General features: G+C 40.9%; 889 protein-coding genes, 10 tRNA genes, 9 rRNA genes, 2 other RNA genes, 7 pseudogenes, 6 riboswitches and 6 other annotated features (2 of these 929 running past the window's edge). Of the genes and pseudogenes, 675 read left to right on the top strand and 242 right to left on the bottom strand.

Annotated features, from left to right (window positions below; genetic code table 11):
* Positions 1 to 60 carry the 3' end of a hypothetical protein gene (locus tag IGI54_RS01850; RefSeq protein ID WP_430621005.1) on the top strand. The gene continues 1053 nt to the left of window position 1, outside the view, so only the last 60 of its 1113 coding nucleotides appear in the window; its start codon lies off the left edge, out of view; it ends in the stop codon at positions 58 to 60.
* A gap of 69 nt (positions 61 to 129) precedes the next feature.
* On the opposite strand, the gene IGI54_RS01855 is transcribed toward IGI54_RS01850, so the two are convergent.
* The 3 genes from IGI54_RS01855 to IGI54_RS01865 all read right to left on the bottom strand — a co-directional run bounded on the left by IGI54_RS01855 (position 130) and on the right by IGI54_RS01865 (position 2496).
* Positions 130 to 780, bottom strand: coding sequence for a CPBP family intramembrane glutamic endopeptidase (locus IGI54_RS01855; RefSeq protein ID WP_430621006.1), 651 nt, complete (start codon positions 778 to 780; stop codon positions 130 to 132).
* A gap of 24 nt (positions 781 to 804) precedes the next feature.
* On the bottom strand, positions 805 to 1458 hold the full coding sequence (locus IGI54_RS01860) for an LPXTG cell wall anchor domain-containing protein (protein ID WP_430621007.1): 654 nt from the start codon (positions 1456 to 1458) through the stop codon (positions 805 to 807).
* Between the two features lie 189 nt (positions 1459 to 1647).
* Positions 1648 to 2496, bottom strand: a complete 849-nt coding sequence (locus IGI54_RS01865; RefSeq protein ID WP_430621008.1) for a helix-turn-helix domain-containing protein — start codon at positions 2494 to 2496, stop codon at positions 1648 to 1650.
* Positions 2497 to 2620: 124 nt separating this feature from the next.
* Between IGI54_RS01865 and IGI54_RS01870 the strand changes: the two genes are divergently transcribed.
* The 3 genes from IGI54_RS01870 (at position 2621) to IGI54_RS01880 (ending at position 5067) form a co-directional block, all read left to right on the top strand.
* Positions 2621 to 3313, top strand: coding sequence for an aspartate/glutamate racemase family protein (locus IGI54_RS01870; RefSeq protein WP_430621009.1), 693 nt, complete (start codon positions 2621 to 2623; stop codon positions 3311 to 3313).
* Positions 3314 to 3403: 90 nt separating this feature from the next.
* Positions 3404 to 4198, top strand: coding sequence for a MerR family transcriptional regulator (locus IGI54_RS01875; RefSeq protein ID WP_430621010.1), 795 nt, complete (start codon positions 3404 to 3406; stop codon positions 4196 to 4198).
* Between the two features lie 8 nt (positions 4199 to 4206).
* Positions 4207 to 5067 carry a hypothetical protein gene (locus IGI54_RS01880; RefSeq protein WP_430621011.1) on the top strand — a complete coding sequence of 287 codons (861 nt, stop codon included), beginning with the start codon at positions 4207 to 4209 and terminating at the stop codon, positions 5065 to 5067.
* 83 nt (positions 5068 to 5150) lie between these two features.
* Here IGI54_RS01880 and IGI54_RS01885 read toward each other — a convergent pair whose 3' ends face one another.
* Positions 5151 to 5846: an SDR family NAD(P)-dependent oxidoreductase gene (locus tag IGI54_RS01885; protein ID WP_430621012.1), complete on the bottom strand. Its 696-nt coding sequence runs from the start codon at positions 5844 to 5846 to the stop codon at positions 5151 to 5153.
* Positions 5847 to 5947: 101 nt separating this feature from the next.
* Here IGI54_RS01885 and IGI54_RS01890 point away from each other — a divergent pair, with 101 nt between their 5' ends.
* On the top strand, positions 5948 to 6388 hold the full coding sequence (locus IGI54_RS01890; RefSeq protein ID WP_430621013.1) for a MerR family transcriptional regulator: 441 nt from the start codon (positions 5948 to 5950) through the stop codon (positions 6386 to 6388).
* Positions 6389 to 6437: 49 nt separating this feature from the next.
* Here IGI54_RS01890 and IGI54_RS01895 read toward each other — a convergent pair whose 3' ends face one another.
* Positions 6438 to 7769 (bottom strand): PTS sugar transporter subunit IIC, encoded by a 1332-nt coding sequence (locus IGI54_RS01895; RefSeq protein WP_430621014.1) that lies wholly within the window; start codon positions 7767 to 7769, stop codon positions 6438 to 6440.
* Positions 7770 to 7913: 144 nt separating this feature from the next.
* Positions 7914 to 8627 carry a GntR family transcriptional regulator gene (locus IGI54_RS01900; protein ID WP_430621015.1) on the bottom strand — a complete coding sequence of 238 codons (714 nt, stop codon included), beginning with the start codon at positions 8625 to 8627 and terminating at the stop codon, positions 7914 to 7916.
* Between the two features lie 197 nt (positions 8628 to 8824).
* On the opposite strand from IGI54_RS01900, the gene IGI54_RS01905 reads away from it, so the two are divergent.
* The gene (locus tag IGI54_RS01905) at positions 8825 to 10243 is read left to right on the top strand and encodes a glycoside hydrolase family 1 protein (protein WP_430621016.1); all 1419 of its coding nucleotides are present in this window, start codon (positions 8825 to 8827) and stop codon (positions 10241 to 10243) included.
* Between the two features lie 41 nt (positions 10244 to 10284).
* Here IGI54_RS01905 and IGI54_RS01910 read toward each other — a convergent pair whose 3' ends face one another.
* Positions 10285 to 11001, bottom strand: a complete 717-nt coding sequence (locus IGI54_RS01910; RefSeq protein WP_071861542.1) for a GntR family transcriptional regulator — start codon at positions 10999 to 11001, stop codon at positions 10285 to 10287.
* Positions 11002 to 11157: 156 nt separating this feature from the next.
* Between IGI54_RS01910 and IGI54_RS01915 the strand changes: the two genes are divergently transcribed.
* From IGI54_RS01915 to IGI54_RS01935, 5 genes are all read left to right on the top strand, one after another.
* Positions 11158 to 12537 (top strand): PTS sugar transporter subunit IIC, encoded by a 1380-nt coding sequence (locus tag IGI54_RS01915; RefSeq protein ID WP_430621017.1) that lies wholly within the window; start codon positions 11158 to 11160, stop codon positions 12535 to 12537.
* Positions 12538 to 12572: 35 nt separating this feature from the next.
* Positions 12573 to 15218 (top strand): glycoside hydrolase family 38 C-terminal domain-containing protein, encoded by a 2646-nt coding sequence (locus IGI54_RS01920; protein WP_430621018.1) that lies wholly within the window; start codon positions 12573 to 12575, stop codon positions 15216 to 15218.
* The gene (locus IGI54_RS01925; protein ID WP_430621019.1) at positions 15215 to 16501 is read left to right on the top strand and encodes a glycoside hydrolase family 125 protein; all 1287 of its coding nucleotides are present in this window, start codon (positions 15215 to 15217) and stop codon (positions 16499 to 16501) included. The genes IGI54_RS01920 and IGI54_RS01925 overlap by 4 nt, the downstream gene beginning before the upstream one ends.
* 148 nt (positions 16502 to 16649) lie before the next feature.
* A complete protein-coding gene (locus IGI54_RS01930; RefSeq protein ID WP_430621020.1) occupies positions 16650 to 17525 on the top strand; it encodes an ROK family protein in 876 nt (291 codons plus the stop codon).
* Between the two features lie 106 nt (positions 17526 to 17631).
* On the top strand, positions 17632 to 18198 hold the full coding sequence (locus IGI54_RS01935; protein WP_430621021.1) for an isochorismatase family protein: 567 nt from the start codon (positions 17632 to 17634) through the stop codon (positions 18196 to 18198).
* A gap of 47 nt (positions 18199 to 18245) precedes the next feature.
* Here the strand turns inward: IGI54_RS01935 and IGI54_RS01940 are convergent, their stop codons facing one another.
* Entirely contained in the window at positions 18246 to 20180 is a 1935-nt protein-coding gene (locus IGI54_RS01940; protein ID WP_430621022.1) for a BglG family transcription antiterminator, read from the bottom strand.
* Positions 20181 to 20471: 291 nt separating this feature from the next.
* Between IGI54_RS01940 and IGI54_RS01945 the strand changes: the two genes are divergently transcribed.
* The 6 genes from IGI54_RS01945 to IGI54_RS01970 all read left to right on the top strand — a co-directional run bounded on the left by IGI54_RS01945 (position 20472) and on the right by IGI54_RS01970 (position 26691).
* Positions 20472 to 20933: a PTS sugar transporter subunit IIA gene (locus tag IGI54_RS01945; protein ID WP_430621023.1), complete on the top strand. Its 462-nt coding sequence runs from the start codon at positions 20472 to 20474 to the stop codon at positions 20931 to 20933.
* Positions 20930 to 21253 carry a PTS fructose transporter subunit IIB gene (locus IGI54_RS01950; RefSeq protein WP_430621024.1) on the top strand — a complete coding sequence of 108 codons (324 nt, stop codon included), beginning with the start codon at positions 20930 to 20932 and terminating at the stop codon, positions 21251 to 21253. Before IGI54_RS01945 ends, IGI54_RS01950 begins: the two co-directional genes overlap by 4 nt.
* A gap of 18 nt (positions 21254 to 21271) precedes the next feature.
* Complete coding sequence (locus IGI54_RS01955) at positions 21272 to 22372, top strand: PTS fructose transporter subunit IIC (protein WP_430621025.1); 1101 nt, start codon at positions 21272 to 21274, stop codon at positions 22370 to 22372.
* Between the two features lie 151 nt (positions 22373 to 22523).
* Positions 22524 to 25199: a mannosylglycerate hydrolase gene (mngB, locus tag IGI54_RS01960; protein WP_430621026.1), complete on the top strand. Its 2676-nt coding sequence runs from the start codon at positions 22524 to 22526 to the stop codon at positions 25197 to 25199.
* Between the two features lie 26 nt (positions 25200 to 25225).
* Positions 25226 to 26104 (top strand): fructokinase ScrK, encoded by an 879-nt coding sequence (scrK, locus tag IGI54_RS01965; RefSeq protein WP_430621027.1) that lies wholly within the window; start codon positions 25226 to 25228, stop codon positions 26102 to 26104.
* A 176-nt stretch (positions 26105 to 26280) separates the two neighbouring features.
* Complete coding sequence (locus IGI54_RS01970; RefSeq protein WP_071861534.1) at positions 26281 to 26691, top strand: phosphate-starvation-inducible PsiE family protein; 411 nt, start codon at positions 26281 to 26283, stop codon at positions 26689 to 26691.
* Positions 26692 to 26738: 47 nt separating this feature from the next.
* On the opposite strand, the gene IGI54_RS01975 is transcribed toward IGI54_RS01970, so the two are convergent.
* Both IGI54_RS01975 and IGI54_RS01980 read right to left on the bottom strand, forming a co-directional pair.
* Positions 26739 to 27614: a TSUP family transporter gene (locus IGI54_RS01975; RefSeq protein WP_071861533.1), complete on the bottom strand. Its 876-nt coding sequence runs from the start codon at positions 27612 to 27614 to the stop codon at positions 26739 to 26741.
* Between the two features lie 104 nt (positions 27615 to 27718).
* Complete coding sequence (locus IGI54_RS01980) at positions 27719 to 28573, bottom strand: LysR family transcriptional regulator (RefSeq protein ID WP_430621028.1); 855 nt, start codon at positions 28571 to 28573, stop codon at positions 27719 to 27721.
* 121 nt (positions 28574 to 28694) lie between these two features.
* On the opposite strand from IGI54_RS01980, the gene IGI54_RS01985 reads away from it, so the two are divergent.
* The gene (locus IGI54_RS01985; RefSeq protein WP_430621029.1) at positions 28695 to 29234 is read left to right on the top strand and encodes a prolyl-tRNA synthetase associated domain-containing protein; all 540 of its coding nucleotides are present in this window, start codon (positions 28695 to 28697) and stop codon (positions 29232 to 29234) included.
* Positions 29235 to 29403: 169 nt separating this feature from the next.
* Here IGI54_RS01985 and IGI54_RS01990 read toward each other — a convergent pair whose 3' ends face one another.
* Positions 29404 to 29616 carry a tautomerase family protein gene (locus tag IGI54_RS01990; RefSeq protein ID WP_071861530.1) on the bottom strand — a complete coding sequence of 71 codons (213 nt, stop codon included), beginning with the start codon at positions 29614 to 29616 and terminating at the stop codon, positions 29404 to 29406.
* 25 nt (positions 29617 to 29641) lie between these two features.
* Complete coding sequence (locus IGI54_RS01995) at positions 29642 to 30628, bottom strand: ornithine cyclodeaminase family protein (RefSeq protein WP_430621030.1); 987 nt, start codon at positions 30626 to 30628, stop codon at positions 29642 to 29644.
* Between the two features lie 490 nt (positions 30629 to 31118).
* On the opposite strand from IGI54_RS01995, the gene IGI54_RS02000 reads away from it, so the two are divergent.
* The 11 genes from IGI54_RS02000 to IGI54_RS02050 all read left to right on the top strand — a co-directional run bounded on the left by IGI54_RS02000 (position 31119) and on the right by IGI54_RS02050 (position 42161).
* A complete protein-coding gene (locus tag IGI54_RS02000) occupies positions 31119 to 31598 on the top strand; it encodes a rhodanese-like domain-containing protein (RefSeq protein WP_430621031.1) in 480 nt (159 codons plus the stop codon).
* Positions 31599 to 31737: 139 nt separating this feature from the next.
* A complete protein-coding gene (locus IGI54_RS02005; RefSeq protein ID WP_430621032.1) occupies positions 31738 to 32943 on the top strand; it encodes an MFS transporter in 1206 nt (401 codons plus the stop codon).
* 78 nt (positions 32944 to 33021) lie between these two features.
* Positions 33022 to 34671, top strand: a complete 1650-nt coding sequence (locus tag IGI54_RS02010; protein WP_430621033.1) for a hypothetical protein — start codon at positions 33022 to 33024, stop codon at positions 34669 to 34671.
* 12 nt (positions 34672 to 34683) lie between these two features.
* On the top strand, positions 34684 to 35832 hold the full coding sequence (locus IGI54_RS02015) for a cation:proton antiporter (RefSeq protein ID WP_430621034.1): 1149 nt from the start codon (positions 34684 to 34686) through the stop codon (positions 35830 to 35832).
* A 101-nt stretch (positions 35833 to 35933) separates the two neighbouring features.
* Positions 35934 to 36200, top strand: a complete 267-nt coding sequence (locus IGI54_RS02020) for an rRNA processing protein (RefSeq protein ID WP_071861524.1) — start codon at positions 35934 to 35936, stop codon at positions 36198 to 36200.
* A gap of 20 nt (positions 36201 to 36220) precedes the next feature.
* The gene (locus IGI54_RS02025; protein WP_430621035.1) at positions 36221 to 37342 is read left to right on the top strand and encodes a hypothetical protein; all 1122 of its coding nucleotides are present in this window, start codon (positions 36221 to 36223) and stop codon (positions 37340 to 37342) included.
* Positions 37343 to 37733: 391 nt separating this feature from the next.
* Positions 37734 to 38495 carry a MurR/RpiR family transcriptional regulator gene (locus tag IGI54_RS02030; RefSeq protein WP_071861522.1) on the top strand — a complete coding sequence of 254 codons (762 nt, stop codon included), beginning with the start codon at positions 37734 to 37736 and terminating at the stop codon, positions 38493 to 38495.
* A gap of 192 nt (positions 38496 to 38687) precedes the next feature.
* Positions 38688 to 40043, top strand: coding sequence for a PTS sugar transporter subunit IIC (locus IGI54_RS02035; protein WP_071861521.1), 1356 nt, complete (start codon positions 38688 to 38690; stop codon positions 40041 to 40043).
* Positions 40044 to 40064: 21 nt separating this feature from the next.
* Entirely contained in the window at positions 40065 to 41522 is a 1458-nt protein-coding gene (locus tag IGI54_RS02040) for a 6-phospho-beta-glucosidase (protein WP_430621036.1), read from the top strand.
* Entirely contained in the window at positions 41515 to 41835 is a 321-nt protein-coding gene (locus IGI54_RS02045; RefSeq protein WP_430621037.1) for a PTS sugar transporter subunit IIB, read from the top strand. The genes IGI54_RS02040 and IGI54_RS02045 overlap by 8 nt, the downstream gene beginning before the upstream one ends.
* Positions 41836 to 41846: 11 nt before the next feature.
* Positions 41847 to 42161 carry a PTS lactose/cellobiose transporter subunit IIA gene (locus IGI54_RS02050; RefSeq protein WP_430621038.1) on the top strand — a complete coding sequence of 105 codons (315 nt, stop codon included), beginning with the start codon at positions 41847 to 41849 and terminating at the stop codon, positions 42159 to 42161.
* 46 nt (positions 42162 to 42207) lie between these two features.
* Here IGI54_RS02050 and IGI54_RS02055 read toward each other — a convergent pair whose 3' ends face one another.
* The 3 genes from IGI54_RS02055 to IGI54_RS02065 all read right to left on the bottom strand — a co-directional run bounded on the left by IGI54_RS02055 (position 42208) and on the right by IGI54_RS02065 (position 43281).
* Positions 42208 to 42546 carry a hypothetical protein gene (locus tag IGI54_RS02055; protein ID WP_430621039.1) on the bottom strand — a complete coding sequence of 113 codons (339 nt, stop codon included), beginning with the start codon at positions 42544 to 42546 and terminating at the stop codon, positions 42208 to 42210.
* Between the two features lie 150 nt (positions 42547 to 42696).
* A complete protein-coding gene (locus IGI54_RS02060; RefSeq protein WP_216430870.1) occupies positions 42697 to 43011 on the bottom strand; it encodes a DsrE family protein in 315 nt (104 codons plus the stop codon).
* 9 nt (positions 43012 to 43020) lie between these two features.
* Entirely contained in the window at positions 43021 to 43281 is a 261-nt protein-coding gene (locus tag IGI54_RS02065) for a metal-sensitive transcriptional regulator (RefSeq protein ID WP_071861515.1), read from the bottom strand.
* Positions 43282 to 43450: 169 nt separating this feature from the next.
* On the opposite strand from IGI54_RS02065, the gene IGI54_RS02070 reads away from it, so the two are divergent.
* The 4 genes from IGI54_RS02070 to deoC all read left to right on the top strand — a co-directional run bounded on the left by IGI54_RS02070 (position 43451) and on the right by deoC (position 46483).
* Complete coding sequence (locus IGI54_RS02070) at positions 43451 to 43762, top strand: rhodanese-like domain-containing protein (RefSeq protein WP_071861514.1); 312 nt, start codon at positions 43451 to 43453, stop codon at positions 43760 to 43762.
* 1 nt (position 43763) lies between these two features.
* Complete coding sequence (locus tag IGI54_RS02075; RefSeq protein ID WP_430621040.1) at positions 43764 to 45413, top strand: FAD-dependent oxidoreductase; 1650 nt, start codon at positions 43764 to 43766, stop codon at positions 45411 to 45413.
* A complete protein-coding gene (locus IGI54_RS02080; RefSeq protein ID WP_071861512.1) occupies positions 45406 to 45702 on the top strand; it encodes a rhodanese-like domain-containing protein in 297 nt (98 codons plus the stop codon). The genes IGI54_RS02075 and IGI54_RS02080 overlap by 8 nt, the downstream gene beginning before the upstream one ends.
* A gap of 103 nt (positions 45703 to 45805) precedes the next feature.
* Positions 45806 to 46483, top strand: coding sequence for a deoxyribose-phosphate aldolase (gene deoC / locus IGI54_RS02085; protein WP_430621041.1), 678 nt, complete (start codon positions 45806 to 45808; stop codon positions 46481 to 46483).
* A 39-nt stretch (positions 46484 to 46522) separates the two neighbouring features.
* Here the strand turns inward: deoC and IGI54_RS02090 are convergent, their stop codons facing one another.
* On the bottom strand, positions 46523 to 47434 hold the full coding sequence (locus IGI54_RS02090) for a UbiA family prenyltransferase (RefSeq protein WP_430621042.1): 912 nt from the start codon (positions 47432 to 47434) through the stop codon (positions 46523 to 46525).
* Between the two features lie 308 nt (positions 47435 to 47742).
* On the opposite strand from IGI54_RS02090, the gene IGI54_RS02095 reads away from it, so the two are divergent.
* The 6 genes from IGI54_RS02095 to IGI54_RS02120 all read left to right on the top strand — a co-directional run bounded on the left by IGI54_RS02095 (position 47743) and on the right by IGI54_RS02120 (position 55980).
* On the top strand, positions 47743 to 49056 hold the full coding sequence (locus tag IGI54_RS02095; protein ID WP_379946408.1) for an NCS2 family permease: 1314 nt from the start codon (positions 47743 to 47745) through the stop codon (positions 49054 to 49056).
* Between the two features lie 319 nt (positions 49057 to 49375).
* Positions 49376 to 50074: a helix-turn-helix domain-containing protein gene (locus IGI54_RS02100; protein ID WP_430621043.1), complete on the top strand. Its 699-nt coding sequence runs from the start codon at positions 49376 to 49378 to the stop codon at positions 50072 to 50074.
* 1294 nt (positions 50075 to 51368) lie between these two features.
* Positions 51369 to 51998 carry a hypothetical protein gene (locus tag IGI54_RS02105; RefSeq protein ID WP_430621044.1) on the top strand — a complete coding sequence of 210 codons (630 nt, stop codon included), beginning with the start codon at positions 51369 to 51371 and terminating at the stop codon, positions 51996 to 51998.
* Positions 51999 to 52057: 59 nt separating this feature from the next.
* On the top strand, positions 52058 to 52756 hold the full coding sequence (locus IGI54_RS02110; protein WP_071861506.1) for a helix-turn-helix domain-containing protein: 699 nt from the start codon (positions 52058 to 52060) through the stop codon (positions 52754 to 52756).
* A 278-nt stretch (positions 52757 to 53034) separates the two neighbouring features.
* Entirely contained in the window at positions 53035 to 54546 is a 1512-nt protein-coding gene (gene gadC / locus IGI54_RS02115) for a glutamate:gamma-aminobutyrate antiporter (RefSeq protein WP_071861505.1), read from the top strand.
* Positions 54547 to 54579: 33 nt separating this feature from the next.
* Complete coding sequence (locus IGI54_RS02120) at positions 54580 to 55980, top strand: glutamate decarboxylase (protein WP_216430876.1); 1401 nt, start codon at positions 54580 to 54582, stop codon at positions 55978 to 55980.
* 90 nt (positions 55981 to 56070) lie between these two features.
* On the opposite strand, the gene IGI54_RS02125 is transcribed toward IGI54_RS02120, so the two are convergent.
* Positions 56071 to 57558 carry a helix-turn-helix domain-containing protein gene (locus IGI54_RS02125; protein WP_430621045.1) on the bottom strand — a complete coding sequence of 496 codons (1488 nt, stop codon included), beginning with the start codon at positions 57556 to 57558 and terminating at the stop codon, positions 56071 to 56073.
* A gap of 644 nt (positions 57559 to 58202) precedes the next feature.
* On the opposite strand from IGI54_RS02125, the gene pflB (IGI54_RS02130) reads away from it, so the two are divergent.
* Together pflB (IGI54_RS02130) and IGI54_RS02135 are read left to right on the top strand one after the other, a co-directional pair.
* Positions 58203 to 60500, top strand: a complete 2298-nt coding sequence (pflB, locus tag IGI54_RS02130) for a formate C-acetyltransferase (RefSeq protein WP_246570150.1) — start codon at positions 58203 to 58205, stop codon at positions 60498 to 60500.
* A gap of 174 nt (positions 60501 to 60674) precedes the next feature.
* The gene (locus IGI54_RS02135; protein WP_430621046.1) at positions 60675 to 62084 is read left to right on the top strand and encodes a L,D-transpeptidase; all 1410 of its coding nucleotides are present in this window, start codon (positions 60675 to 60677) and stop codon (positions 62082 to 62084) included.
* Positions 62085 to 62166: 82 nt separating this feature from the next.
* On the opposite strand, the gene IGI54_RS02140 is transcribed toward IGI54_RS02135, so the two are convergent.
* Positions 62167 to 62862, bottom strand: coding sequence for a Crp/Fnr family transcriptional regulator (locus tag IGI54_RS02140; RefSeq protein WP_430621047.1), 696 nt, complete (start codon positions 62860 to 62862; stop codon positions 62167 to 62169).
* Between the two features lie 212 nt (positions 62863 to 63074).
* Here IGI54_RS02140 and IGI54_RS02145 point away from each other — a divergent pair, with 212 nt between their 5' ends.
* Together IGI54_RS02145 and IGI54_RS02150 are read left to right on the top strand one after the other, a co-directional pair.
* Positions 63075 to 63365 (top strand): hypothetical protein, encoded by a 291-nt coding sequence (locus tag IGI54_RS02145; protein ID WP_071861500.1) that lies wholly within the window; start codon positions 63075 to 63077, stop codon positions 63363 to 63365.
* A 13-nt stretch (positions 63366 to 63378) separates the two neighbouring features.
* Positions 63379 to 64611: an MFS transporter gene (locus IGI54_RS02150; RefSeq protein ID WP_430621048.1), complete on the top strand. Its 1233-nt coding sequence runs from the start codon at positions 63379 to 63381 to the stop codon at positions 64609 to 64611.
* A gap of 59 nt (positions 64612 to 64670) precedes the next feature.
* Here the strand turns inward: IGI54_RS02150 and IGI54_RS02155 are convergent, their stop codons facing one another.
* On the bottom strand, positions 64671 to 65489 hold the full coding sequence (locus IGI54_RS02155; protein ID WP_430621049.1) for a tetratricopeptide repeat protein: 819 nt from the start codon (positions 65487 to 65489) through the stop codon (positions 64671 to 64673).
* A gap of 306 nt (positions 65490 to 65795) precedes the next feature.
* Here IGI54_RS02155 and IGI54_RS02160 point away from each other — a divergent pair, with 306 nt between their 5' ends.
* From IGI54_RS02160 to IGI54_RS02235, 16 genes are all read left to right on the top strand, one after another.
* Positions 65796 to 66842, top strand: a complete 1047-nt coding sequence (locus IGI54_RS02160) for an aspartate-semialdehyde dehydrogenase (protein ID WP_430621050.1) — start codon at positions 65796 to 65798, stop codon at positions 66840 to 66842.
* A gap of 442 nt (positions 66843 to 67284) precedes the next feature.
* On the top strand, positions 67285 to 68964 hold the full coding sequence (locus IGI54_RS02165) for a ribonuclease J (protein ID WP_216430880.1): 1680 nt from the start codon (positions 67285 to 67287) through the stop codon (positions 68962 to 68964).
* A gap of 124 nt (positions 68965 to 69088) precedes the next feature.
* Positions 69089 to 69295, top strand: a complete 207-nt coding sequence (locus tag IGI54_RS02170; RefSeq protein ID WP_430621051.1) for an MJ0042-type zinc finger domain-containing protein — start codon at positions 69089 to 69091, stop codon at positions 69293 to 69295.
* Positions 69296 to 69446: 151 nt separating this feature from the next.
* Positions 69447 to 70874 carry an MFS transporter gene (locus tag IGI54_RS02175; RefSeq protein WP_313631412.1) on the top strand — a complete coding sequence of 476 codons (1428 nt, stop codon included), beginning with the start codon at positions 69447 to 69449 and terminating at the stop codon, positions 70872 to 70874.
* 136 nt (positions 70875 to 71010) lie between these two features.
* Positions 71011 to 72342 (top strand): DRTGG domain-containing protein, encoded by a 1332-nt coding sequence (locus tag IGI54_RS02180; RefSeq protein ID WP_071861494.1) that lies wholly within the window; start codon positions 71011 to 71013, stop codon positions 72340 to 72342.
* Between the two features lie 14 nt (positions 72343 to 72356).
* Entirely contained in the window at positions 72357 to 73307 is a 951-nt protein-coding gene (locus IGI54_RS02185; RefSeq protein ID WP_430621052.1) for a DHH family phosphoesterase, read from the top strand.
* Between the two features lie 140 nt (positions 73308 to 73447).
* On the top strand, positions 73448 to 73771 hold the full coding sequence (locus IGI54_RS02190) for a zinc ribbon domain-containing protein YjdM (RefSeq protein WP_071861492.1): 324 nt from the start codon (positions 73448 to 73450) through the stop codon (positions 73769 to 73771).
* A 117-nt stretch (positions 73772 to 73888) separates the two neighbouring features.
* Positions 73889 to 74602 carry a zinc metallopeptidase gene (locus tag IGI54_RS02195; RefSeq protein WP_313631410.1) on the top strand — a complete coding sequence of 238 codons (714 nt, stop codon included), beginning with the start codon at positions 73889 to 73891 and terminating at the stop codon, positions 74600 to 74602.
* A gap of 180 nt (positions 74603 to 74782) precedes the next feature.
* Entirely contained in the window at positions 74783 to 75118 is a 336-nt protein-coding gene (locus tag IGI54_RS02200; RefSeq protein ID WP_071861490.1) for a hypothetical protein, read from the top strand.
* A 147-nt stretch (positions 75119 to 75265) separates the two neighbouring features.
* The gene (gene tadA / locus IGI54_RS02205; RefSeq protein WP_430621053.1) at positions 75266 to 75769 is read left to right on the top strand and encodes a tRNA adenosine(34) deaminase TadA; all 504 of its coding nucleotides are present in this window, start codon (positions 75266 to 75268) and stop codon (positions 75767 to 75769) included.
* A 26-nt stretch (positions 75770 to 75795) separates the two neighbouring features.
* Positions 75796 to 75879, top strand: an RNA gene (gene ffs, locus IGI54_RS02210) — signal recognition particle sRNA small type.
* A gap of 301 nt (positions 75880 to 76180) precedes the next feature.
* Positions 76181 to 77029, top strand: coding sequence for a BglG family transcription antiterminator LicT (gene licT, locus IGI54_RS02215; protein WP_430621054.1), 849 nt, complete (start codon positions 76181 to 76183; stop codon positions 77027 to 77029).
* 118 nt (positions 77030 to 77147) lie between these two features.
* A complete protein-coding gene (locus IGI54_RS02220) occupies positions 77148 to 78971 on the top strand; it encodes a beta-glucoside-specific PTS transporter subunit IIABC (RefSeq protein WP_430621055.1) in 1824 nt (607 codons plus the stop codon).
* Between the two features lie 28 nt (positions 78972 to 78999).
* On the top strand, positions 79000 to 80445 hold the full coding sequence (locus IGI54_RS02225; RefSeq protein ID WP_430621056.1) for a glycoside hydrolase family 1 protein: 1446 nt from the start codon (positions 79000 to 79002) through the stop codon (positions 80443 to 80445).
* A 126-nt stretch (positions 80446 to 80571) separates the two neighbouring features.
* Positions 80572 to 81441 (top strand): SPFH domain-containing protein, encoded by an 870-nt coding sequence (locus tag IGI54_RS02230; protein WP_071863410.1) that lies wholly within the window; start codon positions 80572 to 80574, stop codon positions 81439 to 81441.
* 11 nt (positions 81442 to 81452) lie between these two features.
* Entirely contained in the window at positions 81453 to 81947 is a 495-nt protein-coding gene (locus IGI54_RS02235) for an LURP-one-related/scramblase family protein (RefSeq protein WP_071863409.1), read from the top strand.
* Between the two features lie 100 nt (positions 81948 to 82047).
* Here the strand turns inward: IGI54_RS02235 and IGI54_RS02240 are convergent, their stop codons facing one another.
* Entirely contained in the window at positions 82048 to 82527 is a 480-nt protein-coding gene (locus tag IGI54_RS02240) for a methylated-DNA--[protein]-cysteine S-methyltransferase (RefSeq protein ID WP_430621057.1), read from the bottom strand.
* 143 nt (positions 82528 to 82670) lie between these two features.
* Here IGI54_RS02240 and IGI54_RS02245 point away from each other — a divergent pair, with 143 nt between their 5' ends.
* From IGI54_RS02245 to IGI54_RS02260, 4 genes are read left to right on the top strand one after another with little or no spacing between them, the layout of a single operon-like run.
* Complete coding sequence (locus IGI54_RS02245; protein ID WP_430621058.1) at positions 82671 to 84050, top strand: bifunctional metallophosphatase/5'-nucleotidase; 1380 nt, start codon at positions 82671 to 82673, stop codon at positions 84048 to 84050.
* Between the two features lie 34 nt (positions 84051 to 84084).
* Positions 84085 to 84705 (top strand): YutD family protein, encoded by a 621-nt coding sequence (locus IGI54_RS02250; protein WP_071863406.1) that lies wholly within the window; start codon positions 84085 to 84087, stop codon positions 84703 to 84705.
* A gap of 4 nt (positions 84706 to 84709) precedes the next feature.
* On the top strand, positions 84710 to 85477 hold the full coding sequence (locus tag IGI54_RS02255; protein WP_430621059.1) for a TIGR01457 family HAD-type hydrolase: 768 nt from the start codon (positions 84710 to 84712) through the stop codon (positions 85475 to 85477).
* Positions 85470 to 86105 carry a TIGR01906 family membrane protein gene (locus tag IGI54_RS02260; RefSeq protein ID WP_430621060.1) on the top strand — a complete coding sequence of 212 codons (636 nt, stop codon included), beginning with the start codon at positions 85470 to 85472 and terminating at the stop codon, positions 86103 to 86105. The genes IGI54_RS02255 and IGI54_RS02260 overlap by 8 nt, the downstream gene beginning before the upstream one ends.
* A gap of 19 nt (positions 86106 to 86124) precedes the next feature.
* Here the strand turns inward: IGI54_RS02260 and IGI54_RS02265 are convergent, their stop codons facing one another.
* Positions 86125 to 86634 (bottom strand): phosphatidylglycerophosphatase A family protein, encoded by a 510-nt coding sequence (locus IGI54_RS02265; RefSeq protein ID WP_071863403.1) that lies wholly within the window; start codon positions 86632 to 86634, stop codon positions 86125 to 86127.
* Positions 86635 to 86746: 112 nt separating this feature from the next.
* Positions 86747 to 87736 carry an NAD(P)/FAD-dependent oxidoreductase gene (locus IGI54_RS02270; protein ID WP_430621061.1) on the bottom strand — a complete coding sequence of 330 codons (990 nt, stop codon included), beginning with the start codon at positions 87734 to 87736 and terminating at the stop codon, positions 86747 to 86749.
* Positions 87737 to 87830: 94 nt separating this feature from the next.
* On the opposite strand from IGI54_RS02270, the gene IGI54_RS02275 reads away from it, so the two are divergent.
* A complete protein-coding gene (locus IGI54_RS02275; protein ID WP_430621062.1) occupies positions 87831 to 88454 on the top strand; it encodes a peptidylprolyl isomerase in 624 nt (207 codons plus the stop codon).
* A 27-nt stretch (positions 88455 to 88481) separates the two neighbouring features.
* Here IGI54_RS02275 and IGI54_RS02280 read toward each other — a convergent pair whose 3' ends face one another.
* Positions 88482 to 89648 (bottom strand): MalY/PatB family protein, encoded by a 1167-nt coding sequence (locus IGI54_RS02280; protein ID WP_430621063.1) that lies wholly within the window; start codon positions 89646 to 89648, stop codon positions 88482 to 88484.
* A gap of 78 nt (positions 89649 to 89726) precedes the next feature.
* Between IGI54_RS02280 and IGI54_RS02285 the strand changes: the two genes are divergently transcribed.
* From IGI54_RS02285 to IGI54_RS02330, 10 genes are all read left to right on the top strand, one after another.
* A complete protein-coding gene (locus IGI54_RS02285; RefSeq protein WP_071863399.1) occupies positions 89727 to 90107 on the top strand; it encodes a CvfD/Ygs/GSP13 family RNA-binding post-transcriptional regulator in 381 nt (126 codons plus the stop codon).
* An 86-nt stretch (positions 90108 to 90193) separates the two neighbouring features.
* Complete coding sequence (locus IGI54_RS02290) at positions 90194 to 90556, top strand: hypothetical protein (RefSeq protein ID WP_430621467.1); 363 nt, start codon at positions 90194 to 90196, stop codon at positions 90554 to 90556.
* Between the two features lie 356 nt (positions 90557 to 90912).
* Positions 90913 to 92471 (top strand): 16S ribosomal RNA (locus IGI54_RS02295).
* A 246-nt stretch (positions 92472 to 92717) separates the two neighbouring features.
* Positions 92718 to 95630: ribosomal RNA gene (locus IGI54_RS02300) — 23S ribosomal RNA — on the top strand.
* A 72-nt stretch (positions 95631 to 95702) separates the two neighbouring features.
* Positions 95703 to 95818, top strand: a 5S ribosomal RNA gene (gene rrf / locus IGI54_RS02305).
* Positions 95819 to 96283: 465 nt separating this feature from the next.
* A 16S ribosomal RNA gene (locus tag IGI54_RS02310) occupies positions 96284 to 97842 on the top strand.
* Positions 97843 to 98088: 246 nt separating this feature from the next.
* Positions 98089 to 101001: ribosomal RNA gene (locus IGI54_RS02315) — 23S ribosomal RNA — on the top strand.
* 72 nt (positions 101002 to 101073) lie between these two features.
* A 5S ribosomal RNA gene (gene rrf / locus IGI54_RS02320) occupies positions 101074 to 101189 on the top strand.
* Together the 16S, 23S and 5S rRNA genes with 1 tRNA gene alongside form the textbook arrangement of a ribosomal RNA operon.
* Before the next feature lie 8 nt (positions 101190 to 101197).
* A tRNA-Asn gene (locus IGI54_RS02325) sits at positions 101198 to 101271 on the top strand.
* Between the two features lie 119 nt (positions 101272 to 101390).
* Entirely contained in the window at positions 101391 to 101738 is a 348-nt protein-coding gene (locus IGI54_RS02330) for an iron-sulfur cluster biosynthesis family protein (RefSeq protein WP_071862372.1), read from the top strand.
* Between the two features lie 52 nt (positions 101739 to 101790).
* Here IGI54_RS02330 and IGI54_RS02335 read toward each other — a convergent pair whose 3' ends face one another.
* The 4 genes from IGI54_RS02335 to IGI54_RS02350 form a co-directional block, all read right to left on the bottom strand.
* Entirely contained in the window at positions 101791 to 102123 is a 333-nt protein-coding gene (locus tag IGI54_RS02335) for a hypothetical protein (RefSeq protein ID WP_430621064.1), read from the bottom strand.
* Positions 102124 to 102163: 40 nt separating this feature from the next.
* Positions 102164 to 103012 (bottom strand): hypothetical protein, encoded by an 849-nt coding sequence (locus IGI54_RS02340; protein ID WP_430621065.1) that lies wholly within the window; start codon positions 103010 to 103012, stop codon positions 102164 to 102166.
* Positions 103013 to 103124: 112 nt separating this feature from the next.
* The gene (locus tag IGI54_RS02345; RefSeq protein ID WP_430621066.1) at positions 103125 to 103745 is read right to left on the bottom strand and encodes a flavin reductase family protein; all 621 of its coding nucleotides are present in this window, start codon (positions 103743 to 103745) and stop codon (positions 103125 to 103127) included.
* Between the two features lie 10 nt (positions 103746 to 103755).
* Complete coding sequence (locus IGI54_RS02350) at positions 103756 to 104730, bottom strand: ring-cleaving dioxygenase (protein WP_379946490.1); 975 nt, start codon at positions 104728 to 104730, stop codon at positions 103756 to 103758.
* Between the two features lie 122 nt (positions 104731 to 104852).
* Between IGI54_RS02350 and IGI54_RS02355 the strand changes: the two genes are divergently transcribed.
* Positions 104853 to 105494, top strand: coding sequence for an HAD hydrolase-like protein (locus tag IGI54_RS02355; protein ID WP_430621067.1), 642 nt, complete (start codon positions 104853 to 104855; stop codon positions 105492 to 105494).
* A gap of 135 nt (positions 105495 to 105629) precedes the next feature.
* Here the strand turns inward: IGI54_RS02355 and IGI54_RS02360 are convergent, their stop codons facing one another.
* The gene (locus IGI54_RS02360; protein WP_216429449.1) at positions 105630 to 106247 is read right to left on the bottom strand and encodes a LysM peptidoglycan-binding domain-containing protein; all 618 of its coding nucleotides are present in this window, start codon (positions 106245 to 106247) and stop codon (positions 105630 to 105632) included.
* 738 nt (positions 106248 to 106985) lie between these two features.
* Here IGI54_RS02360 and IGI54_RS02365 point away from each other — a divergent pair.
* From IGI54_RS02365 to IGI54_RS02380, 4 genes are read left to right on the top strand one after another with little or no spacing between them, the layout of a single operon-like run.
* Complete coding sequence (locus IGI54_RS02365) at positions 106986 to 107717, top strand: GntR family transcriptional regulator (protein WP_071862363.1); 732 nt, start codon at positions 106986 to 106988, stop codon at positions 107715 to 107717.
* A gap of 12 nt (positions 107718 to 107729) precedes the next feature.
* Complete coding sequence (gene agaS / locus IGI54_RS02370) at positions 107730 to 108902, top strand: SIS domain-containing protein (protein ID WP_430621068.1); 1173 nt, start codon at positions 107730 to 107732, stop codon at positions 108900 to 108902.
* A 19-nt stretch (positions 108903 to 108921) separates the two neighbouring features.
* A complete protein-coding gene (lacD, locus tag IGI54_RS02375; RefSeq protein ID WP_216429455.1) occupies positions 108922 to 109929 on the top strand; it encodes a tagatose-bisphosphate aldolase in 1008 nt (335 codons plus the stop codon).
* Between the two features lie 10 nt (positions 109930 to 109939).
* Positions 109940 to 110878: a hexose kinase gene (locus IGI54_RS02380; protein WP_430621069.1), complete on the top strand. Its 939-nt coding sequence runs from the start codon at positions 109940 to 109942 to the stop codon at positions 110876 to 110878.
* 19 nt (positions 110879 to 110897) lie between these two features.
* On the opposite strand, the gene IGI54_RS02385 is transcribed toward IGI54_RS02380, so the two are convergent.
* Positions 110898 to 111608 (bottom strand): GntR family transcriptional regulator, encoded by a 711-nt coding sequence (locus IGI54_RS02385; protein ID WP_071862359.1) that lies wholly within the window; start codon positions 111606 to 111608, stop codon positions 110898 to 110900.
* Between the two features lie 171 nt (positions 111609 to 111779).
* Between IGI54_RS02385 and IGI54_RS02390 the strand changes: the two genes are divergently transcribed.
* Genes IGI54_RS02390 through IGI54_RS02410 form a run of 5 tightly spaced genes read left to right on the top strand, consistent with a single transcriptional unit; the run spans position 111780 to position 116166 of the window.
* Entirely contained in the window at positions 111780 to 113558 is a 1779-nt protein-coding gene (locus IGI54_RS02390) for a glycoside hydrolase family 35 protein (protein WP_430621070.1), read from the top strand.
* A 2-nt stretch (positions 113559 to 113560) separates the two neighbouring features.
* A complete protein-coding gene (locus IGI54_RS02395) occupies positions 113561 to 114040 on the top strand; it encodes a PTS system mannose/fructose/N-acetylgalactosamine-transporter subunit IIB (RefSeq protein ID WP_071862357.1) in 480 nt (159 codons plus the stop codon).
* Between the two features lie 12 nt (positions 114041 to 114052).
* The gene (locus tag IGI54_RS02400) at positions 114053 to 114949 is read left to right on the top strand and encodes a PTS mannose/fructose/sorbose/N-acetylgalactosamine transporter subunit IIC (protein WP_216429460.1); all 897 of its coding nucleotides are present in this window, start codon (positions 114053 to 114055) and stop codon (positions 114947 to 114949) included.
* Positions 114936 to 115745, top strand: coding sequence for a PTS system mannose/fructose/sorbose family transporter subunit IID (locus tag IGI54_RS02405; RefSeq protein ID WP_071862355.1), 810 nt, complete (start codon positions 114936 to 114938; stop codon positions 115743 to 115745). Before IGI54_RS02400 ends, IGI54_RS02405 begins: the two co-directional genes overlap by 14 nt.
* 19 nt (positions 115746 to 115764) lie before the next feature.
* Positions 115765 to 116166, top strand: a complete 402-nt coding sequence (locus IGI54_RS02410; RefSeq protein WP_379946501.1) for a PTS sugar transporter subunit IIA — start codon at positions 115765 to 115767, stop codon at positions 116164 to 116166.
* Between the two features lie 84 nt (positions 116167 to 116250).
* On the opposite strand, the gene IGI54_RS02415 is transcribed toward IGI54_RS02410, so the two are convergent.
* Positions 116251 to 116916 (bottom strand): GntR family transcriptional regulator, encoded by a 666-nt coding sequence (locus IGI54_RS02415; RefSeq protein WP_216429684.1) that lies wholly within the window; start codon positions 116914 to 116916, stop codon positions 116251 to 116253.
* A gap of 193 nt (positions 116917 to 117109) precedes the next feature.
* Between IGI54_RS02415 and IGI54_RS02420 the strand changes: the two genes are divergently transcribed.
* The 6 genes from IGI54_RS02420 (at position 117110) to IGI54_RS02445 (ending at position 124639) form a co-directional block, all read left to right on the top strand.
* Positions 117110 to 118744, top strand: coding sequence for a mannitol dehydrogenase family protein (locus IGI54_RS02420; RefSeq protein ID WP_430621071.1), 1635 nt, complete (start codon positions 117110 to 117112; stop codon positions 118742 to 118744).
* Between the two features lie 3 nt (positions 118745 to 118747).
* Positions 118748 to 119815, top strand: coding sequence for a mannonate dehydratase (gene uxuA, locus IGI54_RS02425; RefSeq protein ID WP_071862352.1), 1068 nt, complete (start codon positions 118748 to 118750; stop codon positions 119813 to 119815).
* 62 nt (positions 119816 to 119877) lie between these two features.
* Positions 119878 to 121293, top strand: a complete 1416-nt coding sequence (gene uxaC, locus IGI54_RS02430; RefSeq protein ID WP_430621072.1) for a glucuronate isomerase — start codon at positions 119878 to 119880, stop codon at positions 121291 to 121293.
* Positions 121294 to 121313: 20 nt separating this feature from the next.
* Entirely contained in the window at positions 121314 to 122834 is a 1521-nt protein-coding gene (locus IGI54_RS02435) for an MFS transporter (protein WP_071862350.1), read from the top strand.
* Positions 122835 to 122989: 155 nt separating this feature from the next.
* Positions 122990 to 123634, top strand: coding sequence for a bifunctional 4-hydroxy-2-oxoglutarate aldolase/2-dehydro-3-deoxy-phosphogluconate aldolase (locus tag IGI54_RS02440; protein WP_430621073.1), 645 nt, complete (start codon positions 122990 to 122992; stop codon positions 123632 to 123634).
* 6 nt (positions 123635 to 123640) lie between these two features.
* Positions 123641 to 124639, top strand: coding sequence for a sugar kinase (locus IGI54_RS02445; protein WP_430621074.1), 999 nt, complete (start codon positions 123641 to 123643; stop codon positions 124637 to 124639).
* A gap of 81 nt (positions 124640 to 124720) precedes the next feature.
* On the opposite strand, the gene IGI54_RS02450 is transcribed toward IGI54_RS02445, so the two are convergent.
* Positions 124721 to 124793 (bottom strand) — tRNA-Thr (locus IGI54_RS02450).
* Between the two features lie 99 nt (positions 124794 to 124892).
* On the bottom strand, positions 124893 to 126038 hold the full coding sequence (locus IGI54_RS02455; RefSeq protein WP_430621075.1) for a serine hydrolase domain-containing protein: 1146 nt from the start codon (positions 126036 to 126038) through the stop codon (positions 124893 to 124895).
* Positions 126039 to 126112: 74 nt separating this feature from the next.
* Here IGI54_RS02455 and IGI54_RS02460 point away from each other — a divergent pair.
* The 6 genes and pseudogenes from IGI54_RS02460 to IGI54_RS02485 all read left to right on the top strand — a co-directional run bounded on the left by IGI54_RS02460 (position 126113) and on the right by IGI54_RS02485 (position 131288).
* Positions 126113 to 126186 (top strand) — tRNA-Asn (locus IGI54_RS02460).
* A gap of 181 nt (positions 126187 to 126367) precedes the next feature.
* Positions 126368 to 127339 carry an acyltransferase family protein gene (locus tag IGI54_RS02465; protein ID WP_430621076.1) on the top strand — a complete coding sequence of 324 codons (972 nt, stop codon included), beginning with the start codon at positions 126368 to 126370 and terminating at the stop codon, positions 127337 to 127339.
* A 56-nt stretch (positions 127340 to 127395) separates the two neighbouring features.
* A complete protein-coding gene (locus tag IGI54_RS02470; protein ID WP_430621077.1) occupies positions 127396 to 128724 on the top strand; it encodes an aminopeptidase C in 1329 nt (442 codons plus the stop codon).
* Positions 128725 to 128841: 117 nt separating this feature from the next.
* A pseudogene (locus IGI54_RS02475) lies at positions 128842 to 129627 on the top strand (tyrosine-protein phosphatase).
* Between the two features lie 12 nt (positions 129628 to 129639).
* Positions 129640 to 130473 carry a fructosamine kinase family protein gene (locus tag IGI54_RS02480; protein WP_216429476.1) on the top strand — a complete coding sequence of 278 codons (834 nt, stop codon included), beginning with the start codon at positions 129640 to 129642 and terminating at the stop codon, positions 130471 to 130473.
* Between the two features lie 80 nt (positions 130474 to 130553).
* A complete protein-coding gene (locus IGI54_RS02485) occupies positions 130554 to 131288 on the top strand; it encodes an acyl-[acyl-carrier-protein] thioesterase (RefSeq protein WP_430621078.1) in 735 nt (244 codons plus the stop codon).
* A gap of 157 nt (positions 131289 to 131445) precedes the next feature.
* Here the strand turns inward: IGI54_RS02485 and IGI54_RS02490 are convergent, their stop codons facing one another.
* Complete coding sequence (locus tag IGI54_RS02490; protein WP_430621079.1) at positions 131446 to 132420, bottom strand: asparaginase; 975 nt, start codon at positions 132418 to 132420, stop codon at positions 131446 to 131448.
* Between the two features lie 89 nt (positions 132421 to 132509).
* Between IGI54_RS02490 and IGI54_RS02495 the strand changes: the two genes are divergently transcribed.
* The 3 genes from IGI54_RS02495 to IGI54_RS02505 are packed head-to-tail and all read left to right on the top strand — an operon-like array spanning position 132510 to position 134718.
* A complete protein-coding gene (locus tag IGI54_RS02495) occupies positions 132510 to 133340 on the top strand; it encodes a DUF72 domain-containing protein (RefSeq protein WP_430621080.1) in 831 nt (276 codons plus the stop codon).
* 13 nt (positions 133341 to 133353) lie between these two features.
* Positions 133354 to 134190 carry a Cof-type HAD-IIB family hydrolase gene (locus IGI54_RS02500; protein ID WP_430621081.1) on the top strand — a complete coding sequence of 279 codons (837 nt, stop codon included), beginning with the start codon at positions 133354 to 133356 and terminating at the stop codon, positions 134188 to 134190.
* Between the two features lie 15 nt (positions 134191 to 134205).
* Positions 134206 to 134718 (top strand): HAD family hydrolase, encoded by a 513-nt coding sequence (locus IGI54_RS02505; RefSeq protein ID WP_379946518.1) that lies wholly within the window; start codon positions 134206 to 134208, stop codon positions 134716 to 134718.
* Between the two features lie 153 nt (positions 134719 to 134871).
* Here IGI54_RS02505 and IGI54_RS02510 read toward each other — a convergent pair whose 3' ends face one another.
* Positions 134872 to 136224: an aspartate kinase gene (locus IGI54_RS02510; RefSeq protein WP_430621082.1), complete on the bottom strand. Its 1353-nt coding sequence runs from the start codon at positions 136222 to 136224 to the stop codon at positions 134872 to 134874.
* 311 nt (positions 136225 to 136535) lie between these two features.
* On the opposite strand from IGI54_RS02510, the gene IGI54_RS02515 reads away from it, so the two are divergent.
* The 9 genes from IGI54_RS02515 (at position 136536) to IGI54_RS02555 (ending at position 148333) form a co-directional block, all read left to right on the top strand.
* Positions 136536 to 138257: a septation ring formation regulator EzrA gene (locus tag IGI54_RS02515; protein WP_071862336.1), complete on the top strand. Its 1722-nt coding sequence runs from the start codon at positions 136536 to 136538 to the stop codon at positions 138255 to 138257.
* A gap of 321 nt (positions 138258 to 138578) precedes the next feature.
* A complete protein-coding gene (locus IGI54_RS02520; protein WP_430621083.1) occupies positions 138579 to 139721 on the top strand; it encodes a cysteine desulfurase family protein in 1143 nt (380 codons plus the stop codon).
* Between the two features lie 242 nt (positions 139722 to 139963).
* A complete protein-coding gene (gene thiI, locus IGI54_RS02525) occupies positions 139964 to 141172 on the top strand; it encodes a tRNA uracil 4-sulfurtransferase ThiI (protein WP_430621084.1) in 1209 nt (402 codons plus the stop codon).
* Between the two features lie 139 nt (positions 141173 to 141311).
* On the top strand, positions 141312 to 141947 hold the full coding sequence (locus IGI54_RS02530; RefSeq protein WP_071862332.1) for a redox-sensing transcriptional repressor Rex: 636 nt from the start codon (positions 141312 to 141314) through the stop codon (positions 141945 to 141947).
* Positions 141948 to 141989: 42 nt separating this feature from the next.
* Positions 141990 to 142202, top strand: a binding site (T-box leader).
* Between the two features lie 221 nt (positions 142203 to 142423).
* A complete protein-coding gene (locus tag IGI54_RS02535; protein WP_430621085.1) occupies positions 142424 to 145063 on the top strand; it encodes a valine--tRNA ligase in 2640 nt (879 codons plus the stop codon).
* Between the two features lie 201 nt (positions 145064 to 145264).
* Positions 145265 to 146596, top strand: coding sequence for a bifunctional folylpolyglutamate synthase/dihydrofolate synthase (locus IGI54_RS02540; RefSeq protein ID WP_430621086.1), 1332 nt, complete (start codon positions 145265 to 145267; stop codon positions 146594 to 146596).
* A complete protein-coding gene (locus tag IGI54_RS02545) occupies positions 146583 to 147242 on the top strand; it encodes an HAD family hydrolase (protein WP_216429497.1) in 660 nt (219 codons plus the stop codon). The genes IGI54_RS02540 and IGI54_RS02545 overlap by 14 nt, the downstream gene beginning before the upstream one ends.
* Positions 147243 to 147291: 49 nt before the next feature.
* Positions 147292 to 147981: a RadC family protein gene (radC, locus tag IGI54_RS02550; protein WP_430621087.1), complete on the top strand. Its 690-nt coding sequence runs from the start codon at positions 147292 to 147294 to the stop codon at positions 147979 to 147981.
* A 151-nt stretch (positions 147982 to 148132) separates the two neighbouring features.
* Positions 148133 to 148333: a cold-shock protein gene (locus tag IGI54_RS02555; protein WP_137613371.1), complete on the top strand. Its 201-nt coding sequence runs from the start codon at positions 148133 to 148135 to the stop codon at positions 148331 to 148333.
* Between the two features lie 60 nt (positions 148334 to 148393).
* Here the strand turns inward: IGI54_RS02555 and IGI54_RS02560 are convergent, their stop codons facing one another.
* From IGI54_RS02560 to IGI54_RS02570, 3 genes are all read right to left on the bottom strand, one after another.
* Complete coding sequence (locus IGI54_RS02560; protein ID WP_216429502.1) at positions 148394 to 148894, bottom strand: TetR/AcrR family transcriptional regulator; 501 nt, start codon at positions 148892 to 148894, stop codon at positions 148394 to 148396.
* Positions 148895 to 149139: 245 nt separating this feature from the next.
* Complete coding sequence (gene rnjA, locus IGI54_RS02565) at positions 149140 to 150816, bottom strand: ribonuclease J1 (RefSeq protein WP_216429504.1); 1677 nt, start codon at positions 150814 to 150816, stop codon at positions 149140 to 149142.
* A 1-nt stretch (position 150817) separates the two neighbouring features.
* Positions 150818 to 151030: a DNA-dependent RNA polymerase subunit epsilon gene (locus IGI54_RS02570; RefSeq protein WP_071862324.1), complete on the bottom strand. Its 213-nt coding sequence runs from the start codon at positions 151028 to 151030 to the stop codon at positions 150818 to 150820.
* A 496-nt stretch (positions 151031 to 151526) separates the two neighbouring features.
* Between IGI54_RS02570 and IGI54_RS02575 the strand changes: the two genes are divergently transcribed.
* From IGI54_RS02575 to IGI54_RS02740, 34 genes are all read left to right on the top strand, one after another.
* Complete coding sequence (locus IGI54_RS02575; protein WP_430621088.1) at positions 151527 to 153257, top strand: ABC transporter ATP-binding protein; 1731 nt, start codon at positions 151527 to 151529, stop codon at positions 153255 to 153257.
* Positions 153254 to 155014 (top strand): ABC transporter ATP-binding protein, encoded by a 1761-nt coding sequence (locus IGI54_RS02580; RefSeq protein WP_071862322.1) that lies wholly within the window; start codon positions 153254 to 153256, stop codon positions 155012 to 155014. The genes IGI54_RS02575 and IGI54_RS02580 overlap by 4 nt, the downstream gene beginning before the upstream one ends.
* A gap of 472 nt (positions 155015 to 155486) precedes the next feature.
* Complete coding sequence (gene yjeM / locus IGI54_RS02585) at positions 155487 to 156995, top strand: glutamate/gamma-aminobutyrate family transporter YjeM (protein WP_216429507.1); 1509 nt, start codon at positions 155487 to 155489, stop codon at positions 156993 to 156995.
* Between the two features lie 10 nt (positions 156996 to 157005).
* Positions 157006 to 158235 (top strand): aminopeptidase, encoded by a 1230-nt coding sequence (locus tag IGI54_RS02590; protein WP_430621089.1) that lies wholly within the window; start codon positions 157006 to 157008, stop codon positions 158233 to 158235.
* Between the two features lie 109 nt (positions 158236 to 158344).
* On the top strand, positions 158345 to 158857 hold the full coding sequence (locus tag IGI54_RS02595; protein WP_430621090.1) for a gamma carbonic anhydrase family protein: 513 nt from the start codon (positions 158345 to 158347) through the stop codon (positions 158855 to 158857).
* Complete coding sequence (locus tag IGI54_RS02600) at positions 158844 to 159179, top strand: hypothetical protein (protein ID WP_071862318.1); 336 nt, start codon at positions 158844 to 158846, stop codon at positions 159177 to 159179. The genes IGI54_RS02595 and IGI54_RS02600 overlap by 14 nt, the downstream gene beginning before the upstream one ends.
* Before the next feature lie 65 nt (positions 159180 to 159244).
* Positions 159245 to 159517 (top strand): (4Fe-4S)-binding protein, encoded by a 273-nt coding sequence (locus IGI54_RS02605; protein WP_071862317.1) that lies wholly within the window; start codon positions 159245 to 159247, stop codon positions 159515 to 159517.
* 52 nt (positions 159518 to 159569) lie between these two features.
* Positions 159570 to 159863, top strand: coding sequence for a GNAT family N-acetyltransferase (locus IGI54_RS02610; protein WP_276327099.1), 294 nt, complete (start codon positions 159570 to 159572; stop codon positions 159861 to 159863).
* A gap of 80 nt (positions 159864 to 159943) precedes the next feature.
* Positions 159944 to 160180 carry a preprotein translocase subunit SecG gene (gene secG / locus IGI54_RS02615; RefSeq protein WP_071857487.1) on the top strand — a complete coding sequence of 79 codons (237 nt, stop codon included), beginning with the start codon at positions 159944 to 159946 and terminating at the stop codon, positions 160178 to 160180.
* A 132-nt stretch (positions 160181 to 160312) separates the two neighbouring features.
* On the top strand, positions 160313 to 161059 hold the full coding sequence (locus IGI54_RS02620; RefSeq protein ID WP_216429513.1) for an alpha/beta hydrolase: 747 nt from the start codon (positions 160313 to 160315) through the stop codon (positions 161057 to 161059).
* Entirely contained in the window at positions 161059 to 163437 is a 2379-nt protein-coding gene (gene rnr, locus IGI54_RS02625) for a ribonuclease R (protein ID WP_216429515.1), read from the top strand. The genes IGI54_RS02620 and rnr overlap by 1 nt, the downstream gene beginning before the upstream one ends.
* Before the next feature lie 3 nt (positions 163438 to 163440).
* Positions 163441 to 163905, top strand: a complete 465-nt coding sequence (smpB, locus tag IGI54_RS02630; RefSeq protein WP_071862313.1) for an SsrA-binding protein SmpB — start codon at positions 163441 to 163443, stop codon at positions 163903 to 163905.
* A 289-nt stretch (positions 163906 to 164194) separates the two neighbouring features.
* Positions 164195 to 164908, top strand: a complete 714-nt coding sequence (gene atpB / locus IGI54_RS02635; RefSeq protein ID WP_071862312.1) for a F0F1 ATP synthase subunit A — start codon at positions 164195 to 164197, stop codon at positions 164906 to 164908.
* 33 nt (positions 164909 to 164941) lie between these two features.
* Positions 164942 to 165157, top strand: coding sequence for an ATP synthase F0 subunit C (gene atpE / locus IGI54_RS02640; RefSeq protein WP_010746753.1), 216 nt, complete (start codon positions 164942 to 164944; stop codon positions 165155 to 165157).
* Positions 165158 to 165250: 93 nt separating this feature from the next.
* Positions 165251 to 165772, top strand: a complete 522-nt coding sequence (gene atpF / locus IGI54_RS02645) for a F0F1 ATP synthase subunit B (RefSeq protein ID WP_430621091.1) — start codon at positions 165251 to 165253, stop codon at positions 165770 to 165772.
* Positions 165762 to 166307: an ATP synthase F1 subunit delta gene (atpH, locus tag IGI54_RS02650; protein ID WP_071862310.1), complete on the top strand. Its 546-nt coding sequence runs from the start codon at positions 165762 to 165764 to the stop codon at positions 166305 to 166307. The genes atpF and atpH overlap by 11 nt, the downstream gene beginning before the upstream one ends.
* Positions 166308 to 166326: 19 nt before the next feature.
* The gene (gene atpA, locus IGI54_RS02655; protein ID WP_071862309.1) at positions 166327 to 167853 is read left to right on the top strand and encodes a F0F1 ATP synthase subunit alpha; all 1527 of its coding nucleotides are present in this window, start codon (positions 166327 to 166329) and stop codon (positions 167851 to 167853) included.
* Positions 167854 to 167868: 15 nt separating this feature from the next.
* Positions 167869 to 168774 carry a F0F1 ATP synthase subunit gamma gene (locus IGI54_RS02660; RefSeq protein ID WP_071862308.1) on the top strand — a complete coding sequence of 302 codons (906 nt, stop codon included), beginning with the start codon at positions 167869 to 167871 and terminating at the stop codon, positions 168772 to 168774.
* Between the two features lie 22 nt (positions 168775 to 168796).
* The gene (atpD, locus tag IGI54_RS02665; RefSeq protein WP_071862307.1) at positions 168797 to 170197 is read left to right on the top strand and encodes a F0F1 ATP synthase subunit beta; all 1401 of its coding nucleotides are present in this window, start codon (positions 168797 to 168799) and stop codon (positions 170195 to 170197) included.
* 13 nt (positions 170198 to 170210) lie between these two features.
* Positions 170211 to 170645, top strand: a complete 435-nt coding sequence (locus IGI54_RS02670; protein ID WP_010746747.1) for a F0F1 ATP synthase subunit epsilon — start codon at positions 170211 to 170213, stop codon at positions 170643 to 170645.
* Positions 170646 to 171000: 355 nt separating this feature from the next.
* Positions 171001 to 171234 carry a DUF1146 family protein gene (locus IGI54_RS02675; RefSeq protein WP_071862306.1) on the top strand — a complete coding sequence of 78 codons (234 nt, stop codon included), beginning with the start codon at positions 171001 to 171003 and terminating at the stop codon, positions 171232 to 171234.
* A gap of 47 nt (positions 171235 to 171281) precedes the next feature.
* Positions 171282 to 172583 carry a UDP-N-acetylglucosamine 1-carboxyvinyltransferase gene (gene murA / locus IGI54_RS02680; protein WP_313630364.1) on the top strand — a complete coding sequence of 434 codons (1302 nt, stop codon included), beginning with the start codon at positions 171282 to 171284 and terminating at the stop codon, positions 172581 to 172583.
* A 12-nt stretch (positions 172584 to 172595) separates the two neighbouring features.
* On the top strand, positions 172596 to 172772 hold the full coding sequence (locus IGI54_RS02685; protein WP_071862304.1) for a DNA-directed RNA polymerase subunit beta: 177 nt from the start codon (positions 172596 to 172598) through the stop codon (positions 172770 to 172772).
* Positions 172773 to 172917: 145 nt separating this feature from the next.
* A complete protein-coding gene (yidD, locus tag IGI54_RS02690; protein WP_216429519.1) occupies positions 172918 to 173202 on the top strand; it encodes a membrane protein insertion efficiency factor YidD in 285 nt (94 codons plus the stop codon).
* A gap of 474 nt (positions 173203 to 173676) precedes the next feature.
* Positions 173677 to 174840 carry an ABC transporter substrate-binding protein gene (locus IGI54_RS02695; RefSeq protein ID WP_071862303.1) on the top strand — a complete coding sequence of 388 codons (1164 nt, stop codon included), beginning with the start codon at positions 173677 to 173679 and terminating at the stop codon, positions 174838 to 174840.
* 114 nt (positions 174841 to 174954) lie between these two features.
* Positions 174955 to 175833 carry a branched-chain amino acid ABC transporter permease gene (locus IGI54_RS02700; protein ID WP_071862302.1) on the top strand — a complete coding sequence of 293 codons (879 nt, stop codon included), beginning with the start codon at positions 174955 to 174957 and terminating at the stop codon, positions 175831 to 175833.
* 9 nt (positions 175834 to 175842) lie between these two features.
* Positions 175843 to 176817 carry a branched-chain amino acid ABC transporter permease gene (locus IGI54_RS02705; protein ID WP_216429522.1) on the top strand — a complete coding sequence of 325 codons (975 nt, stop codon included), beginning with the start codon at positions 175843 to 175845 and terminating at the stop codon, positions 176815 to 176817.
* Positions 176798 to 177574 (top strand): ABC transporter ATP-binding protein, encoded by a 777-nt coding sequence (locus IGI54_RS02710; RefSeq protein WP_071862301.1) that lies wholly within the window; start codon positions 176798 to 176800, stop codon positions 177572 to 177574. The genes IGI54_RS02705 and IGI54_RS02710 overlap by 20 nt, the downstream gene beginning before the upstream one ends.
* Positions 177574 to 178275 (top strand): ABC transporter ATP-binding protein, encoded by a 702-nt coding sequence (locus IGI54_RS02715; protein WP_071862300.1) that lies wholly within the window; start codon positions 177574 to 177576, stop codon positions 178273 to 178275. The genes IGI54_RS02710 and IGI54_RS02715 overlap by 1 nt, the downstream gene beginning before the upstream one ends.
* 5 nt (positions 178276 to 178280) lie before the next feature.
* Complete coding sequence (locus IGI54_RS02720; RefSeq protein ID WP_071862299.1) at positions 178281 to 178925, top strand: CBS and ACT domain-containing protein; 645 nt, start codon at positions 178281 to 178283, stop codon at positions 178923 to 178925.
* Positions 178926 to 179007: 82 nt separating this feature from the next.
* Positions 179008 to 179238 carry a DUF2969 domain-containing protein gene (locus tag IGI54_RS02725; protein WP_216429524.1) on the top strand — a complete coding sequence of 77 codons (231 nt, stop codon included), beginning with the start codon at positions 179008 to 179010 and terminating at the stop codon, positions 179236 to 179238.
* A gap of 81 nt (positions 179239 to 179319) precedes the next feature.
* Positions 179320 to 179403: transfer RNA gene (locus IGI54_RS02730), tRNA-Tyr, on the top strand.
* Between the two features lies 1 nt (position 179404).
* A tRNA-Gln gene (locus tag IGI54_RS02735) sits at positions 179405 to 179476 on the top strand.
* 231 nt (positions 179477 to 179707) lie between these two features.
* Positions 179708 to 179878, top strand: coding sequence for a hypothetical protein (locus IGI54_RS02740; protein ID WP_169818940.1), 171 nt, complete (start codon positions 179708 to 179710; stop codon positions 179876 to 179878).
* Between the two features lie 272 nt (positions 179879 to 180150).
* Here the strand turns inward: IGI54_RS02740 and IGI54_RS02745 are convergent, their stop codons facing one another.
* On the bottom strand, positions 180151 to 180759 hold the full coding sequence (locus tag IGI54_RS02745; protein WP_430621092.1) for a TetR/AcrR family transcriptional regulator: 609 nt from the start codon (positions 180757 to 180759) through the stop codon (positions 180151 to 180153).
* Between the two features lie 178 nt (positions 180760 to 180937).
* Here IGI54_RS02745 and IGI54_RS02750 point away from each other — a divergent pair, with 178 nt between their 5' ends.
* Both IGI54_RS02750 and IGI54_RS02755 read left to right on the top strand, forming a co-directional pair.
* On the top strand, positions 180938 to 185179 hold the full coding sequence (locus tag IGI54_RS02750) for an acyl-CoA dehydratase activase-related protein (RefSeq protein ID WP_430621093.1): 4242 nt from the start codon (positions 180938 to 180940) through the stop codon (positions 185177 to 185179).
* 164 nt (positions 185180 to 185343) lie between these two features.
* Positions 185344 to 186048 carry a GntR family transcriptional regulator gene (locus IGI54_RS02755; RefSeq protein ID WP_071862295.1) on the top strand — a complete coding sequence of 235 codons (705 nt, stop codon included), beginning with the start codon at positions 185344 to 185346 and terminating at the stop codon, positions 186046 to 186048.
* Between the two features lie 9 nt (positions 186049 to 186057).
* On the opposite strand, the gene IGI54_RS02760 is transcribed toward IGI54_RS02755, so the two are convergent.
* Positions 186058 to 186699, bottom strand: a complete 642-nt coding sequence (locus tag IGI54_RS02760; RefSeq protein WP_430621094.1) for a YigZ family protein — start codon at positions 186697 to 186699, stop codon at positions 186058 to 186060.
* 109 nt (positions 186700 to 186808) lie between these two features.
* Between IGI54_RS02760 and IGI54_RS02765 the strand changes: the two genes are divergently transcribed.
* The 33 genes from IGI54_RS02765 to IGI54_RS02925 all read left to right on the top strand — a co-directional run bounded on the left by IGI54_RS02765 (position 186809) and on the right by IGI54_RS02925 (position 216791).
* Positions 186809 to 187096, top strand: a complete 288-nt coding sequence (locus IGI54_RS02765; RefSeq protein ID WP_143141781.1) for a DUF7662 domain-containing protein — start codon at positions 186809 to 186811, stop codon at positions 187094 to 187096.
* A 145-nt stretch (positions 187097 to 187241) separates the two neighbouring features.
* A complete protein-coding gene (locus IGI54_RS02770) occupies positions 187242 to 188546 on the top strand; it encodes a DEAD/DEAH box helicase (RefSeq protein ID WP_430621095.1) in 1305 nt (434 codons plus the stop codon).
* A complete protein-coding gene (locus IGI54_RS02775; protein WP_430621096.1) occupies positions 188536 to 189201 on the top strand; it encodes a ComF family protein in 666 nt (221 codons plus the stop codon). Before IGI54_RS02770 ends, IGI54_RS02775 begins: the two co-directional genes overlap by 11 nt.
* Positions 189202 to 189338: 137 nt before the next feature.
* Positions 189339 to 189884, top strand: a complete 546-nt coding sequence (gene hpf, locus IGI54_RS02780) for a ribosome hibernation-promoting factor, HPF/YfiA family (protein WP_071862291.1) — start codon at positions 189339 to 189341, stop codon at positions 189882 to 189884.
* Between the two features lie 264 nt (positions 189885 to 190148).
* Positions 190149 to 192680, top strand: a complete 2532-nt coding sequence (secA, locus tag IGI54_RS02785) for a preprotein translocase subunit SecA (RefSeq protein WP_430621097.1) — start codon at positions 190149 to 190151, stop codon at positions 192678 to 192680.
* A 154-nt stretch (positions 192681 to 192834) separates the two neighbouring features.
* Positions 192835 to 193945, top strand: a protein-coding gene (gene prfB, locus IGI54_RS02790; RefSeq protein ID WP_143141780.1) for a peptide chain release factor 2 whose coding sequence is annotated in 2 segments (ribosomal slippage) — positions 192835 to 192906 and positions 192908 to 193945 — 1110 coding nt in all. Because the reading frame shifts where the segments join, the coding sequence is not laid out codon by codon here.
* 95 nt (positions 193946 to 194040) lie between these two features.
* A complete protein-coding gene (gene ftsE, locus IGI54_RS02795; protein ID WP_071862288.1) occupies positions 194041 to 194730 on the top strand; it encodes a cell division ATP-binding protein FtsE in 690 nt (229 codons plus the stop codon).
* Positions 194723 to 195607, top strand: a complete 885-nt coding sequence (gene ftsX / locus IGI54_RS02800) for a permease-like cell division protein FtsX (RefSeq protein ID WP_430621468.1) — start codon at positions 194723 to 194725, stop codon at positions 195605 to 195607. The genes ftsE and ftsX overlap by 8 nt, the downstream gene beginning before the upstream one ends.
* Before the next feature lie 265 nt (positions 195608 to 195872).
* Positions 195873 to 196193 (top strand): DMT family transporter, encoded by a 321-nt coding sequence (locus IGI54_RS02805; protein WP_071862286.1) that lies wholly within the window; start codon positions 195873 to 195875, stop codon positions 196191 to 196193.
* Positions 196194 to 196242: 49 nt separating this feature from the next.
* Complete coding sequence (locus IGI54_RS02810; RefSeq protein ID WP_430621098.1) at positions 196243 to 196680, top strand: GNAT family N-acetyltransferase; 438 nt, start codon at positions 196243 to 196245, stop codon at positions 196678 to 196680.
* 59 nt (positions 196681 to 196739) lie between these two features.
* Positions 196740 to 198188: a cardiolipin synthase gene (gene cls, locus IGI54_RS02815; protein ID WP_216429539.1), complete on the top strand. Its 1449-nt coding sequence runs from the start codon at positions 196740 to 196742 to the stop codon at positions 198186 to 198188.
* 93 nt (positions 198189 to 198281) lie between these two features.
* The gene (locus IGI54_RS02820) at positions 198282 to 199133 is read left to right on the top strand and encodes a phosphate ABC transporter substrate-binding protein PstS (RefSeq protein WP_313630369.1); all 852 of its coding nucleotides are present in this window, start codon (positions 198282 to 198284) and stop codon (positions 199131 to 199133) included.
* A 53-nt stretch (positions 199134 to 199186) separates the two neighbouring features.
* On the top strand, positions 199187 to 199963 hold the full coding sequence (locus tag IGI54_RS02825) for a helix-turn-helix domain-containing protein (RefSeq protein ID WP_430621099.1): 777 nt from the start codon (positions 199187 to 199189) through the stop codon (positions 199961 to 199963).
* 67 nt (positions 199964 to 200030) lie between these two features.
* Positions 200031 to 200423, top strand: a complete 393-nt coding sequence (locus IGI54_RS02830) for a VOC family protein (protein WP_430621100.1) — start codon at positions 200031 to 200033, stop codon at positions 200421 to 200423.
* Between the two features lie 6 nt (positions 200424 to 200429).
* Entirely contained in the window at positions 200430 to 200681 is a 252-nt protein-coding gene (locus IGI54_RS02835) for a helix-hairpin-helix domain-containing protein (RefSeq protein WP_216429544.1), read from the top strand.
* Between the two features lie 359 nt (positions 200682 to 201040).
* A complete protein-coding gene (locus IGI54_RS02840) occupies positions 201041 to 202027 on the top strand; it encodes a helix-turn-helix domain-containing protein (RefSeq protein WP_430621101.1) in 987 nt (328 codons plus the stop codon).
* A 285-nt stretch (positions 202028 to 202312) separates the two neighbouring features.
* Positions 202313 to 203245: a phosphate ABC transporter permease subunit PstC gene (pstC, locus tag IGI54_RS02845; RefSeq protein WP_071862277.1), complete on the top strand. Its 933-nt coding sequence runs from the start codon at positions 202313 to 202315 to the stop codon at positions 203243 to 203245.
* Positions 203238 to 204125: a phosphate ABC transporter permease PstA gene (pstA, locus tag IGI54_RS02850; RefSeq protein ID WP_071862276.1), complete on the top strand. Its 888-nt coding sequence runs from the start codon at positions 203238 to 203240 to the stop codon at positions 204123 to 204125. Before pstC ends, pstA begins: the two co-directional genes overlap by 8 nt.
* A 64-nt stretch (positions 204126 to 204189) precedes the next feature.
* Positions 204190 to 204990, top strand: a complete 801-nt coding sequence (gene pstB / locus IGI54_RS02855) for a phosphate ABC transporter ATP-binding protein PstB (protein WP_071862275.1) — start codon at positions 204190 to 204192, stop codon at positions 204988 to 204990.
* 357 nt (positions 204991 to 205347) lie between these two features.
* A complete protein-coding gene (gene pstB / locus IGI54_RS02860; RefSeq protein ID WP_216429548.1) occupies positions 205348 to 206103 on the top strand; it encodes a phosphate ABC transporter ATP-binding protein PstB in 756 nt (251 codons plus the stop codon).
* A gap of 61 nt (positions 206104 to 206164) precedes the next feature.
* On the top strand, positions 206165 to 206842 hold the full coding sequence (gene phoU / locus IGI54_RS02865) for a phosphate signaling complex protein PhoU (RefSeq protein ID WP_071862273.1): 678 nt from the start codon (positions 206165 to 206167) through the stop codon (positions 206840 to 206842).
* Positions 206843 to 206965: 123 nt separating this feature from the next.
* Positions 206966 to 207379: a MarR family winged helix-turn-helix transcriptional regulator gene (locus IGI54_RS02870; RefSeq protein WP_430621102.1), complete on the top strand. Its 414-nt coding sequence runs from the start codon at positions 206966 to 206968 to the stop codon at positions 207377 to 207379.
* 5 nt (positions 207380 to 207384) lie between these two features.
* Entirely contained in the window at positions 207385 to 208248 is an 864-nt protein-coding gene (locus IGI54_RS02875; protein WP_430621103.1) for an SDR family oxidoreductase, read from the top strand.
* Positions 208249 to 208402: 154 nt separating this feature from the next.
* Positions 208403 to 209944: a daptomycin-sensing surface protein LiaX gene (gene liaX / locus IGI54_RS02880; RefSeq protein ID WP_430621104.1), complete on the top strand. Its 1542-nt coding sequence runs from the start codon at positions 208403 to 208405 to the stop codon at positions 209942 to 209944.
* Positions 209945 to 209969: 25 nt separating this feature from the next.
* On the top strand, positions 209970 to 210287 hold the full coding sequence (locus IGI54_RS02885; RefSeq protein WP_071862269.1) for a PspC domain-containing protein: 318 nt from the start codon (positions 209970 to 209972) through the stop codon (positions 210285 to 210287).
* Positions 210287 to 210652, top strand: coding sequence for a phage holin family protein (locus IGI54_RS02890; RefSeq protein ID WP_216429552.1), 366 nt, complete (start codon positions 210287 to 210289; stop codon positions 210650 to 210652). Before IGI54_RS02885 ends, IGI54_RS02890 begins: the two co-directional genes overlap by 1 nt.
* A 482-nt stretch (positions 210653 to 211134) precedes the next feature.
* Positions 211135 to 212070, top strand: a complete 936-nt coding sequence (hprK, locus tag IGI54_RS02895; protein ID WP_071862267.1) for an HPr(Ser) kinase/phosphatase — start codon at positions 211135 to 211137, stop codon at positions 212068 to 212070.
* 1 nt (position 212071) lies between these two features.
* Positions 212072 to 212902: a prolipoprotein diacylglyceryl transferase gene (gene lgt, locus IGI54_RS02900; RefSeq protein ID WP_430621105.1), complete on the top strand. Its 831-nt coding sequence runs from the start codon at positions 212072 to 212074 to the stop codon at positions 212900 to 212902.
* A 111-nt stretch (positions 212903 to 213013) separates the two neighbouring features.
* Positions 213014 to 214030, top strand: coding sequence for an NAD(P)H-dependent glycerol-3-phosphate dehydrogenase (locus tag IGI54_RS02905; RefSeq protein ID WP_071862265.1), 1017 nt, complete (start codon positions 213014 to 213016; stop codon positions 214028 to 214030).
* Positions 214031 to 214052: 22 nt separating this feature from the next.
* The gene (galU, locus tag IGI54_RS02910) at positions 214053 to 214946 is read left to right on the top strand and encodes a UTP--glucose-1-phosphate uridylyltransferase GalU (RefSeq protein WP_071862379.1); all 894 of its coding nucleotides are present in this window, start codon (positions 214053 to 214055) and stop codon (positions 214944 to 214946) included.
* A 163-nt stretch (positions 214947 to 215109) separates the two neighbouring features.
* Positions 215110 to 215676, top strand: a complete 567-nt coding sequence (locus IGI54_RS02915) for a TetR/AcrR family transcriptional regulator (RefSeq protein WP_430621106.1) — start codon at positions 215110 to 215112, stop codon at positions 215674 to 215676.
* Between the two features lie 114 nt (positions 215677 to 215790).
* Positions 215791 to 216228 (top strand): DUF948 domain-containing protein, encoded by a 438-nt coding sequence (locus tag IGI54_RS02920; protein WP_430621107.1) that lies wholly within the window; start codon positions 215791 to 215793, stop codon positions 216226 to 216228.
* Positions 216229 to 216230: 2 nt separating this feature from the next.
* A complete protein-coding gene (locus IGI54_RS02925; RefSeq protein ID WP_137613318.1) occupies positions 216231 to 216791 on the top strand; it encodes a YtxH domain-containing protein in 561 nt (186 codons plus the stop codon).
* A gap of 33 nt (positions 216792 to 216824) precedes the next feature.
* On the opposite strand, the gene IGI54_RS02930 is transcribed toward IGI54_RS02925, so the two are convergent.
* Positions 216825 to 217925 carry a M24 family metallopeptidase gene (locus IGI54_RS02930; RefSeq protein ID WP_216429556.1) on the bottom strand — a complete coding sequence of 367 codons (1101 nt, stop codon included), beginning with the start codon at positions 217923 to 217925 and terminating at the stop codon, positions 216825 to 216827.
* 194 nt (positions 217926 to 218119) lie between these two features.
* On the opposite strand from IGI54_RS02930, the gene ccpA reads away from it, so the two are divergent.
* Positions 218120 to 219121 (top strand): catabolite control protein A, encoded by a 1002-nt coding sequence (gene ccpA / locus IGI54_RS02935; protein WP_071862260.1) that lies wholly within the window; start codon positions 218120 to 218122, stop codon positions 219119 to 219121.
* Between the two features lie 111 nt (positions 219122 to 219232).
* Here ccpA and treR read toward each other — a convergent pair whose 3' ends face one another.
* Positions 219233 to 219955, bottom strand: coding sequence for a trehalose operon repressor (gene treR / locus IGI54_RS02940; protein WP_071862259.1), 723 nt, complete (start codon positions 219953 to 219955; stop codon positions 219233 to 219235).
* A gap of 365 nt (positions 219956 to 220320) precedes the next feature.
* Here treR and treP point away from each other — a divergent pair, with 365 nt between their 5' ends.
* The gene (gene treP / locus IGI54_RS02945) at positions 220321 to 222267 is read left to right on the top strand and encodes a PTS system trehalose-specific EIIBC component (RefSeq protein ID WP_430621108.1); all 1947 of its coding nucleotides are present in this window, start codon (positions 220321 to 220323) and stop codon (positions 222265 to 222267) included.
* Between the two features lie 16 nt (positions 222268 to 222283).
* Positions 222284 to 223909, top strand: a complete 1626-nt coding sequence (gene treC, locus IGI54_RS02950; protein ID WP_430621109.1) for an alpha,alpha-phosphotrehalase — start codon at positions 222284 to 222286, stop codon at positions 223907 to 223909.
* Positions 223910 to 223957: 48 nt separating this feature from the next.
* Here the strand turns inward: treC and IGI54_RS02955 are convergent, their stop codons facing one another.
* The 4 genes from IGI54_RS02955 to IGI54_RS02970 form a co-directional block, all read right to left on the bottom strand.
* A complete protein-coding gene (locus tag IGI54_RS02955) occupies positions 223958 to 224464 on the bottom strand; it encodes a QueT transporter family protein (RefSeq protein ID WP_430621110.1) in 507 nt (168 codons plus the stop codon).
* 118 nt (positions 224465 to 224582) lie between these two features.
* The gene (locus IGI54_RS02960) at positions 224583 to 225335 is read right to left on the bottom strand and encodes a 3-oxoacyl-ACP reductase (RefSeq protein ID WP_430621111.1); all 753 of its coding nucleotides are present in this window, start codon (positions 225333 to 225335) and stop codon (positions 224583 to 224585) included.
* Entirely contained in the window at positions 225332 to 225553 is a 222-nt protein-coding gene (locus IGI54_RS02965) for a DUF2829 domain-containing protein (RefSeq protein WP_430621112.1), read from the bottom strand. Before IGI54_RS02965 ends, IGI54_RS02960 begins: the two co-directional genes overlap by 4 nt.
* Positions 225554 to 225661: 108 nt before the next feature.
* Positions 225662 to 228031: a transglycosylase domain-containing protein gene (locus IGI54_RS02970; protein ID WP_430621113.1), complete on the bottom strand. Its 2370-nt coding sequence runs from the start codon at positions 228029 to 228031 to the stop codon at positions 225662 to 225664.
* A gap of 323 nt (positions 228032 to 228354) precedes the next feature.
* Here IGI54_RS02970 and tyrS point away from each other — a divergent pair, with 323 nt between their 5' ends.
* The 3 genes from tyrS to IGI54_RS02985 all read left to right on the top strand — a co-directional run bounded on the left by tyrS (position 228355) and on the right by IGI54_RS02985 (position 231526).
* Positions 228355 to 229617 (top strand): tyrosine--tRNA ligase, encoded by a 1263-nt coding sequence (gene tyrS, locus IGI54_RS02975; RefSeq protein ID WP_430621114.1) that lies wholly within the window; start codon positions 228355 to 228357, stop codon positions 229615 to 229617.
* A gap of 96 nt (positions 229618 to 229713) precedes the next feature.
* Positions 229714 to 230619, top strand: coding sequence for an AEC family transporter (locus tag IGI54_RS02980; protein ID WP_430621115.1), 906 nt, complete (start codon positions 229714 to 229716; stop codon positions 230617 to 230619).
* 16 nt (positions 230620 to 230635) lie between these two features.
* The gene (locus IGI54_RS02985) at positions 230636 to 231526 is read left to right on the top strand and encodes a deoxyribonuclease IV (protein WP_430621116.1); all 891 of its coding nucleotides are present in this window, start codon (positions 230636 to 230638) and stop codon (positions 231524 to 231526) included.
* Positions 231527 to 231592: 66 nt separating this feature from the next.
* On the opposite strand, the gene IGI54_RS02990 is transcribed toward IGI54_RS02985, so the two are convergent.
* Both IGI54_RS02990 and proB read right to left on the bottom strand, forming a co-directional pair.
* Positions 231593 to 232843 (bottom strand): glutamate-5-semialdehyde dehydrogenase, encoded by a 1251-nt coding sequence (locus tag IGI54_RS02990; RefSeq protein ID WP_430621117.1) that lies wholly within the window; start codon positions 232841 to 232843, stop codon positions 231593 to 231595.
* Complete coding sequence (proB, locus tag IGI54_RS02995) at positions 232836 to 233645, bottom strand: glutamate 5-kinase (RefSeq protein ID WP_071862249.1); 810 nt, start codon at positions 233643 to 233645, stop codon at positions 232836 to 232838. The genes IGI54_RS02990 and proB overlap by 8 nt, the downstream gene beginning before the upstream one ends.
* A gap of 278 nt (positions 233646 to 233923) precedes the next feature.
* Between proB and IGI54_RS03000 the strand changes: the two genes are divergently transcribed.
* From IGI54_RS03000 to IGI54_RS03040, 9 genes are all read left to right on the top strand, one after another.
* Positions 233924 to 234142 (top strand): YneF family protein, encoded by a 219-nt coding sequence (locus IGI54_RS03000; RefSeq protein WP_010740033.1) that lies wholly within the window; start codon positions 233924 to 233926, stop codon positions 234140 to 234142.
* 202 nt (positions 234143 to 234344) lie between these two features.
* Positions 234345 to 235259, top strand: a complete 915-nt coding sequence (gene trxB / locus IGI54_RS03005; RefSeq protein ID WP_071862248.1) for a thioredoxin-disulfide reductase — start codon at positions 234345 to 234347, stop codon at positions 235257 to 235259.
* 150 nt (positions 235260 to 235409) lie between these two features.
* Complete coding sequence (locus IGI54_RS03010) at positions 235410 to 237134, top strand: phospho-sugar mutase (RefSeq protein WP_430621118.1); 1725 nt, start codon at positions 235410 to 235412, stop codon at positions 237132 to 237134.
* A gap of 13 nt (positions 237135 to 237147) precedes the next feature.
* Entirely contained in the window at positions 237148 to 237435 is a 288-nt protein-coding gene (locus IGI54_RS03015) for an ArsR/SmtB family transcription factor (protein WP_216429567.1), read from the top strand.
* Positions 237436 to 237562: 127 nt separating this feature from the next.
* Positions 237563 to 238852 (top strand): homoserine dehydrogenase, encoded by a 1290-nt coding sequence (locus IGI54_RS03020; protein WP_216429568.1) that lies wholly within the window; start codon positions 237563 to 237565, stop codon positions 238850 to 238852.
* A 3-nt stretch (positions 238853 to 238855) separates the two neighbouring features.
* Complete coding sequence (gene thrC, locus IGI54_RS03025) at positions 238856 to 239914, top strand: threonine synthase (protein WP_430621119.1); 1059 nt, start codon at positions 238856 to 238858, stop codon at positions 239912 to 239914.
* Entirely contained in the window at positions 239911 to 240774 is an 864-nt protein-coding gene (gene thrB, locus IGI54_RS03030) for a homoserine kinase (RefSeq protein ID WP_430621120.1), read from the top strand. The genes thrC and thrB overlap by 4 nt, the downstream gene beginning before the upstream one ends.
* 518 nt (positions 240775 to 241292) lie before the next feature.
* Entirely contained in the window at positions 241293 to 242564 is a 1272-nt protein-coding gene (locus tag IGI54_RS03035; protein WP_430621121.1) for an O-acetylhomoserine aminocarboxypropyltransferase/cysteine synthase family protein, read from the top strand.
* Positions 242565 to 242567: 3 nt separating this feature from the next.
* The gene (locus IGI54_RS03040; protein ID WP_430621122.1) at positions 242568 to 243497 is read left to right on the top strand and encodes a homoserine O-succinyltransferase; all 930 of its coding nucleotides are present in this window, start codon (positions 242568 to 242570) and stop codon (positions 243495 to 243497) included.
* A gap of 5 nt (positions 243498 to 243502) precedes the next feature.
* Here IGI54_RS03040 and IGI54_RS03045 read toward each other — a convergent pair whose 3' ends face one another.
* Positions 243503 to 244357 (bottom strand): pyruvate, water dikinase regulatory protein, encoded by an 855-nt coding sequence (locus IGI54_RS03045; RefSeq protein WP_313630395.1) that lies wholly within the window; start codon positions 244355 to 244357, stop codon positions 243503 to 243505.
* Positions 244358 to 244443: 86 nt separating this feature from the next.
* On the opposite strand from IGI54_RS03045, the gene IGI54_RS03050 reads away from it, so the two are divergent.
* The 9 genes from IGI54_RS03050 to recO all read left to right on the top strand — a co-directional run bounded on the left by IGI54_RS03050 (position 244444) and on the right by recO (position 251917).
* On the top strand, positions 244444 to 244881 hold the full coding sequence (locus tag IGI54_RS03050) for a Fur family transcriptional regulator (protein ID WP_071862239.1): 438 nt from the start codon (positions 244444 to 244446) through the stop codon (positions 244879 to 244881).
* A 138-nt stretch (positions 244882 to 245019) separates the two neighbouring features.
* A complete protein-coding gene (gene rpsU, locus IGI54_RS03055; RefSeq protein ID WP_002356740.1) occupies positions 245020 to 245196 on the top strand; it encodes a 30S ribosomal protein S21 in 177 nt (58 codons plus the stop codon).
* Positions 245197 to 245217: 21 nt separating this feature from the next.
* On the top strand, positions 245218 to 245664 hold the full coding sequence (locus IGI54_RS03060) for a GatB/YqeY domain-containing protein (RefSeq protein ID WP_430621123.1): 447 nt from the start codon (positions 245218 to 245220) through the stop codon (positions 245662 to 245664).
* 369 nt (positions 245665 to 246033) lie between these two features.
* Entirely contained in the window at positions 246034 to 246945 is a 912-nt protein-coding gene (locus IGI54_RS03065) for a PhoH family protein (RefSeq protein WP_430621469.1), read from the top strand.
* Positions 246946 to 247055: 110 nt separating this feature from the next.
* A complete protein-coding gene (locus IGI54_RS03070) occupies positions 247056 to 249260 on the top strand; it encodes an HD family phosphohydrolase (protein WP_430621124.1) in 2205 nt (734 codons plus the stop codon).
* A complete protein-coding gene (ybeY, locus tag IGI54_RS03075; RefSeq protein WP_071862236.1) occupies positions 249260 to 249742 on the top strand; it encodes an rRNA maturation RNase YbeY in 483 nt (160 codons plus the stop codon). The genes IGI54_RS03070 and ybeY overlap by 1 nt, the downstream gene beginning before the upstream one ends.
* A complete protein-coding gene (locus IGI54_RS03080) occupies positions 249720 to 250118 on the top strand; it encodes a diacylglycerol kinase family protein (protein WP_071862235.1) in 399 nt (132 codons plus the stop codon). Before ybeY ends, IGI54_RS03080 begins: the two co-directional genes overlap by 23 nt.
* Positions 250119 to 250161: 43 nt before the next feature.
* On the top strand, positions 250162 to 251061 hold the full coding sequence (gene era, locus IGI54_RS03085; protein ID WP_084133273.1) for a GTPase Era: 900 nt from the start codon (positions 250162 to 250164) through the stop codon (positions 251059 to 251061).
* Positions 251062 to 251137: 76 nt separating this feature from the next.
* Positions 251138 to 251917 carry a DNA repair protein RecO gene (gene recO / locus IGI54_RS03090; RefSeq protein WP_430621125.1) on the top strand — a complete coding sequence of 260 codons (780 nt, stop codon included), beginning with the start codon at positions 251138 to 251140 and terminating at the stop codon, positions 251915 to 251917.
* A gap of 35 nt (positions 251918 to 251952) precedes the next feature.
* Here the strand turns inward: recO and IGI54_RS03095 are convergent, their stop codons facing one another.
* A complete protein-coding gene (locus IGI54_RS03095; protein WP_430621126.1) occupies positions 251953 to 252315 on the bottom strand; it encodes a hypothetical protein in 363 nt (120 codons plus the stop codon).
* Between the two features lie 246 nt (positions 252316 to 252561).
* On the opposite strand from IGI54_RS03095, the gene hisG reads away from it, so the two are divergent.
* The 11 genes from hisG (at position 252562) to glyS (ending at position 264326) form a co-directional block, all read left to right on the top strand.
* A complete protein-coding gene (gene hisG, locus IGI54_RS03100) occupies positions 252562 to 254121 on the top strand; it encodes an ATP phosphoribosyltransferase (protein WP_430621127.1) in 1560 nt (519 codons plus the stop codon).
* Positions 254118 to 255404: a histidinol dehydrogenase gene (gene hisD, locus IGI54_RS03105; RefSeq protein ID WP_430621128.1), complete on the top strand. Its 1287-nt coding sequence runs from the start codon at positions 254118 to 254120 to the stop codon at positions 255402 to 255404. The genes hisG and hisD overlap by 4 nt, the downstream gene beginning before the upstream one ends.
* Before the next feature lie 16 nt (positions 255405 to 255420).
* The gene (gene hisC / locus IGI54_RS03110; RefSeq protein WP_430621129.1) at positions 255421 to 256479 is read left to right on the top strand and encodes a histidinol-phosphate transaminase; all 1059 of its coding nucleotides are present in this window, start codon (positions 255421 to 255423) and stop codon (positions 256477 to 256479) included.
* Positions 256476 to 257069 (top strand): imidazoleglycerol-phosphate dehydratase HisB, encoded by a 594-nt coding sequence (gene hisB, locus IGI54_RS03115; RefSeq protein WP_379946571.1) that lies wholly within the window; start codon positions 256476 to 256478, stop codon positions 257067 to 257069. The genes hisC and hisB overlap by 4 nt, the downstream gene beginning before the upstream one ends.
* Positions 257070 to 257126: 57 nt before the next feature.
* Entirely contained in the window at positions 257127 to 257753 is a 627-nt protein-coding gene (hisH, locus tag IGI54_RS03120) for an imidazole glycerol phosphate synthase subunit HisH (RefSeq protein WP_216429580.1), read from the top strand.
* Entirely contained in the window at positions 257750 to 258469 is a 720-nt protein-coding gene (gene hisA, locus IGI54_RS03125; RefSeq protein WP_430621130.1) for a 1-(5-phosphoribosyl)-5-[(5-phosphoribosylamino)methylideneamino]imidazole-4-carboxamide isomerase, read from the top strand. The genes hisH and hisA overlap by 4 nt, the downstream gene beginning before the upstream one ends.
* Positions 258466 to 259224 (top strand): imidazole glycerol phosphate synthase subunit HisF, encoded by a 759-nt coding sequence (gene hisF, locus IGI54_RS03130; RefSeq protein ID WP_430621131.1) that lies wholly within the window; start codon positions 258466 to 258468, stop codon positions 259222 to 259224. The genes hisA and hisF overlap by 4 nt, the downstream gene beginning before the upstream one ends.
* A gap of 17 nt (positions 259225 to 259241) precedes the next feature.
* Complete coding sequence (gene hisIE / locus IGI54_RS03135; RefSeq protein WP_430621132.1) at positions 259242 to 259874, top strand: bifunctional phosphoribosyl-AMP cyclohydrolase/phosphoribosyl-ATP diphosphatase HisIE; 633 nt, start codon at positions 259242 to 259244, stop codon at positions 259872 to 259874.
* A gap of 12 nt (positions 259875 to 259886) precedes the next feature.
* Entirely contained in the window at positions 259887 to 260714 is an 828-nt protein-coding gene (locus IGI54_RS03140) for a histidinol-phosphatase HisJ family protein (RefSeq protein WP_430621133.1), read from the top strand.
* 644 nt (positions 260715 to 261358) lie between these two features.
* Positions 261359 to 262246 (top strand): glycine--tRNA ligase subunit alpha, encoded by an 888-nt coding sequence (glyQ, locus tag IGI54_RS03145; protein WP_071862222.1) that lies wholly within the window; start codon positions 261359 to 261361, stop codon positions 262244 to 262246.
* 1 nt (position 262247) lies between these two features.
* Positions 262248 to 264326 (top strand): glycine--tRNA ligase subunit beta, encoded by a 2079-nt coding sequence (glyS, locus tag IGI54_RS03150; RefSeq protein WP_430621134.1) that lies wholly within the window; start codon positions 262248 to 262250, stop codon positions 264324 to 264326.
* A gap of 42 nt (positions 264327 to 264368) precedes the next feature.
* Here the strand turns inward: glyS and IGI54_RS03155 are convergent, their stop codons facing one another.
* Genes IGI54_RS03155 through IGI54_RS03170 form a run of 4 tightly spaced genes read right to left on the bottom strand, consistent with a single transcriptional unit; the run spans position 264369 to position 268771 of the window.
* On the bottom strand, positions 264369 to 265310 hold the full coding sequence (locus IGI54_RS03155; protein WP_379946581.1) for an AEC family transporter: 942 nt from the start codon (positions 265308 to 265310) through the stop codon (positions 264369 to 264371).
* 42 nt (positions 265311 to 265352) lie between these two features.
* Positions 265353 to 267302 carry a fructose-1,6-bisphosphatase gene (locus tag IGI54_RS03160; protein ID WP_430621135.1) on the bottom strand — a complete coding sequence of 650 codons (1950 nt, stop codon included), beginning with the start codon at positions 267300 to 267302 and terminating at the stop codon, positions 265353 to 265355.
* Positions 267303 to 267317: 15 nt separating this feature from the next.
* Complete coding sequence (locus tag IGI54_RS03165; RefSeq protein WP_216429588.1) at positions 267318 to 268130, bottom strand: pyruvate, water dikinase regulatory protein; 813 nt, start codon at positions 268128 to 268130, stop codon at positions 267318 to 267320.
* An 11-nt stretch (positions 268131 to 268141) separates the two neighbouring features.
* Positions 268142 to 268771: a CBS domain-containing protein gene (locus tag IGI54_RS03170; protein WP_137613284.1), complete on the bottom strand. Its 630-nt coding sequence runs from the start codon at positions 268769 to 268771 to the stop codon at positions 268142 to 268144.
* A gap of 197 nt (positions 268772 to 268968) precedes the next feature.
* On the opposite strand from IGI54_RS03170, the gene IGI54_RS03175 reads away from it, so the two are divergent.
* The 5 genes from IGI54_RS03175 to IGI54_RS03195 all read left to right on the top strand — a co-directional run bounded on the left by IGI54_RS03175 (position 268969) and on the right by IGI54_RS03195 (position 272968).
* Positions 268969 to 269040, top strand: a tRNA-Glu gene (locus IGI54_RS03175).
* A 350-nt stretch (positions 269041 to 269390) separates the two neighbouring features.
* On the top strand, positions 269391 to 269864 hold the full coding sequence (locus tag IGI54_RS03180) for a hypothetical protein (protein ID WP_430621136.1): 474 nt from the start codon (positions 269391 to 269393) through the stop codon (positions 269862 to 269864).
* Between the two features lie 3 nt (positions 269865 to 269867).
* Positions 269868 to 271085: an efflux RND transporter periplasmic adaptor subunit gene (locus IGI54_RS03185; RefSeq protein WP_430621137.1), complete on the top strand. Its 1218-nt coding sequence runs from the start codon at positions 269868 to 269870 to the stop codon at positions 271083 to 271085.
* Complete coding sequence (locus IGI54_RS03190) at positions 271086 to 271772, top strand: ABC transporter ATP-binding protein (RefSeq protein WP_430621138.1); 687 nt, start codon at positions 271086 to 271088, stop codon at positions 271770 to 271772.
* Complete coding sequence (locus IGI54_RS03195) at positions 271769 to 272968, top strand: ABC transporter permease (protein WP_430621139.1); 1200 nt, start codon at positions 271769 to 271771, stop codon at positions 272966 to 272968. Before IGI54_RS03190 ends, IGI54_RS03195 begins: the two co-directional genes overlap by 4 nt.
* A gap of 50 nt (positions 272969 to 273018) precedes the next feature.
* On the opposite strand, the gene yidC is transcribed toward IGI54_RS03195, so the two are convergent.
* On the bottom strand, positions 273019 to 273960 hold the full coding sequence (gene yidC, locus IGI54_RS03200) for a membrane protein insertase YidC (protein WP_430621140.1): 942 nt from the start codon (positions 273958 to 273960) through the stop codon (positions 273019 to 273021).
* 104 nt (positions 273961 to 274064) lie between these two features.
* Complete coding sequence (locus tag IGI54_RS03205) at positions 274065 to 274337, bottom strand: acylphosphatase (RefSeq protein WP_430621141.1); 273 nt, start codon at positions 274335 to 274337, stop codon at positions 274065 to 274067.
* 129 nt (positions 274338 to 274466) lie between these two features.
* Between IGI54_RS03205 and IGI54_RS03210 the strand changes: the two genes are divergently transcribed.
* The 4 genes from IGI54_RS03210 to efp all read left to right on the top strand — a co-directional run bounded on the left by IGI54_RS03210 (position 274467) and on the right by efp (position 277325).
* Positions 274467 to 275228 carry a TrmH family RNA methyltransferase gene (locus IGI54_RS03210; RefSeq protein WP_430621142.1) on the top strand — a complete coding sequence of 254 codons (762 nt, stop codon included), beginning with the start codon at positions 274467 to 274469 and terminating at the stop codon, positions 275226 to 275228.
* A 129-nt stretch (positions 275229 to 275357) separates the two neighbouring features.
* Entirely contained in the window at positions 275358 to 275855 is a 498-nt protein-coding gene (locus IGI54_RS03215; protein WP_071862209.1) for an HD domain-containing protein, read from the top strand.
* Between the two features lie 55 nt (positions 275856 to 275910).
* Positions 275911 to 276576 (top strand): YczE/YyaS/YitT family protein, encoded by a 666-nt coding sequence (locus IGI54_RS03220; RefSeq protein WP_430621143.1) that lies wholly within the window; start codon positions 275911 to 275913, stop codon positions 276574 to 276576.
* Between the two features lie 185 nt (positions 276577 to 276761).
* Positions 276762 to 277325 (top strand): elongation factor P, encoded by a 564-nt coding sequence (gene efp / locus IGI54_RS03225; protein ID WP_071862208.1) that lies wholly within the window; start codon positions 276762 to 276764, stop codon positions 277323 to 277325.
* A 57-nt stretch (positions 277326 to 277382) separates the two neighbouring features.
* Here the strand turns inward: efp and IGI54_RS03230 are convergent, their stop codons facing one another.
* Positions 277383 to 278282, bottom strand: coding sequence for an oligosaccharide biosynthesis protein Alg14 (locus IGI54_RS03230; protein WP_430621144.1), 900 nt, complete (start codon positions 278280 to 278282; stop codon positions 277383 to 277385).
* Positions 278283 to 278466: 184 nt separating this feature from the next.
* Positions 278467 to 278997, bottom strand: coding sequence for a folate family ECF transporter S component (locus IGI54_RS03235; RefSeq protein WP_216429597.1), 531 nt, complete (start codon positions 278995 to 278997; stop codon positions 278467 to 278469).
* 35 nt (positions 278998 to 279032) lie between these two features.
* Positions 279033 to 279129, bottom strand: a riboswitch (THF riboswitch).
* A 181-nt stretch (positions 279130 to 279310) separates the two neighbouring features.
* Between IGI54_RS03235 and IGI54_RS03240 the strand changes: the two genes are divergently transcribed.
* Complete coding sequence (locus IGI54_RS03240) at positions 279311 to 280075, top strand: formate/nitrite transporter family protein (protein WP_430621470.1); 765 nt, start codon at positions 279311 to 279313, stop codon at positions 280073 to 280075.
* Between the two features lie 62 nt (positions 280076 to 280137).
* Here IGI54_RS03240 and IGI54_RS03245 read toward each other — a convergent pair whose 3' ends face one another.
* Positions 280138 to 282036 (bottom strand): M13 family metallopeptidase, encoded by a 1899-nt coding sequence (locus tag IGI54_RS03245; RefSeq protein ID WP_430621145.1) that lies wholly within the window; start codon positions 282034 to 282036, stop codon positions 280138 to 280140.
* A gap of 157 nt (positions 282037 to 282193) precedes the next feature.
* Between IGI54_RS03245 and IGI54_RS03250 the strand changes: the two genes are divergently transcribed.
* The 6 genes from IGI54_RS03250 (at position 282194) to IGI54_RS03275 (ending at position 287081) form a co-directional block, all read left to right on the top strand.
* On the top strand, positions 282194 to 282772 hold the full coding sequence (locus tag IGI54_RS03250) for a hypothetical protein (RefSeq protein ID WP_430621146.1): 579 nt from the start codon (positions 282194 to 282196) through the stop codon (positions 282770 to 282772).
* 82 nt (positions 282773 to 282854) lie between these two features.
* Positions 282855 to 283826, top strand: a complete 972-nt coding sequence (locus IGI54_RS03255; protein WP_071862202.1) for a ribose-phosphate diphosphokinase — start codon at positions 282855 to 282857, stop codon at positions 283824 to 283826.
* Between the two features lie 84 nt (positions 283827 to 283910).
* Positions 283911 to 285056, top strand: a complete 1146-nt coding sequence (locus IGI54_RS03260; protein ID WP_430621147.1) for a cysteine desulfurase family protein — start codon at positions 283911 to 283913, stop codon at positions 285054 to 285056.
* A 107-nt stretch (positions 285057 to 285163) separates the two neighbouring features.
* Complete coding sequence (locus IGI54_RS03265; RefSeq protein ID WP_071862200.1) at positions 285164 to 285511, top strand: DUF1831 domain-containing protein; 348 nt, start codon at positions 285164 to 285166, stop codon at positions 285509 to 285511.
* A 224-nt stretch (positions 285512 to 285735) separates the two neighbouring features.
* Positions 285736 to 286380, top strand: a complete 645-nt coding sequence (locus tag IGI54_RS03270) for a hypothetical protein (RefSeq protein ID WP_216429601.1) — start codon at positions 285736 to 285738, stop codon at positions 286378 to 286380.
* Between the two features lie 95 nt (positions 286381 to 286475).
* A complete protein-coding gene (locus IGI54_RS03275; protein ID WP_071862198.1) occupies positions 286476 to 287081 on the top strand; it encodes a metallophosphoesterase in 606 nt (201 codons plus the stop codon).
* Between the two features lie 85 nt (positions 287082 to 287166).
* Here IGI54_RS03275 and IGI54_RS03280 read toward each other — a convergent pair whose 3' ends face one another.
* Positions 287167 to 288543 carry a PH domain-containing protein gene (locus IGI54_RS03280; RefSeq protein ID WP_430621148.1) on the bottom strand — a complete coding sequence of 459 codons (1377 nt, stop codon included), beginning with the start codon at positions 288541 to 288543 and terminating at the stop codon, positions 287167 to 287169.
* Entirely contained in the window at positions 288540 to 288917 is a 378-nt protein-coding gene (locus IGI54_RS03285; protein ID WP_216429603.1) for a GntR family transcriptional regulator, read from the bottom strand. Before IGI54_RS03285 ends, IGI54_RS03280 begins: the two co-directional genes overlap by 4 nt.
* A gap of 183 nt (positions 288918 to 289100) precedes the next feature.
* On the opposite strand from IGI54_RS03285, the gene mnmA reads away from it, so the two are divergent.
* Positions 289101 to 290219 (top strand): tRNA 2-thiouridine(34) synthase MnmA, encoded by a 1119-nt coding sequence (gene mnmA, locus IGI54_RS03290; RefSeq protein ID WP_430621149.1) that lies wholly within the window; start codon positions 289101 to 289103, stop codon positions 290217 to 290219.
* A gap of 44 nt (positions 290220 to 290263) precedes the next feature.
* On the opposite strand, the gene IGI54_RS03295 is transcribed toward mnmA, so the two are convergent.
* The gene (locus tag IGI54_RS03295; RefSeq protein WP_379971619.1) at positions 290264 to 290527 is read right to left on the bottom strand and encodes a hypothetical protein; all 264 of its coding nucleotides are present in this window, start codon (positions 290525 to 290527) and stop codon (positions 290264 to 290266) included.
* Positions 290528 to 290577: 50 nt separating this feature from the next.
* Positions 290578 to 291825 (bottom strand): multidrug efflux MFS transporter, encoded by a 1248-nt coding sequence (locus IGI54_RS03300; protein WP_430621150.1) that lies wholly within the window; start codon positions 291823 to 291825, stop codon positions 290578 to 290580.
* 236 nt (positions 291826 to 292061) lie between these two features.
* Here IGI54_RS03300 and IGI54_RS03305 point away from each other — a divergent pair, with 236 nt between their 5' ends.
* The 15 genes from IGI54_RS03305 to IGI54_RS03375 all read left to right on the top strand — a co-directional run bounded on the left by IGI54_RS03305 (position 292062) and on the right by IGI54_RS03375 (position 310688).
* Positions 292062 to 292433, top strand: coding sequence for a DUF1033 family protein (locus IGI54_RS03305; protein WP_430621151.1), 372 nt, complete (start codon positions 292062 to 292064; stop codon positions 292431 to 292433).
* A complete protein-coding gene (locus IGI54_RS03310) occupies positions 292372 to 294447 on the top strand; it encodes a DNA topoisomerase III (RefSeq protein WP_430621152.1) in 2076 nt (691 codons plus the stop codon). Before IGI54_RS03305 ends, IGI54_RS03310 begins: the two co-directional genes overlap by 62 nt.
* A gap of 230 nt (positions 294448 to 294677) precedes the next feature.
* Entirely contained in the window at positions 294678 to 297356 is a 2679-nt protein-coding gene (locus IGI54_RS03315) for a sigma 54-interacting transcriptional regulator (protein WP_379946597.1), read from the top strand.
* A 121-nt stretch (positions 297357 to 297477) separates the two neighbouring features.
* Positions 297478 to 297795, top strand: a complete 318-nt coding sequence (locus IGI54_RS03320) for a PTS sugar transporter subunit IIB (RefSeq protein WP_071862190.1) — start codon at positions 297478 to 297480, stop codon at positions 297793 to 297795.
* 13 nt (positions 297796 to 297808) lie between these two features.
* Positions 297809 to 298138 carry a PTS lactose/cellobiose transporter subunit IIA gene (locus IGI54_RS03325; RefSeq protein ID WP_211272383.1) on the top strand — a complete coding sequence of 110 codons (330 nt, stop codon included), beginning with the start codon at positions 297809 to 297811 and terminating at the stop codon, positions 298136 to 298138.
* A gap of 27 nt (positions 298139 to 298165) precedes the next feature.
* Positions 298166 to 299308, top strand: a complete 1143-nt coding sequence (locus tag IGI54_RS03330) for a GNAT family N-acetyltransferase (RefSeq protein WP_430621153.1) — start codon at positions 298166 to 298168, stop codon at positions 299306 to 299308.
* A gap of 15 nt (positions 299309 to 299323) precedes the next feature.
* The gene (locus tag IGI54_RS03335; RefSeq protein ID WP_430621154.1) at positions 299324 to 300577 is read left to right on the top strand and encodes a PTS sugar transporter subunit IIC; all 1254 of its coding nucleotides are present in this window, start codon (positions 299324 to 299326) and stop codon (positions 300575 to 300577) included.
* 133 nt (positions 300578 to 300710) lie between these two features.
* The gene (locus tag IGI54_RS03340; RefSeq protein WP_430621155.1) at positions 300711 to 302099 is read left to right on the top strand and encodes a glycoside hydrolase family 1 protein; all 1389 of its coding nucleotides are present in this window, start codon (positions 300711 to 300713) and stop codon (positions 302097 to 302099) included.
* An 18-nt stretch (positions 302100 to 302117) separates the two neighbouring features.
* Entirely contained in the window at positions 302118 to 303209 is a 1092-nt protein-coding gene (locus IGI54_RS03345; protein WP_430621156.1) for a DUF871 domain-containing protein, read from the top strand.
* A gap of 80 nt (positions 303210 to 303289) precedes the next feature.
* Positions 303290 to 303515 (top strand) — a binding site (T-box leader).
* 352 nt (positions 303516 to 303867) lie between these two features.
* Entirely contained in the window at positions 303868 to 304509 is a 642-nt protein-coding gene (locus IGI54_RS03350) for an amino acid ABC transporter permease (protein ID WP_430621471.1), read from the top strand.
* Between the two features lie 13 nt (positions 304510 to 304522).
* On the top strand, positions 304523 to 305158 hold the full coding sequence (locus IGI54_RS03355; RefSeq protein WP_313630432.1) for an amino acid ABC transporter ATP-binding protein: 636 nt from the start codon (positions 304523 to 304525) through the stop codon (positions 305156 to 305158).
* Between the two features lie 27 nt (positions 305159 to 305185).
* Positions 305186 to 306016, top strand: a complete 831-nt coding sequence (locus IGI54_RS03360; RefSeq protein ID WP_430621157.1) for an amino acid ABC transporter substrate-binding protein — start codon at positions 305186 to 305188, stop codon at positions 306014 to 306016.
* 75 nt (positions 306017 to 306091) lie between these two features.
* Positions 306092 to 308491, top strand: coding sequence for a DNA translocase FtsK (locus tag IGI54_RS03365; RefSeq protein WP_430621158.1), 2400 nt, complete (start codon positions 306092 to 306094; stop codon positions 308489 to 308491).
* A 150-nt stretch (positions 308492 to 308641) separates the two neighbouring features.
* On the top strand, positions 308642 to 309709 hold the full coding sequence (gene rlmN / locus IGI54_RS03370; protein ID WP_216429614.1) for a 23S rRNA (adenine(2503)-C(2))-methyltransferase RlmN: 1068 nt from the start codon (positions 308642 to 308644) through the stop codon (positions 309707 to 309709).
* A gap of 163 nt (positions 309710 to 309872) precedes the next feature.
* A complete protein-coding gene (locus IGI54_RS03375; RefSeq protein WP_430621159.1) occupies positions 309873 to 310688 on the top strand; it encodes a prenyltransferase in 816 nt (271 codons plus the stop codon).
* Between the two features lie 67 nt (positions 310689 to 310755).
* Here IGI54_RS03375 and IGI54_RS03380 read toward each other — a convergent pair whose 3' ends face one another.
* The 5 genes and pseudogenes from IGI54_RS03380 to IGI54_RS03400 all read right to left on the bottom strand — a co-directional run.
* Entirely contained in the window at positions 310756 to 311235 is a 480-nt protein-coding gene (locus IGI54_RS03380) for a DUF2798 domain-containing protein (protein WP_430621160.1), read from the bottom strand.
* A 213-nt stretch (positions 311236 to 311448) separates the two neighbouring features.
* The gene (locus IGI54_RS03385; RefSeq protein WP_071862178.1) at positions 311449 to 312276 is read right to left on the bottom strand and encodes an NUDIX domain-containing protein; all 828 of its coding nucleotides are present in this window, start codon (positions 312274 to 312276) and stop codon (positions 311449 to 311451) included.
* A 98-nt stretch (positions 312277 to 312374) separates the two neighbouring features.
* Complete coding sequence (locus tag IGI54_RS03390) at positions 312375 to 313307, bottom strand: peptidylprolyl isomerase (RefSeq protein WP_071862177.1); 933 nt, start codon at positions 313305 to 313307, stop codon at positions 312375 to 312377.
* A 148-nt stretch (positions 313308 to 313455) separates the two neighbouring features.
* A complete protein-coding gene (locus IGI54_RS03395; protein ID WP_430621161.1) occupies positions 313456 to 313854 on the bottom strand; it encodes a YtxH domain-containing protein in 399 nt (132 codons plus the stop codon).
* A gap of 1 nt (position 313855) precedes the next feature.
* Positions 313856 to 314296, bottom strand: a pseudogene (locus IGI54_RS03400) (HIT family protein); the annotation flags it as partial.
* A 179-nt stretch (positions 314297 to 314475) separates the two neighbouring features.
* Here IGI54_RS03400 and IGI54_RS03405 point away from each other — a divergent pair.
* The 14 genes from IGI54_RS03405 (at position 314476) to IGI54_RS03470 (ending at position 325196) form a co-directional block, all read left to right on the top strand.
* Positions 314476 to 315213 (top strand): ABC transporter ATP-binding protein, encoded by a 738-nt coding sequence (locus tag IGI54_RS03405; RefSeq protein ID WP_216429620.1) that lies wholly within the window; start codon positions 314476 to 314478, stop codon positions 315211 to 315213.
* Positions 315206 to 316414 carry an ABC transporter permease gene (locus tag IGI54_RS03410; RefSeq protein ID WP_430621162.1) on the top strand — a complete coding sequence of 403 codons (1209 nt, stop codon included), beginning with the start codon at positions 315206 to 315208 and terminating at the stop codon, positions 316412 to 316414. The genes IGI54_RS03405 and IGI54_RS03410 overlap by 8 nt, the downstream gene beginning before the upstream one ends.
* 4 nt (positions 316415 to 316418) lie before the next feature.
* Entirely contained in the window at positions 316419 to 317288 is an 870-nt protein-coding gene (gene dat, locus IGI54_RS03415; protein WP_430621163.1) for a D-amino-acid transaminase, read from the top strand.
* 89 nt (positions 317289 to 317377) lie between these two features.
* Positions 317378 to 318160 (top strand): phosphotransferase family protein, encoded by a 783-nt coding sequence (locus IGI54_RS03420; RefSeq protein WP_071862171.1) that lies wholly within the window; start codon positions 317378 to 317380, stop codon positions 318158 to 318160.
* 90 nt (positions 318161 to 318250) lie between these two features.
* Entirely contained in the window at positions 318251 to 318901 is a 651-nt protein-coding gene (trmB, locus tag IGI54_RS03425; protein ID WP_430621164.1) for a tRNA (guanosine(46)-N7)-methyltransferase TrmB, read from the top strand.
* Between the two features lie 239 nt (positions 318902 to 319140).
* A complete protein-coding gene (comGA, locus tag IGI54_RS03430) occupies positions 319141 to 320097 on the top strand; it encodes a competence type IV pilus ATPase ComGA (protein WP_430621165.1) in 957 nt (318 codons plus the stop codon).
* Positions 320057 to 321070 (top strand): competence type IV pilus assembly protein ComGB, encoded by a 1014-nt coding sequence (comGB, locus tag IGI54_RS03435; RefSeq protein WP_430621166.1) that lies wholly within the window; start codon positions 320057 to 320059, stop codon positions 321068 to 321070. The genes comGA and comGB overlap by 41 nt, the downstream gene beginning before the upstream one ends.
* Positions 321067 to 321351, top strand: a complete 285-nt coding sequence (gene comGC, locus IGI54_RS03440; RefSeq protein ID WP_313630442.1) for a competence type IV pilus major pilin ComGC — start codon at positions 321067 to 321069, stop codon at positions 321349 to 321351. The genes comGB and comGC overlap by 4 nt, the downstream gene beginning before the upstream one ends.
* Complete coding sequence (gene comGD, locus IGI54_RS03445) at positions 321329 to 321796, top strand: competence type IV pilus minor pilin ComGD (RefSeq protein WP_246569676.1); 468 nt, start codon at positions 321329 to 321331, stop codon at positions 321794 to 321796. The genes comGC and comGD overlap by 23 nt, the downstream gene beginning before the upstream one ends.
* Positions 321774 to 322055, top strand: a complete 282-nt coding sequence (comGE, locus tag IGI54_RS03450; RefSeq protein WP_311900492.1) for a competence type IV pilus minor pilin ComGE — start codon at positions 321774 to 321776, stop codon at positions 322053 to 322055. The genes comGD and comGE overlap by 23 nt, the downstream gene beginning before the upstream one ends.
* Positions 322042 to 322464, top strand: a complete 423-nt coding sequence (gene comGF, locus IGI54_RS03455) for a competence type IV pilus minor pilin ComGF (protein WP_313630444.1) — start codon at positions 322042 to 322044, stop codon at positions 322462 to 322464. The genes comGE and comGF overlap by 14 nt, the downstream gene beginning before the upstream one ends.
* The gene (gene comGG / locus IGI54_RS03460; RefSeq protein WP_071862164.1) at positions 322427 to 322777 is read left to right on the top strand and encodes a competence type IV pilus minor pilin ComGG; all 351 of its coding nucleotides are present in this window, start codon (positions 322427 to 322429) and stop codon (positions 322775 to 322777) included. The genes comGF and comGG overlap by 38 nt, the downstream gene beginning before the upstream one ends.
* A 165-nt stretch (positions 322778 to 322942) precedes the next feature.
* The gene (locus tag IGI54_RS03465) at positions 322943 to 323950 is read left to right on the top strand and encodes a class I SAM-dependent methyltransferase (protein WP_430621167.1); all 1008 of its coding nucleotides are present in this window, start codon (positions 322943 to 322945) and stop codon (positions 323948 to 323950) included.
* A 49-nt stretch (positions 323951 to 323999) separates the two neighbouring features.
* Positions 324000 to 325196 (top strand): acetate kinase, encoded by a 1197-nt coding sequence (locus IGI54_RS03470; RefSeq protein ID WP_430621168.1) that lies wholly within the window; start codon positions 324000 to 324002, stop codon positions 325194 to 325196.
* A gap of 178 nt (positions 325197 to 325374) precedes the next feature.
* Here IGI54_RS03470 and IGI54_RS03475 read toward each other — a convergent pair whose 3' ends face one another.
* Both IGI54_RS03475 and IGI54_RS03480 read right to left on the bottom strand, forming a co-directional pair.
* On the bottom strand, positions 325375 to 325851 hold the full coding sequence (locus IGI54_RS03475) for an MGMT family protein (RefSeq protein WP_071863167.1): 477 nt from the start codon (positions 325849 to 325851) through the stop codon (positions 325375 to 325377).
* Positions 325852 to 325908: 57 nt separating this feature from the next.
* The gene (locus IGI54_RS03480; protein WP_430621169.1) at positions 325909 to 326457 is read right to left on the bottom strand and encodes a CDP-alcohol phosphatidyltransferase family protein; all 549 of its coding nucleotides are present in this window, start codon (positions 326455 to 326457) and stop codon (positions 325909 to 325911) included.
* Positions 326458 to 326560: 103 nt separating this feature from the next.
* On the opposite strand from IGI54_RS03480, the gene IGI54_RS03485 reads away from it, so the two are divergent.
* Positions 326561 to 327127 (top strand): NAD(P)H-dependent oxidoreductase, encoded by a 567-nt coding sequence (locus IGI54_RS03485; protein WP_071863168.1) that lies wholly within the window; start codon positions 326561 to 326563, stop codon positions 327125 to 327127.
* Positions 327128 to 327172: 45 nt separating this feature from the next.
* Here the strand turns inward: IGI54_RS03485 and IGI54_RS03490 are convergent, their stop codons facing one another.
* Complete coding sequence (locus tag IGI54_RS03490) at positions 327173 to 328750, bottom strand: bifunctional aspartate transaminase/aspartate 4-decarboxylase (RefSeq protein ID WP_430621170.1); 1578 nt, start codon at positions 328748 to 328750, stop codon at positions 327173 to 327175.
* 319 nt (positions 328751 to 329069) lie between these two features.
* On the opposite strand from IGI54_RS03490, the gene IGI54_RS03495 reads away from it, so the two are divergent.
* From IGI54_RS03495 to IGI54_RS03505, 3 genes are all read left to right on the top strand, one after another.
* A complete protein-coding gene (locus IGI54_RS03495; RefSeq protein WP_430621171.1) occupies positions 329070 to 329921 on the top strand; it encodes a DUF368 domain-containing protein in 852 nt (283 codons plus the stop codon).
* Between the two features lie 322 nt (positions 329922 to 330243).
* Positions 330244 to 331683: a proline--tRNA ligase gene (proS, locus tag IGI54_RS03500; protein WP_216429640.1), complete on the top strand. Its 1440-nt coding sequence runs from the start codon at positions 330244 to 330246 to the stop codon at positions 331681 to 331683.
* Positions 331684 to 331945: 262 nt separating this feature from the next.
* Positions 331946 to 332914: a D-2-hydroxyacid dehydrogenase gene (locus tag IGI54_RS03505; RefSeq protein WP_430621172.1), complete on the top strand. Its 969-nt coding sequence runs from the start codon at positions 331946 to 331948 to the stop codon at positions 332912 to 332914.
* Between the two features lie 178 nt (positions 332915 to 333092).
* Here IGI54_RS03505 and IGI54_RS03510 read toward each other — a convergent pair whose 3' ends face one another.
* The gene (locus tag IGI54_RS03510) at positions 333093 to 334028 is read right to left on the bottom strand and encodes an aldo/keto reductase (protein ID WP_430621173.1); all 936 of its coding nucleotides are present in this window, start codon (positions 334026 to 334028) and stop codon (positions 333093 to 333095) included.
* 555 nt (positions 334029 to 334583) lie between these two features.
* Here IGI54_RS03510 and hisS point away from each other — a divergent pair.
* The 4 genes from hisS to IGI54_RS03530 all read left to right on the top strand — a co-directional run bounded on the left by hisS (position 334584) and on the right by IGI54_RS03530 (position 340679).
* Positions 334584 to 335882, top strand: a complete 1299-nt coding sequence (gene hisS, locus IGI54_RS03515; RefSeq protein ID WP_430621174.1) for a histidine--tRNA ligase — start codon at positions 334584 to 334586, stop codon at positions 335880 to 335882.
* A gap of 24 nt (positions 335883 to 335906) precedes the next feature.
* The gene (gene aspS / locus IGI54_RS03520) at positions 335907 to 337679 is read left to right on the top strand and encodes an aspartate--tRNA ligase (RefSeq protein ID WP_430621175.1); all 1773 of its coding nucleotides are present in this window, start codon (positions 335907 to 335909) and stop codon (positions 337677 to 337679) included.
* 103 nt (positions 337680 to 337782) lie between these two features.
* Entirely contained in the window at positions 337783 to 338661 is an 879-nt protein-coding gene (locus tag IGI54_RS03525) for a YitT family protein (RefSeq protein WP_071863234.1), read from the top strand.
* A 146-nt stretch (positions 338662 to 338807) separates the two neighbouring features.
* The gene (locus tag IGI54_RS03530) at positions 338808 to 340679 is read left to right on the top strand and encodes an acyltransferase family protein (protein WP_430621176.1); all 1872 of its coding nucleotides are present in this window, start codon (positions 338808 to 338810) and stop codon (positions 340677 to 340679) included.
* Positions 340680 to 340701: 22 nt separating this feature from the next.
* Here the strand turns inward: IGI54_RS03530 and IGI54_RS03535 are convergent, their stop codons facing one another.
* Positions 340702 to 340977: a GIY-YIG nuclease family protein gene (locus tag IGI54_RS03535; protein WP_430621177.1), complete on the bottom strand. Its 276-nt coding sequence runs from the start codon at positions 340975 to 340977 to the stop codon at positions 340702 to 340704.
* Positions 340967 to 341701 carry a tRNA1(Val) (adenine(37)-N6)-methyltransferase gene (locus tag IGI54_RS03540; RefSeq protein WP_430621178.1) on the bottom strand — a complete coding sequence of 245 codons (735 nt, stop codon included), beginning with the start codon at positions 341699 to 341701 and terminating at the stop codon, positions 340967 to 340969. Before IGI54_RS03540 ends, IGI54_RS03535 begins: the two co-directional genes overlap by 11 nt.
* A gap of 75 nt (positions 341702 to 341776) precedes the next feature.
* Between IGI54_RS03540 and IGI54_RS03545 the strand changes: the two genes are divergently transcribed.
* From IGI54_RS03545 to IGI54_RS03560, 4 genes are all read left to right on the top strand, one after another.
* Complete coding sequence (locus IGI54_RS03545; protein WP_071863179.1) at positions 341777 to 342406, top strand: lysophospholipid acyltransferase family protein; 630 nt, start codon at positions 341777 to 341779, stop codon at positions 342404 to 342406.
* A 125-nt stretch (positions 342407 to 342531) separates the two neighbouring features.
* Positions 342532 to 343662 (top strand): exonuclease SbcCD subunit D, encoded by a 1131-nt coding sequence (locus IGI54_RS03550; protein ID WP_430621179.1) that lies wholly within the window; start codon positions 342532 to 342534, stop codon positions 343660 to 343662.
* A complete protein-coding gene (locus tag IGI54_RS03555; protein WP_430621180.1) occupies positions 343662 to 346784 on the top strand; it encodes an AAA family ATPase in 3123 nt (1040 codons plus the stop codon). The genes IGI54_RS03550 and IGI54_RS03555 overlap by 1 nt, the downstream gene beginning before the upstream one ends.
* Positions 346784 to 349963 (top strand): SNF2 helicase associated domain-containing protein, encoded by a 3180-nt coding sequence (locus IGI54_RS03560; protein WP_430621181.1) that lies wholly within the window; start codon positions 346784 to 346786, stop codon positions 349961 to 349963. The genes IGI54_RS03555 and IGI54_RS03560 overlap by 1 nt, the downstream gene beginning before the upstream one ends.
* Positions 349964 to 349977: 14 nt before the next feature.
* Here the strand turns inward: IGI54_RS03560 and IGI54_RS03565 are convergent, their stop codons facing one another.
* Positions 349978 to 350697, bottom strand: a complete 720-nt coding sequence (locus tag IGI54_RS03565; RefSeq protein ID WP_430621182.1) for an HAD family hydrolase — start codon at positions 350695 to 350697, stop codon at positions 349978 to 349980.
* An 852-nt stretch (positions 350698 to 351549) separates the two neighbouring features.
* Here IGI54_RS03565 and spxA point away from each other — a divergent pair.
* Positions 351550 to 351948, top strand: coding sequence for a transcriptional regulator SpxA (spxA, locus tag IGI54_RS03570; protein WP_071863184.1), 399 nt, complete (start codon positions 351550 to 351552; stop codon positions 351946 to 351948).
* A gap of 88 nt (positions 351949 to 352036) precedes the next feature.
* On the opposite strand, the gene IGI54_RS03575 is transcribed toward spxA, so the two are convergent.
* Positions 352037 to 352642 (bottom strand): HAD family hydrolase, encoded by a 606-nt coding sequence (locus IGI54_RS03575; protein ID WP_430621183.1) that lies wholly within the window; start codon positions 352640 to 352642, stop codon positions 352037 to 352039.
* Between the two features lie 216 nt (positions 352643 to 352858).
* Between IGI54_RS03575 and IGI54_RS03580 the strand changes: the two genes are divergently transcribed.
* The 5 genes from IGI54_RS03580 (at position 352859) to IGI54_RS03600 (ending at position 359281) form a co-directional block, all read left to right on the top strand.
* Positions 352859 to 353503 (top strand): adaptor protein MecA, encoded by a 645-nt coding sequence (locus tag IGI54_RS03580; RefSeq protein WP_430621184.1) that lies wholly within the window; start codon positions 352859 to 352861, stop codon positions 353501 to 353503.
* Between the two features lie 100 nt (positions 353504 to 353603).
* Positions 353604 to 354587 carry a competence protein CoiA gene (locus IGI54_RS03585; RefSeq protein WP_430621472.1) on the top strand — a complete coding sequence of 328 codons (984 nt, stop codon included), beginning with the start codon at positions 353604 to 353606 and terminating at the stop codon, positions 354585 to 354587.
* A gap of 181 nt (positions 354588 to 354768) precedes the next feature.
* Positions 354769 to 356586, top strand: a complete 1818-nt coding sequence (gene pepF / locus IGI54_RS03590; protein ID WP_430621185.1) for an oligoendopeptidase F — start codon at positions 354769 to 354771, stop codon at positions 356584 to 356586.
* Between the two features lie 339 nt (positions 356587 to 356925).
* Positions 356926 to 358104, top strand: a complete 1179-nt coding sequence (locus tag IGI54_RS03595; protein WP_430621186.1) for a class C sortase — start codon at positions 356926 to 356928, stop codon at positions 358102 to 358104.
* Between the two features lies 1 nt (position 358105).
* Positions 358106 to 359281: a class C sortase gene (locus tag IGI54_RS03600; protein WP_430621187.1), complete on the top strand. Its 1176-nt coding sequence runs from the start codon at positions 358106 to 358108 to the stop codon at positions 359279 to 359281.
* A 41-nt stretch (positions 359282 to 359322) separates the two neighbouring features.
* Here IGI54_RS03600 and IGI54_RS03605 read toward each other — a convergent pair whose 3' ends face one another.
* Both IGI54_RS03605 and IGI54_RS03610 read right to left on the bottom strand, forming a co-directional pair.
* The gene (locus tag IGI54_RS03605) at positions 359323 to 359970 is read right to left on the bottom strand and encodes a DsbA family protein (RefSeq protein WP_071863190.1); all 648 of its coding nucleotides are present in this window, start codon (positions 359968 to 359970) and stop codon (positions 359323 to 359325) included.
* A complete protein-coding gene (locus tag IGI54_RS03610) occupies positions 359967 to 360575 on the bottom strand; it encodes a CYTH domain-containing protein (RefSeq protein WP_430621188.1) in 609 nt (202 codons plus the stop codon). The genes IGI54_RS03605 and IGI54_RS03610 overlap by 4 nt, the downstream gene beginning before the upstream one ends.
* A gap of 201 nt (positions 360576 to 360776) precedes the next feature.
* Between IGI54_RS03610 and IGI54_RS03615 the strand changes: the two genes are divergently transcribed.
* The 5 genes from IGI54_RS03615 (at position 360777) to IGI54_RS03635 (ending at position 365160) form a co-directional block, all read left to right on the top strand.
* Positions 360777 to 361442 (top strand): GTP pyrophosphokinase, encoded by a 666-nt coding sequence (locus IGI54_RS03615; RefSeq protein ID WP_216429660.1) that lies wholly within the window; start codon positions 360777 to 360779, stop codon positions 361440 to 361442.
* The gene (locus IGI54_RS03620; protein ID WP_071863193.1) at positions 361414 to 362217 is read left to right on the top strand and encodes an NAD kinase; all 804 of its coding nucleotides are present in this window, start codon (positions 361414 to 361416) and stop codon (positions 362215 to 362217) included. Before IGI54_RS03615 ends, IGI54_RS03620 begins: the two co-directional genes overlap by 29 nt.
* A gap of 1 nt (position 362218) precedes the next feature.
* Complete coding sequence (locus tag IGI54_RS03625) at positions 362219 to 363112, top strand: RluA family pseudouridine synthase (RefSeq protein WP_430621189.1); 894 nt, start codon at positions 362219 to 362221, stop codon at positions 363110 to 363112.
* A 196-nt stretch (positions 363113 to 363308) separates the two neighbouring features.
* Complete coding sequence (gene mgtE / locus IGI54_RS03630; RefSeq protein WP_071863195.1) at positions 363309 to 364679, top strand: magnesium transporter; 1371 nt, start codon at positions 363309 to 363311, stop codon at positions 364677 to 364679.
* A gap of 40 nt (positions 364680 to 364719) precedes the next feature.
* Positions 364720 to 365160, top strand: a complete 441-nt coding sequence (locus tag IGI54_RS03635) for an NUDIX hydrolase (protein ID WP_071863196.1) — start codon at positions 364720 to 364722, stop codon at positions 365158 to 365160.
* Between the two features lie 19 nt (positions 365161 to 365179).
* Here the strand turns inward: IGI54_RS03635 and IGI54_RS03640 are convergent, their stop codons facing one another.
* Positions 365180 to 365980: a MurR/RpiR family transcriptional regulator gene (locus IGI54_RS03640; RefSeq protein ID WP_430621190.1), complete on the bottom strand. Its 801-nt coding sequence runs from the start codon at positions 365978 to 365980 to the stop codon at positions 365180 to 365182.
* 157 nt (positions 365981 to 366137) lie between these two features.
* On the opposite strand from IGI54_RS03640, the gene IGI54_RS03645 reads away from it, so the two are divergent.
* Positions 366138 to 367586 carry a glycoside hydrolase family 1 protein gene (locus tag IGI54_RS03645; RefSeq protein ID WP_430621191.1) on the top strand — a complete coding sequence of 483 codons (1449 nt, stop codon included), beginning with the start codon at positions 366138 to 366140 and terminating at the stop codon, positions 367584 to 367586.
* A 62-nt stretch (positions 367587 to 367648) separates the two neighbouring features.
* Here the strand turns inward: IGI54_RS03645 and IGI54_RS03650 are convergent, their stop codons facing one another.
* Complete coding sequence (locus IGI54_RS03650) at positions 367649 to 368284, bottom strand: copper homeostasis protein CutC (protein ID WP_430621192.1); 636 nt, start codon at positions 368282 to 368284, stop codon at positions 367649 to 367651.
* A gap of 134 nt (positions 368285 to 368418) precedes the next feature.
* Here IGI54_RS03650 and IGI54_RS03655 point away from each other — a divergent pair, with 134 nt between their 5' ends.
* The 4 genes from IGI54_RS03655 to recD2 all read left to right on the top strand — a co-directional run bounded on the left by IGI54_RS03655 (position 368419) and on the right by recD2 (position 373422).
* Entirely contained in the window at positions 368419 to 369246 is an 828-nt protein-coding gene (locus tag IGI54_RS03655; protein WP_430621193.1) for a methyltransferase domain-containing protein, read from the top strand.
* A gap of 541 nt (positions 369247 to 369787) precedes the next feature.
* Positions 369788 to 370294 (top strand): tRNA (uridine(34)/cytosine(34)/5-carboxymethylaminomethyluridine(34)-2'-O)-methyltransferase TrmL, encoded by a 507-nt coding sequence (gene trmL / locus IGI54_RS03660; RefSeq protein WP_216429664.1) that lies wholly within the window; start codon positions 369788 to 369790, stop codon positions 370292 to 370294.
* Positions 370295 to 370351: 57 nt separating this feature from the next.
* Positions 370352 to 371008, top strand: a complete 657-nt coding sequence (locus IGI54_RS03665; protein ID WP_071863200.1) for a histidine phosphatase family protein — start codon at positions 370352 to 370354, stop codon at positions 371006 to 371008.
* A 14-nt stretch (positions 371009 to 371022) separates the two neighbouring features.
* The gene (recD2, locus tag IGI54_RS03670; protein ID WP_430621194.1) at positions 371023 to 373422 is read left to right on the top strand and encodes an SF1B family DNA helicase RecD2; all 2400 of its coding nucleotides are present in this window, start codon (positions 371023 to 371025) and stop codon (positions 373420 to 373422) included.
* A gap of 27 nt (positions 373423 to 373449) precedes the next feature.
* On the opposite strand, the gene IGI54_RS03675 is transcribed toward recD2, so the two are convergent.
* Together IGI54_RS03675 and IGI54_RS03680 are read right to left on the bottom strand one after the other, a co-directional pair.
* The gene (locus tag IGI54_RS03675) at positions 373450 to 374439 is read right to left on the bottom strand and encodes a diacylglycerol/lipid kinase family protein (RefSeq protein ID WP_313630475.1); all 990 of its coding nucleotides are present in this window, start codon (positions 374437 to 374439) and stop codon (positions 373450 to 373452) included.
* A 164-nt stretch (positions 374440 to 374603) separates the two neighbouring features.
* On the bottom strand, positions 374604 to 374903 hold the full coding sequence (locus IGI54_RS03680) for a hypothetical protein (RefSeq protein WP_430621195.1): 300 nt from the start codon (positions 374901 to 374903) through the stop codon (positions 374604 to 374606).
* A gap of 197 nt (positions 374904 to 375100) precedes the next feature.
* Between IGI54_RS03680 and IGI54_RS03685 the strand changes: the two genes are divergently transcribed.
* The gene (locus tag IGI54_RS03685; RefSeq protein WP_071863204.1) at positions 375101 to 375601 is read left to right on the top strand and encodes a QueT transporter family protein; all 501 of its coding nucleotides are present in this window, start codon (positions 375101 to 375103) and stop codon (positions 375599 to 375601) included.
* A gap of 39 nt (positions 375602 to 375640) precedes the next feature.
* Here the strand turns inward: IGI54_RS03685 and cbpA are convergent, their stop codons facing one another.
* Positions 375641 to 376282 (bottom strand): cyclic di-AMP binding protein CbpA, encoded by a 642-nt coding sequence (gene cbpA, locus IGI54_RS03690; protein WP_071863205.1) that lies wholly within the window; start codon positions 376280 to 376282, stop codon positions 375641 to 375643.
* A 243-nt stretch (positions 376283 to 376525) separates the two neighbouring features.
* Between cbpA and rpmG the strand changes: the two genes are divergently transcribed.
* From rpmG to IGI54_RS03730, 8 genes are all read left to right on the top strand, one after another.
* Positions 376526 to 376678: a 50S ribosomal protein L33 gene (rpmG, locus tag IGI54_RS03695; protein ID WP_071863206.1), complete on the top strand. Its 153-nt coding sequence runs from the start codon at positions 376526 to 376528 to the stop codon at positions 376676 to 376678.
* Positions 376679 to 376690: 12 nt separating this feature from the next.
* Positions 376691 to 376861, top strand: a complete 171-nt coding sequence (gene secE, locus IGI54_RS03700; RefSeq protein WP_071863207.1) for a preprotein translocase subunit SecE — start codon at positions 376691 to 376693, stop codon at positions 376859 to 376861.
* A gap of 96 nt (positions 376862 to 376957) precedes the next feature.
* Entirely contained in the window at positions 376958 to 377500 is a 543-nt protein-coding gene (gene nusG / locus IGI54_RS03705; protein WP_071863235.1) for a transcription termination/antitermination protein NusG, read from the top strand.
* 147 nt (positions 377501 to 377647) lie between these two features.
* On the top strand, positions 377648 to 378505 hold the full coding sequence (locus IGI54_RS03710) for an alpha/beta fold hydrolase (protein WP_430621196.1): 858 nt from the start codon (positions 377648 to 377650) through the stop codon (positions 378503 to 378505).
* A 75-nt stretch (positions 378506 to 378580) separates the two neighbouring features.
* A complete protein-coding gene (locus tag IGI54_RS03715) occupies positions 378581 to 379687 on the top strand; it encodes a lactate oxidase (RefSeq protein ID WP_216429670.1) in 1107 nt (368 codons plus the stop codon).
* A 141-nt stretch (positions 379688 to 379828) separates the two neighbouring features.
* Positions 379829 to 380578: a metal ABC transporter ATP-binding protein gene (locus IGI54_RS03720; RefSeq protein ID WP_071863210.1), complete on the top strand. Its 750-nt coding sequence runs from the start codon at positions 379829 to 379831 to the stop codon at positions 380576 to 380578.
* The gene (locus IGI54_RS03725) at positions 380568 to 381422 is read left to right on the top strand and encodes a metal ABC transporter permease (protein WP_071863211.1); all 855 of its coding nucleotides are present in this window, start codon (positions 380568 to 380570) and stop codon (positions 381420 to 381422) included. The genes IGI54_RS03720 and IGI54_RS03725 overlap by 11 nt, the downstream gene beginning before the upstream one ends.
* Entirely contained in the window at positions 381412 to 382341 is a 930-nt protein-coding gene (locus tag IGI54_RS03730; RefSeq protein ID WP_430621197.1) for a metal ABC transporter solute-binding protein, Zn/Mn family, read from the top strand. Before IGI54_RS03725 ends, IGI54_RS03730 begins: the two co-directional genes overlap by 11 nt.
* 99 nt (positions 382342 to 382440) lie before the next feature.
* On the opposite strand, the gene sdaAA is transcribed toward IGI54_RS03730, so the two are convergent.
* Entirely contained in the window at positions 382441 to 383325 is an 885-nt protein-coding gene (gene sdaAA, locus IGI54_RS03735; protein ID WP_071863213.1) for an L-serine ammonia-lyase, iron-sulfur-dependent, subunit alpha, read from the bottom strand.
* Positions 383326 to 383370: 45 nt separating this feature from the next.
* Positions 383371 to 384045 carry an L-serine ammonia-lyase, iron-sulfur-dependent subunit beta gene (sdaAB, locus tag IGI54_RS03740; protein ID WP_071863214.1) on the bottom strand — a complete coding sequence of 225 codons (675 nt, stop codon included), beginning with the start codon at positions 384043 to 384045 and terminating at the stop codon, positions 383371 to 383373.
* A 297-nt stretch (positions 384046 to 384342) separates the two neighbouring features.
* Here sdaAB and rplK point away from each other — a divergent pair, with 297 nt between their 5' ends.
* The 4 genes from rplK (at position 384343) to rplL (ending at position 386710) form a co-directional block, all read left to right on the top strand.
* Entirely contained in the window at positions 384343 to 384765 is a 423-nt protein-coding gene (gene rplK, locus IGI54_RS03745) for a 50S ribosomal protein L11 (protein ID WP_010781347.1), read from the top strand.
* Between the two features lie 103 nt (positions 384766 to 384868).
* Positions 384869 to 385558 (top strand): 50S ribosomal protein L1, encoded by a 690-nt coding sequence (gene rplA, locus IGI54_RS03750; RefSeq protein ID WP_071863215.1) that lies wholly within the window; start codon positions 384869 to 384871, stop codon positions 385556 to 385558.
* Between the two features lie 57 nt (positions 385559 to 385615).
* Positions 385616 to 385742: a sequence feature (ribosomal protein L10 leader region), on the top strand.
* A gap of 44 nt (positions 385743 to 385786) precedes the next feature.
* Positions 385787 to 386287: a 50S ribosomal protein L10 gene (gene rplJ / locus IGI54_RS03755; RefSeq protein ID WP_071863216.1), complete on the top strand. Its 501-nt coding sequence runs from the start codon at positions 385787 to 385789 to the stop codon at positions 386285 to 386287.
* A 54-nt stretch (positions 386288 to 386341) separates the two neighbouring features.
* Entirely contained in the window at positions 386342 to 386710 is a 369-nt protein-coding gene (gene rplL, locus IGI54_RS03760) for a 50S ribosomal protein L7/L12 (RefSeq protein WP_071863217.1), read from the top strand.
* A 113-nt stretch (positions 386711 to 386823) separates the two neighbouring features.
* Here rplL and IGI54_RS03765 read toward each other — a convergent pair whose 3' ends face one another.
* Positions 386824 to 387462: a hypothetical protein gene (locus IGI54_RS03765; RefSeq protein WP_430621198.1), complete on the bottom strand. Its 639-nt coding sequence runs from the start codon at positions 387460 to 387462 to the stop codon at positions 386824 to 386826.
* Positions 387463 to 387644: 182 nt separating this feature from the next.
* Between IGI54_RS03765 and IGI54_RS03770 the strand changes: the two genes are divergently transcribed.
* Positions 387645 to 388046 (top strand): organic hydroperoxide resistance protein, encoded by a 402-nt coding sequence (locus IGI54_RS03770; protein WP_071863219.1) that lies wholly within the window; start codon positions 387645 to 387647, stop codon positions 388044 to 388046.
* A 234-nt stretch (positions 388047 to 388280) separates the two neighbouring features.
* Positions 388281 to 388934 carry an MIP/aquaporin family protein gene (locus IGI54_RS03775; protein WP_376783277.1) on the top strand — a complete coding sequence of 218 codons (654 nt, stop codon included), beginning with the start codon at positions 388281 to 388283 and terminating at the stop codon, positions 388932 to 388934.
* 94 nt (positions 388935 to 389028) lie between these two features.
* Here the strand turns inward: IGI54_RS03775 and IGI54_RS03780 are convergent, their stop codons facing one another.
* Positions 389029 to 390363 carry an amino acid permease gene (locus tag IGI54_RS03780; protein WP_430621199.1) on the bottom strand — a complete coding sequence of 445 codons (1335 nt, stop codon included), beginning with the start codon at positions 390361 to 390363 and terminating at the stop codon, positions 389029 to 389031.
* Between the two features lie 456 nt (positions 390364 to 390819).
* On the opposite strand from IGI54_RS03780, the gene IGI54_RS03785 reads away from it, so the two are divergent.
* On the top strand, positions 390820 to 391062 hold the full coding sequence (locus IGI54_RS03785) for a GlsB/YeaQ/YmgE family stress response membrane protein (protein WP_071863221.1): 243 nt from the start codon (positions 390820 to 390822) through the stop codon (positions 391060 to 391062).
* Between the two features lie 38 nt (positions 391063 to 391100).
* Here IGI54_RS03785 and IGI54_RS03790 read toward each other — a convergent pair whose 3' ends face one another.
* Complete coding sequence (locus IGI54_RS03790; RefSeq protein ID WP_430621200.1) at positions 391101 to 392042, bottom strand: 2-dehydropantoate 2-reductase; 942 nt, start codon at positions 392040 to 392042, stop codon at positions 391101 to 391103.
* A 192-nt stretch (positions 392043 to 392234) separates the two neighbouring features.
* Between IGI54_RS03790 and IGI54_RS03795 the strand changes: the two genes are divergently transcribed.
* The 3 genes from IGI54_RS03795 (at position 392235) to IGI54_RS03805 (ending at position 396226) form a co-directional block, all read left to right on the top strand.
* Positions 392235 to 393293: a DUF871 domain-containing protein gene (locus IGI54_RS03795; protein WP_430621201.1), complete on the top strand. Its 1059-nt coding sequence runs from the start codon at positions 392235 to 392237 to the stop codon at positions 393291 to 393293.
* Positions 393286 to 394176 (top strand): N-acetylmuramic acid 6-phosphate etherase, encoded by an 891-nt coding sequence (murQ, locus tag IGI54_RS03800; protein ID WP_430621202.1) that lies wholly within the window; start codon positions 393286 to 393288, stop codon positions 394174 to 394176. Before IGI54_RS03795 ends, murQ begins: the two co-directional genes overlap by 8 nt.
* A 94-nt stretch (positions 394177 to 394270) precedes the next feature.
* The gene (locus IGI54_RS03805) at positions 394271 to 396226 is read left to right on the top strand and encodes a glucose PTS transporter subunit IIA (RefSeq protein ID WP_430621203.1); all 1956 of its coding nucleotides are present in this window, start codon (positions 394271 to 394273) and stop codon (positions 396224 to 396226) included.
* A gap of 91 nt (positions 396227 to 396317) precedes the next feature.
* Here the strand turns inward: IGI54_RS03805 and IGI54_RS03810 are convergent, their stop codons facing one another.
* A complete protein-coding gene (locus tag IGI54_RS03810; RefSeq protein WP_216429679.1) occupies positions 396318 to 397169 on the bottom strand; it encodes a MurR/RpiR family transcriptional regulator in 852 nt (283 codons plus the stop codon).
* A 196-nt stretch (positions 397170 to 397365) separates the two neighbouring features.
* Here IGI54_RS03810 and IGI54_RS03815 point away from each other — a divergent pair, with 196 nt between their 5' ends.
* A complete protein-coding gene (locus IGI54_RS03815; RefSeq protein ID WP_216429680.1) occupies positions 397366 to 398001 on the top strand; it encodes a VTT domain-containing protein in 636 nt (211 codons plus the stop codon).
* Positions 398002 to 398048: 47 nt separating this feature from the next.
* Here IGI54_RS03815 and IGI54_RS03820 read toward each other — a convergent pair whose 3' ends face one another.
* From IGI54_RS03820 to IGI54_RS03835, 4 genes are all read right to left on the bottom strand, one after another.
* Entirely contained in the window at positions 398049 to 398840 is a 792-nt protein-coding gene (locus IGI54_RS03820; protein ID WP_430621204.1) for a metallophosphoesterase, read from the bottom strand.
* A gap of 84 nt (positions 398841 to 398924) precedes the next feature.
* Positions 398925 to 399932, bottom strand: a complete 1008-nt coding sequence (locus tag IGI54_RS03825) for a LacI family DNA-binding transcriptional regulator (RefSeq protein WP_430621205.1) — start codon at positions 399930 to 399932, stop codon at positions 398925 to 398927.
* 22 nt (positions 399933 to 399954) lie between these two features.
* Positions 399955 to 400614: a beta-phosphoglucomutase gene (gene pgmB, locus IGI54_RS03830; protein ID WP_430621206.1), complete on the bottom strand. Its 660-nt coding sequence runs from the start codon at positions 400612 to 400614 to the stop codon at positions 399955 to 399957.
* Positions 400607 to 402892: a glycoside hydrolase family 65 protein gene (locus IGI54_RS03835; protein ID WP_430621207.1), complete on the bottom strand. Its 2286-nt coding sequence runs from the start codon at positions 402890 to 402892 to the stop codon at positions 400607 to 400609. The genes pgmB and IGI54_RS03835 overlap by 8 nt, the downstream gene beginning before the upstream one ends.
* Before the next feature lie 233 nt (positions 402893 to 403125).
* Here IGI54_RS03835 and IGI54_RS03840 point away from each other — a divergent pair, with 233 nt between their 5' ends.
* From IGI54_RS03840 to IGI54_RS03875, 8 genes are all read left to right on the top strand, one after another.
* Complete coding sequence (locus IGI54_RS03840) at positions 403126 to 405300, top strand: PTS transporter subunit IIBC (RefSeq protein ID WP_430621473.1); 2175 nt, start codon at positions 403126 to 403128, stop codon at positions 405298 to 405300.
* A gap of 48 nt (positions 405301 to 405348) precedes the next feature.
* Positions 405349 to 406140, top strand: a complete 792-nt coding sequence (locus IGI54_RS03845; RefSeq protein WP_430621208.1) for an endonuclease/exonuclease/phosphatase family protein — start codon at positions 405349 to 405351, stop codon at positions 406138 to 406140.
* 423 nt (positions 406141 to 406563) lie between these two features.
* Positions 406564 to 408122: ribosomal RNA gene (locus IGI54_RS03850) — 16S ribosomal RNA — on the top strand.
* Between the two features lie 246 nt (positions 408123 to 408368).
* Positions 408369 to 411281, top strand: a 23S ribosomal RNA gene (locus tag IGI54_RS03855).
* Between the two features lie 72 nt (positions 411282 to 411353).
* Positions 411354 to 411469: ribosomal RNA gene (rrf, locus tag IGI54_RS03860) — 5S ribosomal RNA — on the top strand.
* Between the two features lie 243 nt (positions 411470 to 411712).
* Positions 411713 to 413029 carry an electron transport complex subunit RsxC gene (gene rsxC / locus IGI54_RS03865; protein ID WP_430621209.1) on the top strand — a complete coding sequence of 439 codons (1317 nt, stop codon included), beginning with the start codon at positions 411713 to 411715 and terminating at the stop codon, positions 413027 to 413029.
* Complete coding sequence (locus IGI54_RS03870) at positions 413029 to 414018, top strand: RnfABCDGE type electron transport complex subunit D (protein WP_430621210.1); 990 nt, start codon at positions 413029 to 413031, stop codon at positions 414016 to 414018. Before rsxC ends, IGI54_RS03870 begins: the two co-directional genes overlap by 1 nt.
* A 156-nt stretch (positions 414019 to 414174) precedes the next feature.
* Entirely contained in the window at positions 414175 to 414735 is a 561-nt protein-coding gene (locus tag IGI54_RS03875) for a histidine phosphatase family protein (protein WP_071863289.1), read from the top strand.
* A gap of 31 nt (positions 414736 to 414766) precedes the next feature.
* On the opposite strand, the gene IGI54_RS03880 is transcribed toward IGI54_RS03875, so the two are convergent.
* From IGI54_RS03880 to IGI54_RS03890, 3 genes are all read right to left on the bottom strand, one after another.
* Positions 414767 to 415672, bottom strand: a complete 906-nt coding sequence (locus tag IGI54_RS03880; RefSeq protein ID WP_430621211.1) for an L-lactate dehydrogenase — start codon at positions 415670 to 415672, stop codon at positions 414767 to 414769.
* A 68-nt stretch (positions 415673 to 415740) separates the two neighbouring features.
* Positions 415741 to 416190, bottom strand: a complete 450-nt coding sequence (gene nrdI / locus IGI54_RS03885) for a class Ib ribonucleoside-diphosphate reductase assembly flavoprotein NrdI (RefSeq protein WP_216428925.1) — start codon at positions 416188 to 416190, stop codon at positions 415741 to 415743.
* 514 nt (positions 416191 to 416704) lie between these two features.
* Positions 416705 to 417856 carry a hydroxymethylglutaryl-CoA synthase gene (locus tag IGI54_RS03890; RefSeq protein WP_430621212.1) on the bottom strand — a complete coding sequence of 384 codons (1152 nt, stop codon included), beginning with the start codon at positions 417854 to 417856 and terminating at the stop codon, positions 416705 to 416707.
* 233 nt (positions 417857 to 418089) lie between these two features.
* Here IGI54_RS03890 and IGI54_RS03895 point away from each other — a divergent pair, with 233 nt between their 5' ends.
* A complete protein-coding gene (locus IGI54_RS03895) occupies positions 418090 to 420507 on the top strand; it encodes a hydroxymethylglutaryl-CoA reductase, degradative (protein ID WP_430621213.1) in 2418 nt (805 codons plus the stop codon).
* 100 nt (positions 420508 to 420607) lie between these two features.
* Here the strand turns inward: IGI54_RS03895 and IGI54_RS03900 are convergent, their stop codons facing one another.
* Entirely contained in the window at positions 420608 to 421675 is a 1068-nt protein-coding gene (locus tag IGI54_RS03900) for an endonuclease/exonuclease/phosphatase family protein (RefSeq protein WP_071863294.1), read from the bottom strand.
* A 128-nt stretch (positions 421676 to 421803) separates the two neighbouring features.
* Here IGI54_RS03900 and IGI54_RS03905 point away from each other — a divergent pair, with 128 nt between their 5' ends.
* Entirely contained in the window at positions 421804 to 422385 is a 582-nt protein-coding gene (locus tag IGI54_RS03905) for a GNAT family N-acetyltransferase (RefSeq protein WP_216428534.1), read from the top strand.
* Positions 422386 to 422439: 54 nt separating this feature from the next.
* Here IGI54_RS03905 and IGI54_RS03910 read toward each other — a convergent pair whose 3' ends face one another.
* Both IGI54_RS03910 and IGI54_RS03915 read right to left on the bottom strand, forming a co-directional pair.
* Entirely contained in the window at positions 422440 to 422961 is a 522-nt protein-coding gene (locus IGI54_RS03910; RefSeq protein ID WP_313630319.1) for an LURP-one-related/scramblase family protein, read from the bottom strand.
* Positions 422962 to 422984: 23 nt separating this feature from the next.
* Positions 422985 to 423848, bottom strand: coding sequence for a Cof-type HAD-IIB family hydrolase (locus IGI54_RS03915; RefSeq protein WP_071863297.1), 864 nt, complete (start codon positions 423846 to 423848; stop codon positions 422985 to 422987).
* Between the two features lie 149 nt (positions 423849 to 423997).
* Here IGI54_RS03915 and IGI54_RS03920 point away from each other — a divergent pair, with 149 nt between their 5' ends.
* The 9 genes from IGI54_RS03920 to IGI54_RS03960 all read left to right on the top strand — a co-directional run bounded on the left by IGI54_RS03920 (position 423998) and on the right by IGI54_RS03960 (position 432078).
* Positions 423998 to 424678, top strand: a complete 681-nt coding sequence (locus tag IGI54_RS03920; protein ID WP_216428536.1) for a uracil-DNA glycosylase — start codon at positions 423998 to 424000, stop codon at positions 424676 to 424678.
* 158 nt (positions 424679 to 424836) lie between these two features.
* Positions 424837 to 425817: a phosphate acetyltransferase gene (gene pta, locus IGI54_RS03925; RefSeq protein ID WP_216428537.1), complete on the top strand. Its 981-nt coding sequence runs from the start codon at positions 424837 to 424839 to the stop codon at positions 425815 to 425817.
* Positions 425818 to 426033: 216 nt separating this feature from the next.
* A complete protein-coding gene (locus IGI54_RS03930; RefSeq protein ID WP_216428539.1) occupies positions 426034 to 427623 on the top strand; it encodes an alpha-glucoside-specific PTS transporter subunit IIBC in 1590 nt (529 codons plus the stop codon).
* 22 nt (positions 427624 to 427645) lie between these two features.
* Entirely contained in the window at positions 427646 to 428977 is a 1332-nt protein-coding gene (locus IGI54_RS03935) for a 6-phospho-alpha-glucosidase (RefSeq protein WP_430621214.1), read from the top strand.
* Positions 428978 to 429040: 63 nt separating this feature from the next.
* Positions 429041 to 429805, top strand: a complete 765-nt coding sequence (locus IGI54_RS03940) for a MurR/RpiR family transcriptional regulator (RefSeq protein WP_430621215.1) — start codon at positions 429041 to 429043, stop codon at positions 429803 to 429805.
* Between the two features lie 219 nt (positions 429806 to 430024).
* The gene (locus IGI54_RS03945) at positions 430025 to 430474 is read left to right on the top strand and encodes a hypothetical protein (protein ID WP_430621216.1); all 450 of its coding nucleotides are present in this window, start codon (positions 430025 to 430027) and stop codon (positions 430472 to 430474) included.
* A 2-nt stretch (positions 430475 to 430476) separates the two neighbouring features.
* Positions 430477 to 430941, top strand: coding sequence for a PTS sugar transporter subunit IIA (locus tag IGI54_RS03950; RefSeq protein ID WP_430621217.1), 465 nt, complete (start codon positions 430477 to 430479; stop codon positions 430939 to 430941).
* A gap of 151 nt (positions 430942 to 431092) precedes the next feature.
* Complete coding sequence (gene tsaE / locus IGI54_RS03955) at positions 431093 to 431560, top strand: tRNA (adenosine(37)-N6)-threonylcarbamoyltransferase complex ATPase subunit type 1 TsaE (RefSeq protein WP_430621218.1); 468 nt, start codon at positions 431093 to 431095, stop codon at positions 431558 to 431560.
* Positions 431557 to 432078, top strand: coding sequence for an N-acetyltransferase family protein (locus IGI54_RS03960; RefSeq protein WP_430621219.1), 522 nt, complete (start codon positions 431557 to 431559; stop codon positions 432076 to 432078). The genes tsaE and IGI54_RS03960 overlap by 4 nt, the downstream gene beginning before the upstream one ends.
* Before the next feature lie 35 nt (positions 432079 to 432113).
* On the opposite strand, the gene IGI54_RS03965 is transcribed toward IGI54_RS03960, so the two are convergent.
* Positions 432114 to 432647 (bottom strand): 3'-5' exonuclease, encoded by a 534-nt coding sequence (locus IGI54_RS03965; RefSeq protein WP_430621220.1) that lies wholly within the window; start codon positions 432645 to 432647, stop codon positions 432114 to 432116.
* Positions 432648 to 432722: 75 nt separating this feature from the next.
* Positions 432723 to 433478, bottom strand: a complete 756-nt coding sequence (locus IGI54_RS03970; RefSeq protein ID WP_430621221.1) for an exodeoxyribonuclease III — start codon at positions 433476 to 433478, stop codon at positions 432723 to 432725.
* A gap of 114 nt (positions 433479 to 433592) precedes the next feature.
* On the opposite strand from IGI54_RS03970, the gene IGI54_RS03975 reads away from it, so the two are divergent.
* Both IGI54_RS03975 and murB read left to right on the top strand, forming a co-directional pair.
* Positions 433593 to 434504 (top strand): Gfo/Idh/MocA family protein, encoded by a 912-nt coding sequence (locus IGI54_RS03975; RefSeq protein ID WP_430621222.1) that lies wholly within the window; start codon positions 433593 to 433595, stop codon positions 434502 to 434504.
* 94 nt (positions 434505 to 434598) lie between these two features.
* Positions 434599 to 435495, top strand: a complete 897-nt coding sequence (murB, locus tag IGI54_RS03980; protein ID WP_430621474.1) for a UDP-N-acetylmuramate dehydrogenase — start codon at positions 434599 to 434601, stop codon at positions 435493 to 435495.
* Between the two features lie 44 nt (positions 435496 to 435539).
* On the opposite strand, the gene IGI54_RS03985 is transcribed toward murB, so the two are convergent.
* The 4 genes from IGI54_RS03985 to IGI54_RS04000 all read right to left on the bottom strand — a co-directional run bounded on the left by IGI54_RS03985 (position 435540) and on the right by IGI54_RS04000 (position 438507).
* Positions 435540 to 436163 (bottom strand): ECF transporter S component, encoded by a 624-nt coding sequence (locus IGI54_RS03985; RefSeq protein WP_084133313.1) that lies wholly within the window; start codon positions 436161 to 436163, stop codon positions 435540 to 435542.
* A 3-nt stretch (positions 436164 to 436166) separates the two neighbouring features.
* Positions 436167 to 436709, bottom strand: coding sequence for a phosphopantothenoylcysteine decarboxylase (gene coaC, locus IGI54_RS03990; RefSeq protein ID WP_430621223.1), 543 nt, complete (start codon positions 436707 to 436709; stop codon positions 436167 to 436169).
* A complete protein-coding gene (locus tag IGI54_RS03995; protein WP_071863305.1) occupies positions 436706 to 437431 on the bottom strand; it encodes a phosphopantothenate--cysteine ligase in 726 nt (241 codons plus the stop codon). Before IGI54_RS03995 ends, coaC begins: the two co-directional genes overlap by 4 nt.
* A gap of 89 nt (positions 437432 to 437520) precedes the next feature.
* A complete protein-coding gene (locus tag IGI54_RS04000) occupies positions 437521 to 438507 on the bottom strand; it encodes a YhdH/YhfP family quinone oxidoreductase (RefSeq protein ID WP_430621224.1) in 987 nt (328 codons plus the stop codon).
* Between the two features lie 343 nt (positions 438508 to 438850).
* Between IGI54_RS04000 and IGI54_RS04005 the strand changes: the two genes are divergently transcribed.
* From IGI54_RS04005 to IGI54_RS04040, 8 genes are all read left to right on the top strand, one after another.
* The gene (locus IGI54_RS04005; RefSeq protein ID WP_071863307.1) at positions 438851 to 439393 is read left to right on the top strand and encodes a helix-turn-helix domain-containing protein; all 543 of its coding nucleotides are present in this window, start codon (positions 438851 to 438853) and stop codon (positions 439391 to 439393) included.
* Between the two features lie 17 nt (positions 439394 to 439410).
* Entirely contained in the window at positions 439411 to 440499 is a 1089-nt protein-coding gene (locus IGI54_RS04010; RefSeq protein WP_313630308.1) for an ABC transporter ATP-binding protein, read from the top strand.
* A 15-nt stretch (positions 440500 to 440514) separates the two neighbouring features.
* Entirely contained in the window at positions 440515 to 441324 is an 810-nt protein-coding gene (locus IGI54_RS04015) for an ABC transporter permease (RefSeq protein WP_311901308.1), read from the top strand.
* Positions 441321 to 442166: an ABC transporter permease gene (locus IGI54_RS04020; RefSeq protein WP_430621225.1), complete on the top strand. Its 846-nt coding sequence runs from the start codon at positions 441321 to 441323 to the stop codon at positions 442164 to 442166. Before IGI54_RS04015 ends, IGI54_RS04020 begins: the two co-directional genes overlap by 4 nt.
* Positions 442163 to 443233 (top strand): ABC transporter substrate-binding protein, encoded by a 1071-nt coding sequence (locus tag IGI54_RS04025; protein ID WP_430621226.1) that lies wholly within the window; start codon positions 442163 to 442165, stop codon positions 443231 to 443233. Before IGI54_RS04020 ends, IGI54_RS04025 begins: the two co-directional genes overlap by 4 nt.
* Before the next feature lie 373 nt (positions 443234 to 443606).
* A complete protein-coding gene (locus tag IGI54_RS04030; protein WP_430621227.1) occupies positions 443607 to 446267 on the top strand; it encodes an HAD-IC family P-type ATPase in 2661 nt (886 codons plus the stop codon).
* 223 nt (positions 446268 to 446490) lie between these two features.
* A complete protein-coding gene (locus tag IGI54_RS04035) occupies positions 446491 to 447252 on the top strand; it encodes a DeoR/GlpR family DNA-binding transcription regulator (protein WP_430621228.1) in 762 nt (253 codons plus the stop codon).
* Between the two features lie 211 nt (positions 447253 to 447463).
* A complete protein-coding gene (locus IGI54_RS04040) occupies positions 447464 to 448846 on the top strand; it encodes a M24 family metallopeptidase (protein ID WP_430621229.1) in 1383 nt (460 codons plus the stop codon).
* 257 nt (positions 448847 to 449103) lie between these two features.
* Here IGI54_RS04040 and IGI54_RS04045 read toward each other — a convergent pair whose 3' ends face one another.
* Entirely contained in the window at positions 449104 to 449955 is an 852-nt protein-coding gene (locus tag IGI54_RS04045) for a MurR/RpiR family transcriptional regulator (protein WP_430621230.1), read from the bottom strand.
* A 287-nt stretch (positions 449956 to 450242) separates the two neighbouring features.
* On the opposite strand from IGI54_RS04045, the gene IGI54_RS04050 reads away from it, so the two are divergent.
* The 9 genes from IGI54_RS04050 to IGI54_RS04090 are packed head-to-tail and all read left to right on the top strand — an operon-like array spanning position 450243 to position 457801.
* Entirely contained in the window at positions 450243 to 451241 is a 999-nt protein-coding gene (locus IGI54_RS04050; protein ID WP_430621231.1) for a D-isomer specific 2-hydroxyacid dehydrogenase family protein, read from the top strand.
* A gap of 39 nt (positions 451242 to 451280) precedes the next feature.
* Entirely contained in the window at positions 451281 to 452384 is a 1104-nt protein-coding gene (locus IGI54_RS04055; RefSeq protein ID WP_430621232.1) for an iron-containing alcohol dehydrogenase family protein, read from the top strand.
* 12 nt (positions 452385 to 452396) lie between these two features.
* Entirely contained in the window at positions 452397 to 453245 is an 849-nt protein-coding gene (locus IGI54_RS04060; RefSeq protein WP_071863318.1) for a PTS mannose/fructose/sorbose/N-acetylgalactosamine transporter subunit IIC, read from the top strand.
* A 30-nt stretch (positions 453246 to 453275) separates the two neighbouring features.
* Positions 453276 to 454148 (top strand): PTS system mannose/fructose/sorbose family transporter subunit IID, encoded by an 873-nt coding sequence (locus IGI54_RS04065; RefSeq protein ID WP_430621233.1) that lies wholly within the window; start codon positions 453276 to 453278, stop codon positions 454146 to 454148.
* Positions 454149 to 454170: 22 nt separating this feature from the next.
* Positions 454171 to 454677 (top strand): PTS system mannose/fructose/N-acetylgalactosamine-transporter subunit IIB, encoded by a 507-nt coding sequence (locus IGI54_RS04070; protein ID WP_071863320.1) that lies wholly within the window; start codon positions 454171 to 454173, stop codon positions 454675 to 454677.
* Positions 454678 to 454718: 41 nt separating this feature from the next.
* Positions 454719 to 455591 (top strand): hypothetical protein, encoded by an 873-nt coding sequence (locus IGI54_RS04075; protein WP_430621234.1) that lies wholly within the window; start codon positions 454719 to 454721, stop codon positions 455589 to 455591.
* A gap of 27 nt (positions 455592 to 455618) precedes the next feature.
* Positions 455619 to 456065, top strand: a complete 447-nt coding sequence (locus IGI54_RS04080) for a PTS sugar transporter subunit IIA (protein WP_313630297.1) — start codon at positions 455619 to 455621, stop codon at positions 456063 to 456065.
* Positions 456066 to 456085: 20 nt separating this feature from the next.
* Positions 456086 to 457159, top strand: a complete 1074-nt coding sequence (gene uxuA, locus IGI54_RS04085) for a mannonate dehydratase (RefSeq protein WP_071863323.1) — start codon at positions 456086 to 456088, stop codon at positions 457157 to 457159.
* A 9-nt stretch (positions 457160 to 457168) separates the two neighbouring features.
* Positions 457169 to 457801 carry a bifunctional 4-hydroxy-2-oxoglutarate aldolase/2-dehydro-3-deoxy-phosphogluconate aldolase gene (locus IGI54_RS04090; RefSeq protein WP_071863324.1) on the top strand — a complete coding sequence of 211 codons (633 nt, stop codon included), beginning with the start codon at positions 457169 to 457171 and terminating at the stop codon, positions 457799 to 457801.
* Positions 457802 to 457855: 54 nt separating this feature from the next.
* Here IGI54_RS04090 and IGI54_RS04095 read toward each other — a convergent pair whose 3' ends face one another.
* The 3 genes from IGI54_RS04095 to IGI54_RS04105 form a co-directional block, all read right to left on the bottom strand.
* A complete protein-coding gene (locus IGI54_RS04095; protein WP_430621235.1) occupies positions 457856 to 460222 on the bottom strand; it encodes a phosphoketolase family protein in 2367 nt (788 codons plus the stop codon).
* Positions 460223 to 460642: 420 nt separating this feature from the next.
* The gene (locus tag IGI54_RS04100; RefSeq protein WP_430621236.1) at positions 460643 to 461305 is read right to left on the bottom strand and encodes a C39 family peptidase; all 663 of its coding nucleotides are present in this window, start codon (positions 461303 to 461305) and stop codon (positions 460643 to 460645) included.
* 68 nt (positions 461306 to 461373) lie between these two features.
* The gene (locus IGI54_RS04105) at positions 461374 to 463293 is read right to left on the bottom strand and encodes an ABC-F family ATP-binding cassette domain-containing protein (protein WP_430621237.1); all 1920 of its coding nucleotides are present in this window, start codon (positions 463291 to 463293) and stop codon (positions 461374 to 461376) included.
* A 202-nt stretch (positions 463294 to 463495) separates the two neighbouring features.
* Between IGI54_RS04105 and IGI54_RS04110 the strand changes: the two genes are divergently transcribed.
* The gene (locus IGI54_RS04110) at positions 463496 to 464134 is read left to right on the top strand and encodes a redox-sensing transcriptional repressor Rex (protein WP_071863328.1); all 639 of its coding nucleotides are present in this window, start codon (positions 463496 to 463498) and stop codon (positions 464132 to 464134) included.
* A 223-nt stretch (positions 464135 to 464357) separates the two neighbouring features.
* On the opposite strand, the gene IGI54_RS04115 is transcribed toward IGI54_RS04110, so the two are convergent.
* Positions 464358 to 464696, bottom strand: a complete 339-nt coding sequence (locus IGI54_RS04115) for a thioredoxin family protein (RefSeq protein ID WP_216428581.1) — start codon at positions 464694 to 464696, stop codon at positions 464358 to 464360.
* Positions 464697 to 464840: 144 nt separating this feature from the next.
* On the opposite strand from IGI54_RS04115, the gene IGI54_RS04120 reads away from it, so the two are divergent.
* Together IGI54_RS04120 and IGI54_RS04125 are read left to right on the top strand one after the other, a co-directional pair.
* Positions 464841 to 464911: transfer RNA gene (locus IGI54_RS04120), tRNA-Gly, on the top strand.
* A gap of 233 nt (positions 464912 to 465144) precedes the next feature.
* Complete coding sequence (locus IGI54_RS04125; protein WP_216428668.1) at positions 465145 to 465489, top strand: DUF1648 domain-containing protein; 345 nt, start codon at positions 465145 to 465147, stop codon at positions 465487 to 465489.
* 21 nt (positions 465490 to 465510) lie between these two features.
* Here the strand turns inward: IGI54_RS04125 and IGI54_RS04130 are convergent, their stop codons facing one another.
* A complete protein-coding gene (locus IGI54_RS04130) occupies positions 465511 to 466203 on the bottom strand; it encodes a CPBP family intramembrane glutamic endopeptidase (protein WP_071861047.1) in 693 nt (230 codons plus the stop codon).
* 182 nt (positions 466204 to 466385) lie between these two features.
* Here IGI54_RS04130 and IGI54_RS04135 point away from each other — a divergent pair, with 182 nt between their 5' ends.
* The 4 genes from IGI54_RS04135 (at position 466386) to IGI54_RS04150 (ending at position 468892) form a co-directional block, all read left to right on the top strand.
* Positions 466386 to 466589 (top strand): hypothetical protein, encoded by a 204-nt coding sequence (locus IGI54_RS04135; RefSeq protein WP_430621238.1) that lies wholly within the window; start codon positions 466386 to 466388, stop codon positions 466587 to 466589.
* Positions 466576 to 467520 carry an SPFH domain-containing protein gene (locus IGI54_RS04140; RefSeq protein ID WP_071861439.1) on the top strand — a complete coding sequence of 315 codons (945 nt, stop codon included), beginning with the start codon at positions 466576 to 466578 and terminating at the stop codon, positions 467518 to 467520. Before IGI54_RS04135 ends, IGI54_RS04140 begins: the two co-directional genes overlap by 14 nt.
* 134 nt (positions 467521 to 467654) lie before the next feature.
* Positions 467655 to 468311 (top strand): DNA/RNA non-specific endonuclease, encoded by a 657-nt coding sequence (locus IGI54_RS04145; protein ID WP_430621239.1) that lies wholly within the window; start codon positions 467655 to 467657, stop codon positions 468309 to 468311.
* A 20-nt stretch (positions 468312 to 468331) separates the two neighbouring features.
* Positions 468332 to 468892, top strand: coding sequence for a DUF3788 domain-containing protein (locus IGI54_RS04150; protein WP_430621240.1), 561 nt, complete (start codon positions 468332 to 468334; stop codon positions 468890 to 468892).
* Positions 468893 to 468948: 56 nt separating this feature from the next.
* On the opposite strand, the gene clpP is transcribed toward IGI54_RS04150, so the two are convergent.
* Positions 468949 to 469542 (bottom strand): ATP-dependent Clp endopeptidase proteolytic subunit ClpP, encoded by a 594-nt coding sequence (clpP, locus tag IGI54_RS04155; RefSeq protein ID WP_071861049.1) that lies wholly within the window; start codon positions 469540 to 469542, stop codon positions 468949 to 468951.
* 307 nt (positions 469543 to 469849) lie between these two features.
* Here clpP and IGI54_RS04160 point away from each other — a divergent pair, with 307 nt between their 5' ends.
* From IGI54_RS04160 to IGI54_RS04180, 5 genes are all read left to right on the top strand, one after another.
* Positions 469850 to 470365, top strand: coding sequence for a hypothetical protein (locus IGI54_RS04160; RefSeq protein WP_071861050.1), 516 nt, complete (start codon positions 469850 to 469852; stop codon positions 470363 to 470365).
* A gap of 71 nt (positions 470366 to 470436) precedes the next feature.
* Entirely contained in the window at positions 470437 to 471171 is a 735-nt protein-coding gene (locus tag IGI54_RS04165) for a glycerophosphodiester phosphodiesterase (protein WP_216428670.1), read from the top strand.
* Positions 471168 to 472091 (top strand): tRNA (adenosine(37)-N6)-dimethylallyltransferase MiaA, encoded by a 924-nt coding sequence (miaA, locus tag IGI54_RS04170; RefSeq protein WP_430621241.1) that lies wholly within the window; start codon positions 471168 to 471170, stop codon positions 472089 to 472091. The genes IGI54_RS04165 and miaA overlap by 4 nt, the downstream gene beginning before the upstream one ends.
* On the top strand, positions 472088 to 473344 hold the full coding sequence (gene hflX, locus IGI54_RS04175; RefSeq protein ID WP_084133212.1) for a GTPase HflX: 1257 nt from the start codon (positions 472088 to 472090) through the stop codon (positions 473342 to 473344). The genes miaA and hflX overlap by 4 nt, the downstream gene beginning before the upstream one ends.
* Positions 473316 to 474569 carry an aminotransferase class I/II-fold pyridoxal phosphate-dependent enzyme gene (locus IGI54_RS04180; RefSeq protein ID WP_430621242.1) on the top strand — a complete coding sequence of 418 codons (1254 nt, stop codon included), beginning with the start codon at positions 473316 to 473318 and terminating at the stop codon, positions 474567 to 474569. The genes hflX and IGI54_RS04180 overlap by 29 nt, the downstream gene beginning before the upstream one ends.
* A gap of 122 nt (positions 474570 to 474691) precedes the next feature.
* Here the strand turns inward: IGI54_RS04180 and IGI54_RS04185 are convergent, their stop codons facing one another.
* Entirely contained in the window at positions 474692 to 474865 is a 174-nt protein-coding gene (locus IGI54_RS04185) for a hypothetical protein (protein WP_430621243.1), read from the bottom strand.
* A gap of 192 nt (positions 474866 to 475057) precedes the next feature.
* On the opposite strand from IGI54_RS04185, the gene IGI54_RS04190 reads away from it, so the two are divergent.
* Together IGI54_RS04190 and glnA are read left to right on the top strand one after the other, a co-directional pair.
* Complete coding sequence (locus IGI54_RS04190; RefSeq protein WP_137614620.1) at positions 475058 to 475438, top strand: MerR family transcriptional regulator; 381 nt, start codon at positions 475058 to 475060, stop codon at positions 475436 to 475438.
* A 47-nt stretch (positions 475439 to 475485) separates the two neighbouring features.
* Positions 475486 to 476826 (top strand): type I glutamate--ammonia ligase, encoded by a 1341-nt coding sequence (gene glnA / locus IGI54_RS04195; protein WP_071861056.1) that lies wholly within the window; start codon positions 475486 to 475488, stop codon positions 476824 to 476826.
* Between the two features lie 52 nt (positions 476827 to 476878).
* Here glnA and IGI54_RS04200 read toward each other — a convergent pair whose 3' ends face one another.
* Positions 476879 to 477346: a TspO/MBR family protein gene (locus IGI54_RS04200; protein ID WP_071861057.1), complete on the bottom strand. Its 468-nt coding sequence runs from the start codon at positions 477344 to 477346 to the stop codon at positions 476879 to 476881.
* Positions 477347 to 477559: 213 nt separating this feature from the next.
* Between IGI54_RS04200 and IGI54_RS04205 the strand changes: the two genes are divergently transcribed.
* From IGI54_RS04205 to IGI54_RS04230, 6 genes are all read left to right on the top strand, one after another.
* Positions 477560 to 477829, top strand: coding sequence for an IreB family regulatory phosphoprotein (locus IGI54_RS04205; protein ID WP_010739601.1), 270 nt, complete (start codon positions 477560 to 477562; stop codon positions 477827 to 477829).
* On the top strand, positions 477826 to 478254 hold the full coding sequence (ruvX, locus tag IGI54_RS04210) for a Holliday junction resolvase RuvX (protein ID WP_071861058.1): 429 nt from the start codon (positions 477826 to 477828) through the stop codon (positions 478252 to 478254). The genes IGI54_RS04205 and ruvX overlap by 4 nt, the downstream gene beginning before the upstream one ends.
* Before the next feature lie 15 nt (positions 478255 to 478269).
* Positions 478270 to 478590 carry a DUF1292 domain-containing protein gene (locus IGI54_RS04215; protein ID WP_137614617.1) on the top strand — a complete coding sequence of 107 codons (321 nt, stop codon included), beginning with the start codon at positions 478270 to 478272 and terminating at the stop codon, positions 478588 to 478590.
* Positions 478591 to 478755: 165 nt separating this feature from the next.
* Positions 478756 to 479859, top strand: a complete 1104-nt coding sequence (locus IGI54_RS04220) for a lactate oxidase (RefSeq protein WP_430621244.1) — start codon at positions 478756 to 478758, stop codon at positions 479857 to 479859.
* Between the two features lie 215 nt (positions 479860 to 480074).
* Positions 480075 to 480911 (top strand): transporter substrate-binding domain-containing protein, encoded by an 837-nt coding sequence (locus IGI54_RS04225; RefSeq protein WP_430621245.1) that lies wholly within the window; start codon positions 480075 to 480077, stop codon positions 480909 to 480911.
* Positions 480911 to 481570: an amino acid ABC transporter permease gene (locus IGI54_RS04230; RefSeq protein WP_071861062.1), complete on the top strand. Its 660-nt coding sequence runs from the start codon at positions 480911 to 480913 to the stop codon at positions 481568 to 481570. Before IGI54_RS04225 ends, IGI54_RS04230 begins: the two co-directional genes overlap by 1 nt.
* A 14-nt stretch (positions 481571 to 481584) precedes the next feature.
* Here IGI54_RS04230 and IGI54_RS04235 read toward each other — a convergent pair whose 3' ends face one another.
* Entirely contained in the window at positions 481585 to 482163 is a 579-nt protein-coding gene (locus tag IGI54_RS04235) for a TetR/AcrR family transcriptional regulator (RefSeq protein ID WP_430621246.1), read from the bottom strand.
* 116 nt (positions 482164 to 482279) lie between these two features.
* On the opposite strand from IGI54_RS04235, the gene IGI54_RS04240 reads away from it, so the two are divergent.
* The 3 genes from IGI54_RS04240 (at position 482280) to IGI54_RS04250 (ending at position 486392) form a co-directional block, all read left to right on the top strand.
* A complete protein-coding gene (locus IGI54_RS04240; protein WP_430621247.1) occupies positions 482280 to 483200 on the top strand; it encodes an SDR family oxidoreductase in 921 nt (306 codons plus the stop codon).
* Between the two features lie 434 nt (positions 483201 to 483634).
* Positions 483635 to 485098, top strand: a complete 1464-nt coding sequence (locus IGI54_RS04245; protein ID WP_071861066.1) for an amidase — start codon at positions 483635 to 483637, stop codon at positions 485096 to 485098.
* A 151-nt stretch (positions 485099 to 485249) separates the two neighbouring features.
* Positions 485250 to 486392: a metal-dependent hydrolase family protein gene (locus IGI54_RS04250; protein WP_071861442.1), complete on the top strand. Its 1143-nt coding sequence runs from the start codon at positions 485250 to 485252 to the stop codon at positions 486390 to 486392.
* Positions 486393 to 486433: 41 nt separating this feature from the next.
* Here IGI54_RS04250 and rnhC read toward each other — a convergent pair whose 3' ends face one another.
* The gene (gene rnhC / locus IGI54_RS04255) at positions 486434 to 487336 is read right to left on the bottom strand and encodes a ribonuclease HIII (protein WP_430621248.1); all 903 of its coding nucleotides are present in this window, start codon (positions 487334 to 487336) and stop codon (positions 486434 to 486436) included.
* Positions 487337 to 487474: 138 nt separating this feature from the next.
* On the opposite strand from rnhC, the gene zapA reads away from it, so the two are divergent.
* From zapA to IGI54_RS04310, 11 genes are all read left to right on the top strand, one after another.
* On the top strand, positions 487475 to 487909 hold the full coding sequence (zapA, locus tag IGI54_RS04260) for a cell division protein ZapA (RefSeq protein WP_071861068.1): 435 nt from the start codon (positions 487475 to 487477) through the stop codon (positions 487907 to 487909).
* Between the two features lie 12 nt (positions 487910 to 487921).
* Complete coding sequence (locus IGI54_RS04265) at positions 487922 to 488470, top strand: CvpA family protein (protein ID WP_071861069.1); 549 nt, start codon at positions 487922 to 487924, stop codon at positions 488468 to 488470.
* Between the two features lie 169 nt (positions 488471 to 488639).
* Positions 488640 to 491000, top strand: a complete 2361-nt coding sequence (locus IGI54_RS04270) for an endonuclease MutS2 (protein ID WP_430621249.1) — start codon at positions 488640 to 488642, stop codon at positions 490998 to 491000.
* A 111-nt stretch (positions 491001 to 491111) separates the two neighbouring features.
* A complete protein-coding gene (trxA, locus tag IGI54_RS04275) occupies positions 491112 to 491426 on the top strand; it encodes a thioredoxin (protein ID WP_071861071.1) in 315 nt (104 codons plus the stop codon).
* Between the two features lie 206 nt (positions 491427 to 491632).
* Complete coding sequence (gene uvrC, locus IGI54_RS04280; protein WP_216428696.1) at positions 491633 to 493408, top strand: excinuclease ABC subunit UvrC; 1776 nt, start codon at positions 491633 to 491635, stop codon at positions 493406 to 493408.
* Positions 493409 to 493494: 86 nt separating this feature from the next.
* Positions 493495 to 493701, top strand: a complete 207-nt coding sequence (locus IGI54_RS04285; protein WP_071861073.1) for a helix-turn-helix transcriptional regulator — start codon at positions 493495 to 493497, stop codon at positions 493699 to 493701.
* Positions 493698 to 494165, top strand: a complete 468-nt coding sequence (locus IGI54_RS04290) for a hypothetical protein (protein ID WP_430621250.1) — start codon at positions 493698 to 493700, stop codon at positions 494163 to 494165. The genes IGI54_RS04285 and IGI54_RS04290 overlap by 4 nt, the downstream gene beginning before the upstream one ends.
* A gap of 11 nt (positions 494166 to 494176) precedes the next feature.
* Positions 494177 to 495076, top strand: a complete 900-nt coding sequence (locus IGI54_RS04295; RefSeq protein ID WP_311901317.1) for an ABC transporter ATP-binding protein — start codon at positions 494177 to 494179, stop codon at positions 495074 to 495076.
* Positions 495069 to 496328: an ABC transporter permease gene (locus tag IGI54_RS04300; protein ID WP_071861075.1), complete on the top strand. Its 1260-nt coding sequence runs from the start codon at positions 495069 to 495071 to the stop codon at positions 496326 to 496328. Before IGI54_RS04295 ends, IGI54_RS04300 begins: the two co-directional genes overlap by 8 nt.
* A gap of 83 nt (positions 496329 to 496411) precedes the next feature.
* Positions 496412 to 497227 carry an aldo/keto reductase gene (locus IGI54_RS04305; protein ID WP_430621251.1) on the top strand — a complete coding sequence of 272 codons (816 nt, stop codon included), beginning with the start codon at positions 496412 to 496414 and terminating at the stop codon, positions 497225 to 497227.
* A gap of 219 nt (positions 497228 to 497446) precedes the next feature.
* Positions 497447 to 498895, top strand: coding sequence for an alanine/glycine:cation symporter family protein (locus IGI54_RS04310; RefSeq protein ID WP_430621252.1), 1449 nt, complete (start codon positions 497447 to 497449; stop codon positions 498893 to 498895).
* 143 nt (positions 498896 to 499038) lie between these two features.
* On the opposite strand, the gene IGI54_RS04315 is transcribed toward IGI54_RS04310, so the two are convergent.
* Positions 499039 to 499764 carry a gamma-glutamyl-gamma-aminobutyrate hydrolase family protein gene (locus IGI54_RS04315; RefSeq protein WP_430621253.1) on the bottom strand — a complete coding sequence of 242 codons (726 nt, stop codon included), beginning with the start codon at positions 499762 to 499764 and terminating at the stop codon, positions 499039 to 499041.
* Between the two features lie 353 nt (positions 499765 to 500117).
* Positions 500118 to 500165 (top strand) — a sequence feature (sodium ion sensor (DUF1646 type); this cis-regulatory element may regulate processes involved in with the transportation of sodium ions).
* Positions 500166 to 500212: 47 nt separating this feature from the next.
* Here IGI54_RS04315 and IGI54_RS04320 point away from each other — a divergent pair.
* The 10 genes from IGI54_RS04320 to IGI54_RS04365 all read left to right on the top strand — a co-directional run bounded on the left by IGI54_RS04320 (position 500213) and on the right by IGI54_RS04365 (position 510785).
* Positions 500213 to 500536, top strand: a complete 324-nt coding sequence (locus IGI54_RS04320; RefSeq protein ID WP_430621254.1) for a hypothetical protein — start codon at positions 500213 to 500215, stop codon at positions 500534 to 500536.
* Positions 500523 to 502484 carry a V-type ATP synthase subunit I gene (locus IGI54_RS04325; protein WP_430621255.1) on the top strand — a complete coding sequence of 654 codons (1962 nt, stop codon included), beginning with the start codon at positions 500523 to 500525 and terminating at the stop codon, positions 502482 to 502484. Before IGI54_RS04320 ends, IGI54_RS04325 begins: the two co-directional genes overlap by 14 nt.
* 18 nt (positions 502485 to 502502) lie before the next feature.
* A complete protein-coding gene (locus IGI54_RS04330) occupies positions 502503 to 502973 on the top strand; it encodes a V-type ATP synthase subunit K (RefSeq protein WP_071861081.1) in 471 nt (156 codons plus the stop codon).
* Positions 502974 to 503293: 320 nt separating this feature from the next.
* A complete protein-coding gene (locus tag IGI54_RS04335) occupies positions 503294 to 503878 on the top strand; it encodes a hypothetical protein (RefSeq protein WP_071861082.1) in 585 nt (194 codons plus the stop codon).
* A 265-nt stretch (positions 503879 to 504143) separates the two neighbouring features.
* Positions 504144 to 505139, top strand: coding sequence for a V-type ATPase subunit (locus tag IGI54_RS04340; protein WP_430621256.1), 996 nt, complete (start codon positions 504144 to 504146; stop codon positions 505137 to 505139).
* On the top strand, positions 505129 to 505440 hold the full coding sequence (locus IGI54_RS04345) for a V-type ATP synthase subunit F (RefSeq protein ID WP_071861084.1): 312 nt from the start codon (positions 505129 to 505131) through the stop codon (positions 505438 to 505440). The genes IGI54_RS04340 and IGI54_RS04345 overlap by 11 nt, the downstream gene beginning before the upstream one ends.
* Positions 505441 to 505606: 166 nt before the next feature.
* On the top strand, positions 505607 to 507388 hold the full coding sequence (locus IGI54_RS04350; protein WP_071861085.1) for a V-type ATP synthase subunit A: 1782 nt from the start codon (positions 505607 to 505609) through the stop codon (positions 507386 to 507388).
* The gene (locus tag IGI54_RS04355; protein ID WP_071861086.1) at positions 507381 to 508757 is read left to right on the top strand and encodes a V-type ATP synthase subunit B; all 1377 of its coding nucleotides are present in this window, start codon (positions 507381 to 507383) and stop codon (positions 508755 to 508757) included. The genes IGI54_RS04350 and IGI54_RS04355 overlap by 8 nt, the downstream gene beginning before the upstream one ends.
* A gap of 4 nt (positions 508758 to 508761) precedes the next feature.
* Positions 508762 to 509394 carry a V-type ATP synthase subunit D gene (locus IGI54_RS04360; protein ID WP_071861087.1) on the top strand — a complete coding sequence of 211 codons (633 nt, stop codon included), beginning with the start codon at positions 508762 to 508764 and terminating at the stop codon, positions 509392 to 509394.
* Positions 509395 to 509426: 32 nt separating this feature from the next.
* On the top strand, positions 509427 to 510785 hold the full coding sequence (locus IGI54_RS04365; RefSeq protein ID WP_071861088.1) for a TrkH family potassium uptake protein: 1359 nt from the start codon (positions 509427 to 509429) through the stop codon (positions 510783 to 510785).
* Between the two features lie 107 nt (positions 510786 to 510892).
* On the opposite strand, the gene gloA is transcribed toward IGI54_RS04365, so the two are convergent.
* Entirely contained in the window at positions 510893 to 511261 is a 369-nt protein-coding gene (gene gloA, locus IGI54_RS04370) for a lactoylglutathione lyase (protein ID WP_071861089.1), read from the bottom strand.
* Between the two features lie 136 nt (positions 511262 to 511397).
* Between gloA and IGI54_RS04375 the strand changes: the two genes are divergently transcribed.
* Positions 511398 to 511841, top strand: coding sequence for an NUDIX hydrolase (locus tag IGI54_RS04375; protein WP_430621257.1), 444 nt, complete (start codon positions 511398 to 511400; stop codon positions 511839 to 511841).
* Between the two features lie 33 nt (positions 511842 to 511874).
* Here IGI54_RS04375 and IGI54_RS04380 read toward each other — a convergent pair whose 3' ends face one another.
* Positions 511875 to 513224: an HD domain-containing protein gene (locus tag IGI54_RS04380; protein ID WP_430621258.1), complete on the bottom strand. Its 1350-nt coding sequence runs from the start codon at positions 513222 to 513224 to the stop codon at positions 511875 to 511877.
* A complete protein-coding gene (locus IGI54_RS04385) occupies positions 513214 to 514020 on the bottom strand; it encodes a lipoate--protein ligase family protein (RefSeq protein ID WP_430621475.1) in 807 nt (268 codons plus the stop codon). The genes IGI54_RS04380 and IGI54_RS04385 overlap by 11 nt, the downstream gene beginning before the upstream one ends.
* 229 nt (positions 514021 to 514249) lie before the next feature.
* On the opposite strand from IGI54_RS04385, the gene IGI54_RS04390 reads away from it, so the two are divergent.
* The 3 genes from IGI54_RS04390 to IGI54_RS04400 all read left to right on the top strand — a co-directional run bounded on the left by IGI54_RS04390 (position 514250) and on the right by IGI54_RS04400 (position 516888).
* On the top strand, positions 514250 to 514684 hold the full coding sequence (locus IGI54_RS04390) for a DUF1934 domain-containing protein (RefSeq protein WP_071861092.1): 435 nt from the start codon (positions 514250 to 514252) through the stop codon (positions 514682 to 514684).
* A gap of 73 nt (positions 514685 to 514757) precedes the next feature.
* A complete protein-coding gene (rpoE, locus tag IGI54_RS04395) occupies positions 514758 to 515366 on the top strand; it encodes a DNA-directed RNA polymerase subunit delta (RefSeq protein ID WP_071861093.1) in 609 nt (202 codons plus the stop codon).
* Between the two features lie 262 nt (positions 515367 to 515628).
* Positions 515629 to 516888 (top strand): cytochrome P450, encoded by a 1260-nt coding sequence (locus IGI54_RS04400; protein WP_216428713.1) that lies wholly within the window; start codon positions 515629 to 515631, stop codon positions 516886 to 516888.
* Positions 516889 to 517097: 209 nt separating this feature from the next.
* Here the strand turns inward: IGI54_RS04400 and IGI54_RS04405 are convergent.
* Positions 517098 to 517169, bottom strand: a tRNA-Arg gene (locus IGI54_RS04405).
* A 51-nt stretch (positions 517170 to 517220) separates the two neighbouring features.
* Between IGI54_RS04405 and rpoN the strand changes: the two genes are divergently transcribed.
* The 7 genes from rpoN to IGI54_RS04440 all read left to right on the top strand — a co-directional run bounded on the left by rpoN (position 517221) and on the right by IGI54_RS04440 (position 525455).
* The gene (gene rpoN, locus IGI54_RS04410) at positions 517221 to 518522 is read left to right on the top strand and encodes an RNA polymerase factor sigma-54 (protein ID WP_430621259.1); all 1302 of its coding nucleotides are present in this window, start codon (positions 517221 to 517223) and stop codon (positions 518520 to 518522) included.
* Between the two features lie 172 nt (positions 518523 to 518694).
* Positions 518695 to 519738 carry a sugar-binding transcriptional regulator gene (locus IGI54_RS04415; protein ID WP_071861106.1) on the top strand — a complete coding sequence of 348 codons (1044 nt, stop codon included), beginning with the start codon at positions 518695 to 518697 and terminating at the stop codon, positions 519736 to 519738.
* A gap of 35 nt (positions 519739 to 519773) precedes the next feature.
* Complete coding sequence (gene gap, locus IGI54_RS04420) at positions 519774 to 520775, top strand: type I glyceraldehyde-3-phosphate dehydrogenase (protein WP_071861107.1); 1002 nt, start codon at positions 519774 to 519776, stop codon at positions 520773 to 520775.
* Positions 520776 to 521007: 232 nt separating this feature from the next.
* Positions 521008 to 522198 (top strand): phosphoglycerate kinase, encoded by a 1191-nt coding sequence (locus IGI54_RS04425; RefSeq protein WP_216428718.1) that lies wholly within the window; start codon positions 521008 to 521010, stop codon positions 522196 to 522198.
* A 238-nt stretch (positions 522199 to 522436) separates the two neighbouring features.
* Positions 522437 to 523192, top strand: a complete 756-nt coding sequence (tpiA, locus tag IGI54_RS04430) for a triose-phosphate isomerase (RefSeq protein ID WP_071861109.1) — start codon at positions 522437 to 522439, stop codon at positions 523190 to 523192.
* Between the two features lie 109 nt (positions 523193 to 523301).
* On the top strand, positions 523302 to 524615 hold the full coding sequence (gene eno, locus IGI54_RS04435) for a phosphopyruvate hydratase (RefSeq protein WP_071861110.1): 1314 nt from the start codon (positions 523302 to 523304) through the stop codon (positions 524613 to 524615).
* A 171-nt stretch (positions 524616 to 524786) separates the two neighbouring features.
* A complete protein-coding gene (locus IGI54_RS04440; protein ID WP_430621260.1) occupies positions 524787 to 525455 on the top strand; it encodes a DUF998 domain-containing protein in 669 nt (222 codons plus the stop codon).
* Between the two features lie 93 nt (positions 525456 to 525548).
* Here IGI54_RS04440 and IGI54_RS04445 read toward each other — a convergent pair whose 3' ends face one another.
* On the bottom strand, positions 525549 to 527168 hold the full coding sequence (locus IGI54_RS04445) for a SulP family inorganic anion transporter (RefSeq protein ID WP_430621261.1): 1620 nt from the start codon (positions 527166 to 527168) through the stop codon (positions 525549 to 525551).
* A gap of 256 nt (positions 527169 to 527424) precedes the next feature.
* Here IGI54_RS04445 and IGI54_RS04450 point away from each other — a divergent pair, with 256 nt between their 5' ends.
* The 6 genes from IGI54_RS04450 to IGI54_RS04475 all read left to right on the top strand — a co-directional run bounded on the left by IGI54_RS04450 (position 527425) and on the right by IGI54_RS04475 (position 534066).
* Complete coding sequence (locus IGI54_RS04450; RefSeq protein ID WP_071861113.1) at positions 527425 to 527874, top strand: YueI family protein; 450 nt, start codon at positions 527425 to 527427, stop codon at positions 527872 to 527874.
* A gap of 246 nt (positions 527875 to 528120) precedes the next feature.
* Positions 528121 to 529731 (top strand): CTP synthase, encoded by a 1611-nt coding sequence (locus tag IGI54_RS04455; protein WP_430621262.1) that lies wholly within the window; start codon positions 528121 to 528123, stop codon positions 529729 to 529731.
* A 262-nt stretch (positions 529732 to 529993) separates the two neighbouring features.
* On the top strand, positions 529994 to 530863 hold the full coding sequence (locus IGI54_RS04460) for a class II fructose-bisphosphate aldolase (protein ID WP_071861115.1): 870 nt from the start codon (positions 529994 to 529996) through the stop codon (positions 530861 to 530863).
* A gap of 270 nt (positions 530864 to 531133) precedes the next feature.
* Complete coding sequence (locus tag IGI54_RS04465) at positions 531134 to 532405, top strand: UDP-N-acetylglucosamine 1-carboxyvinyltransferase (RefSeq protein ID WP_430621263.1); 1272 nt, start codon at positions 531134 to 531136, stop codon at positions 532403 to 532405.
* Positions 532405 to 533700 carry a transcription termination factor Rho gene (gene rho / locus IGI54_RS04470; protein WP_071861117.1) on the top strand — a complete coding sequence of 432 codons (1296 nt, stop codon included), beginning with the start codon at positions 532405 to 532407 and terminating at the stop codon, positions 533698 to 533700. The genes IGI54_RS04465 and rho overlap by 1 nt, the downstream gene beginning before the upstream one ends.
* A 99-nt stretch (positions 533701 to 533799) precedes the next feature.
* Positions 533800 to 534066: a type B 50S ribosomal protein L31 gene (locus IGI54_RS04475; protein ID WP_071861118.1), complete on the top strand. Its 267-nt coding sequence runs from the start codon at positions 533800 to 533802 to the stop codon at positions 534064 to 534066.
* A gap of 347 nt (positions 534067 to 534413) precedes the next feature.
* Here the strand turns inward: IGI54_RS04475 and IGI54_RS04480 are convergent, their stop codons facing one another.
* The gene (locus tag IGI54_RS04480) at positions 534414 to 534983 is read right to left on the bottom strand and encodes a PTS sugar transporter subunit IIA (protein WP_430621264.1); all 570 of its coding nucleotides are present in this window, start codon (positions 534981 to 534983) and stop codon (positions 534414 to 534416) included.
* 24 nt (positions 534984 to 535007) lie between these two features.
* Positions 535008 to 536048, bottom strand: coding sequence for an alpha/beta hydrolase (locus tag IGI54_RS04485; protein WP_430621265.1), 1041 nt, complete (start codon positions 536046 to 536048; stop codon positions 535008 to 535010).
* 330 nt (positions 536049 to 536378) lie between these two features.
* Between IGI54_RS04485 and IGI54_RS04490 the strand changes: the two genes are divergently transcribed.
* From IGI54_RS04490 to IGI54_RS04565, 16 genes are all read left to right on the top strand, one after another.
* Positions 536379 to 537833 carry a PTS transporter subunit EIIC gene (locus IGI54_RS04490; protein ID WP_071861122.1) on the top strand — a complete coding sequence of 485 codons (1455 nt, stop codon included), beginning with the start codon at positions 536379 to 536381 and terminating at the stop codon, positions 537831 to 537833.
* 73 nt (positions 537834 to 537906) lie between these two features.
* Complete coding sequence (locus IGI54_RS04495) at positions 537907 to 539022, top strand: SGNH/GDSL hydrolase family protein (protein ID WP_430621266.1); 1116 nt, start codon at positions 537907 to 537909, stop codon at positions 539020 to 539022.
* A gap of 99 nt (positions 539023 to 539121) precedes the next feature.
* A complete protein-coding gene (locus tag IGI54_RS04500) occupies positions 539122 to 539811 on the top strand; it encodes a GntR family transcriptional regulator (protein ID WP_379971617.1) in 690 nt (229 codons plus the stop codon).
* A gap of 665 nt (positions 539812 to 540476) precedes the next feature.
* The gene (locus tag IGI54_RS04505; protein ID WP_430621267.1) at positions 540477 to 541571 is read left to right on the top strand and encodes a YncE family protein; all 1095 of its coding nucleotides are present in this window, start codon (positions 540477 to 540479) and stop codon (positions 541569 to 541571) included.
* A gap of 92 nt (positions 541572 to 541663) precedes the next feature.
* Positions 541664 to 542647: a LacI family DNA-binding transcriptional regulator gene (locus IGI54_RS04510; RefSeq protein ID WP_430621268.1), complete on the top strand. Its 984-nt coding sequence runs from the start codon at positions 541664 to 541666 to the stop codon at positions 542645 to 542647.
* A gap of 183 nt (positions 542648 to 542830) precedes the next feature.
* Complete coding sequence (locus tag IGI54_RS04515; protein WP_430621269.1) at positions 542831 to 543571, top strand: sugar phosphate isomerase/epimerase family protein; 741 nt, start codon at positions 542831 to 542833, stop codon at positions 543569 to 543571.
* A gap of 33 nt (positions 543572 to 543604) precedes the next feature.
* Positions 543605 to 543850, top strand: coding sequence for a hypothetical protein (locus IGI54_RS04520; protein WP_430621270.1), 246 nt, complete (start codon positions 543605 to 543607; stop codon positions 543848 to 543850).
* A gap of 12 nt (positions 543851 to 543862) precedes the next feature.
* A complete protein-coding gene (locus IGI54_RS04525; RefSeq protein WP_430621271.1) occupies positions 543863 to 545134 on the top strand; it encodes a gluconate:proton symporter in 1272 nt (423 codons plus the stop codon).
* A gap of 19 nt (positions 545135 to 545153) precedes the next feature.
* The gene (locus IGI54_RS04530; RefSeq protein WP_430621272.1) at positions 545154 to 546113 is read left to right on the top strand and encodes a sugar kinase; all 960 of its coding nucleotides are present in this window, start codon (positions 545154 to 545156) and stop codon (positions 546111 to 546113) included.
* Positions 546113 to 546748, top strand: a complete 636-nt coding sequence (locus IGI54_RS04535) for an orotidine 5'-phosphate decarboxylase / HUMPS family protein (protein WP_216428744.1) — start codon at positions 546113 to 546115, stop codon at positions 546746 to 546748. Before IGI54_RS04530 ends, IGI54_RS04535 begins: the two co-directional genes overlap by 1 nt.
* On the top strand, positions 546735 to 547277 hold the full coding sequence (gene hxlB, locus IGI54_RS04540; protein WP_071861131.1) for a 6-phospho-3-hexuloisomerase: 543 nt from the start codon (positions 546735 to 546737) through the stop codon (positions 547275 to 547277). Before IGI54_RS04535 ends, hxlB begins: the two co-directional genes overlap by 14 nt.
* Before the next feature lie 9 nt (positions 547278 to 547286).
* A complete protein-coding gene (locus IGI54_RS04545; RefSeq protein ID WP_430621273.1) occupies positions 547287 to 547925 on the top strand; it encodes a bifunctional 2-keto-4-hydroxyglutarate aldolase/2-keto-3-deoxy-6-phosphogluconate aldolase in 639 nt (212 codons plus the stop codon).
* Between the two features lie 214 nt (positions 547926 to 548139).
* Positions 548140 to 549753: a PTS transporter subunit EIIC gene (locus IGI54_RS04550; protein ID WP_216428756.1), complete on the top strand. Its 1614-nt coding sequence runs from the start codon at positions 548140 to 548142 to the stop codon at positions 549751 to 549753.
* Positions 549754 to 549755: 2 nt separating this feature from the next.
* Positions 549756 to 551087: a 6-phospho-alpha-glucosidase gene (locus tag IGI54_RS04555; protein WP_430621274.1), complete on the top strand. Its 1332-nt coding sequence runs from the start codon at positions 549756 to 549758 to the stop codon at positions 551085 to 551087.
* Positions 551088 to 551164: 77 nt separating this feature from the next.
* A complete protein-coding gene (gene gnd, locus IGI54_RS04560) occupies positions 551165 to 552064 on the top strand; it encodes a phosphogluconate dehydrogenase (NAD(+)-dependent, decarboxylating) (RefSeq protein ID WP_430621275.1) in 900 nt (299 codons plus the stop codon).
* Positions 552061 to 553443: a gluconokinase gene (locus IGI54_RS04565; RefSeq protein ID WP_430621276.1), complete on the top strand. Its 1383-nt coding sequence runs from the start codon at positions 552061 to 552063 to the stop codon at positions 553441 to 553443. Before gnd ends, IGI54_RS04565 begins: the two co-directional genes overlap by 4 nt.
* Here IGI54_RS04565 and IGI54_RS04570 read toward each other — a convergent pair.
* A complete protein-coding gene (locus IGI54_RS04570) occupies positions 553431 to 554165 on the bottom strand; it encodes a MurR/RpiR family transcriptional regulator (RefSeq protein ID WP_311899314.1) in 735 nt (244 codons plus the stop codon). The two genes, IGI54_RS04565 and IGI54_RS04570, sit on opposite strands and share 13 nt — an antisense overlap.
* A 130-nt stretch (positions 554166 to 554295) precedes the next feature.
* Here IGI54_RS04570 and IGI54_RS04575 point away from each other — a divergent pair, with 130 nt between their 5' ends.
* From IGI54_RS04575 to IGI54_RS04585, 3 genes are all read left to right on the top strand, one after another.
* Positions 554296 to 554760: a PTS sugar transporter subunit IIA gene (locus IGI54_RS04575; RefSeq protein ID WP_216428765.1), complete on the top strand. Its 465-nt coding sequence runs from the start codon at positions 554296 to 554298 to the stop codon at positions 554758 to 554760.
* A 196-nt stretch (positions 554761 to 554956) separates the two neighbouring features.
* Positions 554957 to 555796, top strand: a complete 840-nt coding sequence (locus tag IGI54_RS04580; protein WP_430621277.1) for a sialate O-acetylesterase — start codon at positions 554957 to 554959, stop codon at positions 555794 to 555796.
* The gene (locus IGI54_RS04585) at positions 555793 to 556314 is read left to right on the top strand and encodes a PadR family transcriptional regulator (RefSeq protein WP_430621278.1); all 522 of its coding nucleotides are present in this window, start codon (positions 555793 to 555795) and stop codon (positions 556312 to 556314) included. The genes IGI54_RS04580 and IGI54_RS04585 overlap by 4 nt, the downstream gene beginning before the upstream one ends.
* A gap of 59 nt (positions 556315 to 556373) precedes the next feature.
* On the opposite strand, the gene IGI54_RS04590 is transcribed toward IGI54_RS04585, so the two are convergent.
* Positions 556374 to 557051 carry a DUF1003 domain-containing protein gene (locus tag IGI54_RS04590; protein WP_430621279.1) on the bottom strand — a complete coding sequence of 226 codons (678 nt, stop codon included), beginning with the start codon at positions 557049 to 557051 and terminating at the stop codon, positions 556374 to 556376.
* Between the two features lie 127 nt (positions 557052 to 557178).
* Positions 557179 to 557880, bottom strand: coding sequence for an SDR family NAD(P)-dependent oxidoreductase (locus tag IGI54_RS04595; protein WP_430621280.1), 702 nt, complete (start codon positions 557878 to 557880; stop codon positions 557179 to 557181).
* A 153-nt stretch (positions 557881 to 558033) separates the two neighbouring features.
* Here IGI54_RS04595 and IGI54_RS04600 point away from each other — a divergent pair, with 153 nt between their 5' ends.
* From IGI54_RS04600 to IGI54_RS04690, 19 genes are all read left to right on the top strand, one after another.
* Positions 558034 to 558444: a MarR family winged helix-turn-helix transcriptional regulator gene (locus tag IGI54_RS04600; protein ID WP_071861143.1), complete on the top strand. Its 411-nt coding sequence runs from the start codon at positions 558034 to 558036 to the stop codon at positions 558442 to 558444.
* 210 nt (positions 558445 to 558654) lie between these two features.
* Entirely contained in the window at positions 558655 to 559038 is a 384-nt protein-coding gene (locus IGI54_RS04605; RefSeq protein ID WP_430621281.1) for a hypothetical protein, read from the top strand.
* A gap of 258 nt (positions 559039 to 559296) precedes the next feature.
* Positions 559297 to 559398, top strand: a riboswitch (glycine riboswitch).
* Positions 559399 to 559401: 3 nt separating this feature from the next.
* A riboswitch (glycine riboswitch) is annotated at positions 559402 to 559471 on the top strand.
* 113 nt (positions 559472 to 559584) lie between these two features.
* The gene (locus tag IGI54_RS04610; protein WP_430621282.1) at positions 559585 to 559989 is read left to right on the top strand and encodes a GrdX family protein; all 405 of its coding nucleotides are present in this window, start codon (positions 559585 to 559587) and stop codon (positions 559987 to 559989) included.
* Between the two features lie 19 nt (positions 559990 to 560008).
* Positions 560009 to 561295 carry a glycine/sarcosine/betaine reductase component B subunit gene (locus IGI54_RS04615; protein WP_071861146.1) on the top strand — a complete coding sequence of 429 codons (1287 nt, stop codon included), beginning with the start codon at positions 560009 to 560011 and terminating at the stop codon, positions 561293 to 561295.
* Positions 561296 to 561320: 25 nt separating this feature from the next.
* The gene (gene grdA / locus IGI54_RS04620) at positions 561321 to 561794 is read left to right on the top strand and encodes a glycine/sarcosine/betaine reductase complex selenoprotein A (RefSeq protein WP_084133219.1); all 474 of its coding nucleotides are present in this window, start codon (positions 561321 to 561323) and stop codon (positions 561792 to 561794) included.
* A 93-nt stretch (positions 561795 to 561887) separates the two neighbouring features.
* Entirely contained in the window at positions 561888 to 563189 is a 1302-nt protein-coding gene (gene grdB, locus IGI54_RS04625; RefSeq protein WP_430621283.1) for a glycine reductase complex selenoprotein B, read from the top strand.
* A gap of 57 nt (positions 563190 to 563246) precedes the next feature.
* A complete protein-coding gene (locus IGI54_RS04630) occupies positions 563247 to 564215 on the top strand; it encodes an NAD(P)/FAD-dependent oxidoreductase (RefSeq protein WP_430621284.1) in 969 nt (322 codons plus the stop codon).
* A complete protein-coding gene (trxA, locus tag IGI54_RS04635; RefSeq protein ID WP_379946733.1) occupies positions 564212 to 564535 on the top strand; it encodes a thioredoxin TrxA in 324 nt (107 codons plus the stop codon). The genes IGI54_RS04630 and trxA (IGI54_RS04635) overlap by 4 nt, the downstream gene beginning before the upstream one ends.
* A 12-nt stretch (positions 564536 to 564547) precedes the next feature.
* On the top strand, positions 564548 to 566083 hold the full coding sequence (grdC, locus tag IGI54_RS04640) for a glycine/sarcosine/betaine reductase complex component C subunit beta (RefSeq protein ID WP_430621285.1): 1536 nt from the start codon (positions 564548 to 564550) through the stop codon (positions 566081 to 566083).
* An 11-nt stretch (positions 566084 to 566094) separates the two neighbouring features.
* Positions 566095 to 567252: a glycine/sarcosine/betaine reductase complex component C subunit alpha gene (grdD, locus tag IGI54_RS04645; RefSeq protein WP_430621286.1), complete on the top strand. Its 1158-nt coding sequence runs from the start codon at positions 566095 to 566097 to the stop codon at positions 567250 to 567252.
* Between the two features lie 247 nt (positions 567253 to 567499).
* A complete protein-coding gene (locus IGI54_RS04650) occupies positions 567500 to 567739 on the top strand; it encodes a hypothetical protein (RefSeq protein WP_430621287.1) in 240 nt (79 codons plus the stop codon).
* 430 nt (positions 567740 to 568169) lie between these two features.
* Positions 568170 to 568262: riboswitch (TPP riboswitch) on the top strand.
* Between the two features lie 130 nt (positions 568263 to 568392).
* Positions 568393 to 569043 carry a thiaminase II gene (gene tenA / locus IGI54_RS04655; protein WP_430621288.1) on the top strand — a complete coding sequence of 217 codons (651 nt, stop codon included), beginning with the start codon at positions 568393 to 568395 and terminating at the stop codon, positions 569041 to 569043.
* Between the two features lie 95 nt (positions 569044 to 569138).
* Positions 569139 to 570023, top strand: coding sequence for an LPXTG cell wall anchor domain-containing protein (locus tag IGI54_RS04660; protein WP_430621289.1), 885 nt, complete (start codon positions 569139 to 569141; stop codon positions 570021 to 570023).
* Positions 570024 to 570205: 182 nt separating this feature from the next.
* Positions 570206 to 571354 (top strand): radical SAM family heme chaperone HemW, encoded by a 1149-nt coding sequence (gene hemW, locus IGI54_RS04665; RefSeq protein ID WP_430621290.1) that lies wholly within the window; start codon positions 570206 to 570208, stop codon positions 571352 to 571354.
* A 121-nt stretch (positions 571355 to 571475) separates the two neighbouring features.
* Entirely contained in the window at positions 571476 to 572516 is a 1041-nt protein-coding gene (gene hrcA / locus IGI54_RS04670) for a heat-inducible transcriptional repressor HrcA (RefSeq protein WP_071861158.1), read from the top strand.
* Positions 572517 to 572548: 32 nt separating this feature from the next.
* Positions 572549 to 573100, top strand: a complete 552-nt coding sequence (gene grpE, locus IGI54_RS04675; protein WP_430621291.1) for a nucleotide exchange factor GrpE — start codon at positions 572549 to 572551, stop codon at positions 573098 to 573100.
* A 44-nt stretch (positions 573101 to 573144) separates the two neighbouring features.
* Positions 573145 to 574974 (top strand): molecular chaperone DnaK, encoded by a 1830-nt coding sequence (dnaK, locus tag IGI54_RS04680; protein WP_071861160.1) that lies wholly within the window; start codon positions 573145 to 573147, stop codon positions 574972 to 574974.
* A gap of 425 nt (positions 574975 to 575399) precedes the next feature.
* On the top strand, positions 575400 to 576560 hold the full coding sequence (gene dnaJ / locus IGI54_RS04685) for a molecular chaperone DnaJ (RefSeq protein ID WP_137613704.1): 1161 nt from the start codon (positions 575400 to 575402) through the stop codon (positions 576558 to 576560).
* 90 nt (positions 576561 to 576650) lie between these two features.
* Positions 576651 to 577631: a plasmid pRiA4b ORF-3 family protein gene (locus tag IGI54_RS04690; RefSeq protein WP_430621292.1), complete on the top strand. Its 981-nt coding sequence runs from the start codon at positions 576651 to 576653 to the stop codon at positions 577629 to 577631.
* A 126-nt stretch (positions 577632 to 577757) separates the two neighbouring features.
* Here the strand turns inward: IGI54_RS04690 and mprF are convergent, their stop codons facing one another.
* Both mprF and IGI54_RS04700 read right to left on the bottom strand, forming a co-directional pair.
* A complete protein-coding gene (mprF, locus tag IGI54_RS04695; RefSeq protein WP_313630215.1) occupies positions 577758 to 580337 on the bottom strand; it encodes a bifunctional lysylphosphatidylglycerol flippase/synthetase MprF in 2580 nt (859 codons plus the stop codon).
* Positions 580337 to 581068: an alpha/beta fold hydrolase gene (locus tag IGI54_RS04700; protein WP_430621293.1), complete on the bottom strand. Its 732-nt coding sequence runs from the start codon at positions 581066 to 581068 to the stop codon at positions 580337 to 580339. The genes mprF and IGI54_RS04700 overlap by 1 nt, the downstream gene beginning before the upstream one ends.
* A gap of 184 nt (positions 581069 to 581252) precedes the next feature.
* Between IGI54_RS04700 and IGI54_RS04705 the strand changes: the two genes are divergently transcribed.
* The 12 genes from IGI54_RS04705 (at position 581253) to IGI54_RS04760 (ending at position 593112) form a co-directional block, all read left to right on the top strand.
* Positions 581253 to 581888 carry a lysozyme family protein gene (locus tag IGI54_RS04705; protein WP_430621294.1) on the top strand — a complete coding sequence of 212 codons (636 nt, stop codon included), beginning with the start codon at positions 581253 to 581255 and terminating at the stop codon, positions 581886 to 581888.
* A gap of 148 nt (positions 581889 to 582036) precedes the next feature.
* A complete protein-coding gene (gene dnaG, locus IGI54_RS04710; RefSeq protein WP_430621295.1) occupies positions 582037 to 583857 on the top strand; it encodes a DNA primase in 1821 nt (606 codons plus the stop codon).
* 22 nt (positions 583858 to 583879) lie between these two features.
* Positions 583880 to 584989 carry an RNA polymerase sigma factor RpoD gene (gene rpoD, locus IGI54_RS04715; protein ID WP_071861166.1) on the top strand — a complete coding sequence of 370 codons (1110 nt, stop codon included), beginning with the start codon at positions 583880 to 583882 and terminating at the stop codon, positions 584987 to 584989.
* A 261-nt stretch (positions 584990 to 585250) separates the two neighbouring features.
* Positions 585251 to 587113 (top strand): cell division site-positioning protein MapZ family protein, encoded by a 1863-nt coding sequence (locus IGI54_RS04720; protein WP_430621296.1) that lies wholly within the window; start codon positions 585251 to 585253, stop codon positions 587111 to 587113.
* 203 nt (positions 587114 to 587316) lie between these two features.
* A complete protein-coding gene (locus tag IGI54_RS04725; RefSeq protein WP_430621297.1) occupies positions 587317 to 588174 on the top strand; it encodes a CvfB family protein in 858 nt (285 codons plus the stop codon).
* Positions 588175 to 588286: 112 nt separating this feature from the next.
* Positions 588287 to 588742, top strand: coding sequence for a Fur family transcriptional regulator (locus IGI54_RS04730; protein ID WP_216428804.1), 456 nt, complete (start codon positions 588287 to 588289; stop codon positions 588740 to 588742).
* Positions 588743 to 588856: 114 nt separating this feature from the next.
* Entirely contained in the window at positions 588857 to 589747 is an 891-nt protein-coding gene (gene xerD, locus IGI54_RS04735) for a site-specific tyrosine recombinase XerD (protein ID WP_071861170.1), read from the top strand.
* Positions 589748 to 589806: 59 nt separating this feature from the next.
* Positions 589807 to 590187, top strand: a complete 381-nt coding sequence (locus tag IGI54_RS04740) for a GNAT family N-acetyltransferase (protein ID WP_071861171.1) — start codon at positions 589807 to 589809, stop codon at positions 590185 to 590187.
* Positions 590174 to 590920 carry a segregation/condensation protein A gene (locus IGI54_RS04745; RefSeq protein WP_430621298.1) on the top strand — a complete coding sequence of 249 codons (747 nt, stop codon included), beginning with the start codon at positions 590174 to 590176 and terminating at the stop codon, positions 590918 to 590920. Before IGI54_RS04740 ends, IGI54_RS04745 begins: the two co-directional genes overlap by 14 nt.
* Positions 590917 to 591498: an SMC-Scp complex subunit ScpB gene (gene scpB, locus IGI54_RS04750; RefSeq protein ID WP_430621299.1), complete on the top strand. Its 582-nt coding sequence runs from the start codon at positions 590917 to 590919 to the stop codon at positions 591496 to 591498. Before IGI54_RS04745 ends, scpB begins: the two co-directional genes overlap by 4 nt.
* Positions 591498 to 592217 carry a pseudouridine synthase gene (locus IGI54_RS04755; protein WP_430621300.1) on the top strand — a complete coding sequence of 240 codons (720 nt, stop codon included), beginning with the start codon at positions 591498 to 591500 and terminating at the stop codon, positions 592215 to 592217. Before scpB ends, IGI54_RS04755 begins: the two co-directional genes overlap by 1 nt.
* A 64-nt stretch (positions 592218 to 592281) precedes the next feature.
* A riboswitch (FMN riboswitch) is annotated at positions 592282 to 592400 on the top strand.
* A 118-nt stretch (positions 592401 to 592518) separates the two neighbouring features.
* On the top strand, positions 592519 to 593112 hold the full coding sequence (locus IGI54_RS04760) for an ECF transporter S component (RefSeq protein ID WP_071861175.1): 594 nt from the start codon (positions 592519 to 592521) through the stop codon (positions 593110 to 593112).
* 108 nt (positions 593113 to 593220) lie between these two features.
* Here the strand turns inward: IGI54_RS04760 and IGI54_RS04765 are convergent, their stop codons facing one another.
* Positions 593221 to 593433: a ferredoxin gene (locus IGI54_RS04765; protein WP_216428810.1), complete on the bottom strand. Its 213-nt coding sequence runs from the start codon at positions 593431 to 593433 to the stop codon at positions 593221 to 593223.
* 30 nt (positions 593434 to 593463) lie between these two features.
* Between IGI54_RS04765 and IGI54_RS04770 the strand changes: the two genes are divergently transcribed.
* From IGI54_RS04770 to IGI54_RS04825, 12 genes are all read left to right on the top strand, one after another.
* Positions 593464 to 594447 (top strand): helix-turn-helix domain-containing protein, encoded by a 984-nt coding sequence (locus IGI54_RS04770; protein ID WP_430621301.1) that lies wholly within the window; start codon positions 593464 to 593466, stop codon positions 594445 to 594447.
* Positions 594434 to 595828 (top strand): RecQ family ATP-dependent DNA helicase, encoded by a 1395-nt coding sequence (locus tag IGI54_RS04775; protein ID WP_430621302.1) that lies wholly within the window; start codon positions 594434 to 594436, stop codon positions 595826 to 595828. Before IGI54_RS04770 ends, IGI54_RS04775 begins: the two co-directional genes overlap by 14 nt.
* A 68-nt stretch (positions 595829 to 595896) precedes the next feature.
* Positions 595897 to 596568 (top strand): LysM peptidoglycan-binding domain-containing protein, encoded by a 672-nt coding sequence (locus tag IGI54_RS04780; RefSeq protein ID WP_430621303.1) that lies wholly within the window; start codon positions 595897 to 595899, stop codon positions 596566 to 596568.
* 82 nt (positions 596569 to 596650) lie between these two features.
* Positions 596651 to 597322: a (d)CMP kinase gene (gene cmk, locus IGI54_RS04785; protein ID WP_216428817.1), complete on the top strand. Its 672-nt coding sequence runs from the start codon at positions 596651 to 596653 to the stop codon at positions 597320 to 597322.
* 146 nt (positions 597323 to 597468) lie between these two features.
* Positions 597469 to 598692, top strand: coding sequence for a 30S ribosomal protein S1 (rpsA, locus tag IGI54_RS04790; protein ID WP_071861181.1), 1224 nt, complete (start codon positions 597469 to 597471; stop codon positions 598690 to 598692).
* A gap of 387 nt (positions 598693 to 599079) precedes the next feature.
* A complete protein-coding gene (gene der, locus IGI54_RS04795) occupies positions 599080 to 600390 on the top strand; it encodes a ribosome biogenesis GTPase Der (RefSeq protein WP_071861182.1) in 1311 nt (436 codons plus the stop codon).
* A 229-nt stretch (positions 600391 to 600619) separates the two neighbouring features.
* Positions 600620 to 600895, top strand: a complete 276-nt coding sequence (locus tag IGI54_RS04800; protein ID WP_010739427.1) for an HU family DNA-binding protein — start codon at positions 600620 to 600622, stop codon at positions 600893 to 600895.
* Between the two features lie 288 nt (positions 600896 to 601183).
* A complete protein-coding gene (locus IGI54_RS04805) occupies positions 601184 to 601909 on the top strand; it encodes a hypothetical protein (RefSeq protein WP_430621304.1) in 726 nt (241 codons plus the stop codon).
* A 126-nt stretch (positions 601910 to 602035) separates the two neighbouring features.
* Positions 602036 to 603088 carry a hypothetical protein gene (locus IGI54_RS04810; protein ID WP_216428821.1) on the top strand — a complete coding sequence of 351 codons (1053 nt, stop codon included), beginning with the start codon at positions 602036 to 602038 and terminating at the stop codon, positions 603086 to 603088.
* Positions 603089 to 604336: a tetratricopeptide repeat protein gene (locus tag IGI54_RS04815; RefSeq protein ID WP_430621305.1), complete on the top strand. Its 1248-nt coding sequence runs from the start codon at positions 603089 to 603091 to the stop codon at positions 604334 to 604336.
* Positions 604337 to 604348: 12 nt separating this feature from the next.
* Positions 604349 to 604894 carry a YpiB family protein gene (locus tag IGI54_RS04820; protein WP_313630189.1) on the top strand — a complete coding sequence of 182 codons (546 nt, stop codon included), beginning with the start codon at positions 604349 to 604351 and terminating at the stop codon, positions 604892 to 604894.
* A 201-nt stretch (positions 604895 to 605095) separates the two neighbouring features.
* Positions 605096 to 605719, top strand: a complete 624-nt coding sequence (locus IGI54_RS04825) for a DUF3862 domain-containing protein (protein WP_430621306.1) — start codon at positions 605096 to 605098, stop codon at positions 605717 to 605719.
* A 46-nt stretch (positions 605720 to 605765) separates the two neighbouring features.
* Here the strand turns inward: IGI54_RS04825 and IGI54_RS04830 are convergent, their stop codons facing one another.
* A complete protein-coding gene (locus IGI54_RS04830) occupies positions 605766 to 606656 on the bottom strand; it encodes a YitT family protein (RefSeq protein WP_084133222.1) in 891 nt (296 codons plus the stop codon).
* Positions 606657 to 606769: 113 nt separating this feature from the next.
* Here IGI54_RS04830 and IGI54_RS04835 point away from each other — a divergent pair, with 113 nt between their 5' ends.
* The 13 genes from IGI54_RS04835 (at position 606770) to lepB (IGI54_RS04895) (ending at position 617395) form a co-directional block, all read left to right on the top strand.
* A complete protein-coding gene (locus tag IGI54_RS04835; RefSeq protein ID WP_216428825.1) occupies positions 606770 to 607120 on the top strand; it encodes a nucleotide pyrophosphohydrolase in 351 nt (116 codons plus the stop codon).
* Positions 607117 to 608334, top strand: a complete 1218-nt coding sequence (locus tag IGI54_RS04840) for a CCA tRNA nucleotidyltransferase (RefSeq protein WP_430621307.1) — start codon at positions 607117 to 607119, stop codon at positions 608332 to 608334. The genes IGI54_RS04835 and IGI54_RS04840 overlap by 4 nt, the downstream gene beginning before the upstream one ends.
* Positions 608331 to 608693 (top strand): thioesterase family protein, encoded by a 363-nt coding sequence (locus tag IGI54_RS04845; RefSeq protein ID WP_430621308.1) that lies wholly within the window; start codon positions 608331 to 608333, stop codon positions 608691 to 608693. The genes IGI54_RS04840 and IGI54_RS04845 overlap by 4 nt, the downstream gene beginning before the upstream one ends.
* 71 nt (positions 608694 to 608764) lie before the next feature.
* Positions 608765 to 609217, top strand: coding sequence for a hypothetical protein (locus IGI54_RS04850; protein WP_430621309.1), 453 nt, complete (start codon positions 608765 to 608767; stop codon positions 609215 to 609217).
* A gap of 195 nt (positions 609218 to 609412) precedes the next feature.
* Entirely contained in the window at positions 609413 to 609994 is a 582-nt protein-coding gene (locus IGI54_RS04855) for a MarR family winged helix-turn-helix transcriptional regulator (protein ID WP_430621310.1), read from the top strand.
* 114 nt (positions 609995 to 610108) lie between these two features.
* The gene (locus IGI54_RS04860; protein ID WP_430621311.1) at positions 610109 to 611989 is read left to right on the top strand and encodes an ABC-F family ATP-binding cassette domain-containing protein; all 1881 of its coding nucleotides are present in this window, start codon (positions 610109 to 610111) and stop codon (positions 611987 to 611989) included.
* A 37-nt stretch (positions 611990 to 612026) separates the two neighbouring features.
* Positions 612027 to 612521, top strand: a complete 495-nt coding sequence (locus tag IGI54_RS04865; RefSeq protein ID WP_430621312.1) for a dihydrofolate reductase — start codon at positions 612027 to 612029, stop codon at positions 612519 to 612521.
* Between the two features lie 111 nt (positions 612522 to 612632).
* Entirely contained in the window at positions 612633 to 613472 is an 840-nt protein-coding gene (locus tag IGI54_RS04870) for a DegV family protein (protein ID WP_071861194.1), read from the top strand.
* Between the two features lie 50 nt (positions 613473 to 613522).
* Entirely contained in the window at positions 613523 to 614383 is an 861-nt protein-coding gene (locus IGI54_RS04875) for an SGNH/GDSL hydrolase family protein (RefSeq protein ID WP_216428833.1), read from the top strand.
* Positions 614383 to 615033 carry a YpmS family protein gene (locus IGI54_RS04880; RefSeq protein WP_211272366.1) on the top strand — a complete coding sequence of 217 codons (651 nt, stop codon included), beginning with the start codon at positions 614383 to 614385 and terminating at the stop codon, positions 615031 to 615033. The genes IGI54_RS04875 and IGI54_RS04880 overlap by 1 nt, the downstream gene beginning before the upstream one ends.
* Positions 615034 to 615076: 43 nt before the next feature.
* Positions 615077 to 615298 (top strand): YozE family protein, encoded by a 222-nt coding sequence (locus IGI54_RS04885; RefSeq protein WP_071861197.1) that lies wholly within the window; start codon positions 615077 to 615079, stop codon positions 615296 to 615298.
* A gap of 52 nt (positions 615299 to 615350) precedes the next feature.
* A complete protein-coding gene (locus IGI54_RS04890) occupies positions 615351 to 616799 on the top strand; it encodes a S41 family peptidase (protein WP_430621313.1) in 1449 nt (482 codons plus the stop codon).
* A gap of 47 nt (positions 616800 to 616846) precedes the next feature.
* A complete protein-coding gene (gene lepB, locus IGI54_RS04895; RefSeq protein WP_216428838.1) occupies positions 616847 to 617395 on the top strand; it encodes a signal peptidase I in 549 nt (182 codons plus the stop codon).
* 133 nt (positions 617396 to 617528) lie between these two features.
* Here the strand turns inward: lepB (IGI54_RS04895) and IGI54_RS04900 are convergent, their stop codons facing one another.
* A complete protein-coding gene (locus IGI54_RS04900) occupies positions 617529 to 617819 on the bottom strand; it encodes a DUF1905 domain-containing protein (protein ID WP_430621314.1) in 291 nt (96 codons plus the stop codon).
* 162 nt (positions 617820 to 617981) lie between these two features.
* On the opposite strand from IGI54_RS04900, the gene ylqF reads away from it, so the two are divergent.
* From ylqF to IGI54_RS04950, 10 genes are all read left to right on the top strand, one after another.
* Positions 617982 to 618830: a ribosome biogenesis GTPase YlqF gene (ylqF, locus tag IGI54_RS04905; RefSeq protein ID WP_430621315.1), complete on the top strand. Its 849-nt coding sequence runs from the start codon at positions 617982 to 617984 to the stop codon at positions 618828 to 618830.
* Complete coding sequence (locus IGI54_RS04910; protein ID WP_430621316.1) at positions 618830 to 619594, top strand: ribonuclease HII; 765 nt, start codon at positions 618830 to 618832, stop codon at positions 619592 to 619594. The genes ylqF and IGI54_RS04910 overlap by 1 nt, the downstream gene beginning before the upstream one ends.
* Before the next feature lie 60 nt (positions 619595 to 619654).
* Positions 619655 to 620509: a DNA-processing protein DprA gene (gene dprA, locus IGI54_RS04915; protein WP_430621317.1), complete on the top strand. Its 855-nt coding sequence runs from the start codon at positions 619655 to 619657 to the stop codon at positions 620507 to 620509.
* A 100-nt stretch (positions 620510 to 620609) separates the two neighbouring features.
* Entirely contained in the window at positions 620610 to 622688 is a 2079-nt protein-coding gene (gene topA / locus IGI54_RS04920; RefSeq protein WP_430621318.1) for a type I DNA topoisomerase, read from the top strand.
* Between the two features lie 21 nt (positions 622689 to 622709).
* Entirely contained in the window at positions 622710 to 624008 is a 1299-nt protein-coding gene (trmFO, locus tag IGI54_RS04925) for an FADH(2)-oxidizing methylenetetrahydrofolate--tRNA-(uracil(54)-C(5))-methyltransferase TrmFO (protein WP_071861204.1), read from the top strand.
* A 203-nt stretch (positions 624009 to 624211) separates the two neighbouring features.
* Positions 624212 to 625111, top strand: coding sequence for a tyrosine recombinase XerC (gene xerC, locus IGI54_RS04930; protein WP_430621319.1), 900 nt, complete (start codon positions 624212 to 624214; stop codon positions 625109 to 625111).
* A 274-nt stretch (positions 625112 to 625385) separates the two neighbouring features.
* The gene (hslV, locus tag IGI54_RS04935) at positions 625386 to 625931 is read left to right on the top strand and encodes an ATP-dependent protease subunit HslV (protein WP_071861206.1); all 546 of its coding nucleotides are present in this window, start codon (positions 625386 to 625388) and stop codon (positions 625929 to 625931) included.
* Positions 625932 to 626083: 152 nt separating this feature from the next.
* Positions 626084 to 627475 (top strand): ATP-dependent protease ATPase subunit HslU, encoded by a 1392-nt coding sequence (hslU, locus tag IGI54_RS04940; RefSeq protein WP_311899384.1) that lies wholly within the window; start codon positions 626084 to 626086, stop codon positions 627473 to 627475.
* Between the two features lie 16 nt (positions 627476 to 627491).
* On the top strand, positions 627492 to 628280 hold the full coding sequence (gene codY / locus IGI54_RS04945; protein WP_071861208.1) for a GTP-sensing pleiotropic transcriptional regulator CodY: 789 nt from the start codon (positions 627492 to 627494) through the stop codon (positions 628278 to 628280).
* A gap of 14 nt (positions 628281 to 628294) precedes the next feature.
* Entirely contained in the window at positions 628295 to 629164 is an 870-nt protein-coding gene (locus IGI54_RS04950; protein WP_430621320.1) for an aldose 1-epimerase family protein, read from the top strand.
* A 163-nt stretch (positions 629165 to 629327) separates the two neighbouring features.
* On the opposite strand, the gene IGI54_RS04955 is transcribed toward IGI54_RS04950, so the two are convergent.
* A complete protein-coding gene (locus IGI54_RS04955) occupies positions 629328 to 629942 on the bottom strand; it encodes an NUDIX hydrolase N-terminal domain-containing protein (RefSeq protein WP_430621321.1) in 615 nt (204 codons plus the stop codon).
* On the bottom strand, positions 629943 to 630572 hold the full coding sequence (gene plsY / locus IGI54_RS04960; RefSeq protein ID WP_216428859.1) for a glycerol-3-phosphate 1-O-acyltransferase PlsY: 630 nt from the start codon (positions 630570 to 630572) through the stop codon (positions 629943 to 629945). It lies immediately after the preceding gene.
* A 122-nt stretch (positions 630573 to 630694) separates the two neighbouring features.
* On the opposite strand from plsY, the gene IGI54_RS04965 reads away from it, so the two are divergent.
* From IGI54_RS04965 to IGI54_RS05000, 8 genes are all read left to right on the top strand, one after another.
* Positions 630695 to 631117 (top strand): CoA-binding protein, encoded by a 423-nt coding sequence (locus IGI54_RS04965; RefSeq protein ID WP_379946762.1) that lies wholly within the window; start codon positions 630695 to 630697, stop codon positions 631115 to 631117.
* Positions 631118 to 631248: 131 nt separating this feature from the next.
* Entirely contained in the window at positions 631249 to 633279 is a 2031-nt protein-coding gene (parE, locus tag IGI54_RS04970; RefSeq protein ID WP_216428942.1) for a DNA topoisomerase IV subunit B, read from the top strand.
* 14 nt (positions 633280 to 633293) lie between these two features.
* On the top strand, positions 633294 to 635744 hold the full coding sequence (gene parC / locus IGI54_RS04975) for a DNA topoisomerase IV subunit A (RefSeq protein ID WP_430621322.1): 2451 nt from the start codon (positions 633294 to 633296) through the stop codon (positions 635742 to 635744).
* A 282-nt stretch (positions 635745 to 636026) separates the two neighbouring features.
* On the top strand, positions 636027 to 638318 hold the full coding sequence (pflB, locus tag IGI54_RS04980; protein ID WP_071861214.1) for a formate C-acetyltransferase: 2292 nt from the start codon (positions 636027 to 636029) through the stop codon (positions 638316 to 638318).
* Between the two features lie 193 nt (positions 638319 to 638511).
* Positions 638512 to 639291, top strand: coding sequence for a pyruvate formate-lyase-activating protein (pflA, locus tag IGI54_RS04985; RefSeq protein WP_313630159.1), 780 nt, complete (start codon positions 638512 to 638514; stop codon positions 639289 to 639291).
* An 88-nt stretch (positions 639292 to 639379) separates the two neighbouring features.
* The gene (locus IGI54_RS04990) at positions 639380 to 640309 is read left to right on the top strand and encodes a manganese-dependent inorganic pyrophosphatase (protein ID WP_430621323.1); all 930 of its coding nucleotides are present in this window, start codon (positions 639380 to 639382) and stop codon (positions 640307 to 640309) included.
* 89 nt (positions 640310 to 640398) lie between these two features.
* Positions 640399 to 641202 (top strand): DUF1803 domain-containing protein, encoded by an 804-nt coding sequence (locus tag IGI54_RS04995; protein ID WP_430621324.1) that lies wholly within the window; start codon positions 640399 to 640401, stop codon positions 641200 to 641202.
* A gap of 4 nt (positions 641203 to 641206) precedes the next feature.
* Positions 641207 to 642070: an alpha/beta hydrolase gene (locus tag IGI54_RS05000; protein ID WP_430621325.1), complete on the top strand. Its 864-nt coding sequence runs from the start codon at positions 641207 to 641209 to the stop codon at positions 642068 to 642070.
* Between the two features lie 2 nt (positions 642071 to 642072).
* Here the strand turns inward: IGI54_RS05000 and IGI54_RS05005 are convergent, their stop codons facing one another.
* Positions 642073 to 642627, bottom strand: coding sequence for a DUF2179 domain-containing protein (locus IGI54_RS05005; RefSeq protein ID WP_071861219.1), 555 nt, complete (start codon positions 642625 to 642627; stop codon positions 642073 to 642075).
* Between the two features lie 476 nt (positions 642628 to 643103).
* On the opposite strand from IGI54_RS05005, the gene glgB reads away from it, so the two are divergent.
* The 12 genes from glgB (at position 643104) to IGI54_RS05065 (ending at position 657747) form a co-directional block, all read left to right on the top strand.
* Positions 643104 to 645005, top strand: a complete 1902-nt coding sequence (gene glgB, locus IGI54_RS05010) for a 1,4-alpha-glucan branching protein GlgB (protein ID WP_430621326.1) — start codon at positions 643104 to 643106, stop codon at positions 645003 to 645005.
* A 38-nt stretch (positions 645006 to 645043) separates the two neighbouring features.
* On the top strand, positions 645044 to 646189 hold the full coding sequence (locus IGI54_RS05015; protein WP_430621327.1) for a glucose-1-phosphate adenylyltransferase: 1146 nt from the start codon (positions 645044 to 645046) through the stop codon (positions 646187 to 646189).
* Positions 646176 to 647324, top strand: coding sequence for a glucose-1-phosphate adenylyltransferase subunit GlgD (gene glgD, locus IGI54_RS05020; protein WP_311899393.1), 1149 nt, complete (start codon positions 646176 to 646178; stop codon positions 647322 to 647324). Before IGI54_RS05015 ends, glgD begins: the two co-directional genes overlap by 14 nt.
* Positions 647325 to 647326: 2 nt before the next feature.
* Complete coding sequence (glgA, locus tag IGI54_RS05025; protein WP_430621328.1) at positions 647327 to 648754, top strand: glycogen synthase GlgA; 1428 nt, start codon at positions 647327 to 647329, stop codon at positions 648752 to 648754.
* 119 nt (positions 648755 to 648873) lie between these two features.
* Positions 648874 to 651312, top strand: a complete 2439-nt coding sequence (locus tag IGI54_RS05030; RefSeq protein ID WP_430621329.1) for a glycogen/starch/alpha-glucan phosphorylase — start codon at positions 648874 to 648876, stop codon at positions 651310 to 651312.
* Positions 651293 to 653125 carry a glycoside hydrolase family 13 protein gene (locus IGI54_RS05035; RefSeq protein ID WP_430621330.1) on the top strand — a complete coding sequence of 611 codons (1833 nt, stop codon included), beginning with the start codon at positions 651293 to 651295 and terminating at the stop codon, positions 653123 to 653125. The genes IGI54_RS05030 and IGI54_RS05035 overlap by 20 nt, the downstream gene beginning before the upstream one ends.
* A gap of 98 nt (positions 653126 to 653223) precedes the next feature.
* Entirely contained in the window at positions 653224 to 653838 is a 615-nt protein-coding gene (locus IGI54_RS05040) for a hypothetical protein (protein WP_071861226.1), read from the top strand.
* Between the two features lie 167 nt (positions 653839 to 654005).
* Positions 654006 to 654191, top strand: coding sequence for a hypothetical protein (locus tag IGI54_RS05045; RefSeq protein ID WP_071861227.1), 186 nt, complete (start codon positions 654006 to 654008; stop codon positions 654189 to 654191).
* Between the two features lie 46 nt (positions 654192 to 654237).
* Positions 654238 to 654321, top strand: a tRNA-Leu gene (locus IGI54_RS05050).
* 228 nt (positions 654322 to 654549) lie between these two features.
* Positions 654550 to 655374 carry a helix-turn-helix domain-containing protein gene (locus tag IGI54_RS05055; protein WP_071861228.1) on the top strand — a complete coding sequence of 275 codons (825 nt, stop codon included), beginning with the start codon at positions 654550 to 654552 and terminating at the stop codon, positions 655372 to 655374.
* Between the two features lie 77 nt (positions 655375 to 655451).
* Entirely contained in the window at positions 655452 to 656597 is a 1146-nt protein-coding gene (gene nagA / locus IGI54_RS05060) for an N-acetylglucosamine-6-phosphate deacetylase (protein WP_430621331.1), read from the top strand.
* Positions 656598 to 657045: 448 nt separating this feature from the next.
* The gene (locus IGI54_RS05065; RefSeq protein ID WP_430621332.1) at positions 657046 to 657747 is read left to right on the top strand and encodes an ABC transporter ATP-binding protein; all 702 of its coding nucleotides are present in this window, start codon (positions 657046 to 657048) and stop codon (positions 657745 to 657747) included.
* 37 nt (positions 657748 to 657784) lie between these two features.
* Here IGI54_RS05065 and IGI54_RS05070 read toward each other — a convergent pair whose 3' ends face one another.
* On the bottom strand, positions 657785 to 658378 hold the full coding sequence (locus tag IGI54_RS05070; protein ID WP_071861231.1) for an FUSC family protein: 594 nt from the start codon (positions 658376 to 658378) through the stop codon (positions 657785 to 657787).
* A 100-nt stretch (positions 658379 to 658478) separates the two neighbouring features.
* Positions 658479 to 659432, bottom strand: a complete 954-nt coding sequence (locus IGI54_RS05075) for a Gfo/Idh/MocA family protein (RefSeq protein ID WP_430621333.1) — start codon at positions 659430 to 659432, stop codon at positions 658479 to 658481.
* A 202-nt stretch (positions 659433 to 659634) separates the two neighbouring features.
* On the opposite strand from IGI54_RS05075, the gene IGI54_RS05080 reads away from it, so the two are divergent.
* From IGI54_RS05080 to IGI54_RS05100, 5 genes are all read left to right on the top strand, one after another.
* Positions 659635 to 660168, top strand: a complete 534-nt coding sequence (locus IGI54_RS05080) for a hypothetical protein (protein WP_216428886.1) — start codon at positions 659635 to 659637, stop codon at positions 660166 to 660168.
* 17 nt (positions 660169 to 660185) lie between these two features.
* Positions 660186 to 660965: a M15 family metallopeptidase gene (locus tag IGI54_RS05085; protein ID WP_216428888.1), complete on the top strand. Its 780-nt coding sequence runs from the start codon at positions 660186 to 660188 to the stop codon at positions 660963 to 660965.
* Between the two features lie 9 nt (positions 660966 to 660974).
* Positions 660975 to 661592, top strand: coding sequence for a glycoside hydrolase family 73 protein (locus IGI54_RS05090; RefSeq protein ID WP_071861235.1), 618 nt, complete (start codon positions 660975 to 660977; stop codon positions 661590 to 661592).
* Between the two features lie 84 nt (positions 661593 to 661676).
* Complete coding sequence (locus IGI54_RS05095; RefSeq protein ID WP_071861236.1) at positions 661677 to 662366, top strand: hydrolase; 690 nt, start codon at positions 661677 to 661679, stop codon at positions 662364 to 662366.
* Positions 662367 to 662451: 85 nt separating this feature from the next.
* Entirely contained in the window at positions 662452 to 663219 is a 768-nt protein-coding gene (locus IGI54_RS05100) for a C39 family peptidase (RefSeq protein ID WP_430621334.1), read from the top strand.
* Positions 663220 to 663281: 62 nt separating this feature from the next.
* Here IGI54_RS05100 and IGI54_RS05105 read toward each other — a convergent pair whose 3' ends face one another.
* A complete protein-coding gene (locus tag IGI54_RS05105; RefSeq protein WP_084133224.1) occupies positions 663282 to 664013 on the bottom strand; it encodes an HAD family hydrolase in 732 nt (243 codons plus the stop codon).
* Between the two features lie 206 nt (positions 664014 to 664219).
* Between IGI54_RS05105 and IGI54_RS05110 the strand changes: the two genes are divergently transcribed.
* Positions 664220 to 664711, top strand: a complete 492-nt coding sequence (locus tag IGI54_RS05110) for a pyridoxamine 5'-phosphate oxidase family protein (RefSeq protein WP_071861237.1) — start codon at positions 664220 to 664222, stop codon at positions 664709 to 664711.
* 33 nt (positions 664712 to 664744) lie between these two features.
* Here the strand turns inward: IGI54_RS05110 and IGI54_RS05115 are convergent, their stop codons facing one another.
* Genes IGI54_RS05115 through IGI54_RS05125 form a run of 3 tightly spaced genes read right to left on the bottom strand, consistent with a single transcriptional unit; the run spans position 664745 to position 667110 of the window.
* Positions 664745 to 665413 carry a hypothetical protein gene (locus IGI54_RS05115; protein WP_430621335.1) on the bottom strand — a complete coding sequence of 223 codons (669 nt, stop codon included), beginning with the start codon at positions 665411 to 665413 and terminating at the stop codon, positions 664745 to 664747.
* Positions 665397 to 665906 carry a nucleoside 2-deoxyribosyltransferase gene (locus tag IGI54_RS05120; RefSeq protein ID WP_313630118.1) on the bottom strand — a complete coding sequence of 170 codons (510 nt, stop codon included), beginning with the start codon at positions 665904 to 665906 and terminating at the stop codon, positions 665397 to 665399. The genes IGI54_RS05115 and IGI54_RS05120 overlap by 17 nt, the downstream gene beginning before the upstream one ends.
* The gene (locus IGI54_RS05125; protein WP_430621336.1) at positions 665893 to 667110 is read right to left on the bottom strand and encodes a GNAT family N-acetyltransferase; all 1218 of its coding nucleotides are present in this window, start codon (positions 667108 to 667110) and stop codon (positions 665893 to 665895) included. The genes IGI54_RS05120 and IGI54_RS05125 overlap by 14 nt, the downstream gene beginning before the upstream one ends.
* A gap of 211 nt (positions 667111 to 667321) precedes the next feature.
* Between IGI54_RS05125 and lepA the strand changes: the two genes are divergently transcribed.
* Positions 667322 to 669160, top strand: coding sequence for a translation elongation factor 4 (gene lepA / locus IGI54_RS05130; protein WP_315305810.1), 1839 nt, complete (start codon positions 667322 to 667324; stop codon positions 669158 to 669160).
* Between the two features lie 106 nt (positions 669161 to 669266).
* Here lepA and IGI54_RS05135 read toward each other — a convergent pair whose 3' ends face one another.
* The 7 genes from IGI54_RS05135 to IGI54_RS05165 form a co-directional block, all read right to left on the bottom strand.
* Positions 669267 to 670427: a tyrosine-type recombinase/integrase gene (locus IGI54_RS05135; protein ID WP_430621337.1), complete on the bottom strand. Its 1161-nt coding sequence runs from the start codon at positions 670425 to 670427 to the stop codon at positions 669267 to 669269.
* A 172-nt stretch (positions 670428 to 670599) separates the two neighbouring features.
* The gene (locus tag IGI54_RS05140) at positions 670600 to 672243 is read right to left on the bottom strand and encodes an SIR2 family protein (protein ID WP_430621338.1); all 1644 of its coding nucleotides are present in this window, start codon (positions 672241 to 672243) and stop codon (positions 670600 to 670602) included.
* Between the two features lie 72 nt (positions 672244 to 672315).
* Complete coding sequence (locus IGI54_RS05145; protein WP_430621339.1) at positions 672316 to 672684, bottom strand: hypothetical protein; 369 nt, start codon at positions 672682 to 672684, stop codon at positions 672316 to 672318.
* A 20-nt stretch (positions 672685 to 672704) separates the two neighbouring features.
* On the bottom strand, positions 672705 to 673442 hold the full coding sequence (locus IGI54_RS05150; protein ID WP_430621340.1) for a hypothetical protein: 738 nt from the start codon (positions 673440 to 673442) through the stop codon (positions 672705 to 672707).
* Between the two features lie 105 nt (positions 673443 to 673547).
* The gene (locus IGI54_RS05155) at positions 673548 to 674003 is read right to left on the bottom strand and encodes a hypothetical protein (protein ID WP_430621341.1); all 456 of its coding nucleotides are present in this window, start codon (positions 674001 to 674003) and stop codon (positions 673548 to 673550) included.
* 21 nt (positions 674004 to 674024) lie between these two features.
* Positions 674025 to 674789 carry a restriction endonuclease gene (locus IGI54_RS05160; RefSeq protein ID WP_430621342.1) on the bottom strand — a complete coding sequence of 255 codons (765 nt, stop codon included), beginning with the start codon at positions 674787 to 674789 and terminating at the stop codon, positions 674025 to 674027.
* 14 nt (positions 674790 to 674803) lie between these two features.
* Positions 674804 to 675463, bottom strand: coding sequence for a LexA family protein (locus IGI54_RS05165; protein WP_430621343.1), 660 nt, complete (start codon positions 675461 to 675463; stop codon positions 674804 to 674806).
* A 152-nt stretch (positions 675464 to 675615) separates the two neighbouring features.
* On the opposite strand from IGI54_RS05165, the gene IGI54_RS05170 reads away from it, so the two are divergent.
* The 13 genes from IGI54_RS05170 to IGI54_RS05230 all read left to right on the top strand — a co-directional run bounded on the left by IGI54_RS05170 (position 675616) and on the right by IGI54_RS05230 (position 681071).
* A complete protein-coding gene (locus IGI54_RS05170; protein WP_430621344.1) occupies positions 675616 to 675858 on the top strand; it encodes a helix-turn-helix transcriptional regulator in 243 nt (80 codons plus the stop codon).
* Positions 675858 to 676019, top strand: coding sequence for a hypothetical protein (locus IGI54_RS05175; protein WP_430621345.1), 162 nt, complete (start codon positions 675858 to 675860; stop codon positions 676017 to 676019). Before IGI54_RS05170 ends, IGI54_RS05175 begins: the two co-directional genes overlap by 1 nt.
* A gap of 63 nt (positions 676020 to 676082) precedes the next feature.
* The gene (locus IGI54_RS05180; protein WP_430621346.1) at positions 676083 to 676610 is read left to right on the top strand and encodes a helix-turn-helix domain-containing protein; all 528 of its coding nucleotides are present in this window, start codon (positions 676083 to 676085) and stop codon (positions 676608 to 676610) included.
* On the top strand, positions 676611 to 676889 hold the full coding sequence (locus IGI54_RS05185; RefSeq protein ID WP_430621347.1) for a hypothetical protein: 279 nt from the start codon (positions 676611 to 676613) through the stop codon (positions 676887 to 676889).
* Positions 676886 to 677086 (top strand): hypothetical protein, encoded by a 201-nt coding sequence (locus IGI54_RS05190; protein WP_430621348.1) that lies wholly within the window; start codon positions 676886 to 676888, stop codon positions 677084 to 677086. Before IGI54_RS05185 ends, IGI54_RS05190 begins: the two co-directional genes overlap by 4 nt.
* 76 nt (positions 677087 to 677162) lie before the next feature.
* Complete coding sequence (locus IGI54_RS05195) at positions 677163 to 677393, top strand: hypothetical protein (RefSeq protein WP_430621349.1); 231 nt, start codon at positions 677163 to 677165, stop codon at positions 677391 to 677393.
* 2 nt (positions 677394 to 677395) lie between these two features.
* Positions 677396 to 677737 carry a hypothetical protein gene (locus IGI54_RS05200; RefSeq protein WP_430621350.1) on the top strand — a complete coding sequence of 114 codons (342 nt, stop codon included), beginning with the start codon at positions 677396 to 677398 and terminating at the stop codon, positions 677735 to 677737.
* Positions 677730 to 678668, top strand: a complete 939-nt coding sequence (locus tag IGI54_RS05205; protein WP_430621351.1) for a hypothetical protein — start codon at positions 677730 to 677732, stop codon at positions 678666 to 678668. Before IGI54_RS05200 ends, IGI54_RS05205 begins: the two co-directional genes overlap by 8 nt.
* Before the next feature lie 22 nt (positions 678669 to 678690).
* Positions 678691 to 679434, top strand: a complete 744-nt coding sequence (locus tag IGI54_RS05210) for a PD-(D/E)XK nuclease-like domain-containing protein (protein WP_430621352.1) — start codon at positions 678691 to 678693, stop codon at positions 679432 to 679434.
* 15 nt (positions 679435 to 679449) lie between these two features.
* The gene (locus IGI54_RS05215) at positions 679450 to 680343 is read left to right on the top strand and encodes a DnaD domain-containing protein (protein WP_430621353.1); all 894 of its coding nucleotides are present in this window, start codon (positions 679450 to 679452) and stop codon (positions 680341 to 680343) included.
* Positions 680330 to 680593, top strand: a complete 264-nt coding sequence (locus tag IGI54_RS05220; RefSeq protein WP_430621354.1) for a hypothetical protein — start codon at positions 680330 to 680332, stop codon at positions 680591 to 680593. Before IGI54_RS05215 ends, IGI54_RS05220 begins: the two co-directional genes overlap by 14 nt.
* Positions 680590 to 680886, top strand: coding sequence for a DUF1064 domain-containing protein (locus tag IGI54_RS05225; RefSeq protein ID WP_430621355.1), 297 nt, complete (start codon positions 680590 to 680592; stop codon positions 680884 to 680886). Before IGI54_RS05220 ends, IGI54_RS05225 begins: the two co-directional genes overlap by 4 nt.
* Positions 680886 to 681071 (top strand): hypothetical protein, encoded by a 186-nt coding sequence (locus tag IGI54_RS05230; RefSeq protein WP_430621356.1) that lies wholly within the window; start codon positions 680886 to 680888, stop codon positions 681069 to 681071. Before IGI54_RS05225 ends, IGI54_RS05230 begins: the two co-directional genes overlap by 1 nt.
* Positions 681072 to 681233: 162 nt before the next feature.
* Here the strand turns inward: IGI54_RS05230 and IGI54_RS05235 are convergent, their stop codons facing one another.
* Positions 681234 to 681704, bottom strand: coding sequence for a hypothetical protein (locus IGI54_RS05235; protein ID WP_430621357.1), 471 nt, complete (start codon positions 681702 to 681704; stop codon positions 681234 to 681236).
* 386 nt (positions 681705 to 682090) lie between these two features.
* Positions 682091 to 682597, bottom strand: a complete 507-nt coding sequence (locus tag IGI54_RS05240) for a hypothetical protein (protein ID WP_430621358.1) — start codon at positions 682595 to 682597, stop codon at positions 682091 to 682093.
* A 125-nt stretch (positions 682598 to 682722) separates the two neighbouring features.
* Here IGI54_RS05240 and IGI54_RS05245 point away from each other — a divergent pair, with 125 nt between their 5' ends.
* Positions 682723 to 682851 carry a hypothetical protein gene (locus IGI54_RS05245; protein ID WP_430621359.1) on the top strand — a complete coding sequence of 43 codons (129 nt, stop codon included), beginning with the start codon at positions 682723 to 682725 and terminating at the stop codon, positions 682849 to 682851.
* A gap of 5 nt (positions 682852 to 682856) precedes the next feature.
* On the opposite strand, the gene IGI54_RS05250 is transcribed toward IGI54_RS05245, so the two are convergent.
* Complete coding sequence (locus tag IGI54_RS05250; protein WP_430621360.1) at positions 682857 to 683369, bottom strand: DUF4145 domain-containing protein; 513 nt, start codon at positions 683367 to 683369, stop codon at positions 682857 to 682859.
* 694 nt (positions 683370 to 684063) lie between these two features.
* Here IGI54_RS05250 and IGI54_RS05255 point away from each other — a divergent pair.
* The 17 genes and pseudogenes from IGI54_RS05255 to IGI54_RS05335 all read left to right on the top strand — a co-directional run bounded on the left by IGI54_RS05255 (position 684064) and on the right by IGI54_RS05335 (position 693912).
* On the top strand, positions 684064 to 684621 hold the full coding sequence (locus IGI54_RS05255; RefSeq protein WP_430621361.1) for a DUF1642 domain-containing protein: 558 nt from the start codon (positions 684064 to 684066) through the stop codon (positions 684619 to 684621).
* A gap of 9 nt (positions 684622 to 684630) precedes the next feature.
* The gene (locus tag IGI54_RS05260) at positions 684631 to 685053 is read left to right on the top strand and encodes a hypothetical protein (RefSeq protein WP_430621362.1); all 423 of its coding nucleotides are present in this window, start codon (positions 684631 to 684633) and stop codon (positions 685051 to 685053) included.
* A 243-nt stretch (positions 685054 to 685296) separates the two neighbouring features.
* Positions 685297 to 685713: an ArpU family phage packaging/lysis transcriptional regulator gene (locus IGI54_RS05265; protein WP_430621363.1), complete on the top strand. Its 417-nt coding sequence runs from the start codon at positions 685297 to 685299 to the stop codon at positions 685711 to 685713.
* Positions 685714 to 686090: 377 nt separating this feature from the next.
* Positions 686091 to 686789, top strand: a complete 699-nt coding sequence (locus IGI54_RS05270; protein WP_430621364.1) for a M23 family metallopeptidase — start codon at positions 686091 to 686093, stop codon at positions 686787 to 686789.
* 126 nt (positions 686790 to 686915) lie between these two features.
* A pseudogene (gene terS / locus IGI54_RS05275) lies at positions 686916 to 687623 on the top strand (phage terminase small subunit).
* A pseudogene (locus IGI54_RS05280) lies at positions 687589 to 688131 on the top strand (phage terminase large subunit); the annotation flags it as partial. The pseudogenes terS and IGI54_RS05280, both read left to right, overlap by 35 nt.
* A gap of 6 nt (positions 688132 to 688137) precedes the next feature.
* Positions 688138 to 688718, top strand: a pseudogene (locus tag IGI54_RS05285) (terminase large subunit); the annotation flags it as partial.
* Positions 688712 to 689005: pseudogene (locus IGI54_RS05290) on the top strand (phage portal protein); the annotation flags it as partial. The pseudogenes IGI54_RS05285 and IGI54_RS05290, both read left to right, overlap by 7 nt.
* Positions 688981 to 689652 carry a hypothetical protein gene (locus tag IGI54_RS05295; protein WP_430621365.1) on the top strand — a complete coding sequence of 224 codons (672 nt, stop codon included), beginning with the start codon at positions 688981 to 688983 and terminating at the stop codon, positions 689650 to 689652. The pseudogene IGI54_RS05290 and the gene IGI54_RS05295, both read left to right, overlap by 25 nt.
* Before the next feature lie 83 nt (positions 689653 to 689735).
* Positions 689736 to 690206: a hypothetical protein gene (locus tag IGI54_RS05300; RefSeq protein ID WP_430621366.1), complete on the top strand. Its 471-nt coding sequence runs from the start codon at positions 689736 to 689738 to the stop codon at positions 690204 to 690206.
* Positions 690207 to 690215: 9 nt separating this feature from the next.
* Positions 690216 to 690407 carry a hypothetical protein gene (locus tag IGI54_RS05305; protein WP_430621367.1) on the top strand — a complete coding sequence of 64 codons (192 nt, stop codon included), beginning with the start codon at positions 690216 to 690218 and terminating at the stop codon, positions 690405 to 690407.
* A gap of 100 nt (positions 690408 to 690507) precedes the next feature.
* Positions 690508 to 690645 carry a CD1375 family protein gene (locus tag IGI54_RS05310; RefSeq protein ID WP_430621368.1) on the top strand — a complete coding sequence of 46 codons (138 nt, stop codon included), beginning with the start codon at positions 690508 to 690510 and terminating at the stop codon, positions 690643 to 690645.
* 65 nt (positions 690646 to 690710) lie between these two features.
* Complete coding sequence (locus tag IGI54_RS05315; protein WP_430621369.1) at positions 690711 to 690953, top strand: hemolysin XhlA family protein; 243 nt, start codon at positions 690711 to 690713, stop codon at positions 690951 to 690953.
* 20 nt (positions 690954 to 690973) lie between these two features.
* Positions 690974 to 691246, top strand: a complete 273-nt coding sequence (locus IGI54_RS05320) for a phage holin (protein ID WP_430621370.1) — start codon at positions 690974 to 690976, stop codon at positions 691244 to 691246.
* Positions 691247 to 691249: 3 nt separating this feature from the next.
* Positions 691250 to 692104: a GH25 family lysozyme gene (locus IGI54_RS05325; RefSeq protein ID WP_430621371.1), complete on the top strand. Its 855-nt coding sequence runs from the start codon at positions 691250 to 691252 to the stop codon at positions 692102 to 692104.
* Between the two features lie 78 nt (positions 692105 to 692182).
* Positions 692183 to 692560 (top strand): transcriptional regulator, encoded by a 378-nt coding sequence (locus tag IGI54_RS05330; protein WP_430621372.1) that lies wholly within the window; start codon positions 692183 to 692185, stop codon positions 692558 to 692560.
* Positions 692561 to 692667: 107 nt separating this feature from the next.
* Positions 692668 to 693912 (top strand): glucosaminidase domain-containing protein, encoded by a 1245-nt coding sequence (locus IGI54_RS05335; protein WP_430621373.1) that lies wholly within the window; start codon positions 692668 to 692670, stop codon positions 693910 to 693912.
* A gap of 85 nt (positions 693913 to 693997) precedes the next feature.
* Here IGI54_RS05335 and IGI54_RS05340 read toward each other — a convergent pair whose 3' ends face one another.
* Positions 693998 to 694249 carry a hypothetical protein gene (locus tag IGI54_RS05340; RefSeq protein WP_430621374.1) on the bottom strand — a complete coding sequence of 84 codons (252 nt, stop codon included), beginning with the start codon at positions 694247 to 694249 and terminating at the stop codon, positions 693998 to 694000.
* Positions 694250 to 694502: 253 nt separating this feature from the next.
* Here IGI54_RS05340 and IGI54_RS05345 point away from each other — a divergent pair, with 253 nt between their 5' ends.
* From IGI54_RS05345 to recQ, 5 genes are all read left to right on the top strand, one after another.
* Positions 694503 to 694673 (top strand): hypothetical protein, encoded by a 171-nt coding sequence (locus IGI54_RS05345; protein ID WP_430621375.1) that lies wholly within the window; start codon positions 694503 to 694505, stop codon positions 694671 to 694673.
* A 24-nt stretch (positions 694674 to 694697) separates the two neighbouring features.
* Positions 694698 to 695411 (top strand): ATP-binding protein, encoded by a 714-nt coding sequence (locus IGI54_RS05350; protein ID WP_430621376.1) that lies wholly within the window; start codon positions 694698 to 694700, stop codon positions 695409 to 695411.
* Complete coding sequence (locus IGI54_RS05355) at positions 695405 to 695698, top strand: STAS-like domain-containing protein (RefSeq protein ID WP_430621377.1); 294 nt, start codon at positions 695405 to 695407, stop codon at positions 695696 to 695698. The genes IGI54_RS05350 and IGI54_RS05355 overlap by 7 nt, the downstream gene beginning before the upstream one ends.
* 855 nt (positions 695699 to 696553) lie before the next feature.
* Positions 696554 to 697642 carry a PQQ-dependent sugar dehydrogenase gene (locus IGI54_RS05360; protein ID WP_430621378.1) on the top strand — a complete coding sequence of 363 codons (1089 nt, stop codon included), beginning with the start codon at positions 696554 to 696556 and terminating at the stop codon, positions 697640 to 697642.
* 529 nt (positions 697643 to 698171) lie between these two features.
* The gene (gene recQ / locus IGI54_RS05365) at positions 698172 to 699923 is read left to right on the top strand and encodes a DNA helicase RecQ (RefSeq protein WP_430621379.1); all 1752 of its coding nucleotides are present in this window, start codon (positions 698172 to 698174) and stop codon (positions 699921 to 699923) included.
* A gap of 58 nt (positions 699924 to 699981) precedes the next feature.
* Here recQ and IGI54_RS05370 read toward each other — a convergent pair whose 3' ends face one another.
* The gene (locus IGI54_RS05370; protein WP_430621380.1) at positions 699982 to 701322 is read right to left on the bottom strand and encodes a DUF1576 domain-containing protein; all 1341 of its coding nucleotides are present in this window, start codon (positions 701320 to 701322) and stop codon (positions 699982 to 699984) included.
* Between the two features lie 321 nt (positions 701323 to 701643).
* Positions 701644 to 701875, top strand: a binding site (T-box leader).
* Between the two features lie 75 nt (positions 701876 to 701950).
* On the opposite strand from IGI54_RS05370, the gene IGI54_RS05375 reads away from it, so the two are divergent.
* The 7 genes from IGI54_RS05375 to IGI54_RS05405 all read left to right on the top strand — a co-directional run bounded on the left by IGI54_RS05375 (position 701951) and on the right by IGI54_RS05405 (position 708649).
* Positions 701951 to 702763 carry a MetQ/NlpA family ABC transporter substrate-binding protein gene (locus IGI54_RS05375; RefSeq protein WP_430621381.1) on the top strand — a complete coding sequence of 271 codons (813 nt, stop codon included), beginning with the start codon at positions 701951 to 701953 and terminating at the stop codon, positions 702761 to 702763.
* Between the two features lie 20 nt (positions 702764 to 702783).
* The gene (gene msrA, locus IGI54_RS05380) at positions 702784 to 703290 is read left to right on the top strand and encodes a peptide-methionine (S)-S-oxide reductase MsrA (RefSeq protein ID WP_430621382.1); all 507 of its coding nucleotides are present in this window, start codon (positions 702784 to 702786) and stop codon (positions 703288 to 703290) included.
* Between the two features lie 243 nt (positions 703291 to 703533).
* Positions 703534 to 704367 (top strand): PRD domain-containing protein, encoded by an 834-nt coding sequence (locus IGI54_RS05385; protein WP_313630091.1) that lies wholly within the window; start codon positions 703534 to 703536, stop codon positions 704365 to 704367.
* Between the two features lie 23 nt (positions 704368 to 704390).
* Positions 704391 to 705791 (top strand): 6-phospho-beta-galactosidase, encoded by a 1401-nt coding sequence (gene lacG, locus IGI54_RS05390; protein WP_430621476.1) that lies wholly within the window; start codon positions 704391 to 704393, stop codon positions 705789 to 705791.
* 16 nt (positions 705792 to 705807) lie between these two features.
* Positions 705808 to 706125 carry a PTS lactose/cellobiose transporter subunit IIA gene (locus IGI54_RS05395; protein WP_430621383.1) on the top strand — a complete coding sequence of 106 codons (318 nt, stop codon included), beginning with the start codon at positions 705808 to 705810 and terminating at the stop codon, positions 706123 to 706125.
* A gap of 12 nt (positions 706126 to 706137) precedes the next feature.
* Complete coding sequence (locus tag IGI54_RS05400; protein ID WP_071861252.1) at positions 706138 to 707853, top strand: PTS lactose transporter subunit IIBC; 1716 nt, start codon at positions 706138 to 706140, stop codon at positions 707851 to 707853.
* A gap of 250 nt (positions 707854 to 708103) precedes the next feature.
* Positions 708104 to 708649, top strand: coding sequence for an ECF transporter S component (locus tag IGI54_RS05405; RefSeq protein WP_430621384.1), 546 nt, complete (start codon positions 708104 to 708106; stop codon positions 708647 to 708649).
* A 63-nt stretch (positions 708650 to 708712) separates the two neighbouring features.
* Here IGI54_RS05405 and IGI54_RS05410 read toward each other — a convergent pair whose 3' ends face one another.
* The 3 genes from IGI54_RS05410 to IGI54_RS05420 form a co-directional block, all read right to left on the bottom strand.
* Complete coding sequence (locus IGI54_RS05410) at positions 708713 to 710464, bottom strand: NADH-dependent [FeFe] hydrogenase, group A6 (RefSeq protein WP_430621385.1); 1752 nt, start codon at positions 710462 to 710464, stop codon at positions 708713 to 708715.
* A gap of 12 nt (positions 710465 to 710476) precedes the next feature.
* Positions 710477 to 712354 (bottom strand): NADH-ubiquinone oxidoreductase-F iron-sulfur binding region domain-containing protein, encoded by a 1878-nt coding sequence (locus tag IGI54_RS05415; RefSeq protein ID WP_430621386.1) that lies wholly within the window; start codon positions 712352 to 712354, stop codon positions 710477 to 710479.
* Positions 712355 to 712458: 104 nt separating this feature from the next.
* Positions 712459 to 712959, bottom strand: a complete 501-nt coding sequence (locus IGI54_RS05420; protein WP_430621387.1) for an NAD(P)H-dependent oxidoreductase subunit E — start codon at positions 712957 to 712959, stop codon at positions 712459 to 712461.
* A gap of 288 nt (positions 712960 to 713247) precedes the next feature.
* On the opposite strand from IGI54_RS05420, the gene IGI54_RS05425 reads away from it, so the two are divergent.
* Positions 713248 to 713427: a hypothetical protein gene (locus IGI54_RS05425; RefSeq protein ID WP_430621388.1), complete on the top strand. Its 180-nt coding sequence runs from the start codon at positions 713248 to 713250 to the stop codon at positions 713425 to 713427.
* A gap of 21 nt (positions 713428 to 713448) precedes the next feature.
* Here the strand turns inward: IGI54_RS05425 and IGI54_RS05430 are convergent, their stop codons facing one another.
* Complete coding sequence (locus IGI54_RS05430; RefSeq protein ID WP_313630082.1) at positions 713449 to 714108, bottom strand: Crp/Fnr family transcriptional regulator; 660 nt, start codon at positions 714106 to 714108, stop codon at positions 713449 to 713451.
* A gap of 318 nt (positions 714109 to 714426) precedes the next feature.
* On the opposite strand from IGI54_RS05430, the pseudogene nox reads away from it, so the two are divergent.
* Positions 714427 to 715757: pseudogene (nox, locus tag IGI54_RS05435) on the top strand (H2O-forming NADH oxidase).
* A gap of 91 nt (positions 715758 to 715848) precedes the next feature.
* Here nox and IGI54_RS05440 read toward each other — a convergent pair.
* Positions 715849 to 716391, bottom strand: coding sequence for a GNAT family N-acetyltransferase (locus IGI54_RS05440; RefSeq protein WP_430621389.1), 543 nt, complete (start codon positions 716389 to 716391; stop codon positions 715849 to 715851).
* A gap of 495 nt (positions 716392 to 716886) precedes the next feature.
* Between IGI54_RS05440 and IGI54_RS05445 the strand changes: the two genes are divergently transcribed.
* Positions 716887 to 717381, top strand: coding sequence for a TIR domain-containing protein (locus IGI54_RS05445; RefSeq protein ID WP_430621390.1), 495 nt, complete (start codon positions 716887 to 716889; stop codon positions 717379 to 717381).
* A gap of 163 nt (positions 717382 to 717544) precedes the next feature.
* On the opposite strand, the gene IGI54_RS05450 is transcribed toward IGI54_RS05445, so the two are convergent.
* Positions 717545 to 717925, bottom strand: a complete 381-nt coding sequence (locus tag IGI54_RS05450) for a PH domain-containing protein (RefSeq protein WP_430621391.1) — start codon at positions 717923 to 717925, stop codon at positions 717545 to 717547.
* A 469-nt stretch (positions 717926 to 718394) separates the two neighbouring features.
* Between IGI54_RS05450 and IGI54_RS05455 the strand changes: the two genes are divergently transcribed.
* The 17 genes from IGI54_RS05455 to IGI54_RS05535 all read left to right on the top strand — a co-directional run bounded on the left by IGI54_RS05455 (position 718395) and on the right by IGI54_RS05535 (position 732025).
* Positions 718395 to 719426 (top strand): sulfurtransferase, encoded by a 1032-nt coding sequence (locus tag IGI54_RS05455; protein WP_430621392.1) that lies wholly within the window; start codon positions 718395 to 718397, stop codon positions 719424 to 719426.
* Positions 719426 to 719827, top strand: coding sequence for a hypothetical protein (locus tag IGI54_RS05460; RefSeq protein WP_430621393.1), 402 nt, complete (start codon positions 719426 to 719428; stop codon positions 719825 to 719827). Before IGI54_RS05455 ends, IGI54_RS05460 begins: the two co-directional genes overlap by 1 nt.
* Positions 719802 to 720161 carry a 4Fe-4S dicluster domain-containing protein gene (locus IGI54_RS05465; protein WP_311899441.1) on the top strand — a complete coding sequence of 120 codons (360 nt, stop codon included), beginning with the start codon at positions 719802 to 719804 and terminating at the stop codon, positions 720159 to 720161. The genes IGI54_RS05460 and IGI54_RS05465 overlap by 26 nt, the downstream gene beginning before the upstream one ends.
* A complete protein-coding gene (locus IGI54_RS05470; RefSeq protein WP_430621394.1) occupies positions 720158 to 720913 on the top strand; it encodes a heterodisulfide reductase-related iron-sulfur binding cluster in 756 nt (251 codons plus the stop codon). Before IGI54_RS05465 ends, IGI54_RS05470 begins: the two co-directional genes overlap by 4 nt.
* A gap of 216 nt (positions 720914 to 721129) precedes the next feature.
* A complete protein-coding gene (locus IGI54_RS05475; RefSeq protein ID WP_430621395.1) occupies positions 721130 to 722368 on the top strand; it encodes an ABC transporter substrate-binding protein in 1239 nt (412 codons plus the stop codon).
* Positions 722361 to 723215 carry an ABC transporter permease gene (locus tag IGI54_RS05480; RefSeq protein WP_216429365.1) on the top strand — a complete coding sequence of 285 codons (855 nt, stop codon included), beginning with the start codon at positions 722361 to 722363 and terminating at the stop codon, positions 723213 to 723215. Before IGI54_RS05475 ends, IGI54_RS05480 begins: the two co-directional genes overlap by 8 nt.
* Positions 723212 to 724006 (top strand): ABC transporter permease, encoded by a 795-nt coding sequence (locus tag IGI54_RS05485; RefSeq protein WP_430621396.1) that lies wholly within the window; start codon positions 723212 to 723214, stop codon positions 724004 to 724006. The genes IGI54_RS05480 and IGI54_RS05485 overlap by 4 nt, the downstream gene beginning before the upstream one ends.
* Entirely contained in the window at positions 723990 to 724985 is a 996-nt protein-coding gene (locus tag IGI54_RS05490; RefSeq protein ID WP_430621397.1) for an ABC transporter ATP-binding protein, read from the top strand. Before IGI54_RS05485 ends, IGI54_RS05490 begins: the two co-directional genes overlap by 17 nt.
* The gene (locus tag IGI54_RS05495) at positions 724982 to 725662 is read left to right on the top strand and encodes a TIGR04283 family arsenosugar biosynthesis glycosyltransferase (protein WP_430621398.1); all 681 of its coding nucleotides are present in this window, start codon (positions 724982 to 724984) and stop codon (positions 725660 to 725662) included. Before IGI54_RS05490 ends, IGI54_RS05495 begins: the two co-directional genes overlap by 4 nt.
* 11 nt (positions 725663 to 725673) lie before the next feature.
* Positions 725674 to 726669, top strand: a complete 996-nt coding sequence (locus IGI54_RS05500; protein WP_430621399.1) for a phosphotransferase family protein — start codon at positions 725674 to 725676, stop codon at positions 726667 to 726669.
* On the top strand, positions 726662 to 727327 hold the full coding sequence (locus IGI54_RS05505) for a TIGR04282 family arsenosugar biosynthesis glycosyltransferase (RefSeq protein ID WP_430621400.1): 666 nt from the start codon (positions 726662 to 726664) through the stop codon (positions 727325 to 727327). The genes IGI54_RS05500 and IGI54_RS05505 overlap by 8 nt, the downstream gene beginning before the upstream one ends.
* Positions 727324 to 728190 carry a nucleoside hydrolase gene (locus IGI54_RS05510; protein WP_430621401.1) on the top strand — a complete coding sequence of 289 codons (867 nt, stop codon included), beginning with the start codon at positions 727324 to 727326 and terminating at the stop codon, positions 728188 to 728190. Before IGI54_RS05505 ends, IGI54_RS05510 begins: the two co-directional genes overlap by 4 nt.
* A 10-nt stretch (positions 728191 to 728200) precedes the next feature.
* Entirely contained in the window at positions 728201 to 728875 is a 675-nt protein-coding gene (locus tag IGI54_RS05515; protein WP_430621402.1) for a TVP38/TMEM64 family protein, read from the top strand.
* 127 nt (positions 728876 to 729002) lie between these two features.
* Positions 729003 to 730124: a helix-turn-helix domain-containing protein gene (locus tag IGI54_RS05520; protein ID WP_430621477.1), complete on the top strand. Its 1122-nt coding sequence runs from the start codon at positions 729003 to 729005 to the stop codon at positions 730122 to 730124.
* Positions 730117 to 730326 (top strand): PLDc N-terminal domain-containing protein, encoded by a 210-nt coding sequence (locus IGI54_RS05525; RefSeq protein ID WP_071861275.1) that lies wholly within the window; start codon positions 730117 to 730119, stop codon positions 730324 to 730326. Before IGI54_RS05520 ends, IGI54_RS05525 begins: the two co-directional genes overlap by 8 nt.
* Positions 730326 to 731264: an ATP-binding cassette domain-containing protein gene (locus IGI54_RS05530; RefSeq protein WP_430621403.1), complete on the top strand. Its 939-nt coding sequence runs from the start codon at positions 730326 to 730328 to the stop codon at positions 731262 to 731264. Before IGI54_RS05525 ends, IGI54_RS05530 begins: the two co-directional genes overlap by 1 nt.
* Positions 731261 to 732025, top strand: a complete 765-nt coding sequence (locus IGI54_RS05535) for an ABC transporter permease (RefSeq protein WP_430621404.1) — start codon at positions 731261 to 731263, stop codon at positions 732023 to 732025. Before IGI54_RS05530 ends, IGI54_RS05535 begins: the two co-directional genes overlap by 4 nt.
* Before the next feature lie 82 nt (positions 732026 to 732107).
* On the opposite strand, the gene IGI54_RS05540 is transcribed toward IGI54_RS05535, so the two are convergent.
* The 5 genes from IGI54_RS05540 to IGI54_RS05560 form a co-directional block, all read right to left on the bottom strand.
* Positions 732108 to 732389: a hypothetical protein gene (locus tag IGI54_RS05540; protein ID WP_430621405.1), complete on the bottom strand. Its 282-nt coding sequence runs from the start codon at positions 732387 to 732389 to the stop codon at positions 732108 to 732110.
* Between the two features lie 136 nt (positions 732390 to 732525).
* Positions 732526 to 732792 carry a hypothetical protein gene (locus tag IGI54_RS05545; protein WP_430621406.1) on the bottom strand — a complete coding sequence of 89 codons (267 nt, stop codon included), beginning with the start codon at positions 732790 to 732792 and terminating at the stop codon, positions 732526 to 732528.
* Between the two features lie 172 nt (positions 732793 to 732964).
* Entirely contained in the window at positions 732965 to 733183 is a 219-nt protein-coding gene (locus IGI54_RS05550; RefSeq protein WP_313630059.1) for a hypothetical protein, read from the bottom strand.
* Between the two features lie 85 nt (positions 733184 to 733268).
* Complete coding sequence (locus IGI54_RS05555) at positions 733269 to 733589, bottom strand: AzlD domain-containing protein (RefSeq protein ID WP_430621407.1); 321 nt, start codon at positions 733587 to 733589, stop codon at positions 733269 to 733271.
* Entirely contained in the window at positions 733582 to 734292 is a 711-nt protein-coding gene (locus tag IGI54_RS05560) for an AzlC family ABC transporter permease (RefSeq protein ID WP_430621408.1), read from the bottom strand. The genes IGI54_RS05555 and IGI54_RS05560 overlap by 8 nt, the downstream gene beginning before the upstream one ends.
* A 278-nt stretch (positions 734293 to 734570) precedes the next feature.
* On the opposite strand from IGI54_RS05560, the gene IGI54_RS05565 reads away from it, so the two are divergent.
* Entirely contained in the window at positions 734571 to 735002 is a 432-nt protein-coding gene (locus IGI54_RS05565; protein ID WP_216429332.1) for a universal stress protein, read from the top strand.
* Positions 735003 to 735054: 52 nt separating this feature from the next.
* Here the strand turns inward: IGI54_RS05565 and IGI54_RS05570 are convergent.
* The 3 genes from IGI54_RS05570 to IGI54_RS05580 form a co-directional block, all read right to left on the bottom strand.
* Positions 735055 to 735127, bottom strand: a tRNA-Gln gene (locus IGI54_RS05570).
* A gap of 54 nt (positions 735128 to 735181) precedes the next feature.
* Positions 735182 to 735577: a hypothetical protein gene (locus tag IGI54_RS05575; RefSeq protein WP_430621409.1), complete on the bottom strand. Its 396-nt coding sequence runs from the start codon at positions 735575 to 735577 to the stop codon at positions 735182 to 735184.
* Positions 735578 to 735637: 60 nt separating this feature from the next.
* Positions 735638 to 736165 (bottom strand): HdeD family acid-resistance protein, encoded by a 528-nt coding sequence (locus tag IGI54_RS05580; RefSeq protein ID WP_311899469.1) that lies wholly within the window; start codon positions 736163 to 736165, stop codon positions 735638 to 735640.
* Positions 736166 to 736324: 159 nt separating this feature from the next.
* On the opposite strand from IGI54_RS05580, the gene IGI54_RS05585 reads away from it, so the two are divergent.
* Together IGI54_RS05585 and IGI54_RS05590 are read left to right on the top strand one after the other, a co-directional pair.
* Positions 736325 to 736528, top strand: a complete 204-nt coding sequence (locus IGI54_RS05585; RefSeq protein ID WP_071861287.1) for a hypothetical protein — start codon at positions 736325 to 736327, stop codon at positions 736526 to 736528.
* 12 nt (positions 736529 to 736540) lie between these two features.
* Positions 736541 to 737035: a hypothetical protein gene (locus IGI54_RS05590; RefSeq protein WP_430621410.1), complete on the top strand. Its 495-nt coding sequence runs from the start codon at positions 736541 to 736543 to the stop codon at positions 737033 to 737035.
* 70 nt (positions 737036 to 737105) lie between these two features.
* On the opposite strand, the gene IGI54_RS05595 is transcribed toward IGI54_RS05590, so the two are convergent.
* Positions 737106 to 737702, bottom strand: coding sequence for a nitroreductase family protein (locus tag IGI54_RS05595; RefSeq protein ID WP_071861289.1), 597 nt, complete (start codon positions 737700 to 737702; stop codon positions 737106 to 737108).
* A gap of 184 nt (positions 737703 to 737886) precedes the next feature.
* On the opposite strand from IGI54_RS05595, the gene lepB (IGI54_RS05600) reads away from it, so the two are divergent.
* The 6 genes from lepB (IGI54_RS05600) to pheT all read left to right on the top strand — a co-directional run bounded on the left by lepB (IGI54_RS05600) (position 737887) and on the right by pheT (position 750382).
* Entirely contained in the window at positions 737887 to 738429 is a 543-nt protein-coding gene (lepB, locus tag IGI54_RS05600) for a signal peptidase I (RefSeq protein ID WP_216429325.1), read from the top strand.
* 438 nt (positions 738430 to 738867) lie between these two features.
* On the top strand, positions 738868 to 742350 hold the full coding sequence (locus tag IGI54_RS05605; protein ID WP_430621411.1) for a PD-(D/E)XK nuclease family protein: 3483 nt from the start codon (positions 738868 to 738870) through the stop codon (positions 742348 to 742350).
* The gene (addA, locus tag IGI54_RS05610; RefSeq protein ID WP_430621412.1) at positions 742340 to 746023 is read left to right on the top strand and encodes a helicase-exonuclease AddAB subunit AddA; all 3684 of its coding nucleotides are present in this window, start codon (positions 742340 to 742342) and stop codon (positions 746021 to 746023) included. Before IGI54_RS05605 ends, addA begins: the two co-directional genes overlap by 11 nt.
* A gap of 60 nt (positions 746024 to 746083) precedes the next feature.
* Positions 746084 to 746428 carry a winged helix-turn-helix transcriptional regulator gene (locus tag IGI54_RS05615; RefSeq protein ID WP_071861293.1) on the top strand — a complete coding sequence of 115 codons (345 nt, stop codon included), beginning with the start codon at positions 746084 to 746086 and terminating at the stop codon, positions 746426 to 746428.
* A 47-nt stretch (positions 746429 to 746475) separates the two neighbouring features.
* Positions 746476 to 746674 (top strand) — a binding site (T-box leader).
* Between the two features lie 240 nt (positions 746675 to 746914).
* Positions 746915 to 747958 (top strand): phenylalanine--tRNA ligase subunit alpha, encoded by a 1044-nt coding sequence (gene pheS, locus IGI54_RS05620; RefSeq protein ID WP_430621413.1) that lies wholly within the window; start codon positions 746915 to 746917, stop codon positions 747956 to 747958.
* A gap of 6 nt (positions 747959 to 747964) precedes the next feature.
* Positions 747965 to 750382 carry a phenylalanine--tRNA ligase subunit beta gene (gene pheT / locus IGI54_RS05625; RefSeq protein ID WP_430621414.1) on the top strand — a complete coding sequence of 806 codons (2418 nt, stop codon included), beginning with the start codon at positions 747965 to 747967 and terminating at the stop codon, positions 750380 to 750382.
* Between the two features lie 75 nt (positions 750383 to 750457).
* Here the strand turns inward: pheT and IGI54_RS05630 are convergent, their stop codons facing one another.
* A complete protein-coding gene (locus IGI54_RS05630; RefSeq protein ID WP_430621415.1) occupies positions 750458 to 751432 on the bottom strand; it encodes a polyprenyl synthetase family protein in 975 nt (324 codons plus the stop codon).
* Between the two features lie 181 nt (positions 751433 to 751613).
* Here IGI54_RS05630 and IGI54_RS05635 point away from each other — a divergent pair, with 181 nt between their 5' ends.
* From IGI54_RS05635 to hemH, 3 genes are all read left to right on the top strand, one after another.
* Complete coding sequence (locus IGI54_RS05635) at positions 751614 to 752516, top strand: prenyltransferase (RefSeq protein ID WP_430621416.1); 903 nt, start codon at positions 751614 to 751616, stop codon at positions 752514 to 752516.
* A 41-nt stretch (positions 752517 to 752557) separates the two neighbouring features.
* Positions 752558 to 753766 carry an NAD(P)/FAD-dependent oxidoreductase gene (locus IGI54_RS05640; protein WP_430621417.1) on the top strand — a complete coding sequence of 403 codons (1209 nt, stop codon included), beginning with the start codon at positions 752558 to 752560 and terminating at the stop codon, positions 753764 to 753766.
* A gap of 101 nt (positions 753767 to 753867) precedes the next feature.
* A complete protein-coding gene (hemH, locus tag IGI54_RS05645; protein WP_430621418.1) occupies positions 753868 to 754809 on the top strand; it encodes a ferrochelatase in 942 nt (313 codons plus the stop codon).
* A 50-nt stretch (positions 754810 to 754859) separates the two neighbouring features.
* Here hemH and trpS read toward each other — a convergent pair whose 3' ends face one another.
* The gene (trpS, locus tag IGI54_RS05650; protein ID WP_071861457.1) at positions 754860 to 755870 is read right to left on the bottom strand and encodes a tryptophan--tRNA ligase; all 1011 of its coding nucleotides are present in this window, start codon (positions 755868 to 755870) and stop codon (positions 754860 to 754862) included.
* A 262-nt stretch (positions 755871 to 756132) separates the two neighbouring features.
* On the opposite strand from trpS, the gene IGI54_RS05655 reads away from it, so the two are divergent.
* From IGI54_RS05655 to IGI54_RS05670, 4 genes are read left to right on the top strand one after another with little or no spacing between them, the layout of a single operon-like run.
* Positions 756133 to 756870 (top strand): amino acid ABC transporter ATP-binding protein, encoded by a 738-nt coding sequence (locus IGI54_RS05655; protein WP_071861299.1) that lies wholly within the window; start codon positions 756133 to 756135, stop codon positions 756868 to 756870.
* Positions 756871 to 756881: 11 nt separating this feature from the next.
* The gene (locus IGI54_RS05660; RefSeq protein WP_071861300.1) at positions 756882 to 757715 is read left to right on the top strand and encodes a transporter substrate-binding domain-containing protein; all 834 of its coding nucleotides are present in this window, start codon (positions 756882 to 756884) and stop codon (positions 757713 to 757715) included.
* A complete protein-coding gene (locus IGI54_RS05665; RefSeq protein WP_071861301.1) occupies positions 757715 to 758359 on the top strand; it encodes an amino acid ABC transporter permease in 645 nt (214 codons plus the stop codon). Before IGI54_RS05660 ends, IGI54_RS05665 begins: the two co-directional genes overlap by 1 nt.
* Before the next feature lie 15 nt (positions 758360 to 758374).
* Positions 758375 to 759031, top strand: a complete 657-nt coding sequence (locus tag IGI54_RS05670) for an amino acid ABC transporter permease (RefSeq protein WP_071861302.1) — start codon at positions 758375 to 758377, stop codon at positions 759029 to 759031.
* Between the two features lie 40 nt (positions 759032 to 759071).
* Here the strand turns inward: IGI54_RS05670 and IGI54_RS05675 are convergent, their stop codons facing one another.
* Complete coding sequence (locus IGI54_RS05675; protein WP_430621419.1) at positions 759072 to 759314, bottom strand: hypothetical protein; 243 nt, start codon at positions 759312 to 759314, stop codon at positions 759072 to 759074.
* A 139-nt stretch (positions 759315 to 759453) separates the two neighbouring features.
* Here IGI54_RS05675 and racE point away from each other — a divergent pair, with 139 nt between their 5' ends.
* The 5 genes from racE (at position 759454) to rpsN (ending at position 763187) form a co-directional block, all read left to right on the top strand.
* Positions 759454 to 760272, top strand: a complete 819-nt coding sequence (racE, locus tag IGI54_RS05680) for a glutamate racemase (protein WP_430621420.1) — start codon at positions 759454 to 759456, stop codon at positions 760270 to 760272.
* A gap of 43 nt (positions 760273 to 760315) precedes the next feature.
* Positions 760316 to 761656: a ribonuclease PH gene (gene rph, locus IGI54_RS05685; RefSeq protein WP_430621421.1), complete on the top strand. Its 1341-nt coding sequence runs from the start codon at positions 760316 to 760318 to the stop codon at positions 761654 to 761656.
* The gene (locus tag IGI54_RS05690) at positions 761653 to 762165 is read left to right on the top strand and encodes a metallophosphoesterase (RefSeq protein WP_216429306.1); all 513 of its coding nucleotides are present in this window, start codon (positions 761653 to 761655) and stop codon (positions 762163 to 762165) included. Before rph ends, IGI54_RS05690 begins: the two co-directional genes overlap by 4 nt.
* A gap of 92 nt (positions 762166 to 762257) precedes the next feature.
* Positions 762258 to 762749: a cyclic-di-AMP-binding protein CbpB gene (gene cbpB / locus IGI54_RS05695; protein ID WP_430621422.1), complete on the top strand. Its 492-nt coding sequence runs from the start codon at positions 762258 to 762260 to the stop codon at positions 762747 to 762749.
* Positions 762750 to 762917: 168 nt separating this feature from the next.
* A complete protein-coding gene (gene rpsN, locus IGI54_RS05700) occupies positions 762918 to 763187 on the top strand; it encodes a 30S ribosomal protein S14 (protein WP_071861308.1) in 270 nt (89 codons plus the stop codon).
* Positions 763188 to 763242: 55 nt separating this feature from the next.
* Here the strand turns inward: rpsN and IGI54_RS05705 are convergent, their stop codons facing one another.
* Positions 763243 to 764157 (bottom strand): mechanosensitive ion channel family protein, encoded by a 915-nt coding sequence (locus tag IGI54_RS05705; RefSeq protein WP_216429301.1) that lies wholly within the window; start codon positions 764155 to 764157, stop codon positions 763243 to 763245.
* A gap of 148 nt (positions 764158 to 764305) precedes the next feature.
* Between IGI54_RS05705 and IGI54_RS05710 the strand changes: the two genes are divergently transcribed.
* A complete protein-coding gene (locus tag IGI54_RS05710) occupies positions 764306 to 765319 on the top strand; it encodes a branched-chain amino acid aminotransferase (RefSeq protein ID WP_430621423.1) in 1014 nt (337 codons plus the stop codon).
* 213 nt (positions 765320 to 765532) lie between these two features.
* On the opposite strand, the gene IGI54_RS05715 is transcribed toward IGI54_RS05710, so the two are convergent.
* Positions 765533 to 765916: a VOC family protein gene (locus IGI54_RS05715; RefSeq protein ID WP_430621424.1), complete on the bottom strand. Its 384-nt coding sequence runs from the start codon at positions 765914 to 765916 to the stop codon at positions 765533 to 765535.
* A 284-nt stretch (positions 765917 to 766200) separates the two neighbouring features.
* Positions 766201 to 766956, bottom strand: a complete 756-nt coding sequence (fabI, locus tag IGI54_RS05720; RefSeq protein WP_430621425.1) for an enoyl-ACP reductase FabI — start codon at positions 766954 to 766956, stop codon at positions 766201 to 766203.
* A gap of 162 nt (positions 766957 to 767118) precedes the next feature.
* On the opposite strand from fabI, the gene fabZ reads away from it, so the two are divergent.
* Positions 767119 to 767565 carry a 3-hydroxyacyl-ACP dehydratase FabZ gene (fabZ, locus tag IGI54_RS05725; protein ID WP_071861313.1) on the top strand — a complete coding sequence of 149 codons (447 nt, stop codon included), beginning with the start codon at positions 767119 to 767121 and terminating at the stop codon, positions 767563 to 767565.
* Positions 767566 to 767607: 42 nt separating this feature from the next.
* Here fabZ and IGI54_RS05730 read toward each other — a convergent pair whose 3' ends face one another.
* Positions 767608 to 768354, bottom strand: coding sequence for a peptidylprolyl isomerase (locus IGI54_RS05730; protein ID WP_313631317.1), 747 nt, complete (start codon positions 768352 to 768354; stop codon positions 767608 to 767610).
* Positions 768355 to 768798: 444 nt separating this feature from the next.
* Positions 768799 to 769809, bottom strand: a complete 1011-nt coding sequence (gene gap, locus IGI54_RS05735; RefSeq protein WP_071861315.1) for a type I glyceraldehyde-3-phosphate dehydrogenase — start codon at positions 769807 to 769809, stop codon at positions 768799 to 768801.
* A gap of 247 nt (positions 769810 to 770056) precedes the next feature.
* Here gap (IGI54_RS05735) and obgE point away from each other — a divergent pair, with 247 nt between their 5' ends.
* From obgE to IGI54_RS05775, 8 genes are all read left to right on the top strand, one after another.
* Complete coding sequence (obgE, locus tag IGI54_RS05740; RefSeq protein ID WP_071861316.1) at positions 770057 to 771370, top strand: GTPase ObgE; 1314 nt, start codon at positions 770057 to 770059, stop codon at positions 771368 to 771370.
* Between the two features lie 705 nt (positions 771371 to 772075).
* Positions 772076 to 772810 (top strand): winged helix-turn-helix domain-containing protein, encoded by a 735-nt coding sequence (locus IGI54_RS05745; protein WP_071861317.1) that lies wholly within the window; start codon positions 772076 to 772078, stop codon positions 772808 to 772810.
* A gap of 122 nt (positions 772811 to 772932) precedes the next feature.
* Positions 772933 to 773490, top strand: coding sequence for a DUF1269 domain-containing protein (locus IGI54_RS05750; RefSeq protein WP_430621426.1), 558 nt, complete (start codon positions 772933 to 772935; stop codon positions 773488 to 773490).
* A gap of 76 nt (positions 773491 to 773566) precedes the next feature.
* Complete coding sequence (gene rnz / locus IGI54_RS05755; RefSeq protein WP_216429293.1) at positions 773567 to 774490, top strand: ribonuclease Z; 924 nt, start codon at positions 773567 to 773569, stop codon at positions 774488 to 774490.
* A 13-nt stretch (positions 774491 to 774503) separates the two neighbouring features.
* Positions 774504 to 775292 (top strand): SDR family NAD(P)-dependent oxidoreductase, encoded by a 789-nt coding sequence (locus IGI54_RS05760; protein WP_071861320.1) that lies wholly within the window; start codon positions 774504 to 774506, stop codon positions 775290 to 775292.
* A gap of 9 nt (positions 775293 to 775301) precedes the next feature.
* On the top strand, positions 775302 to 775730 hold the full coding sequence (locus tag IGI54_RS05765; protein ID WP_216429291.1) for a LapA family protein: 429 nt from the start codon (positions 775302 to 775304) through the stop codon (positions 775728 to 775730).
* Between the two features lie 90 nt (positions 775731 to 775820).
* A complete protein-coding gene (gene recJ, locus IGI54_RS05770; protein ID WP_430621427.1) occupies positions 775821 to 778100 on the top strand; it encodes a single-stranded-DNA-specific exonuclease RecJ in 2280 nt (759 codons plus the stop codon).
* 14 nt (positions 778101 to 778114) lie between these two features.
* Positions 778115 to 778627: an adenine phosphoribosyltransferase gene (locus IGI54_RS05775; protein ID WP_071861323.1), complete on the top strand. Its 513-nt coding sequence runs from the start codon at positions 778115 to 778117 to the stop codon at positions 778625 to 778627.
* Positions 778628 to 778724: 97 nt separating this feature from the next.
* Here the strand turns inward: IGI54_RS05775 and IGI54_RS05780 are convergent, their stop codons facing one another.
* Together IGI54_RS05780 and lexA are read right to left on the bottom strand one after the other, a co-directional pair.
* Positions 778725 to 778988, bottom strand: coding sequence for a hypothetical protein (locus tag IGI54_RS05780; protein ID WP_216429285.1), 264 nt, complete (start codon positions 778986 to 778988; stop codon positions 778725 to 778727).
* A 202-nt stretch (positions 778989 to 779190) separates the two neighbouring features.
* Positions 779191 to 779814 carry a transcriptional repressor LexA gene (lexA, locus tag IGI54_RS05785; RefSeq protein WP_216429283.1) on the bottom strand — a complete coding sequence of 208 codons (624 nt, stop codon included), beginning with the start codon at positions 779812 to 779814 and terminating at the stop codon, positions 779191 to 779193.
* Positions 779815 to 779946: 132 nt separating this feature from the next.
* On the opposite strand from lexA, the gene IGI54_RS05790 reads away from it, so the two are divergent.
* The 5 genes from IGI54_RS05790 to nth all read left to right on the top strand — a co-directional run bounded on the left by IGI54_RS05790 (position 779947) and on the right by nth (position 785347).
* Positions 779947 to 780189, top strand: coding sequence for a DUF896 family protein (locus tag IGI54_RS05790; RefSeq protein WP_010744792.1), 243 nt, complete (start codon positions 779947 to 779949; stop codon positions 780187 to 780189).
* 93 nt (positions 780190 to 780282) lie between these two features.
* Positions 780283 to 782277, top strand: coding sequence for a transketolase (gene tkt, locus IGI54_RS05795; RefSeq protein ID WP_430621428.1), 1995 nt, complete (start codon positions 780283 to 780285; stop codon positions 782275 to 782277).
* 247 nt (positions 782278 to 782524) lie between these two features.
* Positions 782525 to 783868 (top strand): FAD-dependent oxidoreductase, encoded by a 1344-nt coding sequence (locus tag IGI54_RS05800; protein WP_430621429.1) that lies wholly within the window; start codon positions 782525 to 782527, stop codon positions 783866 to 783868.
* A gap of 122 nt (positions 783869 to 783990) precedes the next feature.
* The gene (locus IGI54_RS05805) at positions 783991 to 784704 is read left to right on the top strand and encodes a DnaD domain protein (RefSeq protein WP_430621430.1); all 714 of its coding nucleotides are present in this window, start codon (positions 783991 to 783993) and stop codon (positions 784702 to 784704) included.
* On the top strand, positions 784694 to 785347 hold the full coding sequence (nth, locus tag IGI54_RS05810) for an endonuclease III (protein ID WP_071861329.1): 654 nt from the start codon (positions 784694 to 784696) through the stop codon (positions 785345 to 785347). Before IGI54_RS05805 ends, nth begins: the two co-directional genes overlap by 11 nt.
* A 43-nt stretch (positions 785348 to 785390) precedes the next feature.
* Here the strand turns inward: nth and IGI54_RS05815 are convergent, their stop codons facing one another.
* Together IGI54_RS05815 and recU are read right to left on the bottom strand one after the other, a co-directional pair.
* A complete protein-coding gene (locus IGI54_RS05815) occupies positions 785391 to 787691 on the bottom strand; it encodes a PBP1A family penicillin-binding protein (RefSeq protein ID WP_430621431.1) in 2301 nt (766 codons plus the stop codon).
* Positions 787692 to 787695: 4 nt separating this feature from the next.
* Positions 787696 to 788301, bottom strand: coding sequence for a Holliday junction resolvase RecU (gene recU, locus IGI54_RS05820; protein ID WP_216429272.1), 606 nt, complete (start codon positions 788299 to 788301; stop codon positions 787696 to 787698).
* A 79-nt stretch (positions 788302 to 788380) separates the two neighbouring features.
* On the opposite strand from recU, the gene IGI54_RS05825 reads away from it, so the two are divergent.
* From IGI54_RS05825 to IGI54_RS05850, 6 genes are all read left to right on the top strand, one after another.
* Complete coding sequence (locus IGI54_RS05825; RefSeq protein ID WP_430621432.1) at positions 788381 to 788938, top strand: DUF1273 domain-containing protein; 558 nt, start codon at positions 788381 to 788383, stop codon at positions 788936 to 788938.
* A 68-nt stretch (positions 788939 to 789006) separates the two neighbouring features.
* Complete coding sequence (gene gpsB, locus IGI54_RS05830) at positions 789007 to 789411, top strand: cell division regulator GpsB (RefSeq protein ID WP_071861333.1); 405 nt, start codon at positions 789007 to 789009, stop codon at positions 789409 to 789411.
* 12 nt (positions 789412 to 789423) lie between these two features.
* Positions 789424 to 789796: RNase P RNA component class B (gene rnpB / locus IGI54_RS05835), an RNA gene on the top strand.
* A gap of 678 nt (positions 789797 to 790474) precedes the next feature.
* Positions 790475 to 791638, top strand: coding sequence for a THUMP domain-containing class I SAM-dependent RNA methyltransferase (locus tag IGI54_RS05840; RefSeq protein WP_430621433.1), 1164 nt, complete (start codon positions 790475 to 790477; stop codon positions 791636 to 791638).
* Positions 791628 to 792269, top strand: a complete 642-nt coding sequence (locus IGI54_RS05845; RefSeq protein WP_430621478.1) for an HD domain-containing protein — start codon at positions 791628 to 791630, stop codon at positions 792267 to 792269. Before IGI54_RS05840 ends, IGI54_RS05845 begins: the two co-directional genes overlap by 11 nt.
* 116 nt (positions 792270 to 792385) lie before the next feature.
* The gene (locus IGI54_RS05850) at positions 792386 to 792733 is read left to right on the top strand and encodes a hypothetical protein (protein ID WP_071861335.1); all 348 of its coding nucleotides are present in this window, start codon (positions 792386 to 792388) and stop codon (positions 792731 to 792733) included.
* Between the two features lie 11 nt (positions 792734 to 792744).
* Here IGI54_RS05850 and IGI54_RS05855 read toward each other — a convergent pair whose 3' ends face one another.
* The gene (locus IGI54_RS05855; RefSeq protein WP_071861336.1) at positions 792745 to 793059 is read right to left on the bottom strand and encodes a hypothetical protein; all 315 of its coding nucleotides are present in this window, start codon (positions 793057 to 793059) and stop codon (positions 792745 to 792747) included.
* Between the two features lie 131 nt (positions 793060 to 793190).
* On the opposite strand from IGI54_RS05855, the gene IGI54_RS05860 reads away from it, so the two are divergent.
* Both IGI54_RS05860 and IGI54_RS05865 read left to right on the top strand, forming a co-directional pair.
* The gene (locus IGI54_RS05860; RefSeq protein ID WP_430621434.1) at positions 793191 to 794339 is read left to right on the top strand and encodes a VanZ family protein; all 1149 of its coding nucleotides are present in this window, start codon (positions 793191 to 793193) and stop codon (positions 794337 to 794339) included.
* A gap of 1 nt (position 794340) precedes the next feature.
* The gene (locus IGI54_RS05865) at positions 794341 to 795690 is read left to right on the top strand and encodes a DEAD/DEAH box helicase (RefSeq protein WP_216429262.1); all 1350 of its coding nucleotides are present in this window, start codon (positions 794341 to 794343) and stop codon (positions 795688 to 795690) included.
* Between the two features lie 20 nt (positions 795691 to 795710).
* Here IGI54_RS05865 and IGI54_RS05870 read toward each other — a convergent pair whose 3' ends face one another.
* Positions 795711 to 796151, bottom strand: coding sequence for a GNAT family N-acetyltransferase (locus tag IGI54_RS05870; protein WP_430621435.1), 441 nt, complete (start codon positions 796149 to 796151; stop codon positions 795711 to 795713).
* Positions 796152 to 796221: 70 nt separating this feature from the next.
* Here IGI54_RS05870 and IGI54_RS05875 point away from each other — a divergent pair, with 70 nt between their 5' ends.
* From IGI54_RS05875 to cls (IGI54_RS05885), 3 genes are all read left to right on the top strand, one after another.
* Complete coding sequence (locus tag IGI54_RS05875; RefSeq protein WP_216429259.1) at positions 796222 to 797274, top strand: DUF7278 family profilin-like fold-containing protein; 1053 nt, start codon at positions 796222 to 796224, stop codon at positions 797272 to 797274.
* A 268-nt stretch (positions 797275 to 797542) separates the two neighbouring features.
* Positions 797543 to 800176 carry an alanine--tRNA ligase gene (gene alaS, locus IGI54_RS05880; RefSeq protein WP_430621436.1) on the top strand — a complete coding sequence of 878 codons (2634 nt, stop codon included), beginning with the start codon at positions 797543 to 797545 and terminating at the stop codon, positions 800174 to 800176.
* 179 nt (positions 800177 to 800355) lie between these two features.
* Positions 800356 to 801819 (top strand): cardiolipin synthase, encoded by a 1464-nt coding sequence (gene cls, locus IGI54_RS05885; RefSeq protein WP_430621437.1) that lies wholly within the window; start codon positions 800356 to 800358, stop codon positions 801817 to 801819.
* Here cls (IGI54_RS05885) and IGI54_RS05890 read toward each other — a convergent pair.
* Positions 801814 to 802200 carry a ribonuclease HI family protein gene (locus IGI54_RS05890; protein WP_071861343.1) on the bottom strand — a complete coding sequence of 129 codons (387 nt, stop codon included), beginning with the start codon at positions 802198 to 802200 and terminating at the stop codon, positions 801814 to 801816. The genes cls (IGI54_RS05885) and IGI54_RS05890 overlap by 6 nt on opposite strands.
* Before the next feature lie 156 nt (positions 802201 to 802356).
* Here IGI54_RS05890 and IGI54_RS05895 point away from each other — a divergent pair, with 156 nt between their 5' ends.
* On the top strand, positions 802357 to 802794 hold the full coding sequence (locus IGI54_RS05895) for an EbsA family protein (RefSeq protein WP_430621438.1): 438 nt from the start codon (positions 802357 to 802359) through the stop codon (positions 802792 to 802794).
* Between the two features lie 9 nt (positions 802795 to 802803).
* Here the strand turns inward: IGI54_RS05895 and IGI54_RS05900 are convergent, their stop codons facing one another.
* Entirely contained in the window at positions 802804 to 803004 is a 201-nt protein-coding gene (locus IGI54_RS05900; protein WP_071861345.1) for a cold-shock protein, read from the bottom strand.
* 174 nt (positions 803005 to 803178) lie between these two features.
* Here IGI54_RS05900 and IGI54_RS05905 point away from each other — a divergent pair, with 174 nt between their 5' ends.
* The 18 genes from IGI54_RS05905 (at position 803179) to pyrE (ending at position 823115) form a co-directional block, all read left to right on the top strand.
* Positions 803179 to 804852 (top strand): formate--tetrahydrofolate ligase, encoded by a 1674-nt coding sequence (locus IGI54_RS05905; RefSeq protein ID WP_430621439.1) that lies wholly within the window; start codon positions 803179 to 803181, stop codon positions 804850 to 804852.
* A gap of 203 nt (positions 804853 to 805055) precedes the next feature.
* Positions 805056 to 806087 carry an N-acetyl-gamma-glutamyl-phosphate reductase gene (argC, locus tag IGI54_RS05910; RefSeq protein ID WP_430621440.1) on the top strand — a complete coding sequence of 344 codons (1032 nt, stop codon included), beginning with the start codon at positions 805056 to 805058 and terminating at the stop codon, positions 806085 to 806087.
* Positions 806088 to 806108: 21 nt separating this feature from the next.
* Positions 806109 to 807302 carry a bifunctional glutamate N-acetyltransferase/amino-acid acetyltransferase ArgJ gene (gene argJ, locus IGI54_RS05915; RefSeq protein WP_430621441.1) on the top strand — a complete coding sequence of 398 codons (1194 nt, stop codon included), beginning with the start codon at positions 806109 to 806111 and terminating at the stop codon, positions 807300 to 807302.
* 27 nt (positions 807303 to 807329) lie between these two features.
* Positions 807330 to 808079, top strand: coding sequence for an acetylglutamate kinase (gene argB, locus IGI54_RS05920; RefSeq protein ID WP_430621442.1), 750 nt, complete (start codon positions 807330 to 807332; stop codon positions 808077 to 808079).
* Positions 808076 to 809218, top strand: coding sequence for an acetylornithine transaminase (locus IGI54_RS05925; protein WP_430621443.1), 1143 nt, complete (start codon positions 808076 to 808078; stop codon positions 809216 to 809218). The genes argB and IGI54_RS05925 overlap by 4 nt, the downstream gene beginning before the upstream one ends.
* Before the next feature lie 133 nt (positions 809219 to 809351).
* Positions 809352 to 810053 carry a CBS domain-containing protein gene (locus tag IGI54_RS05930; RefSeq protein ID WP_216429241.1) on the top strand — a complete coding sequence of 234 codons (702 nt, stop codon included), beginning with the start codon at positions 809352 to 809354 and terminating at the stop codon, positions 810051 to 810053.
* A 2-nt stretch (positions 810054 to 810055) separates the two neighbouring features.
* Positions 810056 to 810517, top strand: coding sequence for a signal peptidase II (lspA, locus tag IGI54_RS05935; protein ID WP_430621444.1), 462 nt, complete (start codon positions 810056 to 810058; stop codon positions 810515 to 810517).
* Complete coding sequence (locus tag IGI54_RS05940) at positions 810510 to 811418, top strand: RluA family pseudouridine synthase (RefSeq protein ID WP_430621445.1); 909 nt, start codon at positions 810510 to 810512, stop codon at positions 811416 to 811418. Before lspA ends, IGI54_RS05940 begins: the two co-directional genes overlap by 8 nt.
* 216 nt (positions 811419 to 811634) lie before the next feature.
* On the top strand, positions 811635 to 812174 hold the full coding sequence (gene pyrR, locus IGI54_RS05945) for a bifunctional pyr operon transcriptional regulator/uracil phosphoribosyltransferase PyrR (RefSeq protein ID WP_071861354.1): 540 nt from the start codon (positions 811635 to 811637) through the stop codon (positions 812172 to 812174).
* A 34-nt stretch (positions 812175 to 812208) separates the two neighbouring features.
* Positions 812209 to 813480 carry a solute carrier family 23 protein gene (locus tag IGI54_RS05950; protein ID WP_216429236.1) on the top strand — a complete coding sequence of 424 codons (1272 nt, stop codon included), beginning with the start codon at positions 812209 to 812211 and terminating at the stop codon, positions 813478 to 813480.
* Positions 813481 to 813515: 35 nt separating this feature from the next.
* Positions 813516 to 814442 (top strand): aspartate carbamoyltransferase catalytic subunit, encoded by a 927-nt coding sequence (locus IGI54_RS05955; protein ID WP_430621446.1) that lies wholly within the window; start codon positions 813516 to 813518, stop codon positions 814440 to 814442.
* 13 nt (positions 814443 to 814455) lie between these two features.
* Entirely contained in the window at positions 814456 to 815736 is a 1281-nt protein-coding gene (locus IGI54_RS05960) for a dihydroorotase (protein WP_430621447.1), read from the top strand.
* Between the two features lie 4 nt (positions 815737 to 815740).
* Entirely contained in the window at positions 815741 to 816820 is a 1080-nt protein-coding gene (locus IGI54_RS05965; RefSeq protein ID WP_313631294.1) for a carbamoyl phosphate synthase small subunit, read from the top strand.
* Complete coding sequence (gene carB / locus IGI54_RS05970) at positions 816821 to 820003, top strand: carbamoyl-phosphate synthase large subunit (protein ID WP_430621448.1); 3183 nt, start codon at positions 816821 to 816823, stop codon at positions 820001 to 820003.
* Positions 820004 to 820036: 33 nt separating this feature from the next.
* A complete protein-coding gene (locus IGI54_RS05975) occupies positions 820037 to 820825 on the top strand; it encodes a dihydroorotate dehydrogenase electron transfer subunit (protein WP_430621479.1) in 789 nt (262 codons plus the stop codon).
* Entirely contained in the window at positions 820825 to 821757 is a 933-nt protein-coding gene (locus IGI54_RS05980; protein WP_430621449.1) for a dihydroorotate dehydrogenase, read from the top strand. Before IGI54_RS05975 ends, IGI54_RS05980 begins: the two co-directional genes overlap by 1 nt.
* Positions 821758 to 821771: 14 nt before the next feature.
* The gene (gene pyrF, locus IGI54_RS05985) at positions 821772 to 822488 is read left to right on the top strand and encodes an orotidine-5'-phosphate decarboxylase (RefSeq protein ID WP_430621450.1); all 717 of its coding nucleotides are present in this window, start codon (positions 821772 to 821774) and stop codon (positions 822486 to 822488) included.
* Positions 822489 to 823115 (top strand): orotate phosphoribosyltransferase, encoded by a 627-nt coding sequence (gene pyrE / locus IGI54_RS05990; protein ID WP_430621451.1) that lies wholly within the window; start codon positions 822489 to 822491, stop codon positions 823113 to 823115.
* 149 nt (positions 823116 to 823264) lie between these two features.
* On the opposite strand, the gene tnpA is transcribed toward pyrE, so the two are convergent.
* Positions 823265 to 823738 carry an IS200/IS605 family transposase gene (gene tnpA / locus IGI54_RS05995; protein WP_430621452.1) on the bottom strand — a complete coding sequence of 158 codons (474 nt, stop codon included), beginning with the start codon at positions 823736 to 823738 and terminating at the stop codon, positions 823265 to 823267.
* Between the two features lie 267 nt (positions 823739 to 824005).
* Between tnpA and IGI54_RS06000 the strand changes: the two genes are divergently transcribed.
* Entirely contained in the window at positions 824006 to 825028 is a 1023-nt protein-coding gene (locus tag IGI54_RS06000; protein WP_071861364.1) for an AI-2E family transporter, read from the top strand.
* Here the strand turns inward: IGI54_RS06000 and efbA are convergent.
* Both efbA and IGI54_RS06010 read right to left on the bottom strand, forming a co-directional pair.
* Positions 825025 to 826728, bottom strand: coding sequence for a fibronectin-binding protein EfbA (gene efbA, locus IGI54_RS06005; RefSeq protein WP_430621453.1), 1704 nt, complete (start codon positions 826726 to 826728; stop codon positions 825025 to 825027). The genes IGI54_RS06000 and efbA overlap by 4 nt on opposite strands.
* Positions 826729 to 826809: 81 nt before the next feature.
* Positions 826810 to 828477: a phosphoenolpyruvate carboxykinase (ATP) gene (locus IGI54_RS06010; protein ID WP_379946880.1), complete on the bottom strand. Its 1668-nt coding sequence runs from the start codon at positions 828475 to 828477 to the stop codon at positions 826810 to 826812.
* 174 nt (positions 828478 to 828651) lie between these two features.
* On the opposite strand from IGI54_RS06010, the gene IGI54_RS06015 reads away from it, so the two are divergent.
* From IGI54_RS06015 to IGI54_RS06090, 16 genes are all read left to right on the top strand, one after another.
* Positions 828652 to 829212 (top strand): hypothetical protein, encoded by a 561-nt coding sequence (locus IGI54_RS06015; protein WP_430621454.1) that lies wholly within the window; start codon positions 828652 to 828654, stop codon positions 829210 to 829212.
* 446 nt (positions 829213 to 829658) lie between these two features.
* Positions 829659 to 830669 carry a tryptophan ABC transporter substrate-binding protein gene (gene trpX / locus IGI54_RS06020; RefSeq protein WP_430621455.1) on the top strand — a complete coding sequence of 337 codons (1011 nt, stop codon included), beginning with the start codon at positions 829659 to 829661 and terminating at the stop codon, positions 830667 to 830669.
* A gap of 4 nt (positions 830670 to 830673) precedes the next feature.
* Positions 830674 to 831555 (top strand): ABC transporter permease, encoded by an 882-nt coding sequence (locus tag IGI54_RS06025; RefSeq protein WP_071861369.1) that lies wholly within the window; start codon positions 830674 to 830676, stop codon positions 831553 to 831555.
* 4 nt (positions 831556 to 831559) lie between these two features.
* Complete coding sequence (locus IGI54_RS06030) at positions 831560 to 832342, top strand: ABC transporter ATP-binding protein (protein WP_313631284.1); 783 nt, start codon at positions 831560 to 831562, stop codon at positions 832340 to 832342.
* Between the two features lie 499 nt (positions 832343 to 832841).
* Positions 832842 to 833720, top strand: a complete 879-nt coding sequence (aroE, locus tag IGI54_RS06035) for a shikimate dehydrogenase (RefSeq protein ID WP_313631283.1) — start codon at positions 832842 to 832844, stop codon at positions 833718 to 833720.
* A gap of 21 nt (positions 833721 to 833741) precedes the next feature.
* On the top strand, positions 833742 to 834782 hold the full coding sequence (gene aroF / locus IGI54_RS06040) for a 3-deoxy-7-phosphoheptulonate synthase (protein WP_430621456.1): 1041 nt from the start codon (positions 833742 to 833744) through the stop codon (positions 834780 to 834782).
* A gap of 16 nt (positions 834783 to 834798) precedes the next feature.
* On the top strand, positions 834799 to 835857 hold the full coding sequence (gene aroB, locus IGI54_RS06045; protein ID WP_430621457.1) for a 3-dehydroquinate synthase: 1059 nt from the start codon (positions 834799 to 834801) through the stop codon (positions 835855 to 835857).
* 3 nt (positions 835858 to 835860) lie between these two features.
* On the top strand, positions 835861 to 837021 hold the full coding sequence (gene aroC / locus IGI54_RS06050) for a chorismate synthase (RefSeq protein WP_313631280.1): 1161 nt from the start codon (positions 835861 to 835863) through the stop codon (positions 837019 to 837021).
* Positions 837022 to 837037: 16 nt separating this feature from the next.
* Positions 837038 to 838111 carry a prephenate dehydrogenase gene (locus tag IGI54_RS06055; RefSeq protein ID WP_430621458.1) on the top strand — a complete coding sequence of 358 codons (1074 nt, stop codon included), beginning with the start codon at positions 837038 to 837040 and terminating at the stop codon, positions 838109 to 838111.
* A gap of 4 nt (positions 838112 to 838115) precedes the next feature.
* On the top strand, positions 838116 to 839393 hold the full coding sequence (gene aroA / locus IGI54_RS06060) for a 3-phosphoshikimate 1-carboxyvinyltransferase (RefSeq protein WP_430621459.1): 1278 nt from the start codon (positions 838116 to 838118) through the stop codon (positions 839391 to 839393).
* Between the two features lie 182 nt (positions 839394 to 839575).
* On the top strand, positions 839576 to 840079 hold the full coding sequence (locus IGI54_RS06065) for a shikimate kinase (protein WP_071861377.1): 504 nt from the start codon (positions 839576 to 839578) through the stop codon (positions 840077 to 840079).
* Positions 840079 to 840927: a prephenate dehydratase gene (gene pheA, locus IGI54_RS06070; protein WP_430621460.1), complete on the top strand. Its 849-nt coding sequence runs from the start codon at positions 840079 to 840081 to the stop codon at positions 840925 to 840927. The genes IGI54_RS06065 and pheA overlap by 1 nt, the downstream gene beginning before the upstream one ends.
* Before the next feature lie 96 nt (positions 840928 to 841023).
* Positions 841024 to 842193 (top strand): LCP family protein, encoded by a 1170-nt coding sequence (locus tag IGI54_RS06075; RefSeq protein ID WP_430620174.1) that lies wholly within the window; start codon positions 841024 to 841026, stop codon positions 842191 to 842193.
* Between the two features lie 79 nt (positions 842194 to 842272).
* Positions 842273 to 843118, top strand: a complete 846-nt coding sequence (locus IGI54_RS06080; RefSeq protein WP_430620175.1) for a DegV family protein — start codon at positions 842273 to 842275, stop codon at positions 843116 to 843118.
* A 157-nt stretch (positions 843119 to 843275) separates the two neighbouring features.
* Entirely contained in the window at positions 843276 to 843755 is a 480-nt protein-coding gene (locus IGI54_RS06085; RefSeq protein ID WP_071861381.1) for a DUF6530 family protein, read from the top strand.
* A gap of 27 nt (positions 843756 to 843782) precedes the next feature.
* Positions 843783 to 846023: an AAA family ATPase gene (locus tag IGI54_RS06090; RefSeq protein WP_430620176.1), complete on the top strand. Its 2241-nt coding sequence runs from the start codon at positions 843783 to 843785 to the stop codon at positions 846021 to 846023.
* A 45-nt stretch (positions 846024 to 846068) separates the two neighbouring features.
* On the opposite strand, the gene IGI54_RS06095 is transcribed toward IGI54_RS06090, so the two are convergent.
* Genes IGI54_RS06095 through IGI54_RS06105 form a run of 3 tightly spaced genes read right to left on the bottom strand, consistent with a single transcriptional unit; the run spans position 846069 to position 847912 of the window.
* Positions 846069 to 846608: a TIGR01440 family protein gene (locus IGI54_RS06095; protein ID WP_071861383.1), complete on the bottom strand. Its 540-nt coding sequence runs from the start codon at positions 846606 to 846608 to the stop codon at positions 846069 to 846071.
* Between the two features lie 15 nt (positions 846609 to 846623).
* Positions 846624 to 847118, bottom strand: a complete 495-nt coding sequence (locus IGI54_RS06100) for an ECF transporter S component (RefSeq protein ID WP_216429194.1) — start codon at positions 847116 to 847118, stop codon at positions 846624 to 846626.
* Positions 847115 to 847912, bottom strand: coding sequence for a bifunctional hydroxymethylpyrimidine kinase/phosphomethylpyrimidine kinase (locus IGI54_RS06105; protein WP_430620177.1), 798 nt, complete (start codon positions 847910 to 847912; stop codon positions 847115 to 847117). Before IGI54_RS06105 ends, IGI54_RS06100 begins: the two co-directional genes overlap by 4 nt.
* A gap of 153 nt (positions 847913 to 848065) precedes the next feature.
* On the opposite strand from IGI54_RS06105, the gene IGI54_RS06110 reads away from it, so the two are divergent.
* From IGI54_RS06110 to IGI54_RS06120, 3 genes are all read left to right on the top strand, one after another.
* Positions 848066 to 848689, top strand: coding sequence for an SDR family oxidoreductase (locus IGI54_RS06110; RefSeq protein WP_430620178.1), 624 nt, complete (start codon positions 848066 to 848068; stop codon positions 848687 to 848689).
* 159 nt (positions 848690 to 848848) lie between these two features.
* Complete coding sequence (locus IGI54_RS06115) at positions 848849 to 849466, top strand: hypothetical protein (protein WP_311899530.1); 618 nt, start codon at positions 848849 to 848851, stop codon at positions 849464 to 849466.
* A 70-nt stretch (positions 849467 to 849536) separates the two neighbouring features.
* Positions 849537 to 850046, top strand: a complete 510-nt coding sequence (locus IGI54_RS06120) for a GNAT family N-acetyltransferase (protein WP_430620179.1) — start codon at positions 849537 to 849539, stop codon at positions 850044 to 850046.
* On the opposite strand, the gene IGI54_RS06125 is transcribed toward IGI54_RS06120, so the two are convergent.
* Together IGI54_RS06125 and IGI54_RS06130 are read right to left on the bottom strand one after the other, a co-directional pair.
* Complete coding sequence (locus IGI54_RS06125) at positions 850041 to 850367, bottom strand: restriction endonuclease (RefSeq protein WP_430620180.1); 327 nt, start codon at positions 850365 to 850367, stop codon at positions 850041 to 850043. The genes IGI54_RS06120 and IGI54_RS06125 overlap by 6 nt on opposite strands.
* A 780-nt stretch (positions 850368 to 851147) precedes the next feature.
* Positions 851148 to 851795 carry a FusB/FusC family EF-G-binding protein gene (locus tag IGI54_RS06130; protein ID WP_430620181.1) on the bottom strand — a complete coding sequence of 216 codons (648 nt, stop codon included), beginning with the start codon at positions 851793 to 851795 and terminating at the stop codon, positions 851148 to 851150.
* A 370-nt stretch (positions 851796 to 852165) separates the two neighbouring features.
* Between IGI54_RS06130 and IGI54_RS06135 the strand changes: the two genes are divergently transcribed.
* A complete protein-coding gene (locus IGI54_RS06135) occupies positions 852166 to 854265 on the top strand; it encodes an LTA synthase family protein (RefSeq protein ID WP_430620182.1) in 2100 nt (699 codons plus the stop codon).
* Positions 854266 to 854317: 52 nt separating this feature from the next.
* On the opposite strand, the gene IGI54_RS06140 is transcribed toward IGI54_RS06135, so the two are convergent.
* From IGI54_RS06140 to IGI54_RS06170, 7 genes are all read right to left on the bottom strand, one after another.
* On the bottom strand, positions 854318 to 856210 hold the full coding sequence (locus tag IGI54_RS06140) for an endonuclease MutS2 (protein WP_430620183.1): 1893 nt from the start codon (positions 856208 to 856210) through the stop codon (positions 854318 to 854320).
* Positions 856211 to 856581: 371 nt separating this feature from the next.
* Positions 856582 to 858462, bottom strand: coding sequence for an asparagine synthase (glutamine-hydrolyzing) (gene asnB, locus IGI54_RS06145; protein WP_216429178.1), 1881 nt, complete (start codon positions 858460 to 858462; stop codon positions 856582 to 856584).
* A 187-nt stretch (positions 858463 to 858649) separates the two neighbouring features.
* Positions 858650 to 859681 carry a hypothetical protein gene (locus IGI54_RS06150; protein ID WP_071861393.1) on the bottom strand — a complete coding sequence of 344 codons (1032 nt, stop codon included), beginning with the start codon at positions 859679 to 859681 and terminating at the stop codon, positions 858650 to 858652.
* A complete protein-coding gene (locus tag IGI54_RS06155) occupies positions 859682 to 860530 on the bottom strand; it encodes a hypothetical protein (protein WP_071861394.1) in 849 nt (282 codons plus the stop codon).
* 455 nt (positions 860531 to 860985) lie between these two features.
* Positions 860986 to 862032 (bottom strand): DUF1002 domain-containing protein, encoded by a 1047-nt coding sequence (locus IGI54_RS06160; protein WP_430620184.1) that lies wholly within the window; start codon positions 862030 to 862032, stop codon positions 860986 to 860988.
* 332 nt (positions 862033 to 862364) lie between these two features.
* A complete protein-coding gene (locus IGI54_RS06165; protein ID WP_071861396.1) occupies positions 862365 to 862547 on the bottom strand; it encodes a hypothetical protein in 183 nt (60 codons plus the stop codon).
* Positions 862548 to 862602: 55 nt separating this feature from the next.
* Complete coding sequence (locus IGI54_RS06170; RefSeq protein ID WP_430620185.1) at positions 862603 to 864627, bottom strand: penicillin-binding transpeptidase domain-containing protein; 2025 nt, start codon at positions 864625 to 864627, stop codon at positions 862603 to 862605.
* Between the two features lie 67 nt (positions 864628 to 864694).
* Between IGI54_RS06170 and IGI54_RS06175 the strand changes: the two genes are divergently transcribed.
* The gene (locus IGI54_RS06175) at positions 864695 to 865237 is read left to right on the top strand and encodes a guanylate kinase (RefSeq protein WP_071861398.1); all 543 of its coding nucleotides are present in this window, start codon (positions 864695 to 864697) and stop codon (positions 865235 to 865237) included.
* On the opposite strand, the gene IGI54_RS06180 is transcribed toward IGI54_RS06175, so the two are convergent.
* The 6 genes from IGI54_RS06180 to IGI54_RS06205 form a co-directional block, all read right to left on the bottom strand.
* Positions 865217 to 865876 (bottom strand): GNAT family N-acetyltransferase, encoded by a 660-nt coding sequence (locus tag IGI54_RS06180; RefSeq protein ID WP_430620186.1) that lies wholly within the window; start codon positions 865874 to 865876, stop codon positions 865217 to 865219. The two genes, IGI54_RS06175 and IGI54_RS06180, sit on opposite strands and share 21 nt — an antisense overlap.
* Before the next feature lies 1 nt (position 865877).
* Positions 865878 to 866783, bottom strand: a complete 906-nt coding sequence (locus IGI54_RS06185; RefSeq protein ID WP_430620187.1) for a sce7725 family protein — start codon at positions 866781 to 866783, stop codon at positions 865878 to 865880.
* A gap of 6 nt (positions 866784 to 866789) precedes the next feature.
* Positions 866790 to 867488 carry a hypothetical protein gene (locus tag IGI54_RS06190; protein ID WP_430621480.1) on the bottom strand — a complete coding sequence of 233 codons (699 nt, stop codon included), beginning with the start codon at positions 867486 to 867488 and terminating at the stop codon, positions 866790 to 866792.
* Between the two features lie 74 nt (positions 867489 to 867562).
* Positions 867563 to 868894, bottom strand: a complete 1332-nt coding sequence (locus IGI54_RS06195; RefSeq protein ID WP_430620188.1) for a dihydrolipoyl dehydrogenase family protein — start codon at positions 868892 to 868894, stop codon at positions 867563 to 867565.
* A 2-nt stretch (positions 868895 to 868896) separates the two neighbouring features.
* Complete coding sequence (locus tag IGI54_RS06200) at positions 868897 to 869850, bottom strand: ABC transporter ATP-binding protein (protein ID WP_430620189.1); 954 nt, start codon at positions 869848 to 869850, stop codon at positions 868897 to 868899.
* Positions 869851 to 871386, bottom strand: a complete 1536-nt coding sequence (locus tag IGI54_RS06205) for an ABC transporter permease/substrate-binding protein (protein WP_071861403.1) — start codon at positions 871384 to 871386, stop codon at positions 869851 to 869853.
* A 114-nt stretch (positions 871387 to 871500) separates the two neighbouring features.
* On the opposite strand from IGI54_RS06205, the gene IGI54_RS06210 reads away from it, so the two are divergent.
* Positions 871501 to 872067: a hypothetical protein gene (locus IGI54_RS06210; protein ID WP_430620190.1), complete on the top strand. Its 567-nt coding sequence runs from the start codon at positions 871501 to 871503 to the stop codon at positions 872065 to 872067.
* A gap of 182 nt (positions 872068 to 872249) precedes the next feature.
* On the opposite strand, the gene IGI54_RS06215 is transcribed toward IGI54_RS06210, so the two are convergent.
* The 3 genes from IGI54_RS06215 to IGI54_RS06225 all read right to left on the bottom strand — a co-directional run bounded on the left by IGI54_RS06215 (position 872250) and on the right by IGI54_RS06225 (position 874398).
* The gene (locus IGI54_RS06215) at positions 872250 to 872459 is read right to left on the bottom strand and encodes a hypothetical protein (RefSeq protein WP_430620191.1); all 210 of its coding nucleotides are present in this window, start codon (positions 872457 to 872459) and stop codon (positions 872250 to 872252) included.
* A 602-nt stretch (positions 872460 to 873061) separates the two neighbouring features.
* Positions 873062 to 873403, bottom strand: a complete 342-nt coding sequence (locus IGI54_RS06220; RefSeq protein ID WP_071861407.1) for a metal-sulfur cluster assembly factor — start codon at positions 873401 to 873403, stop codon at positions 873062 to 873064.
* 95 nt (positions 873404 to 873498) lie between these two features.
* On the bottom strand, positions 873499 to 874398 hold the full coding sequence (locus IGI54_RS06225) for a YitT family protein (protein ID WP_071861408.1): 900 nt from the start codon (positions 874396 to 874398) through the stop codon (positions 873499 to 873501).
* Between the two features lie 155 nt (positions 874399 to 874553).
* Here IGI54_RS06225 and IGI54_RS06230 point away from each other — a divergent pair, with 155 nt between their 5' ends.
* On the top strand, positions 874554 to 875045 hold the full coding sequence (locus IGI54_RS06230) for a YajQ family cyclic di-GMP-binding protein (protein WP_216429147.1): 492 nt from the start codon (positions 874554 to 874556) through the stop codon (positions 875043 to 875045).
* A gap of 48 nt (positions 875046 to 875093) precedes the next feature.
* Here IGI54_RS06230 and IGI54_RS06235 read toward each other — a convergent pair whose 3' ends face one another.
* The gene (locus tag IGI54_RS06235; RefSeq protein WP_430620192.1) at positions 875094 to 877436 is read right to left on the bottom strand and encodes an ATP-dependent DNA helicase; all 2343 of its coding nucleotides are present in this window, start codon (positions 877434 to 877436) and stop codon (positions 875094 to 875096) included.
* Positions 877437 to 877527: 91 nt separating this feature from the next.
* Positions 877528 to 877899 (bottom strand): phage holin family protein, encoded by a 372-nt coding sequence (locus tag IGI54_RS06240; RefSeq protein ID WP_430620193.1) that lies wholly within the window; start codon positions 877897 to 877899, stop codon positions 877528 to 877530.
* A 202-nt stretch (positions 877900 to 878101) separates the two neighbouring features.
* On the opposite strand from IGI54_RS06240, the gene IGI54_RS06245 reads away from it, so the two are divergent.
* From IGI54_RS06245 to rpsT, 5 genes are all read left to right on the top strand, one after another.
* Positions 878102 to 878728, top strand: coding sequence for an MBL fold metallo-hydrolase (locus IGI54_RS06245; RefSeq protein ID WP_430620194.1), 627 nt, complete (start codon positions 878102 to 878104; stop codon positions 878726 to 878728).
* A 23-nt stretch (positions 878729 to 878751) separates the two neighbouring features.
* A complete protein-coding gene (locus IGI54_RS06250) occupies positions 878752 to 879456 on the top strand; it encodes a histidine phosphatase family protein (RefSeq protein WP_071861413.1) in 705 nt (234 codons plus the stop codon).
* 319 nt (positions 879457 to 879775) lie between these two features.
* Positions 879776 to 880609: an undecaprenyl-diphosphate phosphatase gene (locus tag IGI54_RS06255; protein ID WP_430620195.1), complete on the top strand. Its 834-nt coding sequence runs from the start codon at positions 879776 to 879778 to the stop codon at positions 880607 to 880609.
* 242 nt (positions 880610 to 880851) lie between these two features.
* Positions 880852 to 882738, top strand: coding sequence for a heavy metal translocating P-type ATPase (locus IGI54_RS06260; protein ID WP_430620196.1), 1887 nt, complete (start codon positions 880852 to 880854; stop codon positions 882736 to 882738).
* A gap of 156 nt (positions 882739 to 882894) precedes the next feature.
* A complete protein-coding gene (rpsT, locus tag IGI54_RS06265) occupies positions 882895 to 883149 on the top strand; it encodes a 30S ribosomal protein S20 (protein WP_010744899.1) in 255 nt (84 codons plus the stop codon).
* Positions 883150 to 883418: 269 nt separating this feature from the next.
* Here the strand turns inward: rpsT and nifJ are convergent, their stop codons facing one another.
* The 33 genes from nifJ to purH form a co-directional block, all read right to left on the bottom strand.
* Complete coding sequence (gene nifJ, locus IGI54_RS06270; RefSeq protein WP_430620197.1) at positions 883419 to 886949, bottom strand: pyruvate:ferredoxin (flavodoxin) oxidoreductase; 3531 nt, start codon at positions 886947 to 886949, stop codon at positions 883419 to 883421.
* An 11-nt stretch (positions 886950 to 886960) separates the two neighbouring features.
* Positions 886961 to 888370: an NADPH-dependent glutamate synthase gene (gltA, locus tag IGI54_RS06275; protein ID WP_430620198.1), complete on the bottom strand. Its 1410-nt coding sequence runs from the start codon at positions 888368 to 888370 to the stop codon at positions 886961 to 886963.
* Complete coding sequence (locus IGI54_RS06280) at positions 888363 to 889199, bottom strand: sulfide/dihydroorotate dehydrogenase-like FAD/NAD-binding protein (protein WP_430620199.1); 837 nt, start codon at positions 889197 to 889199, stop codon at positions 888363 to 888365. Before IGI54_RS06280 ends, gltA begins: the two co-directional genes overlap by 8 nt.
* Positions 889200 to 889226: 27 nt before the next feature.
* A complete protein-coding gene (locus IGI54_RS06285; protein ID WP_430620200.1) occupies positions 889227 to 889676 on the bottom strand; it encodes a flavodoxin in 450 nt (149 codons plus the stop codon).
* A 320-nt stretch (positions 889677 to 889996) separates the two neighbouring features.
* Positions 889997 to 891025 (bottom strand): DNA polymerase III subunit delta, encoded by a 1029-nt coding sequence (gene holA, locus IGI54_RS06290; protein WP_216429121.1) that lies wholly within the window; start codon positions 891023 to 891025, stop codon positions 889997 to 889999.
* Between the two features lie 138 nt (positions 891026 to 891163).
* On the bottom strand, positions 891164 to 893371 hold the full coding sequence (locus IGI54_RS06295) for a DNA internalization-related competence protein ComEC/Rec2 (RefSeq protein WP_430620201.1): 2208 nt from the start codon (positions 893369 to 893371) through the stop codon (positions 891164 to 891166).
* 17 nt (positions 893372 to 893388) lie between these two features.
* The gene (locus IGI54_RS06300; protein WP_071861422.1) at positions 893389 to 893880 is read right to left on the bottom strand and encodes a ComE operon protein 2; all 492 of its coding nucleotides are present in this window, start codon (positions 893878 to 893880) and stop codon (positions 893389 to 893391) included.
* 28 nt (positions 893881 to 893908) lie between these two features.
* Positions 893909 to 894523, bottom strand: coding sequence for a helix-hairpin-helix domain-containing protein (locus IGI54_RS06305; RefSeq protein ID WP_430620202.1), 615 nt, complete (start codon positions 894521 to 894523; stop codon positions 893909 to 893911).
* A 76-nt stretch (positions 894524 to 894599) separates the two neighbouring features.
* Positions 894600 to 895643 carry a SepM family pheromone-processing serine protease gene (locus IGI54_RS06310; protein ID WP_430620203.1) on the bottom strand — a complete coding sequence of 348 codons (1044 nt, stop codon included), beginning with the start codon at positions 895641 to 895643 and terminating at the stop codon, positions 894600 to 894602.
* Positions 895643 to 896134, bottom strand: coding sequence for a pantetheine-phosphate adenylyltransferase (gene coaD, locus IGI54_RS06315; protein ID WP_216429117.1), 492 nt, complete (start codon positions 896132 to 896134; stop codon positions 895643 to 895645). Before coaD ends, IGI54_RS06310 begins: the two co-directional genes overlap by 1 nt.
* The gene (rsmD, locus tag IGI54_RS06320; RefSeq protein WP_071861426.1) at positions 896134 to 896691 is read right to left on the bottom strand and encodes a 16S rRNA (guanine(966)-N(2))-methyltransferase RsmD; all 558 of its coding nucleotides are present in this window, start codon (positions 896689 to 896691) and stop codon (positions 896134 to 896136) included. Before rsmD ends, coaD begins: the two co-directional genes overlap by 1 nt.
* A gap of 97 nt (positions 896692 to 896788) precedes the next feature.
* Positions 896789 to 897136: a YlbG family protein gene (locus tag IGI54_RS06325; RefSeq protein WP_174784454.1), complete on the bottom strand. Its 348-nt coding sequence runs from the start codon at positions 897134 to 897136 to the stop codon at positions 896789 to 896791.
* The gene (locus tag IGI54_RS06330) at positions 897123 to 897548 is read right to left on the bottom strand and encodes a YlbF family regulator (protein WP_430620204.1); all 426 of its coding nucleotides are present in this window, start codon (positions 897546 to 897548) and stop codon (positions 897123 to 897125) included. Before IGI54_RS06330 ends, IGI54_RS06325 begins: the two co-directional genes overlap by 14 nt.
* Before the next feature lies 1 nt (position 897549).
* On the bottom strand, positions 897550 to 898659 hold the full coding sequence (locus IGI54_RS06335; RefSeq protein ID WP_430620205.1) for a CAP-associated domain-containing protein: 1110 nt from the start codon (positions 898657 to 898659) through the stop codon (positions 897550 to 897552).
* Between the two features lie 12 nt (positions 898660 to 898671).
* On the bottom strand, positions 898672 to 902094 hold the full coding sequence (locus IGI54_RS06340; protein ID WP_430620206.1) for a pyruvate carboxylase: 3423 nt from the start codon (positions 902092 to 902094) through the stop codon (positions 898672 to 898674).
* Between the two features lie 5 nt (positions 902095 to 902099).
* The gene (locus IGI54_RS06345) at positions 902100 to 903290 is read right to left on the bottom strand and encodes an FtsW/RodA/SpoVE family cell cycle protein (RefSeq protein ID WP_216429100.1); all 1191 of its coding nucleotides are present in this window, start codon (positions 903288 to 903290) and stop codon (positions 902100 to 902102) included.
* A 3-nt stretch (positions 903291 to 903293) separates the two neighbouring features.
* Positions 903294 to 903596 carry a DUF1507 family protein gene (locus tag IGI54_RS06350; RefSeq protein WP_071861432.1) on the bottom strand — a complete coding sequence of 101 codons (303 nt, stop codon included), beginning with the start codon at positions 903594 to 903596 and terminating at the stop codon, positions 903294 to 903296.
* Between the two features lie 580 nt (positions 903597 to 904176).
* Entirely contained in the window at positions 904177 to 906018 is a 1842-nt protein-coding gene (typA, locus tag IGI54_RS06355) for a translational GTPase TypA (protein WP_071861433.1), read from the bottom strand.
* Between the two features lie 110 nt (positions 906019 to 906128).
* The gene (locus tag IGI54_RS06360) at positions 906129 to 906893 is read right to left on the bottom strand and encodes an inositol monophosphatase family protein (RefSeq protein ID WP_430620207.1); all 765 of its coding nucleotides are present in this window, start codon (positions 906891 to 906893) and stop codon (positions 906129 to 906131) included.
* Between the two features lie 43 nt (positions 906894 to 906936).
* On the bottom strand, positions 906937 to 907206 hold the full coding sequence (locus IGI54_RS06365; protein ID WP_430620208.1) for a UPF0223 family protein: 270 nt from the start codon (positions 907204 to 907206) through the stop codon (positions 906937 to 906939).
* A gap of 72 nt (positions 907207 to 907278) precedes the next feature.
* Entirely contained in the window at positions 907279 to 907878 is a 600-nt protein-coding gene (locus tag IGI54_RS06370; protein ID WP_430620209.1) for a sugar O-acetyltransferase, read from the bottom strand.
* A 109-nt stretch (positions 907879 to 907987) separates the two neighbouring features.
* Entirely contained in the window at positions 907988 to 909394 is a 1407-nt protein-coding gene (lpdA, locus tag IGI54_RS06375) for a dihydrolipoyl dehydrogenase (protein WP_430620210.1), read from the bottom strand.
* 7 nt (positions 909395 to 909401) lie between these two features.
* Positions 909402 to 911054: a dihydrolipoyllysine-residue acetyltransferase gene (locus IGI54_RS06380; protein WP_430620211.1), complete on the bottom strand. Its 1653-nt coding sequence runs from the start codon at positions 911052 to 911054 to the stop codon at positions 909402 to 909404.
* Between the two features lie 203 nt (positions 911055 to 911257).
* Entirely contained in the window at positions 911258 to 912241 is a 984-nt protein-coding gene (locus tag IGI54_RS06385) for an alpha-ketoacid dehydrogenase subunit beta (protein ID WP_430620212.1), read from the bottom strand.
* Between the two features lie 2 nt (positions 912242 to 912243).
* Positions 912244 to 913353, bottom strand: a complete 1110-nt coding sequence (pdhA, locus tag IGI54_RS06390; RefSeq protein ID WP_430620213.1) for a pyruvate dehydrogenase (acetyl-transferring) E1 component subunit alpha — start codon at positions 913351 to 913353, stop codon at positions 912244 to 912246.
* A gap of 73 nt (positions 913354 to 913426) precedes the next feature.
* Positions 913427 to 913594 carry a hypothetical protein gene (locus IGI54_RS06395; RefSeq protein WP_430620214.1) on the bottom strand — a complete coding sequence of 56 codons (168 nt, stop codon included), beginning with the start codon at positions 913592 to 913594 and terminating at the stop codon, positions 913427 to 913429.
* Positions 913595 to 913743: 149 nt separating this feature from the next.
* Complete coding sequence (gene mgtA / locus IGI54_RS06400) at positions 913744 to 916350, bottom strand: magnesium-translocating P-type ATPase (protein WP_430621481.1); 2607 nt, start codon at positions 916348 to 916350, stop codon at positions 913744 to 913746.
* Between the two features lie 250 nt (positions 916351 to 916600).
* A riboswitch (M-box (ykoK) riboswitch) is annotated at positions 916601 to 916765 on the bottom strand.
* 42 nt (positions 916766 to 916807) lie between these two features.
* Positions 916808 to 917533, bottom strand: coding sequence for a nitroreductase family protein (locus tag IGI54_RS06405; protein WP_430620215.1), 726 nt, complete (start codon positions 917531 to 917533; stop codon positions 916808 to 916810).
* Positions 917534 to 918955 (bottom strand): PLP-dependent aminotransferase family protein, encoded by a 1422-nt coding sequence (locus IGI54_RS06410; protein WP_430620216.1) that lies wholly within the window; start codon positions 918953 to 918955, stop codon positions 917534 to 917536.
* A 149-nt stretch (positions 918956 to 919104) separates the two neighbouring features.
* Positions 919105 to 920082 carry a GMP reductase gene (gene guaC, locus IGI54_RS06415; protein ID WP_216429085.1) on the bottom strand — a complete coding sequence of 326 codons (978 nt, stop codon included), beginning with the start codon at positions 920080 to 920082 and terminating at the stop codon, positions 919105 to 919107.
* A 123-nt stretch (positions 920083 to 920205) separates the two neighbouring features.
* Positions 920206 to 920634: a DUF3788 family protein gene (locus IGI54_RS06420; protein ID WP_430620217.1), complete on the bottom strand. Its 429-nt coding sequence runs from the start codon at positions 920632 to 920634 to the stop codon at positions 920206 to 920208.
* A gap of 262 nt (positions 920635 to 920896) precedes the next feature.
* Positions 920897 to 922147 (bottom strand): phosphoribosylamine--glycine ligase, encoded by a 1251-nt coding sequence (gene purD, locus IGI54_RS06425; RefSeq protein ID WP_430620218.1) that lies wholly within the window; start codon positions 922145 to 922147, stop codon positions 920897 to 920899.
* Between the two features lie 9 nt (positions 922148 to 922156).
* On the bottom strand, positions 922157 to 922746 hold the end of the coding sequence (gene purH / locus IGI54_RS06430) for a bifunctional phosphoribosylaminoimidazolecarboxamide formyltransferase/IMP cyclohydrolase (RefSeq protein WP_430620219.1). The gene runs 943 nt beyond the window's last position; 590 of the gene's 1533 nt are visible here — the last part of the coding sequence; the start codon falls outside the window, past its right edge; the stop codon is at positions 922157 to 922159.

The following is a 922746-nucleotide window of genomic DNA, read 5'->3' on the forward strand; positions in this document are numbered from 1 at the left end:
GAGGAACAATACCAGCAGTTGGAAGAAGCATTGAATTCAAAGACCACTATGGCAACTTAATAAAATGGAGAGAGGACAAATTTTTGTCTTCTCTCCATTTTTGATTGGATTATTAGTTACTGGAGAAATTCATCGATGGATGAAGAAAACCAGCATGAAACCAATAAAATCATAAACATAATGAATCGCAAAGCTGGTCAGCAGTGAGCCGGATTTTTCATAGCTTTGGTTGAACCAAAAACGTGCAGAACCTTGGACGGCAATGACTTGAATGATCGTTAGGATCACGGAGCCGTTGAAATACGTCCAATAGTGAATCAAGCCAAATAAGATACAGACGAATAAATTTGCCACAAGGGGAGAAAGCTTTAGTTTAAATAGATTATAGAAATAAATACTGAATATCTCTTCTCCAATCAAGGCGAAAGGCATGATCAAAAAGAAGAACCAGAGCGGATTATCGTCCGCCGGATTGGCTTTATGAAGATGAGTTAGATAGGTAATCAAGCCGCCCAAAAAAAATGCGAAGAGATTGGCTAATAAAAAATATTTAAAAAAGTTTTTCCAAAAATGAATGGGTCGTTGAAAAAGCTTTTGATAGCCCATGGAACCAAAAACGAGCCAGTAGGCGATACTTCCGAAGAGTACTAAGGAAAAATAACCTAGATTGGAAACCGGGATGAGGCTTTCAGCATGACTGACTAAGTAGAAACCAAGCAACATGATGAAAGTGGTAAATAAAATCATCCTATAAGATGTATCAGATTGTTTATGGGTCAAATTATTTCCTCCTAAATGAGTGGATTAAATTTTTTGTTTTTTTGATACGAACCATAACCAGCTGAAGAGGCTTATTAACAGTCCGAAGCCAGCGAAGGTAAAATAATTTCCGGATCGTTGATCGCTGCCTGTTTTCGGAAGACTATGGTTCTCAGGATGAAAGACGTGGCTGACGGGAACAACTGAAGCAACTGTAGAAATATCCTCAGTGGAAGGAACCGTTGTTTCTGAGCTGACTGGTGTTGTGTTTATGTTACCTGTATCGGATACGCTGGTAGTCGCCTCACTAGAAATAACTGTTTCCTCAGGTTGAGGAGCTTTTTCTATTGTGACTTGCGGAACCAAAAGTGTAGCAGAAATTTCTGGCGTGCTTTGCTTTTCCACACTTGAAGAAGTAGTAGGATCAATTGTCGTTTCTATTTGATTGGAAACCGTAGTTGATTCACTATTTTCTGTCGAAGATGATTCAGCTTCCACTTTTTCCACGGTAGTTTCAGGAATATAAGGCACCAGCTGGACTTTACCCGTATCTGTGTACCAATCAGAGCCGTCGCGATGGAGGACGAAGCTTTCTCCTTGATCGCCATGCAAGGTTAATAAATTCTCAGTACTGGTTTGGTCAGCACGATAAGCTACGCCATCAATCAAATATTCTTGTGTTGCTCCATTTACTGTCAATGGCTGGACAGTAAAAAGCAAAGTGATAAGGGCTACTGAGTAGAGCCTTTTTTTAAGTGCTGTTCCATAAAAATTCCTTTCCATTCGTGATTACTTTGTCGATAGGAATAGTTTTATCATAATTGAAATTAAATATTTGCTTTGGTCTTGAATACAGGACCAAAAAAGCCGTTTCAATTAAGAAACGGTTTAAAGTAGCGATTCTAATTCTTTGGCTAAAGTTAGATGGTCCAATTCGTAAAGGATAGACAGAACGCGTTGAGTTTCTTTCCAACCAGCAGGATCACCGTGTTTCATTTTTAAGATTCCTTTGAAAAATTTAGCGCAGAGTCGTTGGAAAAGTTCTTTGTAGTCTGTTGTAAGTAAAAATAATTGTTCGATTAAGACGTCAGCATAGTCCAGCAGATTCTCATCTAGTGTCTCGCGAATCAAATTAACCAGCAGACTACAAAAAATTTCCCGGCCCCGATCATACTCCAGATAAAGCTCTAAGGATTTTGATAACTGCTTGAAGAAAATCAGTTGTTTTTCAGCATCAATAAATTCTAAGGTATTGGCGAACAATTGAATCTCCTGCAGCGTCCACGTTTGCAGATTGGTCAAATAGTGAATGATTGTCACTTTATCTTCCTCTAGCACGACAGCGGGAGTGTATTTCCCTGTTTTTTGCACGGCTTCAATGATTCGAATCCGTGAGCGAACTTCAGCGATTCGGACTTCAGCAATTTTTCCGTGATAAGATTGAAGCTCGACCAGTAATTGTTTCAATGCTAGTAAGTCATGATCGTTGCTATATTTTGAGTAGCGAAAAATATAGTCCGCCTGTTCCGGCAAATGATAGCCTTGACTAATATAAAGAAATTCATCCATATCAATTGAGACTCGCTCCAGAATATCGAGAAGCAAGGTAGCCGAAATACTGTGATTGCCTTTTTCAAATTCAATCGCATACGACTTCGAGACAATCCCTGAATAGACCTCTTTTTGTGTGAGTCCTTTATTGATTCGGATTTTCCGAACGACTTCTCCATGATACATCCTATCACCTGCCTTTTTTAGTAGCATAGCATATTTGAATAAGGCTGAGCCAACATAAGAACTGTCGAGTTATCCCAGCTTTCTTGCTATAATTAACGTGACTAAAAATAGAGGAGGCGCATCCATGAAAACGATTGGATTGCTTGGCGGCATGAGTTGGGAAAGTACGGTGACTTATTACACCCGCATCAATCAGCTGGTGAATCAGCAGTTAGGCGGACTGCATTCGGCAAAAATCAAGCTCGCCAGTGTCGATTTTGAGGTGATTGAAAAACAGCAGCTTAATGATCAGTGGGAAAAAAGCGGCGAACTTTTAGGCCAGGAAGCGCAGCGTTTGGAACAAGCGGGAGCTGATTTCTTAGTGATTTGCACCAACACGATGCATAAGGTCGCCCCGCAAATCGCTGAACACTTGACCATTCCCATTTTACATATCGCCGAGGCGACGATCGAGGTGTTGAAAGAACAAAAGCTCACGAAGGTCGCGCTGTTAGGAACAAAATACACGATGACCCAGACGTTTTATAAACAAAAAATCATCGATAGCGGGATCAACGTCTGGATTCCAAGTGAATCGGATATTGAGCTCGTCAATCAAATTATTTTTGCTGAATTGTGTCAGGGGAAAATTTTGACGAAATCAAAGGAAGCCTTTCTGAATGTGATCGCTAAGGCTATTGAAGCTGGGGCAGAAGGGGTAATTTTAGGTTGTACGGAGATTGGCTTATTGATCCAACAAAGGGACGTAGCGATTCCAGTCTTCGACACGACCGAGATTCATTCGCATAAAGCCGTCCAACGTGCGTTGGCTGAGTAAAGGCTACAGGACTACAAAAGTTAACACTTGACCTTCCATTAACCGGAAGCTGTAAACTACCAAAGAGAGAACAGAAATGGAGGGCTGCCGATGTTAAGCATTAGTCAATTTTCACGAGTCAGTCATATTTCTCCCAAGACGCTGCGCTATTATGATGAGATCGATCTCTTAAAGCCCCAAGAAGTCAACCAGGAAAACGGCTATCGTTATTATTCCAGCGAGCAGTTAATTACCGCGCTAAAAATTCAAAAATTAAAACAGTACGAGTTTCGGCTGGCGGAAATTCGTTTAGCATTGACCGATGAGCTGTATCTCCATGATCGTTTACTTGAAAAAGCAGGAGAGATCCAGCAGAAAATCGTAGACTATCATGATCTCCAAGCCGCGCTTGAAGGAGACCTCGCCACTTTGGCAGCCGGAGGGAATTTTCTTTTTAATCAAGAGACGGAGAAGATTACTTATCATGAGTCTGTTTCATGGCAGATTATTTCTATTAGAAAGATCATTAACGTTAAAGACTTTAGTCAATTATTGCAGGAAGTGGTGGCTTTAGTGGAGCTCAAGCAGGCAACGACGGTTTATGCGCCAATCACGATTTATCATAGTATGGAGTACACCCCTGATCATTACGACGTGGAAGTCTCAATCCCGATTTTAGAGAAAAACTTGGCTACGCGTCAATTGATCGCCCAAGGCTGCGTAAGCTATCATTTCAAAGGAAATTATCAGAAACTGCCGGCCGCTTATGCCCAGCTAGGAAAATGGGCAGATGAGCATCAGTATGAAGTAGTTGATCCCTTTTTCGAAGTCTATCTCACTGACCCCAGTGTCACGCCAGCGGATGAAAACGAAGTAGTGATCTATTTACCAGTCAAAGAAAGATGAGGGAAGCGATGGATTCAGCCTTACGTTTGAGAATCAAATACGACAATAATGAGAAGATCGAACAGCCAATAGAATGGCTCAAAGAATCAGAGATCGTCGCGAAATATACGCAGCTAACCGACTTAACGACATTGGGAAAAATTTTTGCGTTGATCGGATTGGCTGAGATTCCCAATGCCGAGCAGCTACCGCAAACCCAAGCGCTAGTCACTTTTGTGAATCAACACGTTGCTACGTCAGAGGGGTTTTCTTATACCGGCAAGTTGGAAGAAATCGTTCCTTGCTACAATGCGTTGTTATTGGAAGCCTACTGTCGTTTAGGACTAGGCAATACCCCAGAGGCTCAAAACGCGCTGCAATGGATCAAACAGTATCAAGTCTTCGAGCGTGAGCAAACAACGAGCTGGGCTCATAAAGGCATCTGTAAATATGGCGGCTGTATGAAAGCGACGCCTTGTTATATCGGTATCGGAAAAACGGTTCGAGCATTATTGACCTATCAAGAAATTGTCACTGCGGATGACCAGCAGGTGAAGCATTTGATTCAAGTAGGTCTGGATTATATGTTGCGGCATCAATTATTTCGTCGGCTCTCCAATCAAAAACCAATCAGTGCTCATATCACGGAAAGTATGTTTCCGCAAAGCTATACTCTTTCCTTCACCGATCTTGTTTACATCGCGGAAAAAGGTCAACTAAGAGAACATAAGCAGACACAAGCACTGACAGCCTTACTGTTGGAAAAACGCAGGAAAAGCGGCGGCTGGAAAAACGAATACATTTACAAATACAAAGGCTATCTAGCTTTTGACAATCGCCGCAACGATTCTGACTGGCTGACCTATTTGTATACACGTTATCTCAAATAAAACGGAGCTGGGACAATAATAATCCTAGCTCCGTTTTACGGATAAACGGTGGTGCAGAAGTAGCTTCTGCACCATCCTCGCTTTTATTTTAATTCGCTATAGATTTCAAGGAATTCTCCTTGATGAGAAGTACCATCTAGGAGAAGCTCCGTAATTTTCCCCGCAACATCATCTGCAGTGTGAAAGCCTTCAGCGGTCATATTGCCATTTAAATCGGTAGTCGTTGGACCTGGGTGAACGCTGAAGATCTCCAAGTCCTTCTTTTCCTTATCAAAGTCGATGGCAAGCGCCTGCATCATAACATTTTGCGCGGCCTTCGTCGCTTTGTAGGCAAAAGGATTCCAAAAAGGATTTGGACCAGTTGGGATCGTGATGTTTACGATCCGGCCATGATTCTTTTCTAATACCGGCAGTAGACCTTGTGTTAACTGAAAGGTACCGAAGAAATTGACTTGCATCGTCGCTTGCAAATCGTCTAAATTTTCCTCTAAGCTTGATCCGTGTCCGCTAGGAATTCCAGCGTTGTTGATTAGTAAATCAAGTTTTGCAAAATTTGATTTGACTGTGTTGATTGCTTGAGTGATCGTCGCGGACTCGCTAAGGTCGATTAAAATAGAATCGACTTGTTGGATTCCCTCAGATTGAAGTTTTTCAACAGCGGCTTTTGCCCGTTCTTCATTTCGAGCACCGATGACGATGTGCCATTCTTTTTTGCCTAAGGCTTTCGCAAGGGCAAAGCCGATGCCTTTATTTGCACCAGTAATTAATGCTGTTTTCATAGTAAATCCTCCGTTTTGACTAACTATTCTTTTTGAACTATGGTTAGCATAAAGCCTAAACCATGGTTTAGGGCAAGAAGAATGTTTCAGGAGGAAAAAAGATGACGACTTATTCAATCAAAGAAGTAGCGGATAAATTTGATTTAACCATCTCCACCCTGCGTTATTACGATAAAAAAGGCCTGCTGCCTTTCGTCGCTAAAAATAAATCAGGCTATCGCGAGTTCACTGAATCTGACCTGAATTTGATACACACGATTTGCTGCTTAAAAAATACTGGAATGCCGATCCATGACATCAAAGAATACATCGAATGTTGTATGGAAGGCTCAAAGACGATCGAACAGCGAAAACAATTATTACAGGATCATAAGGAAGCGGTGTTGCAACAACAAGTTCAATTAATGGAGAACTTGAAGGAGCTTGATTGGAAGATTGAGCGCTACGAATCATCCGATGCGAAAGAAAAAATAGATGCCCAAGTAGCTTATGTAATTAAAGAAAAGCAGGAGCAGCAATTAACTCACGGCTTTCGTTTGTAAAAAAAGGCGACGCTCAAATTGAGCATCGCCTTTAAACAGGGGCATAATCTTATTCGCCTTTGGCAGCCATGTTGGCCGTCACTTTTTCATCGATCCGCAAGAAAGGAAGATAGATAAAGACGCTGACAGCGATGATGAAGATTTGTAAAACTGCGGCGCGCCAATCACCACCGGTTGCTAGAAACCCAGAGATAACAGGAGGCGTTGTCCACGGTATTTGGACAACTACGTGATTGATCAAGCCAGCCGCTGTTGCGAAATACGCAATAACTAAGGAAAAGATCGGAGCCAAAACGAAAGGAATAATCAAACTAAGATTAAACACGATCGGCAGTCCAAAGATAATCGGCTCACTGATATTAAACAAAGCAGGCGAGACCGATAATTTAGCAAAGTCTTTGTAGTCTTTACGACGACTGAAAATAAAGATGGCGATCAATAATGCGATCGTATTTCCCGAACCGCCCATGACAGCGAAGGTATCTTTAAAGGCCATATTGATAATGTGAGGAATTTGTTCATGATTGGCATAAGCCGCCATGTTTTCCTGCATATTTTGCAATAAGAACGGATCAAGTAAAGACCCAGAAATTACGGCTTGATGAATCCCAAAACCAAAGAACAAGTTAGCGATAGAAGTAATCAAGAGAAAGCCAGGCAACCCAGTCGTTACTTTACTCAAAGGACCAGTGATTGCTTTAGTGATCATTGTATTGACATCCATATGAAGTAATTGATTGACAGCAAATGATACTAAGGCAAAACAAGTAACTGTAATAATTATCGGAATCAATACGTTGAAGGATTTCAACACAGCTGGCGGGATATTCCCAGAAATTTTGATTTGAAGCTTTTCATTGTTTGAGAGCTTAATGAACAGTTCAGTTGCTAAAAGACCAACGAAGATTCCGACGAACATACCTGATGCACCTGTATGCGATCCTGGGATCACGCCTGTGACCTCAATTGCTTTTTTTGCATTTTCTGGTGTAAACATGGTTGTCATCGGAGTTAACACCATGAAAGTTGAGATAGATACTAAAACAGCAGCGATATGATTGGAATAATTTCTGCTAATACACATATGATAAGAGACTGCCGCAACAATTAAAATGGTGGTGATACCTAACGTTCCATTCGTAACAGACATACCAATCTCTTGGATTGTCATTAGGGTTTTGGGATTGACAATTTTTCCCATAAACCCGGTTGGTTCTAAAATTACATAATTAATTAAAGTTACAAAACCAGCTAACATCATGAAGGGCATGAAGGTAGCGAAGGCATCACGCAAAGTTCGTAGGTGTATTTGATTGCCTAGTTTAGTTGCGATAATCCCAAATCGTTCAAATATTTGTTCCTTTTTATTCGGTTTATCCACTTGAAATCCTCCTCAGATTTTTTGTAAGCACTTACTACGGACTTATCATAAACCGAATGCTAATAAAAGTAAATAACTTTTTTTAAAAATATATATCTTTTTTCGGAATGCAGAAAAAAGAGCTGTATGATTCAGCTCACAGCTTTAATTCTCGACGAATACCGCTTCAAAAATAAAGTCTTGGTATAAATGTCTGGTGATGGAGTATTCAAAAGGGATCCCACTAGCTAAGGAAACACTTTTTTCAATTTCAATCATGAAATCTCCTTGCTCAATCCCTAATATCTTGGCGTCAAATTCACTGGCTAGAACACCTTTCATCCAAATATGAGAAGCATTGATCTCTAAATGCAGTTCATCTCGAATATACGCATAAACGGATTTTTTTAAATGCTTTGGCTGTAGACCAGGAATAATCGATAAAGGCATAAAGGTCTGTTCCAAAGAGTAAGGTTGTTGATCGACGAAACGACTACGGATAATATTGTAGACATATTCCTTTGGATCGATCGTCAACTTTTCGGCAACTTTTTTAGAAGGCAATTCGATAGAAAATGTGTGAATCTCAGATTCAACATGCTCCTCACCAACGACGCTCATTAAGCCTTCGTTAGGACCAAAAACTTTGGAATTATCGATCGGTTTACGTAAAACCTCTGTACCGAAACCACTTCGGCTGCGTAACACTCCTTCGGATACTAATAAATCTAAGCCCTTTTTGACCGTTAATTTACTGGCATCATAATAGCCCGCGAGTTCAGTGCCTGAGGGTAGTTTTTCACCAATGGCATACGTACCGTCCTCAACTTTTTTCTTCACGTCCAAATAAATTTCCATATACTTTGAATTCTTTTTCATGCGGACCTCCTTTTAAAGTAATGTAAAGTTATAAATCATTATATACTTTTACACGAATTTAGCAATAAAATCTCCAACAAAAATATAGCGTTAAATAAAAAGTATATATTTTTGAATTAAAAACTATTTCATTTTTTTTGGTGGGATGTTATGATGGGACAGAATTCAATATAGAGCATACGTCTGAGGAGGATACTATGAGTAAACAACAACTAACATTTCCGGAAGGTTTTTGGTGGGGGTCCGCTTGGTCAGCAGAACAAGCCGAGGGTCGTGGTGAAACTGGCAAAGCAGAAACCGTTTGGGAACGCTGGTACAAAGAACAACCTTACCGCTTTTATCAAGGAATCAGTTCAGAAGTAACGACGGATCATATCCATCGCTACAAAGAAGATGTGCAGCTAATGAAGCAAACTGGTCATAATTCTTTCCGAGTATCAATTTCATGGGCAAGAATGTTTTCAAATGATGGAATTGGTGCAGTCAATCCCAAAGCCATCGCTTTTTATCGCGATTTATTTAACGAGATGAATCAAAATGGCGTCAAAGTATTCGCCAATCTTTATCATTTTGATATGCCGGCTGTGCTACAAGACAAAGGTGGCTGGGAGTCACGAGAAGTCGTGGATGCGTATGTTCATTTTGCGGATACTTGCTTTAAGGAATTCGGTGATTTGGTTTATCACTGGTTCACCTTCAATGAACCGTTAGGCCCAATTTTAGGCTCTTATTTAGAAGACTTCCATTATCCCAATATCATTGACTTTAAACGAGGAGCACAAGCAGCTTTCTTCACTGTCTTAGCCCATGCTAAAGCGATCGCTGCTCATAAAAAATATCAACTACCAAGTAAAATCGGCGTTATCTTGAACCTAAGCCCAACGTTTCCACGGAGCCAGAATCATGCGGACGTAAAAGCAGCGGAGATCGCAGATTTATTTTATGTACGGAGTTTCTTAGATCCGATGGTGAAGGGTGAGTTTCCAGAAAAATTAGTTGAACTATTACGTGAGTATGATCAACTGCCAGCCGATTATACTGAGAACGATTTAGCTGAGATTAAAGAAAATACGGCTCAAATCTTAGGCTTGAATTATTATGAACCCCGTCGCGTGAAGGCTCGGTTGACTGCAATCAACCCTGAAGGACCGTTTTTACCGGATTGGTTCTTCGAAAATCATGTGATGCCAGGACGTCGCATGAATGAGTATCGTGGCTGGGAAATTTATGAAAAAGGAATCCACGATCTATGTATGGATATCAAAGAAAATTATGGTAACATCGAAGCCTTTATCTCGGAAAATGGAATGGGCGTTGCGGATGAAGCCCGCTTCATGAATGAAACGGGGCAAGTGGTTGATGATTATCGAATCGAATACATCCAAGATCATCTAGCCTATTTATGGAAAGCAATCGAGGATGGCTGTAATATCAAAGGTTATCATCTATGGACCTTTATTGACTGCTGGTCGTGGATCAATGCGTATAAAAATCGTTATGGGCTAGTTTCGTTAGACTTAGCCACACAAAAACGAACGATTAAGAAAAGCGGCGAGTTCTATAAACAATTAAGCGATAATAATGGATTTGTGTATGATGTTGATCGGTTAGTATAAACAAAGAAGGAGTGAGTCGAAATTTGCGACTCACTCCTTCTTTATTTGCGATTTAAATGGATGTCTAGAGAAAATTTACTTTTATTGCTAATAAAATAAGATTTTGAAAATTCGAAAGCAGTTCCTTTTTGGTCGTAAGCAATTTGTTCAATGACTAAAATTGGAAAACCTTCATCAATCTTAAGAGCGGCACTAATTTCAGCATTTGCTTGATCCGCATAAATAATTCGACGTGCATCGGTCAGCTGTAATTTTGCTACATGCCCCAAATAATCATATACAGATCCTTGTAAAATCTCTTCGTTTAATGGTGCCACTTGAGTAGGCATAATAACATGTTCCAAACTGTAGATTTGGTCATTGATTGAACGAACTCTTTTGAATTCGTAAACAGGATCACTAGCAGTGATATTTAAATTCTGTTGCTCATCTGCTAGAGGAAGTCGCGCATCGAAAGATAGTGTTTGACTAGAAATTTTTTGATCACGATGAGAGTAAGTTACACCAACGGGTAAATCTAATGGCAGCAGTTCGCTGTCGCTATTGTCTATTTGAGGTCGAATATAGGTACCAGATCCTTGTTTACTAAATACTAATCCATCATTTTCTAATAAATTTAATGCTTTTTTTAACGTAATTCGCGAAACGTCGTATTTTTCAGCAAAATATTCTTGAGTAGGTAACAAAGTCCCAGCACGATAGTGATTTGTTAAAATATCTCGCTTGATATCTGAGTAGATCTCTCGATATTTGTACAAATTGTATACCTCCTTTTCTTTTGTTTGTATATACAATTTAACATCATTTTTGAAATTTGTAAATGTTTTTAAAAAATATTGTGTTTACAAATTTATATATTTGTATATAATTAAATCTAGAAAACGTTTTCCAATAAATTTTAAGGAGTATCGATAATGAAATTTGATATGCAAAAAGTCCAAGAGCCTTTACTGAAAGCTTCGGCTTGGGTAGAAGGCAACACTATCTTACAGGCGATTAAGAATGCTTTTGTACGAACTATTCCATTTACAGTAGTGGGATCATTTTCCAATTTAATTAAAATGCAGCTAGATGCACTTATTAAGAACCAACATATCGATAATGTCATTTTAACAAATATTAGTGAATTATTCGGTTACTTAGGAAACGCAACATTAGGAATAGTGGCATTAATTGTCGTCTTTTCTTCTGCCTATTCATATGCAGTTGAGTTGAAACGTAAAGAGAATAATGAACGATTAAATCCTATTATCGCAACTTTATTAGCTTTCGCGGCGTATTTTGTAATGGTTCCCAAAAATGTAAATTTTATAGATCCGAAAGCAAAAATAATTGAAGGATTTTCAACCTCCTTCTTCAGTTATGAAGGAATGTTTACAGGGTTAATCGTAGGAATGATCTCAGTAGCGTTGTTTGCTAAATTTACGAGAAGTAAATTTACGATAAAAATGCCTGGAAATGTTCCGCAAAATGTTTTCGATTCATTCTTCTCACTGATTCCAATCAGTGAAGTACTATTAATTTTCGGTGTTGTCCGAATCATAATTGAATCGCTTGGCTATGTTTCATTATTACAAATGATTTCGGATGTTTTAATTAAGCCTTTATTATCTGTTGGAACTGGCTTACCGGCGATTTTAGTAGTCATTTTGTTACAACAAATTTTATGGTTTCTTGGCTTACATGGGTTCAACATCGTTTGGGGTGTTGTTTCGGCTTTCTGGTTGCCATTGTTCTTAGAAAATGTAGCGAAATTCGCAGAAACACAAAGCTTTGCTGGGATTACGATTTCACCTAATACAATGACGAATGTTTACGCCATGATTGGTGGTTCAGGAGCCACTTTTGGTTTGATTATCGCCATGCTGATCTTCACTAAAAAAGGTGAGAAAGAGCGAGAAGTAGCAAAATTAGCTCTTATCCCAGGCTGTTTTGGGATTAATGAGCCGGTTATCTTTGGTCTGCCGATTGTTTTAAATCCGTTAATGTTTATCCCATGGATTTTAGTACCGATTATTAACGCGATTATTGCCTATATCGTAACTTCATTAGGTTGGGTCGTACCCTTGGTTGTTTTGAACTCAGGAAATGAACCAATTTTTATAAGTACTTGGGTCTTGGGAGCATTCCATCTTAGTCCAGTTATTTTGACGGCGGTATTAGTTGTCTTGGATGTTGTATTATATGCGCCATTTGTTGTGCTAAACCAACGCAATGAACGTGCAGAACAACGGATTGTTAAAGAAAAAAAAGAAAAACAAGCTGCGCAATTAATGGCAGAAAATATTGGATAGAAAACTGATCTATAAGAATTGAGGAATTTTTTGTTATGAAGGATGTTTATACGGTAGCACACACTCATTGGGATTTTGAATGGTATTTCACTCGTCAGGAAGCACGGGTTCAATTTATATTTCATATGGATGAAGTTCTTACAGCGTTAGAAAGTAATCAATTAGACTATTATGCATTAGATGGTCAAATGTCGATCATTGAGGATTATTTAGCCATTTTCCCGGAAAAGGCGGAACAGCTAAAAAGATTTGTAACCGCAGGGCGCCTATTTGTTGGTCCGTGGTTTACCCAGATTGATGAGATGACGACTTCTGGGGAATCGACTGTTCGGAATCTACGAATCGGAATTCAAGAAGCAGAAAATCTAGGTAATTGTATGCGGATTGGCTATTTGCCTGATTCCTTCGGTCAAAGCCAAGACATGCCCAAAATTTTTAATGGCTTCGGGATTGAACAAGCCTTATTTTGGCGAGGAATGCCCAAGGACGCAAAGACACGCTATTTTTATTGGACAAGTAATGATGGGTCGAAAGTATTAACAGCTAATATCAAAAATGGCTACTATGCAGGTGTTGACTTAATTGAACAAGATAATTTCACTGAATTAGTTGATAGAATCTCGACCGAGACGAAAAGCAGTGTGCATTTATTACCGGTAGGCGGAGATCAACGGGCTGTCGATTTCAACTTAAAAGAACGTATCGCTAAAGCCAATCATGATGTTGAAAAAGAAGTACGCTTTGTTGAAAGTAGTTACCCTGATTTCTTTAAAGCTTTAGAACGGGAAACTTCTTCCTTTAAGGAAATTTCTGGAGAATTTATTGATCCATCCGACTCGAAAATTCATCGAGGAATCTATTCTTCACGTTACGATTTGAAACAAATCTATGATCAATTAGAGCGAGTATTGACCTATCAGTTAGAGCCGATGTCCGCTTTGGCGAATACACATGGTATTGAAACAAAACAAGGGTTGCTTAATAGCCTTTGGAAAACAGTTGCTCGTGGGCAAGCTCATGATAGCGCTGGTGGGTGTAACAGTGATAAGACCAACCAAGATATCTTAATGCGCGGTGTCAATGCCTTGCAAGAAGCTCAATCTTGTATGGATTATTTGTTACGAAAGCTTAGTATCTCGTTAAATAGTAATCAAGAGAATGATTTATTTATTTGGAATCCGCTGCCGTTTGCAATGACTCGTTCACGGAAAATGCTTGTTTCTACGAAGAGTGCGTCTTTTGCGCTAGTCGATCAAAACGGGAATAAGATTGATTTTGAAATTGTGGAGCAGCAAAAGGAAAATGCTGGCTGTTTACGCCGTGATCGGTCAACGATGATTAATGAGTATTATTATGAAACGACGATTATTGTGGCTTGCGAAGTGCCAGCGATGGGCTGGGTACAGTTACAGATTGTGGAGACTGAGACTCCAGCTAAGCGAATCCAAACAGCTGAGCAACTTGAGAATGATCAGTTCTTAATCCAATTTCAAAATGGAAAATTCGATTTATTTTCAAAGATCAATCAAAAATGGTATGTGGACTTCTTGAAGGTTGAAGATGGTGGAGATGAGGGGGACACCTATGATTTTTCTCCAGCATTTGATGATTGGCTACTGAATCTTGATTTCAGTGAGGCCGGTGATGTGAACATCCAACAAGGAAGTTTAATCAGTAGAATGACTGTTAGCGGTCAATGGAAGCTTCCATATGATTTAGCTGCTCGTAAGGCACAAAAACTAAATGGGGTCGTTCATTATGCATTGGAATTGGAATTAGCAAAAGATAGTTCAGCCATTGACCTGAAAATGACTATTGATAATCAAGTCTTGGATCATCGCTTACGTTTATTAATTCAGACGGATGTTGAAGCGACCCATTCATATGCCGATACACAATTTGGTGTTATCAAACGACCTGTGGAAGATATCCATTTACATGACTGGCAGGCGATTGGCTATAAAGAAGAACCGACAAGCATGCGACCAATGCTTCACTTTTGCAACATTCATGCTGAAGATTCCAGTTGGAGCTTTTTAACAAAGGGAACGAAAGATTTCCAAATTGTCGGCGAAAAGTATCAAAAGTTAGCAGTCACTTTATTCAGAGGTGTAGGATTCTTAGGACGTCCAGATACCTTGAGAAGACCGGGAGATGCTTCTGGATTACAAACTAAAGTGGTTCCAACGCCGCAAAGCCAATTGTTAGGAAAGTTGGTGTTTGAAGGAAGTATTGTGATCAATTCTCATTTTGATCCGCAGGAATTGCAAATGACCTATCTGGCAGCGACCCAGGAAGATTTGTATTACCAAACGCAGACGATCAATCGGTTTACAACACCAATCCAATATTTCCCTGTGAATCCTTTGCAGAAAGAAATAGCCGGACAGTCCCTCATTTCCATTGAAGATTTATCAGTCGTGTTTAGTAGCTTCTTGCCAACAATTGATAATACTGGATTTGAACTACGTCTTTATAACGCGGCAGATACGGTGAAAATACAATCTGGTAAGCTATTGTTTAAACAATTAGCAAATATTGTAATACTGGATTTAGAAGGGAAATTCATCCGGACAGTTGCAGCAAATGTCACGGAATATGAATTGGCGGATTTCAACAGTGGTGAAATCCGGACCTATGGTATTTACTTTGATCAATGCAAAAGTGAGGAAATACAATGATCAACCAAGCAAAGTTAATTGATGAACTAAACGCATATGCTGAGACAGTGGCATTACCCACGGCTAAACAAACTCAATTATTTCGGCAGGCCTTCATTGATACGATCACAAATACTGTTTCGCTTCGTGAAAATGGCGAGATTTTTGTGGCAACAGGAGATATCCCAGCAATGTGGTTGCGGGATTCGACATTCCAAGTATTGCCTTATTTGCAGATTGCAGAGAAGGTGCCTGATGTAAAAAAATTAATTCACGGGGTATTGGAACAACAATTGACTTATTTGATGCATGATCCATACTCGAATGCCTTTAATAAAGAGGCTGATGGCGGGCACTATAGTAACGATACATCGAATGTACCTATTTCTCCGTTAGTCTGGGAACGAAAATTTGAGATTGATTCTTTATGCGCGCCTTTTTTCTTAGGCTATCATTTGTATCAAACAGGCTATGACGAACATTTGACACCAAAATTCTGGGAGGCTGTCTCAGTGGCTGTGGATACATTTATCTGCGAACAGCATCATGAAGTTTCGCCGTATACGTTTGTTCGGACAGATTGTCCTCCTTCAGACACAATTCCCTGTGACGGCAAAGGACGTCCTATTGCGTATACCGGAATGGTGTGGAGTGGCTTTAGACCAAGTGACGATGCGTGCTACTATGGCTATTTTATTCCAGGAAATCAATTTATTACTGTTGTTTTGAAACAGTTGTTAGCTATGATAGCGGAAAATAAACAGCCGAAGCTTACTCAAAAAATGGTTCGATTGCTAGACGAGGTTACAGCCGGGATTAAAAAATACGGTCGTTTAGTAAATGAGCATGGTGAACATTATTATGCTTATGAAGTGGATGGTTTAGGTAATTCCTTGTTTATGGACGATGCCAATGTGCCAAGCCTACTTTCATTACCATTTTTAAGCTATTGTGAGAAAAATGATCCCGTTTATCTAGCTACGCGAAACAAAATTTTAAGTGATGCTAATCCTTATTATTATGAAGGAAAATGTTTGCGAGGAATTGGTAGTCCACACACGCCACCAAACTATGTTTGGCCGATCTCCTTGGCGATGGAAGGCTTAACTTCTGATGATCTAGCAGAAATCGAAAGAAAACTTCAAATAATTGCGACGACGGACGCAGGTACGATTCAATGTCATGAGGGAATTGATGTAAATGATCCTCAGCAGTATACTCGGGAATGGTTTTCTTGGGCCAATATGACCTATTGTCAATTGGCAATGCATTATTTAGCTTTGAAAGAGCAGGATTCAAACTGATTTTTTCTCTGGAATTTGTTTTTTTCGGTAAAGAAGATATTGCGATGATGCAGTATCTTCTTTACAATTTTGGGGAGGAAGCTAAGGACGAAGAGTTTTCCTTTGTCCTTTTTACTAAATAAACTGGATGAACTGGGAGGAGCAAGAAATGGCTCAAAAAATTTTAGCAATCGATATCGGCGGATCAGCGATAAAAAGCGGTTTATGGGAGAAGGATAGCTTAACTGAGCTGCCGAGTTTTATTACACCTAAAACGTGGGACGAAATGAAAGCGTATTTAAAATCGTTGGTAGAGGAGCACCAGATTACAGATGGGGTCGCGATCAGCGCACCGGGGGCAGTCAATGCAGAGGAAGGCGTCATTTATGGAGTGAGCGCCGTACCGTATTTGCACCGCTTTCCGATCAAGCAAGAGTTGACGGATTTCTTGGGAGTACCGGTAACGTTTCAAAATGATGCGAATTGCGCGACCTTGGCCGAGGTTTGGCAAGGAAATGCGCAAGGAATTGAAGCGGTGGCTTTTATGATCATCGGAACTGGGATTGGCGGTGGCATCGCAATTGACGGCAAGCTACGTACCGGAGCGAATTTATTTGGTGGGGAGTTTGGCTACCAAATCATCAATCCAACAACCTTGGAAACCTTGAGTGATCTTGGCAGCCCGGTTGGTATGGCGAAGCGATTTTCGAAGCTTAAAGCAGAAGACCGCGAGTATACAAGTAAAGAGGTTTTTGACTTGGCAGCGACTGGTGATGAGTTGGCGCAAGAACAGATCGATCAATTTTATGATGCGTTAAGTATTGGGATTTATAATATTTTAGTATCGCTAGACCCCGATCGTGTATTGATCGGCGGCGGAATTTCAACTAGAGCGGACTTATTGGAAAATCTTGAAGTCCGTGTCAAACGACTGCTGCAAAAGAATGGTGCGAAGGAATTGAAGGCGTCGATTATGCCGTGTAAGTTTTTGAATCAAGCGAATTTGATCGGGGCGGTCTATCAGTTTTTAACGGAACAGGCGTAAACTTACGATTGTTTTCTGAGGTTAAGAAAATTTTAACTGGATTTACGTTAGAAAAAGGCGTAAATTACGGAAGGAACTTTTTTAAGTTAGAAAGCGAGTGTTTTATTTGAAAAAAATTGATTTAGCTAGAACAGCTTTGGTCGTGATTGATTTACAAAAGGGAATTATGGGAACGGGAGAGTTGCAGCCTTATAGTGCTTCAGCCGTGCTTGAAAAAAATAATCAATTAGCAGCAGCGCTAAAAAATACTGCTGGCCTAGTTACGCTAGTTAACGTTGATCCGACAACGATGCAATTTTTGAATTCAGAACGTAGCGGCGGGTACGTAAATTTACCTGCAGCATTTTCAGAATTTGTGATGCCGATTGCGACGGATTCCAACGCAAAAAATGTTATTAAAGTGACAAAGCATAATCCAGGAGCCTTCTTTGGAACTGATTTGGATTTGCAGTTACGACGCCGAGATATTGATACAATCATTCTGACCGGTGTCGCTACAGCTAACGGAGTTTACGCGACAGCTTTGGACGCCTATCAACATGGTTATAAAGTTATCGTGGTTGAAGACGCCTGCGCCGATCGTGATATTGAATTGCATCAGATCTTTTTTGAAAAGTTGTTTACTAAGCTAGGTCAGGTGGCAACGACGAAGGAAGTTTTAGAAATGATTTAAAAAGAGTAAATTATAAAAGGAGCTGGGGAATTTTTTTCCAGCTCCTTTTATAATTTTTTGATTTCTTTTAAGAAATTTTGGAAATTATTTTGCTGCAGAACTGCTTGCTGAACATCCTCTCGTTCCATCAATTCTAAAAGCAAGCTGTAAATTTCTTCGGTGTCTTCATAATCTTCTTTACTGATAGCAAATAGAAAAACGATTTTAACGAGATTGCCATTGCCCCAATCGACTCCCTCAGGCAAAACGGCGACGGATACTGCGGAACGTTTCGCCAGTAGCGACATCGGATGAGGAATCGCCAGCCATTCATTAATATTAGTTTGATTGATTGCCTCCCGCGCCATAATACTTTCGTGGAATTCTTCAGGGACGACATTCTTTTGGACCAGCTGTTGGGTCATCTTTGTCAGCAGCTGTCTTTTATTAGCTACCTTGCCATGAAAATAGAAGGACTCATCAAACAGAGAATAAATCTCTGTTTTTGATCCTTTAAAATTCCCTATAAAGTCTTCGATTTTAACGATTTCTTTATCTAATTTTGCCATATTAAGATAGATGTGAGGCACGCTTAATTTTTCTAGGGGAACCGTGGTGATTACAAAATCAATTTTTGTCAGATCACATTGCTGCAACTCTACATAGGAGAGACGATCGACCACTTCGATGGTTTCTTGATAATATTTATTAATTTTCGCTTCTATGATCCGGCTCATGGCGCGGCCGGTTCCACAAACAAGGATCACGCGGTATTTTCGATGGCTGCTGATAGAATTTCGCTCCATCGCACCAGCGATATGTAAGGCGATATACCCGACTTCATCCTGTGAAAAATACAACCCGTGCTTTCTGCCTAGTGTCTCTAAATGAGTCAGACATAAATCGTAAGCTAAGGGAAAAGATTTTTTGATTGTTTGCAGCAAAGGATTGCTGCGGCGAGCTTCCATTAAGTTCATATTGATGAAACCGGCAATGTGTGAAGTCAAATCCTCATTCAACATATTGTCGTGTATCCAGTCAAAATTTGAGGTACGTTTGATCGCTTGTAATAGTTCTTCAACAATGACCTTTGCGGTCTCAGTCGAAGAGATATTAGCCGCTTCCGTTTCAACAAGCCGTGGGGCGTTTAATGCTAAATAATAAGTCAAGTATTCCTTCTCACCAGCTGTCAGCTTTACGTCAAAGGCTTGATCAAGCTCTGTTAAAAAGCGGGTCAATGATTTTTTTGCCTCTGACTGTAAGATCGGTACACGCATTGGAAAGTTGCTGATCCTATGGCCAGCTAAAAAGCGGCTAAGGGCTAAAGCAAAATGAGAAAGAATATTTTTGTGGTAATAATCAGAATCTAAAAGTTCCAATGGTGCTAAATAATATAGTTCCAATTTTTGCAAAAGCTCCAAATCGATGTTGTCAAATAGTGCTAGCTCCATTTCAGTGAAGCCAACCAAATATTCTTGTAAATCTTTTTCAATCAAGAGGTCACTGATTGCTTGGCGCTTCGCAAATTCATTGCCAATCAGCTCAAAACCGATATTAGGGCGATTGACGATTTTTAATTGATAGATCATTAAGTTGTCACGTGCCGTCTTTAAATAAGAGTAAAAGGTATTTTTACTAATAAATAGCTGGTCTAAGAAATTGTCTAGTGATAAAGGGCTTTCATTTTTGAATAGTAGAAAGAGTAAAAAATTTTGTCGCTCTTCACTGGTTGTCAAAAAGGAATCCGTGGTAGTCATGCTTTCTTTCCACCAATCATTGAACTGGTCAGTGGAAAGAATCGACAATAAATAGCCTTGTCCTCGAACCAGTTTGATCGTGGCACCGACATTGTCTAGCAGGTCGTTCAAATTCGCGATGTCTGTTCGTACGGTTCGCTCGGAAATAGAAAAAGTATGAGCTAATTCCTTCATTGCAAGAGGTGCAGTTTGTTGGGCTAATAATTCCAATAAATCATCTAATCGTTGATAAGCGAGCTTTGACACCTGTTCCACCTCCGGTCCTTCATTTAATCATACATGATAGAAGAAAAGATTGGAATCCTTTGGTAGTACCGGCGTTTTCCAAAAAGGTTGGCAATCTATTTGGAAATCGCTTTACTAATGATTGCCAAATTTGTTGGAAATTGAAAGCGTTTACAGAAGACGTTAAACCTCGTAAATTAAACGTGTAAAGCAAAGCCGATTACGATCACCGCTTAGTAATTTTACAGTTATGGAATCGTAGGGCTCGTAAGGAAAAGCAATTTCCTAAACTATCAGAAAGGAGTTTCCGCTATGGATTTTGAAGAACAGAATATTCTTTTAGATGTGGTAGCTGCTTCGAAGGAAGAACTATTTGAAGTGATTGCTCAGTACGCCTATGAAGCTGGGTATGTTGCAAATGTTGCTGAAGCCTGCCAAGCCTTTAATGAACGGGAAGCAGAGTATTCGACGGGTCTGCAGGATGGTTTTGCGATTCCGCATGCGAAGACGGATACGGTATTGGCACCAACTGTTTTGTTCATTCGTTTAAAGAAGGCAATCGAATGGGAAACCTTTGATGACTCGGCCGTGAAAAACATCTTTGCATTATTCGTTCCGAAAAAAGATGAAGGAACAGTTCATTTAGAAATGCTCAGCCGTTTAGCGACCGCTTTGCTAGAAGCCGATTTTATTCAGCAAATTCAACAATCTGAAGACAAGGAGCAATTAGTAGACAGAATCAAACAAGAAATGATTGGAGAGAAGATCAAATGAAAATTGTAGGAATTTCCGCGTGTCCGGCAGGCTTGGCACACACACCGATGGCAGCAAAGGCTTTAGAAAAGGCTGGGGTAAAATTGGGGTATGATGTCAAGATCGAACAACAAGGCTCACTAGGACAAGTCAATCAGATCACACTCGCAGAAGCACAAGCGGCGGACTTTTTGTTGCTGGCAACGGATCAAAAAGTCGTAGGCTTAGAACGTTTTGATGGAAAACCTCAGCTTCGTGTAAATATCAACACTTGTATCAAAGCACCGGAAGCTGTTTTGAAGAAATGTATTGCTGCTGTCCAACAGAGACAAACCAAGTAAAGAAAAGGGGCAAGAATGATGAAGAGAGTTCTAGCAGATGTAAAAGGCCACTTAATGAGTGGAATCAGTTTTGTACTGCCGTTGATTATTGGTGCTTCGCTAGTCGTTGCGATTCCGAAAATGATCGCTTTGGGGATGGGACTAACGAGCTTAGACCCATACGCAGAAACAGAAGGCTTCAAACATGCTCTTTATTTAATCGAACAAGTTGGTTGGACGGGGATCGGTTTAATCAATACGGTGTTAGCAGGTTTTGTGGCTTATTCGATTGGTGACAAAGCGGCTTTAGGTGCCGGTTTTATCGGTGGCGCGGTGGCAACCAGCACCAATGCAGGCTTTCTTGGCGCTGTGATCGCCGGATTCTTAGCAGGTTACTTAGCGAAATGGTCAAAAGAAAAAATCAAATTACCAGAATCATTCTCTGGTGTGATGCCGTTGGTTATTTTGCCGCTGATCGCGACATTATCGGTGGCGCTCATAATGGGAGCACTATTATCGGAACCACTCGCCTTGATCAATACGAGTCTCGTTGATTGGATTCGTAACATGATCGCAAATGATGTAAATAAAATCTTGCTTGCGATGATCATGGGAGCCATGATCGGCTCTGACTTAGGCGGACCGGTAAATAAGGCCGCTTGGATGGCTGGCAATGTTTTATTAGCAGAAGGCGTTTATTTACCAGCAATTATTGTGAATGTAGCGATTTGTGCCGTACCGCTTGGCTATGCTTTGGCAACTTTATTCCATAAGAAACGTTTCAATCAAGAATTATTAGACGCTGGCCGCAACAATTTTATCATGGGCTTCATTGGAATCACGGAAGGAGCGATTCCTTTTACCTTAGTCAGCCCGCTAAAATTAGTGCCGATCAATATGATTGGTGGCGCGATCGCCTCTGGTTTAGGAATTGCTTTTGGGATGTATGACAAGATGCCTCCAGTCGGTGGGATCTACGGGTTCTTTACAGTCGGCAATGGCTGGGCCTACTTATTAGGACTTTTCTTAGGTGCTGCCTTCATCGGTTTTGTGGCACCACTATTTGTGAACTTCAATAAACAGGAAGAACAAGCAGAAGAAATCGAATTAGACGATATTGATATCAGCTTTGAAAATTAGCAAGAAAAGTTTTGCAAACTCGCTCAGACTTAACAAAATTTTCGCTTATTGCCGAAAAATCTAGTTTGCTAAACTAGACAATAAAAATTAATAGGCACTGACGATGAAAATCGTTAAGTGCCTATTTTAATCAAACGAGAGGAACTTTTGCATGAAAAAAACAGTACACGTCGTACCACATAGCCATTGGGATCGCGAATGGTATTTTACTACCAGTCGTTCAAAAATTTATTTGATGCATGATTTGAAAAAAGTGTTGGAGCAGTTAGAAAAGGATGATCCTTACGATAGTTTTATTTTAGATGGTCAAGCTTCGTTGTTAGACGATTACCTAAATTGGCGCCCGCAGGATAAAGAGCGGATCAAGGAATTAGTGAAGCAAGGCAAACTGATTATTGGTCCTTGGTATACTCAAACGGATCAGCTGGTGATCTCAGGAGAAAGCATTGTACGAAATATGTTGTACGGGATGAAAATTTGTGAAGACTTTGGCGATTACATGAATGTCGGTTATGTGCCGGACTCCTTTGGACAAGCTGCCAGTATGCCGCAGATTTATCGCGAATTTGGGATTAGCGACACGATGTTTTGGCGTGGGGTGAGTGACGATGAGGTGGCTCATACAGAGTATCAATGGCGTGGCGAAGACGGCTCGGTCGTAAATGTCTATCAAATTCCGAGCGGTTATTACATTGGTGGGGCGATTCCTGAACGATCAGCTGATTTGGCGGAGTTTCTACATCAAGAGCCGTTTGAAACAACTTGGGGACGCAGCTCGACGGATCAGGTTTATTTTCCAAATGGTTTTGATCAAGCGCCTGTACGAGAAAATTTACCGGAGCTGGTCGATCAAATGAATGCACTATACAAGGATGAATACGAGCTGCAATTCTCAACGATTGAAAAATATATCGCCGCGGTCAAAGAACGTCAACCAGAATTAGAAGAGATCGCCGGAGAATTGATCAATGGAAAATTAATGCGCATCCATAAAACGATCTTCTCGTCACGACCAGACTTGAAGGCCTTGAATACTCAAATCCAACATTATTTAGTGAATGTGATGGAACCGATCTTGACGATGGCAATGCAATTAGGCTTCGAATATCCGGTGGAAACGATCAAAGAAATTTGGAAATTGATGTTTGAGAATGCCGCTCATGATTCCATTGGTTCGTGTGTTTCGGATACGACGAATGAAGATGTCTATATGCGATACAAACAGGCGCGGGATATTTCTCTGAACTTAGTTGAATTGACCTTGCGTCAAATCTCCACAGCCATCAATAATCCGCAAGCGCAAGAGATCACCTTCACGCTCTTCAATACCTATGACACTATCCGTGAAGGAGTGATCGAGGCAGAGGTGTATTTGCCGCAAAAGGAATTTGCGATTTTAGATCAAGCGGGGAATACCTTTCCTTACACTATCTTAGAGCTGGTAGATCAAACAGAATATGTTTTGAATCAAGGGAATGTACTGAATTCAGTCAAAGAAATCTATCTGCCTGAGAAAGTTTACAAAGCCAAAATAGCGATCGAAGCAACAAAAGTTCCTAGTATCGGCTATACCCAATTAACGATTGATCTAAAAGGTGATAGCAGTACAGCCTTGCAAACATCGAAAACACCGACGCTTGAAAATGAACATTATCAAATCACCGTCAATCCGAACGGCAGCTTGGATATTTTAGACAAAGCCAATGAAGTTCTGTACAAAAATCAAGGGATTATTGAAGAAAACGGCGATGATGGGGATTCCTTCAATTACTCGCCGCCAGTCAAAGATTTCATAGTTTCATCGATGGATACTGAGCCAAAGATCACGATTCAACAATCAGATATCTATCAATCTATCCGTTTAGAATTCCTGTTGAAAGTCCCGAAAAATTTAGCTGAACGTGCTAAAAAGCAGGTATCTGAAGAGCTGCCGATCATCCTCGAAGTGGCTTTGAAGAAACAATCTCCATTACTAGATTTCAAATTGACTGTGGACAATCAACGAGTAGACAGCCATCGTGTTTGTGTGCTGTTTGATACAGGGATCGCTGCGAAGTTTTCAATCGCTGATCAACAATTTGGAACACTGCAACGTCCCGTTGTTTTCGAAAAGGAAATGGCTCTGTGGAATGCTCACAAAGACCAATGGAATGAACAACCGATCGCGATTGAAACATGTCAGTCATTTGTTGGTTTATTTGACGAAGATCACGGGGTTGCCGTCATGCCAAAAGGAGTGCGGGAGTTTGAAATTATCGGCGAGCGATTCGAGACGATTTGTTTAACGATTTTTCGGACATACGGTTTCATGGGAAAAGAAAATTTGATGTATCGTCCTGGTCGCGCATCCGGTGAGTCAGTGATCGAGACACCCGATGCTCAATGTCATAAAACTATGAGTTTTGAATTTTCACTTGCTTATTTCGCGCAAAGCTTTGATCAAGCGAATGTTGCGCAATTGGCGAAGCAGGCGGTCACTCCAATCGAAGTCTATCAATACGCGGAGTTTTTAAACTCTCGTTTGATCTTCACGCTAGGTGAGGTGGCAAAAACATTGCCGGCAAGCTTTAGTCTATTTGAGATTAATGGTAATTTAACGTTGAGTGTGTTGAAAAAAGCAGAAGATCGCCCAGGCTATATTTTACGGCTATACAATGGTTTGCTAAATGAAGATGGGCAAGCGGCTATCAAATTCAGCCACGCGCTTCTTTCAGCAGAAAAAGTTGACTTGAAAGAAAAAACAAAGGAACCGCTGCCAATAAATAATGATACAATAGAGCTTGAAAACATCGGACACGCGAAATTCGTAACTCTGTATGTGGAATAAAACTAAATGATTGTGAGTGAAGCTTAGTGGAAAAATTATTTGGCGGGATCGAAGCCGGCGGTACAAAATTTGTTTGCTCTGTAGGAAATAATGACTTAGAAATCATCGAACGGGCCAGCTATCCGACAACTACACCGGAAGAAACGATGGCGTTAGTGATCGGCTTCTTTAAGAAATACGAGGAGCAGCTAGTCAGCATCGGTATTGGTTCATTTGGTCCAATCGATATTCATCGGGATTCGAAAACCTATGGCTACATTACATCAACACCGAAGTTAGCGTGGCAAAATTATGATTTTGTCGGCGCAATGAAGCAGCATTTCGATTTGCCGATGGCATGGACGACCGATGTGAACGCAGCTTGTTATGGCGAATACGTGAAAGGTCGCGGCGATGGAGTCAACAGTGTGGTTTATTACACAATCGGTACCGGTATAGGTGGTGGCGCGTTACAAAAAGGCAACTTTGTCGAAGGCTTTAGTCATCCAGAGATGGGGCACGTACTGGTTAGTCGCCATCCAGAAGATGATTTTGAAGGTGTTTGCCCTTTTCATGGCCATTGCTTAGAGGGGATGGCTGCTGGTCCGGCAATTGAAAAACGCTTAGGCCGCAAAGGGCAAGACTTGAGTGAAGATGATCCATTTTGGGAGATCGAAGCGGATTACATTGCTCAATGTGCGTATAATACTACGTTGATGTTTTCTCCTGATGTAATTATTTTTGGCGGCGGTGTGATGCAACAAGAGCATTTAGTCAAAAAAGTTCGCACGCGCTTCAAAGAATTGGTCAATGACTACGTGAAAACACCAGCTTTAGAGGAATATATCGTCACGCCAGCATTAGGCAATAATGCCGGAACGATTGGCTGTTTGGCTTTAGCACGTGAAGCAAAGTTACATTCATAAAAAAGGCCTTCAATTTTGTGGTGCCCCCAGAGGTTAGATTCTTGGTCTAACTTTTGAGGGGAGTACATTTTTAAGGCTTTTTTCGTTTCTTCAAGAGTTAAGTGAAAGCAATCAGATAATTTTGTTTTCAATCGAAAGCTTCGCTATAATTAATTTATTAGAGTGGGAGGTTGTTTATGAAAGGGACCTTTAAGCAATTTGAAAAACTGATTAGCACGATTGTTGATATTATGTTGGCGTTATTAGTGATCGTCGTGGTGATTGTCATGGCGGAGGGAATTATTAATATTGTGTCACACGTGATTCCGCTTAGTTCGATGGAGGATTTATCTTTATTGATTGAAGAGATCGCCACGCTGTTTATTTTACTTGAGGTCATCTTGATGCTGATGCGTTACATCAAAGAAGGCCACCACATTCCGGTCCGTTACTTGATTTTGATCAGTATCACGGCCATTTTACGGGAGTTGTTATTAGCTCAAGGAGATGGTCTACATTCGCTATTGCTTTCCAGTTCGATCTTAGTTTTAGTATTGGTGCTGCTGATTTTAGAAAAAGTGAAGGCTTTTCATAAGGCCGATCATTAAAAAGTGAGACAAAAAATTCCTCATCCATACGGGTGAGGAATTTTTGCTTAGGCGGTAACCGTTTTGCGTGATTTTAAAATATATTGGATACCGGTATAGAAAATAATAACAATCACTAAATAAGTAATGATCGTAATATCAAGTCCCATCAAGAATTGCGAAGCGATGATGACCCCGGGAATTCCTCCAATCGTGATGGCTAAGGCGATTTTTCTTGAATACGCTTTTTCACGAATGAAGTTGATACTTGCGACTGGCTGTAGCCCAGCACATGAGCACATCATAATCGGAAAGGCAGCCAGGGGTGTCATACCTAGCATGTAGACCATCGCCATGCAAGGAGCGTATAAGCCGACACCGACAGTCATTAACGCGCCGAAAAAGAAGTTCCCCACAATTCCGATCACTAATTTTGCTCCGGTCAGACCCATCGCAGTATTGCCTTTTCCTAGTAACGCAATCACTTCTGTTTGTCTTAACAGCATTAAAATAGCTGTGATCAGCAAGGCCCAGCCAATCCATTTTTGAATCGCTGTTTCGGAAAGTTTTGTCACAAACTTCGATCCGAACCAAGAGCCGACGATCGCTGCTAAAATCAACGTGACTAAGGTCACTGGGTCAACTTCGATGACCGTGACGAAAATCACTGCCTCGGTCAACACAGGAATCGCGTGGCCGACATTTAAAATCCCCGGCAGCTTGCGGTCATCCTTGTTTTGCTTCGTAACATTCAGCATCATGGTCGTCAGCGCGAAGCTTCCGATTCCAATCGTGTCAGCGAAGTCAGCGATAAAACCGATGATTCCATTGATGATCCAATTTCCCGGGCCGAGGTCGTCACGATGCATCAACACGTCACGTACTAGCATAATTGCTTGAAAAATAATTAACCCAATCAAAATATAAAAAATAATCTGTGCCATAACTCACGCTACTTTCTCTGTTTTTTAATAATTATAACAATAAATGAAATAGAAAAACCACAATAACCAAAATTTTTGTGATTGATTGAACGAATAGGTGGAAATTAATGGTTGAAATCGGTAAGAAATGCACGGCTGGCGACAGAAAGTAATTGTTGGTCGCGATAAAGAAGCCCGATTTGGCGAGATATAGGAACATCGAGTGGGCGCAAAGCCACATTGTAAGCTAAACGCTGCAAAATTAATTTTGGTAAAATACTAATACCTAATCCTTGTTCAACCATAGACAAGATAGAATAATCATCCCATGTCCGATATTTAATATCTGGCTGGATTTGATAGTTTTCTAATAGCTCCGTAATGTCGAAAGTACCTTGACGCTCTAAAAGGATAAACGGTTGATCAATCAAATCTTGAGGCGAAATTGATTTCTTTGCTAACAAAAGATGGTCGGCAGGTAAAACAACCAGCTGTTCATCACTTGCTAGAAACACTTCGATTAAGTCAGTCTGAGCCGGCAAACGTGAAAAGCCAAAATCGACCCGACCTTCAAAGATCCATTGCTCGATTTCTTCATAGTCTCCTAGCAGTAATTCGAATTCGATTTTAGGGTATTTGATTTGAAATTTTTTGATTGCTGCCGGCAGCCAATGGGTCGCGACACTGGAAAATGTACCGATCCGAATTAGGCCTGTATCTAAATGTCCCAGCTCGGCCAATTGGTTTTGCAATGCTTGATATTTTTCCGCCAGCTCTTTGGCAAAGGGCAGGACATTCAACCCATCAGAGGTTAATCGCAATCCCGCTCTCCAACAACGGAAGCCCCATTCTTGTTCTAAGTCATTAATCATTCGGCTGATACCAGATTGGGAATAATTTAAAACCTTCGCCGCTTTAGTAAAGCTGCCTAATTCAACCGTTTTGACGAAAGCGATATATTTTTGAATATTCATATCCATAATAGGCTTCTCCCTTCTATCTGTTTTTCTCATGCTAAGTATGTTAAAAATTCGTTTTTGTAATTGATATACCTATGATAAATTACAGCTAGCAACTATTCAATGTAAAGGAATGAGAGTAATGGTTTTGGTAAGTGAGATTTTTACAGATGGTCCCAAGAATTATAGCACGGCGTTGCAAAAAGAGGTCTACCACGCATTAGCAAAGTTGAAGCTTGATTTTCAACGTGTCGCTACGGATGAGGTGATCACGATGGAGGACTGTCAGCAAATCAATGAGCGGTTGTCGATGGATATGGTGAAGACTTTATTTCTCTGTAATCGACAAAAAACAGCTTTTTATTTATTCGTAACGAGTGGAACAAAGCAATTTAAAGCGAAGGATTTTAGCCAGGCCTTACAAGTCGCTCGGGTTTCTTTTGCTTCAGCGGATCAAATGGAAAGGATGCTGGAAACTCAGATCGGAGCTGCGACGATCTTTAGCACGTTAATAGCAGAATCAAAAGAAGTGCAATTAGTGCTAGATCAAGAGGTTGTCGAAAATGAATGGTACGGTTGCAGCGACGGAACGACGACCGGCTATTTAAAATTACGCACCACAGACGTGTTGGAAAAATTTTTACCTTTTGTTCAGCGTCAGCCGAAGATTATAACTATCTAAAAAGAAAAAGCCGCTAAAAAATCAGAAGGATAAACTGATTTTTTAGTGGCTTTTAGAATGTCTATTTGGAAATCTTTTTCAATTCAAAGCAGGTTTTCTTCTTATTCTAGAGAACTTACTAATGAAGAGAGCTCTTGATTTTTACAGCAATGAATGACGCTCGACTCTTTTAAAAATCAGCCTCGATGTAAATATCTTCGCCGGCGATTTCATCATCGATCACGTCGTTCCATTTGTCAGCGGGAATCTCTTTAAAGGAGACTGAAACGACGTTAGGTTCACAACCTAATTCATTTACGACAAGGTTCTGCAACTTGTTAGCGAAGTCTTGCTTTACTTCCTTCGAACGACCTGGATATAATCTTACGGATAAATGGGGCATATTTTTTTCCTCCTTTTTTTTATGATTAAGACCATTCAGTCCCAATTTTCGCTTCGCGAGCACGCTCATAAATTTTTTGTGCCGTGACTAAATCTTGTGCGCCAATGCCAACGGTTTTAAATACGATGATTTCATCAGCTTGCTCACGACCAACAATGTTTCCGGCTAGCACGTCACCAATATCACCAGTGAAATCTTTTTTGGTGATCCGTCCTTCTTCCAGTGGAATCAAAATATCACCGGCTTCAGAGAGCACGGCTTCTTGGGAATCAAAATAAATTTTCGCCGACCGCTCTAAAATCACCGGGTCCATCTCCTGCATGTGGGGTTGATAAGAGCCCACACAGCTAACAGTTGCGCCTGCTTTGACCTTGCTGCCATCAAAAACCGGGGAAGTAGCAGGGGTGACAGTAATGATCAAGTCTGCTTCACTAATGGCTTCATCAGAAGTTTCCACTGGTAAAATTTTGGTCCCATACCGCTTCAGCTCTTGGTCCATTTTTTCGGCGAAGGCTCTAGTGCGTTCGGAATTTTTGTCATAGACGAAGACCGTTTCTAACTCTCGAACGCAAAGCATAGCTTCTAATTGGGCAGCGGCTTGTCCGCCGGTGCCGATCAATGCACCTCTTTTCGCGTCTTTCCGGCCTAAAATGTCCAGGGCGACACCGGAAGCTGCGCCCGTTCGTAATTGGGTGACTGTGGCACCGTCTAACAAAGCGTTGACGTAGCCGGTTTTTCCATCCACTAGTAACACTTGCGCTGGTGCGGAGGACAAGCCCTTGTCGATATTGTTGGGAAAAATATTGATGATCTTCAAAGCGGCAGCATCCAAATCAGGGGCATAAGCCGGCATGAATAAAAATGTCCCATTTTGTTTTTCTGAAACAATCTGTGTTCTTAGCGGGACATCGGTCTTACCGTCACTAAATAATCGAAAGGCCAGCTTATCCGCTTCAATCGCATCTTTCATAGAAAAAACGTGGCGGATGTCTGTAGGGGATAAAAGTAGCATTAAAAAACCTCCTTTTCGTCTTGTGAAACCGTCTTCTTACTATTAAGATTATAAGCGATTCCCTTCGATGCTTCAAAGTTATTTTGATTTTTTTAATTATTATAATGATTGTTATAAAAAATAGATCTTACCACATTTGAAATCTTGTCTGAGTGTTTAATTAACGCTATTTATTATTATTTCCATTTTTTATTTTACCAATTAAATAGTTATTGAAAAGCCTTTCTCTTTTCTATATACTTTATTTGGAGATAGCCCTTACATACAAGCGGGTGGAGGTGAAAGAATTGTCAGCGTATCGTTTATGATCATGAAAAAAAGGATACTTAGAGTCTCTAAGAACGGGCAGGAATTCTTTCATCAACACTAGCGTGACGACATTATTTGTGACTAGCTGCACGATCTGTTGTAACTAGTCAAAACAGCGGGAATTTTCGGCTTGATGAAAGTTTTCCATGCAAAAAAATTTGATATGGAAGAAGGATTTAAAGTGAAAAAAAGAGTAAACGGAATGGTAATGATTTTATTGGCAGTCTTTGCTGTCGTAGTAACTGGTTGTGCAAAAGGGGATGCGAAGGAAGATCGTGCTGAAGCTGATATCGATTGGCAGATGATTACACCTAAGGATATGAAAAAAGTGATTGAGAGTGAGTCGAAGGACAGCTATCAAATTATTGATATCCAACCAGAATCAGACTTCAAAAAAGGCCATTTACCGAATTCAATCAGTGTCCCAGCCTATCCAGTGGATACAGAGAAGCTTGAAAAAGTGGTTGTAGATCATGCGGATCAATTTAAAGAAGGGGATAACCCAATCTATGTTGTCTGTCCTGGCGGCGGCAGCGGCGCGAAACGTACAGTTTCTATTTTAAGTGACGAAGGGGTCGATGCTTCACGCATGCATATCATTGAAAACGGCGCGAAAAAATGGCCGTATAAAGATGACAAAAAACTTTGGGTAACGGAATAAACGACTAGGCTTAGAGGGGAAAACTTTCTAAGCCTATTTTTTTCCGTCTGTTCCAAGCATAATTTATTTTTTTGAATTCTTCTGTTTTCCCATTTTTTATCAAGTATAATGAATTGAAAATGGAGTGTTTGGAGGAAATATGGAAAATTCAAAGCAGCTGAAATTAAATTTACAATATATCGGGATGCAGGTTCCTTATTGGATGGGCTACTCGGTTTTAGGAACTTTCACTTCTGTGTTTTTGTTATCACGGGATTTTACGAATGGGCAGATTGGAATGGTACTGGCATTGGCAAATTTATTAGCGGCGATCGTTCAGCCGTTTTTGGCTTCGTTTGCTGATCGGATGACACGTATTCGGCTGTCGCAATTAGCCGCAGGGATGGCGGCTCTGTTAGTTTTATTTTCTGGCGTCTTAGTCCTTTTGCCGAAAGAATTCTTGATTGTCGCGGTGGTGTATGTGCTGCTGTATGCTTGTTTAGTTTTGCTGCAGCCATTGACGATTGCAATTGGAACTTTTTTTATTAGTCGCGGCTACGGATTGAACTTTGGTTTGGCTCGTGGGTTAGGCTCATTGGCTTTTGCCGGGGCAGCGGCGGTAACGGGGGTTTTGATTGAAGCTTTTTCGGCGAATATAATTTTATTTTTATTGATTGGCATTTTTCTTTTCTTTATGGTGATTACCTTGTTTTTAGATACACGAAAACACGGGGGCAATTATTCAGACTCTTTGTTAGTGGTAGAGACGGCTGAAGATCAGCTTGAAGAACCGATTGATCTTTTTTCTTTTATGAAGAAGTACAAACGTTTTATGGGCTTATTGGCAGGCGCCTCTTTATTATTTGTTTTTCATACGATCGTCAATAGTTATATGTTCCAGATCATGCAGCCTTTAGGCGGCAGTGAAGCAAATGTTGGTACGTCGTTGTCTATCGCCGCATTGAGTGAATTGCCGACGATGTTTTTCTTTTCTTGGTTGCTGAAACGTTTTAAGATTCATTCCTTGATGCGTGGTGCGGCCCTTTTCTTTTCAATCAAAGCGCTGATTATTTTATTTGCAGGAAATCTTTTTATGATTAATTTGGCTCAAGGGTTACAAATGATCGGTTTTGCGATGCATACGATGGCATCGGTCTATTATACCAATCAAATCATTCCCCAAAAGGATTTAGTCAAAGGCCAGACACTAATGGCAATGGCCAATACAGTTGGCGGTATTATTGGTTCACTAGTAGGGGGTCAAATGCTGAACTTTCTGTCCGTTCAAGCCATGTTGTTGATTGGAACCGTGATCTCGATTATAGGGACTGTAATCGTATGGGGGACAGTTCAGCGGACTAGCTGATTGTGTTAGGCGTTTTAGTTTCACTTCTTTTTAAAATAGGCTAGAGTAAGAATAAAGTCTATTTAGAGGAGGTCCTTTATGAAACGTTGGCATTATTATTTAGTTTTAACGTTGATTGCGGGGCTTTTTGTGATGCCTCAACTCTTTACTCATAAGCTGATTTTAGGCGCGGACTCGTTGTTTCATTACAATCGTTTTTATGAAACGGCGGAACAAATCAGAACTGGAACTTTCAGTTACTTTATTTCAATATTTGGCTTTCAACAATCTGGTCGCATCGTGAACGCGATTTATGGACCGATTTTTTCTTACTTGCAAGGTGTGCTAGTCTTGCTTGCTGGTAGCTGGTTCAAGTATCAAGTCCTATCGAATTTCTTAGTCTATTTGATTGCCGGCTGCTCGCTGTTTAAACTGTTGAGCTATGCAAAGGTCCGTGAATCAACAGCTCTTTTGAGCTCCATTATATTCATGACGACTTATTCGATTAATTATTGGGTCTTGAACCAAGGGTTTACTAGTTGGGGAACCAGTTTGCTGCCACTGTGTCTGTTGCCAATCATCGATATGAAGAATCAGCGCTTTCCAATCTTGAAGGTTGCGGTGAGTATCGCTGTCATGACTCAGATCCATATGTTAACGGCGGTGATGGTGAGCTTGATTTATCTGCCTTTTTTCATTGATTATGGTATTAGGCAAGCAAGCTGGTCTAATACGGTGAAAGATTTTTTGAAGTCGTTAGTTCTATATGCCAGCTTATCCAGTAATGTTTGGCTTAGTTTTTTTCTGATTAACTCCGGCGACCAGTTAAAAATGCCTTTTACCAATCAGCAGATGAGTGAAAAGGCGATCGATCTTGGCGGTTCTTATTGGCTGCAGTATCCTAAATTTTTATGGCTGCTGCTGGTTGCCAGTCTTTTGCTGTGTATTTTTTATTGGCGCAGACTGGAACGTTTTACGAAACAATTAGTTATCATTGGCGGATTGTTTTTCTTTCTTTCTACCGGTATCGTTCCGTGGGATTGGTTAATCGCTCATCAGGTTCCGTTTGTTTCACTCGTTCAATTTCCTTTTCGTTTTTTCGCCCCCTTTACTGTATTGTTCTTCTTATTTACTGCGTTGATGTTTGAACAATTGCCAAGGAAAAAAAGCGCACTGGTCCTTTTGGCAATTGTTAGTTTGATCAGTGTCGGTCAAAATCTTCAGGTTCTTATACAAGAGTTACAACGCTGGGACAATCAGAGCTTGGCTGCCAAGCATACCTTTGTCCAGGTGCCGGAAGCGCAAGCACGAGCCAGTTTTTTTGCGGCGGATCTGGATTTGGCATTGCGGTCGGTTGAAAAATCCAGCCCGGATTATTTGCCGATCTATCACGAGAACAATGAAAATAAATACGTAAGTTATGAGAAGCAGATTTTAGCAGAGGGAAAAGACTTTTCTAAAACGATCAAGCATGGGCAGCTGCAAGTGAGTTGGACCGCCAAAAAAGCGGGAACGACTCAAGTACCTGTGATCGTTTATCAAAATACGCGACTGTATTCGGGCAATCAAGAAATCCAGCCGCTGGCTTTATCAGATATCGGTACACCGACTATCAACCAAGTAGCGGGCAAAAATACGATTCAGCTGCGTTACATGCCGCCTGTTTATGTGACCTGGCTCTTGTTTGGCTGCGGAATCGGTTGGCTGCTGTTGCTTTTTTGGATCGGGTATCAATTTTTCAAAAAATGAAAGGGGATTGTCATGGAATTTATTGGCATTTTAACGTTGATTTTATTTACAACAACGATCGCTGGACATTTTTCAAGGCGGATGGGCATTCCATCCGTGATTGGACAGCTGTTAGTCGGGATTCTGTTAGGGAATGCGGGGCTGAGGTTTGTGCATCCGGATATTTTAGTTTCGGATTTTTCGGAGATCGGCGTGATTATTTTGATGTTCTTAGCCGGCATCGAAAGTAATTTGAAGCTGTTAAGAAAATACCTTCGTCCGAGTCTCTATGTGGCCGTCTTAGGAATTATTTTTCCAGTGGCACTAGGTACAATAAGCGGCTATGGCTTTGGGGTCGCGCTGGATGAATCTTTTTTCTTAGGGCTAATCTTAGCGGCGACGTCGGTGAGTATCTCGGTGGAAGTATTGAAGGAGTTGCGAGCGATCAATACGAAAGAAGGCTCGACGATTCTAGGGGCTTCAGTAGCGGATGATCTATTAGTTATTTTGATCGTCAGCTTGAGTATGTCAATGCTGACAGGTGAACCGACGGCTTCTGCTAAATTACCGTTGATTCTAGTGGAACAAGTCTTATACTTCTGTGTCATTTTCTTTTTGGTTCGCTGGGGTGCGCCGTATTTGATGCAATTAAGCAATAAATTATTGGCGGAGTCTTCGGTGATCATTGTTTCGCTGATTATTTGTTTAGGAATGTCTTATCTCGCTGATTTGGTTAGCTTGAGCTCGGTCGTCGGTGCTTTTTTTGCAGGGGTTGCCATCGGTCAAACGAAAGTCCGACAAGAAGTTCAGTTGAATGTCGAGGCGATTGGTTATGCGGTCTTCATTCCCGTCTTTTTTGTGAATATCGGGTTGGAAGTCTCCTTCACACGGTTGGTTCCACAAGGATTTTTCATTTTAGCTTTGACTATTTTGGCGATCGCTTCTAAGCTGTTAGGTGGGTTTATCGGCAGTCGGTTTTCTGGATTTTCAAAAAGTAGCAGCTTGATGGTGGGTTCTGGTATGGTTTCTCGCGGTGAAATGGCGCTGATTATTTTACAGCTAGGTTATCAGGCGGAGCTAGTCCGTCAAGATTATTATTCCGCTTTTATTTTGATTATTCTATTCACGACTTTAGCTTCGCCATTTTTATTAAAATATTTTACGCAGCGGGTTCATGGATGATTCAAGGAAATTTTTAAGAGAAAGCTTCGACAAATGGCTAACTTTGGCTTTCTTTCGAGGGATCAGGTAAACTATTTTTAAAGGACAAGGAGTGAAGTAAGATGACGAATTATGATAATGAAAAAAAACGCCGATTAAGAGGCTCAATGGCACCAAAAACAGATGACGATGTAGCGTTGGCGGGGACTAATTCTAACGAAACAGAACATAAATCAGAAGCAATGGCCGGCAGTAATTCCAGTGAACCAAAGGAAGTTGCTCGCTCTGGCTCAAATGCCGTAGATGAAGAGCTTCCCCATAAATCATTGAAAGAAGAAGTAAAAGAACTGATCGAAGACGTCGAAGAAAAATTTGACTCTAAGAAATAATCTTTGAAAATAGACAAGCAATGGATAATTATTTAGAAGTCTACACTCAGTGGTATCCAAACAATTATGGGTTAAGTGATTACCCATTGGAATGCCATGTGACCTATGACAACAATGAAAGAAAAAGCTTATTTCAGCAATTAACGAAACCACAGCAAGAACTGGTTAATCAACAAAAAAAATATCAGGTGCGTTCGTTGTTTTTGCAAAATCAATATTTATTTACCTCTGACTGGGAGTTTGTTCGCCTGAACATTGACGATGACTATGAACGAGGCAAACGTAGTCAGCTAAAATGTGATTGTGGCCGGCCTCTGAAGTATCAATTTGTGATCGAGTCGAAGCAAACCGGTCAAGAGGTTCATTTAGGGATTCAGCACTTTAAAGATCATCTAGGAATTCCCCAGAGCATCGCGGAGGATATCAAAAAAGGCGTGGCTCATGTTGATCTAGCCTTAGATGAACTTTTATGGCTGACCGCAAAACCGATCGCCTTTCCAGAAGATCTATGGCAACGCTATGTCTTTGCTTATTATCGCAACAACACACTCCGGCGACCAATTGCTTTGAATCAAAAGCTGGCGGATCGTGTCTTAGCCTTTCGTCAAGTAGAGATGCCTCTATTTATTGCGGATTATTTGGCAGTCTTAGGCGAGATCAATCAAGTCGATCGAGAATTCTTCGATAAAAAGGAGTCGTCATTCTTAGCGGATAAGCAGGCCTTTGAAAAATATTTAACTGATTTTGATCAAGATATCGTGACGCCGCTATATCAAACGCGGATCTTTTTTGCACGCAGATTAACAGACTTTATTAAATTGGATCAATTCGTGAATGAAAATTATGAAGCAGCAAAGAACCGCTATTTTGATGAGATCCTGTCATTTTGCTTATCGCTAAAAGGAAAAGCAGGTATTGCCCGGGAGAAAGCTATCCGTAATTTCATTACCTATCATGTAAAAAAATATGAGGGACAAACAATCATCCCATTTATTATTAATAAATATGAAACGTATCAATTCACTAAAAATTTCTTTTTTGCTATTCCAAAGGTTTATCGTGTCGGGATTCGCCAAGCCATTAAACGCAAACAAGAAAGACGTCATCTAAAAAATAGAAAAGCAGCAGAGCTGGGTCAATGATTGACCGCAGCTCTTTTTTTAACTATAAAGGAAGTATAAATTTTTCACATGAATAAATCGCTTGACAGCAGGTCTAGCCATGTCCGGCTTCACGAACTAGCTTTATCGGCAATAAGCCAAACGATTTCGACATCGTTAGGTCTTATTACTCAGCTGACTCCTAATTAGGAAATCATTTTTCCAAAAATACGAAAAATGATTCTGATTGTTATTACGCATACCATTTTTCTAATCTCAATCAAGCGAGCAGAAAAACTGGCAAAAAGCTGAACGAGTTCGCGAAAGCCTTTCTCAAGTAAGGCTAATTGAGGCTTGAATACGCTGTGTAATTTTTTATTTTTATGAGATAATAACAAGAATAAAGAGGATCATTTTTAGGAGTTGAAAACGAATGTTTGATTCGCAAAAGGTCAAAGAATTAAATGAATTGGAGCTGATGGTTTACCGCTATATTTTGGAGCATATGGAAGAAGTCTACAGCATGACGATTCGCGAGCTCTCCGATAATTGTCACGTGTCCACTTCGACGATTTTACGAGGCTTGAATAAGCTGGGCTACTCAGGCTACTCCGAATTTAAATACGCGTTAAAGGAGGAGCTTTCGCAAAAGCGCCAATCATTTGAAGCGTTTTATGATGCGAATGTCCATGTCGATGCCTTTCTAAAAAAAGTCAATAACGAAAGCTATCATGCGGTCCTTGATCCAGCGGTGGATTTAATTTTAACCAGTAAGCATTTGGTTTTTACCGGGATTGGAACAAGCGGAACGCTAGGAACCTACGGCAGCCGCTACTTTTCTAATTTGAAATTTAACGCCTACGCAATCACGGATCCGTTTATCCCGGTTCCAACGAGAGGGTTAGATACAACTTTGGTGATCACCTTGTCTGTTTCCGGTGAAACAACGGAAATCATTAAACAAATCGAGGACTTTAAGCGTTATGGGGCAAAAATATTGAGTATCACCAATGATCAGCACTCTACGATCGCGCAAATGGCGGATTTCAATATCTCCTATTATATGCCAGAAGTTTCTGGTCCCGATCCCACCGATGCGGCAATTAATTTAACGACTCAAGTTCCGGTGATCGCGCTGTTAGAGATTCTTGCTCATCAAGCCTATCAACAAGAAAACAATGCTAAGACTGAATAAACGGTCTTGGTATTGCTTTTTTTATGGCTTTTTATACTAAGAAATAAAAAATTGTTTTTTTGTTTGGAACATGTTTCTCACTGTTCCAAAAGTATTTCAATGAGCGCGGCTATCCCTTATGATGAACTTGTAAACGGATACAATGTGGAATGGCCATCGCAGCAAAATAATTTTTTTAAAGGAGAATCTTTTATGAATCAGTGGATTAACGAGAAATTATTACCCCCTATTTTAAAATTTGTAAATACCAAAGCAATTACGGCGTTACGTAATGGGATGCTATACACGATGCCCTTTACGATCGTTGGTTCAGTTTTCTTATTGTTAGCGAATTTTCCGGTTCCAGCCGTGTCAGAATGGGTAGCCAACAGTGGTTTAGATGTTTATTTTAACGAAGCGTACGGCGCATCATTTGCTATTATGTCAATTTTTGCTGTTATGGGTATCGCAAATTCATATGTTAAAGAAGAAGGCTTTGAAGGCTTGCCAGCAGGGATGATTTCTTTAGTTGTCTTCCTTTTGACACAACATTCAACTGCCACCAACGCAGAAACGAAAGCGATGGTTTCTAACGTTATCGATAAAACCTGGACAGGCGGTCAAGGAATGATCAGCGCGATCTTAGTTGGTTTGTTCGTTGGTTGGGCTTACTCTTGGTTCTTGAAACGCGACATCCGCATTAAATTGCCAGAACAAGTTCCGGCAAACGTAGCCAATTCATTTACTGCTTTGATTCCAGCGGCAGTGATCACCACTTTCTCATTAGTGGTTTATATCATCTTTGATAAAGTATTTAACACGACAGTGGTCGAAGCTATCTATAAAGTGATCCAAACACCAATGCAAGGGGTAACTGATACCTTTGGTGGTGCCATGATGTTAGGCTTCTTGGTTCCATTCTTGTGGTTCTTCGGAGTACACGGTTCAACCCTAGTCGGCGGGATCATGGGTCCGATTCTACAAGCCAACTCTTTACAAAATACAACGATTTTAAATTCAGGCAAAGAATTAACGGTTGCTAACGGCGGACACATCGTAACACAACAATTTTTAGATCAATTTATGACAGTGACTGGTGCAGGGATGACGATTGGGATCGTGATGTTCATGGTTATGTTCGCGAAATCTGCTCAGTTCAAACAATTAGGACGTTTGGCTTTACTACCAGCCTTCTTCAATATCAATGAACCAATTTTATTTGCTACACCGGTTGTGATGAATCCAATCATGGCAGTACCATTTATTTTGACTCCAATGGTTTCTGGTGTAGTAACGTACTTCTCACTATACACCGGCTTAGTACCATTATTTACAGCGGTTCAAGTTCCGTGGACCACACCACCAATTATTTCAGGATTCTTAGTTGGCGGCTGGAGAACAGCTGTATTACAAGCATTTGTTCTAACACTAGGATTCTTCATCTATCTACCATTTGTTCGTAAAGTAGATTCATTGAACTACTTGCAAGAACAAGGAGAAAGTGTAGAACAAATCGAAAAAGATTTAGCAAACGAAAATAAAACAGCCGAAGGTAATGCAACGGTTTAATCAAAGATAAGAGGTAGGAGCATGAGTATTTTTAAAGAAAACTTTTTATGGGGCGGCGCGGTTGCCGCCCACCAATTAGAAGGCGGCTGGCAAGACGGCGGCAAAGGGATCAGTGTGGCAGATGTGATGACAGTAGGAGCCAATGGTGTTCCTCGTCGCATCACAGAAGGTGTCTTAGCGGGAGAAAACTATCCCAACCATGAAGCGATTGACTTTTACGGACGTTATAAAGAAGACGTGAAGCTTTTTGCAGAATTAGGATTGAAATGTTTTCGGACTTCGATCGCTTGGACAAGAATTTTTCCTAAAGGGGATGAGCCGGAGCCTAATGAATCCGGCTTACAATTTTACGATGATTTATTTGATGAATGTCTAAAATATGGCATTGAACCGGTGATTACGTTATCTCATTTCGAGATGCCTTATCATTTAGTGACAGAATACGGCGGTTGGCGCAATCGCAAAATGATCGATTTCTTCGCTCGTTTTGCAGAAGTTTGTTTTAACCGCTACAAGGACAAAGTCAAATATTGGATGACCTTCAATGAAATCAACAATCAAGCAAATTTCCAAGAAGACTTCGCTCCTTTTACGAATTCTGGTTTGAAGTTTGAAGCAGGAGAAGATCGGGAAAAGATTATGTATCAAGCCGCTCACTATGAATTGGTGGCAAGTGCCAAAGCAATTGAGCTTGGTCACAAAATCAACCCTGATTTTGAGATCGGCTGTATGATCGCGATGGTTCCAATCTATCCTTACTCTTGCAGTCCGTCTGATATGATGGCGGCAACAGTGGCAATGCAGCGCCGTTATTGGTTCACCGATGTTCATTGTAAAGGCCGCTACCCAAGCTACATGAAACGTTATTTTGAACGGAAAGAATTTGAGTTAGATATTACGGCTGAAGATGAAAGCCAATTAACCAAAGGTACCGTCGATTATATCGGCTTTAGTTATTACATGTCCTTTGCCATTAAAGATCATGATAAAGGTCCCGCTTATGATTATGATGAAGCTCACGACTTAGTGAAAAACCCATATGTCAAAGCGTCTGAATGGGGCTGGCAAATTGATCCTACCGGTTTACGCTATGCGATGAATTGGTTCAACGATCGCTATGAATTACCCTTGTTTATCGTAGAAAATGGTTTTGGCGCAGTGGATGAAATCACCGAAGATGGGGGCATCCATGATGAGTATCGAATCGAGTATTTACGTGAACACATCGAAGCGATGCAAGAAGCGGTAATCTATGACGGAATCGACTTAATGGGCTATACACCTTGGGGCTTTATCGATCTAGTTTCTGCCGGCACCGGTGAAATGAAAAAACGTTATGGCTTTATCTATGTGGACAAAGACAATGATGGCAGCGGAACCTTGAATCGCAGCAAAAAAGATTCCTTCTATTGGTTCCAAAATGTGATCGACACCAATGGCGAAGTATTGGAAGAACAAGGAGTGGCAAAAAATGAGTAAAAAAACGATTATGTTGGTTTGTAACGCGGGAATGAGTACCAGTATGCTCGTTACTAAGATGCAAAAAGCAGCGTTGGCTAAAGGGCTAGATGTGGATATTTTTGCCACAGCGGCGGCTGACGCAACAAATAAGATCCAAGAAAAAGAAATTCATACTGTTTTGTTAGGACCACAAGTTCGGTTCATGCAAAAACAATTCGAAGAAAAATTAGCGCCGCTAGACATTCCTGTTGATGTGATCAATATGACCGACTACGGTATGATGAACGGTGAGAAGGTACTTGATCAAGCCGTCAGTATGATCAAAGGATAGGAAGTGAACGGATGCAAGAAGAAAACTTGGAAGCTGTGATGGGTCTGATCATTCATGGCGGTAATGCCAAAAGTAACGCGATGGAAGCAATCCAAGAAGCCAAAAATGGTGAATTTACTTTGGCCGATGAAAAAATCAAGTTGGCGGAAGAATCATTAGTTGAAGCGCACCATTCACAAACAGGACTGCTGACTAAAGAAGCGCAGGGCGAACACATAAGCTTAAACTTGTTGACGGTACACAGTCAAGATCATTTAATGACGTCCATCGCCTTTACCGATTTAGCCAAAGAAATCATCGATGTTTACAAAAAAATCAGTGCATAAGAAATCCCGTTCCATGAATCTCGTTAATTCATGGAGCGGGATTTTTTTATATTTGTTTTTGACTGATTGCGACAAATATTTTTTTGACGATATCTACTTGTACGTCAACGGCAAAAATATTTGAAGGAACGTTGATTTTTCTTGGAAGATCAATCTCAAGAGCGGCTAACGCGGCAAGACCATTTTCGGGGACGAGATAAAGCCCCTCTGGATTAACGTTGTCGATAAGCCCTCGTAATGAAATCAGCTTGATTGAAAAACTACTACCGAGTTTACGTTCTAGCTGTAGTAATGGCTGTCGATAGGGCTTTTGAACAAATGGAGAACTGGAGAGGACCATAGCTGGAATAACAAAATAAATAGTTTGCGTGACCAAAGGATTCATCTTCCTTCAACGTTTTATAAAACGAATTGTTCTATCGATTTGAAGATAATAGTATACCGTTGCTAGGTAAAAAGCAAAGGATTTTTTTAGCAGGCTTTCCTTTTTTTGGGGAGTCTTCTTTCAGCCCTTCGGCATTTCTGATGCTTTAATTTACGGTTTGATATACGCGTATCCTTTAGCTTGAAGCTCAATCAAATCCAGCACACCAGCGGGGACGACTTCAACGTTTTGTGGCAGTTGCGCAGCCTCGATTTTATTTGCTCGCATGGCGTTGTTGCAGGCGTGGAATGTAATTCCAGCAGTTGAAATAAATGATTGATTTTCTGGCGCCAAGTAGCCTTTAATTGCACCACCGTTAACTAAGACAACAATTTTGACCTCTACGGGTTCCTTTAATAAATTTTTGACATTGCTGGCGGTCTCTGACCATTTTGCTAATTCGTCGATATGGAAGACGACATTCATATTCTCACCTTATTTCTTAATAATCATATTGATAGCTTGTTCCAATTTTTCCGCTTGTTCAGTGGGATCGTTCTCTGGATGTTCAAAACAGTTTTTTAAATTTTCAGCGACGATCATCCCCATCACCCGATCAATGCTGGAACGTACGGCACTTAATTGAGTAATTACATCGATACATTCCTGTTCTTCATCAATCATTTTTTGTACACCACGAATCTGGCCTTCGGTTCGTTTTAAGCGATTAAGCATTTTATTTTTTTCTAATTTCATTGGCAGACGCTCCTTTATTTCTATAAGAATATACCTACTTAGGGTATCCCTCGTCAAATTTTATGATTTGAGGGAAAGTGGACTAAACAGAATCGTTGACACAATTAATTTTTTTATGATAAAAATACCCTTGTAGGTATATTAAAAAGAATGTGAGGAAAAAGCAAGTATGTTTCATTTATTTCAAAAGATCCCGACTATTTCAACACAGAAACTAGCTGAAAGACTGAACCAATCAATTGTTTTGCTAGATGTTCGTACCCCTAGTGAATACCGGGGTGGGCATATTACCCAAGCAATCAATCATCCATTAAATAAAATTGATAGCTATCAAGGAAAGAAAAAGGAAGTTTATGTGATCTGTCAATCGGGGATGCGTAGCAAACAAGCAGCCAAGCGTTTAAAACAAATGGGCTACGAAGCAATCAATATTCAAGGTGGAATGAATCGTTGGCAAGGTTCGACAAGAGGAGGTAAATAGAATGAAAATTATCATTGTAGGTGGAGTCGCAGGCGGGATGTCGGCAGCGACACGATTGCGGCGGTTAATGGAGGACGCAGAGATTATTGTGTTGGAGAAAGGCCCGTTCGTTTCCTTTGCTAATTGCGGCTTACCTTATTATGTTTCTGGTGAAATACCCCAGCGGGATGCGTTGCTTGTTCAAACACCGGCCTCGCTGCAAGCTCGTTTTAATTTAGATGTCCGCCCGATTCATGAGGTTACAAAAATTTCCCCAGCGACTAAATCAGTTACGATCAAAAATCAGCAAGGGACTGTTGAAGAAAGCTACGATAAATTGATCTTGTCACCGGGTGCCAAGCCTTTGATTCCTGAAATGGCAGGTTTACTAGCAGCTGACAACGTTTATAGCTTAAGAAATGTTCCTGATTTGGACAAAATCATGGAGGCATTGGAGAAGGAGCCTAAACAAGCGACAGTCATTGGTGCTGGTTTCATTGGGCTTGAAATGGCAGAAAATTTGAAAACTCGCGGGTTAGACGTCACGATCATTGAAAAAGCCCCTCAAGTGTTACCACCACTAGATGAAGAGATGGCGGCCTTTGTGGAAAATGAATTGAAGGCGAAAGGCATCCGAGTAATCACCGGAGAGTCTGCTCAGGAATTGATCGAAGCGGTTAAAAAAATTATTTTAACCAATGGGGAAGAAATTTCTTCTGACCTAACGATTCTTTCTGTCGGTGTTCGGCCAGAAAATACTCTGGCTGTTGAAGCGGGGATCGAGGTTGGCTTAGGCGGGGGAATTTTAGTCGATGAAAACTATCAGACGAGTGTTTCCGATATTTTTGCCGTGGGAGACGCAATCGTCGTCAAACAGCAAATTACTTGTAAAGATGCATTGATCTCGCTAGCTTCCCCCGCCAATCGACAAGGTCGTCAAGTAGCAGATGTGATTGCAGGATTAAAACGGAAAAATCGTGGCAGCATCGGTACCGCGATTGTCCGAGTATTTGATTTGGCTGCTGCTTCAACTGGACTCAATGAACGAGTGGCCAAACAAGCGGGACTGGATGTCCAAGTCATTCATGTCTTAGGCAAAGACCATGCCGGCTATTATCCCGGGGCCAGTGAAGTTACCTTAAAATTAGTTTTCGACCCTACAACAGGAACCATTTACGGCGCGCAAGGTGTCGGTGCCAATGGGATCGACAAACGAATCGATATTTTAGCTACAGCAATCAAAGGTGGCTTGACGATCTTTGATCTGCCAGAATTAGAATTTACTTATGCCCCACCTTTTGGATCCGCTAAAGACCCGGTTAATTTGTTAGGCTACGGGGCAATCAATCTAGCAGAAGGTATCAGCGAATCGATTCAATGGTACCAACTAAAAGCAGAACAGGAAAAAGGGCGACAATTAATTGATGTCCGGAACCCTGATGAGTTAGCGAAGGGACGCTTTCCTAATGCCATCAATCTTCCTTTGAATCAACTTCGGGAACGGATGAATGAATTGGATCCAGCAAAGGAATATATTGTGAGCTGTCACAGCGGCCTTCGTAGCTATGTCGCCGAACGTATGCTGAAACAAAACGGATTCAACGTAAAAAATTTAGACGGTGCCTTTGCTTTATATAAAACCGTTCGACCAGAGGAGCTAATTTATGACTAAGACAATTGCAATGTCCGCTTTTTATCCATTAAGTCAAAAAGAACAACTAAGGATTCTCGATGTTCGAGAGCCGGAAGAATTTTCCTCCGGTCATGTCCCGACAGCGGAAAATTTCCCGTTAAGTCAGTTAGGTGAACACAGCCAGCGGCTTGATCAGACAAAAGAATACTATGTTATTTGCCAATCAGGGGCTCGTTCAGCTAGGGCTTGTGCTTTTCTAGCTGCCCAAGGCTACGATGTAACCAATGTCGAAGGTGGAACTTCTGCTTGGCCAGGTGAATTAGATTAATTTTTAAAGGTACTCGCATAGCTCGAGTACCTTTTTTTAGTAAAAAAGGTAGGAGTCCATGGTACTATAGGAGTATCAGTAAATCCTGAAGGGAGTAGTCAGAATGATTGAATTAAAAGCGTTAGCGAATCAAATCGATCATACATTATTACGAGCAGATGCGACTGAAAATGAATTTCGCCAGTTGTGCCAAGAGGCGGATGACTATGGCTTTAAAATGGTAGCGATCAATTCGTTTCCCGTAAAGCAGTGCCGAGAATTTTTACAAGACAGCCCAGTTCATGTAGGAGCGGCGATTGGATTTCCACTAGGACAAACAACGATTGCAACGAAAGTTTTTGAGGTCCAAGACGCAATTAAAAATGGTGCGGATGAAATTGACTACGTGATTAATATTGGCAAATTAAAAGCCGGCGATAGTGAGTATATAAAAGAAGAAATGTCCGCGATTGTCAAAGCTTCGCGCGAAGGCGGCATCCTCAGTAAGGTGATTTTAGAAAATTGCTATTTAACGGATGAAGAAAAAGTCACTGTTTGCGAGATTGCTCGAGCAGTCAAACCAGATTTTGTCAAAACCTCGACCGGCTTTGGAACTGGTGGGGCGACACTAGCAGATGTGGCACTAATGAAAAAAGTTGTCGGTGAAGAAGTGAAAGTCAAAGCGGCCGGAGGCATTCGTGATCTGACGACGGCACTAGCAATGATCGAAGCCGGAGCCCAGCGTCTTGGCACCAGCTCGGGGATCAAGATTATTGAAGAGTACAAAGAACGTTTCGTCTAGTAAAAAAACGTCTGCTTGAACCTTCAAGCAGGCGTTTGATTAATAAAAAAGTGTTCCAACAAAATAAAGCAGCGGATAAAGCACCATGATCGCTGACATGGCCTTCAACACAATGGGGAAGGTTGTTTTTTTGTCTTGCAAGGCTCGATATTTTTTAAGGCTTTGCCAATTTTTTGGAAAAAGCAACAGTAAAAACAGAATAGTCCACGGAGCGAGGCCAGCGAATACTAAAACAGCTAACCAAATGAAGCTGAAGACATAAACACCCAATAAGACCTTGACGGCTAAGGGTTTCCCTAAGTAGTAAACGAGCGTTTTCCGATGATTTTCAATGTCTTCTTCCAAGTCACAAGTGTTATTTGCCAATAAATTATTGAACATCATCAAGACGAGCGGCAGGCTGATCAGAAAGACTTTGCCGACCATCGCAGCTGTCACGACCTGATGTTGATAAACGGCAAGATAGTAACTGACAACGGTAATAAAAAAGCCGCTGGCGGTCCCGGTTAAAGCTTCAGCGATGGGCAAACTATTCAGCGGTCGTCGTCCATAGGAATAGAACAATCCGATATAAAATCCAATCACCCCTAGAATGCCAATCACCCAATTCGTCCGCCAAACTAAAAGCAATCCCAATAAAAAGGAAACAACTAAATTAGCTAAATAAAAATTACGGACAAAACGTAGGTCCAAATGATCTCGTCCAATGATGTTTGTCTGTTGTTTGTAGTTATCATCCGAAGCATTTTGATAATCCATGTAGTGATTGAAGACATTCACGGTAATATGAAACATCACGATAATCAAAATAAATAGAAAAAATTCCGGGCTGGGGCGGCTGTTAAATTGAAATTTCGCGATCCCATAGCCTAGTAAAATAATAAAAAGATTCAAGGGAGCGGTATAAATTTCAGACAGTTCCCAAAATTGCTTGAAGGTTAATTGCTTCACAGTGATTCTCCTTTAATTTCCTGATAATTTTCAAAAACTTTTTAACGCTCTGCTGACACTAGCAACAAAAATTTGTTCTAATGATTCGATTTGATCCTTAATCAAGTTATCGAGGATTGCATCATTTGTCCACTAATATGTTCATCAGAAAAATAGAAACGGAGAATCACCGTAGCGAATGTTCGCGTTTTGACGATTTCCAACATTATTGTTTACTTATTATCATGTTTATTATATGATTATCCTCGTTGTTTGAAAAAACATGCAATTATTTTACGAACATTATTTCGATTGTAGGGGGATCATTCATGAAACGGAAATTAAATTCCTATTTTGAACTTGAAAAATTAAATACAACAGTAAAAAGAGAAATATTGGCGGGCTTTACAACCTTTATTTCGATGGCTTATATTCTATTCGTCAATCCTAGCGTACTTGGCGCCTCAGGAATGAATGAAGGTGCAGTCTTTACCGCGACGGCTTTAGCCAGTGCCTTAGGCTGCATTTTGATGGGTGTCTTGGCTCGCTATCCCATCGCAACCGCACCTGCTTTAGGGATTAACGCCTTCTTCGCATACTCAGTCTGTATCGGAATGGGGATTCGTTGGGAAACGGCATTAGCTGGAGTCTTTGTTGCTTCACTAATCTTTATCCTGATCACGATTTTTAAACTTAGGGAAATGATCATTGATGCGATTCCTTCTGATTTAAAATATGCGATTTCTGGTGGGATTGGTTTATTTATTGCTTTCTTAGGTTTAAGTGAAGGTGGCATCATTGTTGCCAATAAATCGACGCTAGTTGGCTTGGGATCTATGAGCGTGGGAACGACATGGCTGACTGTTTTTGGTTTGATCGTGACCGCGATCTTGATGGTACGTCGTGTACCTGGTGGAATCTTTATTGGCATGGTGGCTACGACCTTATTAGGATTAGCAACTGGTTTGATTCATGCGCCGACTCAAATCGTTTCAGCGGCACCAAGCTTAAAACCGACTTTTTTAGTGGCCTTGAAGCATGTAAAAGATATTAATACATTGCAACTTTGGGTTGTTGTCTTGACATTCTTGCTGGTTACTTTTTTTGATACAGCAGGGACTTTAGTAGGATTAGCCAATCAAGCTGGATTTATGAAGGATAATAAAATGCCGCGGGTCGGAAAAGCGTTAGCATCTGACTCTACCGCGATGTTAGCGGGCTCATTATTAGGAACTTCACCTGTTGGAGCCTATGTTGAATCCTCAGCAGGAATTGCTGTCGGTGGTCGTTCTGGCTTAACGGCAATTACCACCGGTATTTTCTTTATCTTTGGATTGTTCTTTTCTCCGCTATTATCCGTCGTAACTTCACAGGTTACCGCACCAGCATTGATCGTCGTGGGTGTGTTAATGGCACAATCATTGCGTCAAATCAAGTGGGATCAGTTAGAGATCGCGATCCCATCCTTCTTGATTTTAATCGGTATGCCATTGACCTATAGTATTTCTGATGGAATCGCATTAGGCTTCATTTTCTATCCAATTACCATGATCGCGGCCAAACGTGGAAAGGAAGTTTCACCGATCATGTATGCACTATTTTTCGTCTTTATTGGTTTTATGTGGATCTTGAATGTAAAATAGAAGAAACTGCTTCGCTCTGTCTGGTTCAGAACGAGGCAGTTTTTTTGTATTAAAAAAGTTTCGGTAAATATTGATGAGCGGTTATTATATTTGTAGCTATAAAGTAATTTTTAAGCAAAATAAAAAATATAAAAAGCAATTTAGGATAAAGTTTGACCTGCAAATAACATTATAATATAATTATTTTAATTAAAAAAATAATTATATTTCGGACGTATTCTATAAAAATGACTGTCTTAGTGTTAAGGCTGCATAATTTTAGTTACTGTTCTGAAAAAGAGACCAAATAGAAATTTGAAGCTATCGAAAGGAGCATATCATGCAATTATTACTTTTGACCAAAGTCCCTTTATATGAAGAAAACTTCGAACGTCAACTGAAGCAGTTAGGACATGAAGTGTATTGTTCCAGTAGTATGATTACTTTGATTCGGAATAAATCATACAGTGAGGATTTTCTTTATCAATTTGAAGCGATTATTTTTAGTGAGACACTTTACGATAAGGAAACAGAGGAGCTGATCACGCTGTTGCCTCAGGGAAATTTTAAGATTTTTCGTCGCTCAAGTGAGATTAGTTGTCAAGATTCTGAGACTATTTTTGATGGCTGGATTCCTGTCGAAGGGAACTTGGAGCGAATGCGTGAAGTCTTATTAGCAGCAGAGCTTTCTCGTATTGTGTTGAAGGACGTAGAACGCGTTCACCAAATTACGGTAAAACAAAAGTTATCCGAGTTGAATTTGAAATTGAAGCAAAAAGAAATTGTCTACTATTTGATCAAGTCTGGTGATCGAACAGTTTCAAGAGAGGAAATTAGCCGCCAAATTTGGGAGAAAGATCCAACGAAATCCGTTTTAGCGAGCTTGTCTAAAGTAGTTTCAAAAGTAAATGAGAAGCTAAAACCTGTATTAGGCGATGAAGCCATCCAAACTGTTTGGGGACAAGGTTATCGTTTGAATAAAAGAATTTTCGATTATTTAGAGGAAGATATTGTCGAAACGGAAGTTTCTTTGTATTAGAGTCAAGAAAGCTTTTTAAAAAAGTAAATCATTCTTAGAGAGAACCACTTCATTAAACTTAAGTTTAATGAAGTGGTTCTTTTAAATCTAACGAGCGAACATAGATTAGATTTGGTGGAGAGAAGAATTTCATATTAATACAGCATTATTAAGTCATTGCTTCGGCTGATCCATTCATAAGAATCATTGTAGAGCTTTCTATAGATTAGCGGTCCGGCAGAAATGCCAAAGAATCTATGAGGATTTTAGAAAAAGAGAATGATTCTTATTAAAGATTAAAAGAATGGGAAAAGTATCATATCAAGGGTTTTGGCATTTTATTTCATTCCTAGTTTATAATCCTTACCACGATTATAAATAAGCATGGGTTAATTGGAATTGCTTTAAATAGCAACAAAAAAATTGTAGGTAGAAAAATAACCAGATTTTCAAAAAATGGAAAAATCAAACAATTAATAAAGATTAGAAAAAATGAATAAATATTCTTTTTCTGAACTTGATACATAATATCTTTATAATTATTATTTTTTAAGTAAAAATATATTAACATTTCTTTACTCAAGGAATTTTTTAACATAGAAATGATCCTTAATTTAAGGTAAAAACTCTATTTACCTTTATGGACAGAAGAAAATACTCAACAATTATTTAAAGATAATTATTATTATGTGGGGTTTTTTCACGATTACTTCTCCAAAAATGCAAGAAAGAATGCTCGATATTTCTTAAACTGAATTTTATGTATTTTTAATGGTAAAAAGATTAGAAATTTCGTAGAGCAAAAAACATTTTAAAAAAAAGGTTTCTTTAAAAATTAATATGCTGTTGATTTATTATAAAAAATATTTTATAATTTTTTTAAAATAGATGTATAATAAAACATAAATATCATTTATTTGAAATAAAAATAATTATTATGCTTTTTGGGTTAAAGTGCAACCGTATTTTTTTTAACCGATTAGATAACCGTGGTTATTGAAATGGGTTTCTATACGCTGATCGAATATTCTCAATAACCTCTCGATCCAAATATCGAAAAAAATTTCTAATTTTTGATTATATAGAAGCTTTTAAGATGGAGATCTATTTTTATAGTGAGACTGATTCTGTTCTATAAACAAGAAGGGCTAGCAAAGATAGTCTGAAAATTGGTCGATAATAAGTGAGAAGATAAGTTTTCCTACTATAGAATATCTCAGAGCAGTTCCTATTATTTTACTGATAGATAGCTAAAAAATATACATAATAACAGAGAAATTGTAATGGGAAATTAGGATGAAATGAGGAAGAAGAATTGAAGGATTTGAACATCTCTAAATTAAAAGAACAGTCAATCCAACAATTAAATGGAAAAGTTGAGTCATTAGAAATAGAGAATGAACAACTAACTGATGAAGTAGAGCGATTGGTCGGAATTAGAGGCGCGTTAGAAGAGCTAGTTTCTGCTTATCGTAATCATTGTAAAACGCTGACAAGGCAGTTAGAAGCAATGAATGAACGAGTTTTAATGGATAAAGTCGTTTATCACAACAAGGATAGTTTGGAAAGGCGCAGCTTTATTCTGAAGCAGCCAAAAACATTTATATGTAATACTGAACAGGATAGCTTACAAGAAAAGTACGATCAGCTTTTAGAACAATATATGTACTTACAGGAGAGAAACGAGGAATTGTTCAATTACGTATTTTTAAAAGAAGAGCGGGCTGCACTAGAGTTATTTATTTGCGAGGATGCCGCTGATACGCTATTGGAAGCGACGACTTTGAGTCGCAGGATTATCCAAAGTGTGGAAGAAAAAGCTCAAACAATTGGATTGAATTTGAAAAATCAATTGATGGAAGCCGTTGAGGTAAAGAAGGATTTGCCTCAGGAAGTCGTAAACGAGATAAAGAACGGTATTCGTTCTTTAGAGATAGATCAATGATAGGGGTACCATTGATGGTTGAAAAAGTGAGTGAAAAGGGAAGATGGGAGTGATGAAAGATGAAAAAAGTGATTATTCTGACCAGAAATATTATTATCGAGCAAGATTTTCAGAATGAATTGCAACGACTGGATTACGAAGTTTTTGTCTTAAAAGAATTTTTTGATGTTGATAAGCCGCAGTATTTTGAGGATATCTTATCTCTTTTTGATATTGTCATTTTTAGTGAAACGTTGACGAATCAGGAATTTACTGATATTTTACCGATCGTACTTGAAAAGGATTTACACTATTTGAGAAGGACGGATGAACCAGTACCGAATATTGATGACAATCATTGTTTGTCGATTGATTGTACCTTGACTGAGTTGCGCGAGTTTTTATTGTTAAGTGATAAACGCGAAGGGCAGGCAGAAACGATTTCCAAAGGATTGGTTCGTCAATCGGAACAGAAGAAACAAGACTTGGTACTTTTTTACAGTTCGTTAAATAATATCGAGAAGAAAATTATCTCGGCGCTTGCTGAAGGCAGCGGTAAAATTATTTCCAGAGACGAGCTATGTAACAAGGTGTGGAATAATGAAGTGAGTAAGTCCCGCCTCGTACAGATGTCAACGGCTGTAGGGAATATTCGTAAGAAAATCGCTCATGCTCATATTGATAATGTGCGAATCATTACGTACTGGGGAAATGGGTATCGGCTGCACGATGTTCCCAATGGCTTAATGAATGATCATATTCAGGAATATAGTGTATAAAATAAAAAGGCTTTGGTCTTCTCCAAAATTGGAGAGAACCAAAGCCTTTTTGTTTTAGCGAACATAACTCATTCGATGAGTGCCAATAATAATTCTTTATTTTTTTAAAGTCGCATCCTTCAATTTAAAAAAGTAAGGAAAAAAACTTTCTACCTGCTGGCTATACTAATTCGTGTAAGAAAGAAGGTGCTAAGAAATGTTTAGTCAGTGTGTATCAATGTCTTTTCCCTGAAGCTAGTCAACGATAATCAGGTAAAAAAAGGGAAAGAAGCGGTTCTATGAATCAAAAAAAATTAACTTTATTTGGCTTTTTTGCATTGACGGCCTCGATGGTTTTAACCGTTTATGAATATCCAACGTTTGCAACTTCAAAGCTGCACCTAGTGTTCTTTTTATTACTAGGCGGAATCTTATGGTTTTTACCTGTAGCTTTATGTGCGGCTGAGATGTCTACGGTAGAAGGCTGGCAGAATGGCGGTATCTTTAGCTGGGTCAGTCAAACATTAGGCGAACGTTTTGGATTTGCGGCCATCTTTTTTCAATGGTTTCAAATTACGGTAGGTTTCGTTACGATGATCTATTTCATTCTAGGGGCATTATCGTATGTATTGAATCTTCAAGCGTTAAATACTGATCCTTTAATGAAATATATCGGTCTCTTAATCATTTTTTGGGGACTGACCTTTTCACAATTAGGCGGAACACAGCGGACAGCAAAAATTGCAAAAGCTGGATTTGTGATTGGGATTCTTATTCCATCTGTAATTTTATTTGGATTAGCGGCAGCGTATTTCATCGGCGGCAATCCAATAGAGATCGCTATTAGTAAAAAAGCATTTATTCCAGATTTTTCACAAGTATCGACACTCGTAGTTTTTGTGTCATTTATCTTGGCTTACATGGGAGTTGAAGCATCAGCTTCTCATATTAATGAACTGGAAAATCCAAAGAAAAACTATCCGTTAGCAATGATTCTATTGGTTATTTTAGCGATTGCCTTAGATGCGATTGGTGGTTTTTCAGTTGCAGCAGTGATTCCCCAAAATGAATTATCTTTAAGCGCTGGAGTGATCCAAACGTTCCAATTATTGATTTTACATTTTAACAGTCATTTAGGTTGGCTGGTGAAAGTTATCGCGTTGATGATTGCTTTTGGCGTAATGGGGGAAGTAAGTTCTTGGGTAGTTGGCCCTTCTCGCGGAATGTTTGCGGCAGCGCAACGGGGGCTATTGCCTAACTTCTTACGTAAAACCAATACGCATGGTGTGCCAGTACCGTTAATTATGATTCAAGGAGTGATCGTAACGATTTGGGGTGCAGTACTGACCTTCGGTGGTGGCGGAAATAATTTATCCTTTTTAGTCGCTATCTCATTGACTGTAGTTATCTATTTAGTTGGGTACTTATTATTCTTTATCGGGTATTTCGTACTATTGTATAAAAAGAAAAACTTGGAACGTTCTTATAACGTGCCGGGAAAAACAATCGGAAAGACAATCATTGCTGGTGTCGGACTACTATTATCAGTTTTTGCTTTGTTGATTTCTTTTGTTCCCCCAGCATCGATTGCAAAGAGTGAGGACCGTACCTACCAAATCATACTATTGATCAGTTTTGTAATCACAGTGATTTTACCGTTTATTATTTATGAGCTGCATGACAAGCAAGGTCATAAAAAGTTGGAAGAGCCCGTTCATATGAAAGCAGGAGATATGAATCCAGCGGTTTATCCGGCAGCTCGTGGTGAACATGAAATCGTCCAAAAAGAAGAACATACATTGAAACATTAATTAAGACAAAAGGATTTTTAGGAGGATATAGATATGTTATATGGAAAAGAAAATCGTGATGAAGCAGAATATTTAGAACCAATTTTTGGATCAGAAAGTGAACGAGTCGATTTACCTAAATATAAATTGAACCAAGAATCTATTGAGCCGCGTGTAGCCTATCAATTGGTACAAGACGAAATGTTAGATGAAGGGAATGCCCGTTTAAACTTAGCCACTTTCTGCCAAACGTATATGGAACCAGAAGCGGTTAAGTTGATGAGTCAGACACTAGAAAAAAATGCTATTGATAAATCAGAATATCCTCGTACGACAGAGATAGAAAATCGTTGTGTGAACATGATTGCTGATCTATGGCATGCTAGTGAGCATGAAAAATTTATGGGAACATCAACCATTGGTTCCTCCGAAGCCTGTATGTTAGGCGGGATGGCGATGAAATTTGCGTGGCGAAAACGGGCAGAAAAGTTAGGGTTGGATCTTAATGCGAAAAAACCAAATTTGGTGATCTCATCTGGCTATCAAGTCTGCTGGGAAAAATTCTGTGTTTATTGGGATGTTGAAATGCGCGAAGTACCGTTAGATCAAGAACATATGTCGATCAATTTGGACAAGGTAATGGATTATGTTGATGAATATACGATCGGAATCGTTGGGATCATGGGTATCACTTATACAGGTCGCTATGATGATATTAAAGGATTAGATAATCTAGTTGAAGAATATAACAAGCAGACGGATTATAAGGTTTATATCCATGTTGATGCGGCATCAGGTGGTTTCTATGCTCCTTTCACTGAACCTGATCTAGTTTGGGATTTCCGCTTGAAAAATGTTATTTCAATTAATTCTTCTGGTCATAAATATGGATTGGTTTATCCTGGTGTGGGTTGGGTACTATGGCGTGATCAACAATATTTACCTAAAGAATTAATCTTCAAAGTCAGCTATCTAGGCGGTGAACTACCAACAATGGCGATTAATTTTTCTCATAGTGCAGCCCAATTAATCGGCCAATATTATAATTTTGTACGTTATGGATTTGATGGCTATAAAGCCATTCATGAACGTACACATAACGTAGCGCTATATTTGGCAAAGGCGATCGAAGAAACAGGTTTATTTGAAATCGTGAATGACGGGTCTCAATTACCGATTGTCTGCTACAAATTGAAAGAAGATGCAACTCGTGAATGGAACCTGTATGATTTGGCAGATCGTCTCTTAATGAAGGGATGGCAAGTTCCTGCTTACCCACTTCCTAAGAACTTGGATCAAGAAATCATTCAACGGCTGGTCATTCGAGCTGATTTTGGTATGAACATGGCGTGTGATTACGTTCAAGATATGCAAGAAGCAATTGAAGCATTAAATAAAGCGCATGTTGTCTACCATGAAAAAACTGAAATCAAGACATATGGATTTACTCATTAATAAAGTAAGAGAGCTGGGATATTAACATAATCCCAGCTCTTATTTATGGATAAACGGTCGTCTAGAAGTGGTTTCTTCGGAGATTCCGTCTTACTTTTCGGAACTGAACACTTCTGTCCCAACCTCGTTTTCAGTCGGATGCATAAGCTGATTGATCTTAAGACACGTTTCGTCGATTGTTTGGAGCGAAACAGGGAAAATCAATGTATTTTCACTACCTAAATTTTGTTGGTAAAGGGCGGTATCACAAACAATAATACGTCTTGAACAAAAGAATACATCGTCGACTACGTCATTTAAGGTGTGATAAATCATATTGCTAATGACAAAATGCCGTTCGTCTAGCAAATCACTTAGATGCTTCTGATAATATAAAAAATTGAAGTCAGATGGCGTGACGATATATAATTCGATTTTTTGGTTGAAGCTGTTTTTCCGTAATAGATCAAGGATCAGTGTCATTTTACAAACGAGGTTTTCGTTCCATTGAATGCTAGTGCAACAAGTGTCTGACCACTGATTCAAGACATGTTTAATTTCTTGATAGGTTTGTAGTTGATGCCTATCTTTCAGATAGATTAAATCTGGTTGGAATAATTGCAAATTAGCCCAAGTGGAGCGAATAAAGGGCAAAAAAGCCTTTTTTAGTAGCAGCTCATTTTCTGCTGGGATTTCTAAGGAGGAACGGAGCTGTTGAAGCAACCGCTCGATTTCAGGATAGCGCTTGATATGATTTTGGTACACAACTTCAAAATCCTTCTGAAGCAACTCGTAATTATTGCAGGTATAATTTCGTGCATTGAAGAGTGAATAGATAAAATACAGTTCCTCTTCGTTTGTAAAAATAGACGAAGTTAACTTTTTCACGCCGGTTTGCAATAGCGCAAATAGCGGTGTTTGCTGAGCCATCTGCTTTTCTTCTTCAGAAAAGTGAATGGCAAAGCACCGTGCGCGCTGGCTACTTAGTAAGATGCCGGAAATGATAATCTCTCGCTCATTTTCAGGATATGCTCGAGCAAAAAAATGTTCTTCTACGTAAGTAATCAATTCCTCTGCGGCGGTCGCAATCATTTTGTTAAAGGGAATCGCTGAAGCATCGCCGGTGTATCGTGAAATCGCTAATAGCAAGTAGCGAATGTCTTTTTCAGGAAAATCAATGGCGTGAGAAGAGTAAGGATACCCCAGCTCCTTTGCGAAAGTAAAAATATCTTTCCGAATTTGATAAATTTTACTAGTAGAAAGAAATTCTTTTTCTGCAATTTCCGCCCAATGTGTATTCCCCTTCAAGTATTCGTTTAATACCCGTAAAAAATCTGAGCGCCGATAAATTCGCTGGGATAGTTCTAACAAGGAATAGGTGGAGTCAAAAGCGATAAAACAGGTGTCTCTTGTTCGCTCAAACGTAGCGATTTCCTGTCCGAAAGTTTCCTTTAGTAGGTCTAGGTCATTGTTGATAGTAACGGTACAAGCGTTTAATCGTTCGGCCATTAATTGGATCGAGATTCTTTTTTTCTGATACAACTGTTGGCAGAGATAGACTTGGCGAAAAATATTTTTTTCAATATACCTTTTTAACATAAAGAGCCTCCCGAGTGGACAAATACATATGATTGATATTGTATACCAATTTAATCCATTTAGATATTTTTATTGTTAATATCTCGTCATTTTTTTAGAGATAGAAATAAAATAATTAAGATTAGTCGATCCCATTGACTGAATCGATATATATTCAATAATTTAAATTATTTTTAGGTAATAATCATTATTGAGAATAAAGCTCTTTATATCAAAGTGTTTTACTAGCAACGCTTTTTTAACCGTCTATTGAATAACAATATATTTGCATTCTTAGTGAATTAGAAGGAAGCACTAGAATAATGAGATTAAATTTTCTTAAATCTTTTTTTCTTTTTATGAGAGTTTATGGCTTAGAGGATTCACAAACCATTCTGTATCAGTCATCTGTTTTTCAGTTTTACTTTCGTTAAGAAAATGTATTTTAATGAGCAAAAGGAACTCTCAAAGATCACCTGTCTTTCTCAATTACATATTCTGTTATAGTGAAGAATATAACAGAATAGAGCTAAAATTAGAATAACCGTCATTATTTTAAAAGGTTTTTCAGCATATAGAGGGTAAAAAAGCCCTTTCTTAAAACTGTTTCCTTTGTTATAATCATTTTAAATTAGCTTGAAACTATTTAACAAAGGAGCGCTCTTATGGAAACTACTACAATCGATAAAACTGTTAAACAAACAAATTCACCTTGGGAAGGCTTTAACGAAGGACGTTGGCAGCATGAGGTTAATACGTTAGATTTTATCAAACGAAACTATACAGAATACAAAGGTGATGACAGCTTTTTAGAAGCCGCTGCGCCAAGCACGGAAAAATTATGGGAAAAACTACAAGAACTATTTGAAGTACAACATAAAAAAAATGGCGTGTACGATATGGATAGTGATGTTCCTGCAACGATTACTTCTCATGCACCAGGCTACTTGATTAAAGAAGAAGAAAAAATTGTTGGTTTACAAACAGATGTACCATTGAAACAAGCATTCATGCCTTTTGGCGGTATCAATATGGCCAACAAAGCATTAGAATCAAATGGCTATGACGTGGACGACGAAATGTCATTCATTTTCAATAAATGGCGCAAAACACACAACCAAGGAGTGTTTGATGCCTATACAGATGAAATGCGTTTAGCGCGTAAAAACAAAATCATTACTGGTTTGCCAGATGCTTACGGCCGCGGTCGGATCATTGGTGACTACCGTCGTGTTGCATTATACGGAATTGATTTCTTAATGAAAGAAAAGAAAAAAGATTGGAAAAATGTCGGTAGTAAAGTTATGACAAACGACGTGATCCAATTACGTGAAGAAGTTTCTGAACAATATCGCGCATTGTTAGACATGAAAGAAATGGCTGCCAGCTACGGTTATGATATTTCAAAACCAGCAGCTAACGCGCAAGAAGCGATTCAATGGTTATACTTTGGTTACCTTGCAGCGATCAAATCGCAAAATGGCGCGGCAATGTCAATCGGCCGGATCTCTGCTTTCTTAGATATTTATATCCAACGGGATTTAAACAATGGTGTAATCACCGAATTTGAAGCACAAGAAATGATCGACCATTTGATCATGAAATTACGGATGGTGAAATTTGCTCGGACACCTGAGTACAACCAATTATTCTCTGGCTACCCAATTTGGGCGACATTGTCATTAGCAGGGATGAATATGGACGGGTCTTCATTAGTAACGAAGAATGATTTCCGAATCTTACACACTTTGACAAACATGGGACCTTCACCAGAACCAAACTTGACGGTTTTATATTCGTCTCATTTACCAGAAGGGTTCCGTACTTATGCGGCTAAAGTTGCAAAGGAAAGCTCTTCGATCCAATTAGAAAATGATGATTTATTACGTCAACACTGGGGCTCAGATGATGCAGCAATCGCTTGCTGTGTGTCTGCAACAGTGATTGGGAAAGACATGCAATTCTTCGGCGCTCGTGCCAACTTAGCTAAAGCGGTGCTCTATGCGATCAATGGTGGCGTTGATGAAATGACTAAGATGCAAGTAGGTCCGCGTTTCCGTCCGTTAGAAGGCGACAGCATTGACTTCAATCAATTTATGGACAGCTACAAGGATGTTTTGGATTGGTTAGCTGAATTATACGTGAATACCTTAAATGTGATTCATTACATGCATGACAAATACGCTTATGAAGCACCACAATTAGCTTTAATGGATACAGACTTGAAACGGACTTTCGCAACTGGGATCGCTGGAATCTCTCACGCGACGGATTCATTGATGGCAATCAAACACGGCAATGTAAAAGTAATCCGTGATGAAAATGGCCTAGCGATTGACTATGTGCCGCAAAATGAATTTCCAACTTACGGAAATGACAACGACGAAGCGGATGAAATGGCGAACTGGATTCTTGAGTACTTCATGACGCAAATCAAACGTCAACATACTTACCGTGAATCAACACCAACCTTGTCATTGTTGACCATTACTTCAAACGTGGTTTATGGTAAAAATACTGGGAATACTCCAGATGGACGTCGTGCTGGGAAGCCGTTGGCACCAGGTGCGAACCCAAGTTATCAAGACGGCAAATTCTTAGGCGAGAAAAATGGCTTGTTGGCTTCATTGAACTCAACAGCGAAATTAAATTATTCTTGTGCACAAGATGGTATCTCTGATACTCAAACCATCAATCCTGGTGCTCTAGGTCGGACAGATGATGAAGCGATGCAAGTGGATAATTTACGTCAAGTTTTAGATGGCTATTTTGACAGAGGTGGTTACCACTTAAACGTCAATGTCTTTGGTCGTGAATTGTTAGAGGAAATGGATAAGGATATCGATAATCCAAAATATGCTAACTTCACAATCCGAGTATCCGGTTATGCGGTGAAATTCCGTGACTTAACAGCGGAGCAACGTCGTGATGTGATTTCACGGACGGACCACACAAAGATGTAATAATCCTTTTAGGATGAAGCAATTTTTAAAAAGCGATTTTGAATCTCATAGCAGATTCAAAATCGCTTTTTTTCACCAAAAATGTTAAATATTATTAATTATTGAGATTTTTAAATAAATGCTTGTTCGTTTTATAATATGAATAATTAATGTTGATAAAGCGGGTGAAAATGGTTGAAGGAGTATGAAAATAAAAGGGTGTTGGTGATTGTTGGAATCGTTGCGGGGGCAATGATGTTTTTTTTATCGATCTATCTGTATTTTGGCTCGCATTTCTTCTTTGGTTCAACCGTGGCAAATGTTGAAGTAGGCGGACTTTCAGTTAGTAAGGCGGCAGCAAAAGTAAAAGCAGAAACTAAACAAGTAGAAATAAAAATGGTTGAGAAAAAACAAAGGAGAAGCATTCAGATCACTGAACCTTATGCAATAACTAATGACTATCTAAAAAAGAATATTCGTAAAGGTCAGCTTAGTCTGCCGATAAAAAAAGACGCGCACGAACGAGTGATTGACGCCGTCAATCAGACAACTTTCCCGGTCGGAAAAATGCCGGGAAACGCGAAAGTCATTTATCAAAATAAACAGTTTGCGATTCAGTCGGAAAAAGAGGGGACCGCCATCGATTCGTCACACATCAAAAAGAAATTATGGAAAGATCTGAAGAACGGTGAATTACAGCCAGAATATAATTTGAGTGACTTTTATCGCAAAGCAGAAGTAACGACCAAAGATTTAAAAAAAGAGAAAGTCCTTCAGAAACTTCAAGCGTTGACTGATCGAAAAATTAACGTAACAGTGAATAAAAAAAAGATTCCTGTGACGGCACCGATATTAGTGGGGCTGACTGATGATCAAGGAAATTTTGATGACGCGCAGATCACTCAATGGGTGGCGAATTTGGAAAAAGAGTATTCAACAATTTATAAAAAGGTAACCTTTACGAATGTTCATGGGCAAACGCTGCGTTATAAAAATGTTGGCAACTACGGTTGGTTTATTGACATCAAGCAATCAGCGAAAAAAATGCGGAAAGAATTGAAACAACCAAAGACTAGTGAGATTTCGCTGGTCATTCAAGGGGAAACGAAAAAGCAGCCTTTACACGTCACTCAGAATTATGTAGAAGTGGACTTAGATAATCAAAAAATGTATTGCTTTAACAAAGGCGAGATGGTGGTTGAGACGGACGTAATTACCGGGCGTTATGCAAAAGGTACCGCTACGGTCCCAGGGTTTCATACGATCATGGACAAACGGCGGAATGTCGATTTAAGCGGCGTTTTAACGACTGGCGATGGGACATACAATGTGCCGGTTGATTATTGGATGCCGCTACTAAGCCATGGTCAGACCATTACGGAAATTGGTCTCCACGACACAGACCACAAGCTGCAATATTTTGGGCAGCCGGGTGCGTTTAAAACGGATTTAGGTAGTTATGGCTGCGTCAACACACCTAAGGTAGAAGTGGCGAAAATCTATAAATATAGTTTTATTGGGATGCCGGTTTTTATTTATGGACATATTTATGATGAAGCACCGGGAGAATTTGATAAGCCGGTGGAATACGGAACGGAGATTTAAAAAAGTTCAACCAGAAAAACGCTCCTAAAACTAGAGAACAGTGGGGGGTTTCTTTGGTTGAACTTTTTTGGCAGAAGTATCTTTAAAATATAATATTATCTTTAATCAGTTCGATATTTTTAACTAATATTTTTCGGTTGTGCATCTTGATCGCACCACAACTTTTTAACTGATTCATGATACGGCTGACACTACTCGCCGCATTGATCCCGCAAAAATGGGCGATATCTTCGTTGGTCACAACAAAATCAATCAAAACACCTTCATGTACTTCAATTCCAAATTTGTCATATAGATCATAGATTTGGGTACAAACGGCTCCAAATTTCCCATTCATCAGCATTTGCTGAGTACGCTTCATGGATTTCATCAACCGTTCACGATAATAGTTTTTAACATAAATTTGCAGATCAAAATTCTGATTGATGTCTTTCCAAAATTCGATACGGTCAATTTGATAAAGCTCTGCTTTGGCTGATTCTACGCGAATATTGAAGGGAGCATCGATAAATTGAGAATATTCGTCCTTTAGTAATGAGACTACTTCGAGATCGTTGATGTACTCTAAATTGAATTCTCTGCCGTCTTTTGAGATGACGCTGGTTTTGATGACACCACTTTTCAAAATGTAGACGTGGTGATCTTGGATTCCTTCATAGAGTAAATATTTTTTGTATTCTTTCGTGACGATAGGGAAATTTTTTTGTGCTAAGTAGTCTGTTAAGGCTAGATTATTCAATTTGTCTGTAGTCCTTCCGTTGTTTGCTGAGAATATCATATCATATGCACCGATTAGTTTTATAAAAAAATATGCATAGAAAAGATATTAACAAATGTTAATGTCTTTTTTTGCTAGGATTTTGCAAAGACTTTTCCTAACATGAAATCTGATTTTTTCTTTTCTTTTTATCCGTATAATCGGTCAGGTAAGTCAAACAAACCAAATAGTCTAGTCGCTAGAACGTTTGGAAATATGAGGAGTGGTTATCTATGAACAAATGGACATACGCAATGATCGAACGGTTGGAATCAGCATATAAGGTTCGGTTTGATAAAGAAGCAGTTTTGATTTTTTTAAATGACGCGTATCAAAATGCCTTGATGTTAAGAAGTGAGGAACTACGAGATCAAAATGATCGATATGACAGTTTTTTGGAAGAGTTTGATCATACCCGGGATTTGTTTGTCAGCCAAGCAGTTGATCGGTATCCGTCGAATTACAATAAAGTCGCAGAAAAAATTTCCGAGCTTAAAAAATTAAGTGAAAGCTTCGCGTATTAGATGAAAGTAGGTAATGAAAATTAAAGGAAAAGAAAAGTTATTCAATCAAGGATTTATTACGATTACATTGATCAATTTTGTTGTTTTTTTAGTTTACTATTGTTTTGTTGTGATTACGGCAAAATATGCAACGCAAAGCTTAGGCGCATCAACGGCTCAAGCTGGTTTTGCAGTCGGGATTTATATCATTGGTACATTGTTGGCACGTCTATACATTGGAAAGAAATTGGAATTATTCGGGCGTCGAGCAGTCTTACGCTATGGCGCGCTGTTTTACCTGATTACAACAGCAGCTTATTTAATCAGCAGTAATATTTTGATTTTAGACGGTGTTCGTTTCTTGAATGGGTTTGGCTACGGGGCGGTTTCTACAGCGGCCAATGCGATTGTTACTGCTTATATTCCTGAAGCTAAGTACGGGGAAGGGATCAATTACTACGGATTAAGTACCAGTTTGGCCGCCGCTATCGGTCCTTTTATCGGGTTGCTGCTGTTGCCATTAGTCGGATTCAAAGCCATCATTATCCTTGCAGTGGTACTTGCCTTTATTACTATGCTGGCCTGTTTTAAATTTGATGTCAGCAACATTGTTTTATCAGAAGAACATCGAGCAAAAGTTAATACCTTTAGTTTAGAAAGTTTTATTGAGTTAAAGGTAGTATTCATTGCTGGGATTGCATTTCTGATTGGGATCGCTTATTCAAGTGTATTGGGCTTTTTGTCGATTTACGCCGATCAATTACACTTAGTGACTACAGGGGCTTTCTTCTTTGTGGTCTATGCGTTGGTAGTAACCTTGACAAGACCGATGTCGGGGAAAATCTTTGATAAACATGGAGAAAATGCGGTCATGTATCCAAGTTTTATCTGTTTAACGATTGGTCTGATTCTTTTGGCTATCGCGACGAATGCGCCGATCCTGCTGGTGGCAGGTGCGTTTATCGGTCTAGGCTATGGAACATTCATGGCTAATGGACAAGCGGTCACTTTAAAACTAGTCGAGAAGGCGCGAATCGGAGTTGCTTTATCCACGTACTTTATCGGTTTGGATCTGGGACTTGGGGTAGGTCCGTATTTCTTAGGTGCCATAAAAGGAATGCTTGGTTCATATCAGCATTTGTATATCTTTTGTGCAGTCATCCCGATAATCGTAGCGGTACTGTACATGATTTTTTATCATCCAGATAAACCGGCAAAAATCCGCGGGGTTAAGAATACTGAAAAGAGTACAAGTGTCGTTGAATAACGATTAGTAATTAAAAACACTGAGACAGGTAGTGAAATTGGACCTGTCTCAGTGTTTTTTTAAATTCTATTCAATTTTTCGTTGATCATTTGTTTCAAACTAAGATTTTCATTTAGCTTCGCGTAATAATCGGCTTGCTTCAACAATTCGATTTGTTCTCTTTGGTCGTCTTGAATGATCGCTTTTTCAAAGTAAAGCTCTTCTAAGCCATCAGTCATGTTGACTTCCAATAACGTTTCAATGCCTTCGTCACAAATAGCACGGGCTTTCTCTTGATTGCCTCGATCAGCGAAAAAGCAAGCGGCTTGATAATAAGATGGGCCTAACTGTTTTTGAGTTTTCATTTCATCCTCCATTTGTTTGGCGCGCTCAAAAAAGATCCGCGCGCGCTTATTTTCTTCATTTGCTTGATAACAAGTGGCTAAGCCTTTCAAAACCATTAGCTCATAGCGTCGTTCATCACGAAAAAGGGTATAGGCTCGTTGGAAATAATGGATGGCTTTTTGTGGGTCTTGGTTGCCAAATAAATTTGCGTAGGCACGGAAATACATTAGATGCCCCACGATACGAGCATTCTGATAGTTTATTTTTTTACCAAAGGTGTCTAATAAATCTAAGACAGCTGAGTATTGCTGGCGTAAATGCAGACCGCGAATAATATCTAATAAAGAATCTTCTACTAAAAGAATGCTTTCTGGGAAAGCTTGTTGATAAGGAATCTCTATTGTTGTGCAAAGATCTAAAATAACCTCCAAAATACCTTCGTTGGTCTCTTCGATCACTTCCAAATCAGTTGGGGAGCAAATCGTTCCAAAGGCGTCTTTATTCAATTTTTCTTTCTCGCGCTTTTGTCTAATAATATACCCGTTAACATCCATAGTGGCCTCCCGTGAATAACGCTTACATATTAATTCTAAATCTTTTATTAGAAAATCACAATAAAAATATTCAAAAAAACGTGTTTTTTTAATTTATTTTACAATATTTCGGGTAATAAAGTAGTTTAATGTTTATTAAATAGGTCTAATTATTTTAAAAAGAAAGTTAAAAATGATTACATTGGAAGATATTTAAAGGATTTTTTCTAATTATAAAGATTCAAACAGGTTATAATAAAAGCTTCTTGCGTTTCGGAGGGATTATGGTAGAATATTAAAAAAATGTGAAGCGAAAGAGTGATTACGATGAGAAAAATGAATGTTGCGATTGTCGGCGCTACCGGTGCTGTAGGAACACAAATGATTAAAATGCTAGAAGACAGTTCATTGCCATTGGGAGTAGTAAAATTCTTAGCTTCCAAGCGTTCAGCAGGGAAGCAACTTTCATTTAAGGGAGAGCCTCAAACGATTGAAGAATTAGTAGCGGATTCTTTTGAAGGAATCGATTTAGCATTGTTTTCAGCCGGCGGCGGGATTTCGGCGAAGTTTGCTCCAGAGGCCGTGGAACGAGGAGCAGTCGTGGTAGACAACACGAGTCATTTTCGGATGGACCCGGAAGTGCCATTGGTAGTCCCTGAGGTCAATCCTGAGGCTTTAAGAGAGCACCACGGAATTATCGCGAATCCGAATTGTTCAACGATTCAAATGATGGTGGCCTTAGAACCGATCCGCCAAGTCTTTGGTTTAAAACGAGTCATTGTTTCCACCTATCAAGCGGTGTCGGGAGCGGGTAATCAAGCGGTAGAAGAATTGAAACAACAGACTCGGGATTATTTAGCAGAGAAACCAGTAAGTGAATGGACAGCAGATATTTTACCGAGCGGTGGAGACAAGAAACATTACCCACTTGCTTTTAACGCGCTGCCACAGATTGATGTCTTTACTGACGCGGGCTACACTAACGAAGAGTGGAAGATGATCAATGAAACGAAGAAAATCATGGCGGATGACGGCATTAAAGTCTCGGCGACTTGCGTTCGGATTCCTGTAATTACGGGACACTCAGAGTCGGTTTACATTAAAACGGAAAAAGCAGCAACGGTAGAAGAAATCAAAGCACTGATCGCTAAGGCACCTGGTGCAGTTCTGGAAGACGATCCGAGTCAGCAAATTTACCCGCAGGCTTTAAATAGTGTCGGAAAAAAAGAAACCTTCGTGGGACGCATTCGCAAAGATCCAGATGAAGAAAAGGGTGTTCATTTGTGGGTGGTCTCTGATAATTTATTAAAAGGCGCTGCTTGGAATTCCTTGCAGATTGCTGAGACGATGCATGCGATGGGTCTATTTGAATAATAAAGTCTGAAAAAGCTTATGACTGGTTCCAGTCATAGGCTTTTTCTTTTGCTTGATTACGGCAGTATACGGTTTTAACTGGGAAAAATAAATTTGATTTTCGTAGCGCATACCATTCCATTAGTTGCAATAAAAACGCGAAGTGGAACGGACAAAAGCTGGATGAGTCCACTATACGTTTCTAGCTGTCTGGTTCCGTGGACTAGCTTTTTCGACAACAAGCAAAACTTTTGTTAAATCTGAGGAACGATTTATCGAAAGTTCCGTCTTGTTGCTCGGAAGCTGAACAAGTCCACTGCACCTTTCTCTTAATCAATGGTTTTTCAGAAAAAATCATGTATAATAGCTTATGAGTATTGGCACAGACCGTACTGATTTCGGGGTCTGAGCACGCTGAGACGAAAGATAAAATAAATAAAAGAGAACTAGAGAGGTGGATATTTTGAGTACAATCAAAATAATTCCTTTCAGCGGTGTACGTGAAAATGGTAAAAACATGTACGCAGTTGAAGTGGATAATGATATTTTTGTCCTCGATTGCGGACTGAAGTATCCAGAAAATGAATTGTTAGGGATCGATGTTGTGATTCCTGATTTTACCTATTTAATTGAAAATGCGGACCGAGTTGCGGGAGTCTTTTTAACTCATGGACATGCAGACGCGATCGGAGCCTTGCCCTATTTGGTATCAGAAGTGGCTGTACCGGTTTTTGGTACGGAGTTAACGATCGAATTGGCGAAATTAAATGTGGATCAAAACGATGAAAGTAAAGGGTTTAAGGACTTCCACGTGATTGATGAGCACACGGAAATTGATTTTGGCACGGCGGTAATCAGCTTCTTCCGGACGACTCACACGATTCCAGATTCAGTGGGGATCAGCTTGAAGACGAATGAAGGAAGTATTGTTTATACGGGTGATTTCAAATTCGATCCAACGGCAATTCCGATGTATGCGACGAACTATCGTCGTTTAGCCGAGATTGGTTCAGAAGGTGTACTAGCCTTACTAAGTTCATCATCAAATGCAGAGAATGCGATTCAAGTTGCTTCTGAGCGGGAAATCGCTGGCGAAGTCTATGACACCATCAATGAATGGAATGGTCGGATCGTCGTCGCTTCTGTCGCCAGTAATTTACAACGGATTCAACAAATCTTGAATGCCGCTGAAAAAGCAGGTCGTAAAGTTGTCTTGACCGGGCAAGACTTGGATCGGATCATCAAAACAGCGATGCGCTTGAATAAATTAGAAGTACCAGAAGATATTTTAGTGACCATCAAGGAAATGAAGAAATATCAGCCAGAAGAATTGATTATATTAGAAACTGGTCGGATGGGTGAACCGATTAAGTCCTTACAAAAAATGGCAAATGGTTCTCATCGCAATGTGAAGATCGAAGATGGGGATTTAGTTTACATCACTACTACTCCAACAATCGCCATGGAAACAACGGTAGCGAAAACGGAAGACATGATCTATCGAGCAGGGGGAATCGTCAAGAGCATCTCTGAAAACTTGCGGGTTTCCGGTCATGCCAATCCGAGAGATTTACAGTTAATGATGAGCTTTATGGCACCGAAATATTTTATTCCGGTCCAAGGAGAATATCGTCAATTAGCGGCTCACGCAAGCTTGGCCAATGAGTTGGGCATACCGTTCAAAGATATTTTTATTACTGGTCGCGGCGATGTGTTGGAATATAAGAATAAGCACATGAGCACCGCTGGCAGTGTTCCAGCTGACAATATCATGATTGATGGGATCGGTGTCGGAGATATTGGTAATATTGTCTTGCGGGATCGCAAGGTCTTATCCGATGACGGGATTTTTGTCATCGTGGTGACAATCGATCGTAGACTGAAAAAAATCGTCTCAGCTCCGCAAATTACTTCACGTGGTTTTGTTTATATCAAGGCTAGCCGTGATTTGATCAAGGAGAGTGCAGAAGCGACAAGTGAGATTGTTGAAAAGCATTTGCATTCCGATGATTTTGAATGGAGCAAATTGAAACAAGATATTCGCGATCATTTGAGTCGTTACTTGTTTGAACAAACGAAACGTCGTCCGGTGATCTTACCGGTGATCATGGAAGCAAATCAGCGCCGTGGTCGTCGTAAATAGACAAAAAGCTCAAACTTCTCAAGTCCACGATGACTTGAGAAGTTTTTTTAATACTTTCCACTCAATTTTTTTGGCAAAAAGGAGTATGATAAAAGGAGAAGAATTGTTAGAGAGGGCTGGTCAAATGTTAGAAAAACCATTAAAGTGTCCAAACTGTGGCACCCATTTTTTTGTTGATGAAGTATTGAACGTTCAAGAGCATCCAAAAGAAGCGATGCCGGTTGAATGTCCTAATTGCCATCACGTTTATGAAACAAGAATTACGAATGGCTATTTCGTGACTTTCGAAGATCGTGAAGATGGAAAATATACAAGAAAAGCGGGAGAGTAATCTCTCGTTTTTTTTTTTTTTGATTTGCTTTTTTTCGAAGGTATCCAGTAAACTAGCTATGGTTCATTTTTTTACGTTCCCTTTTTGTGGGGGTCAGTGAAAAAGAGTATTCAAACGAGCAATCGTTTTTTAGTGGAGGGGAAATGCATTAATGAAAACATATCAAGAAGATCCGGTGGTCCAAAAAAATCGCTGGTGGATTTTAGTCTCAGTGGCGATGTTTACCTTCATGTCTACCTTAGATTCTAGTATTGTAAATATTGCTTTACCGACGATTTCCAAAGATTTGGCGGTACCGATGAACAAAGCGGAATGGGTCGTCTCGATTTATTTGATGGTTGTCTGTGCCTGCTTACTGCTTTTTGGAAAAGTTGGTGACAGCTTCGGCAAAATCAAGGTTTATCGAATCGGGACCGTGATTTTCACTGTTGGTTCACTTTTGTGCGGCTTCAATCATTCCTTAACGATGTTGCTCTTTGGACGGGTGATTCAAGGGATCGGTGCCAGCATGACGATGGCGACGAATACCGGTATCACCACCGAAGTATTCCCGATGAATGAACGGGGACGAGCATTAGGTGCGATTGGCGCATTTGTTTCATTAGGCTCGATTGCCGGACCTGGTATCGGCGGCTTAATCTTAGCCCACTTTTCTTGGTCTTATATATTTTGGATTAATGTTCCTGTCGGCATTCTGACGATTTTGATCGGTGAAAAATTTTTACCAAAAGACATTACGATGTCGAAGAAGAAGATCGATTGGCTCGGCTTTGTAACATTTGCAATAACGATCATGAGCTTCTTTGGAGCCGTCTTTATTGGTCAAGAGGTGGGTTACATTCATCAATTGCCACTGCTGTTATTCGTAGTTGCGGTGATCTTTTTTGTCTTATTTATACAAGTGGAAAAGCGCAAGGAAAACCCTCTTTTGGTCTTCAGTATTTTGCGAAATAAGTTGTTTACTATGAGTTTGATTACCGCACTATTGATTTTTTCGGCCAATTTTTTCGTGAATGTCGTCATGCCGTTCTATTTGCAAGATGCGCGAGGTTTAACGGCTAGTTATGCTGGATTATTAATGATGGTCTTTCCTTTTTTGATGGTCATTGGTTCTCCGCTTAGCGGCTATCTGACGGATAAAATCGGACCGCAAAAATTGGTTTTACTAGGATTGCTGCTGCTGTCCATCACTCAATTAATGTATGTTTTTATGAATCAAACAAGCCCAATCTGGTACTATGTTTTAGCAACAGCGATTATGGGAATGGGCAATGCATTGTTCCAATCGCCTAACAACACGATCGTTATGAGCAGCGTCGAAAAAGAAAATCTAGGGGTCGCCGGCAGTTTGAATTCCTTTGCTCGTAATTTAGGGATGGTTATCGGGATTGCTTTATCAACGACGATTCTATATAGCGGGATGAGTGCTTCTTACGGTCAGCGGGTAACGACCTATATCATGAATCGACCAGATATTTTTATCTTCGGTATGCGGGTCACCTTTATAGCCTCTTTAGCGATCTGTGTCATCGCTTTACTGATCTCGCTGTTCCGGTTTAGAAAAAGGGCAATTAATTAAACAGTTGAATAGTACAAAAGAAGTTGATTGTTACGTGAATGGTAACGGTTGACTTCTTTTTTTTAAAGGACTCTGTTATACTAGTTTTGCTTAGCTGTACTATTATAATAGATAAATTTTAAATCGGGAGGTAACTATGGCGACAAAACACGATCTGATTTTAGAGCATATTGAAAATTTGCCTGTGGGCGAGCGCATCTCTGTCCGCAGTATCGCAAAAAATTTAGGTGTGAGTGAAGGAACGGCTTATCGGGCGATTAAGGACGCTGAGAATATCGGTTTGGTTTCAACGATTCAACGAGTAGGAACGATACGAATCGAACGGAAGCTGAAGAAAAACATCGAGCGGTTGACTTTTGGGGAAGTTGTCCGGATTATCGAAGGCGATGTTTTAGGCGGATCTAACGGACTAGATAAGGATTTGAATAAATTTGTTATCGGTGCCATGACTGAGGATGCCATGCGACGCTATATTACGCCCGGCTCTTTATTGATTATCGGGAATCGGGAAGGGGCACAAAAATTAGCGCTGCAAGATGGTGCTGCGGTGCTGATTACTGGGGGATTTGATACAACGCCTGAGATTGCGCAACTTGCCGATGACTTAGAATTACCGGTTTTAAGTACGACCTATGATTCTTTCACTGTAGCGACCATGATCAATCGGGCCTTAAGCGATCAATTGATCAAAAAAGATATTATGCAAGTCAGTGATATTTATATGCCGTTGGAGAAAACCGTTTATTTACAGGCGGGCGACACAATCTCCAACTACCATCGCCTATCAGAAAAAACGGGTCATTCCCGTTTTCCTGTGGTGAATAAAAGTATGCGACTCTTAGGAGTGGTGACGGCGAAGGATGTTTTAGGAAAAGCGGATAGTCAAATGATTGATCGGGTGATGACACGGGACCCGAATGTTGTGAAGCCTAGTATGAGTGTGGCATCAGTCAGTCACCAAATGATCTGGGATGGACTTGAAATGATGCCGGTAGTCAAGGATGATCTTTCACTAGTGGGGATGGTCAGCCGTCAAGATGTGATGAAGGCAATGCAATTAGTTCAACGCCAGCCGCAAATGTCAAATACGATCTCGGATCAAGTTGTTGGTGACATTGTGACGGTTGATACGGATCGCGAGGATAATCCGCTGGAAAAACCGTACTTCAAATTCGAGGTTACTCCTCAGATGGTCAACAGTGTTGGCACGATTTCTTTTGGGGTCCTTAGTGAGTTGGTGGCGAATGTTGCGCAGCGGAGTATTCTAATGGATCAACGGCGAAATACTTTAATTGAACAAATGAATCTACATTATTTACGCTTAATCCAATTAGAAAGCGAAATTGAGATTCATTCAAGAACATTAGAATTAGGACGGCGCTCTGCCAAAGTTGACTTGGAAGTCTACATTGATAATGTGATCGTGGCTAAAGCGATTGTGGTATGCCAAGTGATGGAGCGTTCTTAGAAAGAGGAAATGGTATGACAATTACAGCAGAAATAGTAGCAATGATTAAACAATATAATCGAATCATGATCCACCGGCACATGCGTCCCGATCCAGATGCGCTTGGTTCGCAGTGTGGCTTAGCGGAAATCTTACGAGCGACCTTCCCAGAAAAAGAAATTTACCAAGTCGGCGGACCGGTCGAAGGGTTAGCCTTTTTGGCGGAAATGGATCAGGTTGCAGATGAACTTTATGAAGGCTCGTTAGTGATTGTCACAGATACCGCTAACGCACCTAGAATCAGCGATGAACGCTATAAGCTGGGGGATAAATTGATTAAGATTGACCATCATCCAAATGACGATCCTTATGGCGATCTTTTGTGGGTCAATACCGAGGCTAGCAGTTGTAGCGAAATTATTGCAGATTTGGCATTTACGGAAGGGTTGGTCGTAACCAAAAACGCCGCTCGTTTATTATATGGTGGGATTATCGGGGATACAGGCCGTTTCTTATATCCAGCGACGACCTCACATACCTTACAAGTCGCAGCCCAACTACTAGATTATCAGTTTGATGCAGCCAAATTGAATCGTGAAATCGATCAGATTTCATTGGAAGTCGCAAAGCTTTCCGGCTATCTGTATCAAAATTTGCAGATTGATGAAAATGGTGCTGGTTATGTGATCTTAGATCAAGCCATTTTGAATAAATATGGCATCAAGGATTCAGATACGGCAGCCCTTGTGCCGCTGCCTGGAACGATCGATGTGGTACTCGCTTGGGCGGTCTTTGTTGAACAGCCGGAAGGGTACTACCGAGTTCGCTTACGCTCAAAAGGCCCTGTCATTAATGAGCTGGCAAAGCAATATCATGGCGGTGGACATCCGTTAGCCAGTGGGGCCAATGCGAAAGATCAGGCGATGTGCCAAGAGATCTACCGTAAAATCCAAACTTTATGTGAAAACTATCGCGGAAACGAGTAATTGTAAATAGAAGGGGCCGATCATTTTGGCGCCTTCTATTTTTTTGTTAAGTTCCGTCGTTAAAATAGTTTGAGAAAAGCTTTTCAAGCCGCGTTTTTTTCGATACACTAAGGATTCAGAAAAAATATTGGAGGAAGAATATGCCAAATTGTCCTATGTGTCAGTCAGAATATACGTATGAGGATCGCGGTTTATTTGTTTGTCCCGAATGTGGACACGAATGGTCGGAAAATGAGGTCGTTGAAGCAGGTCTTGTTGTGAAAGACAGCAACGGCAACCAATTGCAAGACGGAGATAGTGTCAGTGTGATTAAGGATTTGAAAGTCAAAGGTGCTTCAGGCGCAATCAAGCAAGGAACTAAAGTAAAAAATATTCGTTTAGTCGAAGGTGATCATAATATTGATTGTAAAGTCGATGGCTTCGGTCCGATGAAATTAAAATCGGAATTCGTTAAGAAACTGTAATTTTACTAGAGATTCTTAGAGTTGTATTCATAAAAAATTCACGGCTTTCATGGTAAACTATAATCAGGAAACTATTCATTAGAATAGTCAATTATCTTTGATTTGAGGAGAATGTTTATGTATGGGAATGGAATGTTTTATAATTTTTTCGATCCCACGTTTTTATTAGTCATTGCAGGCTTAGTGATCTCAGGTCTAGCGTCTGCTTATGTGAATTCGACGTTTCGGAAATATGATGATTTCCGCAGCCGTAAAGGAGTAACCGGAACAGCGGCGGCAGAATACATCTTACACAGCCAAGGGATCAATGATGTGGGTGTACAGCAAATTGCTGGAGATTTGACGGATAATTACAATAGCGGAAATAAAATGCTAAGCCTTTCAGAAGCGACCGCCCAATCAACCTCGGTGGCAGCGATCGGTGTAGCAGCCCATGAATGTGGTCATGCAGTTCAGGACGCGAAAAATTATTTTCCGTTGCGTTTGCGAGCAGCGATTGTACCAATTGCCAATATCGGCTCGACAGTTTCATTTCCGTTAATTATTTTAGGTGTTATCATGAGTTGGAACGCGACCTTGATCAATATTGGGATTTTGGCTTTTTCATTAGCGTTAGTATTCCAATTAGTGACCTTACCGGTGGAATTTGACGCTTCACGCCGGGCCTTAGGTATTTTACGTGAAGGCGCGCTGTTAGATGAAGAAGAATTAGCAGCGGCCCGCAAAGTTTTAGTTGCCGCGGCTTTGACGTATGTTGCCGCCGCCTTAGCAACATTTTTACAATTACTGCGTTTGATTCTACTATTTGGTGGTAATCGCAGTCGTGATTAGAAATTAAGCCACGTTTAAACTTCTTAGGGAGTTTAGACGTGCTTTTTTTTACAACCATCCTCTGGTGGACGAGCCAAATCAATTCATTTTCTGTTTTTTCGTTTACGCTTTCATTTCCTGGTAGCTCTTATTATTGTTAATTTTAAGAGTATGGTATCATGGGAGAAAGGAGCTGATACCATGAAAAGATCGACTAAAGTCAAAATCGGAGTGGGCGTTGTTGTAGCTGCTAGTACAGCGACAGCCGTGATTGCTTCGGGAAAATTAATTGAAAAAGCTCGTCATGTTTCGAATCGGTATAAAGTGAAACGTTTTGTTAATGATAAGTTTGATGGCAATGAGCCGTTGCTTTCAATCGTTGATAAACTTTCAGATGAAGATTTAGATAACATTATGAGTATTTTAGACAAGATCAAAAGCGGAAAAAAGCGTGTGTCTGTCTACGGTGAGTCCATCAAAGATACGACCGAAGACTTGAAGGGCAAATTGATGGATTTTGTAGATAAAATGATGTAAAAGTCATACTGATCATCAAGTAGCAGCTATTAAGTTATGACTTGATGATCGTTTTTTTTATGGCGTAACTTGCATAAATTTGTTACTGCTTATTTTTTTCGGATATGCTAAAGTAGGTTAATCAATTAGCGGTAGGCGAGGAAAAAAATGGAACGAGAAAGTCGATTGACGGAAGAAGAAAAAATCATTTTTATGCAGGCGGCAATCAATGAGGCGAAGCAGGCGGAAGCGATTGCTGAAGTGCCCATCGGGGCGGTGGTCGTCCATCAAGGCAAAATTATCGGACGCGGTCATAATTTGCGGGAGCATAGTCAAGATGCCACGAGTCACGCGGAAATGTTCGCGATTCGTGAAGCCTGTAAAGCATTAGAAAATTGGCGCCTAGAAGACTGCCAGCTGTTTGTTACTTTAGAACCTTGTCCAATGTGCAGCGGCGGCATGATTTTGTCACGGATTGAAGAGGTTTATTTTGGAGCCTATGATCCGAAAGGCGGGACTGCGGGTACTTTAATGAATCTGTTGACCGATGAACGCTTCAATCATCGCGCCTATGTAGAAGGCGGGATTTTAGAAGAAGAATGTGGTCAGCTTTTGACCAACTTTTTCCGTCAGTTACGAGCACGAAAAAAAAAGACTAGCCAAACGGACTAGAGTTTGTTATACTATTTTTTGCCGAAAGGCAGGACAATGCCGGGCCTGTGAATTGTGTCAGGTCTGGAAGGAAGCAGCACTAAGTAGGATCCGGCATGTGTCTGATTTAAACAGCATGGACCAACAGGCGAGGGCCTGTTTTTTTGTGTCTGCAGTATCAAAAAAAAATTCATTAAAATCTGGCTATGAAGCAAGGGTGGGTCTAACATCATTGCTTCAATTTTTTTTAATAAAAATTTGGTTAATGTTAATAAAAGGGTTTACATTATTTTTGTTATTAGTTATATTATATATATATACAAGTGATTTATCAGGATGGTAATTGCTTTTAGCAAGCTAAACCTGTTTATAAGTGGAGCATATTTTTGTTATGCTTTATTTGTAAACAGGTTTTTTTAATGGAGGGGAAACATGGTCATTGAAAAAGTACTGAACAATAATGCAGTCTTGGCGCTAGATGAGTCCGGTGAACAGATCATTGTTTGCGGTCGGGGCATTGCTTATAAGAAACGCCCTGGCGAAAGTGTCCTTCAGAGCGCAGAAAATCAAGTTTATACGTTGAAAAATGGGAAGCTCGACGTTCGGCTACAGCAACTCCTGTCAGAAATTCCTTTAGAAGTTTTGCAGCTGGCTGAGGAAATCGTCACGTATGGGAATGAATTGTTGGGAAAACGATTAAGCGGAAGTATGGCGATCTCGTTGGCGGATCATCTTCATACCACTCTGCAGCGCCATGGTGAGGGAATCCATTTAACGAATGTCATGTTGTGGGACATTCGCCGTTTTTATCCGCAGGAATTTTCTGTGGGCTTAAAAGCGTTAGCGCTGATCAAGCGAACTTTCGGGGTGGAACTGCCTGAAGATGAAGCCGGCTTTATCGCGATTCATTTTGTGAATGCCCGAATGGGAAATAATTTAAAGGAAACGATTGAAGTAACCAAATTGATGCAAGACCTCACGAATATCGTGAAATACCATTTTAATTTGGAATTTGATAAAGAGGATGTCTATTATAATCGGTTCATTACCCATCTGAAATTTTTCTCGCAGCGGGTCTTACAAGGAGAGCTGTATCATGAGGAAGATGACGGCTTGAGTCAGTTGATTCAGCACAAGTATCCGGGAGCCGCCGGTTGTATTAAGCGAATCGAAGGGCTGATTGAAAGTAAGTATGCCTATCCCTTAAGCGAACAGGAAAAATCGTATTTGATCGTTCATGTTCAGCGGTTAGTTTATAAAACCAAAACAGCAGTCAGGTAATTAAGTACAGGCCTTCAAGAAGGAGGACAGTAAAAATAGCGGCTTGTGTGAATAAATGGATGGTAACATTAAGTTGGCCAAACCTTCTTATATTATGAAATGGAAGGTGAAAAATAAAATGGGAAAATATGAAGCTTTAGCAAAAAAAATTGTTGAAAATGTCGGAGGAAAAGAAAATGTCGGGGACTTAACCCACTGTGTCACCCGGTTGCGTTTTAAGCTCCACGATGAAAGTAAAGCCAATGACGAAGCCATCAAACTAATGGATGATGTCGTGACGTTAATGAAAAGTGGCGGACAATATCAAGTCGTGATCGGTAATCATGTGCCGGAAGTCTATGAAGATGTCTGCGCCTTGATCGGCACGCTTAATCCAGCAGATGCGCCGAAGCAGAAACAGAGCTTTGGCAATATGGTCGTCGATTTTATCTCAGCGATGATGGGTCCGGTATTGGCGGTCTTGATCGGTAACGGAATGATCAAGGGAATCTTAGCCTTGTGTGCCTTCACTGGAATCATTAGCATGGAAAGTGGCTTGTACACATTATTGAACGCAACTGGGGACGCGATGTTTTATTTCTTCCCAGTCTTCCTAGGCTATACATCGGCGAAAAAATTAAAGATTGATCCTTTTGTCGGTGCGGTAATCGGAGCGCTCTTGATGTATCCCTCATTACAAGGGACCGATTTGGATATTTTAGGCCACACGATCAATGTCAGCTATTCCAGCACGGTGATGCCGGTGGTGTTCACGACGATTTTTGCGTCATTGATCTATAAACCGTTAATGAAGATCATTCCAGATGTCGTTAAAACCTTTATGGTACCGATGCTTACGATTGTTATTGCGGCACCGTTGGGCTTTGTCTTGATTGGCCCAGCAATGAATACGCTCTCTAATTTGTTAGTTGGCGGCGTAATGGCGGTTTATTCTTTCAGCCCAATCTTAGCCGGTTTCTTAATGGGCAGTTTGTGGCAAGTGATCGTGGTCTTTGGCTTACACATGGGCTTTGTCGCGGTTGGAATCGTTCAGCTAGCTTCTGGTCAGGCGACACCGATTTTTGCATTGGCAACAGGAGCAGGCTATGCCCAAACCGCAGTGGTTATGGCGATCTGGATGAAGACGAAAAATAAAAAATTAAAAGACTTGGCGTTACCTGCTTGGATCTCAGGCTGGTTTGGTGTGACGGAGCCGGCGATTTACGGGGTGACGCTACCGAGAATCAAATATTTTGTAGCCGCGTGTATTTTCGCCGGTTTTGCTGGCTCCTTCATGGGAATGCAGGGCATGTTGGTGCATCAAATGGCAGGGCTAGGTATCTTTGGAATTCCTGGCTACTTCAACGAAGCGATGCCGGTTTCTACCACGCTGATTAATTTTGCCATCGCTTTAGCGATCTCAATGATTCCAACGTTCTTATTTACTTACTTTACCTATCAAGATGAAGCCGAAATCGTTGAAAATACCGAAGCTGCGCACACGTCATTGACGGATACGGTGGTGGCACCGATCAAAGGAAAAGTAATGCCTTTATCATCAATCAAAGACGAAGCCTTTTCTTTAGGAATGTTAGGCAAAGGGATCGTGATCTTGCCAGAAGAAGGCAAAATGTATTCGCCAGTCGACGGTGTTGTAACAATGGTCTTTCCTTCTCTCCATGCGGTCGGGATTACTGCCGACAATGGCTTACAAATTTTGATCCATGTAGGCATGGATACCGTTCAACTAGATGGTGAAGGTTTTACAGCCCATGTTGTCAAAGATCAAAAGGTAACGAAGGGTCAATTATTATTAGATTTTGATATTGATTTAATTACTAGCCGTGGATACTCTGTGGAAACATCTGTGGTAATCACCAACAGTCACGATATTTTAGACGTGATCGAAACAAACAATCAACAAGTTGCAGTGGCAGACGATCTGCTGACCGCGGTATTCTAATTCGGTTTATTGAGAGAGGACGAAAAATATGACATTTCCAACTAATTTTTTATGGGGCGGCGCGACGGCGGCCAATCAATGTGAAGGAGCCTGGGACCTTGACGGTAAGGGAGCTAGTATCCCCGATCATATGATGGGAGGCAGCTTGCACAAACAAAGAGAATTTACTAAAGAAATCGATCTTGATAAATATTATCCAAGTCATAGCGGCATCGACTTCTATCATCATTACAAAGAAGATATCGCGCTGTTCGCGGAAATGGGCTTCAAAGTCTTCCGTTTAAGTATTGCTTGGTCACGGATTTTTCCAAATGGTGATGACGCGGAGCCGAATGAAGCGGGCTTGGCTTTTTACGATCGTGTTTTTGATGAGTGTGCCAAACACGGCATCGAGCCATTAGTGACCATTAGCCATTTTGAATTGCCGTATCATCTCGGTGAAAAGTACAATGGCTTTGCGGATCGTCGCACGATTGATTTTTATGTGAATTTTGCGGAGACGATTTTCAACCGTTACAAAAACAAAGTCAAATATTGGCTGACCTTCAATGAGATCAACTTTGGGACGTTACCATTTGGCGGCCGGTCGCTTTTAGGGATTATTGATGGCAAAGATGACGAGCACCGCCGTTATCAAGCATTGCATAATATGTTTGTAGCCAGCGCTCGGACGGTGAAATTGGGGCATCAGGTCAATCCGGACTTTCAGATTGGCTGTATGCTGGCGTATATCACGATGTATCCATTGACTTGTGCTCCGGCAGATGTCTTAGCTTGTCAGCAAATGAATCAAAAATTGAATTGGTTCTGCGGCGATATTCACGTGAAGGGCGAATACCCGTTTTACATGGAAAACTATTTTAACCAGCACGGCATTACGTTAGAACGCTCGCCAGAAGATCTAAAAGAAATCAAAGAGGGCACGGTTGATTTTTATACCTTCTCGTATTACATGACGACGTGTATCGCCGTGGAAGCAGAAAATGGCGACCGCACCGGCGGAAATCTATTTGGTGGTATGAAAAATCCTTATTTAGCAACTAGCGAATGGGGCTGGCAGATCGATCCAGTAGGATTGCGTTATACCTTGAATCAATTATACGATCGCTATCAGATTCCATTGATGGTGGTGGAAAATGGCTTAGGCGCGGTTGATGAAGTGGAAGCAGACGGGGCGATCCATGACGAGTATCGGATTGACTACTTGCGTCAACACGTTCAGGAAATGGATAAGGCGCTGGAGGACGGTGTTGATTTAATCGGCTACACGTCATGGGGCTGTATCGATTTAGTTTCCGGCGGAACAGGGGAAATGGCGAAACGCTACGGCTTCATCTATGTCGATAAAGATGATGTAGGTGCCGGCAGCTTGAAGCGTAGTAAAAAGGATAGCTTTGATTGGTACAAACAAGTCATTGCCACCAATGGTGAGAACTTAGCTAGTCGTAAAGAAGTTCTTCAATCGGTAGAGTAAGCAAAACGAAACAAAGAAAGAGCAGGGCGTTCCTGTCTTTCTTTGTTTTTTTCAATTTATATCAATCGATTGAAGCCGCTTGCGATTAGGAGTAAACTGAATGTATTCTATTTCGGAGGTGGCAGGATGAAGGAAAAACAAGCATTTCATATAAACGGCTATATCGGTTTGGTGGGGCTGCTCGCACTTCTTTTAGCAGGGACGGGGCTGATTTTAAGCGGGAGTCACACATGGAACACCGCGTTTTTTGTTCTAGGGATTGTTTTATGGGTGATTGCGCTGTTGTTTTTAAGCTCATTGACGATCGTAGCACCAAATAAAGCGATGGCAGTGCTGTTTTTTGGAAAGTATTTAGGAACCATCAAATCAAACGGCTTATTTATCACGACACCGCTGACACGAAAAATTCCGATTTCATTGAAGGTTCGCAATTTCAACAGCTCTTTGTTGAAGGTCAACGATTCGGATGGAAATCCGATTGAAATCTCCGCCGTCATCGTTTATCGAGTGGTGGATACGGCGAAGGCGATGTTCGATGTGGATTATTATTTGGATTTTGTCGAGATCCAAAGTGAGACGGCGATTCGGCACATCGCAACACAATATCCTTATGATACTTTTAACGACGATGATTTGACCTTGCGGGGGAATACCACCGAGGTTTCGGAAGAGTTAGCCAAAGAACTGCAAGAACGCTTGGCAATGGCAGGTGTGGAAGTGATTGAGACACGGCTGAATCATTTGGCCTATGCGACAGAGATTGCAAACGCGATGTTGCAACGGCAACAGGCGAAGGCGATCTTATCTGCGCGGCAGACCATTGTTGAAGGGGCAGTTACCATGACGCAAATGGCCTTGGAACAAATCGAAAATGGGCAAGAAATTCATTTTACCGATGATCGCAAAGTCCAACTGATCAATAATTTATTGGTTTCTATCATTACCGACAAAGGAACCCAACCAGTTATCAATACTGGCGATCTGTCAGATAAGTAGGAGGAAGCCTGATGAAAAAATTATATATCAAGCAAAAAGTCTTTAGTATCGGTGAAAAATATACGGTGATGGATGAGAATCAGGAGCCCCGTTATTACGTGAAGGGAAGTTTTTTAAAGATTCCTAAGACCTTCACAATTGAGGATGAACAAGGTCGTGAGATCAGTAAGATTACGAAGAAAGTCATCAGTCTACTACCGAAATTCTTTGTTGAGATGAACGGGAAAGAAGCCATTGAGATCAGTAAGCATCTGTCTTTCTTAAAGGCTAAATACTCAATTTCGGCTGAAGGATTAACCGTTGACGGCAACTGGTGGGACATGGATTTTGAAGTTTCGCAGCATGGGCAGAAAGTAGCGGAAATCAATAAACGCTGGATCTCTTGGGGGGATACTTATGAGATCTCGATTTTTAACGAAGCGCTGGAAGAGCTGATTATTTCATTAGTGATCGCGATTGATTGTGTCAAAGCCGATGAAGCAGCGTCATCTTCCTCTTCAAGTTAAAACAAGACCGCAGTTGCGCAAGCAGCCGCGGTCTTGTTGTTTTATACAAGCCTTTAGTGGTATGTAAAAAACGAGTGTTTTGATTAAGGAAGCGATCCGATTAAAAAAGCGTCATCTCTTTCATCGTGGGTTTTTCAATTGTGAGTAATTGTTCTTTGATCTGTAGTCCGGCTTTGCTAGAGCCAGAATACCCTACTAGCTTACCGCTTTTTCCAATGACCCGATGGCAAGGAACAAGGATCGGCAACGGGTTGTTGCGGTTGGCTTGTCCAATGGCACGGACGGCTTTCGGTCGTTGGATTTTTTCGGCGACCGCTTGATAACTGCAAGTCTCGCCGTACGGAATCTCGGTTAGGGCCTGCCAAACTTCTTGTTGGAAGGGAGTGCCGGATTCAAACTGATAGGGAAGATCAAAGGTTGTACGCTTACCAGCAAAATATTCTTCTAACTGACTTTGGGCTAGTTCTAGGATTGTTTGGTTCGCCAAAGGATTCTCAATGAGTGGCGTATAAGAAACGCGAGTTAGAGCCTCCGAATTGGCGTCTAGCCAAATCGTTCCAAGAATAGATTCAAATTGCATTGTTTCACCTGCTTTCTTTCAAAATAAAAATGGATGTATTAAGTTTAGTTTTTTCAGCATTGCTGGCGAAGGTGTTCCTTCAGCCTTTTTTCAGCTATATGTTACTATAGATGCAACTAGAAGAGTTGAAAAGAGGTAGAATAATGGAAAAAATTATTCTTTTACATACCAACGATCTCCATTCCCATTTGGAAAATTGGCCGAAGATTCGGCGTTTTCTTTTGAACCGTAAACAAGAGGAAGCAGCTGAGAAAAAAATCATTACCGTGGATTTGGGGGATTTTGTGGATCGTTGGCATCCATTGACCGAAGCAACCAATGGGCAAGCCAATGTAGAACTAATGAATCAAATCAATTATGATGCGGCGACGATCGGCAACAATGAAGGTGTCGGCAATTCTAAAGCGGAGTTGAATCAGTTGTATGATCAAGCGAACTTTGATGTTTTGTTAGACAATTTATTCGATAAAAAAACGCTTCAGCCTCCCGCTTGGTCGCAACCATGCAAGGTCATTACGACTGAGCAAGGAACGAAGGTCGGATTACTAGCGTTTACTGCGCCATTTCCATTGACGTATAGTCCTAACGGCTGGGATATCCGTCAAGTAATGGACATTTTACCGGACTTGGTGGCGGACATTCGGCCCAAAGTCGATGTGCTCGTTCTAATGAGTCATTTAGGGATCAGTGCCGATCGCCGGATCGCTCGCGAACTTCCCGCCATCGATGTGATTCTGGGTTCCCATACCCATCATTTATTTGAGCATGGGGAAATGGTCAATGGCGTTCAATTGGCGGCGGCTGGGAAATATGGCTATTATGTTGGTGAAGTTCACGTGACTGTTGATGACGAGCATCGCATCCAAAAAACGTCGGCCCGTACCTTTGCCACCGAAAAAATGTTGGAATTACCGGAGGATCAAGAGGAGATCACAGGCTATCTGGCAACTGGACACAAGTTGCTGGCGGCTAAGACAGTCTCAGAGGTTCCTTTTTCGATGTCAACTGATATTCACGACGAGCACCCGATGATTGACTACGCATTGGCAGCGGTGAAGGAAGCGGCGGAGACGGATGTTGCGATTTTGAATTCAGGCTTGTTTTTAACCGATATTCCAGCGGGGATTGTTAATCAAGATCAGTTGCACACCGCTTTGCCACACCCTATGCATTTGATCAAAGTCACGCTAGATGGGAATAATTTGATTCGTTTGATTTTAGAAATGGAAAAAAATCGTCATTTTTTGATTAATTTTCCTGTGATGGGGATGGGCTTTCGCGGTAAAGTCTTTGGTCATTTGGTTTATGATGGAATCGAATACGACGCGATCAATCATCAAGTTCGCTGGCTGGGAGAATTGGTAGATCCTGAGTCGGAATATACGTTGGCAACGGTGGATCATTATATGTTTGTGCCGTTTTTCCCGACGATCGAGATCGCTGGGCGCTATGAGTTTTTGTTCCCGGCATTTATCCGCAGTGTTTTGGGAGACTATCTCCACACTCACTACCCAACCAAATAAAAACAAGGTATAATAACAATCAGGTGGTGAAACGATGACAAAAGAAAAACGCGACAAAAAAGAAAATACGAAAACGGCTGAAAAATCAGTTACACAAGAACTGACAGAAGTCTTAGATGAAATCGTTGAGACGCCCGCTGAAGAAAAGAAAAAAGGCGAGTCCGTCGTTTTTGTAGATGAGAGCAACCTTTTAATTGGCGAACGCCAATATCGCTTAGTTAGAAATTATCGTGAAGGCTTTGATGCCGATCGTTTAGGTGAACGCTTTAGTGAGGTCTTAACGCGTTATGATTATATTGTTGGTGATTGGGGCTATGACCAATTACGGTTGAAGGGTTTTTTTAACGAGGACAATCGTAAAAGTCTGCCAGAACAACGCATCGACACGTTAGAAGATTATCTCTATGAGTATTGCAATTTCGGCTGTGCTTATTTTGTGTTGGAACGAACTGGCGGAAAACGCCAGCAACCCCGCAAAAAACGCAAGCGCAAACGGAAAGACAAGCCGCAAGCATTTGTAGAGGAAAAGAAGGCGCCGGTAGCTGAGAAGCAGCGAAAGAAACCTGTGATCAAAAACCGTCAGCCGAAAAAAGAAACACCAACCAAGACAAAAGAAAAAGACGAACGCTTCGTGATTCGTCAAAGAGAAGAGTAGTGGGATGTACAAAGGATATTTGATCGATTTAGATGGAACGATTTATCGTGGCAGCGAACCGATTCCTGCGGGGCGTCGCTTTGTTGAACAATTACAGGCGCGTCAGATTCCATTTTTATTTTTAACCAACAATACAACGAAGACGCCGGCGACTGTGGCGGCTCGCTTAGAAAATGAATTTTCGATCCATGTCAGTCCAGAAACCGTTTATACGGCGACGTTGGCGACAACGGATTACATGGATGCGCTGGCTAAAGGCAAAAAAGTATTCGTAATTGGTGAGCCAGGACTGATTGATCCGATCTTAGCTGCGGGTTACGTTTGGGAAGAAGAGAATCCTGATTATGTGGTAGTCGGCTTGGATACGCAAGTGACCTACGAGAAATTTGTAACGGCAACCTTGGCGATTCAAAAAGGCGCGACTTTCATCGGCACGAATCCCGACAAAAATATTCCAACCGAACGGGGGCTGCTACCAGGAGCTGGTTCGGTGATTGCTTTGGTTGAAGCGGCAACGCAGCAAAAGGCGATCTATATTGGTAAGCCAGAAGCGATCATTATGGATAAAGCCGTGGAAATTCTAGGTCTGGAAAAATCAGAGGTGATTATGGTAGGGGACAATTACACGACCGATATTATGGCAGGAATCAATAATCAAATCGATTCGCTGCTGGTCTTGTCGGGCTTTACTCAAAAAGCAGAAGTTCCAACGCTACCTGTTGCGCCAACCTACGTAGTGGATTCATTAGATGAATGGAGCTTCGATGAATAAGAAGTGGTTGGAAGTTCTCGGACTGATTTGTTTATTCGTGACCTTGCTGACATTAGCCATCACCCTGACGATCAATGCTCGTTGGCTTTATCAATGGGACATTGGTCATTTGAATTTATTGGATATGACGATTCTATCAGAAAAGGAATTGCTGCATAATTTCGATCAGCTGATGCGTTATTTGAACACACCTTGGGTCACGGAATTAAAAATGGCGGATTTTCCGGTGTCAGCGAGTGGGGCCTTGCATTTTTATGAAGTGAAGAAGCTCTTTTTACTGAATTATGGCTTGTTGATCGTGACCGTGGGCCCCAGCATTTGGTATCTGCGTCGGTTGGTGAAGCAGCACCGCTTATGGGAGTTGATCCAGCCGTTTCGGATCGCGGTAGTTGTTCCGGTCGTGGTGGCCTTTTTGATGGCAGTAAACTTTGATCGCTTTTTTATTATGTTTCATGGGGTCTTTTTCAACAATGACGCATGGATCTTTAATCCAGTGACTGACCCGATCATCAATGTCTTACCGGAGACTTTTTTTCTCCATTGCTTTATTCTGTTTTTTATTTTATTAGAAATATTTTTGCTTTTACCAATTATCATTGGCAAAAGAGCATTAAAAAAAGAGCGTTAAGCTCTTTTTTTAATGCTCTTTAATGTACGATCGAATCTAATTTCCGTGGATGTTCATGAGCCAAACGACTAGCGGCAGACGCTGCAATCGCACCTACAAGATCATCTAAAAAAGTATGGACATGAACACCGTCGTGAGCGTTTAATTTTTCTAAGATCCCGGGCTTAACCTTGTCAATATAGCCATAATTGGTAAAGCCGATAGAGCCGTAGACATTTACGATTGAAAGGGCCATGATCTCGTCGATCCCATACAGACCTTCATCCTCTTCCAAAATATCTTGTAAAGGCGAGTCCAGTTTTTTTTCTTCCGCTAATTTATCCAGTTGGATACCGGTAATGATCGCGTTGTGGACTTCTCTTTTAGTCAATACACGATTGACACTGTGAATACATAATTCGATATCCAATTTATCAATATAATCCTTTTGTAAAAAGTATACCAAATCAGCGATGTCGCGAATCGTCACGCCACGCTCTTCCAATAGTTCCCGCGCCTTTTGCTCCAGCGCTGTCGTTTCAAAAACCATAAGCTGCCTCCTTTTTCGTATTAAAGTATCTATTTTTCCGAGTTCAGGAAAAATAAGTTTGATTCTCAAGCCGTATAGTTTCTTGTATCAGTACCCTCTAAAAATGATTGGATCAGCCTTGATTTTGTGGAAAGAGACTTGAACTATGCCCCGGCTGTGTCCGGTTTTTAGGGTCGATATAATGCAAGGCATTATTAACAGCCGTAGGAGCTTCACCCATACCAGTCGCAATCAATTTTACTTTTCCATCATAAGTAGTGATGTCCCCGCAAGCGTAAACGCCGGGAATCGAGGTCCGCATATCTGACTCAACTAAGATTGCTTGCCGGGTACTTTCTAAGCCCCAAGATTTTAAATGATCCAAAGAGGAAGAGAAACCATAATTGACGATCAAGTAATCGATGTTTAAGTTAATTGTCTCATCACTTTTCGCCTTTTGTAAAGTCAGATCCTCCAAATTTTGTTTCCCATGTAGTTCTTTTAAAATATATGGTGTGTAAATATTCACCGAGGATTCTTTTAATTGCTGGACGCTGTGTTCGTGACCACGGAAATTATCCCGCCGATGAATGATGGAGACCTCCGCTGCAATCGGTTCTAGCATCAATGCCCAGTCAATCGCTGAATCGCCACCGCCGGCAATCGCGACTTTTTTTCCGGCATATTTCATTAAGTCGGTAATGTAGTAGTCGATGCCGTGATCTTCGTAAGCTTCAGCGCCGTCGATCATTAATTTTCGCGGTTGGAAAGAACCATTACCAATCGCTAATACTACAGCTTTCGTGTAGTGGCTATCTTTTGTGGTAACCAATTCTAAATAGTCCTCGTGTTGTTTTAATTCCAAGACTTCCTCGTCTAAACAATAAGTGTGAGCAAAAGTCCGTAGTTGTTTTTCTAAGTTGCCAACTAAATCCGCGGCTTTGACTAATGGAAAGCCGGGGATGTCGTAGATATTTTTTTCAGGATAAAGGGTCGTCAATTGGCCGCCGAGTTGCGGCAAACTATCGATTAATTTAGTTTTTGCTTGACGAATCCCAGCATAAAAAGCAGCAAACATTCCGATTGGCCCTGCGCCAACGATTGTAATATCATAAATTTCCATGTCAACACCCTTTCTTTCCGATCAATTGTAACAAATAAATCAAAGAGAAAGAACCGCTTAGTTTCAAGAGGTGGCAAATCAAGAAAAGTTTGTTATGATAGATACAGCAAAAATAAAGGAGGGCATTGAAGTGACTCAATTTCCACAATTAAACTTAGCAGAAGAAAAAGGTCCGAAAGCGACGATTAAAACAAATATGGGGGATATCAAAGTTCAATTATTCCCAGAAGAAGCACCAAAAACGGTGAAAAACTTCGTTGAGTTAGCCAAAAAAGGCTATTATGACGGCGTGATTTTCCACCGCGTAATTCCTGATTTCATGATTCAAGGCGGCGACCCAACCGGTACAGGTATGGGAGGGGAAAGTATTTACGGTGAAAAATTCGAAGATGAATTCTCGCGCAACTTATTTAACTTACGCGGTGCCTTATCAATGGCCAATGCTGGTCCAAATACAAACGGCAGCCAATTCTTTATTGTAAACAATCAAAATGTGCCAGCCAACATGATGACTCAATTAGAAGAAGCGGGCTTCCCTGGTGAAATCGTTGAAACATACAAACAAGGTGGGACACCTTGGTTAGATTTCCGCCATACAGTCTTCGGACACGTAGTAGAAGGTATGGATGTAGTCGATAATATTGGTGCTGCTAAACGTGGGCCACAAGACAAACCAGTCAATGATATCGTGATTGAATCAATCGAAGTTACTGAATAAAAAATACGGCCAGTTGGCCGTATTTTTTTAATTTAAGGCGGTAACGATGCGTTGCAGTCCTTCTTCAAGCGTTTTTCGCGGACAAGCGACATTCAAACGCATATGCTGTTTGCCACTAGGACCGTAGCTTACTCCCGTGTTTAGCACGACTTTACCTTTATGAACCAATAAATTCTCCAATTCCTCATCAGAAAAACCGTAGTCAGAAAAATCCACCCACAATAGATAGGTTCCTTCTGGTTTCATGATTGCTGCTTTGGGCAAATGCTTTTGGAAAAAGTCCAGCGTATAAGCAACATTGCCTTGAAGATAGTCTAATAGTTCTTTCAACCAAGTATCTCCTGTTCGATAAGCGGCTTCCATTCCCGCTAAACCAAAGGTATTGATTTCTTGTTGGAAGTTTTCTTCTTGCTTGCGAGTCAATTGTTTTTTCAACCGCTCGTTTTTTACGAAGACGATGGAATTTTTGATTCCAGCCAAATTGAACGTCTTAGTCATGGAAGTAAATTGAACACTAAAGTCGCTGAAAGAATCCCCCGCAGCAAAAAAAGAAGTCATCTCATGAGGCGCAAACACCAAATCTTGATGAATCTCATCGCTCAAGACGAGGACACCGTATTTTTTACAAAGCTCGCCTAGTTGGTTTAACTCATTTTTAGTCCAAACGCGTCCGCCAGGATTGTGAGGATTGCATAAAATCATCAGCTTGATCTTTTCATGTTTAAATTTTTCCTCGATGTCAGCCAGGTCCATTATGAAATGGCCGTCTTCTTCAATTAAACGACTACGAATCAATTTGCGTCGGTTCGTTGTGATGATATTGGCAAATGGCGGATAAACGGGATCATGGATCAAGATGGCATCGTTTGGTTCTGTCAACGCTTGAAGCGCGGTCGTGATCCCAGCTAACACACCAGAGAAAAACAGTATCTCACTTTTTTCAACAGTAAGTTGATGATGTCGCTGTTCCCAATCAATAATACTTTCGTACAAACTCTCCGGAGTATCTGCATAGCCGATCACTCCATGGTTTATGACGTCTTGATAGGCTTTTAAAACACCGTGTGGCGCTTTGAAATCCATATCGGCGATCCACAGAGGTAGGAGTTCCTTTTCATTGTACGTTTTTAAAATCGTGTCCCACTTTACACTGTTGGTTCCAATCCGATTAATCGGTTCATTAAAATCAGTCAATTTCCTTCCCCCTTGTTGATTAACTTCTATTTATTCCCTAAATACAGTATAATGATTCTTGCGAAAAGAGGGAAATGAATGGGATATAAAATTGGAAATATTATTGAAGGTCGCGTGACTGGAATTCAACCTTATGGAGCGTTTATTTCATTGGACGATCAAACGCAAGGGTTGATTCACGTATCAGAAGTACAATCAGGTTATACGAAAAACATTCACAATTTTTTAGAAGTTGGGCAGAAGGTTAAGGTTCAGATTATCGATATCGATGAATATACCAAAAAAATTAGTCTGTCCTTACGGACCTTAACGGAGCATCCCGTGGAAACAGCCTATCATCGGAAACGTTACTTTACGAATCGAAATAAAAATATTGGTTTTCGTTCACTTGAAAAAAATATGCCTATTTGGATTAGCGAAGCAATTGATTATTTGCTGAAAGAAAGCAATGAAAAATAATAAATGATTTTATGCAAAGAATTTCTTTTTTTCTGAAAGCGTGGTACAATGAGGTCGATTTATGAGTAGCTAATGTAGAGGTGAAAATTGTGACGAAACAAGTATCAGGAACAATCATGTTGCATTTAGAAGATGGATCGAAACGTTTTTTAGTTCACGAAACCGAAAGTAGTAAAGAGTTTGCTCGCACTGATACCCAAACGGAAACAACTGTATTAGCCAGTTTTTTGAATTTTTTGAAAAGTAATTTATATATTGATGTCAATCGCATCCGCTTAGTAGAATTGACGAACACGCAATCAAACGGCGCCAACATGCCTCTATATGTTTTTGAAATGACGAGCGAAGAAGCTACCGAATTGCCTAAAGATTTTGCTTGGGAGACACCGGATAGTGTCAGAGAAATCCTCGGAACAATAGAAATAGAAGGCGTACCATTATTTGAATAATGATCAGCTAAAAAGAACTTATAAAATAAGTTCTTTTTTTTTTTGAAAAAAATAGTTGACCTATATTAAATTAAGTGGTAAATTAAGTAACGTTGTCGAGGCAGTAAAGCCGAACAATGACTTTTGAAATTTAAATTAATTAAAAAAAGTTGTTGACATTCACTCAGTAACCTGTTAAGATATAAAAGTTGCTGAAACAAAGCGACGAACAACGTAGACCTTTGAAAACTGAACGAATAAAACAAACCAAATGTGTAGGGCGCTTCTTTTATAGAAGCAAACAACATAGCAAGCAATATGCTAGCAAGTCAATTATTACAATTGAGCTTAACAATCGTAAGATTGTTTCAAACACTTTTTATGAGAGTTTGATCCTGGCTCAGGACGAACGCTGGCGGCGTGCCTAATACATGCAAGTCGAACGCTTTTTCTTTCACCGGAGCTTGCTCCACCGAAAGAAGAAGAGTGGCGAACGGGTGAGTAACACGTGGGTAACCTGCCCATCAGAAGGGGATAACACTTGGAAACAGGTGCTAATACCGTATAATAAGTAAAACCGCATGGTTTTACTTTGAAAGGCGCTTTTGCGTCACTGATGGATGGACCCGCGGTGCATTAGCTAGTTGGTGAGGTAACGGCTCACCAAGGCAACGATGCATAGCCGACCTGAGAGGGTGATCGGCCACATTGGGACTGAGACACGGCCCAAACTCCTACGGGAGGCAGCAGTAGGGAATCTTCGGCAATGGACGAAAGTCTGACCGAGCAACGCCGCGTGAGTGAAGAAGGTTTTCGGATCGTAAAACTCTGTTGTTAGAGAAGAACAAGGATGAGAGTAAAAAGTTCATCCCTTGACGGTATCTAACCAGAAAGCCACGGCTAACTACGTGCCAGCAGCCGCGGTAATACGTAGGTGGCAAGCGTTGTCCGGATTTATTGGGCGTAAAGCGAGCGCAGGCGGTTTCTTAAGTCTGATGTGAAAGCCCCCGGCTCAACCGGGGAGGGTCATTGGAAACTGGGAAACTTGAGTGCAGAAGAGGAGAGTGGAATTCCATGTGTAGCGGTGAAATGCGTAGATATATGGAGGAACACCAGTGGCGAAGGCGGCTCTCTGGTCTGTAACTGACGCTGAGGCTCGAAAGCGTGGGGAGCAAACAGGATTAGATACCCTGGTAGTCCACGCCGTAAACGATGAGTGCTAAGTGTTGGAGGGTTTCCGCCCTTCAGTGCTGCAGCTAACGCATTAAGCACTCCGCCTGGGGAGTACGACCGCAAGGTTGAAACTCAAAGGAATTGACGGGGGCCCGCACAAGCGGTGGAGCATGTGGTTTAATTCGAAGCAACGCGAAGAACCTTACCAGGTCTTGACATCCTTTGACCACTCTAGAGATAGAGCTTCCCCTTCGGGGGCAAAGTGACAGGTGGTGCATGGTTGTCGTCAGCTCGTGTCGTGAGATGTTGGGTTAAGTCCCGCAACGAGCGCAACCCTTATTGTTAGTTGCCATCATTTAGTTGGGCACTCTAGCGAGACTGCCGGTGACAAACCGGAGGAAGGTGGGGATGACGTCAAATCATCATGCCCCTTATGACCTGGGCTACACACGTGCTACAATGGGAAGTACAACGAGTCGCGAAGTCGCGAGGCTAAGCTAATCTCTTAAAGCTTCTCTCAGTTCGGATTGTAGGCTGCAACTCGCCTACATGAAGCCGGAATCGCTAGTAATCGCGGATCAGCACGCCGCGGTGAATACGTTCCCGGGCCTTGTACACACCGCCCGTCACACCACGAGAGTTTGTAACACCCGAAGTCGGTGAGGTAACCTTTTGGAGCCAGCCGCCTAAGGTGGGATAGATGATTGGGGTGAAGTCGTAACAAGGTAGCCGTATCGGAAGGTGCGGCTGGATCACCTCCTTTCTAAGGAAATAGTTCATCTAAGATGAACGTTACGGAAACTACACAGGATTGCTTTTATTCGTTCAGTTTTGAGAGGTTTACTCTCAAAAATCGTTCATTGAAAACTGGATACAGAAACACATTTTTTTAAACAAACCGAGAACACCGCGTTGAATGAGTTTTTTAATAAGTTCAATTGCTTATTTATTACTAAGGAACATGATCGCTCATGGGAATTAGTAAGACCCTTGACGAAAGTCAAGATAAGGTTAAGTGAATAAGGGCGCACGGTGGATGCCTTGGCACTAGGAGCCGATGAAGGACGGGACTAACACCGATATGCTTCGGGGAGCTGTAAGTAAGCTTTGATCCGGAGATTTCCGAATGGGGGAACCCAGCATCTTTTATAGGATGTTACTTTTCAGTGAATACATAGCTGATTAGAGGTAGACGCAGAGAACTGAAACATCTAAGTACCTGCAGGAAGAGAAAGAAAATTCGATTCCCTGAGTAGCGGCGAGCGAAACGGGAAAAGCCCAAACCAAGAGGCTTGCCTCTTGGGGTTGTAGGACTCCGATATGGTAGTCCAGTGAAATAGTCGAAGGACCTGGAAAGGTCTGCTAGAAAGGGTAAAAGCCCCGTAGACAAAATTTGACTGGCACCTAGGAGGATCCTGAGTACGGCGGAACACGAGGAATTCCGTCGGAATCCGGGAGGACCATCTCCCAAGGCTAAATACTCCCTAGTGACCGATAGTGAACCAGTACCGTGAGGGAAAGGTGAAAAGCACCCCGGAAGGGGAGTGAAATAGATCCTGAAACCGTGTGTCTACAACAAGTTAGAGCCCGTTAATGGGTGATAGCGTGCCTTTTGTAGAATGAACCGGCGAGTTACGATTACTTGCGAGGTTAAGTTGAAAAGACGGAGCCGTAGCGAAAGCGAGTCTGAATAGGGCGAATGAGTAAGTGGTCGTAGACCCGAAACCATGTGATCTACCCATGTCCAGGTTGAAGGTGCGGTAAAACGCACTGGAGGACCGAACCCACGTACGTTGAAAAGTGCGGGGATGAGGTGTGGGTAGCGGAGAAATTCCAAACGAACTTGGAGATAGCTGGTTCTCTCCGAAATAGCTTTAGGGCTAGCCTCAGAGTAAGAATGATGGAGGTAGAGCACTGTTTGGACTAGGGGCCCATCTCGGGTTACCGAATTCAGATAAACTCCGAATGCCATCCATTCATCTCTGGGAGTCAGACTGTGAGTGATAAGATCCATAGTCGAAAGGGAAACAGCCCAGACCACCAGCTAAGGTCCCAAAATAACTATTAAGTGGAAAAGGATGTGGGGTTGCACAGACAACTAGGATGTTGGCTCAGAAGCAGCCACCATTTAAAGAGTGCGTAATAGCTCACTAGTCGAGTGACCCTGCGCCGAAAATGTACCGGGGCTAAATAGTTTACCGAAGCTGTGGAACATACCAATAGGTATGTTGGTAGGAGAGCGTTCTAAGGGCGTTGAAGGTAGATCGTGAGGACTGCTGGAGCGCTTAGAAGTGAGAATGCCGGTATGAGTAGCGAAAGACAGGTGAGAATCCTGTCCACCGAATGACTAAGGTTTCCTGGGGAAGGCTCGTCCGCCCAGGGTTAGTCGGGACCTAAGCCGAGGCCGAAAGGCGTAGGCGATGGATAACAGGTTGATATTCCTGTACCCGTTGTTTTTGTTTGAGCAATGGAGGGACGCAGGAGGCTAAGGAATCAGACGATTGGAAATGTCTGTCCAAGCAATGAGTCTTGAGGCGAGTCAAATGCTTGCTTCTCTAAGGACAAGTTGTGATGGGGAGGGAAATAATAGTACCGAAGTTCCTGATGTCACACTGCCGAGAAAAGCTTCTAGTGAGAAAACAATGGCCCGTACCGCAAACCGACACAGGTAGTCGAGGAGAGAATCCTAAGGTGAGCGAGAGAACTCTCGTTAAGGAACTCGGCAAAATGACCCCGTAACTTCGGGAGAAGGGGTGCTGATCTAACGATCAGCCGCAGTGAATAGGCCCAAGCGACTGTTTATCAAAAACACAGGTCTCTGCAAAATCGAAAGATGACGTATAGGGGCTGACGCCTGCCCGGTGCTGGAAGGTTAAGAGGAGTGCTTAGCGTAAGCGAAGGTACGAATTGAAGCCCCAGTAAACGGCGGCCGTAACTATAACGGTCCTAAGGTAGCGAAATTCCTTGTCGGGTAAGTTCCGACCCGCACGAAAGGCGTAACGATTTGGGCACTGTCTCAACGAGAGACTCGGTGAAATTTTAGTACCTGTGAAGATGCAGGTTACCCGCGACAGGACGGAAAGACCCCATGGAGCTTTACTGCAGTTTGATATTGAGTGTTTGTACCACATGTACAGGATAGGTAGGAGCCGTAGAAGTCGGGACGCTAGTTTCGACAGAGGCGCTGGTGGGATACTACCCCTGTGTTATGACCACTCTAACCCGCACCACTAATCGTGGTGGGAGACAGTGTCAGATGGGCAGTTTGACTGGGGCGGTCGCCTCCTAAAGAGTAACGGAGGCGCCCAAAGGTTCCCTCAGAATGGTTGGAAATCATTCGCAGAGTGTAAAGGCACAAGGGAGCTTGACTGCGAGACCTACAAGTCGAGCAGGGACGAAAGTCGGGCTTAGTGATCCGGTGGTTCCGCATGGAAGGGCCATCGCTCAACGGATAAAAGCTACCCTGGGGATAACAGGCTTATCTCCCCCAAGAGTCCACATCGACGGGGAGGTTTGGCACCTCGATGTCGGCTCGTCGCATCCTGGGGCTGTAGTCGGTCCCAAGGGTTGGGCTGTTCGCCCATTAAAGCGGCACGCGAGCTGGGTTCAGAACGTCGTGAGACAGTTCGGTCCCTATCCGTCGCGGGCGTTGGAAATTTGAGAGGATCTGTCCTTAGTACGAGAGGACCGGGATGGACTTACCGCTGGTGTACCAGTTGTCTCGCCAGAGGCATCGCTGGGTAGCTATGTAGGGAAGGGATAAACGCTGAAAGCATCTAAGTGTGAAGCCCACCTCAAGATGAGATTTCCCATTTCTTTAAGAAAGTAAGATCCCTGAGAGATGATCAGGTAGATAGGTCAGGAGTGGAAGTGCAGTGATGTACGGAGCGGACTGATACTAATCGATCGAGGACTTAACCAAAAATTGATTCAAGGTTGTTTAAAAACGTTTCTGATCCAGTTTTGAGTGAACGAAGTTTACTCAAACAAATAGTGTGGTGGCGATAGCGGGAAGGATACACCTGTTCCCATGTCGAACACAGAAGTTAAGCTTCTTAGCGCCGATTGTAGTGAGGGGTTGCCCCTTGTGAGATTAGGACGTCGCCACGCGAATTCCATCCTTAATTGGATGGAATTTTTATTTCGATAAAATAATATTGTTCATATTTCTATGCTGTTCTTTTACTTGAAATTTTGAATTAGTATTATTTAGTTGTAAAAAACTAACGTTGATTTAAAGCTGTTTTAGTCGATATAAAATATTTATTTTTTAAAATAAAAGTATTGACACTTTAGATTCGTTAAGTTATTATAACTAAGTCGCATAAAGTGATGACGACAACTTCTTAAAAAATTAATTAAAAAAAGTTGTTGACATTCACTCAGTAACCTGTTAAGATATAAAAGTTGCTGAAACAAAGCGACGAACAACGTAGACCTTTGAAAACTGAACGAATAAAACAAACCAAATGTGTAGGGCGCTTCTTTTATAGAAGCAAACAACATAGCAAGCAATATGCTAGCAAGTCAATTATTACAATTGAGCTTAACAATCGCAAGATTGTTTCAAACACTTTTTATGAGAGTTTGATCCTGGCTCAGGACGAACGCTGGCGGCGTGCCTAATACATGCAAGTCGAACGCTTTTTCTTTCACCGGAGCTTGCTCCACCGAAAGAAAAAGAGTGGCGAACGGGTGAGTAACACGTGGGTAACCTGCCCATCAGAAGGGGATAACACTTGGAAACAGGTGCTAATACCGTATAACAAGTAAAACCGCATGGTTTTACTTTGAAAGGCGCTTTTGCGTCACTGATGGATGGACCCGCGGTGCATTAGCTAGTTGGTGAGGTAACGGCTCACCAAGGCAACGATGCATAGCCGACCTGAGAGGGTGATCGGCCACATTGGGACTGAGACACGGCCCAAACTCCTACGGGAGGCAGCAGTAGGGAATCTTCGGCAATGGACGAAAGTCTGACCGAGCAACGCCGCGTGAGTGAAGAAGGTTTTCGGATCGTAAAACTCTGTTGTTAGAGAAGAACAAGGATGAGAGTAAAAAGTTCATCCCTTGACGGTATCTAACCAGAAAGCCACGGCTAACTACGTGCCAGCAGCCGCGGTAATACGTAGGTGGCAAGCGTTGTCCGGATTTATTGGGCGTAAAGCGAGCGCAGGCGGTTTCTTAAGTCTGATGTGAAAGCCCCCGGCTCAACCGGGGAGGGTCATTGGAAACTGGGAAACTTGAGTGCAGAAGAGGAGAGTGGAATTCCATGTGTAGCGGTGAAATGCGTAGATATATGGAGGAACACCAGTGGCGAAGGCGGCTCTCTGGTCTGTAACTGACGCTGAGGCTCGAAAGCGTGGGGAGCAAACAGGATTAGATACCCTGGTAGTCCACGCCGTAAACGATGAGTGCTAAGTGTTGGAGGGTTTCCGCCCTTCAGTGCTGCAGCTAACGCATTAAGCACTCCGCCTGGGGAGTACGACCGCAAGGTTGAAACTCAAAGGAATTGACGGGGGCCCGCACAAGCGGTGGAGCATGTGGTTTAATTCGAAGCAACGCGAAGAACCTTACCAGGTCTTGACATCCTTTGACCACTCTAGAGATAGAGCTTCCCCTTCGGGGGCAAAGTGACAGGTGGTGCATGGTTGTCGTCAGCTCGTGTCGTGAGATGTTGGGTTAAGTCCCGCAACGAGCGCAACCCTTATTGTTAGTTGCCATCATTTAGTTGGGCACTCTAGCGAGACTGCCGGTGACAAACCGGAGGAAGGTGGGGATGACGTCAAATCATCATGCCCCTTATGACCTGGGCTACACACGTGCTACAATGGGAAGTACAACGAGTCGCGAAGTCGCGAGGCTAAGCTAATCTCTTAAAGCTTCTCTCAGTTCGGATTGTAGGCTGCAACTCGCCTACATGAAGCCGGAATCGCTAGTAATCGCGGATCAGCACGCCGCGGTGAATACGTTCCCGGGCCTTGTACACACCGCCCGTCACACCACGAGAGTTTGTAACACCCGAAGTCGGTGAGGTAACCTTTTGGAGCCAGCCGCCTAAGGTGGGATAGATGATTGGGGTGAAGTCGTAACAAGGTAGCCGTATCGGAAGGTGCGGCTGGATCACCTCCTTTCTAAGGAAATAGTTCATCTAAGATGAACGTTACGGAAACTACACAGGATTGCTTTTATTCGTTCAGTTTTGAGAGGTTTACTCTCAAAAATCGTTCATTGAAAACTGGATACAGAAACACATTTTTTTAAACAAACCGAGAACACCGCGTTGAATGAGTTTTTTAATAAGTTCAATTGCTTATTTATTACTAAGGAACATGATCGCTCATGGGAATTAGTAAGACCCTTGACGAAAGTCAAGATAAGGTTAAGTGAATAAGGGCGCACGGTGGATGCCTTGGCACTAGGAGCCGATGAAGGACGGGACTAACACCGATATGCTTCGGGGAGCTGTAAGTAAGCTTTGATCCGGAGATTTCCGAATGGGGGAACCCAGCATCTTTTATAGGATGTTACTTTTCAGTGAATACATAGCTGATTAGAGGTAGACGCAGAGAACTGAAACATCTAAGTACCTGCAGGAAGAGAAAGAAAATTCGATTCCCTGAGTAGCGGCGAGCGAAACGGGAAAAGCCCAAACCAAGAGGCTTGCCTCTTGGGGTTGTAGGACTCCGATATGGTAGTCCAGTGAAATAGTCGAAGGACCTGGAAAGGTCTGCTAGAAAGGGTAAAAGCCCCGTAGACAAAATTTGACTGGCACCTAGGAGGATCCTGAGTACGGCGGAACACGAGGAATTCCGTCGGAATCCGGGAGGACCATCTCCCAAGGCTAAATACTCCCTAGTGACCGATAGTGAACCAGTACCGTGAGGGAAAGGTGAAAAGCACCCCGGAAGGGGAGTGAAATAGATCCTGAAACCGTGTGTCTACAACAAGTTAGAGCCCGTTAATGGGTGATAGCGTGCCTTTTGTAGAATGAACCGGCGAGTTACGATTACTTGCGAGGTTAAGTTGAAAAGACGGAGCCGTAGCGAAAGCGAGTCTGAATAGGGCGAATGAGTAAGTGGTCGTAGACCCGAAACCATGTGATCTACCCATGTCCAGGTTGAAGGTGCGGTAAAACGCACTGGAGGACCGAACCCACGTACGTTGAAAAGTGCGGGGATGAGGTGTGGGTAGCGGAGAAATTCCAAACGAACTTGGAGATAGCTGGTTCTCTCCGAAATAGCTTTAGGGCTAGCCTCAGAGTAAGAATGATGGAGGTAGAGCACTGTTTGGACTAGGGGCCCATCTCGGGTTACCGAATTCAGATAAACTCCGAATGCCATCCATTCATCTCTGGGAGTCAGACTGTGAGTGATAAGATCCATAGTCGAAAGGGAAACAGCCCAGACCACCAGCTAAGGTCCCAAAATAACTATTAAGTGGAAAAGGATGTGGGGTTGCACAGACAACTAGGATGTTGGCTCAGAAGCAGCCACCATTTAAAGAGTGCGTAATAGCTCACTAGTCGAGTGACCCTGCGCCGAAAATGTACCGGGGCTAAATAGTTTACCGAAGCTGTGGAACATACCAATAGGTATGTTGGTAGGAGAGCGTTCTAAGGGCGTTGAAGGTAGATCGTGAGGACTGCTGGAGCGCTTAGAAGTGAGAATGCCGGTATGAGTAGCGAAAGACAGGTGAGAATCCTGTCCACCGAATGACTAAGGTTTCCTGGGGAAGGCTCGTCCGCCCAGGGTTAGTCGGGACCTAAGCCGAGGCCGAAAGGCGTAGGCGATGGATAACAGGTTGATATTCCTGTACCCGTTGTTTTTGTTTGAGCAATGGAGGGACGCAGGAGGCTAAGGAATCAGACGATTGGAAATGTCTGTCCAAGCAATGAGTCTTGAGGCGAGTCAAATGCTTGCTTCTCTAAGGACAAGTTGTGATGGGGAGGGAAATAATAGTACCGAAGTTCCTGATGTCACACTGCCGAGAAAAGCTTCTAGTGAGAAAACAATGGCCCGTACCGCAAACCGACACAGGTAGTCGAGGAGAGAATCCTAAGGTGAGCGAGAGAACTCTCGTTAAGGAACTCGGCAAAATGACCCCGTAACTTCGGGAGAAGGGGTGCTGATCTAACGATCAGCCGCAGTGAATAGGCCCAAGCGACTGTTTATCAAAAACACAGGTCTCTGCAAAATCGAAAGATGACGTATAGGGGCTGACGCCTGCCCGGTGCTGGAAGGTTAAGAGGAGTGCTTAGCGTAAGCGAAGGTACGAATTGAAGCCCCAGTAAACGGCGGCCGTAACTATAACGGTCCTAAGGTAGCGAAATTCCTTGTCGGGTAAGTTCCGACCCGCACGAAAGGCGTAACGATTTGGGCACTGTCTCAACGAGAGACTCGGTGAAATTTTAGTACCTGTGAAGATGCAGGTTACCCGCGACAGGACGGAAAGACCCCATGGAGCTTTACTGCAGTTTGATATTGAGTGTTTGTACCACATGTACAGGATAGGTAGGAGCCGTAGAAGTCGGGACGCTAGTTTCGACAGAGGCGCTGGTGGGATACTACCCCTGTGTTATGACCACTCTAACCCGCACCACTAATCGTGGTGGGAGACAGTGTCAGATGGGCAGTTTGACTGGGGCGGTCGCCTCCTAAAGAGTAACGGAGGCGCCCAAAGGTTCCCTCAGAATGGTTGGAAATCATTCGCAGAGTGTAAAGGCACAAGGGAGCTTGACTGCGAGACCTACAAGTCGAGCAGGGACGAAAGTCGGGCTTAGTGATCCGGTGGTTCCGCATGGAAGGGCCATCGCTCAACGGATAAAAGCTACCCTGGGGATAACAGGCTTATCTCCCCCAAGAGTCCACATCGACGGGGAGGTTTGGCACCTCGATGTCGGCTCGTCGCATCCTGGGGCTGTAGTCGGTCCCAAGGGTTGGGCTGTTCGCCCATTAAAGCGGCACGCGAGCTGGGTTCAGAACGTCGTGAGACAGTTCGGTCCCTATCCGTCGCGGGCGTTGGAAATTTGAGAGGATCTGTCCTTAGTACGAGAGGACCGGGATGGACTTACCGCTGGTGTACCAGTTGTCTCGCCAGAGGCATCGCTGGGTAGCTATGTAGGGAAGGGATAAACGCTGAAAGCATCTAAGTGTGAAGCCCACCTCAAGATGAGATTTCCCATTTCTTTAAGAAAGTAAGATCCCTGAGAGATGATCAGGTAGATAGGTCAGGAGTGGAAGTGCAGTGATGTACGGAGCGGACTGATACTAATCGATCGAGGACTTAACCAAAAATTGATTCAAGGTTGTTTAAAAACGTTTCTGATCCAGTTTTGAGTGAACGAAGTTTACTCAAACAAATAGTGTGGTGGCGATAGCGGGAAGGATACACCTGTTCCCATGTCGAACACAGAAGTTAAGCTTCTTAGCGCCGATTGTAGTGAGGGGTTGCCCCTTGTGAGATTAGGACGTCGCCACACGGTATTATTCCGGCATAGCTCAGTTGGTAGTAGCGCATGACTGTTAATCATGATGTCGTAGGTTCGAGTCCTACTGCCGGAGTTTTTAAGACAATCAATTGATTGTCTTTTTTTTGAATAAATTTGTGAAATTACATTTGAGCAAATGGTTATCCTTAATACATGAAAAAATGCTATGCTTGTTTTGAGGAGATGATAGAAATGTATTTAAAAGTAGCGGATGAATTAAAAGATCGTCTTTCAAGTTTCAAAAAAGAAGGTATAGTGGTTCTGGATTTAGATGATGGTGCGGGAAAGTATTCGAAAATGGGCGTTTGTTCTTTAGATACAAGTTTTCGTTTGCTAGTTTTGTCGCAGGATCAAGATCGTTCAGATTATACTTTAGACATCGATAGTGATGTGGGAGAAATTCCTATTAAAGAATATTCTAAAATTTATTTAGATGATCAAATGAGTTTGGAGTATGATGATCGTTTAGCTTTGATTAAACTGAAAAGTCCGAGCGGTGTGATTGACGGTAATGTGCCGATCGTTGACTTACGTAAATAAAAAAATGAAAAGCTTTAGCTTCCTGTTATTCTGGAAGCTAAAGCTTTTTTTTCTAATATAGAATACCGTATGCAAGGTTGAAGATGTTTTCTGGTCCATTGCCTTTTGGATTAATGTTGTCTGTTTGCTTGAGCCATTCTTTGTATTTCTTTTCAGAAGGAATCACTTTTGCCTCAGGCAGCGGAGTATTTTCAAATTTTTGTTCTAGTAGGGTTAAGGGTGTGGTCTCGCCATTTTCTTCGATTGTTTTTTTCCAGCTATTTGGATCTTGATTCTGTTCTTTTGCCAGTAGATCTAGAAGAATCGCGGAATAACCGCCGATAGCATAGCCTTCAATCGTTGCGCCTGAATCACGGTAAGCAGGATTGTCATCTTTAAGGATCACACTAAGGGCGCGATAGACATCGTCGTCTGTCTTTATCGTATCAGGCAGGGTAGCCGGCGTAGAGACTAGCTTTTAATTCATAGTAATAAGCGGTTCCTTCCAAGCGATCACTAAGGATAGTGGCTTGATAATCTTTTTGATCATTCTTTTGATAGGCTTTGTACGTTGCTAGAGCATCTTTAATGTGAGCCTCACGATTGGGTGGATCGCTGATAGCAAGGGTCAATTGTTGTTGTAATAGCATTCGGGTTCTACGTGCGGCGCTATCATCTAGGCGCTCGTCACGCTCGGTATTGTCGTAAGTGGTCTTTTTCCAAGTCTCTTGTGGGATGGCATGGAAAAGTTCGTGAGCATAGGTAATGAAGGGATCATAGGTACCTAAATGTTCGTAACGTTGGAATGTATAATAGTTGGTCAATGCTGCGGGATCGACGGCTACGACCGCACCAGAGGCACCATCTTTTTTGAGTTGGGCCCAGTCCCCATTGAGTTTCATTTGCCGGCCGCCTAATTTATCTAGTTCATCAGAAGTGATGGTTTTATAACGGCCATCAGGTTCAATCCGATAGATCTTCTTTGTTTTGATATCTTGAGCGATTAATAGTTGATTTGTTTCAGTATTGTTTAGCCACAAGGTTGAAGTCTTTTCATTGTAGGATTTTACTTGCTGAGCTAAGACTTTGATATACTCTTCAGTCGTTTTTGGCTGCTGACGACTGGCAGCACCAAAAGCAAAATCCCCTTCTCCCAACACTGGAATCGTTGCTTCAGCTGTATGTGGCATTTGGAAAAAGACTCGATGGCCAAGAAATACGGCTCCGTATAGAATACCAATCAGCACGATCAATCCAATTATCAGCCGTAGTAAAATCTTTCCTATTTTTTTCAAGTTGGTTCACTCCTTATCTGTTCTGGCTTACTATATCAAAAAATAATTGTTGAAGGTACTTAATTAACTTATAAAAAAAGAAGCGGCGGACCTTCAATAAGTCCGCTGCTTCTTAATTTGGACGCTTGATGTCAACTAAATCAGAAAGATGACTATAAGTATTGCCTGCTAAGCGTGCCAAGGGATTTAATTTTAACGCGTCAATGTATTCTTTTTCCTGATCAAAGAGGCTCTCTGAAAAATGATAATTCAAGACTTCTAAGATAAAAAGATCACTGATAATTTTCGCATCGGTTCCAGTAATAGGAACGTATTGATGCAACCGGACTTCGAAATAAAGCGGCGCTGCTTTAATCGCAGGAACAGAGACGGCTTGGCTATCTATTAATGCCAAGTTTGTTCCAGTTAATTCACTTTCAGTCGATGGCAGTGAAGCGGCAGATTGATTCATCTCATGTAGCAGCTCATCATTGACGATGTGAATGACGCCTTCTTTTTGCTGGAGCAGGTTGGCTGCCGTATCTTTCATTTCAGCACTTTTACGATTGATCGAAAGACTAACTAGCGGCAGATCCTTAGCTACGACATTGAAGTAGCTAAACGGGGCGGCATTGACTATGCCTGTTTCCTCGTTGCGAGTAGTAATCCAAGCAATCGGTCTGGGAATGATGCTGCCGGTTAAAAATTTATAATTTTGTTTCGTCGTCAATTCATTTGCGGGAAAGAAAAGCATAGTTTCCTCCTTATTGACGTTTATGGTTCGCGTCTGAAGTATCAAAAGGTCGTACATATTCTTCGATTTCTTCACGTTTTGATTGTAGATGTGGCGGTAAGGATAAGATTTCACCTGCATGTTCATAGGTTTCATCTTGCAAGAAACCAGGGCCATCTGTTGCTAGCTCGAATAACACATTTGGTGCTGCTAAGAAATATTCGGATTGGAAATAGAACCGATCAACAAAGCCTGAACTTGGGAATTCCAAGGCATTGATTTTTTCGATCCAATCACGTAATGCTTCATCATCAGCCACTCGTAAGGCTAAATGGTGAACGTTGCCGTAGCCTTCTTGGGCAGGAATCATATCTGGTTGGTCGTCTACGAGAATCGTTGCGCCATTGCCGCCTTCGCCAACTTCAAATTGATGGAGGCTGCCTTCTTCAGCGGTCTCTTCAAAGCCTAATAGATTTTCTAAAACTAATTTTAGGTGTTCAAATTTTGCGACCGTCACGATGGTTGGCCCTAAGCCGATAATTGCGTGTTCAGCCGGAACATTTGAATTCTTCCAAGGTGTTCCGCCAGCGACACCATGATTTTTTTCATCTGAGACTAATTGGAATAATTGGTCGTCATAATCATGAAATTCTAAGTATTTTTTACCGAAGCGTTCTTTGATCTCGCCATGTTCGACATTCAGGTCAGAGAAGCGTTTGGTCCAATAGTTTAAGGAAGCGTCCGTTGGAACCCGGAAGCCCGTTCGAGAGATGCTGTTGGTTCCTTTAGTCCCTTTAGGAATGTTTGGAAAATCAAAGAACGTCATGTCAGTGCCTGGTGCGCCAGCATCATCGGTAAAGTATAAATGATAAGTCTCGATATCGTCTTGGTTGACGGTTTTTTTAATCATACGTAAGCCTAAAATATCAGTAAAGAAGCGATAATTTTTTTCGGCGCTTGAAGTCATAGCTGTCACGTGGTGTAATCCGCGAATTTGTGTGTCCATAATAATTCCTCCTAAGTTCTTACTAAAAGTAAGTTTATCTGATAGTTCGCTTTTCAGCAAGAATTTTGCTTCTGCCACTATTTATAGGTAGAATCAGTAAGAGAATAAATAGGAGGGAAAACATGAAAAAAGTAGTATTGTTTGATCTTGATGGTACATTGACTGATTCTAGTGAAGGAATTTTGAAGAGTATTCGTTATATGCTGACGAAGATGATTCTGCCGATTCCTGATGAGGAGACGCTCCACAGTTTTATTGGGCCGCCGTTACGGGAGACGTTGCACCATTTATATGAATTGACGGATCAGGAAGCCCGCCAAGCAGAAGGCTTCTATCGTGAATACTTTGCAGAGCATGGAATTCAGCAGTTATCTGTTTATGATGGGGTAGCAGAGATGCTGGGTGACCTGTCAAAAGAATATACGTTAGCGGTGGCGACTTCGAAGCCGGAAGTATTTGCTCGTCAGATTATTGAAGGTATTGGCTTAACGAAATATTTTGCGGGTGTTTTTGGGGCTGATTTAATTGGTGAGCGTTCTAAGAAAGTTGACGTGATCGCTTATGCTTTGGCTCAGTTGAAGGATTCTGCCGCTGTCATGATTGGGGATCGGAAATTTGATATTCTCGGAGCAAAGGCTAACCAGCTGAGAAGTATTGGCGTATTATATGGTTTTGGCCATTATGAAGAATTAGCTGAAGCTCAGCCAGAAAAAATAGTTAAAACAGTAGAGGAGCTGCCAGCAGCGGTGAGGGAAGTATTGTGAATGTAACCGATGCTTTATAAAAAAAAGACAGACCTATCATAACGCAAAAGTTTAAACATTGAATATTCTTGCGCCCTAAAAATGAGTAAATAAAAAAAGCTCTCAATTTGAGAGCTTTTTTTTATTGGCTTCGACTTAGTACCAGCCGTTTGCTTGCCAGAATGCTTGAGCGCCTTCCCATGAACCATAACGAGAAGAAACATATTGATCAGCTACACGTTCTTGGTTAGCAGCTGAGTAATCACCATTTAAGTATGAAGAAGATAATTGGTAACGTCCGATGTATTGACCGTTTGTTGCTGTGTAAGAACCGCTAGATTCGCGTTGTGCGATCCATTCTTTTGCAGAGTTCGTGCTTGCTGGAGTTGAAGCTTCAGCGGCAGGAGCAGCGGCTTGTTGTGTTTGTTGTACTGGAGCTGTTTCTTGAACAGGTGCTGCTTCTTGGACAGGAGCTTGAGCTGCTGCAGGAGCTGCTTGTTCTTGAACAGGAGCAACTGTAGTGTTGCCTTTTGCATCTGTATCAATCGTTAAGTTTTGACCTTCAAAGATCATGTCAACGTTTGAAATGTTGTTTTCTTTCGCAATTGAATTAACTAAGCTGTTGTCGCCAGCAAATTTCATTGAGATTTTTGATAACGTATCACCTGATTGAACAGTGTAGTTTTCTGCGGCGTGTGCATCGTTCGTTCCTAGTGCGAATACTGCACCGGCTGTAAGTAAAGTCGTAAGTACAAGAGTTTTTCCAAATTTCATTATGTAAATTCCTCCAAAAAAGTTTTTGATGTAAATCAGTCATTTCGACTACGAGACATACTTTACCATCGTTTTTCCTTGCGTAGGTTATAAACCAGTAACAATACGTTACAGTGTAATGTATGAATGTAACAAAACTTAGTTAAAACCGTGCTTTTGAAATACTTAATCTCTTTTAAGAAGGAATTAAAAGAGTGGATTGATAGGGATTAGAGCCACTTTTTGCGCCCACTTTTTTTGAAAGCGGTTCGCAAAACTGCAATCTTGCAATGGTGTTGTAAAGATTCAGAAAATTGGATCGAAGAAAAACCGCAAAAAACGGCTGTAATTGATTAAGAAAAAGTAAACAGGCCGCGGTTGATCGTTCTTTTTTAAAGAAAAAATTGCTCTGTATAAGGAAGGAAAAATTTGGACTGCCTTAAAACAGGTAAGATTTTAGTTAATTGGAGGCGTTGGACTGGTTTGGCTATCTAGTGGCAGCAGCCAAAATATGGAAAGGATTCGATAAAGGTAAAAAAGATCAGAACTGGTATTAGATTTTTGTTAGTGAAAACTGATTTTTTTGCTATGTAGGATTGAATCGTGACATCGCATAGTTAACTCGCTTCAATTAAACGTTGATATAGCAAGGTTTGCTATCAATTCATGATTTTAATTTTTATTCTTGTTGACAAATTAGAAAAGACCACCTTAGTATTGGTCTATGGTTATAACCAGTTGCGAAAGTAGGAGAATCCCATGGAAAATTCTTTTAAAAGCAAAGCTTTGTATTATCAGTTGGTTGATTTGTTGCAGGAACGGATCGAAAAGCAAATGATTCCACACGACAAGCTGCCCTCTGAACGTGAGCTGACTGCCCAATATGGAGTGAGTCGGACGACGGTCCGCTTGGCTCTGCAGGAATTAGAAAGCGGCGGCTACATTTATCGGCGGCATGGTAAAGGAACCTTTGTCTCTGATATCCAGAAAAAAGCGGCGGATATTGCGGGTGCTTATAGTTTCACCGAACAGATGAAAAGTTTGGGAAGACATCCTGATACACGTATTTTATCCTTTGAACAAATCGAGGCCGATAAGTTTATCGCAAAACATTTGAACCTTTCATTAGGCGAAGCTATTTATAAGTTAAGTCGGTTGCGTTCAGCGGATCGTGAACCGTTGATGATCGAAGATACCTATTTACCGGTCAAGCTTTTTATGACTTTAGATGACAAATTATTGCGGAGTAAACCATTGTATGATCTTTTTTCTGAGGATTTCAATCAAACCGTACGTTTAGCTGATGAAGAATTATACGCAAGTATCGCCTCAAAGGAAGATGCTAAACAGCTGATGATCAATGAAGGGGCACCCGTTCTGCACCTTGCACGGCAAACTTACAATATGAAAAATGAAATTATTGAATTTACATTAAGCGTTGCTCGAGCGGATCAGTTTCATTACCAGATTCGCCATATTCGAAATAGTTAGGAGAGTTGTCACATGTTTACCCTTGAAAAAGAAACACTAGAACAAATGGGTGCTGAAATTACGACCCGTGAGATTCGTCAACAACCTGAGCTTTGGGAAGAAACGATTACGCTCTTTCAAAATGCTTCAAAAGAACTGCAAGCTTTCTTAGCGGAAGTCAAAAAACAAGCAAATGGTCAACGAACTCGTGTGGTCTTTACTGGTGCAGGCACCTCGCAATATGTTGGGGACACGGTCGTTCCATATTTACGCAAGCATGGAGCACTGAAAGATTTTAGTTTTGAAAGTATTGGTACGACGGATATCGTGGCTGCACCAGAAGAATATCTGATTAAAGAGGAACCAACCTTGCTAGTTTCCTTTGCCCGCAGCGGAAATAGTCCGGAAAGCTTAGCAGCAGTTGCGATTGCTGATCAAGTTGTGGACACGATTCACCACTTGGCAATCACCTGCGCGGAAGAAGGAAAATTGGCGCAAATCACTCAAAAAGCAGAAAATGGCTTCCTATTATTAATGCCGAAACGTTCTAATGATGATGGCTTTGCTATGACCGGCAGTTTTTCTTGCATGACCTTAGGAACATTATTAACTTTTGACCAAGCGGCGATCGAAGAAAAACAAGACTATGTACAGGCTTTAAGCAGCTTAGGTCAAGAAGTGATTGCTAGAGAAACGGAGCTTCAAAAAATCGTAGAACTTGATTTTGAACGAATTGTTTATGTTGGATCAGGTAGTTTAGCCGGATTAACCAGAGAAGCACAGTTGAAAATCTTAGAGCTGACCGCTGGAAAGATTGCGACGGTGTTTGATTCATCAATGGGCTTCCGACATGGGCCAAAATCATTTATTAATGAAAAAACAGTGATGTTCGGTTTTGTGAACAATGCTGTCTATACCCGTGATTATGATTTGGATGTCTTAGAGGAAGTTCGCGGAGATGAAATCGCTTCCGGTGTGTTTGCGATTACTCAACCTGGAGAAAGAAACTTTTCTGGCGACAAATTCGAGTTTGAAACTGAAACCACTTTATTACCGGATGGTTATTTAGCGCTAGCGTATATCATGGTGGCACAAACGGTCGCATTGTTAACTTCAGTCAAAGTCGCAAATAAACCAGATACACCGTCACCAACAGGAACAGTCAATCGCGTCGTAAAAGGCGTAATCATTCATGAATATAAGTAGTCAATTGGGAGGAAGAACCATGCATACAATTACACCAGGTAAAAAGGCAGCGATGGACCGCCTATCTACTAAGGACGGGGTTATCAGTGCGTTAGCCATTGATCAACGAGGGGCTTTGAAAAAAATGATTCATGCGCTGGGAACAGAACCAACGACTGAACACATCGAAGGCTTCAAAAAATTAGTTTCTAGCGAATTAACGCCTTATGCCTCATCTATTTTATTAGATCCTGAATATGGATTGCCAGCCGCAAAATCACGCCATGAAGATGCGGGCTTACTTTTAGCCTATGAAAAAACGGGTTACGATGCGACAACGCCGGGACGTTTGCCAGATTTGTTGGCGGATTGGTCTGTTCTACGTTTGAAGGAACAAGGCGCGGATGCGATTAAATTCCTGCTTTACTACGATGTAGATGAAGATCCAGAAATCAATCATCAAAAACATGTTTTCACTGAACGGTTAGGTAGCGAATGTGCAGAGGAAGATTTGCCGTTTTATTTAGAACTAGTTTCTTATGATGCTCAAATCGCGGATGCTAACTCCTTGGAATATGCCAAAGTCAAACCGCATAAAGTCAATGAAATGATGAAGGAATTTTCAAAACCACAATACAAAGTGGACGTTTTGAAAGTGGAAGTTCCGGTTAATATGAATTTTGTCGAAGGCTTTGGGACAGCAGAAGTTGCCTACACGAAAGAGGAAGCTGCGAAGTATTTCTTAGAACAAAGTCAAGCCACTGATTTGCCTTTCATCTTCTTGAGTGCAGGCGTCTCTACCCAGCTATTCCAAGAAACATTAGTGTTTGCCAATGAAGCCGGTTCAACTTTTAACGGTGTCTTATGCGGACGCGCAACGTGGAAAAATGGCGTGAAACCTTTCGTAGAAGCTGGGGAAACAGCAGCAAGAGAATGGCTGAAAACTGAAGGACGCGAAAATATCGAAAGCTTAAATAAAGTAGTCAACCAAACCGCCAGCTCTTGGTATAAGAAGGTTCAAGTGGCAGAAACAGAAATGACCAAGTAGGAGTGAGGGCATGATAGTAACAGTGACGATGAATCCGTCGATTGATATCTCTTATCCTTTGGATACATTAAGGCTGGACACCGTTAATCGAACGGATCAAGTGACGAAAACCGCTGGCGGAAAAGGCTTGAATGTGACCCGAGTGATCCATGATCTTGGTGGCGATGTATTAGCTACCGGCGTGCTTGGCGGCTTTCATGGTGCCTTTATCGCGGATCAATTAAGACAGGCAGGTATCAAACAAGAATTTACAGCGATCAAAGAAGAGACCAGGGATTCAATCGCGATTTTACATGAAGGGAATCAGACGGAGATTCTAGAAGCGGGTCCGACGGTTTCAGAAGAAGAGACAGCGCTCTTTTTGAAAAAATTCCAAGAGTTAGTTCAAAGAGCTACGGTCGTGACTCTTTCAGGTAGTCTTGCTAAGGGCTTTCCAAGTAATTTTTATCAACAGCTGATCGAGATAGCAAAAACGCAAAACGCCAAAGTGCTCCTTGACACTTCCGGGGAAAGTTTGAAGCAAGTCTTAAAAGGAAAAGCTAAACCCTATTTGATCAAGCCTAATTTGGAAGAATTGGAAGGGTTATTAGGGAAGGAATTTTCTTTAAAAGACCTCTCAGCTATTAAGGGGGCACTCCTTGCGCCGATCTTCTCAGGAATCGAATGGATTGTGGTGTCGTTAGGAAAAGCAGGTGCGTTAGCGAAGCATCGAGAGAATTTTTATCGAATCGAGATTCCTACAATCGAGGTAGTTAATCCTGTCGGTTCCGGTGATTCGACGATTGCCGGCTTTGCATACGCCTTAGCTGAAGGTCTGGAAACAGAAGAACAATTGAAGCTGTGTATGGCAACAGGAATGGCAAATGCACAAGAACGTAGAACTGGACATGTGGATCCAGCAAATGTACAGACACATTTCAAAAAAATTGCCGTAAAAAAGATCGAGTAAACACTCGATCTTCACCTAGTTAAGTATTTTTTGAAACTAATTCGATTTTATAAAAATTCCATTTTTTGTAGGTCTCAACGTATTCCAACACTTGCTGTGTATCTTTTCGTTTAGTCACACGAATTTGAAAAACCGTTGGTTCAGCGGTAGAAATTTGTAATTTTTCCGCCTCGACTGCTGGCGTAGGAAACTTGATTTCATTTGTTTCTGTGAAGTCTTCTTCATTCATATGGATATTATAATCCTGTTTGAAGCGTTGATAGATGGAATTATAATAGCTCAAGTCAGGATAATTTGAATTTACGTATTGTTCAGGCAAATAGGTTCGATGGTAAATGTATGGAATCTTTTCCGTTGTTCGTAGTCGTTCGATGCAGTAATAAAAGGCGGTATCTGAAAGCTCTAGTTTGCTTAAAATAGTTGGGTCATTGCCTCTTATAATCGATAAGACTTCCACTTGATCATGGCTGATGGGAAATAATTCGATATCCGAAAATTCAACGAGTTTTCCTTTGCGTGCCCGCGAGACAAAAGAACCACGGCCTTGATGGCGCACTAAAAAACCAGCTTTGACTAAATCGTTTAACGCGCGGATAACTGTGATCGAACTGACGTTAAACATCTCGGTCAATTCTGCTTCGGTATAAAATTTATCGCCATTTTCAAATTTACCAGAAATGATTTGCTGTTTTAATTCGTCCTTAATGATTTGATATTTTGGGATTGCCATAGTATTCCTCCAATTAATGGATAGGGACTAAAATTTTCATTAGAATCTTTTGAGTACCCGCTACTCCTTGATTTTAACACATTGTGTGGGAATAGAAACAGTTGACATTCGATTCAAGTTAATTTAATATATTAATATATTAAAAACGCTTTCAATGAAAGGGGCGAGCTTTTGAATACATTTGAAATAAAAGAGGATTTTCTATTGAATGGAGAGCCCTTTAAGATTATGTCAGGCGCGATTCACTATTTTCGAGTGGATCCAAACGATTGGTACCATTCACTTTATAATTTAAAGGCTTTGGGTTTTAACACTGTTGAAACCTATGTGCCGTGGAATTTACACGAGCCGCAAAAAAATGAGTTTCATTTTGAAGGAATATTAGATTTAGAACGATTTCTGTCGATCGCTCAAGAGCTAGGATTATATGCAATCGTTCGACCTTCTCCTTATATTTGTGCCGAATGGGAATTTGGCGGGTTTCCAGCTTGGTTGTTAACTGAGTCCTACCGTCTTCGTTCGAATGAAACCGCTTATTTGAACCATGTGGCAGATTACTATGATGTGTTGATGAAGAAAATCGTTCCACACCAGCTGTCTAATGGCGGAAATATTTTAATGATTCAAATTGAAAATGAGTATGGCTCTTATGGGGAAGACAAGGATTATCTACGTTCGATCCGGGATCTGATGCTAGAAAGAGGGATCACTACTCCGTTCTTTACCTCAGATGGTCCATGGCGGGCGACTTTGAGAGCCGGCAGTATGATCGACGAAGATATTTTAGTGACTGGTAATTTTGGTTCTAAGGCGAAGGAAAACTTTGAATCTATGCAAAATTTCTTTGATGAACATGACAAAAAGTGGCCCTTGATGTGTATGGAATTTTGGGACGGCTGGTTCAATCGTTGGAAAGAACCCATCATTCAGCGGGATCCACAAGAATTAGCTGAAGCAGTGAGTGAAGTTTTAACTCGTGGCAGTATTAATTTATATATGTTTCATGGGGGAACCAATTTTGGTTTCATGAATGGCAGCTCGGCTCGTGGTGTGATTGATTTACCACAGATTACGTCTTATGACTACGGAGCGCCACTAAATGAGCAGGGAAATCCGACTGAGAAATATTTTGCGATTCAAAAGATGATCCACGTAAAATTTCCTGAGATTCAACAAATGAAACCGTTAATCAAGCAAAATATCGAAAAGAAAAATATTCCATTAAGCAACCAAGTCAGTTTATTTGCGACATTGGAAACGATTAGTCAGCCGATTCGATCAAAAAATACGCAGTCGATGGAAGCATTAGGCCAAAATACAGGTTATCTGCTTTATCGCACGACGATCAAAAGGGATGCAGAAGAAGAACGTTTGCGGGTGATTGACGGGCGAGATCGCAGTCAACTATTTGTCAATCAGGAATTAAAAGCGACGCAATATCAAACCGAAATTGGCGAAGATATTAAGGTTCCAATGCCTCAAGCTGAAAATCAAATAGACATCTTGATTGAAAACATGGGTCGAGTAAATTACGGTCATAAATTATTCGCAGATACCCAAAGAAAAGGTATTCGGACTGGCGTCATGGCAGACTTACATTTTATTAACAATTGGGAGCAGTATTGCTTGCCTCTCGATACAGTTGAGGATGTTGACTTCTCAAAAGAATGGCAAGCAAATCAACCAAGCTTTTATCATTATGAAGTTACGCTGGATGAGCTGGGGGATTGTTTTATTGATTTATCAAAATTTGGCAAGGGTGTCGTTTTTGTCAACCAGACCAATATTGGCCGTTTTTGGGAAGTCGGTCCAACGCTGTCACTTTATATACCAAAAGGCTTATTGACTGTTGGCGTAAATGAGATTGTGATCTTCGAGACGGAAGGAACGTACCAGCCTGAAATTAGTTTATTAAAAGAACCACTATATAAAGAAATGAAAGAGGGATAAATATGAGCATTATCGGAGTAAGAATTGACGGACGTTTGATCCATGGACAAGTAGCCAATCTGTGGACGACAAAACTAAATATTTCTCGCATCATGGTTGTTGATGACGAGGTGGCTCAAAGCGATATCGAAAAAAGCGGCTTAAAGTTAGCTACACCAGCTGGCGTAAAGCTAAGCGTTTTGCCAATTGAAAAAGCAGCGAATAATATTTTGGCTGGAAAATACGATTCACAACGGTTATTGATCGTCGTTCGCAGACCAGATCGTTTATTAAAGTTAGTAGAATTAGGAGTACCAATCGAAGAAATCAACGTTGGGAATATGTCTCAGACAGACGAAACACGATCAATTACAAAATCAATCAATGTCGTTGATCAAGACGTCGAAGTCTTCAAGGAGTTGAATAATAAAGGGGTACATCTAATTGCACAAATGGTTCCAAGTGATAAAGCGGAAGACTTCATGAGTCTTTTAGCAAAATAGGGGGATAAACAAATGGATATCTTATGGTGGCAGATCTTATTATTAACATTATATGCAGGGTATCAAATTTTAGATGAGTTACAGATTTATTCTTCATTAAGTGCACCCGTTTTTGCCGGATTATTTGCCGGAATCGTCATGGGTGACTTGAAAGCCGGACTTATTATTGGTGGTAGTATGCAATTAACCGTCTTAGGTGTTGGGACATTTGGTGGTGCGTCGAAAATTGACGCTAACTCAGGGACAATTTTAGCGACAGCCTTTTCCGTTGCGCTAGGGATGAACCCTGAACAAGCAATCGCAGCGATCGCGGTGCCAGTTGCCAGCTTGATGATTCAATTAGATATATTAGCTCGTTTTGCTAATACGTATTTCGCACATCGAATCGATAAATTAGTCGAAGATATGAATTACAAAGGGATTGAACGTAATTTCTTGATGGGTGCTCTTCCTTGGTCGTTATCTCGGATGACACCAGTCTTTCTAGCATTAGCCTTTGGTGGCGGCTTAGTTGAAAAAGTCGTAGCTGTCCTGAATGGGGATCTAAAATGGTTAGGTGATGGATTATCTGTCGCAGGTGCTGTTTTACCAGCAGTCGGGTTTGCAATTTTATTACGTTACTTGCCAGTCAAAAAACATTTCCCATATTTGATTTTAGGATTCACACTAACCGCCTTATTAGGAACAGTCTTTACGAATATGCAAGTATTAGGTACAGGAGTAGCTGGAGTCGTGAAACATTTTGACGGGGTCTTCAATTCATTGCCAATGTTGGCAGTTGCCTTGATTGGATTTGCTTTAGCAGCAATCAGTTATAAGAATGGTCAAATGATTCCAAATGCGCCAGCACCAAAACAGGCGGATGATTCCAATGATTCAGAAGGAGAGATCGAAGATGACGAAATCTAATTATAAGTTGACGAAAGAAGACTTTAAACAAATTAATCGTAGAAGCTTGTTTACTTTCCAATTAGGCTGGAACTATGAACGGATGCAAGGTTCTGGTTATCTGTATACTATTTTGCCGCAATTAAGAAAAATTTATGGTGATGATACACCTGAATTAAAAGAAGTAATGAAAACCCATACACAATTCTTCAATACCTCAAACTTTTTCAATACAATCATTACCGGGATTGATTTGGCTATTGAAGAAAAAGAGGGAATCGGCGGAAAACAAACGGTTTCTGGGTTGAAAGCCGGTTTGATGGGGCCTTTCGCAGCGATTGGTGATTCAATTTTTGCGGCATTGATTCCAACGATTTTTGGAGCTTTAGCTGCCAATATGGCGATCAACGGAAATCCAACCGGTATCTTTATTTGGATCATTGCTCAAATCGCTGTCATGATTTTCCGTTGGAAACAGTTGGAATTTGCTTATCGCGAAGGAATTTCTTTAGTAACGACGATGCAGCACCGTTTAACTGCTTTGACTGACGCCGCTACTTTACTTGGGGTCTTCATGGTGGGTGCCTTAGTCGCAACGATGATCAATGTAAAATTCTCATGGGCACCAAGTATTGGGGACGTTACCTTAAATATGCAAAACAACTTAGATATGATCTTGCCGCGCTTATTACCAGCTGGTATTGTTGGGGCAGTTTATTGGATGTTAGGTAAAAAGAACATGACATCAACAAAAGCGATCTTTATCGTATTGGTTGTCTGTGTCGCCTTATCTGCACTAGGCGTAATCTCTAAATAATTCAGATGGAGGAAGATAGATGAGTAAGGCATTAGTTTTAGTTAGTCATGGACTCTTTTGTGAAGAATTAAAAAAGAGTACCGAAATGATCATGGGACCGCAGGAAAATATCCATACGGTTGGGTTACTTCCATCTGAATCAGCTGAGGATTTTCGGGCAAAATTTGAAGCAACAATTGAACAGCTAGAAGATTTTGTGGTACTGGCAGACTTAATGGGAGGGACTCCTTGTAATGTCGTTTCTCGACTGATTTTAGAAGGACGAGAGATTGAACTTTACGCAGGGATGAATATGCCAATGGTGATTGATTTTATTAATAGTCAATTGATCGGTACGGAATTAGCCTTAGTAGAATCCGCTCAAAGTAATATTTGTCACGTCAATGAACGAATCAATAATGTAGACGATGAAGATGAATAACGAATAATCAAAAAAAGGGGCCAGAAATTTTTCTGGCTCCTTTTTCATGCTTGTAGTAAGATTTTTTGGATAATTATCAAAAAATCAACGTTTTCTAAAATAATCAGGATAATGGCTTACAACAGCCTCTTGTTCATTTAGCATCATATGTAAGTGAAGTGAGGTTAAGAAACTAGCTTCTTCAGTATTTTTTGAAATTAAGGCTTCAAATAACTGATAATGTTGTTCCATAATGGTTTCCCATTTTAGCCCTTTAATGGTAACTCGTAACCAGCGGAAACGTTCTAAATGAGTATTATTATGATCTAGCCAATCCCAAATTTCTTTACGGTCAGCAATCTCAAAGCATGCTTCGTGAAATAAATTATCCACATGGAAAAATGTCCGTTCATCCTTTTGGTGAACGGCTTTTTCTTGTTCCTCCAAAATAGTTTGAAGTATTTTTTTAGTTTGATCAGTCATTTTGGCACAACACTCAACCATGATTTGGCGTTCAAGTTGTTCTCTCACAAAACGAGCATTTTGGGCAGAAGTTAAGTCTATTTGAGAAACATAGGTCCCACTTTGGGGGATCGTATAGACTAATTCTTGCTGTCTTAATTGGATAAGGGATTCGCGGATCGGCGTTCGGCCAATATTGAACATCCCTTCAAGACCCTTTTCAGATATCTTTTTTCCAGGTTCTAAATCAGAATAGATGATTTTTTTCCGAATCGATTGATAGGCCTGAGATTGTAAACTGTTCTCAATCATAGTTGTCTCCTTCATGAGTTGTTGAAGCAAGTATAACAAAAAAAAGCGTCTTAATCTAATATATTAGTATCGAGCTGTTTTTTTCTATTTATTCGTGAAAACGGATTAAATTTTACTTGACAACAGGTGATAAGGGATATAGAATGCAATTGTCAAGAAAAACTAATATATTAGTTTAGGAGGATTTCTAATGATCAGTATTAAAAACTGGCAAGCTTCAATAGAAGAGCTAAAGGAAAAAAAGGTTGAAATACCACGCTTCAACGTTGAAGAATTAAAAGATCAAGGCAAAAAAGCCCCAGTTTGGATTCATTTTGGTGGTGGGAACTTATATCGCGGGTTTCACGCGGAACTTGCACAACGCTTGGCGAATCAAAATGAGCTGGCTTCTGGCGTGATCGTTTGTGAAACATTCGACAATCAAGTGGTGGAAAAAGCTTACCACGAGTTCAATAATAATATTTTAGAGGTTGTAATGTCTGAAGATGGAACATTGGATCAACGTATTTTGGCGGCAACTGCGGATAGTTTTTATTGCAATCCAAGTGATGCCCAAAGTTATGAACAAGTGATTCGTTATTTTGAAAATCCTACATTACAATTCACAACCTTTACGATTACAGAAAAAGGATATGGCTTAACGGATACAACTGGCGGCTTCACAGGAATTATTCAATCGGACATCAACAATGGTCCAGAAAAACCAGCCCATACAATGAGTATTGTAGCTGCACTTTTATATAAGCGTTATCTTGCAGGTAAACTGCCAATCGCAATGGTATCAACAGATAATTTTTCGCAAAATGGTCAACGTTTCCAAGATAGTATTTTGACGATTGCCAATGCTTGGTTGGAAAAAGGCCATGTAGAAAGCGGGTTTATTGATTATCTGAGTGATTCAAAAAAGGTTTCTTTTCCTTGGAGTATGATTGATCGGATTACTCCTAACCCTTCGGAACGAGTAAAAGAAACTTTAGAGAAACTTGGATTTTCAGATATGGAAATTATTCATACGGATAAAGGAACCAATATCGCGCCTTTTGCCAATACCGAGGTTGTTCACTATTTAGTAGTGGAAGACCAATTTCCAAATGGACGGCCGGCACTGGAAAAAGCCGGTGTCATTTTGACGGACCGAGAAACAGTCGATAAAGCAGATGTGATGAAAGTAACGACCTGCCTAAATCCATTGCATACAGCATTGGCAGTTACAGGCTGCTTGTTAGGCTATACATCGATCGCTGCTGAAATGCAAGATGAAGATTTGGTTGGCTTAATTAAACAGATTGGTTATGTTGAAGGATTACCGGTAGTAGAAAATCCGGGAATTATCGATCCAAAACAATTTATCGATGAAGTTATCAACAAACGATTACCGAATCCTAATATACCAGATGCGCCGCAACGGATTGCCAGTGATACCTCTCAAAAGGTAGCGATCCGCTTTGGAGAAACGATCAAGAAATATGTCTCAGCTAACGATAGAGATGTGGCAGAATTAACTTTTATTCCATTAGCAATTGCGGCTTGGTTACGGTATTTAATGGCGATTGATGATGAAGGAAATGAATTTAATCCTAGTCCCGATCCATTGTTAGAAGAGCTCCAAGCACAGCTCGCTGGCTTACACTTAGGTGAACAAAATGAGGCTGTGATTCATCAAGCGGTGGAAGCTATTTTAAAAAATCAGCTAATCTTTGGTTCAGATCTTTATCAAGTTGGACTTGGTGAGAAAATTGAAAAATTAATGAAAGAAATGCTAGTAGGGACTGGAGCAGTTCGTGATACGCTCCACAGCTACGTTAGTAAAGTTGGAGGAAAATAGAAAATGGAAATGACCTTTAGATGGTATGGTGCAAACGAGGAAAAAATCAAATTAGAAGAAATTCGTCAAATTCCTGCAATGAAGGGAATCGTCGGTACGCTGATGGATATTCCAGTTGGTGAAGTTTGGCCGAAAGAACGTATCAAAGCTTTGAAAGAAGAAATCGAAGCGGCGGGCTTAACTCTTAAAGTAATTGAGAGTGTGAATGTCCATGACGATATTAAAATTGGTCTGCCAAGTCGCGATCAATATATTGAAAACTACAAGCAAACGATTCGTAATTTAGCGGAATTTGGAATTGAAGTAATTTGTTACAACTTTATGCCGGTCTTTGATTGGGTAAAATCTGATTTAGACTATCGCTTAGAAGACGGGTCATCTACTTTGGCCTATGTAGCTGCTGATATTCCTGAAGATCCAGAAGAAATTATCAAAAAAGTAGAAAATTCTAGTAATGAGTTTGAGCTACCTGGTTGGGAACCAGAGCGTTTGTCACAGGTAAAGGCATTATTCGAAGCTTATAAAGATGTTGATGAAGCGAAATTGCGAGAAAACTTTGCTTACTTCTTAAAAGCGATCATTCCAACTTGTGAAGAAGTCGGTGTAAAAATGGCTGTCCATCCGGATGATCCGCCATACTCAATCTTCGGATTACCAAGAATTGTAAAAAATCGTGAAGACTTAGATTGGTTATGTAACGTCGTAGACAGCCCATACAATGGAATTACTTTATGTACTGGAAGTATTGCTGAAGATCCAGCGAATGATGTTTATGCGATCATGGCGGAATTTTGTAAAAGAGATCGTATTCCATTTGCGCATGTTCGAAATATCAAGTTTATCCAAGATAAAGATTTTTATGAAGCACCACATAAATCAGAATATGGTTCATTGGACATGTTCAAAATTTTAAAGGCGATGCATGACAATGGTTTTGATGGCTATATCCGTCCCGATCATGGCCGCATGATCTGGGGAGAAACAGGAAGACCAGGCTATGGCTTATATGATCGCGCACTAGGTGCTGTTTATTTAAATGGAATTTGGGAAGCTTTAGAAAAAGCTAACTAGTCATTCTTCTCAAGGCAGTTCAACTGCCTTGAGAAAATATAAAGAAAAGGAAGCGCTTTGACATGTTTTTAGATAATAATTTTCTATTAGAAAATGAATGGGGACAAAAACTGTTTAACGATTATGCAAAAGATCAACCAATTATTGACTACCATTGTCATTTAGAACCACAGGCGATTTTAGAAAATCAACAATACAGTAATCTGACTCAGCTTTGGTTAAATGATAAAGGTGCAGGCGATCATTATAAATGGCGTTTGATGCGGGCAAATGGAGTTGAGGAGTCTTTAATTAGTGGGAACGGCGATGACTACGAAAAATTCTTAGCCTTTGTAAAAACAATCGAAAAGGCACCGGGCAATCCTATTTATGAATGGTCACATTTAGAGTTGCGTCGGTACTTCGGTATTGAACTGACTATTACAGAAAAGAACGCACCTGAAATTTGGAGTTTAGCCAATCAGAAAATTCAAACGGATGCCTATCGGCCAAAACAATTACTAGAAATGATGAAGGTTAAAGCTGTTTGTACGACGGACGATCCAGCGGATTCATTGAAATACCATGAAGCCTTAGCGAAAGAGAATAATTCGTTTAAAGTATTGCCAACGTTCAGACCTGATAATACTTGGACCATCACAGATAAGAACTACAAAGATTATATTGAAAAACTAGCCGCAGCCGCTGATCAAACAATTAAGACTTTTACTGATTTGAAGGCAGCTTTATCTGCCAGAGTTGCTTATTTCCATGAAAAGGGTGGGCGGTTAGCTGACCAAGGCTTAAATACTTATTTTTATCATGGCGCTTCAAAAGAAGAATTGGATCACATTTTGGCAAGAGCTTTACAAGGAGAAACGGCATTTACTTCAACCGAAATAGCTGCGTTCACGACGGCCATCCAATTACATTTGATGGAGGAATACACCAAGCATAACTGGACTATGCAAATGCATATGAATGCGTTGAGAAATGATTCGTCTAAAATGAAACGTGAAATTGGTATCAATGTCGGTGGGGACTCGATGGGTGATCAAATATCATTAACGTCTAGCCTGGTTTTGCTGTTCAGTGAAGCAGAAGAACAAAGTGTATTGCCAAAGACAATCCTATATTCTTTAAACCCTAATGATTGGTTACCATTAGCAACAGCTATGCAAAGTTTCCAAGGCGGCATGGTTCAAAAACTTCAATTGGGATGTGCTTGGTGGTTTAACGATACATGTGAGGGAATGCGCAATCAAATCACTACGATGGCTCAACAAAGTCTACTTGCGAACTTTACTGGTATGCTAACAGATTCTCGCAGCTTTTTAAGCTATCCTCGACACGAATATTTCCGTCGCGTCCTTTGTCAATTACTTGGCGAGTGGGTAGACCAAGGAAGAATTCCAGCAGATGAAGAATATCTAGGAAATATTGTTAAAGCGATTTGTTACGACAATGCGCGCCAATATTTTGGCTTTTTCGAAAGTTAGAAAGACAGGGGAGAACGTAGATGAGTAAAAAAAGCAATTGGGTCTATCAACCAAAAAAAATCACTGTTGGTCGAGGAATTGGCTACGGTTTGACAGATTTAATGGGAGGCGGCTGGAACAATATCGTTTCAGGAGTAATATTCGCTTTTGTCTTGAGTCAGGGGATTAATCCAGCATTTGCTGGAGCAATCACTGGGATTGGTCGAATCGTGGATGCGCTATTTTCATTATTCTTTGGGGCGATCACAGATGGTTTCTATAAAACAAAGCTAGGTCAGCGATTTGGTCGTAGACACTTCTTCATTTTATTAGGCGGCATTTTCTTTACCATTTTATTCCCGCTGTTTTGGGTAAGAGCAGATAATTGGGTCTATTACTTAGTTATTTACGTGGCGATTGAATTAGCAATCGCGATGATCCTAATTCCTTGGGAAACATTGCCAACAGAAATGACTGATGATTATAAGTTACGAACGATCCTATCTGGTTCACGGATGTTTATCTCTGCGAGTGGAACAGCGATTGTATTTCTTGTTTTAGCCGCATTGCAACATATGCAAAATCCAAATGCTTATTTGATCACAGGGATTATTTGGACGATTATTTTCGTGGTTGCCATTTTCATTTCTTACCGTACTACTTGGGAACGTCCATTGACACCAGAATTTATTGCTGAATTAGAAAGCCGCCCTAGATTAACTTTGGGCCAATTTGTTAAAAAAACAGTTGAAGACTATTTTTCAACGTTCAAAAACAAAGCATTTCGTAAGCATTTAGCGATTTATCTGCTTTCGTTTACTGGGAAAGATTTTTATTCAACCATGTTACCAACATTTATTATTTGTTGTATTCATGGTGTGAAGGCCGATACACCGTGGACACTTCAAGCATTATCAATTTTTGGAATTGTTTCAACGCTAGTAGCAGCAAAACTGATGCTTACTCATGGACCGAAGTTCTTGTTTACAATTAGTTATACTACGATTATTATAACGATGGTCGGCTACTTCTTGACTTGGGCTTTGCATGTTCAGAATGCTTTCTGGGTCTTGATTATCATTTCCATTTTTTACCAATGTGCACGGGCTATTTTGGAATTTACTCCTTGGAATGTATTCCCATTTATTCCAGACGTAGATCGGGTAATGACACGTGGAGACAGAGCAGGGATCTACGCTGCAGTAATGACTTTCTTTAGAAAATCAACAGGTGCTTTTGCTTCATGGATTGCTGGGATTTTGTTAGCAGAGATTGGGTTTAATTCAAAAACAATGACGAGTCTTGTTAACACCCCGCAACATATCCAAACAGGAATCGCTTTGATTTTCTTTGTTGCTCCAGTGGTTCTAATCTTGTTAGCTTTATTGATGTCCTTTACCTTCAAATTGAATCGTCAAACACATGAAGTTTTGAAACATGAGATTGACCGTTTAGAAGCGGGGGGTTCAAAGGCAGATGTTACACCACAAGCGAAAGAAGTGGTGGAAGAATTAACTGGTCATCCGTATGAACAAGCATGGCCGGACGAACCTATGATTTAAAAAAGTGTTTACTGGAGGTGTGACCGAGTTTGGGTACATCTCCTTATTCACGAATAAACGAGGTATCTAAAGCGGCTTTGCCAGAATAAATCTAAAATGAGTGAAGCCAGCTGTTTTTGCTATAAACATGTTTTTATAGAAAGAGAGATAATAAAATGAAAAAAATGATGAATTTAGCTAAATTAGAAAAAACTGGAGTAATCGCGGTTGTTCGCGGTGCGACAAAAGAAGAAGCAATCAAAGCCAGTGAGGCCTTAATCGCTGGTGGCGTAACAGGGATTGAGTTAACTTTCACGGTTCCACAAGCAGATGAAACCATCAAGGAGTTAGTTGAAAGTTATCAAGATCAACCCGATGTAATTATTGGTGCAGGAACTGTCTTGGATGCTACTACGGCTCGCTTGGCGATCATGGCCGGGGCCGAATTTGTAGTTAGCCCATATTTCGATGTGGAAACGGCAAAAATTTGTAATTTGTATCAAATCCCATACTTACCTGGTTGTATGACGATCACAGAAATGAAAGAGGCACTGAAATATGGTGCTGATATTATTAAACTTTTCCCTGGCAGCGCCTTTGGTCCAAGTATTGTCAAAGCTTTCAAAGCCCCACTACCACAATTAAATATTATGCCAACTGGCGGGGTGAGTCTAGCTAATATGGAAGAATGGTTTGAAGCTGGCGTAGTCGCAGTTGGAGTGGGCGGGAATTTATTAGCTCCAGCCGCAACGGGTGATTTTGCAGGAGTCACTGAAATGGCAAAGCAATATATGGATAAATTCCATTCAATTAAGGGGTAATTTTGTATGGCAAAAGTGGTAACACTAGGTGAAATCATGCTTCGCCTTTCAACAAGAGCGGGGACCAGGTTGCAACGTTCAGAAAGTTTATTTGCTCATTATGGAGGCGGCGAAGCGAATGTTGCCGTTTCCTTAGCAAATTATGGTCACGAAGTTTATTTTGCAAGTAAGATCCCAGACAATTCTCTAGGAAGTGGGGTAGTCGAACATCTTCGTCGTTCAAATGTTTCTACCAAATTTTTACTAAAAGGCGGGGAACGCTTGGGCACTTATTACGTGGAAAGTGGTATTGGGGAACGCTCATCAAAAGTTTTATATGATCGTGCTTATTCAAGTTTTGCTCAAATTACTGAAAATGAGTGGGCTGAGTTAGACCTTTTTGAAGGAGTTGATATTTTCCACGTTTCGGGAATTACTCCTGCTTTATCAAGTAGTTGGCGAGCATTAACTTTAGAATTAATTACCACTGCTAAAAAGGCTGGCTGTAAGATAAGCTTTGATATCAATTTTCGTAGCAAGCTTTGGACGCAGAAAGAAGCCGCTGAAACTTTGCAGGTAATCTTACCAAAGGTTGATTATTGTTCTGCTGGGAAATTAGACGCGCTCTATTTGATGGGGATCGAGGAAAAAGAACAAGCGGATCTTACGTATTATTATGAGAAAATCCAAGCATTGTATCCTAATTTGACAGCAATCTATTCAACAAAACGGGTAGTTCATTCGTCAGACGTAAATGATTTAACCGGAACTTTATGGTTGGATAAACAATACTTCGAATCAAAGATGCATGAATTAGATTTTATTATTGATCGTGTGGGTGGCGGAGACGCCTTTGCTGGAGGAATCTTACATGCTTTATTGACAATGAGCAATGGTCAGGACATGGTTGATTTTGCAACGGCTGCGGCCGCCTTGAAGCACACTGTTTACGGAGATGATAATCAATTTAGCGCTATAGAAGTTGAGGAATTTCTGAATTCTAATTCCAGTAAAATTATTCGTTGATTAAAACGGTTTCCTTTAAAGGTATAAAAAAGAACAATCGGTAACACTGCTTCTACAGCGTTACCGATTGTTCTTTTTTTAAGCCACCTGTCGGGCTTGAACCGACGACCTCTTCCTTACCATGGAAACGCTCTACCAGCTGAGCTAAGGCGGCATAGTTATTTAATACAAGATATAGAATAACGAAGTAACGGCTATTTGTCAACTATTGAGAAGGAAAAAATCCGAATGGATAAGGATTAAACCAAGTCGCTTATGAAGCAGCCGCGACTTGGTAATAAAGTTGCTGTGCGAACTCATCGAAACCGTTCTTTTGAGTCCAAACATTGGATAATAAGATGATTCCGGTTTGTCCATCCTTGGAAAAATCAGCGACGGTTTCAAACCGTGCTTTGACACCACGACTATGCATATTATCTTTCATCGTGTAAATCCCACCAGCATATTTTTCGCCAGGATAAGTTCTCCAAAGTTCTGCTCGGTCTTGGGTAGTTAAAAAACGATCATTGTAAAATGCTTGATAGTAGTGATACAAATCCTCAGCAGACATAAAAACATTTCCGGTTCCTAATTCATCAGCGTAAGAGCTGGCAGTCGTATTACTGTAAAGAGGTCCTAAAGGCGAGACTGAATAGGAAAGAGCTTGTTTTTTATTTTTTGTGGAGTAAAAGCTGGTTTCTGTCAGCTTCATTGGCTTGATGATCTCTTTTTCAAAGAGTGCTTGATAATTGGTTTGGTAAACTTGCTCTAAGATACCAGCTAACAAGACGTAGTTAACAGGTTGATAGGAGTAACTGGCGTTTTTAGCGACCGTTGTCTGTTTGACTGTCTCGGCTAAAATTTCTTTTGGATCTAAGGTGTTTAATGCCGCGATTTTCTTTTCATCGATTCGTAAACCGGAACTCATATTTAGCATATCCTTAATCGAGATTATTTCGCTATTGGGAATTTGTGGATAGAAATCACTGAGCTTCTCGTCTAAAAATAATTTGCCAGATTTGACTGCTTGCATGATTAAGTAGGCAGTTTGACCTTTTTGGACGGAACCGATGCAAAATTGTGTCGAGATGGTATTGTAGATTTTTTTAGTTTGATCTTGCCAACCGTAGGCTTTATTTAGAATAATTTTGCCATGCCGGAAAACTAGAACCGTTCCGCTAAAATTTTTCTTCAATAGCTTTTGTTCAATCGAAGCCGAGATTGCGTTTTTTGGTTCAATTGTCTGCTTGTCCGTAGTTTCTGCCACTTTTGGTTGAAAAAAGATCGTTGTTTCAACTGCTTTTTGTTGGTTGTATTTCAGGTAAATTCCGCCGATACCTATTAATAAAAGCAGTAAGCAAAACAGCAGTGGAAGTTTCCGGCTTGCTTCCGTTTTTTTTCGATGCAGTCCTTTTGGCATAAAAATTCTCCTGACAAATTGCTAGATTATGATTGCGCGTTTAATTAAAAATTGCTATTATTATTAAGTATTCTTCCGGCATAGCTCAGTTGGTAGTAGCGCATGACTGTTAATCATGATGTCGTAGGTTCGAGTCCTACTGCCGGAGTAACTAGAGGTGATCATTCGATCATCTCTCTTTTTTTACACCTAATTCATGAAGAAATTGTGAAAAAAAGAGTGAGATACGAAGGAAAGATTGAGGAAAGCATGACCTTTTTTTTAAACTTGGGCAATCCCTTTGAAGTATGAAAAAATCCTCGATATACTAGTTGATGAGGAGGGATACGATGGAAAAACGCGATGCCTATTTTGACAACGCCAAACTTTTCTTGATGATCTTAGTAGTTTTTGGTCATTTCTTACAACCCTTTATCAATGACCATGCTTTTTATAATGATCTTTACTACTTTATTTTTACTTTTCATATGCCAGCCTTCATTTTGATTTCTGGCTATTTTGCTAAGAGTGGGCCAAAGCCAGTCAGTAAATTGGTGAAGAAATTACTGCTGCCGTATATTTTTTTCCAACTCGTTTATTCAGGCTATTATACGTTGATTGGTCTGCAGGATTCCTTCAGTATGGAACTGGGAACACCGCAATGGTCCTTATGGTTTTTACTGAGTCTCTTTTGCTGGAATCTGTTTCTGCATCTGACTCGCCGTTTTTCGGTCAAGCAAGTAGTAATCGGCAGTGTGATCGTCGCGGTCTTGGTAGGCTACTTTCCGATTTTTGATCGCTTTTTAGCGATGCAACGGACGCTGACCTTTTTCCCATACTTTATGGTTGGTTATTGGTTGCCGAAAACTTCTATCGAGAAGGTGAAGCAGTATCCGAAAAAATGGCTGGCACCCATTTTATTTGGCGGTTTGTTTCTGTTTATTCAAGGCAACGATCTGATCAATAAATATTGGGTCTTTGGGTCGAAACCCTATCAAGATTATTTGAATCAGCCGTTATTGGGCGGCCCCCAACGTTTGATTTTTTTCGCGGCAGGACTGATTGGAATTACCGCCTTCTTACTTTTAGTACCAAAACGCCGGTATTTCTTTTCTCACTGGGGGAAAAATACGCTGACGGTTTATCTGCTCCACGGCTTTTTAGTCAAAGGTCTGCGAGCCTTAGATTTCGACATTGAAATTAATACGTTGGAAGTAGTGCTTTTATTTGCTGCCAGCACCTTACTGACGGTTCTGCTTTCAAGCAAACGCTTCGGTAGCTGGATCGCTAAAGGCAAACAAGCCTTACAGCCGAGTTTGTAAACTAATTGTCTCTTTGCCTCATTAAGCGTAAAATGGGTGCAAGGAGGCGTTTTTTTATGTCAAAAATTGAAAATGAACGTACACAAGCTTTTCGAGAAGCTTTTGCAAAAAATTCTAAACAAGTTGCCTTGCAACGAGGAGTCGTTAAAAACGGTATCCGGGCCTCTGCTGAAAATGTGCAGACCCATGTAGAAAATACGCCGGTCTTTTCCATTGATCTTGCTACCGGAAAAGTTGCCAATCAAAAACAATCAGGTCGCTGCTGGATGTTCGCGGCGTTGAATACTTTCCGTCATAAACTATTGACTACCTTCCAGTTGAAGGACTTTGAGCTTTCGCAAAATTACACCTTCTTTTGGGATAAGTATGAAAAAGCGAATTATTTCTACGAAAATATTCTTGCAACGGCGGAACAACCTACGGCAAGCCGTGAGGTAGCCTTCTTAATGCAAACACCGCAACAAGATGGCGGACAATGGGATATGATCGTGTCATTGTTTCAAAAATATGGTGTCGTGCCAAAAGCGGTAATGCCAGAAAGCAGCAGCAGCTCAAATTCTCGCGATCTAAACAATTACTTGAATAAATTATTACGCAAGCATGCGGTCCTGCTACGCCAAATGGTGGCTGAAGAAGCGACGGCTGAAGAAATTCAAGCCAATCGTGAAGCGATGCTGCAAGAGGTTTACAATCTGTTAGCAATCTCGTTAGGCACTCCGCCGGAAGTCTTTGATTTTGAATACCGTGATGAAGAAAAAAATTATCACTTGGACCAAGCTTTAACACCGCAAAACTTTTACGAAAAATATGTTGGGGTGAACTTAGAGGATTACGTCAGTATTATCAATGCACCAACCGCGGACAAACCCTTTATGCGCTCCTACACTGTCGATATGCTAGGCAATGTAGTGGCTGGCAAGCAAGTGAAGTATTTGAACCTTGAAATGGAAGACTTCAAGGCCTTGGCTGTCAAACAGTTAGAACAAGGCGAATCGGTTTGGTTTGGTTGTGATGTTGGTCAATCATCCACAAGAGACAGCGGGATCATGGCGTTAGACGCTTATGATGTGGAAGATTTGTTTGATGTGGACCTGACCATGACTAAGGCGGAACGTTTGGATTACGGTGAAAGTATGATGACTCACGCGATGGTCTTGACGGGTGTTGATATCATCAACGAACAATCTAAGAAATGGAAAGTTGAAAATAGCTGGGGCGAAAAAGTCGGTGACAAAGGCTTCTTCGTTATGAGCGACGAATGGATGGATGAATACACCTATCAAATCGTTGTTCGTAAGGAATTTTTAACGCCGGAGCAGTTGTCGGCTTTTGAAGCAGAGCCAACTGTTTTAGCACCGTGGGACCCAATGGGGGCATTAGCTTAAGCAGGAAGGGTCTGAAGCACTTGTGCTTCAGATCCTTTTTAAATTCGTGCTTTCGGAACCGAAAAAGCGTTTTCTTTGAGGTTGTGCTATACTTTTAGCAAAAAGGAGGTTGGTATGATGACAAAACATTTAGCTGTCCAACACGCGGAGAATATGCGAGAGCTTGGCGGATATGAGACAAAGGACGGACGCAAAATTGCACCAAAAAAATTAATCCGTTCAGCCAACATCAATCATTTAGACGAAGAGGATAAAACCTATTTAAGCAATTATGGAATCAAAAAGGTGGTTGATTTTCGTTCGTTGGAAGAACGGACGTCACAGCCAGATCAAGATATTCCAGAGGCGGAGAATATCTTCTTACCTATTTTTCCGATTGAAGAAACAGAGACAGCCTCTGCTTCTCCGAAAAAAATGTTGTCGCGCATGTAGGATGGCGAAGCTGCCTTCCAGCAAATGATTGATGTCTATACCCATTTTGTCACTGACGCGCATGTGCGGAAACAATACCGGAAGTTTTTTGACTTAGTGCTGGGAAATACTGGCGAAGCCGAAAGTCTACTATTCCATTGTACTGCTGGCAAAGATCGGACTGGCTTTGGAGCGATGCTATTATTGGAAGGTTTAGGAGTAGATACCGATACCGTGATGAAGGATTATCTGGCAACTAACCGCTATTTGAAGAAGGTTGTTCAAGAAATGTACAAAAAAGCGGAGCACGCGGGCGTTCCAGCCAATGCGTTGCATGGCATCGAAGATATGATGACAGCCAAAGAAGCGTATTTGCAAACGAGCTTTGATCAAATCAAAGAACACTATGGAAGCATCTCAGAATTTATTCAAAAAGGCATCGGTGTGACTCAAGGAGAAATGAACGATTTACAAAAAATATACTTGTTGTAAGGAGTTGACGAGATGGAAACGTTGCTGAAGTATTTGAAGTTGCAGGACAAAGCCTTGCCAATTGCTGGCGGAGATATTAACCAAGCATTTCGTGTTACCGATGGACAGCAAGACTATTTTTTGAAATATCATCCTCAAATGACGGCCGATTTCTTTCAAGCTGAAGTAGACGGATTGGCTGAGTTAGCTAAAGTCGTTCGAGTGCCGCAAGTACATGAAAATGGTTCCTTTGAAGACGCTGCTTATCTTTTGATGGAGTGGATCGAACCTGGAGAAGGGGACCAAAAGGACTTGGCGAAAGATTTAGGCCGTATCCATCACGTAAAGGCTGATCAATTTGGCTATGCAGCCGATAATTTTATGGGCTTATTGCCGCAGCGCAACACCTTGTTAGATAATTGGTGGGATTTTTATTTTACCAATCGTTTGGAGGTGCAGATTCAATTAGCCAATGATCGAAATCGTTGGACGAAGCGTCGCGAAGAAAATTATCAGCGTTTCAAAAAGTGGGTCTATCAGCAGTGGGGCGATATGACCGTTGAGCCAACGCTGCTCCACGGTGATTTTTGGAGTGGCAATACGTTTTTTGATACGAAAGGACAGCCGATATTTGTTGATCCAGCCGTCTCGTATGGTCATCGAGAAATGGATATCGCTATGTCACAGCTTTTTGGCGGGTTCCGACAAGAGTTTATCGATGCCTATCAGGAGACATTTCCGATGCGAGCAGGTTGGCAAGATCGGATTTTGATTTATCAGTTATACTATTTATTGGTTCATTTAAATATTTTTGGTGAGAGCTATGGCGATGCGGTGGATCGTGTCTTAGCTTTAGGCCAAGTCTAATTGTTGTGCTATTATTTAAAAGCAGCAAATAAGTTTCGTACAAATGAATGTATAGGTACGAAATAGCAGGAGGAAAGGTATTGGGAAAGAGATATACCATTGAACACGAAGTTGCCTATTATGAATGTGACATCAATCAAAATATCACATTTCCGGCATTACTAAGTATTGCCATTAAAGCATCCTCGGATCAAAGCGATGAATTAAATCGAGGAACGGACTTCATTAATACACTAGGAATTACTTGGGTGATCACCCAGACAGAAGTAACGATTCAACGTCTGCCGCAAGTGGGAGAACAGATTCGGATCGTGACTGAACCGACTGAATTTAATCGATTCTTTTGTTATCGTAGCTATTGGGTTTATGATGCCAACGATGAAGAGTTAGTGAAGATAGACATGTCCTTTGTCTTAATGGATATTGAAAATCGGAAGATGAGTAGCGTGGATGCAGACCTAATGGCGCCTTATGAATCGCCTCAGGTGAAAAAAATTCGCCGCTGGCCGAAGATCGAAAAGGTCGGAGGGGAACAAAAACAACTGTATCATGTGCGCTATTATGATCTCGACAGTAATCATCACGTAAACAATGCGATGTATTTCAACTGGCTGATCGATGTTTTAGGCTATGATTTCATGACGAAGCACCAGCCGACCTATGTCAATGTGAAATTTGATAAAGAAGTGCTGTATGGCAACGACATCGAAAGTTTTTATGAAATTATTGAAGCAGAGGAAGTAAAGACGCGGCATGAGATTCGTTTAGGTGAACAGCTTGCTTGCGAAGCGAATATTTTATGGAAAAAAAGTTGAATCGAGGGCCAGAACGCCTCTTCTAAAAGCTAGGCTTTTAGAAGAGCAGAGCTGCTCGATTCAACTTTTTTTTATTTTTAAAGGAGTATGCCTGTTCTATAATTAAGAATATTGAAATGGCAGTTTTAGTGATGGCCAGCTTATTTGTTAAGCCTTTCTACTCTTCCATAAATTGTTTTAGTTCGGCTTGATTCAAATGGGCATTCAAAGCGATCAATAATTTTATCCGGGCCTTTTGGCTATTGATTCCGTTACAGAAAATCACACCGTGCTGAGCTAACTCGACACCGCCGCCATGATAATCATAGACCGGTTCGGCGATTCCATTGAAGCAGCGAGAAACCAAGACAATCGGCAGCCCTTTTTCTAATAAATGATAAAAAGGCGGCAAGGTTTGAGGAGGTAAATTACCAGCGCCTAAGGCTTCTACAACCAGCCCATCGACTTTGATTCCTTGATCTAGTAATTCAAAGAAATCTCCTTGCATTCCGGCAAAGACTTTTACGATAGGGATCAGGGCGTCAAAGCTTTCGATGTCATAATGAGTGGCTTTTGGTAATTCTTGTTTGAACAAAATTTTTGATTTTGTTACCAAGCCGATTGGTCCTAATGTTGGTGTTCTAAAGGTAGCGACATTTGTCGTATGGGTTTTAGTCACGTAGCGGGCACTGTGGACTTCATCATTCATCACGACTAAGACCCCTTTGTCACGAGCACTATCTGAAGCGGCAACCCGAATCGCACATTCAAAATTGTATAAACCGTCACTGCCCAGTTCATTGATGGAGCGCATTGCCCCAGTCAAGATAATGGGTAATAGATCGCCAATGGTGACTTCCAAAAAATAGGCAGTCTCTTCCAAGGTGTCAGTCCCATGAGTAATCACGACACTGTCGATATCGGCTGCTTTGGCGGTCTTAATCCGTTCTTTTAACTTGAACATGGTTTCAACGGTAATATGAGGGGAAGGCAGATTTGAAAAATCTTCGACGATCAATTCAATCTCTGCTGGTAATCGCAATTCTTGGCCAGCAGCTAGTAAAGGATTTTTTTTATCTGGACGTACTGCACCGTCAGCATCCTGACTCATTGAGATCGTCCCACCGGTGTGTAAAATCAAAATCCGTTTCATTTTCATTACTCCATTCGTTAGTTGCGCATTCTCACAACTTTTTTGCTATGCTTATTGTATACTAAGGAGCAAAGAGAGGCTAGGATACTATGATTCGAATTGGATTAACTTCTTTTAATGAACACAGCAGCTTGACCGGCAAGAAAAGCTCTTCGTTATATGAATATGCCGGCTACTTGCCTTTAGTGGAATTAGATACGAATTATTACGGGATTACCCGAAAAAGTACCGTCGAAAATTGGCTGACGCAAGTTCCGGCAGATTTTCGCTTTGTGGTGAAGCTCTATTCAGGATTTACCGGACAAAGCAAATGGCAAGACAGCTATGGTTCACTGACTGAGTTGCAGACGCATTTTTTAGAGACGATGGCGCCGATGATTGAAAGCAATAAATTATTTTGTTTCTTAGCGCAGTTTCCTGCTCAATTTAAATGTACAAAAGAAAATGTCGCCTACTTAGAAACGTTGCGAAATTTATTTCCAGACTTACCGGTGGCGGTGGAATTAAGAGATTACAGCTGGTATAGCGAAGAATTCGTTACTAAGACCCATAAACTGATGGAAAAATTGGCTTTCAGCTTAGTGATGGTGGATGAGCCGCAACTACCAGATACCGTTCCTCTGGATACGACCGTCACTAATTCAGACTTCAGCTTGTTTCGTTTTCACGGCAGAAACCAAGCCTACTGGAACGACCGGACAGGCGATTGGCGAAAGAAACGGACACTTTATCGTTACACTGCCGCTGAGTTGGAAACATTGGCGGAAAAAATTAAAAGGGTGGATCAGGCTTCTAATCAAGTAGGTATCATCTTTAACAATAATTCTGGTGGCGATGCCGCGGATAATGCTTTACAATTAAAAAAAATCTTGGATTTAAACTATGAAGGATTGAATCCAAGTCAAATGGACTTATTTTAAATGAGGGGACACTATGATAAAAGCTATTTTTTTTGATATTGACGGGACATTGATCACCAGTGATTCAAAGGTTCTTACTAGCACGAGAGAAGCGATTCAAGCGGCGCAAGAGCGTGGTATTCTCTGCGGTATCGCTACAGGGAGAGGTCCAGTCAAAATTGAAGAGCGGATCGATCAGCTGCCGTTGGACATGTTCGTGACGTATAATGGCCAATTGGTGTATACAAGAGACCAAACGATTTATCAACGTCCGTTTTCTAAAGAGATATTGCAAAAAATCGTTGATTTCGCCGATGACGAACATCGTCAGATTATTTTTGGTGCTCTCGACCGGATGGATGGCAGCCACTTAATGAAGTGGTCGCAAAATAAATTATTAAAAAAAATCGCTGCTTGGATGCCAACTTGGTTCCCCGTTAAAACAACGCGTAAATTATTGCAGTCCTTCAGTCCCAATCGGAAAAAGGGCCGTTACAAAGAATTATCGATCTTACAAGAACCGATTTATCAATGTGTGCTCTTCAGCGCCGAGACCGAAGCAGCAAAATTGCGGCGGCTATTACCTGAGTGTTCTTTTCAACGCTCCAATCCTTACGCCGTTGATATTGTGCCTAAAAATGGTTCGAAGTATCAAGGAATTTTAAAATATACTGAGGCGTTTGGGATTAAACTTGAAGAAGTAATCGTTTTTGGCGATCATTACAATGATATGGAAATGATCCAAAAAGCCGGGATTGGTGTTGCGATGGGTAATGGTCTGGCTGAAGTCAAACAAGCGGCCGATTATGTCACTGCGACGAATGAGCATGATGGTATTTATCAAGCGCTAAAGCATTTTGAAATAATTTAGAAATGAGCAAAGAAAATGACAAAAGAACCGTATCAAATGGCCCGTGAATTTCATCAAACCTTTGAACCACAGCCGCCAGCAACACCCCAAGCTTTTTCAACCGAACGCGGAAGCTTTCGCGCGGGCTTCAAAGTAGAAGAAATCGTTGAATTTTTATATGGTACAGCAGAAGGCGACACTGTCAAATTTGAAGAGCTGGTAACCGAGCTGCATAAAAGTGTTGACCAGGCCAAAGCAAAGGTTTTGGAAAAAGCTGAACCGGTAGAAGATCCGTTGGTGGCGCAAGTCGATGCCTTAACCGATTTATTATACTTTACCTATGGCTCCTTCGCCTTGATCGGTGTCGATCCTAAACCAATCTTCGAAATCGTGCATCAAGCGAACATGGGTAAAGTTTTCCCTGATGGCAAGCCCCGCTATCATCCCGTGACGAACAAGGTAATGAAGCCTGATAATTGGCAGGCTGACTTTGCACCAGAACCCTTAATCAAAAAAGAATTAGACAAACAAAAAGGAAAAGCTCAATGACAATGAGCTTTTCCTTTTTGCTAGTTTTTCTTTACGCTTTAGCGTATTAGAAAAATGGTATGCGCAGAGAAGATGAGAATTCATTTTCCGATTTTGGAAAATGGAACTTCTATTAAAGAGCTAGCTGGCAGCTTTTTTACCTGCCTACATCTATTAGTCAAAGAAGGTATAGTAAAGCGAGCGTACTGCTAAGCGTTCTTGTTCACTGCGGATTGTAAAGATAATGCTGCGTTCATCGGCCCCTTGGGAAATCATCCGCAAATTGACATTCTTGCGGGCTAAGGCAGCGGTACTATCTGAGGTGGTACCGGGGCGTTCCCGCATTCCTTCACCAACTAAAGCTACGACAGATAAGCCGTGTTCAATGGATAAATGGTCGGGCTGGATTTCTTCTTCGATCCGTTTCATTAACGCTGCTTCAGTATCACGAGTTAACTGGCGCTCACGTAAAATGATGGAGATGTCATCAATCCCCGAAGGCATATGTTCAAAACCGATATGCAGATCCTCTAAAATTTGGAGAATGCGGCGCACGATTCCCACTTCCCGGTTTAATAAATATTTTCCGACAGTGATCCCGCAGAAACCACCGTCACTGGCAACACCAACGACCTCGTTCCGGTTTTTATTTTCAAAGGATTTTTGGATCAAGGTTCCCTGGCATTCCGGATTATTGGTATTTTTAATGATCACCGGAATTTTTGCTTTGTAAGAAGGCATCAATGCTTCATCATGAAAGACAGTGAAGCCGGCATAGGTCAGTTCGCGGATTTCACGATAGGTCGCGTACTCGATCAGTTCTGGTTCGTGAATGTATTTTGGACTGGCAGCATAAATACCGTCCACATCGGTAAAGTTTTCATAGAGATCAACTTGCATCCCAGCAGCCACGATGGAGCCGGTGATGTCTGATCCGCCGCGTGAAAATGTGCAGACGTGCCCATCTTCGGTATAGCCAAAAAAGCCAGGAATGATCAAAATTTCTTCAGAATCCCGCCATTGATACATTTTTTCGTAGGATTTTTCAAGAATGCGGGCATTTTGAGGTTCGTTGGAAACTAGGATGCCTAATTCTTTTGGATTAATATAGCGGGCATTTACGCCACTTTTTTGAAAACAGGCCGCAATTAGCTGAGCATTTAAATTCTCACCGCTGGCTAAGAAACTATCTAAAGCGTAAGGGTCCGTTTCATCAAAATTTTCTTGCAGAGCTTTTAGTTCTGCGTAAAAAGGTTTTTTTATGCTTTCTTCTACCTGAAACTCTGTGGCTATTTCGGTGTAACGTGAGACGATCTCACGAATGACTTCTTCAGCAGGCTGTTTGTACAAGACAGCATTGTAAAATTGAATTAATAAGTCGGTGACTTTTTTGTCTTTATTGTTTCGCTTTCCCGGAGCAGAAACAACCACGAAGCGGCGACTGTTGTCGGCAGTAACGATGGCTAAGACCTTTTTTAGTTGTTCAGCTGAAGCAACAGAGCTTCCGCCAAATTTAATTACTTTCACGTTAATCACCTCTCGTTTTAATGTTTTTCTAATATTAGCGGAAAACCCGTACAATTTCAAGAGGCTTTCTGTCATCGTTTGGTAGAAAAAAAGATAAAATTACACTTTTCTTAATTTTATTACATTGAAGCGATTTTTAAAAAATGCTAATATGAGGAGTGGTTGTGCAAAAAAATCGTCGTATTTAAAAGTACATAGTGAAGAGAAAAGTCTTTTGTGTTATAATCTACGTTAGATGTTTTTGCCAAAAAACTGAAAATAAATGCACCATTAAATAAAATTAATCTTGATCGCTGAAAGGAAAATCATACATGGGAAGTAATGTAATCATAGGGATTGTTATCGGTTTGGTCGTGTTGGCCGCCGTTTTATACTTGATTGGTTATCTGATGAAGAAAAAAAATCAAGATCGCTTAAAAGAACTTGATAAAAGGAAAGAAGCGTTATTCGATCTTCCTGTCGTGGAAGAAGTCGACGAAGTGAAAAAAATGCATCTCGTCGGTCAAAGTCAAAATACTTTCCGTGAATGGAATCAGAAATGGACCGATGTTTCGACGAAATCTTTTGCTGAATTGGAAAGCCAAATTTTTGAAGTTGAAAGTCAAAATGAGACCTTCCGTTTCATGAAAGGCAAATCAGCCATCGAAAGTGCTGAACGCACGATGACGGAGATGGAAGAAGAAGTCGAAGGCATTCGGACTGGCTTAAAAGAGTTACGTGAAACAGAAGAACGTAATTCATTAGCAGTTCAACAAGCGTTAGATGTGTTTGAAGAATTAAAAACAGACTTAAAAGAAAAGAAAGACAATTTTGGTCCAGCCTTACCAGAGATTCAAAAGCAGGTCAAAAATGTTGAAATCGAATTTACTCAATTCGTAACCTTGAACACTTCAGGTGATCCCATCGAAGCACGAGAAGTGTTAGATGACGCTGAAAAGCATACCTATGAAGTGCAAGCAATGATGCAAAAAGTTCCAGCTCTTTATGAAGACTTGGACAAAACATTCCCTAGCCAAATTGATGAACTTGAAAAGACCCACAAAAAAATGATGGCTGATGACTTTGTCTTGCCAGAAGATAATTTCGAAGAACGTTTAGGACAAGTCAAAAAACATGTCGAACGCTCATTGGAAGATCTAGAAAAAATCGAGCTAGGTACAGTGGAAACTGCCAACAAAGAAACAGCTGAGCTAATCGATGATTTATATACAACATTAGAAAAAGAATTTGAAGCGAAAAAATATGTCTTAACAAATCGCAAAACGATCGGTGAATACATTTCGCACGCATCTCGCAACAATCATCAGCTGATGGTAGAGTTAGATCATACATCACAAAGCTATGCCCTAAACAATAACGAATTAGGTCGCGCTCGCGGGTTCCAAACCGAGATCGAAGAGTTAGAACGCCGTAACCGCAACATGGAACCACAAATCGATAAACATGAATTGCCTTACTCAGAAGTTCAAGTCTTTTATAAAGATGCCTTCAAAGTCTTAGACGATATCGAAACTAAACAAGTTGAGATCGATGAAGATTTACACGAGTTACGCAAAGGGGAGAAAGAAGCCTCTGAAAAAATCGAGAAATACGAATTCCGTTTACGTAATCTAAAACGTTACGTGGAACAACAACGTTTACCAGGCTTACCAGGGGATTACTTAGAATTCTTCTTCGTGGCAACAGATCGTGTAGAAGAATTAAGCAAGTCATTAAACAAAATTCGTATCAATATGCAGGACATCAACAAATTGGTCAGCCTTTGTGACGAAGATATAGAATTATTAGATCAAAAGACTTATGACTTAGTTGATGCCGCAGCGTTGACTGAACAAATGATGCAATATGCGAACCGTTACCGTCATACTCACCCTGATATCAAGGTGGCGATCGATAACAGCTTGGAATTATTCAACAAAGAATACCGTTACCAAGATGCCTTAGATGAGATCGGCACGGCTTTGGAACGAGTAGAGCCAGGCGCCTTCAAACGCATTGAAGATTTCTATTTTAATAACCGAGATTTAGTCTAAGCTGAGCAAAATGCTCAGCTTTTTTTTGCGAGTTCCACTTCACGCTTCAGCGTGATTAGTGGAATCGTATGCGAAACGACAATTAACCCATTTTTCATGCTTTTGAAAAATGGGTTCTTTACTGCGGAGTTAGCTGTCAGTCCATCTTCATTCTTTAGCGTGATTAGTGAAATTGTATGTTCTGAGAAAATAAAAAATTTTTCCAGCAATCACCGCAATCGCCATTTGGTATTTAAGAAAACTATCTATTTGTAAGGAATACTTGAAGACTTCCAATATACCCGCTATAATAGGAAAGAATTTTTGAAGGAAGGTCAGAGAATGATTTATTTTGATAATAGTGCAACAACTGCGATTTATCCGTTAGCACTTGATACATATGTTAAAACTAGCCAACGTATTATCGGCAACCCCTCTAGTCTTCATGATTTAGGGACACAAGCGAATCGTTTGCTGCAACAAGCTCGCAAGCAAATCGCCGAGCTTTTAGAGGTACAAGCCAATGAGATTTTCTTTACCAGTGGTGGTACGGAAGGCGATAATTGGGTCTTGAAAGGCACTGCTATCACAAAACGTGAATATGGCAATCATATTATTATTTCTAGCGTTGAACATCCAGCGGTCAGCCGCACGGCCAATCAATTGAAAGAACTGGGATTTGAAGTAAGTATTGCTCCAGTTGATAAGAGAGGCTTTGTAAAAATCGAGGAACTAGCTGCGTTGATTCGTCCAGAAACGATTCTTGTTTCCGTGATGGGTGTCAACAATGAAATGGGAGCAATCCAGCCGATTGAAGCAATTAGTGAGGTTTTAGCGGACTATCCGACGATTCATTTTCATGTGGATGCGGTCCAAGCAATCGGAAAAGTTGATCAAGCGCAATGGTTAACTCCACGGGTGGACTTCGCAACTTTCTCAGCCCATAAATTTCATGGCCCTCGAGGAGTCGGGTTTATTTATTGGAAAGCTGGAAAAAAATTAGCACCACTTTTAAATGGTGGTGGACAAGAAAGCGGTCAACGAGCTACGACCGAAAATGTGCCGGGAATCGTTGCCATGAGCCGCGCTTTACGGATGCATTTAGAAAAACAAGCCGAACGTCCAAATCATACAAAGATTATCCGTCAGTATTTGAAAGAAGCTTTAGCTGGTTATGATAAGGTGACGATTTTTTCAGGTGACGAGAACTTTGCGCCGCATATTTTGACTTTCGGAATCAAAGCTATTCGCGGTGAGGTTTTAGTCCATGCCTTGGAAGAAAAACAAATTTTTGTTTCGACAACCAGTGCCTGCTCGAGCCGTAAAAAAGTTGATAGTTCGACTTTGCATGCGATGAATGTGCCTCATGATGTAGCGACAACGGCCGTTCGTGTCAGCTTAGACGAAGCCAATACGATGGCGGAGGCCGAACAATTCATGGTCGTCTTCAACCATCTGTATGATAAATTTTCAAAAATTAATTAGGGAATGCCATACGGCTTGAAAATCGAACTTATTTTTCCGAACTTGGAAAAATAAATACAATAATACGAAAAAGGATTTCAGTTCAGCTTTTCGCAGAATCAATTTTAAGTAGCTCCCAACAAGGGCTCTAAGAGCGATAATCGAAGAGAGCAGTATAGCTGAATGATATACGGCTTGAGAATAAAACTTATTTTTCCAAACTTGGAAAAATAAATACAATAATACGAAAAAGGAGAATCATCTTGCAATATACTGAAATTATGGTGCGTTATGGCGAATTGTCGACGAAGGGCAAAAATCGTCGCAGCTTCATTATGCAGCTGGCGCAAAATGTTCGCGGAGCACTAATGGAATTTCCTAGCTTGAAAATTCACGCAGATCGCGATCGGATGCATATCTTATTAAATGGTGAAGACAGCAGTTTGGTGCTGCCAAAATTAAAAAAAGTTTTTGGTATTCAAACTTTTTCACCCAGCATTCAAGTAGAAAAAAATCTTGAAGCATTAAAACAAATGACTCAACAAATTATGGAAGAAATCTACACAGGTAAAGAAACCTTCAAGATTACCGCCAAACGCAGCGACCATGATTTTGAATTAGATAGCCATGGCTTGCAACAATATTTAGGCGATGCAGTAATGGATGTTTGTCCAGAAATCAAGGCTCAAATGAAACGGCCAGATATCAATTTACGGGTTGAGGTTCGCCGCGACAGTGCTTATCTATCTTATGAGACGCTCAAAGGGGCTGGCGGGTTGCCTGTAGGTACGAGTGGTAAAGGAATGCTGATGCTTTCTGGTGGGATCGATTCACCGGTAGCAGGTTATTTAGCGATGAAACGAGGCGTTGAGATTGAAGCCGTTCATTTTGCTAGTCCACCTTACACAAGTGAGCAAGCCTTGCAAAAAGCCAAAGATTTAACTGAAAAGTTAACACCATACGTTGGGGGCATCCAATTTATCGAAGTACCATTTACTGAGATTCAAGAAGAAATCAAGAAACGCAGTCCTCAAGGCTATTGGATGACGCTGACTCGTCGGATGATGCTGCGTTTGACAGATGCGATTCGGGAAAGGCGTCACGGGTTGGTGATCATCAACGGTGAATCACTTGGGCAAGTGGCGTCTCAAACGCTTCATAGCATGGTAGCGATCAATGAAGTGACTACGACGCCGATTATTCGACCAGTCGTAACGATGGATAAGACGGAGATCATCGAGCTGGCTGAAAAGATTGACACATTTGAATTAGCGATTCAGCCCTTTGAAGATTGTTGTACGATTTTTGCACCGCCGCAACCAAAGACGCGTCCTAATTTGGAAAAAGTTCTAGAGTTGGAAGAACGGTTTGATATTGAAGGCATGATGGCTCGTTGCTTAGCGGGGCTGAAAATTGAAGAAATTACACCGCAGCAAAGCGAAAAAACGGAAGAGTTTGCTGACTTATTATAATTAAAAAAGAGCAAGAAATCGAAATTGATTTCTTGCTCTTTTGCAACATTTGGCGCTTTTTTTTTTGACAAAGGATTGTTAAACAAAAACATTCATGCTAAAATTATTTATGTGAAACTTTTAACAAAGGAGCGTCATTATGGACCGCATAATTGAAAAACCCGTTCTCTCAAAAGCAACGACGAAACGTCTTTCATTGTATTTGCGCTGCTTAAAAAATTTAGAAAAAAATGGTGTCAATCGCGTGAAGTCTTCTGAGCTTAGCAAAATGACCCAAGTTGGTTCGGCGACGATTCGCCGTGATTTCTCACATTTTGGCGAGCTAGGACGCAGTGGGTATGGCTATGATGTCAATGACTTAATCAAAGTTTTTAGCGACATGTTGGAGACGAAAGAAGAAAAACGAATTGCCTTAATCGGCTGTGGAAATTTGGGCCAAGCCTTGCTGAATAATAATTTTAGACGGAATGAGAATTTAAATATTGTCTGCGCTTTTGATAATGATCCGGAGAAAGTCGGCACAGAGATTTGCGGCTATCCAATTTATTCTATTGAAGAGTTAAGCGAGGTCTTAGAAGAAAAGCAAATTACGGTGGCGATCTCGACGGTTCCTAGCCAGTTTGCTCAAGGTGCCATCGATCAAGTGGTGGCGAGTGGTATTACGGCTATTTTAAACTTTGCCCCTGATCCCTTGAAGGTCCCAGAAAATGTGCATGTTCACTATATCGATTTAACTTCGGAATTGCAGACCTTGATTTATTTTGATGGTCAATAAGCTCGCTAAGGCTTTACAAGTTTTCAAGTTCATTGTAGAATGATTCATACGATGATCAAGAAGAGTATGTAAGCTCAAATGTTTTAGAGAGAAAATGATCTGCTGCAACATTTTCACTTTGACTTACAGAAGGTAGCTTGGGAGTTTGCGTTTTGAAATCAGTAGGAACGCACGGCACATGACCGTTAACACATGCTTGAGCGGCAGAAAATTTTTCTGCAATTTAGGTGGTACCGCGTAATTTACGTCCTAAAACACATTTGTGTTTTAGGACTTTTTTTTGCGAGTGAGGCTTTTTGCAGTTCATCTAGCTTAAAATCGACATCCATGTTTGATTCAATACGGCGTGTCTGCAGTCTAGCCTCATCGTATGCGTTCGAAGATAAAGAATTTTTTTTGAGATAGCTGTCAGCCCAACTTTATCCGCAAACGAACCGAGCCAAAACTTTTATCAATCAATTTTAGGAGGAACAGTTATGACTGAAAATTTACCAACAAAATTCAATCCGCAAGAAGTTGAAGCGGGTCGTTACCAAAAATGGTTAGATCAAGATTTATTCAAGCCGTCAGAAGATAAACAGGCGAAACCTTACTCGATCGTGATTCCGCCGCCAAATGTAACGGGAAAATTGCATTTAGGCCATGCATGGGATACGACTTTACAAGATATGATCATTCGCCAAAAACGGATGCAAGGCTTTGACACGTTATGGTTGCCGGGAATGGACCATGCCGGTATCGCAACTCAAGCAAAGGTAGAAGAAAAATTGCGGGAACAAGGGATTTCCCGTTATGATCTTGGTCGTGAAAAATTTGTCGATCAAGTTTGGGAATGGAAAGAAGAATATGCTGGACACATTCGTGAACAATGGGCGAAGCTAGGCTTATCACTGGATTATAGCCGTGAACGTTTTACTCTGGATGATGGGTTATCAGATGCGGTTCGTAAGGTTTTCGTTTCTTTATATGAAAAGGACTTAATTTACCGCGGCGAATATATTATTAACTGGGACCCGCAAGCAAAAACAGCCTTATCAGATATTGAAGTAATTCATAAAGACGTGGAAGGCGCCTTCTACCATGTTTCTTATCTATTAGCTGACGGCAGTGGTGTGCTAGAAATCGCAACGACGCGTCCGGAAACAATGCTAGGCGATACAGCAATCGCGGTTCATCCAGAAGATGATCGCTATAAAGATTTGATTGGTAAAAAAGCGATTTTGCCATTGTTGGACAAAGAAATCCCAATCATCGCTGATAGTTACGTGGATCGTGAATTTGGGACGGGTGCCGTGAAAATTACACCGGCTCATGACCCTAATGACTTTGAGGTGGGTAATCGTCATGACTTACCGCGAGTAAATGTAATGAATCCAGATGGCACCATGAATGAACTGGCTGGCAAATATGCTGGGATGGATCGTTTCGCAGCTCGTAAGGCGATCGTCGCTGATTTGAAAGAGATCGGTCGTTTGATTAAAGTCGAAAAAATGGTTCACAGTGTCGGACATTCAGAGCGAACAGGTGTCGTTGTGGAACCGCGCTTATCAACCCAATGGTTTGTTAAGATGGCACCTCTTGCTGATCAAGCGGTGAAAAATCAAGCAACAGACAATGCGGTAGAATTTTTCCCACCACGCTTCAACAGTACCTTTATGACTTGGATGGAAAACGTTCATGATTGGGTAATCTCTCGTCAATTATGGTGGGGTCATCGGATCCCTGCTTGGTATCACAAAGAAACCGGTGAAATGTATGTAGGTATGGATGCTCCTGCCGACAGCGAAAATTGGGAACAAGATCCAGATGTTTTGGATACGTGGTTTAGCTCTGCTTTATGGCCTTTCTCTACGATGGGGTGGCCAGATGAAGACAGTGAAGATTATAAGCGCTACTTCCCAACTAGCACGTTAGTCACTGGCTACGATATTATTTTCTTCTGGGTCAGCCGCATGATCTTCCAAAGTTTGGAGTTCACGGACGAACGACCATTTAAAAATGTGCTGATCCACGGGTTGATTCGTGATGAACAAGGCCGTAAAATGAGTAAATCTTTGGGCAACGGAATTGATCCAATGGATGTCATCGAAAAATATGGTGCAGATGCCTTACGCTGGTTCTTATCCACTGGTTCTGCACCAGGTCAAGATGTGCGCTTCAGTTATGAAAAAATGGACGCTGCCTGGAACTTTATCAATAAAATCTGGAACGCCTCTCGTTTCGTGATTATGAACGTGGAGGATTTCACGTCAGAAGACATTGATTTCTCTGGTGAGAAGACGGTTGCCGATCGTTGGATTCTGACTCGCTTGAATGAAACGATTGAAAAAGTGACGAGTCTTTTTGACCAATTTGAATTTGGCGAAGCCGGACGTCAATTGTATAACTTCATGTGGGATGATTTCTGTGACTGGTATATCGAGATGAGTAAAGAAATTCTTTACGGTGAAGACGAAGCGGCTAAGAAAACCAACAAGAGTATCTTAGTCCATGTCTTGGATCAAACATTACGCCTATTGCATCCAATCATGCCATTTGTGACGGAAGAAATTTGGGCGAAACTACCACATACCGGCGAATCATTAGTCGTCGCTGATTATCCGGTGGTTCAACCGGAGAACAACGATGAGACCGCCGCGAAGGGCATGGAAGTCTTGAAGGAATTAATCCGCTCGGTTCGGAATATTCGGGCTGAAGTGAATACACCGCTTTCAAAACCAATCACTTTGTTGATCAAAACTAGTGACCCTAAGGTTGAAGCGTTCTTAATCGAAAATACAAGCTATATCGAGCGTTTCTGTAATCCAGAAGAGTTGACTATTGCTAGCGATATTACTGCGCCTGATTTAGCGATGTCAGCCGTTTTAACCGGAGCTGAAATTTATCTGCCACTGGCTGGCTTGATCAATATCGAAGAAGAAATCAAACGTCTGGAAAAAGAATTAGCTAAATGGACTGGCGAAGTCAAACGAGTTCAAGGAAAATTAGCCAATGAACGATTTGTTGCCAACGCGCCTGAAGCGGTCGTTGATGAAGAACGGGCGAAAGAAAAAGATTATTTAGAAAAACAAGCGGCCGTACAAGATCGGATCGAAAGCTTGCGTACGATTTCATAATATTTTCTTGAGGCCGTGATAGAAGTGGTTAGCTTCAAGCAAGAAACTATTACTGGAACGCCGTTTACTCGTAAACAGAGCCTGTGACAAGATTTTTGTCACAGGCTCTGCTTTTTTGCGCGAGACAATCTTTCTCAGATAAATTTTGCTATACTAGAGAGGCAAGAGAACGAATAGAAATATAAAAAAGTTGAAGAATAAATGAGGCGAGAAATCTTGACGATAAAAGAAGCGATTGCTTGGATTCACAGCCGCCAAAAATTTGGCTCAAGACCAGGGCTGGAACGTGTGCAAGCATTATTAAACAAAGTAGACAATCCTGAAAAAAAGGTTCCCGTGATCCATATTGCCGGAACCAACGGTAAAGGTTCTACCGTGGCCTATTTACGCAGTTTGTTAATTGAAGCAGGAGTGACGGTAGGGAGCTTTACTTCCCCCTATATCGAAGAGTTTAACGAACGAATCGCGATCGACGCGAAGCCAATCAGTGATCAGGATTTGATTCAGTTGGTGGAAAAATTCCAACCTTTAGTGGAAGAATTGGATCAGCAGCCAGAAATCAATGGCATCACTGAATTTGAAATTTTAACGGCTATGATGTTGGATTATTTTTTGACTAAAGAAGTAGACGTAGCGGTGGTGGAAGTCGGCTTAGGCGGCTTATTAGATTCAACCAACATTGTGGAGCCAATGTTGACGGCAATCACGACGATCGGCTATGATCATATGGACATTTTAGGGGATACGTTAAATGAGATCGCCTTTCAAAAAGCGGGCATTATCAAAAAGAATATTCCTGTTGTGACTGGTAAAATTAATAAAGGACCACTAATTGAGATTACTGAAAAAGCCGCAGCGGAAACAGCTCGGATGTATCGCTATGGCAAAGAATATACCGTCAACTATTTACACCCTGATCCAACGTGGGGAGAACTATTTACCTTTAACGACCAAGCGGGTAAGCTTTCTTCGTTGAAAGTCCCACTTTTAGGACGTCATCAAGTAGAAAATGCGGGAGTCGCTATCGAGCTGTTCCGCTTGTATTGTGAACAACAGCGGCTACCTTTTGACGAGAAAACGGTTCAAAAAGGCTTAGCCAATGCTCAATGGCCGGCTCGGATGGAGAAGGTCAGCGATGAGCCATTGATCGTAATGGATGGTGCTCACAACAGCCACGCTATGAAGCGTTTAGTAGAAAATGTTAAAAAAGAATTTCGTAATTACAATGTCAAAGTGCTGTTTTCAGCCTTAGAGACAAAAGATATTGATCAAATGCTGGCGTTGTTACAAGAAATTCCCAATGTACGGATTTATTTAACCACCTTTGAATATCCTAAGGCAATGGATCTCGCCCGCTATGATGATCGGGAAAACAATCAGTTTAGCGTCGTTTCACTATGGCAATTTGGGTTGGGGGAATTGTTGGAGGATATGGCAGAGGATGATTTACTTTTAATTACAGGATCGTTGTACTTCGTCTCTGAAGTACGTCAATTATTATTAAATATAGGAGGAAGCGATGAAAAAAACTAAGGGAATTATTTTTGACATGGATGGGTTGTTGTTTGATACAGAGTCGATTTATCAGGACGCGAATTTAATAGTAGCTGAAAAATATGACATCCCCTTCACTAAAGAGACCTACAAGCGTTTCATTGGGATCTCGGACGAAGAAGTCTGGGCAGCGCTCCATGAAATGTATGCGGACCACGGTGAAGCGACGGTTCAAAAATTCATCGATGAAAGCTGGGGGCTGGCTCATGACCGCTTCGAAACAGGCGAGGTTGATTTGAAGCCAGGCGTTCACGAGTTATTAACCTATTTGGAAGAAAAGAATATCCCGCGTGTGTTGGCCTCTAGCAATGTGCGACCAGTCATTGAAATATTATTGGAGCATGCTGGCATTCGCGACAAATTTTCTGATATCGTCTCAGCCGAAGATGTAAAGTTTGCGAAACCTGATCCAGAAATTTTTGTGATCGCTGCAGATCGCTTGGGGATTAATCCGGCAGACGGCCTAGTCTTAGAGGACTCTAAAAATGGGATTCTAGCAGCAGAAGGTGCGGGGGTACCAGTGGTGATGGTTCCGGATATTGTTGCGCCAACTAGCGAATTAGAAGCAAAGACAGTAGCGGTACTACCCACCTTACACCAGGTGATTGACTTTTTAGAAGCATAACGTTGACTCCTTTGCGTACTTTAAAGAAAAGTAGGTAAAGGAGTTTTTTATGGAAAAAAGTTTATTGTTGCAAGAGCTACCGGAAAGTTCCTGGCCGCGGGAACGTCTGTTGCGAACTGGTGAAAAACATTTATCGGACCAAGAATTATTGGCGATTATTTTACGGAACGGCTCGCGTCAGCAAAATGTTATGGAATTAGCCGGAACAATCTTACGAACCTTTCCAAGCTTATATGAATTAAAACAAGCGACCGTGCAAGAGTTACAGCAATTCAAGGGAATTGGCGAGACACGAGCGATCGAATTAAAAGCGATGATGGAATTTGGCTACCGAATCAATTGTGCACTGCAGCCAAAAATGGGAAGGGTTCAGTCGAGTCTTTCATTAGGGCAGCAGTTGATTAGTGAGTTGAAGGATTATCAGCAAGAGCATCTGGTCGCTTTTTTTCTCAATACCAAAAATGAGATCATTTCGCAAAAAACACTTTTTATCGGTTCGCTAAATCAAAGTATCGCTCATCCACGAGAAATTTTTCGTGAAGCAGTGCGAATCAGCGCGGCTCGAGTAGTTTTAGGTCATAATCATCCTTCAGGAAATCCAGTCCCTTCGCAAAATGATTTAGAGTTTACAGAACGGATGAGGGAGTGTGGTGAGATGATGGGAATCGAATTATTGGACCATATTATCACCGGAGAAACCAAATATTTCAGTTTGCGTGAAGAAAAGTACTTAAAGTAGAGATTGAAAACCCTTGCGCAGAGAATAACACCAATGTTAAAATATTAGTGTAATTTTGTTTTAGATACGAGTTGGTATATAGACGATGCCCTTTTCGTAGGCTGGCAATGTTACAATCAATAAGTGCTAAAGCACGAGGAGGATTTTATTCATGGAAAACGGAACAGTAAAATGGTTTAACGCAGAAAAAGGTTTTGGCTTCATCACTCGCGAAGATGGCAGCGATGTATTCGTACATTTCTCAGCAATCCAAGGCGACGGCTTCAAAACATTAGAAGAAGGACAAGCAGTAACTTTCGATGTTGAAGAAAGCGATCGCGGACCTCAAGCAACTAACGTTAATAAGCAATAATATGACAAAGCCTTAGAGAAAATTCTCTAAGGCTTTTTTTGTTTATTTTATTTTTGAGTTTTAGCTAAGGAAGCTTTGAAAAAATAAATCTTCCTCCAACGTTTCCGTGTGATTGGCATTGTTTACCGCCAAAGCAGCTTTTCCGATACAATACTGCCAAAAGAAATCAAAAGCATGAGGATGCTCTTTTTCTGCGCAGATGGTTGTAAAGAAAGTATAGGTTACTTCTTTAACGGCTTGGATCGTTTCAGAATCCTGTAAGAAAAAGCGGTAAAACTCTTCGGGGTAGTCCGTCGCGTAATTCACGATGGTGGCGGACAATGCTCGTAGATTTTTAGGGTCTTGATCGTCTAAAAAATCCGTGTACTTCACTAAGATACGATTTTTTAGTACCGCCTTCAATTCAGCCAAATTCTCAAACTCACGATAGATTGGCTGTGTCGAGCAGGAGATGTGCTGAGCGATATTACGAGCGTGAAATTTCTTAAAGCCCTCATTGAGAATCAGCTGATAGGCGCCGTCAATGATGTGGCTCCGATGAACGCGTTGTGTTCTTACCATTGTTAATCTTCCTTTATCTTGATTTGAATTGTTTTTAAAATAACTAGTGATAGTTAATGCGCCTTTTTATCTAACTTTCATTGTGCAAATAAAAAATCAATTTGTCAATCAAATTTAACGTGTTTATAAGAAAAAAATAATTGATTTTGCGTAAAAAGGACGGTTAGATAAGAATTAAAAGAGAAACCTTATCAGTCAATCAAAATAAAAAAACACCTATCTGTAAAACAGATAAGTGCTTTCGATTAATTATCTGGAGTCATGATCATTGGCAGAATCATCGGATGGCGTTCTGTTTGATCAAATAAGAACGGTTGTAAGGCACCGACCATTGCATTTTTAAGCTTCGCTTCGTTGCAATTGCCTTCATTCAGCGCTTCTCGTAACGCATGGAATAAAATCCGTTGGCCTTCGTTGATCATTTCACCTGATTCACGCATATAAACGAATCCGCGGGATAAGATGTCTGGACCAGCTAAAATTTCTTTTTTCTCAATATCAACAGTCGCTACTGCCAAAACCAATCCTTCTTCCGAAAGAATTCGACGATCACGGAGAACGACATTGCCGATATCACCGATCCCGCTGCCGTCAACATAAACATCGGTCGCAGTGAAGTGACCGGCGCGGCGAGCGCTATCAGCTGTTAGGGCCAACATATCACCGTTTTCCATCAAGAAACAATTTTCTTCTGGGACACCGGTGTCTTGGGCCAAGCCAGTATGGATCTTCAGCATCCGGAATTCACCATGGATGGGAACAAAATATTTTGGTTTCATTAAGCGCAACATCAATTTTTGTTCTTGCTGACTACCGTGTCCGGAAGTATGGATATTGTTGACTTTTCCATGAATTACTTCGGCGCCGGCTTCGGACAGCAGATTGATCAAATGGTTGACGCTGGTCGTATTCCCAGGGATTGGTGAGCTTGAAAAGATCACCGTATCATCTGGTTGGATTTGAATCTGACGATGGGTCCCGTTAGCGATCCGGGAAAGAGCCGCCATAGGTTCACCTTGCGAGCCGGTACATAAAATCATAACTTCATTGGCTGGCAATTGATTCATTTCATGAGCATCGATAAAGGTCCCATCAGGTACAGTAATGTAGCCTAATTTTTGACCGTTGACGATGGCATTTTCCATGCTGCGACCAAAGACCGCGATTTTTCGACCGGTCGCAACGGCGGCAGATGCAGCTTGTTGCAAACGAGAAATGTTAGAAGCGAAGGTGGCAAAAATAATCCGACCATCGACTTTTTCTACGATTCGTAAGATTGATTGACCAATCGTCTGCTCTGATTTGGTAAAGGTTGGAACCTCTGCATTGGTACTATCAGAAAGTAGACATAAGACGCCTTCTTCACCAAGTTTAGCCATGCGATGAAGATTAGCAGGTTCTCCGACTGGTGTGAAATCGAACTTGAAGTCGCCCGTTTCTACGATGTTTCCAGAAGGTGTCTTCACAACTACACCTAATGGATCAGGGATACTGTGGGTTGTCCGGAAAAAGCTGACGGATGTTTTGCGGAAACGAATTACGGAATCTTCATTGATCTCGTGTAGTTCGGCATCCCGCAGTAAACCATGCTCGTCTAATTTATTTTTGATTAAAGCTAAAGCTAAAGCTCCTGCATAAATCGGAATATTGGCCTGCTTTAATAAGTAGGGCACTCCACCGATATGGTCTTCATGACCGTGAGTAATAACGAGTGCTTTGACCTTGTTGATGTTTTGGGTAACGTAACTGAAATCAGGAATGACATAATCAATCCCTAATAAATCATCTTCTGGAAATTTTATCCCGGCATCAATAATGATGATTTCATCTTGGAATTGAACCCCATACATATTTTTTCCGATTTCGCCCAATCCACCAATGGCAAAGACACCAGTTTCATTGTTTTTTAGCGAAAGTTTCATATTAGAACTCCGCTAACTTGAAGTCGGCATTTTCTTTTTCGTATTCTAAATGGTTGCCTTCTAAAAGTTGGATATATTCCACGTTATATGGGGTGTTATCACGTAATAAGTTGTGAACCATTTCTTCGTTGTCAGCTTCGACATAAATTGATTGAGTTTGTTCACGTTTTGGATTGCGCTCTTTGGTTTCTTGATAATAAACTTTGTAAATCATGAATCTATCTCCTTTATTTGCTTAATAGCAATTTTTTCCACGACAAAATGAGGGGCGGGTGCCACCTGTTTTTTTACGTCTAGCTTTATGAACAAGCTTTTTTCACAATAAGCGAAAATTTTGGTAAGTCTTTTGGTAAGTCTAAGTTACGACTGAACAAAATTTTGATCGGATTGTTTAAAAGCGGATGGAGTTCAGAAAGCCTTTCCTAATGCTCAACGTCTTAGCTTGTGCGAAAGCGCTGAGAAGAAGCCTCGTCTTTGCTTCTTGCTTGAAAAAACAATTTCACCGTACTTTGGGTTGTTCTTACAACAATTACTTATAGTTTATCACAGAATAAATCAGAAGTATAGAAACTAGGAAGTGAAATGAGGTTTCCTAAGAAAATTTCAGAAAGTAAAAAAAGTTGAGTATAAAAAAACAATTTCCTCTTAGGCGAAAGTTTTTTATTTATGCTATATTGGAGACATTACGGTATAGAAAGAGGCGAGAAGAAATGAAGTTGATGTTGCGGTATACTTGGCGCTACAAAAAGTTATTATTTTTTGATTTCATCAGTGTATTTGGATTTATTTTAATCGAATTGGGGCTGCCAACAATTTTGGCCATGATGATCGATAAGGGGATTGGGAATAACGATTTCAGCTATGTTCAGAGGATGGGAATGGTAATGATTGCAATTACAGTCGTTGGAATCATTATGAGTATTTCTTTGCGTTATTTCAGCTCTCAGATCACCTCTCGCATGGTAGCGGCGATTCGAGATGATTTGTTTGAGAAAGTCCAGACTTTTTCTCATTCAGAATATGAACAAATCGGGGTACCTTCCTTGATTACACGAGCGACAAACGATGCCTATCAAATCATGTTGTTTATGCAAAATATTTTAACGACCGGGTTCATGACGCCGATGATGTTTGGGATGAGTTTGTATTTGATTATGCGAACCAGCCCCGGCTTAGGAATTTATGTGCTGTTGGCTTTGCCGATCTTATTATTAGCCGTTTTGTTGATTGCGAAATATTCAGAGCCATTATCAACCAAGCAACAGAATAATTTGGATAATATCAACGGTATTTTGCGTGAAAATCTTTCAGGCTTGCGAGTGATTCGAGCCTTTGTGAATGAAAAATTTGAGGAAATGCGTTTCCGTTTAGTCAATGATGCATACACCAATAGTTCGAAAAGCCTGTTTCACTTAATGGCGGTCGCACAGCCGGGCTTTTTCTTTCTATTTAATATTGTGATGGTATTGATTATTTGGAATGGGACAATTCAGATCGATCAAGGAAGTTTAGAAGTTGGTACGTTGATCGCCTTCATCGAATATATTTTCCATGCGTTGTTCTCCTTTATGCTTTTCGCAACGGTCTTTATGATGTATCCACGGGCTAATGTGTCTGCGCAACGAATCCAAGAAATTTTTGATATGGACCCGCTGATTAAAGACAATCCAGCAGCAATTGTGGAACCAAAAGAGAAAAGTACATTGGAATTCAGAGATGTAACTTTTGCTTATCCTGGGCATGCGGAAAGTCCGGTAATTCGTAATGTCAGTTTTACCGCCAATCCGGGAGAAACAGTCGCCTTTATCGGTAGTACCGGTTCAGGTAAATCAACATTGATCCAGTTGATCCCACGGTTTTACGATGTAACGGAAGGACAGGTCTTAGTCGACGGTCAAGATGTGCGGGCCTATCGGCTAAAAGATTTACGTGAAAAAATCGGCTATATTCCGCAAAAGGCCCAATTATTCACCGGAACGATCGAAGAAAATCTTCGTTATGGGAAAAAAGATGCCACCCAAGCGGAAATGGAAGAAGCGGCGGAGATTGCGCAAGCGGCCGAATTTATTTCACAAAAACCGAATGGCTATCAAGAAGAGTTGGCAGAAGGCGGCGGAAATTTTTCCGGTGGTCAGAAGCAGCGTCTGGCGATTGCTCGCGCAGTGATTCGCCGACCAGAGATTTATATTTTTGATGACAGTTTCTCTGCATTAGATTATCAAACAGATGCTAGATTACGAGCACGCTTGAAAAAAGAAACGACGCAAGCGGCGGTTCTGATTGTCGCTCAGCGGGTGGGTACGATTATGCACGCTGACAAAATCGTAGTTTTGAACGAAGGAGACGTCGTTGGTATTGGGACCCATCGTCAGCTACTTGAAAACTGTCCGATTTATTATGACATTGCCGCATCACAATTATCGAAGGAGGAATTAGCATGAAAAAATACACTTCTTCTTTAAAACGATTGATGCGCTATATCAATCCTTATAAAAAAACATTTATCCTCGTTCTTGTATTAGCGGTGGCGACCTTGGTATTAGGCACATGGATGCCTTATCTGACTGGCTTGCCGACAACTGAGGTCAGCAAAAATATTACTCAAGGCGAAGCAGTCAATTTTGATTATGTATTTAAATGGTTAGCCGTGATTGTGATTGTCGGGATCGCTTATTGTGGCACCCAGTTAGCGACGGGCTGGCTAATGGCCAATGTTGTCCAATCCGCAATGCGAGATTTGCGTGAGGATATCGAGGCCAAGATCAATCGTTTACCGGTCTCGTATTTTGATCGCAATCAACAAGGAAATATTTTGTCACGGGTAACCAATGACGTAGATGCGGTCAGCAATGCGATGCAACAAGCGATCATTAAATCTATCAATGCGGTTTTAGGGATCTTGCTGGCAGTTGCCATGATGTTTTACATCAATCCGATGATGGCTCTGCTATCAATGATCATGATTCCTTTGTCAATCGTGATTTCTAGAAAGATCGTCCAAGTCTCTCAAAAAGATTTCCAAGGAATGCAGAATTCTTTAGGAGAGTTAAATGGTTACGTACAAGAAAACATGACTGGTTTCAGTGTCTTGAAGCTGTATGGGCGTGAGCAAGAAACTTTAGCTGGTTTTAGTAAGGTCAATCATCAATTACGACATTTCGGCTTTCGAGCGGCTTTTGTCTCAAGTTTGATGCAGCCACTCGTTCAATTAACAGCTTATGGAACGTACATTGCAATGGCGATCTTAGGTAGCTGGAATGTCATTCACGGTGTGATCTTAGTCGGTCAGTTGCAAGCCTTCATTCAATATATTTGGCAAGTCAGTCAACCAATGGGAGAAATTACCCAGCTGTCATCCATGATTCAAAGTGCTTCGGCCTCAGCAAAACGAGTCTTTGAAATCTTAGATGAACCGGAAGAAACGTTGAACGAGACCGATTTAGCGTTACCAGAACCACTCCAAGGAAACGTCGTCTTTGACCATGTGCAGTTCAGCTATGATCCTAAGAAGCCATTGATCGAGGATTTGAGTTTTGAAGTTAAGGCGGGAGAAACGGTCGCAATCGTTGGACCGACAGGGGCCGGGAAAACCACCTTGATTAATTTATTGATGCGTTTTTACGACATCGACAGTGGTAAAATTTTAATTGATGGTGTGAATACGCAAGAAATGAACCGGTCCGATGTCCGTTCGTTGTTTGGTATGGTGTTGCAAGATGCGTGGCTGTATGAAGGTTCGATCGGTGATAACATTCGCTTTGGCCGATTGGAAGCCACGGATTATGAAGTCGTAGATGCCGCTAAGACTGCTAACGTCGATCACTTTATCCGGACGATGCCCGGTGGTTATGAGATGGAGATCAATTCAGAAGGTAACAATGTTTCGTTAGGACAAAAACAATTATTGACGATTGCTCGTGCGATCATTTCGGATCCGAAAATTTTGATTTTAGATGAAGCCACTAGTTCCGTCGATACACGATTGGAAGGATTGATCCAAAAAGCAATGGATCGAGTGATGGAAGGACGAACGAGTTTCGTGATTGCGCATCGCTTATCAACGATTCGCGATGCGGACCATATTCTAGTCATGAAAGATGGAAATATCATTGAACATGGAACGCATCATGAACTGTTGGAACAAGGCGGATTCTACGAACAACTTTATAATAGTCAGTTTATGGAAGAAGCTGAGTAAGGCTAAGCAAGAACGTTAGAGACATGGATGAAAAATCCATGTCTCTTTTTATTTTAATTTGAGTAGTTCTTCACATGAAATGATTTATTCATGAGAAGGGGTATTTTTTTTCTAATTTTGGATCGCAAGACAAGTGAAAATAAAAAAACTTGCGTCATGATATAAAAGCTTATAAATAAATGAATTTTATCAAGTTAAAAATAAAAAGGAATGACCTGATGAGAAAACGGAGGTTATTTATTATAAAAAAGAAAGCGTTTTCTTTGTTAGGTTATGCTTTACTAAGTTATTCGGGAATCCTGTTGTTTTAGCGGTAGCGAATACTTACAATTTTAGTAATAAAGCGATTTTTTTTCGAAAGAACAAATCATTTCTTTAAATACGTGTAACTTAATTTGAAGAGAAGAGTTCTTTAAATCTTAAGAAAGGATATGCTTGGCTCGCTGAAAAATAAAAATTGGAGGAAACATTCATGTCGAAACCGAAAAAACAGAAATTAACGTTAATCTCACTGATTCTTATGATCTTCACATCGGTATTTGGTTTCACCAACATCACTCGCGCATTTTATTTGATGGGTTACGCTTCGATCTTGTGGTACGTTTTAGCAGCAGTTACGTTCTTTTTACCTTTTGCTTTTATGTTGTCCGAATATGGAGCAGCCTTTAAAGATCGAAAAGGCGGCATTTATTCTTGGATGGCGGAATCCTTTAATCCTAAATTTGCTTTTATTGGTACTTTCATGTGGTATGCATCATATATTATTTGGATGGTTAACGTAGGCTCGGGGATCTGGATTCCATTGTCGAATGCGATTTTTGGCGTAGACAAAACACAACAGTGGACACCGTTTGGATTATCCGGCGTACAAACATTAGGAGTCTTAGCTATTTTCTGGATTATTTTGATTACTTTTGTTTCTTCAAGAGGATTAGACAGCATTAAAAAAGTGACGTCAATCGGTGGAACGGCCGTTGCATTGATTAATGTTGTATTATTTATCGGTGGTCTGGCGATTCTTTTACTGAATGGACATATGGCACAGCCACTGAGTCCAGGGGCATTTTTCCAGTCACCGAATGCAGACTATTCGACGATGATTCAAGTCTTTGGGTTCCTAGTTTTTGCGATCTTCGCCTATGGCGGTTTGGAAGTTGTTGGCGGCTTAGTGGATGAAACAGAGAATGCCGAAAAGACTTTCCCTCGAGGAGTGGCGATCTCGGCAATCGTTATCGCGGTGGGATATGCAGTGGGCATTTTTATGATGGGAGCCTTCACGAATTGGACCTTTGCCTTTACACAGTTTTCTGATGCAGAAGTAACTTTAGGAAATGTTGCTTATATCGCCATGAATAATATGGGTTATCAACTAGGCCATGCGCTGCATTTAACAGAAGCGGCCTCTGTCACGATGGGTGTTTGGGTGTCGCGCTACATGGGTTTGTCGATGTTCTTAGCGTTGACAGGAGCATTTTTCACCTTGATCTTCTCGCCTTTGAAGCAGTTGATCGAAGGGACACCGAAAGAAGTTTGGCCGGAATATTTAACTAAAACTAAAAATGGTTTGCCTGTCAACGCAATGAAAGTCCAAGCGGCGATCGTGATTGCGATTGTGGCTCTAGTTTCTTTTGGCGGCAGCGGTGCGAAATATTTCTTCCAAGTCCTAGTTTCGATGACGAATGTTTCGATGACGATTCCTTATATGTTCTTGGCGATCGCTTTTGTTGGATTTAAAAAGAAAAAGGAAATCGAAAAACCGTTTGAGATATATAAGACTCAGACAATGGCCAATATTGCAGTAACTGTTGTAACCTTTGTGGTTGGTTTTGCCAATGTCTTTACGATCGTTCAACCAGCAATGCAAGGCGACCTTGCGGGAACCATTTATTCGATTTTAGGTCCAGTCGTCTTTGGAGTGGTCGCGGTGGTTATGTATAGCCGGTACGAGAAAAAATATATTTTATCTTCAGGAACACTATAGAGGTGGAAAAATGAAAGATCTAATGGAACATTTAGACGCATATGCGAATTTGATTGTGAAGACAGGAGTCAACGTTCAGGCGAAAGAGTTAGTTCAGTTAGACATTTCCGTCAATCAGGCACCGTTGGCTCGTTTAATAGTAAAAAAAGCCTATGAAGCCGGAGCGAGTCAAGTCATTTTGCGGTGGACAGATGACACAATTTTACGAGAACAGGTACTGAATATGGAACTTGACGAATTGCGGGAAGTTCCAGCGTACAAGCAGGCGGAGATGGAGGATTTAGTTGCTCGGCGGATCAGCCGAATCAGTGTCGTTTCACAAGATCCCAGCTTGTTCGCTGGCGTGGATACGAAACGAATTGATGCTTATCAACAATATGATCGCAAATTATTATTTGGTCTGCGACAAGTTGCAGCGGCGAATAAAATCAGTTGGACGGTAGTAGCTGCGGCGGAAGCACCGTGGGCGGCTAAAGTTTTCCCGGAACTGCCTGAGTCAGAACAAGTAACAGCTTTGTGGGACGCGATCTTTAAGGCAACTAAAGTTTATGAAACTGATCCGATTCAAGCGTGGTCAGCACATGAAAAAAGACTGCAGGAAAAAGCAGCCATGATGAACCGTGAACAATTTAAAGCATTGCATTATCAAGCGCCTGGAACTGATTTAACGATTGGCCTGCCCGTAAATCATGTGTGGGACAGTGCTCGCAGTATTAATGAAAAAGGCTTTGAATTTATGGCCAATATGCCGACAGAAGAAATTTTTACCGCACCTGATTGCCGGGTCGCAGACGGAGTCGTATCTTCAACGAAGCCCTTAGCTTACGGTGGACAAGTGATCACCGGCATTAAATTGACTTTCAAAGACGGTGCGATTGTCGATGTCCAGGCGGAGCAAGGTGAGGCAGTCTTGAAAGCATTAGTCGAAATGGATGAAGGTTCCAAGCATTTAGGCGAGGTGGCGTTAGTGCCGGACCCTTCACCAATCTCTCAATCAGGAATTACCTTCTTCAGTACACTATACGATGAAAATGCCTCGAATCATTTAGCTATCGGCAATGCCTATGCCTTTAACTTAGCAGGCGGAGTCGATATGAATGAAGAAGAACTGATCGAACATGGCTTGAATCGGAGCAAAAATCATGTGGATTTCATGATTGGTTCTGATCAAATGAACATTGACGGGATTCGTCAAGACGGCAGTCGCACCGCAATTTTTAGAAATGGTGATTGGGCTTAGCGTCTTTTATGAATAAACAGGAAGCAAGAGTCTTAAAATTATTTTTAAGGCTCTTTGTTTTACAAAAGAAAGGATAGCCTCATGCTATACTGAAATTGAGGTGAGGACGATGACAGAATTTATTGCAAATAGCGCAGATGTATTTGGAGACGTAACCATTGAGGCTGGCTCGACGATTTGGTTTCAAAGTGTTTTAAGAGGAGACAGCACCAAAATTTCAATCGGTAAAAAAAGTAATATCCAAGATGGGTCGATCGTGCATGTGGATCATGACGCGCCAACTCAGATCGGTGACTATGTGACGGTCGGGCATGGCTGTATCATTCACGGTTGTAAGATTCATTCAGGGGCTTTGATAGGAATGGGCTCAACCATTTTAAATCACGCGGAGATCGGAGAAAACAGTTTGATTGGAGCGGGCTCATTAGTAACCGAAGGAACCGTTATTCCAGCCAACTCGCTGGCTTTTGGCTCGCCTGCTCGGGTGATTCGCCAATTGACATCCGCGGAGATCGAAAAAAATCGTGAGAACGCGGAGCATTATTATGAATTAGGGCAAGCTTATTTGAATAAGGTATTTCCCGCGTTTTCTTCACAAGGAGCTTCCCATGAAGGAGACTAGCTTTTTATTATTGCAAGCACAACTGCGGGCGCTTTTTCCCGAAGAAGGTCTGAATCAGTTAGCGATTTACGAAGATCAAACCGAAAAATTATTGATTTTCTCTAACCGCGGGTTGCACGTTTTAGAAGAAGATGATCTGACCAAGGAACCACGAAACGTTTATTTTACGGCAGAAAGTTTGAAACCCTTTTCCTTGCGGCAACAATCAGGTGTCTTTGAATTGTTAATCGAGACCTTAGGCGGACGAACATTTACTTTGGCGTTTCCGGATCAGGGTGATGCGCATCAGGCGATGCAGACTCTAATCGAACTCTTAGCTTAAAAGACGATTTAGTGTAAATTTTTTTTGATTTTCTTTATAATCTTACTTAAAGGAAGTGATAAAAAATGGACGGAAGTAAATTTGATCAAGAGCCTGTAAATGAAGAAGAATTATTGGCTCAAGGTTATCGCAAATATCATGGTGAGGGCATTGATATTTATTACAATAAAGATATTTGCGCGCATATCGGAAATTGTGTCCGAGGCAATCCAGAAATTTTTGAGGTGGGACGCAGACCGTGGATCATCCCGGATAATGGCAGTGTGAAAAATGCCAGCTATGTCGTGGATACGTGTCCGAGCGGCGCCTTGAAATACATTGTAAAAGCAGAAGTATAACGGGATTTTCCTAAGCTAATTAAGGGTATCCCATAGTTCATCAAAAACTTTTATTCAGAGGAGCGTTATTATGGAAATCAAAGAAGAAAAAGAACGTTTTGTCTTACTAAACGACGAAGGAAACGAAGCGGGCGAAATGACTTGGTCAAATGCAGGTCCTGAAATCATGATCATCGATCATACCTTTGTTGACCCAACTTACCGTGGCCAACAATTAGCACAAAAATTAGTTGCGGCTGGCGTTGAAAAAGCACGTAAAGATGGTAAAAAAATCATCCCTCTTTGCCCATTTGCTAAAAAAGAGTTTGAAGAAAAACCAGAATATGCAGACGTTTTAAGAAAATAAGTTCGTTTTCCTCTCTAGTCAAACAGCTTCGATTATGCTAAAGTAAAAAATGAGGTAGTTTGGAATAAGGAGGTCATCTTTTGTATAATTTTATTTTGGGCGTTATCTTAGTGTTGTCAGTGATCATCGTCATTACGATTATGATGCAGCCTAGCAAACAAAATAGTGCTGCGAGTGCATTTACTGGCGGTGCGGATCAATTGTTCGGAAAACAAAAGGCGCGCGGCTTTGAAGCTGTGATGCAACGATCGACTGCAGTTTTAGGTGCGGTTTGGATGATTTTGCTCTTCGTCTTAATGTTTCTATCAAGCAAATAAAACGGCCTCTCGCTTGAGAGGTCTTTTTTTTGTGGCTCAGTTTCACGAACAAACTTTTGAACGAAGCCTTTCTAATTTTGTATTTAATGTAAATCAAGTACACTTTAAGATAGAAGAAAAGGAGTGGAAAGAATGGTTCAATTACCTGAGTCGTTGTTCTTGCCCCACGGAAAGCGGGCGGTGTTACTTTTGCACGCTTATTCTGGCAGTCCGAATGATGTACGGATGCTGGCACGTTCGTTAGAAAAATTAGATTATACAGTTTACGCCCCGCTATTTAAGGGACATGGCACGCTAGACCCTTTGGATATTTTGCATGAAAGCTCAGAGCATTGGTGGCAAGATAGTCAACAGGCAGTAGAATTTTTACAAGCAAAAGGCTATCGAGATATTGCCGTTTTAGGATTATCAATGGGGGGTATTTTTTCAACCCGTTTATTAACGGAAGCTTCAAAGGACTTTGTTGGAGGCGGCTTTTTTTGCTCACCAATCGCGCCAGTGAAAACGCAAGTAGCTGAAAACTTCCTATTATATGCCAAGCAAGTAATCGAACGAGCTGGAGAAGTCCTAACGGATGAAAAGCTGACGACGTATCATCCATTAGTCGAAAAACAACTTGCTACAATCGAGGCGCAAGCGAGACGAGCTTATGGAAAATTAACTGCGATCCAAGCGCCCTTTTTTATGGCACAGGCAGGTCAAGATGAGATGATTGAAGCGGAAGGGGTTTTTCAAACGGCGGAACAGTTGCAGCAGGCAGCCTTTACGTTAAAATGGTATCCTAAAAGCGGACATGTTATTACGGTAGGACCTGAACGAAGACAATTTGAACAAGACGTTGCTGATTTTTTAGCGGGTCTTGGCTGGAGAGAGAAATAATGGAGAAAAAAACAATTAAAGCAGAAATACTGGCTGGATTGAAAGCGGCCACTAAAAAAAGTCTTTCAATGGAAGAATTGGCAGAAGCATTAGACATGCGTAAAAGTGAGGACTACAAGCTGTTGGTTCAAACGGTTGCGCAAATGGAACGGGAAAAGACCTTAGAGTTTAATAAAAAGGGTCGCATCAAGCTGCCTTTCCAACCAATCGAAGTTGAAGGAATCTTTCGTCGTAACGAACGAGGCTTCGGTTTTGTAACGATCGATCCGGAAGAACCAGATGTGTTCATTCCGAAGGATGCGACGAATTTTGCAATGGATGGCGATATCGTTATGATCGATATTCAAAAAACAGCGGATCTGTTTGCTGATCGTGGGGCAGAAGGCCAAGTCGTTTCCATCAAAGAACGGAAAGTCCAACAATTGGTTGGTGAGTTCACTGCCTTTGATGTGGATGAGATCGCAGAATCGGATTTGTTTGGCTACGTAACACCAAAGGATAAAAAAAGTGCGCAGTTTAAAGTATTTATCACAGCTGAAGGGATTCAACCGGTGGACGGCAGTGTCGTTATCGTTGAGATCACCCATTATCCGGAAAAAGGCTATGCAACCAGTCTTGAGGGAATGGTGACAAAAGTCATCGGTCATAAAAATGATCCAGGGATGGATATTTTATCGATCGTGATTGCCCAAGGGATTCCGACACAATTTCCTGAAGAAGTCCAGACCGCATCAGAGCAAGTGCCGGATCAAATTTCAGAGTCGGATCTAGTTGGTCGCAGAGATCTGCGGGAGCAACAGATCGTGACAATCGATGGTGCTGATGCGAAAGACTTAGATGATGCGGTGACTGTTCGTAAACTAGACAATGGTAATTATTTTTTAGGTGTTCATATCGCCGACGTTTCCTACTATGTGACAGAAGACAGCATCTTAAATAAAGAAGCCTTTGAACGAGGAACCAGCGTTTATTTAACCGATCGGGTAATTCCAATGATTCCTCAGCGTTTATCAAATGGGATCTGTTCATTGAACCCGCAGGTGCCACGTTTAACGATGAGTTGTGAGATGGAGATCGATCCAAGTGGAACGATTGTTCAGCATGAAATCTTCCAGAGTGTCATTCAAACGACTGAGCGAATGACGTATTCGGCAGTCAATGAGATTTTGGAAGAGGAAAAGCCAGAAACGTTAGAACGTTATCAACAGCTAGTGCCGATGTTTCAACTAATGAAAGAACTGCATCAGATCCTTGAAGCCCGTCGTATCCAACGTGGAGCAATCAATTTTGAGGATCGTGAAGCGAAAATTTTAGTTGATCCAGAGGGCCGTCCAATGGATATTGAGTTGAGGGAACGAGGAGTCGGTGAACGATTGATCGAATCCTTTATGCTAGCCGCCAACGAAACGGTTGCAGAGCATTTTAATCGCTTGAAGTTGCCTTTTATCTATCGAATCCACGAACAGCCGAAGGAAGAAAAGATGCAGCGTTTCTTTGATTTTGCATCTGCCTTGGGTATTTTAGTTAAAGGGACAAAAAATACCATTACGCCGAAAGATTTACAAAAAGTTATTGACGAGGTAGAAGACAAACCGGAAGCACCAGTCATCAATACGATGCTCTTACGAAGCATGCAACAGGCACGCTATTCTGAAGACAACTATGGTCATTATGGCTTAGCTGCTGAATATTATACGCACTTTACGTCGCCGATTCGTCGTTACCCTGATTTGATTGTTCATCGTCTGATTCGGACCTATAGTCAGGATCAAGGGGAAGCGACAAAAGCCAAGTGGGCAGAGGCACTGCCTGAAATCGCTGATCATAGTTCGAAGATGGAGCGTCGGGCAGTGGATGCTGAACGTGAAGTGGACAGCATGAAAAAAGCGGAGTATATGGCGGATAAAGTCGGTGAAGAATTTGATGGGATAATCAGCTCTGTTACAAAGTTCGGGATCTTTATCGAACTGCCGAATACGGTTGAAGGTATGATCCATCTCAATGAATTAAAACAAGATTATTTCCACTTTATTGAAAATCAATTAGCTTTAGTCGGTGAACGGACACGCCAAACCTTTAAAATAGGGCAAAAGGTGCGAGTAAAGGTCACGAAATCTGATCCTGAAACACGGGAAATTGATTTTGAGCTGCTTGAAGCCGAAGAAATTCCCGCACTGGAGGTTCCAGGAAACAATCGTCGCAACAATCAGCGCCGCAAGCCAACCGGTGGACGCAAGAATAATCAAAATACCAATAAAAATCATCCGAAAAATTCAGATCGTCCCGCTGCGGGAAAAGAGAAGAAAAAGAAAAAAGGCAAGAAGCCTTTTTACAAATCGGTGGCCAAAAAGAAAAAACCAGGTAGAAAGAAGGGATAGCAGATGCCAAAAGGGGAAGGAAAACTCGTTGCACAAAATAAAAAGGCCCGTCATGATTATACGATCATCGACACGATGGAGGCGGGGATTGTTTTGCAAGGAACGGAAATCAAATCGATTCGCAATAGCCGGATCAATTTGAAGGACGGCTTTGCTCGTGTTCGAAACGGCGAAGCTTTTTTATACAATGTCCATATTAGTCCGTATGAGCAAGGAAATATTTTCAATCATGATCCTTTGCGAACACGGAAATTATTGCTTCATAAAAAACAAATCGCACGTTTGGCCGGAGAATTAAAAAATGCCGGAATCACGATCGTGCCTTTGAAAGTCTATTTGAAGGATGGCTACGCCAAAGTTTTGATCGGTATCGGCAAAGGGAAACGACAATATGATAAACGTGAAACGTTGAAGCGAAAAGATGTCGATCGACAGATTAGTCGGACGTTGAAAAATTATTCTCGTTAACAAAATATTCTTTTTCGCATATTTAATGATAATTTCTTTACTTCACTATGGATTTTGATACGATTAGTTACAATCTATACTAGCTGTTTTGCGGGCTAAATTAGTAACCAGAGCGGATTTTAGCAAGAATAAAATAACACACTTAAAATTTTCTTTGACTTATTCGAAAATTTTTAGGAAAATTCTTTGAAATTTTCTTTCTCTGGTGGTAACATACGATAGTATTTTGACGAGCAGCGCTAAGCAAGCATGAGCTGACGCGAATCGCTGAGAAGAGAGGTGAACTGGATTGAATGAAAAATCTTGGGTTTTCCATATAGGTCCCGTATGGTTTGACGGTACGGTAACGTCAATGATTGTTTTGACATGTATCATCGTCTTTCTCATTGTTTTTGCGTTTACACGCAACCTATCATTGAAACCCAAAGGCAAACAAAACGCAATTGAGTGGGTCATTGATTTTACGACGAACATTGTTGGTGACAACATGCCGCGTAAAGAAGTCAGAAATTTTAGTTTGTTCTCATTTACGTTGTTCTTATTTATCTTTGTGGCAAACCAAATCGGGCTTATCACTAAAATCGTTTCAGGAAACGATGTCACGTATTGGAAGAGTCCAACAGCAAACCCATTTGTAACAATGGGGTTGGCGTTACTAGTATTGACCTTGGCGAATTACCTTGGGTCAGAAAAATTTGGCTTAGGTGGTTACATTAAAAATTCTTTCTTTACACCTGCGGGCTTGTTCCCGATCAAGTTGATGGAAGAATTCACCAATGTTATTACGTTAGGTCTGCGTCTTTACGGCAATATCTTTGCCGGTGAAGTACTGCTTTCATTGATTGCAAGTGTTGTAACTAGTACTGGCTGGATCACCTTGCCACTAGTTGTTCCGCTTGAAATGATTTGGATCGCATTCTCATTATTTATTGGTAGTATCCAAGCTTTCGTTTTCACAACTCTATCGATGGTTTATATCAGTCATAAAATCGAGGTAGAATAAAAAATTTAACACACTTTTAGGAGGAAATTTATTATGAACTTTATCGGTGCAGGAATCGCAATCATGGGGGCCGCAATTGGGGCTGGTTATGGTAACGGACAAGTAATCTCAAAAGCAATTGAATCTATGGCACGTCAACCAGAAATGTCAGGACAAATTCGTTCAACAATGTTTATCGGTGTTGGTTTGATCGAAGCTGTGCCAATTCTAGGTGTAGTATTAGGTATGTTGATGGTTTTCCAAGGTTAATAAATGACGCTTTTTTATTAAGGCTTATAGCTAAGCCTAAGGAGCGAATGACGATCCTTAAATGAGGAAGACGAACAGAAAGGAAGACCGAGTATGCCGAATCTAGTTATTGCTGAGACTGTCAATACAACGCTCGGTAATTTAATCGCTGTTACATTATCATTCGTGATATTAATGGCGCTATTGAAAAAATTCGCGTGGGGTGCCGTCCAAGACATCTTACAAAAACGTGAAGATAAGATCGCCAATGATCTAGATTCTGCCGAACAATCACGAAACAAAGCAGCTGAGTTGGAAAAAGAACGTGAAACTCAGTTAGCCAGCTCTCGTAGTGACGCGGCAGACATCATCAAAAATGCGAAGGAAAGCGGCGAATTAAGTCGCCAAAACATCATCAAAGACACCAAAGAAGAAGTTTCTCGTCTGAAAGATCGGGCGCAAGCCGAAATCAAAGACGAACGAGACAATGCTTTGACCTCTGTTAAAGATGACGTGGCTGCTCTTTCCCTACAAATCGCAGAAAAAATCTTGAGCAAAGAGCTTTCACAAGATGCGCATCAAGATTTGATCAACGACTATATGGATAAGCTAGGTAATACGAAACATGAAGCTTGATAAATACACTGTTGGTAAACGTTATGGAAAAGCTTTGTTTGAATTGGCGATCGAAAATAAAGCCGCCGATGCCGTTTATCAAGAGTTGTTGACCGTTCGAGAAATTTGTAAAGAAATTCCCGATCTAGGAAATATTTTAACGGATGTTCGTTTAACAGGTGCCGAAAAGAAAGCGATTATGGATGCTTTTACCGGCAACTTTGAAGGGATCATTAAAAATTTTCTACTAGTTGTTTTTGAGTACAATCGCAGTGATGATCTTCCGTTCATGATTGATGAATACGAGCATCGCTATGATGAATTAAATAAAATTGCACACGGTACAGTCACTACGGCTGTTCCGCTCTCTGAAGAAAAGAAACACGAACTTGAAGCAAAAGTCGCTGATGTTTTTGGCTACCAGAAGGCCACGTTAACCCCGTTAGTTGATGAATCAATTCTCGGCGGTGTCATTGTTGAAGCCGATCATCAAGTGATCGACGGCAGCCTCGCCAGCCAATTAAATGGTCTACGAGCAGCACTTAGTAAAAAGTAGAGAAGAAGAGGTGAAATGAATGGCCATCAAAGCAGAAGAAATCAGTGCTTTAATTAAAGAACAGATTCAAAATTATGACAACAAACTGTCGGTTGAAGAAATCGGAACAGTTACTTACGTTGGGGACGGAATCGCCCGTGCCCACGGCTTAGAAAATGCAATGAGTGGAGAACTGTTAGAGTTTTCTAACGGCTCTTACGGAATGGCACAAAACTTAGAAAGCAATGATGTAGGTATCATCGTTCTAGGTGAATTTGAGTCCATTCGTGAAGGAGATAAAGTAAAACGGACCGGTAAAATCATGGAAGTGCCTGTTGGCGATAACATGATTGGTCGGGTCGTGAATCCACTAGGTCAACCAATCGACGGCATGGGCCCAATCGAAACGAGCAAAACGCGTCCAGTGGAAGCTATGGCTCCCGGCGTTATGCAACGTAAATCCGTTTCAGAACCTATGCAAACAGGTTTAAAAGCTATCGATGCCTTAGTTCCAATCGGCCGTGGCCAACGTGAATTAGTTATCGGTGACCGTAAAACTGGGAAAACTTCGATTGCGATTGATACGATCATCAACCAAAAAGGTCAAGATATGATTTGTATCTACGTCGCTATTGGACAAAAAGAATCCACCGTTCGTTCACAAGTGGAAACACTTCGTAAATTTGGTGCGATGGATTACACCATCGTCGTAACAGCTGGTGCTTCTCAACCTGCACCGCTATTATTTATTGCGCCTTACGCTGGAACAGCAATGGGTGAAGAATTTATGTACAACGGCAAACACGTCTTGGTCGTCTTCGATGATTTATCAAAACAAGCCGTTGCTTATCGTGAACTCTCATTACTATTACGTCGTCCGCCAGGTCGTGAAGCTTACCCAGGGGATGTTTTCTACTTGCATTCACGTTTATTAGAACGTGCAGCAAAACTTTCTGACGAATTAGGCGGTGGTTCATTAACAGCCTTGCCATTCGTTGAAACACAAGCCGGAGATATCTCCGCTTATATCCCTACTAACGTGATCTCAATCACTGATGGACAAATTTTCTTAGAAAACGATTTGTTCTACGCTGGTATTCGTCCAGCCGTTGATGCTGGTTTATCCGTGTCACGGGTTGGTGGTTCAGCACAAATCAAAGCGATGAAAAAAGTAGCCGGGACCCTTCGTTTGGACCTTGCCAGCTATCGTGAATTAGAAGCCTTTACCCAATTCGGTTCAGATTTAGATGCAGCAACACAAGCAAAATTAAATCGTGGTCGTCGGACGGTTGAAGTTCTAAAACAAAAATTACATGATCCACTTCCTGTTGAAAAACAAGTCGTGATTCTTTATGCCTTGACGCATGGCGTACTTGATAGTATTCCAGTCAATAGTATTTTAGATTTTGAAGCGCAATTATTTGAATACTTAGAAACGAACCATTCTGATTTATTCGCGACAATTCGTGAGACGAAAGAATTGCCGGAAGCTGAAAAATTAGATAGCGCGATCCAAGAATTCAAAGACATTTTTGACGCATCAACTGCTAACAAAGAAAAAGCATAATCGAGGTGAGAAAAAATCATGGCATCCTTAAATGAAATCAAAACACGGATTGCATCGACGAAAAAGACAAGCCAAATCACCAAAGCTATGCAAATGGTTTCTGCTTCAAAGTTAACGAAATCTGAACTGTATTCGTCAAAATTCCAATTGTATGCTTCAAAGGTACGGGAAGTCTTAACTCACTTAACAGCCAGTGAATTAACCGAATTGGCTAATTCTGGTCGTCAATTAGGCGGCATCAACTATCACAGTATGTTGTTAAATCGGCCAGTCAAAAAAACGGGCTATATTGTGATTACTTCTGATGGCGGTTTGGTGGGCGGATACAATAGCTCGATTTTAAAACAAACGATGACAATGCTTGAAGATGATCATGATTCTGCCGATGAATATGTGTTATTAGCCATTGGTGGAACCGGAGCGGACTTTTTCAAAGCTCGCGGCGTTAAATTAGCTTATGAATTGCGCAATTTATCGGATCAACCAAGCTTTGATGAAGTACGAAAAATCGTTTCAATGACAACTAGTATGTATGAAAATCAAGTCTTTGATGAACTGTACGTATGTTACAACCATCACGTCAATTCATTGTCTAGTCAGTTCCGAGTAGAAAAAATGCTGCCGATCTCTGACTTAGATCCAAATGAAGCACAAACGTATCGTGAGGAATATCTTTTCGAGCCATCAAAAGAAGCGATCCTTGATCAATTGCTGCCGCAATATGCGGAAAGCTTGATTTACGGTGCGATCGTTGATGCCAAAACGGCGGAACACGCAGCTGGGATGACAGCGATGAAGACCGCCACAGATAACGCTGGTTCAATTATTGATGATTTGACCATTTCATACAACCGTGCACGTCAAGCGGCGATCACCCAAGAGATTACAGAAATTGTCGGCGGGGCTTCCGCGTTAGAATAATTTCAAGATTGGAGGAAAAAACATGAGTTCAGGCAAGATTGTTCAAGTTATTGGTCCCGTTGTCGACGTGGAATTTTCTTTAGATCAATCCTTACCAGACATCAACAATGCGTTGATTGTTTATAAAAATGATAAAACAAAAGTCGTTCTTGAAGCAGCTTTAGAACTTGGTGATGGTGTTATTCGCACGATCGCCATGGAATCTACGGATGGTTTGCAACGTGGGATGGAAGTTGTCGATACCGGCAAACCAATCTCAGTACCAGTAGGGAAAGAAACATTGGGTCGTGTGTTTAACGTTTTAGGTGAAACTATCGACAAAGAAGCGCCTTTTCCTGAAGATGCAGAAAAAAGCGGGATTCATAAAAAAGCGCCAAGCTTTGAAGAGCTTAGCACAAGTAACGAAATTTTAGAAACAGGGATCAAAGTTATCGACTTATTAGCCCCATACTTAAAAGGTGGTAAGGTCGGACTATTCGGTGGTGCCGGTGTTGGTAAAACTGTATTGATCCAAGAATTGATTCATAATATCGCCCAAGAACACGGTGGGATTTCCGTCTTTACCGGTGTTGGGGAACGGACTCGTGAAGGGAACGACCTTTATTATGAAATGAAAGATTCAGGCGTAATTGAAAAAACGGCCATGGTGTTTGGACAAATGAACGAGCCGCCAGGTGCCCGGATGCGAGTTGCCTTAACTGGTTTAACTTTAGCTGAATATTTCCGTGATGAAGAAGGACAAGATGTGTTGCTATTTATCGACAACATTTTCCGTTTCACTCAAGCAGGTTCAGAAGTATCTGCCTTACTTGGTCGGATGCCATCAGCCGTTGGGTATCAACCAACCTTGGCAACTGAAATGGGTCAATTACAAGAACGGATTACTTCTACTAAAAAAGGTTCGATTACTTCGATCCAAGCCATCTATGTGCCAGCCGATGACTATACTGACCCTGCGCCAGCGACAGCCTTCGCCCATTTAGATGCAACAACCAACTTGGAACGTAAGTTAACAGAGCAAGGGATCTATCCAGCCGTTGACCCATTGGCTTCATCTTCAAGTGCCTTAGCACCTGAAATCGTTGGTGAAGAACATTATCGTGTAGCGACAGAAGTTCAACGTGTCTTACAACGTTACCGCGAGTTACAAGATATTATCGCAATCTTAGGGATGGACGAATTGTCTGATCAAGAAAAAGTGATTGTGTCACGTGCACGTCGGATTCAATTCTTCTTGTCACAAAACTTCAACGTGGCGGAACAATTTACTGGTCTTCCAGGCTCATATGTTCCAGTTGAAAAAACTGTTGAAGGCTTCAAAGAAATCCTTGAAGGAAAATACGATGACCTTCCCGAAGAAGCATTTCGTAGTGTAGGTACTATCGAAGACGTAGTAGAAAAAGCAAAAACTTTAGGCTACTAGAAAGAGGTGCCCGATGGAACAAGAAAAAAACAAAGTTCTGCAAGTGAACGTTGTTACTCCAGATGGTAACGTCTATGATCACAATGCAACTATCGTAGTTGCAAAAACAGTTGCGGGTGAGATCGGGATCTTGCCGAACCACGCACCGATCATTGCGCCTCTTGCGATCGACGAGGTTCGAGTTCGTCGTACGGACTCTGATACACACGTTGACTGGATCGCAGTCAACGGGGGAATTATGGAAGTTCGGGACAATGTCTTAACGATCATCGCCGACACGGCTGAACGTGAACGCGATATCGACGTGTCACGTGCTGAAAGAGCAAAACAACGGGCGGAAGCGCGGATTCAAGAAGCGCGGGAAAAACAAGACACCGACCAATTGAGTCGGGCCGAAGTTGCGTTGCACCGTGCTATGAATCGAATCAAAGTTTCAAAACATCGTTAAATAAAAAGAAGATCAATCTCAAGTTGATCTTCTTTTTTTATAAAAGAAAGAAGAGTTGCCTAGTCCAATATTTTTATTGTTCCTCAAATAAAAGAGGACAGGGGGAATTGGGAGTCAGCCTTAAAAACTAAAATAAACAATTATTATTAGCTATTATGACAAATAAGGCACAATAGAATTTTTAAGAAAACTTTTTTCAAGTCTAAGTGAAATATAACAGTTACTAAATGAAAAATTATAAAAGCTTAAGTTTTTTAAAAGGTTTTTTATAGGCTTTTGAGTAAGCAAACTATTCTTCTTTACATGAAACTGTGATATAATCCAACTGTTGATTTTTTTTGAAAGGAAATTGATTATGCAGGTATTTGGAATCGACGCACTAGTCAGAATCGTGTCGCATTTTGCTTTTATTTATTTAGCTTTTTGGGCGTTACGATCGTTACGGATTGAGAATCTCTTTAAATCATTTAAGGAAACGCAAGTCCGACTGACATTGATGATGCTGGCGATTGCTTTAGGTTATACTTGTAGCAACTTCTTTTTAGAGATTATCCTTTTGTGTAAAAATATTTTTTTGACATTTAGTTAGGTACATATAAGATAAGAGAATTCGATTAGCTTTTTGGAGGGAATACAATGGAAGAGATCATCGTTCGTGGTGGCAAACAATTAAATGGAACTGTACAGATTGAAGGAGCAAAAAATGCTGTACTTCCGATTTTAGCTGCGACTCTATTAGCTGAAGAAGGAACGACAACATTAAGCAATGTTCCGATTCTTTCTGATGTCTTTACCATGAATCAAGTGATCCGTTTTTTGAACACGGATGTTGAGTTTAATGAAGAAACAAAAGAAATCACAGTGGATGCAACGCGTCAATTAAACGTGGAAGCTCCCTATGAATATGTGAGTAAAATGCGGGCGTCAATCGTCGTAATGGGTCCTTTGTTGGCTCGTAATGGACATGCTAAGGTAGCTATGCCAGGCGGCTGTGCCATTGGTAAACGTCCAATCGATTTGCATTTAAAAGGATTCCAAGCGTTAGGCGCAAAAATTATCCAAAAAAATGGCTATATCGAAGCAATTGCTGACGAATTAGTCGGCGATACGATTTACTTAGATTTTCCAAGTGTCGGTGCGACGCAAAACATCATGATGGCTGCTGTTAAAGCTAAAGGAACAACCATTATTGAAAACGTCGCTCGTGAACCAGAAATCGTTGATTTAGCGAACTTCTTAAACAAAATGGGCGCAAACATTCATGGAGCTGGTACAGAGATCATGCGTATTGAAGGTGTAGAACATCTTCATGCGGTTTCTCATCCGATTGTTCAAGACCGGATCGAAGCTGGAACATTCATGGTGGCAGCAGCAATGACTGAAGGCAATGTGCTGATTGAAGGCGCAATTTCAGAACACAATCGTCCGTTGATCTCTAAATTAACAGAGATGGGTGTTTCAATTTCTGAAGAAAATGATGGTTTAAGAGTCATTGGTCCTAAGACATTGAAAGCAACAGATATTAAAACAATGCCTCATCCTGGGTTCCCAACGGACATGCAAGCGCAAATGACAGCTATTCAATTGGTAGCTGAAGGTATCAGCACAACCACAGAAACGGTCTTTGAGAATCGTTTCCAACATTTAGAAGAAATGCGTAGAATGAATGCACAAGTGAAAATTGACAACAATGTTGCGTTGATCAAAGGTGCAACTGAACTTCAAGGTGCAGAAGTCTATGCTACGGATTTACGTGCGGCAGCAGCTTTAGTATTAGCTGGCTTACGGGCGAAGGGAATTACCCGTGTACGCAATCTAAAATACTTAGATCGTGGATACTATGAATTCCATACGAAGTTGCAACAATTAGGTGCCGATGTAGAACGTGTGAATTCTGAAGATAAGAAGGCGGCGAACACAGCAACAGTATTGGCTTAAGGGAGTGGATATATGAGTTCGAGTGAACATATCTTACGTAGCTTAATCCGAATCGTAGCGATTTTGCTGGCAGGTATTCTATTATTTATTGTTGGTAGTATGATCGGCTATGGCGCTATGGGCGGAGGTAATCCGTTTAAGGTTTTATTACCTGGCGTGTGGCGGCATATTTTGGAATTTGTACATTAATAAAGCTGTTTATAACAGAATGTCTAGTATGAGGGGTTGCACCAAATTTTTGGGGCAATCTCTTTTTGCTAGTAGGAAAAGTGTTTTGATGTCTGATTTCGCGACCTGGTGTGTTCGCGAAACCAGCCAAATTTGAGGTGATGAAATGAGTTTTATTGGCAAAGGACTAATTATGATCGTACGAGGCTATCAACGGTTTATCTCGCCTTTGTTCCAGCCTTCGTGTCGATATTATCCGACGTGTTCCAGTTATATGATCAAGGCGATTCAAGTACATGGGGCGATAAAAGGCAGCACAATGGGGATTTTTCGGATCTTGCGCTGTAATCCTTTTGCTCGAGGCGGCATTGATTATGTACCTGTCCATTTTTCGTTGAAAAAGAATTTGGTAGATGAAGAGGAGCCGGATTATTTAGCGAAGAACAGTTGACTTAAGGCAATGTCAAAAAGGCGACTTCAGTACCACTTTTTAGAGGGGAATTTTGATGAAAATTAAATTAAAAATATCTTCAAGATTACGTTTTCATTAATAAAGAAATCCATAGGTTATTGTATTGTCTTCTGCTTTTTTGAAAACAAGTAGATGTTGTATGGAAAATAATTTAAGATTTTGACTGAATTGTTCCGAAAACTTTATTTAAGGGACTTAAAAAGAAGCCCATTATTGATGCGGTATGAATAAAAAAATGAGTTATTTAAAAAAGAGCTTTTCGACTATTTACAAGTCGGAAGCTTTTTTTTTAGTTATTTGATAGCTACTCATTAGGAATGGAAGCGCTATAAATTGTTTGAGTATTGTTGAATTATTAAAATATTCAGAAAATTTAATTGACAGTGAGAGTTTTTTCCTATATATTCTTTATTATCTTAACCAATTATCATTATTTTATTAGGGGGAAACAGGATGAAGAAAAGAACAGTAGTTGCATTGGCAGCAGGGTTGTTTTTATTTGGCGCATGTGGATCGCCTAAAGCAAGCGATAATACTAGCGGAGAAGATGCGAAGACGATTAAAATCGGTGGGAATTTCGAATTATCCGGCGCGGTAGCAGCTTATGGTGAAGCGGAAAACGAAGGCGTCAAATTAGCTGTTGAAGAAATCAACAAAGACGGCGGGATTGACGGCAAAAAAATTGAATACATCGCAAAAGACAATAAATCTGATAATAACGAGGCAGCTTCGGTTGCAGCGAATTTGACAACTAAAGACGGAGTTGTAGCAGTCATTGGGCCGGCGACATCGGGCGCGGCCAAAGCGACATTACCGAATTTAACTAAGGCGAAGGTTCCAGCGGTTACTCCTTCTGGAACAGACGATGCGATTACGGTTCAAAAAGACAAGGTCCAAGACTATATCTATCGTGCGTGTTTCCAAGATAGCTTTCAAGGGATCGTTTTAGCGAAATACGCAGATGACAATCTAAAAGCCGATAAAGCAGTAATCTTAGGGGACAACTCAAGTGATTATGCGAACGGTCTGAAAAAGGCCTTCAAAGATACGTATAAAGGTGAGATCGTCGCTGAAGAAAACTTTACCGCTGGCGATAAAGATTTCCAAGCAATGCTGACTAAAATCAAAGATAAAGACTTCAATGTTATCTATATTCCTGGTTATTATACGGAAGCAGGCTTAATCATCAAGCAAGCGCGTGAAATGGGAATCGAACAGCCAATCATCGGTGCTGATGGTTTTGGGGATGAAAAATTGATTGAAACTGCAGGCGCAAGCAATGTGAAAAATGTTTATTATACTGGTCACTTCTCAACTAAAGCTCCAGCAACCGACAAAGTAGAACCGTTTGTGAAGGCATTTGAGGACAAATATGGCAAGCAGCCATCTTCATTCAATGCATTGGCTTATGATTCTGTTTACATGATCAAACAAGCGATTGAAGACGAAGGCAAAGCGACACCAGAAGCGATTGATAAAGGCTTAGCTGGCTTGAAAGACTTCGTTGGTGTTACTGGTAAGATTACGATGGACAAAGACCACAACCCTGTGAAATCAGCGGTCGTTCTTGGTCTAACAGATGGAAAAGAATCTTCTGCTGAAACGGTAAATCCTTAACATTTCGGAGCAGACCGGGGTCTGTGACAATCATCTGTCACAGACCCTTATTTTCGAATAAAGGCTGCAAAGAATTGCTTAACCTTAATTTTTTAGAAAAGTGATGTGATATGCATGGAAATATTTATCCAACAAATTGTAAATGGTCTTTTTCTAGGGAGTGTCTATGCTCTGATGGCACTAGGCTATACAATGGTTTACGGTATTATTAAACTGATCAACTTCGCTCATGGTGAGATTTATATGATTGGTTCTTTTATTGGCTATTTTTTAATTAATCAGTTTAATATGGGCTTTTTCCCTGCACTGATCTTATCGATGGCAGGTAGTGCGGTTCTAGGCGTAGTAATCGAATTTTTAGCCTATCGGCCACTGCGAAACTCTACTCGGATCGCGGCCTTGATTACGGCAATCGGAGTTTCGTATTTATTGCAAAACACGATGATTTATTTCTTTAGTTCAACGACGCGGCCTTTTCCGCAGGTGATTAAGTTGCAAGTATTTAACATCGGCTTTTTAAGTGTTTCTAATATTCAATTATTGATCTTAGGTCTTTCATTATTCTTGATGATCACCTTAAATATAATTGTCCAAAAGACCAAGATGGGAAAAGCGATGCGAGCCGTTAGTGTCGACACGGACGCGGCTCAATTGATGGGAATCGATGTTAATCGGACGATTTCTTTTACCTTTGCATTAGGCTCTGCGTTGGCTGCTGCTGGCGGGATGATGATTGGTCTTTATTACAATTCGATTGATCCAATGATGGGTTATATTCCAGGCTTGAAATCATTTATCGCGGCTGTTTTAGGCGGTATCGGGATTATTCCTGGTGCGGCGATTGGTGGTTTCGTGATTGGTTTAATCGAAACAATCACGACGGCGTTAGGCTTCTCGGACTTTAAAGATGCGGTCGTGTATGCGGTCTTGATTTTGATTTTGTTAGTTCGTCCGGCCGGAATATTAGGCAAACATGTGAAAGAGAAAGTGTAGGTGGATCAAATGAAAAAGAATTTAAAATACAATTTGATTTGGCTGGCTCTGATCGTGCTTGGTTACGCAGCTTTGTATATTGCTTATTCGGCGGGCATGGTCAACCTATTTTTAGATAATATCATGGTCCAAATCGGAATCAATGTCATCTTAGCGGTCGGATTAAATTTAATTATTGGTTTCTCTGGTCAGTTTTCATTAGGTCACGCCGGTTTTATGGCGATTGGTGCCTATGGGGCGGCGTTAGTCTCGATGAGTATGCCAACTTATGCCGGTTTCTTTTTAGGCATGGCTGTCGGTGTCATTTTAGCTGGAATCATCGCAGTTGCGGTAGGAATTCCCACGCTACGTTTAAGTGGCGATTATTTAGCCATAGCAACTTTAGGGGTAGCGGAGATCATCCGTATCTTATTGATTAACTTTAAAGACATTACTAATGGTCCTTCCGGTTTGTTTGGGATCGAGCCTTTTGTTGATTGGCAGATGGTCTATGGCTTTATGGCGATCACCACCTTATTTATCGTCAACTATATTCGCTCGGGTGCAGGACGTGCTACGATGGCGATTCGTGAGGATGAGATTGCTGCAGAAGCAATGGGTGTAAATACGACGAAATATAAAGTCATGGCTTTTGCCTTTGGCGCGATGACTGCCAGTATCGCTGGTTCGCTTTATGCCGGTTATTTGCAATCGATCGCACCGAAGGACTTCGCGTTTACCAAATCGGTAGATATTTTGATTCTGGTCGTCTTAGGCGGAATCGGAAGTATCACAGGAACCTTTATCGCTGCCATTTTGTTAGGGATCATCAATATGTATCTCCAAGATTTCGGTGCTTTACGGATGATTATTTATGCGTTGGCGTTGATTATTTTAATGATCTTTAAGCCAGGTGGCTTACTAGGGACAAAAGAATTGTCCGTGAAGAAGCTGTTGAATAAATTCAAAAAAGGAGATGACCAAAATGCCTCTGTTGGAAATTAAAGAGTTAACGAAAAACTTTGGCGGTTTGGCGGCGGTCTCCAATGTCAATATCGCATTAGAAGAAAATCAATTAGTCGGTTTGATTGGTCCCAATGGTGCTGGAAAAACTACTTTATTTAATCTGATCACCGGTGTATATGAACCTAGTGAAGGGGACGTTCTCTTAGAAGTTGATGGTCAAAGTCAGCGTTTGAACGGTAAAAAGCCCTATGCGATCGCAGACTTAGGTTTGAGTCGAACGTTTCAAAATATTCGCTTGTTTAAAGATTTGACGGTGTTGGACAATGTACTGATCGCGATGAATAGTAAAAATAAGGAAGGCTTTTTCTCGAGCGTCTTGCGTTTACCAACTTTTTATAATAAAGAAGAGGCCTTGCGAGAAGAAGCACTGCAATTATTAACGATTTTTGATTTACAAAACAAAGCGGAAAATCTAGCTCGCAATTTGCCGTATGGAGAGCAGCGCCGCTTAGAAATCGTGAGAGCATTAGCGACAAAACCTAAAATTTTATTTTTAGATGAACCAGCGGCAGGGATGAATCCGCAGGAAACGGCAGCTTTAACAGGGTTGATCCGTAAAATCCAACAAGAATTTCAAATCACGATCCTCTTGATCGAACATGATATGAGTCTAGTTATGGATGTTTGTGAACGCATCTATGTACTGGAATATGGTCGGGTCTTGGCAGAAGGCGATCCAGATGAGATCAAAAACAATCCCGAAGTCATCAAAGCTTACTTGGGAGGTGACCTATAATGTTAAAAATCGAAAACCTTTCAGTACATTACGGAATGATTCAAGCAGTGCGGGATGTCAGCTTTGAGGTCAATCAAGGAGAAATCGTTTCACTGATTGGTGCTAATGGAGCGGGAAAAACAACGATCCTTCGCACCATTTCAGGTTTGATCCAGCCATCAAAAGGAACGATTCAATTTGAAGGTAAACCGATTCAAAAAAGAGCCCCACGAAAGATTGTCGCTCAAGGAATTTCTCAAGTACCTGAAGGTCGCCATGTTTTTTCTGGCTTGACCGTTTTGGAAAATTTAGAAATGGGTGCTTATCTACGGAAAGATGGGTCGTTAAAAGAAGATTACGAGCATGTCTATGAAAAATTTCCGATTTTAAAGGAACGATTGACACAGGATGCTTCCACCTTATCTGGTGGCGAACAGCAAATGCTAGCGATGGGGAGAGCCTTAATGTCAAAGCCTCGCTTGTTGTTACTAGATGAGCCTTCAATGGGGTTGGCTCCGATTTTCATTAAAGAAATTTTCAATATTATCCAGGAAATCAAAGAACAAGGTACAACGGTGCTGTTGATCGAGCAAAATGCCAAAATGGCGTTATCGATTGCAGACCGTGGCTATGTTTTGGAGACTGGGAAGGTCGTTTTGTCAGGCACCGGCCAAGAATTATTAGACAGCGACGAAGTGAAGAAAGCCTATCTAGGAGGGTAATAAAAATGAGTGTAAGAGATTTTATGACGAGTGAATTAGTGACCGTCTCGCCAAAGACAAAAATTTTTGATGCGGTCGATTTAATGAAAAAATATGATATCCACCGCTTGCCTGTTCTTGAAAATGAACAACTAGTCGGTTTGATCACTGAAGGAACGATTCAAGAAGCGCTGCCCTCTAAAGCGACTAGCCTAAGTGTCCATGAAGTTAATTATTTGTTGAATAAGACGGTAGTAGCGGACGTTATGATCACAGAGGTTAAAACGATCTCGCCAGATGCGCAATTAGAAGATGGCATTTTCTTGATGCGGCAAAACAAAATCAATGTATTGCCGGTATTAGAAGGGGAAAAGTTAGTTGGCATTATTACCAATAATGATATCTTCGACGCCTTTTTGAAACTGACCGGCTATCATGAAGGCGGCACCCGCGTTCAATTAAAGATCATTGAAGATAAAAAAGGCGTGTTGGCACGAGTGACGAAGCTGTTAGCCGATAATGAGTTGAGTATTTTGACAATCATTGCCAATCACAAAAATAATGGAACAATTGTTGAGATTCAATTAAGCAGTAAAGAAACGGACCGAATCAAAGAAATCCTAACCAACGCTGGCTATGAAGTCATTCGAGCAGTAACAACGAATCCATAATTGCAACTGGCTACTCAGAATTAGAGTAGCCAGTTGTTGTTTTCTTTTGGAGTATGATAAAATGACAGTCGGAGGGAATGCTATGTCTAAAAAAAATAAAGATATCGAAGTTCAGATCAAAGAAGAAGAACGCTCGATCAATGGTCAAACGGTGACTGTTACGCAGCTAGTGATCGGTAAGAAAATGATTGGTGAAGTAATCCCAGAAAACAAAGTGTTTCAGGCTTATAGCGACGATCGTTTACTAGGAAGTTTTCGTACATTAGATGACGGAATCGAGAATGTGATCCGCAGTTGGAATTTACATGAATAAAATTGAAAAATAATACTTGCATTTTTTTTTGAGATTAGGTATTATAACTGAGTCGGGTTTTTAAATAATAAAAACCTAGATGGAGGAGTAGCGAAGTGGCTAAACGCGACGGACTGTAAATCCGTTCCTTAGGGTTCAGTGGTTCGAATCCACTCTCCTCCACCATTGGGGTATAGCCAAGCGGTAAGGCAAGGGACTTTGACTCCCTCATGCGTTGGTTCGAATCCAGCTACCCCAGTAACGTAAAACGTGAGTTGCAGATGCAGCTCACGTTTTTTTATATATTTTCCAGTAAACGCTGTTAAAAAACTAACTAGCTTCTTCGACTTTTGAAAAAATGCTCCATTTCTGTAAAATTTTTTGTCAGTTACGCTTTCCCCGCTAATCGCAATTTGACCAGCTGAATTGCTTGAAGCCTTTTCAAATTTAGGCTACATTAAAGAAGAGAGAAAGAATGGAGCTGATGGCAATGAATAAAGTGCAAGAAGTAAAAGAACTACTGACAGACACGGTAACAAAAATTTATAGCACAGTGAAGGATCATTCATTAGAAGTAACCAAAGAAAAGGGGCAAGCTCCCCGTGTTCGTACTCTACGCCCTACGCGTCATACGATTAAATGGAAATCTAGAAATCATTAAAAAAGTGCGCTCAGATATTCTGAGCGCACTTTTTTTTTGACTATAAAGGAAGTATAAATTTTTAGATGAATAGATCGCTTTACAGCAGGTCTAGCCATGTCCGGCTTCACAAACTAGCTTTATCGGCAATAAGCAAAACAATTTCGAAATTTGAGAAACACCAAGTAGGAACTGTTCAACATCAAAGTTAAAACTTTGTGTTTCTCAGTCATTTATCAATAGTTTGGTCTTATTGCTCAAAAGCTGAGCGAGTTCGCGAAAGCTTTTCTCATTTAACGATCAATCTCTATTCCCAGAATCGTCAAATGGCCATTGCCTACTAGTTTGATAACGAGCTTCGCTAGACTACCGGCATCCATCATTGTATCGCTGGTGATCCACCAATGGAGGGTACCAACAAAGATCGACGTCATGTATTCAATGATAAAGTCTAGGGGCACTTCGATATCATTCTCGGTAATCTTTAAACGATTGAAGACGTGGGCATATTTAATATCTAAAATTTCCGCGATCTTTTTCCGCAGCATTTCATTTCCAGAGGCATCCATGACCGTCAAAAAGAATTTTCGATTGGCTTGGATCTGCTGATAAATATTGGTTAAGACAAATTCGATTTGTTTGACTTTCAGACGATTGCCTTGGACGATCTGATCGGGATCGAGGACTTCAGTGAAGGCATCGATGGCTTGTTTGAAAATATGGTCGTATAAATCTTGCTTGTCTTTAAAATGGGCGTAGAAGGTTGCTCGATTGATCATAGCTTCATCAGCGATCTCTTGTATAGTGATATTATCAAAGCCTTTTGCTTCTACTAAATGGATAAAAGCTTCCATGATCATTTTTTTCGTTCGTTTCACTCTTAAGTCGATTTTTTTGGGCATGGGAAATTCCTTTCATTTTTTACAACAGAACGGGTTGGAACGTTGCTTATCACACGAATGAAATGATTTTGATAGTTGCATAACGTGCAAAATCTTTTTAGAATATACGTGAGTAGTATAACAAACACTTTGTAAGTTAATCAACACGTGTTGTTAAAAATGGAAGGTAGGAATATTTATGACATTACGAGCGGGGATCGATGTAGGCTCTACAACCGTCAAGTTGGTCATTTTAAATGAACAAAATGAAAGTCTCTTTGCAAAATACGAGCGGCATTTTTCGGATGTGAAAACTGCCACAGAATGTGTGCTGCGAGAAGCAGAAGAGGTACTTGGCAACCAAAAAATGACGATGAGTATCACAGGTTCCGGTGGGATGGGACTAGCTGATGTTTTAGACATTCCTTTCGTCCAAGAGGTGATCGCGTGTACACGCACCGTGGAAGAAGTCATTCCGGAAACGGATGTGGCGATTGAATTAGGCGGAGAAGATGCGAAGATTACATTCTTTGAGGGTGCTTTGGAGCAGCGGATGAACGGTAGCTGCGCCGGCGGGACGGGAGCCTTTATTGACCAGATGGCAGTCTTGTTAAAGACGGATGCCAACGGGGTCAATGAACTGGCAAAAAATTATAAGACACTTTATCCGATTGCTTCTCGTTGCGGCGTTTTCGCCAAAACCGATGTGCAGCCTTTGATCAATGAAGGAGCAGCGAAAGAAGATATCGCGGCGAGTATTTTTCAAGCCGTTGTAAATCAAACAATCGCCGGTTTAGCAGCCGGTCGTAAAATCAAAGGGAACATCGCTTTTCTCGGTGGACCGTTATTCTTTATGTCTGAACTGCGTCAACGCTTTATCGAGACCTTGAACATCGCCCCGGAGAATGTGATCTTTCCTGAAAATCCACAGCTTTTTGTAGCAATGGGCGCCGCTTTTTATTCAGAAGAAGCACCGGTTTCTTCATTAGAAGAATTGCTGCATCGTTTGACTACGGCAGAAGAAGGACACCTATCACCTTCTGATACGTTGGAGCCTTTATTTAAAGACGAGGCGGATCTCGCTGATTTTCGGCTGCGTCATGGGCAAGCCCAAGCGCAAGAAAAGGATTTGAATGAACATGAGGGCGTGGCGTTCTTAGGAATCGATGCCGGTTCTACCACGACCAAAGTGGCCTTGATCGATGAGAGCGGTAATCTCATGTTTTCATTTTATGGCAACAATCAAGGTCAACCCTTAGAAACGACGATGACCGTCTTAAAAGATTTGTATCAAAAATTACCTGAGAATGTCTTTATCGGAAAAGCAGCAGTAACTGGTTATGGGGAGCAATTAATCAAAAACGCCTTGAAGGTGGATATCGGTGAAGTAGAAACGATGGCGCATTACAAAGCGGCGAATCATTTCCAACCAGGCGTTGATTTTATTTTAGATATCGGAGGACAAGACATGAAGGCGATGACGATTAAAGATGGCGCGCTGTCTTCGATCCAGTTGAATGAAGCCTGTTCATCCGGTTGTGGCTCTTTCATCGAGACCTTTGCTAAATCATTGAATTATAAAGTAGAAGATTTTGCGCAAGCGGCCTTGAAATCAAAAGGACCAGTGGACTTAGGCTCTCGCTGTACTGTCTTTATGAATTCAAAAGTGAAACAAGTTCAAAAAGAAGGCGCCTCAGTTGGGGATATCTCCGCCGGCTTATCTTACTCCGTCATTAAAAATGCTATTTATAAAGTAATTAAGGTTCGTCGTCCCGAAGAGTTGGGCGAGAAGATCGTTTGCCAAGGTGGAACTTTCTACAATGAAGCGGTGTTACGGGCATTTGAAATGGTGACCGGCCGTGAAGTCGTTCGTCCATCAATCGCCGGTTTAATGGGCGCATTCGGCGCGGCATTGATCGCTTTAGAAAATTATGAGGTCGGTGAAACGACTGAGACCTTATCTTTGGCGGAGATCGACAGCTTTACCGCAGAAAAAGAATTTACTCATTGCGGATTGTGTGAAAATAATTGTATGCTGACGGTTACTTTATTCTCCGACGGTCGGCAATTTATCACCGGCAATCGCTGTGAGCGAGGCGCTCGGATCAAAGTGAAACGGGAAGATAAAAAAGTCAATCTGGTGGAGTATAAATATAAACGGCTCTTCAAATATCGTCCATTACGTAAAAAAGAAGCGGTGCGAGGAGAAATCGGGATTCCGCGGGTCTTGAATATGTATGAAAATTATCCTTTGTGGCATACCTTCTTCAGCGACCTTGGATTCCGCGTGAAATTATCACCACGCTCAAATAAAGAATTGTATGAACAAGGAATGGAGACGATCCCAAGTGATACGGCCTGTTACCCAGCCAAAATTGCTCACGGCCATATTCAAGCCTTAATCGATGGTGGCGTACCAATGATTTTCTATCCTGGTGTGGTCTTTGAGCGGGAAGAATCAAAAGAAGCCGACAATCATTTCAACTGTCCAATCGTCCAAAGCTATCCAGATGTGATCCGTAACAATGTTGATGACATCCGTGACGGCAAGGTGGATTATCGTAATCCTTATTTGAATTTAGCCAATGAAGCTTCAGTAGCCAAAGTTTTAGGACGTTGCTTCCAAGATTTAGGGATCACCCAAACCGAAGTCGACAAAGCGTTGCATCATGCCTATGAAGAATTAGAAACCTTCAAAAATGATATTCGCCAAAAAGGGGAAGAAACGCTTCTGATGCTGAATCAAAAAGGCGAGCGAGGCGTCGTTCTTTCTGGTCGTCCGTATCATTTAGATCCAGAGATCAATCACGGAATCGCGGAAGTCATTACCCAAGAAGGCTTCCATGTTCTAACCGAAGACAGTGTCTCCCATTTAAGCGATGTCGGTAATTTACGGGTCGTCAATCAATGGGTCTACCATTCACGTTTATATGCGGCCGCTCGAGTGGTGGCCAAATCCAAAAATCTGGAGCTTGTTCAATTGAATTCCTTCGGTTGTGGACTAGATGCGGTCACCACGGACCAAGTCGAAGAAATCATGGAACAATACGGCAAAATCTATACTGTTTTGAAGATTGATGAAGGGTCCAACTTAGGTGCCATCAGAATTCGTTTACGTTCGTTAAAAGCAGCAGTCAATGAGCGGGATAAATCTAACTTCCAACTCGTTAGACGTTTTGAAGAACCAGAAAAAATCGTCTTCACGAAGGAAATGAGGAAAAAACATACCTTGCTCTTGCCAATGCTTAGTCCAATCCACCAATCTGGCTTATTCGATGTCGCGTTGGAGGCTTCAGGCTATAATGTCGTCTGCTTACCAGCGATGGACCGTGAGGCCGTCAATGTTGGATTGAAATACGTGAATAACGATTCTTGTTATCCAGCGATCATTTCGATCGGACAATTGGTCGAAGCGTTGCAAAGTGGCGAATACGATTTAAACAATACCAGTGTCATGATGAGTCAAACTGGTGGCGGCTGCCGGGCGACGAATTACATTCCATTATTGCGCAAGGCCCTGAATGATGCCGGCTTCCCACAAGTGCCCGTCGTTTCGGTGTCATTAGGAAACAAAGGAGTGGAAAGCAACCCAGGCTTCAAGTACACCTTACCAATGCTGAAACGGATCGTTGTGGCAATTCTTTATGGCGACCTCTTTGAACGCGTCGTATACCGTACGCGGCCTTATGAATTAGCAGAAGGACAGATCGATGCCTTACACGAGGAATGGTTGAAAAAAGTCAAAGGGAATGTTCGCAATGGTTCATTGACTCTGTTCAATATGAATATGAAAAAGATCATCAAAGACTTTGATACGGTACCGATTTCTGATGAAGTTAAACCAAAAGTCGGTGTTGTTGGAGAAATTTTGGTGAAATACTCGCCAACCGCCAACAATGATATTGTCCGGCTGTTAGAAGCGGAAGGTGCCGAGGCAGTTGTACCGGATTTGATTGGTTTCATGAACTATTCTTTATACAATCAAATTTGGAAATATGACAATATGGGAATGTCTAAGAAGAGCAAAAATCTGGCTGAGATGGCGATCAAATTAATTGAATTCGTGGAAAAACCGATGGATAAAGCGTTGCGAGCTTCGGATCGTTTCACAGGGATTCATTCGATTTATCAATTAGCGGAAGATGCTAGCAAGATTCTTTCAATCGGAAATCATACGGGTGAAGGCTGGTTCTTGACTGGTGAAATGATCGATCTCTTGAAGACCGGTGTCAATAATATCGTCTGCATGCAGCCTTTTGGTTGTCTGCCGAACCATGTCGTAGGTAAAGGTGTCATTAAAGAATTGCGTCATCAGTATCCAAAATCCAATATTGCCGCGATCGATTATGATCCAGGCGTTTCCATCGTCAATCAATTGAATCGGATTCGTTTAATGATGGCGACCGCTAACAAGCAATTAAAAGAAGAAGTAAAAAGTTAAAGAATAGAGTAGGCCGATTCAAATGGTCTACTCTTTTTTTTACGTCAATAACTGATTATTGCAGGCAATCGACTAGTTAGTTGGGAAATTGGGAAGGGTTATTATTGTACATTAGGTATATACCAGTTATAATAAATATAGAAAATCAACAGGAGTGATGGAATGTGGCAAATCAAGTGCCCGTATATATTCAAATCCATGATCAATTAAAACATGAGATTGAAAATGGCGTGTGGAAAGTGGGCGATCGCTTACCTTCTGAGCGTGAATTGTCGTTAAAATTTGGCGTCAGTCGAATGACCTTGCGTCAAGCGATCCAAACGTTATCGGACGAGGGGATCTTAGAGCGGAAAATCGGTTCAGGAACTTACGTCGCCAGTAAAAAAGTCCAAGAAAAAATGAGCGGGACAACGAGCTTTACTGATATCATGGAATCCTTGGGGAAGATTCCTTCTAGCAAAACGATTTCCTTTTTTAATTCTCGTGCCAGTTCTAGTGAAGCAGAAAAACTCGGCTTAGACAAAGGCGAGCAAGTGTTGCGGATGGAACGAATTCGTTATGCAGATGAAGTGCCAATTTGTTTCGAAGTGGCAAGTATTCCTGCAAAACTAGTCGAAGGTTTCAGTAAAGAAGAAATCACAGATTCTTTTTATCATAGCTTGCAAGAAAAGGGCTTTGAGATTGGACGTGCTAATCAAACCGTTTCTGCTGTTTTAGCTTCGGAGCAAACAGCCGAGTATTTAGCCGTTAAACGTGGCGACGCGATTTTACGCCTGCGCCAAGTTTCCTATTTAGCGGATGAACGCCCATTTGAGTATGTGCGTACGCAGTATGTTGGTAGCCGTTTTGAATTTTATTTAGAAAAATAATCCAAGAAGCTAGGCCTCTTGGATGACTTGTTCAAAATAGCTGATCTCGCCTAAAGTAAAGTTTGCTTGGCCATTTAATAAATCGGTAATCTGTTCTTCAAAAGCTGGAACTTGTGTTTCATCCACCATGCAAGTGGCGACCACTTGATCAGTGAATTGCGTGTCTTTGACGGTGATTTTTTGAGCCGTTAAGAAATTTTCTAGTTTGCCCCAGTTCGAATAATCCAATTGGATCAGAACTTCTTGCTGTAGCCGGCCCTCAACGATGCCAATATCGGCAATAGCCTGGGCGACCGCGCCTGAATACGCACGAATCAATCCGCCGGCTCCTAGCTTGGTGCCACCGAAGTACCGAGTCACGACGGCACAGACATTGATCAAATCATTTTTCTTTAATACTTCAAGCATCGGTACCCCGGCGGTTCCACTAGGTTCACCGTCATCAGAAGAACGCTGGATCTCGCTGCGCTCACCTAAGACAAAAGCGCTGCAGTTATGATTCGCTTTCCAATGCTCTTTTTTCAGCTGTTGGATAAAGGCTTTAGCTTCTTCTTCAGAGTTGATTCGCTTTAAGAAACAAATGAAACGAGATTTTTTGATTTCGATCTCATGTTGATGGTCTTGTTTGATCGTACGATAATTTTGCAGCATGATTTAGCCTCACTTTTTTTCTCTTGTTTTCAGTATAGGAGAAAAGTAGGGCCGGTTTCAACTATCAAGTAAGGATACAAGTGAGAATTGAAAATTTTGAAGGTGAGAGATGACTATGACCCGTGTAAAAAAATATGATGCAATTACCCATTATTTAAAAAATAATAACGGCTCTCAAGTGACGCTGACCTTCACCCAATTTGACGAGCTGTTGTTTCCTAGAAGCGGCTTGCCACTGACTGCCCGACATGATCTCGATTGGTGGGCGAACGATTACCGCCATCCAGAAAAGGGTGCTTATGGCTGGCTGAATGCCAACTATGAAGTCGTGCAGGTCAATCTGAATAAAGAATATATCGTTTTTAATAAATTGGTAAAATCGAATTGGTTAATTTGAGTTTGTGAAAGAAGTGTGTGGGTTATTTCCCAAGAAGCTATTTCGGGACCACCGTTTATATGTAAGTAGGAGCTGGGATTAGATTAATGTCCAAGCTTCTTTTTTTGCGTATCTTTTGATAAGAATGTTTTTTAGGAGTGATTAAATGGCGATCACAGGCCAGCGGTTATTGCGACAAGAGTGGCAAGTCTTTTATCCTGATGTTGACTTGAATCAGGCTAGAAAAATCCCAGCGATGAACGCAGTGGGAGAGCGTTGGCTTTGCCAACGTTGTGGAAATCTTTCCCGAGCAGCGCTGCCGGCGGGGTTCTTCTATTGTCCGGTTTGCTTAGCGTTAGGAAGGATCACCAGTCATTCTTTTCTTTATTATTTTCCTGTGAAAGAATTGTCCGCAAGAAAAGTTGTCTTAGCTTGGTCGGGAGTCTATTCTGCAGCTCAGGAAAAAATTGCTCGGCGCTTAGTCACAGATCAACCGATTGGGAAAACCTTTTTGGTGTGGGCAGTCACTGGTGCAGGGAAGACAGAGATTTTGTTTCCGTTAATCAAAGCGGTTTTGGAAAAGGGACAGCGGGTGGTGCTGACTTCTCCACGAGTAGATGTCTGTAATGAACTCTATTTACGCTTCCGACAGGCTTTTCCTAAAGAAAAGATCAGTCTGTTCCACGGACAAGAACGAAAAGATGCCGGAGATACCTTTGTTATTTGCACCGTTCATCAGCTGTTACGCTATCAGGACTCTTTTGATTTGGTGATTGTAGATGAGGTGGACGCCTTTCCTTACAGTACAGATCCATTACTGCCTCAAGCGGTGGAACGGGCACAACGGGAAAAAGCAAAGCGAATTTTTCTAAGCGCAACGCCGGATCAAAAATTAAGGCAAGCAGTCGATTGCCGTTATTACTTGCCGGCACGCTATCATCGGCGTCCCCTGGTTTTGCCGGAGATCCTATGGACACTGAACTTAGAAAAATCATTAAATCGAGGCCATCTGAATAAAAAAATATTACGGCGGATACTTTTACTATTAACAAAAAATCATGTTTTGCTTTTTTGTCCGAGTATCCAGCTATTAGCAAAAATCGAAAGCTATTTTAAAGCCAATTTGGCTGATAGTCGATTGACAACCGTGTTCTCCAAAGATAAGGAACGCTTGGTTAAAGTTGAAAATATGCGTGAAGGTCGGTATGACTTGCTGCTTACAACGACGATTTTAGAGCGAGGTGTGACCTTTGAAAATATTTCGGTGGTGGTTTTACAAGCGTCGCATCGTGTTTTTAATCAAGCAGCGCTAGTCCAGATTACTGGTCGAGCTGATCGCAAAGGAGCTTATTCCAAAGCGGAGGTCGTCTTTGTGACTAGTGAAATGACAAGGGACATTAAAACAGCAATCAAAGAGATTAGAAAACATAATCAACAAGCGTTGCAGGAGGGTTTGATCGATGCACTGTAGTTGCTGTCAAAAAGAGCTGATTAAAAATCTGACATTACTGGAATTATTCTTTCAAGGCAGTCACCGCTGTTTTCATTGTCAGCAGCTTTTCACTGTGATTGAACAGAAGGCGGCTTGTCCCGGTTGTGGTCGTCCCAATTCAGCTGAATTATGCGGCGATTGTCTTCAATGGCAAAAGCAAGTCGGCTTTGTTTTAGAAAATCGCGGACTTTTTTACTATGATGCAGGTTTTCGCCAATGGATCGAAGGCTATAAATTTACTGGAGATTATCGTTTACGAGGAGCCTTTACCGCTGAACTGAATCAAACACTGAAAAATTATCGTGACTATTTGATTTGCCCAATGCCTCTTTCAAAAGAACGTTTTGCTACGCGGGGCTTTAATCAAGTCATTGGCTGCTTAGAGTTGACGAAACCGGCATATCACTTTTTATTGGAACGTAAAGAGTTGGCGCCTCAGTCAGAAAAAACACGTGCCGAGCGGTTAAAAATGGAGCAGCCTTTTACGTTGAAGGTATCAAAAGAAAAAATTAGAAATCAAAGAGTTTTATTAGTGGACGATGTTTATACAACAGGCCGCACATTGGTCCACGGGGCCGAGTTGCTCTATCAAAATGGCGTAGAAACGGTGAAAACTCTGACTTTTGCTCGATAAATGCTAAAATTTTACTGCCAAAATTGGTAGCGATTTACTTTGCAAAAGGATTAGAGTTCGCTATAATAGGGTTAAGAAGAGAGGTAAGAGTGGTCCTTCCTCAATCTTCAGTTGGTAAGACGAAAGGGGCAATACGTATGTTTAGATATAATGTTCGAGGAGAAAACATCGAAGTTACCGAAGCTATCCGCAATTACGTTGAAAAGAAAGTAGGTAAGTTAGAACGCTACTTCACTGATGTTCCGGACGCAACTGCTTATGTAAATTTGAAGGTTTACACAGAAAAAACTGCGAAAGTTGAAGTAACGATTCCATTACCTTACTTAGTTCTTCGGGCCGAAGAAACTTCACCAGATTTATATGCAAGTATTGATTTGGTTGTGGATAAATTAGAGCGTCAGATCCGCAAATTTAAAACAAAAATTAATCGTAAAGCGCGTGAGACCGGTGTGCCTGAACGTGACGTGGAAGTGTTAGTGAATGCTGAAGATTCTGAAGAATCAGAATTAGAAATCGTACGTACAAAACGCTTATCACTAAAACCAATGGGCAGCGAAGAAGCAGTCTTACAAATGAATATGCTTGGACACAACTTCTTCATTTTTGAAGATGCTGAAACGAATGGTACAAGTATTGTTTATCGTCGTAAAGACGGCAAATATGGTTTGATCGAAACAGATTAATCAAAGAATAATGCCTTCCAGCTGAAGCTGGAAGGTTTTTTTATTTTCAGACAAAATAAAGCTTTTGAAATCAGTTGAAAAAAAGAAGCAGCGGTCATTGATGTGATAGGAAGAATCAAAAATACTAAAAGAAAGTTTAATCATTCTATTAAGTAGGCCATTATTCGCTAACAGAAGTTTCTTTTCTGTTGGACTAATGATAAAATATACTAGCGGGTTTCTATCAAAAAATAGAAAAAGAACTAAAGGAGATAAGACAAACGAATGGCAAACTTTCTTAGAAAAATGATCGAAAACGATAAAAAAGAATTAAAGCGTCTAAGCAGCATTGCTGATAAAGTTGAAGCGTATGCTGATGATATGGAAAAATTATCAGATGAGCAGTTACGCGGCAAGACTGATGAATTTAGAGGACGTTATAAGGCAGGAGAAACACTAGACGAGTTATTACCTGAAGCTTTCGCGGTCGTTCGTGAAGCAGCGAAACGGGTTTTAGGCTTGTATCCTTACCATGTCCAATTAATGGGTGGGATCGTCTTACACGACGGAAATATCCCTGAAATGAAAACAGGTGAAGGGAAAACCTTAACAGCGACGATGCCGGTTTATTTGAATGCGTTGACTGGTGAAGGTGTCCACGTTGTTACAGTAAACGAATACTTGTCTACGCGTGACTCGACTGAGATGGGTGAATTATATAATTTCCTTGGCTTAAGTGTTGGCTTGAACATCAACTCAAAAACAGCCGATGAAAAACGCGAAGCTTACAATTGTGATATCACTTATAGCACGAATAACGAGCTTGGCTTTGACTATTTACGTGACAATATGGTGGTTTACCAAAGTCAAATGGTTCAACGTCCATTGAATTACGCAATCGTCGATGAAGTGGATTCAATTTTGATTGATGAAGCCCGGACACCATTGATCATTTCTGGTGCTGCTGAAAAATCAACGGCTCTTTACACGCGGACGGATAATTTCGTGAAGCGTCTAAAAGAAGATGAAGATTTCAAAATCGATATCCAATCAAAAACAATCGGTTTGACTGAACAAGGAATCGAAAAGGCCGAAGAAAACTTCGGCTTAGAAAACTTGTATGACTTAGAAAACACGGCCTTGACCCATCATTTGGATCAAGCCTTGCGGGCGAACTTCATCATGATTCGCGATATTGATTATGTGGTTCAAGAAGGTAAAGTCCTAATCGTTGACCAATTTACTGGACGGATTATGGATGGTCGTCGTTATTCTGACGGGTTGCACCAAGGGATCGAAGCTAAAGAAGGCGTCGAGATCGAAGATGAAACCAAAACAATGGCAACAATTACTTTCCAAAACTACTTCCGGATGTACAAAAAACTATCTGGGATGACTGGTACGGCTAAAACGGAAGAAGAAGAGTTCCGTGAAATCTATAATATTGAAGTTGTTCAAATTCCAACGAATCGTCCAATTATCCGGGCGGACCACGCAGATTTATTGTACCCAACCTTAGAAAGTAAATTCCATGCCGTGGTGCAAGATATTAAAGAACGCCATCGTAAAGGTCAACCAATTCTAGTTGGTACTGTGGCAGTTGAAACTTCTGAATTACTTTCAAACATGCTGAATGCGGAAAAAGTTCCTCACGAAGTCTTGAATGCCAAGAACCACTTTAAAGAAGCGGAAATCATTATGAACGCTGGGCAAAAAGGTTCTGTAACGATCGCCACCAACATGGCTGGTCGAGGAACCGATATTAAGCTTGGTTTAGGCGTTGTTGAATTAGGCGGCTTGGCCGTAATTGGTACCGAACGTCATGAATCACGCCGGATCGATAATCAGCTTCGGGGACGTTCAGGTCGTCAAGGAGATCCAGGTGTTTCACAATTTTATCTTTCATTGGAAGATGATTTAATGAAACGTTTCGGTTCTGAACGGATCAAAGCGTTCTTAGACCGGATGAAAGTCGAAGACGAAGATGCGGTGATCCAAAGCAAGATGCTGACTCGTCAAGTAGAATCTGCCCAAAAACGAGTGGAAGGAAATAACTACGATACACGTAAAAACGTCTTGCAATACGATGACGTGATGCGTGAACAGCGTGAAGTTATTTATAAACAACGTCAAGATGTCATCATGGGCGAAAAGGATTTATCGCCGCAATTATTGAACATGGTACGTCGGACGATCTCACGGGTAGTCGACAGCCATACTCAATTGGAAAAAGAAAATTGGAATCTTGAAGCGTTGGCTGATTTTGCCGGAACAACCTTGGTTCACGAAGACACAGTTTCAAAAGCCGACTTCGAAGGCAAAACAACAGAAGAAATGAAAGATTATTTATATGGTCGTGCTAAAGAGGTCTTTGATGCGAAAGTAGCGCAATTACAAAGTCCAGAACAATTATTGGAATTTGAAAAAGTCGTTATTTTGCGAGTTGTCGATACAAAATGGACCGACCATATCGATGCGATGGATCAATTACGTCAATCAGTTGGCTTGCGAGCTTACGGGCAAAACAATCCATTGGTTGAATATCAAACCGAAGGCTACAAGATGTTTGAAGACATGGTAGGAGCAATCGAATTTGAAGTGACCCGTCTCTTCATGAAAGCGGAAATTCGCCAAAATGTACAACGGGAACAAGTTGCTCAAAACCAAGAGGAACACCCAGTAGAGGCCGATGGCGATCCTAAAAATTTGACTGAAACGAAACAACAACCGGTTCATGTCGAAAAAGTCGGACGTAATGATCCATGCCCTTGCGGCAGTGGTAAGAAATACAAAAATTGCCACGGTAAAGGATTATAAGAGCTTCACGCAACAGTTGATTTTCAGAGGAGCTGGGACATTTAGATGTCGCAGCTCTTGTTTTACGAATGGATCACTCAAATTTTTTGTTAAGCAGGTTTTTAGGATTGAATGAGGAAATATTTTCTTTATTCATGAGAAAGAGGGAATAAAATTGGAAAACGCAGAAATCCGGAATTTATTAGATACGATGCAAGAGCAAGTGACTAGTTTCAGGGGGTCTCTTTGACCTCGAACAGTTAGAAGAAGACATTGCAGAAGCAGAAAACCAAATGACGGCCCCCGATTTTTGGGATGATTCGGAAAAAGCCCAAGCACTGATCAATCACAACAATGGCGAAAAAGAAACCTATGATCAATTTCAAGCGATCGCTAATGAGAGCGAAGAGCTTAATCTGATGTGGGAAATGCAGCAAGAAGAATTTGACAGTGAACTGCAAACAGAGTTGGAACAACGTTTGTTGCAGCTGCAGGAAAAAGTCGCAGGCTTTGAATTGTCCTTACTATTGGATGAGCCTTATGATAAAAACAATGCGATCTTGGAACTGCATCCTGGAGCGGGTGGAACAGAATCACAGGATTGGGGTTCGATGCTTTTGCGGATGTATACACGTTGGTCAGAACAGCATGGCTTTTCAGTAGAAACGATCGATTATCAAGCAGGAGATGAAGCGGGCATTAAGAGTGTGACCTTAATGATTAAAGGTACCAATGCCTATGGCTATCTAAAATCGGAAAAAGGCGTTCATCGTTTAGTTCGGATCTCGCCTTTTGACTCAGCTAGTCGGCGTCACACGTCATTTTGTTCGGTGGAAGTCATGCCTGAATTAGATGAAAATATTGAAGTTGAAATCAATCCAGATGATTTGAAAGTGGATGTTTACCGGGCAAGTGGAGCCGGTGGACAGCATATCAACAAAACATCTTCTGCTGTTCGGATCACTCACTTGCCAACCGGAACGGTCGTTGCCAGTCAGGCGCAGCGTTCACAATTTCATAACCGGGAAACCGCGATGCAGACATTGAAAGCCAAACTTTACCAATTGGAAATTGAGAAAAAAGAGCAAGAAGCGGCCGCACTACGAGGCGAGCAAAAGGAAATCGGTTGGGGCTCGCAAATTCGCTCCTATGTGTTCCATCCTTATTCAATGGTGAAAGATCACCGAACCGATTATGAGACAGGAAATGTCCAAGCGGTGATGGATGGTGATTTGGATCCTTTCATTGATGCTTACTTGAAATGGCGTCTAGCACAAGAAGCCTAAGCTAAAATGAAATCAAATTGTAAAGTAATGAAAGCCAGTTGCAATGTTGACGTGCTATAATAACAAAGAATTTAAGAGGTTTGGAGAGATAAAGCATGATTGAAATGCAGGATGTAACAAAAAAATATCCGAATAAGACAACTGCTGTACGTGGGATTTCGGTCCATATCGAGCAAGGTGAGTTCGTCTATGTTGTTGGTCCCTCTGGTAGCGGAAAATCTACCTTTATCAAATTGATGTACCGCGAAGAAAAAGCAACTTCTGGGAAAGTGTTGGATGTTGCTCGTCATGATTTATTGAAAATCAAAAATAAAGAAGTCCCTTATTTGCGTCGTGATGTCGGCGTCGTCTTTCAGGATTTCAAATTATTACCAAGAAAAACGGTTTATGAAAATGTTGCTTACGCAATGCAAGTAATTGGTCGTAAACCGCGTGAAATCAAAAAACGTGTCATGGAAGTGTTGGATCTTGTCGGCTTGAAACATAAAGTCCGCGTTTTCCCAAATGAATTATCTGGTGGGGAACAGCAACGGGTGTCGATTGCACGGGCAATTGTAAATACACCTAAAGTTTTGATTGCGGATGAACCAACAGGGAATTTGGACCCGGATACTTCTTGGGAGATCATGAATCTATTAGAGCGAATCAATAATCAAGGAACGACCATTGTTATGGCGACGCACAACAAGACAATTGTTGATACGATGCGCCATCGTTTGATCGCGATTGAAAATGGTTTGATCGTTCGAGATGAAGCGGAAGGGGAATATGAGTTTGATGATTAGAAATTTCTTCCGACATTTGTTGGAAAGTATCAAGAGTGTCAAACGTAACGGCTGGATGACGTTGGCATCAGTCAGTGCGGTGACGATCACGTTAACAATGGCAGGAATCTTCCTAGCTGTGATCATGAATGCGACAAAGCTAGCTCATGATGTCGAAGGCAATGTCGAAGTGACGGTCTTTGTTGATATCGGTACAAAAGAAAAAGAATTAAAAGAATTAAAAACAGATTTACAAGATATCAACCATGTGGATAAAGTGACTTTCTCTAGTAAAGAGGATCAGCTAAAAAAAATCCAAGCCCAAATGGGTGACGCGTGGGATTTATTTGAAGGCGACAGCAATCCCCTTTATGATGTCTATGTAGTTAGTGCGACGGATGCTCAATATATTCGACCGGTCACACGTCAAGCGAGTCAATTGCCGAATGTCTTTAGAGCGAATTACGGCGGAAACTCAGCCGACCGTATCATTCAAATGGCGAAAGTCGTTCGGACGTGGGGACTAGCAGCCGCAGCATTATTGATTTTTGTGGCGATTTTCTTGATCTCAAACACGATTCGGATCACCATCATCTCACGGAAAACCGAGATTCAGATCATGCGTCTAGTGGGAGCGAAAAATGGCTACATCCGCTGGCCTTTCTTCCTTGAAGGTGGCTGGATCGGCTTGATCGGTTCGATCGTTCCGATTTTAATTTTGACTTATGGTTACCAACAAGTTTACGGTTTAGCAGCGCCTTATCTACTGCAATCAAACCTGGCGTTATTGCGTCCTAACGAGATTGTTTGGATCTTAGACATTGTCATGGCCGTCGGCGGTTATATGATTGGTTCCCTAGGTTCAGTGATTTCAATGCGTCGTTTCTTAAAAATCTAAGTTAGTAAGAAGCTACGACGGAAACGCCGTTTATTTGGAAGAAGGAGGTGCGACAAGACGTTTGTCACACCTCCTTTTTAATAGCAAAAATTTGCCTTTTAAGTTAAAAGGTTCTAGAATAGCAATGAATTTAATTTAACCGCTGCCGAGCAAGGGAGCCAATTTCGTTAGGTCTTTGAAGAAATTGGACTCCCTTTTTTTGTTTGTCTTTTTTGGGGGCTGAATTGACGGCGGGGAAATTAAAAAAATTGAGGAGGAATTTATTATGGCATGGGTAGCATTGATTGTGGCAGGAGCTTTCGAAGTTTTTTGGGCAACGATGATGAAATTAAGTGAAGGGTTTAGTCGGTTGAATTTTTCAATTTTAACCTTAATCGGTATGGCAGCTAGCTTTTTCTTTTTAGCGAAATCGTTACACGCCTTGTCAATGAGTTTGGCGTATCCGATTTGGACAGGAATCGGAGCGGTTGGTTCAATTATCGTAGGACTGCTGTTCTTTCACGATCACTTGTCTTTGCTCACTAGTTTTTTTGTGCTGCTGTTGATTATCGGAATCATCGGGATCAAAGTAACTAGCGGACATTAGACGAAAAATAGGTTACACTAATTCAAACAGAAAATTACAGGAGGCAATTATGATCAAAACCACCGATCAATTATCATCACAAGAATTATTGACTATTTTACAAGCACGAACCGCCGTTTTTGTCGTTGAACAAAACTGTCCGTATCAAGAAGTCGATGAAATCGATCGTGAAGCGCTCCATGTTTGTTTGATGGAAAATGATATGTTACAGGCGTATGCACGGATTTATGAAACGGGTGACGGCATCCATTTTGGCCGTGTCTTGGTAGCAAAAGCATTTCGTGGGCAACAGTTAGGACGAAAACTTGTTACGGAAACAATGGAAGCAATCGAAGAGCGTTTTCCCCAGCGGCCGGTGATTATTTCGGCACAAGCCCATTTAACCGATTTTTATCAGTCCTTTGGATTTGCGGCTTGTTCGGAAATTTATTTGGAAGATGACATTCCTCACATTGATATGCGATTAGAAAAAGCGACAAATCATTAAAGTCGTCGGTTTACAATCCGCTTTTTCTCGGCTATTCTTTATAAGAAGGAGTTGGGGGCATGTCGTTTGTGACAGAGCATATGGGGTTATTTTTCTTAATTATCAATACAATTTTATCGTTTATTATTGTTTTTCGTGAACGTAAGGATACGGTCAATACGTGGGCGTGGTTATTAGTCTTAACCTTTATTCCCGTATTGGGATTTATTTTATATATCTTTTTCGGTAAAGGGATCTCAAAGGAACGGATCTTTGATTTGAAGATTCAAACTAAAATAGGGATGAACGTTGAAGTTCAGCAGCAGCAGCGGGCCTTTCATCGCGGATTGTTTCCTAAGCCTAATACTGATCAAGTTGATCCGAGACAGTTGATCTATATGTTGACGATTTTTGAAAGTTCATTATATACCACCAATAATGAAGTGATACTTTATACGGATGGACGAGAAAAATTTGATGCATTGCTAGAAGATATCCAGCAGGCGAAGTTTCACATCCATATGGAATATTATATTTATCGGGCAGACGCGTTAGGGCTTGAGGTTCGCGCCGCACTGATGGCAGCCGCTAATCGTGGCGTAAAAGTCCGATTATTACTGGATGCTTGGGGCTCCACGCAAGCCAACCGTCGCTTTTTTGCTCCTTTAATTGAAGCTGGAGGGGAAGTGGAATTTTTCTTTCCATTGTTTCTGCCTTATATAAATCCACGAATGAATTATCGTAATCATCGTAAGATTGTAGTGATCGACGGAGAGATCGGCTATACTGGCGGCTTTAATGTCGGCGATGAGTATTTAGGGTTAGTAGAAAAATTCGGTTATTGGCGGGACAATCATTTACGGATTCGTGGTCATGCCGTTTATACTTTGCAGAACCGCTTTTTGATGGATTGGAATTCTCAACAAAAAAATGAAGTTGTCTATCAACCGGATTATTTTCCGGAGATTGAGTCAGAAGGCAAACTGGCCTTGCAAATTGTCAGCAGCGGTCCGGATAGTGAACATGAGCAAATCAAAATGACTTATTTAAAAATGATCAATCTAGCTAAAAAAGAAATTTTGATTCAAACACCCTATTATATTCCCGATGCATCGATTCACGAAGGGTTGAAGCTGGCGCTATTATCAGGTGTTAAAGTACGAATCCAAATTCCTAATAAACCAGACCATTTGCTAGTTTACTGGGCGACTTATTCCTTTGTTGCCGAACTGATTGAATACGGTGCGATTATCGAAACCTATGAGAATGGATTTATCCATGCGAAAACAATGGTGATCGATTCCGGAATTGCTTCGGTGGGTTCAGCGAACATTGATGTGCGCTCATTCAAATTGGATTTTGAAGTGAACACGATCGTTTATGATAGTGATTTTGCAGAACAGGTGAGAGCAGCGTTTTATCAGGATTCAACGTGTTCTGAGCTGTTGACCCAAGAAAAATACGATCAGCGTGGCACTTTGATTAAATTTAAAGAAGGCATTGCCCGGCTAATTTCGCCCCTCTTATAAAAATTATTTGCGCTTTCAGGGTTTGATAGGATAAAATGGACTAGCTTGTTTAATGTAACTTAATTCAAAGGAAACATGTTAAGGAGATTTTTCATGAAGAAATGGTTATTAATTCCTCTATTAGGAATGATTTTACTTTTGTCAGGCTGTTCAAAATGGATCGATCGCGGCGAGTCAATCACTGCTGTGGGTTCATCTGCACTGCAACCACTCGTTGAAACGGTCGCTGAAGAATATCAAGGTAAAAATCCCGGAAGATTCATCAATGTCCAAGGTGGCGGAAGCGGAACGGGTTTGAGCCAAGTCCAATCTGGAGCTGTAGATATTGGAAATTCGGATTTGTTTGCGGAAGAGAAAAATGGGATTGATGCAAATAAATTAGTCGATCATAAAGTTGCGGTTGTTGGAATTACTCCAATCGTCAATAAAGGGGTAGGCGTGAAAAATATTAGCTTAGAAAATCTGCGGAAGATTTTCTTAGGCGAGATCAAAAATTGGCAAGAAGTCGGCGGCAAAGATCAGGAAATTGTAATTTTGAATCGTGCGTCAGGTAGTGGTACACGTGCTACCTTTGAACAGTGGGTCTTAGATGGGAAAACTGCGATTCGAGCACAGGAACAAGATTCCAGTGGGATGGTGCGGCAGATCGTAGCTGATACGCCGGGAGCAATCAGTTATACCGCTTTTTCTTATGTAACAAAAGAAGTTCAGACACTGAGTATCGATGATATCCAGCCAACAGATGAAAATGTCAGTACCAATCTCTGGAAGATCTGGGCCTATGAGCACATGTATACTAAGGGTCAGCCAAAAGAATTAGTCAAGGATTTCCTTGATTATATGCTTTCAGAGGATGTTCAAGGAAAGGTCGTTTCCAAACTCGGCTATATTCCAATCTCTGACATGAAGGTCGAACGTGATTGGGAAGGCAATGTAATCAAATAAGATATAAGGGCATGGAAGAATCCATGCCCTTTTTTTAGAGGGGAGCGCTTAAGTTGTACTATCCGATTCAACTTCCTTTTTTATTAAATGAAGAATTCACGCGCGTCATGACCTATCGCGAAAAAAATTGTTCAACCGAGAATCAATTTATTCTCTGTTTTTGGTCGATGTTTCCAAAAACAGACCAGAAAAGCCATCTGCAGAATGTCATCATCGCTGACGGCTGTATTGATTTGATTGTAGATTTTGATCGAAAAATAATCGGCTTTTCGGGAACTCGCCAAACCGATTTTAACTACCAAATTCAGAGCCCAGCCTATTTTTTCGGTGCTCGAATGGTGCCGGGAGCTTTTCATCAATTAACAGGCGTTTCGGCGGAGAAAGCGATGGATAAATTCATATTGCTTGAGGAAATTTTCACGGATTTCGATCAAGAAAAATTTTTTTCACTTGGTTTTGAAGCGGCGCAGGAATTCTTCCAACAGTATTTAGTAGAAAAATTTGCGGGACTTGAACCAAATAAATTTACTGAGCTTTTTCCACGACTTGCCAATAACATTCCAAAACAGACACAAGAGTTGTATCGACAGTTGAATTTTAGTCCACGCCAATCTCAACGATTGTTTGCCCAAAATTATGGACTAACACCTAAAATGGTGCTAAGTATCCTACGATTCCAAAAATGTTTACAAATATTAACGGCTCAGCAAGCTAAGCCGGCGGACATTTTGGCAGTGACCGACTATTACGATCAGCCTCACTTCAATCGCGATTTCAAACGCTATCTTGGGATCAACCCGCTGGAGCTTTTAGCTCGCTACAAAAATTGACGCATTTTTACAATCGTTTCTCTGCCTTCCTTGCTAAAATGAATGTAACAACAAGGAGGCGTTAGAAATGTTTAAAAATATAACGACCAATTTAATGGTAGAAAATGTGACGACATTGGTTGAATTTTATCAAAAGATGCTTGAGCTGGAAGTGCTAGCCTCAGTTCCAGAAGAAGGACCAACATTGCAGTTTGCGATTTTATCAAATGATACGCTCACCTTGATGGTGCAAGAAAAAAATAATTTAGCCAAGGAATATCCCATCTTAGCAACGGAAAAGATTCAGCCCTCCATTTCGTTGTACATTACTGTTACAGATTTTGACACCCTTTATCAGCAGATTGAAGAAATTTATCCGATCTATACCAAGGTCCACAGGACTTTCTATGGTGCGAAAGAATTTGCCATTGCAGATCCGGATGGGTATGTCTTGACCTTTGCGGAGTATCAGGAAGGATGAGCTTTGATGGAAAATGACCTGAAAGAAATCCCCGGCATCGGCCTCAATATGGAGCAGCATTTAATTAAAGCCGGCTATCCGACAGTTGCATCATTGAAAAATCAAGATCCTGAAACTATTTACCTAAAGGATTGTATAGCGCAAGGAACAAAAGTTGATCGTTGCGCCTTGTACGTCTATCGCTTGGCTGTTCATTATGCGAATCATGAAGGCCGCTTGCCAAAAGAAAAACAGAATTGGTGGGATTGGCAGGATTAAATTAAAAATTTGGCAGAGATTATAATAAAAAGTAATTCTTAAAAAACTGGTTGACCGATAAACTGACAACCAGTTTTTAATTTTAAAGAATGGATAGATGAGCATAATACCAGCATTTTGTACCAAAGCTCGTTATACTTTTAAAAAGAAGCATTTTCTTTTCTTTGACGGATTCAATTCCCATGATCGCGTTTCGGTATGTATAACTAATATCATGCGAATTTAGTAGAAAAAGTTGAATGTAAAGCCCTTGCAACTGCCAGTTGACAAGAAACAACCAGTGATTTGTAGTAGGTAACTACCTTTTCTTGTATTTTAATGATAGCAACAAGGATCAATAAAAATGAGAGGTGGATGACATGATACTCGCTGAAAAAATTGTTCAGGAACGCAAGAAGAATGGTTGGACACAAGAAGAGTTAGCAGAATTAATGGATGTTTCTCGTCAATCGGTATCAAAATGGGAAAGCGCGCAATCAATCCCGGATATTGAAAAGGTGATTCATTTATCCGAGCTTTTTAACGTGACAACTGATTATCTTTTTAAGGATGAGTTGGAAAGCGTTGATTATATTGAAGCAGGGGAGCTACAAGCTGCCCGCAAGGTTACATTAGCAGAGGCGCAGGAATTCTTGACCCTCAAGGAAAAATCCGCGAAGTGGATCGCTTTAGGCGTGTTCTTATGTATCTTGTCCCCAGTAGGTTTGATTTTTTTAGGAAGCCTTAACAGACAAGATCCGACGTTTTTAGCAGTAAACATGGTTAGCGTTGCAGGTTTTTTATGGATGCTTTTATTGGTATTACCAGCAGTCGCGTTGTTTATTTATAGCCGCTCAAAAACGAGTTCCTATCTTTATTTAAATGAGGAAGTTTTTGAAACAGAATATGGTGTGAATGGAATGGTCAAGTCACGGCAAAAAAATTATCGCGGGCGCTATACTTGGCACATAATTCTTTCAACTACATTAATTCTTTTGAGTATCGCTCCGTTGTTTCTCAGCTTTTTTACGGAAAATACCTTTTACAAAGGACTAGCGATTTGTTTGTTGTTAATAATGGTAGCGCTCTCCACTTCTTTATTGGTTATTAATGGGATTCGCTGGGAAAGTATGTTGAAACTTTTGCAAGAAGGAGATTATAGTAAAAAAGTCAAAGAACGTACCCCGATTTCAAGTGAGATCGCAGCTATCTTTTGGTTACTTTTGATTGCGATCTATTTAGGGTATAGTTTTTGGACGGGGAATTGGCAGTATAGCTGGATCATCTGGCCTGTTGGGAGCATCCTTTATGGGATAATCGTTGCAGTGATTAATCTTCTGAGGACACGAGCTAAAGAAAAATTGTAGGAAGTCTGAAGAAGACAGGCTGTAGTATTAAAAAAGGTACTGCGGCCTGTTTATTTTTTATTGATGCAGTTGAGAAACTCAATTACGATGAGGCTCCTAAGTCGTTTACACGTTCTTTACAAATGTCACCCAATCGTTACAGAAGGTTAAAAAGAAATTGATTTTCAACAGGTAAAATGATTTTGTTGGTTTAAAAGTAATGAACCTCAAAAGAAAATAATCGCAAGAATACTAATTGTTTCTTAACGAATCACTGCGTTTCGTGGAAATCAGGAGGAGTCAGCCTTGGAAAATGAAGATGTAAAAAAAGCCCTCACAACAAAATCAAAACGTGCGAGAATTGAGCAGCGGGGACGCTTTATTAGTTTTGTTTGTATCGCGTTGATTGTGTTTGTGGTTGGAGCCATTTTTTATTTTGTAGCAAGTAAAGGGTTATCAACCTTTTTCGTAGATAAAATCAATGTATTCGACTTTCTATTTGGAACGGTTTGGAACCCAAGTGCCACTGGTCCAGATGGCCAGCCGTTAGTCGGCGCGCTACCGATGATTTTAGGCTCATTTATGGTGACCTTTTTATCGGCGATCGTGGCAACACCTTTCGCGATTGGTGCGGCGGTCTTTATGACAGAAATTTCACCCACGAAAGGTCAAAAATTCTTACAGCCGGTCATTGAGCTGCTAGTAGGAATCCCTTCCGTTGTTTATGGGTTCATTGGTTTAACTGTGATCGTTCCTTTTATCCGTTCGATTTTTGGTGGAACAGGTTTTGGGATCTTGTCTGGAACCTTCGTTTTATTCGTCATGATCTTACCGACAGTCACAACAATGACTGTCGATACATTAAAATCAGTTCCCCGTCATTATCGGGAAGCGTCATTAGCTCTCGGCGGAACGCGTTGGCAAACGATTTATAAAGTGGTTTTACGGGCAGCCGTACCGGGTATTTTAACGGCGGTGGTCTTTGGAATGGCTCGGGCCTTTGGTGAAGCGTTGGCGATCCAAATGGTCATCGGGAATGCGGCGTTAATGCCGACTGGTTTAACGACACCGGCCTCCACGTTGACCTCGATCTTAACCATGGGGATCGGAAATACGATTATGGGCACAGTAGAAAATAATGTGCTGTGGTCATTGGCTTTGATCCTATTATTTATGTCATTAGTTTTCAATATTTTGATTCGCTACATTGGAAAGAAAGGGGAGATAAGCAATGGATAAAGCCAAACGCGCAGATAAAATCGCAACCGGCGTACTTTATGGCGTCTCCGCTTTGATCGTAGCCATCTTAGCATTTCTATTACTGTATATCTTGATTCGCGGCTTGCCCCATGTTTCGTGGGAATTTTTGACCTCGCCTTCGAAGGCTTATCAAAAGGGCGGCGGAATCGGGATTCAATTATTTAACTCGATTTACTTGTTATTGATCACTATGATCATCAGCTTGCCAATCTCATTAGGAGCCGGGATTTATTTATCGGAATACGCCAAAGATAATTGGGTGACTAACGTGATTCGGACATCGATCGAAATTTTAAGTTCATTGCCTTCAGTCGTTGTCGGTTTGTTCGGTTTTTTATTGTTCGTTATCCAGTTTGGCTACGGCTTCTCGATTTTATCAGGGGCGTTAGCCTTGACCTTGTTCAACTTACCTTTGTTAACAAGAAATATTGAAGAGTCCTTGCGAGCGATTCATTACACACAACGTGAAGCTGGCTTAGCGCTAGGTCTCTCACGTTGGGAAACGGTAACGAAGATCGTAGTACCTGACGCATTGCCAGGGATTTTAACCGGGGTAATTTTGAGCTCAGGACGGATCTTTGGTGAAGCTGCGGCCTTGATTTATACTGCAGGGCAAAGTGCGCCAGCTTTGGATTTCACCAACTGGAACCCACTAAGCGTTTCAAGTCCTTTAAGTATTTTCCGTCAGGCGGAAACATTGGCAGTCCATATTTGGAAGATCAATACAGAAGGAACAATGCCGGATGGAAACAGTGTTTCAGCTGGAGCGTCTGCCGTTTTGATTCTAGCTGTTTTACTCTTCAACTTTGGTGCCCGTGCAATCGGTAAACGACTTCATAAAAGAATGACTTCAGCGTAAAGATAAATTTTTTATTGGTGAGTTTGAAACAAATGATTGCTGACTATGAATTAGGAGAAATTCGATGAAAGAATATAATTGGGACGAACGCAACCTCATTAGTATGCCTGGTGAGATCGCGCTTCATACAGAAGACTTGCATGTTTTTTATGGCGACAATGAAGCCATAAAAGGTGTGGATCTGGAATTTGAAAAAAATAAAATCACGGCTTTGATCGGACCGTCTGGCTGCGGGAAGTCAACCTATCTGCGTTCATTGAATCGGATGAATGACGGCATCAGCAGTGCCAGAGTTACCGGAAAAATTATGTACAAAGATGTAGACGTCAACGCGGACAATATCGATGTTTACGAAATGCGCAAACGAATCGGGATGGTTTTCCAACGGCCAAATCCTTTCAGCAAATCAATTCGCGAGAATATTACCTTTGCTTTAAAACAGCACGGCATGCGGGATAAACATCAATTAGAAGAAACTGTTGAGACAAGTTTGAAGCAGGCGGCATTATGGGATCAGGTGAAAGATAACCTTGATAAAAGTGCGCTGGCTCTTTCAGGGGGACAGCAACAGCGTTTGTGTATTGCCCGAGCAATCGCAATGAAGCCGGATATTTTATTGCTAGATGAGCCAGCTAGTGCGTTGGATCCAATCTCAACTGGTAAAGTAGAAGAAACGCTGATTCAATTAAAAGAGAATTATACGATCATTATTGTGACTCATAATATGCAGCAAGCAGCTCGGATTAGCGACTATACTGCCTTTTTCTATTTAGGGCATGTCATTGAATACGATCAAACTCCAAAAATCTTTACTCGTCCGAAAATCCAAGCAACCGAAGATTATGTATCAGGCCATTTTGGGTAAGAAAAAAGTAATTCAAGTTTAGTATCTATATAAGATGCCAGTCCAACTTTTAGCAGTTTACTAAGAGCTGAAACGATATAGTAGTTTTTTTGGAAACGAAAAGAAGCAATCTAGTTGGATGATATACGGCTTGAACATCAAACTTATTTTTCCTGACCTTGGAAAAATAAATTCTTTAGTATGAAAAAGGATGCCAGTCCAACTTTTAGCAGTTTACTAAGAGCTGAAACGATATAGTAGGTTTTTTGGAAACGAAAAGAAGCGGATCTAGTTGGATGATATGCGGCTTGAACATCAAACTTATTTTTCCTGACCTTGGAAAAATAAATTCTTTAGTATGAAAAAGGAGATAATTGAATGTCGAAGATTATTACTTCTAAGGATCTTCATTTATATTATGGAGAAAAGGAAGCCCTAAAAGGGATTGACATGGCCATCGAAAAGGGCGAGATTACAGCGATGATCGGACCTTCAGGTTGTGGAAAATCGACCTATTTGCGTTCGCTGAATCGCATGAATGATCTGATTCCGGGTGTGACGATCACCGGCAGCGTCGTTTACAAAGATAAAGATATTTATAGTCCTAAGACCGACACGGTAAAACTCCGTAAAGAAATCGGGATGGTTTTTCAACAACCGAATCCTTTTCCATTTTCGATTTACGAGAATGTCATTTATGGGTTAAAATTAAAAGGGGAAAAAGACAAGAACAAACTGGATCAAGTGGTGGAAGAAAGTTTGAAAGCCGCTTCCGTTTGGAACGATGTGAAGGACAAGTTACATGAAAGCGCCTTGTCCTTATCTGGTGGACAGCAACAGCGGGTCTGTATCGCTCGTGTCTTGGCGGTCAATCCTGAAGTGATTTTGATGGATGAACCAACCAGTGCGCTTGATCCTGTTTCCACAGGGAAAATTGAGAACATGTTGTTGGAGTTAAAGGAAAATTACACGATCATCATTGTGACTCACAATATGTCTCAAGCTTCACGGATTTCTGATCGCACTGCCTTCTTTTTACAAGGAGAGCTGATTGAGTTTGACAAAACGAAAAAGATTTTCTTAGACCCGGCCAGACAGGAAACCGAAGATTATATCTCAGGAAAATTTGGCTAAGCCAGTCGTCGTATGGCGGGCTAGCATGAAAACGACCAGAACAGAAATAAGGAGGGCAACGATGTTACGTACACAATTTGAAGAAGATTTATTGAATCTCCACAATCAGTTTTACGAAATGGGTATGATGGTTTCCAGTGCAGTGCATAAATCAGTTCGTTCATACATTGACCATGATAAAAAATTGGCACAAGAGGTGATTGATCACGATGTTGAGATCAATGACATGGAGGTCCGTCTAGAGAAAAAAAGTTTTGAGATGATCGCTCTGCAACAACCGGTGACCACTGATCTACGGACGATCATTACAATCATGAAGGCCAGTTCGGATTTGGAACGGATGGGGGATCATGCGGTTTCGGTTGCGAAATCAACGATTCGTTTGAAGGGCTTGCCACGAATTTTAGAAGTTGAAAAAGAAATCAACGAAATGTCCAACTACGTGAAAAAAATGGTAGACAATGTTTTGATCGCCTATGTGAAGACGGATGAAAAAGACGCGCGGATGATTGCCAAGATGGACGAACGAGTGAATGATTATTTCCAAAAAATCTATGATATGACTACTAACACGATGGAAAAAGAATCAGATACCATCATTAGTGGAACGGATTACCTGCATGTAGCGGGCTACTTGGAGCGAGTAGGGGATTATGTCACTAATATTTGTGAGTGGATCGTTTACTTAGCAACTGGGAAGATCACCGAATTAAACAGTAATCGCAATGAAAACTTTTAAATTGAGGGGAAACAGGTGAGGGAGACTTCATCTGTTTTTTTTGTTTTTTTAGAGCGTTCGCTAGACTTTCTTTCCTTCTCGAGATATAGTTAGTGTACTAACTATATTGCGGGAGGCTGAGTAATGGAAAATACCGGCTATTTAATTATGAACAGTTCAAAACATTTGACCTATGACTTGAATAGCGAATTACGAAAGCAAGATTTGACGGCGCCACAATGGGCAGTGCTTCAGCAGATCAATCGTTATCAGCAGGAGCGACCGACTACGGCGAAGCAATTAGTCACACTATTGGATATGGACAAACCGACGCTTTCGGTAATCTTGAAACGTTTAGAGCAAAAGAATTTTATTATTAAAAAGCGTAGCAGCCATGACAGTCGTTCCTATGAGTTGTTTTTAACGGATAGCGGGAAACAAACGTATCTATCAGGCGAGAAAATTAGTGAGCACGTATTGGAAAAATTTATTGCTCCTCTTTCAATAGAAGAAAAGCGGCAATTGAATGAGCTATTACAGAAATTAAATGGAGTGTAAATCAGATGGAGAAACTATTAGTTTTAGGTGGCACCGGGAATATCGGCTTCCCATTAATTGAGATACTGGCTGAAAAAGCCGTGACGATCGTCGCAGGTACTCGTACGCCAGAAAAAGTGGCTGGGGATTTCAAAAAATTTCCAACTGTCGAAGTAAAGCCTTTTGATTTTTTAGACCCGGCGACGTTTGACGAGGCCTTAGAATCTGTCGATCGGGTCTTTTTTGTTCGTCCGCCACAGTTGGCGAATCCTCCGATTGATATGTATCCTTTTTTAGAAGCAGTTAAAGCCAAGCAAATCAAGCAAATCGTTTTTGTTTCATTGATCGGTGTAGACAAAAATCCGGTCACCCCGCATCATAAGATTGAGAAAAAAATTAATGAGCTGGCAATTCCTTATACCTTTATCCGGCCAAGTTTTTTCATGCAGAATTTAAGTACCACCCATTTGGCGGATATTCAAAAGGAACAAGACCTATTTGTCCCTGCTGGCAAATCTAAAACGAGCTTCATCGATACTCGGGATATTGCCGCCGTAGCAGCAGAGTGCCTGTTGAAGGAGGAGTATTTGAATCAAAAATTGGAGATCACTGGCGCAGAAGCAATCGGTTATGAAGAAGCGGCACAGATCATGACTCAGGTCTTAGGCGAAAAAATTAGCTATAGTCAGCCTAGTCTATTGAAATTTCGCAAGACGATGCTTCACCGAGGAATCAAAAAAGATTACGTCAATGTCATGGTGATGCTGTATTTGATTACGCAATTAGGCAATGCCAAAAAAGTTACACCAATAGTTCAGCAGGTTTTAAACCGCGAGCCGATCTCCTTTCAGCAATTCGTTGAAGACAATCGAAAACTTTTTTTAGCCTAAGCTGATTCTGTCTGACTATTTATAGAAGCAACAATCTATTCAGGAAGTCGGATAAAAAGATGGGTCTTTAGTCCTATGACAAATCTATAAAAACATTGCATAATATGAATGTAAACAAAAGTAAGGTATTTGCTTTTTGAAGGAGGCAATTTCTATGAATGAAAGACAACGTATTTTAGAATTAGTTAAAAAAGGAATTTTATCAACTGAAGAAGGTTTAGATTTATTAGAAAGTATGGCCAAGGCGAAAGATGAAGCGCAGATCAAACAAGCTGCTGACAAAGTGGATTCTTATCATCGAGACCAAGCAACCAATTTGGTAGATGATTGGGAAAATGAAAAAGAAGCCAATGGATCTGAAGAACAGGACTTGGAAGATCTGGAAGCGTACTTTGATGATTTAGCAACAGAAGCCAACCACATCTCTGCTCATATCGATGAAATCAATCAACAAAAGAATGAGTTGAAGGCGGCGCTCCATGAGAAACAAGAAGTTTTGATGGAATTGAACACGAAGGAAGAGTTGGATTCTTTAGCAGATGAAGATGAAGACATTCGCAAGACTGTGGAAGAAGAAATCAAAGACTTAGAAGCGCAGGTCGTTGATTTGGAAGGTCAAGCGAAAGCTGAAGAAGAACAATTGAAAAATGTTCAAGAAGATCAACACGAAGGTCGTAAGAACCGCAGCCGCAATCGTTTCGATATTCCGGATGATTTGAAAGATCAAGCAACCGAAACTTTCTCGCAAGTTGGTGAAAAGCTGGGTGAAGCCGGGATTCAATTAGGCCGTCTAATGAAGAAAACCTTCAAGACAGTCTCAGATACAGTAGAAGAAAATGTTGACTGGAAAGACTTTAATGTCAAAGTTCCTGGCCTGATTACTTCTAAATTTGAACACCAATTCTTATACACAGACGTTGAACCAACCTTGATCGATATCAAATTGGCTAACGGTAAAGTGACCTTAAAGGCTTGGGATGAAAAAGACATCAAAGTCGATGCGAAAATCAAGCTTTATGGTAAAATGAACGAAGCAACGCCATTACAGTCATTGATGGAACGCAGCCAAATCGAAGTGGATGAAGATCATATCTCATTCCAAATCCCGAACAAACGGGTACAAGCCGACTTGGTCTTCTATTTACCAACACGGACTTACGATCACGTAGCTGTAAAATTATTGAATGGTGATTTGAATGTTGAAGCGATGGACGCAAAAGATGTATATGCGAAATCAACCAACGGCAATATCAGCTTCAAACAAATCAACGCAACCATGTTAGAAATTCAAGGCGTCAACGGCAACATTGAGATTCGCGAAGGTGAAATCTTAGATTCCATTATTGAAACAGTCAATGGTAGTATCACCACCAAAGCAGCTATTCAAAATTATGGGATCTCACTAGTCAATGGTGATGTAAAATTAACAGCGGGCCATGACACGTTACAAAAAATCAAAGCAAGTTCAGTCAATGGAAATGTGAAAGTATCCTTGAACAAGACCATTGGTTTAGAAGGCTTAGCAAAAACAAGCTTAGGCAGTATCAACGACCGGCTATCTGATTATGAAGTAGTCAGAGAGAAGAAAGAAAAGACGAATCGCTTATTGCAATTCCGTCGCGTTGCCGATGAGATGGCACAAATCGATGTCTCTACAACGACCGGCAGCATTTTCTTGAAAGATTTTGACAACTAGGGAATAATAAGGAAGGAAGATTCATATGCGAAAGAGATTACAAAAGTCACGAAATAATGTGGTACTGACCGGTACCCTAGCAGGGATCGCCGAATACTTCGGGATTGATCCGACAATCGTGCGTGTGATTTATGTTTTCTTAAGTCTCGGCTTTATCGGCGCGCCAGTTATTCTGTATATCTTGCTGGCATTAGTGATTCCAGCTGGACCAAAAGGCCGTGATTCTTATGGACATAACAATCCGTATTATGGCAACAATAATTACAATGACTATGAGAAAAAATCGTCCCGCCAACGTAAGCAAGCGGATAAGCTCGACGATGATGACTGGAGCGACTTTTAATGACCTACCTACAGCGCGTAATAGCTAATTCACTGATCTTCATTTCTTTATCAGTGCTCTTTCCTAACCAAGTTTTTGTGGAAAGTATTACAATGGCTATTCTCGCAAGCTTTGTCCTTTCAATTTTAAATGCCTTAGTGAAACCAATTTTAATCCTGCTTTCACTGCCGCTGAACATATTGACCTTTGGACTTTTCAGCTTTGTGATCAGCGCTGGTATGTTGCAATTGACTTCTAACCTACTAGGAAACTTCCGCTTCGGATTCTCTAGTTTTACCGTCTCCATTCTGGTCGCCGTCGCGATGGCACTCGTCAACGCGATCGTCTCAGATCACAATATAGATAAATACGCAGACAAAAGATAGGTGAGCAATCACCTATCTTTTTTTGCGAGTCGGACTTTTGGCAGTATCATCATGAATAAAAGCTAATAATGAGTTATCACCAAGTTAACGATTAGACAGTTTAGTCCGATCGTATGCGTGACGAAGATAATAATCATTTTTCAAGTTTTTTGAAAAATGATTTCTTTTAGCAGAGATAGCTGTCAGTGATGCTTTTCGCAGTTTGGATAGTTGGAGAGTTAAAAATATTTTTTCTGCTTTAATAATGTTGGAACAGTTTAGCATAATGAAATGATATCCGTGACAGAGATAATTTTCTCTAATTAGGTTAGGTTCCGAGTGGCTTTTTTTGTAATTTAATTCTCTGCTTTACCACGTTTTATGAGGTTTCGTTAACATTTTGTAAAGCCTTTTATGATTCTTATCTGATATGCCTAGCTGAACCTAGTCACTCTTTGGATAAAATGATAAAATAGAGCGGAAGTGTAGAAAAGAGGGATTAGATGGCTGAAACAGTAAAAGTAAAAGAACTTGTTGAAAAACTTTCGTTAGAAGTAGTGACAGGTGATGAAGAAAGTCTAGAGCGGGTTATTACTACCGGCGATATTTCTCGTCCGGGTTTAGAATTGACCGGCTATTTTAATTATTATTCCCATGATCGCCTGCAGCTTTTTGGAAATAAAGAAATTACCTTCGCGGAACGTATGATGCCGGAAGAGCGTTTAATGGTACTGCGTCGGATGTGTAGCGATGATACACCAGCCTTCATCGTTTCTCGGGGGCTAACACCACCAAAGGAAATGATCGAAGCAGCTAGTGAACGGAATATTCCCGTGTTAAGCTCACCGATTTCCACCTCACGGTTATTAGGTGAAATTTCGAGCTTTCTAAATGGCGGCTTAGCTCCACGCACCAGCGTTCATGGTGTGCTAGTTGATGTTTATGGGTTAGGTGTATTGATTCAAGGAGACAGTGGCATCGGGAAAAGTGAAACCGCGTTAGAGTTGGTAAAACGAGGACATCGGTTGATCGCGGATGATCGTGTGGATGTTTATCAGCAAGATGAACTGACCCTTGTCGGAGAACCGCCTAAAATTTTGCAGCACTTAATCGAGATTCGCGGGATCGGTATTATTGATGTCATGAATTTATTTGGTGCCAGCGCAGTGCGCGGCTCCATGCCAGTCCAATTAGTTGTTTATTTGGAAAGTTGGTCGAAAGATAAAAAATATGATCGCTTAGGCAGCGGTAATACTGAAGTAGAAATCGCGGAAGTAAAAATTCCGCAAGTCAAGATTCCAGTGAAAACTGGGCGAAACGTTGCCATCATTATTGAAGTGGCGGCGATGAATTTCCGTGCACGTACGATGGGTTACGATGCAACGAAGACCTTTGAAGATCGGCTTACCCAATTAATCGAAGAAAACTCGGATCAGTAGTATGGTAGCACAAATAAATCGCGTGGCCTTTGAATTGTTTGGTCTTCAAATTTATTGGTATGCGATCATCATTGTTTCCGGGATAGCAATCGCCTTGTGGATGGCGAATCGTGAAGCAGTAAGAGTCGGTTTAAAAGAAGACGACATGACGAATTTTATTTTGTGGGCATTGCCGATCGCGATTATCGGGGCACGCTTATATTATGTCTTATTCGATCTTGGACCCTATCTGGCTGACCCAATTCAAATTTTTAACACCCGCAGCGGTGGTTTAGCAATTTATGGCGGGTTGATTGCTGCGGCGATTGTTTTAATCGTTTACACAAGACATCATTTTATTGATCCCTGGCTGTTTTTAGACGTAGTGGCACCTAGTGTGTTGTTTGCCCAAGCGTTAGGTCGGTGGGGCAATTTTATGAATCACGAAGCGTTTGGTGGCGAAACAACACGACAGTTTCTGGAAGGGCTGCATTTGCCACAATTTATCATTAACAATATGTATATCGACGGGGCTTTTCGTCAACCAACCTTTCTGTATGAATCGACATGGAGTTTAATCGGGTTTATCCTGCTGATTGTGCTGCGAAAGAAATGGACGTTTAAACGAGGCGAGATCTTTTTAGGCTACGTGGCTTGGTACAGCTTTGGGCGTTTCTTTATCGAAGGTATGCGAACCGACAGTTTATATTTATTTGGCGGTATTCGAGTATCGCAAATGTTGTCACTGATTCTTTTTGTCGGTGCTCTGACATTGTTTTATTATCGTCGTAAGAAAAATTCGACTGTTAAACTTTATGAAAGAAATCAAGGAGTCAATCAGGCATTGTTATAATATGCTATGATAGATTCAATTGCTTGAGAAGATCTTCTTAGCTGAAAGCAAGTAATAAAATAAGAATTAGGTAGAGAGACTGTCTACATTATTAATTAGGAGGAAATCTCTGTGAAGCAAAAAGTTGCAGTTTTAGGACCGGGCTCTTGGGGAACGGCATTGGCGCAAACCTTGGCCGAAAACGGACATGAAGTAACCATCTGGGGAAATCATGAGGCGCAGATTGATGAGATCAATACATATCACACCAATCGCCATTATTTACCCGATTTAAAAATTCCTGAAAGCATCAAAGGTGAAAAAAATCTGAAGGATGCAGTTAAAGATGCGGATGCGGTTTTATTTGTCGTCCCAACCAAGGCCATTCGTTCAGTCGCTCAAGAGTTTGCCAAAGTCGCTGAGAACCAGCCAGTGATTATTCATGCAAGTAAAGGTTTGGAGCAAGGCAGCCATAAACGAATCTCTGAAGTGTTATTAGAAGAAATTCCTGAGGAGCGTCGTCAAGGCGTGGTGGTCTTATCTGGTCCAAGTCACGCAGAAGAAGTAGCGGTCCATGATATCACTACAATTACAGCGGCTAATGAAGATGAAGCCTTAGCAGCCTATGTTCAAAAATTATTTATGAATGAATATTTACGTATTTATACCAATCCAGATGTCATCGGGGTTGAAATGGGTGCGGCTTTAAAAAATATTATTGCACTAGGCGCTGGCGCTTTAGCTGGACTTAATTATGGGGATGATGCCAAAGCGGCAATCATGACACGAGGTTTAGCGGAAATCAGCCGGTTAGGCGTCGCAATGGGGGCAAATCCATTGACTTTTATCGGTTTGAGCGGTGTCGGTGATTTGATCGTGACTTGTACGTCGGTTCATTCACGGAATTGGCGAGCTGGTAATCTATTAGGCAAAGGCCATAAATTAGATGAAGTGCTAGACAACATGGGGATGATCGTCGAAGGTGTTTCAACGACGAAGGCGGCGAAAGAGTTGGCTGACAGTATGGATGTCAGCATGCCAATCACGGAAATGATCTATGATGTTTTATACAATGATAAAGATGTACGTCAAGCGTGTCGCGATTTGATGATGCGTGAAGGTACGTTTGAAAATGAATTTACATTATAAAAGAAAGCGTGGGACAGGACTTATGCGAGTAAAAAAAGCAGTTATTCCAGCGGCGGGATTGGGCACTCGATTCTTGCCAGCAACAAAAGCAATGGCGAAAGAAATGTTACCAATTGTTGATAAGCCAACGATTCAATTTATTGTAGAAGAAGCATTAAAATCTGGAATCGAAGATATTTTAATCGTGACGGGCAAAGCAAAACGCCCAATCGAAGATCATTTTGACTCAAACATTGAATTAGAAATGAATCTGAAAGAAAAAGGCAAGACCGAATTATTGAAATTAGTGGAAGAAACCACAGATGTGAATTTACATTTTATTCGCCAATCCCATCCAATGGGCTTAGGACACGCTGTATTACAAGCACGGGCTTTTGTCGGCAATGAACCCTTTGTCGTTATGCTGGGCGATGATTTGATGGAGGATCATGTGCCATTAACAAAACAATTAATGAATGACTATGAGCAAACCCATGCTTCAACGATTGCAGTGATGCGTGTACCTGAAGCTGAAACTTCAAAATACGGAATTATTAATCCCGGTGAAGAAGTTTCTAAAGGCTTGTTCAATGTGAAAAACTTTGTTGAAAAACCAAAACCAGAAGAAGCGCCAAGTAATTTGGCGATCATTGGCCGCTATTTATTAACACCTGAAATTTTTGATGTCTTGGCGACGCAAAAACCAGGTGCAGGCAATGAGATCCAATTGACCGATGCAATCGATACGCTAAATAAAACCCAACGCGTCTTTGCCCAAGAGTTTACCGGCAAACGGTTTGACGTCGGCGATAAATTTGGTTTCATGACCACTAGCATCGAATATGGCTTGAAGCATCCAGAGATTAAAGATAAATTGCACGATTACATCATTGCTTTAGGGAAAGAATTAAGTGGTGATAACAAACCAAAAAAGTAACACCAAAAACGCAGAAGTGATTCTGCGTTTTTTATTTTAGCTGTTATTTTAAATCAATTTATTATTATGTTTTCTAATGATAATTATCGAAAAATCAAATAAAAAATATTTTTTATTTTGTTATATAATAAAAATTGAAATGAATAACTAGAAAGGAGATGCAATGAGAACCACTCGATTAAATAGAGAAATCGTCATACAATGTGCGATGGAGTTAGTCTACGAATCTGGTATCAATGGTCTGAGATTAAATAAAATTGCGGACCGTTTAGATGTAAAATCGCCTTCTTTATATACGCATACAGGTAGCGTAACAGAATTACGGCAGGCAGTCATTCACCAAGCTATGCAGCAGTTTCGTGAAGAGCTGATGGATTCTTTAATGGGGCGTGCCAAAATGGGGGCGTTTTTAGAGTTAGGGAAAACGTGGATGAATTATGCCAATGAGCAGTCTGTCTTTTTTACAGCCTTTTATAATAATGACTATTTAGAATTGTACGAAAAAAATATTTCTCATTTTTTGCAGTCTGCCTTCAAACGAATTTTTGTTGATTGGCCGCTGAATAATGAAGAGATCGAACAAATCGAACGGATTATGACTAATTATTTTTGCGGACAAGTCGATCGTCTTAATGGTCAGCCTTATGTTGAAGCGGAGCTGATCAGTGATTTAGAAATTTTTTATCAAGGTATTGTACAGAATTTAGAAAAAGTATCTCAAGTATGTTAATTGAGATACTTTTTCTTTTTCTTATTTGATTGTAATTCTTTCTCTTTCATTAAAATCCATGAGAATGGTATAATTTAAGTTAGCATAATAAGTGAAAAAGAGAGGGGCGATTAAATGAGTTTAGGTGGCATAGCGGCAATTATTGCGGCACTTGCATTTGTTGTACTGGTAGTCTTTTTAGTTCGGGTCTTGAGCCAAGTTTCTAAAACCGTTGGAAAGGTTGAAACAACGGTGACTGAGGCGAATACAACGATCGATGTTCTCACTAAAGATGTCGATTTGCTGATGCAACAAGTAGAAGGCTTATTAGTAAAGGGTAACCACTTGTTGAATGATATTAATGGTAAAGTGGAAACAATCGATCCATTGTTTACAGCAGTGGCGGACTTGAGTCAGAGTGTTTCTGATCTGAATACAACGAGTCGAAACCTCGCTGGTAAAGTTGGCGGCGTTGGAAAGAGCGCAGCGAAGGCCGGCGTGGCTGGTAAAGTAGGAGAAACTACGTTGAAATTCTTTAGGCATCGTAAATCTACCACCAAAACGGAGGGATAGGAATGGCAAAACGCGGAAAATTTTTAACCGGTGCTTTGATTGGCGGAACAGCGGCAGCGGTCGTAGCATTATTATTAGCACCAAAATCAGGAAAAGAAATGCGTGATGATTTAGCGAAGAAAGCAGATGATTGGTTAGACTTAGCTTCGGATTACACGGATGATTTTGTTACCAAGACGAATGAGATGGGCTCAATCGTGAAAGATCGTGCTTCTGATTTAAGCGGGCAAGCGAGTGATTTGGCAGCTAACGTCAAAGATAAAGTCAGTGATTCAGCCGATGAAATGGATGATATCACTTCTGATACGTTAGAAGATTTGAAACGTCAAAGCTCGGATTTATCCGATCGTTTCCGTAAAGCGGCTAATGACGCGAAGGACGTTGCTGAGGAAGCATCAGATGATATCATCATCGATGCTAAAGAAAGCAAAGAAGAAGCTGCTGAAACGGTCTCAGAGGGAGCCGAAGCGTTAGCAGATAAAGCCAAAGAAATGAATCAGACCGACTTTTCTGAAGTTAAAGAAGAATTAAAAGAAGAAGTTGAAAAAAATAATCCTGAATAAAAAAATGGCTCTCGATTGCGAGAGCCATTTTTTTTATAGAATAATTAAGTCTTTTGAAGTCTTCGTAAATGGTACACAGCCGTCTTTCGTTACAAAGATGCAGTCTTCCACACGAACACCAACATCATTTGGCAGGTAGATTCCTGGTTCGATTGAGAAGCACATACCTTCCTTGATCTCCAAGTCATTACCGCCGACGATTTGCGGATATTCATGAATTGTAGTACCGATGCCATGACCAAGTCGATGATTGAAATATTCACCGTAGCCGTGACTTTCGATCACATCACGAGCGATTTTGTCGAGTTGCCCAGCAGTTACTCCGGGTTTTACAGCTTCTTGCGCTTTTAATTGGGCTTCTAAAACAATGTTATAAATATCTTTTTGATGATCGGTTGGTTTGCCACAAGCGACAGTTCGTGTCGCATCACTGCAATACCCGTTAACGATCGTTCCTAGGTCAAATAATACTAATTCATTTTCTTTGCAGGTATTTTTTCCTGGAGTACCATGTGGACTAGCTGCATTTGGTCCAGCCAATACTTCGGTTGGGAAAGACATTTCTTTGATGCCTTTTTTCTTTAGTTCATATTCGATCTCTGCCACAATTTCTTCTTCGGTCACACCTGGTTTGACATGTCTAAAACCAATTTCAAAGGCTAAATCGGCAGTTGAACCAGCTTCAATCAAGCGTTGACATTCTTCTTCAGTCTTATACAATTGTAACTCTTGGACTAACGGAGTTAAGTCAGCTGAAAGATCAGTTGCCGGAAAGGCTTCGTTTAAACGCAAGTAACGATCTAAGACTAATTGATTTTTTTCTAGTGCCATTTTTTTAGGAGCACCATAACGTTTTTTGATTTCTTCTACGATTAACGCAAAAGGATCTTGGCTATCTAAGTAGCCTACGACATCGTACTCGAAGCTGCTTGCCTTGGCATCTTCGACTTCTAAGCCGGGAGCAAAAAGAAATGGATCTTTTTCGATTGGAATGAACAAAGCTAAGACCCGTTCCATCGGATTACTGTCGAAACCGGAGAAGTAGCCAATGTGGCTAGCATCAGAAATATAAGCCAAATCTACATTGTTTTTTTCCATCCATTTACGCAGTTCTAAAACTTTTTCGTGGTTCATTAAACATCCTTCTTTCATTTAGCATTATAATAATTGTAACACTACTAAAGTTTAATGGAAAATGATTCTAATAAAACGCTTACAGATATTTAAGAAAAAAAGTGTAAAACGGTTGCAATACGTGAAACAACGTGCTATTATCTTTTAGAAATGTAAATGATATTTTCTGAAAACAAATTCAAAGGAGTATATCCATGGAAAAACAAACAATTACGATTTATGATGTTGCCCGTGAAGCAAATGTTTCAATGGCAACCGTTTCTCGTGTGGTCAACGGCAACCCAAATGTAAAACCAACAACACGCAAAAAGGTGTTAGAAGTTATTGAACGCTTAGATTATCGTCCTAATGCAGTCGCTCGTGGTTTAGCAAGTAAAAAGACAACGACGGTCGGGGTTATTATCCCAGATGTCAGCAATATGTTCTTTGCATCATTGGCTCGTGGGATCGATGATATCGCTACAATGTACAAATACAACATCATCTTAGCCAACTCTGACGGCGAAGCGCAAAAAGAAGTGAATGTGTTGAATAATTTGTTAGCGAAGCAAGTAGATGGCGTAATCTTCATGGGCCATCGTATTACTGATGAGATCCGTGCGGAATTCTCTCGTTCAAAAACACCGATCGTTTTAGCAGGTTCAATTGATCCCGATGAACAAGTTGGCAGTGTTAACATTGATTATGCAGCAGCAACGAAGGAATCAATTGATCTATTAGCAAAACACGGCAACAAAAAAATTGCTTTCATCAGTGGTGCCTTGATTGATCCAATCAATGGACAAGCACGTATGGGCGGTTATAAGGAAGCCTTGAAAGACAATGGTTTGGACTATAGCGAAGGTTTGATTTTTGAAGCACCTTACAATTTTAAAGAAGGCTTGGCTTTAACTGATCGTATCTTAAACAGCGGTGCAACAGCAGCGTATGTTACAGACGATGAATTAGCAATCGGCTTATTAGACGGCTTAATCGATAAAGGCATCAAAGTTCCTGAAGACTTCGAGATCATTACAAGCAATGATTCATTGCTGACAGAAGTAGCTCGTCCTCGTCTAAGCAGTGTGACACAACCGTTATATGATATCGGTGCGGTGGCAATGCGTCTGCTAACTAAGATGATGAACAAAGAAGAGATCGAACAAAAAACCATCGAACTACCACATGGTATTTTTGAAAAAGGTTCAACAAAATAAAAAAGCAGAACCTGTGACAAAGTTACTGTCACAGGTTCTTTTTAGAAATAAACGGTGTTTCAGAAGCAGCTTCTTCGGAAATAAGCCGAACATTTTTGTCACGTCTTCTTTTTACATAGTCGATGGGTGACGGCGGGCAAAATCAAAGAAGCGAAATTTATCGACTTGATGACGACTTTCAGTATATTGAAATTGGCGGGCATCACTAGTAAAGACTCGGCTTTTGACGCTGACGATATTAATATCCTGTTGATTCAAATCTAATAAATCGCGATCTTCTTCAGTCAATGAGTCGATCGTGATTTCTTTTTCTGCAAAAGAAATATTCAAGTGTAATTGATCCTCAAAATAGCGATAGATAGAATCTTTGGCGATCTCAGTATCCAGCTCTGGGACAATCGCGGTTGAAAGTAGATCCTTATCAAGAATGACCTTCTTCTGGTCGATCGCTCGGGTGCGAATCAATTCCCAACAAACGACGCCGGCTTCGAAGCCAGTCACGCGTGTGGCGTTTTCATCAATCGTAATTTTTTTTAAGCTAACCACTTCAGTGCGGCTCTCGTAGCCATAGGAATTTTGCAGTTCTTTATAGCTGGTCAGACCAGAAACAGGGAATCGCAATTGCTCTCGCTTCAAAACAAGTGAGCCTTTACCTTGGATTTTTTGAATATAGCCGTTGGCCATTAAAAGAGATAAGGCCTTACGAATTGTGTCGCGGGAGACATGATAGGTCTGACGCAATTTATTTTCACTAGGTAAATAGGAATCTGCCTCATAGATCCCTTTTAAAATTCCTCGTTCAATCGTCTGATAGATGACTTCGTAATTTTTCATTCCAACCTCCTACTTAATTTTGCGAATAAGTGAAAGAAAAAATCGACTTTTCTAACTTGTCCGTATCAGTATTCCAAGTATACAAAGAAAAAAATCAAAAGTAAAACGCTTTCCGACTAAGACAGGCAATAAAAATGAGATAATTCTTATTTTATATAAAACCTGTTGGGTTGTTTGCCGACAGGTGGGTAATATCAATACAAATATTTCTTTTATAAAATCTGTTATCATTGTTTAAAATTAAATTATTCTAATAAAAAAACATTTAACAAAAATGTAAGCGATTTACAAAAAGTTTGATTACCTTTATAGTAAAGATAGCAACCGAACTTATCCATACAAGTTAAACAACGGAGGGAAAAAAGATGGGAAAATATGAAAAGGACACCCAGGAATTATTAACCGCGATTGGCGGCAAGAAAAATATTTCCGCAGTGACTCATTGTGCCACTAGGATGCGCTTTGTCTTGAATGATCCAAAGAAAGCGGATGAAGATCGAATCGACGATATTCCAAGCGTCAAAGGAATGTTTACTAACGCCGGACAGTTCCAAGTCATCATCGGCAATGATGTTGCCGTTTTTTACAATGAATTTATTACAAAAGCCGGTATCGAAGGTGTTTCGAAAGAAGCAGCAAAATCCGCAGCGAAGCAAAATCAAAATCCAGTCCAACGCGCCATTACCGTATTAGCAGAAATTTTTACCCCATTATTACCAGCAATTATTGTCGGCGGTTTGATTTTAGGATTTCGTAATATTTTAGAAGCAGTGCCAATGGGTTGGTTAGACGGTCAAACGATTGTTGAGGCTTCCACTTTTTGGAACGGTGTGAATGGTTTCTTGTGGCTGCCTGGTGAAGCGATCTTCCATTTCTTACCAGTGGGCATCACGTGGAGCATTGCGCGTAAGATGGGCGCCACCGAAATTTTAGGAATTGTTTTAGGTATCACGTTAGTTTCCCCACAACTGTTGAATGCTTATGCCGTAAATGGCACGACTGCTGCAGAAATCGCGAAAAATTGGACTTGGGATTTTGGCTTTTTCACCGTTGATAAAATCGGTTATCAAGCCCAAGTAATTCCAGCGATGTTAGCAGGTTTCCTATTAGTTTATTTAGAACGTTTCTTCCGGAAACATATTCCAGAAGCAATCTCTATGATTTTCGTCCCATTCTTCTCTTTGATCCCAACGATTTTAGCCGCTCACATTATTTTAGGGCCAATTGGTTGGAAAATTGGAACCGCAATCTCCGCTGTTGTAAATGCCGGTTTAACGTCCAGCTTTAGTTGGTTGTTCGGTGGTATCTTTGGAGCGTTGTACTCACCGCTGGTTATTACAGGGTTGCATCACACCACTTTAGCTATTGACTCGCAACTAATTGCTGACTTCGGCTCAACAAATCTGTGGCCGATGATTTGTTTATCAAATATCGCACAAGGTGCGGCTGTTTTAGCCGTAGTTTTTGCTCACCGTGGCAATAAAAAAGAAGAACAAGTTTCGATTCCATCTGTAATCTCTGCTTGGTTAGGTGTCACTGAGCCGGCGATGTTTGGGATTAACTTGAAATATACGTATCCATTTATCGCGGCGATGATCGGTAGTGGAATTGCCGGTTTGTTCATTACGTTGTTCAAAGTGCGGGCATTATCGATTGGTGTCGGCGGATTGCCGGGTATCCTAGCGATTCGTCCGCAAGATTATTTAATCTTCGCCATTGGCATGATTATCGCTATCGCGGTACCATTCCTATTAACTTTGACCTTCCGTCGTATCGGATTGTTCAATAAATTGGATCGAGAGGAAGAAGCCAATGTTCCAACGCTAGGTAACGATACACCGAAAAAATCAGGTGCAATTGTCGAATTATTTGCGCCGATTGCTGGCATGCTGCACCCATTGAGTAGTGCTAAAGATCCCGTTTTCGCGGAAGGAATGATGGGTCAAGGCGTTGTGATTGATCCGAGTGAAGGAAAATTAGTCGCTCCATTTGACGGTCAAATTAGTTTATTGTTCCCAACAAAACATGCGATTGGATTGATCAGTACAGCTGGAACCGAAGTGTTGATCCATATTGGAATCGACACGGTCCAACTTGATGGGAAATATTTTACTAGTCATGTTCAGCAAGGGGACAGTGTCAAAAAAGGTCAGCTGTTAATGGAATTTGATGTAGAGGCAATCAAAGCAGCTGGTTATGAAGTTCAAACACCAATCATCGTAACGAACTCTACTGATTTCCAAGTCGATTCGCTGATTGAAGAAGCACCTGTTACAAGCGATGAAAAAATTCTAATCGCAACTGAATTATAAAGCTGGAGGCATTAACATGAGTTTTAAAGAGAAAGTAATCTATCAAATCTATCCCAAATCTTTTTTGGATACCAACCAAGATGGTGTGGGAGACTTAGCTGGGATCAAACAAAAACTTCCTTATCTGCAACAATTAGGTGTAGATATGATTTGGCTGAATCCAGTTTATGTTAGTCCGCAAAAAGATAACGGCTATGACATTTCCGATTATAAGTCAGTCAATCCTTTGTTTGGTTCGATGGAAGGATTGGAAGATTTGATATCCGCCGCTCAGGAACTAAAAATTGATATCATGTTCGACATGGTATTGAATCATGTATCCACAGAGCACATCTGGTTTCAAAAAGCACTAGCGGGTGAAAAGAAGTATCAAGACTATTTTATTCTGCGAGATCAGCCAACGGATTGGGTTTCAAAATTTGGTGGTAATGCTTGGGCTCCCTTTGGCGATACAGGTAAATATTACTTGCACCTGTTTGACAAGACGCAAGCCGATTTAAATTGGCGCAATCCTGATCTGCGAGAAGAACTGTATGAAGTCGTACGTTTCTGGATGGACAAAGGAGTCAAAGGCTTCCGCTTTGATGTCATTAATTTGATCGGTAAGGATGAAGAATTAAAGGATTGTGCTGAAAATGATGGCAAGCCGGCTTATACCGATCGCCCCATTAATCATGAATATCTGCATGACTTGAATCAAGCGACTTATGGTGTTGATTCAGAAATTATTACCGTTGGGGAAATGAGTGCTACCTCGATTGCAGAGTGTATTTTGTATACGAAGCCTGAGCGACACGAGTTGAATATGACCTTTAATTTCCACCATTTAAAGGTTGACTATGTAGACGGGAAAAAATGGACTCGGATGCCTTTTGATTTCGCAAGATTGAAAGAATTGTTTCATACTTGGGGAACGCAAATGAGTGAAGAGAATGGCTGGAACGCGCTTTTCTGGAATAATCATGACCAACCTCGTGCTTTGAATCGTTTTGTTGATGTGGATAACTATCGCGTGGAGGGTGCCAAAATGCTAGCTAGCGCGATCCATTTGAATCGTGGCACGCCATACATTTATATGGGGGAAGAGATCGGGATGATCGATCCCGACTTCACTTCGATGGATCAGTATGTCGATGTGGAAAGTTTAAATGCATATCAGGAAATGTTAGACGCTGGGAAAAATGAAGTAGAAGCTTTTGAGATCGTCAAAGCCAAATCTCGTGATAATTCTCGCACACCGATGCAGTGGGATAGCGAAAAATATAGCGGCTTTTCAACCGTAACCCCCTGGTTATCCGTAGGGAAAACGGCGAATGAAATCAATGTTGCGAAGGAGCTGCAGGAAGGCTCCATCTTCAGCTACTATCAAAAACTGATTCGCTTGCGTAAAGACTATCCGTTGATCGCGGAAGGAAGCTATGAAGCCTTTCTACCGGATCATCCACAAATTTATGGCTATCTTCGTCGCTTGGGTGAGCAGTCGTTGTTAGTGGTCAATAACTTTTTCCCACAAGAGACGACGATCGAAATTCCTGACGAATTTTTAACGGGGAAGGTTTTGATTAACAACTATGAGGATGAAGTGATAGACAAAAATATTAAACTAAAACCGTATCAATCAATCGCAATTTATTGTGACTAAACAAAAATACAAAAGACGCGTGGGCCCCTCAGCTCACGCGTCTTGTTTTTATTTCGTTAAATTCACTCGTTGGCTGATTAAATAAATCATGGCACCGCCTAATGACATCGAAAGTAATTCGCCTAAGCCGATGACTAGCCAATTAAAGAAAAAGGGCGCTTGATAAAAGAAGCTCAGTTGGCCGGCCACAGTAAACATGGAGAAGGCAAAGATCAAAGCGGTGACGATCATTTTAAGCTTGAGACTAGGAATATTTCGCGTTACTCGGCGACAAACCAACAGGACGATCCAAGTCGAAAAGCTGCCTAGCAAGACATCGACGATTCCTAATGGTGATGCGAGATTGGCGATTGCCACACCTAGTGTGACAGAAATTGTGTACCGTCGATTGAATAGCGGCAGGTAGTTGAACATTTCCGCTAGTCGGAATTGGATCGCGCCAAAACTTACGACGGATAAAACGAGAGTAACTGTGACATAAAGTCCTGTTACAACGGCCATTTTAGCCGTGTCAGTGGTCGTCCAGCGCTGGGCTGAACTTTTTTCAAGATTCATTTGTCATTTCTCCTTTACAAGACAGGGTCTTGTTAATAACTGCGACCAAAGGATTTGAAGTGTCGCAGTGCGCATATACGCTAACAATTATCTTAAACGATCTAAAAAAATTTGCAAGCTATTTTAACAACCAGCCGCCGTCGATAGGCAAAATATTTCCCTGCATGTAACGTGCTTCGTCGCTGGCTAAAAATAAAGTCGCATAGGCTACTTCTGCGGGAGCGGCCCAGCGTTTGACTGGTGTTTCTTCAGCCACCCATTTTGCCATTTGTCCATCACCAGCAAAATCCGCTTGATTCATCGGCGTGTCGATCGCCCCAGGTGCGATGGCATTGACGTGGAGTTCTTTTGCGGCGTAATCAAGGGCCAGTTGCTTTGTGAAACCGATGATAGCGTGTTTACTAGTGGTATAGGCGATTCCACCACCACCGGCAACAAGTCCCGCAATGGAAGCCATATTGATGACAGTTCCTTTGTTTGTTAAAAGCTCTGGCAGCAAAAGCTTTGTTAGGCTGAACATCCCTTTAACATTGATGTCTAAAATGCGTTCCCAAAGCTCAGTAGTCGTCTCCGCCAGCGACAAATAATCATCTAGCACACCGGCAGTATTCAATAAAATATCAACAGAAGCAAATACTTCGTGACAAGCTGTTATCCCTTGGTGTAATTGATTTTCGTCTCGAATATCACCAATAAAGAAAGCAAACGTGTCAGTAAATTCTTTCTGTAACTGCGGCATTTCTCCCACTTGCTGATCAAAGCCAAAAACGTTAGCACCAGCAGTCAGAAAAGCTCGTACTTGGGCGGCGCCGATGCCCGAGGCAGCACCTGTTACGAAAACGACCTGATTGGTGAAATCGAAGGTCATCATTCGACGATTTTCCAGTCTTCAGCTAAAATGTCGCAGACGGTGGGCGCAAAGCTTGAAAAGCCTTCATCAGCAGTTTTGATCAAAAAATAGGGTGTGACTGGTGCATTGTCAAAAACATCCCCTTCAACAAGGGTTACATATAATTCAAAGCCACCCCAGCCTTCACGAATAATTTTTTTTCCTCTTTTCAATTCAGGTAAAATCGCTTCAAATGTCATTTTTTGTTTCCTCCTATTAATTCCTTATCTTTCGGTAGAATACCAAAAACTTTGAATAGAAACAACCGTAAAAAAAGATCTCTCTATTATAGAGAGATCTTATATCTGTTAATCATCGGTTTTATCTTCTTTAGCTTTAGCGGCTGTTTTGTTGCGGGTATTCCAATACGTTTTATATTCGTCGTCGTTGCCACCGATGCCGAAATCGTATTTATTCTCTGCTGGGCCATCTTTTGCCCAAAGTGACGTTGTTTCGCCGCCAGGTACTTGATAAGTTGTTCCATTTTGACTAACTTTGCCTGGCTTTAGTCCAGTAAAGCTTGAAACTTTGACTTGATTTACGTCATCAGATAATTCGAATTTTTCACTTTGCGCGAAGATCGTCGGGTTTACTTGATAAATCCGATCAGCTAGATAAGCCATGTAAGTGGCCGTTCGATTTCCTGCGCCATCTGCCATTGGTTTATTGTCGTCCCGACCAGTCCACGATCCTAAAGTAATCGAAGGTGTGGATACGATCAGCCAATTATCCGAGTAGTTATCGGTGGTACCAGTCTTACCAACCCAGTCAGCTGTACTTAATGGATAATTAATACCACTTAAGATTGGCTTGAAGGGCGTTGTTCGCTGTTCATCGATAACGCTGCGCATCAAATCATTCATAATAGAAGCAGTTGCTTTAGAAAAGACTTGAACTGGTGCGTTAGCATGCTTGTAAACTTCTTTACCAGTACTATCAGTAATGGAGTCGATCAAGTAGCCTTGTTGATAGACTCCGTCATTGGCTAAGGTTTGGAAGCCGTTTACCTCGGTCAAAGTAGAAACGTTAGTGGTTCCTAACGGTGCCGCTTCGACGCCCCAGTCATGAGAGGCAGGATAGTTCATTTTCTTTAAATAATTATCGTAGGCAAATTGATCTGAGCCTTTTTTAGCCAACATGTCTTGGTAGACATGATAAGCTGGAATATTGGTTGATTGAGCGATTGCATCACGAGTTGTTTGGAAGGTTTTCGACCCTTTATTCTCCGCATTTTCTAGTGCTTTACCAGCATCTTCGCCGTGTTGATATTTCATTGGGAAATCGGCAATCCGGGATTCGCTGCCAAGCAAGCCTTGATCAATCGCAGGTCCATAAACTAAGACCGGTTTAATAGATGATCCGGCTTGTCGAGCCGTATCAAAGGCATGGTTATTTTGGTTAGATGAATAATCACGACTACCGACAAAACCATAGATGCGGCCAGTTTTATTATCCATTAAGACGGAACCCGTTTCGACTGTCGTACCTGAACCATCATCCAAATTTTGGCCATATTGGGCAACACCTAATTGCATCGCGTCATAGATATTTTTATCAATCGTTGAATGAACGATTAAACCTTGATTTTGCATTTTTACTTTCGCTTGCTCAATGTAGCGGGTGCTGACTTCTGTTTTAGCATAGTCCGCATCGCTAATACCATCTTCTTTGGCTTGTTGTTTCGCAACGATGCTGATAGCTTCGTTATAAATAGTGTAATACAAGAAGCCATGCTGCTGAACTTCAACATCTTGACGAGCTTGGAAATCTTTAGCTAAATCATAGTTTTTGGCGTCATCATATTCTTTTTTAGAAATCACTTGTTCACGATACATGTTAAACAAGACATCGTTCTTGCGATCCATCCCTAATGAATAATCTTGCTTCAGATCACCTGTGTTGGTATAGGGGCTATAAACAATCGGACTTTGTGGCAAACCGGCGATGAAAGCTGATTGTGGCAAGTTCAAATCTTTGGCGTGAACACCGAAGATACCAATCGCTGCTTCTTCGACACCGGCAATGTTTTGCCCTTTATTATTTCGACCAAAAGGTGAGACGTTTAAATAGGCAGTTAAGATTTCGTCTTTGCTTAAATATTTTTCAACATCAAGAGCTAGAACGATCTCATTGGCTTTTCGTTTAAAGGAGGTCTCATTCGTCAACACTTGCTGTTTGATTAACTGCTGTGTTAACGTTGATCCGCCTGAACCTGCACCAAACCCAATTACTTCACCTAATAAGGCTCGCACAACTGCTTTTGGAACGACCCCAGGATGTTCATAAAAATTTTCGTCTTCCGTTGCAACTAACGCTTTTTTGACCCATGGCGAGATTTCATCAGCGTTGATTTTTTCGCGGATAGGATCTGCTTGAATCGTTGCCAATTCTTGATCATCGGCATAAAGCAGCTTGGAAGATTCTGCGATATCACCAACTTTTTGTTTCATTTCTGATTTGGTTGGCGTTGGAGTACCTTCTACAAGATGGGCAAAATAACCGGCGCCGACTCCTAAAGCGAGCATCCCGCCTAGAAAAAGCACTACGACAAAGCCAAGCAACAATGACTTGACCACTCGCAGTGAAACATTTAGAGCAAAAGGTCCCCCCATAGAAGTTCTTGATTTGCCTTTACTGCTCTTTTTCGACTGCCTATTCATTTTTTTCTTGTGAGCCAAAAAGTTCACCTCATTAAATTCTACATTTTAATTATCTGTTGAATTATAGCAAAGTTTTGCTTCTATTAACAAGAGGATGCAATGTTTGTAATGAAAACTTCAAGTAATTGTTAACTAATATAAAACAAAGCTTATTTATATCGAGGAAGAAAATTTCTTTCAAGGTCATTTTTAATGGAAGAGAACTTCAAAGAAATCTAGCGAATGGCTTTTATTTCCTTATTTTTTCGGTTAATATGGGAAAGTATAAATCGTTGTTGTTTGATGAGTCTCACCAACGATGAAAATCAAATTTTTTGGTAATGATAATAAGGAGGAAAAAAATGCGTTCAGACTTTTTTCAAGAACTAAAAGACCGCGGCTTGATTTTTCAAGTAACAGACGAAGAAGCCCTAAAAAAACAATTAAATGAAGAGTCTGTTAAATTATATATCGGCTTCGACCCAACTGCAGACAGCTTGCATATCGGTCATTTATTGCCGATTTTAACCTTGCGTCGCTTCCAACAAAATGGTCATGTGCCGATTGCACTAGTCGGCGGGGGAACCGGAATGATCGGCGATCCTTCATTTAAAGATGCGGAGCGTCAGTTAAACACCTTAGATACCGTAAAAAGCTGGTCACAAAGTATCAAAAATCAGCTTTCAGGAATCATTGACTTTGAAAATAAAGAAAACCCAGCGATCGTCGCGAATAACTACGAGTGGTTAGGCGAGTTAAAAATGATCGACTTCTTGCGAGATGTTGGTAAAAACTTTACCATCAACTACATGATGAGTAAGGAAAGTGTCAAACGCCGGATCGAATCAGGCATTTCTTACACTGAGTTCGCTTATCAATTACTGCAAGCTTATGATTTCTATGAATTGAACAAACGCTACGGCTGTTTGTTGCAATTAGGTGGTAGCGATCAGTGGGGGAACATCACGTCTGGAATCGAATTGATTCGCCGTGAAGCAGGCAAGCAGGCTTTTGGTTTGACGATGCCATTGATTACCAAAGCTGACGGAACGAAATTTGGGAAAACTGAAGGCAATGCCGTTTGGTTGGACCCTGAAAAAACAACGCCTTACGAATTCTATCAATTTTGGATCAATACGGATGATCGCGATGCAATCAAATTCTTGAAATACTTTACTTTCTTGAGCTTGGATGAGATCGCGGCAATCGAAAAAGAATTTACCGCAGCTCCAGAACAACGAGCAGCCCAAAAAGCATTGGCCAAAGCAGTGACCACCTTGGTTCATGGCGCGGAAGCCTATGAACAAGCGGTCAATATTTCAGCAGCTTTATTCAGTGGAGAAGTGAAACAATTAAATGCTGAAGAAATCAAACAAGGCTTCAGAAATGTACCAAGTTACCAAGTGCAAGCCGAAGATGATTTGAATCTAGTCGAAATCTTACTGACGGCGGAGATCGAAAAATCCAAACGACAAGCCCGTGAAGATATTACGAACGGCGCGATCTACATCAATGGCGATCGGGTCCAGGACGTGACTTACACGTTAAGCAACCAAGACAAATTGGCTGATGAATACATCGTAGTCCGTCGCGGCAAGAAAAAATATTTTGTTTTACAGTTTTAGTGTGAAGATTAAGTAGGATTGCACCACGGAGTTGGCGCAATCCTCTTTCTTTTGTTTAAGAAGAAAACGGTTTAGTGCTTAAAGTGAGGGATTTATTTGGGAGCAGTATCATTAAACTCATTGGGATTATTTGTTATTATCTTGATAGGCTATCTGACGAAACGCTTCAATGTATTGAGGAAGGCCGATGGCTCGATCATTTCCAAAATCGTAGTGAATGTAACCTTGCCGGCGGCGATCATCGTGAATCTACAAGCGCTAGAGGTGAAAAATCAACTGCTATTGTTGATTGTCGCAGGGGTGAGCTTAAACGTAGTCATGATTTTGATTGGTCATGTTCTGTCTAAAAAACAGGAACGCGAAGAACAAGAATTTTTAATGTATGGCGTTTCTGGTTATAATATCGGAAATTTTGCGATTCCCTTTGTGCAAAGCTTCATGCCCCAGGCGATTCCGATTTTATCTTTTTTTGATATCGGCAACAGCATCATGCTGGCTGGCGGATCGAATGTCGTGATTGAGGGGGTGACCGGTAGTAATGAAGAACGACCCAGCACGAAAAAGGTTTTAAGCCGGCTAGGTCATTCGGTACCATTTCTGTGCTATTTGATCATGCTGTTTTTGCGCATGCTGGATGTTGAGTTGCCGACCGCTTTTTTTCAACTGGTACAGCCGATCGCAAACGCCAATACCTTTCTGTCGATGTTTATGATTGGGTTATTTTTGGAGTTACGCTTGCCGCGGAAGGATTTGGTATTAGTTGGACGTATTTTGGCAATTAAATATGGTGCCGGTTTATTATTAGGTCTATCGTTTTTATTATTGCCATTGCCGTCCATGATCAAAATCGTTTTATGTCTCGTTTCAGTTGGGCCGATTACAACTTTTGGCGTGATCAATAGTGTGGCGGCGGGCATGCGAGCCGAAGTAGTTGGCTTCACGTCCTCACTCAGCTTTCTGATCAGCCTAGCATTAATGACGAGTTTATTATTATTTTTATAAAAAATAGGAGGTAACTATGTTAATTGGTTCTCATGTAAGTATGAAAGGCAAAGAAATGCTTCTAGGAGCGGCTCAGGAGGCAGCAAGCTACCAGGCTTCGACCTTCATGATCTATAGTGGCGCGCCGCAAAATACCCGCCGCAAAGATGTCGATGAAATGAATATTCCAGCGGGAGAAACCTTTATGGCGGAGCACGGATTATCCAATATCGTGATGCACGCGCCGTATATTATTAATTTAGGCAATACTAAAAAACCGGAGATGTTTCCTTTCGCGGTTCAATTTTTACGAGATGAAATCATGCGGGCCGAAGCTTTAGGTGCGATGCAAATCACTTTGCATCCTGGCGCGCACGTTGGCGCTGGCGAAAAGGCTGGGCTGGATCAAATTATCAAAGGCTTGAATGAAGTCTTAACCAAAGAACACCGAGCTCAAATCGCGCTAGAAACGATGGCTGGCAAAGGAACGGAGCTAGGTAAAAGCTTTGAAGAGCTAGCCTACATCATCGACGGGGTCAGCTTGAATGAAAAACTTTCCGTGACATTTGATACGTGTCACACGAATGATGCTGGCTACAATGTCAAAGAAGACTTTGACGGTGTGCTGGAGGAGTTTGATAAAGTCATCGGCTTGGATCGTTTGAAGGTCATTCATTTGAATGATTCAAAAAATCCGCAAGGCTCTCACAAAGACCGTCACGCCAATATTGGTTTTGGGACGATTGGCTTTGATGCGCTGAATTACATTGCTCATCATGAGCAATTAAAAGAGCTGCCGAAAATTTTAGAGACCCCTTATGTAGGGGAAGATAAGAAAAATCAAAAAGCGCCTTACGGCTTTGAAATTGCGATGCTGAAATCGCAAACCTTCGATCCGGATTTATTGGAAAAAATTCAAGGACAATAAAAAAATCCGCTTTGCAGTCAGATCCCCAAAATATTTATTTGGGGTCTAACCGTAAGGCGGTTTTTTTTATTCGCGAATTTGGCCGTTTCCATAAACGATGTATTTCATAGAAGTCAAATGCTCTAGACCCATCGGACCGCGAGCGTGGAGTTTTTGCGTCGAGATTCCAATCTCAGCCCCAAAACCAAATTTGAAGCCGTCGGTAAAGCGGGTGGAGGCATTAATATAAACCGCCGCCGCATCGACTTCTTTCAAGAAACGCTGACCATTTTGATAATTGTCTGTAACGATCGCTTCAGAGTGCTTTGAATTGTAGCGATTAATATGCTCGATCGCTTCATCAATGGAAGCAACGACTTTGACCGCCAGAATATAATCTAAAAATTCGGTAGACCAATCGGCTTCACTTGCTAAAGTAGCTGTTTCCAAATCATTCAAGGCCTGTTGATCTGCTCGCAGTTCAACTGATTTTTCAGTCAGCGCCTGTTCAATAAGCGGTAAAAATTGAGGGGCGATGTCTTCATGAACCAACAAAGTTTCAATCGCGTTGCAGACAGAAGGACGTTGGGCTTTGGCATTGACGACGATTTCTTTGGCCATTTCTAATTGGGCATAGCTATCAACGTAGACATGATTGTTGCCTGTGCCTGTTTCAATTACCGGAACGGTGGCATTATTTTTGACTCGTTGGATCAAGCCAGCCCCGCCTCGAGGGATCAATACGTCAAGATATTCCGTCAAGCGCATCATATCACTGGCGATTTCGTGGGCGGTATCGCTGACAAATTGAATCATGCCAGTATCTAATTTTCTATTTTTCAAAGTTTGCTGCATCAAATTCACCAACGCTTGGTTGGAATAAAAGGCTTCTTTGCCTCCTCGTAAAATGACTGCGTTGCCTGATTTGAAGCATAAGCTTGCGGCATCCGTCGTGACATTTGGGCGGGATTCAAAAATAATGCCAATCACACCTAAAGGTACGGCTTGGCGTCCAATCATTAATTGATCCTCGGTCTGCCACATTTTTTCCACGTTACCGATGGGATCTGGCAGTCCGGCGACTTGCCGCACACCCTTGGCCATTTCCTTGATCCGATTTTTCGTCAAGCGCAGCCGATCGATCATTGGTTCAGGGATGCCGTTGGCGGTCGCCTGATCTAAGTCTTGCTGATTGGCTTGCAAAATGCTCTCCGTTGCCGTTTCCAAATCAGCGGCTAATTGGAACAGATACTCGTTTTTTTCCGCGGTTGTTAATTGCGCCAATTGCCGGGCGGCTCTTTTGCCTTGCTGGCCTAATTGATTCATTAATTCACTCATGGAGGCCCTCCTTAAATAATGTTCCGACTTCAACGCCTGCCAAAATATCAAAAATGATTCTAGGTGGTTTTCCATTTGCTAAGACCATCGCGCTTTTAGCGTCTAAAATTCGTTGGGCCGCTTTTAATTTGCTAATCATTCCACCAGTCCCAAAACGACTACCATTGCCACCAGCTTGATCCATCAATGTTTGATTGATGGTTGAAACAGTTGAGTAAAGCACCGCTTGCTTATCCTCTGAGGGATTCGCTGAATAAAACCCGTCGATATCACTAAGCATGATCAAGACATCTGCGTTCATCAATTGAGCGACGATGGCGGACAATTCGTCATTGTCGCCAAATTTTCGCGTGTGATCCATTTCATCAACGGCCACCGTATCGTTTTCATTAATGATCGGAAGAATATCCATCGCCATTAACTGTTCCAATGTATTGATTACATTTCTGCGACTCTCAGGAAAATCTACGACATCTCTTGTCAATAAAACTTGGGCCGTTTGCTGACTGTAACCTAAAAAGCGTTGGTTGTAGATATGCATCAGTTCCGATTGTCCGACAGCTGCCACCGCTTGCTGCACAGGAATTTCCTTTGGCCGCTCCGCAATTCTAAGTTTGTCCATGCCAACGCCAATCGCGCCAGAAGAGACGAGGATCACTTCTTTGCCTTTGTTGCGAAGATCGGTTAACACAAACGCCAGTTGATCAATTCCATCCAAATTCACTTTGCCATTTGGATGAATCAACGAGCTAGTCCCGATCTTTACCACGATTCGATTTACAGATTTCAAAAAATCTCTCATGTTACACCTCTTCACTTAGCCACCAGCGAGAAAGATATTGTTTTGCATTTTAGCACATTCTCATTTTAATTTCATCATTTTTTATAATTAATTTGAATTTATTGGTACTCAGTAAGAAATGGTCATTAAACGATTGCAGCTTTCACTGATTTTCGCTCAGTGATAAATGACTCAACACCAGTTGCTTGAAGGATGTTATTGAAGTTTATTAAAACAGCTTTTCTTTTAGCGCATCTTTTAGTAAAATGGATGAGAATGTCAGGAAAGGAGCGGTGAAAATGGTATCAACTGGAATTGTAGTATTGATCGCAGTGATTGCGGCCCTATTAGGTGCTGTCGGCGGTTTCTTCTTAGCCCGTAAATATATGCAAGACTATTTCAAAAAGAATCCTCCAATCAACGAGGATATGTTACGTCAAATGATGATGTCAATGGGGCAAAAGCCTTCAGAGAAAAAAGTTCGTCAAATGATGCAGCAAATGAAAAATCAACAATAATTTTTGAAAGAGGTTGTGTCAGAAGCTGCTTCTGATACAACGTTCATTCGTAAAGAAGGAAGTGTGAGGATGTTTGATCACGCTTCTTTCTTTATGTAAATGAGCTTTCGCCAATCAAACAAAATGCTGACAAATAGTAAGCAGATTTATCGACAGAAGCTTGTTTGAGTTGTAAAGTTAAGCCGAATGGAGGAATGTCTGAATGTATGATGTAATAATTATCGGCGCGGGTCCCGCTGGGATGACCGCAGCCTTATATGCTTCGCGTTCGAACTTAAAAGTTCTTTTGATCGAACGGGGTGCACCTGGCGGACAAATGAACAATACTGCTGAAGTAGAAAACTATCCAGGTTTTGAATCCATTATGGGACCAGAATTAGCCATGAAAATGTATGATGGTGTAACAAAATTTGGAACAGAAAATGCTTATGGGATCGTTCAAGATATTAAGGATCATGGCGATTACAAAGAAGTCATCACAGAAGAGGAAAGCTATCAAGCTAAGACTATCATTGTGGCTACAGGGTGTGTTCATCGTAAGTTAGGTGTCCCTGGGGAAGAATCTTTTGCTGGTCGGGGCGTTTCTTATTGTGCCGTTTGTGACGGCGCCTTTTTCCGCAACAAACGTCTGATCGTTGTTGGCGGAGGGGATTCTGCTGTAGAAGAAGCAATCTATCTAACTCGTTTTGCATCTGAAGTCGTGATCGTTCACCGTCGTGATGAATTACGAGCACAAAAAATTATCCAAGACCGGGCATTTGCTAATGAAAAAATTTCATTTATTTGGGATAGTGTCGTAGATGAGATCGTCGGTAATGAAATGGTAGTCACTGGTGCAAAAATTCGCAACGTCAAAACGGGTGAAGTACATACTGAGCCAGCGGGCGGCGCGTTTATCTATGTTGGTTTAGAACCTTTGACCGAGCCTTTCAAAAATAGCGGCATCACTAATGCTGCTGGCTGGATCGAAACCGATTTTGAAATGAAAACAAAAATTCCTGGCGTCTTTGCTATCGGAGATGCTCGTGAAAAAGATTTGCGTCAAATCACCACTGCTGTTGGTGAAGGCGGAATCGCCGGTCAACAAGTTTATAAATATATTGAAGCGCAAAACTAGCGTTTTAAAGAAAGAAGACTATGGGTCTTCTTTTTTTATAAATAAAGGCATCTCAATCGTACACTCACGAATAAATTCATCTTTTCTTTGCTGAATATAACAGGAATGGTATACTAAAATGGTAAGAATATTTTGAAAGAGGTGTGTTTCATGTCTTGGGAACAAGTTTATGAACAGTGGATCGATTCAGATAAATTAGATGAAAAAATGCGTAAAGAATTACAAGACTTAGGCAAAGATCCAGAGTTGAAAAAAGATGCTTTCTATAAACAATTAGAATTTGGAACGGCTGGTATGCGAGGGATTTTAGGCCCTGGTGTCAATCGGATGAACATTTTTACGATTCGTCAAGCAACGGAAGGCTTAGCACGTTTTATGGATACACAAGATCCTGAAATAAAACGTCGTGGAGTAGCGATCGCTTATGATTCTCGTCATATGTCACCAGAATTCGCGATGGAAGCGGCCAAAACTTTAGCACAACATGACATTCCTTCGTTTGTTTTTGAAAGTTTACGACCAACACCAGAATTGTCTTTTGCGGTTCGTTTTGAAAATGCCTTCACGGGTATTATGATCACCGCTTCTCACAATCCAGCAGAATATAACGGGTATAAAGTTTATGGTGAAGATGGTGGACAAATGCCGCCGGAAGATGCGGATGCGCTGACTAAGTTTGTTCGCGCCGTGGAAAATCCTTTAGAGGTAGAAGTTCTGTCTGATGAAGCAGCGAAAGACAGCGATTTGATCAATATTATTGGTGAAGAAGTCGACAAAGAGTATTTAAAAGAAATAAAATCAGTTACGATCAATCAAGCATTGATTAATGAAATGGGCAAGGAACTGAAATTAGTTTACACACCATTGCATGGGACAGGTAAAATGCTGGGGGAAAAAGCGTTGAAGCAAGCAGGCTTCGAAAAATTTGTTTTAGTTCCTGAGCAAGCCATTGCTGATCCAGATTTCTCAACAGTAAAATCACCAAACCCAGAAGAACATTCAGCCTTTGAATACGCGATTAAACTAGGTGAAAAAGAAGATGCGGATCTATTGATCGCCACTGATCCCGATGCCGATCGTCTAGGTGCCGCTGTTCGCTTGCCGGACGGCCGTTATGAAGTCTTAACTGGAAATCAAATCGGTGCTATTGTGATTCGTTATATATTGGAAGCCCACAAGCAAGCGGGGACATTGCCAGAAAATGCGGTAGTTCTTAAATCAATCGTTTCAAGTGAATTGGCGACGACGATCGCTGATGCGTACAACGTGAAGATGGTCAACGTCTTGACTGGGTTTAAATTTATTGCTGAAAAAATCCAACAATATGAAGACGATCATTCACAAACCTTTATGTTTGGTTTTGAAGAAAGCTATGGCTATTTGATCAAATCCTTTGTGCGTGACAAAGACGCGATTCAAGCACTTGTTTTGTTAGCCGAAGTTGCGGCTTATTACAAAAAGCAAGGCAAGACGTTGTACGACGGCTTGCAAGAAATTTTTGAAGAATACGGCTACTACGCTGAAAAAACTATCTCAGTCACTTTAAGCGGTGAAAAAGGCGCGGAAGAAATCAAAACGATCATGGGCAACCTGCGTAAAGAAGCACCGAAAGAATTCGCGGATGTCGCTGTGACATTAACTGAAGATTTCCAAACAGCTAAGGCGATCGACAGTGAAGGCAACGAAACGGAGATCAAAATGCCCGCCTCTGATGTGTTGAAATACACATTGGCAGACGATTCATGGTTAGCCATCCGACCTTCTGGAACAGAACCAAAAATTAAATTTTATATTGGTGTCAAAGGAGATTCACACGAAGCCGCGGCTGAAAAAATCGCGACTTATGAAGCAGCGATTCGTAAAGTCGCAGAGTAAATGAGGGTTTTAAATGAAGGAACACGAAGAATTTCAAGCAGTCAGTCAATTTTTTAAAGTTTTGAGTGACCCGACCCGTCTAAAAATTTTAATGTTTCTAAAAGAAGGCGAACGTAATGTTTCTTCGATTAGCGATACTTTAGAAATGGAGCAATCAGCCGTTTCTCACCAGTTAAAATTGTTGCGTGATAAGCGTTTGGTAAAAGCGCGACGGGATGGTAAGGCGATGCTTTACAGCTTGGATGATCAACACGTTTTAGATGTTTTGGAACAAACCTTTCAACACGTCTTGCACCAGTAAAAGAGTGCTTTTCCAATTTTTTTGGAAAAGCACTTTTTTTTTGTAGAAATTTTGTTATACTGAAACCTAACTATTAGAATATGATGAAATTACTTTTAATACGAATGTAATCAAATGGAGGCGGATTATGGAAAAAACAGTCAAGGTGGGTCTATTAGGACTAGGCGTGGTTGGTACCGGCGTTTTAGAAATTTTAGCAGATCATCAAGAAAAAATTGAAAAAAGTATTGGCGGTCCCTTGGTTGTCACCAAAGCATTGGTCCGTCCAGAAGAAGATAAGCAGGCATTAGCGGATAAATACCACTTAGAGTTAGTGACCGAATTGGAGGCGATCTTAAATGATCCAGAAATCTCCATCGTTGTGGAAGTCATGGGCCGAATCGAACCGGCTAAAACGTTTATCAAGCAAGCTTTGATGGCTGGTAAAAATGTCGTGACAGCCAATAAAGATTTGCTGGCACAGCATGGCAGTGAATTAGTTGATCTCGCTCGGGAGCAACAGCGCAATTTGTATTATGAAGCCAGTGTCGCCGGAGGCATTCCAATCCTACGGACGATCGCCAACAGTTTAGCGGCAGATGATATTACCGAAGTTTTAGGGATCGTCAATGGCACGACGAATTATATGCTGACAAAAATGGTCCAGGAGCATCGCTCTTACGAAGAGACTTTGAAAGAAGCGCAAGCGTTGGGCTTTGCGGAAAGCGACCCAACAAATGATGTTGATGGGATCGACGCGGCTTATAAAATGGTAATCTTGAGTAAATTTGCTTTTGGGATGACCATCACGATGGATCAAGTCAAGATCAAGGGAATTCGCGGGTTAGCGGCGGAGGATGTTTCAATTGCGGATCAGCTGGGCTATACCGTCAAATTAATTGGTTCAACAATCAAACAAGACGATACCATTTCTGTTGAGGTAGGCCCCATTCTAGTTCCCCATGAACATCCATTGGCTTCAATCCATAATGAAATGAACGCCGTTTTCGTCAAAAGCTCAGGCATCGGCGAATCAATGTATTATGGTCCCGGTGCAGGTGCACGACCAACGGCAACCAGTATCGTGGCGGATTTGATGACGATTGTTAATAAGATGAAGAAAAATACGGTGGGGCATCGGTTTACGGGCTATACGCAGCCAACCAAAATTACTCCGCCAAGCGAAAATATCAGCAAGTATTTCTTGTCACTAGAGATGCCGGATGAAGCTGGACAATTTTTGAAGTTAGCTGAGATTATGACAGAGACTCAAGTAGGCTTTGAACAAGTCGTTCAAGAAAAAGGCGATGGCGAAAATGCCCGAGTGGTCTTGATTACCCATGAGACTTCAGAAACCAAAATGTTGACCATTCAACAAGAAATCAAAGACAAAACCAGTTACAAAATCTTATCGTTGATGAAAGTTATGGGGGAATAAACTATGTATGAAGGTCTATTAAAGCAATATAAAGAATACTTGCCAATTACGGATAAGACACCACAGATCGCTTTAGCTGAAGGAAACACACCTTTGATTCCTTTGAAGAATTTATCAAAAGAGTTAGGCATCACGTTATACGGAAAGTATGAAGGCTTGAATCCAACGGGTTCCTTCAAAGACCGCGGCATGGTGATGGCGGTAGCAAAAGCAGTAGAGGACGGCGCGAAGGCAATTATTTGTGCTTCAACCGGAAATACTAGTGCTGCGGCTGCGGCTTATGCTACACGTGCTGGTATTAAAGCTTACGTCGTGATACCAGATGGGAAAATTGCGATGGGGAAATTGGCGCAAGCGATCGCTTATGGGGCGGATATTATTTCGATACCGGGAAATTTCGACGAAGCATTGAAAGCCGTGCGGGATATTGCAGAGACAGAAGCAGTGGCGTTAGTAAATTCAGTCAACCCTTATCGTTTAGAAGGACAAAAAACCGCGGCCTTCGAGATTTGCGAACAATTAGAAAAAGCGCCAGATGTTTTGGGAATTCCGGTTGGTAATGCCGGAAATATTTCGGCTTACTGGAAGGGCTTCAAAGAATGGCATGAAAAAAAAGGGACGGAGCTTCCGCGAATGCATGGCTTTGAAGCCGAGGGCGCAGCGGCGATTGTTACCGGAAAAGTAATCGAACAACCGGAAACAGTTGCAACGGCGATCCGTATCGGAAACCCAGCGAGTTGGCAGTTAGCCGAAGCGGCTCGTGATGAATCGCAGGGTTATATTGACTCTGTGACAGATGAAGAAATTTTGAATGCCTATCGCAAAGTAGCCGCTCAAGAAGGTGTTTTTGTGGAACCTGGCTCTGCGGCTTCGCTTGCCGGTGTGATCCAACACGTGAAAAACGGTCGGATCAAAGCGGGTGAAACAGTTGTGACCGTCTTTACCGGAAATGGCTTAAAAGACCCCGATACAGCGATTAACGAAACAGATATCCAGATCAATAAGATGAGTGACTTGGAGGATATGCGCCGACACTTACGTGAAGGAGTGGCCGCTCTATGAAAATCCGCGTCCCGGCAACCAGCGCCAACTTAGGTCCCGGCTTTGATTCGTGTGGGATCGCTTTGTCTCAATATTTGACTATCGAGATTGGTAAGGAAATAAAAAATTGGCAGATCGTTCATCACTTAGGAAGCAACATTCCTTCCGATGAAAAAAATTTATTGATCCAAACGGCTTTAGACTTAGCGCCTAATTTAAAGCCACATCGATTAACGATGACCTCAGACATTCCCATCGCTCGCGGCTTAGGCAGCAGCTCGTCAGTGGTCGTAGCGGGAATTGAATTAGCCAATCGTTTAGGAAAGCTTGGAATGACCACGGCACAAAAAGTGACTTATGCAACAAAAATTGAAGGACACCCTGATAATGTGGCTCCGGCGATTTGTGGCGATTTTGTCGTCGCCAGCTTTAATAACAATGAAGTAAATTTTGTGAAGCATCATTTTCCTGATTGCGATGTGATTGCTTTCATTCCAAATCATGAATTACTGACAGCGGAAAGCCGCGCGGTTTTACCAAAGGAAATGTCCTATCGCGATGCGGTCACAGCCAGTTCGATCGGCAACGTGATGATTGCCGCAGTGTTAAATGGGAATCTGCCATTAGCCGGTAAAATGATGGAGAAGGATATTTTACACGAAAGCCATCGCCAGCATTTGGTTCCTCATTTGAAAAAGATTCGTGAATTTTGCAAGGCCTACGGTGGATACGGCAGTTTTCTAAGTGGTGCGGGCCCGACTGTATTAGTCTTAACGCCACCAGAAAATACTGGAAAATTAGTCACAGCATTAAAGGCCTATGATCATGAGGCATCGATTGATGTCCTTTCCGTTGAAAAAGAAGGCGTCCAAATATTTTAATTGCGATGAAGAGAAGAGTAGGATTCATCAGACTCCACAGAGAGCTTCGGTAGCTGAAAAGAAGCAGCAGTGATGAATCAGAAGATGGTCTCAGAGCGATTGTCGATTAGACACGGGTGTGCCCGATACAGCAGTTCGTAGCAATACGACAAAAGATCAGTCTTGCAAGAGCCTGATAAACTAAGGTGGTACCACGGCACTCCCGTCCTTTCATAATATGAAAAGATGAGAGTGCCTTTTTTGCGAGTTCCACTTTTCGCAGTGATAAGGAGTATCAGCTGAAAATTATTTTTTAAACAAAGCTTGGAGCAAATATTTAGTGGAATCGTATGCGTACGAAGATAAGTATCTTTTTTCGGTTTGTGAAAACAGAAAACTTTTCTAGTGAGTTAGCAGCTAAGTTGCTAGCAAGAAAATTCAGCAGGATAGTGAATGGTTTGAGAAACGAAACCTGTTTATAAAAAGAATCACTTAACATAAAAAGTTTAAAAATGGTAACTAACAAGGAGGAAATGATGATGGAATTTGAAACGAAATGTTTACACGCTGGTTATCAGCCGGAAAATGGTGGGGCGCGGGTTTTGCCAATCACCCAAAGTACGACCTATGCTTACGACTCAACAGAAGAGATCGGGAAATTATTTGATTTAGAAGCGAATGGTTATTTCTATACCCGCTTAGCCAATCCAACGACCAGTGCGGTGGAAGAAAAAATCGCGGCTTTGGAAAATGGGGTTGGTGCCTTATGTACATCCTCAGGACAAGCAGCGACCTTTTACGCGGTGTTGAATATTTTAGAGTCGGGGGATCATTTGATTTCTTCCAGCTACATTTATGGCGGGACCTATAATCTATTTGCTCATACGCTTAAAAAAATGGGGATCGAAGTAACTTTTGTTGATCAAGATGCGTCGATGGAAGAATTGTTACAAGCAGCCAAGCCAAATACAAAAGCGATCTTCGGTGAAACGATCGCAAATCCAGCAGTAAAAGTATTAGACCTTGAAAAATTTTCAGCAGTAGCAAAAGAACTAGCGATTCCTTTTATTATCGATAATACCTTTGCAACACCGTATTTTTGTCGGCCAATTGAATTCGGGGCTGATATTGTGATCCATAGTACGACGAAGTATTTAGATGGCCATGCCGTACAAACAGGCGGAGTGATCGTGGACGCAGGCACCTTTGATTGGACTAACGGGAAATTTCCGCAATTATCCGAACCAGATGAAACCTATCACGGGATCGTCTACACTGAAAAATTTGGCGCGGCGGCCTATATCACGAAGGCGCGGGTTCAATTAATGCGTGATCTTGGAGCGACCCCATCGCCGCAAAATTCTTTTTTGTTGAATCTTGGAATAGAAACATTGTCTGTTCGGATGGATCGACATTATCAAAATGCGGTGACTGTGGCTGAATTTTTAGAAACACAAGCAGCCATCGAAAAAGTCTATTATCCAGGATTGAAGTCGGATGCAGATTATTTTTTGGCACAAAAATATGTACCAAATGGCTTGTGCGGTGTCATTTCCGTCGAATTTGCTGACGGAAAGGAAACGGCGGCGAAGTGGTTAGATGCTTTGGACTTAGTCTCGTTAGAAGTTCACGTAGCGGATATTCGAACGTGTGCGCTGCATCCGGCGACTTCGACTCATCGTCAGTTGACAGATGAAGAATTACGACAAGCGGGGATTTCTCCAGGACTTGTTCGTTTATCTTGCGGGATTGAAAATGTAGCGGACATTTTAGAAGATCTGCAAAAAGCCTTTGATAAATTGGAGGGATAACGTATGCCGATTCGTTTAGACGTTGATTTTCCTGCAAAGTCGGTCTTAGAAATCGAAGACATCTTCGCCATTGATAATATGCGGGCGGAGCACCAAGATATTCGTCCATTGAAACTATTGATCTTGAATTTGATGCCAAATAAAATCGATACGGAGATTCATTTGCTGCGGCTGATTAGTCAAAGTCCGTTGCAGATCGATGTAGATTTTTTAAAGGTTGCCAGTCATTACGCGAAAAATACGAGTAAAAATCATTTAGACAAATTTTATTTGGAGTTTTCCCAAATCGTTGATACTTGTTACGATGGTTTGATCATTACGGGGGCGCCGGTGGAGCAGCTGGCTTTTACCGAAGTGGACTATTGGGCTGAGTTAGTGGAAATCATGGAGTGGAGTCAGCGGGCGGTGACGTCGGTCGTGCATATTTGTTGGGGAGCACAAGCGGGTTTGTATCATCATTTCGGGATCGATAAGCTGCCTTTTCCAGAAAAAATGTTTGGCATTTATCAGCAGGAAATCGAACATCAGCATCGACTCTTTCGTGGCTTTGATGATCGTTTTTGGATGCCGCAGTCGCGTTATACTGGAATCAATGAAGAACAAGTGCGAAATCAACCAAAAATCAAAGTAATCGCCAAAGATGATCACGCACGCTCAGCGATATTACTCTCAGAGGACGAACACGATATTTTTTTGATGGGACATTTTGAATACGATACGGATACACTGGAAAAAGAATATTTGCGGGATCATGAACGTGGCTTAACGACTGCGCAGCCAGAAAATTATTACGAAGGCGAAAAAATTACTAATTACTGGCGGGCACATGCGCATTTGTTTTATCATAACTGGCTGAATGACGTGTATCAAATGACGCCTTATCCATTAACAGAGATTCGTCAAAGACAGCAAAAAAGAAAGCTGAAATCGTGATGATTTCAGCTTTCTTCTTCCATAAAGTAATAACTATGGTCTTCCAAGTCTAAGGCGCTCATGATCATTGCCGCTGTTTCTTCAATCGAAAGCGTCGCTACGTTGATGACTTCGCAGCCAAGTTTTTGATAAAGATCATTGGCAAATTTCAGTTCCGCTTGAATTTTGTCGCGATCGGAATAGGCTGTTTCAGGATTCAAGCCGTAAGCCCGCATCCGTTCTTTACGAATCCCAATCAATACTTCAGGATCGTTCGTCAGGCCGACGATTTTTTTCGGATCGATTTCAAACAGCTGTTTTGGAATATGTGCTTGCGGAATCAGCGGCAAATTCGCAACTTTAAGATTTTTATTGGCCAAGTATAAGCTTAGCGGGGTTTTTGAAGTACGTGAGACACCAAGTAAAACCACGTCGGCTTCTAAAAAACCGCGAGGGTCTTTGCCGTCGTCATACTTCACCGCAAACTCCATTGCTTTGATCCGCTTGAAATAATTTTCGTTCAAATGATGAAGTGCGCCCCGTTCGCCGGTTGGCTCCACATGTGCTCGTTGACCGATTTCATCTACGACTGGATTCAATAGATCCATCGTAAACAAGTCCTCATGCTCACAAAATTCTTTCGCTATTTTTGATAAATTCGGATCAATCAAGGTATAAATAATCATGCCGTTTTCTGCTTTTGCGTCATTTAATGCTTTTAACAATAATTCTTCCGAATGAATGAAGGTTCGACGGAAAAGACAAAATTCGACTGTCGGATATTGTGCCATTGAAGCTTGAGCCAGTTTCGAGGCGGTTTCTCCAGCAGAATCGGAAATAATAAAAATCGTTACCAGTTCGCCTTGTTTTTCGCTGTTCATAAAGAGATTCTCCCTTGCAATCAAAGATAATTTATTATACCATATTGTTTATTCGGAATCATTACACTTTGAATCGAGGGATGACTATGCCGCAAGCAACACTGTTAGAGAAAGCATTGGGAAAAGTGAAAGAGCATGGCTTTAAGTACACAAAAAAGCGCGAAACCTTACTGGATTTTTTGATTAAAAAGAATCGTTACGTTTCTGCCCGTGAAGTTTATAATCATTTGAATGAACAATTCCCAGGATTAAGTTATGACACGGTGTATCGCAATTTACGTGAATTTTGTGAGATTGGCTTGATTGAAGACACCGAGCTACAAGGGGAAATGAAGTTCCGCTTTAGTTGCAGCGAAAGTTTTGAACATCATCATCATTTTATTTGTACGGTCTGTGGAATGACCAAAGAGATCCACATGTGTCCAATGGATTTCTTCAAAGAACAGCTAGATGACTGCTCAATCGAAGGGCATCGCTTTGAACTTTACGGCCGTTGTGAAAAATGCCAAAATGTTAATGAATAAATTAAGAATTAAAATTCTTCAGTACCTTGACTCAAAATAGACCATTGGATATAATGACTTATGGACGGTCTTGTTGGTTGAAAGTATATTTCAATAACAAAAACGGTTACATTTCAAGCCCGGAGGGAGGGAATTTATATGTCAAAAACAGTGGTTCGTAAAAATGAATCTCTTGACGATGCTCTTCGTCGCTTCAAACGTTCCGTTTCAAAAGCAGGGACTCTGCAAGAATCTCGCAAACGTGAATTTTATGAAAAACCAAGTGTGAAACGTAAGAAAAAATCAGAAGCAGCTAGAAAACGTAAGAAATTCTAGTCTGTCAATGGAGTGATTCTATTGTCACTACTTACTACCTTGAATGAAGACATGAAGCAAGCGATGCGAGCAAAAGATAAAGAGTCTTTGCAAGTGATCCGGATGCTTAAAGCTTCGATTCAAAATGAGCAGATCAAAAAAGGTCAGGATTTGAATGAAGAGGAAGAATTGACCGTTTTATCTCGTGAGATGAAACAACGTCGTGATTCTTTAACGGAATTTGAAAAAGCTGACCGCACCGATTTGGCTGATAAGGTCAAAAAGGAAATCGTAATTGTTGAAAACTATTTGCCGGCTCAACTGAGTGAAGAAGAGATTCGTACAATTGTTCAAGAAGCAATTACAAAAACGGGAGCGACGTCACCAAAGGAATTTGGTAAAGTGATGGGGGCAGTGATGCCGAAAGTCAAAGGCAAAGCCGATGGCAATCAAGTCAATGCAGTCGTCAAGGAACTCCTGAACAAGTAAGCAATAGTGAAGCCGAGAGAGATTTCTCTCGGCTTTTTTTGCGATTTCCACTTCACGTTGTAGCCTGATTAATAAAAACGTGGCAAACGACGATCAGAACCTTTTTCGTATGATAAAAATCGCGGCATGCCAACAGATGAAGGCAGCTGTTTTAAAAGTTCGCCAAAAGATCGTTTGCCTGTATACTAATCGTTTTATTTCTTAAATAACTAAAGTTTAGGATTCTTTTAGTGAGAGTTAAGACAATTTTTCTTTTATTTAGAGTGTGGTATTATAGGAGGGAACGAAGAATGAAGGGATGAAGGCTTGTTGATTAACAGCGATTTTGAGTCGTTTGAAATAAAGCTTGATGGCAAAGATGACATCAGTATGCTTTTAGGAACCCATGACAAACATGTAAAATTTTTAGAAGACAATACCGAGACAACCATTAATACTCGTGGTGAAACCATCCAAATCATTGGACCGAAGGATGAAGCGAAATTAGTTGTTGAGATTATTCGAGCATTACAAGTCTTGATTGATCGCGGAATCAAAGTTGCGACGCCAGATGTGATGACGGCGTTACGCTTAGGTCGCGACAATCATTTAGACGAATTTATTATGATGTATGAGGAAGAATTATTAAAGGACCGCAACGGAAAGCCGATTCGTCCGAAAAATATTGGACAAAGTCGCTATATTGCAGCGATTCGCAAATCCGATGTGGTTTTTGGCGTTGGACCTGCCGGTACTGGTAAGACGTATTTAGCGATTGTTATGGCGATTGCTGCGTTAAAAAAAGGCGAAGTACAACGAATCATTTTGACTCGTCCAGCAGTTGAAGCAGGGGAAAGTCTGGGCTTTTTACCGGGAGACTTGAAAGAAAAAGTTGATCCTTATTTACGCCCGATGTATGATGCATTGCATCAAATCTTTGGTGTCGAGCATACGAATCGTTTACTGGAACGGGGCGTGATCGAAATCGCACCGCTAGCTTACATGCGCGGTCGGACGTTGGATGATGCTTTTGTCATTTTAGATGAGGCACAAAATACGACTATTTCACAAATGAAAATGTTCTTAACCCGCTTAGGTTTCAATTCAAAAATGATCGTCAATGGTGATACGAGTCAAGTCGATCTGCCAAAAGGTCAGGTCAGCGGTTTGATCCATGCGGAACGGACGTTGCAAGGAATCAAGAAGATTCGATTTGTGAATTTTGAAGCGGGAGATGTCGTGCGGCATCCAGTTGTTGCGGAAATCATTGAAGCTTATGAACATGAGAATTTGCGTCACTAAGAAAAATAGTTAGCAGTCCATGATTATAAACAGATAATTGTGATAAAACCCGAACGTGGACTATTCCAAGTTTAGTTTGACTATTTTTAAATAAGCTGGGAGGGAATTGGATGTTAAATCGACCCATCAATAACTTGCTGAAAAAGTTAGGTTCAAAGATTATACCGCTAGTGCTAGCCGTCTTTTCAGTCATCTTGATGGTGACGATGCTGACTAGTGTTGTACAAAAAAGTGTCGACTACAAAGAAGGCCAAGTCGCCTCAGAAAGTATTCGCGCGAATAAAACGATTGAAAACAAGGCGGAGACGACGCAAAAACGTCAATTAGCTGCTGAAGCGGTAACGCCGGAATATACCTACCAAGCAGATTTGGCTCAGACCCAGCACGATCGGATCAGTCAATTGATTTCATTGATTCAAAAGTCGAATAGTGAGCTCGATAAAAGTTATCAATCGAAGGCTTCGCAAGCCAAGGATGGAGAAAAGATTCCACAGCCAACAGTTGATGAACGAGTGGCGGCGGTTAAAAAAGGCTTCGAAGGCTTAGATCAAGATACGGTTACCTTTTATCAGCAATTACCAGACGATTTTTATCAAGCAATCGTGCAATTAAGCGCCACTGATCTTGATAAGCTTGAAACTGGGAGCTTGAGGTTAGTGGATGAGCAAATGGCGAAGCGAATTCGTCAAAGCGATTTAGAAGAATATAAGCAACAAGCGATCGATAAGATTCAAGAACTAAATCTTTCCGAAACGGCTAGTCTTGCGGCTCGTTACTTACTTGAGGAAGGGATCATCGTGAATGATTCCCTGAATCAAAAGCGGACGGATGAATTGAAGGAACAAGCCAGCGAATCAGTTCAGCCGGTCATGATTTATCAAGGAGAAGTGATTGTTCGTGAAGGCAGCCAGATCGACGCCAACGCGATTAACAAACTGAAACTATTGGGCTTAACGAGTTCAAGTACATCGATTTTTCCAATGATTGCAATGGTCTTGGCAGCAATCCTGCAAGGGGTGCTGTTATGGTTTTACAGCCGTCAATTTGAAGTGGAATTTCAAAGATTACGCTTTATTCTGTTTTACAGTGCTAGCATGACTATCGGTGTCTTTATTATGAAGATCCTGCAAGCTTTTCAAGGCAGCAGTTCGACTAATTTGGCGTTGTTTTTCCCAGCGGCGTTTGTGCCATTGATTTTAACCGTATTTGTTAATCGTCGCGCAGGCGCATTAGCTGCTGTTTTCCAGACGGTCTTTGCGTTGTTTATTTATTACAATGCTATCGGTACGAATATATTACCGGTCATCTTAATGACCTATCTTTTTTCTGGGACATTAGCTGTGATGGTAAAACAAAGACGACTATCAGATCAAGTCAAGCAGGCATCATTATGGATCATTGCCTTCCCAATCGCTTGGGGGATTATTTTGACGATTTATCAAGGGCTATCATTTGCGGACAGTCAAACGTGGGGAATGCTACTTGGAGCTTTTGCGGCAAGCATGCTGTCCTTTATTATGGGGATGGGTTTGCAGCCGTATATCGAGCTTTTGGTCACAGATAGCAGTGTTATCACGCTGAATGAGTTAAGTAATCCTAACCATCCGCTGCTGAAACAATTATTAGAAGAAGCGCCTGGGACTTATCATCATTCGATGATGGTGGCGAATTTAAGCGCCAACGCGGTAGCGGAGATCGGCGGCCGGTCATTATTGACGCGAGTGGCTTGTTATTATCATGATATCGGTAAGATCCGTCACGCAAATTTCTTTGTGGAAAATTTGCCAACTGGAGCAGAAAATCCCCATAACTTCTTGTTGCCAGAGGATAGTAAGCAGATCATCTTCGGTCACGTAATTGAAGGTGCGAAAATCTTAAAAGAATATAAGATGCCGCAAATGGTCATCGACATTTGTTATCAGCATCATGGCACAACATTGATGAAGTATTTTTATATTAAGGCGAAGGAACGAAATGCAGAAATAATGGAAGCAGAGTTTCGTTATCCTGGGCCAAAACCTCAGACTCGTGAAGCTGGTGTAGTCAATATCGCCGATAGCTGTGAAGCAGCTGTTCGAGCGATGGATCATCCGTCACTGGATAAAATTACGGAATTTGTTCATAGTTTAATCGAAGAACGGATCAGCGACGGTCAATTGGACGACTCAGGTTTAACGCTTAAAGAAATTCGAATTGTTGAAAAATCACTAATCAGTGGATTAAGCTCGACCTTCCATTCCAGAATCAAGTATCCTCGTATGCAATCTGAAGCGGAGAAAATGAAAGAAGAGCAAGAGAAAAAAGGGGAAGCGTAATGGACATTACTTTTATTGATGAAACAGAAGAACTTTCTGAAGATAAAATCAAAGAGATCGATGGCGTGCTGCAATTTGCGGCGGATTATCTCAAACTACCAAAAGATACTGAGATGTCTGTTACATTTATGGACAATGCCGCGATTCGTGTGATTAATCGCGACTATCGTGGAAAAGACGCTGCAACAGATGTAATCAGCTTTGCTCTGGAAGAAGAGGGTGAAGATGAAGTGCCGATCATTATGGATGAGCTAGATGAAATGGAGCAGATGCCCCGCAATCTCGGCGATATTATGATCTCAACAGAGCGTGCAGCTGAACAGGCAGAGGAGTATGGACACAGTTTTGATCGCGAGTTAGGCTTCTTAGCCGTACATGGCTTTTTGCATATCAATGGGTATGACCATATGACTCCTGAAGATGAGAAAGAGATGTTTGGTCTACAGAAAGAGATTTTGGATGCCTATGGACTTAAAAGATAAGACAGAAAAAAATAAGCATTTTATCACTTCTTTTGAATTTGCCCTGCAAGGGATTCGCACCGTTTTTAAGGAAGAACGCAACATGCGCAAGCATGTGGCCTTTGGCTTGATGGCGATCTTTGTTAGTTTTTTATTAGGTCTGTCTTTGCTGGAATGGCTGTGGATTATTTTAGCAGTCTTTCTTGTTTGGATTGTGGAGATTATTAATACGGTTTTTGAAAACGTGGTGGATATGGTCACAGAGTGTCATTTTCATCCGATCGGGAAAAAAATTAAAGACATGGCTGCCGGTGCCGTCTTGGTTACTTCGGTTTTTGCCATTATCGTTGGTATGGTGATCTTTTTACCAAAGATCGTCGAGCTCTTCCTCAAATAAAAGTGGTATCGAGGAGAAAGGTTATTCAGAAAGGAACTATTACATGTCAGAACATAAATCAGGTTTTGTAGCGATTGTTGGACGACCAAATGTTGGAAAATCAACGTTGCTAAATCGTATCATCGGACAAAAAATCGCGATCATGAGCGACAAGGCACAAACGACTCGCAATAAAATCCAAGGGGTTTACACGACACCAGAAGCGCAAATTATTTTTATTGATACACCAGGCATCCATAAACCAAAACATCGTTTAGGGGACTATATGGTAGAGATGGCTTATAGTGCACTGCGAGAAGTCGATTCGATCATCTTTATGGTAAGCGCTGATCAAAAGCGTGGCCGTGGTGACGATTTTATTTTGGAACGTCTAAGCAAGCAAGATGTTCCCGTTTATTTAGTTATCAACAAAATCGATACGATTCATCCCGATGAGCTTTTGGCGATCATTGATGATTACCGCCAAGTGATGGATTTCAAAGAAATTATTCCGATTTCAGCGACGGAAGGCAACAATGTTGAACATCTATTAGACGTCTTAGTGGACCAAATGGATGAAGGACCGCAATATTTCCCGGAAGATCAAATCACGGATCATCCGGAATACTTTATCGTGTCAGAACTGATTCGAGAAAAAGTTTTGACCTTAACGCGTGACGAGGTTCCTCACTCTGTGGCCGTGGTGACTGAATCAATGAAGCGGGATGAAAATGACAAGGTGCATATTCAAGCGACGATCATTGTCGAACGAACCAGTCAAAAAGGCATCATCATCGGTAAAGGCGGCAAGATGCTGAAAAATATTGGCACGCAAGCTCGTAAAGATATTGAGACGCTTTTAGCGGATAAAGTGTATTTAGAGCTATGGGTTAAAGTCCAAAAAGATTGGCGCGACAAGCAAACTTATTTACAAGATTACGGCTATCGAAAAGACGATTATTAAAAAATTTTGAGGCTGGGACATATTTATGTTCCAGCCTTTAGCTGCGGATAGAAAGATCGAAACGAGGTGAAAAGTTATGGCGCAAATCGGTGAGACAAAAGGGATGATTTTGTTTAGTCGTGATTATAAGGAAAAAGACAAGTTGATTAAAATTTTTACTGAGTCGGCAGGGAAGGTCATGTTCTTTGCTAAGGGAATTCACCGTCCCAACAATCTGTTAAGTACGGCGATCCAACCTTTTACCGAAGCGGTCTACATCGGGAATTTAAAAACAGATGGGCTCTCTTTTTTGAATAGTGCAAAAGATGTTCAGCCGTTGCGGAAGCTGCAGGAGGATATTTTTTTAAATGCCTATGGGTCGTATATCTTAGGCCTAACTGATGCTGCGATCGAGGATCATGTCTATGATCCAGCTCTGTACGGCTTTACTCGGGAAGCCTTGCAGCGGATGAATGAAGGCGCTGATGGGGAAACGATCATGAATATTTTTGAAGTTCAGATCATGCAGCGCTTCGGCATCTCACTAAACTGGCAAGCTTGCGGTGTGTGTGGCAAGAAGACCGGGGCTTTTGATTTTTCTTCAAAATATAATGGGATTCTTTGCGAGGAGCATTGGCATTTGGATCAACACCGTTATCATGCAGACCCGCGGGCCATTTATTTTCTGCGGATGTTCAACAGCGTAACCTATGAAAATATCAACACGATCAATTTGAAGCCAGAAACCAAAAAAGCCATCCGTCAAACATTGGATCAGCTTTATGAAGAATATATTGGCCTGCATTTGAAAAGCAAAAAGTTTATTGATCAAATGAGTGAGTGGCAAGATGTGTTAAAACCAAGAGACGAAAAATAATCTGCAGTTCTTTACAGGAGCCGCAGATTATTTTTTTATTTCGAATGAGCAAAATGCTGACAAATAAAAAGCCAAACGATTGCTCCTAAGAAAGCTAGAAACACATAGAGAAACAGCAGTTTGAAGCTGAAAGGATTGTGGTAAATGATAAGAGACATGAAGCTTCCAACGCTAAAAAAATAACCGCCGTAAAAAATCCCTTTGGAATAATTAGTCAGCTCGCCTTTCACTTCTAACAAATAGGAAAAAAGTAAAAAGAAGATCACAATAGGAAAATTCAGAAACAGACGGAGTGACCAGCCGTCTTGAATCAGACTAACGAACCAGCTGATAAACAAGCCAATAATGAAAAAGCTGACGAAATGAACGAATGGACTGGTGGAATAAAATTTTTTCATAGGAACCTCCAAAAATGTCTTTTGGTTAGTTATAGTCACTAAGTATAAAAAAAGTATAGCAGAAAAATTTTTCTAATTTGCTATATATTTTTATTCTAGCTATGAAAATTGAATGATTTTCAAATTTTGATTGCTAATTCATGATAAAATGATTAATATATTTAGAAAACCTTCATTTAATTATCATTAAAGAGTAGCTGTAAAATGACGACATGAATACGGATAAAAGAAATAGGAGTGGTAAGAGTGGAAGAATTATGGCAGGTATTACGACCAGATGAACAAATCGAACTTCAGTTGAGAAAATTGTATACGCAGCATGATTTCCAGCCTTATCATTTAAATAATTTTGAAGAATACAGTATGTATCAGCAAAACTATAATTTTTTACGGAATTCATCGATCATCACCTTTACTGGCAATGACGGCCGGACAATGGCCTTAAAGCCGGATGTGACGCTTTCCATCGCGAAGAATACGCCCTCTGGTGAAGCACGCAAGGTGTATTACGTGGAGGATGTTTACCGCCACGATCGGCAAGCCGGGGAATATCAAAAAATTTATCAAATCGGCTTAGAGATCATTGATGAGATCACGTGGAAGGATCAGCTGGAAGTCTTGAAGCTGGCTTGGAAAAGTTTGGCACAGGTAGGCGAAGGGACACTGGATCTTTCTCATATGGGAATCTTGACCGGTATTTGTGATCGCTTCCCTGAAGAAGATCGCCCGAAAGTTTTGGACTGTTTGCGGGACAAAAGTTCTCACGGCATCGACGAATTAACAAACAAGGCGGGACTCTCAGAAGAAGAAAAATTAAATTTAGCCAAATTAGTGCGTCTATCTGGTGATTTTGAAACAAAATATCAACGAGCCAAAGTCTTGTTGGCTGCCTATCCAAAGGCTCAAGCTGGCTTAGAAGAGTTGAAAGAATTATACGAAGCGCTGCAACAAGAAGAATTGTCAGACAAGATCCGTTTGCGCTTGGATTTTTCAATCATTAATGATGCCGACTATTATAGCGGCTTACTTTTTCAAGGCTTCATCAAGGAAGCGCGGGAAACGATTTTATACGGAGGTCGTTATGACCGCTTGATGCATCGTCAAGGCAAGAGTCAAGGAGCGATTGGCTTTGGCATGAAGCTGAATCATGTTGGCCAAAAACTGCCGGCTGATACCCAGACTTCGAAATACTTGAACATCGCTTTACCGAAGGGGCGGATGGGGGATGCCGTCTATCAATTATTCACGCAAGCGGGAGTGGCTTCTGAGGATGTCTTTGAAGACAATCGCAAGCTGATCTTTTGTGATGAAGAGAATAAATTGCGTTTCTTCTTAGTGAAGCCTAGTGATGTGGCGATCTATGTGGAACATGGCGCGGCAGATATTGGTGTCGTAGGAAAAGATATCTTATTAGAAACCAAAGCTGCGGTAATCGAATTTCTTGATCTGCACATGGGAGAGTGTCGCTTAGCAGTGGCGGCCCATAATGAGTTCCAGGAGGATTTTTCTCGTCCTCTGAGAGTTTCAACGAAATACCCTCAGATCACCCGTGAATATTATGAAAGTATCGGCCGTTCCGTGGAGCTGATCCACTTACATGGTTCGATCGAGCTGGCGCCGCTGTTAGGACTATCAGATGTGATCGTTGATATCGTCGAAACGGGAACGACTTTGAGGGAAAATGATCTGACGGTCATTCAAGAAATTGCACCATCTTCGGCTCGCTTGATTATCAATCACGCGACTTGGCGCTTTAAGCAAGAACGAATCCAAAAAGTAATTGAGAAGGTGAGGCAGCAGCTATGAGAGTGTACACGACGGAAAAAGATTCGATGGAAAAAATTCTTGCCCGTAAAATGTCAGAAACCAAGGACGTGTCAAGTGTCGTTGAAAAAATCATTCAGCGAGTCAGGACAGACGGGGATCAGGCCTTATTCCAATTAGTCGAAGAAATCGACCAAGTCAAGCTGGGTGCATTAGCGGTTAGTGCTGCCGAAAAAAAAGCCGCCCTCGAAGCGACTTCACCAGAATTGATGGCGGTTTTTAACCAAGCGAAGGGCAATATCCTTGCGTTTCATAAAAAACAAGTTCGACAAGGCTTCGTCGCTACTGAGGACAGCGGTGTGGTGATGGGGCAACGAGTGATTCCCTTAGCTTGTGTTGGTGTCTATGTACCGGGAGGAACGGCGGCTTATCCAAGCACGGTCTTAATGGATGTACTGCCTGCAAAAATTGCTGGTGTTAAAAAAATCGTCATGATTACACCAACAGACAACGAAGGAAAAGTTCCTGATGCGATTTTGGCGGCGGCGGAAGTCGCCGGTGTTGATGAGATTTATAAAGTTGGCGGCGCACATGGGGTAGCGGCCTTGGCCTACGGAACGGAAACGATCCCGAAAGTCGATAAGATCGTCGGTCCTGGGAATATTTATGTAGCCACTGCTAAGCGAATGGTGTATGGCGAGGTGGATATCGATATGATCGCCGGACCGAGTGATGTTTTGATTGTGGCTGATCATACCGGAAATCCTCGTTGGATTGCGGCCGATTTGTTGGCCCAAGCGGAGCATGATAAATTAGCGCAAGCCATTTTAGTGACGACCGAAGAAAAGCTGATTGAAGCCGTGGAAACTGAATTGGAAAAACAATTAGTAAACTTGCCACGTAAAGAAATTGCCGCAGGATCACTAGAAAATAATGGCAAAATCATTTTAGTCAAAGACTTGAACGAGGCAATCGAGGTTGCCAATCAGATTGCGCCTGAGCATTTGGAACTCTCTGTGGCGGAACCCTTCGCCTTGTTAGGCAAGGTCGAGAATGCCGGCAGTGTCTTTTTAGGGCACCATACGCCGGAAGTATTGGGTGATTATTTTGCTGGACCGAATCATACGCTGCCGACAGAAGGGACCGCGCGTTTCTATTCGCCGCTATCGGTAGATGATTTTATCAAAAAAAGCAGCTATTTGTACTATCCAGAAGAAGCGCTAAGAGCAGTTGGATCGGCGGTTGAACTATTTGCCAAGACGGAGGAATTAGACGGCCATGCCCGTTCAATGAGCTTCCGTATGGCTGACGACTCTGTAAAATAAGTGAGGAGGAACGTGGATGACCTTTTTGAATCAAAAATACCAAAGCTTAACTCCCTATACCCCTGGTGAGCAGGTGGATGAAACGGAATTTATCAAACTCAATACCAATGAGAGTCCGTATCCGCCAGCGCCGAAGGTTCAAAAGGCGGTCGCCGAGGCTGCCCAGAAATTAAATCGCTATCCAGACATTGCGTGGAGCAGTGTGGCGAAACCCTTTGCGGCGTATTTAGGAGTGAAGGAAGATCAGCTTTTTTTAGGCAATGGCAGTGATGAAGTTTTAGCTTATCTGTTTCAAGGCTTCACGGAACAGGGAATCGCTTTTCCCGATGTGACTTATGGCTTTTATCAAGTCTATAGCGAGCTATATGACGTGGACACTACGATCGTTCCTCTTAAAGCGGATTTTTCGATCGAGCTGAAGGATTATGATGAATTGATTGGCACGGTGATTTTTGCGAATCCTAACGCACCGACCGGCGTTTATTTGTCGCAGCAGGCGATTTGCGATTTTTTAGAACGTCATCCCAATCGTTTAGTAGTGGTAGATGAAGCCTATATTGATTTTGGCTGCACGTCCATGATTTCGAAAATCACTCAGTACGAAAATCTTTTTGTCGTCGGCACCTTTTCTAAATCACGTCAATTGGCTGGCGCACGTCTGGGCTTTGGGGTTGGCAATAAGAAAGTGATTGCTGATTTGAATCGGCTGCGCTTTAGTTTAAATCCCTATAATATCAACGCCTTGACTCAAGCGGCCGGCAGTGCCGTGTTGCAAGAGCAAGCCTATGTCAATCAGACGATTCAAAAAACGATTGATGTTCGTGAGTGGAGCAAGCAGCAATTAGCAGCGCTAGGTTTTGAACAAACCGATAGTCAGGGAAATTTTCTTTTTGTAAAACACTCTCAAATTTCCGCCGAAGCCTTGTTTCAGGCATTACGGGCAAAGAAAATTTTAGTTCGCTGGTTCAACCAGCCGCGGGCCAAAGAGTATTTGCGGATCACAGTAGGGACGCAAGAGCAGATGAGAGCGTTGATCAAAGCCGTTAAAAAAAATTTGACAGAGGTGACTTCATGAGAAAGGCAGAAATTATCCGCAATACATCGGAAACAAAGATCCAATTAGCTTTGACGATTGACGGAACAGGTCAGCAGAAAATTAAAACCGGTATCGGCTTTTTAGATCATATGCTAGAGCTCTTCGTTCGTCACGGACGCTTTGATCTTGAGTTGGTTTGTGATGGAGATATCGAAGTGGATGCCCACCATACGACTGAAGATATCGCAATCGCGATTGGTCGGGCTTTTTCTGACAGTTTAGGCGAACGCCGCGGCATCACTCGTTATGGCAGTTTTTTATTGCCGATGGATGAGGCGCTAGTCATGACGGCGATCGATATTAGCGGTCGTGGAATGGCAGTGATCGAATTAGATATTCCTAGTGAAAAGATTGGGACGCAGTTTGACACGGAGCTAGTAGAAGAATTTTTTATCGCTTTTGCTCGTGAATTAGGGGCAACGATCCATTTGCATCAAATCGCTGGCAAAAATAGTCACCATATTGTTGAAGCCTGCTTTAAAGGCTTTGGTCGGGCACTCGGTGAAGCGGTGGCGATCAACCAAGCGGCACCGGATGAGATTCCTTCAACCAAAGGGACGATCAATTAAGCCAATTTTTTCGTAAAGATCATCAAATCTGCAAAAAGCAGATAGAGGAGGGAAACGATGTTAGCGATTATTGATTACGGTGTGGGGAATCTTTTTAGTTTGGCGCGCTCGTTGGATTATTTACAGGTTGAGTGCAAAGTAACACGATCACTGGCTGAATTGCAAAGGGCGGAGCGGATCATTTTACCTGGTGTGGGGGCCTTTGGCGATGCGAAGCAGAAATTAGAGGAACTAAGCTTGGTGGAACCAATCAAAGAGTTGGCGGCGTCTGGCAAACCGTTTTTAGGCATCTGCTTAGGGATGCAGCTGCTCTTCGATGAAAGTGATGAATTTGGTCAGCATCAAGGTTTAGGACTGATTCCGGGAAAAATCGTTTCAATGAAGGCGGCCTTTGAGGCGGAGCAAATTGATTTGAAAGTTCCGCAAATCGGTTGGAACCAATTACGAATCAAAAATACGGCGAGCCCTTTAGTCCAGGGCTTGTCTGAAAGTGATTTTGTTTATTATGTGCATAGTCATTACGCTAGTGACTGTCAGGAAAGCTTAGTTGCTGATAGTGAATACGGTTTGTCGATTCCCGGGATCGTGGAAAATAAAAATGTGTACGGCACGCAATTTCACCCTGAAAAAAGCGGTGACGTCGGCTTGAAAATCTTAAAAGCATTTACGGAGGTGCCAGTATGAAAATTTTTCCCGCAATCGACCTGTTAGATCAAAAAGTAGTTCGTTTGTATCAAGGCGATTACCAGCAAAAAGAAGTTTTTGGCGATGACCCAGTAGCCTTTGCCCAAGCTTTTGAAGAAGCCGGCGCGAAATATCTGCATCTAGTGGATCTTGACGGTGCCAAGGCTGGCAAGCTTCACTATTTTGGCATCGCTAAAAGAATCGTGGAGCATACGAATTTATTTGTAGAAGTAGGCGGTGGGATTCGAGATGAAGAAACCATCCAACACTGTTTGTCAGCGGGGGTTGATCGGGTGATTCTTGGAACGATCGCTCAGAAAGACCCGGAATTCACCCAAGCGATGTTGAAAAAATACGGCGCGAGAATCGCCATCGGGGTAGACGCTAAGGAGGAGAAAGTAGCTGTTGAAGGCTGGCTGGAAAAAACCGAGACATATGCCTTTGAATTTTGTCAGCAATTAGTCAAATGGGGAGCCAAGACGATCATCTTCACGGAAATCTCTCGCGATGGAACCGGTGAGGGAATCAATTTGCCGCTGTATCAAAAGTTGAATCAGTTAGAGGTTGAGATTGTGGCTTCCGGCGGAGTTGCAACGCTTCAAGACATCGAAGGATTGAAGCAGTTAGGTATTTCCGGTGCGATCGTCGGTAAGTCCTTGTATAACGGAAGTTTGAAATTGGAAGACGTACTGGCTGCTGGAGGTGACGAACAATGATTGCAAAAAGAATCGTTCCTTGTTTAGACGTCCGAGCTGGGCGCGTAGTCAAAGGGGTTAATTTTGCGGGTTTGAAAGATGTGAGTGATCCGGTGACCTTGGCTCGTTTTTACAATGAGCAAGGAGCAGATGAGTTGGTTTTTTATGACATCACGGCTTCTGCGGAAGGTCGCGGTTTATTTACGGATATTTTAAAAGGCGTCGCTTCAGAGGTTTTTATTCCGTTGACGGTTGGCGGCGGTATCAATGAGGTCAGTGACTTTGAACGCGTGCTGAACTGTGGTGCGGATAAGGTCAGCGTCAATTCTGGTGCTATTCGTCGACCGCAATTAATTGAAGAAGGTGCGAAACGTTACGGCAGTCAATGTGTCGTTTTATCTGTGGATATTCGACGTGTCGGTGATCAGTGGCATGTCTTTGCCAAAGGCGGTCGCGAAGATACCGGCTTAGAAGCGTTAGAATGGATTCGTCAAGGCGAACAATTAGGCGCTGGCGAATTAGTCCTTAACAGCATGGATACCGATGGTGTGAAGCAAGGCTTTGATTTGGAGCTGTTACAGGCAGTTAGTGAGATTACAGCGTTACCGATCGTTGCTTCTGGTGGGGCTGGCAATAGTCAGGACTTTATCGACTTGTTTCAATTGCCGAAGATCGAGGCGGGCTTAGCGGCGTCGATTTTTCATTATGGCGAAGTAAAGATTCCTGATTTAAAACAAGAATTATTAGCGGCCAACATTCCAGTGCGAATCGTCTAGCCATGAGGGGGATAAAGATGATAGAACTAAAATTTGATGAGCAAGGATTGATTCCGGTGATTGTGCAAGACTTCGAGACTAATGAAGTGTTGACGCTGGCATATATGAATCAAGAAAGTTATGAATTAACGTTAAAGGATCAATTAATGACCTTATATTCTCGCAGTCGGCAAGAATTATGGCGTAAAGGCGAGACTAGCGGGAACTACCAGCACTTAGTTTCATTAAAAGTTGATTGCGATCAAGACGCGCTAGTTGCGAAAGTGAAAAAAGATGGGCCGGCTTGTCATACGGGAACGGAAAGTTGTTTCAATGATCTGTTGTTTGGCGCAGAACAAGCAGCAACCATCGACGCGTTGTATGAATTAGTCAAGGGTCGCAAAGAAAAGCCGCAAGCAGGGAGTTACACCAGCTATTTATTTGAAAAAGGACTTGAAAAAATCTTGAAAAAAGTCGGGGAAGAATCAACGGAAGTAGTGATCGGCGCCATGAAAGAAGACCGCAGCGAAACCGTTTTTGAAATTTCCGATTTGGTGTATCATGTACTAGTATTGATGGTGGAAATGGGAATTGATTTGACGGAAGTCCGTCAAGAATTAACGAACCGTCATGTAGTTGATAAAAAAATCAAACAAGAACGGATGCAATAGGAGGAATCAGCGATGTTCTATTCAAACGCTCATACTCACAGCACCTGGTGTGATGGAAAAGATACGCTAGAAGATATGGCGCAAGCTGCGATCGATTTGGGCTTCACCGATTTGGGATTTACGTGCCATTCACCCGCACTCTTTGATCCTAGTTGTTTAGGCGTCCAAGATGAGCGAGCCTATCAAGCGGCGGTTAAAAAAGTACAACAGGAGCTGGCGAATAAATTAACTATCAGCTTAGGCTTGGAATGGGATTATTATAGTGCCGATCCAATCGATGGCTATGATTATACTGTCGGCTCAGTCCATTATTTTCCGCCGCGGCAAGGAGTTTTTCGCAGTGTCGATGAAAGTCCGGAAAGTCTGATGCAGACGCTGAATGAGTGGTATCAAGGCGACAAAATGCTGTTAGTGAAAGATTATTATGAAACGGTCGTCAAGCACATCCATCAAAACCATTCGAAGATCGTCGGACATTTTGATTTGATCACTAAGTTCAATGAGAAACAGCCGTGGTTGGATGAAGAAAGTTCCGAATACCAAGCGATTGCTTTGCAGGCATTGAATGATGTGATCGACATTATTCAGACCTACGATGGGATGGTGGAAGTCAATACCGGGGCAATCTCCCGTAACTGGCGGACATCCCCCTATCCGAATCCATTTTTGTTGCAGCAATTAAAGGAGCGGGAGTGTCCAATCATTATTACAAGCGATAGCCACGAGACGACGACTTTAACTTGTCATTTCCACGAAACCAAAGAGTTGTTGAAACAATTAGGCTTCACTGAAACAATGCAACTAAAGGATGGTATTTTCCAACCAGTATCTTTTGACTAGGAGAAAGATTTGACAAAAGGGGCATTGAGTCGCTATTATAGAACCAAGTTGAATAGGTGCGAAGATCAAATTAAAAATTTGTGGAAGATCACAGCGAGTTTGGAGAGGTGAAAGCCAAGCAGGGAAGCAAATTTTGTTGGCGTTTGTGAGCACGTTATAGTGAAAGCTGCCAAGCAGATGCTTGGAAGTAGGGTGGAACCGCGTTGATACGTCCCTATGCCGATTTATTTCGGCATGGGGCTTTTTTGCGAGTTCCACTTTCCGCTTTAGCGGATTAGTGGAATTGTATGCGTACGAGAATAGAATCATTTTTCCGTTTTTTTGGAAAAATGAATTCCTTCTGAATGAGTTAGCTGTCAGTTTTTCTTCCTGCTTCAGCAGGTTAGAAAAATGATATGTCGACGATGGTGGGGATAAATTTTGAAAAAATTTATGTCTATTGGTTTTTGAGTCGACTGCGAGTTCTACTTTCCGCTTTAGCGGATTATTGGAATCGTATGCGTATGAGAATAGAATTCCGTCTAAATGAGTTAGCTGTCAGTTGGAGTTAATTCAGCTGCGAGTGAACTACCCTACAAGCTTCCAATTTTATTTAATAGCAGATAAAAGTTCCAAGAATAATAGAAAATACAGGAGGAAACAGAATGAGCAAATTAACGGTGCAAGAAATGATTTTGACGTTACAAAAATTTTGGTCAGATAATGGTTGTATGCTGATGCAAGCCTATGACACGGAAAAGGGAGCGGGAACTATGAGCCCCTATACATTTTTGCGGGCGATCGGGCCTGAACCTTGGCGCGCGGCTTACGTGGAGCCTTCACGTCGTCCAGCCGATGGTCGTTACGGAGAAAATCCCAACCGCTTGTATCAACATCATCAATTTCAAGTAGTCATGAAGCCTTCACCAAAAAATATCCAAGAATTGTATTTAGACAGCTTGCGTCTTTTAGGAATCGATCCCTTGGAGCATGATATTCGTTTTGTAGAAGACAACTGGGAGAATCCTTCGATGGGTTGTGCCGGTGTTGGCTGGGAAGTTTGGTTAGACGGAATGGAAATTACTCAATTCACCTATTTCCAACAAGTCGGCGGACTGCAATGTCATCCGGTCACTTCTGAAATTACTTACGGATTAGAACGCCTAGCGTCGTATATTCAAGAAGTTGAGAGTGTCTATGACTTAGAATGGAGTCGTGGCGTCAAATACGGTGAAATCTTCAAACAGCCGGAATATGAGCATTCAAAATATTCCTTTGAAGAAAGCGATCAAGAAATGTTGTTAGATAACTTTGACAAATTTGAAAAAGAAGCGAAACGTTGCATTGATGAAAATCTAGTTCATCCAGCCTATGATTATATTTTGAAATGCAGCCACACCTTTAATTTATTGGATGCGCGGGGCGCGGTGTCGGTAACAGAACGGGCTGGTTACTTAGCTCGTATTCGGAATATGGCACGCTCGGTTGCTAAGATCTTTGTGGCTGAACGTGAAAAACTAGGCTTCCCATTATTAAATCAGGAGGGCAAATAAGATGGCGAAAAATCTATTATTAGAAATCGGTTTAGAAGAAATGCCAGCCCACGTGGTTTGGCCTAGCATCAAACAATTAGAAGAAAAGGTCTCAAAATTCTTAACCGAAAACAGTTTGACCTTTGAATCAATCGAAACGTTTTCAACCCCTCGTCGTTTGGCAATTCGGGTGACCAATATTCCTGATCGTCAAGAAGATGTGCAAGAAGAAGTTAAGGGCCCAGCGAAAAAAATCGCCCAAGACGCGGAAGGCAATTGGAGTAAAGCAGCGGAAGGATTTGTTCGTGGTCAAGGTCTGACTACCGACGCGATCACTTTCCGTGAATTGAATGGCGTAGAGTATGTTTACGTGACCAAATATATCCATGGGAAAGAAAGCAAAGAAGTATTAACGGGGCTTTTAGATGTGGTGAAAGGCTTGAACTTCCCGACGATGATGCACTGGGGCGATACGATGTTTGAATACATCCGTCCGATTCATTGGATCGTGGCTCTACTAGATGATGAAGTGATCCCATTTGAATTGTTAGACGTGCAAACTGGTCGGACAACAGAAGGCCATCGCTTCTTAGGCGACCAAGTGGAACTTAGCGAACCTAGCGAATATGAAGAAAAATTGGAAGAACAATTTGTCATTGCGGATGCCCACAAGCGTCAGCAAATGATTGTATCCCAAATCGAAGAAATCGCAGAAAAAAATAATTGGGTGATTGATTTGGATGCCGATTTATTAGAAGAGGTTACGAATTTAGTGGAATATCCAACCGCTTTTGTCGGTGAATTTGAGGAACGTTTCTTGTCCGTGCCGGAAGAAGTTTTAGTCACTTCTATGAAGGAACACCAACGCTATTTTGAAGTTCGCAATCAAGCAGGGATGTTGTTGCCGCATTTCATTTCTGTTCGGAATGGAAACAGCGTGAAATTAGATAATGTCATTAAAGGAAATCAAAAAGTATTAGCGGCGCGTTTAGAAGATGGCGAATTTTTCTTTGAAGAAGATAAAAAATTATCGATCGAAGAATGTGTCGAAAAATTGAAGAACGTGACCTTCCACGAAAAAATTGGCAGCATGTATGAAAAAATGCAGCGGGTTGGTGTTATTGCCAAAGTCATCGGCGAGCGGGTTGGCTTAGACCAAGCAGAATTAATCGATTTGCAGCGGGCGTCGGAAATTTATAAATTTGACTTAGTGACGAATATGGTTGGCGAATTTCCTGAGTTGCAAGGGATCATGGGTGAAAAATATGCCTTATTGAAAGGCGAGCGTCCCGCTGTAGCTACGGCGGTTCGGGAACACTATCTGCCAATCTCCGCTGAAGGTGAATTGCCACAAACCTCGATTGGCGCCGTTTTAGCGATTGCTGATAAGATTGACAGCGTGTTAGGTTTCTTCGCTGTAGGGATGATTCCTAGCGGTTCGAATGACCCTTACGCATTGCGTCGTCAAACTTACGGGATCGTACGGATCGTCGAAGCACAAGGCTGGACCTTCCCATTCACGGATATGCAAGGAGCGATCGTGGATGCCATCAATGAAGACGTCTTAGATTATGGCGTTCATTTCAATCGCGACCAAAAAGAATTTATCGAATTCTTCAAAGGCCGGATGCGTCAACGTCTGCAAATCCACAATGTTCGTCATGACATCATTGATGCCGTAGTGGATTCAAGTCAAGACGACTTAGTTCAAATTTTCCGGACGGCTCAAATTTTTGATCAGCATGTAACAGATGAGCATTTTAAAGAAGCAATGGAAGCTTTGACTCGGGTGATTAATTTGACTAAGAAGATGAATCCAGCTACGATCACTTACAAAGTCGATCCTAAGTTATTCGAAAACGACAGCGAGCAAGAATTGTACGAAGCCGTTAAAGAAGCTTCTGACGAATTCGCCAACCAAAGCATGGCGGAAAATTATCAAACCTTGACGAATCTTCGCCCAGTGATCGAACGTTACTTCAACGCAACGATGATCATGGTAGAGGATGAAAAAGTCCGGGACAATCGTTTGAATCAGCTAGCGATCGTTGCTCGAATGGCCAATGCCTTAGCAAGCATCGATAAGATTATTACGAAATAAAGGATAAGACGAAAGCCTTCGAGGACAAACTCGAAGGCTTTTTTATAATAACAATTTCAATAATAGAGGGATATAAGCGAGGTACAACAGCACCGAATAACCTAACGCAGAGGCGGCAAAGGGTTGATCCGCATCGTAAGAACGGGCTAGAATTGGTACGGAATTTTGTACCGGCATGGCGGCTTGGATAATAAAGACCGAAAGCATCAAGGGCGGTACGCTAATCCACAGTCCTAAAAGCCAGACAACTAAAGGAGAGATCACGTAACGACCGATCAGCACTCCTAAGATATCTTTATTCAGTGTCAGATTTCTGATCCCCACATTATAAACGATGATGCCGATCACAAACATCGACAAGGGCGTCGTCAAATTTCCCAAGTAGGCGAGGAAGGTCGCGATTGAGCTTGGCAGCTGAAAATTTAAAAGGACCGCACATAAACCAATTAGAAAGCCTAGTAAGGCGGGTGAAAAGATTTTTTTTAAAATCGGCAACAGATGGAAATTGACGGTCGCTTGTTCGATTTGGGGATTGTCTCGTGCAATCAAATAAATACCGATTGTCCAAAATAGCGTCGTGTTGACGATGTAGTAAAGCAATACATAAGGCACCGACTTCTCGCCAAAGATCGCCAGATTAATCGGCAGGCCGATAAAAATCGTGTTGGAACAAGTAAACATCGTAGAGAAAATTCCCTTGCGAGCTGGCGTGATGCGAAAGAACCGCCGATAGACAAAGCTGATCACAAAGGTCAGCAGCATCGAAAGGATCGGGATCACCGTTCCGCCGACTAAGTGCAAAAATTCAGCGCGGGAAAAATTTTTGGTAATCGTCAGAAACATGTTGCAAGGCAGTGCGATCTGCAAAACAAGTTTTGAAAAAGCATCACCAATTTGATTCGAGAACCATTGCTTGTAAGTCAGCAAATAGCCGATAAACATCAAGACAAAAATAAAAAAGATATTGATATATGCAGAAATCATGTTTTCACCTCGAATTTACTATACATAAAAAAACCAGCAGCATCAATTAGTGCCGCTGGTTTTGTCATTTTTTTCTTGATAGTGAAGCAGACCAGTTAAATTTTCGATTTGTTCTTCTAAACTATCTCCGACGGTCGTATCTTTGATTAGAACTCGCGTCAGTTCCCGGTCGATCACCCGCTTCAATGATGTTTCATCGGCTTTTTTGGCTAAAAGATTAGTGATTGATTCAAAGGGATCGTGGGTGACTAATTGAAATCCATAAGAATTATTCAGTAGTGAGTAGCCGGCGATCCCGGTCGTCTTTTGATAGGCCTTCGATAAGCCACCGTCGATTACGAAAAGCATGCCGTCGCCTTTGATTGGTGATTCGCCACTTTTAACTTTCACCGGTGTGTGACCGTTGATGATCCGAGAATTCTGTGAATATAAGGCGAACTCTTCTAAAATCATCTGACAAGTTTCTCGGGTATCGCGAAACTTGTAGTAAGGATTTTTGACTTCCTTATGAGTCTCTTTATCAGCGATAAAATAGCGTTCAAAGGTCGTCATGGCACTTTTACCGAATTGCGGTGAGATTTTTCCGGTCCAGCAATACCAGATCCAATCGGCTTCGGAGCTATCGCTTTGCTGATTTTGACAGCCGGTTCGAATTTGCTCATCAAAGAACAACAGCAGTTCTTTGCCGGCATATTCGTTGCCTTCGGTCTTTAACGGAAGAAAGGAGCCGTCTGCTTTTAAAGGTAAACAGCCATGAAATAATAAATGCTGATTGTAAACGCGATACATACCGCCTTTTTCCAACAGCAATTGCATGTGCTCTTGCATTTTTGCGGATTGTTGGAAGGAGGTCAGCAGCATATCCACTACATATTCTTCTTTCTCCGTTAACGCATGAGGGTCCTCTTGCAATGTTTGGAAACAGCTTCCTTGTAAGGGATATTCTTTTCCTGACAGTTGGATCGTGTCCTTTTCGAAATCAATCTTTTCCAGCAGTAAGCGATCCTCCATCTCAAATTCAGGATGACGCTTGATCAATTGACCTTCCAATTTAAACTGGATGATTGATAATGCTTGGTGAACTTTTTCCAAGCTATCGAGACTTTCGATCGAGTAATTTTCACTGCTGTTTTTTTCCTTCGGCGTAAAAATCGGATTTTTTTGATAATGTTCCTCGGCGTACATAAAGAGCGGTCGCAAATTCAATGCGTAGGCCTGTTCGATCTCGTATAGGTAATTGTAGCGAGCCGCGATACGCAATAGCGTCAGTAAACAAGCCCGTGAACCGGCGTAAGCGCCCATCCATAAAATATCGTGATTGCCCCATTGGATATCGACGGAAGGGTGTTGATTTAGTTTGTCCATTACTTTATCAGCGTCCGGACCGCGATCGTAAATATCACCTACCACATGCAAATGATCGACGACTAAACGTTGGATACTTTGACACAGTGCAGTAATGAAGGGTCTACCTTGCTCTAAATCTAATAAATGGGTCAAGATTTGATCAAAATAGGCGGCCTTATCCGAATAAATCGTATCTGTGTACATTAATTCTTCAATGATATATGCGTATTGCTTTGGCAAGGCTTTACGAACCTTTGAACGGGTGTATTTGGTTGAACAAAAGGCTAGTAATTCCAATAACTGGCGAATTTTTTTGCGATACCATGAACAATCACGGTAAGCGAAAAATGCATCGTCAGAAAGCGCCTCGCGGGGATAAGCGACTAGGATCGTCAGCTTATCTTTTTCATGTTCGGTCAGACGATCTTGAAACAGCAAACTGATTTTTTCTTTAATATTTCCAGCACCTGTTCGTAAAATATGATCAAAGGCCGTAAATTCGCCGTGGATATCGCTAATGTATAATTCAGTGCCTTTTGGCAGATGCATGATGGCTTCGAGGTTGATCAGCTCTGTCATGATCGCCTCTTTCGTACTAAATTCCTTTTCCAACATTTGATAATACTTATCTCGGGTAGATAGCATAACAGCCTCCTAAGTTTACAAAGAATTATCTAAGTGCTCACAAATCAATGTTGCTGCTTCTTCAATCGATTTGTTAGTGACATCAAGTGTAAAAGCACCTAGCTCATCATAAACACCTAGCGCATAATCGACTTCTTCTTTGATTCGATCAATATTTGCATAGCGAGAATTTTCATCCAGTCCTAAAGAAGCCAAACGACTAGTTCGAATTTTCTGCTGCACATCAGGTTCGATCACTAGTCCGATGATTTTTTCTTTAGGGACGTTTTTGATTTGTTCCGGCAGTGGCACTTCAGGAATCAAAGGCAAGTTCGCTACTTTTAGCCGGCTGTTAGCAAGATACATACTCAATGGTGTTTTAGAAGTCCGAGAAATTCCTAACAAAACGAGATCGGCTTCCAAAAAGCCTTTGGCATCTTTTCCGTCATCATATTTAACCGCAAACTCGATCGCCGCAACCCGATCAAAGTATTCTTTGTTCAGCTTGTGGACCACACCAGCTTGTTTTAGCGGCGCAACACCGGTTTTTTGGTGAACGATGTCCATGAAAGGTGCCATTAAGTTGATGTATTGCAAGCCAGTTCGTTCACCAAAATCAGAAACGATTTGAGATAAGTTGTCGCTAACTAAAGTCGTCACGACAACAGCGCTGTCCTTCAACGCATCACCTAAAATATTTTTTAACTCTGCTTCATCCTTCGTAAATGGAAAGCGGTAAGACAAATCAAATTCCACAGTAGGAAACTGTGCCGTAACAGCGTTGACTAGCTTCAGAGAGGTTTCACCGACTGAATCAGAGATCATATATAATGGTACACTTTTTTTCATTTTTTTCGCTCCTATCGATTGGTTTCCGTTTGTTTCGCTTGCTGCATAATATAATTAAAAATTCTTGATTTTGTGATCTTGCCAATGACTTTTTTCGGATTTTCTTCACTAACGACCGGCAGCGAATCGACTTGATAATCAAGTAGGAGAGCGCCCGCTTCTAAAATGGTAAAATCCTTGGTACAAGTCTGTAAATGAGGCGCTCGAGTCATTACGACAGCTACTGGCGTATTTTGCAGATTGCTGTTGAGAGATGCGCGTAATAGATCTTTGCGAGACAATAGACCAACCAGCTGTTGTTCTTTATCCGTCACATAGATGGAACCGACATCATACATAAACATATTCGTAATCGCGTCGTGGATCGACGTGTCTTGTGGGGTCAAAAGCGGCGATAACATAATTTCTTCCACTTTTACCGAAAAGATCTTGTCGAATAAGAATTGTTCGATTCCCACACCTGTATAGGTATAGCCGACTTTGGGGCTGGCTTCTAAAATACCAGCCATCGTCAAGAAGGATAAGTCTGTTCGTAAGGTGGCATGTGAAATCCCTAAGTGCTCGGCGATTTTTTCACCGCTTAAAGGCTGCTCACGTTTTACGATCTCGATGATTTTTTCTTGCCTTTGTGATAGATTCATAAGTCCTCCTAGTAAGCTCTGAGTAATTTATTTGAAGGGGTAAATCAGAAACTTGAATACACAATCTATTATACACTTAATAACTATATAAACAACATAAACGAATAAATAAACGCATATATGGAAAATCAAAGAAAAAAAGACAAAACACTTTCTAAAAAGATAATTTAGCAGTATACTTTTCAGTGTGCTAAAATAACCCGTTAGTCAAGGGGTCAAGACGCCGCGTTCTCAGCGCGGAGGCACGGGTTCAAATCCCGTACGGGTTATAAGGGTATTAGAGATGGTGAATCAGCCTTCATGGCGGTTTATCATCTCTATTTTTTTTACGAGGGCAAAAGAGTAATTAACGATAGGACATTGATTGGATGAATTTTTTTACAGGCAATCTAATTTTAAAAAGCTACCAAATTTTTCTAGTTAAATTCTGCAGACAGCGATTGGAAACAGCCTCGCTATTTTTTAATCATTATTTTGTGATAAAATGAACAATTTTTTGAAATCATCTTTAATGGGCTATCTGCAAGTAGTATAATATTAATTATTTTATGAAATTATCTTTTAGGGTTGTCGTATGACTTTCATAAAGTAATGAAAATAGTTGAAGTGGAGTGATTAGATGGAAAAGCATTTGAAAAAAGCAAAGACGTGGAATATGATTTTAATTATTTTAGGATTGTTGTCAGTTGTAACAGGAGTAATTGGGTTGCCTAAATCACTAAATCCCAAATTGAGTGATTATAAAGTGATGGGAGATTATGGTCAACAAATGTTTGATTATTTGAATAATCCACTAGTGAAGACCATTTCAATTCTTTCGTTAGTGATTTCAATCGCTTTAGTTATTTTCTATTTTATTGCTAATAAAAAATTGGCGGATCAGATCGCACCGACTAAGCTACCTTATTATATCAATATTGGCTGGAGTATTCTTGGTGCAGCTATTGGGTTTATGATGCAACCGAAGATGGAAGTAGAGGGAATGGATATTTCTTTGATTACGACGATTGTTGGGATGGTCTTTCAATTAATTTTCTTGTTACCTGCTATTTTAGTGATTGTCCATTTATTCAAAGCAGAGCCAGAGGAATAGTCGATGAAAAAAAGGAAATTAACAAAGAAGCAAAGAATCCGTTGGAGTATTATCGCGGGGGTACTGGTTTTAGTATTATTTATCGGAGCTTTCGTTTACTCGCGTATGAAGTCAACTAAAAATGAAGCAAGCAGTGGGTATCAAACAGTCGTATTAAAAAAATCTGATCCGTTGACCTTTAACGGAATCGTACAAGCAACCCACACACAGGATTATTATTTTGATCAAACCTTAGGAAAAATTTCTGAAATAAATATTCAAGACGGGCAAGAGGTCGCATCCGGGACTGTCTTGCTGAGCTATACCAACAATGAATATCAAGAGCAAGCGGACGAGCAAAGTACGAATTTAGACAAGCTTTATTTAGCGGTTAGCAACGCGCAAGAAATGTTAGCAATCGCCCAAGACAAACAAGCCAAAGAACAGCAAAAATTAAATACTGCGACGACGAATTATAATAATACGAATGCTAATAGCGAAGACGGCGCAGCAAAAAAAGAGCAATACCAGCAAGAGAAAACACAGTATGAAAGTAGTGTGGATGCAGCAAATGATGCCGTTGTGCAAGCCAGACAAGCGCTAGAAAGTGCGAATGTGGAGTTAAGTTCGGCTAATCAAAGCGTCAATACAATTCGTGGAAAGGTCAGTTCAACGGTAACAAGTGCAACCGCGGGAATTGCCTACATCAATGAAAAAGGAAAAAATGATCCGTCTGTTCCAGTTGTAAAAGTCGTCAGTAATGATGTGACGATCGAGGCCAAAGCCTCAGAATATGATTATCCACAGGTTCATCAAGATGCAGCAGTTACGATTAAGCCGATCACAACGAATCAAGAAATCGGCGGAACAATTACGCATATCAATAAGCTGCCGGACCAAGCAAGTGAGGCCGCTGGGCAAGCTGGAGCAGCTGGCAGTACGGCGAGCTCGGTATCCAACTATAGTTTTATCGTAAAGCCGGCAGAAAATTTACAATATGGCTACAATGTTCAGGTTGTCTTGCCGTTAAATGAGATTCGTTTGCCTAAAAAAGCCGTGAGAAAGACCGGGGAAACCCAATACGTCTTTGCCTATCGCAAAGGCAAGGTAGAAGAAGTGACGGTTCAAGCAGAGAATCAAGGCGACTACTTCCTATTAAAAAATGGCCTCAAAGATGGAGACAAAATTATTTCTAATCCAGACAAGTCATTAAGAGATGGTCAGGAAGTGGCGGTGGATTAAATGATCGAACTTAAGCATATTAATAAATATTACCGTAACGATGAAGAATCCCTCCATGTTTTAAAAGATATCAACTTAAAAGCGGATGCCGGAGAAATGATCGCGATCATGGGTCCTTCTGGTTCTGGAAAATCAACGCTGATCAATCTATTAGGTTTCATCGATACAAAATTTGAAGGACAGTATTTATTTGAAGAAGAAAATCTGGTGGCTACGACGGATGATCGCTTGTCAAAAACCCGGAATCAAATGGTTGGTTTTGTATTTCAAAATTTTAGCTTGATTGAAAATTATACCGTTTATGAAAACGTCGAGCTGCCGTTACTTTATAATGGCTACGGCTTTCATCAAACGAAAGAAAAAGTCATGGCCGTATTGGAAAAAGTTGGGATTGCCGATAAGGCGGAAAAACATCCCCGGCAGCTGTCTGGTGGACAGCAGCAGCGGGTGGCAATCGCCCGCGCGCTAATTAATCAACCAAAATTCATTATCGCGGATGAACCGACGGGAGCTTTGGATACCCATACGTCCAATGAAATTATGGAGCTGTTTAAGGAATTAAATCGCCGTGATCAGGCGACGATTTTCTTAGTAACTCATGATCCCGAAGTTTTTCCTTATTGTACCCGGCTCGTTCGTATCAGAGACGGAGCGATCACTGAAGACAGGGCGGTGATTGAAGCATGAAATTTTATGTGAATTGGCGCTCTTCCTTAGGCTCTATTTTTAAAAATAAAAAACGCAGTGCGTTAACGATGTTTGGGATAATTATTGGAATTGCTGCAGTAATTGCTATTTTGTCGGTAGGGCGTGGCTTTGAACGAGACACAATCGAAAGTTTGACGGCAAATGATTCGGAAAAATTAGAAGTGAATATTGATTTTGTTCCGGGAAATGACGCCCTTTATTCCTCCAACATCGATATGATCCAAGCTTCTGATTTTAGTTTGTTGAAAAATGTTGAAGGCGTCGAAGCGGTTGCCTATCCCCAAAATGATCTTTCTTATATTTATAAGGATGTTCAGGTCAAAGATAAGACAAAAAACTATCGTATCGCCGTCGTTGCTAAAAAGGGCAAAGCGGTTCGCTATGGCCGCTCGATCTCGATGTATGATAATCAAACACAAAGCAAAGTCGTGACCATTGATTCTTCCTTAGCCAAAGACTTATTTGGCTCAGCGAAAGCTGCGGTGGGTCGCGGTTTCAACTTAGACAATCAAGTCTTTACGATCGTTGGGGTTTTTCCATCTGGTGAGGGCGAGACCATGTTCTCGATGGGAGAAGCTAAAATTCAAATTCCTCGTCAAACCTACAGCTACTTTTTTGGCAATGAGCAATACACAAGTTCGGTGGTCTTAACTTTAGCCAGTGGTAGTCAGTTGAATAAAGTTGCGGATAAAGCCATCAAAAAACTGCAAGAAGCTGGAGCGATGCGACAGCAGGGAGAGTATCAAGTCTCCAATATGGCGATGATGACTGACGGAATCAGTCAAGTATTAAGCAGTATCACGCTTTTCATTAGTGCGGTTGCGGGTATTTCTTTATTTATCGCCGGGGTTGGTGTGATGAATATGATGTATATCTCGGTCTCTGAGCGAACCAAAGAAATTGGGATTCGTCGTGCCCTGGGTGCGACGCGAGGCGCAATTCGCCTGCAATTTTTATTAGAAGGAATGACCTTGACGTTAGTCGGCGGAATTATTGGTTATCTGTTAGGAATGGCGGTGGCTTATGGAATCGGTAAAATGATGGATATTTCGGTGTCCGTGGATCTATTTACTGTCTCGTTGGCTGTCGGTGTTTCAAGCGCAATAGGACTGCTATTTTCTGTCATGCCTGCCTCTGAAGCAGCTAAGAAAGACTTGATCGATATTTTAAGATAGTTAATCAGGACAAAGTAAAAACCATCGCCGAAGAGCGATGGTTTTTACTTTTATTTACGTTGTTTGCCAGCGTTTCGTCCGCTGTTGTTTTTATTATTATGGTTTTTATTTTGGTTCTTAGGTTGATTGACTTGTTTTGGATTGATCGGTTCCGCTTGTTTGATTGGCTTTGTCACCACTTGTTTTGGTGGATTCTTTTTAAGCTCTTCTTGGATCTGTGCTTTGATCCGTGGACGCATCAAAACGTTTGTAATAAAGGTTTGGATACAACTGAAGATCCCGCCGACTACCCAGTACAACGCAACTCCGGCTGGAGAAGTGAAGGACATGAAGACGATCATAAGAGGCGAAGCGATCATCATGCTGCGCATCGTTTTCTTTTGTTCTTCAGGAATTCCGATGAGTGAAATATACCCCTGCAACAAGTATGCGACCCCGACAACAGCTACTAAAATATAACTTGGTTTTGCCAAATCGATGCCGATGAAGGTCGAGTGTTGAATGCCTTCAGAGAAACGTGCTGTGTAATACAAAGCAGAGAAAATCGGCATTTGGATCAGTAGCGGCAGACAGCCCATGCCACCCATCATGCTGACGTTGTTTTCTTTGTAGACAGCTTGCATTTCACGCTGTGCTTCCATTTGTTCTTCTTGGGTTGACGCCGCTTTTACTTTTGCTTGTGCAGCATCAATTTGTGGTTTGATCGATTGCATTTTTTCTGATTGGATCAAAGATTTCTTCGATTGATTGATCCCTAAAGGCATGATAACCAAACGAACGATGATTGTTAAGACAATAATCGCCAAACCGTAAGACCAATTGAAATTTTGGACCATCCAATTTAGAAAGTTTTCTAAGGGAACAACTAACATCCGATAAACGAGACCGGATGTATCCGGGTTTCCGTTTTTATCTGAGCGGACACAGCCCGAAAGTAGGATAACGGCACCTAAAAGCCCCGAACCTAAAAGCCAATTTTTAAATTTATTCATTTATTTCTTCCTCTGCTAATAAAAATTTATACAGGAATTACTATACTAGATAACCCAAGCCTTTTCAATCTAATTCGGAAAAAGCAGAGAACCTTGTCAATTTTTTAATAGACGACCTTAAACTGTTTAAAATCGGTGATGCTTGGATCTTCGTATTGCTGGATATGATCGACACGGGCAAATGAATTTTCCGGTTTATTTAATTTTTCTAGAAACTCGTCTAATTGTTCTTTCGTACCGACTGCTTCGATCGTTACGCTGCCATCATCTTCATTTTTAACCGTACCCGTTAAGCCGATTTCAATCGCGATTTGATAGGTTGTATAGCGAAAGCCGACGCCTTGAACGCGTCCAGTTACATTTAAGTGCATCTTCATTAGAAAAACCTCCTATTAAGTATTTTCTTACCTTACATGATAACGAGTTTTACTAGTTCTTACAAGAATTCGCGTGCTATAATGACAGACGGAGAAAGACAGCGTAGACAAATTAAATGAGGTGACAGCTTGAAAGAAATCCAATCAAGTAAAAATGAATTAATCAAAGCAACCAAAAAGTTGCAGCAAAAAAAATATCGTCAACAAACGCAGACCTACCTATTGGAAGGTTTTCACTTAATTCAAGAAGCGGTGAAGGCTAAGGTAGTCTTACGAGAAATTTTTATCAGTCAGCGGGGATTAAAGGAATGGTCGGATTGGATTGAAGAGTATTTGACTGATTATTATTTAGTTTCCGATGAGGTGTTAAAGGCCTTAACGACGCAACCAACACCACAGGGAATGATCGCCGTAGCAGAAATGCCGAAGGAACAGTCTGAGGCTTTTGCTGGCGCGTGGCTACTTTTGGATCATGTACAGGACCCGGGAAATGTTGGAACGATGATTCGCACGGCGGATGCGGCTGGTTTTGCTGGTGTGGTTTTAGGTCAAGGGAGTGCGGATCTATACAATGAAAAAACACTGCGCAGTACCCAAGGAAGCTTGTACCATTTATCGGTTAAAACTGGCGATCTATTGGAAATCGTTCCAATGATGCAGCAAGCTGGGAAAAAAGTTTTTGGAACAGCCCTAGATAAAGCAGCAAAAGAATATTTAGCTGTTGAAAGACTGTCAGATTTTGCTTTGATAATGGGCAATGAAGGGCAAGGAATGACACCGGAATTACTAACGCTGACCGATCAAAATCTGTATATTCCTATTAAAGGACAAGCAGAATCTTTGAACGTGGGAATCGCAGCGGGCATCCTGATGTTCCATTTACTTGAATAAGTCTTTACCATTTGGTAACTGTTATTAAGGAACTGTTAAACTTCAACAATCTCCTCTTGGAAGCCTATCCAACTTTTCTGAGACGTGCTATAATATGCGACAGAGACAAAGAAAAGGGGCTTTATATCCATGACCGAAAACTGGCGTGATGACGAGGAATACGTTTCTTATATTGAGGATTTACTAGCTACCGAAGAAGTCCAAAAATTAGCAAATTATACCCAACATATGAATTCAACTCGTTTGGAACACTCAATCAGTGTTTCATTTAATAGTTATAAATTAGCAAAACAATTTAATGGCGACGCAAGAGCAACTGCTCGTGCTGGTTTGCTACATGATTTATTCTACTACGATTGGCGGACAACGAAATTTGATGAAGGATCGCATGCTTACATGCATCCCCGTATCGCGGTTAAAAACGCAGAAAAAATCACGGACTTATCCGACCTTGAACGAGACATCATTATTAAGCATATGTGGGGCGCAACGATTACTCCTCCGAAATATAAAGAAGGCTACATCGTAACGATGGTTGATAAATATTGTGCCATCAAAGAAGCGGCAGTTCCATTAGTTGACCGGTTCAACGCCTACAAAGCACGTTTTAAGAAAGAATGGAACTAGTATAAAATTTCAGGCATCAAACATACCTTGTTTGATGCCTTTCTTTTGTCGTTTTTTGGTTTTAGAAAGGTTAGACATAAAAAATGGAAGTGAGGAGTCACCGATTAAAGCAAAAGTAGGGAAACAATTATTATTCGCACTGATAGGAACCTTTATCGCGGCAATTGGCGTGCGCTTGATCGTGGTCAGTGGGTTAGGTGCTGACGCTATTAGTACCTTAGTACTAGGAATTCTACAGCACGTATCCTTGAAATTTGGAACGATTAGTATGCTGTTTAATGGAATCGTTTTAGTGATTATTTTTTTCTATGATCGCAAGATGATCGGCTTTGGCAGTCTGATCAATAGTTTTGGTTTGGGCTTTTGTCTAAACTTGTTGGATTGGCTAGGACTGCTGCATCAGATTCCAAAGGGAACGGAATATCCTTCGATCATTTTAGGCTCAATTGTTTTTGGGATTGGGACAGGAATTTATTTATTAGCCGATGCGGGTTCGGCTGCCTATGAATCTTTAATGATTCTGATCAAGCGAGGATTGCACTGCACGGTTAAGACGGCGAGGATTCTATTGGACGCGACTTTTTTCTTAACTGGCTTTTTATTAGGCGGTCACATCGGTTTGGGAACGTTGATCGTTCTATTAGTAATGGGCCCCTCGTTAGAAGTGACCTTGAATCAACTGCCTAAACGAAAATTTTTCCGAGTACGAGCAGTAAAATGATTTACTAACAGTTTAGACAAGCAATTTTTTCCTAGTAACTGAAAGGGTTATTTGCTACAATGAATGAGGTTCACTTTATGTAGTAGAAGACGATTTTTTGACTGAAAATGAATTTTTTAATCAGTAGAAGAATCAAAAAAATTCTAAAAAAATAAAAATTAATTAAGAACAAGGAGTGTTTATTCATGATTGCAGCAAGCGATTTACGTGCCGGTATGACGTTTATTCAAGACGGAAAATTGATCAAAGTTTTAGATGCCAGCCACCACAAACCAGGTAAGGGAAATACAGTTATGCGAATGAAACTACGTGATGTTCGCTCAGGTTCAACGTATGACACAACTTTCCGTCCTGATGAAAAATTTGAAAAAGCGATGATGGAAACAAAAGCGGTTCAATATTTATACAGCCAAGATGATGTGGCAATCTTCATGGACCTTGAAACCTATGAACAATATGAATTACCAATTTCAACAATCGAAGCGGAAATGAAATATCTACTTGAAAACATGGAAGTAAAAATTCAATTCTACGGCGACGAAGTGATTGGTTTAACACCGCCAACAACAGTGGTCTTGAAAGTAGTTGAAACACAACCTTCAATCAAGGGCGCAACAGTTACAGGGTCAGGCAAACCAGCAACAATGGAAACCGGCCTAGTTGTGAACGTTCCTGATTTTATTGAAGAAGGCGAAATGCTGGAAATCAATACAACAGAAGGTACGTATCAAAAACGCGCGAATAAATAATTTTAAAAATAGCTCGAACCTTTCTATATGAAAAGTCCGAGCTTTTTTTTGTCTCCTTTACAACGCGCTCTCATGCTCCATCAATTCGGGATAGTATTCATATTCGGCAAAAACTTTCGGATCATAGTCTACGAAGCGGCGGGCCCAAGTCTCGGCCTCAAAAAAATCCAAGAGCGTTTTGTCGGCGGGTTGATAAGGAATATTTAAAAACGCCGTCAGTTTGCTTAAATCGGGAGTGATCAGAAACATATTGCGGGGATCATACAGACGATAAAAGGGCAGCATCTCATTGGCGGTGACTAACTTTTTTTGCAAGAAGAGCGACTCAAAGGTTCTTAGGGTTACACCGTATTGACCAGCTCGTAATATTTCTAAAATACTAGTGCTATTTTTAACGAGTTTCAGATAATCTTCGTAAGGCAAATAACCGGCCTGCTCATTTCCCCGTTTTGGCAAGATGTGATAGTACGTCGAGAGCCCCAACGCTTCAAAGCGTTTCTTCAATTCTAAGGCTTGTTCTTTGCGGCCATTGTCATTGGCACCGAAGAAAATATCGTAATCACAATGTTGTAAAGGACTTCCTACTGAACAAGTGTAAAAGGAGCTATTGTGAAGTAGCCCGAGATCCCGGGCTTCTAATGGATCAAAGTGATAGATTTCATCAATCGCCGGTTCCTTTTGTGCGGCGTTCAATAAGCGGTAATGTTCCAGCTTAAAGTGGTTCCAGAAAAACAGAACGATTTTGGCATTGGTAAAGGGGCGAATGCGTGCGGCCATCGCTGGATCAAAAGCATAGTCTAAAAATATAATTAATTGAAAGTCTTTCAAGTACGTGTGGAGATAATCATTACTGGCTGTAAGGAGCTCTTTCCCTGAACAAACAGCAATATCTGATAAGGCAGGGAAAAAATAAAGGGAACGATCTTTAGGGACGAGTAAAATTTCAGAGTTTTTCATGTTTCTCCCAGCTTTCTTGTTAAAATTTTTCCAATCATAGCGCTTTCCATAACCAATAGCGATTTTTATGCTTGTAAAAATAAATACAAAAAAAGACTTGTACTCAAATTGAGCCAAGTCTTTTAAGGGATTCTTTGTGTGAAAGAAATAACTACAAAATAATAACGTAACTATTTCTCAAAGATTAATGGGCGCGATTGAAGTTTGCTACCCAGCGTTTATAAGGTAATACGCCACCTAAGAAATAGGTAATGATCGCTTGGATTGGAATCCAGATCACGGTCTTGATTAGGCGTGGTGCCCAAATCACCCAGCTATTTAGTGGGACATGATACATCATTGCCAGCCACAGGGGGGTTAAGATCAAGTTGATCACGATCGTAGTAGCGAGAACCGATTGGATCGAGTTTTTCCAAGTAATCTCTTTCTTATAAAAGAAGTAGCCATAGATCGCTCCTTCAAGAAAGGCATTAATGGTAAAGCCGATAAAAAACGGTGCTTTAGCAAAAAGCGACATTCCAATAAAATCAGCAATCACCGAACCAATCCCTGTCCAAAATGGGCCGAATAGCATGCCCATAATAATCTCTGGGATAAAGGTAAAACTGACTTTGAGAAATTGCGTCTCGATTCCTAATAGGCGAGACAAAGTGACCATCATGGCGATCAAAAGCGCCATCGTTGTGATGCTTCTAGCATCGAGGTGTTTCTTCATTCCTAGCATCTCCTTATAGAGCTGCTACATCTTCATGCAGCGAATGCGAAAATAAAACCGCAGACTAAGTCTTTCGTCCAGAAGGCAACATCCCATCCTTCCAGCACTTAACGCTTTATTTCCTACTCTGATTTATTTTTGGAGGATGACCTCCGTGAAAAATAGTAGCACAGAAATGAAAAGGAAACAATCTTTTCATTTTGGGCTAGTTAAAAATGAGCTATTTTTTTAGGAAATCCTCTTTTTAACTTGTGAATAAAATAGTAAGATAAGGAAATGAATTGAGAAAATGATTGAAGAAAGTGGGAGTTACATGTATACGCCAAGCGAGACAGCGGAAATTTGTAGTAAAAAAGGTATTGAAAAAGTGGAAAAAAATCTAGTGGCAAAAATGCTGCTAGGCTTCATTGGAGGAGCGATGATCTCATTAGGCTATGTGTCCTATATGAAAATCGTTGCAACAACGCCAGAAGAACTTAGTTTTTTGGGAACTTTATTAGGAGCCTCGGTTTTCCCGATTGGACTGATTGTTATCTTACTTGCCGGCGGAGAACTAGTTACAGGAAACATGGTGGCTGTCTCGATGGCCTGGTTGAATAAAAAAATTGGCTGGCAGGCAGTAATAAACAATTGGCTGATCATCACATTCGCGAATTTGCTTGGAGCAATCTTTGTGGCCTTTTTCTTTGGTCATGTGGTTGGCTTAACCGGAAATGGCGCTAATCTACATGAGATGTTGGTTGTGGCAGATGCCAAACTTGCGGCAACCCCGTTGCAAGCCTTTGTCTCTGGGATTGGTTGTAATTGGTTCGTTGGCTTAGGGGTTTGGTTAAGTTACGGGTGTAAAGATTCTGCTGGAAAAATGATTGGTATTTGGTTTCCAATCATGATTTTTGTTTTGTTAGGCTTCCAGCATAGCGTCGCTAATATGTTTGTATTATCTGATGCGATGATTGAAGGTCATATTGGACTTTCAGCCTTCTTGGCAAATATCATTCCCGTATATTTTGGCAACATCGTCGGCGGGGTAGCATTTGTATCCTTCCCATATTTTATGTCGTATCAAAAAGGCCATTAGAAACGAACAAAAAGAGAGGACTTCATTTTTTGAAGTCCTCTCTTTTATTGTAAGGAAATCAATTACCAAATGCTGACTCGTTTTTCTGGTGCTAAGTACATTGCATCGGTTGGTTGAATGTCGAAGGTCTGATAAAAGTCCTTTAGATTCTTTACTTGGACATTTGCCCGCAACTTATTTGGTGCATGGACGTCGATTGCTAATAATAATTGAGTATACTCTGGGCGAGCTTTCATCCGCCAAATCGTTGCCCAATTAATAAAGAAGGCGGCAAGATCTACCTGATCTTCTTTTTTTGCGGCCTCTAGCGCGCAGCTCAATCCGCCAGCATCGGCAATATTTTCAGAGACGGTTAGTTTGCCGTTGACCTTGCCGTCAGCGATCTCTAAACCGTCAAACTCGGCGATCATGTCGTCGGCTAATGCTTGAAAATGTTTTTTGTCAGACTCGGTCCACCAATTATTTAGATTACCGAACTCGTCGAATAACGCACCGTTATTATCGAAGGCATGAGAAATCTCGTGAGCGATCACCGCCCCGATCCCACCAAAGTTTTGGCTGCTGGATTGTTCTAAGCTGTAAAAAGGCGCTTGTAAAATTGCCGCTGGAAAAACGATGATATTTCTGAAGGGGTGGTAATAAGCATTTACTGTGTCGGCGCTCATTTCCCATTCCTCGCGATCCACCAATTGGTTCCATTTTGCAAATTGATCTTCGCGACTTAAACGGCTGAAGCGCAACGCATTGTGTAGTAAAGGTTGATCTTTTTCGACATGAAATTGACTGTAGATTGCTGGGATCGTATCAGGATAGCCAACATGGATACCTAAGGTTTTCAGCTTGACGATGGCTTTTTCCCGAGTCTCAGGACTAAGCCAAGTATTTTGACTTAAGCGTTCCTGATAAATACCTACCATACTTTCCACCATCTGGCGAACATCTTTTTTCGCTTGCTCACCGAAATAGTGTTTGCCGTAATAATCGCCTATGACTTGATCGAAGCGGCCGGAAGCAAGGTAATAAGCTGCTTTTTCTTGTGGACGAGCTTCTGGTGCACCAGAAAGCGCACGGCCGTAAGTCCCACCAACTTGGCGAAATTCCTCGCTAAGGTAACCGGTCAAAGCATTTAAAGTCATGACCAGCATCCAGCTTTTAATTAGTGGGAAGGTTTCGGGATTGACTAATTCATCCAGCTTTTGGAAATAGGCCGGTTCAGTCACAATAATTTTTTCCGGCAGCACACCGATTAAATGTTCGATCAGCTCTTTTAGTTGCAACTGGCTACTGTGAGCGACAAAGTCTTCGCCGCTTTCGGGATTGTACATTTTACTGTAATCCGCATTTTCTTCTGCACTTTTTACATGAGGGGCTAGTAATTGATCGAAGTGCAAGGCCTCTTCGGTCATTTTTTCAGCGTAAGCAGCATCATAGCCAGCCAAGGCGAATAATTGCAGCGTCATTTCTTTAAAGATTGTCAGGAGTTGCTGAGCCTGGGGATGATCCGCTTCATAATAGGTTTTATCAGGTAAGATCAAACTAGGGGCAGCGGCAAACAATGCGTTGACTTTGGCATTTTTCATATCAGCGTCGACATCCAAGCCAAATGGTAAAGGCAGTCCGTCTAACACCCATGAGCTTAATTGTTGATTCAAATCTGAAAAATCTTGTAGCGCTTCAACGCGTTTTAACAAAGGCAGCATCGGCGTTGCACCTTCAGCATCCCGTGTTTTGTAATCGTTGGCTAAGTTGAAATAGTCAATGTATTCTTGCATCAGCTTCGACGGGATCTTTGCTGAACCAGTTTGCATATTTTTCGTATCGGTCATTAATAATTCATCGACCCCATCCACTAAATCTTGAAAGCCCCCTGTCGTTGGCTTATCAGCAGGAATCTCCGCTGTTTTGATCCATTCTCCATTGACGGCTTCGTACAAATCTTCCTTGATTTTTGTTTGCTCCATAAACAATCGACTCCTTTATTTTTAATATGCATGAATAAGTAAGAGCTTTACAGATTCTGTACTTTTTTCTGATAAACTGTAAAGCAGATAAGATATCACCTATATTATGATATAGTTTTGGAAAATACTCAAAATAAAATGATTTGGCGGTGATGAAATGACCTATCCAATCAATCAATGGATCGAGTTAAACAGTTTTGAAAACTATCGCACGTGGAAAACACCCAGCGGCTTTCTTTGCGGAACCTATGCCAGTAGCGTCCTATTGGCCTATTGGCAAGATAACCTCGATGCCGCTTGCCTGTCCGCTGAAATCAGAGAACCGCAGCAGTTTGCGCCCGATGTTTTAATAAACAGTTTGCGCCCGCTATTGCAGCCACTTGATCTGCCGACGGTCCCACTTCAAATCGCTGTAGGCCTGAATCATTATTTTCGCCGCTATCAAGTACCTTACCGTGTGCGGATAACGACTTTAGGTGCCTGGCAGCGAGTAACGAAACGGATTTTAGCTGGCGAGCCGGTTATGATTGGCCTGTTAAAAATATTCGGTAGTACCTACAACAATCATTGGGTAGTTGCTCATGGTTTTTTAGAAACGGCTGAGGGACAACGTTTTTTCAAGATTCATGACAATTGGGGCAACGTTGATAAAATCATTCCCGCCGCTTGGGCGAACGGAACGATTTCTTTGACTGCACAAAGAGACGGCTCTAGAGAAAATAGTTCCAATGCATAACCGCTTCAACAAAAAGTAAAATCTACAGCAAACCAACAAAAATATGTTAAACTGAGGTTACCAAAATACTTGGAGGGACACCATGTCAGAAGAAAGTAATGATAAATTTAAGATTTTCAGCTTAAACGGAAATCGACCTTTAGCTGAAAAAATTGCCGCTGTTTGTGGAGTGCCATTAGGAAAAAGCACGGTGAAGCAGTTTAGTGACGGAGAAATCGCCATTAACTTAGAAGAGACAGTTCGTGGATTTGATGTTTATTTAGTTCAATCGACTAATGAACCAGTGAATGATTATTATTTAGAATTATTAATCATGATCGATGCGTTAAAACGGGCGAGTGCGAAGACGATTAATGTCGTGTTACCTTATTATGGCTATGCACGTCAAGATCGTACGGCCAAACCTCATGAACCGATCACCGCAAAATTGGTTGCCAACTTACTTTCAAACGCAGGTGCAACGCGAGTATTGACTCTTGATTTACACACGGTGCAAGTGCAAGGATTCTTTGATATTCCAGTCGATAATTTATTTACGATGCCGTTGTTTGCTCATTATTATCGTCGTCGCGGAATGGTTGGCGATGATTATGTCGTTGTTTCGCCAAAAAATAGTGGTGTCCAACGGGCCCGCAGTCTGGCAGAGTATTTAGATACAACGATCGCGATTGTCGATACAGCGGAAGAAAACGATCCTGATTCTGGTTATGTAATCGGTGATGTCGAAGGACGTTCGTGTATCATGGTAGACGACATTTTAAATACCGGAGAAGTTTTCTCCAATGCGGCTAAAACATTGATGAAGGCCGGCGCAAAAGAGGTCGTTGCTTGTGCCTCTCATGGGCTATTATCACCGCCAGCCAAAGAAAATTTGGATGCCGCGGATATCAAAGATATTTGTATTACTGATTCGGTCTCAACCGACCCTGCGAGACATCCAGAAAAATTATCTATCATCAGCTGTTCAGATTTGTTAGGTGAAGCAGTCAAACGCATTCATCAAGATCAATCTGTCAGTCCATTGTTTACGATGGAAAAGAAAGATTTTGAGTAAAAGGGCAGTAGTGCCCTTTTTTTTGTAGAGTCTTTTGAACTGTGCTAGAATAATCCTAAAAATCGGAGAAAGGTTCGAATAATAGTGGAAAATATTTATTTAGATCATGCGGCAACCAGTCCGATGCATCCAGCGGTCATCAAGACGATGACTGAAGTCATGTCAGAAACCTTTGGCAACCCATCGAGTATCCATCATTACGGACGTCAAGCTGCTGGGAAATTGGAATTGGCTCGGGAAGTTGTTGCTAAGAGCTTAGGCGTTAAATATCATGAAATTATTTTTAATAGCGGCGGCACTGAAGGCGATAATACCGCTATTTTGTCAACAGCTTTAGGGCGTAAGAACGAAGGGCGGCATTTAATTACGACGCAAATTGAGCACCCGGCAGTTTTGAATACGATGAAATTCCTAGAAACGCAAGGCTTTGAGGTAACTTATTTGCCAGTCGATCGCCAAGGGAATCTTTCAATGGCTGATTTTGAAGCTAGCTTACGGCCAGATACAAGTTTAGTTTCAATTATGTATGGCAATAATGAGATCGGAAATTTAATGCCTATCAAAGAAATCGGTGAACGTTTGAAGGATCATCCAGCCTATTTTCATACGGATGCTGTCCAAGCTTATGGCAATCAAGTGATTCGGCCTCATGAGCTAGGAATTGATTTTTTAAGTATTTCCGCTCATAAAATCAACGGACCAAAAGGTGTGGGTTTTCTTTTTAAAAGCGATCAAGCAAGATTAGCGCCACTGTTAAGAGGCGGTGAACAAGAAGAAAAGCGCCGGGCAGGAACGGAAAATCTTGCGGGTGTTTGTGGAATGGCAAGAGCCGTGGAAATTTTGACGGAAGAGGAGCGAGAAAAACGTCGTGTTCTGTACGAACAATTTACGCAGACGGTTCTAACAGCGTTGGATCAAGCCGGCATTGTTTATCAAGTCAATGGCGATTTGGAAAATAAATTGCCGCATGTTTTAAATCTCCGTTTTAATGGCGTTTCGAATGATTTACTGTTAATGAAGCTAGATTTACGAGGCATCGCTGTTTCAACCGGTTCGGCATGTACAGCGGGAACGATCGATCCTTCCCATGTGCTAGAAGCCTTGTATGGCAAAAATGCGCCAGAAATCAAAGAGTCATTGCGGGTAAGCTTCGGTTATGGAAACACGCTGCAGCAAGTCGAGGAATTTGCGGAACAATTAGTCGCTAGTTTGCAAGAACTAACAAAGTAGATTGAAAAGCGGGCTACTTATCTCTATAATTAGATATGAGGAAAGACGGACGTCCCGTAAAAAAGGAGCGCCCAAAATAAAATCAGAAACTATGATGAGGTGAGCAAATGGCATTTTCAAAAACTGCGACAGTCAAAGGAGCCAAGTTCCAATACGCGCTAGCGCCAACAGCAAAAAAATATACGTTACGGGACAATGGATTTACTGAAACGAGTTCAGGGAATTTCCAATTGATTCGTCCGTTACAAGCGACACCCCAAAGCAAAGAAGGCTTCAAATTAAAAATTACGGTAGCCAAAGACATCAGCACGTTAAAAATGTCTGTAACGACGGGGAATGGCTTAAAAGCGGTGGATATTTTCAAAGATAACAAACAAGAAATGGTCCAAGAAAAGTTTTACTTCTTGCTGGATGGCATGATTGATCGTGGATTATTTGTAAAAGAAGAAATTTAGCGAGCCAAAATAGAACTGAGACATTTTAATGTCTTGGTTTTTTTGTTACTAGAAATAACGATAAAATAAGGTGTTGGCTGGTAGATGACTTTCTATCTTCTTATAAACATCGGATTAATTCGCTAATTTCAGTTTTTTTTTCAATAATTCTGAGGTTGAAGAGATTCAACTGATTAAGATTATGGTACACTAACAGTATAAATTGTTGGAATGAAGGTGAGAAGTTGCTTCACAAGATGCATACAATCGAGCACCATAAAATTATTTCAGATTTCCGTCTCTTGTCGGGGTTGACTGTCACGATTGAGGACTGCGCCAATTTGACAAAAGAATTCCAAGTTTATGGTGTGGAAGATTATTATATTAGCGATTACAAAGGCAATAGTTATTTGACTCGTTATGTCGATTACTTTATCGACGCGATTCCTTGCCTAAAATATAAGAAAAATTATTTTATCCCATTGATTTTTCGCGATATGCCGGACACGCAAAAAATGTTTCGTGACCCGTATCGTTGGGAAGCATTTTTTATTTTGTTAGATTGGTACTTAACTTATAATCCTAAGAAAGTACTAGTGCCTTGTAGTCAAAAAAAAGCGGACGTGGAAATCGTGGATACTGCCTTTTTAATTTTTCGTCTATGGGAGATTTATGAGGGATCGGCCTTTCCTATCGCTAATTTAAATAATTTATCAGAATTCGAAAAATGGAACAAAGTTTTCCATTTAATCGATACCGGAAATTCCTTTACTCGCAACAAGGAGTTCGATACTACTAAGGTCGAGGACCTAACCCAACTGGAAACAGTCATTACGATCATTAAATTAAAATACCAAGCACTATTGCAAAAACAAGGCTACCGAGTCTAGGGGCCTTGTTTTTTTCATTAGCTGTAAAAGGGCATTTTTTTTAGAATGGTGGTAAAATAAAGGAAAGAATTCGAAAACGTTTGTAGGTGATAAAAATGAAATACTTTATTTCAGATACCCATTTCTTTCATGAAAACCTATTAGGTGACAATGATTTCGCCCCCCGCCTGTTTGATTCGGTGGAGGAGATGAATCAGCAAATGGTTGATGCTTGGAATGCAGTCGTCAATGAAAAGGATACCGTCTATCATTTAGGTGATGTGGCGATGCATCCTCAGTATGAACGGGGCTTTGCCGAGATCTATACGGTATTAGTGCAATTAAGCGGAAAAATTGTGTTCATTAAAGGAAACCACGATTCCCGGACTTTTTTTAGGTATCTTGAGAAGCATGATCCGGGAATGGAAAATGGTGAACCAAAGTTTGAATTTCAAGATGTGGGAGCGATCGTCAAATTTAATCATCATCAGTATTATTTGACGCATTATCCAATGCTCTTAGGAAAAACCTTGAACATTCGTAATCTTCACGGACACATTCATAACTATAGTATGCCCATCGCTGAAGATATCAATGTCGGAGTGGACGCACCGGAACGGGACTTTTTGAAAAATAAACTACCTTTTGGCACACCGATTTCAGAAAATTTAATTGATGAAATCGCCGCAGTCAAAGAAGTCGAAGTAAAAAAATTACAATAGTAAAACTACCCGATTTGATATCAAAAGGAATGAACGAAAAAACATCAGGACTAGCTCTTTGAAAGAACTAGTCCTGATGTTTTTTTTATTTTTCAGCTTGGATTTCTTGGTAAAGTTTTTCCGTTTCCGCAGGCTGTTTATTTGTATAGAAGTAATCACGTTTTTTGGTCACGAGTTTTAAAATCGGTTTTGAGCTGTGGTCGATAAATAAAATGGATGATTTGCCATCCATCCGAAAATAGCCGGTGGCGTAGTTATTGGTGGCTAAGCCACTTGTCCGAACACTGCGTGTGGGCAAGTGATCGACTAAGGCAACGTCTTCGATCTGATTCAAGGGAATCTTTTGCTCCTTGATAAAGGGACCGTCTAACAGCAAGGTTTCGTTTTTTAGTTCATAGGTCAACGGGTTTGGATGATAGTCCAAGACGTATAAGGGAACGACGGCAACTAGCATCGCCACAACCAGAATGATTGGAAGGAGCCCCATAAAAATTTTGCCGCCAACTCTGCCGAGGTTGACAGAAATATTCATCCCGATTCGATCGGGAATCATCAATCGTCGATCATCCGGATTGTAATAGATCCCATAGCGCCAGTAATAATCATCACCAGAATAACGCACAGTGGTTGATTGAGTCAGTAATTGGTCTTGCTTTTGACGAAGCCGGAACAGCCACCAAATCGTTGATCCGCAAAAGAAAAAAATCAAAGCAAATTCAACGACCATCAAGAAAGTAAAATAGTTGGGACTGATCGTTGTTGTTAATAAGGGGACATAGATCAGCACGCTAAGAATAACACTTAAAAAGACGGAGAGACTTGACCAATAAAATTTTGTCAAATCATTGTATTGCTGATTGATTTTCCGATCATCGGTCAAGGAGCGAACCGGTAGCCGCCGAATCACCCACCAAGTCACTAGTAGTGTCAGCCAAACACCTAAATTCGTCACAAGAAGAATCCAGATCAATGAGCCTAGTTCTTGGCGATATAACAGAAAGCTGAATAAGAGATTCAAGCCTAACGTTAAAATAAACCACCAAGGTGATACTAGCTTACGATTCTTATTCAAGACGAGTTTCGTGTCGATTTGAATGGGCTGGGTAGGTAGCTGCCATTTGTTATCGATGATTAATTGATGTCCTTTACGAATATAACGGAGCATAATAAAATAATTCGCTCCGATCGTTAAATACAAAAGCAAGAAGAAAAGTAGTATGAAGCTGGAGTCTTTCATAGGAAGCAATAAGATTAGATCAAGAAGTGATAAAATAAGCGCTAGTTGGAATTGACGCTTACGGTAGCTTTTTGAAAAATGAAGAACTTGTGGATCATTGATTTTATCTGCTGGAAAAGTATTTTCAATAATTACATAGTTATGAGGTTTTGCGGCTAGCGCGCTAACAAAAGCCATAATCACGTTACACAGAATCAATATGCCTAAAATTATAAGAACCATCATTGTTTTTCGTCCCTTCTAAAGGAGTTCAAAATTGTTTCAATTTTGTCTTGTAATTTTTGGTCGTCGGGTTCAGCCAAGTAAAGCTCTGCTAAGACGAGGGTCAAATTTTCCTCGCTGTTTTTCTTTGGGTGTACAGGTAAAGGTGCGACGACGGTCCCTTTGCGACGGTCGGTTAATAAATAGCCTTCTTCTCGTAGTTGCTGGTAGCCTTTCGAGACAGTCATGGTGTTGACACCCAGTTCATCGGCGAATTGACGGACTGTTGGTAATTGTTCGTTCGGCGCTAATTCACCACGAGCAATGCCAAGAATGATTTGTTTGCGCAACTGTAAATAAATCGGTTCCTCCGAATGAGGATCAATTTCTAAAATCATCTCGTTAACCTCCTTTGTATTATTTATATTAATACAAACAATACAAAAAAACAATCAGGAAGCGCTTTAGAAGAAAAATCTATCGAAAATTTAAGATTTATGTTGTATAATTCGTTTTACTGAAAAGTTGCGACCTTCAAATCGTAGAGTTTTCGGAATCTAGATTGAAATGATGGTGATACTGTGTCTAACAGCAACACACGAGTCGTCGTAGGAATGAGCGGCGGCGTCGATTCATCTGTAACAGCTTTGTTGTTAAAGGAACAAGGCTATGATGTAGTCGGCATTTTTATGAAAAATTGGGACGACACTGATGAAAATGGTGTTTGTACCGCGACAGAAGATTATAAGGACGTGGCGAAAGTCGCTGCTCAAATTGGCATTCCTTATTACTCTGTCAACTTCGAAAAGGAATATTGGGATCGGGTCTTTGAATATTTCTTAGCGGAATATCGTGCAGGCCGCACACCAAATCCTGACGTGATGTGTAACAAAGAGATCAAGTTCAAAGCTTTCTTAGATTACGCGATGGAATTAGGAGCGGCTTACGTAGCGACTGGCCATTACGCACAAGTCGAAAAAGATGAAAATGGTGTCGTTCACATGTTACGAGGCGTCGATAATAATAAAGACCAAACGTATTTTTTGAGCCAATTATCGCAAGAACAATTAGCTAAGACGATGTTTCCTTTAGGTGGCATGCAAAAACCAGAAGTTCGTGCAATCGCTGAACGTGCTGGCTTAGCAACTGCAAAGAAAAAGGATTCAACTGGAGTCTGCTTCATCGGCGAAAAGAATTTCAAACAATTCTTAAGCAACTATCTGCCTGCTAAAAAAGGCAAGATGGTCACACTTGATGGTGAAGAAAAAGGTACCCATGATGGTTTGATGTATTATACGATCGGCCAACGTCAAGGCCTAGGCATCGGCGGCGGCGGAAAAACGCAAGAGCCTTGGTTTGTAGTCGGCAAAGACTTAGCAACCAATACTTTATATGTAGGACAAGGTTTCCATCATGAAGCATTGTACGCGACAAGCTTAGATGCTAGCGAGATCCACTTTACTACTAGTGAAGACCGTCCAAAAGAATTTAAATGTACAGCGAAGTTCCGTTATCGTCAACAAGACTTGCCAGTGACTGTTCGTTTATTAGACGGCGATCGAGCAGAAGTTATTTTTGATGAACCCGTTCGCGCTATTACTCCCGGACAAGCGGTCGTTTTCTACGATGGTATGGAATGTCTTGGTGGCGGATTAATCGATCACGCCTATCAAGCAGCTAAAGAGTTACAATATATTTAAGCATAAAAAACGCGGGAACCTCCATTGAAGGTTCCCGCGTTTTTTTATGCTAGGCTTTGTGCAAAATGAGCCATCGCAACTTTTACTTCATTTAGTTTTTCTGGTTTGATTAAAGGAAATAATTTTTCTTGTAGCTTTTTAAATTCTTCTAAGCTTAAATTATTGGTCTCTTGATCAGCAAAGCTCTTAACTAAAATTGCTTTTGCTTCTTCTTGTTTTCCTTCAATCGTGTTGTTTAGGAAAAAGTCTAAAAACTTTAATTGTCCTTCAAGCATGATCTTCACTTCTTTCATTAGTATCACTATCATTAATAGTATAAAAAACTAATGAAAAAGTTGCCATCAATAAGTCTTAACGATTAATGAGTTTCTTGAGCTTGTTGATTTTTCTCCGCGATTTCTTTTGTGTTGCGATGGACCAGCAGATAATTAGTTAAAACTAAGGCGGACGTCGAGATAAAGACACCGCGATAACCAAAGATGGAAGAAACACTCGAACCAATCATTGGTCCCACGACATTTCCCGCGGCTTGGAAGGATTGGTTGTAACTGAAAATTCTTCCGGCGGCATCATGAGGAGAATATTTGGTGATCAGTGCTTGTACCGCTGGTAATAGACAAGCGTCAGAGATTCCGACTAAGAAACGGAGAAAGGCTAACTGCCAAACATTGGTTACGATCGACATCGGTAAAAAGACCAACATAGCAAAAATCAAACCGATCCCTAAAATTTTCTCACTGCCGATGCGATCGCCTAACCGTCCAAAGCGGGGTGCTGCGATCAAAGTGGCGATCCCAGGAATCGATGCGATAATACCACTGACGAGAGTGACGTTGCCATGCCCATGCATCAATTGCCGTATATACAGACTAATGATCGGGCTAATGGAATTATTCGAAGCTTGAATGATTAAGGTAGTCACAAACATTCCAATCACGACATGAGGATATTTTAAGTTTTGGAAGATTTGTTTGGCTGGCACCATGTCTTTTTTCTCAACAGGTGTAAATTCTTCGTGGACAAATAATAGACTAAGGATGAAGACTAAGAATAAAATTCCACCAGTGATAAAGAAGGTTAGCCGATAGCCAAAGATCGAAGCCGTGACGCCACCAACTAATGGCCCCAGTAAATTTCCGGTGACCGCACCGGTGGCTAAGGTGCCAAGTACTTGTCCGCTTTTTTCGCGCGGTGTTCCAGTCGCAATTAGAGCGGTGGCGTTGCTAATGTAGCCGGAAAAAAAACCTTGCAACAAACGTAATCCAATTAATTGATACACATTACCGACCGTACCCATCAAGCTAATGACGATAGCCATACCCAGCGAAGCCCGTAGCAACATTAATTTTCGCCCTTTTTGATCGGCTAGCCTACCCCAAAGTGGAGACACGATTGCGGTAATCAAAAAGGTCGAAGAAAAGGTGATGCCGCTCCAAAAGTTTAGCTGTTGATTCGTATAGCTGCCTAATGAATCTATGTATAAAGACATGAAGGGCATCACTAAACTGAAACCGATGCCGGCCATAAAGGTACCAAACCATAAAACAATTAGATTTTTTTGCCAAGTAGCGCGAGGTTGAAACAATTTATTTTTGATCTTACTCAAATTGATAATAGCCTTCTTTCAAAAAATTTCCATAATCGTTTTTCATTATAACCCCACGAGATGGGATATTAAATTTTCCCGCGTTGTGTTAGGATAGAATTAAGAAAAAAGCAATATTTTTTCGGGAATAATTTTTTAGATATCGAGCTTTTTATTGATTTTGTTTCAGCTGAAAACATATTTCTTGAATTTTTATTTCAAGGTACTTATGATTGAGGTGGAAAGAAGGGTCGAGGATGTATCAAGTAATCACGATGTATGGCGATAATGAACCTTGGTGGTTCTTTGAAGAGTGGCAGGCAGATATCCAAGAAACGGCAAGCTTTGATTCCTTAGATGAGGCGGTCGATTATTACGAAAATCGCTGGAATGAGTTCCGAAATACCAATACATATAGTAACGCAAAACAAAATTTTTTAAGTGCATTTTGGAAAGAGCAGGACGAACGCTGGTGTGAAGAGTGTGATGACTATTTACAACAGTACTGGGGCCTAGCTCTATTAAAAGACGAACAGCCGTTGACGGTTGACAGCAGAAAGGAATTTTATGAAACAGCTAATTATAGCGGAAAAGCCAAGTGTTGCAAGAGACTTGAGCAAGGTGCTTAACGCTACACAAAAGAATAAAAACTATTTCGAAGGACCCAATGTTGTCGTGACTTGGGCCCTTGGTCATTTATTGAGCCTAAAAATGCCAGAGGATCTAAACAAGGAATGGCAAAGTTGGCAAATGGAAACATTACCGATGATTCCAAAGCAGATCGGGATTACCCCGTTACCAAAAACTCGTGGACAATTAAAAGCGATTCAACAACTAGCGAAGCGTAAAGATATCTCGGAGGCAGTGATCGCCACCGATGCTGGTCGTGAAGGAGAATTAGTTGCTCGCTGGATCTTAGAGTATGTTCGATTTGAAAAGCCCGTTAAGCGGTTATGGATTTCTTCTCAGACCACTAAAGCTATCAAAGACGGTTTCAAACAGCTGAAACCAGCCAAAGAATATGACAATTTGTACTATTCTGCTTTAGCACGGGCAAAAGCGGACTGGTTAGTAGGTTTGAATGTAACGCGGGCCTTGACGGTAAAATATGAAGACAGCCTCTCTGCCGGCCGGGTACAGACACCGACCTTGGCGATGGTCCGTCAACAAGAAAAGAAAATCGAAAAGTTCCGTCCTCAAAGCTATTACGTGATTTCTTTAGAAGTCGAGGGACAAAAAACTAAATTAAATCAAAAAAATCCTTATGCCATCGCTGAACGAGTAGATGCCGAGCAATTAGTCAAAGAGCTAGGAAAACAAAAAGGTACGGTTACAGAGATTAGTCAGAAGGAAAAAACAGAGCCGGCGCCGCTGCCGTATGATTTAACTGAAATCCAAAGAGAAGCCAATGCCCGCTACCAGTTTTCTGCCAAAAAAACCTTGTCACTGGTTCAAAGCTTATATGAAACGCATAAAATCGTGACCTATCCTCGAACCGACAGCAAATACTTGACGAATGATATGAAGGCGACGATGAAAGAACGGTTGCAAGCAGTCGCAGACTTTGCGCCAGAGGTCAAAAGTTATATCAAAAATGGGGCGCAAGTCAAACAACAACGAGTCTTTAATGACAGCAAAGTCACCGACCATCACGCATTGTTACCAACGGAACAACGGCCTCGGTATGAAAAATTATCTACTGACGAACAACGAATCTACAATATGATCGTTACGCGCTTCTTAGGTTTGTTTGCGGAACCTCATAAAGAAAGCCAACAAAAAGTGACAGTGACTTTTGACAAAGAGAGCTTCACCTTCCGCCAAAATAAAGTGTTGGTAGCTGGTTGGAAACCAGTTGAAGCTGATAAAAAAGCGATTCAATTTTCAGAAGGCATGAAGGTCGTACCGAATTTTACGATTGAAAAAGCGTTGACTACGCCGCCGAAGCCTTTAAACGAAGGCACATTGCTAGCCCAGATGGAGAAGCATAGCTTAGGAACACCGGCAACTCGTGCGGAAATCATTGAAAAGCTGATCAAGTCCGAATTGATGGAGCGTACCAATAGCGGCTTGCAAGTCTCACCAAAGGGCAAACAGCTGCTAGAGCTGGTCAATCCTTCATTAGTAACGCCAGAATTAACGGAGAAATGGGAAAAACAATTAGAAGCGATCGCCAACGGCAAGTACAGCAGCAAACAATTCTTGCAAGAGATCGAAGCGGATACGAAAAAATTAGTCAGTGAAGTCAAGCACAGTGATAAAAAATACCAAGACTTCTCTATTACCGCCAAAAAATGTCCAGAGTGCGGCTCACCGTTACGCGAAAAAAATACTCGCGATGGGAAAATCTATATCTGTACCAATCCAGAATGTACGTATCGCCGCCGCAAAGATCCGAAGGTTTCCAATCACCGTTGCCCACAATGTCATCGCAAGATGGAGATCATTGATGGGAAGAATGGTTCCTACTTCCGTTGTAAATACGACGGAACGACAGAAAAAATGTTAGATAAAAAAGAACGTTCGAAAAAAATGACCAAGCACGAAGAACGGCGCCTATTGAAGAAGATCAATGATCAAGAGGAGCCACAAGAAAGTCCGTTAGCCGCAGCACTAAAAGCGGCAATGAAAGAGCAAGACTAATACTAGCTGTTAGACCGATTAAGCGGGTCTAACAGCTTTTTAGTTTTAATGAAGCAACAAGGTCTATTGATGAAGAAAAATATGTCGATTATAATAGAAAGTAACTAACTGGCTCCCTCGTTCAGTTTGTTTTAAACAATCTAAACGGGAGGAAGCAGCCGTGCAGTGGAATTTTTGTAAGAAAAGGGTTACAATGTGATTGGTTTATACCATTCTCGGGAGGGATTTTTTTGAAATCAAGAAAAGATGAAGTGTTGGAACTGTTACGGTCCAATCCAGCAGAGCAAACTGCACAAGAATTGGCCGATCAAATGGGGATCGACCGGACAAATATTAGTCGCTATTTGAATGAGCTGACAAAAGAAGGCTCGGTTAAAAAAATTGATGGTCGTCCAGTAAAATTTCAATCAGCCGCGGTCGCTGCGGAAAAACATATTAACTTCGATAATTTAATTGGTCGCGAGGAATCACTGAAAAGTCAGATTCAAAAATCAAAAGCGGCTATTTTATACCCACCACGGGGCTTACATACGATTATTTTTGGTGAAACGGGGACAGGGAAGACGATGTTTGCGGAATGCATGTATCGTTTCGCGGTCGCTGCGGACGTATTAGACGAAAGCGCGCCTTTTATTACCTTTAACTGTGCCGACTATGCTCAAAATCCACAGCTGCTTTACGGACATATTTTTGGGGTAAAACGAGGTGCTTTTACCGGTGCGGAAGAAACACGCGAAGGCTTAATGGAAAAAGCCGATGGCGGTATTTTATTTTTAGATGAAATTCATCGTTTACCACCAGAAGGCCAAGAGATGCTGTTTACCTTTATCGACAAAGGAACCTTTCGTTCATTAGGGGACGGCAAAGAAAAGCACGCCTCCGTACAAATTATTGGGGCAACGACGGAAACCAGCTCGATGTTTTTATCGACCTTCAATCGTCGGATTCCTATGCAGATCGAGTTGCCGTCTTTGGCTGAACGATCTTTAGACGAACGGTTAGGGATTATTAAGGAGTTCTTGCAGCAAGAAGCCAATCGCTTAGTTCAAGAGATCGCTATCGATAAACGCAGCTTGTTGGCCTTTCTGTTATACAAAGCCGAAGGGAACATCGGGCAATTAAAGCGGGACTTGAAACTGGTTTGTGCAAAAGCCTTCCTGCATTATCAAACCAGTAATGATTCAGAAAAATTAATGATCGTGGAAGAGGACTTACCTTTAGTGGTCCAAAAAGGCTTATTGCGGATCAATGAAGTCCAAGATATGCTGACGCCTTTCTTAGATAAGAAGAATCTTTATTTAACCTTGAAGCCTGGAGCGGAGGATGTTGTTTGGGGACAAGATCCGAATAAGGATATGGAGGTCTATAATTCAATCACCTATAAATTGGAAAAACTAGGTCGGGAAAATCTGTCTGAGATCGACTTAGAAGAATTGATTAGTGACGATGTGGATCAATATTTTGAGACATATGTAGAAGAACTTTCCCACTCTAATGCCTATCGCGAAATTATTTCCGATGATCTTTGGAAATTGGTAAATGATCTCTACGACTTTGCTAGTGCTAAAATGAATCGCGAATACGATGAAAAAGTGCGTTTCGCCTTTGCGCTGCATATTAACTCAACGATCGAACGAATTCGCGGGAATCAATTCATTTCTCATCCCAACTTAAATGATATCCGTCGCAACTATTCAAAGGAATTTTTATTGGCGATCGAATTTTCTAATCGGATTGAAGAAGCTTATAATATTATGATTCCTCTGGATGAGATCGGATTTATCACCATGTTCTTGACGATGGACAGCCACGAGGAACATAAAATCGACGAGAAGCAAGTAGCGATCCTTGTGATCATGCACGGAAAATCGACGGCATCTAGTATGCTAGAGACCGTTCAAGAGTTATTAGGAACGACCAAAGGGATTGCCTTTAATATGCCTTTGACGCTGGATACGGAAGAAATGTATGCTCAAATCAAAAATTATTTACAAGGTCAGCGAGACAACTTTACGGAAGGGATCATCTTGTTGACAGATATGGGCTCACCGAATAATTTTGGGAATTTAATCTATCATGAGATGGGCATTCGCACGCGGGTCATTTCAATGGCTAGTACGATGCTGGTTTTAGAAAGTCTGCGTCTGGCAACGCTAGGTCGTTCCCTTGAAGAAATTTATACCAGCGTGATCTCGATGTTCCAAACAATGGTCCGCTTGGAAGAACCAACGCCGAAAGATGAAAAGAAAGTGATCATCGTTGCCTGCTTCACCGGCGAAGGCGTGTCAAAACGCTTGAATGAAGTCGTTTCTCAAATCGTCAACCTCGAAGAATTTGAAGTCATTCAAATGCAGTCGCTGGAGCGAGAAAGTTTCAAACATCGCATCGATCAACTAATTACGCACAAAGATATCGTAGCGATCGTGGGGACGATGGAGATCCACTATCAAAAGATTCCTTTTATTCCAGCAATGAATTTATTCAAACGCGAAAAGATTTTAGAATTCCAAGATTTATTAGGAAGCAAGATCACGTTACCAGAGATGGTGGACTCCTTGACGAAAAACTTTTCACCAGAGCTAGATGTAAAAACGTTATTTCTAGTAATTGATGATGCGTTACAGACGATTCGCAAAGATCAGGAATTGATTATTGAGAATACGGCCTTGCAAGCGTTGAGTGTTCATATTGCTTTCTTGATTGATAAAATCAAAAAAGCCGAAGAACGACCTCCCTTTGAGAACGTCAAGTATTTTCATCAGCAAAATCGTTTATGCTTCAATCAAACAGCTGCTAGCTTGTCGCTACTGGAAAAACAATTTTCAGTTCGTTTTACCGAGGATGACATCGCCTACATTGTTAAAACGCTAGAAGATAATCGCGTAGAACTAGGATTGCACAGTGTGTAATCCTAGTTTTTTTGTGTGTATCTTGAAAACCTTATCATCTCGACTTCTGTGTGTCCAAAAAGTTGGCACGCCAATTGCTTTATATAAAGTGAACAATAAAAAAATTGAGGAGTGTTCGATTATGAAAAGAATTATGCTAGTTTGTGCAGCAGGGATGAGCACCAGTTTATTAGTAACAAAAATGGAAAAAGCAGCGGAAGCTCAAGGATTAGAATCTGATATCTTCGCAGTTTCTGCATCGGAAGCGGATTCAAAATTAGAAGATGCAAGCAAACCTGTTGATGTTTTATTATTAGGCCCACAAGTTCGTTTTATGAAAAACCAATTTGAAACAAAATTAGCAAGCACAGGAATTCCTGTTGACGTAATTGATATGAAAGATTATGGCATGATGAACGGTGAAGCTGTTTTAACTACTGCCCTTAATTTAATGAAGTAAGGAGCTAAAAAAGATGAGTGAAACAATGAGTCAAGAACAATTAGAAGCCGTTATGGGATTGATTATCAATGCCGGCAATGCTAAGAGCGATGCAATGGAAGCGATTCAAGCTGCTAAAGCAGGAGATTTTGCTTTGGCACAAGAAAAATTAACTGCGGCAGATCAAGCATTAGTGGAAGCCCATCATTCTCAAACTGGTCTATTGACAGAGGAAGCCAGCGGCAATCCGATGACTGTAACTTTGTTAGCGGTTCACAGCCAAGACCATTTGATGACGAGCTTGACTTTCAATGATATGGCAAAAGAAGTCGTTGAATTGTATCAACGTTTAAGTAACGAATAAATTTTAAATAGATTGAGGAGTGATTCAATGAAATTAACACGTGATCAGAACAGTTTGAAAGCGATCACAGGTTTGATTGAATACGCTTTTAAGAAACAACAACCGATCATTGACGATTCGCTTTTTCTATCTCGTTATGAGCATGCTGATTGTTATGGCGTGTATCAAGACGATGAATTGACCAATTTGGTGATGGCGAATCACTTTGAAATTCAACTTTTTAACCAAAGAGTCAAAATGGCCGGCGTTGGTTATGTCGCCAGTTATCCTGAATATCGGGGAAAAGGCGGCATCAGTACGATTATGCTGGAGCTTTTGTCGGATCTTCATCAAAAAGGAGTGGCTGTCTCGCAGCTCGCACCTTTCTCAGAAGATTTTTATCGACAATTCGGCTATGAACCGACCAGTCGTCGTAAGACCTATCGGATACCGGCGCTAGCTTTTAATTATTTGACGAGTGAAAAAAGGGGGAGTGTGAAACGCGGATCTTGGCAACAGATGGAATCAGAGATCAAAAAGCTTTATCAACGTTTATTAATGCAGCAGCAAGTTGGAACGGTCGTCCGGGAAGACTGGTGGTGGGAACGTCTGAATCACTATTATGCCCATCGTTTTTATGCCGTTGCTTTCGACGAGGCGGGTGAAGCTAAAGGGTATCTGATTTATCGAATGCAAGGAACCACATTATTAGTCGACGAGCTCGTCTACGAAGACGTATTCGCTTTGCGCAAATTATTAACGTACTTGAAGGCCCATGTCTCATCATTTGAAGAATTTCTTTATCACGCACCTGTTCACGAACGGATTGAAAAATGTTTCCGTGAACAAGAAGCACTTTCGATTACTTTAGAACCTTATATGATGAGTCGTATTATTGACATTGAGCAATTATTACCACATTTTCCAATTTGTCAAAAAGAAATTATTATTGAAGTAACGGAAGACCAAGAATGTCCTTGGAATGTGGGAAGCTGGCTAGTCAGTCAGGGAATGTGCCGAAAAGTTCAACAAGCAGGCGATATTAAAGCGTCCATTCATGGATGGAGCGAATTATTACTAGGGGAGCTGACTTTAACCGAGGGGATTTTTCTCGGAAAAGTCACAACGTCAAAGGACTTTGACACGGATGTCTTTCCAAAAGGGCAACAAAGTTTTTACGACTATTTTTAAACAGGGGGAAATACAATGGATAAATTTATCAATTTTATGGAAAAACACTTTATCCCATACGCTTCTAAAATTGGGAACCAGCGTCATTTAGTAGCGATTCGGGATGCCTTCACAGTAACCATGCCGTTAATGATTTTAGGGGCATTAGCAGTAATGATCAACAATTTGCCAATTCCAGCTTTCCAAAATTTCATGAACGGTATTTTTGGCGGTGAAGCATGGAAAGGCTTCGGCGGCGCTGTCTGGAACGGAACCTTTGGTGTTCTTTCAGTCTTTATCGCGTTTTTAGTTGCTTACAACTTAGCTAAAGGTGTTGGTAAAGATCCAATCGGAACAGGGGTTGTCTCTGTTGCGTCATTCTTCACTTTAGGAGCTGCTACAAGCGGAATGAACTCTTCTGGTTTATTCGTTGCCTTGATCGTAGGTATGTTAGTAGCTGAAATCTTCACTCGTTTAGTTGGTAATGACAAACTAGTTGTTAAAATGCCTGATGGCGTGCCACCAGCAGTTGCACGTTCATTTGCTTCTTTATTCCCAGCAATGATCACAATTTCGATCTTTGGTGTAATTGCAGCAATCATTGCCGGTTTTGGCGTTGAAGATATGTTCGCGGCTTTCTATGCAATGGTTCAAGAACCGTTCATGGGCTTAGCTAATTCATACGGTTCAGCATTATTGATCGCATTTATCACACCATTCTTATGGTTCTTCGGATTACATGGTGCCAATATGATCGACCCATTCATGCAAGCAATCAATGCGCCAGCGATTGAAGCGAACAATGCAGCAATCTCAGCTGGTAAAGCAGCACCTTATATCGTTAACAAACCATTTATTGACTCATTCGTAAACATGGGTGGTACTGGGGTAACAATTGGTTTAATTATCGCAATCTATTTAGTTGGACGTAAAAATAAACCATTCATGGTCGTAAACAACTTGGCCGCAGCTCCTGGTATTTTCAACATCAATGAGCCATTGATGTTTGGTTTGCCATTAGTATTGAATCCAGTCATGTTCATTCCATTTATCTTGACACCAATGGTCTGTGTAACCACTGCTTACTTTGCAACGAAATTTGGCTGGGTACCAGCCGCAACTGTTATGCCACCTTGGGTTACACCACCAATCATTGGCGGTTTCTTAGCAACACAAAGTATTTCAGGAGCAATTCTTGCTGCAGTTAACTTAGTGATCGCTATTGTAATGTATGTACCATTTGTATCTCTATCTACTAGATTAGAATTGAAAAAAGGAACTGAGATTTAAGGAATACGATGGGGATTAAGGATCACTCGATCCCTAATCCCTTTTCTTTTTATCTGATAATACAGGTAGCTTAAGCGCCCGAAAACAAAAAATCTCAAAACAATAGACTTAGAAAAAAGTTAGGAGCTTTATAATGAAAAATTTTCCAAAGAATTTCTGGTGGGGTGCTGCCACATCAGGTCCGCAAAGCGAAGGACGTTTTAACAAAAAGCACGCGAATGTGTTTGATTATCATTATGAGATCGAACCAGAGAAATTCCATAACCAAGTAGGGCCAGACACGGCTTCAAACTTTTACAACAGCTATAAAGAAGACATCCATATGATGCGCTCTATTGGCATGAATAGCCTGCGGACGAGTATTCAATGGAGCCGCTTGATCGATGATTTAGAAACCGATACCGTGAATCAAGACGCAGTTGATTTTTACAACAATGTCATCGACACAATGATCACTGAAGGTATGACACCCGTCATGAACTTGCATCATTTTGATTTGCCAGTTGAGCTTTACGACAAATACGGCGGCTGGGAATCGAAAAAAGTCGTGGACTTATATGTTGGCTTTGCCCAAAAATGTTTTGAATTATTTGGCGATCGAGTAAAATTCTGGGCGACTCATAACGAACCAATGGTCGTTGTTGAAGGGGAGTATTTATTCCAGTTCCACTATCCAAATATTGTTGACGGAAAGAAAGCAGTCCAAGTAGCTTACAACTTGAACTTAGCGTCAGCAAAAGCGATCCAAGCTTTTCGTAAATTAAACATCAAAGATGCACAAATCGGTACGATTTTAAATCTGACTCCGACGTACGCGGCTTCTGATGCACCTGAAGACCAAGAGGCAGCCCGAATCGCGGAGCTTTGGAACAACAAAATGTTCTTAGAACCAGCAGTTTACGGACATTTTCCAGCTGAGTTGGAAGAATTGTTGACGCAGGACAAAGTCTTGTGGGAAACAACCGATGCAGAAAAAGAAATCTTAAAAAACAATACCGTTGATTTCTTAGGAGTGAATTTCTATCATCCAAATCGGGTGAAGGCTCCCGATGTAGCACCAAATTCTGTTGGTGAATGGATGCCAGACCGTTACTATGATGCCTATGATATGCCAGGCCGTCGTGTAAACTTAGACCGCGGTTGGGAAATTTATCCAAAAGCTTTATACGATATCGCGGTGAACATCAAAGAAAATTATAAAAATATTCCGTGGTATGTCTCTGAAAATGGAATGGGTGTTTCTAACGAAGACCGTTTCAAAAACGCTGAAGGTATGATCGAGGACGACTACCGGATTGATTTTGTCCAAGAGCATTTAGAATGGCTGCATAAAGGAATCGAAGAAGGCTCCAATTGTTTTGGCTACCACATGTGGACACCAATTGATTGCTGGTCTTGGTTGAATTCTTATAAGAATCGCTATGGCTTCATTTCAAATAATATCCACACGCAAATTAAAACGGTCAAAAAATCTGGCTACTGGTTCAAAGAAGTAGCGGAACAAAATGGGTTAGACGACTAAGAAGCAGGAGGAAAACGAATGAAACGTGAATTAGGTATTTCGGTTTATCCCGATCATAGCGATCCGCAAGCTGATCGCGATTATATCAAAAAGGCAGCGGAGCTTGGCTATACTCGCATCTTCATGAGTATGCTAGAGGTAACTGAAGGTAAAGAGAAAGTCAGCGAGAAATTCGGTAGCATTATCCATTATGCGAAAGAGTTAGGAATGGAAACGGTACTGGATATCGCTCCTTCGATTTTTAACGACTTAGGGATCTCTTATGATGACCTGAGCTTTTTTGCTGAGTTAGGAGCTGAAGGAATTCGTTTAGACGAAGGCTTCGATGGCAATAAAGAAGCGATGTTAAGCTATAATCCAGAAGGTCTGGCGATTGAGTTGAACATGAGTAATAATGTGGCTTATCTTGATAATATTTTATCCTATGAAGCGAACGAACCGTTTATCTACGGCTGTCATAATTTTTATCCGCAAGAAGGTTCGGCACTACCATATGATTTCTTTATTGATTGCAGCAAACGATTCAAAAATCATGGGATCAAGACGGCTGCATTTATTACGAGCCAATCAGCGGAATATGGTCCGTGGGATGTCAACGATGGCTTACCAACGTTAGAGATGCATCGTCATTTACCGATTGATTTGCAAGCGCGTCATATGTTTGCGACAGGCTTGATCGATACGGTGATCATCGGGAATGCTTATGCTTCTGATGAAGAGTTGGAAAAAGTAGCGGCAGTCGATCGTTACAAAGTCAGCTTAGGCATCGAATTTGTACCAGATGTAACCGAAGTCGAGCAAAAAATCGTGGCTGATCCGAAACATTTCCGCAGAGGAGATATTACCTCTACTGCGGTTCGCTCAACAATGGTGCGAGTCAAATACGCGGACGTTGCCAATCCGGTTCATGATAATACCCAAGAATTTCAAGTTGGCGATGTCGTCGTAGGCAATGAAGAATTCGGTAAATACAAAAATGAATTACAAATTGTTCTGGAACCTCATAGCGATGCCCGTAAAAATTTAGTCGGAAAAATTCCGCAAGCTGAATTAATTATGCTGGACTTTTTAAAACCGTGGACGAAATTTCAATTTGTTGCTAAAAACTAAATTTGAAGTTCATGATAAAAAGATGAAGGTTTTTTATTGACAAACCCTCTAAAGGCGTGTAAAGTATGACTCAACTTAATCAAACGACAATGAAAAGAAGAGTAGCAGCTCATTTGTTCCCAGAGAGTCTCTGATTGGTGAAAAGAGACAACGATGATTTGTGAACCACATCTTTGAGTCGATTAGTTGAATCAAGTAGGCTGATCCGGGAGTGCCCGTTATAGCAGAGGTCAATTGACCAGTTGAGATCGCTCGTTGTGAGACGGTGATAAAAAAAGGTGGAACCACGTAATTCACGTCCTTTAGCCCTAGCGGCTAAAGGACTTTTTTTATTTCTCAAACTAGTTATTGACCTATCGAGGTTCTTTTTGCGAGAAGAGAACAAAGATGAGGTGGAACCACGTAGCAAACGTCCTCTGGTAGAAATACCAGAGGACTTTTTTTTGCCAGTTTTTCTTTTCTGCTTTGACCAAGAGATGACCAGCAGATTAGGAAAATGGCATGCGTACGACGATAAAATCTTTTTCTGGTTTTTGGAAAAAGATTACCATTGTTGGGGCTAGCTGACATTTCTACCCTAGCTAAAGCGAACTTGCTTCAAGATTAAACACTTTTGAAAGTCAAACAGCTTTCAAAAAAATGGAGGGATATTGGGATGATAAATTATTTGATCGAAGTCATGCCGCAATTATTACAAGGGGCAGAAATTACACTGAAATTATTTGGCTATACGATATTAGGGTCGTTGCCTCTAGGGATCATTTTATCCTTTGGCTTAGCCAGCCGCTTCAAACCGCTACAATGGATCATTCGCTTTTACGTCTGGATCATGCGAGGAACACCATTGCTGCTGCAATTGATCTTTGTCTTTTATGGATTGCCATTGGCCGGCATCGTATTTGATCGTTTTGAAGCAGCGCTGTTTGCTTTCGTATTGAACTACGCGGCTTATTACGCGGAGATTTTCCGCGGCGGTATTCAATCAATCCCGGTGGGACAATACGAAGCGTCGAAAGTAATTGGTTTGAATCCACTTCAAACAGTCACACGAATCATCATTCCTCAAGTAGTGAAGATCGTCTTACCTTCTGTTGGAAATGAGGTCATCAATTTAGTCAAGGACACTTCATTGGTCTATATCCTAGGCTTATCTGATGTGATGCGGGCAGGAAAAATCGCGATGGAACGTGACACGACGTTGTTGCCATTGTTTGGCGTAGCGATTATTTATTTAGTAATGACGGCCGTTGTCTCGGTCATCTTGAAGCAATTAGAAAATCGTTTGAACTATTATCGTTAGGCGGGTGAAAAAAATGATTGAATTGAAAAAAGTAAACAAATCTTTCGGAACAAAAAAAGTCATCAATAATTTGGATCTAGTCATTCCGGATGGGCAGATTTTAGCGATCGTCGGGCCTTCCGGCGGCGGTAAAACCACCTTATTAAGAACATTAGCAGGCTTGGAAACAGCTGATAGCGGGACTTTCTTATTAGACGGTCAGCCTTTTGATCCTAGTGGGGCAAAAAATAAAGAGCAAGTGGTGGGGGTCGTTTTTCAAGATTTTCAACTGTTTCCACATTTAAGTGTCTTAGACAATATTACGATCGGTCCACGACTGGTTTTAAAGCAAGATAAAGAAACCTATCTAGCTAAAGCGAAAGATTTAGCCGGCTTATTGGGAATCGAAGAGCTGCTAAATAATTATCCTTACCAATTATCTGGCGGGCAAAAGCAACGGCTAGCGATCGCACGGGCAATGGCGATGAATCCGAAGGTCTTAGCTTATGATGAACCAACTAGTGCACTGGATCCTGCGTTACGGCAGCAAGTGGAGAATTTGATCTTAGGCTTGAAGGCTGATGGCGTGACCCAGATCGTCGTAACCCATGACTTAGTATTTGCTGAAGCGATCGGCGATAAAGTTTTAAAGGTGGAACCAATTAAATAAAACATAAATGAAGTAGGAGGAGTTCGTATGAAATTGAAAAAAATTATTTTGGGAATGGTCGCCGTTTTGACTTTAGTGACCTTAGGTGCCTGTGGCAAGAAAGAAGCGAGCAGCAGTGACGACAGCTGGAAAACGATCGAAAAAGATAAAAAAGTAACGATCGGTTTAGATGATACTTTTGTGCCAATGGGTTTTAAAGATGAAGCTGGAAAAATCGTCGGTTTTGACGTTGATTTGGCCAAAGCAGTCTTCCAGGAATATGGCATCAAAGCCGATTTTCAACCTATCGATTGGTCAATGAAAGAAAATGAATTAGACAATGGTACGATTGATTTGATTTGGAATGGCTACACTGTGACGAAATCGCGGGAAAAGAAAGTATTGTTCAGTGATCCATACGCACAAAATGAACAAGTCTTAGTCACGAAAAAAGATAGCGGAATTACCAAAGCTTCCGAGATGAAAGATAAAATCTTAGGTGCGCAAGAAGGGTCTTCTGGTTATGAAGCCTTTGGCAATGAGCCTAAGCTGTTAAAAGACATTGTTAAGGACAACGACGCTACTTTATATGCCAGCTTCAATGAGGCGATGATCGATTTGGAAAATGGCCGGATCAACGGTCTATTGATTGATAAAGTGTATGCGGACTACTACTTGAAAAAAGCCAATAAATTGGATAAATACAATATTTCAAGTGTCGGCTTCAAGAATGAGGATTTCGCGGTTGGTGCACGGAAAGGCGACAAAGAATTAGTCGGAAAAATCAATGATGCCTTCAAGAAATTACAAGAAGACGGTAAGTACGCTGAAATCTCTAAGAAATGGTTTGGCGAAGAATTATCATTACCAAAAGAATAAACAGGAAATGGCGAACAAAACTTTTGTTCGCCTTCTTTTTTTTGTATAATAGAACAGAATGAAAAGAGGGATAGCATGGCGCAGAAAAAGCGTACCAAGAAAAAAAGAAAAACAAAAAAACAAAAACAACTGCAAGAACAGCGCCTGATTATCGGAATCGGTATCTTATTCATCCTGTTCGCAGTCTTTTCCTTATTTAGTCTCGGCTTTCTCGGAAATCTGATCGCCAACGTTCTACGTTTGATCGGCGGCAATACGTATCAGTTCCTAGCCTTGCTTTTAGGTTTATACGGCGCGCTCTTAGTCGCCAAAAATACGAAGCTGCGACTAACGAAGCCGCGGCGCTGGTTAGGCATCGGGATTTTTTATTTAGGCATTTTGTTGATTTTACATGCTCGATTATTTGCGAATGTTGAAAGTCAAAATCCGAATGTATTGAAAACAACCTGGGATCTTTTGAGGGTCGATCTTTTAGGCAATCAAATCACCCAAAACGTTGGTGGCGGAATGGTGGGGGGCGCACTTTATAGCCTCAGTCATTTTCTAGTTTCTCAGATTGGCAGTTATATCATCGCGGTCTTATTGTTAGTGCTAGGTGTTTTCTTATTCAGCTTATTAGACTTTAATCAAGTCACTGATTATTTAGCCAGTTTTACGAAGACACTGAAAGAAAAATTATCTGAATCTGATGAAAAAAAAGCTTTGCGAGATGAAAAACGACAAGAACGCCATGCTCAAAAAGCGCAAGCTAAGGCAGAAAAACAAGCTGCCGAAAAAGCAGCGTTGAAAGCAGAGCAAGTCGAACGGGAAAAAAATCGAGTGCGCTCGTTGACTCCCGGTGAGCAGTTGGCAAAAGAAAATCAAGAAAAAGTCGAGCGGGAGCCGGAACAAATGACGCTTGTTCCGATTGAAGGATTCCAGGAAAACTTGGAATCAGTGGCACCCGCACCCCAGAAAAAAAGGGAGCAACCAGAAGAAGAACTGGAAGATCCAGGCGATCTTGAATTTGAGATCAACGCGGAGCCGGAGGATCACGATTATCAATTACCGCCATCGACCTTATTAGATTCGATTCCAGCGACGGATCAAAGCGACGAATATAAAAAGATCGAGCAAAATATTAAGGTCTTAGAAAAAACCTTTAACAGCTTCGGCGTCGATGCCAAAGTAGTCAAAGCCAGCTTGGGACCTTCTGTTACTAAATTTGAAGTCCAGCCGGCGGTCGGTGTAAAGGTCAGCAAGATCGTTAATTTAACTGATGATATCGCCTTGGCTTTAGCCGCAAAGGATGTCCGGATGGAGGCACCAATTCCCGGCAAGTCATTAATCGGGATCGAAGTACCTAACGGGACGATCAGTACCGTTTCTTTCCGTGATATTATTGAAGCACAACCGAATCATCCAGATAAAATTTTGGAAGTGCCTTTGGGCCGGGATATTTCCGGCATGGTCCAAACTGCGGATCTAACTAAAATGCCTCACTTGCTAGTTGCCGGATCAACAGGGAGCGGGAAGTCTGTGTCGATTAATGGGATCATCACCAGCATCTTGATGCGGGCCAAGCCCAATGAAGTGAAGCTTATGATGATTGACCCGAAAATGGTTGAGCTGAATGTGTACAATGGGATTCCCCATTTATTGACGCCAGTCGTGACGAATCCAAGAAAAGCGGCGCAAGCCTTGCAAAAAGTCGTGCAGGAAATGGAAGAGCGCTACGAAAAATTCGCGGCCACTGGTGTGCGAAACATTTCTGGCTTCAATGAGTTAGTGATCCAAAAGAATTTAGAAGACGGTCAGAACCGCCCGATTCTGCCTTTTATTGTCGTCATCGTGGATGAGTTAGCCGATCTGATGATGGTAGCCAGCAACGAAGTCGAAGATGCCATTACTCGCTTAGCGCAAATGGCGCGGGCAGCGGGAATTCATATGATACTGGCGACTCAAAGACCCAGTGTCGATGTCATTACCGGGATTATTAAAGCCAATGTTCCCTCCCGGATCGCCTTCGCTGTTTCCAGCGGGACGGATTCACGGACGATCATTGACAGTAATGGTGCAGAAAAGCTTTTAGGTCGGGGAGATATGTTGTTCTTGCCAATGGGAGAAAACAAACCGATCCGGGTCCAAGGCGCCTTTATTTCCGATCATGAAGTCGAGCAGATCGTAGAATTTGTGTCCGATCAGCAAGAAGCGCATTACGAAGAAAAAATGATGCCAACAGAAGAGACCACTTCTTCTCCATCAGAAACGCCGCAGGACGATTTGTATGAAGAAGCCAAAGCATTAGTGATTGAGATGCAGACAGCTAGTATCTCATTATTACAACGCCGTTTCCGCATCGGCTACAATCGGGCCGCACGAATCGTGGACGAGTTAGAAGATCATGGGGTCATTGGACCTTCTACCGGTAGTAAACCACGAGAAGTTTTAGTGGAAAAAGTCGAAGAAGAGTTAGAAAATCCGTTGGATGAATAATGAAAGATAGTCTAGAGAAATCTAGACTATTTTTTTCTTTTTCTAAAGTTGATTGTTTTCTCTTTGTGAATCAGTTATAGTATGTAGCGAATGTTTCAAAATGATTTTTAGTACATAGAGAGTCATTGAACAGAAGTAGGAGGAATCACCTTGGAAAAACCCTCGATTTATGGTTTAAGCAGAGAAGAATTAGTTGAATGGTTTCTGGAGCACGGCGAGAAGAAATTTCGGGCGACACAAGTTTGGGAATGGTTATACCGCAGTCGTGTGACCGAGTTTGCCGACATGAGCAACCTTTCAAAACAAACCATCGCGTTGTTAGAAGAAAACTTTATCATCAATCCACTGAAACAATTAGTCGTGCAAGAAGCTAGCGATGGCACAGTGAAATATTTGTTTGAATTACCGGATCATCTAATGATCGAAACGGTCTTAATGCGTCAGGAATACGGTTTGTCTGTTTGTGTGACAACCCAAGTCGGCTGTAATATCGGCTGTACATTTTGTGCCTCAGGTTTATTAAAAAAACAACGGGACTTAACGGCAGGAGAAATCGTCGCTCAAATCATGTTAGTCCAACATTATTTTGATGAACGTGGCGAAGACGAAAGGGTTTCTCACGTGGTTGTGATGGGGATTGGCGAACCATTTGACAACTATAAGAATGTCATGAACTTTTTACACGTAATCAATGACGACAAAGGGATGGCGATCGGTGCTCGGCATATTACTGTCTCAACTAGTGGTTTAGTGCCAAAAATCAAAAAATTCGCGGAAAATGGTCTGCAAGTGAACTTAGCAATTTCATTACATGCACCAAACAATGAAGTTCGTTCATCCATCATGCGAATCAATCGCAGTTTCCCGATCGAAAAATTGATGGAAGCAGTAGATTATTATATTGAAGAGACCAATCGACGGGTGACCTTTGAATACATTATGCTATCCGGTGTCAATGATCGTCCCGAGCATGCACAAGAATTAGCAGACTTAATGAAAAACAAGAAAAAATTAGTCTATGTAAACTTGATTCCATATAATCCAGTGAGCGAACATGACCAATATTCTCGTAGCAGTAAAGCCGATGTCTTACGTTTTTACGATGTCTTGAAGAAAAACGGCATCAATTGTGTGATCCGTAAAGAACACGGAACCGATATCGACGCCGCCTGCGGCCAATTACGTAGCAAACAAATGAAAAAAACAGCAGTAAAATAAGTTTAACTCCCTCATTTTTAAAATGGGGGAGTTTTTCTTTCTGCTTTAACAAATTAGAAAATCGTATGCATGCTAAATTTCCAGTCATGAACTTCGACCTAGCTATGCTAAACTTAAAAGAAGAACGATTTAAAAAATTTTAAAGCCTAAATAGGAGAAGGAAATGAAGGAAGCAGACATTCAAATTATTTTAGATCACCGCTATGATCAAGGATGGGATTATTGGACAACAGAGGATCGACGCTTGGGGAAGGGAGCACCTTTCTCGTGTTTAGAAGCGGCGGAATATTTATTGGAAGTGGGCATGGAACCGCAAACGGCTATTTTACAAAAAGTTGCGGAACTTTTGTGGGAAAGTTGGCGTGAGCCTGGTGAGTTTAAGCTTTATCCTAAAGGGGCGACTTTTCCTTGTCAAACGATTCCGGCGGCCACTTTGCTAGTTCGTTTGGGTCACGGGGAGGACCCGCGAATGAAACAAACGCTGGCACACTTGCTGGATACTCGACATGCGGATGGCGGATGGTGGTGTAAAAAATTTTATTTTGGTAAGGTACCGGAAACGGAATTTTCCAATCCGTTACCGACGCTGAATGGGCTGGAATTATTTCGGCGCACAAATTTTGTGGAGGAATCAGAATTGGATGAGGCGGTAGAATTTTTGCTTAGTCATTGGGAAACAAAATTACCGCTAGGTCCATGTCATTACGGTATCGGCACTTTGTTCATGCAAGTGGAGTATCCGTTTCGTGGTTATGATTTATTTTATTATCTGTATGTTTTATCATTCTATGAAAAGGCCCGTAATGACGACCGTTTTAAAGAAGCCTTTGAAACACTGCAAGCGAAACTAGTAGATCATCAAATTATTGTGGAGCGAGTCGTTCCTAAATTAAGAAAGTTAAGCTTTTGTCAAAAAGGTCAGCCTAGTGAGCTGGCGACCAAACGTTATCAAGAGATTTTGCGAAATTTAGAGAAATAGAAGTTGATATTCTATTAAAAAACTCGCCGAGGACACAAGCTAAACGTGTTCTCGACGAGTTTATTTACTAAGCTAAGACGGTTCCTTCTGGGAATAGACTACGGAAAACTTTTCGTACCAAAGGGCCAGCAACGAGTAATTGGAAAGGTAGGGCCATAACAACATTTTTTAAAATATTCGTTCCCCAAAGAAGCAACAATTGATTCCATGCTTGTGTATGGCTCAAGCCTTCAATAGCGCCATATAATGACATGAAAAAAACCATCGGCAGAACCATACAGGTAGAAACGGTCATGACTGTTTTTAACGGACTGGCGAAAGTTGGAAGCAGACGAAAAGCAACTTTTTTCGCGGGTCCGGAGACGACGAACCAGTCTAAGACTAGTGCACAGCAATAAGCTAATGGCATACCGAGCCAGCTGGCTTTCAAGACGCTCCAGCTAACTTCGCCGCTATGTAAACCGACGTTGTAAATGCTCATCCACAGCACCATTACGAAACACATCATCAACGTATAGATAAGACTTTCTCTTTTATTTTTTGGCATTATAAAAATCCTCCTTTTGATTAGGCAGCCAGTTTTTTCTCACTGCCTATCTGATTCTACTTCCTATCTCAGTAAGAAGTGGAACGCACAAAAAAGTGGCTGTCGAATAACTCGCTACGACGGCCACTTAGGGATCTTCACTGCGTTATGGAAAGACAAATTTTTGCTGTTTCCATTATATACACATTTTTTCTTTTGATGTAAGTAAAATTTTTATTTTTTTTCGCCGATCTCGTCTTTTAAGCGATATATTTTAGATGGACGACCAATTCCCACAGGACGTTCGCCGATTTCATCAAAATATTGCAGCATCGCTTTTTTGTAATTCGAGTGATCGACTGTTTTAAAGTCCACGCCTAAAAATTTAGCAAAAACTTTTCTGGCTTCGGTGATCGTAAACTCTTCGCCTAATACTTGCAAGATCAAAGGTTCGTGATCCATTTTGTTAAGCACACGATTGAAGGCTTTACGAATGATTTCATTATGGTCAAAGGCGAGCGTGTCTTTACCGATGGATTTCCCAGCTTCCAACTCGATCTCAATGGAAATGTCATCGCTAGTCAAGCTGATGGTTTCACCGTGACGCTCAAGATTGAACCAGCGGGCATCTTGCGTGTCGTCGCCAGCAGTGGGGGGAACTTGCCCGATAAAGGCTAAATAGCTGACAGTGATCACCCAGCCGCGGGGATCGCGATTCGGGGTACTGAAGGTATGGAGCTGTTCCACACTTTTCCGACCAATCGTCAAGCCAGTTTCTTCTTCTGTTTCTCTTCGGACACTGTCGTTGGTTGATTCATTTCGTTCAACGAAACCACCTGGCAGCGCCCAAGAATTACGGTAAGGATTTCCCCGACGTTGAATCAATAAGATTTTTAATTGATCTTCTTCTTTGTTATAACCCATGATCACGATGTCAACAGTGACCGAAGGCTTGTCGTATTCAGGTTGGTCTTGTTCTTTATACCAAGCGATGAATTCCGCTTCATCAGCGACGTGTTCATAATAATCTTTTTCTGCTTCTTTAGAGGCAAATTGTTTCATGCGATCTTCACCCATTTTCTTATAAGTATTCGTGACTTTATTGTAGCATGAATAACAAAAAAAGGGGAACTCCTGTTGGAATTCCCCTTTTGTGTCTCTTATTTCGTTGATTCAGTAGTTGCTTTTTTGCTTGAGCTGTTGGTTGTTAAGAAGTCAGATAAGATATTTTCGAAAGTATCGTCTTTGATCTTCACGTTGGCTTTCTTCAATTCGTCAGCGATGACTTTAGAAGAGAAGGTTTGGTCAGCCATTTTAGTATCTTCAGCAATTTGATTCAATTCTTTTTTGTATTTGTCCATGTCATTGCCTTTAGAAGAATTTTTCTCCATTTTAACAATGTAGTAGCTCGATTGGTAAGTAGAAGAGTCCATTGAAGTGATAACATCTGAAACTTCGCCATCTTTCAGCTTGAAGGCTGCTTCTTTTACTTCAGCTGGGACAGTTGATGATTGTGAATCAAATTTGATTTCACCACCATCTTCTTTAGTTGTTGAATCTTGTGATTTTTCTTTCGCGATTTTTGCAAAATCACCTTTGTCATCTAATTGTTTCTTGATCTCTTTAGCTTCATCTTCGCTGCTTGCAAGAATAATGCGGGCAGTTACTTCTGGGTGGAATGAATCCCAAGCCGCTTTTACATCTTTATCCGTGATCTTCACATGAGCTTTTAGACCTTCTTGGAAGGCTAATGATTGTTTCAAGTATTCCTTGTAGGTTTTCTTTGTGTAGCCAGCAGATTTTAACTGACTTTCGAAGCTGTCGCCCATTTGTTTTTCGGATTTTTCGTATTCTTTGTCGATTTGCTTATCTGTTACTTTATCGCCATAAGCATTTTCGAAAACTTTGTAGATAATCATGTTGCGAACCAAGCTTTGGTTCGTTTGTTCTTTTTTGGCTTCATTGTAGAAGTCTTCTACGGTTATTTTTCCGCCCTTCATTGTGGCGATATCTTGATTTGAACTTCCTGAACAGGCACCCAGTACAATAACACTAAGTAAGCCGGCAGTGGCTAAAAGAATCTTTTTTTTCATTTCAGTATTACAACTCCTAAATTAAAATTTACTTACACTTGTTATTCCTTTTCCACTATAACACACCTAAAAATACAAAAGGAAGAGCTTAAAAATAGTTTCCGAGAAAATTCACAATAAATACACAATTCGCCGCAAAAATGAAGAATTATTTCTCTTCGGCAGCTGGATTAGGCCGCTCTAAAGCAAACCGTCCTTTTTTTATCACTTTTTGGCTTTCCCCTTGTTGCGGGAGTGCTTGATTGATTTTCTCAATTTGTGCTTGGATCTGCTGGATGCGCGGCTCCGCTTGAAAGCGAAACTCTTCCACATCTTTTTCAGCCCCTGTTTTAAAGGCGGGAACCAATGTATCGAAGGTTTCCTTTAACGTAGCAAGGGAGTCGCGGAAATCGGTGAGATTATCATTCAGCTCATCGGTCAATTCTACTAGCTCACGGGTATTGATAATAATTTTTTCGCGTGTCTCGATCCCTTTTCGCGGCGCTAAAAGTAAACCACCTAGGGTTCCAAGTCCAGCACCAAATAAAAGTCCTTTGAACAATCCCATGTTAGTTCACCTGTTCCTTGATCTTTTCTGCGATTGCTTGCATCTCTTCCGGTTTTTGCTGTTCCGCATGGTTGCCGAAGTGAATCGAGAAGTCATCTTTTTTACTGTAGCGAGGTACTAAATGGATATGAGAGTGGAAAACGGATTGATAGGCTAATTCTTTATTATTATTTAAAATATTTAATCCTTCCATTTCAGGAAAAGCTTTTTCTAATGCGCGGGCAATTTTAGGAATACGGGTAAAAACGTCCGCTGCCAATGTTTCATCATATTCAAAAATATCGGTCACATGTTGTTTTGGCACAACTAAGGTATGACCTTTAGTTGCTTGGGAGATGTCTAAGAAAGCATAAACTTTTTCATCCTCATAAATTTTGTAGCTAGGAATTTCTTGGTTGATGATTTTACAAAAGATACAGTTTTCCATTAGAAACATCCTTTCTGATCGTTTATTATTGCTCTATTTTTTGTCGTTTGACTACTTTTAAAAAGAATCAACGACCGTAAATGCTCCCTTAACTTTACCATAACTTGTTCTACTTGTGCGGGAAAAGCTCAGCCGATCCTTAAATAATTATAGGATTCTGGTATAATATGAGCTAAGAAATTGGAGGGAACAAAATGAGCTTAGCAATTCAACATGTTACAGGCGGCTACGGCCATTTGCCTGTTTTAAAAGATATTAATTTTGAAGTCAAAAATGGTGAGATGATCGGTCTGATCGGTTTGAATGGGGCGGGAAAGTCCACTACAATTAAAAATATCATCGGACTCTTAACGCCGCAAAAAGGCAATATCACGGTTGATGATTTGACCTTGCAGCAAGAACCGGAAGAATATCGTAAAAAAATCGGTTATATTCCTGAAACGCCTTCTTTATATGAAGAGTTGACGTTAAAGGAGCACATCGAAGTGACCGCGATGGCTTATGGTATCCCAAAAGACGAGGCGATGCAGCGGGCGGAAGTCTTATTGAAAACTTTTCGTTTAGAAAACCGTTTGGAATGGTTCCCAACGAATTTTTCTAAAGGAATGAAACAAAAAGTGATGGTCTTATGCGCTTTTTTGATTCAACCAAGCCTCTATATTATCGATGAACCGTTTTTAGGACTGGATCCATTGGCAATCAATGCTTTGTTAGAATTAATGGTTGCGATGAAGGAACAAGGTGCGGCGATTTTAATGTCTACGCATATTTTAGCAACGGCGGAAAAGTATTGTGATCGTTTTGTCGTTCTACATGAAGGTGAGGTTCGAGCGCAAGGAACGTTGCAAGAGTTGCAAATGGAATTTAATTTGCCAGGTTCTTCATTAGATGAAATATACTTGGCCTTGACGAAGGAGAAAGAGCATGCGTGATTTTTTTCAGTTGCGAAGCCAGCGACATCAGAAAAAAATGATGAAGTACATGCGCTATGTTCTGAATGATCACTTTGTTCTGGTGTGTTTGTTTTTAGTAGGCGGCTTAGCCTTTTATTATTCGAATCTATTGAAGCAATTACCACCTGATTTTCCTTGGAGTTTGCCGATCGTCGGCCTCGTTTGGTGGTTGATCTTGCCCTTTGGCAAATTGGCGACCTTGGCGGAACCGGCCGATATGACTTTTTTATTGCCAAAGGAAAAAGAAATGGGTCCCTATTTATCTCGTAGCCTTGTCCATTCGATCAGTTTCCCTTTTGCAGTAGAGTTACTAATCTGCGGCGCATTGATGCCTTTAGTGGTGTTGGCGAATCACAGCAGTTTCGTCACTTTTTTCTTTTATGTGGCGCTGCTTTGGCTGTTGAAGTTTGCCCATTTACGCTTGCAGCGGCTCGCTTGTTATCAAGAAACCCATGCTTTGACTCAACGGCTAATGTTTGTATGGTTCGCAGTTAGTTTGATGACAATTTTCGTTAGCTTATATCTTACAGCTTGGCTGGGTTTTATTTTAGCCTTGTGTGTCGCCTTGTTTTTTTATTGGCAGACCAATGAACAAAGCCGACTGCTTGATTGGAGTAAAATGATCGACCGTGAAAATGCGCGGCTGCATCGGATTTATCAGTTTATTAATTTATTTACCGATGTTCCTGAGGTGGAAGCGAAGGTGCGGCGACGTAAATATCTAGACGGCTTTTTAGCCAATATCGCCTTCAAGCAGGAAAATACGTATTTGTATTTATTTGCCCGTGGTGCCTTGCGTGGTGCTGAATATGGCGGCTTGTTTTTCCGGTTATTAGTGGTTGGCGGGGTGTTGCTAGTCTCGTTAAATGATTTTCGTTTTATTGTCGGCGTCAGCTTGCTATTTATTTATCTGATCGGCTTCCAAATGATCCCCTTGTACAGTCAGTTTGATTACATCAGCGCGGTCCAGCTTTATCCCGTGGCGCGTAAATTTAAAAAAGCCGCTTTGCAGAGGGTGCTGACTTTATTGTTAGTAGCGACGGCAATTATTTTTAGCTTATGCAGTTTGATTCATTTGGCAATCATTGAAAGTTTCGTGCTGCTTGTTGTGTTGTTAATAGAAATTGGTTTGTTTAGCTGGTTTTATCTTCCGGCGAGAATAAAGAAAATGGAGGACTGAGTGAATGAAAGTATTATGGAACGATCGAATCGTTGATGAATCAGAAGTAAAAATTGATTTAGAAGACCGGGGTTATCAGTTTGGCGATGGTATTTATGAAGTGATTCGAATTTATGACGGCTGTTTCTATATGGAAAAGGAACATTTGGATCGGCTTTGGACTAGTGCGGAAAAGGTTCGTTTGACCTTGCCTTTCACGCGAACAGAGCTAAGTCAGCGGCTACATCGTCTAGCGGCAGAAGTTGGATTAGCTAATGCTCGCATTTATTTCCAAGTGACGCGGGGAACAGCGAAGCCACGGTTACATGATTTTCCAGATCCGCAAGAAGTGACCCCAGTCTTGCTGGCGGATATCCAACCAGCAACGCGACCAGCTTCCAAGCAAAATATCGGTATTCGAGCAGGCTTTGTAGAAGACAAACGTTGGCTTCATTGTGATATTAAATCGATTAGCCTGTTGGGAAATTTATTGGCCTTAGATGAGGCACAACAAAAAGGCTATGATGAAGCCGTCTTAGTTCGTGATGGCAATGTGACGGAAGCTTCTGCTTCGAATTTATGGATGGTTAGCGGCGGTGTGCTTTATACCCATCCGGATGGAAATTTAATTTTGCCTGGGATCGCTAAATTAAAAATTCGTCAGCTGGCTAAGGTTTTAGAGATCGAACTACGAGAAGAAACTTTTACGGAAAAAGAATTATTAGCTGCGGAAGAATGCTTTAAAACGAGTTCCGTTGCGGAAATCATGCCAATTGTAGAAATTGATGATCAAGCAATCGGTGATGGCATGCCGGGACCAGTCACTAAAAAATTGCTGGCTGCTTATATTGAAGCCATTGAATTAGCTGCCCAAGCCCATCAAAATGAAAAATAGGCAAAGAAGAACATACATGCTCTTGACGAAGCGGACTTCCCAGACTACAATAGTAAATACGTTTAAAATGCTAGGGGAGGGCCTTTTTCATGGAGTTTCAGTTGGATAGTGACTGGCGTGTACAGCCGATCAAAGGCGATACAGGAAAAACGTATATCGGCTATCGCGATGAAGATCGTGTCTTTATTAAACGCAATACCACTCCAATGTTGGCGGCTCTATCTCGTGAAGGCATTGCACCGAAGCTTGTTTGGATCAAACGAACAGGGGATGGCGACACCTTGACCGCTCAGGAATGGCTAGATGGACGAATTCTTGAGCCGGAAGAAATCGTTCAGCGTAACGATGTCGTGGATGTTTTATATCATTTGCATCATTCGGCTTCTTTGAAAGTGATGCTAAAAAAAATGGGCGGCCGACAAGTCTCGCCTCAACAATTATTAGCGGATTATGAAGCGAATTTGCCGACAATGATCAAACAAAACGGCTTCATTGAATTAGTCTATGATTATTTGAAAAAAAATATTCCAACTTACGCAAAAAAAAATTACACCGTCGTTCATGGCGATGTGAATCATCGAAATTGGTTGGTATGTTCGAACTACTTATATTTAGTTGATTGGGATTCGGTGATGTTTGCTGATCCGGCGTTAGATATTGGAACGATCTTAGGCAATTATGTTCCGCTATCTAGTTGGAGCAAGTGGCTCGTTCGCTATGGAATTCGGCCAACGGATGAGAATATGGAACGGGTTTATTGGTATGGCCTAATGAGTTTGTTATTAGAAATCGCTCGTCAGTATAAACGCCAAGAATTTCACCACATGAACCAATCCATCTTACAATTAAAACGAATTTTTGCCGGAAGCTGATGCTCGGTGAAAAAGAAACATTTTTCCGCTTTTTGGAAAAATGTTTCTTTATTATGAACGATACATAAATAGATTCTTTGGAGGAAAAAAATGCGAGTTAGAAATCGTCCGGGCGCGGCAGAAATGTTAGCAGCTCGACCTGAATATGTAGTAGCAGACCCTGAAGCTTGGAAGGGCCGTTGGACAGAACGCTTTGGCAATAATCATCCGATCCAGATTGAAATCGGCATGGGTAAAGGTCAATTTATTACCGGAATGGCCGCCGCTCATCCGGAAATCAATTATATCGGAGTAGAAATGCAAGTCAGTGTGATCTCTTTGGCGTTAGATAAATTAGTCGAAGCGGAATTGCCGAATTTACAATTATTACATGTGGACGGCTCGGAGCTGACAAATTATTTTGCAGATAGTGAAATCGATCAAATTTATTTGAACTTTTCTGATCCGTGGCCTAAGAAGAAGCACGAAAAGCGCCGCTTGACCTCACCAAATTTTCTAGCAGTGGATGAAGAAATTTTACGACCTGCCGGAGAAATTCATTTCAAAACAGACAATCAAGGACTGTTTGAGTATTCACTAAGTAGCTTTTCAAAATATGGTATGACCTTGCAGCAAGTGTGTTTGAATCTGCATGAAAGTAATTATGAAGGCAACATCATGACTGAATATGAAGAAAAATTTTCAAAAAAAGGCCAGCCAATTTATCGGGTAGAAGCCCGTTTCCCAGACAAAACAAAATAAACGTGCAAGCGACTGGACAGAACACACTTCTAAGTCATCGTTTATTCGTAAAAAGAGCCGAGACAAATGAATGTCTCGGCTCTTTTTTGTGTTCTACTTCACGCGTCAGTATGGTACCAGTCAGACTTTTATGGTGATTTTATTTTATTAGACTGCTGAAAGGAACAGTCCAATAAAAAATTCTAATCGTTAGAAACGGAGTAGAATTTTTACGTATCTTATTTGTGAGGTGAAAGAAAATGGAGATCGAAGAGCTTTCGGATGAATTAATCCAATACGGTTTTAATCAGCAGATGCAGGATTTTTATTTATTGCCCAAAAAAGAAATGTACCATTGCTTTTTCCGCCGAGGTTCTTTCTTTGAATATAAAAATACTAACTTATCCTATGAAAAAAATGAATTGACTACTGCGACTGCGTTACAGCTGATTAATCGGTTTAAATACTTGGGTCAAATGGACGTGAGTGAAAAACGTAAAGCTCAGTTGGGTGCGATCTCCTACCTCTTGCCTCAAGGAGAAAAACGTTTACGACTTTCGACGGTTGGGGATTATTTGCAGCAGGAAAGCTTAGTTATTCGTTTTTTGCATCAGTTTGGTCAAAGTCCAGAATTCTATCATTTGCCGGAACAAATCGAGGTCCTACAAAATAACAGCAAGAAAAGAGGGCTTTATTTATTTTGCGGTCCGGTAGGTTCAGGAAAAACAACTTTAATGTATAAGTTAGCTAGAGAGCTCAAAGGACAAGTCATTACGATTGAAGATCCTGTAGAAATCGAAGAGCCTGATTTTTTACAATTACAAGTCAATGAAAAAATTCAGCAAAACTACGATGAGCTAATTAAGCTGTCATTGCGACATCATCCAGATGTTTTGATCATTGGTGAGATCCGTGATCCAAAAACGATCCAAGGAGCGATTCGTGCGGCTTTAACTGGTCATTGTGTATACGCTACCTTGCATGCCTCCAGTTTGGAGTCTGCTGAGGCACGAGTGATTGAGCTAGGTGGAGAAAAAGCCTTACTTAAGGAATGTTTGCGTGGAATCATTTATCAGGAACTTTTGCCAACAACGAATGGTGATATGGGAGTGTTGATGGCTTATCGCTTTTATCAAGAAGAGCTACGTTTTACTTGGGAGGAAGGTTTAGAAAAAAGTGAGAAAAGAAACCAAGTTGTCTCGCAAACAACGAATTGATTTTGTCCATTTATTAGGAGACTTATTGGCCAACGGCTTTAGCTTGCAACAAGCATTGGGCTTTTTTCTCAGTGCCAATTTATTTTCCCAGACAGTCGTATCAATTGTTCAACAAAACCTTTATCAAGGAAACAGCTTGGCAATGAGTTTTGCTCAATTAAATTATTCTCCAGACCAAGTGTTGCAAATTGAATTAGCCGAGTCTCATGGCGATCTGGCTCAAACCTTTGTTGGGATCGCTCAGCAAATGAAATTGGTACAAAAGCAACGAGAAAATTTTCTCAAAGCAGTCTCCTATCCACTACTATTATTGCTATTTTTGATCATGATTTTATTAGGCATGCGCATTTTTCTGCTGCCGCAGCTGTTAGCCAGTGGCATGATCCAAGCGGAAGATTTTTCAGTGCAGCTGATTAATCATGTACCGATCATCGGACTGGGACTACTAATTGTTCTGTTACTGTCATTATTAGGCTGGCGGGAATGGGGCAAGCGAAACAGTTATTTGCGTCGGTTTCGTTATTTGGCACAGATTCCGTTAGTGGGAAACCTTTTCAGCAATTATTATTCGGCGTATTTCGCATTAGAGTGGGGCAAGCTTTTTCAACAAGGTTTGGAGCTGCATCAAATCATTGAATGTTTGCTAGTAGTTGATGGGCAGTCGCTGATGCAAGAGCTGGCCGCCGAGTTGAAGATTCGTTTAGCTCAAGGCAATCCCTTAGCTGAGGAACTAAAACGATATCCTTTTTTGACAAAAGAATTCAGCCGGATCGTGTTTCAAGGAGAAGCACGAGGAAATTTAGGCAAAGAACTCTTGACCTATAGTCAATTAGTTTGGCGTCGTTTTTTCAATCAATTAGAATTTCTATGTTCTTGGCTGCAACCCTTGGTTTTTTTGATCGTCGCCCTTTTGATCGTCAGTCTGTATGTGACCATGTTGCTGCCCTTAACTAATCTGGAGGGGATTCTATGAAAAAAATAGTATCTAAAAAGTTGCCGGGTTTCACTCTTTTAGAAATGCTCGTCGTCTTATTTATCATCAGTCTGCTTTTGTTGTTGTTCGTGCCAAAATTAATCAATCAAAAAGATGCCGCGCAAAAGAAAAGTGATGCAGCGATTGTCAAAGTAGTCGAAACGCAGATTCAAGTTTTTGAATTGGATCATGGCCATACGCCAACTAAAGAGGAATTGATTGGAAAAGACTATGTTGATGAAAAGCAATATGCTGTTTATGAAAAAGCAAAAAAGGAATGACGTGGAAGGCTTTACCTTAATCGAACTATTGATCGTTTTAATCGTCGTTATCAGCTTTGTTTTACTGCCGACACTAGCTTTGAAAAGCTGGCAGGAAGAATTAGAAAAACGTTTCTTTTACTATCAATTTGAAAAATCTGTTTTGCATGTGCAACAGATGGCGATCACGGATCATAGAGGAACGCAGGTTGATTTATACCAAGACCAGCAGCTTATTATCTTTTTTACTAACGATACTAAGTTAGCTTGGAGGCAATTAGAAGTCCCCGAATCGATTACCTTAGTTAGTGAAAATTCCATTCTATTTAGTGCAGGAAAGGGGAACATTTCCACGACGCAAATCGGCGTAGGGAGTATTCCAAGGGTTATTTTTACTGAATCCAATGCGCAGCAGCGAGTCATCTATCAATTTCAACTAGGAAGTGGACGCTTTGAAAGAAAATGAAGCCTATATTTTATTAGAGAGTTTGATCAGCTTGGTAATTTTGATAATCCTCGTAACCAGTTACGTCGGTGTCACAGCAGAGCTGCGGCAGGAAAGTCAAGAAAGATTGGCATCGTTGGCCAACTATCGCGATTTATACAACGAGACGAGACGCTGTCGGTTGCACTCGGTAAAATCTTCCAAAGACCAGATCGAAATTTCATTTGAAAAGGGCCGAGCCTATAATCATCAAGGAGGAATCAGGATTGTCAAAAAATAGCGGATTCACTTTGCTGGAATGTTTAGTCGCTCTGCTAATGCTGAGCGGCGTGCTATTGCTTTTTTCCGGATTGCTCCAACATGCTCATAAAATGGAGCAGGCTCTTAGCGGTTACCATCAATTAGAATGGGAAATTTTTTTACTTCAGTTAGATAATGAAATGGAAAATGTAAATTACAAACAAAGCTCACGCTATGAGATCGTGGGAGAGACAGAGAGTAAAGGACGCATTGTTCCGGTCGTCATAAACACAGTCAATAAAAAGATAGTAAAGCATCAATCTGGAGGGTATCAGCCCTTACTGACAGGAGTGAAGGAATTTGTTTGCCAAGAAAACAATCAAGGAGTCGATTTTCGCGTCACCTTTACCGATGGAAAACAAAAAAGTGGGACGTGGATCTATCAATAGCCAAGGCGGGATTTTACTCTCCGTTTTATTGGCTATTTTTTTATTTAGTTTTTTATTATTGAAATTAACGGTCAGCTATCATCAAACGGCGGATTTGGTTCAGCGGACGCAACAGCTTTATGAGGCCCGAATCGCCAAAGAATTATTTTTGGCGGATTATAAAACGCTGGACTCAGCAAAAGGGTCATGGGCCTTTAATAAGGGTGTGATCACTTATGAAAAACGTCAGGAGCAATTAGTAGTTCGGGTAAAAATGGAAAAGAAAAGTTATTATTTTTATGAAAAAAATGGAACATCAAATTCTTCGGAGTAGTATAGTTTTAGCAAACGCTTAAATTCTACAGAAAAGTTTACTAAAATTCCCTTTTTCTGAGTTAGAAAATCCCTAATAAAAATAAGAAAGCGATTGATTAATTTGAATATCTCGGCTAAAATAGAACAGGTATTGTGAGTGTTATATTAGTTTGTGAGGTGCAAGATGAACCCTGAAAAAATTGAAACGGCTTTTTCCGTGATGGAAAAGGCGATCATCACATTGCAGCAGTCACTAGGAACTTCTTTTTTTGACGCTTACATCGAAAATGCGGAGAACTTAGTCGATGATGCTAAAGTACGAGTGATCGATCAACAACCAGATGCAGCAACCGTTGCAAAAGTTGAAGCGCTTTATCAAGAGTTATTGGCGCTTGACTTAACAAAAGAAGATTGGCGCAAATTGACGCAATTAATTTTGCTGAAAGGCTCAAAAAAAGAGGCATTACAGCCCAACCATCAATTAACCCCAGACAGTATCGGCTTTTTGTTTGTCTTTTTGATCGAACAACTAACGCTAAGTAAAGAACAGTTTCTAGAAATATTAGATATCAGCGTAGGAATGGGTAATTTATTATTGACCGCCTTAATCAATCTGCAGGCCGCAAATTACTCCGTCAAAGGGATTGGTGTTGACAATGATGAGACGTTGTTAGCAATCGCCGCTTCGGACAGTTTATTGATGGGGGAAAATCTACAATTGTTCCACCAAGACAGTTTGCAAGATTTATTAGTCGATCCTGTTGACTATGTGATTGGTGACTTACCTGTCGGCTATTACCCAAATGATCAACAAGCCGAAAAATTTACGACCCACTCAGAAAAAGAGCACAGCTATGCACATCACTTATTGATGGAGCAGGCGATGAATTATGTGAAGCCTAATGGTTTTGGTCTATTTTTAGTACCTAGCAATTTCTTAGAGACTGTGCAAGGACCATTGTTACAAAAATGGATGAAGGATAATGTTTTCTTACAAGGCATCATCCAATTACCAGACGAATTGTTCCAATCAGAACACTCTCGTAAAAGTATTTTATTGCTTCAACAAAAAGGCGAGACCGCTAAACAAGCAGAAAAAGTTTTGCTGGTTCACTTACCATCTTTAAAAGAACCAAGCCAAGTGACCGATTTTTTCAAAAAATTCGAAGATTGGAAGTCTTCAAATTTATAAATGCTCGTCTGTTTATGCGAGCCATCATTAACTATGAAGGAGAATTAAAATGTCAAAAACAATCGCAATCAATGCCGGTAGTTCAAGTTTAAAATGGCAGTTGTACCAAATGCCCGAAGAATCAGTTATTGCTAAAGGAATCGTTGAAAGAATCGGGATTAATGATTCAATTTTTACTATCAAGTATGGAGAAGGCCAAAAATTTGAACAAGTTTTAGATATCAAAGACCATGAAGTAGCAGTTCAAATGTTATTGGATCAGTTGATCCAATTAAAAATTATTGCTTCCTTTGATGAGATTACTGGCGTAGGTCACCGGGTCGTTGCTGGTGGCGAATATTTCAAAGATTCTGTCTTGATCGATGATGATGTTCTAGCAAAAATCGAAGAGCTAAGTGAATTTGCACCATTGCATAACCCAGCTAATGCGATGGGAATCAAAGCTTTCCGTCATATTTTACCGAACGTGACAAGCGTTGCTGTTTTTGATACATCTTTCCATGCAACGATGCCAGCGACAAACTATTTATACAGTATTCCTAAAGAATATTATGATAAATATTCAGCTCGTAAATATGGCTTCCACGGAACTAGTCATCGTTACGTTTCAGAACGTGCAGCGGAATTATTAGGTAAACCAATCGAAGAAACTAAAATTATCACAGCTCATATTGGTAATGGTGGTTCTATCACAGCGGTCGAAGGCGGAAAATCAATCGATACCTCAATGGGCTTCACGCCTCTAGCTGGCTTAACGATGGGAACACGCTCAGGTGATATCGATGCATCATTATTACCATACTTAATGGAAAAAGCGAGCATCAAAGACATCAATGAAATGATCGATGTTTTAAATAAAAAATCTGGTGTTTATGGTTTGACTGGCATTTCAAGCGATATGCGTGATATCGAACAAGGTGCGGACGATGGCAACGAAGATGCAATCTTAGCGTTAGATATTTATTGTGATCGTATCCGTAAATATATTGCCCAATATATTTCAGTTATGAATGGGGTGGACGCTATCGTCTTTACCGCTGGAGTTGGTGAAAACGCAGATCCAGTACGTCATTTAGTGATGGAAAAAATGTCTTGGTTCGGTATCGAAATCGATGAAGAAATCAATAAGAGTACCCACGGAAAAGAAGCAGAACTTTCAACCGCAAACTCGCGTGTGAAAGTCTATGTTATCCCGACAGATGAAGAAGTAATGATCGCTCGTGACGTTGAGCGTTTAGGTAAATAAATTAAAAAAGCCTTCGCCAAAAAATGGCGGAGGCTTTTTTATGAGCTACGCTTTTCTCTGTTTTTCAGATGTAGATAAATGATTACACGAGCGGTATAGCGGAATCGTAGGGGGATGCCGATAAACTCTTTTTCAGTTTTTGGAAAAAGAGTACTTGGATTATTACTTTTTTCAAAAGTTACAACTCATATAGGAAATCTTGGTAATTGGCAACATAGTAACGAAAATTTTTCCGTCCGCGGCAAACGATCGTATGGCCTTCGGCTTCAAGTTTTTCTTTTTGAGCCATGATTCCGCCAGGATATTTTGGATTGAGTTCTCCTTTGGCTTTTAGTGTCCGCCAATAAGGCGTTGGATCATTGCCCCGTTGGAAGCTGGCCCAAGCAGCGATTGAGATGAAGATGCCAGCAGTAATGGGTTCGGTAAAGTCGGCAGCATTTTCTTTTGCGAAAAAATCTCTAATAGTACCAACTGTAATCACTTTTCCATAAGGAATCTTTTTCATCACTGCATCATAAGCAAGTGGTGGAGCGAAATACATTTTTTCTCCACCGTAACGCTGGATCGTTTTTTTATCGGTCACGATTTGCATTTTAGGCATTCCTTTGTCTTCATGAAGCATGGCGTTAAAATCTTTTTGTTCTTCATTTGCCATAAACTCACCTCCTAGTAATAGTGTAGCGAGAATAAAAATAAGTAGCAATGAGGCAGTTTATTTTTGTTTAAAAAAAGTGGGGCAATTTTTATCTAAGGCAGTAGTAGTTAGAATGATCAATAATTCTTCAAGGGCTGAAAGCAGGGCTAAAAAAATTAGCAAAGGTCCCCAAAGCTTGATTGAGAGCAATAACAAGGCCAACGGTGTCAAAAATAGCAGCCATCCGGTAATTTTATTAAGGTATGTGTGAAGGCTGGCAAATTGTCGAAAGCGAAGATAGCCGATAAAATAGCTAAGTCCTCGAATAGACGCCACCAAACCGACTCCCCACCAAATAAAAGCCGGCAGGTTGATGGTTAAAATAATTCTTAACACCACCGCAGAAAAAAAGACTAAGTCCGCGACGCTGTCTAAAAAAGTTCCCAATTGACTGGTCCAATTGAGCTTGCGGGCCAACCAACCATCTAAGACATCTGTTATTCCCGCGAGAAAATAAAGCGGAAAGAAATAGCGAATGGTGACAAAGGGGAGTAAAAAGGAAATGATTATGCGTAAAAATGTTATTATATTGGGAAAGTAAGAAATAATTTTTCCTCCTTTTTGCAAGATAACTTAACTTTAGTCTCTTCTTAGTTTTTTTGACATCTAACTGACATCTAACTGCAATATTTCTGTGCTATTTTTAAAAAAAGGACTGAAGGAGAAGACTATGACAACGACGCTGATTATCGATCATCCTTGGAAAGAAAGTTTCAATCATCAATTATTAAATACGTTGATAGCAGGGTTAGAGGAAGATCAAAAAATCTACAAAGTGATTGATTTGTATAAAGACGGTTTTGATCCTGTCATGAAGACAGAGGAGCTGGCTGGTTATCAGAATGGATTGGTTCTTGATCCGTTAGTTTTACACTACATGAATTTATTGCGAGAGACAACGCAATTAGTAATTGTTTTTCCGATTTGGTGGTACAGTTCACCAGCAAGTTTAAAGGGCTTTCTTGACAAGGTTCTGTTAAATGAATTCGCTTTTTTCGATGGCGGGAATGGCATCCAACCTTTATTGTCGATTGAGTCGGTCGTTGTTTTCACTACCTCGGATCAACCAACGGAAGGTTTGGAGCAACATTGTACGAGAAGCTACAAGCATCAATTAACAACCACCTTGGAAGATGTCGGGCTGCGAAATATATCATGGTATCATCTTGGCTCATTGAAACAGCTAGGTGAGGACGAGCGGCAAGCCTATTTATCCTCTGCTTATAGCAAGCTCTAAAAAAGATTTGAAGCTCATTTGACTTGAGCCTCAAATCTTTTTTTATTATTTAGCCAAAAATTCGTCATGATATTCTTTGAGCACTTTGAGGATTTCGTGGCCAATTAGGCGATAATCATTTGCAGGTAAATTCGCTTCTGAAACCCGCAACTCGCCAGCGATAGCCCCGAAACCAACGGCATCGATCAAAACGACGCCTTCTTTTTCTGCTAGTGTTTTCAAAAAGTCCATATACTCAAAGTGAGTCGCTAAGTAATGGCGAAATTCTTTGCCATATTTTTCTTCAGCTAGTTGGTAGATATTGACTAGCGCATAATATTTTGAATTCTCTTTGCCATCATCAGTCGGTAACTGCAAAGCCGCGAATAATTCTTTGTAGCGCTCGGCGATGATTGCACGTGATGTTTCAATATAAGGATCACTGTCGCCAGCTAACAAATGGGTCAGTGCAAATAAAACTTCCATAATTTGTTGTGGCGTCGATAAACCAGCCGTATGATAGAGACCGATTGAACGGCTGTCAGCAACCATTCGCTCAATAAAGGGCAGTTTTTCAGGCTCGAGTACAACAAGGTCATAACGCTTAATCAATTGCGCCCGTTCTTTTTCAGGTAATTGGCGAATCAAACGATCAAAGACATTGTCTTTGTGGGCTGCGATCAACCCTACTCGCCAACCAGTCGCACCGAATAACTTAGAAAAGGAGTAGACCAGCAGCGTATTGTAAGGGGCCACTGCGTAAATCGTTTGAAAGTCTTCAACGAAAGTTCCGTAAACGTCATCTGTAATGATCATCAAGTCCGGATTTTTTTGAACGACTTCACGAATGGCAGCCAGTGCGTTTGAGTTCAGTGCTTTTGAACCGGGGTTGCTAGGATTCACGATAAACAATGCTTTGACCTTCGCATCATTTAAGCGGTCGATTTCTTTTGGCAATAAGTCCCAATGGTTCTCTTCAGCGGAATGGAGATCGACCTCGACTAATTCGTAATCGGCCAATTCGGGAATCTGTAAATAAGGCGTAAAAATTGGTGTGTTGATGGCAATTCGATCACCTGGTTGAATCAACTTATTCGCCTTTAAAGATTGGAAAATATAAACGATGGCAGCGGTTCCGCCTTCAGTAGGAAAAATTTGAGTTTGATCCGCCAGCTTTGTGCCATTATACAAAGTTGATTCTAAATAGTGATTCAAAATAAGTTCGCTGTTTTTCAGCACGCGACTAGGAACGGGGTAGTTATTACCTAACACACCGTCAATCAGCTCTTTGACGAGATCTTCGTTATCAATTTTTAGTCCATCTGTGTAGTCTAATATTTCTAGAAGAAAGTGATCTGTTTCAGTTTCGGCAGTTAAAAAGTGCTTGAAGCGTTTCAAGATCCCCTCTTTTTCTGGGCAGCCGACTAAATCGGCTTGACTAAGCGTTCGCTCAGATTCTTGAACACCAAATTCGACTAAGCGGTTAAAGGCGAGCCGGGCTTTTTTATTGATCCAATTAGGGTTGCCGCGACCAGCGTTCAAAAAAATATTTTTTCGTTGATTTTTTTGCGCCAGTTTCAACATTTGATCGCTGATTTCAAAGGAGCCAAGTTGTTCCAATTCATTTACATTTGAAGTATCCATTGTGAATTACCACCTCCAATACTAGCGTAACGTGCATTGATAATTTAGGCAAATAATTTTAAAAATGAAATTGAGGCTAGTTTTTGCGGCTAAAGGGCGGTGTCTTGATCAAAGTTAGAAGTAATTGTCAAAATCTCAAAAATTTCTTTAAGTTTTCGACGTGAGCTTAGTGAGAGGTCTTGCGCCCTTTTCTTTTTATCGGTACACTTGCTAAGGTGAAGCTGCCGATCATTGGCGGCAGCGCAATAATCGAGAGTTAGGTATTTTTCTGATTCGAGAAATATTTGTTAGCAACGAATTTAGGAGGACTTATTTTTTTATGGAAAACGAAAAAGTTACACAGCCGAATAAAAGCGACTGGTTCTTACGCTTCATTAAGGGAATGTTCATCGGCTCAGGATTTATCTTACCAGGAGTAAGTGGTGGTGCGTTAGCCGCGGTCTTCGGGATATACGAACGGATTATATCATTTTTAGCACACATTACGAAAAATTTTAAAGAGAATGTTTTATTTTTTATTCCTGTGGGGCTCGGCGGACTGACCGGTGTTTTCGTTCTTTCTTTTGCGGTTAGTTTTTTATTAGGTCAATTCGAAACGATTATGCTATGGTTTTTTGTCGGCTGTATCATTGGAACGGTTCCTGCGTTATGGAATGAAGCTGGGAAAAAGGGCCGTAATACCAAAGATTTGATTATTTTAGCGGTAAGTTTTGTCGTCGGCTTTTGGTTTTTATGGAAAGGCTCAAGTCTTTTTGGGACCGTGGATCAAAACTTTTTCACGTGGATGATTGCCGGGGCGTTGATCGGACTTGGTTTGATTGTACCGGGACTTAGTCCTTCAAACTTTTTAGTTTATATGGGCATGTACAAAGCTATGGCTGATGGCTTTAAGACTGTTGATATGGGTGTAATCATTCCGATCGGAGTCGGCGGCTTGATCACTGTTTTAAGTTTATCAAAGGTGATGGACTGGGTATTCAATCGTTATTACGCACCGATGTATCATTTTATTTTGGGAATTGTTTTTGCTTCGACGGTAATGATCGTGCCGACAGATTATAGCGGAATCGGCTTTTTAGGCTTCATCGGCTGCGCTATTTTATGCTTCCTTGGTGCGGCTTTAGGTTGGTGGATGAGCCGCTTAGAAGAACGTTATGTACCAGAAGATTAGAAAAAAATAAAATTTTTACTTGCAATTTTCATGAGAAGTCTTTAATATGGTGTTAAGCATTTGGAATAGTAATAAATTTTATCGGCAGCAGAGAGTTGATTCACCGTCTGAAAGATCAACGCGCCCACTGGGATTTATGAACCTACCAAAGAGGATTGTCGTGAAAGCGACACGCGACTCTAGCGTTATTGGAGCTGAAAGTTGGATCAACTAAGTTTGATCAAGCAAGGTGGTACCGCGAAATTATCCGTTTCGTCCTTACAAATATGTAGGGACGGAACGGTTTTTTTATTTTTATTTTCAATTTTAGGAGGATGCGTGAATGACAAACTTACAAAAAGAAGATTTTTCAAAATGGTATTTACAAACGATCCAAAAAGCTGACTTGATGGATTATTCACCTGTTCGTGGCTGTATTATTTTTAAAGCAGATGGCTGGGAATTATGGGAACACATTCAAGAGGATTTCAATAAATATCTAAAAACTCAGGACATTCGGAATGTCTACTTCCCAATGCTGATTCCTAAACATTTCTTGGAAAAAGAAGAAGAGCACGTTGAAGGGTTTGCACCAGAATTGCCTTGGTTAACAAAAGTTGGCGACGAGCCTTTAGAAGAACCTTACGCATTGCGTCCGACTTCTGAAACATTGATTGGTGATGCTTTTTCTAACTGGATCAATTCTTACCGTGATCTTCCATATGAAATCAACCAATGGGCGAATGTTTTCCGTTGGGAGAAAAAGACAATGCCATTCTTGCGGACATCAGAATTTTTATGGCAAGAAGGCCATACAGCGCATGAATCAGAAGAAAGTGCTCGTGAACGGACAATGGCAATCTTGGAAGCTTATGCGACCTTAATCGAAGATACTTTAGCGATTCCTGTGTACCGCGGACAAAAAACACCGTCTGAACGTTTTGCAGGAGCTGTCGATACGTATTCTGTCGAGGCAATGATGCGTGACGGGAAAGCCGTCCAAGCAGGAACGTCTCATTACCTTGGTCAAAACTTTGCTGAAGCCTTCGATATCAAATTCTTGAACCGCAACAATGAACATGAACATGTTTATACTACTTCATGGGGAATCTCCACTCGTTTGATCGGTTCATTGATCATGGTTCACGGAGACGAACAAGGTTTAGTATTGCCGCCAAAAGTTGCGCCAACGCAAGTGATCTTAGTTCCAGTTGGACCTTGGCAAAAGAACCCTGAGATCCTAGATCGCTTGAAGGAATTAAAAGCGTCATTAGCGCAAAAAGATCTACGTGTTCGAATTGACACGACAGACAATACCCCAGGCTTCAAGTTCAACGAATGGGAGCTTAAAGGCGCGGCGTTACGTGTTGAATTCGGCCCACGTGATTTAGAAAATAATCAAGCCGTTATTAAAATGCGTGACTTGGATGATAAAGAATCCGTGTCCTTAGACGGCATCGAGGATTACATCGTTGAACAATTAGATGTAATGCAAAAACGTTTATTCGATAGTGCTGTTAAACGTTACGAAGCAAATGAACATACGGATATCGATACTCTTGACGAGTTGAAAGCTCATATTGAAAAATCAAAAGCAGCTGGCGAAGTACCGGGCTTTGTCTTGATCGGATGGGACGGAACAGAAGAAACCGAAGCGAAGATCAAAGAAGAAACCGGCTTTACCACTCGTAACATTCCATTCAATCCACCGGTTGAAAAGACGGTCGATATCGTTAGTGGAAAACCTGCGAAGCATACCGTTTGGATTGCTCGCGCCTATTAATTAAAGAAGCCCGCCACAGAATCACTTTATAAAAAGTTTTCGCAAATACTGTTTAAATCAATCAGCCACCAGTATGCAGTACGGTTAGGAATTTAGTTTCTCAAAGGTTGATCTGTGCGGTTATATTCTTAGAGTCTGAAGGAATCATTCGTGATTCTTTCAGACTTGTTTTTTTAGCTTTTCAATTAGAAATACTCTATATACTTTTCATTTTGTTTCTTTTTTAGTATTTTATAGAAAACGGTTAAATAGGAGGAACAAGATGAAAATTGTCGTGCTTGATAGTTACGCGTTGAACCCAGGAGATTTAAGTTGGGAAGGGTTTGAAAAATTTGGAGAAGTGAACCTCTATGATCGAACCTCCTATACTGACAAACAAGAAATTATTCAGCGGATTGGAAATGCGGATGTGGTTCTTACTAATAAAACACCGATTGATGAAGAAGTACTTCAAGCTGTTCCGCAATTAAAATATATCGGTGTACTGGCGACGGGCTATAATGTAGTGGATATTGTTGCAGCGAGAAAGCGAGGGATTCCAGTTACAAATATTCCATCCTATGGGACAAATGCGGTGGCGCAATTTACTTTTGCTCTATTGCTAGAAATAGTGAACCAAGTCGGTCTGCATAATCAATCGGTTCATCAAAGAGAGTGGCAACGCAGTAAGGATTTCACGTATTGGCATACACCTTTAATGGAATTAAGCGGGAAAACACTTGGCTTGATTGGCTATGGGGAAATTGCGCAAGCAGTAGCTGATATTGCACGTGCGTTCAAGCTAAAAATAATTTTTTGGAATCATCGAGAAAAGGATTCTCCCGACTGGGTAGAACAAGTTTCATTGAAGGAGCTTTATCAACAAGCAGATATTATTAGTCTACACGTGCCGCAAACAGAGGAAACAACTAAAATGATCAATCAAGCTGCCATCAAGCAGATGAAAACGGGTGTGATTTTGATTAATACGGCCCGCGGAGAATTGTTGGATGAATTAGCAGTAGCGAATGCGTTGAATGAAGAAAAAATCTATGCTTTAGGTGCAGACGTTGTCTCAAAAGAGCCTATGAGTAGAGACAATCCATTATTAGAAGCTAAGAACTGTTTTCTTACTCCTCATATCGCTTGGGCGCCGATCGAAACGCGAGAACGGTTGATGAAGATTGCTCTAGACAATTTAAGTGCTTTTCTTGCGGGCGAGGAAAAAAATATCGTAAATAAGAGGCTGTGACAGAAGTGTTCAGCTTCAAGAAATAAGAAGGAATTTCCGAAAATTGCTCCTCAAATTTTTGTGAAATTTCGGCTTATTTCCGAAGAAGCTACTTCTGTCACACCGTTTATACGGAAATAGGAGCTGAGACAAATTAATGTCCTAGCTCCTTTTGGTTGGTGTCTATACGGAGTGCTGATTAACGAAACAGATCGTTGATTTGTTCGAAATCTGTTTGCGTTAAGCGAATATCAACAGCTTTCGCATTTGCTTCGACTTGTTCTGCTCGTTTTGCACCGGGGATAACGACATCAACTTGAGGATGCTTCATATACCAAGCCAGTACTAATTGAGCCACCGTCGCATCATAGTTGTTCGCAAGTGGTTTTAGTTGATCGACCTTTGCGACGATTTCTTTAAAACGCTCGCCTTTGAAGTCTGGATTTTTACTACGAAAATCACTGTCTTCAAAGTCAGCTTCTTTGTCATATTTACCTGTCAGCAAGCCAGAAGCCAATGGGAAATAGGGAACAAAACTAATATGGTTTTCTTTTAAATAAGGAAACAGTTCTTTTTCGACTTCACGATGAATTAGGCTGAAGCGGTCCTCTACGATATCGACATAGCCATCTTGATTGGCTTCTTTTAATTGCTCTAGTGAAAAGTTTGATACACCGATCGCGCGGATTTTTCCTGCTTCCTTTAATTCATGCAAAGCAGCCACTGCTTCGTTTTTTGGTGTGGTTTCATCTGGAAAATGAATATAAAAAATATCGATGTAATCCGTTTGCAGCCGCTTCAAAGCAGCTTCTACCGCTTCTTTTAAAAATTCCGGCGAGTTATTGAATTTTCCACCTCGACTTGGATCATGAGCAGCTTTTGTCGCAACAATCACTCGTGAACGGTCAAATTCAGGTTCTTGCAAGACCTCACCAATTAATTCTTCCGAACAGCCTTGTCCATAAGAATAAGCTGTATCTAGTAACGTGATCCCATTGTTAAGCGCAGTTCGAACGACTTCTTTTCCCATTTCATCCGTCAAGTTTGGATAGAGATTATGTCCGCCGACAGCGTTGGTTCCTAAACCTAACGCGCTGGCATATACCCGTGATTTTCCGATTCGTACTTCTGACATACTATTCACTCCTCATTTTGCTTGAATTGGCAAACGTGCCATCTTTTTTTAGTTTAGAATAAAGCAGAAAAAAAAGCGAATAATCCTTATTATCCACGATTGACCACCTGAAATCACTTGACTTTCGAGCTTTTTTTTAGTAGCGTAATAGAAGATAAAAAACATCTAAGAAGGAACGAGTAAATTACTGAAGACGTACAGGAAAAATTGCCTTGACTGAAAGCAATTTCGTAGTAAGTAATCGAAAGACAGTCTGGAGATGAGTGCGTGCAAAGCCACTCCGTTACGCAAGCGTTAATTGCTAGAGAAAAGAGGAAACTCTTTTAAAAAATAGGTGGTACCGCGATCATTTCGCCCTTGTTCAAGACGAACAAGGGCTTTTTTTGACAGTTTTTCTCCTGCTTCAGCAGGTTAGAAAAATGTTATGCGAAACGACAATAAAATATTTTTTGATTTTTGAAAAATGTCTCTGTTGAAATGAGATAGCGATATTTTTTCTACCTACTATTCGTTAATTCTGACAAAAACAATACCCATCATAAAAGGAGACTTACCATGAGTTATCAACGACCTAAAGGGACCAATGATATTTTACCGGGAGAGAGCAACAAGTGGCAATTTGTTGAAGAGACTGCACGTTTAGTTTTTAGTGATTACCAATACCAAGAAATCCGCACACCAATTTTTGAACACTATGAAGTGATCGCCCGTAGTGTTGGGGACACAACGGATATCGTTTCAAAAGAAATGTATGATTTTCACGACAAAGGCGAGCGCCATGTGACTTTACGTCCTGAAGGAACGGCACCGATTGTTCGGGCGTACGTAGAAAATAAATTATTTGGACCAGAATTCAAGAAGCCTTACAAGGTTTATTATACAGGCCCGATGTTCCGATATGAACGTCCGCAAAAAGGTCGCTTACGTCAATTCCATCAAATTGGAGTCGAAGCTTTTGGTAGCGAAAATCCCAGCTTGGACGTCGAAGTGATGGCTATGTCAATGGATTTCTTCAAACAATTAGGCATCAATCAATTACGATTAGTCATCAATACTTTAGGGGACAAAGAAACCCGAAGCAATTATCGTCAAGCATTGATTGAATACTTAGAAGCCCACGAAGCAGAACTAAGTGAGGATTCGAAGCGTCGCTTACACGAAAATCCATTACGGGTTCTAGATAGTAAGGATCGTAAGGATCAGTCAGTAGTTGCGGATGCACCAAGTATTCTAGATTATTTAAGTGATTACGCGAAGGGCTATTTTGAAGGTGTGACTAAAACGCTAGAATATTTGAACATTCCCTACGAAATCGATCATCGAATGGTTCGCGGTTTAGATTATTATAATCATACGATTTTTGAGATCATGAGTGACGCTCCAGGAATGGGCGCGCAAACAACGATTTGTGGCGGCGGCCGTTATGATGGCTTAGTTGAAGAACTTGGTGGACCAGAAACACCTGGGATCGGGTTTGCAATGGGAATCGAACGAATCTTACTGACTTTAGAGCAAGAAGATGTGATGGTACCGGACGCGACTAATTTAGATGCTTATGTTGTCGGTTTAGGTGAGGCGACGAATATGGAGACCTTAAAAGTTGTTCAAGCGATTCGCGGTTTTGGTTTTTCTGCTGATCGTGACTTCATGGGACGCAAGGCCAAAGCACAATTTAAAACGGCGGACAAAGAAGGCGCTAAGCTAGTCTTAACTTTAGGAGAAGATGAATTAGCGAACGGCGTGATCAATGTGAAGGACTCTGCAACTAGAGAAGAAAAAGCATTTCCATTGGCGGATCTGTATGAAGACTTCGCAGCGATCTACGATGAAATGACAGCACCAAAATTTGATTAAAAGAAATGGTAGGAGGAATAAAAAATGGCTAGACGTACTGTCTATTGCGGACGCGTGTCCGAAGAATATTTAGAGCAACAAGTAACATTAAAAGGGTGGGTCCAAAAACGTCGTGACTTAGGCGGTTTGATCTTTATTGATTTGCGTGACCGCGAAGGCGTTGTGCAAGTGGTATTTAACCCGGAAGAATCAAAAACAGCTTGGGAAGTGGCGGATCAATGCCGTAGCGAATTTGTTGTTGAAATTACCGGAACCGTGATCCGTCGTGATGCAGGTGCCGTCAATAAAAAAATGAGTACTGGTGAGTTTGAGATCAAAGGTGAAGACATTACGATTTTGAACAGTGCCAAGACACCACCTTTCTCAATTGAAGATGAACAAAATATCAGCGATGAAGTTCGTTTGAAATACCGCTACATGGATTTACGTCGTCCAAAAATGGCGAAAAACATCATGATGCGTCATCAATTGACAAAATCGGTTCGTCGTTTCTTAGATGACAATGATTTCTTAGATATCGAAACGCCATACTTGGCAAAATCAACCCCAGAAGGCGCGCGGGATTACTTGGTACCTTCACGGGTGCACGCGGGACATTTTTATGCTTTGCCGCAATCACCGCAAATTTTGAAACAATTATTAATGACGGCCGGCTTTGACCGTTATTATCAAATCGTTCGTTGTTTCCGTGACGAAGATTTACGTGGCGATCGCCAACCTGAATTTACTCAGATTGATATTGAAACCAGCTTTTTGACTGCTGAAGAAATTCAAGAATACACGGAAGCGATGATCGCACAAGTGATGAAGGATGTACGCGGTATCGAAGTGACATTACCATTCCCTCGTATCACTTGGGACGAAGCGATGGAACGTTATGGCTCTGACAAACCGGATACACGTTTTGAAATGGAATTGATTGATGTGACTGAGATCGCTGCGGCAACTGATTTCAAAGTTTTCCGAATGGCTTCAGACAATGGTGGTGTTGTCAAAGCGTTGAATGCCAAAGGTGCGGCTGACAAATATTCTCGTAAAGAATTGGATCGTTTAGGTCAATTTGTTGGTCAATTTGGAGCAAAAGGTTTAGCTTGGATCAAAGTTGATGAAAATGGAGAATTGACTGGACCAATCGCGAAATTCATGGGCGGCGTCAGCGATGAATTGAAGAAAGCAATGAATGCAGAAGCCGGCGATGTATTGATGTTTGCGGCGGATCAATTTTTAACTGCTGTGACGGCTTTAGGCGCGGTTCGTTCCAAAGTTGGGAAAGAGCTTGGCTTGATTGATGAAGATCGTTTCGATTATTTATGGGTCGTTGACTGGCCACAATTTGAATTTGACCAAGAAGCGGGTCGTTACGTGTCTGCTCACCATCCATTCACAATGCCGATGGAAAAAGATATTGAAAACTTGAAGGATCATCCAGAAAAAGTATATGCTCAAGCCTACGATATCGTCTTGAATGGTTACGAATTAGGTGGCGGCTCATTACGTATCAATACTCGCGAATTGCAAGAACAAGTCTTTGAAACGTTAGGCTTTACTCGTGAAAGTGCCAATGAACAATTCGGTTTCTTGTTAGAAGCATTGGATTATGGTTTTCCTCCAATCGGCGGAATCGCTCTTGGTTTGGATCGATTCGCGATGTTGCTAGCTGGTGAAGATAATATTCGTGAAGTGATTGCCTTTCCTAAAAATGGGAAAGCCGCTGATCCGATGTCAGATGCACCAAGTACGGTTTCCCCACTACAACTTTATGAGTTGAGTATCGATGTGACTAAAGTAGAAGAATAAGAAAATACTAAGAGATGCACCTGCCTCCATGGTAGGTGCTTTCTTTTTTTCATGAAAATACGTATAATGTGATTGAATTTTTGAAATGAGGCGGAAGTACATGATGAAAAAGAAGATAGAGGAGTGGCCCCATCACGATTACGCCACCCGCTTATCTGTCGCAGTTGTTTATGCATTTTTAGCGGCGATCGCCGTAAACTTTTTTTACCAGCCCGGACATATCTATTCTAGCGGAGCCACCGGGTTTGCCCAAATATTGACGACCTTGTCTCATCGGGTAGTTGGTTTTACTGTACCAGTATCTATTACGCTGTTCTTAATCAATGTACCATTGTTTTTCTTGGCATGGTTCAAGATCGGTCATAAATTTACTATTTTTACCTTCATCACTGTATTTTTAACGTCCTTCTTTATCCATATCATTCCTGAAACGACCTTGACCAAGGACCCAATCATCTGTGCGATCTTTGGCGGTGCAATCATGGGAGTGGGGATCGGTTTTGCGTTGAAGAACGGCTTGTCCTCTGGTGGTTTGGATATTCTAAGTATCACGATCCGCAAACGTACAGGGCGTTCAGTTGGATCGATCTCGATTATTTTCAACGTCATGATTATGCTGATGGCGGGAATTCTATTTAGCTGGCAATATATGTTTTATTCTGCGTTGGCGATTTTTATGAGCGGCAAATTAACCGATGCGCTTTATACAAAACAACGGAAGATGCAGGTCATGATTGTTACTAAATGTCCTGATCGCGTCATCGAAGGGATTCAAGATCAAATGCGCCGCGGGATTACAATCATCAATGAAGCGGAAGGTGCTTATAAGCATGACAAGCAGACGGTTTTATTTACGGTCGTGACGCGTTTTGAATTGCCAATGCTTGAGGCGATTATGCGAGAAACAGATCCGCAAGCCTTTGTCAGCATTTCTGAGAATGTTCGAATTTTAGGACGCTTTTACGAAGAAACGATGGATTAAAGCTGGAACGATTTTTGTTCCAGCTTTTTTTTAATTGTTTAGGAAATCTTTTTTTTCTTGAGAAAATGTTGCAGTTTCCCCCGTTTGAACGTATAGTTAAAATTGGTATTTTATTGATATTCTATAGTAAAGTTGGAAAATAAATTATGGAAAAAAGACTTAAAAACAGTCGTTATATTACTGGCTTTGACGGTATTCGTTCTTTAGCAGTGATAGGCGTTATCTTATATCACTTATTGCCTTCGCAAATGCGTGGTGGGTATTTGGGTGTTCCGGTTTTCTTTGCGGTCTCCGGTTATTTGATTACCGACTTGCTTTTACAGGAATGGAAGCAGACAGGGAAAATCAACATTAAACAATTTTATTATCGGCGCATGAAGCGATTGTACCCAGCGCTGGTGGCGATGCTGATCGGTGCTTCAGCCTACATCACTTTATTTCAACGCAATCTGCTAAACAATTTACGAGGCAATGTCCTTAGTAGTTTGTTTTATGTGAACAATTGGTGGCAGATCAATCACGGAATGTCTTACTTTGATCGGTTTGCTGGCGAGTCGCCCTTTACCCATATTTGGTCATTGGCAGTTGAATCACAAAACTATTTAATCTGGCCGGTCGTGTTTGTTCTCTTGATGAAATTTATAAAAAACAAAGCCAATGTCTTTTTTAGTATTTTAGGAGCGGCCCTTGTTTCGGCCATTTTAATGGCGGTCTTGTATGTTCCCGGTTCTGATCCAACAAGAGTTTATTACGGGACTGATACCCGCTTATTCTCAATTTTACTTGGGGGCGCTTTGGCATTCATTTGGCCAAGCACTCGTTTAAAATCACAAATTCCGCCGCAGGCCAAGCGGATTTTGAATGGCGTAGGATTAGTTACGATGATCTTATTGATCCTCGCATTTTTATTTTTACGAGATGATCTGACCTTTGTCTATTATGGCGGGATGTTTTTAGTTAGCCTTTTAAGCATCTTGTTAGTAGCGATTACTGCTCATCCTGGTGCGAGTTGGAATCGCTGGTTGACCAATCCGGTCTTTAGCTGGATCGGCAAACGTAGCTATGGGATCTACTTGTATCAGTTTCCAGTCATGATCTTTTACGAAGCGAAAGTGAATGTCGCGAATCATATTTTTCTCCATACGATCGTAGAAGTTCTTTTGATTGGCTTAGTTACCGAGTTGTCTTACCGTTTTGTAGAAAAGCCGTTGCGTTACTTCAATTATCGTGAAAGCTTTGCCACCTTGAAAAATTCTTTTTATGCACCGTTAAAAAGCCGGCGCAAGATTGGCTTTATTTTCAGCGGGTTGCTCACACTGATTGCTGTGGTGGGTATTATCATCGCACCGACGAATCAAGTCGATGCCAATCAACAAGCGTTACAAAAACAAATTGAGCAAAATAAAAAGGCTGCGGATAAAACTGAAACGGTTCAATCAAGCAGCGAAACACAACAGACCGATCAAACGACCGAAAGCTCCGAGGCTCCCAAAAGTCTAGCTGATAAATATAGTTTGAGCAATCGCGAAATAACGAAAGCGAAAAATTTGAAGATCACCGCCTTTGGCGATTCTGTTTTATTAGCTGGTTCAAAAGGACTGACGGAAATATTCCCCAAAATGGTGGTTGATGGTGAAGTTGGTCGGCAATTGAAAGATAGCCCACCATTGTTGCAAACCTTAAAGGACAAGGGCGAATTAAACGATACCGTTTTATTAAGCTTAGGAACAAATGGTCCTTTTAACCAAGATGACTTTGCTCAGATTATGAATATTTTAGGCGACAAGCATCAGGTCTTTGTACTAAATACCCACGTACCGACACGTCGCTGGCAAAATGATGTGAATAGTACCTTAGACGCCGTTGCGAAAGAGTACAAAAATGTTCACCTGATTGATTGGTATGGCTATAGTAATACGCATCCTGATTGGTTCTATGATGATCAAGTCCATCCAAATGAAGGGGGCTCGATCCATTATTGTTCATTGATTGCCAAAGAAATTTTAAAAGGACAATAAATAAAAACGTTTTGTGAGTCACTCACAAAACGTTTTTTGCTTGTTGGGTCAGTAAGTAGTGTTCTTTTTGCTTACGAGGTAATTTTTTAAAGGCGGCCTCGGCTTTGGTAGCCTCACTGCGAGTCGCAAAGCGTTCAGCATGGATCATTTGAATCGGCCGTCGGCTTTTTGGGTGAGTATATTTTGCACCGGTTCCAGCATTGTGTTCTTTCAAACGGCGAGCCAATTCAGTTGTATAGCCGCCATAAAAGGACTGGTCGCTGCAAAGTAAAACGTAAAAATAATGATCAGTTGCCATAAAGCATCTCCTGTAAGGCGGGTGAGTAGCTGCCAGAGTCGTCATAAGTATATAATGGTGGCAGAAAACGCAGACCGTCTTTCTTGCCATCTTTGATTCCTTCGATTAAAAGGACGTTGGCTTCTTTTCCTGGCTTCGGATAAACGAATTGGATTCGCTTTGGTGCGATTCGATTGGCTCGCAAGCAATCAACGATCTCTAAAAAACGATCCGGACGATGCACCATTGCAAAGCGACCGTTCATTTTTAATAGTTTTGCTGAGACTTGAACGACATCTGCTAATGTCGCGTGGATCTCGTGGCGGGCGATCGCTAAGTGAGGATTCGGATTTTTTTTACTGGTTGGCAGTTCTTTAAAATAAGGCGGATTGCAAACAACTAAGTCGGTCGAATCGGCCCGAAAAAAATCAAATGTATTTTTTAAATCTAATTCGTGCATCGTTAATTGATTATCCAAGTGGTTCAATGCAATACTGCGTTGCCCCATATCAGCTAAGCGCGGCTGTAATTCAATCTGATCAATGCTAGCAGAAGTCTTACGGCTCAAAAAAAGTCCGACGGCACCATTGCCAGCACACAGATCAATAATTTTGCCATATTTAGGTGCCCGCGCAAAATTGGCTAAAAGTACTGCGTCAATCGAGAAAGAAAAGACCTCTGAACTTTGGATGATTTGAATATCTTCCGCGTAAAGCTGATCGATTCGTTCACCTTTTTTTAACAATTTCAATTGCCCCCTTAAAAAAATCATACCGTTGTATTATACTACGTTTAGTCAGATAACTGAAAGGAAGAAAAAATGTTTTTTAAAATTATTCGTGTGATCGCTCGAGGAATTTTAGCGGTCGTTAACGGCAATGCTCATTATCAAAATCAAGATAAATTACCAGAGGGGAATTATATTTTAGTCGCTCCCCATCGGACATGGTGGGACCCAGTTTATATGGCGTTAGGCGCATCGCCGAAACAATTTAGTTTCTTAGCGAAGGCGGAGCTGTTTAAGAATCCAGTCTTGCGATTTATCTTAGTCCACTTGAATGCTTTTCCGGTGGATCGTGACAAGCCTGGCCCAAGCGTAGTCAAACGTCCAGTCAAAATGTTGAAAGACTCAGACAAAAGCTTGATTATGTTTCCTAGCGGCACCCGTCATTCCTCTGAATTAAAAGGCGGGATGGCTTTGATTTCTCGTTTGTCAAAAAAGCCGATCGTACCGTCTGTTTATCAAGGGCCAACGAAGTTTTCTCAGCTATTTAAACGAACACCAGTGATTATTCGCTTTGGCGATCCAATCGATCTTTCAGATATTAAAAAAATGGACAAAGCTGGTTTAGCAGAAGTCGAACGTCGAGTGCAAGGCGCTTTCGATCAGTTGGATCATGAGATCGATCCTAATTTTAAATACGTGGCTAAGGAAAAGAACGCTGATTGATCTCAGCGTTCTTTTCTTTGGTTATACAAGATTTTTTCTAAGACAACATCCACTTGCTAAGCAGAAAAAAATAGGGAATCGTGTTATACTTTTGGGAAGGACTAAATGAGGAAAAGGGTGGATCAATGAAAGTTTTACATACGGCTGACTGGCATATTGGCAAAAAGCTGCATGGCTATGACCTACTGTCAGATCAAGCATATATTCTTGATCAAATACTTAAAATCGCTAAAACAGAGGCGGTGGATGCAATTATCATTGCGGGGGACTTATATGATCGTTCTGTCCCTTCTGAAGACAGTGTCCGGTTATTAAATCAAACGATCGCTAAATGGAACTTAACCGAAGGCTTTCCTTTACTAGCAATTTCAGGCAATCATGATAGTGCCACTCGTTTGGCTACCGGGGCACCATGGTTCGATCAAGCCGATTTCCATCTCCATACCCGGTTACAAGAAGCCTTCACACCGGTGGTAATGGGGGACGTCCAATTTTATTTACTGCCTTATTTTGAACCAGTTGATGCGCGGATCTATTTTGAAGATTCAGAGTTGCGGACGATCCAAGCGGCGATGCCGAAAGTCATTGAAGAGATGAAGGCGAGTTTTGATCCGACGATGAGCCAGATTCTAGTTAGTCATTTTTTTGTTGCTGGCAGCAGCAAAACCGATTCTGAGACGAAGATCGAAGTTGGTGGCTTAGACGGGATCAATGGCCGTTTATTAACTGATTTTAATTATGTCGCGTTAGGCCATCTTCATGGAAAAGATGCTTTGAAGTTGGAAAACGCCCGCTATAGCGGGTCCCCTTTAAAATATTCATTATCGGAGAAGGATCAGACGAAAGGTGTTTGGATCGTTGACACCCAGACAAGTACTTTCACTTTTCATGAATTGACTCCATTACACGAAATTCAAGAGTTGCATGCCAGTTTTGAGGAGCTATTAGATCCAGCTTATTATGAAAGAGTTGAACGGGAGGACTATTTGTCTATTCTTTTAGAAGATCGGGCAGTCATTCCAAATTTAATGAATCAATTGCGGCAAGTCTATCCGCGGATCATTCAAGTTCAGCGGCTCAACGGCTATGAAACAGCGGTTGAGAATCGCTTGAAGGCTGAGAGTCTTAAAGAAAAATCACCGGTCACCTTGACCGAAGAATTCTTCACCGAAGTTTCTCAAACGAAGCTGTCACCTCAACAGAAGCAGTGGATCGAAGAAGGACTGCAGGCGCTGATTAAAGGAGGGATCAACTGATGCTTCCAAAGAAAATCATTATGGAAAATTTTGGTCCCTTCCTACATGAAGAAGTGGACTTTGAACAGATGACCGAAGCGCCGTTATTTTTGATTAGCGGTAAGACCGGCGCAGGGAAAACGACTATTTTCGATGCGATCACCTTCGCTTTATACGGAGATGCGTCAGGTGGTGTGCGCTCTTCCAATGAGATTCGTTCGTCCTTTGCTGAACCTTCGGAAGAAACCCGGGTACAATTTCTCTTTGAGCACCAAGGAAGAAATTATTCCATCGAGCGCTGTCCCAAACAGACCTTAGCCAAGAAAAATGGCAAAGGCGAGACGACGAAAAATCAAAAAGTCCAATTAATTGTCTTTAACGATTTAGGACAAGAAGCTGAAGCCTATACAAAGGTCGATGCGGTAAATGACGTAATCTATCAGATTCTGCATTTGCAAAAAGATCAGTTCAAGCAGATCGTGATGCTGCCGCAGGGAGAATTTCGCACCTTTTTGAATGCTAATAGTACGGAAAAAGAAATGGTCCTGCGAAGTTTATTTGGAACGAATTTTTATCGGAATTTCACTGAGAATCTAAAAATCCAGAAACAGGATTTAGAAAAAGCAGTAGGCGAGTTGACGACTCGGATCGATCAATTATTTCAGCAAGTTTTAAGCGAAAAAGGCCTGACCTATGAAGAATCTTTGAATCTGGCTAACGTATATTTAGCCGAGGAAGAACAGGCATTGCAGACCGAGAAGCTAGCATTGTCTGATAAAGAGCAGGAGCTAAAAAATTCCCAGTTACAATTCCAAAAAGCTCAGGAACTAGCTGAAAACTTTCAGCACTATCGTAGTGCTCAGCAAACCTTGCAGCAATTAGACGCACGCTTACCAGAAATTGAAGAAATGAAAAAGCAACTGGCCCGTGAGAAGAAAATCCAACAGATCCGTCCAACCTTTGAACGAGTCCAAGAATTAATCAAGCTGCAAGAACAGCAAAGCTTGGAAGAAACAGCCAATCAGCAGCAGGAGAAAGCCTTGCAGCAGCAAATCGAACAATGTCAAAAAGAAGGTGCTGAATTTGACCAGCAACGCCCTGAATGGCTTGAAAAAGAAAAAGTGAACCAACAATTAGTTTCTCTCTTGCCTCTCGTTAAGCAGCGGGAACAATTGCTGCAGGAAAAACAGATGTTGGCTGACCAGTTGATAAAACAAAAAGCACAGCAAACCCAGATCAACGAAGGATTAAAACGGTCTGAAGAGCAACAAAGAACCTTGCAGCATAAAATCAGCGCTGAAAAAAAATGGCAAGATCGCCGCTATCAAGAATTACAATTTCGGCAAAGGATGGATCAGTTACAAGCGCTGGCAAATCAAGTTTTCCAGCAGCAAGAAGAGGAAGAAGATCAACAGATTAAATTAGCACAATTGGTTGAAACCGTTAGTCGAACGAGTAACCGCTTAACGAGTGAAACCGGCGATTACAAAAAATTGAAAAGCCAATGGGCAGCTGCTGAGATTGCTCGTTTAAGTTTAGAACTGTTGCCTGGCGAGCCCTGTCCTGTTTGCGGTTCTAAGGAGCACCCCGCAGCGGCGCAACATTTGCAGCTCGGCTCGGAAGATTTGGTTCAGCTGCAGCTAGAGCTTGAAACCAAAGAAGCTCAAATCAAAGAACTGGAGACGTTGAAGGAACAAACGGAAGCACGTTTTGAAATGGCGAAGCAGGCGTTTGATAGGTTACAGTCCCAGCGTTTAGCTACCCAAGAAGAACTGGAGCAACAGCTTCATCAATACCGTCAAGCCTTCTCTGATTATTATCAAAGTAGTGTCGAGGCAGAGATTAAAGAGCTGGAAGAGTTTCTTGTAGACCGGCAAACAGAGACTAGTAAGGCGTTGTCGGAGATTGCTGAATCAGAAGAAACCCTTCAGCAGCTAAAATCAGAAACGGAAGCCGCGGAAAAAGCAAAGGTCGAGCTTGAAACGAAGTTGACGACACTTCAAAGTGAGAGTCAAACGTTGGTTGGTCGGATTACAAGTCTGATTGAACAAACGGAGCAGTGGCAACTAGACAGTTTGCAAGCGCGGATCAATGAGCTTACCGAAGCACTAGCAGATTACCAAAGCCGGTTGCAAAAGCATCAAGACAACTTAAAGGAAATCGAACAACAGCAGATCCGTTTGCAGGAAAATCAAAAGCTTTTGAAAAAACAACAGCAAGTAACGGCTGAACAATTAGCCGCTTTCCAAGCACAGTTGCAAGAACAGTTGACTACTGCAGAATTAGTGCAAGCAGATTTACTAGCGCCGATTAAAAACCTTGCTGAGTTAGAAGAAATCATCACAGATTTTCAGCAGCAACGATTATTAATAAGCGATCGAATCAACCGACTGCTTGAATTGGTTCAAGATCAGAAAGAACCGGATCTAAGCCAACTACAGAACTTGTTGCAGGAAAAAGAGGAGCAAGTCTCGGCCTTTCAACAGCAGTATTTTGCAAAAGAGAATCAACTTAAACAGCAACGTGAGATTATTCAGCAAATTCAAAAGCTCCAGCAGAAAAGTAAAAAGCAATTAGACGAATTAAGTCAGTTGTTACAGCTTTATCAAACGATGAATGGGGATAATCCGCAAAAGATCAGTCTAGAACGCTATGTTTTGCAATGGTACCTAGCAGAGGTCTTGCAAAGTGCCAATCAACAGCTGAATCAATTGACAAAAGGACGCTACCGTTTCGAGTTGAATCAAGCAACCGGTCGTTCAAAAGGAAATACAGGCCTAGAAATCAATGTCTACGATGATAATGCTGGCGCGACTCGCAGCTCTCATACTTTATCCGGCGGCGAAAGTTTTATTGCCGCATTGTCGTTGGCATTGGGTTTAGCGGAAGTGATCCAGAATCAAGCGGGCGGTGTGGCGATTGAAGCCTTGTTTATCGATGAAGGCTTTGGCTCGCTGGATGAAGAAGCGCTGGAGATGGCGATGGAAGCATTAGAAGGAATTGAGAATGCGGGACGGATGATTGGTATCATCAGTCACGTGAGAGAATTGAAAGAGCGTATCCCACAACAAATTATTGTGGAGACTAGCGGGACGGGGCGCAGCAGTATTCGTTACCAGCTAGAAGGATGGAGTGAAGGTTAATGAGATGGAGTATTCCAGAAAAAGTAATTGAACGCGGCAGAACCTATTTAAAAGAAGGGCGGGTCTTATCAGTTGAAGCAGATCCAGCTCGTCGTGTTTGGCATGGAGAAGTATTAGGCAGCGAACTTTATCTGGTTGATTTAGATGGCAGCGGCAAAGAAAATGATATTTGCGCCTGCCCTTATTGGGAAGAACACGGCTACTGTAAACATACGGTAGCGGTGGAATTGTATTTGCGAGAAAAAGGCTTATCGCGAGTAATCAAGCCTGAAACAGTTTTACCTAAAAAAATGGAGAGTAGTGTCTCCTTCGCTGATTTATTGAACCAAGGCTTTTCACGTTTGGAAAAAGAAGCCGAGCCATTGCAATCATTATTCGTCGATTTTCTAGTAGAAGCGATTCCGACGAACCCTTACCATCCCGAGCTGGACGTGCTGGCTGTCTCTTTGCGGATCGGTAGTAATTTAAATAAACGCAGTTATATCGTGAAAAATTTATATGACTTCTTGCATGCCTATCAAACTGATTCAGCTTATACGGTGAATAAGCAATATCGATTCCAAATCGAAGCGGGAGCGTTCGATCCGACCTGTCGCGATCTGATTGAAGATTTAGTTGGGATCAGTGAAACCTATCAGTTATTAGGTAAAGCTGGCTTGCAAGTCAAAGGCAAGCTGGACAAACGTTATCTCTTGTTACCAGTTCACCGGATGCAGGAACTATTAAAGGCAATGGAAAAAACGGGAAATTTGAGTATCAAACTTGGGGAAAAAACCTACACTGAAGTTCATGAAGGACAAGAGCTGCCTTTATTATTTGCGTTAGAGAAACGTGACGAAAATGATTTTGGCTTGACGATCGAAGACCGCTTCACGAATTATTATAGTAATTATTTTTTAGGTTTTATCGAAAATTCCTACTACTTAATGACTCATGAACAACAAGATACGTATATCACGTTGAAACAATTGATGAAGCGCTTGAAAGAGCCAGTCATCACTTACGAACAGCGACAACTATCTCAGCTGTTCACAGAGGTCTTTCCTTATTTACGGAAAATCGGCCGGGTCGCAGTTTCTGGCGATGTTTCAGAAATCATGCAAGAAGAGCCGTTGCGGGCTGTCGTGATCTTTCGAAAAATCAAAGGCATGATCAAAGCTGAAGCAGAGTTTCATTATGGCAAAGCTTATTTTTCAACCAATGAAGAGCATCAGCCAAAATTGCCTCACAATGTCGAGATTTTAAGAGATCGCAAGAAAGAGCAGTTGATCTTGGACTTATTTGATACGTATCGGTACCAAAAAATTGATACCGGATTTGAAAAAAAGATACCGGTCAAAGACAATTTGTATTATTTCTTTAAAGTCGAAGTTGAAGAATTCCGCAAATACGCCGAAGTTCGGATGGGTAAAAAATTACGACAGCTCTTCTTAGATGGTGAAGAATTCCAACCAACGATTGAAGTCGATCAATCGGGCTCATGGCTGGATATCAAATTTGATGTAACCGGAATTGATGACCACGAGATCGATCACGTATTGAATAGTTTGCTGCGAAAAGATCGTTTTTATACTTTAGACAACGGTGAAGTGCTGTCTTTTGATTCAGAAGCGTTTCAGCAAACGAGCGAAATGATCGGTCAATTAAGAGAAAAAATCAATGCTAAAGACGGCTTGATTCGATTACCGAAGAGTCAGGGGATCATGCTTGAGCAACGTTTGAAAGATAATCCGCAAGCGCAGTTTAGCGAAAGTTTTACCGCGATGGTACAGGATTTGACGCATCCAGAAGATTATCAAGTTCCACTGCCAGAAAATCTTCAAGCGACATTACGGCCGTATCAAGCAGCAGGATTTCGCTGGTTGAAAATGTTAAGTGATTATGGCTTCGGTGGAATTTTAGCGGATGAGATGGGTCTAGGAAAAACTATTCAAGTGATTACCTTCTTATTGGCAGAAAAAGCGCAGCAACCGATTAAGGCATTGATCGTAACTCCAGCCAGTTTAGTTTATAACTGGCAAGCAGAGATTAAAAAATTCGCGCCTAGTCTAAACTCTTGTGTCGTTTCCGGCAGTCGTGCCGATCGTGAACAGGCTTTGGCGGGAGCGCAGGAGATCGTGATCACCTCTTACGCCAGCTTACGTCAAGATATTGATCTGCACGAACAAGCCGGCTATCAGTATATGATCTTAGATGAAGCGCAAATGGTCAAAAATGCTTCCACCAAAACGTCTAGCGCGTTGCGAACGTTACAAATTCCGCATCGTTTTGCACTGAGTGGTACGCCAATCGAAAATAATTTGGAAGAATTATGGTCTCTCTTCCAAACCGTTATGCCGGGATTCTTCCCAAGCGTCGGACGCTTCCGCCAAATGGCAGTCCCTGAAATTGCCAAGATGATCCAGCCATTCGTTTTACGACGGGACAAAGATACGGTCTTGCAAGAGTTGCCTGAACGAATTGAATCCAATGTATTAAGCAGCTTGACTGAAGAACAAAAGACAGTTTATCTTGCTTACTTGAAGCGGATGAAGCAAGAAGTCGATCAGATGGATTCAGCCACTTTCCGTAAGCAGCGGGTAAGTATCCTAGCAGGCTTGACGCGCTTGCGTCAAATTTGTGATGACCCACGTCTCTTTATGGAAGGCTACGAGGGCGGTTCTGGAAAACTGGAACAAGTGAAGGATTTAATCAAAGCTGCCAAAGAAAATGGGCGTCGTGTTCTATTATTCTCACAATTTACCAGCATGCTTTCGATTATCGAGCAAGAATTTGCTGAAGAAGGACTTTCAAGCTTCTATTTACGAGGTAGTACGAAAGTCCAAGATCGCTTAAAAATGGTAGATGCTTTCAATGCAGGTGAAAAAGATGTCTTTCTAATCTCTCTGAAAGCCGGTGGTACAGGACTGAACTTGACCGGCGCCGATACGGTCGTTTTGTATGACCTATGGTGGAATCCGGCGGTTGAGGAACAAGCAGCTGGACGTGCCCACCGAATCGGGCAGAAGAAGGTCGTTGAAGTGTGGCGAATGATTGCCGAAGGAACAATTGAAGAGCGAATGAATCAACTACAACAAGAAAAACGTGAACTTTTCCAAAAAGTGATCCAAGGCAACGAAGAACAAACCAATAAACTGACTGAAGAAGATATCCGGATGATTTTGAGTCTAGGAGAATAAAAAAATTGCGGCGCTTAGCGCTGCAATTTTTTTTCGTTCAACAGTTGTTCTTTCAACTGAGGAAAGCTATTGATTTCTAGATCATAGATAGCGGACTGTCCGGCGGGAAGCTCGCGGCCTTGATGATTGAACCACCAGACTTGCCAACCGGCAGACTTCGCGCCGACGACGTCATTCTCAAAGCTGTCGCCGATATATAAAATCGTATCCGCTGGTAGCGCCAACTTTTCTGCCATCAAATGAAAAATTTCAGGATCAGGCTTTTGGATCTTGAGAGCATCAGAAATAAACATATTTTCTGGCTTGATCCACTTTTGCAGCTGCAACGCGTCGATTTTTTGGTTTTGACGGATGATCGGTCCATTTGTAATGACGGCGATCGGGATTTTTTGCTGCGTCAAAAAAGTAAGGATTTCTCTCGTCTCAGTCGGTAGGGAAATCTGGTTCAATGCTTCATCATAGGCAGCTTGGAACTTAGTTAAGTCATCAGTCGCCGCATTAAAATCAAAATCTTCTAATGCCAAACGAATTCGTTCGTGACGCATTTTCTCTAATGACCATTCACCAGAAATTGATTTCATATAATGAAGATCACTGTAATAGCGAAACTGAATAAAAAGAGCCTGCATCTTTTCTGCGGGGAAAGATGGGAAAAGTTTCTTGATCGCCTGTGTGAAGGGTTCCTGTTGTGCATATAAGGTATCGTCTAAATCAAATACAATTGCTTGAATCATAGAATCACTCCTAATTATTTTATTAATTGTGAAAAAGCTTCTGTCGCATAAATGGCTATACTCTCCATTACATTAATATTCTACAAGCTTGCTTGTAGAATATTAATGTAATAAACAATTCTATTATAGCAAATAGGCAAAAAACTAGCTTTTTTAAATTGTTCTTGTTATGTTATTGGTGTTGGAAAAAAAAGAAAAAAACATCTTAATAAATCAATCAAAATTATACACAGGAGAAAAAATAATGATTGGAATGCTAGAACGGGTGTTAATTATCAGTTCTACCAATCTTTGAATAGTCCTTAAAAATTTTGAATTATTTTGAATGAATGAAAACTGTATCTATAAAAAGAGAAAAAAATTTTAAAATATTTTGGTACAGAAGCCAAAAAAAAGAAGTGAAATAAAATAACTATAATTTAAGAATAATAGTAAAGGGACGATTTTGATTACTTAGAATTATTTTGAAAGATGGTTATATTATTTGGCTTTGAGTATGTTTTTTTAAAATTATAAAACTTGTTAAGTATTTTACGTATAAATAAAAAAATTTTATTTTCATTTTCTGTTCAATTTTTTCGAAAAATAATTAAATTCAATAGTACAGATTTAATTGTTGTTATAGCACTGGTTAAAATTAGTTTTATGCCATTGTATTCTCATTTTAAATCAACCTGTCAGCCCTGATAGCTTTTATTAGGTTGCCTTTAATTAAATAACACTAATATTTATAAAAAAAAAGGGAAGTAACTCTTTTTTTTGTTACCTTTTTTTTGTATAATAGAAACAGATAGCAGGAGATGAGTTACACCTGTTACAAAAATAAGAGAGTCAAGAAAAGGAGTGATATGTATGTTGACACTATATACTTCCCCTAGTTGCACATCATGTCGGAAAGCACGTGCTTGGCTGCAGGAACATGAGATTCCCTATGTTGAACGAAATATCTTCTCTGAGCCGTTGAATATCGATGAGTTGAAAGATATTTTACAGATGACGGAAGATGGAACTGAGGAGATTATTTCTACTCGTTCTAAAGTTTTCCAAAAGTTGAATATGGATTTAGATGAATTGTCACTAAAAGAATTACTGGATTTAGTGAAAGAAAATCCTGGACTGTTACGTCGTCCAATTATGATCGATGAAAAAAGATTACAAGTTGGGTTTAATGAAGACGAAATCCGTCGCTTCTTGCCTCGGGATGTTCGCCAGTATGAATTACGTCAAGCGCAATTAATGGCTGGATTATAGAAACAAATGCCTCGCAACTGCGAGGCATTTTTATTTTGTACTAACAAAATTGAAACATTAACTATTTGGGTTGACTGGTTTCACGATTTTATAACTGGATAAATTGAGACAAATCTTGTTTTAAATCTGAATAGTCTTTTCTGAAATGGAAACCTCGCATGCCGGTTTCTTCAGCAGCTAAAATATTCGGCGCAGAATCGTCAATAAAATAGCACTCGGCGGGATTTAGCTGAAAGTGGCTATAAAAAGTTCGAAAAATCTGATGCTCAGGTTTTGCCAATTTCCAATCTGACGAGATAAAAATACCATCAAAAGCACTATAACTAGGAATAGTTTCTTCGAATAGATAAAAGTCTTGCGGTGCATTGGATAGCAAGTAAATCCTCAAGCCTTGATCTTTCAACTGCTGTGGAAGCTCCGCCATTTGTGGTAAGGGATGTAGGCCGTGATACCAAGTGGTTAACAACTCTTCAGTGATTCCATGTAAATCTTTTGGCAGTCGAGCTGTTACAGACAGCAAAAGCTCTTGATTAGTAATGGTTCCTTTGTCAAAGCGCAGCCAGTCGACTGAACCAAAGATTTCCTTCATAAGCAGTTTCTGCTGTTTTTCGTCAGCAGTTTTTTCTCGAATAAATCTTATTGGATCAAAATCGACTAAAACATTGCCTAAATCAAACACGATATTCTTGATCATCAAAAAACCTCCTTCAATAAAAGTATACGTTAGACGATCAATCAAACCAAGTATTTCTGATTCGTCCAAATGAATGTAAAAACTATGGGAAACATTCGTAGTGGGGTGTTCGTCTTTGTTTATAGGAATTTAATAAAATCCGTCGGCATTCTTTACTTTTAAACGGAATCAGTTACAATGAACATATAATCTATCTTTAAAGTGAGGTGTGCCAAGATGGAGATGGAACACATCAATGAGAATACGATCCGAGTCATTATCGAAAATGAAGACTTAGCTGAACGAGGGATCACTTTTTTGGATCTTTTAGGGAATCATCGTGAAATCGAATCTTTCTTTTACAGTATTTTGGAAGAAGTCGATATTGAGGATGAGTTTAAGAGCAGCGAAGCGGTCACATTTCAAGTACTGCCTAAAAATGACGGGTTAGAACTATTCATCAGCAAGAACTTGACGCCTGAGGATATCAGCAAAATGAATAACTCGACTGAATTTGAGGTCAATGACTTTGATCAATTGATTCGGCAACAGATTTTAGCGAATTCGGAAAGTCTTGAAGAGAATAGCAATAAGAACAATCTGCGTGTTTTCCAATTAAGCAGTTTTGAAGATATGATCGAACTTGCAAGCTATCATTTTTTAGATGATGCATGGTGCGATTTGTATCTGTTAAATGGGACGTACTATTTACAAGTGTACTTCGATCCTGAAATTTATGGAGAGTATGCGTTAGCCGACACGACGGCGGAGATTTTAGAATATGCCTCAGCCTCTTCCGTCTCTACAGAAATGTTAGAAGAATACGGAAAACTGTTGATGCAGCGTGATGCGATCGAGATTACGCGGGCTCATTTCAGCTAAATTGTTTTTTAATACCATCGCTGGTTTCAGCGGTGGTATTTTTTTGGTCAATGCTTTATAAGCAAGGACTTTTTGCGTATCTTTTTATGAGGTGAAGAAGATGTTGTTTGCTTATACTGATGAAAAGAAAATGATTGAAGCGACGAGGGTTAAAGAAAACCAAACTTATTTTTGTCCAGATTGTGGAGAACGATTGATTCGTAAAGTAGGAAAGGTAAAAATTCCCCACTTCGCACATTTTAGTCATAGCAATTGTGTGGGACTGAGTGAAGGTGAGACGCCAGAACATTTAGAGCTAAAAGCTCTTTTTTTGAAATGGGGTTCCCGATTTGAATCCGACTGGAAGCTAGAGCAGCCATTAACCGATTTGCCCCAAAGACCAGATCTGTTAAATGAGCAATTAGCAGTTGAAATTCAATGTTCAACTATCCAAGGGTCACGTTTGAAGGAGCGGATCATTGGTTATCGGGAGAAAAATTATCAAGATTGGTGGCTGTTGGGTCAAAGATTGTGGCCCAAAGAAAAATTTACTTCGCTACAAAAGCAATTTTGTGCTTTTGATAAAGAGAAGGGATTGCACCTTTGGCTGATTGAAAAAAATCAGATTCGTTTACTTTACCATATCCATGACAATGAGGGACTGGCCTACCGAGAAAAGCAGTGGCCGGCTTTTTCACTTCCTTTAAAGCAAATCTTCCATTCAAAGAAGTATCAGAAGCCGCTGAAAATCCTTCCTTCGAAAGAAAATATGCTTGCGAATAAGCAGACGTTGAGTGTCAAACTGGGTCAAAGCAATCCCGGGATCCTTAAATTGCAGCAGTTTTTCTATCAAGAGCGACGCCATCTCTTGTATCTATCGGAGTGGATCTATCTGCCTAGTCGCTATTTTTTCTTTTATCAAGAAGATGTCTTTCTCTTTCGTTATTTGTTTCAAAGGGAAGCAAAGCATGCTTCACGAATTTTCACAAAGTTTCTGGCTTATCGTGCAGCGAACCAACGAGAGTGGCTTTTTCATCGAGTTAGTCAGCAAGAAATATTGGAACGGCTTTATCTTGAAGCCATTTTTTTGTCAAAGAAAGGCTAAAGTTTATTTTCAACCAACTCTTTTTAAAATTACTTTTTGTGGAATTATGGTAAGATTGAGGATGAAAAATAGCTAGGATGTCCGTTGCATTAGCCTGTGATTATGTAGGCTGAAGAATACCAGACATTGTGAAGCCTGTTTTTTCCTTAAAAATAGTTTGAAAAGAGTTAGGAGTGTTTTTATGAGTGAAGCAAAACAATTGCCAAAACGTCAAGAGATTCCAGCTGAATTGACCTGGGACCTAACGAAAATCTTTGCGGATGATGCGGCCTTTGAAAAGGAGTTTCAGTCTCTATCTGCTGAATTATCTAAAGTTACGGAGATCAAAGGAACACTGCATCAAGGAGCCGTGGATTTTCTTACGGCGATCGAATATGTCTTAGATATCTATCGTAAAGCTGAAGTTATTTACGTATATGCCCATTTGAAAAATGATGAGGATACCGCGAATGCGACGAATCAAGCGCTTTATGCTCGCGCGTCTAGCTTGATCGCCCAAGTCAGTGAAGCAGTCAGCTGGTTTGAACCGGAAATGCTGCAACTTTCTGATGATGCGATCTGGAATTATTTTGAAGTAGAACCGAAACTTGAATTGTATCGTCATTTTGTTGAACAGATCATTTCGGAAAGAGCGCACATTTTACCAGCAGAACAGGAAGCACTGCTGGCTGGTGCCAGTGAGATTTTTGGCAGTGCATCAGACACGTTTTCAATTATGAACAACGCGGACTTAAAATTCCCAGTTGTTAAAAATGAAGCAGGTGAAGATGTTCAATTAACGCATGGTGTCTATGGTCAGCTGTTGGAAAGTACGGACCGAAAGGTCAGGGAGCAAGCTTTTAAGGCCTTGTATTCAGTCTATCATCAATTCCGAAATACCTTCGCTTCGACCTTGAGCGCTCACGTGAAGAATCATAATTATAAAGCTAAGGTGCGGGGATATTCGTCTGCTCGCGCGGCGGCTCTAAGCGGAAATCATATTCCGGAAGATGTCTATGAGACGCTGACTTTAGTGGTCAACCAATACTTACCGTTATTGCATCGCTATGTTGAACTGCGGAAGGAATTGTTAGAACTTGAAGACTTGCATATGTATGATTTATATACGCCGCTTTTAGCAGAAGCTCCGATTAAATATACTTATGAAGAAGCCCAAGCCAAAGCACTCGAAGCGCTGAAACCACTAGGAGAAGATTATTTAAGTGTGGTAAAAAAAGCCTTCGCTGAACGTTGGATCGATGTCGTTGAAAACCAAGGGAAACGTAGTGGCGCTTATTCTTCAGGCGCTTATGATACCCAGCCTTATATTTTATTAAATTGGCATGATCGTTTAGACGAGTTGTATACTTTAGTCCACGAAATGGGTCACAGTGTTCACAGCTATTTCACTCGCAGCACTCAGCCTTATGTTTACGGGGATTATTCGATTTTCTTAGCAGAGATCGCTTCGACTACCAATGAAAATATTTTAACTAGTTATTTACTACAAACGGAGAAAGATCCGAAGGTCCGCGCCTATATTATCAATCATTTCCTTGATGGCTTTAAAGGCACGATTTTCCGTCAGACACAGTTTGCGGAATTTGAACATTTTATTCACACCGCTGATGCAGCAGGTGATCCATTGACCAGTGAATATCTAAGCAAATATTACGGTGAGCTGAACGCAAAATATTATGGCCCAATCGTGATCAATGATGAAGAAATCAAGGATGAATGGTCACGGATTCCGCATTTCTACTATAACTATTACGTGTATCAATATGCGACGGGTTTTTCAGCAGCGATTGCTTTGTCAAAACGAATCGTTGAAGAAGAGCCTGAGGCCTTAGAAAAATATTTGACTTATTTGAAATCGGGCAGTAGCGATTATCCGATCGAAGTTATGAAGCGGGCCGGCGTCGATATGACCCAGCCAGCGTATATCGAAGATGCGATGGAAGTTTTCGCTTTACGTCTCGATGAATTAGAGGAATTAGTAGCAGAATTAAAACAATAATGGTGGATGAAGCTAGGAAAAGTTTTCCTAGCTTCTTTTTTGTCTTCCACTGAAATATGTTTTTCGGGTTAGAAAATTTTTTCGACATTTTAAGCAATGACCGGCTGCATGAACGAGCTCTTTGAAGAACGTTTTACATACTATTCTACTAATTCATTAGAAAGTAAAAGTTGTAGAAGAGAACTAACATATCAGCATCAAACCAAACATGCTTGCGAGGTCTCTAATTATGTGAAAAATAATTTATTTGTATTCAAATTGTTGAAAGAAAATTTACAATTGGAATTTCTCTTTTAAGAATGAGTATGCGAGAATTAGCATAAAAGGGGGTGGATACAGATGCATAAACCAGAGAGACGCGACAAGATCGATCTGCTGTTGAAGTTGTCTATTGCAATGATGTTTATTACTGGTTTTTTGATCTTTATGTATCCATTCGTAGTTGATTCGATCAATAATTTTGTTGACCAACAGCGACTAGAAGAAGTTCAAGATAAAATGGAAGCTCGTTCTGATGCCGATAAAAAGAAACGCTTAGATAAATTAGAACAGGAAAACAAAAAACTGCGAACGATTATTCCTGGAGCGGGAAGTTTTGATGATCCTTTTGAAAGTTCTCTACGAGGGGCTAAAAGTCCCAAGAAGGAATACTATGAAAAACATATGATCGGAGCTATTTTTATTCCTAAAATCAAAGTAAGCTTGCCGGTCTATGATCAAACGGATGACTTTTTGTTGGATAAGGGTGCGACTGTTTTACAGGGAACCTCTTTTCCTGTTGGCGGGTCAAGCACCCATTCAGTAATCACAGGACATTCTGGTTTGCCAGATAAAATGCTGTTTACTGACTTGGAAGAATTAAAGAAGCAGGACAAGTTTTACCTACATATAGAAGGAAAAAAATTAGCCTATCAAGTAGAAAAGATTGAAAGAGTCAAACCTGATAACTTTAGTGCGCTCAAAATTGAAAAGAATCGCGACTTAGTGACGCTATTAACTTGTACACCTTATGGCGTTAATAGTCATCGTTTATTGGTCAAGGCCCATCGGATTAAATACCCGGTCCAAGCGGCTGAGAAAATCAAAGAAACAGAGAAGTACCATCGTCGGCGCGTTTTTTATTTAGTAGCGGGTTGTCTGTTTTTCTTAATTATTTTTGGCTATTTTGTTTGGCGCAAGATTATCCTTTATCAATCGAAGAAACGAGATTACAATTTTGTCTTTTATCTCTACGAAGCGGGTAAACCAGTGCCAGGTATTCGTGCCTTGTTGACACAAAAACGCGACGTGGTTCGTTTTGAGGGTAAACTAGTTCATACGGTCAGTGATGCGAATGGAAAAATTGAATTTCAGCAAATTCCCGGTGGTGTTTATCGAGTTGAGACCGAAAATGGTCTAAGTGTGAAAGGAAAAGTTTGGCGCCTGAAGGATCGCAAATTCAAAATTTTAGGACGCCGAGGCTATAAGTTGATGAAGCAACTGATTAAGCATTACGTGATCGAAAGCAAGGTGAAGTAGCATGGGCCAGACTTCTAAAAAAGGTGCAAAAAAGCAAATGATTAGTAAGATCTTAATGATCTTCGTCTTTCTGACTGGCGTGCTAGTGATGACCTATCCCTTTTATATTAATGCGGTGAATAATTTTATCGATGAAAAACGAATGGAAGAGTTTCAACGGCAAAATCAAGAACAAAATCAAGAGCAAGTTCGTAAAACCAAAGAAAAAATGAAAAAACGCAACGAAGAGCTGAAGAAAAATGGTCTGATTCCATTAGCCGATCCTTTTACCAATGACAATGAACGTAGAATCGTTTCTGATAAATATATCCGCAGCCATTTAATTGGAGCCATTAGCATCCCAAGTATTGAGATTACACTACCATTATTTGACATGACGAATGAGAAACTATTGCAAGAAGGGGCGACAGTTCTGCAAGGAACTTCCTATCCCACTGGTGGAATTGATACGCATTCAGTGATTTCAGCGCATAGTGGCTTACCTGAGAAAAAACTTTTTACTGATTTAGAAGAGGTGAAGATCGGTGAGGTTTTCGTCATTACTTTGTTTGAAGAAAAGCTGGCTTATAAGGTGGATAAAATCGATGTGGTCGATCCGAAAGATACTTCGATTATTGAGATTGATCCGGGTCGAGATATTGTTACGTTGTTGACCTGTACGCCTTATATGATTAATAGTCACCGCTTATTAGTGACAGGCCATCGAGTTCCTTATACTGAAGAAATGGCGAAAGCAATCGACCAAGCGAATAAAACACGAAATTTGAAACAGATGCTGACTTTAATTGGTTTATTGTTGACAGTTTTACTGCTGCTTATAGGCGTTTATCGAGCGATCCATGCGTACTTATTGAAGATGCGCTCTTTCAATTTGAATTTGGCACGAGAAGATAGAACTGGAGTTGGTTTGGCGGATAAACAGTTTGCTATATATAGTAAAAATGGGAAACGACAGATTCAAAGAGACGGGGTACCACTAATAGTGAGGACTGATGAAAAAGGCCATGCACGGTTTGAAAATATTCCTGGTGGAGTCTACTGCATTAAAGAAACCAGTGGGATCAGTTTTAAAGTAGGAATTAAAAAATTAAGACAAGAAAAAATTAGTCTATATTTGACGAAGCCACAAAAGGAATACATTTTTACTAGAGAAAATCGTGTGCGGATCAAAAAATAAAAAAGCTGTCATTGCTTTAATAAGCAATGACAGCTTTTTTTTCAAATGAGCGATAGGTGACTTTCTGGTGGAACCCGTTTAAATGACGTATTTTTACTTTGAGACTTTAAAAATGCCACCAATAAATCCGGCGTATTATATGTATTTAGGATATGAAGGATCGTATCGCAGCCTTCAATTCGAACACCAGCGTCGCAGTCTCCATCGTAATTGTAAATGACGGCAGAAGGATGCAAAGTAATCTCCATCTCGTTAGCGATCTGTTGATCAGCTAAAAAAGCTTCATTTGCAAATTCAGAACGACGATCCTCTAAAAACATTTCCAAATCGCCACCAATTTGGGTGAATAATTGAATCGCTAACTTTTTTGAATAAGGTTTATTTTCTTCGCCCACCGCCTGTTGCAGTGCAATCAAAAAGTCGCGTCCGCGTTTTTTTCCTTGAAGCTGCGCCGCTTTGACATCTAAAGCAGCAGAATAAATTTCTTGAGACAAGTCTTTACGTAAGTGGAGGTCTTTTTCTGATCCGCCAATCCGTTTCATAAATTCAGAAATTGTCTTGAGATTCATAATAGGGACCAGACGTAATTGGATCTTGAGATCACATTGATCAATCAGTTCAATTACACGCCGCTCGATAGTTAAACATTTTTTACCGATCGGATTAACAAACAAATAAATCTCAATCACCGAGGGTCCTCCTTTCTATCATCCAGTTGCTGTTGAGCTGCAACTGCTCGCGCGATCTTATTTTGGGTTGCACGATAAGGTAAGTCAAATTTGTGCAAGAATTGTTTGAAGTCTTGCAAGGAGAACTGTTCGTTGGGTACTTCAAGCTCCAGTTCAAAATCATGCTGTCCACTGTACCAGCTTTCATCCAGTGCTAATTTTCCTTCAGGAACGTTCAATTCTCCACGTTGAGTAGTTAATTTACCAATTAGTCTTAGTTCATTAAAGTTGATGTTTAATAAGTCTAAACGCTGCAAAATTTCTTTTGCGTCAAAAGCAAAGCGATGCTTCGTAAGAGCCGCTTCAACTTGTTCAGTTGTTAACGAGTCGGTTACTTCTAAAAGACCAACGGCTTGCGGAACTTTCAAAGTTGCTTCTGCATGGTTATCAAACTGACGAATCCTTAAGCCCATATGATTCTCTTTCAACTGCCAATCTACAGTATCGTAGTACAAATTGGTTTGTTTGATGGTTTGAGAAGGCGAGAGTTGATAGAAACGGAAGACATGTTCATACTCTGACTGTGTTAACATCGACTTGAATTCGATTTCAATTTCTTCGCTCAATACACTAACCTCTATTTATATTTTTCCTATTATAAGGTAACCTTACATAGATTAACATATTCCGTCAAATAATTAGCCTAGTGTTTGTGAAAATGTTAGTATTTTGTAATATTTGTTAAACAACAAAAATGTCAGAATTTTTTCTCCGAGAGGTTTGTGATAAGATAAGGAAGGAATGGAAAAAGAAGCGAGGGATTTGCGATGGAGAGAGACTGGGATACATTTCTTGCCCCCTATGAATTAGCAGTTGCTGAGTTAAAAATTAAGCTGCGAGGATTGCGAAAACAGTACCGCAATAGCGGTGAACATGTTCCAATTGAATTTGTTACAGGTCGGGTAAAACCCGTTGAAAGTATTTTAAATAAAGCTGAGTTGCGAGGGATTGCCTTAGATCGGTTGGAAGATGAAATGTCTGATATGGCGGGTATGCGAATCATGTGCCAGTTTGTGGAGGACATTCATTTAGTCGTGGGTATTTTGCGCCGACGTAATGATATGAAGATTATTCAGGAGCGTGATTACATCACTAATCGTAAGGCCAGCGGCTATCGCTCGTATCATCTGGTGATTGAATACCCTGTCCAGATGTTAGAGGGCGAGAAGAAGCTCTTGGCTGAAATCCAAATCCGAACGCTGTCTATGAATTTTTGGGCAACAATCGAGCACTCATTGAATTATAAATATAAAGGACAAATTCCTGAAGATATTGATCAACGCCTGTTTCGGGCGGCGGAGGCAGCTTATCAACTAGATGAAGAAATGTCTAGCATTCGTGATGAAATCCAAGAAGCACAACACTTGTTTAATCGTAAGGAACAAAAAAAGGAAGTGAGACAGCGTGGTATTACGGATCGGGATCATCCATAACCAAGAAGAAAAATCGATTCGCGTCCTCCAACGGTTACGCGGCTTACTGGCGATGAAAGACGATTTAGAAATTGTAGATCGTGATCCTCAGCTAGTGATTACTATCGGTGGAGACGGTACTTTGCTGTCGGCTTTTCATCGTTATAGCCATCGATTAGATGAAGTGCGCTTTTTAGGAGTCCATACAGGACATCTTGGCTTTTACACGGACTGGCGTGATTACGAATTGCCTGAACTGGTAAACAGTTTAAGTGACGAACAAGGAAAAAGTGTCAGCTATCCGTTACTGGATATCGTGGTCACATCAGCCGACGGTCAGCACCAGCATTTTTTAGCGCTGAATGAATCGACGATCAGAAAAGGGAGTCGCACGATGGTCGCGGATGTTTATATTAAGGAAGAATTATTTGAGCGCTTCCGGGGAGATGGCCTATCCATTTCCACGCCAACCGGTTCAACGGCCTACAATAAAAGTGTTGGTGGAGCAGTGGTTCATCCTAGTATCAACGCGATGCAGTTGGCGGAGATCGCTTCTTTAAATAATCGGGTCTTTCGGACACTTGGCTCGCCAAGTATTATCGGTTCTCACGAATGGATCGATGTCCAATTGAAAAGCAGCGGAGAGCATTTGATTACCATTGACCAATTAGATATAAATAGTAAAGAAGTTGTTTCAATTAAATACAAAATCGCCGATGAACGAATTCATTTCGCGTCCTATCGGCATATGCATTTTTGGCATCGCGTGAAGGATGCCTTTATTCGAGAGGACTAACATGAAATTCGAATGGACTTATCAAGGACAAGAGAGATTGCTTGTACGGACATTTTTACGTCATCAAGGTATCTCAAAAAAATTACTAGCTAAAATTAAATTTCAAGGTGGAAAAATTTTCGTCAATCAGACGGAGCAAAACGTCTTGTTTTCTTTAAATACCCGTGATATGGTAACTGTTGTGATTCCAGACGAGGAGCCTCATGAAACGTTATTGGCAGACGACGTGCCGATCGAGATCGTTTTTGAAGATCAGCATGTATTAGTCGTCAATAAACCGGCAGGGATCGCGTCGATCCCTGCGCAATATCATCCACGAGGGACCATGGCGAATCGCGTCAAGGCCTATTATGTCGCACAAAATTATCCGGACCAAGTCGTACATGTCGTGACGCGTTTGGATCGAGATACTTCAGGCTTGATGCTCTTTGCAAAACATGGATTTGCCCACGCAAAGCTGGATCAAGAACTACAACAGAAACGCTTTATCAAAAAATATCAGGCGTTGGTTTCAGGAACGATTGCTAGCTTGCAAGACCATGACACGATTGCTTTACCGATCGGTCGGGATTTGTCTTCTTTGATAAAACGTCAGGTGATTGAGACCGGTCAACAGGCAGAAACGGAATATTGGTTAGCTAAACGAGGTGCCAATTTCGCCTTAGTCGATATCCAGCTCCATACGGGCAGAACCCATCAAATTCGCGTGCATTTTTCAGCGATTGGTTGTCCTTTGTTGGGAGATGAGCTGTATGGCGGCGCGATGGATTTAGGGATCGAACGGCAAGCGCTACATTGCTACGCGCTATCATTTATTCATCCGTTTAGCGGTGAAAGAATTGCATTAGAGCTTCCTTTAGCTCCTGATATGGCTAAAATAGCGAATAAAATATAATTAAAAAAAATTCATAAAAATGAGCGAGGTTGCCAGTTCTGCTTTTAGCAGGAGTTAGTGATGAAGGGTGAATCAAAATGCTGAGGCACCAAAGCGAGAGACCCTTAGTTATTAGCAGAATGGTATCCGAAGTGAACATCAAACTATTTTTTCGGTAAAGAAAAAATAATTCATAAAAATGAGCGAGGTGAGATTGATGGATGACAACCAGGAGGAATTAGAAGCGCTTTTCCAGCAATTACGGGAGGAGCTGCACCAGAATCATTTGCAGGAGTTCCGTGATGGATTTTTAGAAATGCACTTCTATGATCAAGGTCAATTTTATCAATCGTTAAACCAGGATGAGCGTCACCTGATCTACTCGTACTTGTCGCCGAAAGAACTGGCGGATATGTTTGATGTGATCGAAGAAGATGATGAACATGTTGATGAGTATTTGAATGAAATGCGCCCGCAATACGCGGCGGATATGTTATCAGAAATGTACACCGATAACGCGGTGGATTTACTGAATGAGTTAGAGAAGAAACCAGTTGCAAAATATTTAAGTTTGATGGACTCTGAACATGCCAATGAAATTCGCGATTTACTGCATTATGAAGATGATACTGCCGGTTCTTTGATGACTACCGAGTATGTGTCCATTGTAGCGAATCAAACGATGCGTTCGGCGATGTATGTTTTGAAAAAAGAAGCCCAAATTGCCGAGACGATTTACTATACTTATGTAGTAAATGATGACAATCAATTAGTCGGCGTTATTTCGTTACGGGATTTAATTGTTAATGATGACGATACGATGGTGTCTGATGTCATGAGTGAACGAGTGATCGCGGTGCATGTTGGGGACGATCAGGAAGATGTCGCTCAAACCTTCCGGGATTATGACTTTCTGGCACTGCCGGTAACGGATTATGATGATCATTTATTAGGAATCGTGACAGTCGATGATATTATTGACGTAATCGATGACGAAGCGGCCAGCGACTACTCTGGTTTGGCCGGGGTCAATGTTGAAGAAGTCGATGAAAATCCGGTTAAGTCAGCATCACGGCGGTTGCCTTGGTTGATCACACTGCTGTTTTTAGGAATGACGACAGCAACCTTGATCAATCATTATGAAGAACTAGTAAGTAAAGCGAGTATTCTGGCGGTGTTTATTTCTTTGATTACCGGAACGGCAGGAAATGCCGGAACTCAATCATTAGCCGTGGCGGTGAGACGCTTGGCAATTGCCGATAATAATGAGAAAAATTTTGGTAAAATGATTCTAGGAGAAATTTTAACGGGGCTAGTAACCGGTTTTGTGACGGGTGTGACGATTTTTATTATCGTTGGTATTTGGAAACATAATTTTATCTTAGGCTTTGTGATTGGCACGGCGATGATGGCCGCAATCACGGTTGCCAACTTGGCTGGTAGCTGGATTCCGATGATCATGGAGCGCTTAGGCTTTGACCCGGCGGTTGCCAGTGGTCCTTTTATAACTACGTTAAGTGATTTAACGAGTGTGCTGATTTATTTTAATATTGCTAGTTTGTTTATGGAGCGGTTTATTAATCACTGAGTTATTATCAAAAGACATATGCTGAAAGTAGTGAAAAATTTTGAAAAAAGCTTATGCCATTGTTATCCGAAACGGATTGATTTTATTGGTTCGCCGTCCGGGAATGCCCATTTGGGATTTACCAGGAGGGGACCTTTTGCCGAATGAAAATGAGCGAGACGGGATGCGCCGCTTGATCTCTGAGCTGCTTTCTTTTAACAGTGTTGTGGAGGATTTGATCGGGATCTACACCAAAGAACATCATGAAGAGATCACGTATGTATACAAGGTGCAAGAAACTGTTTCTCAAAGTCGAATGGAGTCTCATGATTATGCGGATTTCAGCTTCTTTGATATTCATAATCTGCCGCTGAATGTCTATCCGGATCGTCAACGCCAAATCAAAGATTATTTAACTGGGCGCTTTCCTGTACGCTTGCGCCTAAAAGAAAATAAGTGGCTGTTTAAATTGAAAAGCTTTATCAAAGAAAAAAGAAAATGATTCGCAGCTTGTTTGCGCATCATTTTCTTTTTTCGTTTAAACTGGCATAGCGGCGGACAAAATAGTCGCAGAAAAATTCCAGCGGATAATTTCCGATTTGGACATAATTGGTGCTAGTTAAATTGAGAACTTGATCAAAAAGATTGGTCATTAGATTTTGCGTATGCTGAGTGATCAAGACGGAATAAGCTGGACAATGACTGATTTGATTAATTAAATCGATATGGCTGGTTAAAATAGTTCCGTAAGACGAAAGCACAAGAATCACGGTTTGTTCGTCCGCTTGCTGAATCGCGGCCTTTTGCAGGTCCTCGTTTTCAGGTACATGGATCAATTTATTTGAAGCACTAAAGTCGATTTGCATATTACGGGCCAGTTCTAATGTTGTAGTGTAGCCGATCAAAATAATTTTTTCAGCTTGCTGGATTTTTTCAAGTAATTGATCGATTGCGGGATAATCTATTTTATCAAGAATATCTTTTGAAGCTAACGTGATTTCAGCAGCGTAATTGGTTAGGAAGACTTCTGGCTGCTCTTGTAACTGTCGAAAGTCCGCTTCCCTCATTCTTAATGAATTATAGCTTTTCATCCGTTCGTTGATTGTTAGTGCTTCTCGCAGATGCGAAAAAGAAGAAAAGCCAAAGGCCTGACAAAAACGGGTCATCGTAGCTGGTGAAACGAAGCAGCGTTTCGCGATTTGCGAGATAGTTAAGTGTTGGAGCTCTTTTTGATGGGTAAACAGATAGACAATAATTTTCGAATAAGTTTTATCAGAAGTGTGTCGATTTAAGTAATTGAACAACTCATAAATAGGAAACATAGGAATACTCCTTTTTTTTGAATCATTTTCGTAAATATGAAAATATATGCCGAAAAAGAAAATGGATCGGCCAAGCTGAAACTAGAACCGCTTCCATTTGTGCTAGACTAATAAAGTAAAGACAATTATACACTATTTGTTTAGAAGGGATGAGAAGATGAGTAAATTTCCAGATAACTTTTTATGGGGCGGAGCCGTTGCCGCAAATCAATGGGAGGGCGCCTACTTAGAAGATGGAAAGGGTTGGTCAACAGCGGATACCGCACTTTTTGAGGAAAATCCTGATAAAGTTAACCTTTCACTGCTACAACCGATGACTACAGAAAAAATAGAATTTGCGAAAAATGATACGGAGGGAATTTATCCGAAACGTTTTGGGATCGATTCGTATCATCGTTATAAAGAAGATATCGCGCTCTTTGCGGAAATGGGCTTCAAAACTTTTCGCTTATCAATCTCTTGGCCGCGAATTTTTCCAAATGGCGACGACAGTGAGCCAAACGAAGCAGGATTGGCATTTTATGATGCGCTTTTCGACGAGTGTTTGAACTATGGGATCGAGCCTTTAGTGACGATTTCCCACTATGAGTTTCCTTTAGCCTTGTCTTTAAAACAAAATGGTTGGGAAAGTCGCGAAACAGTCGATGCTTTTGTACGCTATGCAAAAGTCTTGTTTAAACGCTATCAAGGAAAGGTCAAGTATTGGCTGACCTTCAATGAAATCAATATTATTGGCATGACGGGTTATCTAAGCGGTGGCTTATTGGCGGATAAAACGGACAATATGCTCGAGGCACAATTTCAAGCGGCTCACCATCAGTTCATCGCCAGTGCCTTGACGGTCAAGACGTGTCACGAAATGTTACCAGATGCCCAGATTGGTTGTATGTTGGCGCGCCAAGAAGCCTATCCTGAAACCTCCAATCCGTTGGATGTGATGGAAAGTATCAAGGCTGATCAGATGAACTTATTCTATTCCGATGTACAGATCCGCGGCTATTATCCGCGTTACATGGATAAATTTTTCCGTGAACATCAAATTGAAATAAAAAAAGAAGTAGGAGACGACGCAATCTTGAAAGAGGGCGTCGTTGACTTCATGTCATTCAGCTACTACATGAGCAGCATCGCTTCTCATGAAAAAGCTGGCGAAGAAACCGCCGGTAATCTTTTAGGTTCAAAGAAAAATCCGTATTTAGCAACCAGCGATTGGGGTTGGCAAATCGATCCTTTGGGACTACGAATCACACTGCATAAATTATACGATCGCTACCAGATTCCCTTGTACGTTGTTGAAAATGGTTTAGGTGCGAAAGATGTTATCACCGAAGACGGGCAGATCCATGATAGTTATCGAATTGACTATTTAAGAGATCACATTAAGGAAATGGCGCAGGCAATCGACGAAGGGGTGGAGTTGATGGGATACACACCGTGGGGCTGTATTGATTTAATTAGCGCCAGCACAAGTGAGATGGCGAAACGTTACGGCTTTATTTATGTCGATCAAGACGATCAAGGCAACGGTACACTGAAGCGCTTGAAAAAGGATTCCTTCTATTGGTACAAAGAAGTCATCGCCACAAACGGCGAAGACTTAGGCTAAACAAAAAAGGCCCGCGACAGCATCATTTTTTGATGACTGTTGCGGGCCTTTTTATTGAATTTCTAAAATTTCACGACTTTTGTTCCATGAACTTCATTGATGCCTAAAGTCTCAGCAATTCTTTCCGCGTTGTCGGCATTGATCCCGCCGCCAGGTAAAATAATGATCCGCCCCGCTGCGTAATCAATCAATTCTTTTAGATGAGGCAAGTTGTCTTCGATGGAGATGTTCAATGGCCCGCCGTGAGTCAAAATCCGGTCGATGCCTAGTTTAGCGAACCAATCAATCGTTTTGAATTGCTCTTCTTTGGAAAGCTCATCAAAAGCCATGTGGAAGGTCGTCAATAAGCCTTCACTATTGCCTAAAAGCATTTCCAGCGCTTCTTCATCAACCTCATTCTCCGGTGTCAAACAGCCAAAAACAACCCCGTCCGTTCCAGCATTTTTCGCATGGATCAAATCATTTTCCATGATTTTTAATTCAATATCATTATAGACAAAATTTCCGCTACGAGGACGAATCATAGTCATCACTGGTACGTGCTTTTCACTAGTGAAAGCTAAGACTTCTTCAATCACGCCGATACTTGGTGTTGTTCCGCCAACAGCTAGATTGTCACATAACTCGATCCGACCCGCTCCAGCTTTGATTGCTTGAGGGATGTTTGTATAATTTTCAGCGCAAAATTCTTTAATCATTAAATAGCCTCCTTGATTCTCATCTAAAATAGTCCCTTAAAAAAATCTATTCTTGTTCCGCAACTAGTTTAGCATATCTCGACGATAGTAGGAATAAAAAAACTATGCTATGATAACCAAAAGGAAGTGGCAAAATGTTAAAAAAAATTGAACGGGGCGCAAATTTTTTGGCTAAGCAGCAAGCACTGTTTCGTTGTCCAAAATGCCACCGCGAAATGATTCAAAAAGAAAAAAGTCTAACTTGTGGGAATGGTCATCGTTTTGACTTAGCGAAGAAGGGCACACTTTATTTTTTAGATCATCAAATCAAAAGTGATTATGATCAGGAAATGTTTGCGCCCCGAGGCCGAATGATCCGTTCCGGCATGTATCAGCCAGTGGTCGAAAAAATCACCGAACTGATGCAAACAGGGAATGTACTGGATGTCGGTTGCGGAGAAGGCAGTTTCTTGCAGCAGATCAATCAGCTGAATGAAAATCCTGTGACGATCGGTTTTGATATTGCTAAAGAAGGAATTTATTTAGCCAGCAATCAGCCTATAGACGCATTTTGGTGTGTGGCGGATCTGACGAATTTACCCTTTGCGGATCAATCCTTCGATACAATCTTGAACATTTTTTCACCTTCCCAGTACCGTGAGTTCAAACGCGTATTGAATCCTAACGGCTGTGTGGTTAAGATCGTTCCACAAACGAACTATTTAAAAGAATTGCGAGCAGTCTATCGACCAGAAGGCGAAAGTTATTCCAACGAGGCAGTTATTCAACGTTTCACAGAGGAAATGACCATTGACCAACGGGAACGTGTCACCTATGAATTTGAAATTCCAGAAAATAACCGATTGGACCTCTTAGAGATGTCACCCCTTGAATGGCAAGTCTCACCAGAAATAAAAGCGAATTTAGCCGCGAACCCGTTAAAGAAAATAACGGTTGATGTCGAGATATTAAAGGGGCATTAGAGTAATCGCTTTCATTGAAATTTGTGAAAACAGAAGGTTGCATTTGTGACTTCGTGATGTTATAGTAGCAACAAGTTGTTTTTCATTGGTTTTTATCAGGTTCCTGTTCTGATAAAAGTTAGTGAAAAGTGCTTCACTAACGTAGCGACTCGCCGTGCTAGACACCGAGTTGGTACGTTTTTTTTTGTCAGTTCTGCTTTTCGCAGTGTATACAAATAAACCAGAATCTACGAGTTTGAGAATATTAAGGCAAGAGCAGTTTAGCAGAATGATATGTCGGCGTAACTAGGAATAAATTTTGCCAAAAATTTATTTCCTCGATGCTTTAAGACGACGGCGAGTTCCACTTCGCGCTTCAGCGAGATCAGTGGAATCGTATGCGTACGAGGATAAGGAATTTTTTTGGGTTTTGAAAAAATTCAACAGCACTTGTGAGTTAGCTGTCAGTTCTGCTTCAGCAGTTCCGCCACCAGTCATTTACCTAATAAAACAAGCTGTAAACCAGCAAAGATCATAAATTAATAAGAAGAAGGGTACTAGCATGACCAATCATATTGTATTATTTGAACCACAAATTCCAGCAAATACCGGAAATATCGCCCGTACATGTGCAGCAACAAATTCTCCACTACATTTGATCGAGCCGTTAGGGTTTTCAACGGACGATAAGCATCTAAAACGAGCAGGACTTGATTATTGGAATGATGTGAACATCACTTATCATAAAGATTTAGCGGCTTTTCTTGAGTACTTAGGTGATCAGCCACTGCATTTAATTACAAAATTCGCCAATGCAACCTATTCAGAAGTGGATTACACAGATGATGCCGATCATTTTTTCATGTTTGGTAAAGAAACTACAGGTTTGCCGGAAGAATTTATGCGGGAAAACGAGGATAAATGTTTACGGATTCCAATGAACGATGAACACGTTCGCTCATTGAATCTGTCTAACACAGTAGCGCTGGTGGTTTACGAAGCATTGCGCCAGCAAGATTATCCGCAGTTAGAATTGACCCACCATTACGAACACGATAAGTTAGACTAAGTGAATGGCTAGTCAACGAATTAGGAACGAAATCTAAAGAGTAAGGAACTGGATTGGATGAAAATTTATTTTACCCGCCACGGAAAAACCCGTTGGAACGATGAAAAAAGATTTCAAGGCATGATGGGAGACTCGCCTTTATTACCTGAGAGTGTCGAAGCAATCAAAGCCTTAGGTCAACAATTAAAAGATATCCCCTTTGAGAAAATCTATACAAGCAGTTTGAAGCGGGCCTATTTGACGGCAGAAGGCATCAATAAACAATTAGCGCAGCCGACGGAGATTATCCGGACGGATGATTTACGGGAATTAGGCTTAGGAACGCTTGAAGGGCAATTAATCCCGGTTATCGAAGAGCGTTATCCAAAAGATATGGTGAATCTGCGGAATCATTTGGATCTTTATGATCCAACACCTTTTGAAGGTGAAAAAATTGAAGACATGTTGAAGCGGATTAATGATTTTGTTGCAGAAGCAGTAGCGAAAGCCCAAACGGGTCCGTTGCTTTTTGTCGGTCATGGAGCGGCACTGACCGCGGCGATCCAGGCTTTAACCGGCAAACCCTTAGCAGAATTACGTGATATGGGTGGTTTATACAACAATAGCTTGACCATTTTAGAGGCAAAATCTAGCCAGCCTCCGTATGAAATGATCCAATGGAATGATGTCAGCTTTTTAGCAGGAACAGGCTCGAAACCCGACTCATTACTTTAAGAAGGAGGGACAAAATGTCGGAAGAACAGTTATACATCGTAGGCACGCTAAAAGCCATCTTTTTTCAAAACCCCAGCAATTTTTATAAAGTTCTGCTGGTAAAAGTCAGCGAGACCAATAGCGATTATCTCGAACAGGAAATCGTCGTTACAGGCAGCTTTGGCGATGTGCAAGAAGATGAAGAATATCGCTTCTTGGGGCATTTTGTTGAACACCCTCGCTATGGAAAACAATTTTTGGTGGAAAGCTACGAACAGGCGCATCCAACTTCGGCTAATGGGTTGATCAATTATTTATCTAGCGAAAAATTTCCCGGGATTGGTAAAAAGACTGCTGAAAAAATCATTGAGGTATTAGGTGAGGAAGCGATCGATGAGATCATCGAAAATCCAGCGGTGCTGGCTCGGATTCCCAATCTGAATGCCAAGAAACAGAAGGTCGTCGTCGAAACCCTGCGGCAAAATCACGGAATGGAAAAAATTATCATGGGTTTAGGGCGCTATGGCTTTGGCAGTCAGCTCTCCTTTGCGATTTTTCAAACCTATCGTAATGAAGCTTTGGATGTGATCGCGGAAAATCCGTATCAGCTAGTGGAGGATATCGAAGGAATCGGCTTTAAAAAGGCGGACAGCTTGGCAGAACAGTTGGGTATCGCGGCGGATAGTCCACAGCGGATTCGGGCGGCGATTTTTCATCAAGTTAATGAAGATGCCAACCAAAGTGGAGATACTTATGTGGAAGCTCAGCAATTATTAACCGAGGTCTTGCAATTATTAGAAACCACGCGACCTGTTGAGATCGCTCCCGATCAAATTGCGACGATGATTATTCAGCTAGTCGAAGAAGAAAAAATTCAGCAAGAAGCAACCAAAATCTATGAAAACACGTTGTTTTACAGTGAGTGGGGAATTGCTTCTTCCATTGAACGGTTGTTAGCTCGTAAAAAGGAAATTAATTATCCGCAAAAAACAGTGGATAAAAAATTGCGAATCATTGAAAAGCAATTAAAGATTACTTATGGTGACTCACAAGATCAAGCGATCAAAGAAGCGATTCGTTCACCGCTATTTATCCTAACTGGAGGTCCCGGAACGGGGAAAACCACGGTGATCAACGGGATCGTTAAATTATTCGCTGAGTTGAATGAGTTATCTTTAGACCCGAAAGACTATACCAACGCGATCTTTCCGATTTTATTAGCAGCTCCCACTGGACGAGCGGCCAAACGGATGAATGAAACTACCGGTTTGCCTGCCAGTACGATCCACCGATTACTAGGCTTGAATGCCAACGATGAGACACCTGATATCGAAGCCAAAGAATTAGATGGTGGCTTGTTAATCGTAGACGAGATGTCGATGGTGGATACATGGCTTGCAAATACCTTGTTAAAAGCAATCCCTGATAATATGCAGGTCATTTTTGTAGGAGACAAGGATCAGTTACCTTCCGTGGGCCCGGGACAAGTTTTTCATGATCTGCTGCAGATTACTGAGATTCCTAAAATGGAACTGACGGATATTTATCGTCAAGGGGATGGCTCTTCGATTATTCCACTGGCGCATGAAATCAAAGATGGCAAGCTGCCGCAAGATTTCAGACAAAATCAAAAGGATCGCTCTTTCATTGCTTGTCACGCCTTTCAAATGGAAGAAGTGGTTAAGCAGATCGTCGAGCGAGCAAAGAAGAAAGGTTACACTGCCCAAGATGTTCAAGTCTTAGCACCAATGTATCGCGGACCAGCAGGGATCGATGCGATCAATAAGATGATGCAGGAAATTTTCAATCCTAACGATGGACGTAAAAAAGAAGTTCAGTGGAACGATGTTGTTTATCGGATTGGAGACAAAGTTTTACAGTTAGTCAACAATCCGGAGCTGAATGTGTTCAATGGCGATATGGGGATGATCGTAGGGATCATTTCAGCGAAGGAATCGGAAGATAAAGTCGATGAATTAGTGATCCAATTTGACAGCAATGAAGTCAGCTATAAACGCTCCGAATGGAACAAGATCAAACTCTCTTACTGCTGTTCGATCCATAAAGCGCAAGGCAGCGAGTTCAAAATGGTACTGCTGCCGATGGTGAAGCAGTATTCTCGCATGTTGCAACGAAATTTATTGTATACGGCGGTGACTCGTAGCAAGGATTTGTTGATCTTGTTAGGTGAAGAGGAAGCCTTTCAAGCTTGTGTCAATAAAGAATCGGCCGTACGAAAGACGACTTTGATTGAACGAATCACTAAAGGGACTGCCGACGCACCGGAAAAACCGAAGGAAGCACCTTTTGAAGTATTAGAAAAGCCCGTATCTGAAACCAAAGGCCCGACCATTTTGACACCTCAAATAATTACCGCGCAAACCATTGATCCAATGATTGGAATGGAAGGTATGACACCAGCGATGTTTATGTAAAAAGGACGGAAAAATAAATCCGAGGATTTATTTTTCCGTCCTTTTGTCTGCATACCAGATGTATTGGGTAGCGGTTGAAAAATTGATATCGAAAGAGCGCTCGCCCATATTTTCACCGTCTGCTTGTCCGTGTTGGGGAACGACGGAAACGATTCGAATTCGGCTGCTAGTAAAATGTTTGTAGTGTTTATTTTCTGTGTGCTTTTTGCGTAGCAACTGGATGAGAAAGCGTAAGATTGCAGGAAGATTGGGCTTTTCAACCACGACGAGATCAATCGTATCTTTTTTCGGATCAGCCATTGGCGCAATCGCGATGCCGCCGCCAAAATACGGAATATTGGTCGTTGTACATAAGAAGGTACGTTCAAAGTTTAAGGATTGCCCATTCAGTTCCACTAAAATCGGAAACGTCTTTTGCGTTAAGATTGCTTTGACTAAATAAAGAGCATAGGAGGCTGAACCTAAATGATATTTGTTCAAGACCTTTTTAGAAGTCGAAGCATTGGTTGTTGCAACGATTAATGCATCTAAACCAATCCCGACATTATTTAGCACTAAACCGGATTCTTCTCGAATCTTTTCTTCATAACGAAAGACGTTGATCGGTTGAGGCTGCAAAGCGGAAGTAATCTGTTCAAAGGCTTTCTCAGGATCACGTGACAACCCGATGCCGCGGGCAAAATCATTTCCCGATCCGGCTGGGATATAGCTAACTGGCAGCTCCAGGCCTAAGCTGTAAAACTGGTTGACCACTTCATGCAAGGTACCATCGCCGCCAATCACTACTAGCAGGTGGAAAGAATTATCAAGATGGTCCTCTTCGCAGGTTGCCGACCAAGGGCTTAGTAGGGCACCTAAGCGTTCCACCAGAGCCTTTTCGTCGCCAGGCTTTTCTGTGTAATAAGGCGTATATGTATAGTTGCCATCATCTAATAATTGAATGATTTTCTCGGCTTTTTTCCCACCGTTGCCGCTACCGGCTGCGGGATTGATTAATAAATGATAATGAAATTTCATGTTCTCGATCCTTTCAGAAACTGATTATAACAGAGTGAAGGGCTGAACTGTATAAAATTGAATCATTTTATTTCTCCGAAGCCGTGAAATCCGGTATAAAAAAACATTCGTAAGAACACGAAAAATACCTGCTCCAACAGAGTAGGTATTTTAAGCATTATCCATTAGGATCGCTTCGCCCGTTCGCTAAACCACGTGATGACTTTCTTTTCATAATTTGAAGGGGAGTATTCAGATGAGATTTCCGCCTGTTGCGTTGCTTGATCAATGGTGACTGCTAATTTCCCCCAAAGATAGAGCGTTTTTTTTTCTGGTGTATATTCGATCCGATATTTTTCCACCAGCGGTGCCCGCGTACTGCAGCAGCCATAATTGCCATTGGTCCAGCGGGCCTTAAGGATGGCAACCTTGTTTTGTTGGGCCTCTTCATATAATTGTTCGAGTTCGTTATCGATTCCTAGCAATGAAAACACCTCTCATTCGTAAAAAAATTCTTATATTTAAATTGTATCACCGAATGCTAGAAAGATTCAATTTTGCCGCCGTCCGTTTGTTAAACAGGCTTTTTGAAAACTTGTCCTTCCCTTAAATTGTGTTATAATACGCGAAGCGGTTCATCAACCATCCCGCTTTAAAAAAACTTGGAGAAAGAAGGATAAGAATGAATTTAGTAGAAAAAAAACGGGTCAATGTCGTCGTGACCAACGGAATCATTATGGCGCTTTACTTAGCGCTGACGATTTTAGTCTCGCCAGTCGCATCAGGAGCGATCCAATTTCGTATTTCAGAAAGCCTGAACCATTTAGTCGTTTTCAATCGCAAATTTTTGTGGGGAATTTTCGGTGGGGTCGTCGTCTACAATGCGATCTTTGGCATGGGGTGGCTGGATGTTGTTTTTGGCGGTGGACAAACCTTATTGGCACTATCATTAACGGCCTTATTACAGAATGTCATTAAAAATACCAAAGTCCGCTTAGCCTTGAATGTTTTATTCTTTAGCGGAAGCATGTTTATGATTGCCTGGATGCTGAACTTAACGGCACAGTTGCCTTTTTGGCCAACCTATGGCTGGACGGCTTTAAGTGAAGCGATCATTATGACCATTTCAGCACCGATCATGTTTTATTTAGATAAACGCCTGCATTTTAAACAGCAATTATAAAAAAATGACTGGACCCAGATTCGGGCTCAGTCATTTTTGTTATTCGTGCATTGACAAGGCTTCGACATCTTGGATTTCAAAATGCTTACGCTCCAAGTAGTCAATGATATGATTTAATTTATTTTCATCCACACCTGCTGGTAGGGTAAATAAGGTTCTGCGGCCTTTGAAATCTTTACCAACGTCAAGTGTAATACAGCTGGCGATGGGAGTAAATTTTGAAATAATTTTAGCCATGGTAGCAAGATCACCTTGTTTACCAGAAGAGACGAGCGTTAAGACGTAGCTTCCTGTTTGAATATTCCAAGATTGAGAAAGCATATTCAGCAATGTGCTGTGAGTCAAAATACCATAAAAATGATGGTTCTCATCTAAGACGGTGATATAAGGCAATTCCTTTATCGTAAAAAAGATTTTAAAAAAAGAAGTATCTAAAGAAATAAATTTTGTTGCGTTTTTGAGCAAATGGGTGACTGGCAGACTCATGTCGCCGCCATTTGCTTTGTGCCGGTAAATGTGCATCTTATAAATATTGCCGCGGAAAATTTGATTACTCTCATCAAGAATCGGCACACAACGAAACCCGGTACCTTCTAAAGTATCCAGTGCCTCTTGCAGCGTGGTTGATTCATTAATGGTGGTCAAATTCTCTTTAGGATAAACAAGACTTTTTAATAACATCCAATAACCCTCCAATAAAGCAATTCATTCTTTCATTATATTATCATATTCTATCTGATAAAGAAATTCTTTCTCGAGGTCGTTTGAATTCAGCAAAAAATAAATCTTATAAAGGAAGATTGACAGAGAATTCGATAGATGATAATGTAAGCTTGTGACTTTATGGGGATATCAACGATTATGGCGTTTGGTCATCCACCTTATTTTCAAAAAAACATTAACAAGAATTAGGAGTAGATCGCTATGGCAACAAAAAAAGCGGCTCTAGCCTGCACTGTTTGCGGGTCAAGAAATTACACGAAATCAGTCAGTGAAGGCAAACGCGGTGAGCGTTTAGAGATCAATAAATTTTGCAAGCATTGTAATCAGTATACAGTGCATAAAGAAACCAAATAGGGGGATTTCAGATTGAATTTTTTACGCAGTGTGAGAGAAGAAATGAAGCTTGTTTCATGGCCTTCTAAAAAACAATTACGTCATGATTCATTAGTCGTTATCGAAACGGCGATCATCTTTGCTTTGATGTTTTTCATTATGGACACAGCAATCCAAGCATTGGTCAATTTGATCATTCGCTAGTAGCCAATTCAAAAAAAGCATGTTATACTATTTGAGAGAAAAAACCTTGGGAGCACTGAGGTTTTTTTATTTTAGAACGAGGAGCCGATGGCGAAAATGGAATCTTTTGAAAAACAATGGTATGTATTACATACTTATTCCGGCTATGAAAACAAAGTGAAGGCAAACTTAGAATCACGTGCCCAAAGTATGCGGATGGAGGACTATATTTTCCGAGTAGTCGTTCCTGAAGAGACAGAAACAGAAGTTAAAGGCGGCAAGGAAAAGGAAATCGTCCACAAAACTTTCCCAGGTTATGTGTTAGTTGAAATGGTCATGACCGATGATTCTTGGTATGTTGTTCGTAATACACCAGGCGTGACTGGCTTTGTTGGTTCACACGGTGCCGGAAGCAAACCAGCGCCATTGATGCCAGAGGAAATCAATCATATTTTACGCTCGATCGGTATGAGCACACGTCAAAATGATCTTGAAGTTGAACTTGGCGAAACCGTTAAAATCATCGAGGGTGCTTTCGCTGGTCTTGAAGGGGTCATCACTGAAATTGATGATGAACGTGCGAAGGTGAAAGCCAATATTGATATGTTTGGTCGTGAGACAAGTACGGAATTAGATTTCGATCAAATCGACAAAATTTAACACGTTTAGCTGAGGCTTTTGTCTCAGCTTTTTTTATTGTAAAAGTTTTTCTAAAGCGGCTCGTTTTAGTTGAACTATCTGATTCGAGTCAGTATGCTAAATGGGATATTGAAAGAGAATTTTTATTATGGAAACGGAGTTAGTGAGATGAAAAAAATTTTTTTATTTCTAATAGGGTTCATGGCGCTAGTAACGCTAACTGCCTGTGGAAATAAAGCCGTTGAGAATAACGCAGAGACACAGACAACTACTAGCAAAGCGCGACCAGCAAATCCTAAAAGTGACGTGCCAACTGTCTTTATCCATGGCTATGGTGGTACGATCAATTCCTTTGGTGGAATGATTCAGCGTTTGACAGCCGATGGAAAGACTAAAAAAGAAATGCTCATTACGGTCCAACCTGATGGCACGCTGCAGGTGGATGGTCAATTAAGTAAGCAAAAAGACAATCCTAGCATTCAAGTGTTATTCGTGGCAAACAAAGACAATGAATGGAACCAAACAGAATGGATTTATGGTGTTTTGAAGTATTTGAAGCAACAAGGAGTGGATCAAGTGAATCTGGTTGGTCACTCAATGGGGGGAGTCAGCTCGTTACGCTATTTAACGACATACGGCCAACCAAACGATGCACCAACGATCAGAAAATTTATTTCGATTGGCGCGCCTTTCAATGATTTTACGGATACCGCCAATCAACAATCAGTCGAAGAGCTATTGCAAAATGGCCCGAGTCAACCAGCCAGCCGTTATGTTGATTATCGTAATGGGGTTGAAAACGTACCGAGTCAACTACCGATTCTTATGTTAGCTGGAAAATTGAATGAGCAAGCTACTTCTGATGGGACTGTACCGCTGAATAGTGCCTTAGCGACTTATTCTTTATTGAAGGCCCATGGCAATCCAATCGAGTACCAGATTTTCACTGGAGCCAACGCGCAACACAGTCAACTCCATGAAAATCGTCAGGTAGATCAAGCGGTCGCTAACTTTTTATGGAAGTAGGAGACAAATCGCTTGCTTACTTTTTGTAAGAGTATTATGATAACTCATGTAATCGAAAGAAAGAAGGACTTTATCATGGCTTATCAAACAAGTAACGAAGAACATCCAGTTGAAATCGTAAATATCGCTTCATTAGAAGGACGCGTTAAAGAACGTATGGACAAAGGTGCGTTTGGCTATATTCGCGGCGGTTCAGAAGACGAATGGACAATGAAAGAAAATACTTCTTCATTTAATAATAAAACAATCATGCCTCGTGTCTTACGTGGTGTGGATCATGCAGACCTAAGCACAAAACTTTGGGATATCGAATTAGCAACACCAATTATCCAAGCACCATCTGCAGCTCAAGGTTTGGCTCACGAAAAAGGTGAAGCAGATACAGCAAAAGGCGTTGCCGAAGCGGGCTCAATCTTTTCAATCAGTACTTATGCAAATACAACCGTGGAAGATGCGGCTGCCGCTGCACCTGAAGCACCACAATTTTTCCAAATCTACATGAGTAAAGATGATGGCTTCAACGAATTTATTTTAGACAAAGCTGTTAAAGCTGGGGCAAAAGCAATCATCCTAACTGCTGATTCAACCTTAGGCGGTTACCGTGAAGAAGATATCGTGAATAACTTCCAATTTCCACTTCCAATGCCGAACTTAGCTGCTTACAGCGAACAAAGCGCAAGTGGTGACGGCGAAGGAAAAGGGATCGCTGAAATTTATGCTGCAGCCAAACAAGGACTCGTTCCTGAAGATATCAAAAAGATCAAAGATTTAACAAATTTACCAGTCCTTGTCAAAGGAATTCAATCACCGGAAGACGCTGAAGTTGCCATCGCAGCTGGTGCTGACGGTATTTGGATCTCAAATCATGGCGGTCGTCAATTAGATGGTGGACCTGCATCATTTGACGTTTTACCGTTAATCGCAGGTGTCGTGAATAAACGTGTACCAATTATTTTTGATAGCGGCGTACGTCGTGGCGAACATGTCTTCAAAGCTTTAGCCAGCGGAGCAGATTTAGTAGCGATTGGTCGTCCAGTCATTTATGGCTTGAATCTTGGTGGAGCAGCCGGCGTGAAGTCTGTCTTTGATCATTTGAACAAAGAACTTTCTATCACAATGCAGCTTGCGGGAACAAGAACCATCGAAGAAGTAAAAAATACAAAATTAAACGACGCAAAATAGTTTTAAATAATTAACGTGAAGCTTCCACAAGAAATGTTTCTTGTGGAAGCTTTTTTTTTGCATTTTCCTTGCGTACGCTTTCTTTTTAGTTTATCATGAATAAAAAGTTAGGTAAGCCTAAAAAGAAAAGTGGGATGTTTAATGGAAACGATTCGAGTAAAAGATTTAACCGTTGCCTATCGCGGAAAAATTGCTTTGAAAAAAGTCAATGTCACGTTATCGCCAGGTAAACTAACCGGTATCGTCGGGCCAAACGGTGCGGGAAAGTCAACATTGATGAAAGGTATTTTGGAGTTGGTTCCGACACAATCAGGAACGATTTTGTATGGAGCGGACAAATTAAAAAAGCAGCGCAAGAAAATTGCTTACGTGGAACAAAGACAAGATATCGATCTAAGTTTCCCGATTGATGTTTTTGGCGTAGTTCTATTTGGAACCTATCCTCATTTAAAACTATTTCAACGACCAGGAAAAAAGGAAAAAGCTTTCGCCTCAGACTGTTTAGCAAAAGTTGGCTTGTCCGAATTTGCCGAGCGTCAAATCAGTGAGCTATCTGGTGGGCAATTACAGCGTGTCTTCATTGCACGAGCATTAGCACAACAGGCTGAATGGATTTTATTAGATGAGCCCTTTGCTGGGATCGATGCGACGAGCGAGAAAATCATTATCGAACTGTTGAAAGAACTGAGGGATGAAGGGAAATCGATCGTGATCGTACATCATGATTTACACAAAGTAACGGATTACTTTGATGAAGTGATCTTGCTAAACAAAGGATTGATTGCTTCAGGACCAGTGAATCAGACATACACGACCAAAAATATGGAAAAAACTTATGGGTCAGAAATTACTCAAATGTTACAGCTAGGAGGTGTTGAACGTGCTTCATGAGTTCATTCAAGGCTTGACGAATTATCAATTTTTACAAAATGCATTGATTACTTCGATCATGGTGGGAATTTCCGCCGGTGTGATCGGTTCATTTATCATTTTGCGAGGAATGTCCTTGATGGGAGACGCAATCTCCCATGCGGTTTTACCTGGTGTTGCGATCTCGTATATGCTGGGTAGCAGCTACATTATTGGTGCAACGTTTTTCGGGATTGTCTCAGCGGGGTTAATCGGATTCGTTGGAAAACATAGCCGCTTGAAAAACGATACGGCGATCGGAATAGTTTTCAGTTCCTTCTTTGCGTTAGGAATTATTTTGATTTCCTTTGCTCGCAGTGCGACGGATTTGTATCACATTTTGTTCGGGAATGTTTTGGCTGTTCGCGATTCTGATATGTATTTAACCGCGATTGTCATGGGAATTGTGGTACTGGCGGTCTTACTATTTTACAAGCAGCTGAAATTGACCTCTTTTGCTCCGACAATGGCGCAGTCTTATGGGTGGAATATTAGCTTGATTAATTATGGACTGATGTTCTTACTGACGTTAGTAGCGGTCACTTCTTTACAAACCGTTGGAACGATCCTGGTCATTGCTATGCTGATTACACCGGCGGCTACCGCCTATCAATTGACCAATAAGCTTTCTGTGATGGTGGGATTATCAACGCTATTCGGGGTATTGAGTGCCATCATCGGGTTATATTTTAGTTATAGTTACAATTTGCCTTCTGGTGCGACAATTGTTATGGCGGCAGCGATCTTTTTCATCGCCGCTTTCCTATTTTCGCCTACCAAGGGCTTGATTCAACAACTAAGAAAGGAGCAATTAAATGAAGCATAAAAAAATAATTTTTGTCGGGATTTTAAGCTTGTTGTTATTGGCAGGCTGCGGAACAAAGGATGAAGAAAACGCAGCGTCAGACGATTCTAAAAAGACAAGTGTAGTTGCAACAAACTCAATTATTGCAGATATGGTCAAAGAAGTGGGGGCTGATCAAGTCAGTGTCAAAAGCCTTGTGCCAGTTGGGACAGACCCCCACGAGTATGAACCTTTGCCTGAAGACATCAAGCAGGCTAGTGAAGCAGACATTGTCTTTTATAACGGGCTCAATTTAGAAACGGGAAACGGTTGGTTTAATAAATTGATGGAAACAGCGGATAAGAAAGAAAATGAAGATTACTTTGCGGTCAGCAAGGAAGTTGAACCGATTCACTTAACCGGTAATACGAAGCAAGAAGATCCCCACGCTTGGTTGAATATTTCCAATGGAATCTTGTATGTTAAAGAAATCCAACACGTGTTAAGTGAAAAAGACCCAGAGAACAAAGACCATTATCAGAAAAATGCAGAAGCTTATATTAAGCAATTAGAAGAGCTGGATACGACAGCAAAAGATGCGTTTGCTGACATTCCAGATGAGAAAAAATTGTTGGTTACCAGCGAAGGGGCTTTTAAATATTTTTCTAAGGCCTATGATTTAACTGCTGCTTATATTTGGGAAATCAATACGGAAAGTCAAGGAACACCAGAGCAAATGAAACAAGTAGTTGAAAAGGTTCGTGCGTCGAAGGTACCATCATTATTTGTCGAAACGAGTGTGGATAAACGGAGTATGGAACGACTTTCAAAAGAAGTTGATCTGCCGATTTATAGCGAGCTGTATACCGATTCGTTGGCCAAAAAAGGGGAGCCAGGGGATAGCTATTATAAAATGATGAAATGGAATCTAGAAAAGATCCATGAAGGTTTGATGGAATAAGAAAAAGCAGCTGGATTTCCAGCTGCTTTTTACGGTTAAACGGTGGGCCAGAAGTAGCTTCTTCGGAACTAAGTGGAACACTTCTAACCCAACCTCTTATTAAACGGTTGCTTTTTCTGGTTCGCCAAAGACTTGACGTTTCAAGCGTAAACCAGTAGGAGTTGTTGCTACGCCGCCTTCAGCGGTTTCTTTAAAGATCTGAGGCATCGCGCGGCCTACTTTGTACATGGCTTCCACGACTTCATCTGGTGGGATGACACTGCGAATACCGGCAAGCGCCATATCGGCTGAGATGAAGGCTTGAGAAGCGCCCATCGCATTCCGTTTTACACAAGGAACCTCAACTAAGCCAGCCACTGGATCACAGATTAAGCCCATCACATTTTTTAAAGTGATCGCTAAAGCGTTTGAAGCCATTTCAGGCGTCCCGCCGTTCGCGGCCACTAAAGCCGCCGCGGACATTGCGCTAGCTGAACCAACTTCGGCTTGACAGCCGCCTTCAGCCCCTGAGATAGAAGCATTATTGGCCATTACTAAACCAAATGCACCGGCAGTAAATAGAAAATCAAGTTGTTCTTCATGACTTAATTCCAATTTTTCCCGAGCCGCCATTAAGACCCCAGGTAAAACACCGGCACTACCAGCAGTTGGCGTCGCGCAGACCAAGCCCATTTTTGCATTGACTTCGTTGACGGCGATCCCGTTACGTACGGCTTTCAAGATTGTTTCACCGCTCATAAATTTACCGCTTTCGATGTAGTCGTTCATTCGTTTCGCGTCGCCGCCAGTGATCTTCGTTACCGAAGTCACACCTTCGATGCCTTCTTCAATCGAACTTTCCATTACTTCTAAATTGCGTTCCATCAACGCAATGATTTCTTCCCGCGTACGATCCGTTAATTCCATTTCAGTTGCGATCATTAATTCGCCAACTGTCGGATAATCCTTTGCTTGTTCGACAAGCTCTTGGATTGTATAAAACATGCCAATTCCTCCAATCTATAATATAAAAATACGTTCATAGTCGATCTATTTGAAATAAGTCACACTCAAGACATCGTCTTCACACTTGATTTCCTGTCTCAATCCTTCTGGATCGTCTGGTGTATCATCGATTTCTAATAGTACGATGCCGTTTTCTCCCCGAGTTTTGCGGGTCATGGTTACTTTCCCGATATTCAAGCCATGCTTCATGAAAATAGTCGAAACACGTGAAAGTAAACCTGGGACGTCTTTATTAATAATGATATAGGTTGGATTGCCCATGCCTAATGAGATGCTATAGCCGTTCATTTCCGTAATTTGGATATTTCCGCCGCCGATGGAAACCCCTGTGATAGACATCTCAAGATCGCCTTTGATCATGCGCAAGGTCACTGTGTTAGGGTGATCGGCAATTTCTTTTTTAGGAACAAACAAAACTTCCATCCCTTGTTCGTGAGCGATTTTCAATGAATCGGATAAACGAGGGTCGTCTGGGTCCATCCCTAAAATACCACCGACTAAAGCAATGTCGGTCCCATGACCGCGGTACGTTTTGGCAAAAGATTCAAACAAGTCAAACTCAACTGAATCTGGTCGTTCACCAAAGATCATGCGGCAAACTTTTCCGATTCGCGCTGCACCCGCTGTATGCGAGCTGCTTGGGCCCACCATTACTGGACCAATAATGTCAAAAACACTTCGATATTTTAAAACTTCCATTATTTTAAACCTCCCTAATCTATCCGATGAAAATCCTCATCAATTCGATCATAGTGTAACATATACGCTTTCTGAAAAAAGTAAGATTAACAATTTATTTTGTTATTCTCATAGTAGTTAAAGAGATTGTGAAGTATTTTATTATTGTCAGAATTTTTAGTTTGAAAATAATTTCATCTTGCATTTAGCAAGAAACTCTGCTATGATACCAAAGTGTGTTTTGTTCACACGGTTTTAGTGGGAGGAGAAATTTTGATCTCCAATTAACCACATCACGGACCCAAGGAGGTATGTCTCGTGGCAAAGAAAGTAGAAAAATTAGTTAAACTGCAAATTCCTGCAGGGAAAGCAACTCCAGCTCCCCCAGTAGGTCCTGCACTAGGTCAAGCCGGTATCAACATCATGGGATTCACTAAAGAATTCAATGCTCGTACAGCTGATCAAGCAGGTTTAATCATCCCAGTTGTGATTTCTGTATATGAAGACCGTTCATTTACATTCATCACAAAAACACCACCAGCTGCAGTATTATTGAAAAAAGCTGCTAACGTGGAAAAAGGTTCAGGCGAACCAAACAAAACTAAAGTTGCAAAAGTTACTAGCGATCAAGTAAAAGAAATCGCTGAGTTGAAAATGCAAGACCTAAACGCTGCTAACGTTGAGTCAGCAATGCGCATGGTTGAAGGAACTGCACGAAGCATGGGAATCACTGTCGAATAAGTTTCGACACCCCAAGAAAGTAGCTTCTCAGTTGGCTCCCTATCTAAAGATACGGAACACGTGGGAGGTTCTACCGTTATAACCACATCAAGGAGGAAACAAAATGGCTAAAAAGAGCAAAAAAATGCAAGATGCATTAAAAAAAGTTGATGCAACAAAAGCTTACCCAGTTGCGGAAGCAGTAGCATTAGCAAAAGAAATTAACTTCGCAAAATTTGACGCAACGGTTGAAGTTGCTTACAAATTAAGCGTTGATCCTAAAAAAGCAGACCAACAAATCCGTGGAGCAGTTGTGCTTCCAAACGGAACTGGTAAAACACAAACTGTTTTAGTATTCGCTAAAGGCGAAAAAGCAAAAGAAGCAGAAGCTGCTGGCGCTGATTTCGTTGGCGACGACGACATGGTTGCAAAAATCCAAGGTGGATGGTTCGACTTTGACGTTGTTGTAGCGACACCTGACATGATGGCTACAGTTGGTAAATTAGGTCGTGTGCTTGGACCAAAAGGTTTAATGCCTAACCCTAAAACTGGTACTGTAACGATGGATGTTACAAAAGCGGTTGAAGAAGTTAAAGCTGGTAAAGTAACTTACCGTGTTGATAAAGCTGGTAACGTTCATGTACCAATCGGTAAAGTATCATTCGATGATGCTAAATTGGTTGAAAACTTTAACACAATCAACGAAACTTTAGTAAAAGCAAAACCTGCAACTGCTAAAGGTCAATACATCAAAAACATTTCAATGACTACAACATTTGGACCTGGTATCCATGTTGAACAAACTGCTATCTAAATTTATTTTTAGAATAGTGCTTGACTTGACTAACTTATCTATGGTAAGTTAGTCAAGGTTAATTTATTAACTGTACCGAAGACAGTAGGTGGCGTAAGTCTTAATTTCCTACCGAGGACGTTTATTGAGAACATTCAATAGTCCCTCTATGTCTACGGTGGCATAGGGTATTTTTTTGCTTCGAGCGAAAAAATTCTCTTCCATCAAAATCAGGAGGTGAAATATATAATGAGTGAAGTAGCAATCGCTAAAAAAGCCGCTATTGTTGAAGAAGTCACTGAAAAATTCAGCGCAGCAGCTTCAGCCGTTATCGTTGACTATCGTGGTCTTACTGTAGAACAAGTGACTGAACTACGTAAACAATTACGTGACGCTAACGTTGAAATGAAAGTTATCAAAAATTCTATCTTGGTTCGTGCCGCTGAAAAAGCTGGCTTGAACGGATTAGAAGAAGTATTTTCAGGACCTACTGCTGTTGCATTTAGTAATGAGGATGTAGTTGCTCCAGCTAAAATTATCGACGAGTTCGCTAAAACAGCTGATAAACTAGAAATCAAAGGCGGTATCATTGAAGGAAAAGTAGCTTCTATCGAAGAAATTACTGCTCTTGCAAAACTACCGAACCGCGATGGACTTCTTTCTATGCTATTATCTGTTCTTCAAGCGCCAGTCCGCAACGTGGCTTACGCTGTGAAAGCAGTCGCAGAAAAAGAAGACGAAGTAGCTTAATCGCTGCATAATATATAAAAAATAAAAAACTTACCTAAACGGAGGAAACTTAAAATGGCATTAAACATTGAAAACATTGTTGAAGAGCTTAAAGGCGCAACAATCTTAGAATTAAACGACTTAGTTAAAGCTATCGAAGACGAATTTGGCGTAACTGCTGCTGCTCCTGTAGCTGCTGCTGGTGCTGCTGCTGGACCTGCTGCTGAAGAACAAACAGAATTTACTGTTGAATTAACAGCTGTCGGCGACCAAAAAGTTAAAGTTATCAAAGCAGTTCGTGAAGCAACTGGCTTAGGCTTGAAAGAAGCTAAAGCTGTAGTTGATGGCGCTCCTGCACCAGTTAAAGAAGACGTTTCTAAAGACGACGCTGAAGCATTAAAAGCTGCTTTAGAAGAAGTTGGCGCAACAGTAACAGTAAAATAATCACTTTTGATTATTCAACCGGAGATCTGATTTCAGATCTCCGGTTTTTTGTCTTACATTCTCAAAATAAAAAAAGCCAAACAGCAAGTTGTTTGGCTTAAGGATACATCCCTTTATTGTAAGACTTCGATCATGACATCTTGCTGATCCTCGGGAACATTTCCCGCATAATTTGGCGTAACTAAGGATAATCCACCTTGTTTATTATGGAAGAGATACAATTCGTTCGCTTGTTGATTTGAAATGGTCGGACCGGAAATCTGACCGCCGATCACAAGCTGCGTGCTTACTTGAACAGTTCGAATGTCATTATTGTTAGCGGAGAATACCCGAATCGTTTTGACTGGAACATTTTGCATCGAGAAAGCATAGACGGTTGCTTGGCTCGTTCCGCCATCGAACGTTAGTTGGTTGGAATTTGTATTGATATTGATAGAATCGGGAACGTTCATGCCGGTAAAATAAAAGGTTGCATAACCACCTAATTCATTTTGTGATACTGTATCAGTTGCTGGCTCTTGGCTTGAATCAGCAGTACTAGAAGGGGTGGTGCTAACTGGTTCATCTGTAGTTGTTTGACTGATCGTATCAGATGTTTCCGAAGTAGTGGAACTCGTCGTTTCTGACGTAACGATCGTTGAGGAGACAGAGTTTGATTGTTTTGACTTATTGGTTGAATTATCAGGTGAGTCCTGTTTGCATCCGGTCAATAGAAGGGATGCCATAATGCAGGCAAAAATAATTTTTTTCATTAGTAATCACTCCCTTATACATAGTATATCAAAAAAATGTAATTGTAGTTGCTTTCACAATCGTTTGTTACAACTTTAGCTTGTCTCGTTTGACAGATTTTGGTCCTGTGAGCAGTTTCATTGAAATCTCCCCCGAAACAGCCTACACTTATAATCAGTAAGTAGGAAAGGAATGAGGATTTTTGAAGAAAATGTATGAGACAGCTATGATTAATCATGGTGGACGTAATGGGGATGTTCAAGCGCCAAATGGTAGTATGAAAATGAAGATTGAGCCACCTTCAATTCATTCAGAGGGGACGAATCCTGAGCAATTATTTGCGGCTGGCTATGCCTCTTGTTTCAATGGTGCAGTACATCATATGCTGAAAGAACATAATATTGAGTCGGATGCTGAAGTAAAAGCTCGTGTTTCTTTATATCAATTAGAAGATGGCGGCTATCAAATCGGCGTTATCCTTGAAACATCATTACCAGGTGTGGAGAAGGAAGAAGCCCAGAAGATCGTTGAAGAAGCTCATGAATTTTGTCCTTATTCAAAAGCAACTCGCGGCAATATCGATGTTGAAGTTGAATTGGTCTAGTTGTTAGTATCGTTGAAATAACATAAGTACTCTTCTTTCATTTTCTTTCACCACGAGTGTAAAGAAATGAAAGAAGAGTTTTTTACGTTTTGATAACGATCTTTATTTAAAAAAATATTTCTTATAAATAATAAAAGAAAGAGAAAAATAAGAGGGATGGGTTATTGCTTTACAAAAAAAAGCTATTTAAATAAAATGATTATTCAAATATTTATTGAAGGAAGTTGGATGAAAATGAAGAAATATGTAGCGGAATTTCTAGGTACCTTTATGCTAGTTTTTCTAGGAACTGGTACAGTAGTTGTTGCTAAAGGTGGCACCTTAACAATTGGTTTAGCCTTTGGTTTGGCAATTACGATCATGGCTTATGCCGTAGGCGGTATTTCTGGTGGGAACTTTAACCCAGGTGTCTCAGTTGCTATGATGATCAATAAACGTTTATCAGTTAAGGATGGCATTTTTTACATTATCGCTCAAGCGTTAGGTTCAATTGTTGCTTCAGCAATTTTATCTGTTTATATTCATGCACTAAAATTACCTAGCGATGGTTTTGGACAAAATGACTTTCCTAACATCAGTGCGGCTCAAGCCTTTGGTGTTGAAACATTGATCACTTTCTTATTTGTTTTTGTTATCTTGATGGTAACAAGCACTAAATATGGAAATGCTACGATGGCTCCTGTAGCAATCGGTATTACATTAGCTTTCTTGATCATCGTTACGTTGAACTTGACAGGTGGATCATTGAATGCGGCACGTAGCTTAGGCCCTGCGATTTTTGCTGGTGGTACTGCGTTGTCTCATTACTGGGTCTACTTACTTGCACCAACTTTAGGTGCTGCAATCGCAGCCTTTGTTGCGAAATTCATGGGTAGCGAAGAAAAATAGTTTCATTTTGAAGGACGATCCTCTCGATCGTCTTTTTGTTTACTCAAAAAGAACGACCATTGCCTCCAGTTAAGGATCGCAATGGTCGTTCTTTTTAAGTATGTTCGGAAATTGTATCGACTTGTTTTTTACGATAGCTGAAGAAGATAATCAAATAGATTCCTGCAGTGAAGAGGGTGACTCCAATCGGGTTATTCATCAAAATACCAATGAAGATCAAGCCTAAAACAACGATCACCAAACCACTGAAGAAGCGTTCGATAAATGTTCCTTTCTTCAATGCTAAAACAAATGCGGCGATACTAATCAGCATCCACGTCAATAAGACAGAGTAGGACAGGGAACCAACTAAATAGTTAAAGAGTTTATTGCCTAAGAAATAAGATAAGATGACGCCTAGATATAGAGTACCTGTACAAAACAGCACTGCTCGTTGTGGTACTTGGTGTTTGTTTAATGCAGCTAGTTTTGAAGTAAAGCCTGTATTTTCTTTGACTCTAAAATACAAGGTCCGTGATGAAGCATAAACACCGGAATTGATCGAAGAGAACAGTGCAAGTACGATTACGAAGTTGACGATATCTGTCGCAAAAGGAATGTTCATTTTCTCAAATACCATGACGAAGGGACTAACATTCGTATGTGCCAAAGTATCCCAGCGATAGATGATCAACAGCAAAATCATCGGAATAATGTAAAAAGAAATGATCCGGCCCATAACGCCTTTGATGGCTTTGGGAATTGCTGTCTTAGGATCTTCTGTTTCGCTGACAGTAATGGCAATTAATTCTGAGCCACCATATGAATAAATCACGACTAATAGTGAATTAACTAATCCATTAAGTCCATGAGGGGTGAAGCCCCCATGGCTGTTCATCCGAGAAATCGTATCGGTAAAACCGATATTGAAGATTTCATGACCAACAAGATATACACCAAAAGCGATTAAAATCATAATTACGGCAATTTTGATAAAAGCTAACCAGTATTCCGTTTCGGCAAATAAACGAACCGAATATAAATTGATCAGTGTGGTGAGCAATGCCAAAATCAATACAAAGATCCACGAAGGAACGTGAGGAAACCACAACTGCATAAAGCTAGCTGCTGCCACCGCTTCAGCAATGATATTGACCATCCACAAGGACCAATACAGCCAGTCGATAAAATCAGACGTACGTTCACCGAGAAATGGTTTAATGATTCCGGATAAGCCTTGAACATTGTCGCTGTCTAACACTAAACGACCTAAGCCATTCATGACGATAAACAGGACTAAGCCTCCCAAAAGAAAAGCGAGGATAACAGAGGGACCAGCGATTCCGATCGCTTCGCCGCTACCTTTAAACAAGCCTGCGCCGATTGCTCCTCCTAATGCCAACATCATAATATGTCGAGAAGTCATTTGTTTTTGTAATTTGTTTTCCATAAAGAGCCTCATTTCTAAATAGCAAGAATAGTTTGTAGATTTGAAATATTCTGATAATTATTTGTCAATAATACCAAAATATTCTGACAATTCAATCTTGCTGAAAATTTTATCATTTTATTTACATCATTTAACTATTATTCTCTCTTGATTGTTATTTTTAACTAAAAAAATAGGCGAAATTGAAGGTTTATTTGGAATGCTCTTGCCGCTGTAAAAAAGCAGAAATAGAATGCTAAAAAAGAATCTAAGTCAAAAAGTTTGCTTTTCAAAAAATTCTTCAGTTAAGAAATTTCTGAAAATCGTTGTGAAAATACTATGGTACCGCTGAAATTAGCCTTTTTTTATTGTAATCTTGTTATAACGAGGTCATTTTTGAGCAGAATAATAGAAAAAAATACGATTCATTAGTAACATAATAATGTAATTATCTTATATAGAAAGAGGGAGAAAAGAATGGGTTTATTATGGAGTTTAATCATTGGCGCAGTTATTGGTGCGATTGCCGGTGCAATTACAAAAAAAGGCGGCTCAATGGGCTGGATTGCTAACATCGTTGCTGGTTTAGTCGGTTCTGCACTTGGTCAAGCATTACTTGGCTCATGGGGGCCTAGCCTAGCTGGTATGGCGCTAGTTCCTTCTATTATTGGTGCTGTGATTGTTGTTGCAGTCGTTTCATTCTTTATTGGAAGAAAATAGCAATTATTAAAAATAAAAAAAGCGCCTCGGCGCTTTTTTTATTTTGCTTTAAGTAGTTCTTCCTTACCATGAATCAGTTGGGTCAAGAAAGCACAATAAGGCGTATTAATTCCAGCTAGTTGTCCTTTTCTCCAAACGGCTCCATTGATATAATCGATTTCCGTTTTACGCTGGTTGCGAATCAAATCCTGATACATCGAAGGAAAGTGTAGTCCCTGTGTTTGTGGGTCATAAGTAGCTTCGATGGCATCAATCATCTCCGAATGATCTAAATGAATCTTCTCTGCATCTGCCACAGCCGCAAACTCCGCAACGATTGCTTCAATCATTTCTCTAGCGACAGTCAATGATCCAAATTCGGCAATATTGCAATCTAAAATCGTACATAAGCCGTTTAAGGTTCCATTGATACAGGCTTTTTTCCAAATGGAATAGCGCACATTTTGACTATAAATAGGGTTAAGCCGAGCGTTTTGAAAGACCTCTAACACTTCTAGCGTGAAAGCCTTGCCGCTTGGTGCCAAATTCTCCATTTCAATGCTGCCGGAACCGACTAGCTTCGCATGCCCTGGTCTCGCTAAGCCAGCGGTCCAAGTCGTTGTACCAAAAATAATATTTTCCTTCGGTACAAATTTTGCCAGTGTCTCTTCATGTCCTAATCCATTCAATAAACAAAAAACAAAGGTCTTGCTGCCAATAATTGGCTGAATGTCATGAAACATTTGCTCCAGCTGCATCGATTTTGTCAACGCTACAATCAGATCGACTGTTTCATGTTCTTCGATGATTTCCTCCGGCGAATAAATCGGAAGTTGAGCCACAATTTTTCGATCATCAAATTCTCCAATCAATCCGTTCTTACGGATCGCTTCAATATGTTCAGGCCAGCGATCGATTAAGATGACTTCATTTCCAGCTTCGTGAAGCATCAAGCCAATCCGACTCCCCATTGCGCCTGCTCCAGCTATTGCAATTCTCATTTCTTTTTTCCCCTTTCAACTACCGTTTTAGTATAGCTAAAAACCTCTCAAAAAAAGAGTATTCTGCCTGCCAAAGAAATAACGTTTCATATAAAAAATAAAATAAATGAAATTATGTTGCAAAATTAATCTGTAGCGTTTATAATCGGTGCATAAAGTTGAAATGGTTTTCATTGATAAAGGAGGAGTCACATGTTTGGATTTTCTATTTTCTTAAACGAAGATGTATCCGTAGAAACAAGAGCCGCGATTGAAATGATGGCGCAACATGGGTTCTCTGGAATTTTTACTTCATTACATATTCCAGAAGATGACGCGAAGCAATACCGCCAGCGCTTGACTGAGCTTGGCAAGATCGCGCAAACCCATCAGCTTGAGTTGATGGTCGATATTTCTGGAGCAGCCTTAGATCGAGCAGGTTTTTCGTTTGAGCGCATCGATGAATTAAAGGCTTTAGGCGTTACCGGATTGCGGATGGATTATCATATCAGCAATCAGCAGATCGCTTTGCTTTCTCATGAAATCGCTATCGCTTTGAATGCCTCAACAATCACTGAAACAGATATTCAAGAATTGAAGGAAGCGGGAGCCAAGTTTGAAAGGCTTGAGGCATGGCACAATTATTATCCACGACCTGAAACGGGCCTTGAAGCCGAGTGGTATCGCGAGAAAAATCAGTGGTTAAAAGCGAATGGTTTTACGATTCAAGGCTTTGTACCTGGGGATGAAAAATTACGGGGACCGCTTTATCAAGGTTTGCCAACATTAGAAGCGCATCGTGGACTTCACCCGTTGGCAGCGGCAATCGATTTACTTCAAGATACAGATCGTGTGTACATTGGTGACAGCGGCTTATCGACGGAAGTCTTAGAACAGTTTGCCCTTTATATAGAAGAGAAGACACTGAAACTACACGTAACCCCTTTGGATTCGCAGTTTACTTTTGTATCTGGCGACCATACCAATCGGCAAGACGAAGCCCGAGATGTGATTCGCAGCGCGGATGCGCGCTTCAGAAAAACCCCGCAGGTCACACCGTTACCGCTAACCGAACGAGCAGTCGGAGCTGTCACCATCGATAACGCGGATTATTTACGCTATATGGGGGAGATCCAAGTTGTGAAACGACCATTAGCGGCTGATCCGAAAGTCAATGTTGTCGGACAAGTAATCGAAAAAGATCGTCCCTTGATTCAACAGATCAAAGCGGGACAGAAATTTAGTTTAGAGAGTGTGGAAAAGAATGATTAATTTAGAAAACTTAACAACAGAACGTCGAAACGAAACAACCTTTGGGTTAGATGAAATGAGTGTGGCCCAAGCGGTTCATTTGATGAATCAAGAAGATCACAAGGTTCCTGATGCAGTAGCGGATCAATTACCGCAAATCGAAAAAGTAATCGAGGCGACGATTGCCGCATTCAAAAAAGACGGACGCTTGATTTATATGGGCGCTGGTACAAGTGGACGCTTAGGGGTTTTAGATGCAGCCGAATGTGTGCCAACTTTTGGAGTTGAACCAGAAATGGTCGTGGGCTTAATCGCCGGCGGAGAACAAGCAATGACTGTTGCCGTTGAAGGAGCAGAGGATAATGCTGAGCTTGGCGCACAAGATTTAAAGGATTTACACTTAACAGAAAATGATATGGTGATCGGGATCGCAGCTAGTGGTCGGACGCCTTATGTCATTGGCGGTTTAGACTACGCACGTTCTATTGGTGCAGCTACAGGGACAATTGCTTGTAATAAAGGTGCGGTAATCAGTCAGCATGCGGCCATGCCGATCGAAGTCGATTGTGGACCGGAATTTTTAACCGGCTCGACACGTTTGAAATCTGGTACAGCGCAAAAGTTGATCTTAAATATGATCTCAACCATCAGCATGATCGGGATCGGAAAAGTGTACAACAATTTGATGGTGGATGTGAAACCAACCAACGAAAAACTAGTGGAACGTTCAAAACGGATTATCATGCAAGCAACTGAAGTAGATTACGAAACAGCGGCCCGCTACTTTGACGAAGCGGAACAAAATGTTAAACTAGCGATCGTGATGATCTTGACCGATAGCACTAAAGACGAAGCAGCAGAAAAATTAATCCAAGCAGATGGATTTGTTAAAAAAACAATCTAAACAAGTATTCGACTAGCAGAGGTATTTGATCTGTTAGTTGAATAAAAATAAATAGTGAAATCGAATACAATATGATAGATAGGGAGAGAGTAAAATGGCAAAAGAAGAATTAACCTTGAATCAACTTGCTAAAGAGATTTACGAGGGTGCCGGTGGAATGGACAACGTTCAAAGCGTGGTTCACTGTATGACCCGTGTTCGAATGAGTGTGCGTGACGATGAAAAAGTCGATCAAGCAAAATTAAAAGCGATCCCAGGTGTCTTAGGAGTCGTCGATGATGAACAACTACAAGTCATCATCGGTCCAGGGAAAGTCAATAAGGTAGCAAAAGAAATGGTAGATATTGCTGGTGTTGGCCTTGGTGAAGAACTGCCTCACAGTTCTGGTAAAGACAAAGTCAATGCAAAAGCGGCGGAAATGAAAGCCGCTCAGAAAGCAAAACAAAAAAACTCTCCCTTTAAAGCTCTCTTAAAAGATATTTCAAATATTTTCGTGCCAATGATCCCAGCTTTTGTTGGGTCAGGGTTAATTGCAGGGATTGCGGCGGTTTTAACAAACTTAGTGACAGCGGGTACTCTAGATGCTGGGACTTGGCAACAGTTTATCGACGTGATGAACATCATGAAAAATGGGATGTTCAGCTACTTAGTCATCTTTACCGGTGTGAATGCAGCGCAAGTATTCGGTGCGAACCCAACGCTTGGTGGGGTTATCGGTGCGGTTGTTACCTTGACTGGGATGAATCCGGAAGCGCCGTTGACAAACTTATTTACTGGTGATCCGTTAGCCGCTGGGCAAGGTGGAATCCTTGGCGTGATCTTTGCGGTTTGGTTGTTATCAATTGTTGAAAAGAAATTGCATCAAATTGTACCAGACGCGGTTGATATTATTATTACACCGATGCTTTCTTTATTAGTGATTGGTTTGCTAGAAATTTTCTTAATTATGCCATTAGCCGGCTTTATCTCTAACGGTATGGTTGGTGGAATCAACTGGGTCTTAGCAGTGGGCGGCGCCTTCTCTGGTTTTGTGTTAGGCGCATTATTCTTACCGATGGTTATGTTCGGTTTGCATCAGATTTTAACGCCAATTCATATTCAAATGATTAATGAAACAGGTAAAACAATGCTATTGCCAATTCTAGCGATGGCTGGCGCTGGCCAAGTCGGTGCGGCATTTGCTCTTTGGATTAAATTGCGTAAAGACAAAGAATTGACTGAAATGATCAAAGGCGCGTTGCCAGTCGGAATCTTAGGGATTGGTGAGCCATTGATTTACGGAGTAACTTTACCTTTAGGTCGTCCATTTATTACAGCGTGTATCGGCGGCGGGATCGGTGGTGCTGTGATCGGTGCTGTCGGCGGTGTTGGCGCGATTGCGATCGGACCTTCTGGAGCTGCTTTGATACCATTAATTGCGAACGGTCGTTGGTGGGGGTATGTCTTAGGACTACTTGCAGCATACGTAGGTGGATTTGTGGCTACTTATTTCTTTGGGATTCCTAAAGATAAATTAGCCGAACAAAAATTAGCAGAAGAAACAGTTGTTGAGCCAACGATGACGACAGTAGAACCAACCACTACGGCACACGCAACAGAAGTATTTTCAGCAGTTGCCAAAGGTGCGGTTCATCCATTGGAAGAAGCAGCGGATCCGGTTTTTGCTGAAAAAATGATGGGTGAAGGCTACTTTATTGAGCCCACTGACGGAGCAATCTATGCGCCTGTTCGTGGAAAAGTCAGCACGATTTTCCCAACAAAACACGCGATTGGTATTACAACTGAGAGCGGGATGGAAGTCTTGTTGCACATGGGAATCAATACGGTTGAGCTTGATGGCAAGCCTTTTGATATCATGGTAAATGAAGGCCAGACTGTCACAGCCGATACAGAAGTGGCTAAGGTTGATTTAGATGCGATTAAAGCAGCCGGTAAAGACACCTCGATGATGGTCTTAATCACTAACATGAATGAAATCGCGACCCATGTTTTAGAAAAAACAGGTCCGGTTCTAGCTTCTGAAGAAGTTTTCAAAGCGACAACCAAATAGCAGTCAAAAAGAGCGATGCCAACTTTTTGGCATCGCTCTTTTTATAAACTTAAACAAAGGGTCTGACCGTGATTGTCAGACCCTTTGTTTATTAAAAATATTTTTTGCGGTATTCTTGGACGATCGCACGAGTGCTGTAGATCTTTTCCGCATTTTCTTTGTTACGGCTGATGTAGACATAAAACAATAGATCGACGGTGATAAATTGCGCTAAAATCGAATCAGTCGCAGCACTTCGATAAGTCGCTTCAGTTGGGCGAGAGGTTTGCAAACAGACGTCGGAAAGCTTAGCTAAAGGATTTTGACCAAATTGAGTCAAGGTAATGATGGGAATACCTAAATCTTTAGCCGTTTCAGCCAAAGCAATCAATTCAGAGGTCAACCCGGAATTAGAAACCAGCCAAATGACCGCTTCTTTTTCGTGGAGGACCAATTGTGGCAAAATAGTATTATAATCTGGCTCGCTAATAATATTTTTTCCTAAGCGGCTCCATTTTTGAACAATATCCATCGCAGCTAGGTTTGAAGCTCCGATACCTAAGACATAGCAAAATTCTTTTTCCTCTAGTAGTTTGCATGCTTCAATAAAATCTTTTTCATTGAAGAGAGTAGTCGTTTCATCAATCGTGAAGCGAGCATTGCTAGCTAATTTATTTTTTAAGCTATGGAAGGGTTCATCGTGATCGACATCGCTGTATGTATTGTTGTTACGTTCTTGGATCGTTTCCGCAGAAAGTTCGATTTTAAGATCTGTCAAGCTGCTATAGCCCATTTTTTTAGAGAAACGCACAACAGTAGGGGCGCTAGTACCGGCGGCCTCGGCAATTTCATTGGCAGTCATACTAGCCGCTTTTTCACTGTTTTCACGAATAAAGCCATAAATTTTTTTTTCAGCAGCTGACATTTCCCGCTGCATACTTTTCATGTGAGAAAGAACACTCATAAGCTACTCCTATTTTTTTATTGTGAAATCGAAGAATCAATATCTAAGGAAATCAGTGAATAGATATCGTAGATTCCTTTTCATTATACCATTTAATCAAGAAAATTATTTTTTTCTATAAGAACTTCCTCGAGGCTTTTATTTTTTTAGAAAAGTCGTATGATTGAAGAGAATCTTTTTTAAAGGAGTATATTAAATGGCGTTGATTGATTTTATTTTGCACATTGATGCTCATATGGTGGCATTGGTTCACCAATATGGCGTAGGGATTTACCCGATTTTATTTGGGATCGTTTTTATTGAAACAGGGGTGGTTATTTTTCCTTTCTTGCCGGGGGATTCCTTTTTATTCGCGGCGGGGGCCTTAACTGCTCTAGGTGGAAATGTCTTACATTTACCGTATGTGATCGGTATCTGTGTGATTGCCGCCATCTTAGGCGATATGATGAATTATTGGATTGGACATACACTCGGAGTCAAGGCCTTGTATCACAGTCCGATTTCACGTTTTATTAAAGAGGATAAGGTTCGTGAAGCGGAAAACTTTTTCAATGAGCGAGGCAAATGGACGATTTTCTTAGGACGCTTTATGCCTTTTGTCCGGACCTTTATTCCTTTTATCGCCGGTTCTAGTAAAATGAACTGGGGGCTTTTCTCCAGCTTTAATGTTTTTGGCGCCATTGTCTGGGGGACCGTCGTGAGCTTGGCGGGTTATTTCTTAGGCAATATTCCGATTGTCAGTGAGCATTTTTCGTTGATTATGCTAATGATTGTTTTCATTTCTTTAGTACCGATCATGATTCCTTACATTAAGCAAAAAATGCGGGCATAAAAAAGAGTTTGGAAGTTTTCCTGTGAAGGATCGCTTTCAAACTCTTTTTAAATATGAAAATATAAAATTTCGGGAATCACGCGAAAACGCAAGGGTGGACCCGTTGTGCCTAACCCGGTATTCACTACAAGGCTAGTAGTGGCCGTCAATTTGTAAACTCCTTGATCGTAAGTTTTTGAGCCGAAATTTTTGTAAGTGAATAGCGGGAAGCGGATTTGCCCACCATGACTATGGCCGGCTAAGATCAAATCAAAATGGGAAAGCTCGGGCAGTTGTTTCACTTGATCCGGCTCGTGGACCATTAGGATTGAGAAATAAGCTTTAACTGGTGTGACCGAGTAATCAGGGGTGCCTTCTTGACTATCATCAATTCCCGTTAGGCTCAGCTGATCTACCAGTGTACTTTGATTCGTAAGCAAAGTAAAACCGCCTGCTTCAAGCAATTGATTAACGGCATTACTGCCATTCGAACAATAGTCGTGATTACCAAGAATGGCGAATTTTCCTTTTGGTGCACGAATAGTTGCTAATTGTTGGCTGATTTCTTGGGTATCATAGGTTTGCCAATAATTATAATTTTCAATTAAATCGCCTGTAAATAAAACGATATCGGGTTCTGCTTGATTAAGTTTTGCCACGATTTTATCAAAGCGCTTAGGCGAATAAAAAGGCGAGAAGTGGCTATCGCTGATTTGAGCAATAGCCAGGCCCTTTTTCTTTCCTGCTCCAACGCTCAATGCAGTGGAATTCTTCGTTACTTTAAAATGTTTTTCCACCAAACGATACGTTTGATAACGACAATAGAGTAAAGCTAGAATCAAAAGAAACAGTACTAACATCCACGTCATCGCCTTTCAATTTTTTGCTAGTATAAACAAAATAACGACTTGCCTCAAGCTGGGCAAGTCGTTTTTAATGATTACTTAAATCGAACGAACTGTTTCTCGTTGAACTAAGTGATGCGGTACAACAAGTTGTACACCGCTAGATTGTTTTTGTTCGATCTGTTCCATGAGCTTTTGTGTTCCTAAACGTCCTAAATCCGAAATATCAATGTCGATCGTCGTTAAATAAGGATGGACCAGTGTCGCAAAAATCGAATTATTGAAACTAATCACAGACAAATCATCGGGAACCTTATAGCCATGTAGTGTTGCTAATTGGATCATTCGCAAGGCAAAGATATCATCAATTACGACAAGTGCTGTGGCGCCTGTGGCTTTGATTACTTCCGGAAATTGAACGTAATCTTCCGGTTGCAGCATCGTCAATGGTTGATGGGTTGGAAGGCTTTGCAGCATCATAGCTTCCTGATAACCGAAATAACGTTCGAAGAAGATTACTTCTTGATTGACGTTGGAGGCGAATAAAATATTTTTATGGCCTTTCTCAATCAAATGTTCTGTAGCTTGTTTACCTAATAATTGATTGTCATTATCCACGTAAATAATATCAGCTTCACGTTTGGCTGGCCGACCAATCAAAGTAAAAGGCACTTGGTTTTGAAAAAGATATTCTGAAACGGGATCATCTTTTTCTGAATACGCTAAAATAAAGCCATCAACTTGTTTCTGTCGATGCATACGAATGACATTTTCCAATAAAGTAGCACTGTTATCCGCCGAAGCCACCGCGGTAGTCACCTGAAATTCCGCAGCTGTCGCATTGACTGCGTTGAGCAGCTCTAAATAAAGGGGATTGCCTAAACGCTCCCGCGAATCCAACGGCGGTAAAATCACCCCAAAGGAATTCGCCCGCTGTTTGCCTAAATTTCGAGCTGTAACATTCGGAAAGTAGCCCATGTCATCCATAATCTTACGGACGCGCTGCTTCGTTTCCGTCGAGATACTAGGATGATCATTGATTACACGTGAGACAGTCGAAGGAGAGACTTTCGCTTTTTTTGCCACGTCTTTTACGGTTGCTGTCATTTCCTGCTCTCCTTTCTTACTATTAGTTCTGCCAATGTTTTTTTAGAAACGCAATCGTTAACTCGTTGGTCGAATCAACTAAGGCGATATCATGGCCTAGCTGTTGAGCCTTGCCGACGCCAATTGGCAGCGCGCCGCTGGCTTTGATCGCAACTATTCCAGCTTGAGCGTCTTCGATCCCGATGCAGTCTTCTGGCTGTAAGTTTACTACTTCTGCAGCCAAAATAAAAATATCCGGTGCAGGTTTTCCTGCTTTGATTGTAGCAGGATCGGCAATGCCATCGAAGTACTCAGTCAGTTCCATTTGCTTTAGTAGAAATGGGCCGTTTTTACTGGCGGAAGCCAAAGAAATTTTGATTCCCGCTTTTTTTAAAGCCTGCAATAAGTCTAAAATCCCAGGATAGACGTCCTTAGGGGAGACTGCCTGAATCATTTCTACATAATTGTCATTTTTACGTTTCGCCAATTGATCAAACTCCGTCTGAGAAAAATCATTTTCCCGGTTGCCGTGGGTTAGAATCAAACGCAATGAATCTTCGCGGCTGACACCTTTTAGTTTTTCGTTAAACGCGCGATCGATAGAGATCCCTAATTCATCTGCTAGTTTTTTCCACGCCAAGTAATGATATTCGGCGGTATCTGTAATGACGCCGTCTAAGTCGAATAAGACTCCTTTAAACATGTGACTCCTCCTGTTTAAGAGAAACGGTCAGCGTATTCTCTAACGTAATTTCTTTCCCATAAAGCATCATAGCCAATGCCGGTCCATCTTTCAAGTCGATTGTGACTTCTTTTTGATTAACTGCTACGGCTAATAAGCGACCACGATAGTTTACATGGAAAGAGTAGTTTTCCCATTCCTTCGGCAGGATTGGCGCAAAGCTAAGTTCTCCGGTACTGGTCTTCATTTGAGCGAAGCCGTGAACGATCGCTAACCAGCTGCCAGTCATTGAAGTGATGTGAAGGCCATCATCAGTATCGTTGTTGTAATTATCAAGGTCCAAACGAGCTGTTCGTTGATACATCTCCATTGATTTGTCCGTCAAACCTAACTCCGCGGCTAAAATAGAATGAACCGAGGCAGAAAGGGAAGATTCATGAACCGTCATCGGTTCATAGAATTCAAAGTTTTTCCGTTTCTCTTCCAGCGTGAACTGATCGCCAAAATAATAAATTCCTTGTAAAACATCGGCTTGCTTAATGAAGCAAGAACGCAAAATCTTATCCCATGACCAATGCTGGTTCAGCGGACGTTCTGCTGGATCAAGTTCAGAAGTAGGCATTAGATCCTTGTCTAAGAAGGTATCATGCTGTACGAAAATTCCCAACTCTTCATCCGTTGGGTAATACATCCGATCAATAATATCTTGCCATTTCGCTTGTTCTTCTGGTGTAATCGTGACCGTTGCTTGAGCTTGGTATTTGTTATAATTTTCCAACGTATAAGACAGTACCCAAGAAGCGATATAGTTTGTGTACCAGTTGTTATTGATATTATTTTCATATTCGTTGGGTCCCGTAACACCATGGATCATGTATTTTTGCTGACGCTTAGAAAAATGGACCCGATCGGCCCAAAAACGAGCAATCTCCGTCAAGACTTCTAAGCCTTCTTTTTGAATGTATTCTTCATCACCGGTGTAAGTAGTGTAATTATAAATGGCATGGGCAATCGTTCCATTTCGATGAATCTCCTCAAAGGTGATCTCCCATTCATTATGACATTCGATCCCAGTGAAGGTCACCATTGGATACAAGGCGCCTTTTAACCCTTGTTGCCGGGCGTTGTGTTGTGCTTCTGCTAATTGATTGTGACGATATTTTAATAGGTTTTTTGTGACGTCAGGATTGGCGATGCCTAGATACATCGGTACGGCGTAGGCTTCTGTATCCCAGTAAGTCGCGCCGCCATATTTCTCGCCAGTAAAGCCTTTTGGTCCGATGTTCAAACGTTGATCTTCGCCGTAATAAGTCGAGAAAAGTTGGAAAATATTAAAACGAATGCCTTGTTGGGCTTCATCATCACCATTGATCAAGACATCGGCTAAGGCCCAACGATCCGCCCAAGCACTATTTTGCTCTGCTAGCAAATCTTCATAAGAAGCGTCGTATTCATTAAGCAAAGCCGTCGCTGTTTCTCTTTGCTCCGCTTCTGGCACATCCCGACTCGTTAAAATCACGATCCGTTTTTCCAATTGGATTGGTTGGTTGGCTTTTAGTTCATAGCTGAAACTTTCAGCGACTTCTAATTTAGCATCTTGTTGTAATCCGGTTGACGGACTCAAATGTTTCATGGCACCCGTGACGGAAAATTGTTCAATCCCGAAATTATTCGGTACAGTTTGAGTAGTTAAGAAGCTAATATCTTCTTGATGTCCGCGATTTTTTTCGAACCAGAACATTTCCTCATAATTGCTATCCACGTTTTGCACATTATTATCTAGTTTAGAGACTACTTTTAAGTGGGCAGTTCCTGATAGACTTTCAGCAGTCAGCTGAATAACCGCTAATTCTTTTTTTACGATACTTAAGAAACGTTGGAAAGTAAAACGAACCTTAGCGTCATCAATTGTAACTACGAAGCTGCGAGTAAGAACGCCATTTTCCATATTTAATTCCAAGTCAAAATCAGTTAACTCATCTACAGCAAGATCGATTTCATGATCATTCACGTATAATTTCATTTGTAGGAAATCCATTGCGTTGATGACTTTACCAAAGTATTCCGGGTAGCCATTTTTCCACCAACCTACCCGTGTTTTGTCAGGGAACCAAATACCAGCTAGATAGGTTCCTTGATGATGAATGCCGCTGTAACTTTCTTCAAAATTTCCTCGCATACCCATATAACCGTTACCGATACTGGTTAAAGATTCCTGTAAGCGGCGGTTTTCTTTATCTAGGTGTGTAGTGCGGATTTTCCAAGGGTCGATGTCAAAAAGACGTTGAACTTTATTCATGATAGTCCTCCTTAAGTTTTCTTAGTTTCATCATAAACGCAATCGGTTGCGCAAGTCAAGCATTTGTTGATGAATCATAAAAATATTCAGCAGGCAAACAATAAACTCAAAACCAAATTAATTTAGCTGAAAGAGTTTACAAAATAAATGAATGAGTATATAATGCAAATTAGCGAAACCGATTGCGTAAAAGTTTCATCATCAAAAAAATAGGAGGAACAAGCATGAAGGGTATCAAAAAGATTTTTAGTTTTGAGTTTTGGCAAAAATTCGGGAAGGCCTTGATGGTGGTAATCGCGGTTATGCCAGCAGCTGGTTTGATGATCAGTATCGGAAAATCATTACCATTGATTGACGCAAACCTAGGTTGGTTGGTGACAACCGGCGGAGTGATTGAAAATGTTGGTTGGGCGATCATCGGCAATCTTCATTTACTATTTGCGTTAGCGATAGGCGGTAGTTGGGCGAAGGAGCGTGCGGGTGGTGCATTTGCAGCTGGGTTATCATTCATTTTAATTAATCGAATTACCGGTGCGATCTTCGGTGTGACTGCGGAAATGTTAGCTGATCCTAACGCGGTAACCCGTACTTTATTCGGACAAAAAATTATGGTGGATGGCTATTTCACAAGTGTCTTAGAAGCTCCCGCGTTGAATATGGGGGTTTTCGTCGGGATTATTGCTGGGTTTGTCGGGGCGACTGCCTACAATAAATATTATAACTTCCGTAAATTACCAGAAGTTTTGACTTTCTTTAATGGGAAACGGTTTGTTCCATTTGTTGTAATTCTTCGCTCCGTGATCGTCGCTTTGGTTTTGGCATTCATCTGGCCAGTGATTCAAACCGGAATCAATGACTTCGGTAAGTGGATTGCTAATTCTCAAGATACGGCACCGATTTTGGCCCCCTTCTTATATGGGACACTTGAACGGCTGCTTCTACCATTTGGGTTGCACCATATGCTGACGATCCCAATGAATTATACGCAACTAGGTGGAACCTATGAAATTCTGACTGGGGCACAAGCGGGTAGCCAAGTATTTGGTCAAGATCCATTGTGGTTAGCGTGGGCAACCGACTTAGTCAACTTGAAGAACAATGGAGATATGTCACAATATCAACACGTGTTGACACAATGGACACCAGCTCGTTTCAAAGTTGGTCAAATGATCGGTTCAACCGGTATTTTAATGGGATTGACATTAGCGATGTATCGCAATGTTGACCCTGATAAGAAGAAAAAATACAAATCAATGTTCCTTTCTGCTGCGGTTGCCGTATTCTTGACTGGTGTAACAGAACCGTTGGAATTCATGTTCATGTTTGTGGCAGTTCCACTTTATGCTTGCTATGCCGTGATCCAAGGGGCGGCTTTTGCGATGGCAGACTTGATTCATTTGCGCGTTCATTCTTTTGGGAATATTGAATTGTTGACCCGCGTACCGATGGCAATTCGAGCAGGACTAGGTAATGATTTATTGAATTTCGTCTTAACAAGTATTGCTTTTGGGGTATTCACTTACTTATTCGCAAACTTTATGATTAAGAAATTCAATTACGCGACTCCAGGAAGAAATGGAAATTATGAAGTAGACAACGATGACAGTGTCAGTGATGGAAATAATGGAACAGCCTCAGCAGATTCTCAGATCGTAAAAATCATTAACTTATTAGGTGGTCCGCAAAACATTACGGATGTTGACGCATGTATGACCCGCTTACGAGTGACGGTCGCTGATAATGGTGTGGTAGGCAATGAAGAAGCCTGGAAAAAGGCTGGTGCAATGGGCTTGTTGGTAAAAGATAATGGTGTCCAAGCAGTTTACGGTCCAAAGGCGGATATTTTGAAATCGGATATTCAAGATCTCTTGGACTCGGGAGCGACCATTCCAACTAGTGACCCGCAGCCGGTAACAGCTGAGCCTGAAAAATCAGCAGTTGTCTTTAAAGGGGCGCAGCAAGAATTTGTAGCTCCTGCCAACGGGGAACTAATCCCGATCGATCGTGTTCAAGATGAAGTCTTTTCACAAAAAATGATGGGTGAAGGGTTTGCTGTCATTCCAGAAAATGGCGAGATTGCAAGCCCAGTAGCTGGTACGATTGTTTCAATTTTCCCAACTAAACACGCAATCGGGATCAAAACCGATGATGAAATCGAAGTGTTGCTGCATATGGGGATCGATACAGTTGATCTTGGCGGTGAAGCATTTGAGATTAAGGTCCGTGGAGGTGAGAAAGTAAAAGCAGGGAAAATCGTAGCGACGGCCGATTTGGCTAAGATTCAAGCAAGCGGCAAAAAGACGACGATGATCGTTGTGTTCACAAATGGTGACAAGATTGAAGATTACCATTATGATAAAACTGGACTCGTTTCTCGTGGGGAAACGATCGGAAAGTTTGACTATTAAAGTGAGGCGAGAAGGATCAAAGTATTAACTCTAAACACTCATAGCTGGATGGAAGCAGATGATCAGCGACAAATTCGTGTATTGGCACAACGAATCGCTCAAGAAAAGTATGACCTTGTGGGCTTGCAAGAGGTGAATCAAGGAATTGCAAGCCCGTTGGTAGAAGTCGATGGCTATTTTCAACCAACGGAAGAACAACAAGCGATTCGTCAAGATAATTTTCTGTTTTGCTTGACCGAGTACTTGAAGGAGCTAGACTGTTACTACTATTGGAATTGGAGTTATAACCATATCGGCTATGATCGTTTCCATGAAGGAATTGGTTTACTATCTAAAACCCCTTTAATAGTAGAAAGCCATTTTGTTTCAAAAAGTTCTAATCCGGCTGATTACCATACAAGGAAAGTAGTGATTGGCGAAACGACTGTCAATCAAGAACAAATAGTAATCGCGAATGCACATCTTTCTTGGTGGCGGGGCTTTGATGATTCTTTTGCACCCGAATGGCAAACGTTAGAAGAAAAGTTGAAAGCAAAAAGCGGTTCTTTATTAGTTATCGGAGATTTTAACAACGATGCTAAAAAGGCTAATGAAGGATATGATTTGGTGACAAAAAGTCCTTTAGATTTGCAAGACGCCTTCATAGCGGCAAAAAAGACAACTGGGGAATTTACAGTTGAAGAATCGATTGATGGCTGGGCTCAGAATCGATCAGGTTTGCGGATTGATTATGTGTTTGCTGCTAAAACTTTTGAAATAGTCAGTTATAAGGTTGTTTTTGATGGTGTCAACGACGCTAAGATTAGTGACCATTTTGGAATAGAAGTGAGGGTGGACTAGCATTTTGCTAGTCCATTTTTCATTTCACTGAAATTATTTTGAAAAAATAATGAAAAGTGTTTGACATTATATTTCAGTATGATATTATCAATAACGTTGTTAAAACAAGTTGCTATGACAACGAAAAATAATGTTTGACAAACTTTTTGCTGAATGTTATGATTTCAAAGTTGTCATTTGAGTTTCAAAACTTTTTCAAAAATTAATTGAAAAAAGTTGTTGACATTCACTCAGTAACCTGTTAAGATATAAAAGTTGCTGAAACAAAGCGACAAACAACGTAGACCTTTGAAAACTGAACGAATAAAACAAACCAAATGTGTAGGGCGCTTCTTTTATAGAAGCAAACAACATAGCAAGCAATATGCTAGCAAGTCAATTATTACAATTGAGCTTAACAATCGCAAGATTGTTTCAAACACTTTTTATGAGAGTTTGATCCTGGCTCAGGACGAACGCTGGCGGCGTGCCTAATACATGCAAGTCGAACGCTTTTTCTTTCACCGGAGCTTGCTCCACCGAAAGAAAAAGAGTGGCGAACGGGTGAGTAACACGTGGGTAACCTGCCCATCAGAAGGGGATAACACTTGGAAACAGGTGCTAATACCGTATAACAAGTAAAACCGCATGGTTTTACTTTGAAAGGCGCTTTTGCGTCACTGATGGATGGACCCGCGGTGCATTAGCTAGTTGGTGAGGTAACGGCTCACCAAGGCAACGATGCATAGCCGACCTGAGAGGGTGATCGGCCACATTGGGACTGAGACACGGCCCAAACTCCTACGGGAGGCAGCAGTAGGGAATCTTCGGCAATGGACGAAAGTCTGACCGAGCAACGCCGCGTGAGTGAAGAAGGTTTTCGGATCGTAAAACTCTGTTGTTAGAGAAGAACAAGGATGAGAGTAAAAAGTTCATCCCTTGACGGTATCTAACCAGAAAGCCACGGCTAACTACGTGCCAGCAGCCGCGGTAATACGTAGGTGGCAAGCGTTGTCCGGATTTATTGGGCGTAAAGCGAGCGCAGGCGGTTTCTTAAGTCTGATGTGAAAGCCCCCGGCTCAACCGGGGAGGGTCATTGGAAACTGGGAAACTTGAGTGCAGAAGAGGAGAGTGGAATTCCATGTGTAGCGGTGAAATGCGTAGATATATGGAGGAACACCAGTGGCGAAGGCGGCTCTCTGGTCTGTAACTGACGCTGAGGCTCGAAAGCGTGGGGAGCAAACAGGATTAGATACCCTGGTAGTCCACGCCGTAAACGATGAGTGCTAAGTGTTGGAGGGTTTCCGCCCTTCAGTGCTGCAGCTAACGCATTAAGCACTCCGCCTGGGGAGTACGACCGCAAGGTTGAAACTCAAAGGAATTGACGGGGGCCCGCACAAGCGGTGGAGCATGTGGTTTAATTCGAAGCAACGCGAAGAACCTTACCAGGTCTTGACATCCTTTGACCACTCTAGAGATAGAGCTTCCCCTTCGGGGGCAAAGTGACAGGTGGTGCATGGTTGTCGTCAGCTCGTGTCGTGAGATGTTGGGTTAAGTCCCGCAACGAGCGCAACCCTTATTGTTAGTTGCCATCATTTAGTTGGGCACTCTAGCGAGACTGCCGGTGACAAACCGGAGGAAGGTGGGGATGACGTCAAATCATCATGCCCCTTATGACCTGGGCTACACACGTGCTACAATGGGAAGTACAACGAGTCGCGAAGTCGCGAGGCTAAGCTAATCTCTTAAAGCTTCTCTCAGTTCGGATTGTAGGCTGCAACTCGCCTACATGAAGCCGGAATCGCTAGTAATCGCGGATCAGCACGCCGCGGTGAATACGTTCCCGGGCCTTGTACACACCGCCCGTCACACCACGAGAGTTTGTAACACCCGAAGTCGGTGAGGTAACCTTTTGGAGCCAGCCGCCTAAGGTGGGATAGATGATTGGGGTGAAGTCGTAACAAGGTAGCCGTATCGGAAGGTGCGGCTGGATCACCTCCTTTCTAAGGAAATAGTTCATCTAAGATGAACGTTACGGAAACTACACAGGATTGCTTTTATTCGTTCAGTTTTGAGAGGTTTACTCTCAAAAATCGTTCATTGAAAACTGGATACAGAAACACATTTTTTTAAACAAACCGAGAACACCGCGTTGAATGAGTTTTTTAATAAGTTCAATTGCTTATTTATTACTAAGGAACATGATCGCTCATGGGAATTAGTAAGACCCTTGACGAAAGTCAAGATAAGGTTAAGTGAATAAGGGCGCACGGTGGATGCCTTGGCACTAGGAGCCGATGAAGGACGGGACTAACACCGATATGCTTCGGGGAGCTGTAAGTAAGCTTTGATCCGGAGATTTCCGAATGGGGGAACCCAGCATCTTTTATAGGATGTTACTTTTCAGTGAATACATAGCTGATTAGAGGTAGACGCAGAGAACTGAAACATCTAAGTACCTGCAGGAAGAGAAAGAAAATTCGATTCCCTGAGTAGCGGCGAGCGAAACGGGAAAAGCCCAAACCAAGAGGCTTGCCTCTTGGGGTTGTAGGACTCCGATATGGTAGTCCAGTGAAATAGTCGAAGGACCTGGAAAGGTCTGCTAGAAAGGGTAAAAGCCCCGTAGACAAAATTTGACTGGCACCTAGGAGGATCCTGAGTACGGCGGAACACGAGGAATTCCGTCGGAATCCGGGAGGACCATCTCCCAAGGCTAAATACTCCCTAGTGACCGATAGTGAACCAGTACCGTGAGGGAAAGGTGAAAAGCACCCCGGAAGGGGAGTGAAATAGATCCTGAAACCGTGTGCCTACAACAAGTTAGAGCCCGTTAATGGGTGATAGCGTGCCTTTTGTAGAATGAACCGGCGAGTTACGATTACTTGCGAGGTTAAGTTGAAAAGACGGAGCCGTAGCGAAAGCGAGTCTGAATAGGGCGAATGAGTAAGTGGTCGTAGACCCGAAACCATGTGATCTACCCATGTCCAGGTTGAAGGTGCGGTAAAACGCACTGGAGGACCGAACCCACGTACGTTGAAAAGTGCGGGGATGAGGTGTGGGTAGCGGAGAAATTCCAAACGAACTTGGAGATAGCTGGTTCTCTCCGAAATAGCTTTAGGGCTAGCCTCAGAGTAAGAATGATGGAGGTAGAGCACTGTTTGGACTAGGGGCCCATCTCGGGTTACCGAATTCAGATAAACTCCGAATGCCATCCATTCATCTCTGGGAGTCAGACTGTGAGTGATAAGATCCATAGTCGAAAGGGAAACAGCCCAGACCACCAGCTAAGGTCCCAAAATAACTATTAAGTGGAAAAGGATGTGGGGTTGCACAGACAACTAGGATGTTGGCTCAGAAGCAGCCACCATTTAAAGAGTGCGTAATAGCTCACTAGTCGAGTGACCCTGCGCCGAAAATGTACCGGGGCTAAATAGTTTACCGAAGCTGTGGAACATACCAATAGGTATGTTGGTAGGAGAGCGTTCTAAGGGCGTTGAAGGTAGATCGTGAGGACTGCTGGAGCGCTTAGAAGTGAGAATGCCGGTATGAGTAGCGAAAGACAGGTGAGAATCCTGTCCACCGAATGACTAAGGTTTCCTGGGGAAGGCTCGTCCGCCCAGGGTTAGTCGGGACCTAAGCCGAGGCCGAAAGGCGTAGGCGATGGATAACAGGTTGATATTCCTGTACCCGTTGTTTTTGTTTGAGCAATGGAGGGACGCAGGAGGCTAAGGAATCAGACGATTGGAAATGTCTGTCCAAGCAATGAGTCTTGAGGCGAGTCAAATGCTTGCTTCTCTAAGGACAAGTTGTGATGGGGAGGGAAATAATAGTACCGAAGTTCCTGATGTCACACTGCCGAGAAAAGCTTCTAGTGAGAAAACAATGGCCCGTACCGCAAACCGACACAGGTAGTCGAGGAGAGAATCCTAAGGTGAGCGAGAGAACTCTCGTTAAGGAACTCGGCAAAATGACCCCGTAACTTCGGGAGAAGGGGTGCTGATCTAACGATCAGCCGCAGTGAATAGGCCCAAGCGACTGTTTATCAAAAACACAGGTCTCTGCAAAATCGAAAGATGACGTATAGGGGCTGACGCCTGCCCGGTGCTGGAAGGTTAAGAGGAGTGCTTAGCGTAAGCGAAGGTACGAATTGAAGCCCCAGTAAACGGCGGCCGTAACTATAACGGTCCTAAGGTAGCGAAATTCCTTGTCGGGTAAGTTCCGACCCGCACGAAAGGCGTAACGATTTGGGCACTGTCTCAACGAGAGACTCGGTGAAATTTTAGTACCTGTGAAGATGCAGGTTACCCGCGACAGGACGGAAAGACCCCATGGAGCTTTACTGCAGTTTGATATTGAGTGTTTGTACCACATGTACAGGATAGGTAGGAGCCGTAGAAGTCGGGACGCTAGTTTCGACAGAGGCGCTGGTGGGATACTACCCCTGTGTTATGACCACTCTAACCCGCACCACTAATCGTGGTGGGAGACAGTGTCAGATGGGCAGTTTGACTGGGGCGGTCGCCTCCTAAAGAGTAACGGAGGCGCCCAAAGGTTCCCTCAGAATGGTTGGAAATCATTCGCAGAGTGTAAAGGCACAAGGGAGCTTGACTGCGAGACCTACAAGTCGAGCAGGGACGAAAGTCGGGCTTAGTGATCCGGTGGTTCCGCATGGAAGGGCCATCGCTCAACGGATAAAAGCTACCCTGGGGATAACAGGCTTATCTCCCCCAAGAGTCCACATCGACGGGGAGGTTTGGCACCTCGATGTCGGCTCGTCGCATCCTGGGGCTGTAGTCGGTCCCAAGGGTTGGGCTGTTCGCCCATTAAAGCGGCACGCGAGCTGGGTTCAGAACGTCGTGAGACAGTTCGGTCCCTATCCGTCGCGGGCGTTGGAAATTTGAGAGGATCTGTCCTTAGTACGAGAGGACCGGGATGGACTTACCGCTGGTGTACCAGTTGTCTCGCCAGAGGCATCGCTGGGTAGCTATGTAGGGAAGGGATAAACGCTGAAAGCATCTAAGTGTGAAGCCCACCTCAAGATGAGATTTCCCATTTCTTTAAGAAAGTAAGATCCCTGAGAGATGATCAGGTAGATAGGTCAGGAGTGGAAGTGCAGTGATGTACGGAGCGGACTGATACTAATCGATCGAGGACTTAACCAAAAATTGATTCAAGGTTGTTTAAAAACGTTTCTGATCCAGTTTTGAGTGAACGAAGTTTACTCAAACAAATAGTGTGGTGGCGATAGCGGGAAGGATACACCTGTTCCCATGTCGAACACAGAAGTTAAGCTTCTTAGCGCCGATTGTAGTGAGGGGTTGCCCCTTGTGAGATTAGGACGTCGCCACGCAGTTAAGACTATTCATAATATGGATAGTCTTTTTTGTTGTTTAAATTTTATCTAGCTGTGAATACTAATCAAGGATAGCTGAAGGTGTGCTTGCTCTGGAAAGTCAATTTTTAAAATTGTATAGATTCGATCATTCGATAACTTTTTTTATTAACTAATCCTTCTTTTTAGGTATGGGATATTATTTTTAGTTGAAAAATGTTCATGTTATACTAAAAATAAGAAGAAAAATGGGGGATTATGATGGTGAATCGAGCGTTTAAAGGTGGGATTGATCTTCATCAGGATCAAGCTTTGCACCTAAGAGGAATTGATAATTATAAAAAGGTAGAAAGTATTTATCCTAAAAAAGTTTATATTCCGATCCAGCAGCATATTGGTGATCCGGCGGAAGTGACTGTTTCAGTTGGTGAGAAGGTTTTTTTAGGCCAAACGATTGCTAAAATGGGTGAGGGATTGGGAGCCAATATTCATGCGAGTGTTTCGGGAAGGATTGTTGGAGTCGAAGAAATCGATCAAGGTCAAGGGGATGAAATGACTTGTATCGTGATCGAAAATGATTTTCAAGAACAGCCTAAGAAAATTTATCATGATAAGATTGAGGAATTGGCACCAGAAACAATTGTTGAAAAAGTGGAAGCTGCAGGTGTTGTAGGTTTAGGGGGAGCGACTTTTCCCAGTCATGTAAAACTTAATCCCAAAGAAGATATTCATACGTGCATTTTCAACGGTGCGGAATGTGAGCCGTTGCTAATGGCGGATGCCGCTTTAATGGTAAATCAGGGAGATCAACTCATTAAAGGCTGCAAGCTTGTATTAAAGGCTGTAGGAGCCAATGAGGGAATCATAGCCATTGAAGATGATAAGCAAGAGGCAATCGAAGTTATGAAAGAATTATGTAAAGATATTCCAACTCTTTCAGTTATTGAAGTACCTTCTGTATACCCGCAGGGAAGCACAGAAATGTTGTTTAAAACGATTACCGGAAAAGAAGAGCCCCCAGATGGATCAACAAGAGATTTAGGCTATTTGGTCATTAACGTCGCTACAACGGTTGCTGTTTCTGAAGCAATTGACCCAGGCATTCCATTAAGTTATCGGATTTGTTCTGTAGTGGGAGATGTGATGCAGCAAAAAAATGTTTACTTTCCGATTGGAACTTCGATTCAAGATATGATCGATTTTTGCGGTGGGTTTGATGGGACCCCTTCAAAAATTATTACTGGTGGCTTTATGATGGGAAAAACGGTAGATACGTTGGCAGCTTCATTAACAAAATCAGCGAATGGCTTGATCGTGATAAATGAAAAGCATGACCAAGACAGTACGCCTAGTCCTTGTATTCTATGCGCTCGTTGTGTAGAAGTTTGCCCGGTAGGTCTGTTACCACATCAACTTGAAAAAAATTATTTAAAGAAAAACTGGAAGCGGCTGGAAAAACTATATGTCGAAAGCTGTATTAATTGTGGTTGTTGCACCTATATTTGTCCGGCGCGTCGTCATTTAGCGGAGCATATTGTGGCAGGACAGCAAGCGCTGAAAGAGAGGCGGGAATCGTAATGGAGAAAAGATCGGCATTTGAAGAAGTACGTAGCCAGCGTTATCCTATGATGGAAGCCTCACCACATTTATTATATCGAGAAAAAACGGATCATCTGATGAAATGGGTACTAATTGCTTTACTGCCAAGTGTCTTGGCTTCGATTATTTTCTTTGGTTTGCGCTCATTGTTGCTGTATATAATTTCTGTCGCAACGTGTTTAATCGTTGAGCTATTATGGTTCAAGCTGCGGAGGAATTCTTTGCCAAAAGATTATTCGGTAGTCGTGACAGGTGTCTTGTTAGCGATGAGTTTGCCGGCGAGTGTCCCGTTGTGGTATCCGATTTTAGGGGGTACGATAGGGATTCTTGTAGCGAAGGAATTATTTGGCGGAATCGGCAAAAACTTATTGAATCCGGCGCTAACTGGGCGGGCCGTACTACGCTTGGTTTTTGTGAAGGAAATGTCTGAAAATGTCCAACCACGTCCGATATTTTCCCTCGATGGTTTAGATGTTGTATCCTCGGCAACGCCGTTGATGGATGCGAAAGCGGGGATAGGACTTTCGGGAGAACAAATGCTCGACAGCCTGACTGGGTTGATTGCCGGTAAAAATGCAGAAACAGCTGCTATCCTATTGCTTCTAGGTGGATTATTTTTACTTTACAAAAAGGTTATCACTTGGCAGATTCCCTTCTCTATGTTGGGGACGATTATTCTGTTGGCTTTCTTTTTTGGAAAAGGAGATCCGACGATCGTGTTTGCACATGTCTTTGGCGGTGCGACGATGTTGGGAGCTTTTTTCATGGCGACGGACTACAGTACGTCACCGACTACCCCCAAAGGTGAAATTATTTACGGGATTTGCTGTGGAATTTTATTAATGCTGTGGCGTCAATTCAGCTCGATGCCAGAGGGAATGACCTTTATCTTGCTGATTATGAATTGCTTCGTCCCGCTGATTGATCATTTAATTATTCCGCGGGTCTACGGGGTTAAAAAGTCCTAATCATTTTCAAAAAAAGTAGACGTTCTTTCATTCTAGTGATAAAGTGGTATGGTCACTGGCTATTACCAGTTTATTACGCTGCATCTTTTTGAAAATAGAATGAAATCAGTTTCAGTGTTTTTCATTTTTTGAGCTAGATTAGAGAGGGTTGTTATAGTGCTTTACGTTGCAAGACATGGAGAAACGGAATGGAACCATAAAGGAATTATTTCAGGCAGAAGCGATATTGCTTTATCAGAGGTCGGCTATCAGCAGGCGGAGCTATTAGCAAAGGAAGTCGCTAATTTATCACAGCCAATCACAAAAATTATTCATTCACCGCTTCAACGTGCAAAGGAAACAGCACGGATCGTGGCGGAAAAAAATAAGTTACCCATGAGCGTTGACGAACGTTTGATTGAATTAGATTATGGCGACTTTGATGGAACGAGTGATCAGCAGTCAGTTTATTTGCAGTTGCGGACACAGTTTGCGGTGCGATATCCCAATGGCGAATCACTAATGGATGTTTATGCTCGTATCGTTCCATTGCTAACTGAATTGGAGCAAGACCAAGAAAATACCTACTTGTTGGTTTGTCATAACTCTGTGATACGCGCGATGAAAAATTATTTTGAACCATTGGAGAATGAAAAAGTCTTCAATTATCGGACGCCAAACGCGAAATTGATCTCATTTGATTGGGAGAAAGGGTCCACAATTATTCAAAGCGCTTAAAAGGCTGGACAATGCGTCCAGCCTTTTTTCTTTAAATCGTTTCGTACATTGTTTTTATCGTTTGGATGGTGAGCTGCCATTTTTGCTTTTCGGCTGCTGTCAGGTTGAGCGGGATCGATTCATTGATTCCTTTAATCGAAACCTTGGCAGGTGAGCCGGCGTAGCACTTTTCAATTGGTTGATAATGGCTAACGGGCACGATCAGCTGATTATCATTTAAGATCGCTTCGACGATTCGTGCGGCCTGAATGGCAATCCCATAAGAGGTATAGCCCTTTCCTCTGAAAGTGGTCCAACCACCTTTGCGCGCTGCTGCATCAAGCTCTATCCGGTGTTCGCTAGTTAAAGTCTCGGTGACTGGCAGACCACCGACAGTGACAGTGGACCAAGCAACAAATTGACTTTCACCGTGCTCACCGATTACATAGCCGTTCACGGAAGTCGGGTGGACATTGATTTTTTCGCTGACTGCGTGCTTCATCCGAGCGGTGTCTAAAGAAGTGCCAGTACCAAAGACGCGTTCTTTAGGCAATCCGGTTAATTCCTGCAAATAGCGGGTAATCACATCGCAAGGATTCGTAATGTTTAAGATAATCCCTTTAAAGCCGGAAGCTTTAATTTTAGGTGCCCACTCTTCTACGATTGTTTTTGTCAAATTCAGCTCGGCAAAGCGATCTGAATTACCATTAAGGATCGAAATATTCCCAGCGGAAAAGATCAGTACATCGGTGGTAGCTAACTCAGATAAATCTGGTGCGATCAATTTAACTTGATGTGGCTGTTCCATTTGTCCATCAACTAGATCATTTAGTTCAGCTTGAACGAGGTTTGTATTTGTATCGAATAAGACTACTTCATCAACGATTTGTTTAGCGATTAATGTATAGGCAGTGGTGCTGCCAACGTGGCCGACACCAATAATTGCGACTTTTCTCAAATTCTTCACTCCTTTAAAAAAGAATGCTACTTTAATGAGAAAATGTCAATAAAATGATGAGTGAAAAATCAGTTTGCTAAAGCAGATTTTAGACAATCATAGATACGCTCGCAATCTTTGGTGGTACCTCGCAGTTCATAATCCGCTAAAAAAGGAAATCCAAAGGCCTCGCTATATTGTTTAGCAGTAAGACAGTATTGGTAATTAAAATTTTTATTGCCACTGCCGACTACGCCGAGACATTTTTGATAATTAGCCTCATAGTCCAAGTACTCCCGCATGACTTCGGTCAAAATTTCAGTATCACCATTGTCTACGCCATTCCCACCTTCGAGATAAGTCGGAACGAAGGTAAAAAATTCTTCCGCTTCTGTTTCGAAGGGACTGTTCTCAGAGATCTCTTTGCTAGTAATCAGTGGATTTTTAGCGTCTGCCTGGTGCTGTTCGGCAGCATAAGTTGTTAGTCTTTCGACAAAAGCACGGGTGTTTCCTGAAATTGATATATATAAAATATTCATTGAAATCATTCCTTCCATGGAGAACATTGTAACATGAAAAAAATCGACCAGCAAAACTGTAAACGCTTGCAAAAAGTCTGGAAATATGGTATAAAATAGGTGTAAGGGGTAGTATCCCTAAAGTTGTTAAGGATCAAAGCAACATGAAATGAATGGAGGCATTCATTTCAAGAGAGAGTGCCTAAAAGGGCAGGAAGGAAGTAGGGATTTTGAGAACTCCTTACCAAGGAATCAAGGTCTAACAGGATGAGAGATGTAGACAGTAGAACCATTTCTCTATTTAATGGTGAGGCTTAAACGAACATTCAATCACAAGAACAAAAACGTTTAAGACCTAGAAAAGAGTGTAAATATTCTAGAAACTTAGAATGAAACAAAAACACACAGCCATTAGACCTGTTAGACTATTTTTGTGTCTAAAAATAAGAGGTTGGAACAGAAGCTACTTCTGGACCACCGTTTATATGTAAAAAAGGAGCTGAGCCATAACTGTCTCAGCTCCTTTTGCGTCAAATTATTTATTGTAGTAACGAATATCGCCATCGATTTTGTTGATAGCAAAGTCGGTTGGATCGGAGAAGCGATGACTACCTCCGTCGGTTGGTAATTTTTCGTTGAACATGTTTTCATATTCTGGAATGGTCAAACGTTTTCGTTGTGCCAACAACGTATGATTTTTTTCCGAGGTTAAATAATTTTTGTAATCTTCCATCAAGTTCATGGAGAAAAATTCGCTGACTGCACCAGAACCATAGCTGAAAAGCCCCACTCTGTCTCCCGCCACTAACTGGCTATTATCTAACAACGATAATAAACCTAAATATAGTGAACCGGTATAAAGATTGCCGACTTGGCGGCTGTAAAGGATTGCTTCGTCATAGCGAGCTTCTAAACGCTGTTGTTCTTCCTCTGGCATCTCAGGGAAAATGGCCCGTAATGCTTTTCGACCCATCTTAGTATAAGGTAAGTGAAAGGTAAGGGCAGCGTAGTCTTCACTACTTGTTTGATTGATTTTTTTATTTTGCTCCCAGATGCGTGTGAAAGAATCAATATAGATTTGATTTGAGAGATGACCATCGACCAATGGATAATCATGACCAGCCGGGCGCCAGAAATCATAGACATCTTCAGAATAGAAGACGCTATCGTTATTAAAGGCCAAAATATGAGGCTCTTTCGTTATAAGCATTGCGACAGCGCCACAACCTTGAGTGGGTTCCCCCCCACTATTTAAGCCATATTTAGCGATGTCGGCTGCGATCACTAACACTTTGCGGTCAGGATGCAAGCTTACATAATCATGTGCTTGTTGCAAGGCAGCTGTACCACCATAGCATGCGTGTTTTATTTCAAATGAACGAGCAAATGGTTGGATATCTAACAGGTTATGGATAATGACGGCAGCAGATTTTGAAAAATCAGTACTTGATTCTGTTCCGACAATGACCATATCGATGTCCTTCTTGTCTTCATCAGTAAGAATTTTTGCAGCAGCACTTGCCCCTAAAGTAACGATGTCTTGGGTCTCAGGATTAATCGCCATTTGATCCTGTCCAAGACCAATGTGAAATTTGTTAGGGTCAGTTTCCCGCGCGTTAGCTAAATCGGTCATATCGAGATAGTAATTAGGCACATGAAAGCTGATTTTATCAATTCCTATAGTCATATTGCTCCTCCTAGTTCTTATGATTGAATCCTTATTGATAGAATTCATTGTTTGCGGCGGATAACGATCCGCTATCGTAAAAAAAGAAATCAAGAAATAGATTTGTTCCTCTTCCATTGGTAAATATATCATAGAAAGGTCAGAATTAGGTGAGTTTGAATCTTAAGAAATTATAAAACTATCTGTGCTATACTTACGTCTGGTTTTTAAACAATTTTATTGGAGGTGCACCCTTGGAAGAAGTAGTCATTTTAAGTGCTGTACGAACACCAATTGGAAGATACAGAGGTAAATTAGCGAGCGTGTCAGCGGTAGAGCTTGGTGCAATCGTGGTGAAAGAAGCAATTAACCGGGCAGAGATCACCGGACAAGAAGTTAATCAAGTTTTTATGGGAAATGTCTTGCAAGCCGGCAATGGACAAAATGTCGCTCGTCAGGCAGCAGTGAAGGCTGGGCTTGCTTATGAAGTTCCGGCAACGACGATCAATGAAGTTTGTGGGTCGGGATTGAAATCGATTATTTTTGGTATGCAGCAGATTCAGCTTGGTGATGCTCGGGTTGTGGTGGCTGGCGGAACAGAAAATATGTCTCAGGCGCCAAAAGTGACTGGCTTTGATTATGTGACACAGGAATGGCAGGAGCCAAAGTCTAGCATGATCTATGATGGCTTGACAGATGCTTTTAGTGGGAAGCACATGGGATTAACCGCCGAAAAAGTGGCGGACCAATACCAGATCACTCGTGAGATGCAGGATCAGTTTGCCTATGATTCGCAAATGAAAGCAGCACAAGCAAGCCGTGAAGGAAAGTTTGAGTCAGAAATCGTGGCGGTGCCGCTTGCAGATGGCAGCACGTTATATACCGATGAAGGCATTCGAGCCGATACGACGCTGGAAAAAATCAGCTCGTTAAAGCCAGCCTTTAAAGAAGGCGGTGTAGTGACGGCGGCAAATGCCTCAACGTTAAACGATGGTGCTTCGGCGGTTGTTTTGGCTTCAAAAGCTTACGCGATTGAACATGGCTTGGATTATTTAGCAGAGATTAATGGCTATAGTGAAGTCGGAATCGACCCTAGTATCATGGGGGTTGCACCTGTTTCGGCCATCAACCAGCTGCTACAGAAAGTAAATCGGACCACAGCAGATATCGATCTGTTCCAAATCAACGAGGCTTTCGCGGCAGCATCGGTGGCGGTTCAAAAAGAGTTAGCTTTGCCGGATGAACGGGTTAATATTTATGGTGGAGCAATTGCCTTAGGCCATCCGATTGGTGCCAGTGGGGCCCGAATCGTGACGACCTTGCTATCTGAGCTGATACAAGAAGGAAAACAACGTGGCGTTGCCAGTCTTTGTATCGGTGGCGGCTTAGGCTTGGCCTTAATGGTTACAAAAGCGGAGGATCAGGAGACAGCCCAAAAAAAATTCTACCAGATGACGCGGGCAGAACGTTTGGCGTCATTGGTTAAAGAAAAAAAGCTGTCAGCTAAAGACGCAGCCCAATTAGCCAGTGAAACAGTTTTACCAGAAAAGATTGCGAATAATTTGATTGAAAATCAAATCAGTGAAGCGTCGATTCCTTTAGGCGTCGCACAAAATTTTGTGATTAACGGTAAAAAAAAAATCATTCCAATGGCAACAGAAGAACCGTCTGTCATTGCGGCAGCTAGTAATGCCGGAAAAATTATTGCAAAGGCTGGCGGATTAGCAACGCGAGTTATTGGACAAGCGATGACGGGGCAAATCGTTTTACGCAATGTTTCAGATTTAGTAGCCACTAAAAAATGCCTTCTACACAATGAGACTTTATTGTTTAAGACCGCTGAAACGAGTTATCCTTCGATCTACCAAAGAGGCGGCGGATTACGATCGATTGCGATTAGAACTTTTGCGGAAGGGTATCTGTCACTTGATCTTGTGGTAGATACAAAGGACGCGATGGGTGCCAATATCGTGAACACGATGTTAGAGGCGGTCGCTCAAGAAGTACGACAGCTATTGCCTGAATCGGATGTACTATTTAGTATTTTAAGTAATTATGGGACGGAATCGCTGATCGAGGCTCGTTGTGAATTGCCTTTCAGTCAGATTTCGGCTGAATTAGCGGAGAAGATCGCTGCTGCAAGTGATTATAGCAAACTTGATCCTTATCGAGCGGCGACACATAATAAAGGAATCATGAATGGCGTCGATGCGATCGTCTTAGCGACCGGCAATGATACCCGTGCTGTGGCAGCGGCTAGTCACGCGTATGCAGCTCGTAACGGTCGTTATGAAGGCTTAAGTGAATGGTCTATCCAAGCAGACAAACTAATCGGCCAGCTAGTCATGCCAATGAAAGTTGGGATCGTTGGGGGCGCCACAAAAGTTTTGCCGAAAGCACAAATTGCTTTAAACATATTAGAAGTAACTGACGCGGCTGAGCTAGGTGAAATCATTGTAGCGGTAGGACTTGCCCAAAATTTAGCAGCGATTCGGGCCTTAGTGACAGACGGAATCCAAAAAGGCCACATGGCGATGCAAAGTCGTTCCCTTGCTATTTCGGCAGGGGCGACTGAAAATGAGATTGCTGAAGTAGCCAAACAATTGCGTCACTCCGAACGAATGAACTCGGCGACCGCTGAAGCGATCATCCAGCAGATTCGAGAAGGTTAATCGCTAAAAAAGCCGAGACAAACATTGTCTCGGCTTTTTTACTTATAAACGATGATTTAGAGGTAGTTTCTCGCTTAATCTCTTTAGTCGGAGGTAGCGATTATTTCAAACTAAAGTCTAAATAAACTGGATTATGATCAGAATATTGGAACGCCATATCTTTGACATGGAGATCCTTCACCTGAATGTTGTCTGAAAGTAAGAAACCATCAATCAAGGTCGTATAGGTGTGCCCTTTTTTATAAGGCTCATTTAAGGCCCGAGCCGAAGGGATTTTTTCTTCGGCTAAATTGCCATTAGGCAGGTGAAAACCTGCTGGCAATTGATCTTTAGGAAACGGATGAGTCCATGTTTCGCGCTTTTTACTTGTATTAAAGACTTCAGGGCTATTGCCTAAAACGTCGTGATTATAATCACCGGCCACCATAACATAATTGCCTTTTTGATATTCAGTTTCCATTACATCAAAAATTTTTTTCAATTGCGCGGCTTGCACGGAACGATCCTTTGTAAAAGCCGATAGATGTGTGTTGATAGCAATCAGCTCATGATTCCCTTTGACTGGGATACGGCTGACGGTAAAAGCGCGATCCAAATCAAAGAATTTATTGAAATTCGTTTCGATCGGTAATGAATAACGTTTACTGCTAGTGATCTCAGCGTGGCTCAAGGTGACTAAGCCTGATTTGGCTTGGCCGATGGGATCTGTAAAAGGATAGAATAAATAAGACGAGTCGTAATTTTGCCCATAAAGACTGTTATAGGTGGGTAAATGTTCTTTCAACCAAGCGACCTCATCGACATGCTGCGAACGATCCCCTGATTGGTCAACTTCTTGATAAAAAGCTAGAGTCGGAGCCACGTCTTTGGTCGTATTGACGATGCCTTGCATATTTTCTTCAACGGTCTTTTTATCATAAGCCCGTGAATATTTTCCACCATCCATAAAAAAGCTATAGCTTGGAGGGTAGGCACCATAGCCGATATTATGGCTCATGGCACGATAGGTTTTATTTGTTTCCAAGACCTCATTGTGCTGGTTATGCGGCTTTAAGGTCAGGTTGTCAGGTAAACGATCGTAACTAGCGAATAAATAAATCAAATAGCCGCCGAAGACGACGATAATTGCGATGACAATCCCCAAAATAATTTTTATAAATTTTTTCATTGGTATTCCTCCCGCATCAATCATAGCAGACTTTTCAGCGATCACAAAGTATCCTCACTTTCGTAAAAAAGCGCCTCATGTTACACTAGATGGGTAATGTTAAACGTTATTAAAAGAGAGGTTTTAAAATGATTCGATTTGCAAAAAAACAAGATGGTGCAGCGGTAGCTAAATTAATACTGGTTATTTTAAAGGACATGGAACTGGATTTTTTAGAAGAATTTGGCGAAGAGAGTGCTTTAAAAGTAATCGCGGCTTGCTTTACTGACCCAACCTATCGTTTTGGTTATGCCCGTGGCTTGGTCGAAGAGATCGACGGAAAAATCGCTGGTGCGGTCTTTGGTTATCCTGCTAGTCAAGAGGCGATCATTGATCTGCCGCTGCAAAATTATTTGCGGTCACAGGGCATTGAAGAAGAAATCAATATGTTTATTGATCCAGAAGCGTTCCCGAATGAATGGTATTTAGATTCGATCGTGGTAGATGAGCGTTATCGCGGACATGGAATCGGCTCAAAGTTATTGACGGCGGTGGATCGTTTAGCGACTCATGAAGGAGAGACGGTCATTGGCTTAAATGTTGATAAAGCCAATCCTAATGCCAAACGCTTATATTTACGTGATGGCTTTCAGGATGTCGGAGAAATCATGATCAGTGGACATCAGTATGATCATATGCAGCGAGCGGTAAAAACACGCGATCGCAGCTAAGAAAAAAGAATTTTTAGAGAAAACAGAGGACGGGCCGATTAGGCTCATCCTCTGTTAGTTTTGTGAAAAAGTGATCTCTAGAGCTGTCTCTTTTTCCCTGCGTTTGTTGCGATTATAGAGCCAGTAGTCCATGACGGCTGCGACGCAGATACAAACGGGTGCATCGGCAGGATCAGTGACATCTAGCGCATAGTAATCACCGGTCAGTAAGGTTGCTTTGTCCATCGTCATAACCGGCTGATTAAAGTGATTGATTTTATATTGATGATTATAAATATCCCCATAAACAGCCCAATGAAGCTGTTGGATGTAGTAAAAATCCCCTGGCCAATGAAAAATTTTATGAAGCACACCGACTTTAGTGTGATCCTGATAAATTTCAAATTTTCGGCCGAGAATCACGCTTGCTTGCTTGATGTAAGCCACGATCTGCCCATTCATCGCATAGAGAGACAGCACATTGCCTTTACGCCCCCAGTGACCTACCATTAAATAAAGTGGCACACCCTTACTATCTTTCACAATCGTACGGGTCACCGAGCTTAATTGTTTTTCTTGAATAAAAAATTCGGTCATGTTGATTCACACCTTTGTTTTTATCACTCAGAAAGGATTTTTTCGATTGCCGTTGCGACACCATTTTCTTCATTCGTATCCGTGACGTGTTTTGCGATTTTTTTAATCTCTAAAGCGGCATTGCCCATCGCATAGCTGTTTCCGGCATAAGTCAGCATCGAGACGTCGTTGAAATTATCACCAAAGGCCATAACTTCGTCTGAAGTAAAGCCGCGTTGTTCAGCAAATTGTTTCAAAGCGATCCCTTTTTGGGCATTGACATGATTGATTTCGATATTGGTTAATTCAGAAGCCGCGATGGCCAGGTCGCCGATTTCTTCTAATTCGATCGTGACTTTCTTTAGCCGCTCTGGGCCATTTTTATCAAAAGCGATGATCTTCAAGACGTCTTCACCGGTTTCTTTTAAAGTTTGGCGAATGTTCTCGACATAATCGATCGGCGTCAAGGTCAAATGTTCCGAGGAAGCGGCGATCGCCATTTTTTTCGATAGTTCAGGATCTCTGCTTAACAGATGTTCTGAAACAAATTCGATCCGCATGGATTGGTTCTCTGAATAGACGTGGTCTGCGGTGAAAATCTCGTAGTATAAGCCAGCCTTTTCAATGGCATCCATTACGGCCAGTGTTTTTTGTAGACCTATGGGAATTGTGAAAATCGTTTCACGTTGGGCATTCACCACGTGAGCGCCATTTAATAAAATCATCGGTACATGGATCTTCGCTTCGTCTAAAGAGATCTTCGCATGACTCATTCCACGACCGGTTGCTGTAATAAACTCAATTCCTTGTGCTTGAGCCTTTTTGATGGCTTCGATATTGGCTGTCGGAACCCGCATATGATTGTTTAATAATGTCCCGTCCATATCGGAGGCAATAAGTTTGATCAAAATTGTTCACCTAGCTTTCTTATCATTCACCGATAGTGTACCATAATCCCAGAGAGGATAACCATGTCGGATTTATTCTTAAAAAAGAATTAGCTGAGTAATTGAAAAATGAGCAATAAGCCAGCAAAAAAACATTAGGAGTGTACGCTGTGAAAGAAATCATCCACAATGAATGGCAAACCGTTCTGGCAGACCAATTCCAAGCGCCGTATTATTTGAAACTGCGAGAATTTTTAAAAGATGAATACCGGACACAAAAAATCCATCCGGATATGTATCATATTTTTGAAGCCTTGGAATTGACGCCTTATGATCAAGTGAAAGTCGTAATTCTAGGACAGGATCCTTATCATGGCGTGGACCAAGCCCACGGCCTTTCATTCTCAGTTCAGCCAGGGGTTAAGATCCCGCCGTCTTTGCGGAATATTTACAAGGAAATGGAAAGTGATCTTGGAATCCCACCTGTCCAACACGGGAATTTAGTTAGCTGGGCCAAGCAAGGGGTGCTGATGCTGAACACGGTGTTGACGGTCAGAGAAGGTCAAGCTTATTCTCATCGGGGCCAAGGCTGGGAGCAATTGACAGACGCAATTATTGAACGCTTAAATGAACGAGAAAAACCGATTGTTTTTATTTTATGGGGCAAACCGGCGCAAGAAAAAATAAAAATGATCGATACCACAAAACACGCGATCATCAAGTCGGTTCATCCATCGCCATTGTCGGCTCATCGTGGCTTCTTTGGGTCAAAACCATTTTCCCAAACCAATCAAATCTTGCAAGAATGGAATGAGCAGCCGATCAATTGGCAGCTGCCTGAAACAGTGTAGTATGACAACGGTTTCTGTTATAGAGACAGATTGTGAAAAGGTTCTTCATTCAAGTTTATTGGATTCTAATTAGTAGTACAGATGTTTTATTCTGTCCTTTTCTTTTCTTGTGAATTGTTGTATGATAAGTAAGAAATAAATTTCTGGAGGGTTTTATCGTGGATCTATTTGATAGTTTAAAATTTAAGATTATTCGCCGTAACATTAAAGTGGCATTTCCTGAAGCAACGGACGCACGGATTTTAGGAGCAGCTTCACGTCTAAGAGCTGAGGAACTAGTGGAACCAATCTTGATCGGAAACGTGGATGAAATTGAAAAAGCTGCGAACGCTCGTGGAATCGCTTTAGGCAATTTTACGATTATTGATCCAGATCATTTTGATCGTTGGGATGAAATGGTGGAAGCGTTTGTTGAACGTCGTAAAGGTAAAGTAACCAAAGAAGATGCTGAAAAAATTCTTAAAGATGAAAATTACTTCGGCACAATGCTGACCTACATGGGCATCACTGATGGTATGGTTTCTGGTGCGATCCACTCAACCGGGGATACTGTCCGCCCAGCGTTACAAATCATTAAAACCAAACCTGGCATCAGCCGGACAAGCGGCGCTTTCTTAATGGTTCGCGGCCGTGACCAAGAGAAATACTTATTCTCTGACTGTGCCATCAATGTGAATCCAAATGCGCAAGAATTAGCAGAAATCGCTGTCGAATCAGCAAAAACCGCTGAACTATTCGATATCGAACCTAAAGTTGCTATGATGAGCTTTTCAACTAAAGGCTCTGCCAAAGCACCTGAAGTGGATAAAGTAGCAGAAGCAACCAAAATCGCACAAGAATTAGCTCCTGATTATTTAATCGATGGTGAATTACAGTTTGATGCAGCTTATATTCCTGGTGTGGCACAATTAAAAGCACCTGAATCAAAAGTAGCCGGACAAGCGACAGTCTTTGTTTTCCCAGAATTACAATCAGGAAACATCGGCTACAAAATTGCACAACGCTTCGGTGGCTTTGAAGCTATTGGACCAATCTTGCAAGGCTTGAACAAACCAATCTCTGACCTTTCTCGTGGTTCAAACGAAGAAGATGTTTACAAATTATCTATTATTACTGCAGCTCAAACATTGATGAACTAAGCTTTATTCATTAAATAGAACAAACAGTAAGGCAAGAATCCATTTTAGGATTCTTGCCTTTTTCTGTGGGAAATTTCCCAGCCGCTGACACTTTGGAACAAAGCTGGAACCTGATTCCCGAAGTCTTTCCAAGTTATTGTAAACGGTTTATTTAGACTGTATAGTCAGAAATGTAAACAGGAAAAATAAATTGTTGGAAGGAGATGTGTTTTTGTCATGATGGAAAAGATTCAGCGGTTCGGGGGAGCGATGTTCACCCCAGTGCTCTTATTCTCTTTTTCGGGAATAATGGTGGCACTTTGTATCATTTTCAAAAATCCGATGCTAGTTGGTAGCATCGCCAATGAAGGGACGACTTGGTACGCGATCTGGAGCATTGTTGAAAATGGTGCGTGGACGGTCTTCAATCAAATGGAACTGCTTTTCGTAATTGGTCTGTCAATCGGGTTAGCAAAAAAGGCCAATGCTCGTGCGGCGATGGAAGCTTTCGTAGTCTACACGACTTGTAATTATTTCATTTCATCGATGCTTGAGTATTTTGGAGATTTCTTTGGTGTAAACTTCGCGGCTGAACCTGGTGGTGATAGTGGTCTGAAATTGATCGGTGGCATTAAAACCTTGGATACTGGAATTATTGGTGCGATTTTTATTTCTGCAATCGTTGTCTTTTTACACAATCGTTATTTTGATAAGAAGTTGCCGGATTTCTTAGGAATCTTCCAAGGCTCATCCTTTATCGTAATCTTAGGATTCTTCGCAATGTTGCCCATCGCGTTTCTGATTTGCTTGATTTGGCCGAAGGTTCAACAAGGAATCGGATCATTACAAGGCTTCTTAGCCAGCGCGGGAATTTTCGGTGTTTGGCTGTATACTTTCTTGGAACGAATCTTGATTCCTACGGGATTGCACCACTTTATCTACACACCATTTGTTTATGGACCGGCGGTGGTGGAAGAAGGTATTACCAAATATTGGATGGGTCATCTGCAAGAATTTGGTCAAACTACCACGCCATTGAAGCAATTATTCCCAGAAGGCGGCTTCGCACTGCACGGGAATTCAAAAATCTTTGCTTCACCAGGAATCGCCGCAGCCTTTTACTTTACGGCTAAACCAGAAAACCGAAAAAAAGTGTTGGCTATTTTGATTCCAGCGACTTTGACCGCTGTGTTAGCCGGAATCACCGAACCGCTGGAATTTACATTCCTATTTGTTTCTCCACCATTGTTTGCGGTTCATGCCTTTTTAGCGGCAACAATGGCTGCAACAATGTACGCCTTTGGAGTGGTCGGCGATATGGGTGGCGGACTGATTGATCTGCTAGCTAAAGTCTGGATACCCTTATTCCAAAATCACAAAAGTATGATCTTTACCCAACTCTTTATCGGTTTAGCATTTGTCGTCATTTACTTTTTCGTTTTCCGCTTTTTGATCCTTAAATTTAATTTGGCGACACCAGGGCGAGAAGAAAATGCGCAGGACATCAAGCTTTATTCGAAAAAAGATTACAAAGCCAAACAAGGCGCCCAGACGCCTGTACTGGAAGGTGCTAATCAATATACTGAGCAAGCGGCGGTTTACTTGGATGGGTTCGGCGGTGCCGAAAATATTGAAAAGGTCAATAATTGCGCGACACGTTTGCGAATCACCGTCAAAGATCAAAACTTGGTGCAGCCGGATGATGTTTTTCGCTCAGGTGGTGCCCATGGAGTGGTTCGAAACGGAAATGCTTTCCAAGTGATCGTAGGACTGGATGTGCCACAAGTTAGAGAACAATTTGAAACATTGATGGATATAGAAAACTAATTGCTAAAGGAGCAGATAAAAAATGAAAAAATTTTCAATTGTCATTGCAGGCGGAGGAAGTACGTTTACACCAGGGATTGTCTTAATGTTGTTAGATAACTTAGATAAATTTCCGATTCGCCAAATCAAGTTTTACGATAACTTAGAAGAACGTCAAAATCACGTAGCGAATGCCTGTGAAATTTTACTGAAGGAACGGGCGCCGGAAATCAAGTTTGTAGCAACTACTGATCCAGAAACGGCATTTACCGATGTCGACTTTGTGATGGCGCATATTCGTGTAGGTTTGTACGCGATGCGTGAAAAAGATGAAAAAATCCCATTGAAATATGGCGTGGTCGGTCAAGAAACTTGTGGACCTGGAGGGATCGCTTATGGCATGCGTTCGATTGGCGGTGTGCTGGAGTTAGTTGATTATATGGAAAAATATTCGCCTGATGCCTGGATGTTGAATTATTCTAACCCAGCAGCGATTGTAGCGGAAGCAACGAGAAAATTACGACCAACTGCAAAAATCATCAATATTTGCGACATGCCTGTCGGAATCGAAGAACGAATGGCGCATTCGATTGGCTTGAAATCGCGAAAAGAAATGGAAGTTCGTTATTACGGATTGAATCACTTTGGCTGGTGGACGGATATTCGTGACAAAGATGGCAATGATTTAATGCCGAAAATCAAAGCCCATGTTAAAGATCATGGCTATTCATTGCCAGAAGAAATCGAAGAATCACAGCATACGGATGCCAGCTGGATGCATACTTTTGCGAAAGCGAAGGAAGTCTATGCATTAGATCCCGATACATTGCCGAACACATATTTGAAATATTATTTCTATCCACAAGATGAAGTGGCGCATGCGAATCCGGAATTTACTAGAGCAAACGAAGTAATGGCCGGCAGAGAGCAGCATGTTTTTAGCGAATGTGATCGAATCGCAGAAGCCGGGACTGCAAAAGGAACAACTTTAGAAGTCGATGAACATGCCAGCTACATCGTAGACCTTGCCAGAGCAATTGCCTACAACACTCATGAAAGAATGCTGTTGATCGTGCCTAACGAAGGCGCTATCGTGAACTTTGATGAGACAGCGATGGTAGAAGTGCCATGTGTCGTTGGCAGCAATGGTCCAGAGCCATTGACACAAGGTAAGATTCCACGTTTCCAAAAAGGCTTGATGGAGCAGCAAGTGGCGGTTGAAAAATTAGTTGTTGAAGCTTGGGCAGAAAAATCGTATCAAAAATTGTATCAAGCGTTAGCTTTATCGAAAATCGTACCAAACGCTCGGATCGCAAAAGAATTACTAGATGATTTAATCGAAGCCAACCAAGACTTTTGGCCAGAATTGAACTAATCCCATGAAAATAGCCACCAACTCTTCCTCCTTCACGTATAATAGTGAGGGAGGAGGGAATTTATGAAATTAGAACAATTGATTCATCAGCATATGGAAGAATTAGGAGATTTAGACAAAGAAATTTTGCATTTTATGTTAGCCAATCCGGACAAAGTTCAGGCTTTAGGGATCATGGATCTCGCTGATTTGGTCCATGCCTCAAAATCTTCAGTCTTACGCACTACGAAGAAATTAGGCTTCTCCGGCTATTCTGAATTAAAATATTTTTTAAGGCATTCCGAAGCAAATAATGAAGCAAGTACAAGCGACGAACGGAATATTTTTGAAAAACAAACGGATGACATCAAACGAACACTGGAATACATGCATTCGGTCAACTTGGAGCCAATTAATGAGATGTTTGAACATAGTGAGATCATTTATTGCTTTGCGACAGGTTTTTCACAAAAAAACGCCATAGATGAATTTTACAAAATGATGTTGAGCGTGGATAAGCGTGTGCTAGTTTTGCCAAACAAAACCGAGCTGGATATGGTGATGCCGATGATTACTAAGAAGGATTGTGTCGTGGTGGTTTCTTTAAGTGGCGAAACGGATGAAGTAAAAGAGAATTTGACGACTTTTGAAATGCGAAAAATTCCGGTTCTGGCTGTAACCGCTGTTGGTGATAATTATTTCGCTAGACACAGCACCTACCATTTAAATTATTACTGTGACTATTTTGTAGTAGGTAAAAGAATGATTCAAGGCCAGTCATTGATCGCACTGAATTGTTTGATGGATTATTTAAGCCGTTCCTATGGCGTCTATGCCATTAAAGAATGATCGTTTTATTCTTTGCGATTCATTAGAGAAAGCCTCAAAATAAATTTATTGGAAAAAGGATGCCAGTTCGACTTTTCACAGTTTGTTAAAGAAAAAATCAAAAAAATTGAGAACTGAGAAAAAAGGATAGAAACTAGTGGAATGGTATACGGCTTGAGAATCAAACTTATTTTTCTGAAAGAAATATAAATACATTCATACGAAAAAGGAGAAATCAAAATGATAGCGCTTAAATCAATCAAGGTGAGCAAAAATCTATTACTTGGCTATTGGGTCATCCTACCGGCAATTTTTTATTTCTATTTATTTTTAGTCAGCTTCGATCAACAGATAGCGATCCAACAACTGGTTTTAGAAATTCCTGGGTTGGCATTGGCGTTATTACTTTCCTTTTTGACCCTGTTTCAAGCGGCGAGCCTGTACTTTATCACTTCGAGAGAAACGGGTTCTGATGCGGTGAAAAAGTTTTTAAGTTTCAGTATGATCCAGCAAATACTGACGGGAAACATTATTGGCGCCGCACTATGCTTTTTTGTAAACAAAAATTTCTACGGCGATCAGGTGGAAGCTTCGCAAAAGAATAAAATGATTCTTTATTCAGCGATCGGGTTTATCGGCTTGATTAGTTTAATTATTTTGCTGATTACAATCAAAATGAAGGGGGTGTAAAAATGTTTTCATTGTTTAAAAAGAAGACCCCTGCTATTTTTAGTCCGGCGGAAGGTCAATTGATTCCGCTGTCTGAGGTCAATGATCCGGTTTTCGCACAAGGCATGATGGGACCAGGATTTGCGGTGGAGCCAATAAGTGATGAATTATTTTCACCAGTCAATGGCAAGGTAATCAGTATTTTTCCTACTAAACATGCAATTGGGATCGAAAGGGAAGATGGTAAAGAGCTACTGATCCATATTGGAATTGATACGGTTGAATTGAATGGCGAAGGCTTTGATATTCTTGTTAAGGAATCAGATAAGGTAAATCCGCAAACTAAAATAGCGGTGGTGGATCGTGAATTTTTAAAAGCGCAAGGCAAAGAAAGCACAATCATGGTTTTATTTCCTGGGGATACGGATCATTATACGATCCAGTCAAAAGTCGTTCAAAAGGCTGAAGAGGTCTCTTTAAACGAGTAATTCCTTTCAGGATTCTTCAAAAATAATATGCAACTAACTGGCAAGAATTCCTTTCACGGTTTCTTGCTTTTTTTGGTTTTATATAACGAATTCCTTTTCTCACAGCTCACAAATCGGTATACTGATGGGTGTAGAAAAGAGGGGAATCAGCGTGATAACGTTAATAGATACAGCAGCAACTGAAGAATTAGGAAAGATCATTGGCGCGGCGGCTGAGCCTAGCGATAATTTAGTCTTGACCGGCGACCTTGGAGCGGGAAAAACGACCTTGACGAAGGGGATCGCTTTAGGTTTAGGGATCGATCAAATGATCAAGAGTCCGACGTATACAATCATTCGCGAATATCAGCAAGGGCGTTTACCGCTTTATCATATGGATGTGTATCGAATCGAAGGGGGAGCGGACGATCTCGGTTTAGATGATTATTTTGAGGGCGATGGGCTTTCAGTAATCGAGTGGGGCCGACAACTAGGGGAATACGTGCCGGAGGATTATTTGGAGTTGATTCTTTCTAAGGATGAACAGGATGAGAATCTGCGCCGAGTCGAATTAACACCTCATGGAACAGCGGCGAAAAACTTTCAAGTGCGCATCATGGAAGCGTGGGAAGAAAAATGAGTGAAGTAGAGATTACTTTACGTGAAGCGATTCCCGTGGACGAAAAAGAAATATTACAAGTCAGCCGCCAAATCGCGGAGGAGACGGATTTTTTGATCATGGATGAAGCTGGGCTGGGACTTAGCGAAGAATTATTGAGTCTGCAGTTAGCTGATCTCTACGAAAGTGAAAATAATCTATTGTTAGTAGCGTTAGCGGATGAAAAGATTGTCGGAATGGCTTCTGTTAAAGCAGCACCAGAATTTACGGTCTCTCATATTGGCGAACTAGGGATCAGTGTCTTAAAAGAATTTTGGGGCATTGGTTTAGGCTCTACATTATTGGATGAGGTGATCTATTGGTGCGAAACTGTTTCGCCGTTAGCTCGATTAGAATTGACCGTGCAAAAAAGAAATGAACGAGCGATCCACTTGTACCAAAAATTTGGTTTTGAGATGGAAGCAATCATGCAACGAGGGGCACGAGACTCACAAGGAGCGTTCTTGGATGTTTTATTAATGAGTAAATTGATCAACTAAAAAAAGACTGTTCATCGAGAACAGTCTTCGTTTTATCACATCGGTAAAACTAATTTTTTTAAAGGGTCGACCCCAAAATGATCTTCTTGATAAAGCAGGATCTTCGCACAGGCGCGGCTATCTTCCAACGCATCGTGGTGATGTTCCAAAGGGATCGCCAATTCGTCACAGACCGTGTTCAAACGATGATTAGGCATCTCTGGAAATAGCTTACGGCTTGTCCGCACGGTACAGAGGGAAAGATAGGATGGCTGCTGAATGCGATAGTAATCAAGGCAGCCTGCTAAAACTTTCGTATCAAAGCCAGCGTTATGAGCGACAATCAAGCGGTTTTCTCGATAGTATTGTTTAATTTCTTGCCATACATCTGGGAATTTCGGCGCTTCAGCCACGTCTTCGGGATGAATTCCGTGAATTTGGATATTTTTCCAGAAGAAGTCTGTCTCAGGTTTGATCAACGAATAGTATTCGCCGACGATTTGACTATTTTTTACCATAACTAAAGCTAACGAGCAGGCGCTATGTGCCTCGTAAGTCGCTGTTTCAAAGTCCATTGCGATAAAATTCAATTGATTCACCTCTTCGCCATTGTTTTAACATATTTTTTTCTATGTGTCTGTTTTAATGGACCAGCTTTACTCTTTTTAAAGATTAATGTCTAATTCAACGGGACAATGATCGCTGCCAAAGATTTCTGTATGGATTTTTGCGTCTTGCAACTTGTCTTTCAAATCTTCGGAAACGACAAAATAGTCGATCCGCCATCCGGCATTGTTTTTGCGGGCATTGAAGCGGTAGCTCCACCAAGAATAAATGCCTTCTTGATCGGGATAGAAGTGACGGAAGGTATCAATATAGCCATTCTCTAATAAGATACTGAATTTTTCACGTTCTTGCGGAGTGAAGCCGGCATTTTTCTGATTGGTCTTCCAATTTTTTAAATCGATATTTTCATGGGCGACATTCAAATCACCACAGAAGATCACCGGTTTCTTTTCCTTTAGGCTATTGAGATAATTTAGGAAGGCTTCTTCCCAAGTCATCCGATAGTCTAGTCGTTTCAATTCATTTTGCGAATTTGGCGTATAACAAGTGATGACAAAATATTCGGGGTATTCCAGCGTGATCAGGCGGCCTTCTTGATCGTGTTCTTCGATGCCTAAACCATAGGTCACATTCAGCGGTTCGTGCTTGGTAAAAATGGCCGTACCAGAGTAGCCTTTTTTCTCGGCATAATTCCAATACTCATAATAGCCGGGTAGATCCATTTCGATTTGACCAGCTTGCAGTTTAGTTTCTTGTAGACAGAAAAAATCAGCGTCCAACTTATTGAAGTCTTCCATAAAATTCTTTTTCATCACGGCTCGCAAGCCGTTGACGTTCCAAGAAATTAATTTCATTATCCATTCCTCCGTAACATTTGAGATGAGTTAATTGTAACGAAAAAAGGCAATAAAGCAAAGTTGCCGGTCTAGCATTTCATCAAAAAAAACGATCAAAAAGGAGTCTTAACTATGAAAATCGGAGTTATCGGCATCGGGGGTATCGCCCAAAAAGCCTACTTACCAACCTACGCGGAAATGCGTGATCAGGCAGAATTTATTTTTGCTACGCGAAATGAAGCGACGCGCAAAAAAATTGCGGATGAATACAGTTTTGCCAAAACAGTTGTTACCATTGACGAGCTTTTAGCGGAAAAAATCACCGCTTGTTTTATTCATGCGGCGACAAAGGTTCATTTTGAGCTGGCAAAAAAATGTTTGGAGGCCGGTGTAGCAGTTTTCATGGATAAACCAGTTAGTGAAAATTATCAAGAAGTTCAAGCGTTGGATGACTTAGCTAAAGAAAAAGAACTGTTATTCATGGTAGGTTTTAATCGCCGGTTTGCACCAATGGTCGAGCAGTTGAAACAGTTGCCAGAAAAACGAGTAATCCAGTTGCAAAAAAATGAGCCGAGTCATGGGATGGATTCGCAATATGGAATCTATGATTTATTTATTCATTTAGTGGATACAGCGGTGTACTTACTGGATGATGAGATCATGAGTGTTCATTCTAAGCTTCGTGAAGAAAAAGGGCAGATGGTCTATGCGCAAATGCAGCTTTCCACGGCCACAACTGAATGTATTTTGTCGATGGATCTGATGAGCGGTGGTAAGCTGGAACGCTATCAAGTCAGCTCGCCGGAACAAACGATGGTTTTGGAGCAGCTAACTGATCTAAAGATCAAACGGGGACAAATAGAAGAAGTACACCGCTTTGGCGATTGGACCACAACTTTAGAAAAACGCGGCTTCCAACAACTAGTCCAAACATTTATTGCGGCTTTGCAGGGGAAGGCTGTCGATTTGCGTCAAGAAAATGTTTTGCTTAGTCATGAATTATGTGCCCAAATGTTGCGTCAGCATATTCGCCACCAACTATAAGGGGTGGTAAGATTTTTTACCACGTGCTAAAATAGCAAAGATGTTTGAAAAATTTATCCGTATCGAAGGAGAAGGGCTTATCAAAGTGAAAACAATGGAATTAACGAAGGCTTTACCTAATTTGAAAATCCTTTTGGATGAACCTTTAATGAATTATACCTTTACAAAAACCGGCGGTCCCGTGGACGCTCTAGCATTTCCCAAAGACAATGATGATGTAAAGGCATTAGTGGATTATTGTCGTGAACAGGCTATTCCGTGGATTGTGTTAGGCAATGCCAGCAATTTGATCGTCAGAGATGGCGGTATTCGTGGTGTAGTGATCATGCTAACAGAAATGACCACGATTCGGGTCGAAGAGAATGTAATTACGGCGCAAGCCGGAGCGAAATTAATCGATACCACTTATGTGGCGTTGGATCATTCCTTGACCGGCTTCGAATTTGCCTGTGGGATTCCTGGAAGTATCGGCGGTGCGGTCTTTATGAACGCCGGCGCGTATGACGGACAACTGCAAGATGTTTTTGAGTCAGCGGATATTTTATTAGCCGATGGCACCATCGAAACATGGAGCAACAGTGATATGAATTTTGCTTATCGTCACTCAACGGTCCAAGAACAACCAGCTATCGTTTTAACCGCTCGTTTTAAATTAATGGCTGGCGACACGGTTCAAATCGAAAAACGGATGAAAGAGCTGACTGAATTGCGTCAGTTGAAGCAGCCCTTGGAATATCCATCATGCGGCAGTGTCTTCAAACGGCCAGTGGGTCATTTCACTGGGAAATTAATTCAAGATGCGGACTTGCAAGGCTTAGTTTGGGGCGGCGCGCAAATTTCTGAGAAACACGCGGGCTTCATTGTCAATATCAACAATGCGACAGCGACCGATTATATTGAATTAATTGCCCATATCCAAAAAACGATCAAAGAAAAATTTGACGTGACTTTAGAAACCGAAGTCCGGATCATTGGCGAAGAGCCTAAATAAAAAATGCGTGCTAGAAAGCTGAAACAGCTACTAGCACGCATTTTTTATTTTTTCATTAAACGTAATAATACGGCACAGACACCCATCGTTGCGATGCCGGCGACGATGGCTTCAACCAAGCCACTGCCGAAAATAATGCCTAAGATGACACCGTAGACGGCGTTGGCAGTTACTTGCAATACGTCAGCATAGCTGTCTTTAAAGAAAAAGAAAATCAAGTTCATGACTAAGATCGTGTTTGTCATAGACCCCGCCAAGCCAGCGATGAATAGACTGACAGGACGTGCTTTTTCTTTCATGAAATGATGCAATCCTTTATAAACAAAGTAAGGAATGACCCCAATCAAAATTCGAGGAATAATAGCGACGATAACAGCCCGCCAGTCACCGTGATTCGTCAATGGATTGGCAATAAAAGGCGAAAAGACAAAGGACATCGGTGTGATTACAACCGTGGCACGAGCCAAGCTGATTACGCCGAAGACGGCACCTAGTCCAGCGCCAATCCGCGGACCTAAAATAATCGAGGCGATGATCACCGGAATATGCATGGTGGTAGCGTTGATTGGTCCGATAGGAATAAAACCTAAAGGGGTCACCGCTAAAATAATCATGATGGCTAAAAACATGGCAGTCAAAGTAAAGCTTTTAACATTTTGGTCTTTCATTAGTTACTCCTTTAATGTCGTATTTACAGCATGAATAATATCTGAAACGTTCGCTAGCGCACCACGGCCGTAATCTCCGCAAGCTAGCAGGGCTTCTCGCGGTTCGATTTCTTGGTAACCAACTTCTTTCAAGGTCGTTAAGTTGCGTTGAACGATCGGGTTTTGATACATATACGTATTCATTGCCGGCGCGATGATTTTGGGTGTTTCAGGCAACAGGGCTAAAGCAACGGTTGATAATAGATCATCAGCGATTCCATTAGCCAGTTTTCCAACGGTGTTGGCAGAAGCCGGAGCAACTAAAAACAAATCGGCCGTTTTGGCTAAAGCGATATGGTTGATCAAGGCCGCATCTGGTTCTTCCATCACATCAAGATGAACCCGCCGATGGGAGAGGGATTGAATCGTTAAAGGAGTAATAAATTCAGTACTGCTTTTGGTCATGATCGCATCTACTTTATACCCCATTTTAGTTAACTGGTTAGTGATGTCAGCTGCTTTATAAGCAGAGATACTACCACTGACTCCTAATAAAATAGTTTTCATTTCTTTTCCTCCAACTCCAAGACTTCTTTTTTGATTAATTCAGCGATCTCCGTTTTGGTATGGGCCTCTTTGACTTTTTGCTGCTGGTTGATTAGATAACCGTGATGTTTTTCACCGTAAATTTCTGTTAAGTCATTGGCTAAAATAAAATCAGCATGATTTTTTTCGAGACTTTTTTTCGCTACATTCAATAATTCGATCATCGGTACATCTACCAACAACTTAAAGCCAACTAAGATCGTGTCCGGCTGTAATTGTTTGATCAATGAAATGATTTTAGGATTCTTCTTCAAAACGATCACTAAATGATCAGTGTCAGAAGAAATTTTTTTCTCAGTCCGCTGCGCTTCAAGCTTAGCCAGTTCTGCTGGCAAATCGCTTGGCTGCTTGGCGAAGGCTGTTTCTAAATCTTCCAGCGTGACGGAGCTTTCTGGTGTAAAATCACTGACTGCCATACTATGGATAACTGCGTCATAATTATTTTCGGACATTAACGCTTTTAACATTCGTTCTAAATCTGCGGTTGTTTCAATATAGTGAGGATGGATGTTCTCATCTTCGACTTTGACCGCCTGCCGGGTTGTGATCAGATCGATCGTTGCACCGTCAGCAGCGAAGGTTTTGGCGATTGCTTTACCTAGTTTGCCACTGGAATGATTCGTGATGGCTCGTACATCGTCGATTTTTTCAGATGTTCCCCCGGAAGTAATGAGAATTCTCATACTTGATTTCCTCCTAGTTTATATAGTTTCTAATAAAGAATTCACTTCTTTTAAACATAAAACTCGTCTAAATCTTCGACCAACGCTGACTAAGCTTCTAAATCAACAATGGTTCGACCAACATGTTTGCCAGCTAATAAGGCATCCGCGATAGCGGGAACTTGTTCTAACGTGATTTCTTGAACGGCTACGTCCGCTGGTAAAGTCCATTCATCAGCCATTTTTTGCCAAAGCTTTTGTCGTTGGCTCATGGAAGCTTCCACTGAGTCGATGCCCAATAAATTAACACCTCGCAAAATAAAAGGCAAGACAGTTGTCGTTAACTTGATTCCACCGGCATTGCCACATAAAGCTAAGCTGCCACCATAATTAACGAAAGGTAAAACTTTGGCTAATGTGTCACCCCCGACCGTATCTACGACAAAATCAGTGAGCTGTTTATTTAACGGACGATTTTTTTCTGGAAATAATTCGGCTGGCGAGACAATAGAGGTCGCCCCCAATTTGGTCAAATAATCTTTTTGATCTTCTTTGCGACTTAAAGCGATGATTTCTTCGCATCCGATTTGTTTTAGAAAGTGAATGGCAAAGCTGCCAACACCACCGGTTGCCCCAGTGACAAGGACACGACTATCCGCAGTCAATCCATGCTTCTGCAAAGCATCCACGGCAAGAGCAGCGGTGAAGCCGGCAGTTCCAAAGGTCATTACTTGTTTTTCATCCAGACCTGCAGGGATTTTCACACACCAGGCAGCTGGCACGACTTGCAGCTGACTTAAACCGCCATCTTGTTTCACACCTAAGCCATAGCCGGTAACTAAAACGGAATCACCTGGTTGAAGATTGGGGTCATTTGAAGTCAAAATTTTCCCGGCAAGATCGATCCCCGGTGTCATCGGATAATCACGAAGCACGCCGGTATTGGCTTTTGTTGCTAGGGCATCCTTATAATTGATGCCAGAATAGCGAACAGCAATTAAAACTTCGCCTTCATCAATTTCAGGTTTCGCAAAGGTTTCTATTTCAGTGTGAACGGTCTCATCATTTAACACTCGTAAACGGCGGTATTCAGCCATACTATCCCTCCTAAAATTAAAAAACAATTCAATCAGTCATCATAAAATGTGGGGAATTCAAAAGTTAGGAATCCCCAACTATTAATAGTACTACGTTTTTCAAGGTCGAATTATCGCTAATGATTTAAAAAAACAGCAGACAATTCGGTTACTATATATCTTAGCGGAAATGAAAGAAAAAGCAAACTTCTTTTCTTCCTAATTTTCCATGAAAAGCGCAAAAGAAAAATTTTTCAAAATGCTTGATTTTTAGATAAAACTTCGTATACTAGAAAAGGTGCTATTAAACAATAAGTTTACTAATAGAAAACTTATTTTATAAAAACAATTAGAGGTGACGGCCATGGAGATCGGCGAGAAGCTGCGTAATTTACGAATTCAAAAAAATTTAACACAAGAAGAGTTAGGCGAACGAACAGATCTATCCAAGGGATACATCTCTCAATTAGAACGTGACCTAAGCTCTCCTTCAATGGAGACTTTTTTTGATATTTTAGAAGTTTTAGGCATCACTCCTGCAGAATTTTTCAAGCAAAAAACGGGTGAACGAAAAATCGTTTATAAAGATGAGGACACAACTTTTTACAGTGATGAAGAACACGGCTATCATATTAAGTGGTTGATTCCTGAATCTAATGAAAAAGAGATGGAGCCGATTTTATTGACCTTAGATAAAAAAGGCCAGTATAAACAATTTACTCCATCACTCTCTGAAACGTTTATTTATGTCTTGGAAGGAAAAGTCGCTTTGCAATTTGGCGAAACTTTGTATCAAGCAGAAAAAGGGGAAAGTATTTATTATGAGGCCAGCAAACCCCACCGGCTGCAAAACCAAGCGGCGGGGATCAGTAAAGTGTTGATCGTCGCAACAGAATCCTATTTATAGAAGAAGGACGTGAAGTCATGGCAAACACAATTATTTCTTTTAAAGATGTCGTCAAACAATACGACGAAGATGATCCGGTATTGAAAAAAATAAATTTTGATATTGAGGAAGGGCGTTTTTATACGTTATTAGGACCTTCAGGCTGTGGGAAAACAACGATTTTAAGAATCATTGCCGGTTTCACAGATGTTAGTGAGGGCGATATTTTTTTTGAGGGGAAACGGATGAATGATATCCCTGCGAATAAACGCCAAGTCAATACCGTCTTTCAAGACTATGCCTTGTTTCCTCATATGAATGTTTTTGATAATGTCGCTTTCGGATTGAAAATCAAAAAAATGTCTAAAAAGGATATCGAGAAAAAAGTTTTAGAAGCCTTGAAGCTAGTTCAATTACCTGGCTATGAAAATCGCGAGATCACCGAAATGTCTGGTGGTCAGCGGCAACGGGTCGCAATTGCCCGTGCCATTGTCAATGAACCAAAAATTTTATTATTAGATGAACCCTTGTCTGCGTTAGATTTAAAACTACGGACAGATATGCAATATGAATTACGAGCACTTCAAAAACGTTTGGGGATTACGTTTATTTTCGTGACCCACGACCAAGAAGAAGCTTTAGCGATGAGTGATGAAATCTTTGTAATGAATAAAGGGAAGATCGTGCAAAGTGGGACACCCGTCGATATTTATGATGAACCGATCAATCATTTTGTGGCGGATTTTGTTGGCGAAAGTAATATCGTTGCCGGTGAGATGGTTGAAGATAATCTAGTGAAGTTTGTCGGTAAGACGTTTGAATGTGTCGATGGTGGAATGCGTCCCAATGAACCGGTCGAAGTGGTTTTACGTCCGGAAGATTTAAGCTTAACGACACCAGAAAACGGCAAACTAGTCGTGACTGTTGATACGCAATTGTTCCGTGGCGTGCATTATGAAATGAATTGTATTGACGCGGATGGCAACGAGTGGATGGTGCATTCGACTAAAAAAGCCAAAAAAGGCAGCAAGGTCGGCTTGTACTTTGAACCAGAAGATATCCACGTCATGCGTTTCAATGAAAGTGAAGAAGATTTCGAAGCGCGTTTAGACAGCTATGAGGATTAGAAAGGGGAGTATTTAATGAAAAATATGCGTCGTTTTTACTCTATCCCTTATTTTTTCTGGCTGCTATTTTTTGTTATCGCGCCGGTGATTTTGATTGTTTATCAATCTTTCTTTGATATGAATGGTCATTTTACTCTAGCCAATTACCATACGTATCTAACTTCTAAAACCTATTTGATGATGACGGTCAATTCGGTACTGTTTGCTTTCTTGATTACCTTGATGACACTTTTGATTAGTTATCCCACGGCTTATTTTTTAGCAAAATTAAAGCATCGGCAATTATTATTGCTATTAGTCGTTTTACCAACGTGGATCAATTTACTATTGAAAGCCTATGCCTTTATCGGAATCTTTAGTGCCAATGGATCAGTTAATGATTTTTTAAGCTTCATTGGGATCGGACAAAAGCAGCTTTTGTTTACCGACTTTAGTTTTATGTTTGTCGCGGCTTACATCGAGCTGCCGTTTATGATCATGCCGATTTTTAACGCATTAGAAGAAATCAATCCTTCGTTGATTAGCGCCAGTCGTGATCTTGGAGCGAATAATGTTGATACGTTTCGTCGCGTGATCTTTCCGCTGTCATTGAACGGAGTAAAAAGTGGCGTGCAGGCTGTCTTCATCCCGTCGCTTTCTTTATTCATGTTGACTCGTTTAATCGGCGGGAATCGAGTGATTACGTTAGGGACAGCGATTGAGGAGCATTTCTTAGTGACTCAAAACTGGGGAATGGGTTCAACGATTGGTGTGATCTTGATTGTCGCGATGTTCATCGTGATGATGCTGACAGGTGAGAAAAGAAAAGGAGGCCGGGTAAAATGAGAAGAAGCAAGTTTTCTTGGTCAACTATTTATTTGATTTTTGTGTTTGTCTTATTGTATATTCCGATTTTCTATTTGATTTTTTATTCCTTTAATCAAGGTGGAAATATGAGTTCCTTCACCGGCTTCACCTGGGAACACTATCAGAATTTGTTTTCAGATCGTCGTTTAATTAGTATCGTCGTGCAAACATTTGTCTTAGCTTTTTTATCAGCTTTGCTAGCGACTGTGATTGGGACTTTTGGCGCAATGGGGATTTATTATACGAGAAAACGCAATTCACGGAATGTGTTATTAGGACTGAATAACATTTTAATGGTGTCGCCAGACGTTATTATCGGTGCCAGCTTTTTGATTTTGTTCACCATGCTGGGAGGCGTCTTGAAAAACTTCCAGCTGGGCTTTGTCAGTGTCTTGCTGTCCCATGTCGCCTTTAGTATTCCGATCGTCGTGTTGATGGTCTTACCGAAGCTAAAGGAAATGAATGATTCAATGATCGATGCGGCACGAGATTTAGGGGCTAATAATTTTCAAGTGTTAAGCAATATCATCTTGCCCTTTTTAACACCGGGAATCATTGCAGGTTATTTCATGGCCTTTACTTATTCACTTGATGATTTTGCTGTGACCTTCTTTGTGACCGGGAATGGCTTTACAACACTATCCGTGGAAATCTATTCGCGGGCACGACAAGGAATCAGCTTAGAAATCAACGCCTTATCGACCCTTGTGTTTATTTTCTCTTTATTATTAGTCGTGGGCTATTACTTTATCAGTCGCGATACGTCGAAAAAGGCACGGAAACGAAAACGAGAATTTGAGGAGGTGGCGGTACTAAAATGAGAAAGCTGCAGTCCTTTATTATTGGTGTCGTCGCCATCATTTTATTGTTGACTTTCGTCGTGGTGCGTTTGAATCATTCGTCTAACGCGGGTTCTAAAGTGTTGAACATCTATAATTGGGGCGATTACATCGATCCCGATTTGATCAAGCAATTTGAAAAAGAATACGGCTATAAAGTCAATTACGAAACCTTTGACTCAAATGAAGCGATGGAAGCTAAGATCAAGCAAGGCGGGACCGCCTATGACATCGCGATCCCCAGTGAATACATGATCCAAAAAATGAAAAAAGAAAAATTATTGCTACCATTGGATCATACAAAGATTCACGGCTTAGAAAATATTGATCCGCGCTTTCTAAATTTGGATTTTGACCAGAACAATCAATACTCGATCCCCTATTTCTGGGGCACATTAGGAATCGTTTATAATGATAAGTTTGTTTCCAGTGACAAGATCAAACATTGGGAAGACCTGTGGCGGCCTGAATTAAAAAATAATATTATGCTGATTGATGGTGCGCGGGAAGTGATGGGGCTATCTTTGACCACATTAGGCTATTCTATTAATAGTAAAAAGATGCCTCAATTAAATCAAGCTATCAACAAATTAAGCAGCTTAACTCCCAATGTCAAAGCGATTGTCGCTGATGAAATTAAGATGTATATGGCAAACGAAGAAAGTGCGGTAGCGGTGACCTTCTCCGGCGAAGCGGCCGATATGATGTCAGAAAATAAGCACTTGCACTATGTGATCCCACCGGAAGGTTCGAACCTCTGGTTTGATAATATCGTGATCCCTAAGACTTCGAAGAATCAAACGGGGGCATACGACTTTATCAACTTTATGCTAAAACCAGAAAATGCCAAACAAAATGCTGAATACATCGGCTATTCGACCCCGAATAAAAAAGCTTTGGCAATGCTGCCGAAAAGTATCTCTGGTGACAAACAATTCTATCCTGACGATCAAACGATCAGTCATCTGGAAGTCTATAAAGATTTAGGACCGAAGTATTTGGGGATTTATAATGATTTGTATTTGGAATTTAAGATGTATCGGAAATGATGGTAAATTGAGTGTTGGTTTAAGAAGATTAGGATGAAAACTAATCTGTCTGATTTTTGATCTACTAGCATAGTGAGCGTAACAAAATAATTTTTCTAACATCAAAAGGACCTCGAATAAACGAGGTCCTTTTTTATGTTAATTTTTTTTAGCATTTTTATTAAAGAAACTCTAGTTATTTGACTTGTAAACACCTGTTTGCTATTTTTGACTTAACAAGTAATGGAGGTGAGTGGCGCATGGATTCTGACGCCGGTGAGACGTCGTTATTAAAGCAGAAGATTCCTTATTTTCAAAGAGAATAGCTTATTCTGGTGCGTTGTATACACAAGGTGCTTTTTTAGCGTAGGTAAAAATAAGGAGAAGAGAACGAATGCAGGAAGATCATTATAAGAGTATCGAACAATTGAGGGAAGATTATCCAAACAAAGATTTCGAGCAAGGGCTGACTAACAGCGAAGCCCAGAGACGTTTAGCAGAAAATGGTCCAAATAAGTTAGAAACCAAAAAAGTTTCAAAGTGGCGGCTGTTTATCCGACAATTTCACAATATGATTATCTACATTTTGCTAGTTGCGGCGCTATTGACCATTTTAATGGGGCATTATTCAGATGCGATAATTATTGGACTGGTGGTAGTGATCAATGCGTTGGTAGGTTATTACCAAGAAGCCAATGCTTCAGATGCCTTAGAAAAAATTCGAGAGATGTTGGCTGTTGAAGCGACTGTTTATCGTGAGGGACAACGAATAGATATTCCTACAGAGGACTTAGTTGTCGGGGATGTTGTTTTCTTAGAAGCTGGGGATAAAGTACCTGCTGATTTGCGAATCGTTGACAGTGATAATTTACGAATTCAAGAAGCTTCTTTGACTGGTGAAGCAGATTCCATTGAAAAGATAGCAGAAGATTTACCGAAAAAGACTGTTCCTTTGGCTGAACAGATCAACCGAGGTTTTGCCTCTACTTCCGTTACTAATGGGAGCGGAGTAGGAGTTGTGACAGCTACCGCAGAACAGACTCAAATCGGACAAATCTCCGCGGAAATTGTTCAAGTAAAAAAACGAAAGTCGCCTTTAATGCAGCAAATCGATGGCTTAGGGAAAGGCGTTTCCTATGTTGTGATTGGAGCTGCTGTTCTCTTATTTGGCTTAGGCCTTTTGCTTGAGACCTATTCCTTGTCTGTCCTATCATTAGCAATCGTAACGATGATTGTTGGCTCGATACCGGAAGGGCTACCCGCTACGACTTCTGTCATTTTAGCCATGGGTGTTAGCGATATGGCGAAGAACAAACACACGATCGTCAAATCACTGCCAGCAGTCGAGACATTGGGATCAGTCGATGTGATCGCTACAGACAAGACTGGGACACTAACTAAAAATGAAATGACTGTAAAGGATATTTTTCTAGCAGATCACCATTATGAAGTTAGTGGAAATGGGTATGAACCGCGAGGAGAAATTTTAGAAAAGGGCCAGGAGATTGCGGGCTCTGAAAAGCTTGAATTATTTTTGGAAGCAGGTTTTCAGGCGAATGACACGCTATTAACCAAGGAAGATGGCCGTTGGGGAATCAACGGTGAGCCGACTGACGGATCATTCTTGACTTTGTACCGTAAATATTATGGTGAGGAACATGAATCACCATACGAAGAAGTTGATATGCTGCCCTTTGATTCAGACTATCGCTATATGGCGAAACTGGTTAAGGATGCAACAGGCAAACAATTGATCTTTATTAAAGGATCTCCGGATAAGTTATTTCCGATGGCTAAAGTTGCAGAAAAGAAATGGACGCAAACGGTAAGAAAATTATCGGCAGCTGGCAAACGTGTAGTAGCAGTAGGCTACAAGGAGGTTTCCAATGAACTAACAGAAATTAGCCATGAAATTCTATTTGAGGGAATCGAGCTGGTTGGCTTAGCTGGAATTATTGATCCACCACGTGAAGAAGTAATTGAATCGCTGAAAGACATGCGTAAAGCAGGAGTCGAAGTAAAAATGATCACAGGAGATCATCCGCTGACTGCCAAAACCATCGGAGAAAAGCTGAGTTTGGCACCAGAAATTCGTGTCATCACCGGTCAAGAATGGGATCAGCTGTCTCAAAGTGAAAAAAAGAAAGCAGCTATCTCCCATCAAGTGTTCGCTCGGACGACGCCTAGAAACAAGCTTGAAATTATCGAGGCTCTTCAGGCTAACGATAAAGTCACTGCTATGACTGGTGATGGGGTCAATGATGCACCTGCTTTGAAGCGGGCGGATATCGGTGTGGCTATGGGGATTGAAGGAACCGATGTAGCCAAAGACTCTGCCGATATGATCTTAACGAACGATCATTTTGCAACGATGTCCATCGCCATTCGTGAAGGCCGTCGAATCTATGACAATATTAAAAAGAGTATCCTTTTTTTACTACCGACCTCCTTTGCGGAAGGATTGATTATTGCCTTTACAATTCTGATGCAGCAAGATATGCCATTACAAGCGACACAACTTTTATGGATCAATATGGTTTCGGCTATCACGATTCAATTCGCTTTTATCTTTGAGCCGGCGGAAGAAAAGATTATGGAACAAGCACCGCAAAAGACAGGTAGTCGTTTGATGAACAAACATGATATTTTTCAAATGGCATATGTGTCGATTCTTATAGCGTTAATTAGTTTGATTGCACATGATTGGTTGTTGAATCAAGGCTTAGACAAAACCACTGCAAGTACAATGATGGTGAATATTATCGTTATTAGTAAAATTTTCTATTTGTTTAATATTCGAACGACTAAATTCGCATTATCAAAAGAATTTTTCAGTAATAAACCAGCTTTTTTGATCATTGGTATAATGGTCATGCTGCAACTATTGTTAACTTACGTGCCGTTTATGCAGCAAGCGTTTCATACCGAGTCAATGAGTTTTATTGAATGGGGAATTACTATTTTAGCCGGGATGTTGATTCTATTAATTACAGAAATAGATAAATGGATTCGCAGTAAACAGCGAAAAACTCAAATGAAAGAACGCTATAGTTAACTAAAAGACTGTACGAGTCAAACTCGTGCAGTCTTTTGCAATGTTTTTCAAGCAGGTCAAAAAAAAGCGATGTATAGATCCTATAATGAAGTAAATAAAGCATTAAAAAAATACTAATTGTTTGAAAGCCGACTTCTTCTGAATGAATCACTTAAAAAGATTACATGAGCGGCTGACCGTGTTAAAATAAATTTTAGTGTAAAGCGTTGAGGAGGAACCTACGTTGAATCAAAGACAACGGCAAGAATGGATCGCCGAAAAAGTAAAAATAAAAGGCAGCATCACCAGCGCTGAAATCGCTGAAGAGTTTGGCATCTCTAAAATGACAGTGGGCAGAGATTTCAAGGAATTAGAAGCCCGTGGGGTGATTCAACTTTTTCATGGCGGAGCGATGTATAAGGATTCCAATATTTTGGAGTATCCGATATCAGTCAAGTCGGATTTATTCGTCAATGAAAAAAAACGGATTGGCCAAAGGGCTGCGGAAGAAATTAGTGATGGTAGTTCGGTCTTTTTGGAGACAGGCACGACGGTTCTTCATGTTGCGTTAGAACTCACGCAGAAGATTGGCTGTAATTATTACACCAATTCGTTACTAGTCATGAATCATCTTTCAAAGGTTGAAAATTTAAGTTTGCATTCAGTTCCAGGCAAATACAGAGAATTATCCGGCGGTTTTTTAGGAATGGAAACACAAAATTATATGAATCATTTATCGTTTGATTATTGCGTTATCGGTGCAGAAGCCGTGGATTCCAATGGTCGAGTGAGTTTGCATAGTGAAGAGGATGCCTTTACGAAACAAGCGGTGATGGCAAGAAGCAAAAAGAAAATTTTGGTTTTCGACCGAAGCAAAATTGACCATGATTATTTATATGGTATTGGTTCCATTTATGATTTTGATATAGTGATCACGGATTATTTAGAGATCTTTGATTTTCTTGCAAACGATCATGAGTCGGAAGGAAATATTTTAGTAGTCTAACCGATTAATCTTTTGTTATTAGAAATAATCGCTGATATAGTAGTCAAAACATTATCCAAGAGGTTCTGGATAATGTTTTTTTAATTTAAACTCTAGACTTTTGTTAAAAAAAGTTACCAAAAGTTGGTTATCGTGTTATTATGTGTTAAATGATGGTTTGTTGTGAGAAAGTACAGATATTGTTGAAGAACTATGTAAAAGGAGAGAAATTATGCGAATAATTACCAAGAAAATTGTGCAGCCAGAATTTACAAAGAATATTGTTCCCGTTGAGTTATCAGATGAAACGATGGCTAAACGAAAAAAGGCTTTACTCGTGGCGATGAAGGAAAAGGAAATTGATACCGTAGTGATTTATGGAGATCGAGAACATGGATCGAACTTCGAATACTTCACTGGATTTATCCCACGGTTTGAAGAAGCTCTTTTAGTTATTCATCAAAATGGGCAGGCCTTTTTATTACTGGGTAATGAAAATACAAAGATGGTACAACATGCTAGATTGGAAACCCAATTGATTCATGTTCCATTCTTTTCTCTACCCAATCAGCCAATGGAGGATGATGCTCCTTTCAAAGATTATTTGACAGAAGCTGGAATTGAGAAAGGACAAAAGGTAGCAGTGATTGGCTGGAAAAATTTCACCTCAGCCGTTGAAGAGAATTATAAATTATTTGATTTGCCTTATTTTATCGTTGATAGCTTAAAGCAGGTGATTAATGATGAAGCAGGGTTAATTAATGGTGCTGATCTATTGATTGGAGCAAATAATGGAATTCGTACGATTAATAACGCGAATGAGATTGCTCACTACGAATATGGCGCAACGTTAGCTGGCATTGGCATCTTAAATACGATGAATAGCGTTGAGCTGGGAAAGACCGAATTAGAATTGGCAGGTAACTTGGCACAATTTGGTCAGCCGAATACAATCACAACCATTTGCGCGACCGGTACTCGTTTTACGAATGCGACGTTGTATCCAAGGAATAAACAAGTTGAGTTGGGAAAGACTTTTTCGACTTCTGTCGGTTATAAAGGCGGACTATCAAGTCGTGCGGCGTATGTTGCCGAAAGTAAGTCAGACTTGCCGGAGGCCGTGTCGGATTATGAAGAGAAGGTAGCGAAACCGTACTATTCTGCTTTTTGTACGTGGCTAGAAAAAATTCATATTGGAATGGCAGCCGGGAAACTTTATGAAGAGATTGAAACGACCTTGCCTCAAGCCGACTATCATTGGAAATTGAATCCAGGTCATTTCGTCGCGGATGAAGAATGGATGTCATCACCGTTTTCAAAAAATGGCAACGCTGAAATCAAAAGCGGACAGCTCTTTCAAATTGATATTATACCGAGAGTAGCGGGCTACGGTGGGACCAGCTGTGAGGATGGCGTGGCGATTGCCGATAGTGAATTGCGTTATGCGTTAGAAACTGAGTATCCAGAAGTCTGGGAGCGAATGGTTCGCAGACGAACGTATTTAAAACAGGTGCTGGGTATCAAGCTTAGAGAAGAAATTCTACCGTTAAATGATGTCTTGGCGTACTATCGACCTTATTTATTGGATCGTGAAACGGCCTTTTGCAAAGAATAATTTTTAATGAAGGACAAGCCAGCGTGTAGTAGCGATTGCGATACCATAGTTTTATAAAAAGATTCCTGATGGATTACTAAACCAAGTAATCCATCAGGAATTTTTTCTATTTCCTTATGAATGTTAAAAAAATAGAAATGATCTTTTTAGTTGCTTAGTCGGTTGACACAATGAAAGCAGGTAAACTTAAGCTATGAAGAAAGTTATGAAAAAAATACCTTTAATTAGTATTTTCAACTAATTCGGAGGTGAGGGTTTTATTTTTCCTTTATTCCTAAGATGACGCTTCGGACTTTAGCGATTGTATCTTGCGCCTGTTCGCGATTATTAAACATCAGTATGACGAAAAGTGAATCAATAATACTTAATTGCGCGATTCGCGAGGCAAGTGCTTCAGAGCGAAATTCAATTTCTTCCGAGATCGAGATAAAAACGACATCCCCTAATTTTGCTAATGGTGAATTTGCTTGACTAGTTACTACGATTATTTTAGCTCCGGCTTTCTTAGCTGCTTCCGCGATGTGGATCGTCTCTTTGGACTTTCCCGAATGGGAGATCAAAATCGCGCAATCTGCTTGTGTTAGCAAAGAGGCTTCCATCAACTGAATATGATAGTCCGTACTGTGTCCTACCGGAATAGGAGAGCGTAAAAACTTATGATAGGCATCTGTAGCGACGATCTCAGAGCCGCCGACACCAAAAAAATAAAGTCTTCTAGATTCGGAGATCAGCTTGATCGCTTTATTTAAATCCGCTTCCTTTAAAAGTTTCCTCGTATCCGTTAATGTTTTCATATTTGAATCAAAAACTTTTTCAGCCATCACTAAAACAGAATCGTCTTTCTGAACATTCTCGTGGATCGTAACGGCAGACAAATCATTCTCCTGTTTCAATAAAGCCAACTTAAAATCTTTGAACCCACTATATCCTAGCGTTTTAGTAAATTGAAAAAAAGTTGAATCGGCAATTCCTAGCTCGGTGGAGAGATCGCTGATTGAACTGTGAGCAACTTTGTCTGGATTTTCTAATATGTAGGTGGCAATGGCCTGCTCTTTAGGACTGAAGTCCTCATACAGCGACTTAATCTGTAAATTAATCGGGCTAGACATTTCTACAACTCCTTTGCAAAGTAAGTGATACCCATAAGATACTAGGTAATCAAAAATAAATCAACAAAAATATTTTTTATTTTTTCTATTTACAAAAAAATATTTTTTTGTATAATAAAGACAGATAGTTGAATGCGTTATCAGAAATCGGTTTCCTGGAATATTTTGTCAGTTTTTAGGATTTTGAAGAAAGGAATGACTCTAAAAGAAGAAAACAGTGTAGCTGTAACGTAGAAGAAAATTCGTTGCGTATGGATGGGTAAGGAAGTTTAAAAGGAGTTTATAAAATGGAAAAATACAAAATTGCGATTGTGAATTCAAGTAGTTTCGGCAAAATTTTTCATGATCAGTTGGATCGACTAAAGCAAATTGGTGAGGTGGATTCATTTACAGTTGATGGGGAGATCGGCGGAAAGGAATTAGCCGAGCTGTTGCAAGGCTACAATATCGTTATTGCAAGTGTCACGCCATTTTTCACGAAGGAATTTTTTGATCATAAGGATGAACTTATTTTAATTACTAGACATGGTATCGGCTATAACAATATTGATATTGAGGCAGCACAAGCACATGATACCCTAGTTTCGATTATCCCAGCTTTAGTAGAACGAGACGCAGTAGCAGAAAATAATATTACCAATTTATTAGCCCTTTTAAGGAAAACAGTTGAAGCTGATTTGAGTGTGAAGAATGACAACTGGGAGGACCGAGCAAATTTTGTTGGCCGAACATTGTTCAATAAAACCGTTGGTGTCATTGGCGTGGGAAATACCGGAAGCTGCGTGGTAGAAACATTGCGTAATGGGTTCCGCTGTAATGTATTAGCTTATGATCCGTATAAGTCAGCGTTACACATTGAAAGCTATGGCGCGAAAAAAGTCGATCTACCTCAGCTATTAAAAGAAGCGGACATCATTTGTCTATGCGCCAGCTTGAACGAAGAAAATTATCACATGATCTCAACAAAAGAAATCGCCCAAATGAAAGACAATGTCTACATTTCTAACAGTGCACGAGGTGCCTTAATCGATGAAGCAGCAGCTGTCAAAGGATTGGAATCAGGAAAAATCGCGGGACTTGCGACGGATGTCTTGGAAGAAGAGCCAGGCCGGCGAGATCATCCGTATTTAACTTTCACCAATGTCGTAATGACACCGCATACTTCGGCATATACAATGGAATGCTTACAAGAAATGGGCGCTAAATGTCTGCGAGATGTTGAGGATGTCGTCACTGGAAAAATTCCTGAGCGAGCAGTTCAGCCATATAGCAAATCTTTCAGTTAAGAAAGAGTAAGTTTTAGGATTTGTGAAAGGGGGAAAGCAATGTTAACAGATTTAAAGGTCAAAGTTGGCCCACAATTTTATCGCTATCATGTTGGCGCAATCGAATTTGTACCAGATGTTTTGAAAGAGTTCTCAGCTAAAAACATTTTAGTCGTTCATGGACAGATTTCTTTTGAGAAAGCAAAGCCGTATCTAAGTTTCCTTGATGCTTCTGAGTACCATTTTCACTTTCTGCAATACACTGGAGAGTGCAGCTACTATGGAGCGGAGCGAATTGTTGATTATGTTGAGGGACATCAGATTGATTTTATCATTGGGGTCGGTGGAGGAAAGCTGACGGACCTAGTGGGCTATGCGGCGCATCGATTAAATACCAATTTTGGTGTGATTCCAACGCTAACGAGTAACTGTGCGCCGTGGACGCCACTTTCAGTAATGTATAAAGAGACTGGTGAATCAGAAGGCAAGACCGAGCACTTTTTACGGCAAGCAGCTTTTCTAATCACAGACCCGGAGCTGGTTGTAGATGCACCGGTAGAATATTTTGTCGCTGGGCTCGCGGATACGTTAGCTAAATGGTATGAATCGGATGCAATCTTACAGCAAGATCATTTGCGTTGCGAACCCTTTTTACGAGTAGCGACTTATACGACAGTATTGTGTAAGGAAGCAATTCTAAATGATTCAGCCAAGGCCATTAGTGATATGAAAGTGGGGCTTGCGACTGAAGAATTTATTCATTTATCAGAAATCGTTTTTGCAGTTGCTGGATTAGTTGGCGGGTTAGGCGATAAATACGCTAGAAATGCGATCGCCCATGCGATGCACGATGGCATGAGTAAATATCTTCCCGCTAGTCATAACTATTTACATGGTGAAAAAGTGGCCTATGGTATTTTTTATCAACTAGCAGTTGAAGAAAAATGGGAACAGATCGAGGCGCTTTTGCCTTTTTATCGGGAACTGAATTTGCCAATGTCATTGCAGCAAATGGAGTTATTTCCCACTGACGAGGCAGTTATCGATCAGATCGTAGAATTTGTGGATTCGAAAGAGAAGGTACATTTATTACCCATTCCGATTACGAAGAATTTATTGAAGGAATCAATTTTTAATTTAGAAAAATATATAAGTACACATTAGAAGGAGGAAATTATGGATACTTTGAGTGTAACGCAGAGTCTGTTGATTGCTTTATGGGTCGCTGCAGTAATGTCACGCTGGTTAGGAGGAGGAGCTACCTTAACCTTGCGCTTTTCACCATTAATGACCGGTTTAGTTGTCGGGATTGTAATGGGAGATGTTGCTCAAGCGATGATCGTTACGGCAGCTTTGCAAATGATTTATATGGGGGTCTTCTCACCAGGTGGTTCAATGCCGGCGGAACCGTCAATTGCGGCGGCGATCGCAGTACCAGTTGCCTTGTTAGGAAATTTAAAACCCGAAGCCGCGATCGCGGTTGCTGTTCCAGTTGGTTTGTTAGGAAGTTATTTGTATCAGTTCCGTTTCTTCATTAATACTTTCTTAGGGAAGTACACCGATAAAGCGGTGGAAGATTTGAATGCAAAAGCAATGAAACGTTCGATTATTTTATACCCAACGTTGGCATCATTTGTTTTATTTGTACCGTTAGTGTTCATTGCCCTATTTTTAGGCGCACCAATTATCGCCGATGTTATTAACGCTTTGGAAGGCACTGTAGTGATTCATATTCTAGAGGTTGTCGGTGGCGGATTAGCCGCGATCGGGATCGCAACAACTGTATATGTTATTGGTCGGAAAGATTATATGGTCTTTTTCTTCCTTGCGTATTTCATGAGTGTGGTATTGAAATCACTAGAAATCACGATGGTTACTTACGCGATCTTTGGCATCTTGATTGCCTTGATCTTCGTTCAATCACAAAAGGGTGGCAAAGGAACGCCACCGGCTGCTGAAGCTGCTGGAGACGGTTCAAGTACTTCTTTTGACGATGACGACGATGATTACGATGACGGGTTCTAATTAGGAAGCCATTTATAGGAGGGAAAGATAATGACGGAAGAAGTTTCGACGAATCAAGAATCAAATAATAATCTAGCACCTGAAGAGATTACTAGTAAAGACGTAACCAAAGCATATCTTAGATGGCATTTCGCCAATGAGATTCCCCATTCTTTTGAACGCTATTTAGCACCGTCGCTACTTTATGCGATGATGCCGATCTTGAAAAAATTATACAAAAATGATGATGATTTAAAGGCAGCCTATAAGCGTCAACTGCTATTCTTTAATACTCAGCTAAGTTGGGGTGGTGGTGTTATCACCGGGTTGATGTCATCAATGGAACAACAACGGGCAGAAGAAGAATATCAGAAAAAAGAAATCTTGATGCAAGATGACTTGATGTACAACACAAAAGCGGGTTTGATGGGAGCGTTAGCCGGGATTGGTGATGCCATCGACTCAGGAACGGTTCAATATATCTTTATTGCGATCGCTGTTCCATGGGCACAACAAGGAAGTGCATTGGGGGCTTTGTTCCCATTTGTCTGCTTTGCGATTTACCAAGCAGCTTTAGGCGTCTTCTTTGCGAGACAGTCCTTTACAATGGGACGTAATGCAACGGGTCTGATGCAAAGTACTGGCGTTCAAACTGCAATCGAAGCACTGTCAGTTCTCGGGTTATTCATGATGGGAATTTTAGCCGGCAATTATGTCAAAGTAGAATCTACCTTGAAGTTCGCAATCTCCGGCCGAAAATTCGTTATTCAAGAAATCCTTGATCAGATCGTTCCAGGAATTTTACCTTTAGCGGTCGTGATGGGTGTCTATTGGTTCTACACGAAAAAAGGATTGAAGGTTACACAAGCCTTGCTTTGGCTAACCTTGATTTTAATTATCTTAGCCGGAGTTGGAATTTTATAAAAATTAGAAGGAAGTGTTTAAGATGGGCGTAATTAATTTAGCTCGAGTAGACGAGCGTTTGATTCATGGACAAGTAATGGTGACTCTTTCACAAAAAAGTGGTGTAAATTCAATCTTCGTAGTAGATGAAGTAGTCGCAAAAGACAAATTTATGCGTGAATTATACAAGAATGCAGGTGGCCGGACAGGTCAAAAAACCATTGTGATCACACCGGAAAAAGCGAAGTTCTATTGGGATGAATTCAACTTTAAAGAATACAACTGCATCCTAATCACCAAGACGGTTGGCGTCATCTATGATTTAGTGAAGCATGGTGTGCCGATGAAGGAATTAAACATCGGCGGAATCGCGCAAAAAGATCCTGAAAAAGATTTATTGGTAACCAAATCAGTTTATCTTAACAAAGAGGATGCGGAAAAATTAAAAGATATGAATGAAAATTATGGTGTAGAGGATATTTATTTCCAAGCGACACCATCCGCACCAAAATCAAGTTTAAAAGATGTCTTGAAACAATTTGGGCTTTAAGATCAATTAAAACGAACCGATAAAAACAGGAGGAGAAATCGATGGAGCAGACAGAGGCATTTAAAGATTGGTTGTTTCGTTACCAATATATCTATCGCTTGCGGCGTACCGAAAAAAGTAAAAAAAGATTTCTAACAGCGCTAGTGACAGACATTGCGAAATTACGTGAAGATATTCGCGTAGTCGAATACAACCAGCAAAAGAAATACGCGGCAAGAAACGTCTATGTAGGAAATCTTAAAAAGGCCAATCGCGTCATTTGTACGAGCTACGACACACCTCCAGAAAACATCGGTTCGTATCATTTATTTGACCGGAAAGACCAGGCGAAGAAAACGACCACTTTCATTTTACTGAGTACACTGGCGGCAATCGCTATAGGTGCTCTAGGGACATTGATCTATATGCGTATTTCTCCAGATTCTTTTCAATTTAATTCTTTGAGTACCCTTTTAATAGTGGCGATTTATGCCGGTTATTTTGCTCTATTTGGGAAAATAACGAAAGGATTATCTACTCGAAAAACACTGGTGCGGAATACATCATCGATTTTAGCGATGTTAAAAATGATTGCGGAAAATGATCAAGAAACGGTTGCCTATGCCTTTTTAGATGAAGGTAGTTATGGGAATGCGGGACTTGAAGAATTGCAAAGCCAAGTCAAAGACAGCTGCAAGATTTATTATTTGGACAGTGTGGGTGCTTCGGCACCGCTGCATTTAGTGGGCAAGTTCCCAAATACCAAGATTGATCATGAAAAAGTAACGTATCATGCGTCAAATCAAAAAGTCAGCTATCTTTTCAGTGCGCGAATCGACCAGGAGGATCAGTCTTTTTATCTCGCAAAAGCTGATTTAAAAGAGAAAAAAATCAATATGGAAAATATTTCTCTGGTAGCGGATTTGCTGCAATAAAAAAATTAAAAAATTAGGAGGGGCGCTATGCTAGGAATCGTAATTGCAACACATGGAAAATTAAGTGATGGCTTGAAAGATGCCGCCGAAGTCATCATAGGAGAAACCAATAATATCGTAACCGTCAATCTAAATGCAGGAGACGATGTTCAAGCTTTAGGTGGAAAGATCGAAAACGCGATTAATGAAGTAAATCAAGACGCTGGCGTGATCGTTTTGACGGACTTAGTCAGTGCAAGTCCCTATAATCAAGCGGTTTTAATTACCAATGGGTTAGACAGCGAAGTGCAAGAAAAAGTGTATGTCATCGGCGGTGTGAATTTGCCAATGTTGTTAGAAACGATCAATCACCAAATTTTGAGCACACCGGTGGAAGAAATCGCGGAAGCAGTCGTTGCTCAAGGGACGGACAGCCTAAGTAGCTGGCATATTTCAGAGGTTGCTGAAGGTGAAGACGATGAGGATGATTTTTAAACAAACAGGAGGCTGGATAAATGAAGTGGGGCTTTAGATGGTATGGAGAGCAAGGTGACTCCATTACAGCAAACGATATCCGACAAATTCCCGGAATCAATGGGATTGTTGGTACGTTATTAAACAAACTTCCAGGCGACGTCTGGGAAGTTGCAGAGATCCAGGAATTAAAGGATTCGATCGAAAAAGAAAAAATCGAATTACTAGGGATCGAAAGTGTCGCAATTCATGATGCAATCAAAGCAGGTACCTCAGAACGCGATCACTACATTGATAATTATATTCAAACCATCCGCAATTTAGCGGCGTGTGATGTTCATTTAATTTGCTACAGCTTTAAACCAATTTTTGGTTGGGCCAAAACAACGTTGAATTATGAAAATGAAGATGGTAGTTTGGCGTTATTGTACGATCAAGCCGTGGTAGACAATATGGAACCAGGAGATATGTACAAGTTAATCAGCAGCCAATCAAAAGGTTTCCAGCTTTCTGGTTGGGAAGAGGAGCGTCTGAACAAATTTAATTCATTAGTTGAGATGTATGAAGGTGTCACCGAAGATGTTTTATTTGAAAACTTGAAGTACTTTTTGGAAAGAATCATTCCGGTTTGTGAAGAAACAGATGTCAAAATGGGGATTCATCCGGATGATCCACCTTGGGAAATTTTTGGCTTCCCACGAATTACAAAGAATCTTTCAGACTTAAAACGAATCACTAGTATGGTGGACTCTCCTTACAATGGGATCACACTTTGTACAGGTGCCTTAGGAGCTGATCCTAATAATGATATGGTGAAGATTATTCATGAAGTAGGTGACCGAATCAATTTCGTTCATTTCCGTAATGTAGAATTTTTAGGTGAACGTAAATTTAAAGAGACGGCGCATTTGTCAACGGAAGGTTCTTTAGATATGTACGCAATTATGGAAGCCTTGATCGAGGTTGGCTTTGATGGAGTGATTCGTCCAGATCACGGTCGTACACTGTGGGGAGAAGTCGCAAGACCAGGTTACGGATTGTATGACCGCGCGATGGGGATCACTTATATGCAAGGCCTACACGAAGCGATCACTAAAGCGAATGCTAGAAAGTGAGAAAATAAAATGTCACAAAATGTTTATCAAACACTAGAAGAAGTGAAATTATTACCTCTTTATACCGCCACCGATTTAAGCTATTTACCTAAAGTTGAGGAAATTTTAGTAGAAAATCACGTTCCCTTGATTGAGGTGACGTTTCGTAGCAAATTAGCCGGTGAAGCCATCAAACAATTGTCTGCTTCCGGCAAATTATTAGTAGGAGCGGGAACGGTTCGAACATTGGAAGAGGTAAAAATTGCCATTGAAAATGGTGCAACTTTTATTGTTTCTCCAGCTGTAGTACCTGAAGTAATCGAGTATTGTTTAGAGCAAGAAATCCCAATTTTTCCCGGAACAGCAACACCAACAGATATTCAGCAGGCCGCAAGTTATGGAATAAAAACAGTTAAGTTTTTTCCGGCAGATATTTATGGCGGTTTGAAAGCAATCAATGCGTTAAGCGGACCTTTCTATGATATAAAATTTTTACCAACCGGTGGGATCAATGAAGAAAATTTTCTAGAATACATTGAAAATCCAAATGTTGTGGGCATTGGCGGTTCCTTCATTTTGTCTGAAAAAGTGATTATGGAAGATAACGGCGTCAAAATGAATCAGATCCTCCAATCCTTAGTAGAAAAAATCAATAAGTTATAATACACAAAGAAGTCCCTAGAGCAAATTTTGCTCTAGGGACTTTCTTGTATTGTTTTATTTATTTAGTGGTGCCCATTGCCAATCATCGACTAAAGGAAGATCCTTTCCTTCTGAACGAATGAAATCATGATGAGTTTGTAAGGTTTCGTCCATTTTTTCTGCGAATTCTGCGGCTTTTTCGCCAAAGACAGCGTTGGCAGCATCTTGTGCTAAATGGAAACGATCCAACTCACTAAAGACACGCATATCAAATGGTGTAGTAATGTCACCATTTTCGCGATAGCCATGAATTTTAAGGTTATGATTATGACGATCAAAGAAGATATCACGAATCATATTTTCATAGCCATGGAAGGCAAAGACGACTGGTTTATCGGTCGTAAACAATTCATCGAATTCTTCATCGCTTAATCCGCGAGGATCAATGTTTGGATGACGGAGTTTCAAGATATCGACAACATTAATGAAACGGATTTTTAGCTCAGGAAATTCTTTGTTTAGGATGCTTACAGCGGCTAATGCTTCCAAATTAGGTTCTGTTCCCGCTGCTGCAATGACTAAATCAGGTTCACTATCACCATCGGTGCTGGCCCAATCGATGACTTTCAAGCCTTTATCGACTAATTCTTCAGCTTCTTCAACCGAATAGAACTGTGGACGTGGATGCTTACTTGAAACAATCAAATTGATGACTTGTTCATCTTGCATTGCTTTATCCATGACGGCCATTAAGCTGTTGGCATCCGCTGGCAAATATTCACGAATAAATTCAGGTTTTTTCTCAGCTAAGTGAGTCAATACACCAGGATCTTGGTGGGTATAACCATTATGATCTTGTTGGAAGACGGTCGATGTTGAGATCAAATTCAATGAAGGATAGTGCTTGCGCCATGAATGAGCGCTAGCTTTACGCATCCATTTGAAATGTTGAGTCAACATTGAATCCACTACACGCAAGAATGATTCGTAGCTGGCAAAGAAACCATGACGTCCTGTTAAGACATAGCCTTCTAAGAAGCCTTCTGCTTGATGTTCGGATAATTGTCCATCAATCACGCGGCCGACAGAAGATTGCCATTCATCCGTACTGTTTTTAGGCTCCATCCATTGACGATCTGTTACTTCGAAGACCTTGTTCAAACGGTTTGATTTGGTTTCATCTGGTCCAAAAATCCGGAAGTTGTTTGGATTGTTTTTAATCATATCGCGGGCTTGTCCGCCAAAGACGATCATGTCTTGAGCAACGACAGCTCCAGGCTTAGAAGTATCGATCGCTAAAGCTTTCCAATTCGGCATATTCATAGGTTTTGGATCAATTCCGCCGTTGGTAATAGGATTCGTTGACATCCGATGTTCGCCTTTTGGAGAAAGTTCTTTGACTTCATCGACAACTCTGCCGTTTTCGTCAAATAATTCTTCTGGACGATAAGATTTCAACCAGGCTACTAATTTATCCGCATGTTCCATATGTTCGGAATCAACAGGAATTGGAACTTGATGGGCACGGAAAGTTCCGGCAATTTGTTCGTCATCCCATGTTTCAGGACCAGTCCAGCCTTTTGGTGTGCGGTAAAGAATCACTGGCCAATGAGGCATCTCTGCATCTTCAGCTTTGCCTTTACGTGCTTCGGCTTGAATTGCTTTGATTTCTTCGATGACTGTGTCTAACGTTTTTGCCATTAATGGATGAACTTTTTCAGGATCATTGCCTTCAACAAAGTAAGGTTTCCAGCCCATTCCTTCAAAATATTTGGTCAAATCTTCATCGCTTTTACGTGAAAGGATTGTTGGATTTGAAATTTTTCCGCCATTTAAATAAAGAATCGGTAAGACAGCCCCATCGTTTACAGGGTTAATGAACGTATTTGAAAACCAACCAGCTGCTAAAGGTCCCGTTTCTGATTCACCATCACCAACGACCGTTGCAGCGATTACGTCTGGATTATCTAAGATTGCGCCGGTAGCATGAGAAAGGGAATAGCCTAATTCGCCGCCTTCGTGGATTGAACCAGGTGTTTCAGGAGCCGCATGTGAAGCAATCCCGCCAGGAAATGAGAACATTTTGAATAGACGTTTCAAGCCTGCTTCATCTTCAGTTACTTCAGGATAAATTTCAGTGTAGCTTCCATCGATATAGGAGTTTGAAACCATGACTTGTCCACCATGACCTGGACCTTCGATGTAAAACATATTTAAGTCATATTTATTAATCACCCGATTCAAATGAGCATAAAGGAAATTTTGACCAGCAATGGTTCCCCAGTGACCGATTGGATGAGTTTTCAAATCTTCTTTTTGCAACGGACGACGTAGTAATGGGTTATCCTTCAAATACATTTGTGCAACAGAAATATAGTTGGCTGTCCGCCACCACGCATCGATCTTGTCTAAATATTCTTGTGAGTCTATGTTGATTGACATAAAAATCCTCCTCTTTAAGTAAAAAGTACTTTAAAGTTTACACACACAATATACCCGTTAAATCAAAATATGTAAACCTTTTTGTAGTACTTTTTACATTAATTAGCTAAGGTTATTTTTAAGATAACATATATAATTTAGTGAATTGCTGATACAATCAATTGGGATTCTAACTTAATAACAATAATAAATAGTAAATAAATAATTTATTTTTTTATTAAACGCTTTAAGGGATTTACTCTTAAAGCTAAAAAAAAATTAGCTTCATACTTTCGCCATAAATTATTCTATCTTTAGCTAAAAAAGCTCACTGCTTTTTCAAATCTATCCTTTATGATGAAATTACCCTAAAAAAATATCTTTTTCCTCTGTAAAAGCAGGAACCCCCAACAAAATAGAGCGGACGTATTTGCGTCCGCTCTATTTTGTGTATGCCCAAGCATTTGCCAGTTGAGGCATCAAGTGATCTAATGAATATTTTTGTCGATAATGTTCCTTTGTTTGATTGTCATTAGGATCATAAATGATGAGCTGGTCGCTCTGAATATCTTTTTTGATGACCATAATGTGACCGACATCAGTAAATTCGCCGGGATTAACGGAAATTACAATCGGTTGGTTTTGATTTAGATGCTGTTGAATTGTCGTCTGATTTTTTCCGAGGTCAGTTATCGTTAGCCCATAATTTTGAGCAAAAGCAGGGAAGATCGACCAGGCTGTTCCTTGTCCAGTTTGATAATAATGATCACCGCTCCATTGTAAAACTTCGGTTGGATAAACGGTTCGATGTTCCCAATAAGATAAGATCATAGCTAAAGAGGTAATGGCACAGCCATTCGTTGCCAAATTATTTTGATCCGAGCCGCTGCCGTAGGCGGTGTCCTTCCAGCGAGGGTCGGTTTGGAGCAACAGTGGGAAATCCTGTCCGTGTCCTTGCAAGTACTGATTGGCTGCTTCAGAGAAATCTTGCTGGCTGTCAGCACTACTATTTATATTTAAAAAGCGCGTGGCAAAAATGCCTAAGCTTGCCATGACTAAAATAGATCCTAGAAAAATTGAAAACGGACGTCTTCGCCGTGTCATAAAAAAACACCTCCACTCCTTTATTAAAGCGAAAAAGGAGGGTGGTGTCATCGGTCGAAAGTTGTAGGTTATGCGAATTCTTCTAATTCTATGCTAAGCTCTTCCCAACTGGCTAATTGCTCTTCCTGCTCAGCTTTTTTCGCTTCAAGCTCATTAGTCAATTCCAATAGTTGAACATGATCATTCAAAATATCCGGTTGGCTCATCTGTGTTTCCAACTGATCAATCTTTTCATCCAGGTTGGATAAATTTTCTTCAATAGCTTCGATCTTACGTTTTAAACTACGAATCAATTTTTGCTGCTCTTTGTCTTGGTAGAATTTTTTCTTTGGCGCAGCTACTGGCGTTTCCTCTTTTGTTAAAAGTTCCGCTAATTCTTCTTCTTCACGTTTCTTCTCCAAATAATAATCATAATCACCTAGATACAGTTTGCTGCCTTCTGGTGAAAGCTCGATGACTTTATTGGCGATCCGGTTGATAAAGTAGCGGTCATGAGAAACGAATAGTAGCGTTCCTTGATAATCAATCAAGGCGTTTTCCAAAACTTCTTTATTGTCGATATCTAAATGGTTTGTTGGTTCATCAAGAATCAAAAAGTTTTCTTTGTTCATCGAAAGCTTGGCTAATGCCACGCGGGCTTTTTCACCACCGCTTAATAAAGGAATCGTCTTTTCCACGTCCTTACCGCTGAAAAGAAAGCCGCCTAAGACAGAGCGAATGTCTTTTTCTGGTGTGGTTGGGTGCTCGTCCCAAAGTTCAGCTAAAATCGTTTTATTGCCGTGTAGATCGGCTTGGCCTTGATCGTAATAGCCGATGGACACATTGGTCCCAAAGTGAGCCTCGCCTTTAATGAAGGGAAGCTGTCCAATCAACGATTTCAACAAGGTCGATTTGCCAATCCCATTTGGACCAACTAGCGCAATGGCATCTTCACGGCGCACATCCAGATCAATTGGTTCGGCTAATGTTTCGGCGTAGCCAATCGCCGCCTCTTCCACTTGTAAAACGACATTGCCGGAAACTTTATCGATGTCAAACATAAAAGTGGCCGATTTTTCTTTGCCATCAGGCCGATCCAGCCGATCCATTTTTTCCAACGTCTTTCGCCGGCTTTGAGCCCGCTTGGTCGTGGAAGCCCGAACAAGATTACGAGCAACGAAATCTTCAAGTTTGTCGATCTCGGTTTGCTGTTTTTCATAGGCTTTCCAGTCACTCGCCAGTTGCGCGGCTTTTAAATCAAGATAGCGGGAGTAGTTGCCTGTGTAATGGCGAATTTTATGGCGAGAAATTTCATAGATTTCATTTACGACTCGATCCAAGAAGTATCGGTCATGAGAGACGATCAAGAGAGCACCGGAATAGCCTTGTAGATAATCCTCTAGCCAAGCCAGCGTTTCAATGTCTAAATGGTTCGTTGGTTCATCGAGAATCAAGATGTCAGGTCGTACTAAGAGCATCCGGGCCAAAGCCAAACGGGTCTTTTGTCCACCGGATAAGGTGCTGATCTCTTTTTCGTAAAAGCTTTCGTCGAATTTAAAGCCGTGAAGGACGCTGCGTATTTCATTTTCATAGCCATAGCCATTTTGATCGTTAAAATCATGTTGTAATTGATCGTATTCTTTTAATAAAGAAGCGTAGCGGCTATCACTTTCCGAAGTCTCGCCAATTGCGACTTCGACTTCACGCATCCTTGCTTCCATTTTACGAACGGCTTCAAACGCCTTCAGCATTTCATTCCAAATTGTTTCATTAGAATCCAATCCGGTATCTTGGGCTAAGTAGCCTAAGGTTGCTTGCTTATTTTTTATGATTTGACCAGCGTCAGGAGCTTCAATGCCTGCGATAATCTTCAACAAAGTCGACTTTCCGGCACCGTTGCGACCGACTAAGCCGATGCGACCTTTACTGGCGATTTCTAGATGAATATTTTCAAATAATGTATCCGCCCCAAAATAACGGGCGATTTGATTTGCTTGTAATAAAATCATTTATTTTCTTCCTTAAATTTATTTTCCGAATGGCTTCAGTCTACCATATTTTTAAAAGTGACGCGATTGGAAGCGGTCATTTCTACTATATCGTGATTTTTTCACAAAATTTTGAGCAAGAGCGTTGCAATTTACCTAACATTCTTGCTATTATAGTTCAGTAATCAACATTTATGAAATTTTTTGTTAAAGGAGAGTTATTGTGAAAGAACATTCAATCCCAAAAGCGACTGTAAAACGACTACCGTTGTACTACCGGTATTTACGTATATTGAATAACGCTGGCAAAACGAAAGTGTCATCAACAGAACTAAGTGAGGCGATCCAAGTCGACAGCGCGACGATCCGCCGCGACTTTTCTTATTTCGGTGAACTTGGAAAACGTGGATATGGCTACGACGTAGAAGACTTGATGCATTTCTTCGGAAAAATCTTAAACGACGATCAATTGACTAACGTGGCTTTAGTTGGTGTCGGTAATTTAGGTAGCGCCTTGCTGAAATTTAAATTCCATCAAAGCAATAGTATTCGTGTTAGCTGCGCCTTTGATGTCAAAGAAGATATCGTCGGCCGTATCGTGGATGGTATTCCCGTATACCCGTTAGACAATATGGTAGAACAAATCAAATTACAACAAATTGAGATCGCCATCTTGACGTTGCCAGCGCAACAAGCCCAACAAGTGGTAGATCAATTAGTAGCTGCCGGTATCAAGGGTATCTTAAACTTTACTGCTGCTCGTTTGACAGCGCCAGATAATATCATTATCCAAAGCGTCGATCTAACCAACGAATTGCAGACCTTGATTTACTTCTTGCATCATAATACAGACAATAAATAAAAGACTGAGCCTTAGCTCAGTCTTTTTTTAACTATGAAGAAAGTATAAAATTTTCATATGAATAAATCGCTTTACAGTAGGCATATTCATGTCCGGCTTCACAAACTAGCTTTATCGACAATAAGTAAAACGATTTCGAAATTTGAGAAACAATTTAGAAATCGCTTGGTCTTATTGCTCAAAAGCTGAGCGAGTTCGCGAAAGCCTTTCTTGTATTAACGCGTTAATTAAATAAAGTTTGATAATCGGTTTCTTCTGATTGTTTCGGTAGCTGCTGCACTAATTTTTCTAATGTATGAAAGTCAATGAAGCGCGCTTGGCGAGCGATTTCTTTGCCTTCGTGATAGACTAGCACGGCTGGAACGGTCAAGACTTCAAAAAAACCGGTCAATTCAGGTTCTTGCATAATATCTAAATGATAAAAAGGTATCTCAAATTCCTCTGCCAGTTTACGGGCTTTCGGTTCATCTACATGACAAACGCTACAATTTTCAGAAGAGATGAAGGCGATTGTGTTGGTCTGATCTTTAAGTGCCGCTTGAAAAGCTGCTAAAGTTTCCATTGTTAAGGCTCCTTTTTAAACCGTCACGAAAGAACGATTCTACTTATTTGTAAGATAGTCAGTATTGGTTAAATTGTCAATTTTATTGTTTGGGAGAAATGGTTGTTAGATTTAATAAAAAGCGTTATACTCTCTATTGTACATGCGGGTGTAGTTTAGTGGTAAAACAGAAGCTTCCCAAGCTTCCGTCGCGAGTTCGATTCTCGTCACCCGCTTAGGTTATAAAACCTGATCAAACCAACGTTTGTGGCTGAGCGTTGGTTTTTTTGTGTCCAAAAAAAGAAATTATGCGAAAAAGAATATTTTAAAATCAAGGATAAAGAAAAAGTGTGTTTACTTTAATGAAGGAACTTATCCTTTAAACTATTTTGATTTTAGGGACTTGAAATCTTCTGGAGTTCTATTTGTGGGAGGAATATACTATGGGCTAAATACAGGAGGTGAGAAAGTGTTAGGAAGAACATATCAGTGGTCGATTCGCTTGGGCTTCGGGGTTGCGTTAATTTTTTTGGCTTTGGCAAGTCTTTTTTATACTCGTTTGCCTGAACGAATTCCGATACAATTTGCGTTTGACTGGACCGTGAGTAATTGGGGAAATAAAATCATGATTTTTACCTTGCCTGCGATCGTGCTGATACTTGCAGGAGCTGGGTACGGCAAGAATAAGGAGTGGGAAGTGTCCGCGACTGCTGGGCAAAAACGAATTAATCAAGTGGCGTTGATCGCTTGTCAGCTATTCGTTTGGTGCATGGGCGCCTACATTTTTTTCTTGTATGCTCGTTTGTTGGAATAAAAAAATCCTCACAATGGAGGATTAGGTTTGAATGCCGAAAAGACTAAGAATAAATAGAAGTAGTGCTGGTAGCATAGAATTCATCGTATTCAGCATCCAGTGGACCATAATGGAGCCCCAAATATTTTTGAAGAACCAGTAAATCAAGCCTAAATAAATTCCAAGTACCATGTAAGGAATCATGGCATAAATGTTACCGTTAAAATTGTTCCAATGGACCAAGCCAAATAGAATTCCTTGACCAAACAGCATCACAAAACGCAAAGCCTTATTGGCAATCTTGCCGAAAAGCAAATAACGGAAGGTCAGTTCTTCAGCAAAAGGCGCAATAAATGGCATTACGGCGGCTAAAACAGCCCAACTAGCATTTAACGATGGGGCTGCATCAGTAGCGGAAGTATTTCGTTGCTGCAATAGATTGCTAGGAATTAAGCCGCGAACGATGCTGAGAATCAAAAAAGCACCTACGACTAGGACAATGCTGATTAATAAATGCCGGAAAAGTTTTTGCCGATAGACTTGCCATTGGGCTTTTAGAAAATCGTGAAATAAATAAAGCATGACAAGAAAGCCTATAACAAATAACATTGTTGAAGCAATCAGACTTACTTTAGGATTTTGATCGATCTTAAGAAGTGGAAAGAGCAGATCACCGATCATTAATTCAAGTGGGACGACCAAAAGTCCCCACCATTGTTTTTTGGTTGTTTCCATAAAAAGGCCTCCAGTCTATTGTTATCTTAAAAAAAATCTATAAAACTGTAAAGTAATAAGAAATTTGAAAAAAGCCAAATCTCTCGTGGAGGGTTTGCTATACTAAACTGTATAGACTATTTAAGTATTTTTGACTAGGACAAGGAGTTGAGTGGGTGGCAGATTATCAAATGCAGAAAACGATGAGAAAATGTTTTCGCAGCAAAAGTTCAGCAATTACTGGACTGGTTCGGATTTTTGGCAGTTGGTATGATTATAAAGTGTTAAACGGGCCTCCCGAGCCTGAAGACATGCTGGAAGTGGTTGATTTTACCAGTCGGGAACTGTTAGTCGTTATTAATAATAATCGAGATGAAAGTGATGTGAATTATGTTGGTAGTATTTAATATTATTTTATTAGTGATTGTGATTATCGTTGCGTTGTTTATTTTGAGTCAATTAGTGGTGATCGTACAGCAAGGGGAAGTCAAGGTTGTAGAAAGTTTTGGTAAATATGTCAAAACGATCGATCCAGGGCTGCATTTTCTGATTCCGATTCTTTACGTCGTGCGTCGTCGGGTATCGCTAAAACAAACGCCGATCCAAATCGAGCCGCAAAGTGTGATTACTCGGGACAACGTGATCGTTGAGATCGATGAAGCCATCAAGTACCACGTAACCGATGCTCGTGCTTTTGTATATGACAATGAAAATTCTGTTACTTCGATGATCCAAGATTGTCAATCCAATCTACGAGGCATCATTGGTAAGATGGAATTGAATGAAGTGTTAAATGGAACAGAGGAAATCAATGTCAACTTGTATGAAAGTGTGAAAGATATTACAGCCGGTTATGGTTTATCGATTGATCGGATCAATATCGGGGAGATTTCGGTCTCAGATGAAATCGTCAACTCAATGAATAAGCTGATTACTGCTAGTCGAGACAAAGAATCACTGATCACGATTTCTGAAGGGAAGAAACAATCCGTTATTTTAGAATCGGAAGCCAAATCTTCTGAAATGCAAATCGACGCAGAAGCGCGGGCAAGACAAACCAAGATCGATGCCGATGCCCGAGCTGAAAGAACGCGGATCGACGCTGCCGCCGAAGCTGAGAAAATTAGAAAGTTGACGGAGGCGGAAACGGCGCGGATCAAAGAAATCAACCAAGCGATTGCCGAAAGTAATTTGACCGATGAAATGATCGCTTATCTAGGGATCGAAGCCTTCAAGCATGTCGTTGAAAATAATGGTAACACCGTCATTATGCCAAGTAATTTGACGGAGCTGGGCAATGTGCCAGCAATCAAAGAAATTTGGCAACAAACGAAATAAGATTATCCACAGTGAAAATTGTGGTAAAATACCAAGACGGATAAATGGACCAACTATTTTTACGAGCTAGGAGTTGAAGCAACATCGCAGCAAAGAAACAAACCCCGAAAATTATTTCAGCAATCGTTGTGCTATTGGCGGGGATTTATGGTGTTTACTCGCAAGTAAAGCCTAATAACGAAACAAATCAGGCGGTTAAAGAAGTAGCTGTTAGTCAGCTTTCAGAAATACCTGATTATGATGGAACCCACCAAACGATTGAGTTGAATCGTAATCAACCGGCGTTTTCCAAAAGTGATCTTTCGTTGGATAATGGAACGTGGACGCGTTTTTCCAATCTGGATCACTTGAACCGCGTAGGTACTGCTAATGGTATGTTAGGTAAAGACCTGATGCCGCACCAAGAGCGAGAGCGTCTGTATGTGAAGCCTACGGGTTGGCGTCAGAAGTTTTATAGTGACGAGCCGTTGTATAATCGGGCGCATTTGATCGCTTATCAGTTTTCTGGTGAGAACAATAATCTCAAGAATCTAATGACCGGAACGGCCTCGCTGAATGATCCCGGGATGAATGATCACGAAATCGAGATTGGAAATTATATTCGAAAAACCAATCATCATGTCCGTTATCGTGTGACACCTTATTTTAAAGAGGATGAATTAGTCGCTCGCGGCGTACAGATGGAAGCCCAAAGTATTGAAGACGACCAGATTTCGTTTAACCTCTTCATTTACAATGTACAGGATGGCATTAAGATTGATTATCAAAATGGCTATTCGCAAAAAGAATAGAACAAAAGCTGGAGCAAATAATGCTTCAGCTTTTTTTTGACTTTAGTAAAAAAGCACTGGGGGACAAGCGGAAAAATGATTTATCAAGTAAAATAATACCTATAGAAATTGTCGAGAAAGTTGGTGTTAAGATGGAATGGAATAAAAGATTTAACGCGGACCAACAGCCTTTGGATCAAGAAGTCAGCACATTTATTGCGAATCCTTTATGGGAAAAGCTGATTAATAGCCTTCAAACCACCTATCAGGTTGAGCCTAAACTAGCTTATAGTAGTTGTTCGATGGGAAACGGGTATTGGAAGGGCTGGAATCTCAAGTTTAAGAAAGGCGGGAAATCATTGTGTACGGTATATCCAAAAGCGGGTTATTTTACAGCATTGATTTCATTAAACTCGCAGGAATTGGCTGATGCGGAAGTTTTACTTCAATTCTGTGACGACTATACGAAAAGACTTTATCAAACTGTTGCAGCTAGTAAGTTGGGAAAAGCATTATCCTTTGAAGTAACAAATGAAAAAATTCTACAGGACGTCTTAGCTTTTGCAGATTTAAGGGCGGGAATGGCTAAGAAAAAGAATTAAATAATTGAAAAAGAATCAAAAAAAGAAGCCGAAGAAAATTTTCTTCGGCTTTTAAATTAGCTTAATGAGCTACTGTTTTCCATTACTTCATCAATCAAGCCGTAAGCTTTTGCTTCTTCGGCGGTCATGAAGTTATCACGTTCGGTATCTCTTTCGATGATTTCAAGAGGTTGACCAGTACGTTCAGCTAAAATGTTGTTCAAGCGCTCGCGCGTCTTCAAAATATGACGTGCTGCGATTTCAATTTCAGTTGCTTGTCCTTGGGCGCCGCCAAGAGGTTGGTGGATCATGATTTCAGCATTCGGCAAAGCAAAGCGTTTGCCTTTGGTACCAGCTGTTAATAGGAAGCTGCCCATTGAAGCAGCCATTCCAAGAACGATTGTTTGTACATCTGCTTTTACAAAGTTCATTGTATCAAAAATCGCCATACCGGCAGTAACGCTACCACCAGGAGAGTTAACGTAAAGATAGATATCTTTTTCAGAGTCTTGGGCATCCAAGAAGAGTAATTGAGCGATGATGGTATTGGCCATATCGTCGTTTACTTCACCGCTTAACATAATGATGCGGTCTTTCAATAGACGTGAATAAATGTCGTAAGCTCGTTCACCACGAGATGATTGTTCAATGACTGTAGGAACTAAGTTCATAGTGAGTCCTCCTTAAAAATATTGATCATATTTATTTTAGCACAAACAGGGTTTGATTGCTAAAACCTAAAAAAAGTATACAACTTTGGTCAGTCTTGGTCAAATAGAATGATTCGTGTTTTTTGCTTGGCTCGAACTATCCTAGAAACAGGAAAATATGGTACTATTAATAACGCAGAGATAAGAATTATCGTTCCTTTTTTTGCTGTGATGCATACCCAAATGACTTGGCGAAATGAACAGTGTGTTGAATCGCAGTCTTATTTTTGAAAAAAATATTTTTATCAACGAATTAGGAGGGGAAAATGTGGAAATCGCACTTATTGGACTTATTGGTGTATTAATCGGCGCGTGTATTACCGGTATCGCAGTCTTTTCAATTTTAAAGTATATTGATTTACAGCATCATCGTGAAAGAGAACTGGAGCATAAGGTCAAAGAAATCGAAACAATTAATTTATTGAACAAGAAAATTAATGAGATTTTATCAAAGCGTAACGTTTTGATGCAAGATTATGTATCTTTTAACTCCTTTGATGATTGCTATATTACTATTGATGATTTCATTTATTTGAACTCATTCACGGCACAAAATAATTTTTATTTACCTAATTACATGATTGAAGAATTTTTTAAAAATATTTCTCATCGAAAAGTTATTCTATCACCTGAAGAGACAGTTAAAATCGGCGGGTACACTTACAAAGGCGGCCGAGTGGTCATGGAGACCTTCTCAGAACAGTTATTAGAAATTTTAGACGAAAAAAGACAGCAGTTGGCTCGTTCAACGAAGCAGCCTTTGCATTATTTCAAGGCGTCTTAATAAAAATAAGCGGTCACCGCTTTTCAACCGATTCATAAGTTAATTTTGTGATTACAACGAGGTGAGGATAGATGACAGTAATTATAGCCCATCGCGGTAGTGCAGGAACGCATCCTGAAAATACATTACCGGCGTTTATGGAAGCTGTTAGAAGCGGAGCAGATGGCATCGAGCTGGATGTTCATTTGACGGCCGATCAACAGCTGGTAGTCATTCATGATGAAAGCGTCGATCGAACGACTGACGGTAAAGGGTTGGTTCGTGAATTGACATTAGAAGAAATTAAAGAACTAGATGCCGGCAGCTGGTTTGATAAAAAATATCAAGCGACAAAAATTTCGACGTTGCAGGAAGTCTTGAATTTATTGCTGCAAATGCGTTTTCGTGGCTTTTTATGTATTGAAATCAAAACGAATAAATTTCATTATCCGGGAATTGAAGAAAAAATATCAGCGGTAATGACTAGCAAAGAATGGCCTTTTACTTATTGGTACGCGAGTTTTAATCTTGATTCCTTAGAAATCATGCATGAATACGAACCAGACGCACAATATGATTTGATTCAAAAAAATGCTCTTGATAAGTATCAGCTAGTTTTGGATTCGCCTTTTATTGAAGGTCTGCATCCAAGCTACGATTGGATCAAACAAAACCCTGAAATCGTTAAAACTTTTGAAAAGTCGCTTCGTCCCTGGACGCCTAATTTGTATGAAACGATGATGAGTTGCTTTGAAAAAGAATTTGCCGGGATCATTACCGATTTTCCAGAGAAAGCGCTTCGTGCTAGAAGTAGGTTCAAGCAATGAAGATCATCGCAATCGTCGGTCCAACTGCCGTCGGGAAAACGAGTTTGAGTATCGATTTAGCCCAGCGCTTCAATGGCGAGATCATCAGTGGTGATTCCTTGCAAGTTTATCGCGGTTTAGATATTGGAACAGCGAAAGTTACGACAGAAGAAATGGCCGGGATTTCTCATCATCTAATTGATGTCCGTGGGATTCATGACAGCTATTCGGCCGCGGATTTTCAGCACGAAGCCCGTCTTGCGATTGAAGATATCAGTCGACGTGGGAAACTACCGATTGTAGTTGGCGGCACCGGACTTTATATCCAATCGTTATTGTGGGATTACAAGTTGGGACGTGAAGGAGAAGTAGAAGATACTGGGCTGCGAGAAAAACATGAAGCCTTCGCAGAAAAAAATGGCAATCTAGCATTGTGGCAGCAATTGCAAACAATCGACCCATTAGCCGCAGAAAAAATTCATTTCAATAATCGTAAAAAAGTGATTCGTGCTATGGAAGTCTTTGAACTGACGGGACACTCCATCTTAGCACCGAAAGAGCAGCCACAAAAGCTTTATGATAGCTTCTTGATTGGTCTAAATACGGATCGAAAAATACTTTATCAACGAATTAATCAACGTGTGGACATTATGGTGGAGCAAGGCTTACTAGCTGAAGCGGAAAAATTGGCCAATACGCCAGAGGTTCAAGCCGCTCAAGGGATTGGCTATAAGGAACTGTTTCCTTATTTTGCGGGTAACGTTACCTTGGAGTCTGCTCTTGAAGAAATAAAATTACATTCCAGACGCTATGCTAAGCGTCAATTAACATGGTTTCGCAATCGGATGTCGGTAAATTGGTATGATCTTGTCCAACAGCCGGAAAGACTTCATGAAATTGAAGACACGATTGAAAAATGGTTAGAGGAGGAAACGAATTGACAGAAAGAGTCATCCTAGTCGGCGTTGAGACAGATGAAAGTAAACACAATTATTTAGAATCGATGCATGAGCTGGCTGGACTAACCAAAACAGCCCATGGTGAAATCGTTCATTCATTAACGCAAAAACGTCCAAAAATTGATCGACAAACGATTATCGGAAAGGGCAAAGTGCAGGAATTAGCGGAGTTGGTAGACGCTCATGAAGCGGAGCTAGTCATTTTTAACCATGCCTTATCACCGCGGCAAAGCCAAACGATCGAAGCAATGATCGGCGTACCGGTTATTGACCGGATTCAGTTGATCTTAGATATTTTTGCGCAACGAGCTCGTTCAAAAGAGGGCAAGTTGCAAGTTGAGTTGGCCCAATTAGACTATTTATTGCCTCGTCTGATGGGACAGGGTCAGAGTCTTTCTCGTTTAGGCGGGGGAATCGGCACGCGTGGCCCTGGTGAGACAAAACTAGAGACGGATCGTCGACACATTCGTCGCCGTGTTTCAGCCATCAAAAAAGAGTTGAAAGAAGTCGAAGCTCATCGAGAAAGAAGTCGACAGAAGCGCCAGCAATCAAGCGTCTTTCAAATGGGGCTGATTGGCTATACAAATGCTGGGAAATCCACGATCTTAAATCTATTAACCAATGCGGATACATATTCAGAAGATCAGCTATTTGCCACATTAGATCCTTTGACCAAGCGTTGGCACTTGCCTCAAGGAATGGAGACGACGATCACTGATACGGTGGGTTTTATTCAAGATCTGCCGACGCAATTAGTTGATGCTTTTCATTCGACTTTAGAAGAAAGTAAAGGGATGGATCTGCTACTGCACATTGTTGATGCCAGCTCAGAAGATCGACAACAACAAGAAAAGACAGTCATAGAGCTTTTGAAAGAACTTGAAATGGACGATATTCCAATCTTGACGATTTATAATAAAGCTGATCGGATCGACGAGTTTTCATTTGCGCCGACTTTGTTTCCTAGTGTTTTGATCTCAGCTAAATCCCTTAAAGGAAAAGATCTGCTGGCTGACGCTATCAAACAGGAGATTATGAATTTGCTTGAGCCTTATTTGATTACATTAGGGGCCGATGAAGGGCAAGCGTTAAGTGAAATGAAACGAGAGACCCTCGTTTTAAGCGAGGACTTTGACGAAGAGCAGGAAAAATATATCGTGCGGGGCTTCGCTAAGAAAAAGTCTCTTTGGATTAGGAGAATGGAAGATGAATTGGACAACGAAACTGGCGCCTGAGCTAGTAGTAAAGATCGATCAAGTCGATCAACAAATCGGAGAACGACTGCAAGAGGTTCGTGAGGTCGCATTATCAAATCAAGCGAAGGTCTTAACGGCTTTCCGAGAAAATCATGTTTCAGAAACACATTTTTTACCGTCAACCGGGTATGGCAATGATGATCAAGGTAGGGATGTTTTAGAAGCCATTTACGCCCAAACTTTTGGCGCAGAAGCGGCGCTGGTCCGTCCGCAAATCGTTTCGGGGACCCATGCGATTGCAACCTCACTTTTTGGGGTGCTGCGTCCGGGTGATGACCTCCTGTATATTACAGGTACCCCTTATGATACCTTGTTAGAAGTGATCGGTGTTCAGGGAAACGGGATCGGTTCTTTTAAGGAATACCAAATTGGTTACGATGAAGTCGATTTATTAGCCGATGGGAACGTCGATTTTACTGGAATTAAGGAAAAAATTACCACTAAGACGAAGGTCGTAGCGATCCAGCGTTCACGAGGCTATGCTTCAAGACCCTCGTTTACGATCGAAAAGATCAAAGAAATGTGTGACTATGTCAAAAGTATCGCACCCAATGTTGTAACCTTTGTCGATAATTGTTACGGCGAATTCGCCGAATTAATGGAGCCAACCCAAGTAGGTGCGGATCTAATGGCCGGCTCATTGATCAAAAACCCTGGCGGCGGCATTGCCAAAACCGGCGGCTATATTGTCGGCAAAAAAGCATTGATCGAACGTTGTGCTTATCGCTTAACGACCCCGGGTGTCGGTGCGGAAGGCGGCGCAATGCTAGGCAGCGTCTTTGACATGCTACAAGGCTTTTTCTTAGCACCTCATGTGGTCAGTCAAGCGATTCAAGGCGCGATTTTTTCAGCGGCTCTATTAGCTAAATATGATTTAGAATCCACACCCAAATGGGATCAGCCGCGAACGGATTTGATCCAGCTGATTGATTTTGGCGATCGTGAGAAAATGATTCAATTTTGCCAAGCGATTCAAAAATATTCGCCGATCGATGCGTATGTTGCGCCTGTGCCTTCTTACATGGCGGGCTACGAAGATGATATCATCATGGCAGCTGGAACCTTTATTCAAGGTGCAAGTATTGAATTAAGCGCAGATGGCCCACTTAGAGAGCCGTATTCGTTGTACTTGCAAGGCGGATTGACTTTTGAACATGTTAAGGTTGCGGTAGCGAATGCCGTCAATGAAGTGTATCACCAATAGATAAAGACCTTGCGACGATGTTTTTGGTTTAAGAAAATTAACGATCTTTTCAAAAGAAGCGACAATTGAGATACTGATTGCCTAAAAAAAATCTGTGACATTTTACTGTCACAGATTTTTTTTTAGGCCTTTTTTGATTCCAATTCTGATTCGGTGAAATAGCCTTTTTGATCAGGGCTAAATTGGACCAAATATTTTTGTGTGTCTGCTTGATAGTGAATGATTTGACCAATAAACCCAGCCAAAGGATTTTTTTTATTTTTTAATTCCACGAGTTCGCCACGTTTGAAAGGCATCTTTTTCTCCTCTTTTCATTTATTCTTAGTATAGCAAGTTTGCGATCATTAACGAAATGTTGATCTGACACGGTTGAACACTAAAAAGCGAACATTAAAAGCCTTATGTAAGAAAATCTAACATTAACCCTTGACAATTGGTCTAACGCTTGGTATCCTTTTTTCAACATCAAAAAACAAGGAGGAAATGTTATGCGGGAAAAAGAATTGCGTCGTTCGCTTGCTGTTTTTCCAATTGGTACAGTTATGAAGTTGACAGATTTAACTGCGCGACAAATCCGGTACTATGAGGAACAGGAATTGATTCATCCAGAGCGCAGTGAAGGAAACCGTAGGATGTATTCTCTTAATGATATTGATGTACTGTTAGAAATTAAAGATTATTTATCCGATGGTTTGAACATGGCGGGCATCAAGCACGTTTATCAAATGCGTCAAGAAGAAGTGAAAGCCGCTAAAGAAAAGCCACCGTTAACGGATAAAGATGTTCGACGTATTTTTTATGACGAAATGCTAACACAAGGCGGGTTACATCAACAAAATCCATACCAATCGCAAGGGCCAAAACTCTAGCGATTGTGGAATATAAAAAATGAAGAGCGAAGAAGGGATTAGATATTATGCCGAAAAAAGATCTAAGTAAAGAGGATATTAAGCGAATTGTCGAAGAAGAGAACGTCCGTTTTCTACGTCTAATGTTTACCGATATTATGGGAACAATCAAGAACGTTGAAGTACCCGTTAGTCAAATGGACAAAGTTTTAGATGACAAAATGATGTTTGATGGTTCATCAATCGAAGGTTTCGTCCGGATTGAAGAAAGTGATATGTATTTGTACCCTGATTTGTCTACTTGGATGATCTTCCCGTGGGAAAGTGATCATGGCAAAGTAGGACGTTTAATCTGTGACATCTACAGCCCAGACGGAACACCATTTCCTGGAGACCCCCGTGGAAACTTAAAACGTGTGTTAAAAGGGATGGACGAATTTGGCTTCACTTCATTTAACTTAGGGCCTGAACCAGAATTCTTCTTATTCAAAATGGATGAAAATGGCGATCCAACCTTAGATTTAAATGACAAAGGTGGCTATTTCGATTTCGCTCCAACTGATTTAGGAGAAAATTGTCGTCGTGACATCGTATTGGAACTTGAAAGCTTAGGCTTTGAAGTAGAGGCTTCACACCATGAAGTGGCCCCTGGTCAACACGAGATCGACTTCAAATACGCAGACGCGATTGAAGCTTGCGATAATATCCAAACGTTCAAATTGGTTGTTAAAACAATTGCTCGCAAACATGGTCTACACGCTACTTTCATGCCAAAACCGCTTTATGGAATCAACGGTTCTGGTATGCATTGCAACATGTCTTTATTTAATGAAGAAGGCAATGTTTTCTACGATGAAGATGGTCCAATGAAATTAAGTAAAACAGCATACCAATTCTTAGCGGGTCTTTTGAAACACGCGCGTGCATATACGGCAGTATGTAACCCAATCGTTAACTCTTATAAACGCTTAGTTCCTGGTTTTGAAGCGCCTGTTTATGTGGCTTGGAGCGGACGCAACCGTTCACCATTGATTCGGATTCCAGAATCTCGCGGCTTATCCACTCGTTTAGAATTACGTTCAGTCGATCCAGCAGCAAATCCATATCTAACAATGGCTGTTTTATTAGAAGCCGGTTTAGATGGTATCCGCAATGAATTGACACCGCCAGCAGCAGTCGATCGCAACATTTACGTGATGACTGAAGAAGAACGAAAAGAAGCAGAAATCTATGACTTGCCTTCTACGATCCATAATGCCATTAAAGCATTACGTAAAGACCAAATCATGGTTGACGCATTAGGCAATCATATCTATTCCAACTTCAATGAAGCGAAGCGGATGGAGTGGGCAGCCTTCCGCCAAACTGTTTCAGAGTGGGAACGCGATCAATACTTAGAGCTTTACTAATTCAAACACAAAAAGCGCTTGAGGAGCTCCTCAAGCGCTTTTTTTAATCCAATTAATTTAAGATAGCTAATCCAAAAGATAAATAGGTCGCAAAGATGATCCACAACAGATAAGGAATAAAACAAATCACTGCTGTATTAGAAAAGAAGCGAAATTCACGAATACTAAGAACGATAGAGATCAGAAGAAATAAACTAATAAACGAGGCAATCCAAAAATAGGTGCCGCCGAAAAAGATAATACTCCAAATGAAGTTTAAGACTAATTGAATTCCGAAGAGACTATAGGCGATTGTTTTTTTCCGTCTTTCTTTGCTGTCGATAATTAAAAATAGGGCTAAACCAATTAATGCATATAGAACCGTCCAAACGATTCCTACAATACTGCCAGGAGGAGCGAAGGGCGGCTTATTTAATTGAGCATAAACTGCTGGAATATCACCTGCGAAAAAGCCGGAAAGCGAGCCGACCAATTCAACTCCAATAATACAGGCCAATAACTTGAAAAATCTATTTAACATATTTTTTTCCTCCTTTTTAACTAGTATACCGAGCCTTTAGTCCAAAAGAAAAAAAGATGCTTAAGAAAAAAGCACCTGTTCAAGTTTAAACCGTGTTATAATAATTCGGAAGATTTTCTAAAGCCAAGAGATTGGCAGCTTGCAAAATTTGTAAGTTTTGTCTTCTTTTAGTAAAATATAGTTGTTGATAATACCAAGGAGAGGTGTGAGAAAATGGGATACACAGATGAAACAGTCCGTTTTGATTTTGATGATAATCGTAAGAAAGAAATTAGCGAGACATTGACGATTGTTTACAATGCTTTAGCTGAAAAAGGCTACAACCCGATTAACCAAATCGTCGGCTATTTACTATCAGGCGATCCTGCGTATATTCCTCGTTATCAAGATGCACGGAACTTGATTCGTCGTCATGAACGCGATGAAGTCATGGAAGTGTTAGTTAAATATTACTTGAAAGATCACGGTATAGATATTCGATGAGAGTAATGGGCCTAGATGTTGGCTCAAAGACTGTTGGAATCGCGGTAAGCGATCCATTTGGTTGGACGGCTCAAGGTGTCGAGATTATTCGGATCGACGAAGAAAAAGGGAAGTTTGGCTTTGAACGTTTAAGTGAATTAGTCAAAGAATACAAAGTCACGAAATTTGTCGTCGGGCTTCCTAAAAATATGAACAATACAATCGGACCGCGTGCAGAAGCTTCGATGGCTTATGCGGACAAGATCAAAGAGCTCTTTGATTTGCCGGTAGAGTTTCAAGATGAACGACTAACGACCGTTCAAGCGGAACGGATGTTAGTTGAACAAGCGGACGTCTCACGTTCGAAGCGAAAAAAAGTTATTGATAAACTTGCAGCTGTCATGATCTTACAGAATTATCTGGATCGGGCGGGCAACAAACTTTAGAAAAGAGGAATGACAATGGCACACGAACACACACACGATCACAATCACGACCATGATCATGATCACGAACATGAAATGATTACTTTAGTGGATGATGAAGGAAATGAAACCTTATACGAAATTCTTTTGACGATCGATGGTCAAGAAGAATTCAATCGCAATTATGTCTTATTATATCCAGCTGGGGCACCAGAGGATGAAGACGTTGAATTACAAGCGTACGCTTACGTTGAAAACGAAGACGGCAGCGAAGGCGAATTGGAACAAATCGAAACAGACGCTGAATGGGATATGATTGAAGAAGTCTTCAATACATTCATGGCTGAAGAAGAATAAGTAAATTAGAAAGCTGAACCTTTCATAGGTTCGGCTTTTTTATTTTACTGAATTATTTTTACGCGTTCTAACAAAAAAATGACTATAAACAAATCATTTGTCACTACTTCATAGGTAGCGTAACATCAACAATGTAAACGTTATTATTTTGAAGGTGGGATTCAGATGGAAAAAATTTATCAAGCAAGTACAGCAGAGGGAGCGATTGATTTTATTAATATGACCGATTTAGAAGAGGGTGCTAAAGAGGTTATTCCTAAAGGTGGTTACGGCTATATTAGCAGCGGTGCCGGAGATGTTTTTACTTATCAAGAAAATGAAAGGGCTTTTAGTCATAAGCTGATTATTCCCCATGTACTAGAAGATATTGAATTACCGGATACGAAAATAGAATTTGCGGGAGAAAAATTGTCAGTGCCGATTATCATGGCACCTGTTGCGGCTCATGGGTTAGCCAATGTAGCGGCTGAAAAGGCTTCGGCTAAAGGCGTTTCACGTTTTGGAACAATTTATACAGCAAGTTCCTATGCGTCTTGTACGTTGGAAGAAATTCGTGAAGCTGGCGGGGCAGATGCGCCTCAATGGTTCCAGTTCTATATGAGTAAAGATGATAGCATCAATCGCGATATTTTAGCGATGGCAAAACGAAATGGTGCGAAGGCGATCGTGTTGACTGCCGATGCGACGGTTGGCGGTAATCGTGAAACGGATCGCCGGAATGGTTTTACCTTTCCGTTAGCAATGCCAATTGTGCAAGCTTATCAATCTGGGATCGGTCAGACGATGGATGCGGTTTATAGCTCCTCAAAGCAAAAATTGAGTCCGAAAGATGTTGAATTTATCGCTAGCAACTCTGATCTTCCAGTTTATGTTAAAGGTGTTCAATCAGAGGAAGATGTAGAACGGGCAATTGGTTCAGGTGCGTCAGGAGTTTGGGTTTCAAATCACGGCGGACGTCAATTAGATGGGGGACCCGCTTCTTTTGATTCTTTGCAATATGTCGCCGAAGCTGTTTCTGGGAGAGTGCCGATCGTTTTTGACAGCGGCATACGTCGCGGGCAGCATGTTTTTAAGGCATTGGCTTCGGGAGCGGATTTAGTGGCGATTGGCCGGCCGGTTATTTATGGGCTGGCGCTTGGAGGAGCAACTGGCGTCCAACAAGTCTTTGAGTTTTTCAAAAAGGAATTAGAGATGGTGATGCAACTGGCTGGGACTCAGACGGTGGCGGATATCAAAAAAACAGTTTTAAGAGAGAATCGCTATTTATAACCAAATATCAAAACAGGAGCATCGGCTTAGTGGATGCTCTTTTTATCTGCGCAAAATAATTGTAGTTATTAAATAATTGTATTATCACACAAAGAAGTAATTGGAATACTGTGTTAGCGCTGTTTTTCATAGGCAACTTTCTATAGCTGTTTTTTTTTATGTGTTATAACTATAGCAAGATTTAAAGTCTCAATAATTGAATGGAGTCGATAGCGATGAAAAAATGGTGGATAGGTTTAACGTTGTTAATGGCAAGTTTGATTTTTACCGCTTGTGGTAGTAGTCAAGCTAGCAAGGATGAGAGTTGGAAAAAGGTTGCGGATAAAGAAACGCTGACAGTTGCTACTTCAGGGACACTATTTCCGTCTTCTTACTATAATGATGAGAATAAATTGGTGGGCTATGATGTAGATGTCGCTAAAGCAGTCGCCAAAAAGTTGAAGCTAAAAATCAACTTTAAAGAATACAATGTAGATGGTCAAGTGACGGCCGTCAATCGCGGAGAAGCTGATTTTGCTGCCAATGATTTTGGGATGTCAAAAGGGCGGGAGAAGAAATTTTCATTGTCTTCGCCAATCAAGTATTCCTTTGATAGCATGATCGTCAGAAAAAGTGACGATTCAGGGATCCATTCCTTAAAGGACTTAAAGGATAAAAAAGCCGCTGGTGAACCGAATACGAGTTATATGAAGATTGCAGAAAAATATGGGGCTAAACCGGTAACGTACGACAATGCCACCAACGATCAATATTTGACCGATGTAGCGAACGGACGTACCGATGTGATCTTGAATGACTATTATTTACAAAAAATGTCGGTAGCTGCTTTACCAGACATTCCAGTAAAAATTTTGGAAGATGTCTATTTTAATGCCAATTCTTCCGGTTTTCTGTTCGATAAAAAACAAAAAGCTTTAAAAGAAAAAATCGACGAAGCACTGGCAGACTTAAAAGCCGATGGGACCTTAGCAAAAATTTCCCAGCAGTATTTCGGGACCGATGTCTCCGTTAAACCGAAACAGACAGTGACTGAGCGGGTTTCAGCAGACTAATGTATATCCCAACAATTGATTTTAAGCTGATGGTTGATTCATTGCCCTTTCTTTTAAGCGGGATTGGATACACTTTAGGAATCAGTCTCGCTGCTTTTTTCTTTGGCAATGTATTAGGGCTTGTGATGACCGTGCTGAACTTTGTTTCGTTTCAACCAGCAAAAGTATTTGTCCGTTTCTATTTATCCTTTTTGCGTGGGACGCCGGCACTGGTTCTATTATTCTTGCTGTATTTTGGTTTGCCTTATCAGTTAAATGCGGTGGTAGCGGCGATTATTTGTTTTAGTTTGACTAGCAGTGCCTTTATCGGTGAAATCTATCGTGGTTCGATCGCGGGGATTAATGAAGGACAGTGGGATGCGGCCTATGCATTAGGCAATCGTTTTTTGCCAACGATGCGTTATATTGTTTTGCCTCAAGCGCTACGCATTTCAATTCCAGCTTTGAGTAATGTGGCGATGGATTTGGTTAAGGGCACTTCTTTGGCGGCGATGATCACAGTGCCAGATATTTTCCAAAAGGCTAAGATCGTTGGTGGACGAACGTTTGATTATTTATCAATGTATCTCTTAGTTGCATTGATTTATTGGATCTTGTGTATTGGGATCGGTCATCTGCAGCGTCGCTTGGAGTTTTATTTTCAAAAGAAATATACGTAAAAGCCACGAAACGATTATCGTTTCGTGGCTTTTATCGCATCTAAGACCATTTGCGAAATCTCTTTGTAGGAATACTGATCCTTGCTATAGAGGTTTTCTTTTAGGTTTAAGGCATGCCGGTGCATAATATTAAAAACCGTTACCATGTGTAAATTAACCGGTAAGTTTTTCAAATAGCCTTGTTGGATCGCTTCCGTTATTAAGTCGATAACGACAGTATCCGTGTTAAAGAGATCCATTTCAGAAAGATTCAGCATTTTGATTTGCTCAATCAGCGTCAAACTGTCGGGATGCTCAATCGCATAGTCATAAATAGAATGGACGTAGCTGTCCACTCGTTGTTCAATCGGTAAAGTAGCATCGTTAAAGTACTGAAAGGTATCCCCAGCTGACCGAATGCGACTCAGTTCTCGCTGATAGGTGTTTAACAGCAAGTCATTTTTATTTTTAAAATAGAGATAGACGTTGGACTGAGCGACGCCCACTGCTTTTGCGACTTTAATTGTTGAAATCGCCGCCGCACCTTCCTGTAAAATAATTTCCGCTGCAGCATCTAACATTTTTGTGCGTTTCGTATCATCTTTTCTTTTCATAAAATCAGTATAAAACGAATGTCTTAAGATTTCAAGATTGACAAAGATAACTCTATCTTTTATAATCGCTTTTGAAAGATAAAGCTATCTTTTAAGAAAAGGGAGAAGGTTTTTTTATGAAAATTGCACTGCTTGGATCGCTTGGGAATATCAATCGTTTCGTCGTACCAGAATTGGTCAAGCAAGGTCATGAGGTCACTGTGGTCACCTCAAGTGAAGCACGCGTACCGCAAATTGAGGCCCTAGGAGCGAAGGCGGCTGTCGGAACGATGACGGATGTATCGTTTTTAACAAAGACATTTACAAATAAGGAAGTCGTCTACTTGATGGTCTCAGGAGCCAGCCAAGGTGGTGACCTGAATCAAGAATTATTGGAACAAGGAAAAATTTTCCGCCAAGCCATCAGCGAAGCGAATGTTCATAAACTCGTTCAATTAAGCAGTGTTGGTGCAGATGCCGGACCCGAAGCAGGTTCAGTTCACGCATATCACTATTTAGAAGCAGAGTTGAAAAAAATGACTGATGTTGACATCGCAATTGTTCGTCCAGTGGGCTTTTATAATAATTTATACGGCGATTTGTCGACGATCAAAGAACAGCACGCAATCTATTCCAACATCCCAGCAAATGTGGTCAGAAAATACGTAGCACCGCAAGACATTGCCGCGGTAGTATTGCCATTGATTCTGACAGTTCCAAAGGGGGTTACGGTTCGTTACGTCGTTAGCGATACGTTTACGATCGATGAATTTATCGAATCGTTAGCCAAAGAAGCAAACTTGCCGGATTTGCATTTTGTCCCAATCAGCGATGAAGCATTTGCCCAAAGCTTGTTAGAAAGAAAAGTACCTAAAGCAATCGTGAAAGCTTTTGTTACCAGCAGCCAATACCAAAAAGATCCTAAGCAGATCTATGGTGATCTAACGGAGCGCAATACAAAAATAGGTACCTTTAAATTAACAGATTTTGTCGCGCAATATGCGCAAGCAATCAAAGCTCCAAAGACACACCATCGTTCTTCAACGATTGTTGATTAGCCCGTGCTAATAATTCTTTTTTCTTGCTTTCATGTCAAATTTCGGTAAAATATAAAATTAACTCAAAAAGTTGTTAGACTAAAAGAAAGAAAAAAGATTGGATGTGTGAGCCATGGGACAGATACCGCCTTCGAAGTATGCGCTGAAGGATATTGTACAATTTAGAGTCGCAAACGATATTTTAACTGGTGTCATTGAGCTTGCTGATTTTCCACGATCTTCCCGAATAAACTACCGTTCCTATGATATTTTCGTTGAAGAACGTGGATGTTCCTTTAAACATGTCCCAGAGTCTGATGTTTTGAAAAAATTTTAGTCGAGATAGTGTAAAAGACCTGTCGAGTAAAGCTGTCATGCTGCTCGTCAGGTCTTTTGCTAGTATTCACGAAAAAAATTTGTGATAATGAAGTTAACTTAAAAAGGCGGTGTTATGGGTGAAGGATGCTACTTATTGGGCAGAAAAGCTGCGGGGAAAGGAAGTCAGCTTTACTGAATTACTAGGAGTTTTTACAGAACAGGCGCGTTTAAAAAATTCTGTTTTAAATGCGTTTGTCTCTACAATGGAACAAGATGCGCTGCAAGAATATCAAAATCAGGCAAACATTCTCGAACGGCCTTTCGCCGGTTTGCCGATTCCATTAAAAATGTTAGGACAAGAAAAAAAAGGCTGGTTAAATACCTCGGGATCAAAATTATTGAGAGAACATCGATCAAGCCAGACGAGTTACTTTACTAAGCGATTAATAAAGAACGGGCTGATTCCTTTTGCCCAAACCAATGTTCCAGAGTTTGGCTTTAAAAATATTACAGATGCGGAGATTTATGGTCTGGTAAAAAATCCATGGAAGTTGGATCACTACTCAGGAGGGTCCAGTGGCGGCGCGGCAAGTGCTGTAGCGGAGGGAATCGTTCCGTTGGCGGCGGCTAGTGACGGCGGCGGCTCGATACGGATTCCCGCTTCTTTTTGCGGCTTGATCGGTTTAAAGCCTTCACGAGGAACGATGCCGGTGGGGCCTTCTGGTTGGCGAGGTTGGCAGGGAGCGGCGATCGATTTCGCTTTGACTGTCTCCATGCGAGATACTGAACGGCTTTTTTACGGAATGCGTGGGGTTGCCAGTGCAGCGCCTTATCAGGCTTCCAAAATAGAATGGCAACAAGACGCCGCAGCTCAAAAGAAAGAATTGAGAATCGCGGTTATTATCGATTCTCCCATAGACTCAGAGGTTTCTTCCGAAGCGGTGAAGGCCGTTGAAGCGGCTAGAGATTTTTTGGTTAAGCAAAATCATCAAGTAGAGATGATTTCTTATCCAGTAAATGGGCGTCAGTTAATCAATAGCTATTATTTAATGAATGGCGGAGAAACAGCGGCGATGTTTGTGGGAATCGAAAAAAACTTGGCTCGCCCCCTTGAGATAAATGACATGGAACTGATGACTTGGGGAATCTATCAATATGGTCGCAAAATTTCGGCAGCCCATTACATCCAAACGTTGAATGAATGGGATCAAGCAGCTTATCAAATGGAAGAATTGTTTACCCGTTATGATTTATTACTGACACCAACCACTGCCTCGACTGCGCCGAAACTGACAGAAGATCTGCAAAGTCCAGAAATACGAGATGGATTGACAGTATCATCTAGTTTATCCGAAAATGAATTGGCAAAATTGATTGAGAGAATGTTTGAAAAAAGTTTGCGAATCACTCCTTATACGCAGCTCGCTAATTTGACAGGTCAACCAGCGATCAGTTTACCTACCGTTATGACGGAAAACGGTTTGCCTTTAGGAATCCAATTTACCGCCGCTCGTGGAAGAGAAGATTTATTATTTCAAATCGGAAAACTATTCGAAGACCAATATGGTTTTTGCTTACCTACCCACTATCAAAAAAACTAAAGATCAATGTTACTTTCATACCGCCAAAATTAGTTAACTATTTTTGGCGGTTCTTTGTTACACTAATACAGTAAGCGTTATCAAAAAGGAGGCGGGATTTTTGGTTTTTTTATTACTAGCTAAGAAAGTAATCATTGGTGACGGAAAAACAATGCTTGAAGAGGGTGGCGTCGTTTTTCAGGCGGATCAAATTTTAGCGGTAGGAAGGGCAGAAGAGCTGCGGCAGCAGTATCCTGAAGCTGAGGTAATCGATTATAAAAATGCGACGATCTTACCTGGCTTGATGGATGCCCATATTCACTTAGGTTACTATTGGACGCAGCCGGATTTACATCGATACAATGATTTTATGATCGCTTACTATGCTCAGCAGCAAGCGGCGACTTGTTTAAGAAAAGGGGTAACAACGATTCGTGATTGCTGTGGTCCGCAATTTCTTTTGGAGACATTACGTTTAGCGGCGGAAAAAGGCTTTGTCAAAGCGCCGAGAATCTTGCATACGGATCGAGGAATCTGCATTACCGGCGGACACGGACATGAAGATGGAATCGAAGAGGTGGACGGAGTTGAAAATATTCGCCATACGATTCGTCGTCAAAAGAAAGACGGCGCAGATTGGATCAAGTTACTGACGACTAATCGTGATGATATTTGCGAGTTTTCTCAAGCAGAATTAGACGCTGGTGTAGCGGAAGCGCATCGTCTAGGGATGAAATGCGTCGTTCACGCGGGAACTCAGCCGGGTGTCCAGATGTGTATTGATGCCGGTTTTGATACGATTGAACATGGTAATTTTTTAACCCTTGAACAAGGGCAGCAAATGGCCGCCAATCAGCAAGCGTGGACGCCAACGATGTTCGCCTATCATTTTTTAGCAGATTACAATCAAAAAGTCCAAGAGGTCGGCGTGGATCATTCCAATCAATCTACCGAAACCTATTCCCATCATTTAGATTTTTTTGAAAGCTCGGTCGTCGCCTATGAGCAAAATTTTAAAGCAATCTATGATGAAGGCGTAAAAATTTTAGCTGGTACAGATATGGTGATGTTAGAGGCGCCAAGTGTGCCAATCGTTGAGGAGCTGGAATTAATGGTGCGTTATGGACTGACACCGGTTGAAGCGATTCAAACAGCCACTCAAAATCCAGCAGAGGTCTTTGATTTAGCTGATGTAACTGGCCAATTGAAGCCAGGGTTACAGGCTGATATTTTAGTTGTTGAAGGGGATGTTTCAAAAGACATCCAGCAATTACGGAATGTACGCCAAGTTTATCTAGGCGGCAAAGCAATCTAAAAAGAGAACCAACCCGAATTTTTCACGGGTTGGTTCTCTTTTTAGACAAGTTTTTGAGCTTTTTCAGTATTGGCAAAATGGAGTTTCGCATATTTTTTTAATAGAGGCATTCCACCTTGACGCAATAGTTTCGCCGCTAATTCATCAGAAGGCTTACCAGCACCAGAGGGAACCTTAGCTCCTAGAGTGTGGGAGGCGGCATCTAGTTCCTCCAAGAAACTTGCTCGACTAATAATTGAGGCTGCGGCCACGGCAAGATGATACTGCTCGCCTTTAGTGACGAAATAAATTTTTTCTTTTACAGGCTGTGCCTCTTGTTTTACATATTTTTGATAGTTGGTTTCAGGGGTGAATTGGTCGATTAAAATCGCATCGGGCTTTGCCGGTGCGATTTGTTCTAATAATAACCGGATTGCTTGATTGTGTAAGGCCACTTTCATGCGGACCGCGTTGTATTTTGGCTGGATCTCATTATATTTTTCCGGCTGAAGCACTAATAATTTATAAGGGATCAATTCTTTGATCGTTTCTGCCATGCTGCGTATCTGGTCATCCGTCAGCATCTTGGAATCTTTGACACCTAATTTTTTTAATGCTGCTAAATGCTCCTTATCCGCGTAAGCGGCACAAACACAGAGAGGCCCAAAATAGCTGCCGTTACCAACTTCGTCACTGCCTAAAACAGCCAATGAAGCAAAATTAGCCGGCAGACTCCCACTGATCTTAGCTGCTGCTGTGGCTGGTTTTCCCCAGCGAGCCGCCTCGGTTTCAGCGTTGTTTCCTTGAAACAAAACTTTACCAGACGTGTAGGCGGTAATACTTACGCCATTTTTTTTGGCTGAGAACTCACTGTAGGGAACATTTTTGTGTAACAAATAGTCTGTGTAATAGTTTTTTAATTTTTGGATTTCTGATTTTGTTAATTTTAGGACAGTTGAGCTCATAAATTTTCTCTTTTCTTTAATTTAATTAGTAATTGATTGATGAAAGTTGTACATACGAATGGTTTTAGCATATAATATACTAGTATTTTTGTCATCATGCGATTTAAGTAAAATAAGTTTTTAGGAAGGTTGATCACTATGGCGCAAAACCGCTATAAGGCAGTCGTTGCCGGTCAGACTTATACTATCATTGGGCGAGAATCCAAGCAACATATGGATATGGTCACCGCGTTGGTCAATGAGCAGTTAAATGAGATTATGTCTTTATCTCCTGAGATCACACAAGAAAATGCTACGATGTTGTTAGCAATCAATGCGGTTTCGGATCAGTTAAAGAAGCAAGAAGAATTGATTAAAATGGAAAAGCAGCAGTTCACTTTAGATGGACAAGCGGCTCATAATCTTGAGCTGGAAAATCGCATCAAGAAAATCGAAGCGATCGAAGCTGAAGCTAAAGAAATCATGCGGAAAAATGGACAAGGCGATGTGCCAATCCGCAATCACGTAGAGGCACAACAAATTGTCAACGAAAACCGCAAGCGTGAGATCCAAAAAAGAGCGGCAAATAAATAAGTGAGGGATACTATGTTAACATTGGTAATTTTATTTGCAATCTTACTTTCTTTTTACTCAGGTTATCGGCGAGGGCTGGCGTATCAGTTAGTATTTGTTGTCGGCTACGCACTATCATTTGTCGTTGCCATGATGTTCTATCAGAGATTGGGATCGCATTTAGATTTATTCGTTCCTTATCCGTCAGTAACGAGCAATTCCAAAATGGTTTACTATTCTATCGAGCAGGCCTTTAATCTAGACAAAGCCTTTTACGCTGGGATTGCTTTTATCTTGATTTTAGTTATTGGCTGGTTATTGACCCATTTAATCGCGATCTTTTTTAAAGATTTGTTATTTCGGGTGATGATCCCGCAATATGATGGACTCATTGCTGGGATTTTGCAAGTGTTCATTGTGTACCTCGCGATTTTCTTACTATTGAAAGTCGTCAGCTTTGTACCAATGGCTTTGGTCCAAGATCTATTGGAAAAAAGTGGTTTGGCCCGTTTTATTATCGAACATTCGCTATTCTTGAGTCCGATGTTTGAAAATCTATGGGTAACGAAAATTATTGGATAACTATTGCATAAAGTAAAGACCGAGACGCTGCTTGACAGGTTTCGGTTTATTTAATGAAAGAGCCGATTAGTGGAAAATCAAGGCGCTCAATGTCCGGCTTCACGAACGAATTGCGTAAAAGCGAAAGAAGTTCGCGAAGCCTTTCTAATTAGATATAGAAGGTGAAAAAATGAATGAACGCATTCTAAAAACATTAGAGTTCGAACAAGTAAAAAATAAGATCCAACAGTCTTTAACCACGGAACAAGGGGAAGAAGAAATTCGTCAGCTACAGCCTTCTAGTGATGAAGCTACCGTTCAGGCTTGGCTGGATGAAACCGAAGACGGCATGAAGGTCCAACGTTTACGAGGCGGGCTGCCGATTCCTAAATTGAACAATATCAAACCTCACATGAAGCGGATCGAGATTGGTGCTAACTTGAATGGGGTGGAATTAGCAGAAGTATCTCGGGTACTTTCAACGACTAGCGAGTTGGTTCGTTTTATTGAAGACTTAAAAGATAGCGAGCTAGAATTTTTGCGGCTTTATTTTTGGGAAGATCAGCTTACGACCTTACCTGAGCTAAGTGGAAAACTCCGTCGCTCAGTAGAAGAAGACGGACGTGTTAGGGATGAAGCATCCTCGGAATTACGGACGATCCGTGCCCAAATTCGGCGCAGTGAGCAGACGATTCGTGAACAGCTGGATGGATTGATTCGCGGAAAAAATGCGAAGTATTTGAGTGATAGTCTGATCACGATGCGAAATGATCGTTATGTCATTCCGGTAAAACAAGAATATCGCGGTATTTTTGGCGGCGTGGTTCACGACCAAAGTGCTTCTGGGCAGACATTATTTATGGAACCAAAACAAATCGTTGAATTAAACAATCGTTTACGTCAGCAGCAAATTGCGGAACGAACGGAAATCGAACGGATCTTAGCGGAGCTGTCAGCTGAATTAGTGGCCCCTCGAAAGGATATTTTACACAACGCCTATGTTTTGGGCCGTTTTGATTTAATGAATGCGAAAGCGCGGTTTGCCAAAGACTTAAAAGCAGTCGTACCAACTATTAATCAAGCAAATCATGTCTATTTTAAACAAGCTCGTCATCCGCTATTGGATCAAGATAAAGCGGTGGCCAATGACATCATGATTGGTGAAGACTTCCAAGCGGTGGTAATTACCGGACCGAATACCGGTGGGAAAACGATCTCCTTAAAAACATTAGGACTCTTGCAACTAATGGGTCAAGCGGGGATGCCCTTACCAGTCGCTGAAGAAAGTGTGATGGGAATCTTTGATGAGGTTTTTGCGGATATCGGTGACGAACAGTCCATCGAGCAAAGCCTATCAACCTTTTCTTCTCATATGACGAACATCGTGTCGATTTTAGATAAGATCGATGAACACAGTTTGGTTCTATTTGATGAGCTGGGAGCGGGAACTGACCCGCAAGAAGGTGCGGCTTTGGCGATCGCGATTTTGGATGCGGTCGGCGCGAAATCTGCCTACGTCATGGCGACGACCCATTACCCAGAACTAAAAATTTACGGCTACAACCGTTCGAATACGATCAATGCCAGTATGGAATTTGATGTCGATACGTTAAGCCCAACTTACCGATTGTTGATTGGCGTGCCTGGTCGTAGTAATGCTTTCGAGATTTCTCGTCGACTAGGTTTAGATGCGACGGTGATTGAGAGTGCAAAACAGATCATTGACGAGGAAAGCCAAGATTTGAACGAGATGATCTCTGATTTAGAAAACCAACGAAAAGCAACGGAAACTGAATACTTGGAGATTCGTCATTATGTCGATGAATCTGAAAAGTTGTATCGTGACTTGAAAAATGCTTATTCTTATTTCTTTGATGAACGCGAAAAAGAAATGGATAAGGCCCGTAAAGAAGCGAATAAAATTGTTAACGAAGCGCAAGAAAACGCGGAGAAAATCATCAAAGAAATCCGTCAAATGCAGCTGTCTGGACAAGGTAATGTGAAAGAACATCAGTTGATCGATGCTAAGAGCCAATTAGCCGATCTACAACAAGACGAGCACCTGACTAAAAATAAAGTGCTGCAAAAAGCGAAGGCAAAAAAACAATTTAAGCCAAACGATGAAGTCATCGTAGAAACTTATGGTCAACGAGGAACATTGATCAAAAAAGTGGGCGACGATCAGTGGCAAGTACAATTAGGTATCTTGAAGATGACTGTTGCAGAAGCGGATATGACGTTAACAACTCCGATCGAAGAACCTAAACAACGAGTCGTTACTGGCGTTCAAAGAGGTGCGAGTGCTCGCGTGAAGCCTGAGCTAGATTTACGTGGCAAACGTTATGAAGAAGCGATGGCGGAAGTCGATCAATATATTGATGCGGCGTTACTTGCAAATTTTGCTCAAGTTCGGATCATTCATGGCAAAGGAACCGGTGCGCTACGAAAGGGAATCACTGATTATCTGAAAAATAATCGAAACGTCCAAAGCTTTGAATTTGCTCCCGCAAATCAAGGCGGCAACGGTGCAACGGTGGTAACGTTTAAATAGTTTACAAGTGTAAGCAGAAGAGTAGCGTAGAAAAAGCCAGCGTGCTATACTACTTTTAGTAAGAAAAAGGATACACAATTAGTATCCGAAGCTAATATAGGAGGAATTCAAATGTCACAAGTAGTTACTGATAAAACGTTTAGCGAAGAAACAGATAGCGGACTTGTCTTAATCGACTTTTGGGCAACCTGGTGTGGTCCTTGTCGCATGCAAGCACCGATCTTAGATCAATTATCCGAAGAATATGACGAAGATGAATTTAGAATCGTAAAAATGGATGTGGATGAAAATCCTGAAACGCCAGCATCATTTGGCATTATGAGCATCCCAACCCTTGTTTTGAAAAAAGATGGACAAGTCGTTGATAAAGTGATTGGTGTTCATACAAAGGATCAACTACAAGAGTTAATCAAGACTCATATGTAATTTAAGGATAAGGTTGTGGCAGAAGTTACTTTCGTCACACAATCTATTCGTGAATAGGGAGATATGACAGATTTTGTCGTATCTCTCTTTTTACGATTAAAATTTATTTCTACAAAAGAAGACCTGAAAGAATGACATCAGAAAGAGTGGTAGTATACTAACTATAGGCAGTTCAAAAGTCTTTTTGATGAGAAGGGAAACAACGCATGAACGAAAGAATCAAGAATAAATTAGCGATCCTGCCAGATCAACCGGGCTGCTATTTAATGAAAGATAAAAATGGAACGATTATTTATGTAGGGAAAGCCAAAATTTTAAAAAACCGTGTCCGTTCGTATTTCACCGGCAGTCATAATACCAAGACGGAGCGGTTAGTTAGCGAGATTGAAGATTTTGAATACATAGTGACCGAATCCAATATTGAAGCATTGCTGCTTGAGATCAATTTGATCAAGAAAAATGATCCTAAGTACAATATCATGCTGAAGGACGACAAGACCTATCCATTTTTAAAAATCACCAACGAAAAATATCCACGTTTGATGATTACTCGGAAAGTTTTGAAGGACAAGGCTCATTATTTTGGCCCGTATCCTGACGTCAACGCGGCGAATGAAACCAAAAAATTGTTGGACCGGCTGTTTCCATTGCGGAAATGCAAGCCGTCACAAAAAACACCGTGCCTGTACTATCATTTAGGTCAATGTCTCTGTCCCTATGCTTTCCATGTAGATCCACAAATTTATAAAGACATGGTGGAAGAAATTAAAAACTTTCTTAATGGCGGACACACCGAGATTCAAGACCAGTTGATCGAAAAAATGAATCAAGCAGCAGTCGATATGGAATTTGAAAAGGCGGCGGAATATCGTGATCAAATCAGAGCGATTGAGACCGTCATGACCAAACAAAAGATGACGAATACGGATCTAGTCGATCGGGATATTTTTGGTTACGCGACAGACAAAGGCTGGATGTGTGTGCAAGTTTTCTTCGTTCGTCAAGGAAAATTGATTGAACGAGATGTTTCAATGTTCCCTTTTTATAATGAAGCAGAGGAAGATTTCTTAACTTATATCGGACAATTCTATCAAGAAAATGAGCATTTTATTCCAAAAGAAGTCTTGATCCCGGATAATATCGACAAGCCAAGTGTCGAAGTGATGCTGGATACGAAAGTATTGCAACCACAACGGGGAGAAAAGAAAAAATTGGTGAAACTAGCCGGTAAAAATGCGCAGGTCGCCTTGAATGAAAAATTTGACTTAATCGGCCGCAGTGAAGCCCGGACGATCGGAGCCGTGGAAAAATTAGGCGATGCGATGAATATTCCGGCTCCAATACGGATTGAAGCTTTTGATAACTCCAATATCATGGGAACCGATCCCGTTTCGGCGATGGTGGTTTTTATCGATGGAAAACCTGCCAAGAAGGAATATCGGAAATACAAAATCAAAACTGTCAAAGGCCCCGATGACTATGCCTCTATGCGAGAAGTTATTTATCGCCGCTATTCTCGTGTTTTAAAGGAGGGCTTACCGTTCCCAGATCTGATTGTGATCGATGGAGGGAAAGGCCAAGTAGATGTTGCCAAAGACGTGCTAGCTAATCAACTAGGGATCGATATTCCAATCGCAGGTTTGGCGAAAGACGATAAGCACAAAACCAGTGAATTATTGTACGGACCAGAATTAACGGTCGTCCCATTAGAACGCAACTCGCAAGAATTTTTCTTGCTGCAGCGTATCCAAGATGAAGTCCATCGCTTTGCCATCACTTTCCATCGGCAATTGCGAAGTAAAAATAGTTTTGCTTCGAAACTGGATAATATCGATGGATTAGGACCGAAACGCAAAAAAATGCTGCTAAAGGAATTTAAATCATTAAAAAATATTCAAGCAGCCTCTATCGAAGAATTACAAAAAGTCGGATTGCCGAAAGCAGTCGCTGAGAAGACTCACCAACAACTACAGAAAAAATAATGTATAGCACCCTTTACATAAAAAGTAAAGGGTGCTATACTTTTTGAAACAAAAGTAAAGGACACTGTACATGAAGGGGTGATCGTTTGCAGAATCGTATTCAAAAGTTACGTAAAGAGCGCAAGCTGACCCAAAGTGATTTGGCTGACCAATTGGAAGTGACACGTCAAACGATTATTTCTTTGGAAAATGGTCGTTACAATGCTTCGTTGATTTTAGCCTATAAGATTGCTCGTTTTTTTGATTTGACGATTGAAGATATTTTTATTTTTGAAGAGGAGGAGGAAGAATGATGGAAAAATTATCCAAGGCTGACCGCGAATATCGTGAGAAATTGCGTAAGTTTAATATAGGCTATTTTATAGCGATCCTTTTCATGATTGTTTGCATGGTAATTCTTCTGATTGGGCCGCGAGTCTATCAGTTGGAGATCAGTGAATCCGCCGTGGGCTTTTTAATGGGCTTTTTTTCCTCTATCACAATTGTTTTTATTCTTTTCATTTTGCGGAATCGCCAGATTATGCAAGACCCAAAAAAATTGAGAACGCAGCGAATTGCTCGAACGGATGAACGGAACTTGCAGATCAACGGCAAAGCACTTCGTTTCACTAGCTTCGTAATGAGCTTCGTTTTAGTTATTCTGAGTATGATTGGCAGTTTTATTTCAAGGAAATTAATGTATACGGCAACTTGTTTATTATGGGTATTTCTAATCAGTTATCTGGTTGGCTATTTTTATTTCAAAAAGAAATTATAAGGAGTGAGAAAATGTTACAGGTTGAGCACTTGAGTAAAAGCTTCGGCACGTATAAGGCATTAGATAATATGGATTTTACGATCGAAGACGGCAAAATTTTAGGATTGATTGGACAAAACGGAGCCGGGAAAACAACGACCTTCCGTTTGATTTTAGATTTTCTATCGAAGGATTCTGGAAGTGTTTCTTGGAATGGACATCCACTATCGGGTAAAGACTACGACACGATTGGTTACTTGCCTGAAGAGCGCGGTTTGTATCCAAAAGTAACGATTGAAAATCAATTATTATTCTTTGCCTCGTTGCGGGGAAAGAGCAAACAGGAGATCGCGCCTAAAATTGACGAATGGATGGAAAAATTCCAAGTCAAAGGAAAGAAAACCGATAAAGTAAAATCCCTTTCTAAAGGGAATCAACAAAAGGTTCAATTGATCTCAACACTGATCCATGAGCCAAAGCTAGTTATTTTGGATGAACCATTTAGCGGATTAGACCCAGTCAATGCGGAACTATTAAAAAATGGCATCATCGAGTTGAAGGAAAAAGGCTCTTGTGTCATCTTCTCTAGTCACAACATGGACAATGTTGAAAAAATTTGTGACCACTTGATTATGTTAAATAACGGTAAAACTGTTTTGAATGGCAAGGTTCATGAAATCCGCGAATCCTTTGGTCGGAGTAAATTATATTTGGAATCACATTTGACGCAAGAACAACTAAGCGCTTTTCCAGGTGTGCAGTCGGTCCTGCCAAAAGAGGATGGTAGCTTTGATATTACTTTAGATGATCCTAGCGCTGGGCAAGCGATCTTTACAGAAGCGACGAAGGATGGCTATATCCCAATGTTTAATCAGCAACCGCCAACCCTCGAAGAAATCTTTAAATGGAAAGCAGGTGCGTCAAATGAGTAAAATGGGCATTATCATTAAAGATGTTTACAAGAAAAACGTGAAATCCACGGCATTCGTTATTATGATCTTAGCGCCGTTTCTCGTTATGGGAATTTTCTATTTGTCTCAACATTTCTTCGGGGATGCCAATGATATCAGCAAGATCGGGATCGTGACTGACCAACCAGCGGTAGCGGAACAGTTGGCAAAGACGAAAAACAAAGATTATACGTTTAAAACAGTGGATGGCGATAAAAAAGCGCAACAGCAGCTAGAGGATAAAAAAATCGACGCCTATCTTGATTTAAAAATGGGTGAAGATCAAATATCCGGCAAACTTTATAGTAAGGCATCGCTAGGCACCTCAACGGAAACACAGTTGCAACAAATTTTAAGTTCGATGCAAGCAAGTATTCGCGCGAGTCAGTTGAATTTAACCACGGCCCAAGTGCAAAAGGTAATGGAACCGGCAAAATTTGATTCAACCAAGGTCTCTTTTGAGAATGGAAAAATGAAAAGTGACGATGGAGATTCCGGTATCCAATTTATTTTAAGCTTTTTAACGACGATCATAATGTTTATGTTCATCACGAGCTATTCATCGATTATCGCTCAAGAGATCGCTTCGGAAAAGGGTACACGGATCATGGAAGTTTTACTATCCAGCATGAAGGCCAAGAGTCATTACTACGGTAAGCTTTTAGGGGTTTTATTGGTGGCTTTGACGCAACTATTGATCTACGTGGTAGCGATTGTTGTCGCCTTCCGTCAATTTAAGGATCTACCGATATTGCAAGGTTTCATAAATAATGTATCTATCAAGAGTCTTTTAGGAGCGAACGTCGCCTTGATTATTGGCTTTATGTTGATCGGGATTTTCTTATATGCTGTTCTTTCGGCTTTATGTGGATCGTTAGTCAGTAAACCGGAGGATACCGCCAAGGCAGTACAGCCAGTGATGTATCTTTCAATGATCGGGTATATGCTGGGCTTAATCTTAGGCGCTTCTGATCCAACCAATATGATTATTAAAATTACGTCGTACATTCCATTCTTATCGTCTTACAGCATGCCGATCCGTTTAGCAACGGGGACAGCCGAAATGTCTAGTGCTTTCGTTTCTTTAGGGATCTTAATTGTCTTTACGATTTTCTTAACAGCTTTCTCTGCGCAATTATATAAATCCAATGTTTTGGTTTATAGTGAAGGCGGAGCGTGGACTGCGTTGAAGCAATCGATCTCTATTATGCAAAATGATCGCAAAGTCAAATAAACAAAGTAGTTGACCCAATGTCAAAAGACCCTCACAATAAAAAGATACGATAGCCTGTAGCACATAAATAAGGAGGAAAGCTGATGGAAAAAACGAAGCGATTATCAAATGGTAGTGAAATGCCGCGTTTAGGTTTAGGTGTTTGGCGTGTGGATGAAAAGGACGCGACGAATTCCGTTCAGTGGGCCATCGAAAGCGGCTATCATCTGATCGATACCGCTGCTGTTTATAAAAATGAAAAAGGTGTCGGCGAAGGTATCCGCGCAGCGGGGATCAAACGTGAAGAATTATTTGTCACTACGAAACTGTGGAATGCCGATCAAGGTTATGAATCCGCTCATAAGGCTTTTGATGAAAGCTTGGAACGCTTAGGTCTCGATTATGTTGATCTTTATTTGATTCATTGGCCGGTTGAAGGGAAATTTAATGACTCATGGCGAGCAATGGAAGAGATTTACGAGAGCGGAAGAGCAAAAGCTATCGGTGTTTCTAATTTCCATCAGCATCATATCGAAGAGCTGATGACGACTGCTAAAATCAAGCCGATGGTGGATCAGATCGAGCTGCATCCAACTTTGACACAAGTAGCATTGCGGGAATATTTAACGCAAGCTGGGATCGCGGTTGAAGCGTGGTCACCTCTAGGACAAGGAAAAATTTTGCAAAATCCAACACTTGTCGCAATCGGTGAGAAACATCAAAAAACCGCTGCTCAAGTGATTATTCGCTGGCATTTGCAAAGTGATATCATCGTCATTCCAAAATCTGTTCATGAAGAACGGATCAAAGAGAACTTTGATGTGTTTGATTTTGAATTAAGCGACGCGGAAATGAAACAGATTGATGGGTTGAATATTAATGAACGCTTAGGGGCCGATCCGGATAATTTTGATTTTTAATTTATCATATGAAATATTTACGAGCATATGAGATGGTCAATGAACCATTTCGTATGCTTTTTTGCTGGCAAACAAAGTTATCTATTTCACATAATAAGGGTTGATAAATCCATAAAGGCTTTAAAATAGGTTATTAAGATTGTGAACTAAGTATTATTTTAATCAAATGAACGTTGGATTAAAAAATATGGTAAAATGACAAGAAAAGGGAGGGATACCATGGATGATTTTTTATCAAATCTTAATTCTTTAATTTGGGGAGCACCAATGATCCTATTGATTTTAGGAATCGGTGTTTTATTGACTGTCGGCTGTCGGATGATTCAGCTTCGTAAATTGCCACTCGCATTGAAGTACATGGTTAAAAATGAAGAAGGCGGCGCAGGGGATGTTACTAGTTTTCAAGCGCTGTGTACGGCGTTATCTGCAACAATCGGTACGGGAAATATCGTAGGTGTTGCTACTGCCATCGTAGCTGGGGGACCCGGCGCTTTGTTTTGGCTTGAATTAGCCGGGCTACTCGGAATGGCGACTAAGTACGCCGAAGGGTTATTGGCGGTGAAATATCGAACTTTTGATGATCACGGGAAAGCGTTAGGCGGTCCATTTTATTACATTGAAAATGGGTTAGGTCAAAAATGGAAATGGTTAGCTAAAATGTTTGCCTTTTTCGGAGCGATCGCCGGTGTGATCGGAATTGGAACGATTGCTCAAATCAACGGAATCACTTCAGCTGCGGAAACTTTTTTTGATCCTAACAAAGCGAATACGATCACTTTATTTGGCAATCAGTATTCATGGGCAGTAATTATTTCAGGAGCAGTGGTGACACTCCTAGTTGCAATTGTATTGATCGGAGGCGTGCAGCGAATCGCCCGCGTATCAGAAATTATTGTTCCATTGATGATCGTGATTTACGTCAGCTTATGCTTGTTCATGATTGTGGTGAATATTACAAAGCTGCCAGCGGTAATTGTTGAAATTGTTCAAAGTGCCTTTGGTTTACGGGCTGTTTCTGGTGGGGCAATGGGTGCCATGATGATCGCGATGCAAAAAGGAATCGCTCGTGGGATCTTCTCTAATGAATCTGGACTGGGAAGTGCGCCAATCGCAGCAGCAGCGGCGCAATCAAAAGAACCCGTACGCCAAGGTTTGGTATCAATGACCGGAACGTTCATTGATACATTGGTTGTTTGTAATATGACCGGAATGGCAATCATCTTGACTGGAGCATGGGAAACAGGGCTAGAAGGATCAGCGGTGACTATCTTTGCCTTTTCCGAAGCCTTGCCGATCTCGCAAACCGTCGCTTCACTTTTATTGATGACTTGTTTAGCCTTTTTCGCCTTTACGACGATTTTAGGTTGGAATTATTATTCAGAGCGTTGCTTAAGCTACTTAACAGGTGGGAATACTAAATTTTCTACTGCTTTTCGCGGACTGTATATTTTCGCCGTCTTCATTGGACCCTATTTGACTGTGACAGCTGTTTGGACGATCGCTGATATTTTTAACGGCTTAATGGCCTTTCCAAATATTATCGCATTGATTCTGCTAAGTCCGGTAGTATTTAAAGAAACAAAAGATTACTTTGAGCGACTAGCAAAGAATCCTGAAATGGATCTTGCCGGCAGCTCATTCGGTGAAATCACTCCTGAAGATGATTAAAATAAGAGAGCGGGGAACAATTTTTGTTCCCCGCTCTCTTTGTTTTTTATAATGAAAGTATAAAGTTTTCACGTGAATAAATCGCTTTACAGCGAGCATATCTACGTCTGGCTTAACGAACTAGCCTTATTATTCTTTTAAAACTATTCGAATTCTTGGACAAAAAAATCAAAGAGACTTTGCTCTTTCGGATCATTTTGACGAGTTAATTCAGGATGCCACTGGACACCAAGAATTTTAGTGTTTCGTTCGCGACTCTCTACGGCTTCGACAATCCGGTCAGAAGACCATGCGATTGGGACGAGACTTTCGGCTAAATTTCTCAACGCTTGATGGTGATAAGAATTTACTTGCGCACGTTCTCCAAATAAGGGAGCCAAGGTGGAATCGCCTTTAATCGTAATCGAATGCAGACCAAAGTCAGGAACCGTTGGAAACATATCGTGTTTAACTTCCCAATCAGGATATTCTGACAAGTCTTGATATAAAGTCCCACCTAATGTCACATTCAGTAGTTGTATCCCACGGCAAACAGTCAGGATCGGTTTGTCTTGCTTGATTGCTTCTTTAATCAAAGCCATTTCAAAGCGATCTCGATCAACGCTTGTCGGACCAAGTTTCGGATGCGGCTCTTCGTTATACAAGAAAGGAGTGACATCTTGGCCACCAGCTAGTAATAGTTTATCGATTGTTTCGATATACTCACCGGCAAGCTCAGGATCACTGATAGGCAGCAAAACAGGAATGCCTCCGGCTTGGTGTACGCCATCAATGAAACCTTGAGGGCTGTAAGTAAATTGTTGTTCAAAAAAATCTTGGTTATTTTGATAATGTTGATTCGCTGCGATACCGATGATTGGTTTTTTCAAAAAAAAGACACTCCTTTATAAGTTAGGTTCGATATTTTTTAACAGAATAAGAAACATACTAATAATTAAGTATCACATCCCAAAAATGAAAGCAAGGGGAATGACCTCAAACTTATTTTTACTGATTTTCATTCATCCAACTGCTCAAAAGTCTAATAGGTAAATAATCCATTCCAAATTTATGAAATCCTCAATAAACTGAAAGAAAACGGATAAGATAAAGGATCAAAACCGAAAATGAACCATTAAATTTCGATCGTTATCTTTCGTATCTGTCATTTTATTCATAAACTTACTTTTTTTTGCAAAATATTTTTGTTATACTGGTTAAAGTAAATTCCATAAAATACAACGGTTGGGCGTAAGCTTCAAGGATCGTGTTCTTCAAGGGGTGAGAAGAACGGCCTTCATAGCTTTGCGCCCTTTTTGTATAAAAAGGAGGGTTTGTGTGTTAGAAGCTTTAGAAAAAATCAAATCTGCTGAAGAGCAGAATGAGCGAGTAAAAGAAAAATTATTAGCAGATTTAACTGACTATGAATCCGAAAAAAAAGCGTCTTTACAAAAGAAGCGCGAAGCATTACGTTCAGAATTTTCCACCGCGCTTTCAGAGCGGGAACAGCTTTTGTCTCAAGAATTAGAGACTGAAGAACAAGAGCTTTCGCGAAATGCTGAGGACGCAATTACATTAATGGAAGAAAACTATCATTTCAAAAAGCAAGAAACGATTGATAAAATTATTGAAAGGGTGATCTCAGAATATGGCGGTCAGTAAAATGAGCAAGCTGACATTGATTGCCCAGAAAGGGTATAGCGAACAGATCTTATCTGCCATCCAAGGATTTCAAGGCGTTGAAATCCGTGATCTCTTTCAGCAAACAGTCAGCAACCAGTGGGTAGAAAATTATTTCAATGAGCTTGATCCACTGCCTAATCAAGATGCGCTTACGAAGCTGGATAATCAGCTTGAAGAGATCACACATGCGATTCAGTTTGTCGAACATCATGGCAGCAGCCGTGAAAAAGGACTGCATCTCAAACGGAAACGGCAAACGTTGCGAAAACTAGAGGAATCTTTTGATGAATCTGCGCTATTTTCTGAGTTGGCGAGCATTCAAGACTTAGAGCAACGTTTTTCATCAGCGAATGAGCGGCAGCGTAACTTGCATGAGCAAGAAGCGATTCTTTTAAAATGGCAGGCTTTAGATTTTTTGCCAAAAGAGTATGCCCTGCATTCAACGAAGTGTTTTTTAGGAACAGTAGACGCAAGTAATTGGGAATTGTTTGAACATGAGGTTAAGGAAAGACAGTTTCATTATGAAATTATTTACAGCGACGATCAGATCGTTAATTTCGTATTGCTATATTTACGTGGGGAACAAGCGGCGGTGCAAGAAGTCGTTCATCAGTATAGCGTAGCCGCCTTTACCTATAATTATGCGCAGCTGCCTAAGCTTGAGTTAGCAAGGATCCAAACAGCGACTTTAGAGCTAGTTGAGGAGCAAAAAAAACTTACGCGCTTGATTGGACAGAAAAAAATCGTTATCGAAGCGTTGGAAACAGCTGAAGAAGTCTTATTGGCTAGAAAAAATCGCTGGCTAATCCATGATCGCTTTATCAAAGATGATAAGGTCTTTCTGATCCAAGGTTGGATCGAGAAAGACAGTTTCATTGATTTCGAGACATTCGTAGGAGAGTCGATTGGGAAAGAAAATCTTTACCTTGAGATTGAAGAGCCTACGGACACGGAAATTCAGGAAGAGATACCGACAAAATTAAAAAATCATGCGGTAGTTAGACCCTTTGAGATGCTGACAGAGATGTACAGTCTGCCAAAATATCATGAAGTTGACCCGACACCGTGGTTCATGCCTTTTTATTTTGTATTCTTCGGCATGATGGTAGCAGATGCCGGCTACGGCGCATTGATGTTAGTCGCGACGACTGTTGCATTGAGAACGATTTTGCCAAGAGGAATGGAACGCTTCATGCGCTTTTTCCAAATTTTAGCCATTCCTACTATTATATGGGGATTGATCTATAATTCCTTTTTCGGTTTTTCACTAGGCTATCCACCGATTCTTTCCACGAGTGACGATGTCATCAGTATTTTGATTTTGTCTATCGTTTTTGGTGTAATCCAAATATTTATCGGTTTGGGTCTGTCGGCGGCTGAAAATATCAAGGCTAAAAATTATTTAGGCGCGGTTTCAGACGGTTTTGCTTGGCAAGGAATTATGATCGGTGCAATTATCGGCGGGTTAGGAAAAATGTTGTTAAACAATCAATCACTCTTTATGATTGGCGTCGGGTTGGCTTGTTTAAGTGCTTTACTGATCGTTGTCACACCGATGTTGCAGTCAAAATCCAAAATCAAGGGATTGGCAAAGGGTGCTTATAATTTGTATGGCATTACTAGTTATATCGGCGATCTAGTGAGTTACACTCGTCTGATGGCGTTAGGAATCTCTGGCGGAAGTATCGCGGCGGCCTTTAATATGCTAGTGGGCTACATGCCGCCGATTGCACGTTTCAGTGTCGGTATCTTATTGATGTTCGCGTTACATGGTTTGAATATCTTTTTATCTTTACTGTCAGCCTATGTTCATGGAGCTCGGCTACAGTATGTAGAATTTTTTGGGAAATTCTACGAAGGCGGCGGACGTGCGTTCCGTCCGTTAAAAACGGAAGAAAAATATGTAAATATAGAACAAGAAAAATAATTGGAGGAATTTTAGACAATGATGGAGTATTTGATCAATAACAGTGGTGGTATTATTTTTGCGATTTTAGGTATGGCGACAGCGACGATCTTCTCAGGAATCGGTTCATCAAAAGGTGTAGGAATGACCGGGGAAGCGGCAGCGGCGTTGACCACGAGCCAACCAGAAAAATTTGGTCAGGCATTGATTTTACAGCTATTACCAGGGACTCAAGGGTTGTATGGCTTCGTTATCGCCTTCTTGATTTTTACGAATTTATCTAACGATTTAACAGTCGTTCAAGGGTTAGGCTATCTAGGCGCAGCATTACCGATCGCTTTCACTGGTTTATTCTCAGGGATCGCCCAAGGTAGAGTTGCAGCGGCTGGGATTCAAATCTTAGCGAAAAAACCAGAACATTCTACAAAAGGGATCATTTTTGCTGCCATGGTTGAAACCTATGCGATTTTAGGATTTGTTATCTCGTTCTTATTAGTCGGTCAAGTATAAGGATGCTACTTCTGCTTTTCACAGTATTCAAATCGAAAAGCGGCTTACGTGATTTTTAATGAGAAAGAATCAAGCTGATAGCAGAATGATACACGGCATGAAATCAACCTCATTTTTCAGATTTTTTGAAAAATGATTCATTAATATGAATAAGGATGCCAGTTCTGCTTTTTGCAGAAACCCACTGAAGAAGCTGTAATTAACTTTAGCAGGATCAAAAAGAATGTGTTGGGTAGCAGAATGGTATACGGCATGAAAATCAACCTCATTTTTCAGACTTTTTGAAAAATGATTCATTAATATGAATAAGGAGCTATTTGATGGAAGCAATCGAAAAGATAGTGGAACAACTGAATCAGCAAGCCGAGCAGGACCAACGTCAGTTAAAAGACAAAGAAACGGCGCGGATCGATCAAGAATTTCAGGCAGAATTAACTGAAATTGAGGCTGAACACACTATACGTCTGGAAAAAAGTATAAAAAATCTGGAAAATAATTATAAACAAGCCAAAAACCGCCAACAGGTGGCACAAAAGCAAATGATTTTAAATCAGAAACAAGCAATCTTGGAGCGGGTCTTCAGTGAGGCAGTTATTCAGATGGAATCCTGGTCGGAAAAAGAACAGCTTGCTTTTGCCCATGCAGCTTTGGAGAAACTATCGTTACAAGATGAACTGGTTTTTATTCCAGGTGAAAAATCCCAGTCGATCTTTACGAAAAAATGGTTGGAAGAACAAAATGGCGTTCTTAGCTATCGTTTAGTGATGGGAGATACGCCTATTTCCAAACAGGCGGGCTTTATTTTAGACAAAGACGGCGTACAATATAATTTTCTCTACCAAAGTTTGGTGCGAGAAATTCAAGAGCGGGAAAGCTTCCAATTTGCTCAAACACTTTTTGAGTAAGCTGAAGTAATGGATTTTATTTTTCGCTTTTAGAAAAATGAATACAGTAATACGAATTAGGATGTCAGTTCCTCTTTTGCCAGTTCTACTTCTTGCTTTAGCAAGATTAGTAGAATGGTATGCGTACGAAAAAAAAATTCTAAAATACGAGCTAGCTCTTAACAAATTGACACAGTCTAGAGGAATGATATACGGCATGAGAATCAAACTCATTTTTCGTTTTTTTTGAAAAATGAATACAGTAACACGAATTAGGAGGAATTGAATGAAACAATCTACGTATCATGAATTGAATCCGCTGGTTCGTTTGAAGGAATTAGAACTATTGCCCCCAGAATTGATGGCGCGCATGTTGAAGGCCGAGGATTTGGCTGAGGTGGAAACGCTGCTTAGAGGGACGATTTACGGGGATTATTTGCAGGGAGATTTTTATGAGAGCTTTGAAGAGGCTTTAGGTCAAGCGAATGCGGATCTGCTAAGGGAATTAGTGAAACTGGTTCCTGATCCGGATGTTGTTTGGATATATACGATGCGATTTACTTTTCATAACCTCAAAGCTCTGATCAAAGCTGAATTATTAGATCAAGATTTTGATACGCTTTATATTTATGATGGTTTTTATTCGATCGAACAAATCAAGACGGCGATTCGTACGGGGCAAGCCAGTAGCTTGCCGAAGATTTTACTCGAGAGTATTCAAGAGGTGCGGGAGCACTTCGAGGAATCTAACAGCTTGCAAGGAATCGATATTATTTTGGACCGTAAATATTTGTATTGCCAACGAAAAGTCGCAGATAAGATTGGTGAACCAGAGCTGATTAAAGAAGTGATTGGCTTTATTGATTTTACGAACTTTTTAATGACCGCCCGCGGCATCAAGCAAAAACGCAGTCGTAACTTTATGTCAACGGTGTTATCTAGCCATGGTAGTGTTCCAAAAGAAGAATTGTTAACTTATGTGGAAGGTGATTTAGAGCAGTTGACTACCTATCTTAAGACGACTTCTTACGGAGAAATCATCGATCCAATCGTTGAAAATAATACGATTGATTTGAGTCAGCTAGAACGACTTTGCGATGATTATTTGACGAGCTATTATGAATCGGCGCAAACACAAGCCTTTGGACCATTGCCGGTCTTAGCGTTGTTAAACGCAAAATCGATTGAATCGAAAAATCTGCGTTTAATCATTACCGGTAAACGCGTAGGCTTAACCAATGAACAAATTAGAGAGAGGATGCGTGAGACTTATGGCTCATAAAATTGGCGCCATTGGCGATAAAGACTCGATCTTACCATTTAAACTCTTTGATTTTGATACCCGAACAACGAAAGATAAGCAGATGATTCGACGTCAAATCGACGAGATGGCTAAAAATGAGTATGGCATCATCTATATTACGGAAGAATTTGCACAGCTTGTACCAGATACGATTAAGCGCTATGAGGAGCAGATGATTCCTGCAATCGTACTGATCCCGAATCACGAAGGAACATTGGGAATCGGCAAAGCTATGATTCAAGGACAAGTCGAACGAGCAGTCGGGCAGAATATTTTATAAAGGATTTCAGTTCCTCTTTTCGCAGTTAACAAGGTTCATGAAAAAAACTGGTTTGAACTAAATGAGTGCGGAAAACCATAGAGGAATGACATACGGATGAAAATACACCTCATTTTTCCAATATTTGGAAAAATGAATACTTTAATATGAAGAAGGAGCTAATGACTTGCAAGAAGGTAGAATAATAAAAGTTTCTGGTCCACTAGTAATGGCGGAAAAGATGGAGCAAGCAGCTATTCAAGATATTTGTTACGTCGGAGACCTGGGCGTCATCGGCGAAATTATCGAGATGCGTGGCGATGTCGCTTCTATCCAAGTATACGAAGAAACAGCAGGGATCGGACCAGGCGAACCAGTAAGAACAACCGGAGAAGCTCTTTCGGTAGAATTAGGACCGGGGATCGTTTCTCAAATGTTTGATGGTATCCAACGTCCGTTAGATACTTTTAAGGAACAAACAAATAGTAATTTTTTAAGCCGCGGATTACAGATCGCAGCTTTAGACCATGAAAAAAAATGGTGGTTTGAAGCAACGGCAGAAGAAGGGATGAACGTTTCTGCCGGTGATATCGTCGGAACGGTGAAAGAAACGAAATTGATCACTCACAAAATCATGGTGCCAAATGGTATTTCAGGGACTTTGAAGAAAATTTCAGCGGGTGAATTTACGATCGATGAAACAGTTTATGTGATTGAAACACAGAACGGCCCGCAAGAATTCACGATGATGCAAAAATGGCCAGTCCGTAAGGGGCGTCCGGTGTCTGAAAAATTAAATCCAGAGGCACCAATGATTACTGGTCAACGTGTAATTGATACCTTTTTTCCAGTCGTAAAAGGTGGGGCGGCAGCTGTGCCGGGACCTTTTGGGGCAGGGAAAACCGTTGTTCAGCATCAGATTGCTAAATGGGCTGATGTGGACATCGTTGTCTATGTTGGCTGTGGTGAACGTGGAAATGAAATGACCGATGTATTGAATGAGTTCCCAGAATTAATCGACCCGACAACCGGGGAGTCTTTGATGGAACGGACGATTTTAATTGCGAATACGTCAAATATGCCGGTAGCGGCACGTGAAGCTTCGATTTATACAGGGATCACGATTGCCGAATATTTCCGCGATATGGGTTACAACATCGCGATTATGGCGGACTCGACTTCACGTTGGGCGGAAGCGTTGCGGGAAATGAGTGGTCGTCTGGAAGAAATGCCTGGGGATGAAGGCTATCCGGCTTATCTAGGAAGTCGTCTGGCTGAATATTATGAACGAGCAGGTCGAGTAATCGCTCTTGGAAGTGATCAACGGGAAGGCTCAATCACGGCAATCAGTGCGGTATCACCATCGGGTGGGGATACCTCAGAACCAGTTACACAAAATACGTTGCGAGTGGTAAAAGTTTTCTGGGGTTTAAGTGCGACTTTGGCGCAACAACGCCACTTTCCTTCGATTGATTGGTTGCAAAGTTATTCCTTATACTCTTCTGAAGTAGGTAAATATTTAGACAATGATTTACAAGCGAATTGGTCTCAAATGGTCGGTGAAGGTATGCGGATGCTACAAAAGGAATCTGAATTAAATGAAATCGTTCGTTTAGTCGGGATTGATTCGCTTTCTGAACGTGATCGTTTGACCTTAGAAGTCACAAAATCATTGCGAGAAGACTATTTGCAGCAAAATGCTTTTGATGATACGGATACTTTTTCATCAAGAGAAAAACAGTTTAAAATGTTGAATAATATTTTGACCTTCAATAAGGAAGGCCAACGGGCATTAGAATTAGGAACGTACTTGAAAGAAATTATCGACGGAACTGTTACTTTACGCGATCGGATCGCGCGAAGCAAATACGTTCCAGAAACAGAATTAGAAAAATTAGATACGATCAATGCCGATATCGTGAAAGAAGTCCAAGCGATCATCGCTGAAGGGGGAATGACCAATGATTAAGGAATATCGTACGATCAATGAAGTGGTCGGCCCTTTGATGGCAATTGATAAAGTCGAAGGCATTAAATATGAAGAACTTTTAGAAATCCGTTTAAGTAATGGTGAGCTGCGTCGTGGACAAGTTCTGGAAATTCACGAAGATAAAGCGCTGGTCCAAATTTTTGAAGGAACGAGTGGAATCAATTTGAAAGAATCCACTGCACGCTTTTTGGGACATCCGTTAGAGCTAGGTGTTTCGGAAGATATGGTCGGCCGGGTTTTTGACGGCTTGGGTCGTCCTAAAGATGGTGGACCGGAAATTTTAGCTGAAAAAAATGTCGACATCAACGGAGAAGTAATCAATCCGGTTTCCCGGGATTATCCGGATGAATTTATCCAAACCGGTATCTCAGCAATTGACCACTTAAATACCTTAGTGCGGGGTCAAAAGTTGCCAGTATTCTCAGGTTTCGGTCTTCCCCATAAGGAGTTGGCTGCACAAATCGCCAGACAAGCCACAGTACTGAACACCGAAGATGATTTTGCGGTGGTCTTTGCCGGAATTGGGATTACCTTTGAAGAAGCGGAATTTTTCATGGAAGATTTCCGTCAAACAGGGGCAATTGATCGCTCAGTGGTCTTTATGAATCTAGCAAATGATCCCGCTATTGAGCGGATCGCTACACCTCGAATGGCCTTGACAGCGGCGGAGTATTTGGCTTATGAAAAAGGCATGCACGTTTTAGTTATCATGACGGATATGACCAACTATTGTGAGGCTTTACGAGAAATTTCAGCCGCTCGTCGGGAGGTACCAGGACGTCGTGGTTACCCGGGGTATTTATATACCAACTTGGCAACCTTGTATGAACGTGCCGGCAGAATTCGCGGCTTGAAGGGATCAGTTACTCAGATTCCCATCTTGACGATGCCTGAAGATGATAAAACTCATCCAATCCCCGATTTGACCGGGTATATCACCGAAGGACAAATCATTTTGTCTCGTGAGTTAGATAAGAACGGAATCCAACCACCAATCGATGTGCTGCCTTCGCTTTCTCGTTTGAAGGATAAAGGTACCGGTGAAGGGAAGACGCGTAAAGATCATGCACCGACGATGAATCAGTTGTTTGCGGCCTATGCACAAGGAAAGCAAGCCAAGGAATTGGCTGTCGTACTTGGGGATTCCGCTTTATCGGATGTTGATAAGATCTACGCGAAGTTTGCGGAAAGATTTGAAGAAGAATATGTCAACCAAGGTTTCTATGAAAATCGATCTATCGAAGAAACGTTAGACCTTGGCTGGGAACTTTTGGCGATGCTACCGCGGACAGAACTAAAACGGATTAAGGACGATATGCTGGACGAGTATTTGACAGAAGGAGCCTGATCCTATGGTAAAATTAAATGTGAATCCGACACGGATGGAATTGACACGTTTAAAAAAACAATTGACGACTGCCAGCCGTGGACACAAGCTTCTGAAAGATAAGCAGGATGAATTGATGCGCCGCTTCATTTTATTGGTTCGAAAGACCAATGAGATGCGAGGGGAAGTCGAGGAAGAGCTGCAGCAGGCGATGAAGAATTTTTCGGTAGCCGATGCGCTATTGAATGATAAGTACATCGAAGAGCTGTTGGCTGTCCCGAAAGAACGTGTAACCCTTGATGTGATCGAAAAGGACGTTATGAGTGTGAAGGTCCCTGTGATGAATTTTCAACACGACAGTGATCTAGCCGACGGTCCGTTAGAATATGGTTTCTTGAATTCGAATGACGAGCTAGATCAAAGTATCAAACGATTCACAAAAGTTTTGCCAAAGCTTTTGGAACTGACTGAGATTGAAAAAACCTGTCAATTGATGGCGAAAGAAATCGAAAAAACACGTCGGCGAGTAAACGCGTTGGAGTATATGACGATTCCTCAGTTGGAAGAAACAATCTACTTTATCCAGATGAAGTTGGAAGAAAACGAACGTGCGGAAGTTACACGTATGATTAAAGTGAAAAATATGGGTACTACTTGAGAAAGTAGTACCTTTTTTTGAAGGTAGGAGCTATGAGTAAAGAAAAACGTTGGCCGTTTAAAATTTATCCGATTCAGTTTATTGCATTAGGCTTTGCTGCAATCATTTTGTTGGGAGGTCTGCTTTTGACATTGCCGGTCTTTTCTCAGTCTGGCAAAGCAACCCCCTTTATCGATGCGCTGTTTACAGCCACTTCGGCCACCTGTGTGACAGGACTTACAACGTTAACGACTAGTGAGCACTGGAATATGGGGGGGCAGCTGATCATAATGATCTTAATTGAGATCGGCGGCTTGGGCTTCATGATGACGCCAATTATTTTCTTCGCAATTTTAAGAAAAAAAGTCGGCTTGATGACCCGGATTATTTTGCAGGAATCCTTGAATTTAGATAGCTTGTCTGGTGTGATGAAGTTGATGTATTATATTTTACGTTTTGCAATCGGCTTCCAATTAGCAGGGGCTATTTTATTGGCGATTGATTTTGTCCCAACCTATGGGACAGCTAAAGGGATCTGGTATGCGATCTTTCATTCGATCTCGGCTTTTTGTAATGCGGGCTTTGATTTATTTGGCGATAGTTTGATTGGTTTTCAAGAAAATCCCTATGTTTTGTTTGTGATTTCAGGCTTGATTATTTCCGGCGGCTTGGGCTTTATGGTTTGGCAGGATTTAATGAATTATCATAAAACTAAAAAATTGTCGTTACACAGTAAGCTGGCATTGACGGTTTCGTTAAGCTTACTAGTGGTCGGAACAATCGTCTTTTATATCTCAGAATCTGGCGGACGTTTCATCGTTGATGACAGTCAGCCTCTTAGTCGCTTTGCGAATATGTTTTTCATGTCTGTGACGGCCAGAACGGCAGGCTATTTTTCGGTAGATTATGGAAACGTCAGTCAGGCGGGGATTCTTTTTACTATTGTGCTGATGTATATTGGGGGCTCACCGGGATCAACTGCTGGGGGATTGAAAACGACGACTTTTGGCGTTCTGCTTGTCCGGACGATTTCAATGCTGAAGGGGAGAGAGCACGCGGAGGTCTTTCGTCGGACGGTTCGCCCATCGGTGGTCTCTAAAGCGTTGACGTTGTTTTTCATTACTTTGAGTCTTTGTATTGCTGTGACGATGGTGATGTCTATAACTGAAATCCTTCCTCGTTTCCGAGGGATCGAATATGTATTGTTTGAGACTTTCTCAGCTTTCGGAACAGTCGGTTTAACGATGGGGCTGACCCCTACGTTAAGTGTAGTAGGAAAGCTATTGATTATTTCCTTAATGTATATCGGCAGAGTAGGTATTCTAACGGTGGGCTTTGCCTTGACGATGCGTTTAATGAAATCAAGAGGAGGAAATTACAAGCTCCCAGAAGAAAATGTAATGATTGGCTAATAAGGATAGAGATCGTATAAGAAATTACTGCTGAAACGCTATTTATTCGTAAAAACCCCCTGAGACAAGATTCTTGTCTCAGGGGGTTTTTGTTTGCAGTATTCAGCTTAACGGATGACTTCGACTTTATACCCATCCGGGTCAGTAATGAAATAATAAGAAGGCTCAGTTCCTGGTAAGCCCTTCATGTCGGTTACATTGAAGCCTTTTGCTTTTTGTTCTTCGTGAAGTTTTTGAATATCTTCTGAAGCGATCGCGATGTGACCGTAGCCGTCGCCTAGATCATAAGCTGCGTGATCATAATTGTAGGTTAATTCTAATTCATAATCATCTCCAGGCAAAGTCAAGTAAACAAGGGTGAATTTTGACTCTGGGAAATCACGGCGCCGTGACTCTTCAAAGCCGAAAGCCTCTTGATAAAATTTTAACGACGCATCTAGATCTTTTACGCGAACGCAGGTGTGTGCCATCTTCATAAATAAACATCCTTTCCTATCTAATAGATTCATCATACCATAATTGAATTGTTTTCTCGGATTTACGGCTCTTAGTTGTTTATGAGTTTTTTTTAATGTACACTAGCTTATAAATAGAGTTTGTAGGAGGGTACCAATGATCCCAGTATTTGGTCTGAAGGAAGCCGAAAAAAATTATCAAGAACGTTATGCTGCTTATGCGATTTTAATGAATGATAAAAAGGAAATTGCGCTAGTCCAAGCGCCAAATGGTGCCTATTTTTTACCTGGCGGAGAGATTGAAGGCAATGAAACAAAAGAAGAAGCGATTGATCGAGAGATGCTAGAGGAATTAGGCTTTGAGGTGGTATTAGCCGATTATTTAGGGCAAGCGGATGAGTATTTTTATTCCCGTCATCGAGGAACGTATTTTTATAATCCCGGTTACTTTTATGGAACCAAAAGCTGGAAGCAAGTTTCGGAACCTTTAGAGGCTGGAAATGGCAGCAGTTGGGAAGCGCCGGAAAAAGCAATCGAGTTATTAAAACGCGGCAGCCATAAGTGGGCCGTGGAAGAATGGCTAAAGAAAAAAACTTTCTGATGTGAACAGAAAATTTTTTTCTTTGGGCTGTAATCAATTGATCAAAGCGCCATTATGAATATGACTAGCGAAGGCTTGATAATAATCATCAAACAAATCAGAGTTTTGCGCGTTCTGCTGGGTCATTTCTTTTGGATAATAAAAACGCACATCGCCTTGTCCTTGCCCAGTCAAAGCAGAAACCAACTGACTCGCTTTTGACAATTCAATTAGCGATCCGTCCTTTTGCATCAATTCAATTTGAGTCCGATGGCTGCCCTTTTCTGGACGATACAAATCATAAGGCAGATCGTAACTAGAATTGATCGCAGTGTAATAGCGGGGGTTGAAGCCGGCTTTTTCAACTAAGGATTTCATTTCAAGCAATAATGGATTTTCGCTGGAGTCAACAGTGATAGATTTCAATGGCTTGCGGTTTAAGAAGCGGTAAGCCAAATCACTTAAGATTACGTCTTGCTCATCGATCCATTTGGCAAAATAGGTGTTTAATACGCCATCATCTAATTTCAAGTAGTCTTCCAAAGAAAAGTCTTCTTTAAGAAAAGGAATTAAAAATTGCGAATGAAACGCAAAAATTTCGGCGTCCTCTTGAAATAATTCATGAGCACGATCCAGTAAATGTTCCAATAACACTTCCATTGCTCGGGAAACAGGGTGGAAATAAACTTGGACGTACATTTGATAGCGGCTGACGATATAATCTTCTACCGCATGCATGCCATTCATGGAAAAAGCAATCCCACCTTCATAAGGGCGGATCACTCGTAAGATCCGGGTCAAGTCGAAGGTGCCGTATTCCGTGCCTGTATAATAAGCATCCCGCAATAAATAATCCATTCGATCGGCGTCGATTTGACTTGAGATCATTTGAACAACTTGGGGATTGGGGTAAGTCTTAGTAATCACACTAGCTACTTTTTCTGGGAAGCCTTCTTCCACATTGTTCAAAATTTGAAAGACTTCTGTTTCAGGGGATGTAATGATGGCGACTGTTAACGCCTCATGATCCGTATGAAAAATATGTTCAAAGGTATGAGAATAAGGCCCGTGACCGACGTCGTGTAAAAGCGCCGCGCACAAAGCGACTAAGCGATGATCTTCATCCCAACCGTCTTTACCGAATTTTTCTTTTGAATAATTGCGTTTGAAAATATCGCAAATCCTGCGGGTGATCTCATAGACACCTAGTGAGTGAGAAAAGCGGCTGTGCTCAGCGCCGTGAAAGGTATAAGAAGTCGTGCCTAGTTGCTTAATTCGGCGCAAGCGCTGAACTTCCTTTGAATTGATCAAATCTAAAATCACTTGATGTTGAACGTGAATATAGTTATGCACAGGATCACGAAAAACTTTTTCCATTGGTAGCAGTTGATATTTATAAGTCATGAAGTACCTCCTGAATAGTGGTGTTGCGTTGCCGCATATTTTCGATGCGGCGCTGATATTCCTCCATTTGGAAAAATTTTGGTAGGAAAGCGGATTGATCTTGATGCGGCATTGCATGAAGCAGTTCTTTTTTGACCGATGCTAAGGAAACATCAAAGGGTGCTGTTTCTGCCAGTGTGGTCATGCTGCTGGGATCAACGGGGGGATAATCAATCCCAAATTGATCTTGTAAGCCACTTTGATAAAAGGAGCGGACAATTTCGCCCCGTAAATTTTGGTCACCGTCAACGCTTAGATACATCATAATCGCCACACCGTCTTTAATCCGACGTTGAGCGATCCCGGCGATTTTTTTTCCTTTGATAGAAAGATCAAATTTTCCGGGACAATAGGAATCAGCGACCTCACCAACCGTTAGGCCTAAGCTGCCGAATGGAGTATGCTGAAACCAATCCACCATCGCTTGATAGCCGTCATCGATTGAACCTGCAATGGTTTCTTTTGGCAGGATCAATGAAATGTTTAGAATACCAGTATCATTAATGACGCCTAAGCCACCGGAATTACGCAGTACTAAGCGATAATCTTGTTGGTGAACGGTTTTTAACGCGTCGTTAAGGTGGGGAACACGGCTATCCTTCATCCCTAAGATCAAGGTTTTTGGTAATTGCCAAAAGTGGATGACAGGCTGCTGCTGTTCGCCGCTGAATTCCGTTAGTACATCGGTCAACGCGAATGGATTAAACAGCTCGCTCTCCGAAAGCATTCCTTGGTCAAACAGTAAAGCCTCTTTCATAAAATCTTCCTCTCGTTTCATCGTTTCTTTTCCTATTATAAACAAAAACACGCGAAGCACGTAATGAAGTCGCTTAAAAAGCAGAAGTAGTTGACAAAAGTGACAAAACCGACAAAAATAAATGTTGGAAGGATTTTAATCCGACTTAAGTAACAGATAATTATAATTTTAAATTCATTTATCAGATCGAAAATGAATTCAACGACAATGAAGAAAGGGTGGAAGCTCTGTGAATATCAAAGAAGGCATTCCCGCAAATATCAAAGTCCAAACAAAGGTGATGCAAAATAACGAAACAGAAGATTTTGTATTTGATCTTCCCGGTCAAGTCGTCAAAATGGGCGACACCTTATACATTCGTTACAAGGAAATCCAGCCAGATGGTCAAGAAATTCCGGTGACAGTCAAAGTGACACCAGATTCGCAAGTCCAATTGATTCGCTCCGGCGATGCTAGAATGCGGATGCGCTTTGCCTATCGGGAAAAAATGGAAACGAGTTATAAAACACCTTATGGCATGTTTATGATCACAACCTACGCGCAAAATCTCCATGTCAGCCTAAAGGATCGGCCTTTTTCCGGCATTATTACGATCGATTATTCCTTATACATGAAGGAAGAAAAAGTCGGCGACTATCACATGGTATTAGAATTTACTACCTAAGTATAAGAAAGGTTTGCTTTTTAGCTTTTGTTTTTGTATGATAAGGAGTAGACTTTGAAAGGACGTGTCATACTTGGAACTTAGTATTTTTGATGGTTTGAACAAAGATGAATTGTCAATGATTGAAGTGGCGCACGCAATTCTGGAAGATCGTGGAGAAGTAATGGATTTTTCTGATCTAGTCAATCAAATCCAAAACTATCTTGGCAAATCAGACAGTGAGATTCGTGATGCATTAGCTCAATTTTATACCGATTTGAATATTGATGGAAGTTTTATTTCTCTTGGTGATAATCGCTGGGGATTACGTTCATGGTACGCAATCGACTCGATCGATGAAGAAGTGAACCATGGCTTAGAAGATGAAGAAGAAGACAAACCGCGTCGTAAGAAACGTAAGAAAGTCAACGCCTTTATCAATGATGATGAAGATGCTATCGACTACAACGACGATGATCCTGAAGATACCGATCTGTTAGCAGACGATGATGAGGATGAAATCGACGATGACGATGATGACGACGATGATGAAATCGCAGCATACAACTCTGATTTACAAGAAATCGGAGCGGATGCAAACGAGGATGACGAAGAAGTTGTCCCTGGTGGAATCGAAGATGATCTAAGCGTGATTGATGATGACGACGATGATTTTGATGACGATGAGGATGAAGAAGAGTAGATCAATATGATCTACTCTTTTTTTGTTTTCCATCACATGAGTTAGCATAACAGTGGGAGTCGCATCTGTAATGAAGTTTCAATTTTTTTAAACTTAAAAGTAGATCCTTTATAGCAACTAGTTTTTAATAGCTAGCTGATAGATCGAAAAGACTTTTTTCGATAACATGACCCAGCCTGATCATTTTCAAGCGTTTAATTTTGTTCTTTTGAAAAAAACACGTTAGTATAATTTTAGAGAGAATAATTGAAGGGTGGTTACTATGGAAAAAGTACCTGAAATAAAAATCAAATTAACCGATGTCACAGAACGTTTAGATGAAGGATATCTGCTTCTTTCGAAACTTCGCGAAGAGGCTGAGGCACCGGTGGTAAAAGCGCGCCTATTGAATAAAGAAGTTATTGCCGTCTACGGGAAAGATGCGGCCCAAAAGTTTTATGATTCACGAAATTTTAAACGGGAAGGGGCAATGCCAAAACTTGTATTGAAAACATTATTTGGCGAGGATGGTGTACAAACATTAGATGGCAAATCCCATGAGAAACGCAAAACGATTTTTATGGACTTGATGACGCCAAAACGCATGGAGGATTATCATCGCATTTTGGATCGAACATTAACCAAACGAATGGATCAAGAACATGGCGAGTTTCAGTTATTCGATGTAGCCAAAGATGTTCTGTTCCGCTCAATTTGTGAATGGTCCGGAATTGATTTGACTCAGATGAGTCAAACAGAAATCGATCGTTTGGCGGAATATCAAATTTCGATGATTAGCTCGGCAGTAACCAATCCGAAAACTCACGTCAAGGGAATCGAGAATCGCAAGAAATCTGAAAAATGGGCGCAGTCATTGATTGAAGAAGCCCGCACACATCCTGTTGCAGGCAAAGAAGAGGTCGCGTTGTATGCTTTCGCCTCAGCTACCGACGACGAGGGTGAATTGTTGCCAATCGATGTAGCGGCAGTCGAGTTGTTGAATGTGATTCGGCCAACGGTGGCTTTAACAGTTTGGATTGCATTAATGGGGCATGCGCTCTTTAGTCGCCCAGATATTTATCAACGACTGCATGCGGAATTTGATCAACTGCAAGATTCCTTTATCCAAGAAATGCGCCGCTATTATCCTTTCTTTCCGATGCTGCCGGCCTTTGCTATTCAAGACGTCGAAATCGATGGCTACTTGATTCCTAAAGACAGCTGGGTGGTCTTAGATCTCTATGGGACGAACCATGATAAGCGCACGATTGAAACACCAGAAGTATTTCGAATCTCCCGCTATTTAGGCAAAGAAAAGCATATCTCTTACGATGAAGAGTACGAAATGATTGCCCAAGGCGGCGGAAAATTCGAAGCGATGCATCGCTGTGCGGGTGAATGGATCACACTACATGCATTACGGGTCTTTTCCGACCAACTAGTGAATAAGTACCAGTTTACAGTCCCAGAGCAAGATTGGGAGATTCCACTGAATCAGTTTCCGACATTTCCAAAAAGCAAAGCAGTTTTAGTAAAAAAATAATTATTAAAAAAATACTTTTCACCATCTAAGTCATTGTTGATGGTGAAAAGTATTTTACTTATCTTTGTGTTAGGCTAATGTAAATTGATTAGTATCATTTAAAAACGTATAATAGGAACTACAATGATTTTGAGTGCGATTATTTTAACGAATGACGAAAAAAACACGGCTCATCACAATTGAGCCGTGTTTCAAAAGTAATATAACAATGCGCCCTGAGGGAATCGAACCCCCGTCTCAAGAACCGGAATCTTACGTGATATCCACTACACTAAGGGCGCAGCACGTTTATTAGTTTAGCATATAATTTTAAAAAAACAAGGGGAAAATATATGAAGTTTCAACAAGGCTATTCGCAAAAACAACAACAGACCCAAAAATTGGCGATGACACAGGAATTACAACAAGCCATTCAGATATTACAATTTAATACCGAAGAGCTGCAAGACTACGTTGAAACAGTCTCATTGGAGAATCCGCTGTTTGAAGTCGTTGCGCCAAAGATCCAGAGTGACTTGATGCAAATGAGCGGCAGCGCACCTAAGAATGATTCATTTATGCAAATCGCGGATCATTCAGTCTCGTTGTTTGAGCATTTGATCAATCAGATTCATTTGAACTATCGGGATACCTTCATTCGTGAAATCATGCTGGCCTTAGTCGAATATGTCGATGTCAATGGCTATTTAAAAGTGGATGAAGTGGAGATTAAGGAAGAACTGCAAGCAAGTGACATCCAATACTTGGATGCTTTGACGCTTTTGCAGCAATTAGATCCACCAGGCGTTGGGGCCAGAGATTTGCAGGAGTGCTTGATGCTGCAAACGGAGCAAGATGATTTTGCACCGGAACTTGCTTATCTTCTATTAGAAGAGGCCTTTGATAAAATCGCTAAACGAAAATTTGAACAGCTGGCGAAGGAATATCAAATCAGTCTGGTGCAGATTCAGCAGATTATGGATTACATTAGGACGTTAAATCCATTTCCTGGAGCAAGTTTTGGTGAACAAGAGTCAAACTTTATCATTCCCGATCTAACCTTAATTCGTGAAGAAGATCATCTGGAAGTTCTATCAAATAAACGCGGACAATTGCGACTGAATTTTCAAGAAAATTATTTTAAACGGTTGAAAGAGCAGGCAGATGAGGAAACCAAAGTTTATTTGAAAGAAAAGTTGCAGCAATTTGAATGGTTAAGTAAGACACTGGGACAACGGAAAGATACGATCCTAGAAGTGGGCAAGATCATCGTTCAACATCAATCGGCTTTTTTTGAGGATAAACAAGGTGCCTTGAAACCATTGATGTTGAAAGATGTTGCCAAACAATTGGACGTCCATGAATCAACTATTAGTCGCGCGGTCAATGGAAAATATATTGAAACCGACTTCGGCGTCTTTGAGCTGCGAGGCTTTTTTGTCAATAAAGTAAACGATGACGACACCTCAGCCGATGAAGTAAAGCAATTGATCGCGACGTTAGTTAAAGAAGAAGATAAACGCAAACCGTTATCGGATCAAAAAATTGTCGAACTACTTGCTGAAAAGGAGCAAAAAATTTCGCGGCGTACGGTTGCGAAATATCGAGACGCGCTGAAAATTCCCAGTTCATCGAAAAGAAAACGTTTCGATTAAGCCAAGTGAAAAATCTTGGCTTTTTCCTTGCGTAGAAGGCTTAAAACTGGTACACTTTGTCATGTAAGAAATTCGTATTTAAAAAAATAAATTGACTTTCTTACTTTTTTTTAGAATTCATGGGTCGCTAAAAGTCTATGAGGGACTACTTAAGTCCAACGGAGGAATTCCTTTGTTAAGTGAATTAAGAGTACTTGAAGCAATCGCCCCTGATGTGTTAGAGGTTGTCAAAAAAAGATACCGCGTCATGCAGAATATTTTTTGGATGCAACCAATCGGTCGAAGAAACTTAGCTGATTCATTAGGTTTAACTGAGCGGGTCTTGCGCAGTGAAACGGATTATCTTAGAGATCAGCGTTTGATTGATGCGACAAAGAGCGGCATGTTATTAACTGAAAAAGGTACGGAACTGTTGCAGCATTTAGAACTTTTGATGGAACAGTTTACGGGTATGGATCAGTTAGAAAAACAACTAGCGGCACTTTTCAACATCGAACGTTGTCTGATTGTTTCTGGAAACAGTGATGAACAGGAAAAAGTAATTGGTGAATTTGGCGAGTTAGTTGATGAGGCATTGCAGCGTCAATTACCGGATGGCCGAAACATTATTGCAGTGATGGGCGGTACCACAATGGCAGAAGTTGCCAGACATGTCAGCCCGTTAGAGACAGCGAAACGTCACAATCTTTTTGTTCCAGCTCGAGGTGGTATTGGGGAAGCAGTATCGATCCAAGCCAACTCAGTGAGTGCCTTGATGGCGGCTAATGCTCATGGCGAGCATCGTGCCCTTTATGTGCCAGAGCAATTAAGTGAAGAAGCCTATCATACACTGCTGAAAGAACCTTCGATCAGAAGCGTCTTGGCGATGATCAAAGAGGCCAATTGTGTGGTTCACAGTATCGGTCGTGCTGTCCATATGGCAGCCAGACGTAAGATGTCAGAAGAAGAGATCGTTCGTCTGAAACAAAAAAATGCTGTTGCAGAATCTTTTGGCTACTTTTTCGACGAACATGGAGCGATCGTCCATAAAGTGCCACGCATCGGATTATCATTAGAAGATATCCAGAAGATGCCAACGGTTCTAGCTGTAGCTGGTGGGAAAAGCAAAGTTAAAGCAATCACCGCCTATATGAAAAATGCTCCAAAACAAACGTGGCTCATTACTGATGAAGCCGCCGCAAATGAGATTTTAAAAGGGACATCCCCTTTAAAATAAATATATTTTTTGATTCCATAAGGAGGAAATCTTAAATGACAGTAAAAGTTGGAATTAACGGATTTGGACGTATCGGACGCTTAGCATTCCGCCGTATCCAAGATGTAGAAGGATTGGAAGTTGTAGCTATCAACGACTTAACAGACGCTAAAATGTTGGCTCACTTGTTAAAATATGATACAACTCAAGGTCGCTTTAACGGAACTGTTGAAGTTCACGAAGGTTCATTCAACGTGAACGGCAAAGAAGTAAAAGTTCTTGCTAACCGCAACCCTGAAGAATTACCATGGGGAGACCTAGGAGTAGATATCGTATTAGAATGTACTGGATTCTTCACTTCTAAAGCAGCTGCTGAAAAACATTTAACAGCTGGTGCTAAACGTGTTGTTATCTCAGCTCCTGGTGGTAACGATGTTCCAACAATCGTTTACAACACTAACCATGAAACTTTAACTGGTGACGAAACAGTTATCTCTGGTGCTTCATGTACTACTAACTGTTTAGCTCCTATGGCTAAAACTTTAAATGACGAATTTGGTGTTGTTGAAGGTTTAATGACAACTATCCACGCTTACACTGGTGACCAAATGACTCTTGATGGACCTCACCCTAAAGGCGACTTCCGTCGTGCGCGTGCTGCTGCAGCAAACATCGTGCCTAACTCAACTGGTGCTGCTAAAGCAATCGGTCTAGTTATCCCTGACTTAAACGGTAAATTAGACGGAGCTGCTCAACGTGTTCCTGTTGCAACTGGTTCATTAACTGAATTAGTTACTGTATTAAACAAAAAAGTTACTGTTGATGAAGTAAATGCTGCTATGAAAGCTGCATCTAACGAATCATTCGGTTACAACACTGACGAAATCGTTTCTTCAGATATCGTAGGCATGACTTACGGTTCATTATTTGACGAAACTCAAACTAAAGTAATGACAGTTGGCGACCAACAATTAGTTAAAACTGTTTCTTGGTACGATAACGAAATGTCTTACACTGCACAATTAGTTCGTACTTTAGAATACTTCGCTAAACTTTAAGATTTAGTTTAAACGAAAACAACATTGTCTGAACAAGGCGGGGAAGCGACGCGCTTCTCCGTTTTTTTGTTAGAACAGAAATATATAGCTGGACACAGAGAGGGCTTTTGAAGTTTTATTGGTTTCTGGCTTGACGAACTAGCTGTTCTATAAAAGTTTATCATTGGCTCTTTCCTTGAAAAGAGTTGTATAATGAAGAAGATTTAAAAAAATTAATCGGAGGTTTTCTTTCATGGCAAAAATGACTGTTAAAGATCTTGACTTGAAAGACAAGAAGGTTTTAGTTCGTGTGGACTTCAACGTTCCTGTTAAAGATGGCGTGATCACGGATGACACTCGTATTAAAGCGGCGTTACCAACTATCAACTACATTTTAGAACAAGGCGGCAAAGCAATTTTGTTTTCTCACTTAGGTCGTGTGAAAACAGAAGAAGACAAAGCAGGCAAATCATTAAAACCTGTAGCTGAACGTTTAAGCGAATTACTAGGCAAAAACGTGACATTCGTTCCTGAAACTCGTGGTTCTGAATTGGAATCAGCAATTGCTGACATGAAAGACGGCGATGTCGTTGTCTTTGAAAATACTCGTTTTGAAGATATCGACGGTAAAAAAGAAAGCGGCAATGACGCTGAACTTGGTAAATACTGGGCTTCATTAGGCGATGTATTCGTCAATGACGCATTCGGTACAGCACACCGTGCCCACGCTTCTAACGTAGGAATCGCTTCTACTGGTATCCCAACAGTAGCTGGCTTCTTAATGGAAAAAGAAATCAAATTCATCGGCGAAGCTGTTGAAGAACCTAAACGTCCTATGATTGCAATCTTAGGTGGCGCGAAAGTTTCTGATAAAATCGGCGTAATCAAAAACTTAATTCCTAAAGCAGACAAAATCTTGATCGGTGGCGGAATGACGTATACATTCTACAAAGCTAAAGGCATGGAAATCGGCAACTCATTAGTAGAAGCTGACAAAGTGGAATTAGCAAAAGAATTGATCGAAGCTGCTGGCGACAAATTAGTTTTACCAGTAGACTCAATCACAGCGGCTGAATTCTCAAATGACGTTCCAACAGAAGAACATACTGGTGATGTTCCTGAAGGACAAATGGGTCTTGATATTGGACCAGAATCAATCGCTTTATTCGCTCAAACATTAGAAGGCGCGAAAACAGTTGTTTGGAACGGACCTATGGGTGTGTTCGAAATGAGTAACTTTGCTCGCGGAACAATCGGTGTTTGTGAAGCAATCGCTAACCTTAAAGATGCAACAACCATCATCGGTGGTGGCGACTCTGCAGCAGCAGCTGAACAATTAGGCTTTGCTGACAAGTTTACTCACATCTCAACAGGTGGCGGTGCCAGCCTTGAATTGCTAGAAGGTAAAGAATTACCAGGATTAGCTGCAATCAACGATAAATAAGAAAAGTTTTTGAGCTTGAGTAGCTCTTGAACAATAAGACTAAAATTTTGATAAACTGCTTCTCAAGTTTCTCGAAATTTTCGCTTATTGCTGATAGAGCTAGCTCAATAAACTAGACAATAGAAAAGTTTTTGAGCTCTAACAGCTCTTAAACCATAAAACCTAAACTAATACCAAGTGTTGAAGGAGCTCACTCTTAAGTGGGTTCCTGAGCTTGAAAAAAAGGGAGTTCATTTAAATGCGTAAACCAATTATTGCTGGTAACTGGAAAATGAATTTAACTGCATCAGAAGCAAAAGATTTTGCTGAAGCAGTAAAAAACAACATTCCTGCAAATGATAAAGTAGATTCAGTGATTGGATCACCTGCTTTATTTTTACAAGAATTAGTTGAAGCAGCAAAAGGCACAGAACTAAAAATCTCTGCTCAAAACTGCTACTGGGAAAATGCTGGAGCCTTCACTGGTGAAACTTCACCTGCAGCTTTAGCTGATCTTGGTGTGGATTATGTCATCATCGGCCATTCAGAACGCCGTGAATACTTCCACGAAACAGACGAAGAAATCAACAAAAAAGCGAAAGCAATCTTTGCTAACGGCATGTTGCCAATTCTTTGCTGTGGTGAGTCTTTGGAAACTTATGAAGCTGGAAAAACAGCTGAATGGATCAAAGGACAAATCGAAGCTGGCTTAGCTGATTTATCTGCTGAACAAGTTTCAAGCATGGTTATTGCTTATGAACCAATTTGGGCGATCGGTACTGGTAAATCTGCTGACGCACAAATCGCTGACGAAATCTGTGGTGTTGTTCGTTCAACTGTCGAAGGGATCTACGGCAAAGAAGTTTCTGACGCTGTTCGTATCCAATACGGTGGTTCTGTAAAACCAGAAAACATCGCTGAATACATGGCGAAAGAAAACGTTGATGGTGCTTTAGTTGGCGGAGCTAGCTTGAAAGCAGATTCATTCTTAGCGTTATTAGAAGGCGCTAAATAATTTCAGAAAATCGCGGCTTTTGTTTGCAACTGCCAACGATTTTCATTACTATTGGTTATAAGGGTTTGTACCCCTATTTACAAAAACAAATTTAAAGGAGAGACAAAACATGTCAATTATCTCAGACGTTTACGCACGCGAAGTCCTAGACTCACGTGGTAACCCAACAATCGAAGTAGAAGTTTATACAGAAGACGGCGCATTCGGCCGCGGTATGGTTCCTTCAGGTGCTTCAACCGGTGAATACGAAGCCGTTGAATTACGTGATGGCGACAAAGCTCGTTACGGCGGTAAAGGTGTTACTAAAGCAGTTGATAATGTAAACAACGTTATCGCTGAAGCAATCATTGGCTACGACGTACGCGACCAAGCTGCAATCGATGCTGCAATGATCGAATTAGATGGCACTCCTAACAAAGGTAAATTAGGCGCCAACGCTATTCTTGGTGTTTCAATTGCCGTTGCTCGTGCAGCTGCTGACTTCTTAGAAATCCCATTGTACAACTACCTTGGCGGATTCAATACAAAAGTTTTGCCTACTCCTATGATGAATATCATCAATGGTGGATCACATGCTGATAACTCTATCGACTTCCAAGAATTTATGATCATGCCTGTTGGCGCTCCTACATTCAAAGAAGCTTTACGTTATGGCGCAGAAGTATTCCACGCTTTAGCTGCAATCTTGAAATCTAAAGGATTAGCAACTTCAGTTGGTGACGAAGGCGGATTTGCTCCTAACCTTGGTTCTAACGAAGAAGGTTTCGAAGTAATTATCGAAGCTATCGAAAAAGCTGGCTATGTACCTGGTAAAGACATCGTTCTTGCTATGGACGCTGCTTCTTCAGAATTCTACGATAAAGAAAAAGGTGTTTACGTTTTAGCTGACTCAGGCGAAGGCGAAAAAACAACTGAAGAAATGATCGCATTCTACGAAGAATTAGTTGCTAAATACCCAATTATCTCAATCGAAGACGGCTTAGACGAAAACGACTGGGAAGGTACTAAGAAATTAACTGAAGCTTTAGGAGATAAAGTTCAATTAGTTGGTGACGACTTGTTCGTTACAAACACTGAAAAATTAGCTAAAGCAATTGATATGGGCGTTGATAACTCAATCCTTATCAAAGTTAACCAAATCGGTACTTTAACAGAAACTTTCAATGCTATCGAAATGGCTAAAGAAGCTGGCTACACTGCAGTTGTATCTCACCGTTCTGGTGAAACAGAAGATTCAACAATCTCTGATATCGCTGTTGCAACAAACGCTGGCCAAATCAAAACTGGTTCTCTTTCACGTACTGACCGGATTGCTAAATACAATCAATTATTACGTATCGAAGACCAATTGGGTGATGTTGCAGAATACAAAGGAATCAAATCTTTCTACAACTTAAAAAACAACCCATTCATCGCTAAATAATTAAATCTGACTTTTTAAGATCTGATTTAAGTTAGTGTAAAAAAAGTCCCGCTATCCATTTGGTTAGTGGGACTTTTTTATTGATAGAAGCTGTCAAAAGGATCGATTTTTTTCCCTGTCGCGGCCTTCAATGCTAGTATGGAGTTAGGAAGTATAAAGGAGTTGGTTCGTGTGAATATCCTAAAGCGTTACGGCTTTTATTTTTTATTGGTAGGTGTTATCAGCGATTTTTTGACGCCATATGTTTTAGGTATTTTTTATCCCCAGTTGGATCAAATGACGAGTGTGATGAGTTTATTTGGGGATGTGGATAGTCCAGTTCGCCAAGCGTTTCTGATTTGGTCAGTTGTGGCAGGTTGCTTTTATGTGCTAGCGTTGCCAGCACTTTATTCAGCCTTTAAGCCAGCGTCCCATGGGCTAGCAGGACTGGCAGTGCTGGCGATTGGCGCTTATGGAATCGGGGATTGTATTTTTACCGGATTGTTCAGCGTGGATTCTGCGGATGCGCAGTGGAATTTTTCTACTTGGGTCCATAATATTGGTTCTGGCATCGGTTATGCCGGTTTTTTGCTGTTTCCATTGATTTTATTCATTTTATATCGTATGAAAAGTGATAAACAAATGAGTCGGCGGTATCTTATTTTATTTTGTTTAAGCATCGCTGTCGCTGCTATTTATGGCTTGGCTCGACTGCCGCAATTGAATCAATTTGCAGTCTTTAAACAGCTGGGCTTTTGGCAACGTTTGAGTTTCATTTTTAATTATTTACCAATCGTTTATTTAGCGATGACCCAATTAAAGAATCGTAAAAGCGTCAAGAGATCAATCAAAAATATTTAGGACTAGGCTCGTTCGTTTCTTATAAGGCGAATATTTGGTCACAAATAAAAGCAGGAATACGGCAGCAACTCTTGTCTGCCGTATTCCTGCTTTTTAAAATGTCTGGTGAATCTCATGTAGCGCATGGGCAACAGTTGGATGCTGGATAGGGGAGTGTTCGCGTTTTTCCCATAAGCGGTTAAATTGTTTTTCGACTTCTGGCTGCATCGAAGTAAAAATCAACTTTTGCTGGTTTAAAGTAGCGATAGAAAAGTAATCATTGAAACTATCCAAAGCGGTCAAGTCGATACTAGGAACACCGCGCAGTGAAAAAATCAGACCTTCTTTGTCGATGACTTGGTCTAATGTCTTTTTCAATTGATTGGCGGACATAAAAAAGAGTGGACCTGTAATATAGATCACTGCCCAGTCAGAACCGACAGGAGACTCAGGCAGATCCATCCGTTTCCAATCAATATCCTCAGTTACTATCGAAATTCGGGCACTTTTAGCGATGAAAAAGATGCAACTGCAAATGACCCCGATCACGATCGCGATACTTAAGTCAAAGATGATTGTGCTGAACATCGTCACAGAAAACAAAAGTAAGGCGGAACGGTTTTTTTCATGGATCATGGCTTTGATCGTTGCCCATTCATGCATCCGCCAGCTAGTGATGAGTAACACGCTGGCCAACGCCGCCATCGGGATTTGTGACATGATCGGGGCGAAGAGGATCATTGATAAAAACAGAAATAGTGCATGAAAAATACCAGCTAAACGTGTTTGTGCGCCTGATTTGATAGCGACACTGGTTCTCGCGATAGCTGCCGTTGCGGGGATACCACCGAAAAAAGGTAAAATGATATTGCCGATTCCTTGAGCAATTAATTCCTGATTGCTGTCAAGGTCTTTTCCGGTCATTCGTCCGGCAGAGGCCCCACATAATAGACTCTCAATCATTCCCAACATCGCAATGCTAATTGACGGTAAAAGTAATTGCTTGATAGAAGATAGGCTAAGGGCAGATAGTTGCAGGCGTTCACCAGTTAATAAAGAAGTTGGAATTGTGCCGACTTTCGCCACTGGAAATTGAAAAATAATGGTTGCGAAAGTTGCAAGAATAATAGCAACGAGCGAAGCTGGCAAAATTTGATTCCATTTTTTGGGATAAAGGAGAAGGATCAATAAAATAATGATTCCTAATGCTAGGGTCGGAAAATCAGGAGAAAAACCATCTTTATAGCTTATTAACTTAGCTAAGGCATTTTCACCAGTAGAACTCGTGCCAAAAAAGTTATCGATTTGCCCTAAAGCAATAATAATGGCAATTCCCGAGGTGAAGCCGGTAATCACTGGTGAGGGGATGAAAGAAGTCAAACTACCCAATTTCAATAGTCCGGCAAAAAGTAAAATCAACCCTGCGATAAACGTCGCTAGTAAGACCCCCGCTAACCCTTGAGTCGCGATGATTCCTGTTAATATGGCAGCCATTGCACCGGTTGGTCCAGAAATTTGATAAAAGCCGCCAGAAAGACTAACAATCACTACCCCTGCAATGATCGCTGTGATCATTCCTGCGGCAGCGTCTGCTCCACTAGAAACACCAAAAGCCAGAGCTAAAGGGAGGGCAACTGCGGCAACAGTCAATCCCGCTAGTAAATCTTTTTGTAGCTTGCCTTTTGAATAATGAAGAAACTCTTGTTTTAACATTTTTTTGTAACGCTTGATCATAAAACACTCCTTTTAGAAAACACGACAAAAGCCCGTTGATCAACGGGCTTTTAATAAAAGACAGTTTTCATATTTTTTAACTATCTTTAACTATAAAGTAGATAGAATAAAAGTACAATGGTTTTCTTAAGGCTTTTTGCAGCTCGACATATTCGTCAAATGTAGTATTTAGTAGCTGATTACAAGGAATCAGCATTTTCAGCGTACTTTTGTTATACTAGAATCAATCGAAACAATGGATAAGGAAGTGAATAAAATGGCAAAAGATGAGTTGCAGCAGCATATGGATAAGGGACGGTATGGAACGCCGCAAGTCAATCCAGATGAGCAAAGAAAATATTTAGGAACTTTTCGTGAACGGTGCTTTTTGAGCATGACCGTCAAAGAGATGGGAAATCCTACCGATCGAGACCACCTGCTGACAGAAATTCAAAAATACCCAGAAGGCAAGCTGTTGATCAATGGAGAAGTTCCCGAGACGCTGCAAAGCACCTTTATCGCGCTGGCTTCTAAGAACTCGGTGGATTTTACGATTGTCAATGACGCGACAGTGGATTCTGAAGATAGCATCGGTTTGTTATTAGTGACAGATCATGCGGTGAATGAAGAGATCATTGATATCGAAAAAAAATACCCGCCTAAAACAGATGATGAAACTGCCGATCCGAAAGAAAAGAAAAGCTTTTTTGGTAAGCTATTTGATTAAGGAAAATTAAGCAACCAAGAATTACTGTTGACATTTTTCCAAAGACTCGGTATTATACTGCTTGGGCACCCTTTTAGTAAGGGTCAGTGTTTAGTGAATTCAAAGCTCCCTATCAAAAAAGATAGGGAGCTTTCTTTTTGTTTGGTTCTACGGACGTATCTTTCAAAAAAGAGAAGTCGGTTTTGCCTTTCAGATTCTTTTTGCTAGACGTTTCCTGCAAATTAGTATGAAGGAGTTTTTTCATTTATGACAAAGTATATTTTTGTAACTGGCGGCGTAGTTTCATCAATCGGCAAGGGAATCGTGGCAGCATCATTAGGTCGTTTGCTTAAAAATCGGGGATTGAAAGTGACTATCCAAAAATTCGATCCGTATATCAATGTCGATCCAGGTACGATGAGTCCATACCAACACGGTGAAGTTTTTGTAACAGATGATGGTGCTGAAACGGACTTGGACTTAGGTCACTATGAACGTTTTATCGATATCAACTTGAATCAATACTCCAACGTAACGACAGGAAAAATCTATTCAGAAGTGATTCGTAAAGAACGCAAGGGCGAATACTTAGGTGCGACAGTCCAAGTAATCCCACACATCACCAATGAGATCAAATCAAAAATTATGCGCGCGGCAAAGATGACCGATTCAGATGTCATCATTACTGAAGTTGGCGGTACCGTAGGGGATATTGAATCCTTGCCATTCTTAGAAGCTTTGCGTCAAATGAAAGCTGAAGTCGGTGCGGACAACGTGATGTACATCCATACAACGTTGATTCCTTACCTTAAAGCAGCGGGGGAAATGAAAACTAAGCCAACGCAACACAGCGTTAAAGAGTTACGCGGTTTGGGGATTCAACCAAACATTTTAGTCGTTCGGACAGAACAGCCTGTTTCTCAAAGTACCAAAAATAAATTAGCACAATTCTGTGATGTCGCTCCAGAAGCGGTTATCGAATCTCGCGACGTGGAAACACTTTACTCGATACCATTGGCCCTACAAGCTCAAGGCATGGATCAAATTGTTTGTGATCATTTGAAATTAGATGTGCCAGAAGCGGATATGACTGAATGGCGCGCATTAGAAGAAAAAGTCTTGAACCTTAAGAAAAAGGTCAAAATTGCTTTAGTCGGTAAATATGTAGAATTACCAGATGCGTATATCTCAGTGGTAGAAGCATTGAAACATTCCGGTTTTGCATTTGATTCAGACATCGAGATCAACTGGATTCAATCACAAGATGTCACTCGTGAAAATGTTGCGGAAAAATTAGCGGATGCTGATGGTATCTTAGTTCCTGGTGGCTTTGGTGATCGCGGGATCGAAGGGAAAATTGAAGCCATTCGCTATGCTCGTGAAAACGACGTACCATTCTTAGGAATCTGTCTAGGCATGCAAATGGCCTGTGTTGAATTTGGTCGCAACGTTGCTGGACTTGAAGATGCGAACTCAGCGGAAACTGTTCCAGATACGACCAATAATATTATTGACTTGATGGCTGATCAAGAGAATATCGAAAACTTAGGGGGAACCTTGCGTCTTGGTTTATACCCATGTAAGTTGAAAAAGGGCAGCAAAACGGCTGCGGCATATGACAATGAAGAAGTGATTCAAGAACGTCATCGTCATCGCTATGAGTTCAACAACCAATATCGTCAATTGTTTGAAGATAAAGGCTTGGTCTTCTCAGGTGTTTCTCCTGACAATCGTCTAGTCGAGATCGTTGAAATCCCTGAAAACAAATTCTTCGTGGGTTGCCAATTCCACCCAGAATTAATCTCACGGCCGAACCGTCCTCAACCATTGATCAAAGCGTTCGTTGGAGCATCATTAGAAAACAAAGAAGCAAAATAAGCATAACTATAACTGGAAGGTGGTCGCACTTTCCAGTTTTTTTATATAGCAGGATTAACTACGTCTGAAATTTTTCTTCTTTTTTCATGAAAAATGCTTTACTTCTTGCAATAGCAGTAAATAAAACCAAAAAAGTTGAAATGTAAAGGTTTTATCGAATGGTTTGCAGTAGCAAAGATGTCGAAACTTTGATAGAATTAACACGTTAGTTAAGCATCGCTTAACCAAATAGTAAAAAAGAAAATCTTAGGAGGAATTTTTTATGCCAGTAGTATCAGGAGCAGAGTTCTTAAAAGCTGCACGTCAAGGCGGATATGCAGTAGGTGGATTCAACACGAACAACTTAGAATGGACTCAAGCGATTTTAAAAGCTGCAGAAGCTAAAAAAGCACCAGTTCTAATTCAAACATCAATGGGCGCTGCAAAATACATGGGTGGATACAAAGTTGCTAAAGACATTATCTGTAACTTAGTTGATTCAATGGGTATCACTGTACCAGTTGCTATTCACTTAGACCACGGTGACTACGAAGCTGCTTTAGAATGTATCGAAGTTGGCTATACTTCAATCATGTTTGATGGTTCTCATTTACCATTCGAAGAAAACTTGAAATTAGCTAAAGACGTTGTTGAAAAAGCTCACGCTAAAGGTATCTCTGTAGAATGTGAAGTTGGTTCAATCGGCGGCGAAGAAGACGGAATCATCGGCTTAGGCGAATTAGCTGACGTTGAAGAATGTAAACAAATGGTTGCTACAGGTATTGATTACTTAGCATGTGGTATTGGTAACATCCACGGCGTTTACCCTGAAAACTGGAAAGGCCTTGCATTTGACCACTTACAAGAAATCGCAGATGCTGTTGGACATGAAGTACCATTAGTATTACACGGCGGTTCTGGTATTCCTAAAGAACAAATCCAAAAAGCAATCTCAATGGGTGTTTCTAAAGTCAACGTTAACACTGAATTCCAATTATCATTTGCTAAAGCAACTCGTGAATATATCGAAGCTGGCAAAGATAAAGAAGGAAAAGGCTTTGACCCTCGTAAATTGTTGGCACCTGGTGTTGCTGCAATCGTTAAAGATGCTGAAGAACATATCGACTGGTTCGGTTCAGCTAACAAAGCTTAATCAATTAAGGCATTCGAGAAGTGTACCAATTTCGATTGGTATGCTTCTTTTTTTTACGTGAGAACTATCATGTTTTGCTAGCGGGCTTTACGAGAGGACTGTTTTGGTGATGAGCAAAAATCTTCGTTTTATCGTTTAAAAATTAGGCAAGTTCGCGAGCCCGTTTTATTTATACATAGTTTTAAGAATGCTTCCTTTTTATACTAGCGAATCTATGCTAAAATAATTAATGGTCTATAAACTTCAAAATAATTAATTAGGTGAAAATAAATGAAAAAAATCGAAATTCATGGCGGAAAGCCATTATCAGGTAATATTACAATTAGCGGCGCGAAAAACAGCGCAGTCGCATTGATCCCAGCAGCAATCATGGCGGATTCGCCGGTGACTTTAGAAGGCGTTCCCGATATTCAAGACGTTCATTCCTTGATCGAGATTTTAGAGATCATGGGGGCTAAGGTGACGTTCTCTAATAATCGAATGGTCATCGATCCAAGTAATGTGGTGTCGATCCCGATGCCAAGTGGAAAAATCAATTCACTACGAGCTTCCTATTATTTCATGGGGGCGTTAGTCGGAAAATTTGGTGAAGCTGTCGTAGGTTTACCAGGAGGCTGTTTCTTAGGTCCTCGTCCGATTGATTTGCATATTAAAGGCTTTGAAAGCCTAGGCGCTGACGTGTCTAACGAACATGGCGTGATTTATCTACGAACCGATGACGAAGGTTTGAAAGGCGATCGCATCTTTATGGATGTGGTGTCGATTGGGGCGACCATTAACGTAATGCTAGCAGCGGTTAAAGCAAAAGGCAAAACGATTATTGAAAATGCCGCAAAAGAACCAGAAATTATTGATGTCGCCACTTTATTAAATAATATGGGGGCGAAAATTCGTGGCGCTGGTACCGATGAGATTCGGATTGAAGGCGTAGAGGAATTACATGGCTGCGTTCATTCAATCATTCCTGACCGGATTGAAGCCGGAACGTATTTAGCGTTAGCTGCAGCGATGGGGGAAGGCGTGACGGTTCATAATGTGATTTATGAACATATCGAAAGTTTTATCGCTAAATTGGAAGAAATCGGTGTGGAAATGAATATCTCTGAAGACAGTATTGATGTTCTGCCTTCGAAGAATTTAAAGACAGTCGATGTGACTACTTCGCCTTATCCCGGCTTTGCGACGGATTTGCAGCAGCCAATAACTCCTTTATTATTAAAGGCGCAAGGGACGGCGGAAGTCATTGATACGATTTATTCTAAACGCGTGAACCACATCCCTGAGTTGGTTCGTATGGGGGCTGATGCTCGGGTAGAAGGCAACCTGATCGTCTTAAATGGACCAAGCAAGTTGCATGGAGCGGAAGTTGTAGCTTCTGATTTACGTGCGGGGGCTTGTTTAGTGATTGCTGGTCTAATGGCAGAAGGCACAACAACGATCTATAATGTAGAATACATTTTACGTGGTTATGACCACATTATTGAGAAACTGACGGCTCTTGGTGCTACTATCGAAATGATCGACGAGGAAGAGGCGGAATAATGAGCGATTATTTAACTATGGCGGAGCTTGAAAATAAGACGCTGAAAGAAATTTACGCATTTGCCAAGGATTTCAAAATCCCATACTACAGTCAAATGAATAAAAAAGAATTGTCTTTGGCCGTTATTCGAGCACAAGCTGAAAAACAAGGCTTCTTCTATATGGAAGGGGTCTTGGATATCGTCGGTCAAGACGGCTACGGCTTTTTACGTCCGATTAACTATGGTTCAAGCGCCGAGGATATTTATATTTCATCTTCACAGATTCGCCGCTTTGGGTTACGGAATGGGGACAAAGTTGCTGGAAAAGCACGTCCGCCAAAAGAATCGGAACGTTATTACGGCTTAATGCACGTGGAAAGTGTCAATGGCAAAGATCCAGAAGAAGCCAAAGAGCGTCCACACTTTCCAGCGTTAACCGCACTTTATCCAGACAAACAGTTGGTATTGGAAACGACACCAGGCCGGTTATCTACTCGGATGATTGATATCTTTTCACCAGTCGGCTTTGGTCAACGGGGATTGATTGTCGCGCCACCTAAAGCAGGAAAAACGACGATCTTAAAGGAAATCGCCAACGGCATTACCGATAATTATCCGGAAGTCGAATTGATCGTACTTTTGATCGATGAACGGCCAGAGGAAGTGACGGATTTAGAGCGCAGTGTCAAAGGCGATGTGGTGTATTCCACCTTTGACCAGCAGCCACAAAATCATACCCGTGTGTCTGAGTTAGTCTTGGAACGAGCGATGCGACTAGTCGAAGACAAACGCGATGTGGTGATCCTAATGGATAGTATCACCCGTCTAGCGCGGGCGTATAACTTAGTGGTGCCTCCAAGCGGACGGACATTAAGTGGTGGGATTGATCCAGCCGCATTATACAAACCAAAGAAATTCTTTGGTGCCGCTCGAAATATTGAAGAAGGCGGCAGTCTGACGATTTTAGCCACTGCCTTAGTTGATACCGGCAGCCGAATGGACGATGTGATTTACGAAGAATTTAAGGGAACTGGAAACTTAGAATTACAATTATCTCGTGAATTATCTGAGCGCCGCATCTTCCCAGCAATCGATATCAAGAAATCCGGCACACGGAAAGAAGAACTGTTAATGAGTCCGGATCGTTTAGAAGAAATCTTCAAACTGCGGAACAACATGACAGGCGACTCATTAGAATACACGTCACAGTTCATAAATTTCCTAAAGAAATCAAAAAACAACGAAGGAGTTTTCAAGGCCTTCAAAGACGTTTCCTTCGGCGGAAAATCACCCCGACGAAATCAAAAAAGATAATTGCATTGTCGAATCATTCATGATAGTATATTCATGTTGCGAATTGCAAAAATAACTCTGAACCAGCAAATGATTCAGGGCAAAGGAGCGAAAAAAACTATGAAACAAGGAATTCACCCAGAATATCATCCAGTTGTCTTTATGGACTCAACGACAGGTTTCAAATTCTTGTCAGGTTCTACTAAATCTTCACAAGAAACAGTTGAATGGGAAGACGGAAACACTTACCCTGTAATCCGTGTCGAAGTAACTTCAGACTCTCATCCATTCTACACTGGACGTCAAAAATTCACGCAAGCCGATGGACGTGTCGATCGTTTCAACAAAAAATACGGTCTCAAAGACGCAAACGCAGAAGAAAAATAAAAGGACTGTTCAAACAGACTTTAACGAGTTTCCTATTTTGGGAGGCTCGTTTTTTTATAACCTTCTTTTGTATTCGTAAGATTATATTGGCAAATATCAAATTGAAAGAACCATTAGGCTTAGAAAAGAGAGAAGCTTATTTCTTTGTTGCAAAAGTAGATTTATAAAAAGAACTTTATTTATGATTTTTTTTAATCATGCAGCTCCTTGTCAGAGCTCTTTTGAGACACGATATTATTTATTAATTCGAGCTTCTCTTTTCTATTCAAACGTAAAAAATGTGCTGGAAGAAAATCGATAGGATTTTTCTACCAGCACTAAAAATTATAGAATTCAACAAGGAAATCTTATTTTCTATTTTTAAGTTCCTTCATGGTTACGAGTGCGACAGGAGTCTCTGCAACGACAAGACCGTCTGCATTTAAGGTAACGTCAGCGACTTCGTCCATATTTGTGACGACGATCAAAACATCTGTCTCTTTTTTAGCATCTACTACAGCTTTGATATCCATCTCTGCGATCATGGTAGTGGGAGTGACTATATCTCCAACATTAACGTAAACGTTAAAAGGTTTTCCGTTTAATTCAACGGTATCTAACCCCATGTGAATCAAGACCTCCAAACCAGAAGTTGTCTCGATACCGATTGCATGTTTTGTATCGAAAATACTAATGATTTTCCCATTAATAGGCGAATAAATTTGATTAGCTATCGGAGTCACCGCGAAACCGTCTCCCATCATTCTTTGAGAGAAGACAGGATCACTAACCTCAATAATTGGTTTGACTTTACCCGCAACTGGAGCGTAAAGCGTTTCTAGAGTACTAATATTTTTTTTATCGGAAATTTGTACTTTTGGTTCTTTCTTTTTAAAGCGATCAAAAAGACTAAATTGTTGCATAGTAGCAATTTGCATAATCATTCTCCTTAAGGTTATTATTTAAATACGTAAAAAACTGCTGATCTCGTTAACAACGTCTTCTGATTGAGGCAAGATGCCGATTAAAGGTGCAAAGGCATGAATCATACCGCTGTATTGAAGAAAGCTGACAGGAACAGCTGCTTTCACAAGTTTTTTTGCAAATACTTCGTTTGCTTGACGAAAGAAATCATATTCTCCGACTAAAAATAGAGTTCTTGGCATAAAACCGATTTCATTCATTGCCAATGGGGAGGTCAGAGGTGCGTCAATTTTTTCGTCATGTTGCAGATAGTACTCTTTCATGATAATGCTTAAACTTAACGTACGTTCAAATAGATTGTCTCGGATATTTTTTTGAACAGGAATAACTGGGTATGCGTTGACATTCCACAAATCTTGAGCATGTAAATCAAATGTAAGCACAGGATAAAGTAAGATTTGTGCTTCTATGGCAGGGGCGCCCATCTCATGGCAAAGGTATGAAGCTCCTAGAGCAATGTTTCCGCCGGCTGAATCACCCGCAATCGCGACTGTTCGTTGCAGTTTTTGCTGATAATAAAGTATGACCGCAGCGCCATCCCAGATTCCAGACGGAAATGGGTGTTCTGGTGCTAAACTGTAGTCGACACTAATAATTTGTCGGCCGCTTTTTTGTGCGATCGCCTTTAAAAAATCATGAACATCTGCCGGCGTTCCTCCATAAAATGAACCTCCGTGAAAGTAGATTAAAACGGCGTCTACTTCTAATTGTCGCGGAGTAAGGATTTCAACCGAGACTTTTCTTTCTAAGTACTCGATAATTTTGGTAGTAGTTGATACATTATCGCCAGGGAAGTCGATTGTACCGACTACGTTATTTCCAGTACGGAGTTTTTCCAAATTTTTGTCGATTGTGCGCACCTTTTGATATTTTTCTTCCAGCGCGGGAAAAATTAATGGACTGTATTCACCCGAAAAGATCTTGGAGTTGATGGGTTTGATGATTTTAGTCAAGCCGTCATTTGTTTCTTCAACGCTATTCTCAGTTAAAGAATTCAAAACTGCTTGATAACTTGTCATAGCAAAAGCCTCCTATAGCTTCTAAGAATTAATGTACATGTAAATTAGCAAGCTTAGTTAATAATTTTGTAAATAAATTTCTAACTGTATTCGTTTGCATAGTAACACAGTATATTCTAGAAATCAATTATTTGTCTGAACAAATAATTGAAATAGTATGAATACATAGATAGTAGGACGTTCTCAATAAGAGGATATTTATCTCCGATTTTTAACAAGAAAAAAATAAAAAAAGTTTTCAACAAAACTGTTGACAAAGCAATGAAAGGGCATTATTATCTGTTTGAACAAATAATAAAAGTTGTTTATACATTTTGGGAGGTAAGAAAAATGGCGGATAAGTATAGTGATGTTGCCAAAGAGATTGTAGATCATGTTGGCGGCAAGGAAAATATCAAAATGTTGACCCATTGTGTGACTCGTTTGCGTTTCGTTGTCAAAGATGAAAAAGCTATCGACGAAAAAGCGGTCAAAGAGATACCCTTAGTGAAAGGGGCTTTTCATTCTAATGGACAATACCAAGTTGTTATTGGTACCGGAACAGTTGATAAGGTATTCGATGAAGTAGAAAAGCAAACTGGGATTCAACAAGCGGATGCAGCAGAGTTAAAAGCAATTGAAGCATCAAAGAAAAATATTTTCCAACGAGGATTGAAAACGTTCTCCGATATTTTTATTCCAATCTTACCAGCGATTGTAGGAGCTGGTATACTGCTTGGAATTGGAAATATTTTGACTTCAGCTGGTATTTTTGGATCTGAATCTTTAGTTGCACAACATCCTCAGATTCAAGGACTGGCTGATATGATTATAATGATAGCGAACACGGCATTCACTTATATTCCAGTTTTAGTTGCTTGGTCGGCGGTCAAACGCTTTGGTGGCAATCCAATGTTGGGCGTGTTCTTAGGTTTAGTTTTGATCAATGCCCAATTGTTACCCGGTTCGCAAATGTCTTCTGTTATAAATGGAGATGTAAAACCGGAATACTGGCATATCTTTGGTCTTAAAGTAATGCAGTTAGGCTATCAAAATTCAGTATTGCCTCCTCTAGTAGCATCATGGGTATTAGTTTTCCTAGAAAAAAAATTGAAGAAAATCGTTCCAGATACTTTGCAATTAATCGTGGTGGCCCCAGTGGCGATCGTTGTTACGGCTTTCTTGACTTTCTTAGCGATTGGACCATTTATGAACCAAGTGGCAACAGTAATTACAAATGGAATCATGAGTTTATTTAATTTTAGCCCGATCATTGCTGGCTTCTTGTTTGGCCTTTTATGGGAACCGTTGGTTGTGACTGGTATGCATCACGCTTTTATTGCAGTCAATATCCAATTGATCGCTCAAACTCAACAAAGCTTTATGTTATCAATCATTACGATCGTATGCGTTGCGGAAGCAGGCGCGGATTTCGCTATGGCATTGTTGACACGCTCTAAGCAAAAACGTGGTATTGCTATATCTGCAGGAACATCTTCTTTATTAGGGGTAACTGAGCCTTCTATGTTTGGTGTCACGATTCCTGCTAAATATCCTTTCATTTGTTCGATTCTGAGCGCTGGTGTTGCTGGAGCACTTATAATGATGTTCAAAGTTTATGCCATTTCATTAGGTCCAAGTGGTCCTTTGTCATTCACAATCATTCCAGCACAATTTTGGGCAAAGCATTATTTAGTTATGGGTATAGCTTTTATACTATCTTTCGCTTCAACTTTTGCTTATGGTAAATTCGCAAAGAAAGAAAAATCAGAAGTTGATGTAGCAACACAGACTGTAGTCGAGTAAAAAAATCGGATCTGGGTTGCAAGTAGACTTGCATCTCAGATCTTTTTCTAAAAATGATATGAAGGTGAAACGTATGGAACAAATAGTATGGCAACAAGTTTTTTCAAACTATCATAATCTTAACTATAACTTAGACAAACCACAGCGTTTATGCTTTTTACATAATACGGAAGGTGATCAATTACGCCTTGAGATGACGAATCAATATGATGAACAGCCTTTGATTGTCGATAGTTTACGGATTAGTGGTAATGCTCATTTTGAGCAAGCAGTCACAGTAACTAGTGAGGGTATGGCAACTTTCAATATCCCCGCTTTCAGTAAAATTTGGACAGATACGGTTTCATTTCCTATCCATGCAGGCAAACCGCTTTACGTAGAAATCACGGTGCACAATCAAAAAGGAACGATCAATACTTTAGCGAGTTCTCTAGACCATCATTTAGTAGAAGTACTAGATTATGAAGATGATATCCAACAAAATTTTTATTTTGGAATAACGACGATTCAAGCGGAGACTTCATCTAAAATGACCATCGGATTTTTCGGAGACTCTTTAACCAACCAAGGTTATTTCAGTAATCAAGTTGCTACGATGCTTTATGAGGAATATCCAAATGAAGTTACTACCTTTAACGCGGGCATCTCTGGTAACCGTCTGCTCTTAGCAGGAAATTCGGAATCTGAATGGAACGAAAGTTTTGGCCCAGCAGGAGTCGAACGCTTTAAGGTAGATGTTCTAGAAAAGAGTCCGCAACTGGTGGTCTCTATGATCGGGATTAACGATTTGTTCCATCCGGGTGCGGGGTGTCCAGAAAATGAATTACCTACTGCTGATGCTTTGATCAAGGCAATCAAAAAACTATCGGAAGTTTGTTCTGAAAGAGGAATCCTATTTGTACCAATGACTATTACTCCTTTCAAAGGTGCTGTCAATCGTGAGATTAGTTCCTGGAATCCGATAAAAGAAGCTATTCGTTCTACAGTTAATGATTTTATTCGTTCATACCCACATTGTATCGATATCGCAGCACGAATCGAACAAACTGATGATGTAGCTTCTTTACAAGGCCTATATGATTGTGGCGATCACCTTCATTTTTCACCGGATGGAGCTGTTGTAATTGGGACCGCCGTATTCAATGTGCTGAAGCCGTTAATCGACTCAGCTATCAAAGTGGAAATATGATTGTTTATTATCGGCTAATCCAGTAGAATTAGAAATATCGAGTCGTTACTGGAAAGGATCGATTACAATATGGCTGGAGCAAAGTTTTATCCTATATATATGAAATTAAAAGAACGTATTAAAAATGGTGAGTATGAGGAAATGCTGCCGACGGAGAGCGTATTGACGCAAGAATTCAACACTAGTCGCAACACGATTCGTCGCGCGATTCTGATGCTAAAAGAAGAAGGCCTGGTCTACAGTGTCAAGGGCCGTGGAGTCCTTATTTTAGAAACTATTGCTGATGATCGCTGGGACTTTGATGCTGGCGGATTTAATGGTTTAGAAGCGATCGAACAGGCGAATCAAATGGAAACAGAGACAAAAGTCTTGTGCTTAAAAAAAATCATCATAGATGAAAAATTACAGGGGAAGGTCCCTTTTACTACAGGTGAGATCTTGTATCAAGTTGAAAGACTCAGAATCTTAAATGGTGATCCTTTGATGCTAGATATCAGCTATTTTCGTTTTGATCAAGTCCCTATTCTGACTAAATCTATCGCGGAAAAGTCAATCTATCAATACTTAAAGGATCAAGATGTCCATATCGCCGCAGCAAAGCGTCGTTTTTTAGTGACGAAAGCTGATGAGAAAGATATGGAGTATCTAGATCTTGGAACGAACAATTGTGTAGGTGTCATGGAGAATCTTGTTTTTAATGACATGGGGAGGCTCTTTGAATATACTCAAAGCCGGTTCGTTCCAGATCGATTTAGTTTAACTTATTTCGCACAAAATGCGGATTTGTGAAAATAGTGTTAGTCATAAAAAATGAGTCTTGTAATGCACGTGGGCGTATAGCAAAGTTCAGTTTGAATTTTGCTGTACGTTTTTCTGTTCTCTTGTTGTTTAGTCTTGACCCTGCAAACCAAGCAAAAAGGATCTCTTTGAAAAATCTAACAAACGATGTGAAGCAATTAATAAAATGGTGCATTTTAGGTTGCTAGCTGTATAATCAATCGGCTAATCCAATCATTTCCAACAAATAAAAGGTTTTTCTAATGAAAAAGGTGTTTGAAGTTTATTATTTCTAGTTCCAGAATAATTATACAATCATGATATAATCGATATTAGCATTAAAATTTTATTAACTGTGTCCAAAATTATTTTAGAAAAAATAGAATCAATATGACCATCTCGGTCAGAACTTTAGAAGGCATTAGAGTGTCTATTTTACCTTACCTAATATAATGGTTACGAAGAGGATAATTGAAAAAAGATCGTAATGGATCCGGGCTTCATCTTAAGAACGACATATTAAATTTATTAAAAAAATTGATTTGTATGTAGAATAATGAGTGTCTATATTCATAGGAAGCTCGTTTTTATTTTATCGCATCGCTTTAATTGTTGTTCTGGCCTATATCTGCTATGTTTTTAGTAGAGAGATGTTTGTGCTTGTGGAGGTGTTCAAGTTGTATCGAAAATGGGTTGCTGGCGGTCTAGTTGTTTTAGGTCTTTTATTTTCTTCTCCTGGGTCTGTGGCGGCATCAGAGTATGGGCTGACGGATGCGCAGCAGAAAAAGATCGTAGAGCCCTATGACCGATTTTATCATGCAGCGTTTGCTGATAAAGCGGCTGTCGAGGATTTTGGGATGTATAAGATTCCGGGATTGTATGAAGCAGCAACGCTTAGTCTGGCAACAGGTAAAATAGCGAAGAGTCAAACCATGACGCCACAGGGCATTGCTTTGACGGACAAATATGTATTGATCTCAGCCTATAGTCATGATCATCAGAACCATTCGGTAATCTATATGCTGGATCGGCAAACGCACCGTTATTTAAAAACAGTGGTTTTACCTGGGCATCCGCATCTTGGCGGAATCGCATATGATCCGAAGCATCAGCGTGTCTGGGTGACGACGGATGGACTATATGCCGGCTTGGCGTCGATTGATTTAAAAGTGATGGAAGACTATCAGTTGGAAGATCAGCGAGTAGTAACTTATCATCAGCAGATTTCTTTGAACAATATCGCCCGCGCTTCTGCCTTGACTTATACTTCAGGTGTATTAGTGGTAGGTTATTTCACTTTAGATGAATATGGGCGTATGAGTACTTATCGTTTGAATGATCAAGGGGAGTTGACGACTACCTCACAGGAAAAGGTCTCTAGCTTTGATGCTGGTCAGCCAAACAAGGCAACACAGCTGCCTGTAGCACCACCGCAATTTGCCCGCTCCATTGGTGCTTGGAAAACGTTGGCGATGGTTCAAGGGATTGCCTTTTATAAAGATTATCTGTTGATGTCCCAATCTTGGGGCCCAGAACGTTCTGGAAAGATTTACTTTTTTAACTTAGATAAAGTTGATCGCTATTTCTCGATTAAGGATGCGGAATTCAAGGTTGATACGCCGCCCTATATCGAACAAATAACCGTTAGTGACGATCAGCTCTTTACCCTTTTTGAAGGTGCCGCATTTCCTTATCGAAGAAGAAATCCCGTCTTAGTGGATCATGCGATCCAATTAAGTATGGATGATCTATTGGAAAAGACGGATGAATAATTGTGAAAAAAAGCAGCCGGGTGCCTGGCTGCTTTTCAATCGTAGGAAAGTTCGATACAATAATAAAAAAAAAGACAGTTGGGGAAGACAAAATGAAAAAAATTACCATCAAAGAAGTCGCTGAAGAAGCGGGTGTTTCTAAAACAACGATTTCGCGTTTTCTGAATAATAATTACGGAAATATGTCGAAGGAAACGAAGGCTCGGATTGCTGACGTGATTGAGCGCTTGGGCTACCGGCCAAGTAAGCAGGCGCAAGCGTTAAAATCTAAGCACAGCTATCTGATCGGTGTGGTGGTAGCCGATATTTCAAATATGTACTCTTCGTTGCTTTTAAAAGGGATTGGATCGGTACTGGAAAAAAGCGGCTATCAAATGATTATTATGGATGCGGCGAATTCAGTTAGTCTTGAAAAAGAATTGTTGCAAAAACTGATTGATCAAAGTGTGGAAGGGATTATTTTACAGCCGTCATCTCGGCAATCGAGTAATTATGAATTTATCGCCGAACACAATATTCCGTTGCTTTTAGTGGATCGGCAAACAGAGCCTGAACGCTGGACATCAGTGATCACCAATAATATCGCTGCCACCAAAGAAGTGATTGAAAAAGCCTTGGAAAGAGGGTATGAACATGTTTTTGTCGTTAGTGAGCCGGTTAAGGATGTCAGTACTCGGGAAGATCGCTATCGAACGGTGCAGGAGACGGTCCTTAAATCGCAAAAAAAGTGTCACTTAATCGAAGTTAACGATGAAGATGAGATGACTGGAAAAATCGAAGAAATCTTGCAGCAGCCAAACAAGAAATTATTGTTTGCTTCTAACGGACGGGTGTTAATGGAGAGTTTGACGATTTTGATTCATAAAAATATCTCCATTCCAGCAGAAATTGGAATCACCGGTTTTGATGATTGGAATTTGACGGAGTTAGTGGGTCCGGGAATCACCAGCGTGGAGCAGCCATCGAGAAAAATTGGAAAAAGAGCGGCAACACATTTGCTGGAGTTGTTGAAGGACAAACAACCGGTGGGGGAAATTATCGTACCATCTGCAATTCGTTGGCGTAAATCGGTGTAAATATTCGTTATTTTTAAAATAAATTTTATAGAGTAGTATCGTTTGGAAACCGATTTCTAAATGATGCCGCTCTTTTTTGTAATTGAAGAAATGTTTTTTAATCATGAAACCGTTGACATTTTTCGTTAACCGGTTTACTATACATCTATAGAAACCGGTTAACAAATTGAGAGGATGGGTTTTATGAAAGACAATCGTTTAGTGCTTAATTTTTTAGTTTTTGCTGAAAAAGTGGAAAATGGTGCATTGCAGAGTGAATTATTACCCGAAATTGCTGATTTAGGTTTTCAATCTGTTGAAATACGTCGTGAATATTTTAAGGATCTTGAAAAAGAGATGCCTGTTATCAAAGCAGAGGCTGAACGTTTGAAGCTTGAATTGTTTTATAGTGTTCCAGATGAAGTTTATGTAGATGGAAAGATTAATCCGAAATTGAAAAACTATTTAGCAGAAGCAGAACAAATGGGTGTAAAACATATCAAATGGAACATTGGTGCATTTGAAGGGGATTTACATGAGGATGAATTGAAAACGCTTATTGAAAGCGGTGTGGCAATTACAATTGAAAATGATCAAACCCAAACATCAGGAACGATCGCTGCTATTCAAACGTATATGAAAGCGATTAAAGACGCGAGCTTAGCCATTGGTTATGTTTATGACTTAGGAAACTGGCGCTTCGTTGGTGAAGACGAAATGAAAGCCGCTGAAGCATTGACAGACTATGTTCAATATATCCATATGAAGGATGTTGGCTATGAAAATGATCAGCCAAAGGCCGCTGGACTTGACCATGGCGAAATCGATTGGCGTAAGGGTTTGACGATTTTACCGAAGAATCGTCCAATCGCGATTGAATATCCAACAACCTCAAATGCAGAAATTCTTGAAGCGAAGAAACTTTTAGAAGAAGCGATTGATTAGACAGTCGCTGATAAAAGACTAGGAGGAACGGTAATGACAGAGCAACATACTAAGATTGACGCTGAGAAATTTGCTTATCATTTTATGGAAACGATTAATCGTCCTGAGATCGACACAGAGAATATGGAAGGTGCGGCAAAAGAAGCGTTAGCCGCCTATCTGACAGCGTATTATATGATTCAAAAATTCAATCACTTAGAAAATGACTTCTTTATAGAAAATCATAAGAAACCAGCATCAAACTACCAACGCATTTTAAGTGAACTAAATAAATATTAGGAGGCGCTACTTATGGGGGGCGCAATAACAGGCATTTTATTAGCAGTAACCTTTATTATTTTCGTTATCTATGCCATGAAGGGTGGTAATTTAACGGTTGGATTCTTCGTTATGGCTGTCTTATGGACAGCGATTGGATTGGTGCCTTTCAACACAGCGGTCAAAGAAATTTTTACTGAACCAGTTTTAAATTATGGGAAAACAGCTGCCTATATTATTTTCGGGTCTTGGTTTGGTCGAGTATTAGTCGATACTGGGATCGCCGGGAGTATTAGCCGCAGAACAGAAAAGGTCGGTAAGAAAAGTCCGGTCTTGGCAACGATCTTGATTGCTTTTGTAATCGCTCTAATTTTTACTAGCTCATATGGGGTTGGTTCGGCGATTGCGGTTGGTGTAATTCTTTTTCCAATCATGTTTTCGATTGGTGTACCTAGAAACATTGCGGTGTCAGTCTTTACAATCGCGATCGGGGCTGCAATGTACGTGAACAATGTTCTTTTTGTTCAATTCCAAGTTTTCTTCCCGAAAGTCGCTTGGGGTCCGCATTATCAACGTTTTGGCTTTGTTGCGATGGGTATTCAAATGGTGATTTTAGTTATCTTTATCTTATTCAATGCTAAGAAAATTCGTAATGGTACGCCTGAGATTATTGAAAGTGACTCTGAGGCAGAAATCGTGGAAGTTCCAATGTGGACGTATGTTTTACCCGTAATGCCGGTAGCTTTGAGTATTTTTGCTAAGTGGGATGCTGTTCCTGCGTTGTTACTTTCAACCATTATCGCGTTTGCAGCAACTGGCAATATGAAGAAATATTCAAGATTTGTCACTATGATGAATGAAACAGCGAAACATGCGATTAGTGATATTGCTGGCTTGCTGATTATGTTGTTCGTCTTAACGATGTTTCAATCAGCCGCTGTTCATGCAATGTCAGGCTTTACTAGTGTCTTCCAACAAGTAATTCCAGATAATAAATTAGCGTTGATCATTATTGTAGCGATTGTTGCACCGCTGTCTTATTTCCGTGGACCATTGATGCTTTATGGCGCGGGTGCCGCAACGGCCGCGATTCTAGTCGGCACAGGCATGTTCGATCAATACTTCTTATATGGCTTATTAGTAGTACCATCTATGATGGGCGTTTCAGCTTGTATCACACAATCATGGAATTTATGGTCAGTTCAATACGCCGGCCTAGATACGAAAACATTTCTACTTACCGGCCTACCATGGGCTTGGGGAGCAACAGTCTTGAACTTAATTGCAGCATATATTTTACTATAAAAGAAAAGAGGAAATTAAGATGAGTGAATTTTTAACAATTGGTGAACCGATTGCATTATTTGGATCAGAGGAAGTCGACAAGTCATTGAAGGACGCACTTCATTTTCAAAAATTTTTAGCAGGAGCAGAAGTCAATGTCGCTGTCGGTGTCTCTCGCTTAGGTCATAGCAGTGAATATATTACGCAAGTCGGAAAAGATCCATTTGGCGAATTTATTATTGACCGCCTGCACGAAAATAAAATCGGCACTGATTATATTTCGGAAACGTCAGATTTTTGGACAGCTTTCCAATTAAAGGATAGAGTAAGTGAAGGCGATCCAAGCATTTTCTATTTCCGTAAAGGTTCGGCTGCCGCTCATTTTGAAAAGGAAGTTTTAGACAAAATTGATTTTTCTGATGTGAAAATGGCGCATCTATCCGGGATTTTCCCAGCAATCTCGAAAGAAGCACAGACAGCTTTCCGTTATTTGATCCAATTATTGGAAGAACACAAGATTCGTACAACTTTTGATCCAAATCTACGCCCCCAATTATGGGACAGCGAAGCTGAGATGGTAGAAACAATTAACGACCTTGCCTCTCATGTAGAAATCGTTTTGCCAGGGATCAATGAAGGTGAAATTTTGATGGGCAGTCGCGAACCAGAAGCAATCGCTGATTTCTATTTGAACAACGGCGAAGCGACACAAACAGTCATTGTTAAACTTGGAACAGAAGGGGCTTATGTGAAGCAAAAAGATGGCACGAGCTTTACCGTTCCTGGTTTTAAAGTCGCGAAAGTAGTTGATACCGTGGGTGCAGGGGATGGCTTTGCAGTCGGATTAGTGACCGCTTTAATTGAAGGTAAAGACTTGAAAGACGCGGTAATCCGTGCGAATGCGATTGGTGCAATGGCCGTACAATCACCTGGCGATAACGATGGCTATCCAACACCAACAGAACTTGAAGCATTTTTAAAAAATCAGAAGGTGAAATAATGAAGTTACAAACAGCGATCGATCGGGTATCATTAGAAGATGCTGCCCGATTGGCGAAACAATTAGATGGTAAAACCGATATCTTAGAAATGGGTACCTCATTAGTGAAAGATTACGGGAATGAAGCCATTCGCAGACTGCGAGGAGAATTATCACAAACCAGTTTATTAGTCGATAGTAAAACGATCGATGAAGGCGCCTATGAATTTAATCAAGCCTTTCATCATGGCGGAGATATCGTCACGGTCATGGGGGCGGCCTCGCATGCCACCCTTCAAGCTTGCTATGAAGTAGCACAAAAAGAAAACAAGACCATGATGATCGACCTGTTAGAAGTCAGTGATGAAAAGATTGCCGCTATCAGTGATTTTCCTGAAGCAATCTATGCACTGCATCATTCGATTGATCGTGAAGACAAGCTGGATGCTGTCGGCAGCGTGGCAGATTTTCATCAGAAATTTCCAACGATTAAACGGTTAGCGGTCGCTGGTGGGATCGATTTACCACAAGTTCAAAAATTAGCCGCGCAGGATTTACTTGAAGTGGTGATCGTTGGTTCAAAAATTGCTAAAGCAGCCGATCCCGTGGCAGCAGTAAAAGAGTTTATGGAGGCTATTCACAATGGAAACAATTAAAACAATCATGGCAGAAATCAATCAAGTCATGGACTTGGTGGATGAAAAGCAATTGGATCAAGCATTGCCATTATTTCAAAAAAATAAACGGATTTTCGTGATCGGCGCAGGCCGCAGCGGTTTTCAGGCAAAAGGTTTTGCAATGCGCTTGATGCACATTGGCTATACGGATTATGTGATGGGGGAAACGATCACACCATCGATTCAAAAAGGCGATACGTGGGTAGCAATCTCAGGTTCTGGTACAACCAAAGGAATCGTGAATGATACAGAAGCCGCTAAAAAATTGGGATTGGATATCGTCGCATTAACGAGTGATCCAGAATCTCCTTTGGCGCAATTGGCTGATCAAGTAATCGTCGTTCCCGGTGCAACGAAAACCGGTGCAGGCATCAAATCCGTTCAGTTATTATCAACGCTGTTCGATCAAACCGTGCATATCACTCTTGACGCATTAACATTAAAACTAGCGAAACGTGATCAAACCTCTAACGAAGAGGCACTACATGAACACGTGAATGTAGAGTAGGCGATCAAAATGAAGAAAAGCCAAATTCTTGCTCGGTTAGAAGCAGCTGGCGTGGTAGCGGTTGTGCGAGAAAACAATACTGCGAGCGCCCTGGAAGCTGCCAAAGCGGTAGTTGCAGGGGGCATTCATGGCCTCGAAGTGACTTTTTCGGTTCCAAATGCGGATCAAGTGATTGCCAAGTTAAAGGAAATCTATCAAGCTGACCAAGCTGTAGTAGTTGGAGCTGGGACCGTTTTAGATGCCGTGACCGCTCGGCTGGCGATTATGGCTGGAGCGGAATTTGTCGTCAGCCCTAGTTTTGATCAAGCAACGGCCGAACTATGCAACTTATACCAAGTTCCCTATCTTCCCGGCTGTATGACTATCACGGAGATGCAGCGGGCAATGATCAGTGGAGCGGAAGTCGTCAAGCTTTTCCCAGCGAATAATTTTGATCCGCAATTCATTAAGTCCGTTCAAGCACCTTTGCCTCAGATCAATCTGATGCCTACGGGTGGGATCAATTTAGCTAATTTATTGGTTTGGAAGCAAGCGGGTGCTTTAATGGTTGGCGTTGGCGGTAATTTATTTAAGGGAGTCGCCGATCAAGATTACGAAAAAGTCACGGAGACAGCCAGAGAATACATGGCGAAGTGGCGAGAGGAATAGGAAGAATACTAATACTAGAGACTGTGCCAAAAGTCAAATCTGGCACAGTCTCTATTTAGTTAAAAAAGCTCTGTGACAGATGATTGTCACGGAGCTTTTTGTGGATGAAACCTGTTTCAAATCGTGAAACAGGTTGAGTTGTAAGCGGTGACTATATATTTTTTTATTTCGTGACCGTATACTGAACACATCATAAAAGAAGGAGAGAAGAAAGATGAAAGCGAAAATCATGGATAGCATGCAAAAATTTTCAAAAGCGATGTTTGTTCCCGTTTTGATCTTGCCGATCGCCGGGATTTTGATTGCGATTGGAAATGTTTTTACGAACCCGCGGCTGATTGAAATGTTTGGCTTTTTAGATAATCCAATCACGATGGGTTTTGGAAGCATTTTATCAGCAGCTTTGTTGCCGGTTTTAACCAACCTCGGAGTGATTTTCTGTGTGGGGATTGCCTTAGGACTTGCGAATAAGAAAAAAGCTGAGGCTGCGTTTACGGCATTATTAGGCTATTTAGTTTTCTTATATGCAATGAATAAATTTATGGAGCTAAGAGGAATGCTAGTTGCTCCGGATCAATTACAAGGCTCAGGTCAAGCACTGGTTTTAGGCGTTCAAGTCCTTGATATGGGTGTTTTTCTAGGGATCATTTTGGGATTAGTAGTTGCGTTGATCCACAATCGGTTTATCGATACGACGTTTAATAATGCCTTCCAAGTTTATGGCGGCGCAAGATTTGTCTTTATTGTTTTGATTCCTGTATTAGTATTGGCAGCAATTATTTTATCGTTTGTTTGGCCAGTCGTTCAGCAAGGGATCGATGGTTTAGGCGGCGTGATTCAAAAGACCGGCAATTTCGGGATTTTCTTATACGGTTCACTAGAGCGTCTGCTAATCCCAACTGGCTTGCACCATTTGATTTATACACCATTTTTATATACTTCTCTTGGTGGTGTTGCAGAGGTTGGCGGTCAAGTATTTGAAGGCGCGCGGAATATTTACTTTGCTGAAATCGCTGATCCTGCAGTCCGCGTTTTATCTCAGAGTGTCATTTGGGACGCGCGAGGGATCTCCAAAATGTTTGGTTTAATTGGTGCTTGCTTGGCAATGTATCAAACCGCTAAACCAGAGAATAAGTTCAAGGTTAAAGCAATCTTGATTCCGGCAGTAGTCACTTCGTTTGTTGCAGGAGTTACAGAGCCAATTGAATTTTCGTTTATGTTCGTGGCACCGGCACTATTCGTGATCCATTCCGCATTAAGCGGTCTCAGCATGGTAGCGTTAAATATTTTTGGTTCACGAGCAATTGGCCCCAATGGTTTTATCGATTTCCTACTGTACAATATCCCACTAGGAACAGAGAAAACTCGCTGGCCGATCTATTTATTAGTAGGAGTCGCTTTCTTCTTTATTTATTATTTCGTGTTCCGATTTTTAATCGTCAAATTCAACTTTAAGACAGTTGGAAGAGAAGATGAAGATCAAGAAACGAAGCTGTATTCTAAAAAGGAATACAACGATAAAAAAGCTCAGGCTCCTGCAGATGGCGTAATGGCAACGAATGCTTCGGATGATCAAGTTTCAGGCGTGATCGTGGAAGGCTTAGGCGGAGCAGAAAATATTAAAACGATTGATAATTGTTATACTCGTTTACGCCTGAAATTGGCCGACCCAGCGTTAGTCAACGAAGGATTATTAAAAAATCAAACGCAAGCCAAAGGTGTCATTAGTAATGGGGAGAATGTCCATGTGGTCTATGGCTTGACCGTTCCCCAAGTACGAGAACGATTAGAAAAATATTTAGGCAGAGATAGTGGAGGAGACGAATAGTTATGAAGAAATTTTCAGTAGTAATTGCCGGTGGTGGTAGTACCTTTACCCCTGGTATTGTAATGATGATGTTAGACAACTTGGAGCGTTTTCCTTTAAAAACATTGAAATTATACGACAATGATGGAGACCGTCAGGGAATACTAGGAGAAGCATTAGAAATTTTACTCAAAGAACAAGCGCCCGATATTGAGTTTCTATATACGACAGATCCAGAAACAGCTTTTAGTGAGGTTGATTTTTGTATGGCACATATTCGTGTCGGCAAGTATGCGATGCGTGAAAAAGACGAGAAGGTTCCACTTCGTCACGGGGTCTTCGGGCAAGAAACTTGCGGACCTGGTGGGATTGCCTATGGGATGCGCAGTATCACAGGAATGCTAGAGATTATCGATTATATGGAAAAATACTCGCCAGACTGCTGGATGCTGAATTATTCCAACCCAGCAGCAATCGTAGCAGAAGCTTGTCGTGTTTTACGTCCAGACTCAAAGGTCTTGAATATTTGTGATATGCCTGTCGGAACGTTGCGGCGAATGTCGCAAATCGTTGGAAAAAAACCGGAAGAATTGGAAGTTCGCTATTTCGGTTTGAATCACTTTGGCTGGTGGACCAGTGTCAAAGATCGTGAAGGGCATGAATACATTGAGCAAATTCGCGATTATGTCTCTGAACATGGCTACTTAACGCAAATCGAAGTTGATACGCAACATACTGATCCAAGCTGGCAAGAAACCCATAAAAAGGCGAAAGATATTTTAGCGGTAACGCCTGAATATCTACCGAATACGTATTTAAAATATTATTTATACCCAGACTATGTGTTTGAACATATGAAAGATCATCCCGAGTTTACCCGGGCAAATGAAGTCATGGAAGGGCGCGAAAAACACGTTTTCTATCATGCTCGTCAAATCATTGAGAATGGTTCAGCAGAAGGAATCGCATTTGATATCGACGCTCATGCGACCTTTATCGTAGATCTAGCTCGGGCAATTGCCTTTAATACCCATGAACGGATGGTCATGATCGTAGAAAACAACGGAGCAATTGCCAATTTTCCTGATGATGCGATGGTAGAGGTACCATGTATTGTAGGAACAGACGGTCCGGAAGCATTGGCACAAGGACAAATTCCAGCGTTCCAACAAGCGTTGATGTTCCAACAAGTCACAGTGGAAAAATTAGTGGTCGAAGCTTATGTAGAAAACAGCTATCAAAAAATGTGGCAAGCATTGACTTTATCTAAAACGGTACCTAGCGCACAAGTGGCGAAAGAATTATTAGACGACTTGATTAGCGAAAACGGCGACGCTTGGCCGGAATTACATTAATAAAATGGGTTGCAGCACAGTGGATGAAATAAGCTGATGCTGCAATCTCTTTTTCTAAAGACAGTAGGAGGAATCAGATGGAAATTGCAATGGTTGGCTTAGGTAAAATGGGAATAGGAATCGCGGAAAATTTATTGAGTCATCAACATCAAGTCCGCGGATTTGATGTTGACCTCAAGCTTGCGGAAAAATTAACTGATTTGGGCGGGACCTTTTATTCTGACCTGACAGAGTTGTTGGCAGCTGGTTCTCAGCAAAAGATTGTATGGTTGATGCTACCAGCCGGAAAATTAACCAATGATATGGTAAGACAAATTGCCCAACAGCTTCATGAAGAGGATATCGTAATCGATGCCGGAAATTCACATTATCAAGATAGTGTAACTAATTATTCTTTCTGCCAAGCACGCGGCATCGATTTTATTGATGTTGGAACTTCTGGCGGGGTCGCTGGAGCAAAAGCAGGAGCTTGTATGATGATTGGCGGATCGCCTCAAGTCTTTGATCAGCTGCAGTCGTTATTTTCAGATATCTGTGTAGATAAAGGTTATATGTACTGTGGTGAAGCTGGCAGTGGCCATTATTTGAAGATGGTTCACAATGGAATTGAATATGGGATGATGCAAGCTATTGCTGAGGGCTTTAATTTACTACATCACAGCCCGTACGATTATGAAATGGCTGAGGTCGCGCAGGTATTCAATCATGGATCGGTCATCCGCTCATGGCTGATGGAATTAATGGGAAATTTATATCAAGAAGAATTGGACCTAACAGAGATTGCCGGAGTCATTCCTTCATCAGGAGAAGGAAAATGGACAGTAGAGGAAGCCTTACGGTTAAAAGTGAATCTGCCAGTCATTACTCAATCACTTATGACGCGCTTTGCTTCGGAGGATTGTGATAAGATAAGTGAGAAACTTGTCGCATTATTGCGCAATCAGTTTGGCGGACACGCCTTTGTAAAGGATGAATGAGCTTGTCAGTATTTTTAGGAATCGATGTTGGAACTACCGCAATTAAATTAGGAGTCATCGAAGAAAATCAGCTGCTTTATACGAATGACCACCCAATAGAAACGTCTGGTAATGAAATCGTCAAATACCAGGATGCAAACCAGATACTTGCTGTTTTGCAGGAGGGGCTCATGACGATCCCCCTTGAATTACGGCGGCGAATCACGAAACTTGGTATTAGTACGGCGATGCATAGTCTGATGCCGGAGGACGATAGTGAACAAATTTTTATTTGGTCGGATCTTCAGGCAGCAGGAGTAATCGAGCAATTTAAGCAAGTAAAAAAAACCACAGCCAAACATTTTTATCAGCTGACGGGAACGCCGATCCATGCCATGTCGCCCTTTGGGAAATTGTTGTATTTTCAACAAGCTGAAAAATACCCGGCAGAGCTCCATTGGTCTGGCTTAAAGGAAGTCTTAATGAAGTACTTTACCGGAGAAACCGTGATCGACTATAGCACGGCTTCCGCTACCGGACTGTTTGATTTAAGGGAAAAACAATGGAGTCATGAAATTTTGACTTATTTGGGGATGCATGAAGGGCAATTAGCCCGTTTGGTAGACACGAATCAGACTTTTGCGCTACTGCCAAGTGTCGCAGAATTATTCGGCTTTTCTTCGGAGCTACAGGTGGTCATTGGGGCGAGTGATGGAACGTTAGCGGCCTATGCTAGTTATTATGCTACCGGGCGCAGAGCCAGCTTGACTATCGGTACGAGTGGAGCTGTTCGACAAATTACTACGGACAATCAGTTAGACGCCGACAAGCAAAATTTCTGTTATTACTTAAATAGCGAGCTGAAGGTTAGTGGAGCACCTTCAAATAATGGTGGGATTATCCTTGCTTGGGCAGCTCAGCAACTGGCCATAGATCCACTTGATTTTTATGCGTCAGTCCCCAACTTGTTGATGGAAACCAAAATAGGAAGCAATGGTCTACGCTTTTGGCCTTATCTGAATGGGGAACGAGCACCTTATTGGGACAACGAGATTAAAGGCGGCTTTTATGATTTGACCTTGCAACATACCAGAAGTGACCTTTTACGAAGCGTGATTGAAGGCGTACTTCTAAACATTCGCCGCTTAGTCCAATTAGTCGCTAAAAATGAAGACTTATCAGTCAGCGGAGGATTTTTCCAAACACCGGCGTTGGCTCAACTAGCGGCAACTGTTTTTGGCACCGCCTGCTATTATGCGCCAGAAAATGAGCCGATCTTTGGCTTGTATTATTTGTTGGAACAACCGGAACTAGTGAAGAAAGAACAGCAGCAAGTCTTTTTCCCTGATTCCCTGCAACAAGCAGCGTACCAACATTTAGCGGAGCATTATTTTGATTGAGTTTTTTGCGTAAATTCTTGGACAATATACTCCATTAGCAGTAATAGTTTTCCAAAAAAGCTATTATAAGTAACATTTTGACTATCGACCGGACGTTCATCGTTGACTTCAAAAATAATGCTGGCGGCTTCAGTCGCTCGCGATTGGCTGTTGCCGGTGAACAAGATAGTTGGAATTTGGCGTTCTTTAGAAAACTGCATCTTTTCAATCACCTTTTGAGTTTCGCCGGATTTTGAAATGACGATCAACATACTGATATTATCAGCGTTATTATTAATGATGCCAGCTGAATCAGCAGCATTTACAAAGAGGGTTTTGATCCCATTCACCAATAATTTTTTGTAAAGGTATTCAGCGATGATACTGGAAAAACCAGTAGCGTAAATCGTGATAAATTTTTCCTGATTGTCTTGATAGATATTTTTCATAGTGTGGATAGACGGCGCTATTTTTTCTGTAGGAATCGAAATATCCACCGTGGCTTCTACCAATTGATTTTGCGGCTGGTATTGATTTTTGAGGAAATAAAACAACTCTAAATAACCAGAAAAATCTAATTTTTGTGCCAATCGCACGATGGTTGCTGGAGACGTATAGAGTGTTCCGGCAATTTTTCTTAAAGAAACACCTTCCAGTTCATTAATATGTGTGACTAAATAAGTTAAGATCGTCTGATCATTATCAGAGAGTTGTTTTCCCTTAGTTACTAATTCTAAATCCATTTGTACACCTCATATAAAAATAATAAAGCCCTTTCCTATGTATTATACACTAAGAATGGTTAAAGAAAGGTTCTCCCTTTTCACTAAGTAAAATGTAACTCATCTTGCACAAATAGAAAGGAGAAAGAATATGTTTGGTCTATTTAATAAAAAAGTTGAACTTCATGCGCCCGTCTCTGGAAATGTTATTGAAATAACAGAGGTTAATGATCCTGTCTTTAGTCAGAAGATGATGGGGGAAGGTTTCGCGGTCAAACCAACAGCCGGACAAATCAACTCACCTATCAATGGTCGGGTAAAATCCATCTTTCCTACGCTACACGCGGTAGCTCTTGAAACCGATGATGGACAAGAAATGCTACTTCATATTGGTATTGATACCGTTGAATTAAATGGTGAAGGGTTTCAGTCTAATCTAATAGAAGGACAAAAGATCAAAATTGGTGATCCTTTAGTCCAGGTTGATTTAGCCGTCCTTGCAGAAAAAGGAAAAGACAATGTCATCATTATTGTTTTACCAGAATTGAAGGACAAGCAGGTAATCGTTCAAACTGGCGAAAAACAAAGTGGCGAAGTCGCGGCCATTTTAAAATAAATCTTTGAGAAACAGCCTTTCAAAACGAAAGGCTGTTTTTGCGAGTCGGACTTTTTATAGTAATCGATCAACCTGTTTAGTCCGATCGTATGCGTCTGAAAATCAACAATTTAAAAAATAAGCAAGATTCTAAAAATTGACTTCATAGTCTAATTAGACTAAGATGGGAAAATAATTGAAATTGAGGTGGAGAATTATGAAATCAATCTTACTGATTGGTCAATCTAATATGGCGGGCCGCGGCTATTTAACCGATGTTCCGCCGATTTATAACGAAAGGATCGAGATGTTACGTAATGGACGGTGGCAAATGATGGCCGAACCGATTCATTTTGATCGTGAAGTGGCTGGAGTGGGACCGGCGGCATCTTTTGCCAGTGCGTGGACTCAAGAACACCCCACAGAAAAAATCGGTTTGATTCCTTGTGCTGAAGGTGGGAGTTCCATCGATGAATGGGGAGCTGATCAACCATTGACCCGTCATGCACTGACAGAAGCCAAGTTTGCGATGGAATCCAGTGAATTGATTGGAATTTTGTGGCATCAAGGGGAAAATGATAGTTTAAATGGGCGCTACAAAGCCTACGAAGAAAAACTAACACGGGTTTTTGAACACTTTCGCAAGGAGCTGGCTTTGCCTGAGTTGCCAATCATCGTTGGCCAGCTGCCTGATTTTCTTGGGAAGCAAGGTTTTGGTCTAAGTGCAACGGAATTTAAGGAAATTAATCAAGAGATGGCTAAAGTGGTGGCTAAGCTGGACCATTGTTATCTAGTCAGCGCTGAGAAGCTGACAGCGAATCCGGATGGCATCCACATTAACGCAAAGTCACAACGACAATTCGGCCTTCGTTATTATGAAGCTTTTGCTAATCAGAACAATGTGCTTAGTCCTTTGTCCGATGAAGATGAACGTTTGGCTGAGATTTATGGGCGGGAAACGACGAAAAATGAAAAGATTTATTTGTTGAGCCGTGATTTTGCATTAGGAAAGATCGATTTTCAGCAATTTATGGAACGCTTTGGAGCAGTTCAATGATTCCATTACTTATTTTAGGTCTGTTGAAGGAGCAGCCAGCTTCTTATGGCTACGAATTATTAGCGAAGATGGAAGCCAATTATTTTAAGTATTTTGTTCGGTTTACCAAGGGGTCATTTTACTATAATATCCAACAGCTTGAAGCTAAAGGACTGATCGAGCGTGTTTTCTCAGAGCCTCAGAAAGAGGGAAAAGAAAAGAATCGTTATACGTTGACTGCCACCGGGGAAAAAGAATTTAAGCGCCTATTTCTTCGTTATGGTGAAAAAAAAGAGCCTATCACTTTCCCATTTTATACGCCGTTATTATTTGAGGATCAAGTGGCGCCAGAACAAATGGTCCAGCTGTTAGAAGGACAGATAGCCCAGACACAAGAAAAAATACGTTTGATTGAAGCCGCGCTGGCAAATCCCGCAGAGCAACTGCGACCTAATTTTCTCAAAATGATGGAGAATTCTAGGCAGCATCACGAAGTTAATTTGGCGTGGTTTCAAGAGCAATTAGCCGAATACAAATAGCCGATGCGGGTAAGTCACTAGGATTCTAGCGACTTTTCCGCATCAGCTTTTAGTTTTTCTTATTCATCTTCAGTCTTTTTTTGTTCTATCAGTTCTTGTAGCAGTTCGATTTGGACTTGTTGCAACTCGACTAAGTGCTGCCATTTGCTCGCCATTAAATAGTCGATTTTTTCGTGGAGTAAGTGGATTTCAACTTCAGATTTGACATTGACTTCATAATCATTATCCGCTTCTACCCGGTCCCGATCGGCTTGGCGATTTTGGCTCATTAAAATGATCGGTGCTTGGATTGCGGCTAAGCAGGAGAGGGCCAAATTCAATAAAATAAAAGGATATTTGTCAAATGGATCGAAAAATAGCGGTAACGTATTCAAGACGATCCAAGCAAAAAGTGTTAACAAAAAGATAATGATAAAGGTCCAACTGCCGCCAAACTTCGCGATGCCATCGGCGACTTTTTGACCAAAGGTTTCTTTGGTTTTTAACGCATCATTGACATTTTTGATTTGAACTTGCTCATTACGGATTTTATGCTTCAACTCGTGATCAAATTGCTTTGATGTCGATATTTCTTTTTGAATCTGCTGATTAAGGTATTGAAATCGAAAATTCAATACACGGTTATAGGAAATTGTGTCTGTCGCCGTCAACTCTTTATCTGTCGTTAAGATGAAATCTCGTAAATTTTTATCTAGTTCTGAAAGCGTAAAGTGTTGCTTGTTTTGTTTATCTCTCATAGGAATCACCCGTTTTTCTTTTAATGATAGCACGGTGATCGATCATTTTCCTAAAACTTGTCTTTGCTTATCTATCTGCAGTCTAATAAAAAAAGACGACAGCCTAAGCTATCGCCTGAAAAAATGCTTACCAGGGAATGACGCCATCGCGGTTGAAGAAGCCACCAGTTGGTCCTTTTTCATCAATCGTCGCTAATTTGACGATGGCATCGGAGCCTTGCTCCACTGTTTGCATACCGTTGCTGAAATTTTCTCCGGTCTTGGTTGGTCCGGGATCAACCGCATTGATCTTCATATTTGGCAGACTTTTCGCATACTGAACAGTCAGCATCGAAACCGCGGCTTTTGATGAGCTGTAGGCCAAAGCATTGACTTTTGATTCGATTTTATCTGGGTTCAACACTTGACCGAATGAACCAAGGCCGCTGCTGACGTTGACGATTACTGGGAATTCTGACTGTTCTAACAGCGGTAGAAAAGCATGAGTCACGGAGACCAAGCCGAAAACATTTGTGTCATAAACGTTGCGCATGATCGCCGCGTCGATCTCTGCTGGCTGGCCATAACCGCCTGGAATACCGGCATTATTGATTAGAATATCGATCCGGCCTTCCTGTTTTTTGATCGTTTCGGCAGCCTGCTCGATTGAGGCTTCATCGGTGACATCCAAGGCAACGTAGGAAACAGCTAATTCCTTTGCCGCTGCGGCTGCTTTTGCTGCTTGGCGAGAGGTAATGTAGACATGATATCCCATTTTTTTCAAATGACTAGCAGCGGTATAGCCTAAACCGGTACTGCCGCCGGTAATTAACACGATTCGTTCTTTCATGATTCATTCCAACTTTCTTAATTAAAATAAAAACTTGTATTTACAACTTTGATTGGAGCATACGCCTGATTTTTTTATTTGTCAATAAAATAGTTGTGTTTAAAAGTATTTTTATTTTTTTTATGCTAATATAATGACAAAGGGGTGGAACCAGTGAAAACAAATGAAGACAATCTCTCCGAAAATATTTATCAAGCTAACTTGGTTCAGCAAGAATTCATCGAGACTCGTTTGAAAAAAATCGGTCTGACATCTCACCAAGCTCGTGCGCTAAATTATATTTCGCGTTATCCCGGTGTAATCCAAAAAAAAATTGCTAATTATTTAGGCAAGCAAGATGCTACCATAACGAACATTTTGAAAACGTTGGAAAAAAAGGACTACATCTACCGTGAGATTCCTAAAAACAATGAGCGTCAGAAAAATTTATTTTTGACCGAAAAGGGCGAGGAATCCATCAAGCAAATTCGCCTGATTTTTCAAGATCTTGAAGCGCAGCTGACGCAGGAGCTTGAAGCGGAGGAACAACTATTACTAAAAAAACTATTGAAGAAAATTCAATAAACTCGATCTGGTGGCCATTCGCTCACCAGATTTTTTTGTTTATATTCAATGACTAAAATAAGAAAAAATGGATTAAAAATCATTAGAAGCAAGGTCAAGCTCCTATTGACTGTTTGTGAAGTGCTAAAAGAAGCTCAAAGTCCGATTGACAAGCTGATTTTTACTCGTTTATAGTGCAAGTGTCAGCTTTACTAAGAAGGAGGAGCAAACATGGTAGTCCAGCCCTTTTCAGCCCAGCAATTATTTAAGTTAAAGCGTCAAACGTTAGAAAAACGTTTGACTGATTATTATGGAGAGACTCAAGATACGAAGACATTGCTTAACCTATTGATTGCCCTTCAAATTCGCAATGCGCTGGGAAACGAAGATTTCTCTCAATTTTTACGCCCATTGGTTCGTCAACTTTTTTTAAAGACAACAGCTACACGGGTGCTGCGCCATTATTATTGCCATTTTGAGTCCTATTTTTCTGCAAAAGAATGGCAGACGGTGCTAGCCCGCTTGTTTCCGATAAAAATATATTTAACCAAGCTGATCTCAAAATTTCGTTCCATTTTTCAACCAGAAACTTTGATCGGTTTGACTGATTCATGACCGCTGGATAGAAGTGAATCAAGCAACATTCAACCGTTTATCTCCAGGTAAAAGAGATGGGTTATTTGTTGTGGAGATTTCTATTATTTTCATAAAATAGTTATTTTATGGGTAATCCCATTTGTGAACAAGGGATTTTCTTTTAGTTAATAAGACCATTTGAATAATTACAGTTGTTTTTATTAAATAGATCAAAAGTTGGGTTGCTTTTCTCCAACAGAATTGTTACATTTAATCACAGAAAGCGTTTACAAAATTTAGAAACTTGCGGGAGAGAGCAATCATTGCCACCGAAGGTATAAGCTATGAACATGCTGGTTTCATAGTGAACATCTCAGGTAAAGGGACCGCAAGCGGAAGCAACTCTGGAGAGCAGAAATGCGCCGAAGGAGCAACCCTTGAAAAAGGGGAATCTCTCAGGCTAGTGACAGAGGACAACGGCACAAGGTGTTGTTGTCCTCTTTTTTATGCGATGGGACTTAAATAATTTTTTACAAAATCAGTCGCAAAATATATGTGAATGATTGAACAATAAGGAGGGAACCAATGATTATCGTGACGAATAATCCAATGGTCAAAGAACAGATCAATCAGAAAAAAGCCGTTGATTTCGTGGAAGGCTCTTACGGCGATGTTTTGAGCTATGTCAAGCGGCGAGTGATTGATGAACGGCTGTATTTGTTATCCCATCCATTAAGCGGGAGTATCAAGCCTAATGAGACCTATTATAAAACGATTTTTTTAACAGAGGCCAACTCTCAGTCCATCGATCTGGAGAGTTTAGAATATATGGAATCAGCGATAACCGTCTACGAGAAATTTATAAAAAACAAGCAGCGACCTAACTGGTCCTTAGGGGTGTTGCAAGATTTTGCTTTCGTGGATTTTTATATCGCCCAAAGTACGTTGGACAGGATAGGAGGTGACACGTGTTCGACTACTTGCTATTAAATAGAACTGAGGTGAGTCAATGAAACTCGAGATTGGCAACATTGAAATCAAAGATGTGGTTTTTAGTGAAGATGAAAAAATTGAGCAGGGTCGATTATCAATCAATCCTGCCAAAATCAAAGCAATCGTTTTAGAGGATGATCGATTATCCGACTGTGAGATTGAGATCGCCAAACCCGGCGACAGTCTTCGAATCACACCGGTTAAAGATGTGATTGAACCAAGATGTAAAGTAGATTCTGCTACGGGTATTTTCCCAGGAGTCATCAACAAAGTCGATGTCGTAGGCAGTGGTCGAACCCATGTCTTAAAAGGCTGCGCGGTTATGACGGTGGGAAAAATCGTCGGTTTCCAAGAAGGAATCGTCGATATGCAAGGACCTGGCGCGGAGCTCACGCCTTTTTCACAACTAATCGAAATTTGTTTAGTCTTGAAACCGCAAGCAGGGCTTGATCCCCACCAGTATGAAGAGGCCGCGCGTTTTGCTGGATTAAAAACGGCGGATTATCTTGGGAAGCTAGGTGAAAAAATTGAGCCTGACCAACTTGAAACATTTGAAACACTGCCGTTATTAGAACAGATCCAACAATATCCGGAGTTGCCAAAGGTTGGTTACGTTTATATGTTGCAGACGCAAGGACTGCTCCATGATACGTATGTCTATGGAACGGACGCGAAACACATCGTGCCAACAATCCTTTATCCGACAGAGGTAATGGATGGCGCGATTATCAGCGGCAATTGCGTGTCGGCCTGTGATAAAAATACCACGTATCATCACTTGAATAATCCAGTGATCGCGGATTTGTATCAGCAGCACGGCAAAGAAATCAATTTCCTAGGGGTGATCGTAACCAATGAGACGGTCTATCTAAAGGATAAACATCGTTCTAGTGATTTCGTTGCGAAGCTAAGCGAATACTTAGGGTTAGATGGTGTGATCATTTCTCAGGAAGGGTTTGGCAATCCGGATACAGACTTGATCATGAATTGTAAAAAAGTCGAAGAAAAAGGCATTAAGACAGTCATTGTAACAGATGAATATGCAGGTAGAGATGGTGCTAGTCAGTCCTTAGCGGATGCAGATAAATTGGCAACGGCCGTAGTGACTGGCGGGAACGCAAATGAAACGATCCAGTTACCGAAAATGGATCGCTTAATCGGACAATTAGATTATGTCGATGTTATCGCAGGCGGCTTTGACGGCAGCTTGAAGGAAGATGGCACGATTGAAGTTGAAATCCAGGCAATTACCGGTGCGACGAATGAATTAGGGTTTAACAAAATGTCTGCTAAAGGCGTTTAATAAGATAAATAGGGAGGAAATACTAATGACTTTAGATTTAAAAAATAAAAAAGTCTTAGTGATCGGCGACCGTGACGGGATTCCCGGACAAGCAATCGAAGCTTGTATCGAGGGAACAGGGTCAGAAGTAATATTCTCATCCACAGAATGTTTCGTCTGAACGGCCGCTGGTGCAATGGACTTGGAAAATCAACGTAGAGTAAATGAAGCAGCGGAAAACTTCGGCCCAGAGAACGTAGTCGTTTTGATTGGCGCGGCTGAAGGAGAAGCGGCAGGGTTAGCTGCCGAAACTGTGACGAACGGAGACCCTACGTATGCCGGTCCATTGACCAATAAACAGCTAGGATTAGCTGTATACCACGCAGTAGAGCCAGAATTTAAAGAAATTGTCGACCCAGATGTTTTTGAAGAGCAAATTGGCATGATGGAAATGGTTTTAGATGTTGATGACATCATTGAAGAAGTTTCGGAAATGAGGAATCAATACGCCAAATATTAATTAAAACAGCGGAACAAACTTTTTTCAGCCTTCGATCAATAGGCTGAAAAGCTCGTTTGTGAAGCTAGACATCAACCAGTAAAGGAGCGTCTTATGACTAAATTTAAAGTTGTTCACTACATCAACCAGTTTTATGCTGGGATTGGTGGTGAAGAAAAGGCGGACATCCAACCATTCTCAAAGGCCGAAGTAGTAGGACCAGGTCTTGCTTTTATGAATTCATTTGGCGAAGAGGCGGAGATCGTCGGCACCGTTGTGTGCGGCGACAGTTTCTTTAACGAGAACTTGGATAGTGCCAAAAAAGATGTACTGGAACGCATCAAACAATTTGAACCAGATATCGTAGTGGCGGGACCAGCCTTTAATGCCGGCAGATATGGCATCGCCTGTGGGGAAGTCGCGCAGGCGGTAATGACGGAGCTTGGTATTCCAGCGGTAACGGGGATGTATGAAGAGAATCCCGGCGTTGAAATGTACAAGAAGGCAGCCTATATCACACCGACAAGAAATAGTGCGGCCGGTATGCGTAAAGCGGTGCCGGTAATGGCGCGTCTTACGTTGAAATTGTTGAAAGGCGAAGCCGTTTCACCAGTCGCGGACAATTACTTTGTTCGTTATCGCAAAAATTTTCAGGATGAAAAACGTGGCTCAGCACGAGCAGTTGAGATGCTGATTCGTAAGGTGAAAAACGAGGAATTCGCGACTGAATTTCCGATGCCTGAGTTTGATAATGTGGCACCAGCCGCGGCGATCAAGGATCTAACCAAAACGAAGATCGCGTTGGTGACTTCTGGTGGAATTGTTCCCAAAGGCAATCCAGATCGAATTGAATCTAGTAGCGCGTCGAAGTATGGCATGTATTCCATCGAAAATGTTGATACATTGACAGCAGATTCTTACGAAACGGCTCACGGCGGGTATGACCCTGTTTATGCCAACCAAGATCCAAACCGTGTATTGCCATTAGATATTGTTAGAGCAATGGAAAAAGAAGGCGTAATCGGCAGTCTGCACAATTATTTCTATACAACGGTCGGCAATGGGACGGCTGTTGCCAACGCGAAGAAATATGCAGCTGAGATTGCGCAAAAATTATTAGCAGATGGTGTTGAAGCGGTTATTTTGACTTCCACCTGAGGAACCTGTACACGTTGCGGTGCAACGATGGTGAAAGAAATTGAAAAAACAGGTCTGCCTGTGGTTCATATTTGTACAGTAGTTCCAATCTCGCAAACAGTCGGCGCGAATCGGATCGTTCCAGCGGTCGCGATTCCTCATCCATTAGGAAATCCAAGTCTGAGTTTGACCGAAGAACAAAAACTTCGGCGAGGAATCGTTGAAAAAGCCCTAACGGCTATGACGACCGCGGTGGATGAGCAAACTGTATTTGAATAAAGCGAACTGCCTGAGTGGTTTCACTCAGGCGGTTCATTGAGGGAAAGGAGCAAAGCAATGTACGATGTGATCATTATTGGTGGCGGACCGGCCGGCTTGACGGCTGCTATTTACAATGCCAGAGCCCGTTTGAAAGTGCTGCTTTTAGAGAAAACGAAGCTTGGAGGGCAGATCGTTTCCACCCACGAAATCGCCAATTTTCCAGGATCGATCAAAACGACAGAAGAAGAAACGTCAGGACCTGAACTAATCAAACGGATGGCAGAGCAAGCTGAGCAATTCGGAACGGAAATTCAGCTGCGTAAAGAAGTTACTGAGTTAGAGCTAGCAGGCCAAGTCAAAAAAATTACTTGTAAAGATGGTAGCGTTTACGAATCTCACGCGGTGATTTGCGCCAACGGAGCTTTTCCTAGAGCAATCGGCTGTGAAGGCGAACAGGAACTAGCAGGCAAAGGGGTTTCTTATTGTGCGACTTGTGATGGCGCCTTTTTCGAGGACATGGAAGTCTTCGTGATCGGTGGTGGAAATTCCGCGGTGGAAGAAGCGATGTTTATTACCACCTTTGCCCGTAAAGTCACGATTATTCAAAATTTAAGTGAATTGACTGCGGATGCGATCGCGATCGAACAAGTAAGAGCCAATGACAAGATTGATTATATTTTTGATTCGGTTGTGGAGCATATCGAAGGGGACGGCATGGTGGAAGCTATGACGATTCGCAATACGAAAACGGATCAACTGACACGTTTCGAAGCCGATGAAGAAGATGGTTTGTTTGGCATCTTTGTCTTTATTGGGAATGTTCCAAGCACTAAGCTTTATGAAGGGAAAATTCCATTGAATGAATACGGCTATATGATCACTGACGAAGCAATGGCGACACAAGTCGAGGGCGTTTTTGCGGCGGGTGATATGCGGCCAAAGTTGCTGCGGCAAGTGGTCACAGCTACGGGAGATGGGGCGATCGCCGCCTTCTCAGCCCAGAAATACGTTGAGAAAATCAAAAGGGAGGTACCAGCAAGATGATCGAATTAACTGTTGATAATTTTGGAGCAGAAGTATTAGAACAAGACACTCCAGTGTTGGTTGACTGGTGGGGAGAGACTTGTGAGAATTGCCTAGCTTTGATGCCGGCTGTCGAAGAATTGTATGAACAATACGGCGATCAAATCCGTTTCACGAAGTTTAATACGTCACAGAAAAAAGTTCGGCGTTTCTGTATCCAACATAAAATTTTAGGGCTTCCGGTGATTTCAATTTATCAGAATGGTGAAAAAATTGACGAGGTAGCAAAAGATGATTGTACTAAAGAAGCTGTCGAAGAAATGATCCAGAAATATGTTTAAGGCGGGATACAGATGAATTATTCGACTTTACGAGGGGCAAGTTATGTATTGATCCACACGCCAGACATGATCGAGCATAATGGAACGACCCAAACGACGGAAAAAATCACTACGCCAGACAGTCCATATTTAGCCAGTCTTTACGACCATCTTCGCAGTTATGAAGACGTGGTGAATTATGCGCCAAATCAGACCTTCATCGGCAACTTGAGTTATGAAGCGTTAAAGGAGCTTCCTCAGCCTTGGGTTAGTGAAACTTATACCGGCAAGCGAGAAGGAAAATTCGGCGAGATTATGCCGGAATTGGAATTTTATGGGTTATTACAGCTGGTGGATATTTTTGAACTGGTTCATTTGGAAGCACAGTTTGCGGAGAAAGTTCGTGCAGTGTTAAATGAGCATCCCTTATTTAAAGCCGATGCGGCAAAAATCAAAGACGGCAAAGACGTGACCTGGCTTCAGCAAGAACTTGACGAAAATAACGGAGAAGGCCTTTATTATGAACGCCAATTAGTTGGCTGTGTCAGTCCGGCCCATCAGATTGATGTGAATTTAAATGCTCATGTGATGTTAGAAAATCTCGTTGTCAAAGCCAGCGGGGTATTGGCTTTGCGGCAATTGATCGCCAAGCAAGGAATTGATCCTAAAGAGATTGATTATGTGATCGAATGCAGCGAGGAAGCTTGTGGGGATATGAACCAGCGAGGCGGCGGTAATTTCGCGAAATCGATTGCTGAATTATGTGGTTGTGAACACGCAACAGGTTCGGACATTCGCAGTTTTTGTTCTGGGCCGACCCATGCCTTGATCACAGCGGCTTCCTTGGTGGCAGCAGGCACGCATAAAAATGTCGTTTTAGTTGCCGGCGGAGCGACAGCAAAATTAGGAATGAATGGCAAGTCTCATGTGGGGAAAGGCTTGCCGATTTTAGAAGATGTACTAGGCGGCTTCGCGGCGCTAATTAGTGAAAATGACGGAATTCATCCAATTTTACGTCACGATCTGACCGGTAAGCATGAGGTTGGTAGTGGCTCGAGTCCGCAAGCAGTGACCACTGCTTTAATAGGAAGTATCTTAGAAAAAGCGCAACTGACAATCAAAGACGTGGATGTTTATTCGGTTGAAATGCAAAACCCTGATATTACCAAACCTGCGGGCGCAGGCGATGTCCCGTTGGCGAATCTTAAAATGATTGGCGCGATCGGTGTGCTGCGTAAGGATATCGAGAAAAAAGATCTGAAAGCTTTTGTTGACGAAAAGGCCTTAGTTGGCTGGGCGCCGACACAAGGACATATTCCTAGCGGCATTCCTTATCTCGGCTTTGCGACAGAAGATTTTGTAACTGGCAATAAAAAACGAGCAATGATCGTTGGTAAGGGGTCGCTTTTCTTAGGACGAATGACAAATCTGTTTGACGGAGTCTCGATCCTGATTGAGAAAAACAGCGGAAAAGTCAACGAGGAGAATCAGCAGGATTTAGAAGCATTAGTCAAACGAGAAGTGGCGCAGGCGTTGAGAAGTTTCGCTGCCAATCTTTCAGTAGAATAGAGGTGAAACCAATGTCTGATCAAGTAAAACAAACCGTAAAAAAAGTCTTTGAGGATCTAGCCACCAGTCTGGAAACCGGACGAATGGAAGCAAGGATCAAGATCGGTTTAACAATCGATGGCAGCGAACTAGGAATGGCGGTAATGAAGCAGGCGGCCTATGCTATTAAACAAAAGCAGCTCTTTGATTTGGTGTTGATTGGCAGCGATGTCGACTGGGCAAATGATTTTATCCATTATTCTACGACGGATTGTCAAAAAGAAGCAGCTGAGTTGATGGAGGAACTGCTGGACAATGGTGATATCCAAGGCTGTGTGACCTTGCATTATAATTTTCCAATTGGTGTTTCGACGGTCGGAAAAGTGCTCACTCCAGCTTTAGGTCGAGAGCTCTTTATCGCCACGACGACCGGAACGACTAGCGGTGCTCGCAATGAGGCGATGGTCCTGAATGCGATCAATGGTATTATTGCAGCGAAAGCCTGTGGCATCGAAAAACCGACTGTAGGCGTTTTAAATGTCGAAGGCGCTAAAACCGTTGAACGAACGTTGACGACGTTGCACGAGAAGGGGTATGGGATAACTTTTGGAGAGAGTCAACGAGCAGATGGTGGCAATGTATTGCGAGGCAATGATTTACTATTAGGCAGCGTGGATGTTGTCGTTTGTGATAGCTTGACCGGAAATATTTTAATGAAGCTTTTTTCTGCGTACACTAGCGGAGGTAACTACGAGACCTTAGGTGCCGGTTATGGACCGGGGATTGGTCGCAAGTATGACCGCAATATTTGTATCATCTCACGAGCGAGTGGCGCCCCGGTAATTGCTAACGCATTGGAATACGCCTACGAATTAGCACGAGGGAAACTGGGGGTCATCAGCCAGCAGGAATATCAAACAGCGGATCAAGCTGGGCTTCAAGAACTGTGTAATCGTTTGACTGCACCCACAAACAAAGAAACAAAAGAAATTGCAGCGCCGCCAAAGGAAATCGTTACCTGTGAGATAACCGGGATCGAGATCATGGAATTGGAGGAGGCAGTGAAAGTTTTGTGGGCGGCCGATATCTATGCCGAGAGTGGAATGGGTTGTACAGGACCGATCGTTTTGGTCAACCCTAAACAGTTAACTGCCGCACAGAATGAATTAAAAAATGCGAATTATCTCTAAATAAGACGGACAGCTTTCTAGAAGGCTGTCCGTTTATTTTCGTTGAAAAATTATTAACAATTAGGATAATTTTGACTTATTATTATTTAATCATCAAGGGAAGACTGGCTAGTGAGGGCGTTGTATTTTCTTTCGTTTTTTAAAAGTTGTTGGTACGTTTTCAGCCGTTAAGTGCTGGAATTTTTGTTATACTGAAAAGGGGATGATTGTGATGGATCAATTAAAAAATATCTGTTGCTATGCACCCATGATGGTGTATGCAACACCAACAATTGAAGCAGAAGTAGATAAATTATGTTTGCAAATGGTTTCCCTTGCGGCCAGAGGCTGGAAGGCAGACCAGTTATATTATTATGCATTGGAGCACGGCAGTAAAATCCATGAGGCAGACTTAGTTATATCCGCAGATGTGAAAGGCTTAGTGATCATCTTTCGGTCTAAGCAAGAAAGACAGAAGCTGGAAGAAGCGGCCAGTGAATACGTTTGAATTATATATAGTTAAAAAATGTGCTGATTGCTTTAACTCGATGAAAATGAATGAGTGAACTTTATAGATGCAAGTTGAATTAGAGATTATTAGTCCTAATTCTTCTTGCATTTTTTCGTTCACTATAAAGAAAGTATAAAATTTTCATATGAATAAATCGCTTTACAACAGGCATAGTCATGTCCGGTTTCACGAACTTGCTTTATCAGCAATAAGCAAAAGCTGAGCGAGTTCGCGAAAGCCTTTCTTAATTTTGCTGACATTGTCGAATTCTTTAGATTAAAAGGCTTCATTTAGCCTAAAGCTAGTGGATTAATTTTATTTTCCACACTCCGATAGTCTGGCTATGAAAAATAATTTGGATGTCAGTCATGAAAAATTGAAATTTCGATCGTCTATCATAGGCCGCTGTGCTATACTTTTTTCAACTGAATGACACGAGGGGTGCTTATTGAAGCTGAGATCATACCCATTGAACCTGATACAGTTAGGACTGGCGCAGGGAAAGTGTGTTTTATTGACGATGCCCCCGGCCGCTTTTTTGTGGTCGGGTTTTCTATTGGTGAGGCCTCTTTTCATTTGGATCAATTGAAAGGAGGTCTTTTGTTCGTACAAAAACGAACTAGATTACAAAAGAGAAAGGAAAGAGTTGAATGACGTTTACAGAATTAGCGAGAAAAAAAGCAGAAGCATATTGGAAGGCTAGCTTTGAGCATCCTTTTATTCGAGAATTGGCTACAGGTGATCTGTCGCCAACCGTGTTTCGCTATTATTTACTTCAAGATCGTTATTATTTGGAGCATTTCGGTAAGCTCTATGATTTGATTGCAGAGCAAGCTGATGATCCAGAAGTTAGAGCAAGCTTGAAGGAGCATGCGGCAAATTTGGAATTGGGAGAAATGGCAGTTCGCGAGACATTTTTTTCTGAATTAAAGATCACGGAACAGGAGATTGAAGAAACAGCGATAGCTCCCACGGCTTATCATTATGTCTCCCATATGTATCGTCAATTGATTGATGGGACAGTCAATACCGCTTTTGCTGGAATGCTTCCTTGCGCGTGGCTCTACCAAGAAATCGGGTCTCAATTGATTGAAGCCGGATCTCCCAATCCGCTTTATCAGCGTTGGATCGAAACCTATGCGGACGCCGCAGAAGAGGTGGAAAAGGAACGTCAACTGTTAGATCGTTTGTATCAAGAGAGTTCGGTTGATGAGCAACAACAAATGATTGAGGCATTTGTGATTAGCTCAAAAATGGAGTGTGATTTTTGGGAAATGGCTTTGACGCTAGAACAATGGTAAAACGAATAAATTATTTTTTAGACAAATCGGCCAATTTGTTTATTAACAGCTTTGGCTTTTCTTCGCTATAATGATCGGCGAAGGGAATGAATAGAATGACCAATAAGAAAGTGTTTGTTGTAGCGCTCATTGCTCTTTCAGCAGGACTGGTTTTGTCTCCAGCGGTTAGTGCAGTTGAGACAAATGACGCAACGGGAAGCTCGGTCCCAACTACAGCAACAACGGAAAGCAGCAACTCAAAACTACCTCAGCAAGATAATATCGCCGCGCAACTGAAAGCGGCGACTGAACAATATGAAGCACGGAAGCAGCAGATTGCTCAGGATTTGGCAGATGCTCAGCAGCGGCGAGAAAAACGTCAGCAAGATTTACACAACGATTTTGAAGAGTTCCAAAATCAATTAAGTCAAAACCACGCGGATTTCCAGCAACACGTATCTGAAGTAAATGATCGTCTGCAAACGGATCATGAAACGATCGAAAGTACCTGGTCGCAAGCGCAGACGCAACTTGACCAGGCTCGCGCAGACTTCAATAAAAAGATCGCCGATGCCAAGGAACTGCAAGCGCAACTTCAAGCAGACCAAAAGACGATTGATCAAAATATTTCACAAGTCAAAAATAGTGCACAGACTCTACAAAAGCAAGCTGCCGCAGGCTCAGCAGCGGCGAAAGCCACTGGTGTAGATTTGGAAAATCGGGCAAACGATGTCGCCGGAGCAGTAAACCGGATCAAAGCAGTCGTTGATTCAGCGGGGGATGAGCTTAAAACAACTGATGGCGCATCGACTCAAGCGACCGAGCAGCCTCAAGTGACTAAGATGGCTACCGGAAGTGTTGAAACCACACAAAAACGAAACGTTCAAACGTCTGGGGAGTATCCTAAGACCAATGAGGCGAAAAATCCAGCTCTTTCTTTAATAGGATTTGGAATAGTGGGAGTTTTGGGACTGTTGATCCTTCGCAAACCGCGGGGATAGCTCTTGAAGATATCAAAGGCTGGAGCCATTTAGCTTCCAGTCTTTTTTATATTCCTCTATTGTGTCTCGAAATAGTTAAGATTATTTTTTGAAGGTTGAAATCAAGCGGGGAAAGATTGTTAGCAGAAAAATTTATGTTAGAATACCTCTTGAACGCATACAGCATTAGAAAGAGGAATTACATGACACAATCTACTTCAGCTTACATTCACATTCCATTCTGTGAACACATCTGTTACTACTGCGACTTTAATAAAGTCTTTATTGAGGGGCAGCCAGTCGATGATTATATAGAAGCATTATTAAAAGAAGCACGGCTTGCACTGGTGAAGAACCCAGTAAAGAAAATGGCGACAGTTTACGTCGGCGGCGGCACGCCAACCTCTTTGAGCGCAGCCCAATTGGATCGGCTGTTAAGTGGACTGCGGGAGATTTTGCCTTTTGATCAAGGTGAATTCACGGTTGAAGCGAATCCTGGGGATCTTTCAGCGGACAAATTAACAGTCATGAAAAATTACGGCGTCAATCGTTTGTCCATGGGGGTGCAAACCTTTGATGATCGGTTGCTAAAAAAAATTGGCCGTAAGCATACGGCACAAGATGTTTATGACACGATCCGCTTATTAGAAGAAAAGGATTTTCGCAATGTGACGATAGATTTGATTTATGCGCTTCCCGGTCAAAGTTTAGAAAGTTTTCGTGATACGGTGGCAAAAGCGTTAGCGTTAGACTTGCCTCATTATGCGTTGTATTCGTTGATTTTAGAAAATCAAACAATGTTTATGAATTGGGTACGACGAGGGAAAATGCAGCTGCCGGAGCAAGAGATCGAAGCTCAGATGTATTCGGAAACAATCGAAGCAATGGAAAAAGCCGGCCGCAAGCAATATGAAATTAGTAATTTTGCGACACCGGGCTTTGAAAGTAAACACAATCTCGTCTACTGGAACAATCAAAATTATTTTGGCTTAGGAGCAGGTGCTAGCGGCTATCTAGGAAATCGGCGCTATAAAAATCGCGGTCCAATCCAGCATTATTTAAAAGCGTTGGCAGCGGATCAGCTGCCGTTGCTGGAGGAAGAAGTACTGACCCGTAAAGAACAGATCGAAGAAGAATTGTTCCTCGGCTTAAGAAAAATTTTAGGAGTAGAAAAACGCGTTTTTGCTAAACGTTTTGGTCAAAGTTTGACGGAAGTTTATGGCCCATTGATTGAGCAATTAAAGGCGCAAAACCTCTTAGTGGAGAGCGATACAAGGATTCATCTGACCAAGCAAGGATTGTTTCGCGGCAATGATGTTTTCCAAGAATTTTTACTGAATAAAAATGATTAGCACTCTTGTTCAGAGAGTGCTAATTTTTTGTATTTATTCCTTGACTTCTTTAACAGATGTGGTATATTAATAATCGAGTTAGCACTTAAAAAGAAAGAGTGCTAACTAAAGGATGAGAAGAATGTTAACAGAAAGACAAAAACTGATTCTCAGCTTGATCATCCAAGACTTTACCAACACGGGTCAGCCGGTTGGATCAAAAAGGTTAATGGAAGAAGGCGTGAAAGCAAGTTCCGCGACTATCCGCAATGATATGAAAGCCTTAGAAGAGCTAGGTCTGTTGGAGAAGACTCATTCTTCATCTGGACGAATTCCTTCGATTTCTGGGTATCGTTATTATGTGGATCATTTACTAACGCCAGCGAAGGTGAGCAATCAAGAAGTAGATCAGATTCGCAGTTCGCTAAAAAAAGATATTCACGAGATTGATGATATCATTCAACAATCTGCTAAAATGCTTTCTCAAGTGACCAGCTATACAGCATTTTCTCTCGGTCCAGAAATGAAAGATCGGACGTTAACCGGCTTTCGGATCGTGCCGTTGAATGATCGGCAGATTTTAGCGATCATCGTGACGGATAAAGGCAATGTGGAAAGCCAAGTGTTTCGCATTCCGGAAAATGTCGCGAGTCAAGATTTAGAGAAGATGGTCCAGATCATTAATGATCGTTTAGTCGGACAGCCTTTAGTGAGCGTCTATCAGAAATTAAGAACAGAGATTCCTATGATCTTGCATCGCTATTTTCAAACTACCGAAGGTATCAGTCATTTGTTTGACGTGATTTTGAACGATGCGTTTGAAGACAAGGTCTTTGTGAGTGGCCGGATGAATATTTTGAATTTTAATCCAGAACAAGACTTAAACCAAGTAAAATCAATGTACTCTTTAATGCAGAATTCCGATGAGTTGACGCAGCTTTTATTGCCGTCAGACAATAACATCCATGTGCGGATCGGTGCTGAACTCGGCAACGATTTGTTTGATCATTTAAGTATGATCCAGGCGAATTATGAAATTCGCGGACATGGCCGTGGAACGATCGCATTGTTAGGGCCGACATCGATGCCTTATTCAAAGGTCTTTGGTTTATTGGAAGTTTTTCGTTATGAGTTAACAAATGCATTGAATGATTATTATCGTTCGTTGGATTTGTATCATTAATAGGATTTCTAAAAAGAAAGGAAGTACGCGTGGTGGCAAAAGAAAAAAAACACGAAGCGGAAGAAGAATTAGAAGAGGTTGAAACGACTGAAACTGATCCAACTGAAGCAGAAGAAATCGACATCCCGGAACTTTCGGAAGTTGAAGCGTTGACTGAGAAATTTAACGAGATGGAAGATAAGTTCTTGCGAGCTCGCGCTGAGATCGCGAACATGTCGAATCGCAACAAAAATGAACGTGAACAGCTTGTTCGTTACCGTTCACAAGACTTAGGCAAGAAGCTGTTGCCGGCGATCGATAATTTAGAAAGAGCTTTAGCAACTGAAGTGACTGACGATCAAGGAGCCAGCCTGAAAAAAGGGGTTGAGATGGTACTTGAAAGTTTGTCTGTTGCATTGAAAGAAGAAGGTATCACAGAAATCAAGGCAGAAGGTGAAGCCTTTGATCCTAATCTACATCAAGCGGTTCAAACCGTTCCTGTAGATGACGATCACAAGGCGGACACGATTGTCACTGTCTTGCAAAAAGGCTATCAACTACATGACCGCGTATTGCGTCCCGCAATGGTCGTTGTAGCTCAATAATAAATCAATCTAAAATTAATAAAAGAAAAAGGAGATTTTCAACTATGAGTAAAATTATTGGTATTGACTTAGGAACAACAAACTCAGCAGTCGCTGTCTTAGAAGGCGGAGAAGCTAAAATCATTACAAACCCAGAAGGAAATCGTACAACGCCATCTGTCGTTTCATTTAAAAATGGTGAAATCCAAGTCGGAGAAGTTGCAAAGCGTCAAGCAGTAACCAATCCTAACACGATTTCTTCAATCAAACGCCACATGGGCGAAGCTGGCTACAAGGTAGATGTTGAAGGCAAATCTTACACACCACAAGAAATCTCAGCGATGGTTTTACAATACATCAAAGGCTTCGCGGAAGATTATCTAGGCGAAAAAGTAGAAAAAGCAGTCATCACTGTTCCTGCTTACTTCAATGACTCACAACGTCAAGCAACCAAAGACGCTGGTAAAATCGCTGGCTTAGAAGTTGAACGGATCGTCAACGAACCAACTGCCGCAGCATTAGCTTATGGTTTAGACAAAACAGACAAAGACGAAAAAATCTTAGTATTTGACCTTGGTGGTGGTACCTTCGACGTGTCAATCCTTGAATTAGGTGACGGCGTATTCGACGTATTATCTACTGCTGGTGACAACAGTCTAGGTGGGGATGACTTTGATAACAAGATCATCGATTTCTTAGTTGCAGATTTTAAACAAGCGAATGGCATTGATCTTTCTAAAGATAAAATGGCGATGCAACGTTTGAAAGACGCTGCTGAAAAAGCGAAAAAAGATTTATCAGGTGTCAGCTCAACACAAATCAGCTTACCGTTTATCACAGCTGGCGATGCTGGTCCATTGCACTTAGAAACAACTTTATCTCGTGCGAAATTCGATGAAATCACAGCTGACTTAGTAGAGCGTACGAAGAACCCTGTTCGTCAAGCGTTGAAAGATGCTGGCTTATCACAATCTGATATTGACGAAGTTATTTTAGTCGGTGGTTCAACTCGTATCCCTGCAGTTGTTGAAGCAGTCCGCAAAGAAACAAATAAAGAACCAAACAAATCTGTTAACCCTGACGAAGTAGTAGCGATGGGTGCAGCGATCCAAGGTGGCGTGATCACTGGTGATGTGAAGGACGTTGTCTTACTAGACGTAACACCATTATCATTAGGGATCGAAACGATGGGTGGCGTGTTCACTAAATTGATCGACCGCAACACGACGATCCCAACAAGCAAATCACAAGTATTCTCAACTGCTGCTGACAACCAACCTGCAGTAGACATCCATGTCTTGCAAGGGGAACGTCCAATGGCTGCGGATAACAAAACATTAGGTCGCTTCCAATTAACTGATATTCCAGCGGCACCTCGTGGCATCCCTCAAATCGAAGTATCATTTGATATCGATAAAAACGGGATCGTAAATGTATCTGCAAAAGATTTGGGAACACAAAAAGAACAAAAAATCACGATCAAATCTTCATCTGGTTTATCAGACGACGAAATCGATCGCATGGTGAAAGACGCTGAAGCAAACTCTGAAGCGGATAAAGCACGTAAAGAAGAAGTAGACTTACGTAATGACGTGGATGCTTTACTATTCTCTGTTGATAAAACATTGAAAGAATTAGAAGGCAAAGTAGACGCTGATGAAGTCAAAAAAGCAGAAGATGCTCGCGATGAATTGAAAGCAGCAGTCGAAGCCAACGATATCGAACAAATGAAAGAAAAACGTGACGCGTTAAACGAAATCGTTCAAAACTTAACGGTTAAACTTTACGAACAAGCGGCTCAACAACAAGCAGATGCTGATCCAAACGCAGCGCAAGGCGGCGCGGATGATGTCGTAGATGCTGATTTTGAAGAAGTTAACGATGACGACAAATAATTGATTCGTTGCTAAAGGCCAAAGTCATCACTTTGGCCTTTTTTCTTTCAAATTTATAAAAGCTTAGCAAACTCGTTCAGCTTTTTGCCAGTTTTTCTTCTCGCTTTAGCGAGATTAGAAAAAAGGTATGCGTAATGACAATCAGATTCATTTTTCGTGTTTTTGGAAAAATGATTACCTAATTAGGAGTTAGCTGAGCAATAAGACTAAAATTTTGAGAAATGGCTTCTCACATTTAGCAAAATTTTCGCTTATTGCCGAAAAAGCTAGTTCGTTAAGCCGGACATCCAGGACGACTTCTCGAATATTGCAGTAAATGTTTATTCAGTAAGTTGAACATCTTAGAAAAAATCTAAGAAGAGTATCGTATCGATTTTTTGTGTGATACAATACTAACGATTCTATGAAATTATGGAGGGAAGCCAATGGCTACAAAACGAGATTATTACGAAGTCCTTGGAGTACAAAAAGGCGCTTCGGATGATGAAATAAAAAAGGCTTACCGCAAGCTTTCCAAGCAATACCATCCGGATATCAATAAAGAACCTGACGCAGAAGAAAAGTTTAAAGAAATCTCTGAAGCCTATGAAATCTTAAGTGATGCCCAAAAACGGGCAGCTTATGATCAATACGGTCATGCGGGAACTGATCCAAACTTTGGTGCTGGCGGAGCAGGTGGCTTTGGCGGTGCTGGTGGTTTTGGTGGAGCAGGCGGCTTTGGGTTTGAAGATATTTTTGAATCTTTCTTTGGCGGCGGTGGTTCTCGTCAAGCCGATCCAAAAGCTCCAAGACAAGGTTCTGACCTACAATATTCCATTAACTTGGAATTTGAAGAAGCAATCTTCGGTGTTGAGAAGGATATCAAATACAATCGCGAAGAAACTTGCCACACTTGTCACGGAAACGGCGCAAAACCAGGGACTGAACCAGAAGTCTGTCATAAATGTCATGGCGCTGGAACAATCAATGTGGAACATCAAACGCCGCTTGGCCGTGTGATGAGCCGTCAAACCTGTGATGTTTGTCATGGAACAGGGAAAGAAATCAAGGACCCTTGTCCAACTTGTCATGGAACAGGTCATGAGAAACGTCCGCACACAGTCAAGGTCAAAGTACCGGCTGGGGTCGAAGATGGCCAACAAATGCGTTTAGCAGATCAAGGGGAAGCGGGCATCAACGGCGGACCTTATGGTGATCTTTATGTGGTCTTCAAGGTTAAAGAGAGCGATCTCTTCGATCGTGATGGCGCAGAGATTTATTACACCTTACCGTTAAGCTTTGTGCAAGCAGCTTTAGGGGATGAAATCAATATTCCGACCGTTCATGGTGATGTGAAATTGAAAGTCCCTGCTGGAACACAAACGGGTGCGAAGTTCAGATTGCGTGGTAAAGGTGCGCCAAGATTACGAGGCAATACCAACGGTGACCAACAAGTCACGGTAAGAATCATTACACCGAAAAACTTGAACGACAAGCAACGTGAAGCGCTGCGAGCCTTTGCGGAAGCTGGCGGTCAAACGGTTAGTGAACAAAGAGAAGAAGGTTTCTTCGGAAAAATGAAGGATGCCTTTGGCGGAAAAAAATAATCTTAGCGGTTCAATCAATTCAGTGTTGATTGAACCGCTTTTTTCTTTTACTATTAATAAGAAGAGAATAAGTGTCGAAGGAGGGTTCGCATGGACAAGCTAGACAAGTTATTTGATCGAATGACGAGAGACATGCTGCATTATTTTATTGCTGGTGGGCTGGCCGAACCGGATGGACTTATTCGCACAGTGGAATTTTATTTGAGTTTTGTAGATAAAGGCAAATTGTCTGAGAAATTATTAGACAAACAAATTGTTGAAGATGCGCTGATTCATCATCTGCCGAAGCATATGCCGCTCTACATTGATGAGAGTTTTTATGCTTACCAGATTTTATTGGATCTTTATAATGCCCTGTATCATGAAAATATTATTAGTCAAGAAGATTGTAAGGAGCTGCAGTTTTTTATCTATCTCAACAAGCGAACATTTTTGACACGAATGAGCAATCCTAATTTTTGGTCAAAGACCAAACTTGCTATTATGGATGAATGGCGTGAAGGAAATTTTGAGATTGAAGATCCTTACAATGTAACGGATTATGAGCTAGATAAGCCGACGAAGAAGGTTTATCCTGACAATATTTTGCAATTTCCTAAAAGCAATAAACAAACGAGGCTTAAAAGCTACGTGGTTCGTGTCGATTTGAAAGGCTACAAGCCGCCGATTTGGCGCCGATTGAAGATTCCGGCCGGTATTTCCTATGGCCGGTTGCATCGAATCTTACAAGTGGTTTTTAGTTGGGAAGATTGCCATCTTCATAGTTTCTTTGTCGATCGCAAGGAGTCGATTGGGCCTAAAGAGTCTGGAGTCGCCGAGTTTTCTGAAGCAGAACGTTTGATTGATGAAGATTTTCGCGAAGGCGTGAAAATCGACTACCTCTATGATTTTAGCTGTGAGTGGGAACACCAGATTTTAGTGGAAAAGATAAATCAAGCAGAATTGGAGCCGGTTACCTTTGCGGTTTGTTTAAAGGCGAAGGGTACCACGCCAGCGGAAGATTCAAAAGGACATGAAAGCTGGAAAGACTTTGATTTAGTGGACTTGAACAAACGATTAAGAGAAGAATGATCGGCGGCGCAGGAGCGATTTTGAAAGTAAAATATTCATGGACAATGAGATTATGGCAGTGGGTTGCTATGGTCTTTTTTTGTTTCCAAGAGAACAATCAAAAAAGCAGCTTCTGAAAAGAAGCTGCTAATCCTTAAACAGGAATCGACGAATGCCGCTGTATTTTTTTTCTTCTTGGATCGGCGCATTGTCGGTGATTAGAAGAGCGATCATGACGTAACCAATCCAGCTGTCACGAGAATAAAGGACATATTCCGGCAGCCACTCATTGGCGTATTTGTCTTTGTATTCCTTCAAACCGCCGAAAGAGTAAAAACGGGAGCCAAAGTTATAAACGAGATAAGCAATCCGTTCTTGGGTGAAACTTTTTCGTTGTGTACCGACATTGGCCAATGGAGCCATACCTAAATCGAAATATTCCAAACCTTCCTCATCCCGCATATATTGGAATAAGTTGATAAATAGGAAATCCATCGTCCCGCTAGGCGCTTTATCCGGATCATGCCGCATCAGATCAATCGTTCCTAATTTATCGGTGTACGTCGGCATGAAGTTGGCGAAAGCGACGATCTCCGAATCACTATTTTTAATGACGGCGATTGGTGCTCGCTGTAAATAGTCTTCGGTGAAGAAGCCCAAGGAGAAGCCTTTTTCTTTGCGGCCGTTTAACCATTTATCGGAAACAGCTTGTAAGTTTTGCATCGTTGCTGCTGAGAAAGGTGGCTTGATTACATCGAATTGATAGCCTTCTTTTAAGGCTTTGTTGACACTGGCACGCTGGCCTTTCATCTTTTTCCCGCTGGTGGTGAAAGTCGGTAGGTAGACATGGGCACGTTCGCCGAATTTAATGAAGTCATAGCCAAATTCGTGCAGAATCATCACCATTTCTTCGCTGTTTTCGTAAAAGACCGGCAAGTAATTATAGCGATCGACTTCATTGATCAGTGCTTCAGTGGCTGCTTCGAAATCACTATTTTTGCCTGATGGATCACCCATGACTAAGATTTTATTATTAAAGGTTGAGAGTTGGAAGAAGACCGTATCTTCTTCACCGTCGTTGTAATAAAACACTTTCTTGTCTTTAAGAAAGACTAGCTGGCTGTCAGGATTGCCCCCGTGATTCGTCAAAATATGTTGAACCCGAGCCTCATCTAAAGGTTCACCGATTTGAACCCGTTTATTTTTCAAGAAGCGAACAAACAATAAAATAATAAAGGACACGATCAAGATAGCGACGAAGCCCACGATCCAAATCTGTTCGCTAGGGAATAGAAAAAATTCCGGCAGATGATGACGATGATGGATATTGGGGCTGTTGTAGACACCAATGATGATGTAGAGAATTGCTAAGCCCCCCATGATCAAGCCATCGATCGTCAACCATTCCGCTGAATAGACCAACTGTTCGCGGAACAATTCGTTTTTAGAGAAAATAACAAAAATCAGTAGCAAAGCTAAAAAGAAGCCAGTGGAAAGTCGAAATCCGGCTAATAATGAATACGAGAAAGTCAGGGCGACGACGATGATTGATGGCACGTATACACGGCGTACTCGAGCTGCGACCCCGCGACCTGAAACAATCAATAAGAAACCTAACAGAATCGCTGGAAAAACGACGATCACTCGTGAGCGAATCGGATTCAGATGTTCCAAAAAGGGCATTTTGATAAAGGCTTCAGGAATTGTTGCAGATAAAACTAACATGATCCCAGTAAAATATAAGAAAAACGTTTCTAATTTATGAACCAATTCCTTTAATAAACTGATTGGGATGCCGCTGTATCGCATATTGATGGTAGAACCCAAATTTTTGAAGAAGAACACTAGTCCAATCGCAAAAGGCACTAGATAGTAAAAAAGTCGGAACAGCAGTAACCAAGCAACGACGGTCTCACGCGGCGTACCGAGAGCAGATAAGCCGATGATCATCATGAGATCAAAACTACCTAATTCCCCCGGGATCATTGAAACAATCCCAATCACAGTCGCGGCGATAAATAAAGGAACTGTATCACGAATGTTTACGTGGATACCCATCAATAAGCCAGTAGCGATAAAACTGACAAGGACCCCCGTCCACTCAAGAAAGGAAGTTGCGATTAGTTGTAAACGGTGAGAGCTTTTCAGGTCGCCTAAGTATTCACCTTTGCCAAAAAGACTCAGACAAAAGACGATAGGGAAATACAACCCACCGCCGATCAACCAGATCCAATATTGTCGCAGAAATTGATTGTGGTCATCAAAAATAACTAAGAAAAATGAAATCAACGCGTAGATCGACAAGCCGGACATGGTGAATACAAGAATTTTTGATAAAGCCTGCAGCACTTTTTTTCCTGAGGTCTTTTTGCCGTAAAATTCTGACCGCAATCCAGCGCTGACGAAACCGCCGAAACCAACGATATTATTCAAGGTGTTGATCAGCCAACTTGTTTCAAAGACAAAAAGCTTTTTAGGCTTTTGCTCTAAAATTTGATTCAAGGTAAAGTCGTAGCCGATCATAGGAATAATTGAAATAAGGCCAATGAGTGCCATTAATAAAATATTGCCAACGCTGATTCGACTGAAAATCGTCGAAAGTTGATCAATAGAAATCGTCTTTGCCACGTTTGAAAGTTCGAAAATAACGATCACGATAACTGAAATTAAAAAAATCATTTTAAGCTTATTTAAATGAACTTTAAACCAATTGATGAACTTACCCATTAAATCACTCCTTCATTGTCTAAAAGAAATTGTAAGACTTCTTGATTGAATCGTTTAGGATTGCGCCGTGCAAACATATGCCCCTGACCAGAAACGATCGCAAAGCTTGCCCCTGGGATGGATCGAGCGATATACATGGAATGCTGGGTTTTGATCGAGTCATGCTTGCCTACGATAACCAGTGTCGGTGCTTTAATCTGATTCAAATCTTCCGTCGTCAAACCGATATCATGGAAAAGTAAGCGCAAGATCGGCAAGAAGTTCCGCATGCCGGTATCAATAAAGGCGCCGATCCAAACAATTGCATATTGGATGTAACTTAATATATGGGGGAGCACTCGCACGCCGCTTGGGACGGTATTACCGGCATTTAAAATTAAGTGATCGACCTTTTCGGGATACATTCGAGCGAAAACCATTGCTAAGTTTGCCCCGTCACTAAAACCTAGCAAATCGGCTTGCTGGACCTTTTCTTGGTCCATAATCGTAGCCAAATCCTCCGCCATGACTTGGAAGCTCGTTTCTTTTTGTGTATTCGTAGACCGCCCGTGTCCACGGCTGTCTACAACGAAAACATTAAAATGTTTGCTAAAGCTGTTTAATTGTCTCGAAAAATATTTTCCGCTGCCGCCGTTGCCATGGAGTAAGAATAGCGCTGGTCCTTGCCCGTATTTTTCATAGTATATTTCCGATCCGTCACTCATTTGTGCCGTTTTCTTTTCGTTTCTCACAAGATCACCTACCGATAATAAGTATACCGATTTTTCCGGAGATTTCCCATTAATATAATCAAAAGAAAAAAATGAAAACTTTAGAATGATTAATTTAATATAAAACTGACAGTTTTCTCTTTCAAAGTTTCAAGGTGTTCTTGTAGTATGAAGAAAGAAAAAAAGAGATGGTTGGGCAGATTTTATGTTGAGATTAATCGGGAAAACATTAAAAATAATCGTAATACTAGCAGTTTTCGTCATCCTTGTAATTGGCGGGAGCTTTGCAGTACGAACATATAAACAGACAAAAGTCGTCAATAGCTATCGCCCGGAGGTTCAAGAATTAGCGGACCAGGCGGGGGTAGGGACTTACACAGATGTTATTTTAGGGATCATGTATACGGAGTCCAAAGGCAAAGGAACCGATCTGATGCAAAGTTCGGAAAGTGCGTATGGCACTCGTGGAAAAATCAGTAGTCAACAAGAAAGCATTGAAAGTGGCGTGAAACATTTTTCGGAAAGCTATCAACAAGCCAAAGCGGCGGGCTGCGACTTAAACACGGCGATTCAGGCCTATAATTATGGCACAAATTATATTCAATACGTTAAAGAACGCGGCGGTAAAAATACGGTGGAACTGGCGGAAAAATATTCCCGTGATGTCTTATCCCCGGGATATGGTAATAATCAGCAACAAATGTATCGCTATATGCAAGTCCAATCGGTCATGTATAATGGCGGCTATCTTTACCAAAATGGCGGCAATATGTTTTATGCCGAAATGGTCCAAATGAACAAGCAATTTTTAACGCTTTTTCAACGGCTTCAAAAGGGATAAAAGTATGAGCGGAAAGCTTGTAATAATAAAGAAATATGCTAAAATGATAACTGTATAAGTTCGTCTAAAAAAATCGCGCTGATTGAAGAAAGAATTAGGGCGTTTTTTTACGGCTGTTATCATATTTTTTGGGAATTGGGGTGAGGTTTTGGCGCAAAGAATTCCCCAACAGGTGATCGACGAGGTTCGTGAAAAGACGAATATCGTTGAGGTGATTGGTCAATATGTCCAATTAAAAAAATCTGGGAAGAATTATTTAGGTCTTTGTCCGTTTCACGAAGAGAAAACCCCGTCATTTTCAGTCGCCGAAGATAAACAGATTTTTCATTGCTTCGGTTGTGGCAAAGGTGGTAATGTGTACACCTTTTTACAAGAACTGGAAGGGATCAGTTTTCCTGAAGCGGTAAAGAAAGTTGCTGAGTTGGAACAAATTCCTTTAGCTATCGAGATTTCCTCAGAACCCGTGACGCAAACGTCTAGCGGACAGCAGCAATTGATCGCATTGCACGAGCGCACGAGAGATTTGTATCATCATTTATTGATGAATACAAAAGTCGGCGAAGAGGCCTTGGTTTATCTTCATGAACGGGGGTTAAGCGACGACTTGATCCGCGAATTCAAGATCGGCTTTGCTCCGAACCAGCGTGATTTTCTCGTTCAAATTGCTCAGCAAGATAAAGTGTCAGCGGATTTGATGGAACGCAGCGGGTTATTTATTCGACGTGATGACGGCAGTTTTAGTGATCGTTTTTATCAGCGAGTAATGTTTCCACTGAATGATTTTAGAGGAAAAGTGATCGGCTTTTCCGGCCGTTGGTTAAAAACAGCGGAATTTTCAGGGGAAGATCAGCCAAAGTACCTGAATTCACCAGAGACTGAATTATTTAATAAACGCCAAGTTCTATTTAATTTTGACAAGGCTCGCAACGAGATCCGCAAGCAAGGTGAAGCGATTTTATTCGAAGGCTTCATGGATGTTTTAGCCGCTTGGCAAGCAGATATCAAAATTGGGCTGGCGTCAATGGGAACGAGCTTGACGGAGCAACAAATTGCCGCTATCGAGCGGATCACTGGTCAAGTCGTGATTGCCTACGACGGGGATAATCCCGGTCAAGCGGCAACCGATCGCGCATTGACCATCTTAGGAGCGCATAGTCGCTTGCAGCTTGCTACCGTGACCGTTCCTGAAAAGCTCGATCCGGATGAATATTTACGAAAATATGGTGTGACTGAACTGCAAAATTTATTGCGGCATGGTCGTCAAACACCTTTTGCATTTAAGATGCATTATCGTAAAAAGGACTTGAACCTAGAAAATGAAGCGGACCGTTTGAATTATTTAGAAGCGGTGATGCAGGATTTGGCCAAGGTCCAATCGCCGGTGGAGCAGGATCTATATTTGGGACAGCTATCCAGCGAGTTTCATGTCACGCGGGACAGCTTGAAGCAGCAGTTGCAAATGGTACGCCAGAGTATTCGTTCAGAACGACGCCAACAGCCGACCAATATCGCAGTTGTACCGTCTGTTCCAGTCAAACGAGTGTTGACTAAAGAAGAAAAGGCGGAGCGAATGCTGTTGTATCGCAGTATGAATGAAAGTTCGATTCGTGAGCAACTAGTGCAGGAAGAGTTTCAATTTATCCACGATTCCTATCAGGAATTGCTTCTTTACTTAGATAGTTATATGATGGTTCATGGAAATTTCGTTTTGGTGGACTTCTTGAACTATTTAAAAGAAGATGCGATGAAGCAGTTAGCCATCGACATCTCTATGATAGCCATGTCAGAAGATAGCAACGAACGTGAGATCTATGACTTGACGCGGGTCATTTCCCAAGCTGGCATTGCTGAAGAAATCAAACAACGACAAAAAGAGCAGCTTGAGGCCAGAAAAAGTGGGAACCAGCAACGAGAATTAGAGTTGACCGTTCAAATTATCGAATTGACGAAACGCTTGAAACAAGCCTAGAAGTGAAAGGGGCATTTATTTTATGGCAGATGTAAAAAACAACAAAGAGTACCAAAAAGCTTTAGCAGCCTTCATCAAGGAAAAGAAACCTTTGGGACAGGTGGTTTATGATGAACTAACCAATCGTATGGCGACTCCTTATGCGTTGAACGCTGAAGCGATGGATGCATTAATCCAAAAAGTCGAAGATGCTGGGATCAGTGTCGTTGATGAAAATGGTGAACCTTCAAAGGCTAGTTTAAAACAAAATGAAAAAACGGCAAAAGCCGCTCAAAAAGAAGATCTTTCTGCGCCAACTGGTGTGAAGATCAATGATCCGGTTCGGATGTACTTAAAAGAAATCGGCCGTGTGTCATTATTAACAGCGCAAGAAGAAGTTGAACTTGCTTTGTTAATCGAACAAGGAGATCAAGAAGCGAAGCAACGTTTAGCGGAAGCCAACTTACGTTTAGTAGTAAGTATCGCGAAGCGTTATGTCGGTCGTGGAATGCAATTCCTTGATTTGATCCAAGAAGGAAATATGGGCTTAATGAAGGCCGTCGAAAAATTTGATTACCGCAAAGGATTCAAATTCTCAACTTACGCGACTTGGTGGATTCGTCAAGCCATCACTCGTGCGATCGCTGACCAAGCGCGGACGATTCGGATTCCGGTCCATATGGTTGAAACCATCAATAAATTGATTCGGGTACAACGTCAATTACTGCAAGATTTAGGTCGGGAACCGACACCGGAAGAAATTGGTGCGGAAATGGATCTGCCAACAGAAAAAGTTCGTGAAATCTTGAAAATCGCTCAAGAGCCTGTGTCATTGGAAACACCAATCGGTGAAGAAGATGATTCACATCTAGGTGATTTCATCGAAGACCAAGAAGCGACTAGTCCGGCTGAACATGCGGCTTCTGAAATGTTGAAAGAACAATTAGAAGATGTTTTGGATACATTGACGGACCGTGAAGAAAATGTCTTGCGTCTGCGCTTTGGTTTAGATGACGGTCGAACTCGTACATTGGAAGAAGTCGGTCGAGTCTTTGGGGTTACTCGTGAACGGATTCGTCAGATCGAAGCCAAAGCCTTACGGAAATTACGCCACCCATCACGCTCTAAACAATTGAAAGACTTTTTAGAATAAGATAGACGAACTCCTTGAGAATTCTCAAGGAGTTTTTTTATTCCAAAAGCTAGAAAATAATGATGAGAGAATTTTTCAGCGATTTTGAACAAAAACTAGCTGTTTTATAGTCTTTCTAAATAGCAAGAGCACTTAGAATATGGATCATGCACGCTTTAAATAGAATTCATTATTTTTGATTAATTCAATCAAAAATTGCTTGGAACTTCCCTAAACATATGATAGATTAAGGCATAAGTTTTAAAAAAGGAGCCGATTTCATTGCAAAAATGCCCTAACTGTGGATTTGAACCAGTCGAAGGATATGCAACTTGTCCGAAGTGTGGCTTTTCATTACAGTTAAATGATCAAAAAGAGATTGAAGATAGAAATGATACCATCGAATGGTCTGAGCTTGCCGATATGCCAATTGAATCCGTCCAAAAGATGTTTAAAGAAAATGAGGAGAAAATGAGGGAAGAGGAGAATAAAAAAAATTCTACTGAAGAAATGCCTGAAATGAATCCGATTTTGGCACGTTATATTCGTGAGCACAAAGAAGGCGCCATTGAAGAAGAACCTGAAGAGAGCCTATTAGAAACTGGAAATAAAACAGACGAACCTAAGTCTGAAAGCACTCCGATAGATGAAACACCAACTGAGTCCGCTGAAAAAACGGTGGAGGCAGACGAAACAGAGTCAACTGAGCCTAAGATAGAAGAAGCGGCACCAGAGATGCCTGACGCTGAACTCGAACCAGAAAATCAAGAGACGGTACCTGCTGTTGAAGCTGAAGCAGTTGAAGCCGCACCAAAAGAAGAATTTAAAGAAGAACCTTCAGACGAAAATGAAGAGTCAAAAGAAGAACCAGCAGAAAATTTGTCTGAACCAGTTGAAGTGACAACCGACTCTGACCTTAATTCAAACGAGCCAGCGGCCGTGGAAGAAGCGTCAATTGCTCCTGAACCGTTAGCAGCTGCAACCAAAGTTGAAAAAGCGGAAGAGCCTGAGAAAGCGGCGGTTACCTCTGAGTCTATCAATGAAACTGAACCAGCCGTAGCTACAGAATCAGCAGCAAAAGCATCCAAGCCGACGGGAGAAGGACCTAAAAAAAATCGCAAGAAGCTGTATATCACATTAGCGGCGGTGGCGGTTTTAGGAATTGGCGGCGGTTATTATTATCATCATGAAAAAGAAGTCGAAGCTCAACGGATCGCTACAGTGAAAAAAGAAAACAAAGCGATCGACACGATTGAACAGGATCTCGCTAGCTTTTACACGGATGGTCAGCAGACCTTCTTAGCTGCGGATAAGGTCAATGAAAATACCGATCAACTAGCTGACGAGATAGCGCAATACAAGGGTCATAAGCGCTATGATACAGTCAAAAAAGAATACGATGAGTTAGTCGCGAAGCAAAAAGCTCAGCAATCGGTGGATCAATTATTCACGAGTGCAGCTATCAATGGAGATAAACTTGCTGATAAGCCATTGTTAAAAGCGGCTGAACCAGTCGACTTGACCATCAATACGGGTGATACCCAATTTAATACGTTAATGAATCAAGCTATAGCCAACGCCAAAGATCAATATGCCAAAATTGAAACGGCTAAGCAAAAAGCGGATGTCTTATTAAAAGACGGCAATGTGATCGATTCAGTCAATCGCGATCAATACAATGCAGCCAATGACGCGGTGAAGGCCGTTGCTAATCAAGCATTGGTTCAAACGCAAAAGGATGAGTTAGCGAAAGTCGATCAAACCTTAAAAGATAAAGAGAAAAAGGCGGCTGATGAAAAAGCTGCGGCCGAGAAAGCGGCGCAAGAAAAAGCCGAGCAAGAAAAGGCGACGCAAAACCAAAACACAAGTAGTAGCCAAGCTGGCGATACTAGCAGCGATGCTTACGCTTGGGCTCCTGGTGTGAAGGAAAAAGTTATCCAAACCTGTATTTCTCGTGGGTACATTGTGGAAGGCGGTTATCGTTTGGAACCTGTCAAAGTTGAAAATGGTGAAGGCTATTACAACTTATATGCTACTTCAAATCGGGCATCTTTGACAAAAGGGTACACGGATGCGGACTTACCAATGTATTTAGTCACCATCAACTGTAAAACTGGCTGGTTCAAAGGAAACGGACCGAATTAAATTAATTTGAAAAAGTTGAGATAGAAGCGGTTATCAGCTTCAAATAGTTGAAGCCGCACTTCTAAAACAACGAGTATTCGTAGATAAAGGAGCTAGGAAAGTAATTTTTTCCCAGCTCCTTTATCAGTTTTATTGCTTCATAAAGTAAATAGAGTAAAATAGTAGAAGAATAAATAAACAGACGAGCTGTTAGGAGAAAAAAGATGAATGAATTATTAGGTCAAGTTTTCACAGGACTGATTATTGATGAAAACGAAACAATGTATTTGGTGCAAAAGAATGGAGTTACTTTCCGGCTAGCAAAAACAGATGAGGCGCCACATGAAATCGGTGAATCTATTGAGGGCTTCGGCTATGTGAATCAAAAGAAAGAAGCAATCTTTACGACGGAGATTCCAAAAGTGCGGATCGGTCACTATGCCTTTGGCGAGGTGACGGATGTTCGTCGTGATTTAGGTGCCTTTGTGAACATCGGCTTACCAGATAAGGACATGGTGGTTTCTTTAGATGAGATGCCAACCATGAAAGAATTATGGCCGAAAAAAGGCGACCGTCTGATGATTAGTCTGCGAGTGGATGAGAAGGATCGGATGTGGGGTGTCTTAGCGGATGAAGCGATTTTCCATTCCATGAGTCGAACTGGAAACAGCGAGATGCAAAATGAGAACAAAAAAGGAACAATCTATCGCTTAAAAGTCGCCGGCTCGTATTTGATTACTGAGGATTTCTACTTGGGCTTTGTCCATCCTTCAGAACGTTATCAAGAACCACGCTTAGGAGAAGTCGTCGAGGCTCGGGTGATTGGTGTCCGGCCTGATGGTGTGCTGAATATGTCATTGAAGCCGCGAAGTTACGAAATGATCAATGACGATGCCGCGATGGTCTTGACTATGCTGCAACGCAATGCCACACATACGTTGCCTTTTTGGGACAAGTCAGCTCCAGAAGAAATCAAGGAAACTTTCGGCATCAGTAAAGGCCAATTCAAGCGGGCAATCGGCCATCTGCTGAAAGAAAAATTGATCGAACAATCAGAAGGCGAAATTCGTTTAAAAAGCTAATTGAGAATGTCTTGCATTAATTAGGTTGATAAACTATAATAATTCTAAGAAAAACAGCAGTAATGCATTGTTTTATTTATAATTATTATAAAGTAGATTGAGGAGGGTTCTCGTGAACGCAATTCTAGCTTTACAAAAAACCAAAAAGCAACTTCATGATTCTGGCTTCAAATTAACCCCTCAGCGTGAAGCGACCGTTCTCGTTTTATTGGAAAATGAAAAGGATCATTTATCCGCCGAAGAAATTTATTTTTTAGTGAAAAGAAAAAGTCCTGAGATCGGGTTAGCAACCGTCTATCGGACATTGGAAATTTTGACAGAGCTGCACATCGTCAATAAAATCAGCTTTGATGATGGCTTGGCGCGTTATGATCTGCGTAAAGAAGGCGCGGAACATTTCCATCATCATTTGCTTTGTTTGGAATGCGGCAACATCGAAGAAATCGAAGAGGATTTACTAGGTGAGGTGGAACGGGTAGTAGAATCACGCTTTCATTTTATCGTGAAGGATCACCGTTTGACTTTTCATGGGATCTGCCAAAGCTGCCAAGCAAAAAAAGAAGCGTAAAGTTTCGAGAAAAAATTCGAATCAGTTATAATAGAATTGTAGAGTCCCTTGTCAAGATACGTGCTATCATTTCAAGGGACTTTTTGGTATGATAAAGCGGAAAGTGGTGAAAAAATGGAAGAACAAATAACAGAATACTTGCATTTTTTATCGATCGAACGAGGACTTTCCGAAAATACTCGTACCAGTTATCAACGAGACCTGAAACAATATTTGGCCTTCTTGACTGAACAAGGGATTACGGAATGGCAAGCAGTTGATCGATATCTTGTTGTGGCTTTCTTAGGAAGTTTAACCGAAGCGGGGAAAGCTTCAACGACGATAACCCGGATGATCTCCAGCCTGCGTCGTTTTCATCAGTTTCTACGTCAAGAACGGTATACGGATCATGATCCGATGCAGCATATCGATAGTCCTAAAAAGGCTCAAAAGCTGCCTCAGACGCTTTCCATCGCTGAAGTGGAGCGTTTAATTGCAGCACCAGACACGACTACTGATTTAGGCATTCGCGACCGCGCCATTTTGGAAGTAATGTATGCGACAGGTTTGCGGGTCAGTGAGTTAATCAGCCTGAAGCTGGGTGATATCCATTTAGAGATGGGTCTGTTACAAACAGTCGGTAAAGGGGATAAAGAACGGATCGTTCCGTTAGGTGATTACGCCATCCATTGGCTGGAACGTTACCTTGCGGAAGTTCGACCGTTAATGACGAAGAAAACGCCGAATGAGCCGTATCTATTTGTCAATAATCATGGACATGGCTTGAGTCGCCAAGGAATTTGGAAAAACCTCAAGCAATATGTAATTAAGGCGGAAATTACAAAGGATGTCACGCCCCATACACTACGTCATAGCTTTGCGACCCATTTGCTTGAAAATGGGGCGGATCTGCGGACGGTTCAGGAGCTATTGGGACACGCGGACATTTCTACGACCCAGATCTATACGCATATTACGAAACGACGGATGACAGAAGTCTACAAGGAATTTTTCCCAAGAGCCTAAAAGAAGCAATAACCCTATTTGAAAGAAAAGTTCCTTAAAATGAATAAGGAGGAGAAATGATGTTAACAGATTATCGAAAAAATCAACGAAAGATCGCGATGGGTCTTTTAAGCTTTCATGCCAATTTAAAAGATCAGCAGCATTTACTAAAAGAGATTGATACTTATCAAGAAGATGATCGTTATAATCTTTTTTGCTATTACGATGAACAATCTGACAATGTCCAAGGAGTGATTGGGATCAGTCAGTTGGAAGATCAGGAAATTGTGCTGCATGATATCAGCTTAAACCCCTCTTATCGCGGAGAAGGTGTCGGCTTTAAAATGATGAACGAGCTGCAACAGCTATTTCCCGATCAAAAAATAATTGGTACACCAGCCACGTGTACTTTTTTAGCGAAATGGCAGGAGCGGGTAAGGTCAAACGATGGAATCGATTAGTTTAAAATTAGATGTCTTTGAAGGTCCACTGGATTTGTTGCTGCATTTGATTCAGCAATTGGAGATCGACATTTACGATATTCCGATTGCTGATGTCACCGAGCAGTATATGAATTTTATCCATACAATGAAGACACTGGAGCTGGAAGTAGCGGGTGAATATTTAGTGATGGCAGCTACGTTGATGTCAATCAAGAGTCAGATGTTATTGCCTAAGCAGGAGTTGGACTTTGAATATGAGGAAGAGGAAGGCGAAGATCCTCGTGAAGCATTGGTCCAACAGTTGCTAGAATATCGTAAATATAAATACGCGGCCTCTGTTTTATCTGAAAAGGAACAGGAGCGCAGTCTCTTTTATACAAAGGCACCAATGGATCTTTCGGATTATGAGGAAGAGATTTTACCATTGCCGCAGAATCAGCTAAATACGATTGATCTTTTTTTGGCGCTCCACGATGTGCTGCAGCGTAAAAAAAGAAATCAACCGGTTGAGACAACAGTTACGACAGAAACAATCACTGTTGACCAAAAAGTTGCAGAGATCGGCAGCCGTTTAGAAAGACTGTCAGAAGATGAAGGGCTGACCTTGGAGTCTTTTTTTGTGCAATACACTAAGGACGAAGTGATCACCACCTTTATGGCTTTGTTGGAATTAATGAAAAAAGGCCAAGCCACAGCGAAACAAGCGGAAACCTATGCGCCGATTTTGATATTTAAAGGAGCCATTTTATGAATCAATTGAGTCAAATCGAAGCCATGCTTTTTGTGGTAGGAGAAGAAGGAATCGGGCTGGAAGAATTAGCTTTCACGTTAAAAAAATCGACACCGGAAATCTACCAAACGGTTAGCGAATTGAAGGAGAATTATGAAAGCAACGAAGCTTCCGCACTGACTATATTAGAAGTGGGCAATCATTTTGTTTTAACAACCAAAAAAGTTTTTGCACCGTTATTGAAGGATTTTGCCCGCTCACCTTTAGCTAACCGGCTGAGTCAAGCAGCACTAGAAACCCTTTCGATCATCGCCTATAAACAGCCGGTGACGCGCTCAGAGATTGACGAGCTGCGAGGGGTGCAATCCAGTGGAGCTGTCCAAACACTGGTGGCTCGTCAATTGATTGAAGAAAAAGGTCGGGTCGACGGCCCAGGTCGGGCAATATTATACGGAACAAGCACTTATTTTATGGATTATTTTGGCTTGAAGGACATGGAAGACTTGCCAGACGTGCAAAAAATGGAAGAAGATTTAGCGGATGATGAAGAACCGCTTAATTTGTTTTATGATCGCTTTAAAGAAGAGGATGGACAATAATGGAAAGATTACAAAAAATTATCGCCCACGCGGGCATCGCGTCAAGACGCAAGGCCGAAGATTACATAACCGGCGGAAGAGTCAAAGTCAATGGAGAAGTTGTCAAAGAATTAGGGACTAAGGTTGGTAAGAAAGACTTGGTTGAAGTCGATGGTGTGCCAATCTATCAAGAAGAGCCCGTGTATTATTTGTTTTACAAACCACGTGGTGTTATCTCGGCAGTAGCGGATGATAAAAAGCGCAAGGTCGTCACGGATTATTTCGCGGCTGTTCCAGAACGGATTTATCCGGTTGGTCGTTTGGATTATGATACTTCAGGGATTTTGCTTTTGACTAATGACGGCGATTTTTCTCAGCGTTTAGCCCATCCAAAACATCAAATCGATAAGGTCTATGTAGCAAAAGTTAAAGGCTTCGCAGAAAAAAGAACGTTATATCCATTAACAAAAGGAGTTCGGATCGAAGGGAAAAAGACGGCACCCGCTCGTTTTGAGATTCTCTCAACCGATAAAAAGGCCGAAACAAGTATTGTGGAATTGACCATCCATGAAGGCCGCAATCATCAAGTTAAAAATATGCTGGCAGCGGTGGGCTTACCTGTCCAAAAATTAAAGCGGGAGCGCTATGGTGACTTGACCTTAAAAGGTTTGCGTCCTGGTGAATATCGCCGGTTAAATACGAAAGAAATCAATACGTTGTTGAATCAATCGAAAGAATAAACTTATTTACTTGTTTTTTGATAGTAAACTTGTTATAGTTACATTACAATAAAAATAATTTAAGGTTCGTCTTCAGGGGCAGGGTGAAAATCCCGACCGGCGGTGATAGTCCGCGAACTGCGCAAGCAGCCGATTCGGTGTAATTCCGATACCGACAGTAGAGTCTGGATAAAGAAGATAGAGCTTATTTGAGTGAGTCTGTATTCAAGTAACTCTATGCTTTTTCTGAAGCATAGAGTTTTTTTGTGTGAAGATTGCTTAAATAGTTCGTTGAAGATGATTCCGAAACGGAGGAATTCAAATGAAGAACTTAAAGTTACAAAAAATGACGGCAGTCGCGGTGGCAGCAGCAATGGGATTGATTTTACAATTTATCGCTTTTCCAATCGTTCCCATGTTTCCATTTTTAAAGCTCGATTTTAGCGACATTCCAGTATTGATTAACATGTTTATCTTTGGTCCGGTGACAGGAATTGCGACGGCGTTTATTCGTTCGTTACTGCATCTGACGATGACTGGCTTTTCTTTCGATAATATGATCGGCGATTTTGCTAGCTTTTTCGCCACTTCATTATACACGCTGCCAATCTTCTTACTGTTTAGAAAGAAGACGGCTTCGAAACGGGTCGTGGGTCTAGGATTAGGGATTTTAGCTATGACGCTCTTTATGAGTGTGGCGAACTATTTCGTGATTACGCCACTTTACTTAAAAGCATTTGGCCTTTCAGCCGGACAAATGCTAGGTATGGGCTTAGGACGATATATTTTGGTTGGAATCGTGCCATTCAATATTGTCAAAGGACTCGTTGTCAGCGGTGTATTCCTAGTGTTGCATGCTAAGCTACTTCCGTGGTTATCGAAAAAAACGTTGACCTCACAGCACCATTCAGTTTAAAAGAAAGAAATCTCAGACAAATTGTCTGAGATTTTTTTTCGTCTAAGGTAAATGGACAAATTTTGTAAAAAAATAGTCCATTTACGAAGCCGTGCTTAAAATATGTTATTATGAATTCTGATATAAAATCGCATGGGATGGACAGCGTTTTGCGGCCTGAATGACAGCGTCTTGCTGTTTGGCGGGGATAAATTCGTGAGTGGCTTCCTTTTCTCCGACAAATAACACCAATCCATCATCTGTATAATCAAAAATTTCTGGCGCAATCGTTTGGCATAAGCCGCAGGCAATACAGCGCTCAGGAATGATTTCGCATTTCATTTTTTCACCTTCCACAGGAGAATTATTCTTATGACTTTGTTTATTTTAACGTTATTTCAGACTGGCTACAAGTTAAGAATCTCTACTTTATACCATTTATTAGTAGGAAAACGAACTAGTTCAGTTTTGCTTCATGGATTTTTTTTCGATAATTTAGCCTATTTAGGTTCTTTTCCGCAATTCAAGGAAGAAGACTTTCAAAAGGAACTGCAGCAATTAATGAATCAGCAACTGATCACCGTGGATGACGGCTATGGTCGGCTAACTGAAGCAGGAAAGCAGCATTTGGCTAAAGGGTCAATGGATCTAAGCGGTTTAAACAATCTACGTTATGGTCGGATGCGAGACAATGTTTGGCAGCTGATTTTATTTGCTGTGCAAGTAACGAGCCATTGGTCTTTTGGTGAAAAAGAGTATTTGCCAATCGAGAATCGCCCCTATTATTTACAGCAATTAAAAAAATGGTTAAGCACCTCTGATGCTGGACTGGTGGAAAGGGTTCGACAGGAACTTATGGAGACCTTGCAACAACTGCCGACGGAAAACGCTAATTTCTTAGCCAATCAATTTTCCGGACATCAGTTTCAAGGAAAGGCGGCCTTTCAACTGCTTGCAGACCAGACTGAGCCGTGGCGTTTGTTGTATACTCAGCGTTCTATTGATCTCTTTTTAGCAAAGCTCGATCAGGGAGAGCTGAGCCGCTTGATCGCAGCGTTAGATCAACAAAACATCAATCAAAGTATGCTGAAGACACGGGAGTTTTTTCTAGCCGGAAAAAGCTTACCGGAAATCTTAGATTTGCGCCACTTGAAGCAAGGCACGATCAATGATCATTTTATTGAATGGGCACTACTAGACCCAACGTTTCCTTTTGAGGAATTTGAGCTGTTGGATTTTGCAGCGCTAGAGAAAGAACAGGTGATTGACGCCTATTATCGGGACTACGACTTGTCTTATTTGAATTTCCGTCTCTCACAAATTCATTTTTTAAGGAGTAACCATGGAACTGACTAAATTACTAAAAGACAAATTTAATTACGATCAGTTTCGACCAGGGCAAAGAGAAATTATTGAAACACTGTTAAGCGGTGAATCAGTTTTAGGAATGTTGCCGACAGGAACAGGTAAATCGCTGTGTTATCAGCTCCCTGGTTATTTGCTGGATGGTACGGTAGTAGTTATTTCTCCTTTGATTTCCTTGATGGAGGACCAAGTGACGCAACTACAGCGCCTTGGTGAAAAGCGGGCAGTCGCCTTGAACAGCTTGCTTTCAACTTGGGAGCAACAATGGGTGTTAAGCCGGTTGCATCAGTATAAATTTATTTTTATGAGTCCGGAAATGTTTTTGAACCCGAATGTCCAACAGACCTTGCAACAGGCTCGACTGGCCTTGATCGTCGTGGATGAAGCCCATTGCATCTCGCAGTGGGGGATCGATTTTCGACCAGAATATTTGAAGCTGGCGGATGGGATCACCTTTATCGGTGGGTCATTGGTATTAGCGTTAACGGCGACAGCGACTCACGAGGTGCGAAAAGATATTCAGCGTTTGCTATTTCCAACGAAGCAAGCGGCTGAATTCATTTATTCAGTGGACCGACCGAATATTCGTTTTTTTGTCTATCAAACGGAAAAATTCAAAAAGCTACAGGAGCTAATCACCAATTTATCGGGCTCAGGGATCATTTACTGTGCGACGCGGAAAAAAGTAGAGGAGCTGTATCAAGCCTTTAAGGGACAGCAGGCGATTGCTTATTACCATGGTGGTCTGACTGGACAAGAGCGGCGAATGCTGCAGCAACAGTTTTTAGCGGGAGAGCTACGGATTCTAATTGCAACCAATGCCTTTGGAATGGGGATCAACAAAGACAATATTCGCTTCGTGATCCATTATGATCTACCGGATTCGCCAGAGAATTATTTACAAGAAGTCGGTCGGGCTGGCCGAGATGGCGGACCAAGCCAGGCGATTTTGCTATATGAGGATGGGGATGAATACATTCATCATTTTTTGCAAGAGCAGACCAACCAATCGAAAAAACTGTTTGAGATTAAACAAAAAATCGATGATCTGGTCCTCGAAGACCCGTTGATCAAAAAATGGGAGCAGTTTTTCCCTAATGAAGAGCAGGAATTAATGGGCTTGTTGAATCAGCGGGGTCTGACGAAAAGGCTCCAACTACAAAAAATGCTGGATTATATCGCGACGACCGACTGTCGCCGTGAATTTTTGGTGGCTTATTTTGATGAAACACTAAAGCAAAAAAATCCTGCTTGCTGTGACAATGATGGTGCGGTTCTTACATTTAACAAAGTGAAACCCGACAATAGTGGGGGACGACTTGAGTGGCAGGAGATAATTCAAAAAATTTATAAAATTAGTACGAAAAATTAAAAATTGCCGCAAATTTTTTTTGTGCTATGATATAATACATGACGATAGCATTTAGGAGGTTAGAGAAATTGAGTAGAAAAGATCGCTATAATGATACGAACAACGAACCGTGGGATCAACATATTTATGAATCTGATGGTGAAGAAGAATATTCACGCAGCCAATCTCGTCGTAGCAGCGGTGGAGGTAATAACGGTGGCGGGAATACGAAATTCTTAACGATTCTAGTCGCGTTATTGTTAGCCCTTATTTTGATTCCGGCTGGCGCCTATTTCTGGATCACTCGTGATAACGACAAGCCAGCAGCCTCTCCAGAGAGTACAACGCAAGTGTCAAAAGTTTCTTCAACTGAAAAATCAAGCGCCACAGAGAGCAGTACAGAAGAAAGCACTGCTTCAAGCGATTCAGCAGCACAACAAGCGGCTGACCAGCAAGCAGCTGTTCAACAAGCAGCGCAACAACAAGCGGCAGAACAACAAGCAGCATCGCAATCTCAAGCAGCAGCCGAAGCAGCAGCTTCTCAATCCGCGGCAGCAGCACAACAAACAACGCCATCTTCAACTGTTGATCAAGGTCAAGGTCAAACTGCTACAGTACAACAAGGTGATGGACTAAAACAAGTTGCGGACCGCAATGGAGTTTCAGTTGAAAGATTAGCTGAATTAAATGGAAGAACGTTATTACCAAATGGTAGCTTCGATCCTCCAATTAATCCTGGTGATCAATTAAGAATAAACTAGGTTTTCATACTAGATAATACAAAAGAATCAATTCGCCGTAGTCCTTTGTGATTACGGCTTATTTATTGAAAAGAGGCAGAATATGGAAAATATTTCAATTGCAATCGACGGGCCGGCATCATCAGGGAAAAGTACAGTAGCCAAGCTGTTAGCCAGTGACTTCAATTTTATTTATGTCGATACCGGCGCAATGTATCGGGCGGTCACTTTTTTAGCGATCAAACATCAAGTGGCGTTCTCAGACGAAACGGCTTTAGCTGAACTGACAAAGAAATATCCTATCACTTTCAAACAATCAGGACACGGCCAATTGGTTTTCGTTAATGATGAAGAAGTGACTGAAGCGATTCGTCAACCGGATGTCACAGCGGCAGTTTCCGAAGTGTCCGCTCATGGAATGGTTCGAGAAGAATTAGTCGAAGCGCAACGTCAGCTAGCCCAAACCGGCGGAATCGTCATGGATGGACGTGATATCGGTACAACAGTCTTACCACAAGCTGAAGTAAAAATCTTTTTAGTTGCTAGTGTAGAAGAACGAGCACAGCGTCGCTATAAAGAAAATCAAGCAAAAGGCATTCAGATGGATTTCGAAACAATTAAAGAAGCAATCGCAAAACGCGATTACTTAGATTCACATCGTGAAGTTTCGCCCTTGATCCAAGCACAGGATGCGGAATTAGTTGATACGACCGGCATGTCGATCGAACAGGTAGTGACGAAGATTAAAGGCATCATCCAAGCAAAAGGTTTTTAATTTACTGAGAATGTTGTAAAATAAAGCGTAATTCTACTAATTTTTTCGAAAAAAAGAAGAAATCGCTTTATTTTTCATCTGGATTATTCTAAAATAGATATTGTAGTGTATTTTACGCAGAATTGTTGGTAAGGAGGACAAACGACATGACAGATTTAGAACAAAATTCAATGGACAACGAAAATGTTTCCATGGAAGCAGCAATGGAAAGTGTGCATGAAGTTCAAGTTGGCGATATTGTTAAAGGTGAGGTGCTTGCCTTAGAAGATAAACAAGTAATCGTTGGTATTGAAGGTGCGGGAGTAGAAGGTGTAGTTCCGGCCAAAGAACTTTCAACATTGCCTGTTGAAGATATCAATGATGAAGTCAAGGTTGGCGATATTCTTGATTTAGTCGTTATCTCTTCTATCGGAAAAGACAAAGAAAATGGGAGCTACCTTCTTTCTAAACGTCGCCTAGATGCGAAAAAAGTTTGGGAAGATATCGAGCAAGAATTCCAAGACGGAAAAATTATCGAAGCGCCTGTAACAAGCAGCGTGAAAGGCGGTCTTGTTGTTGATGTAGGCGTTCGTGGTTTTGTTCCAGCATCAATGATCGATGATCATTTCGTTGATGATTTTTCAGTCTACACGGGAAAAACATTGAAATTTAAAATTATCGAAATCGAACCATCTGAGAATCGTTTGATCCTATCTCATAAAGCAGTGGTAGAAGCTGAAAAAGCTGAGAAGAAAAAAGAAATCTTAGCAGACCTATATGAAGGTCAAGTTATCAAAGGTCAAGTTGCCCGTTTGACTGACTTTGGTGCCTTCATTGATCTTGGTGGAATCGATGGCTTAGTTCACGTATCAGAGATTTCTCACAGCCACGTAGCAAAACCAGCAGATGTCTTGAGCGTCGGCGATGAAGTCGAAGTCCAAGTCTTGTCGGTTGATCCTGAAAAAGAACGGATCTCCTTGTCGATCAAAGCCAATTTACCTGGACCTTGGACCGATATCGAAGAAAAAGCTGCACCAGGTTCTGTTCTTGAAGGAACAGTGAAACGGTTGACGAGCTTTGGTGCTTTTGTTGAAATTTTCCCAGGGGTTGAAGGCTTAGTCCACATTTCTCAAATTTCACATAAACATATTGCGACTCCTCATGAAGTATTACATGAAGGGGATCAAGTCCAAGTGAAAGTCTTGGAAGTTCATCCTGAAGATCATCGCGTTGCTCTTTCTATCAAAGCTTTGGAAGAAAAACCAGAAGAAGCCAAAGAAGAGCCAGCTGAAGAAGAACATTATGAAATGCCAGAAGAAAATACTGGCTTCACAATGGGTGATATTTTAGGCGATGCGTTGAAAAACGACGACTCAGAAGAACAAGAGTAAGTAACGAAAGATTGAAGACGTGCCGTGTGCACGTCTTTTTTTATTTTTAAGAAAATATGAATGAAAAAACACTCCTTCCCTTGCAAGAAGGTCTTTTCTTAGTTAAACTAAGGAGAATTTGAAAAAAGAGAGTCAGCTGCTAATTTTGCTCCTTATTTTTTATGGGAGAGCTAAAGGATAGGTAATGGAAGCGAAGAATAGATTTTGTGGAAATTTATGCCAATCATTTGATATTACACTAATTTTTAAAGTATGTTTTGCTAACGGAACGCCAAGTGTTGAAGCTTGGTGAATAGCTATACTAAAATAAGTAGTTACTATGAGCCTCTAGCTCATTTTTTTTGAACGAATCAGTTATTAGATTAATAGGAACGAGGGAATCAAATTATGTCAAATCCTACAATTGCCATCGTTGGCCGTCCGAATGTCGGCAAATCAACGCTGTTTAATCGAATTGCCGGTGAACGCATTTCAATTGTTGAAGATACTCCCGGTGTTACCCGTGACCGGATCTATGCCAAAGGTGAATGGTTAGACCATGAATTTTCGATCATTGATACTGGCGGGATCGATATCGGTGACGAACCATTCATGGAACAAATCAAGCAACAAGCGCAAATCGCGATTGATGAAGCTGATGTCATTTTACTAGTCGCTAGTGGCAAAGAAGGCGTGACTGACGCAGACGAAGCGGTTGCGAAAATTTTATACCGTAGTAAAAAGCCAGTGATCCTGATGGTTAATAAAGTAGATAACCCGGAAATGCGAAATGAAATTTATGAATTTTATTCATTAGGCTTAGGAGAACCTTATCCCGTTTCAGGCAGTCATGGTCTTGGTCTAGGAGATGTTCTAGATGAAGCCGTGAAACATTTTCCAGCCGAAAACGAGGAAGAAGAAGACGAGTCGATCAAATTTAGTTTGATTGGACGTCCAAATGTTGGGAAATCTTCTTTGATCAATGCAATCCTAGGTGAAGATCGAGTGATCGTTTCTGATATCGAAGGAACGACCCGTGATGCGATCGATACGAAATTCGTCGGTGAAAACGGACAAGAATTTACAATGATCGACACTGCCGGCATGCGTAAACGCGGGAAGGTCTATGAAAATACCGAGAAGTATTCCGTCATGCGGGCGATGCGGGCCATTGATCGCTCCGATGTTGTACTTGTTGTTCTGAATGGGGAGGAGGGAATTCGTGAGCAGGACAAACGAATTGCCGGATACGCCCATGAAGCAGGACGTGGTGTGATCATCGTCGTTAATAAATGGGATCTAGTCAAAAAAGATACTAATACGATGAAGAAATTTGAAGAAGAGATTCGGGATGAGTTTGCTTATTTAGACTATGCACCAATCGTATTTGTTTCTGCGATGACGAAGCAACGGTTAAATAAAATCCCGTTAATGATTGAAGAAGTCAGCATGAATCAAAACTTGCGTATACCATCTTCTGTTCTGAATGACATTATTATGGATGCCGTGGCGATTAATCCGACTCCGACAGATAAAGGCAAACGCTTGAAGATTTTCTATGCGACGCAAGTTGCAGTTAAGCCGCCGACTTTTGTGGTTTTCGTAAATGAAGAAGAATTGATGCATTTTTCTTACGCGCGCTTCTTAGAGAACCAAATTCGCAAGGCCTTTGAGTTTCAGGGAACACCGATTAAAATAATCCCTCGACGGAGAAAATAAGGCATTTTATCATACTTTTATTTTTGTGACAATCATTTTTCTTAAATGCTAAAACAACAATGAATTTTATGTCATTAATAGCTAAAAACCTTGCTATCACAAGGTTCATATGCTATCGTTATAACAGAATATTGACCAAATCAATATTTTAAAGCTGATGGTTGGACCACTCAATTATCAGTCGATGTTTTAAACATCATTACTCATTTCTCAGGAGGTGAATTCATTCATGGCAAACAAAGCAGAATTGATCGAAAAAGTTGCAGCAGCTACTGACTTAACTAAGAAAGACGCTACCGCTGCTGTCGATGCTGTATTTTCAACGATCCAAGGCGCATTAGCTGACGGTGAAAAAGTTCAGTTGATCGGCTTCGGTAACTTTGAAGTACGTGAACGTGCGGCCCGTAAAGGACGTAACCCACAAACTGGTGAAGAAATCGAAATTCCAGCAAGCAAAGTACCTGCATTCAAACCAGGTAAAGCGCTAAAAGACGCAGTTAAATAATTGCAGCGACAAACCCGTTGGGGCTCTAGGGCTCTGACGGGTTTTGTTTTGTCTTGAAAGGTAAAAAAAGCTGAAAAGAGACTAAATAGCGACTGGCTTTTGCAGATTGTTCTTCTTCCAAATGCTGTGACTCCACTTTGTTATCACTGTAGTATTTGTTCAAATATGTAGTAATCCATTAATTATTGCTTATTTCTATATAAGTGGGTTATTTAATAAGGTTTTTAACTTATATTTTATTTTACGAAAAGTTCTACATAGGATAAAATTGAATTAGGAGAAAAAGTAGTGAAAGAAGGGGAAGCGATGTCGGAGGAGCGACTATTTTATGTTGAACGAAATGATTCTTGGCATTCATATGAATTTTTAGCAAGAAGACAGCATGATCCTAAGTGGCGTCAAGCCTTTATAGAGGCGGATGCTTTATTAGAACGAGAAGAAAAGAAGAAAAAGCGCCGTAATTTTATTATATTGTTGGTCTCCGTTCCGGTAGTGGTACTTGGAATGTTAGTGGGTTTATATTTTTATGGCTCTGCTGGGGAAGAAGCAATTCCTCAACGGGCGCTATCGTTGACGGAAGCGACCTCTTCTACCTCAACCGCTTCCGTGGAACCAACCGAAACACAAGATACCTCAAGTGTTGGAGAGGTGTTAGTAACGCCGTGGGGGGAGCATGTCACAGTGCTGCGAGTTTTATCAAACGGGCAGCGGGTAATCCAGGAAGCTCCTTCACCTTCAGATTTGAATAATGATGGGGTGCTGACATACGAGGAATTATCGCGCGTAGAAGAAGAGGCGAATCAGCAATACCAACAGCCGGTGACACAACAAGGCCAACCCAATCAACAGCAAACACCGCAACAGACCGTGCCGAGTCAAAGTCAACAGCAGCCAAATTCACAACCTGCTTCTAGTCAGCCGGGGGTTCAACCGGAAAGCCAGCCACAACAGAATCCGTCGCAAAATCAACAACCGGAAACAAGTACGCCGCAAGGCTCGACGGCAATTCAATAAATTGCTAAGTTTGAAGGTTTTGGGGATTTTTGAATCAGTAAAAAAATAAAACTTCATGTGCCTTTCGCAGATTTGTTGCGAGAGGTTTTTTTGTAGTATAAAATGAAAATAAGCGAGGTGTTGGAAATGGAAGTACGCTATCGAAATAGTAAATTTGAGACGCCGGTTACTTATGGTGAGACAGTGGCCTCCATGATGCGAAAGAAGGACTTGACCAACAAACAGATCCTTTTTTGTGGCAACCAGCGGTATTATGATTTATTTGCGGAGAAGCTGCGCCAATTTATTCCTAAAACCAGTGATCATGAGTGGTACATTACACCGAACAATCGGTACTGTAACACGATGAAGAATTTTCAAGAATTGACTCGCTTTTTAGAACGCTTCCGTGGGTCAAAGCAGGCGATTTTCTTTGGAATCGGAAATGAAGGGGTAATGGAGCTGTTAGGCTTCACGCAGCATGTTACGCCAATCGAAGCGGAGCTATGCCTGCTACCGGTCTCCTTACGTTCCTTTGCCCAGAGTTTATCTTTTGTGGATCAAATCGTTTCTGATAAGACTATGATGACAGTAATGGAAATCACCGAAGCACCTCACAGTATTTTATTTGACCATACGTTGGCGGACCAGCAAACGACCGGTAAAATGGTAGATCTATTGACTTTGATCCGTTGCGGGATCGTTTGCGATTATTCCTTTTTACAAAGCCTATACCTGAACTTTCCGACAAGAGACGAGTTGCTGCAGCAATCTTTTGCCGCCTTTAGTGAGACTTTGTTGAATTATTATGGTACTCATAGTGAACAATTGCGTAATTTTGGCAAAACCTTTGAGCGGGCCTTTTTTCAAACAGAAAACGGCTCCTTATTGTCTAATAGTATGAAGACGATGTTTGGATTACTCTTTGAATTGGCGTGGAATGTTGTTGCAGGTAATGTTCATTTCAATTTTAAAAATTTTATGATATGGTTGGTGCGATTAGGATTTCCAATCATTGTGCCAGCGGGAATCTCGTTGGCTGATTATGGTCAGCAGATTATTGTATTAGCCGAGGAGCAACCTTTGTTAGGATTGAATCAAATCGGCGAAGTCGGGACTGAAAAAATCCCGACACAAAGGGAATTGCTTCAGACCTTCGAAGTGTATCAAAAAATCGTCACAGAGATCAGGGGAGAATAGATGGCAAGTTATAGCGAAAAAATGCTAGCGGCATTAAGAGAAGAAGAATTATCCGAAGCGAATTTAATGTTTGAAGAAGCATTAAAAAAAGATTCACCAGAATTATTGGCTAGTTTAGCGGAGGAACTACAAAGCTTAGGTTTTTTGGGCGAGACACAACGGATTTTAGAGAAATTATTGGCGGACTTTCCTGAGGAGGATATGTTTTATCTTTCATTGGCAGAAATCGCGATTGAAGAAGACGATATTGATAAGGCCTTTGAATATTTAGAACAGATCCAGCCAGATAGCGAAAATTATTTAGAGAGCTTATTAGTGACTGCCGATCTTTATCAAGTACTGGGGATTCCAGAAGTTAGTGAAGCGAAACTATTGCAAGCTAAAACATTAGCGCCAGAAGAACCATTGATTACTTTTGCTTTAGCTGAATTGCATTTTTCTACTAATCAATTAGGCGAGGCCATTAATGATTATGGACAACTGCAAAAGCAAGGAATCGATGAAATCGCTAATATTTCGCTTGATGAACGAATCGGATCAGCCTACAGTATGATGGGAGGCTTTGAAGAAGCGATTCCATTTCTAGAACGAGCCTTAGAGAAGGAGCACACCTCCGATCGTTTATTCCAGCTAGGCTTCACTTATTATCAGCTCCATGATCATCAAAAAGCCATCAATTATTTGCAAGAATTAGAAACCCTTGATCCGCAATATCAAAGTGTTTATTATTACTTGACAGACAGTTTGAAGGAAGAAGAATTATTAGAAGAAGCCTTGACTGTCGCTGAAAAAGGCATCAAAGAAAATCCTTATCAAGTCGAACTGTTACATTTAGCTTCCGAGATCGCCTATCGTTTACGAGATAGTAAAAAGGCGGAGGAATTATTACAGCAAGCACTTGAAACAGGTGAGAAGACTGATGAAACGTTGCTAACGTTAAGTAATCTCTATTTGAATGAAGAACAGCCTGATAAGGCGATCGAAATGATCAGTCAAATGGATGAAGAAGACAATCCTTATGCTGCTTGGAATTTAGCGCAAGCCTATAATGAATTAGAAGATTTTGAGGCGGCAGGTACGTACTACAAGCAAGCTTATGAAGATTTGGCTCATGAGCCAGATTTCTTAAAAGCTTATGGTCTCTTTTTACGAGAAGACGGTCAAATAGAGTTGGCTCGTAAAGTGTTAACAAGTTACCTACAATTAGAGCCTGGAGATTTAGAGGTGCAGTCCTTATTAGAAGAGTAGAGAGGTGAGAAGATGATCAATGTAGCTGAAAAACGTGAATTTCTTGTTTGGTTGATCAACAATGTGTCTTTTCAACGACGAGAAGTGATTTGGATTTTGAACTACTTAATTAATCACGAAGCCATTTTGCGGAATGTGCATATCGTTGAAGGCGCCTTGAATACAAAACGCGGCATCGTTTTTCGCGATATCACTCAACGTGAAGATCCCATGGTGCTTACGGTAGAGGGTCAGCAGTTTACGAACAGTGATCAAATTTTTCATGAGATTCGCCTGCATTGGCAGCAGCCTTTGTACTTAGAGTGTGTCTTCCCCAACTCTTGGCAAAATGCCCAATATTTATCGGTCTTGGAGGATAATCCCGAAAATTCTTGGAACGATACTGTTAGTGAAGAGATCGTCTTAGAGGTGGAGAATTATTTGAAGCATCAAGAGAAAGAAGCGCAGGCGGACTTGTTGAAGAAACAAATTGATCTTGCGTTGGAGGATGGCGATAAGGAGTCGTTCCTCATCTTGTCTGATGAATTGAATCGATTGAAATTAACTTTACATGAATAATGAATGATTTTAGCAAGCAGTCGGAAATCCTGCTTGCTATTTTTATGGGAATATCGTGAAAATATAAAAAGAATTCACTTAATCGCTGGGATATGATACGATTTAGTTAATAGTAAGTCCTAAATATAATTTCTATTCTATTATTTGTGAAACAGGTAATTAGTATCGCCGAGGAAGAATAGAAAGAAACGGAGGGTTTTAATGAAAAAATATTTTTTATTGACTGTCTTGGCAGTGGTGACGATGGGTCTCTTTGGTGGTTGTTCAAACAACGATGACACGAGTGATAGTTCAGCTAGCCAATCTTCATCGTCCAGTGAAATGAAAGCGGATAATGCGGATCAAGTCATGCAGGATTTTGATTCAATTACACTAGGTGACGCGGAAAACAAAGGCGAAGGCGGAACAGCAAAAAAAGAAGTTGAGCAGTTTTTTGGAAAAGTCAGCGAAGAAGATAAGGGCAAGGCCAAAGAAATCACGACAGATGTGATCACTTGGGACAAGCCTGCTGGAGCAAAATCGATTGTCATCTCCTTTATTGATGACAAAGTAGTTGGAAAATCGATCGATGGGTTAGAAACAGCCGACGAAAAAGAACTATCTAAGGCCCAATTTGACGACCTAAAAACCGATGGCTCGTACACCAAAGAAATGGCACTGGAACAGCTTGGTAAACCGGAGGGCATAGGTGCTAACAGAGACTCTGATGGAATGGTGGAAATTTATAACTGGAACAATGTGACGGATGAAAATAAAAAAGTAATTACGACAATTGAATTTGTTGATGGGAATGCTAAGACAAAAAATCAAACAGACAGAGAATAAATAAAAAAGGACTTCCGCGATAAGTGGAAGTCCTCTTTTTGATATGTTAAGTAGTTCGTTTCAAGGTGAAGCGGCGCCGTTGCGGCCTTAAATAAGTGAAGCCTTCTCCTTCAACATCATGAACATTGCTGATTAAGATAAAAGCTTTTTCATCCACGGAGTGAACTATTTTTTTAACCTCGTTAATCTCTTGCTGTGAAACTACGATATAGACGATCCGTTTCATTTCAGAAGAAAAGCCGCCTTCGCCATGCAGGTAGGTTACACCGCGTTCCAGATGGCCCATTAGTAATTCAGCGACCACGTTACTTTCATTGGTGATAATCATGACACCCTTGGCTGCATATCCGCCGGAAGAAAGAATGTCTACGACGCGACTGAATACGAAGGAAACAATCAAGGTGTACATCATGCGTTTCAAATCTAGATAAGTCAATGAGCAGATCAAAACAATAATATCAAAAACTAATAAGGATTTTCCCATCGTCAGACCGAATTTCTGTTCCAAGATGCGGGCGATCACGTCTGCTCCACCAGTTGTTCCACCGTAGCGATAAACTAATCCGCTGCCAAAACCGGCGAACAAACCAGCTAAAATCGAGACGATAAACAGGTCGTGGTCTAAATTAATTGTGAATGGTACACGCTGCCAGATCCATAAGAAGACGGATAAACAAACCGTGCCTAGAATGGTGTAATAAAAAGAACGTTTTCCCAAAATTCTCCCACCGATTAAAATCAAAGGTATATTAATAATTAGTGTTGTATACGCAGGGTCGATCCCAAACAAGGCGCGAATGATCAAGGTGATACCGGTAACGCCACCTTCTGCTAAATGGTTGGCAATATTCAAGTAAACCAATCCAAAGGCATATATAGCTGTACCCACCACAATAAATAAAATTTCCTTAATCCGTGTAGTCATAGTCGTTTCCATACGACACCCCCTCAAATTTTGTCCTCATCCAACATAGCACGAAATATAGATTGTTACAACAACATGATAGGAAAGAAAACTGTTTTTTGATAAGATAGGTTTGAGGTGGTTTGATGAATCAAAAGACAATGAAAATCATGCAACAAGAAGTTGATGATTATATCCAACAGTTTAAGACAGGTTATTTTTCCCCATTAGGTCAAATGGCTCGCTTAACCGAAGAAGTCGGAGAGCTGGCTCGTGAGATCAATCATTATTACGGTGAGAAAAGCAAAAAAGCATCAGAGCAACCAAAGACCGTTGAAGAAGAATTAGGTGATGTTTTATTCGTCACGATTATTATGGCTAACTCTTTAGGGATTGATTTAACGGAAGCCTTTGATCGTAATATGCATAAATTTAATCAGCGGGATCGTTACCGCTTTGAACGAAAAGATGGTCAGACGGAAGGTGACGCAGAATGAGACTAGAAGCCTTGCCATTAGAATTTCAAGGGGCGATGCCGATTTTACGGAAATTACAAAATGCCGGTTATGAAGCCTATTATGTCGGAGGAAGCGTTCGCGACATTTTACTGAACAAACCAATCCACGATGTCGACATCGCCACCAGTGCTTTTCCGGCTGAGGTCAAGGAATTATTTCACCGAACGATTGATGTCGGTATTGATCATGGCACCGTGATGGTTGTCACAAAGGAAGCCACATATGAAGTCACTACCTTCCGAACTGAATCAACGTATCAAGATTATCGTCGACCAGATCATGTTGAGTTTGTTCGTTCACTAAAGGAAGACTTGAAACGCCGGGATTTTACAATCAATGCGTTGGCGGTGGGAATCGATGGCAATGTGATTGATTTATTTGACGGCTTAAGTGATTTGCGAAATAAGGTCTTGCGGGCAGTGGGAAATCCTTATGAACGTTTTCATGAAGATGCGCTACGAATGATGCGAGCGTTACGCTTTGTCAGTCATTTAGGCTTTACGTTGGAACCAGAAACTTTCGAAGCGATTCAAGAATACCATTCATTGTTGGCGAAGATTTCAGTGGAACGAATCAACGTGGAGTTCGTTAAGTTGATGATGGGTTCGTTTCGGGAAGCCGGTCTGCGCTCCTTTGTGGAATCTGAGTGTTATATTTATTGTCCGGGATTACGAGAACATGGTGATGCATTACTGAATTTCGCTGAGTTGCGGGGGCCAGCAATTCCAACTGAACGCCAAGCCTGGACCTTGTTAATGACGATGCTAAATTTTGGTGAAGAAGAGATCCGGCAGTTTATGAAGGAGTGGAAATGTTCCAATCAGTTGATTCGTGAAGTTAGCCAGATGGTTCCAGCACTTCATTACCGACTAATCCATGAGTGGGACAATTGGTCCTTGTATCAGCTTGGCCGAGAATTGGCTTTGTCGGTGGAGTATTTATTGTATTATTTTCAGCGGGAACCGAATTTAGCGAAGGTCCGCTTACTGTATCAATATTTACCGATCTTTTCCTTGAAGGACCTTGCATTAAAAGGGAACGATCTCATGAGTAACTTTGATTATCCTCGCGGACCGTGGATCAGTACGACCTTGAAAACGCTAGAACAAGAAGTAGTTGAAGGCCATTTAAATAATGAAAAAACAGTGCTTTTGGCCTATGCGACAGATTTTTTGAAAAGGAGAATGATATGAAGACACTGACCAAAAAATATCAAGTGGCAAAGAATCAGACGGCACGTTCAATGGGCTCTGGTGATTTAGAAGTCTTAGCGACACCTGCGTTAGTTGCCATGATGGAAAATTGTGCAAAAAGTTTAGTGGCTGATGGGCTTTCAGTAGGAAAAACAACGGTCGGTTTCAAGCTTGATTTGAAACATCTTGCGCCAAGCGCCATTGGAGCTGAAATCAAGGTTGAAGCCGAGCTTACTGATGTTGACGGTCAGAAGCTGTCTTTTTCGATCAAAGCTTATGATCAAGCGACTTTAATTGGGAGGGCCAGTCATCAACGAGTGACTGTCGAAACGGCAGATTTTTTGGAAAAATTGAAGTAGAAGCACAACATGTGACCGTTTACTCAAGGTGTGCTAAACTAATTCTAGATTAGTAGTGAGGAGAATGTAGAATGGCAAGAGAAATGACAGCTTTAAAGTTCTATTTCCGTAATGGGGAAACTTGGACGATCGATCGTCGATATATTGGTGATTTGTGGATCAAGCAAATTACGACAAGTTTTGGAAGAATTCACGGTAGTGAGTTTGTTGAAATCCATCCATGTGCGGGCTTCAAGATCGAAATTTATCAAGAAGGCGACCATGTTCAAACTTCAGACATCAATTTAGGTGGTTTAGAAATGGGGATGTTTGAACGTGCCCGTAAATTCGAAGACATCGAACGGATGGAAATCATTTACCGTGCAGGGCATCCAGATTCCGTTTACTTCCCTTATAAAGACAAAGACACTGAAGGGTTAGACAACGTATATCAATCAACGAAAGTCTCTGAAAAGACCAAGAACCTTTACATCGTGATTGATCCAACCAAGACGGTTGATGAAGTCTATGGCGAATCATTCTAATAGCACGAAGACAAGTATTCGTTTGAATACTTGTCTTTTTTTTAAGTAATTATTAAGGTACCGTAATAAAAGCAACAATACTCTTGCTAATTTAAGAAGGTACCTGTATTATATATGTATGTAAGGTACCTTTCTAAATGCTTTGCTTCCAATTTTTATTGGAAAACGATTATTTTTAAAGAGGAGAGAGCTATTATGGAAAACCAAATGAATGAACAATTTATGAAATTACAACATGACTTGCATCGCTACTTGCGCAGTCGTGCAGCTAAAAACCATACGATGGGGCCTCATCGCGGTCAAGGACGCATTTTAGCTTTGTTGAAACTAAATCCTGAAATCAGCCAAAAAGAATTAACCTTTGTCTTAGATATGCGTCCACAATCAGTGGGTGAACTACTACAAAAATTAGAAGACAAAGAATGGATCACTCGTGAAGCTTCCGAAGCAGATCGTCGTGTAATGATCGTTCGATTAACCGAATTAGGCAAGGCGGAAGCCGAAAAAATTTCTGAGCGTCCCGGTTTTGGTGAGGAATTATTCGCCGACTTTACCGACGAAGAGAAAGCTGAATGGTCCCGGTTAGTAGATAAATTGTCGAACACACTAAAAAGTCATTTTTCAGAGGAAGAATCCGAAGAAACCTTTGGTGGCGGACGTGATTTTGATGATCCGAGATTCTCTCATAGAGGGGGTCATCATGGGTTTGGCGGTCCACATGGTCATGGAGCAAGAAATGCTCATCATTTTTCTGAATTTGATGGCTTTAACTGGTAATCAAAATTCGTATAATGAATGATCACTTCATTCTAATGAAGTCGTAGAGGAAAAATTTCCTTTACGGCTTTTTTTTGTTACAATAACGAAGAGAAATTTTGAGGATGGTTCAAAATGAAAGAATTGAAAGTAACAGAATTATTTAAAACCTTTGGTGATAAAACTTTATTTGATCGGATCACTTTTTTGATTCATGAAAAGGATCGGATTGGCTTGATCGGTGTTAATGGTACCGGAAAATCCAGCTTGCTAGCGATCTTAGCTGGGCGTGACAGTGGGGACGGCGATATTTCAGCCATTGAAAAAGCCAGTGATTATCGGATCGGCTATTTAGCGCAGGATCAACAATTTCTTGCTGAGACAATGGTTCTAGACGCAGTTTTCCAAGGTAATAATCCCTTGATGCAGACCGTACGAGCGTATGAAAAGGCTTTGCTACAATTAGCCGAGAATAACAGTGCTGCTGCCCAACGTCATTTTACTCTGGCGGAAGAAGCGATGAACAAACAAGATGCCTGGACGGCTGATAGTGAAGCAAAAGCGATTTTAAATAAACTAGGCATCGAAACCTTGGATCAACAGATTGGTCAACTATCTGGTGGTCAGATCAAGCGCGTGGCTTTGGCGCAAGTACTGATTGATTCGCCAGATTTATTATTGTTGGATGAACCTACCAACCATTTAGATTATGATGCGATTCAATGGTTGGAAAATTATTTGAAACATTATCAAGGCTCATTATTAATGGTGACTCATGATCGGTACTTTTTAGATCGTGTAACCAATCGCATTTTTGAGCTGTCATTTGGGCAGTTGTATGAGTACCACGGCAATTATGAAGCCTACCTCGTTGAAAAGGCCGAACGTGATCGGGTTGCGGTCGAACAAGAAGGCAAACGCAAGCAATTATATAAACAAGAGCTGGCTTGGATGCGAGCCGGAGCTCAGGCCCGCAGCACGAAACAACAGGCGCGGATCAATCGTTTTGAAGATTTGAAGGAAAACCTTCATCAAGTCCAAAATGATGGACAGATTGAAATGAACATCGCAACTACGCGGCTAGGGAAAAAAGTACTAGAAATGAAGGATGCTTCATTTACGATTGAATGCAAAAAAATCCTCAGCCATTTTGATTTATTGATCCAATCGAAAGAACGCTTAGGGATCACCGGAAAAAATGGGGCGGGAAAATCGACCTTGTTAAATTTATTAGCCGGGCGTTTAACCTTAGACAGCGGGGTGCTTGAAGTAGGTGAAACAGTTCGCTTGGCTTATTACACACAACAAAATGAAGCGCTAGACCCAGAAAAACGGATGATCGCTTATTTACAAGAAGCGGCAGAAGAAGTCAAACAACGCGATGGTTCACAAATTGGTGTCGCGGAACTATTGGAGCGTTTCTTATTTCCTCGTTTTATGCACGGAACAAAGATCGGCAAGCTGTCCGGTGGTGAGAAACGGCGACTTTATTTGTTGAAGCTATTGATTCAACAGCCGAATGTTTTACTATTGGATGAGCCAACAAATGACTTGGACACCGCTACCTTGACGATTTTAGAGGATTATCTGCAAGACTTTGCGGGTGCAGTGATCACCGTTTCTCATGATCGTTATTTCTTAGATAAAGTGGCTGAAAAGTTATTGATCTTCGAAGGAGAAGGTGCGATCGTCTCCTACTTTGGTTCAATTTTGGATTATTTGGCGCAGCAAACCCCGGTGAAAGAAGAGAAAGCGGTTAAAGTAAAGACACAGCCGCACTCACCAGAACGGAAGAAAAAACTTTCTTACAATGAACAAAAAGAATGGTCCACGATTGAAGAAGATATTGCCACCTTGGAAAGCAAGCTAGACGAGCTGACGGAAGCCATGAATCATCAAGGAGATGATTTTACTAAGCTGCAAACCTTGCAAAAAGAATTAGACGAGACAGAAGCAGCGTTGGAAGAAAAAATGACTCGTTGGGAATATTTAAGTGAAATTGTCGAAGGAAGCTGAGTGTCAGCTAAACGAACGAATATTTAGGAGGAGCAATATGCTGGTTGCGATTTGGGCACAAGATAAAAATGGGCTGATTGGAAAGAACAATCGGCTTCCGTGGCATTTGCCAAATGATTTGCGCTTTTTTAAAGAAACTACCTTAAATCACACGTTAGTGATGGGACGAAAAACGTTTGAAGGCATGGGTGGGCGTCCGTTACCGAATCGTCAAACGATCGTTTTGACTCGTGATCAAAGCTATCAAGCACCGAATGTGATCATCATGCATTCGCCAGCGGAAGTTTTGGCCTATGCTGAAAAAAATGCCGGGATTACTTTTATTGCTGGGGGCTCAGCGATCTATCAAGAATTTCTGCCTGATTGCCAAAAAATTTATCGGACAGTCATCGATGCTGACTTTGAAGGAGATGCCTATTTTCCAACCGTAGAGTGGGAACAATGGGAGTTAACCGAAAGTGTCGAAGGACAGCAGGATGAAAAAAATCCGTATCTTTATTGCTTTGAAACCTATCAAAGAATAACTTCTTAATCGCGCAGTTCTTTCAAGATTTATAAAGAAAATAGCGTGAACCATGATTTATTTCTTCAGGTTTGATATACTGAATCTAATTTGAAAACTGGTGTGGAAAGAAGGATCAGAATGCCAAATGTTAAAATTGTAACAGACTCTTCGTGTACGATTGAAAAATCAGTACGTGATGAATTAAATATCACGGTTATCCCGTTATCAGTGATGATCGACGATGTCGTTTATCCTGATGATGACGATTTGACTGGTGAAAAATTTATGGAAATGATGGCGAAGGCCAAAAATTTACCCAAAACAAGTCAGCCGCCGATCGGCTATTTTGCTGAACTTTATGATGAGCTTGGAAAGGATGGCAGTCCGATCGTTTCGATCCATATGTCTCATACTTTAAGCGGGACAGCTGAGGCCGCTCGTCAAGCAACTTTTTTAAGCAGCAGCGAGGTAACGGTCATTGATTGTGGATTTATCGATCAATCACAAGCCTTCCAAGTGATTGAGGCTGCAAAATTAGCGGAAGCTGGCGCAACGCTTGAAGAAGTTTTAGCCGGTGTGGAACGAGTGAAAAATCACAGTAAATTATTCATTGGTATCTCGTCACTTGATAATCTGGCCAAAGGCGGACGAATCAGTCGAGTTGCTGGCGTGATCTCAAGTGTATTGAATATGCGTGTAGTAATGGAGCTTGAAGATGGCGAATTATTACCGATTACGAAAGGTCGCGGAAAGAAAACCTTCAGTAAGTGGTTTGGCGCCTTTAAAGATGAATTAAGCAAAGTTAATGTTAAGCAGATCGGGATTTCTTATGCTGGCAAATTAGACTTTGTCGATGAAGCTAAGCAAGCGTTACAAGAAATGTTCCCAGATATGCATATCCCTGTTTTGCATACCAATCCGATCGTTGCAACCCATACCGGACCAGGGGCGTTTGCGATTATGTACTATACTGATTAGTTGTACCTGCCTCTAGCGATAGAGGCGTTTTTTTTAAAAGGAGCAGATAAATGAAACGATTTACGACAATATTAATTCCATTTGCAGCAGCAATAGTTACTTTGCTCCTGCTCTTTTTGACCATTCCTAAGGCGGAATCACGAATCCGCGTCAGCCGTGACGAAAGTCAAAATTATAAACAGTCTGTTCATTTAGTCGCGGTTGGGGATTCATTAACAGAAGGCGTCGGAGACGAAACGAAACGCGGCGGCTATGTGCCTCTGGTGGCGGATTCGCTCCAGCAAAACTATGAACTGTCTTCGGTGGAAAAAGATAATTATGGTGTTTCAGGTGAGCGCAGCGATCAAATTTTAAAGCGAGTAAAAAAGGATTCTGACTTGCGAAACAGTTTAGCAAGTGCTGATCTCATCACGATGACGGTTGGTGGAAATGATCTGTTCCAGGCCTTTCAAAAAAATCTCACCGCTAAAAACGCCAAGCAATTTGATCGTCCAATAAAAAAATATGGGGAATACGTCGAAGATATCTTAACAGAGATGCGTGAACTGAATCCAAAGGCGCCGATTTATGTGGTAGGTATTTATAATCCTTACTATTTAAACTTTCCGGATATTAAGGCGATGCAGACAGTGGTTGATAATTGGAACAAGGAGACGGAAAGTATCACAAAGAAAAATTCAAACAGCTTCTTTGTGCCAGTAAATGATTTGCTCTATAAAGGCATTGCCACAGAGAAAAGCAGTGAAACCACTGAAACTACCGACAGCTCCAGTTCTGAAGTGAAGAACAACGTCTTATACGATGAAGACAATTTCCATCCTAACAACTTGGGCTATCAGTTGATGGCGACTGCGATCCGTGAAAAAATCGTAGACACGAAAGATTTATGGTTACTAAAGGAGAACAATTAATGGAAGAAAATAAAGAAGAAAAGCAACCAGAGAAGCGCTCTACTGCCAAAGAAAAGATCAACGGCTGGAAGATCGCCTTTCTCGTATTGATCGGTATTCTATTAGGTGGGCTGATTTTTACCACAGTCCGGGTCTTTACTGCTCGAGAAACCAACCTTCCCCCTAGCAGTGAAACGACGGTGCCGAAAGGTTCGCCAGTTTTGACGATGAATACGAATAAAAAGAAATTAAATACCGTCATGGAATATTTTTTGAATGATCTACAAAAGGGCTCGGATGTAAAATATGAGTTTTACTTAGAAAATCAAGCAATGCTGAAGGGCGAATTCAAAATATTAGGAGCGAAAGTCGATTTTTATCTTTACTTTGATCCATATGTTATGGATAATGGCAATGTTCAGCTAAAAGCCCGGGATTTATCAATCGGCTCGTTGAATTTACCAGTGAGTCAAGTAATGGCCGCCATTAAACGAGGCTATAAAGTCCCTAAATGGGTAGAAATTGATTCAAAAGAGCAAACAATCGTCTTGAAATTAAACGAGTTCAAATTAAATAACGGAATGTTTATTAAGGCCAATCATATTGATCTGGTGGGTGATGACATTCAATTTAGTTTATACTTGCCAAAAGAAAAGAAAGCTGATGACTAGTTTTTTAAGAGTGGAAAGTCGAGAGTCATCAAGGTGAATAGCAGTGAGAAGAAGTTTTTATCATTATATTTTGACTCAACGAGGTCATAATTTACATGATCCAGTGGAGGTTTTTGCCAATGATGTTAGCAGAGATATCATGTTTCCAAAACACTCAGAGGATTATCACGAGGTCGCTGATTATTTGGAATTGAATGTAAATTATTTAGACTCAATGGATCTATTTGATCAAGTCTGGGAAAAGTATGTAGAAAACAACAAGTAATTAATAAGGAAAAGTTACTGAGGGCTTTTCCTTTTTTTTATAGCGTGCTATCATGAAAAAAAGGGTGAAAGGAAAATGCGCCTTGCAGAAAAGAACGTTGCCACTATCTATTTTTTTTATCGCGATTGCAGCGACTGCGATCATCACCGCAGTCGTCACTCACTTTGTTGAGCAAAAGCAAGCGTTAAATAATGAATCAGTTGTTAAAATAACAAGAAGTGATTTGGATGAAGTTCAAGATCTATATGATTTGATCGGCACGAATTATGTGGACAAAGTAAGCCAAGAAGAATTGATCCAAGGGGCATTAAAAGGGATGACTGATTCCTTAGACGATCCTGATTCTAAATTTTTAACGGCAAAAGAAACAAAAGAGTTAAATGCCGAAGTGGCTGGAACCTTTGAAGGAATCGGAGCTAATTTAGAACTAAAAAATCGACTGCCGATCATTGATCAAGTACCTTTGAAAAATTCGCCTGCTGAAAAAGCTAAATTGAAAGCTAAGGACATTATTTTAGAAGTTGACGGCAAATCTACGAAAGACAAATCATTGGATCAAGTTGCGAGTTTGATTCGAGGAGAAAAAGGCACTCAAGTAAAATTGTTGATTCAGCGTGGAACAGACAAATTTGAGGTGGGCTTAGAACGAGACGTCGTGCCTGAGGATACGGTGAAAGGAACAATCGACGAGAAAAATCCGACGATTGGCTCAATCCAGATTGATAATTTCCGGGAGACGACAGCGTTAGAATTTCGAACGATTATTGAGGAGCTAAGAAAACAAGGTGCGAAATCATTTGTGATTGATTTACGGCAAAACGCTGGCGGAGTATTAGCCGAGGCGGAGAGAGTCGCGAGTTACTTTTTACAAAATGGGGATACGATCGCACAGTTTTCAAACAATGACAAAGTCATATCGATTGATAAAGCCGGGAAAAAGATTGATCAAGGTTTTAAAGTGAAGGAATCAACGGTCTTTTTAGTTGATCAAGAAAGTTCTTTTGGTTCTGAATTGTTAGCTGCGGCTGTAAAGAATAAAAACTACCCAATCATAGGCGTTCATACCTTTGGTAAGGGAACAGTTCAAAGTGTTCATTCAATCGGAAAAGACAATTATGTTCAGCTGACGGTTATGAAGTGGTTTATGCCTGATGGCAAATCAGTTGAAGGCAAAGGGGTAACACCGACGATTGAAGCTGATTATCCTGAATATGGCAAGCTGCCGCCAATTTCGAAGCAATCTAACTGGCGCATCGGAGATTCTGGCGACCCCATTAAAAATATCAATACAATCTTAAAAGCATTAGGTTATCCGACGGACGGTTCTGTCTTTAACGAAGCAACCCGCGATGCGGTCACGAAGATTCAAAACGAGAATAATCTACCTGCAACTGGCGCTTTAGATGATAAAACGGTTGACGTTTTACAAGAAAAACTCTTCCGTTTAGTTAAAGCCAATGATGCGGCCTACACCAAAGCAATCGAAACATTGAAAAAATAAACAACAGAGATTTCTCTGTTGTTTTTGATGTACAAAGGAGGGACAGCGTGAAAAATATTTTAACAAAAAACCACTTTTTTTTAGGTCTGAAATATTTGCTGATCTCTCTTTTTGTCGGGGTCATCATTCGCGGGTTCTTATTGATCCCTGTGCCGGTGACTGGCAATTCAATGGATCAGACATTGCAACAAAAAGACATGGTTCTGATGGAAAAGTTCAGTAAAATCAAACGTTTTGATGTGATTGTGTTTCAACAACCCGATGGAACGATTTATATCAAACGAGTCATTGGGTTACCAGGCGATCAAATCCGCTATGAAAAGGATCAGCTGTATATCAATAATAAAAAAGTCGCAGAACCCTTTTTAACCAATAATCGCAGCCATGATCACCAAGTCTCACCCTATACCACAGACTTCCAACTGCAAGAATTGATTGGTGAGGAACGCCTGCCGAAAAATGATTATTTTGTGTTAGGGGACAACCGAAGGATCTCGAAAGATAGTCGCTCTTTTGGGACTGTCGCCAGCAAAGATATTTTAGGAAAAGCACGAGCGGTGTATTTTCCGTTAACACATATTAAAATGATTAATTAAATGAGGATGCAAAAAAGGATGCGGTGGAGAACACCCCATCCTTTTTTATTTCTAGTCGCCTTTAAACGAAAGTAAACATTTATTGTAGTTGATTTAAGAAAAGTATTTCAAAACGTGCAGTGTGGCGTTTCGATTATTCGCTCCTACGTTCAACGGTTACGGTCACTTTATCGCCGAAGGTTTTGTTAATTTTTTGACGGATAGCTTTTCGAATGCCTAGAATATAACAAGTATTTCCAGCCTGATCTTTAATTCCCATATTCACAATGCTACCTTCATAAACAATGCCATCAAACGTAGCTTGAACCTTCACTCGTCCAACACCGAATTCTTCTCTTATATCGTATGGGAATATGATGTAAGCACCGCCTTTACCGATTTCCGAAGGCATAATTTCAGCTTCAAACCTATATTTCTTTTCCATTTTTTCTCCTACTTAGTTAGTTTATATCCAGTTTTTATTTTATTATACAGCACCGCAAATATATTACATAAAGCTAAAAACTAAAAAGAACACGTTTTAAATTGTGATTATTCGTGTTAAAATGCCAAAGATGCGAGATTAAATGAGAGGAGTTGCCTACATATGACTATTCAATGGTTTCCCGGCCACATGGCGAAAGCGAGACGTGAAGTCTCTGAAAAATTAAAATTTGTCGATATCGTTTTTGAATTAATCGACGCGCGGTTGCCGCTATCTTCACGGAACCCGATGCTGGATCAAATCGTACAGCAAAAGCCGCGATTGATTTTGTTGAACAAGGCGGATTTAGCCGATCCGATTCAAACAAATTTGTGGGTGAATTATTTCAGAGAACAAGGTCATGCGGTATTAGCATTGGCAGCTAAAGAAGGTAAGAGCGTAAAACAAATTGTTCCTGCCAGTAAAAAAGTTTTGGCGGAGAAAATCGCGCGTGATAAAGAACGAGGATTGAAGCCGCGAGCGATCCGAGCAATGGTTTTAGGGATTCCCAATGTCGGAAAATCAACGCTGTTAAATCATCTAGCTGGTAAAAAGGTTGCCAGCACCGGTAATCGGCCCGGGGTGACTAAAGGGCAGCAATGGCTGCGCTTTGGTTCACAGTTGGAGCTTCTAGACACCCCAGGGATTTTATGGCCAAAGTTTGAAGACCCAGAAGTTGGCAAAAAACTAGCGCTGACTGGCGCGATTAAAGATGATCTGTTGCATTTAGATGACTTGGCATTGTATCAATTAAGTTTCTTTTCACGTTTTTATCCAGAGCAATTGAAGGAACGTTATAAATTAACGGATGACGAGTTATTTTTAGAATTGCCGGAGTTATTAATGGTGATCACGGAAAAACGCGGGTTCAAAGACGATTATGAACGGGCTAGTGAGATGTTGATTCTCGAATTACGTCAAGGCAGACTGGGCCGCTTTACCTTAGATCGTTTTGAGGAGCTGAATGAGTAATGGAAAAATTATCAATCAGCGCAATCAAAGAACAATTAAAAGAAATCACCTCAGCAGATGATCTTCGACTAGCTAATTTTCGAGAAGATTCGCGAAAAGGTGTGCAACAGGCGCTTTTGCAATGGCAAAGACAGCAGGATAAACAGCAAGCCTTAGTCGAAAAATACCAAGCGATGTCAGTCTTTGAAGTAGCGAAAAAAGCGCAAGGCTTTCAAGCAATTTGTGGAATCGATGAAGTGGGTCGAGGACCTTTGGCCGGACCGGTAGTCGCCGCTGCGGTCATTTTGAATGAGGACCATACGATTTTAGGGTTAAACGATTCTAAACAGCTTTCTGCTCATAAGCGGGAAGAATTAGTTAAGGAGATCAAGAAAAATGCCCGAGCAATCGGAATCGGTGAAGCGACCGCCGAAGAGATCGATCAGTTAAATATTTATCAAGCGACTAAAGTGGCGATGCAGCGGGCGATCGATCATTTAGCAATTGCACCAGATTGTTTATTGATCGACGCGATGGTTTTAGAAAATGGACTGCCACAAGAAAAAATCATTAAAGGCGATGCACGTTCGGTCTCTATCGCCGCTGCTAGTATCATTGCAAAAGTCTATCGGGATGAATGGATGGCTGATTACGGCGAACAATATCCTGCTTATGGCTTTGCCAAAAATGCGGGCTATGGTACGAAGGAGCATTTACAGGCGATCGAAGAACAAGGGATTTTACCGATTCATCGTAAAACCTTTGCCCCGATCAAAAATAAATAAAAAATAAGATCCTTCTTTTTTCAGTATCTTTTTTATAAAGAACTGGAAAGAGGGATTTTTTTGAAAAATAAATTTTTATTGCGTTTGAGTCTGACGAAGGGCATCGGGGTGGTTGGCAAGCAACGAATCTATCAATTTGCCAAACGAAATCAACGGTGGCAGTTTGAAAGCTTAGAGCTTCGCTTGCTTTCCCATTCAACAAAACCTAATGATTGGAATGACTGGAGCGAAGACCGACTTCAGGAGATTATCCACACGCATGATTTTATTACAATTGAAGACGCGGATTATCCAGAAGCGCTGCGTTATGTTCCCACACCGCCTTTGGTTTTATTTTATAAAGGAAATTTAAACTTATTAAAACGTGAAATGTTGGCGGTGGTTGGAGCCCGAGAAGCGACGAATTATGGGTATCAGGTTTTACAAGCGTTAATGCCGGATCTCACGAAGCGCGGTTTTGTAATTGTTAGCGGGTTAGCTAAAGGAATCGATAGCTTCGCCCATCAATTTGCGATCAGTAATCAAGGAAAAACCGTCGGAGTTGTTGGAACCGGTTTAGATATCTGTTATCCTAAATCTAGTGGGAATTTACAAATCGAGTTGAGTCAGCACCATTTGGTTTTAAGTGAGTACCCCAACGGCACCACACCTGCAAAATTCCATTTTCCGATGCGCAATCGGATCATCGCGGGTTTAAGCAGTGGCGTATTAGTCTTAGAGGCCAAAAAACGCAGTGGCTCATTGATTACCGCGCAGCAAGCCTTGGACTATGGCAAGGAGGTTTTTGTCGTACCGGGATCGATCCTGGATGGTCATTCCAGTGGCTGTCATCAACTGATTCAAGATGGTGCGATTTGTGTTGAAAAAACACAGGATATTTTTGATTCCTACGATCTATTGAAAAAATTTCATTAGACCTGACTTGACAAATAAAAAATGAATAGCGTATTATAGGCTACGATTTGTCAGTAGTTGCCGATATATAATAGAAGAAAAAAATAAGGAGGCAAAACATTTGGCCTATAAATACCTAGTAATTGTAGAATCACCAGCAAAAGCAAAGACCATTGAAAAATATTTAGGAAGAAATTACAAAGTGGTGGCGAGTGTTGGACACGTTCGCGACTTACCAAAAAGTAAAATGGGAATCGACGTTGAAAACAACTATGAACCCCATTATATTTCAATTCGCGGTAAGGGCGATGTCATTAAAAGTTTGAAGCAAGCTGCTAAAAAAGCGCAAAAAGTTTATCTCGCAAGTGACCCGGATAGAGAAGGGGAAGCCATTGCTTGGCATTTAGCTTATTTGTTAGGACTTGATTTAGCAGATAAAAATCGGGTCGTCTTCAATGAGATCACGAAAGATGCAGTCAAGGCAGCTTTTAAAGAACCCCGCAGTATTGATGTTTCATTGGTTGATGCCCAACAAGCGCGCCGCGCATTAGACCGGTTGGTAGGCTATTCAATTTCACCGATTCTTTGGAAAAAAGTTAAAAAAGGCTTGAGTGCAGGTCGGGTTCAATCGATCGCGTTAAAAATGATCATTGATCGCGAACAAGAAATCCGTGATTTCATTCCAGAAGAATACTGGAGCATTGATGGAAACTTCAAAAAGAAAACGAAAAAATTCAAAGCGAATTTCTGGGGCGTAGACGGCAAGAAGAAAAAATTGCCTAACGCGGAAGCGGTCAAAGAAGTGACTTCTCGAATCGACGGCAAGGATTATGAAGTTACCAAAGTTGAGAAAAAGGAACGCAAACGCAATCCAGCATTGCCTTTTACCACTAGTAATATGCAACAGGAATCGGCTCGTAAGCTGAATTTCCGAACCCGGAAAACTATGATGGTAGCTCAACAACTATACGAAGGAATCGCCCTTGGCAAACAAGGAACCGTCGGCTTGATTACGTATATGCGTACCGATTCGACCCGGATCTCTGATACTGCCAAAACAGAAGCGGCTGAATTCATCGAAAAGACTTACGGCGAAGAATATTCGCAACACCATGCTCGTAAAGTGAAAAATCCACAAGGGTCTCAGGATGCCCATGAAGCAATCCGACCAACCAGTGTTCAGCGGACCCCTGAAGTAATGAAGCAGTATTTAGACAAGGATCAATTAAAACTTTATACTTTGATCTGGTCACGTTTTGTTGCCAGTCAAATGACTGCTGCGATCCTGGATACGATGAAAGTGACTTTAGAACAAAATGGCGTAATCTTTATTGCCAATGGTTCAAAAATCAAATTCAAAGGGTTCATGCAAGTCTACATTGAAGGCCGCGATGATGGCAAAGAAGACAAAGAAAATATTTTGCCAGAAGTTGAAAAAGGCGACATCGTTCAATCGGTAGATATCGAGCCAAAACAACATTTCACACAACCGCCAGCGCGTTTCAGTGAAGCAACGTTGATTAAGACATTAGAAGAAAACGGCGTGGGCCGTCCATCTACTTATGCACCAACATTGGATACAATCCAACGTCGTTATTATGTAAAATTAACTCAAAGACGATTTGAGCCGACGGAATTAGGCGAGATTGTTAATACCTTGATCGTTGATTTCTTCCCGCAAATTGTCGACGTCAACTTTACAGCGGAAATGGAAAATGATTTGGATAAGGTAGAAGACGGTAAAGAGGAATGGACTAAAGTTGTCGATCGCTTTTACCAGCCTTTCGCGGTGGAATTAGAAAAAGCCGAAGAAGGCATTGAAAAAATCCAAATCAAAGATGAACCAGCTGGCTTTGATTGTGATGTTTGTGGTCATCCAATGGTGATTAAATTAGGTCGTTATGGTAAGTTCTACGCATGTAGTAATTTTCCAGATTGTCGCAATACGAAACCGATCATTAAAGAAATCGGTGTAGAATGTCCGGTTTGTCATCAAGGTCAAGTTGTTGAACGGAAATCGAAAAAGAATCGTTTATTCTATGGTTGTTCTCGTTACCCAGACTGTGATTTTACGTCTTGGGATAAACCAGTTGGCCGGAACTGTCCAAAATGTGACGGCTACTTAGTTGAGAAGAAAGTCAAAGGCGGCAAGCAAGTCGTCTGTATCAATGGTGATTACGAAGAAGTTGTCCAAAAATAAAAAAGTTTAAGTGAGGAATAAATGGTCAAAACAGTGAATGTGATTGGGGCAGGCTTGGCTGGCAGCGAAGCCGCTTGGCAGCTGGCGGAGGCTGGCGTCCCTGTGAATTTATTTGAAATGCGTCCGGTGAAAACAACACCGGCACATCATACCGCCGATTTTGCGGAATTGGTTTGTAGTAATTCATTACGAGGCAACGGGCTAACCAATGCGGTGGGTGTCTTGAAAGAAGAAATGCGCCGCTTAAATTCAGTAGTGATTGCATCGGCCGATGAGACGGCTGTACCAGCTGGCGGTGCGCTAGCGGTCGATCGCGATAATTTTTCTGCTTTAATTACGAAAAAAGTAAAAGAACATCCGCTAGTGACGGTGATTGCTGAAGAAGTTACAGAGATACCTGAAGGGATCACGATTATTGCGACTGGTCCTTTGACCTCAGAACCTTTAGCTAAAGAGATCGCAAGCTTCAACGGATCACATGGCTTTTATTTTTACGATGCCGCGGCACCAATCATTGATAGCTCCACGATTGATCGCGAAAAGGTCTATTTAAAATCACGTTACGATAAAGGTGAGGCTGCTTATTTAAACTGTCCCATGACGGAAGAAGAATTTATGCGTTTTTACAATGCCTTGATTGAAGCAGAAGTGGCTCCACAAAAAGAATTTGAAAAAGAGAAATTCTTTGAAGGCTGTATGCCAATTGAAGTGTTAGCAAAGCGGGGCGTTAAAACGATGCTGTTTGGTCCAATGAAACCAGTTGGCTTAGAAGATCCTAAGACTGGCAAACGTCCGTACGCAGTGATTCAATTGCGCCAAGACAATGCGGCGGCTTCGATGTACAACATCGTCGGCTTCCAAACTCATTTAAAATGGGGCGAACAAAAGCGGGTCTTTCAAATGATTCCTGGCTTAGAAAAGGCTGAGTTCCTACGCTATGGTGTGATGCACCGTAATAGTTTTATGAATTCACCGGAATTGTTACGACCGACTTACCAAAGCAAGCAGCGTGAAGACTTATTCTTCGCCGGACAAATGACCGGAGTGGAAGGTTATGTCGAAAGCGCCGGCAGCGGTTTGGTTGCTGGCCTGAATGCCGCTCGTTTAGCAAAAGACGAAGAACTGATCGAATTTCCACGAGAAACGGCGATTGGTTCAATGGCCTATTACATCACTCATGCTGAAGGCAAACATTTCCAACCTATGAATGCTAATTTTGGGCTGTTCCCAAGTTTGCCGGAACGGATTCGTGATAAAAAATTACGCTACGAAACATTAGCCGAACGTGCGCTAAATAGTTTAGCAGAAATGAATAAATAGAAAAAAGTCCTGTTGTGTACACAACAGGACTTTTATTATTTAAACAAAAATATGGGTAATCCTGTACTGTTTTACAGTAATTATGAAATTTCTGTAAACAATTGTTAGTATATTCGTGAAAAGTCAATAAATTCTGACAATTCAATTGTAATTAAAAAGCTCTTATGCTACATTTGTGATATGTTTGTGAGGTGAGCAGAACGTTGACGAATGATGCAGCAATAAATGAATTTATCAGTTATTTAATGACTGAGCGAGGCTATTCAGAAAAAACCAAAGAAGCGTATCAACGAGACTTAAATGATTTTTGTCGTTTCTTAGAAAATTCCGGTGAGGCGTCTTTATTGGCAGTGGATCATTTAGATGTTCGTGTCTATCTAGCCTTTTTGAATGATCAAAAGTACAGTCGCAATACGATCAGCCGTAAGATCGCCAGTCTCCGATCTTTTTATCAATACCTTTTGAAACATAAACAAATAAAGGAAAATCCTTTTTCCTATGTCCATCTCAAAAAAAAGCAAGCACGTTTGCCGCGGTTCTTTTATGAAAAAGAAATCGAAATCCTGTTTGACAGTGTTGAAGGGGACAAGCCGCTGGATAAACGGAATCGTGCACTGTTAGAGGTGCTTTACGGATCCGGTCTGCGGGTCAGCGAGTGTGCCAATCTTACCTTGTCGGTGATCGATTTTGATAATAGCGTGTTATTGATTCACGGAAAAGGCAACAAGGATCGCTACGTTCCATTAGGGTCTTATGCGGCGGATGCCATCCAAGAGTTTGTTCATGATGGCCGTAAATATTTGATGGATCATTTTGGTAAGGAGCATGATTTTCTGTTCATTAATCATCGAGGGGATCAGATTACTGCCACCGGGATTGAATACGTTTTAAATCAGATCATCAAAAAGAGCAGTCTCAATAGTGATATTCATCCCCATATGTTGCGACATACCTTTGCGACTCATTTGTTGAACAATGGCGCAGACTTGCGAACAGTTCAAGAACTGTTGGGGCATGCGAACCTGTCAACAACACAAATCTATACCCATGTAACCAAAGAAAGCTTACAAAAAAGTTATCGCTCGTTTCATCCACGAGCTTAAAAGGATAAGAGCTAAAATCAAGCGGACAAATAGGATGCTAGATCAGCTTGAAAATCAAACTTATTTTTCGGAACTTAGAAAAATAAATTCTTTAAAATGAAAAAGGATGTCAGTTCCACTCTTCGCAGTTTTGTACTAGTAAAATAATAAGACGTAAAGAAGGGCTAGATAACTATGAAAGTATCTAGTGGAATGATATACGGCTTGAGAATCAAACTTATTTTTCCTGAATTTGGAAAAATAAATTCTTTAAAATGAAAAAGGAGCGAATCATATGTCTGAATCACAATTTCATTCAACAACGATCTGTGCGATCGAAAAAGACGGAAAATTAGCAATGGCTGGTGACGGTCAAGTAACCATGGGCGAACAAGTCATTATGAAAGGAACCGCTCGCAAAGTTCGTCGCATTTATAATGGCAAAGTTGTCGTTGGGTTTGCTGGAAGTGTTGCGGATGCTTTTACCTTGGAAGAAAAATTTGAAGGCAAGCTGAACGAATATAACGGCAATCTACAACGGGCAGCGGTTGAGTTGGCACAGGAATGGCGTACCCAGCAAGCGATGAAAAATCTAGAAGCTTTGCTCATCGTTATGAATGAAGAAGAAATGCTACTTGTTTCTGGAAATGGTGAAGTCATTGCACCAGACGATGGTATTTTAGCAATCGGCTCAGGTGGGAATTATGCTTTGGCAGCTTCTCGAGCAATGAAGAAGCACAATCAAGAAATGACTGCTAAAGAAATTGCGGAAAGTGCCTTGAACATCGCGGCCGATATCTGCGTCTTTACCAACCACAATATTATTGTCGAAGAAATGTAAAATATTAGTTCGGCTTTTCCTATTGAAGTGACGAAACAAAAAAACTGAAACAAACGCTAAGAAAGTTTAGTGGAATGATATGTCAGCTGAAAATCGAATTTATTTTTCTGTAGGAAAAATAATTACACTACCAATGAGTAAGGAGAATCAACATGACTGAAGTTAATAAAACGCCTAAGGAAATTGTAAGTGAACTGGATCAATACATCATTGGTCAAAATGATGCGAAACGTTCTGTGGCGATTGCTTTACGGAATCGTTACCGCCGGATGCAGCTAGAAGAATCGATGCAGCAAGAAGTAACGCCTAAAAATATTTTAATGATTGGACCAACTGGTGTCGGCAAAACTGAGATCGCTCGTCGTTTGGCACGAATTGTCAAGGCACCTTTCGTCAAAGTAGAAGCGACCAAATTCACGGAAGTCGGCTATGTTGGTCGTGATGTGGAATCAATGGTACGGGACTTAGTTGAGAACGCGATCACGATCGTTGAAAAGGAACAATATTCAAAGGTTTACACTCAAGCATTAAAACGAGCGAATAAGCGTTTAGTGAAGCTGTTAGTTCCGGGCATTAAAAAGGAACAAAAACAAAGCAATAATCCTTACGAACAAATGATGAATATCTTCAATCAAACACAAAACGAACCAAAAGAAGAAGTGACCGAAGACATCAAAGTGAATCGCCAAACAGTTCTTGAGCAATTAGAAAAAGGCTTATTGGATCAGCGTGAGGTTACGATCGAGGTTAGCGAACCTAAAAAAGCAATGCCGATGAACAATGGTTTGGAACAAATGGGGATTGATTTGTCTGATACGCTAGGAGCTTTGACACCAGATAAAAAGATCCAACGGACGGTTACAGTCAAAGACGCCCAAGAAATTTTAGTAAAAGAGGAACAAGCGAAATTAGTGAATGAAGGCGATATCTCAACGGCAGCAATTAAATTAGCTGAGAGCTCTGGGATTATCTTCATTGATGAAATTGATAAGATTACTTCGAAGTCGCAGCAAAACTCTGGTGAAGTTTCTCGTGAAGGAGTTCAGCGGGATATCTTGCCGATCGTAGAAGGGTCTCAAGTCAATACGAAATATGGTGCGATCCAAACCGATCACATTTTGTTTATTGCGAGTGGTGCTTTCAGTCTATCAAAACCTAGTGATTTGATTCCTGAATTGCAAGGACGCTTCCCAATTCGGGTTGAATTAAGCGATTTGACAGCGGAGGATTTCGTTCGGATCTTAACGGAACCGAATAACGCTTTAATCAAACAATACATCGCATTAGTTGGAACCGAAAACGTTGATATTGTTTTCACCAAGGAAGCGATTGACCGGATTGCTCAGATTGCTTTTGATGTGAATCGGGAAACGGATAATATCGGAGCACGACGCCTTCACACGATTTTAGAAAAATTACTAGAAGATCTATTATTTGAAGCACCAGACATGCAAATGGGCGAGATCACGATTACGGAAGCTTATGTTGACGAAAAACTCGTATCAATTGCGCAAAATAAAGATTTAAGTCGTTATATTCTTTAAAAATGGAGGGGAAAAAGTGGAAACATTATTAGAAAAAACACGCCAGATCAATAAGTTAATGCAGCAAAAAAATGCTTTCGAACCAACTGCCGAATTACCTTACAATAATATGGCGCGTATCTTGGGGGATGTCCTTGGGTCACTGACCTATATCATCGGTGCCGAAGGAAAATTGTTGGGTTTAAATGAAAAAATTGATATTAATACGGATCGCGTCCGCTCGTTTTTAGTGGATCGCCAATTTCCGGATCGTTATGTCTCTGAAATGAAAGAAGTCTTTAAGACCGAGGCGAATATTCCAATCGCTAATGAATTGACTGCTTTTCCAACCGAACGGGCTGAATTATATCCCAGCGGATTAACCACGGTTGTTCCTGTTTTTGGTTCAGGGGAACGCTTAGGAACGATTATCTTGGCTCGGACAGAAGGCGCTTTTGACGATGATGATCTTGTTTTAGCAGAGTATGGGGCGACAGTTATTGGGATGGAAATTTTGTATCAGCAGTTTCTGAATGTTGAAGCGAAAATCCGCAGTCAAACGGCGGTTCAAATGGCGATTAGTACACTTTCTTATAGTGAGCTAAAAGCGGTCAAAGCAATTTTCGACGCGTTAGAAGGAGACGAAGGTCGTTTGACTGCTTCGAATATCGCAGACAAAATTGGCATTACTCGTTCCGTGATCGTTAATGCGTTGCGTAAATTGGAATCTGCGGGTATCATTGAATCACGTTCACTTGGAATGAAGGGAACCTATTTGAAAGTCTTAAATCCATTGTTTAAAGAAGAGCTGGTACGCCATAAATAGAAAGTGGGATGTTTATGTCAGTAACAATTACAAATGATTTTTTGGAAGCAACGATCAATGAAAAAGGCGCTGAATTGGTTAGCTTACGTGCTAATGAGATTGAGTATATCTGGCAGGCAGATCCCCAATATTGGGGTCGTCATGCGCCAATCTTATTTCCGTTTGTCGGACGCCTGAAAGACAATCAATATTCATATCAAGGTAAGACTTATCCTATGGGACAGCACGGGTTTGCTCGTGATAAAGAGTTTAAGGTGCTAGAACAGACGAAGGAAAAAGTCACGCTGGTTTTAACCAGTGATGAGGAGACGAAAAAGGTCTATCCTTTTGAGTTCTCTTTGACGGTCAGTTATGAGATTTGGGGCGAAGGTGTTCGGATTCGCTTTGATGTTGAAAATACTGGTGAAGAGGAAATGATTTTCGCATTGGGCGGGCATCCGGCGTTTAATATTCCGCTGACTGACGAGCTGCAGTTCGATGATTATTTTATCGCCTTCTCACCACAAAAATCACGGGTGAAGATTCCCTTGGACGGGCCGTTTACAAACTTAGATCAAAAGACCATCGGACAGACCAATACGAATATCCAATTGAGTCGTGGGCTGTTTAAAGAGGATGCACTGATCTATGAAACAAGAGGATTGAATGCTTATACTTTAGGGAGTGAAGAATCCTCTCACAGCGTTACGTTGGCCTATAACAATATTCCTTATGTAGGCTTGTGGTCGCCTTATCCGGCAGAAGCACCTTTTGTCTGCATTGAACCTTGGTGGGGCTTTGCGGATACAGTCGACAGCAACGGTCGTTTAGAAGATAAAGAAGGCATGAATCGTTTAGCTGGAAATGAGCATTTTAAAACAGAATTTTCGATTACCGTAAGCTAAAATAAGAGGTTGAGACAGAAGTGTTCAACTTCAAGAAATTTCGGATTATTTCTAAAGAAGCTACTTCGGACATACCGTTTATACGCGAAAAGGAGCTGAGACATTAATTTGTCTCAGCTCCTTTTCGCGTATAAACAGGGATTTAGAAGTTAGTTTCTATCTTCTAATCAAAGGGAACGCACCAATCATCACTATGATGAGCGTCGAAGCATAAGCCGATTTGCTGAGCTGTTGTTTTCTCCACAGCAAGAGGAGGCAATTCAGCTAAATCGAACCAATCGATTTGCAAGGTTTCGATATTTTTCTGGAAGCTGCCGCCTAATGGGAGACATTCAACAAAAACTTTACAGACACTGTACGCATAGCGAGGCGGATTGTGCCTATTGCGGTCTTGGAGCGCGATGATTTTTAGCGGTTCGACCGATAAGCCTGTTTCTTCTAGCGTTTCTTTAATAGTATTTTCTTTGATGGATTGATCAAAATCGACCCAGCCGCCAGGCAATGACCATAAGCCGTTATTCTCCTGCACCAGTAAAATCCGATTGTCTTTGAAGACAGCTGCCCGAGTATCGAGTTTCGGTGTTGGATAACCAGTCTCGGTAGCAAATAATTCCCGGACTTTTGCTGTAGGCAGCGGTGATTGGCTGGCTAGCATTTCAGTGGCAATCGTCCGAATGCGCTCAAAACGTTCTTGGTCAAAAATATCTTTTGTATAGGTCAATCCTGCTTGGGCTAAAGCCTGTAATTCAATCGCCCAATCTAAAAATTGTTCCTCCATTTATTTCTCCTTCTTATTTAAGCCGAAGGACACTCGATTTTCTGTGCCAGCTTTGATGCGCTGGATATTTTCTTTGTGACGATAAATAATGTAACAAGTCAGGAGAAAACAAATCAAGGTCAGCAGCCAATTATGTGTCGGTAAAATAGTGGGCCAAAGATACGGTAAAACAATGGATGAAAGAGTAACGAAAATAGCGGAAAAAATACTCGCTACACTCACCATGCTGGATAGATACAGAACGATCAAGAAAAAGACTAGTGAGTAAAAAAAGAACAGCGGCGAATAGCCTAAAAGCATCCCGGCACTAGTGGCGACGGCTTTACCACCTTTAAAGCCGGCAAAGATCGGCAAAGTATGGCCGATGACTGCAATCAAACCAAACCATAAAGGGTTGACATCTAAATGAAAAATTATTGGCAGACAAGTAGCCAAAGTTCCTTTCAATAAATCCATTGCAAAAACAATAAGGCCGGCCGTCTTACCTAAAACTCGAAAGGTATTCGTGGTTCCTGAATTGCCACTGCCAAAATTTCGAATATCTTTTTTGAAAAAGATTTTTCCGATCCAAATTCCAGATGGAATGGAGCCTAAAAGATAAGCTAACACGATCAGTATAGCGATTTTCATATAAATCCTCATTTCTCTGTTAGTAAGGCTATTTTAGCAGATTTCAAATCAGTGAACAAATTCAAATCACGTGCTATACTACATTGAGTAAATTAAAATGACGATCGAGTGAGGGAAAGCAGATGAGTTTTCAAAATCCGAAACAAAATAAAATTTTTCAATACTTAGACGATGCCAAAGTTATCGCAGTCGTAGGCTTAAGTGACAAGCCAGAAAAGACGAGTTATCAAATTGCCGACGTGTTAAAAAGCCATGGCTATAAATTGTACGGCGTTAACCCAAAACTAGCCGGTGAAACAGTCAATGACATTCCAGTAGTGGCTCGGTTGACAGACGTACCAGAAACAATTGATATTGTCGACATTTTCCGTCGTAGCGAATTTTTACCAGCGGTGGCAGAAGAATTTTTACAAACAAATGCCAAAGTTTTTTGGGCACAGCTTGGCTTATACAGTGCTGAAGCCGCAGAAGTCTTACGTTCAAAGGGTCGCAGCGATATCGTGATGGATCGTTGCATCAAGATCGAATTAAATAAACGCGCGTAAAAAGCGTGTCTAATTTGTTAAAAAAGATAGAAAAACGCCTTTTCATTTTTAGGAGAGGCTTTTTTTTTATCGGCTTTTAGCGTATCATACAAATGATGTACTTTAGATAAGGAGTTGTAAGCTTGGCTAAGATGAACAACGAATACAATGACGCTTCGATCCAGGTTCTCGAAGGATTAGAAGCAGTTAGAAAAAGACCAGGGATGTATATTGGCTCGACCGATAGTCGTGGCTTGCATCATCTAGTATATGAAATTGTCGATAATGCGGTGGATGAAGCATTATCCGGCTACGGTAGTGACATTGCTGTGACGCTACATGCTGATAACAGCGTAGAAGTTAGTGACAAAGGTCGGGGAATGCCGGTTGGGATGCATGCCTCAGGAATTCCTACCGTAGAAGTCATCTTTACCATCCTTCATGCGGGAGGAAAATTTGGGCAAGAAGGCGGTTATAAAACTTCTGGCGGGTTGCATGGTGTAGGTGCCAGTGTGGTAAACGCACTATCCGAGTGGCTAACAGTTACGATTGTGCGCGATGGCATGGAATATCGCGAGGAATTTAAAAACGGTGGCAAACCGCAAGGAACATTGAAAAAGATTGGTAAAACTCGTAAACCCAATGGAACAACCGTCCATTTTTTACCAGATGATCAAATTTTTACGACGATGCACTTCTCCTACGAAACGCTTTCCGAACGGTTACGGGAATCCGCCTTCTTATTACGCGGAGTAAAGATTACCTTAACTGATTTACGAGGAGAAGAAAAAGTGGAAGAAGTCTTCCATTTTGAAGAAGGGATCAAAGAATTCGTTGAATATTTGAACGAAGACAAAGATACACTGACACCGGTGGTTTATTTTTCCGGTGAACGAGAAGGGATCGAAGTTGAGTTTTCTTATCAATACAATGATGGTTACTCTGAAAATGTTCTTTCCTTCGTTAATAATGTTCGAACAAAAGATGGCGGTACTCATGAGTCAGGGATGAAAACGTCAATGACTAAAGCCTTCAATGAATATGCTCGTAAATCGGGCTTATTGAAGGAGAAAGATAAAAATTTAGAAGGCTCAGATTTCCGCGAAGGCTTATCTGCGGTACTGTCTGTTCGTATCCCAGAAAATCTTTTGCAGTTTGAGGGTCAAACAAAAGAAAAATTAGGAACACCAGCCGCTCGAGGTGCAGTTGATAATGTGATTGGCGAGCAAATGGGTTTTTATTTACAAGAAAATAGTGAAAACAGCCAAATGTTAGTTCGTAAGGCAATCAAAGCTCGTGAAGCTCGTGAAGCTGCCCGCAAAGCCCGTGAAGAAAGTCGTAATGGGAAGAAACGTAAAAAAGGCGAATCGTTGCTTTCTGGTAAATTAACCCCGGCTCAATCTCGTAACGCCGCGCGCAACGAACTCTTCCTAGTCGAAGGAGATTCGGCCGGCGGTTCGGCCAAACAAGGCCGTGATCGGAAGTTCCAAGCGATCTTGCCATTACGTGGGAAAGTTATCAATACCGAAAAAGCGAAGATGCAAGATATCTTGAAAAATGAAGAAATCAACACGATGATCTATACGATTGGCTCAGGCGTTGGTCCGGAGTTTTCTATTGAGGATTGTAATTACGATAAAGTTATTATTATGACCGATGCGGATACCGACGGGGCCCATATTCAGGTGTTGTTATTGACTTTCTTCTATCGTTACATGAAACCATTGATTGAAGCGGGGAAAGTCTACATCGCGTTGCCGCCTTTATACAAAGTTTCAAAGGGCGCTGGCAAAAAACAAGTGGTGGAATATGCCTGGACAGATGAAGAATTAGAAGATGTAACAAAGCAAGTCGGTAAAGGTTATATGCTGCAACGTTACAAAGGTCTAGGGGAAATGAACGCGGAACAACTGTGGGAAACCACAATGGACCCAGAATATCGTACTTTGGTTCGCGTCCGGATTGATGATGCTGCTAAGGCGGAACGTCGGGTTACGACCTTAATGGGTGATAAAGTTGAACCAAGACGTAAATGGATCGAAAGCCATGTTCAGTTCACTTTAGAAGAAGACGGCAGTCTATTGGACAATAAAGAAGAAGTTCCAGCTGTTCCAGTGGCGGAACAATCAGAAACAGAAGAAACAGCTGATGGTCTACGTGTTATCAGTTTGTTTGATGAGTAGGAGGTGGTCACACAATGGATGCAAAACATTCAATCCAAGAGTTAACGCTAGAAGAAGTAATGGGTGACCGCTTTGGCCGCTATTCAAAATATATTATTCAAGAACGAGCTTTGCCAGATATTCGTGACGGTTTGAAGCCTGTTCAGCGGCGGATTTTGTACGCCATGAACAAAGATGGCAATACCTATGACAAAGGCTTCCGTAAATCTGCAAAATCAGTCGGAAACATCATGGGGAATTACCATCCTCACGGTGACAGTTCAATCTATGAAGCAATGGTGCGGATGAGTCAAGACTGGAAGTTGCGTCAAGTCTTGATCGAAATGCACGGAAATAATGGTTCGATGGATGGTGATCCGCCAGCAGCGATGCGTTATACGGAAGCTCGCTTATCACAATTAAGCGGCGAGATGCTGAAAGATATCGAAAAAGATACGGTTGATCTTGTCTGGAACTTTGACGATACCGAAAAAGAACCAACTGTTTTACCTGCGGCTTATCCGAACCTTTTAGTCAACGGTTCAACTGGGATCTCGGCTGGGTATGCAACGGAGATTCCGACGCATAATTTATCCGAGGTGATCGATGGCGCGATTTACTTAATCGATCATCCAACGGCTTCTTTAGAGAAAATCATGGAGTATATCCCAGGCCCCGATTTTCCAACCGGTGGTATCCTACAAGGAAAGGCTGAGATCAAAAAAGCTTACGAAACCGGTAAGGGAAAAGTAATCTTGCGCTCGAAGACCTCGATTGAGCCTTTAAAAGGTGGCAAACAGCAGATCGTGATTCACGAGATTCCTTACGAAGTCAATAAAGCAGTCTTAGTGAAAAAAATGGATGAGATCCGCCTAAACAAAAAGATCGACGGTATCGCCGAAGTTCGTGATGAGTCTGACCGGACGGGGTTGCAGGTCGTGGTGGAATTGAAAAAGGACGCCAATGCAGAAGGAATCTTGAATTATTTATTCAAGAACACCGATTTGCAGATCAACTACAACTTCAATATGGTCGCCATAGATAATATGACGCCTCAACAAGTCGGTTTGAAGCATATTTTAGAAAGCTATGTCGCTCACCGCAAAGTAGTCATTACTAAACGGAGTCAATATGAATTAGCAAAAGCACAAAAACGTCAGCACATCGTCGAAGGCTTGAAGAAGGCTTTGTCGATCCTAGACGAAGTGATTGCCACGATTCGCGGAAGTAAAGATAAAAAAGATGCTAAAGCGAATTTGGTAGCGCGTTATGATTTTTCTGAAGAGCAAGCTGAAGCCATCGTTACTTTGCAGTTGTACCGCTTGACGAATACAGATATTACGCAGCTTGAAAAGGAAGCCGCTGAACTGGCGGCTGAGATCAAGGAATTGCATTTGATTCTAGATAGCGAAAAAGAATTACACAAAGTCATGAAGCAAGAGCTTCGTCAAATCAAGAAAAATTATGGCAATGATCGAATGACGAAGATTGAAGATGAGATTTCTGAAATCAAGATCGAAACCGAAGTATTAATCGCTCAAGAAGATGTGATCGTAACCTTAACCAAAGAAGGTTACTTGAAACGCAGCAGTGTTCGTTCGTATAATGCTTCACGTCCGGATGAACACGGAATGAAAGACGGCGATTCGATTATTTTCATTGATAAATTGAATACACTGGATCATTTATTGATTTTAACGAATCATGGGAATATGATCTATCGACCCGTTCATGAAATCACAGAATTGAAATGGAAGGATGTCGGTGAACATATTTCTCAAACAATCACCAACCTGTCCATGAGTGAAGAAATCATTGCGGCCTTTCCCTACAAAGAGATTGATGCCAATAAAATTTTCCTTTTCATTAGTAAAGAAGGTATGATCAAACAAACGCGGATGACCGAATTTTCACCTTGGCGGACATATCGTAGTCGTCCAACCAATGCAATGAAGATGAAAAACGCCACCGATCAAATCGTCTCGGCTTACTTAACGAGTGAGGTACGGAATGTCGATGTCTTCATCGCTTCTCATCGTGCCTTTGGTCTGCGCTATCCTCTAGAAGAAGTGCCGGTAGTTGGTGCTAAAGCAGCTGGTGTCAAAGCAATCAATCTGAAAGACGGGGATTTTGTTGTTGCCGGTGCGTTAGTCCCTTCTGAAGGCGATTCACCGATTCTGTTATTAAGTCAACGAGGGGCAGCGAAACGAATGCTGGCACAAGAACTGCCGCAACTAGGTCGGGCAAAACGTGGCTTGATGATCTTCCGTGAATTGAAGAAAAATCCACATCGTTTGGTTTACTTGACGACTGAGACAGAAGGAAAACTTCTTTTGACGACGGAAAAAGGGATCACTAAAGAAATTGAAATCGCTAAGGTAGCAATCAGCGACCGCATTTCTAACGGTACTTTCGCGATCGATGAGAAAACAGAAGGCGAGCTTTCTTCGGTCCTGAACCCACAAGAATTGATTGAAGAATCATAATTCTGTGTTATAAGATTAAACCTAAAAACGGCATCTGTATTAATACAGATGCCGTTTTTTACATCACAAAATCCACCAAATATATCTTATCAAAGAAAACTTAAGAGTCTTAATGAAGACTCAAAAACCTTTGGTATCAAGATGTTGTAAGCTGTATCAAAGAATTTTCAAGCGCAAAGTAATCTTTCACAAGGAAAGGCTTGCATAATAGCATAAATGTGTTATACTGTGTTCGTGAAGCTGTAGTATTTAAGTTTTATATTCTAAGGAGGTCCTTGTTAAATGGGAACTGCAACAAATGAACTAGAAAAGATGAAAAACACTGAAAAACCAGCTTGGGAAGGTTTTAAAGGCCATCTATGGAAAAGCGAGATCAATACTCGTGATTTCATCCAAGCAAACTACACACCTTATGAAGGCGCTGCCGATTTCTTAGCAGATCCAAGTGAGGCAACGAACGAACTTTGGGGCAAATTACAAAAATTACAAAAACAAGAACGTGAAAATGGTGGCGTATTAGACATGGAAGCAGACGTTGTTTCTGCTGCTAATGCATATGGTGCCGGTTATATCGACGAAAGTTTGAAAGACAAAGAAGCAATCGTGGGTATTCAAACTGACAAACCTTTGAAACGTGCATTCATGCCTTACGGTGGTATCCGGATGGCTGAAGAATCATTAGAAAGCTATGGCTATACACCAAATCCTAAATACACTGAAATCTTTAACGATTATCATAAAACACATAACCAAGCAGTCTTTGATGTTTATACACCAGAAATCCGGGCAGCACGTCGTAACAAGATCATCACAGGTCTTCCTGATACTTACGGTCGTGGACGGATCGTGGGTGACTACCGTCGTGTAGCATTATACGGAATCGACTACTTAATGGAACAAAAATTAAAAGATCACGAAAACTGTGGCCATGGTCAATTCACTGAAGAAGACATCCGTTTACGTGAAGAAATCAGCGACCAATACAAAGCATTGAAACGTATCAAAGAAATGGCAGCTGCTTACGGCTATGACATCTCTCGCCCTGCTGAAAATGCGAAAGAAGCCGTTCAATGGACTTACTTCGGTTACTTAGCAGCCATCAAAGAACAAAATGGTGCAGCAATGTCAATCGGACGTGTTTCTACTTTCTTAGATATCTATATCCAACGTGATATCCAAAATGGAACATTGACTGAAGAAGCAGCACAAGAATTAATCGACCATTTAGTTATGAAATTACGGATGGTTAAATTTGCTCGTATCCCTTCATACAATGAATTGTTCTCAGGCGACCCAGTTTGGGCAACACTTTCAATTGCTGGTATGGGTATGGACGGACGTACATTAGTTACTAAGAATGATTTCCGTTTCTTACACACATTAGAAAACATGGGACCTTCTCCAGAACCAAACTTGACTGTTTTATATTCTTCTCGTTTACCAGAAGGATTTAAAGATTACGCAGCGAAAATCTCAATTGATACTTCATCAATTCAATACGAAAATGACGATGTTATGCGTCCAGTATGGTTAGATGACTATGCGATCTGCTGCTGTGTATCTGCAACACAAACAGGGAAAGAAATGCAATTCTTCGGCGCTCGTGCGAACTTAGCGAAAGCTTTGTTATACGCGATCAATGGTGGGGTTGATGAAAAATCTAAAGTTCAAGTCGGACCTGACTTCCGTCCAATCGACTCTGATGATGCTTTAGACTTCGATGCAGTAATGGCTAAATATGATGACATGTTAGAATGGTTAGCTGGTATGTACGTAAATACCTTGAATGCAATCCACTACATGCATGACAGATATTACTATGAAGCTGCTGAATTAGCATTGATGGATACTGATTTGAAACGGACATTCGCGACTGGGATCGCTGGATTCTCTCACGTTGTCGATTCACTATCAGCAATCAAACATGCAAAAGTATTCCCAATTCGTGACGAAGACGGTATCGTAACTGACTTCAAGATCGAAGGCGAATTCCCTAAATATGGTAACGATGACGAACGTGCCGATGATATCGCTGTATGGTTATTGAAGACCTTCATGGAAAAATTGGAACATTATCATACTTACCGTAATTCAGAACCAACAACATCAATCTTGACCATTACTTCAAACGTAGTATATGGTAAAGCAACTGGAACGATGCCTGATGGACGTAAAGCAGGTGAACCATTGTCACCAGGCGCGAACCCATCATACGGTGCTGAACAAAATGGTTTGTTGGCTTCATTGAATTCATTGACTAAATTACCTTATGAATACGCGTTAGATGGTATTTCAAATACGCAAAGTATCAATCCTGATGCTTTAGGTCATGATGAAGATGAACGTATCGAAAACTTAACGAACGTGTTAGATGGCTACTTCAACCAAGGAGCTCATCACTTGAACGTGAACGTCTTCGGTAAAGAAAAATTAGTTGATGCCATGGAACATCCAGAAAAAGAAGAATATGCAAACTTCACTATTCGAGTTTCTGGTTACGCTGTTAAATTCATCGACTTAACTCGTGAACAACAAGAAGATGTTATCAGCCGTACATTCCACGCAAAAATGTAATACTAAAAGCGTGCTTGTAAAGCTTAAGACCTAGCTTATTAGCAACAAACAAATAGTAATTTTCTAAGGCGGATGGATGGAGATCTATTCGCCTTAGTTTTTAAAATGATTTTATTAAAAACAACCTATATTCATGTAAAAGTTATCAAAATTTCTACATGAAAATTTACATACAGAACTAGGGGGACTGTTTATGTCTACTGTGACTGAACAACCTATTGTCGGAAATGTCCATTCAATCGAAAGCTTTGGATCTGTTGATGGTCCAGGCGTCCGTTTCATCGTTTTCATGCAAGGCTGTCGGATGCGTTGTCAATTTTGCCATAATCCTGATACTTGGAAAATTAATGATCCAAAGGCCAAAAAACGTACGGCCGATGACGTTTTACAAGAAGCGACCAATTACAAGAGCTACTGGGGGAAAAAAGGCGGGCTTACAGTTAGTGGTGGCGAACCCTTATTACAAATCGATTTCTTAATCGATCTATTTAAAAAAGCTAAAGCGATGGGGATTAATACAACTTTAGATAGTTGTGGGAACCCATTTACTTACAAAGAACCGTTTTTCTCAAAATTTGAAGAATTAATGAAATATACTGATTTGATTTTGTTTGACATTAAACAAATTGATGACCAAAAACACAGAGAACTGACTGGACAAAGTAATAGCAATATCTTGGAAATGGCGAAATACTTATCAGACATTAATAAACCCGTTTGGATTCGCCACGTGTTGGTACCTTTTAGAAGCGACTATGACGAATTTTTAATTCGATTAAATACATTTATCAAATCTTTGAACAACGTGGATAAAGTTGAAATTTTACCTTATCATACAATGGGCAAATACAAGTGGGAAGAAATGGATCTTGATTATCCATTGGAAGGAATTGAACCTCCTACTGATGATCGCGTTGAGAATGCGAAAAAACTATTGCATACCGAAGATTACAAAGGCTATTTAAAACGCTAAAACTTAAGGAAAAGAGCGGCATTGTGTTGCTCTTTTCCTTTTTTTTGATATGATAAAGAAGAACTTTATTTAAAGGAGCGAATCAACTATGACAAAAGTTTTAATTTTTGGCCATCAAAATCCTGATACCGATGCAATTGGTGCGGCGATTGCCTTTGCTAATTTACAAAAAGAATTAGGTGTCGATGCTGAAGCAGTTGCACTAGGCACGCCCAATGAAGAAACCCAATTTGCTTTAGATCACTTTGGCGTATCTGCGCCTCGCGTGGTAGAAACAATCGCTGGCGAAACAAGCGATGTCATGTTAGTCGATCATAATGAATTCCAACAAAGTGCGACTGATATTGAAGATTTGAATATTTTGGCGGTTGTTGATCACCATCGGATCGCTAATTTTCAAACAGTAAATCCGCTTTATTATCGGGCTGAACCAGTTGGCTGTACGTCAACAATCGTTTTGAAGCTGTATAAAGAAAACGATGTGACGATTCCTAAAGAAATCGCGGGTATGATGTTATCTGCTATCGTTTCAGATACTTTATTATTCAAATCACCTACCTGTACGCCAGAAGACGTTGATGCTGCCAATGCGTTAGCTGAAATCGCTGGGGTTGATTTAAATAGCTATGGCCTAGATTTATTGAAAGCTGGAACCAATCTAGGAGATAAATCAGAAGCTGAGTTATTGGATCTCGATGCGAAATCATTCCCAATGAACGGGAAAACGGTTCGTGTTGCACAAGTAAATACAGTGGATATCGAAGAGGTTTTTGCTCGTCAAGATGCCTTACGTGATGCGATGTTGACTGAAAATACAAAGAACGGTTATGACTTGTTCCTATTACTAGTAACGAATATTTTAGACTCTGATTCTGAATTATTAGTTGCTGGTGAACCACGTGAAAAAGTAACCGAAGCCTTTGGCGTAGAACTTAAGAATGATCGGGCATCATTACCGGGTGTCGTATCTCGGAAGAAACAGGTCGTTCCACAATTGACCGAAGCCTTCGAAAAATAATTGTAACGATTTTTCTAATGGACTCGTTTTCTAGAGTCCATTTTTTTGTGGATTTTTCTGAATAGGATTATAATGCGAGAGGTGATAGCATGAAACTTTACACAAAAGACCAAAAACTACAACAATTGTTGAAACGGCAGGAAATACAACAACTACTTGCCTATTTTGAAACATTGGAAGCGCCAGTGATCTTACGAGAACTTCGCAAAGAATTTTCAAATCAGAAACATTTGGATAAGGATTTAGAACAATTGATTGAGCATGGGATTATTGCTCGTAATGAGCGACGCTATCAGTTGGCACTGCCCATTTTAACAGAATATCCAACGACAGCTTTAGCTGAGAGGATCACTCAAGGATTGTTGCAAGAACTTTCGCCGGAGCAAGTCTTTATGTTAATCGCAGAAGAGTATTGGCATGATGAACTTGAAAAAGTTGTGGCGGTAGATTTTTCATTGCCTACCTTAAATCGAATGGAAAATGATCAGTTCTCATTAGTGACGATCAATCAAGGGGAAGCACTTCCTGAGACGCTGCCTAATTATTTTACAAATAGCGAGCGACCGTTGGCATTTCCTAAGTTGTCCGCTCTACTAGGCGATGTCCAACCGCAATTTTTCATGGATCAAATTGGGCTTATTTTAGAACGAGTAATAGCTGGTAAAACACCGAGACGTTCATCGATCTTTTTAGATAGTCTGATCCAAACGCAAGTCATTAGTGAGAATGGACAACTACAACTGCCCATCTATTCACCGAATCTATCGGTTGATTTGAGTTTAGACTGGAACTCTTTAGAAAAGGAAACCCGCTTTTTTCTAGTGCGTCAATTGGCGTCAATTGCATTAGGCGAGCAAGCAAGTTTTAGTTATCTCAAGAAAAAGAAGGCATAAGCGGATGCAAAGAATAATCAAAGGGATCATTTTGATCATTAGCTTTTTATTGGTATTCGGTGGGATTTTTTACGCCAAGGTTCGCTATTTTAGTCCCGGGGCGTTGACGAAGCAAAAAGGCATTGCTTATTCAAATGAGCCGACGGTCTTCATTCATGGTTATGAAGGGAATTCCTTTTCCCTTGGACCGATGCTTAGACGTTTAGAAAAAAGTAACATTGCTAAGCGGGAAATGACTATTGTCGTTCAAGCGGATGGCAAGTTAACAGTTGAAGGACAGCTGTCGGAGCAAAATAACAATCCAACGATCATGGTACTGTTTGCTAAAGATGTGACGGATGAGATCACGCAAAGTAAATGGATCGATGAAGTGATGTGCTATCTTTATCAGCATCAGATCAGGCGTGTGAATCTTGTCAGCCATTCTATGGGCGGGGTTTCGTCTTTACGCTACCTGTTAGAATATGCCGGGAATAAAACACCGGTGGTCGATCGTTTTGTGGCAATCGCAGCGCCGTTTAATGATTTAGAGATTGCGGAAGATACTGAAGATGTCTTTGCTTATGAATTGACTGAAGATGGTCCGAGTGGCGAGACACCGATTTATCAGTATTTTGATCATTCGATGAATCGGCTGCCTGCTAATATTCGAGTATTAGATGTGGCCGGTGATCTAGAGGATGGTACTGAAAGTGACGGCTCCGTCTCTACTCACAGTGCGTTTGCTTTACGTTGGCTGTTTCAAAAGCATGCGAAAAGCTATCAAGAATTAACAGTCAAAGGAAAAAGCGGCGGTCACTCGGCGATCACTAAGAGCAGTCAGTTAGAAGAAAAACTCATTCAGTTCATATGGAAAAAAACAACTTGAAGTTAAGACTTCAAGTTGTTTTTTTGTCGTTTACGGATTTTTTTGGTCCAAAAGCCACCAGATATATATTTTGGTTCGTAGGAAATGATAAAAGCTCGTTCTTCTACTTCTTTGATCAGCCCATAAAGTGCGCGTTCATTTTTTCGTGGTGACAAGATTTCCAGTACAACTCGTTCACCTGAAAGACCTTCGCCATAAGATTGAGTGACACCATAGCCATGATCTCGTAAGACGCGAGGCAAGCTTCGGTCTTGATCAGTGTTAGTTGGCAAGATAGCAGTCACCATGGTGTAGCCTAGCGCTAGTGCATCTTCGATCTTGATTCCAACACTAACTCCGACGCCATAACCTAGAGCATAAGTAAGCAGATTGATTGGATTATCGAGTCGATCCAGCACCATCGAAAGACCTAAAATATAAATCGTGATCTCTACCATACTCATGATTGGAGCCAGGATTCGATAGCCCTTCATAGTTAACATAAAGCGGAGGGTGTTTAGAGTGACATAGGCGAGGTTGATGAAAAAGATCATCGCCAACATTTTCAAATCAATCATAAAAAAACTCCTAACTGTAAAAATAAATCTTTAGCAAAAAAATGAAAGCGTTTGTTATCGTAGCTTTGCTTATTAGTCGTGCCGCAAAACTTTACCAATACCATTTTGATTTGTTTATTAATCCTTAGCGTAACGATTATTTTATCAAAAAGCAAACAGAAGGGAACGACTTCAAAGAAATTATTCTAATATTTGTTAAAAATACCTAGATTTTGGGATGAGCTTGTTATTTATCTGTAATAACACAAAATATTTAAAGAAAATAAAGATTTTATCTTCTATTTTAATTCTTATTATAATATAATATATATAGGGATATTTAATAATATCAAAACGAAGAAATGAAGCGGTTTGATCGTCGTATAATTGCTGTTTGTGTTATTATAATAGAACAAACTGTTTTTTAATTATTAGAACTTGCACATAAAAATGTAATTTAAGAACGTTTTTACGTTCTTTCTGAAAAGGTGGTTCTCATGAAAAATACTGAAAAATTAGAAACACAGCAGATTGATAATGCCAAAAAGACCTTCTTAACTGGTGAAAATTTTTATCTGCAGCATTTATTAGGCGCGCATCGTGAAGAGCAAGGGTATATTTTTCGAGTTTGGGCTCCCAACGCATTAGCGGTGTTTCTAGTAGGTGATTTTAATGATTGGCAAGACTGGGCGATGGAAAAAGACCATGACACTGGAATTTGGCAAATCCATTGTGAAGAGGCAAACGAAGGCGACTTGTATAAATTTAAAGTCAGACAAGCCAATGGCCGTGAGATTCTAAAAATTGATCCCTTTGCCGTTCGCTTTGAAAAGCGTCCAGGCGATGCTGCCGAATTGTACAATTTTCCGGAGAAGAAATGGAAAGACGGACTGTGGCGTGGACGAAGCAAACGCTCGAATCCCTTTAAGCGACCGCTGAATATTTATGAGGTGCATGCCAGTTCTTGGAAGCATCATGAAGAGGGAACTCCTTATAGTTTCGCTGAATTGAAAACCGAACTGATTCCTTACTTAGTAGAAATGAATTATACCCATGTTGAATTTATGCCGCTGATGGAACATCCGCTAGGGCGTTCTTGGGGCTATCAGCTGATTGGTTATTTTTCTTTGAGCTCATATTTTGGGACACCCGCTGAATTTCAAGACTTTGTTGAGGAATGTCATTTAAATAATATTGGCGTTTTTGTCGATTGGGTCCCAGGCCATTATTGCATCAATGATGATACGTTGCCCTATTACGACGGGACACCGCAGTTTGAATATACGGACCCTGACCGAGCAAAAAATAATCGTTGGGGATCGATCAATTTCGATTTAGGTAAGCCACAAGTTCAGAGTTTTTTAATTTCTAGTGCAATGTTTTGGATTGAGATGTTCCACATTGATGGCATCCGAGTAGACGCTGTTTCAAGCATGATCTATCGAGACTATGATGATGGTCCTTGGACCCCAAATCACGATGGTGGCAACCGTAATTATGAAGGATTTTATTTCTTACAAAAATTGAATGCCGTCATTAAATTAGCCCATCCGAATATCTTAATGATCGCAGAAGAAAGTTCTTCTGACACTCAAATCACTGGCATGATTGAAAGCGGGTCCTTAGGATTTGATTTTAAATGGAACATGGGTTGGATGAATGATGTGTTGCGTTTTTACGAAATGGATCCAGTCTTTCGAAAGGATCATTTCAATTTGATTACTTTTTCTTTTATGTACATGATGCAGGAGAACTTTATTTTACCACTGTCACATGATGAAGTAGTCCACGGCAAAAAGAGCTTGATGCATAAAATGTGGGGAGATCGGTACAAACAATTTGCCCAACTGCGGAACTTATACACGTATTTCATGACGCATCCAGGAAAGAAATTACTCTTTATGGGGAGCGAATGGGGACAATTTCTTGAATGGAAGTTTGACGAAGGATTAGAGTGGGTCGATTTAGGGGATTCGCTTAATCAATCTATGCAGCATTTTACCGCGACACTGAATGATTTTTATAAAAGTCAGCCCGCTTTGTGGGAATTGGAAGAATCGTATGACACGATTGAGATTATTGATGCGGATAATACAGCTGAGTCAATCTTATCTTTTATTCGTCAGGGGAGACGAAAAAAAGATTTTCTGATTGTGATTTTAAATATGACACCTGTTGAACGACGTGATTTTCAGATTGGTGTTCCCTATCCAGGAACCTATAAAGAAGTGTGGAACACTGAGATGCAGGAATTTGGCGGAACGTGGACGAAATCAAATGAAGATTGTCAAACTGAACCAAGTGATTTCAAACAGTATCAGCAAGTCATTAAGACGACGGTTCCAGCATTAGGAGCCCTTATCTTAAAACCGGAGTCAGTCAACACACGTAAGAAATAGAGGGGAGGTCGATGAGAGTATAGCTCTCATCAAAACACATGAAAACAGAGATATTAGCAATGATTTTAGCCGGCGGGAAAGGTTCACGCCTAGGAAAACTAACGCAAAAAATTGCCAAACCAGCCGTCCCTTTTGGCGGTAGATACCGAATCATCGACTTTACTTTAAGTAATTGTATTAATTCCGGCATTAACAATGTAGGTGTAGTAACTCAATACCAGCCGTTAGCCTTGAACAATCATATCGGAAACGGCTCTAGCTGGGGCTTTGATGGCTTGAATTCAGGAGTGACAATCTTACAGCCCTATTCCAGTAACGACGGCAGTAAATGGTTCGAAGGAACAGCCCACGCGATTTATCAAAACATGGATTATATCGATCAAATGGACCCAGAATATGTTTTAGTCTTGTCTGGTGACCATATTTATAAAATGGATTATGAAGCAATGTTGGAAGACCATAAAGCCAATAATGCTTCGTTGACAGTAGCAGTCATTGAAGTTCCAATCGAAGAAGCCTCACGCTTTGGGATCATGAATACTGATGACAACGACCGAATTATTGAGTTTGAAGAAAAGCCAGAAGAACCAAAATCTAATCTTGCCTCAATGGGAATCTACATTTTCAACTGGAGTCGGTTACGTGGCATGCTGCTAAACAGCTACAAAAAAGACGATCAAATGTTGGACTTCGGCAAGCATGTGATTCCCGCCTATTTAGAAAGCGGTGAAAATGTTTTTGCTTATCGTTTTGATGGCTATTGGAAGGATGTTGGAACGATTGATTCTTTATGGGAAGCAAGCATGGAGTTCATTGATCCTAAACATAACTTAAATATTCGCGACAAGAGCTGGCGAATTTCTGCTAAGAATACGGTCTCACCGCCGCATTTCTTTACCGAAACAGCTGAGGTGAAAGATTCACTAGTGGTGGACGGTTGCTATGTAGCAGGGGCCGTTGAACACAGTATTTTATCGAGCGATGTCCAAGTCAAAGAAGGCGCGAAAATTGTTGACAGTGTCATTATGCCAGGAGCGACAGTGGGTAAAAATGTTCAGATCAATAAAGCGATTATCGGTGAACATGCGATTATTGGCGACGATGCAGTAATCGATGGCTCAAAAGAAATCGCCGTAGTAGGTTATTCAGAAGTGATTGGAGTGTTGACAAGTGAGAGCGAATAAAATGTGTGCCATTTTAGGCAATGTCTATGAATGTCCAGAATTATTACCCTTAACTGAAAAACGTCCATTAGCGACTTTACCCTTTGATTGTAAATATCGTTTAATCGATTTTAATTTGTCAAACGCGATCAATGCCAACGTTAAGTCCGTCTATATGGTATTTAATCAAGGGACGACAAAATCAGTCTTTGACCATATCGGTGGCGGGCGTGAATGGCACTTGGACAGTGTCGACAGTCGTTACTTCATTCATTTCTATCAGGATTTCTTGAAAAAGAAAGCAGAGGGGCGCCCTTATTATGAGTCAGTGATCGACTATTTGCACAAGTCAAAATCAGAATACACCGTTTTTATGGGAAATCGGATGCTGTGTAATATTGATTTAGAAGCGGTATTAAAAATTCATCAACAAAATGACAGCGAGATGACGGTTGTCTATAAAAAGATGCCGAGAGAGCAAATCTATCGACAGGATGAAATTTTAGAAGTAGATGAACACGGAATAATCAAGGGCAATCACAATTTTCTAGAGGAACGTTCGGATGATGAGTTGTTGAATCTGTGTATGAAGATTTTTATTTGCCGGACGGATTGGTTGATCCATGCATTAGAAGAAGGACAAAATTTAGGCGGACCAGTCGCATTGCTAGATTTCCTAACGCTGTTAATGAGCCGTGTGAAGACTTCAGCCTATGAATATACCGGCTTTTTAAGTAATATTTTCGACATTAAATCTTATTATGATGCGAATATGGCGATGTTGGATCCTAAAAAATTCACTTCACTGCTTTATTCAAAACAAAAAATCTATACGAAACTAAAAAATGAAGTAGCGACGTATTATTCCCCAACTTCTGACGTGAAAAATAGTCAATTTGCAACTGGCTGTTTGGTGGACGGCAAAGCTTATGGTTCGTTGTTCTCTCGTAGCGTCGTAATCGAAAAGGGCGCTGAAGTGGAAAATTCCATCATCATGGCCAGCTGTTGTATCAAAGAAAATGCCTTTATCAGAGATGCTATTTTAGATAAAAATGTCGTAGTGGAACCCGGCGTGAAAATTATTGGTTCAGCGGCTAAACCTGTGGTTATCAAGAAAAATACCCATGTCTTTAGTGATGTGTACGGGGGCGAGTAAGCATGAAAGTATTATTTGTCGCGGCTGAGTGTGCCCCTTTTTTCAAAACAGGAGGGTTAGGTGACGTTGCGGGGGCTTTACCTAAAGCATTAGAAAAAAAAGGCGCCAAAGTAAAGGTTGTCTTACCATTCTTTACCAAAATGGCACAGCAGTATCAGGATCAACTAGAGGATGTATTTTCCTTTGATGTCTATGTTGGTTGGCGAAAGCAGTATTGCGGTGTAAAATATCTGAAATTGAATGACATTGAGTATTATTTCTTAGACAATCTGTACTACTTTAACCGCCCAGAACTTTATGGCTATTATGATGATGGCGAGCGTTTTGCCTTTTTCCAAATGGCAGCGATCGAACTGATGGAAAAAATCAATTTTATTCCAGATATCCTACACGTAAATGATTACCATACGTCGTTTATCCCATTTTTACTGAAAGAAAAGTATCGTTGGATTCAAGTCTACAATGCGATTCGAACAGTTTTAACGATTCACAATATTGAGTTCCAAGGACAATATGACCGTGAGATTCTGTACGATCTATTCGGTATGGGAACAGAACGTTACGATGACGGAACAGTCAGATATAATGATTGTGTCAATTTCATGAAGGCGGGGATTCTTTACGCGGATCGAGTTACGACCGTCAGTCCTTCTTATGCTGAAGAAATCAAAACACCTGAATTTGGTGCTGGTCTAGATGTCATTTTACGGATGGAGAGCGGTAAATTAAGAGGAATTCTGAATGGAATCGATTATGACCTGTTTGATCCGGCGACAGATCGAGCTCTTGCGGCAAATTATGACGCGAAGCATTTGACTAAAAAATTAGAGAACAAGGTCCAACTGCAAAAAATGTTAGATTTACCGGTTCGACCAGAAGTGCCGATTATTGGGATCGTCAGCCGGTTGACGTATCAAAAAGGCTTCCATTTGCTGTTACAGGAAATGTACAATTTGATGCAGTTTGATGTACAGGTCGTTTTGGTTGGTACTGGTGATCCTAATTTTGAAAATCAGTTCCGTAACTTTGGCAGCAAATATCCAGAGAAGACGAGTATCCAGATTGCTTTTGATGTGACTTTGGCGCAGAAGGTCTATGCAGGTTCGGATATGTTCTTGATGCCGTCAGCTTTTGAACCTTGCGGGCTTTCACAAATGATCTCGATGCGTTATGGGACACTGCCGATCGTCCATGAAATCGGTGGATTAAGAGATACGGTCCAGCCGTATAACCCTGTTACCGAAGAAGGGACTGGCTTTGGCTTTACTATTTTTGAGCCTTTCTATTTAATGAATGCGATGAAGCAAGCAATCGAGTTATACCATGAACATCCAAAGACTTGGCAAAAGCTGATGCTTGAAGCAATGTCTCGTGACTTCAGCTGGAATGGTTCAAGTCAACAATATTTAGAAATGTATCAACAACTGTAGGATTCTAAAAGCCAGAATCTAGGCCTTGTGCTATGGATTTTGGCTTTTTGTTTAATTAATTCTAGTCGAATAAAAGAAGGCTGTTTTTATAAATTGCAAGAGCTTGGAGATGAAATGAAATGGATAAAAAAGAATTCAAAAAGAAATTCAAACGACGTTTAGCCGAAAAATTTGCGATGGAGGTTACCGATGCTTCTTCTAATGAGCTTTATCAAACACTAGGCTCTTTGATGACCTCCGCCTATTCGCAAGATTGGCGGGAAACGTGGAAGGATTATCGGGAGAATAACCAGAAACAGTCGTATTATTTTTCAATCGAGTTTTTACCGGGAAAAATGTTGAAAAGTAATTTGCTGAATATGGGTTGGCTGGAGCTGGTAGAAGAAGGATTAGATGAGTTAGGGATTCAGCTAAATGATCTAGTTGAGATCGAGCCGGACATGGCACTTGGCAATGGTGGCCTTGGTCGCTTAGCTTCTTGTTTTATGGATTCTATCGCTTCTTGTGGTTTACCAGGAAATGGGAACGGGATTCGCTATGAATATGGCTTATTCAAACAGCGTTTTGTTGATAATTATCAGGTTGAGTTGCCAGATGAGTGGCTGCAAAAGGGAAATTTGTGGGAAGTTCGCAAAGAAAGCAAAGCAGTGGATGTCCAGATCGGTGGAAATGTTTATTTAAAACCTGATCAATATGGCAAGTTATCACCAGTCTATGAAGGGGGTAGTAAGCTCCGTGCCGTCCCTTACGACACTGGAATGGTAGGCTATCAAAATAAAATCGTCAATACAATGCGTTTGTGGTCGCTTGAAATTCCGCCAGAGGAAGAGGATCGTTATCGCAGTATCGAAGCCCGTCGTTCTTTTGAAGATCTGACTTCGGTTTTATACCCAGATGATTCGAATGAAGCAGGGCGTAAAATGCGCCTGACGCAAGAATACTTTTTTGTATCTGCCGGTGTGCAAAGTATCTTGCGCTATTTCAAAAGTTTGAACCAGCCGATGGATGAGATCAATCAATATGTCGCAATCCATATTAATGATACCCATCCAGCGATGTGTGTGGCTGAGTTTATGCGCTTGCTGGTCGATGAGGAACAAATGAGTTGGGAGCGAGCATGGGATTTAACGCGGAAAGTTATGAGTTACACGAATCATACGATCATGGCAGAAGCGTTAGAGAAATGGTCGATCGACATGATGAAAAACGTCTGCCCTCGGATTTATCAGATTATCGAAGAAATTGATCGGCGCTTTGTGGAAGAATTGATTGGCGTCCAAGACTTTGATTTGATTCAACGCACGCGGATCATCCAAGACGGACAAGTCCATATGGCTCATCTGGCGATTATTGGTTCACATTCTACCAATGGCGTCGCGAAGCTTCATTCGGATTTATTGAAATCTGTTGTGTTGCATGATTTTTATTTACTTTATCCAGATCGTTTCAATAATAAAACTAATGGAATCGCGATGCGGCGTTGGGTTCAATTAGCCAACCCAGCCATGAGCAAGGTATTGGATGCAACGATTGGGAAAACGTGGCGTAAAAATTCGGATGATCTACGTTTGCTATTAAATTACGAAGAAGACGATCAAGTATTGAATGCCTTAGCTGAGGCGAAGTATCAGAATAAACGTAGCTTGGCCGCTTATATCAAAAGTCATTGCGGGATCGAAGTCTCTCCTGAGGCGATTTTTGATGTTCAGATCAAACGTCTACACGCCTATAAACGTCAATTACTAAATTTACTGCATATCATTAAATTGTATTTGGATTTGAAAGAGAATCCGGAATTACCGATCGAACCGCGGGTCTTTATTTTTGGGGCGAAGGCGGCACCAAGCTATCATTATGCCAAATCAATTATTAAAGCAATCAACGAAGTCGCCAGCTTGATCAACGCCGATGAAACGATCAAGGGGAAATTGAAACTAGTCTTTTTAGAAAACTATAACGTTAGCTTAGCAGAGCGAATCATTCCGGCGGCGGATGTCAGCGAACAAATTTCCTTGGCCTCTAAAGAAGCTTCAGGCACGTCGAATATGAAGCTGATGCTGAATGGTGCAGTCACGATTGCTACGCTTGATGGGGCGAACGTTGAAATTAGAGATGCGGTAGGTGACGATAATATCGCGATCTTCGGTTTGACCGAAGGCGAGGTTTATCAGTATTATGAAAAGAGAAATTACCATGCGATCGACCTGTATGAACGTGATACGACGATTCAAAAAGTAGTCAATGCTTTGATTGACGGAACGATTCCTAATATCACCAAAGAAGGTCAGGAAATTTTTGACTCGTTGATCAAGTACAACGACGAATTTTTCGTGTTACGAGATTTTGAAGATTATTGCGCGGCGCAAATGTCAGTCAATCAGGCGTATCAGGATACACGTCGCTGGCGTCAAATCAGTTTACGGAATACGGCGAATGCCGGCCGTTTCTCTTCTGACCGAACCGTGCAGCAATACGCGGACGACATTTGGCAGATTGAGCCATTATTCGCTCATAATGATAATCGAGGTGTAACTCAACATGACACATATCTACTTTAATCCATGGATCGAACGGTATAAACAACCCTTTGGTGCGGTTCAAGAAGGCATGGAAATTGATCTTTGGTTGTCAGTCCCTGAGCCGGAAAACACGCAGGTTTTTTTGATCGTCCGTAAAGAAGGCAGCTCATCTGGGCAGCGAGTCTTCCCAATGGAGGCGGTGGCGGAAGAACGGTTCCATTTTCAAACGACAATGAATCAAGGCTGGGGTCTGTACTTTTATTATTTCAAAGTCGTTCGCGAAACCAATGGCTATGAGACGATCCAGTATTATGGCTTTAAGGATCAAGGCGGCGAAGGGAAAATATATGGTTCCGAGCAAGAAGTTCTACCCTATCAATTAACCTGCTATCAAAAACCTGAGGTCGCTCCTAAATGGTACCGCGATGCTGTTTTTTATCAAATCTTTCCTGATCGTTTTGCTAATGGCAATCCCGATCATATAGTGAATCAGCCGAAAAAAAATTCGTTTATTTATGGTACGGAAGAAGACGATCCTTATTATATTCGAAACCAAAAAAATGAGATCGTTCGTTGGGATTTTTTTGGCGGCAATCTAAAAGGGATCAAAGAAAAGATTCCTTACTTAAAAGAGCTAGGGATCACGGCTTTATATTTGAACCCGATCTTTGAAGCCAGTTCAAATCATCGCTATGATACGAACGATTATTTTAAGATCGATGGTGTCTTGGGCAAAGAAGAAGATTTTCGTGAATTGATCACTGAACTACATGAGTCAGGAATCGCAGTCATCCTTGATGGTGTTTTCTCGCATGTAGGAAAGGACAGCCGCTATTTCAATATTTCTGGTCTTTATGGTAAGCATTCAGGAGCGGCCCTTGATCCTAAGAGTCCTTATCGGGATTGGTTCACTTTTAAACAATATCCCACTGATTACAAATCGTGGTGGGGCGTTGCTGATCTACCTGAGGTCCGGAAAGATAATCCTCATTATCAAGAATTTATTTACGGCGATCTAGATAGTGTTTTAGCGAAGTGGACGACCCTCGGCGTCGACGGTTGGCGACTGGATGTCGCAGATGAATTGACGGATGATTTTATCGCGGGAATTCGTAAGCATTTGTCCTTCTATCAAGAAAAAATCTTGATTGGAGAAGTTTGGGAGGATGCCTCTAATAAGATTGCTTATGATACGCGTAGAAGATATGTTTTTGGTGATCATTTGCAAGGCGTGATGAATTACCCTTTGCGCCAGCAGATTTTAGATATCTTAAAAGGTTACCGGACATTACAGGAAATCTGTGAAGAGATGATCCGTTATCAGGAAAATTATCCGAGAGATTTTTACTATAATCAGTTGAATAATATTGGCACCCATGACACGGAGCGGATTTTAACGATGCTGGATGGGTCATTAGAGACGTTAGATCAAGCATGGGGCTTGATGTTTATGATGCCGGGCATCCCTTGTATTTATTATGGGGATGAGGCTGGGCTGACTGGCGGAAAAGATCCTGAGAATCGTCGCTTTTTCCCATGGCAGTCTATCAATCAGGCTTTATTCAAAAGCTGTCAAAAATGGGTTCAGCGTCGTAAAAAATTTGATGTCTTGAAATACGGAGAATTTTTCCCTTTCTATTCGCAAAAACAGCAACTTTTCGGCATCATTCGCTACACGGAAAAAGCCTATGTCATCTATGCGCTTAATCTATCGAATCAAGAACAAAGTATCAATATTGGTGAGTTGTCCAGTCCATTAGCTTATAAAGGTGATTATGATGTGTTGAATCGAATCATCGAAGGAGAGATCTTGGCACCAAAAGGCAGCTTGTTCATCTCTGACAGCTGTTAATTTTGTGGGTTAGGAAGGATTTGGCTGCTAGAGATTTCGCAGCATTTTTTTAGCATTTATGCTAAACTATCCTATATCACAACAATGAGGATGATTTTATGCAAACATACAGCAGAAAAAAAGGTCGCTTTCCTGCTTTTGATGATGATGCGGGAGTCAAGCTAGCTTACGGCAATCAAAGTGGTCGGGTTTTGTTTGATGGCGAGGACGACTTGCTGACAGATTATAAATTAGAGGCGCAGGATATTTTTGATCGCCCGTTGCCAAAAGTTAAGCGAACACGGCGAGTGAATTTACAGGAAGAACCTCGCAGCAGAGAGCTGGAGCTTCATAAAGCAAACTTGCCGAGCTATCATGCTGAACACACTGAACGTAAAACAGTAAAATTGTTTGAAGAGCCTAAACCTAAGGAACGGACGAAAGCCACTAGCATTAATACCCGGAGTGGACGTGGCCGCAGTGCTACTCCTTTTGCGCCGAAATTTGTGCCGTCATCATTGATCCCCGATGATCCGGCAGATGCTGTATCGCCTCGGGAATTAATGCAGCGGATGGAGAAGTCTCGCCAATCTTATATTCTTTTCGCATCAGAAAAAGAAGAACAGCCGGCGTTGGAAAGAAAGAAAACGCGCCAACGTTTGGATCGTTCCTTGCGAGGGATCATGCAAGAGGATAATTCAAAGTTGGAAGACAGTAAATATTTTCATGATTAAGAGCAGTTCAATTAGCAGTGTTTAGCTTCGAAAATGAGACAGAATTTCCGAAGAAGCTGCTTTGGACTATTGTTTATTCAAAAAGGGAGCGGGGATTATACTAAGGTCTCGGCTCCTTGTCTCGGTAAAAACCATTTATTATAGAATTATGTAAAGGAAGTAAGTATGTGAATCCATTTGAAGAAAAAATCAGTCAGTTACGAGCTGGAGAGATTGATCAATTCGAAGTGACTCGCGAAGAATTCTTTTTATTTCGTGAAGTCTGGAGCAAACAGGAGGACAAAAAGTTTTTCCGCGGAATCGCCGGTTTAAAAGGCAACATCATCTATGTTTACGACACGACGATTGTTTAGCCTATTGACTTTTGCTAGTTGGCTAAGCTATGATGAAATTCGTTCTGCGGCGGTGTTGGAATTGGTAGACAAGCATGATTGAGGGTCATGTGGGAGTTCTCCCGTGTGGGTTCGAGTCCCATTCGCCGTATAAAAAAAGCCGTATAAGTGCTACAATAAAAAAGATCGAGAGCTGAGACTGTTAAAGGTCGCAGCTCTATTTTTTTAGTATTTCATTTTTTGTGATGCGACCTCATTCTAATCAAAATGCTTCAAGGCTTTTTGATTTTTAGATGCTAGAAGTTGCTTGTCTATCATGCATCAGCTAGAATGAGAGTAGTTAAAAAATGTGAATTAGCATATTTTGGAGGAAGCAAAGATGGAAGCGATTGGTCAAGTCTTAAAAGAGTTCCGCAAAGAACATGGCATGACGCAAAAAGATTTATCGGCTGGTATCTGTTCTCAAAGTGTTTTGAGTCGAATCGAAAATGACGAGGAGATTCCCAATATTTTTGTCATTAAGCAGCTTTGTCATCGGCTAGGGATCACCATTGATCAATTGATGCTTGATTTTCTACCAGAGGAATTATTTTTACGGAAATATTTTAATAAGATGTTTATGTATTTACGGACGGGAAAATATTTGGAGATCCAAGCAACCCTTGATTACTTAGACGAGCGTCAGATCACGCATTTAGACAAGGATCGTCAGCAAGTTTGTTTTTTTAAAGGCGTCTGTGCCTATTTTATTGATGGAAATCCTGAAGCGGCTTTGGCTCACACACTTGAAGGTTTGGACATCTGTGTCTCGAAAAAGTATTACGGCTATTTTGATAGCCGGATTTTATTATTGAATTTTGCCGGGAAAATGAATTCGGCTTTAGGAAAAGTCAATGAAGCACAAAGCTACTACAATCAAAGCTTTGAACTCTTTCAATCTATGATGGCGGATTATTCCGAACGTAGTGAGTTAAGCAATCTATTCGTCAATTATGGGACGTTTTTGATTAAGCAGGAACGTTTGGATTTAGCTGAAAAGGTCGTTGACATTGGGTTGAAGTGGAATCGTCAGCAATGCAGTTACTATAAATTGCATGAGCTACTGGAGTTAAAAATCCGCATGTTAGAGGCACGAGACGATTTGCATTCAGTGATCGGTTATCGGAAAATGCTGCGAGCCTTAGAGAAAATGAAAGATTTGTAGAGTGGTCTACACCATTCTTGACTTATTTTTGATTCAGGAGTAACTTTAAGATACTAAGACAAAAGGGAGAGCTCACAATGAAAACATTTATTTATGCTGACAAATTCTTTTTAAACTCAGGTGTTAAAGGCGCAGGTTATTTAGATGTCACCGATGGCATTTTTGGCACATATACAGCAACAAAACCAGAAGGGGCAGAGATCATCGATCAAAGCGGAAACTGGATCGCTCCCGGTTTAGTGGATACACATATCCACGGTTACAAAAATCATGACGTGATGGATAATGACGCAGAAGGCATCAAAGTCATGTCAGAAGGATTATTATCATGTGGTGTGACTAGTTTCTTACCAACCACTTTGACGTCAACCAAAGAACGTTTGAAAGATGTTGCGGCAACGATCGGCAGCATGTATCAAGAAGTTGATGGTGCAAAAATTCAAGGGATTTACTTTGAAGGACCGTTCTTTACCGAAGAACATAAAGGCGCACAAAATCCTAGCTATTTTGGCGATCCTGATTTGGATACATTCCATGAATGGCAAGAAGCTTCAGGCGGCTTGATCAAGAAAATCGCATTAGCACCAGAACGTAAAGGTGTAAAAGAATTTGTTAAAACAGTGACCGACGAAGGTGTTGTTGTTTCACTAGGACATTCAAACGCAACTTTAGAAGAAGCGCAAGAAGCTGTGGAAGCAGGCGCAAGCGTCTTTGTTCATGCTTATAATGGTATGCGTGGCTTGAATCACCGCGAACCTGGTATGGTAGGCGCATTGCTTACATTGCAACATGTTTTCTCAGAATTGATCTGTGATGGACACCATGTTCATCCACAAGCAGCGGAAGTTTTGATGGAAAAAGCTGGACATGATCATGTGGCCTTAATCACTGACTGTATGATGGCTGGCGGCATGCCTGATGGTAATTACAACTTAGGTGAATTCCCGGTTGTTGTGAAAGAAGGAACAGCCCGTCTTGAATCTGGTAACTTAGCTGGAAGTATTTTGAAATTAAAAGAAGCAATCAAAAATGTAGTTGATTGGGATATTGCAACTCCTGAACAAGCAATTATGATGGCCTCTTATGTACCAGCTGTCAGCTGTAAAATCGACGACAAGTGCGGTATGATCGCTGAAGGCCGCGCAGCCGACTTTATCGTATTAGAACCTACAATGGATTTGGTTGCAACTTACCTTGATGGTGTAGAACGTTACCACGCTTAATTAAACCAAACATTTGTAAACCTCGACCAGAAACAAAGGTCGAGGTTTTTTGCGAGTTTTTCTTCTTGCGTTAGCAAGTTAGAAAAATCGTATGCGAACGACAATAAACCATTTTTCGCTTTTTGAAAAATGGTACCGTTAATAAGAAGTAGCTGTCAGTTCTACTTTCTGCTTTAGCAGATTAGTAGAATGATATGTCGACGAAAATAAAGATAAATTTTAGCAAAAATTTATAATCCTGTTTCAGAGCCGACTGCGAGTTTTTCTTCTTGCACCAGCGAGTTAGAAAAATCGTATGTGTACGAAAAAATCTATTTTTTTGCGTTAGCCGTCAAGGGATGATCAATCAAAAAGTGAATTCCAATTTATCCGTAGTCGATTGTATCAGTCAGAGAAGGGTCTATGGTAAACTAAATATATTGAGAATAAGTGACTAAGGAGACTAAACATGGCTTATATTGATGTAATAGATGAAAGCAAGCACTACAAAATGGGCGAGACGATTATTCGCGCCAATGAAAAAGTCAATTTTTCAATTGAACGAGGAGAAGTAGCCGTCATTCTTGGTCCAAGTGGAGCTGGTAAATCAACAGTTTTGAATATTTTAGGGGGAATGGACAGCTGTGATGAAGGACAAGTTATTGTTGATGGGACGGACATTGCTCAATTTAATAATAAGGAACTGACAACTTATCGTCGGAATGACGTTGGCTTTGTGTTCCAGTTTTATAATTTGGTTCCTAATCTAACGGCTAAGGAAAATGTTGAATTGGCTTCACAAATTGTTTCGGATGCTTTGAACCCGGATGAAGTTCTGCAATCTGTGGGCTTAGGTGAACGAATGAATAATTTTCCGGCACAATTATCCGGAGGCGAGCAACAACGGGTTACAATCGCGCGAGCGTTAGCGAAACGGCCAAAACTATTGTTGTGTGATGAACCGACCGGCGCGTTGGATTTTGAGACAGGAAAACAGATTTTAAAGATTCTGCAAGATACTGCTCGAGAAAATGGGACGACGGTGGTGATCATTACTCATAATTTGGCAATCGCAGCGATGGCAGATCGAGTGATCCGGATTAATGATGCCCATGTCCGTAGTCAAAAGCTGAATGCCAAGCCGCAATCAATCGAAGACATTCAATGGTAAATTGGCGACTAAGAAAGCATAAAATAAAAGATCAGCCTCATTTTTGAGACTGATCTTTTATTTGTTTTTTTACGTCATAGAGCATTTTATTCAAATCGGCTTCCTTTTTTCGCAGTTCGACTAGATCTTCTTTTATTTGTTTTTCTTTTTCATCTGTCTGAGGCGAGATTACACCGTTTAAAGAAATCGCGATGATGGTCCCAATAAATGTATCCAACACCCGATTCAAGGCATAAAGAATCGACTCTCCCTGGGGGATACTGAGTGCAATCAGCAGCATCGTGGCAATGGCTGAGATAATCCCGGAATTATTGTTTATCCCATCAGAAAGCACGATGACTAAAATTACGAAGAAGGGCAATAAAAAGAGCTCCACATAAAAGTCATTTTTGAAAAGCGACTGGACGTAATAAAAAATCATTGCAAATAGACCGCCAAGGGAGTTTCCTAAGACGCGGGAACGACCAAAAGAGATACTGGTGGTTAAGTCTTGCCGCAATGAAAAAACAGCGGCAAGTGCAGCGATCAACGGCGAGCCACGATCAGTCAAATAAAATAGTAAAATACACAGCATGACGGCTAGAGCCGTTTTGATAGTGCGCATGCCTAAGCGAAAACGCCCAATCTGCATAATTTTCCCCTTTCTCCGAATCTGTTTATCTAATAAATAGTTTAGCGGATAATTGATAAAAAAACAAAGGTGCTGACTGGTCAGCACCTTTGAGACTAATTTATTTATACCATTTTTGCTGCATCTGATCCAAAATATCAATGACGTCTTTCGTAAAGAACAACGATTTATTTGGCAATTCACCTTTGATGACCTTGACCATGTTTTCGATTTCATAATTCATGGCGTTTCCAGTAAAACCAGATTCAATCAGCTCAGTCGTACCATCGTTAAAGAATAATTCCGCTTTGTCTGCCCGCGGATAATCGTCAACGGTTAGGTAGCCATTTTCGAAGGCAACGATGCCTTTTTTTGGCATTTTGGCTTGGAAGGTCAAGCTGATTGTCGCTAATTCGTTCTTCTGATTTTGTAAAATCGTGACTGATTGTTCATCGACTCCAGTTGAAAAAGGAATCATGGTGGAGGCGACGACTTCCGGTTGCTCAGACAAGAACCACCGGGCGAAAGAAACGGCATAAGTACCGATATCCAACAATGCTCCGCCAGCTAAATCTGGATTAAAGAAACGATTGGTTGGGTCGGGTTCTTTATAGCTGCCAAAAGGTGCTTGGATCATTTTTAATTTTCCTAAGCGACCGCTGTCGATTAACGCATGAAGTTCTTGGTACAATGGCATATTGAAAATGGTCATTGCCTCAGCCAAGATCAAATCTTTTTGTTCGGCCAATTCTATTGCAGCTTGTAATTCCGCAGAGTTCATAGTAATCGCTTTTTCGCAAAGCACATGCTTGCCAGCATGTAGGGCTTGCATGATATGCTGACTGTGTTGACGATTTGGTACGGATACGTAAATGATGTCAATGGCTTTATCTGCTAACAGCTCCTCGTAACTTCCGTAGGCTTTTGGTAAATTAAATTGCTGTGAAAATTTCTCGGCTTTAGCCAGCGATCGCGATGCGCAAGCGGTCAGTTGACTGCTGGATTGATCAAAAGTTTCAGCGAAGTCATGAGCAATTTGCCCAAGACCGATGATACCCCATTGTAATTTTGTCATTTTTTCCTCCTGTTGAGCCATTATTTTGTAAAAATGCGGTTAAAAAATGAATTTGACTGTCCTTTTTGGTAAAATTATTCAAGGACTAGAAGAATAAGATTTCCTTTAGAGTATAGCAGTAAATCTTAAATTATTTCAATCGATTTGCCAAAGCACTGTATTTTTCTGGGAAATTCAGTAAAATAGTATAGGAGGGATTATTTTGAATCAAATTTATTTGGATTTAGTGATTAGTGCAATTTTTGAACAATTTCATTCAGAACAAGATTTTTATCAAGACTATTTAGGCGTTTCTGATAGTCAATGGCAGCAATGGAAGGCTGGCCAAAATAATTTATCTCCGGAAGCAAACCAAAAAATCAAGAATTTATTCAGTGATTACGAATGGATGTTAAGCCAAAAGGTGATTCGCCAGACGTTCCTATTTCCAGAAAAGCGTCCGACGGCGGTGGCAGAATACCGTGAAATGAAAACGATCGTCGCGCAAAAATGGATCGCTAGCGGGTTAGCTCAAGTTGAAATGATTCCCTTTAAAAATAAAAACGAAGAAGAAAACAGCGATTTTATCGATCTTAGAGTTATGATCGATTATGATAGCTGGGGTTATAGTGATATTCTAAGTTTTCGTTTGCCAGCGCATGTCCAAAATCAAATTGCCAGTGCGCAAACACAAACCGCATTACTTGATTGGGTGAATGAAAACTTAACAGAGACCTATACGTCACTAGACGATTAACGAGAGGATTTTTTATATTGAAAAAAACAGTAGGACTACTTTCCGTCATCATTATGCTTGGGATGACCGGTTATTCTCTTTTCTACAGTGCTCCGGCAGAAACAAGTGCCAAGAAAACGACAGCGACGACGTATTCTTTTGAGAAGAAGACGAGTACTAAGAAAAATGCCGTACAAAAAGCGTTACCTAAGGCCAATGCTGAAGATTGGAACCTAGTTTTGGTTGGTCCGAAAAATAAAATTGAAAAAGAAGTGGATGAAAGTCAGTTAACTACATTGTCTGATAATAGTCATCAAGTCGATAAACGAATCGCTTCAGATTATGAAGCCTTCTCTGAAGCGGCCACAAAAGCTGGCTTTCCATTAGTGATCATCTCAGCATTTCGCTCAGTTGAATCGCAAAAGGAAGTTTTTGATACGAATGTAAATGGCTTAGTCAGCGGTAACGGGATGTCAGAAGCGGATGCAATCGCAAAAACAAAAGAAACTATTACCGAACCAGGGTTCAGTGAACACCATACTGGTTTGGCGGTAGATATCGTGGACCAAGATTGGTACAATTCTTATTCTACCCAAGTCTTAGATGCCTCTTACGGTGATCAACCGGGGGCGAAATGGATTGCAGAGAATGCGCCAAAATATGGCTTTATCATTCGTTACCCTAAAGATCGACAAGATATCACCGGGATCACTTATGAGCCATGGCATATTCGCTATGTTGGCAAAGAAAATGCTGAATATATCACGAAACACGATCTGACTTTAGAAGAGTTCTTGAAAGAATTATCCGCCAAGTAAGGAGGCACTATGCCTAAGAAAAAATATCAAAAACGAAAGTCCAACATCTCGATCCCACTGATTTTTGCTGGGATCTTGGTGATTGGTTTGGCTTTCGTTTTTTCTTTACATACATTATCTGATTTTGGAGTAGAGAATACACCAGAACAACAAGAGACCCTTTCTCATCAAGAGTTCATTGATCAATTAGCACCTCATGCAAAAGAATTGCAGCAAGGTTATGGAATTCTCCCTAGTGTTATTTTGGGACAAGCAATCTTAGAATCAAATTGGGGCCAATCACAACTTGCTAGCCAGTATAAAAACCTTTTTGGGATCAAGGCTTCAGGCAATCAGCCTAAGGTCAGCCTTGAAACCAAGGAATATATCAATGAACAGTGGATTACGATTCAAGGAGACTTCAAGGTCTATTCTTCATGGGAAGAGTCTCTCGATGATCACACGATGCTTTTCGTCAATGGCACCAATTGGAATCCACAGCTTTATGCGGGCGTTCTTACAGCCGCTGATTATCGCCAGGCCGCCCAAGCCTTGCAGACAGCTGGCTACGCTACCGACCCGGGCTACGCGAATAAAATCATTAGCGTCATTGAGACGTATAATTTGGAACAGTACGATCATTCATAGTAAAATTAAGCTAAGAAGTTAGCGAGTAATACTGACATGTGGCATGAAAAGTGCACGCATTAATATGAATGAGGAGCTGATTGTATGACAGATAAATTCGTCCCGGAAATTATGACTGAATTACGTAATGACATTGTGCGAGTGCCAAAAGTAATCAAGAAGTGTTCTGGTATCTTGATTTTTGGGAAAAAAATTCGTTCGATTATTTTCACTACGGATATCGCTATTATTCGCAATACCGATGCGGATGCGGTAATTGCCGTGTATCCATTCACACCCCATCCGGCGATTACGAAAAGTATTATTGAAGCCGCCGATATCCCAGTCTTTTCCGGTGTGGCCGGTGGCTTGACACATGGGAAGCGCTCCGCCTACATGGGCATGTTTGCGGAAGCACAAGGAAGTCTAGGGGTAGTCGTGAATGGTCCGACGCCAGTCGAAACGATTAAAGCAATTGATGATGTGGTGGATATTCCAGTCATTGCGACAGTTACCTCATTCTATTCAAAAATAGATGAGAAGTTGGCTGCCGGTGTAGATATCATTAATATTAGTGCTGGAAAAGATACGGTAGAGGTCGTCAAGCAATTCCGCCAAAATTACCCTGACCTACCCATCATTGCGACCGGTGGACCGGACGATGAGACGATCGAAGCAACGATCGATGCGGGAGCCAATGCAATCACCTATACACCACCATCAAATGGTGTTCTGTTTAGTAAAAAAATGGAAAAATACCGTAAGATGGAATACGATGAAGACCATCATGAATAAGAAAAGAAGTTGAGGCAAAAGTCTCAACTTCTTTTTTAGTTTCAATTAAGTTAATTTTGCGATACTTACTCTGAACAAAAGAGGGGTGAGGACCATCAAATACTTAACAACCATCAGCGGTATTTTACTGATAATCCTAGGTGTCGGACTTTTTCTATTTTTTTGGAACGATCAATTACCGGCTCTTAGCAGCAATACAGTGGATAAGAAACAAATTCAATTAGCGGATCAAGAATCAACAGAGACAGATTTACTTGATGTACCGTTGGAAAATCAACAATCTGGTGCAATACCTTTAGAAAATGGCTGCGAAATCACCGCATTATCGATGTTATTGAATTTTTATGATTATGGGACGACTAAAAACCAACTGGCGGACTTGCTTAATTATGTTCCTTTATACGAGAATGAAGAATTGGCGATCCACGGAGATCCACACGAAGGGTTTGTTGGAAATATTTATGAAGGCTATGACGCGATGGGGGCAGCAGTTGAACCGATTGCGGAGGTGGCAGAACAAATCATCACTGGCGATCACTCTATCGTCGCCAGCAGTGAGACTCCCTTTTCGATGCTAGAACAGCTTGTTCAACAGGGGGTTCCGGTTTGGGTCGTAACGACGGTCGATTTTCAAGTGCCGACTGAAGAGGACTTTCGAATTTGGCAAACGACCGCGGGTGAGGTTGAGATCTCACCGTTGTGTCACGCGGTGATCATTACAGGCATGGATCACGAGTATGTTTATGTCAATGATCCCTACGGCTATAAAAATCGCATCGTCAACCGGGAAGATTTTGAAACGATCTATGCCGCAATGGGAAGTCAGTCGCTTTATTTACAAACAGATAATTAAAGACACAGGAGACAATTGGATGTATCAGCCCGTTGTCCTCTGTGTCTTTTTTATAAAATAGATTAAGCGAAAATATGTTGGAAGGTCGGCAATAATTGTTCAAAAGAAGTTAATTCAATGTCTTGAATCTGCGACGTTCCTTTCGGCAATTGACGATTGCGATGATTCAACCAAAGTGCTTGCCAGCCTGCTCGTTTTGAACCAATGACATCGTTGTTAAAATTATCTCCCACATAAAGAGAGTTTTCCGGCTGTAAGGAGAATTGTTTTTTTCCGAGATCAAAGATCTCAACGTCTGGTTTTTCAAAACCAGTTGCTTGGGAAATAATAATATTTTCTTCTTCGACCCAGTTTAACAGGCCTAATTGGAGAATCTTTTTATATTGGTGATCGGTTGGTCCGTTGGTAATAATGCTGATAGGAACCTCTTTTTGTTTAAGAAAGTCCAAACATTTTTCGACTTCTTGGTGCATCGTGATCGCATCAAGCTCCACTTCGTAGACTTCTTGAAAAGTAAGCGCCTGTTCATCGGTAATGTGAGGATAATCTAAATCTTTTAAGGATTGACTGATGCGGTGGTTACGCATGAATTCCAAGGTCCATTCTTGTGTGATCACCTTATTAAAGTTGGCGTCACTATGAACACGAAAACGGGTGTAAAGAGGAAGCATATCTTCTTCACTCACTAGAGGAAATAATTTTTGGACTGCTTTGCGAAATGGTTCTTGTTGATCGTAAATAGTATCATCGATATCAAATACGACAGTTTCAATCAAAATCGACACGCCTTTCATTTTCAGCAAATTTTCAAATCATTACAGAAGGTATTTTAGTATAAAAGTAGAGGTAAAAAAAGAGTAAATCATTGATAAATAAAGGTTTTTATCACCAAAAACGCGAAAGCTTGGTTTATCAATTTTCAGTTTATTGAACTGAAAAATAGTTTTCTTTTTAAATTTTAATCTATATAATGAGAAGAAAGATGACTGGAGGAAAAAGGATGCGAAGAAAAAAAAGACAAGTGACTGATTTTGAAACAATCAAGCAGATGGTAGAGGATTCTCAAGTGTTGCGTATCGCTATGAATGGAGAAGAGTATCCTTACGTTGTGCCGGTAAATTTTGGTTATGAATGGATCGAGGAAGAACTAATCTTGTATGTTCACGGTGCAAGTGAAGGTAAAAAAGTTAGTATGATCGAAAAAAATCCTAAAGTCGCCGTGGAGATGGATGGCAATCATCAACTAATCAAAGGCTCACGCAATGCCGCCAGCTATTCTTATGCGTATCAAAGCTTAATTGGTTTTGGAAAAGCGGAAGTGGTAGAAGACTTAGAAGCAAAACGCCACGCTTTGCATATCTTAATGGCTCACGCAGCTAAGGGTGCACCCTTTGATGAGATCCCGGAAAAGATGTTACAACGCACGGGAGTCATCAAAATTGTCGTAGCATCCTATACGATGAAAGAAAATCTTCATCCAGATAAGCAATAAAAAAAATCCAAACCGAAAGCGGTTTGGATTTTTTTATTTGTGTAATTTCTTTAAACGATATTCTTCAAAATACGCGGCTTTTCCGTGACTTTGAATCAGCGCATAAATACCCATTAGAACGGCACCGACTGTATTAGTCAAGAGATCGCCCATCGTATCCATCAACGCGGCACGTCCTACTAATAATTCTCCAGCGGAAGTGGCATAGCGTTGTAAGTTCATATCAGCAACGGTGTCACAGAGAAATTCCCAGAATTCCCAAAAGACTCCACAAACACCCGCAAAAGCAAAACCGAAAAGTAAGAACAGCCATGGCGATGTTTTGCTGATATCCGCCTCTTTCATAAAGAAGCCGATCAATCCGTAGCCTAATGCGGTCAAGACCATTGGACTGACGGAGTGTAAGATTTTATCCCAAAAAGAAATAATCGAGATCATGTGTAGAGAGGTTCCTAAGAAAACGGAGATCACCAGGAAAAACCAATAAAAATAAACGATTTTTTCTGGCAACACTAATTTGAAGAGTTTGGTAATAATTTCAGGCAAGAAAATCAACACCACAGCAGCTAAGCATTCGATGATAAAGATAACGCCCTGCTTGGTAGAATATTTGCCAATCGCGAATTCATAAATATTGTAAGCCAAACAGATAGCTGCAAAGATTAAAAGTGCGGAACGATATTTTTTATAAGTCATGAACATCACTGCTTTCTAAGAAAGATTTGATTTGTTCCAACAAAGCTTCTTCAGTGTTAACAATTTCGCCATTCAGTTTTATTAGTCCAACCGTATAAAGGTTTAAATAGTGAAATTGATTTTCCGCTGGTGTTTGTAAAGCCATTAATTTTTGTTGATTATCCGCACCTTGTTGACGAGAATCTGTGTATAAACCAATGATCGGGATTCCTTTAGCATAGGCAACGCCGATCTCAGAAGCTACACCAGCGTCAATGGTTAAGCCATCAAGCAGGGCAATCATCAAGTCACTTTTAAGGACTTCCTCAGTGTCGGCCAGTGCAATCATTTTACTGTCGGCATAAGCAGATTTATCATTAATCCCAGCATTTTCTTGGGGCAAGTAAATGCTTAACGCTGACGAAAATTCACGAATCCTTTTCACTAAATGTTGATTATAAAGTAAATCACTTTGCGCAAATAAAGGCGCTGCAAAATAAATATGTTTAGAAATAGTCACTAAAATAAGCCTCCATATCTGGAATTGTCGTTTCTAATAGTTCAATCGCTTTTTTGTCAGCCTCTAACCGTTCGATGCGGGCAAGATAGGCCGCGCGGCGGTAATTCATTAGCAGACAAGTTAATGTTTGGATATTCATACTGATCCGTTTGCCTTTTGGCCGATCAGAAATACTTAATTTACCAGCTTCATCCCAGCTAAGGGCGAAAATACCGTTATTCCATTCCGCAATTGGATCTTCAATTACAAAATAGAAGGGATCAACTGGTTTTTCAAAGGGGTATTCTAAAAGAAACTGTTTCACGTCAACGATTCGTGCCATGAAGAAAGGTTCAATGGTTTCGGTAATCTCACTATCATCAAGTAAGAAAGAGAGGGGTTCGTTTTTGAAAATATCGCCTTTGACCCAATAGATCATTGAAAAATGTGCACTGATAAAATTCCATAAGCCGTTGCGTGCTTCCTGATTCAAATAGAACATTTCTTTAATATGAAAAACCTCATCTGAAATCCAATAAAATAGAACGCCGGTGGGCTTGTGGTTCGCGTCATAATAAATCGCGGCAATCCGTTCTTCTTCGTTTTCAAAACGCCAGTATTCTTCCCAATTCAATTCTTTACGAATCATAGCGCCGTGATTATTCAAGGCGAACTCGTGATAGACTTGATACACATCAGGATCATCGACTTCTCTGCGTTCTACAATGCCTGGCAGCTCCACTTGCTTTGGTAGCTGGGTATCCTTGATTTTAAAGCTGAGTTTGTCAGACATGATTTCCCAGCCTTTGCGGCGATAGTAAGGAATGTTATAAGGATACAAATAGGAAATCCACTGGTGGTCTTCCCGCATTTGCAATAAGCCCTTTTTGATCAAATCTTTCATCAAGCCATGATTGGCATACTCAGGATAAGTACCGACGCCCGTCACGCCCCCCATTTGAAAAAGCTTGCCATGAATATTTACTTCGCAAGGGTAGATGGCAATCTGAGAAATCAGTTTTTCATCATGAAACCAGCCGAAAACTTTTGACTGTTCTAAGACCGGTTTCTTTGCGCGGACCATTTCTCGTTTGTTTTCATAGCCGCTATTCTCAATGTCGCTTTCGGTAACTTGGAACACGTAACTTAATAATTCATCATATTGCGCTAAGTGTTCTTCACCGACCGGCTGCAAGATTAGCTGCTGCTTAAAGTCATTATCCATTCTTTCAACTCCTAAACAATAATCTGAAATTTCTCTGGAACCCTATGATATTCAATATAACCAAAGCAGAAAAAATTCTTCTCATTCTCAGTATAGCAAAAGGCCTTTAATAATTCTCTTATGGACATTGGGAAAAAGGGGAAAAGACTTTTTTTCTATTGAAAACGTTGGTATAATTGACAGTGCTGATTAAAAGAAATGAGGAACTTTCATGAATATAGAAGAAATGCAGAAACGCCAGAAGATGATCAGGAATTTTTCCATCATCGCTCACATTGACCACGGAAAGTCGACACTGGCTGACCGGATCTTAGAACAAACGAATACTGTTAGTTCCCGTGAAATGCAAGAGCAATTACTAGACTCTATGGATCTTGAACGTGAACGTGGAATTACGATTAAGTTGAACGCGGTAGAATTACACTATACGGCCAATGACGGTCAAACATATATTTTCCATTTGATCGATACACCGGGACACGTCGATTTCACCTATGAAGTATCACGAAGCTTAGCGGCCTGTGAAGGCGCGGTCTTAGTTGTCGATGCGGCACAAGGAATCGAAGCACAAACCTTGGCCAACGTTTATTTAGCCTTAGACAATGATCTTGAAATTTTACCTGTAATCAATAAAATCGATTTACCAGCGGCTGACCCAGAGCGAGTTCGAAAAGAAATTGAAGACGTGATCGGGATTGACGCGGAAGACGCTGTGCTTGCCAGTGCCAAAACCGGGATTGGTATCAGTGAGATTCTAGAACAGATTGTTACCAATGTGCCTGCTCCAACGGGTGATTTAGAAGCACCACTAAAAGCTCTGATCTTCGATTCGATTTACGACAGTTATCGCGGCGTCGTGTTGAATGTGCGAATTACTGATGGGATCGTTCGTCCAGGAGATAAGATCCAACTAATGAGTAATGGTAAAACCTTCGATGTAACCGAAGTCGGCGTCTTTTCACCCAAGGCAGTCCAGCGGGATTATTTGATGGTTGGTGACGTTGGTTATATCACTGCCAGCATCAAATCAGTTCAGGACACCCGAGTAGGGGACACCGTGACACTTGCGAACAACCCTGCAGAAGAATCTTTAGCGGGCTATCGCAAAATGAACCCAATGGTCTTCTGTGGACTGTATCCGATCGATACGTCTCGTTATAACGACTTACGAGAAGCATTGGAAAAATTACAGCTTAATGATGCGGCATTGCAATTTGAACCAGAAACGTCTCAAGCTTTGGGCTTCGGATTCCGTTGCGGATTCCTAGGCTTGTTGCATATGGATGTGGTTCAAGAACGTTTGGAACGGGAATTTAATTTGGAATTGATCACGACAGCGCCATCTGTTATCTATCATGTTAATTTGACCGACGGTACGCAGATTGTTGTGGATAATCCTTCAGATTTTCCTGATCCATCAAAAATCCAAAATGTTGAGGAGCCCTTCGTTAAAGCCAATATCATGGTGCCAAACGAATATGTTGGTGCGGTAATGGAATTGTCTCAACGTAAACGCGGTGAGTTTATCACGATGGATTATCTAGATGATTATCGCGTGAACGTGGTATACCATATCCCGTTATCAGAGATCGTTTTTGATTTCTTTGATAAACTGAAATCAAGCACCAAGGGCTATGCTTCACTAGATTACGAACTAGCTGATTATCGTGAAAGCCGCCTTGTTAAGATGGATATCTTATTGAATGCGGAAAAAGTCGATGCCCTAAGCTTCATCGTTCACCGTGAGTTTGCGCAAGAACGCGGTCGCTTAATCGTCGACAAATTGAGAAAACTAATTCCTCGCCAACAATTCGAAGTACCAATCCAAGCGACCATCGGTACAAAAATCGTTGCCCGGACTGACATCAAAGCTTTACGTAAGAATGTATTGGCTAAATGTTATGGAGGAGATGTTTCTCGTAAACGTAAATTATTAGAGAAACAAAAAGAAGGTAAGAAACGCATGAAGCAAATCGGTTCAGTGGAAGTACCGCAGGAAGCCTTCATGGCCGTGCTGAAAATGGACGAGGATGAACCTAAGAAGAAATAGGCATTCATGCGATTGTTTTCATAAATTTGTATTGAAAATAAAAAGAAATTCGCCCTATTTTCGCCCTGAGGTTTATGAGGGCGAAAAATAGGGCGGTTTTATACATTTAATTTTGCATATTTCTTTTGAGGCGTTGGGCGAAAATATCCACCGCCTCATTTTTCATTTTCTTAGTTACATGAACGTATTTATCCATAGTAGTTGAAATTCTTGAGTGGCCAAGTCTTTCTTGAACTATTTTCGGTTTCACTCCATCTTCAAGTAGCATAGTAGCATGGGTATGACGTAATGAGTGAAAATTAAAATTGATTCCAAGTTTTTTCTTAACTTGAGAGCTGGACCATTTAATGGAGTTGGGAGTTACTGGTTCACCATTTTCTTTTGTACATACGAAGTTTAAATCATAATAATACTTACCATGACGAACTTTATTTTCCATTTGTCTTTTGCGATTTGCTCGTAACTCATTGATTAAAATTTCATCAATAGCAATCGTTCGATAAGCTGCTTGTGTTTTCGGTGTTCCTATTTCAAAACCCGCTTGAACTTGGATCATGTTTTTATCGACTGTTAGTGTTTGATCTTCGAATGAAATATTGTCCCAAGTCAATGCACAAACTTCACCACGTCTCAATCCTGTATGAAAAGAGATCATTAAGGGCATATGGAAAGAGTTTGAGGGAGGAGTTGCATCTAAAATTTCATTATATTGCTCCATAGTGATTATTTTTAAATCTTCCCGTGTCTGCTTTTTACGCTGATCAAATACCGGCATTTCAATATAGTCCATTGGATTTGTTGCTATTAGCTGGTAAGGGAAGACCGCGCGTTTAAAAGCACCTTTTAGAACAGTAAAGATGATTTCAACTGTGTGTTTGGATAATATTCTGTCGAAACCTTCTGGCAGCTTATTCACTAGTTCTTGCAATCTTTTTGGGCCAATGGATTTCAATTTGTATTTCCCGATTTCGGGTTTAATATATTTCTCAATTATATTCTTATAATTTTTTTGGGTATTATATTTTAGACGTTTTTCAACATAGTTATCAAACCAAAAATCAAAGTAATCAGAAACGCTAGTGTCGGTGAGAATAACTTGACCGCCATTTTCATATTCTTTAATAGCTTCTCTGAGTTTATCTTGTGCCTCTGCCTTTGTAGTCCCGCCAACCTTTTGTATACGCTGGCGTTTTCCGTTAACTTTTGCCATTTCAAGGATATAGTACCATTTGTCGCCAATCTTTCTTACATGACCATTTGTTGCCATATTTATTGCCTCCTTATTAATGAATTCAGAATGTATAGAAATGCATTTAAAATATACAAACGTATGTTCTTTTTTGTTTTAAAAGAAAAGCCCGAAGGCGTTTCTCATTTTAGTTGACGGAATAAAAGGAAGTGGTAAAATATCTTTAATAGATAATAAGTACAACAGCTATCTAAGTTTTAGGTACGTCTGTTGTACTTTTTTCTATTTCTTTATAATTTAAAATATCCCACATACAAAATAGTTTTCTATAAGCTGATTTAATCAATCCATCCTTAGTATTTCTTGCTTTATAAAATTTTATAAAATTATGTAAGGCTTCACCTTTTACATAGTTTGAAAAATCATTAAAATTAAAAGAAGTTGCGTTATAAGTAATCATATCAACGCGCTTATTTAGAGGAACTTTAAGATTCATAATATTTGTAATGCTGTTGTCTTTAATTCTATTCGCTTCATTAATTGTTGAAATAATTCCTTTAATGGTTGTGTGGCTAAGTTCATCTATTTTTTTATTCAATCGTTCAATTTCCCAATCTTCTAGTGAAGATTTTTTTAAATTGACCGTTCTGTAATGTTTTATAAAAGGATACTTTGTTTTTACTCCTTCTTTAGATACAAATCTCAGGGCATTTTCCGGCATAATTTCACCCTTTTCTAACACGTAGTCCTCAAGATAACTAACTGGTGTCGGATTTACAAAGATGTGTTTTGTATCCCCAAGAGCAAGCACTATTGGTTTTCCTTGATCGATTTGTTCAGAAATGTTTTCTAATTCTGTAGGAGATAGAAGTACTGCATCTAGCGATCCCTTTTGACCAGTCGCAATAACCAACTTCTTGATTACACTATTAAATTTTCTAACTTCATAAGGAGTTAAACCTTCATCAATCTTTGCTAATTGGGAAAATATTTCTTTGTAATTATCTGTCATTATATGTGTGTAACTCATATTACTGTCACGATCATAAATTTGTTTTTCATCAAGAGCCATATTGTCTTTGTCATATTCAACAACTACTATTCTATTGGCAGTTTTCCTCAGATCTTCTTTAGGTATCTGAGATGAAAAATCAGATAACAGTTTTACTATATTTCTATCTGTAAGAGAATATCCCAAGAAAATTATAGGAGAGTGAATCATGTTGCTAAGTAATTTAGCACTAATTAGTATTGAATTTTCATCGTACTTAGTATAGTCATCCTCATCTATAACAATAGAGGAGGAATCAGTTATACTTCCGTGAACCTTATAAAGTTCGCCCCAATCTTCGTAGGGATCAAAAAAACCTTTTTGGCCAATAAAAACTTTTGCTGGATTATTTCTTTCTTCAAGTACATGTTCAACTAATTGATCATAGTTAGTAGTTACTATAATTTTTGAATTCACTAGCATGTCACAAAAAAAGGAATATTCATCTTCGTCAATATCGCCTTGCAAATCAGTTGAACTGAATTTTTGTGCAATCGAGTATTTAAAAGGATCAATCGATTTTTTAAAAACATCTTCCGAGGTTAAATTTGGTATTGTTACTTTATTTTGTCTAAAAGCAAGGTTAAACTTTCTATGAATATTTTTAGCTGCAAGGACGTTAACTCTAAAATTCTTTTCAGCTTTATTTAAATCAACGGGTAATGATTCACGGATGCCAGTAAGATAACTGAAAAAATCCTCTTTTTCATCAAGATCACTCCAAAACTGCTCTAAAAGTTCTAACCAAGAAGGAAAATTTTTCAAGTATCGTTTTGATATTCCGGAACCGATAAAGACAATAGGGTAAGTATTACTTTGAACTAATTCGTTAAAGACTGACATGTTGGCACCTCATTTCACATAATTTTATTCCCCGAGCCGGAATCGAACTGGTGTCGCCAGGTGATGAAATGGTTAATTCTCGAAAGGATAGGTCCCTTTTTTCTTCATTTCATCAATGCGTAGCTCGTTCACGCGGTCGTGGATTTTACCAAACTCATATTCAAAAGGATGGACTTTCTCAAGTAGGGCTTTTCCATCATTTTTACGATCACGACCATATTTGTTCCTGAAAATCTTCCACATATGATAGTTTATTCCTTCGCAAAAAGAATATGCTTCCTCCCAATCTTTAATATCGTTTAGTTCGCTCTTCGTAAAATGAAATCCATTGGTACTACTGCCATTCTTCTCAAAATATTTTTCAGACATTTCATAAAACCGATGTTTATCAAGGACAGCATTAAGATACTCCTTGAAAGTTTGAAGTGGGTTATCAGCCATTTGTTTAACCTCTCAAAATTTTATTCTAATCCTTGTTCTTTCAACCATTGTGATTGCATTTCACCAGAAGTTGGTTCGCGACCATTTTGGTTTTTAAAATCCTCTCGGAATTGATCTGCTTGCGCAACGGCATCATTTTGCGGTTGAGTGTAACTATCAGATCTTCCATCAGCGTAAGCCAAAGCATCGTCGGCACTAGCTCCATTATTGTATGCTTCCCAGTATCTTGTTTGTGCATCAGCTTCCATTTGCGCACCTCTAGCGCGTTCTTCTGGAGTTGTATTGTTATATGGCGAATCATCAGGGATACCATTTCCATCTGCATCATTTTGCACTTGGCTTTGCTGCTGTGCCGCTTGCTGTTGAGCTTGAGCATCTGTTGTCGCTTGTTGTTTTATTGTGGCAAGTTTTGCTGTCGCTGTATCTAATCGTTTTTGTAGCTCATTATTTCCACCGGGTATAGCTTCTATTGCTGATTTAGCGGATGCAATAGTTTCGTCTGTCAGATTAGCTTCTGCTGTTTTCATAGATTGATCGGCTTCAGAAACCTTTTTGGAAATTTCTTCTTGCTTTTTCTTTTCAGTTTCCTCGGCCTTTTTCTTTTCAACAGATTCCTTCGTAGCTTTTTCCTTACTAGAACTGTCTATCGTTTCTTGTTTGTTAGAAGTGGAATCAGTAGACGCTTCTTTCTTATTGCTCGAACAAGCGGAGAAGAGAAGGGTAGAGCATACTAACAATACAACGCTGAGTTTTTTCATGGATTACTCTCCTTTAAAAAGTTTCAATATTCTATCTTCTACGAGATTTCTCAAAGCTTCCATATTTTGGTTGTCCTTTTTCTTAAAGATAATAGAATTTATATTTTAAGATGCGTTTAGTAGGCCGTTTCGTGGCTGAATACCTCCCGGTACAGAAAAGTGAATGTACCCGTTATTAAAAGAACTAGCCTGTTGTATTTGTACAGATGTGATCTTATCGAGCGGGATAAAATTTTTTCCTTTAAATGTTTGGAGCGAGCCGGTACGGTCGATTAAGATCGCTTTGTCTAATATAGTGATGGTTGTAATCCCTAAACTTTTGACAATGTAAGTTGGATTATTTACGGACTCTGATTTCTCCTTGAAATCATCAATTTTTTTAACTTTTTTGTTTTTGACTTTTTTAATTTGTTTAGTAGCTTTCTTTAAGGCCTTTTTCTCTTCTACTTTTGCAATTCGCTCAGGATCATCTTTCCATTCTTGAAACGAATCAACGCCTTTTTCAGTGATGTCTTTAGCGGCACCGAAAGCTTTTTCACCCAAATCTTTCCACTCAACCATATAATTCCTCCTAACTTAATTTTAGAAATCAGACCACAGTTCATCTGAGTCGCTTGAATTCTTTTGAGAAAGAGAGGTACTATCGGGTTTATCAATTGAATCTTCTAGTAGTTCTTTAAGCGTGTCTCTGTCCCACAACTCGACATTTCCTTCAGAAGCGAGTTTTTTTGCACTATTGGTAAAATAATTGTTTGTGATTACTCCGACTTTATCAATTTTGTAAAATACTTTGCCCGCTAAGGCTTCTTGAACAGCTTTGTTACCAACTACTGAAACATAATTCTTACATTGGAATCCGTAAGCAGTAGTCCCCATAGAAGCCAGAATATCAATCCCTTGATCGCCTGAAGCGACAGTAACGTTAATATTAGAAAACCCCATGTCTTTCAAAAGTCTTCCGCAATATTCTTCAAATTGATGACCAGTCAACTTGTCAATTCTATTTAGTTCATTTTCAATAGAAAGACTTTTAACTCCATCAATATCTGTCACCAGTTTCTTTTTTTCCTTCTCAAGGGTTTTCAATTCAGTTTCTAGTTGTTCCTTGGAAAGTTCAGTCGCTTCAATTTCTTGTTTGGTTTTGTCTAGTTGTTTTAGTCTTGATTTATCAATACCAATTTTTTCCAAAATGAATTGTCGTATATCCTTTGGAAAAATGAAGTAAGTTATTACTAGCCCAATTAGGCAGGTCATTATATTATCAAGCAAGCTACCTGAATCAAATAATAGGCTTATTGATGAAAATAGAAAAATTATCCCAAAAACAATCCTCAATACTCTCCCCATTTATTACACCTCATTTACATTTTATCGGTGGGAATAATCCCATACAGAAAAACACCGTGAATCACGACATCGACTTCATCTTCATCTTTAATATATTCCCACGAAGAATGAAATTTCGAGTAAGAAAGGGGAGAAAAACGAATCCCACGTTCCGTCTTATGAACCTGCTTCAATGTTGCATCATCACCGTTAATTGTAACAGCACAAATATCTCCGTCTTCCCATTCGCACGTTTTATGAACTACCGCGATTGCGCCTTCAGGAATGATTCTATTCATCGAATCTCCCAAAACACGTAGAGCAAAAATATCCTTTCTTCCATATCTTTTGATCGTAGTTGGTTGTATAAATATCTCACCTTCATAATCGCTGACTAACCCTGCAGGTGACGAGGCTGCGATACGACCCAAAATTGGTATAGAGTACCGTTCGGGGATCACACCACTTATTTTTATATTATTGCTAATTTCATTTCTACCTAACAATTGATCAACTGTGACTTCGAAATAATTAGCTAATTTAATTAAGGTATCTTTATCAGGCTCATTCCTGCCATTTTCAAAATGAGAATATGCGCCTCGAGTTATACCTAAATAGTCAGCAATTTGTTGTTGAGTCTGCTTTCTTTCTGTGCGAAGCAACTTTAGATATGCACCAAATTCATTTGGGGTCATAACTGAACCTCCTTTATAAGCAAATTTTAACATCCAGAAGATACAAATAGTATCGTTTTATACTATTGGATACAAAAAATATCAAAAAAGTATTGACGATACGAAACGTATCGTATATATTAAACGTATCTTTTTTTAAGTGAGGTGATCTTATGAGAAATAATTTGAAAAAGGAAAGAGAACTTAAATCATTATCAAGAGAAAAACTGGCAAAAATCCTTAATATTTCGGAGGTATATGTCCGTAAACTCGAATCTGGCACAAGCAATCCAAGCCTTCAAATGGCAAAAGAATTTGCTGAATTTTATCGCAAGCCTCTCGATTATTTGTTTCCAGATTTATTTTTACTTTCATTTGATACGAAACGTATCAAAAATAACAAGGAGGTGATCTAATGACACAACAAGAAAAAATCGAGTTCATCCTCAAACGATTAGGCGATCGTTTGACAAGAGCATACCTTGAAACCAAGCCAGAGCAGTTCATCAATCATCTTTACGAAGTCGAAAGTCAACATGATGATCGACTACTAGAAGATATGATTTTTTTGTTCTAGATACATTTTATGGCACTTGTACTGCTATGAAAATTGACAATTGAATACAAGGAGGAGAGGCACGTGGCTGTATCACAACCAGAAACAAAAATAGCGACAATTTTTAGAAATGAGGTTGACAGGCAGGCGATTAATCAACGATTGATGGCAGATGCAACAAATGTTTCGCCACAGAATTTGAGCCACATATTAAACGGTAGGAGGGCAATGGGAATCGATCGCTTAGTTGACTTTGCAGATTATCTTGGTGATTCTGACCTAGATTTTGAGGTAGCTGCAGCTTTAGTTCATACACCGAAACCTTTGAACAGGAGACGTAGAGATTCGCATCCTTTATCAAAAATGGTGGGGCAAGATAAGGAAGAAATGGAACGCATAGAACTAGAAAAGAAATTCGAAATTTGGGATTTGTTGAGTATTTCAAATGAAGAGATTGAAGCAGGGGAGCGTGAAGAAATCCTGAAATGGTTGTTTGAGTTGAAAGATGAAATATCATCAGAAATTGCCGTTTTCACTTCGGTATGCGAGCGCTACTCATTCAATAGTAGAGAAGTAATTGATTTGGCAGAAAGTAGAGAAAGGAATGATTAGATGAGTGCGAACGAAAGAGGATTGGGTTACACCATTGAGGGATTTGCAAAAGAACTCGGTATTCGTCCAGAGAATATCTCAATTTTGATTAAACTCGACTACATTAAACCAATCAAATTTGGTCAACGTAGCCTAAGAATTTCGATTTATGAGGCAGAAAGATTTTTGGTTGATAATGCAGGGAAAAATTTCGAAGAAATCATCAAAGATTACAAAAAAAGAGAGCATTTGAATAATGTGAATCAAAAGATTGTTTCTATGAAAGAGGCGAGAGCATGAGAAATGATTTTGAATATGTACCAACCATTCCAGTGGAACTAGCAAAAAAGTGTTCAGAATTTAAGGCCGCGAAGATAACCGTGACTGGCGCGATGATCGGAGTGTTATGTACTGGCTACTGGATGATAGCAGCATTTATCTTATTACCTTTTTTATGGCTAGTTAATAAAGTAGGAAAAAAGGTGATTGGTTTATGAGCGCACAAAAAAAGACTTACTCGCCGGCAAGCAAAAGTAAGTCGCTAACAAAATATACCTATGAGGTGATTATATCATGAATAAGCGAATCCGTAAAAAGTATCTTTCGGAAGAAGAAAGAATCGTTTTAAAGTTGTATAGAAAATGTGACAGTGTTGATTTTTGGTTGTACAACGCTCAAACATCCAAGGCGAATCATTTTGTTTCAATTTTGGCTGAATCGAAATTCAAAGAGTCAAATAGCGATATGTGGTTTCAAGCTGACGACGGTAAGATTTGTGCCACCGGATTTATCAAGGAGGGATAACAATGACCTTTGATTACGACTCCAAAATGGCAGATCCTGAGAGCCACATATTTACGAATGTGAGGCAAACAAATAATAGCGGCGCACGATCAGAATACGACTATATGTATGATGACTTTGGCACACAAGTCTATCCAAAGGATTTAGTTATGAAGGTTGTATTTTCAAAAAGAGAAGTTATAAAAGATCGCTTAATAAAAGTGACTTTTGCAAAGTATGTCACGATTGATAACTACGTTGAATTAATCGATGATATCGGGATTGAGTACCAAGATTACAGTTTTGCTATGGAAGGTAAAGAATATCTTCAAAACAAGTTAGAGGGGGCGTTAGATCGTGAGTAATGAACTAGTAAATGAATTTGCGATGCAACAAAACAATCAAACGAATTTTTCGGTTGCTGCAAATACCGAAGCGAATAAAGAAATGGAAAGGGTGAAGGGCCAAATATTTATGGCCAAACAATTTCCGCGGAATCAATTTGAAGCGATGAACCGCATTTCTGATGCGATGAAGCGCCCGACAGCAGCGAAACAAGCAGCGTACTCATATTCAAGAGGCGGAACAGCTATATACGGTCCTTCAATTCGATTAGCAGAAATAGTCGCACAAAATTGGGGAAACATGACCTACGGGATCAAAGAGTTGGAACAAGTTCCTGGCGAGTCGTTAGCTCAAGCATACGCATGGGATCTTGAAACGAACGTATATGTTGAAAAGACTTTTAAAGTATTACATCAACGCAAGGCTAGAGGGAATATTAACCAGTTGACAGATCCGAGAGACATTTATGAACTAGTTGCTAATAACGGAGCTAGACGTTTGAGGTCGGCAATTATGGAAGTTATTCCAGCGGATATTTTTGAGAAAGCTTTAGAAGAAGCGGACCGCACATTGAATAATCAGAATGATGTTCCGCTTCAGGATCGTTTAGCTACGAGCCTTAAAGTATTTGAAAAGTATGATGTAACACAAGAAATGATTGAACAACGATTTGGCAGAGATTACAAGTCATTTACCGAACGGAATCTTATCGATCTCGGGAAAATTTATAACAGCCTTAGAGACGGCATCGGGAAAGTAGAAGATTTTTTTAAACCAATCATTGCCGAAAAAGAAAAAAATGAACTTGAAAAAGATTTTACTGATAAGAAGAAAAAAGAAGAGAAACCAGATGCAGAAGATGAAAAATCAAAAGAAGAACCGACAGGTAGCAAAGCTGTTAAGTCGAAGGTAGATGATAATGATGGACCTCAACAGGAAGAACTATTATAGCAACGAAGCTGACTGGCAGTATATGTCAGTCAGTCAATTAAAAGATTTCATGAAGTGTGAGTCTGCTGCATTAGCAAAGCTAAAAGAAGAATGGGCCCCAACTTCTAACCCTGTTGCTCTATTAGTTGGAAATTATGTCCATTCATACTTCGAGTCTGAAATAGCTCATGCAGAGTTTATCAATGAGAATCGCAATTCAATCTATAAAAAGAATGGTTCAGAACGATCTGAATTTCTCCAAGCGATCGATATGATCGAAGCGCTGGAATATGACGATTTTTTCAATTTTGTATATCAGGGAAAAAAAGAAGTCATCCTAATTGGTGAATTATTTGGCACTGAGTGGAAGGCTCGAATTGATTGCTTTAACTACAATAAAGGATACTTTGTTGATCTTAAAACAACCAGAAGCATTTCGCAACGTTATTGGTCTGAAAGGTATGGCGGTTATGTATCGTTTGCTGAGGAATACGGATACATCATGCAGATGTACGTATATAAGCAGTTGTTAGAGCAAGAACACAAGAAGGAGATTACTCCATATATTTTTGCTGTTACTAAAGAAGACCCACCGGATATTGCAGCGATACAAATCCACTCAGCACGATATGACTTTGAGCGCTACACAATCGAAGAAAAATTACCTCACATATTGCGGGTGAAAACAGGAGAGGAAGCTCCTACAGCTTGTGGTAAGTGTGAATATTGTAGAAAAAACAAAAAATTAAGTGGGTTTATCGAAATTGAAGACTTGCTTAGTAGATAGAAAGGAGGTCTCATTTTGGACTATTTTAAACAAAGACGAGAGTACCGTAAATTGAAACAAAACGAAATTGATATCTCAATTGGTCAAAATAATCTGTATCGCGAGCTTTTAGACTACGCGAACGATGAAGGCAAATTAGATTGTTGGTTTCCTTTGAAAAATTCGGCGCTCACCGATCTTACAGGGCTTTCTATCCCAGGACTAGCTAAAGCTCGTAATAGTCTAATTCAACTAAACCTTATTGAGTACAGACAAGGAAAGAAAAATACTGACAAACCACAGTATAAAATTACTTGCTTGTATAACAACAAGTTTAAAAAGAGTAACACAGCTGGTTTATCAGAAGTATCACAACCAGTTTATATACCAGTATCACAACCGGTAGAACATAAAGATCTTACTAGTACTTTACCTGTACTAGACAATGACATTACTAGTTCTTCTGAATCTAGTAATACTAAATATTCAGAAAGCAGTGCTGTGCGTTATTGGCTTAATCAAGTGAATCCAGCAGAAGCGCCGTTCATCCGGCAATCAATCCAATACTGGGTTAACGACTTCGAGGGTCAAGACGATATCGTGATTTCTGCCATTGACGAAATGCTTAAGAACGATGCCCGCAGCTATAAATACCTTGAGAAGATTCTTAAAACATGGGAATCAAAAGGTCTGGATTCGTTAGAAAAGGTTCAGCACTTTTTGGACGGTCACTATAACAAAAACGCTTCGGCCAAAATCTCTAAAAGCGAATGGACATCTAAAAAGTTATTTGATTATTGGTGGGCTGAAAAGATGGGCGGACACCCGTCGCTTGATTACTTTACAGAGAGATATGGCGTCACTGAGAGAGAACTTGAAGTTCTGACAGGAGAGATTAAAAAAAGGGGGATGGAACATGCGATTTCTTGACATCGTCACTAAACTTGGTGAATCAGCAAAAGACGAAAAAGAGAAAAAGTTATTGCGCTCTTACTATGAGCGTTTGCGATACATGGTTAGAAAAGACTGTAGTGACGACGAAATAGAGCACCGGTTCTGCTTGATGATGACTTGTTATATTTTACGGTATATCAGCAAACAAGTCGATTACAGCAAAACAAACGCTGATTATTTCCTCTCCTTTTTTAAAAATCGTTTGGCTTGTGAGGTACCTGCATGAGATACCAAAAACGTTCAAAATACGGCAACAAGAAGGTTTGCAGGTATGGCCGGGAGTTTGATTCGATCGCCGAGGCCGACTACTATCCGATTGCCATTGATTACGCTAAACGGCACGGATATGTGTTAAAGCTGCAAGATCGGATTGATATATTGCCGACGCTAAAGCTTAATCAGTGGGCTATTAGAAAGACTCAATACGTCGCCGATTACGCGTTCTATCAGAACGGGGAGCTAGTGAGGCTTGTAGACGTCAAGGGTATGGAAACGAAGGGAATTAAGGAGGAAAAATAATGGAAATGACCACACTTGTTTTAAAAATAAAAGGATTATCAGAAGAACAAATTCAAGAACATTTCAGTGAATTTTTTAACGACCTAGTAGATAAATACCCTAATCAATTTGGAGTTGGGCTATCAGCTATGACTAAAGGTACGGAAGAAGAACAACAAATTTTAAAAATTGCCGATTTACTTTAACGGACTGACCGACAAAAATGTCAGTCAGTTAATACTTTTGTGGCCATCATTTTTGAGGGTCACAAATTGGAGGATATTTATGCTAATTTGAAAGGGATTTTTATGACAATAGTAATTATTGTATTAGCCATCGTTGTTACATGGTTGGCATATCAATTTTTCTTATTGATTATTCTTTTTTTTGCCAATCCGTTTAAGAAAATTCTTGAGTTTATTCATATCATTTTTAGAAAAAATAATAGAGATTAAAGCAAAAAATGAGATTAAAGTTGCTGCAAGTGAAAACTGCTCACTATTAATTGATATAACCAAAGTGCCGGTTAAACAGAAACAAATAATGATTTTAGCAGAGTAATACCAAATATTTATTGTAAAATCTGTGGCAAATTCCTCGTTTTTAAAAGTAAGAATAACCCAAGAAATACAGATGATTGCTAAAAGGACAGCTAATCCAGCGCTAAAAACCGAAAACATATTACTAAAAAATTGATTGATATTGAATTTTTCTAATTCATAAAAAATTGAATTAGGAGCAATATTTAAATGTAATAAAACCGATATCGCACCAACAAGTGATATAAAAAAGAACAATCCAAAAACAGCTATGTAAATTATTTTTTTTATCAATTTCATAACAAACACCTACTTTTTACTAATAATAGCAAAATTGAGGATTGGTTTATATATTCAATAAAAAAATAATTTTAATAAATAGTCTTCAAACGAAGGCTATCAACTACTTTTTATAATATAGAAAAGACAATCAACTAGCGATTGTCTTTTAGAAAATTATTAATTATTTTTGTGATGTCCGTAGAAAAAAGAATAAGAGCCAGTCCCAAAATATTAATGAAAAAATTGAAATTCAGAAAAATTGCATTAAGTATGATGAAAACTATTCCCACATATAATAATGAGTTTGATTTTAGCAAATTGTCAATTCGCATAGTGATTCCTCCTCGTTATTTAACTATATTGAAAAAGCCTTCAATACTCGTACAACTTATTAAAATAAAAATCTAATTTTGTGGAACTTCGAAAATAGAAATGAATTGAACTGACTCAAAAGAATCTAAATCTACGACAGAAATCTTTGGTAAACCAGGTGTACTTAAAAATGTCACGTCATATAAATTATGAGGTAATTTGTTTTCTTCTTGAAGTTCCTTTACCAAAGAGACCATGTAAGAATTCAATAATTCTAGATTCTTTTCACTGTTAATAAAAATAAAAAACTCTTTGATAAATTCAGTTTCAAACTCTTGGCGGATGTTTTTAAATAAATTGATCTGTTTGGTCTCATCTGATTGGGGGGAAAGACCAAAATCATTGATTTCCATTGTACGTGTGTAGGGGTTAAATGCTGGAATATAGACATAATCACTCTCTATGCGAACAAAATCGCCATACATCAGAATATCATCACACTTAATAAGAATTTTTAATATTGAGTTCTTATAAGGCTCTTTTTTAGAGATAGTTCTTTTTATAATGAAGTCCATGGTTTGTAAATCAGAAATTTTCATTTTAGCACCTTCTTATCAATATATCAGTGTCACTCACTGATAAGGAAATTATATCAAATAAAAATAGTTAAAACGTTTTAAATTGTTTCGGCTAACTCAGCCTATCAAGGAAAGGAGAATATATTATGGAAGAGTTTTTAAAGGATAGAGTAATCTTCCTTGAAGCAATTATTGAAATCAACAATGCGACAATTTTAAAAATGGTTGAGACAAATAAATTACTTCTTGAAGAACTAAAAAAGAGAGCCAATTAGCTCTCCTAAGATTCAATAAATTCAATTGCTTCATCAGCATCGTATTCTGCTGCAATGTATTGGGAAGCTGATCTGATAAATTTTTTCATACTTTGGACATCATGATTTGTATGTCGACGCTCATAATGGGTTTCATCATTTCCAATCCAAGTGGCAGCGGTAGCAAGAGCTTGAAGACGCTTAAACTCACTTAGATATTTTTTGATGCAGGGGTACAGAAGCATTTTCTTTATTTCATTTTCTTCTTCTGGATAATACTTAATCGCATAATCTTTGATTAGAAATTCTAATGATTTTCTGTAACCAACACCAGCAATTTGATCAAGTTTAGAAAATTCAGCAATGGTCGCTTGAGAATATATTTCAACAAAATTCTCTGAAACTTTCTCTATATTCTCAGGGAGTTCAACGGTAATGGGTGGGGAGTAGGTATATTCAACTAAGTTCCACTTATCCTCAGAATACAAGTAAGAAAGAGAGTAATAATTTTGGCATCCTTCAAAGGTACAACGTGCCAAAAAACCAAACACTCTTGAATAATCGTTTGAAGCATAAGGAATAAAAAAAGCATCTATAGAAAGACGCTCAATAAAACAATCATTCTTAAATCAACAACAATATTTACAGGCTGAGAAATTTTTGTCAGGACATTGTTCTTGGATGGTATTTAAAGCTTCTTCGTATGATGATGCTTTTCCAATTAAACTGCGGTCTGAAACTTCTGGCAATGAATTGCATGAATCTGTGTGAATTAGATGATTACTTGTGTCATTGGGCGTATCACAATAAAAAAAGAACTTCATTATCAGTCACCTCAATTATTAATTTGTGACAACAGTATACCAATAAAACGATTACAAAGTAAATAGAGTTTGTTTGACTACCTTAGCTAATTAAAGAGAATCACTATACTAATTGAATGATCCTCTAGCCTTCATTAATCTAATGTAGGAAGACTTTGAGATAGATTGACCGCATTTCTTACAAGCATAATCTCCAGTAGGTATACCATTAAAAAACTCTCTATCATACTCATGATCACAGTTGGGATCATTTTTTCCTAATTGCAACTTTCTCAATTCAAGAGATCGTTCTAATTCAATGGGCATAGTATATTCACCTTCTACTCATTATTTTACCACAATCTTTTTTTAAAGGAATAAGAGAATAAATTAATCAATTAAGCCTATCAAAGCAGAAAAGAGGTATGAAATGGATAAACAAGAATTAATAGAATGGATTGATAAAAATAAGATTGTATGGAAATCCGCTTTTGGTCTGAGTACAACGGAGATAATTGACACTAAAGAGCTTATAAAACAACTTGAACAACTAAACGAACCGCAGAAAGTCAAAGTGCCAGCGTTTGTGGCGGAGTGGATTGAAATATGTATAGAAAAAGCCGATTTATCCAGTTGTTTAAATGGGTATTATGAAATTGGTGATGGAACTATAGTGAGGCCAAGAGGATTTTCAGAAGAATTTTACGATTGGTTATCTGACTATGATCATATGCATGATTTGGCACGAGCTTATTTAGACGGCTACGAGGTCGAAGAAGAGCCGAAGTGGATAGTGGAGTTTCAAAATAAGCATGAACTTCCTTTCTACTTTGATCATTTCAATGGCTTGAAGGGAAAAGGTAATCAGTATTTCGATTTTGCATACACCACTAAAGAGAATGCTGAACAATTTATTGATAAATCAATTGCTGATTCAGTTGCTGATTCAGTTGCGACATTAGTTAACGGTACAGTCGAGAAAGTGTAGGTGTGATTGATGAAATTAAGAGATATTACTAACTCGCAGTGTGACGTAAGAAAATATATGAATATCGGGATGCCTGATGAAGCCCGAAACGAGCTAGAGAATTGTGATTATGATGTTGATGATGTTTTGAGTCAAGCTCGCATTTACATTGATGGTGAGAAATTAGATGAGGAAGTTATGCCGTTTAGCATTGAACACTATTTAGAACTAAACGAAAATCAGCAGATCGTGTTGGAGTGGTTGGAGGAGCAGGTTTCAATTGGTAATAATGTCCAGTATGTTTTATGGGAATTTACTGATAATGCTTATGAGGAGCCTGCAACATATAGCGTTTCTGAGCAAACAAAAGCGTGGCTAGAATTGGCGGAGCAAGAACGATTCCAAGTCCTAGCAGCCTTCGCTGAATGGGGAATGAAAGAGGTGGCGGAATGAAAAAATTTATAAAAGGACTTTTCGTGGGTATTGATCAAATATTCTGCTGGCACGATTATGAGTTTCGTTTTAATCGCAATCAGCCGGTCCATTCGTATTTTGAGTGTAAGAAATGCAAGAAGATCAAAGATGCATTTTAGTTCCGGTAACCGACGCTATCAATGACAAATAAAAAGCACCAAGCTCTCGCTCAGCGCTATAGGTTATCTAGTCAATGACATTATAGCATAAGGGGCGGATGGCATGATAGCGCTATTGAGAGAAGTGGACTTTTATCAAACAAAATGTAAAGCAAGAGAAATTCTTAAAAAATATCGTAAATGGAATCGGATAGCTGGTAAATCAAATATAGATATTAAATCTCCAATCATGTCTGATACGCCAAAAGGGGAACGCTTTGGAAATAGAGTAGAAGACGGGATGATTCAGTTTATGGAAGCAGAAGGCGAAAGAGACGCTATCTTAGCCGCTCTAATGGCTTTAGGGATTACTAGTCGTCAAGTGCTCTATTATCGGTATTGCTCGACTGAAAACTATTCCAATTACAAAATCTCACGGGAAATCGGCTATTCAGAGCGAAGCGTTGAACGGCTCATGTCAGAAGCGTTAATTGAGTTTGCAGAGGCTTATAAAAAAGGAAAATTAATTGAATATCGCTAAATTAATTATTTTGGCGGTTTTTTGCGGGATTCTTGGCGGTTTTAACACTAAAATCGCTGTTAACATAGTATTATCAACAAAATATTGATACGGCTAGTCAGACGAACACCAACGAAAATCTACTGTCTTAGACAGACTACACCAAAAAGCATCTGAACTAGCCGTTGATATAAGATCATTGATATTTTTCTGGACTACTCACAATAATCCAGAAGAATAAGGAAGTGAACAGTTCACTTCGAAAGGATTAATTGTTTCACGGATCATAGCAAGACGATCAAAACTGGCGGCACAAAATGAAAAAAGAGGGAAGTGACCAACACTCCACTTCCTTGAAAAGTCCAGTGCCGCCTTAATGATTTAAAACATAGAAAGGAATGAAGCAATTGGGAACTTGGAGACTTCCATTTGATGGGCAATTGAAGCCCTATGAAGATGGTCAGCAGTTTGGAAACACTTCATATCCACGTGGAAGAGGCTATTTTCACGACGGATACGATTTTGGATCAGCAAAATATTCTGGCGATTTTAAAGCAGTAAATGATGGAAAAGTTATCTTTACAGGTTATGTTAGTCCAGGAATAGAATACGCAATAGTCCTTCAAATAGCAGACTATCAAGTGATGTATCAAGAATTTGGTTCTACTATTTATGTAAAAGTTGGGGATCAAGTAAAAGCTGGTCAGCCTCTAGGCAAATTAACAACCTATCATTTGCATCTGGGTATTACAAAGAAAGACTGGAGAACAGCGTTAGCGAGTTGGGATATTGACAATGGAACTTGGTTAAATCCAATTCCGATTTTAACAGCAGGTGGATCTACTGGTGGAAGTACAAATACTAAAGGAAAAGGAATGATGAAGATGTTTGGATACATGATTGAAGGAAAACCGGAAGTTTATGGAGTTTGGGGGAATAGAGTATTTCATATTACAAGTAAAGAAATGCTTAAAGATTTTCAAAATATTGTTCACCAGCAAACGGGTCAAGAATGTAAGATTTATACTTGGAAATTACCGAATAACAAATCAACATTTGATTTGATTAATTTGATGGCTGAAAAAGTCAATATTTAAAACCTAATAAAAACCGCGAATATTTTTACTTATCATACTTCGCGGTAAATACATAATGAAGATCGCTTCGGCGGTCTTTTTTTTCTTTTACAAAACAAATGTTGCGTTAGCGGGGTGGTGTCACATGTGAAGAAATACGAACAAGCTTTTGAGGATTATCAAAAAGGGCTGAAATATCGAGAGATTGCCGAGAAATATAATGTATCAATCAGTACAGTAAAAACTTGGAAGTCTCGACATTGGTCAAAAGAAAAGGTTGCAACCATGGATGCAACTATTCCAAACAATAAAGGAGCACCAGAAAGCAATAAGAATGCTGTTACACACGGGTTATTTGCTAATTGGCTGCCGGAAGAAACCTTAGAGATCATGAACGAGGTTGCAACCTCTAAACCAGAGGGCATCCTTTGGAATAATATTATGATTCAATACACAGCGATCATTAGGGCACAAAAAATTATGTATGTTTATGATGGCGATCTTTCGAAAGAAGTATCTAAATGGTCTTCAAGCGAAAGCGGTAGTTCGTAAGAATATGCTATTCAATACGCTTGGGATAAACAAGCAAGCTTTATGAATGCTCAATCACGTGCTATGAGTACACTCGCCAACCTTATTAAACAGTTCGTAGCAATAGCTGACGAACAGGACGAGCGTCGCAAGAAACTTGAATTAATGAATACTCAAGTCGATTTAGCCAAAGCGCAGCTGAAACAATTAGATGACGGCTATGATCCGACAGAAGAACAGACGGTGATTGTTGATGATATCCCGTTAGTCGAAAGTGAGGTTGATTCAAATGGTGATGCAAGCCAAGAAGAAGCCTCAGATTAAACTTACTGGAATGATTAACCCTCATTTTTACAAAATGTGGCACACAAAATGCCCGTACATATTAATGAAGGGTGGACGTGGATCGTTTAAATCATCTGTTATCAGTTTGAAACTGGCAACCGAGATGAAAAAGAACACGCAAGCGAAACATAAAGTCAATGTTGTCTGTATGATGAGTCAGCACAAGTATCTTCGTGATGCTGTTTATTTGCAGATCAAATGGGCTTTGAACATGCTAGGAATCGCTAATGAATTCAGATATCGAATGTCACCATTAACAATCATTCATAAGCGTACTGGTTCAGCGTTCTACTTTTATGGCGTTGATGACCTGCTAAAACTTAAATCTGATGCGATTGGCGATATTATCGCGCTATGGTATGAGGAAGCTGCTAGCTTTCAAAGCAGTGAAGTATTTGATCAAACGAACGCTATATTTATACGTCAACGTTCTAAGTATGTGGACCAAGTTAAAGTTTACTATTCACGGAACACGCCAAAGAATCCATAATAGCTTCGATTGATAGAAACCTATCGAGAGAATGACGAAGATTATTATAAATGGTTGTACCTTGGTGAAGTAATCGGGTTGGGTACTCATATCTATAATATTAGTCATTTCCATTGCTTAGATAAGATGCCGGACGATGATTATATTGTTAATCTGTATTTTTCGGTTGATAGTGGTCACCAAGTTTCCGCAACAACATGTAGCTGCTTTGCTCTCACAAGAAAGAAAAATGTCATCTTATTAGATACTTACTACTATAGCCCTGCCGGTAAAGCTAATAAAAAGGCACCAACTGAATTATCGAAAGACCTACACGACTTTATTGAAAAGTGTCAAGGCTATTATGATAAGTTTGCTTATCAGGTAACGATTGATAGTGTTCAGAACTTACTGGCTCAAGGTAGTTTTTTTTATTTGGCTAAAGAGAGCAACAAGATTTTTATTGAAGAACAAAAAAAATATCAGTGGGATGAAGACACATTGAATAGCGATGATCCTAAGTAATCAAAGAAGACGATCATACATGCGATCAGTTTCAATACTTTGTTCAAGACAATCTAAGAGACCTAGATTTGAAGTGGTAGGTAAGAAAATGGGAGTAATCCAAACGATTAAAAATATATTCAAGAGAGGAGTCGATAGCGTGAACATGAGCTTTGCTGGCAGAGATATTGCTAAAGTGACCGATCACCCTAAAATCGGAATCGATTCAAGAGAATACGATCGGATTGCACGGGATTTCGAATACTATTCGAATCTTTTCCCAAATATTAAATATAAAAGTTCATTCGGCGATATGCATAAACGCGAGTTCAGGACTTTGAATGTAACAAAAACAGCTTCAAGATGGCTTGCAAGTATTATCTTCAACTAAAAATGCAAGATAACTCTGCTACAGCGACAGAATCTACTATTTTTACAGATTGTACCTGGTCGTTGATTCAAGGGCCGCAAGGTAGTCAAGGTGTGCAAGGACCAGCTGGTTCTAACGGTCAGCCAACTTATACATGGATTAAATACGGTACTAGTTCAGCTGGTGCAGGGATGTCTGACAATCCGTCAGGAAAAACATATATTGGTATGGCGTATAACAAAACTACACAAACCGAGAGCACAAATCCAGCTGACTATGTATGGTCTTTAATTCAATGTCCAAAAGGAGATACTGGTAGTCAGGGACCACAAGGACCGAAAGGTGACCAAGGTGCACAAGGAAATCCAACAGGTGTTACCGAATCTTCAACGGTTCCGACAAGTCCGTATATTGGAATGCTTTGGAAATGCACCGGCACGCCATCAGGGTATCAGAAAGATGCAATCTATCGGTGGAACGGCTCGAAATGGGAGCTGTTCTTTTTTAGTGCTGTGAATATACAAGCAGATAATTTAGCAGCGATTAATGCGAATTTAGGAAACGTTACTGCCGGAACGATCGCAGGTGTTGATATTAATGGTTCTAGGTTCAAAAATGACTATCAATATACTGATATGATGGTTCGTTTCGAAAAGGTACGTTAGATATCAAACTAGGTGAGCTTATTAATCGATACGCATCAGAAAACGGTCTTGAAGGTTTCTTCGCTATTAATAAAGATGGAAATGTGAATGCTGAACGAACAAAGGCAGGTCAGAAAAGTAGCTATGAATTGTCTAGTGAACGGCTCGCTATGGCAAATAATGGTTTTTCCGGAGAGATTACATCAGAGTATGCTTCTCAGCTAAATCTGGTTGAAAAGAAAATTTGGGATGGCGGCACTGGCGGAGCATGGGTCTCTGCTAACGAGACCTTTACCCCGAAAATCAGATTGCAGGACTGCTTGCAAGGTTGGATGCTTGAATGGCAAGGATACAGAAACGGAAAGCCAACGGACGGAGACTACACTTACATGCTCATTCCCAAAACGCATGCCTTGCTTCACAACGGTAAAGTAATGCCCGTGTTGGTCGTCGATGAAGGCGGTGGAATTTTTAGAAAGATTCTGTATGTATCTGATACGTCAATTAAAGGTCACTCGAATAATGCTGTTTTGCCGCAGACAAACGCGGTACTGATGGCGATCTATGCTTATTAGGAGGTCAAAATGAAAAATATTTATCAAGTGTTCGAAGTAAAACAGCCAGATGGAAAATGGTTCAAAAAGTTCGAGGTTCCAGAAAGTTTAGATTTGCCATCGAGTTATGTAGATATTGAACCACCAGAAAATTTAATTAATCCAAGATTTATTTTTGGAAAGGGTGGATTGAGGATGACGATGCCTTGTCAGAATCGTTAAAACAGGAAAACGCTGAATTAAAGAGCCGCTTGGATATGAGTGAAGGTGCCATTCTTGATTTAGCTGATCAAATTTTAGCAGTGAAAGGAGGTGCTGTCTGATGTTTTCAAACTTAGAAATGCTATACGCAACTCATGTAATCGAAGGGAAACGTACGATCGATTCTGTTCCCGCTTCAATTCGTGAAAACGTGCAAGAAATCGTTAACGGAGCAAAAAAGCAAGAAGAAAGCAATTAGTTTTAGGTTTAGCAATCGGTTTAATCGCCGGTTGCTTTTTATTTTGATTGGAAGGCGGGGGAGTTTTGAAAGATGATGCTGTGCAAGATGTTGTTGAGCGTTTAGTTCGAATTGAGACTAAGCTCGACAACTATGAAGCTTTGAGAGAGAAAGCGGACGCTGCTAAAGATGTGGCGGATCATGCGTATTCTTTAGCGGTGAACAACGCAGATGATATCAAGGAAATGAAAGCTAACAATAAATGGTCATGGGGATACATGATCGGGCTAGGTATCACAATTATTGGCTACTTTTTAACTAAATTATAGAGAAGGAGAATGTATAAAATATGAGAATTAACTGGAAACTAAGAATCAAATCTAAGGCTTTTTGGATTGGCGTCGTTCCGTTAATCGTTTTGTTGGTTCAAGCGGTGGCGGCTGCTTTCGGATACACGTTAGATTTATCTTCTTATGGCGATAAAGCATTAGCTGTTATCAATGCACTTTTTGCATTACTAGCATTTTTGGGAATCACGGCTGATCCTACGACTGATGGGTATTCTGACAGTACACAAGCATTAGATTATACGAAACCAAAAAAATTGAAAGGAGGTGAATGATGAATGGTGATGAACGGAGTAGATGTAGCAAGTTGGCAAGGTGGAATTGACTTTTCAAAAATTGCTTGTGATTTTGCTATTGTAAAGGCAACAGGTGGAAAAGGATATATAAATCCTTATTGCGATGCACAGTATCAAAGTGCTAAAAAATCAGGGAAATTATTAGGTGTTTATCACTATGCGCATGAAGTTGGCTTTGAAGGAACTGCAGAACAAGAAGCGCAGTTTTTCTTAGATAACATTAAGGGATATATTGGTGAAGCAGTTATGATTCTTGATTGGGAATCAACCAATAAGCACGATGTAGCTTGGGCGAAACGATGGTTAGACTATGTTTTTATCAAGACTGGGATTAAGCCATTATTTTACACATACACAGGAGTACTTAATACCTATAATTTTTCGTTAATTGCGGATTCAAATTATGGACTTTGGATAGCAAACTATGGAACTGATGCACCAATTAATGGCTTTAAACAACCAAACCCGCCAGCCTCTCCATACTGGAAAACAACCGCAATGTATCAGTACTCCTCGAATACTTTTTTACCCGGTTGGAATGCTCGTTTGGATGCGAATGTTTTTTATGGTGATCGTACAGCGTGGTTAGCATATGCGGGACAAGAATCAAATGGATCAGGAGAAAATAATAAAAAGAAAGAAGGAAATGTAATGTTATTATTTAAAGAAAATGGAAAAGTTTATTGGCTAGTGGGAAATGAGTACACGTATATCCAAAGTGGAGATGATTTAAATAGTATTAAGACAATGATGGATACTGCTGGTTATAATACACACGAACATGAAAGTGCTCGTCAAATTGGTTATATTAAGAAGATTGCGACTGAAAAGAAATAATAATAAGCCCGCTACTATTTCGGTAGGGGGCTCTTTTTTCAATTTATTTTATTAAATAATAAAGGTGGAGAATCATATATGGAAAAAACAGTTCGAGCACATATAAGAAAATTATTATGGAATTATAAAGTAGCAAAAAAAACATTGAATAAGTATACCGAAATTTTATCTTCTAATAATGAAGTAACTGAAAATTACCCATACTTAAATCATTCTGAAGAAGAATGGACGATCAATCAACTTGTATTTCATAAATTTTTTTATCAAACGGTAGAAGAACTCCTTTCTGATTCGACACCGGAAATTGTAGATATCATTCAGTCAAAATATCTAAATGGTTACTATACTAAAGAAAACGCCATTGTAGCCTATGAGTCATGTTTAAGTGAATCTACTGTTAAAAGAAGAGATAACGAGTTTATAAACGAATTATCAAAGAGGCTTGGTTGGAATTGAAGTTTGGTATTTTTGATGCTTAAAATAATACTAAAATAATTAATGTAACAAAGATAGCTATCTCTAATAACTGTGGACGCATGGGGAAAACGAAAGAAGGAACGATTATGTCAAATAATTGGGGTTGGCCATTCAAAAAAGCATATACAGGTTCATTTGAAGACGGTCAACAGTTTGGATACACTAGTTATCTTAGACCTGGAGGTTCATATTTTCACGATGGATTTGATTTTGGATCAGCTATTTATGGTCAAGGAAGCGATATTCTTGCAGTCACGGATGGACAAATTATATATACAGGGATTGAGGGTGGAGGTTTAAATGCAGTAATTATTTTATCTGCACCACCATATCAAATCATGTATCAAGAATTTTCATTATCAACAGCGGATATCTTTGTGTCTAGTGGTTCAAGAGTAACAAAAGGGCAACGAATTGGACGTCTAAACAGTTCACATCTACATTTAGGAATTACCCAAAAGGACTGGAGAACAGCGCTTGGAAGTTGGGCTATCGATGATGGTACATGGTTGAATCCTATCCCGATTCTTCAAACGGGAGGTAATCAAGGTTCCGGTGGTTATGAATTAGGTTCAATTATAAATGGAGGCTATTCAATCTCTCAAGCAAATATTCAATCGGTTATTCATTATGGAACAAAAAATAATATCAAGCCGAGCTTTATGATTGCACAAATGTTTTTAGAAAGTCATTGGGGAGATCCTAATACTTCTTATGTAGGAAGCGTTGATAATAATTGGTCAGGAATTTCAGAACCATTTAGCTATCCAAGTGACTTGGGTATTCAAACTAGCCGAGGTACAGCACGCCCTGCAAATGAGGGAGGATACTACGTACATTTTGCTACGCTAGACGACTTCTTCAATGCGTATGGATATCTATTATCAAAACGAAACGGACTTTATAATGTAGAAGGTGCTACGACTGTAGATTCATATGTAAAAGGACTTTTCCGAGTAGGGGGAGCTAAATATGACTATGCTGCAGTAGGCTATCAATCATATCTAAGTCAATTTATTTCAACCTACAATGCTATTAAAAATCAAAATCCGGGAAAACTAGAAGCTATTGATTCAGCTACGCCCGGCGGAAATAATACGAATTCAATTAAGGGGGAAACAACGATGGAAGCATTATATAAAAAGGGAAGCGCAATGTACTATTTTTCAGGAGATAAAATTAAGATTTTAACTGACCCAGCTCAAGTGACTATTTTGGAAACAATTTATTGGGATAATAATGGCAAGAAAATGCCTAAATATGATTGGAGTAAACCTAATCCGACCGCAGATCTTTTAGAAGTACTACTGAAAAACAATCTTGTTGGCTAAAAATGATTTTTCTTAAAAAGACTATAGCTCTGATTTAAAAATTAAACCAAGACCTCAGCCATTATCGGCTGAGGTCTTTTTTTATTCATTTAATTTTATATTGTTGCTCAAGCTCTCTGTATTTATTTTTTCCGGTAGGTGATAAACCATCAAGTTTACCTACAATTTTTCTGTTTTTTATTGGAGGAAATGCAAATTCTGAATCAAGTCCTCGAATTTTTGCAAATTCTGAATCAAAATAAATCGTATGTTGTAAAATAAAACTTCTGTCGAGTTGACCGATGTATTTTGCGTCCAATTGTTCATTCAACTTTTTCCATAAAGATTGATCGTTCATAAATAATTACACCTTTCATTAAAATAGTCTCAAATATGATTCTAACACTCAAGATCGGTAAGAACTACCCGGTCTCGTTTCTAAAGTACATAAAAATGTTTCATCTTTAAAGAGAAGGTACGCAGAATAAGCGGATTCGCTGTTAATGTGTATGCGTCCTCACGAGCATTAAGATTTTCAACTTAACTTGAAAAAGAGTGAATCAATGTATATTATAGTTATCAATCATACATAGAAGAATCGGAGAACGAACATGGCAGTAACTGTAAAAGTCCCATCATCTTTAACTAAATACAAAATTCCATTTGTGGTAAACGAAATTCTCACACGCGATCTACAACCGAAATCAGATGAAATAATCTTTGATTTAACTGAAATTGAGTGGATTGATCCATCCGGAGTTGCAGCATTTTATAACATCTGAAAATGGATCAACGGCTTTGCCAACATGGAAATAACCTTTAGAATAGCAGAAAAAGGTACAGGTTCATACAGAAATAAAAAGGCAATGGAATATCTAGAAGATTGTGGTTTCTTTGAAGAGTTTTTTGGAAAGAATGATATTTACAAAGAAAATCATGCATTCAGGGACACAACCCTCCCTATTAGGACCTTGGGAGTTGACCAAAGCTTCAGCTGGAGACATAATGTTTTAAAAAGATGGCTTCAAACGTCTACGGGGCGTGATCTTGAATTTTCTGGTATACAAGTGGGAGTAGAAGAAATTTTCAATAATATTGCAGACCATTCAAACAGAAATATCGGATGTGTATTTGGACAATACTTTCCTAATAATAATAATAGATTAGTTATCACTATTTCAGATTTTGGTTTAGGTATACCTACTGTCATGCGTCAAAAATACGGAGATATGAAGGATCACGAATTAGTATTAAAGGCTTTAGAAGAAGGTGTGTCAACAGAGTCCACACCTGGAAACAGAGGTGCCGGATTACCTAATATAATGAAGAGTTTGACTTCTCATAAGATAGGGACTGTGCATATACTGACAAACTATGCTAAGATTATTATACAAGATGGGAAGGTAAGATCGGCTGCGACGTCAGGAAACTTTTATCCAGGTACTTTTTTTGAGATTGAATTGAATGTTAATAATGAGAAATTGTATGAAGGAGAAGAGGAGGAGGAATTCGAATGGTAAATATTGAAGTGAAAACTAGGATTATTACTTACTCTACTAATAATGATGGGAAAAAACTTTACATTTTGATTGATGAAGCTCTCAAAAACGGAAATGATGTTAATGTTTCGTTTAAGGGAATAGATGGATTAAGTTCTTCCTTCATCAATTCTGCGTTCATAGAACTATTGAATGATTATGACTTTGAGTATATAAAGAAAAAATTGATTTTTTCGAATTCAAATAAACAAATAAATTCATTAATTTTAAGTCGTTTTAAATTTGAAACAGAAAAATGCACTGCATGAAAAGACCCTAGCGAAAGCTAAGGTCTTTTTTATATTTCTAATTTTTCAACCTGCCGCATAATAATCATTTTTCCAATCACACCATATTACGGACTACAAACTGTTTTCAGCTAGTATGTTCGCCAGCAACCACAATCCGCTTTCCATCTTTCACATCAGCAAAAAAGCTCCTGAGAAATATTGTGACAATCAAGGGTTATAGTATATATATGTTTATGATGGCATAATACTCAAAAGGCGAAATGAAACAGAAGCTAGCTTTATAATTCGGGTTTCGCCGATATTTCGCCGCGATAATAAAAGTTTATGGAAGTAAACGTTAGGATATGTTTCTTTTTGAAGGAAGCACACTTAATAAAGACAATAAACAATGTAGTAAATGTATGTATATATCAACAAATGAGAGTTACTGAAAAACGTGATATTATAAGAAGCCTTCATGGCCGTGCTGAAAATGGATGAGGACGACAATAAAAAGTAGGACTTTAAAAATGGAAATCCTTTGCTAATAGCCCTTTTTTTGTTGTTAATAAGCGTCAAAACACCTTCAAAAAATATTTTTGATTATCATAGTAGTTATCACACTGCGGTTTTTGAGGACAAAAAAGGAATATTTCAATTTTATGCTTCATTGGTGGCTTAAATATGAAAGTACCTTCGAAAGAAGGTACTTTTTTATATGCCTTAATTCAATGTGTCGCGAAAACGTATTTGATCAAAAGAATGCCCAAGAAAAAATTTAACATTAAGCACATATTTTTACTCTTTGATTTTAAGATGTTACGGTTAAATTAGAAAGCGTTCTCTAAATGAACCGAGTCCGACGGAAAGTCAGCTAAAAATAGGAGTGACTATATGAAAAAAATGTTAACTTTATTCACCGGATTATTCCTTCTCAGCGGTTGTGCCGCAACTATTTCAGAAGACGAAGGAACTTCAACAGAGTCAGGGAGTGGCAGCCCTGCGACTGAAGAAAGCTCAATCAATCCAGCTGTTGAAGCTGTGGCGGAGGATTTAGCTGTTCCATGGTCGATTCAACGTGATGATGACGTGTTTTATCTAAGTGAACGAGGCGGAACGGTAGCAAAGATAACCGATGGTGAAGTAGAGCGACAGTCTGTGTCTTTAGAAAAAGAACTATCTTCTGTTTCAGAAGCAGGATTATTAGGCTTTGTCTTAGCGCCGGATTTTTCAGATTCTCAAACAGCCATCGCTTATTATACCTATGAAGATAATAGCGACATCTTGAATCGAATTGTTGAGTTAAACCTAGTAGATGATGATTGGCAGGAAACGAGAGTATTATTAGATGAGATCCCTAGTGGCACGCACCATCATGGCGGGCGTTTAGCAATCGGACCAGATGATTTGCTCTATGCTACTACGGGTGATGCTTCTGAGCCTGAAATTGCACAAGATAGGAATTCTTTAGGCGGTAAAATACTAAGAATGAATTTAGACGGAACGATTCCCGAAGATAACCCAATTGAAGATTCTTACGTTTATAGTTACGGTCATCGGAATGCACAAGGTCTTGTATGGGATGAAGCTGGAAAAATGTATTCTAGTGAACATGGAGCTAGTCGTAACGATGAAATTAATGTCATTGAGGCGGGGAAAAATTATGGCTGGCCAACAATCGAAGGAAATGAAACACAAACAGGTATGGAATCACCGCTATTTACTTCTGGAAACAACACTACTTGGGCACCGTCAGGCATGGACTATCGAGATGAAACGTTATATGTAGCAGCATTAAGAGGGAACGCAGTCTTAGAATTTGATTTAGAATCAAATACAATGAGTGAGATGCTGACGGAATATGGTCGTATTCGAGATATCTATATAGAGGGTGAAACGATGTATTTTGTAACCAATAATCGTGATGGTAGGGGAAGTCCCCAACAAAATGATGATAAATTATATCGTCTGCCACTTGATTAAAGAAAAACCTTGTGATCAATTTCGATCATAAGGTTTTTTTTGTATTGCATAGCTTTGGAGAAAGACTATCAATGATATTTTACTTTATAAAACATGACTTATCGGCATTTCTAAATCAATGATCTCTATGATAAGATAATTATCATGCATAGTAATAGAAACAGCTATTGTCGTTTTGTGTAAAAAGGGTTATTCTTCTATGACGAACTAGGTCTTTTAAGGAGTAAGTCCATCTGTAAAAATCATTGTGTTTTTTGTGCATAGAGGTCTCAGGACTAACGACATGTTTTAAGCCATCTTAGTCTTAATTAAGATGGTATCACTATTTTCTAGTTTTACAATCGCTGGAACGAAAAGCGATTAGATTTATATAGGATAAATGATAGGATTTTCTTTTATTATCAGATAGATAAAATGATCTATCTACTTCTAATCATGAAATTTAGTTATTCCTTGCTCAGCTCGATTAAGGCAAGCTAAATAAGAGTACACTGATCACGCATCAGTTTGTAATAGAAAGGGTACATCTATGGAACGCATAAAAGAATTATTAGCAGAAAAATTTGGTTATACGCAATTTCGCAGTGGTCAAGAGGAGATCATCCAAAGAGTTCTGCAAAAAGAAAACGTCTTAGGCATCATGCCTACGGGCGGCGGAAAATCGATTTGTTATCAGCTGCCAGCACTAGTCTTTGAAGGCTTAACGTTAGTGGTTTCGCCGTTGATCTCCTTGATGAAGGATCAAGTCGATAGTTTAAATGAAGCGGGAATTCCAGCGGCGTTTATTAATAGTACATTATCGAATCTGGAAATGAATGAACGGGTCAGACAGGCTGCCCGTGGGGAGATCAAATTATTGTATGTAGCGCCAGAGCGTTTGGAGTCCGCTGACTTTCGTGAATTGCTACGCTATGTGCCAATTGATTTGTTAGCCGTAGACGAGGCTCATTGCATTTCTCAATGGGGACATGATTTTCGACCTAGTTATTTAAAGTTGGCAGAGACGATTGAAAATTTTAATCAACAACCAACGATTATTGCTTTAACAGCTACAGCAACGCCGCAAGTGGCTGAGGATATTTCCAATCTTTTACATATTCCGAAAGAAAATGAGATCAAAACTGGTTTTGCTAGAGAAAATTTGGCGTTTCAAGTGGTGAAAGAGCAAAAGGACGTTTATTTACTAGAATATTTGAAGTTAAATCAAGGACAATCGGGAATTATTTATGCATCGACCCGTAAAGAAGTCGATCGCTTATTCCATCTATTGAAGCATCATCAGTTTGCGGTAGGTAAATATCATGGCGGTTTAAGCAGCGAAGAACGTTTGCGAAACCAAGAGGATTTCCTATTTGATCGGATCGAAGTCATGATCGCCACGAACGCTTTTGGTATGGGAATCAATAAAAGCAATGTTCGGTTTGTGATTCATGCTCAAATTCCTGGCAATTTGGAATCGTATTATCAAGAAGCCGGTCGTGCAGGACGTGATGGGCTACCAAGTGAAGCGGTTTTGCTGTATGCACCGCAGGATCTTCAAATCCAACATTTTTTTATTGAACAATCACAATCAGAAGCGACTTTTCAGCAAAATGAATACGGTAAGTTGCGAGAAATGAATCAATATGCTCATACCCAGATGTGTCTGCAACGCTATATTTTAAACTATTTCGGTGAAGATCAGCCGGATTGCGGGAGATGCAGCAATTGCTTAGATGAGCGGGAGCAAGTTAATATCACGACGGATACACAAAAAGTTTTATCTTGCGTCAAGCGTATGGGTGAAAAATTCGGTAAAGGTTTGATCGCGAAGGTCTTGACGGGCTCCAATGATCAAAAAATTAAACAGTGGCGCTTTGAGCAGTTGCCGACTTACGGCTTAATGAAGGAGCAATCGCAAAAAGACGTTTCCAATCTGATTGATTATCTGACGGCAGAACATTTTTTAGTTCCTTCAGAAGGACAATATCCCTTGCTCTCGGTTTCTGAACAAGGTGTGCGAGTATTGTTAGGCAAGCAAGAAGTCTTTCGTAAACAAGCACCAGTGAGACAATTAGTGGCGGATGATGCCTTGTTTGAAGAGCTGCGCAGTTTACGGTCACAATTGGCGCAAGAAAAAAATCTACCACCATATGTGATTTTTTCAGACAAAACCTTGACTGAGCTGGCGGAAAAGCAACCGCAAACCTCACTGGAATTTTTACAAATCAAAGGTGTTGGAAAAAGCAAGTTAGACAATTATGGGGATCAATTCTTGGCACTGCTAAAAAACGAAGCATAAATAACGCAGCTCGCCTTTCTTCAAATCGAGGAAAGACGAGCTGTGTTATTTGTGTATCTTATGAATAACCGTCTCTGGTCTTGATTATTTTTGGCAATAAACGTTGGACAGCAGTTTGAAATTTAGCAATCAGCTTTTTTTCCTTTTGAATTAGGAGCAAGTATTGTTTTTGACAAAGGAATTTGATTTTTTGGTTTTTGTAAAAGAGTAGACGGACTGCATCCATCAATAGAACCGTGACGCCACCGGCAAAGCCACAATTGTACAAATTGATACCGGCAGTCAAATGGTGGGCGTTGCGAGTAATCACTGAAAAAATTACGCCGGAAAGAATCCCGGTCAACAAGCCGTATTTTCTTGTCATAGGCGCTAAGGTACTACCGAAGAGGATAATCACGATATGATTAGTAGTCGCAATGTCTTGATAAAAAAGCAAAGCGGTCAAGAAAATGCCCACAGCCGGAAAAAAGAAGTAACGGAACTTAAAATTATACATGCTAAAACCAGCAAAGGTTAGAATGGCCCCTACTAAAATCCCACTCAATGGTACTCGCAGTCCTAAACAAATCAGAATCGCAAAATAGCCGTAAAGGGAAAAACGTAGAATTTTTTTTAAATCTAGTAAGAAAATTTTGGAGTCAATCGGCTGCAGTTTGGAAAAATACAAGACAATCAAAAGCGGGATGCTAAAAAGAATCAGTAAAAAATAGAGTAGTACATCGTGATGCTCAAAAGAAAGGGCGTGAGGAACAATTTTTATGGTTAAAATTTTTTTGGTTGCAAAATTTCCGAGCATTCCAACGAAACCAGCGGCAAATCCCATATTATAGAGATTCAATTCTTTTGTATGGACCTTTAAAAATTCGAAGATTGGCAAAATGGTGTAGCCAATTAGCAAACCAACAAATAAAGCGAGAAGTTTATAGGAGATGAGGAAGCTTGGGACACTATAAATCGTGCTAACGATCGGTGAAAGACAGGTACTTAATAAGCCCATCACTAATAAGTCTTGTCGTCCAGAATGATGAATCCGCAAATACAGCAGACAGCCTAAAATAATCGGTGCTGAGTTGGCAATGTTTTTTCCAAAAAAAGAAAAGCCAGAAAGCATCATAATAATAGAAACAGTAATAGAACAAAAGTGGTGTTTGTGTTTGCGTAGAAGGAATAGGCTGCTTAAGGTCAAGAGTCCGCTATTAAGAAAGGCCGGGCCGACGCCAGCGATGTGCACGTAATCGGTGATCAAATTGCTAGGAGATACGATAATCTGTTGCATCCCTCTGAACAAGAGCGGCGGTGAGGTGATGATAAAGGCGGTTAGTGTAAGTGCCAGGCCATAGGACAATAAAAACAAGAAAATTGAATTAGTGGAAAGTAATCGTTTCGTCTTTTTTCCCAAAGAATCACACTCCTTCAGTTTATTATCAAAGTTTGTATTGGAAATTATTTATGTTATTTATTTTTAGGATGAGAACAGTTGGAAACACTTCTGGTAAATTTAATTATACCTTTTATCAGCTGGTAAATATAGTAATAACCATATAAAAAGCAAACAGTCATATCCTATTGCTTGCTGAATAACTGTAATGAAAAAATCAGCGTTTATTATTATTTTGTTTTTTTAAGCATGAAAATTATGCGGGCTGCTAGAAATAAAAAGAGAAGAGGGATTTTTTAGTTGCAAAAGCAAAAACTTTAGACTAGAATGACAGAAATCAATAATCAAACAGTGAAGAGAAGAGTAGTTGATCGCGAGCGATTAAAGAGACCCTCGGCAGGTGAAAAGAGGGATCGTAGAACGTCAATGAAGATGAGCTCTGAGTTTTCAGTTTTGTTCACGCAAGCTGAACGGTAAGCGACCGTTACATCGCCGGGTATATCTGTACCGTTGAGGTATTGTCTGTGAGGGCGATATGAAGAAGGGTGGTAACGCGAAAATATTCGTCCCTTTATTTATCAGTAAACTGGTAGGTAAAGGGATGGATATTTTTTTTATTTATCAAAAGAAATCTGAGGAGTGTTTATGCATGAAAAGAATTGTTGGAGTGATCTTGTTAATTGGAAGTATTTTTCTATTTGCCGCTTGTGGACAAAAATCTGCGGCGTCGATCGATAAAGTGACAATCGGTGCTTCACCGACACCTCACGCGGAAATTTTAGAGCATATCAAACCTGAATTGAAGAAAAAAGGAATTGATTTGAAGATCGTTAAGTTCGACGATTATGTCTTACCCAATAAAGCTCTGGGAAATGGCGATATCGATGCTAACTATTTTTCCACCGTTCCTTATTTTAATCTTCAGAAAAAAGAAAATGACTATAAATTTTCCAATGTCGGCGCAATCCACTTAGAACCGATGGGAATTTATGCCCATAAAATCAAAAAAATCAGTGATATTCCTGACGGAGCAAAAGTCATCGTATCGAACGTTCCTTCAGAATGGGGTCGCGTGCTGAATATTTTTGTTAAAAACAATTTGATTAAATTAAAATCAGGAGTGGCCATCGACAAAGCAAGTTTTGAGGACATTGTCGATAACCCGAAACATTTGGTGTTTGATCATAGTGTTGATCCTACCTTGTTGACCGCCGCTTATGAGAATAACGAAGGCGATTTAGTGGCGATCAATTCTAATTTTGCTTATGAAAAAGGTTTGAACCCCGTTAAAGATTCATTGATGATTGAGGAAAAGGATTCGCCTTATGTAAATATTGTTGCGACGAAAACGAAGAATAAGGACAATCAGAATATCAAAAAAATCGTTGAGACGTTGCATGAGCCAGCGGTCCAAAAGTGGATCGAGAAAAAATGGGGCGGTTCAGTCGTACCAGTTAAATAAATAGAAAGAAGTGGAGATAAATGGAACGAGCAATTTTTGCAGGTGGCTGCTTTTGGTGTATGGTGAAGCCTTTTGATAGCTTGCCAGGGATTTTATCAGTGGTTTCCGGTTATACAGGAGGACAAACGGAAAATCCGACTTATCTAGAAGTAAAAAGTGGTGAAACAGGACATACGGAGGCAGTGGAGATTATTTTTGATCCTAGCTTGATTAGCTATCAGGATTTAGTAGAGCTTTATTGGCAGCAAACGGACCCTACCGATGCTTTTGGTCAGTTTGAAGATCGTGGCAGTAGCTATCGTCCAGTCATTTATTATTTTGACGAAACACAAAAAGATTCAGCTGAGGTCAGTCGTGCGAATTTACAAGCTAGCGGACGCTTTGATCAGCCGATCGTCACACAAATTGAGCCGGCACAAACATTCTATCCAGCCGAGGCAGAACATCAAGACTACTATCAACGAAATCCAGAGAATTATCAGAGGAATGCCCAGCGAAGAAAAAAATTTATTCGGGAATTTTGGTAAAGGACCATAAAGTTTGGTGATTTTTGTTGATAATTTGACCAAAAACGATGTTGTAAAAAGTTTGATTTTATTGTTTGAAAATGTTTACAAAAAGAATGATCCGTGTTATACTTCAGTCAGTAAAACGAATATTTAGTGGATCGTTACTAATTTGATTAGGCGAGACTGCGAATAGTAGGAATGAATTTCTCTAAGAAATCGCCTATTGTTTGCAGTCTTTTTTGTTTGGAAGGAGGATCGAAAATGTATCGAATCGTGAAGGTATTAAACAACAACGTCGCGATTGTTAGGGATGGGAACGATCAACAAGCAGTAATCATGGGCGCTGGTATTACTTTCCATAAAAAGAAGGGAGATTTGGTAAACAAGGAGGTCGTTGAAAAAACATTCATTTTGAGAAATCAAGAATCCCAAAATAATTTCTCAACCTTATTAAAGGATATTCCCCTTGACTTCATTACTACAACCTATGAAATCATTGAACAGGCGATAAAAAAATTCAATTATCCTGTTCAGGAGTATATCTATGTCACGCTGACCGACCACATCTATTTAAGCTATCAGAATTTGAATAAAGGAACCTACGAAAATACGAAGCTGCCAGATATGCGTAAGGATTATCCAGTGGAACAAAAAATTGGAGAAAATGCGCTGCAGCTCATTCGTGAAAAGCTAGGAATTGACTTTCCTCAAGAAGAAGTCAGCCGAATTGCTTTGCATTTTATCAATGCCAAAGGAACATCGGTCTCTGGTGAAACAGACGAACGAATTGAAAAGGCTATCATCGACCTGGTGCAACACGAACTAGCACAATCAGGGATCAAACGAACCAACAGCAATAAAAATTATTATGATCGCTTAATGATTCATTTGAATTACTTTTTAGAACGTTTGCTATCAGATGAAGGAGCCCAAGACAGCTTTTCCTTGAATTTTGAGGCGAACTTAAAGCAGGATTATCCAGCAGCTTATCAGATCGGCAACCGAATCTATGAATTGATCGGCAGCCAATTAGGCAAAACTTTAAATGAAAACGAACGAATTTATTTTACGATTCATATTCAAAGACTTTTATAAAAGGAGAATGACGAATGACAGAATTGAGAAAGTTACCAGAAGACTTTTTAATGGGAGGAGCAACAGCGGCGTATCAAGTTGAAGGCGCTTTAGATGTTGATGGAAAGGGCCCGGTTGCTTGGGATACCTTTTTAGTAGAAAAAGGCCGCTACACAGCTGAGCCTGCCAGTGATTTTTATCATCAATACCCAGTCGATATCGAGCTATGCAAAAAATTCAAAATCGACAGCCTGCGTATGTCGATCGCTTGGAGCCGAATTTTCCCAGAGGGCTATGGTGAAGTCAATCAAAAAGGTGTCGACTATTATCATCAGGTCTTCGCTGAGTGTAAAAAACACGGCATCACACCGTTTGTCACAATCCATCATTTTGACACACCGAAAGCTCTGTTTGATGAAGGAGACTTTTTAAATCGTGAAAACATCAAACATTTCGTTGATTATGCTAAATTTTGTTTTGACGAATTTGACGAAGTTTATTACTGGAGTACTTTCAACGAGATTTATCCTGCGGCAACGAATCAGTATTTGACAGGTGTTTTTCCGCCAGAAATTAAATTTGATCTGTCAAAAACCATCACTGCACTCCATAACATGATGTACGCTCATGCTCAAGCGGTCAATATTTTCAAAGAAGGGTCCTATGAAGGCGAAATCGGGGTTGTCCATTCTTTAGAGCCAAAGTATCCTGCGTCGGATAGCCCTGAAGATATCCACGCAGCTGAATTAGACGATGCTTTATCGGTGAAGTTTTTGATGGATGCGACCTACCTTGGCTATTATTCTGAGCACACGATGGCATGTATCAATGAGATTTTGGAGGCCAATAATACCAGTATTTCTATTGATGAAAATGACTTTGTCGAAATGAAGAAGGCCGCCAATCGCAATGATTATTTAGGTATTAATAATTATGTCAGCCATTGGGTCAAAGCCTACAATGACGAAAGCCAAATGTTTTATAACACCACCGGTGAAAAGGGAACACAAGTCTATCGGATCAAAGGCATCGGCGAACGAATTCAACGGACCGACTTGCCGCGGACGGATTGGGATTGGTTGATTTATCCTGAGGGGATTTATGACTTATTGGTTCGTATCAAAAAGGATTATCCTAATTATCAAAAAATTTATATCACAGAAAATGGTTTAGGCTACAAGGATACTTTTGAAGATGGAATCATTCTGGATGATGATCGGATTGATTATTTAAGAGGCTATTTTAATTATATTTCTAAAGCAATTGACGAAGGTGTGAATGTTAAAGGCTACTTCATTTGGTCTTTAATGGATGTTTTCTCATGGGTCAATGGCTATAACAAACGCTATGGATTGTTTTATGTTGATTTTGAAACGCAAAAGCGTTATCCGAAAGAATCGGCTTACTGGTACAAATTGGTCAGTGAGACGAAGACGATTATTTAATCAGGAGGGGAAAAGGATGAACAAAGAAGAATTGCAAATGCTGGGCTTTGAGATCGTCGCCTATTCCGGTGATGCCCGCAGCACCCTTATGACACTGCTAAAAGAAATTCGCGGAGGAAACTTTGCGAATGTTGATAAGGCGTTAAAGGAGTCCGATGAAAATTTGAAATTGGCTCATAAAGCTCAGACCCAAGTATTATCGAACGAAGCTAGTGGAGAGGACTTAGACTTAGGCTTCATTTTTATCCATGGGCAAGATCATTTAATGACGACCTTATTGCTGCGAGATTTAGTTCAGGATTTTATCGAATTGTACCAAGCCAAATATAGTTAAGGAGTGTAAGAAATGAATGTAATAATTCAACAAATCGAAAAGCGTCAGGCTTTTTTCCAAAAGATCTCGAAAAATATTTATTTGATGGCGATCAAAGACGGCTTCCTAGCTGCGATGCCAGTAATTCTTTTTTCTAGTATCTTCATTTTATGCGCGGCGATCCCGCCGATTTTCGGTCTGACGATTCCAGCGGGGATCGAAGCCTGGCTCTGGAAAATATACGACTACACGATGGGGATCGTTGGGATGTTGGTAGCTGGAACAACCGCCCGCTGTCTGGCAGGAAATATGAACCGAAAAATGCCTGATGGCAAAGTAATCAATGAAACATCCGTAATGCTTGCGGCCACTTGCGGCTTCTTATTGTTAGCAATTACAAAGACAGATGGCGCCTTCTTCGCGGACTATATGGGCACCAAAGGAATCTTGTCGGCATTTGTATCCGCATTCATAACAGTCAATATGTATAAATTTTGTATTATTCGCGACATTACGATTAAAATGCCAAAAGAAGTTCCCGGAACAATCGCACAAAATTTCCGCGACGTCTTTCCTTTTTCATTCTCTGTTTTCATTTGTGCAATGATTGATATTTTAGCGAGAAACTTTATTAACGCGCCATTTGGCGAAGTTTTCTCCAAGCTGCTCTCACCTTTGTTCGCCGGCGCGGAAAGTTATTTTGGTTTAGCGATTATCTGGTTTTTGATTCCAATGTTTTGGTTTGTGGGGGTTCATGGGCCTTCTGTAGTGAAGCCAGGACTTTCTGCAGCCTTGTATGGGAATACTGAAGCGAATCTGAAAATATTTACTGAAGGTGGTCATCCCAATCATGCCTTGACGGAAAATTTTGGGAATTTCATTGGGGAACTTGGCGGGACCGGGGCAACCTTTATCGTTCCGATCATTTTCATTTTATTGATGCGTTCAAAACAGTTAAAGGCTGTTGGTAAAGCGTCGATTATTCCAGTGATGTTCGCGGTAAATGAACCGCTGCTTTTTGCGGCACCCATTATTTTGAATCCGTACTTTTTCGTTCCATTTTGTTTAGCACCGATTGCGAATGTTCTGATCGGTAAATTCTTTATTAGTGTTTTAGGCATGAACGGATTTATGTATATCTTGCCATGGGCGACGCCGGGGCCGATTGGAACGGTGATGAACACTGGCTTCCAACCTATTTCGATTGTGCTATCATTAGTTTTACTAGCGGTCGATTTTATGATTTATTATCCATTCTGTAAAGCCTATGATAAAGTTTTAGTGGCGCAAGAAGCTGAACGGGTGGAAGAAATCGCTGAAGTGGAAGAAGCATTACCAGAATTATCAAATGCTCAGGCAGTGAAACTTGTCGACAAAAGTGAAACAGTGACCTCTGATGATTTAGAAATAGAACAAGCTTTAGCCCAGGAAGACGATCTAAAAGTCTTAGTCTTATGTGCCGGTGCTGGCACAAGTGCGATGCTGGCGAATGCCCTAGAGGAAGGCGCGAAAGAAACTGGTAAGCATGTAGTAGCAAAAGCTGGAGCTTACGGTTCCCATTACGATATCATGCCAAACTTCGACATGGTGGTTTTAGCACCGCAAGTGAATTCTTATTATGATGATATCAAGACAGACACCGATAGATTAGGGATCAAGTTGATTGCCACTAAAGGCGCGGAATACATTAAATTAACCCGTGACCCGGCTGGCGCTATCAAATTCGTCTTAAACGAAGCCAGTAAATAATTATTAAGCTACTGAAAAATAATGAAACATTATCCTAGGTCGTAGGGTAGTGTTTTTTGTTTTATCCATTTGCTAAATAAATTGGATGAAAATCTGTTTATTACCTAATCAATAAATCTGGTACAATAATTATATTAGCAAGTACCTGTTCTTTTTTTGTAACAACAGATTGGAAGTAAAAAATAGAAAAAGAAAGGAAGTGAAGGGATCACCATTTGTGACCGTTTATACAACTGGGGTTTCTGAAATTATGCAGCGAAAAGCATTATGGATTACACAAACTGCGGTGTTGTTGGCATTATTGATTGCTGTACAGGCAGTGACGGCTGGATTAGGCAATACATTGATAACCGGATCTTTGGTCAACTTGATTTTAATCGTCGCCGTAACGACAGGCGGTCTGGCAAGTGGAATTACGATCGCCGTACTATCACCAATCTTTGCCTTTATATTTGGGATTGGACCGGCCTTTCCACAAATCGTTTTTTGTATAGCGATAGGAAATGCAGTTTTAGTAGCAATTTGGCATTTGGTTGCGGGCGTTACTAAAAAACAAACAATCATCAATTTTCTTGTGGCTGCGGTGGTAGGAGCAGTGGCAAAATTTGGTGTTCTATATCTTTTAATCGTTCAATTTGTGGTTCCAGTTTTATTGAAAATGCCAGCACCTAAAGCAGCTATGGTCTCAGGCGCCTTTTCATTTCCGCAACTAATTACAGCATTAGTCGGCGGTGGTTTAGCAATTTTGATTGTCCCGATCCTTTCGAAAGCATTGAATCAACAAAGAGTCGGTTAATGACAAAGAGTGCATTCTTTTACTAGTAAAAGAGTCGATCATCATGGATGACCGACTCTATTTTTATGGAATTTTTACGACAGTCCGATCACGATAGCTTGTATGCAAAATATGATGAGCTTTTAAACTTCCTGGTTTCTCTAAGAATTCTTGATAAATTTTTTGGACGATCGGGCTTTCATTTGATTTGCGAAGGCCTTTGTCTTTATCTTCCGAGTATAAAGCAGCGGCTCGTTTGGTTTTCAAATCGACAAAATTACGAACGGAAGCAGGTTGGACGGGTTGGCCGCCACCGTTGATACATCCACCAGGACAGCCCATAATTTCAACAAAATGATAGGCTTTTTCACCAGATTCGATTCGGTTAAGTAATTTTTTTGCGTTGCCAATGCCAGAAGCAACAGCGACGTTGACCGTAGCACCACTCATTTCATAGGTAGCTTCTTTAATTCCTGACATTCCGCGAACCTCAGTGAATTCTACTTGCTCCAATGAATGACCAGCTAAAGTTTCTGCGGCAGTTCGCAGGGCGGCTTCCATTACGCCGCCTGTCGCACCAAAAATATAGCCGGCGCCGGTAGCTTCGCCTAGCGGATTGTCAAAAGCTTCATCTTCTAAGTCCACGAAGCGAATGCCGGCTTTGTCGATCATTCGGGCTAATTCACGAGTCGTCAACGCGACATCGCAATCAGAATAGCCGGCTGCGGCCTCGTCTTCTCTTGTCACTTCGAATTTTTTTGCGGTACAAGGCATGATGCCTACGACAAAAATGTCTTTTGGCTCGATTCCTTCTTTTTCAGCGTACCAAGTTTTGGCTAGCGCACCAAACATCTGTTGCGGTGATTTGCAGGTGGATAGGTTCGGGATCAGCTCAGGATGATAGGATTCACAATATTTGACCCAGCCAGGCGAGCAAGAAGTAAACATTGGGAAAGGACCGTTATTGCTAACCCGTTCTAAAAACTCGTTGGCTTCTTCCATAATAGTGAAGTCCGCCGCCACATTTGTGTCGAAGACTTTATCAAAGCCGATACGGCGCAAGGCCGCGACCATTTTTCCTTCTACATTTGTACCGACCGGCAGATGAAAAGCTTCGCCTAGAGTTACCCGAATGGAAGGCGCCGTTTGAACGATGACATGTTTTCTTGGATCTTCTAGGGCGTCCCAAACTTCCTGCGTTTGATCTTTTTCGTGGATTGCACCGGTAGGACAAACAACGATACATTGCCCGCAAGAGATGCAAGGAACCTCACTCAAATTTTGTTCATAGGCACTGCCGATATGGGTTTTGAACCCTCGGTTATTTGGTCCAATCACACCAACGGCCTGCCATTTCGAACAAGCCGCTACACAGCGGCGGCAAAGAATACATTTATTGTTATTGCGGACCATATGAACAGCGCTATCATCAAATTCGTATTCGCAGTTTTCACCATTGAAATAATCCTCGTCCGCTACGTTGAACTCTTTACACAATTTTTGCAGCTCACAATTTCCACTGCGGATACACGAGAGACATTTTCGTTCATGAGTGGAAAGGATCAATTCTAAAGTTGTCTTGCGAGAATCAAAGACTTTCTTTGAATTGGTGATGATCTCTATGCCTTCACTAATTGGATAAACGCAGGCAGTCACCAGACTGCGTGCGCCTTTGACTTCTACGACACACATGCGGCAAGCGCCAATCTCGTTGATCTCTTTTAAAAAGCACAAAGTGGGGATCTCAATATTATTGATTCGAGCTGCTTCGAGAATTGTCGATCCTTCGAGAGCAGTACAAATTTTTCCGTTGATGGTTATCATAACTTCTTTCAATTGCGCCACCTCCTATATGACTGTGATTGCATCGTAGCGACAAGTATCAATACATAAGCCACATTTCGTACAGATTGACTGATCAATTTCGTGGGCAAGCTTCACTTCGCCACTGATGGCGCTGACCGGACAGCCTTTTGCACAGGCGCGACAACCGGTACATTTATCCGGCAAAATCCGATACTGAATCAAATTCTTACAGACGCCGGCTGGACAGCGTCGTTCTTCGATATGAGCGACATACTCGTCTTTAAAATAGCGGAGGGTGGAAAGGACCGGGTTAGGGGCTGTTTGACCTAAGCCGCAAAGGGAATTTTCCTGGATATGATGGCACAGCTCTTCCATTTTGTCTAAATCTTCTAAGGTGCCGTTTCCCATAGTAATTTTCTCTAAGAGCTCTAATAATCGCTTCGTTCCAACCCGACAGGGCACACATTTTCCACAACTTTCTTCAACCGTGAATTCTAAGAAAAATTTTGCGATATCCACCATACAGTTGTCTTCGTCCATGACGATCAAACCGCCAGACCCCATCATCGAGCCGATCTCTTTTAAATTTTCGTAATCAATCGGGACATCGTAATTGACTTGAGAGATGCATCCGCCTGAGGGCCCACCCGTTTGAGCGGCTTTGAACCTTTTGCCGTTGGGAATTCCACCGCCGATATCTTCAACAATTTCTCGTAAGGTGGTACCCATTGGAATCTCAACTAGCCCTGTATTCTGGATTTTCCCTCCTAAAGCAAAGACCTTCGTGCCTTTAGACTTTTCGGACCCAAAACTTGCGAACCATTCCGGGCCTTTGAGAATAATTTGCGAGATATTCGCCAGTGTTTCAACGTTGTTAACAATGGTCGGTTTGCCAAACAGTCCTTTGACTGCTGGAAAAGGTGGACGAGGTCGCGGTTCGCCGCGATGTCCTTCGATACTTTCTAATAGCGCTGTCTCTTCCCCACAAACGAAAGCACCTGCACCTAGTCGCAGATCCAGATCAAAAGAAAAATCACTGCCTAAGATATGGTTGCCTAAGACACCTTGCTCACGAGCTTGTTTGATGGCGATTTTTAAACGATTGACCGCGATAGGATATTCAGCGCGAACATAAATATAACCTTGACTGGCACCGATCGTGTAGCCAGCGATCGCCATTGCTTCAATGACCGCATGGGGATCACCTTCTAAAACGGAGCGGTCCATAAAAGCGCCGGGATCGCCTTCATCCGCGTTGCAGATCACATACTTTTGATCGGAAGTGCTAGCTTTGGCAAATGACCATTTCATAAAAGTTGGAAATCCGGCACCGCCCCGGCCCCTTAAACCGGAAGCTTTCAAGGTCTCTAGGACCTCATCACGAGAATACTCATTCACTACTTTCGCTAAAGCTTGATAACCATTAAAGGCGATGTATTCCTCGATTTTTTCTGGATCGATTCGTCCACAATTTCGCAGCGCCACTCGCTTTTGTTTGTGATAAAAGGGGGTATCCATTAATTTATTGATGATTTCTTTGCTGTCGTTGTCATGATAAAGCAGTTTCTCAACCAGTTTGCCTTTGACTAAGTGATCTGAGACGATTTTTTTGGCATGCTTTGGCTGAACTTGATGATAGAAGACACCCTCTGGATAAATGATCACGATCGGACCTTGCGCACATAGGCCAAAGCATCCGGTTTTGACAATATTCACTTGATCGGTCAACTTATTTTTCGCTAATTCTTCTTTTAAAGCATCGACAAACTCGCCACTTTTAGATGAGATGCAGCCAGTACCCGCACAAACGAGGATTTCCTTTTCATAATCCACATTGGAAGCATCTTCATCTTTTAAACGCATCAGGATCGTTTGACGATACGTATTGCGAAGCTCTTTTAACTCATTCCAATCTTCCATATTTTTTACTCCTGACTCTTATGGCTTCCTTCAACAGCAACATTTTCTTAAAGGACCAGTCTAACGAACTTAATGATTTCTAAATGAGGGTGATCCATCAATCGTTAGTCCATTTTTTGATAGGTCACCAATACTTTGTCCGCTTTTTTCTTAGACAAGCGACCGTAAACTTCTTCATTGACCGTCAGAACAGGTGCTAAGCCACAGGCACCGATGCAACGACAAGACTCTAAAGTGAATTTACGATCAACAGTCGTTTTACCTGGTTCGATTGCTAATTCCGTCGCAAAGGAATCCAAAATGTCGCCGGCGCCTTTAACATAGCAGGCCGTTCCCATGCAAACGCTGATAGTATATTCGCCTTTTGGTGCGAAAGTGAATTGAGCATAAAAAGTGGCGGTGCTGTAAAGTTCTTCTAAAGGTAGTTCCAATTCATTTGAAAGCCTTTTTAAAACTTCGATGGGTAAATACCCATAAATTCTTTGGGCATCTTGCAATGCAGGCATCTGTGCACCCGGTTGTCCTTTTAATTCTGCCATACAAGTCTGGAATTCCTGATACTGACTTTTCGTTTCAACAAATTCAAACACTGCTTCAATACTCATCGCTCTATGTCTCCTCCTTTCTGACTTTGAAAATTTTTCTAAGTGGCCACCATTACTTTTTCAATTGCCTTAAAAAAAATCATATCGCTTGACAAAATAATTATATCAAAAATGAGACCTTGATTGTGATGAAATCAAAGAATGGCAGTGAGAACAGTTCTCGTAAAACTTTTGGTTCGTTAGTATTTGCTGTGAGCTTGAAAAATGTATGTAAGAAAATGAAAGGTGACATATGTCATAACGGTTGGTTCTGATTTTCCTTAAAATAAATGATAGGAGATGAGGATAATGATTTTTATTTTATTAATTTTTAGCATATTGGCAATAAGTATTTTTAAAAGGAAGAAAAAAAATCAAAAAGAAGAATTGTATTGGCAACGAATTAATCAATATGAGAAACAACGGAAAGAACAGATTCTTCATCGGGCCAAAAAACAGCAATTGATAGTAAAAAAAGCCGACTCTTAAACGATTAGAGTCGGTAATTTTTTATTTATAGAAACCTTGGGCAGAACGTTGTCGTAATTTTTGTTCCTGTACTATTTTAAAGCCGCCATGTTCTCGCCGCAAAATACCGTCCTCACATAAGGTATTTAACAGGCGCAGTAGGTGCCGATAACTAACACCGATAGTTGCAGCAACATCGGTTAACTTATCTGAAAAATGGCTTTTATAGGCTCCTTGAAAAATGTATGAGCAGAGCCGCTGTTCACCGGTGTAAATTACGTTGGAGGTATAGTTAGAAGAATCCTTCACTAGATTTTTGGATAAATCTTTGGCTAGCGCTGTCATAAATGTAAGGTTTTTAAACATCGGATCTTCTTTGCTTTGAAAGGGAACCACGATACATTCAAAAGGAGAAAGAGTGATGACTGAGGCAGTGGCATAACGAATATCGGTCATTAATTCCACGTCGCCGATTAACCCTCGAGAAAGATAATAAGCTAAAATAAGATCCTTTCCATTGGGGGCACTCATACAAACTTTTGCCTTTCCTGCAACAACAATCATAATAAATTTATATTCAACACCTTGAGAAAAAATTTCCTCACCGGCTTTGAAATGACGGACCGCACAATTTTCCCGCTGATTTAATAAGCCGTAGTAACTTAACCAGTTAAGATGATGTGGTTCTAAATTATTTTTCACGTCTTCTTCACCTACCTTGGTTTATTTTACTATTTTTATTGGTTGAAAAACAAATCCTCGGAATTGAATAATTAAAAAACGTTTTAACAATGTATGAATTTCATTGAATGGCTAATTTAGCCTGAAAATAGAAATTGTAAATAAAAAATAGTTATCAAATAAAGATACGTATTTATGACTGATATTACAGGTAAAAGAAGATTATGCAATATCCATAATTTTTTTAAATCATTTGCATTTTTAACTTTTTACAGAGGCGTATATGGTAAAATCAAACAGATAGTGAAAGGGTATACAATAACTAAAGGAGGATTTTTGATGACAAAAACGGTAATTGTAGGTACAAATCATGCGGAATCGCGGCAGCCAATACTTTATTGGATAATTTTCATGATCAAGAAGTGGTGATGATTGATCGAAACGATAATCTAAGCTATTTAGGCTGTGGTACGGCTTTGTGGGTCGGTCGACAAATTGATTCTTATGAAAATCTTTTTTATACGAAGCGCGAAGATTTTGAAACGAAGGGCGCAAAAATCTCAATGGAAACTACGGTTGAAAAAGTTGATTATGAACAAAAGCAAGTTCATTGTCAAACAAAAAACGGAGAAACCTTTGTTGAAAGCTACGATAAATTGATTTTAGCAACGGGATCGATCCCAATCGCACCAAAAATACCGGGTCGTGAACTAGCCAATATCCATTTTCTGAAACGGTTTCAAGATGGACAAGCGGTGGATGAAATTTTAAGTAGCGAGGGCATTGATAATGTAGCGGTGATCGGTGCGGGATATATTGGGGTGGAAATTGCGGAAGCCGCTAAACGTCGCGGAAAAATTGTTTTATTATTTGATGCAATGGAACGTTCACTGCCGAGCTATTATGACAAACGATTTACTGACGATATGGATCAAAATTTAACGGAGCACGGCATTGAGTTGCACTTCGGAGAATTAGCGACAGAATATAAAGGAGAATCGAAGGTTGAAGCAATAGTCACTGACAAAGGAGAGTATCCAATTGACCTAGTCATTAACGCGATCGGTTTTTTACCCAATAATGACCTAGGTAAAAATCATTTGGAGTTATTCAAAAACGGCGCTTATCTAGTGGATCGCCATCAGCAAACGAGCGATCCTGATGTATACGCCGTTGGTGATTGTGCAACGATTTTCTCTAATGCGTTGCAAGCAACGACATATATCGCCTTAGCGACAAACGCTGTCCGCTCAGGAATCGTCGCGGGGTATAATGTTGGTGGTGTGGCGTTGGAATCAACTGGTGTACAAGGCTCAAACGGAATCTCAATCTTTGGGCTTCATATGGTCTCCACAGGTTTATCAGTCGAAGCGGCGAAAAAGAACGGTTTAAACGTGAAATATACCGACTTTGAAGATTTACAACGTCCGGGCTTTATGAAGAATAATGCGAAAGTGAAAATCCGCATCGTTTATGAAGTAGATTCTCGTCGGGTAGTTGGTGCTCAGCTGTCTTCAACCGAAGATATCTCGAGTGTCATCCACATGTTTTCATTAGCGATTGAAGAACAAGTGACGATCGACAAATTAAAATTACTAAATATTTTCTTCTTACCGCATTTTAACCAACCCTATAACTATATAACGATGGCCGCGTTAAGCGCAGAATAAAAAAACTCTACCTGTTTTCGAAATATCCAGTCCGACAAAGTTAGCTGGATAAACAGGTAGAGCTTTTTTGTTTGTAAGTAAAAGTAGAGCGTTATTTCTTAGCAGTATTTAAAATGTTGATAATGCTTTGATAATCTTGATTTCGGATAATTTGATAATTTAATTTTTGATAGAGCTTCACCGTGACGTGACTCCACGTTTGCGTAGTGATATACAGATCTTGTTCAGGATAATAGTCGTGAAGTAGCTGGGTTTCACGAATCGCTAATGCTTTAGCTAAGCCTCTGCCCTGTTCTGTTGGAAGGACACCTAACCAGTGCAAACGAGGGGCTTTTTCTTCTGTCCACCAAGCGGTAAAAGTTGCCACTTTTTCTCCTTTGGGATTTTCAATAAAAAGCATTCGACGTTGAAGCTCATTAGAGAATGGTGCGAAGGCTTTTTCAAAATAGAGGGCGGCATCCGCTTCTGTTTCAAATTCCTGCACCGCGGTTTCGATGCGGCACCAAGCCTGTGCATCTCCTAGTTGATAAAAAACGAAATGATAGCCTTCAGGAAGCTGAAGCTCTGGTAATGAAGGTGCATTTGAAGGACGAAACATCGTAATGGGAATAAAGGGAACTGATTTATCCAACATGATAAAACCTCCTTAATCTAGCATATTAAAATCTTATCATGCGGGAATCGCAAAAGCCAGATGGACTTTTTAGGCAGTCAAGTCTTTCCATTATAAAAAACATTCTTGTTCTAAATGTAAAATTAATTTAAGCTTTTTGAAAGTTCCATCAAAAAGCTTAAATGATTCACATAAAAAGAATTAAGGCTTCGGTATTCAGAACACAGTCTCAAAGTATTTTGCAATGGTGTCCATAGTAGCGGCTTTTGAAACTCCCAATGAAATGATTCAAAAATTTTTTCTAATAAATTTACTAAAAATGTTCTCCTTAAAAACTACTATTATAAAGAAATTGGAGCCATTCATACGGATGTCTATTATATAATGAGAGGGAAATCAGGATAAGGTAGAAAAAATGACAAATGTCAAGACATTTTACTGAAAGTTGAATAAGATATTTTGACTTCGTCCTATTCAAGTCTTGAAGAATAATTTATGTGTGGGGAGGGATTTTTTATGGCGAGTAGAGTGTTCTTTAGTTTTCGTTACGAAAATGATTTTTCAAGAGCGATGGTGGTTAAGAACAACTGGACACTGAAGGAAAATGAAGAATCAGGTTTTATCAAACAAGCCGAATTTGAAAGTATCAAGCGCGATGGTGAAGATAGCATTAAACGTTGGATCGATAAGCAATTAGCAGGTACCACAGTGACCGTAGTACTGATCGGTAGCGAAACCTTAGACAGCCAGTATGTACAATATGAAATCAAGCAGAGCTATCTAAGAGGCAATGCGATCATCGCGATCAAAATTGGGAAAATAAAAAATCTAAGTCAGCAGGTTTCGCTTAGTCAGTCAACGGTAAAAATCGTTGGGAAAACGAGTCAAGGTGAATTGCTTTGGTTTGATGAAGTAATTGACAGAGAATATGACTACATCAAAGACGACGGGTTTAACAAACTTGAAAATTGGATCGAAAACTGTGGGAGAATGAAGCGTAAACAAGGATAAGACTAGTATGACTCAAATGAAGAGCAGGAGAGAAGGAATGGACGAACAAGAAACGACAATTCAGGTCAATTATATGAATAAAAGGACAAGCTGTTGAAAGAAGAAAGAAGCTCAACAGCTTGTCCTTTTAATTTTGCCTGACGATGAGTTAGATTACCCAGGCTTACTTTATTAAAGCTGCAGCCAAAGCCTTTTGGACAGCGACAATATTTTTATCTTTTCTAAATTGCAATGTTTCGGCAGGGAGTTCAGCACTTGAAATCCAAATTTTTAATTCGGCGTCTAAATCAAAATGCCCGCTAGTTTCCACGGAAAAGCGTGAGATTGAATGATAAGGAATCGATTTGTATTCGACTTTTTTTCCTGTCACCCCTTGTTTGTCCACCAGAATCAGCCGAAAATCCGTGAAGACGATCAAATCTCGAACAAGTTTAAAGGCTAGTGACACCCTTTCTCCCGGCACTAGAACATCGGCCAGTTTCTTTTCAATTGCCTCATTGTCGTGTTGTGTCGCGTTACCCATTAAGCCGTCAAAAATTCCCATAGCAAATCCCTCTTTTCTTTTGATACCTTTTATTCTAATAGAAAAGCTATAAGATGACAAAAATCATCAAGGCAAACTGAAAAATTTAACTAAATGTTGTTTTTTTCACAAAAAAAATTTTGTTCTTTTTAAACTGAATCACCTTGATAAACGAATAGTGTTTCGTTATACTCGATAAGGAAAGAACCTAGTTGAAAAATTGGGAGTAGGAGGTGTTCTCATGCTGAAAATCTATCGTCGTTGACTTTGATCTCAACCTTTACTTAGAGTTTCTAAGCGAGTAGAACATGTGCATATCCTCCCACTAACTTTTTTTGTAATGACTTAAAAAGCTTTTTCATTGTAGAAAAAAATAGGATCATGGAGGAAGCATACTCAGTGAGTGTGTTTTTTTGTTGTGCTTAAAAAGGGTGTATCAACGTATTGAAAACGTTTTAAGTGAAAGAATAAACTTTAAGGAGCAATTAAAATGAAAAAATTTGTGGCAGTAATCAGTTGTTTATTATTAACGGTGTTGATCGTTGGAACAAAGGCAACAGAAGTTCAAGCAAAAGACAAAACAGAGAAGGTCCAGCGTTTAGTGAATAGTAAAGAAATCAAGACGAGCGATTTCTTTGTAGATGCGAAATGGCTGAAAAATCAACTAAAAGAAGACGATAAAACCGTCGTCATTGAAGCTTCTTATGGTGAAGGCAAGGATTATAAAAAAGCTCATATCCCTGGAGCCTTGCACATGGATACAATGGAAATTGAAAATGAAGAAAGCAACTGGAATATTTTATCTGCGGATACTTGTAAAGAGGTTTTCTTGAAACGCGGTGTGACGAAAACAACACCAGTGGTGATTTATTCAAGTGATATCAACGCGGCCGCTCGAGTAGCTTTCGTCGCTTATTGGTTAGGTGTCGATCAAGTCAAAATTTTAGATGGCGGCTTGAAAGCGTGGGAAAAAGCAGATTATAAAGTTGAAAAGGGCGAAGAAAAAGCAACAGCGGCTAAGGATTTTGGTGGAACAGTCCCAGGACGTCCAGAAAGTTTGATTTCGACTTCTGCAGATTTAGTAGCGGCTAAAGAAAAAAATCCCGAACTCGTTTTAGCCAGCGTCAGAAGTTGGAAAGAATTTATCGGTAAAACAAGTGGCTATTCTTATATTGAAAATGCCGGCGAGCCTGAAGGTGCTGTTTACGCAAAATCTAGTAAGACCAGTGCAGATGTCGCTCAATTAATGAACAACGATGGAACAGTCAAAGAACCAACCAAAATTTTTACTGCTTGGGAAAAATGGGGTATTACGCCAGACAAGGAAGTTGCATTTTATTGCGGGACTGGTTGGCGTGCAGCAACAGCCTTTTTCATCACGAAGCAAGAAGGTTGGAAAGATGTCAAACTATTTGACGGTGGCTGGTTTGATTGGGATAAAGCCCATCAAAAAGACCCAAGCAAATATCCAGTCCAAATCGGTGATCCAAGAGACAAAGACAAATTGGAAATCTTAAACTAATGAAGATTCTGCGTTTTGTGCTTCATCTGTTACAAATCGGTTTGCTTTACGGCATCTATTTGATGCGAGACCTCTACGCCAATCATCTAGGATTTATGCGCAATGTATCTTTCTATTCCCACAAATTTGCGGACAGTTCTTTGGGGCGGCAAATTTTCTTACTGCCTCTTGTCTTGGTCTTCGTGGCTGGTTTGATTGTCTTCAAAAAAAGAACGATCGAAAGTTTTTTACTGCTGAGTATGGGGCTACTTTTTCTTGGGTGGCAGTTGGGCGCTGGCTTGGAGCAAATCCCCATTTTTTACTTAGTCAGTGGTTTGTTTTGTCTGATTTTTTTGTTGCAGTTGTTGATCGTTTTATCAAAAAAAGGAGTACGTCATGGAGTATTCACAAGAAACCATTGAACTGGCAACAGTCATCGCGGAAACCTGTACCAGCTGCGGCCGCTGTATGAAAGACTGTTTATTTTTACAAAAATATTGTGATGATCCGCAACAGCTGTTCCAGCAATTTTTGAACGAGGGGTTAGAGCCGATTGTCCCTTATTCTTGTATGCTCTGCGGGCGCTGTACGGTAGTTTGCCCGCTGCAATTAAAATTGGATGAAGCCTTTTTAGCAATGCGTAGAGACCTAATCAACGAAGGGTTGCCATTAAAACAGCTAAGAAGTGTTCAAGTCCATCAAAAATTATCGACAAGCAAATTTTTTACCGCAGTGAATCGAGGAGATGACCTATGAAGTATGGATTTATGGCAGGCTGTGCGCTAAGTTCCAGTAATCCGCAGCAGGTTGGTGAAATAATTGCTTATCTAAAAAGATATTATCCCGTTCTGGCAGTGATCCAAGGATGCTGCGGCAAGCCAACCCGTATGATCGGTGATGAGAAATTGTTTCAAGCTCGTTTTCAAACGCTGACGGATCAAGTTCACCAAGCGGGAATTGATGAATTGATCGTCGCTTGTCAAGGCTGTATCAAAACCATGACCTTGCAAAATCAATTTCCAACTAGCTCCTTATGGGTCAAGCTGGCGGAAATCGGCTTGCCGCAAGAAATGATTGGTAAAGCCAGTCAAAGCGATGTTATTTTTTCGGTTCAAGATTCCTGTCCAACAAAAGAAATAACAGAGATCCATCAAGCCGTCCGCTTTTTGTTGGAGCAGTTAGGTTATCAAGTCGCTACCAATCGCTTGTCAGGGAAAAATACGCTGTGTTGTGGAATGGGCGGGATGTGCTGCGTTTCTAATCCACCCTTAGCAAAAGAATTCGCGACAAAACGAGTCAATGATTTTAAAACACCTCATATCGTGACTTATTGCTCCAGCTGTACCGCTGCAATGTTAATGGGTGGAGGCAAAGCTTGGCATTTATTGGATTTGATGTTTGGACCAGTGATTAACCAGCAAGCAACTTGTGCGTCACATCCGTTAAATCAACCCGTGCTTGCTTGGAAAAATCGTTATCAATCGAAAAAAATAGTAAATAATGCATAGAATTTTTATGCGTGATTTAGCTGGAAAAATAAACACTTAAAAAAGAAGTAGGATTTCAGTTCCTCTTTTGGCAGTGAGTATCAAATAAAAACAAAGATAAGGCTGAGCAGCCGACACTTCACTGAAAAAGGATAGAGGAATGATATACGGATGAAAATCAAACTTGTTTTTCGATCCTCAGAAAATAAATACTTAAAAAAGAAGTAGGAGAAAATAATGAAAAAATGGTTTATGGGGCTTTTGACAGTGAGCATGCTTTTTTCGTTAGCTGCATGTAAGACAGGCGAAACGAAAGAGGAGAAGACGACTGATTCTATCAGCAATTTTTCAGATGCTGTAAAAGAAAGTAAGGGGGAGACCGTCACTTTTTATGGTTATGGCGGCGATGAAAAAGCCAATGCGTGGGTGGATGAAGTAGTGACACCGGCGATGAAGGAGAAATATGATATCACGGTGAAGCGTGTACCGATGGATATTGATCAAATTTTGAACAAATTGACGACTGAAAAAGAAGCTGGAACGAAAACCGGCGACATTGATGTGATGTGGATCAATGGGGAGAATTTTTATACGGCTAAACAGGCAAAACTGCTTTATGGCCCAATCACAAATAAGATCGAGAGCTTTGAAAAGTTGATGGATGTCGATGGTCATAATTCGAAGTATGATTTTGGTGTGAAGATTGATGGGTATGAAATGCCTTATGGTAGTGCACAATTGGTTTTTGCTGGCGACAAAGAAAAATTTACTTCAGGGTTTCCAACCGATACGAAAGCTTTGTTGGAATACGCAAAAGCTCATCCCGGAAAAATCACTTACACGGCACCGCCGGAGTTCACAGGTAGCGCCTTTGTTCGCAATATTATTTGTGACATCGTCGGCTACGATAAGGTAGAAAAAGCGGCTGCTAATAAGGAAGAGTTGTATCAAGTCATCAAGCCGGGCTTAGATTATTTGAATGAGATCAAGCCTTACTTGTGGCAAGAAGGAAAAACGTATCCGACAACAACGGCTGAGTTGGATCAAATGTTTTCAGCTGGTCAAATCGATATGAGCTACAGCTATTCTCAAATGCACGTGGCAGAAAAGCGCAGCGACAATGAATTCAAGCCGACAACAGAATCCTTCTTATTTGATAAAGGGACAATTGCCAATCAAAGTTACTTAGCGGTTGCTGATACATCGAAAGTCAAAGGAGCAGCTTTAGTTTTGATCAATGAAATGACTAGCGAGAGTGCCCAATTGAAAAAAGCGGAAGCTAAATACGGCTACAGTATCCCGCCTTTTGATTCGAAGAAGCTATCAAAGGAAACCAATCAACAATTGGCGGACTTGTACAAAAATCAAGGGGTATTGTCGTTAGAAGAGCTGCAGGAAAAACAAATTCCAGAGGTTCAAGCAAAAAAAATCCCGATCATCGAAGCGTTATGGAAAGAACATGTTTTGCATGAATAAGAAAAAACTATTGGTGGTCCCTTTTCTACTATTAAATAGTGTCGTGATTTTCGCGGCACTATTTCGGGGATTGCAAATCAGTCTCGGTTATTATCCATTGATTGGGTTAAACCAGCTGACGTTAGCTAATTACAAAATCGTTTTGACTGATCCGTTCTTTCAAAAGTCGCTGAGTTACAGCTGCTACTTGGCACTGACGGCGACCTTTTTTTCATTGATCGTCGGCGTCGGGGTGGCTTTTTTACTGTTGAAAGTCAAACAACCCATTTTACATAAAATCCTTCAGTTACCCATCTCACTGCCACATATTATTGTGGCTTTAATGGTGCTGCAATTACTCGGCCAATCTGGGGTGCTGTCTCGTTGGTGTTTTCAATTAGGCTGGATCAAAGATATCGGAGAGTTTCCTTTACTCGTTCACGATCAGCAGGGGATCGGGATTCTTTTCGTTTTCCTTTATAAAGAGATTCCCTATGTAGCCGTGACAGTCCTGGCGATCCTTCAGCAACTGCAGCTTGGCTATATTGAAGTGGCTAGGAATCTGGGGGCTTCGAGACGGCAAATTTTTACCCAGGTGATCTTTCCTATGATCCAAAAAACCTTGTTCACCTTATTCATTATTTTATTTTGTTTCACTTTTGCCTCCTTTGAAGTGCCTTATTTATTAGGTGATCCAAGTCATGGAACAGTAGCGTTGACGGCGTATGATCTATTTACCCAAGCGGACTTAATGACTCGTCCGCAGGCGTTTGCTTTAAATATGGTGATGTCAGCTGTTTGCTTATCAGTAGCGATCGCCGCGCTAGTTATCAGTCGCTTACTGCCGGGAGGGAGAAAAATAAAATGAAGACTTCCGGAAAAATGAACTATTTATTTTTGAGTGTCATCGCGTTTTTGATTTTGTTGCCGTTAAGCTTTTTAGTCTTGTGGTCAGTCAGTTCCAAATGGCTGTATCCAGCAGTCTTACCACAGCAGCTGGCCGTAAAATCCTTTGTCCAGATGATTCATGATCCTAGTTTTTTCCCAGCAATCATGAATAGCTTCGTAATCGCATTTGCGACGACGTTTCTAACATTAGTAATCGCGTTGCCGGCGGCGAATTATTTTGCTTTTCAGCAGCAGTTCTCTCAGCGAGTCATCGAGGTAATGATTTATCTGCCATTGATTCTGCCGGCGGTGGCCTTGATTACATCGAGTCAAGTAATCTTTTTGAAACTAGGATTAAACGGCAGCTTGCTCGGTGTCGTTTTGATCCATACGTATTTTTGTCTGCCTTATGGCATGCAGATTCTATTGGAGAGCTACCGTCAATTAGGTGAGGGCTTTAGTTTAACCGCAAGAAGTTTAGGCGCAAACCGCTGGCTGACTTTTTGGCAGATTTCGTGGCCTTTGCTAAGACCAGGGATCGCTACGGCCGCCTCTTTGGTATTTATCGTTTCCTTTAGTCAGTATTTGCCAACGTTTTTTATTGGCGGCGGACGGATTGTGACCTTGCCGTTGCTATTGTTGCCTTACGCCAATAATGGTCGTTACGGCATTGCATCGACATACAGTTTATTATTTTTAGTTTGCACGATTATCGGCGTCTGGTTTTTAAGAAAAATGATAGGAGGAGTACAGCGTGGGACTAAGCGTTAACAATCTTTATGTGAACTACGGGAAAAAAGAAATATTAACTGATTTGTCCTTTGATGTGGCTGAAGGAGAAACAGTCGCACTGTTTGGTCCATCAGGTGTCGGTAAAACCAGTCTATTGAAAATACTGGCGGGTATCCAAAAAAGTGACAGAGGAACAATTACCTTCTCAGATTCATTTTCCCAAGAGGAGACGATTTTAGTCTTTCAAGATTTTTGGTTATTCCCTCATATGACAGTGACCGAAAATATTGCCTTTGGTTTAAAAGCTCGCAAATTTTCGAGAGCGATCATTCAAGAAAAACTTCAAAAAATTATCACCGCTTTTGATTTAACGGGTTTAGAAAATCAGTTTCCAGATCAAATATCAGGCGGGCAGCAGCAACGAGTCGCCTTGGCCCGAGCGATTGTATTAGAACCTAAATTACTTTTGTTAGATGAACCTTTCGCAAATTTGGATAGCCAATTAAAATTGACGATGCGAAGCTATCTGCAGCGCTTGCAACAGGAGTATCGATTCAGTGTGATCTTAGTGACCCATGATCGAGATGAGGCATTTCATTTGGCCGATCGAATGATTTTATTATTAGCCGGAAACATCCAGCAGATCGGTACGCCGCAAGAACTTTATTTTTATCCCCTCAATCAACAAGTCGCCGAAGCAATCGGTGAGGGAAACTATTTATCCGGGAACGTTCAAGGGGAGTCCTTTCAAATTGGAACGACGACGTTAGCGGTGAAAAATCCGCAACAATTGGTAGGGGAGGCACGAGTCTTCATTCCTTATGGAACAGAGATCGCGATTAGTGAGCAGGGATTACCGGCACGGGTCTTTAGCAACGAGTGGTCACCCAATGGACAGCGGCCGCAGCTGCAGATTGGCGAATGTCTATGTACATTTACGAATCTATCGCAAAAAGTTCAGACTGGAACGAAAATTCATTTGAATTTTAAACAGTCCTTGCAGGTGCTGCCCGTATGATCTCAGTGATTATTCCGACTTTAAATGAAGAGCAAAGAATCGAAAAACTATTACCGCAAATCAGCCAATTATTAAAAAATATTCCCCATGAACTGATCGTGGTGGATGGCGGCAGTTCAGACCAAACGATTCAACAAGCTGAGCGCTTTGCAAACGTCTATCAGTTGTCTAAAGGAAATCGTGGAGCTCAATTATGTTACGGAGTAGAACAGAGCCGCGGGGACTTTTTATGGTTTTTACATAGTGATAGCGAGCTGGAAATAGAATCTACTGAGCTGGTAAAACTTCAACAAGTATTAAGGAATTCAGAATATAGTGCTGCTTTTTTTCACTTAAGCTTTGATTCCTCAGATAAATTTTTTACTTATTTAGAATGGACCTCAAGCCTCCGCGCACGTTTTCTTGGTTTGATCTTTGGAGATCAGGGGCTATTTGTTACACGTGAGTGCTATCAACAAGCAGGTGGATTTGATGCGGTTCCTTTAATGGAGGATTGGCAGTTGAGTCGCCGCTTGCGAAAAATTGGTAAATTCTATCCAGCGACTGGTAAGATCAGTACCTCTAGCCGCCGTTTTCGTAAAGGCAAATTGCGCACTCATTTAGCGATGCATCGCATCAAATTATTGTATCTACTAGGAATGTCGTCAGAAAAATTAGCCAAACGCTATTACAAATAAAGGAGCACAAGATGCGCACAAGAATCGCCGCTTATTTAAAAGAGTTTCATTTAATTGAAAAATTAGAATTACAAAGGCCGATTACAGTCGAATTTTTAGCACAAGGAGAATACAATCAAAATTTTCTGATCTCCGATGGAAAGAAACAATTTGTTTTCCGTTTGAACTACGGCAGTCAATTACAGTTGGAGAATCAAATTCAGTATGAGTATCAAGCGTTGAGGTGGCTGGAACGAACGGACCGGACACCGAAAGTTTATTATGTCGATGACAGCCACCGGTTTTTCAAGCAAGGCTTATTAATCATGGGATTTCTAGTGGGACAACCCTTAGATTATCGCAGTGATCTGGCTAAAGCTGCTAAAATTTTTGGTGAGATCCATCGTCAGCCGATTGATGATCTGGCCGCCGATTTTCTTGTGGAAGAAAAAAAGACGATTTTGTCTGCCCGCGTGGAGGAGTGTCAGCGGCTATTAGCACCGGTTTTAAAAAGCGATTTTGTGCCTTTAACTGCTCAAAGAGAATTGGCGAGAGCCTTAGAACGCTGCACAAAAAATGTTGACCAGCAGCGCTTTTTCAATGATCTGGATCTTTGGTGTGTGAATAATACAGAGGTCAATTCTCACAATTTCATAATCGGTGAAAAAAGCTATTTGATCGATTGGGAGAAGCCTGTGATCAGCCATCCGGTGCAAGATATTTCGCAATTTTTGGCCTCAACGACGACCCTTTGGCGCAGTAATTTATTATTGAGTCAAACAGAAAAACATCAATTTTTAGACGAGTATCTTGACGCAACAGGATTTGACAGAACAGCCTTTGAAGAAGCGCTAAGAATCTACCATCCCTACTTGATGCTGCGGGCACTAGCATGGTCGGCGATGGCCTATGACAGTTATCAAACAGCGACGAAGGCGTTAAAAAATCAAGAAATTTTTGAAAAGGTGACCAGCTATTTGGAACCAGATTTTTTACAACAAGCATTGAAGGAGCAAGTCTTTGAATAAACAGGCCTATATTTTATTTACTCGCATTCCGGTTCCTAATAAAGTCAAAACCCGCTTGCAAAGCCGATTGACTGGCACAGAAGCTAGTCAAGTTCAGCTGTGGATGCTGCAAGATAGCTTCGAAAAATTTGCGTCACTAGCGGATCAAGGGATCGATCTCTTTTTAGCTTATTCGGACGAAGGCAGCCCTGATTCTTTGATCCAACTCATGCCAAAAAGCTTTAAGGCCTTTCCTCAAAAAGGACAAACGATTGGTGAACGAATGAAGCAGGCACTGGCGACGGTCTTTTCGCTTGGTTATCAAAAAGTTATTTTGACTGGTAGTGATATTCCTAATTTAACTGCTGAGCTTATTGTCTCAGCTTTTGATCAAATGAGCGAAGTGGTATTGGGACCATCTCCTGATGGTGGCTATTATTTAGTGGGAGCGACAGAAAAAGTAAACGTAGCCCCGATTTTTGATGCACCGATTACTTGGGGGAAAAGTGAAGTGCTAACTGAAACATTAAAGCTGTTAAGTAAGTATCAAGTGGTTTTGTTAGAGCTGCTGGAAGACATGGATCATCCGGCCGATCTGCAAGCGATTCAATCTCAATTGAACCAGGAGAATGCGTATTTTGGCGACTGGCTCAAAGAAAATCGAGGGTTATTCCAATGAGAAAAATTATTTATGATTGCGACAATACCTTTGGCTTGAAAAATCATGATGTGGATGATGGGTTGACGTTGTTCTATTTATTGGGCATGCCTGAAATTAATTTATTAGGCATGACTTTAAGCTATGGGAACGGAACTATTTTAGAAGTCCAACAAATGACCCAGAAATTACAAGCACGGCTGCAACTAGATTTTTCCTATTATCCCACAGAAAAAGCGGTGGATTTTTTAGTGGAGCAGGTCAATCGCTTCCCCAACGAGATCACAATCATTGCTACGGGAGCATTAACGAATCTAGCGCGAGCACAAGAAAAGGATCCGGCTTTTTTTAATAAAGTCCAAGAAGTCATCTTGATGGGGGGAATCACGCAGCCGCTTTTCGTAAATCAACGGCCAGTGACCGAATTGAATTTTTCCTGTGACCCCTTGGCGACTGAAAAAGTATTACTGAGTCAGGCGAAATTAACGATCATGAATGGCCACATGACTGCGGAAGCCTTTTTTTCAAAGAAAGAATTGGAAGACTTTCTTGAAGCAGCCGGTTCTTTGATAACTTCAGACAAATTGCGCTGGATAGCAGACAGCTTGCAAAGCTGGATTGAATGGAACGAGGAAATTTTTCACTTCAGCGGTTTTTGCAATTGGGACATGACTACAGCGGTCTATTTGGAACGTCCGGATTTGTTTAGCCAAGAAGAGTATCAACTTGCTGGGGAGCAAGCTAATTTGTCAAAGGGACAATTGACGTTGGCACAGCAGTCTGATTATTTAGTGAAGATGCCACAAAAACTGTTGGATTTGACCAGCTTTAATCAATTAGTCATTCAACGAATGGTGCAGGGCTTAACTCGTAGTATCGACTAGAGGAGGAAGTATGAAGAAAATTATTGGATTTCTCGTATTGATAGTGATTGTGTTAGTGCTTGCCAATCAGCTTGGGTTAGTCGCACTATTGACGGATATCTCACAACTGAGAAGTTACCTTGAAAGTCTTGGTTGGCGGGGCTATTTAATCTTTATCTTACTCTCAATAGTGGTCGCGGTTTTTTTACTACCGGGACAATTTTTAGCGATTGTTGGCGGCTTAGCTTATGGCGGTTGGATCGGTGGCGGATTAACCGTGATTGGCGCCTCACTAGGAGCAAGTATTTCATTTGTGATTGGAAAATATGTAGCTCGTGAATATCTACTACAACGCTTTGGCAGTGAACCAACCTTTCAAAAAATTGAAAAAGGGGTGCGGGAAAATGGACTTTCTTTTTTGATCTTTACCCGCTTAGTGCCGATCTTTCCTTTTGCCATTCAAAGCTACGCCTATGCGATGACCCCCATGAGCTTGAAAAAATTTAGTCTGATCTCCTTTTTAACGATGCTACCGGCGAGTTTTATTTATGCTTTTATGGCCTCAGAGATTGCGACCAAAGGAGTTTCCTTAAAATTATTACTCGAGCTGACTATTGCTGGGATTCTTTTAGGATTATTGTCTTATCTGCCGAAAAAATTCAGTCGAAAAATGAATGATTTATCCTCAAAATACGAAGAACGTTAAAAGACTATTCTTTAGTCTTTTTTTGCTGCTCACAAGTTGATTAATAGCCACAAAAGTTAACAACAACTCCATTGTGTTTCTTCAAAAATCATTCTAAAATAACATTAAGGAGGGATCGAAGGTGGAAATGAATATTGGAACGATCATTATGGAGAAACGCAAAGAAAAGCAAGTCACGCAGCAAGAACTGGCGAATTTCGTGGGTGTTTCGAAATCTTCAGTTTCAAAATGGGAAACGGGGCAAACCTATCCAGATATTACGCTATTACCATTATTAGCCGCTTATTTTGATATCACGATTGATTCACTTTTAACTTATGAACCCCAGCTGGACAATCATGAGATACAACGGATCTATGGCATGCTGAAAAATTCTTTAGAAACCAAATCAGCGGATGATGTCTTAGCGACAACGCGTAGTTTCATTCGCCGTTATTATTCCTGCTATCCTTTTATTTTGCAGATGGGCCTGTTTTTGCTGAATCACGTGGATTTATTACCAGGTGAGGACAGAATTACCCGTTATACTAAAGAAGCGCGAGAATTATTTATTCATGTGCGAACCCAAAGCAAAGATCCGGAACTGATTACTCGGGCACTGAAATATGAAGCTTATAGCTCATTGACCCTGCAGGAATTTGATCAAGCTTTAGAAATATTAGGGGAACAGGTGCCAGTTATCTTTCCAGTCGAGAGTCTGATCGCAATGGCGCAGCAACAAAAAGGTGAGCCGCAACAAGCGCAAATTACGTTACAAAGCGCCATCTATCAATACACAACGGTCTTTCTTAGTTTTTTGAGCAATTACTTACAGCTATTATTACAGCAGCCTGAAAAATACAATGAAACGGTGCAACGAGGTCGAGGCTTTGCCAAGCTTTTTCATTTTGAAACGCTCCATCCTGTAGCCTTCATGAATTTTCAACTCTCAGCGATCTTTGGATACGCACAAATGCAAAATGAATCGCCTGCTATTGAATTATTAGGAGAATTTCTCGAGATAATAAAACAGACAGTATTTCCCGTTGATTTGCATGGGGATGATTATTTTGATCGAATTGACGAGTGGTTGGAGAATTTAGAAATTGGCAATCAACTACCAAGAAACTCAAGTGTGTTAAAGGAAGATTTTATTGATTTAGTGATCGATCATCCGCTGTTTGAAAATTTCTCGAACCAGCAAGAATTAAACAGAATTTATGATGAATTGAAAGCAATTAAAACGAAAGGAGGGACAGCCGATGCCTAATGTTGATTTCTTACTCGAGAATCTGCCTATTTTATTGCCGCTGATCCTTTTAGAATTAACCTTAATGATTGTGGCTGTTAGACATATTTTGCTTCATCGAAACTATCGTTTTGGCAATCGCGGAATTTGGCTTTTTGTCGTGATTATTTTCCAAATTATTGGTCCAGTGGTGTATTTTGTTTTCGGAAGAGGCGACGAATAATGAATATTTTGGAATTAAGACAGGTTTCTAAAGCCTTTGGGCCCAAACAGGTGCTTGATGAATTGAATTTAGTTGTGCCCACTGGGTCTATCTTTGGTTTTGTAGGAGAAAATGGGGCAGGAAAAACGACGACGATGAAGTTGATTCTCGGCTTGGAGCAAAAAGATCAAGGTGAAATTTTGATCAAAGGCAAACCCGTGACTTTCGGCGATAATCAAACCAATCAAGTAACGGGTTATTTACCAGATGTGCCTGAATTTTATAATTATATGACTGGCAAAGAGTATTTGACTTTTTGTGGTGAAATTACGGGATTGTCGAGAAGGATGCTGCAGCAAAAAGTTGCAGAAACACTAGAGTTAGTCGGACTTTCTCTAGACAAAAAAAGAATCAAAAGTTATTCGCGGGGCATGAAGCAACGTCTGGGGATCGCGCAAGCACTATTGAACGATCCAGAGTTATTGATTTGCGACGAACCCACTTCGGCGTTAGATCCAAGTGGACGCAATGAATTTTTAGAAATTTTAGCAGGTTTAAAAGGCCGCACTACGATTTTGTTTTCGACCCACATTTTAAGTGATGTTGAACGGATCTGTAACTATGTCGGTATTCTTGATCAAGGGAATTTGACGATCAGTGGTCCATTGGAAGAATTGAAGCAACAGTATGCGAAAGATCAAATCGACATCCAATTCGCAGATAAGCAAGACTTGCGGGCATTTTTCAAAGAGCTGGATCAGTTAAAAGAACAAGAACAGCTGTCGGATTATTCTTTTGATCCCGATACATTTCTTTTTAAAGTGAATTACGTTGGTTGTTATGAAAAACTGGCGGAAGAAATCTTTCGTAGCTTTGAAGCTACACAATTATTTCCAAGAGTCATCAAAAAAATCGATCCATCACTAGAATCGATTTTTCTGGAGGTGGTCCAGTCATGAGAAATTTAATCTATTTTACGAAAAAGGAATTATTTGAAAGTTGGCGGACCTATCGACTGCTGATCTTGCTGATTGTATTTTTGATTTTAGGCTTGATGAATCCATTAATGGCTAAGTTAACGCCAGAGATTTTTAAGATGACGATTGGTAAATCCTTGGCTCAAACGATTCCTGAACCGACATCTCTTGATTCTTGGACTCAATTTTATAAAAATATGACCCAAATAGGTTTAGTTGTTTTTGCTTTGATGTTTAGTGGCACCGTAAGTAATGAAGTCAATCAAGGGACGTTGATCAACTTAGTGACCAAAGGTTTGCATCGCTGGACGGTTATCATTGGTAAACTGATTAGTTTGATTTTCCAGTGGAGTTTGTGTTTGGTTTTATCCTTCTTGATCACTTGGGCCTATACTCTTTATTACTTTCCTGATGATAAGAGTCCTTACTTGCTTCAGGCGGTTTTTCCTTTGTGGCTTTTTGGAATGTTGCTGATGGGGCTAGTTCTTTTTGCTTCGACGGTTGCACGAAACAGTTATGAAGGATTATTGATCACTGGTGGCGGTGTAGTGATTTTAGGATTGCTAAATCTTTTTGATCAAGTAAAAAAATACAACCCAATCTCACTAACAACAGAAAATCTAGATTTTTTACAAAAGGCCGAGTTGTTTCAAGATTACTTATCGGCAATGATCATCAGTTGCCTCCTATTCGTTTTATTGATTATCTTGAGTATTTTACTTTTTAATAAAAAAAGGCTGTGAATTAAAACTAATTTTTAATTTATTGCATCAAAAAAAGTTATGTCCGTTTTTAGACATAACTTTTTTTAGTTAGTGTATTAGGTTAAATAAATAGAAAAACTACAGAATAAATATAATAAGCTAGCACCAATAAGGCGATAATACAAGAAATCTTGGCAAGGATACCGCCACGAGGTCTCTTAACTTGATTACGGCTTTTTTTTCGTGTGATTTCTGACGCATCACTTTCCATGATTTTTGATTTAGCAGGGCGTAAAAGTACCACTGCTAATAAGTCGATAAAGATTAATCCTTGTAAAATAATACTCACGATAAAAACAATTTGATCTCCTTGAACCATTCGAAACAAAAATAATGCGATCATGAGAAGATCAAATATCAATGTCAATAAAATAGCCATAATAAAGCTCCTTCGAAATTTGTGATAAATAAAAACCATTATAGCATAGATCGAATCAAAGCTTTATGAAATATTTTGTTAAGAAATAGCAAATTTCTAATCAGCGTCTCCGCCAAAAAGAATAGATCAACCAATAAACCATAAAGGTAAAGAGGGAGACCAGCATCAGTAAAGCAAGTGAAAAAGCTCCCTCCGATGGCTGATAGTGATGGTAATTCATCAATAAATAAATACATATAAATGTTGGGATCAACGAAAGATAAAGGTGGATCATCCGTCGTTCATTTTTAAATAATCTAAAATAGATGATACTCATAAAAAAGAAAATTAGGTAAATTACCCAAGAAACTGCCAAGCCGATATCCATAAGTAATTCCCCCTTCAAAGACTATTATAGCAAATAAGATTATCATAATAAATAACATATCTTTGTGTTAATAAAAATATTTTTATTGTTCTGATAAGGATAGCAGTACATTTTAACAACAAAAAAAATTCTGAAAAGAAAATCTTTTCAGAATTTTGTTCTTATGAATTTTTTAGTCAGCCTCGCAAATCTCGGTAATGACAAAAAAGCTGTGTAAGCTATCTTCGGGATAGTCATACCGTTTACTAATTTCACATAAAATCTGCCGGTTGGATTCTAGGACGGGTTCGTTACCATTATACAAAGTGTCGGTTGGAAGATGGATTTCAAAAGATTTCTTTTGGTTCAAATCTAAGGGTTTTTGAAAGAAAAATCCAGCGATCTTTTTCATGAGAGTTACTCCTTTTTTATATTTTGTTATATAGTACACTACTAATATAGGCAAAACCAGAAATAAGCTCTATAACTTACGTTATTTAAAATAATCGTAGGAGCGCGATAGCCACGACCCCGGTCAGAACAATTTTCATTAAATCATTAGTTCGTATGCCGACAATGAGCGCTGGGATGCAAGCGAGTATTTCAGGAAAACGGAGGCTAGGGAATGACCCTGATTTGAAAGTTAGCAAACTTTGTAGCAATAAGGCTGTTAGGATGGTCATTGGCAAATAGCTTAAAAATTTTTCGACGGCTGAAGGTAAAGCGAAAGCCTTTGTCAAAACAAATGGTAGGACTCTAGGTAGCCAAGTGACAGCGGCACAGCCAAAAAGAGTTAGTAGGTAATAGGAATTAGTCATCTTTGATTAGCACCCCCGTCATGCAGCCAATTAGAGTAGCAATAATCACGGCCAGCTCAGCGGAAACAATCCTCATAGACAAGAATAAAGTAAGGACTGTAACCAATAAAATAATGAGCGTCTTTTTCTTTTGTCTTTTTAAGGGTAATTGTACTTGGAATAAAAATAGGCCCAAAAACATGGACGTCAAAGCAAAGTCGAAGCCAAAAACCATCGGATCAGGAATGAAATTTCCTAATAAAGCTCCTATAATGGTCGAAACGATCCAAATTAAATAAGCGGTAATATTTAAACCATGCATCCACGTGCTACTGACTTTTTTTTGTTGAGCCAGCGTATTCATTAAAACGCCGTATGATTCATCTGTTAACAGGCTGCCGATTGCAATGCCGGTTAATAAAGAATCTTCTTTAAAGTAAGGAGCTACGGAGAGGCTCATCAATAGATGACGTAAGTTGACCAAGAAGACGGTAAAAATGATGGATAAAATCGGCGCGCTTAATAAAAGGAGGCCGCATAGAATAAATTGGGCGCTGCCAGCGTATACCAGAGTGGACATTAAAAAGATCTGCCAGATTGCAAGATGAACAGACCTTCCAACGATTCCCATAGCGATTCCGATACCTAAGTAGCCCATGATAGTTGGCAGACAGGCTTTTACGCCATCAGAAAAACGAGATGTTTGGGTCAATCGATTTTCCATTTTAGTCATCCTCTCATTTTCTTTTAATTATATTAGACGATAATTAATAGAAATACAAGGGCGTCAAGCATAAAAAAGTAACGAACGCCAATAACAATGAGACATAGGAGATCTAGAAATCCACTGTAAGCCAGTTTTGCCAGCAAACTAACGATGAGAACATAATAAATATGAATTTTATTAGTAAACAAATCCAAGTGTCTAGTTTCTTTAACGTGCATTTAACTTTTATCATTAGATATCAATAAGGTATACTATATGATAGGGAGGCGTTTACGATGAAAGAAGAATATAAGAAAATACTTGTAGCGGTAGATGGATCACCGGCTTCCAACGATGCATTCAACGAAGCGTTAAATGTCGCTGAACGAAATGACGCAAAGCTTTTTATCCTTACCGTGGTGGATTATAAATTCTCGATTGGTGATCCGGCATTTATCAATGATGCACTAAAATTTCATCTTAATAATGCAGAGATCGAATTAGAACAATTAATCGCGAATTCAAGAGTGAATCAGTTTGAGTATGAAACCAAAATTGATTCAGGCAATCCGAAGCGCAAAATCACGGATTACGCACTAGAACATCAGGTAGATTTGATCGTTTTAGGCGCGACTGGACGAGGGGCTGTTGAACAAGCTTTGGTCGGTTCGACAACGTCTTATGTTGTCAATAATGCTCATTGCAACGTATTAGTAGTAAGGCCTTAAAATAATAAAAAAAAAAGCTTGGTTTCTCAAATTGAGAAACCAAGCTTTTTAATTGGGATAGTAGGGCTCGAACCTACACTTACCTGATTCAGAGTCAGGCGCCTTACCAGTTTGGCCATATCCCAATGAGAACAGAAAAAATTATAACGCTAGTTTTTCTATTCTTCAACTATCTTGTCTTATTTTTTCCCAGCTTGTTTTAAAGCTGCTAAAACAATACCACCATCTGCGAAGCCTAGATTGATTTTAATTGTTTCGTTTTCAAAGTCTAGGATCAGACGAATACCATTCAATTTCTTTTTTCCGTTAATGGTTCTGCATTGATAAAGATTGTATTTGTAGGCCTTCTGCTTACTTAAAACATAAAGTGTATTGCCGGAAATTGCGTAAGCACTCAGTCCTTCTTGCTTTTTGACGCTTTCATATTTATGAAAGCCAATGAAGGAGAAGCTAAAATTGATTTTTGGATAGGCTTGTAAAAATTTTTGAAATAAAAACGTTCCTTTTTCTTCGCCCGTATTGTAATTAATCCCATATTTTTTTGTGAATCGATAGAGTTCTTGCGCTGTGTTCATAATAACCTCACTTACTTTGATACTAGTAGTATAAAGCTTTATGACAATAGAAACAATTCTCTATTTCGCAAGCCGTCGTGTATTAATAAATTCAGAAACGGCCATCGTAATTAGCAGAAAACCGAAAATTTGAAATAGAAACATTAAGCTGCTGAAAGGATTGAATAGCAGAAATATGCCGGCAAGGATCATCAATCCGCTATATAACAGTTGTCCATTAACAGGAAAACCGTTTTTTCTGGCGTTCCAACTCTGGATGAATTGCCCAATCGCGAACACTAAAATAAGGAAGCCTAAAAACATTGGTAAGATACTGATGATTCCTCTTGAAAACCATAAGATGATAAAGGCAACGATGATTCGAATAATCCCCCCGGTCGTTTCATAACCGACATTTCCAGTGTATTTTTTTGCGCGGAAACCGCGAATGATTTGAAGAATACCGAAAATTAATAAATAGAAGAAAAAGATATAAACAATCCCATTAAAAACACTTCTCGGAGAAAGCAAAATAGCAATACCAAGAATCAGATAACAGGCACTGCGCAAATACCCATACTTTCTAATTGAATCTAAAAAATTAGACATAAAATACCACCTCTCTAAAATAATTCTACCTGATTTAGTGTATTTTTGCGACTAAATAGGCAGTTTCAATTGTAAACCATTCCATACTTAGGTATAATGCGTTTAAATTGATCCAAAAGCTAGACGAACAAATGAATGTCGATACTGGAGGGCTTATTTATGAATGAAGAAGAAATTGAACTTGGAAGAAGTTATCGGTGCCATCCAATTGGCTTCGAGGAAAGTGTTGAAGGGGAAGTCATTTCAAAGATGACCAACTGTGCGGTTGTTCGAATCAATCAATGCGAAGATATTGATCAAGAGCAGCGAGATGACAAATCTAACATGGTCGTGGTAAAATATTCTAATTTCATCCCAAGTTAGAAGGCGGTTCTTTTGAATATATTTACTTTATTATTGCTGTTTTTCACGATTGTCCTATATGTTTTTTTACTGTTGACACGTAAGGCAATTGTGATTCCTGTTTTACAGAAAAAGAAGATGTATCCATTTTATCTTTTTTTGACGTTTTTGATTTTATGGATCGGCTTTAGTAGTTGGCAAGATCTTAATGAACGTGTACGCACTATTTTAGCTGCGTTGATCATGTTGAGTTTCTTGTTGGATCAGAGGGGCTTCACAGAAGATAGTTTACTTTTGTTTAGTCTAGACAATCGGGGTATTCCGTTTAAGGAAATTGAGCGAGTTGTTTTATATCAGGAAGAAAGTGGTTTGATTAAGTTAAACTATTTTCGCAAGGATCGTCGAGGACCGATTTTGACCTTTAATTATCCTTTAACAGAAATGGTGGTCTTTCTTTCTACGCATCTAGTTGAAGGCACTAAGCTGGAAATTTTAACAAAAGATGATGAACCAAAAGACGGACGATGAGATGGTGGAGACACCATCTTTTTTACGCAAAAACAGCGAGGCCTAGGCCTCGCTGTTTATTTAGATCAGATTAACGATATACACGGAAACGTTCGTCATCAGCTAAGTATTCTTTTTCTCCAGCTTCGCCTTCTTTAGAACCGAAGACTAGTTGAGAACGTAATTGCCAGTTTGCTGGGATATCCCATTCTTTTGCTACAGCATCATCGATTACTGGATTGTAATGTTGTAGGTTTGCACCCAGACCAGCTGTAGTTAAAGCAGTCCATACATTAGCTGTTGCGATCCCATTTGATTGTTCTGCCCAATCTGGGAAGTTGTCAGCATACAAAGCGAATTGTTCTTGTAAATGTTTTACTGTATCAGTTTCTTTAAAGAACATTACAGTACCTAAAGCGTTTCTGAAGCCAGCAATTTTAGCTTGAGTGTTAGGAAAAGCTTCAGCTGGTGTTAATGGTTTCAAAGCATCTTCAACAATGTTCCATAGTTTTTCGTGAGCATCGCCAAAAAGAATAACAGCACGTGGTGATTGTGCGTTGAACGCAGTTGGGCTGTTTTTAACAGTGTCCTTGATTAATTCTGTGATTTCTTCTTCTGATAATTTAACGTCGCGTCCTAATGCGTAGAATGAACGGCGATCTTTCAATGAGTCTAAAAATTGAGACATAATAATTTCCACCTTTTCTTGTTGAGTTCTTGTTTACAAAAGCCACTATATCATCTTACAAAAAGTAAGAAAAGAAATATGCTCGCAGAAAAAGTAATTTTTTTAAAAGCCAGAGATTAAAATAGAAGAAACAAAAGAGTCTGTGTTAAACTTGATACAAGAAGAAAAAAATGGAGGCACGTGAATGAATATAAAAGAAATCGGGAAGACAATTCTTTATTTTTTGATTTTGGTGGCCATCTTGTTTGGCTTACGGCATTATGTTTTTACGCCGGTAGTGGTTAAAGGGGATTCGATGGACCCGACATTGGCAGATGGTGAACGAGTAATCGCATTGAAAAATACCGAAGTCAAACGTTTTGACATCGTGACTTTCCCAGCACCTGATGATCCAGGAAAAAATTATATCAAACGTGTGATTGGCTTGCCGGGAGATACCATAGAATACAAAAGTGATCAGCTGTATATCAATGGAAAAAAAGTTGCTGAACCCTACTTAGATGAATTTAAAAAAGAACTGACGGATGACCAACCGCTCACTTATGATTTCAATTTGAAGGATCTCTTTGGGGCAGAAAAAGTTCCCGCTGGCGAGTTATTTGTCTTAGGGGACAATCGACGTATCTCAAAAGATAGTCGAATCATTGGAATGATCAAAGAAAAAAATATTATGGCCGATGTAAAATTCGTATTTTGGCCCTTAGACCGATTCGGGACAATAGACTAGCAAAATGCTAGTCTATTTTTTGTCAGTCCAACTTTTCGCAGTCTTCATTGTCCATCGATGAATAGTAATAGATGATTATAGAGAATTGTGTGAAATGTTTAGTTGGATGATATGGCGATGAAGATACGTATAAATTTTGCAAAATTTATTTCTTCTATTTTTTGAATCGCCAGCGAGTTCTACTTCACGCTTTAGCTTGATTAGTAGAATCGTCTGCGAACTGAAAATCAAATCAACTTTTCGCTTTTCAAGAAGTGGATAATATGATCTAAGTTAATTGTCAGATCTGTTTTTCGCGTTTTTTTTTTGCGAATTGTTGCATAGTGGGTGAAATTTTTATTTTTTCACACTACTCTTGGATCGCTCAGATTCATGCGTTGTTTTACATGAACTGTTATAATAAACGAGAACTATAATATCTAGAAATGAGGGGAAACAATGCCGTTACAATTTTTATTAGGTGCTGGACAGACGGACGTGACGGAACGCATGATCCAGTTGGCGCAAAGCTGGTTGGAAAAGACCCCGACTAACCACGTGTTTTTCTTAGTCCCCAATTACAATAAATTTGAGCAAGAAATCAATCTTTTGTCTGCCATGAAAAAAAGCACTCACGTTTCTGAGTTCAGTACGATTCGAACACAGGTTTTTAGTTTTCAGCGTTTAGCGTGGTATTTTTTACAGCGGGATGGACAAGTTCCAGGAAATATTTTGTCAGAAGCTGGGAATGCCATGATTTTACGAAAGGTCCTACAAGATTTACAAGAAGAACTAACGATTTTTCGTGGAGAGGCTAATAAAACAGGTTTTATCCAACAGTTGTTGGGCTTTTATCAAGAGATGCAAGTTGGGAATGTCTTAGTAGAGGATTTAGCGGTAAGTGAGCATGATCCCGATCAGGCACTCAAATTGCAAGACTTAAAAATGGTTTTCAGTAAATATGAAGAAGCGATGATCACGTATCAAGTCACCAACGAAGATCCTTTACTATTGCTGGAAAATTATTTGACACAACAAGAATTGTCAGGGGATCTGTTTATCGTGAGCGGGTTTACCCGTTTCAACGCCCGCGAACTAAGTGTACTCAATGCCTTGATGGCTTGCGGTGAGTTGGCGGTAGCTTTGGAATTGGATCGGGCATACCCAAATGAAGAACCAAATCCTTTGAATTTATTTGCTGATCCTGGGAAAACATATTTTCAATTGAAACAGCGCGCCGATAGTCAGCAGATCCCTGTTCGGCCAGATCAATTTGCTGGCAAGCGAGACACCCTTTTTAATCAAGTCAGTGCCTTTTGGGCACAACAACAAAAAAGTGATCTATCGCAGACAGATCAAATTCAGCTGACTAAGTATGCCACCGTCAATGAAGAAATTCGTCAAGTCGGTAATCAGATTCGCCATCTAGTGAGCGTGGAGGGTTACCGATATAAGGATATTCAGATTTTACTACGCAATCCGCAAGTCTATAACAGTGTCCTGCCGGATCTTTTCCAAAAGCTGGAGATCCCATTTTATTTGGACGAAACGCAAGAGATGGCCGCACATCCTTTAATTGAATTTCTGCAAGCATTGTTTCTAATTGATAAATACCATTATCGGATCAATGATGTTTTCCGGATGCTTCGTTCGGAATTATTTGCGCCGTTTGATTGGACAACTGAGAACTGGCTGTTGCAACAGCAAAACTATCGCCAGCAGATCGATCAAACGGAAAATCTTTGTTTAGCTTATAATTTCCGTGGCAGTGTCTGGACGAAAAAATCTGATTGGCAGTTTGTTGATTACGATTTTGAAGCGGAAGCCTTTATGGATGCCAAAGAGTTGGAAGAGACTTCTAATCAAGTCCGCCGGTCTGTTCAACAAGTATTACCAGTCTTTTTTAAAAAGATCAAAGGTGCAGAAAATGGTTTAGCGGCGGCGACTCTTTTTTATCAATTTTTAGAAAGCTGTGGTGTGAAGCGTCAACTACTTTTCTGGCGTGATCAAGAGGTGGCCAAAGGTGAATTAGACAAAGCCCGCAACCATGAGCAGACATGGCAGGCTTTAATGGATTTGTTAGATGAATATGTACTGATTTATGGCTCAGATGTCTTTGATTGGACGACCTTTCAAGAAATTTTCCTAACCGGTTTGATGAATTTAACTTACGGCAAAATTCCAACGGCGATCGATCAAGTTCGAGTGAATGATTTGGAACTAGCGCGAGTCGATCAAATGAAAGTCACCTTTGCCATCGGGCTGAACGATCATGATTTTCCCGCTCGCTTTGATGATAAAGGTTTATTGTCGGCAGAAGAACGCTCAGCCTTCAATCAAAATTTGCCGGAAGGAAAATTTTTACCGGAAAACAATAGTTCAAAGGTCAATCGTGAACCTTTCTTAGCCTATTCAGTCTTCTTATCAGCCAGAGAAAAACTTTATTTAAGTGTTGCAACCACGGTTGAGGGAGAGAAGAAATTAGCGATTTCGCCTTTTTTGACGCAATTAAGTAAAGGCTTGAATCTGCCAGTGTTTGAAGCCGAGTCATTGAGTCTGACGAGTCAGCCGGAAAAACGAATGGGGACGTTAAGAACCTTGCTGTCAGATCTGATCCAGCTGAATCGTTTGGCGCAAGATGAAAATCGGGCCTTCTTACCAGCTTGGCGTGAATTACAGAAATTTATCCAAAATAGTTCACAGGCCCCACTAGCACAAAAAGTTTTCCAAAGCTTGCAGGAGCTGAATGTTCCACGGGCTTTGCTACCCGAGACAGCGGAACAGCTTTATGGGAAGAACCTTTATGTTTCAGTTTCTCGAATTGAGAATTTTTATAATTGTCAGTATAAGTATTTCGCCAATTTTGGACTAGGACTGAAGGAGCGGACCGTTTATGGATTAACGCCTGCCGCTGCGGGAGATTTTTATCATGAAGCATTGGATTACTTTTTCCGGTTGATCAATGAGCAAGGCTTGCGCTTAACAGAACTAAACGAAGCTCAGCGAGTAGCCTTAGCCGATGACGTCTTGAAGGAATTATTTGGCGAATTGAAATTTGCGATTCTTTCCAGCTCTGCACGAATGAATTATATTCGCTATCAATTGGCAAGAACAATTCAAAAAGTTAGCTGGGGCTTAGTTCAACAAGGCTTGCGTACGAAAATGGAACCGCAAAAAACGGAAATCGTCTTTGGCTCGATCGATGGTCAAAAAGGCATACCGGGAATTAGTTTACCTCTTGCTACTGGTGGCGAGGTAGCTATCCGAGGGAAAATTGATCGCTTGGACCAACTGCAAGGAGCAGAATCCGGCTGGCTAAGCGTGGTGGACTACAAATCCAGTCCTCACAGTTTCAATGTAGCAGATGCGTATTACGGAATCGCCTTGCAATTGATTACCTATTTAGATGTGGCAATCACCGATTATGGCATGACCAATGATAAACCAATTAAGCCAGCGGGTGCGTATTATCTTCACGTCCACAATCCGGTCTTGAAAGATCCAACCACAATTGACAAGGAAACCTTGAAATCGTATCACTATGATGGTTTGTTTGCAAAAGAGCCGGAGTTATATGATCAGCTAGATCACAGCTTACAGGAAAAGGAAAATTCTTTATTGTTTCCGCTGCGAAAAGACGCCAAAGGACAAACACAGCCGATTTCACAATCGAAAGACAAATTTTATGAACTATCAGAAATCGAATTACTTAGAGAGTTCAATCGGCAAAAAATTCAAGCGGCCGGCAATCAAATTGTTTCTGGCGAGATCAAACTGAATCCGACGTATAAGGATAATCAGCGGATCGCTTGTCAGCAATGCCCGTTCCGCAGTGTCTGCAAGTTCGATGTGATGTTGAAGGAAAATAATTATCATCGCTTAGAAAAGCTTTCAAAAGAAGAAGTATTGAGAAGAATGGAGGATGAGCTACATGACAACTAAACATTCAATCCCTCCAAAGGCCCCCAATGAGATGTACACTGATTCCCAATGGCAGGCGATTTATGATCAAGGAACCAACCTTTTAGTCTCGGCCTCGGCTGGCTCGGGTAAAACGGCTGTTTTGGTTCGACGCGTGATTGAAAAAATCAAACGCCAACAATTATCGGTGGATCAGCTGTTAGTCGTTACCTTTACAGAAGCCGCCGCCAGTGAAATGAAGGAACGAATCCAAAGCGCGCTGCAAGAAGCCATTAACGAAGAAACCGATCAGGAACAAAAAAATCATTTTACTCGGCAATTAACTTTGTTGCCGATGGCTAATATTTCCACTTTGCACGCTTTTTGTTCCAAAGTCATTCAACGTTTCTTCTATTTAATTGATTTAGATCCTAGTTATCGGATGCTGACGGATGAAACGGAGACGATTTTGTTAAAGGAGGACGTCTGGGACGAGCTGCGCGAAACCTTCTATGAGGAAAATCAGGAAATTTTTTATCGCTTGACTGAAAATTTTTCTAATGACCGTAGCGATAGTGGGTTAGAAGATTTAGTGATGTCGATGTACAACTTTGCCAGAGCCAATCCGGCCCCTTTTGATTGGTTGGAAGGGCTGATCGAAAATTATCGTATCAATGATTTAGCTGAATCTGAGTTGTATCAGCAAATCATTCGTCCGCAATTATTGAAAAGCTTAGACGAGATTCTTCAGATCTATCAATGGTTGATTTCAGATAGTCAAGTCAGTGAAGAGTTGCAAAAAATCACTGATTTAGCACAAAACGAAGCCGCGATAGTCCAGCAGTTGGAACAGCTTTTGGCGGTTAATGACTTGGATGCTGCCTTTACCTTATTGGAGGATTTGAGCTTTCCGACCTTTCCCTCACCGCGAAAAAAAGAGGTGAAGGAGGCTTTCGGTGAAGTGATCACTGAGTGCAAGGAGTATCGGGATCAAGCCAAGAAAAATTTACTGAATATAAAGGAAATTTACTTTGCCGTTTCACCAGCTGAGCAAATTGAGCGGCTGCAAGAAGCGTTGCCAATCGTTGAAGAATTGGTGCGCGTGGAGAAACAATTCATCGAAGCTTATTCTGCAGCAAAACGGGAAAAAAGCATGTTGGATTTCAATGATTTAGAACATTTTACTTTACAGATTTTACAAGCGGAGGTCGATGGCAAACGACCAGCGGAAACTTATTATCGTCAGCGTTTCGCCGAAGTGTTAGTCGATGAGTATCAAGATATCAATCAGCTGCAAGAAACAATTCTCCAACAGCTGAGCAATCAAACTAACGGCAACCTCTTTATGGTAGGGGACGTGAAGCAGTCGATTTATGGATTTCGTTTGGCTGATCCAACCCTGTTTATTCAAAAGTATCATGATTTTGCCCATGAAGACGGTGGCCGACGAATTATTTTGGCTGAGAATTTCCGTTCCCGAAAAGAAGTTTTGAATTTTACGAATCTAGTTTTCACACAACTGATGGATCAGTCGGTCGGGCAAATCGAATATGATCAGCAGGCAGAGTTAATCAATGGCTTTACCGCTTTTCCTGAAACGAAAGAATTTGCTCCGGAATTATTGGTTTATCAAAAGGCTTCAGAGACTCCCGAATGGATCGAAGACAAATCGATGGGGGAAATCTTTATGACCGCCACCAAGATTCGTCAATTGATCGATCAAGGCTTTGAGATTTATGATAAAAAACAAAAAGCAATGCGGCCTTTACAATATGAAGACATTGTTTTGCTGACGCCAACCAAAAGTCATAATTTAACGATCTTAGAAGTCTTTAAACAACTGGGAATTCCTTTAGCAATCAACGATACGCAAAACTATTTTCAATCAACTGAACTGCGGATCATGATCTCTTTGCTGCAAATTATTGATAATCCATATCAGGATATTCCCTTAGCAGCAGTATTGCGATCTCCCATTGTTGGATTGCAAGAAGAAGAACTAGCAATGGTCCGTCTTGCGTTACCACAGAAAGAATACTATCAAGCCGTTTTACGCTATGCAGAAACGCAAGAAGATCGCCTTGCTGAACGATTAAAGGATTTTCTGGCTCATTTAAATGATTGGCGAGAATTCGCTCGCCGCGAAGCAATCGCTGATTTATTGTTAAAAATTTATAATGAGACAGCCTACTTGGATTATGTTTTAGGCATGCCGGCCGGCCAGCAACGCCACGCGAATCTCTTAGCCTTGATCGAAAGAGCGAAGGATTATGAACGCAGTAGCTTCCGAGGCTTGTATCAGTTTATTCGTTTCATTGAAAAGATGCAGGAAAAGGATAAGGATTTAGGCGAGCCGCCAACCGAAGAAATCAGTGACGCGGTTCGAGTCATGACGATTCATGGGAGTAAGGGTCTAGAATTTCCAGTAGTCTTCTTGATGGATATGAGTAAAAGTTTTAATGTCCAAGATACGCAAAGAAATTATGTTTTTGATGAGAAGCTGGGCCTAGGTGTGAAACTATTAACCCCTGATACCCGAGTTCGAAAAGAAACACTCCTTTTCCAAATCGTCAAACAAAAAAATCTAAACAAATTGCTGTCGGAGGAAATGCGAAAGCTTTATGTGGCCTTAACACGAGCAGAACAAAAATTATTTTTAGTCGGCTCTTATGATGATGAAGCATCAGCCTATAAAAAATGGAGTAAAGCCGCTAGAAATGAGTCCGTGGTTTTGGATGCCGGCTTACGGAACGGACAACGTGATAGCTTCTTTGATTGGGTCGGAATGACCTTGTTTAGACATGCTCAGATGGATAAATATCAAACAGACTATGTTGTCAATCAAGTTGCGAAAGTGAAACAACATCCAGCGACCTTCACTATCGATTTTGTTGAGCCGCAAACGATCGCTGAATTGGTTCAAGGCTATTTACCAGAAATAAAAACTTTGGAATTGCCGCAAGGAACCGTCAACATCGATGCTTTGAAAAAACGCCTGCTATTTGAATATCCTTATCCCGAAGCTACGAAAACAACCAGTTATCAATCCGTCTCTGAGTTGAAGCGGCTCTATGATGATCCAGATAATCGACAGACGATGGACATCTCCGAGAACTCGATGACCTATCGTTTTACGGCTGACGCCCTCAACGAGCCGAAATTTTTAGGAACCCTTCAAGATGTTTCACCAGCGGAGATTGGAACCGCGACTCACTTGGTAATGCAGTTGTTACCCTTAAAGAAAAAACCAAGTGAAACTGAGATTCAGGAATTGATTGCTGAACTAGTCACGCGAAAGACTTTGATGCCGATGGTCGCTGAAAAAATTTCAGTAGCAAGTATTTTACAATTCTTCGATTCAGAGATTGGCACATATGTCTTGCAGCATGCAGAAAAATTGCATCGAGAAGAGCCTTTTGCGATGTTGCTACCAGCCGACCAGCTATTTAAAGACTATCAAAATCAAGATGAAATATTGATTCATGGGATCATTGATGGTTATTTGGAATTCGATCATGAGATTTTGCTGTACGATTTAAAAACGGATTTTTATACGCCAGAGCGGGAACAGCAGCTTTTGGACCGCTATCGGGGGCAGTTGCATTTGTATAAAGACGCACTGGAAAAAGCGAAGCACAAAACCGTTTCTTCAACTTTTTTAATCTTTTTGCAAGGCAACAAGGCGATCGATTTGTTAAGAACTCCTAAGCCTTAGGCAAGTTGTACTTATAAAAGGTAAGTAATGTGCTATACTCTCTCTATCGAGGTGAGAATTATGGAACAAGTAGAAGTAATGGACTTTTCACTTTGTCCAAAATTTGAGAAGGGTTTTCAAATTTTAGGCAAAAAATGGAACGGCTTGATTATTGATGTGTTGTTAGAAGGTGGTCCACAAAGATTCGTTGATATTGCTGCGATGATTCCAGAAGTCAGCGATCGCGTGTTGACCGAACGGTTAAAAGAGTTAGAAGCGGAAGGCATCGTAGGTCGAGTAATTGCTTGTGGCAGCCAAAAGCGGATGGACTATTGCTTAACCAATAAAGGTGAGGCCTTAAAAAACGTGATGAACGAGATTCATCAATGGGGCGACACTTGGATTACCGATGAAGAATGTAGTTGATAATTTTTTTGATTTCTTGTAGTATTGGGATAGTCAATTGAATAAATCAAAAAGCGTTGATAGAAAAGAGTAATTTTTCTAAACCTTCAAGGGAATATCTGCCATTGACTGGAAGCAGATTAAGGGGTTGAAAAATGAAGTTCACTTCTGGAGCTTGTCGAAAGACCGGCAAAGCCGTTAAGAGTTGAGAGCGCCAAAATGAATTTTTGGCGAAATAGGATGGTACCGCGAGACCTCGTTCCTTTATAAAGGAACGAGGTCTCTTTTTGCGATTCCAACTTTTAGCAGTTTTCAAATTTGGAAAAAAATAATTGTAATTTTAGCTAGACTTGATAAGTAACTGTTTAGTCGGATCGTATGCGTGACGAGGATCGAAATTATCTTTCAACTCGAGGTAGCTGTGAAGGTCAAAATAATCATCAAATCAATGAATCCGATAATTTTTAAAGATTATCTTTTTAAAGCAATAGGGAAAGGAAGAAAATAATGAGTTTACAAGAGCAACTGGAAACATTAAAAAGTCAGACGTTAGCAAAAATTGAAGCGGCAGATGAACTTTCTATCGTTGAAAAAATTCGCGTAGAAACGTTAGGCAAAAAAGGACCCATCACCGAAGTATTGCGAAAGATGCGTGATTTATCTGCGGAGGAACGACCAAAAGTCGGGGCCTTTGCTAATGAAATCCGTGACCTCTTGACGAATGCTGTTGAAGAACGCAAAGCTGCCTTAGCTGAAGTGGCTTTAGAAAAACAATTAGCGGCAGATGCCATCGATGTAACTTTACCTGGTAAACAAATGTCCCAAGGTACGCGTCATGTCTTGACCCAAATCATGGAAGAAATCGAAGATACTTTTGTCGGCATGGGGTATCAAGTCATTGAAGGAACTGAGATTGAATCCGATCATTATAATTTTGAACGGATGAACTTGCCAAAAGACCACCCAGCACGTGATATGCAAGATACTTTCTATATTTCTGATGAGGTCTTGTTGCGAACGCATACGTCACCTGTCCAAGCTCGGACGATGGAAAAACATGATTTTTCAAAGGGTGCATTGCGAATGATTTCGCCAGGAAAAGTTTTCCGTCGCGATACAGACGACGCGACCCACAGTCATCAATTCCACCAAATTGAAGGACTTGTCGTTGATAAAGGCATTACGATGGGAGATTTGAAGGGAACTCTGGAAGTATTATTGAAGGAATTATTCGGTGCCGACCGTAAGATTCGCTTACGTCCAAGCTACTTCCCGTTTACGGAACCATCTGTCGAAGTCGATGTCAGCTGTTTTAAATGCGGCGGCAAAGGCTGTAATGTCTGCAAATACACCGGCTGGATCGAAATCTTAGGGGCCGGTATGGTCCATCCTGATGTACTGGAAATGTCTGGGATCGATTCAAAAGAATATTCGGGCTTTGCTTTTGGTTTAGGCCCAGACCGAATCGCGATGCTGCGTTATGGTGTTAATGATATTCGCAATTTTTATCTAAACGATGTTCGTTTCTTGGAACAATTCAAGGGGGAGTAAAAAGCAATGTTAGTTTCATATAAATGGTTAAATGAATATGTCGATGTGAAGGATGTCGCGCCGAAAGATTTAGCGGACCGTCTTTCATTGACCGGGATCGAAGTTGAAGGACTGGAATCACCGGAAGACGGCTTAAAAAAAATCGTGGTCGGCGATGTAAAGGAATGTATCCCACATCCTGACTCTGATCATCTTTCGATCTGTCAAGTGGATATTGGCGAAGAAGAATTGTCACAAATCGTTTGTGGCGCGCCGAATATTAAAGCAGGCGTGAAAGTCATCGTGGCATTGCCAGGTTCACGAATCGCCGGTAATGTGAAAATTAAAAAAGGCAAAATGCGTGGTCAAGTCTCAAACGGGATGATTTGCTCCTTGCAAGAGCTTGGTTTTAGCGATTCTGTGATTCCTAAAGAATACGCAGATGGTATTTATTATTTACCTGAAGACGCTGAAGTTGGCACGCCAGTTTTTTCTTATTTAGAAATGGATGACACGATCATTGATCTGTCAATCACACCTAATCGTGCTGACGCGTTAAGCATTCGCGGAGTTGCCCATGAAGTAGCGGCTATCTACAATAAAAAAGTTGATTTTCCGGCTGTCGAACTAAAAGAAGCAGCTGAAAAAGCCAGCGATAAAATCAAAGTTTCTGTCACAGACGAAAAGGATGCGCCTCATTACGAAATCCGTGTAATCGAAGACGTGAAGATTGGACCAAGTCCGCAATGGCTGCAAAATCGCTTAATGAATGAAGGCATCCGTCCAATCAGTAATGTGGTTGACGTAACGAATTACATTTTATTATTATTCGGCCAACCATTACACGCTTTTGATTATGATAAACTAGGTAGCCAAGAAATCTTAGTCCGCCGGGCAACGGAAGCGGAAGCTTTCACCACACTTGATGGCGTGGAACGGACGTTGAACCCTGAAAATATCGTGATCACCAATGGAGAAATTCCGGTTGCTTTAGCGGGAGTCATGGGAGGATTAGATTCAGAGATTTCCGATGAAACGACGACGGTCGCATTAGAAATGGCGATGTTTGATCATACTTCCGTGCGTCGGACTTCCCAAAGTTATAACTTGCGTAGTGAATCTTCCATGCGTTTTGAAAAAGGTATCAACCAAAGTGACATCAGCTTGGCTGGTGAGGTTGCTGCAGCGATGATCGCTGAATTGGCTGGCGGGAAAGTATTGCAAGGTGCTGTCAAAGGCAGTGAGATTCATCCTGAAAATGTTAAAGTCAGTACAACACTTGAAAATGTCAATCGCTTCTTAGGAACAGCGCTGACGCAAGAACAAGTAAATGATATTTTTGCTGCTTTAGGCTTTGAATCGCAGGTCGAAAACGGGACAACAATCGTCAGCGTGCCACCACGTCGTTGGGATATTGCGATCGAAGCGGATTTGATGGAAGAAATTGCGCGAATTTATGGCTATAATAACTTACCATCAACTTTACCAGAAGGTCAGACGATTGCCGGCTTTTTAACGGAAACACAAAAAGCGACTAGAAAAGTTCGCAGCCTTTTAGAAGGTACGGGGCTATCCGAAGCGATCAGCTATGCGTTAACCACTGAAGCCAAAGCGCAGCAATTTTTATTGAAGGACAGTAAAGTAACTCGCGTTGCTTGGCCAATGAGCGAAGATCGCTCGACGATGCGCCTGAATTTGATTAGCGGATTACTAGAAGATTTGTCTTACAATGTTGCACGTAAAAATAGTGATGTCGCTCTTTATGAGATCGGTCATGTCTTCTATCAAAATAATGATCCGAAAAAAGATCTGCCGATTGAAGAAAATCATGTGGCGATTGTCGTAACCGGCAATGCGACGAATAAATCTTGGTCAAACAAACCAGAAACCTATGATTATTTCACGGTCAAAGGAATGGTAGAAGAATTGATTGAAGGTTTAGGATTAAGCGGAGTAATCACGTACCAAGCGGCTCAGTTGCAAGAAATGCATCCTGGCCAAACGGCGGGAATTTATCTTGATGAAAAATTGATCGGTTTTGTCGGTCAAGTCCATCCCAAAACGGCCGCAAGCTATGAATTAAAATCTGCCTTCGTTGCGGAGCTGAATTTGGAAGCTTTGATTGAGCAGGAGAAGACACCATTAGTCTTTGAAGCTGTTTCAAAATATCCAGCAGTCAGCCGTGACATCGCGATGCTAGTCGATGAAAGCAATACGAATGCTGAGATTGCAGAAGTGATGACGGCAGCCGCTGGCAAATTCTTAGCGAAATTGCAAGTCTTTGATGTGTATCAAGGCGCGAATATCGAGGCTGGGAAGAAATCGATGGCCTACAATTTGACCTTCGTGAACCCCGAAGCGACCTTGACAGATGAAGAAATCAATCGCTTCATGGCAAAAGTAGTCAAAAATTTAGAAGAAAAAATCAATGCAGTGATTCGCTAAGTAAAGACAAAAGGAGCAGAGGAATTTTCCTCTGCTCCTTTTTTATGCTTAAAAAGTTTCGCTCAACCGCTGCAACTAATAATTTCGTACTAATAATTGGGTTGCGACTGTTTTTAACACTTCACGACTATTTCCAGTAGGTAGCTGTTGAATCTCGTTTAACGCTTTATTGGTGAATTTCTCTGCACAAGCTAGTGCACCTGAGCGTCCACCTGTTTGATCTACATGAGTAGCTAATTGAATCAGCTCACCTCTTGTCAATGTATCAGGAGCATCAAGATAAGGTCGAATTATTTCTGGTGCTTGGTCACGGGCGATCAGTAATGGCAGGGTGAAAATCCCTTGCTGGACATCGCTCAAAAGCGGCTTCTGATCATCTCCAAGCTCCAAGGAAAAATTCAAAATATCATCGTAGATTTGAAAGGCTAAGCCAATGGCAGATCCGATTCGTTTTGCGCGGGCTTGTAGCTGTTTGTCCGCGCCACCAAAGTAGGCTCCTTCTTGGCAACTTAGACGAATCAATTCAGCGGTCTTGCCGTTGATGTTCCGTAAATAATCCCCCACAGTTTGATCGGGATTGAAGGTGCAAGTCATTTGCGTCAATTCACCTTGTAAAATCTTTTTCATCGTTTGGGCATTTTTTAGCAGAAAAGGGGTCTGACTCATGGATTCCGCTAAGAGCTCAAAATAACTGGTATACATAAAATCTCCTGTGTAAACAGCAACATCTTTGCCAAAACGGGATTGAATCGACGTGCTGCCACGACGAGTCGGCGAGTCATCAATAATATCATCATGAACCAAAGTAGCCGAGTGCAATAATTCAAGGGAAGCAGCGACTTTGATTAATTGCTCAGGGTCTTTTTCTGCTCCGAAATCAGCGAAAAGAAAAAAGAGTGCCGGACGAATCATTTTTCCCCCAGTAGAAGAAAATTTTGTGATGGCCTCTTCAATCGATTGATTATTAATAACAAGTCTTTGTGCAATTTCGTGCTTTACTTGAATGAGATTTTTTTTTATTTTAGGGTAATCATTCCAATAGTCTGACATAGGAGCTCCTTCTAACAACGTTTTCAATTCTATTTTAGCCTATGCTCGCTAGAAAAACTACTAGAATGCTCGATTAATATTTCGTGAGAAAAAACACATGAGGGCTAAGCAAATCTTTTGAACTAAAAGTGTAAAAATAGCATAATGAAGTTGAAAAGAAAATAGTAGAAAGTTGGGTGAAATGAATTTAACCGTTTTCTTGGAGCTCGTGGAGTTTAAAGCGAAGACTGCGAGTGTCCTGCCTTTTTTTATCGGGATTTGTTTTAGTCTGTATAATTTTCACAAATTGCATCTTGGTCTCGTTCTATTATTCTTTATCGCGATGTTTTTATTCAATATGGCGGTGGACATTCTTGACAATTATAACGATTATCACCATGCTACCGAAATCCACGATTATCGTGAAAAGACCAATATCATCGGCAGAGAAAATTTGGATTTGAAAGTTGTTTTCAATCTGATGGTAGGAATGATTTTGCTTTCTGCGATTATTGGTATCGGATTATTCGTTGTAGTAGGCTGGCCTTTTTTATTGATGGGTCTGTTCTGTTATGGTGTAGGGATTTTTTATTCCTCTGGACCGAAGCCTTTATCTAGTTTGCCTTTAGGTGAATTTTTCTCCGGGATCACGATGGGCTTTATGATTACTTGTTTGTGTGTCTATTTGAATACCTATGAAGTATTGCAGTGGAATTTTACTACGGTAGGAGAACTGTTTTTGATCTCACTGCCGAATACTTTGTGGATTGCGAACTTGATGCTGGCGAACAATATCTGCGATTTAGAAGAAGACGAAAAAAACAATCGCTTTACTTTGGTCCATTATTTAGGAAAGCAACGAGCCCTCGATTTATTTGTCGGCTTGAATATCGGCGCTTTTCTAGCCATTCTATTCTCGGTTATGATCGGAATTGCCCCATGGACAATGCTGGGGACTTTTTTTGTGGCGCCGTTTATTTCCCAACAAGTTCGTTTGTTTTTAGCAAAGCAGGTCAAACGAGAAACATTTATTTGTGCAGTTAGGATTTTGGCTGTTGGAGCTGCTGCCCAAGTTATCAGCTTTGCACTAGCTTTTCTATTTTAGTTTTAGTGTCATGATTCATACTAACGAGGAGGAGATACAAAATGAAAGAAATCGTCATTTTAGGAGCGGGCTACGCTGGATTGCGTGCCTTGCATGTATTACAAAAATCAGGAGCCGATATTCATATTACGTTAATCGATCGTAACAGCTATCATTACGAGTCTACAAGTCTCCATGAAGTCGCTGCAGGGACGCAAAAGGATGAAAAGATTTGTTACGATATCAAAGATGTGGTTGATACTAAAAAAACAACTTTTATCCAAGGAAACGTTGAAAAAATTGATTCTGATAAAAAAGAAGTCTACGTGGATCAACAAACCTTGCCTTACGATTATTTAATCGTAGCGTTAGGTTTTCAATCTGAATCATTTGGTATCCCTGGAGTGAAAGAAAACTCTTTAGAAATGGTGGATGTCAAAACAGCAGATCTAGTCCACAAACATATTATCGAGCAAATGAAGCAGTATAAAGAAACCAAAAATGAAGAATATTTGCGCATTGTGGTTTGCGGTGCTGGGTTTACCGGGATCGAACTAGTTGGGGCGTTGGTCGAAGGCAGCAAAGCTTTTGCTGATATTGCTGGTGTAAAACCTGAAGATATTCAAATTTATTGTGTTGAAGCCGTTGATAAAATCTTGCCAATGTTCAGTGATAAGCTTGGTCAATACTGTCTTAAATATTTAGACAAATGGGATGTTAAACTTTTGACCGGCAAACCTATTAAAAAAGTTGAGCCCGGAGCAGTGGTTTACCAAAATTCAAAAGATAACGAAAATGATTTAGTGGCGCTTAATGCTAAAACGATTATTTGGACTACCGGTGTCAGCGGCAGTCATGTGATCGGTGATTCAGGCTTTGAAGAACGTCGCGGACGGGTAATGGTTAAACCTAATTTGACGGATCCTAAACATGATGACGTGTATCTGTTAGGAGATGTTTCCGCGGTGATGGACCCATCAAGCAATCGTCCGTACCCAACGACCGCGCAAATTGCTTTGAAAATGGGTTCGTATGCTGGTAAGGATATCTTGAACCAAATGAAAGGCAAACCAAGTGAGCCTTTCTCCTTCAAGTCTTTAGGTTCAGTTGCTTCTATTGGAAATACGCATGCTTTTGGTGTGGTGGGTAAGACAGAGGTAACCGCTTATCCAGCTTCTTTCATTAAAAAGGCCATCATGGACCGTTCATTATTCGAAACGGGCGGTATTAAAGAGGTTATGTCAAAAGGACGTTTTGATTTATATCATTAAACCAAATATTTTTTTACACTCGTGATTCAGTTCGCGGGTGTTTTTTTTCGGTTTCTTTTGCTATAGTTTTAAGTAGAAGTAAATGTGAAGGGTGTTTGATTTTGAAAAAAGGAATATTATTAGTCAATCTAGGTACGCCAGAAAGCCCCACACCAGAAGCGGTCAAAAGCTATTTAGCTGAATTTCTCTCTGACCGACGTGTGATCACTTGGCCCCGCAGTCTTTGGCTGCCGATTCTTCACGGTATCGTACTGCAAGTCCGGCCGAAAAAATCTGCTAAGGCTTATCAAAAGATTTGGCAAACAGAGGGTTCACCATTGTGGGTCTATACGAAAAAGCAAGCAGAGCTGTTGCAAGCACAAATGCCTGAAACAATCGTACGGTTTGCCATGACCTATGGTAAGCAGGGCATTCAAGAAACAATCTATGAAATGAAATCTTTAGGTATGACGGAATTATTTATCCTACCATTGTACCCGCAATATTCAGAGACCACAGTGGCACCAATTTATGATCAAGTTAGTCGGATGTATCAAAAAGATGCGGAAATTCCTCACCTTAAGATCTCAAGCTCCTTTTATGACCATGAAGGTTATCTGGATTTATTAGCCGAAAATCTAAAACAGCGCTTGGCTGAAAACACGTTTGATATGATTCTATTTTCCTATCATGGCATTCCAGTCTCCACTATTGAACGAGGCGACCCTTATGAAATACAATGTCAGCACACCACTAAAAAGGTGATGGAAAGGATTGGTAATGTTCCCTATATCCATACCTATCAATCAAAATTTGGTCCGGGCCAGTGGTTGACGCCAATGACTTGTGAAACCTTAAAAGCGTTACCGAGTCAACATGTTAAAAATATTTTAGTCATCACCTCTGGTTTTGTCGCCGATTGTTTAGAAACCATCGAAGAGATCAATGCAGAAAATCGCGGCTATTTTATGGAAAATGGTGGGACTCGTTTCGAATACGTACAACCTTTCAATGATGCGTTTGCCTTCACTAAAGTTTTGCAATCCATAATAGAAGCAAATTAAAAACGCTGAGGCAGAGGAACTGTCTCAGCGTTTTTAGTATCTAAAAAAATTTAAGCAAAATAATTAATGCCCATTGCTTGTTTCACTTCAGCTAAAGTTTGGGCGGCAACTGCTTGGGCTTTTTCACTGCCGTTTTTCAAAATTTCCATGACCGCTTCGGGATCTTTGGCAAATTCTTCTCTTCGCGCACGAATTGGTCCAAACTCGGCTTCTAAGACTTCGATTAAATAACGTTTAATCTTTACGTCGCCAAGACCACCGTGACGGTAGTGCTCTTTCAGCTCAGCGATTTTTTCTTTATCCGTTCCGAAAACATCTAGGTAGGTAAAGACCATATTGCCTTCCACTTGGCCAGGATCTTCGACATGAATATGATTTGGATCGGTATACATACTCATCACTTTTTTTGCTAACACATCGGCAGGATCGGCAATATAAATCCCGTTGCCTAATGACTTACTCATCTTCCCATTGCCATCGATGCCCGGTAAACGTCCCATGCCTTTTTCGGGGAAGACACCTTTAGGCTCAATCAAGACCTCGCCATAAGTATGATTGAAGCTTTGGACGATTTCTTGGGTCTGTTCCAGCATTGGTTTTTGATCTTCGCCTACAGGAACGAGATTCGCTTTGAAGGCAGTGATATCTGAAGCCTGTGAAACGGGATAGATGAAGAATCCGGTCGGAACACTTTCACCAAATTTCTTTTGTTCGATCTCTGATTTCACGGTTGGATTGCGGCGGACACGTCCGACGCTAACTAAGTTGAGATAGTACATCGTCAATTCTGCTAGCTCAGGAATTTGTGATTGAATAAAAAGATTGGAACGTTTTGGATCTAAGCCGACAGCCAAATAATCAAGGGCGACTTGTAAGACGTTGGATGAAACTTTCTCCGGATTTTTTGCATTATCCGTCAACGCCTGCATGTCAGCAATCATGATGAATAATTTATTTTCGGGATCTTCTTGCATCAGTACGCGATTTTTAAGCGAACCTACGTAATGTCCTAAATGTAGTTGTCCAGTTGGACGATCTCCAGTTAAAATGATGTTTTTCATTAGCTCACCTTTTCGTAAAATTTCTTTCAATAGTCTCTTCAAATACTACCTTTTTTTTCTTCTCATGACAACTCTTATAAAGTTTTCCTTCAAATTAGAAAATGTCCAGATGTCAAAAAATATCACATGGTTGTGCTAAGAGTTGGAATAATTTTTTTTGACGTTGAGTTTTTTTCTTTACAAATTAAAAAAACTTAGCTTATAATGAGACTTATCTTGTAAAAATTAGAAAACTATAAGAATAGAATAGGGGTGGTTAGACATGCCAATGGTTGAATTTAAGCATGTAGAAAAGTATTATGGAAAGTTTCATGCCTTGAAAAATATTGATTTAACCTTTGAAAAAGGGGAAGTCGTTGTAGTGATCGGGCCATCTGGTTCTGGGAAAAGCACCATGTTGCGCTGCATTAATGGGCTTGAAGATATCACTTCTGGCGAACTACTAGTGAATGAGAAGAATTTACATAGTAAAGAAGTTAAGCTAAAAGAAATTCGGAAAAATATCGGAATGGTCTTTCAGCATTTTAATTTGTACCCGAATAAAACCGCGTTAGAAAATATTACGTTGGCTCCAATCAAAGTTTTGAAGCAATCTTCTCAAGAGGCCACTAAGGCAGCTGAAAAATTATTAGACCGAGTAGATATGTTAGATAAGAAGGATTCTTATCCCTCCATGTTATCGGGCGGACAGCAGCAACGAATCGCCATCGCTCGTGGCTTAGCGATGAATCCAGATTTGCTGCTTTTTGATGAACCGACGTCAGCTCTCGATCCAGAGATGATCGGTGATGTACTGAATGTCATGAAAAAAATTGCCAGAGACGGCATGTCCATGATCGTCGTGACCCATGAAATGGGGTTTGCTAAAGAAGTGGCGGACCGCATTATTTTTATGGCGGAAGGGGAAGTTTTAGAAGACACTAGAGATGTTAAAGGCTTCTTTGACAAACCGCAAGATGAACGGGCGCAACAGTTTGTAAGCAAAGTAATCAATCATTAGGAGGCGGCTTTATGTCAAAAGTAAAAAAAATCGTCTCCTTTCTATTCCTTTCACTACTTGTCGTGACTGTATTGTCAGGATGCAAGGGAGAGAGTGTCGCCAATGAGGATATTGCGACACGAATCAAAGCAGAACCCGTCATTACGTGGGGCGTGAAATATGATACCCGCCTGTTCGGGATGATGGACATCAAGACTCGTGAAGTCGAAGGTTTTGATATTGATATTGCTAAAGCCATCACGAAAGAAATTTTAGGCAAGGATGGCAAAGCGGAATTTGTCGAAGTGACTTCTAAGACACGGATTCCTTTACTGAAAAATGGGAATATCGATGCCATTATCGCGACAATGACCATCACCGAGGATCGCAAAAAGCAAGTTGATTTTTCTGATATTTATTTTGATGCGGGACAGTCTTTACTGGTTAAAAAGGGTAGCCACATTAAAGATATCAAAGATCTAACTAGTAATGATACAGTATTAGCGGTCAAAGGTTCAACCTCAACAATCAACATCCGCAAGCATGCGCCTGACGCAAAAATTTTGGAGTTGGAAAATTATGCAGAAGCCTTTACTGCTTTACAATCGGGACAAGGTCAAGCGATGACCACCGATAACGCGATCCTTTTAGGGATGGCTTCAGAAAATGACGATTATCAATTGACTGGCGGAACGTTTACGAACGAACCGTATGGAATCGCCATCAACAAAGGTCAAGATGCATTCTTAAAAGAAGTTAATACGGCTTTACGTAAGATGCACGACAATGGAACGTATAACCAGATTTTTGAAAAATGGTTCCCTAAAGATGCAGAAGGTCGTGCGGAAAAGGGGGCGCAATTTTAATGGCGAATTTATTTCAAACGTACTCAGCTGATTTTGTCAACGGCTTTAAATACACGCTATACGCTAGTTTATTGGCGCTGGTTTTCAGCTTGATCATCGGGACCTTAATGGCTATTTTACAGCTGTCCCACAACGGAATCATTCGACGACTAGCCAAGGCTTATGTTGCATTCTTCCGAAATATTCCATTGCTGATTATCGTCATGTTCTTTTATGTCGTTGCACCCATGTATTTTTACAGCTTTGATGGTTTCCAAGCAGGGACGATTGGCTTGACGATCTATACGTCCGCTTTTATCGCAGAGACGGTCCGTTCAGGGATTCAGACAGTACCGAAAGGTCAAACAGAGGCGGGCTTGTCTTCAGGTTTTTCTTATGCAGAGACGATGCGTTATATTGTCTTACCGCAAGCTTTTAAAATTGTGATCCCGCCGTTAGGGAATCAGTTTATCAATTTGATCAAAAACTCATCGATTTTAGCGATGGTTGCTGGTTTAGACTTGATGTACCAAGGAGATCTGATCGCCAGCAATACCTTTAACACATTCGACACCTATATTATTGTTGGGTTGTTCTATTTAATTTTAACGCTGCCATTGTCTTATCTAATGAACTTTTTGGATAAGCGCTGGTCGAAGGCCTAGAAAGGAAGGGATGAAGTGGATATGAGTGGAGCTTTTTCATGGATTAATATGCGATTCCTTCTAGATGGGCTGTGGGTGACGATTCAAGTCTCTGTGGTTTCAATTATTTTTAGTATGATTCTCGGAGGGATTGCGGGGACGGTTCGTTATAGTGGTATCCCAGTCTTGTCAAAAGTTGTCGGACTGATTGTTGATATCATTCGAAACTTGCCGCTATTGTTAATTATTTTCTTTACTTATTTTGCATTGCCCCAGATCGGTATTAAGCTGAATATTTTTTGGGCCGCGGTAGCTGCTTTGACGATTTTTGAATCAGCGATGTTGTCAGAAATCTTCCGAGCGGGATTGAACGCGGTGCCCAGTGGGCAAACAGAAGCGGGGATGTCCTCAGGTCTGACCTATGTTCAGACGTTGACTTTGATCATCATGCCCCAAGCCTTTAAATCAATGCTGCCGGCAATTTTGAGTCAGTTAATCTCATTGATCAAGGATACGTCATTGGCGGTGATCATTTCTTTACCAGAGCTGATGCACAACGCCAAAATTATTTACGGACAAAATACTAATTATGTGATCCCTATGTTTATTGCTATGACGGCGATGTATTTTGTGGTTTGTTATGTGCTGTCACTCTTATCAAATGTTTTAGAGTCCAGCAAATATAATTATTAAAAAAAACGAGCCCTTCAACATGGAAGGGTTCGTTTTTTTATTATTCTTTTTCTCTTTCAGTTTGTTCTTCGGTTTCTTTCATCGCTGGATCTTCATAGACTGCACCGGCTTGTGTTTTACCTAGTTTTTCTAACATGCTAGGTTCTTCTTTTTCTTTGCTTTCATCTTTCTTTATTTCTGTTTCATGTTCTGTGTTCTTGATTGCTGGGTCTTCGTTTCGTGCGCCGGCTGAAACTTTTCCTAGACTTTCGGCTAAATTTTCGGTCCGTTCTTTTTTATCCATTTTCATCCACCTCTCTCAATTTAAGTGTAGCACCATTTGATTTTGCTGCAAAAGGAAACGCTTTTTCGCAGCGGGATTCTAGGGCTTGAATTATTTCGCTAAAAAGTGGAAAATAAGGTGATACTTTGAATTAGATAGGATGAGTGTATTGTCTAACGAAAGACCAATTGGATTTATAGATTCTGGTGTTGGCGGCCTGACAGTTGTAAAAGAAGCGATGCGTCAATTACCAAATGAAGAAATTTTATACGTTGGGGATACGGCACGCTGTCCTTATGGCCCCAGACCCCCAAAACAAGTCATTGAGTTTACTTGGCAAATGACTCGTTTTTTATTGAAGAAAAACATCAAAATGTTAGTGATTGCTTGTAATACCGCAACAGCGGTGGCATTGGAAGAAATCAAAAAAAGCGTGGATATTCCAGTAATTGGTGTAATTCAGCCTGGCGCCCGCGCGGCATTAAAAGCCAGCAACAATAGTCGTGTCGGCGTGATCGGAACCTTAGGCACGGTAAAAAGTGATTCTTACAAAAATGAATTGCAGGAAAAAGCACCTGACACATATGTGTCCAGTTTAGCTTGTCCGAAATTTGTTCCCGTTGTCGAAAGTAATCAATTCGCAAGCTCTGTTGCGAAGAAAATTGTTTCTGAAACGTTAAAGCCTTTAAAATTAGAAAATTTAGATACATTGATTTTAGGCTGTACTCATTATCCATTGCTGCGTCCGATCATTCAAAACGTGATGGGACAACAAATCACCTTGATTGATTCTGGTGCAGAAACGGTTAACGATGTCAGCACCTTACTAGATTATTTCAACTTAAATAATTACGAACAAACAAATCAAAAGGCGCGCACCTTTTATACAACAGGATCGCCTAAAATGTTTAAAGATATCGCCCACGAATGGCTGCAAATTGAAAATCTAAATGTTTTCCATATTGATTTAGGAGAATAAATGATCGTGCAGTCTTTCTTATAAGAACTAGGAGGAAAATAATTTGCGTCATGATGGAAGAAATGTCCAACAATTAAGACCAATAACAATTGAGACAAACGTGTTTAAGCACCCTGAAGGCTCTGTAGTGATCGCTTTTGGGGACACGAAGGTGATTTGTTCTGCGACCTTGGAAGACTCCGTACCGCCGTTTCTACGTGGTAGTGAGACAGGCTGGGTCACAGCAGAATACAGTATGTTGCCACGAGCAACGAATACGCGTAATCGACGAGAGAGCGCGAAAGGAAAATTAAGCGGTCGTACGATGGAAATCCAACGTTTGATTGGTCGTTCCTTACGAGCAGTGATCGATTTAGAAAAATTAGGCGAACGCAGTATTATTGTGGATTGTGATGTGATCCAAGCAGACGGGGGTACACGAACAGCGAGTATTACCGGCGGATTCGTTGCTTTACGCTTAGCGATCAATAAATTATTAGCCAGTGGAGAATTGACCGAAGATCCAATTAAGGAACATTTGGCAGCCATCAGCGTTGGTATTTTGCCTGACGGGACTGTAGTGACTGACTTAGACTATCAAGAGGATTCTGCTGCCGCGGTGGATATGAATCTAGTCATGACCGAATCAGGCCGCTTTGTTGAGATTCAAGGAACCGGAGAAGAAGCTACCTTTGATGATACCGAGTTGAACGCGTTGATTTTACATGGTAAAACAGCGATTGAGGAATTGATTGCTGAACAAAAAACGGCGCTCTATGAAGCGGTAGAGCCCACTGAAGGTAGAACTATCGTGATCGCTACGAGAAATCCAGGAAAAGCGAAAGAATTTGCTGCAATGTTTGCTAAAGATGGTTATCAAGTCAAAACCTTATTGGATTACCCAGAGCTGCCAGACATCGAGGAAACCGGTAAGACCTTTGAGGAGAATGCGCGCTTAAAAGCTGAAACGATTGCTCAGCTGATTAAACAACCAGTCTTAGCCGATGATTCTGGTCTAGTAGTGGATGCGTTAAACGGGATGCCTGGCATCTTTTCTGCTCGCTTTGCAGGAGAACGGAAAAGTGATGCCGCAAATAACGCTAAGCTGTTACATGAATTGACCGATGTGCCAGATGAGAAGCGAACCGCGCATTTTCATTGCACCCTAGTTTTTGCGGCACCGCAAAAAGAAAGCTTGGTAGTTGAGGCAGATTGGAATGGCCGGATTGGCCGCATCCCACAAGGGGATAACGGCTTTGGCTATGATCCATTGTTCATCGTACCGGAATTTAATAAAACCTCCGCTGAATTGACAGGGGAAGAAAAGAATCAACTTAGTCATCGAGGAATGGCTGTGAGAAAGCTAGAAAAAGTTTGGAAGAACTGGTTGGAGGAAAATGAATGAAGTATTTAGTCGTTAGCGACAATCACGGTGATCGTAATATTTTGGTAGAAATCGTTAATCGCTATGTCGGAACAGTGGATCATATGTTCCATTGCGGAGATTCAGAGTTGAAAGCCAGTGACGAGCTGTGGGAACATTTTACAGTTGTCAGCGGAAATTGCGATTATGACCCGGAATACAAAATGGAGCAAGTCGTAACTATTGGACAAGATGTGATCTACATGACGCATGGACACCGGTCAAATGTGCGCTTTGGTTTGACGATGCTGTCCTTGCAAGCGCAAGAAGCGGGAGCAAATATCGCGTTATTCGGCCACATTCATCAAGCTGTTGCAGAAATGGATAAAAAAATGCTGTTCGTGAATCCCGGCAGTATTTCGCAGCCACGGGGACCAGTACAAATTCCCAGCTATGCAATTATCGACAGCGAAGAGGCGGGTTACCATATTCAATTTTATAACCGCGCCCATCAAGCCATTGAAGAATTAGCTGCAGATTTTTCTCGATAGTTTGTAATTTTTATTTAATATTAGCAAAAATAACGCTTTCTTTTTTTTGGTAAGGTAAAATGAGAATGAGTAAATGAGAACGGAGGCGCCATATGATTAGTCCCACAGTTGAACAATTGATGAAGGACCATAAAGAAACCATGATGATCCCAGGAGAGAATGTTGCGACCGTGATGAAAGAACATCCGCTTGAACATGCGCTCTTGCTTTTATCACAAGCGGGCTATTCAACGATCCCCGTGTTGGATAGAGAAGATCATTTTGTTGGCTTATTGAGCTTGAATGATATTGTAAAAAAAATGATGGGCATCGATGGTATTGATACATCCACTTTAAGTGAATATAGCGTGGCTGATGTGATGAAAACCGATGTTGCTGTCATGCGTGAAGATGCCGACTTGGAAGATATATTGCATCTCGTGGTTGATTCTGCGTTTTTACCAGTGATTGACAAGGCCGGTATTTTTCAAGGTATTGTGACCCGACGAGAAATTTTAAAAGCAGTAAATTATACCTTCCATGCTCTAGGTAGAAAAAGTCAGTCAGCGACGAAGGTTTTACTGCATAGCCATTCACCAAAGTAAAAGATCCTGGAAAGGGTCTTTTTTTCTTGCTTTAACAAGTCAGCTTACTTGTTTCCGATACAGAACAATTGACAGACACAAAGCCCGTGTGCTATTTTTATCAAGTGTTTAAAATGAAATGATTACGATTAAGCTCGATTAAATAATAAAATGAAAAGGAGCAATGATATGGCAAAAAAATCAAAGATTGTTAAAATGCAAAAACAACAGGCGTTGATCCAACAATATGCAGAGCAACGTTTAGCGTTAAAAGCCGCAGGCGACTATGAAGGTTTGGCAAAATTACCACGCGATTCAAATCCCAATCGTTTGAAAAACCGTGATCAAATCGATGGCCGACCAAGAGGCTATATGCGTAAATTTGGAATGTCCCGGATAAAATTCCGTGAGTTGGCTCATCAAGGACATATTCCAGGTGTTAAAAAAGCTAGTTGGTAACACTTAATCAAAGAATAAAAAGGCGACGTATGAAAAATTCATACGTCGCCTTTTGCTATTTTCCAGTCAAAATTGGATTGCTTGGAATGGCAAAGCCATGTTCATGAAGTGTCTTTACGTAGGCTGTCAAAAACTCTTCCTGCAATTTGTATTGCTTCCCATTCGTCACATACATGATTGTTCGAATCGCATAATTACTATTGCCTAAATCCACCATCCCAAAAAGATCGGGACCGTCAAATATCTCAGCTTTAAATTGTTCAGCTAATTTTTGATTTGCTTCGTCAATTAATTGACTAATTTGGTCGTAGCCTTCATCCGGTTGGATTCGAACGTCTACTTTGACTTGCATATGAGCGCGAGAAAGGTTACTGATCGTCGTGATGTTACGATTCGGAACAAAGTGAACCGTTCCGTCAGCGGATTTCATTTGCAGCATTCGGATTCCTACAGAAGTTACCGTGCCTTCGATTTGCCGATCAACTAGGCGGATGTAGTCACCAACATCAATTTGTTGTTCCATGATAATGAAGAAACCAGTAATGATGTCATTCGTAAATCCTTGAGCGCCTAAGCCAATCGCGATTCCGGCAATTCCTGCTCCAGCTAATAGAGAGCCAACGGGAATACCTAGCGTATCTAGAATCGAGTATAAGAAAAAGAACAGTAGTGTGTAAGAAAAAATATTCGCTGCCAATGCGTGGAGCGTTTCGATTCGGGTCGCGTTATCAGCCATTTTTTTCTTTTGGCGTTCAAAGGATTGATTAATTAAAAAGGTGCCGACTTTACGAATTAAAAAGAACAGCACTAAGACTGCAATAATGGTGATACCTTTCTGGATAACGACAGAAAAGACATGATCCCAATCAACCGACTGCCAATACTTCTGCCAAGCGCTAAGCTGCTGGGTTGCTTGATCGACGACGTTCGTGTTGCTAGAATCTACTGTTTGAGATGCATTTAAAAACATAAGCCACTCCTTGAGATTAATAAAATCAGTTTAACAATCTTTTGAAAATCTGTCGACTGGAGAAAATGATTTTAGAAAAACCTAAAAAATCATGACAAGGAAGGAAGAAAGTGATAGACTAGCTTTTAAATAAGAAGGAGATGATAGAATGGTGAATATAAAATGGGAAGAATTAGGTTTTGATTATATCAAGACGCCTTTTCGCTATATTTCTCATTGGAAAAACGGTCAATGGGAGAATGGCGTATTAACAGAGGATAATACAATCACCATTAATGAAGGCTCGACTTGTCTCCATTACGGACAGGAATGTTTCGAAGGATTGAAGGCTTATCGTCGAGAAGACGGGCGGATCAATCTCTTTCGACCGGATGAAAATGCGAAACGGTTAAATAAAAGTGCTGCACGGATGCAGATGCCTGAGGTACCGACAGAAATGTTTATCGATGCTGTTAAACAAGTCGTCAAAGCCAATGAAGAATACGTGCCACCTTTTGGGACCGGTGCGACACTTTATTTGCGACCGTATTTAATTGGGGTAGGGCCGAATATCGGAATCGTACCTGCGCCAGAATATATCTTTAGTGTTTTTTGTATGCCTGTTGGTCCGTATTTTAAAGGTGGCTTGACACCAAGTAACTTTGTGGTTTCTGAATACGATCGCGCGGCGCCTTATGGAACCGGGGCAGCAAAAGTCGGGGGTAACTATGCGGCTAGTTTATTACCAGGTCAGATCGCTCACGATCGCTCATTTTCTGATTGTATTTACTTAGATCCTGCGACCCATACAAAAATTGAAGAAGTCGGCTCGGCGAATTTTTTTGGGATCACTCATGACAACCAATTCATTACACCCAAATCACCATCGATCTTACCAAGTATCACGAAATATTCTTTGCTTTATTTGGCTCAGGAACGCTTTGGCTTAGAAGCGCTCGAAGGAGATGTTCGCTTGGATGAGTTGGATAAATTCGCTGAAGCCGGAGCCTGTGGGACGGCGGCAATCATCGCTCCAATCGCCGGAATTCAAAATGGTGAAGACTTCCATGTATTCTACAGTGAAACAGAGACAGGTCCAGTGACGAAAAAATTATATGATGAATTAGTTGGTATTCAATTTGGCACAGTAGAGGCACCTGAGGGTTGGGTTTTTGAAGTTTGATGGGAAAAGAAATAGAGGAGAAAAATGGATATCATCTGGAATATTTTAGCAGTATTAAGTATCCTATTTTTGATTCTATGGATTTTTCTGGCCCGCATTCATTATCAAAAAAGCACGATTGATTCTTCGATGAAATGAATTTTTCATGCGATGTTGATGGCCTTTTTGGATATCTTTTAAAAAAATCGTCCCTCACAAGGAGAGACGATTTTTTTATGCTGTGATTTCGATTTGATTTTCTTCTGGCCCTAAAATACAGCTTTCGTAGTAGCCGTCACCGGTGGTTCGTGGGCCTGACAATACTTGATACCCGTCGGCTGCCAAATGAGCGGTAAGGGTGTCTACAGCTTCTTTTGAACCTAGTGAAAAGGCCAGATGGGTATAGCCAGTAAGAAAAGCAGCTGTTTCTTTCTCGATCATTTCCGGACGAGTCATCAGTTCTAGACGAGCACCGTCAGAAAAGCTTAAAAAATAAGTCCGTAAGCCAGTTTTTGGATTATGGTATTGGTCATTACTGGTCGCCTCAAAATAGGTTTCAAAAAAAGTTTTGGCTGACTCTAGATACTTTACATACATCGCAACGTGTTCGATTTTCATAAAAAGCTCCTTTTTATTTTAAGTGTAACACAAGCAAGGGGAATCGGTTTAAAGAAACGTAGTCATTTCTCATAGCCGATAAAGTTAGACAGCTATCTCTGCTAAAAGAAATCATTTTTCAAAAAACTTGAAAAATGATTACTATCTTCGTCACGCATACGATCGGACTAAACTGTCTAATCGTTAACTTGGTGATAGCACATTATTAGTTTTTATCCATGATGATATTGCCAAAAGTCCGACTCGCAAAAAAAGACGTGCTGAATTTCAGCACGTCTAACTGTTTAACTTAAGTGAACACCTTTATCAACGTAGATAACGTCACCGATGATTCCAGTTGCCAAAGGACTTAGCAAGAAGGCACAAGAATTGCCGACTTCTTCAATTGTTACAGCTACTTTGTCTGGTGTCCGTTCTTCTGAAAGACTTAATAATGATTGGTAATCTTTCACGCCTGTAACAGCCAAGGTTTTGATAGCTCCGGCAGAGATCGCATTGACCCGAATATTTTTTGGAGCTAGTTCAGTTGCAAGGTAACGAACTTCGGCTTCTAAAGCCGCTTTAGCGATACCCATCATGTTGTAGTTTGGAATCGAACGTTCAGACCCCATGTAAGTCATAGTGACAATGCTGCCGCCCTCAGTCATTAATGGCGCCGCATATTTTGAAACAGCTAATAATGAATAAGCACTGATATCTTGCGCTAATTGGAAGCCGTCTCGGGTAATTTCGGTTACGTTACCTGAAAGCTCTTCTTTGTTAGCAAAAGCAATCGAATGAACTAAACCATCAATTGTATCAAATTTTTCTTTGATTACCGAAAAAGTTTCAGCAATTTTTTCATCGCTAGCCACATCAAGCTCAAACATATGTGCATCTTCGCCCACTAATTTGACTAAATTTTTCTTCATGCGGTCGTTTTGGTACGTGTAAATAATTTCGGCTCCTTGATCAGCGATGGCTTTAGCACATCCCCAGGCAATACTTTTTTTATTGGCTACACCTGTCACGATAATTTTTTTTCCAGCTAAAATAGACATTAAATGACACACTCCTAAATAATATAAAAAATAATATGTTCTCATTATGTTGGAAAAAGCTTTGATTGTCAAACTATTTTTTTAGATATTCGTTAACACCTTGATTAAACCATTAGAATATGATAGTTTGATAATCAAATAAAATATTCATTGAGGTGCAAAATGGAAAAAATTATGAATGTCGAAGAAATTATGGCTGCGATCCCAAATCGCTTTCCCATTTACTATTTAGATGCAGTCACAGAATTTGAAGATGAGAAGCATATTACGGCGATGAAAAATCTAACGATGAACGAAGATTTTTTTCAAGGTTATTTCCCTGGCGAACCGATTATGCCTGGAACATTAATTGTTGAAGCCTTGGCGCAAGCAGGTTCCTTACTGATTTTGAAATCCGCAGCCTTTGAAGGGAAGACAGCCTACATCGGTGGCATCAACAAAGCCAACTTTTTAGAATTTGTTCGTCCAGGCGATACTTTGTTTTTGAATTTTGATATCCAAAAAATTAAAGGTCCGGTTGGAACAGCGAAAGCGTGGGCAACGGTGGAAGATAAAACGGTCACCGAATGTGAATTCACCTTCATCGTGGGGGATAAAGAACAAAAATAAATACAAAATAGAGGCTGGCCGTAATGGCGAGCCTCTTACTGGTTATTTAGGTTCTTGCAATACTTTTACTTCGCTAACCTTCACTGGATTGGTTGGGGTTGATTTTTCGCCAGATCCGCCATCTTTAACTTCACCATCAGCGATTTTATCGACAACGTCCATGCCTTCAGTAACTTGACCAAAGACCGTATATTCGCCATCAAGTTGAGGAGCGCCGCCCTTTTTGTAAGCGTCGATGATTTTCTCTGGGTAATATTGGATCGCTAAACCATCACTAACATCTTCTTTGTTGGTAACAATGAAGAATTGACTGCCATTGCTACTGCGAGATTCAGCTCGGGCCATTGAAAGAGCACCGCGAATATTATAAAGCTGGTTAGAGGTTTCCGTTTTGAAGCCTTTTTTCCAAATGCTTTCGCCGCCAGTACCATCGCCTTTAGGATCTCCGCCTTGAATCATAAAATCTTTGATCACGCGGTGGAAAGGAGTGTCCTTATAATAGCCATCTTTTGCATGCTTAACGAAATTTTCTACCGCTTTAGGGGCTTGTTTAGGGAACAATTTGATCTTAACGTTCCCTTCAGTGGTTACTAACTCTACAAGATACTCATCATCAGTAACTTTGTTATCAAGCTGGGGCAACGCTACTTTATTTAGATTTACACTGGATTCAGTTGTTTTTGCAGAACTATCCTTTGTATCATTTGTTGCGCTATCACTTTTGCAAGCAGTAAATAGGCCAAGTGCTAAAACTAAGCTTGCGCTGATCATTGCTTTTTTTAGTTGCATAAAATTCTCCTTTTAAACTTATTATCATCCCTATGATAACAAACTTTTAATGGACTTCCTATGAAAAAAAGGTGACTTTTATTTCAAAAAATTTATACATACTCTTAGTAATTAGATTTAGAACGATTTTATAGAAATTGAAGAAAAAATGCTGTTTACGAAAATTAATATTGCTTTAAATAGAATCTCGATCGATGGTTTACGGTTTTTTAGGGCGAGGGGATAGATTTGAGAAAAATAAAATGCAGCTAGCACATAATAAGGAGGCATTTTTATGAAAAATACTTCCACTTTCGTACGCCTATCATTAGGCTAAACGGTATGTTCATCATCAGCTCAAATAGTTTATGAAAACCTCAAGCCAAAGACACTGAAAAAGGCAGCACTCGCAAAAAAAAGAGATCGAATGAACGATCTCCTTTAAAAATTCAATATTTATCTATTTTATAGGTTAGCGAATTTTTCTAATAGACGAATCATTTGGCAAGTGAAGCCGTATTCGTTGTCGTACCAAGCAACAGTTTTAACTAATTGGTAGTCGCCTGCAGAAGTTACTTCTGTTTGAGTAGGGTCAAAGATTGATCCTTGAGTAGTACCGATTACGTCGCCAGAAACGATTTCGCGGTCGTCATAACCGAATGATGGGTTATCAACGGTATGTTTTTTGATTGCTTCGTTAACTTGATCAGCAGAAACTTTTGTTTTAAGTACTGAAACCAATTCAGTTAATGAACCATCAACAACGGGAACACGTTGCGCATGTCCTTGTAATTTACCGTTTAATTCTGGAATTACTAAACCAATTGCTTTAGCAGCACCAGTTGAATGTGGAATTGTGTTATCAGCAGCAGAACGTGCAGCACGTAAGTTGCCGCCTTTAACTGGTCCGTCTAACAACATTTGTGTTGAAGTATAAGCGTGAACAGTTGTCATTGTACCAACTTCAATGCCGAATTCTTCGTTTAAGAAGTAAGCCATTGGAGCTAAGCAGTTTGTTGTACATGAACCAGCAGAGATAATTTTATCATTTGAATCTAAAGTGTCATCATTTACGTTGTAAACAATTGTTTTCATTTGTCCAGCAGGAGCTGAGATAACGACACGTTTAACGCCAGCATCGATGTGAGCTTGTGCTTTTTCTTCAGATGTGTAGAAACCTGTACATTCTAAAACGATATCAACACCGTTTTCTTTTGCCCAAGGGATTTTACTTGCATCTGGTTCAGCGTATACACGAGTTTTTTCACCGTCAACTACGATTGAATCTTCTGTTGCAGTAACTGTACCTGGGTATGTGCCATGTGTTGAATCAAATTGTAACAATTGTGCCAACATTGTAGGACTTGTTAAATCGTTGATTGCTACCACTTCAATATCGTCTGATACTTCTTTGATACGGCGGAAAGCCAAGCGACCAATACGTCCAAATCCATTAATACCTACTTTTACTGTCATAACCAAAAGTTCCTCCTTTTTATATCAAGCAATGCTTGATGCCTTACTCTTTTAATTGTGCAACGCATCAATTTTTTTGTCAAAAGATATATCCTGTAGAAGAAATCATGAGAAGAATTTCAAAAAATTACTAAGCTCTATCAATAAGAATGGACTTTTTCTCTGAATCTGGCTACAATATATGAGACTTTGTTTAGTGTGGAGATTCAGTAGTCAAAAAGAATATAACTATAAGGAGGACACCAAGATGTCCATGTTTTTAGATCAGGTAACAATTGATATTAAAGCTGGTAAAGGCGGCGACGGAATGGTTGCGTTTCGTCGTGAGAAATATGTTCCTGATGGCGGCCCAGCTGGCGGTGACGGTGGTCGCGGCGGTGATGTGATCTTAGTTGTCGATGAAGGTCTACGGACTTTGATGGATTTTCGTTACAATCGTCATTTTCGTGCGACACCGGGAGAAAATGGGATGAGTAAAGGGATGCACGGCCGTGGAGCCGAAGATACCTATGTCAGCGTTCCCCCTGGTACCACGGTTCGCGATGCGGATACCGGCGCTTTGATCGGTGACTTGATTGAAAATGGTCAGGAATTGATCGTTGCTCATGGTGGTCGCGGCGGCCGTGGAAATACCCGATTTGCTTCACCAAGAAATCCTGCGCCTGAATTAGCTGAGAACGGCGAGCCAGGTCAGGAACGTCATATTGAATTAGAATTAAAAGTCTTAGCAGATGTCGGCTTAGTTGGTTTTCCTTCTGTCGGTAAATCAACCATCCTTTCAGTGATTTCCTCGGCCCGTCCCAAAATCGGCGCCTATCATTTTACAACCTTGGTTCCAAATCTAGGTATGGTAGAAACTAGTGATGGTCGAAGCTTTGCCGCTGCCGATTTACCTGGTTTAATCGAAGGAGCCTCACAAGGTGTTGGGCTAGGTACACAGTTTTTACGTCACATCGAACGGACTCGCGTGATTTTACATGTAATCGATATGAGTGGGATGGAAGGTCGTGATCCTTACGAAGATTACCAAGCCATCAACAAAGAGTTAGGCACACATAACTTGCGATTGTTGGAACGTCCACAAATTATTGTGGCCAACAAAATGGATATGCCGAATGCCGAAGAAAACTTAAAAAAATTCAAAGCAGAATTGCAAAAAGAAAAAGAAGACGAGTTTGCGGATGATATTCCGGTCTTCGCAATTTCAGCGATTACTAAACAAGGCTTAGATAATTTATTAAGCGCGACTGCAGATTTATTAGAGGTAACGCCAGAATTCTTGTTGTATGATGAAGAAGTTGAAGAAGAAACCGTAAATTACGGCTTCCAATCAGATGAACCAGAGTTTACGATTACTCGTGAACCAGATGCAACTTGGGTATTGAATGGTGAAAAATTAGAAAAACTATTCAAGATGACCAATTTCGATCATGATGAAACCGTGATGCGCTTTGCTCGTCAATTACGCTCTATGGGTGTTGACGAAGCCTTACGTGCTCGGGGAGCCAAAGATGGCGATCTTGTTCGAATTGATAAATTTGAATTTGAATTTGTCGATTAATCGAAAATAGAAAGAAGGAGCTGTAACAGAACACTGTTGCAGCTCCTTCTTTGTTACGCATAAATCATCAAAATTATTTTGAACGAAAATAAATCAACGTTGTGTTTTATCAGTTTTATGTAACGACAATCATTAATTTATCATGAGGAGAATTTTATGATTTTGAGTAGGTAAATAGATGAAAAGAAAAATAAAAATAATACATCGTCATAATGGTTGTTATTTAAAAAAATTCATTAGCTATTTTTTGGTTTTTTATTCCAAAAACAATAGGCTGATTTCTACGAACGATGAAAAGGCTTACCTTAAATAAGTAAACAAAAAATTTTTAAAAATCAATAGAATTAATCATTATTGTTACGGGCATTAATTTTGAATACGAAAGAGAAAAAAATATTTTTGATGATCTGCTGAGAAGAGTAATAGTAACTGTTATATGTTTTTAAATTTTTGTGAATGATGAAGAAAAACGTTGTTTAAAAATGATAATTGTATTATTTTAATAAAGAAAAGTTTTTTTAACCCAAAAATTTTATTGACAACGCTAATTATGATTACTAAAATATAAACATTTTTGTAGCATTTGAACAGTTCCAAGTGTAAACTTACGAAGTATAAAGTAACAATTATATTGTTAAATAATAAAAAAATCCAAATCGGTAGGTTGGGAACTTATTTTTAATAATAAAAAAGGGGAATAACGTTATGCAAGTATTGATTTTGACACACAATATTTTAGTTGAGAGACCATTAGTAGAAAAGTTACAAAGACTGAATATCGAGGTTTTAAGTTCTGCAAAACTATTAACGATGATTCAAGCTAATCAAGTGCCGTTAGAAGTGTTAAGCTTCTTTGATATCGTGATTGTTAGTGAAACAATCTCTGATCAAGAGCTCACAGTTATTTTAGAAAAAGTTGGTGACAAATTCACAATTATTCGTGAAGCAGATCGTCTGCCACAAAAAGAAGAAAAGGCGGATTGGGAAGCTCAAGGCGTGGATGAATGGTTACTTGAAGACGAAACACTTAGCGGGTTAAGAGAGAAACTTGCTGAGAAAACGTTGAAAGAATCAGTTTATTCGATCGGCTTTGGTATGAGACAACAACAGGATGAGAACGAACAAGAAAAACGGCCATTGCCTTTATGGAATTTGACGCGTTCGGAACGTGAGATGCTAAGCACGTTAATTGCAACGAAAGAGGCACCGATCAGTCGGAACGATCTAGCGATTAAAATTTGGGGCGACAGTGATTCAGCCAGTCATATGACGAGACTTTCTACTATTATTAAGCACCTTCGCAATAAATTGAAAATCGACGGTGTCGAATATGATGTTATTCGTACGAATTGGGGCGAAGGCTATCAATTATCAAAAGTATTCTTTGATCACTATGTAGTCGATGATCGAATTATGGAAGAAATCAAAACTGGGAAGTAATTCCCAGTTTTTTTATAGTTTATTTGTTTACATAATTATTTTATGTTTTAAAAAGCTCGTTCTATTTTCAAAAAGCGCTATTTATTGCTAAACTAGAAAAAAAGATAGAGGAGTGGTAATGAATGGAAAAACGAGTGATTGTAATGAATTTTGATGTTGAATCAAAAGCCTATGAAGCCTTTTCAAAAGCAAAACGGTTGCACATGAGTAAGGCGTTTAAAGGTGAACAAATGGCGGTTATCCATCATTCAAATGATGGTGAACATAAATTTGTGATCGAAGATTTTCTTGATTTCACCGGCAGCAATAAAAGTTCAACTGGTGGTCTGATTGGGATGATGGTTGGAATCTTAGGTGGTCCAGTGGGCATTTTATTAGGCTGGTTTACTGGTGGCATGATTGGTGCGACTCGCGATGCAAAAGAAGTGCGAGAAGCGACAGGGGTCTTTGAATTCTTGATCGATAAAGTCGGAGAAGGCGATACCGCATTATTACTGATTGCTGAAGAGGACGACAATCGGGCATTGAATCAATTAATCATGATGGAGCTTGGCGGTGAGATTACACGCTTAGACTACGCGGAAGTCGAAGCTGAGGTTAAAGAAGCTCAGGAGATGGAAAAAAATTCAGCTGACCAAAAGAAAGAAACGGATTCGGAAAAGCGATCTGATCAAAAATAAAAATCTCCTATTTCGATTGCACTGAGTCAGACTTTCTTCTAAAATAAAACTAATTTGAAAGAAAGTCAGGATAATTATGGAATTAGAATTCTTAGGAACGGGTGCTGGCGTCCCAGCAAAGCATAGAAACGTTAGTAGTTTAGCCTTAAAATTATTAGATGAACGAAATAAAATCTGGTTATTTGATTGTGGTGAAGGAACGCAGATGCAAATTCTGCGAACCAATATCAGACCCCGCAAGATCGAAAAAATCTTTATTTCTCATTTACATGGTGACCATATTTTTGGGCTGCCAGGCTTATTAAGTAGTCGTTCATTTCAAGGCGGTGAGGAACCCATTGAGATTTATGGCCCCGCTGGTTTGGAAAATTATGTTCGAACTTCGTTACAAGTAACAAAGACACATTTGTCTTATCCCCTACAATTCATTGAACTTCATGAGGGAACGATATTTAAAGATAAACAATTTAGCGTGGAGTGCATGCTGTTAGACCACGGAGTCGACAGTTACGGTTTTCGTGTTACTGAAGCAGATCATGATGGTACGCTTCAAGTAGAGAAGCTGGCGGCTTTAAATATCCCTGCTGGACCGATTTTTGGAAAGCTGAAACAAGGTCAAATGGTCACTTTAGCCGATGGACGCACGATCAACGGTCAAGACTTTGTTGGTGAAAGTAAAAAAGGTCGGATCGTGACGATTTTTGGTGATACTCGCTTTACAAATAAATCAAGTCGCTTTGCTGAAAATAGTGATGTGATCGTCCATGAAAGTACCTTCAACAAAGATGAAGCGAAACTGGCGAAGGCATATTTTCATACAACGACACAGCAAGCCGCGATGATTGCAAAAGAAGCTGGAGCCAAAAAATTGATTTTGACTCATATTTCAGCACGCTATTTGGCTAAAGAAGCACAAACGTTAGAAGAAGAAGCGCAGGCTGTTTTTCCCAACTCACAGTTAGCGAAAGATTTTGATATTGTGGAAATTCCATTTGTATAAAGGAGGGAACTTGATGGATTTAACAGATAAAGTAGTCGTAGTAACTGGTGGTTCCGCTGGTTTAGGTGAGCAAATTTGTTACGAGGCGGCTAAGCGTGGCGCAATTGTGGTTACTTGTGCTAGACGAATCAATTTGATTGGTCAAGTGAAAGAACATTGCAGCGAGTTAAGTGGGAAGGCAGCCTATGCTTTTCAATTGGATATTGCTGATCCTGAGAGTGTTGAGTCGGTTATCGAAAAAATCGCAGACGAAGTTGGAACGGTGGACGTCTTAGTGAATAATGCTGGTTTCGGCATGTTCAAAGACTTTACCGAGTTTGATTTAGCAGACGCGAAAAAAATGTTCGATGTTAACGTCCTTGGGATGATGTATTTTACTCAAAAGATCGCGCTATCAATGGTAGAAAAGAAACGTGGTCATATTTTTAATGTGGCTTCAATGGCTGGGAAGATGGCGACACCGAAGTCAACCATTTATTCAGCGACAAAATTTGCGGTACTAGGTTTCTCAAATGCTTTAAGGCTGGAATTAAAACCAGCAAATGTTTGGGTAACTACGATTAATCCCGGTCCAATTGCAACAGAATTTTTCGATAAGGCAGACCCAAGCGGCAATTATTTAGAAAATTTAGGTGGGATCGTCTTAGATCCGAAAAAAGTAGCTGCAACGATCGTCAACAAAATGGGCAAACCGACACGCGAAATCAATCGACCGTTTATTATGGAAGGGGCAAGCCGTTTTTATGGATTATTCCCGCATATTGGTGATTTTCTAGCTGGAGGACTATTTAATAGAAAGTAGGAAATCAAAATGAAAAAGCAATGGAAAGTTTTTCTAGGGTTTATTTTAGTCTTACTCGTTGTCATTTTTGCTCTTTCAAACAGTCAGCAAGTACCAGTTAATTTTATTGTTAAAAAGATCTATCTGTCATTAGTCCTGATTATTATTGGGTCAGCCTTAATCGGAGCTGTGGTGGTCTTCTTAACTTCAGGTACAACGCTTTTTCAACAACGGAAAGAAATCAAACAGTTAAAAGAAACGATTCAAGAGTATGAAAACAATAATGAAGAAAAGTTAACAGCTGAAAAAGCAGCACTTCAGCGAGAAAAAGAGAATGAAATTGCCACATTAACAGCTAATTACGAAAGTCTATTGAAAGAAAAGGATCGTGCGTTAGCCGACAAAGAGATGCGGGATCAGACAAATGATCCACAACATCCGATTGATTATTATGATTAAAAAGAAGACCTTTGCATCGATTGCAAAGGTCTTCTTCTCTTTCTTGTCTGATTTTTTTTTGCTATACTAAGACGGTTGGGAAGTGATACAGTGAAAAAATCAAGTTTCGATTGGCAAATGAAAGTGGCCTCGCCAATTGATGAAGCTTTTAAAGCGGAATTAATCAAGCAAGGCTACAGCGAAACATTTGCAGAACTTTTATGGAATCGAAATATACATACAGTAAAAGAATTCTCGCAGTTGTTACAAGCGAATATTGATGAATTACATGATCCGTTTTTAATGCATGATATGGAAAAAGCAGTTGACCGCATTCAAATGGCAATCATGGAAGGTCAGCCGATTTTGGTTTATGGCGATTATGACGCCGATGGAATCACTAGTACGTCGATTATGTTAGAGACATTGGAGATGATCGGTGCAGATGTTCATTATATTTTGCCCAATCGGTTTATCCACGGATACGGACCGAATACAGAGCTTTTCGCCGAAAAGATCAACGAAGGTATTCAGCTGATTATTACGGTTGATAACGGGGTAGCTGGCAATGAAGCAATCGACTTTGCCAATTCACAAGGTGTTGATGTCATCGTTACTGATCATCACGAGTTGCCGCCAGTCTTACCAGATGCCTATTGTATTGTTCATCCTCGTCACCCGGAAGGAAATTATCCCTTTGGCGAATTAGCCGGGGCCGGCGTAGCCTTTAAGTTAGCCACCGCTTTATTAGAAGAAGTTCCTTTAGAAATGCTGGATCTTGTGACGATCGGCACAGTCGCCGATTTGGTCTCGATGACGGGTGAAAATCGAAATTTAGTTAAGCTCGGGTTACAAGCAATCAAGCAGACACAACGATTAGGCTTATTGGAGTTGTTAAAAGTCAGCAGTGTCGATTTGCAAAAAGTGGATGAAACAAGTATCGGCTTCAGCTTAGGACCAAGGTTAAATGCCATCGGTCGATTAGGTGATCCCAATCCAGCCGTGGAGTTGATGACGACATTCGATGAAGAAGCCGCTCATGATCTCGCGGGTAAATTAGATCAAATTAATAATGAACGGAAGCAGATCGTGCAAGAGACGACTGCTGAAGCTACCACTTTAGTAAATCCTGAAGATGCGGTCCACTTGATCGCAGCGGAAGGCTGGAATCCAGGAGTTCTTGGAATCGTAGCGGGTAATATTTTAAAGCAAACTGGAAAACCAACGATTGTTTTATCCATTGATTCTAATGGTGTGGCTAAAGGTTCAGGACGTAGCATTGAAGCGTTAGACCTATTTGGCATGCTGAACACGATGCGCTCTGAATTCACATATTTTGGCGGTCATGCGGCCGCTGTTGGTTTAACGATGCCAGCAGAAAACATTCCAGTTTTACAAAAAATGATGAATGAATATATCACAAAGGAAGCCATTGATTTAAGCAAAGGCTCAACCTTGTTGATTGATGAAGCCTTGGACTTGTCAGAAATCACACTAAAATTTACCGAAGAACTAAAAAAATTGGCACCTTTTGGGACAGACAATCCAGCACCACATTTTTTAGTAAAGGGAAATGTCAATTTCTTCAAACGCATCGGTAGCGATCAGCAGCACGTGAAGTTTTCTTTGCAAGGTGCTGACAACCAATTAGATGCGATTGGTTTTGGCTTCGGGGCGGAAAGTGAAGAAATCCAACAGCCAGAAACGCAATTTGTTGGGGATCTTGAAATTAATGAATGGAATGGTCAGAAAAAAGTTCAATTACGTTTAATAGATTTTGCTTCTAGTGGCATGCAGGTGATTGATCGCCGTGCCAAACATACATGGACGCAAAAAATTGAAGATGATGGTGCTTTATATTTGGCGTTTAAAAAACCTAGTCAAAAGCTATTTGCCAACGAATTACAGCGATCGATTACGTTATATGACAAAGCGATCGATTGGTCTGCCTATGAACAACTGATTGTATTGGATTGTCCCGACCAGAAGGAACTACTGCAAGAAATTGTTGATTTAGGGAAATTCCAACGGATTTATTTATTTCTTTACAGTCCGGATGAAGCATATTTAAACGGCCTGCCTAAACGGGAACAGTTTGCCAAGCTTTATCAATTCTTTCTAAAGCACCCCCGGGTGGATATCCGCTATAAACTAAAAAATGTTTCAAATTATTTAAGAATTCCAGAAAAATTACTAGTATTCATGATTCACGTGTTTTCTGAGCTAAAATTTGTTACAATAGACGACGGCGTTTTACAAATGGTAGATTCACCGCAGAATCGTGCCTTTGAAGAAAGCAAAATTTATCAAGAGCGCTTGTCTCAAATCGACAGCGAAGAATTTTTACTAATGAACGACATCCAAACTATTAGAAATTGGCTGAAAGGCTAGGAGGAACAACCAAAATGGATTTAAAAGACTATATTGCAAGTATTCCAGATTATCCCAAAAAAGGCATCGTCTTTCGTGACATCTCGCCATTAATGGCAGACGGCGAGGCTTATCGTGAAGCAACCAAGCAAATCGTGAATTATGCAAAAGAAAAGCAAATCGACATGGTAGTAGGACCTGAAGCACGCGGCTTTATCGTTGGCTGTCCAGTCGCATTTGAATTAGGTTTAGGCTTTGCACCAGTTCGTAAACCGGGAAAATTACCCCGTGAAGTGATTGAAGTAGAATACGAAAAAGAATACGGAACAGATACATTGACTATTCATAGTGATGCGATCAAACCCGGACAGCGCGTACTGATCACAGATGATCTTTTAGCAACGGGCGGAACGATCAAAGCAACGATTGAATTGGTAGAACAATTAGGCGGGATCGTCGTTGGCTGTGCCTTCTTAATCGAATTAGATGAATTACACGGACGCGATAAGATCAAAGGGTATGATATCTTAACGTTGATGGACTATTAAAAATAAAACAGGGACCCTCTTATAATCTGAGAGAGTCCCTGTTTTATTTTTACTACTATCCAAAAAGCTACTAACAACTGGTTAGCGCTAAATAAGTTTAGGCAGATTTATGATAACGATGATCATAAGTCACGTAATAGAAATCTTCGGAAGGTTCCTTGTAATACTGTTCTTCTTCGACTTCTTCTTCATAATGATGTTCGGCGTAGTGCTGTGCATACTTCCGTTCATCCCATAACATGAACCATACGAGAAACAATCCAGCAAAAATGACGATCGTAGCTAAAGAACCTAATTTACCAATCAATAGACCTAACAACAACACAGCGATAACCAAACCAAATCTTCTTACTGCTTTCATCAAGAATCACTCCTAATTCGTATTATGAATTCATTTTTCAAAAATCGAAAAATGAATCTTATTCTCATCACGCAGGCCATTCCACGGAAGCTGTCCTTTTTTTAAAAGTTCCACACGGGCACACGAACGTTTGTTTGCATATTTATTATACGAATGTTTGTTCGTTTTGTAAAGAAAAAAATAATCGGAAATTGAATTCCGATTAATAAATATGGTTTCGGTACAAACCAACAACTTTTCCTAGAATAGAAACATTAGCAAAAATCAATGGTGCCAATTCATCGTTTTCAGGTTGAAGACGAATGTGATCGGCTTCGCGATAAAATCTTTTACATGTTGCTTCATTTTCGTCAGTCATTGCAATAACGATCTCACCGTTATTAGCCATGGATTGTTTACGAACAATGACGTGGTCGCCATCGTATATACCGGCGTTTATCATACTTTCACCGCGAATTGTCAACATAAAGAGGCTGCCGTCCTCACTTGATAGATCAGGCGGGATAGGGAAAAAGTCTGAAGCTTCTTCAACTGCTAAAATTGGTTCGCCGGCAGTAACGACACCCAGCATGGGGATGACTTGTGGTGTTACACCGATTTTTTCTAAGCCTGTAAGTGTCAGTTCAATTGCCCGTGGTTTTGTGGGGTCACGCTGGATCCAACCTTTTTTTTCTAATCTAGATAGATGTCCATGGACAGTAGAAGTCGATGAGAGATTCACCGCTTCGCCAATTTCTCTTACAGTGGGTGGATAACCTTTATTTTCAACGCGTTCGTGAATGAAACGCAAAACTTCTAATTGTTTAGTTTCTGTTCTTTTTGCCAACGCCCACACCTTCTTTCGTTTTTTTTAGTGTAGCATAATCTTACAAACAAATCAAACAAGCGTTCGCATTTGTTTGTGCTTCCAACTTTGTTTTTTTTATGTATAATTAATAGGGGGAAAGAGGTGCTGAAGATGATTAATGATGAAACAATTGCACGTATCAATGAATTAGCGAAAAAAAAGAAAACGGTTGGTTTAACTGATGCTGAAGCACATGAACAAAAAGTTCTGCGTGAGGAATACATTTCTTCTTTCCGTAGCGGCATGCGGCATCATATTGAAGGGATGAAAGTTGTTGATCCTGAGGGCAACGACGTAACACCAGAGAAATTAAAAGAGATTCAAAAGAAAAAAGGATTGCATAATAGAAAGTAAAATCTTTTAGCGATTTGCAATTGAAAAGTCAAAATAAATCGGTTACAATGGATCTGTAATTAAAGTATTTAAGACCAAAAAGGAGGAACTATCTTGTTCGACAAAATCGATCAACTAGGTGTAAACACAATCAGAACGCTAAGTATTGAAGCTATTCAAAAAGCAAATTCAGGTCATCCGGGATTACCAATGGGCGCGGCACCAATGGCATATGCATTATGGACAAAACATTTAAACGTAAATCCAGCCACTTCACTGAACTGGCCAAACCGTGACCGTTTTATTTTATCTGCGGGACATGGATCAGCAATGCTATACAGCTTGTTACACCTTGCAGGTTACCAAGTGACGATTGAAGATTTAAAAAATTTCCGTCAATGGGGAAGCAAGACACCTGGGCATCCTGAATATCATCACACAGATGGTGTTGAAGCAACTTCAGGTCCTCTAGGTCAAGGTATTTCAACTTCTGTTGGATTAGCAATGGCTGAAGCACACTTGGCTGCAACATACAATCGTGACAGCTTTGACGTAATGGATCACTACACGTATGCTCTTTGTGGAGATGGCGATTTAATGGAAGGTGTTTCTGGTGAAGCAAGCTCGATGGCTGGTCACATGAAACTTGGAAAATTGATTGTCTTATACGATTCAAATGATATTTCACTAGATGGACCAACTTCTAAGGCTTTCACAGAAAATGTCGGTGCTCGTTATGAAGCGTATGGCTGGCAACATATCTTAGTTAAGGACGGCAATGATTTAGAAGCTATTTCTAAAGCAATTGATGAAGCTAAAGCAGAAACAGGAAAACCAACCTTAATCGAAATTAAAACAGTAATTGGTTATGGCTCACCTAAAGAAGGTACGTCTGCGGTTCATGGAGCTCCAATCGGGACCGATGGAATTACAGCAGCCAAGACAGTCTACGGTTGGGAATATCCTGACTTTACAGTGCCAGAAGAGGTAGCAAAACGTTTCAAAGAAGAAATCAATGATAAGGGCGCGAAAGTTGAATCTGAATGGGATGCGATGTTCGCCAATTATGAAAAAGCTCATCCTGAGTTAGCTAAGCAATTTAAAATGGCCTTTGCGGGTGATTTACCAGAAAACTGGGAAGAAGCTCTACCTGTTTATGAGGAAGGCACGGCCCAAGCTAGTCGTGTTTCTAGTAAAGACGCTATTCAAGCAATTGCGAAAGCTGTTCCAAATATTTGGGGCGGTTCAGCCGATTTATCTGGCTCTAACAATACGACAATCGCGGATGAAAAGGAATTCCAACCAGGCTCTTATGAAGGCCGCAACATTTGGTTTGGTGTTCGTGAATTTGCGATGGCAAGTGCAATGAACGGAATTCATTTACATGGTGGCACACGAGTGTACGGCGGAACGTTCTTCGTATTTACGGACTATCTACGTCCAGCAGTGCGGATGTCAGCGATCCAAGGCTTACCAGTTGTCTATGTTTTAACCCATGACTCTGTTGCAGTTGGTGAAGATGGCCCAACTCATGAACCAATCGAGCAATTAGCCAGCGTTCGTTGCATGCCGAACGTGCAAGTAATTCGTCCTGCTGATGGAAACGAAACATCCGCTGCTTGGGTTCAAGCATTAAACGCTAAAAACAAACCAACGATTTTAGTTTTAAGTCGCCAAAACTTACCTGTCTTGCCAAACAGCAAAGACATGGCTAAAGAGGGCGTGTCTAAAGGTGGTTATGTGATTTCTAAAGCGGAATCAGATACACCAGACGGTATTTTGATTGCTACAGGTTCTGAAGTGAACTTGGCTGTTCAAGCACAAAAAGAATTAAAAGCACAAGGAAAAGATGTTTCTGTCGTTTCGCTTCCAAGCTTTGATTTATTTGAAGCGCAAGATGAAGCCTATAAAGAATCTGTTTTACCAAAAGCGGTAACCAAACGCGTAGTGATCGAAGCTGCATCACCATTTGGCTGGGAACGTTATATCGGCTCAGAAGGTAAAATGATCGGTATCGATCATTTTGGAGCGTCGGCACCTGGAGACTATATCTTAGAACAATTCGGTTTCACTGTCGAAAATGTAGTCAATACATTTAACAAATTATAATCGGCTTTGAAAGTTGAGAGGGATCTGTCCTTCTCAACTTTTTTGAGTTGGTATAACTAATAACTAAAAATAGTTGACATAATATTTTACTCGGATACCTAAGCTAGTTCGCTTTCATTTTTTCGTTAACATTAATAAAAATGTTTATCTATGAGCAAAATAATTTAGACAGAATATAAATTCTGTTATACTGTCCTTGTTCAATAGAATGCAAACTAAAAATCGATTAAACGAAAGAGGGACGACCATGAAAGTAGTAGTAGTAGGATGTACACATGCCGGCACCGCAGCCGTTAAAAATATTTTAGCCAATCACCCAGATGCAGAGGTTACCGTTTATGAGCGTAATGACAATGTTTCTTTCTTATCTTGTGGAATCGCTTTATATGTCGGTGGCGTAGTGAAAGATCCAGCGGGATTGTTTTACTCAAATCCTGAGGAATTAGCTTCACTAGGTGCAAAAGTGAACATGGAACACGATGTAACAAACATTGATACAGAAGGTAAGAAAGTCACTGCAAAAGATTTGAAAACCAACGAAGAAACAGTTGTTGATTATGATAAGTTAGTTGTAACAACCGGTTCTTGGCCAATTATTCCACCCATCAAAGGAATCGAATCAAAAAATGTTTTACTATGTAAAAACTATAACCAAGCAAACGAAATCATTGAGCAAGCGAAAGATGCTAAAAAAATCGTTGTAGTCGGCGGTGGTTACATCGGAATTGAGCTAGTTGAAGCCTTCGCCGAAACTGGCAAGCAAGTGACTTTGATTGATGGTTTATCTCGTATTTTGAATAAATACTTAGACCAACCTTTCACTGACCTTTTGGAAAAAGAATTAGTGGATCACGGGGTAACGTTAGCGTTAGGCGAAAATGTGAATGAATTTGTCGCAGATGAATCTGGTAAAGTAACGAAAGTTGTGACACCGAGTCAAGAGTTCGAAGCAGATATGGTCATCCTATGTGTCGGCTTCCGTCCAAACACTGAATTGCTAAAAGGTAAAGTTGATATGCTGCCAAGTGGTGCCATCAAAGTCAACGAATATATGCAATCAAGCAACCCAGATATCTTTTCAGCAGGTGATTCAACGGTGGTGCATTACAATCCAACTGGACAACACCAATACATCCCGTTAGCGACTAATGCGGTACGTCAAGGAATGCTAGTCGGAAAAAATCTAGTAGAGCAAACAATGAAGTATCGTGGAACTCAAGGAACTTCTGGTTTGTATTTATTTGGTTGGACGATTGGTTCAACAGGCCTGACAAAAGAAAGTGCCGCTTTAAATGGCATTGATGTGAATGTTACTTTGATTGAAGATAATTATCGCCCAGAGTTTATGCCGACAACAGAAAATGTTATGATGCAAATCGTGTCAGAGAAAGGAACGAATAAAATTTTAGGTGCACAATTCCTATCGAAATATGACATCACTCAATCGGCCAATACGTTATCAGTAGCGATCCAAAATGAAATGACTTTAGAAGATTTAGCCTTACAGGATTTCTTCTTCCAACCACATTTTGACCGTCCGTGGAACTACTTGAATATCTTGGCTCAGGCCGCTTTAGCTGAAGCCGAATAGTATAGAATGTCGAAAAAACAGGGAGCTGTGCTTCCTGTTTTTTTGCTATTGAATGACTGTTTTCTAAGTATTGGACTTCCTATATTTTTAGTGTAAACTAAAATGGGAACGGAGGATTTTGAATGATTTCATTAAAAGATTATTTAACAGCGGGTGAGACGACAATCTCAAACTTGCTGTTGCAAAATTATACGAAGCTAGATTTGACAACCAATGAATTTATGCTGTGGCTGCAGCTTTATTCCGCCCATCAGGCGGGAGAAGATTTTCCTGATATAACTGTGATCGCTCAAAATATGGGCGGTACCGTTGAAACAATCTACGAAGCATTGAACAATCTAGTCGGAAAAGGCTTTGTCACTCTCGAAACAGCGCTTGATGATCAAGGTCGAAAAAGTGATCGTTATGATTTGCTTCCAGCTTTCGAAAAAATTTCAATCATCCAAGAACAGCAACGCGTAAAGAAAGAGGAAGAAACCACGTTAGAAGCGCAAAAGAAAATGCTGCGTGCTTTCGAACAGGAATTTGGCCGCCCTTTGTCACCAATTGAATATCAAAAAATCGGTTACTGGGTAGAAGAGGATCATTATTCACCAGAATTGATTCAGCTAGCGTTACAAGAAGCGGTACTCAATCAAGCCTATAATTTCAAATACATCGAAACGGTTCTGCAAAGCTGGGAGAAAAAAAATATCCGTTCAAAGGTCCAGGTGGAAGAGGAGCAACGTCGTCGTAAACAAATTTTGCTGCAAAAAGAGGAGCAAAATCAAACGGAGGAGCTGCCAAAAGTTTCTTTATATAATTGGTTGGAAAGGAAAGACTCCGATGCTGAATAAAGAAAAAACTATGGAGGCTCTTTCTCGAATGTCGGATATGTTTCCGGATGCGGCGGGCGAATTACATTCTGATTCACCCTTCCAATTATTGATAGCAGTGATCTTGAGTGCGCAAGCAACGGATGTCTCCGTTAATAAAGCGACGCCAGCTTTATTCGCAGCTTATCCTACAGTAGAGGCGTTGGCCGAAGCACCAATCGAAGACATCATCGAAAAAATAAAAACGATCGGTCTGTATCGTAATAAGGCAAAAAATATCAAAGCCTGTGCTCAAATGCTACTGGATAATTTTTCTGGGCAAGTACCGGAGACGAGAGAGGAATTGATCCAATTGCCGGGAGTTGGGCGAAAAACCGCGAATGTCGTATTAGGTGATGCTTTTGGTGTACCAGCGATCGCCGTCGACACGCATGTGGAACGGGTTACGAAGCGTTTGCGAATTTGTAAGTTGAATGCCTCAGTAACAGAGGTTGAAGCGACTCTTATGAGGAAGGTTCCAAAAGAGTTATGGGTGAAGACGCATCATACGCTGATTCTTTTCGGGCGCTATCATTGTACAGCACGTGCACCTAAATGTACGATTTGTCCATTATTGGATTTATGTCAGGATGGGAAAGATCGTTTGAAAGCTGCGCAAAAATAAAAACAGTCTTCAATCTCAATAGTTGAGATTGAAGACTGTTTTTTTAATTACTTGATGGAGGAGCCTCGCTTTCTTCTGGCGTCGGAGGTGCTTGACTCGAAGAAGGTTCAGACGGCTCCGGTGCCGCAGAGGAAGAAGGTGTCGGCGTTGGAGCCGGTGTTACCTCACTGCTGCTTGAAGGCGTTGGTGTTGGAGCTACAGTAGAAGACTCAGGAACACTTGGCTGTACTTGAGAACTACTACTTGGAGTTGTGTATTGATTATAAGATGTATTGTTATTGTAATAAGAACTTTGACTTGAATAGCTTGGCTGTGTCGGAACCGCTGATGATCCCTTGACATAAAGCTCGTTCCGGTTTCGAATTACATCATCCGGCATTACCCAATCATCATTCGGAACATTTTCAGATATATAGCTCATCAACTCGCGGTAAACATCTTGTGCAATATTTGATGAGGCATCGGTGATTGGTGTCATCCGTTTGTCATAGCCTGTCCAAATGGATAAAGAATAATGTGGTGTATAGCCGGTAAACATGACATCCGGCGAGATCGATCCTGAATGGGGGATCTTGGCTAATTCATCGTCGGTATAATTGGACGTTCCCGTTTTACCCGCTTGGAATAGATTCGGGATCTGGGCATAAGTCCCAGTTCCTTTCAAGATAACGTCTTTTAGGATATCAGTGATCATATAAGCAGTGTAGGGCTCCATCGCTTTTTCGCCTTTGTTTTCAAAGGTTTGTTCTGAGCCATCTTGATATTTTATTTTATTGATATAAAGCGGTTCATTATAGGTTCCGCCATTGGCAAAGGCGGCGTAAGCTGCAGCCATCTTTTCGGTGGAGATTCCGTATTTTGTACCATCTTGCGTTTCAGTATTACTTGAGATCGCATTGGATTGTTGAATGTCTTTGTATTGAATACCTAATTTTTTCAAAAACTTCGCGGCATTTTCCGCGCCAACTTCATTGAAAATTTTAACTGCTGGTACATTCCGTGAATCATAGAGCGCTTGACGATACGTAATTCGACCTTGATAGGTAAGATCCCAGTTTTTTACCTCGTTTTTTGTTCCAGGGTATAAGTAAGGGGCATCATCAATCATGGTTCCTGTTGATTTTTGTTCATATTCAAACATTGGGCCGTAATCGGTAATCGGTTTAACCGTAGAACCGAAGTCACGGTTTGTATTAACCGCTCGATTCATCCCTAAGTAAACGTCGTCAGCAATGTTTCGGCCACCAATTTGGGCGGTGACACGTCCGGTTTTACTATCCACGAGTGTCGCAGCAACTTGCATGTCCTCATCGGGGTATTGAACGTATTCATCACCATTTACGATGGAATATAATTTATTTTGAGCGTCCGTATCCAGATTTGTGTAGATATCTAAACCATCGGTATAAACATTTTTGCCAGTTTTTGCTTCTACTTGAGCAATCACTTCTTTAACATAATTATCTGCAACTTTGCGTTCTTGATTATCGGTTTGTAAAGGCAATAATCCTTGATCAATTGGTTCTTTTGTCGCTGTATCATAATCTTCTTGTGAGATTTTTTTATTATTCAGCATAGTGTAAAGAACAGTATCACGACGTTCTTTTGCCGCTTCCGGATGTTTATAAGGATCATATGAATTCGGCGCTTGCGGCATACCAGCTAGTAACGCGGTTTGAGCGATGGAAAGGTGTTGGAGTTCTTTTCCAAAATAACTTTCTGCCGCTGTTTCCATGCCATAAAGCCCGTTGGCCATGTAAACTTTATTGATGTAATAGGTTAAAACTTCTTGTTTTGAATATTTCTTTTCAAGTTGAATCGCCAGCCAAGCTTCTTGAGCTTTCCGGCGCAGTGTCTGATCAGAGGCTTTTGTAGAGAAAAAGGAAAGTTTAACCAGTTGTTGAGTTAAGGTACTACCACCTTGAAGCCCACCTTTATTCGTGATATTGTGCAATGCTGATCCTAAGATTCGTACAGGGTCAACGCCGTTGTGTTTAAAGAAGCGACGATCTTCGACAGAGACAATCGCGTCATCTAATTCTTGTGGTATTTTGTCCGCCGCAATTTTTTCCCGCTTCTCTGCACCTAAATCTTCAAACTCATTGCCATCAATGTCAAAAAGTTTTGAAGAAACAGTTGCATCTAATTTCTTTTCAGACAAATCAGGTGCATCCTTCACGTAATAGAAAAAGATGCCAATGCCGCTTAAAAGGGCGAGACAAAGAAACCCAACGATGGCAATCATAATTTTTAAACCTATGTGTCGGTTCTTTTTCATTTTTGGTTGAGTTTTCTTTCCTTGAGTGGTTCGCGAATTTTTCTGCGAACGAGAGGGCTTAGCCATTTGATTAACTCCTTTTTTCAAGATATTGTTCCACCGCAGTTAAGTACGGAATCCTTGGTGCGATTTGCGGCGTAATCTCGATACCAACTGATTCGATTATTTCTAGCGGTATTGATTTTCTGCCAGTTTCCTGTTCCTGCCAATAGGTGATCATTTTTTCAGCAGAAAGAAAAAAACAACGATTTAAGCTAGAAAACCACAATAAGACAAAACAGACCGCTTCCTGCTTTAAGCATTGCTCCATATGGGTGATTTGATGCTGATGAAAATTTTTCAGCGGAAAAGAAGTTTTGTTTTTGGTTTCTTTCGCTTCAAAATCCAAATAGTACCCACGATAGACGCCGTTGTAATCCGTTGTGGAGGGTTGTCGGAAGTAGGCTTCGCGGATCACCGCAGCACTCCGTTTAGGATAATCGACTTTGACAATCTGAAGCGGCGTTGGCTTTTTATGAACAACTGCCTTATCATGAGTAATATAGTATTCGTTGCTTTGATTGATGGCTTCTTCAAAGCGCATACCGCGATTAGCAAACGTCGTTTCTTTTTTTAATGAAGGTTCTCGCGGATTTTTTTGTGAAAATAATTGACCATTAGGATAATAGAAGGCCATCTTTATCACACTCCTGTTTGCTATTATATCAAATTTTTTTGCAAGATATTTTAATTTTAAGTGAAAGTAAGGAAAAAAAATGAATGAAACCATCAAGCGCCTGTACGTCACTGGATATCAAAGCTATGAATTGGGAATTTTTAACGACAAAGACCCACGGGTGCAAGTAATTAAGAATGTTTTAAAAAGAGAATTGACGGCGTTGATTGAAAACGGTCTTGAATGGGTCATGATCAGTGGTAGTCTGGGAACAGAAGCTTGGACCGGCCAGGTAGTCAATGAGTTAAAGGTCGATTATCCAGAGCTGCGCCTAGCGATTATTTTTCCATTTGAAAACTTTGGAAGTAACTGGAAAGAACAAAATCAATTAATTTTAAGCGAGCTCGTTCAAAGGGCTGATTTTGTTGAGTCAGTTAGCCATCACCCCTATCAAAATCCTGGACAATTTAAAAATCATGTAAGTTTCTTATTAGAGCATACGGATGCCGCCTTAGTAGTATATGATACTGAGTATCCTGGTAAAAGTAAATTTTTCTTAGGGGATGTTGAAAAATACCAATTAAAAAATTCTTACGATTTACTTACAATCACGATGGATGATTTAGAAAATTCCTCAGAACTTGGGGATAGTGTTTGATTTCCTTAGATATATCAGCTAGAATATATAGGAAAGTAAATTAAGTTAAGAGCTAATGAGGTGGAAAAATGGCGAATGTAATCTATACTCCTAACGACATTTTGGAGCAAGAATTTAAAACAAAAATGCGTGGCTACGATCCAATCGAAGTTGACGAATTTTTGGACAATGTAATCAAAGATTATGAAGCTTATAACAAAGAAATATTAACGTTAAAAGAAGAAAATGATCGTCTGAAAGCAAAAGTTGAACAGTTATCAAAAGCACAACCAACTGCTACACGTGTGAAAGAAGCAGCTCCAAAGAGTTCAGCGGTTACGAACTTTGACATTCTGAAACGTTTATCAAATCTTGAAAGAGAAGTTTTCGGCAAGAAATTAGATCAGCAATCAGCAAACAATGCTGCATCAACTGATTTTAGCCAAAACTACACACAAGACGAAAGTGATATTGAAAAAACTCGTCAATTCTAATTAAATGATGCAATTTTTTGGTGATCGCGGTTTGCATTACGCAGGCTGAGGAAAGTCCATGCTCGCACAGACTGCGATGTCTGTAGTGTTCGTGCTTAGCGAAACCATAAGCTAAGGTACTTCTTTTGAAGTAACGGCAGAAAAAAGGGCTAAGGAGCAATCTATGCTTGAGTATTCTTGAAAGTGCCACAGTGACGAAGCATTTTGAGAAATCAAAATGGTGGAACGCGGTAAACCCCTCGAGCGAGCAACCCAAACAATGGTAGGGGCGCTTTTTCTAAGGAAATGAACGATGAAAGAGACGGCATTTTTGCCGGAGATAGATGATTACCACGTTGTTCTCACTACCCTGAGTAGTTCAACGTACAAAACATGGCTTACAAAAAATTGCAGCAATTCAGGGAACCTTCCAACTTTGTTGTGAAGGTTTTTTTGTCAACTATGAAGAAAGTATAAAATTTGCATATGAATAAATCGCTTTGCAGCAGGCATATTCATGTCCGGCTTCACGAGCTAGCTTTATCGGCAATAAGCAAAACGATTTCGAGATTTGCGCAGCACCAAGTAGGAACTGTTCAACATCAAAGTTAAAACTTTGTGTTTCTCAGTCATTTATCAAAAGTTTGGTCTTATTGCTCAAAAGCTGAGCGAGTTCGCGAAAGCCTTTCTTAGTCTAACTTTTCGCAGTTTATGCGGCAGACAAGTGAAATAAATTGCTTGTTCTTGAGTAATTTTCATAGTTGGATGATATGTCGACGAAGATAAGGCTAAATTTTTGTCAAAAATTTAGCCATTCATACAGGTTGAGTCGCCTGTGAATGAGGCTTTTCGCAGTGTATTTCGGATGAGTGGCGATCAATCATTATGAACACGTTGTTTAGCCTCATCGTATGCGAAGCGAAGATCAGAATCATTTTTCACGGTTTTGAAAAGCTGAGCCACTATCTGAACAATTCAAATAGAGCTTGAAAATAATTTCATATCGAGTAAAACTTATTCGACAAATGCAACTGTTCGTTTAAAATAGAATGAGCTATTATATGGTAGTAAAAAAGGAGCTATTATGGAAAAACAATATAACTTAATTGCCACTGCAGCGGCAGGTATTGAAGCGCTGGTTGGCAAAGAATTGAGAGATCTAGGGATTGATTGCCAAGTTGAAAATGGACGGGCCCGCTTTAAAGGAGATCAGGAAACAATTGCTACGGCAAATTTATGGTTGCGGACCGCGGACCGAGTGAAAATCATTGTTGGCGAATTTGATGCCTATACGTTTGATGAATTGTTCGAAAAGGTCAAAGCGATTCCTTGGGAAGATGTTTTACCTTTGGATGCCGAGTTTCCAGTAGCTGGACGTTCAATCAAATCGAAATTATACAGCGTTCCAGATTGCCAAGCCATCACGAAAAAAGCGATCGTTGAACGGTTACGGGAGGTCTATCATCGACCAGCCCGTGTACCATTAGCGGAAACAGGTGCTCTGTTCCAACTAGAAGTCGCGTTGTTGAAAGATCATGTCGTTTTGACGTTAGACACGACTGGACCAAGCTTGTTTAAACGCGGGTACCGGTTAGAAAAGGGCGGGGCGCCATTAAAAGAAAATATGGCGGCAGCCTTAGTGATGCTGACAAATTGGCGCAAAGATCGACCATTCTATGATCCCGTTTGTGGGTCTGGAACCTTGTGTATCGAAGCCGCTTTAATCGGCCATAATATTGCCCCTGGTTTTAATCGCGGATTTGCCTGTGAGGATTGGGAATGGTTTGATCCGCAAGTGTTTGAAAAGGTACGTGCAGCAGCAGATGAAGCTGCTGATTATGATGTCGTATTAGATATTGCTGGTTCGGATATCAATGGTCGGATGGTTGAAATTGCACAAGCTAATGCAGAAGAAATTGGTTTAGGGGATTCAATCCAATTCAAGCAACGGGCGGTGAAAGATTTCAAAACAGAAAAGGACTACGGTGTGATCGTAGCGAATCCACCATATGGCGAACGTTTGGGAGAAGAAGAGCAGGTTCGAGTTTTGTATAAAGAGATGGGCGAGGTTTTCCGTCCGTTGAAAACTTGGAGCAAATATATTTTAACCAGCGACCTAACCTTTGAAGAATTTTATGGTGCAAAAGCGACGAAGAAAAGAAAATTGTACAATGGTGCGATCAGAACGGACTTATTCCAATATTGGGGTGAGCGGCCTCCAAGAAAGCCGCGTAATGATGCAGAATAAGCTGGACATGATTCGTCAGTACGCCAAAGAAAAATTAGGCGGCGACCGTAGCGGGCATGACTTTTATCATGTAGAGCGGGTAGCTAAGATTGCTAGTAAATTGGCTGAGCAAGAAGAGGTAAATGAGCAGTTGATCATTGTAGCGGCTAGTTATCTTCACGATGTGATTGATGACAAGGTGGTTGCAGATGTTGCAGCAGAAGCAACGGAGCTCCGTGTCTTCTTAACGGAGCTAGGTCTTTCTGACGGCGAAATAAAAGAAATCTTTTATATTATTGAGAACCTTTCTTATTCTAAGGAGCTTGAGGCTGGCAAGGCGCAACTATCTTCAGCCGGTCAAATCGTTCAAGATGCGGATCGCATCGATGCCTTAGGTGCGATCGGTATTTTGCGTACTGCTTATTACGGTGGACACACTGAAAGTCCGTTGTACGACCCGAATATTTCGCCTAAAAATTTTACAACGAAACAAGCCTATCGGGAAAAAAGTACCGTGATTAATCATTTTTATGAGAAATTGTTTAAGCTACCTGAAACGATGAATACTGAGGCTGGTAAAGAAGAAGCAGAGAAGCGAAAGGTGTTTATGGAAGAGTTTTTAAAAAGGTTTTATGAAGAGTGGAACATATAAGTCAGTTGCAGTTAGATTTAAAAGAAAATTTGAGAATTTAACAACAATAAAGCATTATACTTTCTGTCATAACATTTTTCTCCTATAATAGTCAATGGTTAGGAGGAACTCTAAACATGTTGCATCAAGAAATATTGAGTCCCAAAGAAGTTGCTAGAAAACTATCCAATTTATCTGAAGGATTGTTCGCGATTCGTTGCGAACTAAAAAGTAAAACCTATCAAATTATTTTATATAAGTATCAAGCGGATTATTTTCTAATCGAAAATCCTGCTCTCGTTACTGTGCTGCTGGAAAAAGACAACCGTGCTTTTAGTAGTCCCGAGCAGCTTTTGAATGAGATTGAAATCAGTTTTGAAAATAATCAATATCTTGCGGCCTCTAAAGAGTGGGTTCGTTTAGATTTAAATACATTGAAATTGTTAGATAATGTTGAAATCAAATTCTTTAGCTTAGAAGAATAACAGGCTGCCTGTTATTCTTTTTTTCTAAATTGACGAAACAGATAATAAACATTGATGACTGTTAAAATAGCACCTAAAATGAAGGGTACGATTAAACGTCCTTGGCTATAGCCAAAGCTTTTTTCGAAGCTATCTGGCGTGCTAAGTTTGATGACCGTTTGGCTATAATTGTAAACTTGATAGCTAAAAGTCGTTAAAAAGACGGATATCAAAGTTAAAACAAACCGTCGATATTCTTTTTGTTTTGCTTTTTTGAAAAAGAAAAAAACAGCGTAAGCGACTAATAGTGCTGCCGGAACGCCAAAGGCAAAAAGGGGATTTAGCATTTAGAATGACCTCCATGAATTTTTTATCAATGAACTTTATTTTGTAGATACTGCATTTATTTTACCACAACTTTTCAAAACTCTTTATTATCACCATCTGTTTCAATGACTATAACGAATGAGGGAATTACATGAACAGTTATATTTTTCCAATTAAAGCAGCGGTGCTGACTTTTCCATTTTTAGCCATGCTGATTGCTGCACCTTTTTTAATTTATTATTATCGGAAGTATGGACAATTAGGCAAACTCCGAAGCTTAATCTTGTACTCCTTTGTCTTCTATTTATTATGTGCTTATTATTTAGTGATCTTACCGCTGCCAAGCATCAGTGCCGTGGCGCAATTGACCAGCCCGCGCTACGAATTACACTTATTCCAATCCTGGCATAACTTTATCAGCCAAACAGTACTCCAACTTAATCATCCTAGCACGTATCTACCTGCGATGAAGCAAAGCGTCTTTTTAGAGCCGGTCTTTAATATTTTTTTGTTGTTTCCTTTTGGGATCTATTGCCGCTATTATTTCAAATGTTCGATCGGTAAAACAATCTTGGCAAGCTTTTGTTTGTCACTCTTTTTCGAGCTAACCCAGCTGAGCGGTTTGTATTTTATTTATCCGAGACCATATCGTCTATTTGATGTAAACGATTTGTTGCATAATACGATCGGTGGAACTTTAGGTTTTGTTTGCGCGCCGCTCTTTACCTTCTTTTTACCAACCAGAAATGAATTGGACTCTGAATCTTTGGAAAAAGGGCAACGAGTGACACTATTACGCCGGTTGGTGGCTTTAGTAATCGATTGGCTCGTTATTAGTTTTGTCAGCACGATTTTGAGCTTTTTTTCAAGCAGCTTACCAACTAGACTGAATGATTTGCTAAGCTATCCATTTGTCAGTCTGGTACTTGAAGTAATCATTTATTTTATGATCCTGATGTATTTCTGGAATGGTCAGACAATCGGCAAGAAAGTCGTACGGATTCAAGTAACGGAAAATGGGCGGGACCATATCCGCTTCAGCAGTTTGGTCAAACGCTACAGCGCGCTTTATTTTCTTTTATATGGCCTTTTAATGATTTTCCAATTTACTTTGACCCATCTGACAACGACCAACCACACTGTTTTTATTGCTTATGTCACTTTTGGGCTACTTAGTTTAGGAATTTTGCTTTTATTTCTATTCAACTTATTGTATGCTCTCATAAGGAGAAAAAACCGCCTATTCCATGACAAAGCAAGCCACACGTATACGATTAGTACGCTAAAGAAAGAGGTATAACATGCGAACGTTTGAATCATTTAATTTCCAACCATTTATTCTTGAAGCCATCAAGGATAAAGGTTTTACCGAGCCCACAGAGGTTCAAGAAAAATTGATTCCTTTAATTAAAAAAGGAAAAAATGTGATCGGTCAATCTCAGACTGGTTCTGGTAAGACTCATACTTTCTTATTGCCATTGATGGATAAGATCGATGGCACAAAAGACGAGGTGCAAGTGTTGATTACTGCACCAAGCCGGGAGTTAGCTGCTCAAATTTATCAAGCAGCCAGCCAAATCGCAGAATTTTCACCAACGGAGATTCGCGTATCGAATTTTGTCGGAGGGACCGATAAGCAACGTCAGCTCGATAAATTAACTAGTCATCAGCCTCATGTAGTCATCGGTACGCCGGGACGCATTTTAGACATGATGAACGAGCAGGCTTTGAAAGTGCACACAGCGCAATATTTTGTCGTCGATGAAGCTGACATGACGCTTGATATGGGGTTCCTGCATGAAGTCGATCAAATCGCTGGTCGTTTGCCTAAACATTTACAAATGCTGGTCTTTTCAGCGACCATCCCAGAAAAATTACGTCCTTTCCTATTAAAATATATGGAAAATCCAGTGATGGAAGAAATCAAGTCAAAAGCAGTCATCTCGGATACGATTGAAAATTGGTTGATCTCCACTAAGGGAAAAGATCGCAACCGTTTGATCTATCAATTATTAACAGTGGGTCATCCTTATTTAGCGATTGTTTTTGCTAATACCAAACAGCACGTTGATGAAATCAGCGGCTACCTGAAAGCGCAAGGCTTGAAGGTTGCGAAAATTCACGGAGACATTTCACCACGTGAACGTAAACGAGTTATGCGCCAAGTTCAAAATTTGGAATATCAATATGTAGTTGCAACCGATCTAGCTGCCCGCGGGATTGATATCGAAGGGGTTTCTCATGTGATTAACGCCGAGATTCCACAAGATTTAGATTTCTTTATCCACCGTGTCGGACGGACCGGCCGTAATGGGATGTCGGGGACTGCGATTACGCTTTATAGTCCAAGTGATGAAAACAGCGTCAACTTAATCGAGAATCTTGGTGTAACGTTCCAACCAAAGGAAATCAAAAATGACGAAATTATTGATACCTATGACCGCAACCGTCGGAAGAAACGTGAAAAATCAAAAGATGAATTAGATCCTACTTTGATTGGTTTGGTCAAAAAATCGAAGAAAAAAATCAAACCTGGTTACAAAAAGAAAATAGATCGCGCAATCTCAGAATCAAATAAACAAAAGCGTCGTCAAACCCGGCGTCAAGAAGAACGCGGCGCACGGAAAAATAAAAAACGTTCGAATTCATAAGCTAAAAAGCTCTAGTGCGACTATTCGTCGGCAGCTAGAGCTTTTTGCATTTTTACGCAGGAAATCCCATCTTCTTCAAAAATGTCGGACACGACCTGATACCCAAGTTTTTCGTAAAAAATTTGTGCGCTGACTTCAGCTGAAAGCAGGGAAGTCTCACAGCCTTCAGCAACGCCAAGTTTTTCCAACATTACTAAAATTTTTTTCCCTAATCCTTGCTGACGAAATTCTTCAGCAACACATAAGCGATCAGGATTCAAAGTGGTTTTATTAATCGTTTGAAAGCGGGCGGTTGCCACCGGCAAATTTCCATCAAAAAGGACAATATAGCGTCGATTCGGCGTATCCAATGCATCGAATTCCAACTCTGGTAAAATTCCTTGTTCTAAAACAAAGACTTGATAACGTAAATAAAAGGCCGCCGCTTGCGTAGCTAGCTCAGATCCGAAAATTTCCCTCATCTTTTTCCTCATTTCATGCTGATAATGGTATAATTCTACCATAGTAGTGTTGGAGGAGGCAGAAAGTTTTATGAACTTATTAGATCAATTAGACTGGTCCTATTGGAAACGCTTAACACCGAAAGAAAAGCGGACGCTGTTAAGCCAGTTATTGCTACATTTTGTAAATCCTTTAATGAAAATCTCGGATATTGAGCTAAAGGATTTTGAATTATATGGTATTAAATGTCAAACGTTTCAATTAACCTTCGATGAAGAAGAATTTGTTTTTATTCCTGGAAACAAAGATGCCATCTTAGGATGGAATCTCGGAACAAAAGGACTGTCATTATTAGAGACGGCACCTAATTCACAAGAGATTACGATCCCTGAAGAACTGCGTGGACAATATAATTTTTTTGATGTGGATTCGTTAGGTGAACTGATCAATGATAAGACCACCAATTTGCGGAAAGTCCAAATCCCACCAATGTTTGTTCAGCGACATGCGTTACCGGCTGGTACTAGCTATTTAGGCGTTTACGATGCGGTGACGGGCAGTTTTGAAGGAGAGGCCGATCAATTTTCAGCCTTTGAACAAGAAATTAAAGACGTGCTGTTTCCGACTTTAACAGCTGAAGAAAGTATGGTCTGGTCTTTCCCGAAAAATGTTTTGAAGGAAGATCGCTGGTATATTGAAATGGTTCCTAACAGTGATTACTACCACGTCTTTAGTCACGAGAACCACACTTATTCCAGCTTGCGAAAGAAAATTCGTAAAAAGAACTTTGATCTATTGACGGAGGATCAGTGGGAATACGTAAATGGTGCTGGTAGCCGCCGGTTATTCCGTTGGGGCAATGATCTAAACATCAATGATCCCTATCGCGGAAAAAATGTTCGCAAAATGATGGAGCAGGCCAATATGTTCGGTTTGTTTTTTGATACGTCAATGGAACGCTTTGAGATCACAGAAGACCCCGGTGTCTTAAAGCTACGGAATAAAAAGAATCAAGTGGGAATCCCGATCGTTGATTTCTTGCCACTTGCGACTTACTTTGCGAATGATACGATGCTGCTGCATGAAAAAGTTTTAGCGCCAAGCGAGTATTTATACCGCAAAGCAATCTTAATCAAAGTCTAGTTTGACTTTTGTCAGAGTTTTTTCTATACTCTTAACAGGATATGGTTTATTCTTTACGCTTCCACAGAAAGTGCACGGTTGCTGAAAGCTGCACGTGGCGAAAAATAAATTGCTCCCAAACGTTTTGATTGAAAAATCAACGCTGCTCAGCGTTAACGAGCTGAAGAGGTAATGATCAAACTATCATTGCAATCAAGGTGGTACCGCGAGTTTTCGTCCTTGACTGCAGTGGTAGTTTTTTATTTTTTTGAGAAAAGAGGAGAAATAGATGAAAAAATTATCAAGCGCTGAAGTGCGCCAAATGTTTTTGGATTTTTTTAAGACGAAGGACCATATGATCGAACCAAGTGCGTCATTAGTCCCAGTTAATGACCCAACCTTATTATGGATCAACTCTGGTGTTGCTACCATGAAAAAATACTTTGATGGGAGTGTGGTACCGGAAAATCCACGGATCGCCAATGCGCAAAAATCAATTCGTACCAACGATATTGAAAATGTCGGAAAAACAGCGCGTCACCATACAATGTTTGAAATGCTAGGAAACTTCTCAATCGGTGATTATTTCAAAGTCAAAGCCATTGAATGGGCCTGGGAATTTTTGACATCACCAGAATGGATCGGCTTTGATCCAGATAAATTATATGTCACCGTCTACCCAGAAGACAAAGAAGCAAAACGGATTTGGCTAGAAGAAGTTGGTATTCCAGCGGATCATGTCGTTGAAATCGAAGACAATTTCTGGGATTTAGGCGCTGGCCCAAGTGGTCCCGACTCAGAAATCTTTTATGACCGAGGAGAATCTTTTAACGATCTAGCTGAAGACGATCCGGAAAATTATCCTGGTGGTGAGAACGAACGCTACTTGGAAATCTGGAATCTCGTATTCTCAGAATTCAACCATACACCACAAGGAACCTACGAACCATTGCCACATCAAAATATTGATACGGGCATGGGACTTGAACGGATGGTCTCAATCATTCAAGACGCACCAACCAACTTTGAAACAGATTTATTCTTACCAATCATAGGCAAAGTTGAGGAATTAAGCAGCAAAAAATATGGTGTTGATAAACAATTAGATATTTCATTTAAAGTAATCGCTGATCATATTCGTTCATTAGCCTTTGCGATTGGTGACGGGGCCTTGCCTTCTAATGAAGGTCGGGGCTATGTGTTGCGCCGTTTATTACGCCGCGCAGTTATGCATGGCAAAAAATTAGGCATCGATCAAGCCTTCTTGTATAAATTAGTTCCTGTGGTGGGTGAAATCATGGTGAGCTATTATCCCGAAGTCAAACAGCAAGAAGCGTTCATTGAAAAAGTTGTTCGCACTGAAGAAGAACGTTTCCATGAAACGATTAACGATGGCTTAACGATGTTAAATGACGTCTTGGCTGAATTAAAGGATCATAATGAAACAACCTTGAATGGGAAAACGATCTTTAAGTTATATGATACATTCGGCTTCCCAGTTGAATTGACGGAAGAAGTTGCCGAAGATGAAGGTTTGAAAGTTGACCACGAAGGCTTTGAAGTCGAAATGGAAGCACAAAAAGAACGGGCGCGGGCAGCTCGAACCACTGAGAAATCTATGGGCGTTCAAACGGCTTTATTAGGTGACATCAAAGTGGCCAGCAAATTTGTCGGCTATGAACATTTAGAAAACGAAAGCGAACTACTTGTGGTGATACAAGATAACGGGATCGTCGCTGAAGTGTCAGAAGGCGAAGCACAATTAATTTTTGCTGAAACGCCTTTCTATGCAGAAATGGGGGGACAAATCGCTGATATTGGCATGATTGTTGATCAATCCGGTAAAATCATCGCCAATGTCGTAGATGTCCAAAAAGCGCCTAATGGTCAAGCCTTGCACACAGTAGAAGTGCTTGCTTCATTAAAAGAAGGCGAAAACTATTTCTTACAAGTTAACGCGGCTTTCCGTAATAAAGTCATCAAAAATCACACTGCGACCCACGTCTTGCATAAAGCCTTGAAAGAAGTGTTAGGCGATCACGCGAACCAAGCGGGTTCATTAGTGACGGACAAACATTTACGTTTTGACTTTACGCATTTCGGTCAAGTCACAGCCGCTGAGTTAAAAGAAATGGAAAAAATCGTCAATCAAAAAATCTGGGAAGCTATTCCAGTCGTAACGATTGAAACCGATATTGACACCGCCAAAAATATGGGTGCGATGGCATTGTTCGGCGAGAAATACGGTCATGATGTTCGTGTAGTTAACATTGGCGACTGGTCAATCGAATTGTGTGGGGGAACCCATGTAGCGAATACGGAAGATATCGGCTTATTCAAGATTGTTTCTGAATCAGGCATCGGTGCTGGTGTTCGGCGGATCGAAGCGCTAACAGGAAAAGAAGCCTATGAAGCGTTTCGTGAAGAAGAAGAACAACTGATCCAAGTCGCGCAAATCGTGAAATCTCCACAAATCAAAGAAGTCGTCAGCAAGACTGAACAATTGCAACAGCAATTACGTGAATTACAAAAAGAAAATGAGCAACTAGCAACCAAATTAGCCAATCAACAAGCTGGCGACGTCTTTAAAGATGTGAAGGAAATCAACGGAACGACTGTGATCACAGCTCAAGTCAATGTAAAAGACATGAACCAATTACGTCAATTAGCCGATCAATGGAAACAAAAAGCTTTATCTGATGTTTTAGTTCTTGGCACGGTCCAAGGAGAAAAGGTCAATCTTTTAGCAGCTATGAGTCCAACAGCTAATGAAAAAGGCTTAAAAGCAGGAGACTTAATCAAAGCAATCGCGCCAAAAGTTGGCGGCGGCGGTGGCGGCCGTCCAGATATGGCCCAAGCCGGCGGGAAAAATCCAGCAGGTTTGTCTGCTGCCTTAGCAGAAGTAGCCAACTGGCTAGCGTAATTTAAAAATAAAAAAACAGTGTCAAGCGAGGAACCCGCAACTAACTAGAAAGCTAGTGTCTGCGATAACTTCAGCGAGACGCTGTTTTTTTATTTGCTCTAAGACAGCGTGTTTCTTTTAAAGCGTCTCGACTTTCGGTATAATCAAAATGAGAAAATTAGTTGAAAAGAGGGGACCATTTGGGAATTATTGAACAAATTATCTTATTCATATTTATCGCCAATGCGATTGGTGCAATTATTACGGTTTTCAGAAAGCCTAGAAATATTACAACGATCTGGGCATGGTTATTGACCTTGATCTTTTTACCTGTGATTGGCTTTTTAATTTATGCCTTTTGTGGACGTGGGATCGATGGGGAAACGATGTATCGTTTTGAGCAAGAAGATGAAAAACGAGTAAAAGAAATCAATGAAATGATCCGCCAAGACAATCAGCATGTGGATTACAATGAACCAGACCAGCTTTATCCCACGGCGAAAGCTTTAGTAAAATTCTTTCAAAATTTAGACGAGTCGCCTTTAGCGATTCGCAATGAGCTGGAATTCTTTTTAGACGGAAAAGATAAGTTTGAACGGTTGTTTATTGACTTAGAAGCCGCGGAAAGTAATATTCACGTAGAGTATTATGCTTTTTTTAATGATCGTATTGGAAATCGCTTCTTGCGTATCCTTGAAAAAAAAGCAGCTGAAGGTGTGGAAGTACGGATGATTTATGATCCGTGGGGTTCGCCTAAAACCAATCGAAAGTTTTTTGAAACATTGATTAAAAATGGCGGAAAAGTGACGCCTTTCATTACGTCCAAAAATATTTTGGCCAAAACACGTTTGAACTACCATTTGCATCGAAAGATCGTGGTAATTGACGGTCAGATTGGTTGGACCGGTGGCTTCAATGTGGGGGATCAGTATTTAGGTGAGTCGGAACGTTTCGGGCGCTGGCGTGATACTCACGGAAGAATCGAGGGTACCGCCAGTTTTACATTACAGGAAATTTTTATTCGCGATTGGAATGCGTCGGTGGCTAATAAAGAAGACCGGATGGCTTATTTTCCGGAATACTTTGTGCTGCCTGAAAAAGAAATCAAAAAGGGCGTGCCGATGCAAATCGTGGCGGACGGACCAGACTCGGCGGAAGAGCAGATCATCAAGGATGGATTTGTGCGTCTGATCATGTCTGCTGAAAAAAGCGTTTGGATCCAAAGTCCCTATTTAGTTCCGGATGAGACGATGATTTCAGCGATTTTGATCGCCGTTCGCTCAGGGATTGATGTACGCATCATGGTGCCGAATATGCCGGACCATCCTTTCATCTATCGGGCTACGCAATATTATGCCAACTTTTTACATCAACGAGGCGTAAAAATTTACCATTATACCGATGGCTTTATTCATGCCAAAACGATCGTCGTTGATGACGAGCTGGCTACTTTTGGCTCGACCAACCAAGATATTCGCAGCTATGAATTGAATTTTGAAGTCAGCAGCTTCATTTATGATCCGGCAGTTGCTAAGCAGTTTAGAGAAATATTTGAAACCGATATGGAAAATTGTATTTTATTAACCGATGAAATGATCGCCAATCAATCTCATTGGCTGAATTTCAAGCAACGCTTTTCACGTTTGCTATCACCGGTCCTATAATTTTTTTTGCAGGCCTTGCCGAGCTAAATTGTCCGCCCCCTTATTTTTCGCTTCAGGAATCCACTGAAGGAGAAGTAGGGGGAATTGTGGCGCTAATTCATTAAACTCTGATAAATATGGAAGGAATCGCTTGTTTTTTGTTTGTCCTTGGTCTAAAATTTTTATTGCAGTTTTACTATCGGAATAAAGAAAAACCGTTTGATCATTTAACTGATGATCAATTAAATAATGCAGCGCATGGATAATAATCGCTAGCTCCGCTTGATGATTGTCGGCTTCTACCAGTGGTAGCGCTAATTGTTTTTGCTCTTCAGCGATTATGACGATGCCGCCTCCGCTTCTTTTGGTATTGCTAGCGGCGTCTGTAAAAACTTTTATCATGATGACCATCCTTTTTGTTGATAAAGAAAATTTTTTAGCGATGAAAAGGTAATTACGATAATTTTTATTATCCAGCTTCACAAACTAAGCTTTATCGGCCATAAGCAAAAAAGCCGACCGAGTTCGTGAAACTTTTCTAAGACTAGGAGTATATGAATGAATGAGAAACGTTATTTTTGGCAACCGGAATTATCGATTAGTATTATCTACTGGTCATTGACCTTCATTGTGCTTTTTTATGGTTTGATTCTGACCCTTGAAAAGACTCATCCTTATTTACAAGGGAACATCATCATCGGGCTTTTTATTTTCTTCGCCGTGATGGGGCTCCATCGCTATTTATTGATTAACGAAAAAGAGATCAAGGTTCGCTTTTCAAGAGTTTGGAAAAGGGAAACAATCCTTAGAGAACACATTGATTGTTTAATTGTTCGAAAAGATGGCGTGGTTCTTAAACGTAAAGGGCTAAGCGGAACAAATTTCCACTTAGGACTGACCAAAAAACGCAAGACATCTTTTGTCGCTACGTTTTCGTCGTATTACCCTGAGATCGAAATAAAGCAAGAAATAAACGAAAAGATCAGTCATGACTGATCTTTTCGTTTATTTCTTTTTAACATGGGCAGCCTGCATACCTCGGGCACCCTCTACAATTACAAATTCAACTTCGTCACCAGAATCCAATGTTTTGAATCCCTCTTCTTCAATAGCAGTGAAGTGAACAAAAACTTCTTGATTCTCTTCATAGTCAATAAAACCGTAACCCTTTTTTTCATCGAACCATTTAACAATGCCGCTATTCATCCTGCAACACTCCTTTGCAATTGCTGGTTTCATTATACGTGATGGAAACAAAAATTGCGAATCAATGAGTTTACCGATTCTCAGTAGTGTTTTTCTTAAAAAAATTCGTTATAATACTATTGAACGAATAAAAAAGTATATTTCTCTGAATAACGTTCGGGAAAGGGAGTTATTATGAAATCAGATATCGAAATCTCACAAGCAACCTCTTTAGCACCAATTACGGAAATCGCTGAAAAAATCAATTTATCTTTTGACGATCTCGAGCTTCACGGAAAATACAAAGCAAAAATCGAGTTTGACTCATTAGATCGAATGAAAAAAAATCCAGAAGGAAAACTGATCCTAGTCACCTCGATCAATCCAACCCCAGCCGGTGAAGGAAAATCAACAGTAACCATCGGCTTAGGAGACGCCTTAAATAAAATTGGCAAAAAAACAGTAATCGCGCTTCGGGAACCTTCCTTAGGTCCTGTAATGGGAATCAAAGGCGGAGCAACTGGCGGCGGCTATGCCCAAGTGTTACCAATGGAAGATATTAATTTGCATTTTACCGGCGACATGCACGCGATTACCACCGCAAACAATGCGTTGTCTGCCTTATTAGATAATCATATTCACCAAGGCAATGAATTAAATATCGATGCTCGTCGTGTAATTTGGAAACGAGTGGTTGATTTAAATGATCGTGAATTGCGCCATATTACGGTGGGCTTAGGCGGTCCAATCAATGGTGTGCCGAGAGAAGACGGCTTTGATATTACAGTAGCTAGTGAGATCATGGCGATTCTTTGTCTAGCAACAGACATTAATGACTTAAAACGACGTTTGTCGAACATCGTTGTCGCTTACACCTTTGATCGTGAGCCAGTTACGGTTGGAGATTTAAAAATTGAAGGTGCCCTAGCTTTAGTCTTGAAGGACGCAATCAAACCCAATCTAGTTCAAACGATTTATCAAACACCCGCCTTTGTTCATGGTGGACCATTTGCGAATATCGCACATGGCTGTAACAGTATTTTAGCCACCAGAGCCGCACTTCATAGTGGGGATTATGTCGTTACTGAAGCCGGTTTTGGCGCAGATCTAGGTGGCGAAAAATTCTTAGACATCAAGGTGCCAAGTTTAGGCAAGGCACCAGATGCAGTCGTGATCGTTGCTACGATTCGGGCTTTAAAGATGCACGGCGGGGTTGCAAAAACTGATTTAAGCGCTGAGAACCTAAGTGCCTTAAAAACAGGCTTCAGCAACTTAGCTAAGCACATTCGCAATATGCGTAAATATGGTTTACCAGTTGTAGTAGCAATCAATCAATTCATCAGCGACACTGAAAAAGAGATTGAATTGTTAAAAGAACTTTGCGCCAACGAGGAAGTTAAAGTTGAATTAGCGAGTGTCTGGGAAAAAGGACCAGACGGCGGGATTGATTTGGCGAATACTATAGTAGAAACAATTGCGACAGAAGAAAATAATTTCCATTCGATCTTTTCTCGCGATCATGATGATCTTAATGAAAAAGTCGAGACCATCGTTCGAGAAATCTACGGCGGCTCCGAAGTGGTTTATAGTAAAAAAGCCTTGCAGCAGCTTGCCAGCTTTAAGAAATACGGCTGGGATCGTTTGCCAGTTTGTATGGCGAAAACACAATATTCATTGTCAGATGATCCAACGAAGCTTGGCGCGCCAAGTGATTTCGATGTGACGATCCGTGAATTTGTACCAAAAATCGGTGCCGGCTTTATCGTTGCATTAACTGGTGACGTCATGACGATGCCGGGATTGCCGAAAAAACCAGCGGCATTAAACATGGATGTGGATGAAAAAGGCAACGCCATTGGATTGTTTTAAAAATAAAAACTGAATAAAGCAGTGTTGGACTCTTAGTAAATTGTATAAAAGAGAGTTCAACACTGTTTTTTTTGCATATTTTTTTAAATATTTACCGAATAAATTTATAAAAAACCATTGACTTGCATAAAATCAAACCGTATAATCATTTGAAATAGTAGTTTTCTAATCATATTTTTAGACAGTTGCAAGGAGGGATTAATATGAAGGTAGCGATTATTGGGGTGACAGGATACAGCGGTGTGGAATTGATCCGTATTTTGTTGCAGCATCCGAAGGTGGAAATCGTATCGATCCATAGCCATTCACAAAATGGTCAAGGAATCGACGACTATTTGCCGCATTTAAAACAGCTATTAAGCCTTCCTTTAGAACCAATCGATCCAGCAAAAATAATGGCGCAAACCGAGTTAGTATTTTTCGCGACACCTTCAGGCATATCGAAGGAGATCGCCACAGCTTTCGTGGAAGCAGATTTTCCAGTTATTGATCTTTCAGGTGATTTCCGGTTAAAAGCAGATGGGCAATACGAAAAATGGTATAAAAATTCAAGTGCGCCTTCAGATTTTTTACAAACGGCTCATTACGGCTTAGCTGATTTCTACAGGAAGCCAGCGTCTAAATTGATTGCCAATCCAGGCTGCTACGCAACAGGCACCTTATTATCTTTAGCGCCTTTAGTTCAAAAAAAAATAATTGAACCGACTTCGATTATTGTTGATGCAAAATCAGGACTATCAGGAGCGGGAAAAAATTTATCGGAGTCTAGTCATTTCGTCAACAGTAACGAAAATATGACTTTGTATAAAATGAATAGTCATCAACACATTCCAGAGATTATGCAGCAGTTGCAAAAATGGAACGCAGAAGTACCTGCTATTCAGTTCTCGACATCATTGATTCCAGTTACTCGGGGAATTTTTATCACAAGCTATGCCAGAAGCAGTCAGAAAATGACTCAAGAAGACGTCTGGCACTTGTATCAGGACTTTTATCAAGAAAAATATTTTGTCCGAATCCAAGAACAAGAGAGTTATCCAAATCTACGACAAATCATCGGCTCCAACTTTTGTGACATTGGCGTGGCTTATAACGAGGTCACCAATATTATAACGGTTGTTACCGTATTGGATAATTTAGTCAAAGGCGCAGCAGGACAAGCAGTCCAAAATTTGAACCATTTAGCGGGCTGGGATGAAAAGACCGGGTTGGAAATGATTCCAATCTATCCGTAAACTATTCGAGGAGTGAACTAGATGAAAATTATTGAAGGAACGATTGCAAGCCCCAAAGGATTTCACGCGGCGGGCTTACATAGCGGCTTAAAAAAAACTAAAAAGGATTTAGGCATGATCTATTCAGACGTCCCAGCGGCTGCAGCGGCGGTTTATACGACGAATCAAGTCAAGGCGGCACCGATTTTTGTTACGAAAGAAGCCATGGTTGATGCAACGATCCAAGCAGTCGTTGTTAACTCGGCTTATGCCAATGCTTGTACCGGTAAAATCGGAGCAGAAAATGCCTTAGCGATGCAAGCTCTAGCGGCTGAACAATTGGCCGTTCCTAAAGAAACGGTCGCAGTGGCTTCTACCGGAGTGATTGGAAAACAATTACCGATGGAAATCATCGAAAAAGGTATCAAACAAATTGATTTGCCAACAGCGAATCCTTATGACTTTCACGAAGCGATTTTGACTACCGATACTAGTACCAAAGAAATTGTTGTTTCCGCTAAGATCAATGGTCAAACGGTAACGATGGCCGGGGTTGCTAAAGGATCGGGGATGATTCATCCTAACATGGCGACGATGCTGGCTTTTATTACTACGGATGCACAGATTTCACCGGAATTATTGCAAGGGATCTTGGCTAACAAAACAGAGACCACCTTCAATCAAATTACCGTAGACGGCGATACTTCAACCAATGACATGGTGTTAGTTCTAGCCAATGGCTTGGCGGAAAACCCGATGATCGAAATAGATACACCTGCTTACGAAACCTTCGTTGAAATGTTTCAACTGGTTAGCGAAGCGTTAGCCAAGCTGATCGCAAAGGACGGCGAAGGTGCGACCAAACTGATCGAAGTTGAGGTGGTAGGAGCGAGTAATCCAAGTGATGCCCGCTTAGCCGCTAAAAAAGTTGTCGGTTCAAGTTTAGTCAAGACAGCGATGTTTGGTGAAGATCCAAACTGGGGGCGGATCATTTGCGCGGTAGGCTATGCCGGTTCCCAAACGGATCCTGAAAAAATCGATATGTGGATCGGCCAGCAGAAATTATTAAAACACAGCCAACCACAGGAGTTTGATGAAGCCGAGATGAAACAAACGCTGGAAAAAGAAAAAATCCTGATTACGGTGGATTTAAATATCGGAGAAGCCAAAGGCAAAGCTTGGGGCTGTGACTTGACTTATAAATATGTTGAAGTGAACGCATTGTACCATACTTAAATCAAGCAAATTAAGGAGCGAATAATCATGGGTAAAATAGTCATTAAAATTGGTGGCGTCGCCAGTGATAATCTAACAACAGGTTTTTTTAATCAAATCAAAGACTGGCAAGCATCGGGACATGAGATCATCATCGTTCACGGCGGCGGCTATTATATCTCGGAAATGATGAATCGCCTGAATATTCCCGTCGTCATTAAAAATGGTTTACGGGTCACGACTGAGCAAGCGTTAAAAATCACACAGATGGTCTTGATTGGGCAAGTACAGCCGACCATTACCACCCTTTTTCAGCAGCAAGGTTTTTCGACGATCGGACTAAACGCTTCTTGTGGCGAACTGATCCAAGGAGAAGTGATCGATCAGCGAAAATTAGGCTTTGTGGGAGAAATTACCGAAATTAATCCCGCAGCGATCGAGAATGTCTTAGCGAAGCAATACATTCCTATCGTTGCACCATTGGGAATCACTAAAGACGGTCAATGGTTAAATGTCAACGCCGATACGGCGGCCTGCAAAATTGCGGAAGCCATTGATGCAGAAGCCTTGTATTTATTAACAGATGTTCCTGGCGTGAAGTATCAAAATCAATGGCTGGAAAGAATCACCATTGAAGAAGCGGAAGCATTAAAAGCGGAGGCCGTCATTACCGGTGGCATGATCCCCAAAGTCGATAGTGCGGTAGATTCTCTGGAAAATGGTGTTAAACAAGTTCATATCACCAATTGTATTGAAGCGGCAGGTACGATCATCACAAAGGAGGCGGTCTACGCATGAGCTATTTATTTCCAAATTATGTTAGAGATATGATTGATCTCGTTGATGGATCAGGTAGTTATGTCTATGATCAAAACGGGACAGCCTATTTAGATTTCATGAGTGGGATCGCTGTCAGCAATCTAGGACACAAAAATCCGAAAGTGATGCAGGCGTTACATGAGCAGTCACAAAAAATCTGGCACAGCTCTAATTTATATACGAATCACTTGCAGGAAAGCGTCGCCGAAAAATTAACGATGGGCAAGGATTATCTTGCTTTTTTCTGTAACAGTGGGACGGAAGCGAATGAAGCGGCTATTAAACTGGCACGAAAAGCCACCGGGCGTCCGAAAATCATTAGTTTTTTGCAATCCTTTCACGGTCGGACCTATGGCGCATTAAGTGCGACAGGTCAACCTCAATTGCAACAAGGTTTTTTTCCAATCGTCGAAGGCTTTGACTATGTACCATATAACCAGCTTGAAGCATTAAAAGAACTATTGGATGAAAACGTGGCGGCGGTCATGCTAGAAGTTATCCAAGGGGAAGGCGGTGTGATTCCGGCGGAAAAAGCATGGCTTCAGGCAGTCGCGAAATTATGTAAAGCCAATGGCAGCCTATTGATCATAGATGAGATTCAAACAGGAATGGGCAGAACCGGAAATTTTTATGCCTTTGAAGCCTATCAGATCGAACCAGATATTATTACCTTGGCAAAAGCTTTGGCTAATGGAATCCCAGTGGGAGCAATGCTAGGGAAAAAAGAACTAGCGGAAGCTTTCGGTCCTGGCTCCCATGGTACGACCTTTGGCGGCAACAATCTCGCTATGAAGGTAGCAGAGACAGTAGTCAGTCAGATCAATCAGCCGGAATTTTTAGTGGACGTTAAAGCAAAAGGTGCTTTTTTAAAGGCAGAATTAGCAAAACTTACAGGCGAATCAGAAAAAGTAGTGGAGGTACGGGGTGAAGGACTGATGCTGGGAGTACAGCTTGATTCAGCTGAGACCTTACAAGCAGTGATCCAGACCTTGAAGCAAGAAAAGTTATTGGCGATTAAGGCCGGTGGCAATGTGTTGCGTTTATTACCGCCATTAACCATCAGCCAATCTGAACTTGAAAAAGGTGTTGCCATTATCAATCAAGCTATTTTGCATTAAATTGTCGAAGAACTAGAGCGATGAGCGGTCATCGTTCTTTTTTTGTGCCTGAGACTTTCCATAGCGTGTTTTTTCACTTATACTGAACCTATTGAAAAAAGTTATACTAGCTAGTTTGGAAGGAGTGGACCTCGTGGGAGACAATGCGGATCTTTTTTTAAGTACCTTCAATCGAATTGAAAAAGAATTAAAACGTTTATTAGGCAATCCAAGTAATATGGGCTTTAGCGAAGCTGTTCGCCGTCTCTCAAAACGCCGTGATAATGTGATCGGTGGAAACGAGAACGATCTGTTACAGTTGGCTCAGCTGCGTAATGCGATTGTTCATGATCAAGTGGCGGATGATTTTGTGATTGCGGAGCCGAATGATTGGGCAGTGGCACGAATCAAAGCGATTGAAGAAAGCCTGCTGCGGCCTGAAAAAGTTTTACCGCGGTTTGGTAAGAAGGTTACGGGCTTTGAACGCAATCTGCCGATGATTGAAATCATGAAGATCATTAACAAAAAGCGCTTTTCACAATTTCCGGTCTATGACTCCGGTAAATTCATCGGGCTGGTAACCTTGCGGACGATCGGATTTTTCTTTGCACAGGAAAGTTTGAACGGTTCAGTTAAGCTTGAAGGTCGGATCGCAGAAGATTTATTACGGGCGAACGGCAAGCAAGCGAACTTTAAGTTTGTCTCAGCTGAGACGAAGGTTTCGGAAGTGGAACAAATGTTTCAAACAGAAGGGATCTTGGAAGCCGTTTTGATTACTAAAAATGGGGATTCGGATGGAAACCTTTTAGGCATCATTCGACCACGGGATATTTATGTTCAAGAAGGGGAGCAGTAATTTTGATAGCAGTTTATTTATTACTTAGCGGTGCCCTCATCGCTTTGGATCAATGGTTCAAATGGTGGATCGTGAGTCAATACAATTTTGGAGATAGCCAAACGATTATTCCAAACGTTTTATCATTAACCCATATTCGGAACACTGGTGGTGCCTTTAGCTTATTCGAAGGCCAACAAATCTTTTTTATCGTCATCACGATTGTAGCGGTGGTCGCTGTGATCTATTATTTGATCAAACACCTCCACGAAAGCAAGTGGCTGACGATCGGCTTGAGTTTCTTTTTGGCCGGCGCGATTGGTAATTTTATCGATCGTATTCGCCTAGGTTATGTCGTTGATATGTTCCGCTTCGATTTTATTAACTTCCCGATTTTCAATATTGCAGATATGGCCTTAGTCACTGGGGTTATTATGATTTTTATTTATATTTTATTAGATGAGAGAGATAAGAAAAATGGATAATCAAATTGAAGTAATTATTAAAGCAGAAACCGGGCGGATCGATAAGGTCTTAAACGATCGTTTGTCGGATTATTCCCGCTCTCAGATTCAGCAATGGATCAAAGATCAGCATGTATCGATTGACGGAAAAACCATCAAAGCCAATTACAAAGTCAGTGCTGGGGACAAGATTTTGATCGAGATTCCTGCACCAGAAGAACTGGATCTTGTACCGGAGAATCTGGACTTAGTCATCGTTTATGAAGACGATGATGTCCTCGTAGTCAATAAACCCCAAGGCATGGTGGTCCATCCATCAGCCGGACATCCCAAAGGCACGTTAGTCAATGGGTTATTATATCAAGTGAAAAACCTTTCGACGATCAACGATGTAATTCGTCCGGGGATCGTTCATCGAATTGATAAGGATACGTCTGGATTATTAATGGTCGCAAAAAATGATCATGCCCATGAAGCATTGGCAAAACAATTAAAAGATAAAACTTCCTTGCGAAAATACGTTGCTTTGGTTCACGGTGAGATTCCTCATGAAAAAGGGCGGATCGAAGCGCCAATCGGCCGTTCAAAGGTCAATCGAAAAATGCAAGCGGTGATTGAAGATGGTAAGTCGGCGGTCACTCATTTTGAAGTGTTGCAACGCTTTGAAGGTTTTACGTTGATCGAATTACAACTAGAGACAGGCCGGACACATCAAATCAGAGTCCATATGCAATACATTGGTTATCCGGTCGCCGGTGATCCTCTGTACGGACCGAAAAAGACGTTAAAAGGCAACGGACAGTTTCTGCACGCCAAATTATTAGGCTTTGAACACCCAACGACTGGCGAGATGATGGTCTTCGAAGCACCATTACCAGAAATTTTCAAAAAAACTTTGAAACAGTTAAAAGAAAAAGATTGATTTCTTATTTAAGGAATAGTATAGTGTCTGTAGTAAGAAATAAATAACTTAATATGATCCTTTAAGAGTAGTCCCGTGAGGCTAAGAAGGAAGTCGATAGTAGTTTGAGCTAGGTGCGCCTAGATGAACGCTATCATTTTGACGAAGTCGATAACATTCCTCCTACCTAACTACGGGTAGGAGTTTTTTTATTGTAAAAAATAAGGAGGAGACAGGATGTATAAAAAAGAGGTTGTAGATGAAGTAACAATGAAACGAGCGTTGACTCGTATCACCTACGAGATCATCGAACGAAATAAAGGGGTTCAAGATATTGTCTTGATCGGAATCAAAACGCGTGGAATTTTTATCGCCCAACGAATTGCGGAGCGCTTAAAACAACTTGAGCACATTGACGTTCCAGTCGGAGAATTAGACATTACGTTATATCGTGACGATGTAAAAGTTCAAGAGGCTGAACCTGAATTACATTCCTCCGATATTCCTTTTTCGATTGAAGGCAAAGAAGTGATCCTAGTTGACGATGTCTTGTTCACCGGCAGAACAATTCGGGCAGCGCTAGATGCGGTCATCGACTTAGGCCGACCAAATCGCATTTCACTAGCCGTTTTAGTTGACCGTGGTCATCGCGAATTACCAATTCGCGCTGATTATGTAGGAAAAAATATTCCCACAGCTTTAACTGAGGAAATCGTCGTTGAGATGGAAGAAAACGACGGACAAGATCGTATCATGATTCAAAAAGAAGAAGACTAAAAAAATGTATAGATGCTAGAAAGAGGATTTTTGTATGAAAGAGTTCCACAATGATGACGTTGTTTTAGATATACATGATCGCCCAAGTACCGGTCATTGGATCGGCTTGAGTATTCAACACTTGTTCACGATGTTTGGCGCAACGGTTTTAGTTCCTATCTTAGTTGGGATCAACCCAAGTATCGCGCTAGTCAGTTCTGGTTTAGGAACGTTGGTTTACTTAACCGTAACTAAAGGAAAGATTCCGGCTTACCTAGGCAGCAGCTTCGCTTTTATCGCAGCGATGAAATTATTAATGAAATCAGACGGCTATCCGGCAATCGCTCAAGGTGCTTTAACCTGCGGCTTGGTTTACTTGATTGTTTCCTTCATTATTCGAAAAATCGGTTCAGGCTGGCTGGATAAAATTTTGCCACCGATCGTAGTAGGACCAGTCGTAATGGTCATCGGTTTAGGCTTAGCCAGCAACGCCGCGCAAAACGCGATGTACAACAACGGCACTTACAGCTTCAAATATGTGATGGTCGCTTTGATCACGTTAGCGTTAACGATTTTCTTCAATATGTTTTTCACTGGCTTCTTAGGCTTGATTCCGATTCTTTTAGGAATCATCGGCGGCTACATTACAGCGATGATCTTCGGAATCATCGATTATCAGCCGATCATTGATGCGAACTGGCTTGCGATGCCAGCTTTCAATGTACCTTTTGTCAGCTATCAGCCAAAGCTGTATATCAGCGCGATCACGACAATGGCGCCAATCGCCTTTGTTACTATGACAGAACACATCGGTCACTTGATGGTTTTGAATAAATTAACAAAACGCAATTTCTTCGATGATCCTGGCTTAGATCGCACCTTGATGGGGGATGGCTTAGCGCAAATCGTTGCCGGACTTGTCGGCGGACCGCCAGTAACCAGTTACGGTGAAAACATCGGTGTCTTGGCAATCACGCGGGTGCACAGTGTCTTCGTTATCGGAGGTGCGGCAGTCTTCGCGGTCTTACTAGGCTTTGTTGGAAAACTTAGCGCTTTGATCTTAAGTATTCCTGGACCAGTTATCTCAGGAATCAGCTTCATCTTGTTCGGCGTCATCGCCGCTAGCGGATTAAAAATCTTGATTGAGAACAAAATCGATTTTGACCGTAAAAAGAACTTATTGATTGCTTCAACGATTTTAGTTATCGGGATCGGCGGACTGGTTTTCGAAGCGGGCACCTTTACGTTATCTGCCATGGCCTTAGCCACCGTCCTAGGAATTATCTTAAACTTAATCTTGCCGGAACAGGCACGCAGTGAGAAATAAAAAGAACTAGCGAAGAATGAAGAGGAGGAAATTTCATGATCATCCAGTCAGAAGAAATCAGTCTGAAACATTTATTGACGGTGGAAGCTTTAACCGATCAAGAAGTCATGGGACTGATTCAAAGAGCTCAGCAATTCAAGCAGGGAGCACGGTGGACACCTAATAAAAATCAATACTTTGTCTCTAATCTTTTTTTTGAGAATAGTACCCGGACCCACAAAAGTTTTGAAGTCGCTGAGAAAAAACTGGGATTAGATGTGATTGATTTTGATGCCAAAACCAGCTCGGTTCAAAAAGGTGAGACGCTCTACGATACCGTTCTTACCATGTCAGCCTTAGGGGTGGATGTGGCAGTGATCCGCCACGGAGATGAAAATTACTATGACGAATTAATCCAAAGTAAAACGATCCAATGTTCAATCGTCAACGGCGGCGATGGCAGCGGACAACATCCGACACAGTGTTTGTTGGATCTGATGACGATTTATCAAGAATTCGGTCATTTCAACGGCTTAAAGGTTGCTATCGCTGGAGACATTACCCATTCACGAGTCGCTAAATCAAATATGCAAATGCTGAAACGCTTAGGTGCGGAGGTTTTTTTCTCGGGACCTGAGGAATGGTACGACGAGAGCTTTGATGTTTACGGTACCTACCGACCATTAGATGAGCTTGTGCCGGAAGTCGATGTCATGATGCTGTTAAGAGTTCAGCACGAACGCCATGATGGACAGGAAAGTTTTTCAAAGAAAGAATATCACGAAAAATACGGCTTAACGATTGAACGGGGAAAACAGTTGAAACCAAGCGCCATCATTATGCACCCGGCGCCAGTCAATCGAGATGTTGAAATCGCGGATAGTTTAGTGGAGAGTCTGCAGTCGCGGATCGTACCACAAATGACCAACGGTGTGTACATTCGGATGGCAATTTTAGAAGCAGTACTTAGAGGAAAATCGTAAAGGGGCAGATACTATGAAAACATTGATTAAAAATGGAAAGATCGTAACAAAAGACAATCAAACAACAACATGTGACCTTTGGTTAGAAGACGGTATCATCGCTGGTATCGGGAAGGATTTCTCAGACATGACGTTTGATCAAGAGTACGACGCAAAAAATCAATTAATCACACCAGGTTTAGTTGATGTTCATGTTCATTTGCGAGAACCCGGCTTTACTTATAAAGAAACGATCAAGGACGGCTCTAAAGCGGCGGCTCGCGGCGGCTATACAACCGTTTGCGCGATGCCAAACTTAAATCCAGTACCTGACACGGTAGAAAAATTCAATGACGTTATGGCGATCATTGAAAAAGATGCGGTAGTAAAAGTTCATCAATATGCGCCGATTACCGAAGAGCTGCGAAGTGAAGTTCTAACCGATCAAAAGGGGCTGAAAACAGCCGGTGCTTTTGCCTTCACCAATGACGGAGTTGGTGTGCAAACAGCCGGAACCATGTACTTAGCAATGAAGGAAGCAGCGGGAAATAATATGGCACTAGTTGCCCATACGGAAGACGAATCTCTATTATTCGGCGGTGTTATGCATAAAGGGAAGATCAGTGAAAAGCTTGATTTACCTGGAATTCTAAGTGCTACGGAATCCTCACAAATTGCCAGAGACTTGATCTTAGCAGAAGAAACCGGCGTTCATTATCATGTCTGCCACGTTTCTACAAAAGAAAGTGTTCGCGTGATTCGTGACGCAAAAAAGGCCGGTGTACATGTGACAGCGGAGGTTTCTCCTCACCATTTGATCTTGATCGATGAAAACATCCCAGAAGACCACGGCTACTGGAAAATGAACCCGCCATTACGCGGAAGCGAAGATCGTGAAGCCTTGATTGAAGGCTTGCTTGACGGTACGATTGATTGTATCGCTACCGATCATGCCCCTCATGGCTTTGAAGAAAAAAATCAAAGCTTCCTGAAATCACCATTCGGAATCGTTGGCAGTGAAACAGCCTTCCAATTGATTTATACGCACTTTGTTGAAACAGGACGATTTACTTTAGAACAAGTGATTGATTGGATGGCTGTTAAACCAGCTGAAATTTTCGGCATGACCGTCGGCACACTAACGATTGGTCAACCGGCGGACATCGCGGTCTTTGATCTAAACCACGAAGAAAAAATCGATGATAAAAAATTCGCATCACTAGGAGTCAACACCCCTTTCACTGGTTGGCCAGTCAAGGGCGCAACATTAATGACCTTTGTGGATGGTCAGTTGGTATACAACAAGGAGGACTAAGACGTTGAAAAGACTTTTAATTTTAGAAGATGGCACAGTATTTGAGGGTGAAGGCTTTGGCGCTGAAGCAAATGTTGTCGGTGAAGTAGTATTCACCACCAGCATGACCGGCTATCAAGAAACGATTACCGATCAAAGTTTCAATGGACAAATCATTACCTTTACTTATCCAATGGTAGGAAACTATGGTGTCAACCGCGATGACTATGAATCGATCGCACCAACTTGTAAAGGTGTGATCGTAAAAGAACATGCGAGACTAGCTAGTAACTGGCGCAATCAAATGACGCTAGACGAATTTTTAAAACGCAAAGGCATTCCTGGAATTGCCGGAATCGACACGCGGGCTTTAACTAAAAAATTACGCAGTGTCGGCACAATGAAAGGCAGTATCGTTGATCCAGCCGATGAATTAGAGCATTCCTTTGACCAATTAAAAGCAACGGTCTTGCCAACGAACCAAGTGGCGCAAGTTTCAACCGTTACACCTTATCCAAGTCCCGGTGTTGGACGCAATGTCGTCGTCATCGACTTTGGCTTAAAACATAGTATTTTACGGGAGCTATCACGACGGGAATGCAACTTAACGGTGATGCCCTACAACACCGATGCGCAAACAATCTTAGACTTATGTCCTGACGGCGTGATGCTGACGAATGGACCAGGAGATCCGAAAGATGTACCGGAAGCAATCGAAATGATCAAACAGATTCAAGGAAAGGTTCCAATTTTTGGCATCTGTCTAGGTCACCAATTATTCTCATTAGCTAACGGTGCAGATACGTATAAAATGAAATTTGGTCATCGCGGATTAAATCATCCTGTTCGTGAAATAGCGACTGGACGTATTGATTTCACTTCACAAAACCACGGTTTCGCGGTAGATGAAAAGACCATTGATCCGGAAAAATTAATGATCACCCACGTGGAAGTCAATGACGGCACGATCGAAGGTGTCCGTCATCGCAATTACCCAGCTTTCAGTGTTCAGTACCATCCTGACGCTGCGCCGGGTCCACATGACGGCGTTCATTTATTCGATGAATTTATGGAAATGATGGATGCATGGAAGGAGCAAGCATAAATGCCAAAACGTACAGATATTAAAAAGATCCTCGTGATCGGTTCAGGACCGATCGTGATCGGACAAGCCGCGGAATTTGATTACGCCGGCACACAAGCTTGCTTAGCGCTAAAAGAAGAAGGCTACGAGGTTGTCTTAGTCAATTCAAATCCAGCGACGATTATGACGGACCAAGAAATCGCTGATACAGTTTATATTGAACCAATTACCTTGGAATTTGTTTCCCGTATTTTGCGGAAAGAATTGCCAGACGCAATCTTGCCGACACTAGGTGGACAAACGGGTTTAAACATGGCGATGGAATTAGCTGACTCCGGCATCTTAGATGAATTGAAAATCGAACTATTAGGTACCAAATTATCCGCCATCGACCAAGCGGAAGACCGTGATTTGTTCAAACAATTAATGGAAGAATTGGACCAGCCGATTCCTGAATCAGAGATCGTCAATACAGTCGAAGAAGCAGTGGCCTTTGCGAACACGATCGGTTATCCAATCATTGTTCGCCCAGCCTTTACACTAGGGGGAACCGGCGGTGGGATGTGCGACAACGAAGAAGAACTTCGAACTGTCGCCGAAAATGGCTTGAAGCTGTCACCTGCGACCCAATGTTTGATTGAAAAATCAATCGCCGGCTTTAAAGAAATCGAATACGAAGTGATGCGAGACTCTGCGGATAACGCGATCGTTGTATGTAATATGGAAAACTTCGATCCAGTTGGCATTCACACAGGAGACTCAATCGTTTTCGCGCCGAGTCAAACCCTATCCGACTACGAATATCAAATGCTGCGGGATGCTTCACTTTCGATCATTCGCGCATTAAAAATCGAAGGCGGCTGTAATGTTCAATTGGCTCTTGATCCACACAGTTTCAATTATTATGTCATTGAAGTCAATCCGCGGGTTTCTCGTTCCTCTGCTTTAGCAAGTAAGGCGACTGGTTATCCAATTGCGAAACTGGCTGCCAAAATCGCAGTCGGGCTTACCTTAGACGAAATGAAAAACCCGGTTACGGAAACGACGTATGCTGAATTTGAACCAACGTTAGACTATGTTGTCGCAAAAATTCCACGTTGGCCCTTTGATAAATTTGAAAGCGGCGAGCGGGTACTTGGGACACAAATGAAAGCCACTGGTGAAGTGATGGCGATCGGTCGTAACATCGAAGAATCTTTGTTAAAAGCGGTTCGTTCATTAGAAATCGGGACTTATCATGCAGAACTGCCAGAATTAAGTGAAGTAACCGACGATGAATTAACGGAAAAAATGGTTAAAGCGCAAGACGATCGCTTGTTTTACTTAACGGAAGCGATTCGCCGCGGTTATTCAATCCAAGAAATCAATGAATTGACCAAAGTCGATTTGTTCTTCTTAGATAAATTACTCCACGTTGTCGAATTAGAAAGAGCGTTAGCACAGAATAAAAAAGACGTGAGCTTGTTAAAACAAGCCAAGCAAAATGGTTTTGCCGATGTAAAAATCGCGCAACTTTGGAATATGAACGCTGACGAAGTACGGAAATTTAGAACGAGTGAAAAAATCGTGCCCGTCTACAAAATGGTCGATACGTGTGCGGCGGAGTTTGAATCACAAACGCCATATTTCTACAGCACTTACGAATTTGAAAACGAAAGCGTTCGTTCTAACCGAGAATCAGTTCTTGTTTTAGGCTCAGGACCAATTCGGATCGGACAAGGGGTCGAGTTTGACTACGCGACGGTTCATTCGGTAAAAGCGATTCAAGCGGCCGGCTATGAAGCAATCATTATGAACAGCAACCCTGAAACAGTCTCAACCGACTTCTCGGTTTCAGATAAGTTATACTTTGAGCCACTAACGCTAGAAGATGTTATGAACGTCGTTGAGCTAGAGCAGCCAATCGGCGTAATCGTTCAATTCGGCGGACAAACGGCGATCAACTTGGCGGAACCGTTAGTCAAAAGCGGCGTCAAAATTTTAGGAACGACGATCGAAGATTTAGACCGAGCGGAAGATCGTGATCAATTTGAACAAGTCTTACAAAAATTAGCTATTCCGCAGCCGCCAGGTGACACAGCAACTAGTGCTGAAGAAGCAGTAGTAATCGCTGAAAAAATCGGTTATCCCGTTTTGGTTCGCCCAAGTTATGTCCTTGGGGGACGCGCGATGGAGATCGTCGAAAATCAAGCAGACTTAGAAGATTATATGGCGAATGCCGTAAAAGCTTCCCCAGAACATCCCGTTTTAGTCGATCGTTACTTGATTGGTAAAGAATGTGAAGTTGATGCGATCTGTGACGGTGAGACCGTTCTGATTCCAGGAATCATGGAACACATCGAACGAGCTGGGGTTCACTCAGGCGACTCGATGGCGGTTTATCCGCCGCAAACCTTCTCAGATGAGTTGAAGGCGACGATTGAGGACTACACTCGCCGTTTGGCACTAGGGATGAATTGTATCGGCATGATGAATATCCAGTTTGTCATCCATAACGATGAAGTCTTCGTCATCGAAGTCAATCCACGGGCTAGCCGGACGGTGCCGTTCTTGAGTAAGATCACAAATATTCCAATGGCGCAAATTGCCACAAAAGCGATCTTAGGGCAAAGCTTGAAAGAATTAGGTTATCAAGACGGGTTGTATCCTGAAAGCGAAATGGTCCACGTCAAAGCACCGGTCTTCAGCTTCACGAAGCTGCAAAAAGTCGATACTTACTTAGGACCGGAAATGAAATCAACTGGTGAAGTCATGGGAACGGATCGCAGCTTAGCCAAAGCCTTATACAAAGCCTTTGCGGCAGCGGGACTTTATCTGCCAGACTTTGGAGCCGTCTTGTTCACGGTCGCTGATGAAACGAAAGATGAAGCCTTGGCTCTTGCAAAACGTTTCAAAGAGGTTGGCTATAGTCTGATTGCAACTACGGGAACGGCCAAATTCTTAGAAGAAAATGGCTTGAACGCCAAAACGATTGCGAAGATTTCGGAATCGGATGATCATAACGTCATCGATTTGATTCGCAGCGGAGAAGCCCAAGTGGTCATCAATACGATGGATAAAAACCGGCAAAACGCTTCTGAAGATGGCTTTATCATTCGAAGAGAAGCAGTGGAACATGGTGTACCATTATTCACGTCGCTAGATACAGCAGATGCCATCTTACGGGTCATGGAATCACGGGCGTTTTCAATTCAAGAAATTTAATTTAAACAGAGTGGAGTTCACTTCACTCTGTCGATCTATAGGGAGGCCGTTATGAAGCAGGAAATGATGACAATCGTTCGTCAACAAGAATTAGCACCGAGAATTTATGAATTGGTTTTGGCGGGTGAATTAGTCCAGCAAATGAAAATGTCTGGTCAATTTTTGCACATCCGCGTGCCAAGAAATGATTTATTATTGCGTCGGCCGATTAGTATCAACCAATATGACCAAGATGCAGGAACTTGTACGATTATTTATCGCGTTGAAGGGGACGGCACAAAGTTTTTTGCGGAACTTTCAGCAGGCGATCAGTTAGACGTTATGGGGCCATTAGGCCACGGCTTTGAAATCGACCAGCTAAATGCAGGGGACACGGCCTTTATCGTCGGCGGCGGGATTGGTGTTCCACCTTTGTATCAGCTTTCTAAAGAGCTAAATGAAAAAGGGATCAAGGTGATCCATTTCTTAGGGTTTGGTACACAAGAAGTCGTTTACTATGCTGATGAATTCCAAGCGTTAGGTGAGACTCGTTTTTCTACCGATGATGGTACCTTTGGACTTCAAGGAAATGTCGGTAATCTTCTATTGGCGGAATCGATTCAACCGGATGCAGTCTTTGCTTGCGGGAATAACGGATTATTAAAAACAGTTGAACAATTGTACAATCAAGTAGAAAATGTTCAACTTTCATTGGAATCTCGAATGGCTTGTGGGATGGGTGCTTGCTACGCATGTGTCTGCCATGTGCCGGAAGATGAAAACAAAAGTGTCAAAGTATGTGAAGACGGACCTGTTTTCCAAGCTGGGGAGGTTATTTTTTAATGAGTATTGCAGTCAAATTACCTGGATTAGATTTAAAAAATCCCATTATGCCAGCCAGCGGATGTTTCGGCTTCGGGAAAGAATATGCGGATTATTATAATTTGAACCAATTAGGCGCCATCATGATCAAAGCAACGACACCGAAACAACGCTTTGGCAATGCCACGCCACGGGTTGCCGAAACACCCAGCGGCATGTTAAATGCGATCGGCTTGCAAAATCCTGGGATGGAGGTTGTCTTAACAGAAATTTTACCTAGCCTTGAAAAATATCAAGAGTTGCCGATCATCGCTAATGTTGCCGGGGCTTGTGAAGAAGATTATGTTGAAGTCTGTGCCAAAATTGGCGACGCCCCCAACGTCAAAGCAATTGAATTAAATATTTCTTGTCCCAACGTCAAACATGGCGGCATCGCTTTTGGAACCGATCCTGAAGTGGCCTATCGTTTAACAAAGTCAGTGAAGGAAGTCGCAAAAGTCCCCGTTTATGTCAAATTAAGTCCCAACGTTACTGACATTGTCCCAATTGCTAAGGCGATTGAAAAGGGTGGGGCGGACGGCTTCACCATGATTAATACGTTGCTGGGCATGCGGATAGATTTAAAAACGCGCCAGCCGATTTTAGCTAATCGGACGGGGGGCTTATCAGGACCGGCCATCAAACCGGTAGCGATTCGTTTGATCAATCAAGTAGCATCAGTCAGCGAACTACCGATCATCGGCATGGGCGGTGTTCAAACAGTGGATGATGTGCTAGAAATGTTTATGGCAGGAGCAAGTGCGGTGGCAGTCGGAACCGCGAATTTCACTGATCCCTATATTTGTCCTAAGTTGATTGAAGAACTACCCATTCGCATGGCGGAACTAGGGATTGAATCCTTAGAACAATTACGGCAAGAAGTTCGGGCTGCGAGTCCGCTTCTGCATAGCTAAACAGGAGGCAGAAAATGGAACAACGACCGATTATTGCTTTTGACTTTGCGTCGAAACAGGAAATTGAAACTTTTTTAACGCATTTTCCTTTAGAAGAAAAATTGTTCGTAAAGATTGGGATGGAGCTTTTTTACCAAGAAGGTCCCGCAATTGTAAATTTTTTACGAGCACAAGGCCATGACATCTTTTTGGATTTGAAATTGCATGACATTCCTAATACGGTTCAAAAAGCGATGCGAGGCATTGCGAAAATGGGTGTCAAGATTACGAATGTTCATGCAGCCGGCGGCGTAGAAATGATGTCTGCCGCTAAACAAGGTTTGAGTGAAGGAACGAATGAGGGACAATTAATTCCGGAATTAATTGCTGTAACTCAGTTAACTTCCACTAGTGAAGAGCAGATGCACGAAGACCAGTTGATTAACGTCAGCTTACAAGAAAGTGTCTTGCATTATGCCAAGTGTGCTAAAAAAGCCGGGCTGGAAGGGGTAGTTTGTTCCGCTCACGAGGTCGAAAAAATTCACGCAACAACCAGTCAAGACTTTATCTGTCTAACTCCTGGAATTCGGCCAAAAGGTGCCAGTGTCGGTGATCAAAAACGCGTCATGACGCCTGACAAAGCTCGAGCAATCGGCTCCAATTATATTGTCGTTGGCCGACCAATCACTCAGGCAGAAGATCCTTATCAAAGCTATTTAAAAATCAAACAAGAATGGAACGGTGAAGTATAAATGATCGCAGAACAAATCGCGAAAGACTTATTATCAATCGAAGCAGTTTCTTTAAGCCCCGACGAACCTTTTACTTGGGCAAGTGGCTTAAAGTCACCAATTTATTGCGACAACCGCGTAACCATGAGCTATCCAGCAGTTCGCCGTGCTATCGCAAAAGGCTTAGCGGATAAAATCAAACAAGACTTTCCGAATGTGGAAGTGATCGCCGGAACAGCTACGGCAGGGATTCCTCACGCAGCTTGGGTAGCTGAATTGTTAGATTTGCCAATGGTCTATATTCGCAGCAAACCAAAAGATCATGGTCAAGGCAACCAAATCGAAGGCCGTATTAAAGAAGGCCAGAAAATGGTCGTGATCGAGGACTTGATCTCAACTGGCGGCAGTGTTTTAGAAGCAGCGCAAGCAGCGGCAAAAGAAGGTGCCGACGTCTTAGGCGTGGCGGCGATTTTCACTTATGAATTAGCTAAAGGAAAGCATAATTTCGAGACAGCTAATATACCATTAGTAACTTTGACTAATTATTCAACCTTGATCGAAAGTGCTTTAAAAGAAAATTACATCAATCAAGAACAGCTTGAACTATTAAAAAAATGGCGCCAAGATCCAGAAAATTGGTTAAACTAAGAAAATTAGTTTGTAATCAAAACCACCCGTGTGAACGGGTGGTTTGTTCTGCGGCTGGAAGCCTCTATTACCGACCATATCCTAAAAGGCTTACTGAAAGATTTCCCTCTCGCACCACTTCTACTCGCTGATTCTAAAAGAATCTTTCTCTATTTCTTCTTGTTTTTCTTTCCAGTAAACGGATCATGTTCTTCGAACAACGTTAGCTGATCTGCTACATAATCTTCCTGTATTTGATTACGAATATACTCAGCTATCTGATCCTTGTTTCTTCCTACTGTATCCACAAAATATCCTTTACACCAAAATCTTCGGTTTCCGTAACGATATTTCAACTCTGCATGACGATCAAAAATCATTAAACTACTTTTTCCCTTCAGATAGCCTATGAATTGTGACACGCTCATTTTTGGTGGAATACTTACTAGAAGATGGATGTGATCTTTACAGGCATTTGCTTCTAAAATTTCAACCTTTTTTCTTTCACATAACTCGCGAATAATCTCACCAATACTCTGTTTATATTTTCCATAAATGATTTGTCTTCTGTATTTTGGTGCAAAAACAATGTGATACTTACATCTCCATTTTGTATGTGCTAAACTTTCAGTATCCTTTTTCATAAGGGCTCCTCCTAAATTTGATTGTGATGCGGTCGGGAAACCAACATCAGTTTATCAATTTTGGGAGGTCTTTTTAATACCACGCTGGAAGCTCTCCGGAACCACTCGCAGAGCAAGTGGTTTTCAGAACATACAAAAAAAAGTGAAAAAAGCATCTGCGGGTGCTTTTTTTATTTTGCTGCGACTACCTTACAAGTATATTAAGAGCTGAAACAGAACATTAATGGTATAGTATTTTCAGAAGTTTTTTAGAAAAGAGGTACTTAGATGTATGAAAAATTTATAAACAATACCCGGTTACGAAGGTTCACAGTCCTCGCACTAGTGATCTTCATTCTTTTTTTAGTCAAAGATTTTTTGACTCCGATTTTACTGACGTTTATCTTTACCTTGATTTCCGTTAGGGTGGTTAAGTTTGTTCAACGCTTTATCAAAGCTCCGACTTTTCTACTGGCGACAATCCTTTATGTGATTGAATTGGTGCTTTTGTATCTGCTGATTTCACGCTATTCAACGATTTTAATCGATCAAGTCGTTTCAACTTATGATTCGATTGTTCATTTTTATCAGCATAAAGAATTCCAGTCGGATGTCATTACAAATTTTATTGCCGATTATTTTAAAAATCATAACTGGCAAGACAAGTTAGAGAGCGGCGCAGGCATGATTTTGGTTCAATTGCAAAATGTTGGCCGTTTGGCGGTAGAATTTGTCATGTCCTTTATCTTGAGTTTCTTTTTCATGATCGAAAAGGAAAAAACAGTCTTATTCTCTCGGAATTTTCTAAGCAGTGAATATGCGTGGTTCTTCCAAGACTTATTTTATTTTGCTAAAGTATTTGTCGAAACCTTCGGGGTAGTCGTAGAGGTACAATTATTGATCGCGCTAGTGAATACTTTGGTCACGACGTTAGGCCTTGGAGTGATCGGTTTTACTCAATTACCAACCTTAGCGATTATGATTTTCTTCTTGAGCTTGATTCCGGTGGCCGGGGTGATTTTTTCATGTATCCCACTGACCTTAATCGCTTATTCAACTGGCGGTATCCAGACGGTCGTTTATGTGTTGATTTTGATTGTGATCGTTCATTGTATTGAGGCGTATATTTTGAATCCAAAATTTATGTCCAGTCGAACCAAACTACCGATTTTTTATACCTTCGTAATTTTGCTGTTTAGCGAACGCTTCTTAGGGGTATGGGGTTTGATTGTTGGGATTCCGATCTTTAATTTCTTTTTAGAAATTTTAGGAGTAAAAATAAGAACGAAAAAAACGGAGCAGCTTGATTAAGCTGTTCCGTTTTTACGTAATTGTTCAATCGTGGTTTCTTCAGGTGTGACAAAAAGCGTCTTTTGATTTTCGTAGATCACGAAGCCGGGCTTGGCCCCGTTTGGTTTATGGACATGCTTGACTGCGACATAATCTACTGGAACTTGCGCTGATTGTCGGAATTTGGAGAAATAAGCGGCCAGCTCCGCCGCTTCCATTAAGGTTTCGTCGCTAGGATCATCATGCTTAATAATGACATGGGAGCCGGGGATATTCTTAGCATGGAGCCAAATATCTGTTTTACGAGCTTGCTTTAAGGTCAACTGATCGTTCTGTAAATTATTTTTGCCCACTAGGATCTCGGTACCGTCACTGGCGAAGAAATGCTCCGGCTTGGAAGGATTATGCTTGCGCTTTTTCTTACTGCCTTTTTGTTTTAAATAGCCACTGGCAATCAGTTCTTCTTTGATCACTTCGATATCCATTGGGCCAGCGATTTCTAGCTGCGATAAGACGGATTCTAAATAAGCGATTTCTGACTTTGCTTCAGCGATTTGGTCATAAATCAGCTTCACAGCATTTTTCAGCTTTTGATATTTTTGAAAATATTTTTGGGCATTTTGGTTTGGTGTTAAGGCTGGATTCAGGACAATTGTGATTGGCGTGTTTTCTTCATAATAATTTTCCAACTGGATACTTTCAGCACCGCGAGGGACTTGCGCCATAAAAGTTGTCAGCAGTTCACCGTCTCGTCGATATTCTTCAGCGTTCTCTGAATCTTGTAAGGTTTTTTCACGTTTAGCTAGCTTCGTCTGATTTCGTTTAATCTCGTTGTCGACTTTCCGAATTAGCTCGTTGCCTAATTGTTTGACGCGATCCTTTTCAGCCTTTTCGCCGTAAAACCCATCTAACAAGCTGCTTAGGCTTTGATAAGTCGTTGTAGTGTCAAAGCTCTTGAAAGCTAACGGCGCAAAAAATTCTTTTTGGCCGATCGTACCAAGCGTAGGAACCAAGTGGCTTTGAATACTTTGCCAAAAATCAGACCAGACGGACATCTTTTCATTTGGCTTTTCAGCTAACCGCAGGGCCAATTCATTTGCGGTGTCCCGTCCAAGACCTTGAAAAGTTTGCTGCAAGTAACGGCCATCTAATTCTTCGGCGGTAGAAAGCAGCGTAAAGACTTGCTCTTTCGTAACGTGAAATGGATTTAGTTGGGTTTGTTTCGGAGGCTCGATATAATCGCTGCCAGGCAATAAGGAACGATAAGTATTTTGCGAATGACCGACATGTTTGATTGTATCCAAAATCTTACCAGTCTGTTTATTTAACAGAACGATGGTTGAGTGACGCCCCATCAATTCCACGATCAAGACGATATTTTGCAAGTCACCGAGTTCATCTCGTTTACTAAATGTAAAATGGACAACCCGATCGTTTTCGATTTGGTGAATGTCTTCCAAAATAGCGCCATCTAAATGCTTCCGCAACATCATGACAAAATTTGGTGGTGTATCAGGATTTGTATAAGCAATCTCGGTTAATTGGATCCGAGCATAGCTTGGATGAGCAGAAAGCAGTAGCCGTTGGTTTTTGCCTTGTGCACGAATGACTAATACAATTTCATGTTCGTAAGGCTGGTGGATCTTGGAAATTCTTCCGGTGCTAAGCTGATCATTTAACTCCCGCACCATTGCATGGGTAAAAACTCCATCAAAGGACATATTTTATCCCTCATTTCTATTCGTAATAGCTCTATTATAAACAAAAAAAGGCCAGTGACCAAGCAAGTCACTGGCAAGTGGTTAAAGATTAATTGTTTCTTTGTAGCTATTGAGCTGATCTAGTAGTCCTAATAGTAATTGCTCCGCTTCATTCGGCAAACGATCGTAACCGCCTTGAAAGGTTTTACGCGATTGAACAAAGGCTAAACGTGTTTCTAAGCGACTCATTAAATGGAGCAAGTAATGCTGGCTATCGAAATTCGGCTCATGTCCTTTTACCGGTAAGTAGCTGATTTTATCTAAAGGTCCGAAAGGCTTAAACGAAGCTGAGCCATCAATGATTTTTTCAATACTGGAAAGAGTCTGTTCTGGCGTGACCTTTTGTCCTTTGAAATCACCTGTATTCAAAATGAAGCAGGCTGTTTGCTGTTTCTCAAACAACTCTTTAAAATCCTGATAGTCCTCCTGTAACGGATAACAGCGGAAGGGGTTGGCAAAGGGTTCGATCACTAATTGATCAGACTTTTCGCCAACGACGTTTTCAGCAGTCGAGCGCTTCGTGGCTAAAGTGGCTCCAAAGATAGCCGCCAATGAAGGATCTTCTATTTTGATTAGAGGTGGTAGACTGTCATCCTTCATGATCCAGAATAATCCGTCAACTTTTTCAGCGATATGATCGACCCGATTGGGTGTTGCATAGCGGCTCTTGATACTGCGGCCGTTGCCGTTACGAATATCTTCGGTGACTAAGACTTTTTTATTATCCTCATCTAAAGTGACACCAACATTTTGAGCAGTGACGATATATTTGATTTGTTCACTAGTCATTGGATAATCCTGCGTTTTATCGAAGTAGGCTGGTTCTAAAGCCGTGGTCGAACCTTTGTCTTTGGAAATCACAAAGGCATCATCATGAAGAACATGGACTTCTCCTTTATTTTTAGGTTTTGCTAAAGTTATGGTTGATTTTCCAGAACCGGATAATCCAAAGGCAGCCATCGTGTATTTTTTATTTTCCAACAAATATTGTTTCATGCCGCCATGACAAGCAATAAAACCGTTGCGATGGGCGGTGGCCCAGGCTAAGGTCAAAGTCGCTTTCTTTAATTCGCCAAAGTAACGCAGTCCTAAAATCCCGGCACAATTATGCTTTGGATCAATCACCACTACACCGTCAGGAAAATCAGGGTGCTGCCAATCCGGGTCTGCGAAAAGAAATAGATCGCCGGTATTAATTGCTTTAGATTCTTGATAAAAATGATGCTTCGCGTCGCCAATTTGGAAATTTAATAAATATGAATAAAGGTTTGGGCTGTAGTCAGCTGGCAGCATCAAATGCGCCTTCACCGTGAATTCTTCGTCTAAACCTACTAGCACATCACCAGAGTAAAACTGCTTGTCTCTTGACTGAAAGACCGCTTCTCGCAGTAACTCACTATAAAAATCTGCATCAATGCCTTCTTGTCCCACAATTCTTCGCGCTGCTGCCGTTCGACCTACGATATTGCCATCATTCGTAACTAAAACTTTCGCATCTGTCGGCAGTTGCAGTTTATTGGTGTGGGCGACACTAAGATCGGTAGTGATTGTACCAGGACTTTTTTTTGCTAAGGCGTAGGCATCCGTCAAATGACGAATCCGTGTCACGTTGTTCCCGTAAAAAGCTGTCTCAATCACACTGCGAATGTTTGAAAAAAGGCGATTCTTTTTGGTGATGTCCTCATGACTAAAATGTTCAATACTACTCATCTGAAAACCTCCTCTAATTAGATTGTTATTATTATAATATCATTAAAATAAAACGCTCACAATCAAATAAAAAAACGTTATTCAAAAAAGACGATTGGAGATAAAGAAATCATCCTCATGAAGGTAGCGCTTTTAAGATAAAAATAATATAATGATAAGAAGGAGGGCGTTAATATGACTAGATATTTAGAAGTATTTAAAGCGAACGCGATTATTTATTGGCATAAATTTATTAATATCGTCTCTGAAAATGAGCGCCGCTCCTTGACAATCCTCTTTAGTTTAGTATTAGCGACACTTATTTTTTCAGCTTCCGCTGTTTATGCGCAAAAAAGTATCCGACAAGATCAGCTGAATGAACTAGTTTTCAGTTCATTAAAGTCTGATCATTTGATTCCTTTAGAGTATCAAACGATAGAACAAAAAATTAAAAAAACTAAAGCAATCTCGATCATGTTTAGCCAGCCTGACGGAACTTCTTTTGAAAATGTTATGACCATTCTTGACGATCCGAATCAAAAAAATATGTTGAATCGAAAATTTTATTATTATCCGATCGTTTATGATAGTGAAACGATTGCTCAAAAATATCAGCTCGATCCACGGCAGGTGACGTTTATTTTCTTCCAAAATGGAAAAGAAAAAAATCGCTTCGTAGTGGAAAGCTTGAAGGACTTAAATAACGAATTTATTCCTGAACTAAATCGCTTGCCGATGTGGAAACTGAACGGATAAAAATGAGAATAACCGAAAAACAATGAGCTTTTTTTAATAAAAAGTGTTGACAGTCGAATTTTTTTCCGCTAAACTAACTTCAACATCAATCAAGAAGGATGCTAGTTCTACTTTTTGCTTTAGCAAATTTAGTAGAATAGTATACGGATGAAGATTATTTCTTAATAACGAAGAAGGAGTGGCATTCATGAAACAAGCAAACTTATCTAATCATCAATTGAATAGCTGGCAAAACTGGCGTAGATAAGTTGTATTTATGAATTCACTCATAGATACAACGTTTAGACAACTTCTAAATCTTGTATCTATGCTGGATATTTTTTCATGTCTATTCCCGCATAGAGACTATCTATGCGGTTTTTGTTTTTTTTAGGACAACTACCGTAAAATTTTTGGGTAGTTGTCTATTTATTTGTAAAAAAACAAAAAAATCGGAGGAATTTATCATGAAAAATAAAGGGATTATCGGATCAATCATCGCATTAGCAGTCGTTTTAATCGGAGTATTCGCCTATCAAATGGGGTCACGGCAAACAAGTGCAACTGAAACAAAAGAAGAAATGAAAACTGTAGGGATCCTGCAATTTATCAGCCACCCATCATTAGATCAAATCAAAGATGGTGTGATCGAAGGGTTGAAAGAAGAAGGCTACGAGGATGGTAAGAATATCAAAATCGAATTTTTGAATGGTCAAGGCGATCAAAGCAAATTAAACAGTATGAGTCAGCAATTGTTGGACAAGAATTCAGACGTCCTAGTCGGGGTTGCGACACCTGCTGCTAAAGCGTTAGCCAACGCAACCAGCGATAAACCAATTATTATGTCAGCAATCAGCGATCCCATCGGTGCTGGTCTTGTAAAAGATTTAAAACATCCAGGCGGAAACATCACTGGAGTGAATAACTTAACCCCCGTAGATCAGCAACTTGATATGGCAAAGGAATTATTTCCAGATGCGAAAACAGTCGGTATGATCTACTCGTCTTCAGAAGAAAATTCTAAATCACAAATCGATCGAGCAGAAAAACGGGCGAAGAAAGATGGACTGACAGTGAAGAAATATGCTATCAGCTCTAGTAATGATATTGCTCAGATCACCCAGCAAGCTTGCCAAGAAACAGATTACTTATATATTCCGCAAGACAATACGATCGCTAGTGCCTTTCAAACAATGATCAACGAATCAGACAAAGCGAAAAAGCCGGTCTTTGTTTCAGTTGATAACATGGTAAAAGAAGGCGGAATCGCCACAGTTGGACAAAACCAATTCAAGCTCGGTGTGGAATCTGGCAAAATGGCTGCCAATGTATTAAGCGGCAAATCAAAACCAGCAACGACACCAGTGAATGTGATCGATTACGGTGACATGATTATTAACGAAGAGAAAGCTAAAGAGTTAGGTATTACGATTCCAGTTAGTATCAAAGAGAAAGCAGAAGTAGTCAAAGGAGAGTAGAAAAATGGTGATTTCAGCGATTGGACAAGGATTTTTATGGGGAATTTTAGGTTTAGGAATTTTTATGACCTACCGCATTTTAAATTTCCCAGATATGACAACAGAAGGGTCATTCCCATTAGGTGGAGCGGTCTGTGTAACGGCGATTACCCACGGCGTCTCTCCATTCTTAGCAACCCTTTTAGGCATCGTTGCAGGAATGTGTGCCGGTTTCGTAACAGGAATGCTTTATACTAAAGGGAAAATCCCCGTCATTTTAGCTGGAATTTTAGTGATGTCGGGATTGAATTCGGTGATGCTATTCATCATGCAGACACCTAATCTTTCTTTATTAAAGCAACCGAAAATTCAAGATTTTTTTACCAACTTAAATCTGCCAGATCATTTTGATATTGTTCTCTTAGGTTTGTTGGCGATTTTAATCATCATCGCCTTACTATTATTTTTCTTTTTCACGGATTTCGGTCAAGCGTACATTGCCACCGGAGACAATGAGAACATGGCTCGTTCGATTGGTATCAATACGGATCGCATGAAGGTTATCGGACTGACTTTATCAAATGGTGTGATTGCCTTATCCGGCGCGTTGATTGCCCAAAATGATGGCTATGCAGATATCGGCAAAGGTGTCGGAGTCATTGTCATCGGTCTAGCCTCCATCATTATTGGTGAAGTCTTGTATGGCGAAGTCACGTTTATTGAACGTTTGGTAGCCATCGTTTTAGGCAGTATCATCTATCAGTTATTGATCTTGCTAATCATCAAAGTGGGCTTAGATACGACTTACTTGAAAATTTTCTCGTCAATCATCTTGGCACTATGTTTAATGATCCCACGTTTAAAAGAGACTCTGCATTTAAAGACTGGATTAGAGAAGGAGGAGTAATTCGATGAATGCATTAGAAGTAAAAAACGCCAATAAAACCATCAGTAACGGCGTCAATGATCAACGAAAAATTTTGAATAATGTCAATTTGACGATTGCTCCAGGCGAGTTCGTAACCGTCTTAGGGGGCAATGGGGCAGGAAAAAGTACTTTGTTCAACAGCGTTTCTGGTAGCTTACAGCTAGATAGCGGGACAGTTGCTGTAATGGGAAAAGATTTAACGAAACTTGCTGAAGAACAAAGAGCCTCGTCAATTGCTCGGGTCTTTCAAGATCCTAAGATGGGAACCGCACCGCGCTTAACCGTCGCGGAAAATTTGGGACTAGCTGAAAAGCGCGGACAGAAACGACGCTTAAAACAGCGCCAGCTGAACCAGAAGAAAGAACTATACCGAGAACTTTGTAAGCTTGTAGGAAATGGCTTAGAAAATCATCTCGATACACCAACAGGATTTCTTTCTGGAGGGCAACGCCAAGCACTAAGTTTATTGATGGCGACGATCACTAAACCGGATTTATTATTATTAGATGAACACACAGCTGCACTCGATCCAAAAACCGCGAAGCAATTGATGCGCTTAACAGATCAGCGAATCAAAGAAGAACAGCTCACTTGCTTAATGGTCACTCACAAAATGGAGGATGCTCTACATTACGGCGATCGTGTGATCGTGATGGAAAAAGGAGAGATCATTAAAGATATTAGCGGAGAAGCGAAAAGGCAGATGACCTTAGCGGATTTATTCCTGCTTTTCGAAGAGAGCGAGACAGTAGCTGAAGTAATGTAAATAAAATTATTTGCAGAAAATTAAAAAAACAGGTTGACTTATTTTATAAACAACTCTATACTAAGTTCAATCTTAAATCAGTTTGGAGCGATTTTTATGAATACGAATAAGAGTACGCACACACAACTGAATAATTATTACTTTAGCTATTTTAGATAGGTTTGTGTTCATGATTCATGGATGCAAACGACACAAGTTTGTATCTATGATGGCTAAGGATTTTAAGTTCGACTTAACGCCACATAGATGAAAATCTATAGTGGCTTTTTCTTTGGATTCAATTTATTTTGGAGACTAGGCTCATTGTAGATTTTCTACAGTGGGCCTTTTTGCGAGTTCCACTACTTTGGGAAAATGATTTTACTGATTTAAAAAGTAGCTGGCAAAGTCACTGATTGAAGGTTGATTCACAAATGAGAAAAAGGATATGAGTTCCACTCTTCACAGTTTAACAACGTGAAGGGATCATTACCTAAATACAAAAAAGGAGTGAGGAAAGATGAAAAATGAAATTTCGGGAAGGACACGGTTGGCTGGTTTATATGCGCTGCCGGCAAGGCACAGCTTTTCGCCAATTATGCATACAACCGCGTTTCAAGCAATGGAGGTCGATGCGGTCTATCTAAGTTTTGATGTTCAGCCGGAGCGGCTTGGTGAAAGTATCCAAGCGATTCGTGATCTTGAGATGTTGGGTGTCAATTTATCGATGCCTCACAAAATGGCGTCGGTCCAATATGTTGACGAGCTGAGCCAAGCGGCGCGTTTGATCGGAGCGATTAATACGATCGTCAATCAAGACGGCAAATTAATTGGGCATATCACCGACGGCATTGGTTGTATGGAAAGTTTGAAGCAAAACGGGATCGCGATCATCGGCAAAAGAATGACGATTCTTGGAGCCGGTGGAGCCGCGACAGCGATTATTACCCAAGCCGCGATCGACGGAGTAGAAGCTATTGATGTTTTTAATATCAAAGATGATTTTTATCAAATGATCGCACCAAAACTCGCAATGATCGCTGAAGAGACCAACTGTCAGATCCAGTTACATGATCTAGCAGACGAAAAACAATTAGCTGCCTCTTTAGCTGTCAGCAGCCTGCTAATTAACGCGACAAATATCGGAATGGCACCGAAAACGGATCAAATGCCTTTACCTGATCCGACATTATTAAGAAGTGACTTACCCGTTTTCGATGTCATTTATCATCCAGGCGAAACAAAATTATTAAAAGCCGCAAAAGAAAAAGGGGCTATCGCCGTTAATGGTTTAGGCATGTTACTTTATCAAGGCGCTGCGGCATTCAAATTGTGGACCGGTAAGGAAATGCCCGTTGAAATGATCCAACCGTTATTGGAAAGAGAAATCAAAAAATAAAAAGTGAAGGAAGTTATTATTATGATCTTAATTATCAAAAAAGGCATTCAGGAAGCAGAATTATCTCCCATTTTATCCCGAATCAAAGAAGAAGGTTTAGGTGTTCAAATCAATCATGGCAAAGACCGTTTAGTGCTGGGCTTGCTTGGCGATCCAAAAATCATTCAAAATGTTCCGTTCCAAGCTTACAATGTCGTTGAACGAGCAGTAGCGATCTCCAATACCTACAAATTAACCTCAAGAGAATTTCATCCACAAGATACAGTTGTTGATGTTGACGGCGTAAAAATCGGTGACGGCAGTTTTGTAACAATGGCTGGTCCGTGTTCAGTCGAAGGCGAAGAACAAATCATGGAAACAGCCCGCATGGCAAAAGCTGGTGGCGCTAAAATTTTACGTGGAGGTGCCTACAAACCCCGTACTTCACCATACGCTTTCCAAGGTCTGGGAGAAGAAGGCTTGAAAATCATGCGGAAAGCTGCTGATGCTTACGGCTTGAAAGTGATTACTGAAGTTATGGATGAAGCGCATATCGATGTTGTTTGCCAATACGCCGATATCATTCAAATCGGTGCCCGTAATATGCAAAACTTCCGCTTACTAGAAGCGGTCGGCAAAACCGGAAAACCGATTGGCTTGAAACGGGGAATCTCAGGGACGATCCAAGAGTGGTTGAATGCGGCGGAATACATCGCGGTTCAAAACAATTCAAACATTATCTTCATTGAACGGGGGATTCGAACTTACGAAACGGCGACCAGAAACACCTTTGATTTAAGCGCGGTACCATTGATCAAAAAATTGAGTCATTTCCCAATTATTGTTGATCCAAGTCATGGGACAGGGGTTTGGGATTTAGTGGCTCCAATGGCACGAGCAGGGGTGGCTAGTGGTGCGGACGGCATGATCGTTGAGATTCATCCTGATCCTTTACACGCATGGTCTGATGGTGAACAATCATTGAATGAAAAGAATTACTTGCAAATGATGCGTGAAGTTGATGTGATGGTTGATGCGATGAAGAAAATCAATCGTTTAAGCGAAGAACTAGCACTTAGTTAAACAGGGGGCAGCTTTCATGGAAATCGTTCTACCAGATAAAAGTTATCAGATCACCGTCAAACGCCACGCTTTGGATTCCGTTGGTGAATGGATCGCCTCACTTTGGAAAAATAAAAAAATCGCGATTATCAGCGATGAAAATGTTTATCCGATTTATGGTGAAAAAATCCAGCAACAATTAGCAGACTATGAGGTTTGTCATTATGCAGTTCCCGCCGGAGAGAGCAGTAAATCATTAGAGCGGGCAAATACTCTCTATGAATTTTTGGCGGAGCAACAATTTACTCGCAGTGATGCGGTCATCGCGCTAGGGGGCGGCGTAGTTGGTGATCTAGCCAGTTTTGTCGCATCCACTTATATGCGAGGCATCGCTTTTGTCCAGATTCCGACTTCATTATTGGCTCAAGTGGATTCTAGTATCGGCGGAAAAACAGCGGTAAATTCAAGTAGGGCTAAGAATATGATTGGGACCTTCGCTCAACCTGATGGGGTATTGATCGATCCGGAAACGTTAAATACTTTGCCAGAATTACGAGTGCGCGAGGGCATCGCAGAAATCATTAAATGCGGTGCCATCAGTGATGCTTCATTATGGAAGGATCTTGAGAAACTAACAGGAGTTCAAGATCTTTTAGTCCACAGCGAAGCGATCATTTTAAAAGCATTACAAGTAAAGAAAACGGTTGTTGAAGAAGATGAATTTGACAATGGCTCACGCTTATTATTGAATTTTGGTCATACGATCGGACATGCCATCGAAAATACCGCTGGCTATGGAAAAATCAGTCACGGCGAGGCTGTAGCGATTGGTATGGTAAAAATTTCTCAAACGGCAGAAATGAATCAGCTAATGCCAGCAGGTATCACCCAAAAAATTAGCACGATGAATCAGAAATACGGCTTACCGATCAATTACCAACCTTGGGAAGCAGAGAAGTTTTATACAGCGATTACCCATGATAAAAAGGCGCGGGGCGATAACTTGAATATCATTTTATTAAAAGATATTGGGCAAGCCTATATTCAAAAAATCAAACTTTCAGACATCAAAGACTATTTAATAGAAGGGAAGTAGTTTATGCGTTACTTAACAGCTGGAGAATCTCATGGGCCAGAACTGACGGCGATCATCGAAGGAATACCCGCCGGCCTAGAACTTTCGATTGAGAAGATCAATCAGGAATTGGCTCGCAGACAAGGCGGCTACGGTCGGGGTGGTCGTATGAAGATCGAAAAAGACCAAGTCCGAATTACTTCCGGAGTCCGTCACGGCAAAACTCTGGGCTCACCGATCACGATGATCGTTCAAAATCGAGATTGGAAAAATTGGCAAACCGTCATGTCGGTAGAAGCAGTGGCAGAAAAAGATCAGAAATTACGTCGGGTCTCAAAGCCACGACCAGGCCATGCCGATTTAGTCGGTGGAATGAAATACGGTCATAATGATTTACGGAATGTTTTGGAACGCTCATCAGCACGGGAAACTACAATGCGGGTGGCAATCGGTGCAATCGCCAAACAAATTTTAGCAGCAGTTGATATTGAGATTGCCAGCCATGTAGTGATTCTTGGTGGCATCGAAGCGACTGTACCCGAAACAATTAGCGTTCAAGAAATCCAAGCAAAGGTCAATGCATCAGAAGTCAACATGGTGGATGAAACGGTGGAAGAATCCGTTAAAGAATTGATCGATCAAACGAAAAAAGCTGGCGATACGATCGGCGGTGTCGTGGAAGTTCGGACAGATAATGTTCCCGCAGGTTTAGGCAGCTATGTTCAATGGGATCGCAAACTTGATGGAAAAATCGCCCAAATCATGATGAGTATCAATGCGTTCAAAGGCGTAGAATTCGGGATTGGTTTTGAAGCGGCTCGTCAACCCGGGTCAAAGGTTATGGATGAAATTGTTTGGAATGAAGGCTACAGCCGAAGGAGTAATCATTTAGGCGGCTTCGAAGGGGGCATGACTAACGGTGAACAAATTATCGTTCGGGGTGTGATGAAACCAATTCCAACACTTTATAAACCTTTGATGAGTGTCGATATCGATACCAAAGAACCTTACAAAGCAAGTGTTGAACGCTCAGACAGTACTGCGGTCCCGGCGGCTTCAGTTGTGGCAGAGCACGTTGTTTCCACTGTTTTGGCAGAAGAACTGCTAGACAAATTTTCTAGTGATACGATGGAAGAATTCAAACAGGCGGTAGCGGCTTACCGCGAAGCTGTTAAAAATTTTTAGGAGAGCAGGTGAGACAGTGAAAAAGAAGGTTTACGTCTTAGGACTGGGGCTGATCGGCGCTTCTCTTTGCCGTAGCATTAAAAATCCGGAGATCATACTCTACGGTTGGGATCATCAAGCTGAGACTCAAAAAATCGCGCTTGACGTCCAATTGGTGGATCAAATTGTTTCCCTTGATGAAGCACCTGCGATGGATGTAATCATCTTAGCTGTCCCTGTGCTCTCAACGTTACACTATTTACACGAGTTAGCCCGCTTGCCATTAAAAAAGTCGGTGATTGTAACAGACACTGGCAGTACTAAAAATGAAGTCATGACCTTAGCTAAAACATTGCCATTTACGTTTATCGGCGGACATCCAATGGCTGGTTCTCACAAATCTGGGGTTAAAGCAGGGAATCCGAACCTTTTTGAAGAAGCTTATTACATTTTGACACCGCCTGAAGGAATCGATGTTGAGCCGCTAATGGAACTTTTAGAACCGACAAGGGCCAAATTCGTCGTGATTGAACCGGAATCTCATGATGAAATCGTTGGTGTGTTAAGTCATTTGCCTCACATCGTGGCTTCCGGCTTAGTAAATATGAGCGATCAATTAACCAAAAAATACCCACGGGCGACTCAATTAGCGGCCGGGGGCTTTCGGGATATCACTCGCATCGCATCTTCTGATCCGCAAATGTGGACTGACATCTTATTAACTAATCGCACCATTTTATTGGAATTGATCTCAAATTGGCAAAACCAAATGGCACGTATCCGCGAGAGTCTGGTGGCGGAGGATCAGCCGGCGATTTATGAATTTTTCAGCCAGGCCAAGCAGTCCAGAGACCATTTGCCTGCTAAAGATCATGGTGTCATCCCCGCCTTTTACGATCTTTATGTTGATATCCCGGATATTGCAGGGGCGATCGCCAAAGTCATGACCGTTTTAAGTGGGGCGGAAATTTCAATTATCAATTTAAAGATTCAAGAGACACGAGAAGACATTTTCGGCGTGTTAGAACTTTCATTTAAAAATCAACAAGACTTAGAAAAGGGACAGCGATTAATCGAAGCAGAAAAGTTTAATTGTCGCAGAAGGAGTTGAAACGATGAAGCTACTTTCCACAAAAAAAGGGCTGAATGGAATATTGACCGTACCGGCGGATAAATCAATCTCACACCGCAGCATTATGTTTGGCGCAATCAGTGAAGGTACGACAAGGATTCATAATTTTTTAAGAGCCGAGGATTGTCTCAGCACCATCGCGGTTTTTAAAGCATTAGGAGTAAGTATCAATGAAGACCAGCGGGATATTATTGTTGAAGGCAAAGGGATTGAAGCCTTAACGACAGCGAATCAATTACTGGATGCTGGAAATTCCGGCACAACGATGCGTTTAGTTTTAGGAATTCTAGCCGGACGTCCTTTTACTAGTGAAATTGCCGGCGACGCTTCCTTAAATCGGCGGCCGATGGAGCGGGTGATGGGTCCTTTACGCCAAATGGGCGCGCAAATTCAAGGAGCAAAAGGCGGCGAATTCCCACCAATTCAAATCCACGGTCAGAAACTGAGTGGAATCACTTATGAAATGCCGATCGCAAGTGCTCAAGTAAAATCAGCGATACTGTTTGCGGCACTGCAGGCCGAAGGGACGACGACGATCATTGAAAAAGAAAAATCCCGAAATCACACAGAAGAGATGATCAAACAATTTGGCGGCGAGATCAACGTCGACGATAGAACCATTACTTTGACTGGTGGTCAGCATTTAGTCGGTCAAGAAGTAATCGTTCCCGGTGATATTTCTTCCGCGGCCTTTTATCTAGTAGCGGCCAGCATTTTACCAGAAAGCCAGCTGCTACTGAAACAAGTTGGAGTGAATCCCACTCGGACAGGTATTTTAGATGTTTTGTTAGAAATGGGTGCGGAGATTCAGCAAACCAATTTAGATCAACAAAATCAAGCGGCGGATTTGGCAGTAAAAACAGCTCACTTACAGGCATGTGAGATCGGCGGCGAAATCATCCCCCGTTTGATTGATGAGCTGCCAATCCTGGCATTAGCTGCCACACAAGCCAATGGGACGACGATTATTCGCGATGCTCAAGAATTAAAAGTCAAAGAAACCAATCGGATTGATGCGACAGCTCAAGAGCTAAATAAATTAGGAGCGAAGATCGAAGCGACCGATGATGGTCTGATTATTCACGGACCGACACCGCTACATGGCGGAGCGGTGGACAGTCACGGTGATCATCGAATAGGGATGATGTTGCAGATAGCTGCTCTGCTGACAGATGAAGTGGTGGAATTAAACAATCCCGAAGCAATCAATATTTCCTATCCCAATTTTTTCACTGACGTTGCTCAATTAATTACGGACTAAGAATAATACGAAGGATGTCAGTTCCGCTTTTCACAGTTTATTCAATTTAATTGATAAGAAATTATAGTTACCTCACTCAAGTGTAAAAGTGTTTAGCAGAATGATATACGGCATGAGGATCAAACTAATTTTTTTGCTTTTGAAAAAAATTAATTCATTAATACGAATAAGGAGAATGTCTAATGGAATCGATTGTTTTAATTGGATTTATGGGTGCAGGCAAGACGACGATCAGTAAAGCTTTAGCGGAAACCTTGAACGCCCAAGTAGTTGACATGGATGATGTGCTAGTTGAACGGATTGGTCAACCGATCAGTGATTATTTCGAGGAACATGGTGAAACTTCTTTTCGGAAACATGAAACAACGCTTTTAAAAGAAGCGTTGAAGGAAGAATCGATCATCGCTACTGGAGGCGGTGTGATTTTACAAAAAGAAAATCAACAAGTTTTATCGGATAAATTGGTGGTTTATTTAAAGGCAGACGCGAATATTTTAGTTAAACGGATTCGTGAAGATCACGTCAATGTTCGTCCATTAGCAATCAAAAATGATGATGGCGATTTAAAACGGTTGTTCTTCTCCCGAGAAAAATTATACGAAAAACTAGCGAAGGTCGTTATCGATACGACTGAAAAGAAACCGGTAGAAATTGTTTCAGAAATCATCCAACAGGTGGGATCGTAATGAAGGTTGGCTATCTAGGACCGAAAGGGTCATTTACTTATAGTGCTGCGACTAATTTTTTTGCACCAGAGGAATTGATGTCTTATGATTCGTTACCAGCTTTACTAGAAGCATTGCGAAGTGGACTAATAGAATACTGCATGGTACCGATTGAAAATACTATTGAAGGCTCTGTCTTGCCAACTTTGGATCTAATTTTTCAAACTTTACCTACGATTCAAGCGGAAATTGTTTTGCCGATTCGTCAACAATTAATGGTCCATCCTGATCACGCTGAGAGTTGGCAGGAAACAGAATTGATCTGCAGCCACCCGCAAGCATTAGCACAATCGCAATTATTTTTGATGAATCACTTTCCCTCGGTTGATATCGAACAGCTGGGTTCGACTACCTTAGGGGCTCAAAAGGTGGCGCAGAATCCGGATAAAAAATATGCGGCGATCGGTTCCCGAGAAGCGGCCACGCAATTTGATTTGCAAATCGTCAAAGAAGACATTCAATCGATCGATAATAATGAGACACGCTTTTGGCTGCTGGGAAATCAGCCGCTTGTTAGCGACTTACCACAAGAAAAGCAAAAAGTGACGCTGTTATTTGATCTAGCGATGGATCATCCTGGTGCGCTTTATCAATGTTTAGCCTTTTTTGCTGCTGAAAAAATTAATTTAACTAAAATTGAATCCCGGACTCAGAAGACTCAGCTGGGAGAATATTTTTTCATTATTGATTTAGAACGGCCGCAAGGGGATCAGCTACAAAGCGTTCTACAGCAGTTAAATGCCCAACATTTTGATGTTACTTTAATCGGGGATTACCCCACCTACATTCCAAAAATTAGAAAATCTTAGTAGTTAAGGTTTTCTAATTTTTTTTTATAAAAATAAGACAAATACCGGTTGATTTGCTATTTTATTATTAACAGTATGGAAATGAAGAGGTGCACTATGAGCCGAATGGATAAATATAAGGATATTCATAAGGAAAGTCAAAAGGAAGAAAAACAGCCTTTTGGCTTTCGTCGTGAGATCAAAAAAAATACACAAAAGAATCAGTCTTCGTCTGAACGAGATGCTACGACCGAACGCTATGAAGAACCAGAAGAGAAGTTCTATTATCAAGAATACGATCAAAAGCCTGAAAAGAAACGCTTTAACTTTAAATTTCCTTCAGTAAAAAATCCTTTCAAACGAAGGGCTAAAAATCCTTATGAACAAAAGCCGAGACGAAAACGAAGCTGGCGCAGAATCCTATTAATGGTTTTGGTAGTGCTACTAGGCTTTTCAGTCATTTCTTTCGGTGTTGGAAATTTTGCGGCGAAGCATGATTCTTCCATGCCAAAAATCGAGACCCAAGAATTTAACGGCGTGGAGTCTTCTAATGGAACGAAGAATATTTTACTTTTAGGAAGCGACACGCGAGACAATATCAGCGGCCGTTCTGACTCCATGATGGTTCTACAAGTAGACGGTCATGGCAAACCCAAATTAGTTTCCTTTATGCGGGATATGTACGTCAATATCCCAGGAGTTGGTGAAAACAAATTGAATGCTGCTTATGCCTACGGCGGTGCTGATTTAGTTCGTCAGACATTAAAAGATAATTTTGGGATTGATTGTCGTTATTACGCGATGGTGGATTTCCAGACCTTTGAAAAAGGTGTAGATGCGCTATTTCCACGTGGGGTTCAAATCAATTCAGAGAAAGACATGAGCTCATACATCGATCAGCCGATCAGTAAGGGCCCACAACGGATGAATGGTCATACCTTGTTGAACTATGCTCGTTTTCGGATGGACGAAGAAGGCGACTTTGGTCGTGTTCGGCGACAACAGCAAGTGATGCAAAGTGTCTTTAGTCAATTAAAAAATCCATTAGTACTATTAAGAGGACCTTACGCAGCCGGAAAAATCTGGGGCTATCTATCAACAGATATGCCAAATACCTTTGTCCTAGGTAACCTTTTCAATTTTGCCAAAGCTGTTGGTGGGATCGAGCGTTTGACGTTACCGGTCGATGGTTCATGGTCGTATATCGATACGGCAAATGCCGGCAGTGCACTGGCCGTCGATACCAATCAAAATACTCAGGCGGTCCAAGCCTTTTTAGACAAGTAGCCGATTTTTGATTCCCATGCTACTGTGAGTATGCTATATTATAATTATTGTAAATTTTGATTGAAACGAGGAAATGAATATGAAATTAGCGATCGTGACAGATAGCACCGCCTATCTGAATGAACGCGTACGCAATCATAAAGATTTATTTATTATCCCGATTCCAGTAATTATTGATGGCGAGCCTTTTGAAGAAGGCGTCGATATCGGATATGAAGAATTTTATCAAAAGCTCAAAGAAAGCAAGGACTTTCCTAAAACCTCTCAACCGGTGTTAGGGGAAGTTTTCCAATTGTACCGCTCGATCAAGGAACAAGGCTATGACACCGTGATCAGTATTCATCTATCAGAAGGTATTTCTGGTTTTGTGCGGACTTTGACGGCGATCAAAGAAGATATTGAAGGTTTGCAAGTCATTCCTTACGATTCAAAGATCACTAGCGTGCCAATGGGCTATATGGCGGAAAAAGCGTTGGAGATGAGTGACCAAGGAAAATCCCTTGATGAAGTTATTGCGGCTGTTGATACGATTCGCGACACGACCAACGCCTATATCATCGTGGATGATTTAGATAATTTGGTGCGTGGTGGCCGTCTGACCAATAGTGCAGCGATCATTGGCGGCCTGTTAAAAATCAAGCCGATCTTAACCTTTGAAGACGGTAAGATTGTGCTGGCAGAAAAAATCCGTTCTTTAAAAAAGGCTCTTCAACGAACAGAAGAAATCATTGAAGAACGCCGGCAAGTGAATGGCGAATATCTACGAATTTTTATCATTCACGGCAACAATCCTGAGTTAGCCCAACAAGAATACGAAAAACTTAGAGATAAATATCCTGAAGCGACGATCGATATTGGAACATTTGGTCCGGTCATCGGCACGCATTTAGGCGACAAAGCCATCGCGTTAGGCGTGGCGAAATAATAAACGAAACTCACTAGTTTGCTAGTGAGTTTTTATTTTTAAAAAGAGTTCATTTAGAAGTAAGTTCCTTGCATTAATCACTAAAATTTCGTATTCTTTCTTCATTAGTAGTTTACTAATTTACTAAATTAGTGAAGAGAAACAGGAGGATTTTGTAATGAAAATACCAACAAATCTAAAGCATAAACCAGTTTTTTTAGTAGAGGATTACGATAAGATCGATGGACATAACGCATGGGATAGTGACGCAAAGGGATTGACGTTAGGTTTAGCTCAATGGAATGATCGTGGACGAGTGGATATCTCAGGAAAGGTTTGGCGTCACACGGGGGAAAAATGGTCTCGGCAATCGGAGGAATTACCGATTACGCGGATTTTGGATTTAGCGATCTTAGTGGCCCAATCAAGTATCTACCTACAAGATGCCTACCGGTATGAAAAATTTTATGATCCAGAAAATCCATCCGTTGAGATTTTAGGCTTACAAGGTGGACGAATGGAAGTTCAAGTAGATACAGAGAATCCTAAAATCGATGAAGACATTATTTTGTTCAATGATACGATGAACAAGGATGGCGACTTGATCGCGCAACGTTATCGCACATTAAAACGTCTTTTAGACGAACTAGGCTATTAAAAATCTTTAAAACTTGAGGTGAGCAGCATGGAAAATCCTTTTGTGATCACAGAAGGCCGTACCTTTACTAAAGTAGAAAAACAAATGATTTGGCACAAGCCAGCCAGCCATAAAACCAGTCAGGAAGAACTGCGGATCGCTTCAGAAATCAAGCATAATTGGCTCGATCCTGAAATGAAAATCATGAATGTATTGTTAGAAGGGGATGCCGGCTCAGGAAAAACCCAATTAGCTCGCGCGCTCTCCGATGATTTGCAGCTGCCCTATACAAAAGTAACCTGTTTTGCCGATATGGACAAAACCGATGTCTTTGGCGCGTTATTACCAGTAGTATCCACCGATGACAATGAAGATCAAGAATTATTAGAAGCTATTTATCAGACGGACTCGCTGCAAACCGTATTAAACGTCATCCAGCAGCACTTTCAAATTGACGATAATCAAGCCAAAGAACGCTTGAGCCAATTGATTGAACGGATCAACCAGCCAGAAAATACTAAGAGTGTCGAATATAAATTCTATCCTTCAGAAATTGTGCGAGCGATGCAGCGAGGCTATCTATTGGAGATCCAAGAACCAACAGTGATTCGGGATGCTTCAGTATTAGTGGCTTTAAACTCAGCGTTAGAACCGAATGGCTTATTGAACATTCCCACCGGGATCATTCGTCGACACCCTGATTGTGTCGTTGTGATTACCACCAATCGGAACTACCAAGGCAATCGGCCATTGAATGAATCGCTGCGGGACCGGGTTCAGCATGCGGAAAAAATGGATCTGCCGTCGATTGAAGTCATGATCGAGCGGGCAACAGCCAAAACGAATTTTTCTGATCGAGATTATTTAGCGATCATGGCTCAAATTATTCGGTTACTAGATGAAACGGCCAAAGCAAACGCGATTAAAGGCGTCGCTGGCATGCGTTCCTATTTCTTCTGGGTCAATAGCTTGAAGCAAGGCCAAGATCCGTTAGAAAGTATTTTTCCTAAGGTTCTCTACAAACTGACTACCGATGAAACAGAATTAAAAATTTTGCAGAATGCCTTAGAACAAAGCGGACTGTTAACCAAACTGCAGCAAGTAAAAAATCAACAAAAATTGCAGCAAGGACGAAAACTCAGTCAAGCAGAAGCATCTGAACGGAATATCATAGAAGAAGCTGAAAACACCACTTTAAAAAGTGAAGCCATCAGTGACGAAAGTAGTGACTTAGACGCAGCATCAGACGAAATCTTAGAATCTGCGGATACAGGTGAAAAGGAACCAGAGCAAGAGGCAATGACGCTTCCTGAGGAGGGCCAGACTTCGGATGCCGAATCCAAAGGCAACTCCGCCTCACTTGACGAAGAGGATAAACTTGGTTCAGCCATGTCACTAGATGAACTAACCGAACTTGATAAAACTAAACGCAAAGAGTTGAATCGCGAAGTCCGAGAAGCTCTAAAAGAAACGATCCACGCCAAAGAAGGAACGATCTTGCATCGGCCAAAGATCAATGAAAAAGCGCTGGAACAAGGACAGGAATTAACACAAAAAGTGTTACCGGAAGTTGACAGCCTGAGCCGCGTGATCAATGATCTGTTAGATAAGGAAGTCAGCAATGATTTTTCTAGCGGGAAATATTACGGGGCACGCTTCAATCCCGGACATGTTGCTTATGGCGATTTGCGAAACTTTGATAAAAAAAATCCGCCGAATGAGCAACCCTCATTAGCTCTAGCGGTGCGCGTGGACGAATCCGGTTCGATGTTGCGAGATGACCGGATGGAGACGGCGAAACTGGCGGCCGTAGCCTTAAGTTTATTTGCGGAAAAAACGAAGATTCCATTGATGCTGTATGGCGATTCTGCCGATCTTAGTCAGCGGGAAAAGACTTCGATCTATTCTTATAAAGAATTTGATGATTCTTATGATTTCATGGCGGCAAAAATCGCCACTATGAAGCCGCGGCAAAATAACCGTGACGGCGTTCCATTGCGACTCTTAGCCGAAAAGCTGAATCAACAAGCAGCGGATACAAAAGTGCTGTTATCCATCAGTGATGGCCAGCCTAAAGCCTTGCCAGATTATACTGGCGAGAGAGCCAAGCAAGATATCCAAGATGTCTTGCAAGAATACGAACGACAAGGAATTCTATTCATCGCTTGTGCTATTGGTGAGGATAAAGAGCAGTTACGTGAGTTGTACGGTGAAAATAATTTTGTCGATATCTCGGATATATCAACCTTGCCTCATCAGTTGTTGCAGTTGATTGCACGGTTTATTTAAAAAAGACACGTTTCAGCGAAATGCTTGAAACGTGTCTTTTTATGCTTAATAAGTCGCTCTTGGTCCGCCAATATATTTTGGCCGACTGCGTAAAGCGGTAACGTGCGCGCCGCCTAATTCTTTAATTGAAGGACGGACAGGTACTTGTACGTATTTTACATGCATCCCGATAGAGGTGTCACCAATATCAATCCCAGCTTGGGCAACGATATGTTCTACTTCCACCGGATCAGTGAATTGTTCGAAAGCTGCAACGGAACAAGATCCGCCAGCGTGAAGGGCGGGTTTGACTGAGACAATTTCCCAGTCCTTCTTTTCGGCTAATTCTCGTTCGACAACAACGGCACGATTGATATGTTCGCAGCCTTGAACGGCTAAGTAAATTTTTTGTGGATCAAGAATACTTTTCAATGTTTCAATAACCCATTGACCGGTTTCTTGGCTAGAATTTTTGCCGATAGTCCCACCGACGATCTCGCTAGTCGTACAGCCTAAAACAAAGGTGTCGCCAGCTTTTAATTCAGCCGCCGCTAATACATCATTGACGATCGTTGTTAGGTCTTGTTGTAATTGTGCTTTTTCCATGTCTAAAACTTCTTTCTATTTATATTGAGGATGACGCAATACTTTTTGTAACGCTTGATAAAGGGGGACGGTCACGGCGATTCCAAAGATATTTTGCACCGCGTTACTTGGTAGCGACGCGATTCCCGCCGGCCAGCCGAATAATAAGGCTGTCGCTAGTGCATAACCGACAATCATAAATAAACTAGCCAATGTAAAACCCAATAATAACCCTTTTTTATTGGGAAATTTATTATACAAATAGCCTAAGAGAAATCCTTGGAAGCCATGAATCACAATCGAAAAAATTGCCCACTCCGGATAGCCAGAGATCAGATCGATTAAGCCACCACTCATTGCACCTACCAATAATCCGCCAGTTGGACCAAAGAATAAGGCAGAAGCATAAATCCCGACTTCACAAAGCGTCACAAAGCCTTTAGTCGCTGGGATCGGAATGATAAACATCAGTGATAAGGTGACAGTCAAGGCGACCATCATTGCCAATTTCGTCATTTCTTTCGTTTTCATGTCTGTTCCTCCGTCTCTATACTATTGCCGTACCAAACATTTCCTTCTCCATTTTTTAAAGTAATCCCGTTAAGGATACTTTGATAGACAAACTCTTTACTATCAGCGATCGCCGTCGATAAATTTTTCCCTAAAACTAAATTAGACGCAATCGCCGACGCGAAGGTACAGCCAGCACCGTTAATGGTTGCTTTTGCCAGCTTCGGCTTAGACAAAAGATTGAACTGATTGCCATCGTAAAATAAATCGGAAGCCAGCTCACCAGCCAAGCGCTCACCGCCCTTAATGACAACTGCTGCTGCTCCTAACTCAACAATTGCTTGAGCTGCTTGTTTCATTTCAGCAAGCGTCGTAATTTTTTGCTGGCTTAATAGTTCAGCCTCTTTAAGATTGGGTATAACGATCGTCGCAAAAGGAAACAATTGAATCAATCCCGCTCGATAGTTCTGACTGTAAACTTGATTGGTCTCTTTAAAAGCCATGACTGGATCTAATACAATTGGACCGTCAAAGCTTTGTAAAAAGTCTTTCACGATTGAAAGTGAAGTCACATCATGGATCAACCCTAATTTAATCGCCGACAGATCGATTTCCTGTTTGATCGTGTCTAACTGATCTTGCAATAAAGTCGTTGGCAGGTCATGAATTTCAAACTGATTATTTTTCACCACCGCGATACAGGTAATCGCCGTTAAACCAAATAAACGATAGTCCTCAAAGGTTTTTAAATCTGATTGCAGTCCGCCTCCAGCTAACGTGTCGGAACCTGCAATGGTCAGTATTGTTTTTGTCATAAATAAGCTCCTTAATGTTCTCTATTATAAAAGGGTTTACTAAAAATAAAACAGCCAATTGGTTGTTTTATAGACCATCCAATTATAAGTGGAAATATTTGTTGGATAAATCAAAATGCGTTAGCATATGTGATGAGGAAAGGGGCTATTACTATGAAAATATTTATCGCTGGAGCAACTGGACGAGTAGGAGAAGAATTAACCAAAAATTTAGTTAAGCAGGGACATTTTGTCTATGCGGGAGCACGACATGAAGAAAACATTACTAAAAGTGAGGAAGTCGAACCAGTCCATTTAGATATGCACGGAACGATCGATGAAATCGCCGAAACATTAAACGATGCGGAAGCAGTCTATTTCGTCGCCGGTTCACGAGGAAAAGATTTACTGCAGACAGATTTATTTGGCGCAGTGAAATTGATGCAAGCCGTAGAGCAAAAAGGAATCAAGCGCTATATCCATTTAAGCTCGCTGTTCGCTTTACAACCAGAAAAATGGGGAACAGCCTTAACCGACTACAACATTGCTAAATTCTTTTCTGATAATTGGTTGATTGATAAGACGAGTTTAGATTACACGATCTTACAGCCAGGTAGTCTTTTAGAAACACCAGGCAGCGGTAAAATCACCACCGACGTCACTGGAAAAACGGAAAATTCGATTGAGGATGTTGCTCTTGTTTTAGCAGGATTACTAAAACAAGACAATACAATCAAGAAAATTATTCTAATGGGCAATGGCGATACACCGATTGCTGAAGCATTGAAAACAATTTAAAAAGAAAGCTATTAGCCACCAAACCAGTGCTAATAGCTTTCTTTTTAGTTAATTCATCACCCCTTAAAAATATTAAATTATTTCTTAGTTTTTCTTCTTACTTAATGATAAAATGGGAGGTACCTAAAATAGATTTTTACGTGATTAAGGAGCTAACCAATGAATCTTCAGCATATTTATGACGGCCGTATCGAAGAGGGGGTTCAAATGATTCGAAAGAGAAAAATCGCGAAATATTATATGAAAGAACAAGGCTTCACAAAACGAGAAGCCTATGAAACAGCCGAAAATACCCAGCCTGAATTTGAAGCAGGACGTGCGGTTTATCTAGCCTTATTTAACGAAGCAAAACCGACCTTCGCTGATCGAACAGGGCGTGAAAAGGCATTGCGTGTCTATCAAGTCTTCAGCTTCATTGCGCTGCTTTGCTATGTTGTCTGGTTGTTTAATAATGGCTATTTAAGTCATGCTCGTGTAACCGATAACTTCTTGCTGATTGCTTTAGCCATAAATCTAGCTTTAATCAGTTATTGGAATGAAAAAACAACTGAAAAGATTCATGATCGGAAAACAAAGGCCCTTTTTAAAAATGATCCGGAAGCCATAAAAAAATTAGCGCAAGTCGAGGAGATCAAACGCACTATTTTTAGAGCCGAGCATCGAGGCATTTCACTTGTTGAAGAACGCAAAAAAGCAGAGGGTGACGAAACGAGCGAAATAAATAAAATCATTACCCTAGATAAGATCAAACATTTCAAAAATAAAATCAAAAAATAATCACTCCATGTTAGGGAAACAGTGGGTGATTATTTTTTATAAGATCAATTATCGAAAAGAGGATCAAATGATGACAGCTATTCAATTGCGAAAAGTAAAGCAAGACGATTTCTATTTTTTAAAATCATTATTGCAAAACGAAGAACTAATGCTTATCGGATGGGGGAAAGCTTACACTGATAGAGAGGTAAAAGGGTGGATCAAAAAAACTCAACAGCAATATTTAGATTATGGATATAGTTATTATATTGTAGAAAATCAGAGCAGTGAATTGATTGGAATAGGTGGTATCATCAGAACAAAAATTCAAGGAACGGAGTTTGACGAACTCGCTTACATTATTAAACAGGAGTTTCAAGGGAATGGTTATGGAACTATCGTTGCTGAAGAACTTGTGCAGCGAGCATTTAAAAATAATCATTTGCCACAAGTCGTCGCACAAATAGTTCCTGAGAATATTGCTTCAAGGAAAGTGTTAGAAAAATTAGGAATGACCTTTCAATTCGGTTATTTACGAAATCAAAACGGGATGATTTGCGAACACTTAGTCTATTTGTTAAAAAATACGATTTCTTCATAAATTTGAATTCTTAAGATCTATTCGTCGCTCGTTTTCTATAAGCCTGATTAAATCATTTCGATCCCAAAGCTCAACAGCAAGTTTTCTCGCAAGCTGCCTTGCTGAAGTTGTGTAGTAGCTATTGGTTATCACGATGGCCTTATCAAGAGAGTAGTAACCAATCCCAGCATAGACTTCTTGCACCGCTTTATTACCAACTTTTTTCTTCCGTCGTTTACATTGAAAGCCAATTTTCAACTCTTCTTGTGTAGCAATGATATCAATTCCTTGATCGCCAGACTTCTGCGTAATCTTAGGCCGCTGATAGCCACATTTATCCAATATTCTTCAAATTCGATTCCATCCATTGAATCGATCTGCTGAATCTGGGCTTTTGAGAAACGTTTGATTTTGCTAAGGTAAGGGAACACCTCTGAGCTAATACCGAGAAAAACAAACAAGACGCCCATATAAAAATAGGTAGTTGGTAAGAAATTATAGCAATAGTCGAGAGCTATGACTATGAGGCCAAAGAAAATAAGGTTAAAGCTGGATTTTTTCATAGAAACACTCCTTATGTGGACTCTTTACAAATAAATACGTTGAATAGGTACTTTCGATTTGTTGTAAGAAAAAAAGATTTCGTTTTCATAGTGTTTACAAGAAAAATTCCGTATTTTGGTTCAATTAATCACCGAAGTTGCATTTTTAAATTTACTCAATAGTTTAAGACTAAAAACTTTAAAAATAGTTGCAAATTTTTTGTTGCAGAAACTTTAACTATTAAGCTACATAAATATAATTCATAGTTAAACGAGTGAACAAAAACCGGAAAAGAATTTTTCTAATAGAAAGTTCAAACATTGATTTTTTTAAATTTAAAACAATAAGAGGCAATTTATTGAAATAAAAATTCGAATACTCAAATGATACTAAGAATAGATAATTGAAATATCTATGATTCAAATAGAACTAATTGCGACGAATTATTACTAGCTAACTTTTGTTAATGTATATTATGTAAACTAAAATAAAATTTTTTTCTTTTTATTGTATTTACCATCTTTCCTAACAAATAAACCGCTCTAACTGACTTAACTTAGTCTTAGAGCGGTTTATTTACTATTTATTAATCGTTTCCCAGAAACGTTCAAAGGTTTCTAATTGTGTTAGCTGACGATTGCATTGATTGCTGTCAGTACAAATGTAATTGCCTTTTTTCGTATACGTTCCGTCACCAGCTGATTTTGTTGTTGCCAAAAAGAAACTCACAGTACTTATTTGATTACAAATCGCACAATGACCTTTTTGAATATCGGTACTGAAACTCCCATAAATACCTGAAAAACGCCCATCGATTTGGCGCATCAAATATTTCCGATTGGTTCCGCTATCGTTCCAGCCTAAGTAACTTAGTTCAGTAAAGTCAGTCATCATTAATTCTGGATAGTGCATTTTTTTGACCTTACGAAAACATTTGTCGATTTGTTTGGTTGTTGGAATATTCATAGGAACAACAAATGCTTTCAGCTCATCGAATAATTTTTCGAATTTGTCTCTGGTCAAACTTGTATTAAGAAATTGCTCCCAATAAGTTTCCAGTAACGTGTCACGACTAAATATTTCAGCAGTCTTGCTCTTAATCAATGTTTGCAAAGTGTTGATCGTTTGTTTGTCATTGACTGAATGATACGCGGCAACTAGCTCGCTGATTTGTTGTTTACAATAGCCATATTCATATGGCTGCATAATTAGTTTTTCTATATTCATAATTTTCCCCGTCTCTACTCTTTGAGGAAAAGAATTTCCATCAAAGGATTACTTATTAGCCGGCATGATTGCTTTCTTTGGCCGTACGATACAAGATGAGTGCTTCATCAAGATCCCCTCCTACTTTTGCCAATTTAAACACTTTGGTAAGAATAATTGATTCGTTGTATTTCTGCAAGCTTTATTATTTATGTCCTATAAAGAATGAATTTGAACGAGTTGTTGGTTTATTAAGATTCTTTTATTTTCTTTTAACGATAATAGGTAAATGCTGTAATATCGGCTTTTTTATAAGGAATACGTTTGACCTTCCTGGTAAAAACCGATAGAATATTTAAGATATATGGATAAAAATATAAGGAGCATGTAAATGTCTCATTTAAAAAAATATACGAACTTTATTAAAACACGCATAGGCTTTTTTAGCTTATTGATACTGCTATTGTGGCTAAAAAATATGTTCGCCTACGTGGTCGATTTTCATTTAGGCATCCAAAGTCCGATGCAGTTATTTATTCTATTGATCAATCCTTTAAGCGTCTCGATGGTGCTACTGAGTATCGGTCTATTCATTAAGCGTTCAAAGGTTGCTTACGCTACTTTATTCAGCATTTATGCGCTACTGACGATTTGGTTATTTTCCAATGCTGTTTATTATCGAGAGTTTACCGACTTCATTACAATCAATACCTTATTAGGGGCCGGTCAGGTTTCTACTGGTTTAGGTGAAAGCGCCCTACGGCTATTTCGTTGGTATGATTTTATTTATATTTTAGATTTGCTAGTGATTCCTGTTTTATTGATTAGAAAAAAACTACCGATAGCAACAGATTATCCACGTTTTCGTCAGGCCACAGCGTTAGCAGCTATATCCTTGTTGATTGGCAGCGGGAATATTTTTTTAGCGGAAATCGATCGTACCGGTCTATTGAGCCGACAATTTTCCCGGGAGTACTTAGTAAAATATTTAGGGATCAATGCCTTTACTTTATACGACAGTTATCAAACCTATCAAAACAACCAGATCCGAGCGGAAGCCAGCCCGACTGATTTAAAGGAAGTTGAAAGCTACATTAAAGATCATTATGCTGAACCGGATGATTCGATGTATGGAATCGCTAAAGGAAAAAATGTTGTCTACATCCATTTAGAGAGCTTTCAGCAATTTTTGATCGACTATCAGCTGCCAGATGAGAATGGCGTGAACCACACTGTCACTCCCTTTTTAAATAGCTTGTATCATGGTGAAAGTACCTATAGTTTTGATAATTTCTTTCATCAGGTAAAAGCTGGTAAAACATCCGATGCCGAAACATTGATGGAAAATTCGTTGTTTGGCCTAAATCAAGGGGCCTTATTCACACAAATGGGTGACAAAAATACTTTTGAAGCCGCTCCGAATATTTTAAAACAAAAAGCCGATTATACATCAGCTGTCTTTCATGGCCATTCTGCCTCTTTCTGGAATCGCGACAAAACTTATAAGCACTTAGGCTTTGATTATTTCTTTGATTCTTCTTACTACGATGTGAATGATGACAATTCCTTCCAATACGGGATGCATGACAAGCCTTTCTTGAATCAATCAGTCCAATATTTGGAACATTTGCAGCAGCCTTTCTATGCGAAATTCATTACGGTTTCAAACCACTATCCTTATTCTCGCTTCAAGAATGATGAAGATGGATTTCCGATGGCGAACACCAAAGATGAAACGATCAATGGCTACTTTGCTACAGCTAATTATTTAGATACTGCATTGAAAGAATTTTTTGATTACATGAAAGCTAGCGGACTGTATGACAATTCGATCTTTGTCTTGTACGGTGATCATTATGGGATTTCAAACACGCGTAATAAGGAATTGGCTCCGCTGCTTGGTAAAGATTCTGATAGTTGGACAGACTATGACAATGCTCAACTGCAACGTGTTCCGTTCATGATCCATGTTCCTGGTGCGACCGACGGCGGGATCAATCATACCTATGGTGGACAAGTTGATGCCCTCCCTACTCTCTTGCATTTATTAGGGATCAATTCAAAAAAATATTTGCAGCTAGGTCAAGATTTATTTTCTCCCGAACATAAGCAAGTAGTGGCCTTTAGAGATGGCGATTTTGTGACTCCGCAATATACTTTCTATGGCGGTAAAATGTACGACAATCAGACAGCCCAAGTCATTGACGAGCCGACACCAGAGCAAGAGCAAGTCTTTACGGAGCTGAATCAGGCGGTGGATCAGCAACTGATTACCTCGGATAAAATCAATAACGGCGATTTACTGAGATTTTATCAAAATAGCGGATTAGACTCGATTGATCCCAACTCTTATGATTATCGCAACCAAAAGGCTCGACTAGAAACGATCGAGCGACAAAAAGGCGCCAAGTCTTCTAGTTTGTATAGTGAGAATAACCAGCGCTCAACCGTTGGGCTTTATAAAACGAAAACCTATCAACAATACGAATAGACAATGTATTCGCAAAGAGGGTCTATGACAGCAACTGTCATAGACCCTCTTTTTAATTTTGCTGCTGGCGTTCTGCAGCGGCTTTTCTAAGTTTCCGTTGGGCTTTTTTAGAACCACGATCGATATCGCGGCGCTCCTTACGCGCTTGAAAATCTTCAAATAGATTTTCAACATCATAATCAGCTGGATACAATTCTGTCGCACGAAATTCCAATTTGATTCGCCGCTTAGGAACTTCGATAAATTTGTCCTCAAAGAAGACTGAGACATTTTCACTAAATGGAATTTCTTGGTAGATCAAAGCCGGTTGCTGTTGCTCTAACAAGAAAACTTTGTCCCCTTTATAGTAAGTCATTGTGGGAATCGCGGTATTTGTCTTATCGGATTCTTTAACTTTAAAATTCTTTTTCTCTAACTGATAATTTCGGTCAACAAAATAGTTTTGAGCTTTCTCGATGATTTTGTCATCAATTGCCATTTTTTTGGCGATCCACAGTGCATTGCTTTCGCCGGTTTGGCCAATCAACAGGCGATATTTGGGCGTAAGCCGTTCGGCATCAAAGTCCATAGCAGCTGTAATAAAGTCGGGATGCTCTTCAGCAAAACGCTTGATTTCGCCGTAGTGGGTCGTTGTAATCAAAATACTGCCCTTTTGATAAAATTCTTCCATAATCGCTATTGCCAACGCGGCACCTTCATTTGGCTCAGTCCCACTACCTAGCTCATCTAGTAGAATAAGGCTATTTTCATGGGCCTGCCGCAGAATGGTTGAGATATTTTGCATATGACCGGAGAAGGTACTCAAGGCATTTTCAATACTTTGGGCATCACCGATATCAACAAAAATTTGATCAAAAATAGCGATCTCAGAACCTGCTTTAGCTGGAATCTGTAACCCAATCATCGTCATTAAGGTCAATAGAGCGACTGTTTTTAAGACCACTGTCTTGCCGCCGGCGTTAGGCCCGGTGATTGTTAAACCACGGTAGTCTTTGCCAATGGTCAAGTCTAGCGGCACAGCATGGTCGATCAGCGGATGAGTCGCTGCAACTAAATGAATATAGCCACGAGCATTTATTTTTGGTGTTAGACCTTTTAACTCGCGACTGAATTTTCCACGAGCAAAAATCTGATCGAACTCAGCGATAATCTCAATGCTTTGCTGTATCATTGGCAAGGCTTCTGCCAATAGCCCGGTTGAGGTCGCCAAAATTTGATAAACTTCCGCTTCTTCGGTCATTTTATGGTACGTCAGCTGTTCATTCCAGCGACTGACACTACTAGGCTCGATATAAGCCGTCGTCCCCTTACTAGAAAGCTCAACGATTGTTCCCTTGACTTGCTTTTTGTACGCGGCTTTGATCGGTACGGTAAAAATATCGTTTCGCTTAGAGATAATGGCTTCTTGTAATTTCTCTTTATTTTGTCGAATGAATTTTTTTAGTAATTCTTGGATCTTATCCTCTGTTTCAGCAATGTCTCGTCGCGCACGTCGTAATTCACGACTCGCGTTATCAACGACCCGACCGTTACGAATAACTTGATAAATCTCTTCTTCGATTTCTTGGAAATCATTTAATCCTTGCCCGTAACGATTCAGTAATGGGGCGATACTTTGATTTTTTTCAAAAAATTGGCGAATCAAGCGCAGACTGCGAAGAAAATCGGCATACTCTAACAATTCAGATGGTGTTAAAACAAAGCCCTTTTCAAGCTGTTTCGTTATGTGTTCTGCGCTTTGCAAGCCCATAAAGGGAACGTGCAGTCCACTATCTAAAAGTTTTTTAGCTTCTTCCGTTTCGTTCAGTCTTTTTTCGACAACTGATAATTTAGAATGGGGCTGTAAATTGTCGATCAACGTTTTCCCAAAACTGCTAATCGCATAGTTAGCAAGCTGTTGTTTGATTTCAGTAAATTGTGTTTTTGTAAATGTTTCGTTATTCATGGTCTCTCCCTTTCGTTTAAGACCCTATCAAAGCTAAGGCAGACTTAACAAAATGTAATCGCAGACGTTAAAAAATGGGACTGACAGCTAGTTTGAACTACGCTTACGATTGCTCTAACCTGCTAAAGTAGGAAGAGCAACTCGCAAAAAAAAAGCTATAGAGATTCCTCCCCATAGCTTGAAATGATTCATCCGCTTTGATAGGTATCTAATTTGGTATGCAAAATAAACTGTTAGACAACAGGATTTTTTGCTATTTAGTTACTCCAAATTAAATAACTACACTCACCAAGACACCTCATTATATTTGTTAAGTTTCCTTGTTACTAGCATAACCTGACAGATATTAATTGTCAAATTGAATGAAAAAATTACGCAATTGTTGCTGGGACTGGTTTGACACCATCGTTAATGAAATAAACTTGATACCACGTTAAGAAGGTGTAGATCGTCCAGATTTTACGACGACCGTCTGCTGTTCCAGCGAAATTATCGTCTAATAATTTTACGATCTTATCTTGATCAAAAAATTCTTTCACGAAGTCTTGAGTAAAGACATCACGGACGATGTGATAATATTTTTCTTCACGCAACCAGTCTTTGATAGGAACTGGAAAGCCTAGTTTCTCACGATTGTACCATTCTTCTGGCAAATGACGTGCAGCTGCTTGGCGGAAAGCGTATTTGGTATTTTCAGCATTGATCAAGTATTTCGTAGGAACGACCTCTGAAACCTTCATCAATTCTTTATCTAGTAATGGAACCCGAACTTCTAAGGAGCTGGCCATTGATAATTTGTCAGCTTTCAAAAGAATATCCTTTGGCATCCATTGGTGCATATCCAAATATTGCATTTTTTTGATTTCGGACATGTCTTGAACTTTTTCGTAATGCACATCCACGATGTCCTTGATCGTAGGGCTTTGTTGGAATTCAGGTTGTAAATAATCAACAGCTTCATCTTCTTCAAAGACTCTAGCTTGACCGATGAAGAATTCTTCAGCCGGTGCTAATGACGTATACAAATGCAACGCACCTTTAAAGGTTTTGCCTTTCAAGCCTTTAGCGATCGAGTAGCGCATGCCTTTTGGTAATTTTTTCAAACCTTCAGCTACTACCATGACAGCTTTAGATCTTGTGTTCATCCCATAGGCTTGATAGCCGGCGAATAATTCGTCTGCTCCTTCACCACTCAAGGCGACGCGGACATCACGACTGGCAAGTTCGGCCAAGAAATACAAAGGCACACATGAAGGGTTTGAATCAGGCTCATCCAAATGGTATTGGATCAGTGGAAAATATTCAAAGGCTTCATCTCCAGTAACGACACGAGACGTATTATTTAAATCAATCAAATCCGCTAATTTCTTAGCTTCGATAGATTCATTATAAGATTTGTCGCCAAAACCGATCGAATATGAATGCTCTGGGCGTAATACAGCCGTTACATAGCTTGAATCGACCCCAGATGATAAGAACGAGCCAACTTCAACGTCAGCGATTCGGTGAGCTTCTACTGATTTCACAACCGTGTCATCAATCAAATCAACCGTTTCGTCTAAAGTCATATTGGTTTCTTGCTCTTTGACATCCCAATATTGCTGGATATCCAGCTTGCCATCTTTATAAGTAAAGTAATGGCCTTCTTTGATCCGGTAAACATTCTTGAAGAAGGTTTCGTCTAAGGCTGAATATTGGAAGGTCATATAAGGCTTCAAGGCTTCTCTATTAAGCTCTTTAACAAAGTTTGGATGTTGTAAGAAGCTTTTGATTTCTGAACCGTACATGAATGTTCCGTTCATTAGTGCGTAATACAAAGGCTTAATTCCAAAATGATCACGGGCACCGAATAATTCTTGTTTTTCCGTATCCCAAATCACGAAGGCGAACATCCCACGGATTTTTTGCAACAGTTCTACACCGTATTCCTCGTAGCCATGTAGTAAGACTTCCGTATCGGCATGAGTCGTAAAGATATGTCCTTTCGCGATCAGATCTTCGCGAATGCTTTGATAATTATATATTTCTCCATTAAAGGTAATAATCTTTGTTTCATCTTCGTTTTTGATGGGCTGAGTGCCACCTTCAAGGTCAATGATACTTAGACGACGGAATCCTAAAGCTGCGCCTTCGTCGATAAATTGTCCCGCGCTATTTGGTCCGCGGTGAACAATCGTATCCATCATATTTTTAACAATTTGTTCTTTTTGCGTTGTATTTGAACGATCAATAAATCCTACAATTCCACACACAATCTCTACCCTCTTTCAAACATGGTAAATGATACTCTTTCATATCAACTTTCAAAGTATATCATACGATTTAATGACTTTCACGATTGAACGTGATTTCCTTGTAAAAAAAGGCGAAAACCTTAATAATTTTCAAAGGCCTCGTGAATTTGACGAAAAAAACTGTGCCAAGATTGGCACAGTTTCATTAATCCGTAATCGTTAACGGCACCAAGAAAGGATAGCTGCCAAAGAATTCAATCAGCGATTTATTTTTACGATCAGTATTTAACTTTAGGCTGCTAGTATGTGCAAGATTGTCTTGTTTAATAGTGACGGTTTGGTTGCCATCAAGAGCGACCAGATAACTGTCCTCACCAACTTTTTTAAAGTCATATTTTTCATTGTCCATCGTGGTAATGAAAATCTGATCTAAAACATCCACCGGTGTCTGGTGTTTCAACTGAACATCAAGATCTAACGGCTCGCTATTATCTAAAAGATTCTTATCAAAACTAAATCCGAGCTCCTTCATGTGGGCAATGACATCATTCATTTCACGGCTAAACATCGAGTTTTGTCCGCTAGTATAAATATGTTCATAGTAACAATCCTTCAACAGTGTTAAAACTGCGGTATCCAAGACAGTTACGGACATAGAAGCCGGATCAACCTCCATCAATTTGATTTTCTCGCTGCGAAGTTTGCCATCAGAGGTTGGCATCATGAAACTGAAACAGATTTTGTCCTCATTCGTTAAGCGATAGGATAGATTGAAATGTTTTGTTTCCCAGGTTGAAAATTCATTGGATGAGAGTTGTAGTCCGTGATTTTCTAACGGTTTGATCAACTCAAAGGTAAAGTACTCCATTAACGCCCCTTTAGCGATTGCCGAAGCAGATTCTTCCTCTTTCACAAAAATTTTCTTATAGTAATCCAACAGCGTTGTAAAATCCGATTCCATCAAAAGTTTGCGGAATTTCAAATCCGCTAATTCTTTTTCAGCATCGTCGATCAAGCTCAAAAGATCCTGATAATTCTGTTCGCGATTGTCATAATAATTCAAAGCGGACCCGCTGACTGGTTTGTCTTGTGCGGTCGTTTTAAGACTTTCAGTCCCGATGTCTTCCGCTGATTCTTCCGGGTGCAGAATCTCTTTTTCGCGAATATTTAATTCGGGCTCTTCAGTGTCTACTAAGGAATCATAGATTTGATTAATTCGATTCTTTTCTTCCGTCATTTATTCCGCCCCCTTGTTTAAAAAATCCACGATGAATTGGTCAAGTGCGGCATCCATCTCGTCTAAGCCGCCGAAGCGTTTGTTGATTAGGCGCAACTCTTTCAAAGCAATGGCTTGTTCCAACGCGAGTCCATACATTTTATTCGCTAACTCGATCTTTTGTGATTCACCAGATAATTGGTCGCCCACAAAAGGTGCCCACTGGCTACGTTGTTTTTTTAGTTCCTTTAAACGGGCCTCAACTTCTTCGACTTCTTCTTCGATCTTTTTCCGATTCATGAAGGTCTTTGTTTCCTCAAGCTCGGCTTTCTTCTTTTCTTCTTGAGCGATCTTGCTATCTAAATCTCGCAGCTCGGATTGAGCAGCAATTGTTTTCGCGTCAAAATTATCTTGCTGGTCTTGTAACTCAGCTAATTGCGCTTTATAGTCTCCGGCCATGACCCGTTTCCATTGGTCACGTATTTCAGGTAGAATTTTAATCGTTGGCTGCGTCGCATCGACCTGTAGAACGGTCCGATCGCGATAATAGCTTCCAATCTGATAGTTCATTAAAACAGGCGAAACAACCTCCCGCATGATCATAAATGGGAACGCCCTCTGGATTTCTTGATCTAATTTGCTAGTCAAGTAATTGTCGATCTCATGATTCATGTTGCTGGATTGTTGAATCGAGGCTGGCAACTCTTTCCAATAGATGCGATAAACATCGCCCATTCGTTCCGCCGCCATCGCTTCTTCCAACTGTTTGATTTGCCCCATCAACCCGCCTAACACACCTGAAGCTGATTCCTTTACCGAATCAAATGACGTGTCGGTTTGATGCTCTTCCTTTTTTTCTGGAGTCTCCATCTAAGACCCTCCTTCTTGTTTAATAAATGCTATGAAAAGAAAGCTATTGCTTAGTTTTCTTTTATCCATTACGTTACGTGTCTCTCCAAATAACAACTCTACTGCATTTTCTAAATGACCACCCATTCATTCAGCTTAGAAAATTGTTCAGTTTGCCTTAGAGTTTTCACGTATGAACCGCTATTCGCATTCAAAAGTGTTACTGCTAAAAATAATTATACGTTTGCTGATGTCAAATGCCAAAACATTTCACTTATCCGATAATGAGAGGTACGGATTCTTTTAACAAAAAAACTGTAAATTTTATATATTATATCAAATTTCAACATAATTAACTGGTAATAATGAAACCACTCCTCTATTTTACCTTAGCGGAGCTCTAATGATAAGTCTAATCTGGCTTAGATAGCAAAAAAGATTGCGCCATTTCCGAAAATGACACAATCTTTATAACATTAGTTCGTTAATCCGCTAAAGAAATCTTTGACCTGTTGCCATAGGTTGGCGAAGAAACCTTGATTGTCTTCAATCGTCCCTTTTAGTGAATCACCGAATTTTCCTAATTGGTCAGACAAATTGTTTACAGTATTTTTAAAATCACCACTGATTTTATCTAATTGTTGAATGGATTCTTTATCCAGAACGCCATTTGTTGTTTGGTATTGCTGTCCTAGCGCCACTAATTTATTGATATCCTCTTTTGAGACATATTGTGACAAATTATTTTTTGCTAAGGCGTCATTGACGATTTTTTCAACGTCTTCTTTAGTCGCCAACTCTCCTTGTTTCTCTTTCAAGTCTGCTAAATCTTTTTTGATATCAACTAAGGTTTGGTTCAGTTGCGCCTTATAAGCGTCGTCGGCTTTTTCCTTTTCACTATCTGATAAGTTTTGATTTTGACTTTGTTCATTAGCATTGTTGACGACTGATTGGGCGACATCAGAGGTCGTGTCTAATTCGGTTTGCGCTAATTGTGCTCGTTGCGGGTCAACCGTTTCACCGTTCGCCTCAAAGGCTTTATAAACACCCGTTAAAGCACTTTCGCCGGTTACTTTAACAACACTGGCAACTTTCACCGTTGCATCGGTAATCCCTGCAGTAACTAACGGATTTTTGTATTGATCCGCTGTGATTTGAGTAATGTTTTGCGGTGTCAAAATTTTAACATTGATTCCTTTGCCTTGATCTTCTCGATTGACTACGACCGAGCTTAGCATGACACTGTCATCACCGCTACCATAGCCGAGATATTTTACCAGATCCGCACCGGTGGCTTGTTCCATTTTGACGCTGTCTTGATTGATCCCAAGTTCATTCATCGTCTGATTAAGTTGTTGCTGATTTAAACCCGCTCCTGCCACAAAGGTCGGCTTGCCCCAGCGTTCATTGATGACCGTCTCACTGGAAGTATCCTCTGCTTGAATTTTTGAAGTTTGACCGATTAGGCCAACCCCGAGAGAAAGGCCTAAGCTTGCTAATAAAATATATTTATGAAGTTTCATTTGTTTGCCTCCTGCATTTGATAGTTTTATTTTAGCTGATTTATGATCTTTCACTTAATAATAACTATATTTTTATAAAATAATTTACTAAGCTAAGAATCTTTTAAGCTTTTTTTCAGACTTTAGTTGGAGGAAAAAAAGCTTTTTTTATGGATTTGCTAAGAAAGGCTTTTGCGAACTCGCTCAGCTTATTGCCGATAAAGCTAGTTCGTGAAGCTAGACATGGCTAGACCTGCTGCAAAGCGACTTATTCATTTGAGAAATTTTAACTTTCTTTATATGGGATAAAAAATAAAACGATCAGCCATTTTGATCGGGCTGATCGTTTCGTTTTATTTTTCTTTCGTCGTGAAATGGATCTTGCCTTGGCTGTCGCGTTCCAAGTAAGTCGTTTCTTTAAGGTAGCTGAAATGCAGTTCCTTCAATGAAGAATCCTCCAGCATTTGTTCGTAGCCTTCAAAAATTGCTCGAATATATTGTTTATAGGCTTGCTTTTTTCGTTGTCGCTTGTTCATATGGCACCGTCCTTCTTGGATATCTTACCAAGCATCAGTGATTCAGACAAGTATTTTATTGATAGGTTTGTTGCAAATAAGTCAATAATTCTTTAGACAACTCAGTGGCCGAACTGCCTTCAGGCTTGTTCTCCAAAAATTCCACAACAGAATAATTTTGATTTTGGGTATCAAAAGCATACAAGAAGCTGTTTTCTTGCCCTTTTTCATCTTGTTTCTCTTTGATCTCCGCTGTTCCTGTTTTGGCCGCTAGTGGCAGATTCAATTCAGCCAAACTATGAGCCGTTCCATTTGCGTCACTGATCACTGCTTGCATATCCGTTGTGATCGTTTCTGCTGACGCGGGTTTAATGACGTCTTTTTTAGTCTTAGTTTCGGCAGAAGCAAGTAATTTAGGATAGACTAGTGTTCCTTTATTGGGAAGAACCGAGTAAGTCGCAATTTGCTGGATTGGATTCATTAACAATTGTCCTTGCCCATAGCCGGTATCGGCTAACAGGATATCAGAATTAAAAGAATCCTTATTAGAAATCTGAGCTTTTTCCATTGCAATTGGCAAATCTAATTCTTCCCCAAAGATGAATTTGTTTAAACCATCGCGGAAAGTTTTTTCACCCATCTTCAAGGTTTCTTGCGCCATATAAATATTATCGGAATAAACCAAAGCAGTCTTTAAATTGACCGGACTGACGTCTGAGACGCGGGTAACTTGATATGAGCCCCACGAGCTATCCTTCTGCCACTTCAATCCATTGATCGCCAATTCTTCATTAGGATCCAATGTTCCACTATCTAAACCAATCGCCGCCGTCACTGTCTTAAAAGTTGACCCCGGAGCATAGCCGGTAGCAAAGCGGCTCATAAAAGGTTGATTCTTATCATTATTATAAGCATCGTAATCCGCCTGACTGATACCGTTGGTCATTTTGTTTGGATCAAAGCTTGGCGAACTGACAGCAGTCAAGAGCTCACCGGTTTTTGGTGCCATTACGACACTAGAACCTGGCTGATTATTCAAGGAATTATAGGCAATTTGCTGCGCACGGGCATCAATCGTTAATTTGACGTTCTCCCCATTCTTTTTATCAATTTTTTGCAAAACTTTCTTTTCTGTTCCGTTGCTATCGGTTACAGCTAGTACGCCGCCATCTTTCCCGCGTAGTTGTTTGTCCAATGCTCGTTCTAATCCACTTCGGCCAATCAAGCTATCACTAGCCAGCTCTGGATTTTTTTTGATGTCGTCAGCGGTCACTTTACCGACATAGCCGATTAATTGAGCAGCAGCTTCCTTCAATGGATAAGTCCGTCCTGTTGTTTGTTGGACTGTTAGGCCGCCTGGTTTTTCTGTTGGTTGCTCAGCTGCTGTTTTAAGCGGAACGAAAAGATCCTCCTTGACCCATCCTTGTTTTAAGGCAGCTTCCACTTCTTCTGCTGTGATGCCGATACTTTTGGCGATGGCCTCGATTTTGGCAGAACGTTCGCTTCCAGTACCTAACTCTTTTGGTACGACACCTAATTGATAGACGGTCCCATTCGTGGCGATTCCTTGATCATTGCGGTCTAGAATTTCTCCACGCGTTGCGGCATCTACACGATAATTGATCTTGTCTTTGCCACTCATTCCTGGAAAAATTAAATTCGGCTTCCAATTGATTTGTTTGCCGTCCTCAGACAGTGTCCCGCTGTATTTTTGATTTTTTAACTGGCCAAAGCCGGTATTTAATGAGAGTTGATAGCTAAACTGATAGTGATCGTCAGCCTTATCCACTTTTAAATCCTTCATTTTAATATTTGAAGCACTGATACCTGTAAAGATCGATTGGTATTTTTCTTGAACTTCCGCCTTAGAATAACCGCTATTCTTAAGGGAATCCGCATTCAAGTTTTTCGTAACAGCTGAATAATCGCACTTTTGCAATCCTTTTACAAAGGCTTTGACGGTTTCTTCTCCGTGCTGCTTTACTTGGCTGGCTTGATAATAACGTACTCCGAAAAAGCCGGCGATGAGCAGTAAGACCACTCCACCGATTATTAGCGGTAATTTGTTGGCTGCTTTCTTATTTCGTGAACTTCTTTCCATGACAGAGTCCTCCCTAGCTTCTTTCGTCCACTTTCTTTATACTTAGAACAAAGGACGTGTTGTATCAATGAATCATTGTTATCTTTTTATCGGGCCTAGTGCTTCAGGAAAAACCAGTTTAGCCGAAGCGGCCTTTCGCCCTGAACAAAAAATTATTTCTTACACAACTCGTGATCCGCGAGTAGCCGAAGAACACGGTCGTGATTACTACTTTGTTACCAAAAAACAATTTAAACAAATGGTCATTCAAGATGCCTTCGCTGAATACGATGTTTACGATGAGCATTACTACGGGATCGCCAAAGAAACACTACGCCATGCTCTAACACTTGGGGATTGTTATGATCCAATTACTGCTACTGGCTTTTTGAATTTGTATCGAGCTTTCGGTGAGCAAATGATTCCTGTTTGGATCAACATCTCTAAAGATACGATCATCCAGCGGTTAGAAAAACGAGCCAGCCCAGAGGAATTGGCGCGTCGCTTAGCACTTTATCAAGCGGATCAGGAGAACTATGACCGTCTCAAGCAAATCCCTCAATTGATCGAGATCGATGGAGAAGCTTCACTAGCAGCGATGGTCCAAGAATTACGCCAACGGCTGAATTAATTGAAACGCTTTGCGCTCCCCATGCTCAAAGGGAAAATGAACCATTCCACAATATTTGAAGCCTAATTTTTCAATCAAGCCTAGCATCGGCTGATTGGCCGGATAGGTGTCGATACGAATGTCTTCATAGCCTAATACTTGAGCTTGGTGGATTGCAGCTTGCAAGACGGCTTTTCCAAGTCCACCGCCACGGTATTTTTGACTGACCGCTACGTGGTGCAAGGCTACGTAAGGTCCTTTTTGCAGCCATTGACCTTCAATTGCTTCATAAACAGGGTCTTTATCCGCAATCAACGCCACTGTTCCAACGATTTCTTCATTCATTGTCAAAACATAGCTGGCTGCTTTACTGATATCTTGACGAATAACCGCTTCGTGGGGCTCACGACCATTTTGCCACTGGGGAGAGCCTTGTTGTTTCAAATATTCTTTCGCAGCTTGAATGATTTGATTGATCTCGGGAATATCCGCTGGTGTACTGCGGCGAAAGTTCCACTGAGCATCCTCCATCTCACCGCTTTTGGCTTCATCACCAAAGGAAAGAATCGCCTCGGCATCCTCTTTCCCAAGAAACCCCGCTAGCAGTTCCCCCATTTGTTTTGCTTGCCTGACGATAAAATCTTCATCTTCATAACCCATCTCAATTCCATCCTCTCTGCCAATGATCGCCTTGTTCCAAATAGGCACCGATCAACTCAAAATGATGGGCCAACGACCATTTCTTGATGCTCCCTAGTCCAGGGAATTTTTTTGTTTCCTGATACCCCAACAACTCCTCCAGTCCTAGCGTTAGCAGTAATTGATCTTGATTTCGAAAATACCACTCTGCTAATTTTGCCAGTGCCTCGAAAAACTTTTGGCTTTGATCTTTCGCACTCTCATTGCTGTCAGAAACAAAATGTTTCACTCTCAAATTAAGATACGCGTCGAAATACGTAATGTGTAGTGCGATTGCTCGACTGGGGCCACCTTTATCAAAATAACGATGGCCTTCAATTGTGTAGTCACTGAAACCTTGAGGATTCGAGCTTTTATAAAGATGCTCATCGCTATAAAAATCATCTACTTTTTCAGCATAATTGGCAACATTTTTTTTCGTTTGAAAGGCTTCTCTTAGAAAAATTTTATTTGGCACATCCAAGATGCGAAAACGACCTTGATCAGGAAGCAGTGTTAGCGCACTTGACTGGATTCTCGCTAACTTGTCAGCTTCCCGAGGAGAATGCTCATTAAAAACATAGATCTCTCCGACAAAAGGATTCTCTTTGGTCACAATCTCTCCTTGTTTTAAACTAGATTCAGGCTTCAGATCCCAGTCGAAGCGTCGTTGATCAAATAATTTAGCCGTCCCAACTTGGGGATTGGTAATTAAAAAACCAGTCAACTGTTCTTGGGTGAAAAGTTCAATGGTTTTCTGCAAAGTCGCTGAATCTCTGACTGGTTCAATGATCGGCTGGATCTTTGGAGACCAGCGTCTAGCTTGAATCAACGAATTGACCGCCAATAAATCAAATTGCTTTCCTCGTAAATAGGGATAATATTTCATAAAGCCTCACTCCAAAGGTTCTGTCGGTCGGCGGCGCACTTGTTGCTGCTGCCGTAAAAATTGATAATCTTGTTCTAATGCGCGCAGCTCTTCTTCTAGGCTTGCAATACGAGCCGCCTGCACATCTTCAATAAAACGCTGATAATAATTATCTTCTTGCAAACTGTCATGATCAGCTAACCGACGGCGTAATTCTTTGTACAACTGTTCAGTGGAGAAAAAGCTCGTCCCATAGTCCATCCGTTTTGCCTTGCGCACTTCTCGGAACAAAGAAGCCATAAAGCGTTGCGTCAACGCCTCTTCAGCGACTTGTAACTTTTGTTTCAAGGGTTTCTTAGCCACAAAAAAAGTCCCTGCGGCTGGCAGCTCTTTGGTTCTTTCAGCTGATTCACGGTACGGGCGATAGACTAAGACGCCAATCTCGTTCGGGATATCTCCTTGGACTTTTTCATAAAGCACTTCGGGTAAGACAAAATAATTATAGTTGCCGACAAAGGAGAGTTTGGCTTTTGAATAAAAATCCGCCTTCGTCACCTTTAGTTCATAACAGCGCCATTCCCGCTGAACAGGTTTAAAAAAACAAGCCAAGTTATCCACGATTCCTTGCTCATCTGGCATCGTGACTTCTTCTACCACGATCCCGCCTAATTCGATACAATAATAATACAACGCCTTTTCAATTTCTTGGGTTAAAGTTGTTTTCATTTTCTCACCATGGGAACGTATTTTCGTAAACTTTAGCATAATTGCACACAAAAAAACAGAGGTCACCCTCTGTTTTAAATAAAATATGAAAGATCGCTCGCTGGACTTGGATAAGCAAAAATATAATCCGCAACTTCTTCATGGGTCATCTTTTTACTCAAGACCAGCAGCAAATAATTGATCAGTTCATCGGCTAATTGACTTAAACAAGTAATCGCCACAATCTGATCCAGCTCATCATAAACGAGCTTAATGGCTGCTCCTTGATCGTTGATCCGCTGATACGTGTACCAGCTAGATAAATCGATTGTCTGACTATGGTATTTCTCAGCGTGATCGGCTAATTCTTTTTCACTTTGGCCGATTCGTGCTAATCGTTGATCACCAAAAACGATCGTTGGAATCAAGGGATAGCTGATTTTTTCTGTCGAACCTGCTTGGGTCATCACCTTCACAACATAATTCGCTTCAAAGCCAGCAACTGGCGTCAGTTTAGGTCGTGACTTCGCTAAAACGTCGCCACAGGCAAAAATAGTAGCTTGGGTGGTTTGTAAGTGTTCGTCGACTTGGATACCTCGTTTGTCAAAAGCAACACCTGCTTTATCTAAATGCAGCCCTTCAACATTCGGTACTCGCCCCGTCGCACCAATCACCATGTCCGTCACTAATTCAAAGCTGTCACCAACAATTTTATAATTAGGCTCGGCTAGTTCAACACTCTTTGTATTGATATTAAAATGGAAATGAATCCCTTCGGCTTCTAAATGTTTGACTAAATCATCCACCAATTCCTTGTCGAATTCTTTCAAAGGACGATCATTGTGGTGAATGATATGCACTTCTGATCCCGCCGCATTCGCGATCACTGCCAACTCAAAGGCAATGTAGCCGGCACCAATGAAGGCGATCCGTTTCGGCAAATGTTCAAGTGCTAAGAAATCAGTACTGCTTTGCAACAGCTCTGAGCCGTCAATTTGTAATACCGCTGGTCGCTGACCCGTAGCAATCAAAAATTGGTCCGCTGCTAACGTCTGATCATTAACCATAATATTGTGGGTATCGACAAATTCCGCTTGCCCTTGATAACGGTCGATCTCCGCCTCATCCAGACCGGTTTTCGTATTTTCTGGTACATGATCCGTATAGCTTCGTTTGAAATCCATCAAATCTTCCCAATTTATATTCGGCACTTGCTCGAAGCCTTTACCGATCATCGTGCTAACTCTCTTTTGCGCTTCTACGCCACTCATCAGCATTTTTTTGGGGTCACAACCGCGATTAGGACAAGTTCCGCCCCAAAGATCCGATTCGATGATGGCAACTTTCTTCCCTTGTTCCTTGAGTCCATAAGCCGCCGCATTACCTGCCGGTCCACTACCGATCACAATGACATCATAAGTTTCCATTTCTATTCCTCCTGGCTTAAGAAGCGGAAAACATCGCTCCGTTTGATCGTTCCGATAATTTTTTGTTCTTGCTTGATAGTAAACGCTTCTTGCTCTGCTAACAAATCAAAGACCTCGCTCAAGCTAGTAGCAATGTCTAAACTTGGCAACATTTCGTCCGCTGGCTGAGCCTCTTGGTAATAGCCGCCGTTAATAAGTGTTTCTAATGTTTGGGTATATACTTCATCGTTGGTTTCATCAAAGAAATCCTTTACGAATTGATTTTTCGGATGTTTTTGAATTTCTTCTGGAGTATCGCATTGAATCAGTTTTCCTTCATGCATTACTGCGATTCGATTGCCGACTTTTAACGCTTCTTTCATGTTGTGAGTCACGAAAACAACCGTATTGCCTAATTTTTGATGCAGTTGAATTACTAAATCTTGAAGACTGGCACGGGAAATAGGGTCTAACGCACTGAAAGGTTCATCCATTAGCATAATATCTGGTTCCGCTGCTAGTGCTCGGATAATTCCGATCCGCTGTTGCTGGCCACCTGAAAGCTCACTAGGCATTCGATCACGGTATTGTTCCGGATCTAAATCCACTTCATTCAACAATTCATCTACCCGTTGACTACGACGCTGTTTGTCCCAGCCTAGCATATCCGGAATCACGTCGATATTTTCTTTCACCGTCATAGTGGGAAATAAAGCGATCTGCTGCAAGACATACCCTGTCTGCCAGCGTAATTTTTGGATATCATAATCTTTGATTCGCTTTTCATTAAAATAAATATCGCCATCGGTTGGTTCGATCAAGCCGTTAATCATTTTTAACGAAGTCGTTTTACCACTGCCGGAAGGTCCGACGAGTACAAAAATTTCTCCTTTTTTCACTGAGAGGTTCAAATCTTTTAGAACCACGTTGCCTTCAAATTCTTTACTGACATTTTTAAATTCAATAATTGATTCCATCTATTTATCCTCCCCAATGATCTTCTCTTTCACCAAAAAGTCATGGGCAACTTTTGCTGGTTGTTCCTTTTTCACGTTTACTAAGTAATTCATCTCCACCATTTGGTCTTCTGTAATTTTACCGGACAAACGATTCAAGGCTTTGACAATCTTCGGATGTTTATCGGCAAACTCTTTTTTCATTAACGGCGCTCCTTGATATGGCGGGAAGAGATGCATGTCGTCTTCCAAGGTTACTAGATCGTATTGCTTAATCTCACTATCCGTTGAATAAGCGTCGATTACATCGACATCTCCGGTGTTAATTGCTTGATAGCGTAAGGCCGGTTCCATACTTTGCACGGAGCCTAGCTTCACATTGTATTTCTTTTGAATCCCACGATAACCATCTTCCCGGTCGATAAATTCTAAGGTAAAGCCGGCTTTCAATTGATCCTGCTGCGCCGCTAAATCAGAAATTTTAGTGATGCCACGCTTCTCTGCTTCACTTTTCTTCATCGCCAACGCATAGGTATTTTCATATTCCATTGGTTTTAGTAGGCGCATATCAAATTGCGAACCTAATAATTTATTTGCTTCTTGATAAGTTTTCTCTGGTGAAAGATCATCCGGTGTATTATCTGGAACTTTCACCAAACTCTCTAAGACAGTTCCGGTAAATTCTGGATACATATCAATTTGATTATTCTCGACTGCACTAAACAAGAAACTGGTCTTCCCAAAGTTCGGCTTCAATTCCACATTGATCGACGAATCTTCATCTTTGATGACTTCTTTATACATATTAATCAAAATATCTGGTTCAGAACCTAACTTTCCGGCAATCGTGACTGTTTCCCCACCCATCGGATTGTTTTGAGCAAAGAAAATTCCACCAATACCGAGACAGATAACACCGAGAGCCGCTAAAGCAACTTTTCCACTGCGATGCTGCAAGAAACGAATTAAGGTACTAAAAATAATCGCTAATAAAGCCGAACTAATAGCTCCAATCAATGTCAAATTCGGATCGTTACGGTCGATTCCTAGTAAAATGAAGGTTCCTAGACCGCCAGCACCAATCAAAGCGGCTAAGGTAGCCGTCCCGATAATCAACACTAGCGCTGTACGAACCCCTGAAATAATAACTGGCATGGCCATTGGTAGCTCCACACGCAAAAGCTTACGCATTCGGGACATCCCAAAGGCATCCGCTGCTTCTTCAATCGAAGGATCGATTTCTGACAGTCCGATATACGTATTTTGGAAGATCGGCAACAGCGCGTAGACGATCAAAGCAATCAAGGCTGGAACCGTACCAATCCCGACAAAAGGAATCAGCAGTCCCAATAACGCCAAAGAAGGAATCGTCTGCAAAATACTAGTGATTTGTAACACCACTTCAGCTAATTTCTTACGTTGACTTAGCAAAATCGCTAATGGAATCGCGATGACAACCGCAATTAACAACGCGCTTAAAGAAATCGCCAAGTGCTCAAACACCGCTGAAAGCAAATCACCCTTTCGTTCATTAAAGGTATTAATTAATTCATTCATAAAATATCCTCTCAAAATATGACCTATTCTCATTATAGCTTAATCCAAAAAGGAGACAAAAAGATTCGCTTGCGTAAAAAGTAGTATAATGGCGAAAAAGAAAGCAGGGAAATGATGAAAACGATTGAAGACTTAGAAACGATTACACTTACTAAAAACGAAAAAAGCTATCATTATTTAAATTCTCATCACTATAATTGGTTCAAAGCAATTGAGTTGAACCTGCTAAATAGTGATGGTTTCACCAATTATTTCTTGCGACTTAAGAAAAACGAGGCAATCGCCTTTGAACAACTGCAAGAAAACGTCCTAAACGCTTCAATCCAAGCGTTTCAGGCAGAATTAGCCGATGCCGATAGTTTTGTTTTACTGACGGCTACCTGGGCTAACGGCTTTGTTCCAGAAAAAGCTACCGCCGCTCTAAAAGACCTCAATCACTATTTAGAAAACTATACAATCCAGAAAGATCCGCTATTTGGTATCAATCAAATGAACGCCGATTTCAATCAAGTCCTGCTGCAACACTTTCCTAAAGTGCGCCGCCAAGATTTGCGTTTGATCTATCGTTTGTTGGCCTTGAAGGAAGCCAATGATGACATTATTCAAGACGAATTAGCCAGCTTAAACGAGCCGACTAGAAAACGCACTGAGCGACTTCGAGGAATATTTCAAGCAATATAAGAAAAAGCAACGACTGCTGATGTCGCAACCTCACTAAGGAGATCGCCATATCAGCAGTCGTTGCTTATCTATTGGTTTTTATAAATTGGCTTCTTTATTCATTAAATTCGGGAACAATCAGGACGATCCATTACTTCGGCTCATAGGGATAATGACCACTTTTAATGGTTCATGTCCGTTCTTTAAGTCAGTTTATTGAGTTCTCTTTCAATCAGAACTAGCGACAGTTTTAATGCTTTGACTCGCTCTTTAGACAATGTAATTTGCGACTGCCGATTTTGACCCTGTGCATGCTTTTCTTCAAGAGAAACAAGCGCCTGTTCAACCTTATGCAGCGTTGAAGCCAAAGACTTTTTCGCTGCTTGATACTCTTTTAGTGTATAATCCTCCATCTCTCAGCGTTCCTCTCTATGATTGTTTCAACTATCTAACTTCCGTAACCTAATTCCTCGAGAAACATTCACTAACGCTGCGATGAACCAAATAAGTGCAACCAAATGACTGTAGCGAGACTTGAAGACAAAGAGAAACAGTAAGCCACCAAATAATTGAAATAATGAATTCCAAAATAATCTGTACCATTTTTTACTGGTCATTTTCAGTCTTCAACTCCTTACTGACTTCAGCTAATAAAATACATGATTCAAAACGCGGTCCTTTGCTAAGAAAACTATCTATGCGTTTAGCCTAACTTTTTGATTTGCTTTATACAGCCAAATGATGAAATTTATGAAAAAAAGCAAACTGCTGATCCGAATCCAGCCACTATGATTAGACTGCCACAGAACTGATAGCAATCCAGAATTTTGATGATCTTAGAAAATTTTTCATTCGCCTGTCCATCCTCATTATTGATAGATACTTGTTTAGTTATTAATCAAAGCATATACAAAAAGTTCCGCGGTATCAATAGAAAAAAGCCCTCTCCTAGTTAAAGAGAAGACTTTATGTATAACACCGATATTCAAACTCTTACTATTAAAAATTAAAACTCTTAACGAATCCCCAAAGCAATCCGCGCATAACGGCTCATCTTATCCGTCGTCCACGCTGGATACCACACAAGTTTCACTTCAACATTGTTGACTTCTGGAATTTCAGCCAATGCTGATTGAATATTATCCGTTAAAATATCCGCCAATGGGCAACCCATAGTAGTCAAGGTCATTTTGATAATAGTATTTCCGGTCTGCTCAAAATCAACTTCATAAATCAAACCAAGATTGACGATATCGATACCTAACTCAGGGTCAATAACTGACTCTAAAGCGGTCAAAATATTTTCTTTAATTTCAGCAACTTCTGCTTCGGTCCATTTTGGTGCTTTCTCTTCCATTCGCTCCACTCCCTTTTGAGTTCACCAGTATTTTACTCCATCTTGCTCAGTTTGTAAATGAGAATTGACAGCCAGTCATTCTCATTTAAGAATTTTTATTGATCCACTTTTACTTTTTTCATCTGGATCTGCTCGTCCTCGGTCAGGAAAGAGCCTACGACAGAATCCGTCGCCATAATATTAGTAAATGAATTCGGATCAATATCCGTCACGACTTGTTTTAAAGTATATAATTCATAACGAGTCAATACGATCATAATGACTTCCCGCTCTGTTGAACTAAAGCCGCCCCGTGCCGGAATAACTGTCAAACCTCGAAGTAATTCACGACTTAACGCTTCACACATTTCTTTGCTCTTATTCGTACTAATGAAGGCCGTCATCTTCTGGTGACTGGTATGAACAAAGTCAACCACGGAACTCATTGTGAAGATCGTAATGATGGTATAAAGTGCACTCTCCCAAGTAAAGAAGAAACCTGCGACTACGACGATCACGCCGTTTAACAACATCATATAATTGCCCACTGTTCGACCGGTTGTTTTAGATAAGAGTAAAGAGACGATATCCAAACCGCCAGTTGTAAAACCTAACTTCAAGGAAAAGCCTGCTCCGATCCCTAGCAATACCCCACCAGTTATAGCATTCATCAAGACGTTATCTGTCACTTGTCCAACTGGAATCAAGGTGGTAAACGCGGACATAGCGATCACGTTAGCAAAACTTAAAATCATCGCCGATTTTCCTAACTTTATAAAGCCTAAAATAAATACAGGAACATTCAAAAGGAAAATCAAGATCCCGGTATCAATCGTCAAGCCGAAGCTAGTTAATAAATGTTCTAAAATTTGGGCGATCCCTGTCATCCCTGCTGAAAAAACATTTGCCGGAATCAAAAAATAATTCAGCCCAACGGCTCCTGTTAAGCCGGTAAAAAGAATGACAACGATTTTTTTTGCCAAATCTTTTGATGTGTAATTAATAACTTTTTGCATCAGCTATTCCTCCTTCATTCAAACCCATAATAGAGTACCAGTTCTCTATAAGAATAATCAATCGTTTTCATCCGCTTATTGGAGAATAATTATAGCTTTCTTATCAATTTTTGATAAACTAAAGGAAAAGATTCAAAAGTTTTAGGAGGATAATTATGGCGAAAGAAGCAAGCTTTGATATCGTATCAGAATTGAACAAAGAAGAAGTCAAAAATGGCGTTCAAATCGCATTGAAAGAATTAAAAAATCGTTTCGACTTCAAAGGTAGTAGCTTTGACATTACTACAGAAGGCAACCAATTAGTTGTTACTGCAGAGGACGATTACAAGATCGAACAAGTCAAAGAAGTTTTGTTCAGTAAATTGATCAAACGTGGAGTTCCATTAAAAAATATTCAGTTTTCCGCTTCTGAACACGCCCTTGGGGGCAATGCGCGTCAGAAAGCTGATTTAGTCAGCGGCATCGATAAAGAAAGCGCAAAAAAATTAACGACCGCTATCAAGAACAGCAAAATCAAGGTTAAAGCGCAAATTCAAGAAGATCAATTACGGGTCACTGGAAAAAATCGTGACGATTTACAGAAGGTGATTGCTTTAGTAAAAGACATCGACTTACCGATTGATCTGCAATTTACAAATTATCGCTAAAAAAAGTAGGCTACGTTAGATTTCAGACTAACGTAGCCTACTGCTTTTTTATTCTGTTTCTTCCCAAAAGGCTTGGATGGTTTTACCTAATTCTTCTGCACCATAGACAACTTTGTGATCACGCCAACTAATCGGTAATAATTTTTGATAATGGAGATTCGTATAGCGCTGATCCAAAAGTAAAATGATCCCTTGATCCTTCATTGTACGGATCACTCGACCAGCCGCTTGTATCACCTTATTCATCCCTGGTAATTGATAAGCATAACTAAATCCTTCGTTTCTTTTTTCATCGTAATACTCTTTGATTAACTCTTGCTCATGATTGATTTGCGGAAGACCAACACCTACTACAACCGTTCCAATCAGCCTTCCACCGACTAAATCAATGCCTTCAGAGAAAATCCCGCCTAACACACAGAAGCCAATCAACGTTTTTTTCGGCTGATTTACAAAAGCAGCTAGAAATTCTTCTCGCTCAGCTTCATTTAATTTCGAGCCTTGGATCTGTATCGCGTACTCTGGATAACGGTCATGAAAATAATCTGCGACTTGATCAAGAAATTGAAAAGACGGTAAAAAGACTAAATAGTTTCCAGTTTTGGCTTTGACTAATGTTTCGATAGCTTCAGCAATTTTTGGAATACTTTGGATTCGCTTCTGATACGTCGTTTGAATACTGGCATCCACCGCCACTAATCGATTTTTTGTTGGAAACGGGCTAGGCAAACGATAGGTCAAGCTCTCTTCCCCTCCGCCTAAGACTTCTTGATAATAATCTAAGGGTGAAAAGCTCGCTGAAAAGAGGATACTACTGCCGACTTTATCCATGGTCTGTTCTAGAAAGTATGAAGGATCAATGCAATATTCTTTGACGATCAAGTCATAATTTTTAAATTCCACCGTTGTCTCGTAATGATCATCATAGAACTCACTCATTCGTGTAAAGCGCAAAATCTCAAAATAAACTGGCAGCATTCGTTGCTGCATAGGGTCTTCAGGATTTTCCGCTAACCATTCTTTAATCAGTTCTTGAACTTTAAAAAGACTATTAATCAACCCTTCTGGAGCACTTTGTTGATGGAGGTAAGCTTCGCCATCAAGGGCTTGATAAATCAGTTCAAATTCGTTATCGACCCTTATAAAGGCTTTATTTAGTTTTTTAAAAGAACTCTTTAAATCCTTTTGAACGTTTGCTAAGTTGTTTCTTGAGATACTTGCAGAATACATTTCTTTGGATCGGTTAACTAAATTATGAGCTTCATCTACTAATACCAAGTTGTTTTTATTCTCTTCTTCAAAAAAGCGGCGTAAGTACACAGTTGGATCAAAGAGATAATTATAGTCTCCTATGACAAGATCACAAAAGCGGCTAACATCTAATGATAATTCAAAAGGACAAAGCTCATGCTTGCGCGCATAGTCTTCAATCACTGGACGAGTATATTGATCGTCGTTATTCAACATATCCCATAAACCATCATTCACGCGGTCGTAATACCCCTTTGCAAAAGGACAATGCTCCGGCGTACAATTTCGTTCAGTCAAAAAGCAAATCTTATCCTTCGCCGTCAAAGTTACACTTTTGATTCGGGCGGCTTCTTGAGTAATTTTAGTCACGGTTTCTTCCGCGACCTGCCGGGTGATTGTTTTGGCGGTCAAATAAAAGATCCTTTCACCTAGTTCTTCTCCCATCGCTTTGAATGTGGGAAACAATGTCGACATCGTTTTGCCTGTCCCGGTTGGTGCTTCAACAAAGAGCTTTTGTTGCGCATGAATCGTCTTGTAAACGGCGGCAGCCAATTCTCTTTGTCCGGCACGATAGGTTTCAAAAGGAAAGACCAATTCTTTCAGTGATTGATTTCTCGTTTCCCGCCAATCCATTTGAAAAACGAGCCAGTTTTCATAACTTTGGACTAAATCGGTAAAAAAGTCCGCTAGCTCTTGGAAGCTAAACCGACGTTCTTGTCGCGTGATTTTTTCTTCCGTCGTCTGAAAATACGTTAGACGTGCTCCGATTTCACTTAATTCTTCTTGTTCACTATAGATATAGGCGTAAACCATTGCTTGATAAAAATACAGATTAATGATCCCTTCTTCTAAATCTTCAAAAGGTGTTTCTGAGGTTTTTATCTCATCGACATAGGTCAGTTCATCTTGCAAAAAGATCCCATCTGCGCGACCCTCAATTTGAACCTCGATGCCGGCAATAGTTAATGGCTTTTTCAGCCAGACCTCTTTCTGATAGCTCGATCCAGCTTCTTTCTGCAGCTTGCGATGAATTCTAGCACCCTCTTGAGGTGTGTGGCTGCTGTTTTTCCCTTCATCAATACTGCCGCTGCGTAGAATGAATTCAACTAATTCACGAACGGCTATTTTCTTGACTGTCACGTCTTCACCTCATCTATCTTTTTTATCATTTTTTCTCATTTAAAAGTTTTTGCTGTTCAACCATAGAAGATTTTCTAAACGGCGTCAAGTGTTACTCGTCTTCCGACTTATCTATTAAACGTTGCAAAAAGTCGCGGAAAAGATCAGTTGCAATTCCCATTTTTTCGTAGTTTTCAAAGATCGAATGAATCTCCATAAATAGAAACGATAGATAAAACGCGTAAAGCAAGACGTTGCCGGCATTCATTGGGATCAAGCTTGCAACCGGCAGGAAAAATAGCAGTAACAAAATACTGGCGATCTTTCGTAAAATCCCATTAATCCCTATTTTTGATGAGAGCTGCTTCGTTAAGCGTGCAGCAATCAATCCGGTGATCAAATCCAGCAGCATAGCTAATGAAATCAGCGCTAAAACAAATAGTACGTTTGGCTCTCCTTCAATCATTTTCATCCAATTTGACATAATACATTCCCTCTTTACTATTATTAACGAAAGAAAAAGGCTCAATGCTTACCTAAATGTCAAATTCGTTCAGGGATTCCACATATTTTTTGCTTTTAAGGTATAATAAAGAAGAAATTCAGCCTAGGTCTCTAAACGAGAAGACCCAGCTGGTGTGAAATTGAGGCTCATTTTCTAAAGAGAATGAGTTAGGAGGGAAATAATGATTCAAATCGAAGGCTTCGTTACGGGGGTTGCACAAGAAAATTGTTACTTGATCCATAACGAGCAGAATTTACTAATTGTTGATCCAGGCGCTGAAGGAGATCGCTTAGCTGCAGAAATTAAACGTGTCGGGAAAAAACCACAGGCAATTCTATTAACCCATACCCATTATGACCATATTGGAGCGGTAGAACAATTACGAAAATTGTATGATATTCCGGTCTATGTCAGCCCGCTGGAACAAAAATGGTTAGGTGATCCTATTCTGAATCTTTCAGGCTTAGGCCGACATGATGATATGCCGGATTTGGTTGTTCGACCGGCAGAATTTGAATTTGAGCTGAAAGAATACACGATTGGCGGCATGACCTTCCAAGTCGTTCCCACCCCGGGACATTCTATCGGTAGTGTCAGCTTTATCTTTGACAATTTTGTTGTCGTGGGAGATGCTTTATTTAAAGGAAGTATCGGCCGCACGGATCTTTATACCGGAGATCTACAACAGCTTCTATATAGTGTTAAAACGTATCTCTTTACCTTACCTCGCGAATTGCCAGCGTATCCTGGACATGGTCCGGCAACGACGATCGGTCAAGAGATAGATACAAATCCGTTTTTTAATTAATCAACTTTTTGGAGGTTTTAAATATGGCAGAAACAAATCTTTACATTGTACGACATGGTAAAACGATGTTCAATACATTGGCGCGTGTACAAGGCTGGTGTGACACTCCGCTGACCCAAAGCGGCCGCGACGGTATCCACTACGTCGGGCTTGGATTACAAGACACTAAGTTTGAAGAAGCCTATTCAAGTGATTCCGGACGGGCGATTGAAACCATGCGAATTCTCTTAGGGGAACATCCAGACGGTAAAGATATCCCTTACCATGTCGATCCAAGAATTCGCGAATGGTGTTTTGGTTCTTTAGAAGGTGCTTATGATGCAGAAATGTGGGGTGTCCTGCCTCGTGTGTTGAATTTTAAAACTGAAGATGATTTATTTGCGACCGATGTCAGCTTTGAAGAGATCGCAAATGCAGTTGAAGGAGCCGATACAGCAAACTGGGCAGAGCCTTACGAAAAATTACGGGACCGTGTCTGGAACGGCTTTGAAGATATCGCCCAACAACGTGAAAAACAAGGTGGCGGAAATGTCTTAATCGTTTCTCACGGTTTAACGATTGCTTTCTTACTAAGCTTGATTGATTCAAAACAACCTGTTCGGGCAAATCTGTTAAATGGTAGTATCAATCGCCTGCGTTACGAAAATGGCGAGTTTTCGATCCGTGCAATCAATGATATTAGTTACATGGAACGTGGAAAAAAGATTTCTGATCAAATTGACGCGTAACCTTAAGAGGTTGAGACAGAAGTGTCAACTTCAAGAATAAGAAGAACTTTCTGGAAATTGCTCCTCAGATTTTTTGAAATTTTGGCTTATTTCCGAAGAAGCTACTTCTGTCAAACTGTTTATACCTGAATAGGAGCGGTGACAAAAATTTTGTCACCGCTCTTCTTTCTGAATAAATGACGTTCCAGCAGTAGCTTGTTGCTTGATGATGAACACTGCTATCACGGTTTCTTTAAAAAAGCTTAGTTTTTTTTCGATGGTTTTTTGATTAGCGAAACGGTATACTATTTTATGTTACTAACCTGAAAGGACGTACAGTATGCTTATTGCTAATATTTTTAAAGCCATTATTCTTGGTATCGTCGAAGGGATCACAGAATGGCTACCGATTTCTTCTACCGGTCATTTGATCTTAGCCGACGAATTCATCAAAATGAACATGAGTCCCGCCTTCACCGAAATGTTTAACGTCGTGATTCAATTAGGAGCGATTTTGGCGGTCGTCGTTTTATACTTCAGCAAGCTGAATCCCTTCGCTCCCAGCAAGACTTCAGCCGAAAAGAAGGAGACTTGGACATTATGGTTCAAGGTCGTCATCGCCTGTCTTCCGGCAGCTATAATCGGTATTCCAGCTGATGACTTCTTAGACGCGCATTTCCATAAGTTTTTACCTGTGGCAATTATGTTGATTGTTTACGGGATTGCGTTTATCGTTGTTGAAAAACAAAACAAACATAAACAGCCAAAAGTCACCACCTTAAACGACTTCACTTACAAAGCGGCCTTGATTGTAGGGGCGTTTCAATTATTGTCATTGATTCCCGGAACTTCTCGTTCTGGTGCAACTATTTTAGGAGCGATTATTATTGGCAGCTCTCGTTTTGTGGCAACGGAATTCTCTTTCTTCTTAGGTATTCCCGTCATGTTTGGTGCCAGTGGTTTGAAGATTTTCAAATTTATTTCTCACGGAAATTCATTTGGCTCTTCTGAGACCATCGTATTATTAGTCGGTATGGTCACTGCTTTCGTCGTCTCTATTATCGCTATCAAATTCTTATTGGATTATATTAAACGAAATGATTTTACTGCCTTTGGCTGGTATCGAATCATTCTCGGCATCATCTTGATCGGCTACTGGCTGATTGCTATGTAAGACCTGCATTTTTGTAGGTCTTTTCTTTTTTGCCATTTTTCGAACCAATTGATAATTATTATAAAGTAATTCGTCCATTGTTATTCCGACATCTTCTTGAGTTGGCTGGCTTTCCTTTTACCAAATACTAATGATAGTCATTCTCAAGTATAATTGATAATTACTTTCGTTCTCAATTAGCCGATTTCATTATCATTTGAACAATTGACTATGATACTATGAGGGTGAAAGGAGGAAAAGTTATGAATATTAAAGAACGAAATGCTTTTCTCTCTACTTTGTTTTGCCTAGTCTTTTTAATCAGTGGTAAGGTGCTGATGGCCTTTGCCTATCCCTTCTTTCCGCTTGTCTTTATTTTAGCCATTATTAGCGGCGGGTGGAAACAGACTTTTGAAGGAATCTCAGAATTAATCCATGAAAAAACCTTAAATGTCGATTTATTGATGGCCTTAGCAGCGATCGGCGCTTGTTTAATTGGTAATTGGTTTGAAGGAGCAATGCTGACCTTTATCTTTTGTCTCAGCGGTGCCTTGGAAGAATATGCGACTAACAAAAGCACGAAAGAGATTACTGCTCTAATGAAAGTGGCGCCAAAAGAAGCATTAAAAGTTGTCGCCGGCGAACACATTACGGTTCCAGTTGAGGCATTAAAACTGCATGATCATGTATTCGTTCCTAAAGGCACAGCCGTACCGATCGATGGGGAGATGTTAGCAGCTTCTTCGATTGATGAAGCGGCAATCACCGGTGAAGCGGTACCCGTCGAAAAAAATCCCGGCGATGAAGTTTTTGGCGGTACGATTAACGTTGGACAAGCTTTTACTCTAGCAGTAACAAAAACAAGCAACGACACGCTATTTTCACAAATTTTACGGCTAGTGGAAAATGCCCAAAAGGAACAAAGCGCAACTGCGACTTTCATCGAAAAAATCGAAAATGGTTACGTTAAAATCGTTTTAATCGCCGTTCCATTGATGATCTTCGCAACTCATTTCTTACTTGGCTGGAGTTTTACTGAAAGTTTCTATCGCGGAATGGTACTCCTTGTCGTTGCCTCTCCTTGTGCCCTAGTCGCCTCTGCGACGCCTGCAACATTAGCCGCGATCTCCAATGGCGCGAAGCATGGGATTCTTTTTAAGTCGGGTAAAACACTAGAAAAATTAGCAGATCTGCAGGCAATCTCTTTTGATAAGACAGGAACGTTAACGCAAGGGAAGCCGCGTGTCACTAATTATAAAATTTTTTCAGCTGATCCTCTCATTCCGAGAATCCTCTATTCGATGGAACGCCAATCGACACATCCATTAGCAATCGCCATTGCCAAGTTTTTCGAAAAGGAAAAGAGCTTGGATCTCCAAGTGGAAGAAAAAGCCGGTATGGGATTAGAAACAGTTTATTTTGACCAGAATTGGCGCTTAGGAAAGCCTACGGAAAAACAAATGCAACAACCTTTAATCACTCAATGGCATAACGAAGGTAAAACAGTCGTTGCACTTACCCACGATGAAAAATTAGTCGCCTTAATCGGCTTAATGGATCTGCCTAAGCCTTTTACGAAAGAAATCATCGCCTACTTTGATAAACAAGCAGTTCAAACGGTGATGCTGACTGGCGATAATCACGGAGCTGCCAGCTTTGTGGCTCAACAGCTTGGGTTGAATGCTTTTCATAGCGGTCTACTTCCTGCGGATAAGACGGCGCTAGTCAAACAACAGCAAGAAAGTTATCCAGTCAACGCGATGGTAGGTGATGGAATCAATGATGCCCCTGCTCTTGCGACCGCCAGTATTGGAATTGCGATGGGTGAAGGAACCGATGTGGCGATGGAAGTTTCCGATATGGTTTTAATGAAGAATGACTTGACGAAATTGATGTACAGTCATCGACTGGCAAAAAAAATGAAGCGCATCGTACGACAAAATATTCTGTTTTCACTCAGCGTGATCCTTCTTTTGATTGCCAGCAACTTCCTGCAATTTCTAACCTTACCGCTTGGGGTCATCGGACATGAAGGCAGCACTATTTTAGTCATCTTGAATGGACTGAGAATGCTGATACCATTGAAGGAGCTAACTCACAACAAAGCAGAAAAGTGCACAGCCTGTCCCCTTTATCAAGCCGCCAGCTAATTTTTTAGCAAGAATGCCTTTATCAAACTGTAAATTTTCTGTTAAGGAAAAAAACTTGTCACGATTTTATTGCATTGGAAACTTCCTTTATGTATAATGAGTAATGTTGAATTGTACGGCTATAACCGTATAAGACTAAATCCGGAGGTGAAATCCATGCCAAACATTGAATCTGCAATCAAACGTGTCCGCACTAGCGAAGCTGCTAACGCTAAAAACTCATCACAAATGAGCGCAATGCGTACAACCGTTAAGAAATTTGAAGAAGCTGCTGCTGCAGGTGCTGAAAATATGAACGATTTATATAAAGAAGCTGCTAAAGCTATCGATATGGCTGAATCAAAAGGTTTGATCCACAAAAACAAAGCAAACCGTGATAAAGCACGTCTTGCTAAAAAATTAGCAAAATAATAAAAACCGATCATTTGATCGGTTTTTTTATTTATACTTAAGAAAGGCTTTCGCGAACTCGCTCAGCTTTTGAGCAATAAGACCAAACTATGTCTAAATTGCTTCTCAAATTTAGACATAGTTTTGCTTATTGCCGATAAAGCTAGTTCGTGAAGCCGGACATGGATGTACCTGCTGTAAAGCAATTTATTCATGCGGAAATTTTATACTTTCTTTATACTTAAAAAAGCCGCCGAATTTTATTAACTAAAATTCGGCGGCTTTACTGCTTATTTTGTTAACTCGCTATAATTTTTAGAGCGTTCTTCCATATCTTCTACTGTTTGATTCAGCATTTCTTCAACGACTTCATCGTTCTTCTTGATATTATGCAAAGCAGAGAAGCGAGTTTGCCCTTCAAGGAAGTCATTCATCTTACTAAAATCAGCTTTTTTAAAGTCGATCCGCATTGGCTCTTTGCCTTTTTGAGCCCGAATTGGATCAAAACGATAAAGCTGCCAATAGCCAGATTCTACGGCTTCTTTAGACTCTTTGATTGATTTACTCATGCCGCCGCGAAGACCATGATTGATACAAGGCGTGTAACCGATAATGATGGATGGTCCTGGGTAAGCTTCAGCTTCTTGAATCGCCTTCAATGCCTGGGTCGGATTTGCCTCAATCGCTACCTGTGCTACATAAACATCACGATAGGTCATCGCAATCATGCCTAAATCTTTTTTCTTCGTCTTCTTCCCGCCCGCCGCAAATTTTGCGATTGCAGCAGAAGGAGTTGCTTTAGACATCTGTCCACCCGTGTTGGCATAAACCTCATTGTCCATGACTAAAATATTAACATCCTCACCAGAAGCCAATACGTGATCAATTCCACTAAAGCCGATGTCATATGCCCAACCGTCACCACCGATGATCCATTGGCTCGGTTTTACGAACATATCCTTGTCCGCTAAAATCGACTGCAGCTCTTCATTCGTTTCACCACTTAACGTTGCTTTCAGCTTAGCCGCTCGTTGTTGACTGCCTTCGCCTTCTTGCATATGGTCTAACCAATCTTGTAATTGAGCCTTGGTGTCCTCAGACCCTACTCCTTTGGCCAAGACTGTTTTGACTTTATTGGCTACTCGATTTCGTTTGGTCATATTCGCCACGTGCATCCCTAAACCATATTCAGCGTTGTCCTCAAAGAGTGAGTTACTCCAAGCGGGACCACAGCCATTTTGATTGACGGTATAGGGTGCAGCTGGAGACGAGCCACCCCAAATAGAAGAACAACCAGTCGTATTCGCAATCATCATGCGATCGCCATAAAGCTGGGTTAAAAGCTTAACATAGGGTGTTTCACCACAACCCGCACAAGCACCGGAAAATTCAAGCAACGGTTGCTCAAACTGTGACCCTAAGACTGAGAATTTCTTCGCTGGATTTTCTTTTTGACGTAACGTCATGGCAAAAGCCCAGTTGATCGCCTGCTCTTTTTGATCCTCGTAAGACTTCATGACTAACGCTTTTTCTTTAGCTGGACACACTTCGGCACAAAGCCCGCATCCGGTACAATCTTCTAAAGAAACTTGAATACGATATTTCAGGCCGCTTTTGCCCTTCATATCGCGGGTAATAAAGCCTGCTGGTGCAGCTTCCAACTCTTCGTCATCCGCTAAGAATGGACGAATCGCCGCATGGGGACAAACAAAGGCACATTCATTACACATCGTACAGGCCTCAGGAATCCATTCAGGCACTTCTAAAGCGATTCCTCGCTTCTCATATGCCGCCGTGCCAGAAGGCATTAGACCGCCTAACATGCCGTTTTCAATCAAGTCGTTAACTGAAAGCTGATTGCCTTCTTGACGATTGATTGGTTCTAAAATATTACGGATATAGGCTGGCTTGCTCATATCCGTTTCTTTGATCTGCTCCTTGACTTCAAGCGTGGCCCATTCCGCTGGGATCTCGATTTTTTTCAACTCGGCAACAGTTAAATCAATCGCTTGCCAGTTTCGTTCCACGATAGTTCGCGACTTTTTACCATAAGCAGCATCAACTTCACCCTTAAGTAACGGCAGATAGGTATCGTGGTCCATGATATCGGTCAACTCAAAGAAAGCTGTTGACATAACTTGATTGATTCGTCCGCCTAAACCGGTCTTTTGAGCGATTTCCATCGCGTTAATAATATAGAAATTAATCTGATGCTCTGCTAAATAGCGTTTGATCCGACTTGGCAATAATTGCCGGACCTTCTCTTCATCCCAAACGGTATTCAGTAAGAAAGTGCCGCCATCTTTCAGACCCTTCACCAAATCATATTGATGGATATAGGCACTGTTATGACAGCCGACAAAATCCGCCGCCTCCACGTTATAAGTCGAAAGAATCGGTTCTTTCCCAAAACGTAAATGAGAATTTGTCAATCCACCCGATTTTTTGGAATCGTAAGAGAAATAGGCTTGAGCATAATAATCGGTGTTGTTCCCGATGATCTTGATGGCTTGTTTATTGGCTCCCACCGTTCCATCAGATCCAAGTCCCCAAAATTTCGCTTGGAAGGTTGATTCTGGTGTTAAATCAAGGACATCATTCATTGGTAGGGACAAGTGCGTGACATCATCATTGATCCCAATCGTAAAGCGTTGCTTCATCTCATTGATCGGTAATAATAAATGATCAAAGACTCCTACGATTTGATCTGGTGTCACATCTTTTGAAGCGATTCCGTAACGCCCACCGATCACGATTGGGCGATTGGAATGACGATATAAGACACTTTGCACATCTAATAATAGTGGTTCACCGTCTGATCCAGGTTCTTTGGTCCGGTCTAAGACAGCGACTTTCTCAACGGTTGTTGGCAACTTAGCCAATAGGTTTTCTGCCGGGAATGGACGATACAAATGAATGTCAATAAAACCAACTTTGCGGCCATTCGCATTTAAATAATCGACCGTTTGCTGGATCGTTGGCGATGCTGAACCCATCGCGACGATGACTTCCGTTGCTTCCGGATCCCCATAATAATTTGTCAAATCATAATCAGTGCCTCGCAGATCATTGATCTTATTCATGTATTTTTGAACGATCGCAGGCATTTCATCGTAGTAACGATTAACTGTTTCTCTTTGTTGAAAATGGATATCAGGGTTTTGTGCCGTCCCAGAAACATTCGGACGATTCGGATTCATCCCTAATCGTCTGAATTCTGCTAGGGCTTCCCAGTTCACCATCGCCTTCAAATCTTCATAATCAAGTACTTCAATTTTTTGCAACTCATGACTAGTTCTAAAGCCATCAAAGAAATTCATAAAGGGTAACTTGCCTTCGATACTCGCTAAGTGAGCCACGGCGGATAGATCCATGACTTCTTGAACGCCACCTTCAGCCAACATACAAAATCCTGTTTGACGAGCAGCCATTACGTCACTATGATCGCCAAAAATACTCAACGCGTTGGTAGAGACCGCGCGCGCAGCAACATGAAAGACCGTCGGTAATAATTCGCCTGCAATCTTAAACATATTCGGAATCATCAATAATAATCCCTGTGAAGCGGTATACGTGGTTGTTAAGACACCTGTTTTTAATGATCCGTGCACGGTTCCGGCGGCCCCAGCTTCTGACTGCATCTCGACGACTTTGACCGTTTCGTTGAAAATATTTTTACGTCCTTGCTCTGCCCATTCATCGACAACTTCCGCCATCGTTGAACTAGGAGTGATGGGATAGATTCCGGCAACCTCGGTGAAGGCGTAAGAAATATGAGCTGCCGCGGTATTTCCATCCATCGTTTTCATCGTTTTCATCATTTGCACCTCGCTTAAACCAATTGCTCCTGCTTTGTTTTTTGAATATATTGATCGATTTCGTTTGCTGCTATTTTACCGGCCCCCATTGCTAAGATGACTGTCGCCGCTCCGGTAACGATATCTCCGCCTGCAAAAACGCCTGGGATCGATGTCCCACAAGTTTCTTCATCTGCGTCGATATAGCCCCATTTGTTCAAAGCTAACTCTGGGAAAGTATCTAATAAAACTTTGTTCGCACCTTGACCGATTGCTTCGATCGCGGTATCTGCTTCAATAATAAATTCACTACCGGGAATCACGATCGGCCGGCGACGTCCAGATTCATCGGGTTCGCCTAATTCCATTTGCACACATTTCACCGCAGTCAAACGACCATTGCCGTCATCCATATACTCGATCGGGTTACTCAACCAATGATAATTGATCCCTTCTTCTACTGAATGATGGTATTCTTCCTCACGGGCTGGCAATTCCTCTAATGAGCGGCGATAAACGATCGAAACATTGTCCGCCCCTAATCGTTTGGCGGATCTAGCTGCATCCATCGCAACGTTCCCGCCACCGATAACCACGACATTTTTTGACTTTTGGACCGGCGTATCGTATTCAGGAAATTGATAGCCATGCATCAAGTTGACCCGCGTCAAATATTCGCTAGAAGAATAGACCCCATTCAATGAGGTTCCTTTGATTCCTTGAAATCTTGGCGCCCCTGCTCCAACAGAGAGGTAGCAGGCGTCAAATTCATCGATAATTTCATCCATAGTGATAGTTCTACCAACGACTACATTTGTTTCTAATTTGACTCCTTGAGCGATAATTCGATCGATTTCTTTTTTGACGATATTTTTTGGCAAGCGGAATTCTGGAATCCCGTAAGTCAAAACACCCCCTGGTGAATGCAAAGCTTCGTAAATCGTCACATCATAGCCTAATTTAGCCAAATCACCAGCGGTAGTTAGTCCAGACGGACCTGAACCAATTACTGCGACCCGACCTTTATCTTGCGCAACTTCTTGCACTTCATAAGGCTGATCTAAAGCCCAATCCGCTACCAAGCGTTCCAATTTCCCGATTGCTACTGGTTCAAACTTCTTAGAGCGGCCTAATCGGCAAACCATCTCGCACTGCTTTTCTTGCGGACAAACCCGTCCACAAATCGCTGGCAAGTTGGTATAACGACTTAGCACTTCATAGGCTTGAGGCATATCACCGTCTGCGATTGCTTGGATAAAGCCTGGGATATCGATCATGACAGGACAATTATCAATACAGGGCGCATTTTTACATTGCAAACAGCGACTTGCTTCCAGCTGTCCTTCTTCCAGCGTGTAACCCAACGCCACTTCATTAAAGTTATGATTGCGAATCTCAGGTGCCTGCTCTTTCATCGGTGTCTTGGTATAACTGCGTTTAGCCATTGGCGTTCACCTGCTTTTCATATCTTTCATTAGAGAGCTGTTCTTCAGGTCGATATTGCTGCATCCGATTGACAAATTCATCCCAGTCAACTTCTTCGCCTAAAAATTCAGGTCCATCCACACAAGCAAACTTAATCGAATCCGCTACTGTTACTCGGCAGCCGCCGCACATACCGGTGCCGTCAATCATAATTGGATTCAAAGAAACATAGATCGGCGTATCATATTTTTGTGCGGTAAGTGTACAGAACTTCATCATAATACTAGGGCCGATCGCCCAAGTCATTGCGACTTCTTCTCGCTTGAAAACTGTCTCCATCGCGTCCGTCACTAATCCTTTTTGCCCAACTGACCCGTCGTCGGTCATTAAGATTAATTCGTCTGAATATTTAGCACAATCTTCTTGCAAGATCAGTAATTCCGCATTTTTCGCTCCCAAGACGGTCACAACGCGGTTATCCGCCTCTTTCAGCGCCTTAACGATTGGGAATAGCGCGGCGATGCCAACACCTCCACCAACCAAGAGAACCGTCCCATAATTTTCGATGTCGGTCGCCTTACCCAGAGGGCCGACAATGTCGCTTAATGCTTCGCCTGCCATGACGGTGGCAAGCTGTGCAGTCGATTTGCCGATCACTTGAAAGATCAGCCGAACCCAGCCAGCTTCTGCATCCGTATCAACGACTGTTAATGGAATCCGTTCGCCGTACTCATCGATTCGTAGAATGACAAATTGTCCAGCCTTTGCCTTCTTGGCGATCCTGGGTGCATCGACTAGAATCTCAAATTCCGTAGGTGCCAATTCTTTTCGCTCTAATACCTTAAACAAATCTTCACCTCATTTTTTCGTAAGAACTTATTTTGCAGCTTCGATCAACGTTTTAACGAAAGCTTTCAAGACTTCTTCGTCATCATCATCCGCTTCATTTTCGATCTTCACTGTTTCAGCTGCTTTTGTCGCACCTGTTTTAGCGAAGGCTTCTTCAAAAGCAACCGCAGCGTGACAGAAGTAATCCGGATATAATTCACTATCACCGCTACCTACAACGCCGTAGACTTTGCCAGCTAAATCTTCATCGGGTAATTCTTCATGTAAATCTTCTAAATCAAAAGGCAATTCCCCATCGCCAGCTGTATACGTCGCCAATACACAGATATCCGCATCTTCGTAAAAATCAGCATCAGCATCATCCGCTTCTACTCGCTCTACGGTAATATCGTTGGCTTCAAAAGCATCCTCCAAAATCTCAGAAATGCCCTCAGTATTTCCTGTGTTTGATGCGTAAACAATTTTTGCTAGTGTCATTTTCTTCATCCTTCCTTTAATTGAAATGGTATAAATAAAGACAAAATAGACAAATAATGGTCAGGTAGCTCAAAAATTCTTTATCTATTCTGCTTATTTCAAATGAAATATTCTACAAAAAAGCGCTTTATTTTTTGTGCTCCTTTGTTATATCATACCTCAAAAATGTGAATTATTAAACATAGATAAGGCTTTTTAATTTCAATTTTTTTAATTCAGAAAAATATATCTTTTATTCGATTAAAGTTTTTTTACTAGCGCAAAAAACTAGCAAAGACCGGAATTTTTCCCCTGTGTCCCTACTAGTTTTAATTAATGAATTATTTTTTGATTTGCTCGGTGGATTTTAGAATAAATAATTGAAAATTTAATTCTTTATCTGCTTGACCGGTTTTGACTTCGTAATCATTTTCTACCAAATCATCATACATCGAGACTAATAGATTTAATGGAAATTTGGCTACCTGCTGCATCGCCAGCTTTACCCGATACGGATGAATCCCTAATGTTTCCGCGATGTTGGCTTGCTGATAACCAATCTTTTGTAAAATTTTGGTTTGTAGCAGCAGACGAATCTGCCCAATTAGAATGGCGGTCAATTTGATTGTTTCTTCCCCTTGAAGATGTAGTTCTTCGTAGGTTTGATACGCTTTAGCAGTATCTCCTTTTAAAATCTGCTCGGTTAATTCAAAAATATTATGCTCCAACGTTTTCGGGACGAGGTCCTCTACTAATTGTAAGGTTATCGTTCCACCAGCACCGGCTAAGAGCAATAATTTTTCTACCTCGTTCATCGCCTTTGATAGATCATAATCTGTCAAACGCAAAAATAGATCGAAGGCTTCCCTTGAAATTTTGATATTTTCATTACTGATATACCGCTGTAAAAAGTTACGCAGCTCTTTTTCTTGTAAAGGCGCCGCATCGATCACCGTCGTCTTTTTCAAAGCTTTAGTAATCTTTTTACGAGCATCTAGCTTGCTATAACTGGCCCAAAAGACCACAACTGACGTCTCTAAGGGTTGTTTTAGATAATCCAACAACGCATCCGTATCCTGTTCTGGCGTATTGGTTTTCTTTTCGCCAGTTAAAAAATAAGGATTCTCCACGAAGATCAAGCGGTAGTCACCAAAAAACGGCAATGTTTCAGCCTCATCAATCACCGCTCCTAGCCCACTCTCTTCCATATCAAAGGACATAAAATTTAATTCTTCTAGATTATCCTGCTTCATGCGATCAAAAAAAGCTTGCCGGACTTCCTGTGTCAGAAAATCTTCGGTACCAGTAACCAAGTATACCGGAGCTAGCGGTGCATTTCTGATTTGCTGGAGGGCCTCTTGTGTATTCATTTAAGTACTCCTATCTAAAGTTAAAAAAATCTATTTTTAATCGTTTTCATATACTCAGTGATTCGATTTTCAAAAGTTCTCTTTAAAAAATTTGAATGAATCATGTGATCTAAAACCTGCTTTTCCATGCTACCACGATTATTCCGGAAAATCTATTAGTTGTTTAATTTCCCCGCGCTTAGTTATTCCTGACCATTGGTAATAGATCATGCCGTTTTGATTGGTGCGAAAAATTTTGATGTTCTGCTCTCTTAATTTACTGATTGTTTCCGCAGTCGGATGACCGTAGCGGTTCTTTTTCCCAGCGGAAATAATGCCGTATTCCGGCGCTAATGCGGATAGAAAAGCTAGACTTGTCGACGTATTGCTACCGTGATGCCCAACCTTCAAAAAATCAGTTTTCAAACGGGGATAATGTTCTAGTAATTTTTGTTCTCCCGTCGTTTCTAAATCTCCAGTCAATAAAAATTTTTGCTGATTGACTTGAAAATAAGTGACTATGGAATCGTCATTCGCTCCTTGACTAACCGTTGGTGATAGCACGTGTAATTTCAACTGTTCGCCGATAATATCCCCACGAGTGACTAAATGAATCTTGGCTTGTTTGACTTTTGTTAAAAGTGCACGTAATTCCATTTGTGAGCCCCTGGCTAAATAGAGATTTTTTATTTTTATTTCATCAAGGACATGCCTTAATTCACCCATATGATCCGCATCATTATGAGTAATGATCAAGTGATCAACCTGGTCACAGCCTAATGATTTCAACAAGGGTAGCAGCTGATAGTCAGAACTATGTTTTTGCTTTCGCCTCTGCCATGCCGCTTGTTGAAACGTCAGACGACCTCCTGTGTCGATCAAAAATGTTTCTTGTTTGAAGGGCAGTTTGATGAATATGCTGTCTCCTTGACCGACATCCACAAAAGCCACCAGCCCTTTTTCCGAGTGAGCAATGGAAACCACCAATAGACTGGCAACTAACAATAGCCCATAGAGTTTCTTGCCGGCCTTTACTCGATCAAAACTGATTAAAACCAATCCTATTAACACTAATAATAGCAGAAAAGTTGGTTTTCCGATGGTCAAATTAGGGATCAAGAGCAGCTCTAGCACTTTTTCGACTAGTTGAAATAAGAATGCTACCAACTGACTCAAAAAGCTCGGCAGCGGAATAAAACTACCAATAAATAGCACCACGCAGCAAGGTAGGATCACCCACTCAAAAAGCGGGAATAATAATAAAGTAAACAAACCGCCCACAATCGTCCATTCACTGAAGCTATATATCAATAATGGCAAGGAACACAGCGAAAAAAGCAGACTGTGCTGCCAAGCTTTCAGTTTAAGATCTGTTAGATAAAGTAGAATTAGCGCAAAGTAAAGGCTCAATTGTGCGCCTATCGACCACAAAGCTAATGGAAAGCAAAATACCAATCCCAACAGCATAATACTCCATTGATCCAGTTTAGAAAGCGCTAACTGTAACGTTAGACAGCAAAAAGCAATCAGGAAACTCATCACTGCTCTGATCGTGCTAAAGCTTCCACCTGTCAAAAGGATCAATAGCCCACCGCTGATACTTAAAAGCACAAGTCGGGTCTCTCGAATCAAACCCAGTCGCTTCAACACAAGATGAATACCGCCTAAATAAAACTGAATATGTAACCCGGATAGCGTAAATAAATGCAACAGTCCGATTTCCCGATAAAGTGAGCCATATTCATCGAATTCTGAATCTTTGTAGCCAATCACTAACGCTTTTATATAGCTGGCTAGACGAGGTGGGTATTTGGAGTCAATTGCTATGATTAAATGTTGACGAAGATTCTTTAAATGAAAACCCGTTTGTTTTCTTAGACTAATCGAATCCGCTAATAACAGTTGGCTGATCCCTAAACTTTGATAATAGTGTCGCTGATTGAAGCCGTTCAAATTTCGTGCCGGTTCAAAATTTTGCGTTTCGCCACTAACTAGAACCTGATCCACGATTTTAGGTCCTTGCCACTGTTCTTTTTCAGCTTCTGAAGTCAGCGTATAATAAACCAAATAGGTTTTCCCGCTCAATTTTCCTTTCAATGTCAAGAAATTTCCGTCAATCGTTAGTGAGTCTGCTTCAACTTGCATGACTTGTTGAACGAGTTTTTCTTGTGGTGCCTCCAAGGCCGCGACATAAAAATAGGTTCGGACCACTACAAAAAAACTGCACAATAAAACCAAAAGCAACAGCTTGCGGTTTTTCATGCAGCAGATTCGAATGATCAAAAGACTCAATAGCACCAGCAGCCAACCATTAAATTGGTAGACAAAACTGGCTGTTATAATCGCAGCTAGGATCGGTAGGATCAAATAGTTTTTCAGCTGTTTTATTTTTTAGGAGATGTGGCAGCATCTTCTCCTAATTGTAATTTCGTAAAATACTTACTTTCCAAATGGACTTGATGAGCACTAGCTCCGACTTGATCAATCAATTCGATCGCGTAAGGATCATTACGATAGTCCTTTAAATAATGAATCTTTTTGATGCCGGCTTGCAATAAGGCTTTAGTACAAGCCAAGCACGGAAAATGAGTCACATAAACTTCTGCTTGATCCGTCGGAATACCTAACTTCGCACATTGTAAAAGAGCGTTCATCTCAGCGTGAATTGTCCGCAGACAGTGACCATCAACCACATAACATCCTTCGTCCATACAATGGACATCGCCGCTGACCGAACCATTATAGCCACCCGCGATGATTCGTTTATCTCGTACGATCGTCGCTCCTACTTCCAGTCGTGTACAAGTACTTCTCAATGACAATAAAACGGCTTGCGCCATAAAATACTGATCCCAAGGGATTCTTTCGTTCGTCAAATTGTTCGCCCTCTCTTTTTATCTTTCCTTATATTGTAATCGAGTCTTTCAAATTTTCAAGCGTCTTTTCGCCAATTCCTGAGACCTTTGTTAAATCTTCTACCGCGCGAAAACTGCCATTTTCTTCGCGGTATTTGATAATGTCGGTTGCCTTCTTCTCACCGATTCCTTTTAGCTGCTGCAATTCAGTCAGATCTGCTGTATTGATATTGATTTTTTCTGCTGTTCCTGAGCCCGTCGTTGTATTGCTTTTTCCTTGAGATACTTCATCAATCGCCGGAATAGCTTCACCGGCTTTCGGCACGTAAATAATTTCTTGATCGGTTAATAATTTTGAGAAATTCACTTGATTCTGATCGGCCTCCGAGGTGAATCCACCGGCTAAATCGATTGCATCCATCAAGCGCATCCCTTGAGTGATCCGATACATTCCAGCTTTTTTGACCGCTCCTTTGACATCCACATACCATTCTTGTTCAGTAGTGTTGGTCGTTTCTTGGAACGTGCTTTCTGAGGTGGAAAACAATTCCGGAGCAGTCGTTTCCTCAGCTGGTGTCCGTAACAAAAAGAACCCCATAAATAATCCAATAATAATGACAGGTAAGCCAAGTAAATAAGGATACTTTTTTAAGTAGTGCTTCATGATGACCTCCTTTTTATCAAAGTACGCAAAAAAAAGTGTCAGACTGTTTTAGTCTGGCACTCTTTCGTAAAAAAGGTTATTTCATTTTCGCTAAATAATCCAAAGCATCTTGCACTGTTTTAACAGGCACAATCTTCATGTCGGTATCTAGCTTCTTAGCCGCTGCCTTGGCTTCTTCGTAATTTGATTTGATGCCTGGCTGCACTTTTTCCATTTCTTTCGTGATTTCGTCGTTAGGAGCAAAGAAAATTTTATTGTCGCTGGCTGCTGCACTGGCAACTTTTTTATCGATCCCGCCGATTCGTCCAACTTCTCCATCTGGGCTGATCGTACCAGTTCCAGCGATTTTCTCGCCATGACGTAGATCTTTTCCAGTCAATTGTTCATAGATTTCCAACGTGAACATTAACCCAGCAGATGGACCGCCAATATTGCCAGCGTCAACTTTGACCTTGTCCTGTGAGTCGATCTCGGTATGATCCGTCAAGGTGATCCCAATACCAGGCTTCTTATCCGTCGGCAGCTTGATCAATTTTTCTGTAGCTTCCTTGGTTTTACCGTCATGGACATAGGTTACTTTCATTTCTTGTCCAACCTTTTGCGATTTCACATATTTCATGAAATCTTCGCTGCTAGTAAAGGTTTTTCCATCTGCTTTAGTAACGGTATCGCCAACACTAATTTTATCTGCGAAATTAGAATTTTTTTCAACGCCTAACACATAAACACCTTTATAGGTCATTTCATAAGGTTTATTTGCCAGTTTCAACGCTTGTTCGATGGCAAAATTTTGTGAAGTCTCCATATTGAATTTCTGGATCTGCATATATTCTGCGTCACTGGCCCCGCCGGTTAAATCATCTGCCGAAATAATTTCATGGAAGGGTTCAACTTTTGACTTCAAGGCCGTAAAGACCGTTGCTCGGCGAATTCCCACCGAAGTCAGGCTGAAGGAGCCTTTATGTTCATCTTCTTTGCCGTTGACAGTAATCAATTCCTTCAAATTGATCGTGTCTCCCGGCTCCTCGATATAATAAGGAATCGGCACGATTACGCAGGCAATTACTACCAATGCTAAAAATATTGCTACTAGACGTTTGACTAATTTATTGTTTTTCACTATTGATCACGCTTCTCTTCCAACACCCGATAAACTGCTTCAGGCAAGTATTCTTTGATATCCCCATTAAAGGTCCAAACTTCTTTAAGAATCGACGAACTAATGTGACTGTATTTAGGATTCGCCAACAAAAAGACCGATTCTAAGGACGAATCAAGATGCTGATTCATTAAGGCGATTTCTTTTTCGTATTCATAATCTTTGATACTACGGATGCCCCGTAACAAAAACTTGGCACCCAATTTTTCCGCCGCATTGACCGTCAGTTCACTTTCCTGGGCAAGCACACGGACATTGTGAAGATGCTGAACGGATTCCTTTACTACCGCCAGCTTTTCCTCTGGGGTGAAATAACTTTTCTTACTCGTATTCACGAAAACCCCGATGATCAACTCATCAAATAATTTCGCGCCCCGTTCGATTGTATCTAAGTGCCCCATCGTCAAGGGATCAAAACTGCCGGGAAAAAGGGCAATTCGCTTCTCCGTCATTACTCTACCTCCCAATCATAAATCGTTACCGCAGTAATCCCATAATCTTGCCGCTTGCGTTCCTTCAGCTGACCGATGGCCTCAGGCAGCACAACTTCTTTATCCGTCTCGCAAACGACCGTTACACTCTCACTCAGCAACTGGTGCTCGATCAACAGCTCAATCTGCTTGACGATCTCTTGCTTAGCATAGGGCGGGTCTAACAATACCAAATCAAATTTCAGCCCGCCAGCCGCTAATTGTTGGATAGCTTGATTGGCTGGCATTTTCATTAATTGAAAAGCCTCCGCTGTTTTAGTCATGGCGACATTTTCCCGGATAATCTCCATCGCACGGAAATTTTTTTCCACCAGCACTGCTTGATCCATGCCTCGTGAAACAGCTTCGATTCCCAATGATCCACTGCCAGAAAAAAGATCTAGCGCGACCCCGCCATCAAAATAGGGCCCAATCATATTAAAGATTGCCCCTTTCACTTTATCTGTCGTTGGCCGCGTATTGTTTCCCGCTAAAGTTTTCAATTTACGACCGCCGAATTCACCTGCAACCACTCGCATGACTTACCTGCCTCTTTCTGCATTAAAAATTTGTTCTCTCTATTATCAAAGAAAAAGATGAAAAATGTTTGAACAAATCAGACATTTTTCACCTTACTTAGACTGTTTCTGCTAATCGAATCTTTGTATTGGCTTCTACGACATCTAACTCATCGTCATCTTTCACTTGATAAGCGGCCTTTGTTCCGATTCGATCGGCGAAATTCATTTCGATATCTGGTCGGTACGAACGTTCGACTTGGCGTACAAAATGCAGTCCTTGCAGCTTTTCTTCCGTTTCTTCCACCAATTCTTCATTCACATACAAAACGACATACTTCATTTTACGTGAAACGAAATGGATCAAGCCAAAGCGTTTCAAGTTTTTTAATTGTTTAAGTGAATACACCCAAACAATGATTCCACGTCGTTTTTGCATCACAAATTCAGTATTATCCATGACAATTCCCCTTACAACTGCGATTCTCTGTTTCAAAAAAAGGATTTCCTGCATCCACCTTGATCTCTAAAGAAATCGTCTGGGCTAATCGTTGCCCAATCTCGTCTAATAACTGTTGAAAATCAGTTTCCGCCAGTCGATAGCTTGCGACTTTTTCATTTAGATCCAATGCTCGCTTACTTAGCCGAACTTTTCGCTGTTGCTGACGATAATCTGGTGCGTATTCGCCGTATGCCGCGATTTGCTCAAACTTTTCTTTTTCCCGCTGAAAGGCCTTTTTCAACTTTACTACATCCTGGCAAGCATCCATTGCTCGCTTTGTCTGCAAATAATTTTTATAGCTTTGACTTGTCACTATACATTGAATCAATCGTTGATTCTGATCTTCTAATTGAAAAAACGCATCATTAATAATCAAGTTACTCACTATCCTTTGTTTTCTCTGGTTCCTGTATCAAGACTAGCACACTCTCTTGATTAAATGCAACGCCTAAGCTATTAGCATCGGGATCATCGTACAGCTCGTTTAAGCGATCTCGACTAATCCAATTAAACAAGCTAAAAAGAGGATCAACCGTTGGCGAATAAAACAAGCCGGAGATATAGTCAGTTTCCTCAGCTTTTGCCAGCTTTTTCAGTTCGGCTGGAGCTAGTTCAAAAGATAAATTACTTAAATGAGCGCTTTGATCAGTCTCCCACTCTTCCATCCGTTCTTGACTTAGAACTTTCTTCGGACTCGTTAAAAAAGTTTTTAACAGGTCTTTACTAGCAGTCATTGCGGTGTTGTTTGCCTGGAAGACTGGCAGCTTATGCAACGTGCGGTACTGATTGATCGATTCGATTAAGCGTGTCTGCTTTTGCTGATTCAGCACGTTCCAATCTAGATTGCTCTCTTGAATCCGATTTGCCAATGGATTGCCACTGTTGATCTGATAGGGCATTAAGCGTAACAGGTTTTCAATGTCTAAATAGGCTGCACCAATCAGTTTGTCACTATCTCCATTAAAAAAGAGGATCGCGAAGGTATCATTCTTAAATGCGATTAACGGTCGGTAACGCATATCATTTTCACTCAGCTCGATTACTACGGGTTCTTCATCGTAATCCAAAGCAAAATCAGCTGAGAGATTGATTTGTTCCGACAATTGCCGATTGGTCATGCCAAATTTAAAGGGTTCGAGTTCACCTTTTTGCGACATTACTTTAATCGTACTGACGTTTCCCGCTTCGACATTGACCTCAAGCATTCCTTGATCCAAAGAATAATAACGCGTTTGAAAGAAGAAGCCGCTGTCTTCTATTTTAGTCGGTTGTCCAAATGTTGCTTCAAATTTCCCAACCGGCTGCTTAATGTATTCAGCATAGCCCTCGGTTTCGATCGTCTGATGCTTCAACGCTTTGTGACGAACTGTTCGCTGATTTTGCTCGACTTTTTTAGTTTCCGGTGCTGGCGGAAAGAGTACTGGCTGTAAGTAATAACCAATCAATACAATTATCAAAATACTTAGAAAACCAATCACTCTCTTCACACAACAACGCTCCTATTTTTCTTTTACTTCAATCAATAAATCACCAGAGGTAATACTTTCGCCTTCTTCGACATATAGATGTGAAACTTGACCAGCAAAGCGAGCATCGATGGAGGTTTCCATCTTCATCGCTTCGGTAATCAATAAAGGTTGGCCTTTTTCGACATGATCCCCTTTAGCAACTAAAACCTTCAAGACAGACCCTGTCATGGTGGCACCGATTTGTTCACGGTTCGTTGGTTCGACTTTGCGTTTGGTTTGAACAGCACTCTTAATCGAGGCATCCTTAACCGAAATCTCACGACGTTGACCATTTAAGTTGAAGAACAGTGTCCGATTGCCTTCGATGTCTGCTTCACCAATCTCATCTAAGCGAATGATCAAGACCTTGCCTTTTTCAATTTGAACATTAATCGTTTCGCCTAAGCGCATTCCGCTGAAGAAGGTTGGTGTATCCAACAGCGTAACATCCGCAAATTGCGCGTACGTCTTTTGATAATCTAAGAAGACTTGTGGATACATCAAGTAGCTTAGAACATCCGTTTTACTTGGTTCAAAGCCAATCAATTCTTGTAATTCTTGTTTTACTTTTTCAAAATTCACCGGTTCAGCAAATTTCCCAGGACGTTCTTGCATCGCTGGACGGCCTTGCAAAATAATCTGTTGCAGTTTTTCAGGAAAGCCCCCAACCGGTTGGCCTAGTTCGCCTTGGAAGAAGCTGATGACTGATTCTGGATAGCTTAATTCATCGCCCCGATCATAGATAGCTTGTTCGGTCAGATCATTTTGTACCATGAACAATGCCATATCTCCCACGACCTTAGAAGAAGGCGTCACTTTGACGATATCACCGAACATCATGTTGACGGTATGATACATTTCCTTGATCTCATCCCATTTCTCACCTAAGCCAACTGCTTTAGCTTGTTGTTGGAGATTTGAGTATTGTCCACCAGGCATTTCGTGGTCATAGACTTCCGTTTGCGCAGCCATGATTCCATTTTCAAAGCTAGAGTAATAAGGACGAATATCTTCCCAATAATGATTTAACTGACGAACGTTTTTCAAATTCAAGTCAGGCGTACGATCACCGTATTGTAAAGCGTAGTACAAGCTGCTCATACTTGGCTGGCTTGTTGCCCCACTCATTGCGCTTGTCGCTACATCAACAACATCCACACCGGCTTTAACCGCTGCTGAGAGCGTTAGAATGCCATTACCGGCAGTATCATGGGTATGCAAATGGATTGGCAAGTCGGTTGTCTCTTTTAATTCACTGATTAGACGGAAAGCGGCTTGTGGTTTCAATAAGCCGGCCATGTCTTTAATCGCAATCATATGCGCTCCAAGAGCTTCCAGCTCCCGAGCCATGTCTTTATAGTATTGAACGTTGTATTTTGTCCGATTCGAATCTAGGATGTCCCCTGTGTAACAAATTGTTCCTTCAGCAAGCTTTCCAGCATCTCGAACGTATTGGATACTTTTTTCCATTTGCGGAATCCAGTTCAAACTATCAAATATCCGGAAAACATCGATACCATTGTGGGCCGCCTCTTTAATGAATTCTTCCAACACATTATCTGGATAATTCGAATAGCCAACGGCATTCGATCCACGGAATAACATTTGTAGCAAGGTATTTGGCATGGCTTTTCTTAAAAGTTTCAGTCGTTTCCAAGGATCTTCGGTTAGGAAACGATAAGCGACATCAAAGGTTGCTCCGCCCCACATTTCACTAGAGAATAATTCGGGCATGCCTTCACCGGTAGCTTCGGCGACGTTCAATAGATCGTGAGTCCGTACCCGAGTGGCTAACAAGCTTTGATGAGCATCACGAAATGTCGTATCTGTCAGCAACACGTTTTCTTGCTCTTTGACCCATTTAGTCACCGCTTCAGGGCCTTGTTGATCTAAAATATTTTTAGCAGTCACAAGTTCGCGCTTCTCAATCTTCGGTTTCCGAGGCGTTTCAAAATAGCGTTTATTCTGTTTCTCGATTCCTGGGAAGCCATTAACTGTGATTTCTGAAATATAGCGCATCGTTTTATTCCCGCGGTCACGAACACGAGGAAAGTCAAATAATTCAGGTGTGTTATCAATAAAAGTCGTTTTGGCATCGCCACTTTGGAAAACAGGATGACTGATCACATTGTGCATGAATGGAATATTCGTCTTGACTCCGCGAATGCGAAATTCAATCAGGCAACGTTGCATCTTTTCAATCGCTTGATCAAAAGTCAGCGCATGGGTACACACTTTTACCAATAATGAATCGAAATAAGGCGTTACCGTCGCTCCGGCATAGGCATTTCCAACGTCCAAACGAACGCCAAAACCACCCGGCGAGCGATACGTATCGATTTTACCGGTATCTGGCATAAAGCCATTCAACGGATCTTCTGTCGTTACACGACATTGGATCGCAGCACCTGACATTTGAATCTTAGCTTGTTCAGGCAATCCGATCTCTTTGTGCAGGTCTTTGCCCTGTGCGATTAATAATTGCGAAGTCACGATATCGACACCAGTAATCAGCTCTGTAATGGTATGTTCCACCTGAACTCGCGGATTGACTTCGATAAAGTAGAAATGATCACCTTCAACTAAGAATTCAACTGTCCCAGCATTGACATAGCCCACATGTTTCATCAATTGAACTGCTGCTTGGCAAATTTTTTCCCGTTGCTCCTCATTTAACGAAACACATGGCGCTACTTCGACGACTTTTTGATGACGACGTTGCACGGAACAATCCCGTTCAAATAAATGCAAGACATTGCCGTGTGTATCGCCTAAGATTTGAACTTCGATATGTTTCGGATTGGCAACATATTTTTCAACATAAATCTCATCATTACCAAATGCCGCTTTTGCTTCACTTTTCGCCCGCTCATAACCTTCACGAGCTTCCTTTTCATCATGAGCGACACGCATCCCGCGCCCACCGCCGCCTAATGCAGCTTTGATCATAATTGGATAGCCGTGTGATTCAGCGAAGTCTAAAACGCCCTCAATTGTATCCACTGGACCATCGGAACCAGGAATTGACGGAATTCCTGCTTCTAACGCTGCTGTTTTCGCTTTAATCTTATCACCGAAAATATCTAAGTGATGCAGCTCTGGCCCGACAAAAATAAGACCTTCTTCACGACAACGTTTCGCAAATTCTAGATTTTCTGATAAAAAACCATAGCCAGGATGAATCGCGTCTACCTTTGCCTCTTTGGCCACCCGAATAATATCTTCAATATCAAGATAAGCGTCGATCGGTTTTTTCCCTTTGCCGACTAAATAGGCCTCATCTGATTTGAATCGGTGAACGGAATAAGCATCCTCTTCCGCAAAAATCGCTACCGTTTTAATCTTTAATTCGCTACAGGCACGAAACACCCGCGTCGCGATTTCTCCTCTATTTGCTACCAATACCTTTTTCATTCACTTCACTCCTGACTTTTCAAGTATTCATACTCAATTGCCAATTTCGTACGTTTTTCATCCGCACTGATATTCAATGCGAAAGCCACGCCGACTGACAATACAAGTAAGCTATTTCCCCCCTGACTTAAAAATGGGAACGTGATCCCAGTCAAAGGAATAATTCCTAAAATACCACCAAGATTAATAAAAACTTGTAATAACAACAAACTTCCAATCCCAATACAAATCAATGAATTGAAAGGTTTCTTCGAACGAATCCCAACCAAAAAGATGCGTGCGATCATAAAAATCAAAATTGCTAATATAACTAAAGCGCCGATCAAGCCAACTTCCTCCATTACAATCGAAAAGATAAAGTCGGTATGAGCTTCACTTAAAAACCCTTTTTTCTCAATACTATTACCTAAGCCGCGACCAAACCAGCCGCCGTTAAACATGGCATAATAGCCGTTGACCATTTGGTGACCTTGATCCAATTCGTACTTAAAAGGATCTTTAAAACTCTCAAAACGGCTATAAATATATTGCAGCCTTTGGGGGAAAATACTGCCGCCAAAATGCGTCAGAAATTCAATCACTAAGAAACTGCCTGCGATTCCCACACCGCCGACGATCAAACTATAGACCCAGTTGACTCCGCTAGCTAAAAGTAAAATCAACGCCAGCAAAGTGATGATGGCCGCGTTTCCCATATCCGGTTGGACAGCCACCAAAAAGATCATGACGAAAACTAAAATCAATGGTCGTTTCATATCAGTCATGAAATTGTCTTGGATCGTTTCTTGCCGTTTCGACAAGATATAGGACAAGTACCAGACCACCATGATTTTTAAATATTCCGCCGGTTGCATACTGAACGCACCGATACGAATCCAACCTTTGGCCCCATTGACTTCTTTACCAACAAAAAAGACAACAATCAACAGTGCGAAAATTAAATACGTCGCAAAGATGATTAACTGCTGACTTTTTAGCACATCTGTTTTCATCTTGTACATCAAACTAATCGCGATCAAACTCAATGCCCAGAAAATCCCTTGGTTCATTACCAAGCTAGTAGGATTGACATCGTTCGTAATCAATAAATAAGAGGTAGAACTATAAACAAAGATCAGACCGATAACAGTCAAGATCAAATAAGGAATCAAAATACTATAATCTAAAAAATGACGCTTCTTTATCTTCGTTGGCAAGAGTTAAGCCTCCCAGCCGGCATCCGTCAAATCCTGACGAGTTTCGTACAAATCCGTATATAAACGATTCAACTCTGCTTCTAATTCACTGAGCATCCGTTGACCTTCTCCTCGCTCTAAGATACCAACCTTTTCGGCGAAGAACACTTGTCGTGAGAAGCCATACATTTGTGTGTCTACAACTTCCTCAAACGCTTTACATTGAGAGATGCAAAGGCTGTTTGTTTGATTTCGAATCAATAGTTTGATTCGATCGGCATCCTCTTGCAATACTTTAACGGCAAAATCAGAAGAAATATTTTCCATTTTGCTTCCCTCCTAGTTTCTATTAATCCATTCACTTTTCTTTAAGTAAAAAATGAACATGATGCCTTAAATAATCATTTTTAGCGCCGCTGATAAATTTTAAACAACCACTTAAAATCATTCTATTAGCATCCATTGATTTCCACATTATAACATAGAAAAAATTCAAAAAGGAGAAAAATCAGCGAGCCTTAGCTTTTTCTAAACTCTTCGTTCGGCTTTAGACTTTTACACAGCTCTAAAAATATTACACTAAGATTACAAACGAGAAAGCACCGCTGAAAACGCGAAAAAACGGTTTTTTTCGAAGCCGTTACTGTGAAACAAAGCTTAAATATGAAACATAACGTTTTTTACCTTGATTGTCATGAAGTACGAATCCAAGCTACCTCCTGTCAAAGAATTTATTTTTCGAACCTCACGAAAAATAAATTTGATCCTCGTTACGCCTATCATTAAGCTAAACTGCTCCAACATTATTGATGCAGAAAAATACTTTTCACTCTCCAACTATACAAACTGCGAAAAGCATAAGTGACAAAAAAAAAGACCGCACAATTATGTGCAGTCTTAAAAAATATTATTCAGCCGCTACTTTACTTTTTTTAGCAGCTTTTTCACGTTCTGATTTATTTAGAATTTGTTTACGAAGACGAATGCTTTCTGGTGTAATTTCACAGAATTCATCGTCGTTCAAGAATTCTAATGATTCTTCTAATGTCAAGATCCGTGGTTTTTTGATGACAGATGTTTGGTCTTTATTAGCTGAACGAACGTTAGTCATTTGTTTAGCCTTTGTAATATTGACACCTAAGTCTTTATCACGGCTATTTTCACCAACGATCATCCCTTCATAAATTTCTGTACCTGGTTCAACGAAGACAGTCCCACGTTCTTCAACGCTCATGATTGAGTACATCGTTGCTTTACCATTATCAACTGAAACCAATGCGCCGTTACGACGTCCACCGATTACGCCTTGAATTCTTGGCAAGTATTGATCGAAGGTGTGGTTCATAATACCATACCCACGAGTCATTGATAAGAATTCAGTAGTGAATCCGATCAAACCGCGAGCTGGAGCTAAGAAGACCAAACGAATTTGACCATTACCAGAGTGAATCATGTCTTGCATTTCAGCTTTACGTTGACCCAAGGCTTCGATCACACTACCCATGTATTCTTCTGGCGTATCGATTTGAACACGTTCAAACGGTTCGCATCTCACACCGTCAACCATTCGCTCAATTACTTCTGGACGAGATACTTGTAATTCGTAGCCTTCACGACGCATGTTTTCGATCAAGATCGACAAATGCAATTCGCCACGACCAGAAACAGTCCAAGCATCAGGTGAATCCGTGTTTTCAACCCGAAGAGAAACATCGGTGTGTAGTTCTGACATCAAACGTTCTTCGATCTTACGTGAAGTCACGTATTTACCTTCGCGACCAGCGAATGGTGAATTATTAACTAAGAAAGTCATTTGTAAAGTTGGTTCATCAATGTGCAGAATTGGCAAAGCATCTTGATGATCCACTGGTGTAACTGTTTCACCAACGAAGATATCTTCCATCCCTGAAACGGCAATCAAATCGCCGGCTTTTGCTTCTTGAACTTCCAAACGTTGCAAGCCGAAGAAACCAAAGATTTTTGTTACACGGAAGTTTTTAATTGATCCGTCAAGCTTCATAACTGAAACTTGGTCACCAACTTTCATTTTTCCACGGAAGACACGGCCGATCCCGATACGTCCAACATAGTCATTGTAATCTAACAATGATACTTGGAATTGTAATGGTTCGTCACTGTTATCAACTGGAGCAGGAATTTTTTCAACGATTGTATCAAAAATTGGTGCCATTGTTGCTTCTTGTTCTGCTGGATCGTCAGACAAGCTAGATGTTCCGTTGATTGCTGAAGCGTAGATCACTGGGAAATCTAATTGATCATCATCAGCGCCTAATTCGATAAATAATTCTAAGACTTCATCAACCACTTCTTCTGGGCGAGCAGAAGGTTTGTCGATTTTATTTACAACTACGATCGGTGTCAAATGTTGTTCCAACGCTTTTTTCAATACGAAACGTGTTTGCGGCATCGTACCTTCATAAGCATCGACAACTAATAACACACCATCAACCATTTTCATGATCCGTTCCACTTCACCACCGAAATCGGCATGCCCTGGAGTGTCCATGATATTGATTTTGTAATCTTTATAGTTTACAGCCGTATTTTTAGCTAAGATCGTGATTCCACGTTCTTTTTCTAATGCATTTGAATCCATTGCCCGTTCTTGTAACTGAACATGGCTATCAAGGGTATCAGATTGCTTTAACATTTCATCAACTAATGTTGTTTTACCATGGTCGACGTGGGCGATAATTGCCACGTTGCGAATATCTTCTCTGTAGTTCAATTTAATTGCTCCTTTTCTTGTAACGCGAGACTCACTCGATTGACAATTATAGCAGAAAATCCGAGAGAGTGTTAGTAAAACATTTTCATTTTTTCAGAAAAATTGTTTTCTTAATGTTTTTCCTTGTCAAAGGCTTGAATTTGGTCCATTACGGCCGAAGTTGCCCCAATAAAAAACTCGCGTCCTTGAAAGCTTAATGGTTGCCCTTCAGCGCCAGAAAATGGCAATCCTAACTGTTTCATCATAATACTTCCCGCCGCGTAGTCCCAAGGGCTTAGCATGCTGATATAGCCAATCTGAGTCCCTTTTAAGATCGCGATCAGATCCAGTCCGGCACAACCTAACACTCGTACGCCCATGGTTTGATTGCCAATCTCTTGGGCATGATTGATATTTTTACGATAAAGCGCTAAATTCATCCCAATCAAACCTTCATCTAAAGAACGATTTTCCGGTGGAAAAAGTTCTTCATTATTATAGAAAACTTTGCCGACTTTTGGTCCGCCCCAAAATAATTCATCCCGGATTACATCATAGATAAAACCTAATTGACCTACGCCATTTTCATAAACCGCGATCATAATGCAGAAATTCTCTCGCTGCATGACAAAGTTCAACGTCCCGTCGATTGGATCAATCACAAAGACCCGTCCTTGATCGATTGGCGTTTTATCCTGACCATTCTCTTCACCTAAAATTTTGGCAGCCGGATCAAATGCAGTGATTTTACTAACGATAAACGCTTGGGTCTCTTTATCAACGTTCGTCACAAGATCCGTCCGCCCACTTTTTTGATCGACCTTCAAAGCATCTCCTAAGCCAGCTTTGACTCGCTCCGCTGCCTCATAAATCCAACTAATAATTTCTTTTTCCACCGTAATTATCCTCCTGACTTTCAATTTATAGTTTAAAACACATTTACGCTTTAAAACGCTTCGCAGTGGCTGCTTTCGCCTGTTGCAGCGTTCGATAGATAGAATAGCCACTGACTGCTTCAAACTCGCGTCCAATACGTTTTTCTTCACCGATACTTTTGACGACCGTTTTAAATTTTTTGTAGCCATTTAAAAAGGCTTCAGTATCTGTGCCGCTTTCATTTGCTTCTTCTACTAGATTCAAAAACCGAATCACCGTCGTAATCTCTTCATGTGTCCAATCTTCGTCAATTGGATAACCGTAATTTGCCATTGATCCCCACTCCATTCAAACGTTAGTTTACCATAGAATGGGACTAGCGTTTGCTCAAAACCATTTAAGAAATTACTTCTTGCGGAAAAGGTAGTCCGTTTTATCTTTTTCCGTAATCTTGCGTAATACACGACAAGGATTTCCGACAGCAATCACACTTTCAGGCAAACTTTTCGTAACGACACTACCTGAGCCAACGATCGTATTTTTGCCGATCGTCACCCCTTGATTGATCGTGACATTCGCCCCAAGCCACACACCATCACCAATCGTGACATTTTTTGAATAGCAGCCGCCTGCCGCCCGCTCCGTCGCGTCTATCGCATGATTGGTGGTAAAAATCCCAACTCGCGGCCCAAACAGCACATCATCGCCGATAAAAATCTCGCCGCCATCTAAAAGAATACAGTCAAAATTAGCGTAGAAGCGATTGCCAATATGAATGTTTTTGCCGAATTCACAACGAAAGTCTGGTTCAAAAAAAATCGTCTCTCCTATCGAACCAAGCAAATCATTCAGTACCGCCATTCTTTTCTTCTCGTCTTCACCATACAATCGATTGTATTGCTGCGTCAATTTAACGGCTCGTTGCCGCGCTCTCGTAAAAACGGTGGCTAAATCATTATACATCTCTCCTGATTTTGAAGCTTCGAACCCTAGTAATTCATTCATGCGCTCACTCCTAATCTACTACTAACTCTTTTAAAATTTATTATAAAAGAAAAGACCGCAGACTTCATCCAATAACTGGACTTTGCCTGCAGTCTTTTTCATACTTTAGTTAAATATGGATTGGTAACCCTAAAGCTAATTCAGAAGCGTCCATCACGATTTCACCTAATGATGGATGTGGATGAATCGTCAAGGCGATATCTTCGGCATTCATACCTGATTCGATCGCTAAGGCCAATTCAGAGACCATATCACTAGCACCGACACCAGCGATTTGTGCGCCGATAATAACATTGTCCTCGACCGTCGTCACTAAACGGATGAAGCCCTCTGTCTTACCTAGAGATAACGCACGACCGTTACCAGAGAATGGGAATTTGAAGGCTTTCGCTTCGAACCCAGCTTCTTTCGCGTCTTTGATAGTCATACCTACTGAAGCCAATTCTGGATCAGTGAAGGCTACGGCTGGCATTGCTTTATAATCTACGGCAACTTTTTTACCTGAGATCGCTTCAGCAGCAATTTTTGCTTCGTAGCTAGCTTTGTGAGCCAAAGCCGCACCTGGCACGATATCACCAATTGCATAAATACTTGATACATTAGTCCGACCTTGTTTGTCTACTTTAATCAAACCACGATCAGTCAGTTCGACACCAGCTTGTTCTAAGCCCATGTCGTTTGTGTTTGGACGACGACCAACCGTTACCATTACATAGTCAGCATCGATTGTTTCTTCTTTACCATCCACTTCGTAACGAACCGTTACGCTGTCACCGTTGTCAACTGCTTCACGGGCCATCGCCGAAGTAATGACTTTGATTCCTTTATTCTTGAAATCTTTTTCGACTAATTGAACCATGTCTTTTTCATAAGTTGGTAAAATTTGTGGCGTTCCTTCAACAATCGTCACTTCAGCGCCTAAGTTAGCGTACGCACTACCTAATTCAGCACCGATAACGCCACCGCCGATAATGACAAATTTTTCAGGAACTTTTTTCAAGGCTAAACCGCCAGTCGAATCTAAGACACGTCCGCCGAATTTAAAACCTGGGATTTCGATTGGGCGTGAACCCGTTGCTACAATTGCATTATTGAAGGAATACGTTTGTGCCGAATCCGGATGAATCACACGCAAATTTTTATCGTCAACGAAAAAGGCTTCCCCTTCGATGATCTCTACTTTGTGCTTCTTCAATAAAAATTTAACGCCAGAAGTTAATTTATTCACGACGCCATTTTCTTTCCAGTCTTGAGTCTTGGCAAAATCAAGCGTAACCTTTTCGCTGCTGACGCCAAACATTTCAGAGTCCAACGCGTCATGATAATGGTGTCCAGCAGAAATCAAGGCCTTAGAAGGGACACAGCCGACGTTTAAACAAACGCCGCCAATGTATTCTCGTTCGATGATTGCTACCTTTTGTCCCATTTCTGCGGCGCGGATGGCAGCTACATAGCCACCAGGTCCCGCTCCGATTACAACTGTATCTAATTCAATGGCAAAATCTCCTACTACCATGATCTTATCATCCTTCCATTAATAATAATTCTGGATCAGCTAATAAACGTTTGATATTGTTCATAGCTTTTTGCGCTGTCGCGCCATCAACGATGCGATGGTCGAAGCTTAATGAAAGTTTCATTACACGGCCAACCGCTAGTTCGCCTTCGTCATTGACAATTGGTTGTTGTGCGATCGTTCCAACACCCAGGATAGCAACTTCAGGGTAGTTGATAACGGGTGTAAACCAGCCGCCACCAACAGAACCAATATTTGAAATAGTGATCGTGCCATTACGCATATCATCGCCAGATAATTTACCATCATGCGCCAACGCGGCTTTTTCATTGATTTCGTCAGCGATTTTAAACATGCCTTTGGTATCAGCGTTTTTCACGTTTGGTACATACAAGCCATGATCCGTATCAGTTGCGATACCGATATTGTAATAATTTTTATAAACGATCTCTTGAGCTGCGTCATCAATCGAAGCATTCAAGACTGGGAATTTCTTGACTGTTGCAGTCAAGGCTTTTACGACGTAAGGCAAGAACGTTAATTTCGTTCCATTATCCAATGCGACTTGTTTGAATTTCTTACGATGATCCCAAAGTTTAGAAACCTCTACTTCGTCATGTAACGTGACATGTGGAGCAGTGTGTTTGCTATTAACCATTGCTTTAGCAATTGCTTTACGGGTTGGTGTCAACTTCTCACGAGTTTCCATTTCGCCCATATTTGAAGTAAATGGTTGCGCAGGTTTTTCTGTTTTTGCAGATGATGAGCTTGAAGCTGAAGCTGCCGTATCAGTTGATTTGTCTTCTGATTTCGCTGGCGCTGCTTGTCCACCACCGGAAACAAATGCATCAATATCTTCTTTTACTACGCGTCCGCCTTTACCAGTTGCTGTGACTTGAGAGATATCTACGCCTTTTTCACGAGCATATTGACGAACAGAAGGCATTGCTAAGACTCGTTTATCTGGATTGCTTGATTCAACAACTGAAGCATCTGCTTTGGTTTCTGTTTTAGGCGCTTCCGCAGGTGTAGCTGATTCAGTTGAAGCAGCTGACTCATTATGTCCCGGTGCGTCAATTTCAACCAAAACATCGCCAACGTTTGCGACTGTGCCTTCATCCACGATGATTTTTTTGATTGTTCCGGTTACGGGAGATGGAATTTCTTCCACTGATTTATCATTTTGAACTTCTAATAAAGTATCGTCTTCTTCAATTGTATCGCCAGCTTTGACGAACCATTTAACGATTTCTCCTTCAGCAATTCCTTCACCAATATCTGGTAATTTAAATTGGAAGACACCGCCGCCACTAGATTCGCCGCTACCACTGTTCCCACTTTCAACAGTTGGTTCAGCTGCTGGGGCTTCCGGTGTTTGTGATTCCGCAGCGACTCCCTCGTCGCCTTCATTATCTTCATGCCCGGGAGCATCGATTTCAACTAAGACGTCGCCAACATTTGCGACTGTGCCTTCGTCTACGATGATTTTTTTGATTGTTCCGGTTACAGGAGATGGAATTTCTTCCACTGATTTATCATTTTGAACTTCTAGTAAAGTATCGTCTTCTTCAATTGTATCGCCAGCTTTGACGAACCATTTAACGATCTCACCTTCAGCGATTCCTTCACCAATGTCCGGTAATTTAAATTGGTAAGCCATGTTATTTTCGCTCCTATCTCATATTTCGGTATCTATTTTTTCGAAAGCCGAAAAAAAGTTGATTTTCGTCACGTATATCATTCGGCTAGTTCTAATTAACAGTTAATGGACTAGCTCGTAACTATCGAATGAATTTTTTGGCATACAAACGCCATATCTCGTATGCATACTACCTACTAAACATGCTAAAGCACGAAGTAGAACTAGTAATTAAAATTAGCGATTTCTTTTACTTTGGCCTCAATATCTGCCGCGTTTGGCAACCAGATGCCTTCTGCTTGTCCAAATGGGAAAACAGTATCTGGAGCTGAAACTCGACCAACCGGCGCCTCTAATGAAAGAACTGCACGTTCAGAGATTTCTGAAACAACTTGTGCCCCAACGCCTGCTTGTTTTTGAGCTTCTTGAACAACTACAACACGACCTGTTTTTTCAACCGATTTGATAATCGTTTCTACATCTAATGGAGCCACCGTACGTAGATCGATAATTTCTACGTTAATATTTTCTTTTGCTAAATTGTCGGCAGCTTTCACTGCTTCACGAACCATCGCACCGTAAGTAATGATGGAAACATCCGTACCTTCTCTAGTAACAGCTGCCTTATCCAACGGCACTTCGTAGATTCCCTCTGGCACTTCTTCACGGAATGAACGATAAAGCTTCATGTGTTCTAAGAAAACAACGGGGTCGTTGTTACGAATTGATGCAATCAATAGTCCTTTTGCATCATAAGGATTTGAAGGAATCACTACTCGCAAACCTGGCGATTGAGCCATTAAACCTTCTAAATTATCTGAGTGAAGTTCTGGTGTATGAACACCGCCACCAAATGGCGCACGAATCGTAACAGGCAGATTACGTGTGCCGCCCATGCGATAACGCGTACGAGCCATTTGACCAACGATTTCATCCATCGCTTCAAAGACAAAACCAAAGAATTGAATTTCAGGAACAGCTCGGAAGCCTTGTAATGCTAACCCAAAACCAAGTCCGGCAATACCAGATTCAGCCAATGGTGTATCGAAAACTTGATCTTCTCCGAATTTTTCTTGAAGACCTTCAGTCGCACGGAAAACCCCGCCGTTTTTCCCAACGTCTTCACCGAAAACTAAAACTTCTTTATCTTTTTCAAGCATCAGAGCTAAGGCATCTGTAATTGCTTGGATCATTGTTTTTTGTGCCATGATTATTTCGACTCCTTCGCTTCATAGAATTCAATTTGTTCTTTGATGTTTTGTGGTTGTACTTCATACATATTTTTCAAGAAATCAGAAACCTTTTGTTTTGGTACACGGTCAGCATCCGTGATCGCCTGTTTGATTTCTTCTTTCGTTGCTTCAATAACTTTTTCTTCTTGTTCTTCTGACCATAATCCTTTTTCCGTTAAATATTTGCGGAAGCGAACCAATGGATCTTTCTTCGTCCATTCGTCATCCATTTCTTTTGAACGGTAACGAGTTGGATCATCACCTGATAATGTATGTGGTCCATAACGGTATGTTAAGGTTTCAATCAACACTGGGCCATTGCCGTTGGCTGCCCATTCACGTGCTTTTTTCGATACGTAGTAAACAGCTAATGGGTCCATACCATCTACTTGGATGCCAGGAATTCCTGCAGCAACTGATTTTTGTGCCAATGTTTTAGCTGCTGTTTGTTTTTCACGTGGTGTCGAAATCGCGAAGCCGTTGTTTTGAATATAAAATACAGCGTTTGCATGATACGCCCCTGCAAAGTTAATTGCTTCATAGAAATCACCCTGAGATGAACCGCCGTCACCTGTATAAGTGAAGACCACATTTTTACTGTTGCGTTTTTTCAAGCCTAAAGCCACACCGGCAGCTTGAACATATTGAGCTCCGATAATGATTTGAGGTGGTAAAGCTTGTAAATCAGCAGGATAATTGTTTCCTGCAACGTGTCCGCGTGACCATAAGAAAGCTTCTGCTAGAGGCAATCCGTGTTTGATCAACTGTGGCACATCACGATAACCTGGTAGTAAAACGTCTTCTTTTTCGAATGCGAACTGGCTGGCTAATTGACTCGCTTCTTGTCCAGCGGTTGGCGCGAAGAATCCTAAACGTCCTTGACGATTCAATGCAGTCGAACGTTGGTCTAACACACGTGACCAAACCATTGAAGTCATCAATTCCACTAGTTCGTCATCTGATAAGTCAGGAACTAAATTCTCATTTACAATCTTTCCATCCTCATCCAATGCCTGGTACACGGGGAAATCCGCGTTTACATCTTTTAGTAAGGCTTCAAAATCAATCGTTAACTCTTTTTCTGCCATGGTGTCACACTTTCCTCTCTTAAGTAAATTAAGTCTTGTTATCAGTGCAACAGCAAATCAATCTGTATTATTGCTATTGCTCCTTCTTCTCTAAATTAGCATTTTTATATTCAATTGACAACAAACTTGCTCTGAGAATCTGAACTTTTTGAAGCGTTTCACTTTTTATCCTTGTGAAACAGTCTGCAGTTGCTTTTATCCTGGGTTTTCTTAGGCTTTTGTAGCGATAATGAATATCCAAACGAATTCCTCCTTAGCTTTGGTGTATCAGGGTAAAATTAGCTCTTTATCTTTTCAAAACTTTGTGAATAAAAAAACGCTTAAAAAAGATTATTACTCTTTTTCACAAAAAAAGAAACAGAATGGCGTCGTTCGCCATTCTGTTACATTTCAGATCCACTCTTTTGCAATCTTAATATATAAAACTTTACCTAATTGGGTTGCTAGCATATAAGCGATCACGATCCCGATATACCAGAACCAATAGGTTGTAGGTAAGTGAACAAAGTCAAATTGTTCAGCCAAAGGAGTCACTACCACTAAGATTCCTACAACAACCGCCATTAAAAGGCTAATAAAAACTTGTGGGGCTGGACGACTTTGTAAGAAAGGAATTTTTCTTGTGCGTACCATCAAAACAACTAATGCTTGCGTAGTCAAACCAACCATGAACCAGCCAGTTTGGAAAAGATTTTGCTGAGCAACCGTTGTCGCACCAAAAATAAACCACATTACGAAAAAGGTTAAAATATCAAAAACGGAACTGATGGGTCCAATACATAAGGTGAATTTTAGCAGTCCTTTGGTTTCCCATTTAGTTGGTGTGTGAAGTTCTTCTTCATCTACGTTATCCCAAGGAATCGTTAACTGTGCGATATCGTAGATCAAGTTTTGCAATAGCAATTGCAATGACAGCATTGGTAGAAACGGCAAGAAGGCGCTGGCTACTAAAATGGAGAAAACATTCCCAAAGTTTGAGCTGATAGTGATCTTGATGTATTTCATCATGTTACTGAACACACGACGACCTTCGATTACGCCGTATTCCAAGACACTCAAGCTTTTTTCTAACAAGATAATCGAGCTGGCATCTTTGGTAATATCAGCGGCTGTATCAACTGAAATTCCTACATCGGCTTTGCGAAGCGCTGGGGCATCATTAATCCCATCACCCATAAAACCAACCGTATGACCTTTACCTTGTAACGCTTCGATGATTCGTGACTTTTGCATTGGATTTAATTTAGCAAATAAATTCGTTGTTTCAGCTGCTTGATATAATTCTTCATCTGACATTTCGTCTACTTGATTGCCTAATACATAGTTTTCAGCAGGGATTCCCACATCTTGACAAACTTTTTGTGCCACGATGGCATTATCACCAGTCAGAACTTTTACAGCCACACCATGTTGTTGCAAAGATTTGATCGCTGGCTTAGCAGAAGCTTTAGCAGGATCTAGGAAACCCATAAAACCGATTAATGTCATATCTTTTTCATCATCGGTAGAATAGATGGCTTCTTCATGGGCATCTCGACGAACGGCTACCGTAATGACCCGCATTCCTTGGCGGTTCATTTTTTCATTGACTGCTTGTAATTGCTGACGAATCTCTGGTGTTAATGTTAAAATCTCACCATTGATTTCGACATATTTACAAATAGCCGCCATTTCTTCAACGGCTCCTTTAGTAATCATCAATTGATGTTGATCGGTTTTCATTACTACGGTCAACCGACGGCGAGAAAAATCAAAAGGAATTTCATCGATTTTTTGAATACTTTGGAAAGGCAGTTGCCGATCTTGCTCTTCAAAATAATTGATCACTGCAATATCCATTAAATTTTTCCAGCCTGTTTGATACGTCGAATTCATAAAAGCATAATCTAACACTTGTTCATTCTCATTACCTAGCGGATCTAGGTGCTGTACTAAGACAACTCGATCTTCGGTGATTGTCCCAGTTTTATCGGTACATAAAACATCCATGCTGCCTAAGTTTTGGATCGAAGCCAGTTCTTTTACGATTACTTTATGTTTAGACAAGGTCAATGCTCCTTTTGCTAAGTTGGAGCTGACGATCATTGGCAGCATTTCTGGTGTCAAACCAACAGCAACCGCAATAGCAAAGAAGAAGGCGCTGCTCCAGTCTCCCTTAGTTAAACCATTAATCAAGAAAACTAATGGAAAGAGCACCATAACCATCCGTAGTAATAATTTACTCACACGGTTCAAACCGATATCAAAGGAAGTCTTGCCCCGCTTAGAAGTCGCATTTTTGGCAATATCGCCAAAGAACGTTTGTTGTCCCGTTTTTAAAATAATTGCTTTTCCCTGACCACTTAACACATCGGTCCCCATAAAAACAAGATTCGTCAAATCTAACGCGGTCATTTCTTCAGTGATCGCCGCTTCTTTGGGAACAAATTTTTCCACTGGCATAGATTCGCCGGTTAATGAAGACTGATTCACGAATAAGTCCTTAGTCCAAATTAAGACCGCGTCCGCCGGAATCATATCCCCAGTTGCTAATGTCAAAATATCTCCCGGTACAACTTCATCCATTGGAATTTCTTTCGTTTCACCATTCCGGGTGATTGCCGCTGTATTTTCAATCATTTCTTTCAATTCGATGCTGGCCTTTTGTGAACGATATTCTTGAATAAATGTAATCAGTACACTGGCAAGAATCATGATCGTCATAACTATCGCTGCTTCAAAATCACTAGTCAGCAATGAAACGATCGCTAATAAGGCCAAAACATACACAAAAGGATCATTAAAGGCTTGTAAAAATAATAAAATAGCTGGAGTCGGTTTTTGAGCCGAGACTTCATTAGGGCCATATTCTTCTAACCGGCTTTGAGCATCCTCTTCAGATAATCCTTGCAATGAAGTACGCAAGTTTAAGAAAAGATCACGATCAGAAAGAATCGCCAATTTTTTTAATTCTTGGTCTTTGTTGTTCTTGCGAGCAAGAAGGTTTTTTTTGTTCATCATAATGGTTCCTCCTAAATTTCAGGACGAATACTGTCGTCCTACGGTAATTATATTTCGGTCGACTATCCTCATGATCATATTCCATCTTCCTCACATCCTTTCATTTATTTCGGTGAATTTTTTTCCGCCTTATAAAATTTTTGCTCCAAGTTCGCAGATTCTTAACACGTAGAAAATTCTGCTTAAAGCGCGAAGTGGAACTCACAAAAAAAGCGCGCACTCGAAAATGAGCACGCGCGAAAAGTTCATTCATGTTCATCGTCGAGCTTTAGCACTATAGGGCGTAGACAGAATCTGTCAGCTACGTTATGAATCACCTTCACGATGATTCCTGTTCTACCCATTGGCGTCTCTCGACATTTTTGGGCAGTAGCCTGTGTCCGTATAGGAGCCTCACCTAACAATTATTTTAATTTCATTTCCACTATAAATCAGTTATTTCTTTGTGTCAAACTTAATCATGAAAAAATTTGTTTATTTTCAGAAACTCATCAATTTTCTGATTGGGAGTTCGACCAAAATAATCAGCAAATTTCTTGCTCCAAAGCTTAGTTTCACGTGCTTCAGCAAAGATCTCCATCGTTTCGTCATAATCTTCAATCAATTGATAGTCATAATCTTGATAGGTATCATAATGAATAACCGCTTCTTTTGGCAATCGAGGCTTGACCCGCATCTCGACGATGGGTTTTCCGATACTTAAACCCGCAACAGGAAAAACATAATCCGGCAAATTCAATAATTTACTTACCTCAGCGATATCCTTACGAATTGATCCGACAATGACACTGCCTAATCCCAGAGCTTCGGTTGCAACTACCGCATTTTCCAACGCTAGAGCCGTATCCGTAATGGCAGTAATCAATGGATCAATGCCTTGATTAATCGGATAATCCACTTGATAATGTTCTGCGACTTTTTTTGTCCGTTTCAAATCAGCAACAAAAACTAAAAAGACTGAGCTTTTCAACATATGGGGATTACCTGGATTCAGTTCAACCAATTGCTTCCGGATCTTTTTATCCTTCACCACAATGATGCTGTACATTTGACCATTCATCCAGCTTGGGGCTTGGCAGCTAGCCTGTAAAATCTGCTGCAATTCTTCGTCTGACAATTGATACTCTTCATCAAAATTACGATACGTCCGATGATTGTTTAACACGTCTAATGCCTTCATTTAGTTCCTCCTTAATTGCTTTGAAATCACTTGCAGTCTTTTAAAAAATTGTTGTCGATCCTGCTTCGTCAAGCGTGTGTAATTAACCCGCATAGCCATTGTATCATTACTAAACAGGAATGAGGGTGCGACTAAAAGTTTTTCTCGTAAAAAGATGCTCCAGTCTTTGCGGCTGAGCTTTTGGTGCCGCCATGTTAAATAAACATACAAGCCTCCATCAATAGTCGAGATTGACCAATCTTCCGTAATCTGCTGAGCATCTGCGGTAAAGGCTGCCCCTCGTTCCTTTAATTCTGCTACTAATATTTCTTGATTCGCTTGAAACTTAGAATCATTCAGCGCAGTATGAGCGATGACTTGAGGAAAGACACTGATTGAAAAATCCATCATCTGCTTCGCCTCAGATAAACGCTGAATCAAGTCCTTATCTGCCACGATCCAGCCGATTTTAATGGAGGAACCAAAAATTTTCGACAACGAGCCGAGATGAATCACTTGATGAGGAGCCATTTCCTTCAAGGACGGAGGAATTGGTCCGAAGTTCAATTCACTGAAGACCTCATCTTCAATGATTGGTAGCTGGTATTTTTGGCTTAAAATAATCAATTCTTGTCTTCTTTTGGCGGACATGGTTGACCCGGTGGGATTTTGGAAAGTGGGATTGACGATGATCATTTTGATTTTTTTAGTCAAGATCAACTGCTCCAATTTGTCGATTCGCATCCCTTCCTGATCCATTTCAACTCCATAAAGACGCACACCAGCGCTGGCAAAAATCGGTAATAAATATAGGAAGGAAGGATCTTCAATCGCAACACTATCCCCATTTTGCAACATCACTTGCAACAAAAGAAACATCGCTTGTTGCGCACCTGAAGTAATCAACACTTGATCGGCAGAAACATCAATCTTCTGTTCCATTTTTATCCGCTGACAAATAACTTGCTGTAACGGCCCATAGCCTAACGGGCTTTGCTTTCGTTCTTCTAATAATAAATCTTCCCAGGTATAAGAAGGAAAACGAAAATCAGGTATCAAATTCAATGGCAATTCGCCTGAATAAAGATCCAAGGCCGCTGAATCCTTTAATAATCGATGAACTTCTTCTACATAGGGCTCAGTTGGATAAGCCTCTTGCGTAAACAAACGCCGCCAATCCACCCGTGGTGTCGTGCTACGCCCCCAATTTCCTTCATTCACCAAAGTACCGCTACCTTGCCGTCGAATCACCCACCCTAAACTAACCAATTCATCCAACGCGTGCACCACTGTAGAACGGTTGATTTGATAAAGTTCCGCCAGTTTTCTTTCAGGCGGCAATTTATCCCCTGGCAACAGTGTCCCGTTTTGAATATAATCAATGATTTGCTCCATGATCTGCTGGTAAAGCGGTAATTTATTTTTTTTCGTTAATTGCCACATCTTCAAACCCTCATTTACTATTGGATGATTTAACGCTAACCCAATCATTCACAACTGTCAATCTACTCATTTGATTTCTTTCAAAAAAGGTCGCTGGCAAAAAAAGAATCTAAAACCTTAAAGGTCTTAGATTCTTAAACAGGTCATATTTAGATGGTATCACCATTAAAAATTGAATTTTTCACAACGACATAATCAACTTTTTGAATAGCTTCAAGGTCTTTTCCGCCAGCGTAAGAAATGGCTGATTGTAAATCTTGCTGCATTTCTACTAAAGTGTCTTCTAAAGAACCTTTATAAGGAATCCAAATTTTCTTTCCTTCAACATTTTTCTTTTCGCCTTTTTGGAATTCTGAAGCACTTCCGAAATATTCCTTGTAAACCACTCCATCTTCCACTTTGGTCTCACCAGGTGATTCTTCATGTCCAGCAAATAATGAACCGATCATCACCATCGTTGCGCCGAAACGAACTGATTTCGCGATATCACCATGAGTGCGAATTCCACCGTCCGCAATAATCGGTTTACGAGCCGCTTTTGCACACCAGCTTAATGCTGCTAGTTGCCAGCCGCCAGTTCCAAAACCGGTTTTAATCTTCGTGATGCACACTTTACCCGGTCCAATCCCAACTTTCGTTGCATCGGCACCAGCGTTTTCTAATTCCCGAACTGCTTCAGGAGTACCAACATTACCAGCGATTACAAATGTTTCTGGTAAATATTTCTTTATGTGCTTGATCATATTGATGACCGGATCTGAGTGTCCGTGAGCAATATCGATCGTAATAAAATCAGGGTTCAATTTTTCTTCTGCTAACTGTTTAACAAAATCATATTCATAACCCTTCACACCTACACTGATTGATGTGAATAAGCCGCGAGTTTGCATTTTTTTGATGAAAGGAATGCGCTCTTCCTCGTAAAAACGATGCATAATATAGAAGTAACCATTTTCAGCTAAAAACTCCGCGATGTTTTCATCAACGATTGTTTGCATATTGGCTGGGACAACGGGCATCTTAAAACTAAATTTTCCTAATTGGACCGTTGTATCACATTCTGAGCGGCTGTTTACCACACATTTATTCGGGATTAACTGAATATCTTCATAATCAAATACTTTCATACTGGCCTCCAGTGTTTGAGATAAAAAAACATAGGGCTCTATCGCCCTATGTAATTTACAACATTTTCAACTAAAAAGCAAGATTATTTTTAAAATAATTCAAAAAACACGAACATTAACTTTTTAACTTTCGTATTTCCTTAATTTTTTCGCTTGAAGACTAATTAAAAAGATAACATCTTCCATCTCTTCTTCATTGGTCACTTTCATTTCGATCTGTTTGGTCTTTTTCGAAACCTCTTCAAACTTCTCTCTGAATTCCGAGGACATCACTTTCACCATCGGCGTCAAATAATTGATCCCAAAATCTGGAAATGGAGTAATAACAGAAAAATATTCTTTATGAATGATAATGCGGCAAAGCAGACCGTCATATTGTTCGATCATCAGCTGCCAACCAGATTTTTTTTGAAAAATATAAGTGATTTTAGGATCATAATGCCGCATGATTTGCGCTAGTAAAATTTTCAAATACTGAGAATTTGGGAGTCCAGATAGAATCGTTTGTAATTCTTTTTTCTCGTGCTCTGAATCAGACTGTTTACTTTCCATGGTTCTCGCCTCTTTCGATACTAAAAAATAGCCTTAATCCTAACAGCCGAACTGTTGGATTGTTTTTGCTTTTCTTCAAAATTACACACCTTTTTAATCTTTTTTTCATGTTAAGTCTACCACTTTTAATATGAACTGTCATTTTTTTAATCTTGCTTTTAATTAACTCACTACATTCCTTCTTTGCTTGACTACGCTTTGATTAACTCGTTAAAAAATGAAAAGAAATCAAAAAAAGACGGTCAATCGACCGTCTGAGAAATTATTTATTCGCTTTGGAACCAATATCATTTCGGTAAAAATAGCCGGCTGTTTCAGCTTTTGATAATGCTTGATACACTTGCGCTTGGGCTGCTTGAATTGTATCGGCCTCAGCTTCCACGACTAGAACGCGCCCGCCAGAAGCTTCCATTTGTTTCGTTCCTTGCGTTACACCAGCGTAATAAACAGTAACTTGATCGTTAAAGTCTGGCAGCGGCATTCCTTTTTGATAGTCGTTTGGATAGCCTTCTGCTGCTAAAACAACACCGACTGAGGCTTGATCGCTCCATGTTAATTCCGGTTCTTGATCTTTTAACAAATCACTGATGATTTGAGCTAAATCGCTCGTCAAACGAGGTAAAACGACTTGTGTTTCAGGATCACCAAAGCGTGCATTAAATTCGATGACTTTGGGACCTGCTTCAGTCGCAATCAGACCAGCATATAGAATCCCAGTAAAAGGCGTGCCATTTTTCACCATACCGTCAGCTGCCGGTTGCAGAATTTCTGCTATCGCTTTTTCAACCATTGCTTCCGATATTTGTGGTACAGGTGAATAAGCCCCCATGCCACCAGTGTTCGGACCTTCGTCATTGTCGTAAGCACGCTTATGGTCTTGAGCAATCACCATTGGATAGACTTTTCTATTTTTAACAAAGGCTAGTAACGAAAATTCTTCACCGGCTAAAAATTCTTCTACCACAACTTTGTCGCCGCTCTCGCCGAAACGATGATCGGTCATCATTTCCTTCAACGCTTGCAGTGCTTCTTCCAGCGTCATCGCCACCGTCACACCTTTACCCGCGGCTAAACCATCCGCTTTGATAACGATCGGTGCGCCTTTTTCTGTGACATAATCACAAGCCGCTTGATAATCTGTGAACGCGGCGTAATCAGCGGTAGGAATCTGATTATCTACCATCAGCTTTTTAGCAAACTCCTTCGAACCTTCAATCATCGCCGCTGCTTGATTCGGGCCGAAAATCGCTAGTCCAGCTTGTTGAAAATCATCGACGATTCCATTTAGCAATGGAATTTCCGGACCGACAAACGTCCAGTCAATTGCGTTTTTTTTTGCAAAGGCAATTAACATTTTATGGTCATCTTCTGCGATATCAACGACTTGAATCCCATCTTGGACCATTCCCGGGTTACCTTTCGCACAAAAAACCTCTGTTACTTGTGGACTGTCCAATATTTTTTTGGCGATTGCATGCTCTCTACCACCGCTGCCGATTATTAATATCTTCATAAAATCCTCCTAATGTCTGAAATGACGCACGCCAGTGAAGACCATCGCAACACCATATTTGTTCGCCATTTCGATGGAGTCTTTATCACGAATGCTGCCACCTGGCTGAACAATGGCCTTGATCCCATGCTGCGCCGCATATTCAACACTGTCATTCATCGGGAAATAGGCATCACTTGCTAACACAGCACCCTCCATTCGACCTTTCGCTTCTTCCAAGGCTATTTTGACTGAGCCGACGCGATTCATTTGACCCGCACCGACACCAACAGTTTGATGTGCATTGGCTACCACAATGGCGTTGGATTTCACGTGTTTCACCGCTTTCCAAGCAAAAGCTAACGCTGCTAATTCTTCGGTCGTCGGTTTACGATCGGTCACGGCTTCCCAACTTTCTGGATCTTCTTCAATTACATCTTGATCTTGAACCAGTAATCCGCCTAAAACAGAAACAATCTCCTGCTGAGTCGTTGCTTGATCAGAAAAATCAAGGGTCATCAAACGCAGATTTTTTTTACCGGACAAAACATCGAAAGCTTCTTGGCTAAAGCTTGGAGCAATAATGATTTCTAAGAACAATTTATGCATTTCTTCTGCTG

Origin of the sequence: Enterococcus sp. DIV0800, from assembly GCF_050559735.1 — a bacterium.
Taxonomy (GTDB): Bacteria; Bacillota; Bacilli; order Lactobacillales; family Enterococcaceae; genus Enterococcus_A; species Enterococcus_A devriesei.

What these genes read in the sequence shown, in the direction of transcription:
- IGI54_RS01865 (WP_430621008.1), bottom strand. Translation starts at nt 2,496, where the DNA reads ATGTATCATGGAGAAGTCGTTCGGAAAATCCGAATCAATAAAGGACTC.
- IGI54_RS01870 (WP_430621009.1), top strand. Translation starts at nt 2,621, where the DNA reads ATGAAAACGATTGGATTGCTTGGCGGCATGAGTTGGGAAAGTACGGTG.
- IGI54_RS01875 (WP_430621010.1), top strand. Translation starts at nt 3,404, where the DNA reads ATGTTAAGCATTAGTCAATTTTCACGAGTCAGTCATATTTCTCCCAAG.
- IGI54_RS01880 (WP_430621011.1), top strand. Translation starts at nt 4,207, where the DNA reads ATGGATTCAGCCTTACGTTTGAGAATCAAATACGACAATAATGAGAAG.
- IGI54_RS01885 (WP_430621012.1), bottom strand. Translation starts at nt 5,846, where the DNA reads ATGAAAACAGCATTAATTACTGGTGCAAATAAAGGCATCGGCTTTGCC.
- IGI54_RS01890 (WP_430621013.1), top strand. Translation starts at nt 5,948, where the DNA reads ATGACGACTTATTCAATCAAAGAAGTAGCGGATAAATTTGATTTAACC.
- IGI54_RS01900 (WP_430621015.1), bottom strand. Translation starts at nt 8,627, where the DNA reads ATGAAAAAGAATTCAAAGTATATGGAAATTTATTTGGACGTGAAGAAA.
- IGI54_RS01905 (WP_430621016.1), top strand. Translation starts at nt 8,825, where the DNA reads ATGAGTAAACAACAACTAACATTTCCGGAAGGTTTTTGGTGGGGGTCC.
- IGI54_RS01915 (WP_430621017.1), top strand. Translation starts at nt 11,158, where the DNA reads ATGAAATTTGATATGCAAAAAGTCCAAGAGCCTTTACTGAAAGCTTCG.
- IGI54_RS01920 (WP_430621018.1), top strand. Translation starts at nt 12,573, where the DNA reads ATGAAGGATGTTTATACGGTAGCACACACTCATTGGGATTTTGAATGG.
- IGI54_RS01925 (WP_430621019.1), top strand. Translation starts at nt 15,215, where the DNA reads ATGATCAACCAAGCAAAGTTAATTGATGAACTAAACGCATATGCTGAG.
- IGI54_RS01930 (WP_430621020.1), top strand. Translation starts at nt 16,650, where the DNA reads ATGGCTCAAAAAATTTTAGCAATCGATATCGGCGGATCAGCGATAAAA.
- IGI54_RS01945 (WP_430621023.1), top strand. Translation starts at nt 20,472, where the DNA reads ATGGATTTTGAAGAACAGAATATTCTTTTAGATGTGGTAGCTGCTTCG.
- IGI54_RS01950 (WP_430621024.1), top strand. Translation starts at nt 20,930, where the DNA reads ATGAAAATTGTAGGAATTTCCGCGTGTCCGGCAGGCTTGGCACACACA.
- IGI54_RS01955 (WP_430621025.1), top strand. Translation starts at nt 21,272, where the DNA reads ATGAAGAGAGTTCTAGCAGATGTAAAAGGCCACTTAATGAGTGGAATC.
- mngB (WP_430621026.1), top strand. Translation starts at nt 22,524, where the DNA reads ATGAAAAAAACAGTACACGTCGTACCACATAGCCATTGGGATCGCGAA.
- IGI54_RS01970 (WP_071861534.1), top strand. Translation starts at nt 26,281, where the DNA reads ATGAAAGGGACCTTTAAGCAATTTGAAAAACTGATTAGCACGATTGTT.
- IGI54_RS01975 (WP_071861533.1), bottom strand. Translation starts at nt 27,614, where the DNA reads ATGGCACAGATTATTTTTTATATTTTGATTGGGTTAATTATTTTTCAA.
- IGI54_RS01980 (WP_430621028.1), bottom strand. Translation starts at nt 28,573, where the DNA reads ATGGATATGAATATTCAAAAATATATCGCTTTCGTCAAAACGGTTGAA.
- IGI54_RS01985 (WP_430621029.1), top strand. Translation starts at nt 28,695, where the DNA reads ATGGTTTTGGTAAGTGAGATTTTTACAGATGGTCCCAAGAATTATAGC.
- IGI54_RS01990 (WP_071861530.1), bottom strand. Translation starts at nt 29,616, where the DNA reads ATGCCCCATTTATCCGTAAGATTATATCCAGGTCGTTCGAAGGAAGTA.
- IGI54_RS01995 (WP_430621030.1), bottom strand. Translation starts at nt 30,628, where the DNA reads ATGCTACTTTTATCCCCTACAGACATCCGCCACGTTTTTTCTATGAAA.
- IGI54_RS02005 (WP_430621032.1), top strand. Translation starts at nt 31,738, where the DNA reads ATGGAAAATTCAAAGCAGCTGAAATTAAATTTACAATATATCGGGATG.
- IGI54_RS02010 (WP_430621033.1), top strand. Translation starts at nt 33,022, where the DNA reads ATGAAACGTTGGCATTATTATTTAGTTTTAACGTTGATTGCGGGGCTT.
- IGI54_RS02015 (WP_430621034.1), top strand. Translation starts at nt 34,684, where the DNA reads ATGGAATTTATTGGCATTTTAACGTTGATTTTATTTACAACAACGATC.
- IGI54_RS02020 (WP_071861524.1), top strand. Translation starts at nt 35,934, where the DNA reads ATGACGAATTATGATAATGAAAAAAAACGCCGATTAAGAGGCTCAATG.
- IGI54_RS02025 (WP_430621035.1), top strand. Translation starts at nt 36,221, where the DNA reads ATGGATAATTATTTAGAAGTCTACACTCAGTGGTATCCAAACAATTAT.
- IGI54_RS02030 (WP_071861522.1), top strand. Translation starts at nt 37,734, where the DNA reads ATGTTTGATTCGCAAAAGGTCAAAGAATTAAATGAATTGGAGCTGATG.
- IGI54_RS02035 (WP_071861521.1), top strand. Translation starts at nt 38,688, where the DNA reads ATGAATCAGTGGATTAACGAGAAATTATTACCCCCTATTTTAAAATTT.
- IGI54_RS02040 (WP_430621036.1), top strand. Translation starts at nt 40,065, where the DNA reads ATGAGTATTTTTAAAGAAAACTTTTTATGGGGCGGCGCGGTTGCCGCC.
- IGI54_RS02045 (WP_430621037.1), top strand. Translation starts at nt 41,515, where the DNA reads ATGAGTAAAAAAACGATTATGTTGGTTTGTAACGCGGGAATGAGTACC.
- IGI54_RS02050 (WP_430621038.1), top strand. Translation starts at nt 41,847, where the DNA reads ATGCAAGAAGAAAACTTGGAAGCTGTGATGGGTCTGATCATTCATGGC.
- IGI54_RS02055 (WP_430621039.1), bottom strand. Translation starts at nt 42,546, where the DNA reads ATGAATCCTTTGGTCACGCAAACTATTTATTTTGTTATTCCAGCTATG.
- IGI54_RS02060 (WP_216430870.1), bottom strand. Translation starts at nt 43,011, where the DNA reads ATGAATGTCGTCTTCCATATCGACGAATTAGCAAAATGGTCAGAGACC.
- IGI54_RS02065 (WP_071861515.1), bottom strand. Translation starts at nt 43,281, where the DNA reads ATGAAATTAGAAAAAAATAAAATGCTTAATCGCTTAAAACGAACCGAA.
- IGI54_RS02070 (WP_071861514.1), top strand. Translation starts at nt 43,451, where the DNA reads ATGTTTCATTTATTTCAAAAGATCCCGACTATTTCAACACAGAAACTA.
- IGI54_RS02075 (WP_430621040.1), top strand. Translation starts at nt 43,764, where the DNA reads ATGAAAATTATCATTGTAGGTGGAGTCGCAGGCGGGATGTCGGCAGCG.
- IGI54_RS02080 (WP_071861512.1), top strand. Translation starts at nt 45,406, where the DNA reads ATGACTAAGACAATTGCAATGTCCGCTTTTTATCCATTAAGTCAAAAA.
- deoC (WP_430621041.1), top strand. Translation starts at nt 45,806, where the DNA reads ATGATTGAATTAAAAGCGTTAGCGAATCAAATCGATCATACATTATTA.
- IGI54_RS02095 (WP_379946408.1), top strand. Translation starts at nt 47,743, where the DNA reads ATGAAACGGAAATTAAATTCCTATTTTGAACTTGAAAAATTAAATACA.
- IGI54_RS02100 (WP_430621043.1), top strand. Translation starts at nt 49,376, where the DNA reads ATGCAATTATTACTTTTGACCAAAGTCCCTTTATATGAAGAAAACTTC.
- IGI54_RS02110 (WP_071861506.1), top strand. Translation starts at nt 52,058, where the DNA reads ATGAAAAAAGTGATTATTCTGACCAGAAATATTATTATCGAGCAAGAT.
- gadC (WP_071861505.1), top strand. Translation starts at nt 53,035, where the DNA reads ATGAATCAAAAAAAATTAACTTTATTTGGCTTTTTTGCATTGACGGCC.
- IGI54_RS02120 (WP_216430876.1), top strand. Translation starts at nt 54,580, where the DNA reads ATGTTATATGGAAAAGAAAATCGTGATGAAGCAGAATATTTAGAACCA.
- IGI54_RS02125 (WP_430621045.1), bottom strand. Translation starts at nt 57,558, where the DNA reads ATGTTAAAAAGGTATATTGAAAAAAATATTTTTCGCCAAGTCTATCTC.
- pflB (WP_246570150.1), top strand. Translation starts at nt 58,203, where the DNA reads ATGGAAACTACTACAATCGATAAAACTGTTAAACAAACAAATTCACCT.
- IGI54_RS02140 (WP_430621047.1), bottom strand. Translation starts at nt 62,862, where the DNA reads ATGATATTCTCAGCAAACAACGGAAGGACTACAGACAAATTGAATAAT.
- IGI54_RS02145 (WP_071861500.1), top strand. Translation starts at nt 63,075, where the DNA reads ATGAACAAATGGACATACGCAATGATCGAACGGTTGGAATCAGCATAT.
- IGI54_RS02150 (WP_430621048.1), top strand. Translation starts at nt 63,379, where the DNA reads ATGAAAATTAAAGGAAAAGAAAAGTTATTCAATCAAGGATTTATTACG.
- IGI54_RS02155 (WP_430621049.1), bottom strand. Translation starts at nt 65,489, where the DNA reads ATGGATGTTAACGGGTATATTATTAGACAAAAGCGCGAGAAAGAAAAA.
- IGI54_RS02160 (WP_430621050.1), top strand. Translation starts at nt 65,796, where the DNA reads ATGAGAAAAATGAATGTTGCGATTGTCGGCGCTACCGGTGCTGTAGGA.
- IGI54_RS02170 (WP_430621051.1), top strand. Translation starts at nt 69,089, where the DNA reads ATGTTAGAAAAACCATTAAAGTGTCCAAACTGTGGCACCCATTTTTTT.
- IGI54_RS02175 (WP_313631412.1), top strand. Translation starts at nt 69,447, where the DNA reads ATGAAAACATATCAAGAAGATCCGGTGGTCCAAAAAAATCGCTGGTGG.
- IGI54_RS02180 (WP_071861494.1), top strand. Translation starts at nt 71,011, where the DNA reads ATGGCGACAAAACACGATCTGATTTTAGAGCATATTGAAAATTTGCCT.
- IGI54_RS02185 (WP_430621052.1), top strand. Translation starts at nt 72,357, where the DNA reads ATGACAATTACAGCAGAAATAGTAGCAATGATTAAACAATATAATCGA.
- IGI54_RS02190 (WP_071861492.1), top strand. Translation starts at nt 73,448, where the DNA reads ATGCCAAATTGTCCTATGTGTCAGTCAGAATATACGTATGAGGATCGC.
- IGI54_RS02195 (WP_313631410.1), top strand. Translation starts at nt 73,889, where the DNA reads ATGTATGGGAATGGAATGTTTTATAATTTTTTCGATCCCACGTTTTTA.
- IGI54_RS02200 (WP_071861490.1), top strand. Translation starts at nt 74,783, where the DNA reads ATGAAAAGATCGACTAAAGTCAAAATCGGAGTGGGCGTTGTTGTAGCT.
- tadA (WP_430621053.1), top strand. Translation starts at nt 75,266, where the DNA reads ATGGAACGAGAAAGTCGATTGACGGAAGAAGAAAAAATCATTTTTATG.
- licT (WP_430621054.1), top strand. Translation starts at nt 76,181, where the DNA reads ATGGTCATTGAAAAAGTACTGAACAATAATGCAGTCTTGGCGCTAGAT.
- IGI54_RS02220 (WP_430621055.1), top strand. Translation starts at nt 77,148, where the DNA reads ATGGGAAAATATGAAGCTTTAGCAAAAAAAATTGTTGAAAATGTCGGA.
- IGI54_RS02225 (WP_430621056.1), top strand. Translation starts at nt 79,000, where the DNA reads ATGACATTTCCAACTAATTTTTTATGGGGCGGCGCGACGGCGGCCAAT.
- IGI54_RS02230 (WP_071863410.1), top strand. Translation starts at nt 80,572, where the DNA reads ATGAAGGAAAAACAAGCATTTCATATAAACGGCTATATCGGTTTGGTG.
- IGI54_RS02235 (WP_071863409.1), top strand. Translation starts at nt 81,453, where the DNA reads ATGAAAAAATTATATATCAAGCAAAAAGTCTTTAGTATCGGTGAAAAA.
- IGI54_RS02240 (WP_430621057.1), bottom strand. Translation starts at nt 82,527, where the DNA reads ATGCAATTTGAATCTATTCTTGGAACGATTTGGCTAGACGCCAATTCG.
- IGI54_RS02245 (WP_430621058.1), top strand. Translation starts at nt 82,671, where the DNA reads ATGGAAAAAATTATTCTTTTACATACCAACGATCTCCATTCCCATTTG.
- IGI54_RS02250 (WP_071863406.1), top strand. Translation starts at nt 84,085, where the DNA reads ATGACAAAAGAAAAACGCGACAAAAAAGAAAATACGAAAACGGCTGAA.
- IGI54_RS02255 (WP_430621059.1), top strand. Translation starts at nt 84,710, where the DNA reads ATGTACAAAGGATATTTGATCGATTTAGATGGAACGATTTATCGTGGC.
- IGI54_RS02260 (WP_430621060.1), top strand. Translation starts at nt 85,470, where the DNA reads ATGAATAAGAAGTGGTTGGAAGTTCTCGGACTGATTTGTTTATTCGTG.
- IGI54_RS02265 (WP_071863403.1), bottom strand. Translation starts at nt 86,634, where the DNA reads ATGGTTTTTGAAACGACAGCGCTGGAGCAAAAGGCGCGGGAACTATTG.
- IGI54_RS02270 (WP_430621061.1), bottom strand. Translation starts at nt 87,736, where the DNA reads ATGGAAATTTATGATATTACAATCGTTGGCGCAGGGCCAATCGGAATG.
- IGI54_RS02275 (WP_430621062.1), top strand. Translation starts at nt 87,831, where the DNA reads ATGATAGATACAGCAAAAATAAAGGAGGGCATTGAAGTGACTCAATTT.
- IGI54_RS02285 (WP_071863399.1), top strand. Translation starts at nt 89,727, where the DNA reads ATGGGATATAAAATTGGAAATATTATTGAAGGTCGCGTGACTGGAATT.
- IGI54_RS02330 (WP_071862372.1), top strand. Translation starts at nt 101,391, where the DNA reads ATGTATTTAAAAGTAGCGGATGAATTAAAAGATCGTCTTTCAAGTTTC.
- IGI54_RS02345 (WP_430621066.1), bottom strand. Translation starts at nt 103,745, where the DNA reads ATGCTTTTCTTTCCCGCAAATGAATTGACGACGAAACAAAATTATAAA.
- IGI54_RS02350 (WP_379946490.1), bottom strand. Translation starts at nt 104,730, where the DNA reads ATGGACACACAAATTCGCGGATTACACCACGTGACAGCTATGACTTCA.
- IGI54_RS02355 (WP_430621067.1), top strand. Translation starts at nt 104,853, where the DNA reads ATGAAAAAAGTAGTATTGTTTGATCTTGATGGTACATTGACTGATTCT.
- IGI54_RS02360 (WP_216429449.1), bottom strand. Translation starts at nt 106,247, where the DNA reads ATGAAATTTGGAAAAACTCTTGTACTTACGACTTTACTTACAGCCGGT.
- IGI54_RS02365 (WP_071862363.1), top strand. Translation starts at nt 106,986, where the DNA reads ATGGAAAATTCTTTTAAAAGCAAAGCTTTGTATTATCAGTTGGTTGAT.
- agaS (WP_430621068.1), top strand. Translation starts at nt 107,730, where the DNA reads ATGTTTACCCTTGAAAAAGAAACACTAGAACAAATGGGTGCTGAAATT.
- lacD (WP_216429455.1), top strand. Translation starts at nt 108,922, where the DNA reads ATGCATACAATTACACCAGGTAAAAAGGCAGCGATGGACCGCCTATCT.
- IGI54_RS02380 (WP_430621069.1), top strand. Translation starts at nt 109,940, where the DNA reads ATGATAGTAACAGTGACGATGAATCCGTCGATTGATATCTCTTATCCT.
- IGI54_RS02385 (WP_071862359.1), bottom strand. Translation starts at nt 111,608, where the DNA reads ATGGCAATCCCAAAATATCAAATCATTAAGGACGAATTAAAACAGCAA.
- IGI54_RS02395 (WP_071862357.1), top strand. Translation starts at nt 113,561, where the DNA reads ATGAGCATTATCGGAGTAAGAATTGACGGACGTTTGATCCATGGACAA.
- IGI54_RS02400 (WP_216429460.1), top strand. Translation starts at nt 114,053, where the DNA reads ATGGATATCTTATGGTGGCAGATCTTATTATTAACATTATATGCAGGG.
- IGI54_RS02405 (WP_071862355.1), top strand. Translation starts at nt 114,936, where the DNA reads ATGACGAAATCTAATTATAAGTTGACGAAAGAAGACTTTAAACAAATT.
- IGI54_RS02410 (WP_379946501.1), top strand. Translation starts at nt 115,765, where the DNA reads ATGAGTAAGGCATTAGTTTTAGTTAGTCATGGACTCTTTTGTGAAGAA.
- IGI54_RS02420 (WP_430621071.1), top strand. Translation starts at nt 117,110, where the DNA reads ATGATCAGTATTAAAAACTGGCAAGCTTCAATAGAAGAGCTAAAGGAA.
- uxuA (WP_071862352.1), top strand. Translation starts at nt 118,748, where the DNA reads ATGGAAATGACCTTTAGATGGTATGGTGCAAACGAGGAAAAAATCAAA.
- uxaC (WP_430621072.1), top strand. Translation starts at nt 119,878, where the DNA reads ATGTTTTTAGATAATAATTTTCTATTAGAAAATGAATGGGGACAAAAA.
- IGI54_RS02435 (WP_071862350.1), top strand. Translation starts at nt 121,314, where the DNA reads ATGAGTAAAAAAAGCAATTGGGTCTATCAACCAAAAAAAATCACTGTT.
- IGI54_RS02440 (WP_430621073.1), top strand. Translation starts at nt 122,990, where the DNA reads ATGAAAAAAATGATGAATTTAGCTAAATTAGAAAAAACTGGAGTAATC.
- IGI54_RS02445 (WP_430621074.1), top strand. Translation starts at nt 123,641, where the DNA reads ATGGCAAAAGTGGTAACACTAGGTGAAATCATGCTTCGCCTTTCAACA.
- IGI54_RS02455 (WP_430621075.1), bottom strand. Translation starts at nt 126,038, where the DNA reads ATGCCAAAAGGACTGCATCGAAAAAAAACGGAAGCAAGCCGGAAACTT.
- IGI54_RS02465 (WP_430621076.1), top strand. Translation starts at nt 126,368, where the DNA reads ATGGAAAAACGCGATGCCTATTTTGACAACGCCAAACTTTTCTTGATG.
- IGI54_RS02470 (WP_430621077.1), top strand. Translation starts at nt 127,396, where the DNA reads ATGTCAAAAATTGAAAATGAACGTACACAAGCTTTTCGAGAAGCTTTT.
- IGI54_RS02480 (WP_216429476.1), top strand. Translation starts at nt 129,640, where the DNA reads ATGGAAACGTTGCTGAAGTATTTGAAGTTGCAGGACAAAGCCTTGCCA.
- IGI54_RS02490 (WP_430621079.1), bottom strand. Translation starts at nt 132,420, where the DNA reads ATGAAACGGATTTTGATTTTACACACCGGTGGGACGATCTCAATGAGT.
- IGI54_RS02495 (WP_430621080.1), top strand. Translation starts at nt 132,510, where the DNA reads ATGATTCGAATTGGATTAACTTCTTTTAATGAACACAGCAGCTTGACC.
- IGI54_RS02500 (WP_430621081.1), top strand. Translation starts at nt 133,354, where the DNA reads ATGATAAAAGCTATTTTTTTTGATATTGACGGGACATTGATCACCAGT.
- IGI54_RS02505 (WP_379946518.1), top strand. Translation starts at nt 134,206, where the DNA reads ATGACAAAAGAACCGTATCAAATGGCCCGTGAATTTCATCAAACCTTT.
- IGI54_RS02515 (WP_071862336.1), top strand. Translation starts at nt 136,536, where the DNA reads ATGGGAAGTAATGTAATCATAGGGATTGTTATCGGTTTGGTCGTGTTG.
- IGI54_RS02520 (WP_430621083.1), top strand. Translation starts at nt 138,579, where the DNA reads ATGATTTATTTTGATAATAGTGCAACAACTGCGATTTATCCGTTAGCA.
- IGI54_RS02530 (WP_071862332.1), top strand. Translation starts at nt 141,312, where the DNA reads ATGGACCGCATAATTGAAAAACCCGTTCTCTCAAAAGCAACGACGAAA.
- IGI54_RS02535 (WP_430621085.1), top strand. Translation starts at nt 142,424, where the DNA reads ATGACTGAAAATTTACCAACAAAATTCAATCCGCAAGAAGTTGAAGCG.
- IGI54_RS02540 (WP_430621086.1), top strand. Translation starts at nt 145,265, where the DNA reads ATGAGGCGAGAAATCTTGACGATAAAAGAAGCGATTGCTTGGATTCAC.
- IGI54_RS02545 (WP_216429497.1), top strand. Translation starts at nt 146,583, where the DNA reads ATGAAAAAAACTAAGGGAATTATTTTTGACATGGATGGGTTGTTGTTT.
- radC (WP_430621087.1), top strand. Translation starts at nt 147,292, where the DNA reads ATGGAAAAAAGTTTATTGTTGCAAGAGCTACCGGAAAGTTCCTGGCCG.
- IGI54_RS02555 (WP_137613371.1), top strand. Translation starts at nt 148,133, where the DNA reads ATGGAAAACGGAACAGTAAAATGGTTTAACGCAGAAAAAGGTTTTGGC.
- IGI54_RS02560 (WP_216429502.1), bottom strand. Translation starts at nt 148,894, where the DNA reads ATGGTAAGAACACAACGCGTTCATCGGAGCCACATCATTGACGGCGCC.
- rnjA (WP_216429504.1), bottom strand. Translation starts at nt 150,816, where the DNA reads ATGAAACTTTCGCTAAAAAACAATGAAACTGGTGTCTTTGCCATTGGT.
- IGI54_RS02570 (WP_071862324.1), bottom strand. Translation starts at nt 151,030, where the DNA reads ATGATTTACAAAGTTTATTATCAAGAAACCAAAGAGCGCAATCCAAAA.
- IGI54_RS02575 (WP_430621088.1), top strand. Translation starts at nt 151,527, where the DNA reads ATGAAGTTGATGTTGCGGTATACTTGGCGCTACAAAAAGTTATTATTT.
- IGI54_RS02580 (WP_071862322.1), top strand. Translation starts at nt 153,254, where the DNA reads ATGAAAAAATACACTTCTTCTTTAAAACGATTGATGCGCTATATCAAT.
- yjeM (WP_216429507.1), top strand. Translation starts at nt 155,487, where the DNA reads ATGTCGAAACCGAAAAAACAGAAATTAACGTTAATCTCACTGATTCTT.
- IGI54_RS02590 (WP_430621089.1), top strand. Translation starts at nt 157,006, where the DNA reads ATGAAAGATCTAATGGAACATTTAGACGCATATGCGAATTTGATTGTG.
- IGI54_RS02595 (WP_430621090.1), top strand. Translation starts at nt 158,345, where the DNA reads ATGACAGAATTTATTGCAAATAGCGCAGATGTATTTGGAGACGTAACC.
- IGI54_RS02600 (WP_071862318.1), top strand. Translation starts at nt 158,844, where the DNA reads ATGAAGGAGACTAGCTTTTTATTATTGCAAGCACAACTGCGGGCGCTT.
- IGI54_RS02605 (WP_071862317.1), top strand. Translation starts at nt 159,245, where the DNA reads ATGGACGGAAGTAAATTTGATCAAGAGCCTGTAAATGAAGAAGAATTA.
- IGI54_RS02620 (WP_216429513.1), top strand. Translation starts at nt 160,313, where the DNA reads ATGGTTCAATTACCTGAGTCGTTGTTCTTGCCCCACGGAAAGCGGGCG.
- rnr (WP_216429515.1), top strand. Translation starts at nt 161,059, where the DNA reads ATGGAGAAAAAAACAATTAAAGCAGAAATACTGGCTGGATTGAAAGCG.
- smpB (WP_071862313.1), top strand. Translation starts at nt 163,441, where the DNA reads ATGCCAAAAGGGGAAGGAAAACTCGTTGCACAAAATAAAAAGGCCCGT.
- atpE (WP_010746753.1), top strand. Translation starts at nt 164,942, where the DNA reads ATGAACTTTATCGGTGCAGGAATCGCAATCATGGGGGCCGCAATTGGG.
- atpF (WP_430621091.1), top strand. Translation starts at nt 165,251, where the DNA reads ATGCCGAATCTAGTTATTGCTGAGACTGTCAATACAACGCTCGGTAAT.
- atpH (WP_071862310.1), top strand. Translation starts at nt 165,762, where the DNA reads ATGAAGCTTGATAAATACACTGTTGGTAAACGTTATGGAAAAGCTTTG.
- atpA (WP_071862309.1), top strand. Translation starts at nt 166,327, where the DNA reads ATGGCCATCAAAGCAGAAGAAATCAGTGCTTTAATTAAAGAACAGATT.
- atpD (WP_071862307.1), top strand. Translation starts at nt 168,797, where the DNA reads ATGAGTTCAGGCAAGATTGTTCAAGTTATTGGTCCCGTTGTCGACGTG.
- IGI54_RS02670 (WP_010746747.1), top strand. Translation starts at nt 170,211, where the DNA reads ATGGAACAAGAAAAAAACAAAGTTCTGCAAGTGAACGTTGTTACTCCA.
- IGI54_RS02675 (WP_071862306.1), top strand. Translation starts at nt 171,001, where the DNA reads ATGCAGGTATTTGGAATCGACGCACTAGTCAGAATCGTGTCGCATTTT.
- murA (WP_313630364.1), top strand. Translation starts at nt 171,282, where the DNA reads ATGGAAGAGATCATCGTTCGTGGTGGCAAACAATTAAATGGAACTGTA.
- IGI54_RS02685 (WP_071862304.1), top strand. Translation starts at nt 172,596, where the DNA reads ATGAGTTCGAGTGAACATATCTTACGTAGCTTAATCCGAATCGTAGCG.
- yidD (WP_216429519.1), top strand. Translation starts at nt 172,918, where the DNA reads ATGAGTTTTATTGGCAAAGGACTAATTATGATCGTACGAGGCTATCAA.
- IGI54_RS02695 (WP_071862303.1), top strand. Translation starts at nt 173,677, where the DNA reads ATGAAGAAAAGAACAGTAGTTGCATTGGCAGCAGGGTTGTTTTTATTT.
- IGI54_RS02700 (WP_071862302.1), top strand. Translation starts at nt 174,955, where the DNA reads ATGGAAATATTTATCCAACAAATTGTAAATGGTCTTTTTCTAGGGAGT.
- IGI54_RS02705 (WP_216429522.1), top strand. Translation starts at nt 175,843, where the DNA reads ATGAAAAAGAATTTAAAATACAATTTGATTTGGCTGGCTCTGATCGTG.
- IGI54_RS02710 (WP_071862301.1), top strand. Translation starts at nt 176,798, where the DNA reads ATGCCTCTGTTGGAAATTAAAGAGTTAACGAAAAACTTTGGCGGTTTG.
- IGI54_RS02715 (WP_071862300.1), top strand. Translation starts at nt 177,574, where the DNA reads ATGTTAAAAATCGAAAACCTTTCAGTACATTACGGAATGATTCAAGCA.
- IGI54_RS02720 (WP_071862299.1), top strand. Translation starts at nt 178,281, where the DNA reads ATGAGTGTAAGAGATTTTATGACGAGTGAATTAGTGACCGTCTCGCCA.
- IGI54_RS02725 (WP_216429524.1), top strand. Translation starts at nt 179,008, where the DNA reads ATGTCTAAAAAAAATAAAGATATCGAAGTTCAGATCAAAGAAGAAGAA.
- IGI54_RS02740 (WP_169818940.1), top strand. Translation starts at nt 179,708, where the DNA reads ATGAATAAAGTGCAAGAAGTAAAAGAACTACTGACAGACACGGTAACA.
- IGI54_RS02745 (WP_430621092.1), bottom strand. Translation starts at nt 180,759, where the DNA reads ATGCCCAAAAAAATCGACTTAAGAGTGAAACGAACGAAAAAAATGATC.
- IGI54_RS02750 (WP_430621093.1), top strand. Translation starts at nt 180,938, where the DNA reads ATGACATTACGAGCGGGGATCGATGTAGGCTCTACAACCGTCAAGTTG.
- IGI54_RS02760 (WP_430621094.1), bottom strand. Translation starts at nt 186,699, where the DNA reads ATGCTGCAAAATTATCGTACGATCAAACAAGACCATCAACATGAGATC.
- IGI54_RS02765 (WP_143141781.1), top strand. Translation starts at nt 186,809, where the DNA reads ATGACTATGACCCGTGTAAAAAAATATGATGCAATTACCCATTATTTA.
- IGI54_RS02770 (WP_430621095.1), top strand. Translation starts at nt 187,242, where the DNA reads ATGGCGATCACAGGCCAGCGGTTATTGCGACAAGAGTGGCAAGTCTTT.
- IGI54_RS02775 (WP_430621096.1), top strand. Translation starts at nt 188,536, where the DNA reads ATGCACTGTAGTTGCTGTCAAAAAGAGCTGATTAAAAATCTGACATTA.
- hpf (WP_071862291.1), top strand. Translation starts at nt 189,339, where the DNA reads ATGTTTAGATATAATGTTCGAGGAGAAAACATCGAAGTTACCGAAGCT.
- secA (WP_430621097.1), top strand. Translation starts at nt 190,149, where the DNA reads ATGGCAAACTTTCTTAGAAAAATGATCGAAAACGATAAAAAAGAATTA.
- ftsE (WP_071862288.1), top strand. Translation starts at nt 194,041, where the DNA reads ATGATTGAAATGCAGGATGTAACAAAAAAATATCCGAATAAGACAACT.
- ftsX (WP_430621468.1), top strand. Translation starts at nt 194,723, where the DNA reads ATGATTAGAAATTTCTTCCGACATTTGTTGGAAAGTATCAAGAGTGTC.
- IGI54_RS02805 (WP_071862286.1), top strand. Translation starts at nt 195,873, where the DNA reads ATGGCATGGGTAGCATTGATTGTGGCAGGAGCTTTCGAAGTTTTTTGG.
- IGI54_RS02810 (WP_430621098.1), top strand. Translation starts at nt 196,243, where the DNA reads ATGATCAAAACCACCGATCAATTATCATCACAAGAATTATTGACTATT.
- cls (WP_216429539.1), top strand. Translation starts at nt 196,740, where the DNA reads ATGTCGTTTGTGACAGAGCATATGGGGTTATTTTTCTTAATTATCAAT.
- IGI54_RS02820 (WP_313630369.1), top strand. Translation starts at nt 198,282, where the DNA reads ATGAAGAAATGGTTATTAATTCCTCTATTAGGAATGATTTTACTTTTG.
- IGI54_RS02830 (WP_430621100.1), top strand. Translation starts at nt 200,031, where the DNA reads ATGTTTAAAAATATAACGACCAATTTAATGGTAGAAAATGTGACGACA.
- IGI54_RS02835 (WP_216429544.1), top strand. Translation starts at nt 200,430, where the DNA reads ATGGAAAATGACCTGAAAGAAATCCCCGGCATCGGCCTCAATATGGAG.
- IGI54_RS02840 (WP_430621101.1), top strand. Translation starts at nt 201,041, where the DNA reads ATGATACTCGCTGAAAAAATTGTTCAGGAACGCAAGAAGAATGGTTGG.
- pstA (WP_071862276.1), top strand. Translation starts at nt 203,238, where the DNA reads ATGGATAAAGCCAAACGCGCAGATAAAATCGCAACCGGCGTACTTTAT.
- pstB (WP_071862275.1), top strand. Translation starts at nt 204,190, where the DNA reads ATGAAAGAATATAATTGGGACGAACGCAACCTCATTAGTATGCCTGGT.
- pstB (WP_216429548.1), top strand. Translation starts at nt 205,348, where the DNA reads ATGTCGAAGATTATTACTTCTAAGGATCTTCATTTATATTATGGAGAA.
- phoU (WP_071862273.1), top strand. Translation starts at nt 206,165, where the DNA reads ATGTTACGTACACAATTTGAAGAAGATTTATTGAATCTCCACAATCAG.
- IGI54_RS02870 (WP_430621102.1), top strand. Translation starts at nt 206,966, where the DNA reads ATGGAAAATACCGGCTATTTAATTATGAACAGTTCAAAACATTTGACC.
- IGI54_RS02875 (WP_430621103.1), top strand. Translation starts at nt 207,385, where the DNA reads ATGGAGAAACTATTAGTTTTAGGTGGCACCGGGAATATCGGCTTCCCA.
- liaX (WP_430621104.1), top strand. Translation starts at nt 208,403, where the DNA reads ATGAATGAAAGACAACGTATTTTAGAATTAGTTAAAAAAGGAATTTTA.
- IGI54_RS02885 (WP_071862269.1), top strand. Translation starts at nt 209,970, where the DNA reads ATGCGAAAGAGATTACAAAAGTCACGAAATAATGTGGTACTGACCGGT.
- IGI54_RS02890 (WP_216429552.1), top strand. Translation starts at nt 210,287, where the DNA reads ATGACCTACCTACAGCGCGTAATAGCTAATTCACTGATCTTCATTTCT.
- hprK (WP_071862267.1), top strand. Translation starts at nt 211,135, where the DNA reads ATGGCTGAAACAGTAAAAGTAAAAGAACTTGTTGAAAAACTTTCGTTA.
- lgt (WP_430621105.1), top strand. Translation starts at nt 212,072, where the DNA reads ATGGTAGCACAAATAAATCGCGTGGCCTTTGAATTGTTTGGTCTTCAA.
- galU (WP_071862379.1), top strand. Translation starts at nt 214,053, where the DNA reads ATGCGAGTAAAAAAAGCAGTTATTCCAGCGGCGGGATTGGGCACTCGA.
- IGI54_RS02915 (WP_430621106.1), top strand. Translation starts at nt 215,110, where the DNA reads ATGAGAACCACTCGATTAAATAGAGAAATCGTCATACAATGTGCGATG.
- IGI54_RS02920 (WP_430621107.1), top strand. Translation starts at nt 215,791, where the DNA reads ATGAGTTTAGGTGGCATAGCGGCAATTATTGCGGCACTTGCATTTGTT.
- IGI54_RS02925 (WP_137613318.1), top strand. Translation starts at nt 216,231, where the DNA reads ATGGCAAAACGCGGAAAATTTTTAACCGGTGCTTTGATTGGCGGAACA.
- IGI54_RS02930 (WP_216429556.1), bottom strand. Translation starts at nt 217,925, where the DNA reads ATGAACCACGAAAAAGTTTTAGAACTGCGTAAATGGATGGAAAAAAAC.
- ccpA (WP_071862260.1), top strand. Translation starts at nt 218,120, where the DNA reads ATGGAAAAACAAACAATTACGATTTATGATGTTGCCCGTGAAGCAAAT.
- treR (WP_071862259.1), bottom strand. Translation starts at nt 219,955, where the DNA reads ATGAAAAATTACGAAGTCATCTATCAGACGATTGAACGAGGAATTTTA.
- treP (WP_430621108.1), top strand. Translation starts at nt 220,321, where the DNA reads ATGGGAAAATATGAAAAGGACACCCAGGAATTATTAACCGCGATTGGC.
- treC (WP_430621109.1), top strand. Translation starts at nt 222,284, where the DNA reads ATGAGTTTTAAAGAGAAAGTAATCTATCAAATCTATCCCAAATCTTTT.
- IGI54_RS02955 (WP_430621110.1), bottom strand. Translation starts at nt 224,464, where the DNA reads ATGAATCTTGAAAAAAGTTCAGCCCAGCGCTGGACGACCACTGACACG.
- IGI54_RS02960 (WP_430621111.1), bottom strand. Translation starts at nt 225,335, where the DNA reads ATGATGACCTTCGATTTCACCAATCAGGTCGTTTTCGTAACAGGTGCT.
- IGI54_RS02965 (WP_430621112.1), bottom strand. Translation starts at nt 225,553, where the DNA reads ATGACATTTGAAGCGATTTTACCTGAATTGAAAAGAGGAAAAAAAATT.
- tyrS (WP_430621114.1), top strand. Translation starts at nt 228,355, where the DNA reads ATGCGTTCAGACTTTTTTCAAGAACTAAAAGACCGCGGCTTGATTTTT.
- IGI54_RS02985 (WP_430621116.1), top strand. Translation starts at nt 230,636, where the DNA reads ATGTTAATTGGTTCTCATGTAAGTATGAAAGGCAAAGAAATGCTTCTA.
- IGI54_RS02990 (WP_430621117.1), bottom strand. Translation starts at nt 232,843, where the DNA reads ATGAGTGAATTAATGAATCAATTAGGCCAGCAAGGCAAAAGAGCCGCC.
- proB (WP_071862249.1), bottom strand. Translation starts at nt 233,645, where the DNA reads ATGAGAGATTTTTTGAAATCTGTAAATCGAATCGTGGTAAAGATCGGG.
- IGI54_RS03000 (WP_010740033.1), top strand. Translation starts at nt 233,924, where the DNA reads ATGGTATCAACTGGAATTGTAGTATTGATCGCAGTGATTGCGGCCCTA.
- trxB (WP_071862248.1), top strand. Translation starts at nt 234,345, where the DNA reads ATGTATGATGTAATAATTATCGGCGCGGGTCCCGCTGGGATGACCGCA.
- IGI54_RS03010 (WP_430621118.1), top strand. Translation starts at nt 235,410, where the DNA reads ATGTCTTGGGAACAAGTTTATGAACAGTGGATCGATTCAGATAAATTA.
- IGI54_RS03015 (WP_216429567.1), top strand. Translation starts at nt 237,148, where the DNA reads ATGAAGGAACACGAAGAATTTCAAGCAGTCAGTCAATTTTTTAAAGTT.
- IGI54_RS03020 (WP_216429568.1), top strand. Translation starts at nt 237,563, where the DNA reads ATGGAAAAAACAGTCAAGGTGGGTCTATTAGGACTAGGCGTGGTTGGT.
- thrC (WP_430621119.1), top strand. Translation starts at nt 238,856, where the DNA reads ATGTATGAAGGTCTATTAAAGCAATATAAAGAATACTTGCCAATTACG.
- thrB (WP_430621120.1), top strand. Translation starts at nt 239,911, where the DNA reads ATGAAAATCCGCGTCCCGGCAACCAGCGCCAACTTAGGTCCCGGCTTT.
- IGI54_RS03035 (WP_430621121.1), top strand. Translation starts at nt 241,293, where the DNA reads ATGGAATTTGAAACGAAATGTTTACACGCTGGTTATCAGCCGGAAAAT.
- IGI54_RS03040 (WP_430621122.1), top strand. Translation starts at nt 242,568, where the DNA reads ATGCCGATTCGTTTAGACGTTGATTTTCCTGCAAAGTCGGTCTTAGAA.
- IGI54_RS03045 (WP_313630395.1), bottom strand. Translation starts at nt 244,357, where the DNA reads ATGAACAGCGAAAAACAAGGCGAACTGGTAACGATTTTTATTATTTCC.
- IGI54_RS03050 (WP_071862239.1), top strand. Translation starts at nt 244,444, where the DNA reads ATGCCGCAAGCAACACTGTTAGAGAAAGCATTGGGAAAAGTGAAAGAG.
- rpsU (WP_002356740.1), top strand. Translation starts at nt 245,020, where the DNA reads ATGTCAAAAACAGTGGTTCGTAAAAATGAATCTCTTGACGATGCTCTT.
- IGI54_RS03065 (WP_430621469.1), top strand. Translation starts at nt 246,034, where the DNA reads ATGCTTTTAGGAACCCATGACAAACATGTAAAATTTTTAGAAGACAAT.
- IGI54_RS03070 (WP_430621124.1), top strand. Translation starts at nt 247,056, where the DNA reads ATGTTAAATCGACCCATCAATAACTTGCTGAAAAAGTTAGGTTCAAAG.
- ybeY (WP_071862236.1), top strand. Translation starts at nt 249,260, where the DNA reads ATGGACATTACTTTTATTGATGAAACAGAAGAACTTTCTGAAGATAAA.
- IGI54_RS03080 (WP_071862235.1), top strand. Translation starts at nt 249,720, where the DNA reads ATGCCTATGGACTTAAAAGATAAGACAGAAAAAAATAAGCATTTTATC.
- era (WP_084133273.1), top strand. Translation starts at nt 250,162, where the DNA reads ATGTCAGAACATAAATCAGGTTTTGTAGCGATTGTTGGACGACCAAAT.
- recO (WP_430621125.1), top strand. Translation starts at nt 251,138, where the DNA reads ATGGCGCAAATCGGTGAGACAAAAGGGATGATTTTGTTTAGTCGTGAT.
- IGI54_RS03095 (WP_430621126.1), bottom strand. Translation starts at nt 252,315, where the DNA reads ATGAAAAAATTTTATTCCACCAGTCCATTCGTTCATTTCGTCAGCTTT.
- hisD (WP_430621128.1), top strand. Translation starts at nt 254,118, where the DNA reads ATGAGAGTGTACACGACGGAAAAAGATTCGATGGAAAAAATTCTTGCC.
- hisC (WP_430621129.1), top strand. Translation starts at nt 255,421, where the DNA reads ATGACCTTTTTGAATCAAAAATACCAAAGCTTAACTCCCTATACCCCT.
- hisB (WP_379946571.1), top strand. Translation starts at nt 256,476, where the DNA reads ATGAGAAAGGCAGAAATTATCCGCAATACATCGGAAACAAAGATCCAA.
- hisH (WP_216429580.1), top strand. Translation starts at nt 257,127, where the DNA reads ATGTTAGCGATTATTGATTACGGTGTGGGGAATCTTTTTAGTTTGGCG.
- hisA (WP_430621130.1), top strand. Translation starts at nt 257,750, where the DNA reads ATGAAAATTTTTCCCGCAATCGACCTGTTAGATCAAAAAGTAGTTCGT.
- hisF (WP_430621131.1), top strand. Translation starts at nt 258,466, where the DNA reads ATGATTGCAAAAAGAATCGTTCCTTGTTTAGACGTCCGAGCTGGGCGC.
- hisIE (WP_430621132.1), top strand. Translation starts at nt 259,242, where the DNA reads ATGATAGAACTAAAATTTGATGAGCAAGGATTGATTCCGGTGATTGTG.
- IGI54_RS03140 (WP_430621133.1), top strand. Translation starts at nt 259,887, where the DNA reads ATGTTCTATTCAAACGCTCATACTCACAGCACCTGGTGTGATGGAAAA.
- glyQ (WP_071862222.1), top strand. Translation starts at nt 261,359, where the DNA reads ATGAGCAAATTAACGGTGCAAGAAATGATTTTGACGTTACAAAAATTT.
- glyS (WP_430621134.1), top strand. Translation starts at nt 262,248, where the DNA reads ATGGCGAAAAATCTATTATTAGAAATCGGTTTAGAAGAAATGCCAGCC.
- IGI54_RS03155 (WP_379946581.1), bottom strand. Translation starts at nt 265,310, where the DNA reads ATGATTTCTGCATATATCAATATCTTTTTTATTTTTGTCTTGATGTTT.
- IGI54_RS03160 (WP_430621135.1), bottom strand. Translation starts at nt 267,302, where the DNA reads ATGCTATCTACCCGAGATAAGTATTATCAAATGTTGGAAAAGGAATTT.
- IGI54_RS03165 (WP_216429588.1), bottom strand. Translation starts at nt 268,130, where the DNA reads ATGAAAAAAAGTGTACCATTATATATGATCTCTGATTCAGTCGGTGAA.
- IGI54_RS03170 (WP_137613284.1), bottom strand. Translation starts at nt 268,771, where the DNA reads ATGAATCTATCACAAAGGCAAGAAAAAATCATCGAGATCGTAAAACGT.
- IGI54_RS03180 (WP_430621136.1), top strand. Translation starts at nt 269,391, where the DNA reads ATGGAAAAGCATTTGAAAAAAGCAAAGACGTGGAATATGATTTTAATT.
- IGI54_RS03185 (WP_430621137.1), top strand. Translation starts at nt 269,868, where the DNA reads ATGAAAAAAAGGAAATTAACAAAGAAGCAAAGAATCCGTTGGAGTATT.
- IGI54_RS03190 (WP_430621138.1), top strand. Translation starts at nt 271,086, where the DNA reads ATGATCGAACTTAAGCATATTAATAAATATTACCGTAACGATGAAGAA.
- IGI54_RS03195 (WP_430621139.1), top strand. Translation starts at nt 271,769, where the DNA reads ATGAAATTTTATGTGAATTGGCGCTCTTCCTTAGGCTCTATTTTTAAA.
- yidC (WP_430621140.1), bottom strand. Translation starts at nt 273,960, where the DNA reads ATGAATAAATTTAAAAATTGGCTTTTAGGTTCGGGGCTTTTAGGTGCC.
- IGI54_RS03205 (WP_430621141.1), bottom strand. Translation starts at nt 274,337, where the DNA reads ATGAAGATGCACTTAAATGTAACTGGACGCGTTCAAGGCGTCGGCTTT.
- IGI54_RS03215 (WP_071862209.1), top strand. Translation starts at nt 275,358, where the DNA reads ATGACCGAAAACTGGCGTGATGACGAGGAATACGTTTCTTATATTGAG.
- efp (WP_071862208.1), top strand. Translation starts at nt 276,762, where the DNA reads ATGATTGCAGCAAGCGATTTACGTGCCGGTATGACGTTTATTCAAGAC.
- IGI54_RS03230 (WP_430621144.1), bottom strand. Translation starts at nt 278,282, where the DNA reads ATGAAAAACTCTGAAATTTTACTCGTCCCTAAAGATCGTTCCCTTTAT.
- IGI54_RS03235 (WP_216429597.1), bottom strand. Translation starts at nt 278,997, where the DNA reads ATGAAGAAACACCTCGATGCTAGAAGCATCACAACGATGGCGCTTTTG.
- IGI54_RS03240 (WP_430621470.1), top strand. Translation starts at nt 279,311, where the DNA reads ATGTATACGCCAAGCGAGACAGCGGAAATTTGTAGTAAAAAAGGTATT.
- IGI54_RS03245 (WP_430621145.1), bottom strand. Translation starts at nt 282,036, where the DNA reads ATGGAGCAAACAAAAATCAAGGAAGATTTGTACGAAGCCGTCAATGGA.
- IGI54_RS03250 (WP_430621146.1), top strand. Translation starts at nt 282,194, where the DNA reads ATGACCTATCCAATCAATCAATGGATCGAGTTAAACAGTTTTGAAAAC.
- IGI54_RS03255 (WP_071862202.1), top strand. Translation starts at nt 282,855, where the DNA reads ATGTCAGAAGAAAGTAATGATAAATTTAAGATTTTCAGCTTAAACGGA.
- IGI54_RS03265 (WP_071862200.1), top strand. Translation starts at nt 285,164, where the DNA reads ATGGCATTTTCAAAAACTGCGACAGTCAAAGGAGCCAAGTTCCAATAC.
- IGI54_RS03275 (WP_071862198.1), top strand. Translation starts at nt 286,476, where the DNA reads ATGAAATACTTTATTTCAGATACCCATTTCTTTCATGAAAACCTATTA.
- IGI54_RS03280 (WP_430621148.1), bottom strand. Translation starts at nt 288,543, where the DNA reads ATGATGGTTCTTATAATTTTAGGCATATTGATTCTGTGTAACGTGATT.
- IGI54_RS03285 (WP_216429603.1), bottom strand. Translation starts at nt 288,917, where the DNA reads ATGATTTTAGAAATTGATCCTCATTCGGAGGAACCGATTTATTTACAG.
- IGI54_RS03295 (WP_379971619.1), bottom strand. Translation starts at nt 290,527, where the DNA reads ATGATAGTGATACTAATGAAAGAAGTGAAGATCATGCTTGAAGGACAA.
- IGI54_RS03305 (WP_430621151.1), top strand. Translation starts at nt 292,062, where the DNA reads ATGTATCAAGTAATCACGATGTATGGCGATAATGAACCTTGGTGGTTC.
- IGI54_RS03310 (WP_430621152.1), top strand. Translation starts at nt 292,372, where the DNA reads ATGAAACAGCTAATTATAGCGGAAAAGCCAAGTGTTGCAAGAGACTTG.
- IGI54_RS03320 (WP_071862190.1), top strand. Translation starts at nt 297,478, where the DNA reads ATGAAAAGAATTATGCTAGTTTGTGCAGCAGGGATGAGCACCAGTTTA.
- IGI54_RS03325 (WP_211272383.1), top strand. Translation starts at nt 297,809, where the DNA reads ATGAGTGAAACAATGAGTCAAGAACAATTAGAAGCCGTTATGGGATTG.
- IGI54_RS03330 (WP_430621153.1), top strand. Translation starts at nt 298,166, where the DNA reads ATGAAATTAACACGTGATCAGAACAGTTTGAAAGCGATCACAGGTTTG.
- IGI54_RS03335 (WP_430621154.1), top strand. Translation starts at nt 299,324, where the DNA reads ATGGATAAATTTATCAATTTTATGGAAAAACACTTTATCCCATACGCT.
- IGI54_RS03340 (WP_430621155.1), top strand. Translation starts at nt 300,711, where the DNA reads ATGAAAAATTTTCCAAAGAATTTCTGGTGGGGTGCTGCCACATCAGGT.
- IGI54_RS03345 (WP_430621156.1), top strand. Translation starts at nt 302,118, where the DNA reads ATGAAACGTGAATTAGGTATTTCGGTTTATCCCGATCATAGCGATCCG.
- IGI54_RS03355 (WP_313630432.1), top strand. Translation starts at nt 304,523, where the DNA reads ATGATTGAATTGAAAAAAGTAAACAAATCTTTCGGAACAAAAAAAGTC.
- IGI54_RS03360 (WP_430621157.1), top strand. Translation starts at nt 305,186, where the DNA reads ATGAAATTGAAAAAAATTATTTTGGGAATGGTCGCCGTTTTGACTTTA.
- IGI54_RS03365 (WP_430621158.1), top strand. Translation starts at nt 306,092, where the DNA reads ATGGCGCAGAAAAAGCGTACCAAGAAAAAAAGAAAAACAAAAAAACAA.
- IGI54_RS03375 (WP_430621159.1), top strand. Translation starts at nt 309,873, where the DNA reads ATGAAGGAAGCAGACATTCAAATTATTTTAGATCACCGCTATGATCAA.
- IGI54_RS03380 (WP_430621160.1), bottom strand. Translation starts at nt 311,235, where the DNA reads ATGCCAAAAAATAAAAGAGAAAGTCTTATCTATACGTTGATGATGTGT.
- IGI54_RS03385 (WP_071862178.1), bottom strand. Translation starts at nt 312,276, where the DNA reads ATGAAACAATTTGCCTCTAAAGAAGCAGAAAAAGATTATTATGAACAC.
- IGI54_RS03390 (WP_071862177.1), bottom strand. Translation starts at nt 313,307, where the DNA reads ATGAAAAAAAAGATTCTTTTAGCCACTGCCGGCTTACTTAGTGTTATT.
- IGI54_RS03395 (WP_430621161.1), bottom strand. Translation starts at nt 313,854, where the DNA reads ATGGGATTGTTCAAAGGACTTTTATTTGGTGCTGGACTTGGAACCCTA.
- IGI54_RS03405 (WP_216429620.1), top strand. Translation starts at nt 314,476, where the DNA reads ATGAGCTTAGCAATTCAACATGTTACAGGCGGCTACGGCCATTTGCCT.
- IGI54_RS03410 (WP_430621162.1), top strand. Translation starts at nt 315,206, where the DNA reads ATGCGTGATTTTTTTCAGTTGCGAAGCCAGCGACATCAGAAAAAAATG.
- dat (WP_430621163.1), top strand. Translation starts at nt 316,419, where the DNA reads ATGAAAGTATTATGGAACGATCGAATCGTTGATGAATCAGAAGTAAAA.
- IGI54_RS03420 (WP_071862171.1), top strand. Translation starts at nt 317,378, where the DNA reads ATGGAGTTTCAGTTGGATAGTGACTGGCGTGTACAGCCGATCAAAGGC.
- trmB (WP_430621164.1), top strand. Translation starts at nt 318,251, where the DNA reads ATGCGAGTTAGAAATCGTCCGGGCGCGGCAGAAATGTTAGCAGCTCGA.
- comGA (WP_430621165.1), top strand. Translation starts at nt 319,141, where the DNA reads ATGGAGATCGAAGAGCTTTCGGATGAATTAATCCAATACGGTTTTAAT.
- comGC (WP_313630442.1), top strand. Translation starts at nt 321,067, where the DNA reads ATGAAAAAAATAGTATCTAAAAAGTTGCCGGGTTTCACTCTTTTAGAA.
- comGD (WP_246569676.1), top strand. Translation starts at nt 321,329, where the DNA reads ATGAAAAAGCAAAAAAGGAATGACGTGGAAGGCTTTACCTTAATCGAA.
- comGG (WP_071862164.1), top strand. Translation starts at nt 322,427, where the DNA reads ATGGAAAACAAAAAAGTGGGACGTGGATCTATCAATAGCCAAGGCGGG.
- IGI54_RS03465 (WP_430621167.1), top strand. Translation starts at nt 322,943, where the DNA reads ATGAACCCTGAAAAAATTGAAACGGCTTTTTCCGTGATGGAAAAGGCG.
- IGI54_RS03470 (WP_430621168.1), top strand. Translation starts at nt 324,000, where the DNA reads ATGTCAAAAACAATCGCAATCAATGCCGGTAGTTCAAGTTTAAAATGG.
- IGI54_RS03475 (WP_071863167.1), bottom strand. Translation starts at nt 325,851, where the DNA reads ATGGCAAATGAAGAACAAAAAGATTTTAACGCCATGCTTCATGAAGAC.
- IGI54_RS03485 (WP_071863168.1), top strand. Translation starts at nt 326,561, where the DNA reads ATGACAACGACGCTGATTATCGATCATCCTTGGAAAGAAAGTTTCAAT.
- IGI54_RS03490 (WP_430621170.1), bottom strand. Translation starts at nt 328,750, where the DNA reads ATGGATACTTCAAATGTAAATGAATTGGAACAACTTGGCTCCTTTGAA.
- IGI54_RS03495 (WP_430621171.1), top strand. Translation starts at nt 329,070, where the DNA reads ATGGAAAACGAAAAAGTTACACAGCCGAATAAAAGCGACTGGTTCTTA.
- proS (WP_216429640.1), top strand. Translation starts at nt 330,244, where the DNA reads ATGACAAACTTACAAAAAGAAGATTTTTCAAAATGGTATTTACAAACG.
- IGI54_RS03505 (WP_430621172.1), top strand. Translation starts at nt 331,946, where the DNA reads ATGAAAATTGTCGTGCTTGATAGTTACGCGTTGAACCCAGGAGATTTA.
- IGI54_RS03510 (WP_430621173.1), bottom strand. Translation starts at nt 334,028, where the DNA reads ATGTCAGAAGTACGAATCGGAAAATCACGGGTATATGCCAGCGCGTTA.
- hisS (WP_430621174.1), top strand. Translation starts at nt 334,584, where the DNA reads ATGAGTTATCAACGACCTAAAGGGACCAATGATATTTTACCGGGAGAG.
- aspS (WP_430621175.1), top strand. Translation starts at nt 335,907, where the DNA reads ATGGCTAGACGTACTGTCTATTGCGGACGCGTGTCCGAAGAATATTTA.
- IGI54_RS03525 (WP_071863234.1), top strand. Translation starts at nt 337,783, where the DNA reads ATGAAAAAGAAGATAGAGGAGTGGCCCCATCACGATTACGCCACCCGC.
- IGI54_RS03530 (WP_430621176.1), top strand. Translation starts at nt 338,808, where the DNA reads ATGGAAAAAAGACTTAAAAACAGTCGTTATATTACTGGCTTTGACGGT.
- IGI54_RS03535 (WP_430621177.1), bottom strand. Translation starts at nt 340,977, where the DNA reads ATGGCAACTGATCATTATTTTTACGTTTTACTTTGCAGCGACCAGTCC.
- IGI54_RS03545 (WP_071863179.1), top strand. Translation starts at nt 341,777, where the DNA reads ATGTTTTTTAAAATTATTCGTGTGATCGCTCGAGGAATTTTAGCGGTC.
- IGI54_RS03550 (WP_430621179.1), top strand. Translation starts at nt 342,532, where the DNA reads ATGAAAGTTTTACATACGGCTGACTGGCATATTGGCAAAAAGCTGCAT.
- IGI54_RS03555 (WP_430621180.1), top strand. Translation starts at nt 343,662, where the DNA reads ATGCTTCCAAAGAAAATCATTATGGAAAATTTTGGTCCCTTCCTACAT.
- IGI54_RS03560 (WP_430621181.1), top strand. Translation starts at nt 346,784, where the DNA reads ATGAGATGGAGTATTCCAGAAAAAGTAATTGAACGCGGCAGAACCTAT.
- IGI54_RS03565 (WP_430621182.1), bottom strand. Translation starts at nt 350,697, where the DNA reads ATGATTCAAGCAATTGTATTTGATTTAGACGATACCTTATATGCACAA.
- spxA (WP_071863184.1), top strand. Translation starts at nt 351,550, where the DNA reads ATGTTGACACTATATACTTCCCCTAGTTGCACATCATGTCGGAAAGCA.
- IGI54_RS03575 (WP_430621183.1), bottom strand. Translation starts at nt 352,642, where the DNA reads ATGATCAAGAATATCGTGTTTGATTTAGGCAATGTTTTAGTCGATTTT.
- IGI54_RS03580 (WP_430621184.1), top strand. Translation starts at nt 352,859, where the DNA reads ATGGAGATGGAACACATCAATGAGAATACGATCCGAGTCATTATCGAA.
- IGI54_RS03585 (WP_430621472.1), top strand. Translation starts at nt 353,604, where the DNA reads ATGTTGTTTGCTTATACTGATGAAAAGAAAATGATTGAAGCGACGAGG.
- pepF (WP_430621185.1), top strand. Translation starts at nt 354,769, where the DNA reads ATGAGTGAAGCAAAACAATTGCCAAAACGTCAAGAGATTCCAGCTGAA.
- IGI54_RS03595 (WP_430621186.1), top strand. Translation starts at nt 356,926, where the DNA reads ATGCATAAACCAGAGAGACGCGACAAGATCGATCTGCTGTTGAAGTTG.
- IGI54_RS03600 (WP_430621187.1), top strand. Translation starts at nt 358,106, where the DNA reads ATGGGCCAGACTTCTAAAAAAGGTGCAAAAAAGCAAATGATTAGTAAG.
- IGI54_RS03615 (WP_216429660.1), top strand. Translation starts at nt 360,777, where the DNA reads ATGGAGAGAGACTGGGATACATTTCTTGCCCCCTATGAATTAGCAGTT.
- IGI54_RS03625 (WP_430621189.1), top strand. Translation starts at nt 362,219, where the DNA reads ATGAAATTCGAATGGACTTATCAAGGACAAGAGAGATTGCTTGTACGG.
- mgtE (WP_071863195.1), top strand. Translation starts at nt 363,309, where the DNA reads ATGGATGACAACCAGGAGGAATTAGAAGCGCTTTTCCAGCAATTACGG.
- IGI54_RS03640 (WP_430621190.1), bottom strand. Translation starts at nt 365,980, where the DNA reads ATGTTTCCTATTTATGAGTTGTTCAATTACTTAAATCGACACACTTCT.
- IGI54_RS03645 (WP_430621191.1), top strand. Translation starts at nt 366,138, where the DNA reads ATGAGTAAATTTCCAGATAACTTTTTATGGGGCGGAGCCGTTGCCGCA.
- IGI54_RS03650 (WP_430621192.1), bottom strand. Translation starts at nt 368,284, where the DNA reads ATGATTAAAGAATTTTGCGCTGAAAATTATACAAACATCCCTCAAGCA.
- IGI54_RS03655 (WP_430621193.1), top strand. Translation starts at nt 368,419, where the DNA reads ATGTTAAAAAAAATTGAACGGGGCGCAAATTTTTTGGCTAAGCAGCAA.
- trmL (WP_216429664.1), top strand. Translation starts at nt 369,788, where the DNA reads ATGACCAATCATATTGTATTATTTGAACCACAAATTCCAGCAAATACC.
- IGI54_RS03665 (WP_071863200.1), top strand. Translation starts at nt 370,352, where the DNA reads ATGAAAATTTATTTTACCCGCCACGGAAAAACCCGTTGGAACGATGAA.
- recD2 (WP_430621194.1), top strand. Translation starts at nt 371,023, where the DNA reads ATGTCGGAAGAACAGTTATACATCGTAGGCACGCTAAAAGCCATCTTT.
- IGI54_RS03675 (WP_313630475.1), bottom strand. Translation starts at nt 374,439, where the DNA reads ATGAAATTTCATTATCATTTATTAATCAATCCCGCAGCCGGTAGCGGC.
- IGI54_RS03685 (WP_071863204.1), top strand. Translation starts at nt 375,101, where the DNA reads ATGAATTTAGTAGAAAAAAAACGGGTCAATGTCGTCGTGACCAACGGA.
- cbpA (WP_071863205.1), bottom strand. Translation starts at nt 376,282, where the DNA reads ATGTTATTAAAAAGTCTTGTTTATCCTAAAGAGAATTTGACCACCATT.
- rpmG (WP_071863206.1), top strand. Translation starts at nt 376,526, where the DNA reads ATGGCAACAAAAAAAGCGGCTCTAGCCTGCACTGTTTGCGGGTCAAGA.
- nusG (WP_071863235.1), top strand. Translation starts at nt 376,958, where the DNA reads ATGGAATCTTTTGAAAAACAATGGTATGTATTACATACTTATTCCGGC.
- IGI54_RS03710 (WP_430621196.1), top strand. Translation starts at nt 377,648, where the DNA reads ATGAAAAAAATTTTTTTATTTCTAATAGGGTTCATGGCGCTAGTAACG.
- IGI54_RS03715 (WP_216429670.1), top strand. Translation starts at nt 378,581, where the DNA reads ATGGCTTATCAAACAAGTAACGAAGAACATCCAGTTGAAATCGTAAAT.
- IGI54_RS03720 (WP_071863210.1), top strand. Translation starts at nt 379,829, where the DNA reads ATGGAAACGATTCGAGTAAAAGATTTAACCGTTGCCTATCGCGGAAAA.
- IGI54_RS03730 (WP_430621197.1), top strand. Translation starts at nt 381,412, where the DNA reads ATGAAGCATAAAAAAATAATTTTTGTCGGGATTTTAAGCTTGTTGTTA.
- sdaAA (WP_071863213.1), bottom strand. Translation starts at nt 383,325, where the DNA reads ATGTTTTATACAATCCAAGAGCTTGTCGAACAAGCAAAGGATTATCCG.
- sdaAB (WP_071863214.1), bottom strand. Translation starts at nt 384,045, where the DNA reads ATGGAAGTTTTAAAATATCGAAGTGTTTTTGACATTATTGGTCCAGTA.
- rplA (WP_071863215.1), top strand. Translation starts at nt 384,869, where the DNA reads ATGGCTAAAAAGAGCAAAAAAATGCAAGATGCATTAAAAAAAGTTGAT.
- rplJ (WP_071863216.1), top strand. Translation starts at nt 385,787, where the DNA reads ATGAGTGAAGTAGCAATCGCTAAAAAAGCCGCTATTGTTGAAGAAGTC.
- rplL (WP_071863217.1), top strand. Translation starts at nt 386,342, where the DNA reads ATGGCATTAAACATTGAAAACATTGTTGAAGAGCTTAAAGGCGCAACA.
- IGI54_RS03765 (WP_430621198.1), bottom strand. Translation starts at nt 387,462, where the DNA reads ATGAAAAAAATTATTTTTGCCTGCATTATGGCATCCCTTCTATTGACC.
- IGI54_RS03775 (WP_376783277.1), top strand. Translation starts at nt 388,281, where the DNA reads ATGAAGAAATATGTAGCGGAATTTCTAGGTACCTTTATGCTAGTTTTT.
- IGI54_RS03780 (WP_430621199.1), bottom strand. Translation starts at nt 390,363, where the DNA reads ATGGAAAACAAATTACAAAAACAAATGACTTCTCGACATATTATGATG.
- IGI54_RS03785 (WP_071863221.1), top strand. Translation starts at nt 390,820, where the DNA reads ATGGGTTTATTATGGAGTTTAATCATTGGCGCAGTTATTGGTGCGATT.
- IGI54_RS03790 (WP_430621200.1), bottom strand. Translation starts at nt 392,042, where the DNA reads ATGAGAATTGCAATAGCTGGAGCAGGCGCAATGGGGAGTCGGATTGGC.
- IGI54_RS03795 (WP_430621201.1), top strand. Translation starts at nt 392,235, where the DNA reads ATGTTTGGATTTTCTATTTTCTTAAACGAAGATGTATCCGTAGAAACA.
- murQ (WP_430621202.1), top strand. Translation starts at nt 393,286, where the DNA reads ATGATTAATTTAGAAAACTTAACAACAGAACGTCGAAACGAAACAACC.
- IGI54_RS03805 (WP_430621203.1), top strand. Translation starts at nt 394,271, where the DNA reads ATGGCAAAAGAAGAATTAACCTTGAATCAACTTGCTAAAGAGATTTAC.
- IGI54_RS03810 (WP_216429679.1), bottom strand. Translation starts at nt 397,169, where the DNA reads ATGAGTGTTCTTTCTCACATGAAAAGTATGCAGCGGGAAATGTCAGCT.
- IGI54_RS03815 (WP_216429680.1), top strand. Translation starts at nt 397,366, where the DNA reads ATGGCGTTGATTGATTTTATTTTGCACATTGATGCTCATATGGTGGCA.
- IGI54_RS03820 (WP_430621204.1), bottom strand. Translation starts at nt 398,840, where the DNA reads ATGTTAGTACTGTTTCTTTTGATTCTAGCTTTACTCTATTGTCGTTAT.
- IGI54_RS03825 (WP_430621205.1), bottom strand. Translation starts at nt 399,932, where the DNA reads ATGACAGCAACCGTAAAAGACGTGGCAAAAAAAGCGAAAGTCTCTCCT.
- pgmB (WP_430621206.1), bottom strand. Translation starts at nt 400,614, where the DNA reads ATGTTTAAAGGAGTCTTATTCGACTTAGACGGCGTCATTACAGATACC.
- IGI54_RS03835 (WP_430621207.1), bottom strand. Translation starts at nt 402,892, where the DNA reads ATGAATAAAGTTCAACGTCTTTTTGACATCGACCCTTGGAAAATCCGC.
- IGI54_RS03845 (WP_430621208.1), top strand. Translation starts at nt 405,349, where the DNA reads ATGGAAGCAGATGATCAGCGACAAATTCGTGTATTGGCACAACGAATC.
- rsxC (WP_430621209.1), top strand. Translation starts at nt 411,713, where the DNA reads ATGGTGAATCGAGCGTTTAAAGGTGGGATTGATCTTCATCAGGATCAA.
- IGI54_RS03870 (WP_430621210.1), top strand. Translation starts at nt 413,029, where the DNA reads ATGGAGAAAAGATCGGCATTTGAAGAAGTACGTAGCCAGCGTTATCCT.
- nrdI (WP_216428925.1), bottom strand. Translation starts at nt 416,190, where the DNA reads ATGAATATTTTATATATATCAATTTCAGGAAACACCCGTGCTTTTGTC.
- IGI54_RS03890 (WP_430621212.1), bottom strand. Translation starts at nt 417,856, where the DNA reads ATGACTATAGGAATTGATAAAATCAGCTTTCATGTGCCTAATTACTAT.
- IGI54_RS03900 (WP_071863294.1), bottom strand. Translation starts at nt 421,675, where the DNA reads ATGAAAAAATTTATAAAAATTATTTTGGGGATTGTCATCGCAATTATC.
- IGI54_RS03905 (WP_216428534.1), top strand. Translation starts at nt 421,804, where the DNA reads ATGATTCGATTTGCAAAAAAACAAGATGGTGCAGCGGTAGCTAAATTA.
- IGI54_RS03910 (WP_313630319.1), bottom strand. Translation starts at nt 422,961, where the DNA reads ATGACCGAATTTTTTATTCAAGAAAAACAATTAAGCTCGGTGACCCGT.
- IGI54_RS03930 (WP_216428539.1), top strand. Translation starts at nt 426,034, where the DNA reads ATGATGGAAAAGATTCAGCGGTTCGGGGGAGCGATGTTCACCCCAGTG.
- IGI54_RS03935 (WP_430621214.1), top strand. Translation starts at nt 427,646, where the DNA reads ATGAAAAAATTTTCAATTGTCATTGCAGGCGGAGGAAGTACGTTTACA.
- IGI54_RS03940 (WP_430621215.1), top strand. Translation starts at nt 429,041, where the DNA reads ATGAAATTAGAACAATTGATTCATCAGCATATGGAAGAATTAGGAGAT.
- IGI54_RS03945 (WP_430621216.1), top strand. Translation starts at nt 430,025, where the DNA reads ATGATAGCGCTTAAATCAATCAAGGTGAGCAAAAATCTATTACTTGGC.
- IGI54_RS03950 (WP_430621217.1), top strand. Translation starts at nt 430,477, where the DNA reads ATGTTTTCATTGTTTAAAAAGAAGACCCCTGCTATTTTTAGTCCGGCG.
- IGI54_RS03960 (WP_430621219.1), top strand. Translation starts at nt 431,557, where the DNA reads ATGAGTGAAGTAGAGATTACTTTACGTGAAGCGATTCCCGTGGACGAA.
- IGI54_RS03970 (WP_430621221.1), bottom strand. Translation starts at nt 433,478, where the DNA reads ATGAAATTAATTTCTTGGAACGTCAACGGCTTGCGAGCCGTGATGAAA.
- IGI54_RS03975 (WP_430621222.1), top strand. Translation starts at nt 433,593, where the DNA reads ATGAAAATCGGAGTTATCGGCATCGGGGGTATCGCCCAAAAAGCCTAC.
- murB (WP_430621474.1), top strand. Translation starts at nt 434,599, where the DNA reads ATGGAATTAACGAAGGCTTTACCTAATTTGAAAATCCTTTTGGATGAA.
- IGI54_RS03985 (WP_084133313.1), bottom strand. Translation starts at nt 436,163, where the DNA reads ATGAAAGACCAAAATGTTAAAAGCTTTACTTTGACTGCCATGTTTTTA.
- coaC (WP_430621223.1), bottom strand. Translation starts at nt 436,709, where the DNA reads ATGAAAACTATTTTATTAGGAGTCAGTGGTAGTATCTCTGCTTATAAA.
- IGI54_RS03995 (WP_071863305.1), bottom strand. Translation starts at nt 437,431, where the DNA reads ATGAGAATTCTCATTACTTCCGGGGGAACATCTGAAAAAATCGACGAT.
- IGI54_RS04000 (WP_430621224.1), bottom strand. Translation starts at nt 438,507, where the DNA reads ATGGCTGAATACCGCCGTTTACGAGTGTTAAATGATGAGACCGTTCAC.
- IGI54_RS04005 (WP_071863307.1), top strand. Translation starts at nt 438,851, where the DNA reads ATGGAGATCGGCGAGAAGCTGCGTAATTTACGAATTCAAAAAAATTTA.
- IGI54_RS04010 (WP_313630308.1), top strand. Translation starts at nt 439,411, where the DNA reads ATGGCAAACACAATTATTTCTTTTAAAGATGTCGTCAAACAATACGAC.
- IGI54_RS04015 (WP_311901308.1), top strand. Translation starts at nt 440,515, where the DNA reads ATGAAAAATATGCGTCGTTTTTACTCTATCCCTTATTTTTTCTGGCTG.
- IGI54_RS04020 (WP_430621225.1), top strand. Translation starts at nt 441,321, where the DNA reads ATGAGAAGAAGCAAGTTTTCTTGGTCAACTATTTATTTGATTTTTGTG.
- IGI54_RS04025 (WP_430621226.1), top strand. Translation starts at nt 442,163, where the DNA reads ATGAGAAAGCTGCAGTCCTTTATTATTGGTGTCGTCGCCATCATTTTA.
- IGI54_RS04030 (WP_430621227.1), top strand. Translation starts at nt 443,607, where the DNA reads ATGCAGGAAGATCATTATAAGAGTATCGAACAATTGAGGGAAGATTAT.
- IGI54_RS04040 (WP_430621229.1), top strand. Translation starts at nt 447,464, where the DNA reads ATGCGAATAATTACCAAGAAAATTGTGCAGCCAGAATTTACAAAGAAT.
- IGI54_RS04045 (WP_430621230.1), bottom strand. Translation starts at nt 449,955, where the DNA reads ATGTCTAGCCCGATTAATTTACAGATTAAGTCGCTGTATGAGGACTTC.
- IGI54_RS04050 (WP_430621231.1), top strand. Translation starts at nt 450,243, where the DNA reads ATGGAAAAATACAAAATTGCGATTGTGAATTCAAGTAGTTTCGGCAAA.
- IGI54_RS04055 (WP_430621232.1), top strand. Translation starts at nt 451,281, where the DNA reads ATGTTAACAGATTTAAAGGTCAAAGTTGGCCCACAATTTTATCGCTAT.
- IGI54_RS04060 (WP_071863318.1), top strand. Translation starts at nt 452,397, where the DNA reads ATGGATACTTTGAGTGTAACGCAGAGTCTGTTGATTGCTTTATGGGTC.
- IGI54_RS04065 (WP_430621233.1), top strand. Translation starts at nt 453,276, where the DNA reads ATGACGGAAGAAGTTTCGACGAATCAAGAATCAAATAATAATCTAGCA.
- IGI54_RS04070 (WP_071863320.1), top strand. Translation starts at nt 454,171, where the DNA reads ATGGGCGTAATTAATTTAGCTCGAGTAGACGAGCGTTTGATTCATGGA.
- IGI54_RS04075 (WP_430621234.1), top strand. Translation starts at nt 454,719, where the DNA reads ATGGAGCAGACAGAGGCATTTAAAGATTGGTTGTTTCGTTACCAATAT.
- IGI54_RS04080 (WP_313630297.1), top strand. Translation starts at nt 455,619, where the DNA reads ATGCTAGGAATCGTAATTGCAACACATGGAAAATTAAGTGATGGCTTG.
- uxuA (WP_071863323.1), top strand. Translation starts at nt 456,086, where the DNA reads ATGAAGTGGGGCTTTAGATGGTATGGAGAGCAAGGTGACTCCATTACA.
- IGI54_RS04090 (WP_071863324.1), top strand. Translation starts at nt 457,169, where the DNA reads ATGTCACAAAATGTTTATCAAACACTAGAAGAAGTGAAATTATTACCT.
- IGI54_RS04095 (WP_430621235.1), bottom strand. Translation starts at nt 460,222, where the DNA reads ATGTCAATCAACATAGACTCACAAGAATATTTAGACAAGATCGATGCG.
- IGI54_RS04100 (WP_430621236.1), bottom strand. Translation starts at nt 461,305, where the DNA reads ATGACACGGCGAAGACGTCCGTTTTCAATTTTTCTAGGATCTATTTTA.
- IGI54_RS04105 (WP_430621237.1), bottom strand. Translation starts at nt 463,293, where the DNA reads ATGATTTTATTACAAGCAAATCAAATCGCCCGTTATTTTGGGGCGGAT.
- IGI54_RS04115 (WP_216428581.1), bottom strand. Translation starts at nt 464,696, where the DNA reads ATGGAAACTTTAGCAGCTTTTCAAGCGGCACTTAAAGATCAGACCAAC.
- IGI54_RS04130 (WP_071861047.1), bottom strand. Translation starts at nt 466,203, where the DNA reads ATGGAAACAACCAAAAAACAATGGTGGGGACTTTTGGTCGTCCCACTT.
- IGI54_RS04135 (WP_430621238.1), top strand. Translation starts at nt 466,386, where the DNA reads ATGAGAAAATGTTTTCGCAGCAAAAGTTCAGCAATTACTGGACTGGTT.
- IGI54_RS04150 (WP_430621240.1), top strand. Translation starts at nt 468,332, where the DNA reads ATGCTTCAGCTTTTTTTTGACTTTAGTAAAAAAGCACTGGGGGACAAG.
- clpP (WP_071861049.1), bottom strand. Translation starts at nt 469,542, where the DNA reads ATGAACTTAGTTCCTACAGTCATTGAACAATCATCTCGTGGTGAACGA.
- IGI54_RS04165 (WP_216428670.1), top strand. Translation starts at nt 470,437, where the DNA reads ATGACAGTAATTATAGCCCATCGCGGTAGTGCAGGAACGCATCCTGAA.
- miaA (WP_430621241.1), top strand. Translation starts at nt 471,168, where the DNA reads ATGAAGATCATCGCAATCGTCGGTCCAACTGCCGTCGGGAAAACGAGT.
- IGI54_RS04180 (WP_430621242.1), top strand. Translation starts at nt 473,316, where the DNA reads ATGAATTGGACAACGAAACTGGCGCCTGAGCTAGTAGTAAAGATCGAT.
- IGI54_RS04185 (WP_430621243.1), bottom strand. Translation starts at nt 474,865, where the DNA reads ATGCCTTTCAAACGTGGCGAACTCGTGGAATTAAAAAATAAAAAAAAT.
- IGI54_RS04190 (WP_137614620.1), top strand. Translation starts at nt 475,058, where the DNA reads ATGCGGGAAAAAGAATTGCGTCGTTCGCTTGCTGTTTTTCCAATTGGT.
- glnA (WP_071861056.1), top strand. Translation starts at nt 475,486, where the DNA reads ATGCCGAAAAAAGATCTAAGTAAAGAGGATATTAAGCGAATTGTCGAA.
- IGI54_RS04200 (WP_071861057.1), bottom strand. Translation starts at nt 477,346, where the DNA reads ATGTTAAATAGATTTTTCAAGTTATTGGCCTGTATTATTGGAGTTGAA.
- IGI54_RS04205 (WP_010739601.1), top strand. Translation starts at nt 477,560, where the DNA reads ATGGGATACACAGATGAAACAGTCCGTTTTGATTTTGATGATAATCGT.
- ruvX (WP_071861058.1), top strand. Translation starts at nt 477,826, where the DNA reads ATGAGAGTAATGGGCCTAGATGTTGGCTCAAAGACTGTTGGAATCGCG.
- IGI54_RS04215 (WP_137614617.1), top strand. Translation starts at nt 478,270, where the DNA reads ATGGCACACGAACACACACACGATCACAATCACGACCATGATCATGAT.
- IGI54_RS04220 (WP_430621244.1), top strand. Translation starts at nt 478,756, where the DNA reads ATGGAAAAAATTTATCAAGCAAGTACAGCAGAGGGAGCGATTGATTTT.
- IGI54_RS04225 (WP_430621245.1), top strand. Translation starts at nt 480,075, where the DNA reads ATGAAAAAATGGTGGATAGGTTTAACGTTGTTAATGGCAAGTTTGATT.
- IGI54_RS04230 (WP_071861062.1), top strand. Translation starts at nt 480,911, where the DNA reads ATGTATATCCCAACAATTGATTTTAAGCTGATGGTTGATTCATTGCCC.
- IGI54_RS04235 (WP_430621246.1), bottom strand. Translation starts at nt 482,163, where the DNA reads ATGAAAAGAAAAGATGATACGAAACGCACAAAAATGTTAGATGCTGCA.
- IGI54_RS04240 (WP_430621247.1), top strand. Translation starts at nt 482,280, where the DNA reads ATGAAAATTGCACTGCTTGGATCGCTTGGGAATATCAATCGTTTCGTC.
- IGI54_RS04250 (WP_071861442.1), top strand. Translation starts at nt 485,250, where the DNA reads ATGCTTGAAGAGGGTGGCGTCGTTTTTCAGGCGGATCAAATTTTAGCG.
- rnhC (WP_430621248.1), bottom strand. Translation starts at nt 487,336, where the DNA reads ATGAGCTCAACTGTCCTAAAATTAACAAAATCAGAAATCCAAAAATTA.
- zapA (WP_071861068.1), top strand. Translation starts at nt 487,475, where the DNA reads ATGGCGCAAAACCGCTATAAGGCAGTCGTTGCCGGTCAGACTTATACT.
- IGI54_RS04265 (WP_071861069.1), top strand. Translation starts at nt 487,922, where the DNA reads ATGTTAACATTGGTAATTTTATTTGCAATCTTACTTTCTTTTTACTCA.
- IGI54_RS04270 (WP_430621249.1), top strand. Translation starts at nt 488,640, where the DNA reads ATGAATGAACGCATTCTAAAAACATTAGAGTTCGAACAAGTAAAAAAT.
- trxA (WP_071861071.1), top strand. Translation starts at nt 491,112, where the DNA reads ATGTCACAAGTAGTTACTGATAAAACGTTTAGCGAAGAAACAGATAGC.
- uvrC (WP_216428696.1), top strand. Translation starts at nt 491,633, where the DNA reads ATGAACGAAAGAATCAAGAATAAATTAGCGATCCTGCCAGATCAACCG.
- IGI54_RS04290 (WP_430621250.1), top strand. Translation starts at nt 493,698, where the DNA reads ATGATGGAAAAATTATCCAAGGCTGACCGCGAATATCGTGAGAAATTG.
- IGI54_RS04295 (WP_311901317.1), top strand. Translation starts at nt 494,177, where the DNA reads ATGTTACAGGTTGAGCACTTGAGTAAAAGCTTCGGCACGTATAAGGCA.
- IGI54_RS04300 (WP_071861075.1), top strand. Translation starts at nt 495,069, where the DNA reads ATGAGTAAAATGGGCATTATCATTAAAGATGTTTACAAGAAAAACGTG.
- IGI54_RS04305 (WP_430621251.1), top strand. Translation starts at nt 496,412, where the DNA reads ATGGAAAAAACGAAGCGATTATCAAATGGTAGTGAAATGCCGCGTTTA.
- IGI54_RS04310 (WP_430621252.1), top strand. Translation starts at nt 497,447, where the DNA reads ATGGATGATTTTTTATCAAATCTTAATTCTTTAATTTGGGGAGCACCA.
- IGI54_RS04325 (WP_430621255.1), top strand. Translation starts at nt 500,523, where the DNA reads ATGGCGGTCAGTAAAATGAGCAAGCTGACATTGATTGCCCAGAAAGGG.
- IGI54_RS04330 (WP_071861081.1), top strand. Translation starts at nt 502,503, where the DNA reads ATGATGGAGTATTTGATCAATAACAGTGGTGGTATTATTTTTGCGATT.
- IGI54_RS04335 (WP_071861082.1), top strand. Translation starts at nt 503,294, where the DNA reads ATGGAAGCAATCGAAAAGATAGTGGAACAACTGAATCAGCAAGCCGAG.
- IGI54_RS04340 (WP_430621256.1), top strand. Translation starts at nt 504,144, where the DNA reads ATGAAACAATCTACGTATCATGAATTGAATCCGCTGGTTCGTTTGAAG.
- IGI54_RS04345 (WP_071861084.1), top strand. Translation starts at nt 505,129, where the DNA reads ATGGCTCATAAAATTGGCGCCATTGGCGATAAAGACTCGATCTTACCA.
- IGI54_RS04355 (WP_071861086.1), top strand. Translation starts at nt 507,381, where the DNA reads ATGATTAAGGAATATCGTACGATCAATGAAGTGGTCGGCCCTTTGATG.
- IGI54_RS04360 (WP_071861087.1), top strand. Translation starts at nt 508,762, where the DNA reads ATGGTAAAATTAAATGTGAATCCGACACGGATGGAATTGACACGTTTA.
- IGI54_RS04365 (WP_071861088.1), top strand. Translation starts at nt 509,427, where the DNA reads ATGAGTAAAGAAAAACGTTGGCCGTTTAAAATTTATCCGATTCAGTTT.
- gloA (WP_071861089.1), bottom strand. Translation starts at nt 511,261, where the DNA reads ATGAAGATGGCACACACCTGCGTTCGCGTAAAAGATCTAGATGCGTCG.
- IGI54_RS04375 (WP_430621257.1), top strand. Translation starts at nt 511,398, where the DNA reads ATGATCCCAGTATTTGGTCTGAAGGAAGCCGAAAAAAATTATCAAGAA.
- IGI54_RS04380 (WP_430621258.1), bottom strand. Translation starts at nt 513,224, where the DNA reads ATGACTTATAAATATCAACTGCTACCAATGGAAAAAGTTTTTCGTGAT.
- IGI54_RS04385 (WP_430621475.1), bottom strand. Translation starts at nt 514,020, where the DNA reads ATGAAAGAGGCTTTACTGTTTGACCAAGGAATGCTTTCGGAGAGCGAG.
- IGI54_RS04400 (WP_216428713.1), top strand. Translation starts at nt 515,629, where the DNA reads ATGGAAAAAGTACCTGAAATAAAAATCAAATTAACCGATGTCACAGAA.
- rpoN (WP_430621259.1), top strand. Translation starts at nt 517,221, where the DNA reads ATGAAGTTTCAACAAGGCTATTCGCAAAAACAACAACAGACCCAAAAA.
- gap (WP_071861107.1), top strand. Translation starts at nt 519,774, where the DNA reads ATGACAGTAAAAGTTGGAATTAACGGATTTGGACGTATCGGACGCTTA.
- IGI54_RS04425 (WP_216428718.1), top strand. Translation starts at nt 521,008, where the DNA reads ATGGCAAAAATGACTGTTAAAGATCTTGACTTGAAAGACAAGAAGGTT.
- tpiA (WP_071861109.1), top strand. Translation starts at nt 522,437, where the DNA reads ATGCGTAAACCAATTATTGCTGGTAACTGGAAAATGAATTTAACTGCA.
- eno (WP_071861110.1), top strand. Translation starts at nt 523,302, where the DNA reads ATGTCAATTATCTCAGACGTTTACGCACGCGAAGTCCTAGACTCACGT.
- IGI54_RS04445 (WP_430621261.1), bottom strand. Translation starts at nt 527,168, where the DNA reads ATGATCAAGCGTTACAAAAAAATGTTAAAACAAGAGTTTCTTCATTAT.
- IGI54_RS04450 (WP_071861113.1), top strand. Translation starts at nt 527,425, where the DNA reads ATGGCAAAAGATGAGTTGCAGCAGCATATGGATAAGGGACGGTATGGA.
- IGI54_RS04455 (WP_430621262.1), top strand. Translation starts at nt 528,121, where the DNA reads ATGACAAAGTATATTTTTGTAACTGGCGGCGTAGTTTCATCAATCGGC.
- IGI54_RS04460 (WP_071861115.1), top strand. Translation starts at nt 529,994, where the DNA reads ATGCCAGTAGTATCAGGAGCAGAGTTCTTAAAAGCTGCACGTCAAGGC.
- IGI54_RS04465 (WP_430621263.1), top strand. Translation starts at nt 531,134, where the DNA reads ATGAAAAAAATCGAAATTCATGGCGGAAAGCCATTATCAGGTAATATT.
- rho (WP_071861117.1), top strand. Translation starts at nt 532,405, where the DNA reads ATGAGCGATTATTTAACTATGGCGGAGCTTGAAAATAAGACGCTGAAA.
- IGI54_RS04475 (WP_071861118.1), top strand. Translation starts at nt 533,800, where the DNA reads ATGAAACAAGGAATTCACCCAGAATATCATCCAGTTGTCTTTATGGAC.
- IGI54_RS04480 (WP_430621264.1), bottom strand. Translation starts at nt 534,983, where the DNA reads ATGCAAATTGCTACTATGCAACAATTTAGTCTTTTTGATCGCTTTAAA.
- IGI54_RS04485 (WP_430621265.1), bottom strand. Translation starts at nt 536,048, where the DNA reads ATGACAAGTTATCAAGCAGTTTTGAATTCTTTAACTGAGAATAGCGTT.
- IGI54_RS04490 (WP_071861122.1), top strand. Translation starts at nt 536,379, where the DNA reads ATGGCGGATAAGTATAGTGATGTTGCCAAAGAGATTGTAGATCATGTT.
- IGI54_RS04495 (WP_430621266.1), top strand. Translation starts at nt 537,907, where the DNA reads ATGGAACAAATAGTATGGCAACAAGTTTTTTCAAACTATCATAATCTT.
- IGI54_RS04500 (WP_379971617.1), top strand. Translation starts at nt 539,122, where the DNA reads ATGAAATTAAAAGAACGTATTAAAAATGGTGAGTATGAGGAAATGCTG.
- IGI54_RS04510 (WP_430621268.1), top strand. Translation starts at nt 541,664, where the DNA reads ATGAAAAAAATTACCATCAAAGAAGTCGCTGAAGAAGCGGGTGTTTCT.
- IGI54_RS04515 (WP_430621269.1), top strand. Translation starts at nt 542,831, where the DNA reads ATGAAAGACAATCGTTTAGTGCTTAATTTTTTAGTTTTTGCTGAAAAA.
- IGI54_RS04520 (WP_430621270.1), top strand. Translation starts at nt 543,605, where the DNA reads ATGACAGAGCAACATACTAAGATTGACGCTGAGAAATTTGCTTATCAT.
- IGI54_RS04525 (WP_430621271.1), top strand. Translation starts at nt 543,863, where the DNA reads ATGGGGGGCGCAATAACAGGCATTTTATTAGCAGTAACCTTTATTATT.
- IGI54_RS04530 (WP_430621272.1), top strand. Translation starts at nt 545,154, where the DNA reads ATGAGTGAATTTTTAACAATTGGTGAACCGATTGCATTATTTGGATCA.
- IGI54_RS04535 (WP_216428744.1), top strand. Translation starts at nt 546,113, where the DNA reads ATGAAGTTACAAACAGCGATCGATCGGGTATCATTAGAAGATGCTGCC.
- hxlB (WP_071861131.1), top strand. Translation starts at nt 546,735, where the DNA reads ATGGAAACAATTAAAACAATCATGGCAGAAATCAATCAAGTCATGGAC.
- IGI54_RS04545 (WP_430621273.1), top strand. Translation starts at nt 547,287, where the DNA reads ATGAAGAAAAGCCAAATTCTTGCTCGGTTAGAAGCAGCTGGCGTGGTA.
- IGI54_RS04550 (WP_216428756.1), top strand. Translation starts at nt 548,140, where the DNA reads ATGAAAGCGAAAATCATGGATAGCATGCAAAAATTTTCAAAAGCGATG.
- IGI54_RS04555 (WP_430621274.1), top strand. Translation starts at nt 549,756, where the DNA reads ATGAAGAAATTTTCAGTAGTAATTGCCGGTGGTGGTAGTACCTTTACC.
- gnd (WP_430621275.1), top strand. Translation starts at nt 551,165, where the DNA reads ATGGAAATTGCAATGGTTGGCTTAGGTAAAATGGGAATAGGAATCGCG.
- IGI54_RS04565 (WP_430621276.1), top strand. Translation starts at nt 552,061, where the DNA reads ATGAGCTTGTCAGTATTTTTAGGAATCGATGTTGGAACTACCGCAATT.
- IGI54_RS04570 (WP_311899314.1), bottom strand. Translation starts at nt 554,165, where the DNA reads ATGGATTTAGAATTAGTAACTAAGGGAAAACAACTCTCTGATAATGAT.
- IGI54_RS04575 (WP_216428765.1), top strand. Translation starts at nt 554,296, where the DNA reads ATGTTTGGTCTATTTAATAAAAAAGTTGAACTTCATGCGCCCGTCTCT.
- IGI54_RS04580 (WP_430621277.1), top strand. Translation starts at nt 554,957, where the DNA reads ATGAAATCAATCTTACTGATTGGTCAATCTAATATGGCGGGCCGCGGC.
- IGI54_RS04585 (WP_430621278.1), top strand. Translation starts at nt 555,793, where the DNA reads ATGATTCCATTACTTATTTTAGGTCTGTTGAAGGAGCAGCCAGCTTCT.
- IGI54_RS04590 (WP_430621279.1), bottom strand. Translation starts at nt 557,051, where the DNA reads ATGAGAGATAAACAAAACAAGCAACACTTTACGCTTTCAGAACTAGAT.
- IGI54_RS04595 (WP_430621280.1), bottom strand. Translation starts at nt 557,880, where the DNA reads ATGAAAGAACGAATCGTGTTAATTACCGGCGGCAGTACCGGTTTAGGC.
- IGI54_RS04605 (WP_430621281.1), top strand. Translation starts at nt 558,655, where the DNA reads ATGGTAGTCCAGCCCTTTTCAGCCCAGCAATTATTTAAGTTAAAGCGT.
- IGI54_RS04610 (WP_430621282.1), top strand. Translation starts at nt 559,585, where the DNA reads ATGATTATCGTGACGAATAATCCAATGGTCAAAGAACAGATCAATCAG.
- IGI54_RS04615 (WP_071861146.1), top strand. Translation starts at nt 560,009, where the DNA reads ATGAAACTCGAGATTGGCAACATTGAAATCAAAGATGTGGTTTTTAGT.
- IGI54_RS04630 (WP_430621284.1), top strand. Translation starts at nt 563,247, where the DNA reads ATGTACGATGTGATCATTATTGGTGGCGGACCGGCCGGCTTGACGGCT.
- trxA (WP_379946733.1), top strand. Translation starts at nt 564,212, where the DNA reads ATGATCGAATTAACTGTTGATAATTTTGGAGCAGAAGTATTAGAACAA.
- grdC (WP_430621285.1), top strand. Translation starts at nt 564,548, where the DNA reads ATGAATTATTCGACTTTACGAGGGGCAAGTTATGTATTGATCCACACG.
- grdD (WP_430621286.1), top strand. Translation starts at nt 566,095, where the DNA reads ATGTCTGATCAAGTAAAACAAACCGTAAAAAAAGTCTTTGAGGATCTA.
- IGI54_RS04650 (WP_430621287.1), top strand. Translation starts at nt 567,500, where the DNA reads ATGATGGTGTATGCAACACCAACAATTGAAGCAGAAGTAGATAAATTA.
- tenA (WP_430621288.1), top strand. Translation starts at nt 568,393, where the DNA reads ATGACGTTTACAGAATTAGCGAGAAAAAAAGCAGAAGCATATTGGAAG.
- IGI54_RS04660 (WP_430621289.1), top strand. Translation starts at nt 569,139, where the DNA reads ATGACCAATAAGAAAGTGTTTGTTGTAGCGCTCATTGCTCTTTCAGCA.
- hemW (WP_430621290.1), top strand. Translation starts at nt 570,206, where the DNA reads ATGACACAATCTACTTCAGCTTACATTCACATTCCATTCTGTGAACAC.
- hrcA (WP_071861158.1), top strand. Translation starts at nt 571,476, where the DNA reads ATGTTAACAGAAAGACAAAAACTGATTCTCAGCTTGATCATCCAAGAC.
- dnaK (WP_071861160.1), top strand. Translation starts at nt 573,145, where the DNA reads ATGAGTAAAATTATTGGTATTGACTTAGGAACAACAAACTCAGCAGTC.
- dnaJ (WP_137613704.1), top strand. Translation starts at nt 575,400, where the DNA reads ATGGCTACAAAACGAGATTATTACGAAGTCCTTGGAGTACAAAAAGGC.
- IGI54_RS04690 (WP_430621292.1), top strand. Translation starts at nt 576,651, where the DNA reads ATGGACAAGCTAGACAAGTTATTTGATCGAATGACGAGAGACATGCTG.
- mprF (WP_313630215.1), bottom strand. Translation starts at nt 580,337, where the DNA reads ATGGGTAAGTTCATCAATTGGTTTAAAGTTCATTTAAATAAGCTTAAA.
- IGI54_RS04705 (WP_430621294.1), top strand. Translation starts at nt 581,253, where the DNA reads ATGTTGAGATTAATCGGGAAAACATTAAAAATAATCGTAATACTAGCA.
- rpoD (WP_071861166.1), top strand. Translation starts at nt 583,880, where the DNA reads ATGGCAGATGTAAAAAACAACAAAGAGTACCAAAAAGCTTTAGCAGCC.
- IGI54_RS04725 (WP_430621297.1), top strand. Translation starts at nt 587,317, where the DNA reads ATGAATGAATTATTAGGTCAAGTTTTCACAGGACTGATTATTGATGAA.
- xerD (WP_071861170.1), top strand. Translation starts at nt 588,857, where the DNA reads ATGGAAGAACAAATAACAGAATACTTGCATTTTTTATCGATCGAACGA.
- IGI54_RS04740 (WP_071861171.1), top strand. Translation starts at nt 589,807, where the DNA reads ATGTTAACAGATTATCGAAAAAATCAACGAAAGATCGCGATGGGTCTT.
- IGI54_RS04745 (WP_430621298.1), top strand. Translation starts at nt 590,174, where the DNA reads ATGGAATCGATTAGTTTAAAATTAGATGTCTTTGAAGGTCCACTGGAT.
- scpB (WP_430621299.1), top strand. Translation starts at nt 590,917, where the DNA reads ATGAATCAATTGAGTCAAATCGAAGCCATGCTTTTTGTGGTAGGAGAA.
- IGI54_RS04755 (WP_430621300.1), top strand. Translation starts at nt 591,498, where the DNA reads ATGGAAAGATTACAAAAAATTATCGCCCACGCGGGCATCGCGTCAAGA.
- IGI54_RS04760 (WP_071861175.1), top strand. Translation starts at nt 592,519, where the DNA reads ATGAAGAACTTAAAGTTACAAAAAATGACGGCAGTCGCGGTGGCAGCA.
- IGI54_RS04765 (WP_216428810.1), bottom strand. Translation starts at nt 593,433, where the DNA reads ATGAAATGCGAAATCATTCCTGAGCGCTGTATTGCCTGCGGCTTATGC.
- IGI54_RS04770 (WP_430621301.1), top strand. Translation starts at nt 593,464, where the DNA reads ATGACTTTGTTTATTTTAACGTTATTTCAGACTGGCTACAAGTTAAGA.
- IGI54_RS04775 (WP_430621302.1), top strand. Translation starts at nt 594,434, where the DNA reads ATGGAACTGACTAAATTACTAAAAGACAAATTTAATTACGATCAGTTT.
- cmk (WP_216428817.1), top strand. Translation starts at nt 596,651, where the DNA reads ATGGAAAATATTTCAATTGCAATCGACGGGCCGGCATCATCAGGGAAA.
- rpsA (WP_071861181.1), top strand. Translation starts at nt 597,469, where the DNA reads ATGACAGATTTAGAACAAAATTCAATGGACAACGAAAATGTTTCCATG.
- der (WP_071861182.1), top strand. Translation starts at nt 599,080, where the DNA reads ATGTCAAATCCTACAATTGCCATCGTTGGCCGTCCGAATGTCGGCAAA.
- IGI54_RS04800 (WP_010739427.1), top strand. Translation starts at nt 600,620, where the DNA reads ATGGCAAACAAAGCAGAATTGATCGAAAAAGTTGCAGCAGCTACTGAC.
- IGI54_RS04810 (WP_216428821.1), top strand. Translation starts at nt 602,036, where the DNA reads ATGGAAGTACGCTATCGAAATAGTAAATTTGAGACGCCGGTTACTTAT.
- IGI54_RS04815 (WP_430621305.1), top strand. Translation starts at nt 603,089, where the DNA reads ATGGCAAGTTATAGCGAAAAAATGCTAGCGGCATTAAGAGAAGAAGAA.
- IGI54_RS04820 (WP_313630189.1), top strand. Translation starts at nt 604,349, where the DNA reads ATGATCAATGTAGCTGAAAAACGTGAATTTCTTGTTTGGTTGATCAAC.
- IGI54_RS04825 (WP_430621306.1), top strand. Translation starts at nt 605,096, where the DNA reads ATGAAAAAATATTTTTTATTGACTGTCTTGGCAGTGGTGACGATGGGT.
- IGI54_RS04830 (WP_084133222.1), bottom strand. Translation starts at nt 606,656, where the DNA reads ATGGAAACGACTATGACTACACGGATTAAGGAAATTTTATTTATTGTG.
- IGI54_RS04835 (WP_216428825.1), top strand. Translation starts at nt 606,770, where the DNA reads ATGAATCAAAAGACAATGAAAATCATGCAACAAGAAGTTGATGATTAT.
- IGI54_RS04840 (WP_430621307.1), top strand. Translation starts at nt 607,117, where the DNA reads ATGAGACTAGAAGCCTTGCCATTAGAATTTCAAGGGGCGATGCCGATT.
- IGI54_RS04845 (WP_430621308.1), top strand. Translation starts at nt 608,331, where the DNA reads ATGAAGACACTGACCAAAAAATATCAAGTGGCAAAGAATCAGACGGCA.
- IGI54_RS04850 (WP_430621309.1), top strand. Translation starts at nt 608,765, where the DNA reads ATGGCAAGAGAAATGACAGCTTTAAAGTTCTATTTCCGTAATGGGGAA.
- IGI54_RS04855 (WP_430621310.1), top strand. Translation starts at nt 609,413, where the DNA reads ATGGAAAACCAAATGAATGAACAATTTATGAAATTACAACATGACTTG.
- IGI54_RS04860 (WP_430621311.1), top strand. Translation starts at nt 610,109, where the DNA reads ATGAAAGAATTGAAAGTAACAGAATTATTTAAAACCTTTGGTGATAAA.
- IGI54_RS04865 (WP_430621312.1), top strand. Translation starts at nt 612,027, where the DNA reads ATGCTGGTTGCGATTTGGGCACAAGATAAAAATGGGCTGATTGGAAAG.
- IGI54_RS04870 (WP_071861194.1), top strand. Translation starts at nt 612,633, where the DNA reads ATGCCAAATGTTAAAATTGTAACAGACTCTTCGTGTACGATTGAAAAA.
- IGI54_RS04875 (WP_216428833.1), top strand. Translation starts at nt 613,523, where the DNA reads ATGAAACGATTTACGACAATATTAATTCCATTTGCAGCAGCAATAGTT.
- IGI54_RS04880 (WP_211272366.1), top strand. Translation starts at nt 614,383, where the DNA reads ATGGAAGAAAATAAAGAAGAAAAGCAACCAGAGAAGCGCTCTACTGCC.
- IGI54_RS04890 (WP_430621313.1), top strand. Translation starts at nt 615,351, where the DNA reads ATGAAAAAAAGGGTGAAAGGAAAATGCGCCTTGCAGAAAAGAACGTTG.
- IGI54_RS04900 (WP_430621314.1), bottom strand. Translation starts at nt 617,819, where the DNA reads ATGGAAAAGAAATATAGGTTTGAAGCTGAAATTATGCCTTCGGAAATC.
- ylqF (WP_430621315.1), top strand. Translation starts at nt 617,982, where the DNA reads ATGACTATTCAATGGTTTCCCGGCCACATGGCGAAAGCGAGACGTGAA.
- IGI54_RS04910 (WP_430621316.1), top strand. Translation starts at nt 618,830, where the DNA reads ATGGAAAAATTATCAATCAGCGCAATCAAAGAACAATTAAAAGAAATC.
- trmFO (WP_071861204.1), top strand. Translation starts at nt 622,710, where the DNA reads ATGGTCAAAACAGTGAATGTGATTGGGGCAGGCTTGGCTGGCAGCGAA.
- hslV (WP_071861206.1), top strand. Translation starts at nt 625,386, where the DNA reads ATGTCTGAATCACAATTTCATTCAACAACGATCTGTGCGATCGAAAAA.
- hslU (WP_311899384.1), top strand. Translation starts at nt 626,084, where the DNA reads ATGACTGAAGTTAATAAAACGCCTAAGGAAATTGTAAGTGAACTGGAT.
- IGI54_RS04950 (WP_430621320.1), top strand. Translation starts at nt 628,295, where the DNA reads ATGTCAGTAACAATTACAAATGATTTTTTGGAAGCAACGATCAATGAA.
- IGI54_RS04955 (WP_430621321.1), bottom strand. Translation starts at nt 629,942, where the DNA reads ATGGAGGAACAATTTTTAGATTGGGCGATTGAATTACAGGCTTTAGCC.
- plsY (WP_216428859.1), bottom strand. Translation starts at nt 630,572, where the DNA reads ATGAAAATCGCTATACTGATCGTGTTAGCTTATCTTTTAGGCTCCATT.
- IGI54_RS04965 (WP_379946762.1), top strand. Translation starts at nt 630,695, where the DNA reads ATGAGTTTTCAAAATCCGAAACAAAATAAAATTTTTCAATACTTAGAC.
- parE (WP_216428942.1), top strand. Translation starts at nt 631,249, where the DNA reads ATGAACAACGAATACAATGACGCTTCGATCCAGGTTCTCGAAGGATTA.
- parC (WP_430621322.1), top strand. Translation starts at nt 633,294, where the DNA reads ATGGATGCAAAACATTCAATCCAAGAGTTAACGCTAGAAGAAGTAATG.
- pflB (WP_071861214.1), top strand. Translation starts at nt 636,027, where the DNA reads ATGGGAACTGCAACAAATGAACTAGAAAAGATGAAAAACACTGAAAAA.
- pflA (WP_313630159.1), top strand. Translation starts at nt 638,512, where the DNA reads ATGTCTACTGTGACTGAACAACCTATTGTCGGAAATGTCCATTCAATC.
- IGI54_RS04990 (WP_430621323.1), top strand. Translation starts at nt 639,380, where the DNA reads ATGACAAAAGTTTTAATTTTTGGCCATCAAAATCCTGATACCGATGCA.
- IGI54_RS04995 (WP_430621324.1), top strand. Translation starts at nt 640,399, where the DNA reads ATGAAACTTTACACAAAAGACCAAAAACTACAACAATTGTTGAAACGG.
- IGI54_RS05000 (WP_430621325.1), top strand. Translation starts at nt 641,207, where the DNA reads ATGCAAAGAATAATCAAAGGGATCATTTTGATCATTAGCTTTTTATTG.
- IGI54_RS05005 (WP_071861219.1), bottom strand. Translation starts at nt 642,627, where the DNA reads ATGATTGATTTGAAAATGTTGGCGATGATCTTTTTCATCAACCTCGCC.
- glgB (WP_430621326.1), top strand. Translation starts at nt 643,104, where the DNA reads ATGAAAAATACTGAAAAATTAGAAACACAGCAGATTGATAATGCCAAA.
- IGI54_RS05015 (WP_430621327.1), top strand. Translation starts at nt 645,044, where the DNA reads ATGAAAACAGAGATATTAGCAATGATTTTAGCCGGCGGGAAAGGTTCA.
- glgA (WP_430621328.1), top strand. Translation starts at nt 647,327, where the DNA reads ATGAAAGTATTATTTGTCGCGGCTGAGTGTGCCCCTTTTTTCAAAACA.
- IGI54_RS05030 (WP_430621329.1), top strand. Translation starts at nt 648,874, where the DNA reads ATGGATAAAAAAGAATTCAAAAAGAAATTCAAACGACGTTTAGCCGAA.
- IGI54_RS05035 (WP_430621330.1), top strand. Translation starts at nt 651,293, where the DNA reads ATGACACATATCTACTTTAATCCATGGATCGAACGGTATAAACAACCC.
- IGI54_RS05040 (WP_071861226.1), top strand. Translation starts at nt 653,224, where the DNA reads ATGCAAACATACAGCAGAAAAAAAGGTCGCTTTCCTGCTTTTGATGAT.
- IGI54_RS05055 (WP_071861228.1), top strand. Translation starts at nt 654,550, where the DNA reads ATGGAAGCGATTGGTCAAGTCTTAAAAGAGTTCCGCAAAGAACATGGC.
- nagA (WP_430621331.1), top strand. Translation starts at nt 655,452, where the DNA reads ATGAAAACATTTATTTATGCTGACAAATTCTTTTTAAACTCAGGTGTT.
- IGI54_RS05065 (WP_430621332.1), top strand. Translation starts at nt 657,046, where the DNA reads ATGGCTTATATTGATGTAATAGATGAAAGCAAGCACTACAAAATGGGC.
- IGI54_RS05070 (WP_071861231.1), bottom strand. Translation starts at nt 658,378, where the DNA reads ATGCAGATTGGGCGTTTTCGCTTAGGCATGCGCACTATCAAAACGGCT.
- IGI54_RS05075 (WP_430621333.1), bottom strand. Translation starts at nt 659,432, where the DNA reads ATGACAAAATTACAATGGGGTATCATCGGTCTTGGGCAAATTGCTCAT.
- IGI54_RS05090 (WP_071861235.1), top strand. Translation starts at nt 660,975, where the DNA reads ATGCCTAAGAAAAAATATCAAAAACGAAAGTCCAACATCTCGATCCCA.
- IGI54_RS05095 (WP_071861236.1), top strand. Translation starts at nt 661,677, where the DNA reads ATGACAGATAAATTCGTCCCGGAAATTATGACTGAATTACGTAATGAC.
- IGI54_RS05105 (WP_084133224.1), bottom strand. Translation starts at nt 664,013, where the DNA reads ATGAAAGGCGTGTCGATTTTGATTGAAACTGTCGTATTTGATATCGAT.
- IGI54_RS05110 (WP_071861237.1), top strand. Translation starts at nt 664,220, where the DNA reads ATGCGAAGAAAAAAAAGACAAGTGACTGATTTTGAAACAATCAAGCAG.
- IGI54_RS05115 (WP_430621335.1), bottom strand. Translation starts at nt 665,413, where the DNA reads ATGTTCATGACTTATAAAAAATATCGTTCCGCACTTTTAATCTTTGCA.
- IGI54_RS05125 (WP_430621336.1), bottom strand. Translation starts at nt 667,110, where the DNA reads ATGGATAATGACTTTAAGCAGCAGCTAATCTTGCAGCCGGTCGGTGAA.
- lepA (WP_315305810.1), top strand. Translation starts at nt 667,322, where the DNA reads ATGAATATAGAAGAAATGCAGAAACGCCAGAAGATGATCAGGAATTTT.
- IGI54_RS05135 (WP_430621337.1), bottom strand. Translation starts at nt 670,427, where the DNA reads ATGGCAACAAATGGTCATGTAAGAAAGATTGGCGACAAATGGTACTAT.
- IGI54_RS05140 (WP_430621338.1), bottom strand. Translation starts at nt 672,243, where the DNA reads ATGTCAGTCTTTAACGAATTAGTTCAAAGTAATACTTACCCTATTGTC.
- IGI54_RS05145 (WP_430621339.1), bottom strand. Translation starts at nt 672,684, where the DNA reads ATGGCTGATAACCCACTTCAAACTTTCAAGGAGTATCTTAATGCTGTC.
- IGI54_RS05150 (WP_430621340.1), bottom strand. Translation starts at nt 673,442, where the DNA reads ATGAAAAAACTCAGCGTTGTATTGTTAGTATGCTCTACCCTTCTCTTC.
- IGI54_RS05155 (WP_430621341.1), bottom strand. Translation starts at nt 674,003, where the DNA reads ATGGTTGAGTGGAAAGATTTGGGTGAAAAAGCTTTCGGTGCCGCTAAA.
- IGI54_RS05160 (WP_430621342.1), bottom strand. Translation starts at nt 674,789, where the DNA reads ATGGGGAGAGTATTGAGGATTGTTTTTGGGATAATTTTTCTATTTTCA.
- IGI54_RS05165 (WP_430621343.1), bottom strand. Translation starts at nt 675,463, where the DNA reads ATGACCCCAAATGAATTTGGTGCATATCTAAAGTTGCTTCGCACAGAA.
- IGI54_RS05170 (WP_430621344.1), top strand. Translation starts at nt 675,616, where the DNA reads ATGAGAAATAATTTGAAAAAGGAAAGAGAACTTAAATCATTATCAAGA.
- IGI54_RS05175 (WP_430621345.1), top strand. Translation starts at nt 675,858, where the DNA reads ATGACACAACAAGAAAAAATCGAGTTCATCCTCAAACGATTAGGCGAT.
- IGI54_RS05185 (WP_430621347.1), top strand. Translation starts at nt 676,611, where the DNA reads ATGAGTGCGAACGAAAGAGGATTGGGTTACACCATTGAGGGATTTGCA.
- IGI54_RS05190 (WP_430621348.1), top strand. Translation starts at nt 676,886, where the DNA reads ATGAGAAATGATTTTGAATATGTACCAACCATTCCAGTGGAACTAGCA.
- IGI54_RS05195 (WP_430621349.1), top strand. Translation starts at nt 677,163, where the DNA reads ATGAATAAGCGAATCCGTAAAAAGTATCTTTCGGAAGAAGAAAGAATC.
- IGI54_RS05200 (WP_430621350.1), top strand. Translation starts at nt 677,396, where the DNA reads ATGACCTTTGATTACGACTCCAAAATGGCAGATCCTGAGAGCCACATA.
- IGI54_RS05210 (WP_430621352.1), top strand. Translation starts at nt 678,691, where the DNA reads ATGTCAGTCAGTCAATTAAAAGATTTCATGAAGTGTGAGTCTGCTGCA.
- IGI54_RS05220 (WP_430621354.1), top strand. Translation starts at nt 680,330, where the DNA reads ATGCGATTTCTTGACATCGTCACTAAACTTGGTGAATCAGCAAAAGAC.
- IGI54_RS05225 (WP_430621355.1), top strand. Translation starts at nt 680,590, where the DNA reads ATGAGATACCAAAAACGTTCAAAATACGGCAACAAGAAGGTTTGCAGG.
- IGI54_RS05230 (WP_430621356.1), top strand. Translation starts at nt 680,886, where the DNA reads ATGGAAATGACCACACTTGTTTTAAAAATAAAAGGATTATCAGAAGAA.
- IGI54_RS05235 (WP_430621357.1), bottom strand. Translation starts at nt 681,704, where the DNA reads ATGAAATTGATAAAAAAAATAATTTACATAGCTGTTTTTGGATTGTTC.
- IGI54_RS05240 (WP_430621358.1), bottom strand. Translation starts at nt 682,597, where the DNA reads ATGAAAATTTCTGATTTACAAACCATGGACTTCATTATAAAAAGAACT.
- IGI54_RS05245 (WP_430621359.1), top strand. Translation starts at nt 682,723, where the DNA reads ATGGAAGAGTTTTTAAAGGATAGAGTAATCTTCCTTGAAGCAATTATT.
- IGI54_RS05255 (WP_430621361.1), top strand. Translation starts at nt 684,064, where the DNA reads ATGGATAAACAAGAATTAATAGAATGGATTGATAAAAATAAGATTGTA.
- IGI54_RS05260 (WP_430621362.1), top strand. Translation starts at nt 684,631, where the DNA reads ATGAAATTAAGAGATATTACTAACTCGCAGTGTGACGTAAGAAAATAT.
- IGI54_RS05265 (WP_430621363.1), top strand. Translation starts at nt 685,297, where the DNA reads ATGATAGCGCTATTGAGAGAAGTGGACTTTTATCAAACAAAATGTAAA.
- IGI54_RS05270 (WP_430621364.1), top strand. Translation starts at nt 686,091, where the DNA reads ATGAAGCAATTGGGAACTTGGAGACTTCCATTTGATGGGCAATTGAAG.
- IGI54_RS05295 (WP_430621365.1), top strand. Translation starts at nt 688,981, where the DNA reads ATGGCTTGCAAGTATTATCTTCAACTAAAAATGCAAGATAACTCTGCT.
- IGI54_RS05305 (WP_430621367.1), top strand. Translation starts at nt 690,216, where the DNA reads ATGAAAAATATTTATCAAGTGTTCGAAGTAAAACAGCCAGATGGAAAA.
- IGI54_RS05310 (WP_430621368.1), top strand. Translation starts at nt 690,508, where the DNA reads ATGTTTTCAAACTTAGAAATGCTATACGCAACTCATGTAATCGAAGGG.
- IGI54_RS05320 (WP_430621370.1), top strand. Translation starts at nt 690,974, where the DNA reads ATGAGAATTAACTGGAAACTAAGAATCAAATCTAAGGCTTTTTGGATT.
- IGI54_RS05325 (WP_430621371.1), top strand. Translation starts at nt 691,250, where the DNA reads ATGGTGATGAACGGAGTAGATGTAGCAAGTTGGCAAGGTGGAATTGAC.
- IGI54_RS05330 (WP_430621372.1), top strand. Translation starts at nt 692,183, where the DNA reads ATGGAAAAAACAGTTCGAGCACATATAAGAAAATTATTATGGAATTAT.
- IGI54_RS05335 (WP_430621373.1), top strand. Translation starts at nt 692,668, where the DNA reads ATGTCAAATAATTGGGGTTGGCCATTCAAAAAAGCATATACAGGTTCA.
- IGI54_RS05340 (WP_430621374.1), bottom strand. Translation starts at nt 694,249, where the DNA reads ATGAACGATCAATCTTTATGGAAAAAGTTGAATGAACAATTGGACGCA.
- IGI54_RS05345 (WP_430621375.1), top strand. Translation starts at nt 694,503, where the DNA reads ATGGCAGTAACTGTAAAAGTCCCATCATCTTTAACTAAATACAAAATT.
- IGI54_RS05350 (WP_430621376.1), top strand. Translation starts at nt 694,698, where the DNA reads ATGGAAATAACCTTTAGAATAGCAGAAAAAGGTACAGGTTCATACAGA.
- IGI54_RS05355 (WP_430621377.1), top strand. Translation starts at nt 695,405, where the DNA reads ATGGTAAATATTGAAGTGAAAACTAGGATTATTACTTACTCTACTAAT.
- IGI54_RS05360 (WP_430621378.1), top strand. Translation starts at nt 696,554, where the DNA reads ATGAAAAAAATGTTAACTTTATTCACCGGATTATTCCTTCTCAGCGGT.
- recQ (WP_430621379.1), top strand. Translation starts at nt 698,172, where the DNA reads ATGGAACGCATAAAAGAATTATTAGCAGAAAAATTTGGTTATACGCAA.
- IGI54_RS05375 (WP_430621381.1), top strand. Translation starts at nt 701,951, where the DNA reads ATGAAAAGAATTGTTGGAGTGATCTTGTTAATTGGAAGTATTTTTCTA.
- msrA (WP_430621382.1), top strand. Translation starts at nt 702,784, where the DNA reads ATGGAACGAGCAATTTTTGCAGGTGGCTGCTTTTGGTGTATGGTGAAG.
- IGI54_RS05385 (WP_313630091.1), top strand. Translation starts at nt 703,534, where the DNA reads ATGTATCGAATCGTGAAGGTATTAAACAACAACGTCGCGATTGTTAGG.
- IGI54_RS05395 (WP_430621383.1), top strand. Translation starts at nt 705,808, where the DNA reads ATGAACAAAGAAGAATTGCAAATGCTGGGCTTTGAGATCGTCGCCTAT.
- IGI54_RS05400 (WP_071861252.1), top strand. Translation starts at nt 706,138, where the DNA reads ATGAATGTAATAATTCAACAAATCGAAAAGCGTCAGGCTTTTTTCCAA.
- IGI54_RS05405 (WP_430621384.1), top strand. Translation starts at nt 708,104, where the DNA reads ATGCAGCGAAAAGCATTATGGATTACACAAACTGCGGTGTTGTTGGCA.
- IGI54_RS05415 (WP_430621386.1), bottom strand. Translation starts at nt 712,354, where the DNA reads ATGGAAGATTGGAATGAGTTAAAAGAGCTTCGCAATACGTATCGTCAA.
- IGI54_RS05420 (WP_430621387.1), bottom strand. Translation starts at nt 712,959, where the DNA reads ATGAGTATTGAAGCAGTGTTTGAATTTGTTGAAACGAAAAGTCAGTAT.
- IGI54_RS05425 (WP_430621388.1), top strand. Translation starts at nt 713,248, where the DNA reads ATGATTTTTATTTTATTAATTTTTAGCATATTGGCAATAAGTATTTTT.
- IGI54_RS05440 (WP_430621389.1), bottom strand. Translation starts at nt 716,391, where the DNA reads ATGTTGGATAAATCAGTTCCCTTTATTCCCATTACGATGTTTCGTCCT.
- IGI54_RS05445 (WP_430621390.1), top strand. Translation starts at nt 716,887, where the DNA reads ATGGCGAGTAGAGTGTTCTTTAGTTTTCGTTACGAAAATGATTTTTCA.
- IGI54_RS05450 (WP_430621391.1), bottom strand. Translation starts at nt 717,925, where the DNA reads ATGGGAATTTTTGACGGCTTAATGGGTAACGCGACACAACACGACAAT.
- IGI54_RS05455 (WP_430621392.1), top strand. Translation starts at nt 718,395, where the DNA reads ATGAAAAAATTTGTGGCAGTAATCAGTTGTTTATTATTAACGGTGTTG.
- IGI54_RS05460 (WP_430621393.1), top strand. Translation starts at nt 719,426, where the DNA reads ATGAAGATTCTGCGTTTTGTGCTTCATCTGTTACAAATCGGTTTGCTT.
- IGI54_RS05465 (WP_311899441.1), top strand. Translation starts at nt 719,802, where the DNA reads ATGGAGTATTCACAAGAAACCATTGAACTGGCAACAGTCATCGCGGAA.
- IGI54_RS05470 (WP_430621394.1), top strand. Translation starts at nt 720,158, where the DNA reads ATGAAGTATGGATTTATGGCAGGCTGTGCGCTAAGTTCCAGTAATCCG.
- IGI54_RS05475 (WP_430621395.1), top strand. Translation starts at nt 721,130, where the DNA reads ATGAAAAAATGGTTTATGGGGCTTTTGACAGTGAGCATGCTTTTTTCG.
- IGI54_RS05480 (WP_216429365.1), top strand. Translation starts at nt 722,361, where the DNA reads ATGAATAAGAAAAAACTATTGGTGGTCCCTTTTCTACTATTAAATAGT.
- IGI54_RS05485 (WP_430621396.1), top strand. Translation starts at nt 723,212, where the DNA reads ATGAAGACTTCCGGAAAAATGAACTATTTATTTTTGAGTGTCATCGCG.
- IGI54_RS05495 (WP_430621398.1), top strand. Translation starts at nt 724,982, where the DNA reads ATGATCTCAGTGATTATTCCGACTTTAAATGAAGAGCAAAGAATCGAA.
- IGI54_RS05500 (WP_430621399.1), top strand. Translation starts at nt 725,674, where the DNA reads ATGCGCACAAGAATCGCCGCTTATTTAAAAGAGTTTCATTTAATTGAA.
- IGI54_RS05510 (WP_430621401.1), top strand. Translation starts at nt 727,324, where the DNA reads ATGAGAAAAATTATTTATGATTGCGACAATACCTTTGGCTTGAAAAAT.
- IGI54_RS05515 (WP_430621402.1), top strand. Translation starts at nt 728,201, where the DNA reads ATGAAGAAAATTATTGGATTTCTCGTATTGATAGTGATTGTGTTAGTG.
- IGI54_RS05520 (WP_430621477.1), top strand. Translation starts at nt 729,003, where the DNA reads ATGAATATTGGAACGATCATTATGGAGAAACGCAAAGAAAAGCAAGTC.
- IGI54_RS05525 (WP_071861275.1), top strand. Translation starts at nt 730,117, where the DNA reads ATGCCTAATGTTGATTTCTTACTCGAGAATCTGCCTATTTTATTGCCG.
- IGI54_RS05530 (WP_430621403.1), top strand. Translation starts at nt 730,326, where the DNA reads ATGAATATTTTGGAATTAAGACAGGTTTCTAAAGCCTTTGGGCCCAAA.
- IGI54_RS05535 (WP_430621404.1), top strand. Translation starts at nt 731,261, where the DNA reads ATGAGAAATTTAATCTATTTTACGAAAAAGGAATTATTTGAAAGTTGG.
- IGI54_RS05540 (WP_430621405.1), bottom strand. Translation starts at nt 732,389, where the DNA reads ATGATCGCATTATTTTTGTTTCGAATGGTTCAAGGAGATCAAATTGTT.
- IGI54_RS05545 (WP_430621406.1), bottom strand. Translation starts at nt 732,792, where the DNA reads ATGGATATCGGCTTGGCAGTTTCTTGGGTAATTTACCTAATTTTCTTT.
- IGI54_RS05550 (WP_313630059.1), bottom strand. Translation starts at nt 733,183, where the DNA reads ATGAAAAAGATCGCTGGATTTTTCTTTCAAAAACCCTTAGATTTGAAC.
- IGI54_RS05555 (WP_430621407.1), bottom strand. Translation starts at nt 733,589, where the DNA reads ATGACTAATTCCTATTACCTACTAACTCTTTTTGGCTGTGCCGCTGTC.
- IGI54_RS05560 (WP_430621408.1), bottom strand. Translation starts at nt 734,292, where the DNA reads ATGGAAAATCGATTGACCCAAACATCTCGTTTTTCTGATGGCGTAAAA.
- IGI54_RS05565 (WP_216429332.1), top strand. Translation starts at nt 734,571, where the DNA reads ATGAAAGAAGAATATAAGAAAATACTTGTAGCGGTAGATGGATCACCG.
- IGI54_RS05575 (WP_430621409.1), bottom strand. Translation starts at nt 735,577, where the DNA reads ATGAACACAGCGCAAGAACTCTATCGATTCACAAAAAAATATGGGATT.
- IGI54_RS05580 (WP_311899469.1), bottom strand. Translation starts at nt 736,165, where the DNA reads ATGTCTAATTTTTTAGATTCAATTAGAAAGTATGGGTATTTGCGCAGT.
- IGI54_RS05585 (WP_071861287.1), top strand. Translation starts at nt 736,325, where the DNA reads ATGAATGAAGAAGAAATTGAACTTGGAAGAAGTTATCGGTGCCATCCA.
- IGI54_RS05595 (WP_071861289.1), bottom strand. Translation starts at nt 737,702, where the DNA reads ATGTCTCAATTTTTAGACTCATTGAAAGATCGCCGTTCATTCTACGCA.
- lepB (WP_216429325.1), top strand. Translation starts at nt 737,887, where the DNA reads ATGAATATAAAAGAAATCGGGAAGACAATTCTTTATTTTTTGATTTTG.
- IGI54_RS05605 (WP_430621411.1), top strand. Translation starts at nt 738,868, where the DNA reads ATGCCGTTACAATTTTTATTAGGTGCTGGACAGACGGACGTGACGGAA.
- addA (WP_430621412.1), top strand. Translation starts at nt 742,340, where the DNA reads ATGACAACTAAACATTCAATCCCTCCAAAGGCCCCCAATGAGATGTAC.
- IGI54_RS05615 (WP_071861293.1), top strand. Translation starts at nt 746,084, where the DNA reads ATGGAACAAGTAGAAGTAATGGACTTTTCACTTTGTCCAAAATTTGAG.
- pheS (WP_430621413.1), top strand. Translation starts at nt 746,915, where the DNA reads ATGAGTTTACAAGAGCAACTGGAAACATTAAAAAGTCAGACGTTAGCA.
- pheT (WP_430621414.1), top strand. Translation starts at nt 747,965, where the DNA reads ATGTTAGTTTCATATAAATGGTTAAATGAATATGTCGATGTGAAGGAT.
- IGI54_RS05630 (WP_430621415.1), bottom strand. Translation starts at nt 751,432, where the DNA reads ATGTCAGACTATTGGAATGATTACCCTAAAATAAAAAAAAATCTCATT.
- IGI54_RS05635 (WP_430621416.1), top strand. Translation starts at nt 751,614, where the DNA reads ATGAATTTAACCGTTTTCTTGGAGCTCGTGGAGTTTAAAGCGAAGACT.
- IGI54_RS05640 (WP_430621417.1), top strand. Translation starts at nt 752,558, where the DNA reads ATGAAAGAAATCGTCATTTTAGGAGCGGGCTACGCTGGATTGCGTGCC.
- trpS (WP_071861457.1), bottom strand. Translation starts at nt 755,870, where the DNA reads ATGAAAAACATCATTTTAACTGGAGATCGTCCAACTGGACAACTACAT.
- IGI54_RS05655 (WP_071861299.1), top strand. Translation starts at nt 756,133, where the DNA reads ATGCCAATGGTTGAATTTAAGCATGTAGAAAAGTATTATGGAAAGTTT.
- IGI54_RS05660 (WP_071861300.1), top strand. Translation starts at nt 756,882, where the DNA reads ATGTCAAAAGTAAAAAAAATCGTCTCCTTTCTATTCCTTTCACTACTT.
- IGI54_RS05665 (WP_071861301.1), top strand. Translation starts at nt 757,715, where the DNA reads ATGGCGAATTTATTTCAAACGTACTCAGCTGATTTTGTCAACGGCTTT.
- IGI54_RS05675 (WP_430621419.1), bottom strand. Translation starts at nt 759,314, where the DNA reads ATGGATAAAAAAGAACGGACCGAAAATTTAGCCGAAAGTCTAGGAAAA.
- racE (WP_430621420.1), top strand. Translation starts at nt 759,454, where the DNA reads ATGAGTGTATTGTCTAACGAAAGACCAATTGGATTTATAGATTCTGGT.
- IGI54_RS05690 (WP_216429306.1), top strand. Translation starts at nt 761,653, where the DNA reads ATGAAGTATTTAGTCGTTAGCGACAATCACGGTGATCGTAATATTTTG.
- cbpB (WP_430621422.1), top strand. Translation starts at nt 762,258, where the DNA reads ATGATTAGTCCCACAGTTGAACAATTGATGAAGGACCATAAAGAAACC.
- rpsN (WP_071861308.1), top strand. Translation starts at nt 762,918, where the DNA reads ATGGCAAAAAAATCAAAGATTGTTAAAATGCAAAAACAACAGGCGTTG.
- IGI54_RS05705 (WP_216429301.1), bottom strand. Translation starts at nt 764,157, where the DNA reads ATGTTTTTAAATGCATCTCAAACAGTAGATTCTAGCAACACGAACGTC.
- IGI54_RS05710 (WP_430621423.1), top strand. Translation starts at nt 764,306, where the DNA reads ATGGTGAATATAAAATGGGAAGAATTAGGTTTTGATTATATCAAGACG.
- IGI54_RS05715 (WP_430621424.1), bottom strand. Translation starts at nt 765,916, where the DNA reads ATGAAAATCGAACACGTTGCGATGTATGTAAAGTATCTAGAGTCAGCC.
- fabI (WP_430621425.1), bottom strand. Translation starts at nt 766,956, where the DNA reads ATGTCTATTTTAGCTGGAAAAAAAATTATCGTGACAGGTGTAGCCAAT.
- fabZ (WP_071861313.1), top strand. Translation starts at nt 767,119, where the DNA reads ATGGAAAAAATTATGAATGTCGAAGAAATTATGGCTGCGATCCCAAAT.
- IGI54_RS05730 (WP_313631317.1), bottom strand. Translation starts at nt 768,354, where the DNA reads ATGCAACTAAAAAAAGCAATGATCAGCGCAAGCTTAGTTTTAGCACTT.
- gap (WP_071861315.1), bottom strand. Translation starts at nt 769,809, where the DNA reads ATGACAGTAAAAGTAGGTATTAATGGATTTGGACGTATTGGTCGCTTG.
- obgE (WP_071861316.1), top strand. Translation starts at nt 770,057, where the DNA reads ATGTCCATGTTTTTAGATCAGGTAACAATTGATATTAAAGCTGGTAAA.
- IGI54_RS05745 (WP_071861317.1), top strand. Translation starts at nt 772,076, where the DNA reads ATGCAAGTATTGATTTTGACACACAATATTTTAGTTGAGAGACCATTA.
- IGI54_RS05750 (WP_430621426.1), top strand. Translation starts at nt 772,933, where the DNA reads ATGGAAAAACGAGTGATTGTAATGAATTTTGATGTTGAATCAAAAGCC.
- rnz (WP_216429293.1), top strand. Translation starts at nt 773,567, where the DNA reads ATGGAATTAGAATTCTTAGGAACGGGTGCTGGCGTCCCAGCAAAGCAT.
- IGI54_RS05760 (WP_071861320.1), top strand. Translation starts at nt 774,504, where the DNA reads ATGGATTTAACAGATAAAGTAGTCGTAGTAACTGGTGGTTCCGCTGGT.
- IGI54_RS05765 (WP_216429291.1), top strand. Translation starts at nt 775,302, where the DNA reads ATGAAAAAGCAATGGAAAGTTTTTCTAGGGTTTATTTTAGTCTTACTC.
- IGI54_RS05775 (WP_071861323.1), top strand. Translation starts at nt 778,115, where the DNA reads ATGGATTTAAAAGACTATATTGCAAGTATTCCAGATTATCCCAAAAAA.
- IGI54_RS05780 (WP_216429285.1), bottom strand. Translation starts at nt 778,988, where the DNA reads ATGAAAGCAGTAAGAAGATTTGGTTTGGTTATCGCTGTGTTGTTGTTA.
- IGI54_RS05790 (WP_010744792.1), top strand. Translation starts at nt 779,947, where the DNA reads ATGATTAATGATGAAACAATTGCACGTATCAATGAATTAGCGAAAAAA.
- IGI54_RS05800 (WP_430621429.1), top strand. Translation starts at nt 782,525, where the DNA reads ATGAAAGTAGTAGTAGTAGGATGTACACATGCCGGCACCGCAGCCGTT.
- IGI54_RS05805 (WP_430621430.1), top strand. Translation starts at nt 783,991, where the DNA reads ATGATTTCATTAAAAGATTATTTAACAGCGGGTGAGACGACAATCTCA.
- nth (WP_071861329.1), top strand. Translation starts at nt 784,694, where the DNA reads ATGCTGAATAAAGAAAAAACTATGGAGGCTCTTTCTCGAATGTCGGAT.
- IGI54_RS05815 (WP_430621431.1), bottom strand. Translation starts at nt 787,691, where the DNA reads ATGGCTAAGCCCTCTCGTTCGCAGAAAAATTCGCGAACCACTCAAGGA.
- recU (WP_216429272.1), bottom strand. Translation starts at nt 788,301, where the DNA reads ATGGCCTTCTATTATCCTAATGGTCAATTATTTTCACAAAAAAATCCG.
- IGI54_RS05825 (WP_430621432.1), top strand. Translation starts at nt 788,381, where the DNA reads ATGAATGAAACCATCAAGCGCCTGTACGTCACTGGATATCAAAGCTAT.
- gpsB (WP_071861333.1), top strand. Translation starts at nt 789,007, where the DNA reads ATGGCGAATGTAATCTATACTCCTAACGACATTTTGGAGCAAGAATTT.
- IGI54_RS05840 (WP_430621433.1), top strand. Translation starts at nt 790,475, where the DNA reads ATGGAAAAACAATATAACTTAATTGCCACTGCAGCGGCAGGTATTGAA.
- IGI54_RS05845 (WP_430621478.1), top strand. Translation starts at nt 791,628, where the DNA reads ATGCAGAATAAGCTGGACATGATTCGTCAGTACGCCAAAGAAAAATTA.
- IGI54_RS05850 (WP_071861335.1), top strand. Translation starts at nt 792,386, where the DNA reads ATGTTGCATCAAGAAATATTGAGTCCCAAAGAAGTTGCTAGAAAACTA.
- IGI54_RS05855 (WP_071861336.1), bottom strand. Translation starts at nt 793,059, where the DNA reads ATGCTAAATCCCCTTTTTGCCTTTGGCGTTCCGGCAGCACTATTAGTC.
- IGI54_RS05860 (WP_430621434.1), top strand. Translation starts at nt 793,191, where the DNA reads ATGAACAGTTATATTTTTCCAATTAAAGCAGCGGTGCTGACTTTTCCA.
- IGI54_RS05865 (WP_216429262.1), top strand. Translation starts at nt 794,341, where the DNA reads ATGCGAACGTTTGAATCATTTAATTTCCAACCATTTATTCTTGAAGCC.
- IGI54_RS05870 (WP_430621435.1), bottom strand. Translation starts at nt 796,151, where the DNA reads ATGAGGGAAATTTTCGGATCTGAGCTAGCTACGCAAGCGGCGGCCTTT.
- IGI54_RS05875 (WP_216429259.1), top strand. Translation starts at nt 796,222, where the DNA reads ATGAACTTATTAGATCAATTAGACTGGTCCTATTGGAAACGCTTAACA.
- alaS (WP_430621436.1), top strand. Translation starts at nt 797,543, where the DNA reads ATGAAAAAATTATCAAGCGCTGAAGTGCGCCAAATGTTTTTGGATTTT.
- IGI54_RS05890 (WP_071861343.1), bottom strand. Translation starts at nt 802,200, where the DNA reads ATGATAAAAGTTTTTACAGACGCCGCTAGCAATACCAAAAGAAGCGGA.
- IGI54_RS05895 (WP_430621438.1), top strand. Translation starts at nt 802,357, where the DNA reads ATGAATGAGAAACGTTATTTTTGGCAACCGGAATTATCGATTAGTATT.
- IGI54_RS05900 (WP_071861345.1), bottom strand. Translation starts at nt 803,004, where the DNA reads ATGAATAGCGGCATTGTTAAATGGTTCGATGAAAAAAAGGGTTACGGT.
- IGI54_RS05905 (WP_430621439.1), top strand. Translation starts at nt 803,179, where the DNA reads ATGAAATCAGATATCGAAATCTCACAAGCAACCTCTTTAGCACCAATT.
- argC (WP_430621440.1), top strand. Translation starts at nt 805,056, where the DNA reads ATGAAGGTAGCGATTATTGGGGTGACAGGATACAGCGGTGTGGAATTG.
- argJ (WP_430621441.1), top strand. Translation starts at nt 806,109, where the DNA reads ATGAAAATTATTGAAGGAACGATTGCAAGCCCCAAAGGATTTCACGCG.
- argB (WP_430621442.1), top strand. Translation starts at nt 807,330, where the DNA reads ATGGGTAAAATAGTCATTAAAATTGGTGGCGTCGCCAGTGATAATCTA.
- IGI54_RS05925 (WP_430621443.1), top strand. Translation starts at nt 808,076, where the DNA reads ATGAGCTATTTATTTCCAAATTATGTTAGAGATATGATTGATCTCGTT.
- IGI54_RS05940 (WP_430621445.1), top strand. Translation starts at nt 810,510, where the DNA reads ATGGATAATCAAATTGAAGTAATTATTAAAGCAGAAACCGGGCGGATC.
- pyrR (WP_071861354.1), top strand. Translation starts at nt 811,635, where the DNA reads ATGTATAAAAAAGAGGTTGTAGATGAAGTAACAATGAAACGAGCGTTG.
- IGI54_RS05950 (WP_216429236.1), top strand. Translation starts at nt 812,209, where the DNA reads ATGAAAGAGTTCCACAATGATGACGTTGTTTTAGATATACATGATCGC.
- IGI54_RS05955 (WP_430621446.1), top strand. Translation starts at nt 813,516, where the DNA reads ATGATCATCCAGTCAGAAGAAATCAGTCTGAAACATTTATTGACGGTG.
- IGI54_RS05960 (WP_430621447.1), top strand. Translation starts at nt 814,456, where the DNA reads ATGAAAACATTGATTAAAAATGGAAAGATCGTAACAAAAGACAATCAA.
- carB (WP_430621448.1), top strand. Translation starts at nt 816,821, where the DNA reads ATGCCAAAACGTACAGATATTAAAAAGATCCTCGTGATCGGTTCAGGA.
- IGI54_RS05980 (WP_430621449.1), top strand. Translation starts at nt 820,825, where the DNA reads ATGAGTATTGCAGTCAAATTACCTGGATTAGATTTAAAAAATCCCATT.
- pyrF (WP_430621450.1), top strand. Translation starts at nt 821,772, where the DNA reads ATGGAACAACGACCGATTATTGCTTTTGACTTTGCGTCGAAACAGGAA.
- pyrE (WP_430621451.1), top strand. Translation starts at nt 822,489, where the DNA reads ATGATCGCAGAACAAATCGCGAAAGACTTATTATCAATCGAAGCAGTT.
- tnpA (WP_430621452.1), bottom strand. Translation starts at nt 823,738, where the DNA reads ATGAAAAAGGATACTGAAAGTTTAGCACATACAAAATGGAGATGTAAG.
- IGI54_RS06000 (WP_071861364.1), top strand. Translation starts at nt 824,006, where the DNA reads ATGTATGAAAAATTTATAAACAATACCCGGTTACGAAGGTTCACAGTC.
- efbA (WP_430621453.1), bottom strand. Translation starts at nt 826,728, where the DNA reads ATGTCCTTTGATGGAGTTTTTACCCATGCAATGGTGCGGGAGTTAAAT.
- IGI54_RS06010 (WP_379946880.1), bottom strand. Translation starts at nt 828,477, where the DNA reads ATGAGTAGTATTGAACATTTTAGTCATGAGGACATCACCAAAAAGAAT.
- IGI54_RS06015 (WP_430621454.1), top strand. Translation starts at nt 828,652, where the DNA reads ATGACTAGATATTTAGAAGTATTTAAAGCGAACGCGATTATTTATTGG.
- trpX (WP_430621455.1), top strand. Translation starts at nt 829,659, where the DNA reads ATGAAAAATAAAGGGATTATCGGATCAATCATCGCATTAGCAGTCGTT.
- IGI54_RS06025 (WP_071861369.1), top strand. Translation starts at nt 830,674, where the DNA reads ATGGTGATTTCAGCGATTGGACAAGGATTTTTATGGGGAATTTTAGGT.
- IGI54_RS06030 (WP_313631284.1), top strand. Translation starts at nt 831,560, where the DNA reads ATGAATGCATTAGAAGTAAAAAACGCCAATAAAACCATCAGTAACGGC.
- aroE (WP_313631283.1), top strand. Translation starts at nt 832,842, where the DNA reads ATGAAAAATGAAATTTCGGGAAGGACACGGTTGGCTGGTTTATATGCG.
- aroF (WP_430621456.1), top strand. Translation starts at nt 833,742, where the DNA reads ATGATCTTAATTATCAAAAAAGGCATTCAGGAAGCAGAATTATCTCCC.
- aroB (WP_430621457.1), top strand. Translation starts at nt 834,799, where the DNA reads ATGGAAATCGTTCTACCAGATAAAAGTTATCAGATCACCGTCAAACGC.
- aroC (WP_313631280.1), top strand. Translation starts at nt 835,861, where the DNA reads ATGCGTTACTTAACAGCTGGAGAATCTCATGGGCCAGAACTGACGGCG.
- aroA (WP_430621459.1), top strand. Translation starts at nt 838,116, where the DNA reads ATGAAGCTACTTTCCACAAAAAAAGGGCTGAATGGAATATTGACCGTA.
- IGI54_RS06065 (WP_071861377.1), top strand. Translation starts at nt 839,576, where the DNA reads ATGGAATCGATTGTTTTAATTGGATTTATGGGTGCAGGCAAGACGACG.
- pheA (WP_430621460.1), top strand. Translation starts at nt 840,079, where the DNA reads ATGAAGGTTGGCTATCTAGGACCGAAAGGGTCATTTACTTATAGTGCT.
- IGI54_RS06075 (WP_430620174.1), top strand. Translation starts at nt 841,024, where the DNA reads ATGAGCCGAATGGATAAATATAAGGATATTCATAAGGAAAGTCAAAAG.
- IGI54_RS06080 (WP_430620175.1), top strand. Translation starts at nt 842,273, where the DNA reads ATGAAATTAGCGATCGTGACAGATAGCACCGCCTATCTGAATGAACGC.
- IGI54_RS06085 (WP_071861381.1), top strand. Translation starts at nt 843,276, where the DNA reads ATGAAAATACCAACAAATCTAAAGCATAAACCAGTTTTTTTAGTAGAG.
- IGI54_RS06090 (WP_430620176.1), top strand. Translation starts at nt 843,783, where the DNA reads ATGGAAAATCCTTTTGTGATCACAGAAGGCCGTACCTTTACTAAAGTA.
- IGI54_RS06095 (WP_071861383.1), bottom strand. Translation starts at nt 846,608, where the DNA reads ATGGAAAAAGCACAATTACAACAAGACCTAACAACGATCGTCAATGAT.
- IGI54_RS06100 (WP_216429194.1), bottom strand. Translation starts at nt 847,118, where the DNA reads ATGAAAACGAAAGAAATGACGAAATTGGCAATGATGGTCGCCTTGACT.
- IGI54_RS06105 (WP_430620177.1), bottom strand. Translation starts at nt 847,912, where the DNA reads ATGACAAAAACAATACTGACCATTGCAGGTTCCGACACGTTAGCTGGA.
- IGI54_RS06110 (WP_430620178.1), top strand. Translation starts at nt 848,066, where the DNA reads ATGAAAATATTTATCGCTGGAGCAACTGGACGAGTAGGAGAAGAATTA.
- IGI54_RS06115 (WP_311899530.1), top strand. Translation starts at nt 848,849, where the DNA reads ATGAATCTTCAGCATATTTATGACGGCCGTATCGAAGAGGGGGTTCAA.
- IGI54_RS06120 (WP_430620179.1), top strand. Translation starts at nt 849,537, where the DNA reads ATGACAGCTATTCAATTGCGAAAAGTAAAGCAAGACGATTTCTATTTT.
- IGI54_RS06130 (WP_430620181.1), bottom strand. Translation starts at nt 851,795, where the DNA reads ATGAATATAGAAAAACTAATTATGCAGCCATATGAATATGGCTATTGT.
- IGI54_RS06135 (WP_430620182.1), top strand. Translation starts at nt 852,166, where the DNA reads ATGTCTCATTTAAAAAAATATACGAACTTTATTAAAACACGCATAGGC.
- IGI54_RS06140 (WP_430620183.1), bottom strand. Translation starts at nt 856,210, where the DNA reads ATGAATAACGAAACATTTACAAAAACACAATTTACTGAAATCAAACAA.
- IGI54_RS06150 (WP_071861393.1), bottom strand. Translation starts at nt 859,681, where the DNA reads ATGACGGAAGAAAAGAATCGAATTAATCAAATCTATGATTCCTTAGTA.
- IGI54_RS06155 (WP_071861394.1), bottom strand. Translation starts at nt 860,530, where the DNA reads ATGGAGACTCCAGAAAAAAAGGAAGAGCATCAAACCGACACGTCATTT.
- IGI54_RS06160 (WP_430620184.1), bottom strand. Translation starts at nt 862,032, where the DNA reads ATGAAACTTCATAAATATATTTTATTAGCAAGCTTAGGCCTTTCTCTC.
- IGI54_RS06165 (WP_071861396.1), bottom strand. Translation starts at nt 862,547, where the DNA reads ATGAACAAGCGACAACGAAAAAAGCAAGCCTATAAACAATATATTCGA.
- IGI54_RS06170 (WP_430620185.1), bottom strand. Translation starts at nt 864,627, where the DNA reads ATGGAAAGAAGTTCACGAAATAAGAAAGCAGCCAACAAATTACCGCTA.
- IGI54_RS06175 (WP_071861398.1), top strand. Translation starts at nt 864,695, where the DNA reads ATGAATCATTGTTATCTTTTTATCGGGCCTAGTGCTTCAGGAAAAACC.
- IGI54_RS06180 (WP_430620186.1), bottom strand. Translation starts at nt 865,876, where the DNA reads ATGGGTTATGAAGATGAAGATTTTATCGTCAGGCAAGCAAAACAAATG.
- IGI54_RS06185 (WP_430620187.1), bottom strand. Translation starts at nt 866,783, where the DNA reads ATGAAATATTATCCCTATTTACGAGGAAAGCAATTTGATTTATTGGCG.
- IGI54_RS06190 (WP_430621480.1), bottom strand. Translation starts at nt 867,488, where the DNA reads ATGAAAACAACTTTAACCCAAGAAATTGAAAAGGCGTTGTATTATTAT.
- IGI54_RS06195 (WP_430620188.1), bottom strand. Translation starts at nt 868,894, where the DNA reads ATGGAAACTTATGATGTCATTGTGATCGGTAGTGGACCGGCAGGTAAT.
- IGI54_RS06200 (WP_430620189.1), bottom strand. Translation starts at nt 869,850, where the DNA reads ATGGAATCAATTATTGAATTTAAAAATGTCAGTAAAGAATTTGAAGGC.
- IGI54_RS06205 (WP_071861403.1), bottom strand. Translation starts at nt 871,386, where the DNA reads ATGAATGAATTAATTAATACCTTTAATGAACGAAAGGGTGATTTGCTT.
- IGI54_RS06210 (WP_430620190.1), top strand. Translation starts at nt 871,501, where the DNA reads ATGAAAACGATTGAAGACTTAGAAACGATTACACTTACTAAAAACGAA.
- IGI54_RS06215 (WP_430620191.1), bottom strand. Translation starts at nt 872,459, where the DNA reads ATGGAGGATTATACACTAAAAGAGTATCAAGCAGCGAAAAAGTCTTTG.
- IGI54_RS06220 (WP_071861407.1), bottom strand. Translation starts at nt 873,403, where the DNA reads ATGGAAGAGAAAGCACCAAAATGGACCGAAGCAGAAGTTGCTGAAATT.
- IGI54_RS06225 (WP_071861408.1), bottom strand. Translation starts at nt 874,398, where the DNA reads ATGCAAAAAGTTATTAATTACACATCAAAAGATTTGGCAAAAAAAATC.
- IGI54_RS06230 (WP_216429147.1), top strand. Translation starts at nt 874,554, where the DNA reads ATGGCGAAAGAAGCAAGCTTTGATATCGTATCAGAATTGAACAAAGAA.
- IGI54_RS06240 (WP_430620193.1), bottom strand. Translation starts at nt 877,899, where the DNA reads ATGTCAAATTGGATGAAAATGATTGAAGGAGAGCCAAACGTACTATTT.
- IGI54_RS06245 (WP_430620194.1), top strand. Translation starts at nt 878,102, where the DNA reads ATGATTCAAATCGAAGGCTTCGTTACGGGGGTTGCACAAGAAAATTGT.
- IGI54_RS06250 (WP_071861413.1), top strand. Translation starts at nt 878,752, where the DNA reads ATGGCAGAAACAAATCTTTACATTGTACGACATGGTAAAACGATGTTC.
- IGI54_RS06255 (WP_430620195.1), top strand. Translation starts at nt 879,776, where the DNA reads ATGCTTATTGCTAATATTTTTAAAGCCATTATTCTTGGTATCGTCGAA.
- IGI54_RS06260 (WP_430620196.1), top strand. Translation starts at nt 880,852, where the DNA reads ATGAATATTAAAGAACGAAATGCTTTTCTCTCTACTTTGTTTTGCCTA.
- rpsT (WP_010744899.1), top strand. Translation starts at nt 882,895, where the DNA reads ATGCCAAACATTGAATCTGCAATCAAACGTGTCCGCACTAGCGAAGCT.
- nifJ (WP_430620197.1), bottom strand. Translation starts at nt 886,949, where the DNA reads ATGATGAAAACGATGAAAACGATGGATGGAAATACCGCGGCAGCTCAT.
- gltA (WP_430620198.1), bottom strand. Translation starts at nt 888,370, where the DNA reads ATGGCTAAACGCAGTTATACCAAGACACCGATGAAAGAGCAGGCACCT.
- IGI54_RS06285 (WP_430620200.1), bottom strand. Translation starts at nt 889,676, where the DNA reads ATGACACTAGCAAAAATTGTTTACGCATCAAACACAGGAAATACTGAG.
- holA (WP_216429121.1), bottom strand. Translation starts at nt 891,025, where the DNA reads ATGAATACACAAGAGGCCCTCCAGCAAATCAGAAATGCACCGCTAGCT.
- IGI54_RS06305 (WP_430620202.1), bottom strand. Translation starts at nt 894,523, where the DNA reads ATGAAGCACTACTTAAAAAAGTATCCTTATTTACTTGGCTTACCTGTC.
- coaD (WP_216429117.1), bottom strand. Translation starts at nt 896,134, where the DNA reads ATGACGGAGAAGCGAATTGCCCTTTTTCCCGGCAGTTTTGATCCCTTG.
- rsmD (WP_071861426.1), bottom strand. Translation starts at nt 896,691, where the DNA reads ATGCGAGTGGTTGCAGGTGAATTCGGCGGTCGTAAATTGAAAACTTTA.
- IGI54_RS06340 (WP_430620206.1), bottom strand. Translation starts at nt 902,094, where the DNA reads ATGAAAAAGGTATTGGTAGCAAATAGAGGAGAAATCGCGACGCGGGTG.
- IGI54_RS06350 (WP_071861432.1), bottom strand. Translation starts at nt 903,596, where the DNA reads ATGGAAAATATTTCTTCTGATTTTGCCGTTAAAGTATTGCAAGAGGAT.
- IGI54_RS06365 (WP_430620208.1), bottom strand. Translation starts at nt 907,206, where the DNA reads ATGGCAAATTACGGTTATCCAATTGACGAAGATTGGACACATGAAGAG.
- IGI54_RS06370 (WP_430620209.1), bottom strand. Translation starts at nt 907,878, where the DNA reads ATGAATGAATTACTAGGGTTCGAAGCTTCAAAATCAGGAGAGATGTAT.
- lpdA (WP_430620210.1), bottom strand. Translation starts at nt 909,394, where the DNA reads ATGGTAGTAGGAGATTTTGCCATTGAATTAGATACAGTTGTAATCGGA.
- IGI54_RS06380 (WP_430620211.1), bottom strand. Translation starts at nt 911,054, where the DNA reads ATGGCTTACCAATTTAAATTACCGGACATTGGTGAAGGAATCGCTGAA.
- IGI54_RS06385 (WP_430620212.1), bottom strand. Translation starts at nt 912,241, where the DNA reads ATGGCACAAAAAACAATGATCCAAGCAATTACAGATGCCTTAGCTCTG.
- pdhA (WP_430620213.1), bottom strand. Translation starts at nt 913,353, where the DNA reads ATGGCAGAAAAAGAGTTAACGATTGATTTTGAAGCCTTACTAAAAGAT.
- mgtA (WP_430621481.1), bottom strand. Translation starts at nt 916,350, where the DNA reads ATGAACAAAAAAAACCTTCTTGCTCGCAAGAACAACAAAGACCAAGAA.
- IGI54_RS06405 (WP_430620215.1), bottom strand. Translation starts at nt 917,533, where the DNA reads ATGAAGGCATTAGACGTGTTAAACAATCATCGGACGTATCGTAATTTT.
- IGI54_RS06410 (WP_430620216.1), bottom strand. Translation starts at nt 918,955, where the DNA reads ATGTGGCAATTAACGAAAAAAAATAAATTACCGCTTTACCAGCAGATC.
- guaC (WP_216429085.1), bottom strand. Translation starts at nt 920,082, where the DNA reads ATGAAAGTATTTGATTATGAAGATATTCAGTTAATCCCGAATAAATGT.
- IGI54_RS06420 (WP_430620217.1), bottom strand. Translation starts at nt 920,634, where the DNA reads ATGGAAAGTAAACAGTCTGATTCAGAGCACGAGAAAAAAGAATTACAA.
- purD (WP_430620218.1), bottom strand. Translation starts at nt 922,147, where the DNA reads ATGAAGATATTAATAATCGGCAGCGGTGGTAGAGAGCATGCAATCGCC.